We start from the raw sequence: 851642 nt of genomic DNA on the forward strand, positions 1-851642 counted from the left end.
GCCGGTCGCACGGCGGAGCCCGAATTCTTTGCGCGGCGCCCATCAGCCGCGCTTGGCTCGCCCGATGAGCTTTCTGCTGACGGCGAGCGGCCTGCGCAATGAGACACAGTCAGACGCGCTGCGCGACATCAGGAGCGGGAAGCCGGAGACGGCCGCATAGATCGAGCCGCCCAACCCTGCGCCGGCCACGCCTGCCAGGTCCGCCTGAACAAGCTGCGCAAGCCAAGCACCCCGCGATCAGTGGCCGCACGGCTGTTCTATGTGCAGACGGTCGAGTTCCCGTGCCCGCCGAACCAACTCCGCGCTCACTGCTCAGGCAGTAGCCCACTCCTCTATGACCGAGGCAGTTTCCTCGATACAACTGTCAACGGCCTCGACGAACGATGCAGCGTCGTGCGACGGAAAATAGATCGGCACGAGTCCAAAGAGTGGCTGAGTTGCATCCACTCTCGCCAGGTCGACGCGAGAGTCTAGGTTGTAGTGCATCAGGGTGTTGCGGAACGGCTTTGCTGAGCGATCCATAATCAGGCTTGCCGCCCACGTGCCCGTGATCTTCTCGATAAGCCTCGTGGACTGCGTGGTGAGGTCACCGGGTCGTTCGTCATGAAGCATCTGCAAGCTGCCAAGAACCTGATACAGGGTAAGAAAGCGTATCTTGAATACGGTGTACTCGACCTCATTCGCATCTGCGCTCAGCCCGACCATCGAGTCGACGAAATTCATCAAACCCCGGAACACCATCAGTAGCCGGTTGATGTCTAGCGTGCCCTTGCCATTGAATACCTGACCGTAGTATTTAGTCGATCGAACGTCGTTGTCCCGCTGATCAAAGCGCATCGGATCGAGATGACTCACAAAGGTCTTCGCGCCTGAATCGGTCCTCGCGCCCAGCCCGCGGAAGTAACGGCCGTACTCTTCGTAGACGGATTGCAGATTCGGACCCGACCCCTTCTCCAGTAGTGCGACAGGATCAAATCCCAGATGGAACGTGGCGGCATGCGTTGTCGAGATAATCCTTCCGTCGTAGCTATAGAGACCCAAGTCTGTCTCTAGAAAGCGGGCGGCCTTAAGCCACGTGTTGTTCAGAAACCTATCCGCGTGTGCAGGCGAGATCTCGTCACGGAAGTACGCAAGCTGCCCTTCAATGCCGCGCCGGTTGTCCTCGAAAAGCTTCAAACTGTGGCGGGAACGCGCCACGATTGCTTCGGCGTCAGCCGACAACAGGGCGGGCAAGGCGGGATCAATGCGCTTGAGCTTGCTATACGACTCATGTACAAATAGTGACAGGTACGGTGCCAAACAGAACATGATGGTACCGCTGTGTTCGGAGGCTCTCGATGCACCCAAATCGCGACTGAACCGGCCGACATAGGCAGCATCACTTCTTATGCCGAGCGCCACCACATCATCTTGAACTGTCACTATTCCCTCTTCTTTCGATCAGAATCATTCTCGGCGCACCTGACATCATCACAATGGCCCAAGTCATCCGTACGCTGAGGGTGGCTGCTAGTGAGAAGTCTTCACACCTACCCCTGACCTATTGGGTTCGCCTACGCTGGGTACTTCCTCATGAAGGCTTCTACTCCACCGATGAGCCGACGTACCTGATCGCGGTCGTAGTCTGCGTAGTCCCCGTGGGCTGCCTTGTTCCGAAGGTCCATCCAGGCGGTAACTTCCTTCTGCTGCAAGCCGTCGTACACTCCAGCCTTCTTGAGGTCGGCGTTCATAGTGTCGGCCTTCTTTGGCTTGCCTGCCACTGCCGTCGTCACATTGTTCTTCCCGCACAGAGCGCGCACATGAACTTCGAGGGACGTTCCCGTGATGACGGCCGCGGCGTCCTTGTATCCCTTGGCAAGCAGCCCTTCCGCCATTTCCAAGTAATCGCGGTAGGTATCGGCGTGCACCAGCTCGACGATCGATTCAACCCACCCGGCGACCAAATCGTCACGTAGTCCCAATGCGACGATGCGCACTTCTCTGAGTCGATAAGGCTGTACTCTACGGCGGGCAGTGTCAAGCTGCTTCATATACATAGAGGTCGGTCGCGTAGCTCGCTCGATTGCGGCTTCGATCCGGTTGCTGAGAACAACGGGGTCGTCTGCCCCGTCATGCAGGAGAGACCAGTTATCGTTCCGTGCGTAGTTTTCGGAAGCCTTGATCAGAAAGTTGAGCTGCTCGATTACCTTGTCGATGTTGGCCATCGTCTAGTCCCCTTGTCTGCGCGCTATGCCGAGTACTTCAGCATGAAGTCCCGCACGCCATCAATGAACATACGTACCTGGTGTTCGTCATAGCTTTGGTAGTCACCGTGAGCCGCCTTGTTGCGCAGGTCCATCCAGGCCGTAATCTGCTTTTGCCGTAGTCCGTCATAGACGTCAGCCTTCTTCAGGTCGGCGTTCATGATGTCGGCCTTCTTCGGTGCACCACTGGCCAGTTCGGTGTCTTCGCCATATCTAACACAGAGCGTTCGCACATGAACTTCCAATGACGTACCTGTGATGACAGCCGCAGCGTCCTTGTACCCCGATTGCAACAACGTCTCTGCCATATCCAGGTAATCGCTATGGGTGTCAGCGTGCACCATCTCAACAACTGTCTCCACCCATCCGGATGCCAGATCGTGATGGAGGCCAAGAGCAATACTAAAGACCTCGCGAATCTTCAGCGAGGTTCGCTTTTGTTCCCGATAGACATCTAGCTGCCTTACGTAGCTACTACCAGGAGGTGCCAAGCGATCGATAGCGGATTCGAGACGGCTCACAAGGAGCTTGGCTCGATCAGAGGCCAGTACTCCTTCGGTACGGGTGCTGATCATTTCCCGGTACTCAGCAATAAGCTCATCAAGCTGAGCCATCATCCTCGCTACGTCCATCAACTCGCAGCCTCCGTGTGGTAGTTGATCATCGAAGAACGGATCAGGATATGACCCGATAGCGCCCTCGCGCCAGTGGATTGCCGAGGTCCACCGAGCTGGCGCGGCCTGCTAGGCCGTGTATCGAAAGTGGATCTTGGGCAGTGAGCCTTTCCAACCTGACGGGTGGTTGGGCTGGCAGCCCCGGCGGCGGGCGCATGAAGAAAGCTCCTGGTAGACGGGTTCACGAGCAAGATCACCAGTCCGCCAGGAGCTTTCGCGTGCTTGTCTACCCGTCCGGCATCGATCTGTCCAGCCGCACTCTGCGGCATCTTTCCGGTCTTCTCGCAGGTCACCGTCGTCGGATCGGTTCGCGCTGGCGTCGCTTGACCTGCGGTCGGCAGGCCCTGCTCGTCCTGGCCCACCTAGCTGATTTCTCCCAGGCTGCGCGGGCGGTGCTGACGTGGGCGGGAGAGCCGTCGCACCTGAGGCCCCGCGACCCACCCTGGCGCGGAAAACGTATGGGAGTTATTGGTGGGGCGATTTACGATCGTTGGTCATGACCGTATACGCGAGCCAGAATCGGACGGATGCGTCGCCGAAGCGAGCTGCGGAGCCGACATCCGAGTTCTTGGGGAGAATCGCCGGTCCGTTCTGGGATCAGGTTCGGGACACGATCAACGAGTGGTGGTCACACCTCCCGGACCATGCGCAGCCCGGTTTGCGCAGCCGGCTGCTGGACCGGAACTTCGACACGAACGTCTACTCCGCGCTGTGGGAGTTGTACCTGCACGAGATGCTGATTGGCTCCGGTTACACCGTGGCGATCGAGCCTGGAATAGGGACGCGCGGCAAGAACCCAGACTTCCTGGTCTCCCGCGAGAGTGAACAATTCGTCGTCGAGGCGATCTGGACGACCCAGCGCCTGGAGGAAACCGGACCCAACCGGCTGCTCCCACCTGACCTGGCCGATGCCATCGACAGCGTGCCGAGCCCCAACTTTTTCGTCTCGTACACGCTTGAACAGACGGGGCCGATGACGCCGCGGCAGAGGCGGCTGAAGACTGAGCTGACGCAGTGGCTCGCCAGCCTGCACCCCGATCAAGTCATCGCCGAGTACGAGCGCAAAGTGCCATTGCCCAAGCACACCTGGCAGGAGGCAGGCTGGCGCCTCTCGTTCGAGGCAATCCCCCGCAGCCCCGGCAAGCGAGGCGATCCAACAAGCAGGACAATCGGCATCCACCCCGCGATGTCCTGGTTCGGCGACGAGTCAGATCAAGTGCTCGACGCGGTCAAGAAGAAAGGAGGGAAGTACGGCGATCTAGCGCTGCCATTCATCGTGGCGGTTGGCCGTGCGGCCTTGTTCCCCGAAGATGAAGACGTAGAGACCGCGCTGTATGGGACCTCGGTCGAGTACGTCCACAACAGCACGCGGACCTACGGCCGCCAGCCCGACGGCTACTGGACTGCTACCTACGACCACGCTCACAGTCAGGTCAGCGGCGTACTCACCGTCAACAACCCAGCGCCCTGGACCTGGACGAAGAACACGCCTGTCCTTTGGCAAAGTCCCGACCCCAGCTCGCTCTCGGCCCCCGCCCTCCCTGTCTGGGCAACGGCACAGGTGGTCGATGCCCACGTCGAATACCAGCCACCGACCTACCCCATCTACACCGCCCTCGGCCTGCCCAAGCACTGGCCGGTCGGCGACGCCTTCCCCCAACGTCACCCGAGCAACGCCGGATGACTGTTCAGCGGCAGCACCAACTACCGGGCCTCATCTGCCCTGCTGGGGCACGTGCGGAGGATACGAGATTCGAGCTCGTAAGAGGTGCCCGCAACACGCTTTCCAAATGTTCGTCTGGGCGTCCGGAGCAGACCTGAAAGGTCCTGACCTGGAGAGGAGCGGGTTGGCAACGATTGCTGGCGCGAGTTTGCAGATGCCGCCGGCCCAGGTGGTGACCGGGCCGACTGCCTAGCAGTCAGGTTCACGCTGGGAGGCTAGGGAACACCGGCTGCGGTCATGGTGGCTTGGTCACCTCCGTGGGGTCCTCTGGGAGATGACCGTGTAAGCGATACCCCATCTCGTCGGGGTGCCGGGTGACGCGTGCCAGTCGCCAGGCTGCCTCGTACGACATACGGCCGTGGCTCTGGGCACGGAGACGCACTGCCAGCAAGCTGGTGACCGGATCGAGGAGCCAGCGCAGGAGCATCAACTTCACTGGAACTCACCGGCGATGGCGGTGAGGGCACGGGCAGCGTCCTCGTCGCCGAATGCTCGTACGGTGCCTGCGAGCAGGACTAGAAGTTCCTTGCAGCCTTCAGGGGTCAGCTTGCCGACGAAATCGTGGATTACCTGAGCGACAACGACCCACTGCTGTCCGGGTTGCCACTGTCTGACCATGCGAACCAGATCTTCGAGATCCGTACCGGCAGGTGGTCCGCCCAGGCGGGGCCAGTTCTCGGCCGAGCTTTCCAGAGCTGTGTAAAGCCGGGCGGCGGCGGGGTTGGCGAGGATGTGTTCCTGGAGGAATTCCTCGCGCGCTTTGGCCTGGCGACGGGCCAGCACGTCCAGCTCGAGTTCGCGGCGCAGCAGCTCTTCCTGGCGACGGTGGTTCTGCTGCAGCTGTTCCGCGGCGAACGCGGCCTGCCGGGTTAATTCGTCCACCTCGATGGTCACGGTGGCATCCACGACGACCACGCTCACGCCGCCAAGAGGCAGGGCTTCAGCGAGTGCGGCGCCAATGTCCTGCTCGGCGGCGTCAGGACGGAGGACATCGCAGGCGGCGGCTGCCTCATCGATCACGGCCCTGACGAGTTGCCCGGCTGCGTACGGACCCGCAGGGTTGGCGGTGTCGTCACGACGCCGCCACGTCGCTCGGACATGTGCGCAGAAGTGGAGCGTTGGGTCCGCGCTGCGTGGTCGGTCGGAGAAGGTGGAGATCCAGGTGGCGCCGCCCGGCTGGGAGGCGCCTTCGGCGGTGGGGCGGCGCTTCATGCGGCTTCGGGCTCCTCTGACTTGTCTGCCTCGGGATGTTCCTGCAGCAGGAGCTGCTGGACCTTGGCGAGGTCGGCGTCGAGGAGGGAGGAGAGTTCGAGCTTCAGGTTCGCCCGGTCGGGCGAGTACGGGCGGTCTTCGCTCTGGACCCATACCTGTGAGCAGGTACGCAGGGCCTCGCGCAGGGTCGGGCCTTCAGGGCCCCGGACGTCCACGGCCTGGCGAAGGGTGTCCAGGACGATCGGTCGCAGAGGTGGCCGTTGAAGGGCTGCATCGAGCCACAAGAAGATGGCTCGGTCGAGTTCGCGATCCCCCGCCGCTCCGGTCGCCTGACGCAGGAGAGTGCGCCACCCGGTGACAAGGCCGGCGACTGGAGGGCGGAAGTCCTCCTCTTCGTCGGTGTCCGGCGTGATGTCGCTGTGGAGCACCAGCGGCACTCGGTCGGCTTCTGGTGCAGACGACGCGGCGAGAGCCATGAACGTACGGTGGCCGACGGTGTCCCGGATCTTCTCGTCACCGCACCAATCGACGACGTACCCGAAGAGCGTCTTCCGGACGGAGCTGTCCGCCCACAGCACCTGGATCGCTTCGCGCAGGCTGTCCACGACCTCCGGCAGCCCGCTGTTGGCCACGCGCTTCAGGCGGCGTAGCGCCTTCCCTGTGTGACGCCGCCCGAACTGTCCGGTGCAGACCTCGACGACGGCCTGCTGGAGTGAGGGGTCCTTGCGCTTGGCCCATGACAGCAACAGGGAGTGCACGTATGGAGCGCTGGCTGCGTGGATCGCCGCGTTGTCGAGCAACTTCACGGCCAAGGGCCACAGTTCTTTGTCCGTGCCGTGGGCGTACCACGCTGTGACGATCGCCTCTAACGGTTCTTGTCTGCGATGGCGTACGGCCCAGCGCAGCGCGAACTCACCGATGCGGCCTGCCAAGGCACGGCGGGCGTCCTTGGTGATGGTCTCCAGGGCCTCCTTGTTCGTTCCTGTGTCATCGACGGGAACCTGGGCGAGCCACTTCAAGAAGGAGGTGCGGGCCAGCGGGCGATCGTTCCAGAAATACTCGATCGCGGCGTCATCCCAGTGCGGCCGGTCGAAACGGAGAGTCCCGTCCTCCTCGCGGCGCGCCTTGATCGCCTTGGTCATGGCGATCACGCCCGGGGCCTGTTGCCCGTGCACCGGGACAGGGGTGTCACGTTTGTCGAGCGTGTCGGTCAACTCCGCGGCCTTGGCGTACACATGGCCCACCGGGTCGCCGCGGAGGACCGCGGCGGTCAGGAGGAAGCTCCGTTCGAAGCTGGTCCGGACCTGGTCTTCTGGTTCGTGCCACTCGTAGAGCGCGTCTTCCCAGTTGCTGAGGACGGCTACGACATTGGCAATCTGGTCGTCGAGGGAGCGGCGCCGCTCGGCAGAAGCCTGTTGCGCCGTTTCCCGTGTTACGTCCGAGAGGTCATCGGCCGCGAGTCGTTCGGCCTTCCGGTGCTCATCGAGCATGAGAGGAGTGACGTTCAAGATGTCTGTGGGCGTCATGCCGCCGATGAGACGGCGTATGCCGGTGCTACCGAGCCAGGAATTGACGGGGAACGACGGCTCCTGTGCCAGCAGCCAGCGGGTGGCGATGTCGTGGGGGTGGATCTCGCCCAGATCCGGCGCGGTGCTCGGCGGTGCGCCGTGGCTGATCCGTCGCCACTGTTCCGGGCGGGTGAGGACGATGAGTCGGTTGTCCCGCCGGGCCAGCCGCTCACCGAGTCTTCCCAGACCGGAACCGAATGTGTCGGCTACCTGGAAGCCGTCTTCGTCTGGCGGGAGTTCGAGCAAGAAGCCACACCGGTGATCATGAGGCAGACGTCGTGCGGGGAAGTGCTGGGAGCCGCCGAAGGCGAGCGGGCGCACTTCTGTGATCAAGCCTTCTTCCACGAGCTGGTCGAGAAGGGCGTATGCGGTCGTGGTCCTGCTGCTGTTCGGTGGGCGGTTGATGACCAGTACGGACCCCGAAGGGCGCAGGATCTCAAGGGCCTGGGCAAAGGGACTGCGCGTCCGGTCGGTGTCCTCAGAGCGGGGCTTGGCGTAGACCTTGCGGATCACCGCCAAGTACTCGGCTTCGATAGGCGCGTCAGCGTCCAGGGTCTGCTCGAACACGTATTTCGTGCCGATCATCTCGCCCAGGTTGATCAACGCGCGCTGGAGCGTGGCCGCCTGCCCGACGGCCTCGACCGCCTCGGGGGACGGTGGTGCCGTCCTGCCCCGTTCAGCTTCTCGCTGTGCTGCCGGTTCCGGGCTATTCGGTGGGATGACAGGGGGAGCGGGATATGACGTGTGTACGGATCCTGACTGTGAGCTCGACGGCGCGGCCACTTCGGGGCGAGCGCGCGCCATTGACTCGGCGTTGGCCTCTGCGCCTGCTGTGGGTGCACCGGCGGAGGGGGTGGGGCCCTCCGTATGGTTGGTCTGTTCTCCGTCGCTGTAGCGATCGAGTAGCGGCGGACGCGCCCGCGAGTCTTCGGCAGCGCCGTACGGGTTTCTGGTAGCCGGAACGGACTGCTGCTGGGTGAAGTCCTGCTCATCGTCGAGAGCCATCGGTTGCGCCGCCTCTCAGCCGATGGGTCCGTCGATCTCGACGCCGACCTGTTCCGCCGACGCCTCGACGACCTTCGCGGACTGGTCCACGCGTACGCGGCCCGTCTGGGAAATTTCCTGAGCGCGTACACCGACCTGGTGGCCGGTGAGCTGTTCCGCGCGCTGTGTGACGGAGACGCCGGGGCGCGCGGGCCGCTCATCCTCGCCGCCGAAGGGCAGTTGCCGCCCGTAGATCTGCTCCAAGTCCAGGCGCAGAGCACCCAGTAGATCCCTGAGCCCCGGATCGTCTCCCTGCAGCAGCGCTGGACGTGCCAGATACACCTGGAGTGCTCCGCGGGCCTCAGTGATGCGCTCGATCCGTGCAGAGGACAGTTCAGCCGGGCGGACGGTCAACGACCCGACCTGCCCTTCGACTTGCTCCGGCTCCTCCACGGGAACCCGACCCGCACGCCGGTCAAGGACCGCCCCGGCCCGGTCGAACAGAAACCTGACTGCCTCAGTGAGTGCGGTGCCGACGAGCATCGGAAACGTCAGTGGATCCATGGATGTATGCCCTCCCCGTTGATTGCGCGTCCCGCCGTGTACGCGCAGTCGCAAAACCTGACTGACGGTACGTTCGCTGTCACCCAGAGAGAAGAACCGTTCCGGTCACCCAAGGTGATGACCCAAATACCCTTGGCGTTCGCGTGTGCGATGCCCTTGACGTGGGGCGCGGTCCGATGGTGTCCGGCTGGCGCGCATATGGCAGACGCACTTTCGGCTGGAACTATGCGGAATGGCCCGCTCGCGAGCATCCTGGCCTGGCCGAAATGCGGCAAAGGGCCGACCGACTCCGCCGTGCCCTCAGGAGGAGTCAGGCTGGCCTGACGCCGGGGCAGGCAGTACGGCTGCTCTCGTCTGGTGGCGGTGTGCACGGGTGCGGGCGTGGGCGTTTTCGGGGATGACTCCCCAACAGGGCTGCGGCGGACATAAGTTGGTGGCCAGGTGATCTTTGGCGGGGGTTGGTGTGGCAGGTCGGGATCTACGGGCGCTGTTCAGTACGAACGACCGCACGCTTGGGGCTGCGGAGGCGTTCACGAATCGCCAGGCGCAGTGGGAGTTCGCGGTGGCCGCGCTCACCGAGCACCTGCGGTATGTCAACGACCCTGCCTTTGATCCTGAAGACCTGGAGGCGGCCCGGGACAACGTGGTGGTCTTCCATGGGTTTGGTGGCATCGGGAAGTCCACGCTGTCGCGCAAGTTCGAGGCAGCCCTCGCCGACCCGGATCAGCGCCCTGCCCAGTGGGGTGCCCCCGTATGGGGTGGAGCGCGGATCCTGCCCGTACGTATCGATCTCGCGCGCTCCGCGAGTCCCGATTTCGAGAAGGTCGTGCTCTCCGTCCGCCTTGCGCTGGCCGCTGTCGGCCGGCCCCTGCCTGCCTTCGACCTGGCGTTGCGCCGCTACTGGGAGCATCAGCACCCGGGTGATCCGCTGGAGGAGTTCCTCAACCGCGGCGGCTTGGCCGCCCGGTTCGGGAAGGCGCTGCCGCAGCAGATGCAGTCCGCCCTCGCCGATGTCGCCCAGACCCTGCTGCTGCCTGGCACGGTGGGCTCCGCCATCGGGCAGGTCACCGGGGCGCTCGTAGGGGCACTGCGCGAGCGCCGGCAGACCGTACGCGCGCTCGCCGGCTGCGCACGCCTTGCCGACCTTCTGGAGAGCGAACCGGATCTGGATTCCCTCTCCTACTACCCGCACCTGCTCGCCTGGGAGCTTGCCCGGTTACCCGCCGTGAAGAGGGTCACGCCGGTGATTTTGCTGGACGCCTTCGAGGAGATCGGGGACCGTACCCACCGAGACTTCGAGCGGCTTCTGCAGCGCCTGGTGTGGTTGATGCCGAACGCCTTCTTCGTCATCACCGGCCGCTCCCGCCTGCAGTGGGCCGACGAAGCTCTCCAGGGGCAGCTCGACTTCACCGGTCCCACCGCCTGGCCCGGTCTGGCCGCCCACGACATCCCCCAGGCCCGTACGGAGTTTTCCGCGCCAGGTCGCGAACGGCAGATGCTGGTCGGTGACTTCTCGTTCGAGGACTGCGATGACTACCTCGCCCGCCGCCTCTCGGCCGACGGCCGCCCCCTCATCAACAGCTCCATCCGTACGGTGATCGGGCAGCGCTCGCACGGCCTGCCGCTGTACCTGGACCTCTCCGTGATGAGGTTCCTGGAGCTCCGCCGCAGCGGGCGCGCCCCACAGCCGACCGACTTCGATCACGACTTTCCCGCGCTGATCGCCCGCACCCTTTCCGACCTCACCGCCCCGGAGCGTCACGTGTTGCGCTCCGTCACCTTCTTCTCCTCCTTTGACGTCGACCTGGCGACCCGGGCCGCGGGTCTGCCCCAGCAAGCGCCGGCACTGAGGCTCGTCGAGCGTCCCTTCGTACGGGAGACTCCGTTCGGGCTGTGGCCCTTCCACCTCCATGCCCTCATCCGCGCGACGATCCGGGGCGCCGACGACCAGACCGACGACCGGTGGTCTCCCGCCGACTGGCAGCAGGCTGCCATCCGGGCCTTCGCCGCCCTCGAAGAGCAGTGGAGGGGTGGCTCCGACCGTGACCGGCTGCTTCTCGTGGGCTGCTTGCGTCAGGGACTGGCCATCGCCCGCGACTACCGTCTTGACCTCGGCTGGCTCACCGAGGCCGCCTGGACTTACGTCGGCGACTCCGTGTGGGAGCCGCTCGACCTGGCCGCTAGCCCTGAGGCGGAAGGCACTGCGGCCACGGCCGCCGACGCACTGGTGGAACTGCTCAGCGCGCTCGCCCGCCGGCAGCACGAGAACCGGGCCCGCACCGGGGAGCGCCTGGCGGCGGTCGCCGATACCGGGTTGCTGCCCGCGGAGCTGTCCGAAATGGCCGTCTACTACCGGGCCAAGGCGCAGCGCGACCTCGGGCACACCGTCGGGTCCCGGCAGGGAATGCAGCTGGTCGCCGCCGGTGGGGGACGTCTTGCACCGAACGCCCGTCGCGGGCTCGCTCAACTCTCCCGGCTCGCCGGTGACTTCCCGACCGCTCTCGAGGCCGCCGAACGCCTGGGCTGGGAGGGGCGGCATCATCGCGTCGTCGGCGACGTGCGCTGGGTCCAGGGCGACATGCGCCTGGCCGGGCAGGCATTCGGAGCGGCGCGCGCGGAGGCCGAAGAGCACGGCAAGAGCGGGGAGGCGGCGATGTCACAGGCCATGCGTGCCTTCACTCTCGCTTTCACGGCCGACCCCACCACCGATGACGAGATCGACCTCGGTGAACACCTCCTGGCCCAGGTCGATCTGCGCGCCGCGACCCTGGACGTACGGATCGCAGCGCTCCTGCGCGACGCCGGCACCGACGCGGGAGTCGAAGACCGGTCACAGGTACTGGCGGCGGAGATCAGCACGTCGGGACTGCTCTTCGTCCAGGCCAAGCTTGAGTTGGCACGCGCCTTCCACCACGCCATCCGCGATGACCAGACGGGCGTCGCCTCCAGAATCAGTCGGCTCCGCGAGCTGACCCGTGAGGGCTATTACGCCTACTACGTCGACATCGCCCACTTCATGGCCGACCTCGCGCTCGACACCCCCTCCCGTGCGCAGTGGCTCGACGAGCAGCAGACGGTGCGCCAACGGTGGCGCAGCATGGTCATCGACCGACGCGCTCTGCTCATTTCAGGGCCAGCCTCCGGAACGCCGTAGCCTCCGTGGTGATGTGCTCAGTGGTTGCCGTTGATCTGGAGCGCTAGGACAGCCAGCAATTCGAAGTCGTGAGGGGTTGCCCCGACACGCTTTCCAAATGTTCGTCTGGGGGTTCGGCGGGGGATGCGTGTGTCCGGACCTGGCGCGGAGCCGGTGGTGGGGACACCTTGAACGGCGTCGGACGGCGGCGAACGAGACCAGAACTGAGACCATCGGCACGGGTCGGCGATGCCGGTGCCGTCACCTCTTGACCAGCGCTGCCGCAGCTTCGTTCGCCCCCGAGGAAGCACCTGCAGGACAGGTCAGCGGTTGCGGCCGGCTGCGGGTGCGCACTCATCGTGGACCGAGGCTGTACGCAGGTCCGAGACGGTTCGAACCGGACGATCAGTATCCGGGTGGTGTCAGGTCAGTTTGGCGAGTACGGCCCGTGGCTACACGAAAACCTCAGTATGAGCGAGTTCTGCCTCCTGTCTCGCCAAGCTGAATGCCAAAGAGGAACCACCCACAGGAGGAGAAATCATGCGACACAATGCCGAATTGGCCGTCGTGTCCGATGCCGCTGGAACCACTCAGGTCTCGTGCCCGCCGTGGTGCCTCGGTGAGACGCACGACGGAACGCACGACGTCCACGAGAGCCCCCAGGTCGAATGGCAGGGCCCGCAGGACTGGGGCGGGGACGGAGGACCGGCGGCGTTGTCCGCGTCGATCGCACTCATGGAGAACGACGAGGGCGAAGGACAGTCCCCGGAGATCTGGTTCGGCGCAGCTGGCAGGTGGTGTGAGTTCGGCTTGTCGGGGCTCGATCATGTCATTGCAGGGCTCGACCGGTACACCGTCGACCTGCAAGCGCTGCGATATCGCTACGCCACAGCACTCGCCGGCACTGACCTGACGAGCGACGCGCCGGAGGCATCCGGCCCGAACCGCCCTGTTGAGGTCACCGCACCGTGCCCCAGGTGGTGCACCAACCGAACTGACAACAGCCACACCATGGACGCCCTGGAGGACCGCTCTCACACCGGAGCCTGGAAACTCGTGCAGCTGACCTTGCACCACCCTGAGAAGGGCGCTGCGGATACCGGGATCATCCCGGACGAGCTTCAGTTGGTGCTGGAGCAGTACGCATACGGACGCCTGCCGACGGTCGCTCTCACGATCGAGGGGCGAACGAACGCCTACACTCGTCTGTCGCTCGCGGAAGCCAGGCAGGTAAGGAGCGTCCTTGGCGAAATGATCGCCATGGCGGATACCTGCGCGATGCCCAGTGCCTTGCCCCCGCTCGACTGTGTTACTGCCGACATGCGGGCGAAGGTGGTCGAGGACTCGCAACTGGATCCGGGCTCGTCGGGATACGCCCTTGAGGACAACGATCCGGACGGCAGGATCTGGGCCTGCGTGCCTGCTGGTCTATCGCCCGAGCTGCGGGAGGAGACGGTGAGGGGCTTGCTCTCCAGCGTCTACGAGCGCCGAGGAAGGGCATTGTGGGAGAGCGAGTCAGCCCTGCACGTGATCGGCGATCGGGCTGCCCTGGCCAAGGCGATGCTGCGGGGCGCTGCGTGAAGGATGGGTGTCTGGGGCTGATCTGGGGATACTGCCGTGAATCTGGTCTGGCCGATCCGGTGATCACCGGATCGGCCAGACCAGGTCTCAGGTTCAGACGTCAGCCGGATCGGGTGCGTCGTCCCACCAGTTCGGTTCCTCCTCTCGCGCCTGGGCCGGGATCTCGACGGGATGGGTGCAGCGCCCATTAGCGGTTGACTCGGTCTCGGGATGAACGACTTCCTTAAGTCCGATGTGGTCGCAGTGGGGACATGCCTCGATGACTTCGCGGTCGTACACCCACCGAATATCTGCGGTCAGTCGCCGCAAGCTGCTGAGTGCGAGCGGCCCCGAGTGCCAGCGGGGGACCTCGTACTCAGGAACGGCGTGGTGGAGCTCGATAGCCTTGTCGATCTTCCCGTTGAGAGTGGTCACCGAGGCAGAGGCGGCTTCCGGCGTCCCCATCCGCGCGTTGCGCTCTTTCCAGGCTGCGGCGGAGTCGGCGGCCCGCCACACGAAAGTGATCATCTGCCCAGAGGTGTATCCATGGTTGAAACCCTTACGGATGATGTCCGTGAGCTCTTCCCGCCGTGTTTCCGGGACTTCGGGGTAGTCGTATTTCTTGGTGAGCAGCCCGTTGAGATACGAGGTGATGTTGGCAACCTCGATCTCGTCCGTCAACAAGGCGATGGCTTCGCGCGCGGCGGCTCCCTGCGGGCCAGGTCGGGTCTTGAACCCGCTCGTGATGTCCTTGACGCGCTCCTGAGCGACTGATCGGTCGCCGATGAGCCGCCATACGACATCATTGGCGCGGAACGTGATGTCGTCACCGTCCTTGGCGAGGACGAAGGCGGGCGGCGGTGTTTCCCGGGAGATGGCAAGTAGGTTCGAATAGTAGAGCGCCAGCAGGAGTTCGCTGTCCTGCGCGTTGTCACCAGTCCAACCCATGGCGCCGATACCCGTGATACTCGGGAGCTGCTTGCCAGGGTTTCGGGTGGCGTAACTGACCAGCGCCACGTAGAGGGCAAGGGCCCGAGGGTTGTCGTCCGGGAGGCAGCTGGCGGACTCGGTCTTCGCCTCCTCGTCCTCGATGGCCCCGGCAACCAGGTGCTTGAATTCTTCGGCCTTCTGCTTCTCACGTGTCTGCTCGGCACGTTTCTGTTCAGCGGCGAGCTGCTGCCGCTCAGCCTTCTCACGCTTCTGGATTGCCGAGCAGTCCCCACAGAGGTAGGAGGGTGCTTCGGCGTCGAGGTACTTGCCGCCCACTCTGTTGGCCCAGGACCGGTTGGCGACATGGATCGGTTCGGAGCAGTTCGCGCACGGGGAGCGCAGGAGTATGGCGTGAGAGTGAGCCGTTGCCACCGCTCCGACGTTGACGGCCACTCCGATGCTGGTGACGGTTCGAGCCCACGTGTCGTCGTCCTTGATCTCCCAGTAGAGGGCACTGATCCTCTGGGCATCTTCGGAAGCGTCATGTGTGATCACGACGCGGATGCGGGGGGAATCTTCCGGGTGCTCCCGAATGATCGGCTGCGGAGCAGCCGGCTGATGTGGTCGGTGTTGCTTCTTTGCTCGTTCCCGTTTACGACGGCGTTCGCGCTTACCCACAAGTTCCTCCCCAGTTCATGTCGGGATGGTGACGTACTCGCGCCGTGTATGGGCAGGTTTTCGCCGTACACAATGGGTGCCGAGGTGGACTTCGGACGGGAACGTTCATGCGAGTGGGGTACGCCAAGGGAATGGCAACGACGGTGGTGGTTCGGTCAAAGCGGTCGCCAAGATCGCCATCGGTGGTCGAATCCTCAGGCGCTTAGGCACTCTGTCGGATGTCAGTGGCCGTTCCTATGCTGGACTGATGGCCAATGGCGTGTGGCACACCGAGTACGGCATTGAGATCAACTTGTCGAAACCTGATCTTGGAGTGGACGGCTACCCCGGTCTACTCCAAGAGATCATGACCAGCGTCTCCGATCGGAACCCTCAACTGCTCGAGTGCCTTGCTCACCACCAGGGAAAGGAATGCGCGTCAGAAGCAGGCGGAAAGTCGCCCTGGATGTTCATCAGGCGTGCTCGCGTCGGCGGGCGCTCCCCTCTGGTTGCCGCGCATCTGCCGATCACGCACAAGGCGACCCCAGCGGAGAGCGCTCAGCACAGGGCCACGAAGGAGCGAATCGTCGAGACTGCTTCGCGATGCGGTCTCGACGCAGAAACCGAAGTCTCCACAGGGAACCGACGGACCATTTCTGATGCCCTCGTAGCCGGACCTGGGGGTATCCGCATCGGTTGGGAAATCCAGTACCACCACATCAGCCCCAGCAGTGTTCATCGCCGGTCTGTCAACGCCGTGCAGCACCAGATCACGCCCCTGTGGGTGGCCAAGGACCGCACGGCCTCGCTGATCGACCGGGCGCCCTGGGCCCGCGTGGACGACATGCCGTGGAAGGACATCACCGACGGCAAGGAGATGGTGATCCGCGGCGGGTACCGCTACCTCCAAGTCTGGAAGTGCGTACCTAGCAGCGATCGCCACTGCCCGCTGTCCGAGGGAGCCGGCCATTGCAGCGGAATCCATGCCGACTGGTTCCTGCCCGCTCTGTGTCAGCCGGAAAAGAAGCCCGTGCATCTCGAGGATCTCGTTCTCTCCAGTGCGACGGGGGAGAGCGTGCCCGTCTACGTTCCCAATCGGGGCAGCGGACGGGCCGGACGGCACATGTGGGTGCCGACGGACGACTGCGAGTTATGGCGGGAGCTCGTCGGAGAGAAGGAGCCGCTTCCCATCGCTCCGGAGCAGGAGGAGGACGACCGGATCACATTTGCCGAGCAGGAGATCGACCGGACGTGCCGTGCCGGTGAAGAGGGATGGTTCGTCAGCGATGCCCGGCCCACCCGGGATCTGGGACAGCCCACCGGTGGTGTCACCCTGCCGCGGATGCCGCTGCAGCGGTCCGTGAAGCCGACCCTGATCACGCCCGTCGAGCGGGCTGCCGCCTCGGCCGCGCTGGGGTGCCCTCCCTGGGAGCTGGGGCTGTGTGCAGGTTGCGGTCAGCTGATGCGCCGGCACGGACGCCATGCGGCCATGTACTGCGCGGTGTGCCGCTGCGAGCTCAACGGCCGATAGCTGGGGATCCTTCGGCCGAGATGGACCCGATCGGGGGTCTGGCTCCGGGCCCATGGACCCCGGATGAAGGTCGTCGGGTCCGAGGCGCTCTCGTGGCCGCTGCCGGGTGAACTGCAGGACGGCTCACATGGATGCTGCGCGCCCGTCCCGACAGAGTAGGGCCGCAACAGCATGGAACTCCGCAGAATACCGAACCGCCCTTAATCAGCGGGGCCCCCAACGGGCCCATCGCCGCAACGCGGACCCGGGTGGTCGGGCGGCTGTGGTGCACGAGCCGGTGGGGGTAGCGGCGGCTTGGGCACCGGCAGATCGATCAGGTCTCATCAGAGTCCGGTGACGGGCTGCCCGGTGAGCGCTTGGGCGACCTGCCACAACATGCCGCCCCGCGATGCCTTCGTCAGGACAACGTCTCCAGGGCGGAGGACGGAATCGACGTACGCCGCAGCGGTTGCGTTGTCGGCGACGATCGCCACGTCTGGCACGCCTGCTGCGCCCGCAGCGAGAGCGAGTTGCTTTGCGAGGTCCCCGCCGACCGCCACGACGAGATCGACGCCGCTCTCGCCGGCCATGCGTCCTACTGCCCTGTGGGCCTCCAAGGCTTCATCGCCCAGTTCCAGCATTTCCCCGAGCACGGCGATCCTCCGGCCGCCTTCTGCTTCGGTCATGAGGACGCTCCGTTGCGATTGAGGGGCGCGAAAGTGATAGCTCGGCCCGTGTAGGAGGGCGCGACTCGGCTCAGGGGGACCCTGTCGTTGCTCTGTCCCCACGCGGAGGGATCGCGGATGAAGATGGTCGGGTCCGTCCCGTCCTCGTAGCCGCGCGCGAGGACGAGATGGCCACCAGCTCGGCCGTCGTTGGGGAACTGCTCGGTCACCGACATGATCAGCGGTGCTTCTTCGAGGCGGGCGACCAGGCTTTCGGCCGCGATTGGTTCGGCTCGGGCAGGAACTCCGAAGTCGGTTGCCAGGTTGGCGATACCGGCATGTAGCGCTCCACGTGGGGTCAACACCTCGTGTTTGACGGCGAGCTTCAGCAGTTCCGTGACTGTTGGCGCTTCACGGCCGTAGGCGAGCAGGATCATTCTCAGTGACGCCAGGCCGCACGCCCTGTTGGACCACTCGGCCCGGTCTCCCAGTGCCCACCCTCCGTGGAGATCCCATTCGGCGGGAGCGATGAGCTGTCGGCACATGGGGACGTCGTGGACGCGTGGCACAGCGGCGTGCTCCTACGGTGAGACGGCAGCCTCCCGTGTCGGAGTGGAGCCGGCGAACGCGGGAGTGGGCAGGGGGACATCGTATGGCGGGCGGGCCAGGGCCTCGTGGAGCATCGCCAACACGATGTCTGTGTGAGTGAGCCCGACCACGGCCCCGCCTACGGCGAAGTTGCTGTCACGCGACATGCCTGGCGTCGTGTTGACCTCCAGTGCGTGCACCTGGTCGGTCTCGGTGAGGATGAAGTCCACGCGAGCGGAGCCGCGCAGGGCCATCCCCTCCCACATTGTCTTGGCGTAGCCGGTGATCTCGGCCAGCAGTGCGGGCTTCAGGTCGGCGGCCCTGACCGTTACAGCGCCTCTGGAGTCGGCATATAGCTTCGTATCGGCGTCGTAGAAGTCAGCGTCAGCGACCTCGGTAGCCAGTGGTGGGCAGACGAGTACCGCGCCTCCGGGCATCTCCAGCAGTCCTACGGTGAGAGGGATGCCGGGAACGTAGTCCTCGACCAGTACGGGATCTCCCTCATCGCGGGCAGCATCCGCCAGGGCCAGCGGAAGGGCTGCCTGGTCGCGGACCAGGCTCATGCCCACGCTGGAGCCACCGAAGGGCGGCTTGACCATTACGGGTGTTCCGGTCCAGTCCGCCGGGCCTCCTGACCACACCCACCAGCCGGGCGTCGGGACGCCCAGGCTCTCCATCACCCGCTTGCAGAGAATCTTGTCGGCAGCCACCGCCGAGGCGGCGACGCCGCTTCCGCAGTAGGGCATGCGGATGTAGTCCAGGAGTCCTTGCAGGCGTCCGTCCTCGCCGAACGGGCCGTGGAGGTTCGAGAGGGCCACGTCGTATCCGGCCAGTTCAGGGATGAATGTCGGCTCGCACGGGTCCAGGACCTTCCACCGGGCGCCGATCTCCTCCAGCGCCCCGGACAGGGCTGTCACCGAGCGCTGCTCCACGGGACACTTCGAGTGGTAGAGCCGATCCTCGAGGCTGACCGGGCCGTAGATCAGGGCGACGCCGATCCCCTGCCGGTCCTGCTGCCAGTCGCGAAGCGCTTGGGTCGCCTGCTGCACGCTCCTGCCGGAGCTGGTGTCCAGGAAGAGCGTCATGCGAGTACCCCTTCGAATGTGTGGGTGACAGGGCCGCCGACCCACTGCGTACGCGTCGGCCGGTCGGCGTGCGGGCGTACCGTCAGTGGCTCCCCGGCCTGGTTGTGGACGGTGACGGAGCGCTGAGCGACCAGCCCGCGCATGGTGGCGATGACGACTGCAGCGACCGCTCCACTGCCGCAGGACAGCGTTTCGGCTTCCACACCGCGCTCGTAGGTGCGGATCCTCAGCTCTTGACTGCCAGCGGACTGGACGAAGTTGACGTTCGTGCCGAGCGGGGCAAGGTCGGCATGGTGGCGGATGAGGCGGCCGATCGTGAGGGTGTCGATGGCGTCCACGTCATCCACGACCGCGACGACGTGCTCGGTGCCGGTGTGCGCGCTGTCGAACCACGTCGGCCTGCCGTTGATGACGGCCTGAACACGTCGCGGATGCACAGCGCCGACTTCGGCCGTGACCCACACGGCGTCATCACTCACGACGGCTTGGTGTGTCACCCCGGCCATGAGGAGGCCCATCGTCGTGAGGCCGTGGTCTTGGCGCGTCAGCCACGCGGTACAGCGCAGGGCGTTGCCGCACATCGTCGCGGTCGAACCATCCGCGTTGAAGCACGCGACTTCGATCAGGGCGGGGTCCGTGCTGATCAGCCTGCTGATGACTAGGCCGTCAGCACCCACGCCGGTCCTTCGGGCACAGAGCTGTTCGGCCTCCTTCGCCCAGTTGTTGTCACTGTCCGGCGCGGGGTCGGAGAGGAAGACGAAGTCGTTCCCCGCTCCGTGGATCTTGCGAAAGCGCATGGCGAAGCTCCTCATTCCGGTGAGGTGACGGCTCTGCGTTGGTATGAAGGGGCTGGCGGAATCAGGCGAGTTCGATGGGCCGATACGTGATCGTCGACTGCCTCATGACCCACGGAGGGTGCCCGTCGAAGATCAGAACCCGCTGCGCTGCGGTGCTGGCGGCCCGCATGTCCTGGACCCGCAGGAACATGTCGTCGAGGTGTACGAAGTCGCCGATGTGGACATCGCCTGGCGGTCGCAAGCCCGCGGTGGTGCCGAGCGGAGCGGGCGGGGGAGCCGAGTCAGTACTGCGCCGCTCGTACATTCAGCCCCTCCAGATGGCTAGCAGCAGCGCCGAGCCCAGCGACAAAAGGCTGGCTACGTACGCGACTTGCTCTCTACGGGGGCTCATGCGGCCCCTGCCAAGCGACTGCGGAGGTGCTCGCGCACCGATGGGATGCCGATCTCGGCGATGGGCACCCAGGCCGCCGCGCCGGTCTCGATCATGGTCGGGAGGATGGCCCCCGAGTGGGCGCGGAAGAGGTACCGGAAGCCGACCCTGATGCGGGGGCCGTACTCGGGCGCTGCCCTGGTGACGTCCACCAGGAAGGGTCCCTCGCTGCCGGGCTCCGTCCAGACGTCGCGGATACCGGCTTCTTCGGCCAGTAAGCGCAAGGCCGTCCCACTGAGTGAGTCGTCCTGGGGCTCTGGGGCCAGCTCGGCGAGGGAGTAGCCGCCACCGTGCCGCAGGGATAGCACGCGGGTGAGTTCGTCCACGACGACCGCCCCCGCCATCACCAGGGGGCAGCGATGGTTGTGGAGACAGGACCCACGCTGTGCGTGATCACGCGCAGCGTCGTACAAGGGCATGAGAGCCATCGACTCGGCAGGGTGCTCGTGGATGTAGTGCGCGAGTTCCTTCACGATCTGGTCGTCTCTGATGCTCACGGGGCACCAAGCCCGTTGTGCTGGGTGTAGATCCACAACAGTCGGCGCGTGAGCTGGGCGCTATCTCGGAGGTAGATGAAGGCGCCGAACGAAGGGGTTTGCGCGGTCGGGCGGCTCGTGTAGTCGACGAGCTTGCGGCCCCGGTGGAGCAGCTCCTGTACGCCCTCGTCCTCTGCCGCTCCCAGGTCCTCAACAAGGAGTCGGTTGAGGTGCCCAAGGATCACTGACGTGGACCCGTCCATTTCCTGACGGGTGGAGGTGGCCATCTGCATGGCGAGGACCATGTCCGTGCTAACGGAGATCGTCTCTACATCGACCGGAAGAACTTCCGCCTCGGCATTGTCAGTTGCCGTCGGTTGCTTGCCTCTGCTTGCCACAGTCATCACCGCTTCGCCCTCCGGTGCACGTATTCCAGCCGTGCCAGTAACGCTAGGAAGGGCGATGGCATGGGCTCTACGAATGTGCCGGAACTTGCCAGGGAATCACCTGAGCGATGCGATGGCTGCCGTAATCAGCTCGCGTGCCTTGACGCCGTACACCGCCAGCTCCGCCAGGTCGGTGAACGTCTCGGCGTACAGAGCGATTTCATGCTTCTGCGTAATGGTGAGATGGGCCGATACGAGCTCCACCTGGACGGTGTAGTCGTCGAAGAGGAAGAAGCCTTCGCAAGGCCACAGGGCAGAGCGATCGGCGTCCTCGGGGATGATGCCGATACTTACCGAAGGCAGAGCGGCAGCGCTCAGCAGGTAGCCGAGTTGACCTGCCAGCACCTCGGTTCCACCGATGCGCTTCCGGAGTGCCGACTCTTCCAGGAGGATCGCGAATCGGTGGCTGCCGTACACGATCTCCTGCTTGTCGACCCGTACTTTCACGGCCTCCGGAACATCGTTGATGAGCCCGCGCCGGCTTTGGATGGAAGTCAGCAGGGCGTTGATGTACGAGGCGGTTTGTACGGGGCCCGGGACCAGCGCGTGTGAGTAGATACGGAAGCGCTCGGTGCGCTCCCACAGGGGCAGCACGGACTCCTGGGCCTGCTTGAGGCCGGAGCGCTCCATCTTGCGCCAATCGACGTACATGCCGTCGATCCCGCGGGCAGTGGAGACGAGGTCCTCGGCAGTGTCCGAAGCACCGCAGGCAGAAGCCCAGCCTCGGAGGTCGGCCTCGGAGGGGGCGCGCGTGCCACTCTCGAAGCGTGAGCACTTTGACTCGTGCCAGCCCAGGAGAGCGGCCAACGCCCGCTTCGTGAGTCCGGCGTCATTCCGGATCTCGCGCAGGCGTTGGCCGAGGGCCCTGCGTGCTTCTTGGACACTCGAAGATGGCGAGGTCATATCGCTGAGACGCTGTTATTCGCTGCGTCAGAGCGGCCGGAACTCGGCATGCGGCGTCGCGCGTTGCCAGACGGCCTCGAAGGCCGTTTCGCAGAGCTTCGCCAACTCCGGGGATTCGTTGAGCTCCAGCTCCAAGTTCTCGCCCTCACCGTCGAAGTGGTTAACGAGGACGAGCTGGGAGTCGAACAGCCAGAAGTCGTTGCCCGGCAGAGCAAGGTCGGTGGCTTCGCGGCGGGACAGCCATCGCACCTGCTCTCCGGCAGCGATGTTGAGCCCCTCCGTGACCTCGTACTCGAAACGGATGTACTCGCTGATGGGTGTGGAGGCGATTCGTGCCCGGCGGACCTCGACACCTCGCGACGTCGCCGCCGTGACCAGCGTGTGCCAATCGGCCCAGCGCTCTGCAGGGTCAAGGAACTTGCCGGCACACCAGTCGATGAAGGCCGGGTCCGACTTCATGTAGGCGTCGCGCATCTCCAGATGAACAGCCGTCCTCTGGCAGTCGCGGAACAGATCCTCAAACGTCGGGACCCTCGTCACCCTTCACCTCCAAGAAGAACTGCACCATGCGACGGGGGATCTCCACCACTGACTCGTGACCAGGAAGGTCCATCTCGTTGAGGCGCTCCTCGTCGAGAACCGTCACGCCCTGGACAAGGTAGGTGTTCTTCACGTCATCCAGGTAGATCGTGGGGGAGCCCCCACTCGGGCTTTCCGGGTCCTTACCGAGCTTGATCAGGGCCATCATGTCCACCTCCGTTGAAGGTAACGATCGCTGTGCCGGAGCTTGCCCCTATCTCCGGCTCCGGACGAGGAACTTGCCAGAACTTGCCAGAAGAACGGTGCTCATGGGGAGCAGGCTGGCGTGGATCGGCCCGTTGGCGGCCAGATTGGCACGAGCGCTGCCGCAATCAGCGTCGCCGTGCGGGCGGCGGCTGCGGCGCCGGCGTAGGCGCCGAAGCGGGAGCGTAGGCGGTGGGGCGTTGTGTGGCGCTGCGGAACCTTGCTGCCTGTGCCCGGGGGCCAGACGCGTGGCGTTCGCCGAGGCGGCGGATGCGCCAGGTCATCGTGCGGGTGGGGCTGTGGGCGTCGTCCAAGGTGCGCTGGCCGAGTGCCTGGTCGAGGACGGTGGTTGCGCTATGCCCGGCTGCCTCCGCTTCGGCGAGCACGGTGGTGAGTGCGTCCCAGGCGCGGTCGTTGAGGATGCGCTCGGCGTGCTCGGGCACTGCCTCCTGGAGGTGGTGGGCGAAGCTTCATCTGGCGGCTGGGGGCGCGTTGTGCGAAGCCCGCCAAGACCGGCTCGGCGACCCGTGCGTACGCAATCTGTAGATGGATGAGGGCCTGCTCGGCTGCCGCTTCCTGTTGGGCGTGCTGGTGGGCGCGGTGCCAGTGCATCGCGAAGGCCACGGCGGTGAGCACGGTGTCCAGGAGCATCGCGATTCCGGCTCCGTCGCTGTCCGAGGGCCGGTCGCGCCAGATGGCTCGGACGCTGCGGCGCAGGACGCGGGTGCTGTCGAGATCGGCTGCGATGCGGGAGCGGGTGGCGCGCTCGAAGGTGGCGGCGGCCTGTTCGAGCTGGGCCTTCACCGCGGCAGGTGCGTTGATCGGCAGCAGGTCCAGCGTCGCGCCGAGTGCGACCAGTTGGCCTTGGGCGGTCTGGTCGTCGCTGTGGGTGAGGTGGTGGGGGATGCGGTCGGTGGCGGCGGTGGCCTGGTGCCACGGATCACCCGGCCGGACGGTGACAGGTTCGGGGCTGGTGGTGGCGAGGGTCTTGCGGATCTTGGGCAGGGACAGGTCGGGCGCGAGCGTGGAGCCTGCGTAGAACACCGGCTCGCCCTCGTCGTTGGTGTCTCCGGGCAGGGCGAAATTGCAGCCGAGAGCGTCGCCGGAAGGACCGAGCTTGAGGCGCACGGTCACGCCTGTGGCTTCCAGCAGGGTGAAGAACTCGGCCTCGTCGGACGCGGCGGCGACGGCGCGACGGACCCGCAGGCGCAGGACATCGCGGGTGGCGGCATCCTGGCCCAGACGCTTGGCCTTGAAGTGTTCCTTGCTGGTGGGCCGCTTGGCTCCGGTGCCGTCGCCCGGCTTCAACCGTCGCAGCGCGTAGTCGACTTCGATCTGGCGGGCCTCACGCTGGACGGCGCGCTGGTCGTAGCCGCGCTCGGGGCGGCGGCCGTCCTGGCGTACGAGGGTGGCGGCGATGTGGATGTGGTCTTCGGCGTGGCGGACGGCGACCCAGCGGCAGGCTTCCTCGTCACCGTCGGGGGCGATACCGGCGGCGGCCACCATTCGGCGTGCGATGTCCGCCCACTGGGCGTCGCTGAGGATCGGGTCTTCTGGTGCGGCGCGTACGGGGCAGTGCCACACGGTGTCCTTGGGCGCCTTGTCACCCAGCATCTTCACGGGCTGGTCGAGCTGCGCGACGAGCTGAGCCATCGCGTCCTTCGCATCGCGGTGAGGGCTGCGGCCAGGGTCGGGGGCGAAGCCGTTCCAGGACGCCACCAAGTGCGGGTCGATGTGTTCGTTAGCCCGGCCCTTGCCGAAGAGGTAGCCGATCGTGCGTCGCGTGGCAGCCGGGCCCGAGCTGAGAATGATCTTGGGTATCACCCGCTCACCGCCCCACGGTGACCTGAGCGATGGCGGTGTCCAGCTCGGCGACTGACGCCTCGACGCGGTCCAGAAGTCGTTGGACGGTGTCGGGGTGGGGCCAGGCGCCGTCCTTGTGGAGGTGCCAGGTGAGCTGGTTGAGGTTGTTGCCGATCTGGCCGAGCTGCCCGTTGGAGGCCATGAGTGCCTTGATCATGGCGCGGTAGTCGGCGACGGCTGCGGTGGGGTCGTCGGAGCGGGCGGCGGCGAGCGAGCACTCGGCCACGTAGCCGCCGAGCGCCATGCGGCTCAGAGCGGCGGCGTTCTGGACAAGGGCGAACTCGTCGTCGTTGTAGCGGGGGTGGACGCGGCGCTCGCGCAGCTGCTTGTCACGCAGACGGCGACGCGGTGCAAGCTGATGCGGCTCGTTCGACGACGGCTCGATGCCCCCTGTCTCGGTCGGCACCCCTGGGCCGACCGACTCCGGTGCCGCCTCGGCGCCGGATGCCTCCGCCCCCTGTGGGGTGGAGGTCGGGTAAGGACTCCTTACCCGACAACTTGCTGCGCGTGTGACGGGGGTGGTGGTCGTCTGCTGCTGAGCCGTGAGGGGTTCGTGGTGCGGGTCGTGCATGCGTCGGATCTCCGTGGGGGTGATGGTGTTGAGGACCTCGCTGCGTCTGGCTTCGATTTCCCCGCGCTGCATCCCGAGGGGCGCGGGGTGGACCGCGAGGGTGAGGTGAACGTGGGGAATCAGACGTCGTCGCCAGGCGCGTTGGGTTCGCCCTGTTGCTGGGAGGCGGCCTCGTCGAGTCCTTCGAGAGACTCGGCCGCGAAGCCGTAGTACGCGACGGGCTCGGCCCGGCCGGTGCGACGCTCGGCCTGCAGCTGGTCACGCAGGACGCGGGCTCGCTTCTGGCCAATCCGTAGTTCGTTGCGCAGACGCTCGGCGGTCAGTTGGTCTTCGCTCCAGGCGGCGGTCAGGAGTCGGGCCTCGTCGAGAACTTCGGCGTCTGTGCGGGTGCGGTCGGTGGTCGACCTGGTGGCGGGGACCCGACCGGTCGCCCGACGCGGGGTGGTTCCGGTCGACTCCGGTACAGCAGCCGACCGGGACGATCGGGCAGCGGGGGCGGGGGCGGGGGCCGACTCGTCGGTTTCGGTCGGCCTCGTCACGGGCGCCTCGGCGACCTTCAGAGGGGTCGACTCAGTCAGCTGCTCGGGGGTGAATTCAGCCTGGTCAGATGCCGACCGGGCAGCCTGCTCGTTGGCTTGCCGACCAGCCGACGCGTCAGCTTGCTGGCCAACCGGCTGGGCGGAGGCCGTTTCGGCCGGGTCGGCCGACTCGGGGGTGTGGTGCAGCACCTTCGCCACGAGATCCGAGCCGAAGTAGATCGACCCGACCGGGAGCGAGGTCACCAGCAGGACGAGGGCCCAGTTCGCGGGGTCCCAGTCGGTCAGTCGGCCCTGCTGGATCGACGTGGTGTGCAGGGCTGGAATGAGGCCGTGCACGTAGTTCAGCAGGAGGCTGGCGATCGCGTATGCCGCCAGGACCCGCAGCGCGAACTTCCGGCCGGGACCGGTCAGCACGAGCGTGGCGATGAGCGCGAGGGCCATCAACCCGTCGACCACGATCGGATAGAGCAGAGCGGCGGTGGAGTCTGCACCGATGGCGCGGGCCACGTCGGACAGCGCGTTCCATGAGACGCGGAAGGCCATGAGGACGACGGCCACCAGGCCGATGACAAGGGTGATGCGTCCCTTGCGGTTCACGCGAGGGCCCTCAGCTGGCGCGGGTGCTCGGCGAGCATCACCAGCATCATCACGTGGGCGAGGGTCTCGTCCTCGGCGGCCGGGGGAGCGCGGGAGCAGGGCGATGCCGTCGCGGACGCTGCGGCTTCCGCGTACGGCTGCCCGGGCGCTCGGGGCAGGGGAGTGCAAGGCGGAGGGCTCCAGGGGGAAGTGGGACTTGTGGGGCGGGCGTGAAGGGGGCACGGAGGGGCGTACACGCGGGCGCGATCGCTCCACGCGGGCCGGTCAGGGCTCAGCCGACGGCGGTCAGGCGGCGGGAGGAGGCGCAGAAGCGGGTCTGCTGCCCGCCCTCGGCCCTCCGGTGACGCAGTCGACCAATGGCGGCCAGGTTGCTGTCGACGAGGCGGCTCAGCGGATCAGGCGGCGCCGGGGAGCAAGGGCCTGTTAATACCCGTGCGTGCCGGTGCTTGTGCCGCGCCTGCGGTCGGGGCCGTCGAGAATGACGCGGCGGGTCATCTCGGCGAGGCGGGAGGCGACGCGGTCGCCTACGGCGGTCCGCAGGTCGGCGATGGGGACGTTGGTGGTGATGAGGGTGGGCAGCTCGTGGACGTACCGGTGGTCGATGAGCCGGTAGGCCAGCTCCTCGGTCCACTCCGATGCCTTGGCGGCGCCGAGGTCGTCGACCAGCAGCAGCGGGCTGCGGGCCAGTTCCTGGAAGCGGCGTTCGCCGTCGTGGCCCTGGCGTGGGCGCAGGGTGGCGTGCAGTTCGGCGGTGGTGATGGCCTCCCAGCGCAGCCGGACTCCGGCGCCGAGCAGCGAGCGGATGGCGCCGTACGCCTGGTAGGTCTTGCCGGTGCCGGTAGGACCCGCGATCAGCAGCGAGGGCCCGTAGGCGATGCCCGGTGCGCCGCCCGGCCCCGGTCGTCCGGCAGCTGCGATCTCCTCGACCCAGGGCGATACGTCGGGGTGGTCGGCCAGGGCGTCGCGGTAGCGGCGCGGGATGCGGGCGGCGGCCAGCTCCAGAGCGGTCACCGGTTCCGGCGATGGCGTCGCGTCGACCACGGCGGTGAGGTCGATGTCGCGGGAGGCCAGGATCGCCTCCAGCTTGGCCACGGCGCCGCCCAGTTGGCGTGGCTCGCGGGCAGATGTCTTCGTGCTCACAGCTCACCCCCGTACGCGGACTGTGCGTCGATCGGGTTGGTCCACGGCCGGTGCCCTGCGGACGTGCCGCTCGCCGTGGGCGGGTTCATGGCCTCGTTGACTAGGCTCGGCAGCACGCTGGGGTGCAGGCCCTTGGCACGCAGCCGCTCAAGCCCGGCGCGCACGTGCGCCGCGTCGATGCCATCGGCGAGCAACTGGGCGGTCTGCTTGCCGAGGTGCCCCAGGAAGCTGCTGGGAGGCCGATTGGGGCAGGCGGCGGCGTACTCGCCTATGAGGGTCTTGGCCGAGACGGTCTCGGGTGCGTGGGCGCTTGCGCCCCCCAACGGAGTAGATCCTAGATCCCTGTTCCTAGGTCCTAGATCCGGACCGTGAGTGCTCACCGCTTGCTTCCGCGTTCGTGGTGAGGGCTCAAGGAATCCGTTCTGACCTGCGCCTTCCTGGCTCACGGAGCCTTCCTTACCTCCTCCGAGAGCCTGCGTGGAGGGCTCGGTGAGGGCTCCGCGCGTAGGCGGTACGGACTCACGCGTCAGGCCGAGATCGTGGTACGGGCAATCGGGATGGCGGACGCCGCTGGGCCGGTTGACCTTCTGGTGCCGGGCGAAGGTGACGACGTGCAGGTACCGCTTCCCGTCCACGCCCTCGTACCGGCAGATCAGGCCGGCGGTGTCGAGCTGGTTGAGGTCGTCCTCGACGCCCATGGGCCCGTGCTCGGGGCGCAGGGACCACAGCAGGCCGGCTATGACGGCGGCCTGGTCGCGATACCGGCCGTGGTCGTCGGCCTGGGTGAGCAGGCCGAAGAAGGTCCGCTCGGCGGAGAGGGTGACGGCTGCCAAGGATTCGGACGCGAACGCCTCGGGCTTGATGGTGCGGATTCGGGCGATGTCGTTCGACCACCTTCGTCGTAAATCGGGGCAGGGAATTCGGGAGCGGGGGAGGCAGTGCTGGGGGCGTGGACAACACAGCCACACCCAGGGCGCGAAAGTCCAGAGTTAGTTCACAAACTCTGTACTACTTCCGTGCGGGGGCCAATACCGTAGCCCCGGAACCCCGGTTGCCGAAATCGCCGTCGATCGGCGCATCGCTCACGGCAGACGAATAGCGCTTCCGTAAAGGGGCGAGCGGAAGCTACAACACAACCATGCCCCCACATCCTCTCGAAATAGGGCCCGCGGGACAGGCCGCCGCCCGCGCCCTCGTGCGCACCCGCACCGCCCGTGGCTACTCCCAGCGTCAGCTCGCCACTCGCGTCACCGCTCAGGGCCGGCGAATGACCTTCACCGCGCTCTCTCGCATCGAACGCAGGGTCCGGCGCTGCGACATCGACGATCTCGTCGCCATCGCCGCCGCCCTCGGTGTCTCCCCCTGCGCGCTCCTCGGCGGTCCCGCCGAGTCCCTGGAGCCGGTCAGCGCGGGGGCAACATAGCCGACGATCGCCGGTTACCCAAACCGGCGATTCTCCGCATCATTGAACCTCCCAGCGAGTCCCCCGTTTCCACGCGTTCCGTGAATCCTCGTGCAGCAGGATCTACGGCGAGTGGAAACAGGGGGCCTCCAGGAAAGGTCTGTCGCGACGCACGGTTTCAGTCGTCGTTACAAGCCGTACCTCATTGTGTTCCCAATTGAAGGATCCTCTTGCCTGAAATCGTCACGCTTCCCTCCGCTCGTTCTTTCGCCCTCGCGCATTCCTCCGCCGTCGATCGTGCATTTCTCGGGGTGCGGGAAGCGGCTGCCTACCTCGGCCTTTCGCCTCGCACGCTCTACGTCTGGCGGCACCGTCGGCAAGGGCCGCCGAGCTTCCGGATGGGTGCCCGTGGGCGTGTGACGTACCGGCTCGATGCGCTCGATGCCTGGATACGCGAGCAGGAGCAGGCCGACTCGCGCTCGAACCCGGCCCTGGATCCCGTGAGCGCGGCCCCGCAGCGCCGCGCCGGCTACTCGGCCACGGCCTGACGCCTCAGCGTCAACGGCACTCCCACCCCCGATCCTGAGGAAATACTTGGCCGGCTACATCGAAGACCGCTGGATCAACAAGAAGAAGGATCCCGCCACTGGCAAGCGGGAGCGCACTGCCCGCTATGGGAAGGGCTCGCGATACCGCGTCTCCGGGATCCCTGGCGTCCGGGACATGTCGTTCGACACCTTGGAGGACGCCAAAGCGTGGTTGCGCAGGTCTGGAACCGACAGTGAGCGCGGTGAGTTCGTCGACCCGCGCGATGGCTCCATCACCGTCGCCGACTACGTCACCCGCTACTGGAAAGCTGGCGTTCGCGGGGCGCCGGGCACGGTCAAACGCGTCGACGAGCGAGTACGCCTCCACGTCCTTCCGCACCTCGGCACAGTGCCGCTGAGGGACGTGTCAGCGGCCGTCCTGCGCAGCTACATTGCCACGCTCGAAGGTGAGTGCGCGCCGCGATACGCACGCCAGATACTCACCTCCCTCTCGAACATCTTCGAGACGGCCATCGACGACAAGCGCCTGGTACGCAATCCGATGCGTGCCAAGTCGGTGCGGTGGCCCAAGGTGCCGGAGGACCAGCGGGAGGCGTGGCCGCTGGAGACCGCGCAGCGCATGCGGGACGCGATCAGAACGCGTTACCGCATCGCGGTCGTGGTCGCACTCGGCTGTGGGCTGCGGCAGGGAGAGGTCTTTGGTCTCTCGCCGGAGGACGTCGACTTCCAGCGCGGGATCATCCGCGTACGCAGACAGGTTCAACTACTCAACGGTCGTTTGTACTTCACCTTGCCCAAGGGCGGGAAGACGCGCATCGTCGACATGCCCGGCTCCGTCGCTGCCGAGTTGGCGGCGCACTTCCTGCAGTACCCAGCTGTCGAGGTCGAGTTGCCGTGGGGCGGCCCGGAGCCGGAGCGGGAAAAGCGGACTTTCCCGCTCGTCCTGACGACGACGTACGGCAACGCGCTGCGCGCCAACATCTTCAACGACGAGGTCTGGAAGCCCGCTCTTGCTGCGGCAGGGGTCATCCCCATGCGGGAGAAGGGCAAGCGCTGGAAGGCGTCTCGCAAGGACGGATTCCACGTGCTCCGGCACACCTTCGCCTCGGTCATCCTTGAAGCGGGCGAGTCCGTCGTCACGCTGGCCCGATGGCTCGGCCATTCCAGCCCGACCATCACCCTCGACCACTATGCCCACTTCATGCCGGAGGCTGGCGGGAAGGGCCGAGCGGCCGTCGACGCGTTGCTTGGGGTGGTTCCTGAGTACGTACCAGAGGGCCTCGCGAGCGTGTGAGGGGGAACGGGTGGCACAGCGCACGCTGTGCCACCCGTTGTGCTCAACATCGCCAAGGCTTGAGCCGCGCAGCCGATTCCATCAGGGCCAGACAGGTCGATGACGATGACCTACTGGAGACCGGTCAGCGATGTCGGTCTGATGGTCCAACTCTGCTTGATTGGCACTATGTAGGACGCCAACGGCGGTGGAAATCCACAGGTTCTGGGTTGAGGGTCAGTGTCATCCTGTGCTGGTGGACGTATCCCTTCCAGAGCAACTGGGCGCGGTCGAGCGAGACTTCTGTGCCGCTGCGCGTGCCGTCATCGGGAAGATGGGTGTCTCCCCGCCTCCCAAGCGGATAGTGCGGCAGCGGGAAGTCGCGTATGTGCCAGTGATCCGCGCGCAATGGAAGTCGGTGTTGTCGGACGCTGATCTGCTCGGGCTGCAGCGGACGACCGACGAGAAGGTGGTGGAGATCCTGCGCCTGCGCACCGCTTCTGGTCGGGCGGTCGGGAAGCAGCTCCCCGAGTTGTTGCGAAGTCTCAGCGCGTCTGTTGTCGCCGTAGGTGCTGCCGTAGAAGAAGTGTCCCGGTTCGCGCCATCTCGCACTAGCGCGGCCGAACAGCGGTTGGCCTTCGACTTGGCGCTAGCGAACTGGCGCGAGGTTGAGGCGCTGTTTGTCTGTATGGAACAAGATTGGGAGGAGTCCGCTTGGGCAGCAGTACGGCGAAATGCTCTTGAGGCCCAAATGGCCGGCCAGGGGCTGGAGGTTGCCGCCGGGGCTGATCATGCCGACTCTCCGGGTGAGGACATCTACCAGCGAGCCCTCGGGGTGCCGGTCGAGCAGCTGCATCGTGGGTCAGGCGTGTCGTCACGAGCGCGCTTGCTGGCCGCTTGGGCGAAGCACCCGAAATCGCTTGAGCGTCGGCTGCGCCGGAGCATGCAGCATCTGATCGATGATGCGACACCGCTGACGGTGAACCTGCTCCATCACCTCGCTGGCCTCGCGCTGTCCGACCGCCCGTTGATGGCGCATCGTGCCGCGCTTCGGGCACGCGATCTGGTGACGTCCCATCTGAAGACCGATCCGGAACTGACATGTTCGGTGATCGGACGACACGTCGATCGTGAGCCGGAGATGTTGTTCTCCCATCGCGGACAGATCGCCTACCGCGATGCCTACAACCGTGCGGAGCACCCGGATGAGAAGGTGCGTGCGGTGATGGATCTGTACCGGGCCGTGCTGGAAGGTGACGTTAAGCGCACGGCCACGGTGGTCTTGGAGCTTCTAGGAAGGGTGGTTCCACAAAATTCGTCACTCGCCACCGTACGTGACTTGCTGACGAGCGAAGACGGCCAGTTGCTGTGCCAGCTCCTGGCTTCGACGATCCACTCCGAGTGGCGCAACGCCAACGCGCACGAGGACTTTCGTTGGGACCCCGTTAACACCAGGCTCCTTCTGGGCGGACAGCCGGCCGAGCTGGGGCAGGTACGGGAAACAGCGGTCCGTGCTCGCGTAATCTGCCAAGGGTTCGAGCACGGGGTCGCAGTGGCCTACGCGCAGAACGCATCAATGATCATCTGGGGCGCGGGAGACCCGAACCACGTCAGCCGCGACCTCGCCATATCTCAGGCCGCCGGGGAAGCCGGAGTCCCGGTGCTGGACATCCGACGCCACGGCAGCCTTGTGCAGCTGGAGGTGCCCGACGTCTCCTATGAGTCACTCCGAGAGGCATGCCGCGCTCTGCTCAGGGCTGCGATGGCAGATCCAGGCGTCGAGCGTTGGGTATTGCGGCAGACCTCTTCTGATCGGCCGATGCTGTGCGTGGACCGCACAGGGGTGGATGCCGGGCTCCAAGTTGCCGAGTCCCTTTGGGTGACCAACGACCCCATGCCCTTCGCCGTGCTGCCTGTGCTGGCCAACGCCATGGGCAATTTAGGGGAGGCCGCCGAGACGGCAGCGTCAACGGTCCTTGCCCTGGCCGCTGCCCATGTCCATGGGGAACGAAACCGCTTGGCGCCTGCCCTGGCCCATGGGGATGCTGCCGCCAAAGAGGAGTTGATCAGGACCGCGAAGCTGATCAGTAACGCGGTCAAGGCCGCAGCTGACCTTCTTGAGGTCCCAGCCCGACGTAAACTGCTGGCCTTTGCCGAAGTTCTCGTCGGCGACTGTCACCGGTTGGCAGCCGTTCCACCTTTCGAACTCGTCCGGGGTTTCCTGCCTGTGGACCGGACTCTGCGGAGGCATGCGCCAGCTCGCTTGCCATGGATTGCAAGAGTCGAGGACTCCACCCCATAGGGCTCCTTCAGTTGCGTCGATCGCCCCGGCCTGGTGACCGGGGCGATCGACGCACTGCTCGCTGATGACGTTGAGGCCGTGCGACGTCGTGCCGCGACCAACCCCACCATCGCGGCGAACCGGCTGATTGAACTCCTCGGCATCGCCGATCCGGCCATCGCCGCGGGGGCTGCCGCGAACTGAGCCGTCCCCGCGGCCACTGTGCGTCAAGTCCTCGATCAGGTCGGGCTGTGACGCGCCACCTGGCAACCCCGCATGAGGGGCCGGAGTCACCGTGCGTCAGGCGGGATCGTGTTCCATCCAGGCCAGTACCTGGACTGTCTCAAGGGGCCAATGACGGTCCCTGTTCCTGTCGGGGTGTCGAGCCTCTGCCTCTTGTACGAACTGCTCGTTCCAGTGGGCCTGTTCCCGGTGAAGCGCAGGTCGGGACAATCGTCCGATGGCGGGATGGCAGGCCGCGACGACCTGTGCGAGGACGAGTGCGGTTTCGGCATCGCAGGAGGGATCACCGGGGCGTTCGTGCGGGATGCCGTACCACTCGGCGACGGCCTCCAGGGTGCGCCGGCCGAAGCGGAAGGGTTCGGCGTGCCGGTCCAGGACGAGTGGGTCGCAGATCGGTGACAGACCGTTGGCCAGGCGATCGGTCAGTGACGTGAGCCCGTGCCGGAGGAGTTCCGTCTCCAACGAGGTCAGCACGAACGGGGCGTGCCAGACCACCAGAGGCTCCTTTGTCACCAGATGCCCGACGAGCGTGGTTGTCAATTCCTCCAGCGCCTGGGCGGCAGGTTCCCCGCGAGCACGTGCGTGCTCCACCGAGATGCCGTGATTCTTGCGAGGCGTGACAGACAGCGGGCCGGGGCCAGGATCGATGAGCCAGGTTTGCTCCGTCCCGTCGCTCGTGCGCAGCGCGGCACCGAGGATTCGGTCGACGTTGTATCGGTTTCCCGTGGTCGCGATGTCCAGGGCCATGAGGCGACGTCGGTGCCACCCCGGGTGGTGATGGCGGGGTGGCGGTGCAGGCTCGCGGGCATGTTCGCGGTGGTACACGTCCCATCCGCCGAAGGCGGTGTCCACCAGTACGCCGAGCCCTGCCGGAACGATCGAGCCACAGACCTCGCACTCCCCATCCCTCCGGTTGGGCCGCATCGCGGAGGGGTCCGACGTGGTGCCGTCCGGATCGGGTACCGGTGCGTGCGCTGGGTGATAGACCACCCAGCCACCCCAAGCGCTGCGGAGCAGTACGCCAGCCTCAGCCGCGACTTCCGCGCTGCACCGGGCGCAGCGACCCGCGAATTGGTTTGTTCGAACTTGACTGTTCATTGGCCACCTCGATGAGGATCCAATGCTGCCCGGGTCTAATACCTACGGTCGTAGATCTCCCGTAGCCACGGTTCCAGGACGGCGGCATCCGCGCCAGCGTGTGCCGGAGGGCATCGCCAGACGGCCGGAGGCGACCACGGGTGTGGCGGCAGGGGATCGATGGGGCGGGAAGACCAACTAGGCCCCGTGGCCTCGACGGGCACAGCCACGCCGCCGCTCTCGGCTGCCACATCTCGCCGGTCTGCGGATGTACCGGCACCGGCACCAGCTCTGCGGCCGGCTCACTGAGTCCCGGCCCCGCCAGCCACTCTCGGTGACGGTCAACGGCAGGTACTCGACTGGAGCCGGGACGCTCGACAGGTGTGGAACCGCAGGTTGGGGAGGTGATCGCGCACTCCCCAGCGCAGCGCATTCTCCCCTGATTCTCCCCAGGAAGTCGGGAGAGGCTCTATTGGACCTTCGCGTACGCGAAGTTGATCAAGGCGGGGAGGTCTGTAGCTACAGCCAGTCCCGCCGCTTGAAGATGAAGTACAGACTGACGCACACCACTGCCATCAGCCCGATCGCGAACGGATAGCCGAAGGCCCAGTGCAACTCCGGCATCTCATCGAAGTTCATCCCGTAGATCGTTCCCACCAACGTGGGTGCAAACAGAATGGCTGCCCACGACGAGATCTTCTTGATCTCCTCGTTCTGCTCGAACCCCGCCTCCGCCAACGCCCGCATCTCCGCGTTCTGTTGCTGCGTGACGAGCGTGGAGTTGACCGTGAGGATGTCGGTGAGGGCCTGGCGGAAGCCGTCCACGCGTTCGCTGGTGTGCGTGACGTGGTCGGCCACGTCGCGTAGGTAGCGCTGGAGTTCCTCGTCGGTGCGGTACTTCGCGAAGCCCGCCATCAGGGAGTGCAGCATGGCCACCAGGGGGCGGGTCGCGCGCTGGAACTCGACCATTTCTCGGGAGAGTTCGTAGATGCGGCGTGAGACCTCCGGGTCGCCGCTGAAGACCTCGGTCTCGATCTCGTCGATGTCGTTCTGGACGCCGGCCACGACCGGGGCGTACCCGTCGACCACCGCGTCCAGGATCGCGTACAGGACCGCCTCCGGGCCGAGCTTGAGGAGTTCGGGGCTCTCCTCCATGCGGCGGCGTACGGCGGTCAGGTCCGGGGCGGCTCCGTGGCGCACCGTGATGACGAAGTCGGGGCCCACGAACACGTGCAGTTCGCCGAAGTCGACCTCCTCGGAGGCGTCCAGGTAGCGGGCCGCGCTCAGGACGACGAAGAGGGTCTCTCCGTAGCGCTCCAGCTTCGGCCGCTGGTGGGCCTCCATCGCGTCCTCGACGGCGAGCTCGTGCAGGTCGAACTCGGCTGCCAGTGTGCGTAGTTCGGCCTCCGTCGGCCGGGCGAGGCCGATCCACGCCATGCCGTCCTGCTGCTCGCGCAGCTCCCGGAAGGTGTCGGCGAGGGAGGCGGGCGTCGCGACGCGGACCCCGTCCCGGTAGAGCGCGGCCTGCACGACGCTCGCGGTGTCCGCCGGTGCGGGGGAGGAGGGTGCGGGCGTCGCCTCGGGGTGTGCGGAGTCCCCGTTCCCTGAGGCCGAAGCGGCCTTGGCCGGGGCGGTGCGCCGCCAGCCGTGCCTCTTCGCGCTCGGTTCGGGCCGGGCCCGGCGCTCCGCCATGCTGGCTGCCTCCGATGTCTGATGGCGCCTGGCGGCACCTGGTGGTGCCCGATGGCGCCTGATGGTGTCGAACGTGCGTCCTGGTTGCTGATGGCTTCGAAGCAGGATATACGTCCCAAAAGTCGCGGGCGTGGCGACATCTCGGCGCCCTTGCGGACAGCAGATGTCCGCAAGCCCCGCTAGCGTGCGGAGCATGACGAAGACGACGGGTGCGGCGAAGGCGACGGGTGCGGCGAAGACGACGGCTGCGGCGGAGACGACGGGTGCGGCGAAGGCGACTTCCGCCGCGGAGGCGATGGTCACGCGGAGGAAAGCCGCTCGCACGGGCGCGCAGGTGCACCCCGCCCCCGTACTCGGTCCCCGCGCCCTCAACCGCGCCACCCTCGACCGCCAACTCCTCCTGCGCCGCTCGGCCGACCTCTCCGTCGACGGCGCCGTCGCCCACCTCCTCGGCCTCCAGGCGCAGAACGTGAAGCCGCCCTACTTCGCGCTCGCCGCCCGGCTCGAAGGGTTCGACCCGGAGGACCTCTCCGGGCCGCTGGCCGCCCGCGACCTCGTACGCATCGTCACCATGCGCTCCACCATCCACCTGCACACCGCCGACGACGCCCTCACCCTGCGCCCGCTGGTACAGGCCGCGCGCGACCGTGAGCTGCACGCCTTCCGCAAGGGGCTCATCGGAGTCGACCTGAAGGAACTCGCCTCGCTCGCCCGCGCCGCCGTCGAGGAGGAGCCCCGGACCATGAAGCAGCTGCGCGAGGTCCTGCTGCCCCGCTGGCCCGACGCCGACCCGCAGTCGCTCGCCGTCGCCGCCCGCTGCTCACTGCCGCTGGTCCAGGTCACCCCGCGTGGCCTGTGGCGGCGCAGCGGGCAGGTCGCGCTCACCACCGCCGAGCACTGGATCGGCCGCCCGAGCGAGCCGGTGCCCGCGCCCGACGCCACCGTCCTGCGCTACCTCGCCGCCTTCGGGCCCGCGTCCGTCAAGGACATGCAGACCTGGGCGGGTCTGACACGGCTGCGCGAGGTCTTCGAGCGGCTGCGGCCCCAACTGCGTACGTTCCGCGACGAGAAGGGAGCCGAGCTCTTCGACCTTCCCGACGCGCCCCGCCCGGATGCGGACACCCCCGCTCCGGCGCGCCTCCTGCCCGAGTTCGACAACCTCCTCCTGTCACACGCCGACCGGAGCCGGGTCGTGCCGCCCGAGTACAAGGGCCGCACCTGGAAGGGGAACCTCGCCTACAGCGTCTTCCTGATCGACGGTTTCCTGGAGGGTGTGTGGCGCATGGAGGAGGGCGCGGGGGAGGACAAGGACTCCGCCGTCCTCACCATCGAACCGTTCGGCACCCTGACCAAGGCTCAGCGCCGCGAACTGACCGATGAGGCGGAGCGGTTGCTGCGCGGCCCGCTGTGCGGGGCCGCGACGTACGACGTCCGCTTCGGCACGGTCATCGAGCGCTGAGCGGCGAAGGCCCCGGTCCGGCGTGGCCGTCGCCGCGGCCTCAGTCCGCCCGGCCCGTCGCCGCGACCGTCACGCCGAGCCCGATCATCGTGACGCCCCCGGCCCCGCCGATCAGCGAAAGGCGCCGGTCCGAGCGCGCGAACCACGAACGGGCCGCGGAGGCCGTCAGCCCCCACAACGTGTCCGTGACCAGGCCGATGCTGATCGGGACGAGCCCGAGGAGCAGCATCTGCGCGGGCAGATGACCGGCCGCGTGGTCGACGAACTGGGGCAGCACCGCGGCGAAGAACACGATGCCCTTCGGGTTCGTCACGCCGACGAGCGCACCGTCCAGGACCGTGCGCACGTCGGTGCGCGCCTCCCCGGGGGACTCCGTCCCCCATGACTGCGCCCGCATCTCCTTGCGGTGCCGGAACGCCTGCATGCCGAGGAAGATCAGGTAGGCGGCGCCCGCGAGCTTCACCGCCATGAACACCGCGGCCGACCGCTCGACGAGCGATCCGACGCCGAACGCGACCGCGACGACCAGGGCGTACGACCCGACGACGTTGCCGAGTGCCGTCGCCACGGCAGTGCGCCGGCCATGGGCCAGGGCCCGGCCGATCACGAACAGGACGCTCGGCCCCGGGATCACGATCACCAGCAGTGACATCGCCGCGAAAGCGAGAAAACGGTCCGTGGACACCATGTCCGTCACCCCCTCCGCCGGACATTCAACCCGCCGCCGACGTCGTTCGGTAAGGCGCTCACGGCAGCAGCCCGGCCTGCCGCGCCGCCACCACCGCCTCCAGCCTCGTGTGCGCCCCCAACTTCCGCATGGCCCCGCGCAGATACCCCTTCACCGTCTCCGGCCGCAGCCCAAGACGCTCCGCCGCCACCGCGTTCGTCACGCCCCCGGCCACGCATGCGAGTACGTCCACCTCGCGCGGAGCCAGGGAGACCGACCGCTCGCGTCCCGGCGGCAGCGTGGCCGCAGACGCCAATCGGCCGCACACCGCCAGTATTTCTGCCCGCAGCGTGGGATCGGCGATCCGTGGGGCAAGACCCCGGAGCGCGCCGTGCGCCTCGCGGACCTGCTCCCAGGCGGGCCCGGCGCCCGGCTGCGGTTCCCGTGCCGCCACGAGCAGCGCGCGCACCTCGTCACGTACGACGATGGCCTGCTCCACGTCCCGCGCCGCAGCCACGGCCGCCGACAGCGTCCGGTCGCCCAGCGGCTGGGCCGAGCGCAGGGCCCCGTACAGAACACCTCGCACCCTGCGCCTCACCACCACCGGCACCGCGAGCACCGAGCGCAGACCCTCCGCGGCCACGGCGGTGTCGTACTCATGGCTGATGTGGCGCGAGTCGTGGTAATCCGTCACCGCGCAGGGACGCGAGAGCGCGACCGCCTTGCCGCCCAGGCCGTTGCCCGACGACACCGCGAGCCCGCACAGCGCACGCGTCCCGGTGCCCGTCAGCTCACCGATCCGCACCTGCCGCTGCCCCTGCCCCTGTCCCTGTCCCTGTCCCTCGACGAGGCCACCGAAGGCCACCGGCAGACCCGTGCCGCGCCGCAGCCGCAGCAGCGCGGCCCGCAACTCGACCGCCTCGCCTCCGTCAGCCGTCACGCGCAAGACCTTTCCCTTCCGGACACCCCCGTACGGGGGTGGTGAGACCCGCATCACGAATTACACGATGTTACGTAGCGTCCGGCAATGACTCCGGCGCAGAGCGCGGCAAAGGTGCCGGGCATCGGACCGGCGACGAGGAGAGCGCAATGAGGACGACGGGTACCAGCGGCACGGAACAGTTCCGCACGGCTCGGGACTTCCTGCTGCGGCATCGTGAGGACTACTCCACCGCCTACGAGGGTTTCGCCTGGCCGCGGCCCGAGCAGTTCAACTGGGCGCTCGACTGGTTCGACGTCATCGCCCGGGACAACGACAGGACCGCGCTGCACATCGTCGAGGAGGACGGGCCGGACACCCGCTTCTCCTTCGCGCGTCTGTCCACCCGCTCCGACAAGGTCGCCAACTGGTTGCGCGCCCAGGGCGTCCGCGCCGGCGACCGCGTCGTCGTCATGCTCGGCAACCAGGTCGAGCTGTGGGAGATCGCCCTCGCCGCGATGAAGCTGCGCGCGGTGGTCATCCCGGCGACGCCGCTGCTGGGCCCCGTCGACCTGCGCGACCGGATCGAGCGCGGACGCGCCCGCCACGTGGTCGTACGCCCCGAGGACGCGGCGAAGTTCGACGCCGTGCCCGGTGCCTACACCCGCATCGTGGTGGGTGCCGACGTGGACGGCTGGGTCTCGTACGCGGGTGCCGACGACGCCCCCGAGTCCTTCGAGCCCGACGGCGTCACCCGTGCCGACGACCCGCTGATGCTCTACTTCACCTCGGGCACGACAGCCCGCCCGAAGCTGGTCGAGCACACCCATGTCTCGTACCCCGTCGGCCACTTGGCGACGATGTACTGGATCGGGCTCAAGCCCGGCGACGTCCATCTCAACATCTCCTCGCCCGGCTGGGCCAAGCACGCCTGGTCCAACCTCTTCGCGCCCTGGAACGCGGAGGCGACCGTCTTCATCCACAACTACACGCGCTTCGACGCGGGTCGGCTGATGGCGGAGATGGACCGGGCCGGAGTGACGTCCTTCTGCGCCCCGCCCACCGTCTGGCGCATGCTCATCCAGGCCGATCTGACCCAGCTGCGGACACCGCCGCGCGAGGTGGTCGCCGCGGGCGAGCCGCTCAACCCCGAGGTCATCGACCAGGTGCGGCGCGACTGGGGCGTCACGATCAGGGACGGCTTCGGGCAGACCGAGACCGCCGTACAGGTCGCCAACTCGCCCGGCCAGAAGCTGAAGGCGGGCTCGATGGGGCGGCCCACTCCCGGCTTCGCCGTCGTGCTCCTCGACCCGGTCACCGGAGAGCCGACAGCGCACGAGGGCGAGATCTCCCTCGACCTCGCGGGGGACCCGGTCGGCCTGATGGTCGGCTACAACGGCGACCCCGAACGCACCGCCGAGGCGATGGCAGGCGGCTACTACCGCACCGGCGACATCGGCTACCGCGACGCCGACGGCTACATCACGTACGTGGGCCGATCCGACGACGTCTTCAAGGCATCCGACTACAAGATCTCCCCGTTCGAGCTGGAGAGCGCGCTCCTGGAGCACGAGGCGGTCGCGGAGGCGGCGGTCGTGCCCGCGCCCGACGCCCTGCGGCTCGCCGTCCCGAAGGCGTACGTCGTCCTCGCCGCCGGATTCGAGCCCGGACCGGACACCGCGAAGCTGCTCTTCGAGCATTCGCGCGCGGTCCTCGCCCCCTACAAGCGGCTGCGCCGCATCGAGTTCGGCCCGCTCCCCAAGACCGTCTCCGGCAAGATCCGCCGGATCGAGCTGCGCGAGGCCACGGCCGCGAGCTCCGACGCCGAGTACCGCGAGGAGGACTACCGGTGAGCGAACTGTCGTATGCCCACGGTGTCAGTACGACGCCGCTGCTCGGAGACACCATCGGGCGCAACCTCGACCGGGCGATCGAGGCCTGGCCCCAGCGTGACGCGCTGGTGGACGTGGCGGCGGGGACGCGCTGGACGTACGCCGAATTCGGCGCCGCCGTCGAGCAGTTGGCCCGGGGGTTCATGGGGGTCGGGGTCGCCAAGGGTGATCGCGTCGGCATCTGGGCGGCGAACTGCGCCGAGTGGGTGCTCGTGCAGTACGCCACCGCGCGGATCGGCGCGATCATGGTGAACATCAACCCGGCCTACCGTGCGCACGAGTTGGAGTACGTGCTCAAGCAGGCCGGGGTGACGGTTCTTGTCGCCTCGCAGGCGCACAAGTCGAGCGACTACCGGGCGCTGGTGGAGCAGGTGCGGCCCGGCTGCCCCGAACTGAGGTCCGTCCACTACATCGGGGACGGTTCGTGGGACGAGCTCCTGGACGCGGCGGGGGCGGTGGATGGTGGTGAACTCGCCGTACGTGAGGGGGAGTTGAGCTGCGACGACCCCGTCAACATCCAGTACACCTCGGGTACGACCGGCTTCCCCAAGGGGGCGACCCTCTCCCACCACAACATCCTCAACAACGGCTACTGGGTGGGCCGGACGGTCGGCTACACGGAGCAGGACCGGGTGTGCCTCCCTGTGCCGTTCTACCACTGCTTCGGCATGGTCATGGGGAATCTAGGCGCCACGTCCCACGGCGCCTGCATCGTCATCCCGGCACCGTCCTTCGACCCCGTCGCCACGCTGCACGCGGTGGAGCGCGAGCGCTGCACGTCGCTGTACGGGGTGCCGACGATGTTCATCGCGGAGCTGAACCTCTCCGACTTCGCGACGTACGACCTGAGTTCGCTGCGCACCGGCATCATGGCGGGCTCGCCCTGCCCGGTCGAGGTGATGAAGCGGGTGGTCGCCGAGATGCACATGGAGGAGGTCTCCATCTGTTACGGCATGACGGAGACGTCCCCGGTCTCGACCCAGACCCGCCGCACGGACGACCTGGAGCGGCGGACCGGAACGGTGGGGCGCGTGCTGCCGCACATCGAGGTGAAGGTCGTCGAACCGGTCAGCGGCGTGACGCTGCCGCGGGGCGCCTCCGGCGAGTTGTGCACGCGGGGCTACAGCGTGATGCTCGGCTACTGGAATGAGCCTTCGCGGACGGCGGAGGTGATCGACGCCGGGCGGTGGATGCACACGGGTGACCTGGCGGTCATGCGGGATGACGGCTACGTCCAGATCGTGGGCCGCATCAAGGACATGATCATCCGGGGTGGCGAGAACATCTACCCGCGCGAGATCGAGGAGTTCCTGTACGGCCACCCGAAGATCGCGGACGTCCAGGTGGTGGGTGTCCCCGACGAGCGTTACGGGGAGGTGCCGCTGGCCTGCGTGATCCTTCGGGACGCGGAGGATCCGTTGTCGCTGGAGGAACTGCGGGCCTTCTGCGAGGGGCAGTTGGCGCACTACAAGATCCCGGCCGGGCTGCGGATCCTGGAGAGCTTTCCCATGACGGTGTCGGGGAAGGTGCGAAAGATCGAGCTCAGGGAGCGGTACGGGGCGTAGCCCCGCCGGGGGCGAGCTCGCGGCGCATGGCCACGCGGGGCCAGCGGTCGAGGCCGAGCTCGGCCTCGTGGGCGCGGATCTTTCGGAGCCCCGGGGTGAGTTCGGCTTCGGCGAGCACGTGGAAGCCGATGCGGGCGTAGTAGGGGGCGTTCCAGGGGACGTCCGCGAAGGTGGTGAGGGTGAGGGCTTCTCGCCCCTCTTCGCGGGCGCGCTCCGCTGTGTGCTCGATCAGGGCCTGGCCGATGCGGTGGCGCGCCGCTCGGGGGTGGACGGTGACTTGCTCGATGTGCTCTGCCGTGTCCACGGGTTCGCTGAGGAGGTACGCGACGGGGGTGCCGTCGCTCTCGCCTGTGGCTACCCAGGCTCTGCCTGCGTGGCGGAATTCTTCCAGGAGGGCGAGGGCGGGGGGCTCGTCGTCGGCGATCGCCGCCATGCCGAGGGCGCGGAAGGGGGCGCCTGCGGCGCGTTCGATGTCCTGGAGCGTGGGGAGCTCGGCTCTCGTGGCTGGGCGGATGCGCATCTGCTGAGTATGGCTGTCCCTGGCCTGGCGGCTCCCGGTTTTTCTGTCCCGCCGCTTCGCGGCGGATGCCCTCCCTCCCACCCACCCGATTACCCCGTGGTGGTGTGTTGTGTGGTGGCTGGGGTGGGGGGGTGCCGTGTGGTGGTGTCCTGTGCGGTGGTCGGGGTGGGGCGTTTGCCCCACCGTGGTCCCTTGCCCGGCGACCGGGGGGCGTGATTGCCCCGCGGTGGTGTGTTGTGCGGTGGCTGGGGTGGCGCGTTTGCGGTGGGGTGGTGTCTTGTCCGGCGGCCGGGGTGGGGCGTTTGCCCTGCGGTGGTCCCGTGTCCGGTGATCGGGGTGGCGCGTTTGCCCCGCGATGGTCCCGCGCCCGGCGGCCGGGGGCGGGATTGCCGCGGGCCGGTTCTTGTCCGGCGGTGGGGTGGGGCGTTTGCCGCGTGGCGGGCTTTCGTTCCGTGGTCGGGGTGGGGCGTTTGCCCCGCGGTGGTCCCTTGTCCGGTGGTCGGGGTGGCGCGTTTGCCCCGCGGTGGTTCCGTGTCCGGTGGCCGGGGTGTGATTGCCGTGTGCCGGTTCTTGTCCGCGGCCGGGGGCGTGATTGCCGCGGGCCGGTTCTTGTCCGGCGGTGCGGTGGGGCGTTTGTCGCGTGCCGGGCTTTCGTTCGGTGGTCCGGGTGGGGTGGTTGCCCCGTAGCCTTCCCTCGTCCGTCGGCCCGGGTGGCCCTCGCCCCAGCGACCCTCGCCCGCCGTCCGCCGCCCGCCGCCCCGCGAGGCGTCTACCTACCCCGCGGCCATCAGCTCGTCCGCCGCGCTGTTCACCGGCTGTGGCGTTCCCGTGAGGTCTATGACGAACAGCGGGATCGACAGTGCGTCCGCCCGTGCGCGGGCCGGTTCCTCGTAGCCCGCGAGGGAGAAGCAGACGCAGCTCACGGACTCGGTCATGGCGCTGAGCCATACGCACTCCACGTCACGGAGCGAGGTCGGCTGCACGGACGGCTCGATCAGCGCGATCATGCCCCGCGCCGCGACCCGCACCCCGGAAGGCGCCCGCTTGACCGCTCCCCGGATCTCCCCGTACCCGAGCCACCGCAGGTACAGCGCCGCCACCGTCACCGCGTCCCGCGCCGTGCGCACCGGCACCGGTTGGAAGGCGGGCCGAGGCGTCGGAGCCGTCCGGGGCAGCGAGATGTGCGCCGGGGCTTCGGGTGGGGTCGGAGCTTCCGGTGTTGCCGGAGGCGTCGGGGCGGCCGGTCGCGCCTCTGTCGCGGAGTCGGCCGGTCGCGTCTCTGTCGCGGGGTCGGCCGGTCGCGTCTCTGTCGCGGGGCCCGTCGGCTGTGCCTCTACCACGGGGCCCGTCGGCTGTGCCTCTACCACGGGGTCGGTCGGCTGTGCCTCCGCCGCGGAGTCGTTCGGCGGGGTCTGCACCTCGGGGTCGTTCGGCGGGGCCTGTGCCGCAGGCTCGTTCGACGGTGCCTGTACCGCCCGCACCGGAATCCGCAGCACCGCCCCGCACCCGCACCCCAGCTCGGGCTGTGGCCACTGATCGCGGCGGCCGCACATCCGGCACCGCACGGTCACCCACTCCTCCGCCCACGTCCGGTCCGTCACCGGAGTCACCGTCGCGCCGCGCGCCACCGGCGGCACCACGGGGGCGCCGCACGCGCAGGGGTAGGAGGGAGGGGCGTACACATGCTCGCGCCGGCAGACCGGGCACCGTACCGGGACGCCGCTGTCCGTCATCACCCTCACCCGTCACCGTAACCGTCACCGCTCGCCGGTTCGTGACCTCCATCGTCCACCAAGTGGGCCTGCCTCGGCAGCCAGTTGAGCCAAGAACAGCGTGCCCGCCAGGGTCAGGGCGCGGCGGCGGCTGCCCGGCAGGGGAAGGCCCGCCATACGGGCGATCGTGCGTGGGGCCGGTCTGGCCGTGGGGTGCCCGGCGAGGCAGGCGGTGACGAGGGGGAGCAGCTCCCTCGGTACGCCCGGCAGTGCCGGGTTCCCGCCTTCGGGGGCGAAGCCGCCTCGCCCCGTCGCCGCGAAGGCGAGTACCGCGCCTAGCGAGAACACGTCCGCCGGCGGCTTGGCCACCCCGCCCCGTGCCACCCCGCCCCGTGCCGCCAGGACCTCGGGCGCCGTGTACTCCGTTGTCCCTCCCGGCGTCCCTCCCGACGTGCCTCCCCGCCCTGCCCGCGTTCCCGTGCCGAAGCCGACCACACGGGGCCCGTCGGCGGACAGGATCACCTTCGACGGCCGCAGGCCACCGTGCACGAGCCCCGCCCGGTGGATGTCGTTCAGCGCCCCGGCGAGTGCGCTCGCCAAGGCGCGCAGCTCCGGCGTACCGATCGGCCCGCCGAGATCCCGTACCCGTGTGGCGAGCGTCGGGCCGGGGACGTACTCCGTGGCCAGCCAGGGCACCGCACCCTGCGGATCCGCGTCGACGAGCGCGGCGATCCGGCGCCCCCGTACCGCGCCGATGGCGTGGACCTCGCGGGCGAAGCGCGTACGGAACTCCTGGTCACCGGCGAGTGAGGCGTGCACGACCCGGAGGGCGGCGGCGCGCCCCGCTCCGTCGTGCGCGAGGAAGACCCGCCCGAGGCTTCCCTGCCCGAGCAGCGGGCCCGCCGCCCAGCGGCCGTACCGATGTCGGGTCAATGACGCCGCGTCCGGTGAACTGGCCACGCTCGACCCCCGATGGTGTGGCCGAATTCCATGCGAATTCAACGACTGGGACGCGCCCCTCGGGCGGCCCGGTTCCCGGACATCTCTTGACGGTCTCCACTGGACCCGCCTACATTGCTTCCATATAGCAGAACATCTTTTCCACAATGCGGAAACAGAAGCTCACCGCGGGGCGCGACGGGAGCCGGATCCGCCAGCCGTATCCGTCAGCCGAAAAGCTGATCAAGCTGTCGAAGCTGTTGTCGAAGCAGGAGAACCCCATGGCCCGTATGACCGCTGTCCGCGCGGCAGTTGAGATCCTCAAGCGTGAGGGCGTCACCAACGCGTTCGGTGTGCCCGGCGCGGCGATCAACCCGTTCTACAAGGCGCTACAGGAGGGCGGTGGCATCGACCACACGCTCGCCCGGCACGTCGAGGGCGCCTCGCACATGGCCGAGGGGTACACCCGCGCCAACCCCGGCAACATCGGCGTCTGCATCGGTACGTCGGGCCCGGCGGGCACCGACATGATCACCGGTCTGTACTCCGCGACCGGTGACTCGATCCCGATCCTCTGCATCACCGGCCAGGCGCCCACGCACCTGCTCCACAAGGAGGACTTCCAGGCCGTCGACATCGCGTCGATCGCCACGCCGGTCACGAAGATGGCCGTCACGGTCCTGGAGGCCGCGCAGGTCCCCGGCATCTTCCAGCAGGCGTTCCACCTGATGCGCTCGGGCCGTCCGGGTCCGGTCCTCATCGACCTGCCGATCGACGTCCAGCAGACCGAGATCGAGTTCGACATCGACACGTACGAGCCGCTGCCGGTCTACAAGCCGTCCGCGACCCGTGCCCAGATCGAGAAGGCCATCACCTTCCTGGTCGAGTCCGAGCGTCCGCTGATCGTGGCCGGCGGCGGCATCATCAACGCCGACGCATCCGACCTCCTGGTCGAGTTCGCCGAGATCACCAACACCCCTGTCGTGCCGACCCTGATGGGCTGGGGCACGATCCCCGACGACCACGACCTGAACGCGGGCATGGTCGGCCAGCAGACCGGCCACCGCTACGGCAACGCGACGTTCCTGGAGTCGGACTTCGTCCTCGGCATCGGCAACCGCTGGGCCAACCGTCACACCGGCTACAAGCTGGACGTGTACACCCAGGGCCGCAAGTTCGTGCACGTCGACATCGAGCCGACCCAGATCGGCAAGATCTTCGCGCCGGACTACGGAATCGCCTCCGACGCCAAGGTCGCGCTCGAACTGTTCGTCGAGGTGGCCAAGGAGCTCAAGGCCGCCGGCAAGCTCCCCGACCGCTCCGAGTGGGTCGCCTCCCACCTGGAGCGCAAGGAGACGCTGCAGCGCCGCACGCACTTCGACAACATCCCCATGAAGCCGCAGCGCGTCTACGAGGAGATGAACAAGGCCTTCGGCCCGGACACGCGCTACGTCACCACCATCGGCCTCTCGCAGATCGCGGGCGCCCAGATGCTGCACGTCTACAAGCCGCGCCACTGGATCAACTGCGGCCAGGCGGGCCCGCTCGGCTGGACGATCCCGGCCGCGCTCGGTGTCGCCACCGCCGACCGCGACACCCCGGTCGTCGCGCTGTCCGGCGACTACGACTTCCAGTTCATGATCGAGGAGCTGGCGGTCGGCGCGCAGCACCGCATCCCGTACGTCCACGTCCTGGTGAACAACGCCTACCTCGGCCTGATCCGCCAGGCCCAGATCGGCCTGGACATCAACTTCCAGGTCAACCTGGAGTTTGAGAACCAGAACAGTCCGGAGCTGGGCGTCTACGGCGTCGACCACGTCAAGGTCGCCGAGGGCCTGGGCTGCAAGGCCATCCGCGTCACCGACCCGAACGAACTGGGCCAGGCCTTCGAGCAGGCCAAGAAGCTGGCCCAGGAGCACCAGGTCCCGGTCGTCGTCGAGGCCATCCTGGAGCGCATCACCAACATCTCCATGAGCCCCACGGCCGACATCAGCGCGGTCAAGGAGTTCGAGGAGATCGCGACTGAGCCGGGCCACGCGCCCACCGCCATCCGGCCGCTGAAGGTCTGACGGCAGCGCCACACGGCTCTCTGAGGGGCGGTCCACCCGAGCGGGGTGGACCGCCCTTTAGTGTGTGCGGATGGAATCGCTTGAGGGTCTGCAGGTCATGACCTGCAAGGACGGGGCGGAGCTCGACGCCTGGCTCGACGCGCACCACGGCACCGCACCCGGCCTGTGGCTGATGGTCGCCAAGAAGGCCTCGGGCGTGCCGTCGGTGACGGCGGGGGAGATCATCGACGTGGCGCTCTGCCACGGCTGGATCGACGGCCAGCGCAGGTCGTACGACGACGTGTACTACCTGCAGAAGATCACCCGGCGCCGGCCGCGCGGCCTCTGGTCGAAGGTGAACGTGCACAAGGTGGAGGCCCTGACGGCTGCTGGGCGCATGCGCGAGGCCGGTCTCGCCGAGGTGGCCGCGGCCAAGGCCGACGGGCGCTGGGAGGCGGCCTACGAGTCCCAGCGCAACGCCACGGTCCCGGACGACCTGACGGCGGCGCTCGCGGCCAGCCCGGCGGCCCGCGCGACCTTCGAGGCCCTCGGCAAGTCGGATCAGTACGCGGTCCTGCACCGCCTGATGACAGCCAGGACTCCCGCCACGCGGGCAGCCAGGCTCGAACGCATGGTGGCCAAACTGGCGACGGGGGAGAAGGTCGGCTAGTCCCGGAGACAGCCCCGGGGACGCCCCGTCAGGGGTGCGGGGAACTGCGCGACCAGCCACGACGCGGTCGCAGACAAAGAAGAGCGGCGAGTACGGGACCGTCCGTACTCGCCGCTCTGGCTGAGGAGTTGTAGCCGTCCGGCCGCGCGCGACTGGCGGAACATGCATACGCGCTGCCGGACGGAGTCATTTGGGTCCAAGGCCCAGGGGCCCGAAAGCGGCTGGGACCGCGGCGGCTGCGAATGGCTCTGTGAGTTCCTCTTCCCTCAGGTCGAGAAGGGGATCACAGGGCCTTTACCACCGCACTGGCTCGCAGAGCCGCCGCGGTCCTCGTCCGGCCCGTTCACCACGGGACCACCCCTCATCCGGGTCCGTGATGGTGCGGGCGCAGCACCGGTGAACTGACCTCCCGTCAATTCACCAGTGCAGTCCGGGAGTTCTAGTCCTCGCGCAGGGCGCGGACGGCCTCCTCCACGCGCTTGCCGTACTCGGCGTCGGCGGCGTGGAAGTGGGCGAGGTTCTTCTCGATGACGTCGTCACGGGTGACCTGCGAGAGGCCGCCCGCGATGTTCGCCACCAGGCGGGCCTGCTCCTCGGCCGACATCAGGCGGTAGAGCTCACCCGCCTGGAAGAAGTGGTCGTCCTTGGTGTGCAGCGGGGCCTCGTGCGTGCCCGTGTGGCCGTTGACGGCCAGCGGGGCGGAGAGCGCCTGGCCGGTCTCGACCGGGCCGTCGTACGAGTTGGGCTCGTAGTTCTTGCGGTCACGGCCGTACGCGTTGGACGCCATCAGGCCGTCACGGCCGTAGTTGTCGGCCTTGCCGCCGTTGACGGCCTTCGGCGCGTTCACCGCGAGCAGCGTGTGGTTGACGCCCAGGCGGTAGCGGTGCGCGTCCGCGTAGGCGAACAGGCGGCCCTGCAGCATCTTGTCGGGGGAGGGGCCGATGCCCGGAACGAAGTTGTTCGGGGAGAAGGCGGCCTGCTCGACCTCGGCGAAGACGTTGTCGGGGTTGCGGTCCAGGACCAGACGGCCCACGCGCTGCAGCGGGTAGTCGCTGTGCGGCCACACCTTCGTCAGGTCGAAGGGGTTGAAGCGGTAGTCGGCCGCCTCGGCCGCCGGCATGATCTGCACGTGCAGCGTCCAGGACGGGTTCACGCCGCGCTCGATGGCCTGCAGGAGGTCCGTCTGGTGCGAGTTGGCGTCCTTGCCCGCGAGCTCGGCACCCTGCTCGGCCGACAGGCTGCGTACGCCCTGGTTCGTCTTGAAGTGGTACTTCACGAAGAAGGCCTCGCCCGCCTCGTTCGTCCACTGGTAGGTGTGCGAGCCGTAGCCGTTCATGTGGCGGTACGACGCGGGGATGCCGCGGTCACCCATCAGCCACGTCACCTGGTGCGTCGCCTCGGGGGCGTGCGCCCAGAAGTCCCAGACGTTGTCCGGCTCCTGCTTGCCCGTGAAGGGGTCGCGCTTCTGGGAGTGGATGAAGTCGGGGAACTTGATCGGGTCCTTGATGAAGAACACCGGGGTGTTGTTGCCGACGAGGTCGTAGTTGCCCTCTTCGGTGTAGAACTTCAGCGCGAAGCCGCGCGGGTCACGGACCGCGTCCGCGCCGCCCAGGCTGTCCGCCACCGTGGAGAAGCGCAGGAACGTCTCGGTGCGCTTGCCGACGGTGTTCAGGAAGTCGGCCGAGGTGTACGCGGTGACGTCGTCGGTCACCTCGAAGTAGCCGTACGCGCCGGAACCGCGCGCGTGCACCACACGCTCCGGGATGCGCTCGCGGTTGAAGCGGGCGAGCTTCTCCAGGAGGTGCTGGTCCTGGAGGAGAAGCGGGCCACCGACGCCGGCGGTGGCTGAGTTCTGGTTGTCGGCGACGGGGGCGCCGGACTCGGTCGTGAGCACACGCTTCGACATGGTGGCGGGGTTGACCTTCCGTACGGACTGCTGAAACTGCTGAGGTGACGTGAGCGTAAGTACGCCTGAACAGCTACGTCAACAGTTTGTTGAAGTTTTGGGTGGGGCTTGTTCGGGACGAACCGGTGGGGCTTGAGTTCCGGACCGCGGCGACGCCTGGGCGCGACAGGACAGGTGTCAGCGCCGCCGCGGCCCGGAAGTTGAGGGAGCTCCTGAAGCCTCTGAGGGCTTCTTAGAGCTCGGCGCCCGAGAGGCGCTCCACGCCGCGCAGCAGCGCGGAGTGGTCGAGGCCGCCGTCACCCTGCGTGCGCAGCGAGGCGACGAGCTGGGCCACCACGGCACCCACCGGGAGCGAGGCACCGACATTGCGGGCGGCGTCGGTGACGATGCCCATGTCCTTGTGGTGCAGGTCGATCCGGAAACCGGGCTTGAAGTCGCGGTTGAGGAAGTTGTCCTTCTTGCGGGTCAGGACGGTCGAGCCCGCAAGCCCCCCGTTCAGGACGTCCAGGGCGGCGGTCAGGTCCACCCCGGACTTCTCCAGGAAGACGACGGCCTCGGCGCACGCCTGGATGTTCACGGCGACGATGAGCTGGTTGGCGGCCTTCACGGTCTGACCCGAGCCGTGCGGACCGCACAGCACGATGGTCTTGCCGAGGGCGTCGAGGAGCGGCTTGGCCTCGTCGAAGTCGGCCTGCTCGCCGCCGACCATGATGGAGAGCACGGCCTCGATGGCGCCGGCCTCGCCACCCGACACGGGGGCGTCCAGGACGCGGATGCCCTTGTCCTTGGCGGCCTTGGCCAGGTCCACGGAGGTCTGCGGGGTGATCGACGACATGTCGACGATCAGCGCGCCGGACCGCGCGTTCTCCAGGATGCCGTTCTCGCCGTACGCGATGGCCTCGACCTGCGGGGACGCGGGCACCATCGTGACGATGACGTCGGCGTCCTTGACGGCCTCGGCGATCGACTTGGCGGCGACGCCGCCGGCCGCGGTGAGGCGGTCCAGCTTGTCCTGCTCAAGGGTGAAGCCGGTGACGGAGTAACCAGCCTTGATCAGGTTCTCGGACATGGGGGAGCCCATGATGCCGAGTCCGATCCACGCGATCTTGGGAAGGTTGCTCATGGTGAGAGCCTTTCTAGTGCTACCTGGTAATCGGGCTGCGGGGTGCTCGGTGGGTGGGCGGGAGAAGATCCGCCGCGAGGCGGCGGTCTAGTCCGCGGCCGGCAGCCAGCCGAAGGCTTCGGAGCTGGGGCGGTCGCCCGCCTTGTACTCCAGGCCGACCCAGCCGTCGTAGCCGGCCTTCCGGAGCTGGTCGAGCAGCTCCTCCAGCGGGAGCGACCCCGTGCCCGGGGCGCCACGGCCGGGGTTGTCGGCGATCTGCACGTGCGCGGTCTGGGCGACGTACCGATCGATGACGGCCGGCAGGTCCTCGCCGTTCATGGACAGGTGGTACAGGTCCATGAGGAACTTCGCGTTCCCGAGCCCGGTGGCGGCGTTCACCTTGTCCACCACGGCGATCGCCGCGTCCGCGCTCACGATCGGGCAGCGCGGCGACTCGGGCTTGTTCAGGGCCTCGATCAGCAGCACCGCACCCACGCGGTCGGCCTCGCGGGCCGCGAGCACCAGGTTCTCCAGGGCGAGTTCGTCCTGGACGGCGGGGGTGACCCCGTCCACCCGGTTGCCGTACAGCGCGTTGAGCGCCTTGCAGCCGAGGGACTGCGCGAAGTCCGCCGCCACCGAGAGGTTCGCGCGGAACTTGTCGCTCTCCTCGCCCGGGATCGACAGCGCACCGCGGTCGGGGCCCGGCAGCTGCCCTGCATAGAAGTTCAGGCCCACCAGCTCTACGCCGGCGTCCGTGATCGCGGCCCGAAGGGCGTCGAGCTCGGACTGCTCGGGGGTGGGGGCGTCGACCCAGGGCCACCACAGCTCGACCGCCGTGAAGCCCGCCGCGGCGGCAGCCGCGGGGCGCTCCAGGAGCGGGAGTTCCGTGAAGAGGATCGACAGGTTCACATTGAAGCGCTGGTCGGAGTATCCCATGGGGCTTCCGCGCTCCTTCCGTATAGCGGAAGTTAATTTCTGTCTGATGGAAGATTGCCGTCGGGGATCCGCCCTTGTCAAGAGGGGGCTGCCGGAAAATCACCACGCGGCAGTAGGTTGTGCGCGTGCGATTGAGAGTGGAGTTCACGACCGAACCCTTCGACCTGGACGAGGCGCCCGCCCATGCGGTGGTGGCCCGTGACGTCATCCAGGGGGCCGAGCTCGACGCCGTGGACGTCGGCCCCTTCGGCAATACCGCGGAAGGCGGCGCGGACGAGGTCCTGACCGCCGTCGATGCCCTGCTGCGCAAGGCCCTGGAGGCGGGCGCCACGCGTGTCTCGCTCCAGGTGAACGTGCTCGGAGAATCGGGGGAGGCCGTCGAATGACCGGTCCCAGAGACGACCGCGACCCCTTCGTGGCCGCCGTCAAGCCGCTCGTGGACGCCATGGGCGGCGAGATCGTGCCCCCCGACGAGGCGGGCGCCGACGACGTCGTCCTCGCCTGGCAGGGCGAGGACGTGCTCGCCGTACGCCTGCCGCAGCTCGCGGACTCCCTCGACCACATCCTGCTCGCCCTGGAGCGCAAGCGCGGGGTGCCTTTGTCGGAGCTCGACCGCAAGGCCAAGCAGGAGGTCGTACGGATACTCGAGGCGCGAGGCGCCTTCGCCGTGCGGCACGGAGTGGAGACGGTGGCCGGCGCGCTGGGCGTCTCGCGCTTCACTGTCTACAACTATCTCAACCGGTCCACCTGACCTCGCAGGTCAGAGCACCCCTGAAGGCCGTCGTCCGTTAACCGGACGGCGGCCTTTGTTACTCGAAGTTTTCAACAAAGTGTTGACGTGGTGTTTCGGCTGGCGTTAGCTATCCGCAGCCCGTCCAGCACAAGGCCGTATGGCCACGGAGGCACCCGTGACTTCGAGCTCGACGCCGGGCCCAGCCCGGTTCAACGCCTTGACGGAGAGTGCGGCCACCGCCGCCCTCCACGAGGCCTGCGCCTCATCGGCCTGGGGAAGCAGACTGCTCTCCCAGCGCCCGTTCCCCACTGTCGAAGCCCTCTTCGCCGCAAGCGACGCCGCCATGGCCGAGCTGACCGACGAGGATCTGGCCGAGGCGATGGCAGGGCACCCGCCGATCGGCCGCCCGAAGCCCGGGGACCCCACGTCGTCCCGCGAACAGCGCGGCATGGCGGGGGCCTCCGAGGAGCTCAAGGCAGAGATGCTCGAACTGAACCTGGCCTACCAGGAGAAGTTCGGTCATGTCTTTCTGATCTGCGCCACCGGCGCGACCGGTGAGCAGATGCGCGATGCGGTGAAGACCCGGATCGGCAACACCGCCGAGCAGGAGCGCGAGATCGTGCGCACCGAACTCGGGAAGATCAACCGAATCCGGCTGGCCCGTCTCGTAGAAGAGGACAAGGACTGATGAGCACTGACACCACCGCCTCGGTGTCCACGCACATCCTGGACACCAGCGTCGGACGCCCCGCCGAGGGCGTCACCATCTCGCTCACCGCCCGCAGTGGCCGTGACGCCGAGTGGGTGGCACTCGGCGGCTCCGCGACCGACGCGGACGGGCGCTGCAAGGACCTGCCGGCGCTGCCGGAAGGCACCACCCACGTACGACTCGACTTCGAGGTCGAGGAGTACTTCACGAAGAAGCAAGCCGAGGCGCAGCAGGACGCCCCCCGCGTAAGGGACAGCGGTGCGTTCTTCCCGGAGGTGGCGATCACGTTCGCCGTCAACCCGGGCGAGCACTATCACGTACCGCTGCTGCTCAACCCGTTCGGCTACTCCGTTTACCGAGGGAGCTAGCAGACATGCCCACGATTCTCGGCCAGAACCAGTACGGCAAAGCAGAGAACCGCGTCGTCAAGATCACGCGGGACGGCGACACCCACCACATCAAGGACCTGAACGTCTCGGTCGCCCTCTCCGGCGACATGGACGACGTCCACTACTCCGGCTCGAACGCGAACGTCCTGCCGACGGACACCACCAAGAACACGGTGTACGCGTTCGCCAAGGAGTTCGGCATCGAGTCCGCCGAGCAGTTCGGCATCCACCTCGCCCGGCACTTCGTGACCACGCAGGAGCCGATCAAGGTCGCGCGGATCCGCATCCAGGAGTACACCTGGGAGCGCATCGCGACCTCGGACAACAACTCCAGGTTCATCGGCTCGGACGAGGTCAACCACTCCTTCGCCCGCAAGGGCCAGGAGCTGCGCACCACGCAGATCACCTTCGACGGTGAGAACTGGGAGATCATCTCCGGGCTCAAGGACCTCACGGTCATGAACTCCACCAACTCGGAGTTCTGGGGCTACGTCAAGGACAAGTACACGACGCTGAAGGAGGCGTACGACCGCATCCTGTGCACCGACGTCTCCGCCGCCTGGCGTTACAACTGGACCAGCGACGCGGACCGGATGCCCAACTGGGAGAAGTCGTACGAGCAGGCCAAGAAGCACATCCTGCAGGCCTTCGCCGAGACGTACTCCCTCTCGCTGCAGCAGACCCTCTACCAAATGGGTTCGCGCGTCATCAACAGCCGCAGCGAGGTCGACGAGATCCGCTTCTCGCTGCCGAACAACCACCACTTCCTGGTGGACCTCGAGCCCTTCGGGCTGAAGAACGACAACGAGGTCTACTTCGCGGCGGACCGCCCCTACGGCCTCATCGAGGCCACGGTTCTCAGGGACGGGGTCCAGCCGAAGATCCCGGTCGACATGACCAACCTCTGACGCGGGACGCGCGCCCCCGCCCGTCCGCAGCGGACGGGGGCGCGCCACACCGGAGGGAACAGCAGCAATGGCACAGCCTGCAAAAGGGCCGGCGAAAGGCCCGTGTTCCACCCCATCGGACATAGCCGACGGCGAATCAACTCCCGCCTGTCATCCGGTGGATGAGAAGCTTCACCCCTCGCGGCTGGTCCCCGCCGCGCTCCAGCACATCGCCGCCATGTACGCGGGCGTCGTCACTCCGCCGCTGATCATCGGCCAGGCCGTCGGCCTGGACACGGTCGCGCAGACGCGCCTCATCGCCGCGAGCCTGCTGATCGCCGGACTCGCCACGATCCTCCAGACGCTCGGCGTCAAGGGATTCGTCGGCAACCGGCTCCCCTTCGTGAACGCCGCCTCGTCCGCGGGCATCGCACCCATTCTCGCCATCGCCGAGAACAGCGCCAAAGGTCATCAACTCCCGGCCATCTACGGCGCGGTGATGGTGGCGGGCGTCTTCTGCCTCGCGGTCGGACCGTTCTTCGGGCGGCTCCTGCGCTTCTTCCCGCCGCTCGTCACCGGCGTCGTCATCACCCTCATCGGCGTGACGCTGATGCCCGTGCCCGTCACCTGGGCGCAGGGCGGCGACAAGACCGCCGCCGACTTCGGCGCCATGAAGTACCTCGCGCTCGCCGCCTTCACGCTCGTCGTGATCCTCTTCTTCCAGCGGTTCGGCCGCGGCTTCCTCAAGCAAGTCGCCCTGCTCCTGGGCATGTTGATCGGAACGCTCGCCGCGATCCCGTTCGGGATGGCCGACTTCAGCGCCCTCAAGTCCGCGCCGGTCGCCGCGCTCCCGACGCCCTTCGCCTTCGGCGCCCCGGAGTTCCAGCCCGCCGCCATCCTCTCGCTCTGCATCGTGATGCTGGTCCTGATGACCGAGTCGTCGGCCGGCATACTCGCCCTCGGCGAGATCTGCGACCGCAAGAGCGACGGGAAGACCATCACCCGCGGCCTGCGCACCGACGGCATCGCGACCCTGGTCGGCCCGGTCTTCGGCGGCTTCCCCACATCGGCCTTCGCACAGAACGTCGGCGTCGTCTCCTTGACACGTGTCCGCAGCCGCTATGTAGTGGCCGTCGCGGGCGGCGCCCTCATCGTGCTCGGTGCCTTCCCGATGCTCGGCGCGGTCGTCAGCCTCGTACCGATGCCGGTCCTCGGCGGCGCGGGCATCGTCCTCTTCGGCTCCATCGCGGTGAGCGGCATCCGTACGCTCTCCGAGGCGGGCCTCGACGACAGCTCCAACATCATCCTGGTGGCCGTCGCGCTCGGAGCGGGCATCATCCCGCTCGCCGCGCCCACCTTCTACGCCGAATTCCCGGCCTGGGCGCAGACCGTCCTCGGCTCCGGAATCAGTGCGGGAGCGCTGACCGCGGTCCTGCTCAACCTGTTCTTCAACCATCTCGGCACCCGTAGCCCCGCGGCCGCGGCACTCAAATCTTCCTAGGGTCATGCCGTGCCCACATCGCCACACGCAAGAGAAGGAAGAAGCACCATGGCAGCACCGGCAGACCTGCAGCGCATCGTCATCGAGAACTGCGCGATCGCGACCGTCGACGCCGACGACACCGAGTACGCATCGGGGTACGTCGTCGTCGCCGGGAACAAGATCGAGTCCATCGGCGCAGGAAAGGCCCCCGAGGGCCTGCAGAACGTCGTACGCCGCGTGGACGGGACCGGTCACCTCGTGACCCCCGGCCTGGTCAACACGCACCACCACTTCTACCAGTGGATCACCCGCGGCCTGGCCACCGACCACAACCTCTTCAACTGGCTCGTCGCGCTCTACCCGACCTGGGCGCGCATCGACGAGCAGATGGTGAAGGCGGCGGCCCAGGGCTCGCTCGGCATGATGGCCCGCGGCGGTGTCACCACCGCGATGGACCACCACTACGTCTTCCCGAAGAACTCCGGTGACCTCTCCGGCGCCATCATCGGCGCGGCGAGCGACATGGGAGTGCGCTTCACCCTCGCCCGCGGCTCCATGGACCGCAGCGTCAAGGACGGCGGCCTGCCGCCGGACTTCGCCGTCGAGACCCTCGAAGGCGCGCTCGCCGCGACCGCCGAGACCGTCGACAAGCACCACGACGCCTCCTTCGACGCGATGACCCAGGTCGCCGTCGCCCCCTGCTCCCCGTTCTCGGTCTCCACCGAACTCATGAAGCAGGGCGCCGAGTTGGCGCGCGCCAAGGGCGTACGCCTGCACACCCACGGCAGTGAGACCGTCGAGGAGGAGCAGTTCTGCAAGGAACTGTTCGGCATGGGCCCCACCGACTACTTCGAGTCGACCGGCTGGCTCGGTGACGACGTGTGGATGGCGCACTGCGTCCACATGAACGACTCCGACATCGCGGCATTCGCCCGCACCGGCACGGGAGTCGCGCACTGCCCGTCCTCCAATGCACGTCTGGCCGCCGGTATCGCCCGCGTCCCCGACATGCTCAAGGCGGGCGTCCCGGTCGGCCTCGGTGTCGACGGCACCGCGTCGAACGAGTCCGGCGAACTCCACACCGAGCTGCGCAACGCGCTCCTCATCAACCGCCTCGGCGCGCACCGCGAAGCGGCCCTGAACGCACGTCAGGCCCTGCGTCTTGGCACTTTCGGCGGCGCCCAGGTGCTTGGCCGCTCCTCGCAGATCGGGTCGCTCGAGCCGGGCAAGCTCGCCGACCTGGTCCTCTGGAAGATCGACGGCATCGGGCACTCCTCGATCGCCGACCCGGTGACCGCCATCGTCTTCGGCGCGGCGGCCCCGGTCACGCTCTCCCTCGTCAACGGCAAGCCGGTCGTCGAGAACAGCCGACTGCTGAACGTCGACGAGGACGCCATCGCCCGCTCCGCGCGGGACGAGGCGCAGCGCCTCGCGCGGATCGCCGCCGAGGCCTGACCCAAAGAACTCCGGTCAGGGGGGACGGCCCCTGACCGGACTTGAGCAGCCGAGCGGGTTGCTCAAGTGCCGCCCCGGAACGTGGCCCAAAGCTTCACGCTCCCGGGGCGGTCAGTACTACCTGGGCGCACCACCCACAACTTCATACCGAGCAAGTCCTTGCACCACGCACCACCTCCCAGAAGCGAAAAGTGCCGGCAATGCGGCCCGTACTGGAAAACAACCGGAGGAGCCACAGTGGCCACTCAGCCCAGGTTCACCAAGCAAGGCACCACCCCAGACCCATCCGAAGCCGACGGCGAAAGCGCCATACGAGAGATCCACCCCGTCGACCAGAAGCTCCCCCCGCTCAAGATGGCGACGACCGGCCTCCAGCACGTGGCGGCCATGTACGCGGGCGTCGTCGCCCCGCCGCTCATCGTGGGCGCGGCCATCGGCCTCTCCGCGAAGGAACTCACCTTCCTGACCGGCGCCTGTCTGTTCACCGCCGGCCTCGCCACCTTCCTCCAGACGCTCGGCATCTGGAAGATCGGCGCCAGGCTGCCCTTCGTCAACGGCGTCACCTTCGCCGGTGTCGCCCCCATGCTCGCGGTCGTCGACTCGACCAAGGACAAGGACGACGCGCTCCCGATCATCTTCGGGGCGGTGATCGTCGCGGGTGTCCTCGGCTTCATCGCGGCGCCGTTCTTCTCCAAGCTGGTGCGCTTCTTCCCACCGGTGGTGACCGGCACGGTCATCACGCTCATCGGCATCTCGCTCATGCCGGTCGCCTTCGGCTGGGCACAAGGGCCCGTGCCGGGCGCCGACGACTACGGCTCGATGAAGAACCTCGGCCTCGCGGGCCTCACCCTGGTGATCGTCCTGCTCCTGCGCCGCTTCACCACCGGCTTCGTCAAGCAGATCGCCGTGCTCCTCGGCCTCATCATCGGCACGGTCATCGCGATCCCGTTCGGCGTCACGGACTTCAGCCCGGTCGGCGACGCGGACATCGTCGGCTTCCCGACGCCGTTCCACTTCGGCGCCCCGCAGTTCGCGGCGGCGGCGATCGTCTCCCTCTGTGTCGTCATGGTCGTCTCGATGACGGAGTCGACGGCCGACATGCTCGCCCTCGGCGAGATCGTGGAGCGCCCCGCCGACGAGAAGACCATCGCGGCCGGTCTGCGCGCCGACACCCTCGGCTCGGCGATCAGCCCGCTCTTCAACGGCTTCATGTGCAGCGCGTTCGCGCAGAACATCGGCCTCGTCGCCATGACGAAGATCCGCAGCAGGTACGTCGTCGCCGCGGGCGGCGGTTTCCTGGTCCTGATGGGCCTGTGCCCGATGGCCGCCTCGCTCATCGCCGTCGTACCGCGCCCGGTGCTCGGCGGCGCGGGTGTCGTCCTCTTCGGCTCGGTCGCGGCGAGCGGCATCCAGACGCTGGTCAAGGCGAACCTGGAGCGGGACAACAACGTCCTGATCGTGGCCGTCTCGCTGGCCGTCGGCCTCATCCCCATCGCGGCGCCGGAGTTCTACCACGCGTTCCCGGAGACCGCGAACATCATCCTCGACTCGGGCATCTCCACGGGCTGTGTCGCGGCGGTGCTCCTGAACCTGGTCTTCAACCACATCGGCAAGCGCGGTGAGGACGACGACGTGACCAACCCGATGGAGCCCGGGGGAGAAATCGCTGAACAGAGGGTGCACGAAGGGTCTTCCGCAGCGGGGGCCCACTGACGTAACGTGCGTGACGCCGCCCGCATCGCGGAAGTTACTTTCCAGTCGGACTGATGGTCGGTCCCGCCGCGCGCCTCGTGAACTCCCGCGCGGCAGGGCCGACTTCCGGCGTCACGCACACGGAAGAAGCGCCACCCATGAGTTCTCAGCTTCCCCCTGCCGACAAGGCCGCACCGGCTCCTGAGGTGCACCCCGTCGACGAGATCCTGCCGCCGGGCCGGATGCTCGTCGCAAGCCTCCAGCACGTCGCCTCCATGTACGCGGGCGCGGTCTCGGTCCCGCTGGTCGTGGCCGTCGCCGCCAAGATGTCGCCGGGAGACACCGCCGTACTCATGGGCGGCAGCCTCTTGATGGCGGGGATGGCGACCCTGCTCCAGACCCTTGGCATAGGCAACTTCATCGGCTCCAAGCTCCCCTTCGTCAACGGAGTCTCGTTCGCGGGCGTCGGCGTGATGCTGACGATCCTCACGACCCAGGGCGGCGTCGAGGCGGGGATGCCCGTCGTCTTCGGGGCGATCATCGTCTCAAGTATCTTCGGATTCCTGGTCAGTTCGTACTTCTCGCGACTTGTCCGCTTCTTCCCGCCGGTGGTCACGGGATCGGTCATCACCCTGATCGGCGTCTCGCTCATCCCCGTCGCGTACGACTGGATCGTGGACGACTCCCCGACGGGCACCCCGGAGCCGGGCAGCATCGGCCTCGCCGGTGCGACCGTCCTGGTCATGCTGCTGCTTCAGCGCTTCACGACCGGCTTCCTCAAGCAGATCAGCATGCTCTTCGCGATGATCTTCGGTACGTTGCTCGCGATCCCGATGGGCCTCGCCGACTTCTCCAAGCTGGACGACGCGGCCCTGGTGGGCATCCCCTCGCCGCTGCACTTCGGCGCACCGGAGTTCAACATCCCGGCCATCATCTCGATGTGCGTCGTGATGCTGGTGATCCTCACCGAGTCGACCGCCGACATGATCGCCCTCGGCAAGATCGTCGACAGGGAGGTCGACGAGAAGACCATCGCCCGCGGCCTGCGCGCCGACGCGCTCGGCTCCGCGCTGAGCCCGCTCTTCAACGCCTTCCACGCGAGCGCGTTCGCGCAGAACATCGGCCTGGTCGTCATCTCCAAGGTCCGCAGCCGCTTCGTGGTGGCTCTCAGCGGCGCCATCCTCGTCCTGATCGGCCTCAGCCCGGCAGCGGCGGCACTGATCTCGGTCGTTCCCATGCCGGTCCTGGCAGCGGTCAGCCTCTTCCTCTTCGGCTCCATCGCGGTCAGCGGCATCCAGACCCTGCTCCAGGCGGACCTGCACCGGGGCGACAACGCCCTGATCGTCGTGGTCACCCTCGGTGCGGGACTGGCCCCGGCGCTCTCGGACGGCTTCTACGACGCGTTCCCTGCCTGGGCCCAGATCGTGCTGGGATCGGGGATCTCCACGGGGTGCCTGCTGGCCGTCGCACTGAACCTGGTCTTCAACCACCTGGGCAGCAAGGCGAGTTCGGCCGAGCCGGAGCCCGCGATCACGCACTGAGCCGCGTCGCGCGGTGAGCGCGGGCGCGGTGAGGGCGGGCGCGGGAATCCGACGTCACCCTCGCCGCGCCATGTTCGTGTCGCATACGTGCCAGACCGGGGCCGTACGGCGCTGCTGAACTCGGTGGCATGCCCGCACCCGCCGCAAAGGCCCCGTTCGCAGCCTCCTCCGCCCGCCCGCGGCAGGGCGGCGGCTGGCCGGCCGTCATCGCCGTGACGCTGGGGATCTTCTCCATCGTCACCACCGAGATCCTGCCGATCGGCCTGCTGACCCCCATCGGCGACACCTTCTCCCTCTCGGACGGCACGGCCGGCCTGATGATGACCCTGCCCGGCATCCTCGCGGCTGTCGCCGCACCGGCCGTGACGGTCACGACCGGCCGCGTCGACCGGCGCCGCATGCTCTGCGCCCTGATCCTGGTGCTCGCCCTCGCGAACTTCCTCGCGGCGATCGCGCCCGGCTACTGGCTGATGCTCGTCTCCCGCGTCCTGGTCGGACTCGTCATCGGAGCCTTCTGGTCCATCGGGTCGGGGCTCGCGTCCCGCCTGGTCCCCGAGGCACAGGCAGGACGGGCGACCGCCGTGATCTTCTCCGCGGTCCCGCTGGGTTCGGTGCTCGGCGTACCGGCGGGCACTCTGCTGGGCCAACTCGCGGGCTGGCGCGTGGTGTTCGTGGTGATGGGCGCCCTGACGCTGGCCGTCCTCGCCGCGCTGGTGGTAACCGTGCCGTCGCTGCCGCCGCAGCAGGTCACCCGGCTCGCGGTACTACGCGACCTGCTCGGCACCGCCCGCGTCCGCGTCGGCCTCACGGTGACGTTCCTCGTCGTGACCGCGCACTTCGGCACGTACACCTATGTCACGCCGTTCCTGGCGGAGGTGACCCATGCGGGCCCGCGGTCCATCACGCTGTTCCTGCTCGCCTACGGAGTCGCGGGCATCCTCGGCAACTTCCTGGCAGGCGCGTGGGTGAGGCGAGCCCGGCGCACCACCTTCGCCGCGGCCGCCGGTCTCATCGCCGCCGCCACGCTGCTGATGCCCGTTCTCGGCACGGCAAAGGCGGGCGCGCTCGCGCTGCTCCTGGTCTGGGGTGTCGCGTACGGGGCCGTGCCGGTCTGCTCGCAGACGTGGTTCGTGACGGCGGCGCCGGGTGCGCCCGAGGCCGCGTCCGTGCTGTTCACGTCGTCGTTCCAGGCGACGTTCTCGTTCGGCGCGCTGGCCGGAGGCGTGGTGGTGGACGCGGCGTCCACCACCACGGTCATGACGCTCGGGGGCATCGCCGCGACCCTGGCCGTGGCGGTGGTGCTCAGGTCGCAGCGGCGGGCGCCCGGTCCGTCGCCAGCTTGACGGCCAGGGCGCCGAGCACCGTGCCCATCACGTACCGCTGCACCCGCAGCCAGGTCGGCCGGCGGGCCAGGAACACCGCGATGGTGCCCGCCGCCATGACGATGGCGAGGTTCACCGCCAGGCTGATGGAGATCTGGATGCCGCCGAGCGCGAAGCCCTGCAGGAGGGTGTGGCCGGACGCCGGGTCGATGAACTGCGGTATCAGCGAGACGTACATGATGGCGACCTTCGGGTTCAGGAGGTTGGTCAGGACTCCCATGGTGAAGAGACGCCGGGGCGAGTCGGGGGCCAGCTCCTGGTGGGCGAAGACCGATGTGCCGCCCGGCTTGAGCGCCTTCCAGGCCAGCCACGCCAAGTAGGCGGCCCCCGCCAGCTTCACGGCCGTGTACAGCTGGGGGACGGCGAGGAAGACCAGCGACAGGCCCAGGTTGGCCGCCGTCAGATAGACGATGAAGCCGACGGCGACCCCGGCCAGGGAGATCGCTCCGGCGCGCCTGCCCTGGGTGATGCTCCGCGATACGAGGTACATCATGTTGGGCCCCGGCGTGAGCACCATGCCGAGAGACACGACCGCGACGCCGAGTACCGCGTTCATTCCGATCATTCAGCAAGGATCGGTCGGCCACACCCTTCAGCACCAGCGAAGAATTCTTCACGCATCGCGTAAGCGTTGCTACATCGGCGCGGGGCGCGTGGGACCCCGCGCCGACGCGGACGGCTCAGCCGATGCGGTACGGGTCCCCGTACACCTTCCACTCCAGCGGCGTGTTCAGGTTGAGGTTGCCCTTCTTCAGGAACACCCGCTGGGCCGTGTCGACGCGGCTGGTGTCCTCGTGCGCCTCCTCCTGCTTCATCGCCCAGACGCGCGCGTCGAGGAACGCGTTGAGGTATGTCACCTCGTCACCGCCCTGGGCCGGCGGCCTGGCCGAACTCAGCGCGCGCTTGCGGATGTTGCGGAAGCTGGTGCTGTCGCCGCCGTCGCCGTGCATGACGATGGCGTCGTAATACGCGAACTGCCCGAGTACACCGATGCCGTCCGCCTTGCCCTGCTTGACGGCCGGGTTGAAGTAGACGCGGTCACGCTCGTCGTTCTGCGCCTTCTGGAACGCGGGGTCCTCGGCGGCCTCCTCCCAGTCGGGCTTGTAGCCGGGGTCGAGGCCCTCGTGGGAGTCGGTGCCGTCCACCTCGCGCAGCGCGGGGAGGTACTTGGCGAGGACGTTGCCCGGCTTGCGCCGGGTGTAGAGCTCGACGAGGTCGAGCATGTCGCCGGTGCCGGAGCAGAAGCCGATGATCCCGGCGGTGTAGCCGCGGCCGTCGCCTATGTCCTCGCAGTAGCGGTAGTAGTCCTTCCAGTTGAGGTCGGAGTTCTCGGCGCTGCAGACGATCTTCATGGCGATCTCCTTCTTCGCCGGATCGTCGAGCCCGCCCGCCTTGGGGGTGGGGGCGGCGCCTGCCGTCTGGGACGCGATGACCGGGCCCGCCACGAGCGAGGCGCCGATGAAGGCGAGCAGGGTGCGGCGTGAGGTGTGGATGCGGGGCGTGGGGGCGCGATGGGGGGTGGGCACGGGGCCTCCAAGGTGGGGGAGTTCGTCGATCCGGGTCGATCCGATGACGCTTGGGCTCTTCCGCGTACTGTTAGGAAGGTTTCCTACCAGAGTTTGAGGATGACGTATACCCGTCAAGGAAGGGCGAGTTGGCGATCTTGGAGGACCCGTGTCCGCCGACTACCGCGTCCCGGTCAGCCGTTCGCGCACCTGAACAGCGATTTTGTACGTGTCTCCGGTCGGTCGGGTCGCCAGGCGCCCCGGGTCACGAATCCACCCGTCCTCGATCGCGAACCAGTCGATGGCCTTCGGGTCGCGCCCTTCGTCGAGCGCCGTCCGCAGCTCCTTGAAGTACGTCTCCCAGCGCAGCCGGTAGAGCCCGCCGACGAGCCCGGCCCACTCCCGGTTGGCGTAGTCACGCAGCCCCGCATCCGCCCCGGACCGCGTGCCCCACACGGTGAGCAGCGACAGCTGGTCGTACGCGAGCCGCTCCCGCTCCGTCGCGTCGGCGCCCCACGAGCGGGCGTCGGCGACCCAGCGCCCCAGGAGGTGGCGGGAGTCGGTGGCCACCAGCTTGTCGAGTAGGTCCATGAGGCCGAGCCAGGTCCGGGTCAGCTCGTCGAAGAGGACGGTGTCCCGGTCGTCGTACGCCTGCTTGATCCGTGGCAGGAGCACCCGGCTGCGGTTGGACAGAGCCTGGCGTGCCACGTCCAGCACGTCGCGGCGGTAGGCGGAGGAGCCGCGCAATTCCCTGCGTACGTCGAGGAGTTCGGCGAGGGCGGGCTCGAAGTCCGACGCTTCGTACCGCATCGCCTTCGGTGACCAGGCCGCCGCCGACTTCGCCGACAGGTCGGGCCGTGCGCCGAAGAGGCCGTCCGCGCCCTCGGCCCACTCGTCGGCACGGGTCGTGCCGTACGCGGTGCGGCGCAGGATGTCCCAGGCGGCGGCAGCGTGCGGGTCGGCCGCGCCGTAGCGGGCCACGGACCAGTCGGTGAACCAGGCGTCGAGGTCCAAGTCGCCGGTGCGCCAGGCCAGTTCGGAGAAGAGCTCGAAGGCGGCGGGATTGTTGTCGGCCGCCTCCGGCATCAGGGAGATGCCGCGCTGCGTGCTGCCCTCCTTGGTGCGCCACTTCTCGTAGAGGGAAGCCCAGTCGGGGGTGTTGGCGCCGAGGGTGGTGTGCCCGCCGAAGTTCCAGATCGAGCCGAAGGTGTACGGGGTCGCGTTCCAGTCGGACTCGCGGTCGGTGACCTTCGGGAAGCGGTCGGAGAGCCCGTCGACCACCAGCATCCTCGACTTGTCGACGGCGTCGACGATCGCCTTGGGTGGATTGCTCTGCCAGCCCAGGATCACCCAGGTGGCGCCGGGGTGCGCGGCCTGGAGGGCCTTCTCCACGGCCTTCGCCGCGTCCGGGACCGGGACGTCGCCCGGCTTCCCGCCCTCGTGGAGGAGGTCCATCTTGTACATCGTCGATGCGCCGAACAGCTCGTCCTGGGCGCGATAGAAGGCCGCGGCCACCCGGCCGAAGTGCTCGGTGCGCGGGTCGAGCCAGTCGGGCCGCGTGAAGCCGACCCAGTCGCCCTGCGGCACGGTCCGCGCGCCGGGATTCTTCGCGGTGAAGCCGGGCGGCACCGTCCCGAAGTAGCCGGGGAGGACGGGTGTCATGCCGAGCTCGCGCAGCCGGTCCGCGATGCGGCGCCCCAACGCGGCGCGTCTGGCGATGAGTTGCTGCGAGACGGGGTGCGGGAAGGCGGACATGTTCTGGAGCAGCCACCACGGCTGGTGGGCCGGAGCCGGTATCCACTCGCGCAACTCCCGGTCGGAGTAGCCGAACTCCTGGAACACCCGGTGGTAGAGCGCGTCGGTGCCGACGTACACGAGGACTTCGTTGTAACCGTGCAGCGCGAGCACGTCGATCTCGTGCTCCCAGTACGACCAGTCGTGGTACGCCCCCGTGTAGCCGTCGTTCGTGTCGTTGAGGACGAAGCGGTGCGGGGCGTTGGCGCGTCCGGTCACCGGCTCGTCGAGGCCGGGGAGCCGGTCGGGCAGGTCGAGCTGGTCGCCCGCCCAGGTGATGTTCGCGTGCGCGGTGTGCTTCAAGTAGTGCCGCAGGCCGGTGAGTTGGACGGCCGGGGTCGGACCGGCGATGGTGATGTGCCCGCGCCGCCCGGATATCCGGAAGGTGTCGGCGGGGCCCGCGGTGGCGAACGTCAGCTGCTTCCAGTGTCCGGGCAGCAGCCGCCGGGCGGCCTTGACCGCGGGCGATCCGGAGGTCGGGGCGCCGTCGGCGGTGGAGCCGGAGCAGGCGACGGCGGCGCCGGTCGTTCCGGCGAGAGCGGTGAGGAAGGTGCGGCGGGCCAGGGGCATGACGTAGGGATACCCTCCCGGTTCGGCGATGCTCGGGCGGGCGCCCGAGCGGTGCTGGACGGCGCACCACGATGAACCGCCCGCGAACCATGGTCAAGAAGGCCTTCCGGGGCGGACCCCGCCCGCCGCGCACGGCCCCGGTGGGCGAAGCCCCGGTGTTAGCGTCGGCCGATGACCGCACCCCTGCCCGGCAAGCCGACCCGCGCCTCCACCACGGGCCGCCCCCTGATGGCCGCCCTCGACCTGTTCGGGCGGCGCTGGAGCCTGCGGATCGTCTGGGAGCTGCGGGCCGAGCCGCTGGGGTTCCGCGCGCTGCAGGAGCGGTGCGACGCGATGTCGTCCAGTGTGCTGCGCCAGCGCCTGACCGAACTGCTCGAAGCGCGCCTGCTGCGGCAACTGCCCGACAGCTCCTACGCCCTGACCGTGCTCGGCCGCGAGGCCCACCAGGCCCTGCGCCCGCTGGACGCATGGGCCGAGCGCTGGGCCACCGAGGTCAGCGCCGACTCGGCAGAGGGTCGGCGCTGAGCGCGTCGCGCATCCGGGAGACGGCGGCCGCCAGCGTGTGCAGCGGCCGCAGCAACAGGGTCGCCTCCGTCAACTGACCCTCGACGTCCACCTGTTGCACGAAGGTGCCGTACACGGACTCCTCGCCGACATCGGCGGTGAAGGTCGTCACGGTCTGCTGCTCCTGCCCGTCCTTCCCGCTGCCCGCCCCGGGGTCGGTGAACTCCCGCAGCGGTTCGATCCCGGTCAGGCACTCCCCGATCTTCGGGAACAGGTGCGCCACGTCGTCCCGCCCGCTGTAGTCGGCGACAGGGCTGTGGAAGACGACGTCCCGCGCGAGCAGGAGCCGGGTCCGGTCGGGTGCGCCGGGCGCCAGTACGTCACGTACATCGAGGCTCATCGGTATCGCTCCTCCTGACTGCTTCGGTTTCCGAAGCGCTGCTCGGAGCGTAGCCCGGCCGCCGGGACTTTGTCCCGCCCTCGTGGGCCCACATCCCGTGCGAGCCCGGCTCCAGGTCCCGGATCCGGCGGCGGTCCATGCCCATATCCGCGCTCGGCACGCGTGACTACTTTCGATTTCAGAAATCCGCATCTCTCCGAGAAGGGCAGCACATGAAGCGCGTGCACAGGACCGCGGTCAAGGCCGAAATAGTCCGCGAACCGGGAGCCAAGGAGACCACCCACCGGAAACTCATCGACACACCGGACGGCGCCGACCGCTTCGTCCTCACCGAATTCGAGGTGTCGCCGAACGGCTCGACCCCGCCGCACCACCACGAGTGGATGTCCCCCTGGGTTCTGCATTCACGGCGGTGAAAGATCAGAACATGGGGACGCCAAGTGTCGTTTTCCTTGCCCCCGTTGGCTGATTTTCATCGTCGACGAATTATCTGCCTGATTCGACGCTACACCACTCTCACAATGGCTCTTCAGGTGAATAGTCAATGGTGAGCTCGACGTCACGCCGTGATTTGTCGGAGTCACAGATTCCTTTCGCGCATTGATCGGAATTCGATTGAAATCCTTAGAGAAGCGCGCGGTGCGGTGCGGGGGGTGGTGAGGGGGTGACGCGGCGGGACGGCGTGGCGGCGGGACGACGTGACATGGAAGTCATCGGAGCGATGTCGCGCGATCGCGCCAACATCCGGCCGATCGGGGTCAGTTAGGCGCATTGACATCCGATGTATTCAACCCTACGTTCCCGAGCGACCCGTCAACCTCAGGGAGCCGCCCCCATGCGCACACAGCTCAGCCGCACCCGGCGAAGAGTCGCCGGGATCGCCCTGCTCCTCGCCTCGGCCCTCGCCGCGACCGCCGTCCCCGCGGCCGTCGCGGCGCCGACGGAACCCCCCGCCGCCCAGGCCACCGCGGCCCCGCAGGCCGATCGGCCCGCGCCCACCGGCCCGGGAACCGACCACGCCACCGACGACCCCTTCACCGCCGACCGCACCAACTGGTTCCGGCAGGACCGCTTCGGCATGTTCATCCACTTCGGCGCGTACTCCAACCTGGAGGGCGAGTACAAGAAGGGCGACGGCTCCGTCTGCCGCGACGCCGAGTGGATCCAGCGCCAGTGCGACATCCCGAAGGCCGAGTACGAGAAGCAGGCCGCGACGTTCAACCCGGCCGACTTCGACGCCAAGGCCGTGGTCAAGGCGGCCAAGGACGCCGGAATGCGTTACATCGTCATCACCTCGAAGCACCACGAGGGGTACGCGATGTGGCCCACGAAGGTCAACGACTGGAACCTGCGCGACCACTCCTCCTTCGACAAGAAGCGCGACATCCTCGCCGAGTTGAAGAAGGCCTCCGACGACGCGGGCATCAAGCTCGGCTTCTACTACTCGATCTGGGACTGGCACGACCCCGACTTCCCGGACCCGGCGAGCTTCCCCCAGTACGAGAAGCGGATGCGCGCCCAGCTCAAGGAACTGGTCGACAACTACGACCCGGCGCTGCTCTGGTTCGACGGCGAATGGGACACGGACAAGCCCAACAACCCCTGGACGGCGAAGGACGGCGAGAAGCTGGAGGCCTACCTCCGCGGCCTCGACCCCGACCTGGTCATCAACAACCGCGTCGGCAAGCGCCGCGTGGTCGACGGCGACTACGGCACCCCCGAGCAGGAGATCCCCGGCGCACCGGTCGACGGCCAGCTCTGGGAATCCTGCATGACCCTCAACGGCCACTGGGGCTTCGCGCGCTACGACACCGACTGGAAGTCGTCGTCCACCCTGGTCAAGAACCTCCTCTCCACGACGTCCCGCAGCGGGAACTACCTCCTGAACGTCGGCCCCGACACCCGCGGCCGCGTCCCGCAGCCGTCCGTCGACCGCCTGAAGCAGATGGGCGACTGGCTGCGAGCGTCGGGCCAGGGCAACGCGGTGTTCGGCGCCCGCTACGGCGGACTCGTCGAGGAGCCGTCCTGGGGCTCGGTCAGCCGCAAGGGCGACAAGCTGTACGCGGCGGTCACCCAGTGGCCGGCGTCCGGCGCCGCCCTGCACCTGAAGGCGCGTACGGACTTCAAGGTCACCTCGGCACGCGTGCTCGGCAGCGACCAGAAGGTGACGGTCACCAAGTCGGGCGACGGCTTCGACGTGAAGCCGTCCGGCGCGGCGACCAACGACACGGCCACGGTCGTCGAGCTGAGGGTGGACCCGGGCCCGACGGCCCGCCCCGGCAAGGGCAAGGGCCTGAAGCAGGAGATCTTCGACAACGCGGACCTGAGCGGCAACCCGAAGATCACCCGCACCGATGCCACCCTCAACCACGCCTGGAAGTACGAAGGTTCACCGGCGGCGAGCATCCCCTCCGACAAGTTCAGCATCCGCTGGACCGGCACGCTGGAGCCTCGCCGCTCGGAGACGTACACGCTGACGACCGTCTCGGACGACATGGCGCGGGTGTGGATCGACGGCAAGCTGGTCATCGACTCCTGGACGCCGCACGAGCCGAAGATCGACAAGAGCCAGGTCGCCCTCACCGCGGGCAAGCGGCACTCGATCAAGGTCGAGTACGCGGAACAGACGGGCGAGGCCCACATGAAGCTGCTCTGGTCCAGTCCGGGACAGGAACAGCAGATCGTGCCTGCCACCCAGCTGTACGCGCGCTGATGTGCGCACGCTGATGCAGGCACGCTGACCGAATCGGGCCCCAAGTCCTGCGGAGTCAGGACTTGGGGCCCTCTCCGTGAGGACCAATGGCGGGCACTTTCCGTTCTCCGGAATTGGCAGTGTTGATCGACGCCCAACAGGGCAGACGACCGAATGTCGATCCACGGCCACCCAGGTCGGGGCATCGACGCACGCCCATCGCCGACCGAGAGAGTGACTGCACCGTGAGCGCCCCCGAAGCACCCGAAGCCCCAGCACCCGCTCCGGAGGCGATAGCCAGGCACCGTGCGCTCTTCCGCGCGATCCACCGCCGGAAGAACCCGCGCCTGCGCCAGTCGGACATCACCGTCACCGAAGAGGCCCAGGTCAAGCGCGCGGTGAAGGCGACCGCCCTCGGCAACGCCATGGAGTGGTACGACTTCGGTGTCTACGCCTATCTCGCGGTGATCATCGGCAAGGAGTTCTTCCCCTCCGGCAACGACACCGCGCAGACGCTCTCCTCGCTCGCCACCTTCGCCGCAGCCTTCCTGGTGCGCCCCATCGGCGGCATGTTCTTCGGGCCGCTGGGCGACCGCGTCGGCCGCAAGAAGATCCTCGCGCTGACCATGATCATGATGTCGACGGCGACCCTGGCGATCGGCCTGATCCCCAGCTACGCCACCATCGGATTCTGGGCCCCGGTCCTCCTCGTCCTGTGCCGCATGGTGCAGGGCTTCTCGACGGGCGGCGAGTACGGCGGGGCGGCGACCTTCATCGCCGAGTACGCGCCGGACAAGCGCCGCGGATTCTGGGGTTCCTTCCTGGAGTTCGGCACGCTGATCGGCTACACCGTCGCCGCGGTCCTCGTCACCTCCCTCACGCTGTGGCTCAGCGACGACGCCATGCAGTCCTGGGGCTGGCGCATCCCGTTCCTGGTGGCGGCGCCGCTCGGCCTCATCGGCCTCTACCTGCGGCTGAAGCTCGACGAGTCGCCCGCCTTCCAGAAGATGGCGGAGGCGGAGAGCGGCCCGGCCGCCGAACGCCAGAAGAAGTCCTTCAAGGACTCCTTCTTCGGCCAGTGGCGCGCGATGCTGCTCTGCATCGCCCTCGTGGCGGCGTTCAACATCACCGACTACATGCTGCTGTCCTACATGCCGACGTACCTGACCCAGCTCGGATTCGGCGAGACCGGCGGCCTGATGTCGATCGTGGTCGTCATGCTGATCCTGATGGCGCTCATCAACTCGGTCGGCCGCATCTCCGACCGCATCGGCCGCAAGCCGGTCCTGATGGCGGGCTCGGTCGGCTTCTTCGTGCTGGCCCTCCCGGCCTTCCTGCTCATCAAGCAGGGCGGCACGGTGGCGGTCTTCACCGGTCTGCTCATCCTCGGCCTCGCGCTGGTCTGCTACCTGGGCGCCATGTCCTCGTCGCTGCCGGCCCTCTTCCCCACGGACGTCCGCTACGGCTCGCTGTCCATCGGCTTCAACGTCTCGGTCTCGCTCTTCGGCGGTACGACGCCGCTGGTGGTCGCGGGTCTGATCGGCGTGACCGGCAACGACCTGATGCCCGCGTTCTACACGATGCTCGCGGGCCTGATCGGCATCATCGCGGTGGCCGCGATGAAGGAGACGGCCCAGAAGCCCCTGGAAGGCTCCCCGCCGTCGGTCGCGACGGACGAGGAGGCGCGCGAACTGGTGGCGGCGCAGCGGCTCTGACCCCTCAGCGGCGCCCGGCTTCCAGGACGTCGAAACGGGGTCAGTCGCAGAGGCGGCGCGTGCTGAGGGAGCCGCCCGCGTTCTCGTCGTCCGTGCCGAGGGCCGCGAGGTGGGAGCCGGGGATGCAGTGCACGGCCTCGATCTTGTGGCCCTCGAACTTCTCCAGGAGCTCGGGCGACCTGTCGACGGACAGCCTGACCTTCCCCGAGGGGGTGACGGACAGCCTGCCCGCATCGCTCACGGCGGAGTCGAACGGCCCGTCGTCCCCGGCGTCGGATGCCGAACTGACCAGCAGACGGCCCGACTTGGTCACCTCGATGTCCGAGGCGTGGCGGACGTCCCCCCGCGGATACGGCGCACGGAGCGTCGCCTTCTTCACCGCGCCGAACTTCGACTCACCGTAGGAGTTGATCGAGAACGGCGCCGTGTACAGGGTCGCGGGGCGGTCCGCGCCCGCGCCCCGGTCCGCCCAGACCGCGGCCGTCCTCCCGTGCCGCGAGGTCAGGGTGAAGCTCTCGAAGTCGTCGCCCGCGCCGATCTCGGGCAGCGGTGCGACGTCGAGGACCCGCACGGTCTCACCGGCGTCGATCAGCTCGAGGTGGTAGGCGAGCCCGCGGCTGGCCACGGCCACGTACTCGTCGGAGGTGCCCGGCACCGCGTCGAGCGCCTCCAGGTCGACGGGCTCGGTGCCGCCCTGCCAGGTGATCGGCGTGACGGTGGCCGCCTGGCCGGGGCGGTAGACGACGTCGGCGATGCGGTTGTCCCCGGGCCGTTTGTTGTCGCGTACGACGAGGGCGTGGAGAGCGTCACCCGAACGCGAGGCGACGGCGAGACCGCTGATGCCGGACTTCACGTCGGCCCCGACCTGCTGCCATGAGCCGGCTTCCGGCCGCGCCGATGACAGGCCGGTGCTGAGCACCACAGCAACTCCCGCTCCCAGGGCGGCGATTGCGGTCAGGACGGTCTTACGCATGGTCAGGGGCCTCTCGCTCGGTGCGTGACGCGCGTAGATTCGCGGCTGGCCGGACCGTAGTGGCCCGGCCGCCGTGAGGCAAGGGGGATACCTGGATTGGCCTAACGGGTGATTCGCGCCGCCGTCGTGGTCGCTGCTGCCGTCGTCGGCGCGCGGCGCTCCTGCGCCTGCTCGTACTCCCGCTCGTGCTCTTGCTCGTGCTCCTGCGTGGGGGTGACGGTGCCGGTCGTCACGCGCTCCGGCCGGAGCAGCGTCGCCGCCAGGGCGATGCCCGCCGCCGCGACGCCCGCGGCCACCCAGAAGGCGAGGCGGTAGCCGTCGGCCGTCGCCGCCACGGTCCGTCCGCCGTCCGCGAGCAGGCTCTCCGTACGGCTCGCGGCCAGCGTGGTCAGGACGGCCAGCCCCAGTGAACCGCCCACCACCTGCGTGGTGTTGAAGAGCCCGGAGGCAAGGCCCGCGTCCTCCTCGCGCGCCCCGGCCATCGCGAGCCCCGTCACGGCGGGCATCGCCGCGGCGAACCCGGTGCCGAGCAGCAGCATCGCGGGGAGCACGTCGACGGCGTACGAACCGTTGGCGGGCAGGCGGCCGAGGAGCGCGAGGCCCGCCGTGATGAGGACGAGGCCGGCGAGCACCGAACGGTACGGGCCGAAGCGCCCGATCACGCGGGCGGACAGGCCGAGAATCAGGACGCCGATGGCGACGGGGGCGGGCAGGAACGCGAAGCCGGTCTTCAATTCGCCGTAGCCCAGGACCCGTTGGAAGTAGAGCGCGCCGATGTACTGGAAGCCGAACATGCCCGCGATCATCAGGATCTGCACGGCGTTGGCGCCGGTCAGCGTGCGGGAGCGCAGGATGCGCAGGCGCAGCAGGGGACGGGCCGTGCGGGTCTGGCGGACGGCGAAGGCGGCGTACAGGGCGAGGGAGAGGGCGGCGAGCGCGAGCGTGGCGGGCGTCCCGCGCTCGCCGGAGCCGACGATCGTGTAGACGGTGAGCATCAGCGCGCCGGTGACGAGCGCGGCGCCCGGGTAGTCCGCGCCCCCGGCGAGGCCCGTGCCGCGGTCGTTCGCCAGGACGCGTACCGCGGCGACGAGCGCGACGGCCCCGATCGGCAGGTTGATCAGGAAGATCCAGTGCCAGTTGAGGGCCTCGGTGAGCGCGCCGCCCAGGAACGTGCCGAGCGCACCGCCCGCCGCGCCGACCGCGCTGAACACCGCGATGGCCTTGGCCTGTTCGCGCGGCTCGGGGAAGAGGGCCACCAGCATGCCGAGCACGACCGCCGATGTCATCGCCCCGCCGACGCCCTGCACGGCGCGTGCCGCGATCAGCAGGCCCTGGTCGGTGGCGACCCCGCACAGCACGGACGCCGCGGTGAACACGGCGAGGCCCGAGACGAACATCCGCTTGCGGCCGATGAGATCGCCGAGCCGACCGGCGAGGAGCAGCAGTCCGCCGAAGGCGATGAGGTAGGCGTTCACGACCCAGGCGAGGCCCGGCGCCGAGAAGCCCAGGTCGTTCTGGATGGCGGGCATGGCGACGGTCACGATGTTGCCGTCGATGATCGTCATCAGGAGTCCCGACGACAGAACGGCGAGCGACGCCCGGCGTGAGCGTGGTGAAGTGGACGGGGCCTGAGCCCTGGCATCGGACACGATGAAAACCTCCATGAACTGCATAGGTGCACGACTTGTAACGGGGCTCATCGTGCGTGACCATGGAGGCCGCGAGAAGGAGGAACTTCGATGTCCCAAGGGAACACCGGTGTTACGGCGCAGGTGGTGAACGCGCAGGCGTGCCCGCTGCGCGAAGTTCTTGACAGGGTGGTGGGGAAATGGAGCATCCCGATCCTGGTCGCGGCGGCCCACGGGCCCATCCGCTTCACCGAACTGGAGCGCAGCATCGAGGGCATCAGCCGCCGCATGCTGACCCTGACCCTGCGGAACCTGGAACGCGACGGCCTGCTCACGCGCACGGTGTTTCCGACGGTGCCGCCGAAGGTCGAGTATGAACTGACGCCGGTCGCAGAGGAGTTGCACGGCACGCTGCTGACCCTGACGGGGTGGGCGGAGCGGCACCGGGTGACGATCGCGCAGTCGCGGGCGGCTTACGACGAGCGGCGGGGGCTTGTGGACGCGTGAGCGCCCCGTAAGGGACGCGGGGAACTGCGCGACAAGCCCCCACCGGCCCGCGGATCGATCACCGCGTCTCCAGCGGAAGCCCGGCGGGAGCTAGGGCTTGCGGGCCACCGCTCCGTACGCGTCGACGGGCGTCGCGTCCTCGGATTCGGGGCGCCAGCGGGTGACCTGGGCGACGCCGGGATCCACCAGCTCCAGGCCGTCGAAGAAGCCGGCGATCTCCTCGACGCTGCGCACGTGGTAGGGGATCGCGCCGCTCTTGTTGTACGCGTTCGACGCCGCGATCATGCCGTCGCTGGTGGCGGTGCTGTCACTGATCACCAGATAGCTGCCGGACGGCAGACCGGCCATGAGCCGGGACACGAGGTCGCGCCCCTGCGCGTAATCTCCCACGTGGCCAAGGGTGTTGAGGATCATCAGGGCGACCGGCCGGGAGAGGTCCAGGGTCGCGCTCGCGGCCCGCAGGATCGCCTCGGGGTCGTAGAGATCGGCGTCGATGTACGCGGTCTCGCCCTCGGGCGTGCTGGTGAGCAGTGCGCGGGCGTGGGCCAGGACGAGCGGGTCGTTGTCGACGTACACGATCCGGGAGTCCGGGGCCGCGCGCTGGGCGACCTCGTGCGTGTTGTCGGCGGTCGGCAGGCCCGTACCGATGTCCAGGAACTGGCGGATGCCCTGCTCCGTCACCAGGTGCCGGACCGCGCGGCCCAGGAAGTTGCGGCTCAGGCGCGCCACGTCGACCAGGCCGGGGTGGATCTCCTTGATGTGGTCGCCGAGTTCGCGGTCCTTCTCGTAGTTGTCCTTGCCGCCCACGAAGTAGTTCCAGAAGCGTGCGGAGTGCGGTGTCGTGGTGTCGATGCGCGCGCGTATGTCCTCGGCGGCGTCGGCTTGGGGGTCACGGTCCGACACGGGGGCCTCCTGTGGGTGAGCGGTCCTGCTCCTGCTGGGTACTTGAAAGAACGATCACCCGCCAATCTAGTTCCCGATCCCCGGAAACGGGGGCCCAACTCCCCATCTCCAAAGGTCGACCAGGTGCCGACCAGCGACTGGTCAACGGCCGGTCAGCAACTGGCCGACGACTGGCCGACGACTGGCCAGCGGCCGGTCTGCGGCCGGTCAGAGGCCGATCACCGTCGGGTCGTCGGCCAGCGCCCTGAAGTACTCGCGCGGATCCGCCACCATCTGCCGCTCGTTGAGATCCAGGAGGCCGCCGACGGAGTGCAGCTCGGCGGCCTTGGTGCCGTCCGTCTTGGTGATCGACTGCTCGATGCGGAACGTCTTGCGCTCACCCCACACGAAGACGCAGGTCACCTCGACCTCGTCACCCGCGCGTAGCTCGCTGAAGTAGCGGATGGTGTTCTCCAGGGCGACCGGGCCCACCCCCTTGGCGAGCAGATCGGCCTGCTCGATGCCTGCCGCGCGCAGCACCGACCAGCGGGCGTGCTCGGCGTACTGCAGATAGACGGCCTGGTTGAGATGGCCCTGCGAGTCCGTCTCGTACCCACGGACGCTGATGCTCACGGAAAACGGCTCTGCCACGACATTCCCTTCAACGGTTCAACACGGTCACTTCAAGGCCATTCACTTCGAACCCGGCGACTTCTCCATCCAGTCACTTCACGATGATCTCCGGGGCGATGCGAGGAGATAGCGCACGCCGCGGGGCCGCTCGGCGTGTTCGCTGACCTGCCACCCCGCGGCCTCCAGCGCGCTCGCGCAGGCCCGCAGCCCCTCCGGTACCGCCACGCGCACGGCGACGGCCTCGGGCTGCGGGGTCTCGCCCACCCGATAGCCGTCGGGCCCCGGAGGGCAGCCCGCCGCCTCCAGGGCGAGCGCGGCGGCCTGCACCAGATGCGTCCGCTCCCAGGCGCAGGGGCGGTCCCGCGCGCCGTCCGGATTGGTCATGCGGCGCATCTCCAGGAGGCCCTCCCAGGCGCTGCGTACGTCGCGTGCGCGGGCCGGGCCTTCGGCTCCCGGCGGCGGTACCGGTTCGGTGCCGGTGCGGGCGGCGAAGAGGCCGGAGGGGGCGGGGGCGGCGGACGGGGGAGGGCCGGAGTCCTCGGCAGTGGGGACGCCCTCACCCTCCGTGCCTTCCCGCACGCGATGACCCGTGGGCGTCAGGAAATAGGCGTGCGGCGGACGGGGGTGCCGGAAGGCGAGGCGGTGGCGCACGAGTCCCGCCAGCTGTGCCTCGCTCCCGGTCAGCCGTCCCGTGGCCGGGTCGGCGGCCTCGATGATCCGCCGCTGAGCGGCCGTCGGAGGCTTCGTCATGAGCCCACCTCTTCCCCAGGTCCTCTTCCGCCTGGTTCCGATAGTGCCTCGCGCCACTGACAACGGCCGCGGGACCTCAGCTGTCCGCGGTCTGCCGGCTCAGCGAACTGTTCCCGTGGCGAGGTCGACCACCTTCTCGGCCACGAGGTCGAGCGTGCGCCGGTCGTCGTCGGCGGTGCCGCGCTCGTCGGGCGTACCGGGGTAGGTGTCGAGCAGGACGTCCGTGGCCCCGAGCTCGGCCAGCGTCTCCAGGTCGGCGCGGAGCTGGTCGACGCTGCCGTGCCCGAGGGGGCGCTCCGCGGTGTCCGGCTGCGGGGTGAGCCGGAGCTGGAGGCGGGGCACGAGGTCCGGCACGGGGCGCCCGGCGGCCTCGGCCTCGGCGGCGATCCGGGGCAGCGCCGTCCGCACGGCTTCGAGCGTCGGCATGAACGGGTGCCAGCCCTCGCCGAGGCGGGCCGCGCGGCGCTGGGCTGCGGGGGAGTTGCCGCCGACCCAGACGGGCAGGGGCGTCGCCGGGGCGGGGGCGTTGCGGATGTCTTCGTAGGAGACGTACCGCCCCTGGAACGAGGTCGTCTCCTCGGTCCAGGCGGCGCGGATCGCGGTGAGGTACTCGTCCGTGATGGCGCCGCGCTCATCGAACGGGACGCCGAGCGCCTCGTACTCGGCGCGGGACCAGCCGACACCGGCGCCGAGGATGAAGCCCGCTTCGTTGAGCTGGTCGATGTTGGCGGCCAGGCGGGCGGTCTGGAGCGGGTGGCGGTAGGGGATCACGGTGATCGTCGTGCCGAGCCGCAGCCCCGGTACGCGGCCCGCGAGATGCGCGGCCAGCACGAACTGGTCGTAGAACGGGGCCGGATAGACCGCGTGCACGTCGGGGGTGACCGTTATGTGGTCGGAGATCATCGCAAAGCCGAAACCGATGTCGCGGGCGTCGGTCGCCTGGCGGACGAGGGAGTCGGGGGTGGTGCCGGAGCCGAAGTTGAGGAGATTCACGCCGTATCGCATGGGCGCAAGTCTTGATGATCTTCGGGGCGCATGTCGAACTGGGCCTGGCATCGACCGGGCAGACCTCGACATTGACCGGGCGGACCTTGGTATCGACCGGGCACACCCCGGCATCGACCGGGCACACCCCGGCATCGACCGGGCCGGCCGGGGAAGCGGCCGGCCCGGGATCCCGCTACTTGCTCATGGCGAAGCGCATCAGGGCCTGCTCGTCGCCCTGCTTGATCTTCCCGGTCTCGTTGATGACCTCGAGCTTCCAGGTCGCACCGTCCCGGATCGCCTTGGCCACGGCGCAGCCGTTGTCGTTGGTGAGCAGGCTCGGCCAGATGTCGGCGACCTGCTGGGTGCTGCCGCCCGTGGCGTCGTACACCTTGAAGCTGATGTTGCGCGCGTTCTGGAAGGCGCTGCGCTTCTTGTACGCGGCGGCGACGAACACGATGGACGTGATGTTGTCCGGCACGCGCTCGAACTCGACGGTCACCGTCTCGTCGTCGCCGTCACCCTTGCCGGTCTGGTTGTCGCCGCTGTGCACCAGCGAGCCGTTGCCCAGCGGGTCGAGCGAGTCGAGACCGGCGAGGCGCACCGGGTCGGCCCCGGACATCGCGATGGCGATCAGGTCGAGGTCGGTGCCGGCCTTCTGGCGGAGCTTCCCCATGAGTCCACCGCTGCTGCCGACGGTGGGGTCCCAGGACACACCTATGGACAGACGGGTCACTCCGCCGAGATCAGCCGGTCCGTCTTCCTTCTTGAGCGTGATCATTCGTGATCCTTCTTGGTGGTGAGAGAGCTATATGGGACAGAGTGTGCCTGGTTTTACGGGCGAATGTTCCAGCTCGCCACCACCGGGCGCCCGTGCTCCGTGCTGAGGCGGCAGACCGTCCCCGTCGCCAACTGGAACAACGCCCCGCCCGAGACCGGCAGTCCGAGCCGCCGGGCCGTGAGCACCCGCAGGAAATGGGAGTGGGCGAAGAGGACCACGCTGGCCTCGTAGTTGGCCAGAGCCGCGTCGACCTTGGCCAGCATCCGGTCGGCCCGCTCGCCGATCTGCTCCGGGGTCTCACCCGGGTGCTCGGCGGGGCCGAGTGCCACTCCGTCCGTGAAGAGAAACCAGTCGGGGCGTGTGCGGTGGATCTCCACCGTCGTGACCCCTTCGTACGCCCCGTAGTCCCACTCGCTCAGATCGGGGTCCACCCGGGCGTCCGGGAACCCCGCCAACTCCGCGGTGTCCCGCGCCCGCTCCCGGGGACTCACGAACGCCGCACCGATCCGGAACCTCCCGACCAGCGGCGCGAGCCCCCGCGCCTGCTCCCTGCCGTTGTCGGTGAGCGGGATGTCCGTCCAGCTGGTGTGCTGCCCGGACATGGACCACTCGGTCTCGCCGTGCCGGACGAGGAGCAGGTCACCCATGGTGCGCAACTTCCTGTTCTGTCTCGGTGGTGGCCGGACCGGAAGGCCCGTTCCGGCCACCACCGAGACTAGGTCCCCGCTAGATCCCCGCAGGTACCCGCGCCGGGCGGCCCGAGCCGCGGGTCAGGGAGTAGCCTCCGATGCCCGCGAGGGCGCCGAGCGCGCCGCCTGCCGCCGTCCACAGCCAGCGGGACGACCACCAGCCGGAGGCCCAGCCGTCCTCCGGTTCGCTGGACGCCGCCTCCATCTTCGTGCCGACCCCCGGCACCAAGGGTTTCGCGAGCGCGCCGTCCACCGCCTGGGCGCCGCCCGCGTCGGTCGACGTGACCGATGCCTCGGCCCGCATCGGCAGACCCAGGTCGTCCGCCTTGAGGTCGGTGACCGTCAGGCGGGCGTAGTACGTGCCGGGCAGCGGGTCGTTGGCCCAGGGCTCGGCCCAGCCGCGCACCGTGCGCAGCGTGCAGGACAGTTCGACCGTGGTGGCGTCCTGCGCCGCCGTCCTGGTCTGCGCGCCGAACCGGCATGCCTGGTGGCGCCGCAGCCCGTCGTACACATCGACCCGCCAGGTGGAGTCGCCCCGGCGCGCGGCGTCGTCCGGCAGCTTCACCTTCGCGTGCACCGTGGCGCGCTGTCCGACGTCCGCCGGGAACGACCAGTACAGGTAGTCGCCGGTGGATGCCTCCGCCGTCGCCTCCTGGTCCGGCTGGATCGCCGTCGCCGTGCGGAAGGACGTACCGGCCTCCGTCGGCTTGTTGTCGTCGGAGGAGCTGTCCGAGCTGTCCGAGCTGTCCGAGCTGTCGGCGAAGGTCGCGCCCGCCGTTCCTGCCAGGGTCAGCAGTGCCGCACCGGCCAGCACCGCAGCCCTGCTCAACACACGTGTCGTACGCATCAGTTGGTCCTCCAGACCGCGAAGCGCCAGCGCGAGACCCAGCCCCAGACCAGACCGGCGAGGAAGCCGGTGAGGATCAGTGCGCCGAGCAGCCACCAGCCGTTGCCCAGGCCGAAGGACGCCACGTCCGACGCCTCGTCGGGCGCGTCCACCAGGTCGACGGCCAGCTCGACGGGCAGGCCCGGAGTCGTCTTGACGGAGGCGGGTGCCGAGAAGGAGTTGCTGACCTGGAGACACACGGTCTCGGGGGCGGGCTCGCCCTCGTCCGTCTCCTCGTCGTCGTCACCCTCCGGCTTCGGATAGCGCAGGCCGGTCGAGATCACGTCCGTACGTCCGTCACCCGCCTCGGATCCGCGCACGATCTCGCGTCCGTGCGTGGTCGAGGCCCGCAGCAGCACGCCGTAGTCCTGGTTCACGGCGCGGTCGGCGCCCACACTGACGGAAGCGCGCAGCTCCTGGCCGGGCTTGACGTCGACGCGGTACCAGCGGTGCTCGCCGAACTTCTCCCGGTCGGTGTAGACGCCCGCGTTCAGCTTCGGGGCGTCGGAGCACTGGGCGGCGCCCTCGGCGGCCACCGGGGTGGCGACGGGGTCAGCGGCACGGTCGACCAACTGCTTGACGCGGCCGGAGAGTTCATCGGTGTGCCGCACCGACGTGTACGTACCGCCGGTGGCCTCCGCGATGCAGCTCAGCTGGTCGCGGGTCTTGGCGTCCGGCACGAGGCCGAGCGTGTCGACCGTGAGGTGGATGCCCTCGGCGGCGATCTTGCGGGCCACCTCGCAGGGGTCGAGCGGCTGGCAGGTGTCCTCGCCGTCGGAGATGAGGACGATGCGGCGGCTGCGCTCGGCGTTGTCGTCCTTGAGGTCGTCGGCGGCCTTCAGGAGCGTGGGGCCGATCGGCGTCCACCCGGTGGGCGCGAGCGTGGCCACCGCGGTCTTCGCGTCGGTGCGCCCGGCGCGGTCGAGCTCCGCGACCGGGTAGAGGAGCTCGGTGTCCTTGCAGCCCGTCTTGCGGTCGTCGCCGCGGTAGTTGGCGCCCAACGTGCGTATGCCCAGCTGGACTTCGCCCGGCGTGGCGTCGAGAACCTCGTTGAACGCCTGCTTCGCCGCCGCCATCCGGGACTTGCCGTCGATGTCGCGGGCCCGCATCGAACCGCTGACGTCGAGGACGAGCTCGACCTTGGGGGAGGGCTGTGCCGGTTCGTCCGCGTCGGCGGCGGCGGAACCCGCCGTGCCGAGTCCGGCGGTCAAGGCGGCGAGCAGGGCGAAGGCCCCGGCCGCCAGCCGATGTCTTGTGATCATCGCCGGATCTTATTGATCTTGACGTGCATACCCAAACCGGCGGGTGGGTATCAGCCTCCGCCCATCGACCCGATGCCCGTCCACCCGACGCCCATCCACCGGCCGCCAGTCCACCGGCCGCCCGTCCACCCGCCACGGCCGCTCCAGGTCATCGCCCCAGCGAACGCCCCCCGAACGCCCCGCCCCCGTCGGCCTGCTTCCACCATGTCTCCAGCGCCGTTTGGTCCATCGACCGCCACGGCGGCGTCTCCTCGACGAGGGCATGACCGAGGCGCCGCCCGAGGTCGACCATCGCGGCGCCGGCGACCGTACGGTCGGTGTCGTACGTGTCGAGGGCGTCCGGCCAGGTCGTGGCCGTGGCGAAGGCGGACTCCAGGACCGTCGCGTCCTGCAGCGCCTTGACCGCGCCCGCCCCGGTGTGCGGCCGGGCGACGGTGGCGGCGTCGCCCATCAGGAGCACCCGGCCCGTGGTGTAACGGGGAGCCGTGTAGTCGTACATCGGCTGGAGGAAGAGTTCGTCAGGGGTGGTCGTACGGACGAGGTCGCCCCAGTAGGGCGGCATCAACTCGTCGCACACATACGTGAGATGAGAGGCGAGGGCCTCCGTGAGGCCGCCGGGCGGCAGGCTGGTGGGGGCGGTGAGCCGCAGGTCGAGGCCGAGCCCCAGATCGAGGTCCGGCGGCGGCGCCGTGTACAGGACCCAGTTGACGCGGTGGCCGCCGACGCCGTCCGGGATGCGGTAGACGATGGCGTGGCCGCCGGGAAAGACGACGTACACGCAGTCCTCCTCCGCCCACAGCTCCGGGTCCGCGAGCCGGTCCGCGGGGAAGGCGCCGCGCCAGGCGAGATAGCCGGCGTACGCGGGACGCACACCGGCGAACGCCGCCGTACGGACCACCGAGCGGTAGCCGTCGGCGCCGATCACGAGGTCGACGCGCTCGGTGCCCTCGGCGGTGTCCACCTCGGCGTCCTCGCCGCCCGTGCGCACCTGCTCCACCGCCACGCCCGACCGGAACACCACACAATCGGGCACGCGGCCGCGCAACTCACGCCACAGAGGGCCCCAGTTGTACGTACGGAAAGGGAACGCCATCGCCCCGATCTCGTGACCGAGGGGCCCGGCCGCCGACCCGTCCCGCACATACCAGCGGCGCCGCTCCAGCTGCACCCACGGCATGTCCGCGTCCAGATACCCGGCGGAGTCCAGCTCCGCGTAACGGGAGTTGTGCACCGCGAGTCCGACACCGCGGTCGGCGAGTCGACCCGCGGCACGCTCGTACACCGTGATCTCATCGGCGCCACCGCGGTACGCGGCGAGTGCGGCGGCGCATCCGGCGATGCTCCCACCCACGATGGCGACCCTGCCTCCACGCATCATCGCGCCATCCTGGCAGGAAGAGTGACCCTCTGTCAGCGCAAGGACACCCCGCGCCCGGCGAAGAACGGTTCGAAGTCCGAAAGTGACATGTCCGCCATCCGCGTCCCCGCGTCGATCCCGGACGGGTTGTGCAGGTGCACACCCCCGTCCGCGGAACGCCCGGTGACCAGCACCAGGTGGCCGCCCCGGCCGGGCGAGGGCCGGTGCGGGCGGCGGATCTCGTAGTGCACCGAGGCCATCACCGAGCGGCCCTCGTCGAGCAGTGCGGTGATCTCGTCCACCGTGAGGTGCCGGTGCACCGTGGCGTTGACGCCGTGCACGTCGCGCACGTACTCGGCGAACGGGGCGTAGATGAGCCCGTGGATCGTGCCGTCGGCGTCCTCCGTGTACGCGCCGTACTTCAGCGCGCCGTCCCGCAGCTCGAAGAGCGAGGGCGCGGACGGGCCGAGCGCCATCCGCAGGCACGTCAGGCCGCACAGGTGGCCGCACCAGCGCGCGTAGTCGTCGAGGGTGACGGCGCCCGACTCCGCCCAGGCGGGGTCGGCCGCGCGGTCGAGCTCTCCGTACACGATGCGCTCGACGAGATCGGGCGAGGCGAACTGCGTGTGGGACGGGACCTGGCAGGCGGAACAGAGCGACACACGGCCCCCGGCATCTCGTGCCATCACTGGCGGTATCCGCTGAGGAAGCGGCCGATGCGGCTGATCGCCGCGTCGAGGTCGTCAGCGTAAGGGAGGGTCAGGATGCGGAAGTGGTCGGGGCGGGGCCAGTTGAAGCCTGTGCCCTGGACGACCTGGATCTTCTCCCGGAGGAGCAGGTCGAGGACGAACTTCTCGTCGTCGTGGATGGGGTGGACCTTGGGGTCCAGGCGCGCGAAGGCGTAGAGGGCGCCCTTCGGCTTCACGCACGAGACGCCGGGGATCTCGTTCAGCTTCCGCCACGCCATGTCGCGCTGCTCGTGCAGCCTGCCGCCCGGAGCGGTGAGCTCACGGATGGACTGCCGGCCGCCGAGCGCGGCCTGGATGGCGTACTGGGCGGGGGCGTTCGGGCACAGACGCATGGAGGCGAGCATGGTCAGCCCCTCCAGATAGCTCTTCGCGTGCTGCTGCGGTCCCGTGACGACCAGCCAGCCGGACCGGAATCCCGCCACCCGGTACGTCTTCGACAGACCGCAGAAGGTCAGGACGACGAGGTCAGGGGCGAGGGCCGCGACGCTGTGGTGCACGGCGTCGTCGTACAGGATCTGGTCGTAGATCTCGTCGGCGAAGACCATCAGGCCGTGGCGGCGCGCGAGGTCGAGGATGCCCTCCAGGACCTCCTTCGGATACACGGCGCCCGTGGGGTTGTTCGGGTTGATGATCACGACGGCCTTCGTGCGGTCGGTGATCTTCGACGCCATGTCGTCCAGGTCCGGGTACCAGTCCGCGGACTCGTCGCACACGTAGTGGACGGCCTTGCCTCCGGAGAGGGTCGTGACCGCGGTCCACAGGGGGAAGTCCGGCGCGGGGATGAGGACTTCGTCGCCGTCCTCCAGGAGGGCCTGGACGGCCATCGTCACCAGCTCGGAGACGCCGTTGCCGAGGAAGACGTCGTCCACGGAGACCTCGTCGAGGCCGAGCGCCTGATAGCGCTGGGCGACGGCGCGGCGGGCCGAGAGGATGCCGCGCGAGTCCGTGTAGCCGTGCGCCTGGGGGAGCATCCGGATCATGTCCTGGACGATCTCCTCGGGCGCCTCGAAGCCGAAGAGCGCGGGGTTGCCGGTGTTCAGGCGCAGGACGCTGTGGCCCGCCTCCTCCAGGGCGTTGGCGTGCTCGATGACCGGACCCCGGATCTCGTAACAGACCTCGCTGAGCTTGCTGGACTGCCGGAACTCCATGCGCTGTGCCTCCCGTGACGTGAGTTACTTGGTTTTACCAAGCTGGAGCTTGGAAAGTCCAACAACTTGCATAGACTGAGTCGCATGCCACCTGCACCCAGGCCCCGCCGAAGCTATGACCAGTACTGCGCCGCCGCCCGTGCCCTCGACACCGTGGGTGACCGCTGGACCCTGCTGATCGTCCGGGAACTCCTGGTGGGCCCCCGCCGCTACACCGACCTGCACGCCGATCTGCCGGGCGTGAGCACGGACGTCCTGGCGTCCCGGCTCAAGGACATGGAGCGCGAGGGCCTGACGACACGCCGCCGCCTGCCCCCGCCGTCGGCGGCGTACGTCTATGAACTGACCGAGCGGGGCCGCGAGTTGCTCCCGGTCCTGCAGGCGCTTGCCGCCTGGGGCGCGCCCGCACTCCAGGAGCGCGCGCCGACGGACGCGGTCCGCGCCCACTGGTTCGCGCTGCCGCTGCTGCGTGCCCTGGCGGGGCTCGGGGCCGAGGGCGTGGTGGAAGTGCGCCTGGGTGAGGGGGAGTTCCACGTACGGGTCGGCGGCGCGGGCGAGTGGTACGGCGACGGCCCGGCGCCCGCGGAGCCGGACGCCCGCATCGTCATGGACGCCGAGACGTGCGTGGCGGTGAGCGGCGGTGTGCTCACGGTGGGGGAAGGGGTGCGGGCGGGCCGCATCGAGCTGACGGGCGAGGGAGTCCTCGCGAAGGCGCTGCGAGCGTCCTGACCAGACGTCCTGACCAGACGTTCGGCATCCTGACCGGGAGGAATCTGATCGTGGACCGGCGGACCCTCGGCATAGAGTTGCCGGTGTGCTGCGTGAAGTGACTGCTGTCCGGTATGTGAACCCGTTGCGGACCGGGGGCTCCGTGCCCGGCGTCGTCGAGACCGACGACCTGGGGACGTACGTGGTGAAGTTCACCGGGTCGGCGCAGGGCCGCAAGGCGCTCGTCGCCGAGATCATCGTCGGCGAACTGGCCAGACACCTCGGCCTGCGCTTCCCCGAGCTCGTCCTGGTCCACTTCGACCCGGCGGTCGCGGTGGACGAGCCGCACCAGGAGGTCCAGGACCTGCTGCACGCCAGCGCCGGGCTCAACCTGGGCATGGACCTCCTGCCGGGCGCCGAGGACTTCACTCCCGATGAGCTGGACGTGGACCCGCTGGAGGCGGGCAAGGTGGTGTGGCTCGACGCCCTCACCGCCAACGTCGACCGCACGGTGCACAGCTCGAACCTGATGGTCTGGCCCACGTTCGGCATCCAGCCGCCGAGGCTGTGGCTCATCGACCACGGGGCGGCCCTCGTCTTCCATCACCGCTGGGGCGTGGCGTCGCCCGACAAGGTGTACGACTTCCGCCACCACGCCCTTGGGGGGTACGCCCCCGACACGGTCGCCGCCGACGCGGAACTGGCTCCGCGGGTCACGGAGGCCGCTCTCCGCGAGATCGTCGCCCTGGTGCCGGACGCGTGGCTGGCGTCCGAGCCGGGGTTCGCGTCCCCCGAGGAGGTCCGGACGGCGTACGTCGACTTCCTGCTGGCCCGCGCGCGGGCCTCGGCGGCCTGGCTGCCGGTGGACTTTCCCAGCCGGGGAGAGCTGGCCGCCGCGGACGCCGAGCGTGCCGCCGCCACCGAGAAGGGCCGTCCGGCCTGGCTCAAGCGGGTTCCTGATCTGCACGGGAAGCCTCCGGCCGAACAGGACTGGTCGCGGCACATCGGTTAGCCGCGGGCCAGTCGTGGCTGGGCCCGCCCATGACGAGGCCCCCGGCGCTGTGCGGTGCCGGGGGCCTCGTCATGAGTTCCGCAGGGGAATCAGCGCAGCTGCTCGTAGGCCGGGAGCGTCAGGAAGTCCGCGTAGTCCGCGTCCAGGGAGACCTGGAGGAGGAGGTCGTGGGCCTGCTGCCACTTGCCGGCCGCGAAGGCCTCGTCGCCGATCTCGGCGCGGATCGCCTCCAGCTCGGCGGCGGCGACCTCGCGGGCGAGGTCGGCGGTCGCGGTCCGGCCGTTCTCGAAGATCACGCCCGCGTTGATCCACTGCCAGATCTGCGAGCGCGAGATCTCGGCGGTGGCCGCGTCCTCCATGAGGTTGAAGATGGCGACGGCGCCCAGGCCCCGCAGCCATGCCTCGATGTAGCGGATGCCGACCTGGACGGCGTTGACCAGTCCGTCGTACGTGGGCTTCGCGTCGAGGGAGTCGATGGCGATCAGGTCGCCCGCGGCCACGGAGACGTCCTCGCGCAGGCGGTCCTTCTGGTTGGGCTTCTCGCCGAGGACCGCGTCGAACGACTTCATCGCGATCGGGACCAGGTCCGGGTGCGCGACCCAGGAGCCGTCGAAGCCGTCGCCCGCCTCGCGGTCCTTGTCGTTCTTGACCTTCTCGAACGCGACCTTGTTGACCTCCGCGTCCTTGCGGGACGGGATGAACGCCGCCATGCCGCCGATCGCGTGCGCGCCGCGCTTGTGGCAGGTGCGGACGAGGAGTTCGGTGTACGCCCGCATGAAGGGGGCCGTCATCGTGACCAGGTTGCGGTCCGGCAGGACGAACTTCGAGCCGCCGTCACGGAAGTTCTTGACGATGGAGAAGAGGTAGTCCCAGCGGCCCGCGTTCAGGCCCGACGCGTGGTCGCGGAGCTCGTAGAGGATCTCCTCCATCTCGTACGCGGCCGTGATCGTCTCGATGAGGACGGTGGCGCGGACGGTGCCCTGCGGGATGCCGACGTAGTCCTGGGCGAAGACGAAGATGTCGTTCCAGAGGCGGGCCTCCAGGTACGACTCCGTCTTCGGGAGGTAGAAGTACGGGCCCTTGCCGAGCTCGATGAGGCGCTTGGCGTTGTGGAAGAAGTACAGGCCGAAGTCGACGAGCGCGCCGGGGACCGGCTGACCCTCGAACTGCAGGTGGCGCTCGTCCAGGTGCCAGCCGCGCGGGCGCATGACGACGGTGGCGAGCTCGCCGGCGTCCTTGAGGGAGTACGACTTGCCGCTGCGGTCGTCCGTGAAGTCGATGCGGCGCTCGTAGGCGTCGGTGAGGTTGAGCTGGCCCAGGACCACGTTCTCCCAGGTGGGCGCCGATGCGTCCTCGAAGTCCGCGAGCCAGACCTTGGCGCCCGAGTTCAGGGCGTTGATGGTCATCTTCCGGTCGGTCGGACCGGTGATCTCGACACGGCGGTCGTTCAGGGCCGCCGGGGCCTGCGCCACCTTCCAGGAGTCGTCCGCGCGGATCGCCGCGGTCTCGGGAAGGAAGTCGAGCGTGGAGGTGCTTGCGATCTCGGCGCGGCGCTCGGCGCGGCGGCTGAGGAGCTCGTCACGGCGGGGCGTGAAGAGCCGGTGCAGCTCGGCCACAAAGGCGAGGGCCGCGTCGGTGAGGACCTCCTCCTGCCGCGGCAGAGGCTCCGCGTCGACGATGGCCAGCGGGGACTGCGCTGGTGCGGACATGAGCTGTCACTTCCTTCAGCGAGCTTCACAGGTGGTGCCTTGGCGACCGCCGGGCATTCGCAGTGACACTCAGTGCCACCGGAGCCGAGATACGGCCGTGGGCCCCACTTGAGGGAACGGGTGCTTCTGAACAGTGGATACTAGTTTCCTCATAGTGGAAGTTCAATCGTCTGTTGATGTCGAGATTCTCTTCATCGACAGAACGTGTCGCTGAGTGCCATGCCGGTCACTCAAGGTGGATCAGGTCGGCGGGTGTGTCGATGTCGTACGCCTGGGCCACGTCCCCGCACTCGACCAGTGCGATCTGCCCGGCGTGTTCCTTCAGATAGGCGCGCGCCCCGCGATCACCCACGGCGCTCGCCGCGATGCCCGCCCAGTGGTCCGAGCCGAAGAGCACGGGGTGCCCGCGCTCCCCGTCGTACGCGGCTGCCGCGAGGGTGGCGGGCGAGCGGTAGGCGGCATGGACGCGGGCCACCGCGGCCGGGCCGATGCCGGGCTGGTCGACGAGCGAGACGAGCGCGGCGTCGGCCTCGGAGCCGCGGGCGCCGTTCTCACGCAGCGAATTCAGCCCCGCCCGCAGCGACGAACCCATCCCCTCCGCCCACTCGGGGTTGTCGATCAGTACGCAGCCCGGGAGCGAGGCCTTCTCGCGTACGACATCGGCGTCCGCGCCGAGCACCACGTGCACGCGCGTGCACCCGCCCTCGCGCAGTACGCGGACCGCGTGCTCCACGAGGGGGCGCCCCTGGTGGTCGAGGAGCGCTTTCGGCCGGCCGCCGAGGCGCCGCCCGCCGCCCGCCGCGAGGAGGAGCCCGGCGATCATCGGATTCGTCATGGCTCCTGCATACCGCACCCTGCGCGCCCGGTCGCGACAGGCGGCGGGGCCTTCCGCGACCGGGGCGGTGTCTTCCGGCCGGAAAGTGGCGCGTCCTGCTTCCCGTGGCGTTTACTGGCCCGCGGCCCCCAGGCGTCTGACCAACGCCGTCGTGGGGTCGGCAAGATCTGCACGAGAACATGCGCACGACGTCGTGCGAGGGGGAGAGCTGTGTTGCGGAGCGTGGGGCAGAGGCAAGTGACCGGCAGTGATGAGGATCCGCGAGTCGCGGAGCTGGGCACCGCGGTGTCGCGGCTGCGCCGTGAGCTCGCCGCGCATCCGGTCGAGTTCCCGGACCGGGGCATCGCCGAGGACGAGCTCGCGGCACTGGCCGCGATGGCGCTGAGCGGCGCCCCGGAGGTGCCGAGGCTGCGGCGGTCGCTGCTCCTTGTCGCGGGAGCGATCGGCTCCGTCAGCGCGCTGGCCACGGGCCTCGCGGCGGTGCGGTGCGCGGTGGAGCTTTTCGGGGAGCCGGGGCCCAGGTAGGCCGGGAGTCGGGCGAGAAGGCCGCCCCGCCGCTGCGGGACGCCGTGAACCACGCGTCAGTCAACCCGATGTCGGGCAACCCGATGTAGTCAACCCGGCGTCAGGCAACCCGGCGTCAGGCGACCCAGTGCCGGGGACCCCCGGTGGCTTCGTGGCTCAGGTCCCCGTCGAGCGCGGCGGCAAGGCGTCGGACGGCCTCCTCGCCCGATGCCGCGGGCAGCGTGTAGGGAATCCGCAGCCGGTGCTCATGCGTGCCGGGGTCCGCGCCGAAGCGGGCGCCGCCCTCGATGCGTACGCCGTGGGCGAGCACCGCACGGGCCAGGGCCGATGCGACAGGCCGGCCCAGGTCCACCCAGAGCGACAGGCCGCCCGGCGGCGTCCGCCAGCGCCACTCGGGGAGGTGGTGGGCGAGCGAGGCGCCGAGCGCGTCCCGCTGGGCCCGCAGGCGCGGCAGACGGTCGCGCAGTACGTCATCCATGCCGGCCAGGAGATGCAGCGCGACGAGCTGCTCGATCACCGGGGTCGACATGTCGGAGGGGACGCGCGCGGTCGCCAGCTCCGTGATGAGCCGTGAGCCCGCCCGCACCCATCCGATGCGCAGCCCGCCCCAGTGCGTCTTGCTCAACGACCCGACGGTGACGACCTGTTCGCCCACGCCGTGCGGGGCGAGCGAGGCGAAGGGGGCGGGGGCGGGCCCGTCCAGCGCGATGTCGGCGATCGTCTCGTCGATCACGAGCCGGCTGCCGGTGGCGCGGGCGGTCTCCAGGATGCGTACGCGCTGCTCCCTGGGCATCAGGCTGCCCGTCGGGTTCTGGAAGTCGGGCACCAAGTAGGCGATGCGGGGCACGGCCTGACGGAGCGTCGACTCGACGAGGTCGGTGTCCCAGCCGGTGTCCGTGACCGGCACGGGGGTGGGGCGCAGCCCTGCGCGGCGGATCGCGTCGAGAGCGTTCGGGTACGAGGGGTTCTCGACCAGGATGCGGTCGCCGGGCCTGCCGAGCAGGGAGAGGGTGAGGGACAGCGCGTGCTGGGCACCGGTGGTGATCAGAATCTGGTCGGGGAGGGTCGGAAGCCCGCGCCGCGTGAAGCGCTCGGCGACGGCCTCCCTCAACTCCGGTAGTCCGTAAGGGTGGTAGCCCGGCGTCGAGGCGTGCCGGGGGAGTGCGGCGGCCGCGGCGGCGAGCGCTTCGGTCAGCTCCGCCTCGGGTGCGCCGGGTGCGGCCACCGCCAGGTCGAGCATGCCGTCGCCCGCCGGGAAGGCGGCCACGCTGGAGGGGCGGCGCCCGTCGGGCAGCTCGGTCCAGGTGCCGGCGCCACGCCTGCTGCGGGCGTAGCCGCCCTCGCGCAGGAGGTCGTACGCGGCGGTGACGGTGGCCCGGCTGACACCGAGTGCCGCCGCGAGCTCGCGCTCCGCGGGGAGCCGGGTGTGCAGGGGGATGCGGCCGTCCAGGAGGAGGGTGCGGATGCCGTGGGCGAGGGCGCGGTAGCCGGGGCGATCGCCGGCGGTACCGGTCACCAGCTGGGACAGCTGCCTGCTCCCGAGCCGCCGGTCCACTTCGTGGACCACGCGTACGTCTGCCATGCCACCTCCCGTGGATTGGCCCTGCCGGCCAGGCCAATCAGCGTACAGACTCCCAGGAAGCGGGCCGGATTGGCCTGGTGCGATGAGGTCCGTGAGGGCCACGAGGGAGAGGGGGTCCGGCCGTGGGAGCGCGGGTCGTCGTGGGGGTGAGCGGGTCGCTGGCGAGTCTGGCGGCGCTGCGGGTGGGCGTGGAGGAGGCGCGGAGGGCCGGGCGTGTGCTGGTCGCGGTGATCGCGTGGGAGCCGCCGGAGGGGGAGGGGCTGTACGCGCGGCGTCCGGACCGGGCGTGGGCCCGGCACTGGGAGACGGAGGCTCGGGGGCGGCTCGACCGGGCGTTTGAGGAGGTGTTCGGCGGGGTGCCGGAGGGGGTTGTGACGGAGCGGTGGGTGGTGCGGGGCGCTGCGGGGCGGGCGGTGTGCGACTTCGCCGGTTCGGCGGAGGATCTTGTCGTCCTCGGCGTGCGGAAGGGGCGAGGGAAGGGGTGGAGGAAGGGGTGGAGGAGGGGGAGGGTGCGGCGGTACGTGCAGGGGCGTGCGGGGTGCCGGGTCATGGTGGTGCCGGGGCCTGTTGCGCCGCGGGGCGCGCGGCGGGCGTTGCGAAAGGTGAGGGCGGCGGATTTCTCCCCCGGCCCGCCCCTTCCCGAACTCCCGGCTCCGCCGGCCTGTGGTTGGCGTTGATCGCTGGCTTCGCCGGGTTCGTCCTCAACGGCGGACGGGCGGAAATCCCACTCCGCGTGCGTGGCCGTCGGGTGGTGGTCTGTTCTGGTGGGTGGGTTGCGATGTGTCGGTCGGGCTGAAGTCTCTGCTCCACCTGCCCGGTCGGCGGGTGGCACAGGCTCTGCCGGGTTCGCCGTCACGCGCCCGTCGAGCTGAAATCCCCCACCTCGCCGTCCGTCCTCTCCGTCTGGCTCCCGGTCCGTCCTCCCGGTCCGTCCTCCGGGTCCGTCCTCCTGGTCTGTCCTCCGCGTCTGTCCTCCGGGTCCGTCCTCCTGGTCCGTCCTCCGCGTCTGGCTCCCGGGTCCGTCCTCCCGGTCTGTCCTCCGCGTCCGTCCTCCCCGTCCCTCCTCCCGGTCTGTCCTCAAACGCCGGACGGGTTAAGAGACGCTCGTGACTCCCACCCTGCCGTCCACCAACTCCACCACCCGGTCGGCGAAAGACAACCGTTCCCGGTCGTGCGTGACCAGGACCGTCGCCGTGTCCCACTCCCGCGTGAGCCGACCGAGGAGCTCAAGGACCGCCGCGCCCCGCTCATGATCCAGCGCGCTGGTCGGCTCATCCACCAGGAGCACCGCCGGTTCGTTCATCAACGCCCGTGCGATGCCGACCCGTTGGCGCTGCCCGCCCGACAGTTGATGCGGACGCCTGTGCGCGAGCCCCGTCAGGCCCACGGTGTCCAGGAGCTCCCGCGCCCGCTCCCGGACCTCGCCGGAGCGCTTGCGCTTGCGCTCGCGCCTGCTTCCCCGTCCCCGTCCGCGCCCGTCGATGCGCGCCATCAGTTCCACCTGTTCCAGCGCGGTCAGTGACGCCAGCAGATTCGGCTGCTGGAAGACGATGCCCATCCTCCGCCGCCGCAGCTCCGCCCGCTCGGCCGCCGACAGCGCGCCCGTCTCCGTACCCCCGACCACCACCCGGCCCCGATCCGGGGTGACCAGCGTCGCCGCCACCGCGAGCAGGCTGGACTTCCCGGAGCCGGACGGGCCGACGACCGCCGTCAGGGTCCCGGCGGGGACGTCGAGTCCGACGCCGTCGAGCGCCGTGAGCCGCCCCTCGCCGTCCGCGTACGTCAGTGTGATGTCTTCGAGGGACAGACTCATCGGGCACTCCCCAGCGCGGTCAGCGGATCGACGGCGGTGATCCGCCGGACGGACAGGCCCGCGCCCAACGCCCCGAGGGCGATCATCACGGCGGCGGGCCACAGCACGGTCGGCGGATCGAGGACGAAGGGGACGTCGCCGCCGCTGATCGCGGAACCGACAAGGGCAGCGATCCCCGTCCCCAGGGCCGTCCCGGCGGCGAGCATCAGCACGGCCTGGCCGAGCGCGTCCCTGAGCAGATACGGAGTGGACGCGCCCAATGCCTTCAACACCGCGATGTCACCGGCGCGTTGAATCGTCCACACCGTGAAGAACGCTCCTATGACGAGCGCGGAGATGACGAAGAGGAAGCCGCGCATGAGCTGCAGCGAACCGTTCTCCGCCTGATAGGAGCCGATGGCCGTGAGCGCGCCGTCGAGGGACTTCGTCTCCGTGCCCGCCGCCTCGTCCCCGGCGGCGAGATCGAATCCGCCGTCGGTCCGCAGCGCGATGACCGTGGCCTGCTCGTCCATCGACGTACCCCGGTGGCCGATCCCCTGCCAGTCGTCGAGCGCGGTCCACACGACAGGGGTATGGCTGTACGAGGCGTCCGACGCGACCCGCGCGACACGCTCCTCGACTCCGCTGCCGCCGAGCCGCACCGTGTCCCCGGGACCGACGCCCAGGTCCGCCGCGGCCTTCTCGGAGAGCACGGCCTCACCCGGTGCGACGCCTTGCGGCGCGATCCCGGAGTCCGGTTCGACCCCGAAGGCGGACACCGCGGCCGAGCGGTCGCCCGCGGTGGCGTTGAGGGTGCTGATGCCGATGGGTTCGGCGGACCGTACGCCCGGCTGCCGTGCCCAGGACTCCCAGGCGCGCTGTTCCACCTGGGAGCTGGTGAAGGAGACGGACTGGCCGGGCGGCGGCGCGGCGAAGGCGAGGTGGTCGGCGGGGAGGCCGGTGATCGCTGAGGTGTTCTCCCTCGCGAGCCCGGCCGTGAGCCCGGAAAGCAGCCCCACGAGCAGAGTGATGAGCACGACGACGGCTCCCATCAGGGCGAACCGCCCCTTGGCGAACCGAAGGTCTCTCCATGCGACGAACATGCCCCCACCCTCTGTCTGCGCATGCCGCCTGGGCATCGCGCCACAGCACGCTTCACCCGAATCGAAGGGGGGAGCGCGCGATCAACCTTTCGGTTGACGGAAGCGAGGGCGGCTGCGCCTACGCTGGAGGGTCCGATGAACACCTCCACCGGTCCTCCTTCCCTGCACCGGGTCGGTCCTCCGCTCAAGCGCCGGGTCGGTTCTCCGTTCCCGCGCCGGGTTGGTTCTCCGTCCCTGCGCCGGGTTGGTTCTCCGCTCCTGCACTGGGTCGGTCCTTCGCTCCTGCACTGGGTCGGTCCTTCGCTCCTGCGCCGGGTCGGTTCTCCGCTCCTGCACTGGGTCGGTCCTTCGCTCCTGCGCCGGGTCGGTTCTCCGCTCCTGCACTGGGTTGGTTCTCCGTCCCTGCGCCGGGTTGGTTCTCCGCTCCTGCACTGGGTCGGTCCTTCGCTCCCGCGCCGGGTTGGTTCTCCGCTCCTGCACTGGGTCGGTCCTTCGCTCCCGCGCCGGGTCGGTTCTCCGTCCCTGCACGGGTCGGTTTTCCGCTCCCGCACTGGGTCGGTTCTCCGTCCCTGCACTGGGTTGGTTCTCCGCCCCCGCACCGGGTCGGTTTCTCCGTCCTCATGTCGGGCCGCGTTCCGGACTGCGCCGCAGGCCGAGTCCCGGTCGACGGCGCGGTCCGAGGCCCAGCCCGGGGTCGGTTGCGGTCCCGGTCGGAGCCGCGAGGCGGTTCCCGGCCCGTGGGGCGCATCGGTCCCGCGACTCCGCTGTTGACCCTGCCCCCCGCTCCCGCTCCTGCCCTCCGACCCCGACCCCGCCCCCGACCGAGGCCCCGATGCTCTCCGCCGACTCCCCCTCTTCCTCCCCGCACCCCTCCCGAACCGCCCCCGTGACTCTGGCCCTGCGCCTCTGCCTGCACGGGCTGTTCGCCGGGCTGCTCGCGCTCGCTCTGGTGCGGGCCGTGGCCGACGGGGTGCCGCAGGCCGGTGCCGTCGTGGGAGTCGTGCTCTGCATGGGGGCCGTCTACGCGGCAGGCACGTTCAGCCCGGCCGTGGCGGGGTCGCAGCGCGCGGCTGCCGCGTGGCTCGCGGTGCTCGGCGTGTGCTGGGCGGCGCTGCTCGTCCTGTCGCCGGACGGGCTGTGGACGGCCTTCCCCCTCTACTTCCTGCAGCTGCACCTGCTGCCTCTGCGCTGGGCCCTGCCCGCGGTCGGGCTGACCGCCGCCGCAGCCATCGCCAGCTTCGTGCTGCACGGCTCCCCGATGTCCCCCGGCAGCTTCATCGGGCCGCTGCTCGGCGCGGCCATGGCGATCGCCACCGTTCTCGGGTACGAGGCGCTGTACCGGGAGAGCGAGCGGCGCCGTCAGCTGATCGACGAGCTCATGGCCACCCGGGCCGAGCTCGCCGCCGCCGAGCGGACCGCGGGCACCCTCGCCGAGCGTGAGCGCCTCGCCCGCGAGATCCACGACACGCTCGCGCAGGGGCTCTCCTCCATCCAGCTCCTGCTGCGCGCCGCGCAACGCGCGCTGCCCGCAGGATCGGCCGCCGCGCCGCACATCGAGCAGGCCCGTGCCGCCGCACAGGACAACCTCGCGGAGGCACGGCGTTTCGTGCGGGCCCTCAGCCCGCCCGACCTGGAGCACGGCTCGCTGGCCGGGGCGCTGGAACGGCTCTCCGCGTCCGCGTCGCCGGGCTCGGACGTCCACGTCCAGTTCACGGTGAGCGGTACACCCACCGAGCTGCCGACCCCGTACGAAGTCGCGCTGCTCCGCACGGCTCAGTCCGCACTCGCGAACACCGTCCGGCACGCGGGCGCGGGGCGCGCCGAGATCACGCTCAGCTTCATGGACACCTCGGTGTCCCTGGACGTGGTCGACGACGGGCGGGGCTTCGATCCGGCGTCCGCGCCACGCGGGAGCGGGGAGGGCGGCGAGGACGGGGGCTTCGGGCTGCCCGCGATGCGGGCGCGGGCCCGGTCGCTCGGCGGGACGCTGAGCGTGGAGTCGGCGCCGGGACAGGGGACGGCCGTCGCGGTCACGCTGCCGCTTCCGACGGCAGCCGTCCCGGCGGGAGCCGCTCCGACCGCAGCCATCCCGGCGGGAGCAGGTCCGACGGCAGCCGCTCCGACCGCAGCCGTCCCGACCGCAGCCGTCCCGGCGGGAGCAGGTTCGACGGCAGCCGGTTCGACCGCAGCCGTCCCGGCGGGAGCCGGTCCGACGGCAGCCATCCCGACCGCGACCGGTCCGACCGCAGCCGGTCCGACCGCAGCCATCCCGACCGCGACCGGTCCGACCGCAGCCATCCCGACAGCAGCCGTCCCGACCGCAACCGATCCGCCGGAGGCCATGCTGTGAGCGCCGAAGTGCCGGAGCCCATCCGGCTGCTCCTCGCCGACGACCACCCGGTCGTGCGCGCCGGGCTGCGTGCGGTGCTCGACACCGAGCCCGACTTCGCCGTCGTGGCCGAGGCGGCGACGGCGGAGGCCGCGGTGTCGCTCGCCGCGACCGGCGGCTTCGACGTCGTCCTGATGGATCTTCAGTTCGGGGCAGGGATGCACGGGGCGCAGGCCACGGCGGCGATCACCGCCGTTGCGGGGGCACCGAGGGTGCTCGTCCTGACGACGTACGACACGGACGCCGACATCCTCGCCGCGGTCGAGGCGGGCGCGGCGGGCTATCTCCTCAAGGACGCGCCGCCGGAGGAGCTCGCCGCGGCGGTGCGGACCGCGGCCGCGGGGCAGTCCGCGCTCGCGCCGGCGATTGCGCATCGGCTGATGGACCGGATGCGGGCGCCCGGGGAGGCTTTGACCGGACGGGAGTTGGAGGTGCTGCGGCTGGTGCGGGAGGGGCTTTCCAACCAGGAGGTCAGCAAGCGGCTCTTCCTGAGCCAGGCCACCGTCAAGTCCCACCTCGTGCACATCTACGCGAAACTGGGCGTTGATTCGCGGACGGCGGCGGTGGCTGTGGCCACGACGCGTGGGCTGATCCGGGGCGGCGCCGGTTAGCGGGCTTCGCGCCGAGACATCGGCGAGGAGGCGACCGAGCCTTCGGTGAGTCCGGGCATGCTCGTGGCGTCAGGACGCACCGACAGCGACGAGCGCGGTGGTGAGCACAGAGGCCAGCGTGAGGGTGGCCCCGAACGCCACGGCGGCGCGCGTCAGCGCGGCCGGGTAGGTCGCCTGATCGCGACGGGCGAGGTAGCCGGCGCCTGCCGAGACCAGGGTGGCGATCACGATGGTCACGGCCAGGGCGAGCGCGATCATGACGGTGTGGTCGGACACGGTGTTCTTCTCCTTCGACGCCAACGGACGGGGAATGCGTGACCGAATCTGCCGAAGTGACTGTTCGTCATGGTGCGCGCGGACAAAGATGAACACCGGTGAACAGGACGGCAAGGCGAGGGGCGGGGAGGGTGGCGGCACACGAACCGCGGGATCCGGCGGACGCGTTGAGGGAGCTGCGGGCGCGCCTCGAAGCCGGGCGAGTGGCCGCAGGCTTGAACAAGACCGAACTCGCTCGCCGTGCCGATCGGGCACGCACATCGGTCAGTGCCGCACTCAACCCCGGCCACGACGTCCCTACGGCCGACACGGTGGGGGCACTGGCCCGCGCTCTCAAGCTCGATCTCCAGGCCCTGCTGCGGCTGCGTGCCGCGGCCGCAGCCGACCCGCGCGACATCGCGGTGCCGGACCGGGACGGCCCCTCGCGTTCCCCCCTCGGTGTGTCCGTCGATGAGATCGACGACACGTACGTGGTGGACCACCTAGGGGTTCACCGCAGCATCGACCCCGTACTGCCGCCTCTCACCTCATTGACTCCCTATGTCCGTCGGCCGCACGACCTTCGACTTGAAACGGTCGGTCGAGCGGCGCAGGTGTCCAGCCAGATGACGGTGCTGGTAGGAGACTCGTCGACCGGCAAGACGCGTGCCTTGCAGGCCTTGCTCCTCCTCCGCGAGCTCGCGGAATGGCGGTTGTGGCAGCCGCATTCGCCCGAGCAGTTCCTCGAGGCGTACCGGCGCCACCGCATCGCCCCGTACACCGTGCTGTGGCTGAACGAGACACAGCGCCATCTCATCGGGCCGCTGGGGGAGGAAACCGCCTGCGCGCTGCGGACGTTGCTGGCGGACCCGTTGTGTTCGCCCGTCCTGGTCCTGGGAACGCTGTGGCGTGAGCACCATTCCCTCTTGACGGTCCGGCCCCGTCCGACGGAGCAGGACCCGCACCCGCACGCCCGTGACCTCCTGGACGGCAGGTGCGTCACGGTCCCCGACTCCTTCACCGACGACGAACTGGATCATCTGGCCCGGCTCGCGCCGCAGGACCGGCGGCTTGCCCTCGCCGTCGAGCACGGCGGGCGTCATGTCACGCAGTTCCTTGCCGGAGCTCACGAGCTCGTACGGCGCTTCGAGGCTGCCCCGGCCGAGGCACGAGCCGTGATCCTTGCGGCCATGGACGCCCGCCGCCTGGGACACGGTCCGTCACTGAGTCCGGAGCTGCTGCGGGCAGCTGCTCCCGGATATCTGAGCGACCAGCAGTGGCAGTTGATGGACGACAACTGGTTCGAGAAGGGTCTCGACCACGCGCGACGGCCCTGCAAGGGCGTTCCCGGTCCACTGACGGCATGGCGGCCCCGTCCCGGGGAGACCGCCCCGGCGGAGACGGTCCTCCGGCTCGCCGATTACCTGGAGCAGTACGCACGGGACACGCGCCGCTTCACCGTGCCCCCGGCCGCGTTCTGGGATGCCGTCGCCCACCACGCGGGATCGGCCGCCGATCTGATGGCGCTGGCGGGCGCCGCCGACGACCGGTGGCTGCGCCGTCAGGCTTCAGTGCTCTACCGGGCCGCCGCCGACAACGGCCTGCCACGCGCGTGGGTCGACCTGGGGGGCCTGCACGATCGGGTCGGCCATCGCTCCACGGCTGTCCGCTGCTTCCAGGCCGCAGCCGATGCCGGTGAAGTCGACGGCCTTGTCCGCCTCGCCCAGATGCGCGGCGGAAGCGGGGACGCCGCGGAGGCCCTGCGGCTCTACCGGGCGGCAGCACGGCGGGTCGAGGACGCTGCCGAGCTCGTGCCCGATGTCGCGGGACTCGTCGGCACGCTGGCCATGCCACTGGCGGAGGCGGGTGACACGGCCGGAGCGGAGCGTCTGTGCCTGGCCTTGGCCGAGGCGGGCAACGACCATCAGTGGCTCTGGGCCTATCTGTCCAAGCTCCGCATCCGCGCCGCGGACCTGGAGGGCGCAGAGGCTCCGGCGCGCGAGGCTGCTCGCCACGGTGACTGCACAGGGATGCTCGACCTGGTCCGGACGTGGCGTGCGGCCGGTGACGAGGACCGTGCCGACCGTCTTTTCGGGCAGCTGATGGATGTCAGCCCGACGACGGCACTGGGGGAGATCGCTCTGTCGTCGTCGCGGCTCGGCCCAGGGGAGGCGGAACGCCTCCACCGGGTCCTCGAAGAGCGTGAGGGCGCCGACGCCTTGTGGGTCAAGGCCGTACGGCTGCAGGAGGCCGGAGACCTCGCCGGAGCCGAATCGCTGTACGAAGCATGTGTCGCGGCCGGCGATCACCTGGCTCAGGACGATCTGGCCGCGCTGCGGATGGAAGCCGGTGACTTCGACGGTGCCGAGCGCCATGTCCTGCGTGGTGCCACCGAGGCCAGCACCCGGCAGAGCGGGGACGAACTAGCCATGACCTACCGCAAGAACGGCCAACTCGCCAGACTGCGTTCCTTCTGTCAGAAGGCCGCTGACCAAGGACTCACCTGGGGTCTCGTACACCTGGCACGGCTCTTGGACGAGGCCGGTGAGCACGTCGAGGCCGAAAGCCTGGCCCTCAGGGTCGTGGCGTCCGGGGATTCCTCCGGCCTGTGGCTCCTGGGGAAGGACGGCGAGGACCCCCGCCGTCGGCAACTGCTCCGGTACGGACTCGAACCGGACGGCCGTGTCGCTGATCCCTGGGGCTGACGTCGCTGATCCCTGGAGCTGACCTAGCGCCGGGACCACCACTCGAAGAGGCCCAGCAGCGCGGGCATGACCACTCCTGCCGCCCCGAGTGCGATACGGCGTCGTACCTCCTGCCACAGCGGTGGGGACGTGACGTCCCGTTCTGTCTCCGGCGGGGCCGGTACGCGTTCGGGTTCGGGCTTCTCGAAGTGACGGCACACGTGAACCTCTTGGGGGTCTGAGCGGGCGGATGACCACTGCGCCGGGACTGTGGCCCGGTACGGGAGCCACTCTGACGTCACGTGCCCGTGCGACCCCCGACATCCGGGCGAACCGGGCAGCGGGCGAACTATCCTGCTGGTCAACGCCACCAAGGGGAGTGCCCGAAGCGCCCGTTGCGGGTGGCTCGGGCAAGGAGGGCGTATACGGATGGGGCCGGCCGGACAGTGCGTGTGGGAGATCCTGAGCGGCTTGCGTGAGCGCGCCGAGGTGCGCCGGAGGGCTCAAGGGCTCTCCTTCAGCCAGGCCGTGGTGGAGACGACGCTCAGGACTTCCGCCGCCGCTCCAGGTGCTCGGGGCTTCTCACGGAAGCGGATCAGCGACTGGGCTCCCCGGGACGTGGCCGGGTTCAGGCTGCCCCAAGCCGCCAGTGACGACAGAGTCCTGGCCCTGGCCGCCCTGTGGGCCGAATGGGCGCAGGAGCCGCCGCCGGGACGCGAGTTGCGCGACCTGTTGGGCAAGGCCCGCGACGAGCAGGGGACCGAGCGCCGCACGCCGCCGGAGGAACAGCCGGAAGCCGAGTCGCTCTCCGATCTGACCGCCGAGCAACTGGAGGTGCAGGAGGCGCCCTTGCCCCGGCCCCGGCGCCGGACACTGCCCGCCCTGTCCCCGTACCTGAGCCGCGAGCTGGACGCAGAGCTGCGCAGGCGGCTGGGCAAGGCGCTCGCCGGTGGATCTTCGGCCCTCCTGGTGCTCACCGGGGAGTCCTCGACCGGCAAGACACGCGCCCTGTACGAGGCCGTGCGTGAACTGGCCCCCGAACAGCCCCTCCTGCGGCCCGCGACCGCTCAGGACCTGCTGTCGCTCCTGGCCGACGGGGCGGTGCGTCCCGGAACCGTGCTGTGGCTGAACGAGTTCCAGCGGATCCTGTACGACAGCGAGGGCGAACAGGTCGCCGCGCACCTGCGGTTGTTCCTCGAACGGCACCACGGGGTGGCGGCTGTCGCCACCCTGTGGCAGAACCCGTACTGGCAGGAGCTGACCAGGCAGGGAAAGCCCCGGGACCCCCATCCGCATGCGCGGGCCCTGCTCGTCGGCGCCCACACGCACCGGATCAGAGTCCCGGCCGAGCTGACCCCCCAGGAGCGGCAGCAGTGGCGGGAGCTCGCCGAGCGCCATGGGGACGACCGCCTGACGTACGCCGAGCGTGCGGGAGCGCGGGACGGGCGCATGGTGCAGCATCTCAGCGGCGGCCCCGAACTGCTCGATGCCTATCTGAGCGGTCCCGACGACCACTTCACGCGCCATGAGCACGCGTTGATCACCGCGGCGCTCGACGCCCACCGCCTGGGCCACTCCTCGCCGCTGCCCTCGGTTCTCCTGGCGGACGCGGCCGACGGCACGCTCGCCCCGCACCACCGGGCCCCCGGCGCGGACTGGGCGGCACCCGTCCTCGACGCGCTGACCAGCGGCGAACGGCTCGACGGCACACGCACCGACATCCGCTGCACCCTGACGCCTCTGAGGGCGCGACGGGACGCCGCGGGAGCCCCGCCCCTGTACGAGCCCACGGTCTACCTCCGTCAGCACATCCCCCCGGTCCGCGCCGACCAGGCCGGTTCGGCCTCCCTGTGGGAAGCCCTCTGCCGCCACACGGAGAAGACCGCGGATCTCGTGTCGTTGCAGGAAGCCGCCTGGCAGCGTGGGCTGTTCCGGTACGCCGTCGACCTGGACCGCAGGGCCGCGACGGCGGGCAGTGGCGAAGCCCTGATCCGTCTTCTCCAACGCACCGCGACACATCCGGACGCCCACCGGATCGCCCACTGGGCGGCAGGGCAGGCCAATTTATCCCGAGCACGTCAGACGGACGAGATCCTGGACCTCCTGGCCGCGACGGAAGCCCGGGAAGCCGTCGACCTGCTCGCACGTCGGCTCGTGGCGCGGACCGACCCGGCGGATGTCGTGGCCGGCGGAGCACTCGCCGTACGCCTGACGGACAAGGGTGCCTCTCACGAGGTCGTCCGCGCCCTGGTGAACTCACTGCTGCGGCACACCGATCGGCTCGCCCCACGTGCCCTGGTACGAGCACTGCCCGATCTCCGGCGGGTCTGCACCGAGCGGTCCTTCCGGTCCCTGGCCCGGCGTGCGGCCGACGAGCTCGACCCGGTGGACACATGGGCGGCCGTGATGCTGATCCGGTCCTTGCGCACGGCCGAGGCTCCCGACCTCCTGGCTGCCTTCGCCACCAGGATCACCGCCGAGGCTTCGCGCCTGGACCCCGATGAACTTCCCTTCCTGATGGAGGAGTTGTGGCATGCCGGGGCCGAGGAAGCCGTGCACTCACTGCTCGCCCTCGATCCGGCGGCAAGGATCGGGCTGACCGATGCCGCAACCGTCGGGTGCCTGCTGGGAGTTCTTCGCCGTGCCGGGGCCGACGGCGCCGTACGGAGGCTGCTGAGCCGTGGACCGGCCCGGCACGTCGGCCTCGTGCCGGGGCCGGACGATGTCGAGAGGGCGGTCTGCGGGCTTCTCGGCGCCTTGCGGGAGTACGGGGCCATGGACGAGTTCGCCGTTCTCGCCGACCGTGCCGTGTCCGAGCTGGATCTGACCGACCCCGAAACAGTCACCGCTCTCCTGGAGTCGCTGTGCTCGGCCGGTCGTGAGGAAGCCCTGGCGACGCTGTTGCGGCGGGAGGTGGCCGGTCTCGTCTGGTACGAGGATCCGCGCGAGATCCGGCCCCTGCTCGGCGCGCTGCGGAGGGCCGGAGCCTGCGAGGTCTTCGAAGCCACGACCAGGGTGCTCGTCGACGAAGTGGACCTCCACGTCACGGAGTTCATCACGGAAGTCGTCGAGGTTCTGCTGTCGGTCGGCGCCGAGCGGGCCATCGACCGCCTCGTGACGCGCGCCGAGGCGGACGTGGGAACGGGGCACGGACTTCTCGCCGTGCTCGCTCTGTCGGATGCGGGTGCCCAGGAAGCCGCGCGGCGGCTGGCGCTGCACCACGTCGCCCACACCACCAGCACGGATCTGGACGAGGTCAGCATCCTCGCGTGGTACTGCCACGCGGCTCGCGTTCCGGACGCGGTGCGGATGCTGATCGATGAAGGTCTGGTGGACCGCGTCGCCGTGGACTTCTCCACGAACCTCGACGCGCACGAGACGCTCCTGGACGTCCTCGTCTCCGCGGGGGCCGACGAGGCCGCACGGTCCTTCGCCGACCGGGCCGCCGCCGGCATCGACCTGGACGACACGATGGGTGTCGCCGCCCTGCTGAAGGCCATGAACGCCGCGGGGCTGTCCGGCCCGTGCGAGGTCCTCGTCCGGCGTGCCGCCCGGGGAGCGAGCCTCGGGCACATGAACAGCGTCGCCAGGCTTCTCGAAGCGTTCGTGGAGCTTGAGGCCGAGGAGGCGCTCCAGCACCTCCTGCGACGCGCCCCGGCGTCCCAGGTCGACCTCGACCGAGCGACCACCAGCTGCGGCGAGGCCCTCTTGGCGGCACTCCGGAAGGCCGACGCCCCCGAGGCGGATGAGTTCGCCCGGCGGGCGCGGGCCGCGGGACGTCTGCCCACGGCCCCCCTCCTGCCGTACGGAGTCGAGGCCGACGGCCGTCCGGCCGGCCCGTGGTCAGGGGACCGGTAGACCCGGCGGGCCCGTGGGGCCGGTAGACCTGGCAGGCCCGCGGGACCGGGCCGGGCGGATCAGCGGGTATCGACCCTCAGGCCGCGGGCCCCGAACTGGCCAGCGCGGCCGAAAGCTCCACCGCCACCTCCTGCAGCACCGGCACGATCTTCTCCACCGCGGCCTCCGTCACGCGGCCCGCCGGGCCGGAGATCGAAATGGCCGCCGCCGTGGGGGAGTTCGGGACCGAGACCGCCAGGCAGCGCACCCCGATCTCCTGTTCGTTGTCGTCGACCGCGAAGCCCGCCTTGCGGACCTCCTCCAGCGCGTCGAGGAAACCCTCGGGCGTGGTGATCGTCTTCTCCGTGGCCGCGGGCATCCCGGTGCGGGAGAGCAGGGCCCGTACTTCCTCCGGCGGGGTGTGGGCGAGGAGTGCCTTGCCGACGCCCGTGGAGTGGGGGAGGACCCGGCGGCCCACCTCGGTGAACATCCGCATGGAGTGCTTGGACGGCACCTGCGCGACGTAGACGATCTCGTCGCCGTCGAGCAGCGCCATGTTCGCGGTCTCGCCGGTCTCCTCGACCAGGCGCGCGAGGTAGGGGCGCGCCCAGGTGCCGAGGAGGCGCGATGCCGATTCGCCGAGGCGGATCAGGCGCGGGCCCAGGGAGTAGCGGCGGTTCGGCTGCTGGCGTACGTAGCCGCAGGCGACCAGTGTGCGCATCAGGCGGTGGATCGTGGGGAGCGGAAGGCCGCTGCTGGCGGAGAGCTCGCTCAGGCCGACCTCGCCTCCGGCGTCCGCCATCCGTTCGAGGAGGTCGAAGGCGCGCTCAAGGGACTGGACACCACCGCTGGCAGCGGGCGGCTTGGAGGCGGCGACTTCGGTGGAGGCGTCGCTGGCGCTTGACGTCGGCACGGCGCAGTCCTTTCGGGGCTGACGGGCAAGGCAGCAGCCTACCGGGCGGTTCCCCGCAAGGGCCCTGACCGGCCCTGGCGTCTTTGCCGGTCAGGGGTGGTCAGGGACCGGTCGGGGAGCCTTTGTCCGCTTCTCCGCCGTCACGCCTGGTGATCGTTTGACGGCCCGGTTGTGCGTAGCTACGTTCTGGCTTGCGGAATTCTAATTCCACTTTGTGGAAACGTCCAGAGTGCATCGGGTGACCTCTTGACGGTTCGGGATCGGCCGTGAAGACTCATTCAACAGAACGTTGAATTCCGTTTAGCGGAATCGAATGGTCTGTGTAGCGGAAAAGAACGAATCAGGAAAGCAACAGCGAAGAGAGGGCGTTGAGGACGTGGACGTAGAACTGGTGCTGCGCTCGACCCGCGTGATCACCCCGCAGGGAACCCGCGCCGCGTCGGTCACGGTCTCCGGGGGGAAGATCGCGGCCGTGCTCCCGCACGATGCCGACGTACCGGCGGGGGCCAGGATCGAGGACCTCGGTGACGACGTCCTGCTGCCCGGGATCGTCGACACGCACGTCCATGTGAACGACCCGGGCCGCACGGAGTGGGAAGGCTTCTGGACCGCCACCCGTGCCGCGGCCGCCGGTGGCATCACCACCCTCGTCGACATGCCGCTCAACTCCCTGCCGCCGACCACCACGGTCGACAACCTGCGGACGAAGCAGGACGTCGCCCGCACCAAGGCGCACATCGACGTCGGCTTCTGGGGCGGCGCCCTGCCCGACAACGTCGGCGACCTCAAGCCCCTCCACGACGCAGGCGTCTACGGCTTCAAGTGCTTCCTCTCGCCGTCCGGTGTCGACGAGTTCCCGCACCTCGACCAGGACCGGCTCGCCACCTCCATGGCGGAGATCGCCGGGTTCGGCGGACTGCTCATCGTGCACGCCGAGGACCCGCACGAGCTGGACGCGGCCCCGCACAAGAGCGGCCCCAAGTACACGGACTACCTGGACACCCGGCCGCGCGTCTCCGAGGACGTCGCGATCGAGGGCCTCATCGGGCTCGCCAAGCGGCTCGGCGCCCGTGTCCACGTACTGCACCTGTCGTCGTCGAACGCGCTGCCCCTGATCGCCGCCGCCAAGCGCGAGGGCGTCAAGCTCACCGTCGAGACCTGCCCGCACTACCTCACGCTCACCGCCGAGGAAGTGCCGGACGGGGCAAGCGAGTTCAAGTGCTGCCCGCCCATCCGCGAGGCCGCCAACCAGGACCTGCTCTGGGACGCGCTCGCCGACGGCACCATCGACTGCATCGTGACGGACCACTCGCCGTCCACCGCCGACCTCAAGACCGACGACTTCGCGACCGCGTGGGGCGGCATCTCCGGGCTCCAGCTCAGCCTCCCCGCGATCTGGACCGAGGCCCGCAAGCGCGGCCACAGCCTCGACGACGTGGTGCGCTGGATGTCGACGCGCACCTCCGAACTGGCCGGACTCGACCAGAAGGGCGCCATCGAGGCCGGCCGCGACGCCGACTTCGCGGTCCTCGCGCCCGACGAGACCTTCACCGTGGACCCCGCGGAGCTGCAGCACCGGAACCGAGTCACGGCGTACGCGGGCAAGACCCTCAGCGGCGTCGTGAAGTCCACCTGGCTGCGCGGCGAACGCATCCTGCACGGCGGCGAGTTCAGCGAACCCGCAGGCCGACTTCTGGAAAGGAAGAACTGATCACTGTGACGGCGATACCGACCTTCACCGGCGACGCGAGCCCCTACGGCGGCGGCGACCCGTACGCGGACTACCGCACCGCCGACTTCCCCTTCACCCAGTACGCGAACCTCGCGGACCGGCAGCTCGGCGCTGGCGTGATCGCCGCCAACGACGAGTTCTTCGCGATGCGCGAGAACCTCCTCCTGGCGCACGACGCCGTCTTCGACCCGGAGCACTTCGGGCACAAGGGCAAGGTCATGGACGGCTGGGAGACCCGCCGCCGCCGTGGCGTCTCGGGCGAGCACCCGTGGCCCACCGCCGACGACCACGACTGGGCGCTCGTACGCCTGGGCGCCCCCGGTGTCGTACGCGGCATCGTCATCGACACCGCCCACTTCCGCGGCAACTACCCGCAGGCCGTCTCGGTCCAGGGCGCCAACGTCGAGGGCTCGCCGACCCCCGAGGAGCTCCTCGCGGACGACGTGAAGTGGACGACTCTCGTGCCCCGCACGGCAGTCGGCGGCCACGCGGCGAACGGCTTCGCCGTCGACGTCGAGCAGCGCTTCACGCACCTGCGCGTCAACCAGCACCCGGACGGCGGCATCGCGCGCCTCCGTGTGTACGGCGAGGTCGTCGCCGACCCCAAGTGGCTCGCCACGCTCGGCACGTTCGACGTGCTGGCCCTGGAGAACGGCGGCCAGGTCGAGGACGCGTCCGACCGCTTCTACTCCCCGGCCACCAACACCATCCAGCCGGGCCGCTCCCGCAAGATGGACGACGGCTGGGAGACCCGCCGCCGCCGCGACAACGGCAACGACTGGATCCGCTACCAGCTCGTCGCCCAGTCCGAGATCCGCGCCGTCGAGATCGACACGGCGTACCTCAAGGGCAACTCGGCCGGCTGGGCCGCCCTTTCGGTCCGTGACGGCGAGAGTGGCGAGTGGGTCGAGGCGCTGCCCCGCACCCGCCTGCAGCCCGACACCAACCACCGCTTCGTCCTGGACGCCCCGGTCGTCGGCACGCACGTGCGCATCGACATCTTCCCGGACGGCGGCATCTCCCGGCTGCACCTCTTCGGTTCGCTCACCGAGGCGGGCGCGAGCCGTCTGACGGCACGTCACCAGGAGCTCGGCGGCTGATCGTCGGCGGCTGAAGCCCACTGAAGAACGTGGGGCGCACCGGGTGGACAGCCCCGGTGCGCCCCATCACCATGCGCGCGTCACCGCGTCACCGCGTCACCGCGTCACCGCGTCACCGCCACCGCGCCCCGCAAGCGGAGCGATCAGGCTCCGTAGCCGCCGTCCACCACCATCTCCGCGCCCGTGATGAACGCCGCGTCGTCTCCCGCGAGATAGGCGACGAGCGAAGCCACCTCGTCCGCCGAGCCGAAGCGGGCGAGCGCCGTCGCCGCCTTCTGGGGCTCGGCGTACGGCCCGTCGGCCGGGTTCATGTCCGTGTCGATCGAGCCCGGGTGCACGACGTTCACCGTGATGCCGCGCCCCGCGAGCTCACGGGCCAGTGGCTTGGTCATGCCGACGAGCGCCGCCTTGCTCAGCGCGTACAGCGTCGCGCCGGGGCCACCCGCGAAGCGCGCGAGCCCGGATCCGGTGGAGATGATGCGGCCCCCGTCGGCCAGCCTGCCGGCCGCCGCCTGCGAGGCCAGGAAGACCGAACGTACGTTGACGGCGAGCACCCGGTCGACGTCCGACAGCGCCAAGTCCCCGATGGGGCCGAGGACTCCGATGCCCGCGTTGTTCACCAGGATGTCCAGGCGGCCCAGATCGTCCGCCGCGCGCTCCACCGCACCCGCGGCGTCCCCGGGGTCGGCCGCGTCGGCCCTGATGGCGAAACCGCGGCGGCCCGCCGACTCGATCTTGGCGACGACCTCATGAGCGGCGGCCTCGCCGTTGACGTACGTGATGGCCACATCGGCACCGTCCTGCGCGAGCCGCAGCGCGATCGCCGCGCCTATGCCACGACTGCCGCCGGTCACCAGAGCCGTCCTGCCGGTCAGAGAAGACATGTTCGTGAACCTCATTCGCGTGGTTATGTTCCGCAATGCGGTGAGAAGTGCTTGTGGGTTCAATGAAAGCGGGCGGCACGGGCCGTGGCTGGCGGGAAATGGACACCGAGCCACTGCCGCCGCCCGGACCGCACGGTGAGACGGCCGCCGCCGTCCCTTCCCGGCGCGATCTGCGCCGGATACGGTGATCGACCCACGTGAGAGCCGCCGAAGTCTCCACACCGCCGCATCCGTTGGAGACCGCGCCCCGTGTCGACGCTCGCCGCCCCCGCCGCGCCCGCAGTGCGCCGCGCCTGGCTCACCGATCTCCCCGTGCTGCTCGTGGCCGTGGTCTGGGGCGCCAGTTATCTGGCGGCGAAGGGCATCACGACGACGCACACGGTCGTCGCCGTCCTGGTGCTTCGGTTCGCCGTCGTGCTGCCCGCGCTCGTGGTGGCCGGATGGCGCGGCCTGCGCGCGCTGGCGGCGCCGCAGTGGCGCGGGGCGGGAGCGCTCGGGCTGATCCTGAGCGGGATCTTCCTCCTGGAGACGTACGGCGTCGTCCACACCTCGGCGACCAACGCGGGCCTCATCATCAGCCTCACCATGATCTTCACCCCGCTCGCCGAGGCCGCGGTGACGCGCAAGAGGCCGCCGCGCGCCTTCCTGGCGGCGGCCGGGCTCTCCGTGCTCGGCGTGGTCCTGCTGACCCAGGGCGGCGGCTTCACGCGGCCCTCGCCGGGCGACGGTCTGATCCTCCTTGCGGCGCTCGCGCGCACCGTGCACGTCCTGGCGATGTCGCGGATCAAGGCCGTCCGGGCCGCCGGGGAGGCTGACGCGCTCTCGCTCACCACCGTCCAACTGGGCACCGCGGTGGCCGTGTTCGCGGTGCTCGCCGGCGCGGGCACGGGGGCGTCGCCCTGGTCCGTCGCCGCGGACTTCGGAGCGCGCGAGTGGGCCGGACTGCTCTTCCTCTCCGTGTTCTGCACGCTCTTCGCCTTCTTCGTGCAGATGTGGGCGGTGCGCAGGACGTCTCCCTCGCGGGTGAGCCTGCTGCTCGGCACGGAGCCGTTGTGGGCGGCCGCGGTGGGGATCGCGCTGGGCGGGGAACGGCTGGGTGTGGTGGGTCTGGTGGGAGGTGTGCTGGTTCTGGTGGGGACCAGCTGGGGGCGCAGGGTGCGGTGATACCTTCCGTGGTCGATCAAGCAGTCTGCGGTCGGTCGAGCTGTCTTCGGTCAATCGAGCAGCCGGTGGTCGGTCAAGCAGGGGGAGACCATGAACGAGTACTTCGAGCAGGAATTCGCCGCGGGCGCGCAGAAGCGCCGCGTCTGGGGCGGCGCGCTGCTCCTCGCGGCGTGCGTCATCTGGGGCGTGCTCGCGTACCAGCTGATGGCGCCGTTCAGCGACGGGGACGACTCGTACTCCGACAGCCGCGAGTGCCAGTCGATGCTGTTCTACGAGGGTGACGACCCGACGTGGGCCGAGGCCACGTGGGACGACTGCCGTGCGGAGCGCAGGTGGCCCGAGATGCTGGGCTGGCTGGCGCTTTCGGTGCCGCTGTCGGTGGGAGGCGCGGTGCTCTACACCAGTGGGTCCACCAGTCTGCGGATGCGCGAGTACATGGCGGAACACCGCATCGCCGCCGCGAAGGCCGCGGCCGACAAGGACTGACGGCGGCCAACCGGTGGCGCTTGGTTAACTCCCGGAAAATTCACTGCACTTGACGTTGACACGACAACCTCTACGCGCGTCACACTGGTCGCATGCGAATCCCCCCACGAATCGTGAGCGTCACCGCCCTCGCCGCCGCCCTGCTCGTCGGCGGCCCCGTCGCCGTCTCCGCGAGCGCGGCCCCGGACCACCACGCCCCCGCGTCGACGGCGTACTCCATCACCGCCGTCGGCGACATCTGCTACTCCGCGCTGCCCTCCCAGGCGCACGACACCCTGGACCTGATCGAGGCGGGCGGCCCCTACCCGTACCCGCAGGACGACACCGTCTTCCAGAACAGGGAAGGCATCCTGCCCTCGCAGGGCTCCGGCTACTACCACGAGTACACCGTGGTGACGCCGGGCTCACCCGACCGCGGTGCGCGCCGCATCGTGACCGGTGAGAAGAACCAGGAGGACTACTACACCGCCGACCACTACGAGTCCTTCGACCTGGTCGACCACGCCTGCTGACGCACGGCCCGTCCTAGCGGGTCTTCCGGCTCTCCGCGACGGCGAACAGCGCGAGCGCGAGCACGATCAGCGTGACGCCCGCGTAGATCTCGTAGCCGTCGAGGAACCCGATCCGCTGCACGATGCCCCAGCCGCGCAGCCGGCCGGTCAGCTCGTGCACCAGGGCGGCCACGCCCTGGATCAGGAGAAGGACGCCGAAGACCTCAAGTACCTGCTTCATACCGAAGAGCCTCGCCCCGTGGACTCCCCACGCACATCGGCCACGGGGTGAGGCTTCTTCATCCCTGGACCGTCCGAAAGTCTCCGCTTCCGCGACTTTGGTAGACGATCACGTCCGGACGGCGCCCGATGTCCCTGGCAGTGCGTAGATTTGTCGACCATGAGCGGCAGTGAGCCCCCGGTGGTCCCCTCGGCGTCCTCGGCCCCCTTGGCCAGACGCCCCTGGGCGCTGCCCTCGGCCGTCGCCGCCGAGTTCGACCCCGACCGGGCGGCACGCAAGGGCAAGCGCAGGCCCCGGCGGACCGTGCGGGACTGGCTGGTCGACTTCGCCTGCTTCGCCGTGGCCGTCGTCATCGGCATGGTGGGCGCCGACGCGGTCGGCAACAACCCGCACGTCTCGCCCGGCCTCGCCGAGGCCGACCAGTTGATCGGCGCGCTCGCCTGCGCCACCGTCTGGCTGCGCAGGCGCTGGCCGGTCGGTCTCGCCGTGGCCATGGTGCCGATCAGCGTGCTCTCGGACACCGCGGGCGGCGCGGCCGTGGTGGCCCTGTTCACCCTCGCGGTGCACCGGCCCTTCCGGTACGTCGGCTGGATCGGCGGGGTCTCGATCGCCCTGATGCCGGTCGTCTACTGGCTGCGGCCCGACGCCGACCTGCCGTACGTCGTCGCCATCCTCTTCGGAGCGCTGCTCAGTGCCGCCGTCATCGGCTGGGGCATGTTCGTGCGCTCGCGCCGCCAGCTCCTGCTGAGCCTGCGCGACCGCGCGATCCGCGCCGAGAACGAGGCGGCGCTCCGTGCCGAACAGGCCCAGCGCCTGGCCCGCGAGTCCATCGCGCGCGAGATGCACGACGTGCTCGCCCACCGCCTCACCCTGCTCAGCGTGCACGCGGGCGCCCTGGAGTTCCGCCCGGACGCGCCCCGCGAGGAGGTCGTCCGCGCGGCGGGGGTCATCCGGGAGAGCGCGCACGAAGCGCTGCAGGACCTGCGCGAGGTGATCGGTGTCCTGCGCGGCGGTGGCAGCGGCGGCGGCGACGGCGAGGCGTCCGGCCGCCCGCAGCCGACCCTCGCCGCCCTGGAGACCCTGGTCGCCGAGTCCCGCGACGCGGGCATGAAGGTCGCACTCGACCACCGCGTCACCGACCCCGAGGCCGTGCCCGCCGCCGTCGGCCGCACCGCCTACCGCATCGCCCAGGAGGGCCTGACCAACGCCCGCAAGCACGCCCCGGGCGCCGAGGTGACCGTCCTGGTGTCCGGAGCGCCCGGCGAAGGCCTCACCCTGTCGGTACGGAACCCGCCGCCGCCCGGCGACGTGCCGGACGTCCCCGGTTCCGGCCAGGGGCTGATCGGCCTCACGGAGCGGGCCACACTGGCGGGCGGCCGCATCGAGCACGGGGCATCGGGGGACGGCGGGTTCCGCGTCGACGCGTGGCTGCCTTGGGCTTGAGCTGACCGATCCGATGCCCGAAGCGCGTGCGACGGGGGAGAGTCACTCCTGCCGGAGCGGTGACGACTGAGCACATCACGCTGCTGGACCGCCCCTTCAAGACCCTTACGGTTCAAGACCCTTACGGTAGGCCCCATGGAACCGATCAGGCTGCTTCTCGTCGACGACGACCCGCTGGTCCGCGCAGGTCTGTCCTTCATGATGGGCGGCGCGGACGACATCGAGATCGTCGGCGAGGCGGCGGACGGCTCCCACGTCGCCCCGCTGGTCGCCGAGCTGCGCCCCGACGTCGTCCTGATGGACATCCGGATGCCCACGATGGACGGTCTCGCGGCGACGGAGGCCCTGCGCAAGCGCCCGGACGCCCCCGAAGTCATCGTCCTCACCACCTTCCACGCCGACGAACAGGTCCTGCGTGCCCTGCGGGCCGGGGCGGCCGGGTTCGTCCTCAAGGACACCCCGCCCGCAGAGATCGTCGCCGCGGTACGCGCGGTCGCTGCGGGGGAGCCGGTGCTCTCCCCCTCGGTGACGCAGCAGTTGATCAGCCAGGTGACCGGGGTGGACCCCCAACAGGGCCGCCGCGAGCGGGCGTTGGAGCGGCTCGCGCTGCTGGGGGAGCGGGAGAGGGAAGTGGCGGTCGCGGTCGGCCGGGGCGCGTCGAACGCGGACATCGCGGCGGAGCTCTACCTGAGCGTGGCCACCGTCAAGGCCCACGTCTCCCGCGTCCTGACGAAGCTGGACCTCAACAACCGGGTGCAGATCGCGCTGTTGGCGCATGACGCGGGGCTGCTCGACGGGGTGGAGTAGCCCTCGGGGAGCAGAGGGAGGGCAGGGGGCAGGGGGGGGGCAGCGGGGTCAGCGACCGGAGATCTCCTCAAGGCGCACCAACCGCCGTTCCCGGCGCGACAGTTCACACGCCTCCGCGATCCGCAGCGCCTCCAGGGCCTCGCGGCCGTCGCAGGGGTTCGGCCGTTCTCCCCGTACGACATCCACGAACGCCGCGAGCTCCGCCTCGTACGCGGGCGTGAACCGTTCGAGGAAGCCGGGCCACGGCTTGTCGGGCGGCGGCGGTCCCGAGGGTTCCACGGACGACAGGGGCATGCGGTCGTCGAAGCCGACCGCGATCTGGTCGTCCTCCCCGGCCAGTTCCATCCGTACGTCATAGCCCGCGCCGTTGCACCGCGTGGCCGTCGCCGTGGCGAGCGTGCCGTCGTCGAGGGTGAGGACCGCCGCGGCCGTGTCGACGTCGCCCGCCTCGCGGAACATCGCGGGCCCGGCGTCCGACCCGGTCGCGTACACCTCCGTCACCTCACGGCCCGTCACCCAGCGCAGCATGTCGAAGTCGTGGACCAGGCAGTCGCGGTAGAGGCCGCCGGAGAGTGGGAGATACGCGGCCGGCGGCGGCGCGGGATCGGAGGTCATCGCGCGGACCGTGTGCAGCCGCCCGAGCCGTCCCGACCGCACGGCCTCGCGTGCCGCCGCGTACCCCGCGTCGAACCGCCGCTGGAAGCCCAGCTGGAGCACCGTGCCCGCGGACTCGACCTCCTGGAGCGCGGCGAGCGTGCCGGGCAGGTCGAGGGCGATGGGCTTCTCGCAGAAGACCGGAAGCCCCGCCCGCGCCGCCTTGCCGATCAGCTCGGCGTGCGCGGAGGTCGCCGCGGTGATCACCACCGCGTCCACGGAGCCCGACCGGCCGCTGCCTGTGAAGATGTCGTCCACCGAGCCCGCGGAGGCCGCGCCGATCCGCGCCGCGAGCCCGGCCGCCCGACCGGTGTCCGCGTCGGCGACGACCAGTGCCTCCACCTCGGGATGCCGCTGAAGGGCCGCAGAGTGAAATGTGCCGATACGGCCCGTTCCGATCAGTCCGATGCGCATGGACCCACCCTCGCGACGCCCCGCGATCCTGTCAATCCTTTGTCCGGACAACAGAACTTCCGAACTTCCCGTCATCATTCCCTGCGACTACGCTCACAGCGTGTCCAAATCAGCCGCCAAACCAGCCGTGGACCCCACCGTCTCCCTCCAGCTCGGCGTCGACCGCAGCAGCCCGGTCCCGCTGTACTTCCAGCTGTCCCAGCAGCTGGAGGCGGCGATCGAGCGCGGTGCCCTGACCCCGGGCACCCTGCTCGGCAACGAGATCGAGCTCGCGGGGCGCCTCGGCCTGTCCCGGCCGACCGTCCGTCAGGCCATACAGTCGCTCGTCGACAAGGGACTGCTCGTGCGCCGCAGGGGCATCGGAACCCAGGTCGTGCACAGCCAGGTCAAGCGCCCCCTTGAGCTCAGCAGCCTCTACGACGACCTGGAGGCGGCGGGCCAGCGCCCCGAGACCCGCGTCCTGCGCAACACCGTCGAGTCCGCGTCCGCCGAGGTGGCCGCCGCGCTCGGCGTCGCGGAGGGCGACGAGGTGCACCTGGTCGAGCGGCTTCGCCTGGCCCACGGCGAGCCCATGGCGTACCTGCGCAACCACATCCCGTCCGGGCTGCTCGACCTCGACACCGCACGCCTCGAAGCCACCGGCCTCTATCGCCTGATGCGCGCCGCGGGCATCACCCTGCACAGCGCGCGCCAGTCCGTGGGTGCCCGTGCCGCCACCGCCGACGAGGGCGAGCGGCTCGGCGAGCCCGCGGGGGCCCCGCTGCTCACGATGCAGCGCACGACCTTCGACGACACGGGCCGCGCGGTCGAGTTCGGCTCGCACATCTACCGGGCCTCGCGCTACTCCTTCGAGTTCCAGCTCCTCGTACGGCCGTAGGACCCGGTACGCCGCAGGACCCGGTACGGCGGTCGGACCCGGCACGGCCGTAGGTTCCAACTCGCTCACGGTCGTCAGAATGTTCTGACAAAGCCATTGACGCTGCCGCGCGCCCCCGGCTAGAACTCCCCCAGCCGCACTGAGGCGGCCGGGAGAAGGGGCGGTCCCACTCATGCGCAAAGACCGTAGGGCAGCGGGCATCACGGCCTGCGTGGCGGCCATCGCGCTCGTCGCCGGCTGCAGCGGCTCCGGCGGCAAGGACGACGAGGACAAGTCGGGCGACGGCGGCGGAGGCGGCAAAGGCGTGAACACGCCACGGCTCAAGATCGCGATGGTCACGCACTCCGGCGAGGGCGACACCTTCTGGGACATCGTCCAGAGCGGCGCCAAGCAGGCGGCCCGCAAGGACAACGTCGATTTCCTCTACTCCAACGACAAAGAGGCCAAGGGGCAGGCCGAGCTCGTCCAGTCGGCGATCGACAAGAAGGTCGACGGCATCGTCGTGACCCTGGCCAAGCCCGAGGCGATGAAGGCGGTCCTCGGCAAGGCTCAGGCCGCGGGGATACCGGTCGTCACGATCAACTCCGGCGGCGAGTTCTCCGCCGACTTCGGCGCGCTGAGCCACATCGGGCAGGACGAGTCCGTGGCGGGCGAGGCCGTCGGCGACGAGCTGACCGAGCGGGGCAAGAAGAAGGCGCTCTGCGTCATCCACGAGCAGGGGAACGTCTCCCTGGAGCAGCGCTGCGCGGGCGTGAAGAAGACCTTCAAGGGCTCGGTCGAGAACCTCAACGTCGAGGGCACCAACGCGCCCAACGCCCAGTCCTCCATCAGCGCCAAGCTCCAGGCGACCAAGGACATCGACGCGGTGGTCACCCTCGGCGCGCCGATCGCGGCCATTTCGGTGAAGGCCAAGGAGGACGCGAAGAGCGAGGCGGAGGTCGACACGTTCGACCTGAACGCCGAGGTCGTCAAGCGCCTCAAGGCCAAGGAGGTCGGCTTCGCCGTCGACCAGCAGCCCTACCTCCAGGGCTATCTCGCCATCGACGAGCTGTGGCTCCACAAGACCAACGCGAACGTCCTTGGCGGCGGCAAGCCCGTCCTGACCGGACCCGCCATCGTCACCGAGAAGGACGTGCCGAAGCTGGAGAAGTACACCGCCCGCGGTACCCGATGAACACATGCGTGATCCGCGTGGTCGATACTTGGGCCGCTGGGGCCGGGGATCCGGACCGGCCTCACCGAGGAGCAGAGCTAGAAGGGCACGGCGTCGTGGCAAGGGTTCAGACAGGGGTACGTGCGGTGGGCGCCGTGCTGGTCGCGGTGCTCGGGGTATCCCTCGCGGGGTGCAGCAGCACCGGTGGCAAGCGGGCCGAGGACGCACGGAAGGCGGCAACGGCACAGGGCAAGGCCGCGGTGAACACGCCGAACTGGACGTTCGGCATGGTGACCCACTCGGGTGACGGCGACACGTTCTGGGACATCGTCCAGGAAGGCGCCGAGCAGGCGGCCCGCAAGGACAACATCAAGTTCCTCTACTCCCACAACGCCGAGGCCCAGCAGCAGGCCCAGCTCGTGGACTCGTACATCGACAAGAAGGTCGACGGCATCATCGTCAGCCTCGCCAAGCCCGCCGCGATGAAGGGCGCCCTGGCCCGCGCCAAGAAGGCCGGCATCCCGGTGATCACGGTGAACTCCGGCTCCGCGGAGTCCAAGGAGTTCGGCGCGCTCACCCACATCGGCCAGGACGAGACGATCGCGGGCGAGGCCGTCGGCGACGAGCTCAACAAGCGGGGTAAGAAGAAGGCGCTCTGCATCCTGCACGAGCAGGGCAACGTCGGCCACGAGCAGCGCTGCGAAGGCGCCAAGAAGACCTTCGACGGCAAGATGCAGAACCTGTACGTGACCGGCACGAACATGCCCGACGTGCAGTCCTCCATCGAGGCCAGGCTGCAGTCCGACAAGTCCATCGACTCGGTCGTCACGCTCGGCGCGCCCTTCGCGGACACCGCGGTCAAGGCCGCGGACAGCGCGGGCAGCAAGGCCGAGGTCGACACCTTCGACCTGAACGAGAAGGTCGCGGCCGGCCTCAAGGACGGCACGCTCGGCTTCGCCGTCGACCAGCAGCCCTACCTCCAGGGCTACGAGGCCGTGGACCTGCTCTGGCTCTACAAGTACAACGCCGACGTGCTCGGCGGCGGCAAGCCGGTCCTCACCGGACCGCAGATCATCACCAAGGACCAGGCCGCCGAGCTGGAGGAATACGCGAAGCGAGGGACGCGATGACAGCGACCGCACCCGCACCGGCGCCTTCGCCGGACACGAAGACGGACGAGCGCCTCCTGAAGGCGTCGCCGCTGAAGAAGCTGATGGGCCGCCCCGAGCTCGGCTCCGTCGTCGGCGCCGTCGCCGTCTTCGTCTTCTTCTCGATCGCGGCGGACAGCTTCCTGCAGACCAACAGCCTCGCCACGGTGCTCTACGCGGCGTCGACGCTCGGCATCATGGCCGTGCCGGTGGCGCTGCTCATGATCGGCGGCGAGTTCGACCTGTCGGCGGGCGTCATGGTGACGACCTCGGCGCTGATCTCGTCGATGTTCAGCTACCAGATGACGGCCAACGTCTGGGTCGGCGTCCTCGTCTCGCTCGTCGCCACCCTCGGGGTCGGCGTCTTCAACGGCGTGATGCTGACGCGCACCGACCCGCCGAGCTTCATCATCACGCTCGGTACGTTCCTGATGCTGACCGGCATGAACCTCGGCTTCACCAAGCTGATCAGCGGCACGGTCTCCACGAAGTCGATCTCCGACATGGAGGGCTTCGACTCCGCCAAGGACGTCTTCGCCTCGACGCTCACCATCGGCGGCGTCGACTTCAAGATCACGATCCTCTGGTGGCTCGGCCTGATCGCGGTCGCCACCTGGATCCTGCTCCGCACCCGCGTCGGCAACTGGATCTTCGCGGTCGGCGGCGGCGAGGACGCGGCCCGCGCGGTCGGCGTCCCGGTCGCGATGACCAAGATCGGCCTCTACATGGGCGTCGCCTTCGGCGCCTGGATCTCCGGCCAGCACCTGCTCTTCTCGTACGACGTCGTCCAGTCGGGCGAGGGCGTCGGCAACGAACTGATCTACATCATCGCCGCCGTCATCGGCGGCTGTCTGATCACCGGCGGATACGGCTCCGCGGTCGGCGCGGCCGTGGGTGCCCTCATCTTCGGCATGGTCAGCAAGGGCATCGTGTTCGCCGAGTGGAACCCGGACTGGTTCAAGTTCTTCCTCGGAGTGATGCTGCTCCTGGCGACCCTGCTCAACCACTGGGTCCGCAAGCGCGCGGAGGCGACGAAGTGACCACCGAGACGACCGACGTCACCGACGCGGTGCCGGAGCCGGACCGCACCCCGCTCGTCGAGCTCGACGACGTCAGTAAGTACTACGGCAACATCCGCGCCCTCGAAGGCGTGTCCCTGGAGGTCCACGCGGGCGAGATCTCCTGCGTCCTCGGCGACAACGGCGCGGGCAAGTCGACCCTCATCAAGATCATCGCGGGCCTGCACCGGCACGACGCGGGAGAGTTCCGCATCGAGGGCGAGGACGCGAAGCTCGGCTCGCCGCGCGAGGCCCTGGACCGCGGTATCGCCACGGTCTACCAGGACCTCGCCGTGGTCCCGCTGATGCCGGTCTGGCGCAACTTCTTCCTCGGCTCCGAGCCGACGAAGGGCGTCGGCCCGTTCAAGCGCCTGGACGTCGACCTGATGCGCGCGACGACCCGCGCGGAGCTGCTGCGCATGGGCATCGACCTGCGCGACGTCGACCAGCCCATCGGCACCCTGTCGGGCGGCGAGCGCCAGTGCGTGGCGATCGCGCGCGCCGTCTACTTCGGCGCCAAGGTCCTGGTCCTGGACGAGCCGACGGCGGCGCTCGGCGTCAAGCAGTCCGGCGTCGTCCTGAAGTACGTGGCCGCCGCGCGGGACGCGGGCCTCGGAGTGGTCTTGATCACCCACAACCCGCACCACGCGTACCTGGTGGGCAACCGCTTCGTCCTCCTCAAGCGCGGCACGATGTTCGGCAGCTACGCCCGCGACGAGATCACCCTGGACGAGCTGACCCGCCAGATGGCGGGCGGCTCCGAACTGGACGACCTCCGCCACGAGCTGGAGAAGCGCTGAGCAGCGCCCCGTAGGGGCGCGGGGAACTGCGCGCTCAGCCCGGTCGGAGCCGCAGTCGCGTCTGCTCGCCGACCCGGCAGAGGCGACTGCGGCTTTTCTGTGGTTGCTCGCGCGGTTCCCCGCGCCCCTACGGGGGCACCCCGAGTCCCGTTGTGCGCGCCCCCGCGTGTGTGAGGCAGAATCGCCGCAATGAGCACCTACCGCGACCTCGCGCACCGCGGCTCCGCCCGAGCCACCGTTCTGCGGACCGTGGGCACGCGTGAGCGCCGATCCCATCTGACGGCGCCCCGCGTCCCCACCGTCGGCATCGACATCGGCGGCACGAAGGTGATGGCGGGAGTCGTCGACGCCGACGGCAACATCCTGGAGACGCTCCGCACGGAGACCCCGGACAAGTCCAAGAGCCCCAAGGTCGTCGAGGACACCATCGTCGAGCTGGTCCTGGACCTCTCCGACCGGCACGACGTGCACGCGGTGGGCATCGGCGCGGCGGGCTGGGTCGACGCGGACCGCAACCGCGTCCTGTTCGCCCCGCATCTGTCCTGGCGCAACGAACCCCTCCGCGACCGCATCTCAGGGCGCCTCGCGGTCCCCGTGCTCGTCGACAACGACGCGAACACCGCCGCGTGGGCGGAGTGGCGCTTCGGTGCGGCCCGCGGCGAGGACCACCTGGTCATGATCACGCTCGGCACCGGCATCGGCGGCGCGATCCTGGAGGACGGCCAGGTCAAGCGCGGCAAGTTCGGCGTGGCCGGAGAATTCGGCCATATGCAGGTGGTGCCCGGCGGCCACCGCTGCCCGTGCGGCAACCGCGGCTGCTGGGAGCAGTACAGCTCCGGCAACGCGCTGGTCAGGGAGGCCCGCGAGCTCGCCGCCGCCGACTCCCCGGTCGCGTACGGGATCATCGAGCGGGTCAAGGGCAACATCCCCGACATCACGGGCCCCCTGATCACGGAGCTGGCCCGCGACGGCGACGCGATGTGCGTCGAGCTCCTCCAGGACATCGGCCAGTGGCTCGGCGTCGGCATCGCGAACCTCGCCGCCGCCCTCGACCCGTCCTGCTTCGTGATCGGCGGCGGTGTCTCGGCCGCCGACGACCTCCTGATCGGCCCGGCCCGCGACGCCTTCCGCCGCCAGTTGACCGGCCGCGGCTACCGCCCCGAGGCCCGTATCGCCCGCGCCCAGCTGGGCCCCGAGGCGGGCATGGTGGGCGCCGCCGACCTGGCGCGCCTGGTGGCACGCCGCTTCCGCCGGGCGAACCGCCGCAGGGTGGAGCGCCACGAACGCTATGAGCGCTACGCGGAAGCGCGCCGTATCAACGACCGCACCTCTCAGGGAACCCAGTAAACAGATGACCGTGCCCCGCCAACCCTCGTCCCCGGACTCCCCGGACTCCCCGGATCCCGCCGACGGGGGTGGCGGCCCCCGCGAGGGCCGCCGCCACATGATCCGCCGCCGCTGGCTGACGGCCACGATCATCGTGCTCCTGATCGGCGTACCGGCCGGCTATCTGGTGATCTCCGCGAACCAGAGCCGCAACAGCGGCCGCGACAAGGAGGCCAAGTACTCCGCGACCGGCCTCACCGCGGGCTGGCCCTCCAAGGTGCAGCGCCGTCTCTACGACGTGCCGATCCCTCGCTACTCCAGGGAAGTCGCCTACTACGAGACGAACAACTGGCGCACAAGCCGTCTGTACGCCCAGTTCCTGACGAGCAACGCCGGTCTGGACAAGTTCCTCAAGCAGATCGGTTCGAGCACCAAGACGCTGAAGAAGAACGACATCACGATCAGCAAGCGCGACCGCAAGGTCGTCGGCTGGGAGTTCACGGACCCGGGCCCCTGGCTGGGCCTCACCCACGTGAAGAAGGACCCGGCGCCGACCCTGGACGTGGTGGTGAACCGCGGCAACCCGAAGCACCCCATGGTGTATGTAGTGTCTACGACAACCCCGTAACTGGCGTGTTTCATCGGTGAGTTGTCCGAGGGGCGGCTCATACGATGGCGCCCATGATCTCCACAGAGACGTCCGACGGGTCATCCGAAGAGGAGTACGACAGGCGCCGCCGCGCCCAGTGGCTCGCGGGGGAGGCACGGGCGGACGGGGTGGCACGCAGGGACATGCTGCGGCTGCTCGCGGCGGCGGGCGCAGGGGCGACGCTGCCGATGACGCTGGGCGCACCCAAGGCGAACGCGGCTGCCGGCACCGCCGCCCCCGGAATCGTGAAGCCGCTCCCCGAGGACCGCTTCACGATCCGCGGCACGAACGCGGAGACGAAGTTCGATGCGCTGGCCCGGACGGGCCACCTCACCCCCGCCTCCCACTTCTTCGTCCGCAACCACACGGCGACGCCACGCCTCGACGCGAAGACCTGGACGCTGAGGATCTGGGGCGACGGACTGCGGGGCGGGGAGCGGGAGTTCACGCTCGCGGACCTCGAACGCCTCCCGTCGACCTCACGTACCGCCTTCGTCGAATGCGCGGGCAACGGCAGAAGCTTCTTCACGAGCCAGCAGGGCCAACCCGCATCGGGCACGGCCTGGACCCTGGGAGCGATCGGCAACGCCCGCTGGCGCGGGGTGCGCCTCTCCGAAGTCCTGCGCAGGGCAGGCGTATCGCGCGACGCGGTGGACGCGATGCCGAGAGGCCTGGACGCGGACTACATCACGGACGACGGCACGAACCTGGGCAGGGTCCGCCGCCCGCTCCCGCTCTCCAAGGCGATGGACGACGTCATCCTGGCGTACGAGATGAACGGCGCCCCGCTCCCCGCGGACCACGGCTACCCGGTGAGGGTCCTGGTCCCGGCGTGGGTGGGCATCGCGTCGATCAAATGGGTGGGCGACATCGAGGTCTCGTCGAAGCCCCTCTTCTCCCCCTGGAACACGCAGTTCTACCGCCTGTTCGGCGAGACGTACCCGCCGGAGGGCAGCGCCCCCCTGACCCGCCAAACTCTCAAGTCCGCCTTCGAACTCCCCTGGAACGCAAGCCTCGACGCGGCCACGACCCACCACCTGACCGGCCGCTCCTGGTCGGCGACGGGCGCGATCACCCGAGTGGACATCAGCACGGACGAGGGCGCGACATGGCACCGCGCCCGCCTCAAGGACACTCCCCACCGCGCCACTTGGACCCGCTGGACCACCCCGTGGCACCCCAGGACCCCGGGCCCGACGACACTCCTGGCCCGCGCCACGGACACCACGGGCCGCACCCAGCCGGAGGTGACGGTGCACAACACGCAGGGGTATCTGTTCGATGCGGTGGTGCGGCATGCGGTGACGGTGGTCTGAGGAAAGGGCGGCCTCGGGCGAGGGGGCAGAGGGGGCAGAGGGGGGCGAGGTCAGTCGAGGCCCGCCCACCGCTCGTATGCGGCCGCCCCCACGCCCAGGTCCTCCCAGGCCATCCCCGCCGACTTGAACAACCGCGGCCGGTCCTCGGTCAACTCCACCTTGCCGCCCACCAGTTCACTCAGCGTCCGCAGTCGCCCCACGTCGAAGGCCCCCGAGTCCACCGCGAGCACGATGTCCCCGCACTCCCGCAGCGCCACCTCGTGGGACTCCGCCACCACCAGGCCGCGCCTCAGGAGCCCCTCGTCCACCTCGCGCGCGTCCGGCTCGTGCGAGCCCACCGCTGCCACCGTCGCGTGGGGCGGGAGCAGCGTGCTGTCGAAGAGCGGCTCGCGGGCCGTCGTGCAGCAGCAGATCACGTCGGCGGTCGCCACGTCCGCCGGGGTCGCGGGCGCCGCCGAAAGCCCCGCATCGCGGCAGCGGTCGACGAAGGCCGCCACCCGCTCCGGGTTCCGCGCCACCACGTCCACGTGTTCCAGCGCCGGGCGCACCGCGCGCACCGCCTCCACATGGCCCCAGGCCTGCGGGCCGGTGCCGAAGACCAGGAGGCGGCGGGCCTCCGGGACCGCGAGGTGCTTGATCGCGGCACCGGAGACCGCCGGGGTGCGCAGCGAGGTGAGGGCGATTCCGTCGAGCAGGGCGAGCGGCGTGTGCGTCTCGCCGTCCAGGAGGAGGTACACGCCCTGGATGCGGGGGAGTTCGCGGGCCGCGTTGCCGGGTGTGACCGTGGCGATCTTCACCCCCGTGTACGACGTCGTGGAGGACGGCATCAGCAGGAGCTGGCCGCCCGGTACGTCCACGACCCCTCGCACGGGCTCCGTCTCCGGGTCCAGGCCTGCCTTGAGGACGGCCTCCACCGCCTCGATCGCCGTGGACATCGGGACGAGCCTGGCCATCGTGTCGGCGTCGATGTAGGGCGGGGCCTCGCTCATGGGGGATCCTTTCGGGGCTGACTGTTCGGATGGCTGATCGGCTGGCTGCTGGGGGCCGTCCTGCTCGCGGCAGCACGGCCCCTTCATGATCACCCTAGGGAACAGCCCTGGCGGGGGCGCCCGTCACTTGCGCCAGAACAGATGGTGCGTCACCGCCCCGCTCGGGCTCGGCACGACGTCGAGGTGGTACCGGTCGAGCAGTTCGTCGGGCGACTCCCACAGCCGTGCCCCGGATCCGAGCTTCACCGGAGAGACCGCCACGTGCAGGGTGTCGACGAGGCCGGCGTCGAGGAACTCCCGGATGGTGGTGGCCCCGCCGCCGAGCCGGACGTCCTTGCCCTGTGCGGCCTCCCGCGCCCGTTCCAGCACCGTCGCCGGGTCGTCGTCGACGAAGTGGAACGTGGTGTCGGAGAGGGTGAAGGAGGGGCGCAGGTGGTGGGTCATGACGAACACCGGGGTACGGAACGGGGGCTCGTCGCCCCACCAGCCTTGCCACTCGTGGTCCTCCCACGGCCCGCGCTGCGGCCCGAACTTGTTGCGGCCCATGATCTCGGCACCGATGTTGCGGGCGTAGTCCCGCGTGAGGTAGTCGTCGAGGCCACGGCTGCCGCCGGGGTCGGTGCGCATGGGCCAGCTCGCCGTGGCCCCGGCCCAGGCGAAGATTTCCCTGGGATCGGCGTGGCCGAACGGCCTCTCCAGGGTCTGGTTCTCACCGGCACCGAATCCGTCCTGCGAGACGTTGAAGTTCTGCACTCTCAGCAACTGGGGCACGTGTCTTCTCCTGGGTCGGATGAGTCAGATGAGTCAGATGGGGCGGATAAGTCGGAGTCCTGAGTCGGAAGTCTTGTGGCGGAAGTCTTGTGGTGGAATCCCTGCGTCGGAAGTCTTGTGTCGGCGGCAACCGTAGGACTGTTCGGGCCGGGAAAACTCATCGGCGCGGCCCGAACCGCTCCCCGGCCCTCGGCCGTACCCCGGAGATCTCCGTCACGTTCGCCCGCACGACGCCCCATCGAACTGGGGCGGTTTGGTGCAGGCCGCCACCCGCGTCCGTGAGATTTGGCGAGATGTGGGAGCGTGAGCGGGTGAGTGAGAAGACGACTGCGACCCTGCAATACCGCTTTGACGGGCCGGAAGACGCCCCGGTGCTGATCCTGGGACCATCCCTCGGCACCACCTGGCACATGTGGGACCGGCAGGTGCCCGAGCTGGTCAAGCAGTGGCGGGTGTTCCGCTTCGACATGCCCGGACACGGGGGCGCCCCCGCGCACCCCTGCGGCTCCGTCGGCGAGCTCGCCCAGCGGCTCCTCGCCACGCTCGACGAGGTCGGCGTGCAGCGCTTCGGCTACGCGGGCTGCGCGTTCGGCGGCGCGATCGGCGCCGAGCTCGCCCTGCGGCACCCGCAGCGCGTCGCGTCCCTGGCGCTGATATCCGCCTCGCCGCGCTTCGGCAGCGCCGACGAGTTCCGCCAGCGCGGCGTGATCGTGCGGAGCAACGGCCTCGACCCCATCGCGCGTACGTCCCCCGAGCGCTGGTTCACGCCGGGCTTCGCCGCCGCGCAGCCCGCGATCACCGACTGGGCCGTACAGATGGTGCGCACGACCGACCCCGGCTGCTACATCGCCGCCTGCGAGGCACTCGCCGCCTTCGACGTGCGCGCCGAGCTGAACCGGATCAGCGTGCCCGCCCTCGTCCTGGTCGGGTCGGAGGACCAGGTCACCGGGCAGGGCGAGGCCCGCACCCTCGTCGCGGGGATACCGGACGCCCGCCTCGCCGTCGTGCCGGGGGCCTCCCACCTCGCTCCCGTCGAGCAGCCCGCCGCCGTCACCGACCTTCTCGTACGTCACTTCTCCACCGCCTGGCAGCTCGCGACCGACGCCACCGGGACGCACGCGGCGATCAGCGCACCGCCCGTCAAGCCGATCCTCGCCCCGCCGCCGCCCGTCTTCCCCGTCGCCGAGATCGGGCCGATGGAGCAGCCCGAGGCCGTGGGCGGCGGACGCCCCGACCCGTACGACGCGGGGATCAAGGTCCGCCGCGAGGTGCTCGGCGACGCGCACGTCGACCGCGCGCTCGGCGCCGCCGACGACTTCTCCACGGACTTCCAGGAGCTCATCACGCGCTACGCGTGGGGCGAGGTCTGGAACAGACCCGGACTCGACCGCCGCTCCCGCAGCTGCGTCACCCTCACCGCGCTCGTCGCGGGCGGCCACCTCGACGAGCTGGCCTTCCACACCCGCGCCGCCCTGCGCAACGGCCTCACCCCGCAGGAGATCAAGGAAGTACTGCTGCAGGCGGCCGTCTACTGCGGCGTCCCCGCGGCGAACTCCGCCTTCAAGGTCGCCCAGGCCGTGATCCGCGAGGAAACCACGCCGCAGGAGTAGCAGGATGGGGGCATGACGACTGCCGCGAAGCGCATCAAGCTCACGAAGAAGACACACGCCTGTGTCCGCCTGGAGCGGGACGGACGGAGTCTCGTCATCGACCCCGGCACCTTCAGCGAACAGGACGCGGCGCTCGGCGCCGACGCGATCCTCGTGACGCACGAGCACCCGGACCACTTCAACGAGGACCGGCTGCGCGTCGGTCTGGAGGCCAACCCGGCCGCCGAGATCTGGACCCTGCGCTCCGTCGCGGAGAAGATCTCGGCCGCCTTCCCCGGGCGGGTGCACACCGTCGGGCACGGGGACACCTTCACGGCCGCCGGGTTCGACGTGCAGGTGCACGGCGAGCTGCACGCCGTGATCCACCCGGACATCCCGCGGATCACCAACGTCGGCTATCTGGTGGACGGTTCGGTGTTCCACCCGGGCGACGCCCTGACCGTCCCCGAGCAGCCCGTGGACACGCTGATGCTGCCCGTGATGGCGCCCTGGAGCAAGATCTCCGAGGTCATCGACTACGTGCGCGAGATCAAGCCGCAGCGTGCCTACGACATCCACGACGCGCTGCTCACGGATCTGGCCCGGCCGATCTACGACGCGCAGATCGGGTCCCTCGGCGGCGCCGAGCACCTGCGGCTCACGCCGGGGGAGTCCGCCGAGCTGTGACCGGCGTCCGGCCTGCCGGTCACCGGCCGACCTGAGACTGTCAGTGGCGCCCGGTAGGTTGTCAGGCATGCGCATTGCCACCTGGAACGTGAACTCGATCACCGCTCGGCTGCCGAGGCTGCTCGCCTGGCTGGAGAGCAGCGGTACGGATGTGCTGTGCATCCAGGAGACCAAGACCACCGCCGAGCAGTTCCCCGCCGACGAGCTGCGCGAGCTCGGGTACGAATCGGCGGTGAACGCGACGGGCCGGTGGAACGGCGTCGCGCTGGTCTCCCGCGTGGGCCTCGACGACGTGACGGTCGGCCTGCCCGGCGGGCCCGACTACGAAGGGGTGCAGGAGCCGCGCGCGATCTCCGCGACCTGCGGCCCGGCGCGCGTCTGGTCGGTCTATGTGCCGAACGGCCGCGAGGTGGACCACGCGCACTACGGCTACAAGCTCCAGTGGTTCGAGGCCCTCAAGGCCGCGGTCGCCTCCGACGCGACGGGCGCGCGGCCGTTCGCGGTCCTCGGCGATTTCAATGTGGCGCCGACCGACGCGGACGTGTGGGACCCCGCCCTGTTCGAGGGCGCCACGCACGTGACCCCCGCCGAGCGCGCGGCGCTCGCGGCGCTGCGGGAAGCGGGGCTCTCGGACGTGGTGCCGCGCCCCTTGAAGTACGACCACCCGTTCACGTACTGGGACTACCGCCAGCTCGGCTTCCCCAAGAACAGGGGCATGCGCATCGACCTGGTGTACGGGAACGAGGCGTTCTCGAAGGCCGTGACGGATGCGTACGTCGACCGCGAGGAGCGCAAGGGCAAGGGCGCGTCCGACCACGCGCCGGTCGTGGTGGACCTGGACGTCTAGGCAGAGTCAGCAGGATCAGGGGGGCAGGGACCGGATCTCCGGCCCCTGCCCCGCCCCTGCGCAGCTAGGCCCCCTGCGCCGCCCCGCCCCTGCGCAGCCAGGCCCCCGCGCCGCCGAGCACCAGGGGCTAGTCCGGGACCAGCGCCCCCAGATCCACCGACTCCGCGATCGCCGCGAGCCCCGCGTCCCCCGGATGCAGATGGTCCCCGCTGTCGTACGCGGCCAGCATCCGCGCCGGATTCGCCGGATCCCGCAGCACCGCGTCGAAGTCCAGGACGGCGTCGAAGTCACCGCCGCCCCGCAGATAGTCGTTGACCTTCATCCGTTCCGCGTCCGCCGCCGCCGTGCACAGGGACTCCCCCTGGCAGGGCGCGATCGTCGCCGCCACCACCCGCAGGCCCCGCGCGTGCGCCCGCTCGGAGATCTCCCGCATACCGGCGGTCACCTGATCCGCCGACGCGCCCCAGCGGACGTCGTTGACGCCCTCGAAGACGACGACCGTGCGGGCCGACGTCTGGGCGAACACATCACGGTCGAGGCGGTGCAGCGCGCTCACACCGCCGGTGTCCGTGGAGACGCCGTCGCCGGGGTAGCGGTCCGCGATCACGCGGTTCGCCGAGATCCCCTGGTTCAGGACCCCGAAACGCGGGACCTCGTCCTGTTGGAGGAGTCGCGTCGCCAGGACGTTGGGCCAGCGGTGGTTCGCGTCCTGCGTCGACTTCACACCGTCCGTGATGGAGTCGCCGAGCAGCACCACCGATCCGGGCCCGCCCGACACGTCGACCCCGGTGAGCAACGGCCAGGTCGAGATCGTCGAGGTGTAGGCCTCGGGCGAGCCGTCCGCCGCGTGGTCGCCGGGGCCGCTCACGTACGAGCGCTGAATGGCCTGGCTGTGGACGGGCGCGGTCGTCACCGCCTCCGGGAGGTGGAAACTCACCAGGAGGTTGGTGTCCTCGGGCACATCGAAGTCGAGCGGGTCGCTGAACGCCTGTGCCCCCGCGGGGACTTCGGTGCCGCCCTTGCCCCGGAACGACAGCCGCCGCGGCTCGTCCCGGGCCCCCGCGCCGGACTCCTGCACCGCCACCGTCGCGCTCCCGATCCGTACGGGCGCCGATGCGAAGGTGTTGTCGAGCCGGATCCGCACCCGTGGCCCGCCCGTGCTCGTGTGGACCACGAGCCGCACGGTCCGGTCGGCCCAGGGGCCCACCGCCGTGTAACCGGCCGTCGACGCCGACCAGCTGCCGGTCCACCCCTTCGCGGGCTGCCGCACGGAGAGCGAGAAGACGTGCAGGTCGGGGGCGCCGGGGTCCTTCGGCAGGGTCACCGACGCGACCTCGCGCCCGCGCGCCACCGGCACGGTTACGACGTACAGCCGTGTCTTCTCGGCGAGTTGGCCGCCCGGAGTGTTCAGATGCGGCAGCGCGACCGCCTTCGTGGCGAGCGGTCCCGAGCGCCAGTCCGGCGCCGTCAGGCGGTACGTCCCCTTCGATCCGTCCTGGTAGCGCACCGTCCCCGTGCCGCCCGCGTCGCCGCCCGTGCCCGCGACCAGGAACGCGAGCGCGTCCCCACGTCCGCGCACCCGCACGGACTGCCCGTCGGCGCGGACGTTGTCCGCCTCGCCCGCGTTTGTCCGGGGCAGCGCGAGCCGCGCCCCGTCCACGGCGAGCGAACGGCCCGGGGTCCAGCCCGCCGCCGTCAGGTCCTGGGCCGAGAACGAGCCGCCCGAGCCGTCGAAGTCCGCGTCGCCGGGCCGCGTGTCGTCACTGATCGCCCTGTTGTCGAAGAGCCGCTCCACGGGGAGCGGCCCGGGTCTGTGCGGGGCGGCCTGCGCCGCCGCCACGGGGACGATGCCGGCGGTGAGAACCGCGAGTACGGCGGCCGGTCCCCAGATACGTGAGATACGCGAGGCACGCGAGCTGCGTGGGCGCACACCAGACCCCTCCCCTTGCTGAAGCTGACGTGACGACAGGTGCGCCATGAAGCTAAGGAGGCCGGGGAGAAGCGTCAATGAGGTGCGCGTGAACACGACCCGAACTCGCTGAGATGCCGGAGCCGGCCGGGGCCATGTCCCTGATCCCCTCGCTCGGCCGGGCCGCGTGGCATGGACATCTGGCCGAAGGGCGGGAAGGGGCCCGTCGAACTGCTGGCGATCTTCGATGTGTTGCGCCGTGAGCTCGTGGACGGCATGCCGAGGCCCTGGGGCGGTCCGTGCCTGTGACCGACAGTGCAGGGGCCCCGTGGCGGCAGGCCACGGGGCCTCTGGCGCGCGCGGCGTGATTCACCTGATTCCGTGATCAACTGATGCAAGATACATTCTTGGAGATACGGACATCCGCGCCCCGAGGCCCCACCGGCCGCGCATTCGGCGCTGGCATCCAATGGAGAGGCCGATCATGAACATCTCCTTCTTCGGCAAGTGGCGCAAGCAGCCGACAGCCGACCGGAGCCCTGGACTCGCCTCGGCGTTCGACGAGGATCCGGCCGGTGTGGCCGAACTCCTTTCCGAATGCGAGCTGCTGCGCTCCCAGGCGGCCACCGCAGGTCTCGAACTCGACGACTCCCCGGCTTCGTTGACCGCGCTCGACCAGCTCCTGCCGCGCTGGCGCGACGACCCCGAGCTCCTTCCGTGGCTCGGCAACGACGCGGGCCTGTACCTCGGTTCGGTCATCGTCCGTACGGTGCCCGGCGCCACCTGGCACGTCTGGCCCGGCGGCGGCCCCGCCGTGCGGCTCGCCTCGGGGCGCGAGATCCAGGTGGTCGAGGCGGGTCTCGACTGGGCGGTGCAGGGCGCTCCCGAGCTGTCCCACGTCTACGCGGAGGCGTCGGAGGCGTAGCCGCGGGACGCGTGCGTGATGACGTAACTGCAAATACGGTTAATGCCCATAAGTGCGTGTCGTCCAGTAAGTGCCGTTTTCACGTGGATAGTTTGCGCGGACCGACACCGCTGAGAGTGGGCAGGGCAGGGCATGGCCGTCGATCCGCTGATCGAGCTGCGTGATGTGAACAAGTACTACGGGGAGCTGCATGTCCTTCAGGACATCAACCTCACCGTCGGCAAGGGGGAGGTGGTCGTGGTCATCGGCCCGTCAGGGTCGGGGAAATCAACGCTCTGCAGGACGATCAACCGGCTGGAGACGATCCAGTCGGGAGCCATCGCACTGGACGGGCAGCCGCTTCCGGAAGAGGGCAAGGCACTCGCCACGCTCCGCGCGGACGTGGGCATGGTGTTCCAGTCCTTCAACCTCTTCGCACACAAGACAGTGCTGCAGAACGTCTCCCTCGCGCCGGTCAAGGTGCGGGGACGCAAGAAGGACGAGGCCACGCGGCGCTCCCGCGAGCTCCTGGAACGGGTGGGCCTCGCGACACAGGCCGACAAGTACCCGGCGCAGCTCTCGGGCGGCCAGCAGCAGCGCGTGGCGATCGCACGCGCGCTCGCCATGGAGCCCAAGGTGATGCTCTTCGACGAGCCGACATCGGCTCTCGACCCCGAGATGATCAACGAAGTGCTCGAGGTCATGCAGGGTCTGGCCCGCGACGGCATGACCATGGTCGTCGTCACCCACGAGATGGGCTTCGCCCGTTCGGCCGCCAACCGTGTCGTCTTCATGGACGCCGGCCGCATCGTCGAGGACCGGGCCCCCGAGGACTTCTTCAGCAACCCGGAGAGCGACCGCGCCAAGGACTTCCTCTCCAAGATCCTCAAGCACTGACGGGGGGCCAGCCATGATGCGTACGACACGTCTGCTCGCGGCGCTCGCCGTCGCCGCCGTAGCCGCGACTGCCTGCGGCAAGGAGGGCAGCCCCCCGGTGAAGGGGCCGCAGCCCGACGAGCTGCCCAAGTACCAGGTGGCGACGGGATTCACGTTGCCCGGCTCAGGCACCTGGAAGAAGGCGAAGCGGCGCGGGCACCTCGTCGTCGGTGCCAAGGAGGACCAGCCGTTCCTCGGTGAGAAGAACCCCGCCACCGGGCAGTACTCCGGCTTCGACATCGAGATCGCCAAGATGATCTCGGCCTCGCTCGGCTTCGAACCGAAGTCGATCCGGTTCAAGACGATCGCGTCGGCGAACCGCGAGACCGCCCTGCAGAACGGGCAGATCGACTACTACGTCGGCACCTACACCATCAACGACCTCCGCAAGAAGCTCGTCGGCTTCGGCGGCCCCTACTACATGGCGGGGCAGGGCCTCCTCGTGCGCTCCGACGAGGACGACATCAAGGGGCCGCAGGACCTGAACGGCAAGAAGGTCTGCTCGGCGGCCGGTTCGACCCCCTACCAGCGCATCCAGAAGGACTACCCGAAGGCGACGCTCGTCGCGTACGACACGTACTCGGTCTGCGTCGACAACCTGCTGACCTATCAGGTCGACGCGGTCACCACCGACGACGCCATCCTGATCGGCTACGCGGCCAAGGTGCCCGACGAGCTCAAGGTGGTCGGCAAGCCGTTCTCCAAGGAGCCCTACGGCATCGGGGTCCCCAAGGGCGACAACACCCTGCGGTTCGCCGTCGACGACGCGCTCGCCGCCCGGGAGAAGAACGGCGACTGGAAGAAGGCCTACGACGCCACCCTCGGCCTCTCCGGGGTCCCGGCGCCGAAGCCGCCCGCCATCGACCGCTACCCGGCGAGCTGAGGAGGCGTCGTGGACGTACTGACAGACAACTTCTCCACCTTCGGCAAAGGGTTCCTCGGCACCGTCGAACTCACCGTCTACGCCTCCATCCTCGCCCTCGTGCTCGGCTTCATCATGGCGTCGTTCCGAGTGGCTCCGGTCGGCTCCTTCCGGGCGTTCGGCACGGCCTGGGTGGCGGTCCTGCGCAACACCCCGCTCACGCTGCTCTTCTTCGCGGTGCTGCTCGGGCTCCCGCGCTTCGGACTCGTGCTCCCCTTCAAGGTGTTCGCCGTCCTCGCGCTCGGCTGCTACACCTCCGCCTTCATCTGTGAGGCACTGCGCTCGGGCATCAACACCGTTCCCAAGGGTCAGGGCGAGGCCGCCCGCAGCCTGGGGATGACCTTCGGACAGACGCTGTCCATGGTCGTGCTCCCGCAGGCCTTCCGGTCCGTCATCCCGCCGGTCGGCTCCACCCTCATCGCCCTCGCCAAGAACTCGGCCATCGCCGGCGCGTTCAGCGTCACCGAACTGCTCGGCACGTACAAGACGCTCAGTGAGCTCGGCTACAACATCATCTGGACGTTCGTCTGGATCGCCGTCGGCTACCTGATCATCACCCTCGCCATCAGCGCCGTCTTCAATGTCCTCGAGAAGCGCTGGGGAGTCGCCCGATGAAAGCCCTCTCCCACGAATCCACCGCCCTCTACGACGTGCCGGGCCCCAAGACCGAGCGCAGACACAAGCTCTACGGGCTGCTCTCCACCGTGGTCCTGCTCGCCCTGGTCGGCTGGATCATCTATCTGCTCTTCGACACCGACCAGTTCACCGCGACGAAGTGGACGCCCTTCGAGTACAAGGGCATCCAGGAACTCCTCCTGAAGGGCCTGGGGAACACGCTCAAGGCCTTCGCCATCTCCGCGGTCCTCGCGCTCGCGCTCGGCGGGCTGCTCGCCATGGGGCGGCTCTCCGACCACCGTCCCGTGCGCTGGCTGGCCACGCTTCTCGTGGAGTTCTTCCGCGCGATGCCGGTCCTGGTGATGATCTTCTTCGTCTTCGTGGCGCTGAAGGTCCAGCCGCTGCCGGCCCTGGTCGCGGGGCTCACGCTCTACAACGGCTCGGTGCTCGCCGAGGTCTTCCGCTCGGGCGTGAACTCCGTGGAGCGCGGGCAGCGGGAGGCGGCGTACGCGCTCGGGATGCGCAAGACGCAGGTGATGACGCACGTCCTCGTGCCGCAGGCCGTGCGCGCCATGCTGCCCGCCATCATCAGCCAGTTGGTGGTCGCACTCAAGGACACCTCGCTCGGCTATCTGATCACCTATGAGGAGTTCCTCCACGCCGGGAAGCTGATCGCGTCGAACCTCGACTACGATCTACCTTTCATCCCCGTGGTTCTGGTGATCTCGCCGATCTACATCGGGATGTGCATGCTGCTCTCGTGGTTCGCCCAGTGGGTGTCCAAACGACAGCGGCGCAATCCCAAGACCGAGGCCGCGGACGTGGCCCCGGCCGAACCAGGGACGCTGCTGCCGGGTGTGCAGTAGCTAAAGGGGCCAGGGCCCGACCCGGCAGCAGCCGGTGATCACTGTTCGCGCAGCGGGACCGACACGTACGACGGGTCGGACGCGGGCGAGGAGAAGGTCAGCTGCGCGCCGGACGGGTTGTGCTCGATGTAGAGCGGGTCGACCGTGTCGACCACCAGGGCGAGCCTGTGTCCTGCCGGAACGTCGTAGGCCGTGGAGAACAACTCCAGGTCCACGCCGAACGGCTGGCCGGGGGTCTTGCCGTGGAAGGTGTACGGCGCGTTGCTGACCAGCTTGCCGAGGCCGAGCGGGCCCACGTCGTAGAGGTACGCGACGAGGGTGCCGCTCTCCTTGGTGCTGGTGAGCGTGGTGTGCAGCTTCGCCGTCCCGCGCACCCGCTGGTCCGTGGCGTACTTCTCGGACTGCCAGACGCCCGCGTAACGCCTCGGGAGCAGCGGCATCGAGGCCACCGGCGGGATCTTGAGGAACTGGTCGAGGGCGTTCGAGAGCAGCACCGTGCCGCCGTTGGCGCCCGAGTCGACGTTCGTGCGGATCGTGGTGGACCCCGCCAGGTCGATCTTCTTCTTCGTCGCGCCGACGGACTTCCAGTCGGGATAGCCCTCGTAGCCGCCCGTGGAACGGGACTTGAGCTGGACGGGCTGCTCGGTGTCGACGCCGTTCTTCTCGCCCTTGAGGTAGCGGTCGAACCAGCGCTGGGTGGAGGTCCAGGTGTCGTTGGGCAGCCCGAGCAGGCCGGTCAACTCGGATGTCGCATGGTCGCCTGGCCGGAATTCCAGGCGCTTGGGGCCCGTCAACTGCTCGTAGAACTTGGCGTATTGGTTGGGCGGGAAGATGGTGTCGCCCCAGGCGTTGCCCATCATGACGGCCGCGCCGTTCTTGTTGATCTGGTCGATGTAGGTCGCGGGGGAGCGCTTGGCGCCCCACGCGATCATCTCGTCCTCCTTGTCCAGGTTGGACCCGAGGAAGTCCTTGAGGGTCTGCTGGAGTTCGGGGCTCGGACGGCCCGTGAGGACACCGGCGCCGCCGAGGAGCCCGGCGGCCTGGGCGTGCTGGGTACGGCCGCTGTAGATCGAGTCGATCAGGTCGCCCCAGCCGCTGAGCGCGGCGACGGCCTTGATCCGCTTGTCGTGCCCGGCGGCGAGCAGGCTGATGCCCGCGCCGTACGAGACGCCGCCCATGCCGATCTTCTCGGGGTCGGCCGGGGTGTTCTCCAGGGTCCAGTCGATGACCTTGGAGGCGTCCGCGATGTCCTCGGGGCCGCCGGTCTCGATCTCGCCGCCGGACTGCCAGAAGCCGCGCGAGTTGTAACTGACCACCACGTAGCCGGAGTTCGCGAGCTTCTGGGCCTGCGCGACGTACTCGATCTGCGGCATGGCCCAGCTGGTGGGCAGCACGATCGCGGGGTACTTGGCGCCCGCCTTCGCGCCCTTGGGGGTGAAGACGTTGGCCTTGAGGATCGTGCCGCCGTCGCCGGGGATGTCGACGAAGCGCACGTCCGAGGAGCTCGCCGCCTGTGGGGCGGCCGCCGGAGCCGCTTGGGCGGCCGGGGCGATGCCGAAGGCGGCGCCGGCGACGAGAGTCGCCGACACGGCGCCCACGGTGGTCGTACGCAGAGCCTTGCGCGGTTGTCCCACGGGTCACTCCTTACTCGTGCAAGCAAAGTGACCCGACGGTAACCTCGTGTTCTTACCGGGGGTAACCCGTCGGTAAGTTACGCCCCGGTAACGATTGTTGAGTGATCTACCTTCGACGCGGCGCGTGTCAGTGCAGCGCGCTCTTCATCTGCCAGTCGGTCCAGGAGATGTTCCACTCGCCGTAGCCGTTGCCCGGGTCCGGGACGCCCTTCGAGCCGCTGCCGGAGACCTCGAAGGGGTCGCCGACCTGGACCTGGCCGTAGAGCCAGGAGGCGTCGCCGTCGCTCATGCCGATGCAGCCCGAGCTGTGGTTGGTGTTGCCGAAGTACGAGGCGTTCCAGGGGGCCGCGTGCGCGTACATGCCCGACCAGGTCAGACGCATCGAGTTGTCGACCATCTTGTCGTAGGCGTCGCCCAGGCCGACCGTCTCGGAGCGCATGTTGATCGTGCCCTCCTTGGCCATCAGGACGGACGTGCCGCCCCAGGACGCCTTGTCGCCGCCGGGGGTGCCCGCCGACATCGGGACGGTCCTGACGCTCTGCCCGTCGCGTACGAGCGTCGCCTGCTTGCTGTCGAGGTCGACCTTGACCTTCTGGCTCTTGCCGACCGTGAAGCCGGTGACGTAGTCACGGACGAACCAGCCGCCGCCCGTGCCCGAGTCGATGCCGTTGAGCTGGGCGTCGAGCTTCACCTTCGTGCCGGACTTCCAGTAGTCCTTGGGCCGCCAGTCGATGCGGTCCTTGCCGTCGTAGTTCTTGATCCAGCCCCAGGATCCGGTGGTGTCGTTCGAGGTCGTCACCTTCAGGTGCTTCTCGATCTCGGCCTTGTTCTTCACCGGGTGGTCGAAGACGACCGACAGGGGCTGCGCGACGCCGACCGTGGTGTCCTTGCCGGGCGTCAGGCTCAGCTTGTTCACCTGCTCCGGGGCGGCCGTCCTGAAGGAGGTCTGCGCGCTGCCGCCCTCGGCCGTCGTCGCCTCGACCTTGTACGCGGTGCCGGGCGCCGCCTTGCGGTCCGACGTCCAGGTCCTGCCGTTCGCGCCGACCTTGCCGGTGAACTTCGTGCCCTTGGAGTCGGCGACCGTGACCTTCTTCAGCTTGCCGTCGGCCAGCTTCACCTCGACCGGGGAGCCCGCCTTGGCCTGCTTGCCCCGCAAGTTGACTGATATGTCCGGCTTGTCGGCATTCGTATTCGCGGACGCCGGGGTGCTGCCCGAACAGGCGGTCAGCGCGGCGGCCAGTGCCGCAAGGCCGGCGGCCGTGACCGCGGCCCCGGTGTGGCGGGTGCGTATCGGGCGTCGGTGACTCGGCGAGCTCAGGGGCCTCAAGGGAACGTACCTCCGTGCGAATGTGGAACTGCACGGTGAGATGGCCAAAGGTCCCGATGGGTTGTCTCTTGCCCCGAATTGCCGAATAGGTCACAGAGGCGGGATATCGGCCGGGTGCGCGGGCCGACGCCCGGTGGTCGGCGCTCGGTGGCCGGCCGCCTACTTGGCGCGATGGGACGTGCGCGCCGGAGCGGTCGCGGGAGCCGGGGCCTGGGCGGCGCGGGTGACGTCACCGACGAGCTCGACGACGTCGGGACCGTACGCCTGGGAGTTGACGACCTTCAGGAGCAGCACGAAGGTGTTCGCGCCGTGCTTGCGGGCGAGGCGCTCGTGGTGCCGGGCGAGATAGCGGGTCGCCGCCTGGTTGGTGATCGCGCGCTGGCCGCAGAAGAGGAAGACGGGTCTCGCCTCCTGGCCCTGCCCCGCGGTGAGCCGCGCGAGGATCACGTACTCCGTGATGCCGCCCTCCATGCGGTACCGCTCGCTGCCGACCTGGAAGGCCCCGCGGTCGGGTCCTGGCTCCGGGTCGGTGTTGATGCGGACCCCGGGCAGCAGGGAGTGCATGTGCGCGGCCATCCGGCGGTTGGCCGTGGGGGAGCCGACGCAGAACTCGGTGCGTTCACCGAAGCTCTGCTGGGCGGCGTCGTGCGCGACGAGCTGGGCGTGCGCCCCGCAGTCCTTGATCAGCGCGGCCAGTTCGAGGAGCGCGAACACGTCGTGACGTACGACGGTGAGCTCGGGGCCGCCCGCCTCGCGGTTGACCACGAGCAGCGACTCGGAGTTGTCGGGCAGCCCGAAGAAGGCCTGCTTGCGGCGGAGCTTGCGCCGCCAGAGGTAGGTACGGGCGAGCCAGCCCAGCACGGCACCGAGGCCGGCCGCGATCAGGCCGAGGACGATATTGCGCACGTCTTCAGTCATGGGGGCGCATGCTAGCGGGCTCTAGGACCCGTGTTCGAGGGGGTCCTGACGTGGTGGGTGAACCGAAGTTACGCTGCGCAGACGGTTGTTGACTGGAGGTACGAATGCGTCGTGCTGTCGTACGGAATCTGACGCTATTGGCGGTCGGAGGGGTGTTGGTGTCGGTCGGAGCGGCCGTGCCCCCTTCGTCTCCGCGCTCAGCTGAACCGGCCTCGCGGTCCCCGGAGAAGGCGCCGGTGGCCGTCGGCTCCGGCGGCGCGGTCTCCAGCGTCGACGCGGACGCGTCGGCCGCCGGGATCGAGGTCCTGAAGAAGGGCGGCAACGCGGTGGACGCGGCGGTCGCCACCGCGGCGGCCCTCGGCGTGACCGAGCCCTACTCGGCGGGTGTCGGGGGCGGCGGCTACTTCGTCCACTACGACGCCAAGAGCCGCAAGGTGAGCACGATCGACGGCCGCGAGACGGCCCCGCGCACCGCCGACTCCGGCCTCTTCCTGGAGAACGGCAAGCCGATCCCGTTCGCGGACGCCGTCACCAGCGGCCTCGGCGTGGGCACGCCCGGCACGCCCGCGACCTGGCAGTCCGCGCTCGACCGGTGGGGGAGCAAGCGGCTCGGCACGCTCCTGAAGCCCGCCGAGCGGCTCGCGCGCGACGGGTTCACGGTGGACGGCACCTTCCGCTCGCAGACCGAGTCGAACCAGGAGCGGTTCGCCGACTTCCCGGACACGGCCAAGCTCTTCCTGCCCGGCGGCGCGCTGCCCGTGGTCGGCTCGACGTTCAAGAACCCCGATCTCGCGCGGACGTACGAGGAGCTGGGGCGCAAGGGCGTCGGGGCGCTCTACCGGGGCGGCATCGGCAAGGACGTCGTACGCACCGTGAACAAACCGCCCGTGGACCCGGCGTCCGGGCGGGTGGCCCGGCCCGGCGATCTGTCCGCGAAGGACCTGAAGGCCTACGCGGTGAAGCGGCAGGCGCCGACGAAGACCTCCTACCGCGGGCTCGACGTCTACTCGATGGCTCCCTCGTCCTCCGGCGGCACCACCGTCGGCGAGGCGCTCAACATCCTGGAGCGGACCGACCTCTCGAAGGCGTCGAAGAAGAAGTACCTGCACCGCTTCATCGAGGCGAGCCGCGTGGCCTTCGCAGACCGGGGGCGCTGGGTGGGGGACCCCGCCTTCGAGGACGTACCGACGAAGGAGCTGCTCTCGCAGAAGTTCGCCGACTCGCGGGAGTGCCTGATCCGCGACGACGCGGTCCTCAAGAGCCCTCTCGCGCCGGGGAACCCGCGTGATCCGGCGGCCTGCAAGTCCGGCGACAAGGCCGCACCGACCACGTACGAAGGGGAGAACACGACGCACCTCACGGCCGCCGACAAGTGGGGCAACGTCGTCGCCTACACCCTGACCATCGAGTCGACGGGCGGCAGCGGGATCACCGTGCCCGGACGCGGCTTCCTGCTCAACAACGAACTGACCGACTTCTCCTTCGCACCGGCCGACCCGGCCGTGCACGACCCGAACCTGCCGGGCCCGGGGAAGCGGCCCAGGTCCTCGATCGCGCCGACGATCGTCCTGGATAAGGGCAAGCCGGTGGTCGCCCTCGGCTCGCCGGGCGGTGCCACGATCATCACGACCGTCCTGCAGACCCTCACGGGCTTCGTCGACCGGGGTCTCCCGCTCGTCGACGCGATCGCCGCGCCGCGCGCGAGTCAGCGCAACGCCGCCCAGACCGAGCTGGAGCCGGGCCTCTGGGAGAGCCCGGTGCGGGCCGACCTGGAGGCGATCGGGCACTCGTTCAAGCAGAACCCGGAGATCGGTGCGGCGACCGGAGTGCAGCGGCTGCCGGGTGGCAAGTGGCTGGCCGCGGCGGAGAAGGTGCGTCGCGGTGGCGGGTCGGCGATGGTGGTGCGGCCTGGCTGAGACACGGGCCGGGCGGGCCGCACGGCCCGCCCGGCCGGCTCAGCGCGCCGCGCAGTTCTGCTCCAGCTCGTTGGCCGCCCAGCGGATCGGGCCCTCCGGGTCTTCGTGCAGGTGGCGCAACGCGGGCAACGCATCGCGTACGGCAGCCAGTTGGGCGTCGCCCCGGCCGCCGCGGGCCTGGTGGACGTCCGCCAGGTCCGCGATCAGGAGCAGCAGCGTGCTGCGCGAGCGGTTGTCCGGGTCCGTCATGAGGTCGACCAGGAACGGGATCGCCGGAACGGCCGCGGTCGATGCCGCCTCCTTGGAGACGAGGAGGCGGTAGAGGTCGTGGACGGCGTCCATGGCCGTCTTCTTGTCGTCCGACGCCACCTTGCCGATCAGCTCGGGGACCATGTGACCGGGGCCGCGCGCCGTCCACAGGGAGCCCCAGTCGACGCTCTCCAGGCGCAGTTGGAGGTCGCGGTGCGGCCACAGCTTGGCCAGGTCGAGGCGGAGCGCGGCCGTGGAGTCCGCGTCCGTGACGCGCAGGATGCCGACAGCGCCGACAGTGCCGTCCGTGCCCTCCGTGCCCACCGCGTCGAGACCGAGGAACTTGATGCCGGTGCCGAGGCGCAGGTTGGCCACCGCGTCGGACGCCAGGTCCCAGACGCGTACGAGGCCGTCCGCCCAGGCCGCGGCGAGCGCGGGCCCGGTCGGCAGGACCGCGGCGGCGAGTGAGGCGACCGGGGTGCTCCTGCGGGCGAACGGCGCGCGCAACGGCTTGCGGCGGGTCGACCAGTAGCGGATCACGCCGTGGGCGTCGCCGCTGAGGACCAGGCGCGTGCCGGTCGCGAGCTCCAGGCAGGTCACGGAGGTCACCGGCGCGCGGTGCAGGCCGAGGGTGATGGTCTCAGGGTCCTCGTCGTCCGTCTCGCGGACGTGCACGCGGCCTTCCGTGTCACCCGCGACGAGCAGCGTCGCCCCGTGGAGCGAGGCCACCGCCCTGAGCGTGCCCGGGGTCTCGACGAGCGCGGCCGCCGCTCCGGCGACGACGGGCGGCTGCGGGAACTCGCGGGTGAGGACCGTCCACCGGCCGCGCGGGTCGCTGTCTCCCGCGGAGAGCGCGACCGGCCCCAAGTCCTCCAGCGGCAGGGGCACTTCAGCCGGCGGACGGATGTCCTTGTCCGTCCACCGGAGGCCCAGAGTGCGGGCGACGTCGAGCAGGGCGTCGCGGGTGCGGGCGTTGATCACGATCTTGAAGTCGGCGCCAGGGCCGCGTCCGTGACGTATGACCGCGTCCGGAGCGCCGTACGAGAGCGCGTCGGTGCCCATCTCCTGCCAGGGCAGCAGACCCAGTTCGCGGTACGAGGTCTCCAGGCGGCGCACGATCTCGGGGTCGGCGTCGACGGTGTCGCGCCCGAACCGCAGCGTCCAGCCGTAGTGCGCGGGCATCCGCTCGAAGGCGAGCTGCATCAGGAACTCGGAGAGCGAGCGGCTCTGCACCATCCACGCCCCGCCGACGCTCACCAGGACGCGGGGGTCGGGGAGTTCGGCCTCGGCGGCGAGGTAGCCCCACTCGTGGGCGTAGTGGTACTCGGACATGAACACGCACACGCGCGCGTCGTCATCGGGGGCGACGATCCCGCCGGCCCCGTCCGTCGATTCCACGTCGAGCTCGGAGATCTTGGGCGGCCACTGCGTGTGGACCCAGTACAGGCGCGGGTTGAAGGCGAAGGAGTTGAGCGGGGAGTCCCACCATTCGTTCAGCGCGAGGGGGACCGGCAGGTCCCAGTCGACGCCGTGCTCCTTGTTCTCGCCGCCCCAGCGGGAGTGGCCGGGCTCGCCGCCCGGGTCCTCGTACCCCCACTCCCGCTGCACCTCGTCGAGCAACGACCAGCGCGGGCGCCCCTGTTGACGCTCCATCCGGTCCGCGAACTGTCCGTAATCAATGATCTCGTGTGTCACCGATGCATCGTACGGATGATCTACGTGACGGATGTCGCCGCGGCGTCACAGTGCTGTGCGGAGTCACAGGGCCGTGAGGATGCGCGGGCCCCCGTCCGTGATCGCCACCGTGTGCTCCGCGTGGGCCGCGCGGCTGCCGTCGTTCGTGCACAGGGTCCAGCCGTCCCGCGCCGGGTGGTAGTCGTCGCTGCCGCTGGCGATCACCATGGGCTCGATGGCCAGGGCCATGCCGTGCTTCAGGGGCATGCCGCGGCCCGCGGGGCCTTCGTTCGGGACGCCCGGGTCCTCGTGCATGCGGCGCCCGATGCCGTGGCCGCCGAAGCCCTCCGGAATGCCGAAGCCCGCCTCCCTGCACACCGTGCCGATCGCGTGCGCGATGTCGCCGATGCGATTTCCCACGACGGCCGCGGCGATGCCCGCCTCCAGGGCGCGCTCGGCGGTCTCGATGAGGTGTACGTCGTCGGGGCGGGCGGTCCCGACGGTGAAGCTGATCGCGGAGTCGCCCGCCCAGCCGCCCAGTTCGGCGCCGAAGTCCGCGGAGAGCAGGTCGCCGTCCCGCAGGCGGTAGTCGGTCGGGATCCCGTGCACGATCGCGTCGTTCACGGAGGTGCACAGGACGGCGGGGAAGGGGGTGGGGGCGAAGGAGGGGCGGTAGCCGAGGAAGGGCGATGTCGCGCCCGCGTCCCGCAGCACGGCGTGCGCCACCTCGTCCAGCTCGAGCAGCGAGACGCCGACGCCCGCCGCCTCCCGCACCGCCGTCAGGGCCTGGGCGACGACCCGGCCCGCTTCGCGCATGGCGTCGATGGATGTGTCCGTCTTGAGTTCGACCATGCCAATTACTGTACCGGTATGAGAATGGCTTTCTGTACGCGGCGGGACTAGGATGGCCGCATGGTGCGGACCCCCCTGACCCCAGAAGAGCGCGAACGCGGTGAGCGTCTCGGCCGCCTGCTGCGTTCGGCGCGTGGCGAGCGGAGCATGGTGGAGGTCGCCGCGAGCGCCGGACTCTCCGCGGAGACACTCCGCAAGATCGAGACGGGGCGGGCCCCGACGCCCGCGTTCTTCACCGTGTCGGCCCTGGCGGTGGCGCTGGGCCTCTCGCTGGACGAGGTGGCTCAGGCCTGCGCGCTGGTGCCGCTCGCCCCTGTGTGAGGGTCTGCGCGGGCCGCCGGGCTCATGGGGTCATCGCCCCGGGGCCCACGCGGCGGCGTGCTCGGCGGCGAAGTCCGCGAAGCCGCGGGCCTGCCTGCCGGTGATCCGCTCGACGGCGAGGTCCACGCGGTCCTCGGACCCGTGCGCGATGGAGTCGTCCATGGCGGCGAGCACGCGGGCGAACGCCTCGGGCATCCCGGTGGCGACGAGCCGCTCGCGGAAGTCCGCCACGGGGACGGAGCGATGGCGGATCCCGCGCCCCGAGACCTTGGAGACCGCCTCCGCGACGTCCGCGTAGCCGAGCGCCTGTGGCCCGGTGATCAGATGTGCCGCGTTGTGCGGCCGCTCGTCCGTCAGGGCCACTGCGGCGACGGCCGCGATGTCGCCCGCGTCGACGAACGCCACCCGGCCCTGCCCCGTGGCCGTCACGATCTCGTCCGCGGCGCGGATGCTCTCGACGTGCGGATGCCCCGGGGTGACGAAGTTCTGCATGAACCAGGAGGGGCGCAACACCGCCCACTCCGGGACCAGTTGACGCAGCGCCCGGTGCACCTCCCCGGCCCCGGGGTCGCCCTCCTCGATGGCGGATGAGCTCAGGAGCACGAACCGGCGTACGCCCGCGGCCAGGGCCTGTTCCAGGAACGGCACCATCAGCCGGGCGGGGGTGGCGTCCCCGATGGGCGGCACCAGATAGACGCCGTCCGTGCCGGTGAGGGCGGGGCCGTGGGTGGAGGGGTCGGTCCAGTCGAAGCGGACCTGGCGGGTGCCCGGCGCCGGGGCGCGGCTCGCGACGCGTACGGACATGCCCTGGTCGTCCAGTGCTCTGGCCACGCGGCTGCCGGTGGTGCCGGTGCCGCCGGTGATGAGGAATCGCATGGTCATCGGGCCTCTCCGGAGTGCGAGGCGCCGACGGGGATCGGGCCGTCGAAGGCGTCGGCCGCCAGCGCGCCGTTCCAGTAGTCGCGGAACCGCGTGATCCGTCCCTCGTGGACGGTGACGACCTGGATGTACGGCATGTCGAAGGGGCGCCCCGTGGCGACCGCCCGGCCGGTGCCGCGCAGCTCCACGACGATCGTCCCGGGGTCCTCGGTGCGGTGGATCGTCAGGTCCTCGAAGCTCCGCAGGTCGATGTGGTCGGGGTAGTCCGCCATGTAGGCGCGCACGGCGTCGCGGCCGACGAGCCGGTGCGGGGCCCCGGGGAGGGCGAAGGGGAACTCGAAGACTCCGTCCGGCGCCCAGAGGGCGACCCAGCCGTCGATGTCCTTGGCGAGGAGGAGGTCGAGGGAGCGGGAGAAGACGTCGGTGGGTGAAGGGTGCGTTGCGGGGGGTGTCGTCATGGGGGCGACGTTAACCTGACCCCGGGTCCGTTTACAAGTACCGGACCCGGGGTCGACTTATGCTGGTGGCAGTACCGCCGTTCCGTTCGCCCGCCACCGAGTCGCCCGTCACCCCGTCACCCGTCACCGAGTCGCCCGTCATCGAGGAGGAACCATCACCGCCCGCAAGGAGAGAGCCGACTCCGTCCGCAACAGGGCCGCGCTGCTGGCCGCCGCCGCCCGTCTGTTCCAGGACGCGGCCGACCCCGACACCGTCAAGATGGCCGACATCGCCCAGGCCGCCGGGGCCGGCAAAGGCACGGTCTTCCGGCACTTCTCCGACCGCATCGGCCTGGTCAGGGCGCTGGTCGTGGAGGAGACGCAGCAGCTGCGCGAGCAAGTCGTCGACGGGCCGCCGCCGTTGGGGCCCGGCGGACCGGTCGCCGAACGGCTGCCCGCGCTCATGGCGGCCCTCCTCGACCTCAAGCTGAGCCGGCGCGCGCTGATGCTGGCCCTGGACCGGGCCGGGGCCGGCAGCCCCTACCTCAACCCCGCCTACGACCTGTGGCACTCCGAAATCGCCGGGATGCTGACCGGCGTGCACGGACGCGAGGATGCCGACTACCTCGGGCACGCCCTGCTCGCCGCCGTCCGCAGCGACCTCGTCGAGCATCTGACCAGCCAGGGCGCGAGCCCCGGCCAGTTGCACGCAGGGCTGCGGAGGCTGTGCGCCTCCGTGCTCGCTCACGGTGCGGACGACGGCGTGTGAGGTGCTGTGGGTCGGCCGGAAAACCACGTGTAGTCGTCCCGTAACACGACTGGTGTTATCTTCCGGACCGGAACACTCCAGGCTCCATGGGGCGGTGCTGGCTCGGATGGCAGTAGGACAACTCCCGGATCAGGTGCGGGAGTTCGCGAGGTACCTCAGAGATCTCCTGGCGCGGCTCGATCCGGGCGCCGGGTGGTGCGGCGTGTTCTGGTCCCGTGACCCCGAGGGGATGCAGGCCTGCCTGGATGGCTCGGAAGTGCCCCCCTGGGATGTGCTGGAGGCGCTGCTGCACGATCTGGCCACCGGGTACGGGGCGCAGGTCGCCGAGCGGGAGACGGAGCGGGCGCGGGCGCTGCACGGTGCCTCGCTGGCCGCGTACGACGCGCGGCCCGGCGGTCGCGGGCTGCTCGGCGAGCGCCTCGACATGATGCTCACCGAGCAGCGGTTCGCCGTGGAACGGCAGGCGGACCTGGGCCGCGCGCTCGCGGCCGCGGCCACGCCGCACGAGGTGGAGCGGCTCCAGCGCGATCTGGCCTGGGTCCGCGACGACCACGAGCGGGCGACCGCGCGGTGCGCGGAACTCCGGGAGCGCATCGAGCTGCTCGACCGGGCGGACCGCCCGCAGTGGGTCGACTTCGGGACTCCGGTGTCGGACGATTTCGCGGCCGAGGACTTCGACGCCTTCGACGGGCAGGCGCCGACGGATTTCGGGGCTCGGGGGGCGGCCGGCTTCGGCGGTGCTGCCGGTGACCCCGATGCCGGACCTTCGGAACCGGGCGTCCGGACGCGGGAGTTCGGCGACTCCCCGGAGAGCCAAGGTGCTCCGGCTCCCGCCGGCTCCCGCACCGTCTCCGTCGGCATGGACATGGGCATGGACATCGACGTCGATGTCGACTCCGGCTCGACCGGCCAGGATTCCGGTCCCGGTCCCGGCTCCGGCTCCCGCCCGGACCCCGAGGCGGCCCCCTCGTCCCACGACGCCCCCCGCGTCCCGAAGCAGGGCCGCAAGTCGCGCGACACGCCCCGCCGCCCGCGCCGCCCCCGAGGCGCCCGCTTCGCGGGGTTCACCGGCCAGGACGAGGGCGCGGACGCGGCCGATGCCGTCGCCGTACCGGAGACGGCCGGGCAGCCGCCCACCGCGCGTACCTCGCCCGCCGCCAGTACCCCGCGCGGCGCGCGGTTCGCGCACGCCTCCGAGGGGTCGGGCGGCGGCGACGAAGCCGGGGGCCCCGGCACCGCGGGACCGGACCGCGACGCCGAGCGGGCCACCGCCGAGGCGGTCGCCGCCCTCGTCCGGCTCCGTGGCGAGGGCCGCAGCGGCGAGGCGCACGGCGTCCTGGTCGAGGCGGCGGGCTGGCCCGCGGCGCGCATCCCCGTGCTCGCCGGTGAACTGCACCGCGCGGGCCTCGGCGCCGACTGGTCGACGCTGCTCTGGGAGGCCGCCTCGCTGCCGCCCGACCGGCTCGTGGCGCTTGCCGACGCCCTCGCGGGGGCCGGTCGCGCCGACGACTGCCGCAAGCTGCTGCGGCAGGGCGTCTCACGGCCCGCACCGGAGATCGCCGAGGCGGTGCTCGCACTGATCGACGCGGGCCGCGAGCGCGAGGCCCGCGCGCTGCTCGACGCCTATCTCCGCGTCCGCACCCCCGAGGACGCGGCCGGCTGCGCGCACACCGATCCCTACCGGCTCATCCCGCTGCTCCTCCAGGCGGCCCAAGGGGTGTCGGACGAGCGCCACTGGGATCTCGTGCACGCGCTGCGCGTCGCCGGGTTCAGCGCCTGACGCGCCCGTTTCGGCTGCGCGTTCTCGTCCGGTCTCGCCCGGTTGGGTGCGAAACATGATCGACTCCGCCGGTTAACGGCGATGGTCTTGCCCAGCCCGGCGACGAGGCTTACGTTTTCCTGTCTACGCACCAAGTCTACGGGCGTAGAAGCTCTCTGACGTCCCGTCGAAGGAGCAGCTCATGGCCAACGTCGTACGCGCCGCACTGGTTCAGGCAACCTGGACCGGCGACACCGAATCCATGATTGCCAAGCATGAGGAGCACGCCCGCGAGGCGGCCCGCCAGGGTGCGAAGATCATCGGCTTCCAGGAAGTGTTCAACGCCCCCTATTTCTGCCAGGTGCAGGAGGCCGAGCACTATCGCTGGGCCGAACCCGTGCCGGACGGACCCACCGTCACGCGGATGCGGGAACTGGCCCGCGAGACCGGCATGGTCATCGTCGTCCCGGTCTTCGAGGTCGAGCAGTCCGGGTTCTACTTCAACACCGCCGCCGTGATCGACTCCGACGGCTCGTATCTGGGGAAGTACCGCAAGCACCACATCCCCCAGGTCAAGGGCTTCTGGGAGAAGTACTACTTCAAGCCGGGGAACGCGGGCTGGCCCGTCTTCGACACGGCGGTCGGCAAGGTCGGCGTCTACATCTGCTACGACCGCCACTTCCCCGAGGGCTGGCGCCAGCTCGGCCTGAACGGCGCCCAGATCGTCTACAACCCCTCCGCCACCTCACGCGGCCTCTCCGCCTACCTCTGGCAGCTGGAACAGCCCGCGGCGGCCGTCGCCAACGAGTACTTCATCGCGGCCATCAACCGCGTGGGCGTCGAGGAGTACGGCGACAACGACTTCTACGGAACGTCGTACTTCGTCGACCCGCGCGGCCAGTTCGTCGGCGAGACCGCGAGCGACAAGGCCGAGGAACTCGTCGTCAGGGACCTGGACTTGGGCCTGATCGAGGAAGTACGCCAGCAGTGGGCGTTCTACCGGGACCGCCGCCCCGACGCGTACGAAGGACTGGTACAGCCGTGAGTGATCTGCACACCCGCCACAAAGCCGTCCTGCCCGAGTGGCTCGCGCTCTACTACGCCGACCCGCTGGAGATCACCCACGGCGAGGGCCGCCACGTCTGGGACGCGGACGGCAAGCAGTACCTCGACTTCTTCGGCGGCATCCTCACCACCATGACCGCCCACGCGCTGCCCGAGGTCACCAAGGCGGTCAGCGAGCAGGCCGGGCGGATCATCCACTCGTCCACGCTCTACCTCAACCGGCCGATGATCGACCTGGCCGAGCGGGTCGCGGGCCTCTCCGGCATCCCGGACGCCCGCGTCTTCTTCACCACGTCCGGGACCGAGGCCAACGACACGGCCCTGCTCCTGGCCACCGCGCACCGCCGCTCGAACCAGATCCTGGCGATGCGCAACAGCTACCACGGCCGCTCCTTCACGGCCGTCGGCATCACCGGCAACAACGCCTGGTCGCCGACCAGCCTCTCGCCGCTCCAGACGCTGTACGTCCACGGGGGCGTCCGCAGCCGAGGGCCGTACGCCGCGCTGAGCGACGCCGAGTTCATCGAGGCCTGCGTCGCCGACCTGAAGGACATGCTCGGGCAGGCGCGCGGGGGAGTGGCGGCACTGATCGCCGAGCCCATCCAGGGGGTCGGCGGCTTCACCTCGCCACCGGACGGTCTCTACGCCGCCTTCCGCGAAGTCCTGTGGGAGCACGGCGTCCTGTGGATCTCGGACGAGGTGCAGACCGGCTGGGGCCGGACCGGTGACCACTTCTGGGGCTGGCAGGCGCATGCCGCGAGCGGCCCGCCGGACATCCTCACCTTCGCCAAGGGCATCGGCAACGGCATGTCCATCGGCGGCGTCGTCGCGAGCGCCGAGGTCATGAACTCCCTGGACTCCAACTCCATCTCGACCTTCGGCGGCTCACCGGTCACGATGGCGGCCGGCCTCGCCAACCTCACGTATCTCCTGGAACACGACCTCCAGGGCAACGCGCGACGCGTCGGCGGTCTGCTCATCGAGCGGGTGCGCGCCATCTGCGCCCAGCTGCCCGTCGTACGCGAAGTGCGCGGCAGGGGCCTGATGATCGGCATCGAGCTGGTCAATCCCGCGACGGGCGAGGCCAGTCCACAGGCTGCCGCCGCCGTGCTCGAAGCGGCCCGCGAAGGGGGACTCCTGATCGGCAAGGGCGGCGGCCACGACACCAGCGTCCTGCGCATCGCCCCGCCGCTCTCGCTGACCGTCGCCGAGGCGGAAGAAGGGGCGTCGATCCTCGAACAGGCCCTGCGGAGCGTCTAGTTCACGTGCCTTCCGGTATGAACGTACGAGCATGAGAGGGAGCGCCCCATCATGAGTACCCGCACCTTGATCCGCGGTGGACTCGTCATCACCGCCGCCGAAGAGACCCACGCCGATGTGCTGATCGAGGACGGCCGGATCGCGGCGCTCGCCGCGCACGGCTCGGGCGCCGCCGAGGCGTGGACGGCGGACCGCGTCATCGACGCGTCCCACAAGTACGTGATTCCGGGCGGAGTCGACGCGCACACGCACATGGACTTCCCGTTCGGCGGCACGTTCTCCTCCGACGACTTCGAGACGGGGACCCGGGCCGCGGCCTGGGGCGGCACCACCACCATCGTGGACTTCGCGGTGCAGAGCCGGGGGCACGCGCTGCGTGCCGGGCTCGACGCCTGGTACGCGAAGGCGGACGGCAAGTGCGCGATCGACTACGGCTTCCACATGATCCTCTCGGACGTCAACGAGAAGTCCCTGCGGGAGATGGACCTGCTGATCGAGGAAGGGGTCACCTCGTTCAAGCTCTTCACCGCGTATCCAGGCGTCTTCTTCAGCGACGACGGCCAGATCCTGCGGGCGATGCAGAAGGCCGCCGTCAACGGCGGGCTGATCATGACGCACGCGGAGAACGGCCTGGCCATCGACGTCCTGGTGGAGCAGGCCCTCGCGCGCGGCGAGACGGATCCGCGCTACCACGGCGAGGTGCGCAAGGCGCTCCTGGAGGCGGAGGCGACGCACCGGGTGATCAAGCTCGCCCAGGTGGCGGGCGCGCCGGTGTACGTGGTGCACGTGTCGGCGCAGGAGGCGGTGGCCGAGCTGGCCAGGGCGCGCGACGAGGGCCTGCCGGTGTTCGGGGAGACCTGTCCGCAGTATCTGTTCCTCTCCACGGACAACCTCGCGGAGCCCGGCTTCGAGGGTTCCAAGTACGTCTGCTCGACCCCGCTGCGACCGCGTGAGCACCAGGCCGCGCTGTGGCGCGGACTGCGCACGAACGACCTCCAGGTGGTGTCGACCGACCACTGCCCCTTCTGCTTCGTCGGGCAGAAGGAGCTGGGCCGCGGGGACTTCTCCAAGATCCCGAACGGCCTGCCCGGCGTGGAGAACCGCATGGACCTCCTCCACCAGGCGGTCGTGGACGGGCACATCAGCCGCCGCCGCTGGATCGAGATCGCCTGCGCGAGCCCGGCCAGGATGTTCGGCCTGTACGGCAAGAAGGGCACGATCGCACCGGGCGCGGACGCCGACGTCGTCATCTACGACCCGGCCGCCGAGCAGGTCATGTCGGCGGACACGCACCACATGAACGTGGACTACTCCGCGTACGAGGGAAAGCAGGTCACGGGCCAGGTGGAGACCGTCCTGTCCCGCGGTGAAGTGGTCATCGACCAGCGGAAGTTCACCGGCCACGCCGGACACGGCGCGTACGTGCCGCGCGGCACCACCCAGTACCTCGGCTAGGAGAGGCGACGCACCATGGATTTCGGACTCGTCCTGCAGACCGATCCGCCGGCCGCCCAGGTCATCAGCCTCATGAAGCGAGCGGAGCGCAGCGGCTTCCGCTACGGCTGGACCTTCGACTCGGCCGTGCTCTGGCAGGAACCCTTCGTCATCTACAGCCAGATCCTGGCGAACACGGAGCACCTGATCGTCGGCCCGATGGTCACCAACCCGGGCACCCGCACCTGGGAGGTCACGGCCTCGACCTTCGCCACGCTGAACGACATGTACGGCAACCGCACGGTGTGCGGCATCGGGCGCGGCGACAGCGCGATGCGAGTGGCGGGCCGTGCCCCGAACACCCTCGCCCGGATCAGCGAGGCGATGAAGGTCATCCGGTCGCTGGCCTCGGGCGGGGACGCGGACCTGGGCGGCACCACGATCCGCTTCCCCTGGATCAAGCCGGACGCCCAACTCCCGGTGTGGATGGCCGCGTACGGCCCCAAGGCGCTGAAGATGGCGGGTGAGGAGGCCGACGGCTTCATCCTCCAGCTGGCCGACCCGTATCTCACCCAGTCGATGGTGAAGGCGGTCAGGGACGCGGCCACGGCGGCGGGCCGCGACCCGGCGGCGGTCAAGATCTGCGTCGCCGCGCCCGCCTATCTGACGGAGGACGACTCACCCGCCGCGCTCGCCCACGCCCGTGAGCAGTGCCGCTGGTTCGGCGGGATGGTCGGCAACCACGTCGCCGACCTGGTGAAGAAGTACGGCGAACACTCGGACCTGATCCCCGAGGCCCTCACCGAGTACATCAAGGCCCGCGAGGGCTACGACTACTCCCACCACGGCCGCGCCGACAACCCCGACACGGCCTTCGTCCCCGACGACATCGTGGACCGCTTCTGCGTGATCGGCACGGCGGCGCAACACATCGAGAAACTGAGGGAGTTGAAGCGGCTGGGGGTGGACCAGTTCGCGCTGTACGCGATGCATGACGACCGAGAAGGCGTCATCGACGGGTACGGCAGCACGGTCATCCCCGCCCTGTCGTGAGCAGGCCTGTCGTGAGCAGCCCCATCTCCAGGTCGGCGACGACACCGTAATGAGGCAGGGCTGTGCGGTGCCGGGCGTCCAGATCGCGCAGTGTCACGACGACGCGCACTCGCGTGGCCATGGGTTTCCTCTCCTTGGGGCTGCCCGGCCTGTCCGGTGTCTCGTCAGGGCTGCCGGACGGCGATGACGTCGAACTCCAGGGTCACCTTCGGGCTCACGAGAAAGGAGGTCGCGGTGTTCCAGTTCACGCCCCAGTCGTTGCGGTTGATGGTGACGCCGCCCCGGAGACCGACCCGGACGTCGCCCCGTGCGTCGCTCTCGGCGGCGGTCAACTCGACGTCCATGGTGACCGGTTTGGTCACGCCGCGGATGGTCAGGTCGCCGGTGACCTGGTAGGTGGTCCCGCCGGTCGCCGCCACGTCGGTCGAGGCGAAGGTGATGGCCGGGTGGTTGTCCGTGTCCAGGAACCTGCCGCGCAGGTGGTCGTCGCGCTGCGGGTTCCGGGTCTGGAGGCTCGTCGTCCGGATCGTGAGGCGTGCGCGGGATTTCGACGGGTGGTCGCCGTGCAGGAGTACGTCGCCTTCGTACTCCTCGAACTGGCCGCGCACCTTGGTGGACATGGCGTGCCGGGCGACGAAGCCGATCCGGCTGTGGGCGGTTTCGAGGGTGTAGGCGCCGGTCAGCTCGGCGAGGTGGATCGTGGTCGATGACATGGGTGGTGTCTCCTGGGGGTTGGGGGTTGGGCGTTGGAGGTTGAGGGGTGGAGCTTGGGGATGGGCCGGCTCCCGAGGGCCGGGAGCCGGCCGTCGACGATCTCCGCCCGCTCAGCCAGGTCGGCTCACCCGGACCGCACGGCGGTCCGAACCGGCGCCGCTCATCCGAACTGGCCGACCTGGTACTCGCCCGCGGGCCGCACGGTGAGGACGTTCAGGCGGTTGAAGGCGTTGATGACGGCGATGATCGACACCAGGGCGGCGAGCTGGTCCTCGTCGTAGTGCTTGGCGGCGTTCGCCCACACCTCGTCGCTGACACCACCGGCCGCGTCCGCGATGCGGGTGCCCTCCTCCGCGAGCTCCAGCGCGGCCCGCTCGGCGTCGGTGAACACCGAAGCCTCGCGCCAGGCCGCGACCAGGTGGAGGCGGACCTGGGTCTCCCCGGCGTGCGCCGCTTCCTTGGTGTGGATGTCGATGCAGAAACCGCACCCGTTGATCTGACTGGCGCGGAGCGCGACCAGCTCGTGCGTCGCGGCCGGCAGCGTCGAGTCCGCGAGTGCCTTGCCCGCGGCGGCGATGTGCTTGACGACCTTGGCCGAGACCGGATTGGTGAGGAAGTCGAGACGGGTGTCCACGGTGATCTCCTTAGCCTGCTTGACCGGCTCGCCCCATGGGCGGAGCGGCCGTTCGCGGGACCTTGGCGTCCCAGCACCACCGACGAGACAGCCCGTCGGAATGTGAGGCGACGCCCGCGGCGACGCGGGCCCGCGTCACATTCCGGAGGGCTGTCTCGTCGTATGGGCGACGGCACATGCGGCAAGACGGAAACGCGGCAAGGGGAGCGGCGACACCATGAGGATCCAGTTCACGACCGGAGACGTCCGGCGCGACCCGAGCCTGGGCGCGATCATGAGCGAGCGGCGTCAGCTGATCAATCTCGCCTACCGGCTCCTCGGCTCGCTTGCCGATGCCGAGGACGTCGTACAAGAGGCCTACGTCCGCTGGTACGCGATGACCCCGCAGCAGCGGGAGGCCATCGAATCCCCCGGTGGCTGGCTGACGAAGGTCGCCGGCCGCATCTGCCTCGACCAGCTCCGCTCGGCACGGGCCCGGCGCGAGAGCTACGTGGGCGCGTGGATACCGGAGCCGCTGCCCGATCGCACGGAGTGGACCGAGGGGCGGCCGGGCGGCACGGCCTCCGATCCGGCCGACCGGGTCACCCTCGACGAGTCGGTCAACATGGCGTTCCTCGTCGTGCTCGAATCCATGACCCCGGCCGAGCGCGTGGCGTTCATCCTGCACGACGTCTTCCGCTACTCCTTCGCCGAAGTGGCCGAGATCGTCGGCCGCAGCCCGGCGGCATGCCGCCAGCTGGCGTCCTCGGCCCGCCGCCGCATGCGCGCCTCGCACGCTCCCGCGGCTCCGGCCGCCCGGAGTGCCGACGTCGTCAGGGACTTCAAGCAGGCATGGGAGGCCAAGGACATCGCCGCGCTCATCGGCCTCCTCGACCCCGAAGCCACGGCACTCGCCGACGGCGGCGGCCTGGTCAACGCCGCGCCCCACCCCGTCGCGGGAGCCGAGGAGATCGCGCGCTACTTGATCGCCGTCGCCGGCAGGCTGTCCGGCCAGACGATCCTGGAGCGCACGGTCAACGGCCGCCCCGGCCTGGTGGTCCAGCACGAGGGCGTCACCACGTCGGTGATCGCCCTCGACGTCGCAGGCGACCGGATCACGCGCTTCTGGGCCGTACGGAACCCCGAGAAGCTGCGGACCTGGACCTGGACCACGGCCTGACTGGACCACGGCCTGACTGGACCACGGCCCGAGGTGCCGGGTGCCTCCCCGTCGAGCCACCGGGTGCCGGTTTTTGTCCGCTTGAGGCCTCTGGTTTCCCCTTTACGATCTATGTCGTACGGTAAACCGACGAACTGAGCCGAGGCGCTCCATCGCGCCAGGGGTTGCTCAATATTCAAGCGGCGGCGACGACGGTCGCCGACGGTCGGAGGGGTGGGGTGGGCGGGAGATGGGTCCCAGGATCGTGCGCATCGACAACTCCGCCCGTGACAGCGTGCCTGATATCGACGGCACCATGACGAGCAGCCCGCGCCGCTGATGTCTTCGGGGTATTGACTCCTCGACTCCCCTCTGCCCGCGCCCAGTTGCCGTCGCCCGTCCTTCCGACGGCATGGAACGCCGTGTGTCCGCGCCCGCGCCCGTGCCGCACCGCCGTGTCTGTCCTCCGGAGACCAGATGACCACCCAGGAGATTCCCGAGCGGCTGCTCGACGGCTACGCCGACATGCTCACTCGGGCCGCCGCGACCGGCCGCCGCCTCACCCGTGAGGAGCTGACGTCACGCCGTGCGCTCGGTGCGCAGGCCGCCCACGCCGGGTACACGTGGCGCGTCCTCATCCGCGAGCACCTCACCGCCACCCGCGTCCACCGCCCCGCGGCCGGCGATCCCGACCATCTGCTCGCCACCGCGGAGCAGGCCATCGATGCCTTCGCCGAGGGGTACGAACACGCGCAACGGCTCGTCGTACGCCAAGAGGAGGCCGCGCGGCGTGAGTTGATCGACGACCTGCTGTACGGACGAGGGGACCTGGGGCGTCTCGCCGCGCGTGCCGAGCGATTCGGCCTGCGGCTCTCCCACGCGCACGCCGTGGCCGTGGCCGAGGGCCCCGACGCCTATGACGAGACCGATCCCGTGTCGCGGGACGTGGAGAGCGAGCTCGTCGGCCGCTTCGGCGACCGCCATATCCTGCTCACCACCAAGGACGGGCGGCTCGTGTGCATCGCCCCCGCCCATCAGGACGAGGTCCTCGCCCACTTCGCCAAGCGGGCCCACGCCGCCACCGACGGCGGCCGCATCGCCATCGGCCGGCCCCAGCCCGGCGCGGCGGGCATCGCCCACAGTTACGAGGAAGCCGTCAGCACCCTGGAGCTCGCGACGCGCATGGGCTTCGACGAGCCCATGCTGCGCGCCGCCGACCTCCTGGTCTTCCCCGTCCTCGCCCGTGACCGGCAGGCCTTGGTGGACCTGGTGCTCACCACGCTCGGACCCCTGGAAGAGGCGCGGGGCGGCGCCGTGCCCCTGCTGGAAACCCTGTTCGCCTACTTCGACACCGGGTGCGTGGCGGCCCAGGCGGCGCGGGAGTTGTCACTGAGCGTACGAGCCCTGACGTACCGTCTGGAGCGCGTCCGCACCCTCACCGGATCCGACCCCGCCGACCCCCTGGACCGCTACACCCTCCAGACAGCGGTGATCGGCGCCCGACTGCTCGGCTGGCCGACCACCTCGCTGTGACCGGTGACCTGTGACCAGCGGTGAGCCGTGGCGGTCAGTCGGTGACGTCGATCTTGCCGTTGAGCTTGTCGTTGAGCTTGGTGGGAGCCGTGCCCGCCAAGGGCTTGCCGCCCGTGATGCCCTTGAGGAGTTCGGCGACGTCGACTCCCGTGGTGGAGCTGAGGAGTTCGACGCCCTGGGCGACGTTGTCGGCGACCGTGCGCGACAGTTGGCTCGCGCCGTCCGTGGAGATCACGGTCATCTTGTCGATCGCGCTGAGCGGTTCCGCCGCCTTGGCCACCACACTGGGCAGGACCTCGACGAGCATCTGCAGCACCGCCGCGTCGCCGTACCGGTCGAACGCGTCGGCCTTCTTGCGCATCGCCTCCGCCTCGGCGGCTCCCTTGGCGCCGATCGCGGCGGCCTCGGCCTCGCCCTCCAGACGTACGGCGTCGGCCAGCGCGGCACGCTGCGCCTTCTCGCCCTCACCGGTCAGACGGGCCCGGTCGGCGTCGGCCTCGGCCTGCTTGACCAGGGAGACACGGCGGGCCTCGGCCTCCTGCTCGGCCTGGTAGCGGGCGGCGTCCGCGGGCTTGCGGATCTTGGTGTCAAGCTCGCGGTCGGTCAGGGCGGCCTGCCGCTGGGCGACCTTCTCCTGCTCGGTGAGGACCTCCTGCTGGCGGGCGGCCTCGGCGAGTGGCCCCGCGGCCCCGGCGCGCGCGGAGGCCTCGTCGGTCTCGGCCTTGATCTCCGCCTGCTTGAGGGAGAACGTCCGCTGGGCGACGGCGATCTCCTCCTCGGCCTTCAGCCGGGCCTGCTCGGCGGCACGGCGGGCCACGGCCTCGGCGATGTCCGCCTCCTGCTTGGCGCGGGCGGCCTCGGGACGGCCGAGATCCTCCAGGTAGGAGCCCTCGGTGGTGATGTCCTGTATCTGGAAGGCGTCGAGCACCAGGCCCTGCCCGGACAGGCTGGCCTCGGCCTCCTCGGCGACCTGCCCGGCGAAGGCGGCGCGGTCGCGGATGATGTCCTCCACCGACATCCGGCCCACGATGGAGCGCAGCGCGCCCGAGAGCACCTCCTGGGTGAAGCCGACGATGCCGCCCTGCTGGGCGAGGAACCGCTGGGCCGCGGCGCGTATGGAGTCCTCGGTGCCGCCGACCTTGACGATCGCGACACCCTCCAGGTTGGCCTTCACGCCGCGCAGCGTGACCGCGCCGCGCACCGCGATCGGGATGTGCCGCGAGGAGAGGTCGAGCGTGAACTTCTGCTGGACGAACGGCACGACGAACACGCCGCCGCCCACCACGACCTTCTGGCCGCTGTTGTCGGTGAAGATCCGGCCCGTGTCGGGGTCGGTGGACTTCTTCCCGCGCCGCCCGGTCACGATGAAGGCCTCGCTGGGCCCGGCGACCTTGTAGCGGGTCACGACGACGAGTGCGAGCAGCGCGAGGAGTACGACGACTCCGATGACGGCGGTCAGGACTGGACTCATGGTGAATTCCCCCCTGCCTCCCAGGGGGCGGCAGATCGGTGATGTTGTACGCGGGTGTGAAGGGCCGGTTCGGCTGATTCGGCCGGTCCGGTGGTCAGCGCTGTACGGGGCGGACCGCGACCGAGGTCGGCGACAGTGCCGCCTCCACCCAGATCTCGGTGCCGCGGGTGACGGCCACGGCGCTCTTGGCGGCGAACTTCACCGGCTGACCGGCCAGTTGGAGCAGTACCTCGCCATATCCGTCGACCGGGATCGCGGTGACCACGGCTCCCGCGGTGCCCACGAGATCGTCGCCCCGTGGCGTGGCCGCGGTCTGATCCCGCATCAGGGCGCGGCTGAACTTCCATGTCAGCCAGCCCGCTCCCGCACCGGCGGCCGCTCCGACGGCGGTGGCGCCACCGGCGCCGAGCCCGGTCGTGCCGAGCACGATCGCGCCGCCGAAGCCGAGCATGGACACGAATCCGGCGACCACGGGAAGGGACAGCACGCCGTCGAAGAGCCCTTCAAGAACCCCGTCGAAGACGAGGCAGAGGACCAGCAGCGCGATCCCCGCGATGCCAAGACCCAGAAAGAGAGTCACCGGAGCACCTCCCCAACTTGCCGGATGTCTCGGTGAGGTGAGGATCGTCGCATGCCGGGCAGATGGTGCACATTGCCGTGATCCGGCAATCATTGGAGCTCTTTCATGCCGGGCTGCTGTTTGCCGTTCTTCTGCAGGTCTGCCGTTCTGCCGGTCTACGCGTCGGCAGGGGCGCCCGTCCGGGCCTCCTGGGCGCGCCGACCGAGGAGTTCCGCCAGGCCCTGGCGGGTCGCGCCCAGGATCTGCCGCCGGCCTGCGGGTGGGCGGCGCGCAGGGTGCGGTAGACGGGCGGTGGCGAACGTGTCGTCGTAGAGGCGCAGGGCCACGCGCACGTTGGGCTTGACCGAGCGGGCGTACAGGGCGGCTTCGAGATTGGTGGTGCCGACGCTGGTGAGGGCGAGCAGTGCGTGCGCGCGGTGGATCTCGGCGGCTTCCAGCACGCCTTCGTCCGTGACGTCGCCGACGACCGTGGGTACGCGCAGTCGGCGGGCGAGAGGGATGCCGTGCGCCTCGGGATCCTCCTCCACGCACACGACGGGGATGCCGAGTTCGCGCAGGCGCGCCAGGACGCGGGTCCCGATCTTGCCGAGGCCGAGCGGGACCACGTGCCCGGGGAGACCGCCTGGCGGACGGCGCAGGGAGGAGGCGGCGCGGAACGTGCCCAACGCCTCAAGGACGGCGGCGAGCAGCACCGGCAGGAGGAGCAACCCGGCCAGGCCGGAGAGGAGTTGAAGGATCTGGCGTGCGGTGGACTCGCCGAGCGCGGGATCGTCGATGGCGAACAGGTCGAGCAGGGTCAGATAGGCGGCGTGCAGCGGGTGGGCGTCGCTGGTCAGCCAGTTCGCCACCGCGAGGCCGAGGACGCAGGCCCGAGGGGCAAGGTAGTTGGGGTACGCGACTGGCGCGATATGGCTCACCGGGAGCAGGATTGCCGTCGCCGCCGGTCGGGGAAACTGGCGGAGGGCGGGCTCTGCGGACTCTCCAGCACTCGCCAACACCAGCCCCCACACCAGTACCTGACCTGAGTTGACCCGCGATGACCCGCGTTGACCCGAGTAAGGAGCCTGGGCATGGATTTCGGACGTGTGCCGCAGACAGATCCGACCGCCTCGTGAGCGGCACCGTCCCCACGGGGCCGGCCGCCGCGGAGCCCGGCGCGACTTCCCAGACCGTCGCCGACGACGGCCGCGTCGAGCTGCTCCCCGGCGCCTTTCCGGAGCACAGCCGCTTCGCCAACGACGACCTCAAGCCCATTCCGCTCGCCGAACGCCACTGGAGCACCTACAACTTCGCCGCGCTGTGGGTCGGCATGGCCCACAACATCCCTTCCTGGACGCTCGCTTCGGGCCTGGTCGCGCTCGGCATGGACTGGCGCCAGGCCGTCTTCACCATCGCGGCGGCCAACGTGATCGTGCTCCTGCCCATGCTCCTGACGGGACACGCGGGCCCGAAGTACGGCATCCCGTTCCCCGTCCTGGCCCGCGCGTCCTTCGGCCTGCGTGGCGCGAACCTGCCCGCCCTGATCCGCGCCGTCGTGGCGTGTGGCTGGTTCGGCATCCAGACCTGGATCGGCGGCCAGGGGATCTACGTCCTGCTCAACAAGGTCTTCGACGGCGCGTGGAGCGACGAGGCGCAGATCGGCGGCTATCCATGGCCGCTGTGGCTCTGCTTCGTGCTCTTCTGGGCCCTCCAACTGGCCATCATCCACCGGGGGATGGAGGCGCTGCGCCGCTTCGAGAACTGGGCGGCGCCCTTCGTGCTCGTCGGGGCCGTCGTGCTGCTCGTGTGGATCGCCGACAAGGCGGGCGGCCTCGGCCCGCTCCTCGACCAGCCGTCCGCACTGGGCTGGGGCGCCGACTTCTGGCCGGTGTTCTTCCCCGCGCTGATGGGCATGATCGGATTCTGGTCCACGCTGTCCCTGAACATCCCCGACTTCACCCGGTTCGGGAAGGGGCAGCGGGCGCAGGTGTGGGGGCAGACGCTCGGCCTGCCGACCACCATGACCGCGTTCGCGCTCCTGTCCGTCCTGGTGACCTCCGGCTCGCAGGCGGTGTACGGCGATCCGATCTGGGAGCCCGTCGACCTGGCGGCCAAGGCCGACAACGTCTTCGGGCTCCTCTACGCCCTGGTGACGGTCCTGGTCGCCACGGTCTCTGTGAACATCGCGGCGAACGTGGTCTCACCCGCGTACGACCTCGCGAACCTCGCCCCGAAGTTCATCAACTTCCGTACGGGCGCACTGATCACCGGTGTCGTGGGCGTGGTCATCTTCCCGTGGAAGCTGATCGAGACGCCTGAGCTCTACATCTTCGTCTGGCTCGGCGTCGTGGGCGGACTGCTCGGCACGGTCGCCGGAATCCTGATCGCCGACTACTGGGTGGTGCGGCGGACGGTCCTCGACCTCGTCGATCTGTACCGCCCCGAAGGGCGCTACTGGTACACCGGCGGCTGGAACCTGCGCGCCGTCGCGGCCTTCGCGGTCGGGGGCGTGCTCGCCGTGGGCGGTTCGCACTCGGCGCCGGGGAAGGGGCCGTTCCCCGAGGACGGGCTGATCCCCGCGCTGCGGCCGCTCGCCGACTACGGGTGGGCGATCGGGCTCGCTTCGGCGCTGGTGGTCTACGTCGGGCTGATGACGGTGGGCAGGCGCGCGGGCTCCGGAGGAGGCCGGCCGGCGGCCTAGACTGGATCCTCGCGACCCTTGCGTACGAGACGTTCGTGCGCGCGAGTCCGGGCGCGGAGGGCGGAGGAGGACGACCGTGGCGACAGGCGGCACCGGCTTCGACGATCCGCCGGCCGAGGTTCTCGCCGAGGCGGCCGCGGCCTTCGGCCTGCTCGCCTCATCCGCGCGGCTGCACATCGTGTGGGCGCTCGCGCAGGGCGAGAGCGACGTGACGGGTCTTGCCGAGCGGGTCGGCGGTGCGCTGCCCGCGGTCAGCCAGCATCTGACGAAGCTGAAGCTCGCCGGGCTCGTGCGGGCCCGGCGCGAGGGCAGGCGCCAGGTCTACTTCGTCGACGACGCGGACGTGGTGACCGTGGTGCGGCTGATGGTCGGACAGCTGACGGACCGCGCCGACCGCACTGACCGCCCCGACCGCGCCGACCGCGCCGACCGCGCTGTGGAGTCTCCCGCGCGCCGGCTCCGCGGCCTTGGCGCCTGAGACCTTGGTGCCTGAAGCCTTCGCGCCCGAAACCCTGGAGCCTGAGGCCCTCGTGACGGAGGCCGCAGCCAGTGGGCTCACGGCGCTCGAGGTGCTGCGCCGTGTGGACAGCGGCCCGCGCGGCCTGACGGACGAGGAGGCCGAGCGGCGCGTCGCCCGGTTCGGCGAGAACACCCTTCCCGACCGGCGTGCGGTGGCGTGGCCGCGGCTCTTCGGCCGCAGCATGCGGGATCCGTTCACGGCTGTGCTGCTCTGCCTCGGCCTGGTGTCGGCCACCGTCGCGTCCTGGGGCACCGCCTGCGTGATCCTGTGCCTGGTCGTCGTCAGCGGGGTGCTGCGGACGTCCGGTGAGTACCGCGCCGACCGGTCCATGGCCGCGCTCCGTGCGCTGGTGGCCACCACCGCGACCGTGCTGCGCCGCGCGGAACGGGACGGGGATCCCCAGGAGCGGGAGATCCCGGTTGAGGAGCTGGTGCCCGGGGACGTGGTGCGGCTCGGCCCCGGCGATCTCGTCCCCGCCGACGTACGGCTGCTGCGCGCGAGCGGACTCGGCGTGCGCCAGGCCGCACTGACGGGGGAGTCGGCGCCGGTGCCCAAGGCTGCCGCCGACGTGCCGGGCCCGCGGCGCCCCGAAGGCACCTTCGAGCAGCCTCATCTCTGCTTCCAGGGCAGCAGCGTCGCCTCGGGCAGCGGCACCGCGGTGGTCGTCGCGACCGGGGCGCGGACCCGGTTCGCCGCCGCGCACGGCCTGCAGGAGCGGCACAGCCTGCGGGGGCAGCGCGGGCTGCAGGGGCGGCGCGGGCCGAGCGCCTTCGACCGTTCCGTGCACGGCATCTCCTGGGTCCTCATCCGGTTCATGCTGCTGACCCCGCCGCTCGTCCTGATGGCCAACGCCGCCCTGCGCGGGCGGGGCCTCGAGACCCTGCCGTTCGCGGTCGCCGTGGCGGTCGGCCTGACGCCGGAGATGCTGCCGGTCATCGTCACCACCTGCCTGGCGCGCGGGGCCTCGCTCCTGGCCCGTACGCACGGGGTGATCGTCAAACGGCTGCCCGCGCTGCACGACCTCGGCGCCGTCGACGTCCTGTGCCTGGACAAGACCGGCACGCTCACCGAGGACCGGCCGGTGCTCGACCGCGCCCTGGGCGCCGACGGGCATGCGGCGCCCGAAGCGCTGCACTGGCCGCGGTCAACTCCTGGTGGACGCTCCAGCTCGCCGAGCTGCCCGCCCCCGACCCGCTCGACGACGCGGTCCTCGACGCCGCGGACGAGGACGAAGCGCTGCGGTACGACGGGGTGGCGGCGCTGCCCTTCAATTCCGTACGCCGCATCGCCACCGCCGTCGTACGCCGTCCCGGCAGCCTCGGCACCCACACGCTCGTGGTCAAGGGCGCCCCAGAGGACGTACTGGAACGCTGTGTGCTGGGGGACGGTGAACGAGCGAGGCTGCTGGCCGTCGCCGCCGACGAGGCGGACAGTGGCCTGCGCGTCCTCGCCGTCGCCACCGCCGAGCGGACCGCGCGCACCCGCGCCTACACCCCGGCCGACGAACGCGGCCTGACCTTCCGCGGCTTCCTCACCCTGCGGGACGCGCTCGCCCCGACCGCGGCCGGCGCCCTGCGGGACCTCGCTCAGAGCGGCATCACGGTCAAGATCATCACCGGCGACCATCCGGGGACGGCGGCGCGGGCCTGCCGTGAGCTGGGGATCGGCTCCGGCCAGGTCCTGACCGCCGACCGCCTCGACACCCTCACCGACGCCGAACTGGCCGAGACCGTCCGGCGCACCACCGTCTTCGCGCGCTGCACCCCCGAGCACAAGGCCCGCATCACCGCGGCGCTGCGGTCCTGCGGGCACACCACCGGATTTCTCGGCGACGGGGTCAACGACCTGCCCGCGCTGCGGGCCGCCGACGTGGGGATCGCCCCGCGGGCCGCCGTGGACGTCGTACGCGAGAGCGCCGACGTGGTGCTCGCCGACAAGGACCTCACCGCGATCGACCAGGCCGTCCTCGCGGGACGCCACAGCAGCGGCAACATCGCCACGTATCTGCGCGTCACGCTCTCCTCGAACCTCGGCAACGTCATCGCGATGCTCTGTGCCGGACTCCTGCTGCCGTTCCTGCCGATGCTCCCCGCGCAGGTCCTCGTGCAGAACCTGTGCTTCGACGCCGCGCAGCTCGCCTTCGCCTACGAGCGGCCACATCCGGCGGTGCTCCGCCGCCCCACCGTGCTGCGGCCCCGCGCCTTCCTGCGTTTCATCACCGGCTTCGGCGCCCTCAACGCCCTCGCCGACCTCGCCACCTTCCTCGTCCTCGCGCTCGCCCTGCATGGCCCCGGAGCCGTGGACGACCAGGCGGTGTTCCACTCCGGGTGGTTCACCGAGAACCTGCTGACCCAGGCCCTGGTGATGCTGCTCCTGCGGACCGGCCGCCGCAGGGCCGAGGGCTGGACGCCGGGCCCGGTGGGCTGGTCGGTGGCCGCGCTCGCCGCCGTCGGACTGCTCCTTCCGCACTCGCCGCTGGGGCCGTTCCTGGGGATGACGGCGCTGCCGGGCCTGTACTACCTGCTGCTCGCCGTGGTGCTCGGTCTCTACGCGGTGGCGCTCGGGGTGCTCCGGCGACGGTGGGACGTTCAGCCGTAGGAGAGGTCGGAGCAGGGGTTGTCGTCGGCCGAGCGGGCGTCGTCGGCGATCTTGTCGGGGACCTTGCCGGGGACGGGTTCCGGCTCGCCGGAAGGCGCGGCCGAGGGGGCGTCCGCGTACGACTGGCCGAGGGTGACGGTGATGCCGGGCGCGGTGGCCGACTCGACCTCCGCCCCCGGGAACAGGCGAGCGAGGGACTTCGCGCGGCTCTTTTCACCGGGGCCGTAGGCGATCACCGTGGTGGCGTGGTCCTGGGTTGCGGCGGTCGCGGTGTCGGTGACCGTGAAGTCGTGCTCGGTGAGGGTCTTCGCCGCGCGGGCGGCGAGGCCGGTGACGGTGGTGCCGTTCTCGACGGCCACGGCGGCGCCGTCCCCGGAGACGGGCGCGGCGGTCTTCGCACCGGTGGACTCCCGCTCACCCTTCCCGCCGCCGGCGTCCGCCCCGTCCAGCGTGCGGTCGTCCTTGAGCGACGCCCAGAGAGCGTCGGCGTCCGGCTGGACGACGGCGACGCGCGAACCCTCGTACCGCCAGGGGACGGTGACGAACTTGGTGTTGCTCAGGTCGATGTCCTTCAGGGACATCGCGAACGAGATCAGCTTGTCGGCGGAGCCGAGTCCGGGGTCGACGGTCATGGACTTCGTCGCGGCGTCCGCGAGCGGCAGCAGCTTGGTGGGGTTCAGGCCGTCGCTCTTGACCTTCTTCAACAGGCTTGCGACGAAGGCCTGTTGACGCTTGATGCGGCCTATGTCGGAGCCGTCGCCGATGCCGTGCCGGATGCGTACGTAATCCAGGGCCTTCCGGCCCGACACCTCCTGCTCGCCCTTGGTGAAGAGACGTGTGCCGCGGGTGGTGCGGTGGGGGTTGAGATCGCGCTGGTAGACGTCCTGCGGCAGGCACACCCGCACTCCGCCCACCACGTCCGTCAGCTCCGCGAACCCCTTGAAGTCGACGACGACGGTGTGGTCGACGCGCAGGCCGGTGAGGTGCTCGACGGTGTTCTGGGTGCAGGCGGGGTTGCCCTTGGCGGTCTCGCCCACGGAGTACGCGGCGTTGAACATGGTGTTCGGCCGGGTCCTGGTCCAGCTGCCGTCCGGCAGTTTGCAGGGCGGGATGTCCACGAGGGTGTCGCGGGGTATGGAGACGGCGACGGCGTGCCGGTGGTCGGCGTACACGTGCAGCAGGAAGGCGGTGTCGGAGCGGCCGATGTCGCTCTTGTCGCCGCCGCCGAGCGCGCTGTTGCCCGCTGTGCGCGCGTCCGAGCCGATCACCAGGAGGTTCTCGCCCTTGGACGCGTCGGCGTCGGGCCGGTCGCCGGAGACGCCGTCCGCCGCGAACGTGTCGATGTTGCCGCTCAGGCGGAAGTACGCCCACCCGGCGCCGGCCGCCACGAGGACCAGGAGTGACAGGACGACGCCGAGAGCGAGCCGCACACGGCCGCGCTTGCGCCGACGACCGCGTACAGCTGCACGGTGGCTGGTGGTCATGGGTGCCGCCCTATCCGTCCGAGTCGTTCCGCCTCATGGAGAGGGACCTTCCGGACCGCCCCATGGTTGTACAGTTGCGCAATGTAGCAATCTTTTCTGAGGCAACCGACGGCTGAGTGACAGCTGGCACATCTAGTGACAGCTGAGACATCTGTGGAGAAGGGCGGGCGAGATGCTCCGTAACGGACTGGAACCCTGGCATCTGCTCATCGTGGCGATCGTGGTCATCGTGCTGTTCGGCTCGAAGAAGCTGCCGGACACGGCACGCGCGGTGGGCAAGTCCCTGCGGATCCTGAAGAGCGAGACCAGGGCGATGCGGGAGGACGGGGAGCGGGGGAAGGGTTAGGCAGGCCGCGCCACCGGTACAGGAGTCACCGTCACGTGGCCGTGGCATGATCCCCGCGTGACCGTCATAGCGTTCAGACATGTCGCTGCCCTCGCGGCCGTGGTCCTGCTCGCCACCGGGTGCGGGCTCTCGGAGGAGTTGGAGCGGGAGGCGGATCCCGGGCGTACGGCGTCGGCTCAGGATGGTCGGGCCGGTGCGGGGGACGGCGACGGATTGTCGGCCTCGGCCGGTCCTGCCTCGCCGACCGGGATGCCCGTCGAGACGGGGCCGCCGGAGGTGCCCGACGTGGCTTCGCCCTCCTGCCCCGCGTCCGGTGTCCGCATCGAGGCGGGCATGGTCAACCCCGCCATGGGCCTGCGCGCGATGAGCGTGACCCTGACCAACTGCGGCAAGGACACCTACCGCCTGAAGGGCTATCCGAAGCTGCGGGTCCTGGACGAGCGCCGCGAACCCCTCGACGTACAGATCCTCGAAGGGACCGAGCCCATCATGGCGAGGGACGACGACCCCGGCCCGAACCACCGCGTCTCGCTCAAGCGGGGCGAGGAGGCCTACACCGTCCTCGTCTGGCGCAACACCGTCACGGACACGACCACGACCGCCGTCAGTGGCACCTATCTCAAGGTCACCCCGGCGCCTGGCACCCGCCCCGGGACCGTGACGCCGGAGGGCCGGATCGACCTCGGCAACACCGGCCGCATCGGCACGACCGCCTGGCAGAGGCCGCCCGCCGACGCCGCGAACCCGTCAAGGCCTACGGCACCCGTGCCGTCCACTCCGGCGAGCTGAACTTCGTCCGGGCCAGTTCCTTCGCCCTGGCCATCTCCTCGTCCGTGGCCTTGCCCACCGTCAGGCCGTACCGCGCGCGGAAGGAGTCGAGCATCCGCTCGATCACGGTCTCGCGCGGGAGGCCCGTCTGGCGGCGCAGCGGATCCACGCGCTTCTTCGCGCTCCGCGTGCCCTTGTCCGAGAGCTTCTCGCGGCCGATGCGGAGCACCTCGACCATCTTCTCCGCGTCGATGTCGTACGACATGGTCACGTGGTGCAGCACGGCGCCGTGGCCGCCCGCGACCCGCTTCTGGGCGGCGCCCGCGACCTTACCGGCGTCGGTGGCGATGTCGTTGAGGGGTTGGTACCACGCCTTGATGCCCATGTCGCCCAGCGCGTCGAGGACCCAGTCGTCCAGATAGGCGTAGCTGTCGGCGAAGGACAGGCCCTGCACGAGGGAGTCAGGGACCGAGAGCGAGTACGTGATGGCGTTGCCCGGCTCGCAGAACATGGCGCCGCCGCCACTGATCCGGCGCACCACCTGGACGCCGTGGCGCGCGGCGCCCTCCTGGTCCACTTCGTTGCGCAGCGACTGGAAGCTGCCGATGACGACCGCCGGGGACTCCCACTCCCACACGCGCAGCGTCGGCGGGCGGCGCCCGGCGGCGACCTCCTCGGTGAGCACCTCGTCCAGGGCCATCAGGAGGGCGGGGGACTGCGGGGCCTCGTGGATCAGCTGCCAGTCGTAGTCGGTCCAGTCCGTGGCGTGCGCGAGGCCGCGGCGCACCGCGACGCCCACGCCCTCCGACGTGAGTCCGTACATCACCGTGCCCTCCGGGAGCGCGGCGTCGACGCGGGAGGCGAGCCCCGCCGTGTCGGTGTCGGCGGGTGCGCCCTCCAGGGCACGGCTCAGGGCGTCGAACGCCTCGTCAGGTTCGAGGAAGAAGTCCCCCGCCACCCGCACATGCCGCAGTGCGCCGTCCTCGACCTCCAGGTCCACGACGACGAGCTTGCCGCCGGGGACCTTGTACTCACCGTGCACTGTGCTTCCTCCGGGCCTGGCCGAATCGCGGACTCCGGCAGCCTGCGATTTCATATCAGGACAACTCGACCCACTAGGGATAGATTCCCGCACAGGGTGGTCAGTCGTCCCCTCGGCGCCGGCCCTGACGGGAGCTGACGAGGAGCCCATGAGTCACGCTGAGACGAGCGACCGAGCCACCGCCGGCGCGTCACCGGCCGTCAAGCTGACGCTCGCCACGCTGACGATGATGGTCGTCGGCTCCATGGTCGGCGCGGGCGTGTTCTCGCTGCCACGGCGGTTCGCCCAGGAGACCGGGGTCGCGGGCGCGTTGATCGCCTGGGCCATCGCCGGTGCGGGCATGCTGATGCTCGCCTTCGTCTTCCAGACCCTCGCCGTCCGCAGACCGGATCTGGACGCCGGTGTCTACGCCTACGCGAAGGCCGGGTTCGGCGAGTACCTCGGCTTCTTCTCCGCCTTCGGGTACTGGGCCAGCGCGTGCGTCGGCAACGTCACCTACTGGGTGCTCATCATGTCGACCATCGGCGCCATCTGGCCGAGCCTCGGCGACGGCGACACCCTGCTCGCCGTCGTACTCTCCTCGTGCGGCCTGTGGGCGTTCTTCCTGCTCATCCGGCGCGGGGTCAAGGAAGCCGCGGCGATCAACAGGATCGTCACCGTCGCCAAGATCGTGCCCATCCTCGTCTTCGTGATCCTGGCCCTCTTCTTCTTCAAGCCGTCCGTCTTCGCGGACAACTTCGGCGGCGCGGACTACGCGGGATCACTGTTCAACCAGGTGCGCGGCACCATGCTGGCCACCGTCTTCGTCTTCCTCGGGGTCGAGGGCGCGAGCGTCTACTCCCGGCACGCCAAGCGCCGCGAGGACGTCGGCCGGGCCACGATCCTGGGCTTCCTCAGCGTCTTCGCCGTCTTCGCATCGGTCACCATCGTGTCGTACGGGATCATGCCGATGGCGGAGATCGCCGAGCTGCGCCAGCCCTCCATGGCGGGGGTCCTGGAGGAGGCGGTCGGCACCTGGGGCAAGGTCTTCGTCAGCGTCGGACTCATCATCTCCGTGCTCGGCGCCTACCTCGCCTGGACACTGATGGCCGCGGAAGTGCTCTTCGTCGCCGCGAAGGACGACGACATGCCCCGCTTCCTGCGCAAGGCCACCTCCGAGGACGTGCCGGTCCCCGCGCTCCTGATGACCACCGCCCTGAGCCAAGTGGTCCTGGTCGTCACGATGTTCTCCGACGACGCGTTCAACTTCGCGCTCGACCTGACCAGCGCGCTGAGCCTCATCCCGTTCCTGCTCGCGGCCGGTTTCGCCGTCAAGATCGCCACCGGGCCCGGTCGCGAGGGCGTCGCCGGGCAGAGCACGCGCAAGGAACTCGTGATCGCGGTGATCGCCACGCTGTACATGGCGTTCCTGCTGTACGCGGCCGGGCTCAAGTTCGTCCTTGTCTCCTTCATCATCTACGCCCCCGCGACGCTCCTGTTCATCAAGGCCCGGCGGGAGCAGAACCGGCGCCTGTTCTCGCCACGCGAGGCCGTCATCTGCGCCGTCTCGATCGCGGGCGCCGTCGTGGGCGTGATCGCGCTCGCGGCGGGCTGGATCGACCTCTGACCGGACCGGCCCGGACAGGTCCGGGCCCGGCTCGTCCCCGAAGCTGTCGTCCCCGAACCTGTCGCCACCGAACCTGTCGCCCCCGACCGAAAGGCGCACCGTGACCAGCCACGACACCCCCGCCGCACCGACGTTCGGCGTCCACTCCGAGGTCGGCAGGCTGCGCAAGGTACTGGTCTGCGCGCCGGGACTCGCACACCGCAGGCTGACCCCCACCAACGCCGACGACCTGCTCTTCGACGACGTCATGTGGGTGGAGAACGCCCAGCGCGACCACGCGGACTTCGTCATCAAGCTGCAGCAGCGCGGGGTCGAGGTCGTCGAGCTGCACGACCTGCTCGCGCAGACCATGGCGATCCCCGAGGCAAGGACCTGGCTCCTCGACCGGAAGATCACCGCGAACGAGGTCGGCCTGGGGCTCATCGACGGCACCCGCGCCTTCCTGGAGACGCTGGAGCCGAAGCAGCTCGCCGAGTACCTCATCGGGGGCCTCGCCACCGCGGACCTGCCGGACGAGTTCCGCTCCGGCTATGTCGCGCTCGTGCGCGAATCCACCGGCGTACGCGAGTACCTGATGCCGCCTCTGCCGAACACGCTCTACACGCGCGACACGACGTGCTGGCTGTACGGAGGCGTCACGCTCAACCCGCTGTACTGGCCGGCCCGGCACGACGAGACGCTCCTGATGAAGGCCGTCTACCAGTTCCACCCCGACTTCACGGGGGCCACGGTGTGGTGGGGCGACCCCGAACTCGACTGGGGCCAGGCGACGTTCGAGGGCGGCGACATCATGCCCGTCGGCAACGGCGTCGTCCTGATGGGCATGAGCGAGCGCACATCGCGGCAGGCCATCACCCAGGTCGCGTCCGCGCTGTTCGAGAACGGCGCGGCCGAGCAGGTCATCGTCGCCGGCATGCCCAAGCTGCGGGCCGCCATGCACCTCGACACGGTCTTCACCTTCGCCGACCGCGACATCGTCACGCTCTACCCGAAGATCATGGACGCCGTGCACTCCTTCACGCTGCGCCCCGGCGACAAGGCCTCGGGCGTCGAGATCACCGACGAGGGCTCGCGTGCGTTCGTCGACGTGGTCGCCAAGTCGCTCGGCCTGCCCGAACTGCGCGTGATCGAGACGGGCGGGGACGTCTACGCCTCCGAGCGGCAGCAGTGGGACAGCGGCAACAACGCCGTCGCCCTGGAGCCGGGCGTGGTCTTCACCTATGACCGCAACACCCAGACCAACACGCTGCTGCGCAAGGCGGGCGTCGAGGTCATCACCATCGTCGGCGCCGAACTCGGCCGGGGCCGCGGCGGCGGACACTGCATGACGTGCCCGCTCGTCCGCGACGCCGTGGAGTTCTGAGGGGGGCAGTGCAGTACCGGTGGTGGCCTAGTACCGCTGGGCCTTGACGAGCTTCGCGGAGAGTTTCGGCTCCGGGGGCTCGTGGCTGATGGCGTACCGCTGGGCGCGCTTGCCCGGTTCGAGGTTCTCCGTGCCGACGTAACGGGTCTCCACGGCCTTGCCCGATGAGTCCACGAAGTCGACCTGCACGGCGAAGTCGGCCGTCTTGTCGGTCCTGTTGGTGAAGGTCACCACGGAGGCGAGCACGCCGCCGGTCTCGGAGCGCGGCTTGCCCGTCATGGAGACGTCGGACATCGCGTTGCCCCGCCCGTCGACGTCCTTCAGGGCGTTCTTGGCGGCCTGGTTTGCCCGTTCCGTGTCGGCGGACACGGACGCCTCGAACTCGTCCGCGCGCTCCGATGCGGAGGCCTCGGCCTCCGAGGCCGAGGCGCGGGCGGACTCGGCGGCCTCCGAGGCCTGCGACTTCAACGGGGACGCGGTCTTCTCCGAGAACGACGACGAGTCGGGGGCGGTCGGCCGTTCGCTGACCGTCCTGCTGCCCTCGGACGATGGGGCGTCGCTGTCGGTGCTGCACGAGACGAGGGCGGCGGCGGCCGTCACCGTGGCGGCGAGCGTGAGGGCGGCGGACACCGCGGGCCTGCGGCGTGCGGGGCGCCGCTTCCCGCGGGGCGGCATCGGGTTCATTCGGTGCGGTCCTTTCCCTGCTGCTGTTCTTGCTTCTTGCTTCTTGCTTGTTACTTGTTGTCTGTTACCTGTTGCTGGTCATGAGGGGGGTGTCAGTAGCGCAGGGCGCAGGCGATCCGGCCCCGGTCGGCGAGCGCGCCCTCGGGTACGAAGTGGACCTGTGCGCCGGTGTCCAGGGCCCGCTCGACGATGTCGTCGACGACGTCGTCCACCGCGTCGAGGTCGTCCGGATCGGCAGGCACCAGATGTCCGCCGTCGTCGCGCACGGTCGCCTGGTAGGTGTCCTCCACGGCGAGGAGGCGCACCCGGTCCGTCGTCACGTTCTGCCAGACCTCGTCGAGACCGGCGGCGTAGTGGCGTCGGCCCTGCGCCGCGTCCAACTCATGCAGCACGGAGTCGAGTTCGCTCTTGTCCTGGGCGGCGAGGAAGGGGCGTACCGCCTGCCGCACCGCGTCCGCCGGGCCGTGCACGAGGCCGCCGTGCGGCACCCGGTCGGCCTGCTTGATGACCGTGCCTGCGCCGTCGAGGAGGGACAGCGCCGCGGCCTCCCCTGCCACGAACACGGGGCGCGGATGGGCGCGGAGCACACTGGCCGTGGACAGGTCCGCCTCGCGCAGGAACTTGCGGGTCTGCTCGTCGCGGTAGGTGCTCGGCAGGTCGCCGATTCGCTCCTTGCGCTCGGCGTCCGGGTCCTCCAGGCTCCGGGTCAGCGGGAATCCGTCCGCCTTGTGCTCGGTGACCCGCTCGGCGGTGCCGCTCCACAGCGAGACGCGGTCGGCCGAGACGGCGAGGACCCAGTACGGGCGCTCGGCGGCCTGGGCCGCGACGACGTTGCGCGTCAGGAAGGTGTCCGAGAGCACCACGCGCGAGGGGACCGTCCTGGCGAGCGACCACACCTGGTGCTCCCCGGGGGCGGCGAAGACGGCGAGCCCGTCCTCGGCATGTACGAGGTCGATCTCCGCCACCGCCTGGTCCAGCTGCGCGGCCACTTCGATCCGCTGCTCCCTGGCCACGGCCGGGTCGGACTTCAGGCGCTCCTTGGCCTCGGCGACGAGGTTGCGCAGCCGCACGGGATCCTGCGCGTTGTCCGGCTCCCTGCGGTGGGTCGGCAGCAGGACCGTGACGGCGGGATAGGGGCGCGGCCGGCGCAGCTCGGCCAGGGTGGCCGGGTTGAGGGAGGGGTGCATGGGGTGACCCTTTCGGGGCGGTGGCGGATGAGGAGCCTCCGGGGAGGGGAATTACGCCATGAAATGCACCATATGACGGTTGTCTGGTCGTGGCATCAGCTGCTCACCTCAGCAGGAAGCCGAAGACGTACCCGAGGGCATTCGTGGCCCAGTGCAGCCCCATGGGGGCGAGGAGGCTTCCGCTGCGGCGGCGCAGTTCGCAGAAGAGGCAGCCCGCCAGGGCCGTGAAGAGGACCGCTCCGGCGTCGACGACGATCACGCCGAGGACCGAGTGCCCGAAGGCGCCGCCGAGCGCGGGCTTGGCGTCGGCGAGACCGAGCGAGGGCAGGATGTGCCAGAGGCCGAACAGCCCCGACGAGAGCAGGGTCGCGGCGAGCGGCCCGCGCGAGCGCAGGAGCAGCCCGAACAGGACGCCCCGGAAGGCCACCTCCTCCAGCAGGACCGTGCCGAACGGAACCGTCACCAGTACCCGCAGGGCGACCTCGCTCCCGCTCAGACCGCTCTGCCGCTGATCCTCGAACAGGCCGCGGGTGAGCGGCAGCGCGGCCGCGACGGCGTACCCCGCGCCGACGATCCCGATCAGGGCGAGCGCCCAGCACAGACCGCGCACGAGGGTGCCGCGCGCGAGGCCCACGTCGGCCCACCGCCCGCCCCACCAGTACACGATCGCGAGCAGCACCGCCGTGGCCAGCAGGGAGAGGGGGAGGCTCAGGGGCTGCGCCCACCGGTTGTTCGCGAGGTTGCTGAGCACGAGGACGGCGACGGTGGCGGTGACGGCGGTGGCCGTCGTGACCGGACGCCGCAAGAGCTGCGAGAGCCGCGGGTGCCGCGGGTGCCGCGAGGAGGGGCGTCGGGCGTGCACGAGTCCATCGTGCGGGCGTCCCGCGCACGCGGCGACCGGAAGCCGGAGCCACGTACCGAGTCGCCGCGTGTACGTGGGGGACTCAACCTGAAGGCATGGAAGCGCGCGCATCCCGCCGGAGCCGGAGCCGGAGCCGGAGCCAGCGCCAGCTCCGGAGCCAGAGCTTGCGCCAGAGACAGCGCCTGCGGCGGCTCCGGCCCGTCGCCTGGGTCGTGGCGGTGCTGTGCGTGACGGTCCTCGCCACGACGGCCACGGCGCGCAGCACGGTCCTCAGCCCCGGCTTCCACCAAGGAGTGCTGAAGGACCAGGACGCCTACGACCGCCTCTACAACGAGGTCCTGGTCGACCCGCAGAGCCTCCCGGTCGCCCGCGACCTGCTGGGGCGGCTGCCGGTCCCGGAGGCGGCCGTGACCTCCAACCTGAAGATCGTGCTGCCCCCGGAGACCTTGCGCGCCATGGCCGACCGGCAGATCGAGGAGGTGACCGGCTATCTGCGGGGCGAGCAGGAGACGCTGCGCCTCACGGCGGACCTGCGGCCGGTGCTCACCAATGTCGGCGACCTGGCCCAGACGTACTTCGGTGATCTCGTCGCCTCCGTGCAGCGGCAGCCCGAGCCCGACTTCCCCGCATTCCTGGCGGACCTGAACGGCGCGGCGCGGAGCGTGACCACCGGAGAGCCGCCCGTCGGCCTTCCCGCCCTGGAACTGTCCAGGGAGCAGGCCGTCACCGCGGCCCGCGCGCTCCTCCAGGTGGTGCCCGAGGACCGCCGCGACGCGCTCCGACCCGAGGTCGAGGTGGCCCTGGAGAGCGGTGACGTGGCGTCGGCGCTCGCCGCCGTCGGCCCCGAGGCCGTATCCGACCGCACGCGCCAGGCCACCGAGCAGCTGCGGACGACCGTGGGCGGCGACACCTGGGACATCACCGCCGACCTCGACACGTCGCAGGACGCGCTCGCCCCGCTGCACCGGGCGCGCTCCGTCACGCACCTCGCCCAGGAGGTGGTCGAACCGCTCGCCGCGCTGCTGGGTGTCGCCGCCCTGGCGTTCCTGTGGTTCTCCGGGCCGCGGGCCCCCGCGCGCCGCCTGATGGGCCTCGGCTGGGCGCTCGGGGCGGGTGGGCTCCTGACCGGCCTTGCCGCCCTGCTCGCCCGCGCGGCCACGGACGACGGGGTGATCACCGCGCCCGCGTCCTGGCCGGGGTCCGTGTCCCGCCTCGTGGACGACGTGGGGAACGCCGCCCTGGACGGCGTCATCGGCACGGCCACCGTGACCGCGTACATCCTGCTCGCGGCGGGCGCGCTGCTCGTCACCGTCAGCTGGGTGTGGCAGGCCGGACCGGCCCTCACGGTCAGCCCGCGGCGGGTCCAGGTGCTCGCCGTCGGGGTGGCGGGGGCCGCGCTCGGGGGCGTCGTCCTGGCCCCCCTGGCGGTCGGCCGCTCCGAACCGCGGGCCTGTCAGGGCAGCGCCCGGCTCTGCGACCGCCCGTACGACGAGATCGCCCAGCTCACCTCGCACAACGCGATGTCCACCACGGCCGACCAGTTCATCGGGCCCCTCCAGGACCCCGGCATCACGGCCCAGCTCAACGACGGCGTACGCGCCCTGCAGATCGACACCTACACCTGGGAGGGGCCCGAGCAGATCGCCGAGCGCCTGAAGGGCTCGGACTTCTCGCCCCGCCTCCAAGGGCAGATCGAGGCCGCGGTCAACAAGTTCAACCCGCCCCGTGAGGGCCTGTGGCTCTGCCACTCGGTGTGCCGGGCCGGGGCGATCGGCCTCGTGCCCACGCTGCGCGAGACGGGTGATTGGCTGCGCGCCCACCCCACCGACGTGGTCACGCTGATCGTGCAGGACGCCGTCAGCGCCGATGACACCGCGGCCGCCTTCGAGGAGGCCGGTCTCACGGACCTGCTGTTCACGCCCGACCCGGACCCGGACGAGCCGTGGCCCGAGCTCGGCGAAATGATCGAAAGCGGCCGGCGCCTGGTGGTGTTCGCCGAGCGCGAGGACGGGCCCCAGCCCTGGTACCGCAACTTCTACCGGTACGGCATGGAGACCCCGTTCGCCTTCCGCAGCCCCGCGGACATGACCTGCGCCCCGCACCGGGGCGGCGAGGACAAGCGGCTCTTCCTGCTCAACCACTTCATCACCATCGACGGCGGCAGCCGCCTCGACGCGGGCACGGTCAACCGGCGCGAAGCGGTGCTCGACCGCGTGCACGACTGCGAGCGGCAGCGCGGCAGGCCGGTGAACTTCGTCGCCGTCGACTACCTCAACATCGGCGATGCGAGGGGGGCGGTGGATGCGCTGAATGCGGAGCGGTAGCAGGGTGGATGCGTGTTTCGTGTTGGTTTGCGAGGTATGGGGGGCTGGGTGAGCATGGGGTCGCGCGCCCTTTGCCGGGGACATCCGTCACCGGACGGCGCGCCGGACCTCGGAGCTGAGGCGGTTGACGAAGGACTCGCCCTTGGCGGACGCTCGGCGGCGGATCGTGCGACGCGGCGGCGCGATCGTCAGGAAGCCGTACTGGGAACGGCCCGACTCCACCTACCTGGTCAGACGCTGGCCGGACCTCACGGCTGCCTGCGTCGGCACGGTCTTCTTCTGGCTCTCCCTCACACCTTCCCTCGTGCCCCGGCCCTGGTTGCTGCAGGGTGTCGTCGGAGGGATCACGGCGGCCATCGGATATGGACTCGGCTCGGTCGTCGCCACCGTGTGCCGTGCGCTGTTCCGGTGGCGGCCGGGCGAGAAGGCGCGGGCGCGTCTCTGGCAGGCGTACTGGGTCGTCGGGCTCGTCCTCACGGTGTGGCTGATCGCCGAGAGCGACCACGCGCAGCGCCGCCTGCGCGAGCTCCAGGGGCTGCCGCCGTCGATGGCCTGGCACACACCGGTCATCATGCTGATCGCCGTCCTGCTCTGGGCCCTGTTCCTGCTCGTGGCCCGTGGCATCCGCCTCGGGGCCCGCAGGCTGATCCGGGGTCTGCACCGGTTCGTGCCGCTGCCCGTAGCCATCGGCCTCGGCGTCGCGCTCAGCGCGCTGATCGTCACGATCGGGCTGCGCGACGTCGTCTTCCAGCGCGGCGTCATCGACCTCGCCGATCGCATCGCCTACGCGACGAACGGCGGCACCAAGGAGGGCATCCGGCAGCCGACCTCGCCGCTGGTCTCCGGAGGACCCGGCTCGCTCCTGCGGTGGCAGGACCTCGGATTCCAGGGCCGCAACTTCGCGGGGTCCACGCCGACGAGACAGCAGATCACCACGTACACGGGCAGGCCGGCGAAGGACCCCGTGCGGGTCTACGTCAGCGCGTCGGCACCGGAGGCCTTCAGCAGCCGGGACCCGTTCGAGGCCAAGGCCCGGCTCGCGGTGGAGGAGCTGGAGCGGACCGGTGCGTTCGACCGGGACGTGCTGGCCATCGCCGGGACCACGGGGACCGGCTGGGTCAACGCCGACATCAGCGAACCCCTGGAGTACATGCACGACGGCGACACGGCCATCGTCGCCGTCCAGTACTCCTACCTGCCCAGCTGGGTCTCCTTCCTCGTCGACAAGGAGCGCGCCGCGCAGGCCACGCGCCGGCTCGTCGACGCGGTCCTCGCGAAGTGGTCCGCCCTGCCGGAGGACGACCGGCCCAAGCTCGTGGTCACGGGGGAGAGCCTGGGCGGGTTCGCGATCGAGTCGTCGTTCGACGGGGTGGACGATCTGCTGGCCCGGACGGACGGGGCGCTGATCGTCGGCACGCCCAACTTCGCGCCGATGTCGCAGGAGATCCGCGATCACCGGGATGCGGGGAGTCCGGTGTGGCGACCGCTGTACGACGAGGGCAGGAACGTGCGGTTCGCGCAGTTCCCCGAGCGGGATCTGAAGCGGCCGGGCGGGGCCTGGGGCCATCCGCGGGTGGTGTACCTGCAGAACGCGTCCGACCCGGTGGTCTGGTGGTCGTCCTCTCTGCTCCTGCACCGCCCGCAGTGGCTCGACAACCCGCTGGGCCCGGACATCACCCCGGCGATCAGATGGTTCCCCGTCGTCACCTTCTGGCAGACGTCGGTGGACATGGCGGTGTCGTACGGCGTCGAGGCACCGCACGGTCACCGGTACGGGGCGGGACCGGTGGACGGGTGGGCGGCGATTGTTCCCCGGGAGGGGTGGGGGGAGAAGGACACGGAGCGGCTGCGCGAACACATGGAGAAGAGGGAGTCGCCTTACTGAGGTGGTGCTGAGGGGGGCTGCTTCGGCTGGGGAGCGCGGGGAGCCCCCCTCACTCTTGGCACTGCGGGGGAGCCCCGGCCCCACCCACCTGTGGCACTGCTGGGGAGCCCCGCCTCCTCCACCTCCGCCCCTGTCACCGCGGGGCAATCGGGCGGGTGGCCGGGAAAGGCTTGTTCGTCCAGGGGCGGATGCGGGGCAATCGGGCGGGTGGGTGGGAGGGGCCTGTTCGTGCAGGTGGGATGCGGGGGGTGAGGTACAGGCAAGGGGCCCAGGGGCCAGGTCACGTGGGATTCATCTCGAATCCATGTCCCGTACCGCCGAGCCGTACGGATTGTCAGTCCGGCGTGCTCTCATGGATGCATGATCGACGTGATCGAAGACTTTCTTGTACGCGGCGTTTCCGACGTCGAAGAAGCCCTCCGCAAGGCCGCCGCAGCCGAGGTCATGCCGAGATTCCGGCAGCTCGCCGAGGGCGAAGTCGTTCAGAAGAGCGGGCCGCACGATCTCGTGACGGTGGCCGACCGGCTCGCCGAGGAGCAGCTGACGGCAGCACTCACCACCCTGCTCCCGGGCTCCGTCGTCGTGGGCGAGGAAGCCGTGCACGCGGACCCCTCGACGTACGAGGCGATACGCACCGACGCACCGGTGTGGATCGTCGACCCGGTCGACGGCACACGGCAGTTCGTGCACGGCGACCCCGGATTCTGCATGCTCATCGCGCTGGCGTGGCGCGGAGAGGTGCTCGCCTCCTGGACGTACGCCCCGGCGCTCGACGAGATGGCCGTCGCGGTGCGCGGCAAGGGCGCCTGGCTGGACGGGGAGCGCCTGGTGGCCGGTTCTCCCGGCGAAGTGCTCGAAGTGGCGACCTCGCACCCGGACTTCACCACCCCCGAGCAGAAGCGCGCACTGCTCGGCCTTCGCGTGGAGGGCGTCGCGCCACGGCCCTGCGGTTCGGCGGGGCTCGAGTATCTGGCCATAGCCAAGGGGGAGTTGGACGCGGTCGCGTTCTCCTGGGAGCTCGCCTGGGACCACGCGGCGGGGCTGCTGCTCGTCGCCGAGGCCGGGGGCGGCAATCTGACCGTCGCCGGGGAGCCCTTCCGGATAGCGGGCGGGAACGCGCTGCCGTTCACGGCCGCCCGGGACGGAGCCACGGCTGACCGGGTGGTGGAGTTGCTGTCGGCCTCAGCCTGATCTGCGGCGCACTGCGCGGCGGCTCGAGGTGGAATCGCACGGTGGTGACCTCGAACTCGGTGACGGTGCCGACGCGCGGCCAGTCATCGGGATCGAGCGGGAGATGCAGCAGGTCCACGAAGCCTGCGAGCGGCAGCCCCAGCTCGACGAAGAGCCCGACCCGCCCCGGGCCCCACGGAAGGACGTCGACCGTGCCGGTCAGACGGGTGCCTTGGGGGAGCGGGCCGCCCGGTGCCGGCGCCGTGGTGTGCCGGCTTTGGCGGGCGCGCTCCCACGCGGCCTCGAATTCCCTCTCCGACACCGGCTCCCCACCGCTGACGGGGCCGCTCACGAGTGCGCCGTACCGAGCCTCGTAGAGCTGCGCCCCCAGCGGCTCGAACTTGTCGAGCACCCAGGCCAGTTCGTCGCGCGATGCCGCCATGGACGCCGGGCCGTGCGGGTCGGTGAAGGACGCCTGACGTACGGCGATCGCGTCGTCCCCCGTCTCGAACCACTCATCAAAGCCCGCGTCAGCGCGGCGGTACCAGGACGTCACCCGTCAGAGGCTACCCGCGCCCACGGCGCTGTCGGTGGCCCGGCCTATCCTGGGCGGCAGAGGCCATCGGCTGACAAAGGAGTCCGAAGGTGCCGTCGATGCTTGATGCCGTCATCGTGGGGGCGGGACCGAACGGTCTGACCGCTGCCGTCGAGCTGGCCCGCCGGGGCTTCTCGGTGGCCGTGTTCGAGGCCAGGGACACCGTCGGTGGCGGGGCGAGGACCGAGGAGCTGACGCTTCCCGGGTTCCGGCACGACCCCTGTTCCGCCGCACATCCGCTGGGCATCAACTCGCCCGTGTTCCGCACCATGCCCCTCGATCGGTACGGCCTCGAGTGGCTCCAGCCGCAGCTGCCCATGGCGCACCCCTTCACGGACGGAAGCGCCGCCGTGCTGTCCCGTTCCGTCGCCGAGACCGCCGCCTCGTTCGGGCCGCGGGACGCGGGGGCGTACAGAAGGCTCATCGAGCCCTTCATCGGCAAGTGGGACACCCTGCTGCAGGACTTCATGGCGCTGCCGTCGACGGCGCTGCCGCGCGACCCCGTGACCCTCGCCCGCTTCGGCCTCGCGGGACTCCCGCCCTCCACCTGGCTGATGCGGCGCTTCCGCGACGAGCGGGCCCGCGCCCTGTTCGCCGGGCTCGTCGCCCATGTCATCGCCCCGCTCGGCGGAATCGCCACCGGCGCCGTCGGCATGGTCTTCGCGCTGGCCGCGCACGCCCGTGGCTGGCCGGTGGCCCGGGGCGGTTCACAGTCGATCTCGGACGCGCTCACCGCGTATCTGAAGGACCTGGGCGGCGCGGTCCACACGGACTACGAGGTCAAGCGGCTCGACGACCTGCCGCCTGCGCGCGCGTACATCTTCGACACCTCACCCACCGCACTCGCCCGGATCGCGGGCCTGGGGCGGAGCTATGAGAGCTATCGGTACGGCGCGAGCGTCTTCAAGATCGACTACGCCCTGGACGGGCCCGTCCCGTGGACGGCGAAGGAGGCGAGGGAAGCGGGCACCGTGCAGGTGGGGGGCAGCAGCGCCGAGATCGGCGCCGCGCTGCACGCCGCTTCGCGCGAGAACCGCGCGCCCGACCCGCCGTTCCTGATCACCGTGCAGCCCAGCCTCGTCGACCCGTCCCGCGCGCCCGCGGGCAAGCAGGTGTTCTGGGCGTACGGCCATGTGCCTAACGGCTGGGACGGTGATCTCACCGACGCGATCGAGCGCCAGCTGGAGCGCTTCGCCCCCGGATTCCGCGACCGCGTCCTCGCCCGTGCCACCGCGGGCCCGCCCGAGATGGCCGCGCGCAACGCCAACTACGTGGGCGGCGACATCGCCTGCGGCGCGGCCAGCGGACTCCAGTTGCTGCTGCGCCCCAAGCCCTCCCTCTTCCCGTACGGCACCGCGCACCCGGCCGTCTTCCTCTGCTCCTCCGCGACGCCACCCGGCCCCGGTGTGCACGGCATGTCGGGACACAACGCGGCGAAGGCGGTGTGGCGGAGGCTTCGGGCGGCGTGAGGGGCCCGCGGGGCCCGAGGGAGCGGAGCTACAGGCCCCCCGCAGCTGCCCTGCCCGAACCCCCTCTCCCACCCACCCGCCCGAAACCCCGCATCAACCCCTTGCCGAACAGGCCTTTCCCGCCCACCCGCCCGATTGCCCCGTGGTGGCAGGGGGGAACGACACAGGCGGGGGATGTGCGCTGTGGGGCTGGGTGCGGACGTGTTGCGAGCCGGGGTGTCAGCGTGGGTGGTTCGCACAGGTGAGCGTGTCCGGCCGGGGAGGTCGGCCCTCACGCACCCGCAGTCGGCCACGCTCGTGAGGGGGCGTGGCGGTATGTCCGCCCGGAGCACGGTTCGCGGCGCTCCAGTAGCGCAGTAGCCCTGCGGTCACTGGACGATAGCGAGGACGGACATACCGGCGCGGCCCCGCACCCAAGGACAGAGCAGCACCGCAGCACCCCCCCCCCGAACCTCCATGTCGGATTCTCGCCAGCCACCCCCACCCGCCATACCCGATCCTTGAACCATGCCCACCGCCCCGGCCACAACCACCACCCCACCGCCCCTCTCCATGCACACCGACGCCGAGCGCTGCGTACGTGCCGTGCAGTCGAAGGACGCGCGTTTCGACGGCTGGTTCTACACCGCCGTTCTGACCACCCGCATCTACTGCCGCCCCAGCTGCCCCGTAGTCCCCCCGAAGCCCGAGAACATGAGCTTCTACCCGAGCGCGGCGGCCTGCCAGCAGGAAGGGTTCCGGGCGTGCAAGCGGTGCCGGCCGGACAGCAGTCCGGGCTCGCCCGAGTGGAATCAGCGCGCCGACCTCGTGGCCCGCGCCATGCGCCTCATCGCGGACGGCGTGGTGGACCGCGACGGAGTCCCCGGCCTCTCCACCCGCCTCGGCTACAGCACCCGCCAGGTGGAACGCCAGCTCCTCGCGGAACTCGGCGCAGGCCCCCTCGCCCTGGCCAGGGCCCAGCGCGCGCAGACCGCCCGCCTGCTCATCGAGACCACCCCCATGCCCATGGCGGAGATCGCCTTCGCCTCCGGCTTCTCCTCGATCCGCACCTTCAACGACACCGTCCGCGAAGTCTTCGCCCTGGCCCCCAGCGAACTACGGGACCGCGCCCCGAAGGCAGCCAAGCAAGCAGCCAAGCAAGCAGCCCCGCAGGCCGCCCAGAACGTGCCCGCCCCCGGCACCCTCTCGCTCCGCCTCCCTTTCCGCGCCCCGCTCAACCCCGACAACCTCTTCGGCCACCTCATCGCCACCGCCGTACCCGGAGTCGAGGAGTGGCGCGACGGTGCCTACCGCCGCACGCTCCGCCTCCCCTACGGCCACGGAGTCGTCGCCCTCACCCCCGCCCCCGACCACATCGCCTGCCGCCTCAGCCTCACCGACATGCGCGACCTCACGATCGCCATCAGCCGCTGCCGCCGCATGCTCGACCTGGACGCGGACCCGGTCGCGGTGGACGCCCAGCTGAGCGCCGACCCGCTGCTCGCACCCCTCGTGGCCAAGGCGCCGGGCCGTCGCGTGCCGCGCACGGTCGACGAGGCGGAGTTCGCCGTGCGCGCGGTACTCGGCCAGCAGGTCTCCACGGCCGCCGCCCGCACCCACGCCGCACGCCTGGTCACCGCGCACGGCGAGCCGATCGACGACCCCGAGGGCGGCCTCACCCACCTCTTCCCCGCGCCGGAAGCCCTCGCCGCGCTCGACCCGGAGGCACTCGCCCTGCCGCGCAGCCGCCGCACCACCCTGACCACGCTCGTACGCCACCTCGCCGACGGATCACTGAAGCTCGGCGTGGAGAGCGGCTGGGAAGAAGCCCGCGCCCGGCTCACCGAACTGCCCGGCTTCGGCCCCTGGACGGTAGAGGTCATCGCGATGCGGGCGCTCGGCGACCCCGACGCCTTCCTCCCCACCGATCTCGGGATCCGGCGAGCGGCACAGGATCTGGGCCTCCCGCACACCCCGGCGGCCCTGACCGAACGGGCCGCGGCCTGGCGCCCCTGGCGGGCGTACGCGGTGCAGTACCTGTGGGCGATCGACGACCACCCCATCAACAGCATCCCGGCGTAGCCCACCCACCCCACTCCACCCACCCCACTCCACCCACCCCACTCCACCCACCCCACTCCACCCACCCCAAGCACGACCACGAAGGACAGGCCATGCACCACCGCCAACACACCCTCATCGACAGCCCCTACGGCCCCCTGACCCTCGTGGCCACCGACGGCACCCTCAGCGGCCTCTACATGACAGAGCAGCGCCACCGACCACCCGAGGAGACCTTCGGCGACCGCGACGCGGGGCCGTTCGGCGAGGCCATCAGCCAGCTGGAGGCTTACTTCGCGGGCGAGTTGCGGGAGTTCGACCTGCCGATGCGCCTCGACGGCACGCCGTTCCAGCGCACCGTCTGGCAGCAGCTCCAGCTGATCCCGTACGGAGAGACCCGTACGTACGGACAGCTGGCGGACTCGCTGGGCAAGCCCAACGCCTCGCGCGCCGTCGGCCTGGCCAACGGCAAGAACCCGATCGGCGTCATCGTGCCCTGCCACCGGGTGATCGGCGCGGGCGGTTCCCTGACCGGCTACGGCGGCGGACTCGACCGCAAGCAGCGGCTGCTGGCCTTCGAGGGCGCGACGCAGCGCAGCGAAGACGCCCTCTTCTAACGGCACGCGGCGTTCAGCCGACCCGCAGCCCGTTCTCCAACTCCACGGCCCCCACTCCCACCCCAGCCCCAGCCGCAGCCCCAGTCCCGGCCCCAGCGCAAGCCCCAACCCCAGCGCCCACCCCCGCGTCAAGCACCTCGAGCCCGGCCCGCACCCGCAGCCCCAGCTCGCCCGGCAGGAACTGCGGAAGGTCCTCGCGGGCCACAAGCCGCCAGGAGAGCAACTCCTCCTCCTGGAGCTTGATCGACTTCAGCTGGTCGTCGCCGAGCACCCCGCCGTCGTACAGATAGGCGACCAGCGGCGGCCGCGCCGTACCCGTCACCCAGTCCACCGCGAGCAGCGCGCCCAGCTCGACGTCCAGGCCGATCTCCTCGGCGGTCTCACGGCGTGCCCCCTGCCGAGGTGTCTCGCCATCGTCCGACTCGACGGTGCCGCCGGGCAGCGCCCACCCGTCCCGGTAGTTGGGCTCGACGAGCAGGATCCGTCCCTCGGAGTCCCGGAAGAGAGCGGCGGCCCCGGCGATGATCCGGGGGAGGCCCGCGATGTACGTGGCGTAGTCCTGAGCGGTCATTTGGCAAGGGTAGACAATTCCACCGTCCGTGCCGCCAGCTCGCTGATCCGCGCGCCGTCGAAGCCGAACACCGCACTGCGCACCCGGTCTTCGAGCGGATCCCGCCACTGTGCGGGGATCGCCTTGGCCCCGCACAGCACGCCCGCGACGGATCCCGCGGTCGCGCCGTTCGAGTCGGTGTCGAGGCCGCCGCGCACCGTCAGGGCGATGGTGCGGGTGAAGTCGCCGTCCCCGTACAGGAGTCCGGCGGTCAGGACGGCCGAGTTCGGCACCACGTGGACCCAGCCGAGCCCGGAGGTCTCCGCCTCGGTGGTGGCCAGCGTCTCCTCCCAGCTGAGCCCGGCCTCGTGGAGGGTGACGACCCTGCGCACCGTACGGGCGAGGCGGCAGCTCGACGGGATCACACCGAACGCCACGTCCAGGGCGGCGCGCGGCGTCACCGCGGTGAACGCCGCCGCGACGAGCGCCGCCGCCCACATCGCCCCGTAGACGCCGTTGCCGGTGTGCGAGAGCACCGCGTCCCGGCGGGCGAACGAGGCGGCGCGGCGCGGTGCGCCCGGGTTCGTCCAGCCGAAGATGTCGGCACGGATGAGGGCGCCGATCCACTCCTGGCAGGAGTTCTCGTACGTCGCCGTGAGCGGCGGCTTGAGGCCGTTCGCGAGATTCCGGTACGCGGCGCGCTCCGCGGTGAACGTCTGCAGATAGGGAAGGCGCAGCAGCCACAGCTCGCCGACCTGTTCGGTGCTGAACGCGAACCCGTGCGTCTCCAGGAGGTGCAGTCCGAGGATCGCGTAGTCGACGTCGTCGTCACGGCAGCTGCCGTGCACCCCGCCGCGCACGCAACTCTGCCACTCGGGCCGGAGCTGGAACTCCTCGACCCAGGAGGGAGGTTCGGGCAGATAGTCGGTGAGCGGAAGCGCGTCGGCCTGGCGCAGATAGCGCTCGATGCGCTCACGCGTCCAGTAGTCGCCCCGCTCGATGGGTTTGCCGAGCATGTTGCCCGCGATCCGCCCGATCCAGCCGCCGAGGACGCGGTCGGCGAGTTCCGTGTGCACTGGGGTCATGCCTCCGGTTTACCGAATTCGGGGGGCTCGTGCGCGGTCAACGCGACCGGTTCGGCGCGGAGCATGGGACGTTTGTCTGGTTTTCGATCAGATGCACATTCTTGGGAGTGTCCGTGAAGCCCATGAATCCCGTGAAGCCGGTGGAGCCCGTGAACCCCATGAAGCCCATTGAGCCCGTGAGTCCCGTGAAGCCCACGAAGCGTCGTACGGCCGTGCTCGCCGCCGCGGCCCACCGTGCACCATCTGTACGACTCGCGGGGCTCGGGCGGCACGGACTGAGGCGGCTGATCGATCATTTCTGCGATCAGAGTGCACTGGTATAGCCCAATTTAGAGCGATTTAAGGGAGCGTCCCCGGACTCCGAAATGCGGGCGGCCATGGGCAGGCGGCCCCTCCTCCGGTTATGGTCGCAGCGGCGCGACTGCCTTGACGCGAGCAAGGCCCGGAAAGCAAGGGGATGCAAGGTGGCGGACGCTGCTGGGACGGCGGGGCATGTGCTCATCGCCGCGGACAAGTTCAAGGGCTCACTCACGGCCGTGCAGGTCGCGGAGCGGGTGACGGCCGGGCTTCGCCGCGTCGCCCCGCATGTGGAGGTCGAGGCCCTGCCGGTCGCCGACGGCGGCGACGGCACGGTGGCCGCGGCGGTCGCCGCCGGTTTCGAACGCCGCGAGGTGCGGGTCACGGGACCGCTCGGCGACGAGGTCACCGCGGCGTACGCGCTGCGGGACGGGACCGCGGTGGTCGAGATGGCGGAGGCGTCAGGCCTCCAGCTGCTGCCCGAGGGAGTCTTCGCGCCGCTCACGTCCACGACGTACGGCTCGGGGGAACTGCTGCGCGCGGCGCTCGACGCGGGCGCGCGGACGATCGTCTTCGGTGTCGGAGGCAGTGCGACGACGGACGGCGGCGCCGGAATGCTGGCCGCGCTCGGTGCGGTGTTCCTGGACGCGGAGGGCGCGCCGGTGGCGCCGGGCGGCGGTCCGCTGGCCTCGCTGGCCACGGCGGACCTGTCCGGCATCGACAAGCGCTTCGCCTCGGTGGACCTGGTCCTGGCCAGCGACGTGGACAACCCGCTGACCGGCCCGAAGGGCGCTCCGGCGGTGTACGGACCGCAGAAGGGCGCGAGCCCGGAGGACGTGGCCGAGCTGGACGCGGCCCTCGCGCACTTCGCGCGGGTGCTCTCCGAGTCGGCGGGCTCCTCGGCCCTGGAGTACGCGGAGTCCCCGGGAGCCGGAGCGGCAGGCGGCATCGGCTACGGCGCTCTCGTCGGGCTCGGCGCGAGCTTCCGCCCCGGCATCGAGGTCATGCTGGACGTCCTCGGCTTCGCGCCCGCGCTGGCGCGTGCGTCGCTGGTGATCACGGGGGAGGGCTCGCTGGACGAGCAGACCCTCCACGGCAAGGCGCCCGCGGGCGTCGCGGCGGCGGCCCGTGAGGCGGGCCTAGAGGTCGTGGCGGTCTGCGGACGCCTGGCACTCCCGGCCGAGGCCCTGGGCAAAGCGGGCATCCGACGCGCGTACGCCCTCACCGACGTGGAGCCGGATGTCGCCCGGTGCATTGCCGAGGCGGGGCCGATTCTGGAGACGGTGGCGGAGAACATCGCGAGGGACTTCCTCAGCTAGGCGTTCCACTGGGGTTGCGGTAAGAACGCCGGACGGGCTGGACAGATCCAGCCCGTCCGGCGTGTGAGGACGAACTCGGCGGAGCCGGTGATCGACGGCGCCCCCAGCCGCCGGGTACCGCAGAGCCTCCCTCAGCTCCGCAGAGCCCGCCTCAGCCAGGCGCCAGCCGATACGCGTCGAGGGCCAACGTCATCTCCATCAGATCCCGAGGCCGCGCAAGCGACCGCGAGGTCAGCTGCTCAAGCCGCCGCAGGCGGTTGAACACCGTGTTCCGGTGGCAGTAGAGCCGCCCCGCGGCCCGCCCCGCCGACCCCTCGCACGCGAGCCAGGCGTCCAGCGTCTCCAGGAGTACCGCCCGGTCGGCCGGCTCCAGGGCGAGGACCTCACCGAAGACGTCCGACACGAGACGTCCCGCCAGCTCCGGCTGGCTCACCACCAGGGCCGTCGGCATCCGCTGGTCGAGCCGCACGATGCCGGTGGCGTCCGGCGGACACGTACGCAGCGCCAGCTCGGCGAGGCGCCGCGCGTGGCCCAGCTCGGAGAGCCCCGCCACCACAGGGCTGATGCCGCCGGGCCCCGGGCACCGCCCGTCAAGCGCGGCGGTCAGCTCGTCCAGGCCCTCCTCCGCCCCGAGCGCCACCACCCCCACCTCACGGTCGGTCCGCATCCGCCAGACGAAACGGAACCCGGCCCGCTGGATCTGCCGGTGGAACGCGGCACGCCCGTCACGCCGCTCGGCCCGCAGGACCACCACCGCGTACGGCCCGCGCTCCGGCAGATCAAGACCCGCGGCCACCTGAGAGGCGAGCCCGGGGGCCGACTGGCCCTCCAGGAGCGCGTCCAGCAGCGCCTGCAGCTGCTCGTCGGTGCGGCGCCGCAGCTCCATCTCCGTCGCCCGGTACGCGTCGGACGCCGCCGCGGCCTGGGCATCGACCGCCGACCACACCATCGTCGCCGACCGCATCAGGACCGCGAGCTTCTCCGGGTCCTGCCCCACGGTGCCTTCGAGCAGCGAGTCCCAGACCAGATAGCCCGCGTTGCGGTACGAGTGCACCACCAGGTCGAGCGGCAGACCCTGCTGGGCCCTGCGCCGTCCCGCCTCCTCCGCGTACTCCAGATCGCGGCGCGGCGAAGCGCGAGGAGCGGAGATGGTCTCGATGCCGATCCGCATCGCGTCCTCCGCCTCCCGCCACTGCTGGTCGTACGGCAGCACCCGGGCGTACACCGGCGAGTGCTCGAAGAGCTGCCGCAGATGTTCGTCCACCAGCTCGGGAACGCGGGGGAGCAGCGCCACGCACGCCTCCTCCAGCACCTTCCAGTCGTGGCCCGTCCGAGGCCTGCGTCCGCTCATGGTTCTCTCCCCCATCGCCGCCGCCCGCCGTGCCTCTCTGCTGCGGAGGATGCCACCGCCCGGCCACCCCTGGCAGGCCCCTGACACGGGGTGTTGTGCCCGTGCACAACGGGCGGCCGGTCCCGCTGGTCACCCGCAGCGATTCGGACACAGGCCGTGGACGGGCGGGCGCGGCGGTGCTGTTGTGAGCGCCACGTGAAGGGCCGTATGCGGTACGGGCGGCCGAGCGCCATGGGCAGGGCAGGCGGAGGACAGGGGGTCCCAGGTGGGTGGTTCCGGACTGGTCGTACAGGACGCGTCGGTCGGATACGGACCGGTGCGCGCACTGCGCCAGGTGTCGATCGAGGTACCGGACGGCGCCGTCGTCGCGGTGCTCGGCGGCAACGGCGCGGGCAAGTCGACGCTCCTGCGCGCCATTTCACGCACCCTCGCCTTTCACCGGGGTGCGCTCACCACCGGCTCCATCCACTTCGGCGGGCGGCGCATCGACGGACTCCACGCGGACCGGGTGGTCGCCGCCGGAGTCTCCCAAGTCCCGGAAGGAAGAAGGGTGTTCGCCCGGATGACCGTCGCCGACAACCTGCGGGCGGGCGCGCTCGGCTCCACGGGAAGCCGGGCCGCGAAGGCCAGGGCCCTGGAGCGCGTCCATGAACTCTTCCCGGTGCTCGCCGAGCGCGCGGGCCAGCGCGCCGGGCTCCTCTCGGGCGGCGAGCAGCAGATGCTCGCGGTGGCCAGGGCGCTGATGGGCTCGCCGAAGCTGCTGCTCCTGGACGAACCGTCCCTGGGGCTGGCTCCGTTGATGGCGGCACGCATCGCCGACACCATCGAGGAGATCAACACCCAGGGCACCTCGGTGCTCCTCGTCGAACAGAACGCCGCACTCGCGCTGCGCCTCGCGTCGCGTGCGTACGTCCTGGACGTGGGCGAAGTGGCACTCGCGGGACCGGCGGACGAGCTGTCCGCGTCCGACGAGGTACGCCGCCGCTACCTCGGCGTGGTCGACGAGACCGCGGCGGCCGATGCCTCGCGCGGGGTCAGCGCGCTGCCGGTGCTGCGGCGATGGGCGGGCCGACGATGACCGAGGACCACTCGGCGGCCGATGGGCCACCGCAGGAGGCGGCGGACGTACCCACCCTGGGCGGACCCTCCTCGGACGCACCCACCCCGGACGTACCCGCCCTGGACGTGAGGGAGTTGACCGTCCGCTTCGCGGGCCTCACCGCGCTCGACGCCGTCAGCTTCACCGTCAGGCCCGGCACCGTGCACGCGGTCATCGGGCCCAACGGCGCGGGGAAGTCCACCTGCTTCAACGTCCTGTCCGGCGTGTACCGCGCCACCGGCGGCAGCGTCCGCTTCGGCGAGCACGAGCTGACGGCGATGCCTCCGCACCGCATCGCCGACCTCGGCGTCGCACGGATCTTCCAGAACCTCGCCCTGCCGCCGCGTGCGACGGTCGCCGACAGCCTGATGCTCGGCCGCCACCGGCTGACCCGCACGGGATTCCTCGCCGCGGGCCTCCGCCTGCCGTCGGCCGCGCGCGAGGAGCGCCGACACCGCGAACGTGTCCGTGAGATAGCGGCGTTCGTGGGAATCGAACACCAACTGCACGCCCCGGCGGGCTCCTTGCCCTACGGGCAGCAGAAACTCGCCGAACTGGCCCGCGCCTTGTGCATGGAGCCACGACTTCTCCTGCTCGACGAGCCGGTCGCGGGCATGACCGCGGACGAGCGCCGCCGCACGGCGGCCGTCATCGCGGGCGTCCGGGACAGCCTCGGAATCTCGATCGTCCTGGTGGAACACGACATGGGGGTGGTGATGCGGCTCGCGGACGCGGTGACCGTACTTGACTTCGGCCGGCGCATCGCGGACGGCGCCCCGGCGGCCGTACAGAACGACCCGGCGGTCGTGCGGGCCTACCTGGGAGAGGAGGCCACCTCATGACCACCTTCGTCGAACTGCTTCTCAACGGTCTCGCGATGGGCTCCGTCTACGCCCTCATCGCCCTCGGCTTCGTCGTCATCTTCCGGGCCACCGAAGTCGTGAACTTCGCACACGCCTCGCTGCTCCTGGCCGGCGGCTACATCACCGCATCGCTCCACGACGACATCGGCTTCTGGCCCGCGCTGCTCGTCGGCATCGCGGGCGCCGCCGTCGTCGGCGCCGCCATCGAGTTCCTGGTCATGCGGCGCTACCGGGGCTCGGACCACAGCGTCCTCGCCATCGTCACCATCGGCGTCGACATCCTGCTCACCACCGAACTCACCCGCCGCCTCGGCACCGACGTGCTCTCCCTCGGCGACCCCTGGGGCGACTCCGTGCTCACCATCGGGTCGGTCTCCATCGCCCACACCCGGATCGCCGCGTTCGTCTCCGCCGCGCTCCTGATCACCGTCTTCCTGCTCGCCTTCCGCTACACCTCCTGGGGCGTGGCGATGCGCGCCGCGGCGGAGAGCCCGGAGACGGCGGCCCTGATGGGCGTGCGCCTGGGCAGGGTCTCGCTCGGCGCCTGGGCGGTGGCGGGCGGTCTGGCCGCAGTGGCGGCGCTCTTCCTCACCGTCTTCCCGACCCCGGGACTCGAACGGGCCACCTCGCTTGCCGCCCTGAAGGCGTTCCCCGCCGCGATCCTCGGCGGCCTCGACTCCACCACGGGCGCTCTCGTCGGCGGGCTCGTGGTCGGGGTCACCGAGTCGCTCGCGACCGGGTACCAGAGCGAACTCACCTTCCTGGGAAGGGGCCTCGGCGACCTGGCGCCCTATCTCGTGATGACCGTCATCCTTCTCATCCGGCCCGCCGGACTCTTCGGCACGAAGGAGCTCACCCGTGTCTGAAGTCCTGGCCCGTGGGCGGGAGTTGCGCTCCCGAGGCCGTACGCGGCTGACGCGCCCCCGGACGTACGTCTGGATCGCGGGGGCCGTCCTCCTGCTCGCCCTGCCCTTCTACCTCGACCGGTTCTGGCTCCAGGCGGGCCTCTTCGCCATGGCGGCCGCGATCGGCGCGATCGGCCTCAACCTCCTCACCGGCGCGACCGGCCAGCTCTCCATGGGCCACGCCTTCTTCCTCGCGATCGGCGCGTACGGATACTGCGTCTTCGCGGGGGACGGGAAGGACGGCCTGACCGGACTCGGGCTCCCCACCTGGATCGCGGCCACCCTCGCCGTGATCGTCGCGGGGATCGCGGGCGGGCTCTTCAGCCCCATCGCGGGACGCCTGCGCGGCGCGTACCTCGGCATCGCGACCCTGGCCCTGATCTTCATCGGGCAGCACGTCCTCTTCAACGCCCACGACCTGACCGGCGGCTCCAACGGACGCGACGTGCCGCCCCTGAGCCTCTTCGGCATCACCTTCGACGACAGCGAGCTCGTCGTGGCCGCCGTGCCGTTCGGGTCGTCGGAGAAGCTCTGGTACGCCGGGCTCTTCCTCCTCTTCGGCTGCGGGCTCTTCGCCCGCGGCGTGCTGCGCGGACGGCCGGGACGCGCCATGAACGCCATCCGCGACCACCGCATCGCCGCGGGCGTCATCGGGGTGCCCGTCGCCCGCTACCGAGCGGGCGTCTTCGTCCTGTCGTCGATGTACGCGGGCCTCGCCGGCGTCCTGCTGGCCCTCGTCTTCCAGCGCACGGTGCCGGACTACTTCGGCATCACGCTGTCCCTCGAATACCTCGCCATGATCGTCATCGGCGGCCTCGGCTCGGTGGCGGGCGCGGTGGCCGGTGCGGCCGTCGTGTCCCTGCTGCCGCAGCTCCTGACCCGGTACAGCGACGCGCTGCCCTTGGTCTCGGCCCCCGGCAGTGGCGGGATCACACCGGGTGAGGCGTCCCGGTATCTGTACGGCGCCGCCGTCGTGGCGGTGGTGCTGTTCCTGCCCGGCGGCCTGGCCAGCTTCGCCGCCCGGCGCTCCAGGCCGACGTCCGGCCCAACTCCAGGGGAGGAACGATGAGTTCACGCACATTGAAAAGGGCCACCGCGACGGCTACGGCACTTGCCGCGCTGCTTGCGGTGGCGGGTTGCAGCTCCAAGGCGGAGGACGACAAGGGCGACAAGAAGAGCGCGGGCGGGGTCAAGACCGGCGTCGGCGTCTCGTCGGACGCGATCACACTCGGCGTGCTCACCGACATGACCGGTGTCTACGCGACCCTCGGCAAGAGCGTCACCCAGGCCCAGCAGCTCTACGTCAAGCAGACCAACGCCGACGGCGGCATCTGCGGCCGCAAGCTGAAGCTGACCGTCCGCGACCACGGCTACGACCCCCAGAAGGCGGTCGCCGGATACACCGAGCTGGAGCCGGACGTCCTCGGCTTCGCCCAGTTCATCGGCTCCCCGTTCGTCGCCGCGGTCAAGCAGCGGGTCGACGCGGACAAGGCGCTCGTACTGCCGCAGGCGTGGTCCGCGAACCTCCTGGGCAGCCCGTACGTCCGGGTGGTCGGCTCGACGTACGACCTGGAGACGATCAACGCGATCGACTTCCTGATGAAGGAGAAGGGCCTCAAGAAGGGCGACAAGCTCGGCCATGTCTACTTCGAGGGCGACTACGGCGAGAACGCCCTGAAGGGCTCGCAGTACATGGCGAAGAAGTCGGGCCTCACCGTCGTCGAGCAGAAGATCAAGGCGACCGACAACGACATGACGGCGCAGGTCGCCGCTCTGAAGAAGGCGGGGGTGAAGGGCGTGGTGATCAGTGCGGGACCGCGTCAGGCGGCCTCGCTCGTGGGTGTCGCGGCGGCGGGCAGGTTCGATGTCCCGATCATCGGCAACAACTCGGCGTTCGCGCCCCAGCTCCTGGGCACGCAGGCGGGCCCGGCCCTCGCGAAGAACTACTACGTGGCCTCGCCGACCCTCCCGATCGGCGCGGACACCCCCGTGGCGAAGAAGCTGGTCGCCGACTACAAGGCCGCGTACCCCAAGGACGCCCTGGACAACGGAGTGTCGGCCGGCTGGACCGCGGCGTCCATCTTCGGCGAGGCACTGAAGAAGGCGTGCAAGAGCAAGGACCTCACCCGTGAGGGCGTCGACAAGGCGCTCCTGACGATCAACGCCTACGACACGGGCCTCGGCGTCGACCAGAACTTCACCGACCCCAAGGCGCCCTCCTCGAAGGAGAGCGTGATCCTGCGGCCCGACAAGAGCGTGACGGGCGGCATGAAGGTGGCCAGGGAGCCGGGAGCATCGGCGGCGGCCGAGGGGTACACCACACCGGGAGCCTGAGAGCGCACCGCGTCCGAGCGGCCCGGATCCGGGCAACGAGGAGGGGCCCGAACCAATTGGTTCGGGCCCCTTCCACGACGTACAAGAACCGCTACGGCAGCTGCGCCGCCCGTGCCTCACGCCGGTTGTCCCGGAAGTTGTTCACCCGGCGGGCCGTGGCGAACAGCGGGATCACCGCGCCGAGCACCAGCTGCAGCGCGCAGCCGGTCTGCAGCAGGAGCTGCCCGCCCGGCGCCTCGAAGGCCCAGGCCGCGAGCAGCCCCATGGCCGCGACGATCCACGCGAGCATCGCCACCGCGAGGGGACCCCGCGGCTTGGGGTACTCGACCCGGCTGACCATGAGCCACGCCGTACCGATGATCGCCAGGAGCGTCGCCACGAAGGGCAGCTCCAGGAGCACGATCGAGACGACCGTCAGGGCGCCGAAGGGCGATGGCATGCCCTGGAAGGTGCCGTCCTTCACGGTCACGCAGCTGAACCGCGCAAGCCGCAGCACCACCGCCAACAGCACGACGATCGCTCCGACCGCGGCCACTCTCTGGTGCGCGTCGTCGGCGACCATGCCGTAGACGAGCACGAAGTACGCGGGGGCCAGACCGAAGCTGATCAGGTCCGACAGGTTGTCGAGCTCGGCGCCCATCGGCGAGGACCGCAGCTTGCGTGCCACGAGCCCGTCGAAGAGGTCGAAGACGGCCGCGCAGAGCATCAGGATCACGGCGGTCGCGGCGGAGTGCCGCGCCATGCCGCTTTCGTTGCTGCCCTGCAGGTGCGGGATGAGGATGCCCGTGGTGGTGAAGTACACCGCCATGAACCCGCACGTGGCGTTACCGAGCGTGAGGGTGTCCGCTATTGAGAGGCGGAGTGAGAGAGGCATCTCCTCGTCGGCCTCGTCCTCGGCCGCCTCGGGCACCCAGCCCGCCTGTGTCTCTGGATCAACCACGGTCAATTCGAGTCACCCCAGCCACGGTCTTCTGACCGACCTCGACGTCCACGTCGACACCCTCGGGGAGATAGATGTCGACGCGGGAGCCGAAGCGGATCAGGCCGATCCGTTCGCCTTGCTCCACCTTCGTGCCCTGCGGCACGTAAGGAACGATGCGTCGCGCGACGGCGCCCGCGATCTGGATCATCTCGATGTCACCGAGCTCGGTGTCGAAGTGCCAGACAACGCGTTCGTTGTTCTCGCTCTCCTTGTTGAACGCCGGGACGAACCCGCCGGGGATGTGCTCCACGGACGTCACCGTGCCCGCGAGGGGCGCGCGGTTGACGTGGACGTTCAACGGGCTCATGAAGATCGCGACGCGGGTACGCCCGTCCTTCCACGGCATGATGCTCTGCACCACGCCGTCGGCCGGGGAGATGACCCGGCCCTGGGCGATGTCGCGCTCGGGGTCGCGGAAGAACCACAGCATGCCCGCCGCCAAGGCGGTGGCAGGCACGGCGACGGCCGCGGCGCCCTTGGAGCGACGCGCGCGGACGAGGCTGAGCGCCGCGGTGGCGACGGTCGGCAGGAGCCACGGCGATGCTCCGCGCGCAAGGCGTACGCCAGCGAGGCTGTCGCGTGGTGCAGAGGTTTGGCTGTGGGGCATGGATGACCTTCGTAGCGGATGATGCCGCGCATGAACGGGGGACGGCGGCTTTTTCCGGATGGTATCGGTTGCGAGCCACAACTGGGCAAGCCAGGAAGCGGAGTCGACGGCCGAAGAGTGTTGACAGGGTGTGACCTTGTTCTCGATGAAAACACCCCAAATCGGGCATCTAGCCCTGGAATCGATACTCTTCGAGCAGTCGCCGCCCAATGATCATTTTCTGGATCTCGGCGGTACCTTCGCCGATCAGCAGCATGGGAGCCTCACGGTACAGGCGCTCGATCTCGTACTCCTTCGAGAAGCCATAACCGCCATGAATCCGGAACGCGTCCTCTACGACTTCTTTGCAGTATTCAGAGGCGAGGTACTTCGCCATCCCTGCTTCGAGGTCGTTTCGTTCCCCGGAGTCCTTTTTGCGTGCTGCATTCACCATCATCGCATGGGCGGCCTCGACCTTGGTAGCCATCTCGGCCAGCTTGAACTGAATCGCCTGGTGCTGGGCGATCGGCTTGCCGAAAGTGTGGCGTTGCTGGGCATACGAGACACCGAGCTCAAATGCACGCTGAGCGACCCCGCAGCCACGCGCCGCGACATTTACCCGACCGACTTCGACGCCGTCCATCATTTGGTAAAAACCGCGTCCCGTCGTCCCGCCGAGCACGCGATTGGCCGGAATTCGTAGCCCGTCCATGATGAGTTCGGTCGTGTCGACGCCCTTGTAACCCATCTTGTCGATCTTGCCGGGGATGGTCAGGCCGGGCCGGACCTCTCCGAAGCCGGGCTCCTTCTCGACGAGGAAGGTCGTCATCGACTTGTGGGGCGCCGTGCCCTCGGGGTGTCCTTCGTCACTTCGGCACAGAACGGCCACCAGAGTCGACGTTCCGCCGTTGGTCAGCCACATCTTCTGACCGTTGAGGACGTACTCGTCGCCGTCCTTGACGCCCTTGGACGTGATCGCCGACACGTCGGAGCCGAGCGCGGGCTCCGACATGGAGAACGCGCCGCGCACCTCGCCGGCCGCCATGCGCGGCAGGAAGGTGTCCTTCTGCTCCTGCGTCCCGTGCTGCTTGAGCATGTAGGCGACGATGAAGTGGGTGTTGATGATGCCGGAGACCGACATCCAGCCACGCGCTATCTCCTCGACGCACAGTGCGTACGTGAGCAGCGACTCGCCCAGACCGCCGTACTCCTCCGGGATCATGAGCCCGAAGAGGCCCAACTCCTTGAGACCGTCCACGATCTGCTGCGGGTACTCGTCCCGGTGCTCGAGCTCCGTGGCGACCGGAATGATCTCCTTGTCGACGAAGTCCCGGACGGTGGAGAGGATCTCCTGCTGGATGTCGGTGAGACCTGCGGTCTGCGCGAGTCGGCTCATGGCTACTTCTCCTGCGTCTTCTTGGGAGTGTCCAGGAGCTCGGGGCGGCCGGGCTGCTCGCCGCCGCGCTCCTTGATGTACGTCTCGGTGGGGACCATCACCTTGCGGCGGAACACGCAGACCAGCGTGCCGTCCTGCTTGTAGCCCTTGGTCTCCACGTACACGATTCCGCGGTCCGACTTGGACTTCGACGGGGTCTTGTCCAGGACCGTGGTCTCGCCGTAGATCGTGTCGCCGTGGAAGGTCGGCGCCACGTGCTTGAGCGACTCGACCTCCAGGTTGGCGATCGCCTTGCCCGAGACGTCCGGCACGGACATGCCCAGAAGCAGCGAGTAGATGTAGTTGCCCACGACGACGTTCTTCCCGAAGTCGGTCGTCTTCTCCGCATAGTTGCTGTCCATGTGGAGGGGGTGGTGGTTCATCGTCAGGAGGCAGAAGAGGTGGTCGTCGTACTCGGTGACCGTCTTTCCCGGCCAGTGCTTGTAGACGTCCCCGACGGTGAACTCTTCGTAGGTGCGGCCGAACTGCATGGTCAGGCCTCCGGGATCTCGAACTTGGAGGTCCGGGTCATGCCCGCCGCGCGCCCCTTGCCGGAGATGACGAGCGCCATCTTGCGGCTCGCCTCGTCGATCATCTCGTCGCCGAGCATCGCCGAGCCCTTCTTGCCGCCCGCCTCGGAGGTGCAGTAGTCGTAGGCGTCCAGGATCAGCTCGGCGTGGTCGTAGTCCTCCTGGGAGGGCGAGAAGACCTCGTTGGCCGCCTCGACCTGGCCGGGGTGCAGGACCCACTTGCCGTCGAAGCCGAGGGCGGCGGCGCGGTTCGCGACCTCGCGGTAGCCGTCGACGTTCTTGATCTGGAGGTAGGGGCCGTCGATCGCCTGGAGGTTGTTGGCGCGGGCCGCCATCAGGATCTTCATGAGGATGAAGTGGTAGGCGTCCGCCGGGTAGCCGGGCGGCTGCTCGCCGACGACCAGGGACTTCATGTTGATCGACGCCATGAAGTCGGCCGGGCCGAAGATGATCGTCTCGACGCGCGGCGACGCCTGCGCGATCGCGTTGACGTTGTTCAGGCCCTGCGCGTTCTCGATCTGCGCCTCGATGCCGATCTTGCCGACCTCGAAGCCCATCGTCTTCTCGATCTGCGTGAGCAGGAAGTCGAGCGCGACGACCTGGTCGGCCGTCTGCACCTTCGGCAGCATGATGCAGTCGAGGTTCTGGCCCGCGCCCTCGACGACCGTGACCACGTCGCGGTACGTCCACTCGGTCGTCCAGTCGTTCACGCGCACGACCCGCGTCTTGCCCGTCCAGTCGCCCTCGTTGAGGAACTTGACGATGGTGTGCCGTGCCTCCGGCTTGGCGAGCGGCGCGCAGGCGTCCTCCAGGTCCAGGAAGACCTGGTCGGCGGGGAGGCCCTGGGCCTTCTCCAGGAAGCGCGGGTTCGAACCCGGTACCGCGAGACACGAGCGGCGGGGGCGGAGACGGTTGATGGGCGCGGTCATGCGGGGACCTCCAGAGGGTCGAGCTTGTTCGCTTTCCGGATCTCGTCGACGATACGGCCGATGATCTCGGTGATGCCGAAGTCCTTGGGGGTGAAGACGGCGGCCACACCTGCCGCCTTCAGGTCCTCGGCGTCGCTGTTGGGGATGATGCCGCCCGCGATGACGGGGATGTCGGGCGCGCCCGCCTCGCGCAGGCGCACGAGGACGTCGGGCACGAGCTGCGCGTGCGAGCCGGAGAGGATCGACAGGCCCACGGCGTGCACGTCCTCCGCGAGCGCGGCGTCGACGATCTGCTCGGGCGTGAGCCTGATGCCCTGGTAGACCACCTCGAAGCCGGCGTCACGGGCGCGCACCGCGATCTGCTCGGCCCCGTTGGAGTGCCCGTCCAGGCCCGGCTTGCCGACCAGGAAGCGGAGCTTGCCGGTGCCGAGGTCGGCGGCGGTCTTGGCGACCTTGTCGCGGACGAGGGCGAGCGGCGTGCCGGCCTCCGCGGTGACGGCCACCGGAGCGCTGGAGACGCCCGTGGGCGCCCGGAACTCCCCGAAGACCTCCCGCAGGGCACCGGACCACTCCCCGGTCGTCACACCGGCGCGTGCGCACTCCAGGGTGGCCTCCATGAGGTTGCCCGTGCCCGCGGCGACCTCCTTGAGCTTCTCCAGGGCCTTGCAGGGGCGCGGGTGGTTGAACGGCGGCTGGTAGCGGGTGTCGCGCCAGTGCTTGAGTGCGTCCACGACGCGGTTCTCGACCGCCGGGTCGACCGTCATGATCGCCGTGTCCAGGTCCGCGGTGAGCGGGTTCGGCTCGGTCGACTCGTAGGCGTTGACGCCGACGATCTTCTCCTCGCCCGACTCGATGCGCGCCCTGCGCTCGGCGTGCGAGGAGACCAGCTGCGACTTGAGGTAGCCGGACTCGACGGCGGCCATCGCGCCGCCCATCTGCTCGATGCGGTCCATCTCGGCGAGCGACTCCTCGACGAGGGACTCCACCTTGGCCTCGATGACGTGCGAGCCCTCGAAGATGTCCTCGTACTCCAGGAGATCGCTCTCCAGGGCGAGCACCTGCTGGATGCGCAGGGACCACTGCTGGTCCCACGGCCGGGGCAGGCCGAGCGCCTCGTTCCAGGCGGGAAGCTGCACGGCACGCGCGCGTGCGTCCTTGGAGAGCGTGACGGCCAGCATCTCCAGGACGATGCGCTGGACGTTGTTCTCGGGCTGCGCCTCGGTCAGACCGAGCGAGTTGACCTGCACGCCGTAGCGGAAACGGCGCTGCTTGGGGTTGGTGATGCCGTACCGCTCGCGCGTGATCCGGTCCCAGATGCGGCCGAACGCCCGCATCTTGCACATCTCCTCGACGAAGCGGACGCCCGCGTTCACGAAGAAGGAGATGCGGGCCACGACGTCACCGAACTTCTCGTCCGGCACCTGCCCGGAGTCGCGCACGGCGTCGAGGACGGCGACGGCGGTGGACATCGCGTACGCGATCTCCTGCACCGGAGTGGCCCCGGCCTCCTGCAGGTGGTAGCTGCAGATGTTGATGGGGTTCCACTTGGGGATGTGCGCCACCGTGTACGTGATCATGTCGGTGGTGAGGCGGAGGGAGGGCACCGGCGGGAAGACGTGCGTCCCGCGCGAGAGGTACTCCTTGACGATGTCGTTCTGCGTCGTCCCCTGGAGCTGCGTGATGTCCACGCCCTGCTCCTCCGCCACCACCTGATAGAGCGCCAGGAGCCACATGGCCGTGGCATTGATCGTCATCGAGGTGTTCATCTGCTCCAGGGGGATGTCCTGGAAGAGACGCCGCATGTCGCCGACGTGCGAGACGGGGACGCCGACCCGGCCGACCTCACCGCGGGCGAGGATGTGGTCCGGGTCGTAGCCGGTCTGCGTGGGCAGGTCGAACGCGACCGAGAGGCCCGTCTGACCCTTGGCGAGGTTGCGCCGGTACAGCTCGTTGGACGCCTCGGCCGTGGAGTGACCGGCATAGGTCCGCATGAGCCACGGCCGGTCCTTCTGACGCTCTGTCATGTGCGAACCCTCAGCCCTCAGACGTTCCGGAAGCGGTTGATCGCGTCGATGTGCTTGGCCCGCATCTCGGGGTCGCGCACGCCGAGGCCTTCTTGGGGTGCGAGGGCGAGGACGCCGACCTTGCCCTGGTGCAGGTTGCGGTGGACGTCGTAGGCGGCCTGGCCGGTCTCCTCCAGGGAGTAGACCCGGGAGAGGGTGGGGTGGATCTTGCCCTTGGCGACGAGGCGGTTGGCCTCCCAGGCCTCGCGGTAGTTCGCGAAGTGGGAGCCCACGATGCTCTTGAGGGACATCCACAGGTAGCGGTTGTCGTACTCGTGGGTGTAGCCGGAGGTGGAGGCGCAGGTGACGATGGTGCCGCCCTTGCGCGTGACGTACACCGAGGCGCCGAAGGTCTCGCGGCCCGGGTGCTCGAAGACGATGTCCACGTCCTCGCCGCCGGTCAGCTCGCGGATGCGCTTGCCGAAGCGCTTCCACTCCTTGGGGTCCTGGGTGTGCTCGTCCTTCCAGAACTTGTAGCCCTCGGCGTTGCGGTCGATGATCGCCTCGGCGCCCATGGCCCGGCAGATGTCGGCCTTCTGGTCGCTGGAGACGACACAGATGGGGTTGGCGCCGCCGGCCAGGGCGAACTGGGTGGCGTACGAGCCGAGGCCGCCGCTCGCGCCCCAGATCAGGACGTTGTCGCCCTGCTTCATGCCGGCGCCGTTGCGCGAGACGAGCTGGCGGTAGGCGGTGGAGTTCACCAGGCCGGGGGACGCGGCCTCCTCCCAGCTCAGGTGGTCCGGCTTGGGCATCAGCTGGTTGGACTTGACCAGGGCGATCTCGGCGAGGCCGCCGAAGTTGGTCTCGAAGCCCCAGATGCGCTGCTCGGGGTCGAGCATCGTGTCGTTGTGGCCGTCGCTGGACTCCAGCTCGACGGAGAGGCAGTGCGCGACGACCTCGTCGCCCGGGTTCCAGGCGTTCACGCCGGGGCCGGTGCGCAGGACGACGCCCGCCAGGTCGGAGCCGATGACGTGGTACGGCAGGTCGTGGCGCTTGGTGAGCTCGCTCAGGCGGCCGTACCGCTCCAGGAAGCTGAAGGTGGAGACCGGCTCGAAGATCGAGGTCCACACCGAGTTGTAGTTGACCGAGGAGGCCATCACGGCCACCAGGGCCTCACCCGGGCCGAGTTCGGGCACCGGGACGTTGTCCAGGTGCAGCGACTTGCGGGGGTCCTTGTCGCGGGTCTCGAGCCCGGCGAACATCTCCGCCTCGTCCTTGTGCACGGTGATCGCGCGGTACGAGTCGGGCAGGGGAAGAGCGGCGAAGTCGGCGGACGTGGTGTCCGGCGACTGGATCGCGTCCAGGATTTCCTTCACGGTGATGCCTCCGGCGAAGTGCGGGCCCCCTCTGAGGGGAACACGCTCTTGAGGGTTACGTCGGGTGCTGCTGGTGCTTGTGGAGGTGTGCCGTCGGTTCGGCGAAGGGTGATGCTCGGCAGCGCTTGGTGTGGCGCGGGAGGTTGCCTGTGACGCAGGCGTCCGGGCGCACGAGCCGTGGCTTGTGGGGACAGCCGGCGTACGGATGTTCTCTGCACGCCGGCCGCCCGGACAACATCAACGTATGACACCGCGTGCCAGTGGGCAAGACACTGAGTGCCATCAATTTTTGATGGATGATCGATCAGCGCAGGTCAGAGGGTGTGACGGCATGACAGAGGGGGCGCTACCGGTGGGTAGCGCCCCCTCAAAAGCCGAGGACGAAAGGGCGGAAAACGGGACCTAAAGCGTCCCGGGAGTCCCGCGAGCCCCTAGGAGTCCCGCTCCCGCAGCGCCTTCTCGATCGTCCGCATGATCTCGTCCAGCGGTGCGTCCGTCCGTGCGACCGTGACCAAAACGTCGCCGCCGGTGCTCACCGAGGCCGCCGGAGCGGTGGTGGTGTCACGCCCCGCCCCGATGCCCGAACCGAAGGTCCTGCGGACGATGGCGAAGGCGTGGTCCAGCTGGGTCTCCACGTCGCCCTGGCCGCCCGCACGCAGCCACCGGCGGAGCACGTGGTTGTGCGCGGTCACCACCGCCGACGCCGCGACCTCCGCGAGCAGCGGATCGTCGTTGCCGTCGTGGTGGGCCTGCTCGTCGAAGTGGCCCAGGAGATAGCGCGTGAAGAGCCGTTCGTAGCGGGCCACCGAGGCGATCTCCCGCTCGCGCAGGGTGGGGACCTCGCGCGTCAGGCGGTACCGCTCGACGGACACCGCGGGCGACGCGGCGTACATCTTCATGACTTCCTTGATGCCCCGGCACACCGTGTCCAGCGGGTGCTCGTGCGGCGGCGCCGCGTTGAGCACCGCCTCCGCCCGGATCAGTGTGTCGTCGTGGTCCGGGAAGATCGCCTCTTCCTTGGAGCGGAAGTGCCGGAAGAAGGTCCGGCGCGCGACCCCGGCCTGCGCGGCGATCTCGTCGACCGTCGTCGCCTCGTACCCCTTGGACGCGAAGAGCTCCATCGCCGCGGCCGCCAGCTCCCGGCGCATCTTGAGCCGTTGGGCGGCGGCGCGGCTGCCGGCCGCGCTCTCCGGAGCGTCGGGCGTAGCGGGCGTACGTGAGGACTTGGCGGCCTTGGGCATGACCCGAACGTACTGCATATGCGCAGCCGAGTGCTCCTGCGGGACGGGGCCGCCCGACGGTTCGAGCAGCCCGCCCCAGTCCGTGCGCGGTCTGCCGTCAGGCGCGCCCCCGTCCGTTACCGGCCTACCGTCGGGCATATTCGCGGAAGCCGCGGCCGGTCTTGCGGCCGAGGCAGCCCGCGGCCACCAGGTGTTCGAGCAGGGGAGCGGGGGCCAGGCCCGGGTCGCGGAACTCGCGGTGCAGGACCTTCTCGATGGCCAGCGAGACGTCCAGGCCGACGACGTCCAGGAGCTCGAAGGGGCCCATGGGGTAGCCGCCGCCGAGCTTCATCGCGGCGTCGATGTCGTCGAGCGTCGCGTAGTGCTCCTCGACCATCTTGATCGCGTTGTTGAGGTAGGGGAACAAGAGCGCGTTCACGATGAAGCCCGCGCGGTCGCCGCAGTCCACCGGGTGCTTCTTGATGGTCGCGCAGACCTGACGGACCGTCGCGTGCACGTCGTCGTCCGTGAGGACCGTGCGGACCACCTCGACCAGCTTCATCGCCGGTGCCGGGTTGAAGAAGTGCATCCCGATCACGTCGCCGGGGCGCGAGGTGGCGCGGGCGCAGGCGACCACGGGCAGGGACGAGGTGGTGGTCGCCAGGATCGCCCCCGGCTTGCAGACCTTGTCGAACGCCGCGAACAGCTGCTGCTTGATCTCCAGGTCCTCGGCGACCGCCTCAAGGGCCAGGTCGACGTCGGCGAACGCGTCGTACGTACCGGCCGGAGTGATCCGGTCCAGGGTCTTGGCCGCGGTCTCCGCCGTCATCCGGCCCTTGTCGACGGACCGCGAAAGCGACTTGCCGATACGGGACTTGGCCTTCTCGGCCTTCTCCTCGCTGCGCGCGGCGAGCACCACGTCGTAACCGGCCTTGGCGAAGACCTCGGCGATGCCGGACGCCATGGTCCCCGATCCCGCGACGCCGACCGAGCGGATGGTGCGTCCGCCGCCCTGCCTGCCGTCCTCCGGCGGGGTCAGCGCGTCGCGCACGACGACCGAACTGCCGGGCGCCTCGTACGAGTAGAAGCCGCGCCCCGACTTGCGGCCGGTCAGGCCCGCCTCGCTGAGCTGCTTGAGGATCGGCGCGGGCGCGTGCAGCCGGTCGTGCGACTCGGAGTACATCGCGTCCAGGACCGTGCGGGCCGTGTCGACGCCGATCAGGTCGAGCAGCGCGAGCGGGCCCATCGGCAGGCCGCAGCCGAGCCTCATCGCGGCGTCGATGTCCTCACGGGACGCGTACTTCGCCTCGTACATCGCCGCTGCCTGGTTGAGGTAGCCGAAGAGCAGGCCGTCGGCGACGAATCCGGGCCGGTCGCCGACCGCGACGGGCTCCTTGCCCAGCGCGTACGCGAGGTCGGTGACGGAGGCGACGGCCGCGGGCGCGGTCAGCACGGAGGAGACCACCTCGACCAGCTTCATCGCCGGGGCCGGGTTGAAGAAGTGCAGGCCGAGCACCCGCTCGGGGCGCGCCGATTCGGCGGCCAGACGGGTCACGGACAGCGCGTTCGTGCCGGTCGCGATGATCGTCTCGGGGCGCACGACGGCGTCGAGTTCGCGGATGAGCTGCTGCTTGATCTCGTACGACTCCGGGGCGACCTCGATCACGAGGTCGGCGTCGGCCGCGGCCTGCAGATCGGTGAACGTGCGGATCCGGGAGAGCGCGTCACGCCGCTCGTCCTCGGTGAGCTGCTCACGGCGCACGGCACGCGCGGTCGACGACTCGACGGCGGCCACGGCCTGGGCGCCCGCGGCCTCGCTGATGTCGATGCCGATGACCTCGCGTCCGGCGCGGGCCAGGACCTCGGCGATGCCGGTGCCCATCGTGCCGAGACCGATCACGGCGACGGTGTTCAAGGGAGTGTCCATGCGTGGACTCCAGGAAGTGAGTGACGACTGAGGGGCGCACGCGGTGCGCGGCAACGGCGGCGCGGCGTACGGAAGGTGAGCTGCTGCGTGTCGTGACCGGGCGGCGAGAACGCACACGCCCGTGAGGAGTCGACCGGCTCTGTCCCGGAGCCGCGTCGTACTGGGGTGGAGCTGAGGTGCTCGAAGCACCGAACCGACAAGCGCTCGAACCGGCTGCGTCACCAGGCCGGCAAGAGTTGAGAACTGCTGACGGGGAGTGTGCCCCGCTCACATGAGATTAACCGGCGAGTAACGAGCGCGCCAGTCCCCGGGGTTTGTGATCTACATCGCGGATAGGCTCCCCGTCATGGACGTGGAGTTGCGGACGGTGACGGAACGCTTACGCCGCGAGGCGGGAGTCTCGAAGACCTACGAGAGGCTGGTCGCGACCGGCGATGTCGAGGAACTCGCGGAGGTGCTCGCCGCGGCGGGTCAGCCACTGTGGGCGCGGGAGCTCGCGGCGGTCCGGCTCGGTGCCGCCGGGGACAGCAGGGCCTTCGAGTCCCTGGTGCTGCTCCTGAACCACCGGGACCCCTCGCGGTGCGCGGCGGCGGCATACGCCCTGGCCCGCCTCGGCGACCCGCGTACGGCACGGGCGGCAGCCGCCCTGGCCACCAATGAGCTGCGCGTCGCCTACGCCCTGCACCCGGTGCGTCTGCTCACCGAGCTGCGCGCGCCCGAGTCCGCGCCCGCCCTGATCACCACGCTGGGGCGCAGGCTCGCCCCGCACGATCCGTACGGGAAGATCGCGCTCGCGTGCGTGGAGGGCCTGGGGGCGCTGGGGGACCCGCGCGCCCGGCCCGTCCTGACGCAGGCGTGCGGCTTTCCGCGCCTGGCGGCCGCCGCGTCCGCGGCCCTGGCCCGATTGCCCGGCTAGCTTCGGCCGATCGGGTCCACAGGGCGCCGATCGCGTCTACAGGACGGCGTACGCCTCTATCTCCATCAGGAACTGCGGCGCGACCAGCGCCGAGACCTGGACCGCGGAGGCGGCGGGAAGGCGCTCCGGATCCATGTACGTGTCCCGCGCCGCCCGGATGTCGGGCATGTAGGCCATGTCCGTGACGTAGTACGTCAGCTTCACGACGTCCCGGAAGCTGCCGCCCGCGGCCACGAGGCAGTGCCACAGATTGTCGAACACCTGCCGCGCCTGGGCCGCCGGGTCGCCCTCGCCGACGAGCTTCCCGTGCCCGTCCAGGGCGAGTTGACCGGCGATCGCCACGAAACGGCCCGTCCCCATGACCACGTGCGTGTACTGGGTGGCGGGGAAGACGCCGCTGGGGGCGTTGATGTGGGTCAATCGGCTCATGGGCCCATCCTGGACCATCACTGTCTCAACGCCCCCGCTGGGCTCGGCCGTTGCTCAGCCGCGGAAGCCGAGCAGCCCGTGCAGCGCGGCCCCGCGCCCCGAACCGCTCTTGGCGCTCATCGGCTTCGGGTCGGGCAGCGCCCGGCACACCGCGTCGACCTCGCCGCCGCTCCGCGGCACCTTGCCCTTCTCCAGGTAGGCCGCCAAGTGCCCGTCCAGGCAGGTGTTTCCGGAGAGGGTGATGCCGTGGTTGCCGCCGCCCTGTTCCACGACCAGGCTCGATCCGTGCAGCTTGCGGTGCATCGTGACGCCGCCCTCGTAGGGGGTGGCCGCGTCGTCCGTCGCCTGGAAGAGCAGCACCGGCGGCAGGCCGGAGTTGGACACGTTCGTCGGCTCCAGGGAGCCCGTCGGCCAGTACGCGCACGGCGCGTTGTACCAGGCGTTGCTCCAGGTCATGAACGGCGCCTTGTCGTGGACCTTCCAGTTGTCGTCGCGCCAGGTGCTCCAGTCGCGCGGCCAGCCCGCGTCACGGCACTGCACGGCCGCGTAGACGCTGTAGCCGTTGTCGCCCGCCGCGTCGACGGCGCCGAAGTTCTCGTACGCCTCCACGAGCGGATCGGCGTCCTTGTCGTTCACGTACGACGCGAACACCTCGGCGAGGAACGGCCAGTAGCCGTTGAAGTAGCCCCCCGGCAGATAGGTGTCCTCCAGCTCACCCGCGCCGACCTTCTTGCCCGCGGGCTGCTTGGCGACGGCCGCCCGCATCGCGTACCACTTGGCCTCGACCTTCGCCGGGTCCGTGCCGAGCCCGTACGTCTTGTGGTGCTTGGCGACCCAGGCCGCGAAGGCCTTGTGGCGGGCGTCGAAGGCGTGGTCCTGCTGGAGGTTGTCGTCGTACCAGACGCCCGTGGGGTCGACGGCCGAGTCGAGGACCATGCGGCGCACGCGGTCCGGGAAGAGCTTTCCGTAGACGGCGCCCAGGTACGTGCCGTACGAGTAGCCGAAGAAGTTGATCTTCTTGGCGCCGAGCGCGCCGCGGATCGCGTCCATGTCCTTGACCGCGCTCACCGTGTCGATGAACGGCAGGACGTCCGCGTACTTCTCGGCACACGCCGTGACGAAGGCCTGCGTCCGGTCGAGATCGGCCTGCTCGATCGCGGGTGTGGCCGGCACGGTGTCCGGGCGCACCGGGTCGAAGTGGCCGGGGCGGCAGTCGAGGGCCGGCTTGCTCTTGCCGACGCCGCGCGGGTCGAAGCCGATGACGTCGTACCGCGCCGACACCTTCGCGGGCAGCGTCTTCGCGACGAACCCCGCGAGGGACAGACCGCTGCCGCCGGGGCCGCCGGGGTTGACCAGGAGCGGGCCCTGGGACTTCTTCGCGGTGTGCGGGACCCGGGACAGGGCGAGGGTGATCTGCCGGCCGTCCGGCAGGTCGTGGTCGAGCGGGACGTCGAGCGAGGAGCACTGGAGCGTGGGGTAGTCCTTGGTCGCGCACTTCTCCCAGGTGAGGGGGGCGGCGCGCGGCGTGCTCGCGGTGTCGGCGCTCGCGGCGGGTACCGCGGCCGTGACCATCGAGGCCACCACCGCGGCGACGCCGCACAGGGCGACGGCGCGTCTGTTCATCCGGCCTCCAGGGACGGGGAGTGCGGGCCGCGGATGCCGCGGTCCCCGCGGCATCGTCCCCGGAAACTCCGCCCGGAAGGTGCGCTTTTGACGATAAATAACCTGAAAGGCGCAGTGTGAAGATCAGAGGAGGGTGAGCTGGGTGCCTCCGGGCCGGGGCTCGGGCTCGGGTTGTTCCGGTACGCGGATGCGGCGGGCGGCGCCCCCGCGCGCGGGCCCGATGCCGAACTCCTCGGCCAGCTCGTGCACGTGCCGGGTGATCCGGCGTTGGTACCACTTGGGCGCATAGGCGCCCTCCGCGTACAGCCGCTCGTAGCGCCGCACGAGGTAGGGATGGTGCTGCTCCAGCCACGCCATGAACCACTCGCGCGCTCCGGGCCGCAGGTGCAGCACGAGCGGCGTGACGGAGGTCGCCCCCGACGCGGCGATGGCCCGCACGGTCGCCCGCAGCTGCTCGGGCCGGTCCCCGAGGAAGGGGATCACGGGCGCCATGAGCACCCCGCACCCGATCCCGTGCTCGGTCAGCGTCCGTACGACGTCGAGCCGCCGCTGCGGAGCGGGCGTCCCCGGCTCGACGGTGCGCCACAGCTCCTGGTCGACGAAGCCGACGGACACGGAGATGCCGACGTCGGTGACGGCGGCGGCCTGGCGCAGCAGTTCGAGGTCGCGCAGGATCAGGGTGCCCTTCGTGAGGATGGAGAAGGGATTCGCGTGATCGCGCAGGGCGGCGATGATCCCGGGCATGAGCGCGTACCGCCCCTCGGCCCGCTGATAGCAGTCGACGTTCGTGCCCATGGCGATGTGCTCGCCGTGCCAGCGGGGCGAGGCGAGCTGGCGCCGCAGCAGATCGGGGGCGTTGACCTTGACCACGATCTGGCTGTCGAAGCCGAGCCCCGTGTCCAGGTCCAGATAGCTGTGCGTCTTGCGCGCGAAGCAGTAGACGCACGCGTGCGAGCAGCCGCGATAGGGATTGACCGTCCACTCGAAGGGCATGCGGGACGCTCCCGGCACCCGGTTCACGATCGTTCTGGCCCGGATCTCGTGGAAGGTGATTCCAGAGAACTCGGGTGTGTCGAAGGTCCTGGTCGTGACCGCGTCCGCGCCGAACAGCGCGGCATCCGCGACACCCCGTGACGGCCCGTCGGTGAGGTTCTCCCAGCGCATGACGCCTCCTCGGTAGCACTGGCCACACAATAGAACACATGTTCCCTTGATCGTGCGGGGGAGTGAGCCGGACTCTGTCTGTGGCTAGCGTGTGGCCTTCGCCAGGCCCGCCACTCGACCGGGAGGTCATGACGTGACCAGCAAGTTCACCGAGCTTTCGATCGACTGTGCCGATCCCGGCGGTCTCGCCAGGTTCTGGTGCTCGGTCCTCGACTACGAGGTGCAGGAGGAGGACCAGGACGAGGGGGTCGTCATCATCGGCTCCCCGCTGGTGCCCGAGGGCAAGAAGCGCCTCGGCCCGGTGCCGCCGGCGCTCACCTTCGCGCGCGTGCCCGAGGGCAAGACCGTCAAGAACCGGCTCCACATCGACGTCAACCCCACCGACAGGGAGCAGGGCGAGGAAGTGGGCCGCCTGCTCGGCCTGGGTGCCCGGCACGCCGACGTCGGCCAGAGGGGCGACGAGGACTGGGTCACGCTCGTCGACCCGGAGGGGAACGAGTTCTGCGTCCTCGCGGGCCGTCGCCCCTGAGCGGGTGCCGTACGCCGTTGCCGGGACCCCGATTTGGGAGGCCGGTACGCAGGGTGGTTGGCTTTCCGCGAACCCCCCGAGTAACAACCGAGTGCTGGAGGAAGTGCCATGGCGCAGGTCGAGGCGACCACGGAGCGGATCATCGCGGCGCAGCCGGAGGACGTCTTCGACGCGCTTGCCGACTACGAAGGCACGCGCCCGAAGATCCTGTCGGAGCACTTCAGCGAGTTCGAGGTGCGTGAGGGCGGCGACGGCGAGGGAACGCTCGTCCACTGGAAGCTCCAGGCGACCAGCAAGCGGATCCGGGACTGCCTCCTCGAGGTCACCGAGCCGACCGACGGACAGCTCGTCGAGAAGGACCGCAACTCCTCCATGGTCACGACCTGGACCGTGACCCCGGCGGGGGAGGGCAAGGCGCGCGTGGTCGTCTCCACCGTGTGGAACGGCGCGGGCGGCATCGGCGGCTTCTTCGAGAAGACCTTCGCCCCCAAGGGGCTCGGGCGGATCTACGACGAGGTGCTCGGCAAGCTCGCCGCCCAGGTCGAGAAGTAGACCGACGCCCGACCGGTCCTCAACTTCGGTAGCCCATAAGGGTTGTTGTCACGCTCACCGTTTCGAGTGGTTTTCAGTTCGGGCCAGTTGTACGGCGTAGGGCTCCCACCGGCGCATACGTGTGCCGGACACCCTGTAGGTGCGACTCGTCGCGCTTGCTCGCAGTTGTCGCGTAATGCGAGAAATGTGCGGCGCAGGCGCGACGAGGGGAGCAGGACGTGGGTGGGACGACGCTGGTGAAGGGCGCCGAGCGGGAGGGTGCCGTGGTGGCCCCGGCGCCTCCCGACGCCCAGGAGGCGCCACCACCCCAGGAGCACGTGTCGGCGACGGCGGGGCTCAGCCCCGCCCGCGTCCGGATGGTCTTCGTCGGGCTCATGCTCGCCCTGCTGCTCGCCGCGCTCGAGCAGATGATCGTCGCCACCGCGCTCCCGAAGATCGTCGGTGAGCTGCACGGCCTGGACAAGATGTCCTGGGCGATCACCGCCTACCTGCTCACGTCCACGATCGGGCTGCCCATCTACGGCAAGCTCGGGGATCTCTTCGGGCGCAAGGGCGTCTTCCAGTTCGCGATTCTCATCTTCATCGTCGGCTCCGCGCTTGCCGGTTGGTCGCGGACGATGGACCAGCTCATCGCCTTCCGCGCCCTCCAGGGCGTCGGCGCGGGCGGTCTCATGATCGGCGTACAGGCGATCATCGCGGACATCGTGCCGCCCCGGGAACGCGGCCGCTACATGGGCCTCATCGGCGCCGCGTTCGGCCTCGCGTCGGTCGCCGGACCGCTGCTCGGCGGGTTCTTCACCGACCACGTCACCTGGCGCTGGTGCTTCTACTTCAACGTGCCCTTCGGACTGGTCACCCTCGCCGTCGTCAGCTTCGGCCTGAAGCTGCCCAAGCCCACCGCCAAGGCCCGACTCGACGTGCTCGGCGCGCTGTTGCTCGCGTCGGCCTCCACCTGCCTCGTGCTCCTGACCAGTTGGGGAGGCACCGAGCACGCCTGGGGCTCGCGCGTCATCCTGGGGCTCGGAGCCGGGGCCTTCGCCTCGGTCGTCCTCTTCGTCGTCGCCGAGCACTTCGCCGCAGAACCGATCATCCCGCTGCGCCTGTTCCGCGACTCGGTCTTCAACGTCACCGGTCTGGTGGGTGTGGTCGTCGGCATCGCCCTCTTCGGAGCGGCCAGTTATCTGCCGACCTTCCTGCAGATGGTCGACGGCGCGAGCGCCACCGAGTCCGGCCTCCTCATGCTGCCGATGATGGGCGGCGTCGTCGGCGCCTCGATCCTCTCCGGACAGCTCATCAGCCACACCGGGCGCTACAAGATCTACCCGGTCGTCGGCGGCGTCCTGTCCGTCATCGGCATGTGGCTGCTCTCCCGGCTCGAGGCCGACACGCCCCGGCTGCACTACAGCATCTGGATGGCCGTACTGGGCGCGGGAGTCGGCCTCGTCATGCCCGTGCTCATCCTCGCCGTGCAGAACGCCGTACGCCCCGCCGACCTCGGCACGGCCACCAGCGCCAACAACTACTTCCGGCAGATCGGCGGCAGCGTCGGCGCCGCGATCTTCGGGACCCTCTTCGCCGACCGGCTCGCGGACTCGCTCGCCGAGCGCATCCCGGCCGGGGCGGGCCTCCCCGACCCCGAGGCCATCACCCCGCAACTCGTCCACGCGATGCCCGCCCCGCTGCGCGACGGCTACATCCAGGCCTACGCCGACGCGATGCCGCGCATCTTCCTCTACCTGGTGCCGGTGCTCGCCCTCGGCATGCTGATCACCTTCTTCCTCAAGGAGACCCCCCTGTTGTCCAGCGCCGCGTCCCAGGACGCCCCCACGGCCGCGCCCACGCCCATTCCCCAGGCCCGTACCGCCTACGCCGCCGGGGTGCCCGTCTGCGGCACCGTGCAGCACCCGGACGGCACGGTGGTGCCCCGCGCCGCCTTGACCCTCATCGACGTCGCGGGGCAGCAGATCGGCCGCGGCGCGAGCGGCGACGACGGGCGGTACGCGCTCTCCACGCCGGGCTCGGGATCGTTCGTCCTGATCGCGGCCGCGGGCGGCCACCAGCCGCAGGCGGTCACCGTCACCGTCGGGGAGCGCCCCGTGGAGCTCGACGTGGTGCTCGGCGGCGCCGGACGCCTGGCCGGCAGCGTCGTCACCGCCGACGGGACCCCGGTCAGGGACGCCGCGGTGACCCTCACCGACGTACGCGGAGAGGTTGTCGCCACCACCCGCAGCGGGCGCGAAGGCGGCTATGTCATCACGGAGCTGGTCGCCGGCGAGTACACCCTCGCCGCCAGCGCACCCGCCTTCCGCCCGGCCGCCCTGCCCGTCAGCGTGCAGGCATCCCGCGAGACCCGCCAGGACGTCGAGCTCGCGGGCGGCGCCGTCCTGCGCGGGACCGTGCGGGCCAGCGGCGGGCGCCCCGTGGAGGACGCGCGCGTGACGCTGCTCGACGCCGCGGGCAACGTCGTGGACACCCTCACGACCAGGGAGGACGGCACTTTCCGGTTCATCGATCTGTCGTCCGGCGAGTACACGGTCATCGCCGCGGGCTATCCGCCGGTGGCCACCGTGCTCCAGGTCGCGGGCGGCGGGCGCACGGAGCGGGATCTCCAGCTGGGGCACGAGGACTAGGCCCGGCCGCACGGAGACCGGCCTGTCCGCGCCTGTCTGACGGACCGGCGGACCGGCGGACCGGCGGACCGGCGGAAAATACCCGCCGGAGGCGCCCCCGCGCGTCCCAATTCCCGTATTGCACCGCATGGCAACCTGAGCCGGTCGTACGGTGGTTGGGGCGGCGCAGGCCCTCGCGGTGCCGCCGGAAGGAGCGAGGCCATGGAATACGGCACCCCGGACGGGCCGGTGGCGCAGCCTGCCATGGCCGGCCGGATCCCCCTCGCCGTGGTCGTCGTCGACGGCGCGGGTCTCGTCTCGCACTGGAGCACCGGCGCACGGAGGCTGTTCGGCTACTCCAGGGAGGCAGCCGTCGGAAGCCCGGCGGGCGACCTGCTTCCGGTGGCCGGCGCGATCCCGGAGGAACGCGCGAACTACTCCGAGTACGACGGCCTGGGCCCCGACCTGGGAACCTCCCTCGACGGACGCATCTCGTACCCCGCCGCCGGGCGCGCGCGGCTCTCCGTGCCCGGCGCCGAGCAGGACCGCGTGGACGTCCTGTGGTGGGCGTACCCACTCGTCGGCCCCGGACCCGAGCGGCTCCTCGTGCTCGCCGCGGACGCCGACCGGCTCGCCGACGAGGAAGGCCATGAGCCGGGCCAGGTGGAGCGGATAGCACCGGCGTTCGCCCTGCACACGGACTTTCCCGGAGCGGAGGAGCTGGCGCGCGGGCTGCCCGAGATCCTGCCCAGCATGAGCGTGGGGGAGAGCTCCCGCATCGTGGCGCAGATCCTCGAACTGGGCTATCCCGTCCTGGAGTTCAGCAAGCACGACCGGGTGCCCGTCACCCCGGACTGGGGCGTGCCGCTCCGCGCCGAGCGCAAGGCACGCAGGCTGCGCACGCAGCGGGCCGCCGCGGAGGGCATCACACCGGAGCCCGGCACACCGGACGAGCCCGAGGACCTCGAGTACGTGGCGGTGCGCGAGCGCCTGGAGTTCCTGAACGAGGTCAGCGGGCGCATCGGCACCTCGCTCGACCTGTCGCGGACGATCATCGAGGTCAGCCGGGCCGTCGTGCCGCGGTTCACGGATGTCGCGGGCACGTACCTGCGCGAACAGGTCGTCGCGGGCGAGGGCTTCCCCGATGGGCCGCCGGACGAGACGACCCTGTGGCACCGGGTCGCCGTGGAGCACACGGACGAGCCGGGCCGCTGGGACGACGTCGTGCCCGTCGGTGAGTCCATGCCGTTCCCTTCGCACACGCCGTTCTTCCAGTGCATGACCTCCGGCGATCCGGTCCTCGTGCCGCGCATCACGGAGCAGATGGGCAATGCGATCGCCTCGCAGTTCGAGAAGCGGGACATCCGCCCGCTCATCAACCACCGCTCGATGCTCGTCGTACCGCTGAAGGCCCGCAATGTGGTGCTCGGGTTCATGATCCTGCTGCGCCACCAGGAGCGGCCCGTCTTCAACGACATGGACCGCGTCACCGGCGCCGAACTCGCCGCCCGCGCGGGCCTCGTGCTCGACAACGCCCGCATGTACACGTACCAGGAGAGTGTCGCCGACACGCTCCAGGACAGCATGCTGCCGCACATCGAGCCGCGCATGACGGGCTGCGACATCGCCACGCGCTATCTGCCGGGCACGCTCCTCGGCCGGGTCGGCGGCGACTGGTTCGACTCCGTGAAACTGCCCGGGTCGCGCACCGCGCTGGTCGTCGGCGACGTGATGGGGCACGGCCTCAACTCGGCGGCGATGATGGGCCAGATGCGCACGGCCGTGCAGACCATGGCCGCCCTCGACCTGCCGCCCGCCCAGCTCCTGCGCAACCTCGACGACCTGGCGCAGCGGCTCGGCGAGCACTATCTCGCGACCTGCCTGTACGCGGTCTACGACCCCATCGCGAGCGAGCTGCACCTGGCCAACGCGGGACACATCCCGCCCGTCCTGGTCCGCGCCGACGACGGCCGCAGCGAACTGCTCGACCTGCCGACGGGAGCGCCCATCGGTGTCGGAGGCGTGCCCTTCGAGGCGGTCACGGTGCGCGTGGCGCCCGGCGACCGGCTCCTGATGTGCACCGACGGCCTCGTCGAGGTGCGCGGCGAGGACATCGGTGTCGGACTCGCCACGCTCACCGAGTCCGCGGCCCACCCCGCGGCCTCCATGGACGCCGCCTGCGACACGATCATCCGGGCGCTGAACACCCGCGGCGGACGCAAGGACGACGTGGCCCTCCTGATGGCACGCCTGAACGGGATCGCGGACGAGGACGTCGCGACCTGGCGGCTCGCGCTCGACCCGGGCGAGGTGGGCAGGGCGCGCGAGCTGGTCCGCGGCCAACTGCGCATCTGGTCCCGTGCCGCCCTGTCCGAGACCGCCGAGCTCCTGGTCAGCGAGCTCGTCACGAACGCCGTACGCCACTCGCGGGGACGCGGCGTCGAACTCCGCCTGGTCCGCGCGGGTGCCACGCTGATCTGCGAGGTCGAGGACGACGACCACACCCTGCCCACGCTCCTGAGCGCGGGCCCCGGCGACGAGTTCGGGCGCGGACTGCGGGTCGTGAGCGTGCTCGCCAAGGAGTGGGGCACGAGCCGTACGGCCTCCGGCAAGACCGTGTGGTTCGAGCTGGTGCCACCACGGAGGTGAAGCCACGTAGGTGAGAGACCTGAGCGCACCCTAGGGGCGTGCGCTCGGTGAGGACGCGGGGAAGACGCGGCGAATGATTGCGCCGGTCACTTGTCCGCGCACCCCAGGCGCGGTAGACCGATCTTGCCGTCGGCTTCGGCGGTCGTCGTCGCATCCTGGGGAGCAGGGCATGAGCGTCACGAGTCGGTACAAGGAGGCCTGGGAGGGGTTCTGGCGGGATGCGCCCGAGGAACCGGGGGCCGTCTTCTGGGACGCCGAGCCCGCGCTCACCGTCGGCATCCATCTCGCCCTCCTCGAACCGCACATGGCGGCCGTGGGACTGCCCGTCGTGGACCTCGGCTGCGGCAACGGCACCCAGACCCGCTTCCTCGCCGACCGCTACCCGCGCGTCATCGGCGCCGACCTGTCCGCCGCCGCCCTCGACCACGCACGGCGCGCCGACCCGGCGGGACAGGTCGAGTTCCGTCAGGTCGACGCCGTGGAGAAGGCCGAGGTCGAGCAGCTGCACGCGGAACTCGGCGACGTGAACGTCTATATGCGCGGGGTGCTCCACCAGTGCGAGCCCGCCGATCGCCAGCCGCTGGTCGACGGCATCGCGGCGCTGCTCGGCGAGCGCGGCAGAGCGTTCGTCGTCGAGCTCGCCGAGGCCGCGGGGACGGTCCTGAAAGGCCTCGCCCAGAGCCCCGACGGCCCGCCGCCGAAACTGGCGCCGGTGTTCTCGCACGGCATCGCGCCGGGCGAGGTCGCGGACACCGCTGTGCCGGAGTACGTCACGGCGGCGGGCCTCACGGTGATCGCGAAGGGCGAACTGCCTCTCACCACGACCGAGTTCACCGCGGACGGCACGCGGATCGAGCTGCCGTCGAAGTGGCTGGTGGTGGGGCGGGCGGGGTGACGGCGGGCGGGATGACGTCGGGCGGTCATTTGCAGGTTCGCGTCAACCGTCCATAGGTTGACCCGATGGGTCTCTTCGACAGACTGACCGGCACCAGGCACCCCACCGGCGGTGTCGCACCGCGTTCGGCCGAGGAAGTCCGGGCCGCGCTGCTCGGGCTCGACGGGCCGGACGTGCCGTACCGCGTGCGGCGCGCCACTCCGGCCGAGAACGCCGACCTCGTGGCGGAGTGGCGGATCCTGGAGCCCGCCTGGCACACGTTCTTCGTCCGCACCCAGCTGGACCGGACCATCAAGACCCGGATGCGTCTGGTGCCGGAGAGCCACGAGGTGCGCACCGTCGACGAGCAGTGGCAGGTCTCGTGGGTCGGGGACGCTCCCCGGCTCGCGCAGTCGCGCGAGTACTCGCGCGGGCAGGTGACCATGAAGACCCGGCAGTGGACGTACGAGCGCGGGGACGACGGCAAGCTGCACAAGAAGGAGACGTTCAGCTTCGACCCCGCCGAGATGAAGGAACCCCTGCGGGACGCGGTTCTCGGTGCGGGGTGGGTGTGGCGGGGAGTGGTGTTCAAGCTGTGAGCCGCAGGCGGGGGCCAGGACGTACGGAGGGACTTGAGGGCTGAGGGACTTGGGGACGTTCCCCGGGGTGTGCCTCAGGAGACCCGTGGCCTGATCCGCCGCGCCGCAACCACCCCAGCGGCCGCCAACGCGCCCGTCAGTGCGAACGCGCCCGTCAGCGCGAACGGGGCCGTCAGCGCGACGGACTCCCTCGCCCATGACGCCGTGATGACGGTGATGGGCGGCGCCGCGACGCCACGCCGGCGCGGGCGCCACCAGCGGCGGCACTCCGACTGACGTGCCGGGTCCCGGCGGCCGTGTCAGGATCGCGGGCGGGGGCTCGTACGCCTGCGTACGTGCTCGTACGCCCTCGTGCGCCCAGGGAGTCGCCCCGTGCCGAACGACACAGCCGCCCGCCGAAGCCCCCGCCGGGCGGCCTTGACGGACTGGGCGGACGGTCTGCCGCCCGCATCGGGAGCCGTGGTCATGGCCACCGCCGTGCTCTCCGTCGGGCTGCACCTGCTCGGCGTGGAGTGGGCGTCGCTGGTCCTGCTCGCCGTGGCGCTGGTGGTCTGGCTCTTCCTCGCCACCGTCTTCGCCCGGCACCTGCTGGCCGAACGGGACCGCTGGCGGCGCGAGATCGACACCCCGCCCGCACTGACCGCCGTCGCCGCGACCGCGGTCCTCGGCACCCGCATCTCGCTGCTCGGACACCAGCCCGTGTCCGTGGCGCTGCTCTGCCTCAGCGTGCTGCTGTGGCCCTTGCTGATGTCCCACGTCATCCGCCACTGGCAGAGCAAGGTGCCGGGCGCCGCCTACCTGGTGTGCGTGGCCACCCAGGCCGTCGTCGTCCTCGCCGCCACCGTGGCCACCGCCGACCGGCAGAAGTGGCTGATGTGGCCCGCCCTCGCACTCTTCGCCATCGGCCTCGTCCTGTACGCCGTGGTGCTGCTCCGCTTCGACTTCCGCCAGCTCGCCACCGGCCAGGGCGACCACTGGATCATCGCCGGTGCCATGGCCATCTCCGCGCTCGCCGGATCGAAGCTGGTCGCCGCCGCCGCGCCGCACGGCCCGCTGAGCTGGGCGACCCCGGCGCACGACGTCCTCAGGGTCGTCACCCTCGTCGCCCTTGGCCTCGCCCTCGCCTGGTACGCGGTGCTCGTCGTCTGTGAACTGCGCTGGCCGCGCCCGCACTACGACGTACGCCGCTGGGCCACCGTCTTCCCCCTCGGCATGACCGCCGTCGCCGCGCTCTCCACCTCCACGGCCGCGGACGTCCCCGCGCTGTGGACCTGCGGGAAGGTGCTGCTCTGGCCCGCGCTCGCGGTCTGGGCGGTGGTCGGGGCGGGCGCGTTCCGTGCAGCGCGCGACAGCGCCGCGCCCCGGACCCCCGCCGGACTCAGCCCGCCGAGGTGACCGCGGCCCCCGGCACCACACTCCGGGGATCCCCCTGCGCCACGTCACGTGCCACAGCGCGGGCGGTCCGCGCGAAGGTCTCGATCACGCCCGTGCCGTGGCCGGCCCGCCACACCAGGCCGTACCCGACCGGCTCGGCGTCGGTGAAGGGGACGTACGCGACACCGGGCCGCGTGAAGTACGTCCCGGTGTGCGCGGGAGCGAGGAACGCGCCCTTGCCGCCCGCGACCATCATCAGCGCCTCCTGCATGTTGGTCACGCCGGGACCGCGGCCGATCGGCCTGCCGGACGGGGTGCGCGAAGGGACATGGTGCTCCAGCCAGTAGTCGGGCAGCTCACCCTCGATGGTCAGGAGCGGTACGTCGGCCAGGTCCTCCAGCGACACCGAGTCCCGCGCGGACAGCGGATGCGCCGATGCGACCGCGAGGACACGCTCCTCCGCGAGCAGCGCGGGCCCGCCGCCCAGGTCTTCCTCGCGCACCGGGAACTCCGTGAGCTGCACGTCGAACTCGCCCTTGCGCAGCTGCCCGTACGGATCGCCGAGCGGCACCTCGCAGATCTCCACCGCGAGCCCCGGATGGCTCACGCGCAGCGCCTCCGTCGCCCGCATCACGATCTCGCCGGCCAGCGGATTGGCGAAGCCCACGTGCAGGACGCTGTCGATGCCGCGCGCGGTGGCCGCGGCCCGCTCGACGGCGGCGTCGATGGCCCGGTGGTGCGGCTCCAGGTCGGCCTGGAGCTGCCGGCCGAGGGCCGTGAGGCCGACACGGCGGCTGGTGCGGATGAACAGCGGGGCGCCGACACGGCGTTCGGTGCGCTGGATCAGCTGGCTCACCCGGGCGCGGGACAGCCGCATGCGCTCGGCCGTCCTGCCGAAGTGCAGCTCCTCGGCCAGGAGCAGGAAGCACTCCAGTTCATCGCGTTCCATCGACGTCCCCCCAGGCGGATCGGATCGGTAAGCCTGGTTGAACGAACGTTGCGATCTTCGCCGTTGTTCCGTCCGTACGCCCTGATCGAAGGTGAGTGAGCCGGGAAATCCCGTGCACCACCGATGAATTGGCGGAGAAACGACATGAGTACGCACAGAGAGTCATCAGCCGGGGCGCCGAGCACGTCCCCGGTCGCCCCGTCCGGCTTCAAGCCCCGCGAGTGGGGCGTCCTGCTCGTCCTGTGCGGCGCGATCTTCCTCGAAGGCATCGACGTGGCCATGCTCAACGTGGCCCTGCCGTCCATCCGCGCCGACCTGGGCCTCTCCACCGGGTCCCTGCAGTGGGTCATGAGCGCCTACGTCCTCGGCTACGGCGGCTTCATGCTGCTCGGCGGCCGAGCGGCCGACCTCTTCGGGCGCCGTCAGATGTTCGTCTTCTGGCTCTCCGTCTTCCTGGTCTTCTCCGGGCTCGGCGGCTTCGCCACCGAGGGCTGGACGCTGATCGTCGCCCGCTTCGTCACCGGCGTCGCCGCGGCCTTCATGACCCCCGCGGGCCTCTCGATCATCACGACGGGCTTCGAGGAGGGCCCGCGGCGCAACAAGGCGCTGCTCTTCTACTCCGGCACCGCCGCGGGCGGCTTCTCGATCGGCCTGGTCGTCGGCGGTCTGCTCACCGCCATCGGCTGGCGCTGGGTCTTCTTCGTGCCCGTGGTGCTCTCCGCCCTGATCCTGGCCGCCGCGCTCGCCTTCGTCCCCAAGTCCCCGCGCCCCGACCGCACCGGGCAGAGCGTCGACCTGGTGGGCGCCCTCACGGTCACCTCCGCGATCGTGCTGCTCGTCCTGGGCGTCGAGCGCGCCTCCCACGCGAGCGCCGCCGCCACGGCCGGCACCCTCGCTGCGGGTCTCGCCCTCCTCGCCGTCTTCGTCGCCGCCGAGCGCCGCTCGCCGTCCCCGCTCGTCCGCCTGGGCATCTTCCGCAGCGGCGCCCTGGTCCGCGCCAATCTCGCGGGGCTGTTCTTCGCGGGCGGCTTCTTCGGGTTCCAGTTCCTCGTCGTCCTCTACCTCCAGGAGCTGCGGGACTGGTCCACGCTCCAGACCAGCTTCGCGATGATCGTCGTCGGCATCGACGCGGTCCTCTCGCCCACCGTCACGCCCAAGCTGGTCGAGCGCTTCGGCAACGCCAGGGTGATCTTCGGCGGTCTTCTCCTCGCCGCGCTCTCCTACGCCCTGTTCCTGCCGGTCGGCGCCGACTGGACGTACCTGGCGATGTTCCCCAGCCTGATCATCCTCGGCCTCGGCTTCGCCCTCACCTACGGACCCCTCACCATCGTCGCCACCGAGGGCGTCAAGGAGGAGGAGCAGGGGCTGGCCGGCGGGCTGCTCTACACCGCCTTCCAGTTCGGTGCCGCGCTCGGCCTCTCCACGGTCACCGCCGTCAACGTCTGGGCCACCACGTCCAGTTCACCCTCCGCGCTCCTCGACGGCTACCGCGCGGCCCTGTGGGTCCCGCTCGCCGCGGCCCTGCTCGCCGCGCTGATCAGCGCCTTCGGGCTCCGCTCGCGGCCGGGCACGGTGACGGCCGCCGGCACACCCGCGGACGAGCGCACCCCCGAGATCCCCGCGACGAACTGACCGCCCCCCCGAAAAAGACCCAGCAGGGAGACCCCGCCATGCCCACCACCAAAGTCAGCGACTTCTCCGACCTCCAGGACACGTTCTTCTCGTACGTACGCGACATCAAGTACGCCACGATGATCACCGTCGACCGCAGGAACCGCCCACGGGCCCGCGTCCTGCTCCCCGTATGGGAGATCGTCGAAGGACGCCCGGTCGGCTGGCTCGCCGCCTACAAGACCCCCGTCAAGACGGCCCACCTGGCCGACAACCCGCACACCACCTACTCCTACTGGAACCCCCGCCAGAACACCGTCCACGTCGACGCGCTCTCCGCCTGGGCCGACGACGAGGCCTCAAGACGCCACGCCTGGGACCTCTACACCAGAGGCGGACCGCCGGGCGTGGGCTACGACCCCGTCCACTACTGGCGCGGCGGCCCGGAGGATCCCGAGTACCACGTGATCCGCATCGAACCCTGGCGGATCCAGCTGGTCCGCGGGTCGGATCTGCGCAGCACGATCTGGCAGCCCACGCCGGTCACGGCGAATTGATCACCGAGAACGCGGGGGCACGCGACGCGGTCGCCGACGGACCTGGTCCAGGAGTTGGCGACCGCGTAGCGTGAGGCGGCATGAAGATCCTGATCAGCGCCGACATGGAGGGCGCCACGGGCGTGACCTGGCCGGCCGACGTGCTGCCCGGTACGCCGCAGTGGGAGCGGTGCCGTTCGATGTTCACATCGGACGTCAACGCCGCCGTGCTCGGCTTCCTCGACGGGGGCGCCGACGAGGTGCTCATCAACGAGGCGCACTGGACCATGCGCAACCTCCTCCTGGAGAACCTCGACGAGCGGGCCCAGATGCTCACCGGGCGGCACAAGTCCCTCTCCATGGTCGAGGGCGTCCAGCACGACGACGTGGACGGCATCGCGTTCATCGGCTACCACGCGGGCGCCGGCATGGAGGGCGTCCTCGCGCACACCTACCTCGCCAACTCGATCACCGGGGTCTGGGTCAACGGCGTCCGGGCGAGCGAGGGACTGCTCAACTCCCACGTCGTCGCCGAGTACGGAGTGCCCGTCGTCCTCGTCACCGGCGACGACCTGGCCTGCGAGGACGCGCTCGGCTACGCGCCCGGCGCCCTGAAGGTCGCCGTCAAGGACCACGTCTCGCGGTACGCGGCGGTCTGCCGCACCCCGCGGCGGACCGCGTCCGACATCCGGGCCGCGGCCAAGGAGGCGGCGGGCCTCGCCGTGCGGCACGACCCGGTCCGGGGCGGACCGTTCACCGTCGACCTCGAATTCGACGCCGAGCACCTTTCCATGGCGTCCACCGTCGTGCCGGGCGTGCGGCGCACCGGCGAACGGAAGATCGCTTACACCAGCGAGACCATGTACGAGGGCATTCGTACGTTCAAGGCGGTCACGACGATCGCTTCGGCGGCAGTGGAGGAGCAGTATGGCTGAGGAGCAGCCGGGGCATCAGGTCGCCGGACACGTCGACGGGCAGGCGCTCGACGAGGTGGTCCGGTTCACCTCGGAGCTCATCCGCATCGACACCACCAACCGGGGCGGCGGCGACTGCCGCGAGCGGCCCGCCGCCGAGTACGCCGCCGAGCGCCTCGCCGAAGCCGGGCTCGAACCGACGCTCCTGGAGCGCACACCGGGGCGTACGAACGTCGTCGCCCGGATCGAGGGCACGGATCCCTCGGCAGATGCGCTGCTCGTGCACGGCCACTTGGACGTCGTGCCGGCCGAGGCCGCCGACTGGAGCGTGGACCCGTTCTCCGGGGAGGTCCGCGACGGCGTCGTCTGGGGCCGTGGCGCCATCGACATGAAGAACATGGACGCGATGATCCTCTCCGTGGTGCGCGGCTGGGCGCGCGCGGGAGTGCGGCCCCGGCGGGACATCGTGATCGCGTTCACCGCCGACGAGGAGGCGAGCGCCGAGGACGGCTCCGGGTTCCTCGCCGATCAGCACGCCTCGCTCTTCGAGGGATGCACGGAAGGCATCAGCGAGTCCGGCGCCTTCACCTTCCACGACGGGCGCGGCAATCAGCTCTACGCCATCGCCGCGGGGGAGCGCGGCACCGGCTGGCTCAAGCTGACCGCGCGCGGCAAGGCGGGCCACGGCTCGAAGGTGAACCACAACAACGCGGTGGGCAAGCTCGCCGCCGCGATCTCCCGGATCGGCGACCACCGCTGGCCGGTGCGGATCACGCCGACGGTGCGGGCCGCACTGACCGAACTGGCCGCGCTGTACGGGGAACAGGCCGATCTGGACGTGCCGGGATTCGACGTGGACGCGCTCCTGGAGAAGCTCGGTCCGGCCGCCGACCTCGTGGCGCCGACCGTGCGCAACAGCGCCAACCCGACGATGCTGCAGGCCGGTTACAAGGTGAACGTGATCCCCGGCGAGGCCGTCGCCTATGTGGACGGCCGCTTTCTGCCAGGTGGGGAGGAAGAGTTCGCCGTCACCCTTGACCGGCTCACCGGAGCGGACGTCGACTGGGAGTTCCACCACCGCGAGGTGGCGCTCCAGGCGCCGGTCCACTCGTCGACGTACGCGAAGATGCGCGCGGCCGTCGAGGAGTTCGCACCCGAGGGACACGTCGTGCCGTACTGCATGTCCGGCGGCACGGACGCCAAGCAGTTCTCACGACTCGGCATCACCGGCTACGGCTTCTCGCCGCTGAGGACACCGGAGGGTTTCGACTACCAGGCGCTCTTCCACGGAGTCGACGAACGCGTCCCGGTCGACGCGCTGCACTTCGGCGTCCGCGTCCTCGACCGCTATCTGAGAACGGCCTAGGGAACACAACCGATCATGGGGGAAGAGAAGGACATGATGGAGACCCAGGCTTACGGATCATGGCCGTCACCCATCGACGCGGCGCTCGCCGCGGCCCACGACGGCTCACCGGCCCACGTGGGTTTCGTCGGGGACGAGGCGTGGTGGACCGAGCCGAGGCCCGCCGAAGGCGGCAGGCGCGCCCTGATCCGGCGGCGTCGGGACGGCGCGGAGGAGTCCGTGCTGCCCGAGCCGTGGAACGTGCGCAGCCGGGTCATGGAGTACGGGGGGCGGTCCTGGGCCGGGGCCGAGGGGCCTGACGGACCACTGGTGGTGTTCGCCCACTTCGCGGACCAGCGCCTGTACGCGTACGAGCCCGACACCCCAGCAAGCGTGCCGCGCCCGCTGACCCCGCTCTCCGACGTGGGCGGCGGCCTGCGGTACGTCGACCTGTGCGTGCACCTGGACCGGGGCGAGGTCTGGTGCGTCCTGGAGGAGTTCACCGGCCAGGGGCCGACCGATGTGCGGCGGGTCGCCGTCGCCGTGCCGCTCGACGGCTCAGGGGCCGAGGACCGCGCGGCGGTGCGTGAACTCTCCGACGACCGGCACCGGTTCATCACGGGACCCCGCCTCTCGCCGGACGGCGCCCGCGTGGCGTGGATCGCCTGGGACCACCCCCGGATGCCGTGGGACGGCACGGAACTCCTCGTCGCCGAGATCAGGGCGGACGGCACGTTCGGTGCGCCGCGGGTGTACGCGGGCGGCCCGGAGGAGTCCATCGCGCAGGTGGAGTGGGCGCCCGACGGACGGCTCCTGTTCGCGAGCGACCGGACCGGGTGGTGGAACCTCTACCGCACGGACCCGGTGAACGGCGGGCACGAAACCCCGGTCTGTCCGCGCCAGGAGGAGTTCGCGGGCCCCCTGTGGCAGGTCGGCTCCGGCTGGTTCGCGCCCCTGGACAGCGGCCTGGTCGCCGTCGTGCACGGCAAGGGCGCCACCGCGCTCGGCGTGCTCGACCCGGAGACCGGCGAGGTCGTCGACGCGGCAGGACCCTGGACGGAGTGGTCGGCGACCGTCGCGGTGAACGGCAGCCGTGCCGTCGGCGTCGCGGCGAGCCCCCGCAGCGCGTACGAAGTCGTGGAGCTGGACACCAGCACCGGCCGCGCCCGGGTGATCGGCGCCGCGCACGACGACCCGGTGGACACTGCGTACTACCCCGAGCCGCGCATCCGCACCTTCAGCGGCCCGGCGGGCCGCGAGATCCACGCGCACATCTACCCCCCGCACCACCCGACCCGCGTCGCCGCCGACGACGAACTCCCGCCGTACGTGGTGTGGGTGCACGGCGGCCCCACCGGCCGCTCCCCGCTCGTGCTCGACCTGGAGATCGCCTACTTCACCTCGCGCGGCATCGGCGTCGCGGAGGTCAACTACGGCGGCTCGACCGGCTACGGCCGCGCGTACCGCAACCGCCTGCGCGAGCAGTGGGGCATCGTCGACGTCGAGGACTGCGCGGCCGTCGCGCTCGCGCTCGCCGACGAGGGCACCGCCGACCGCGACCGCCTCGCGATCCGGGGCGGCAGCGCGGGCGGCTGGACCACGGCGGCCTCGCTGACCACGACGGACGTGTACGCCTGCGGCACGATCATTTACCCGGTCCTCGACCTCACGGAGTGGGCCGCCGGCGGCACCCATGACTTCGAGTCGCGGTACCTGGACTCGATGATCGGGCCGTTCGACGAGGTGCCGACGCGGTACGTGGAGCGTTCCCCCGCGGAGCACGCCGACCGGGTCAGCGTGCCCTTCCTGCTGCTCCAGGGCCTCGACGACGTGATCTGCCCGCCCGAGCAGGCGGAGAGGTTCGTCTCCGAACTGCAGGGGCGGGGCGTGCCGCACGCCTACATCCCCTTCGAGGGCGAGGGGCACGGATTCCGCCGCGCGGACACGCTGATCCGCGCCCTGGAGGCGGAACTCTCCCTCTACGCCCAGGTGTTCCGCCTGAACCTGTCCGGTGGCACCCCCACCCTGGAGCTCGCCAAGTGAACCCCCTGACGCGTCCCCCGCGGCTGACCCCGGGCGCGCGGGTCGCCGTCGTGGCGCCCAGCGGGCCGGTGCCGGACGAACAGCTGGACGCGGGACTCGACATCCTGCGCGGCTGGGACCTGGACCCGGTGGTCGCTCCCCATGTCCTGGACCGGCACCGGGAGTTCGACTACCTCGCGGGAGCGGACGCGGACCGGGCGCGGGACCTGGAGCGCGCCTGGTGCGACCCGTCCGTGGCCGCCGTGTTCTGCGCGCGCGGCGGGTACGGAGCCGCGCGCATGGCGGACCTCGTCGACTGGCGGGCGATGCGTGCGGCCGGGCCCAAGGTGTTCCTCGGCTACAGCGACATCACCACGCTGCACGAGGCGTTCGCCGCGCGGCTCGGGCTCGCCACCCTGCACGGGCCGATGACCGCCGTCGTGGACTTCCTGAAGAGCACGCGCGCGCAGGAGCACTTGCGCGCCACGCTCTTCGAGCCGGAGACGGTGCAGGTGATCGCTCCGGAGGGAGTGGCCGCGCTGGTTCCGGGGAGGGCGCGCGGAGTCACCCTCGGCGGGTGCGTGAGCATACTGGCGGCGGAGCTCGGTACGCCGGGGGCGCGGGTGTCCGCGCGGGGCGGGCTCCTGTGCATCGAGGACATAGGCGAGGAGGCCTACAGCCTGGACCGCATCCTCACGCAGCTCTCGCGCTCCGGTTGGCTGGACGGCGTCGCGGGGATCGCCCTCGGGTCGTGGGTGGACTGCGAGCCGCCGGACATGGTGCGGGCGCTCTTCCTCGACCGGCTCGGCGGCCTCGGGGTGCCGGTCGTCGAGGAGTTCGGCTTCGGGCACTGCGAAGGGGCGCTGACGGTTCCGTTCGGCGTGGCGGGCGAACTGGACGCGGAGGCGGGGACGTTGACGCTGGACGTGCCAGCCCTGACGTGAGGACGGCACCCGGGTGAGCAGCTCCCTTCCTCGCTGAATCTCCGTCAACTCCCGGTGAGAAACTCCTGTCACGAGCGTTGACCCACGCCTGACACGTGTCACAACATGACCCCTGGCCGGTTACTTACCGGTCGGTAGTCGGCTGTCCTCAGCGTGGAGGTCTCGTGTCCCGTCGTACCGCATCCCGTCGTGCCGTCTCCCGCTCCCGCGCGCCGCTCGCCCTCGCCGTCGGCGCCGCGCTGGCCGCGCCCCTGGCGCTCGCGGCACCCGCGCCCGCGAGCGCCACCGGCCAATTCACGGTCACCCCGCTGAAGTTCACGGTCGAGGCGGGCGGCAGGAGCTGCACCGTCGACGCCGACCTCTACCGCCCCGCCTCGGTGGACGCCGAGCACCCCGCGCCCGCCGTCCTCACCACGAACGGCTTCGGCGGCAGCAAATCGGACGGCTCGACCGCGGCCACCGGCAAGGCCTTCGCCGAGCGCGGCTATGTCGGGCTCGTCTACTCCGGACTCGGCTTCGGCAGGTCCGGCTGCCTGATCTCCCTCGACGACCCGAAGACCGACGGCAAGGCGGCCTCCGGGCTCGTCGACTTCCTCGCCGGGAAGCGCGCGGCCGACGACGGCACGACGATCGACTACGTCACCAAGGACGGCAGCGCCGATCCCCGCGTCGGCATGATCGGCGGCTCGTACGGCGGGGCGATCCAGATGGCGACGGCCGCCGTGGACCACCGGGTCGACGCCCTCGTACCGATGATCACCTGGAACGACCTGAGCTACTCGCTCGACCCGAACAACGCCTCCGACCGGAGCGTCCCCGGCGCCTCCAAATGGCAGTGGATGAACGGCTTCTACCTCATCGGCGAGGGCCAGCCGCTCCTGGAGCCGAGCCTTGACCCCTCCCGCATCAACTCCCTGACCTGCCTGCACTTCGTCACGAAGGCCTGCGAGACGATCCGCACGCTCAACTCGGGCCGCTACCCCGCCGACAAGACCGAGGCCCTCCAGGAGTACGCGCGCAGCGTCTCGCCCGTCTCGTACCTGCCGCAGGTCAAGGCGCCCACCCTGCTGATCCAGGGCCAGGCCGACAGCCTCTTCAACCTCAACGAAGCGCAGGCGACGTACGAGACGCTCAAGGCACAGGGCACCACGACGAAGATGATCTGGCAGTCCTGGGGTCACAGCGGAGGCCTCACCGACGCCGCTTCCGGTGAACTCAACCTCTCCGAGGGGAACTTGGAGACGAGCTACGTCGGCAAGCGCGTCCTGTCGTGGTTCGACCGCTACCTCCGGCAGAACAAGGGCGCCGACACCGGGCCCGCCTTCGCCTACCACCAGGACTGGGTCCCGGTCGACAGCGGACCGAACGGCACCTACGCGACCGCGTCGAAGGTGCCGGCCCTGAGCCGGAAGCTGTATCTGTCCGGGGACGGCAAGCTCGTCGACAACCGGAAGAAGGTCGCGCGCGGCAGCCGCGAGTACCGGAACTGGCTGATCCCCACCAGCCACTCCGAGAGCTCCCTCGCCGGCATGATCGGCCTGCCCGACCCCGCACCGCGCGACACCAAGGGCACCTACCTCGGCTGGACGACCGAGACGCTGACCACCGCCGTGGACGTCGTCGGCTCCGCGAAGGCCACCCTGAAGGTCGTCTCGCCCAGGACCGAGAGGGTGCAGAACTCCGGCGACGCGGCCGACAAGCTGGTCCTCTTCGCCAAGCTCTACGACATCGCGCCCGACGGCAAGAAGACGCTTGTGCACCGGCTCGTGGCGCCCGTGCGCGTGCCGGACGTGACGAAGCCGTTCACCGTGTCGCTGCCGGGGATCGTGCACCGGTACGAAGCGGGGCACAAGCTGCAGTTCGTGGTGGCGGCCAGTGACGACGCGTATGGCGGGAACAGGGGAGTGAAGCCGGTGACCGTCACCAGCGCGCCCGACGACACCGGGGTGATCGAGCTGCCCGTCGTCCGCTGAGCCCCGGGCCGACCCGGGCTGACCCGGGCTCACCCGGACGGCCCACACCCCCACTCCGGAGGGGCACCCACCGCGCGCGAACCCGGCCCAGCTGCCCATGCTGGTCACCGGGGGAGGCCGGTCGAATGCTCCGACGGAAGGGTTCACGATGAGTCCAAGCACCTCCTCGGGCGGCTCCAAGGGCAGCTCGGGCGGCGGCGCGGTGACGCCCGGCAGGATCGTCGTCGCCCTGCTCGCCGTCCTCACCTTGGTCTTCATCTTCGAGAACACCCGCAGCACCAAGATCAGGCTGCTGATCCCCGAAGTGACCGTGCCGCTGTGGATGGCCCTGTTCGGCACGGCGGTGATCGGTGCGCTGTGCGGGGCGTACTACATGAGGAGGCGCAAGTGAGGATGCTCATCAGGCGTGCGGGAGTCGTCGCGGGCGCGACGCTCGCCGTGGGCGTCATGACCGTGACGACCGCGGCGGCGGCAGGACCGCCCATGCCGGACTTCCGTGGGCAGGGCCTCGCGCGGGTCTTCTCCGGGGTCGACTACCGCACCCGCGTCGAGGTGCGGGACGTCAGCGGCCACCAGCGCAACGTCCTGTGGCCGCTCAGCTGGAAGGTGTGCACGCAGTCTCCGGCCCCGGGCAAGGAGCTGACCGGGCAGACGGTCACCATCGGTGTCGTGAAGAAGGCCGAGCGCTGTCCCGTGTGATCTGCCGTGCGATCTCCCGTGTGATCTCCCGTGCGGCGGAGGGCTAACGTGTCCTGATGTCCGACAACACCGTCCATCTCGCCGAGGGACCCCGCGCAGGCATACGTCCCTTCACCCACGCCGACGGCCCCGAGTTCACCGCACGCGCACGCGAGAGCAGGGAGCTGCACCGCCCCTGGCTCTTCCCGCCCGCCACGGACGAGGCCTACGCCGCGTACGCGGGCGCGCTCATCGAGGGCCGGGGCAAGGCGGGGTTCCTGGTCTGCGACCGGGAGGCGGACGGCGCCATCGCCGGGTTCATCAACATCAACAACATCGTCGCGGGCGCCTTCCGCTGCGGGGCGCTGGGGTACGGCGCCTTCGCGCACGCGGCGGGCCGCGGCCTGATGGGGGAGGGGCTCGGGCTCGTCGTGCGGTACGCCTTCGACGTGCTCGACCTGCACCGCCTGGAGATCAACGTCCAGCCGGGCAACACCGCGTCGATCGCCCTCGCCCGCCGCTGCGGCTTCCGGCTCGAGGGCTTCTCGCCCGACTTCCTCTTCATCGACGGGGCGTGGCGCGATCACCAGCGGTGGGCGCTGACCGCCGGGACGACCCGCTAGCGGCGCGACGGCTTTCGGTTGATCTTCATGGTGTCCATGTCCGTCGCCGAGCACTTCAGGTCGCGGAAGCCGAGGCCGCGCGCCCCCAGCGCCGTCTCCGCCCGGTCCTCCGCGAGCGCCTCCGCCATCTCCTCGCCGTCCTCGGCGTCCGAGAGGATCTCGAAGCGGTACGTGAAGCGCTTGAGCGTGCGGTCGTACGAGAGCGAGCCCTCCGGCGTGAACTGGAACTGCGCCAGGCTCTGTTCCCCGACCTCGGACAGGAGCAGGTCCCGCGCCTCGTCCGTCAGGCCGTCCCACGTGCCCCGGACGATCACCCGGTAGGTGTGCTGCGTGCCCATGCTGTGCGTCCCGCTCTCTCGCCGTTCACCGAAGGCCTCAGCGTACGTCGCGGGCGCGCAGGGCGCCTTTGCATAATCCTGACCGGGATAGCCCCTGGTCGGGACGGCGACGACCGTGTTCCATGGTGATCGTGACGACCACCGTGCGACGTGACGTACTGACGCTGCCCGCCGCCCCGTTGGGCCCCGAGAACCCCCTGCCGCCGCTGCGGCCGCTCCGTGAAGTGCACACCCTGGACGAGCGCGGCAGAGAAGGCCTGCCGCGCGACATGGCGCGCCAGCTGGGGTACGAGCCGCTGCGCGGCATCCTGCCGACCCGGGTGCTCGACGGGTACGGACGCGAGCGGACCGAGACCGCGCTCGACACCGTGGTCATCGAGAACGACCGGCTGCGCGCCACCGTCCTGCCGGGCTTCGGCGGCCGTGTCCACTCCCTCTTCCACAAGCCGACGGGCCGTGAACTCCTCTACCGCAACCCCGTGTTGCAGCCCGCGGCCTTCGCGCTCAACGGCGCCTGGTTCTCCGGCGGCATCGAGTGGAACATCGGCGCCACGGGCCATACGACCCTGTCCTGCGCACCGCTGCACGCCGCGCGGGTGACGGCGCCCGACGGCGGCGAGATGCTGCGGCTCTGGGAGTGGGAGCGGCTGCGGGACGTGCCGTTCCAGGTGGACCTGTGGCTGCCCGAGGGGTCCGACTTCCTCCATGTCGGCGTGCGGATCCGCAATCCGCACGAGAAGGCGGTGCCGGTCTACTGGTGGTCCAACATCGCGGTGCCGCAGGAGCGCCGGGTCATCGCCCCGGCCGACGAGGCCTGGCACTTCGGGTACGAGGGTGGCCTGCGCCGGGTGGCAGTGCCGGAGACCGACGGGGTCGACCGGACGTATCCGCCCCGCAGCGAGTACGCCGCGGACTACTTCTACGACGTACCGGACCGGGAGCGCCGCTGGATAGCCGCTCTCGACGACGACGGGCACGGCCTCGTCCAGACGTCGACCGACCTGCTGCGCGGCCGCAAGCTCTTCGTGTGGGGCTCCGGCACGGGTGGGCGGCGCTGGCAGGAGTGGCTGACCGAGCCCGGCACCGGCGGGTACGCGGAGATCCAGGCGGGCCTCGCGCGCACCCAGCTGGAGCACGTGCGCCTGGACGCCGAGAGCGAGTTCACGTGGCTGGAGTCGTACGGACCGCTGTCGGCGGACCCGGGCCTGGTGCACGGCGACGACTGGCCTGCCGCGCGCGAGGAGGCGCGGGCGCGGCTCGCCGACGCGCTGCCGCGGGCCGCGGTGGAGGAGGCCTACGACGCGTGGCGGCCGTGCGCGGACACCGAGCCGGGCGAGGTCCTTGCCACCGGGTCCGGGTGGGGCGCGCTCGAAGCCCTGCGCGCGGACCACAAGTTGCCGGGCACGCCGTTCGCCGAGGACACGCTGGGCCCCGAACAGGAGCCGTGGCTCGAGCTGTTGCACTCCGGCGCCGTCCCCGAGCCGCGCCGGGTGGCGCCGCCGGGGCCGACCCTGGTCGCCCCGCACTGGCGGGACATGCTGGAGACGGCGCCCGCTCGGCCGGTCGCCGAGTACCACCTGGGCGTGGCGCAGTGGCACGCGGGCGATCGCGCGCAGGCGGTGCGCAGCTGGGAGCGCGGCCTTGAACTTGCCCCGTCGCGCTGGCCGTTGCTGCGGTGCCTGGCGGTCGCCGACCAGGATTCGGACCACATCGAGCGCGCCGCGGACCGGTACGCGGAAGCCTTCGACGACCTGTGCCAGGAGCGGCGCGACGACGGCACCCTGTGGACGTCCGCGAGCGCGGCCCTCGGCAGGGAGGCGATAGCCGTCCTGCTCGCGGCCGGACGACAGGCGGCGGCGCGCGGCGTGTGGGAGCGGCTGCCCGCGTCGGCGCGGGCGGAGGGCCGCTTCCGCCTCGTCGAGGTCCAACTGCTCCTGGCCGAGGGGGAGAGGGACGCGGCGCGGGCGATATTCGACGAGGGCTTCGAGGTGGCCGACCTGCGCGAGGGCGCCGAGGTGCTCGGCGAGCTGTGGCGTGCGGCGACCGACGAGGAGCTGCCCGCCCGGTACGACTACCGGATGCGGGCCGCTTCGGAGGAGTGAAGGCCCTGGGAGGGGCGGGGCAGCCGCCCCTCCCAGGGAGTCGTGCTACGCCAACTCGCCGTTCCTGGCCACGACCTGACCGCCGTGGACGACCATGTCCCGCTGCGGCATGTCCACCAGGACCTGCGGCAGGCACTCGCCGCGTACGAGGATGAAGTCGGCGGGGGAGCCGGGCTTCAGGTCCGCGTGGTCCAGGCCCATCACGTCCGCGCCGCCGTGTGCGCCCACGCCGTAGCAGTCGGCAAGCTCGTCGTCGAGGCGTACGTCGGTGACCCAGCCGAGGATGTGCGCGCGGTGCAGCATGTCGGCGTTGCCGAACGGGCTCCACGAGTCGCGCACGCCGTCCGAGCCGAGCCCGACCCGCACGCCGTGCTCGCGCAGCTTCGCGATCGGCAGGACGAGGGACTCGTTCGGCGCGACCGTCGTCAGGGAGATGTCCTGCTCGCCCAGGTCGGCGGCCATCTTGTCCAGTTCGGTGTCGGACAGGTTCGGCAGGCAGAAGACGTGGCTGACCGTGACCTTGCCGCGCAGGGACAGCGCGCGGGTGCGGTCGATGATGGCCCGCAGGACCTTGGTGCCCTTCTCGTCGCGGTCGTGCAGGTGGATGTCCACGCCGACGCCGTGGCGGTCCGCGAGGCCGAAGACCAGGTCGAGCTGCTCGTCCATCGCGTTGTCGAAGCTGATCGGGTCGATGCCGCCGACCAGATCGATCGCGCCGGAACGGGCCGCTTCCTCCAGGAGCTCCGCCGTGCCGGGAGTCCGGATCACGCCGTGCTGCGGGAAGGCCACGATCTGCACGTCGAGGGCGTGCCCGAGCCGCTTGCGGGCCGCGTTCACGCCCTCGACGCCCGCCAGGTCGTAGGCGGGCGCCACGTCCACGTGGGCGCGCATCGCGCGGGTGCCCCGGGTCACGGCGTGCGCCATCAGGCCGTACGCGCGCTCGCCGACGGACCGGGGCTGGCTCTTGAACACCTCCACGTCCTGGGCGCAGTAGTCGGCGATGCCGCTCGCCGGCTTCCGCGTGATCCAGGAGCTGCCCCACGTCGTCTTGTCCGGGTGGATGTGGGCGTCCACGAGCGAGGGCAGGGCGACCCGGCCGCCGCCGTCGATCACCTTGGCGCCCTTGGGGGCACGGTCGTCCGTGATCCGGCCGTCGACCACGGTGAGGTCGACGGGCTTCTTCGCGCCGAAGGGGCGGACGTTGCGGAACACCACGGCCTTGGGGCGGTGGCCGTCGCCGTGGGAGGAGGCGGCCCCGGCCTGGGCGGCGGACAGGGCGGCTCCGGTGCCGGCGAGTGCGGCGGCGGCGCCGAGCACGCCGCGACGGGAGAGAGGCGTCATAGGGGTCTCCTTCGGGGGTGGGGTGCGCAGATGACTGCCGGAAAGGGGGGGGGCGGCGGGGTTCAGAGCGCGATGCCCGAACGGACCACGCGCAGGGGCTTCTTGAGGACCGTCACGTCGGACAGCGGGTCGCCGTCCAGGAGGACCACGTCACCGGCGAAGCCGCGCGCGAGACGGCCCGCCGTGCGCTCGAGGCCGAGCAGCTTCGCGGCGCCGGTGGTGGCCGTGCGGATCGCGTCGAGCGCGGAGAGCCCGGCCTCGTGCATCAGCTCCATCTCGCGGCCGATGGGCTTGATCTTCCCGCCGGAGGAGTCCGTGCCCGCCGCGAGCGGCACGCCCATCTCGTGCGCGGCGAGCACGGCCTTCTTCAGGACCGGCAGGTACTGCCGGCCGCGCTCCGCGAGCACCGGGTCCGAAGAGTCGGCGAGACCGGCGATCGCGGTGAGGGTCGGCGTGAAGTACGTGCCCCTGCGCCGCATCTCGTGCAGCGTGCGCTCGCCGACGAACGCGCCGTGCTCCAGCGAGCGGATGCCCGCCATGACGGCGTCGTGGCAGCCCTTCTCGCTGTAGCTGTGGCAGAGCACGCCCTTGCCGCCGCGCCGGGCGGCCGCGACCACGGCGGACAGCTGCTCGCGGTCGTACACCTGGGCCAGCGGGTCCTGCTCGGGCAGGCCCGCGCGCTCGTTGACCCGGGTCTTGATGACGTCGGCGCCACGGGCGAGGTTGACCTCGACGACGCGGCGCAGCGCCTCGGGCGAGCGCACGCCGTCGCGCAGCCTGGCCAGCGGGGTCAGCTCCGGGTCGGCGAGGATCGTGTCGCCCAGGTCGGGCGTGACGAAGACACCGGCGGCGCGCAGCCGGGGCGCCTGCTTCGGGGCCTGGCGGGCCAGCTCCCGCACGGCGATGTCCTGGAAGAAGTTGGTCGAGCCGCTGCGGGCGCTGGTCGCGCCGAGCAGCACCGCGTCGCGGGCCTCGGCGGCGGTGTTGAGGTGGATGTGCGCCTCGACGAGGCCCGGCAGGATCCACTGCCCGTGCGCGTCGATCACCTGGGCCCCCTCCGGCACCTCGGTCCGGCCGCGCCTGCCCGCCGAGCGGACGACGCCGTCAGCGATGACGACCACCGCGTCCTCGGTCACCTCACCGGTCGCGGGGTCCAGGAGCGTGCCGCCCTCGATGACCAGATCGCCGCCGGTCCGCCGCCCCTCGCGAGCGGTGGCGTCCGCCCTGGGAGCGGCGTCGGCCCGGGGAGCGGTGGCGGACAGCACGGCCGTGGTTCCGGCGAGCGCCGCGGCACCCGCGAGGACACCACGCCGGGTGAGCCGGGAGGAGGGCGGAGGAATGGACTCGACGCACATGGGACTGCTCCAGGACGTGTTGCGGAGGAAACGCGTCCGCAGTTTGTATACCAAGCTGGAGTCACCCGCAAGGACGGGCAGGGCGGGATAGGGGTCCTATGCCTGAATGTCCTGGAATCACAGCGGGGGATTCCCTCGCTGGTATACGAAAGTGTGGCGGGGGTCTGGCTCGGTCACGCCTCGAAGAGCGACCGCAGCGCCACCACCTGGCTGTCCCGCACGTGCAGCAGCGTGCTGGCCGCCGCGGTCTCCTCGTCGCCCGCCGCGATCTGCCGGTAGATCAGCCCGTGCTGGGCCCGCATGTGGTCCGGCTCGGCGCGCATACCGAACAGGAGCTGGAGCTGCCAGCTCAGCTGCTCCATCGTGCGGGCGAGCAGAGGATTGTCGGCGAGCGTCACGATGCCCTCGTGGAACGCCGTGTGCGCGGCGACCTCGCGCGGCCCGTCGTCCACGTCCGATGCCTGCTCGGCCTGGCCGAGCGTGGCCCGCAGCGCGGCGAGCCCCGGCGGCTCGTCCGGCGCGCTGGCCGCCACCCGGCGCGCGGAGAGCCGGGACGCCTGGACCGCGAGCGGCTCCCACACCTCGTACAGATGCCGCACATCGGAACGTTCCAGGCGGCGCACCCGCACCCCGCTGTGCGGCAGGAGTTCGAGCAGGCCCTCGGCGACCAGCGCGCGCATCGCCTCCCGCACGGGGACCCGCGACATCCGCAGCTCCTCGGCGACCTCACGCTCCACCAGGCGCGCGCCCAGCGGGTAGCGGCGGTCCACGATGCGCTGCCGGACGGCCTCGCGCGCCTGGGCGCTCAGTGACACCCGTTCCGTACCGCTCGCACTGCCCGCCACGTGCACCGTCCTCCGTTCGGCCTGCCTGCCGTGGAGGATACGGGGCGGCCGGGCCGGGGCGGTCAGGTCGCGGCGCGCCGGTCCACGTACTCGAAGACCGCGCCGTCCGGATGCATCGCGATGAGATTGCGGCCCACCGGGGTCGGGACGGGGCCCGCGATGACATGGGCGCCGGACGCGTTCAGGACGGCGTACGCCTCGTCGACGTTCTCCACCGCGATCGTCGCCGAGACCTTCCGGAGGATCTCGAGTTCCTTCTCGGGGCCGCTCATCAACAGAAAGCACCCGACCGCCGCGACCGACACGCCCCCACGCTCGAAACGCTGCGCGGGGCCGCCCGCGAGGCGTTCGTAGAAGGCGACCGAGGACTCCAGGTCCTCGACGCAGATACGCAGCGTGGTTCCCAGGATCTCCATACGGGCGAGCCTAGTTGGCCGCGCCCGGACGCGAGATCGTTTCCGGCGACTTCCGGGACATCCACCCCGTGGCGGCCACCACATCGGCCGCGATGTCCGTGACCCCACGCCCGTCCGTCGCCACGCGCAGCGTGCCGTCGGCCGTGTGCTCTTCCAGGTGGCGGGCCATGAACACGCTGCGGCGCAGCTGCTGTTCGAGCTCCGAGCCCAGCTCGCGGCGCGTGAGCCGTTCCTCGACGGTGGCGTCCGTCGCCGTGAGGAGCACGCGGATGATGCGCGGGCCGCGCAGGGCGCCGACGAACATCCACTCCTCGCTGCCGAGCACGCTCGCCGCGTTCGTGTAGACGAGACGACGGCAGCCGAGATCGCGATAATTCCCCCACATAGCCGCGAGGTTGCGCTCGGTGATCAGCGCACGGTGCGGGTCGCCGTCCGGCGCCGGGTGGACCGTGTCCAGGGTGTCGCCCTCGATGTACGCGTGCCCCACGTCCGCCGCCCGCAGCAGCGCCGCGACCTCCCACCCGACCGAGGACTTGCCGACCCCGGAACGGCCTCCGATGAGCAGTGCTTCCGTCGTGTGCATGGGGCGAGCGTGGCAGGCCGGTGCGGTCTCACGCGACCCGGTATTCCTCGACCTCCTCGGTGCGCCGCAGCTCCAGGCCGTGGCCGATGCCGCCGTCGGGACGGACGACGCCGCCCGTCGGGTCGAGGGCGCCGTCGAAGAACATCGACTCGACCCGCACATGGTCGTGGAGCCACTCGATGTGCCGCAGATTCGGTACGCACGCGGCGACCGCGGCATGCGCGTGCGGGGCGCAGCGCGCCGAGACCTCGATGCCGTGCGCCTGCGCGAGGGCCGCGGCGCGCAGCCACTCGGTCAGACCGCCGCAGCGCGTGGCGTCCAGCTGGAGGCAGTCCACGGCGGGCACCATCCGCGCGAAGTACGAGAGGTCGTATCCGTACGCGCCGGCCGTCACGTCGCAGACCAGCGCGTCCCGCACCAGCGCGAGCCCCCGCAGGTCGTCCGACGGCACCGGCTCCTCGAACCAGCCCACCCCGTGCTCGGCGAGGACCCGGCCCACCCGGACCGCCTGCTTGCGGGTGTAGGCGCCGCTCGCGTCGACGTACAACTCGGCCTGCGAGCCGATGACGTCACGCGCGGTGCGCACCCGCAGCACATCACGGGCCGCGGCCCGCCCCCAGTCCTCGCCGACCTTGATCTTGACGCGGGGTATGCCCTGGCCGTGCACCCAGCCGTTCAGCTGGGCCGCCAGATGCGTGTCGTGGTACGTCGTGAAGCCCCCGCTCCCGTAGACGGGGACCTCGTCGCGGGCCGCGCCCAGGAGACGTACGAGCGGGATCTCCAGGAGGCGTGCCTTCAGGTCCCACAGGGCGATGTCGATCGCCGAGACGGCGCACGAAGCGGCGCCGGGGCGGCCGGTGTTGCGGATCGCCCTCGTCATCGCCGCGTGCGCCGCGGGGATGTCGAGCGCGTCGAGGCCCGTGACGGCGGGCACGAGCTGCTCGGCCATCAGGGCCACGGTGGACGCGGGAGCGTAGGTCCAGCCCGTGCCCGTCGCGTCGCCCGCCGTGACCTCGACGATCACGAGGGTCGTGCTCTCCCACGCGAAGGTGCCGTCCGCCTCGGGGGCGTCCGCGGGCACCAGGTACGCGGACATGGCGGGGCTTTCGATGGGCACTGCGTCCTTCATCGGGACCGTCCTGGATCACATGCGGGAGTGGGGGGGACGTGGGGCGGTGCGGCGTCGGCTCTCGCCCGCACCCGCGGCGGCGTCCACGCACGGGTATCCCGAAGCCCGCCACGCAAACGGCGTGCGCACCCGTGCCCGGCGCCGCATCCCGGCGGAGTTTGGCGGCGGTCCGCCGGGGCAACCGGGAGTCCCGCGTGCCGTGCCGCCGGGAGCTCCCGCGCGGCGGGAGCCTACGGCCCGGCGCGGTCGGCGGACCGCCGCGACCGAACGCCCCCAGCCAAGGAGGACCCGCCATGACCACCAGTGAACTCGCCCCGCTCGCACGGCAGTTGCGGGTCGACTCCGTCCGGGCAGCGGATGCCGCCGGATCCGGCCACCCCACCTCCTCGATGTCCGCGGCCGACCTGATGGCGGTGCTCCTGGGCCGCCACCTGCACTACGACTTCGACCGGCCCGACCATCCGGGCAACGACCGCTTCATCCTCTCCAAGGGGCACGCCTCGCCCCTCCTGTACGCGGCGTACAAGGCGGCGGGCGTGGTCACCGACAGCGAGTTGCTGACCTTCCGCACCCAGGGCAGCCGCCTTGAGGGGCATCCGACACCGCGCCGCATCCCGTGGGTGGAGACCGCCACCGGATCCCTCGGGCAGGGTCTTCCCGTCGGCGTCGGCATGGCACTCTCGGGCAAGCGGCTCGACCGGATCCCCTACCGGGTCTGGGTGCTGTGCGGCGACAGCGAGCTGGCGGAGGGCTCGGTGTGGGAGGCGGTCGAGCACGCCGGGTACGAGCACCTGGACAATCTGACCGCCCTCGTCGACGTCAACCGCCTCGGGCAGCGCGGCCCCACCCGCCACGCGTGGGATCTCGGCGCCTACGCCCGCAGGTTCGCCGCCTTCGGCTGGCACGTCGTCGAGGTCGACGGCCACGACCTGGACGCGGTCGACCTCGCCTTCCAGGAGGCCCGCTCCACCACCCGGCAGCCCACGGCCATCCTCGCCCGCACCGTCAAGGGCAAGGGTGTCGCCGCCGTCGAGGACCGCGAGGGCATGCACGGCAAGCCCCTGCCGGAGGCACGAGCGGCGATCGAGGAGCTGGGCGGCGTGCACGACGTCCGCGTCGAGGTGCGCAAACCCGCCGCCGCGCGGGCGCTGCACGCGACGCGCACCGGTCATCTGGAGCTGCCGCGCCACGAGGTGGGCGAATCGGTCGCCACCCGCACCGCCTTCGGCCAGGCGCTCGCCGCGCTCGGCACCGCGCGGGGCGACATCGTGGCCCTCGACGGGGAGGTCGGCGACTCCACGCGGGCGGAGTACTTCGCCAAGGAGCACCCCGACCGCTACTTCGAGTGCTACATCGCCGAGCAGCAACTGGTCGCCGCAGCCGTGGGGTTGGCGGCTCGCGGCTGGGTTCCGTACGCCTCCACGTTCGCGGCCTTCTTCACCCGCGCCCACGACTTCATCCGCATGGCGGCGATCAGCGGCTCCGGCATCAACCTGGTCGGCTCCCACGCGGGCGTCGCCATCGGCCAGGACGGCCCTTCCCAGATGGGCCTCGAAGACCTGGCCATGTTCCGCGCCGTGCACGGCTCGACGGTCCTCTATCCGTGCGACGCCCACCAGACGGGGCGGCTCGTCGCGCAGATGGCGGGCCTGGACGGCGTGCGCTACCTGCGTACGTCACGCGGGGACACGCCCGTCATCTACGGGCCCGGAGAGGAGTTCCCCGTCGGCGGCTCCAAGGTCCTGCGCTCGTCCGACGCCGACCGGCTCACGGTGGTGGCGGCGGGCGTGACCGTCCACGAGGCGCTGACGGCCGCCGAGTTCCTGGACCGCGAGGGCATCCAGGTGCGGGTCATCGACCTGTACTCGGTCAAGCCCGTCGACCGCGCCGCCCTGCGCGAGGCCGCCGACCGCACCGGCTGTCTGCTCACCGTCGAGGACCACCGGCCGGAGGGCGGCATCGGTGACGCCGTCTTCGAGGCGTTCGGCGACGGCAGCCCGGTGCCGCGCCTGGTGCGGCTCGCGGTGAGGACGATGCCGGGCTCGGCGTCCCCCGCCGAGCAGTTGCGCGCCGCCGGAATCGACGCCGAGTCCATCGCGGCGGCGGCGCGGCTGCTCGTGGAGCAGGCGGTGGTGCGGTGAGGCCGGTCGGTGCTGCGTGGGCTCGCCGGACCGTCAGGGCTGCGTGGGATCGCCGGGCCGTCGGTGCGCCGTGGGCTCGCCGGACCCTCAGTGCTTCCCGGGCTTCGCGGTCCGCGTCCTGAACCAGGCGTTGGCCGTGGGCCCGAACATCAGGACCATCGCCGCGAGTACCGCGCTCAGATGCAGCACGCGGCTCGCGCCGAACAGGACGTCCACCACGCCCAGGTCGCGGAAGGCGTCGCCCAGCGGATGGTCGGCCAGCCACCGGACGGGCTCGACCACCAGGGACAGCGTGCCGAGGACACCGAGCCCCACGGCGAGCGTCAGGCGGGCCCAGTTCCTGCCCCGGCGCAGCTGCACGGCGACCAGGACGGCCGCCGAGAACACGGTCATCCGCACCAGCAGGCCGCCCGCGATCTCCCCGGCGGACGTGTCGCCGTCGGAGATCAGCCGGCCGACCATGAGCACCGTCTCGAAGAAGCCCGCCACGACCGCGGTGATCCAGAGCGCGAACGCGGCACGGACGGCCGGGGGAACGGCGGGCTCGCCGCCGCCGGACCGGGGAGTGGGGAGGGGGCGCCGGACCTCCGGCCGCGCCGGGCTCCCGGCGGGCTCATCAGGGCGCCCCTGCCCCGGGTCAGGGCGTTCCTGCCCCGGGTGTCTCTGCGTTCCGTTCGCCATGGCTGCCTCGCTCACTCCGGTCCGACCTGAACCGTCCGTCTGAATCCTTCCGGCGCACACGGCCCGGGGCACGCCCGTCAGCCCCCGTCCTCAGGTGTCGTCAGCACCCCTACGCAGCATGAAAGGAACCCCACATGACCAGCGCACGAACCCTGCGGGCGGGACGCCACACCGTCCGGCTGCACCGACCCGACAAGATCCTCTTCCCGGCCGACGGCACAGCGAGCAGCACAGCCGACGACACAGCGAGCAGCACGGCCGACGACACGGAGGGCAGCACGGCCGGCGGCTCGACGGGCTACACGAAAGGGGACCTCGCCGACTACTACCGGGCCGTCGCCCCGTTCATGCTGCCCCACCTGCGCGGCCGCCCCCTGATGCTGGAGCGGCACCCGGACGGCCTCGACGGGCCCCGCTTCATGCAGAAGGACACCCCCGGCCACTACCCGGACTGGATCACCCGCGCCGAGGTGGCCAAGGAGGGCGGCACCGTCACGCACACCGTCTGCGACGACACCGCCACGCTCCTCTACCTCGCCGACCAGGCCTGCCTCACGCTGCACCGCTGGACGTCCCGCGTCGGCGGCACCGGCGGGGTCACCCATCCCGACCGGCTCGTCTTCGACCTCGACCCGGCCAAGGACGACTTCGGCCCCGTGCGCGACGCGGCGCGTCTCCTGGGCGAACTGCTCGACCACGTGGGACTGCCCTCCGCCCTGATGACAACGGGCTCGCGCGGACTGCACGTCATCGTGCCGCTCAACGGCCGTCACGACTTCGACGACGTACGCGCCTTCGCCAAGGACGTCGCCGAGACCCTCGCCCAGGCCCACCCCGAGCAGCTCACCACGGCCGCCCGCAAGAAGGACCGCGGCGACCGTCTCTACCTGGACGTGCAGCGCAACGCGTACGCGCAGACCGTCGTCGCCCCCTTCTCGGTCCGCGCACGGCCCGGCGCGCCGGTGGCCGTGCCCGTCGCCTGGGAGGCCGTCGACGACCCCGCGCTCGGCGCCCGCAGCTGGACCATCGAAGGCGCCGTCGAGCAGGCCCGCACCGACCCCTGGGCGGGACTTCTGCGCTCGGGACGCGCCCTGGGCCCGGCCCGCCGCAAGCTGCGCGCGCTGCGCGGCTGAGGTTTGGCCGTGGCGCGCGGGGTCACTCGGATCCGGCGCGCGGTGTGAGAGGTGAGGAGAGGGAGCAGTGAGCACGTACATCTATGGCATCGTCGGAAGCAGCCATCCGAACCTGCCGGACGACGTGAGAGACACGAGCGCCGGGAGCACCGGGAGCACGCGGGACACCGGGAGCGCCGCGAATGGCATGGAGGGCATGGACGGCATCGGTGAACCGCCCCTCCCCGTCCGGGTCGTGCGGCGCGGCGAGCTCGCAGCGCTGGTCAGCGACGCTCCCGTGGACCTGAAGCCCCAGCAGCGGGACCTGCTCGCGCACCAGAACGTCCTGTCCGAGGCCGGCCTGTGCGGCCCTGTGCTCCCGATGCGCTTCGGCAGCCTCGCGCCCGACGACGAGGCGGTCCTCACGGTCCTGGCGGAACGGGCCGAGCACTACGCGGAGCGGCTGCGCGCGCTCGACGGCAAGGTCGAGTACAACGTGAAGGTCTCCCACAACGAGCGCGCCGTCCTGCACCAGGTCCTCGCGGAGAACCCGGAGCTGCGGGCCATGGTCGAGGCCAACCAGCTTGCCGGGGGCGGCAGTCACGACCAGAAGCTGCGGCTCGGCGAGAAGGTCGCCGCGACCGTGCGGGCGCGGGAGTCGAGCGACGCCGATCATGTGCGGCGTGCCCTTGAGGCGACCACCGAAGCGGTCTACGCGGGGCCCGAGGGGACGGGCCGGCTGGCCGACCTGTCCTTCCTCGTGCACCGCGACGCGGCCGTGGGCTTCCTGTCCGCGGTCGCCGAACTGCGCGCGGACCAGCCCCACTTGGACTTGCGGGTGCGCGGCCCGCTGCCGCCGTACAGCTTCGTCGAGTCCGTCGGTCAGGGCCCGGCCGAGCCCGCGGGCTGATGCCCGCGGGCTCGTGGACGTGCTGGATGTTCAGGGTTCCGAGTACGGCTACCACCGGTGGGCGGCTACCAGCGGTACCAGCGGGAGCGCGACCCGGTGGCCGTGGTGCTGCGCATCAGGAAGCCGACCAGCCAGATGACGAGCACGGCGATGGCGACCCACCAGAGAATCTTCACGGCGAACCCCGCTCCGAAGAGAAGCAGGGCAAGCAGAAGGACGAGCAGAATAGGAACCATAGTTTCTTACCTCCTGCTGCCCCGGGTATCCCCAACGGGCCGATCCACGCGCGGAATCAGGAACTCGCGTGCGACTGTGCGCCACGCCACTTCACTCCACTCCATGGGTCACTTCCGGCAGAGCACCTCGCCGTGCAGCACGGCGAACCACCCGTCGTCCCGCGCCCCCCACTCCCGCCACGCGTCGGCGTAGGACCTCAGCTCACCTGCGTCGGCGTGCCCGCCCTCGACGGCGCGTCCCGCGTAGGCGGAGGCGACCGTGCGGTCCGCCCAGAGCCCGCTCCACCAGGCGCGCTCCTCTTCCGAGCTGTAGCACCAGGTGCTCGCGCTCGCGGTGACGTCGTCGAAACCGGCCTCCAGGGCCCAGGACTTGAGGCGGCGCCCCGCGTCCGGCTCACCGCCGTTGGCGCGGGCCACCCGCCCGTACAGGTCGAGCCAGCCGTCCATGGCGGGGGAGTTCGGGTACCAGGTCATCGCCGCGTAGTCGGCGTCGCGGGCGGCGACGATGCCGCCCGGCGCGCAGACGCGCCGCATCTCGCTCAGGGCGCGCACCGGGTCGCCGACGTGCTGGAGCACCTGATGCGCGTGGACGACGCAGAAGGAGTCGTCCGGGTAGTCCAGGGCGTGTACGTCGGCGACGGCGAACTCCACGTTCTCCAGGCCCCGTTCGGCCGCCGTCGCGCGGGCGCGGTCGAGGATGCCGGGCGCGTGGTCGACGCCCGTGACGTGGCCGTCGGGGACGAGCTCGGCCAGATCGGCGGTGATGGTGCCGGGGCCGCAGCCGATGTCCAGGATCCGCATGTGCGGCTTCACCGAACCGACGAGATAGGCGGCCGAGTTGGCGGCGGTCCGCCAGGTGTGGGAGCGCAGCACGGACTCATGGTGTCCATGCGTGTAGACGGCGGTCTCCTCCGGCATGACGGGAACTCCTTCGCGTTCGCTGCCGCTCGCTGCGGTGGATCGAACGGTACGCCGCCATGTCGAATAATGAGACCCACGTATCACTATGTGGTCACCGGCGGGTTCGCAGAAGCATGGGGCGCGGGTGCCCCGGCGGACGGTTTCCTTGCCCCGGCCGCATGACGCGACGAAACGCATTTGCAGCAGCCCGTGCCCCCCACAGACAATCCCCGCATGGGACATCTGGAAGCCGCGCACATCGAGTACTACCTGCCGGACGGCCGAGCGCTGCTCGGCGATGTCTCCTTCCGTGTCGGCGAGGGCGCCATCGTCGCCCTCGTCGGGGCGAACGGCGCGGGCAAGACCACCCTGCTCCGCCTGATCTCGGGCGAGATCCAGCCGCACAGCGGCACCGTCACCGTCAGCGGTGGTCTCGGCGTCATGCCGCAGTTCGTGGGGTCGGTGCGCGACGAGACGACCGTGCGCGACCTGCTCGTCTCCGTGTCGAACGCCCGCATCCGCGAGACCGCGAAGGCCGTGGACGTCGCCGAACACCTGATCATGACCGTCGACGACGAGGCCGCCCAGCTCCAGTACGCCCAGGCGCTCTCCGACTGGGCCGAGGCCCACGGCTACGAGGCCGAGACGCTCTGGGACATGTGCACCACCGCCGCGCTCGGCATCCCGTACGACAAGGCGCAGTTCCGCGAGGTCCGCACCCTCTCCGGCGGCGAGCAGAAGCGCCTGGTGCTCGAAGCCCTGCTGCGCGGCGGCGACGAGGTGCTGCTCCTTGACGAGCCGGACAACTACCTCGACGTCCCCGGAAAGCGCTGGCTGGAGGAGAAGCTCAAGGAGACGCGCAAGACCGTCCTGTTCGTCTCGCACGACCGCGAGCTCCTCGCCCGCGCCGCCGAGAAGATCGTCAGCGTCGAGCCGGGGCCCGCGGGCGCGGACGCCTGGGTGCACGGCGGCGGCTTCGCCACCTTCCACGAGGCGCGGCGCGAGCGGTTCGCGCGCTTCGAGGAGCTGCGCAGGCGCTGGGACGAGAAGCACGCCCAGCTGAAGAAGCTCGTGCTCAGCCTGCGGCAGGCCGCATCGATCAGCCATGAGCTCGCCTCGCGGTACGCCGCAGCGCAGACCCGCCTCCGGAAGTTCGAGGAGGCCGGGCCGCCGCCCGAGCCGCCGCGCGAGCAGGACATCACCATGCGCCTCCAGGGCGGGCGGACCGGCATCCGCGCCATCACGTGCGAGGGACTTGAGCTGACCGGCCTGATGAAGCCCTTCGACATCGAGGTCTTCTACGGCGAGCGCGTCGCCGTCCTCGGCTCGAACGGCTCCGGCAAGTCGCACTTCCTGCGCCTCCTCGCCGGCGGCGACGTCGCGCACACCGGCGACTGGAAGCTCGGCGCGCGCGTCGTCGCGGGCCACTTCGCGCAGACCCACGCCCACCCCGAGCTCTTCGGCCGCACGCTCCTGGACATCCTGTGGCGCGAGCACGCCCAGGCCAAGGGGCCCGCCATGTCGCGCCTTCGCCGCTACGAGCTCACGGGACAGGCCGAGCAGCGCTTCGAGCGGCTCTCGGGCGGCCAGCAGGCGCGCTTCCAGATCCTGCTCCTGGAGCTTGAGGGCTCCACCGCCCTGCTGCTCGACGAGCCCACCGACAACCTCGACCTGGAGTCGGCCGAGGCACTCCAGGAGGGCCTTGAGGCGTACGAAGGGACCGTGCTCGCGGTGACGCACGACCGCTGGTTCGCCCGCTCCTTCGACCGGTATCTCGTCTTCGGCAGCGACGGCCTCGTGCGCGAGACGCCGGAGCCGGTCTGGGACGAGCGCCGGGTGGAGCGGAAGCGGTAGCGCCGTCTGCCGCCAGGAGGACAATGGCGGGCATGGCAGAAACGACTGGCACAGCGGGCCCGTCCGGCCGGGCGGGCGACCCGCTCCTGGCCCGGCACTCGGCCGCCCTCGAACTGTTCACCGACCGGGTGCACGCCGTCGGCGCCGATCAGTGGGACGCGCCGACGCCGTGCGCCGACTGGTCCGTGCGCGACCTCGTCAACCACCTCGCCGCCGAGCAGCTCTGGGTGCCCTCGCTCGTCCGCGACGGCGCCACCATCGAGTCCGTCGGCGACGCCCTCGGCGGCGACATCCTCGGCCCCGACCCCGTCACGTCCTGGGACACGGCGGCGGCCGCGTCCCAGGAGGCGTTCCGCGAGCCGGGCGCTCTCGACCGCACGGTCCACCTCTCCTTCGGCGAAACCGCGGCGGACTTCTACTGCGGGCAGATGATCAGCGACCTCGTCGTGCACGCCTGGGACCTGTCACGGGCGATCGGAGCGGACGAAAAGCTTCCGGAGGACCTCGTCGCCTTTTCCGTACAGGAAATCAAGCCGTACGCTGCGGACCTGGCGAAGACCGGGCTCTTCGCCCCCGCGGTGGAACCGCCGCAGGACGCCGACGCGCAGACGGAGCTGCTGAGTCTGCTGGGGCGCCAGGTGTAGCCGCGGGGGAGCGCGAGTGATGGCGGGGGAGCAGGTGATCACGCGTGAGTGCTGAGACGCTGAGGACGTCCTTCAGGACCGCGGACGTGGACGAGGCACGGCAGATGATCGGCGCCACGTTCTACAGCAATTTCATGGATGTCATCGACGGACCGCGCGCCTTCCGGGCCGAGTTCGACATCGGGCAGCTCGGTGCGCTGACCCTCGGCGAGCTCAGCTGCGGCGCCGATGTGCGCATGAGGCTCGGCGAACTGGGCGCCTACCACGTGAACATACTGCTCGGCGGGCACATGAGCTTCCGGCAGGGCGGCGGCGCGGGCACCGTCGCGACGGCCGAGCGGGCCGGGGTGTTCCAGCCCGTCGGCGACACGGTGGTGGAGCGGTGGACCGGCGACTGCCGGGTCCTCGCGGTGAAGATGGACCGCGAGGCGCTCGACCGGCGCCTCGAGCAGCTCCTCGGCCGGCCCGTGCGCGCCCCGCTGACGCTGGCCCCCGAACTCGACACCACCCGTGGCCCCGGGCGCAGTTGGGCCCGGCTCGTCACGACGGTCATCGAGGACCTGCGCGACGAGGAGCCCGGAGCGTCACGGGCCCCGGCGTCGCTCTACACGTCGCCGCTGGTCGCGGCGCCCCTCCAGGACGCGATCCTGAACGGGCTGCTGCTCTGCGCGGAGCATCCCTTCCGCGACGAACTCGCCGCGCCGGTGCAGAAGTTGCGCCCGGCGCCGGTGAAGCGCGCGATGGACGCCGTCCAGGAGCGGCCCGAGCATCCGTTCACCCCGGCCGGGCTCGCCGCCGAGGCCCGGGTCGGGGTGCGCTGGCTCCAGGAGGCGTTCCGCCGCTACGTGGGCATGTCGCCCATGGCGTACGTGCGGGACGTGCGGCTGACGCGCGTGCGCGACGAACTGCGGGCCGCCGAGCCCGGCGCGCTCAGCGTGAGCGAGGTGGCGCACCGGTGGGGCTTCAGCCATCTGGGCAGGTTCGCCGAGCAGTACCACGCCCGGTTCGGGGAGCTGCCGTCCAAGACGCTGCGGGGCTGAACTTCCGGTGGTGTGCGGGGCTGAACCTCCGGTGGTGAGCGGTCAGGACTGCCCGTCGCCCGGACCGTGCGTTATCCGGACAGTGGCCGCGCTCAGCGGATCGTGACCAAGGGGCGACTGATTTATCGTTTCCGCTGTCACCGGTTGGGCCGGTCGCTGCCCACGGGTCCATAACCCGCCCCAGGGGCACGGCCGTGACGGACCGCCGGGGATGATCCGGCCCGGCCCCAGGCCGGGCCGGGCCCGCGCCGCGGGTCCGGTCGCTCCCCCCGCACCACCGTGCAACCGGACCCGCTCCCTCAGGACCGGGCCGGGCCCCCGCCCGGCCGAGGGCCGGGTCGGCGGCGCGCCCGGCTTCAGGCCGACGCTGCGAGATCCCTGAGGGTCACCATGCCCACCGGCTGTCCGTTCTCGACGACGGGCAGCCTGCGCACGGCGTTCTCGAGCATCAGGCTGACCGCGGACGACACCGCGTCGTCCGGGGCGACCATCACCGGGTTCGGGGTGCAGATGGCCTGCGCGCTGACGGTGAGGGGATCGGCGCCGTCGGCGACGGCCCGCAGCGTGATGTCCCGGTCGGTGAGCACGCCGACCACGCGACCGGCCGTGGCCACCAGGACATGACCGATGTCCTGCGCGCGCATCAGCTGTGCCGCTTCCACAAGCGAGGCATCGGGGCCCACCGCTATGACGCCCGGAGTCATGACGTCCCTTACGACAACAGCCATGGTTGCGGCCCTTCCTGCGGGGGTGAGTGCGTCCCGCCGCAGTACCCCTGTGCGGCCGGTCCATGCGGGTTTGCCCGGAAGAAGTGGGGGAACCCGGCCGATGCGCCCGCCACGGCACACCTGTGTTTGTGCCCAGGACCTCGGGGCAGGCGAAGGAGACAGTGCTTCGGACCGGAGGCACGTCCGTGGGAGCGATCTGCGCTCGCCCCGGGTGTGCCCGCCGCGACTGTGCGCGCATCCCACGGTGACCCCTCAACCCAAGGCACCCACAAGGGAGTTGCGACGCATCATGCGATCCGACGCGCGACAGACGAAGCGCCATCCGCACGACGACGCCCCCGACACAGCCGCCGCTTTCCGCAGGCTCACCGAGATGCCTCAGGGTCCCGAACGCGATGCTCTGCGCCAGGAGTTGGTCAAGGCCTGGCTGCCGATGGCCGAACGGCTCGCGGGCCGGTTCCGCAACCGCGGCGAAGCCCTTGACGACCTGCGGCAGGTCGCGGCACTCGGCCTGGTCAAGGCCGTCGACCGGTACGACCCCGAGCGGGGCAGTGCCTTCGAGAGCTATGCCGTGCCGACCGTCACCGGCGAGATCAAGCGCCACTTCCGCGACCACATGTGGACCCTCCATGTGCCGCGCCGTGTACAGGACTTGCGCAACCGGGTGCGGTTCGCCCGCCAGGATCTGACCCAGACCGTTCCCGGGCGCGCGCCGACCCTCGCCGAGATCGCCGAGAAGGCGCAGCTGTCCATGGAGGACGCGGCAGCCGGTCTGGAGGCGCTCGACAGCTTCACCGCGCTCTCCCTGGACGCCGAACTGCCGGGCAGCGAGGACGGATACGCGCTGCGGGACGTCCTGGGCGCGCCCGACCCGGCGCTCGATGTCGTCATCGACCGCGAGGCCGTCAAGCCCCGCATCGCCGCGCTGCCCGAGCGGGAGCGCGACATCCTCTACATGCGGTTCTTCGGCGACATGACGCAGAGCCGTATCGCCGAGCAGCTCGGCATCTCGCAGATGCACGTGTCCCGGCTGATCAGCCGCTGCTGCGACCGCCTGCGCGACCAGGTCACGCAGGACGCCGCCTAGTCACCGGCGATGGCCCGGCGCCCCGGCCGTCGGGCCATCGCAAGGGCGATGTGACGTGCCATCACGTCCACCGCCTGCGCCTCGGCCATCGAGAAGGCGAGCCGCGCCCCGCTCCTGAACAGCGTGAGCACACCCTCCACCGGGCCGTCCGCGCGTCCCCTCAGCGGCACGCACAGCAGGGACGTCACCTGTGCGCGTACGAGGACGGGGGCGCCGGACGCGTCCCGGCCGAAGGAGTCCGGGTCCTCCGGGCGGACCTGCAGCATGGGCGACCCGCCGCGGGCCGCCTCGGCGACGAGGGGGCACGCGGCGGGGTCCTGTGCCAGGACGTCGCCGACCGGTGCGTCCTTCGGCCCGAGTACGGCCGTGCGCCGCGCTCGCGCGGCCCCTTCGTCGGCGATCACCCAGTCCGCGAACCGCGGGTGCAGCACGCCTGCCGCCCGTTCGAGCACGGCCGCGCGGTCCCCGGCGGGAGCGGTGAGCAGCGCGGTGGTCATGGCGTCCGCGAGGTCCATGCGGGCCGTGTGCCGGGTCGCCTCGCCCAGGTCGGGGGCGTGCGTGCGGACGGCCTCCCGCGGGGCCGCGCCCGAGCCGGTGGGCTGCGTGCCCGGCTGCAGCACCACCAGGACCGCCGTACGCGGTTCGGCGCCGGGCCGCAGCGCGGTGAGCGTCGCGCGGACCGGGAGGTGCGGATTGCGCTGAAGATGGACGGTGAGGCTGCGGTCGCCCTCGCCGCGTGCGACCGCCGCGGTCTGCGAGCGGAAGGCGACCCGGTCCGCGTGCAGCAGGAATCCGGTCAGCGGCCTGCCGGTGGCGTAGCCCGCGCGGACGCCCGTGAAGCCGGTCGCGGCGAAGTTCATCCGCCGGACCACCGCCTCCCGGTCGACCAGGGCGACGGGCAGGGGGAGCCGCTGGAAGAGGGCCCGCAGGAGCCGCTCCTCGTCCCGGTCGGACGTGCCGCCGCCCAAGTGGCCCTCGGCGGCGAGACGTTCGTAGAGCGGCCTCAACTGGTCGGCGACATGGTCGAGTTCGAAGATCGCCGCGTCGAGAACGGTGCCGAGGTCGTCCGTCGGCACGGAGCGTGCCGACTTCAACTCGGCGACGCGGCGCACGAAATCCGCAATCTCTTCACCGAACTCATCCATTTTGGCCATGTGCAGAACGTATCCGCTGCGGCTGTTTTCCGGGGGGTCTCACGGGAAGGCGGAGAGAGGGCGGAGGAGGACGACCAGGATGCCACTCAGACCGGAACCGGACCTGGCAGGACCGGAATCAGCTCTGCCGGGACGCAGGCTCTCGGAACTCGCCGAACAGGCCGTGCGCTGCACCCCCGCGTGCTGCGGCGCGGGTACGACCGTGTCGGAAGGCGGCAGCGAACACCCCGCGTCGGTGACCCACCCCGACCTGGCCGGTCTGGTCTCCGTCCAGCTGCGCTCGGGCGACGGGCCCATCCCGGACGCGCAGGAGCGGGGCGCGCCGGTGGAGACCGGGGACCTTCTGCGGGACGAACGGTGGCCCCAGTACCGCGCCATGGCGCTCGACTCCGGCGTGCGCTCCAGCATCACGCTCCCCTTCCAGCGCGCGGGGCTCACGGTCACGCTGACCTTGTTCAGCTTCCGCCCCGGCACCCTGGACGGCGTCCCGCACGGCCCCGCCCAGACGCTCGGCGACCTTGCCACGACGGGCCTGGTGCGCGACCGCCGCTACCGCGCGGCCCTCGCCGAACTCGACCACCTCGGCACGGCCCTGCGCACCCGACCCGTGGTCGACCAGGCCTGCGGGATCATCATGCACGTCCTGAGCTGCGACGTGGACAAGGCCTTCGCGATGCTGCGCCGCATCTCCCAGACCACGAACCGCAAGCTCTCCGATGTCGCCGCGGCGGTGGTGGAGACGCGCGGGAAGGGCCTCGAGCGGGAGCTGGCGGGACTGGCCCGGGAGGAAGGCTGACCGCTCTCCTCCCGGGGCGGGCCCCGGGAAGAGAAACCACTCGGCCGGAGGCCCCCGCGCGCGCGGAGCGGCCCGTCACGTTTCGATGGGTTCATGCGGACGGAACCCGAAGGCCGTGGCCCTGTCCGGTACGGACCTCCCCTGCCGGAGCCAGGCCTCCCGGTCCTGCCCGAGCTGTCCGCCGTGCTCGCCGGCGCCGCGGGCCGCGCCCACGCCGAACCGCCCGGGGGCAGCCCCGCGCTCCTGGACGCCGCCAGCGGCTACTGGGCCCGGCGTGGCCTCCCGGGGGAGCGGGACCAGATCGCCGCCGCGCCCGGGGCCGCGCCCCTGCTGCTCGCGCTGACCGCCGCGCTCGGCGGCGGCGACGTGCTGCTCCCGCGTCCGTGCCCCGCCTGGTGGGCGCCGCAGGTGCGGCTGCTTGGCCGTTCGGTGTACCACGTGCCGACGCCCGCCGAGTGCGGCGGCGTCCCCGATCCGTACGCCCTCCTGGAGACCGTCCGCCGTATCCGCGCCGAGGGCGGCACTCCCCGCCTGCTCGTGCTCTCCGTCGCCGACGACCCGACCGCCACCGTGCCGCCGCCGGAAGTCCTGCACGAAGCCGTGGAGGCTGCCGCGGACGAGGGGCTGCACATCGTCAGCGACGAGACCTGGCGCGACACCCTGCACCGCCCGCACGACACCCTGCTCATCGGCCCCGCCGAGATGGCCCCCGAGCGGGTGACGGTCCTGACCGACCTCTCCGGAGCGTTCCTGCCGCCGGGCTGGCCCGCCGCGGTCGCCCGCTTCCCGGCCGGCGCGCGCGGTGCGGCGCTGCGGGACCGGACCCTGGACGTCCTCACCGCGCTCGGGGCGTGCGTCGCGGCGCCGGTCGGGGCGGCGGCGTCATACGCCCTGGGAGAGCCGGACGAGGTGACCGAACGCCTCGCCCGCGCGACCGGCCTGCACGCGCGGGTGGCCGCCGCCGCGCAGCGCGAGGTGCTCGCCGCGGGCGCGCTCGCCCTGCCCCCGCGGGCGGGCCGCCACTTCTACGTGGACCTCGGCCCCCTCCGCCCGGCCCTCGCCGCGCGCGGCGTCGGCGACTCGCAGGACCTGGAGGACTTCCTCGGCGAACGCCTGGCGATGCCCGCACCCGGCGGCCACCGCTTCGGCGACGACCTGGGCGCTCTGCGCGTACGCCTGTCCACGGGACCGCTGCTCGGCTCAACCCGGCAGGAGCGGATGGCGTCTCTCACCGCACCGGACGCGCTGGAATTGCCGCACGTGGAACGGGCGTTGAGCATGCTTGGATCGGCCTTCGACGATCTCCGCGCAGCAGCACAGCGAATGGAGCCTCCTCGGTGACGCAACAGACGCAGACGCAGACGCAGACGGATCACCCGCAACAGCAAGAACAGCAAGAACAGCCAGAACAGCCGGAACAGCCGGGGCAGGAGCAGCCGCAGGATCGGGCGCAGGCTCGGGCAGCCGATGCCGGGCACGCAGACGCCGCGCCCGGCACTCTCTCCGCCGTCCTCCTCGGCCGCCCGCCCACAGTCCTCGCCCCGCCCCGCACCCCCGGCGCCCCCCGCCTGTGGCCGAAGTCGTTCGCCGACCGGCTCACCGCGCCGTTGCCGGGGCTGCGGGCCTTCGCGCGGTTTGCCCGGGAGGGGGCTCTGCGGCCCGGCCCCGAAGGTCTCGCCGACATCCAGCGGTTGCCCTTCGAGCCTGGGCCCCTGCCGCGCGTGGATTCCCGCACCGTCGCCGTCACCTGGGTCGGGCACGCCAGTTGGGTGGTGCGGGTCGGTGGGCTCACCGTTCTGACCGATCCCGTCTGGTCGCGCAAGATCCTCGGCACCCCGGCCCGCGTCACACCCGCGGGTGTCGCCTGGAGTGCGCTGCCGCGTGTCGACGCGGTCGTCATCAGCCACAACCACTACGACCACCTGGACGCCCCCACCCTCGCCCGACTCCCCAGGGAGACACCGGTGTTCGTGCCCGCCGGGCTCGGCCGGTGGTTCACGCGCCGCCGGTTCAGCCGCGTCACCGAGCTCGACTGGTGGGAGGCCGCCGAACTGGGCGGCGTGCGGCTCGACTTCGTGCCCGCCCACCACTGGTCCAAGCGGAGTCTTGTGGACACGTGCCGGACGCTGTGGGGCGGATGGGTCCTCACCGACGGCGACGGGCAGCGCGTCTACTTCGCGGGCGACACCGGATACGGCCACTGGTTCGAGCGGATCGGCGCCCGCTATCCCGGCATCGATCTCGCGCTCCTGCCGATCGGCGCCTACCACCCGAGATGGTGGCTCAGCGACGTCCACTGCGATCCGGAGGAAGCGGTGCGGGCCGCGGCCGATGTCGGGGCGCGCCGCCTCGCCCCGATGCACTGGGGGACGTTCCTGCTGTCGGGCGAGCCGGTCCTGGAACCGCTGACCCGGGTGCGTACGGCATGGGAGAAGGCGGGGCGGTCCCGCGAGGACCTGTGGGACCTGCCGGTCGGCGCGTCCCGCGTGCTCGCCTAGGAAGACGCCGTGCCAGGAAGACGCCGTACTAGGAAGACGCCGTACGCCGGATCTTGCGCCACACCGTCGGCGCCACGCTGATCAGCACCGTCAGACCGACCGCCACCGCCACGCCCTCCCACGGCTCCGCGAAGAGGGAGCCGCCGAGAATGCCGATCAACTGGTACGTCACGGCCCAGGCGAGGCACGCGGGCACGTCCCCGCGCGCGAACTCGCGCAGCGGCATCTTCGCCATGAGGCAGGCCAGCATCACCGGAATGCGCCCGGCGGGGACGAGACGGGAGAGCACGAGGACCAGGACGCCGTGGTCCGCGAGCTTCTCCTGTGCCTGCGCGAGACGGTCCTCGGGCGCCCGGTCACGGATCGCCGCGAGCCAGCGCGAGCCGTTCTTCGACCGCATCCCGCGCCGCCCGAGCCAGTACAGCGCCATGTCCCCGAGGAACGCGGCGAGCGCCGACACCCCGAACACCACGAGCAGCGCGAAGGGCGCCTCCTGGTGGACGGCCACCACGGCGGCCGAGCTGACCAGCGCCCCCGTGGGCACCACGGGCACCAGCGCGCCGAGCACGATGAGCAGGAACAGCGACGGATAGCCGACCGCCTGCTGCGTCGACTCCGGCGGCACCTGGGCCGCCGCGGAGAGGATCACTGAGGCTCTCCCTTGGTGACCTCGGGCCGTACGCTCTCGCCGTGCCCCAGGCGGTGCACCGCCACCTCGGGCGCCAGCCGCGCCGCCTGGCGCACGAACTCCTCGCCCGGCGCGTGGAATTCATGCGGCCGTACGGCGTCCATGCCGATCGGCCAGTACGTCCCGTAATGCACCGGAACCGCGCTGCGCGGCGCGAGCCTCGCCAGCGCCACGGCCGCGCGCGCAGCGTCGAGGTGACCATGGCCGAGATACGGCCCCCAGCCGCCGACCGGCAGCAGCGCCACGTCGACGTCCCCGACCTCTTCGGCCATCGAGTCGAAGAGCCCGGTGTCCCCGGCGAAGTACGTCCGCGCCTCGCCCCGCACGACGAAGCCGAGAGCGGGCGTGCCGTGCGGCCCCACGGGCAGCCGCCGCCCGTCGTGCCGCGCCGTCACCACGCGGACGACGAGGTCGCCGACCCGCACCTCGTCACCCGGCACGACCTCGATGAGATGCAGGTGGGAGAGCCTGCGCGCGAGCCCCGGCACGTGCCGGCGGGCGCCGCGCGGAAGGAGCACGCGTGTGCCGGGGGCGATCCGCGCGAGGGAGGGCAGATGCAGATGGTCGGCGTGCAGATGGGACAGGAGCACGGCGTCGGCGACGGCCGCCTCGGGGGGCGGGAGCGCGCCCCTGCGCCGGCGCAGATGGGCGAGGCGAGGGGCGAACAGCGGGTCGGTGAGCACCCGGAGCCCCGAATCCTCGACCGTGCAGGTGGCATGACCCCACCAGGTGATCTCCACCGGCACTCCGGTTCCTCCTTCGCGCGACTGTTTACGAGCCTACGGCCAGGAGTAGGGTCTTCGGCTGACGCCAGTGGTGAGGACGCCAGAGGTGAGGGGAACGCGATGGGAGATGCCGCGAGCGTGACAGTGGTGCGGGTCGCGGCGATCGCCAGCCTGACACCGCTGGAGGAGCTGGACGCCGACCCCTTCCTGGTGGACTCCCGCAGCCAGCACGCGATGTGCGCGCAGTGGGCCACCGCCCGGGGGTACGTCATCACCCGGGAGCTCGTCGTCCGGGGGCTGCCCGCCGACCACGCCGTGCTCTGGACGGACATCGACGAGGGCCTGGTGGACCTCTTCGTCGTGCCGAGCCGCCGGGTCCTCGACCGCGCGCTGCGCTCGCCGGACGAGTTCACCGCGGAGTGCGGGCGGCGCGGTGTGCGGATCGAGACGGCGGGCCTCGCGGAACCGTCGTACGACGCGGTGATGAAGGCCCACGTCCACCGGCGGCTCTCCATGCCGACCGCGGGATACGACGGCCGCTGATCCGTCCCCGCCCACCGACCCGTTCACCCTGTGACACGCTGGTGTCCGGATCTGTCATGAAACGTGAGGCGGCGGGCGTGGGGCGAGGGCGATGGCGGGCGGTCGGCAGTGCTCTGTGGCGCTCGGTCGCCGTGTGGCTGGTCAGTACGCTCACCATGCTCGCGCTCGCCGGGATCCTGCCCGACTTCCAGCTGCAGTCCGACGACGGTGACAGCGCCACCCGCATCGCCGTCACCGCCGCCCTCGGAGCCGGAGCCTTCGGTCTGCTCTCCTCCCTGGTGTGGCCCCTGCTCGTGCGGGCGCTGCTGCTCGTGCCCGCGCTCGTGCTCGGCCTTCTCGCCTTCTTCCTCAACGGGTCGCTGCTCCTGCTCGCCCTGAGGCTGATCCCCGACGGCCGCGGTGACGCCAACCCGGAGACCGCCGTCGTCGTCGCCGCCGTGATGTCCGCCGTCGCCTCCGCCACCGGCGGTGCCCTCGCCGTCCGCGACGACGACGCCTACCGCCGCCGCCTCTACCGCCTCGCCGACCGCAGGCGCCGCCGCCGTGCCGAGAGCAGGGTCGGCCCCGTCCCGCCAGGCACCGTCTTCATCCAGCTCGACGGCGTCGGCCACGACGTCCTGCGCACCGCCGCGGACAAGGGCCTGATGCCGACCGTCGCGGGCTGGCTCGGGCACGGGGGCGAGCCGAGCCATCGCCTCACGCCCTGGCGCACCGACTGGTCGAGCCAGACCGGGGCGAGCCAGCTCGGCATCCTGCACGGCTCGAACCACGACGTCCCCGCCTTCCGCTGGTACGAGAAGGACACCGGCGAGGTCATGGTCTCCAACCGGCCCGCGTCCGCCGTCGAACTCCAGCGCCGCGCCATCGAGCGCACCGGCGACGGCGGCCTGCTCACCCTCGACGGAGCCAGCCGCGGCAACCTCTTCAGCGGCGGCGCCGAGCAGCTCGCCCTCGTGCTCTCCATGGCCGCACGCCGCGGCAAGGAGAACCGCTCGCGCGCCGGGTACTTCGCCTACTTCTCCGACCCCGCCAACGCCGTCCGCACCGCCCTGTCCTTCATCGCCGAAGTCGGCCGCGAGATCGGCGAGTCGACCCGCGCCCGGATCAGGAAGCGCCGCCCGCGCATCGGCCGGGGCGGGCTCTACCCCTTCATCCGCGCGTTCGCGACCGTCGTCGAGCGCGATGTCGTCGTCGCCGCGGTCATCGGGGACATGCTCGCCGGGCGCAGCGCGGTCTACGCCGACCTCGTCGCGTACGACGAAGTGGCCCACCACTCGGGGCCCGTCGGCAGCGACGTGGACAAGGTGCTCCAGCGGCTCGACCGGTCCCTCGCGCTGATCGCGAAGGTCGCCGAACACGCCCCCCGCGCCTACCGCATCGTGGTCCTCTCCGACCACGGCCAGAGCCCCGGCGAGACCTTCCGCGCCCGCTACGGTCTCACCCTCGGCGACCTCGTCAAGGCCGGCTGCGGTCTGCCCGTGCCGCGCAAGGCCCGGCGCACGCACAGCGGAGCCGAGGCCCGCTCGACGGTCCGCGCCGCCCTGCGCCGCCCCGTCGAGGAAGGCGCGGGAGAGCACCGCCCCGCCCGCCGCGCGGAGCCCATCGTGCTCGCGTCCGGCAACCTCGGCCTCGTCTCCTTCCCCGACGTCCCGCACCGCATGACCCGCGAGGAGATCGACCTGCGCCACCCGGCGCTCCTGCCCACCCTCGCCAATCACCCGGGCATCGGCTTCCTCCTCGTACGCAGTCAGGAGCGCGGCCCGGTCGTCCTGGGCGCGCGCGGCAGCGAGGTGTACCTCGACGAGGACCCCGGCGACCTCGGGCCGCTCGCCGACTTCGGGCCCTGCGCCGCCGACGCGGTGCGCCGCACCGACGGCTTCCCGCACGTCGCCGACGTCATGGTCAACTCCTGGTACGACCCCCAGGACGGCGAAGTCCTCGCCTTCGAGGAGCAGATCGGCTCGCACGGCGGACTCGGCGGTGCCCAGGCCCACCCCTTCCTCCTGTCGCCCCTCGTGCTCTCCGCGCCGCTGGAGGAGGGGCATGAACTCGTCGGCGCCGAGCGGGTCCACGACGTGCTCCGGCGCTGGCTCGGCGAGTACCAAGGACCCGAGATTCCGCTGGTGGGAGGGGCTGCCGGGGCTGCGGACGATTCCCGGTCGACTGACCTGGGCGGCACAGCTTTTGCGGCCGCCGACCCTGCCGCGCAGGACAAAACACGCTGATTTTGTCCGCCTCACGCCGTGTCCGACCATGTCTCTCGCCCCGGCGATCCCGGGCGTCCGGCACGATGAGAGGCACCACCCCATGCACGACACCGGAACCGCGATCCAGCCGGCTCCGGCCCCCGACCAGGAAGAACTGCCGACAGAGCAGCACGAGGACGGCGGCAGCAGGCACGCTCGCCGCTTCGGACTCCCCATCGCCACCTGCCTCGTCATGGGCAACATCATCGGCGGCGGCATCTTCCTGCTCCCGGCCTCCGTCGCCCCCTTCGGGACCATCAGCCTCGTCGCGTTCGGCGTCCTGACCCTGGGCGCGATCGCCCTCGCCCTGGTCTTCGGGCGGCTCGCGCAGCGCGATCCGCGCACCGGCGGACCGTACGTCTACGCGCGCGAGGCGTTCGGTGACTTCGCGGGCTTCCTCGCGGCCTGGTCCTACTGGGCCACCGCCTGGGTGTCGAACGCCGCGCTCGCCGTGGCGGCCGTCGGCTATCTCGACGTCCTGATACCGGTCGACGACCACAAGTGGACCGCCTGCCTGGCCGCCCTCGTCCTGCAACTCCTGCCCGCGCTCGCGAACTTCGCGGGCACCCGGTACGTCGGCGCGGTCCAGGTCGTCGCCACCGTCCTGAAGTTCCTGCCGCTGATCCTCGTCGCGGTCGGCGGGCTCTTCTTCTTCGACAGCGCCAACCTCGGGCCCTTCCAGGCGAGCGACGACAGCCCGGCCGGCGCGATCTCCGCTTCGGCCGCGATCCTGCTCTTCTCCTACCTGGGCGTGGAGTCGGCCGCCGTCAGCGCCGGTGAAGTACGCGACCCGCGGCGCAACGTCGGGCGCGCCACCATCCTCGGCACCCTCGGCGCCGCCCTCGTCTATCTGCTCGGCACCCTCGCCGTCTTCGGCACCGTCGCCCACGACAAGCTCGTCGGCTCCACCGCGCCGTTCTCGGACGCCGTCAACGTCATGTTCGGCGGCTCCTGGGGCGGTACGGCGGTGGCGCTCGCCGCGGTCGTGTCGATCCTCGGCGCCCTGAACGGCTGGACCCTGCTGAGCGCCCAGACGCCGTACGCGGCCGCCAAGGACGGCCTCTTCCCGCCGGCCTTCGCGAAGAAGCGGCGCGGCGTGCCGACCATGGGCGTCCTGGTCACCGTCGTCCTCGCCTCGCTGCTCACCGTCTACAACTACACGGCCGGATCGAGCGGAGTCTTCGAGTCCCTCGTCCTGATCACCACGTTCACCGCGACCGTGCCCTACCTCCTGGCCACCGCCGCGCAGATCTACTTCCTCGTCTCCGGACAGGGCGAGCGCGTCAACCGGGCCCGCCTGGTGCGGGACGGGATCCTCGCGGGCATCGCGTGCGGGTTCTCCATGTGGCTGGTCGCCGGGTCCGGGTACGCGGCCGTCTACCAGGGCGTCCTGTTCCTCTTCGCGGGCGTGCTCGTCCACGCGTGGATGGCGGCCCGCAAGGAGCGGACCGCCACCCACTGATTCCCCGACCCCCGTCGGCCCGGGATCTTCCTGTTGTGTCGGACGGATGGTGCGGTGGGACCACTACCTGGCGAGCGGCGCGACCACCCAGCGGCGGGTGGTGAACATGCCGTCGGGCGGGCCGATCTCGATCAGCTTGCGGGCGGCCGGGTAGGCCTCGTTGCCCTCGATCTCATAGCCGACGTCGAACGTGCCCGGCACGTCCCTGACCTCGGGCTCCTGCTGCGCCCTCGCGCCCTTGCCGCCCTGCTCGTCGCCTGCCGTGACGGCGGCGAGCTCGGCGAGCAGCTTCCGCTGGGCCGCCGCGAGCGCCTCATGCGGGTCGCGTGCCCGTGGCGTGGCAGCCGCCGCCTTGCCGCCGGCGGGAGGCGGCGCGATGTCGGTGCTCGGCTCGCGCGTCGTGCCGGTGGTCTCGCGCGTGGAGATCTGCGCCTGGACGACGGTCCCGTCGTTGTCGAGCGCCACGCGGATGAGACCGCGGTCGGGCGTGATGACCGGTACGCCGTCGAAGACCTGCCGGAACGTCACATGCGTCTCCAGGGACACCGGCTGCCCGAGCTCGGAGCCGTCCTTCGCCCCGGAGTTCTGCATCAGGTCGTGCACGCTGTCGACGACCAGTTCGGCGCCGTCGGCGTGCTGCTCGGCGAAGGTGCGCGCCGTCTCGACGGCCTGGTCGGTGGGCAGCTGCCGCAGGTTGCGCTGGTTGGTCTCGGCGAGCTTGACCCAGCGGATCGCGTGCGGGGCCGTGGAGACGGTCCGGTCGCCCGAGGTGGCGCTGAGCACGCCCTGCCGCTCGACCTGCACCTCTTGCAGCGCCGCCGACGGGAAGTCGGCGATGCGGCCCATCTTGGTGAGCTCGTCGCCCGGGTCGCGCGGCGCGAGCTGGACGATCTGCGGGCTGCCCGGCGCCTGCGTCAGCGGCTGCCTGAGGCTCTCGCGCGCGTTGAACCAGCGCCACGCGTACCAGTTGTCCGGCACGTGCTCGCGGTAGAGGGTGCGCTCGCCGTTGAGGCGGGCGGTGGCGTCGGCCTGGTTGGTGCCGACCGCGCAGACCGAGGGCGCCTGGCCCTTGTAGATGTCCCAGCTCGCGTTCAGCCACGCGTCGGTGAACGTCTGCCCGGCCCGCCACTTCTCCCAGAACTTCTTGCCGTAGTCCGGGCTGTCGATGCTGACGGTCTCGAACCCGAAGATCATGCGGAAGCCGATGTTGGGCCCCGCCCAGGTGCGGATCGGGGAGTGCCCGCCGAGGACCCGCAGCGAGGTGCAGGTCGACCAGAAGATGTAGTTCGCCTTCTCGTTGCCCAGCGCCATCCGGTTGGAGACCGCGTCGCTGCGGCCGTCCCAGACCGCGCCCAGGGGCGCGAAGAAGACGCCGTTGTTGTCCATGCCGCCGTGGCCCGAGTGGTAGACGGCGACCACCGAGTCCATCCCGTAGCGGTCCTGCCAGTTGTCGTACGTCTCCTCGTACGCCCAGACCTGCGCCCCGCCGTCCGCGAACCAGAAGTTGCGGTCGTAGAACTGCTGCAGATACGCGAGCCACCCGGTGGCATCGGCGTGCGTGTGGAAGAGAGACGACTGGTTGACGAACTTCTGGATGCTGAAGGCGCCCCACCAGCCGAACGTCGAGTCGCGGGTACCCGCGGCTCCCGGCTTCGCCCCTTCGAGCGGTGACGGACCGCGGTCCGTGTAGTTCATGCGCATGGCCAAACCCCCTGAGTGATCTCCTCGTCCGTGCGAGGGGGCCTCAAAGTGTCACCGCAGCCGCGCCTTGCACAGTTGGCATTTCGGCCATAGCGACCGCGCACCGGGACTGCCGTGGCGCCTCAGGAACCCCGGTTCTCCCTGCTGAGGAGCCTGCCGCGGATCTTCTGCAGCCGGGGCATCAGGACGTACACGACCGTGAGGACCACGGCGGCGCTGAGCAGCAGGGTCTGGACCACCATGGGCAGCTTCGCGAGCCAGGAGTGGAAGAGCAGCTCCAGGACGGTGAGGGTCGGGAAGACCGAGAGCCAGATCATCAGGGCCATGTGGTGACGGGGCGGGGGTGCGGTCTGCACGGAGGTTCCTTCCGGGGATGCGGAAATCTCCAACCAACTGTTTGGAGATCGGTGCCGGAAAGCTAGCACGCGGCCGGAACCATCTCCAAACAACTGGTTGGGTATCCTTGCGCCATGGCCTGGGACACCGCACGCACCCGGCAGGCGCTGCTCGACGCCGCCGTGGACGAATTCGCCGAGCACGGATTCGACGGCGCCCGCATCGACCGCATCGGGACGCGGGCGGGCGTCAACAAGGAGCGGATCTACCAGTACTTCGGCAACAAGGAGAAGCTCTTCGGGCACGTCCTTGAGGCCGAGCTCGACCGCATCGCCACCACCATCCCCGTCACCGTCGAACAGGCCGCCGACCTCGGCGACTACGCGGGCCGGCTGTACGACTACCACCGCTCCCGCCCCCAGTTCATCCGGCTCCTGCACTGGGAGGGCCTGCGCGACAAGGGCGCCCCCGCCCTCAAGGAGCCCGAGCGCACCGCGACCTACGGGGCCAGGGTCGAGGCCCTTGCCCAGGCCCAGAGCGACGGCACGCTGGACCCGACCCTGGATCCCAGGGGGCTGTTCTACGCCGTACTCGCCCTCGGCGCCTGGTGGTTCAGCGTTCCCCAGGCGGTTCGGATGATCTTCGGCGGGGAGCAGCGGCCGGAGACGGAACGGGACGCGCTGATCGCCCTCGTGCGGCGACTGGCCGGTCAGGGCGACCGCTGACCCGGAAACCCCCGTCGGCCGCGCCCCCTTGGGTCGCCCGGTGGCTGTCTGCCGTTCACCGTCCGAGGGCCGGTCTTCCGCGTGCGCCGCGTCAGGGTGTGATCGGATGGGTGCACGGAAGTTCCGGAACGCATCTCGGAACCGCACTGAAGGGATCTACATCGTGGCTACCACGCGCTCCGCGCACACGGTCTGGGAAGGCAATCTGACGGAGGGTTCGGGCACCGTCACCTTCGACTCCTCCGGGATCGGGGAGCAGGCCGTCTCCTGGCCGTCCCGCGCCGAGCAGGCAAACGGCAAGACCAGCCCGGAAGAGCTGATCGCCGCCGCGCACTCCAGCTGCTTCTCCATGGCCTTCTCGAACGGTCTGAACGGCGCGGGCACCCCGCCCACCCGCCTGGTCACGTCCGCCGACGTGACGTTCCAGCCGGGCACCGGCATCACCGGCATCCACCTCACCGTCGAGGGCACGGTGCCGGGCATCGACGAGGCCGCGTTCGTCGCCGCCGCCGAGGACGCCAAGAAGAACTGCCCCGTGAGCCAGGCGCTGACGGGCACGACCATCACGCTGACGGCCAAGCTCGCCTGACGCACGGCTTTCCGCCATTCTCCGACGGTGCCGCCGCCCCTCAGGGGCGGCGGCACTGTCATGCGCGGCATTGACAACGGGTCGCTCAAGTTTTGTGATGGAGGTCGAAGTACGCCGGGAAACGGGCTCGCGGTGGAAGGGGACTGGACATGGCACGTGCAGTCGGGATCGACCTCGGTACGACGAACTCGGTGGTGGCCGTCCTGGAGGGCGGTGATCCCACGGTCGTCGCCAACGCGGAGGGAGGGCGCACCACACCCTCGGTCATCGCCTTCGCGAAGAACGGCGACGTACTCGTCGGAGAAGTGGCCAAGCGGCAGGCCGTGACGAATGTGGAGCGCACCGCACGCTCCGTCAAGCGCCATATGGGCGACGGGAGTTGGCGCTTCCCCGAGGACGGGTCCGTGGAGGGCACCCGGTACACCGCCCAGGAGCTCTCCGCCCGCGTCCTGCAGAAGCTCAAGCGTGACGCCGAGTCCTATCTGGGCGAGGACGTCACGGACGCGGTCGTCACCGTCCCCGCGTACTTCGACGACACGCAGCGCCAGGCCACCAAGGAGGCCGGTGAGATCGCGGGCCTGAAGGTGCTGCGCATCATCAACGAACCGACGGCAGCGGCCCTCGCGTACGGCCTCGACAAGGGCGACGACCAGACGGTCCTCGTCTTCGACCTCGGCGGCGGCACCTTCGACGTCTCGCTCCTGGAGATGGGTGACGGCGTCATCGAGGTGAAGGCCACCAACGGCGACACGCAGTTGGGCGGCGACGACTGGGACCAGCGCATCGTCGAGTACCTGGTGCGGCAGTTCAAGAACGCGCACGGAGTGGACCTCGGCAAGGACAAGATGGCGCTGCAACGGCTGCGGGAGGGCGCGGAGAAGGCGAAGATCGAGCTGTCGTCGTCGAGCGAGACGGACATCAACCTTCCGTACGTCACGGCGTCGGCGGACGGCCCGCTGCACCTGGCGGAGAAGCTGACCCGCGCTCAGTTCCAGGAACTGACGGCGGACTTGCTCGAACGCTGCCGCACCCCCTTCCACCAGGCGGTCAAGGACGCGGGCGTGAAGCTGTCGGACGTCGACCACGTGATCCTGGTGGGTGGCTCGACGCGGATGCCCGCGGTGACGGAACTGGTCAAGGAACTCACCGGCAGCGAGCCGCACAAGGGCGTCAACCCGGACGAGGTGGTCGCGCTCGGGGCGGCGCTCCAGGCCGGTGTGATCAGGGGTGACGTGAAGGACGTCCTGCTCCTCGACGTGACGCCGCTGTCCCTCGGGATCGAGACCAAGGGCGGCATCATGACCAAGCTCATCGAACGCAACACGACCATTCCCACCCGGCGTTCGGAGACCTTCTCGACCGCCGAGGACAACCAGCCATCGGTCGGCATCCAGGTCTTCCAGGGGGAGCGGGAGATCGCCGCGTACAACAAGAAGCTGGGCGTCTTCGACCTGACGGGACTGCCCCCGGCGCCGCGCGGCGTGCCCAAGATCGAGGTCACCTTCGACATCGACGCCAACGGAATCATGCACGTGTCCGCCAAGGACGAGGCGACGGGGCGCGAGCAGCGCATGACGGTCACGGGCGGCTCCGCGCTGCCCAAGGACGACATCAACCGCATGATGCGGGAGGCGGAGGAGCACGCGGAGGAGGACCGCAAGCGGCGCGACGCGGCGGAGACCCGCAACCACGCGGAGCAGCTCGTGTACCAGACGGAGCGGTTCCTGCGCGAGAACGAGGAGCGGATCCCCGCCGGGACCAGGACCGAGGTCGAGGCCGCGGCCACGGAGTTGAAGGGCATCCTGAAGGACAGGCCCGACGACACGGCGGCACTGCGCGTCGGCACCGAGAAGCTGACCTCCGTCGGTCAGCGGATGGGGCAGGCCATGTACGAGTCCGCCGGCGAGGCCGCTCAGGAGCAGACGTCCTCGGAGCCCCCGGGGCCCTCATCGGCCGAGGAGGGCGTCGTCGACGCGGAGATCGTGGACGACGAGAAGCCGGAGAAGAAGGCGGGGGAGTAGCCCGCCCCGGCAGCGGCGGGGAGGGGCCAGGAGGGGATCAGGACCCCGTCTTCTCCCACCCCCGCCGCTCCGGACGCGGCCCCACCCTGCGCGGGTCCTTGCTCCGGTACACGACGTACGGCCGGAACAGGTACTGCACCGGCGCGCTGAACATGTGCACCAGCCGTGTGAACGGAATCAGCGCGAACAGCGCGAGGCCCACCAGCGCATGGATCTGGTACAGGACGGGAACCCCCGCCATCAGCTCCGTGTCGGGCTGCAGGGTGAACAGGCTCCGCGCCCAAGGGGCAATGGATTCACGGTAGTTGTAGCCGTCGCCCGACGCGTGCGTCAGCTTGGCGACCATGCCGAGCACGATCGCCGCGAAGAGCACCAGATACATCAGCTTGTCGTTGGCGGTCGTCGCCCGGAACACCGGCGCGTTCGTGCGCCGCCGGTAGAGCAGGAGCAGGATGCCGAGCACCAGCAGGATGCCCGCCGCGGTGCCGCCGTACAGCGAGAACAGGTGGTACGTGTGCTCCTTCACGCCCACCTTCTCCGTCCACGACTCCGGGACGAAGAGCCCCACCAGATGCCCGACGAGGACGAAGAGGATCCCGTAGTGGAACATCGGCGACGCGATGTTCAGGAGCTTCGACTCGTACACCTGGGAGGAGCGCGTCGTCCAGCCGAACTTGTCGTACCGGTAGCGCCACAGGAGGCCCGCCACCAGGAGGACGACGGCCACGTACGGGATGACACCCCACAGCAGCGTTCTCATCAGTGCTCCCCGATCAGTGCGAAGGGTTCGAGGCCGACGTCCTCCCGCGGGGGCCCCGACCGGGCCAGCGCCTGCGCCTCGGCCCGGTCCTTCGGCGAAGGCCCCGGCAGCGTCGCGCACACCGCGTCGAGTACGGGCGCGTACGGCGTGCCGAAGTCGGTGAGGGCGAGGCGCAGCAGCTCCAGGCCCGGTCGGTGCTCCTCCAGGAGGACGGGACCCGCGTGCGCGGAGAACTCCAGGACCGCGGGCAGGAAGTCCGGCAGTTCCTCGCCGGTGAACTCCATGCCGTGCTCGCGGTAGACCTCCTTGAACCGGACCAGGGTCATCCCGCGCCGCCGCGTGTCGCCGTCGCGCCACCAGCTCAGGTAGAGGCTGTGGCGGTTCTTGAAGTCGAAGACCTGGACGTAGTGCGCGGCGAGTTCGGAAGGGTCCGCAGCTGCCGCGTGCGTGAGGAAGCTCTCCAACTGGGGTGCGGCAGCCGTCAGTCGGGGCAGCAGTCCGCGGAACTCATCGTCCGGGTAGGACAGGCAGTGCGCGGCTGCCTGATAGAGCACGGCATGGTCGCTCACAGGGTGTCCTTCTCGGTGGCGGATGGCTGCTCGTCGGCGGTCTGCCGGTCCCGCAGGGCGTGGAAGTTCTCGATGGTCACCAGCGGCAGCTGCTTGCGGCCCGAGTCCTGGCCGAACGGCCCGTCGCCGCCCATCCCCGGACCGTCCTCGAAGTCGAGGCTGCACGAGTCCGGAAGGGCCGACTCCTCCAGGCGCTGCGCGTCACCGACCGCGGCGGTCGGGATGACGTAGCGGTCCTCGTACTTGGCGATGGCGAGAAGGCGGTACATCTCCTCGATCTCCTGCCCCGACATGCCCACGGCGTCGGCGACCGAACTCTCCGGCCGGTCACCGAGGTTGATCGCCCGCATGTGCGCCCGCATCGCGGCGAGCTTCTCGAGGGAGGACCGCACCGGACCCACGTCACCTGCCGTGAAGATCTCCGCCAGGTATTCGAGGGGGATGCGCAGGGTGTCGATCGCGCCGAAGAGATTGTCCAGGTCCTCGCCGTCGTGACCGGTCTCGCTGAGCGCGTCCACGACCGGGGAGAGCGGCGGGATGTACCAGACCATCGGCATCGTCCGGTACTCCGGATGCAGCGGAAGAGCCACCTTGTACTTGCTGATCAGCGCGTGCACGGGGGAGCGGCGCGCCGCCTCCACCCAGTCGTGGCCGATCCCGGCCTTCTCGGCCTCGCGCCGCACCTCGGGGTCGTCCGGGTCGAGGAAGACCCCCAACTGGGCCTCGTACAGCGCCTTGTCGTCCTTGACCGACGCGGCCTCGGTCACCTTGTCGGCGTCGTACAGGATCACACCGAGGTAGCGGAGGCGGCCCACGCATGTCTCCGAGCAGACGGTGGGCAGACCCACCTCCAGGCGCGGATAGCACATCGTGCACTTCTCGGCCTTGCCGGTGCGGTGGTTGAAGTACACCTTCTTGTACGGGCAGCCCGTGACGCACTTGCGCCAGCCGCGGCAGCTGTCCTGGTCGACGAGGACGATGCCGTCCTCCTCGCGCTTGTACATCGCGCCGGACGGGCAGGACGCCACGCACGCCGGGTTCAGGCAGTGCTCACAGATCCGCGGCAGATAGAACATGAAGGTCTGCTCGAAGGCGAACTTCACCTTCTCCGCGGCCTTTTCGCGGGTCTTGGCCACCATCGGGTCGAGGTCGCCGTACTCGGTCGCGCCGCCCAGGTTGTCGTCCCAGTTCGACGACCACTCGATCTTCATGGGCTTGCCGCTGATCAGCGAACGCGGTTCGGCGACGGGGTAGTCGTCGCCCAGCGGGGCATCGGTGAGGTTCTTGTACTCGTACGTCCAGGGCTCGTAGTAGTCCTTGATCTCCGGCAGCTTGGGGTTGGAGAAGATCTCAAGAAGTGCCTTGATGCGGCCGCCGTTCTTGAGCTTCAGGGCGCCGCGCTTGTTCAGCTCCCAGCCGCCCTTCCACTTCTCCTGGTCCTCGTAGCGGCGCGGATAGCCCTGGCCCGGACGGGTCTCGACGTTGTTGAACCAGACGTACTCCATGCCGTCGCGGTTGGTCCACGCCTGCTTGCAGGTGACGGAGCAGGTGTGGCAGCCGATGCACTTGTCGAGGTTCATGACCATCGCGATCTGTGCCATGACGCGCATCTAGTACTCCACCTTCTGCGAGCGGCGGCGGATGACCGTCACCTCGTCGCGCTGGTTGCCCGTCGGGCCCAGGTAGTTGAAGGCCCACGACAGCTGGGCGTAGCCGCCGATGAGATGGGACGGCTTGAGGATCAGGCGGGTCAGGGAGTTGTGGATGCCGCCGCGCTTGCCGGTGGTCTCCGCCTTGGGGACGTTCACCGTGCGTTCCTGCGCGTGGTGCATGTAGACCGTGCCGGCCGGCATCCGGTGCGAGACGACCGCGCGCGCGACCACCACGCCGTTGCGGTTGACCGCCTCGATCCAGTCGTTGTCCTTCACGCCGATCGCGTCCGCGTCCTGCGGCGCCATCCAGATGCACTGCCCGCCACGGGAGAGGGACAGCATGAAGAGGTTGTCCTGGTACTCGGAGTGGATGGACCACTTGTTGTGCGGGGTGAGATAGCGGACCGTCACCTCCTTCTCGCCGTCCGGGCCGAGCCGTGGCTCCCCGAAGAGGCGGTTCATGTCCAGGGGCGGCCGGTAGACCGGCATCGCCTCGCCCAGCTCGTGGATCCAGTCGTGGTCGAGGAAGAAGTGCTGGCGCCCGGTGAGCGTGTGCCAGGGCTTGAGGTGCTCGGTGTTGAGCGTGAACGCCGTGTAGCGGCGCCCGCCCGACTCGCTGCCGGACCACTCGGGCGAGGTGATCACCGGGACGGGGGCCGCCTGTGTGTCGGCGTACGTGATGCGCTTGCCCTCGTGCTCGGCGGCCAGGTGCGCCATCTCCTGGCCCGTGCGCGCCTCCAGGGTGTGGAAGCCCTGCGTGGCGAGGCGGCCGTTGGTCGTGCCGGACAGGGCGAGGATGGTGTTGGCCGCCTTGACCGCCGTGTCCAGGGCGGGGCGTCCGTCGGCGGGCCCGCCGCGCACGACGCCGTTGCGTTCACGCAGCTCGTCGACCTCCTGGTCGGGACGGAACGCGATGCCCTTCGCGGGCAGGCCGAGCTTCTCCGCCAGCGGACCGAGCGCCGCGAACTTCGCACCGATCGCCGTGTAGTCCCGCTCGACGACCGTCAGGCCCGGCATCGTCTTGCCGGGGATCGCCTCGCACTCGCCCTTGCGCCAGTCGAGGACGACACCACCGGGCTGCGCGGTCTCGCCGGGGGTGTCGTGCTGGAGCGCGGTGGCGACGACGTCCTTGCGGGTGCCGAGATGGTCCACCGCCAGCTCGCTGAGCCGTTCCGCGATGGCCTTGAACGTGTCGAAGTCGGTGCGGGCCTGCCAGGGCGGGTCGACGGCCGGGGTGAAGGAGTGGACGTAGGGGTGCATGTCCGTCGAGGAGAGGTCGTGCTTCTCGTACCAGGTCGCCGCGGGCAGGACCACGTCCGAGAGCAGCGTCGACGACGTCTGCCGGAAGTCCAGCGAGACGAGCAGGTCGAGCTTCCCCTCGGGGGCCTCCTCGCGCCACTTCACCGTCGACGGCCGCTCGTCGGGGGACGCCTCCTCCGCCCGCAGCGAGGAGTGCGTGCCGAGCAGATGCTTCGTGAAGTACTCCGCGCCCTTGGCCGACGAACCGAGCAGGTTGGCGCGCCACAGGGTCAGGACGCGCGGCCAGTTCTCGGGGGCGTCCGGGTCCTCGCAGGCGAAGTTGAGGGTGCCCGCCTTGAGCTCGTCGACGACATTGGCGACCGGATCACTCGAAGTGTCGCCCAGGTCAAGGGAGTTGCGGTCGAAGGTCGGATAGGACGGCATCCAGCCGGTGCGCGCCGAGAGCGCGAGGCAGTCCGCTCCCGTCATCCCCGCGAACCGGCCCTCACCCAGCGGCGATGCGAGCACGTCCGCCGCGAACTTGTCGTAGCGCCACTGGTCGGTGTTGAGGAACCAGTACGCGGCGCCGATCATCTGCCGGGGCGGCCTGCTCCAGTCGTTGGCGCTGGCCAGCGTCGCCCAGCCGGTCGCCGGGCGGCACTTCTCCTGGCCGACGTAGTGCGCCCAGCCGCCGCCGTTGCGGCCCTGGCAGCCGGTCAGCTGGAGCAGCGCGAGGAAGGCGCGGTAGATCGTCTCGGAGTGGAACCAGTGGTTGGTCCCCGCCCCCATGAGGATCATGCACCGCCCGCGCGACTTCTCGGCGGTCTGCGCGAACTCCCGCGCGATCTTCACGGCCTTCGCGGCCGGGACCGAGGTGTGCGCCTCCTGCCAGGCCGGGGTGCCGGGCGCGTCGGCATCCTCGTACGAAGCGGGCCACTCGCCAGGAAGCCCCTCGCGCCCGACGCCGTACTGCGCGAGCAGCAGGTCGAAGACCGTCGTGACGAGCGGCCCGTCCTGCCCGCCGAGCCGCGTGGCGGGCACCCCGCGGCGGACGATCTCACCGCGGCCCTGGCCGTGCGTGCCGCCCTCGGTGTCGAAGCGCGGGAGCAGCACCTCGACGCCCGTCGCGAAGTCGGAGTCGTGCAGGGTGAGCTGCGGCTTGATGTTGCCGAGCTCCAGATTCCACTTGCCCTTGCCGGAGTCGGTCCAGCGGAAGCCCAGCGAGCCGTTCGGCACGGCGGGCTGCCCGGTGTTCTCGTCCAGGACCGCGGTCTTCCAGTCGCCGCCCTCGCCGCTCTGGCCGAGGTCGGTGGCGCGCAGGAACTTCGACGGGACGAACGCGCCGTCGCGCTCGGTCAGCGTCACCAGGAAGGGCAGGTCGGTGAACTTGCGGACGTAGTCCGTGAAGAAGTCCGTCTGCCGGTCGACGAAGAACTCCTTGAGGATGACGTGGCCCATCGCGATGGCGAGGGCCCCGTCCGTGCCGGGATGCGGGTGCAGCCACTCGTCGGCGAACTTGGCGTTGTCGGCGTAGTCGGGCGCGACGACCACGACCTTCTGGCCGCGGTAGCGCGCCTCGGCCATCCAGTGCGCGTCGGGGGTCCTGGTGACCGGGACGTTCGAGCCCCACATCATCAGATACGCGGCGTCCCACCAGTCACCCGACTCCGGTACGTCGGTCTGGTCGCCGAACACCTGCGGGGATGCGACCGGCAGGTCCGCGTACCAGTCGTAGAAGGACAGCATCGGCGCGCCGATCAGCGACATGAAGCGGGCGCCCGCCGCGTGCGACACCATCGACATCGCGGGGATGGGGGAGAAGCCCGCCACCCGGTCGGGGCCGTGCGTCTTGATCGTGTGGACGTGCGCCGCCGCGATGATCTCGACGGCCTCGTCCCAGGTCGCCCGCACCAACCCGCCTTTGCCGCGCGCCTGTTGGTACGTCCTGCGCCGCTCGGGGTCGCCCTGGATGTCCGCCCAGGCAAGGACCGGGTCCTTCAGGCGTGACTTGGCCTCGCGGTACATCTCCAGGAGCACGCCGCGCAGGTACGGATAGCGCACGCGGGTCGGCGAGTACGTGTACCAGGAGAACGCGGCGCCGCGCGGGCAGCCGCGCGGCTCGTACTCGGGGCGGTCCGGGCCGACCGAGGGATAGTCGGTCTGCTGGGTCTCCCAGGTGATGATGCCGTCCTTGACGTACACCTTCCAGCGGCAGGAGCCCGTGCAGTTCACGCCGTGCGTCGAGTTCACGACCTTGTCGTGGCTCCACCGGTCCCGGTAGAAGGCGTCCGCGTCCCGGCCGCCCACGAGTCCGATGCTGTGCAGGTCGGGGGCGGCGGTGCCGCGGCGGAAGAACTTGCCCGCACGCAGCAGCGCGGCGCCGGGCTCGGTCGTCTCTGTCACCCTTGAGCTCCCTAGGTCTGCCTTTCAACGAACCTAGGTGCGGGGCGGCGGGGGCACACGGCGGCGACCGCCGTACGGGTTGCGGGGGCTCAGGGGCTCAGGGGCTATGGGGGCCAGGGGCTCATGGGCTCCCGGGGTGCCTCGCGCTTACCCCTGAGGTAATCGACCCCCGCGCGGCGGCCCGGCAGGGTGGTCGTACCGGATCCGGTCCGGCGCACTCCGGCCCGGATCCGGCTTCCCTCTCCCTTTTCGCTGCTTGGAGGCTGGTTCCGCATGTCTGCTTACTCGACGGAATCTGTGCACCCGCTCACCGCGCTGGCCCGCACGAACGACCCCAGGACGATGCTGCGCCGCTTCCTCGCCATCGACGCGGTCGTGACCACCGGGAACGGCATCGCGTACGCCGCCGCGTCGGGCCCGCTCGGGCGCTTCCTCGGCGTCGACGCGGGGCTCCTGCTCGGCCTCGGTGTCTTCCTCGCGCTCTACGGCGCGGGCGTCGGCGTCCTCGCGTCACGCAAGAGCCCGCCCGCGCTGCCCGTCCGGGGGGTGATCGAGGCGAACGCGGTCTGGGCGGTGCTCAGCGTCGTCGCCCTGGCCGCCTGGCTCTCTCCCAGCACGGCGGGCGCGGTGTGGATCCCGCTCCAGGCCGTGACCGTCGGCGGCTTCGCCGCGGTGCAGTACGCGGCGCTGCGGGCCCTTCGGGTCCAGGCGTCGCGCGGCTAGGACCGGGCGTCGAAGCGGGTGCGGGCGGCCTCGATCTCGGCGAGGTACCGGTGCGTCCAGGCGCACATGCCGTCGACCGTGGCGAGCAGCCCCTCGCCCGCCTCGGTCAGGCGGTACTCGACGCGCGGCGGCACGGTGGCGTACACCGTGCGGTGCACGACGCCGTCGCGCTCAAGGCCGCGCAGGGTCTGGGTGAGCATCTTGTGGCTGATGCCGTCCACAGCCGTCCGCACCTCGGTGAAGCGCAGCGTCCGGTCGGCCAGGGCGTTGATGATCAGGAGCGCCCACTTGTTGGCCACGCCCGAGAAGATCTCCCGGGCCAGGGAGTCGGCGCGCGTCAGGTCCGCTTCGTCGGGATGGCCGCCGAACTGCTTGGTCCCCATGGGGTTCCCTTCACGAGCTTCACGAGATTGCACGAGATTTCACGAGAGGCGGTCAGGACACCGAGGACTGGAGGTACTTGACCGTCGCCGGGTCGGCCGGGAGCAGCGTCTCGATGGCCAGCTCGGCGACCGTCACGTCCATGGGGGTGTTGAACGTCGAGATCGACGAGACGAAGGAGAGCAGGTGCCCGTCGTGCTCGATGCGCAGCGGCAGCGCGAAATAGGGCATGCCGCCGCGCGGTCCGTCGTCCTCGAAGACGTCGACCCCGGGATCCGCCACCGGATACGCCGCCACCTCCTCGTACACCGCGCGCAGCGCGTCGGACCGCTGCAGCGCGATCTGCCGCTCCATCTGGTGCAGCAGGTGCCCCCGCCACTCGCGCAGATTACGGATCTTGGGGGCGAGCCCCTCCGGGTGGAGCGTGAGCCGCATGGCGTTCAGCGGCGGCTGCAGGAGGTGCTCGGGGATGCCGTCGAGGATCATCGCGATGCCGCGGTTCGCGGCGACCACGTCGTACGTCGCGTCGACGACCAGGGCGGGATAGGGCTCGTAGCCGCGCAGGAGCTGCTCGATGCCCTCGCGCAGGGCGCCCATCGAGGGGTCGTCCAGCGGGGTCTCGCGGAAGCGGGGCGCGTAACCCGCCGCCAGGAGCAGGGAGTTGCGCTCCCGTACGGGTACGTCGAGGTGCTCGGCGAGGCGCAGCACGATCTCCTCGCTCGGGCGTGACCTGCCGGTCTCGATGAAGCTGATGTGCCGTGCCGAGGAGTCCGCGCGCAGGGCCAGGTCGAGCTGGCTCATCCTGCGCCGCTCGCGCCAGCCGCGCAGGAGCGGGCCGACGCCGGTGCTTTCCTTGGTGGACGCGGCAGTTGTCATACCCAGACAGTAATCGAAGGCATGCGCGGTCCGCCGGGGGCCGCGGCGCGGGCTTCCCCGGCGGGTGGCCTGATCAGGGCCTCGCGGGAGGCGATGTGGCAGGCTGAGAGATATACGTACATGTGTGCGCCATGCGCACGTCACGCGGACGGAAAGGGGCGCGGCCATGTCGGTCGAACCGCTGTCACAGAAGGACGTCGAGGAGCGCCTCGCGGAGCTGCCCGGCTGGTCGCTCGAAGGCGACAGGATCACCCGCTCCTTCCGGCTCGCCTCGCACTTCGCGGCGACCGCGATGGTCGTCCACATCGCGCAGATCCAGGAAGAGCTCGGCCACCACTCCGACCTGAAGCTCGGCTACAACACCGTCTCCCTGTCCGTGAACACGCACAGCGCGGGCGGCGCACTCACCGCCCTCGACTTCGAACTCGCGGGCAGGGTCGAGGAGTTGGCGGTCGGGCACGGGGCGGTCTGAGTGTCGATGCTGGACTACGGCAAGGAAGCCGACCGCTATGACGCGTCGCGCGGCGGCGAGCCGCGCGCCGACGCCGCTGCCGCCGCGGTCCTCGGCCTGCTGCCGCCGGACGCGGGCACCCTCCTGGACGTGGCCTGCGGGACCGGCCTCGTCACCCGGCGCCTTGCCGGGGCCGGCCTGCGGGTGACCGGGGTCGACGCGGCGTACAACATGGCGCGCATGGCATCGGGACGGCTGCCGGGCGCCATCGTTCTGGGCGACAGCCGTCGGCTTCCCTTCCCCGACGCCTCGTTCGACGCGGTGTGCGCGGTGTGGCTGCTGCATCTGCTCTCCGGCCCCGACGAGGCGGCGGCGGTCGCCGCCGAGTGCGCCCGGGTGCTGCGGCCCGGCGGCGTGTTCGTCACGACCGTCGACAAGGCCGCCGCGCACGACGTGGGCAGCGACATCGACGCCGTGCTCGCCCCGCGCCCGGTCCGCCGGGCGGTCGACTGCGCCCAGGCGGTCGAGGCGTACGCGGCCGCGCAGGGTCTGACACCGGCGGGCGGGGCCCGGTTCCGAGGCCACGGCCAGGGCCGCACGCCCCGCTCCACGGTCGACGACATACACCGGGGATGGTTCACACAGATCCCGCCCGACGGCCCGCAGGCCGCACGGCTCGCGGCGGGGCTCGCGGCCCTGCCCGACCAGGAAGTGCCGCGCCCCGACCCGCGGTTCACGCTCAAGTCGTTCCGGAGGCCGCCCGTCGGGTGAGCCCGCGGTGACGGCTGAATCCAGGGCGAGGTGCTCGAACTCCCTTAACTCCGGGCGGAGTTGGCGGTCCGGAGGGGGCCGGGCCGCACACAAGGTACCTCAGTCTGAATCCTTGATTTGCCGAAACCGCAAGTCGGCTGGCCAACGCATGGGTGGCGGCGCAAGCTGGGAACCGGTCCGAGGGCCCGTTCGGCGGCCCACCCACCAGCGCACCGAAGGCGGCGGCAGAGACGATGGCTCACGACCACGAGCACGGTCACACCCACGGCCAGCAGCACGGCCATCACCACGACGACATCGACTGGGCCACGATGGGCCCGATGCTGGAGCGCCATGCGGAGCTCGCCGCCCCGCAGAACCGCGAGATCGCCGCGTGGCTGCGTACATGGCAGCCGGAGCCGACCCTGATCGCCGACGTGGGCGGCGGCTCGGGCAGCATCTCCTTCCTCCTCGCCGAGATCTTCCCCAAGGCCGAGGTGATCACGGTGGACCCGGCGGAGCCGCTCCTGGAGCGCGCGAGGGCGCGGGCCACCCGGGAGGGCCTGACCGACAGGGTCAGCACGCTGCACGCGCAACTCCCCGAGGGAATCGGTGAGTTGCCGCACGCAGACCTCCTCTGGATGGGCAGGGCCCTGCACCACGTGGGCGACCAGGAGGCCGCACTCGCCGCCCTCGCCGACCGCCTGGCGCCGGGCGGTGCGATCGCACTCCTGGAGGGCGGCCTGAACCCCCGCAGCCTGCCCCGCGACATCGGCTTCGGCCGGCCCGGCCTGCAGACCCGCTTCGATCTGGCGGACGAGAAGTGGTTCACGCAGATGCGTGCGGAGCTGCCGGGCGCGAAGGCGGTCACGGAGGACTGGCCCGGACTCGTCGCCGCGGCGGGCCTGCGCCACGCGGGCACCCGCTCGTTCCTCCTCGACCTGCCGGCGCCCCTGTCCGACTCGGCCCGCGCCCACCTCGTCACCGAGCTCTCCCGCCGCCGCGAGATGCACGCGGACACCCTCGACGCCGACGACCTGACCACGGTCGACCGCCTCCTGGACGCGAACGACGAGCAGAGCCTGCACCACCGGTCCGACGTGTTCCTGCTGTCGGTGCAGACGGTGCATGTGGGGGTCAAGGGTTAGGCGGGCAGTGGCCGGGGCGGGCGTACAGGGTGAGGTGTGCTCCGTGGAGGCGCCGGCTCTCTAAAGCGAGCGCGCCGATGCCGTGGAACGACAGAGGGGCGCCCCCACCCGGCGTAAGCCGGACGGGGGCGCCCCGGACTGATCTCAGGCCACGTCGAACGAAGCCGGGTCAGGACCCAGCCGCCGGTCCTCGTTCAGCGCGCTGATCGCCGCCATGTCCTCGGGGTCGAGCTCGAAGCCGAAGACGTCGATGTTCTCCTTGATCCGCGACGGCGTCACGGACTTGGGGATCACCACGTTGCCCAGCTGGATGTGCCAGCGCAGGACGACCTGGGCCGGCGTGCGGCCGTGCTTCTGGGCGATCGCCACGATCGCCGGGACCTCCAGGAGGCCCTTGCCCTGGCCGAGCGGGGACCAGGCCTCCGTGGCGATGCCCTGCTCCGCGTGGATCTCGCGGGAGGCGCGCTGCTGGAGGTGCGGGTGGAGTTCGATCTGGTTGACGGCGGGGATGACCGACGTCTCGGAGATCAGCTTCTCCAGGTGCTCGGGCAGGAAGTTCGAGACGCCGATGGACTTCGCGCGGCCGTCGGCCTGGATCTTCTCGAAGGCCTTGTACGTGTCCACGGCCAGGCCCTTGGAGGGCAGCGGCCAGTGGATGAGGTACAGGTCCACGTGGTCGAGACCGAGCTTCTCCAGGGACGTGTCGAAGGCGCGGAGCGTCGAGTCGTAGCCCTGGTCGCTGTTCCAGAGCTTCGTCGTGACGAAGAGCTCCTCGCGGGCGATGCCGGAAGCGGCGATGGCCTTGCCGGTGCCCTCTTCGTTGCCGTAAATGGCAGCGGTGTCGATGCTGCGGTACCCGGCCTCCAGCGCCGTCGCGACGGCGGCCTCGGCCTCGTCGTCCGGTACCTGCCAGACGCCGAAGCCGAGCTGCGGCATCTCGACGCCATTGTTCAGGATGATCGGGGGGACCTTGCTCACGAGCTCTCGATCCTTAAGTCGTCGGTTGGTACTCCCATGGTCAACGATCAGATGCGGTGCTGCATTCCTTGACCACTCCCGGGTGAGGTCCGGGCATATTTTGGTCCGCACCATTGACCGCGTCCCGTCATGCCGCGACTCTATTGCACGTCGCTGAACGCAGGACACTCATGTGAACAGTGGACAGTGAACGGTGACTCCTGAACCCCCACTCTTCAGGAAGGCAGCCCCACGCTCATGAATGAAGACCAGAACCCCACCACGCCGGAAGTGGCGGAAGCCGTCATCGCATGGCGGACGCCCGAGTACGAGGTCGTGGAGACCGCACTCGAAGTGACCGCGTACCGCAGCGCCGACCGGTAATCCCGCCGCCATGCTGCTGCAGGTGCTCGGCACCGCGGCGGGCGGCGGTCTTCCCCAGTGGAACTGCGCGCGCCCCGGGTGCACCGGGGCACGCGCCCACCCGGAGCGCCGCCGCCGTCACGCCTCGCTCGCCGTTCGCGTGACGGACGGGCGCTGGTACGTCGTCAACGCCACCCCCGACATCGGTGAACAGATCGAGGCGACCCCGGAACTCCGCCCCGGGCCCGGAGCCCGGCAGACCCCCGTCGCCGGCGTCGTCCTGACCGACGCCGAACTCGACCACACCCTCGGCATCGCCCTGCGCTACCGGGACGCGCTGCTCCCGGACCGCGCCCAGGTCGCGCGGGCCCGCGAGCGCGTCGAGCGGTGGCGGGAGCGGCTCGTGGGGCGCATGGAGCTGGTGTGGGTGGCGCCCGACTACGTGGACGGCGTCGCGAAGCCCTGCATGGGCGGCTGGGGCGCCCTCTCGATCACCGTCGCCCCGGACGGCACGGTGCTGCCGTGCCCGGCCGCCGGTGAACTCGTCGGATCCGACGCGCCGAACGTCAGGGACCACCAACTGGGCTGGATCTGGCGGGAGTCGGCGGCCTTCCATCGCTACCGCGGCGAGGGCTGGATGCGCGAGCCCTGCCGCAGCTGCGACCTGCGGACCGAGGACTTCGGCGGCTGCCGCTGCCAGGCGTACGCCCTGACCGGCGACGCCGCCCGCACGGACCCCGCCTGCCACCGCTCGCCGGACCACGGGGCGGTCCGCGCCCTCGTCGACGGCGCGGGAGACAGCGCTGGAGGCGGCGCGGGAGACAGCGCGGGACACCGAGTGGGACGCGGGGCGGGCAACTTCGCCCACCGGGCGTCCCCGAAGACGTAACCCCCCTCCTGCCACACGCACGCCCTCCTGCCACACCCCCTCGCCGCGGGACGCAATCCCACTCCCGCGCTCTCGGATCGTTAGGAACGCTTCCTGACAGCTCCCTGACAACCCAAAGGAGAACACACCCCTCATGTCACACACCCCCCATGTCGCACACCCCCGCAGCACGGTCACCGCGCTCGCCGCGGCCGCCGTCCTCGCGACGACGGCGTCCCTCGCCCTGGCCGCACAGTCCTCGGCCGCACCCCCGCAGGGGAGCGCCAAGGACGTGACGGCCAAGGCGGCAGGCACCATCCACGCCGCCCCCTACGAGTACCTCGGCTGGGGCAGCCCGCAGAAGCCCACCGACGTGATGGCCGCGACCGGCGTCAAGTGGTTCACGCTCGCCTTCATCCTGTCCGACGGCGGCTGCAACCCGGCCTGGGACGGCAGCCGCCCGCTGAAGGGCGGCTCCGACGAGTCCGCCATCAAGTCCATACGCGGCGCCGGCGGGGACATCGTCGTCTCCGTCGGCGGCTGGAGCGGCGCCAAGCTCGGCGAGAAGTGCGCCAGCGCCACCGCGCTCGCCGGGGCCTACCAGAAGGTCATCGACGCCTACAAGCTCAAGGCGTTCGACATCGACATCGAGGACACCGAGTTCAGCAACGCGACCGTGCGCCAGCGCGTCGTCGACGCCCTGAAGATCGTGAAGCAGAAGAACCCGGGGATCGTCACCTACGTCACCATGGGGACGACCCCGACCGGTCCCGACGCCACCGGCAAGGATCTCATCAAGCGCGGCGCCGCGGCCGGTCTCGACAACGACGCCTGGGTGATCATGCCGTTCGACTTCGGCAGTCACAGCGGCTCCATGGGCGACGCGTCGGTCAGCGCGCTCGAAGGCCTGAAGAGCGCGGTCAAGAGCGCCTACGGCTACAGCGACGCCGACGCGTACAAGCGCATCGGCGTCTCCTCCATGAACGGCAAGACGGACGTGGCGGGCGAGACCGTCACGACGAACGACTTCAAGAAGATCCTCGCCTACGCACGGCAGCACCACATCGCGCGGTTCTCCTTCTGGGCCGTCAACCGCGACCGCGACTGCTCGTCCGGCGGGAGCGCCGGGGACTCGTGCAGCGGCGTGTCGCAGGCTCCGTACGACTTCACCAAAATCGTCGCCCAGTACGGGGGTTGAGACATGGACAGCGGCCCGATGGCCAGGGTAGGGGCAGCCCGACGGCGCGGATCAGATCTTCCGCGTGACCATCGGCCAGTGGTGCGGGCCTAGGCCGCGGTGGTCCCGAGGTACGCGTCCCGCACCTTCGGGTCCGCGCGTACCTCGGCTGCCGTGCCCTCGGCCAGGACGCTGCCGAGGTCGAGGACCACCACGCGGGCGCAGAGCTCCATCACGAAGGCGACGTTGTGCTCCACGAGGAGCACGGCGCAGTCCTCCTCGTCCGCGAGGTGCCGGATGACGGCCGAGAGCCGGCCTCGCTCGTCGGCCGTCATCCCGGAGGCGGGCTCGTCCAGGAGCAGCACCCTGGGCGGGTCCGCCAGCGCGCGTGCCAGTTCCACCATGCGAGCGCTGCCGACGGGCAGCGCGCCCGCGTACTCGTCGGCGAGTGCGTCAAGTCCGCACTCCCGCAGGACGGTTGAGGCGCGGGACCGTCTGTCCCGCTCATGCGTACGCCGGGTGGGCGACGCGAGCAGATCGGCGCCGAACCCGCCACCGCCGCCACGCCACTCCTGCGCGACGAGCAGATTGTCGGCCACCGTGAGCTGCCCGAAGAGCTGCTGGCGCTGGAAGGTGCGGCGCATGCCGTGGCGGGCGCGCCAGACGGGGGATCGGCGTGTGACGTCGACGCCGTCGAGCAGGACGCGCCCCTGGTCGGGGCGGCGGATGCCGGAGACGACGTCGAACAGCGTGGTCTTTCCTGCGCCGTTGGGGCCGATGAGGCCGCAGACCTCGCCGGGGCGCAGGCTCAGGTCCACGCCCGTGAGGGCGTGAATGCCGCCGAAACGGACGCCGATGCCGGAGGCATCGAGGATGCGCTCGCTCATGGCCGTCCCACTCCTTCGGTGTGACCCTGCGCGGCTATGCCCAGATAGGCTTCGGTCAGCTGGTCGGCCCGGACCTCGGAGCGCGGGCCGCACCAGGAGATCCGGCCCTGTGCGAGGTAGGCGACGGTGTCGGCGACGCCGAGGATCTCGGCGGCCTTCTCCTCCACGAGGAGCAACCCCGTTCCGGCGTCGCGGAGTTCGGCGAGGAGACGGAACACCTCATCGACCACACGGGGCGCAAGGCCGAGGGACGGCTCGTCCGCGATCAGTACCTTCGGCGGGCGCTGGAGGAGGGGCGCGAGGGCGAGCATCTGCTGTTCCCCTCCGGAGAGGGAGCCCGCGGTGACCTTCCGCCGTGCGGCGAGGCCCGGGAAGCGTTCGTAGACGGCGTCGCGGGCGCTGCTCTCCGGGAGGTGCAGGGCGAGGTTCTCCTCGATGGTGAGCGAGGGGAAGATGCCCCGGCCCTCGGGGGCCAGGACGACTCCCGCGCGGGAGCGGTGGACGGGACCGCGGTGCGTGGCGTCGGCCCCGGCGACATGGATCCGCCCCCGAGTGGGTGCGATGAGCCCGGCGGCGGCCTTGCAGGTCGTGGACTTGCCCGCGCCGTTGGGGCCGAGCAGGGCGACGATCTCGCCCGGGTGGACGGTGAGGTCCACTCCGTGGAGTACGGGGGCGCCGTCGTATCCGGCGTGGACGTCACGCAGGGACAGGGAGGGGAGGTTCGGGGAAGGGGTCTTCGGGGAGGGGATCTTCGTCTCCCCGAGCCCGTCCCGTTCCCGGAGCCCGTCCCTTCCCGCAACCGGCTCCGCCGCAACCGGCCCCGCCGTCACCGGCAGCCGTCGATCACCGGCTCCGCCGAGTTCATCCTCGAACGCCGGACGGGCTGAGACCGCCTCGAACGCCGGACGGGCTGAGACCGCCCGCCTCCGATGCAGCCGCACCGAAACCGCCGCGCAATACCCGTCCGGATCGTTGGCCAGCGCAAGCCCCGCAAGACCGAACAGAATCACCGGCAGCTGCACGGACTCCGTGACGTAGTCGGCGACCAGGTGCGGCACGATCGCGAAGACGAGCCCCGCCACCACCGCGAACTGCGGCCTGCGCACCCCCGCGGCCACCACCACCGCCAACCACACGAGTCCCGTCATCGCGGTGAAGTCCGTGGCGGTGATCCGCGTGTTGAACGACGCGTACATCACGCCGCCGAACCCCGCGAGCCCCGCAGACAACGTGAAGATCAGCAGCTTCGTCCGCACCACCGACACCCCGGATGCCATCGCCGCCGCGGGAGCGGACCGCACCGCGAGCATCGCCCGCCCCGTCGCCGACCCCCGCAGCGCGCTCAGCGCGGCCACGGCCACCGTCACCAGGACGACCATCGCCACGCCCATAGCGCGGTCGTCGCCCAGGTCGACGGGGCCGAAGACGGCGCGCGGGATCTCCCACCCGGTGTCACCGTTCCTCAACCACCCCATCTGGAAGAGGACTTGATCGGCGAGGAAGGCCAGGGCGAGCGTGGCGAGTGCCAGTGACCGGCCGCCCAGACGCAGCGCGGGCAGCGCGACCAGGGCGCCGAGCACCGCGGCCCCGCAGGTCCCGACCAGGGCCGCCGCGATGAACGGCCACCCGTGGCTCATCAGCAGCCCCGCCACCAGCGCGGCGCCCGTCACGAACGTGGCCTGCGCCAGGGACACCATCGCGCCGAGGCCCGTCACGACGGTGAAGGAGATGAAGACCAGCGAGATCGCGAGGCCCTGCGCGAGGATCCCGCTCCAGAAGGGCGTGGTGACCGTGTAGAAGGACAGCGCGAGGAGCCCACCCCCTACCGCCCACGGCCCCCACCTGCGCATCCACGACTTCCCTGCGAGATAGTCGATCGGCGGCGCGTCCACCGCCGCCGTGCCCGCCGTCCGCTGACGCCGCGTCATGAGAAGCAGCCCGGCGAAGAGGATCAGGAACGGAACCGCCGTACGGAACCCCGTGATCTTCTCCGCGAAATCGGCGTACCCGGCGACCAGGTTCTGCAGGACGCCGAGGCCGAGACCGCCCGCGAACGCGAGCGGAATCGACATGAAGCGTCCGAGCACCGCGGCCGTGGCCGACACGAACAGGAACAGCGTGAAGTCGTGCGAGGACAGCCCCAGCAGGGGAGTCGCCAGCACACCGGCAAGACCCGCGAGCCCCGAGGACAGCATCCACGCCACCGACGAGAGCCGGTCCGCGCTCATGCCCCGCAGCTCCACCAGCGAGCGGTTGTCCACCGCCGCCCGCAGCCGCAGCCCCAGCGGCGTGTGCCGCATCAGGATCCACAGGCCGACGGCGACCACGGCTGTCGCGACCCACGTGATCAGCTGGTCGGAGTCGATGCCGACGCCGTCCATCAGCTGCCAGGACGTCGCCGGGCTCGGCCCGACACCCGGCAGCCCGAACTGGTTCTCGGCCGGTCTGACGGACGCCCCCGCGTCCTCAAAGAGCTCCACCACCCACAGACCGAGCGCGGGCAGCGCGACGAGCAGCCCGATCGTCGCCACGATCTGCGCGGTCTCGCCCACCCTCGCCAGCTTGCGGAACATCAGCCGGTCGAGGCCCCAGCCGAGCGCGGGCGCCACGACACAGACGAGAAGCAGCGCCGTCGGCACTGCGGGCCAGCCGAAGCCGGAGTGGAGTTCGTAGAAGGCGAGCGCGCAGAGGTAGGCGGTCGCTCCGTGCGCGAAGTTGAAGAGACCGGAGGCCGAGTAGGACAGGACGAGGCCCGTCGCGAGCAGCGCGTACAGGGCGCCGGAGACGAGACCGCTCAGCACGAATCCCAGCAGGTCGGACATGGATGACCCGCCCTTCTACTTGAAGGGGATGGGGTCGTAGCACGTGAAGGGCGAGGACACCGAGTACTTCCCGTCCTTCAGCTGCACCAGCGCGCCGCAGCCGAACGACTCCTTCTGCCCCTTGGGCAGGCTGCGGTCGCCGACCATCGTGTCCTTGTCGGAGAAGCCGTTCGCCGCCCGCTGGAAGGAGCTGACGGTCAGATCCTTGCCCGCCTTGTCGGCGATCGAGAGGAAGAGGTCCGCCGACATGTAGCCGGTCATCATGTGCATGTTGAGCGGGACGTCCTTGCCCGCCGCCTTCCTGATGTCCGCCTTGAACTGCCTCATCGCCGCGGTGTTCTGCTCGAACGGCTGGAAGGCCAGGAGGATGTGCACGCCGTCGAGCGCCTTCTTCGTCGCGCTCTTGGCCAGGAGACCGGGGTCGTAGTCGGTCGGGTCCGTGATCACGCCCTTGAATCCTGAGCGCTTGACGGCCGTGAACAGGCCGATGTTGTACGGGGTCTGCATCACGGAGACGACCACGTCCGGCGCCTTGCCGCCGTCCGAGCGCAGGATCTCCTTGGTGTACGCCGACCAGTCGCTCGGCACGGAGGTCGCGGGCACGGTCGACTTGGCGTACGTCACCTTGTAACCGGCCGCCGCGAAGCTCTGCTTGTAGGTGCGGATGGCGAAGGTGCCCGCGTCGTTGTCGTTGGCGAGGATGGCCACGGACTTGCCCTTCGAGCCGTCCGTCACCTTCTTCAGGCCCTCGGGCCAGCTCTGCGTGATGGTGCCGCCCGGCATCGGGACCATGCAGCCGCCGTAGCCGTACATGTAACTCGGGCCGCAGAAGGGCGGGATGGTGCCCCAGCCGAACGTCGGGACCTTCTGCTTCTGGAGGAAGTCGGCGCCGGAGAAGGTGACCGAGCTCATCGGCGAGATGGCGAACACCTTGTCCTGCTGGACGAGTTTGCGCGCCGCCGCGAGGTTCTTGCCCGGGTCCTGGCCGTCGTCCTCCGCGCCCAGGTAGTCGATCTTCCGTCCGTGTACGCCGCCTTCGGCGTTCACGCGGTCGAAGCGGGCCTTGGCGCCGAGGTCGGTGTCCTTCTTGCTGTAGCCGCTCGCGGTCGTCATGGAGACGATGCCGCCGACCTTGATGGAGTCGGCGCTCACGCCGCGTACGGAGCCGCCTGCCTTGTCGTCGCCGCTCGAACCGCTGCTGTTGGAGGCGGAGTTGCAGGCAGTGGCGAGCAGCAGTGCGGCCACGGTGGCGGTGATGGTGCGGATCGATCGCGACACGAGTCGAGCCCCCTCCGTCGAAGTGGGGCTGATTCTGTGCGGGACCTGATGAACCGTCAAGAACTGACGCATCGATAATTGATGGACCGTCAGAAAGGCTGTCGGAGAACCTGGGAGGTCCGTTACGCCCGGTAAAGGGCCTCCACCTCGGCCGAGTAGGCCGTCTCGATCGCCTTGCGCTTGAGTTTCAGCGAAGGGGTCAGCAACCCGTGCTCCTCGGAGAACTGGTGAGCCAGTATCCGGAACGTACGGATCGACTCGGCCTGCGAGACAAGGGTGTTGGCGGCCACCACGGCCCGCCGCACCTCGGTCTCCAGATCCGGGTCGCGCACCAGGTCGGTGGGGGACATCGGAGGCTTGCGGCGCATGTTCAGCCAGTGCTCGACGGCCTCGCCGTCCAGCGTGACGAGCGCGGCGATGTAGGGCCGGTCGTTGCCCACGACGATGCACTGCGCGACCAGCGGATGGTCGCGCACCCGCTCCTCCAGCTGCCCCGGCGAGACGCTCTTGCCGCCGGACGTCACCAGGATCTCCTTCTTGCGCCCGGTGATCGTGAGGTAGCCGTCCTCGTCGAGCGCCCCCAGGTCGCCGGTGCCGAGCCAGCCGTCGTGCAGGGTCGCGTCGGTGGCCTTGGGGTCGTTGAGGTAGCCCTGGAAGACGTTCGCGCCGTTCAGCCACACCTCGCCGTCGTCCGCGATGTACACGGTGGTGCCGGGGATGGGCTGGCCGACCGTGCCGTAACGGGTGCGCTCGGGAGGGTTGGCGGTGGCGGCCGCGGTCGACTCGGTCAGGCCGTACCCCTCGTAGATCTCGACGCCCGCGCCCGCGAAGAACAGGCCGAGGCGCCGGTCCATCCCGGAGCCGCCGGACATCGCGTGCCGGACACGGCCGCCCATCGCGTCCCGCACCTTGGCGTAGACGAGCTTCTCGAAGAGCGAGTGCTGCATGCGCAGGGCCGCAGAGGGCCCAGGTCCCGTACCGAAGGCCTTGGCCTCCATCGCGTCCGCGTACCGCACGGCGCACTCCACGGCCTTGTCGAAGGGCCCGGTCTTGCCGTCCTTCTCGGCCTTGCGCCGCGCGGCGTTGAAGACCTTCTCGAAGATGTACGGCACGGCCAGGATGAAGGACGGCCGGAACGCCGCGAGGTCCGGGATGAGCGCCGCCGCGTTCAGGCTCGGCTGGTGACCCAGTTTGACGCCGCCGCGGATCGCGGCGACCTGCACCATCCGCCCGAAGACGTGCGCGAGGGGCAGGAAGAGCAGCGTCGTCGCCTCGTCGCCGCGCCGGGAGTGGAACACCGGCTCCCAGCGCTGGATGACCGTCTCCGCCTCGAACATGAAGTTGGCGTGGGAGATCAGACAGCCCTTGGGGCGTCCTGTGGTGCCCGAGGTGTAGATGATCGTGGCGATCGAGTCCGGGGTGACGGCGCGGCGGTGGCGGTTGACCACCTCGTCGTCGACGTCCTGGCCCGCGCGGTTCAGCTCGTCCACGGCGTCGGCGTCCAGCTGCCACAGCCTGCGCAGCTGTGGCAGCCGGTCGATCACCGAGCCGATGGTCATCGCGTGGTCCTCGTGCTCGACCATGGCGGCCGACACCTGCGCGTCGTGCAGCATCCAGAAGACCTGCTCGGCCGACGACGTGGGGTAGATGGGCACCACCTGGGCGCCGACCGTCCACAGCGCGTAGTCGAAGAGCGTCCACTCGTAGCGCGTGCGGCACATGATGGCGACGCGGTCGCCGAAGCGGACGCCCTGCGCGAGCAGCCCCTTGGCGAGCGACATCACCTGGTCGCGGAACTCCGCCGACGTGACGTCGCGCCACTCGCCGTCGGCCTTGCGGCCGAGGGCGATGTGGAGCGGATCCTCAAGGGCATGGTCGAACACGACGTCGGCAAGGCCGCCCACCAGCGGCGCCGACGCCATCGGAGGGTTCGTGAACTCGCGCAATGATGCTCCTTGTGGCGCTCCGCACAGCGCCGGTGACGGTACCCCACCGCAGTGCCCGGCGGGAGAGGGGTGACCGACCCCTCGGTACGTACCATCCACGCTGGTCAGCCGGTTAAATCCGGCCACAAGGGGAGGGGTGGGACAGAATACTTACGGTTGAGTAAGTTTCGGTGGCGTAATCTCCACCGAATCTGTACGCAGCGGTTACGGCTGTGACTGTCCTTCGAGGACGCGTTCGGCGGGTGCCGGAATCTTCGCCTCCGGTGCCGTGCGGGCAGACCGGACCATGGCGAGAACCGCCACTCCCGCCACCAGACCCACCACGCCCGCGACGGCCGCCGCCGCGTTCAGGCCGGAGGCGAACGCCGTCCGCACACCATGATCGGAAAGCGTGCCACGCATGGCCGCCGCGCCGCCGCCCGCGACGGTGTGAGCCGCGTCATGGCCGAGCGTGTCCTGCATGCGCGAGGTCAGGACGGTGCCGAGGACGGCGACCCCGAGCGCGTACCCGAGCTGCCGGAACGTGTTGACCGCGCCGCCCGCCATCCCCGCGTTCGCCGGCGGCACCGCCGCGAGGGCCGCGCCGCCCAGGGCCGGCGAGACCAGCCCTGTGCCGATGCCCGCGAGTGTGAGCCCGGGGACGAGCGCACCCCAGGACGACCCGGCGTCGAGCACGGCGAGGGCGATCCCGCCGCCACCGATCAGCAGCAGACCCACGCCGATGGTCAGCCGTGCGGGCACCCCGTGCAGCAGCCGTCCGCCGATCGCGGCCACGACGAACGAGGTCGCGGCGAGCGGCAGCATGACGAGGCTGCCGGAGACCGGGCTCATGCCGAGCACGGTCTGCAGCCAGATCGAGAGGTAGGGCATCAGGCCGAACGCGGCCGCGTTGTAGCCGATCGCGCCGACCAGTACGCCCGTGAAGGCGGGCATGCGCAGGAGCTTCAGGTCGAGGAGCGGGTGCGCGACGCGGCGTTCGACGGCCACGAAGGCGGCGAGCGAGAGCACCGCGACCGCGAGGGTCACGACGGTGGGCGCCGACGTCCAGCCCTCCGAACCCGCCCGCACCACTCCGTAGGTCAGCGCGCCCGCGAAGAGCGCGAACGTCACCGTGCCCGCCCAGTCGACCCGCCGGCCCGCCTGGCCCTTCGACTCCGGCACCACGCGCAGCGTCAGCCACATCGACGCGACGCTCACCGGCAGGTTCACGAAGAAGATCCAACGCCAGCCGGGCCCCTCGGTGAGCAGCCCGCCGACGATCGGTCCCATCGCCGCCGCGGCACCGCTGACCGCGCCCCAGACGCCGAGCGCCACCGACCGGTCCCGCCCCTGGTAGGCGGCGCCGAGCAGCGGCAGCGTCGTCGCGAACATCGCGGCGGCACCGAGCCCCTGCAGGGCGCGGGCGGCCACCAGGACCTCCGCGTTCGTGGCGAGCCCGCAGCCCAGCGAGGCGAGCGCGAAGAGCGCGGTGCCCACCACGTTCAGCCGCCGCCGCCCGAGCACGTCCGCCGCGGCCCCGACCCCGAGCAGCAGCGCGGCCAGCGCGAGCGCGTAGCCGTCGATCACCCATTGCAGATCGCTCAGCGAGGCGTTCAGCGCCGTCGCCATGTCGGGCAGTGCCACGACCACGATGGTCACGTCCAGCAGCAGCATGAACGTCCCCAGGCATACCGCTGTGAGCGGCCCCCATGTACGCATCTTCATTTCTCCTTGTGCAACTCGTACGACGCGTGTGCGTGCCTCGTACGATGGAGTCCCCCCGGACGATCCAAGTCACCAGCCACGAAAGATCGAAGGAATCCGACAGCAATGGGCAGCACGGCAACGGAATCCACCAACACGGCTATGCAGGACTCGCTCGACGTCAGACTCCTCCAGGCCCTGGAGATCGACGGCCGTGCGCCCTTCAGCAAGATCGCCGCTGTCCTGGGCGTCTCCGACCAGACCGTCGCCCGCCGCTACCGCAGGCTGGTCGCCGACGGCAGCCTGCGGATCGTCGCCGTCCGGGACCACGAGAAGCTCGGCCAGGACCAGTGGATGCTGCGCCTTCGCTGCGCCCCCGAGGGTGCCGACGCCATCGCCACCGCGCTCGCGCGTCGCCCCGACACCTCGTGGATCGGCCTCACGTCCGGCGGCACCGAGGTCGTCTGCTGCACCCGGCCCCGCACCCGCACCGACCAGGACGAGCTGCTGCTCGCCAAGCTCCCGCGCACCCCGCACATCGTCGACATCCGCGCCCAGCAGATGCTGCACCGCTTCTTCGGAGGCCCGGACGGCTGGCTGATGAAGCACGGGCCGCTCGACGACGAGCAGATCGCGGCCCTGCGCCCCGCACGGCCCGCGTCCGCCGTCCGCACCGACGTGCCCCAGCGGATCGAGCCGGAGGACGAGCCGCTCGTCGCCGCGCTCGAACAGGACGGCCGCGCGACCTACCCGGAGCTCCAGCAGGCCACCGGGCGCTCGGAGTCGGCCGTCAAGCGCCGCCTCGGCGCGCTGCTCGCCTCCGGGGCGATCTACATCGACATCGAGTACGCCAACGCCCTCATCGACCTGCACGTCGGCGCGATGCTGTGGATCACCACCGCTCCCTGGGCCATGGAGTCGGTGGGCAACGCGCTCGCGTCGCATGCCGAGATCGCCCACGCCACGGCCGTGGCGGGACCCTCCAACCTCATGGCGACGGCCGTGACCCGCGACATCCCGGCGCTCTACGCCTACCTCAGCGGAAAACTGGGGCAGCTCGACGGCGTCCAGCACGTCGAGACCGCGCCGTTCATGCGCCGCGTCAAGCAGCTCACGTACCGGCCCTATCCCCGCTGACGCCGGCGGTGCAGCCGGTCGCCGCCCGCCAGGATCGAGGCGGCGAGCGCGTCCGCCGCGCCCTGCGCCGAGGCCCGCCGCTCGCCGTGCAGGAGCACGAAGTCGACCGCGCCGAGCTCCGGGAGGCCCGCCCGCTCCGGGACGCGGACCAGGCCCGGCGGGATCAGGCCGTGGGAGTGAGCCATCACGCCGAGGCCCGCGCGGGCGGCGGCGACCAGGCCGTTCAGACTGCCGCTCGTGCAGGCGATCCGCCAGGCACGGCCGTGCCGCTCCAGGGCCTCGAGGGCCAGCGCACGGCTGATGCCCGGCGGCGGGAACACGACCAGCGGCACCGGCTCATCGGGGTCGAGCCGCAGCCGCTCGGCGCCGATCCAGACCAGCTCGTCGTGCCAGACCAGCTCGCCGCGCGGGTCCTCGGGGCGCCGCTTGGCCAGGACGAGATCGAGCTTGCCCGCGTCCAGGCTCTCGTGCAGCGTGCCCGAGAGCTCGACCGTCAGCTCCAGGTCGACGTCCGGGTGGTCGTGCCGGAACGACTCGAGGATGTCGGTGAGCCGGGTCAGGACGAAGTCCTCCGACGCCCCGAACCGCAGCCGCCCGCCGAGCCGCGTCCCGGTGAAGAACGCCGAAGCCTGCTCGTGCACCTCCAGGATCCGCCGCGCGAAGCCGAGCATCGCCTCGCCGTTCTCCGTCAGCTCCACCGAGTGCGTGTCGCGCGCGAAGAGCTGGCGTCCGGTGGCGTCCTCCAGGCGGCGCACGTGCTGGCTCACCGTGGACTGGCGCAGACCCAGGCGCCGGGCGGCCTGTGTGAAGCTCAACGTCTGGGCCACCGCGAGGAATGTGCGCAGCTGTGCGGGGTCGTACATGGTCACAACGTTATCGCGGAACGTGATGACAGTCAGAGCGGTATCCGGGATTCCCGATTGCGGTGATCAGGAGGATCATCAAGAGGGCACGATGTGAACCGAAACCGATGGAGCGAAGTGAAACGCCCGAGCTGGCCCACCTGGATGCCGATCGACCCCTACATCCTGGCGTTGCTCGGCACCGTGGGCGTCGCCGCGCTGCTGCCCGCCCGCGGCGTCGGCGCCGACATCGCGGGCGGGGCGTCCACCGGGGCCGTCGCGTTCCTCTTCTTCCTCTACGGGGCGCGGCTCTCCACCCGCGAGGCCCTCGACGGGCTCAAGCACTGGCGGCTCCATCTCACCGTCCTCGCCTGTACGTTCATCGCCTTCCCGCTGCTCGGCCTCGCGGCCAGGGGACTCGTTCCGTACGTCCTGACGCCCGCCCTCTACAGCGGGTTCCTCTTCCTGACGCTCGTGCCCTCCACGATCCAGTCGTCGATCGCCTTCACCTCCATGGCGCGCGGCAACGTCCCCGCGGCGATCTGCGCGGGCTCCTTCTCCTCGCTCGCCGGCATCGTCCTGACGCCGCTCCTGGCGGCCGCCCTGCTCGGCAACAGCGGGGGCGGCTTCTCCGCGGACTCGGTCATGAAGATCGTGCTGCAGCTCCTCGTGCCGTTCCTGGCCGGACAGTTCCTGCGCCGCTGGATCGGCGGCTTCATCGCCCGGAACAAGAAGGTGCTCGGCTTCGTCGACCGCGGCTCGATCCTGCTCGTCGTCTACACCGCGTTCAGCGAGGGCATGGTGCAGGGCATCTGGCACCAGGTGACCCCGCTGCGCCTCGGCGCGCTGCTCGGCGTGGAGGCGGTGCTGCTCGCCGTGATGCTCGCCCTCACCTGGTACGGGGCCAAGAAGATGGGCTTCGACCGCGGGGACCGCATCGCCATCCAGTTCGCCGGGTCGAAGAAGTCCCTCGCGGCCGGACTGCCCATGGCGAGCGTCCTGTTCGGGGCCCAGGCCTCGCTCGCCGTCCTCCCGCTGATGCTCTTCCACCAGATGCAGCTGATGGTCTGCGCGGTGATCGCCAAGCGGCGCTCGCGGGACCCCAAGGACGCCGAGGAGTTCCTCAGCGAGCCGTCGCGATCCGAAGAGACACGAACCGCGGTCGGTACAGGGACACGTTCCGGCTGACGTTGGCCTGCGCGCTCGCGGGCGCCGCGTCCAGCCAGTTGACGTCGTAGCTGAGCAGCAGCCGTCCGTTCCCGCTGAGCGCCGGATGGGCCTGGGGGTTGTACGCGGCCATGTCCTGCTCGGCCGAGCCGTCCTTCGGCAGCGGCGGCGCGAAGCCCTTGGCGGGGCCGTGCCAGGGGCCGGTGGGCGAGCACGCCCAGTAGGAGGTCACGGTGGTCAGGCCCTCGGTACCCGCGGCCATCGTGAACAGGACGTACGTCCCCTTCACGCGCACCACCGTGAACGCGCTGCCCACACCCTTGCGTTCACCGTCCCCTAGGACGGCCCGTGGCTTGCCGGACTCCGTCCAGTCCTCGCCGTCCCAGTACCGCCACGCGCCCGGCTCGGCGAGCCTGCCCTTGGGGACGCGCGCCACGTAGGCGTGCGAGGCGGGGCGGGCGGCGGCCTGCGCGTCGTTGCCGCCGAAGACGTACGTCCAGTCGCCGTCGTCGACCGTCGTCGTGCCGTACAGGACACGCTTCTCGGGGTCCGGCACGCCGCTCTGGTCGGAGACCTTGACGATGTTCTCGACGCGCAGGTCGGGCAGGGAGAGCGTGGCGACCTCGGTGGCGTTGGGGACGCCGTAGATCCAGGGGCCCGTCCCGGTGGCGCGGGACCACAGCAGGACGCGTACGACGTCGTCGGACGAGCCGGGGGAGCGCGGCTCCACCTTCGCCGCGACCGGCCAGCGCCACTGCTGGGCCGCCGGGTCGGGGAAGAGCGGGGCGGGCAGGGTGCGCTGCAGGGTGCCCGAACGCGACATCACCACCCCGGAGTTGCGGACCATGGGCGCGGTCGCGTCCCGCCAGGTGTGGGGCTGGCCCACGGGGTTGGGCGGCGCGTGCACCTGGCCGAGGAAGGTGTCGGAGAACAGCCACAGCAGCCGCCCGTCCGGGAGGCGCACCGAATGCGTGCCGTCCCCGCCGGTCCAGTCGTCGGCCCGCGCCGTGTCGTCGCCGTAGCGGGCGAACGCGCCGGTGACCTTGTCGTCGGCGGCCCAGGACGAGACGGTGCGCGCCTCGCATGCGTCGCCGCCCTCCCGGTCGTCCGGGAGGGCGGTGAGCAGCACGGCCGCGCAGGCCAGGGCGAGCAGCAGGACGATCCAGGTCCTGCGCGCGCTCCGTCCCCCGCGTGGACCTTGGTCGGCGGGCACGTGCGGGACGTTAGTTGCTCGCGCGGATGTGGTCCATGGGGAGCCATGCGACGGTGTCCCGCGTCACAGGGGCCTTGGATCCGCCGTCCTGCCCGAGCTCGGTCAGCTCGGCGTCGCTCAACGCGCGGTCGTAGACGCGTACTTCGTCGATCGAACCCGTGAAATGGGCGCGGCTGTCGACCCGTTGGCCGACGTGGAAGCCGTAGCCCGAGGTGCGGGTGACGGTGCCCGGGACGTCGGCGGTGGTGATCCGGGTGCCGTCGACGGAGAGGGTGAGCTGTCCCTTGCCCCTGCGCAGCGCGATGTGGTGCCACTGGCCGTCGTTGTAGGCGCCGGTGGTGCGCACGGACGCGGACCTCGGGGCGGTGGAGCCCTCGCGGGTGGTGATCAGGCCCGTGACGCGGTTGCTCGCGGGCTCGCCGCGCAGCCACACCTGCGGCTGGTTGGTGCCGATGCCGCCCATCCACAGGAGTGGCTGTTCACCGCTGGTCGCGGAGTAGCGGAACCAGAGAGACGCCGTGAAGTCCTTTGTCCCTAGGGGGAGTTGACTGCGATAGGGCAGGCGTACGGCGTCGTCCGTGCCGTCGAAGGCCATGGCCCTGCCGAACCGTCCCTCGGTCGCGGAGGCCCCGCCGAGCACGGCCGCCGCCTTGGCGCGCGGCGCACGGTCGCCGGTCGTCGGGTCCGGGCCGCGGCGCGGCTGCAGCCAGTCCTCGGTGAAGCGCGCGAAGCGGATCTCGTCGCGGGCGTCGACGGCCCCGCCCTCGTACATCAGGCCCACGTGCGCGCCGTCGGCCCGCACCATGTCCGAGTAGCCGGACCAGTCCGTGGTCACCGTCGTGCCGCGGTCCACGCTGTCCCAGGTGCGCCCGCCGTCGTAGGAGGAGCGGATCTGCATCGTGCGGCGCCTGTCGGGGTCACCGGGGCAGGCGAGCAGCATCCGCTTGCCGAACTGCAGCGTGGATCCCTGGACCTGGGGCGTATAGAGATCGGGGATGGCCTTGAACGGCGCGACGAAGCTGTCGCCGCCGTCGCGGCTGACCGTGTGCGTGCGATGCCCCAGGTCGGTGCCGTCCTGCTCCCGCCCGCTGACGTAGAGGGCGCCGTCCGGGCGCTCCGTGATGGTCATCTCCGACGGCTTCTGCCGGAACGTGCCGTCGTCCGCTATCGGGTACGAGTCCTTGGCGCCGATCCTCCAGTTGTCGCCGCCGTCGTCGCTGACGATCAGCGCGGCGTGGTTCGCGGTGACCCGACTGCCGTTCCAGGTCTCGGTGTTGACGGTGAAGACGAGCCGCCCCGCGTGCTTGCCGCGGGTCAGCTGGAGGCCGTGCACGGGCCCTGTCGCGTACCAGGAGTTCCAGTCGTCCGGCAGGATCTGGTCGCTCAGGTCGCGCGGCGCCGACCAGCTGCGGCCGTCGTCGTCGCTGTACTGCAGGTGCGGGGTGCGGTCGCAGGGGACGGCGCAGTTCCCGCCGTCCGTGCGGCCCGTGTTGTACGTCTCCGCGAGGAGGATGCGGCCGGTCCTGCGGTCCACGATCGGGGCGGGGTTGCCGTGCGTGTCGCCCGCGCCTTCGTTGACGACCTGGAGCGGACTCCAGGTGCGCCCGCCGTCGTGCGAGCGCTTGACCACGATGTCTATGTCGCCCGCGTCGCTGCAGTCGTTCACGCGTCCCTCGGCGAAGGCGAGGAGCGTGCCCTTGACCGTCTTCACCACGGCGGGGATGCGGTAGCAGGCGTACCCGGGATCCTGCGAGGCCTTGAAGAGCACCTGCTGCTCGAACCCCTGCGCGCGGGCGTCCGGCGCCGCCTGGGCGGCCGTGGGCCCGGGGAGCAGCGCCCCGACGGCGACGACGGTCAGTGCGGCCGTGGCGGTGCGGAGGGATCTGAGGCGTAAACGGAGAGCTGATGGCATGGCGCGGCCCACCCTTCAAGGTGACTGGACATCCTGACATCCCACGTCCAACGTTCGCGCCTCAGACGCTACTTGGGCGGCTCGACACCCCACAAGAAGCGTGCGTGGCACGAATGGGTGCGGCCTGGTCAGGCTCAGGGAATCAGTACGACTTTCCCGAGGTTGCTCCGCGCCTCGATCACCGCGTGCGCCTTCGCCGCGTCCTCCAGTGCGAACTCCGCGTGCACGGCGGGGCGCAGCGCGCCCGCCGCGAAGAGCCGCCACAGCTCACGCCGCCACGTCTCGTACACCTCGGGCCTCCCGCGCGCGATGAGCGCCATCTGGAAACCGATGACGGACTTGGCGCCCACGAGCAGGTCGTACGCCTGGACGGTGCCGCCGCCCGAGCTGTACGCGACGAGCCGCCCGTGCGGCGCCAGAGCCCGCACGGCGGGTGTGAGCAGCTCGCCGCCGACCGCGTCGAGGGCGTAGTCGACGGGCGCGCCCCACGTCTCCTCGTCGTACGTGACGACCTCGTCGGCACCGAGCGAGCGCAGGAAGTCCGCCTTGCCGGAACCGGCCCCGCTTCCCGACACGGCCCCCACGACCCGCGACGCACCCCTCGACTTGGCCAGCTGCAGCGCGAGATGGCCGACGCCGCTCGCCGCCGCCGTGACCAACGCCGCCTCGCCCTTCGCGGGGCGGGCGGCATCGAGCGCGCCGTACGCGACGAGTCCGCCGCGGACGAGGGCGACCGCGTCGACGGCGCTCGCCCCGTCCGGGACGGGCGAGGCCGTCGTGGCGTGCAGGAGCGCGAAATCGGCGTAGCCGTGCCCGAAGCAGAGTCCCGTGACGCGGTCGCCCGGCGCGAACCCGCTCACGCCGTCGCCGAAGGACACCACCTCGCCGGCGATCTCCCCGCCGAGCGCGATCGGTTCACGGGGCTCGCGGACCTTGCGTACGACGGGGAGCGTGACCCCCGCCGCCTCGACGCGCACGAGGAGCTCGCCGGGGCCGGGCGCGGGGACGGGGGCGTCCTCGGTGAAGAGGACCTCGGGGCCACCGCTGTGTTCGTACCGAACGCGACGCATACGTACTCCAGGCAGAGAGGACCGTTGACGGTCCAACCGTTGGGAGTCCCAACGGTACGCGCACTTTCATGGGGAAGTCCAACGATTCTCGGATAGGCTCACCCCATGCCCACGACCCCGCCCGCCCCCAGCGGCATTCGCACCCTCCCCAGCTGGCTCCTCGGACGCGCGGCTGCCCGCGGCCGTGGCCTCGTCGCCGAGGCCCTCGCGGGCGAGGACATGAAGATGTGGCACCACGTGGTGCTGTCCGCCGTCGCCGACCAGGGACCCGTCGCGCAGGCGGCGCTCGGCCGCAGCATCTCGCTCGATCCCAAGGACCTGGTCGGCGTCATCAATGATCTCCAGGACGCCGGACTCGTCCTGCGCGCGCCCGATCCCACCGACCGCCGCAAGAACGCGATCACGATCACCAAGGACGGCGAACGGACCCTCGACCGCTGCGCCGAGGTGGCGTCGCGCGCCAACGACGAACTCCTCGCGCCTCTTTCGGCCGCCGAGCGGCGGCAGTTCCTGGCCCTGCTCACCCGGATCTCGGGCACCGAGGCATAGCGCGAGCGGCGGGTGGGACCCCGCCGGCGCAGGGGGCGCTCCCCGCCGGCCGGGGTCCCGCCGCCGTGCAGCGGGGAGCGGCCGGTCAGCCCTGGGAGGCCGCGGCCCGCACGGCGATCCGGTGCTCGCCCGCGTACACGTTCATGGAGGAGCCGCGCAGGAAGCCGACCAGCGTCAGGCCCGTCTCGGCGGCCAGGTCGACGGCGAGGGACGACGGCGCGGAGACGGCCGCGAGCACCGGAATGCCCGCCATCACCGCCTTCTGCGCCAGCTCGAAGGAGGCGCGTCCCGACACGAGGAGGACGGCACGCGACAGCGGCAGACGGCCGTCCTGCAGGGCACGCCCGACGAGCTTGTCGACCGCGTTGTGCCGGCCCACGTCCTCCCGTATGTCGAGGAGTTCGCCGTCCTCCGAGAAGAGCGCCGCCCCGTGCAGGCCCCCGGTCCGGTCGAAGACCCGCTGCGCCGCACGCAGCCGGTCGGGGAGGCACGCGAGCAGCTCGGTCCCGAGCCGGACCGGGGGAGTGCTGCCGCCGTCCGTGTCGTCGATCGCCCAGCGGGCCGTCGTACGGACGGCGTCCAGGCTCGCCTTGCCGCACAGGCCGCAGGACGAGGTGGTGTAGACGTTGCGTTCGAGGGTGATGTCGGGCAGGACGAGCCCAGGGGCGGTCTTCACGTCGACCACGTTGTACGTGTTCGATCCGTCCGCCGTCGCCCCGGCGCAGTAGACGATGGACTGCAGCTCGTCCGCCGAGCCGAGCACCCCCTCGCTCACGAGGAAGCCCGCGGCGAGCGCGAAGTCGTCACCCGGAGTGCGCATGGTGATCGCCAGCGGCTTGCCGTTGAGCCGGATCTCCAGCGGTTCCTCCGCGACCAGGGTGTCCGGCCGCTCGGTGACGGCCCCGTCCCTGATGCGGATGACGCGGCGGCGCTCCGTGACTCGTCCCATGTCGATCAGTCCCGGTTCTGTACGTGCTGGTAGCCGAAACGGCCCTTGATGCAGAGGTTGCCGTGGGTCACCGGATTGTCGTGCGGTGAGGTGACCTTCACGATGTCATTGTCCTGCACGTGCAGGGTCAGATTGCAGCCGACTCCGCAGTACGCGCATACCGTCGTCGTCTCGGTCTGCCGCTCCTCGTCCCAGGTCCCCGCGGCCCGCATGTCGAACTCGGACTTGAAGCTGAGGGCCCCGGTCGGGCAGACCTCGATGCAGTTCCCGCAGTACACGCATGCCGAGTCGGTCAGCGGCCCATCGTGCTCGACGGCGATCCGGGCGTCGAAGCCGCGGCCCACCACGGAGATGGCGAACGTGTTCTGCCACTGGTCACCGCAGGCGTCGACGCACTTGTAGCAGAGGATGCACTTGTCGTAGTCGCGTACATAGAGGTCGTTGTCGACCCTGGGCTCCTCGTTCATGCGGGCGGCGTCCGGGCCGAAGCGGTCGGGCTTGGCGTCGTACTCCTTGAGCCAGCCCGCGACCTTCGGCGTGGTCGACATGTCGACGGACGAGGCGAGCAGTTCGAGCACCACCTTCCGGCTGTGCCGGGTGCGCTCGGTGTCGGTGAGGACGGTCATGCCCGGCTCGGCCCTGCGCGAGCAGGCAGGGGCGAGGGTACGGGCGCCCTCGACCTCGACGACACACACCCGGCAGGCGTTCTTCGGGGTGAGCGTGTCGCCCTCGCAGAGGGTCGGTACGTCTTTGCCCGCGGCCCGGCAGGCGTCCAGGATGGTCGACCCTTCGGGCACTCTGGCGTCCTGCCCGTCCAGCGTGAACTCGACGAGACGGCGCGGGATTCCCAGCGGTACGGCGGTCACTTGTACGCCCCCAGGCGGTCGATGGCGGATTCCACGGCGTTCCACGCGGTCTGGCCGAGCCCGCAGATGGAGGCGTCCCGCATGGTCCGCCCCACCTCGCGCAGCAGGCCGATGTCCGCGGCGGCATCCGCCCCCGTCCGCTCGACGATGCGGTGCAGGGCCTCCTCCTGCCGGACGGTGCCGACCCGGCAGGGCACGCACTGCCCGCAGGACTCGTCGCGGAAGAACTCGGCGATGCGCAGCAGGACGCGGGGGAGCGGCACGGTGTCGTCCAGGGCGAGCACGACGCCCGAACCGAGCGTGGTTCCCGCCTCCCGCGTCCCCTCGAAGGTGAGCGGGATGTCCAGCTCGTCGGGCCGTACGAAGCCTCCGGCCGCGCCGCCCAGGAGGACCGCGCGGAGGTTGTCCGGCTTCCCGGAGAGGGCGAGGAGCTCGCCGAGGGTGGCGCCGAAGGGGAGTTCGTAGATGCCGGGGCGCTCGACGCTTCCGGAGACGCAGAAGAGCTTGGGCCCGGTGGATCTGGCGGTGCCGATGGCGGCGTACGCCTCCGCGCCCATGGTGAGGACGGGCAGCACATTGACGAGGGTCTCGACGTTGTTCTCGGCGGTGGGTCTGCCGAAGAGCCCCTTCTCGACGGGGAAGGGCGGCTTGGAGCGCGGCTCTCCTCGATACCCCTCGATGGAGTTGAAGAGGGCGGTCTCCTCACCGCAGATGTAGGCGCCCGCGCCGCGCCGGATCTCGATGTCGAAGGCGTACCCCTGCCCCAGGACGTCGTCCCCGAGCAGCCCGCGCGCGCGTGCCTGGGTGATGGCGTGGTTCAGCCGCTCCAGGGCGCGGGGGTACTCGCCGCGGAGATAGAGGTAGCCGAGGTGGGCGCCGGTCGCGTACCCGGCGATGGTCATCGCCTCGATGAGCGAGTACGGGTCGCCCTCCATGATCACCCGGTCCTTGAAGGTGCCGGGCTCGGATTCGTCGGCGTTGCAGACGAGGTAGTGGGGGTGATCGGGCTGCGAGGCGGTGGCCTGCCACTTCCTTCCCGTGGGGAAGGCGGCGCCGCCCCGGCCGACGAGGCCGGAGTCGGTGACTTCGCGGATGACGGCGGCGGGGCCGATGTCGAAGGCGGTGCGCAGGGCGGTGTAGCCGCCGTGGGCGCGGTAGTCGTCCAGGGAGGAGGGGTCCACCTTGCCGATCCTGCTGAGGAGCAGGAGGCCGTTCTGTCCTGCTTGGGGGACGGCTAGGGCCGCGGGAGGCTCTGCGGGGGCGGATTCGGGGGAGAGGGCGGCCTGGGTGAGGGTGTCGGGTGTGGCGGGGGCGAGGGTCGCGGTGACGTAGGTGTTTTCCCCGACCCCGCCCCCGCTCCTCAAACGCCGGACGGGCTGAGAATCAGCCCGTCCGGCGTTTGAGGACGAGCCGTTCAGGCGATCAGCGGTCACCTCAGGCCCCCGCGTCAGCGGGTTTTCGGGAAGGGGCGGGGTTGGGGAAAGAAGCGCCGCAGGCGCACCGGCCCGCACCACCAGCGCAGCCGGAGCCCGCTCGCAGAGACCCAGGCAGGGACTGGCCTCGACAGCAACCCCCGACTCCGGACCCAACCGTGCCCCCACGGCCCCGCACAGCTCGGCCCCACCCCCACACGCCAGATCCGTACACACCCGAACCACCGTCGCGGGCCGCGGACGCACCGAGAACATCGAGTAGAACGTGGCCACCCCGTACCCCTCCGCCGGCGGCACCATCAGCCGCCGGCAGAGGTAGTCGAGGCCCCCTTCGCTCACCCACCCCACGCGGTCGTTGAGCGCGTGCAACCCCGGCAACAGCTCATCCCGCCGCTCCCGAGCCGCACGGCCTCCCCTGGCCCATCGCAGATCCGCGTCGCTGCGGTCGTCGGCCCCCTCCCAGGCGGACTCCGGCGGCCCGAGCACCGCGTCGACGGCCGCCCGCTCCTCGTCCGTCGGCTTGCTGTCACCGAAGTGCAGATCCATACGTCACCTCACGTCGCCGACATGGTCAGCTTGTCGATTCGTATCGCCGATGCCTTGAACTCCGCCGTGCCCGCGATCGGGCAGTTGGCCTCGATCGTGAGCTGGTTGGTGTCGACCTCGTCGGGAAAGTGCATCGTCATGAAGGCGAGACCGGGGCGGAGCCCTGGGTCCACCCACACGGGCGCCGTCACCGCGCCGCGCCGCGACGACACCCGGACCTGCTCGCCGACCACGACCCCGTACCGCTCGGCGTCCTCCGGACACAGCTCGACGTACTCACCGCGCCGCAGCGGCGAGGCGAAACTCCCGCTCTGCACCCCGGTGTTGTAGGAGTCGAGCCGCCGCCCCGTCGTCAGCCGGATCGGATAGGAGTCGTCCGTGAGGTCGACCGGCGGGTCGTGCGCGACGAGCCCGAAGGGCGCGAGCGTGCCGCGCCGCTCGGGGTCCGCGTCCCACAACCTGCCGTGCAGGTACGTCGGTTCGACCCGGTCCTCCGAAGGACAGGGCCACTGGATGCCCTGCAGGGACTCGAGGCGGTCGTACGTCATGCCGAAGTGGTCAGGCGACACCGACCGCAACTCGTCCCAGACGGCCTGCGCGTCCGCGTACTTCCAGTCGTGGCCCATCCGTTCGGCCAGATCGCAGAGGATGTCGATGTCCTCGCGCGCCTCACCGGGCGGCCGCAGCGCCTTGCGCACCCGCTGCACGCGCCGCTCGCTGTTGGTCGTCGTGCCGTCGGTCTCCGCCCAGGCGGCGGTCGCCGGGAGCACCACATCGGCCAGCTCCGCGGTCTTCGTGAGGAAGATGTCCTGGACGACGAAGAAGTCCAGGGCCCGCATCCGGCGCATCGCCTGCTCGCTGTCCGCCTCCGACTGCGCGGGGTTCTCGCCGATGCAGTAGACGGCCTTGAGTTCGCCCTCCTCCATCGCCTCGAACATCTCCGTCAGGTTCAGTCCGTAGCGCGGCTCGATGACCGTGTCCCAGGCCGTCTCGAACTTCAGTCGCGACTGCGGGTCGAGGATGTCCTGGAAGCCGGGCAGGCGGTTGGGGATCGCGCCCATGTCGCCGCCGCCCTGCACGTTGTTCTGGCCGCGCAGCGGCTGCAGGCCCGAGCCGTAGCGCCCCACGTGCCCGGTCAGGAGCGAGAGGTTGATCAGCGCGCGGACGTTGTCCGTGCCGTTGTGGTGCTCGGTGATGCCGAGCGTCCAGCACAGCTGCGCCCGCTCGGCGCGTGCGTAGACGTGCGCCAACTCCCTTATGGCGGCGGCCGGTACGCCCGTCACCTTCTCGGCGAGCGAGAGCGTCCACGGCTCGACCAGGGCCGCGTAGTCGTCGAAGCCGGACGTGGCGCGCTCGATGAACGCCCGGTTGGCCAGGCCCGCGTGGATGATCTCGCGGCCGATCGCGTGCGCCATCGGGATGTCCGTGCCGACGTTCAGGCCGAGCCAGCTCTCCGCCCACTCGGCGGTCTTGGTGCGGCGCGGGTCGACGGCGTACATGCGGGCGCCGTTCCTGATCCCCTTCAGGACGTGCTGGAAGAAGATCGGGTGCGCGAAGCGGGCGTTGGAGCCCCACATCACGATCAGGTCGGTGTGCTCCACCTCCTCGTAGGACGAGGTGCCGCCGCCCGAACCGAAGGCGGCGGAGAGGCCCGCCACGCTCGGTGCGTGGCAGGTGCGGTTGCAGGAGTCGACGTTGTTCGTGCCCATCACCACGCGGGCGAACTTCTGTGCCACGTAGTTCATTTCGTTGGTCGCGCGGGCGCAGGAGAACATCCCGAACGCGCCGCGTGCGGCCTGCAGGCCCGCCGCCGTCCGGGTCAGGGCTTCCTCCCAGGTGGCCCGGCGCAGCGGCTCGTCGCGCGAGTCGCGTACGAGGGGGTGGGTGAGCCGGGCGTACGTCTTGGGCACCCGGTCCCGTTTCTTGCTCATGCCGCGCTCCTTTCGTTCTCGCTCATGCCGCGCTCCTCATGCGGTCGGCCAGCAGATCCGAGATGGCGTGGACGGTACGGAGCGTCGGCACCGGGACCCCGGTGATCTCCGCGAGCTCCACGACGGCCGCGAGCAGCACGTCGAGTTCCAGCGGTTTGCCGCGCTCCAGGTCCTGGAGTGTGGAGGTGCGGTGGTCACCCACCCGCTCGGCGCCCGCGAGGCGCCGCTCGACGGAGATGTCGGGGCGGCAGCCGAGGGCCGCGGCGACGGCGAGCGTCTCGTTCATCATGATCTCGATAACGCGGCGTGTGCCGCCGTGCAGGCACATCTCGCGCATCGTGGCGCGGGCGAGCGCGCTGATCGGGTTGAAGGAGATGTTGCCGAGCAGCTTGATCCAGATGTCGCCGCGCAGTTCCGGCTCGACCGGGCACTTCAGGCCGCCCGCCTGCATCGTCTCGCTGAAGGCGAGACAGCGCTCGGAGCGCGAGCGGTCCGGCTCCCCGATGGAGAACCGGGTGCCTTCCAGGTGCCGGACGACTCCCGGCCCCTCCAGCTCGGTTGCCGCGTAGACGACGCATCCGATGGCCCGCGAGGGCGCGATCACCGCACTGACCGCGCCTTCGGGGTCCACGCTCGTGACGCGGTGGCCGTCGTGCGGGCCGCCGTGCCGGTGGAAGTACCACCAGGGGATGCCGTTCTGGGCGGCGACCACCGCCGTCCGCTCGTGCAGGAGCGGCTCGATCAGCGGCCCGCACGCCGCGTACGAGTTGGCCTTCAGGCCCAGGAAGACGAAGTCGACGGGGCCGATGTCGGCCGGGTCGTCGGTGGCGTGGGCCCGCGCGGTGAAGTCGCCGCGCGGGCTGAGGACACGTACTCCGTGCTGCCTCATGGCCGCCAAGTGCGGTCCACGGGCTACGAGATGGACGTCGGCACCCGCGCGGTGCAGCGCGGCTCCGACGTAGGCGCCGATCGCACCGGCGCCGAGGACTGCGACTTTCACGGTGGCGCGCTCCGTTCGGTTGAGGGATCCGAAGAAGGCTCAGGATCGACATCGCATGCCCGTGACGGACGACATCGCATGCCATGACTGTCGATGGAATATTGTCTACAGTATGGAAGTTGGCCCAGCAAGGGGTCGCGCGGCAGATTGCATACCGTCGACGGAATCGCGTCCGCCTCTTCCCAACTCCCCTCCTGCCTTCCTACTGTTCGGGATCATGAGGCCCCCCGTCGCACCTCCGGGATGGAGCCGCTGGCTCGTACCGCCCGCCGCCCTGTCCGTCCACCTCTCCATCGGCCAGGCCTACGCCTGGAGCGTCTTCAAGCCCCCGCTGGAATCAGCGCTCCACCTCAGCGGCACGCAGAGCGCGCTCCCCTTCCAGCTCGGCATCGTGATGCTGGGCCTCTCGGCGGCCTTCGGCGGCACGCTCGTGGAGCGCAACGGACCGCGCTGGGCGATGACGGTCGCGCTCGTCTGCTTCTCGTCCGGCTTCCTGATCGCCGCACTCGGCGCCGCGATCAGCCAGTACTGGCTGATCGTCTTCGGCTACGGATTCGTCGGTGGCATCGGCCTCGGCATCGGCTACATCTCGCCCGTGTCGACACTGATCAAGTGGTTCCCCGACCGGCCCGGCATGGCGACCGGCATCGCGATCATGGGATTCGGCGGCGGCGCGCTCATCGCGTCGCCGTGGTCGGCGCAGATGCTGGAATCCTTCGGCGCGGACTCCGACGGCATCGCGCTCGCTTTCCTCGTGCACGGCCTCACGTACGCCGCCTTCATGTCGCTCGGCGTGCTCCTCGTGCGGGTGCCGCGTACGGAAGGGGCGCGGGCGCCCGGTGCTCCCGGTGTCCTCGACGGGCCACAGGTGTCCGCGCGGGCCGCCGTGCGCACGCCCCAGTTCTGGTGCCTGTGGCTCGTGCTCTGCATGAACGTGACCGCGGGCATCGGCATCCTGGAGAAGGCCGCGCCGATGATCACCGACTTCTTCTCGGACACCTCGACGCCGGTCTCGGCCGCCGCGGCCGCGGGCTTCGTGGCCCTGCTCTCCGCCGCGAACATGGCCGGACGCATCGGCTGGTCGTCGACGTCCGACCTGATCGGCCGCAAGAACGTCTACCGCGTCTACCTGGGCGTCGGCGCCCTGATGTATCTGCTGATCGTCCTGTTCGGGGACAGCTCGAAACCGCTCTTCATCGTCTGCGCCCTGGTGATCCTCTCCTTCTACGGAGGCGGCTTCGCGACCATCCCCGCGTACCTGAAGGATCTCTTCGGCACCTACCAGGTCGGAGCCATCCACGGCCGGCTCCTCACCGCCTGGTCCACGGCGGGCGTCCTCGGGCCGCTGATCGTGAACTGGGTCGCCGACCGCCAGGAAGAGGCGGGCAAGCACGGGGCGGGGCTCTACGGCCTCTCCCTCACGATCATGATCGGGCTCCTTGTCGTCGGCTTCGTGGCGAACGAGTTCGTCCGGCCCGTCCATGCCCGCCACCACATCCCCGCCCCGAGGGAGGCCGCCCATGACGGCACCGACCAGCACGCCGCCAAGTAGCCCGCCGCGCCGCCGCGCCCTGATCGTCGGCGCATGGCTCTGGGTGGGGCTTCCGCTCGCATATGGGCTGTATGAACTCGTACACAAGGCCACTCAGCTCTTCACCGGGTGACCCGATGATGAGAAGTGTCCAAAGCCCACGCCCGATTCCTGTCGCTTTACGTGTCCTGTTACTGGTGAGTCGCTGACCAGACTGGACGGTCCCGCATCTCCGGCAACAAGGGGGACCCGTTCATGCACGGCTCACGCATCGCCGCCGTCGGCCACTACCAGCCCGCCAAGATCCTCACCAACGAGGATCTGGCGGGCATGGTCGACACCAGCGACGAGTGGATCCGCTCCCGCGTGGGCATCCGCACCCGCCACATCGCGGGACCCGAGGAGCCGGTCGACGAGCTGGCCGCGCACGCCGGGGCCAAGGCGGTCGCCGCCGCGGGCCTCGCGCCCGACGCCATCGACCTGGTCCTGGTCGCCACCTCCACCGCGATCGACCGCTCGCCGAACATGGCGGCACGGGTGGCGGCGCGGCTCGGCATCCCCTCCCCGGCCGCCATGGACGTGAACGTGGTCTGCGCGGGCTTCACGCACGCGCTCGCCACCGCCGACCACGCCGTGCGGGCCGGAGCCGCCACGCGTGCGCTCGTGATCGGCGCGGACAAGATGTCCGAGGTGGCCGACTGGACGGACCGCACCACGTGCGTCCTGGTCGGGGACGGCGCGGGCGCTGCCGTCGTCGAGGCGTGCGCTCCCGGCGAGGAGCCCGGCATCGGCCCCGTGCTCTGGGGCTCGGTGCCCGAGATGGGCAACGCCGTCCGCATCGAGGGCACGCCCCCGCGGTTCGCGCAGGAGGGCCAGAGCGTCTACCGCTGGGCGACGACGCAGCTGCCGCCGCTCGCCCGCAAGGCCTGCGAGAAGGTCGGTCTCACGCCGGCCGATCTGGCGGCGGTCGTCCTGCACCAGGCCAACCTGCGCATCATCGAGCCGCTCGCCGAGCGGATCGGCGCGGTCAACGCGGTCGTCGCGCGCGACGTCGTGAACTCGGGCAACACCTCGGCGGGCAGCATCCCGCTCGCCCTGTCCAAGCTGGTGGAGCGCGGCGAGATCGTGCACGGCGATCCGGTGCTGCTCTTCGGCTTCGGCGGGAACCTGTCGTACGCGGGCCAGGTCATCCACTGCCCCTAGCGCGCCGGATCGCCGCTGTCGAGCTGTGTGACCGGGTCAACTCCCCCTGGTGCTGGTCATTGTGCTCAGTAGACTGTAGACAAAAGGCAATCGTCGAGGAGGGGACCGCGATGTTGTCCACAGGACTGCCGCAGGGGGCGGTGCCCAAGCTGGAACGCCCCGGTCCGCTCCGGGAGCGGGTCTACGAGGCACTGCTCGAACTCATCACGACCCGCGCGCTCCAGCCGGGCCAGCACCTGGTGGAGAGCGAACTGGCCGGGCATCTGGGGGTGTCGCGACAGCCGGTGCGCGAGGCGCTCCAGCGGCTCAACACCGAGGGCTGGGTCGATCTGCGACCCGCACAGGGCGCGTTCGTGCACGAGCCCACCGAGGAGGAGGCGGACCAGCTGCTCACGGTCCGTACGCTCCTGGAGGCGGAGGCCGCCCGGCTCGCCGCGGCCAACACGGGCACCGCCGGGATCACCGCCCTCGAAGAGCTGTGCGCCAAGGGCGAGAAGGCCGTCGCGGACGGCGAGGTGGACCTGGTGGTGGCCACGAACGCGGCCTTCCACGCCAAGGTGATGGAGCTCGCGGGCAATGTCGTCCTCGCCGAGCTCGCCGGGCAGGTGGACCGCCGCGTGCGCTGGTACTACACGCCCGTGGCCCGCCAGCGCGGCAAGCAGTCCTGGATCGAGCACCGCAGGCTGATCGCGGCGATCGCCGAGCGCGACGAGCGCGGGGCGACGGAGATCATGCGCGCACACACGGAGCACACGCGCGAGACGTACCACCGTCGCGAGCGCGACGTCTGACGCGTCAGCCCCTCCGGTCGAGGGCCGCCCGCGCCCCGCGTGGTCTGCGCGTGGGCGGTTCGACCACCTCTGAGGTCATGCGTGGGACACGTCTGTCCGCCTCTTTGTCCTGTGACTGGAGAAAGTCATGGGTAATTCGTGCGCAACTTCTTCCCACTCCCGGCAGGCGCTGCTACGTTCCCCTCGAAAGCCCGACGCGACGGCGAAAATCCGCCGCGGCGGACCGAGTTGGACGACATGAGTTGCCCACTGAGGCGGGGAGGGGCGCGTGAGACGTATGACGGCTCGACCCGCCAATGCGCACCAGGCGCGACTGCTGCGGCTGCTGCGGGACGGAGGGCCCAACTCCCGTGCCCAGCTGGGCGATCAGGTCGACCTCTCGCGGTCGAAGCTGGCCGTCGAGGTGGACCGGCTCCTGGAGACCGGACTCGTGGTCGCCGACGGACTCGCCGCCTCGCGCGGCGGCCGCCGCTCCCACAACATCCGCCTGGCTCCCGCCCTCCGCTTCCTCGGCGTGGACATCGGCGCGACCTCGGTCGACGTAGCGGTGACCAATGCCGAGCTGGAGGTCCTCGGTCACATCAACCAGCCCATGGACGTGCGCGAAGGTCCCGTCGCGGTCTTCGAGCAAGTCCTCGCCATGGCGGCCAAGTTGAAGGCCTCCGGACTCGCGGAAGGGTTCGACGGCGCCGGGATCGGCGTCCCGGGGCCCGTCCGCTTCCCCGAAGGTGTCCCGGTCGCCCCGCCGATCATGCCGGGCTGGGACGGCTTCCCCGTACGGGAGGCCATCAGCCAGGACCTGGGCTGCCCCGTCATGGTCGACAACGACGTGAACCTGATGGCGATGGGGGAGCAGCACGCGGGCGTCGCACGCTCCGTGGGCGACTTCCTCTGCGTCAAGATCGGTACGGGCATCGGCTGCGGGATCGTCGTCGGCGGTGAGGTCTACCGAGGGGTGACCGGCAGCGCGGGCGACATCGGCCACATCCAGGTCGAACCGGACGGGCGGCCCTGCGCCTGCGGCAACAAGGGCTGCCTTGAGGCGTACTTCAGCGGCGCGGCACTGGCCCGCGACGCGGAGGACGCCGTCGGCCAGGGGCTCTCCCAGGAGCTCGCGACCCGCCTGGAAGCCGCCGGGAAGCTCAGCGCCGTCGACGTCTCCGCGGCAGCCGCCGCCGGTGACGCCACCGCACTCGACCTCATCCGCGCGGGCGGCAACCGCACGGGACAGGTCATCGCGGGCCTCGTCAGCTTCTTCAACCCGGGCCTCGTGGTGATCGGCGGCGGTGTGACAGGCCTCGGCCATACACTGCTCGCCGCCATCCGTACCCAGGTCTACCGCCAGTCGCTGCCCCTGGCGACGGGCAACCTCCCCATCGTCCTGGGCGAGTTGGGGCCGACCGCCGGAGTCATCGGCGGCGCCCGGCTCATCAGCGACCACCTGTTCTCACCGGCCTGATCCGTACGCACCACCCGTACCACCTGTACGACCCGTACGACGCCCGGCACCACACCTCACCCAGTACAGCGCGCTGCCTCGCCCTGCTCCGAAACAGGCTCCGCCCCCACGAAGGGGCCACCTCCCTACCCCGCCCTGCCCTGTAACCGGCCGCACCCGCCTAGGGGAACCTGCCATGGCACCAGAACCACCCCTGCTCACCATGTCCGGCATCACCAAGTCGTTCCCCGGCGTCCGGGCTCTCGACGGCGTCGACCTCCAGGTCCAGGCCGGCGAAGTGCACTGCCTCCTCGGCCAGAACGGCGCCGGGAAGTCCACGCTCATCAAGGTCCTCGCCGGGGCGCACCAGCCCGACGGCGGCGAGATCGCCTGGCGCGGCGAGCGCGCCACGCTCAAGTCGCCCATCGCCGCCATGCGCCTGGGCATCGCCACCATCTACCAGGAGCTCGACCTGGTGGAGCACCTGTCCGTCGCCGAGAACGTCCACCTCGGGCATGAGCCGACCGCGGCCGGGTTCGTCGTGAGGAGCCGGGAGGCGAAGGCCTCAACCGCCGCTCTGCTCAAGCGACTTGGGCACGCCGAGATCGACCCGGGAACACTCGTCGGTGAACTCTCCGCCGCCCAGCAGCAGATCGTGTCGATGGCCCGCGCGCTCTCCCACGAAGTGCGCCTCATCGTCATGGACGAGCCGTCGGCCGCCCTCGACCCGGACGAGGTCGACAACCTCTTCCGCATCGTCGGCGATCTCACGGCGGACGGCGTCGCCGTCGTCTACATCTCCCACCGCCTCGAAGAGATCCGCCGCATCGGCGACCGCGTCACCGTCCTCAAGGACGGCCGGGCGGTCGCGGGCGGACTCCCCGCGAAGGAGACCCCGACCCGCGAGGTCGTCGCCATGATGACGGGCCGCAACGTCGAGTACGTCTTCCCGGACCGGCCCGCCGAACCACCCGTCGCGGAACCGGTGTTGAAGGTCGCCGGCCTCTCCCGCGCCGGCGAGTTCGAACCCCTCGACCTCGAACTGCGCCCCGGCGAGATCGTCGGCCTCGCCGGACTCGTCGGCTCCGGGCGCTCCGAGATCCTGGAGACCATCTATGGAGCACGCAAGGCGACCACCGGCCACGTCACCCTCGGCGGGCAGGTGCTGAAGCCCGGCAGCGTGCGAGCCGCCGTTCGCGCGGGGGTCGGTCTGGCCCCCGAGGAGCGCAAGGCGCAGGCCCTGCTGATGCTGGAGTCCGTCACGAACAACGTCTCGGTCTCCTCCATGTCCCGCTTCTCGCGCGGCGGTTGGCTCGACCGGGGCGCCGCGAGGAAGGCCGCGCAGACCGCGACCCGCGAGCTCTCCCTGCGCCCCGACAACCCCTCGGCGCCCGTGCGCACGCTCTCCGGCGGCAACCAGCAGAAGGCCGTCCTGGCCCGCTGGCTGCTCCGCGGCTGCCGCGTCCTGCTGCTCGACGAGCCGACCCGCGGCGTGGACGTCGGCGCCCGCGCCGAGCTGTACGCCGTGATCCGCCGCCTCGCCGACGACGGCCTCGCCGTCCTGCTGGTCTCCAGTGAAGTGCCCGAAGTCCTCGGCCTCGCCGACCGTGTCCTGGTCCTGCGCGAGGGGCGCGTCGTCCATACGGCGCCCGCCCGTGACCTCGACGAACACCGCGTACTCGACCTCGTACTCGAAGGGAGCCCGGCGTCATGACGCAGCCCGCATCGCCGCCACGGCCCGCCACATCGAAGAGTGGCCCCGCGGACGGCGCAAGCCCGTTGCGGACGCTCACCGCACATGCCGACCTGCGGACGCTGTCCCTGCTCGGTGTGCTCGCCGTCCTGGTCCTGATCGGCGGCATCACCCAGCCCGACTCGTTCCTCGACACCGACAACGTCCAGCTGATCCTGACCCAGGCGTCCGTCATCGGCGTCGTCACGGTCGGCATGACCTTCGTGATCATCTCCGGCGGCATCGACCTGTCGGTCGGTGCGATCGTCGCGCTCGCCTCCGTGTGGGCGACGACGGTCGCCACCCAGGAGTACGGCGTCGCGGGCATCCTGTTCACCGCGGTGATCGTCGGCATGGCCTGCGGCCTCGTCAACGGAATGCTCATCGCGTACGGCGGGATGGTGCCGTTCATCGCGACGCTCGCGATGCTCGCGTCGGGCCGGGGCCTCGCGCTGGAGATCACCGACGGCAAGACCCAAATGGTCACCGTGGACGGGGTGTTGAAGCTCGGCGAGCGCGACTCCTACATCCTCGGCATCCCGCCGCTCGTGCTCGTCTTCGCGGCCGTCACCGTCGTCGGCTGGCTGCTCCTGAACCGCACCACCTTCGGACGGCGCTCGGTCTCCGTCGGCGGCAACGCCGAAGCGGCGCGGCTCGCAGGCATCGACGTACGCAGGCAGCGTCTCTACCTCTACCTGCTCTCCGGGCTCTGCTGCGGCATCGCGGCCTTCATGCTGATCATCCTCTCCGGGTCGGGCCAGAACACCAACGGCAACCTCTACGAGCTCGACGCCATCGCCGCCGCGATCATCGGCGGCACCCTGCTCAGCGGAGGCCGGGGCACGATCATCGGCTCCGTGCTCGGCGTACTGATCTTCATCACGATCCAGAACATCTTCGCGCTCAACAACCTGGAGACCGCCGTCCAGCAGATCGCCAAGGGGGCGATCATCGTCGCCGCGGTGCTCGTCCAGCGACGTACGTCCTCCCACACCTGACCCGAAGACCCGCTGACCCGCAGACCCGAAGGGTTCACCGCCATGCCAGACACATCCCCATTCGCGAGCCGCAGAGGACTGCTCTTCGGAGCCGCCGCCCTGTCGACCGGCGCCCTCATCACGGGGTGCACCAGCAACGAGCCCAAGGACGAGGGCTCGGACGACAAGAGCCAGCAGGTCGCCGACGACAAGCCCGGCAAGAAGGTCACCATCGGCTTCGCGGGTCCGCAGGCCGACCACGGCTGGCTCAACGCGATCAACGACAACGCCAAGGAGCGGGCGAAGAAGTACTCGGACGTCACGCTGGAGTCCACCGAGGGCTCGAACGACACCGCCGCCCAGATCGGCCAGGTCGAGACGCTGATCAACAAGAAGGTCGACGTCCTGGTGATCCTGCCGGCCGACGGCAAGGCGCTCACCCAGGTCGGCCTGAAGGCCATGAAGGCGGGCATCCCCGTCGTCAATCTCGACCGCGTCTTCGCCTCGCCGCAGGCCTACCGCTGCTGGATCGGCGGCGACAACTACGGCATGGGCCTGAGCGCCGGCCACTACATCGGCGAGAAGCTCAAGGGCAAGAAGAACGCCAAGGTCGTCGAGCTGGCGGGCCTGGACAACCTGGAGCTCACCAAGCAGCGCTCGAAGGGCTTCGACGACGCCCTGAAGAACTACTCGAACATCGAGAAGGTCGCCCGGCAGGCCGCCGAGTTCACCGTCGAGTCGGGGCAGCAGAAGATGTCCCAGCTCCTTCAGGCGCAGAAGAACTTCGACGCCCTGTGGAACCACGACGACGACCAGGGCGTGGGCGCCCTGCGCGCCATCAAGCAGGCGGGCCGCGACGACTTCCTGATGGTCGGCGGCGCGGGCGCGCTCTCCGCCATGCAGGCCATCGAGTCCGACGACAGCGTCCTCAAGGCCACCGTGCTCTACCCGCCGTCGATGGCCGCTTCGGCGATCGACCTGGCGCGTGCGCTCGGCCAGAGCAAGGGCGTCAGCGGGATGGCCGAGTTCGAGATCCCGGCCTTCATCACGCTCTACTCGGCCGTGGTCGACAAGGAAAACATCAGCAAGTACATGTCCACCGGCTTCAAGTGATGCGCGCGTCCGCACCCCCCACCGAGCGTTTACGAGGAGGAGTACCGCATGCGTGAGACGGAACACGAGGCTGAGACCGGTAAGCGGCCGTTGGGGGTGGGCATGGTCGGATACGCCTTCATGGGCGCCGCCCACTCCCAGGGCTGGCGCACCGTCGGACGCGTCTTCGATCTGCCGCTGCGGCCGGTCCTCTCGGCGGTCTGCGGACGCGACGGCACCGCCGTGCGCGCCGCGGCGGACCGCCTAGGGTGGGCCGCGGCGGAGACCGACTGGCGTGCACTCGTGGCCCGTGACGATGTCGACATCATCGACATCTGCACCCCCGGTGACAGCCACGCGGAGATCGCGATCGCCGCGCTCGACGCCGGCAAGCACGTGCTGTGCGAGAAGCCGCTCGCCAACACCGTCGAGGAGGCCGAGGCGATGGCCGAGGCCGCCGAACGGGCACGGGCGCGGGGGCAGGTGGCGATGGTCGGCTTCAACTACCGCCGCGTTCCCGCCCTCGCGCTTGCCCGGCAGATGGTCGCCGACGGCAGGCTCGGCACGCTGCGGCACGTCCGGCTCACCTACCTCCAGGACTGGCTGGTCGACCCCGGATTCCCGCTGACGTGGCGGCTGCGCAAGGACCGCGCGGGTTCGGGCGCGCTCGGCGACCTGGGGGCGCACATCGTGGACCTCGCGCAGTTCCTGGTGGGGGAGCCGGTGGCGGGCGTCTCGGCGCTGACCGAGACGTTCGTGCGGGAGCGGCCGCTGCTCGACGGGGCGTCGAGCGGGCTCACGGGCGAGGGGAGCGCCGCGACCGGCCAGGTGACGGTGGACGACGCGGCGGTCTTCACCGGCCGCTTCCCGTCGGGCGCCCTCGCCTCGTTCGAGGCGACCCGTTTCGCGGCGGGCCGCAAGAACGCCCTGCGGCTCGAACTCAACGGCTCGGACGGCTCGTTGGCCTTCGACCTGGAGCGGCTGAACGAGCTCTCCTTCCACGACCACACGGAGCCCGCCACGTCATCGGGCTTCCGCCGCATCCTGGTCACCGAGCCGGGCCATCCGTATCTGGAGGCCTGGTGGCCGCCGGGTCACGGCCTCGGCTACGAGCACACGTTCGTGCACCAGGCCCGCGACCTGCTGCACGCCATCGCCACGGGCGAGCAGCCCGAACCGTCCTTCGCCGCGGGCCTCTCGGTGCAGCGGGTGCTCTCCGCGGTGGAGGAGAGCGCGGCGAAGAACTCGGTCTACACGCTCGTGGCCGCCACCCCCGTCACGGTCTGAGGAGGACTGTTCATGCCCCGCGACTTCACGCTCTTCACCGGCCAGTGGGCCGACCTGCCTCTTGAGGAGGTCTGCCGCCTCGCCCGCGACTTCGGCTACGACGGTCTCGAACTCGCCTGCTGGGGCGACCACTTCGAGGTCGACAAGGCGCTGAACGACCGTTCCTACCTGGACTCGCGCCGCCAGCTCCTCGACAAGTACGGCCTCAAGTGCTGGGCCATCTCCAACCACCTGGTCGGGCAGGCCGTCTGTGACGCGATCATCGACGAGCGGCATCAGGCGATCCTGCCCGCCCGTATCTGGGGCGACGGCGACGCGGAGGGCGTACGGCAGCGGGCCGCCCGCGAGATCGAGGACACGGCACGCGCGGCGGCGGCCTTCGGCGTCGACACGGTCGTCGGCTTCACGGGCTCGGCGATCTGGCATCTGGTGGCGATGTTCCCGCCCGTGCCGGAGACGATGATCGAGCGCGGCTACGACGACTTCGCCGAGCGCTGGAACCCGATCCTGGACGTCTTCGACGTACAGGGCGTGCGCTTCGCGCACGAGGTGCACCCCTCCGAGATCGCGTACGACTACTGGACGACGCACCGCGCCCTTGAGGCGGTCGGCCACCGCCCCGCCTTCGGCCTGAACTTCGACCCCTCGCACTTCGTGTGGCAGGACCTGGACCCGGTCGGATTCCTCTACGACTTCCGGGACCGGATCTACCACGTCGACTGCAAGGAGGCCAGGCGCCGCCTCGACGGCCGCAACGGCCGCCTCGGCTCGCACCTCCCGTGGGGCGATCCGCGGCGCGGCTGGGACTTCGTTTCGGCGGGCCACGGGGACGTCCCCTGGGAGGACGTGTTCCGGATGCTGAGCTCGATCTCGTACGCGGGCCCGATCTCGGTGGAGTGGGAGGACGCGGGGATGGACCGCCTCCAGGGGGCTCCTGAGGCGCTCAAGCGCCTGAAGGCGTTCGACTTCGAGCCGCCGACGGCGTCCTTCGACGCGGCGTTCGGCGGGAACTGACCTCTGCCGACGGGCCCTCGGACGGAAGGCCCTTGCCCGGAGTCACTTTGTCCTGCCCAAGGAAAAAGCTGAACTCTGTTGCTGTGCAAGGGCTTTCCGTCCAAGACAAACGTGGCTACCGTCCCTGATGTGTACAGGACATGAATCTCCCGGGGTGACGGCGCACCCCGGCGCCCGGCGCCACCGCACCACACCCGCGTACGACCGTCCCCCTTCCGGAGGAACCCCCGTGCACAGGAAACGCCTGAGACTCCGCAAGACCCTCGCGCTCTTCACCGGCACCCTGCTGGCCGGTGCCACGCTCACCCTCGCCGTCCCCACCGCGAACGCCGCCGACCCGGAGGCCGTCCGCGCCGCCCAGGCCCAGGCGGACAAGGCGGCAGGCGGCAAGGCCGCCGCGGCCGAGGACTTCCAGCAAGTGACGCTCGCCAAGGGCGAGACCGAGACGGGCGAGCCGATGACACTCGCCGTCCTGCCCGACCGCTCGGTCCTGCACACCTCCCGCGACGGCACGCTGCGGCTCACCGACGCCGCGGGCAACACCAAGATCGCGGGCAAGATACCGGTCTACTCGCACGACGAAGAGGGCCTCCAAGGCGTGGGCCTCGACCCGAAGTTCAGCGAGAACCGCGCGATCTACCTCTACTACGCACCCCCGCTCGACACCCCGGCGGGCGACGCCCCCGAGACCGGCACGGCCGATGACTTCAAGAAGTTCGACGGCGTCAACCGCCTCTCCCGCTTCGTCCTGAAGACCGACGGCACCCTGGACAACGCCAGCGAGAAGAAGGTCCTCGACGTCCCCGCGAGCCGCGGCATCTGCTGCCACGTCGGCGGCGACATCGACTTCGACAAGGACGGCAACCTCTACCTCTCGACGGGCGACGACTCCAACCCCTTCGCCTCGGACGGCTTCTCGCCGCTCGACGAGCGCGCGGACCGCAACCCCGCCTTCGACGCCCGCCGCAGCGCCGGCAACAGCAACGACCTGCGCGGCAAGATCCTGCGCATCAAGGTCGCCGACGACGGCACGTACACCGTCCCGGACGGCAACCTCTTCGCGCCGGGCACCGAGAAGACCAAGCCCGAGATCTACGCGATGGGCTTCCGCAACCCCTTCCGCATGAGCGTCGACAAGCCCACCGGCACGGTGTACGTCGGTGACTACGGACCCGACGCGGGCGCGGCCGACCCCAAGCGCGGCCCCGCAGGACAGGTCGAGTTCGCCCGTGTGACCAAGCCGGGCAACTTCGGCTGGCCGTACTGCACCGGCAAGAACGACGCCTACATCGACTACGACTTCGCCACGCAGACCTCCGGCGCCGCCTTCGACTGCGCGGCTCCCAAGAACACTTCCGTGCACAACACCGGCATCACCGACCTGCCGGCCGCGCAGGAAGCCTGGATTCCCTACGACGGCGGATCCGTCCCCGAGTTCGGTTCCGGCTCCGAGTCCCCGATGGGCGGCCCCGTCTACCGCTACGACGCGGCCAACACCTCCCCGGTGAAGTTCCCGGAGGCCTACGACGGCGACTTCTTCGCCGGTGAGTTCGGACGCCGCTGGATCAAGCGCATCGAGCAGGGCGAGGACGGCACGGTCTCGAAGATCAACCCGTTCCCCTGGACCGGCACGCAGATCATGGACATGGAGTTCGGCCCCGACGGCGCGCTGTACGTCCTCGACTACGGCACCGCCTGGTTCGGCGGCGACGAGAACTCCGGTCTCTTCCGCATCGAGAACGCCACCGACGGGCACTCCCCGGTCGTCGAGGCGAGCGCCTCCGTGACCAGCGGCCAGGCCCCGCTCAAGACCAAGTTCACCGCGAAGGCCACGGACGCCGACGGCGGCACGCTGACCTACGCCTGGGACTTCGGCGACGGCGGCAAGTCGACCCAGCAGAACCCCTCGTACACGTACAAGAAGAACGGCGTCTACACCGCGACCGTGACCGTCAAGGACTCCACCGGGCGCACCGGATCGGCCAGCGCGCACGTCACCGTCGGCAACACCGCGCCCAAGGTGACCCTGGAACTCCCGGGTGACGGGCAGCTGTTCACCTTCGGCGACAAGATCCCCTTCAAGGTCAAGGTGACCGACAAGGAAGACGGCCCGATCGACTGCACCAAGGTCAAGGTCACCCACATCCTCGGCCACGACAGCCACGGCCACCCGGTGACATCGGCCAACGGCTGCGAGGGCACCCTCCAGACGTCGGCGGACGGCGAGCACGACCCGAACGCCAACATCTTCGGGGTCTTCGACGCCGAGTACACCGACAAGGGCGCCAACGGCCAGCCCGCGCTGACCACCCACGACCAGAACGTCGTCCAGCCCAAGCACCGCCAGGGGGAGCACTTCGACGCCTCCAAGGGCGTCGCCGTGAAGAACCACACCCCGGCGCACGGCGGCAAGACGGTCGGCGACATCAACAACGGCGACTGGATCTCCTTCAAGCCCTACATCCTCGGCAACGCCACCAAGCTGACCGCGCGCGTCGCGTCGGACGGCGCCGGCGGCACGCTGGAGGTCCGCAGCGGCTCGGCCAAGGGCAAGCTCCTGGGCAGGGCCACGGTCAAGCCGACCGGCGGCGCGGAGACGTACGCCGACGTGAGCACCGCCATCAGCAAGGCGCCGAAGACGACGACCACGCTCTTCTTCGTCTTCAAGGGCAAGGGCACAGGAGCCCTGTACGAGGTCGACGACTTCACCTTCACCACGAGCTGAGGAAGGGGTCACCATGCGCGCATCCGCACGGATCGCCACCGCGACAGCAGCGGCCGCTCTGCTCATCGGCTGCGTATCGGGCCCCGCGGCCTCGAAACCGGACGGCAAGCACGAGGGCGAGAAGGTCCTGGTCTTCTCCAAGACCGCGGGCTTCCGCCACGACTCCATCCCTGAGGGCATCGCGGCCGTCAAGGAGCTCGGCGCGGCGAACGGCTTCGCCGTCGACGCCACCGAGGACGCCGGGGCCTTCACGGCCAAGAACCTCGCGCGCTACGACGCCGTGGTCTGGCTCTCGACGACGGGCGACGTCCTCAACGCCGCCCAGCAGAGCGCCTTCGAGGGCTACATCAAGAAGGGCGGCGGGTACGTGGGCGTGCACGCCGCCGCCGACACCGAGTACGACTGGCCCTTCTACGGAGGGCTCGCGGGCGCGTACTTCCAGTCGCACCCCGCGATCCAGCCCGCGAAGGTGCGGGTCGAGGACCACGGGCACCCGTCCACGGCGCATCTGCCGGGGATCTGGGACCGGACCGACGAGTGGTACAACTACCGCTCCAACCCCCGGGACCGCGCCCACGTCCTCGCCTCGCTCGACGAGTCGTCCTACACGGGCGGCTCGATGGCGGGCGACCATCCCATCGCCTGGTGCCAGGAGTACAAGGGCGGCCGCTCCTTCTACACGGGCAGCGGCCACACCAAGGAATCGTTCGCCGATCCCGCCTACCGCACGCATCTGCTCGGCGGGATCCGCTGGGCGAGTGGCGCGACGCAGGCCGACTGCCGTCCGGAGAAGGGCTACACCCCCGTCTTCGACGGCACGGCCAAGTCGCTCGAAGCCTGGAAGCAGGCGGGACCCGGCTCGTTCGAGCTGAACGAGCAGGACGGGACCCTGAAGACCGTCGGCGGCATGGGCATGCTCTGGTACGGGGCGAAGGAGCTCGGCTCCTACTCCCTCAAGCTGGACTGGCGCATGGACGGCGACGACAACTCGGGGATCTTCGTGGGCTTCCCGGCCTCCGACGACCCCTGGTCGGCCGTGAACAACGGCTATGAGATCCAGATCGACGCCACCGACGTCCCGGAGAAGACCACCGGCTCCGTCTACGGCTTCAAGTCCGCCGACCTGAAGCAGCGCGACAAGGCGCTGAACCCACCGGGTGAGTGGAACACCTACGAACTCCGGGTCGAGGGCGAACGCCTTCGGATCTATCTCAACGGAGTCAAGATCAACGACTTTACCAACACGGATCCCGCGCGGAGCCTGAAGGACGGTCACATCGGCATCCAGAACCACGGTGCCGACGACCAGGTCTCCTTCCGCGACATCCGGGTGAAGGACCTGCCGGCCCGCACCGGATCCGGCGTGGGCCGCTAGACGGCGGCGGGCGGAGGACGCCGGACCTCCGCCCGCCGTCTTTTCTTCCGTCAGCCGTCTCTCTTCCCCCGTCTTTCTTCCCCAGCGCGATCGCCGCGTGTACGACAGGAGGCAGCCGTGTCCCATTCCCCTTCCTCTGGTTCTTCTGGCTCATCTGGCTCATCTGGTTCTTCGGGTGGCGGGCCGACCGGGGTGTGGCTGATCGGAGCGCGTGGTTCGGTCGCCACGACGGCGGTCGCGGGGTGCGCGGCCGTGACGGCCGGCCTGCACCCGCCGACCGGCATGGTCACGGAGACCGGGCCGTTCGCCGACAGCGGTCTGCCAACGTTGTCTTCGCTGGTCTTCGGCGGCCACGACGTGATGGAGTGCCCGCTGCCCAAGCGGGCGGAGCAACTGGCCGCCGGGGGTGTGCTCCCGCACGGAGTGCCATCGGCGGTGGCCGCCGAACTGGCCGCCGCGGACGCGGAGATCCGCGCGGGCGGACCGCGCCGCGGGGACTCCGACGGCAGGACGGACGAGGAACTGATCGCGTCCTTCGCCGCCGACCTGCGCGATTTCGTACGTCGCCGGGGTCTCGCCCGTGCGGTGGTCGTGAACGTGGCGTCGACGGAACCGCTGCCGGAGGAGGGCGAGGGGAGGCTGCCCGCGAGCTCGCTCTACGCCGCAGCGGCGCTGCGGGCGGGCTGCCCGTACGTGAACTTCACCCCGTCAACGGGCTTGCACCACCCGGCACTTGCCTCGGCGGCCGCCTCGTCCGGGCTGCCCTACGCGGGCCGGGACGGCAAGACGGGCCAGACGCTCCTGCGCTCGGTCATCGGCCCGATGTTCGCCCAGCGTGCGCTCGCGGTCCGCGCCTGGTCGGGCACGAACCTCCTGGGCGGCGGAGACGGCGCGGCCCTCGCCGACCCGGCCGCGGCGGCGGCGAAGAACGCGGGCAAGGAGCGGGTCCTCGCGGACACGCTGGGATCCGCCCCCGAGGGCGAGGTCCACATCGACGACGTCCCGTCGCTCGGCGACTGGAAGACCGCCTGGGACCACATCGCGTTCGACGGTTTCCTCGGCGCGCGGATGGTCCTGCAGACGACCTGGCAGGGGTGCGACTCGGCCCTCGCGGCGCCGCTGATCCTGGACCTGGCCCGCTTGCTGGCCCGCGCCCACGAGAGGGGGCTTTCCGGACCCTTGGGGGAGTTGGGCTTCTACTTCAAGGACCCGGACGACGGCTCGTCGTCGGCCCTCGCCGAGCAGTACGAGGCGCTCGTCGGGTTTGCGGCGCGGCTGCGGGGGGTGGGTGCGTGAGGGGCGGGATCGGTGGGAGTGGTGTGAGCGGTGTGAGTGGCGAGAGCGGCAGGAGTGGCAGGAGTAGCGGGATCGGTGTGAGTGCGGGTGCTTCGGCTGAGGGCTCCGGTTCCGGTTCTGGTTCCGGTTCCGTGTCCGGAGCGGGGAGCCGGGGTGGTGTCACGCTGGGCGCCGGCCGTGACTGGGCCGAACTGCTGCGCGTCTCCGCCCTGTTCACCGTCCCCGGCGACGCCCTCGCCGGCGCGGCGGCGACAGGGCTGCGCCCCAACCGCCGCACGCTCCTTGTTATCGCTGCCTCTCTCTCCCTCTACGAGGCGGGCATGGCCCTCAACGACTGGGCGGACCGGGCGGAGGACGCGATCGAACGCCCGCACCGCCCGTTGCCGTCCGGCCGTATCGCCCCGTCGGCCGCACTGGGCGCGGCGGCGGCTCTGACGGCAGGAGGCCTGGCCCTCGCCGCGGGCGCGGGCCGCCCCGCTCTGACGGTGGCGAGTGGCTTGGCGGCCACGATATGGGCGTACGACCTGGGCCTGAAGCACACTCCGGCGGGCCCGGCAGCCATGGCCATGGCCCGCGCCCTCGACCTGCTCCTGGGGGCGGCGGCCACGTCGGCACCGAACGCGGTGGGCGCGCGGGTGAGCCTCGGGGCGGGGGCGGGCCGGAAGGGGAGTGCGAAGCCCTCGGGAAGGACCGCACCCACCGGCTCCGGGACCGGGGGCGGCGTCCGCGCGGCGGTTCCCACGGCACTCGTCCTGGGCGCCCATACCCTCGCGGTGACGGCGGTCTCGCGCCGCGAAGCGCAGGGCGGCTCCACGGCGGCACCCCTGTGCGCGCTCGCGGCGACAGCGGCGCTGGCGCAACTGCTCGCCCGGAGCGGCAGGGGCGGGCCCTGTCGCGGGGCGGGTGCCGGGGCCGGAACAGGCTCCGGCGCGGCGGGCTCTGGGGCTGGTCTCGGCTCTGGCTCTGGAACCGACCTCGGCTCTGGAACCGACCTCGACTCTGGAACCGACCTCGACTCTGGAACACGCTCCGGCGCGGCAGGCGCAGCCCTCCGAACCAGCATCGGCACCGGTAGCGGAGTCGGCCCCGGTGCTCCTCAACTCCCGGTAGGCCGCGGCGCAGCAGCCACCCGCGGTCTACCGGGCTCCATCAGCGGGCAGCCGTCACCGGGCGTCCTGACCGGCGCCTCTGCGGTTGCCTCGGCGCTCGCCCGCGCGGGCCGACGGGCGGGTCGACGGACGGGTCGACCAGCGAGCCGGGCGTGGCCCCCCGGCGGCGTGCCGGGCTTGGGCTCGGAGCGTCCCGTGGGCTCGGGCGGCCCCGGCAGCGCCTGGCGCACCGGCGCTCGCGGCGCCGTCCAGGCCGCGCTCGCCGCCACCTACGCGGTCACCGCCGCCCGGCCCCTCCTCCATGCCGCGCTCAATCCGTCACCGCAGCTCACCCAGCGGGCCGTGGGTGGCGGCATCCGGGCCATGATCCCGCTCCAGGCCGCGCTCTCCGCCCGGACGGGTGCCCTGGGCTCCGCACTGCTGACCGCCGCTCTGGCCCCGGCCGCCCGCAAGTTCGGCCGGAAGGTGAGCGTGACATGACGGAGACCACCCACGTGACGGGGGCCCCGTCCCCCTTCCGCTTCGGCTACGGCACCAACGGGCTGACCGACCTCCGCCTCGACGACGCCCTCGGCCTCCTCGCCGACCTCGGCTACGCGGGCGTCGGCCTCACCCTCGACCACATGCACCTCGACCCCCTCGCCCCCGACCTGACCGCCCGCACCCGCCACGTGGCCCGCACCCTGGAGCGGCTCGGTCTGACGGCGACGATCGAGACCGGCGCCCGCTACGTCCTCGACCCGCGCCGCAAGCACGGCCCCTCGCTCCTTGACCCCGACCCGGACGCGCGCGCCGCCCGTGTCCGCCTGCTGATCCGTGCCGTCCAGGTCGCCGCCGACCTCGGTGCCCACGCCGTGCACTGCTTCAGCGGCATCACCCCCGAAGGCACCTCCGAGGACACCGCCTGGCAGCGGCTCGCCGAAGCCATCGGCCCCGTCCTTGATGCCGCGTCCGGCGCCGCCGTGCCCCTGGCCATCGAGCCCGAGCCCGGCCACCTCCTCTCCACGCTCGCCGACTTCCACCGGCTCCGGCACGAACTGGGCGATCCCCGGCTCCTCGGCCTCACCCTCGACATCGGCCACTGCCAGTGCCTGGAGCCGCAGTCGCCCGCCGACTGCGTGCGCGCCGCCGCCCCCTGGCTGCGGCACGTCCAGATCGAGGACATGCGCCGCGGCGTCCACGAACACCTCCCGTTCGGGGACGGAGAGATCGACTTCCCGCCCGTCCTCGAAGCCCTCGCCTCCACCGGCTACCAGGGCCTCACCGTCGTCGAACTGCCCCGCCACTCCCACGCGGGCCCCCAACTCGCCTCCCAGTCGATCGAGTTCCTGAACAAGGCGGCGACCGAAGCGATGAGTACGGCCCCGGCCGGAGGAGGAACCCCGTGACCGAGACCGCCGCCATCGACGACCTCCGCACCCGCCTCGAAGCCGCCCTCGACGGGGCGGCCCGCGCCTGGCTCGACCAGGCCACGGCGGAGGCCGCCGCCCACCGCGGACGACCGGAGCAGAGCCCGGCCCCCCTCTGGGAGCTGCGCTTCGCCGAGGCCGGGCGGCGCTGCGGCCAGGACCACGCCGACGCCGCCCGTGTGCTGCTCCTGCACACGGCCGCAGCGGACCCGGCCACCCTCACCCGCGTCTATGGGCAAGGCACCGCGGCCGAGCGCCGCGCGGTCCTGCTCGCCCTGCCCCATCTGGTCGAGGGCCCTCAGACGCTGCCCCTGGTCGAGGACGCCCTGCGTACCAACGACACCCGGCTCGTCGCCGCCGCCGTCGGTCCCTACGCCGCCCGGCACCTCGCCCCGCACGACTGGCGCCACGCGGTGCTCAAGTGCCTGTTCACCGGCGTCCCCGTGGAGGCCGTCGCCGACCTCGACCGCCGCGCCCGCGCCGACGCCGAGCTCGCCCGCATGCTCGGCGACTACGCCGGCGAACGTACCGCCGCAGGACGCACCGTCCCCGGCGATCTGCACCGCGTCCTGGCCCTTGCCGCCCCTACGGCCCCCTCGGCCGCAGTGGTGTCCTCGGCCCCCGCGACCCCTTCCACCGGCGAGGATCAGGAGTCCTGATGCGCATCTTCGACCCCCACATCCACATGACGTCCCGCACCACCGACGACTACCAGGCCATGTACGCCGCAGGCGTCCGTGCCGTCGTCGAGCCCGCGTTCTGGCTGGGCCAGCCCCGCACCTCCCCGGCCTCCTTCTTCGACTACTTCGACTCCCTGCTCGGCTGGGAGCCCTTCCGCGCGGCCCAGTACGGCATCGCCCACCACTGCACCATCGCCCTCAACCCCAAAGAGGCGAACGACCCCCGCTGCACCCCGGTCATCGACGAGCTGCCCCGCTATCTCGTCAAGGACAACGTCGTGGCCGTCGGCGAGATCGGCTACGACTCCATGACCCCCGCCGAGGACGCCGCGTTCGCCGCCCAGCTCCAGCTCGCCGCCGACCACGGGCTGCCGGCCCTCGTCCACACCCCGCACCGCGACAAGCTCGCGGGGATGCGCCGCACCCTCGACGTGGTCAGGGAGTCCGCGCTGCCCCTGGAGCGGGTCCTGGTCGACCATCTCAACGAGACCACGGTCAAGGAGGCCAAGGACAGCGGATGCTGGCTCGGCTTCTCCGTCTATCCCGAGACCAAGATGGACGAGGACCGGATGGTCGCCATCCTGCGCGACCACGGACCCGAGCGGGTCCTGGTCAACTCGGCCGCCGACTGGGGCAAGAGCGACCCGCTCAAGACCCGCAAGGTCGCCGACGCCATGCTGGAGTCCGGGTTCACCGAGGACGACGTCGACCTGGTGCTGTGGCGCAACCCGGTCGCCTTCTACGGGCTCAGCGGACGCCTCGCGCTCGATGTCACGGACACCGAAGCCACCCACGAGGGCAACTCCATCCTCCGCGGCGGGGCGTGAGCCATGCGCTTCCGGCACCCCGACGGCAGCGTCGTCCACCTCGCGTACTGCACCAACGTCCACCCCGCCGAGACCCTCGACGGCGTCCTCGCACAACTCCGCGACCACTGCGAACCCGTGCGCAAACGGCTCGGCAGGGACCGCTTGGGCATCGGCCTGTGGCTCGCCAAGGACGCCGCGCACGCCCTGGTCACCGACCCGGCGGCACTGCGCGGCCTGCGCACCGAACTCGACCGGCGCGGCCTCGAGGTCGTCACCCTCAACGGCTTCCCGTACGAGGGCTTCGGCGCCGAAGAGGTCAAGTACCGCGTCTACAAGCCGGACTGGACCGACCCCGAGCGCCTTTCCCACACGACCGACCTGGCCCGTCTGCTCGCCGCGCTCCTCCCGGACGACGTCGCCGAGGGCACCATCTCCACCCTTCCTCTCGCCTGGCGCACCCCCTTCGACACCACGCACGCCGAAGCCGCCCGCGCGGCCCTCACCGCGCTCGCCCAACGCCTGGACGCGCTCGCGGAGCTCACCGGCAAGTCGATCCGCATCGGCCTCGAACCGGAACCGGGCTGCACCGTGGAGACCACGGGAGACGCGATCGCCCCGCTCACCGCGATCGGCCACGACCGCATCGGTGTCTGCGTCGACACCTGTCACCTCGCCACCTCCTTCGAGGACCCGCACGCCGCGCTCGACGCGCTCGCCGCCGCGGGCATCCCCGTCGTCAAGTCCCAGCTGTCCGCCGCCCTGCACGCCGAACACCCCCATCTCCCTTCGGTCCGCGAGGCCCTCGCAGCCTTCGACGAGCCCCGCTTCCTGCACCAGACCCGCACCCGCACCGCAGCCGGACTGCGCGGCACCGACGACCTCGGCGAATCCCTCGCCGGCGACGCCCTGCCCGAGACGGCGCCCTGGCGCGCCCACTTCCACGTCCCCCTGCACGCGCCCCCCGCGCCGCCCCTCACCTCCACGCTCCCCGTACTCAAGGACACCCTCGCCCACCTGGTCGGCGGTCCTGAGCCCCGCACCCGTCACCTCGAGGTCGAGACCTACACCTGGCAGGCGCTGCCGCCCGAACTGCGCCCCCGCTCCCGCCCCCAGCTCGCCGACGGGATAGCCGCCGAGCTCACCCTCGCCCGCGATCTCCTGACGGACCTCGGCCTGAAGGAACTCCCATGAGCCCCACACCTCTCCTCGTCCTGGACGTCGTCGGCCTCACCCCTCGTCTCCTCGACCACATGCCGCACCTCAAGTCCCTGGGCCAGTCCGGCTCCCAGGCCCCGCTGGGCACGGTCCTGCCCGCCGTCACCTGCGCCGCCCAGTCCACCTTCCTCACCGGCACCACCCCCGCCGAGCACGGCATCGTCGGCAACGGCTGGTACTTCCGTGAGCTCGGCGACGTACTCCTGTGGCGGCAGCACAACGGCCTCGTCTCGGGCGACAAGCTGTGGGACGCCGCCCGTCGCGCGCATCCCGGCTACACCGTCGCCAACATCTGCTGGTGGTACGCCATGGGCGCGGACACCGACATCACCATCACCCCCCGTCCCGTCTACTACGCCGACGGCCGCAAGGAACCCGACTGCTACACCCGGCCCCCGGCCCTGCACGACGAACTCACCGAGAAACTCGGCACGTTCCCCCTCTTCCACTTCTGGGGCCCCGGCGCCGACATCGTCTCCAGCCGCTGGATCACGGACGCCACGCGCCACATCATCAGCACCCGCCACCCCGACCTGGCCCTGTGCTACCTCCCTCACCTCGACTACGACCTGCAGCGCTTCGGTCCCGACGACCCGCGCTCCCATCAGGCCGCAGCCGAACTCGACGCGACCATCGCCCCCCTCCTCGACGAGGCGAAGGCCGAGGGCCGCACCGTCGTCGCCCTGTCCGAGTACGGCATCACCCGCGTGGACCGCCCCGTCGACATCAACCGTGCCCTGCGCCGTGCCGGACTGCTCGAAGTGCACACCCAGGACGGCATGGAGTACCTCGACCCCATGACGTCCCGCGCCTTCGCCGTCGCGGACCACCAGATCGCCCACATCTACGTGCGCAGGCCCGAGGACCTGGAGGCCACCCGTCAGGCCCTGGCCGATCTGCCCGGCATCGAGCAACTCCTCGACGACGAGGGCAAGAAGGCAAACGGCCTGGACCACCCGCGCTCCGGCGAACTCGTCGCCGTCGCCGAGCCGGACGCCTGGTTCACGTACTACTACTGGCTCGACGACGCCCGCGCGCCCGACTTCGCGCAGCTCGTCGAGATCCACCGCAAACCCGGCTACGACCCCGTCGAGCTCTTCATGGACCCCCTCGACCCCTATGTGAAGGTCAAGGCCGCTGGCGCGCTGGCCCGCAAGAAGCTCGGCATGCGCTACCGCATGGCGGTCGTGCCCCTCGACCCCTCACCTATTCGCGGCAGCCACGGCCGCCTTCCCACGAGCGACGACGACGGTCCGCTCATCATCAGCTCCACCCCCCATGCGTTCGACGACCGGATCGCGGCAACGGCCGTGAAATCCCTCCTCCTCGACCTGGCCGGCCTGGGCTGAGACACACCTTGCCCCACCACCCGCCCGACCAGGAGCAGTTACAGAAAGTGAAACACGCGTCACTGACAACGCGGCAGTGGCGTCCGCCCGCACGTCGAAGAGCCCAGGAGAGGCCACCCGTGACCGACTTCCACGACACTCCCGCCGACGAGGCCCTCAGACAGCGCCTCGGTATCAACCGCCGCCGCTTCCTCAGCACCTGCACCGCCGTCGGCGCGGGCGCGATCGCTGCGCCCGTGTTCGGTGCGGCACCGTCCTTCGCCCAGTCCCGGACGGAGGGCCACGGCCATCACCACGGTCACGGCCGCGAGCTGGTGCCCGCGAACAAGCGCGGGATCATCCTCTACACGGTGCGTGACGCGACCGGCCGCGACCCGCTCGCCTCCAGCCTGCCCTCCGGCTTCCGCGAGGTGTTCAAGGAGCTGGCCCGCTACGGATACAAGCAGGTCGAGTTCGCGGGCTACGGCCAGCACGCCAACGCCCCCGGCGGCGCCGGTCTGGAGTCCGTGGCGGGCGCCAAGCTGCTGCGCTCCTGGCTCGACGAGTACGGCCTGCGCGCCCAGGGCAACCACGGCTTCATACCGGGGTCATGGCCGCTCACGCAGCCCGACCTCGACACGTTCAAGAAGCACCTGGAGATCGCCAACATCCTGGGCATGGACCACATGGGCACCGGCGGCGACCCCACCAACAGCTCGTACAAGGCCGATTGGGACGTCGCCGCCGACAAGTGGAACGCCCTGGGCACCATCGCGCGCAAGGCCGGCATCAAGCTCTACACGCACAACCACGACGCGGCGTACGGCTTCCTGCTCGACGGCGGCCCGCTCGACGCGCAGGGCCGCCCGACGCGCAGCTCCGGCATCCGCAGGCTGGAGTACTTCCTCAAGGCCACCGACCCGCGGACGGTCTGGCTGGAGATGGACATCTACTGGGCGCACGTCGCGCAGTACAAGTTCCACACGTACACCGCGCACGACGGCTCCCAGCGCAAGAAGGTCTTCGACCCGGCGGCGCTCGTCAGCCGCAACAACAAGCGCTACCCGCTGTTCCACGCCAAGGACGGCACCCGCAACGACACCAGCGGCGAGGGCTACGACATGGTGGCCTTCGGCGAGGGCGTCATCGACTACCGCACCTTCTTCAGCCGGGTCGGCGAGAAGAACTACCACAACCCCATGGTCGAGCAGGACAACGCGCCCAGCGGCACCGATCTGGGCCAGTCCCTGAAGCTCGCGAAGATCGGCTACGACAACCTGGCGGCTCTCCGCAAGAAGCGCTGATCTCGTGAGTCACTGAAGCGTCCGCACAGAACAGCTCTCGCCGCGCGGCGAGAGCTGTTCTGTGCGTCACGTGGATCAGGCGTGCACCGGTGCCCTCTCCCGCCCCGGCTGGCGCAGCAGCAGCGCGACGGCCGCGGCCAGCAGGGAGATGCCGCCCGCGAGGGCGTACGCGCCGTTGTAGCCCCACGCGGCCACCACCATCGAGCCCATCCCGCCGCCGAACAGGCCGCTGATCAGCTTGCCGCTGTAGACGAGCCCGTAGTTCGTGGCGTTGTAGTTCTCACCGAAGTAGTCCGGTGTCAGCGCCGCGAACATCGGGTAAAACGCGCCGCCACCGAATCCCGAGAGGAACGCGAAGACCAGGAAGAGCCACTCGCTGTGGATGTCGCCCGCCCAGATGACACCGAACTGCGAGAGCCCGAGGACCAGGATCACGAACACCAGGGTCGCCTTGCGGCCCCAGATGTCGGAGAGCCAGCCGACCACTCCGCGTCCGATGCCGTTGATGACGGCCATCAGCCCCATCGAGGTCGCGGCGACCAGCGGTCCGAAGCCCACCTCCTTGGCGAAGTCCACCTGGAAGGAGATCCCGAAGATGGACACACCCGCGGTCATGACGAGGGTGAACCACATCAGGGGCAGCATGCCGGTCCTGATGGCCTCCTTCGGTGTGAACTGACGCACCGCGGGCGGGTTCTTGGCGAGGCTCGCCGCGTCCTTCGAAGCGCCCGACTTCTCCAGCGGGTCCACCTCGGAGGGCCACCAGTTCTTCGGCGGGTCCTTGAAGAAGAAGGCACAGGCCAGGACGACGACGAGGATGTACGCGCCGATCAGGTCGAGGACGCGGTGGTAATTGCCGGTGTCGAAGGCGTAGTTGAAGATGAAGATGAACGGCAGAGAGCCGTAGGCGAACCCTCCGTTGACGAATCCCGTCTTCGCGCCACGGCGTTCGGGGAACCACTTGGCGACCATGTTGATGCAGGTCGCGTAGACGAAGCCGGAGCCCACGCCGCCGATGACGCCGAACCCGATGATCGCGAGCCATACGTTGTTCAGGTGTGACAGGGCGAGGAATCCGATCAGGCACATGAACGACCCGGTGTACATGGCGTTCCGTGCCGTCAGGATGCCCTTCTCGCGCATCCATCCCGCCGGGAACGCGATGCCTGCCTGGAAGAAGACCCAGACACTCAGAATCCAGAAGGTGTTGGACTGCGTCCAGCCGTGGGCGTGGGACAGGGTGTCCTCCGCCGAGCCGAACGCGTACTCGAAGACACTGATGGCCATCATCGCGATCCACGGCAGGTACACCATGATCTTGCGGGAATGGCCGAGGATGTCCCGGTCCGTCTCGCCCACGCGATAGACGCGGCCGTGCTGGTCGGTGATCTCGCGATACGGGGTGCCGCTTTCGGGCGCCTTGTTTCCTGTGGCGATGGGCTCCGCCGTCATATCAGGCCATCTCCTCACCGAGGGGTTGCGGATTGGGTGTGATGCCTTTGTCCTTGGGCCTTCCCGGTTGGGAAAGGAAGAGCGCGATGAATCCGGCGAACAGGGAGATGGAGCCGGCCAGGGTGAAGGCCCCGGTGTGACCCCAGTTGCTCACCACGACGGCTCCCATTCCGGAGCCGAGCAGCCCGGAGACCAGCTTGGAGCTGTAGACCAGGCCGTAGTTGGAGGCGTTGTTGTTCTCGCCGAAGTAGTCCGCCGTCATCGCCGCGAACATCGGGAAGATGGCGCCGCCTCCGAAGCCGGAGATGCTGGAGAAGATCAGGAAAAGCGGGAGGTTCTTGATGTCCGCGGCCCACAGGATTCCGTACTGGGAAAGGCCGAGGACGATACAGACGAATATCAGGCAGCGTTTGCGTCCGTAGAGGTCCGAGAGCCAGCCGATGACGCCTCGGCCGGTGCCGTTGACGATGGCCTTCAAGGACATGGCCGTGGCGACGATTCCGCCGGCGAATCCGGCCTCGTCCCCGATGTCCACCTGGAAGGCGATGCCGAAGATGTTCACGCCGGACGTGCACAGCAGGCAGAACCACATCAGTGCGACCCGGCCGGTCTGCCACGCCTCCTTGGGCGTGTACTGCCGTACGGCGGGCGGGTTCATCGCGAGCGCGCGCCTGGCCCGTGGGTCGTCCGGCGGCCGCAGCGGGTCCACGTCGGCCGGCCACCAGTTCTTCGGCGGGTCCTGGAAGAAGTAACCGGCCACGGCGACCATCGCCGCCAGGAAGAGGCCGACGCTCACGAGTACCCAGCGGAAGTTCGTCAGATCCATGAAGCCGGTGAAGATGAACACGAACGGCACCGAGCCGTAGGCGAATCCGCCGTTGACGAATCCGGTCTTTCCTCCCTTTCGCTCGGGATACCACTTGCCGACCATGTTCACGCAGGTCGCGTACACCATGCCGGCGCCCATTCCGCTGAACATGCCGAAGCCGACATAGGCGACGACGACATGCGGCGCGAACGCCAGCGACAGATAGCCGAGCAGTGTTCCGACGGCACCGCACATCATCGCCCAGCGTGCCGGAAGCCTCCCGCTCTCGCGCAGCTTGCCCGCCGGAAAGGCCACCGCGGCCTGGAAGAAGACCCAGACCCCCAGCATCCAGAAGATGTGGGTGTCGCCCCAGGAATGCGCGGTGTGCAGGGTGTCCTCGGCCGACGCGAACGCGTACTCGGCCGAGCTGATGCCCATCATGCCGATCCACGGCAGGATGACCATCCATTTGCGCCTGCGGCCCATGATGTCGATGTCGGTCTCACCGACCCGGTACATCCGGCCGTTGGCGTCCGTCACCTCCCTGTACGGGACGGCTGTGGGTATGTCGGTTGTCGTCATGTTGATTCAGCACCCCTTGCGTCGAAAAGATCCTGGCCAGCGCCCCCTGTCCAATTCCTTTCGTGTGCGCACGGGTCCCGGGGCCGGCCGACGCGCACCGCCGGCCGGCCCCCGCACCGGTCACCTCATCGACCGCCCCCCAACAGGCCGGCCGCGCGGGCCCACCGGTACTTCGCGCCGAGCGCCTCGACCGGCTTCTCCGTCGTGTACGGGTACGCCACGACGCCCCGCTCGAAGAGGTACTGGCAGGCCTCCTCCACCTCGACGTCGCCCGCCAGGGATGCCACGACGGGCTTCTCGATGCCGCGCTCGCGGAACTCCGCGACCACACGGGCCGTCAGCTCGGCGAAGACCATGGGAGGGGTGACGATGGTGTGCCAGTAGCCCAGGACGAGCGCGTGGATGCGCGGGTCCTCCATGCCGAGCCTGATCGTCGCCTCGTACGTCGACGGGGGCTCGCCCCCGGTGATGTCGACGGGGTTGCCCGCCGCCCCGAAGGGCGGGATGAACGCCTTGAAGGACGCGTCGAGGTCGTCGGGGATCTCCATCAGCCGCAGTCCGTTGTCGGTCACCGCGTCGGAGAGCAGGACGCCGGAGCCGCCCGCACCCGTGATGATCACGATGTTGTCGCCCCGCGGAGTGGGAAGCACCGGCAACGCGCGCGCGTACTCCAGCATTTCGTTGAGCCCCGGCGCCCTGATGACGCCCGCCTGCCGGAGGATGTCGTCGTACACCGCGTCATCGCCCGCCAGGGCGCCCGTGTGCGATCCGGCTGCCTTCGCCCCGGCGGCCGTGCGCCCGGCCTTCAGGACCACGACCGGCTTCTTCGGAACGGTCGCCCGCGCGGCCTCCACGAAGGCGCGGCCGTCCTTGAGGTCTTCCAAGTGCATGGCGATGCACTGGGTGTTGGGGTCCTCGCCGAACCACGTCAGGAGGTCGTCCTCGTCCAGGTCGGACTTGTTGCCGAGCCCGACGATCGCCGAGACGCCCGTCTTCGTGGTGCGCGCGAAGCCGAGGATGGCCATCCCGATGCCACCGGACTGGCTCGTCAGGGCGACCCCGCCCTTGACGTCGTACGGCGTGCAGAACGTGGCACACAGGTCCTGCCACGTCGAGTAGTAGCCGTAGATGTTCGGGCCGAGCAGCCGCACCCCGAGCCGCTCGCCGATCTCCACGATCTCGTCCTGGAGGGCCTGTTCACCGGTCTCTGCGAACCCGGAGGGGATCAGGACCGCGTTGGGGATGCCCTTGCGACCCACCTCCTCCAAGGCCGACGCCACGAACTTGGCGGGGATCGCGAAGACCGCCACATCCACCTCACCGGGAACGTCCGTGACACTCTTGTACGCCTTGCGGCCCAAGATGTCATCGGCCTTGGGGTTCACCGGATGGATCTCGCCGGAGAAGCCGCCGTCGATGAGGTTGCGCATCACCGAATTGCCGATCTTGCCCTGCTCGTTGGAGGCGCCGATCACGGCGACCGAGCGGGGCTCCATCAGCCGCCGCATCGACGTGAGCATCTCCTCGCGCGTGTACGTACGGCGCTTCTTCGGAGCCCCTTCGGCGACGATGACGCGGATGTCCGCGGCGATCGCGCCCTCCGGAGTGGCGATCACCGGGTTGAGGTCCACCTCCGCGATCTCCGGGAAGTCGGTGACCAGTTGGGACACCCGGCGAATCTGCTCGGCGACCGCCCACCGGTCCACCGCCGGAGCGCCGCGCACCCCGCGCAGGATCTCGGCCGCGCGGATCGAGTCGAGCATCGAGGCGGCCTCGTCGGCGTCGACCGGCGCGAGGCGGAACGTGACGTCCTTGAGGACCTCGACCAGTACGCCGCCGAGCCCGAAGGCGACGACCTTCCCGAACGTCGGATCGGTCACCGCCCCGACGATCACCTCCTGGCCGGAGGGCAGCAGCTCCTGCACCTGCACGCCCTCGATACGTGCTTCTGGCGCGTACGCGCGCGCGTTCCCGACGATCTCGCAGAAGGCGGCCCGTACGTCGGTGGCGCCCTCCACCCCGACGACGACGCCGCCCGCGTCGGTCTTGTGCAGGATGTCAGGGGAGACGATCTTCATGACGACGGGCCCTTCGAAGCGGGCCGCGTGCGCCACCGCCTCGTCCACGTCCGTCGCCAGCTCCTCGCCCGGCACGGCGATCCCGTACGCGTCCGCGAGGACCTTGCCCTCGGGCGCGGTCAGGGAGGTCCGCCCCTCGGCGCGCACCGAGTCGAGGAGCGCCCGCACCGTCAGTGCGCGGTCTTCGGCCATCACTCAGATCACTCCGTTCGACTTGAGCAGGCGCAGTTCCTCGTCGCCGAGGCCGAGCTCACCGACGAAGACCTCCGCGTTGTGCTCGCCCAGGAGCGGCGAACTGACGACGTTCACGGGGGAGTCCGACAGCTTCAGGGGGGAGCCGACCGTGGTGAAGGAGCCGCGCTGCGGGTGCGCGACCTCGACGACCATCTCGTTGGCGGCGAGAGAGGCGTCCTCGATGATCTCCTTGGTGGAGAGGATCGGGCCGCACGGGATGTTGTGGGCGTTGAGCCGCTCCAGGACCTCCCACTTGGGGAGCGTGGAGGACCACTCCTCGATCAGCTGGAACATTTTGCCGAGCTTGGGAAGCCGCGCCTCCGGAGAGGCCCACTCGGGGTCCTCGGCGAGCTCGGGACGCCCGATGAGCTCGGTGAGCGGCTGCCAGCCCACGGGCTGCACGATGACGTACACGTAGTCGTTCGGGCCGCCCGGCGCGCACTTGACCGCCCAGCCCGGCTGTCCGCCGCCGCTCGCGTTCCCGGAGCGCGGCACCGCGTCCCCGAAGTCCTCGTTCGGGTACTCGGCGAGCGGACCGTGCGCAAGGCGCTGCTGGTCGCGCAGCTTGACCCGGCACAGGTTGAGCACGGCGTGCTGCATGGCCACGTTCACGCGCTGTCCGCGTCCGGTGTTCTCCCTCTGGAAGAGGGCGGCGAGAATCCCGGCGACGGCATGGATGCCGGTCCCGGAGTCACCGATCTGGGCGCCTGTGGCGAGCGGCGGACCGTCCTCGAAGCCGGTGGTCGACATGGAGCCGCCCATGGCCTGCGCCACCACTTCGTAGGCCTTGAAGTTGGTGTAGGGGCCGTCTCCGAAGCCCTTGATCGAGGCGTAGACGATCCGCGGGTTGATCTCCTGGATGCGCTCCCAGGTGAAGCCCATCCGGTCCACGGCACCCGGGCCGAAGTTCTCGACCATCACGTCGGAGCGGCGGATCAGCTCGGTGAGAAGCTCCTTGCCGCGCTCGGTCTTGGTGTTGAGGGTGATGCTCCGCTTGTTGCAGTTGAGCATCGTGAAGTAGAGCGAGTCGACGTCCGGCAGGTCACGCAGCTGCTTGCGCGTGATGTCTCCGGAGGGCGCCTCCAGCTTCACCACGTCCGCACCGAGCCAGGCGAGCAGCTGGGTGGCGGAGGGCCCGGACTGGACGTGTGTCATGTCGAGGACGCGTACGCCCTCAAGAGCCTTGGTCGTCATCGCGCGGGCTCCTCACTTGTACATGGTCTGGTTCATGGTTCCGGGGGCGTACGCGTCCGGATCGACCCATACGTTGATCAGCGAGGGCTTGCCGGACTCGCGGGCCCGCTGCAGCGCGGGGCCGATGTCGGCGGGGTCGCGGACCTCTTCGCCGTAACCGCCCAGCATCTGGGCGAACTTGTCGTAGTGGACGTCTCCGAGGGTGTTGCCGATCCGCTGGCGCTCCTCGCCGTACTTGGCCTTCTGGCCGTAGCGGATCTGGTTCATCGAGGAGTTGTTGCCGACGATCCCGACGAAGGGCAGGTTGTAGCGGACGAGCGTCTCGAAGTCCCACCCGGTCAGCGAGAAGGCGCCGTCTCCGAAGAGGGCCACCACCTCCTTGTCGGGCCGCGCCTGCTTGGCGGCGAGCACGAAGGGGATGCCGACGCCGAGCGTGCCGAGCGGTCCCGGGTCCATCCAGTGGCCGGGCGACTTGGGCTGCACGACCTGCCCGGAGAAGGTGACGATGTCGCCGCCGTCGCCGATGTAGATGGAGTCTTCGGTAAGGAAGTCGTTGATTTCGCTGACGAGGCGGTACGGATGGATCGGCGAGGCATCCGATTTCAGGTTCGGCAGCCGCTTCTCGATCGCCGTCTGCTCGGCGGCGCGCAGCTCGTCGATCCACTCCTTGCGCTTGGACGCGCCTCCGTTGAGCCGTCCTGAGGCGGCCTCGGTGACCGACTTCAGGATGAGCCCCGCGTCACCGACGATGCCCAGGTCGATGTCCCTGTTCTTGCCGACGGTGCGGTAGTCGAGGTCGATCTGTACGACGGTGGCGTCCGGGGAGAGGCGTTTGCCGTACCCCATGCGGAAGTCGAAGGGCGTCCCCACGATGACGATGAGGTCGGCGTTGGAGAAGGCGTACCGCCGCGAGAGCTGGAAGTGGTGCGGGTCCCCGGGCGGCAGGGTGCCGCGGCCCGCGCCGTTCATGTAGGCGGGCACGTTCAGGGTCCGCACGAGTTCGATGGCGGAAGCGGTGCCGCGCGTCGTCCACACCTGGCTGCCGAGGAGGATCGCGGGCTTCTCGGCGTGCACGAGCAGGTCGGCGAGCTTCTCGACGGCCTCGGGGTCGCCGGCCGAGCGCGTGGACGCGCGGTACTGCCCGGCCTGCGGCACCCGGGCCTTGTCCACCGGCACCTTGGCGTCGAGCACATCGCGCGGTATCTCCAGGAAGGACGGTCCTGGAGCGCCGTGGTAGCACTCGCGGAACGCCATCGACACCATGTCGGCGGAGCGCGCCGTGTCCGGCACGGTCGCGGCGAACTTGGTGATCGGCGTCATCATGTCGACGTGCGGGAGGTCTTGAAGTGACCCCATCTTGTGCTGGGTGTGGGCTCCCTGGCCGCCGATCAGCAGCATGGGGGACTCCGCGCGGAAGGCGTTCGCGACGCCCGTGACGGCGTCGGTGGTTCCCGGTCCCGCCGTCACCACGGCGCATCCGGGCTTTCCGGTGAGGCGCGCGTAGCCGTCGGCCGCGTGGGCGGCGACCTGCTCGTGGCGTACGTCGACGACATCGATCCCCTCGTCGACGCAGCCGTCGTAGATGTCGATGATGTGGCCGCCGCACAAGGTGTAGATGACCTCCACACCCTCTGCTTTGAGTGCCTTGGCGACCAGGTGCCCACCGGAGATGTGGGTCTGGTTCGTGTCGCTGCTGCCGTCGGGCATGGCGAAGTCCTGTCCCTTCGTAGGGGAGTTGGAGCGCTCACACGCTGCTCGTAGGTGCTCTCGCGGTAGATTGCATACAGTCGACGAATACTGTATGAAGCTTGTTATCCCGCATCCGGTGGGTGGTGTCCAGGGGGCGTGCGGCACTTTTCGGGGGTCCGGGGGTCGCTCCCCGGATCGACACAGCGGTCAGGAGCCGGAATGGACCTGTTCGAGCACCAGGCAAGGGAACTCTTCGAGGAATACGGCATCTTGGTGCCGCAAGCAGAGGTCGCCGACACGGCGAAGGAGGCACGCGCGGGCGCCGAACGCCTGGGCGGCCGCGTCGTCGTCAAGGCCCAGGTGAAGACCGGAGGGCGCGGCAAGGCGGGCGGCGTCAAAGTCGCCGCCGACCCGGCCGCCGCCGAGATCACGGCACGCCAGATCCTCGGCATGGACATCAAGGGCCACACCGTGCACAAGGTGATGCTGGCCCAACCCGTCGAGATCGAGAGCGAGTTCTACGTCTCGTACGTACTGGACCGCGCGGCGGGCCGCTTCCTCGCGATCGCGTCCGCCGAGGGCGGCATGGAGATCGAGGAGGTGGCTGCGAGCCGCCCGGAGGCCGTCGCGCGCGTGGAGATCGACCCGGCGGCGGGAGTGGACGCGACGAAGGCGGCCGAGATCGCCGCAGCGGCGGGACTTCCCGAAGCCGCCGCCGACGTCCTGGCCAAGCTGTGGCAGGTGCTGATCCGCGAGGACGCGCTCCTCGTCGAGGTGAACCCCCTCGTCCGCACCGCCCAGGGGGAGATCCTCGCCCTCGACGGCAAGGTCACCCTGGACGACAACGCCCGTTTCCGCCAGGCACGCTGGGGCGCCGACGACTCCGCGCACGACGACCCGCTGGAGTCGGCGGCCGCGTCCAAGGGTCTCAACTACGTGAAGCTCGACGGCGAGGTAGGCATCATCGGCAACGGCGCGGGCCTCGTCATGTCCACCCTCGACGTGGTCGCGGGCTGCGGCGCGCGCCCCGCGAACTTCCTCGACATCGGCGGCGGCGCCTCCGCCCAGATCATGGCCGACGGCCTCTCCGTCATCCTCTCCGACCCCGCCGTCAAGTCCGTCTTCGTCAACGTCTTCGGCGGCATCACTGCCTGCGACGCGGTCGCCGACGGCATCGTCCAGGCCCTGGAATCCGTCCAGTTGACCAAGCCGCTCGTCGTCCGCCTCGACGGCAACAACGCCGTACGCGGCCGCGCCATCCTCGACGAGCGCGCCCACCCCCTCGTCCAGCAGGCCACCACCATGGACGGCGCCGCGCGCCGCGCCGCCGAACTCGCGGGACACACCAACGCAGCCTAAGGAGCCGGGACATGGCGATCTACCTCACCAAGGAGAGCAAGGTCCTCGTCCAGGGCATGACCGGCGCCGAGGGCATGAAGCACACCCGCCGCATGCTCGCCGCGGGCACGGACGTCGTCGGCGGCGTCAACCCCCGCAAGGCCGGCCGCACCGTCGACTTCGACGACCGGGCCGTCCCCGTCTTCGGGTCCGTACGCGACGGGATCGAGGCCACGGGCGCCGACGTCACCGTGGTCTTCGTGCCGCCCGCCTTCTCCAAGGCGGCGGTCACCGAGGCCGCCGACGCCGGGATCGGCCTCGCCGTGGTCATCACGGAGGGCATCCCCGTGCACGACTCCGTCGCCTTCCACGCGTACGCCAAGGAGCGCGGCACCCGCGTCATCGGACCCAACTGTCCCGGCCTCATCACCCCGGGGCAGGCCAACGTGGGCATCATCCCCGCCGACATCACCAAGTCCGGGCGCATCGGCCTGGTGTCGAAGTCCGGCACCCTCACCTACCAACTCATGTACGAGCTGCGCGACATCGGGTTCTCCACCTGCGTCGGCATCGGCGGCGACCCCGTCGTCGGCACCACGCACATCGACTGCCTCGCCGCCTTCGAGGACGACCCCGACACCGAACTGATCGTCCTCATCGGCGAGATCGGCGGCGACGCGGAGGAACGCGCGGCCGCCTACATCCAACGCTCCGTCACCAAACCGGTCGTCGCCTACATCGCAGGATTCACCGCCCCCGAGGGCAAGACCATGGGGCACGCGGGAGCCATCGTCTCGGGCTCCTCCGGCACCGCGCGCGCCAAGCAGGAGGCGCTGGAGGCCGCAGGGGTGCGGGTCGGCGCCACACCGACGGAGACGGCCCGCCTCGTTCTCAACCAGCTGGGGGCGTGATGTCACTCATAGGTGACGGGCCCTGACTGCACTAGCGTCCCCCAGCACACACGCGGACCGCGAACCGAGCGGCGCCGCGCGAGCCATGCACCCCCGCCCCGACTGTGCACCGTGAGCGGAGACACCCAATGGCATCCACCCTCACCAACCCCCTTGTCCTCAAGGCCGGTACGGCCTGGGCCGACGCCTGGCAGCGCTGCCTCGCCGTCGCGCCCGAGGCCTTCCGCGACGACCGCGTCCTCAACCTCTGGAACGGGACCTGGCAGGCGGACGGCCGGACCCTGCCCGCCACGTCCCCCGTCGACGGCAGCCCCATCGCCGGCCCGCCGCGCCTCGACGCCGCCACCGCCCACCAGGCCGTACGCGCGTCGCTCGACCAGCACCGGGCCTGGCGCCACGTCGCGTTGGAGGAGCGGCGCGCCCGCGTCGCCGCCACCCTCGACGCCCTCACCGCACACCGCGAACTGCTCGCCCTCCTCCTCGTCTGGGAGATCGGCAAGCCCTGGCGGCTCGCCCAGGCCGACGTCGACCGGGCCATCGACGGCGTGCGCTGGTACGTCGACGGCATCGAGCCGATGGTGGAGGGCCGGACCCCGCTGGACGGTCCGGTGTCCAACATCGCGAGCTGGAACTACCCGATGAGCGTGCTCGTTCACGCGATGCTGGTACAGGCACTCGCGGGCAACGCGGTCATCGCCAAGACCCCGACGGATGGCGGCGTCGCCTGTCTGACCCTGGCGTGTGCCCTTGCCGCCCGCGAAGGGATCCCCGTCACCCTCGTGAGCGGCAGCGGGGGAGAGCTGTCCGAAGCGCTGGTCCGCGCGCCGGAGATCGGCTGCGTCTCCTTCGTCGGCGGACGTGACACGGGTGCGGCCGTCGCCACCGCCGTCGCCGACCTCGGCAAGCGGCACATCCTCGAACAGGAAGGGCTCAACACCTGGGGCATCTGGAACTACAGCGACTGGGACGCGCTCAGCGCCGTCATCCCCAAGCTCTTCGACTACGGCAAGCAGCGCTGCACGGCGTATCCGCGCTTCGTCGTCCAACGGGGCCTCTTCGACGCGTTCCTGGCCGCCTACCTCCCCGCCGTGCGCACCCTCCGTGTCGGCCACCCCCTGGCAGTCGAGCACGCCGAAGACCCTTTCCCGCAACTGGACTTCGGCCCGCTGATCAACGCGGCCAAGGCCAAGGAGCTCGGCGACCAGGTGACGGAGGCGATCGACCGAGGCGCCGTGCCGCTGTACCGCGGCGCCCCGTCGGCGGACCGTTTCCTGCCGGGCCAGGACACGGACGCGTACGTCCACCCCGTCACGCTCCTGGGCCCGCCACCGTCGTCGCCGCTGCACCACGCGGAGCCGTTCGGCCCGGTCGACACCATCGTCCTGGTCGACACGGAGGCAGAGCTGCTCGCCGCCATGAACGCGTCGAACGGAGCGCTGGTCGCCACGCTGTCGACCGACGACACGGCGACGTACGACAGTCTCGCGCCGCAGATCCGCGCCTTCAAAGTGGGCCGCGGCAAACCGCGCTCGCGCGGTGACAGGGACGAGCTGTTCGGCGGCTTCGGCGCGTCCTGGCGCGGCGCGTTCGTCGGCGGCGAGCTGCTGGTGCGGGCGGTCACGCACGGCCCGGCGATGGAGCGGCCGCCGGGGAACTTCCCGAGCTATCACCTGATGGCGTGAGCTCGCCGTGCGGTGCGGGTGACCGGCACCCGCACCGCACGCAGGTGAACGGTGAGGCCGAGGCGCCCCGCCGATCTGCGCGCCGACCAGCGGATCTAGCATGCCCAGGCATGACGACGAAGTCCGACAAGACGGTCCACCCGTTCCATCTCAGCATCCCGCAGGACGCCCTGGACGACCTGCACGAGCGTCTGGACCGCACGCGCTGGCCCGACGAACTGCCCGGAGTCGGCTGGGAGTACGGGGTCCCACGGAGCTATCTCAAGGAGCTCGCGCACTACTGGCGCCACGAGTATGACTGGCGGGCCGCGGAGGCCGCCCTGAACAAGTGGCCGCAGTTCACCACCACCATCGACGGGACGAACGTCCACTTCGCCCACATCCGGTCGCCGGAGCCGGACGCCACCCCGCTGCTCGTCTCGCACGGCTGGCCGGGCTCGATCGTCGAGTTCACCGAGGTGGCCGGTCCGCTCACCGACCCGCGGGCCCACGGCGGCGACCCGGCGGACGCCTTCCACCTCGTGCTGCCCAGCATCCCCGGCTTCGGACTCTCCGGTCCGACTACGGAGCAGGGCTGGGAGTTCCAGAGGGTGGCCGCCGCGTTCGTCGAGCTGATGGACCGCCTCGGCTACGAGCGCTACGGGGTTCAGGGCGGTGACTGGGGAGCGGGCATCACGCGCGAGATGGGCCGGACCCGGCCCGACCGGATCATCGGCGTCCATCTGAACCTGCTGCCGAACTCGGCCGCCGCGCAGGAACCCACCGCGGACGAGCTGGACGCGATGACCCCGCACGAGCGCGAGCGCGCGCTGGCCTCCTGGAAGCGCATGCAGGAGTGGAGCCGCGACCGGCAGGGGTACGCGGACATCCAGTCCACCAGGCCGCAGACGCTCGCGTACGGCCTCACCGACTCCCCGGTGGGTCAACTCGCCTGGATCGCGGAGAAGTTCAAGGAGTGGACCGACTCCGACGACCGCCCGGAAGACGCCGTCGACCGCGACGCGCTGCTCACCAACGTGATGCTGTACTGGCTGACCGGCACGGCGGGATCGTCCGCCCGCATTTACTACGAGCGCGCGCACGCCGACTACTGGGGCACCGGACCCGAGCCCTCGACCACGCCGACCGCGCTGGCCGACTTCCCCCGGGACAACTTCATCCCGCTGCGGCACATCGCGGACCGGAGCAACAACATCGTGCGATGGACGGAGTACGACCGGGGAGGGCACTTCCCGGCGATGGAACAGCCGGACCTGCTGATCGGCGACATCCGGGCGTTCTTCAGGCAGCTCCGCGAGACCGTCCGCCGGTGAGGACCCCCGCAGGTGCGCCCGCCTGCCCCTAACCGATGCCCTGCCGGTCGGGCAGCAACGCGAACGCACGGTCCGCGGCCTCCGCAACCGTGCGCTCCACCGCCTGCGCGAGCAGCTCGCGGTGGCGCAGGAGCGGCTCCCTGCGCTCCTCGGGCGCGAGCCGCAGCAGGTCGTCGAGGCCGGCCAGCATGCGCCGGATGACCTGCGGATTGCCGACCGCGCACCCCCGGATCTCGGCGAACCCGAGATCCACCAGGGCCGTCCAGTCCGGCACGGGCTGCACCATCCGCACCGCCCCGTGCCGGTCACGGTGGCGCTGGGCGCCCAGCGGATACCCGGCCACCGACGCCAGGATCTGGATGATGCGGTCCAGGGCCTGCACGGCGGTGGTCGGGTCGTTCACCGCGGGGGACAGGGCCCGCAGGGCGATGTCGGCGAGCTGGCGAAGACCGAAGCCGAGGTCCTGGTGGAAGCTGCGCTCCACACCCACGGAGAACGTGTACCGCAGCGCGCGGCGTGACGGAGCCGCCCCGCCGTGGACGGTGAAGACCGGGGTCCCCGGCACCACGAAGTCCCCGATGCGCGGCAGCAGCCGCAGCACCACATCGTGGCGCCTTGCCGCGCGCACCACCCGGGCGATGTGCACGTCCCGCAGCACTCCGGCCCGTCCCTGGTGAGTGATCCGGGCGGTCGCGGGTCCGAGTCGTTCGTCGTCCACCGCGCCTTCGGTCGGGTGCTTCATGGCCACGCGGAACGACTCCCGGGCGATCCGGTCGATGACGAAGCTGATCCGCATCATCCGGAGGGTGCCGTTCACGTACGCGACGAACAGGAGCAGGCTCAGGAAGACCATCGCCATGGCCAGGATCGACTCGACCAGCGGCACGTTCGTCAGCAGGCGCGGATCGCTCTCGCTGTCGAAGGACGTCAGCGTCATCAGGGAGAAGAGGAACGTCGCGAGGAACACGGTGAGCGTGATCTTGGTGATCCGCGATCTGACGTACAGCCGCACCACCCGCGGGCTGAACTGCCCGCTGGCCATCTGCACGGCCACCAGCGAGATGCTGAAGACGACACCGATGAAGGTCATCATCGCCGAGCCGATGGTGCTGATCACCACCTTGGTGTCCTCGGCGATCTGCATCAGGCTCTTGATGGTGTCGTAGTCCCCGTCCTTCTGCGCAGCCGCCACGATCTGGCTGTCCAGCTCCGCGGCGGCCACCCACAGCACCATGGCCCCCACGAGCCCCGCGGTCGGCGCGAACCACATGGTGTCCCGCAGATGCTCGCGCAACGGGGACAGCAGCCGAGGCCGCCGAACCTTCGCATCACCGAGCACTCCAGTAATCAGCCCGTCACTCATGGTGAGACTGTAGATGCGGCGGCGCGGGCCGCCGGGCATCGCCCCGGCGGCGTACGGATACGCAGGTGAAAGGCACTCCGAAAGCTTGGTATTGTTGTCCATGTCGCCGCGGGGAACACCCCGCGAACGGCAGACACCTAGTCCGGGTGGCGGAATGGCAGACGCGCTAGCTTGAGGTGCTAGTGCCCTTTATCGGGCGTGGGGGTTCAAGTCCCCCCTCGGACACAAGATGGAGTACGTGGGCGGTGCTGACCGAGTCTCGGTCAGCACCGCCCACGTTTTCGTGGTCGTTTTCAGCCCCACGCGGCCAGGAGGCGTTGGCGTCAGGCCGGCTGTGTGAAGGCGGGCGGTGCCGGGATCTCAGTGGCGTGCGGGTAGGTCGCCGCCCGGTGCTGGAACGAGAGGATCTTCGGGTTCAGGACCACGCCGTCCTGGATCTCGATGGCGTTCCTGATCGTGGCGTCGGCCTCCCACGACGCGGGGCCGGCCATGACCTTGCGCAGGTAGGGCAGGAGCGCGTCGCTGTTCTCCCACGTGGCGGAGTTCCACAGATGGGACGGGCTGTGATCCACCCCGTAGTAGTGGCAGCCCGGTCCCACCAGGTGCATCGGCTCTCCGAAGGTCGTCGGGCGGGCCCATTCGAAGCCCATGCCCTCGTCGCAGGAGACGTCGATGAAGAAGGTCCCCGGCCGGAACACGGCGAGTTCCTGGTCGGTGACGAACATCAGCGGCGCGTCGGTGTCCTGCCGTATGCAGTTGACGATGATGTCGAACCCGGCGAGGTACTCCGCCAGCGGCATGGCACGGGGTTGGGTGAGGGCCAGGAGGCGGGAAGGATCGCCCTCCTCCTCCGCGAAGTGCTCCATCACGACCGACGGCATCGGCGAGGCCACCGCCGCCGCTGCGCGCTGGGTGAGCACCGTGACGTCGGAGACCCCCATCGCGCCCAGGCCGGTGACCGCTCCGCGCGCCGTGGCGCCGAAGCTGATGACCACCGCGCGCAGGCGTCGTCCGTAGCTTCCCGTCAGCCCGCCGAGCTGCAGGGCGTGCAACACCGAGCAGTAGCCGGCGAGTTCGTTGTTCTTGTGGAACACATGGACGCTGAAGGCGCCCGTGGACGTCCAGTGGTTCATGGCCTCCCAGGCGATGAGGGTCAGCCGTCGGTCGATGGCGATCTGCGTCATCTTCTCGTCCTGGACGCAGTGCGGCCATCCCCAGAGGACCTGGCCCTCGCGCAGCCCGGCGACGTCCTCGTGCATCGGCTTGGGCAGCGTCACGATGTCGCACTCGGCGAGGAGCTGCTCGCGGGAGCGCAGCCCGGCGACCAGCGGTCGCAGTGCCTCGTCGTCGATGCCGAACCGTCGGCCGTAGCCCTCTTCGAGGAAGATCTTCTCGCGTACGTCCGACGCGATCCGGTCGAGGTGGCCGGGGTGCAGCGGCAGCCGGAACTCGTTCTCCTTGTGGGAGGAGGCGAGCACTCCCAGACTCTTCAGGCCCATGAACTTCCTGTCATTGAGTTGTTGTCGTTCTTGTTGTTCTTGGTGTTCTTGTCTTCGCCGCCGCGTCCTATGAGGACGGGGGCACGTGCCTGCGCATGCGCTCGGCCAAGGGAAGGGGAGGCTCGTCCAGGCCGGTGACCGACCCGCTGGCCATCCGTGCGCACGTCCCGTGGCACGCGAGCAGTTGCTTGTCGTCGCGGTGGGAGACCACCGCCTCGTCACCGTCGTGCGCCTGGCGGAAATCGGCGCCGCACACGGAGCAGACAAGGCCGGAGAGCATCTCGGCGGTCGGTTCGGGGCGGCCGCGGCGGCGCCCGGAGATCGAGTCCTGTGAATACATGCGTCCCGCATCCTCTTGATCGGTTGAGGGCGTGTGAGGTGCCGGAGCTCCTCGTCGAGCAGCCCCGGGAACGAGGAATGCGGCTACTGCGGGGCGCGCGACGAAATGCGTACGGTGGCGCGACAGTTCGAGCAGGGAAGCATGGGGCGGCTCATCTCCGCCGGACACGACGTGCTCCGGCATTGCCGTTCCCCGAGGGCGACGCCGAAACGGATGACGGCGTGCGAGGTGCGCTCGGTGCTGTAACCGTACCCCCCCTGGGTCCCGCCCAGGAGGGGAGGGCACGCGCCCCTTCTGTAGGAGGCGCGTGCCCTTTCTGTGGGGAGGCGCGTTCCCCTTGGTCGGCTCAGGCCGTGGCTTCGGACGCCGGGCGCGGTTCGATGTCCGTCTCGGGCGCATCGGAACCGGCCTCCGCCTCCCGTACGGGAATGAACGCCGCGACCACCGCCGCCGCGAGGCCCACCCCGCAGCCCATGAGCATGGCGGCCCGGAAGCCGTTCTCCGACGGCAGGAAGTGACCGCCGAAGTCCGTCGTCATCTGGGCCAGGACCACGCCGATCACGGCCGCTGCCGCGGAGCTGCCGATCGAGCGCATCAGGGTGTTGAAACTGTTGGCCGACGCGGTCGCCGACCGGGGCACCGCGCCCATGATCAGGGCGGGCATGGCGCCGTACGCGAGGCCGACGCCCGTGTTGCAGATGAGCGTCACGACCAGCAGGCCCCAGGTCGAACCCATCAGGAGGAGGGAGGAGCCGTAGCCGAGAGCGATGACCAGGGCTCCGACCGAAAGCGTCACCTTGGGGCCGCGTGCCGCCGAGAGCTTGGCGCCGAGCGGTGCGAGGGCCATCATCATCAGGCCCGCCGGTGCCATCCACAGGCCCATGGCCATCATCGACTGGCCCAGGCCGTAGCCGGTGGCCTCGGGCAGCTGGAGCAGCTGCGGGACGACCAGCGACTGGGCGTACATCGCGAAACCGACGAGCACCGAGGCCGCGTTGGTCATCAGGACCTGCGGGCGGGCGGTGACGCGCAGGTCGACCAGCGGCTCGCTGCTGCGCAGCTCCCACCGGCCCCAGGCCAGCAGGACGACGACGGCGGCGGCGAACAGGCCGAGCGTGGTGCCGCTCGTCCAGCCCCAGTCGGAGCCCTTGGACACGGCGAGCAGCAGGCAGATGAGACCGCTGCCGAGGCCGATCGCGCCCAGTACGTCGAAGCGGACCGAGCCGGCGCCCACCTGCCCCGCGGGCACGAACAGCCAGGCGAGGAGGGCGACCAGGAGGCTCAGGGCGGCGGCGACCCAGAACAGCACGCGCCAGCTGGCGTTCTCGGCGACGGCCGCGGAGAAGGGCAGGCCGAGCGCGCCGCCCACGCCCATGGAGGCGCTCATCAGGGCGATGGAGGAGCCGAGCTTCTCCGGCGGCAGCACGTCACGCAGGAGGCTGACGCCCAGCGGCACCACGCCCATGCCGAGGCCCTGCAGCCCGCGGCCGACGATCATCGGCACCACCGATGAGGCAAGCGCGCAGACCACCGAACCCGCGACGAGCGGGATCACGGAGACGAGCAGCATGCGCCGCTTGCCGTACATGTCGCCGAGCCGCCCGGCCACGGGCGTCGCCACCGCCGCCGAGAGCAGCGTGGCCGTGACCACCCAGGAGGCGTTCGACGGGCTGGTGTCGAGCATGACGGGCAGGTCGCCGATCAGGGGCACCACCAGCGTCTGCATGATCGCGGCCACGATGCCCGCGAGAGCGAGTACCCCGACGACGCGCCCAGGGCGTACATCGGGCTTCGAGCTGACCACTGGCTTCTCCCTTGGTTCTGCCGGACGGCCCCCGGACGACTTCCGGGCGGCTTCCGGACGATCGCGTGACCCGGCGGCCAGCGCGATATGCACTATACATAGAGCATGCATGATGCACATGCCTAGTACGATGACTCCATGGACACATCCGGTCGTCACGTCGACAAGCCCGTTGGAAGCAAGGACAAGCCCGTCGGGCAGGTCGAGTTCGAGACGATGCTGCTGGGACGTCACTCGCACCTGTTCAACCCCCGCACGCGCGCATCCGGCGGGCGCCTCGACCGCAGCGCGTACATCCTGCTCAGCCGCATCCAGATGGACGGCCCGATGTCCATCGGCCAGCTCACCGACGCCTTCGGCCTTGACGCCTCCACCCTCAACCGGCAGACCGCGGCCATGCTGCGCGGCGGACTCGTCGAGCGCATCCCCGACCCCGACGGCGGCATGGCGCGCAAGTTCCGCATCTCGGCCGAGGGGGCGCGGCAACTCGACGCCGACCGCTCCGAGTACACCCAGGGCCTGGAGAAGGTCATGGACAGCTGGTCGCCACAGGACGTGGCGACGTTCGCCGGCTTCCTGCAGCGCTTCAACAGCGACATCGAGCGCCTGGAAGGACATCCCTGGCCGCGCCCCTGAACCGGTCCGCTTCGGTCCGGTCCGTTCCCGTCCCGTCCTGTCCTGTCCGGTCCGCGCCGATCCGTAGGGGGACGTACTCCCCGCGGATGAGGTCGCGAGGGCGTGTACTGCGAGGTCAGTACGCCGGATTGTCATCAGGCGCACGACGACCGGACCCCCGTTTCCGGAGAGCCTGTGGAGGTACCCGAGACCAGATCTGGAGACCTCTGCCCGTGGCTACTCTTCTCTATCGCCTTGGCCGTCTGGCCTTCCGGCGGCGCTGGTACGTCGCCCTGCTGTGGGCGGCGGTCCTCGGTGCCGTCGGCTTCGGCGCGGTCACGGCGCCCGCCGCCCCCGACGAGGGCAACTCCATGCCGGGCATCGAGTCCCAGGAAGCGTTCGACCTGGTGGAACAGCGCTTCCCCGGGGCCGCGGCCGACGGTGCGAGCGCGCGGATCGTCTTCGCCGCCCCGGACGGGCAGAAGGTCACGGCGTCCGAGAACCGCGCGGCCGTCGAGAGGTTCGTGGACGAGGCGGCCGACGGGCCTCAAGTCGCCCGCGCCGCCGACCCGTTCACGTCGCGTGCGGTGAGCGAGGACGCCTCGACGGCGTACGCGACAGTCACGTACAAGGTGACGGCCGACGATCTCACGGACCGGAGCAAGACGACGCTCCAGGACGCGATGGAGGAGGCCCGGGACGCGGGCCTGACCGTCGAGGCAGGCGGCAACGCCTTGGCGAGTCAGCCCGCGGCGGGCGGTGCCGCCGAGGGCATCGGTGTCGCCATCGCGGCCGTCGTCCTCCTGGTCACCTTCGGCTCGCTGGCCGCGGCGGGGCTTCCGCTGCTCACCGCGATCATCGGCGTCGGCATCAGCATGACCTCGATCCTGGCCCTGGGCAGCGCCCTCGGTCTCTCCGCGACGACCGGCACCCTCGCGACGATGCTCGGTCTCGCGTGCGGCATCGACTACGCCCTGTTCATCGTCTCCCGCTACCGCGAGGAGCGGGACAAGGGGCACGCGCCCCAGGAGGCGGCGGGCCTGGCCGCGGGCACGGCGGGTTCCGCGGTCGTCTTCGCGGGGCTCACGGTCGTCATCGCGCTGGCGGGCCTGTCGGTGGTCGGCATCCCGATGCTGACCAAGATGGGACTTGCCGCCGCCGGGGCGGTCGTCGTCTCCGTCGTCGTCGCGCTCACCCTCGTCCCCGCTCTGCTCGGCCTCTGGCCGAACGCCGTCCTCGCGCGCTCCACCCGCAGACGCGGCAGGAAGAAGGGGAACGGCGAGCGCAACGGCGGCAGCCGCTGGGCCGGATTCGTCCTGCGCCGTCCCGTCCCCGTGCTCCTCGCCTCGGTCGCGGGCCTCGGCGCGCTCGCCCTGCCGGTGCTCGATCTCCAGCTCGGCATGCCGGGAGACGAGGCCAAGTCCACCTCGACCACCGAACGCCGTGCCTATGACGCGCTGGCCGACGGATTCGGGCCCGGCTTCAACGGGCCGCTGACCATCGTGGTCGACGCCGATGGCGCGGCCGATCCGAAGGCGGCGGTGGCCAAGGTCGAGCAGCGGATCGGTGACACGAAGGGGGTCGTCTCGGTGTCGGCGGCGCAGTTCAACCCTGCCGGAGACACCGCGATGTTCACCGCCGTCCCGGCCGGCGCGCCCACCGACCAGAAGACCAAGGACCTCGTCCACAGCATCCGCGACGACCGCCCGGCGATCGAATCCACTACCCAGGGAGCCACTTTCGATGTCACCGGCTCCACCGCCATGAACATCGACATGGCCCAGAAGGTCCAGGACGCCCTGATCCCGTACCTCGCGGTCGTGGTGGGCCTTGCCGTGCTGCTTCTGATGGTGGTCTTCCGGTCCGTCCTCGTGCCCGTCAAGGCGGCCCTCGGCTTCCTGCTGTCGGTCGGTGCCGCCCTCGGTTCGGTCGTCGCGGTCTTCCAGTGGGGCTGGGGCGCCGAACTCCTCGGTGTCGAGCAGACCGGGCCGATCATGAGCCTGATGCCGATCTTCCTGGTGGGCATCGTCTTCGGACTCGCCATGGACTACGAGGTGTTCCTCGTCGCGCGGATGCGAGAGGCGTACGTCCATGGCGACCGGCCGGGTCAGGCCGTCGTCAGCGGCTTCCGGTACAGCGCCCGCGTCGTGGTGGCCGCCGCGCTGATCATGATGGCCGTGTTCTCCGGGTTCATCAGTGCCGGTGAATCCATGATCAAGACGATCGGCTTCGGTCTTGCGGTGGCCGTCCTGTTCGACGCATTCGTGGTCCGCATGGCGCTCGTCCCCGCCGTCCTCGCCCTGCTCGGCAAGGCGGCGTGGTGGCTGCCGCGTCCGCTGGACCGGCTGCTGCCCCGCGTCGACGTGGAGGGCGAGGCGCTCGGCCGGCGCTCGGCGGGCCTTGCTGTCCAGGACGACACGGCCGACCGCGAGCCGGCGCGCGTCTGACGGTCCCGCGCGACGCGGGCCGCCCGTGCGGGACAGCGCAGGCGCAGGGCCGCCCGTGCCGGGCAGGGCGGGCGCAGGGCTGCTCGTGCCGGGAAGGGCGGGCGCAGAGCCGCTCGTGCCGGGCAGCGCAGACGCAGGGCCGCTCGTGCGGGACACGGGCGGCCCTGCGCACGTCAGGCCGCCGCGTCGCGGACCATGGCTCAAGCACCCTGATCGGAGAACACGATGCTCACCAGATGGCAGCGCCACGCGGCGACCCACCCCCGCGCCGCCGACGCGGCCGTGGCGCTGCTGCTGTTCGGCGTCTCGTTCTCCGGCAGCATGCTCAGCACCACCGACCCCTCCGACCGGCCCAGATGGTGGACCGGCGTGCTGATCTCGGCCGTCGCGTGCACGGCCCTGCTGTGGCAGCGCGGCCGTCCCCGCACCGTTGTCGCGGTGACCACGGTCTGCGCCATGGGCGCCAGCGCGATGGGCTTCCTGCTCACGCCGCTGCTCCTCGGCCCGGTCATGTCGGCGCTCTACTGGCTGGCCGCCTGCGCCGACCGGAAGACCACCCGGTGGTACACGCTCGGCGTCGCCGTGCTGGTGGGGGCCACCGCCCTGTTCGCTGACCCCGTCAACGACTCGCCCCTCCTGAAGACGCTCAACCCCATCGCCTGGGTCCTGCTCTCGGCCATGTTCGGCAGCGGAGTCCAGCTGCGCCGCGCCTATCTGGAGGCCCTGCAGGCCCGCGCCGCGCACGCCGAACGGCTGCGCATCGCCCGCGAGTTGCACGACGTCGTGGCCCACCACCTGACCCTGGCCAACGCCCAGGCCGGTACGGCGGCGCACCTCGCGCGCACCCACCCCGACCAGGCGCAGCGGATCCTCACCGACCTCACGGGCACCACCGCGTCCGCGCTGCGCGAACTCAAGGCCACGGTCGGCCTGTTGCGCCAGGCGAACGACACCGAAACGCCTCTGGAGCCCTCACCAGGACTCGCCCGACTCGACGACCTCACCGCCTCGTTCGCGTCCACCGGACTCACGGTCACCGTCACCACGGAGGGCGAGCCGCGGCAGCTGTCGGCGGCTGTCGATCTGACAGCATTCCGGATCGTGCAGGAAGCACTCACCAACGTCAGCAAACACGCCGACACGAAGACGGCGTACGTCCACCTCGCCCACGCCCCCGACGGCCTGACCCTCAAGGTCACCGACGACGGACGCCCCACGGCTCCCACCGCGCCCGCCGCCGGTCACGGCTTCGGCCTCATCGGCATGCGGGAACGGGTGCACTCCGTCGGCGGTCACCTGCACGTGGGTCACCGTCCCGAAGGCGGCTTCGAAGTCGTCGCCGAACTGCCGTCGCATCCCCGTAACCCGGAAGAGAACAGCGCCACATGACCATCCGCGTCCTCCTCGCCGACGACCAGGCCCTCCTCCGGGCGACCTTCCGCATCCTGATCGACTCCTGCGACGACATGGAGGTCGTCGCCGAGGCCGCCGACGGGGAGGAAGCCGTCGAACTCACCCGGACCCACCGTCCCGACCTCGTCCTCATGGACATCCGCATGCCCGGCACGGACGGCCTCGCCGCGACCGCCGGGCTCTGCGCCGACCCGGACCTGGCCGCCACGCGCGTCCTCATCCTCACGACCTTCGAGACCGACGAGTACGTCGCCAAGGCCCTGCGCGCGGGAGCGAGCGGATTCCTCGGCAAGGACGTGGGCGTCGACGAACTCCTCGGCGGGATCCGCACGGTGGTCGCGGGCGAGTCCCTGCTCTCCCCGTCGGCCACCCGCGCCCTCATCACCCGCTTCCTCGCCGCCCCCGACCCCGGCGGCCACCTGGCGCCGCCCGAACGCCTCACGTCGCTCACCGCCCGTGAGCGCGAGGTGATGGCCCTGGCCGCCGAGGGGAAGTCCAACGCCGAGATCGCCGACGCGCTCTTCGTCAGCCCGCTGACCGTGCGCACCCACGTCCAGCGCGCCATGACCAAGCTCGACGCCCGCGACCGCGCCCAACTGGTCGTCATCGCCTACCAGTCGGGCCTCGTCCGCCCGGCTCCGCCCACCCGCTGAGTCAGGACTCCTCGACTCCGTCCCTCACTTCTTGAGCCCGTCCATCGCCGCGCGGGTGTCGGACTTCAGCATCTCCTCGACCTCCGACGCGGTCGGCGGCTCGGACTTGTCGTCCGTGCCCGCGTACGAGCTCCAGTGCATCTGGTACGTGAACCAGCCCTCGCGCACGGCGAGCGTCATGCCGTTGAGGTCGTCGTCGCCCGTGCCGCTGGTCTCGGTCACCAGGAACGCCTCGTCCCCGATGCCGCTCACGGCCTTGGTCTTGTAGCTGTACGTCTTCTGCGACTGGTCCTCGTACGCCTTCTGCTCCGAGGCGAAGTCGCCCGCCGGGTCGGTCTTCTTGTGCCAACGGGCGGTGGAGTAGACGAAGATGCTCGAATAGGAGTCGGCGGACGCGTCCGGGTCCTTGAGCTTGCGGCTGCAGTAGCTCTGGTCGAACGCCTTCTGCCGGGAGGTGTAGTCGGTGATCGTCGTGGAGTCCGAGTCGATCTCGTACTTCTTCTTGAAGGCGTCCAGCGGGGAGACGTCGCAGAGGTCCTTCGTGTACTGGTAGCCGGCGAGGTCCGCCTCGGCGGAGCCGCCGCCCCCGCTGTCGGAGCCGAGGTTGCCGGTGGCGAAGAGTGCCCCCGCCCACAGGGCCGACGCGACCACGACGCCGCCGACTCCCCACACCCAGCCCGGCGTGGGCCTGCGCGGCCCTGACGGGGGCGCGGGCGGGGCGGGCGGCTGGCCGTAGGGGCCCGGCTGTTGTCCGTACGGGCCCGGCGGCTGACCGTACCCCTGTGGGGGCACGGCGCCCGGAGGCTGCTGATAGGGATTCGGGGGTTGCTGGTACGGATTGGGCTGATTCGGCTGGCCGGGCTGGTTGGGCTGAGGGTTCGGTATCGACATAAGCGGCAATGTACCGGTGGCCTCGGCGCGGGCGGGCGCGGCCCGGCCCTGGTCGACGCAGGGGTGACCAGCTCAAGTAAGGTCACCCTTAGCTATGCGTTCGCAGTGACCCCCAGGAGGCCTCCCGATGCCGCTCACCGCTCCTCCCGTCGGGGCGACCCGTCGGCCGCCCCGCATCCCGCGGCCGCTGCCCGTCGAGCGCACGGACAGTGCGTGGGTGGCGCGGGCCGTGGAGCGGGGCGACTTCTGGGGTGAGGTGCGGGCGTGCGGCGGTACGCCCGTCGTCGAGCCCGATCCGCTGGGGGACGAGGGGCACCGAGTGGTCACCTTCCTGTGGCGCGGCACGGATGGGACCCGCGCCGTCCTCGTGCTGCCGAACAAGATCGTCGACCCGCGTGACCTGTCCGGCAATCTGATGGAGCGGGTGCCGGGCACGGACATCTGGCACTGGTCGGTCCGGATGCGCACGGACTGGCGCGCCACCTACAGCCTCTGCGTGGACGAGGGGGACGCCCCGCCGGCGGACGGCGCGTACTGGCCCTGGCTGCGGCAGCAGCAGCGGACCGATCCGCTCAACTCACATGTTCTTGCCCGGCGTTGGGGTGGTGAGCCGGTCTCGTACGTCGAGCTGCCGCAGGCGCCGGCCGGCGACGACTGGCAGCGTCGCGACGACGTCGCGCGCGGCACCGTCAGCACGCACACGGTCCGCAGCGAACTGCTCGGCAACGAGCGGCAGGTGCACCTGTACGAGCCGCCGGGCGGCGGTCGCGACCTGCCCGTCCTGGTGCTCATGGACGGCGAGATGTGGCAGCCGGGCCTGGACGTCGCGGCCCTGCTCGACAATCTCATCGCCGACGGCCGCATCCCGCCCCTGGTCGCCCTGCTGCCCGAATCCCTCAGCGCCGACCAGCGCTGGGCCGAACTCGCCTGCAACGAACGGTTCATCGGATTCCTGGAGACCGAGCTGCTGCCCTGGGCGGGCGAACGGCTCTCCCTGACCGGCGATCCCGCACGGACCGTCGTCGCGGGCCAGAGCCTCGGTGGCCTCACCGCCGCGTACGCGGGTGTCCTCGCGCCGGAGCGGTTCGGCCGTGTCCTCGCGCAGTCGGGGTCCTTCTGGTGGCCCGACGGGCCCGACCTGGAGAGCTCCGAGTGGCTGACCGGGCGCATCGCCGCGAGCGAGAGGCTGCCGGTGCGGTTCTGGCTCTCGGCCGGTGAGCAGGAGTGGGTCGCGCTGCCCGCCATGCGCAGGCTGCGCGCCACCTTGCGCGAGAAGGGGTACGACGACGCCGTGTACCGCGAGTTCAACGGCGGGCACGACTACCTGTGCTGGCGCACCGAGCTCGCGGACGGACTCGTCGGGCTGCTCGGCGTCCGGTCCGCGACGGACACCGCCGCCGCGTAACCCTCGGGGACGGTCACGTCCCGCACCGTCCAGCCCTGGACGGCGAGGGGTGCGGCCCCCGTCCCCACGAGCAGCGACGCCATCCCGCCGCCGGCCAGCCCCTCACCCGTCCCCTTGAGGCACGCCTCCTTGCGCGTCCAGCAGCGAGCGAAGGCCAACGGGCGCTCGATGGCGGGGAGTTGTGCCAGTTCGGCCCGCTCCCTCGGGTGCAGGGACGCCGTCACGTCGGCCAGCACACCCGCGGACGGCAGCTTCTCGACGTCGGCGCCGACCGGCCGGTCCGCGAAGGCCAGCAGGGCGAGACCGTCCGTGTGCGAGAGCGAGAAGTGCGGGCCCGCTCCTCCCGCCACGGCAGGACGGCCGTGCGGGCCGCCGCACAGCGGGCACGGCAGCCGCACAAGATCCACCGCCGCCGGGTCCACGGAAAGGTGCGCGCCGAGCCGCCGCCGCAGCGCCGAGTGCGCCGCCGCGTACAGCTCCCGGTCCGCAGGGCGCCGCAACGTCGCCGCCCGGCGCCGCTCGTCGGCGTCGAGGAGCGACACGTCGAGCGGGGCCGGGCGGACGAGCTGGATCTCCGTCACGCGGGCGGATCCTGGAGGCGGGCCACGCAGCGGCCGTACGTCTCCGGGCCGTACACCGCGGTCCAGCCCTCCGGCGCGCTGCGGAAGACCGGCCACAAGGAGTGCTCGCCGAGCGCGTTCTCCAGGACGAGATGGGTCGGCTCGGTGCCGGTGCCGGTGCCGGTGTCGACCGGGTCGAAGGGGCCGGGTGTGGTCGTCATGCGTGGTCCAGCTCCTTGAGACGGGTGGCGAGGACGGCGCACACCTCGTCGAGGCGGCGCGGCTGGGTCAGCTCCGGGTGCAGGCAGTCCACGTCGTGGTTGCTGATCGAGCCGCTGACGTACGGCGCCCAGGCCTCCCTCGTCAGCCAGTCCTCGGCGCGCGGCGCGGAGGCCGTGAAGAACAGGGTGTCGCCGTCGAAGGCGCGGTGATCGTGCTCGCGCATCAGGCGGGCGTTGTTGACCACGATGTCGAGCACCGCCGACAGTGTCCGGTCGGGGAGCCCGGCAAGGGCGCTGCCCTCGCGCTGCAGCGTGGCCAGGACGTCCTCGCGGGTCAGCTCGTCCGTCAGGTCGTAGCCCGCCATCCGCAGGAGCGCCTTCAGGGCGTCCGCCTCCGCAGGGACCGCCGAGTCCCGCCACTGGTCGGACGGATAGGCGTCGAGCAGCGCCAGCAACTCGACCTCATCGCCCGCCTCTTGGAGCAGCACGGCGACCGTGTGGGCGAGGACGCCGCCCACCGACCAGCCGAGCAGCCGGTAGGGGCCGTGCGGCCGTACCGCGCGCAGGGCGGCGACGTACTCGGCCGCCATCTCCTCCATGGTGGAGGGGAGTTCACCCTCGCCGTGCAGTCCGCGCGCCTGGAGGCCGTACACCGGCTGACCGGGGTCCAGGCGCGAGAGCAGCCCCGAGTAGCACCAGCTCATGCCGCCCGCCGGGTGGAAGGCGAACAGCGGTGTGCGGTCGCCGCCGGCGCGCAGCGGAAGCAGCACGTCCAGGGCGTGGTCGGCCTGGCTGTGGTCCGCGTCCAGGTGGGCGGCGAGCGCCGCCGGGGTCTGCGCCTGGAAGAGCGTGCCGATGGTGAGCTTGGCGCCCAGGGTGTCGCGGACCCGGGAGACCAGGCGGGCCGCCAGGAGCGAGGTGCCGCCGAGGTCGAAGAACGCGTCCTCCACGCCGAGTTGGGGCACGCCGAGGATCTCCGCGAAGAGCCGGGTGAGCGTCTCCTCGCGGTGGCCGCTTGGCACACGGCCGCCGTCGGCCGACCCCTCGAAGGCGGGGGCGGGCAGGGCGCGGCGGTCCAGCTTGCCGTTCGGGCTGAGCGGGAAGTCGTCGAGGACGAGGATCGCGCCCGGCACCATGTAGTCGGGCAGCGTGAGCGCGAGCCGGGTGCGCAGCTCATCGGGGTCGGGGACGGTCCCGCTGTCGGGGGGCGTCACGTACCCGACGAGCCGTTGGTCGCCCGGCCGGTCCTCGCGGACCAGGACGCTGGCCGCGCCCACCGCCGGGTCTGCGGCCAACTCGGCCTCGATCTCGCCCAGTTCGATGCGCAGGCCGCGCAGCTTCACCTGGTGGTCGGTGCGGCCCAGGTACTCGATCTCGCCGTGCTCGGTCCAGCGCGCCAGGTCGCCCGTGCGGTACATGCGGGTGCCGGGAGCGCCGTAGGGATCGGCGACGAATCGGGAGGCGGTCAGTTCGGGCCGCCCCAGGTACTCGGCCGCCAGCTGCGTCCCCGCCAGGTACAACTCGCCCTGGATGCCGGGCGGGCACGGCTGGAGCGCCGCGTCGAGGACGTACAGGCGGGTGTTCCAGACGGGCTTGCCGATCGGCACCGGGCCGTCCGCGTCGGTCGCACACGGGTGGTAGGTCACGTCGACGGCGGCCTCGGTCGGACCGTACAGATTGTGCAGCGGCACGCCGTCGAGCACGCGCCCGAACTCCCGGACCGTCTCGCGCGGCAACGCCTCGCCGCTGCAGAAGACGTGCCGCAGGCCACCGCAGTCCGCCGCGGCCGGTTCGGACAGGAACACCTGGAGCATCGACGGCACGAAGTGGCAGACCGTGACGTCCTGTTCGCGGATCACACGCGCGAGATACGCCGGGTCCTTGTGACCGCCGGGCTCGGCGACGACGAGCGTCGCACCCACCCGCAGCGCCCAGAAGAACTCCCACACCGACACGTCGAACCCCGACGGCGTCTTCTGCAACACCCGGTCACCCGGGGCGAGTTCGTACTGACCCTGCATCCAGCGCAGCCGGTTGTCGATCGCCGAGTGCGGCACGACGACGCCCTTGGGGCGGCCGGTCGAACCGGAGGTGTAGATGACGTAGGCGGGGTGGTGCGGGGTGAGCGCGCGCGGCGGGTCGTACGCGCCGTACGAAGTCGTGTCCAGGCTGTCCAGGGCGACGAGCGGGGCACCCGATGCGGGCACCCGGTCGGCGCGGTCGGCGATCACGCAGGCCGGGCCCGCGTCGTCCAGCATGTACGCGAGGCGGTCCGCCGGATAGTCCGGGTCGAGCGGGAGATAGGCGCCGCCCGCCTTGAGCACCGCCAGGAGCGTGATCACCAGGTCGAGGGAGCGGGGCACGGCGACCGCCGCGAGCGCGCCCGGTCGGACGCCGGCCTCGATGAGGTGGTGGGCGAGCCGGTTGGCGCGGGCGTTCAGCTCGGCGTAGGTCAGCTCCTGGTCGCCGAAGACCAGGGCGGTGGCGTCCGGGGTGCGGACCGCCTGGCCCTCGATCGGGCCGATCAGCGTGGTGGGCGGCACCGGATGCGCGGTGGCGTTGAACTCGTCGACCACAAGGGAGAGTTCGACGCGGCGGGCGATCGTGTGCTCGGCCAGCGGGGTGTGCGGTCCTGCCTCCGCGATGCGCTCCAGGAGCTCCATGAACCGCGCCTGGTGGGTGCCGAGTTCCTCCGGCTCGTACAGGGCGGGGTTGCCGTCGTAGTCGATGCGCAGGCCGCTGCCGTCGGCGCGGTCGTAGACGTTGACCGTCAGGTCGTCGACCGGGCCCGCCGACAGGTTGTGGGCGTCCGTGCGGGCGCCCGCGAAGGTCAGGCCGTAGTCGAACGGCATGACGTTGATCAGCGGCCCGACCAGGGACCGGCCCTCGCCGAGGAGGCCCAGGTCCCGGCGGATGTCCTCGTAGCGGTAGCGCTGGTGACGGCGGGCGGTGCGGAGGCCGAGCACCACCTGCCGGGTCAGCTCGGCGAAGGTGGCCTGCGGGGTCACGGTCAGGCGCAGCGGCAGCACGTTCATCACCATGCCGGGCACGCGAAGCGCCACCGAACCCATGCGGCCCATCATCGGCAGGCCGAGCACCACCTCGGCGGAGCCGGTGGCCCGCGACACGTACAGGGCCTGCGCGGCGACGAGCACCTCCGGCCAGGTCGCCCGCATCGAGGACGCCGACTCGCGCAGCCGTGCGGTCGCCTCGGGGGAGAGGCGGGCGCTGCGGCGGTGGAAGGTGCGGGACGGCAGCGCGGTGCGTCCCGCGAGGCTGGGTGCGTCGGGGCGGTCGGCGAAGGCGCCGTCCCAGTGGCGGCGGTCGGCGTCGAACGTCTCCGACGCGCGGTACGCGGTGTCCTCGGCGACCAGATCGTCGAGCCGCCCGAAGGGGCTTTCCGGCGGGGTCTCACCCGCGGCGAGCGCGGTGTAGATCTCGGCGGTGCGCCGTGCGAGCAGCGAGTAGCCGAAGCCGTCCATCACGATGTGGTGCACCCGCTGGTACCACAGCCACCGCTCGTCGTCGACGCGGAACAGCGCGTGCGCGAACAGCGGCCCCGCCGCCAGGTCGAACGGCGTCGCCAGGTCCTCGCGCATCCACGCCTGCGCGTCGGCGTCCGGGTCGGCCGCGGTGCGCAGATCGCGCACCTTCAGTGGAAGCGTCGGGTCGACGACCTCCAACTGGCTCGGCCCGTCGGCCCCTTCGATGATCCGTACGCGCAGGGCATCGGCCTCGGACACCACCTGACGCAGCGTCCGCGCGAAGAGCGACGGGTCGATGGGGCCGTGGATCTCCAGGCACTCGGCCGTGTTCTGGGCCGGGCTGCCGGGGTCGAGCGCCTGCGCGAACCACATGCCCGACTGGGCAGCGGTGAGCCTCATGCGGAGGCTCCCAGAATCGGCGCCCAGGCCTCGATGGCGGGCTGCTCGGCCAGGTCCACGAAGGTCGCGGTGATGCCGTGGTCGCGGCGCCAGCGCTCGATGAGCGACATGATGCGCACCGAGTCCAGGCCGTAGTCGACGAGGTTCTCGTCGACGGGGACGTCGGCCGGGTCCTCGCCCAGGACATCGGCGACGTCGGCCCGAATGAGTTCCACGCTGAGCGCCATGTCAGATCCCCTTCAGAACCGTGTCGGTGGTGGTGACGACCGCGCATCGTCCTGCCGCGTAGCGCAGCGCCATGTCGTGGTCCTCGCGGGAGAAGTCGGCGACGGCGTCGGCGACGACGAAGGCCTGCACGTCACGCATCCACGCGTCGGCGGCCGTCATCAGGACGCCGATGTGGGCGTACACGCCGACGATGACGATCTGGTCCCGGCCCGCCGCCCGCATGCGCTCCTCGAGGTCGGTGCGGACGTACGCGCTGTACTTCCACTTCGTGAGCACGGTGTCGCCCGGCTCCGGCGCGACCGGGCCCGCGATCGCCTTCGCGTGCTCGTCGTCGGGCAGTCCGGGGCCCCAGAAGTCCTGCTGCAGGCCGCGCTCGGCCGGCGACTGACCGCCCGGCTGCGCGGAGTACAGGACGGGGATGCCGGACGCGCGGGCCGCCTTCGCCAACTCGCCCACATTGGCCAGGAGTTCGGTGGTCGGCGAGGTGTCGGGGGTGTAGGCGGTCAGGAAGTGGTTCTGCAGGTCATGGACGAGCAGCACCGCCCGCTGCGGGTCGATGGTCCACGCGACCCGGTTGTCGGGCAGCTCCTCGGACGAGGGCATCGGGTACGGCGTGACGGCGGGGAGCGCCATGTCTGGAGCCTTTCGGGAACTCAGGAAAGCCGGGTGGATCGGGGGTGCCGCCGGGCAGGGGTCAGCTGCCCGCAGCGGGCGGAGGTCAGCCGCCCGGAGCGGCGGCGGTCGTCCGCTGGTCCTTCTTGCTGATCTTGCCGATGCCGGTCTGCGGGAAGGCGGTCACGAACTCGACCCGGTCGGGGACCTTGTACGCGGCGAGCCCGCGCTCCCGCACGAACTTCTTGATGATGACGGGCTTCAGCGGTTCGGCGTCGGCGCGCAGGATCACGTACGCGAGGGTCCGCTCGCCCAGGTACTCGTCGGGGACGGCGACGACCGACACGTCATGGACGTGCGGGTGGGCGAGGATGATGTTCTCGACCTCCTCCGGCGCGATCTTCTCGCCGCCGCGGTTGATCTGGTCCTTCGCCCGGCCCTCCACCACCAGATGCCCGGTGGGGGTGCGGCTCACGATGTCGCCGGTGCGGTAGAAGCCGTCGGCGGTGAACGAGCGCGTGTTGTGCTCGGGGGCGCGCCAGTAGCCGCGGATGGTGTACGGGCCGCGGGTCAGCAGATGGCCCGCCTGGCCCTCCGGCACGTCCTGGTCGAGGTCGTCGACGATGCGGATCTCGTCGTCCGGGGAGATCGGACGGCCCTGCGTGGTGACGATGGTCTCCGCGGGGTCGTCCAGACGCGTGTAGTTGACCAGGCCCTCGGCCATCCCGAAGACCTGCTGCAGGGTGCAGCCGAGCGCGGGGGCGACACGGCGCGCGGCCGACTCGCTGAACTTCGCGCCGCCCACGAGGAGCACCTCCAGGCTGGAGATGTCGTACGGGGTGGAGCGCCCCGCGTCCGTCCAGACCAGGGCGAGCGGCGGGACGAGACCGGTGATCGTCACGCGCTCGCGCTCGATGAGGGGGAACGCGGTGTCCGGGTCGGGCTGCGGGCACATCACGACACGGCCGCCCGCGTAGAACAGACCCAGCGAACCGGGCGACGACAGCGGGAAGTTGTGGGCGGCGGGCAGCGCGACGAGGAAGACGGAGTCCTCCGTCACGCCACAGATCTCGTTCGAGCCCCACAGCGAGTACATGTAGTCGTCGTGGGTGCGGGGGATCAGCTTGGGCACGCCGGTGCTGCCGCCCGACAGCTGGAGGAACGCGAGGTCGGACGGCTCGGGGCCGTCGATCTCGACCGGCTCGCGCGGCACGTCGGCCAGGGCCGTGTGCTCGCCCGGCTCGCCCACCACGAACACGTCGCGCAGCGTGGGCACTTCGGCGCGGATCTTCGATGCGAGGTCACGGTGGTCGAAGCCGCCGACCCGGTCCTGGATGACGTAGGCGACGGCCTCGGTGAACTCGCAGAAGTAGTGGATCTCCGTCTCGCGGTGAGCGGGCAGCGCGAAGACCGGCAGGGCGCCGATCCGGAAGAGCGCGAAGATCACCTCGAAGAACTCGGCGACGTTCGGCAGCTGGACGACGACCCGGTCGCCCTTGGTGATGCCGCGGGCGATGAACCCTGCGGCCAACTGGTCGGCGCGTACGTCGAGTTCGCCGTACGTCCAGTTCCGGTCCCCGTCGGTGATCGCGACCCGGGCGGGGTGTGCCTCGGCCCGCTCGCGGAGCATGCCGCCGAACGTCTCGCCGCGCCAGTAGCCCGCGGCGCGATAGCGCTCGGCGAAGACCTCCGGGATGGGCGGCGCGTCTTGGCGGCTGTCCGCCCCAAGGCTGTCCGTCGTCGTCATCGGTCGACCCCCACCGCATCCAGGAACGTACGGAACTTGGCGCCCGTCTCGGCCCGTTCGGCCTCGGGCGAGGAGTCGGCCACGACGCCCGCGCCCGCGAAGAGCCGCAGCTGTCCGCCGCCGCTCCGTGTCTCCTCGGCCTCCGCGCAGCGGATGGTGACGACCCACTCGCCGTCGCCGCGCGCGTCGCTCCATCCCACCATGCCGGTGTAGTGCCCGCGGTCGAAGGGCTCGAGCTCGCCGATCACGCCACGGGCGTGCCCGGTAGGGGTACCGCAGACCGCCGGAGTCGGGTGCAGGGCGGATGCCAACTCCAGTGCGGAGGTGGTCGGTTCGGCCAGCTCGCCGGTGACGGTCGTCGACAGGTGCCACATGGTGGCGGTGCGGACCAGGGTGGGCCGCTCCGGAACGTCGAGGTCGCCGCAGAACGGGGCGAGTGCCTTGTGCACGGCGTCCACGACGACGGCGTGCTCGTGCAGGTCCTTCGCCGATTCGAGCAGCGCGGCGGCCCGGCGCACGTCCTCGGCGAGGTCCGCCGAGCGGGGCGTCGAACCGGCGAGAGGGTTGGCCGTCAGGCGGTTGCCGTGCCGGGACACGAGCAGCTCGGGGCTCGCGCCCATGAGGGTGCGGCCCGCGCCCGTGGGCACGGCGAAGGAGTAGCCGCGCGGGTCGCGCCGTGCCAGGCGCTGGAGCATCGCGGGCAGGTCGAGCGGGCTGTCCGTGGACAGCTCCAGGGTGCGGGCGAGGACGACCTTGTCGAACTCGCCGCTCTTCATGCGCGCCACGGCGGCCTCGACCGACGCGGCGTACTGAGCGCCCGACGGGACCTCGCGCAGCTGCCAGCCGCCGGCCGTGGCGGGCGGGGGAGTGGGCAGCGCGACGAGCGGGTCGGTGCGCAGCGCGGGCGCCCAGCGGGCCGCCTCGGGCACGGCGAGCACGGCGGGCGCGGTGGGGTCGAAGGGGATGGAGCCCACCACGATCGGGGCCTGGTTGCCCGCGCGTCGCTGCGCGTCGAGGGTGGCGGTGACCCGCTCCGTCAACGGCCGCTCGTCGTGCGGTACTTCGGCGGCCGTGCCGTGGGCGAGGAGGGTGCGGGTGGGCGACGCGAAGAACCGGGTGTCGCCGGGTCGGTAGGCGTCGAGCAGCGCGGTCGCCGCGCCGACGGCCCCGGGGGTGGTGGGGGCGGCGACTGCGACCACGTCGTTGGGGGGTGTCACGGATGACTCCTCGTCAAGTAGGGGAGGGCGGCGCGGCTTTCAGGCGCGCAGGGTGGCGCCGCCGTCCACGTACAGGTCGTGCAGGGTGATGTGCCGGGCCCGGTCGGAGACCAGGAAGGTGACCGCGTCGGCGATGTCGGCGGGATCGGCGATCCGGCCGAGCGGGATGCCGACCCGGTACGAGGACGGGTCGCCGTCGATGACCCGGGCGGCGGCCTCGTCGTGGTCGCCGGTCCACAATTGCCGCTGCATGTCGGTGTGGGTGGATCCCGGCGAGACGACGTTGCAGCGCACGCCGTCGCGGGCGACCTCAAGACCGAGACATTTGGTGAACATCGTGGCGGCGGCCTTGGACGCGGCGTACGCGGCCATCTGGGTGCGGGGCACCCCGGCGGCGTTCGAACCGACCGTCACGATGGAACCCTTGCCCCGCGCCGTCATGCGGCGGGCCGCGGCGCGCGAGGTGTGGAAGACGCCGTTCGTGTTGACGGCGAAGGTGTCCGCCCAGTCGGTGTCGGTGAGTTCGACGACCGGGGCGGGCCTGAGGATGCCCGCCACATTGACGAGGATGTCCAACGGCCCCACGGTGCGCTCGACTTCGTCGAACGCCGCGTCCACGGCGGCCGAGTCGGTGACGTCGAGGACCATGCCGGTGATGCGGCCGCCCCGAGTCACCTGTGCCTGCTCCTTGACGTCGGGCGACCGGTCGGCGGCGACGACCCGCGCGCCGCGCTCGGCGAGCGCGCGGGCCACGGCCTGTCCGATCCCCCGGCCCGCGCCGGTGACCAGGGCCACCCGTCCCGCGAGCTCGAGGTCGGCTATGCCGGACGTCACTTGCCCATCGCCTTCTCGACGTCCTCAAGGACGGAGACGGCGGCCTGCGGGCCGCCCAGGCTGGTCCACTTCGAGCCGTCGATCTCGGTGGTGTGGTCCTTCTTGACCGCGTCGAGCTGCTTGTACGCGGCCTTGCCCTTCAGCTCCTTGAAGAGGTCGGCGTCCGGGCCCGCGGAGGCGAGTGTGCCGATGAACAGCCAGTCGGCGTCGATCTGCTTCAGGTCCTCGTCGCTGAGCGGCGTCGAGTGGCCCTCGCCCTTCTTGTTCTGGATGCCGGGTCGCTTGAAGCCGAGGTCCTTGAGGACGTCGGAGATGAACACGCCCTGCTGCATGACGGCGGTGCCCTTGGCGGAGTAGCGCGCCACGGAGACGCTCGCGCCCGCGTTGTCGCCGAGGTTCTTCTTCGCGGCGGCGGCCTTGGTGTCGTAGTCCTTGAGGAACGCGGTCGCCTCGTTGGACTTGCCGAGCACCTCGCCGGTGATCTCCAGGGACTTCTTCCAGTCCTTGGTTCTGTCGATCGTGACGACCGTCGGGGCTATCGCCTTGAGCTGCTTGAGCACCTGCTGGTCGGCGAGCTGGCCCGCGAGGATGACGTCCGGCTTGGCCTGCAGGACCTTCTCGATGTCGGGTCCGGTGACCGCGCCCACGACGGGGATGTCCTTGGCCTGGTCGTTCAGGTACTCGGGGGCGCCCTTCTGGCCGCGGCCCGCGGAGAGGCCGACGGGCTTGACCTTCAGGGCGAGGGCGGAGTCCAGGTCCATCTCGCTCAGCGCGATGACCTTCTCCGGATTGGCCGGAACCTTTACCTCCGCACCGGAGGCGTCGGTGACGGTGACGTCCTTCGCGGCGTTTTTGGCCTTGTCGCCCGATCCGGAGCCGTTGTCGTCGGACGAGTCCGAACCGCAGGCGGAGAGGGTGAGCGCGGAGGCCAGAGTGAGGGCCGCAACCGCGGTCAGCCGGGTGCGCGGGGAGTGGTTCGAGGACATGTCCGTGATCTCCATGCTTCTGTAGTCCGGGGGTCAGGCCGGACATAAGGGTTATCCCTGGCCGTGTCAGGGCATGGCGAATCGGCCCTGAATGAACAGGGAGTTCGGCCACACCCCGAACCGGGGCTCCAGGTCAAGGTTAGGTTAGGCTAACTTCATGTTGGTTGCGCAAGAGGGGCGGGTCCCAACGTCCGGATCCAGACCTCCGATACCGGGCTTGGCGAAGATGCATCGCCCCACGCTGTGGGCGGCTGCCGCCCTTGTTGTCCTGCTTCTGCTGCTCGGCCTCCTCTCGCTCCTGGTCGGGTCGGGGGCGACGCCGATGGGCCGTGCCTGGGACTTCCTCACCGGGGATCCGTCGGCGCGGGCCGACGCCCAGATCCGGCTCGCCGTGATGGACGTACGCCTTCCGCGTACGCTCGCCGGCGCCCTGGTCGGCGTCGCCCTCGGCGCCGCGGGCTGCCTCCTGCAGGCGGTCACCCGCAACCCGCTCGCCGAGACGGGCCTCCTCGGGGTCAACTCGGGCGCGGCGCTGGGCGTTGTGATCGGTCTCACGTACTTCGAAGTGACCTCGGCGTACGGCGTGTTGGTGTGGGCCCTGGTCGGCGGCATGGCCGCGAGCGCGGTGGTGCTCCTGCTCGCCGCGTCCGGGCGGGCCGCGGGCTCGCCACTGCGGCTCGTCCTCGCCGGATCGGCGCTCGGTGCGACCTTCCACGGCATGACCTCGTACGTCCTGCTCGGCACGCAGTCGACCTTCGACACCTACCGCTACTGGACCATCGGTTCGCTGGCCGGCATCAAGACCTCCGAGACGTACCCCCTGATCCCGCTGATCGCGGCCGGCCTCCTGATCGCCTTCTGCTGCGTACGGCCGCTGTCCGCCCTCGCACTCGGCGATGACAGCGCACGCTCGCTCGGCCACCACCCGGGGCGGATCCGCCTGATCGTCGCGGCGGCGGTGACGCTCCTCGCGGGCTCCGCGGTCGCACTCGCGGGACCCATCGCCTTCCTCGGCCTGCTCGCCCCGTACGCCGCGCGCGCTGTCACAGGTCCCCGGATGGCGGGCCAGTTGGTGCTCTCCGCGCTGGTCGCGGCAAACGTCATGATCGCCGCCGACCTGCTCGCCAGGGTCGTGATCCGCCCCTGGGAGACCCCCGTGAGCGTGCTTCTCGCCTTCATCGGCGGCCCGTTGCTGATCTGGATCGCACGGTCGCAGCGGATGTCCACGGCGGGGGTCGCCGCGTGAGTACCCACGAGACACCGGAGGCAGGGGTTCCGGAGGCGGTGCAGGTGGCCCCGGCCGACATCACCCCGCCCGACTCCACCGCCGTACGCGTCGGCGCCTTCTCCTGGCTCTTCCCCTACCGCAGCGCCCTCGCCGCCGTCGGGCTCACGCTGGTCATCGCGGCGGTCGTCTCGCTCGCCACCTTCGCGAGCTCCACCGGGATGAGCTTCTCCGACAGCCTCTCCGGACTGCTCGGAACCGGAGACTCCGCCACCGTCATGCTGGTGCAGGACTTCCGGCTCCCGCGCATCGCGGTGGGACTCATGGTCGGCGCGGCGCTCGGCATCGCCGGGTGCCTGACCCAGACGCTCGCCGGTAACCGCCTCGCCACCCCCGACATCATCGGCGTCAACGAAGGCGCCACCGCGGCCGTCGTCGCCTCCGTCGTCGGCTCGTCCACCGGCATGATCGGCGACTGGTGGCTCGGGCCGCTCGGTGCCGCCGCCGCGGCCATGGTGGTCGTCGCCTGCGCGGGCGGCGCGGGCAGCGGGGGATACCGGATCCTCGTCGTCGGCATCGGCGTCTCCACCGTCATCGGCGCCGTCACCGACCTCGTCATGTCCCGCGAGAACGACAACACCGCGGGCGGCGTCTTCCTCTGGACCGTCGGCTCGCTCAGCGGCCGCGACTGGAGCGTCGGCACGCCCCTGTCGCTCGTCCTGCTCGTCCTCGTCCCGCTCTCCCTCGTCGCGGGCAGCCGCCTCCAACTCCTGCGGTTCGACGACGACATGGCGTCCACCCTCGGCGTCAACGTCCGCCGCGTCCGCGCCGTGACCCTCGCGCTCGCCGTCGCCCTGTCCGGTGTGGCCGTCGGCATCGGGGGCCCGATCGCGTTCGTCGCGCTCGCCGCACCCGTCGTCGCCACCCGGCTGAGCGGCCCGACCCGTGTCCCGGTCATCGGCTCGGCCCTCGTCGGTGCGGCCCTCGTGGGCGCCGCCGACGCGCTCGGCCGCGTCGTCGCCCCCGTGGAGATCCCCGTCGGCGTCATCACCAGCGTCCTTGGCGGACCCTTCCTCCTGTGGGTCCTCTTCGGCAAGAACTCCGAGCAGACCGGAAAGGCCTGACCCCGTGCAACTGACCGTCGAGGCGCTCACCTCCGGCTACCCCGGCCACACGGCCGCCGTGGACGGCGTCGACCTGACCATCCCCAGCGGACAGGTCGCCGCCATCGTCGGCCCCAACGGCTGCGGAAAGTCGACGCTCCTGCGTTCCATGTCCCGCCTCCACAAGCCGAGTTCGGGCACGGTGCACGCGGGGGACGAGGACGTGTGGCGGCTCACCCAGCGCCGCGCCGCCCATCGCATCGCGCTGCTCGCCCAGTCGCCGCAGGCCCCCGAGGCGGTCACCGTGGCCGGACTCGTCCGCTACGGCCGCCACCCCCACCAGGGCCTGTTCCGCCAGTGGTCGCGCGAGGACGAGGCCGCCGTGCGCGGGGCACTCGAAGCGACCGGCACCACGGAGCTCGCCACGCGGCGCCTCGACCACCTCTCCGGCGGTCAGCGCCAGCGGTGCTGGCTTGCGATGGTCCTCGCGCAGGAGACGCCGATCGTGCTCCTCGACGAGCCGACCAGCGCCCTGGACCTCGGGCACGCCGTCGAAGTCCTCTCCCTGGTACGGGAGGTGGCCGCGGCGGGGCGCACCGTCGTCATGGTCCTGCACGACCTCGCGAGCGCGGCCCGCTACGCCGACACGGTCATCGCCATGAACGCGGGCAAGATCGTCGCGAACGGCCCGGCGCGCGAGGTGGTGACCGCCGAGCTGGTCAAGGAGCTGTACGGGATCGACGCGGACATCCTCCAGGCGCCGGGCGACGGCTCGCCGGTGGTCGTGCCGTCCGCAAAGGCGACCACCGCGGCGACCACTACGGCGACCACGACGGCGACTACGAAATCGCCGACCGGCTGACGGCGAAGTCCGCGGCCGTCCACGCGAGCCCCACGGCCCCGTCGATCAGGGCCTGTTCGGCGAGGGGCGTGGCGGCCGCGGCGGCGAACTCCGGCTGGTGCGGGCCGCAGCCGCCCCCGCTGATGTCGAGGACGGGGTGGATCGAGGGCACGACGTGCGAGACGTTGCCCATGTCCGTGGACGCGAAGGGCCCGCGCCGCTGCGGCTCGGGCCGCCCCAGGGCGCGCGCGTTCGCCTCCCACAGCGCGACGAGACCGGCGTCCGACCGGAAGTCGAGATAGTCGGGCGCGGGCTGCTCGAGCTCCACCGTGCACCCGGCAGCGAGCGCCCCCGCCCGGAAGCAGTCCGCCACCCGCTCCCGCAGCTCGCGCAGTTCCTCCACCGAAGGCGTCCGCAGCGCGTACGCCGCGCTTGCCCGCTCGGGAATCGCGTTGAGCGCCGTCCCGGCCTCGGTGGTGATGCCGTGCACCTTCCAGTCCCCGGGCAGTTGCTGTCGCAACAGCCCGAGCGCCACCTGCGCCACGGTCAGCGCGTCGGCCGCGTTCCGCCCGTCCTGCGGGTTGAGCGTGGCGTGCGCGGACTTGCCCGTGTACGTCGCCGAGAGCGCCCCCATCGCGTACGAATGGAAGTCGGCCACCTCGAACGGGCACGGATGCACCATCATCGCCGCGTCGACCCCTTTGAAGGCCCCGGCGTCGAGCAACAGTGCCTTCCCGGCACCGCTCTCCTCGGCGGGAGTGCCCAACACCCGCACGGTCAGCCCCAGTTGATCGACGACCGGAGCAAGGCCGAGCGCGGCCCCCACGCCCGCCGCCGCGATCAGATTGTGCCCGCAGGCATGCCCCATGCCGGGCAGCGCGTCGTACTCGCAGGCCAGCGCGACGGTCACGGGCCCCGACCCCACGGTCGCCTCGAAGGCGGTCTCGAGCCCGTACGCCGGAGCGGTCACCGCGAAGCCGTGCCCGCGCAGCACGTCCGCACACCAGGCGGCGGCCTGCCGCTCCTCGAACGCGATCTCCGGATGGGCGTGGATCAGCCGACTGAGCCCGACGAGCTCATCCCGCACCTCGCCGATCCGAGCCCGGATCTCCTCCTTGAGCCCGTCGCCTGCCACGCGTCCTCCTCGCCACCACCGCCGACACCCCGTCCGGACAGCTTACGGTCGGCGGCCCGACCTCTCAGACCGGCAGCAGACGCCCGATCAGCGCACTGAGCTGCCGAGCGTTGCGGCACTCATACATCTCCACGAACTCGGCGTACGTACCGGCCGCCGAGTCGCCCGTCTGCCACTGGGCGCGGTTCTCGGGGTTGAGCCAGTACACCTTGCGGGCGCGCGAGGCGATGGTGCGCAGGGCGGGGACGTTCGGGTCGCTCATGTTCGTGCGGGCGTCGCCGAGGACGAAGACCGTGGAGCGTGCGGTGACCGCCTCGGTGTAGCGCTCGGCGAACTCGCCCAGGGAGGTGCCGTAGTCGCTGCTGCCGTGGTAGCCGGTGACCGCCGCTCCCGAGATGATGCGGCCGCCCAGGCCCTCGGGGTCGGCCGTGCCGCGCGCGATGAGGTCGGTCACCTCGTCGACGCGGTTGACGAAGGCGAAGACGCGCACCTTGCTGAACTGGTCGTGCAGCGCCTGGACCAGCAGCATCGTGAAGTTGGCGAAGCCCGCCACCGAGCCGGACACGTCGCACAGGAGGACCAGTTCGGGGCGCGCGGGGCGGCGGCGCCGCAGGACCGGGCGCATGGGGATGCCGCCCGTGGACAGCGAGCCGCGCAGTGTCCTGCGCAGGTCGATCCGGCCCCGGGCCGCACGGCGCCGGCGCGCGGCGAGGCGCGTCGCGAGTTTGCGGGCCAGCGGCTGGACCGTTCTGCGCAGTTCGTCGAGCTGGGAGCGGCCCGCGATGAGGAAGTCGACCCGGTCGGCGGTCGGGGCGACGGCCCGCCGCGCGATCTCGTCCGCGCCGCGCCGCTCGGCGACCCGGCGGCGCGCCTCGGCACGTACCGCGTCGCGGAAGTTCTCGATGCGTCGGCGGATCTCGTCGGCGGTGAGGCGGTCGGCGAAATCGTCTTCCGGGGCGCCCTGGCGGATACCGGCCAGGACGCGGGCCAGCAGGGTCTCCGGACGGAGCCGGGACAGCGTCTGGTGCGACGACCATCCGTCCGAGCCGCCTGTGCCTCCGGAGCCCGGACGTGTCCCGTATCCGCCCATGCCGTCCACCGCCTCGGCCGCCAACTGGGCAAGGAGGGCCTGGTCGTTCGCGGCGAGCGCGGCGGCCAGGCGGTCGCGCAGGTCGTCCCTGTCGAAGCCCTGCCCGGAGCGCTCAGGCATCTCCGGTGCTCCGACCCCGCGCGGGAAGTACAGGTCGAAGACCGGATCGAAGACCGGCCGCTGCCCCTCGCCGTGCAGCAGCGCGGCGGCCAGCCCCTCCCGCACCCGCTCCCGGTCGGCGAGACCGAGGGCCTCCAGTGCCTGCCCGGCGTCGACCGTCTCGCCCGTGCCGATCCGGATGCCGTGCGAGCGCAGGGCTTGTACGAGTGCGGTGAGACGCTCCGCCACCCCGCTGGCCGCCGTGGTCACACCGCGTCCAGGTCCAGCTTGGCCGCCGCCTTCAGCACGTCGTCCTGGTGCTTGAGCACGACGCCGAGACTGCTCCGTACGACGTCTTCGTCGAGGGAGTCGGCGCCGAGGGCGAGCAGCGTACGGGCCCAGTCGATCGTCTCGGCGACCGACGGCACCTTGCGCAGGTCCATCGCACGCAGCGCGCCGACCACGCGGACGACGGACCGGGCGAGCGCCTCGTCGAGCCCCGGCACCTTCAGGCGCACGATCCGGCGCTCCAGCTCCTCGTCGGGGAAGCCGATGTGGAGGAAGAGACAGCGGCGGCGCAGCGCCTCGGAGAGCTCGCGGCTCGCGTTCGACGTGAGCACGGTGAAGGGGCGGCGCGTGGCGGTGATCGTGCCCAGCTCGGGGACCGTGACCTGGAAGTCGCTCAGGACTTCCAGGAGCAGCCCTTCCACCTCGACGTCCGCCTTGTCGGTCTCGTCGATCAGGAGCACCTTCGGCTCGCTGCCGCGGATGGCGGTGAGCAGCGGGCGCGGCAGCAGGAACTCCTCGCTGAAGATGTCCGTGCGCGTCTCGTCCCACGACTCGTCGCGGCCCGCGGTGATGCGCAGGAGCTGCTTGGCGTGGTTCCACTCGTAGAGCGCGCGGGACTCGTCCACGCCCTCGTAGCACTGGAGGCGGACCAGGCGGGCGTCCGCGACCTCGGCGACGGCCTTGGCCAGCTCGGTCTTGCCGACGCCCGCCGGGCCCTCCACGAGCAGCGGCTTGCCCAGGCGGTCGGCGAGGAAGACGGTGGTGGCCACGGCCGTCGAGGCCAGATAGCCCGTTTCGGCGAGCCGCGTGGAGACATCGTCCACGGATGTGAAGAGCAACGGAGCCTCCGGGCTGATACGGAACGACGTGACGGCTCCTGCCACTTGATCAGCAGCACGGACCGTTCCACAACGGCGGCGCCGCGTTTGCGTCGAACGTCACGTGAGCGCGCCCGCACCCGCCCCGGTCTGCTGAGTCCAGTCCCGAGACCCACCGGGGTCCGTGGTCCCTTCTCGTATCCTTGCGGCATGAGGCGGACCTCCTTTGCCAACTGGCCCTGCTCCATCGCCCGCACCATGGACCTGTTGGGCGACTGGTGGACGCCGCTCGTGCTGCGCGAGGCGTTCTACGGGATCAAGCGGTTCGACGTCTTCCAGCAGGAGCTGGGCATCGCGCGCAACACCCTGACCGACCGGCTGCGGCGCCTGGTCGACGAGGGTCTGATGGAGAAGCGTGCCTATCAGAGCGAACCGGTCCGATACGACTACGTGCTCACCGAGAAGGGCCGCGACTTCTTCGGCGTGCTCGCCGTGATGAACAGCTGGGGCAACCGCTGGCTGAGCGGTGACGAGGGGGCGCCGGTCGTCTTCGAGCACGACCGCTGCGGGCACGAGGCATCGGCGGAGGTGGTCTGCGGCCACTGCAAGGAGCCGATGTCGGCCGCCGACACGCATCCGCGCCTCGGCCCCGGATACCCGCCGCGGCTGGCCGAACGCCCGGACATCCGGGACCGCTTCAGCCGCTGAACCCACCGTCCCACCGTTCCGGCCACGCCCTTGACGAGTGAGTCTATCTACGCAACTCTCGTGGTCAGCGACTACAGAGAGGCGACCCACGATGGAGTGGACAGGCGCGCGCTACGCGGACAGGCCGACGACCGAGGTGCACACACGGATCGACGCGTCACCGGAACGCGTGTGGGAGCTCGTCTCCGACATCGGCCTGATGCCCACGCTGAGCACCGAGCTGCGGTCGGTCGAGTGGCTGGACGGGGCGACCTGGCCCGTGCCCGGCGCCCGCTTCATCGGACGCAGCGAGCACGCGTCGTTCGGCGCGTGGGAGACCACGTCGTACGTGGTGGAGTGCGAGGCCCCGCGCGTGTTCGCCTGGGCGGTCGAGGATCCCGAACAGCCCAGCGCCGTCTGGCGGTTCAGCCTCCGCGCGGCGGACGACGGCGGCACGGAGCTGACCCAGTGGATGCAGATGGGGCCCGGCCGTTCGGGCCTGTCGTACGCGATCGACCGGATGCCGGAGAAGGAACAGAAGATCGTGTACGTACGGATGCGGGAGTTCGAGCAGAACATGGCGGCCACGCTGGACGCGATCAAGAAGCTGGCCGAAGGCGCCGCCTCCGGAGAGGCGGACGCGTGATGCGCACGTCGACGACCATCGAGGCGTCCGGGGCGAACTGGCGGGAGACCGTCGACTTCGTCACCGAGGCCGAGAAGCTGGGGATGGACATCTGCTGGGTCGCCGAGGCATGGGGCTCCGAAGCGCCGTCCCCGCTCGGCTACCTGGCGGCGCGCACGGAACGCATGCTGCTCGGCTCCGGCATCATCCAGCTCGCGACCCGGACCCCGGCGGCCATCGCCCGAGCGGCGATCACCCTCTCGAACATCTCCGACGGGCGCTTCGTCCTCGGGCTCGGCCCGTCCGGGCCGCAGGTGATCGAAGGCCTGCACGGAGTGCCGTTCGCCCGGCCGCTCACCCGGATGCGGGAGACCGTGGAGATCGTCCGCCAGGCGGCCACGGGGGAGAAGATCTCGTACGCGGGACGGGAGTTCACCATCCCGCTGCCCGGCGGCGAGGCCAGGCCCATGCGCCTGTCGATGCGCGCCGAGCACGAGCTGCCCATCTATCTGGCCACCCTCTCGCCCAAGATGCTGCGCCTGACCGGCGAGGTCGCCGACGGCTGGCTGGGCACCAGCTTCGTCCCCGAGGGCGCCAAGGAGGCCTACTTCGACCACCTCGACGCCGGCCTCGCCGCCTCCGGCCGCACCCGCGGCGACCTGAACATCTGCCAGGGCGCCGAGGTGGCCTTCGCCGACGACGAGGACGCGCTGCGCACGATGGTCGCGAGCCGCAAGGCGGAACTCGCCTTCAGCCTGGGCGGCATGGGCTCGGCCACCACCAACTACTACAACAACGCCTACAGCAGGCAGGGTTGGGCCGAGACCGCAGCCGAGGTCCGCACCCGCTGGCAGTCCGGCGACCGCGACGGCGCGGCGGCCCTGATCACCGACGACATGGTCCTCGCCACCACCCTCATCGGCACCGAGGACATGGTCCGCGAGCGGCTGAGGGTGTGGCGCGACGCGGGCGTGGACACGGTCCGCTTCTACCCCGCGGGCGAGAGCCTTGACGCGCGGCTCACGACCCTGGGGCGGGCGATCGGCCTGGTCCGTGAGGTGGAGGGGCAGGAGAGCGCTCCGGCCGCTGGGCCGTCAGGCGCCACAGCGACGTGACCTCGGCGGCCCGTGCCGCGTGCAGGGGGTCCGCGGGGTCGGATGCCCGGGGGTGGCGTGGCCGGGTGTCGAGGCGGGCCACGACCCGCAGGCCCGCTTCGGCGATGGCCGACGGGAGTTCGCCGGGTGCGCGCAGGCCCAGGTGTTCGGCCAGGTCCGACATGATGAGCCAGCCTTCGCCGCCGGGCAGCAGATGAGCGGCCAGGCCCGTCAGGAAGGCGTGGAGCATGGCGCCCCTGGGGTCGTAGACGCCTTGCTCCAGGGCCGAGTTGGGCTTCGCGGGGAGCCAGGGCGGGTTGCACACGACGAGGGCGGCGCGGCCCGGCGGGAAGAGTTCCGCGCCGCCTGTGATCTCCACCTGGCCGGTCAGACCGAGGCGGCTCATGTTGGCGCGGGCGCAGGTCAGCGCGCGGGGGTTGTTGTCGGTGGCCACGACGCGCCGCACGCCCCGGTGGGCGAGGACCGCGGCGAGGACGCCGGTGCCGGTGCCGAGGTCGAAGGCCGGCGCGCCGAGTGAGGCGGGGCGGGGCAGCGGTGCCCGCGCCACCAGGTCGACGTACTCGCCTCTGACCGGCGAGAACACCCCGTAGTGCGGATGGATCCGGGCGCCGATCGCGGGAACGTCCACCCCCTTGGTACGCCACTGGTGCGCGCCGAGCACACCGAGCAGCTCCCGCAGCGAGACCACCGACGGGGTCGGCAGGGGCGGGCCGTACGCCTCCTCGCAGGCTGCGCGGACGTCCGGGGCCCTGCGCAGGGCGAGCGTATGGTCCGCGCCGAGCGGCACGACGAGCCTGCCGAGCACGCGGGCCCGGTGGCCACTGGCGCGGCGCCGGAGGTGGAAGGCCGCCTGCGCGGACGAGGCCACGGGGGCCTTGCGGTCGATCCGGCGGCCCATCGCCCGCAGCAACTGGCGCGCCTGGTGGTAGTCCCCCTGCCAGAGCAGGGCGGTGCCCTCGCAGGCGAGGCGGTGGGCGGTGGACGCGTTCATGCGGTCGTCGGCCGGGACGACATGGCGGGGCGCGGGCATTCCGGACTCGGAGTGCCAGCGGGCGGTGTGCTCGGTGTCACCGTCGATCCAGTGGATCTCGGACACAAATACTCCTCAGAGAGTGAACGTGCGGGGGCACGAACAGCACTTCGACGAGGAGCGGGAGCGGTCGGCTCAGGAAAGGTGGTGCGGCTCCCGCGTCGAAGTGCGGGAGGCGTCGCCGAGCACCAGGCCGGGCACCGTGCCGAGCGTCATGACGGGCTCCTTGAGGAGAGGGACCGTGAGAGGAGTGAATGTGTCACACGGGACAGGGGCCGGGCAATCGAGTTCTCGGCCCCTTGGATCCGTCGGCCCTCCCGAGGCTGACCAGCGCGTCCGATGATCGTCAACTCCCTTTCATGCAGGGCCTGTTGGCTCCCCGAACCCCCTGATCTAGCCTGGTAGCCGCCTGAGGGGGAGACGAATGAGCGGAAACGTCGAGCACACCCGGGACAGCAAACGCCCGGCTCCGGCCGGCAAAGGGGAGCGGGTCGCCGACTGGGCGGACGGCCGCCTCGGCGTCAACACCCTGGCCAAGAGCCAGATGCGCAAGATCTTTCCCGACCACTGGTCCTTCATGTTCGGGGAGATCTGCCTCTACAGCTTCCTGATCCTGATCCTCACCGGCATCTATCTGACGCTGTTCTTCGAGCCGAGCGGATCCGAGGTCATCTACGACGGCGTCTACACGCCGCTCAAGGGCATCCAGATGACCCGGGCGTTCGAGTCCACCGTCGAGATCAGCATGGAAGTGCGCGGCGGGCTGCTGATCCGGCAGATCCACCACTGGGCCGCCATCGTCTTCGTCGCCGCCATGCTCGTGCACATGATGCGGGTGTTCTTCACCGGCGCCTTCCGCAAGCCGCGCGAGGTCAACTGGCTGTTCGGCTGGACGCTGCTGTTCCTCGGGATCATCACCGGCCTCACCGGCTACTCGCTCCCGGACGACCTGCTCTCGGGCACCGGCATCCGCTTCGCGCAGGGGGCGATCCTGTCCGTCCCGGTGGTGGGGACGTATCTCTCCTTCTTCCTCTTCGGCGGAGAGTTCCCGGGCGACGCCATCATTCCGCGGCTCTTCAGCGTCCATGTCCTGCTGCTGCCGGGGATCATGCTGGGGCTCGTCGTCGCCCACCTGATCCTGGTCTTCTACCACAAGCACACCCAGTTCGCCGGGCCGGGCAAGACCGAGAAGAACGTGGTCGGGGCGCCCTTCCTGCCCATCTACATCGCCAAGGCGGGCGGCTTCTTCTTCCTGGTCTTCGGCGTCCTGGCGATCATGGGCGCCGTCGCCACCATCAATCCCGTGTGGGTGATCGGGCCCTACCGCCCGGACCTGGTCTCCACGGGCGCTCAACCCGACTGGTATCTGGGCTTCTCCGAAGGTCTGATCCGGGTGATGCCCAGCTGGGAGATCAATGCCTGGGGGCACACGCTCGAACTGGGCGTCTTCATCCCGTTCTCGCTCTTCCCGCTGATCCTGATGGCCATCGCCGTCTATCCGTTCATCGAGGCCTGGGTCACCGGAGACAAGCGCGAGCACCACATCGCGGACCGGCCGCGCAACGCCCCGGTGCGCACCGGGCTCGGCGTGGCGTGGCTGACGCTGTTCGCCGTACTGATGGTCGGCGGCGGCAACGACATCTGGGCCACGCACTTCCATCTCTCCATCAACGGGATCACGTGGTTCGTGCGGATCGCGTGCTTCGTCGGTCCGGTGCTCGCCTTCTTCGTGACCCATCGGTGGTGCATGGGTCTGCAGCTCCGCGACCGCGAGAAGGCGCTGCACGGCCGGGAGAGCGGCACCATCAAACGTCTGCCCCACGGTGAGTTCGTGGAGGTGCATGTTCCGCTCTCGCAGGGCGAGTTGTACACCCTGACCGCACACGAGCAGCCCAAGCCGTACGAGATCGGACCCGAGGTCGACGCGCAGGGCGTGGCGCGCAAGGTCACCCGGGGCGAACGGATGCGGGCGCGCCTCGGCAAGGCCATGTACGGGCCGTCGGCGCAGGTGCCCAAGGCGACCCCCGAGGAGTATCTGGAGATCCAGCAGGGCGGCGGGGACGGGCACCACTGACGGGCCCCGCTGACGCGTCGTCCCCGCGCGCCGAACGCAGCTGATCGAGCCACGCCGCGTCAGCGCTGCGGATAGCCTCACTGAGTGACACAAGTACCTGAGAAGACGCCGAAGTTATTCGCCATCAGCGATCTGCACGTCGCGTACGACGACAACCGGAAGTTCCTCGAGTCCCTGCGCCCGGAGACCGACGAGGACTGGCTGATCGTCGCGGGGGACACCGCCGAGCGCATGGCCGACGTCGAATGGGCGATGCGCACCCTCACCGAGCGCTTCGCCAAAGTGGTGTGGACCCCGGGCAACCACGAACTGTGGACGCCCCGCGACGACCCGAACCAATTGCGCGGCGAGGCCCGCTACCGCCACCTCGTGGACCTGTGCCGCTCCCTGGGCGCCGCGACCCCGGAGGACCCCTACCCGGTGTGGCGCGGCGAGGGCGGCCCGGTCACCGTGGCGCCGCTGTTCCTGCTCTACGACTACACGTTCCGCCCCGAAGGCACGTACGCGAAGCGGGACGCGCTGGAGGCCGCACACGCGGCGGGCGTCATCTGCACCGACGAGATGCTGCTGCACCCCGACCCCTACCCGGGCCGTGACGACTGGTGCCGCGCCCGCGTGGCGTTCACCGAGGAGAAGCTCGCCCGGCGGACGCCCGGTCTGCCGACGGTGCTCATCAACCACTGGCCACTGGTGCGCGACCCCACCCGGATCCTGCACTACCCGGAGTTCGCCCTGTGGTGCGGCACCGAGCTGACCGCCGACTGGCACGTGAAGTACGAAGCGGCGGCCGTCGTCTACGGCCATCTGCACATCCCCCGCACCACCTGGCACGACGGCGTCCGCTTCCAGGAGGTCTCGGTCGGCTACCCGCGCGAGTGGAGCCGCGACTTCCACCCCGACCCGCGACTCCGCCAGATCCTGCCGGAGCCGAGCGAGGCCGGATAGTCAGTCCGTCCGGGCTGTCCGGTCCGTCCGGGGCGCGTCAAGACGGCGGGCGAGATCGACGAGGTCGGTCAGGCGCAGCGTCCGGCCCGGCTTGGCGGAGCCCGGGAGCGGGACGTGCAGGGGATCCGTCCAGCGGGCGGGGATCGCGGCGAGGCCGTAACGGGCACCGGCAAGGGCGCCGGTGACCGCGGCCACGGTGTCCGTGTCGCCGCCGAGATCGACCGCCGCGCGGACCGCGTCCTCGTACGAGTACGTGGCGCGCAGCGCCCAGACCGCCGAGCCCAGGCAGGGCCAGACGGCGCCGTTGAACTCGGTGGCGTCGTCGGGGTGCCAGTAGGGGGTCAGCGCGAGTGCGTACCGGTCGCGGTGGTCCGGGTGGACCAGGGCCAGTGTCTCCTGCAGGTGGTCGAGCGGGTCGGCGCCGTCCAGCGTCAGCCGCAGCAGCTCGTGGAAGATCGCCGTGCCTTCCCAGGCCGCATGGTCGCCGTGCGTGAGGGCGGCGATGCTGCGGGCCGCGTCCATCGTGGCCGCCCTGCCGTCGAGGGCGAAGTAGAGGGCCGCTGTCGTGGCGCGCATCAGTGAACCGTTGCCCGCGGCCCGCGTGTTGACCTGGAAGTGGACCTGGGCGGCGAGGTCCCACGGCAGCCCGTTCGTCAGGACGTCCTCCGTCTGGAGGCCGATGTCCTTGGGCTCGGCCGCCGCCCACCGCTGGAACCGGCCGAAGACGTCCGGCAGGTCGAGACCCGCGTGCGCGAGCAGCGAGTCGGCGACATGCACCGCCATCTGCGTGTCGTCCGTCGCCTCCCCGGCGTCCCAGCCGCCGCCACCGCACATCTCCCCGCCCCGGCCTGGCTCGGGGAAACGCGCGGAGAAGTCACCCGCGAGCCCGAACTCGAAGGGCGCCCCCAGCGCGTCGCCCACGGCGGATCCGACGAGGGCGCCCGCGGCGCGCTGGGCGCGGTCAGGGAGGGGACTCATAAGGGCAGGCTAATCGTCCCTTCCATCTGACGGTCGACGGCGAGCCCGAACTCCCGGAGCCAGTCCGGACGCACGGCCGCCATACCGAACCCCGACGGGGTCCGCAGCGGACCGTGCGAGAGGTACTCCTCGCGGTAGCGGCGGCAGTCGCGGTGCCAGGTGTAGATGCCCGCCATCCAGTTCTCCAGCTCGCGCACATAGCCGTCGAGGATGTCCCGCGTCTCCTGCGGCAGGTCGAAGTCGTCGTACAGGACGGGCAGTTCGTGGGCCGCGATGTGCTGGAACTGGCTCAGCCGCGACTTCATCAGGTCGTCGATGATGCCGAGCGCCGTCGGATAGTCGCAGCCGAAGAAGTTCTGCACGACGAGGATGCCGTTGTGGACCTCGCCCTCGTACTCGATCTCCTTCTGGTACGAGAAGACGTCGTTCATCAGGGCCGAGTAGTCGCTCGCCGCGTTCTCCAGGTTCTGCATCGGGCCCGTGCGGTAGATCTCCGGGGGGACCTGCGGGCCGTTGCCGAGGCGGCACAGGCTCATCGTGAGCGGGGCGCCGAAGGTGAGGCGGCGCATCTCGATGTAGTCGACGGGGTCGGGGATACGGTTCTGCGCCTGGTTGTCCAGCTCCCAGAGCCAGCTGGCCGTCATGACCTCGATGGCGGTCCGCAGCGTGCGGCGCGCCTCCTCGTCCATCGGGGCCGCGGTGCGCACCCACAGGTCGGCAAGGCCACGCTCCAGCGCGCTCGTCGGCGCCGGCATGTCCGTGAGGTCAAGCGGCATGAAGAGCGAGAGCCGGTCGTTGCAGAGCTTGGCTCCCGCGAGGTCGCGGGGCCTGCCGAAGACCACGGGGAAGTAGTCGTCGCCGTACGTCCCCCAGGTCAGCCACTGCGCGCTCAGGTCGAGGGCTTCGAGTGTCGCGTCCGGGTCGAGGCCCGCCGAGCAGAGCGGAAAGTCGTAGCCCTCCAGCTTGCGCGCGTCCCAGATGTCCGAACTCGGCACCCCGGCCTGCGGTTCGAGCATGCCCATGCGCTCCGCCCACCGGACGGTGCGCGGGCGACAGGCCTCCAGGTGCGGCGAGAGCCGGGTCTCGAACGGCAGGTCGAAGTCGGGGAGCCGCGAAGGACCGACCCGCTGGAAGGGGACATGGGTGTGGCCGCGCAGCCGCTGCGCGCCCGGGGTCGCGATCAGCGTCCTGATCCCGGCGGCCGACGTGCCGGGGCCCGTGGGACCCGCGAGCGGCGAAGGCGCGGCTCCGCCCTTGTTCATGTAGCGGCTGGACACCATGTGCCACTCGTGCCCGCCGGACTGCCAGTCCTGCAGACCCTTGGTGTACGCGAGCACGTCCGCGCACTGCTTCGGGGGCAGCCCGGTCTGCGCGAAGAGCGGGGCGAGCTCGGTCAGCGCCGTGGTCTCGAACTGCTGCATCCGCGAGGTCAGGAGGTCGTTCACGGCCTCCGCCGCCTCCTGTGTGGTGCAGTCGAGGAACTTCTCCAGGACCAGGACGCCGTTGGAGAGCTCACCCTCGTCCTCGATCTCCCGCTGGTACGAGAAGAGGTCGTTGCGCAGGTGCACGGCGTCGGAGAACGTCTCCTTGAGCACGCGCAGCGGCCTGGAACCGGCGACGGCCGAGGGGACCTCCGCGCCCGTCGCGTACTCGACGAGCCCCGCCGACCAGGGCGCGCCGCCCACCTTGCGGCGCATCTCGATGTACTCGACGGGGTTGGCGACCCGGCCCTCGTTGATGTTCGAGAGCTCCCACAGGGATTCGTTGAGCAGATTCTCCGTGCTCTCGGCGAACCGCGCCCGCCAGTCCTTGGACATGAACGGCACCGTGCGCGCCCACAGGTCCGCGAGACCCGCCTCGACGGGATTCGTCGGCTCCGGCACGGGCGCGGTCATGTCCATCGGCATGAAGGCGGGCAGCCGGTCGAGATAGGCCTTGCCGCCCTCGCGGTCCTGGGTCCGCTTGAACAGTTCGAGGAAATGGTCGTCGAAGAAGAACACCCACACGTACCAGTCGGTGATCAGGGACAGGGCGGGGCTGCCGCAGTCGGGGTGGGTGTAGGCGCACAGCAGTGCGTAGTCGTGGGCGTCAAGGTCGCGCTGTTCCCAGACGCCCGACCCCTCCAGCATCCCCATGTCGCGCGCCCACTTCCTGGAGTGCTCCCTGGCCTCTTCCACATGGGGGTTGAGGCCGGCGGGATGCACCATGTAGAAGGCGGGCAGTTCGAAGGGCTGCGGCATACGGCGTTCTCCTCGCGCGGTGGCTTACGGGCAGCGGAGCACTACCCGCGCGGAGGTGACCGATGCGGTGATCGTCGGAGTGTCACACCATCGCGTGACGGGCGGACTTCAAACACGGTGCCCGTACGTGGAGTTCGGACGGCGGCAGAGTGTCAGCGCACCGGGGCTCCCGGACCGAGCGGGATGCCGAGCGCCCACCAGGCGAGGAACAGCAGCGTCCAGGCGACGGTCATCGCGACGGCCAGGGGCAGCGTGTACGAGGCGAGGGTGCCGAGCCCCGCAGACTTGCGGTACCGCTGCAGGAAACCCAGCGCCATCACGAAGTACGGGCTCATGGGCGTGATGGCCGTCGAACCGGAGTCGGCGATGCGGAAGAGCGCCTGCGTGGTCTCCGCCGGTACGTCCACGAGCATCAGCATCGGCACGAGGACGGGCGCGGCCAGGGCCCACATCGCCGACCCGCTGGTGACCATGACGTTCACGACCGTCAGGAGCAGCAGGATGAGCAGGAAGACGACCACGATGGGCAGTTGGCTGTGTTCGAGTGCCTCGGCCGCCTTGACGGCGAGGACGTCACCGATGTGCGTCCAGTCGAAGTAGGCGAGGAACTGGGCGATCGCGAAGAACAGGACGAGCACCGGAGCCATCTGCTTGACGCCGTCGACCATCAGCTTCGGTACGTCACCGGGCCTGGCGATGGATCCGCTGCGGGCTCCGTAGACGATGCCGACGAGCGCGAAGAGGAACGCGACGATCGCCGCGATCCCGTCCAGGAGCGGTGACTCGACGATGCTTCCGCCGTCGCCGCGCAGGGGCGAGGAGGCCGGCAGGACGGCCGCGGTGAGGGCCGCGACGGCCACCAGGAAGGTGAGGCCCGCCCGGCGCAGGGCCGAGCGTTCCCGGTCGCTGAGGCTGAGCGCGCCGATGTCGTCGAGGTCCGCGTCCGGGTCGGCGTCGAGGTCGGGCCGCTTGCTGAGGACGAAGCGGGTCACGAGGGTGATGACGGCGGCGAGCAGCAGGGATGAGGCGATGTTGAAGAACCAGTTGCTCAGCGGCGAGACGTACGCGTCGTCGCCGCCCGCGATCTTCGCGGCGGTCGTGGTGATCCCGGCGAAGATGGCGTCGTTCGGTGTCGGCACGGGGCTCGCGTCGTAGCCGGACGCGATGGCCGTGTAGGCGACGACGATGCCGAGGACGGGGGAGCGGGCCACGGCGCGGAAGGCGAGCCCGCCGAGCGGTACGAGGATGACGTAGGCGGCGGCGGACGCGACATGGGCCACGGTGCCTGCGAAGGCGACCGCGAAGACCACCCAGGAAGCGGGCACGCGGGAGACGCCGACCTTCATCAACGCGGCCAGGAATCCGCTGCGTTCGGCGACGGCGACGCCCATGATGACCACCACGATGGTCGCCATCGGCGGGAACGCGGCGAAGTTCTCGATCATCGTCGAGACGGCCATCGCGAGACCGTCCCCGCTGAGCAGGCTCTGTACGGCGACGCCCTTGCCGTCGCCGGGCGAGATGACGGAGACGCCGAACCCGGCGAGGACCGCGCTGATGACGGCGAGGACGCCGGAGAGTATCCAGAACAGCCAGAAGGGGTGCGGCAGCGCGTTCCCGGCGCGTTCGACGACGGCCATCGCGCGGATGATGCGGGGGAGCGGGGGCCCGTCGGGTGGTGGGGGTGGCGTGTCCGGCAGGGCGGGGGTCGGGGAAGACATGGCGGCTCCGCGGGGGTGGGTGAGGAGGGGACGGGGCGCGGCTCAGCGCAGGTGGTGGCGGCGGAGGAAGTTCCACAGGACCGCGTGGGCCTCGATGCTCTGCGTGGTGTATCCGCCGCCGCTGTAACTGTCGGCGCCCGGCCAGGTGTGACCGCCGTCCGTGACGGCCACATGGCGGACTTCGGCGCCGTCCGCGCAGTCGGTCCAGCGGGACTCGGTGAGGTCGGGGGCCGTGGCCCGGTCCGGGGTGCGGGTGCGGCAGCCGTTCCGGTCGGCCCAGGCGGTGAGCCAGTCCTTGAGCGCGGGGAGACCGCGGCCCGGGTCCCCGGCGTACGGGATGGTGGCGTCCCCGGTGCCGTGGAAGTCGATGACAGGGACCGGGCGGGCGGGGCGGCAGTTCTCGCCGGTGCCGGGATAGAAGGCGCCGGCGACGGGTGCGATCGCGGCGATCCGGTCGGACATCCGGCAGGCGAGGAGCGCGGTGAACCCGGCGCCGTTGGACTTCCCGGTGGCGTACACGCGCCGCGGGTCCACGCAGAGGCGGGCCTCCAGCGAGTCGAGCAGATCACCGGTGAACGCCACGTCGTCCACGCCGGGCGCGGCGTACGGAGCGCCTTGCCAGGCCTGCCGCTGCCCGTCACCGGTGCCGACGACGCCCTCCGGGTACACGACGATCGCGGGCAGCGATGACAGCTTGCTGAACTCCTGCGTGCCGCTGCCGGTGTTGCCCCGCCCGTGGAAGGCGAGGACGACGGGCAGGGCGCGGTCGCCGGTGTACTTCTCGGGCAGGTGGAGCTGGTAGGTCCGGGTCAGACCGCCGCTGGTGAGGGTGTGCGGGGCAGTGGTGCCGGGAGGCTGCGGGGCGTCCTGGCCGCAGCCGGGGACACCCGCACGGGCAGCGGAGGGAGAGGCAAGGCCCATCCCCGCGAGCAGGGTGAGACCGGCGATGACAGAGGCGGCCGTGCGGGACAGTGCGCGTTTCAAGGCAGGCTCCTTCCGCCGACGGCGCGATGCGCGGACGGCTGGGAGAGGGGAGAGGGGGCGGGTTCGGGTTCGGTGACGGAGGGTCAGCCGGTGGCGTCCAGCCACTCCTTGGCGAAGGTGACGATGCGGTGGACGGCGGCGTCGACGATCGCGCGGCCGTCCTCGGGCGTGGCGCGGCGCGGATCGCCCAGTACGCCGTTGGGGCTGAGCCGGTCGTACGGCAGGGTCAGGGCGGGGTGGCCGCCACGGCGTGCGACGGCGGAGAGCGGGTCGAGGTCGTCCTGGGTGACGGAACCCGGGGCGAGGCGCTCACGGTGCACCAACTCAGGCGCCACGTACAGCATTTGAGCCGTCTCCGCCTCCCCGCTGTGCCCGTGGACCTCACTGGGCCGCATGGCCGCGACCGCTTCCCCGGCGAGCGAGGTCAGGGGTGTCCAGGCGAACCGCAGGCCGGGATGGGTGACGAGCAGGTCCTGCGCGACGGTGGTGAGCGTGGCGTTGTTGCCGCCGTGTCCCGTGATCACGAGCACGTCCCGCCAGCCGTGGCGGTGCAGGCTGTCGACGTAGTCACGGACGAGCGCGGCCAGCGTCCCCGTCGACAGGCTCACCGTGCCCGCGAAGGGCAGATGATGCGGCGAGACCCCGATGCCGATCGAGGGCCCGACCACGGCACGCCCGGCGAGCTGAGAGGCGACCAGGCCGGCGACGTGCTCGGCCCGGATGGTGTCGGTGGCCAGCGGCATCCCCGGCCCGTGCTGCTCGAAGGCGCCGGCGGGAACGATGACCAGAGGGCTGGCGCGGACCGCGGCAGCGGCTTCGAGCGTGGTCATCTCGGCCAGGCGGTAGGGGTGTTGAGGGTTCGGGGGAGCGGAGTCGCTCATCGGCCGCACTCCTCGGGGAAGTCCGCCGCGGCGACGGCGTCGCGGATCGCCGTCAGGTGTTCACGGGTCAGGCGCTCCGCCGCCGTCGCGTCGCCCGCGCGCACCGCCTCGTAGATCTCGACGTGTTCGGCGTGGTCGCGCTCGCGGTCGTTGTAGCGGTGCCGGATCTCCACCTGCTCGCGCGCCCTCACGTACAGCAGTGCCTCGACGGCCTCACGGAGCAGCGTGTTGCCGCTGGCCGCCGCGAGCGCCACGTGGAAGTGCACGGACTGGCGCAGGGATTCCTCGGGCGGGAGCAGGGCGTTGCCCGCCGCGATGGCCAACTGGGCTACCCCTTCGTCGACTTGGGCGCGGGCCGCGCTCGCCGCGATCGCCGGTTCCAGGACGAGGCGGGCGCCGACGAGCTCAAGGACCGAGGCGCGGTCACTGCGCGGCTGATGCGGGTTGGCCAGGAGCCTTCGGTCCACGCCGGGGCCCACGTACGTCCCTGAACCGTGCCGGAACTCCACCACCTCGGTGGCCTCCAGCCTGCGCAGCGCCTCGCGCACGGTCGGCGTGGTGACCTCGAAGCGGCGGGCCAGCTCGCGCGATGAGGCCAACGCGTCGCCGGGGGTGAGGCGTTCGGTGCGGATGATCTCGACTATGTCGTCCGCGAGACGCTCGGACAGGGAGGGCTGACTGCCGTAACTCATGAAGTGAATAAATCACTTGGTCTCTAGGGCGGTCAATGGTCGTGACGCCAATACCCGTCACCTCGCGGGAATTTGCCGTCCGACGCCCCCTTGTACACGGCATCTTTCTCGATCTAGCCTGCTGGCGCTCAAGCGCTTTAGCTCAGCAACCACCAACTATCAACAACCCTCCTCGCCCGTGGACAACGTTGCCAACGGGACGTGCCCCACCCGCACCCGCACCCCCATCCCGAAGCCCGGAGGTTCCATGACACGCCCCACCCGCACGCTCGGACCGCGTACGGCGCTCCTCGCGCTGGCCGTCCTCGCCGTTCCGCTGGCGCCCGCGGCGGCCGCCGCGCCCGCATCGGCCCAGGGGGAGGCCGCTCAGAAGGAATCCGCGACCCGCAAGCTCCCCGCCGTCTCCCCGACCCCGCAGCACATGGCCCGCGCCGGCGACGACGTGCCGCTCGCGCGGCGCGCCGAACTCGTCGTCGGTGACGGCACGGACGAGGCGGCGCGGAGCCGCGTCACCGAGACGCTGCGCGCCCACGGGGTGCGCGACATCGACGTACGCACGAAGGCGTCGGGCCGCGCCTCGCTGACCGTCCTGCTCGGCCCGGCGGCCCGGCCCGACATCGCGAAGGCGCTCGGTGGGACGAAGGTGCCGACGCAGGCCGAGGGATACGCGCTGCGGGCGAAGCACCGCACCGTCGCACTCGGCGGCAAGGACGCGACCGGCCAGTTCTACGCGGCGCAGACCCTCGGCCAGCTGATCTCCAAGGGGCGGATAGCGGGGGCGGAGGTCTCCGACTTCCCCGCCATGCCGCTGCGCGGCAGCATCGAGGGGTTCTACGGCCCGCCCTGGACCGAGGCCGAACGCCTCGACCAGATGGACTTCCTGGGCGACACCAAGGCCAATACGTACGTCTACGCACCCAAGGACGACCCCTACCACCGCGAGAAGTGGCGCGACCCCTACCCGGCGGACAAGCTCACCGAGCTGGGCAAGCTGATCGACCGCGCGACCGCCAACCATGTGCGCTTCACCTTCGCGGTCTCCCCGGGCGGCTCCATCTGCTACTCGGATCCGGCGGACGTCAAGGCGCTGACGGCGAAGCTCCAGGCGATGTACGACCTGGGGGTGCGGTCCTTCTCCGTCCCGCTGGACGACATCAGCTACACCAAGTGGAACTGCGATGCCGACAAGGCGAAGTTCGGCGACCCGGGCCGCGGCCCCGCGGCCAAGGCGCAGGTGGGGCTCCTCAACACCATCCAGCGTGACTTCATCGCGCAGCACGAGGGGGCCAATCCGCTGCAGATGGTGCCTACGGAGTACGGCGACCTCACGGACACCGCGTACAAGCAGACGATGCGGGCCGAGCTCGACGGCGCCGTGGAGGTGATGTGGACCGGCACGGACGTGGTGCCGCCGGAGATCACCAACTCCCAGGCGGAGAAGGCCGCCGAGCTGTTCGGGCGGAAGGTGTTCGTCTGGGACAACTACCCGGTGAACGACTTCGCGCGCACGGCCGGGCGGCTGCTTCTGGCGCCCTACGACAAGCGTGAGCCCGGTCTGTCCGGCCACCTGAGCGGCATCGTGTCCAACCCGATGAACCAGGAAGGAGCCAGCAAGCTCGCCGTCTTCACCATGAACGACTTCTCCTGGAACGACCGGGGGTACGAGCGGGAGCGGTCGGGGCGGCAGGCGGCGCTGTATCTCGCCGGGGGCGACAAGCGGGTCGCCGACGCGGTGCAGACGTTCGTGGACCTCAACCACGCGGCGCCCACGTTCGGCGAGTCGAACTGGCAGCCGCAGTCGCCCGTGCTCGGGCCGAAGCTGGATGCCTTCTGGAAGCGGTACGAGAGTGATCCCGCCGGGGCCCTGCGGGCGCTGCGGCCCACCGCCCGGGAGATCGAGAAGGTCCCCGCGGTGCTGCGCTCCGGGGTGCCGGACGCGCAGTTCCTCCATGACGCGAAGCAGTGGCTCGACGCGACGGAGCTGTGGGGTTCCGCGCTGGGGCATGGCCTCGCGGCGCTGTCCGCCGCTGAGGAGGGGGACGGTGCGGAGGCCGCGCGGGAGCGCGCGGCGATGGAGTCCCTCGCCGGGCGGGCGCGGGCGATTTCCGTGGACCCGGCGGAGCATCATCAGCTCGGGCAGGTGAAGATCGCTGACCCGTTCCTGGATGAGTTCGTGAAGGGGGTTCAGGACAGGACGTAGTCCCTGGGCGTGACCTAGCCCCTGGGCTTCGTGGCGGATTTCTCTCCCACCCACCCACCCGTTTGCCCCGCAGTGAAGGGGGGAGCGGGTGGGTGGCGTCTCTGGTTTCTTCGCCCTCGTTGTGCCCACCGGGCAGGGGCATCCTCATTGCGATGACTGATGCATCAGTCAGCATCGCAATCTGCTGGTCCATCTGGGCAATAAAGCACTCTGCGGATTGCGATCAGCGCAACGCCCAGGTAGCGTGACCGCCCATGCAGCAAGACCCCGAGGTCGCGGACCGAGTCCGCAAGGTCATCGCCGACGCCGGCACGACCCAGCGCGAATTCGCCCGCAGCATCGTGATGGACCCCTCCAAGCTCTCCCGCTCCCTCGGCGGCACCCGCCGCTTCACCGCAGCGGAGCTGGCCCGCATCGCGGACACCGGCGGCGTGGACGCGGGCTGGCTCCTGGGCACCCAGCACGTGGCACCCCCGGCCCGCCGGGAACGCACCGCCGCCGCCCCGGATGGCGGCCGCCCCCTCCAGATCGTCCGCGAAACCGTGCGCCTCGTCGCCGAGCGCGGCTTCCATGCCGTACGCGTCGCGGACATCGCCGAAGCCTGCGCCACCAGCACCGCCGCCATCCACTACCACTTCCCGGGGCGCGACGACCTCCTGGAGGCCGCCGTCCGCTGGTGCATGGACGAGGACACCGCACGTCGCGCGGCCCGCATCGCCGATGCGGCCGACGCCGCCGACGAACTGCGTCAGCTGATCGAGCTCCAGACGCCCCGCACCCCGCAGCAGCGCTGGCAGTGGAGCGTCTGGCTCGACCTGTGGGCGGAGGCGGCCCGCTCCACCGCCGTCGGACGGCTGCACGCCGACTACTACCGGCAGTGGCGCGCGACCGTCGCCGACGTCATCCGGCGCGGTGTCGACCAAGGGGTGTTCCGCCTCGTCGATCCGCAGTCCGCCGCGCTCCGGCTGACCGCGCTGATCGACGGCCTCGCCACGCAGGTGCTCGCCTCCACGCCCGGCACCGACGGCACGACCCCCGACGACATGCACGAGGCGCTGCTCGTGTACGTGGACGCGACACTCGCCACGCCGCGCGGCGCGTAGCCGCCCCACCACCTCTCAAAGAAACGCCAGCACTCCAACACCCCGACACCCCAACACCCCAGAACCTCAACACCCCACCTCTGAGGGAGAGTTCACCATGCCCGTGAATCAAGACGTCATCATCACCGCCGCCCTCACCGGCGCGGGCGACACCGTACGCAAGAGTCCCCACGTCCCGGTCACCCCCGAGCAGATAGCCACCTCCGCCGTGGAGGCCGCCGAGGCCGGTGCCGCCGTCGTGCACATCCACGTGCGCGACCCCGAGACCGGCGACCCCTCGCGCGACCCGCGCCTCTACCGCGAGGTCGTCGAGCGCATCAAGGAGACCGGCACCGACGTCGTCATCAACCTCACCGCGGGCATGGGCGGCGACCTCGTCATCGACCCCGTCCAGCCGCTGAAGGACCTCGGCGAGCTGCCCGGCACCGACCTCGTCGGCGGCCTGGAGCGCCTCCCGCACGTCGAGGACCTGCTGCCCGACATCTGCACCCTGGACTGCGGCTCCCTCAACTTCGGCGACAACCTCTACATCTCCACCCCCGACATGCTCCGCCAGGGCGCCAAGCGCATCCAGGAGCTCGGCGTGCGGCCCGAGTTGGAGATCTTCGACACCGGCCAGCTCTGGTTCGCCAAGCAGCTCCTCGCGGAAGGGCTGCTCGACAACCCCACCGTCTTCCAGCTCTGCATGGGCATCCCGTGGGGCGCCCCCGCCGACCCGGGTGTCCTGCAGGCCATGGTCAACATGCTCCCCGAAGGCGCCCAGTGGGCGAGCTTCGCGCTCGGCCGCATGCAGATGCCGTGGGTCGCCCAGTCCATCCTGCTCGGCGGCCAGGTCCGCGTCGGCCTTGAGGACAACCTCTACCTCGGCAAGGGCAACAAGGTCTCCAACGCCCAACTCGTCGAGCGCGCCGTGCAGATCACCGAGAACCTCGGCTCGCGCGTCGCGACGCCGGACGAGGCCCGCCAGAAGCTCGGCCTCAAGCCCCGCGCCTGACCGCCCCCACGACGAGTAGGACCCTCTCCGTGACCATGAACGACATCTCCACGCCCCCCGCCCCCTGCGCCCCCGAGGACGTACGCCGTATCGCCTGCGTCGGCGCCGGAGTGATCGGCGGCGGCTGGGTCGCCCACTACCTCGCCCGCGGCTACGACGTCACCGCCTGGGACCCGGCCCCCGACGCGGAGCAGAAGCTCCGCCGCCTGGTCGACGCCGCCTGGCCCGCGCTGACGCAGCTCGGCCTCGCCGAAGGGGCTTCCCCGGACCGGCTCACCGTCACCGCCACCCTCCAAGAGGCCGTCGCCGACGCCCAGTTCGTGCAGGAGAGCGCCCCGGAGAAGCTGGAGCTCAAGCGGGATCTGCTGGCACAGCTCGACGCCGCGGCGCCCGCCGGAGTCGTCATCGCCTCCTCCACCTCCGGCTACCCGATGACCGACATGCAGACCGAGGCGACCGACCCCGGGCGCCTCGTCGTCGGACACCCCTTCAACCCGCCCTACCTGATCCCGCTCGTCGAGGTGGTCGGCGGCGACAAGACGGCCCCGCACGCGGTCACTTGGGCCTCTCGCTTCTACGAGGTCGCGGGCAAGTCCGTGATCACCATGGCGAGCGAGGTGCCCGGCTTCATAGCCAACCGCCTCCAGGAGGCGCTCTGGCGCGAGGCGCTGCACATGGTCGCCAACGGCGAGGCCACGGTGAAGGAGATCGACGACTCGATCACCGAAGGCCCCGGTCTGCGCTGGGCGTTCATGGGCCCCATGCTCACCTTCGCGCTCGCGGGCGGCGAGGGCGGCATGGCCCACATGCTCGACCACTTCGGCCCGTCCCTGAAGTCGCCGTGGACGCGCCTCGAAGCACCCGAGCTGGACAAGGAGTTGTACGACGCCGTGGTCGCCGGATGCGACGACGCGGCGGACGGCAGGACCATCGCGGACCTGGTCGCCGAGCGTGACCAGGGAGTCATCGACGTACTGCGGGCGACGGGACGCCTGCCCCAGCAGCGCGCGGCACAGGAGGAGACCAAGTGAGCGAGTCCCTGCCCGTCGAGTCCCTGCCCATCGAGCCGCTGCCCCTCCTCCACCGGACCGTACGGCCCGAGTGGATCGACTACAACGGCCACATGAGCGAGGCGTTCTACGTCCTCGTCTTCGGCTACGCCACCGACGCCATGATGATCGAGACCGGCCTGCACGCGGGATACCGCGAGTCCACCGGCTGCTCCCTCTACACGGTCGAGGCGCACATCCGCTACCTCGACGACGTCGCGGAGGGCGCCCACCTCGCCGTCCGCACCCGCATCCTGGGCGCGGACGCCAAGAAGGCACGCTTCACCCACGAGCTGTACGTCGTGGAGAAAGCCGACGCGGACATCCCCCCGGAAGCAACTCCGGTGGCGACCACCGAACTCCTGGCCCTCCACGTCGACCAGAACGCGGGCCGAGCGACCCCGTTCCCGGACACGATCCACACCCACCTGACAACCCTCGCGGAACCGGCCCCGGAGTGGGCGGGACGCTCCATCGCCGAGGTGCCCCGTCAGGCGTGACGGCAGAGCAGGTCAGGTGTCGCAGCCGACGCCGTCACCGTCACGGTCGAGGTGCCGTCCGTAGCCGGGATCGCCGCGATGAACGGGCGCGGCTCCCGCCGCACGGGCCTCGCTGCAGTTGCCGTAGGAGACACTGCCGCCCCCGCCGGTGCCGGAGTCGCTGTCATCCGAACCCGGGTCGGCGGCCTCCGGCCGGGCGGTCACCGTGGCCTTCACCGTCTTCGTCGCCTTGACGGTCTTGGTGACGGTGGGGGCGGGCTTCGGTTTCACCGTCTCGGTTGCCGTGGCGGTGGCCGTCGCCGTGACGGTGGGAGCCGCGCCTGTTTCCTTCGCGGCAGCCTTCGCCGGTGTGCTGCCGTCGTCACCGAGACCGGCTCCGAGACCGATGAAGAAGGTGAGGGCGAGGGCGGGCAGCACGAACCGTTTGCGCGCCCACTTCGGTGCGGTTCTCCGTGCCGGCGGCGGTGCGGGATACGGGTTGGTCATGGTGCCCCCTCGGTCCGGGAAGGGGCATGACGTTAGTCCTGCAATGTCGGATGTGAAGGTGCTTTGTGTGAGCAGTGACGGATCCGTGACCCATGAGGGGTGTTCGCCCGTATCTTGCACAGGTGCCCCACCTCATCCTCGGTGTCAACGCTCCAGCTCCTTGTGCGCGGTTTCCGGGAGCCTGAGATACACCGCTGATGACGCGAGGCAGAGCACGGCCACGTACCAAGGGAACAGGCCCGGTTCGCCGATTTCCTTGAACAGGGTGCCCATGTACGGGGCCGTGCCGCCGAACAGTGCGACGGTGAGGGAGTACGGGAAGCCGATCCCCGCGGCCCGTACGCGGGCGGGGAAGATCTCCGCGTTCACGGCCGCCGAGATCGACGTGAAGCCGGTGAGCAGCACCATGCCCGCGCACTGCACCATCAGGAGCGAGCCGAAGGAGCCGTTCAGGGAGCGCAGGAGCGGCACGCTCAGGACGGCGAAGCCGAGGCCGAAGAAGAGCAGGAGCGGCCTGCGGCCGAAGCGGTCGGAGAGCAGCCCGCCGACCGGCTGGAGCAGCGCGAAGAACGCGAGCGAGAGCGTGCCGGACAGCAGTGCCTGGCTCTTGCTGATGTCGGTGTTGAGCTCGGCGTACGTCGGCAGGTACGACGTCCACGTGTAGTACGCGATCGTGCCGCCTGCCGTGATGCCGCAGATGAGGAGCGACTGGCGCGGGTGCTTGCGCAACGCGTCGAACAGGCCGGGGCGTTCCGACGCGTCCTGGGGCGCCTGGTGGGTCTCGTACGCGCCCTGCCTGATCCAGAAGCCGACCAGGCTGAGCGCCGCGCCGATGACGAACGGCAGCCGCCACCCCCAGCCGTCCATCTGCCCGTCGGAGAGCGTGCTGACGAGCAGGGCCGCGACGCCGGACGCGGCGAGCTGGCCCGCGCTCGTCGACACGTACTGGAAGCTGGAGAAGAGCCCGCGCCGTCCGGGCCCCGCGGACTCGACGAGGAAGGTCGTCGACGCCGCGAACTCACCGCCCACGGACAGGCCTTGGAGCAGCCGCGCCAGGACGAGGACCACCGGCGCGAGCACCCCCACGGACGCGTACGTCGGCGTCAGGCCGACCAGCAGGCTGCTGCCGCCCATCAGCAGGATCGTGACGGTCAGCGCGGCGCGCCTGCCGCGCCGGTCGGCGACCGCGCCCATGAGCAGGCCGCCGACCGGCCGCATGAAGAAGCCGACCGCGAAGACGGCGAACGTGGAGAGCAGCGGTACGAGGGAGTTCCCCGAGCTCTTGGGGAAGACCTGGTCGGCGATGTACGTCGCGAGGAACGTGTACGCGTACCAGTCGTACCACTCCACGGCGTTGCCCACCGATGCGGCGAGCAGCTGCCGTATCGGGCGGCGGGTCCTGGCGGGGAGCGTGTCGGACACGGATGCGTGCCGGTGTTGCTGTGTCATGATCGCGACCATCCCCCGCCGGGCCCGTCGGCACACGTCTGGCGTGTTCAGAGTGTGTTCAGGGTGTGTGCAGGCCGACTCGTGCGGGTGGTCAGCCGGTCGTCGGCCTGTACGAGTAGACCGACGTCGTCACCAGGCACGGCGCGGGCGGTACGACCTCGGCGCGCAGAGTGCGCCGCTCGGAGTCGTAGTCGACGCCCTCCGTCTCGAACGTGCCGCGGCAGAGGCTCCGTTGCGGGGCGGCGAACAGGCTCGAGACCTTCCCCGTGACGGGCTTCCCGTCGAGCGCGTGCTCCAGGTCCACCTGGAGGACGGGACGGTCCTCGGGCCACAGCTCCTTCGACGCGTCGTTGGACGCGCACACGAGGCGGGTTCCGGAGACGAAGTCGCAGCCCTGGATGTCACGCACCGGCTTGTCGAGCGTGATCTGCCCGGCCTGGGGGAGCGCGCCGCCGGTGGGCGGGGTCGAGGAGTTGAGGAGCGGGGCGGGGAAGACCTGGAGGCGGTTCTGGTCGCCCCATTCGCCGGACACCAGCCACTGGTCGTCGGGCGAGACGGCCGCGAAGGAGTTGTTGAGCTTCTCGCCGGCGTCGAGCTGGTGCTCGTAGAGGTAGCGCTTCCCGCCGGGTGTCGTGACGGCGAACATCTTCGACTTCGCGTCGTCGCCGCCCTGATAGGCGTCGACGGTGTGGCCGGCGGCTATGTCCGGGTCGCCGACATGGCTCCAGCCCTTGATCCGCAGGTCGAGCGGGATCGAGGCGAGGCCACGGTAGAGGAGGCTGCCGTCGGCGCGGCTCGCCAGGCCCTGGCTGCCGGTGAGGGAGTTGACGGACGAGACGCCGGACTCCTGCCAGCCGCCGGGGGATCTCGGGGCGGAGTCGGCGGAGGCGGAGGTGGAAGTGGAAGTGGAGGCGGATGCGCCGGTGGCGGTTGCCAGGGCCAGGGTGAGGGCTCCCAGTAGGGCGGCGGATGCCTTCGCGGACGTCTTCGCGGATGTCTTGAGGGGTGTCATCGGTGCGCTACCTCCGTGGGGGGTCGATCGCTGCCGGGCAATCGTACGTAACGTGACCTCTGTCGACGGTTGAGTTCTGACAGGTCGACAGATCGACAGATGTGCGTGAGCTGTACCGACAGAAGGTGGTCGAGACGTGAAGCTGGTCATTCTCGGTGGCGGCGGATTCCGCGTTCCGCTCGTGTACGGCGCGCTGCTCGGTGACCATGCCGAAGGCCGGGTCACCGAGGTCGTGCTGCACGACCTGGACGCGGGCCGGCTCGGCGCGGTCGCCCGGGTCCTCGCCGAGCAGGCGGCCGGGGTGCCGGACGCGCCCGCCGTCACGGCCACCACCGACCTCGACGAGGCCTTGCGCGGGGCGGACTTCGTCTTCTCCGCGATCCGGGTGGGGGGTCTTGAGGGGCGTGCGGCCGACGAGCGGGTCGCTCTCGCGGAGGGGGTCCTCGGCCAGGAGACCGTCGGGGCGGGCGGTATCGCGTACGGCCTGCGGACCGTGCCCGTGGCCGTCGACATCGCGCGCCGCGTGCGGCAGCTCGCCCCGGACGCGTGGGTCATCAACTTCACCAACCCCGCGGGCCTGGTCACCGAGGCGATGTCCCGCCACATCGGCGACCGCGTCATCGGCATCTGCGACTCGCCGGTGGGCCTGGGGCGCCGCGTGGCACGGATGCTGGGCGGCAATCCCGACGAGGCGTTCATCGACTACGTCGGACTCAACCACCTCGGCTGGCTGCGGGGCCTGCGGATCGCGGGACGCGACGAGCTGCCGCGGCTCCTCGCCGACCCGGAGATGCTGGGCTCGTTCGAGGAGGGGCGGCTCTTCGGCGCGGAGTGGCTCCAGTCGCTGGGGGCCATCCCGAACGAGTACTTGCACTACTACTACTTCAACCGCGAGGCGGTCCGCGCCTACCAGGAGGCCGAGCAGACGCGGGGGGCGTTCCTGCGGGATCAGCAGGCACGGTTCTACGAGGCGTTGGGGCAGGCGGAGGTCTCCACCTCGGCCTCGGCACTCAAGGCCTGGGACGCGACGCGTGCGGAGCGCGAGGCCACGTACATGGCCGAGAACCGGGAGGCCGCGGGGGTGGGGGAGCGTGCGGCCGAGGATCTTGAATCCGGGGGGTACGAGAAGGTCGCCCTTGCCCTGATGCGGGCGATCGCGCGGGACGAGCGGACGACGCTGATCCTCAACGTCCGTAACCGCACGACGCTTTCGGCGCTGGACGCCGACGCGGTGATCGAGGTGCCGTGCTCCGTCGACGCCAACGGCGCCCACCCAATGGCCGTCGATCCGTTGCCGGGGCATGCGACGGGGCTTGTGTGCGCGGTGAAGGCGGTGGAGCGGGAGGTGCTCTCCGCCGCGGAGAGCGGCTCCCGCGCTACGGCGGTGAAGGCGTTCGCGCTGCATCCGCTGGTGGATTCCGTGGCGGTGGCGCGGCGGTTGGTGGAGGGGTATCGGGCGGTGCATCCGGGGATGGGGTACTTGCGCTGAATCTGGCGCGGGGGCCTTGGACGGGGGCCTTGGGCGGGGAGGGGTGCTGCGGTGCGATGCGGTGCGGGTGCGTTTTGGGGGCGGGGCCGTGCCGGTATGTCCGTCCTCGCTATCGTCCGGTGGCCGTGGGGCTGCTTCGGCTGGGGAGTCCTGCGAACCGTGCTCCGGGCGGACATACCGGCACGTCCCCTCGCGTGCGCTGCCGACCGCGGGTGCTTGTGGGCTGGTCTCCGCCCGTGTGTCCCCGCCGGAAAAGGGGAGGACGGCTCGGTGGTTGCGTTGATAAATTCCGGATCATGGAACCTATCGGCGAGAAAGAGATTCGCGCGGCCTTCGTCAACTGCTCCAAGGGCGAAGCCCGCAGACTCACTCTCCCTGCGGGCTTCCCGGAGACTCCCTGGTCCGACCTGGACTTCCTCGGGTGGCGTGACCCCAAGGCCCCGGACCGCGGCTACATCGTGACGGAGCGGGACGGCGAGTACGTGGGCATCGCGCTGCGCGCATCGACCGGCGCGCGCAGGAGCCTGCTCAAGTCCAGCATCTGCTCGGTCTGCGTGACCCCGCAGTCCGGCTCGGGCATCACCCTGCTCGTGGCGCCCCTGTCCGGTCCCGCGGGGCGCCAGGGCAACTCGGTCGGCATCTACATCTGCGCGGACCTCGCCTGCTCCCTCTACGTACGAGGCAAGAAGACGACGGCTCTGGCCCGCCGCTTCGAGGAGAGCCTCACGCTGGAGGAGCAGAACGCGCGCACCGTGGCGAACCTGCACGGCTTCGTCGACAAGGTTCTCGAGGGCTCGAAAACGGCGGCCTGAACCTCAGGCCTTCCGGGGATCGACCACCTGCAGCGTGAGCGCTGCCGACGGTGCCGCGATCCCCGGGCCGCCCGCCTCGGCCCACGCGATTATCTCGTCGATCGACTCGTCGTCCATGGCGAAGCCGACCCAGACGGCTCGGCCGCCTCTGCGACGCCCTTCTCGTGAGGGCTGTACGACGATGATGTTCGCCTGCCCGCAGGGCCCGAGGCACTCACTCGTACGCACCGCGAACCGCCCTGCCGACTCCGCGGCGGCGGCCCGCATCCGCGCCAGATGCCAGTCGTGGTCCGTGCCGGGGTGCTTGCGTGCGTCGCCGCAGCAGCAGCCCCGGCACACGACGAGTGTGCAGGGGCGGGCGGCGGCGGATCCGATGGAGATGACGGGGCTCATCCGGTGATCATCTCAGCCCGGTTGTTCGTACCTTCCGGCACGCCCGGTCCGAACCATGAGGGATCAGCCCCGCACGCACTCGCGGTCGGCGACGCTCGCGGCCCCGTCCCCGAAACGCACCCGCACCGTCCCTCAGCCCCCGCCCCCCACCGGCACCCGAGCAGCCAGAAACCTGGTCCTTGACCGCAGCCGGAAGCCCAGCGACTCGTACAAGCGGATGGCCTCGGTGTTCCGAGCCGACGTATGGAGGAACGCCGTCTCCCCGCGGGAGCGGATCCCATCGGCCACCGCCAGGACCAGGCGCGACGCGAGCCCCTGTCCCCGGTGGCCCGGATCAGTGCAGACCGCGCTGATCTCCGTCCACCCCGGCGGCCGCAACCGCTCCCCGGCCATCGCGACGAGCGCACCCCCGCGGCGAATGCCGAGGTACGTGCCGAGCTCGACCGTGCGCGGCAGGAAGGGGCCGGGCCGCGTGCGCTCGACCAGGTCCAGCATCTCCGGTACGTCGTCCGCCCCGAGCCGCACAGCCTCCGGATCGGGCGTGGCAGCCACCCCGTCATCCACCAACTGCACGCCCTCCATGTCGAACGTCACCTCCCACCCCTCCGGCAGCGCCACCCGCACCCCCGGCAGCGGCACTTCCACGCCGGGCCCCGCGAGCGCGGCGAGATCCGCCCAGTCGGCCGCCTCCGGAGCATCGGGCAGCCCGAGCCACGGCGACACGTCCGGCTGATAGCGCGCCACGCGACCCCGCCGCTCGGCGAACCGTGCGTGGGGCCCGTTCAAGGCAGCGTAGGCGGGGTTGTCCAAGGGGTGCGGCCCCTGCTGAAGGGACACCCCACGGCTCGGGGCATCGAGGCCCGTCCCGCTCACCCCACTCACACGCCCACCTCGATCACGACCTTGCCGCGCGCATGCCCGTCCTCCACCGCACGAAGCGCCTCACCGGCCCGCTCCAGCGGATACGTCGCTGTCACCTGAGGGCGCAGCACCCCGTCCTCGGCGAGCCGCGCCACCGCCTCCAGGACCTCGCTGGTCCGCGCCCGCGCGACCGCGGCCCCGCCGAGCTCGGCGACCGTCTCCTTGGCCGCGGCCGTGATCAGTTTTCCCCGGCGTTCCGATTCGGGGAGCAGGGATGCCACCGCCACGAGATCCTCGCCGCCCACCAGATCGAAGACCGCGTCGACGCGGCCCCCCGGCGCGGCCGCCCGCACCCGGTCCGCCAGATCGGCACCCCGCGGCACATGCACCGCACCCAGGGACTCGACGAAGTCCTTCTTGCCCGCGCTCGCCGTGCCCACGACACGGATGCCGAGGTGCCGCGCCAACTGCGCCGCGGCCACGCCCACCCCGCCGCCGACCCCGGTGATCAGCAGCGTCGCCCCGGCGGGCAGATCCAGCTGACGCACCCCGTCGTACGCCGTGGCCACCGCGACCGGCAGGGCGGCGGCCTCCGCGAAGGTCAGCCCCGCCGGCTTGTGCGCGGCAAGAGAGGCGGGGAGGAGGGTGTGCTCGGCGTAGCCGCCGGTGTCCGGGTTGCCGAACACCGCGTCGCCCACCGCGAAGCCTTCGACGTCCGCGCCGACCGCCTCGACCACACCGGCGACCTCACTGCCCAGCACCTCGGGGAACTCGGCGGGCGGCGACCCCGGCCTCCGCTTGCCGGCCCGCAGCTTCCAGTCGACCGGGTTGACCCCGGCCGCCCGCACCGCGACCAGGAGCTGCCCCGGACCGGGCTCCGGTGGGTCCTGGTCGACGAAGGCCTCCACTTCAGGGCCACCGAACCGGGTGAATATGTACGCCTTGGACATGTGCTCCCTCGCTTCGAACCGTGATCCGCATCCGCATCCGCATCCGCATCCGCGTCACTCTGAACGACCGCCATGATCACCCCGCTATTCCCCGTGCGACACAGCGTTCACGAGGTCGCAATGACTCGCACCGACACGGCCGCCCACCCCCGCTCCCCACCCGTCACGACAAAACTGAACGACCCACAAAGTTTTGCTGACGTGAGCCTTGACCTTCACCGTTCAACCAATCAAGACTCAGGCCCCGTAACACCGCACTGGCGCGGATGACGCATTCAGCTCTTGGCGTCGTCGACCCAGTTCGGCATGCCCAGAGCCGCGTTCGGAGGCCATTTCGCCATGCCTGCCACCACACGTCGTGAACTTATGAAGCAACTGGGCGGCACCGCAGCCGCCTTCGCCTTCGTGGCCGCCGCCGGCCCGATCGCCGCAGCCACGCCCGCCGCGGCAGTCACCGGAGTCACCGGAGCCGCCGGAGCCGCCGGAGCCGCCGGAGGGACCGAAGGCGCCGCCTCCCCGGGCGCGGCCGCCGCCACGCGCCGCGTCCGGGGGCTCGTCGCCCGCCTCACCCTCGACGAGAAGATCAGCCTCGTGCACGGCGCCACCGACCCGCGAAGACTCGGACAGGCCGGGTACCTGCCGGGCGTCAAGCGCCTCGGCATACCGGAGCTGCGCCTGAGCGACGGCCCCGCGGGCGTGAACGTCACCCGGTCCGCGACCGGCCTCCCGCCGGTCGCGACGCTCGGCTCCTCCTTCAACCTCGAACTCGCCCGCGAGTACGGCGAGGTCATGGGCCGCGAGGGCCGCACCCTCGGCATGGACGTGCTGCTCGCCCCGCAGATCGAGCTCTCCCGCACCCCCTTCTTCAGCCGCAACAAGGACCAGTCCGGCGAGGACCCCTACCTCAACGGTCTGATCGGCGCCGCCCAGGTCGAGGGCGTCCAGGCGCAGGGCATGCTCGCCCAGGCCAAGCACTTCCTCGCCAACAACCAGCGCCTGCACGAGTTCGACCGCGAGAAGCCGGAGAACTCCTACGACTTCGTGGTCGACGACCGCACCCTGCACGAGCTGTACCTGCCGGCCTTCGAGGCCGTCGTCCGCGCCGGTGTCGCCTCCGTCATGTCGGCGTACAACCACCTCAACGGCGAGTGGAACTCCGAGCGGAGCGCCACCCTCACCGGAATCCTCCGCGGCGAACTCGGCTTCAAGGGCTTCGTCACCTCCGACTGGGGCGCCACCCACTCCACGGCCGCGCTCGAAGCGGGCCAGGACATGCAGATGTGGGACGGCTCCTTCTACGGGGAGCCGCTGAAGAAGGCCATCCAGGACGGCTCCATCCCCGAGGCCGCCCTGGACACCGCGGTCTCCCGCATCCTCGGCCGCTACGACGCCTTCGGCATGCTGGACGGCAGCCGCGTCCCGGCCCGCAAGAGGATCGACGTCAGGGCCGGCGCCCGCGTCGCCCGCGAAGTCGCCACGCAGGGCGCGGTGTTGCTCGCCAACGACGGCGGCCTGCCTCTTTCGCACGCCGCGCTGCGCGACCTCGCGCTCATCGGCCCGACCGCGGGGCAGGTCGCCACGTCGGTCTCGGGCGAGCGGGCGTACGGCTTCGAGGAGCGCCTGGTCAGCCCGCTCGAAGCGCTGCGCCGCAGCACCAAGCGGAAGATCGCGTACGAGGTCGGCGTCGACCTCACGGGCACGGCCGTCCCCGCCTCCGCGTTCCCCAAGGGCCTGACCCGCAAGGGCGGCGGCACGGACAAGAAGACGGACAAGAAGACGGACAAGAACGTCGACTTCGTCGGCGACAAGGCGCTCCCCGTCGGTACGACGGCCGAGTGGACCGGCACCTTCGTGCCGCCCACCACGGGCGAGTACGCGCTCAAGATCCAGGGCTGGGGCGCGGCGGTCTCGCTGAGCCTCGACGGCCTGGAGTTGACGACCGCCGCGGGCGCCCGTGACAGCTTCGCGCGCAAGTGGTCCTCCATCGTCCCGACCACCGACGGCCTCGACAACGGCCAGGCCGAACCCGTCGAGCTCACCGGCGGCAAGTCCTACCAGGTCGTCGTCAAGGCCACCGGCTGGGCCGCGACCATCGCCGAACGCGGTCCGGTCCAGGTGCGGTTCGCCTGGGTGACCCCCGAGCGGCGCGCCGCTTCCGTCGCCGCCGCGGCGAGGCTGGCCCGGCGCGTCCACACCCCGGTCGTCTTCGCCTTCAACGGCTCGGGCGGCTCGGTGGGCGGTGGCGGCGACTTCACCACGCTGACGCTCCCCGCCCACCAGGACGAGCTGATCACGGCGGTGGCCGAGGCCAACCCGCGTACGGTCGTCGTCCTCACCACCGGCTGCCCGGCGACGATGCCCTGGCGCCGCGCTGTCGGCACGATCCTGCACACCGGTTACGTCGGCCAGGAGGGCGGCTGGTCCACCGCCGACCTCCTCACCGGCCGCGCGAACCCGGGCGGCAAGGCCACGGTGACCTGGCCGAAGAAGGACACGGACCACCCCACCCTGGACCCGGCGCACCCCGAGCGCTACTACGGCGTCGACGGAGTGGTCACGTACAGCGAGGGCATCTTCACCGGCTACCGAGGCTTCGACAAGGCGGGCATCGAGCCCCTCTTCCCCTTCGGACACGGCCTGTCCTACACGGAGTTCGGCTACCGCAACCTCTCCGTGCGCCGGGCGGGCGCGGGCTACGAGGTGTCGTTCACGGTGACCAACCGGGGGCGGCGCACGGGCGCGGAGGTCCCGCAGGTGTACGTGGGCGCGCCGCGCGGCGCCGATGTCGAGATGGCCGTGAGGACACTGGCCGCCTTCGAGCGCGTCGAACTGCGCGCGGGGCAGTCGCGCCGGGTCACGGTGCGGGTCGCCGAACGGCAGCTGTCGTACTGGGACACGGACCGCGGTCGCTGGGTGCGCCCCGAAGGGCGGCGCGCGGTGTACGTCGGCTCGTCGTCGCGGGACATCAGGCTGAGGGGAGTGGCGGGGTGACGGCCTAGGGGAGCCGCTCCGCCTCGGCCGGCAATCCCAGGCCCTCCCCGTCCAGGGTGAGGGCCTGGGCGAGCCGGTCCAGGTGGGCGCGGTACAACCCGACGAAGTCCAGGCGCCCTTCGGCGACGCCCCACTGCACCTGGAGCCCGTCGGAGACCGCGAGGATCTCGCGGGCGATGCTCTCCGGGTCGGTGTCCGGCCTCAACTGCCCTGCCTCGACCGAGCGTCGCAGCGCCGAGGCGAGGGAGTGCGCGACGCGCTCGTACCGCTCGGCGAAGTAGCCGTGTGCCGGGTGCGAGGGGTCCGTGGCCTCCGCCGACAGCCTGGTGTGGAGCTGGATGAGCCCCGGCTGGGTGAGGTTGTACGCGGCCAGCGCGAGCACCTCCCTGAACAGCGCGCGCACGTCGTCGCCGCCGGAGTCGGGGCTCAGCCGCCCGAACGTACGGACCGTGCGCTCCTCGCGGGCTTCGAGGACCGCCATCAGGAGGCGCTGCTTCGACCCGAAGTGGTGGGTGATGACCGTGGCGGAGGTGCCCGCCTCCGCGGCGATCTTCGCCAGGGACGAGTTCAGATAGCCCGCCTTGGCGAAGAGCGCGAGAGCGGCGTCGATGATGGCCGCTCTGCGGGGGTCGGCGGCGGCGTACTGCCCTGTCGGGCGGTGACGGGGGGTGTGCTGCTCCATGGGGGCAGATTACGTTCCGCGGATGATGCCCCCGAGCCCCTCACCTCAGGCTTCGGTACAGCGACCCCACCAGATGGACGCTCCGCAGGTCGTCCCCCGAGGTACCGCCGCCCATCCGGTTCATCACGTACGCGTACGAGACCTTGTTCTCCGGATCGGCGAACGCGTAGGACCCGCCCAGACCCCCGTGGCCGAAGGCCCGCGGGTTCGGCCCGGCCTGCCCGTACAGGTTCAGCATGTAGCCGAGCCCCCAGTCCCACTTCTCGCCCCACGCCGTTCCCGCCGCGAGCACCAGGTCCGGCTCGTCGGGCTCCCCCTGTCGCGTCCGGAGCCGCTCAAGAGCCGCGGGGCTCACCAACTCCCCGCCGCCCAGGGCCGCGTACACCGTCGCGAGGCCCCGCGCGGTCGCGTGCCCGTTGGCCGCGGGGATCTCGGCGGATCGATACGCCGCACTGTTCACGTTGCCGACCGGCAGGTACTGCAGGGCGAGCGTGACGGGGGCCATCGGGTGGTCGTCGATCGAGCGCACCGGCGGGGCGGGCGGGGGAGCGGAGCCGAGCGCGCTGCGCGGGCCGTCCGGAGCGAGCGGCTTCGCCATGTTCGCGCACCGGCCGTGCTCGCTCTGCGGCGTGCCCACGAAGACGTCGGCTCCCAGCGGCCCGGTGACCTCGCTCCGCAGGAACGTACCGAGCGAGACGCCCGTGATCCGCCGGACGACCTCGCCGACCAGATAGCCGAAGCTCAGCGCGTGGTAGCCCTGCGCCGAACCGGGCTTCCACCACGGCGGCGTCGCGGCAAGGGCCCCGCAGACCTTCTCCCAGTCGTAGAGATCGTCCGACGTCATGGGCTCGCGCGGCGCGATCACCCCGGAGCGATGGCTCAGGAGCCAGCGCACGGGGATGTCCGCCTTGCCCTCCTGGGCGAACTCGGGCCAGTACCGGGCGACCGGCGCGTCCAGGTCGAGCTCGCCCCGGTCCACGAGCAGGTGCGCGCAGAGCGCGGTCATCCCCTTGGTCGTGGAGTACACGTTCACCAGCGCATCGCGCTCCCACGCGCGCGTGCCTGTCTTGTCGGCGTCACCGCCCCACAGATCGACGACGAACTCGCCGTCCACGGTGGCCGCGACGGACGCGCCGAGGTCGCCGCGTTCGGAGAAGTTCCGCTCGAACTCCTCGCGTACGCCCTCGAATCCGGGAGCACACGTGCCATGGATGCGTGCGGTCATGACTCTCCTCGATCGCTGGAAGCGCCGGCCCGCCACATCCTCGCGCATGGTTGCCCACGGCACCTAGAGTGCGGCGGCAGGAGAGAAAAAAGGAAAGGCAAGGAGGTGTTCCCACTCCTTGCCACTCTTAATTTATAGCGCAGAGGGGGGCTTGCGGCAAGGCCCCGGTCATCCCGCACAATCACAGGCCAAAGCCAGGACCTGCGGAAACGGGAGATTCACCTAGTGCCTGCCTTGCTGTCTGCGTTCGACCTTCCTGCCCATCTCGCCCCCAAGGCCGACCCCACACTGATCGCCAGCGACGAGAAGCACTTCGCTGCCATCGCGCAGAGCCTCGAGCAGACGATCGCCGAAGTCTCCGCCCGCCTCGACGTCCAGCGCAAGGCACCCGGCGGCATCGGCCGCGAGGCGATGGACCGGGACCTGGAGATCCACCGGCTGACCGCTCGCCTGCGCACCCTGAGCCGCTTCGGGCTCGACCTGTGCCTCGGGCACATCGTCGGCGCTGACGACGCCGAGCCCGTGTACATCGGGCGGCTCGGCCTCACCGACAGCGAGGGCCGTCGGCTGCTGCTCGACTGGCGCGCCCCCGCGGCCGAGCCGTTCTTCGCGGCGACGCACGCCGACCCGATGGGTCTGGCGAGCCGCCGCAGGTACCGCTGGACCGACGGCCGGATCAGCGACTACTGGGACGAGGTGTTCACCGCCGACGGTCTGGAAGGCCACGCGGCGCTCGACGACCAGTCCGCCTTCATCGCCAGCCTGGGCAGCAACCGGTCGGCCCGGATGCGGGACGTGCTCTCCACCATCCAGTCCGACCAGGACGCCATCATCCGCGCGGGCTCCCGCGGCGCCCTCGTCGTCGACGGCGGTCCGGGCACGGGCAAGACCGTCGTTGCCCTGCACCGCTCCGCCTATCTCCTCTACTCCGACCCCCGCCTCGGCCACAACAGGGGCGGCGTGCTGTTCGTCGGCCCGCACCGCCCCTACCTGAACTACGTCTCCGACGTCCTGCCCAGCCTCGGCGAGGAGGGCGTGCAGACCTGCATCCTGGAGGATCTCGTCGCCGAGGGAGCCGGGGCGGCGGCCGAGTCCGACCCGGAGGTGGCCCGCCTGAAGTCGTCCGCGGACATGGTGAAGGCGATCGAGAAGGCGGTCAGGTTCTACGAGGAGCCGCCCACCAAGGGGATGACGGTCTCGACCGACTGGGCCGACGTCTGGCTGAGCGCCGACGACTGGGCCGAGGCGTTCGACGCACCGGGAGGCGGCACCCCGCACAACGAGGCGCGCGAGCAGGTCTGGGAGGAGCTCGTCGCGATCCTGCTCGACAAGCTCGACGGCGACGTTCCCGGCGAGCTCTTCGAGCGGTCGCTGCGGCACGACGAGGAGCTGGTCACGACCCTGCACCGCGCGTGGCCGCTGCTCGAAGCGGCGGACCTCGTCGCGGACCTGTGGTCGAACTCCGCCTATCTGCGGATGTGCGCGCCCTGGCTCGACCGGGACGAGGTGCGCACCCTGCTCCGCAAGGAGGCGCCCCAGGCCTGGACGGTGTCCGATCTGCCGCTCCTCGACGCGGCGCGACAGCGGCTCGGCGACCCGGAGGCGGCCCGGCAGAAGCGCAGGCAGGAGGCCGTCCTCGCCGCCCAGCGCGAGCAGATGGCCCAGGTCGTCGACAACCTGATCGACGCCGCGGCCGCGTCCGGCGCCGACGGCGACGACGGCGAGGGTCTGGTGACGATGTTGCGCGGCCAGGACGCCCAGGTCAGCCTGGTCGACGAGTCCGAGCTGCCGCCCGCAACCCCGGACCGGCTCGCGGGACCGTTCGCCCACGTCGTCGTGGACGAGGCCCAGGAGCTGACCGACGCCCAGTGGCAGATGCTGCTCCTTCGCTGCCCCTCCCGGAGCTTCACCATCGTCGGTGACCGGGCGCAGGCCAGGCACGGCTTCACGGAGTCGTGGCAGGAACGCCTTGAGCGGATCGGGCTCGACCGCGTCGGCGTCGAGTCCCTGAGCGTCAACTACCGGACGCCGGAAGAGGTCATGACGGAGGCCGAGCCGGTCATCAGGGCCGCGCTCCCGGACGCCAACGTGCCGACCTCCATCCGCAGCAGCGGTGTCCCCGTCGCGCACGGATCCGTCGCGGACCTGGAATCGGTCCTCGACACGTGGCTCGCCGCCCACGCCGACGGGATCGCCTGTGTGATCGGCGATCCCGCCTTCGGGGAGACGTCCCGCGTCCGGTCACTGACACCGGAGCTCGCGAAGGGGCTCGAGTTCGACCTGGTCGTCCTCATCGACCCCGAGAACTTCGGTGAGGGGATCGAAGGAGCGGTCGACCGCTATGTCGCGATGACCCGGGCGACCCAGCGACTCGTCGTCCTGACGAGCTGACGGCGTCATGCCCGGCAGCGTCAGAGCCAGCTGCCGTAGCGCCGGATGTACCAGCCCTTCACCACCTGGGTGAGCACGCAGTACGCGAGCAGCGTCCCGATCAGCCACGGGAAGTAGCTCATCGGCAGCGGCTCCATCGACAGGGCCGACGCCAGCGGAGAGAACGGCAGCCAGAGGCCGAAGGCCATCACCGCGCCCGTCATCAGGAGCACCGGCAGTGACGCGCGGGACTGGATGAACGGGATCCTGCGCGTGCGGATCATGTGCACGATCAGCGTCTGCGACAGCAGACCCTCCACGAACCAGCCCGTCTGGAAGAGGGTCTGCTGCGCGGGCGAGTTCGCCTGGAAGACGTACCACATCACCAGGAACGTGGTGATGTCGAAGACCGAGCTGATCGGACCGATCCGGATCATGAACCGGCCGATGCCCTTCGCGTCCCAAGTGCGCGGCTTGCGCAGGTACTCCTTGTCCATCCGGTCCCAGGGGATCGACAGCTGGCTGATGTCGTAGCAGAGGTTCTGCACCAGGAGGTGGATGGCGAGCATCGGCTGGAAGGGGAGGAACGCCGATGCCACCAGGACCGAGAAGACGTTCCCGAAGTTCGACGAGGCCGTCATCTTGATGTACTTGATGGTGTTGCCGAAGGTCTGACGGCCCGTCAACACGCCCTGTTCCAGGACCATCAGGTCCTTCTCCAGGAGAATGATGTCGGCGGACTCCTTGGCGATGTCGACGGCCGTGTCGACCGAGACACCCACGTCGGCCTCGCGCAGCGCCGCGGCGTCGTTGATGCCGTCCCCGAGGAATCCGACGGTGTGCCCGTCGGCCTTCAGGGCCCGTACGATCCGTGCCTTCTGGACCGGGTTGACCTTCGCGAACACCGTGGTCGTACGGGCGAGACGGATGAGTTCCGCGTCGTCGACCAGGTCGATCGTGGCGCCCGTGATCAGCTCGCTGACGTCGAGGCCGACGTCGGCGCAGACGCGCGCGGCGACCAGTTCGTTGTCGCCGGTGACGACCTTGACCGCGATGCCGTTCTCGGCGAGCGCGCGCAGGGCGTCCGCGGCGTCCTGCTTCGGCGGGTCGAGGAACGCCAGGAACCCGACGAGGGTCAGGTCCGACTCGTCCGCCGCCGTGTAGGTGTCGCGGTCGGCGGGCACGCTGCGCGTCGCGACCGCAAGGACCCGCAGGCCCTCACGGTTGTGGCGCTCACTGATGTGCGTGACGTGGGCGCGCAGTTGACCGGTGAGTTCGACGCGCTCGCCGCGGTCCATGACGTGGCCGCACCGCTCGATGACCTCCTCCACCGCTCCTTTGGTGACGATCGTGTGCTCGGCGGCAGGACCGGAGAGTTCCTCGCGGCGCAGCACGACGGACATCCGCCGTCGGGCGAAGTCGAAGGGGATCTCGTCGACCATCGTGAAGAGCCGGTCGACGACAACCTCCTCGGCCTCGTCGATGCGGTCGATGACCGCCTGATCCATCAGATTGCGCAGGCCCGTCTGGAAGTGCGCGTTGAGGTAGGCGTATTCGAGCACCTCGCGGTCCTCGTGGCCGTGCGCGTCGAGGTAGCGGTCGAGGACGATGCGGTCCTCGGTGAGCGTGCCTGTCTTGTCGGTGCACAGCACGTCCATCGCGCCCAGGTTCTGGATCGCGTTGAGCTGCTTGACGACGACCTTGTGCTGGGACATCGCGACCGCGCCGCGCGCCAGGTTCGCCGAGACCACCATCGGCAGCATCTCGGGGGTGAGCCCGACCGCCACGGAGATGGAGAACAGCAGTGCCTGGTCCCAGTCGCCCTTGGTGAAGCCGTTGATCGCGAAGACGATCGGGACCATCACCAGCATGAAGCGGATGAGCAGGAAGCTGACCCGCCGCACACCGAGGTCGAAGGCGGTCTGCGGGCGGTCGCCGACCAGTGCGCCCGCCATCGAGCCGAAGTAGGTGTCCGAGCCGGTGGCGACGACCACACCGGTCGCCGTGCCCGAGGTCACCGACGTACCCATCAGGCAGAGGTTGTCGGCCTCGACGGGGTCGGTCGTCGTGCTCTGGCCGAAGTCGGCGGCGGGTGTGTCCGCTTTCGCGGCCGGCAGCGACTCACCCGACAGGGCGGCCTGACTGACCATCAGGTCCTTGGCGGTGAGCAGTCGCAGATCGGCGGGGACCATGTCGCCCGCGGCGAGCTTCACGAGGTCGCCGGGGACGACCTGCTCCATGGGGATCTCTTCGGTGCCGGGGCGCTCGCTCCACCGGCGCTGGACCGCGCAGGAGGTGGTGACCAGGGCCTTCAGCGCCTCGGCCGACCTGGTCGAGCGGAACTCCTGCCAGAACCGCAGCAGTCCGCTGATCAGCACCATCGAGGTGAGGATCCAGACGCCGGGGTCGGCCGGGTCCTGCCAGTACATGACCGCGGCGAGCACGACGAGGACGCCGATGAAGGGGTTGCAGAAGGACTTGGCGAGCTGCGTCGTCCAGTGCGGCGCGCGCTCCTGGGCGACGACGTTCTCGCCGTGCCGCTCCAGGCGCTCGAGGACCTGGTCCTGACGCAGTCCGCGGGTGTCGGTGCCGAGGTCCCGCAGGACGTCACGGGCGGGCTTCGCGCTCAACTCGGCCAGACGCGCGCCGACTTCGCGGGTGCGGGCGTCCAGCTCGGCGGCCTTGCGCTCGCGGCGGCCGTCGGGGACGCGGGGGGTGGTGGGGGTGGGGTTGTCTCCGGGGTTCTCGCCCGGCGTCGCCGGGCGTACCTGGGGAATCAGCTTGTTCATGGCAGACCTCCCTCCGTGCGGGGGCATGGCGAAGCAGGCCCGTGCACAGGGACGTAGATGTGATGGGTTGCCGCCGGCGGGCATGGCGCATTGCCGCGCAGGCCTACTGCGCGTGGAATGCCGCATTACTGCGCGTGCGTGACCGCATGGCGGAGAAGGGGCGAGGCGAATGACGCCTCAGCCGGAGAAGCGGAATCGCTTCAGTGAGACGTGACGCTGACGCAAGGACTTCCTTCGGGACTCATCCCGAACACCTCCTTGCGATCGCGGGACACGGAAGAACGCACCATCGAGCGGTGCAGGGCCAAGTCAGGCATGTCGGTTCGTATATGTCAAATACGGGACTTAGGGCCTCATGAAGTCGGGACTTGTGTCCCGACCACCAAGGGTTGGACTTCTCTTCACATCCAGGTCACGGCCCCTTCCCTGATCCTTGCTCCCCTTGAAACACTTCACCCGCTCACGTCCCCCACACCCCACAACACGAGGTCGAATCCACTCATGCCAGAACTCAATCGGCGCCGGTTCATGCAACTCGCCGGCGGCACCGCAGCCTTCGCGACGCTCTCGCAGAGCATCGCCCGCGCCGCCGCCCTGCCCGCCCAGCGCCGCTCAGGCTCCATCGAGGATGTCGAGCACGTCGTCGTCCTGATGCAGGAGAACCGTTCCTTCGACCACTATTTCGGCACGATGAAGGGCGTACGCGGCTTCGGCGACCCGCGCCCCGTGACCCTGCCCAGCGGTAAACCCGTCTGGAACCAGTCGGGCGGCGGTAAAGAGGTGCTGCCCTTCCACCCGGACGCCGAGGACCTCGGCATGCAGTTCATCGCGGGTCTCGACCACGACTGGGCGGGCGGCCACAGCGCCTTCGCCGGCGGCAAGTACGACAACTGGATCGCCGCCAAGTCCGAGCGGACGATGGCGTACCTGACGCGCGACGACATTCCGTTCCACTACGCCCTCGCCGACGCGTTCACCGTCTGCGACGACTACCACTGTTCGTTCATGGGGGCCACCGACCCCAACCGCTACTACATGCTCACGGGCCACGTCGGCAACGACGGCAAGGGCGGCGGCCCGGTCCTCGGCAACCAGGAGGCGGGTTACGACTGGACGACGTACGCCGAGCGCCTGGAGCAGGCCGGGGTCTCCTGGAAGGTCTACCAGGACATCGGCGACGGCCTCGACGCCGCCGGACACTGGGGCTGGATCGACGACGCCTACCGCGGGAACTACGGCGACAACTCGCTGCTCTACTTCAACAAGTACCGCAACGCCAAGCCGGGCGACCCCCTCTACGACAAGGCGCGCACCGGCACCAACGCGAAGGCGGGCGACGGCTACTTCGACCTCCTCAAGGCCGACGTGAAGGCCGACAAGCTCCCGCAGGTCTCCTACATCGCCGCGCCCGAGGCCTTCTGCGAGCACCCCAACTGGCCCGTGAACTACGGCGCCTGGTACATCGCGCAGGTCCTCGACGCGCTCACCTCCAACCCCGACGTGTGGGCCAAGACGGCGCTGTTCATCACCTACGACGAGAACGACGGCTACTTCGACCACGTCGTCCCGCCGTACACCCCCAAGGATGCGAACCAGGGCAAGTCGACCGTCGACACGACGCTCGACTACTTCCCCGGCAACGCGCAGTACGCCGCCGGGCACTACGGCCTCGGCCAGCGCGTCCCGATGGTCGTCGTCTCGCCGTGGAGCACGGGCGGCTACGTGAACTCCGAGGTCTTCGACCACACGTCGATCATCCGGTTCATGGAGACGCGCTTCGGCGTCAAGGAGCCGAACATCTCGCCGTGGCGGCGCGCCATCTGCGGTGACCTCACCTCCGCCTTCGACTTCGGCGGCAAGGACACCGACCCCGCGAAGCTGCCCGACACCGGCGCCTACGAGCCGCCGGACAACGAGCGCCACCCCGACTACGTGCCCAAGGCGCCCGCGAAGGCGAACCTGCCCAAGCAGGAGTCCGGCTCCCGGCCCGCGCGCCCGCTGCCGTACGCCCCGCTGGTGGACGGCGCGGCAGCGCCCGCCGACGGCAAGTTCACGCTCACCTTCAGCGGCGGCGACGCGGCGGGTGTCTGCTTCCACGTCCGCTCCGGCAACCGCACGGACGGCCCCTGGACGTACACCACGGAGGCCGGCAAGAAGATCTCCGACACCTGGAACTCGGCGTACTCGAAGGACGCGTACGACCTGTCGGTGTTCGGCCCGAACGGCTTCCTGCGCGTCTTCAAGGGACCCGGCAAGACCGCGGGCCCCGAGGTCACCGCCCGCCACGACAAGGCCACCGGGAACCTCAGGCTCACCCTGAAGAACGCGGGCGGCGCCGACGTGAACCTCAGCGTCTCCAACGCCTACGGCGGCGCGGCCCAGACGTTCAAGGTGAAGGCGGGCGGCACCGTCGAGCACACCGTCGACCTGCGGTCGAGCAAGCGCTGGTACGACGTGACGGTGAAGTCCGACGCGGACGGCACCTTCCTGCGGCGCCTGGCCGGGCACGTGGAGAACGGCCGGGCCGGGGTCAGCGACCCCGCGATCGTCTCCGCCTGACCCACCCGGCGACCCCGGGCGGACAGGATCTCTGAAGGGCCGCCGCCGGACCACAGCTCCGGCGGCGGCCCACACGCCCGAAAAGCGGAGGCCGTCCCGTCCCTTCGGCGCCTAGCATGCGGATGCATGACCTTCCCCCATCGCACGCGCGCGGACGGCGTCCCCGACAAGCCTGTTCTCGACGGGCTCGAAGAGAAATGGTCGCGGCGATGGGACGAGACGGGCGTATACGCCTTCGACCGCTCCAGGACGCGTGAGGAGATCTTCTCCGTCGACACCCCGCCGCCCACGGTCAGCGGCTCCTTGCACGTCGGACACGTCTTCTCGTACACGCACACCGACACCGTCGTCCGCTACCAGCGCATGCGCGGCAAGGAAGTCTTCTATCCGATGGGCTGGGACGACAACGGCCTGCCGACCGAGCGCCGCGTCCAGATGCACTTCGGGGTGCGGTGCGATCCGGCGCTGCCGTACGACCCGTCGTTCGAGCCGCCCGGAAAGCCGGGGAAGGAGCAACTCCCCATCTCCCGACGGAACTTCATCGAGCTGTGCGAGCGGCTCACCGTCGAGGACGAGAAGGCCTTCGAGGAACTGTGGCGGCTGCTCGGTCTCTCCGTCGACTGGTCGCGTACGTACCGCACGATCGGCACCGAGGCGCGCGCCACCGCGCAGCTCGCGTTCCTCAACAACCTGGCGCGCGGCGAGGCCTACATCGCCGAGGCGCCCACCCTGTGGGACATCACGTACCGCACGGCCGTCGCGCAGGCCGAACTGGAGGACAGGGAACGCCCCGGCGCCTACCACCGGCTCACCTTCCACGGCCCCGACGGCCGGCCGGTCGCGATCGACACGACCCGGCCCGAACTGCTCCCGGCCTGCGTCGCCCTGGTCGTGCACCCCGACGACGAGCGCCATCGGCACCTGGTCGGAGCGACGGTCCGCACCCCGCTCTTCGGCGTCGACGTGCCCGTCGTGGCCCACCCTGCCGCGGTCCCGGACAAGGGCACGGGGGTCGCGATGATCTGCACGTTCGGCGACACGGCCGACGTCACCTGGTGGCGCGAGCTGCGGCTCGCCACGCGCCCGGTGATCGGCTGGGACGGGCGCTTCCTCGCGCAGCCGCCGAGCGGTGTCGAATCGGCGGCCGCCGTCGCCGCGTACGCGAAGCTGGCGGGCGCCACGGCGCACACCGCGCGGGAGCGTGTCGTGGAACTGCTGCGGGCGAGCGGTGAACTGCAGGGCGAGCCGCGGCCCGTCACGCACGCCGTGAAGTTCTACGAGAAGGGCGACCGGCCCCTGGAGATCGTCACCACCCGGCAGTGGTACCTGCGCAACGGCGGCCGTGACGAGCGCCTGCGGGACGAACTCATGGCGCGCGGCGGCGAGTTGACGTGGCATCCGCCGCACATGCGGGTGCGCTACGAGAACTGGGTCGGCGGTCTCAACGGCGACTGGCTGGTCAGCCGTCAGCGTTTCTTCGGCGTGCCGATCCCGGTCTGGTACCCGCTGGACGGGCACGGCGAGCCCGAATACGGCCGCCCGATCGTCCCGGACGCGTCCGCCCTGCCCGTCGACCCGAGCGCGGAGGCGCCGCCCGGATACGAGGACGCCCGGCGCGGTGCTCCGCACGGCTTCACCGGCGACCCGGACGTCATGGACACCTGGGCCACCTCCTCGCTCACCCCGCAGATCGCGGGCGGGTGGCGCTCGGACCCCGATCTGTTCGCGCGGGTCTTCCCGATGGACGTCCGGCCGCAGGCGCACGAGATCATCCGTACCTGGCTGTTCGCCACGGTGGTGCGTGCCCATGCCGAGCAGAGGGAACTGCCGTGGCGTCATGCCGCGATCTCCGGCTGGATCCTCGACCCCGACCGCAAGAAGATGTCGAAGACCAAGGCGAATGTGGTCACGCCCGGGGACCTGCTCGTGCGGCACGGCTCGGACGCGCTCCGCTACTGGGCGGCGAGCGGGCGGCCCGGCACGGACACGGCGTTCGACGTCGGCCAGATGAAGGTCGGCCGGCGCCTGGCGACGAAGGTCCTGAACGTCGGCAAGTTCGTGCTGAGCCTCGGTGAGGCGGACGGATCGGACCTGGCTCCGGTCACCGAGCCGCTGGACCGCGCGCTGCTCGCCGAACTCGCCGCTACGGTCGAGGAGGCCACCGCGGCCTTCGACGACTTCGACTACGCGCGGGCGTTGGAGCGTACGGAGCGGTTCTTCTGGCACTTCTGCGACGACTACGTGGAGCTGGTCAAGGCGCGGGCGTACGGCGACCAGGGGGAAGGGGCCGGGACGGAGTCGGCGCGGGTGACGCTGCGGGCGGCCCTCGACGCGCTGCTGCGGCTTTTCGCGCCGGTCCTTCCCTTCGTGACGGAGGAGGTGTGGTCCTGGTGCGCCACCGGCTCGGTCCACCGCGCGGCGTGGCCCACCCCGGAGGTCCCCGCCGGAGCGGATGCCTCGGTCCTGGCCACGGCCTCGGAGGTCATCGCGGCGATCCGCAGGGCGAAGTCGGAGGCGCGGCTCTCCATGCGGGCCGAGGTCGCGGGAGTGGTGGTTTCCGGCCCGCGCGCGAGCCTGGACCGCTTCGCGCTCGCGCAGGCGGACGTCCGGGCCGCGGGTCGGGTCGGGGCGGTCGAACTCAGGGAGGGCGAGGCGCCGCTGAGGATCGAGGTCGGCGTCGAGAACGCGCCACGGTGAGGCCGACGTCACAGGGGCCGCGCAGGGCTGGCGGACCGCCCCCGCCTGCGGGGTAGTGTGCGCGGGTGACGACGCATTCGAACACTCCTGCAGGCTGGTATTCGGACCCTCAGGGCGCGGCCCAGCTGCTGCGCTGGTGGGACGGTTCCCAGTGGACCCAGCACACCAGCCCGAACCAGCAGGCCGGCGGTCAGCCCGCGCAGGCGCAGCAGGTGCCGCAGCAGGCCCAGCAGCAGCCTGCTCAGCAGCAGCAGGCGCAGCCGCTGCAGGGCCAGCAGCAGGCTCCGCAGTCGGGGTACGGCCACCCCCAGCAGCACCCCCAGCAGGCGGTCCCGCAGGCCGACCCCGCCAAGGTGCAGCGTCAGGTCCAGCAGCAGGCGGGCGTCGCCCCCTCGTCGCAGGGCGGCGGCACGCTCTTCACCGAGCCGGTCCTCGTGGTGAACCAGAAGGCCAAGCTCATCGAGCTGACGAACGAGTACAGCGTCATGGACCAGTCGGGCAACACGCTCGGCTCGGTCGTCCAGGTCGGGCAGAGCACGCTGAAGAAGGTCGCGCGCTTCGTCTCCAGCATCGACCAGTTCATGACCCACAAGCTCGAGATCCGCGACGCGTACGGCCAGCCGGTGATGCAGCTGACGCGGCCCCGCAAGTTCATGAAGTCGCGGGTCATCGTCGAGCGTGCCGACGGCCAGCCGATCGGTGAGATCGTCCAGCAGAACATGATCGGGAAGATCAACTTCGCGATCATGGTCAACGGTCAGCAGGCCGGCGCGATCAAGGCAGAGAACTGGCGCGCCTGGAACTTCTCGATCGTCGACCACGCGGACAACGAGGTCGCCCGGATCACGAAGACCTGGGAAGGCCTCGCCAAGACGATGTTCACGACCGCGGACAACTACGTCCTGCAGATCCACTACCAGCTGCCCGAGCCGCTCCTGAGCCTCGTCGTGGCGACGGCCCTGACGGTGGACACGGCGCTGAAGCAGGACGCGCGCGGCTTCGGGTGAGGCTTGGCCCTCGCGGAAACGGCATCGGCGGCGCCCCGGATCCGGGGCGCCGCCGATGCCGTTTCTGTCCCTGCCCTTGTCCCTGGCCCTGTTGCTGCGTCTGCGGGTGCTTCGTGGCTTGTCGCGCAGTTCCCCGCGCCCCTTAGAGGGTTACGGCAGGTGCAGGGCGGCTGGTTCCGCCTGGCTTGGGATGGACGGCAGGAAGTCCTCCGAAGACAGCTCCGAAGGCGCCTTCGCGTGCACATCGTCCCGCGGTGACCGTGTCAGGACGACCACGCCGTACGCCGCGATCGCCGCACCCCCGGCCGCCAGGAACAGCCCGGCCACACCTCCCTGCAGCCGCTCCCCGAGCAGCATCAGGCCGATGGCGGAGGCGGCCACAGGATTGGCCAGGGTGACGACGGCGAGCGGCGCGCCGAGGCCCCCGCGATACGCGGTCTGGGACAGGAAGAGGCCGCCCACCGCGAACGCGGCGACGAGCAGCGCCACGACGATCACCTGCGGACTCAGGAGCGGACCCGAGCGGTCCGTCGCGGCGACCGTCACGGTCTGGGTGAGCGCGGACGCGACGCCCGAAGCGAACCCGGAAGCCGTCGCGTGCCGCAGCCCCGGCCGCGCACCCGGACGGGACAGGACGCCGATCACGGCCATCGTGAGGCCCGCGACGGCCAGCGCCTCCGTCAGGGTCAGTGTGTCGTCGGGCGCGGGGCCCGACGCGGTGAGGAGCAGGGCGCCGAGGCCGATCAGCGTGAGCCCCGTGCCACGCCACTCCAGCGGGGTGACCCGCCGGCCCGCGATCCGCGCGCCCAGCGGCACGGCGGCGACCAGGGTGAGCGCGCCCAGCGGCTGGACCAGGGTGAGCGGTCCGTACTTCAGGGCCGCCACGTGCAGCAGCGCCGCGCACGCGTTGAGCCCGACGGACGACCACCAGGCCCCGCTGCCGAGCAGCCGCAGGAAGCCGTCACCGGTGCCCGCGATGCGGGCGGCGAGGCGTTCCTGGGCCACGGCGGCACTGGCGTACGCGGCGGCCGACACGAGCGAGAGCGCGACGGCGAGGAGGGTGGCGTTCATCGTCGGACCCCCGGCGCCGCGAGCTCGGGTGTGGGCGTGTGCCGCCGCACGACGCGCGAGCGCGCGGGGTCCGGCAGCTTGATCACGGCGAGCGCGATGCCGAGCAGCGCGGTCACCGCGATGGCGTCGAGCCAGTAGTGATTGGCGGTCCCGACCACCACGAGCAGGGTGATCAGCGGATGCAGCAGCCACAGCCAGCGCAAGCGCGAGGAGGTCGCGGCGATGAGCCCGACGGCGAGCATCAGCGCCCACCCGAAGTGCAGGGACGGCATCGCGGCGAACTGGTTGGCCATCGAGTCCGTCTGCGGGGATGCGCCGTAGACCGTCGGCCCGTACACCTGCCCGGTGTCCACGAGCCCCGCCGCCTTCAGCATCCGGGGCGGCGCCAGCGGGAACGTCAGGTGCAGCACGAGGGCCGCGGCGGTGAGCGCGGCGAGCACCCGGCGGCTCCATACGTAGTGCCGGGGCCTGCGCAGATAGAGCCAGACCAGGAACAGCGCGGTGGCCGGGAAGTGCACGGTCGCGTAGTAGGTGTTCGCGATGTGCACCAGGGTGTCGCTGCTGAGCAGCGCGTCCTGCACGGCGCCCTCGCCCGGCAGGCGCAGGGCGCGTTCGGCGTCCCACACGTGGTGGGCGTTGCGGAAGGCCTCACCGGTGTGGCCGTTGGCCAGCTGCCTGCCGAATTTGTAGACGAGAAAGAGTCCTACGACGAGGAGGAGCTCGCGGACGAGGGGCGGTCGGGCAGATGTGTCCGGCTCCCGGACGGCTATGTCCGGTTCCCTTTCGGCAGGCTCGGTTCGGGATTCCATCCCCCGGCCCCTTTACGTGATGACTGGGTGGTGCGGGTAGTGAGTGGGGGAGCGCCCCGCTCATCGATACGCCAGTGTACCGATACGGAAGCGTACCGGTACACTGGCGTATCGATAGGGTCGGTCGAAGCCGACGCACCGAGGAGAAGAGTCATGACGTCGCCGGACCAGGCAGCAGACGCAGGCACAGCGGACCCCGTGGGCTCCTCGCGCCGCTCCAAGATCACGCCCGAGCGTGAGCAGGAGTTCTACGACGCCGTCCTCGACCAGCTCCGCGAGTGCGGGTACGACGCCGTGACCATGGAAGGCGTGGCCTCGACCACCCGGTGCAGCAAGTCCACGCTCTACCGCCAGTGGAAGACGAAGCCCCAGTTCGTCGCGGCCGCGCTGCGCGCCAACCGCTGCGTGCGCTTCGCGGGCATCGACACCGGCACGCTCGCCGGGGACCTGCGCGAGGCGGCGCGGGCCGCGGGGGAGTGGTCGACCCAGGACAGCATGCTGGTCCAGGCGCTCAGCCACGCGGTCCTGCAGGACGAGGACCTGCGCAGCGCGCTGCGCGAGGCGCTGGTGGAGCCGGAGACCCGGGCGCTCGACGACCTGGTCGCGCGGGGAGTGGCCCGGGGCGAGATCGCCGCGGACCATCCGGCCACGAGGTTCATCACTGCGCAGCTCATGGGTGTGGTCCGGGCCCGCCCGGTCCTGGAGGGCAAGCACGCGGACGAGGAGTACCTGTCCGACTTCGTGGAGGCATGCCTGCTGCCCGCACTGGGTCTGACCAGACCCACCTGATCGTGGACCGGGGCCCGATGGATGACGGACCCCGATCTGCCTGAGCCGCGCCGCACCGTGGGGACGGGGGTGGCGTGGCCGCCCTTGGCCGGGCGGGCCGGAACCTCCGTGGTTCCGGCCCGCCCGGCTCTGACGTTCCCGGCCGGAGCCGGGCGAGGCACCGTCAGACCTCCTGGCCGTTGCCGCCCCCGCCGCCCGCCGCGGCCTTGATCCCCTTGGTGATCTCGTCCATGACGGACAGCTTCGGGGACTTGTCGTTGACGTCGATGCCGATGCGGACGATGACGAGCTCGGACTTCACGGTGGGAGAGGGGAAGGCGAGCGACTGGACATACCCGTCGTCGCTCTTCTCGGTGACGGCCTTCCAGCGCACGAGGTAGCCCTTCTGGCCCGCGACGGTGACCGCCTTGGACTCCAGCTCCTTGTGCGAGGTGATCTTGCCGTAGGTCTTGCCGCCGTAGGACTCCTTGGCGTTGACGGCGATGTCCGCCTTGGCGGCCGCCTCCGCCGTCTTGGCGTCCACCTTGAACCTTTTGGCGGGCCCCGAGTATGCGCCGCCGCGGGTGCATGTCTTGGAGGCTTCCCTGGGGCAGGGGTAGGGCCCGGTCGTCACCGAGGCACCGCCGCCCGCGGCCTCGCCGGTCCAGCCGTCGGGCACGGGAAGGCTGATGCCGCTGAAGATGTCGGTGGCGTACCCCTCTTCGCTGGTCGGCGGGGCGGACGGTTCGCTCGGGGGCTCCGACGACTCCGGGGCCTGCGGCTCCTGGGGCACGTCGGGCTGCGACGGGGCGGAGGACGAGGGGGCCTTGGCGGCGCTGTCGCCGTCCCCGTCGTCGTCGGCGGTCAGGAAGTAGACGCCGCCGCCTATTCCGGCGAGCACCACGAGGGCCACGCCCACGGCTATGCCTGTGCGCAGGCCGCGCCGCGGGGCGGTGGGCTGTCCCGGGTAGGAGGGGTAGGCCGCCGGGTATGCGCCCGGGGCGGCGACGGTCGGGGCGCCCGCCGGGGGCGCGGGCGGATGGGCCGGGGGAGCCGTCGGAGGAGCCGCCGGGGGCGTCGCCGGGGCGGAACCACCCCACCCGGCGGCGGCGGAACCCACCGCGCGGACCTGGTCCGTCCATACGTTCCCGTCCCACCAGCGCTCGGTACGGGGGCCGTCAGTTGTCTGGCCGGGGTCGGGGTACCAGCCGGGAGGGGTTACCTGGGTCATGGGCGTCAGCGTATGAGCATTCGGTGAAAGCGGGATGAGAGGGGGCCCGTACGGAGGTCACTGTTCGGCCGCTCTCTTCGCCCCGGAGAGAGGCGAGTTCGCCTCTCCGGCCCGGTGGATGCGCGTTCACCTCTCGCGCCGGGGGGGCGTTCGCCACTCTCGCCCGGGGGGGGCACCTCACTCGCCTGCGGGGGCGTTCATCTCTCCTGCCCGTCCACCACGAGCCGCACCGGTCCGCCGCCCCCGGGCGCGGGCACCCGCACCCCGGCCCGCCCCGGAGTGATCGACCCCAGCACGCTCGCATGCCGCGCCCCCGTGCTCTCCGGCACCGTCCCCGGCAGCCCGTGCGCCGTCAGGAAACCGAGCACCGCGAAGGCGTACGCCTCCTTCGCGGCGGAGGGCAGGCCGAGCTCGTCGGAGGTGCGCACCGGGACCTTGTCCCCCAACTCGGCCCGCAGGAAGGCCATCAGCGTCGGATTGCGCGTGCCGCCGCCGGAGGCGATGACCTCGGAGGCGTGGACCGCCCTGACGGCGTCGGCGACCGTGCGTGCGGTCAGCCGGGTGAGGGTGGCGACGACGTCCTGCGGGGCGAGGCCCTCGTACCCGGTGAGTGCCGCCCGCAGATAGGGCAGGTGGAAGAGTTCCTTGCCGGTGGTCTTCGGGGCGGGGCGCGCGTAGTACGGCTCGCCGAGCAGGACGGTGAGCAGCCCCTCGTCGACCGTGCCGCGCGCGGCCATCTCGCCGTCCATGTCGTACGTGAGCCGCTCCCGCGTCAGTTCGCGCACGGCGGCGTCGATGAGGGCGTTGGCGGGGCCCGTGTCGAAGGCGGTGCCGTCCGGGGCGGTGATGTTGGCGATGCCGCCGAGGTTCAGCGCGGCGGGCGCGCCGGGCCTGCCGCGCAGCCACATCCGGTCGACGATGCTGACCAGGGGCGCGCCCTGGCCACCCGCGGCGATGTCGCGGGGGCGGAAGTCGGCGACCACCGGAAGCCCTGTCCTCTCGGCGATCCAGGCGGGCTGCCCGATCTGCAGAGTGCCGTGTACCTGACCGTCCTCCACCCAGTGGTAGACCGTCTGTCCGTGCGAGGCGACCAACTCGGCGCGCCCGTCGCACAGTTCACGGTCCGCCTCGGCGGCCGCCGAGGCGAAGGCCTGGCCGATGCGGGTGTCGAGGCGGCAGACCTCCGCCAGCGTGGTGGCGGCGGGCGGCAGCGCGGCGCCCAGTGCCGTCCGCAGCGCCTCGTCGTACCCGCGGGTGATGAGACCCAGCGGGGAGAGCAGCAGACGGTCGCCGTCGATCGTCAGGTCGGCCGCCGCGGCGTCGATGGCGTCGTACGAAGTCCCCGACATCAGCCCGATTACGCGCACGTGCTGCCCCTCTCGCTCTCCTCACCTGGTGTTTGATCATTGCAGCGATGACGGCGCGCGTGCACTCGCACGTACGATCCAGTTCAAGTCGTCGACGCACGGGGAGGGGGCGAGTCGTCCATGTCCGCCACGGGGTCCACCACGGGATCGCCCGCTCCGTACGCCGGGACGCGGCGCACGAACCTCACCCGATCCGACGGCACCTGGAGCGGCCTGCTCCTGGAGGTGCGCGAACGGCCCCGGCCCGGCATGTGCCTGTGGGCCGCCGAAAACCGCCTGCTCCTGGCGCAGGGAGCCGCTGCCGACCCGCTGCTGCTGGCCCTGGTGGACCCGCACCGCGCCGGAGTCGACTTCCGCAGGACCGGCCGCTACCGCCCCTTCGTCCCGCCCCTGCGCGCACACATGGCCCGCGCCTACGGAGGCTCCCCGCAGCGCTGGGCGCACCACTTCGCGACCCTGCTCGACGCGTCACCCGACGGCCCTCTGCACGACGGGCGTTGGGCGCTGGACCCGGATCCGCTGCTGCGCCGGTGGAAACATGCGAGCGAGCGAATGGGGGAGTACTGGCGCTCGCTCCTCATCGAGGGCGATCCCGACGGGTACATCGACTGGTGGGTTCACAGCGGCTCGTGGGAGATCTTTCCGCTGCGGGCGATGCCGGACGCCGACGACCCCCGCGTCAAGGCGTACCGCAAGCAGGCGCGGGACGGCACCCTGCCGCCCGTCCTGCTCTGGTGGGTGAGCGGCCTCGACAGCCATCTCGTCCTTGACGGCCACGCCCGCCTGGCCGCGGCGATCGCCGAGTCCGTGGAACCGGCCGTCCTGGAACTGCGGCGGACCGCTTCCCAGGACGAGGTGGACACCGGCACGGAGCGGGCCGTGGCGATGTACGAGGCGGAGCTGGCGCGGTTCACCGAACTGCGTGCCGCGCAGGGCATGCGCGTCCCCGACGGCGCCGAGTTCGCGGGCCCGGTCCTCGCCCGCCGCCTCGACGAGCTGCGCACCGGACACCGCCCCACGTGGGCCTGGCCGCTCCTGGGCGGTGTCCAGGAGTGGCACCGGATCGCCCGCGAGCAGGTGGGCGAGGGGGGGGGTGGGAGTACGCATGAGGCAGGCGGCGCAGGCGGCGCAGGCAGCGTGGGTGGCGCAGGGAACCAGGGGGCCTTCGCGTGCGCCATGCGTCAGTCGGCCCCGCGCCCTCCGCCTCCGGACAGCACGAGCCGTCGGCACTCCCCGGGGCTGCCCCAGGCGGTGCGCAGCGCTCGCGCCTTGGTCAGCCACAGCGACAGGTCGTACTCCGCGGTGTAGCCGATCGCCCCGTGGAGTTGCAGTGCCGCCCGCGCGGCGCCGTACGCCGCTTCGCCCGCCGTCGCCTTCGCCGCGGCCACATCTGCCGTCTTCAGGGTCAGCGCCGCTCCGTAGAGAAGGGGCCGGGCGAATTCGAGGCCTATCAGGACGTCCGCGAGCCGGTGCTTGACCGCCTGGAAGCCGCCGATCGGCGTGCCGAACTGGGTGCGCTGCTTCACGTACGCGACCGTCTTGTCCAGCAGTGCGAGTCCGACCCCCAACGCCTGCGCCGCCGTCGCGAGCGAGGCCCAGTCGGCCGCGTACCGGGAAGCCTTTGTCACCGAGGGGCCCGACGCGAGGAGTTCGCCTTCGGGCCGCAGGCGCGCCAGGCGCCGTACGGGGTCGAGGGAACGCTCCACGCGCGCGTGCCCTGAGGCCAGGCGCAGGTCACCGCCCGTCGCGGTCAGCCGCAGCGTCGCCGCGTCCGCGTCCAGGGCGAACGGACCCCCCTCGGGGAGAGCGAGCGTCGTGACGGCGTCCCCGGAGGCCAGGGACGGCAGGAGCCGCTTGGCCGGGTCTGCCTCTCCCAGCTCGGCGAGCCGCGCGAGCAGTGCGCCCGCCGCCACCGTCTCGACCACCGGCCCCGGCACCGCATGCCGCCCCAACTCCACGCAGGCGACGGCTGTTTCGACCGGGAGCGGCCCCATCCCCTCGTACTCCTCAGGTACGGCAAGGGCGAACACGCCGGTATCCGCGAGGCGTCCCCACACGGCACGCCCCGGTGTGAAATCCCCGGCGGCCCAGGCTCTCGCGGCCGCCGGGGTGTCGGCCGCCGTCAGCATCGCGTCGAGCGAGCGCGCGAACTCCCGCTGCTCGTCGTCGAGGAGGAACCTCATCAGCGGCGTCCTTTCGGCAGTCCGAGCAGCCGCTCGGCGATGATGTCGCGCTGGATTTCGTTGGTGCCCGCGTAGATCGGCCCGGCGAGCGAGAAGACGTACCCCTCCGCCCAGTCGCCGCCGTCCGCCAACTCGCCCTCCGCGCGCAGGAGATCGAGCGCGGTCTCGTGCAGCGCGATGTCGTACTCGGACCAGAAGACCTTGTTCAGGCTCGACTCCGCGCCGATCGTCTCGCCCGCCGCGAAGCGCGAGGCGTTGGCCCACGTGAACAGCTGATAGGCGCGGGCCCCGATCACGGCGTCGGCCACCCGGTCGCGCAGCGCGGTGTCCCCGGGGTCGCCGTGCGCGCGCCACTGCCGCACCAGGCGGTCGGCCGTGGCGACGAAGCGGCCGGGGGAGCGCAGCGTCAGACCCCGTTCGTTGCCCGTCGTCGACATGGCGATCCGCCAGCCCTGGCCCGGCGCGCCGATCACGTCGTCGTCCGGCACGAAGACGTCGTCCAGGAAGAGTTCGGCGAACGCGGGCTTGCCGTCCAGACGTCCGATGGGGCGGACGGTCACGCCGTCCGCGCCGAGCGGGAACATCAGGTACGTCAGGCCACGGTGCGGCTTGGCGGAGTCGACGGCGGGGTCGCTGCGGAACAGGCCGAACGCGCGGTCGGCGAACGCGGCCCGCGACGACCAGGTCTTCTGCCCGCTGATCAGCCAACCGCCGTCCGTGCGGCGGGCGGTGGAGCGCAGCGACGCCAGGTCAGAGCCGGACTCCGGCTCGGACCAGGCCTGCGCCCAGATCACCTCTCCGCTCGCCATCGGGGGCAGGATCCGGGCGCGCTGCTCGTCGGTGCCGAAGTCGAAGAGAGTCGGCGCGAGGAGGTTGATGCCGTTCTGCGAGACGCGGCCGGGGGCGCCCGCCGCGAAGTACTCCTCCTCGAACACCAGCCACTTGACGATGTCGACGCCCTGCCCGCCGTACTCCTCGGGCCAGGACACCACCGACCAGCGGTCGGCCGCGAGCTCGCCCTCCCAGGCGCGGTGGGCCGCGAATCCCTCCCGGGTCTCCAGTGACGGCAGTGGCTCGTCCGGGACATGCCCGGCGAGCCAGTCACGCGCCCGCTGCCTGAACTCCCCTTCCCCGGCGGTGAAGTCGAGGTCCATCAGTGGCCCACCTCTTCGGTCGGTTCTTCCCCAGTGGTCTTCCGCGTCCCCGGCGGCCTTCCCTAACAAGTGTTTGGTAGATTACCCTGAGGTGGAGTCAGTCGTCGAGAGCGAGTCGACAGTCAAGGGGGTCGAGCATGGACGCACCCACGTACGTGCCGGGGCACGGTCTGCTCGCGGGCCGCACCGCCGTCATCACCGCCGCGGCCGGAGCGGGCATCGGCGGCGCCACGGCCCGCCGCTTCCTGGAGGAGGGCGCGCGCATCGTCATCGGCGACGCCCACCCGCGCCGCACGAAGGAGACGGTCGAGGCGCTTGCCGGGGAGTTCGGCGCCGACCGGGTCGACGGGACGCCGTGCGACGTCACGGACGAAGCCCATGTGCAGGCTCTGTACGACCTCGCGGAGCAGCGCCACGGCGGCCTGGACGTCGTCGTGAACAACGCGGGACTCGGTGGCACCGCCGAGCTCACCGAGATGACCGACGAGCAGTGGGACAGAGTCATCGACGTGACACTGAACGGCACGTTCCGCTCCACCAGGGCCGCCCTGCGCCGCATGCGGGCCGCCGACCGGGGCGGCGTGATCGTGAACAACGCCTCGGTGCTCGGCTGGCGCGCCCAGGCGGGCCAGGCGCACTACGCCGCGGCGAAGGCCGGCGTCATGGCCCTCACGCGCTGCGCCGCCGTCGAAGCCGCGCCCCACGGCATACGGATCAACGCGGTGTCGCCCAGCCTCGCCATGCACCCGCACCTCGCGAAGGTCACATCGCCCGAGCTGCTCGAGGAGCTCACCGCCCGTGAGGCGTTCGGGCGGCACGCCGAGCCCTGGGAGATAGCCAACGTCATCGTCTTCCTGGCCAGCGAGTACTCCTCGTACATGACGGGCGAGACGGTCTCGGTCAGCAACCAGCACGCCTAGGCGGAGAATGACCGTGTGTCGAAACCGAAGCAGAGCAGCACCACGACGAAGCAGAGCGCCACGGCCAAGCAGAGCAGCACCACGAAGAAGAAGCCCGCGGTGAGTCCCTCGCCCGAGCGCCGCAGCGAACTCCTCGCCATCGCGGCCGACGTCTTCGCCGAACAGGGGTACAACGCGACCACGGTCCGCAAGATCGCGGACGCCGCCGGCATGCTCGCCGGCAGCCTCTACTACCACTTCGACTCCAAGGAGTCGATGCTCGAAGAGATCCTCTCCACCTTCCTCGCCGAGCTGTGGGACGGGTACGACACCGTGCTCCAGTCGCAGCTCGGCCCCCGCGAGACGCTCGAGGCGCTCGTCACCGAGTCCTTCCGGGAGATCGACCGGCACCGCTCCGCCGTCGCCATCTACCAGAAGGAGTCCAGGCACCTGGTCGCGCAGGCGCGCTTCCAGTACCTCACGGACTCGCAGCAGCGCTTCGAGAAGACGTGGCTGACGACGCTGGAGCGCGGAGTCGAGGAGCGCGTCTTCCGCGACGACCTGGACATCCGGCTCGCCTACCGCTTCGTGCGCGACACCGTCTGGGTCGCCGCGTCCTGGTACCGCCCAGGGGGAGGCCACAGCCCCGAGGAGATCGCCCGCCAGTACCTCTCGATGGTCCTGGACGGCATCGCCGTACGCACGTAGAGAGCGCGTCGTCACCCCGGCGACCGCGCACCGCCCGAGGAGCACGAGGAGTACGCAGTCATGGCCGAGGCCTACATCGTCGAAGCGGTCCGCACCCCCGTCGGCAGGCGCAAGGGCGGCCTCGCGGCCGTCCACCCCGCCGACCTGGGAGCCCACGTCCTGAAGACGCTCGTCGAGCGCACCGGGATCGACCCCGCCGCCGTCGAGGACGTCGTCTTCGGCTGCCTGGACACGGTCGGCCCGCAGGCCGGGGACATCGCCCGTACCTCCTGGCTGGCGGCAGGGCTGCCCGAAGAGGTGCCCGGCGTGACGATCGACCGGCAGTGCGGATCCTCGCAGCAGGCCGTGCACTTCGCGGCGCAGGGCGTCCTGTCCGGCACACAGGACCTCGTCGTCGCGGGCGGCACACAGAACATGTCGATGATCCCCATCGCCTTCGCCTCCCGGCAGGCCGCCGAACCGCTCGGTCTCACCGAAGGCCCGTACGCGGGCAGCGAGGGCTGGCGCGCCCGCTACGGCGACCGGCCCGTCAACCAGTTCCACGGCGCCCAGCTGATCGCCGAGAAGTGGGGCATCACCCGCCGTGACATGGAGGAGTTCGCACTCCGCTCGCACCAGCGGGCCGTCCGCGCGATCGACGAGGGCCGCTTCGACCGCGAACTCACCGCGTACGCGGGCGTGACCACCGACGAGGGCCCGCGCCGCGACACGACCCTGGAGAAGATGGCGGGCCTCAAGCCCGTCCTGGACGAGGGCACCATCACCGCCGCGTGCTCGTCGCAGGTCTCGGACGGCGCCGCCGCGCTGCTCGTCGCGAGCGAACGGGCCGTGCGGGAGCACGGGTTGACGCCCCGCGCCCGCATCCACCACCTCTCGGTGCGCGGCGAGGACCCGATCCGGATGCTGTCCGCGCCGATCCCCGCCACCGCGTACGCCCTCAAGAAGACCGGCATGAGCATCGGCGACATCGACCTCGTCGAGATCAACGAAGCCTTCGCGCCGGTCGTCCTCGCCTGGCTGAAGGAGACCGGGGCGGACCCGGAGAAGGTCAACGTCAACGGCGGTGCGATAGCCCTCGGCCATCCTCTCGGCGCGACCGGCGTCAAACTGATGACGACGCTCCTGCACGAACTGGAGCGCACAGGCGGCCGGTTCGGCCTCCAGACCATGTGCGAAGGTGGCGGTCAGGCGAACGTGACCATCATCGAGCGCCTCTGACCGCGTCCAGTTCCTGGCGCCTGCCTCACTCCTTGCGGGAGTTGCTGACCGGACCCCGCACCGCGAGGCCCTCTCCCCAGCTAGTCTCGATGTCTGTACGTCGATTGAGCGACCTCGGGAGGTAGCGCGATGACGCAGGGACGGCCCGGAGGTGCCATCTGGGCCCCGCTGTGGGAGCGCGATGCGGAACTCGCCGCGGCCGGGCGGGCCGTTGACGAGCTGTGCTCGGACTCGACGACAGCGGGCGGACTGCTCGTCTTCCAGGGCGAGGCGGGGATCGGCAAGACGGCGCTCCTTTCCGAGGTGCGCCGCATCGCACAAGGGCGGGCCATGGTGTGGTCCGCCCGAGGTGGCGAGACCGTCACCTCCGTCCCCTTCAACGTCGTACGCCAGCTGCTGCAGCCGGCTCTCGTCGCGCTCTCCCCGGAGGAGGCACGGGAGTATCTCGGCGACTGGTACGAGATCGCGGGCCCCGCGCTCGGCATAGCCGAGCCGACGGGGCTCCAGGCCGACCCGCAGGGCGTGTGCGACGGTCTGGTGGAGGCGGTGGCGCGGCTTTCGGGGCTGCACTGGCCGCTCGTCCTGCTCATCGACGACGCGCACTGGGCCGACCAGGAGACCCTGCACTGGCTGGCCGCGTTCGCCCAGCGCCTCGACGAACTGCCCGTCCTCGTGGTGGTCGCCCACCGGCCGGACGACGCCACCGGCGAGAGCGCGCGCCACCTCGCGGCCGTCGGAGCGGCGGCCCGCCCCACGCCCCCGCTGCGCGCGCTCACCCCGGACGCGGCGGCCGGACTCACCCGCGCCACGCTCGGCGAGCACGCGGACGCCCCGTTCTGCCGCGAGGTGTGGGCGGTCACCGGCGGCAATCCGTACGAATCCGTGGAACTGCTCGCCAAGGTGCAGGACAGCGAACTGGAGCCGGTGGAGAGCTCCGCCGCCGAACTGCGCGCCCTGAACCGCTCGGCGCGCGGCCGCGGTCTCGTCGCCCGCCTCGAAGGACTCGGCACGGACGTCACGCGGTTCGCGTGGGCGGCGGCGATCCTCGGCACCGCCATCCCGCTCGAGCTCGCAGCCTCGCTCGCCGGGATGACCCGTGAGGCGGCCGAGCGGTGCGCGGAGCGGCTGCGCACCGCGCGCATCCTGCTCGGCGCCGACCAGGGCCTGGAGTTCGTCCATCCGCTGATCGCGAGCACCGTCTACCGCTCGATCCCGCCCGCCACCCGCACCGCGATGCACGGCCAGGCCGCGTGGGCCGTCACGTTGTCGGGCCGTGGCGCGGCAGCCGCATCGCGGCATCTCCTCGAGGTCCATCCGGACGACGACCCCGAGCTGGTCAAGCAGTTGCGCGAAGCGGCGGCCGAGCACCTCGCGGTCGGTGCGCCGGACGCGGCCCGCCGCTGCCTCGAACGCGCCCTGCGGGAACCCCCGCTGCCCGAGACCCACGCGCGCGTGCTCTACGAACTGGGCTGCGCCACGCTCCTCACCTCGCCCGCCACGACCATCGGCCACCTGCGCGAGGCGCTCCACACCCCGGGGCTCGACCGCGGGCTGCGGGTGGACGCCGTCTGCCGCCTCTCCCAAGCCCTGGTGCACAACGACCAGTTGGAGGAGGCCCTGCGTGTCGTGGACGCGGAGGCCGACCGTCTTGAGGGCGGGCCCGACCGGATGCGCCTTGAGGGGGTCCACTACATGTGGGAGGGCATCCACGCGCGCGAGGACGACGCGACGGGACGTTCGCGCCGCCTCGCCGCGCTCGCCGGACCACTGCCGGGACGCGACAACTCCGAGCGCGCCCTGCTGATCCTGCGCGCCTTCGATGCCATGACCCGCGGGGAGAACGCGGAGGAGATCGTCGAGCTCTGCGACCGCACCCTCGTCAACGGCCGCCTCGCGCCGGGCCTCGGCTGGACCGACACGGAGTGGGGCTTCGAGCTCCTGACCATGCTGGGCGGCGCCTATATCTTCACCGACCGCCTCGACCGTGCCGAGAGCGTCTTCGCCGAGGGGGTCCGCGCCTACGAGGCCGCGGGCTGGAGCGGCGGCCATCTGGCCGTGGCCAAGGCCTGGTTGGGTCTGGTGTACCGCAGGCGCGGACGTCTCGCCGAGGCGGAGGCCTCGCTGCGGGAGAGCCTGCGTCTCACCGACCGCGTCGGCAGCGGCCTCCCGATGCACTGGGACGCCGCGTGCAAACTCATCGACACGCTGCTCGCCCGCGGGAAGGTCGACGAGGCCCAGGAGGCCGCCGAGCGCTACGGCATCGCGCCGCCCTTCCCCTCCACGATTCTCCTGCCCGACATCCACTCCGTGCGGGGCCGCCTGCTGATCACCACGGGGCAGCGGCCGGAGGGCATCAGCGAACTGGAGGTGGCGGCGAAGACCGCGAACGAACGCGGCTGCTACAACCCGGTCGTCAACCCCTGGGCGTACGACCTCGCCCGCGCACTCGCCGTGGACGACCCGCGGCGGGCCGCCCAGCTGGTCGCGGACGCACGGGTCCAGGCGGAGCTCTTCGGCACGGACACGGCGATCGGCGAGGCGCTGCGATGCGAGGCGTCCCTGGAGACCGGTCAGCGTGCGGTCGCGCTGTACGCACGGGCCGTGGCCTGCCTGGAGGCATCGCCGTGCGCCTATGAACACGCGGTCGCACGAGTCGAGTACGGAATCGCGGCAGGCTCCGCGAGCGAGCTGGCGCGCGGCCTTGCCCTGGCCGAATCCTGCGGAGCGGACGGGATGGCCGCACGGGCGCGGGCGTCCTTGGAGGTGGCGGGGGTCTGAGAGGCGGGCGGCCGGGCAGGTTCACGGCTCGGCTCCGTCCGCCTCGAAGCGGACGTGGCCGAGGTGGCCGAGGTGGCGGACCTGGCCGGACTTGCGGGACTCGGTCGGGCCCGGCTCCCTGTCGCGCGGGAGCGGATGCGGACCGGTGTCGTGCAGGTCGTGACGGGCGGACCCTGGTCCATCTGTTCACCGTCGACTGACGGGCCTTGTCGGTGGTGCCGTCACTGCCCTGGGCGGTCTGCGCAGAGGGCGTGCACGGGTCTGACGGGCGGAGATGGCTTCGGGCACGGGGCGGGGCAGGACCGGGCAGCGGTCGCCGGGCCCGCCGGAAGCCGCCGCTCAGATCCGCCGCAGCCGCGCACCAACTCAGCGCCTGCGTCCCTCGGAGCCGGGCGGTATTCCGGGTTGTGGCGGGATGCAGGAAGGTGAGGGCCGCTGTTCAGCTTTGCCGTAGCCGCCCAGCAGCTCAGCCGTCGCCGCCCCCTCACCTCAGCCGTCTCCATCTCTCGGAGGCGAGCCCGCATTCCGGGTGGGGCGGGGGTGGAGGAGAGTCCGCCGGGGGCGCTTCCGAGGTTCGCCGCAGCTGCCCCCAGTTCGGTGGTAGTCGCTCCGCCACCTCAGCCGCCCTCCATCTCCCCGGAGGTGAGCTGCATTCCCGGGGTGGGGCGGGGGTGGAGGAGAGCCCGCCGAGGGGGCCACCGAGGTTCGCCGCAGCTGCCCCCAGTTCGGTGGTAGTCGCCCCGCCACCTCAGCCGCCCTCCATCTCCCCGGCGACGCGCCTCGTTCCGGTGCGTGGTGGGGCCGAGGTGAGGCCGGCGGAGGTTGTCGCTCAGTTCAGCCGCAGGCGTCCCACCGTGTCAGTCGCCTCCACCATCATCCGTGTCACCAGCTCCTCGCACGAGGGCAGGTCCTCGATTACTCCGGCGACCTGACCGGAAGCCATGACCCCCGCTTCCGGCACCCCGTCCACCATCGCCGACTTCAGCATCATGGGCGTATTCGCGGCCAGCAGGACCTGGCTCCACGTCATCCCCTTCCCGTGCCGCATCGCGAGTCCGTCCCGGACCATCTCGCCCCACCCCATCCCGGACAGCTTCCGGAACGCCGCCGCGTGCCGCACGGCCCGTGCCAGGGACGTCGCCCGTCCTGACTTCTCCAGCGAGGCGACAAGATCCGTCCGCAGCATCCGGTGCGGGAGACCGTCCACCCGTGTGGTCACCGTGACGTCCTTGACCGACGCGGACAGATAGCGGGCCTTGACCGCGTCCGGCACCGTCGAGTCCGACGTCAGCAGGAAGCGTGTGCCCATCGCGACCCCCGCCGCGCCATAGGCGAGCGCGGCGACGAGTCCCCGGCCGTCGAAGAAGCCGCCCGCCGCGATCACAGGGATGTCCACCGCGTCCACGACCTGCGGCAACAGCACGGTCGTGGCGACCTCGCCGGTGTGGCCGCCGCCCTCGCCGCCCTGTACGACGACCGCGTCCGCGCCCCACGCCGCGACCTTCTCGGCATGCCGTCGCGCCCCGATGGAAGGGATGACGACCACCCCGGCATCCTTCAGCTCCGCTATCAGCTCCTTCGAGGGAGCGAGAGCGAAGGACGCGACCCGCACTCCCTCGTCGACGATGACCCGCACCCGGTCTCGCGCGTCGCCCGCGTCGGCGCGCAGGTTGACCCCGAAGGGCTCGTCCGTACGGGACTTGACCTCCCGGACGGCCGAGCGCAGCTGGTCGACGGTCATCGTCGCGGAGGCGAGGATGCCGAGGGCGCCCGCGTTCGCCGTCGCGGAGACCAGGCGGGGGCCCGCCACCCAGCCCATGCCCGTCTGCACGATGGGGTACCGCACACCGACCAGTTCGGTCAGTGCCGTCTCCATGCCGGGCGGGGCCGATGTCACGAGCGCACCTCGCGCTCGCGCAGACCGCGCGGGTCCACCACGTCCCGGATCAGCCGCAGTTCCTCCGCAGTCGGCTCGCGGGTGCACGGCACGTCGTCGTCCGCCGCCCCCGCGAGCGTGAACCCGGTCGACTCACGCACCTGCTCGACCGTCACGCCGGGGTGCAGGGACACCAGGCGCATCGCGTGGTCCGCCGCACCGAAGTCGAAGACGCCGAGGTCCGACACGACCCGACGCAGGTCGTGGAAGCGCGTCGCGGAAGGACCGGCGGCCGCCGCGCTGTCGTACCCCACGCCGCTGATCATGTCGACCTTCTCGACGAAGACGCGCTTCGAGTGCCGGGGGATCCAGTAACTCACGGGGTTGTTGAGGGTGTTGACCGGGGCTCCGCGCACCCCGAGCAGCTGGCGCTTGGGCCGCTCCCAGTCGCCGATGCAGGAGATGTTCTGGTTCCCGAAGCGGTCGATCTGGCTCGCGCCCATCATCACGTGGCGCCTGCCGCCCATGGCCATCGTCAGATGCCTGCGGTACGGCAACCAGCCTTCCGTCACCGCCGATGTCGCCCCCACGGCGGGCACATCGCCGATCAGCAGCGCCTCCCCGTCCGTGAGCAGCAGGTCCGGCGAGAACGTCAGCTTGGCCAGGCGGGCGGCGATCGCCGGGATCGTGCCCATCGGCGATGCGAGGATCTCCCCTGCGCCCCGCCAGGCCTCCGCGCAGGCGATCACGCAGTACTCGGCGCGGGTGACGGAGGAGGCGGCCGCCCCAGGTGCGCCGGCCGCCGCGGCCGGGTCGGTCTGCGTCATCGCTGCTCCTTGTGCCAGGCCTGGACGGCGGCTTGGTAGTCCTGCTCGGTGCCGGTCAGGAAGCGGTCCTCGAATTCCTTCCAGGCGTCCGGGTCACCCGCGGCGGTGGCGTACGCCTTCTGGAAGGGCTCGTCACGGCCGTAGTCCGGCACGCACGACGTGAAGTGCGCGCCCTTGGGCGTCTCGGTCACGCCCGTCACCGCGTGCCGGGAGATCAGCATCGTCTGCGGTGCCGCCTGCTCGGTGAGCTCGCTCGACTCGACGATCCGCTCGCACGACACGTACGCCGTGTCGGACGCCTCGCAGAACAGGTCGTCGAAGTACGGATCCGGGCCCAGATACTGGGCGTTGCCCAGGCGGTCGGCGCGGTTGAGATGGACCAGCGCGGCGTCCATCCGCAGGGCGGGGACGGCGACCAGCTCCTCCCCGTCGTCGTACGGCGAAGTGACCGTACGCAGCTGGGGGTTGACCCGCAGGACGTCCGAGCCGAGGCCCGCGCGGATCGGCAGGAACGGCAGCCGCTGGGCGCCGGCCGTCAGGCCCTGCATGAACATCGCCTCGTCCAGCTCGACCAGTTCGAAGGCGCCGCGCTCGCGCGCCGCGCGGAAGTGCGGCTCCAGGGGGATCGAGTCGAGGGTCGTGAACGCCGTGACCAGCTTGCGGATCTTCCCCGCCGCGGCGAGCAGGCCGATGTCGGGGCCGCCGTACGCCACGACGGTGAGGTCCGTTATCCCGGACCGCAGCAGGGCCCGCACCAGCGCCATGGGCTTGCGGCGCGAACCCCAGCCGCCGATGCCGAGCGTCATCCCGCTCCGCAGCCGTCCCACGATCGCGTCGGGCGTCATGGTCTTGTCCGTCATGCCCTGCCCTCCTCCTTCTTCTTTCCGGGGCCCGTGCCGAAGTCATCGCGGACGCGGTCCGCCAGGCCGCTCAAGTTCGCCTCGAAGGTGAAGCCCTGCTCGAAGCGGTAGCTGCGGTGCACGTCGACGGGGTCGATGCCGTTGATCGCGGCCTTGGCGAACCGCAGCAGCGTGCCGTCCTTCTGCGCGATCTCGCGCGCCAGATCCAGTGCGGCGTCCGCCAGTTCATCGCGCGGCACGACCCGCCACACGGAGCCGTGCGCGTGCAGTTCGGCCGCGGTGGCCGTGCGCGAGGTGTAATACAGGGCGCGCATCAGGTGCTGCGGGACCAGGCGGGCGAGATGCGTCGCGGCGCCGAGCGCGCCCCGGTCCAGCTCGGGCAGGCCGAACGTCGCGTCCTCGCTCGCCACGATCGCGTCCGCGTTGCCCACGAGGCCGATGCCGCCGCCCAGGCAGAAGCCGTTCACCGCGGCGACGACCGGCACCTCGCATTCATAGACCGCCGAAAACGCTTCATAGCACCCGCGGTTGGCGCCTATCAGCGCGCTGTGGCCGCTGTCGCGCTGCATCTCCTTGATGTCCACTCCCGCGTTGAATCCGCGGCCCTCGGCGGCAAGGACGACGCAGCGCGTCCCGGGATCGCGGCCCGCCGCGCGCACCGCGGCCGCCAGGTCGAACCACCCCTGCACGGGCAGGGCGTTGACGGGCGGGAAGTCGACCGTGACGACGGCGATGCCCTTGTCCGGGGTGGAGGTGGAGACAGACATCAGAGGATCCGCTACCTTTCATCCAGGCCCTTCAATCAAACATTTGTTAGTTAGGAAGGTAGCAGCGATGACTGACACCCGACAGGTGGTGGCCGTCACCGGCGGCACCCGAGGCGTCGGCGCCGGTATCGCCCGCAGCTTCCTCGCCACCGGTGCGCGGGTCGTCGTCTGCGCCCGCAGGCCGCCGGAGCAAGCGGTCGAAGCGGCGGGCTCCGCCGCCGAGTTCAGGCCTCTCGACCTGCGCGACGCGGGGGCGGCGCACACGTTCTTCGCCGATGTGGCCGCCGATCACGGCCGGTTGGACGCCCTGGTGAACAACGCGGGCGGCACCCCCTTCGGGCTGCTCGCCGAATCCGCCCCCGCCCGCCAGGCCAAGATCGTCGAACTCAACCTGCTGGCCCCGCTGTACGCGTCCTTGGCCGCGTACGAGGTGATGCGCGGCCAGGAGCCCGGCGGGGGCAGCATCACGATGATCGGGAGCGTCAGCGGCTCCCGTCCCTCGCCCGGCAGCGGCGCCTATGGCGCGGCCAAGGCGGGCCTGGAGAACCTCGCGCGCACGATGGCCGTCGAGTGGGCCCCGAAGGTGCGCGTGAACACCGTCGTGCTCGGCCTCGCCCGCACCGAGAGCGCCCATCTGCACTACGGCGACGAGGCAGGCATCGAGCAGGTCGCCCGCACCGTCCCGCTCGGGCGCCTCGCCGATCCGTCGGACGTCGGGGACGCGTGCGTCTTCCTCGCCTCCGAAAGCGCGCGCTACATCAGCGGTGCCGCACTGCACCTGCACGGGGGCGGCGAACGCCCCGCGTTCCTGGACGCCGCTTCCGTCAACCACTGAACACGGCGCATCCGTCAACCACTGAACGTATCGGAGGAGTTCCGCATGACCGAGGAGTTCCCAATGAGCTCAGCCGGCAAGCCGGGCACCGGCATCTGCGAGGGCCGCGTCGTGATCGTCACCGGCGCGGGCCGCGGTCTCGGCAGAGCGCACGCGCGCGCGTACGCCGCCGAGGGCGCCAAGGTCGTCGTGAACGACCTCGGCGTGGGGCCCGACGGCTCCGGGGCGTCCGGCGGGCCCGCGCACGACGTCGTCGCGGAGATCCGCGCGTCGGGCGGCGATGCCGTCGCGCACGGCGGCGACATCGCCACGTCCGAGGGCGCCGCGTCCCTGGTGCGTGCCGCGCTCGACGCGTACGGACAGCTCGACACCCTCGTCAACAACGCGGGTTTCCTGCGGGACCGGATGCTGGTCAACCTCGACGAGGACGACTGGGACGCGGTGATGCGGGTGCATCTGAAGGGGCATTTTCTGCCGCTGAAGCACGCGGCGGCGTACTGGCGCGGCGAGGCGAAGGCGGGGCGGGCGCGGCACGCGTGCGTGGTCAACACCAGCTCCGGGGCCGGGTTGTCGGGGAGCGTCGGGCAGGGGAACTACAGCGCGGCCAAGGCCGGGATCCTCGGGCTCACGATGGTCGCATCGGCCGAATTCGCCTCCTACGGAGTGCGGGTCAACGCGATCGCGCCCGCCGCGCGGACGCGGATGACGGAGCAGACCTTCGCGGAGACCATGGCGGCGCCCGAAGAGGGCGGCTTCGACGCGATGGCTCCGGAGAACGTGTCGCCGGTCGTGGTGTGGCTCGGCTCGGAGGCGTCCGCCGGAGTCACGGGCCGCGTCTTCGAGGCCGAGGCGGGGCGCATCACCGTCATGGAGGGCTGGCGGCCGGGACCGACGGCCGACAAGGGGGCCCGCTGGACCCCGGCGGAGGCGGGCGACGCGATGCTGAAGCTGCTCGCCGGGGCGCAGGTGCCGCAGCCGGTGTACGGGGCGAGGTGAGCGGGGACGGAACGCCGCCGGACGGGCTCTGGCCGAGCCGTCCGGCGCGGGTCGGTGACACCGTCAGGTCCCGGACGCCACCCGCACCGGATCGGTGCCCTCCGCACTGTGCCGCTCCGCCCAGTTCTCCAGCGACGTACGGCACGCGTGGTCCAGATGCCGCAGGTCCGTGAGGTCGAGGTCGATCGGGCGGTCCTGGGGCAGTGCCTCGAGCGCGTCGAGGAGCTTGGGGAGGCGCAGGAACGTGGCATTGCCCGTCAGGTGGACGCGGATCGGGCCCGCGCCCTTGTCGACGACCTCCACGTGCACGTGCGAGGTCTCCCACGCGGTCTTCATGACGGCGAGGGCGAGACCGATGAGGACGCCCTCGAACATGTTCACCGTGACGATCGCCGCGGCCGTCACGGCCAGGACGACCGCCTCACCGCGGTGTTCGCGCCACAGCTCCGCCAACTGCCGTACGGGGACGAGCTTGCAGCCCGCGTGCACGAGCACGCCCGCCAGCGCCGCGACCGGGATGAGGGCGAGCGCGGCGGGCAGCAGCGCCGCGAAGAGGAGCAGCCAGACGCCGTGCAGGACGCGGGAGGCCTTCGTGCGTGCGCCCGCCCGCACGTTGGCCGAGCTGCGGACGATGACGGCGGTCATCGGCAGGGCGCCGAGCAGCCCGCACACGGTGTTGCCCGCGCCCTGCGCGATCAGTTCCTTGTCGTACGACGTACGCGGGCCGTCGTGCAGGCGGTCCACCGCGGCCGCGCTGAACAGGCTCTCCGCCGACGCGATCAGGGCGAAGGCGAGGACGGTGCCGATCGCGCCGAGACTCAGCAGATCCCCGAAGACGGCAGCGTCCGGCATCCGGACCGCCTCGATGAGCCCCTGCACCTCGACCGTCGCCACCGGCAGGGAGAAGAGCAGCGTGGCACCCGTGGCGAGCGCCACGGCGGCGAGCTGTGCGGGCACCACGCGGAGCTTCGCGGGGAGCCGGTGCCAGCACACGAGCACGGCGATGGTGCCGAGGCCGAGCGCGAAGGCGGTCAGGGCGCGCTGTGAGCCGATGATCCCGGTGAGCATCCCCGGCAGCCCGGCGATCTTGTCGAGGCCGCTCGCGGGGGCTTCACGGTCTGCCATGGCGTACAACTGCCCGGCGATCAGGATGAGTCCGATGCCGGCGAGCATGCCCTCGACGACGGCCACGGAGATGGCGCGGAAGAAGCGGCCGAGCCGGAGGGCTCCCATGGCCAGCTGGAGGATCCCGGCGACGAGCACGAGGGCGCCGAGCGCCGCGAGACCGTACTCCCGCACGGCTTCGTGGACGAGGACGGTGAGTCCCGCGGCGGGACCGCTGACCTGGAGGCTGCTGCCGGGCAGCAGGCCGGTGACCAGACCGCCGACGATGCCGGTGATCAGGCCGAGTTCGGCGGGCACTCCGGAGGCGACGGCCACGCCCACGCACAGGGGCAGGGCGACGAGGAAGACGACCACGGAGGCGGCGACATCGTGCCGCGCGCTGTCGGGCGGCCTGAGCAGGGAGCGGGCGCGGTCGAGTACGGAGACAGGGGAAGGCTGCATGTCGGTTGACTCCTGAGCGCCGTGGGGGGCGCATCGGTGTGACGTGGACCGGTGTTCGGGTCCGGCCGGCGGACGCGTCGGAAGCGTCGGACGCGTGTGCCTGGCGGCACGGCCGTGCCGGAGGAACCGATCAGCAGCGGAAGACCTGGAGCAGGGCCGGAAGCTCGCGGCCCGCTGGTCTCGTCTCGTGGTGGGCGGCGGCGACGGGGCGCTGCGCCGGCGTGCCGTCGTCCGCGGCCGTGACGGCGTGGGCCTGTAGATGCGGGGCCGTGTCGGGGGTGAGGTCGCGGCAGTGCGGTCGGCCGCGCGCCTGGAAGCGCTCGGAGCTCTCCGCCGGGTGCGTGTCGTCGCCGCAGTGCGCGTACGGTGCCGTGGCCGGTGGGATGCGGGATTCCGCGCCGGACGCGGGTTCGTTGACCCCGTGCGCGAAGAACTGGACGATCACCAGGAGCACGGCGAGCAGCGCCGCGGGCAGCACCCGCCTGCGCACTCCGGCTCCCGTCACAGTGGCAAATTCCTCACGTGGCCGCGTAACTCGCATGGTCACCAAGTAACTTAACCCGCCAGATGTGTCACCTGGGTGACCGGCGGTGAGATGGCGCGACTGCCACCCTTCGATCACGCGTACGTGATGCGTTTGCGCGGGCAGAGCGTGCGGGCGAGGTGAGGGTCCCGCGCGGGAGAGCCCGCCCGGGAGAGCGCCGCTCGCACCACGCGTCAGCGCACGTCCGGCCCGCCGGTGAGGCGGCGGAGCCCGTATTGCGCCACCCGAAACCCATCCGAAACCACCCCAACGCACCGCCCACCTACACTCCGGCCCATGGCGCGGATCCTGCCCTTCCAGCCCAGGCGGCTTCCCACCGGCGACGAGAGCGGGGCCCTGCTGCAGTTCCGAACCGTGCACGGCTACCGGCGCGCGTACCGCGTGGCCGGTGAGGGACCGGCGATTCTGCTGATCCACGGCATCGGCGACTCATCGGCGACGTGGTCCCCGCTGATCCCCCAACTGGCCCGCAGCCACACGGTCATCGCCCCCGACCTGCTCGGTCACGGCGCATCCGAGAAGCCACGGGCCGACTACTCGGTGGCCGCGTACGCCAACGGAGTGCGGGACCTGCTCGGCGTGCTCGGTGTCGAGCGGGTCACCCTCGTCGGGCACTCGTTCGGCGGCGGTGTCGCCATGCAGTTCGCCTACCAGTTCCCCGAACGCGTCGACCGGCTCGTCCTGGTGAGCACGGGCGGCGTCGGACCGCAGGTCACCCCCGTGCTGCGGGGCGTCTCGCTGCCCGGCGCCGCGCTGCTGCTCTCCCTGCTCGGACTGCCCGGTGCCGATGTGCCGGTGCGGGCGGTGGTCGCGCTGCTCCGGCTGCTCGACACCGGTCTCGGGCGGGACGCCCCCGAACTGATGGGCCTGGTCGGCGCGCTGCCGGACGTGTGGGCGCGGGCCGCGTTCATCCGCACCCTGCGGTCCGTCGTCGACTGGCGCGGCCAGGTGGTCACCATGCTGGACCGCTGCTACCTCGCCCAGGGCATGCCCACGCTCCTCGTCTGGGGCGACCGGGACGGCGTCCTGCCGGTCGACCACGCGTTCACCGCGCACGAGGCGATGCCCGGCAGCCGCCTCGAAATCTTCCCGGACGCCGGGCACTTCCCCTTTCACGCCGACCCCGCGCGCTTCCTCTCGCTCGTCGAGGAGTTCATCGGGGCGACGGAACCGGCCAATTGGAGCATCGAGCAGTGGTGGCGCCTGCTGCGGGCGGGGCGGCCGGGCGACGACGCGTACATCGACGAGATGGAACGGCGCTATCGCGAGGCGAGCGAGCGGAGCGCCACCTAGAGACTCCCCGTAAGTCCTACGAAGCCCGCCAGACCGTCATGTCCGCGCTCAGGAAGCTGAACCCGCCGTTCGGCAGTGCGGTCGACTTCACCTGGACCACGAGCAGGGCGATGTCTCCGGCGGGGTTCTTCACGCAGATCTCGCTGCCGGCCGCCACCGCGGCCAGCGGGAGGTCGTGGCTGTCGGCGCCCTGGAGGACGGTGCGGCACGATTCGAGGGTGGCCCCCGGCTTGCTGTACAGCAAGGTGATCACGCTCTTGTCGCTCTCCAGCGCGCAGCTGTTCTCCCCGCAGACGAAGCGGATGTCGCCCTTGCGGTCCTTGCGGTCGACCGGCTCCCTGAGGCTCACGGAGTTCTTCTCGTCGAACCACTCCTGGGGGTACGCGACGGCCTGCGGCGGGGTGGTCGCGGTCGACGAAGAGCCCGATGAGGGGCGCGACGCGCCTGCCGCTCCGTCGCTCTTGTCGCCGGTGCCCGAGCCCTCGCCGGTCGCTGCTCTCTCGCCGTCCCCCGAAGACCCGCCGGATGCCGACCCGGATGCCGCGCCGGATCCCGAGGACCGCTCGGACGCCGCCGAACCGGACTTCGCGGACGTGTCCCGGTGGCGCAGCAGATCCGTCGCGTCCATCACCGTCCACGTCAGGCCGAGCACCAGCAGCGCACTCCCCGTCACGATGCCCGTGATGAGCCCGTTGCGTCTTCGGCGGGCCCGCCGCTCGTCCGCCCCCGTGGGCACGGTCGGCCGCGGCGGCGCGAACAACGGCTGCGTGTGCATCCGCGTGGGGTGGGGGAGCGGCGCAGGAACCGACACCTCCGGCCCGGTGACCTCCCGCCAGACGGCCGGCCCCGCGCCCGCGTCGGCGTCCCCGCCGAGCCGCTGCCTGCACCAGTCGACGATCTCCGCCAGGGTGGCCCGCTCCGCCGGATCGGCGGCCAGGCACCGGGCGAACAGCGGCCGCAACTGCGCGGGCAGCAGGGAGAGATCGGGCTCCGAGTGCACGATCCGGTACAGCACACTGACCGAGGGCCCGTCCCCGTACAGCGGCTCGCCCAGTGCCGCGAACGCCGCTGTCTGGCCGAGCGCGAAGACGTCGGTGGCCGCCGTGACCTCGCCCACGGACGCCTGCTCGGGAGCCATGAACTGGGGGGTGCCGATGGCGCTGCCCGTGGCGGTGTGCGGGGAGGTTGCGCCCGAGGCCAGCGAGATGCCGAAGTCGATCACGCGCGGCCCGTCGGCGGCGAGGAGCACGTTCGAGGGCTTCAGGTCACGGTGCACGATCCCCGCGCCGTGGATGGCCTGCAGCGCCTCGGCGACCCCCGCCATCAGCCACAGCACGGCAGGTACCGGCAGCGGCCCGCCCCGGGCGACCGCATCCGACAGAGAGGGACCGGGCACGTACAGCGTCGCCAGCCAGGGCGGTACGCCGTCCGCGTCGGCGTCGATCAGCTCGGCCGTGTAGGCGCCCCGGACCCGCTGGGCCGCCTTGATCTCCCGGCTGAACCGCCGCCGGAAGGCCGGGTCGTCGGCCAGCTCGGGCCGCACCACCTTGATCGCCAGCGGGCGGCCGCCCTGCGTGTGCGACAGGTAGACCCGGCCCATGCCTCCCGCGCCGATCCGGGCGGCGATGCGGTAGCCGGCCACCACGGGCGGATCGTCCGCCTGCAACGGCTGGAACACCTCAGTCGCGTCGTTCATCGCCACGTGCCCCCCCTGCTCTCCCCTGACCCCCTGATCAGCAGCAGCCTAAAGGGTGCCCATGACCGCTACTCCTCCGCCAGGACCCGCTGCGCCACCGCGAACGCCGAATTGGCCGCCGGGACGCCGCAGTAGACGGCCGTCTGCAGCAGTACCGCCCCGATCTCCTCGGGCGTGAGCCCATTGCGGCGGGCCGCACGGACATGCATGGCCAGCTCGTCGTAGTGCCCGTGCGCGACCAGGGCGGTCATGGTGATCATGCTGCGCTCGCGATGCGCGAGGGTGGGGTCGGTCCAGATCTCGCCCCAGGCGTAGCGCGAGATGAAGTCCTGGAAGCGGGCCGTGAAGGGCGTGGTGTTCCCCTGCGCGCGGTCCACGTGCGCGTCGCCCAGGACCGCTCGCCGCACGGCCGTCCCGCTCGCGGCCGCTCCCGTCAGGTGCGTGCGCAGCGCGGCGACCACGGCTTCCGGCCGCTCGGCGGGCGCCAGATGCGATGCGCCCGCCAGCTCCGTGAGGGAGGCGCCCGGCACGGCGTCGGCGATCTCCCGCGCGTGGGCGGGCGGCGTGGCCGGGTCCTCGCGGCCCGCGACGACGAGCGTGGGCGCGGTGATCGTCGCGAGCGACTCCCTGATGTCGTACGCCGCCAGGGCGTCGCAGCACGCGGCGTACGCGTCGGGGTCGGTGCTGCGGTGGTCGTCCACCAGGCGGGGGACCGTGAACCCGGGCGTGAACCAGCGGTCCGGCGCGCTGAGGGCGAGGTCGGCGAGGCCTTCGCGGCGTACGAGTGCCGCGCGCTCCTCCCAGCGGGCGCTGCCGCCGAAGTGCGCCGACGAGCAGATCACGGCGAGGCTCTCCACCCGCTCCGGGCGGTGCGCGGCCAGGTGCAGGCCGACGGCGCCGCCGAGGGAGACACCCGCGTACGCGAAACGGTCGATGCCGAGGGAGTCGGCGAGCGCGATGACGAGCGCGGCCAGGTCGGCGACGGTGGCCCCCGGGCCGATCAGGTCGGCGGATGACGTGCCGTGGCCGGGCAGGTCCCAGCGGATGACCCGGTGGGAGCTGGAGAGTTCGGGTGCCACGGCGTCCCACAGGGCGGTGGACGTGCCGACGGAGGAGCCGAGGAGGAGAGGGGGTGCGGTCGGCGCGCCCTCGGTGGTGTGGTGCGGCAGCTTGCCGGTCATCGTCGCTCCAGGGCTCGGTCCGTGAGGGCTCCGGCGGAGCCGGTGTAACGGGTGGGGTCGGTGAGTTCGGTGAGGTCGACGGCCGAGAGACCGGGCTCTTCGCCGAGGACGTCCGCGAGGGACCTGCCCTCGTCCCGGGTGCGCAGGGCCGCCGACGTGAGGAGTTCCTTCGCGCGGGCCCTGCCCAGGAGCGGGGTCAGCTCCGCCGTGAGGCGTTCGGAGACGATCAACCCGTGGGTGAGGCCGAGGTGCTGGCGCATCGCGTCCGGGTGGACCCGGAGGTTCTCGGTGAGCTCCGCCGCGTGGAGGCTCGCGCCGCCGACCGTGCGCAGGAGGTCGCGCAGGGGTTCCCACTCCGCGTGCCAGGCGCCCGCAGGGCGTTCGTCCTCGGCGGCCATCGACGCGTGCAGCGCCGCCGCCAGGCCGGGGGAGCGCCGGGCGGCGGCCGCGATGAGCGTGGAGCGGACGGGGTTCGCCTTGTGCGGCATGGCGGAGGAGCCGCCACCCGCTCCTTCGGAGACCTCGGCGAGCTCCGTGCGGCTGAGGGTGAGGACGTCCGTGGCCGCCTTGCCCAGGGCTCCGGCGGTGAAGGCGAGGGCGGCGCCGAGATCGGCGACCGGGGTGCGGAGCGTGTGCCAGGGGAGGGCGGGTTCGGCCAGGTGGAGATGGCGGGCATAGGCCGCGACGAGGCTCTCCCCGAGCCCGCCCACGTCCGGGAGGGCCTGCGATGGTGAGTCGCCCACGTCCGGGAGGGCCTGCGATGGTGAGTCGCCCGCTTCCGGGAACGCCCCCGACGCCGAGTCGGACCCGTACGCCCCGAATGCGGCCAACGTGCCTGCCGCGCCGCCCAGTTGAGCCGGAAGCGCGGCACGCACCGCCCGTGCCCTGTCCCGCGCGTCGAGCACCAGCGCGCGCCAGCCCGCCGCCTTGAGGCCGAACGTCGTCGGGACCGCGTGCTGCGTCAGGGTGCGCCCTGCCATCACCGTGTCCCGGTGTTCCGAGGCGAGGAGTGCGAGTGCCGCCTCCGTGCGGGTCAGGTCAGCCAGGATCAGGTCCAGCGTGCGCCGCGCGACCAGCATCATCGCCGTGTCCATGATGTCCTGGCTGGTCGCTCCCCGGTGGACGTAGGGCGCCGCCCACGCGGGCACCGCCGCCGTCAGGTCCGCGACCAGCGGGATCACGGGGTTGCCGCCGGATCGCGCGCGGAGCGCGATGTCGCGTACGTCGAAACGGTCGCCGCGGGCCGCTTCGGCGACGGCCGTGGCCGCCTCCGCCGGGGCCAGGCCGACCGTCGCCTGGGCCCGTGTCAGCGCGGCCTCCGCGTCCAGCATCGCCTGCAGAAACGCGGTGTCGCCGGTTGCCGCCTCGGCCGGGGTGCCCGCCCGCCCGGGGGCGAGCAGGCCGACGTCGGTACCTTCAAGACTCACTGGAACTCCAGGAACACCGTTTCGCCCTCGCCCTGAAGGCGGATGTCGAAACGGTACGTGTGGCTCGCCTCGGGGCGGGCGATCAGCGTCGTGCGCCGCGCCGGGTCGAGGGAGGCGAGGAGCGCGTCGCCCGGCTCGTCGACCAGGTACGCGCGCGTGTACAGGTGGTGGAGCAGACCGCGCGCGAAGACGGCGACCGCGATGTACGAGACACCGCCCGGCGGGAGCGTACGCACGGTGAAGTGGCCGTCCGCGTCGGTCGGGACGCGGCCGAACCCGGTGAACGCGAGTCCGTCACGGCCGATGACCTCACCCGTGACGGGGTCGTGCCGCAGCGATCCCGGCGCACCCGTGCGGGAGCCGTCGGGCGCGGGCTGCCAGGTCTCGATGAGGGCGTCGGGCACGGGGTTCCCCGCGCCGTCGTACACGTACCCGTGCAGGGTGATCGTGTCCGGGTGGCCGGCCGGAGCGACCTCGCCGCCCCGCGGGAAGGGCAGCGCGTAGCCGTAGAAGGGGCCGACCGTCTGGGAGGGAGTCGGAGCGTACGACATCAGTGGTTCTCGCCTTCCTCGAAGAGCGTCGCGGAGGGGCCGTCGAGGACGATGTCCCAGCGGTAGCCGAGCGACCACTCGGGGGTGGAGAGATCGTGGTCGTAGGCGGAGACGAGGCGCGCTCGCGCCGACTCGTCGGTGACCGAGCGCAGGACCGGGTCGTAGGCGAACAGCGGGTCGCCGGGGAAGTACATCTGCGTCACCAGGCGCTGCGTGAACGCCGCGCCGAAGAGCGAGAAGTGGATGTGCGCGGGGCGCCACGCGTTGACGTGGTTGCGCCAGGGGTAGGCGCCCGGCTTGATCGTCGTGAAGGAGTACGTTCCCTCGTCGTCGGTCAGGCAGCGGCCGAAGCCCGTGAAGTTCGGGTCGAGCGGCGCCGGGTGCTGGTCGAGCTGGTGGGCGTAACGGCCGGACGCGTTGGCCTGCCACAGCTCGACCAACTGGCCGCGCACCGGCCGTCCTTCGCGGTCCAGGACACGGCCGGACACGGTGATCCGCTCGCCGAGCGGCTCGCCCAGGTGCTGGCGGGTCAGGTCCCGGTCGAGCGCCGTGATGTCGGTGACGCCGAACGCGGGGCCGCTCAGTTCCACCGCCTCCGGGTCGCGCAGCGGGATCAGCGGCTGCTTGGGGTGGCGGAAGTGGCTGCTGCGGTACGGGGGGTAGTCGCGCGGCGGGTGATCGGCGGGCGCCGCGGCAGCTTGCGCCTTGGCGACCTCCGTGTCTATCTCCTGCTGGCTGAGCCCGTCGGGCAGGGGTTCGGTGAGGGGCATGTGTCTCGGCTCCGTGAGTACGGCGTGGTGGCGACGGTGGTGGTGGTGGGGGGGGGGTGACGGCTCAGCGTTCGAGGACCAGGGCGAGGCCCTGGCCGACGCCGATGCAGAGGGTGGCGACGCCTGTGCCCGAGCCGCGCCGGGCGAGCTGATGGGCGACGGTGCCGGCCAGCCGCGCGCCGGACGCGCCGAGCGGGTGACCGAGCGCGATGGCGCCGCCCTGCGGGTTCAGGACGTCCGGGTCGAGGCCGGGCCATTCGGCCACGCACCCCAGCACCTGTGCGGCGAACGCTTCGTTGAGCTCCAGCGTGCTCAGGTCACCGAAGGACCTGCCCGCCTTCGTGAGCGCCCGGTCGACGGCCTCGACCGGTGCGAGCCCGAAGTGGTGCGGCTCGATCGCGGACACGGCGGACGCCGAGACACGGGCCAGCGGCTCGCGGCCCGTAGCCCTGAGCCCTTCCTCGTCGACCAGGAGCAGCGCGGCGGCGCCGTCGTTGAGCGGCGACGCGTTGCCGGGCGTGACCGTGCCGTCGGGGGTTCGGAAGGACGGCTTGAGTCGGGCCATCGCCTCCAGGGACGCGTCGGCGCGTACGCACTCGTCGCGCTCGAAGAGGACGGCGTCGCCCTTGCGTTGCGGGACGGCGACCGGTGCGATCTCCGCGTCGAACAGGCCGTCCTTCTGGGCCTGCGCCGCCTTGCGGTGCGAGGCGAGTGCGTACGCGTCCTGCTGCTCGCGCGTGATCCGGTGCTTGTCCGCGATGAGTTCGGCGCTCTCGCCCAGCGGGACCGTCCACTGCGGCTCCATCCTCGGGTTGACCATGCGCCAGCCCAGAGTCGTGGAGTACAGCTCCGTGTGCCCGGCGGGGAACGGCCGGTCGTTCTTCGGCAGGACGTAGGGCGCGCGGGTCATCGACTCGACTCCGCCGGCCAGGGCGATGGAGACGTCGCCGAGCGCGATGGCTCGCGCGGCCTGGATGACGGCTTCGAGTCCGGAGGCGCAGAGCCGGTTGACGGTCACGCCGGGCACCGTCACGGGCAGGCCCGCGAGCAGGGCGGCCATGCGGCCGACGTTGCGGTTCTCCTCGCCCGCGCCGTTGGCGTTGCCGAAGTAGACGTCGCCGATCAGTGCGGGATCCAAGTCCGGTGTACGGGCGAGGAGTTCACGGATGGCGTGGGCGCCGAGGTCGTCGGGCCTGACGCCCGCGAGTGCGCCGTTGTACTTGCCGACGGGGGTGCGTACGGCGTCGACGATGTAGACGTCACGCAGGCTCATGACGGGGTTCCTTCGGGGATGGCGGCACAGACGGCTTCGGGGATGTGGACCGTGGCGGCGGTCTTGGCGATGACCTCGGCCGTGGTGACCCCGGGGGCCAACTCGACCAGTTCCAGGCCGGTTTCGGTGACGTCCAGGACGCCGAGGTCGGTGATGATCCGGTTCACGCAGGCCCGGCCGGTCAGCGGCAGTGCGCACTCCTGAAGGATCTTGGGCGAGCCGTCCTTGGCGGTGTGCGTCATCGCCACGATCACCGTGCGCGCCCCGTGCACCAGGTCCATCGCCCCGCCGATCCCCGTGATCATCTTGCCGGGGATCGCCCAGTTGGCCAGGTCCCCGCGCGCGGAGACCTGCATGGCTCCGAGCACGGCGACGTCGATGTGGCCGCCGCGGATCATCCCGAAGGACAGCGCGGAGTCGAAGTAGGAGGCTCCGGGCCGGACGGTGACCGTCTCCTTGCCCGCGTTGATCAGGTCCGGGTCGACCTCGGCGTCCGTGGGGTAGGGGCCCACGCCGAGAATGCCGTTCTCGGACTCCAGGACCACCTCGACGCCCTCGGGGAGGTAGTTGGGGATCAGGGTGGGCAGTCCGATGCCCAGGTTCACGTACTGACCGTCGCGCAGCTCGCGTGCGGCGCGTGCGGCCATCTGCTCACGGGTCCAGGCCATCAGCCGCTCACCGTCCCTCGTGCCGCGGGCGCGGAGGCCGTGCGCCGTTCGATGCCCTTGTCCACTGCCTGCTCCGGGGTCAGCTCGACGACCCGCTGTACGTAGATCCCCGGCAGGTGTACCGCGTCGGGGTCGATCTCGCCCGGCTCCACCAGCTCCTCCACCTCGGCGACGGTGATCCGTCCCGCCATCGCGGCGAGGGGGTTGAAGTTGCGGGTGGACTTGTTGAACACGAGGTTCCCGTGGCGGTCGCCCCTGGCGGCCCGCACCAGCGCGAAGTCGGTCCGGATGCCGCGCTCCAGGACGTACTCCTCGCCGTCGAACTCCCGCACCTCCTTGGCCGGGGATGCGAGCGCCACCCCGCCCGAGCCGTCGTAGCGCCACGGCAGCCCGCCGTCGGCGACCTGCGTGCCCACCCCGGCCGGCGTGTAGAACGCGGGGATCCCGCACCCTCCGGCGCGCAGCCGCTCGGCGAGCGTGCCCTGCGGGATCATCTCGACCTCCAGCTCACCGCCCAGGTACTGGCGGGCGAACTCCTTGTTGGCGCCGATGTACGACCCGGTCACCCGCGCGATCCGGCCCGCGGAGAGCAGCACCGCGAGCCCCGACTCCATCGCCCCGCAGTTGTTGGACACCACCCGCAGACCCGAGACCCCGGACTCGTACAGCGCCCCGATCAGCACGCCGGGCACACCGCTGAGACCGAACCCGCCCACCGCGAGCGACGCGCCGTCCGGCACGTCCGCCACCGCGTCGGCGGCGGAGGCCACCACCTTGTCCATCCGTCGAGCCTCATCTCTTCCAGGCCTTCGATGCCCCGTCCATGCCCCGCACATTAATCAGGGCACTGACTATTTCTGCGAGGTTGAACTTACGCTGCCACTCGTTCCCTAAGCCGTCAAGGGCGAGTACTGTTCAGTGCACCTACGAAAAATCCGTGCGCGAGGCACGCGAGGCAGTGGAGGAACTCATGGCCGCGGTGGACCTGACCACCCACCCCGGGCACCTGGCCCGGCGGCTGCAGCAGGCGCACTATCTGCTGTGGAACACGATGGTCTCCGAGGAGATCACCTCGCCGCAGTTCGCCGTCCTGAACGCCCTGATCGCCGAGCCCGGCCTTGACCAGCGCACCGTCGGCGAGCGGGTCGGCCTCGACCGGTCCACCATCGCGGAGGTCATCAGCCGCCTGATGCGCCGCGAGCTGCTCGACAAGGTGCGCGACCCGCAGGACGGCCGCCGGTATCTGCTGCACCTCACGGACGAGGGCAAGCGCACGCACCGCAAGCTGACCGTGCGCACGGCCCGGATGAACCAGGTCTTCCTCGGGCCGCTCTCCGCGGACGAGCAGACCCTGTTCTTCGACCTGATCCAGCGGGTCTCGGACGCGGCGGAGGACCTCCGCAACCCCGCCGAGCAGCTCGCCGCCCCCCGGGGCTGAGACCGCAGAGACCGCGGCCGGGCCCTCACGCCTTCGCGTACACCACCCACACCTGGCCCTTCGCGAACGGCAGCGGCTCACCGCCGTCCGCCGCCGTGAACTCCGTGCCGTCCTGCTGGGACGACCGCTCCCAGCGCGCCGCGTAGGCACGGCCGTCCCGCAGGACCCGTGCCTTCCCCGAGCCGACGGTCTCGGTGAACGGCGTGTTGTTCCCCGAGCGGTCGTGGAAGCGGGACTCGCGCACCTTCACGTACTGCACGACGACCGTCGAGGCGGCCAGCTGCTTGCCGTCGGCCGTGCGCGCCCGCGTGCCGTCCATGGAGACCAGCCAGCGATCCTGCTCGCCCGACCAGGTGAAGGTGAACCGTGCCGCGGGGAAGCGGACCGTGCGCTCACGCTCCGGGGTGCCGCCCTTGGGACGCGGACCGAACTGGAAGCCCGTGCTCTCCAGGCCCCCCTTGCCCAGATCGGCGTCGAGCGCCTTGGGACGTACGAAGAGGTTGTGCGGGGCCGGCTTCGCGCCGCTGCGGAAGTAGGCGTCGCCCGGCGCCTTGCCGGGCGAGAGCGGTCGCAGGGGAGCCGCCGAGATCAGCGGCAGGAGCTTCGACTGCGCCCCGGAGAACGCGAGAGCCGGATCGTCGAACTGCCGCAGCAGCTCCAGATCCGTCTCCCGCGCGCTGCGCACCGGTCCGATCACGGGCGGCAGCCGCCCCGCGTACACCGCCATCAGGCGGCTCAGCCCGGCCTCGACCTGTTCCGCGTACACGACGTCGGCCGCGTCCAGGCCCGTCTGCGGGCGGGCCGGGCCCACATTGTCGATCTTCACGGCGAGGACCCGCCCACCCGGGTCCGCCTTCCCGTCGCCACCCCTGGTGTCGCTCAGGGTGCAGCCGGGCACCAGGCCCAGGGCGGCGACGGCCGCCACCGCCGCCACCGTCATGCGTCGTGTCCGCGTTCCTGCTCCCGTTCCCATACTGGCTCTCTACCCCGTCTGCCCCTGCTCTCCCGTCCCGCGGACCCTCGGTCCTCGCGCCCCTGAGTCCGTCACCCCAGGTCGAGGGCGTTGCGCAGGCCGAGCCGGTAGCGGGTGCGGTCATGGCGCTTGAGGAGCTCGATCGCGGGGGCGCGGAACAAGGAGGCGACCGTGCACGGTGCGGCGTCCGAACCGACCCTCTCCAGGAGAGCGTTCACCGCCTGGCGCGCCGATGTGTTGGCGCCCTCCATGGTCGCGAGGTCGATCGGCACGGACACGTAGTCACCCGCCAGATAGAGGTTGGGGATCTTCGTGGCGGCCGACGGGCGGTTGTGGAGTGTGCCGACCGGGTGGATGAGCAGCTCGTCCTCGTTGGTCGGGTTCGGTGTCCCGATGCCGTCGACGCCCGGGTCCAGGAACCACGAGTGCAGCTTGCCGTCGCTCAGGACCACCTTGCCGGTGTCGTTGAGGGCGGCCTTGAGCTGCGCCCACACCTCCTTGGCGACCTCGTCGCGCGTGCACTGCTTGGCGGTCTTGCCGTAGAGGATCCCCGGCTTGTCCCACTCGGAGATGTCCACGGAGAGGCACTCGACCGCGACGCCGTCGCCGTACTCCGCGGGGAAGTCACGGTCCGGCCAGTGGCCCGCCTGCGCGATGCCGGTGAGCGACCAGGGGGAGTCGATGCAGTTGAAGTGGCCCTTCACCACGGGCGGGCGCTCCGTCAGATAGAACTGGATGCCCGTCATCCAGTCCGTCTCCAGCTTGTCGCAGCGCGCCAACTGCGGGTCGGCCGCCTTCAGTTCCGCGCTCCACGTCCTGCGCGCGTGCTCCACCGGCATGGCCTGGATGTAGTGGTCGGCGGTGACGTCGTGGCGTACGCCGTCGGGATCCTCGATGACGGTCTTCGTGATCCGGCCACCGGCGAAGCCCAGCTGCCGCACGTTCCAGCCCATGCGGAACTCCACGCCCAGCGACTTCAGATGGGTCACCCAGGGATCGATCCACGCCTCGTTCGTCGGCGCGTTGAGCAGCCGGTCCGGCGGGCCGTCGGCGCCCTGGCCGAGCGCGTTGAAGACGAAGGCCTCGCCGAGCGTGCCGACGGTGCGGGTGCTCGCCTCCTCGGCCTTGGTGGCGACGATGTTGCGGGTGACGCCGATCGCGAGGATGCGCTGGTAGTCCTTCGACATCTTCGCGGCGCGCACGAACTCCCACCAGGGCATCGCCTCCCAGGTGTCGTCGCGGCGCTCGTCGCAGCTGGTGAGGAAGACAAGGGCGCGGTTCACGAAGTACGCGACCTCGTGCGCGGGGAGGTTGAAGGCGGTGTCCAGGAGCGCGGTGAGCGCCCGCGCCAGATCGTCCAGGGTGAGCTTCTCCGGCTCGCTGCCCGGCCACGGGATCGGCATCCGGATGTCCTCGCGCCCGGTGCGCGCGAACGACATCTCGCGCGGCGCCGCGAGGTTGTCCCAGACGCCGTTCGGGTTCCCGGGGAAAGGGATGCGGCGCATCGTGTCCGGGAGGTTGTGGTAGATCCCCGGGATGAAGCGGAACCCGTGCTCGCCGGGCAGCGGCCTGCGGTTGCCCTTCGCGCTGTCCGGTACGTCCATGCTGCGGGCCTTGCCGCCGAGCGCCCTGCGCTCGTAGACCGTGACGGCGAAGCCGCGCTCGGCCAGTTCATGGGCCGCCGTGAGACCGGCGACACCGCCGCCGAGCACGGCCACGGACTGCCGCGCCGGATCCGCCCGCGGGGCGCGGTCGTCGGCCGCCGCGGGCAGCGCTCCCGCCCCGAGGGCCGCCATGCCGCCCGCCGCGGCCGCCCCCGCGACGAACGTCCGCCTCGTGCTGCCCGCAGCTCCCGAACACCCCATGAACCGTCCCCCTTACCGTAAGTAACTCCCGTATCAGGCGAGGGAGCTTACGGTCGGCGCCCGTGACGGGGAAGCGGCGCGAGGCCGCACGGCCGAACATTGGCGTGAATGCGTTCCCGGCAGGGGTGCCGGGCGGTGGTGTGACGTGCGTATGGCCGGAGTGCGAAGGCTGCGTTTCCGGAAAGCCGGGGCGCGTGAGATGACTTGACCCTCTCTTGGCGCCGTGGCTAGTTTCGACGCCATGCGAATATCCCGGCGGTTCAAGCAGCGGCGCGCTGTTGATCTGATGCGCGTCGCCACCGCTCTGTGTAGCTGACGCTCGGAACGTATCTCGTAGGAAGTCTCGGAATTCCAGGCTTCTCCTTCTTCCGTGCACGTCCGCACTCCCGGGAAAGAGCCCATGCCCACACACAAACGGGCAGCGCTCGGCGCTGCCCTCGTCGCCCCGCTGCTCCTGGCGGGATGCGCCGACAACACCTCGTCGACCACGACGGTCGACGCCAAGCAGGTCTCCGCCAAGATCCCGGAGAAAGCGGATCCGGACACCACCATCACCGTCGGAGCGCCGGACGCCCAGGTCGCCCTGAAACTCTCAGGACAGCTCGGCAAGCTGCCCTTCAAGGTGAAATGGGCCAACATCAGCGGTGGCCCCCAGTGCTCCGAGGCATTCAGGGCGCATTCCCTCGACGTGTGCTCCGCTGCTGAAATCCCGTCCATTCACGCGCATTGGACGGGACTCGACACAAAACTGGTGGCGGCCAAATTCCGCAAGGACCCGCTGAAGCACCCCACGTACGAAATCGGAATCGCACCCGGCGCGGACATCGACACACTGAAGGACCTGCGCGGCAAGAAGATCGCCTACAGCCCGGGGCAGGCGCAGGGCGCACTCGTCCTGCGGATCCTCGCCAAGGCGGGACTCGCCAAGGACGACGTGGAACTCGTCGAACTGCCGAGCACCGGCGACGTCTACCCGTCCGCGCTCGGCAACGGCCAGGTCGACGCGGCGCCGCTCGGTGGGGTCAACATCAAGCGCTATCCCGCGAAGTACGGCAAGGACGGCGCGAAGACGATCCAGCACGGCCTGAGGGACGACCCGGGCCATCTGTGGGTGCCGACCGAGTCGGTGGAGGATCCCCAGAAGGCCGCGGCCATCAGGGAGTTCGTGAAGTACTGGGCGCGGGCCGCCGAATGGGCCGACCAGCACCCCGACCAGTGGATCGACGGGTACTACGTCAAGGACCAGGGCCTGACCCGCGAGGACGGCAAGTATCTCGTCAAGGGAATCGGCCACCCCGACATCCCGGCCGACTGGACCGCCGCCATCGCGCGGCAGCAGAAGACCGTCGATCTGCTGGCGAAGGAGACCGGCAAGGAGTCCTTCGACGCGGAGGTCCTCTTCGACCGGCGGTACGAGTCGGTCGCCGCGGATGCCATCAAGTCCGGTGAGGGGGAGGGCACATGAGCGTCGATGCTCCCGCTCTGACCAAGTACGTCACCCGTACCGAACCCGTGGCCCAGGCGCGCCGCAGGCCCCGGCGCCGCAGGCTCGGCCCCGGCCGCCCCGTCCCGTACGGCTGGGCGATCGGTCCCCTGCTGCTCCTCGCGCTCTGGTCGGCGGGGTCGGCCGCCGGGTTCATCGACGCCCGCAACCTCTCCGCTCCCTGGACCGTGGTGAGCACCGCAGGCGACCTGATCGCCGAGGGGCGGCTCCAGTCGAACCTCGCCACCTCCGCCGAACGGGCCCTGTTCGGGCTGCTCTTCGGCACGGCGGCGGGGCTCGCCCTCGCGATCGCCGCGGGGCTCAGCAGGATCGGTGAGGGCATCATCGACGGACCCGTGCAGATCAAGCGGGCCATCCCGTCGCTCGCGCTGATCCCGCTGCTCATCCTCTGGTTCGGCATCGGCGAGTCGATGAAGGTCATCACCATCGCGCTCGGCGTGTTCGTGCCCGTCTACATCCACACCCACAACGGCCTTCGGACCATCGACGGCCGGTACGCCGAACTCGCCGAAACCGTAGGGCTTTCGCGCACCGGGTTCGTGCGGCACGTCGTCCTGCCGGGGGCGCTGCCGGGCTTCCTGCTCGGCATGCGGTTCGCGGTCACCGCGGCGTGGCTCTCGCTCGTCGTGGTCGAGCAGGTCAACGCGACCAGTGGCATCGGCTACATGATGGAGCTCGCCCGCACCTACGGGCAGACCGACATCATCATCGTCGGCCTCGTCGTGTACGGCCTCCTCGGTCTCATCTCGGACGCACTCGTCCGGCTCGTGGAGAGGAAGGCGCTGTCATGGCGACGCACACTGGCGGGCTGACGGACGCGGGCGAAGCGGCTGTCGTCGACGCGGCCGCCGTCATCGACGCAACCGTCCGCATCGAGGGGCTCGTCCGCTCCTTCGGCGACCGGAAGATCCTGGACGGTCTCGAACTATCCATCGGCGCAGGCGAGTTCGTGGCGCTCCTGGGCCGCAGCGGCTCAGGGAAGTCCACGCTCCTGCGGGCACTCGCGGGGCTCGACCACGAGGTCGAGGGCAGCGGAGAGCTGTCCGCGCCCGGCGATGTCTCGGTCGTCTTCCAGGACGCGCGGCTGCTGCCCTGGAAGCGGGTCCTGGACAACGTCGTCCTTGGTCTGGCGGGACCCGGGGCGCGGGAGCGTGGCCGCGCGGCGCTCGCCGAGGTAGGTCTGGCGGGCCGCGAGGACGCCTGGCCCGCGGACCTGTCCGGCGGCGAACAGCAGCGGGTCTCGCTCGCCCGCTCCCTGGTGCGCGAGCCTCAACTCCTGCTGGCGGACGAGCCGTTCGGCGCCCTTGACGCGCTCACGCGCCTCCGCATGCACGCCCTGCTGCGACGCCTCTGCGAGGCACACCGCCCCGCCGTGCTCCTGGTCACCCATGACGTCGACGAGGCGATCGCACTCGCCGACCGGGTGGTCGTCCTGGACGCGGGGCGGATCGCGGCCGACGTACGGGTGGAGCTTCCCGCTCCACGAGGCCAGGGGAGTCCCGCGTACGCGGCGCTGCGGGGGAGGCTGCTGCGGCAGCTGGGGGTCGGAGCGGACGGCGACGAGCCGGCCGGTAGCGAACCGGCCCGGCACGGCGCTGCCCCTGCGCCGGATCACGGCCCGGCGGAACGCGCCGACCGGACGGACGGGGATCGCGGTGCGGTGGGCGGTCCCGCCGACGCGGTGGCCGTCGGCCCGGCGGGCGCCGGCGCCGCGGGTAATGCCCGTGCGTCCGTCACCCCGGCGGACGGCAGCCCCGTCGGCGATGCCCCCGCCCGTGGCGGGCGGGCCGCGGAGGTGAGCCCCGCATGAGCCGCCGCGAGCTGCACCTCAATCTCTTCGTCTACCCCGGCGGGCACCACGAGGCCGCCTGGCGCCACCACGGTTTCGACCCCGCGCGGATCCTGGACATCGAGTTCTACCAGGACCTCGCACGGCGCGCGGAGGCCGCCACCTTCGACGGGATCTTCTTCGCCGACGGCCCGGCCCTCGCCGACAACGTCCGCTACGCGAGCCGCTTCCGCCTGGAGCCCTTCACCTGGCTCTCGGCGATCGCCGCCGTCACCCGGCGCATCGGCCTCATCGCGACCGCGTCCACCACCTACAGCGAGCCGTACAACCTGGCCCGCCTCTTCGCCTCGCTCGACCACCTCAGCCGTGGCCGTGCGGGCTGGAACATCGTCACCACCGGAGCGCCGCAGGCCGCCCTGAACTTCGGCCTCGACGCGCACCCGGTGCACGCCGAACGGTACGACCGGGCACGGGAGTTCCTCGATGTCGTCACCAAGCTCTGGGACAGCTGGGAGGACGATGCGCTCGTCGCCGACCAGAAGAGCGGGCTCTTCGCCGACACCGACCGCATCCACGCCATCGACCACGAAGGGCCGCACCTGAAGGTCCGCGGTCCGCTCAACACCCCGCGCACACCGCAGGGCCGCCCCGTCTACGTACAGGCGGGCTCGTCGGAGGACGGCCGTGCCTTCGCCGCGCGCCACGCGGAGGCGGTGTTCACCGCGCACCAGACGCTCGGCAACGGCCAGGACTTCTACGCCGACCTCAAGAAGCGGGTCGCGGGGCTCGGGCGCGACCCGGACAAGGTGCTCGTGCTTCCCGGCATCAGCCCGATCATCGGCTCCACGGAGGCCGAGGCGCGCGCCCTGCACGACGAGTACAACGAACTCACCCAGCCCGCGTACTCCTTGCAGCTCCTGCACCGCATGCTCGGCCTGCGTCTCACCGCCGAGCAGCTGGACGGTCCCGTGCCCCGCGAGCTCATCGAGACCGGCGGCGAGCGCGGCAACGGCAGCCGCTTCCAGGTGATCCTCGACATCATCGACCGCGAACAGCCCACCGTGCGGGGCCTGTTGCACCGTCTGGCCGGGGCCCGTGGGCACCGTGTCATCGCGGGCACGCCCGAGCAGGTCGCCGACCAGATCCAGGAGTGGTTCGAGCAAGGGGCCGCCGACGGATTCAACGTCATGCCACCAGGGCTGCCCGACGGCTTCGACCTCTTCGCCGACCAGGTCGTACCGATCCTGCGCGCCCGCGGCCTGTTCCGCACCGAGTACACGGGAACGACCCTGCGCGACCACTACGGTCTCGCACGCCCGGACAGCCAGTACGCCGCGTGACCGGCTGACGCCCGCTAGCGCAGCACATCCGCCAGGTCGTACCGGACCGGCTCCTCCAGCTGGGCGAACGTACAGCTGTCAGGGGTACGGTCCGGTCGCCAGGTGCGAAAGCGCGCCGTGTGCCGGAAGCGCTGACCGTTCTCCATGTGGTCGTAGGCCACCTCGCATACGCGCTCGGGGCGCAGCGGCACCCAGGACAGGTCCTTCTTGCCCGACCAGCGGCTCGGCGCGCCCGGCATCCGCGACGTCTCGTGCGCCGACTCGTCCGCCCAGGCCGCCCAGGGGTGCCCCTCGTCCGACTCCATCCGCAGCGGCTCGAGCTCCTGCACCAGCTCGGCGCGCCGCTGCATCGAGAAGGCGGCGCAGACGCCGACGTGCTGCAGGGTGCCCCCGTCGTCGTACAGGCCGAGGAGGAGCGAGCCGACGATGGGGCCGCTCTTGTGGAAGCGGTAGCCCGCGACCACGCAGTCCGCCGTGCGCTCGTGCTTGATCTTGAACATGAGGCGTTCGTTCTGGCGGTAGCGCAGGTCGAGCGGTTTGGCGATGACGCCGTCAAGGCCCGCTCCCTCGAACTGCTCGAACCACGTCCGGGCCAGCTCCGGGTCCATGGTGGCGGGCGCGAGATGCACGGGGGCGCTCACGCCCTCCAGGGCCTCGGTCAGCCGTGTGCGCCGGTCGGTGAGGGGTGTGTCGACGAGGGCTTCGTCGTCCAGGGCGAGCAGGTCGAAGGCCACGAACGACGCCGGGGTCCGCTCGGCGAGCGTCCGCACCCGGGACGCGGCGGGGTGAATGCGCTCCGTGAGCGCGTCGAAGTCGAGCCGCCCGTCCCTGGCGATCACGATCTCGCCGTCCAGGACGCAGCGGGCCGGAAGACGGTCGAGCAGGGCCTTGGCCAGCTCGGGGAAGTAGCGGGTCAGCGGCTTGCCCGTACGGCTGCCGATCTCCAGGTCGGCGCCGTCCCGGAAGACGATCGCGCGGAAGCCGTCCCACTTGGCCTCGTACTGCATGCCCGGCGGGATCTTCGCCACGGGTTTGGCGAGCATGGGCTTGACGGGGGGCATGACCGGCAGATCCATGCCTCGATTCTGGCCCCATACGTCACTCTCCGCCCGGTATGCGACTTGTCTCCATTGCGCCTAGCGTGGCCGCATGGGTGGAAAAGCGGTCGAGCTCGACGCGGGCGGGCGGACGGTGCGGCTCTCCAGCCCGGACAAGGTCGTCTTTCCGGAGCCGGGCTTCACCAAGCTGGACGTCGCCCGCTACTTCCTCGCCGTCGGCGACGGGATCGTCCGCGCCCTGCGCGACCGCCCCACGACGCTCCAGCGCTTCCCGGACGGGGTCACCGGCGACTTCTTCTACCAGAAGCGCATCCCCAAGACCCACCCCGACTGGATCCCCACGGCCACCATCGCCTTCCCCAGCGGCCGCACGGCCGAGGAGATGTGCCCCACGGAGGTCGCGGCCGTCATCTGGGCCGCCCAGTTCAACACCCTCACCTTCCACCCCTGGCCGGTACGGCGCGAGGACACCGACCACCCCGACGAACTCCGTATCGACCTGGACCCGCAGCCCGGCACGGACTACGCGGACGCGGTCCGGGCCGCGCACGAACTCCGCGCGGTCCTGGACGAGTTCGGCCTCAAGGGCTGGCCCAAGACGTCCGGCGGACGCGGCATGCACGTCTTCGTGCCGATCGAACCGCGCTGGGACTTCACCGGCGTACGACGGGCCGTGATCGCCTGCGGCCGCGAACTGGAGCGCCGCATGCCGGACGCGGTCACGACCGCGTGGTGGAAGGAGGAGCGCGGCGAGCGGATCTTCGTCGACTTCAACCAGACCGCCCGCGACCGCACGATCGCCTCCGCCTACTCGGTGCGGCCCCGCCCGAACGCCCCGGTCTCCGCGCCCCTGCGCTGGGACGAGGTCGACGACGCGGTGCCGCGGGACTTCGACATCGGCACGATGCCGGAGCGGTTCGCCCAGGTCGGCGACGTACACGCGGACATGGACCAACACGCCTTCTCCCTGGACGCGCTCCTCGAACAGGCCGACCGCGACGAGAAGGACCGCGGCCTCGGCGACATGCCCTATCCGCCGGAGTACCCGAAGATGCCGGGCGAGCCGAAGCGGGTGCAGCCGAGCCGGGCCAGGCACGAGGAGTAGCGCGGAGGAGAGTGCCCACAATCGGGGCGTCCACCGGCTCATCCGTCCCTCCGCCACAGGCAACGGCGCCCTCGCCCCGGACAGGGGCGAGGGCGCCGCAGTGGGATGCGATCAGCCGTGGAGAGCCGGGATGACTACAGCTCCTTGACCCGGATGTCCCGGTACGAGATCACGTCCGTGACCCCGTGGACCTGCACCCCGACATAGCCGGACGAGTACCGCCGTCCGTCCGTGCCCGGGTCGTCCCCACGCGGCGGCGTGAACTCCTGACCGCCGGTGTTGTCGAACTCGTTGATCAGGACGCCGTTGCGGTAGATCGAGTAGTGCTGGTCCACCACCCGGATCTCGTAGTCGTTCCACGTGCCCTTCGGGGTGACGCCGGCGCCGGCGAGCCCCACCCGGTCGAAGCCGTAGACCGACCCCGTCTTGTACATGTCGCCGTCAGGCCTGTCGAGCGCCTGGATCTCGTGCCCGTACTTGATGGCGACCCACTCCGGACGTGACTCCTCCGGGTGGTCGTGGACCTGCGGGAAGCGCACGAAGACACCGCCGTTGGCGTTGCCGTTGCCCGGCGCGTCGTCCCGCCACTGGAGCTTCAGCGAGAAGTCGCCGAACTTGCGCTGCGGGAACCACAGCATGCCCATGCCCTCGACGGTGGTGCTGCTGGTGATCGAACCGTCGGCGTTCAGGCCGAACTTGCCGCCGCCCACCTGCTCCCACTTGTTCAGGGAGGCCTGGGTGCCGTCGAAGATCTTGCTGTAGCCCTCGGTCTGGCCGGGCTTGCCGATGCCGGACTGCTTGGCGGCCTTGTTGATCTTGTTGTACTCGCGCTGGTCGATCTCACCGGCCTTGAGGAGCTTGTCCGTGACGCTCTTGACGTGCTTCAGGAAGAGCGCGTGCGAGGTCCACTCCTTCTCGTCCTCGATCATCTCGTTGATGCGGCACCGGTTGTTCGTGACCCGGTTCGGGATGCCCGTGTCGATCGTGCCGACGATCACCGTCAACCGCTCGTCGTACTCGGCGCAGTTGGGGGACGGAACCCCGCCGCCCTCCGCGACCGTGAACGAGACGTCCTTGGCCGCCGAGGTGTTGCCCGCCTTGTCGCTCGCGCGGTACGCCACCGTGTGCCGGCCCACGCGGTCGACGACGACCGGGTCGGCGTAGGCGAGGTACGGACCGCCGTCGAGGGAGTACTCGACCTTGTCGACACCGGAGTCGGCGTCGGTCGCGGTGACGCTCACCTTCGCCTTGCCGACGTACGCGCCGTCCGAGTTCTTGTCGCCCTCCACCTTCGCGGTGGTCTCCGGCGGCGTCTTGTCCTCGACCGGGGGCGTGACCACGGTGAACTCGACGGCCTTCTCCGCCGCCTGGTTCCCCGCCTTGTCGGAAGCGCGGTAACGGATCTTGTGCGCGCCCGCCGCGTGGACCATGACCGGCGCGGTGTACGCCGTCCACTCGCCGCCGTCACCGACCGCGTACTCGATCTTGTTGACACCGGAACCGGTGTCGGACGCCGTCACGGTGACGGTCGCCATCCCGATGTACTCGCCCTTGTCGTTCTTCTCGCCGGTCACCGTGGCCGAGGTCTCCGGGGGCGTCTTGTCGTCGGTGTCCGGCGCGACCACCGTGAAGTCGACGGCCTTCTCCGCCGCCACGTTGCCCGCCTTGTCGCTCGCGCGATAGCGGATCTTGTGGGTGCCGACCTGGTCGACGACCACGGGCGCGGTGTACGGCTGCCAGGCGCCGTCCGCCCCGACCGCGTACTCCGTCTTGTCGACGCCCGAACCCGCGTCGGTCGCCGTCACCGCGACGGTGGCCGAACCGACGTACGCGCCATCGGAGTTGGTCTGTCCCTCGACCTTCGCGGCGGTCTCGGGAGCGGTGGTGTCCTCGCCGCCGCCCTCGGTCACCACGAGGATGCCCTGCATCGAGCCGTGGCCGGGGATGGTGCAGTGGTAGCGGTAACGGCCCGGCGAGAGGGTGACCTCCGCCGTGTGCTTGCCGCCCTGGTCGTCGTTCGGGTTGGCCAGGATGTTCAGCGGTACGTCGTTGTTGTACTCCGGGTCGGAGACGTCGAACGTCAGCGTATGCGGCATGCCGGTGTCGTTGCCGGTGGCCTCACTGTTCTCAAAGACGATCGTCGTGGCGCCCGCGACCGCCGTGGTGGGCGCGGACGCGTACTTGTCGATCGCGTTGTTCGCCGTCCAGGTCAGCGTCTGGGCCGCTGCCCGGCCCGGGTTGTCGGGCTGGCTCGCCGCCGTCGACGTCAGGCCGAGCACCATCAGGAGCGACGCGAAGAGCGCCGTCCAGAGTCTTCGCTTGCGCACCGCGGGCAAAGTCATCCCGCCCTCCTTGCCAGGTCCTTGGCGGCAGGTGTGGCCTCGCCGCCCGAGTAAGTGACGCGCCACAGCGCCGACTTGGAGTCCGAGGTGAAGAACCCGCGGCCGTAGTCGAGTACGTACAGCGAGCCGTCGGGGGCGAACTTCCAGTCCATGAGGTTCTTGATGCCGTCATTGCCGATCGGGATGATCTTCTTCAGGGACTCGGCGTGCGTGGGCAGACCGCCGCTGCCGACCGTCTTCGGGTCCATGATCACCGCGTGCCGTGGCTGGTCGGCGTCGTAGAAGTCACCGACGAACCACTTGCCGTCCCAGTACGAAGGCCATTTGTCCGCACTGGTGTTGGCCGCGTCGAAGCGGTACACCGGTCCGTTCATCGTGGCCTGGCCGCCGCCCTTGAGCCACGGCAGGAGCGTCTTCTGCTCCGACGTCTTGTAGCTCGGGACGCCGTTCGCGTCGCGCGGGTAGTCGACGCCGCCGCCCTGCGGCGAGTACCAGATGTTGTTCGGTTCGGCCGGCGGGATGTTCACCAGGCCGTCGTTGTTGGGCGACTCGTTCTTGAGGTTCTTGCAGTCGTACCAGCCGAGCGGCTTCGTCGGGTCCGGCAGATTGCGGTCGCGGTAGGGCTGGTTGTTGCCCATGCAGTACGGCCAGCCGCGGTTGGAGGCGTGGGTGATCGCGGCGAACGTGTCGTACTTCGCCGGGCCCCACGTCGTCGACGGCTCACCGGCGTCCGGGCCGACCCAGCCCGCGTAGAGGGTGTCGGTCTTTTTGTCGACGGAGATGCGCGCGGGGTTCCTGACGCCCATCACGTAGATCTCGCCGCGCGTCTTGCCGCCGCCCTCGTCCGGCTCCTTGCCGGTGAAGAGGTTGCCCGTCGGGAGCGTGTACGTCCCGTCGTCCTCCGGGTGGATGCGCAGGATCTTGCCGTTGAGGTTGTTGGTGTTGCCCGCGGTGCGGCGCGCGTCCGCGAAGGAGACGCCCTTGAAGTTGGGCTGCGGGTTGTTGCCCGAGTAACCGTTGCTGAACTGCGAGGAGTTGTTGTCACCGGTCGCGATGTAGAGATTGCCCTTGGAGTCCCAGGCCATCCCGCCGCCCGCGTGGCAGCAGCTGTGGATCTGGACGGGCCACTTGAGCAGCACCTTCTCGCTGGCCAGGTCCAGTTTGTTCGTGGTCTGGTCGAGCGTGAAGCGCGAGACGTAGCGCTCGGCCATGTGCGTCTCGCGGTTGATCTTCGAGTGGGGTGTGTAGTGCAGGTACACCCAGCCGTTCTGCTCGAACTTCGGGTCCAGCTCGATGCCGAGCAGGCCCTCTTCGACCTTGATCAGCTCATCGCCGCCGCCCTTGTTGCCGAAGACGGTGAGCGCCCCGGCGAGCGTCGACTTCTTGGTCTTGGGGTCGTAGACGTGGATCTCGCCCTTGCCCTTGCCGATGTCCGGGTTGTTCCAGTCGGTGATGACCGGCTGCGAGGAGTCGGCGCCGCCGCGGCCGATGTAGAAGATCCGTCCGTCGGGCGCGGTGACCAGGCCGTGCGGCTCGCCGATCTGGTCGTTCTGGCCCGGCTGGTTGGCCTGGGTCAGGCGCTGCGCCTTGTAGTTGGCGGTGATGGTCGACTTGCAGTCGGCGCGCGAGATGCGGGTCGTCCAGTTCAGGGCGCCGCGCAGGTGCTGGCGGAAGTCGGTCTCGTCGTACGAGGCCGCCATGCCGCCCATCCCGGTGTAGAAGGCGCGTCCGCCGTCGTAGTCACGGCACCAGGAGATCGGGTGGTCCGCGCCGTTCTTGCTCTCGCCAGGCTGGTACGTCGACTCGCGCACGCGGGCCACGGTGTGGACCTCGCCGGACGGGTTCTTCGTCCAGTTCAGCCACTGGTCGGGGCGCTTCCACTGGAGCGGAAGATCCTTGGTGGCCGGATTCTCCCGGTCGCCGACCTCGACGGTGGCGCGCTGCACGTTCGTCGGGCTGGAGTCGGCGGGGCGAGCCCCGATCAGACCGGTGAACCAGGTCGAGTACGGCTCGGCGCGGGCCGCGTCATGGATGCCGAGGAAACCGCCGCCCGCCTCCATGTAGGCCTCAAGGCCTGCCTCCTGCTCGGGGTCGAGGACGTCGCCGCCGCCGGTCAGGAAGGCGACGGCGTTGAACTTGCCGAGCTTGGCCTCGTTCGTGAAGACGGCGGGGTCGTCGGTCGCCTCGATCTTGAACCGCTGGGCGGCCGGTCCTGATTGGCCGATCTTCTCGATGGCCTCGATGCCGGCGTTCACGACCGGTGACTCGTCACCGCCCGCGGCCGACCCGTGGAAGACCAGGACGCGCACGTTCGCCTGGCCGGGCGGCGACGGCAGGGACATCGTTGTCAACGGTGGCGCGGGAAAGGGCCGCGCGGTGGCGGCCTGTGTGGAGAGCGCGCCGGTGACCATGGCTCCGGAGAGCAGGGCGGCGGCCCAGGCGCGGCGCGAGCCGACCCGGCTCCGGTGGTTCCGGTTCTTGTCCTGGCGGTTCGGTCTGCGTCTGGCTCTGCTCAACCCTCGTACAGCCAAGGGTTCTTGATGCGGTGTGAGCCGCATGAGTACACCCACCCCTCGTCGGTCACAGCAACAGGCGCGGATGAAGCTAGACCTCTTTTCGCCACTCGCCAATAGGTAACACCGGAATACCGCGAACTTTGTCCTGCGTGTGGATAAACGAAGATCCCCCCAGTACCGTGTGGCCGTCTCGGGGGCCACCTGTGCCCCGTCAGTCTCCGTACCGCAGTGGGGAGTTCGGCATGGACCGACGCAGCTTCAACCGGCGGATGCTCGTGGGTGGGGTGGCCGCGACGGCCGGGGTGACATCGTTGTCGCTCGCCGCCGCGCCCGAGGCGAGCACGGCCGAAGGGCCGAAGACAGCGCCGGCCGGCGGCGAGGTCCGCCGCATCAAGATGTACGCCGAGAAGCTGGCGGACGGGCAGATGGGCTACGGCCTGGAGAAGGGCAAGGCGTCGATCCCCGGTCCGCTCATCGAGCTGAACGAGGGCGACACCCTGCACATCGAGTTCGAGAACACCATGGACGTCGACGCCAGCCTGCACGTGCACGGCATGGACTACGAGATATCCAGCGACGGCACCAGACACACCAAGAGCCACGTCGAGCCGGGCGGCAAGCGGACCTACACCTGGCGCACGCACGCGCCGGGCCGCCGCAAGGACGGCACCTGGCGGCCGGGCACGGCGGGCTACTGGCACTACCACGACCACGTCGTCGGCACCGATCACGGGACGGGCGGCGTACGCAAGGGGCTCTACGGCGCGCTGATCGTGCGCCGCAAGGGCGATCTGCTGCCGGACAAGACCTTCACGATCGTCTTCAACGACATGACGATCAACAACAAGGCGGGTCACGACAGCCCCAACTTCGAGGCCACGGTGGGCGATCGTGTCGAGTTCGTCTCGATCACGCACGGCGAGTACTACCACACGTTCCATGTCCACGGTCACCGCTGGGCGGACAACCGCACGGGCCTCCTGACCGGCCCCGACGACCCGAGCCAGGTCCTCGACGACAAGATCACCGGGCCCGGCGACTCGTTCGGCTTCCAGGTCATCGCGGGGGAGGGGGTGGGCGCGGGCGCCTGGATGTACCACTGCCATGTGCAGAGCCACTCCGACATGGGGATGGCGGGGCTCTTCCTGGTGAAGAAGGCGGACGGGACGATCCCGGACTACGAGCCGCATCATGCGGCCGGGGCGGCGAAGAAGTCCGGTGGCTCAGATGACTCGGGTGGCTCAGGTGACTCAGGTGACTCAGGTGGGTCCAAGGGGTCGGAAGCCGACGGGGAGGACGCGGCGTCCGGCCACGAGGGCCACTAGGGCACTAGGGGCAGGGCTTAGGCCCCCAGGGGCTAGGGCACCAGCGGCACGGCTAGAGGTCGTTCAGGGTCTCCAGGAGCTCGGCGAGCAGCTCCGCCCGGTCGTCGGCGTCAGGGAAGCCGACGGCCGCGTCCCGCTCGGCCCAGCCCGTGGCGCGCAGCGCTTCGAGGCGTTCGATGAGCGCCTTGCGCACCGAGCGCGAGGGCAGGACGAATCCGGAGCCGAGGGGCACGTTCAGGATCCCCGACAGCAACTGCCAGTGGGCGTCCGGGGATTCGAGTGCGGACAGCGTACGGTCGTACGCGTCCGGGGCGCCCCGTCGAAGGGCGTCGGCGATGCTGTGCGCGCGGATCTCCGGGTCGGGCGAGTCCGCCTGGCGGTCCAGCGCGGCGGCGGCGATGGCCGCGTGGTGTTCCTCGCCGCACTTGAGCCACCGCAGGGCGATGGCGGCGTGCCGGCGGACGTCGGTCTCCGGGTCGTGCTCCAGGAGGCCGACGAGACCCTCGACGGCACGGCCCTCCACGGCGGAACCCGTCACGATCGGGTCGAGACTCTCGGCGGCACCGGCGCGGACGACGGGGTCGGGGTGGCGCAGCCCGTCCAGGAAGAGGCCGAGGGGCGGGTCGTCCAGGGGGAGCGGCACGTGAAGGTGGCTGTAGCAGGCCAGGATCTGGCTCAGGAGGAAGGAGTCCTGGGCGCCTTGTGGCCCTTGCTTCCCCTGCTCTCCTCGTCCCTCCTGCTCGCCCTGGGCGACGAGGCGGTCGAGTGTCTCGCGCACCCGGTCACGCCGGACGACCTCACGGAAGAGGATCTTGGCCAGGGTCTCGGTGCCCAGCGTCACCAAGTCCTTGTCCCCGCTCGCGCACAGGGCCAGTGCCTCGTCGGCGCGCAGGCCCGCACGCGCGCGGTCGGTCCATGACTCCACCGCCGGTATCCGCGTCAACGGGACCAGGATCTCGGTCCGTTCGTCACTTCCCGGAGCGTGGGGCAGGGCCTTCTTGAGCGCCGCGCGCATCTCGGCGCGGACCTGGTCCGCCTCGTCCGCCGGCACCGGTGTGTTCCGGCGCATCGAGAGGGAGGCCACGATGACCGCGACGTCGAAGGCCAGCTCGCGCGCGAAGCTGTCCGGCCGGCCGATGCCGGCGATCCCCTCTGCCGTCCAGCCTCTTTCGCGCAGGTCGGGGATGCGCGCTCGCAGCTCGTCGCGCAGGTCGCTGTCGACGTCCCGCACGGCAGGGCCGCCGCCGAGCTCCTCCGTCAGCCCGGTCCAGGCGCGCACGAAGCCTTCGGGGTCGTCCAGGTGCAGCGCGAAGACCCGCTCCGTGCGCTCGCGCACCGTCGGGTCGCGGCGGAGCACGGCGGCCAGGCTCTCCACCACGGTCGAGGAGAACTCCTCCGTCCACGGCTCGCGCTCCACGGCCTGCGTCAGTTCGCGCAGCGCCCATTCGAGGTCGCCGGTCGAGGCGGCGGAGACCGCCGCCTTCCGCCGGACCTCCGCGTCCGGATCCCGCAGCTCGGCGGCCAGCTTCTCCTGCAGTTCCGCCTGCTTGCGCGCTCTCCGCTTCTCGAACATCCCGACAGCCTAGGTGCCGTGCCCGGAGGGCCGGATGCGGGTCGGGCCACCAGAGGGGCCGGCCCACAACCGGCCCGCCCGCGTACGGCTTCATTGCGCCACGTCCGGGCTCGGCTCGCGCGCGGCGGGAAGGCCGTGGGCCTGGCCGGAGGCATCGATGGTGCGGTCCGCGATGTGGAGATCTTGTAGTACACGCCGTTCCAGGCGCCATCCCTTTACCCAGAGGTCCACGTTGGGTGTACTCCTTGTACGCCTCATCCATGCGCCTCATTCATGCGCCACACCCGTACGTCCCCTGTGAGCACCTCCGCGAACTGCCATTCAAGGGAGCAGAGTTGAGCAAGGACAGCGTGTACGACTACGTCATCGTCGGTGCCGGTTCCGCGGGATGCGTCCTCGCCGCCCGGCTCTCCGAGGATCCTGCGATACGGGTGGCGCTCGTAGAGTCGGGGCCACGCGACCGGAAGCCCGAGATCCGCATCCCGGCGGCCTTCCCGAAGCTGTTCAAGACGCCTTACGACTGGGACTACTCCACCGTGAAGCAGGCCGCGCTGGACGGCCGCGAACTGTACTGGCCGCGCGGCCACACGCTGGGCGGGTCATCCTCGATGAACGCCATGATGTGGGTGCGCGGCCACCGCGACGACTACGACGCCTGGGGCGATGCCGCGGGGCCCGAGTGGTCCTACGACGCCTTCGAGCGTTACTTCCGGCGCGCGGAGCGGTGGACGGGCGGCACGGCCGGGGCGGGCGCCGCAGGCAAGGACGCCGGGGCGGGCGCCGCGGGCAAGGACGCCGGGGCGGGCGCCGCAGGCAACGACAGCGTCTACGGAAGCGACGGGCCGCTCTGGATCTCCCCGCCCCGCGCCCTCAACCCGACCACCACCGCCTTCCTCGACGCCTGCCGCGACGCGGGCCTGCGCGAGCTGACGGAACTGAACGAGCCCGACCACGGCGGGTTCGCGCTCACCCCGGTCAATCAGCGCCGCGGCCGCCGCTGGAGCGCCGCCGACGGCTATCTGAAACCCGCCAGGCGCCGCCGCAACCTGCACGTCCTCACCGAAGCCCGCGTCCGCAGGCTGGAGTTCGACGGGACGCGCGTGGCGGGCGTCATCGCCGACGGCGTTCCCGGGAAGCTGATCGCCCGCCGCGAGGTGATCCTCAGCGCGGGTGCCATCGGCTCCCCGCAGCTCCTTCAGGCCTCCGGCGTCGGCGACCCGGACGACCTGTCGAAGGCGGGCATCGAGACACGCGTCGAGTCCCCGGGCGTGGGCCGCCACCTCCAGGACCATCTCGCCTACGCGGTCACCATGACCTGCCCGCAGCCGATCACGCTGACCGGCGCGGACTCCCTCGCCAACGTCGGCCGCTTCCTGCTCGGCGGGCGCGGACCGCTCACGTCGAACGTCGCCGAGGCCGTCGCCTTCATCAGGACGCGGCCCGAACTCACCGCTCCCGACATCGAGTTGATCTACGCACCCGTCCCCTTCGTCAACCACGGCCTCACCCCGCCCACTGAACACGGCATCACCATCGGCGTGGTGCTGCTCCAGCCGGAGAGCGAGGGCAGGATCACCCCGAGGGGCCCGGGGGTGGGCTCCGCGCCCCTCATCGACCCCGGCTATCTGACGGCGGAGGCCGACATTCGCACCCTCGTCGCCGGGGTGCGCCGCGCCGAGGAACTCCTCGCGGGCCCCGCCCTCGCCCCGTACGCATCGGACCCGCTGGCACCGCATCCGGGCACGGTCGACGACGCGGCCCTGGCCCGGACGATCCGCGGGGCGTCCGAGACGCTCTACCACCCGGTCGGCACCTGCCGGATGGGCAGCGACGAGGCCTCGGTCACCGATCCGACGCTGCGGGTGCGGGGCGTGACGGCGCTGCGGGTCGTCGACGCGTCCGTCATGCCGCGGATCACGCGGGGCCACACGCACGCTCCGACGGTGGCCCTCGCGGAGAAGGCGGCCGAGCTGATCAGGGCGGACGCGCGGAGGTGACGCGGGCGGGGGGAAATCTCCCCGCCCTGCCCGCCGGTCGTATCCTGACCGGCGCACACCCGCCAGCTGCCCCGAGGAGCCCCACGTGACCGAGCCGCCGAGCGCCGCCCCGCGCCCCACCCTGGAGGCCGTGGCCGCACGGGCCGGAGTCTCCCGGGCCACGGTGTCCCGCGTCGTCAACGGCGACGTGGGCGTACGCGAGGTGCTCGCCGAGAAGGTCAGGCAGGCGGTCGACGAGCTCGGCTACGTGCCGAACCGCGCCGCCCGCAGTCTGGTGACCCGCCGCCACGACGCGGTCGCCGTGGTGATCGCCGAACCGGAGACGCGGGTGTTCGCCGACCCGTTCTTCGCCCGCCAACTCCGGGGTATCAGCAAGGAGTTGACGTCCCGTGACGTCCAGCTGGTGCTGCTCCTGACGGAGGGGCGTGACGACCACGAGCGGGTCGGCCGCTATCTGGCGGGTGGCCATGTGGACGGCGCCCTCGTCTTCTCCCTGCACCTGGACGATCCGCTGCCAGGCATCATTCAGGGCGCGGGCGTGCCGACGGTGTTCGGCGGCCGTCCAGGGTGGCCGGAGGGGACGGTGACATCTCCGTACGTCGACTGCGACAACCGCGGCGGTGCGCGGGACGCGGTGCGCCACCTGGTCTCGCTGGGCCGCACCCGCATCGCGCACATCACCGGCGCGCTCGACCAGACGTCGGCGGTGGACCGCCTCGACGGCTTCCGCGACGTCCTGCCGGAGGCGGGGGAGCGGTTCGTCGCGCAGGGTGACTTCACCCCGGCGGGCGGCGAGCGCGCGATGCGCGAGCTCTTGGACCGCGTCCCCGAGGTGGACGCGGTCTTCGCGGGCAACGACCTGTCGGCCCTGGGGGCGCTTCGGGTGCTCCGTGAGCGGGGCAAGCGGGTGCCGGAGGACGTCGCCGTGGTGGGCTTCGACGACATGCTGCCGGTGGCCGAGCAGGTGGACCCGCCGCTGACGACGGTGCGTCAGGACATCGAGGAGATGGGCAGGCTGATGGCGAGGATGCTGCTGGCGCGGGGCGAGCTGCCGACGGAGAGCGTGGTCCTGCCGACGGAGCTGGTGCGGAGGGAATCGGCGTAGGGACTCCCACTCCGGCCTGTGCTTGTGCCTGTGCCTGTCCTGTTCCTGTGGGCATCCGGGGCGCGCCCTTCGACATCCGGCCCGTGCCTGTGGGCATCCGGGCGCGCCTTTCGGCATCCGGCCCGTGCCTGTCGGCACGGCTTGGGGCCGGCGCGTGAGGCCGGTCCGCGCAGGTATGGCCCTGGCTCCTTCGCGGGGCGCTCCCGGAGGCAGGTCCCGCTGCCGCGCGAGCGTCCTTGCCTTGCCCTGTCCTGCCCTGCCCGCCCGACCGGACAGGGCAGGCGAGACGCTCGGGGCGCCCCGCCCTTCCCACGAACGGGTGCCCCCGTTACCCCGCACGGTCCACCCGCGTTTTTTCCGCGTCGCGCCCGGGTGAGGCTCGCTCCAGCACTTCCCCTCATCCGGAGGTAACACCATGCGCAAGCGCGCGATCCTGGCAGCAGCGGCCTTCGCCGCGGTCACCGTCATCGGCGGGGCCGGCTCGGCCGTCGCCGACCCCGGCCCCGGCGCCTACGCCGAGGGCACGGCTCAGAACTCGCCCGGCGTCCTCAGCGGCAACCTCCTGCAGGTTCCCGTCGACGTCCCCATCAACGCCTGCGGCAACTCCCTGAACGTGGTCGGCGTCCTCAACCCGGCCGCGGGCAACAACTGCCAGTAGGACTCCGGACCGGCGGGCGAGGCAGCCCGCCGAACCGCGCATCGCCACGACGTCACGACGTCACGACGTCACCACGTCACACCGCCCCGTCGCGACCAGCGCGCGACGGGGCGGTGTGCGTGCGGGAGCGTGCGTGAGGCCCCTGCCGGAGCCGCTAGGCCCCGACGCTCACCGTGAACCGCCGCGGGTTGCCGTCGTGCGCGGCGCCGGACACATCGGGCTCACCGTCCGGCCGGACGTCGTCGTACGGGAAGGCGTATCCGATGGGCGAGTTCGCGTGCACCACCCGGGCCCAGTGGTTGGTCACGTCACCCTTGTAGTAGTCCCCGGCACCGGCCCCGTTCGGCTGCTCCGCGTGCGTCAGCATGATGCTCCGGTTGAATCCGGCCGCGAGCCGCGCCAGCAGGCCCTTCTTGTCGTCCGAGTCTCCGGGGTTGTTGGTGAAGGGGCCGTGGTTGCAGGTGAAGATGTCCTTCGACGTCGGCTTCGAGAACGTGTGCCCGCCGTTGAACGTCAGCGTGTCGCCGCTCACCCGGCCCGTGAACACGCCCCGGCCGCCCTGCAGGTCGATCTTGAGGTCGGTGCTCCGGTACTTCTCCCACACCTGGTCGATGTAGCTGTTCCACACGTCCCGGAACGGCATCTCGTTCGGGCGGTCGAAGTAGGGGGCCATGAGGTTCTGCGGCGAGATGACGCGGAGCACGTCACCGTCGTCACCGCGGATCACCAGATCGCCCCAGGGCTGGCCGTCCTTCTCCCCCTGGGCGGCGAGGTCGGAGGCGATCTTGTCGACGGCGCCGTCCGGCAGCGGGGCGACCGTGTGCGTGGCGTCCCCCTCCAGGGTCAGGCCGATGGGGAGGGCCGTGACGAGGTCGACGTAGCTGATGTTGGCGTACAACTGCGAGCTGTTGAAGGTGAATTCGCAGAACGACCAGGTGCGCCCGTAGTTGGCGTCCTCCTTGGTCGCGAACGCGGGCTCGACCAGCGAAGGACCCGGGTTGAGGAAGAAGTCCAGCTTGTCGTCCCGTACGAAGTAGACGCGGGCGCCGAACATCTGAGGAAGCGTCAGTACTTTCGGGGCCGAGCCCGCCGCGCCGAGCGGGATCGCGCAGTCGACGGGGAGAGGGGTCTGCGAGGCCGAGGGGGAGTCGGGGCGGTAGACGCCGCCGTCCGGCTTCAGCAGGACCCAGCGGTCGGTGCCCTGCTCGTGTCCGGTGACGTAGGCGCGTACCTGGCCGGGCAACGACTTGTTCTGGAGGGCGAGTTCACAGGTCGCGGGGGCTGCCTTGGCGCCGGGGCTGAGGGCGCTTCCCCAGACGGGGTAAGTGAGGGCTCCGGCGGCACCGGCGGCAGTGGACAGGAACACTCGACGCGATATCACGGAAGGTCTCCCGGGATGTGTGTGGGGGGATGTGGTGCGGCCTTGGGTGGCTGTGGGGGGTGGCCGGCCCTGTGGTGCGACCACTGTCGCGTCGGCCCATTCGACCGTCAAGAGTTGTGACTGAGAGCGCTCTCAGAATCTTGCTTCCTTCACAAGATGGCAGCACGCGCGCACTGTCAGTGCCGGGTGTCAGACTCGGAGAAAGGGAAAAGAGATGCGACAAAGGAGTCGATCATGCTCAATACCCGTTATGCCGTGGGTGCCCCGACGTGGGTGGACCTCGGCACCCCGGATCTTGAAGGCGCCCATGCCTTCTATCGCGAGCTCTTCGGATGGCAGTTCCTGTCGGGCGGTGCGGAATTCGGTGGCTATGGCATGTATCAGGCGGACGGGAAGACCGTGGCGGGAGCCATGACGGTCACCGCCGATCAGGCCCCACCCTCCTGGACGCTCTACTTCAAGACGCCGGACGCCGACGCGACGGCCAAGGCGGTCGAGCAGGCCGGCGGCAGCACGGTGTACGAGGCCATGGACGTCGGCGATCTCGGTCGCATGGCGGTCTTCAATGACGCCCAAGGGGTCGGCTTCGCCGTGTGGCAGCCGGGCACGAACAAGGGCCTCGACCTGGTCGACGCCCCGAACAGCATGTGCTGGACCGAGCTCTACACCCCGGACATCAAGGCGGCCCAGGAGTTCTACGGATCGGTGTTCGACTGGGGCGCGTCCACCCAGGCCTTCGAGGGCGGTTCGTACACGATGGTGCACCCCGCGGGCGGCACCGAGAACGACATGTTCGGCGGCCTGTGGCCACTGTCCGACGCCCCGGAGGAAGCCGAGGCCGGGCCGTACTGGACTCCGTACTTCCAGGTGACCGACATGGACGCGGTGCTCGCCAAGGTCGAGCCGTCCGGGGGCACGGTGCGGGTGCCGCGCATGGACCTCGCGGGCGTCGGCGCCTTCGCCAAGCTCGCCGACCCGTCCGGGGCGCGGTTCGCTCTGATGCAGCCGGAGGCGCCGGGCGGAAGCTGAGGGCAGCGGGTGCGGGACGGGGCGCACGCACCCGTCCTGTCCCGTACCTGACGGGGCCGCACGCACCCTTCCTGTCCGGTGCCTGACGGGACGCACGCAACCGTCCCGTTCGGCACGGATACCCGCCCGTGAGCGTTTCGCCGCGTTCCCTCGCGGGCAAGCAGGAGTAGCCCGAAACAGCGCATGTCACAGCGTTGATCGTTCGTTGATCCCTTGTTTCGCGCCCCCTGCCAGCATCTACGGCATGCAGATCCACATGACAGCCGAGCCGGAACTCGCCTGGCAGGAGCAGGCCCTGTGCGCCCAGACGGGATCCGAGTTCTTCTTCCCCGAACCGGGCAGCTCGGTGCGCGAGGCCAAGTACATCTGCCAGCTCTGCGAGATGCGCCCGGCGTGCCTGGAGTACGCCCTGGCCCATGACGAGCGGTTCGGCGTCTGGGGCGGCCTCTCGGAGAAGGAGCGGCTCAGCCTCAGGCGCACCTGACCTCTCACGGATGCGCGACCGCGCCCCGTCCTCAGGCGGCCGCGCCCTGTCCTCAGGCGTACGTGACCGTGAACCTCCTCGTCCCCGCCGGAATGTGCACGTCGTCCCCCGTCACCGTCAGATCGCGGCCGTCCGCCGTGACCGCGCGCACCGGGCCGAACCGGCACGGATAGACGTACCGCACGCGCTCCGGCGACCGCGTGATGTCCACGGTCACCTTCCGCCCGCCCGCGTCATGGGTGAGCCGGTAGCCGAAGGGCGCGCCGAACAGGTTCGGGGCGTCGTCCACGGCCACCGACGCTCCGTCCGGCACCCAGTGGGGACGTATGCCCGGAGCGATGTAGAGATGCGGGTCCCTGTCCTCGTCGGCCTCGAAGAAGAGGATGTCGCGGATCAGGAGCAGATACTCGGCCGCCGCCCAGCCGTGCGGGATGTCCCCCATGTACCAGTGGCGGGAGGGGACTTCGCGGTAGTCGGACGCGATGGGGAACGCGTGCTGCTCGTTCCACGCGCCGAGCGCCACCGCCCGCTCCTCGGTCCGCGGCAGTGACGCGCCCACGATCCAGCCGAGCAGCGTGTCCATCCGCGCGGCGTCGCCCGCCAGCAGATAGGCGTGCGCCAACTGTGTCGTGAGGTAGGGGCCGTAGGCGTTCCAGGCCGCCTCGTGCCGGTAGCCGCCGGTCACGAAGTGCGCGTACATCGTGTCGAGTGTCCAGCGGGCCGCCCGGTCGATGTCCTCGCCCAGCTTGCTTCCCATGTGCAGGCGCAGCGGGTGGAAGAACGCCGCCGTGCCGATCATCGTCGAGTCGAGCCGGCCGACGTCGCCGGGTCCGGTCGGGATGTACGTCTCCCAGGCGCCGCGCCTGCGCTGCTCCGCAAGGACCCAGCGCACCGATGCCGCAGTGGCCCGCTTCAAGTCGTCGAACGCCCCCCAGAGTTCGGGCACGTCGGGGGAGCCGATCCGCTCCGCGAGCCGCGCGGCCTCGTACAGACCGGCCAGGCCCCACAGGTCGTCCCAGTAGTGCGGCTTGTCGCGCTCACCGAGGTGCTCGGCGCTCCAGCCGCTGTGCAGCAGGCCGTACTGATCGCGGTTGTCGCGCAGCCACCGGGCGCCGTCGATGACGTACGGCGTGTAGAGCTTGGCGCCGAACGCGGTGGACCGGCCGTGGGTCCGGTCGAAGCGGCCGATCGCCCACAGCGCCTGGCCGTTGCTGTCCCACTCTCGGTCGTCCTTCTCGTGCGGCCCGCCGTAGAAGCCGTACTCGGCACATGGTCCGATCCGGCCCGAGCCGCGGTTGAACTTGAGCGGATAGTGCGTGCCCAACTGCCTTTCGGCCAGGGCTGCGTCGCCGACAAGTGAGCACGCCGTGGCCTCGACGGACGAGTCGCGGATCCAGAAGGAGTCGTACACCGTCGGGCCCGGATGGATCTCGCCGTGGTCGGAGAGGATCAGGAGCTGCGAGCGGCACTGTCGCCACTGGTCCGCCAAGTGCGCCACGGGCTGCGGCAGTTCGGGCTGCACGCCCTGTGCGATCAGCTTGCCCGTCCAGAAGAGGCGGTTGGCCTCCTCCAGGGCGGCGGCCGGAGTGGCCTTGATCTCCGCAAGGTCGGCGGCGCCGCTGTAGAGATCGACCGGAAGGCGGACGTCGAGCTCGAACAGCTCGTCGTCCGCGACCCGGTAGGGCCAGGCGAACGCCGCGCTGCACAGACCCGCGATCTGGTCCTGGGCCTGCGGGGCGCCGTTCAGCTTGCCGCCCATGACGAGGTCGTGGAACGGGTTGCGGGTCAGATAGGAATCCGGGTCGTACGTGAAGTCCGGGTTGCCGTACACGCCGTACTGCTCGGGAGGCGTGTCGAACACCGGCCCCCACCCGCTGTTGGTCTCCACCCGTCCCTCGTCGGGCAGATGGCGCAGGAACGTCAGGCGCCGGTCCGTGATCTGGCGGCCGTTGCGGTCGTGCCGCTGGAAGCCGCTCGGCCCCGCGGGCATGACGGCCGCGCACAGCCAGCCGTCGCGCGGCTGCCCGGTCGCGCTGCCCACGGTCAGGCGGGTCACGACGAGGTCCCGCTGCCGGGGTCCGATGGCCGTGCCGAAGGTCCGCTGCACGAACTCGGTGCCGTCAGCGGTGCGGAACGTCGTCAGGACCACCGGCAGATGGGGCGCTTCCATGCGCTGGCCGAGCGCACCGGCGTCCGTCAGCTGCGGCAGCCGCACGGAGCCGGTCGACGGTGAGTAGAGGAAGAAGGACAGGCAGTACTTGTCGTAGACCGGCTCGATCTCGCCCGCCTGCCCGATCAGGGATTCCTGGCGGTGGTCCTTGACGCCCACCATGTGCCAGTAGCGGTACAGGGCGTTGGAGGCGAAGGCGGCCTCCTTGGATTCGTACGTTCCCGAGTCGAAGTCGTCGCTCCAGCGCCGGAAGGCGGCCTGCGCCCACCACGGAACGGGATAGGGCACCCGGGCCCGCCCGGCCCAGCCGCGCCACATGACCTCGTAGAACATCCATTCATGGGTCTGTGCCATGGGTTCCACCCCCGCTGCCCACCGTTGCACCGGGGCGGGCGGTCGTAAATCGGTTCGGCACGGCGCTCCGCGCGCGGCTGCGATCCGCAGGCGCGGGCGGAGCGAAAACCCCTGGTCCGCGCGGGTGCGGGTCCTGTGGAGCAGAGGCGGACTCGCCGCTTTTTCAGGGCGGATACGCCGGTTCGAATCCGGCCGGGACCACGAGCGGACGGCACGGGCGTGGCGGGACGGATGCATGAGAGCGGTGGGATCGGCGCGGCGGACCTCGCGGTCTTCCACGACGTGATCGGCAGGCTCCGCGAGCTGCTCGTCGACGACCCGGTGCGGCTGCGCGCCGAGCAGGTCGCCGCTTCCTTCGCCCGCGACGGTCGGCTGCGCAGACGAAAGGCGCGCGGGGCCGAACTCTCCGCCGCCGATGCCGCCGATGCCGCCGTGACGGCCGCCACCGCCACCGCCACCGGGGCCGGCGACCGCCGTGAGGACGCGCCGCTGGTCGCGGAGGGGGCGGCGGGCGCCGGCGGTACCGCCGGGGTCTTCCGGCGGGCCAGGCCCTGCCATGCCTCGGAGATCGGCTTCACGGCACCTCGGTAATCCGCTGTCCCCGAGCCGGTCCCGCCGGGCAGAATCCGCGCATGGCTCTGCCCGAGAAGACCGCCGCCCGCTATCTGCTCTCCGACCTCGACCCCCTGCCGTATCCGCGGCGGATGCGGGAGATCGCCGAGAGCGCACGGGACTTCGCGGGGCGCGGCGCGCTGCGCACCGTCCTGGAGGAGCTGGAGAGCGGCGGCCCGTACGAGCGCGGGGTGGCCGTCGTGCTGGCCTGTGCCGGCGGGGACCCTGAGTGGACCGCGGCCCGGCTCGCCGACCCCGACCCCTTCGTGCGCGGGCACGCGCTGCGGGCCGCGCGGAGCCACGGGGTGCCGGACGCCGCGTTCGAGGCCGCGCTCCACGACGCTCCCGAGGCGGTGCGGCGGCAGCTGCTGCGCGCGATCGTCGCCGGGCGCCGCACCGCGCTCGCCGACCGCCTCATCGGCCCGCTGCGGAGCGATTGGGGTGACGCGGAGGCGGCCAGGCTGCTGCCCGGCTGCTCGGACCCGGTGGTGCGGCGGCTGCTGCCGGAGCTCTTCCACGCCGTGCGGGGGTGGCGGCCGCTGGCGAGGCGGCACGCGAACGCGCTGCTCGACGTGGCGGGGCGCGAGCTCGGCGCGCTGCCCGATGCGCTGCGGGACGGGTGGTGGCAGCGGTACGCGGCGGGGATCGCGGCGGCCACGGAGGCGGAGCCGGTCCGGGTGCTCGACCTGCTCGACCGGTTCGCGCCCAGCGCGTTTCCCCATCAACTCCGGCCGCGCCTTGGCGTGTTGGCCGACGCGGCGCCGGGACGGGTCCTGGCGATCCTCTGCGGGACCTGGGGATGGCCGCTGCGGCGCAGTGGCGCCCTCACCACGTCCGTGCTGTACAAGCTGGCCCGCTCGGGCGCTCCCGAACTCCTCACATACGCGCGAGCCGTCGCCGACGACTCCGCCGACCTCGCCCGGCTGATGCTCGCGCACCCGCCCGCTGAGCGTGCCGCCGTGTACGCGCGGGCCGTCGAGGGGCGTGGCGCGGGGTACGTGACCGTCGACGGGGTGGTCCTGGGCGCGCTGCCCCGCAGTGCCGTGGCCGACGAGGCGCGGCGGATGGCCGAGCGGGTCAAGGAGCGTGGCGGGCACTGGAGTTCCGTGCTGCTCGCCGAGTCCTTCCTGCCGTGCGCGGAGGTGCGCGACCGTCTGGTGGCGGCGACCCGGCGGCCCGCGGCCGACGACCGCGCCGAGGCGTGGCCGCTGCTCGTCCGCAACGCCGCACGCTCCGGCGAACCCGCCCAAGTCACCGCCGTCCTGGAGGAGATGACCCGGCTCGCGAACGAGCAGGACCCGGTGCGGGCCGCCGCCCTGTCCGCGCTCGCCGAGACCCGGCCCGCCCTCTTCGGCGCCGACGCCGAACCGTTCCTGGACCGGATCTCCGCGGACGCCGTCGCGGCCCGCGACTCCTCGCACGGCACCCGCGGCAGCCTCAGCCGCCTGGCCGTCGCCGTTCTGCGCGAGCACGCGGCGGGAGGACAGCGGGAGTTGGTGAACTGGGCGCTGCGCACGCTCGTCCGGATCTCCGGCAACACCGGCGGCGCCGACCTCGGGCGCCTCGACCACACCCTGCGCCGCGGCCAGGAGCACGACGTGTTCGATGCGCTGCGCCCCTGGATCGAGGCGGGGGCCGAGAAGTCCGACTACAGCCTCGCCTTCGCGCTGGCCCGCGCGGTCGGCCGACGGGCCGCCGGGATGGCGGAGCTGCAGGAACTCCTGTGGCAGGCCATCCGGTTCGGCAGCAACGCGACCGTGTCCAGGGCGATCGACCTGTGGCTCGATCCGCCCGCCACCCGCGACGAACGTGTCGCCCGCGTCCTGGCACAGGAGCCGTCGACGGGCGCGCTCGACACGGTCCGTTCCCTGCTGTGCGCCCGCCGCACGGACCTGCTCGATCACCTCTTGTCCGGCACGCCTCCGTACGGTCGGTTCCTGACCAAGGGTGCGCCGTGGACGGTGGAAGCCCATGCCTGGCAGATCCGCCGCTGGCTTCCCCGTCAACAGGAGGCACTGACAAGGCAGTTGGAGCGGTCGGCCGGTGACGCGGGGCTCCCGCGGTGGAACCGCGCCGCGGCGATCGCGCGTGGTGCGGCCGTTCCCGGCGCGGGGGAGGAGCTCGTCCGCCGCTGGACCGGATCGCCCGACACCGCGCTCGCGGAGGCGGCCCTCGGCGCGCTCGCCCACATCGCGCGGCCCGGGGACGCGCTGCCGGAGCTGCTCGCGCACGCCGGGGGAGAGCGGGCGCGGGTCGCGGTGTACGCGGCGACGCAGGCGTCACGGCATGTCCCGCCGTCCCGGCTCGCGATGCTGTTGCGGGAGGTCCTGTGCGGCCCCGGCAAGAAGGTGACGAGCCGCAAGGAGGCCGCGCGGCTCGCAGCCGTGCGGCTGCCCGCGTCCGGGGCGGCTGCGCTGCTCGGCGACGCCTACGAGGCACCGGGCGCCCACCGCGACGTACGGGCGGCGTGTGTCGCCTTCGCGGGCGCGCTGCTCGGCGAGGAGCGGGTGTGGGGGCTGCTGCGGGACGCGGCCGGGGGCGATGCGGTGCTGCGGACGGCGGTGCTGCGGGTGCGGCCGCTGGATCTGGCGCAGGCACATCGGGAGCGGTACGCGCGTCTCGTGCGCGAGGCGGTGGGCACGGAGGACGACGAGGCGGCGGCTCTCGCGCTGGGCGCCCTTGCGCGGTGGGCTCCCTGGTCGCCGGACGCGGCCTCGGTGCTCGCGGACGCGGTCGCGGACCTTGACCGGCGGGCGACATGGCAGGTGGCGGCGCGGGGGCTCGTGACGGCGGCGGCGACAGCGCCGCGCGGGGACGAGGCGCTGTGCGGGGCGCTCGCGGCGCTGGCGGGGGCCGACGGGGCCATGCCGCAGGACCGGGATCTGCCCGCGCGGCGGCGGATCGAGTATCTGGCGGGGGCGCTGGCCGATGCGGGCGAGGTGCACCGGGGCGCTGCCCTGCGGGCGGGCGGGCTGCTCGCCGGGTACGGGGATTTCGTGCCGCAGGCCGCCGAGGTGCTGGCCGGGGCGGTGGCGCTGGACGGCGGGCCCGCGGAGGTGGGGGCCGCGTTGTCGCGCCTTGCGCGGCTGCACGAGGGGCGGCCCGCGCTGGCCGTGGCGACGGCGTCGACGCTCGGCGCGCGCCTCGCCGACGCGGAGGGGGAGACGGCCTCGCTGCTGCCCGTGGCTCGCGGGCTCGTCGAGGACGGAGGTCATGCCTCGGGTCTCTTCGCCGTGGCGGCGGTGGAATCCCTCGGGGAGCGGATGGACTGGCCGGTCCCGTGGCGGGACCTGCTGGACCACCTGCGGGCCCACCGCGTCCCGGACGTGCGGGACGCGGCGCTGGTGGTGGCGACGACGTACGAGTGATGCGGGGCAATCGAGTGGGTGGGCGGGAGAGACTCGCCGCGAAGCGGCGGTTTTCAGGCCCCACCCACCCCGGGGTGCCTACTTCCCCCGTGCGGCCATCCGCGCCTTGCGCGCGGCCAGCTTCGCGTCGAACTTGCTGGCCTCGCTGTCGAGCCCGTTCATGTACAGGCCGAGCTCTTCCTGTGCCTTGAGACCCTCGGGGCCGAGCCCGCCGATCTCCATGACCTTGAGGTAGCGAAGGACGGGCTGGATCACGTCGTCGTGGTGGATGCGCATGTTGTAGATCTCGCCGATCGCCATCTGCGCGGCGGCCCGCTCGAAGCCGGGCATGCCGTGTCCGGGCATCCGGAAGTTGACGACGACGTCGCGCACGGACTGCATCGTGAGGTCCGGGGCGAGCTCGAAGGCCGCGCCCAGGAGGTTGCGGTAGAAGACCATGTGCAGGTTCTCGTCGGTCGCGATGCGCGCCAGCATGCGGTCGCAGACCGGGTCGCCCGACTGGTGACCGGTGTTGCGGTGCGAGACGCGGGTCGCGAGCTCCTGGAAGGCCACGTACGCGACGGAGTGCAGCATCGAGTGCCGGTTGTCCGACTCGAAGCCCTCGGCCATGTGCGCCATGCGGAACTGCTCGAGCTTGTCCGGGTCCACGGCGCGCGAGGCCAGGAGGTAGTCGCGCATCACGATGCCGTGGCGGCCCTCCTCGGCGGTCCAGCGGTGCACCCAGGTGCCCCAGGCGCCGTCGCGGCCGAAGAGGGAGGCGATCTCGTGGTGGTAGCTGGGGAGGTTGTCCTCGGTCAGGAGGTTGACCACCAGGGCGACCTTGCCGATGTCGGTGACCTTGGACTGCTCGGGCTCCCAGGCCTCGCCGTCCTCGAAGTAGCCGGGGAAGTTCCGGGCGTCGGAGAACGGGACGTACTCGTGCGGCATCCAGTCCTTGGCCACCTTCAGGTGGCGGTTGAGCTCCTTCTCGACCACTTCTTCCAGGGCGAACAGCAACCGGGCATCGGTCCAGTCGTCCGTGCTGCCGAGATGAGGAGAGGTGATCGTCACGGGGGCTCCAGGGGGACGGGAGTTTTTTTACGGATTACGTGCGTAGGGGTTACGCGGTAGCACGAGCGGGTGCTATCTACCTACGGTGTCGTAGGTTACGTTGCCGTAGGTTAAGCCCTCCGTAAAGTGCTTGCGGCAGCGGGGCTCATGTGCCCCTCTCGCCCCACCCGCCCCAGGACTGGTCAGGCGTACAGCTCCCTCAGCCGCACTGAGAGGCATGTCACACAGCCTTCGAGCTTCTCGAACTCGCTGATGTCCACCATCACGGGGTCGAAACCGAGGTCCGCGAGCAGCTCCGCGCTCTTGGGCGCGCTCGCCGCCATGAGTAGCTTCGCGCCGCCGAGCAGTACCACGTGCGCCCCGGACTCCTCGGGCACCGGCAGGAAGCGCGGGAAGAGCGAGGGCGTGTCCACCAGCGGCGGGTAGCCGATCACCGTGCCGTCCGGCAGCGCCGTCACCGCCGACTTCAGATGCAGGACCTTGGCCACGGGTACGGCCACGACCCGTGCCCCGAGCGGCTCGAAGGCGGCCCGCAGCTGGCGCACCCCGGCGGCGTTCGTGCGTCCGCCACGGCCCACGTAGATCGTGTCGCCGACCTTGAGGATGTCGCCGCCGTCCAGCGTGCCCGGATCCCACACCCAGTTCACGGAGGCGCCGAGCCGCGCCACCGCCTCCTCCACGCCCTCCGTCTCGGGCCGCCGGGACTCGGCGCCGGGCCGGGCGATCAGTGCCACGTTGCGGAAGACGACGACCGCGTCCTCGACGAAGACCGCGTCCGGGCAGTCGTCGGCGGGCTCCACCTCGACCGTCTCCCAGCCGTGCGCCCGCAGCGCGTCGGCGTACGCCTCCCACTGTCCGAGAGCGAGCCCCGCGTCGACCGGGGTCCGCTCGACGTGCGTGACCAGGCCTTCGGCGATGCGCGGTCCTGGGCGGCGGATCAGCGCCTTCTTGCTGGGCACGGGATGCTCTCCATAGGGGTGGAGCGGCGGGGGTGCCCCCGCCCGGCGGGGCGCCGGACCGGGGTGTTGCCGCACATCATGCAGCGTGGGAGGGGTCCAGGCCCAGGTCTCGTCGCAGATGAGCGGCGGTGAACGAGCCGTCCGCTTCCAGCAGCTGCCCCGGAGTGCCCTCGAAGACGATCCGGCCGCCGTGCTTGCCGCCGTCGGGGCCGAGGTCGATCACCCAGTCCGCGTGCTTGACGACCTCCAGGTTGTGCTCGACGACGATCACGGTGTTCCCCGCGTCGACGAGCCGGTCGAGGAGGGCGAGCAGGCCGTCCACGTCCGCCATGTGCAGGCCGGTCGTCGGCTCGTCAAGGACGTACGTGGTGCCCGTGCGGTGCAGCTGTGTGGCGAGCTTGATGCGCTGGCGCTCGCCGCCCGACAGGGTGCTCAGCGGCTGTCCGAGGGTGAGGTAGGTGAGCCCCACGTCGTGCAGGGCCCGCAGCCTGCGGCGTACCGCCGTGTCGTCGACGGCGGCCAGGAAGTCCAGGGCGCGCTCGGCGGTCATGTCGAGCACGTCGGCGATGGAGCTGCCCCCGACGGTGAGCCGGAGCACCTCCTCCTTGAAGCGGAGCCCCTCGCACGCCTCGCAGGTCGTGGTCACCGGATCCATGAACGCCAGGTCGCTGTAGATGATCCCGCGGCCCTGGCAGCTCTCGCACGCGCCACTGGAGTTGAAGCTGAAGAGGCCCGCGTCCTGGCCGGTCTGCCGCGCGAAGAGCTTGCGCAGCGAGTCCATGATCCCGAGGTACGTCGCCGGGGTCGAACGGCCCGAGACGCCGATGCCCGACTGGTCGACGACCACGGCGTCCGGATGCTCGGCGACGAACGCCCCCGACACCAGCGTGCTCTTGCCCGAGCCCGCGACGCCCGTCACGGCGGTGAGCACCCCGGTCGGCACGCGCACGCTCACGTCCTGGAGGTTGTGCAGATCGGCGCCCTTGACCCATCGCCCGCCGATGGCCTCGCGCGGGCTCTCCTTGACGCCGGTGGAGCGCCGCAGGTGCCGGCCCGTGAGCGTGTCCGCGCGGCGCAGCTCGTCCGGTGTCCCCTCGAAGACGACCAGACCGCCGCCCGTGCCCGCCGTCGGGCCCATGTCGACGACATGGTCGGCGACGGCGATCACGTCCGGGTCGTGCTCGACGACCAGGACCGTGTTGCCCTTGTCGCGCAGGCGCAGCAACAGGTCGTTGAGCCGGCCCACGTCGCGCGGGTGCAGGCCGACGCTCGGTTCGTCGAAGATGTACGTCATGCCGGTCAGGCTGGAGCCGAGGTGCCGCACCGTCTTCAGGCGCTGGCCCTCGCCGCCGGAGAGCGTGGACGTCTCGCGGCCGAGGCTGAGGTAGCCGAGCCCGATCGCCTCGATCCGCTCCAGGGCGGCCACGGCGGCCGCCGCGATCGGGCCCGCCACCGGGTCGTCGATCCGCTCCAGGGCGGTGATGAGGTCGGTGACCTCCATGCGTGCGCAGTCGGCGATGTTCATTCCCTCGATGCGGGTGGCGAGCGCCGCTTCGTTGAGCCGTGCCCCGTCGCAGGCGTCGCACTCGCCCTCGACGAGGAAGCGCTGCACCAGATCGCGGGTCTTCTGGCTGAGCGTCGACAGATCGCGGTTGAGGTAGAGCCGCTCGAAGCGGTCGGCGAGCCCTTCGTAGTCGATGTCCCGTGCGCCGCCGGTGTTGTCGACGTTGACCTTGCCGCCGCCCTTCCCGCCGCGCATGAGGAACTCCCTTTCCCCCGCGGTGAATTGACCCACCGGCTTGTGCGTGTCCAGGTCGGGTGTGTTGGTGTACGTCTGGCCCTGCCAGGTGCCCACGGCGAACGGCGGGAAGAGGATCGCGCCGCCCATCAGGGACTTGTCGGGGTCCAGGATGCGGTCGTAGTCGGGCCGCACCGTCTTGCCCAGGCCGTGGCACCGGGGGCACATGCCTGATGGGTCGTTGAACGAGTACGCGGTCGCGGGACCGGCACTCGGTGTGCCGTGCCGCGAGAACAGCACGCGCATCACCGAGTAGATGTCCGTCATCGTGCCCACCGTGGACCGGGAGTGGCCGCCGATCGGCCGCTGGTCGACGACGATCGCGGGCGAGAGCTCCTCGATGGTGTCCGCGTGCGGCCGCTCGTACTTCGGCAGCCGGTTGCGGACGAACCACGTGAAGGTCTCGTTCAGCTGGCGCTGCGACTCGACCGCGATCGTGTCGAACACGACCGACGACTTCCCCGACCCCGAGACGCCGGTGAAGACCGTGAGCCGGTCCTTCGGAATGCGCAGGTTCACCTCCTTGAGGTTGTTCTCACGGGCTCCGGTGATCGTGATGTATTGGTGCATACACCCGAAGCTAGCCAAAATACCCGACAGCTTCTGTCGTGATTTCTTTCATTTCTCCGTCGAGAAGCAGCCAGCGTGTGATGCCGATCGACTCCAGGAACGGCACGTCGTGACTGGCCACGATCAGCGCTCCCTCGTACGACTCCAGGGCCGTGGCCAGCTGTTTCACGCTCGCCATGTCGAGGTTGTTCGTCGGTTCGTCGAGCATCAGGAGCTGCGGCGCGGGCTCCGCGAGCAGCAGCGCGGCCAGCGTCGCCCGGAACCGTTCGCCGCCCGACAGGGTCGCCGCGGGCTGGTCGGCCCGCGCCCCCTTGAACAGGAAGCGGGCCAGGCGGGCCCGGATCCGGTTGTTGGTGGCGTCGGGGGCGAAGCGCGCCACGTTCTCGGCGACGGTTCGCTCCTCGTCGAGCACGTCGAGGCGCTGCGGCAGGAAACGCAGCGGGACGTGTGCGAGCGCCTCTCCCTCGACGGCCTCCAGCTCTCCGGCGATCGTCCGCAGGAGCGTGGTCTTGCCCGCGCCGTTGCGGCCGACCAGCGCGACACGCTCGGGCCCGCGCAGCTCGAACTCGCCCTGCACGCGCGCGCCGTAGTGCAGCGTGAGCTCGCGCAGGGTGAGCACGGTGCGGCCCGGAGGGACCGCGGTGAACGGCAGGTCGACGCGGATCTCGTCGTCGTCCCGCACCGCCTCCACGGCGTCGTCGAGGCGCTCCTTCGCCTCGCTGAGTTTCTCCTCGTGCATGATGCGGTGCTTGCCCGCGGACACCTGGGCCTGACGCTTGCGCTCGCCCATGACGACCTTCGGCTCGCGCTTGGTGTCCCACATCTTCTGGCCGTAGCGCTTGCGCCGGGCCAACTTGACGTGCGCGTCGGCCAGTTCGCGCTTCTGCTTCTTCAGGTCGGACTCGGCGACGCGCACCATGCGCTCCGCCGCCTCCTGTTCGGCGGCCAGCGCCTCCTCGTACGCCGTGAAGTTGCCTCCGTACCACGTGACCTCTCCGTCCCGCAGATCGGCGATCTGGTCGACCAGGTCGAGGAGTTCACGGTCGTGGCTGACCACGACCAGGACTCCGGACCAGGCGTCGACGGCCGCGTACAGCCGCCGACGGGCGTACAGGTCGAGGTTGTTGGTGGGTTCGTCGAGCAGGAGCACGTCGGGTCGGCGAAGGAGCAGCGCGGCGAGGCGCAGCAGCACGGACTCGCCGCCCGAGACCTCCCCGGTCGTCCGGTCGAGGCCGATGTGGCCGAGGCCGAGCTGGTCGAGGGTCGCGACGGCGCGCTCCTCGACGTCCCAGTCGTCGCCGACCGTCGTGAAGTGCTCATCGGCCACGTCGCCCGCCTCGATGGCGTGCAGGGCGGCGCGGGTCGGCGCGATGCCGAGGACCTCGTCGACGCGCAGACCGGTGTCGAGGGTGACGTTCTGCGGCAGATACCCGATGTCGCCCGCGACGCGGACCGTACCTTGGCTCGGCGTGAGCTCACCGGCGACGAGCTTCAACAGGGTTGACTTCCCTGATCCGTTGACGCCGATGAGCCCGGTCCTGCCGGGACCGAAGGCCGCCTGGAGACCGTCGAAGACATGGGTGCCGTCCGGCCAGTCGAAGTCGAGGGAGGTGCAGGTGATGGAGGTGGGGGAAGTAGACATGTGGTCCTCGCGGTTGCGTGAGATGAAGCGCGGTCAGGGGCAACGCGTTTCGGGACACCGCGGGGCGCGACAAGAGGACGGGAGCAGCGTCGTCAAGGGAGGCGAGGGCAGAAAAATGGGCCCTGCGTCAGGCAGACGGCTCGTACGCCGAGGTCGCACGCTACGCACACGGCCGAGCCGTGTGACGCGGTGACTCCAGACCTCAGACGAGCAACGTCCTACTCCTATCGGCGACAACAGAACCGTTATACACCGTAGGTTGCGCCCCGAGGGCTGTCAACGTTTTATCGTGACCGCGAACAAGGAGGCCCCATGCCTTATGGCTCGCTCTCACTGCCGACCCGGATCTTCCTGCTGGCCTGGGACACCGGTCGCAACAAGATCGCCGGCGCCCCCGACCTGCACTTCGCGGTGCGGGCCTGCGCGCTCGCGGAGCTGGCCCAGCGCGGACTTCTCTCGGACGTGGACGGCATCGTCACACCGGTCTTCGGCGCACGCACCGGCGACCCGGCGCTCGACGGCGTCCTGGAACTCGTCGAGGAGTCCAGGCCCCGCAAATGGCGCGGCTGGATCACGCACAAGGCCCGCGCCACGCAGGACGGCGTGCGTGACCAGCTGGCCGCCGAGGGCTATCTGCGCACGGAGCGCACCCGGATCCTGGGGATCTTTCCCTCCCGGCGCTACGAGCTGGAGCGCGCCGGATACGTCGAGGTCCTGCAGGCCGAGGCGCTCGCGGTCCTGCGCGGTCCGGTGCCGGTGTCCGAGGTTCCCGCGGGCGACGCGGCCCTGGTGGTGTGCGCGGCGACGGGCAAGCTGCGCGGCGTCATCTCGGGCAAGGAGCGCAGGCAGTACAAGGAGCGGCTCGATGCGCTCACCGACCGCAGCGGGGCCCCGGCTCGCGAGCTGCCCGAGCTGATGCGGGGGCTGCGCAAGGCGCTGGCCTCAGCGGTGTCGTCGGCCGAGGCGGCCAGGGCGTCGTCCGGCGGCGGGGGCGGGGGCGGCTGACCCCGGCACCCGGTCCCGGCACCGCGGATCCCGGCACCGGGCTCCGGCTCAGCAGGCGTCCCGCATCAGGTCGGCGAGGTCCTGGTCCAGGTCGACGTGCAGGTGCTCATCGCCGACGGGCACCAGGGTCAGGGAACGGTGCAGGAAGCGGCGCAGCTCGCCGGTGCGGATGTGGACGATCGCCGTGCCCTCGGGCGCGTGGAACTCCACGACCGTGCGGTCGAAGCCGTACGGCCGCACGCGGACGTCGCCGTCCCCCACCGCCTGCTCCATGCCTTGGGCGAGCAGCTCGCGGGCGAAGGTCCAGTAGACCTCGATGCCCTCCAGGGTCGCGGGGGCGGGAAAACTCATCCGGACGGCGAACGGATCGCCCCGGTCGTAGTGCAGCGTCGCGGGGATGGACTGCATCCGCGGCGCGGCGGCGACGAGGCGGGCCTCTACGGCTTGCTCGATGCTGTTGGACAACGCCTGCTCCCTCAACTACAGCTGGACGACTCGGGTCGGCACTTGGATAGACGTCGGAATGACGGAATCCGTGCACGCGAACACCGAGTGACCTCGGTCACCGCGCGCTCTTCACCGTCTTCACAGAATTCCCGGAAGGAATCCTGCGTTCCGGTGGTAACTTCGCCCGCCATGAAGTCCTTGGGGAAGAGGAGAAGGGCGCGGTCCGCGGGCCGTGCGGTGTCGGTGGGGCTGTGCGGGGCGGCTCTCGCCGCGACGGTGCTCACCGCGCCAGGGCTCGCCCAGGCGGCCCCCGCGGCCCCGGAGGGGCAGTCGCCGCGCGGCGGAGGCTGGGATCTCAAGGACAGCGGCACCGACGCGCGCTTCCGCGGTCTCGCCGCCGTCAGCCGGAACACCGCCTGGGTGGCCGGCGCGAAAGGCACCGTGCTGCGCACCTCGGACGGCGGGCGGAAGTGGCGCGACGTCTCCCCGCCCGGAGCCGAAGGGCTGGAGTTCCGTGACGTCGAGGCCTTCGACGGCCGCCGCGCGGTGGTCCTCGCCATCGGTGAGGGCGAGGCGTCGCGGGTCTTTCGCACGGCGGACGGCGGGGCGACCTGGACGGAGTCCTTCCGGAACACCGACCCCAAGGCCTTCTACGACTGCATGACCTTCTTCGACCGCAGCCACGGCCTGGCGATGAGCGACCCCGTGGACGGCAAGTACCGCATCCTGTCCACGGCCGACGGCGGCCGCTCCTGGAAGGTCCTGCCCAGCGACGGCATGCCCGCCGCGCAGGAGGGCGAGGCGGGCTTCGCCGCGAGCGGTCAGTGCCTGGTGAGCTCCGGCTCCCGCGACGTGTGGCTGGCCACGGGCGGAGCGGCACGCGCGCGTGTCCTGCACTCCGCCGACCGAGGCCGCACCTGGACGGCCACCGACGCTCCGATCCCGGCGGGCGCCCCGGCCCGCGGAGTCTTCGGTCTCGCCTTCCGCGACCGCGCGCACGGCATCGCGGTCGGCGGCGACTACACCCCCGGCGAGCCGTCCCCGAAGGCCGCGGCCACCACGGGCGACGGCGGCCGCACCTGGACCACGGCTGCCGAGCCCCCGCCCGCCTACCGCTCCGGGGTGGCCTGGCTGCCGGGGAGCCGCCGGGGCGCACTCGCGGTCGGGCCGACCGGCACGGACGTCACGTCGGACGGCGGGCGCACCTGGCGGACGGTCGACCCGGGGTCGTACGACACCGTGGACTGCACGCGGGACCGGGCCTGTTGGGCGTCCGGCGAGAAGGGCCGGATCGCGCGCTGGGAGGGGAACTAGGGCACCAGGGCCCCTTGCCGTCGGCCCGGCTAGGGCAGCTGCTGCCGGTAGGGGGCGAGTTCCGGGGCCGTCTTCGTGGCGATGAACTCGGTGATGCGGTACTCGCAGACCTCCGCGAGCACGAACGGATCGCTCGCCGCGATCTGTTCGATCGCCGCTCGGTCGTCGGCCACGGCGAGGATCACGCCGCCGTCGCGCGGGTTCTTGCGCCCGGAGGCGATGAAGACGCCCTGCGCGTACAACTCGCCGAGCCAGGCCACGTGGGCCTCGAGCTCCTTGTCGACGGCGGACACGGGCGCGGTGTAGGTCAATTCGAGAACGAACATGATCGCGAGGCTACCTCCGGGCGTCACCAGGCGTGGCCCGGGGCCGGGGCGTTCGCGCGGAGGAGACGAAGCGGCAGGTCTGGGCGAGTACGGGTGCGAGTCCGGGCCGCCCTGGCACCGCACCGCCGCGGCGGCCTGGCACCGCACCGCCGGGGCAGGCCAGCACCGCACGCCGGGGCGGGCCGCCCGCGGCCTGCGCGCGTTCGGGGCGTACTCCGTGTCGGGACGGTGCGGAGTGCGGGTGCCAGTCCGCGGCGGCCCGGCACTCCACCGCCGGGGCGGGCCAGCACCGCACCGCCAAGGCAGGCCGCTCGCGGCCTGCCCGCGTTCGGGGGCGTACTCCGTGCCTGGACGGCGCGATGTGCGGGTGCGAGTCCGCGGCGCCCCGGCACTCCACTGCCGCGGCGCCCTGGCACCGCACCGCCAGGGCGGGCCAGCACCGCACCGCCAGGGCGGGCCGCCCGCAGCCTGCGCGCGTTCGGGGGCGTACTCCGTGCCGGGACGGCGCAAGGCCTAGGCTTGCCCGCACGATGACGACGCACACCGCACCCCCCTCCCACGCCCCCGCCGACTGGCCCACGGACGAGCCGGCCGCCCGCGCCGTCCAGGACGGACTCCGCGCCCGGGTCGTGCTCGACGAAGAAGGGCCGCGGCCGGGCACGGGGCACGTCACGGGGGTCGACGTCGCCTACGACGACGAGCGCGGCATCGTCGCCGCCGCGGTCGTCGTCCTGGACGCCGCCACGCTCGACGTCGTCGAGGAGGCGACCGCGGTGGGCCGCGTGGCCTTCCCGTACGTGCCGGGCCTGCTCGCGTTCCGTGAGATCCCCACCGTCCTCGTCGCCCTGGGGGCGCTCGAAGCCGATCCGGGCCTCGTCGTCTGCGACGGCTACGGCATCGCGCACCCCCGCCGGTTCGGCCTCGCCAGCCACCTCGGCGTCCTCACGGGACTGCCCACGATCGGCGTGGCCAAGAACCCCTTCACGTTCACGTACGAGGCTCCCGGCGCACCGCGGGGCAGCGCGGCCCCCTTGCTCGACGGAGCCGAGGAGATCGGCCGCGCCCTGCGCACCCGCGAGGACGTCAAGCCGGTCTTCGTCTCCGTCGGGCACCGCGTGAGCCTGGACAACGCCTGCGCCCACACGCTCCGCCTGACGCCGCGCTACCGCCTCCCCGAGTCGACGCGGCGCGCGGACGCCCTGTGCCGCGCGGCCCTGCGCGAGGCGACCGGCGCGGCACCGGACCCAGCGGCGGCTACCGCGTCGCCGCCACCCGGAACCTGAGCCCCGCCGCCGTCAGCCGCGCCGTCAGCGCGTCGCCCATCGCCACGGCGGTGGTCAGCTGTCCGGCCACGTCCGGCAGGTCGTCGTCGACGGCCAGGCACAGCGCCGCCTCGGCCAGCATCTTCGCGGTCTCGTCGTACCCCGGATCACCGCCCGAGACCTCGGTGAACACCCGCTTGCCGCCGCCCTCGCCGACGAACCGCACGGAGAACCAGCTCTCCGCACGCCGCTGCTCGCTCGGCCCCTCGCCGGGCTTCAGGCGCGACGACAACCACCGCCGTGCGGGCGGCAGTTGGGCCGCGGCCACCAGGCCGGTGACGGCCGCGGCGCCGCCGAAGGCGAACGGCAGCGTCTTGACCGCCGCGTAGTGCCGGTAGCGGAAGTCGGGCCCGTAGCGCTCAAGGGCCCGCGCCGAGCGCTGCACCACCTGCGGGTCGATCGTCGGCAGGGGGAGGGCCCAGGCGCCGACCTCGCCCGCGTACCGGGGCGCGCTCGGCGGCGCGTACGCCTTGCGGTCCACCAGGCGCGGCTCGTGCCGCCGCCGGTCCCGCGCGGCGGACAGCATCTGCGGGCCGCGCGCGAACTGGGCGAGCGCGGAGGCGAACGTGCCCCCGGAGAAGGTCGCGTTGCTGCGCACGAACCCGTCGACACGCAGCGGCACGCCCTCGGGGAGCTGGCGCACCGTGAAGTACGCGCCGAGGTCGTGCGGTACGGAGTCGAAGCCGCAGGAGTGCACGAGGCGTGCGCCCGTCTCCCGTGCGCGGGCGTCGTGCCGCACGTACACGAGGTCGACGAACTCCGGCTCACCGGTGAGGTCCACGTAGTCCGTGCCCGCCTCCGCGCACGCGGCGACGAGATCCTGGCCGTACGCGAGATAGGGGCCCACGGTCGTGGCCACCACGCGCGCGTGGCCGGCCATCTCCCGCAGGGACGCCTCGTCCGCCACGTCCGCGTGGACGAGGGGGAGTTCCGCGCAGGCCGGGTGGGCCTCGGCGAGCTTGTCCCGCAGCCGCTCCAGCTTCCCGGTGTCGCGCCCCGCGATCGCCCAGCGCAGCCCCTCGGGCGCGTGCGCGGCGAGGTACTCCGCGGTGAGCACACCGACGAAACCGGTCGCTCCGAAAAGGACGATGTCGTACGTGCGGTCCTCCGCACGCTCCTTGCCGTTGCCGTTCTGACTGGTCATGGCACCTCTCTGCCGTGCACCCCGCGCCGATGTCGGTGGCCGAGGCTAGCGTGAGGAGTCGCAGCGGTTACCAGGAGGTACCCCATGGCTGTCCCGAAAACTGCCCTGAAGAAGTGGGAGCGGGTGCGCGGCTTCGCGCTCGGCATGCCGGGTGCGGCCGAGGACTTCCCCTGGGGCGAGAGCGTCGCCAAGGTCAACAAGAAGGTGTTCGTCTTCCTCGGAATGGACGACGGCAGCTATCCCCTCGGCATCACCGTCAAGCTCACCGACGAGGCGACGCACGCCCACGCCCTGACGGCGCCGGGCGCGGAACCCGCGGGGTACGGCCTGGGCAAGGCGGGCTGGGTGCGCGTCCCCCTGGAGGAGAAGGGCGCACCGGCCGCCGATCTGCTCTGCGACTGGGTCGAGGAGAGCTACCGCACGATCGCCACGAAGAAGCTCGTCGCGGAGCTGGACGCCCGCGCCACGTGATCCGTGCGCGGCCGCCCCGCCTCACACGCCCGGCGCCGCCCGCACGCTGATCCCGTTCCGCTGGAACAGCGCCGCCGTCACTCCGTCGCCCGCCACCAGCCGCCCGCCGAATGAACCGTCGTGGACCGTGCCGTGCCCGCACGAGGGGCTGCGCGGCATCAGCAGCGCCTCGGTACAGCCGGCGGCCGGCGCCGCCGCCAGCGCGCGCCGGGCTCCCGCCACGAATTCGGCCGTCACGTCCTGTCCCGTGTCGTCGACGACACGGGCCGTCCCGTCGAGCACGTCGTGTCCGTCGCCGCCGACGAGCTCGGCGGGCCGGCGGGGGGTGGGCAGCCCGCCGGCCGCCTCCGGGCAGAAGGGGACGACCCCGCGGCCCGCCACCGCGTCGTCGAGTTCCGGTGACTCCTTGTCGCGGCCGTCGAACCGGCAGGGCACCCCGCGTAGACACGCGCTGACCAGTACGGAATCCATGACCGCAGGCTAGCCGCCGCACCGACTGTCACCGGATTTGTCTAAGCGCTTGCTTGCTAGGGTCTTGTGCGGAGTGGAACACGTTCTTAGCATCACTGGTGTTACATCAGTTGTGTCATAGCGCTGGGGGCTCAATGGCAGTGCCGGACAAGGGCGTTCGCGGACCGCTCGCCGGGGTGCGCGTGGTCGAGCTGGCGGGCATCGGGCCCGGCCCGTTCGCGGCCATGCTCCTCGCCGACCTCGGCGCCGACGTCGTGCGCGTCGACCGACCGGGCGGCGGCGGTCTCGCGATCAATCCCGAGTACGACGTCACCAACCGCAACAAACGCTCCGTGATCGTCGACCTCAAGGCGGCGGACGGCGCGGACCGCGTCCTCGACCTGGTCGACCGCGCCGATGTCCTCATCGAGGGCTACCGCCCCGGCGTCGCCGAGCGGCTCGGCGTCGGGCCCGCGGACTGCCACGCCCGCAACCCGAAGCTCGTCTACGGACGGATGACCGGCTGGGGCCAGGAGGGCCCGCTCGCCCAGCGCGCCGGGCACGACATCGCGTACATCGCGATCACCGGCACCCTCGGCATGATCGGCAACCCCGGCGAGCCGCCCACCGTCCCCGCCAACCTCGTCGGCGACTACGCGGGCGGCTCGCTCTATCTCGTCGTCGGCATCCTCGCGGCCCTGCACCACGCGCGCGAGCACGGCAGCGGCCAGGTCGTGGACGCCGCGATCGTCGACGGCACCGCACACCTCACGTCGATGATCCACGGCATGCTCGCGGCCGGCGGCTGGCAGGACCGGCGCGGCGCCAACCTCCTGGACGGCGGCTGCCCGTTCTACGGCAACTACGAAACGGCCGACGGCGGTTACATGGCCGTCGGCGCCCTTGAGCAGCAGTTCTACGACGAGTTCATCGAGCTGCTCGGCCTGACAGGACAGGCGCCCGCACGCAAGGACCTCGCCCGCTGGGGCGAGCTGCGCGAGGCGGTCGCCGCCCGCTTCAAGGAGCGCACGCGCGAGGAGTGGACGGCCGTCTTCGAGGGCTCCGACGCGTGCGTCGCGCCCGTGCTCTCGCTCTCCGAGGCCCCCGGCCACCCCCATCTCGCCGCCCGCGGCACCTTCGTCGACCACGGCGGCATCACCCAGCCCGCTCCGGCGCCCCGCTTCTCCGCGACCCCGACGGACGTCCGCAGCGGCCCCGCCCAGCCCGGCGCCGACACCGAGGACGTGGCCCGCGACTGGGACGTACCGGCCCTGACGAGCATCCCCACGAAGGAAGACGACTGATGCAACTCTCCGCACCTCTCGCCTACGCGGGCGACCCGCGCCAGGCCGCCGACGACCTGGCGGCCCTGGAGTCCGCAGGTCTGGACGCCGTCTGGGTGGCGGAGGCGTACGGCTTCGACTCGCCCACCATCATGGGCTACCTGGCCGCGCGCACCGAGCGTATGAAGATCGGCGCCGCGATCCTCAACGTCTACTCGCGCACCCCCGCCCTCATCGCCCAGACCGCCGCCGGACTCGACGCGATCTCCGGGGGCCGGGCGATCATCGGGCTCGGCGCATCGGGCCCGCAGGTCGTCGAGGGCTGGCACGGAAAGCCGTACGACAAGCCCCTGGCCCGCACCCGCGAGGCGATCGAGCTGACCCGCCGCATCCTGCGCCGCGAGGTCATCGACCACCACGGCATCACGGACATGCCGCTGCCCGCGGAGAAGGGCGGCAAGCTGGGCAAGCCGCTCAAGATCCTCACCAAGCCGGTGCGCTCCGAAGTGCCGCTGTACGTCGCCTCCCTGGGTCCCGCCAACGTCCGCATGACCGCCGAGATCGCCGACGGCTGGCTGCCCACCCTGTTCATCCCGGAGAAGGCCCACCAGGTGTGGGGCGCTCCGCTCGCCGAGGGCAAGGAGAAGCGCGATCCGGCGCTCGGACCGTTGCAGACGGTCGCGGGCGGACTGCTCGCCATCGGTGACGACGCGGCGGCCGTACGGGATTTCGCCCGGCCCCAGATCGCCCTCTACGTAGGCGGCATGGGAGCGGTGGGGAAGAACTTCTACAACGACCTCGCGGTCGCGTACGGCTACGAGAAGGAAGCCGAGCTCATCCAGGAGCTGTATCTCTCGGGCAGGAAGAAGGAGGCCGAGGCCGCCGTCCCGGCCGAGTTCTGCGAGCTCATGTCGCTGTGCGGCCCGGAGAGCTATGTCCGCGAGCGTGTCGAGGCCTTCCGCGAGGCGGGCGTCGACATGCTCAACGTCATTCCCGTCGGCCCCGAGCCGGCCAAGTTGATCGAGACCGTCAAGGGCTGGCTCTAGGAGGCCGTACGTGAAGCGACAGATCTTCTCCGCCGAACACGAGGCGTTCCGCGAGACCGTCCGCACCTTCCTGGCCAAGGAGGTGCTGCCCCACTACGAGGAGTGGGAGAAGGACGGGATCGTCAGCCGTGACGCCTGGCGCGCGGCGGGCAAGCAGGGGCTGCTCGGCCTCGCCGTGCCCGAGGAGTACGGAGGCGGCGGGAACGACGACTTCCGCTACAGCGCGGTCCTCGCCGAGGAGTTCACGCGCGCGGGAGCATCCGGGCTCGCGCTCGGCCTGCACAACGACATCATCGGCCCGTACCTCACCTCCCTGGCCACCGAGGACCAGAAGCGGCGCTGGCTGCCCGGCTTCTGCTCCGGCGAGATCATCACGGCCATCGCGATGACCGAGCCGGGCGCGGGCTCCGACCTCCAGGGCATCCGCACCACCGCCACGGACCAGGGCGACCACTGGCTGCTCAACGGCTCCAAGACGTTCATCTCGAACGGCATCCTCGCCGACCTCGTCATCGTCGTCGCCAAGACCTCCCCGGAGGGCGGCGCGAAGGGCCTGTCCCTCCTGGTCGTCGAGCGCGGCGCGGAAGGCTTCGAGCGGGGCCGCAACCTCGACAAGATCGGCCAGAAGTCCCAGGACACCGCCGAGCTGTTCTTCAACGACGTACGCGTCCCCAAGGAGAACCTCCTCGGCGAACTCGACGGCGCCTTCATCCACCTGATGACGAACCTCGCGCAGGAGCGCATGGGCATCGCCGTCGCGGGGATCGCCGCCGCCGAGTACCTCCTGGAGATCACCACGACGTACGTCAAGGAGCGCGAGGCCTTCGGGCGTCCGCTCTCCAAGCTCCAGCACATCCGTTTCGAGATCGCCGAGATGGCGACCGAGTGCGCGGTCACCCGTACGTTCCTCGACCGCTGCATCGTCGATCACTCGAACGGGGAACTCGACGCCGTGCACGCGTCGATGGCGAAGTGGTGGGCGACCGAGCTGCAAAAACGCGTCGCCGACCGCTGCCTGCAACTGCACGGAGGCTACGGCTACATGACCGAGTACCGCGTCGCCAAGGCCTTCACGGACGGCCGCATCCAGACGATCTACGGAGGCACGACCGAGATCATGAAGGAGATCATCGGCCGCTCCCTGCTCGCCTGAGCCCGCCCCCACCCTCACCTTCACAGTTCTTTGCGAAAGGCTGCTGTCTTGACCACCGAAGCGTACGTATACGACGCGATCCGCACCCCGCGCGGACGCGGCAAGGCCAATGGCGCCCTGCACGGCACCAAGCCGATCGACCTGGTCGTCGGCCTGATCCACGAGATCAGGGCGCGCTTCCCCGACCTGGACCCGGCGGCCGTCGACGACATCGTCCTCGGCGTCGTGGGCCCCGTCGGCGACCAGGGCTCCGACATCGCGCGCATCGCGGCCATCGCCGCCGGTCTTCCGGACACCGTCGCGGGCGTCCAGGAGAACCGGTTCTGCGCCTCGGGTCTCGAAGCGGTCAACATGGCCGCGATGAAGGTGCGTTCGGGCTGGGAGGACCTCGTCCTCGCGGGCGGCGTCGAGTCGATGTCACGCGTCCCGATGGCCTCGGACGGCGGCGCCTGGTTCGCCGACCCGATGACCAACTACGAGACGGGCTTCGTGCCGCAGGGCATCGGCGCCGACCTGATCGCCACCGTCGAGGGTTACTCGCGGCGCGACGTCGACGAGTACGCGGCCCTGTCCCAGGAGCGCGCCGCGGCCGCCTGGAAGGACAACCGCTTCGAGAAGTCCGTCGTGCCGGTGAAGGACCGCAGCGGTCTGGTCGTCCTCGACCACGACGAGTACATGCGCCCCGGCACCACCGCCGACTCGCTCGCCAAGCTGAAGCCGTCCTTCAAGGACATCGGCGACCTCGGCGGCTTCGACGCCGTCGCGCTGCAGAAGTACCACTGGGTCGAGAAGATCGACCACGTCCACCACGCGGGCAACTCCTCCGGCATCGTGGACGGCGCGGCCCTGGTGGCCATCGGCACCAAGGAGGTCGGCGAGCGTTACGGCCTCACGCCGCGCGCCCGGATCGTCTCCGCGGCCGTCTCCGGCTCCGAGCCGACCATCATGCTCACCGGTCCCGCACCGGCCGCCCGCAAGGCGCTCGCCAAGGCGGGTCTGACCATCGACGACATCGACCTCGTCGAGATCAACGAAGCCTTCGCTGCGGTGGTCCTGCGCTTCGTCAAGGACATGGGCCTGTCCCTGGACAAGGTCAACGTCAACGGCGGCGCGATCGCGTTGGGCCATCCCCTGGGCGCGACCGGGGCGATGATCCTGGGCACGCTGGTGGACGAGCTGGAGCGGCGTGACCTGCGGTACGGGCTCGCCACGTTGTGCGTCGGCGGTGGCATGGGGATCGCCACGATCGTGGAACGGGTGTAGCGCCGCTGGGGCCGAGGGCTGTCGACGACCGCGGGTACGCCGTGGTTGCTCGCGCAGTTCCCCGCGCCCCTGAAGGCGTGCGCTGCGCGCGGCCTTCCCCGGCACGCGCCCCGAGGTGCCGCATGCAGTGCGCATCTCAGGGGCGCGGGGGAACCGCGCGACCAGCCCCCACCCACCGTCAGTCGGCAAGCAACGGCACAGCCCACCCCAGTAGCCGCCCACCCCGGACGCAACAGACTTCACGGAGACGCACCATGACGCAGAGCTCAACCATCCGCTGGGAACAGGACGACACCGGCGTCGTCACTCTCGTCCTCGACGACCCCAACCAGTCCGCGAACACCATGAACCAGGGGTTCAAGGACTCCATCGCGGCCATCGCCGAGCGCGCGGAGGCCGAGAAGGACTCCATCCGCGGCATCATCTACACCTCCGCCAAGAAGACCTTCTTCGCCGGCGGTGACCTGAAGGACATGATGCAGGCCGGTCCCGAGAACGCGCGCGACGCGTTCGAGGCGGGCGTCGCCATCAAGAGCTCCCTGCGCCGCATCGAGACCCTGGGCAAGCCGGTCGTCGCCGCCATCAACGGCGCGGCCCTCGGCGGCGGTTACGAGATCGCCCTGGCCAGCCACCACCGCGTCGCGCTCGACGCGCCCGGATCCAAGATCGGCCTGCCCGAGGTCACCCTCGGCCTGCTCCCGGCGGGCGGCGGCGTGACCCGCACCGTGCGCCTCATGGGCATCGCGGACGCGCTGCTCAAGGTGCTCCTCCAGGGCACCCAGTACTCCCCGAAGCGCGCCCTGGAGAACGGCCTCGTCCACGAAGTGGCCGCCACCCGCGAGGAGATGATCGAGAAGGCCCGCGCCTTCATCGACGCCAACCCCGAGTCGGCGCAGCCCTGGGACAAGCCCGGCTACCGCATCCCCGGCGGCACCCCGGCCAACCCGAAGTTCGCGGCGAACCTGCCCGCCTTCCCCGCCAACCTCAAGAAGCAGATCAACGGCGCCCCCTACCCCGCCCCGCGCAACATCCTCGCGGCCGCCGTCGAGGGCTCGCAGGTCGACTTCGAGACCGCGCTGACCATCGAGGCCCGGTACTTCACCGAGCTGGTCACCGGGCAGACCGCGAAGAACATGATCCAGGCGTTCTTCTTCGACCTGCAGGCCGTCAACTCCGGCGCCAACCGGCCCAAGGGCATCGAGCCGCGTCCGGTCCGCAAGGCCGCGGTGCTCGGCGCCGGGATGATGGGCGCGGGCATCGCCTACTCCTGTGCTCGCGCGGGCATCGAGGTCGTCCTGAAGGACGTCTCCGCCGAGGCCGCCGCCAAGGGCAAGGCCTACTCCGAGAAGCTGTGCGCCAAGGCGGTGGAGCGGGGGCGTACGACCCAGGAGAAGGCCGACGCGCTGCTCGCCCGCATCACGCCGACCGCCGACCCGCAGGACCTCGCGGGCTGCGACGCCGTGATCGAGGCCGTCTTCGAGGACACCTCGCTCAAGCACAAGGTGTTCCAGGAGATCCAGGACGTCATCGAGCCGGACGCGCTGCTGTGCTCCAACACCTCGACGCTGCCGATCACCCAGCTCGCCGAGGGCGTCACGCGGCCCGTCGACTTCATCGGCCTGCACTTCTTCTCGCCCGTAGACAAGATGCCGCTCGTCGAGATCATCAAGGGTGAGCGCACCGGGGACGAGGCGCTCGCGCGCGCCTTCGATCTCGTACGCCAGATCAGCAAGACGCCGATCGTCGTCAACGACTCGCGCGGCTTCTTCACCTCGCGCGTGATCGGGCACTTCATCAACGAAGGCGTCGCGATGGTCGGCGAGGGCATCGAGCCCGCGTCGATCGAGCAGGCGGCGGCCCAGGCCGGGTACCCGGCGAAGGTCCTCTCCCTGATGGACGAGCTGACCCTCACCCTGCCGCGCAAGATCCGCAACGAGACCAAGCGCGCCGTCGAGGAGGCGGGCGGCACCTGGGCCGGGCACCCCTCGGACTCCGTCATCGACCGCATGGTCGACGAGTTCGAGCGTCCCGGCAGGAGCGGGGGAGCGGGCTTCTACGACTACGTGGACGGCAAGCGCGCCGGCCTGTGGCCGGGCCTGCGCGAGCACTTCACCCAGGCGGGCACACAGATCCCGTTCGAGGACATGCAGGAGCGCATGCTCTTCTCGGAGGCGCTCGACACCGTGCGCCTGGTGGAGGAGGGCGTCCTGACGTCCGTCGCGGACGCCAACATCGGCTCGATCTTCGGCATCGGCTTCCCCGGCTGGACCGGCGGCGTGCTGCAGTACATCAACGGCTACGAAGGCGGCCTGCCCGGGTTCGTGGCCCGCGCGCGTGAGCTGGCCGACCGCTACGGCGACCGGTTCACGCCGCCCGCGCTGCTGGTCGAAAAGGCCGACAAGGGCGAGAAGTTCAGCGACAACTGACGTGAACTGACCCGCTCAGCTGCGGTTCCGCCCCCGTCGGGGGCGGAACCGGGGGCCTCTCCCGCCCGCGTCGTATCCTGCCGTAGATCATGACCACGACAAACGGAGGATGACCGCTGTGCGGTTGACGACTGGGGGAACGACGCGAGCGGTGGGCGTCGGAGTGCTGGTCCTCTCGCTGGCCCTGACGGGCTGCGGGGGAAAGAAGAAGAACAAGAAGCACAAGTCGGGTTCGGGCTCGTCGCACAGCCGCACCATCGGCGGCGCGACGGGCGGCGGATCCGCGGCGAAGGGCGGCGGCTCGCTGAGCGGCGCACAGGACGCCGAGGCGATCCTGCCGCCCGCCGACACCATGCCCGCCGCCCTGCGCAACGTCAGCACGGAGCTGCACAGCCGTGCCAAGGCGCCGTCCGTGTGCAAGGACCCCGGCGGCAAGTGCAGGAACGCCGTCGCCAACGGCCAGGTCGGCTACCACAGCAACGACAAGGGCGAGGGCGCCGGTTACGACGTGATCGTGTACCGCAACGACAGGGCCGCCCAGCGCGCCTTCGCCGCCTGGGACAGCTACGTGCGCCACAACAAGCACGAGCTGAAGGTCCTCGACGGGCCGCGGCTGGGCGCCGACAGCGTCGCCTTCGGGTTCACGCGGCCCGCCGAGAAGAACACCCAGGAGATCGTCATCCTCCAGGGCAAGTTCGTCGGCACGCTCAAGCTCCGTGACAACTCCGGTCCCGCGAACGCCAGGGAGGACCTGAGCGTCCTGGCCGAGGTCTACGCCACGCGGCTGCGGCAGGCCACGCGGGACGAGGCGCCGACCGCCACCGCGGCCAACGTCAAGGTGTAGCAAGGGAGTCGGGGGAGTGGCTCAGCCTTCCGTGAGCCACTCCCGCAGCTCTTCCTTCAAGGACCGCTGGAACGCCGTCACCAGGGCCTGCACCACCATCGGCTGCATATGTGCCGACAGGGACCGCATCGCCGCCACGTGCTCCGGGTCCGACTCCCGCTCGCGGTAGGGGCCCCACACCTCGTCGCGGAAGAGCCGGGACAGCTCGACGGCCGCCGAGCGGGTGTGCTCCATCAGGACCGTGCGCGCCGCCAGGATCGTCTCGTGCGCGATGGGTACGTCGAGCAGCTCCACGCCCAGGCGCAGCAGCCCCGGATCGACGCGGTAGGCCCCCGGGAGCTCCGTCGGCGCGACGACCCCCATCGCCGACAGCCGGTCCAGATCCGCGTCGGTCAGCGAGCGGCCCGCCCTGCGCTCCAGCTCCGCGCGGTCGGTGTCCTCGGCCGAGTCGGGGGCCCAGGAGGCCACCACGGCGCGGTGGATGGCGAGGTCGTGGGCGCTCAGGTCGGGCGGCAGCTGTTCCAGGTACCGCTCGATCGCCGCCAGCGTCATGCCCTGGTGCTGCAGCTCCTCGATGAGACCGAGCCGGGACAGATGCTCCTGGCCGTAGTGACCGACCCGGCGCGGGCCGATCACGGGTGGCGGAAGCAGGCCCTTGGTGCTGTAGAAGCGGATGGTGCGGACGGTGACGCCCGCGCGTGCGGCCAGTTCGTCGACCGTGAGCGTCGGCTCGTCGGTGTCCGACGTCGTCGTCATCGTCATGGCAGCGCTTCGCCTCCCCAGTTGTGCACCGACAGTTGTGCACTGACAGTTGTGCACCGATCAGGTGCAACAGTATTGCTGTCTCACCACTGTTGTGAAAGCGTCCGGCCCAGTCACTTGCTTCGTCGATGACGCCAGGAGGCGGTCATGACCACGATCCTGCGACTCCCCGGGGAACCCGCCGACATCACGCTCCCCGCCCTGCTGCTCCGCAACGCCGAGGACCACGGCGACCGCCCCGCACTCTCCTGGCGTGCCACCCCTGAAGGAGAGTGGACGACGCTGACCTGGTGCGATGCGCGCCGCAAGGTAGCCGTCCTCGCCGCCGGATACGCGGCGCTCGGCGTGCGGCGCGGCGAGCACGTCCTGATGATGATGGGCAACCGCCCCGAACACTGGCTGAGCGATCTCGCCCTCGTGCACCTCGGCGCGGTCCCCGTCACCGTCTACAACACATCGGCCCCGGAACAGATCGCGCACATCGCCCGGCACAGCCGCGCCCGCTTCGCGATCGTCGAGGGAACCCGTGAGCTGGCCCGGTGGGAGCCCCTCCTGACGGACGACACGGCTCCGCTGGAGCGCCTGGTGGTCGTCGAGGCGGCAGAGGCGGGCCCGCACCGCACATACGGCTCCCTGTACGCGACGGGAGGCCGGCTGTTCGACCCGGACGCCTTCGAGAAGGGCTGGCGCGAGTCGCGGGCCGACGATCCGCTGACCGTCGTCTACACCTCGGGCACCACCGGCGACCCCAAGGGCGTCCGCATCACGCACCGCAACGTCGTCCTCAACGCCGTCGCCCTGGACGGCGTCGTCGAGCTCCCCGACTTCGTGGAGCACATCAGCTACCTCCCCTTCGCCCATGTCGCGGAGCGCATGCTCGGCATCTACCTGCCGGTGTTCCGCGTCTCGCACGTCCACCTGTGCGCGGATCCGAACGCCGTGGCCGCGACCGCGCGCGAGCTGCACCCCGCGCAGTTCTTCGGGGTCCCGCGCGTGTGGGAGAAGCTGGCCGCGTCCGTACGGGCCGCGCTCGCGGGGCTGCCCCAGGAGCAGCAGGAGTCCATCGAGACGGCGAACGAGGCGGTACGCGCGCGCGTGGCGTACATGGAACGCGGTGAGGAAGCCCCGGCCGACATCGAGACGGCCTACCGCGAGGCCAAGCAGAACGTCCTCGATCCGCTGCTCTCCCTGGCCGGGTTCGACCGCCTGGTGTGGACGGCGAGCGCGGCGGCGTCCATGCCGATGGACATCGTGCGCTTCTGGTCGGGCTTCGGCCTCGTGATCATGGACGCGTGGGGCCTGACGGAGACGACCGGCGTCGTCACCATCAACACCCCGGCCGGCTTCCGGCTCGGCTCCGTGGGCAAGCCCCTGGAGGGCCTGGAGATCCGCACGGACGACGACGGCGAGATCCTGGTGCGCGGCGCGACCGTCTTCGACGGCTATCTGCTCCCCGACGGAGGTGTCGCGACCGCCTGCGATGCGGACGGCTGGTTCCCCACCGGCGACGTCGGGCGGATCGACGAGGACGGCTACCTCTGGCTCACCGACCGCAAGAAGGAACTGATCGTGACCTCGACGGGCAAGAACGTCTCGCCCGCGCTCGTCGAGAACACCCTCAAGGAGCACCCCCTCATCGGCCAGGCCCTCGTCCACGGCGACGGCCGCTCCTACCTGGTGGCGCTGCTCGTCCTGGACGCCGAGATGGCGCCCGCGTGGGCGGCGGCACGGGGGGTCACGGGCGACCTGCTGGCGAGCGATGCCGTGCGGGAAGAGGTCGCGCGGGCCGTCGAGGCGGCCAACGCGCGCCTCAACCGCACCGAGCAGATCAAGCGGTACCGGCTCCTGGGCGAGGAGTGGGGCCCCGAGACAGGGGAGCTGACACCGTCCCTGAAGCTGCGCCGCAGGGTCATCAGGGAGAAGTACGACGACGCCATCAAGGCGCTCTACGCACCGTGACCCACGGGCCGTGCACCCGCTGATCCATACGCTGTACACCCGGTGATCAGCGGGTGTACACCCCCTGCCCACCATGTGAGAAGTGCCGCTATGTGACGTGCGCCACCGCATGTCGGGCGATCTCTGGGGGAAGGTGTCGCGTCGGTCCACGCACGTCAGGGGTGTCGTGGACCGGAGCACATCCGGACACCGGAGTTTTCCGGGCACCAGAGAGTAGACCCCCCACGTGAGCAAGGAAGCCGTAGACACGGCCGCTGCGGACGCATCCCGCACAGATGCGTCCCAGGCCCCCGCGGACGCGGGCGACGCCGGTTACAGCAAGGACCTCAAGGCCCGTCACGTCAACATGATCGCCATCGGTGGCGCGATCGGAACTGGACTCTTTCTCGGTGCGGGCGGCCGCCTGCACTCCGCGGGCCCCGCGCTCGCCGTCGCGTACCTCGTGTGCGGCATCTTCGCCTTCTTCGTCGTGCGTGCCCTCGGCGAGATGGTCATCTACCGGCCCTCGTCGGGATCGTTCGTCAGTTACGCGCGTGAGTTCCTCGGCGAGAAGGGCGCCTACGTCGCCGGCTGGATGTACTTCGTCAACTGGTCGACCACCGGCATCGCCGACATCACCGCCATCGCGCTCTACACGCACTACTGGAGCTTCTTCACCGACATCCCCCAGTGGGTGCTCGCGCTGATCGCCCTCGCCGTCGTCCTCGTGATCAACCTGATCTCGGTGAAGTACTTCGGCGAGATGGAGTTCTGGTTCGCGATCGTCAAGGTCGCGGCCCTGATCGCCTTCATGCTGATCGGCATCTTCCTGCTGGTCACCCAGCACGACGTCGGCGGCCAGACGCCGGGCCTGAGCGTGATCACCGACAACGGCGGCTTCCTGCCGCACGGCATCATGCCGGTCGTGATCGTCATGCAGGGCGTCGTCTTCGCGTACGCCTCGCTGGAGCTGGTCGGCGTCGCGGCCGGCGAGACCGCCGACCCGCAGAAGGTCGTCCCGCGCGCGGTGAACTCCATCATGTGGCGCGTGGGCCTCTTCTACGTCGGCTCGGTCGTCCTGCTCGCGCTGCTGCTGCCCGGGTCGGTGTACTCGGCGGACCAGAGCCCGTTCGTGACGGTCCTGTCCAAGATCGGCGTCCCGGCGGCCGGTGACGTGATGAACCTGGTGGTCCTCACGGCGGCGCTGTCGTCGCTGAACTCGGGCCTGTACTCCACGGGCCGCATCCTGCGCTCGATGGCGATGGCGGGTTCGGCGCCGAAGTTCACCGCGCGGATGAACAAGAGCCAGGTCCCCTACGGCGGCATCCTGCTCACCTCCGCGGTGTGCGTGCTCGGCGTCGGCCTGAACTTCCTCATGCCGAGCCAGGCCTTCGAGATCGTCCTGAACGTGGCGTCCCTCGGCATCATCAGCACCTGGGTGATCATCATGATCTGTCACCTGGCGTTCGTCCGCCGCGCCAAGGAGGGCCTGATCACCCGGCCCGGCTTCCGGCTCCCCGGCAGCCCGGTCACGGAGATCGTCACGATCGCCTTCCTGCTGGCCGTGCTCGGCCTGATGTGGAAGGACCCCGAGATCGGCCGCAAGACGCTCTACCTCATCCCGATCATCGGGGCGGCGCTCGTCGCCGGCTGGTACGGGATCCGCCGCAACGTGGACCGTGAGGCCGCGGGCCTCACGAAGTAGCCGAATGAAGTAGCCGAAGCAGCACCTGAAGCGACGGCCCGAGACGGTGGCGTCGCCCCGGAGACCACATGTCCCCGGGGCGGCGCCACCGCTTCGTTCGGCCGGTTCGTTCGGCCGGAACGTGGCGGGCATCACTCAACTGCCGTGCAGATGCGCGTTGTTGCGCACTGATGAGCGGGTAGATCGACGGCATGCAGCTCATTCCTATGCCGCTGGGGCCGATCAATCCGGAAGTCGAGCACCTCGCCGTCGGAGCCGTGCTGTTCGGCTCCCTCTACCTCTTCATCAGGCGCATGATCCTCCGCGTCAACCGTGTGCTCGAAGTGCGCGACACGATCCTCGAAGGGGTCGCCGGGGGGCCGGCGGCGGAACTGCGGAGCGAGGCCGAGCGCGTAGCCGCCGACCGGGAGGCGACGCTGGCCGAGGCTCGTCACGAGGCCGCACTGGTGCGGCAGCGAGCCCGGGAGGAAGGCGCGGCCCTGATCGCCGCCGCCCGTGCGGAGGGCGTCCGCGAACGCGACGAGGTGCTGACGGGCGGCAGGGTCGCGATCGAGGCCGAGCGCGCCTCCGCGGGTGCCGAACTGCGCGGCCACGTAGCGGAGTTGGCGTCCGGCCTGGCGAGCAGGATCGTGGGGGAGCCGGTCGCTGCGGGGACGGGTTCCGGCCGCTAGGGGGACGCTTTCGCGTCCCACCGGGGGCCGTGCGGCCCACCGGTCTGGCGCCCCGGGCGGCCTCGCGGCAGGCTCGCACCATGGAACTCATGGTGCCGGTCAAGGACGGCGAGCTCTGGGCGCACGACTCGGGAGAGCCGGGAGGCGCGAGCGGCCCGGGTGGTGACGCGCTGCCGCTGGTGCTGCTGCATCCGGGAGTGGCGGACTCCCGCGTCTGGGACGGAATCCTGCCGCGCCTCGCTCAGGAGCGCCGGGTCATCCGCTACGACGCGCGGGGGTACGGCAGGTCTCCCGCCCCCACCGCGGCGTTCTCGCTCGTCGAGGACCTGACCGCGGTCCTCGACCACTTCGACGTCGCGCGGGCGTTCCTCGTCGGATCGAGCATGGGCGGCACCACGGCCATCGGCCTCGCGCTCGCCGACCCCGCCAGGGTGGCCGGGCTCGCCCTGCTGGTCCCCGGCATCACCGGCAACCCGGACTTCCTCATGGGGGAGTTCACGGCCGAGGTGGGCCGTCTCGCCCAGGCGGGCGACATGGACGGCATCGCGGCCCTGGTGAGGCGCACGTCGGCCGCCGCGGGGACCGGGGACGACTCCGAGGTGCAGGTGCTCATCGAGGCGGTGATCCCGTCCTGGTTCGCCGTCCATCCCCACCAGGTGCCCGACCCGCCCGCCTTCGGCCGGCTCGGCGAGCTGGACGTGCCGTGCGTGCTCGCCCTGGGGGAGCGGGACGACCCCGAGGTGATCCGCTGCAACGAGGAGATGGCGGCACGCATCCCGGGCTGCCGCCTCGTGCGGCTGCGGGACAGCGACCACTTCCCGACCCTGCGCGAGCCCGACGCGGTCGTGGACATCGTCCGGGAGGCGTACGCAGCCGCGCGATAGGCGCGGCAGCGGGGGAAGTCGGGAGTTTCAGCCGACGGCTCTCACAGGCCGTAGCTCTTCCCGATGATGTCCCGCTGGATCTCACTGGTGCCGCCGTACACCGTCGACACCACCGCGGCCCGCAGATGCCGCTCCATGTCGTACTCGGTCGCGTAGCCGTAACCGCCCATCATCTGCATGCCCTCCAGCGCCGCATGCTTCGCCGTCTCGGTGGCCTTCAGCTTGGCCATCGAGGCCTCGCGCGGGAAGAGGCGCTCCGGCTCGGCGTCGCACCGCGCCGCCACGTCGAAGACGAGCAGCCGCGCGCACTCGATCTCCGTCGCCAGGTCCGCGATGCGGTGCCGCAGCGCCTGGAACGAGCCGACCGGACGCCCGAACTGCTCGCGCCCGCGCACATACGTGAGCGTGTCGTCGAGGATCCGCTCGGCGAGTCCCAGCATGTTCGCCGCCAGGAAGAGCCGCTCCGCGTCGAGCCCCGCCATCAGCTGCGGCCACGCCTTGCCCTCGACGCCCACCACCGCGTCCGCGGGCAGCCGTACGTCCGTGAAGTGGACGTCGTTGACCTCGCGGCCGCCCATCGTGGAGATGCCCCGGATCTCGATCCCCGGTGTGTCCGCGGGGACATGGAACATCGTCAGGCCCTCGTGCCTGGGGCCGCTCGCGTCCGTGCGCGCGACCAGGAGGATGTACGACGCCAGATGAGCGTTGGAGATCCAGGTCTTGTGCCCATTGATCAACCACCCATCGTCCGCCGCCCGTTCGGCACGGCACCGCAGCGCCGCCACGTCCGACCCGGCGTCCGGCTCCGACATCGCGATGGAGAGCACCTGCGTACTACCAGGAGATGCGGGACGTGGGGCGCGTATGGGGGCTCAAGGAGCACCATCTCCCGCCGGACTGGGCGGCGTTCTGCGCGTACTACGACGAGATGGTGCGCGAGCGCCTTGAGCTGAACCAGTCGGTGCGTGACGTGCTCGACGAGCTGGCGCGCCCGCAGAAGCCGCCGGTGCGGTGGATCCCGTCCCTGCTCTGGCGGCCCTTCGCGGCACTGTCGGCGCAATACGCGCTGCTCGTGAACGTGGGCACGCTGCCGCCGGTGCTCCGTGAGCGGCTCGGCCTGGCCTGGACCCCGCGCCAGGAGCGCGCACTGCGCCGCGTCGCACGGCTCGTACGGATCGCGATGGCGCTGGTGCCGCCGCCCCTGCGGATCGCGTTGACCATGGCCGTCGCATACTGGAACACACACAAACCGGGCACCGACCGGCGGGCCCGCCGACCCCTGGGAGCCGTGTGATGCCAAGCCGCAGCCAGGCTCCCGAGCCGCCACCGCCCGGCGGGATCCTGTGGGACATCGCGGGCGACGTCCGCGCCCTGCTCGCCCTGCCCGCCGCCCTGACGATGCAGGTCGCGCACCCCGCGGTGGGCGCCGGCGTCGACACGTACTCCGTCTTCCGCACCGACCCGTGGGGGCGCGGCGAGCGGTCGCTGCGGTCGCTGCAGACCTGGGTGTACGGCGGGGAGAGCGCGGCCGAGGAGGGCCGCAGGCTGCGCGCCCTGCACCAGCACATCCGGGGCACGGACGCGCACGGCCGCGACTACCACGCGCTGACGCCCGCCTACTACGCGTGGGTCCACGCCACCGGCTTCCCCGTCTACCACCACGCCCAGAAGTACCTGGGCCGCCCCTTCACCGAGGCGCAGGAGCGGCAGCTGTACGCGGAGTGGCTGCAGGTCGGCCGGATCCTCGGCATCCACGACCGCGACATGCCGCAGTCGATCGAGGAGTTCTGGCCGTACTACGCGAAGGTCCTGGCCGACGAGCTGGAGGAGACGGAGGTCGTCCGCGACCTCGTCGCCACGGACCGCCCGGTCCCGCCACCGGACCGCGGCCCCTACCTGCTCCGGGTGACCCTGCGCACCCTGTGGCCCCTGCTCCTGCCGCCGCTGGCCCGCTTCCGCCGCTTCATCACGATCGGCCTGATGCCGCCGGACGCGAGGTCGGCCATAGGCCTCCCGTGGACGGCGGCCCAGGAACGGAGGCTGCGCCGCTTCGGCAGGGTCGTGCGCACGGTGGTCCCACGCCTGCCGGAACGCCTCCGCTACCTGCCGCCGGCGTACGAGGCACGGCACCGCGCCCACCCATCCGATTGACGCCGGGTCATCAGGTGGGTGGGCGGGAACCATCCGCCGCGAAGCGGCGGCTCAGTATCAGTGACCGTGGTCGTGCACACCGTTCGTCGCGGCGATCGACTTCCACGACTTCGGCTTGGCGGCCGAACCCGCGGCGGAGGACCGAGCGATACCCGCCCCCTTCGCGGCGGGCGCATCCGGCCGGGAGGGCTGGAAGAGCCACGCATCGAACAGCGCGGCGAGAGGCTTCCCGGACACCTTCTCCGCGTACTTCACGAAGTCACTCACCTTCGCGTTCCCATACGCATGCTGCTTCGGCCACCCCTTCAAGATCGCCGAGAAGGACTTCTCGCCGATCTCGTTGCGCAGCGCCTGCAGGGCCAGCGCCCCGCGGTCGTACACAGCGATGTCGAACTGGTTCTCCGGACCCGGGTCGCCCGGCTTGACCTTCCAGAACGGGTCGTCGGCCGGGTGCTGGGCGTACACGTAGTCGGCCAGCTCCTGCGCCGTACCCTCACCCTCCTTCTCCGACCACAGCCACTGGCTGTAGCGCGCGAAGCCCTCGTTGATCCAGATGTCCTTCCAGCCGTCGACCGACACGCTGTCGCCGTACCACTGGTGGGCCAGCTCGTGCACCACGACGGAGACGTTGGACCCGTTCGCGAACTGCTTCGGGCTGTAGAACGGCCGCGTCTGCGTCTCCAGGGCGAAGCCGCTCGTCACGTTCGGGACGTATCCGCCGAGCGCGTTGAAGGGGTACTTGCCGAAGACCGTCTCCAGCCACTCCGTGACCTCGACCGACCGCTCGATGCTCGCCCGCGCGGCCCCCGCGTTGTCGCCGAGGTCCTTGCTGTAGGCGTTCAGGACGGGCAGGCCGTCCGCGGTCTTGTCGGTCGTGATGTCGAACTTGCCGACGGCGAGCGTCGTCAGATAGCTGGCCTGCGGCTTGTTCGAGCGCCAGTTGAAGCGCGTCCATCCCAGCTTCGAACTCTGCGACTGCAGCACGCCGTTGGAGATCGCCTGCGAGCCGTCCGGCACGGAGACCGAGACGTCGTACGTCGCCTTGTCGAGCGGGTGGTCGTTGGACGGGTACCACCAGGCGGCCGACTCAGGCTCCTGCGCGGCCACGCCGCCGTCCGGCGTACGCGCCCACGCGGTGAAGCCGTTGATCTTCACCTCGGACGGCTTGCCCGCGTACCGCACGACGACGGTGATCGGCGTGCCCTTGGGCAGGCCGGCCGCCGGAGTGATCTCCAGCTCCTGCTCGCCGGACTTCTTGAAGGTGGCCTTCTTGCCGTTGACACGCACCTCGCTGACCTTCAGGCCGAGGTCGAGGTTGAAGCGGGAAAGAGCCTGCGTCGTGGTGGCGTTGATGGTCGCCGTGCCTTCGAGCAGGTCGGTCTTCGGCTGGTACTTCAGCCGCAGGTCGTAGTGCGAGACGTCGTAGCCGCCGTTGCCGCTCGCCGGGTAATAGGGATCGCCGATTCCCGGGGCCCCGGGCGTGAAGTCGGCGGCCGAAGCCGGGATCGCCAGCAGCAGAGAGGCCGCGAGCGCGCCAGGGGCGATGAGTCTGCGGTGCACAAGAGCTCCAAGTCGTAGGGGCACTTCGGTAGATGGGTCGACCATATTGAGCCCCGGGGCCACGCGTCATGTCCATGGTCGCTGCTGTCACACGATCGCCATTCGGCCGACATGTGCCAAAACGCCCCATGAGCCTGTCGTCGGCACGTACGGCCCTCTGTCGCGAGGGAGTTGACCGGTGTACCTTCCGCGCCATGCCGATACGTGCGCGACGCACACGCTTGATCATCAGACCACTGGTGACGGCGGCCCTTGCCGCCCTCCTGGCCACTCTCGTGGCCCCGGGAGCAGCCCAAGGGGCGCCGAGCGCCCCACGTGAGAGCAAGCCCGTCTACTCGTACGAGAGCGCGGTCCGCGAGTCCGTCTGGGTCGACACGAAGATCGACGGTGACGGCGACGGGAAGTCCGACCGCGTCGCCGTCGACATCGTCCGGCCCCGCGAACCGGCTCAGCAGGGCCGGAAGATACCCGTGATCATGGACGCAAGCCCGTACTACTCCTGCTGCGGGCGCGGCAACGAGAGCCAGAAGAAGACGTACGACGCGGACGGCAACCCCGTCCAGTTCCCGCTCTACTACGACAACTACTTCGTGCCCCGCGGCTATGGATTCGTCGCCGTCGACCTCGCGGGGACGAACCGCTCCGACGGCTGTGTGGACGTCGGCGGCCGCTCCGACGTCCAGTCCGCCAAGGCCGTCGTCGACTGGCTCAACGGCCGCGCCCGCGGCTACACCACCCGCACCGGAGGCAAGAACGCCAAGGCGTCCTGGACGAACGGCGCCACCGGCATGATCGGCAAGAGCTACGACGGCACCGTCGCCAACGGCGTGGCCGCCACCGGCGTCAAGGGCCTGAAGACGATCGTCCCGATCGGCGCGATCTCCTCCTGGTACGACTACTACTTCGCCAAGGGCGCCCCGCTCTACGACAGCGGCCCCGACTGGCTCTCGGACTACGTGGAGAGCCCCGAGGCGCGGGCCCGCTGCGGCGCCGTACAGAAACGACTTGTCGACGAAGCGCCCCGCACCGGCGACTGGACCCGGCTGTGGAGCGAGCGCGACCACACACCGGACGCGGACAAGGTGCGCGCCAGCGTCTTCGCCGTGCACGGCATGCAGGACCTGAACGTCCGGATGAAGCACTTCGGCCAGTGGTGGGACGCGCTCGCCGACGAGGGCGTCGACCGCAAGGTCTGGCTGAGCCAGACCGGCCACGTCGACCCCTTCGACTTCCGCCGCGGCGACTGGGTTCGCACCCTGCACCGCTGGTTCGACCACGAGCTCCTCGGCTACGACAACGGCATCGACCGCGAGCCGATGGCCGACATCGAGCGCGCCCCCGGGCAGTGGAGCACCGACCGCGTCTGGCCCCCGCGCGCCACGGACACGGTGAAGCTGCGCCCCGGCAAGGGAACTTCACCCGGCGTCGGCACCCTCGGCACACGCCCCGGGACCGGCAGCGAGACCTTCACCGACGACCCGAAGCTGAGCGAGACCGACTGGGCCGCGCAGATCGACACCTCCACCCCGTCGAAGGCCGGGTTCGTCAGCAAGCCCCTGGGGCGTGACCTGCGCCTCTCCGGCTCCTCGGAGGTGACGGTCACCGCGACCCCGACCACCCGCACCGCCCACCTCTCCGCGGTCCTCGTCGACCTCGGCCCCGCGACCATCCGCGACTACGCGAGCGCGGGCGAGGGCATCACCACGCTCCCCGAACGCACCTGCTGGGGCCCGAGCACCAGCGGTGACAGCTCCTGCTTCAAGGAGACGGCGGCGAAGACCACCGACGTCGACTACACGGTCTTCAGCCGCGGCTGGGCCGACCTCGGCAACTGGGCCGACGACCACCAGGGCCGCCCCCTCACGCCGGGCAGGCCGCACACCATCACCCTCGACCTCGCCGCGAGCGACCACGTCGTACCGAAGGGGCACCGCCTCGCGTTGATCGTCGCGGGCACGGACAAGGACCTGATCGATCCCCCCGCCGACACCCCGACCCTCGCGATCGACCTGTCCCGCACGTCGGCGAAGGTCCCGCTGGTCGGCGGCGCCGGCGCGTTCCGCACCTCCGAGACCGTCACCCCCCGCGAGTCCCGTCTCGACGGCGTGGCCCCGCCGCGTCCGTTCCGCCCCGTACCGGGAGGTAGCACCTCATGAGACCCCGCACCGGCCTCACGCCCCGCGTCCGCACCCTGGCGCTCGCCTGTGCCGCAGCCGCGCTCGCCGCACCGCTCCTGACCGTGCCCGCGCAGGCGACGCCGACCCCGCCCCGCACCGGATTCGAGGAGACCAACGGCGCGCGCTGGACCAGCCAGCCCGAGGAGCAGAAGTTCCTCGCCGCGATCGACAGGTCGACCGACCGGGTCTCGGTCGCCCGCATCGGCACCACCAAGCAGGACCGGCCCGTCCAGCTCGTCCGCATCGGCGAACGCCCCACGAAGAACACCGTGTTGCTGATCTGCAGCCAGCACGGCGACGAGCCGTCGGGCCGCGACGCGTGTCTGTCGACGATCCGCGACCTGGCGTACGCGAAGGACAGGAAGACCCGGAAGTTCCTCTCGCGCACCACGCTCCTCGTCGTCCCGACCGCCAACCCGGACGGCCGCGCGGCCGACACCCGCGGCAACTCCGACGGCGTCGACATCAACCGCGACCACATCTCCCTGCAGACCGCGGAGGCCCGCGCCATGGCCGCCGTCATCCGCGACCGGCAGCCGGACTCCATCTACGACCTGCACGAGTACGGGGCGACCCCCAAGTACTACGAAAAGGACCTGTTCGACCTGTGGCCGCGCAACCTCAACACCGACGAGGCGGTGCACGGCGAGGCGAAGACCCTCTCGGAGGCGTATGTCAGGCCCGCCGCCAACAAGTCCGGATACACGACGGGAACGTACGGAATCTGGACCGATCCCGTGACCGGTGACCCGATCAAGCAGACCGCGGGCGACGGCCAGGAGCGCATCCTGCGCAACGTCTCCGGCATCAAGCACGCCGCGGGCCTGCTCATCGAGAGCCGCGTCGACCCGCTCACCGACGCGGAGAAGAAGGACGAGGCGCTGAACAACCGGCGCCGCGTGGAGTCCCAACTCTCCGCGCTGGGAGGCCTGTTCGCCTACGCCGACGAGCGTCGCGGCCAACTGGAGGCAGCCACCGGCGCGGCCCGCCTCGAAGGGTTCCGCGACCGGGGGCCCATCTATCTCGGCGGCGCGGACAACGACCCCGCCGAGCCGTCCGAAGTGATCCAGGATCCGCCCTGCGGCTACCGGCTCGACGCCGCACAGTACGGCGGCATCAAGGACGAACTCGCCCTGCACGGAGTGAAGGTCAAGAAGGAGGGAAAGGGCGCCTACGTACCGATGAGGCAATCCGCTCGTTCGCTCGTACCGTTGCTTCTCGACGAGCGCGCTCCCTATCACCTGGTCACAGGTTCACCCGACACCGACTGTTGAGTGGTTGATAGGTGCGTCACATGTGGTACTGGGTAGCGGACCACAGAGTTTGTACGAATGCGAAACCGTGAGAGGTGTGCTTGTGACGCAAGACCAACAGAAAGCGGATGACGGGGGAGGGGACGGGCACCTCATGCATGCCGCTCATGGCGGCAGGCATCCCCAGACCGACCGCATCGTGTTCGGTGTGACCGCCGTGCTGACCCTGGCCTTCGTGGTCTGGGGCGCCGTCGCCACGGACTCGCTGGAGAGCACTTCCACGAAGATGCTCAACGGCCTGATCCACAACGGCGGCTGGGCCTTCATGCTGGCGGCGAGCGGGTTCGTGGTCTTCGCGCTCTGGCTCGCCATCAGCCGATACGGGAAGATCACCCTGGGTGAGGAGGGCGAGGAGCCGGAGTTCCGGACCATCTCCTGGGTCGCGATGATGTTCAGCGCCGGTATGGGCATCGGTCTGATGTTCTACGGCGTGAGCGAGCCGCTCGCCCACTTCACCACGCCCCCGCCGGGCACCGATCCCGCCGACTCGGCGGCGAAGATGGAAACGGCGATGGCCACGACCCTCTTCCACTGGACGCTCCACCCATGGGCGATCTACGCCGTCGTGGGTCTCGCCATCGCGTACAGCACCTTCCGGCGCAAGCGCAGGCAGACCATCAGCGCCGTCTTCACGCCGCTCATCGGCGAGAAGCGGGCGAACGGCGCCTGGGGCAGGGTCATCGACATCATCGCCATCTTCGCGACGCTCTTCGGCTCCGCGGCCTCCCTTGGCCTCGGTGCCCTGCAGATCGGCAGCGGTTTCGAGGTCCTCGACTGGATGGACAACGCGAGCACGGGTCTGCTCGTCGCCATCATCGCCGTGCTCACGGTGGCCTTCGTGGCCTCTGCCATCTCCGGTGTGGAGAAGGGCGTGCAGTGGCTCTCGAACATCAACATGGTGCTCGCGCTGCTGCTCGTCGTGTTCGTCTTCATCGCGGGCCCGACCGTCATCGTCCTCGACCTGCTGCCGACCTCGCTGGGCGCCTACATCGGCGATCTGCCCCAGCTGGTCGGACGCACCGAGGCGTCGAGCGGCAAGGGCGTGTCGGACTGGCTGGGCAGCTGGACCGTCTTCTACTGGGCCTGGTGGATCTCCTGGACGCCCTTCGTGGGCATGTTCATCGCACGGATCAGCCGGGGCAGGACGATCCGGCAGTTCGTGGGCGGGGTCATCCTGGTGCCGAGCACCGTCAGCCTCATCTGGTTCGCCGTGTTCGGCGGATCGGCGATGAAGGTGAAGGAGGGCGGCGGCCTCGGCGGCGAGTCGACCCCCGAGGGCCAGCTCTTCGGCCTGCTGCACGAGTACCCGATCGCCACGGTGACCAGCCTTCTCGTGATGATCCTGGTGGGCATCTTCTTCGTCTCGGGTGCCGACGCCGCGTCGATCGTCATGGGCACGCTCTCGCAGAAGGGCGCGCTCGAACCGGGCAAGCTCGTGGTCGTCTTCTGGGGCGTCGTGACGGGAGCCGTGGCGGCGATCATGCTGCTCATCGGCGACGGGTCGGGCAATGCCCTCACGGGCCTGCAGAATCTGACGATCCTGGTCGCCGCACCGTTCACCCTGGTGATGATCGGGATGTGTGTGGCCATGATGCGGGACCTGCGCCACGACCCGCTGATCGTCCGGGGCGAGCACGGCACGGACGCCGTCGAGAAGGCCGTGATCGCGGGCCACGAGCAGTACGACGGTGACTTCGAGCTCCGCATCGGCCCGAGCGACACCAGCGACAACGGCAACGAGGAGGAGACTCCGGCCAAATCGGTCTGAGTTCCCGCCGATTCAGGAGGCGGCCGCTTCGTCCGCGAGGCGCGCCGCCTCCTGCGCGCATCCCCAGGCCACGGTGACCCCGGCACCGCCGTGGCCGTAGTTGTGCACCAACACCCCGCCTCCAGCGGGGTGTTCGCGCTCGATCCGCACCGCGGGGCGGACGGGCCGCAGCCCCACCCGATGGCCGAGCACCCGCGCCTTCGCGATCTCGGGCCGCACGGCGGCGCACCGCTCCACGATCGCCGCGGCCACCGCCGGATCGGGGTCGAGCGACCAGTCGTCCTCCTGCGCCGTGCCGCCGAGGACCAGCCGGCCCGGCTGCGGGAAGAAATAGGTGGAGGTGTCCCCGGTGCCGTCGGCGGATGCGAACCAGCTCCGCACACCCGGGTTCTCCACGATCACCAACTGGCCCCGCACCGGCCGCACCGAACGGTCGGGTACGAGGCCGCGCGCCCCGATCCCCGAGCAGTTGACCACGCAGGGGGCCTCCGTCAGCGGCTCGTCGAGGCTCCCCGCGGTGCGCGCCTCCACCGTCCCGCCCGCACGCGCGAGGCGCTCGCGCAGCCACCCCAGGTGGACCGGCATGTCGATCAGCGGCACCCGCGCCCGCACACCGGGACCGGCGTACTCCTCCGGGGTCGTGGGCCGCAGCCCCGGCACCCGGGCGGCCCACGGGCCGAGGTCGTCCAGCCGGGTCCCGCCTTGTACGCCATCGACCATGCGTACGCCGGTCTGCTCCGCACGCTCGGCCAACTCCGCGTACACGAGCAGGGATTGGATCGACCAGTCACCGACCGGAGCCGCCGGTTCGATGCGATAGGGCCACCACAGCGCACCCGCGACGGCCGAGGTCGTCCGCTCGGCGGGCTCCCGCGCCCACACCCGCACCCGGCGCCCGCGCTCGGCCAGGAGCACCGCGGTCGTCAGGCCGATGACGCCACTGCCCACCACGATCACATCGCTGTCATGCGTCCCGTCCATCCCAGGAACGTAGCGGAATGCGTCATGCCGTGCTCACATCACCTCCCAGATGGGGATACTCACACCATGTCTGCCGAGTACGCGACCTTCGGTCTGGCACCGGCCATGCGCGCCGGTGGAGTCCTCGCCAACGGCGAGTATCAAGTCCACCGCGATTTCGTCGACTTCATCGTGAACGGGCGCCCGCTGCTGTTCCAGCTCTCCGACCTCGACGCCGTTTCCCCCCTGGCCTCCGACGTACCACCCGCGATCTTCACCCACCATGTACGCGGACTCCTCCTGGAGACCGAGGCGCCGCTGCGCGACGACCGCCACGTCATCTACGGCTGTCCCGAGTGCGAAGGCCTGGAGTGCGGGGCGGTCACGGCGGTCATCGAGCGGGCCCCTGACGGCACCGACGCCTACGTCTGGCGTGACTTCGCCTGGCAGACCGCCGAGCGTGCCGACCTGGAGCTCAACGGCTACCACGGCATAGGGCCCTTCCGCTTCGACGGCGCCGAATACCGCGGCGCGCTGGGCCGGTTGCTGGCACGCGGTGAACCGGCGGCCCGGCGCAGGGTGCTCCTGATCGGCGCCCGTGTCGCCGTGCTCGCCAAGCTCGCGGCGGCGCTGCGCACGATCGGCGTCGGCGCCGAGATCGCGGCGGACGCGGCGGGCGTGCCGCCGGACGAGCTGCGGACGTACGGGGCGGTGGCCTTCGGGCGGTCCGTCCCCGCGGCGACGCGCGACGCGGTGCGCGCGGCGTTCGAGGGCGCGGGGGTCCAGGTGGCGTACGTCGACGGTCTGGCCTCGATCATCCCGCTCCTGGTCGCGCAGATAGAGCACGCCCTGGACCGCAGCCCGTTGGCGCAGCGCCGCCTGACGCGGCTCGCGGCGGCCGACGGCTCGGCGGACGTCGAGATCACCTCGACCTGCCGGATCCAGCTCATCGCGTACCGCCTCGACCGGCTCTCCCGCACGCAGGTCCACCAGGTCTTCGACGGGGTTCTGGAGCCGGGGGAGCACCGTGTCGCGCTGGACGGGAAGGCGACCAAGGGGGAGTCGTTCGTGGTGGCACGGACGACGGACAGTGTTCTGGTGGCGCCGATAGTGAGGTAGCCCGCCAATCCGCCCAGGGGCGTCACCGACACGACGGGCACTCCCCGGGGAGTCGGGAAGCCGGGAAGTCGGGGAGCGAGCGCGGATCGTCGCCGTGGGCGCGGTCTGTACCGGCCTGCTGTGTGCGATCCGCCCCGCGCGCCGCACCAGGGGCGGGGGGTTCACCAGCGCCACTGGTCACCGCGTCACCGCCTGGGTCGGACCGGGCGCCGGGCCGCCGTGACCTGTGCTGCCGGGCGAGCGGGCCCGGGTCTCGCCTAAACTCGACCCCCTGATGACCGCAACCCTCGTCGCCAAGAACCTCGCCGCCGGCCACGGCGACCGCTCCCTCTTCTCCGCCCTGGAGCTGGTCGTCGCCCCCGGCGACGTCATCGGCCTGGTCGGCGCCAACGGCGCCGGCAAGTCGACCCTGCTCCGCCTCCTCGCGGGCCTGGACACCCCGGAGACCGGCGAACTCCGCCTCTCCCCGCCCAGCGCGTCCGTCGGCCACCTCCCGCAGGAGCCCGACCGCCGCCCCGGTGAGTCCATCCGCAGCTTCCTGGCCCGCCGCACCGGCGTCGACGAGGCCCAGCGGACCATGGACGAGGCCACCCAGGGCCTGGTCGACGGAACCCCCGGCGCGGACGACGCGTACGCGCTGAGCCTGGAGCGCTGGCTCGCGCTGGGCGGAGCCGACCTGGACGAGCGGTCCGAGGAGGTCGCCGCCTCCCTCGGCCTCGATGTCAGCCTCGATCAGCCCATGACCTCCCTCTCCGGCGGCCAGGCCGCACGCGCGGGCCTCGCCTCGCTCCTCCTCTCCCGCTACGACGTCTTCCTCCTGGACGAGCCGACCAACGACCTCGACCTGGCGGGCCTCGACCGCCTGGAGAGCTTCGTACGCGGGTTGCGCGCGGGCACGGTCGTCGTCAGCCACGACCGCGAGTTCCTCACCCGCACGGTCACCAAGGTCCTCGAACTCGACCTCGCCCAGCAGCAGATCAACCTCTACGGCGGCGGATACGAGGCCTATCTGGAGGAGCGCGAGGTCGCGCGCCGCCACGCCCGCGACGAGTTCGACGAGTACGCCGACAAGAAGTCCGCCCTGGAGGGCCGCGCCCAGATGCAGCGGGGGTGGATGGAGAAGGGTGTCAAGAACGCCCGTCGCAAGGCGGGCGACAACGACAAGCTCGGCCGGAACTTCCGCAGCGACGCCAGCGAGAAGCAGGCCGCGAAGGCGCGCCAGACGCAGCGCATGATCGAGCGGCTCGACGTCGTCGAGGAGCCCCGCAAGGAGTGGGAGCTGCAGATGGAGATCGCGTCGGCGCCGCGCTCCGGCAGCGTCGTCGCCACCCTCCGCGACGCCGAGGTGCACCGCGGCCACTTCACGCTGGGCCCCGTGACGCTGCAGATCGACTGGGCGGACCGCGTCGCGATCACCGGCGCGAACGGCTCGGGGAAGTCGACGCTGCTCGGCGCCCTGCTGACCCGCATCCCCACCGACGCCGGCCACGCGGCGCTCGGCTCGGGGGTGCTCGTCGGCGAGGTGGACCAGGCCCGCGCGCTCTTCCACGGCCCGGAGTCGCTCCTGGACGCGTTCTGCGCGGCCGTGCCCGACACCGAACCGGCCGAAGTGCGCACGCTGCTCGCCAAGTTCGGCCTGAAGGCCGCCCACGTCCTGCGCCCCGCGGCGACCCTCTCGCCGGGAGAGCGCACCCGGGCGGGGCTCGCGCTCCTGCAGGGCCGGGGCGTCAACCTCCTGGTCCTCGACGAGCCGACGAACCACCTCGACCTGCCGGCGATCGAGCAGCTGGAGTCGGCACTCGAGGCGTACGAGGGCACGCTGCTCCTGGTGACGCACGACCGCAGGATGCTGGACGCGGTCCGGGTCACGCGAAGGCTGGAGGTGACGGAGGGCAAGGTGACCGAACTGTCGCCCTGACCTCCGTCGGTGCTCCGCGGGTCAGCGCTTCTTGGGGTCCAGGAGCCCGGCCCGCCGCAAGGCGTCCGCCATCGCGTCATTGGCCGGCGGCGGCCCCTGCCGCTCCTTGCGCTGGCCCTGCCCCTGGCCGCCCTGGCGCTGGGGGCGCTGGCCGCCGCCCTGCTGTCGCTGCTGCGGGGGACGCCCGCCGCGCTTGGGGCGCTCTCCGGTGGTGTCCGCCGCGGCTTCGTCGTCCAGGCGCAGCGTCAGCGAGATCCGCTTGCGCGGGATGTCGACGTCCATCACCTTGACCTTGACGATGTCGCCCGGCTTCACCACGTCCCGCGGGTCCTTGACGAACGTCTTGGACATCGCGGAGACATGGACGAGACCGTCCTGGTGGACGCCGATGTCCACGAAGGCACCGAACGCCGCCACGTTCGTGACGACGCCCTCGAGGACCATCCCGGACGCGAGGTCGGAGAGCTTCTCGACGCCGTCCTTGAAGGTCGCCGTCTTGAAGGCGGGACGCGGGTCGCGTCCGGGCTTCTCCAGCTCCTTGAGGATGTCGCTCACGGTCGGCAGACCGAAGGAATCGTCCACGAACTCGTCGGCCCGCAGCGAGCGCAGTGTCGCCGTGTCGCCGATGAGCGAGGCGACCTCGCCGCCCGTCTTCTTCGCCATCTTCCGCACCACCGGATACGCCTCGGGGTGCACGCTGGACGCGTCGAGCGGGTCGTCGCCGCCCCGGATGCGCAGGAAGCCGGCGCACTGTTCGTACGCCTTGGGGCCGAGGCGCGCCACGTCCTTGAGGCCCTTGCGGGACGAGAAGGGGCCGTTCGTGTCGCGGTGCGACACGATGTTCTCGGCGAGTCCGGCCCCGATGCCGGAGACCCGGGAGAGCAGCGGCGCGGACGCGGTGTTCACGTCCACGCCGACGCCGTTCACACAGTCCTCGACGACCGCGTCGAGCGAGCGTGAGAGCTTCACCTCGGAGAGGTCGTGCTGGTACTGGCCGACGCCGATGGACTTCGGGTCGATCTTCACCAGCTCGGCGAGCGGGTCCTGCAGGCGCCGGGCGATGGACACGGCGCCGCGCAGCGACACGTCCATGTCGGGCAGTTCCTGCGAGGCGAAGGCCGACGCGGAGTACACCGAGGCGCCCGCCTCGGAGACCATCACCTTCGTGAGGTTCAACTCCGGGTGCTTCGTGATCAGTTCACCGGCGAGCTTGTCCGTCTCGCGCGACGCCGTGCCGTTCCCGATCGCGATCAGGTCGACTGCGTGCTCCTTGGCGAGCTTCGCGAGGGTGGCCAGCGACTGGTCCCACTTGTTCGCCGGGACATGGGGGTTGATGACGTCGGTGGCCACGACCTTGCCGGTCGCGTCGACCACGGCGACCTTCACGCCCGTACGGAAACCGGGGTCGAGCCCCAGCGTCGCGCGTGTGCCCGCCGGTGCGGCGAGGAGCAGGTCGCGCAGGTTCGACGCGAAGACCCGCACGGCCTCGTCCTCGGCGGTTGTGCGCAGCCGAAGGCGCAGGTCGATCCCCAGGTGCACCAGGATGCGGGTCCGCCAGGACCAACGCACCGTGTCCTGCAGCCATTTGTCCCCGGGACGGCCGCGGTCGACGACCCCGAAGCGGTGGGCGACCATCCCCTCGTACGAGGAGGGTCCCTCGGTGGCCTCCTCCGGTTCGAGGACGAGGTCGAGCACGTCCTCCTTCTCGCCGCGCAGCATCGCGAGGATGCGGTGCGAGGGCAGCTCCTTGAAGGGCTCGGCGAAGTCGAAGTAGTCGGCGAACTTGGCGCCCGCCTCCTCCTTGCCGTCGCGGACCTTCGCGGCCAGACGGCCGCGCACCCACATGCGTTCGCGCAGCTCGCCGATCAGGTCGGCGTCCTCGGAGAACCGCTCGGCGAGGATCGCGCGGGCGCCGTCGAGCGCGGCCTGCGGGTCCGCCACGCCCTTGTCGGCGTCCACGAAGGCCGCCGCCGCGGCGAGCGGCTCCACCGACGGGTCGCCCAGCAGGCCGTCGGCCAGCGGCTCAAGGCCTGCCTCGCGGGCGATCTGCGCCTTCGTGCGCCGCTTCGGCTTGAACGGCAGGTAGATGTCCTCAAGCCGCGCCTTGGTGTCGGCGGCGCGGATCTGCGCCTCCAGCTCGTCGGTGAGCTTGCCCTGCTCACGCACCGATTCGAGGATCGCGGCGCGCCGCTCCTCGAGCTCCCGCAGATAGCGCAGCCGCTCCTCGAGCGTGCGCAGCTGCGCGTCGTCGAGCATCTCGGTCGCTTCCTTGCGGTAGCGAGCGATGAAGGGCACCGTCGAGCCGCCGTCGAGCAGGTCGACGGCGGCCTTCACCTGCCGCTCCCGTACGCCGAGTTCTTCGGCGATCCTGCCTTCGATCGATGCTGGAGTGGACGTCTGCAGAGGTGCCACGTTTCCCGCCTTCTCACTGGGGTTGCGGGGCAATTGTGGCAGGTGGCGCCGACAGCGGGGGGATCAGACCCGGCGTGCCCGCCCCGACCGGCGCCCCGACCGTCCTCCCGACCGGCGCCCCGTTCGCCGTGTGGCGCCGGAGGCACCGCCGAAGAGCCGGGCAACGGCGCGGAACGGCAGCGTCACCACGGTGGCGAGCGCCGCGCCGATCTGACGCAGGACATCTGCGATCGCTCGGAACACGGGATTTCCCCTTTCGTCGCCCGGCCCGGCACGGATGTGCGCGGGGCCGGAGACGGACGAGTACCTCGGACGGCGCCGTCCATGCGCCCGCCGCGGCCCGGCCCGGCCGGTCCCCGCGTCTGCTCCTTGCCGAGCAGGTCCCGGCGTCTACTCCTTGCCGAGCAGGTCCGCCGGGAACGCCCCCGCCTTCAGGGCCGCGCCCGCGAACACGGTCCCCAGCTCCGTCAGGCGCTCGACGGCCGCCGCGCCCAGGTGCTCGTACGGCGCCCGGTCGAGGCGGTCCGTGGCCTCCTCGACGTCCCGGCGCAGCTCGACGCCCGCCTCCGTCAACTCGGTCACCCCGTCGTGCAGTCCGCGGGCGTGGAGCCGCCGCACGGCGGCGTCCCAGTCCTCCTGGTCCCAGCCGCGGGTGGTGAAGTTCCACTTCGGCGTCATGCCCTTGCCGGTCGCCGTGTGGCTCACCAGGGCCTCCAGGCCGTCGAGTTCGGCGTACTGGAGGGCGGTGAGGTGCCCGTCGCCGCGGTGCTCGCGCAGCAGCGTCGCGGCGTGCCAGAGCGCGAGGTGCGGCTGCTCGGGGACGGGCAGGTCCGCGTGGGCGGAGTACAGCGGGCGTGCGGAGCGGGAGCAGGCCTCGGTGGCGCGCAGCGCGAGCCCGGCGGCCTCCGCCATCTCCGGGGATGCGATGGCGTCCTCGCCGAGCAGGCGCCGCAGGGTCGTGTCGACGGCCCGCAGACGTGCCGCGAGGACGTCCTCGGGGGACGCGGTGCGCCAGATGCCGGGCACGTGCCGGGCGACCATGTCGTGCTTGTAGTTGTAGAACGCCGCCGTGACCACTCCGGCGCCGACCGGGCCCATGGCCGCCGTGCGCACGGCGAAGTTGACGGCCCGGGGGCTGGTGATGCCGAGCTCGGCCAGCTCGCGCCCCGCGTCGGGCGAGAAGTAGTGCGTCGAGTGCAGCGAATTGAGCACGTTGTGACATCGGCGTCCTGCGCGCGGGTGCAGTGCGGAGGCCGGGGCGGGGGGCGTGAGAGAAGTCATGGAGGCACGTTACCGACTGGTTGGTATGAGGTGAAGTCCGGGGCGCTCACGCGGGCGGTCCGGCCCGGCGTCGCGTCCACCGATGGCAGAAAGGGTGGGTCATTCGTCATTGCGGCTATCCCGCGCGGGGCCAAGAATCAGGGCATGGAGCAGCGAACTGTCCTGGTCGTCCTCTTCGACGGGGTCCAGAGTCTCGACGTCACGGGCCCGGTGGAGGTCTTCGCGGGCGCCGCGGCCGTCCGCGGCGGAGGCGACCTGGCCTACCGCATCCGCACCGCGTCCCTGGACGGGTCCCCCGTACGCACCTCCAGCGGGCTCACGCTCGTGCCGGACTCCTCCCTCGCCGACGCCCCCGAGCCGCACACCCTGCTCGCCCCGGGCGGCCTCGGCACCCGCGAGGCCGACCCCCGCCTGATCGACTGGCTCCGGACGAACGCCCCGCGCGCGCAGCGCCTGGTCTCGGTCTGCACCGGCGCCATCCTGTTCGCCGAGGCCGGGCTCCTGGACGGCCGCCGGGTGACGACCCACTGGGCGTACTGCGACAGGCTCGCCCGCGACCACCCCGCCATCGAGGTCGAACCCGACCCGATCTTCGTCCGCGACGGCCATGTCGCGACCTCCGCGGGCGTGACCGCCGGCATCGACCTCGCCCTGGCCCTCGTCGAGGAGGACCTGGGCCGGGACGAGGCGCTCATGGTCGCGCGGTATCTCGTCGTCTTCCTGCGGCGCCCGGGGAACCAGGCGCAGTTCAGCGCCCAGCTCGCCGCGCAGACCGCTCAGCGCGAGCCCCTGCGCGAGGTCCAGCAGTGGATCACCGAGCACCCGGACGAGAACCTCTGCGTGGACTCGCTCGCGGCCCGCGCCAGGCTCTCGCCCCGGCACTTCGCCCGCGCGTTCCAGACGGAGACGGGGATGACGCCGGGCAAGTACGTCGAGCGCGTGCGCGTCGAGCATGCGCGCCGCCTCCTGGAGGACACCTCCGACGGGGTCGAGGAGGTCTCGCGCGCCTGCGGCTACGGCACCCCGGAGGCGATGCGCCGGGCCTTCGTCAAGATCCTCGGCGCGGCTCCCGCCGAATACCGGCGGCGCTTCCACGCCCCTTTCGCCGCTCAGCCGGCACCCGCCCTCAACGGATAGGCAGCACTCATGCAGATCGCCATCGCCCTGTTCGAACGCTTCACCTCGCTGGACGCGGTCGGTCCCTACGAGACCCTCAGCCGGCTGCCCGGCGCCGAGACGGTCTTCGTGGCGGAGCGCCCCGGCCCGGTCCGCAACGACAACGGCTCCCTCGCCCTGGTGGCCGACCGCGCCTTCGCCGACGTACCCCGTCCTGATGTCCTCGTCGTCCCCGGCGGCCCCGGCCAGAGCGACCACATGGCGGACGAGACGCTCCTGGACTGGATCCGCTCGGCGGACGCCACCAGTACCTGGACGACGTCGGTGTGCACCGGCTCCCTGCTGCTCGCCTCCGCCGGGCTGCTCACGGGCCGCCGCGCCACCTCGCACTGGCTCGCGCTCGCGGAGCTGGGGAGGTTCGGCGTGGAGCCGACGGGGGAGCGGGTGGTGTTCGACGGCAAGTACGTCACGGCGGCCGGAGTCTCCTCCGGGATCGACATGGGGCTCGCCCTCATCGGCCGGATCGCGGGCGAGGAACAGGCCCAGACCGTGCAGCTCCTGACGGAGTACGACCCCCAGCCGCCCTACGACGCCGGGTCCCCGCGGAAGGCGCCCGCGCACCTGGTCGAGAAGTTCCGCGCGGGCAGCCGCTTCGGCCAGTAGCCCGGTGGCGGGGAGCCGCTTCAGTCAGCGGCGGTGTCGCCGGGCGTCCACGTGAAGCGCGGCTCGCGACGCTCCAGGAAGGCGGCGACCCCTTCGGCGGTGTCGCCGCCCGCGCGCGCCTGCCCGGTCCAGTACGCGTCCCGGTCGGTGTGACCCGCCGCGAACTCCTTGGCCGCCGCCTGCGTCAGCTGTGAGCGCGCGGCGAGGATCCTGGTGAACTCCGCGACCCGCTTGTCCAGTTCACCCGCGGGCAGCACCTCGTCCACGAGACCGGTGCGCAGCGCGCGCCCGGCGTCGATCAACTCGCCCGAGAACAACAGGTACTTCGCGGTGGCGGGCCCCACGAGCGACACCAGGCGCCGGGTGGACGAGGACGGGTAGACGATCCCGAGCTTCGCCGGGGTGATCCCGAACCGGGCGCCCTCGTCCGCGAACCGCAGATCACAGGCCGCCGCGAGCTGGCTCCCCCCGCCCACGCAGTACCCGCGCACCGCGGCAAGGGTCGGTTTGGGGAAGGCGGCGAGCGCCTCCTCGGCCCGCACCGCGAGCTCCTGGGCCTCGCCGGGCGACCGGCGCAGCGAGGAGATGTCGGCACCCGCGCAGAAGGTCGGGCCCTCGCCGGTGAGCACGACCGTCCGTACGGCCGGGTCGGCCGCGAGCCCGGCGAGCAGCGGCGGCACCTGACGCCACATGTCGGCCGTCATGGCGTTGCGCTTGGCCGGATGGTCGATGACGACGGTGGCGACGCCGTGGGTGACGGCCTGCCTCAGCTGCGGCTCCATGCGCAGGATGCTATCCGTACTACTCGAACGTACGATCAAGAAGGGGCGGCCCTGAGAACTCTGCGTACCGGGGGGAGCAGGACGGAGACGCTGATGGCCCGATCCAAGAGCGCCAAGGCCGCCGCACCGGAGGCCCAGGGCGCCAAGCAGCTCAACCGCAGCCTCGGCTGGCTGGCCCTGATGGGCGCGATCCTCGCGGTGGCGGGGATCGTGGGCCTCGTCTACACAGGCGTCGCCACGCTGACCTCCATGCTCCTCTTCGGCTGGCTGCTCCTGATCGGTGGCTGCGTCGGCCTGCTGCACGCGGTGCAGTCGCGCGGCACGAACTTCTTCTGGCTCGGCGTGGTCGTGGCCGCCCTGAACCTCGCCGCCGGTGTCGTGATCATCCGTCGGCCGGATGTGGCGGCGGAGGCGCTGACGATGTTCGCGGCGCTGCTGTTCCTGACCGGCGGTGTGTTCCGTCTTGTCGGCAGCCTGGTGGTGCGCGGCCCGCAGTTCGGCTGGACGCTCGTGCAGGGCGCCTTCGGGCTGCTCCTGGGCATCCTGGTGCTCGGCAACTGGCCCAGCAGCAGCCAGTACGTGATCGGTTGCTTCTTCTCCCTCGCGCTGCTCTTCGACGGCCTCGGCCTGCTCGCCACGGGCCTGGGCGGGCGCCGGATCGTGAGCATGGTGGCCGAACCCGTACAACCCGAAGAAAGCTTGAAAGCGAAACCAGAGGGACAGGAACAGTCGCACAACTGACTCGGTCGGGCGTCAGCGATCAAATGTCGTCGATAGTCGCTGACTTCTGGTCAGTTATGCGGTCCGGACCAGGGCATTCCCAACACTCGATGTGTGGTGACAATCGAGCGCAAGGGCGGCGACCGGACGATGGACGACGACGGGAGGGGGCCCGGCCCACTCCCTCGGGAGACCGGACGGGAGACCGGAAAGGTGCCGTACGAAGGCGTGTGGCGGTTCACGGCCGCCGCCGTCGACGCCTCGGTGCCCCAGGCGCGGCACGCGGTACGCGACCTGCTCGCCCGGCAGGGCGTGCCCGCGGCGGACGACCTCGTGCAGGGCCTGCTCCTGATCGTCTCCGAACTGGTCACCAACGCGGTCCGGCACGCGGCGCTGCTCTCGCCGATGCTCGCGGTGGAGGTGGCGGTCGGCGCCGAGTGGGTGCGGGTCTCCGTGGAGGACGACCACCCCTACCGACCGACCGCCCTGGTGGCCGACCACGGCCAGACCGGCGGCCGCGGCCTCCTCCTCGTCCGCGAGATCACGCAGGAGGCGGGCGGCGCCTGCGACGTCGAACACACCGCGAGCGGGGGCAAGGTCATCTGGGCGGCCCTGCCCCTGAAGCCCAACGGCACCTCCTAGAAGGCCAACGGCTCTTCCTGGAGGAGGAGTTGACTCACCAGCCTGCGGAGGGCCCCGTGAGCTCGCGGATCGCGGGGCGCGCCGCGTCCAGGACGGTCATGAACCACGCGGAGAACGGCCCCTTCGCGTGCCGCTCCGCAAGCTCGTCGGCCGTCACGAACGCGGTCTCGCCGACCTCGGACGGGTCGGGCCGCAGCGGCGACTGGACCATCCCCACGAAGAGATGGTTGAACTCCTGCTCCACCAGGCCCGAGTCGGGGTCCGGGTGGTTGTAGCGCACGGTGCCCGCCTCGGCGAGCAGTGAGGGCGAGACACCCAGCTCCTCATGGGTCCGGCGCGCGGCGGCGGCGAACGGAGCCTCGCCCGGGTACGGGTGGCCGCAGCAGGTGTTCGACCAGACGCCGGGGGAGTGGTACTTGCCCAGGGCGCGCTGCTGCAGCAACAGCCGCCCCTGCTCGTCGAAGAGGAAAACGGAGAACGCCCGGTGCAGCTGCCCGGGCGCCTGATGCGCGGAGAGTTTCTCCGCTGTGCCGATCGTCCTGCCGTCCTCGTCCACGAGTTCCAGCAAGATCGCTTCTCCGGTGCCGTTCGACGAACTGTTCGCCGCGGTGGCAGGTGTGGTCGGCATACCCATCCTTCGCTTCGGTCTTCGAGCCTCAAGTCTGCCGCACAAGACCGGTGCCGCTCGCAAGGAACCACCGGAAGCCACCCTCAGGGGCGTCAGTGGCAGAGCTTCGCCTCGTGCTCCGCGTGGCCGACCGGCTCCAGCTGGAAGGTGCAGTGCTCGACGTCGAAGTGGTCGCCCAGGCATCCCTGCAGCTCGTGCAGCATCTTCTCGTGGCCGATCGCGTTCAGCGTCTCGGTGCTGACGACCACGTGTGCGGAGAGGACCGGCATCCCCGAAGTGATGGTCCAGGCGTGCAGGTCGTGGACGTCCTCGACGCCCGGCAGATCCAGTATGTGCGAGCGGACCTCGGCCATGTCGACGCCCTTCGGGGCGGACTCCAGGAGCACGTTCAGGGTCTCCCGGAGCAGCTTCACCGTACGCGGGACGATCATGAGGCCGATGACGAGCGAGGCGATCGGGTCCGCCGCCTGCCAGCCCGTGGTCAGGATCAGGACCGCCGCGACGATCACCGCCAGGGAGCCGAGCGCGTCGGCCATGACCTCCAGGAAGGCGCCGCGTACGTTCAGGCTGTCCTTCTGGCCGCGCATCAGGAGCGACAGCGAGATCATGTTCGCCACCAGGCCGACGACGCCGAAGACGATGGTCAGTCCGCCCTCGGTCTCGGCGGGCGTGATGAACCGCTGGATCGCCTCGTACAGGACGTAGCCGCCGACGCCGAGCAGCAGGAGGCAGTTGGCGAGCGCGGCGAGGATCTCGGCGCGGGCGTAGCCGAAGGTGCGGTTCTCCGTCGCCGGGCGGTTCGCGAACTGGATCGCGAGCAGCGCCATGCCCAGGCCGAGGGCGTCCGTCGCCATGTGCGTCGCGTCCGCGATGAGCGCGAGCGAATCCGCCATGATGCCGCCGACGATCTCGACCACCATGACGGTGACCGTGATCGAGAGCGCGATGCGCAGCCGCCCCCGGTACGCGGCCGTCGCGGTCCCCCCGTGTGTGTGTCCGTGGTCGTGCCCAGCCCCCATGGAAGCCGCCTCCGTGTGATCGGTATCGGTCTTCTGTTCCCCGGTCGTGCGTCTGTCGCGATCACAGTGAACTACGGGTGGGGGGTATCCGGCAACACGGCACTGAACACCGTTGTCATATGCTCTGACCTGCGGAAATGACCGCAGGTCAGAGCGTTGGCCGGTGCTGAGGCACTCAGGCGCGGCGTGCCTCGGGGTGGTGGAGGCACCAGCCCTCCCACGCGGATTCGACCATCTCGCGTACCCCGCGCCTGGCCTTGAAGCCAAGCTCCTTCGCGGCGAGGCCCGCGTCCGCGACGGCGCGCGGGGCGTCGCCCTCGCGCCGCGGCTCGACGAGCGCCGGGCGGCGGTCGCCGGAGACCTCGCCGATGAGCGTGACGAGTTCGCGTACGGAAACGCCGTCGCCACGGCCGATGTTCACCGTCAGGTCGCCCTCGGGGTGCGCCTGGACGCGGCGGGCCGCCGCGAGGTGCGCGTCGGCGAGGTCGGCGACATGGATGTAGTCACGGACGCACGTGCCGTCCGGGGTCGGGTGGTCGTCGCCGAAGATCCGCGGCGCCTCGTCGCGGGTGAGCCGGTCGAAGACCATCGGGATCACGTTGTAGACCCCGGTGTCCGCGAGCTCGGGCGACGCGCTGCCCGCCACATTGAAGTAGCGCAAGCACACGGTCGCGATGCCGTGCGCCCGCCCGGCGGCCCGCACCAGCCACTCCCCGGCGAGCTTCGTCTCGCCGTAGGGGTTGATCGGCACGCAGGGGGTGTTCTCCGCCACCAGGTCCACGTCGGGCGGGTTCCCGTACACCGCGGCCGATGAGGAGAAGACGAACCGCTTGATCCCGGCGTCGGCCACCGCTTCGAGCAGCGTCACCAGGCCGCCGACGTTCTCCCGGTAGTAGCGCAGCGGCTGCTCCACGGACTCGCCGACCTGCTTGCGCGCCGCGAGATGCACCACACCCGTCACGCCGTGCTCGGCGAAGACCCTCCGCAACAGCTCACCGTCGAGCGATGAGCCCCTGATGAGAGGGATGTCCGCGGGGAGCCGCTCAGGCACCCCGGACGACACGTCGTCCAGGACGACGACCCGCTCCCCGGCGCCGGCCATCGCCCGCGCCACATGTGCCCCGATATATCCCGCTCCACCTGTGATCATCCATGTCATGGGCGTCGACTTTATGTCGTTTGTGCCGGTCGATCGACGTGCGGTTTGTGGCTGCCGCCTCCGATCGACCATGATGATCGAGTTGGCGCAGGCTCTCGCAGTCCGTGCTTATCGGGCCGTAAACGGGCGGTGAACGCCCGCTTCCCATCATCCGATAGCCTCTGCCGACGTGCCGCCCGGCCGCTGCCGGCCTGGGGCGCCCCTCATCACGCACGTGCCCGGCGCGAGCCGCGCCGGCAATCAAGGAGTGAGTTCGTCTGTCGACCGCCATCCTGACCGGTCAGCCGGTCCCCGGGTCGCCGCTCGAAGGCGATCTGCGGTCCCTGGGGTTTGATGTCCGGGTCGCCTCCGACGCGGCGGACACCGAGACGCTGCTGAGTGCCGTCCCCGCAGGTCAGCGGGTCGCGATCGTCGACGCACGCTTCGTGGGCCACGTCCACGCGCTCCGCCTCGGCCTGACGGACCCGCGCTTCGCCGCCTCCGCCGTCCCCGGCGCCGTCACCGCGCAGCCCGAGGCCAGGGCGGACCTGACGAGCGCGCTGCGCGCCACCACCGGCTCCGGTAACGGCGGCGGCTCCGCGCTCACGGTCGAGGCGATCGCCGACCACGTGGCCGAGGCGATCGAGGCCGAGGGCCGCGCGCTCCACCGCCCCGACCTCGGCACCCTCGTCGCCACCGTGCCCAGCGACCCGCAGACGCGGAACGAGGCACGGCAGGCCGTCGCCGCCGTGGACGACGAAGCCGTACGCCTGCGGACGGCCGTCAAGTCGCGGGACGGATTCTTCACGACGTACTGCATCTCCCCTTACTCGCGCTACATCGCCCGCTGGTGCGCGCGCCGCGGCCTCACCCCGAACCAGGTCACCACCGCATCGCTGCTCGTCGCCCTGATCGCGGCGGGCTGCGCGGCCACCGGCACCCGCGCGGGATTCGTCGCGGCAGGCCTCCTGCTGCTCTTCTCCTTCGTCCTCGACTGCACGGACGGGCAGCTCGCCCGCTACTCCCTGCAGTACTCGACGCTCGGCGCCTGGCTGGACGCGACGTTCGACCGCGCCAAGGAGTACGCCTATTACGCGGGCCTCGCGCTCGGCGCGGCCCGCGGCGGCGACGACGTGTGGGCGCTCGCGCTCGGCGCGATGGTCCTGCAGACCAGCAGGCACGTCGTGGACTTCTCCTTCAACGAGGCGAACCACGACGCGACCGCCAACACCAGCCCCACCGCGGCCCTCTCGGACAAGCTCGACAGCGTCGGCTGGACTGTCTGGCTGCGCCGGATGATCGTCCTTCCGATCGGTGAGCGCTGGGCGCTGATCGCCGTGCTCACCGCTCTCACCACCCCGCGCATCACCCTGATCGTGCTGCTCATCGGCTGCGGGCTCGCCGCCTGCTACACCACGGCCGGGCGCGTCCTGCGCTCGCTGACCCGCAGGGCTACCCGCACCGACCGCGCCGCACAGGCACTCGCGGACCTCGCCGACACCGGACCGCTCGCGTCCGCCTTCGCGGCGCTCAGGCTCGGCCGCGTGTCCCTGCCCGCGCCGGTCCTCGCCTTCATCGGTGGCGCGGTCGTGGTCTGCGTGGCGGGCTTCACGTCCTACGGCAGCCCGTGGATCGTCGTCGCCGCGGTGGTCTACGTCATCACTTCGGGTCTGGCCGTCGCCCGCCCCCTCAAGGGCGCCCTCGACTGGCTGGTCCCGCCGTTCTTCCGCGCGGCCGAGTACGGCACCATCCTGCTGCTCGCCGCCAACGCGGACGTGAACGGTGCCTTGCCCGCGGCTTTCGGACTGGTGTCCGCTGTCGCCTACCATCACTACGACACGGTGTACCGCATCCGCGGCGACGCAGGCGCGCCGCCGCACTGGCTGGTGCGGGCGATCGGCGGGCACGAGGGCAGGACGCTGGTCGTCGCTCTCGCCGCCGCACTGCTCACCGACACAGATTTCACCGTCGCGCTCACGGCCCTCGCCGTGGCCGTGGCACTCGTGGTGCTCGTCGAGAGCATCCGCTACTGGGTGACCGCTCACAAGCGCGGCGCACCCGCCGTACACGATGAAGGAGAACCCGCATGATCGGCCTTGTGCTGGCGGCCGGCGCCGGACGGCGTCTTCGCCCCTACACCGACACGCTTCCCAAGGCCCTGGTGCCGGTCGACGGTGACACCACCATCCTCGACCTGACCCTCGGCAACTTTGCGGAGATCGGTCTGACCGAGGTCGCGATCATCGTCGGTTACAAGAAGGAGGCGGTCTACGACCGCAAGGCGGCGCTCGAGGAGAAGTACGGCCTCAAGCTCACGCTGATCGACAACGACAAGGCCGAGGAGTGGAACAACGCCTACTCCCTCTGGTGCGGTCGTGACGCGATCAAGCACACGGTGATCCTCGCCAACGGCGACACCGTGCACCCCGTCTCCGTCGAGAAGACGCTGCTCGCCGCCCGCGGCGAGGGCAAGAAGATCATCCTCGCCCTCGACACGGTGAAGAACCTCGCCGACGAGGAGATGAAGGTCATCGTGGACCCCGAGAAGGGCGTCCAGAAGATCACCAAGCTGATGGACCCGGCGACCGCCACCGGTGAGTACATCGGTGTCACGCTCATCGAGGGCGACGCGGCCGAGCAGCTGGCCGACGCCCTGAAGACCACCTTCGAGCGCGACCCCGACCTCTACTACGAGGACGGCTACCAGGAGCTCGTCAACCGCGGCTTCAAGATCGACGTGGAGCCGATCGGCGACGTCAAGTGGGTCGAGATCGACAACCACGACGACCTCGCCAAGGGCCGGGAGATCGCGTGCCAGTACTGACGAGGCTCATCCCCTCGCCGGTCGTCGTGGACATCCGGCCGGGGGCGCTCAACGACCTGGCCGGTGTCCTGGCCGACCAGCGGATCTGCTCGTCAACCGGCAAGCTCGCCATCGCCATCAGCGGCGGCTCCGGCGCGGTCCTTCGCCAGCGGCTCGAACCGTCGCTGCCCACCGCCGAGTGGTTCGAGGTGGGCGGTGGCACGCTCGATGACGCCATCAAGCTCGCCGACGCCATCAAGAAGGGCCGCTACGACGCGGTCGTCGGCCTCGGCGGCGGCAAGATCATCGACTGCGCCAAGTTCGCCGCCGCGCGGGTCGGCGCGCCGCTGGTCGCCGTCGCGACGAACCTGTCGCACGACGGTCTGTGCTCGCCGGTCGCCACGCTCGACAACGACGCGGGCCGCGGCTCGTACGGAGTGCCGAACCCCATCGCGGTCGTCATCGACCTCGACGTGATCCGTGAGGCCCCCGTGCGCTTCGTGCGCTCCGGCATCGGTGACGCCCTGTCCAACATCTCCGCGATCGCGGACTGGGAGCTGGCCGCACGCGAGCGCGGCGAGGACATCGACGGGCTCGCGGCCGCCATGGCGCGCCAGGCCGGCGAAGCCGTCCTGCGCCACCCCGGCGGTGTCGGCGACGACGCCTTCCTGCAGGTACTCGCCGAGGGTCTGGTCCTCACCGGCATCGCGATGTCCGTGTCGGGCGACTCCCGCCCGGCGTCCGGCGCCTGCCACGAGATCAACCACGCCTTCGACCTCCTCTTCCCCAAGCGCGCGGCGAGCCACGGCGAGCAGTGCGGCCTGGGCGCGGCCTTCGCGATGTTCCTGCGTGGGGCGCGCGAGGAGTCGCTGTACATGGTGGAGGTGCTGCGCAGGCACGGCCTCCCCGTGACGCCGGAGGAGATCGGCTTCACCGTGGACGAGTTCGTCCAGGTCGTGGAGTACGCCCCGCAGACGCGCCCCGGGCGCTACACGATCCTCGAGCACCTCAATCTGAATTCCGACCAGATCAAGGACGCATACGCCGACTATGCCAAGGCCATCGGTAGCTGAACTCCGCCCCGTCGTTCACCCCGCAGGGGTGAAGGACCGGCGCAGCGGTGAGCACTGGGCGGGACGCCTGTACATGCGAGAGATCTCGCTGCGCTGCGACCGCTACCTGGTGAACACCAGGATCACGCCCAACCAGCTCACGTATCTGATGACCGTGGCCGGCGCCCTCGCCGCCCCGGCGCTTCTGGTGCCGGGGATCACGGGCGCCGTGCTCGGCGTGATCATGGTCCAGCTGTATCTCCTGCTCGACTGCGTCGACGGCGAGATCGCACGCTGGCGCAAGCAGTACTCCATGGCCGGGGTCTACCTGGACCGGGTCGCCGCCTACCTGTGCGACGCCGCGGTCCTGGTCGGCTTCGGCCTGCGCGCCGCCGACCTGTGGGGCTCGGGCCGCATCGACTGGCTGTGGGCCTTCCTCGGCACGCTCGCCGCGCTCGGCGCCATCCTGATCAAGGCGGAGACCGACCTCGTCGGTGTCGCCCGTCACCAGCAGGGCCTGGCGCCGGTCAAGGAGTCGGCCTCCGAGCCGCGCTCCTCCGGCATGGCCCTGGCGCGCAGGGCCGCGGGCGCCCTGAAGTTCCACCGGCTCGTGCTCGGCATCGAGGCGTCCCTGCTCATCCTGGTCCTCGCGATCGTGGACTCGGTCCGGGGCGACCTGCTCTTCTCGCGGATCGGTGTCGCCGTCCTGGCCGGCATCGCGATGCTGCAGACCCTGCTGCACCTCGTGTCCATCCTCGCCTCCAGCAGGCTGAAGTGAGTGCGGCGGGGAGCCGGCCCCTGAAGGTCGGCGCGGTCATCATCACCATGGGCAACCGGCCGCAGGAGCTGCGCGCCCTGCTCGACTCGGTCGCCAAGCAGGACGGCGACCCGGTCGAGGTGGTGGTCGTCGGCAACGGCGCTCCCGTGCCCGACGTCCCTGAAGGCGTACGCACCGTCGAGCTGCCCGAGAACCTCGGCATCCCCGGCGGCCGCAACGTCGGCATCGAGGCCTTCGGCCCCGGCGGCACCGACGTCGACGTGCTCCTCTTCCTCGACGACGACGGCCTCCTGGCGAACACGGACACGGCCCAGCTGTGCCGCGAGGCCTTCGAGGCCGACCCGAAGCTCGGCATCATCAGCTTCCGCATCGCCGACCCGGACACCGGCGAGACCCAGCGCCGCCACGTCCCGCGTCTGCGCGCGGCGGACCCGATGCGCTCATCGCGCGTGACGACCTTCCTCGGCGGCGCCAATGCCGTCCGTACACAGGTCATGGCCGAGGTCGGCGGTCTGCCCGACGAGTTCTTCTACGCCCACGAGGAGACCGACCTCGCCTGGCGTGCGCTGAACGCGGGCTGGATGATCGACTACCGCGCCGACATGGTGCTCTTCCACCCCACGACCGCCCCGTCCCGGCACGCGGTCTACCACCGGATGGTCGCGCGCAACCGGGTCTGGCTCGCACGCCGCAATCTGCCCGCGCTCCTGGTGCCGGTCTACCTTGGTGTGTGGATGCTCCTGACCCTGGCCAGGAAGCCTTCGGGCCCCGCGCTCAAGGCCTGGTTCGGCGGGTTCAAGGAGGGCTGGACGACGCCCTGCGGACCTCGCCGGCCGATGAGGTGGCGTACGGTGTGGCGCCTGACCCGACTGGGCCGACCTCCTGTCATCTGACAAGCTCGGGTCTGAGAACATCTGGGCCATACCCCGGTCCCTGGCCCACGCCTACGCCCGACCGGCTGCGCATCTGAAGACGAAAGTTTCCACTCGTGAGTGAGACAACGCATGACGGCGGAGTCGCGGTGACCGCGCCTCCGTCGCCCGATGACGGGCTCTCCCGGGCCGATCTCGCCGCCAAGTACGGTCTGACCGTCAGCGGCGCACGGCCCGGACTTTTCGAGTACGTCCACCAGCTCTGGGGACGGCGCCACTTCATCCTCGCCTTCTCGCAGGCGAAGCTGACCGCCCAGTACAGCCAGGCCAAGCTCGGCCAGCTGTGGCAGGTGGCGACGCCGCTCCTGAACGCCGCGGTCTACTTCTTCATCTTCGGACTGCTGCTGGGCGCCAGGGAGGGCATTCCTCACCACATCTACGTGCCGTTCCTGGTGACCGGTGTCTTCGTCTTCACGTTCACGCAGAGCTCCGTCATGGCGGGTGTGCGGGCGATCTCCGGCAACCTCGGCCTGGTCAGGGCCCTGCACTTCCCGCGCGCCTCACTGCCGATCTCCTTCGCGCTCCAGCAGCTCCAGCAGCTGCTGTTCTCGATGATCGTGCTCGTCATCATCATGTGTGCGTTCGGGATCTTCCCCGACTGGTCCTGGTTCCTGGTCCTGCCCGCACTGCTCCTGCAGTTCGTGTTCAACATGGGCCTGGCGCTGATCTTCGCCCGGATGGGCAGCAAGACCCCCGACCTGGCGCAGCTGATGCCGTTCGTGATGCGGACCTGGATGTACGCCTCGGGCGTCATGTTCAGCATCCCCGCGATGCTCGCGACCAAGGAGAGCGTGCCCAGCTGGATCGGGGACGTGCTCCAGTGGAACCCGGCCGCCGTCTACATGGACCTGATCCGCTTCGCCATGATCGACGACTACGGCTCGTCGTACCTGCCGGAGCACGTGTGGTTCATCGCCGCCGGCTGGGCGGTCCTGTTCGGCGTGGTCGGCTTCGTGTACTTCTGGAAGGCTGAGGAGCGATACGGCCGTGGCTGACGACAACAGCGCAGACAAGCCCGACAAGACGCACATCCCCACCGTCATCGCCGACGAGCTGCACATCGTCTACCGCGTCAACGGCGCGAAGACGGGCAAGGGCAGCGCCACGTCCGCGCTGAGCCGCATCATCAGGCGCGGCGAGGAGCGTGGCGTACGCAAGGTGCACGCCGTGCGCGGCGTCAGCTTCACCTCCTACCGCGGCGAGGCCATCGGCCTGATCGGCTCGAACGGCTCCGGCAAGTCGACCCTGCTCCGCGCCATCGCGGGCCTGCTGCCCGCGGAGAAGGGCAAGGTCTACACCGACGGCCAGCCCTCGCTGCTCGGCGTGAACGCGGCCCTGATGAACGACCTCACCGGCGAGCGGAACGTCATACTCGGCGGGCTCGCGATGGGCATGACGCGCGAGCAGATCAGGGAGCGCTACCAGGACATCGTCGACTTCTCGGGGATCAACGAGAAGGGCGACTTCATCACGCTCCCCATGCGTACGTACTCCTCCGGCATGGCCGCCCGCCTGCGCTTTTCCATCGCCGCCGCCAAGGATCACGACGTACTGATGATCGACGAGGCGCTCGCGACCGGCGACCGGAAGTTCCAGAAGCGCTCCGAGGCCCGCATCCGTGAGCTGCGCAAGGAGGCCGGCACGGTCTTCCTCGTCAGTCACAACAACAAGTCCATCCGTGACACCTGTGACCGCGTGCTGTGGCTCGAACGCGGTGAGCTGCGCATGGACGGGCCGACGGACGAGGTCATCAAGGAGTACGAGAAGTTCACGGGCAAGTAGTCCGCCCGTACGTCCGAATGTGTCAGGGCCCCACCGGAGTCAACCCGGTGGGGCCCTGCTGCGTCCTGAGTCTTCGACTGCCCCGGTGCTACCTCAAGTCCCTCTGGCCCAGGGAAGATTGACGCCAATCGGTGTGTTGTTGTGATGCGCGGAACACCCCGACGATGCAGGCTGCGTTGTACAACGTAAGCTGTACCGGTGCTGATTCGCGGCAAGTGGGGCGATATCGCGCGGCGCCCCGGCTCATGACTCGGTCCGCCTCGCGGAGTGCCGGGCGGCGTGTCCGAAATAGGATGTATTGGGTCGGCAGTGTAGAACGGGAGATGTGACGGCAATGGCTACGGATGATCTCCAGCTACGCGACGCATCCGCCGTCCTCGCGAAGGCCGCGGACGAGAACTTCCCGGTGGCGCCCTTCTTCCTGCCCCGCGCCTGGCGCGACGACCTCATGGCCGTGTACGGCTACGCCCGTCTGGTGGATGACATCGGCGACGGCGACCTGGCCCCCGGAGGCGCCGACGCCCGGTATCTCGGGGTGGACCCCGAGGCCGCCGGTGACCGCATCGCCCTTCTCGACGCCTTCGAGGCCGATCTGCACCGGGTCTTCGACGCCACACCGCGGCACCCCCTGATGCGGGCGCTCCAGCCCACCGTGCGCCGCTGCGGCCTCACACCCGAGCCCTTTCTCGGCCTGATCGCGGCCAACCGCCAGGACCAGCTCGTCGCGCGCTACGAGACGTACGACGACCTCCTCGCCTACTGCGAGCTGTCCGCGAACCCCGTGGGCCGGCTCGTCCTCGGCATCACCGGCACCGCGACCCCGGAGCGGATCCGCCGCTCGGACGCGGTGTGCACCGCCCTCCAGATCGTCGAGCACCTGCAGGACGTCGCCGAGGACCTGGGGCGGGACCGCATCTACCTGCCGGCGAAGGACATGAAGCGGTTTCATGTCCAGGAGCGGGACCTGGCCGCACCGACAGCAGGCGCGTCGGTGCGCGCACTGGTTGCATATGAAGCAGAACGCGCCCGCTGCCTCCTGTATGAAGGCACCCCCCTGGTGGGTAGCGTCCACGGCAGGCTGAAGGTGCTGCTTGCGGGCTTCGTGGCTGGGGGGAGGGCGGCGGTTCATGGGATCGCCGCCGCCGGATACGACGTACTTCCTGGACCGCCGAAACCCACCAAGGCGCGATTGCTGCGCGAGGTGGGGGCGGTTCTGCGAGGAGAGGGGTGAGCCGGACCGTGGAGTCAGGCCCGAACGTGTCCGCGCCGGTACTCGCCGCATACAGCTATTGCGAGGCCGTGACCGGACAGCAGGCACGCAATTTCGCGTACGGCATCAGGCTGCTGCCGATGCCCAAGCGCCGCGCGATGTCGGCGCTCTACGCCCTCTCCAGGCGCGTGGACGACATCGGCGACGGCACGCTCGCGCCGGACGTCAAGGCCGAGCGCCTCGACGAGACCCGGGCGCTGCTCGCCCGGATCCGCAAGGGCGAGGTGGACGAGGACGACACCGACCCCGTGGCGGTCGCACTCGCGCATGCCGCGACGTACTTCCCCATCCCGCTCGGCGGGCTCGACGAGCTGATCGACGGTGTCCTGATGGACGTCCGCGGTGAGACGTACGAGACGTGGGAGGACCTCAAGGTCTACTGCCGGTGCGTGGCGGGGGCCATCGGGCGGCTCTCCCTGGGCGTGTTCGGCACGGAGCGGGGGGCGCTGAACGCCGAGCGCGCGCCGGAGTATGCCGACACGCTCGGCCTCGCGCTCCAACTCACCAACATCCTCCGTGACGTTCGCGAGGACGCGGAGGGCGGGCGCACCTACCTGCCCGCCGACGACCTCGCCAAGTTCGGCTGCTCCGCCGGGTTCTCGGGCCCGCAGCCGCCCGCCGGTTCCGACTTCGCCGGGCTCGTGCACTTCGAGGTGCGCAGGGCGCGGGCGCTGTTCGCCGAGGGGTACCGCCTGCTGCCGATGCTCGACCGGCGCAGCGGGGCCTGTGTCGCCGCCATGGCGGGCATCTACCGGCGGCTTCTCGACCGCATCGAGCGCGAGCCGGAGGCGGTCCTGCGCGGTCGCGTCTCGCTGCCGGGCCATGAAAAGGCGTATGTCGCCGTGCGCGGTCTCTCCGGTCTCGACGCACGCACCATCTCCCGACAGACCGTCAGGAGGCGTACGTGATGGGCATCCGCGGCGAATGCGCCGAACGTAGGGCAACCTCCTCCAACCGGTGGGCAACCCTCCGCTCCGCCCCGGCGTCCCAGACTGCAACGGCCGAGGGGGAGAGAGCATGAGCGACGACGACATGCGGTCGGCTGAGGACGCCGACGGCCATGCGGGCCGGGGGGCCGCCGTGGTGGTCGGCGGAGGGCTCGCCGGCATCACCGCGGCGCTGTCCCTCGCCGACGCGGGGCTGCGCGTGACGCTGCTCGAAGGACGGCCGCGCCTGGGCGGGCTCGCCTTCTCCTTCAAGCGCGGCGAGCTGACCGTGGACAACGGCCAGCACGTCTATCTGCGCTGCTGCACCGCCTACCGCTGGTTCCTCGACCGCGTCGACGGCGCCGCCCTCGCGCCCTTGCAGGAACGTCTCGACGTGCCGGTACTCGACGCCGACCGGAACAGGCTCGGCCGTCTGCGCCGCACCGCGCTGCCCGTGCCGCTGCACCTGGCGGCGAGCCTCGCCACGTATCCGCACCTGTCGCTCGCGGAGCGCGCCAACGTGGGGCGCGCCGCGCTCGCCCTCAAGGGGCTCGACCCGACCGACCCCAAGCTGGACGGCCAGGACTTCGGCAGCTGGCTCGCCGCGCACGGTCAGTCGGCGCGCGCCGTCGAGGCCCTGTGGGACCTGGTCGGCGTGGCCACGCTGAACGCCGTCGCGGGGGACTCGTCGCTGGGTCTTGCCGCGATGGTGTTCAAGACCGGGCTGCTCTCGGAAGCCGGCGCCGCCGACATCGGCTGGGCGCGCGTGCCCCTCGGTGATCTCCATGACACGCTCGCCCGCAAGGCGCTCGACTCCGCGGGCGTGCGAACCGAACTGAGGACACGAGTCACCTCCATCTCCCGTACTCAGAACGGGGGTTGGAAGGTCGAAGTTCCCGGCGAGGAATTCGATGCCGACACCGTCGTGCTCGCGGTGCCGCAGCACGAGACCCACGACCTGCTCCCGGAGGGTGTCCTCGACGAGCCCGACCGGCTGCTCGACATCGACACCGCGCCGATCCTCAACATCCACGTCGTGTACGACCGCAAGGTGCTCAAGCGGCCCTTCTTCGCGGCCATCGGCTCGCCGGTGCAGTGGGTCTTCGACCGCACCGATGCCTCCGGACTCACCGAAGGGCAGTACCTCGCGCTGTCCCAGTCCGCCGCCCAGGACGAGATCGACGCGCCCGTCGCCGCGCTGCGCGAGCGCTATCTGCCGGAGCTTGAGCGGCTGCTGCCCGCGGCGCACGGCGCCGAGGTGAGGGACTTCTTCGTGACTCGGGAGCGCACGGCCACGTTCGCGCCGACTCCCGGTGTGGGCCGGCTGCGGCCCGGTGCTCGCACCAAGGCTCCCGGCCTGTACCTGGCCGGGGCGTGGACCGCCACCGGGTGGCCCGCGACCATGGAGAGCGCCGTCCGCAGCGGCATCAGTGCCGCCGACGCAGCTCTCCGTGCACTCGACCGCCCCCGTGACCACCTCTTCGACGTCGAGGAGGCCGCGTGATGCTCGACCTTCTGGGGTCAGGTCCCCAGAAATCCAGCACCGGAACAAGAGGAGAGACTGTGCCGACTGTGCCCTCGGCCGAATCGGCTGCCGACACGGTGGACGTGACCTCACTGCTCGAGCGGGGAAGGACGCTGGCCACCCCGGTGCTGCGGTCCGCCGTGGACCGCCTCGCGCCGCCCATGGACACCGTCGCCGCCTACCACTTCGGCTGGATCGACGCCGAGGGCAACCCGTCGGACGGCGACGGCGGCAAGGCCGTGCGCCCCGCGCTCGCCCTGCTCTCCGCGGAGGCCGCGGGCGCCGCCCCGGAGGTCGGCGTACCGGGAGCTGTCGCCGTCGAACTGGTGCACAACTTCTCGTTGCTGCACGACGACCTGATGGACGGCGACGAACAGCGCCGCCACCGCGACACGGTGTGGAAGGTGCACGGCCCGGCCCAGGCCATCCTCGTCGGCGACGCACTCTTCGCGCTCGCCAACGAGATCCTCCTGGAGATCGGCACCGTCGAGGCGGGCCGCGCCACGCGCCGCCTGACCACCGCGACCCGCGCCCTGATCGACGGCCAGGCGCAGGACATCTCCTACGAGCACCGCGAGCGGGTCACCGTCGAGGAGTGCCTGGAGATGGAGGGCAACAAGACCGGCGCCCTGCTCGCCTGCGCGGTCTCCATCGGCGCGGTCCTGGGCGGCGCGGACGACCGCACCGCCGACATCCTGGAGAAGTACGGCTACCACCTCGGCCTCGCCTTCCAGGCCGTGGACGATCTGCTCGGCATCTGGGGCGACCCGGAGGCCACCGGAAAGCAGACCTGGAGCGACCTTCGCCAGCGCAAGAAGTCACTGCCGGTCGTGGCCGCCCTCGCCGCCGGGGGGCCCGCGTCCGAGCAGCTCGGCGAGCTGCTCGCGGCCGACGCCAAGAGCAACGACTTCGACAGCTTCTCCGAGGAGGAGTTCGCCGCGCGCGCCGCCCTGATCGAGCAGGCGGGCGGCCGCGAGTGGACCGCCGAGGAGGCCCGGCGCCAGCACACCATCGCCATCGAGGCGCTTGACACCGTCCAGATGCCGGACCGGGTGCGGGCACAGCTCGTCGCGCTCGCCGACTTCGTCGTCGTACGAAAGAGATGATCACTATCGGGCAGATATGACTCGCAGTCGCCGGCCGGCGCCCAGCGCGTCGGCCGACGGCGGACCCACAGCAGAGAAGACGACTGCACGAAGGGGAAGCCATGACAGCGACGACCGACGGAAGCACCGGAGCGGTGACGCCCCGCGCAGCCTCGGCCAGCCAGCCACTCGACAAGGCCGCAGCGACGGCAGGGCCGCTCGACGCCGCCACGCGCGCCATACAACGCTCCACCGAATTCCTGCTCGCGCAGCAGGACGTCCAGGGCTGGTGGAAGGGCGACCTCGACACGAACGTGACGATGGACGCCGAGGATCTGCTGCTCCGTCAGTTCCTGGGGATCCGGGACGAGAAGACCACCCGCGCCGCCGCGCTCTTCATCCGCGGCGAACAGTGCGAGGACGGGACCTGGGCCACGTTCTACGGCGGTCCGGGCGAACTCTCCACCACCATCGAGGCGTACGTCGCGCTGCGTCTTGCGGGTGACACGCCGGACGCCCCGCACATGGCGAAGGCCTCCGCCTGGATCCGTGACCAGGGCGGCATCGCCGAGAGCCGGGTCTTCACCCGCATCTGGCTCGCCCTGTTCGGCTGGTGGAAGTGGGACGACCTCCCCGAACTCCCGCCGGAGCTCATCTACTTCCCCAAGTGGCTTCCCCTCAACATCTACGACTTCGGGTGCTGGGCCCGGCAGACGATCGTGCCGCTCACGGTCGTCTCCGCCAAGCGCCCGGTGCGGCCCGCGCCCTTCCCGCTCGACGAGCTGCACTGCGACGCGCGCGTACCGAATCCGAGCAAGCCCCTCGCACCTGTGGCGAGTTGGGACGGCGTCTTCCAGCGTCTCGACAAGGCGCTGCATCTCTACCACAAGGTCGCCCCGCGCAAAGTACGCAAGGCGGCGATGAACAGTGCCGCTCGCTGGATCATCGAACGCCAGGAGAACGACGGCTGCTGGGGCGGCATCCAGCCGCCCGCGGTCTACTCCGTGATCGCGCTGCACCTGCTCGGCTACGACCTGGAACACCCGGTCCTCAAGGCGGGCCTCGCGTCGCTCGACCGGTTCGCGGTCTGGCGCGAGGACGGTGCCCGGATGATCGAGGCATGCCAGTCGCCGGTCTGGGACACCTGCCTGGCGACCATCGCGCTCGCCGACGCGGGCGTGCCCGCCGACCATCCGCAGCTCGTCAAGGCCGCCGACTGGATGCTCGGCGAGGAGATCGTGCGCCCCGGCGACTGGTCCGTACGCAGGCCCCAACTGGCCCCGGGCGGCTGGGCGTTCGAGTTCCACAACGACAACTACCCCGACATCGACGACACCGCCGAGGTCATCCTGGCGCTGCGCCGTGTCGATCACCCGGACCGCGCCCGGATGGAGAACGCGATCGCCCGCGGCGTGCGCTGGAACCTGGGCATGCAGTCCAAGAACGGCGCCTGGGCCGCCTTCGACGCCGACAACACGAGCCCGTTCCCCAACCGGCTGCCGTTCTGCGACTTCGGCGAGGTCATCGACCCGCCGTCGGCCGACGTCACCGGGCACGTCGTCGAGATGCTCGCCATCGAGGGCAAGGCACACGACCCGCGCACCCGGCGCGGCATCGAGTGGCTGCTCGCCGAACAGGAGCCGGACGGCTCGTGGTTCGGCCGCTGGGGCGTCAACTACGTATACGGGACAGGGTCCGTGGTGCCCGCGCTCACCGCGGCAGGACTGCCGGGCTCGCACCCCGCGCTGCGCCGCGCCGTCGACTGGCTGGAGTCGGTGCAGAACGACGACGGCGGCTGGGGCGAGGACCTGCGCTCCTACCGCTACGAGGAGTGGCGGGGCCACGGCGTCTCCACCGCGTCGCAGACCGCCTGGGCGCTGCTCGCGCTGCTCGCGGCCGGGGAGCAGGACTCCAAGGCGGTGGAGCGGGGCGTCACCTGGCTCGCCGAGACGCAGCGGGACGACGGCTCCTGGGACGAGCCGTACTTCACCGGCACCGGCTTCCCCTGGGACTTCTCCATCAACTACCACCTCTACCGGCAGGTGTTCCCGCTCACCGCCCTTGGCCGCTACGTCAACGGGGAGCCGTTCGCGGGCCTCTCCGCCAAGGGGGGTTGATGGAACGGACCCCGGCAGTGCCGGGCACCGCACCGCTGCTGATCGCCTGCGCGCTCGGCATCGAACGCCTCGCCCTGCGCACGGGTGACCGCGCGGGCGCGCACGGACAGGTCACCGTGCTCCGTACGGGCATGGGCCCCAAGAACGCCGAGCGGGCCGTCACCGGCGCGCTCGGCAAGGAACCGATGCGCCACGCCGCCGTCGTGGCCACCGGCTTCTGTGCCGGGCTCGCCCCCGGCATGCACCCCGGCGACCTCGTCGTCGCCGAGCAGACCCGCGACGCACACGGCCACACGACCTGCGTCGGCACCGATCTGCTGGTCAAAGAACTGGTGCGCGCCGTGCCCGGCCGCACCGTCCACACCGGCCCGCTCATCGGCTCCGACCACGTCGTCCGCGGACACGAACGCACCGACCTGCTCGCCACGGGAGCGATCGCGGTGGACATGGAGTCCGCCGCGACGCTGCACAGCGCGATGCGGGCGGGACAGCGGCCGGTTGCCGCCGTCCGGGTGGTCGTGGACGCCCCACAGCACGAACTCGTCCGCATCGGCACGGTGCGCGGTGGAATATCGGCTTTCCGCGTCCTTCGTGCCGTGCTTCCCGCATTTTTCGAATGGCACCGTTCTTCTTTGCTCCCCCGGAGGTGAGCCAGATGGCCATGCCGCTGCGCCAGACCATCAAGGTCGCGACGTATCTCTTTGAACAGAAGCTCCGCAAGCGTGAGAAGTTTCCGCTGATCGTCGAGTTGGAGCCGCTCTTCGCGTGCAATCTCGCGTGCGAGGGATGCGGAAAGATCCAGCACCCGGCCGGAGTGCTCAAGCAGCGCATGCCCGTGGCCCAGGCCGTGGGCGCCGTGCTGGAATCCGGTGCGCCGATGGTGTCCATCGCCGGTGGCGAACCGCTGATGCACCCTCACATCGACGAGATCGTGCGCCAGTTGGTGGCGAAGAAGAAGTACGTCTTCCTCTGCACCAACGCCATGCTGCTGCGCAAGAAGCTGGAGAAGTTCACGCCTTCCCCGTACTTCGCGTTCGCCGTGCACATCGACGGGATGCGGGAGCGGCACGACGAATCCGTCGCGAAGGAGGGCGTGTTCGACGAGGCGGTGGAGGCCATCAAGGAAGCCAAGAAGCGCGGCTTCCGGGTGACCACCAACTCCACGTTCTTCAGCAACGACACGCCGCAGAACATCATCGAGGTCCTCAACTTCCTCAACGACGAGCTGGAAGTCGACGAGATGATGCTGTCACCCGCCTACGCCTACGAGAAGGCGCCGGACCAGGAGCACTTCCTGGGCGTCGAGCAGACCCGCGAGCTCTTCAAGAAGGCCTTCGCGGGCGGCAACAGGAGGCGCTGGCGCCTGAACCACTCGCCGCTGTTCCTCGACTTCCTGGAGGGCAAGGCGGACTTCCCGTGCACCGCGTGGGCGATCCCGAACTACTCGCTCTTCGGCTGGCAGCGCCCCTGCTACCTGATGAGCGACGGGTACGTCCCCACGTACAAGGAGCTCATCGAGGAGACCGACTGGAGCAAGTACGGCCGTGGCAAGGACCCGCGGTGCGCCAACTGCATGGCGCACTGCGGCTACGAGCCGACCGCCGTCCTCGCCACCATGGGCTCCCTCAAGGAGTCCATCCGCGCCGCCCGTGAGACGGTCTCCGGAAACCGCGGGTGACGCCATGACCCCTGGAACGCCTGTCGCACTGGGCCTTCCTGAGCTGCCGGTCCGGCCGATCGCGGAGCGTCGCGTCTCGCGGCGCATCGAGGTCGGGCCGGTGGCCGTGGGGGGCGGCGCGCCCGTCTCGGTGCAGTCGATGACGACGACGCGTACGTCCGACATCGGGGCGACGCTGCAGCAGATCGCCGAACTGACGGCGTCCGGCTGCCAGATCGTGCGGGTGGCGTGCCCGACGCAGGACGACGCGGACGCGCTGTCCACGATCGCGCGCAAGTCGCAGATCCCGGTGATCGCCGACATCCACTTCCAGCCGAAGTACGTCTTCGCGGCGATCGACGCCGGATGCGCGGCGGTGCGCGTGAATCCCGGCAACATCAAGCAGTTCGACGACAAGGTCAAGGAGATCGCGCGGGCCGCGAACGACGCCGGTACGCCGATCCGCATCGGGGTCAACGCGGGCTCCCTGGACGCGCGCCTCCTCAAGAAGTACGGGAAGGCCACTCCCGAGGCCCTGGTCGAGTCGGCCCTGTGGGAGGCGTCGCTCTTCGAGGAGCACGGCTTCCGTGACATCAAGATCTCGGTCAAGCACAACGACCCGGTGATCATGGTCAACGCCTACCGGCAACTGGCCGCCCAGTGCGACTATCCGCTGCACCTCGGCGTGACGGAGGCGGGCCCGGCCTTCCAGGGCACGATCAAGTCGGCGGTCGCCTTCGGCGCGCTGCTCAGCGAGGGCATCGGCGACACCATCCGGGTCTCGCTGTCCGCGCCGCCCGCCGAGGAGGTCAAGGTCGGCATCCAGATCCTGGAGTCCCTCAATCTCCGCCAGCGGCGCCTGGAGATCGTCTCCTGCCCGTCCTGCGGACGGGCCCAGGTGGACGTGTACAAGCTGGCCGACGAGGTCACGGCGGGCCTGGACGGCATGGAGGTGCCGCTGCGGGTCGCGGTCATGGGGTGTGTCGTGAACGGGCCGGGGGAGGCCCGCGAGGCGGATCTCGGTGTGGCGTCCGGCAATGGCAAGGGGCAGATCTTCGTCAAGGGCGAGGTCATCAAGACCGTGCCCGAGTCGAAGATCGTGGAGACCCTCATCGAAGAGGCGATGAAGATCGCCGCGCAGATGGAGGACGAGGGCGTCACCTCAGGGGTGCCCGACGTCACCGTGAGCTGAGAAGAACCGAAGAACCAGAGAGGGGGCCCGAGCATGACCATTCTGGAAACCATTCGGGGGCCGCGCGACCTGAAGGCGCTGACCGAGGCCGAGCTCGACGAACTGGCCGAGGAGGTACGGGAGTTCCTGGTGCACGCGGTCGCGAGGACCGGAGGTCACCTCGGGCCCAACCTGGGGGTGGTGGAACTCTCCATCGCCCTCCACCGGGTCTTCGAGTCGCCGCTCGACCGCATCGTGTGGGACACCGGCCACCAGAGCTATGTGCACAAACTCCTGACCGGCCGGCAGGACTTCTCCAAGCTGCGCGGCAAGGGCGGCCTTTCGGGCTACCCCTCGCGCGCGGAGTCCGAGCACGACATCGTCGAGAACAGCCATGCGTCGACGGCGCTCGGCTGGGCCGACGGCCTGGCCAAGGCGCGGCAGGTCCTGGGGGAGCGGGGCCATGTCGTCGCCGTCATCGGTGACGGCGCGCTCACCGGCGGCATGGCGTGGGAGGCGCTGAACAACATCGCGGCCGCGAAGGACCGGCCGCTGATCATCGTCGTCAACGACAACGAGCGTTCGTACGCCCCCACCATCGGCGGCCTGGCCAACCACCTCGCCACGCTGCGCACCACCGACAGCTACGAACGGGTCCTGGCCTGGGGAAAGGACATACTTCAGCGCACACCCGTCGTCGGTCACACGCTGTACGAGTCGCTGCACGGCGCCAAGAAGGGGTTCAAGGACGCCTTCGCGCCGCAGGGGATGTTCGAGGACCTGGGGCTCAAGTACGTCGGGCCGATCGACGGCCACGACACCGGGGCCGTCGAGTCGGCACTGCGACGTGCGAAACGCTTCCACGGGCCCGTCCTCATCCACTGCCTCACCGAGAAGGGGCGCGGCTACGAGCCCGCGCTCGCGGACGAGGCCGACCGCTTTCATACGGTCGGCGTGATGGACCCGCTGACCTGCGAGCCCCTCGCACCCTCCAACGGGCCCTCCTGGACCTCGGTGTTCGGCGACGAGATCGTGCGCATCGGGGCCGAGCGGGACGACGTGGTCGCGATCACCGCGGCGATGCTCGGGCCCGTCGGCCTGACCAAGTTCGCCCAGGCCTACCCCGACCGGGTGTGGGACGTCGGCATCGCGGAGCAGCACGCCACGGTGTCGGCGGCCGGGCTCGCGACCGGGGGCCTGCACCCCGTCGTCGCCGTCTACGCCACCTTCCTCAACCGGGCCTTCGACCAGCTCCTGATGGACGTCGCGCTGCACGAATGCGGCGTCACCTTCGTCCTGGACCGGGCCGGGGTCACGGGCGTCGACGGGGCCTCGCACAACGGCATGTGGGACATGTCGATCCTCCAGGTCGTGCCGGGGCTCCGGATCGCCGCGCCGCGCGACGCCGACCAGCTGCGCGCGCAGCTGCGGGAGGCGGTGGCCGTGGACGACGCGCCGACGCTCCTTCGCTTCCCCAAGGAGTCGGTGGGGCCCGCGATTCCCGCCGTCGACCGGATCGGCGGCATGGACGTGCTGTGCAACGACCCGGACCCGCAGGTGCTGCTGGTGGCGGTCGGCGTGATGGCGGCCGTCTGCCTGCAGGCCGCCGAACTGCTGCGGGAGCGGGGGCTCGGCTGCACCGTGGTCGACCCGCGCTGGGTCAAGCCGGTCGACGCCGAGCTGCCCGCCCTCGCCGCGCGCCACCGCGTCGTGGGCGTCGTCGAGGACAACAGCCGGGCGGCCGGGGTCGGCTCGGCCGTAGCCCTCGCACTCGGCGAGGCTGAAGTCGACGTACCCGTAAGGCGGTTCGGCATCCCCGAGCAGTTCCTCCCACACGCCAAGCGGGGCGAGGTGCTCGCGGACCTCGGGCTCACCCCGGTCGAGATCGCGGGGCGGATCAGCGCCACCCTGGCAGTCAAGGAGCACGGAGCATGACCAAGGAGTTCGACCTCGGCAGACTCCTCGCCGAGCGGGGCGCCGAGCGCTACGAACTGCACGCACGGCACCTGAACCATCAGCTGCCGCGCATGCTGCACACCATCGGCTTCGACAAGGTCTACGAACGGGCCGAGGGCGCGTACTTCTGGGACGCGGACGGCAACGACTACCTCGACATGCTCGCGGGCTTCGGGGTGATGGGCCTCGGCCGCCACCACCCCGTCGTACGCAAGGCGCTGCACGACGTCCTGGACGCCTCGCTCGCCGATCTGACGCGCTTCGACTGCCAGCCGCTGCCCGGCCTCCTCGCCGAGCAGCTGCTGACCCACAGCCCGCACCTGGACCGGGTGTTCTTCGGCAACAGCGGCACGGAGGCCGTCGAGACCGCGCTGAAGTTCGCGCGGTACGCGACGGGCAGGCCGAGGGTGCTGTACTGCACGCACGCCTTCCACGGCCTGACCACCGGCTCCCTCTCGGTCAACGGCGAATCCGGCTTCCGGGACGGGTTCGCGCCGCTGCTCCCCGACACGGCGATCCCGCTGGGCGATCTGGACGCCCTGCGCGAGGAGCTGAAGAAGGGCGACGTGGCCGGGCTCATCCTTGAGCCCATCCAGGGCAAGGGCGTGCACGAGACGCCGCCCGGCTATCTGCTCGCCGCCCAGGAGCTCCTGCACCGGCACAAGGCGCTGCTGATCGCCGACGAGGTGCAGACGGGCCTCGGCAGGACCGGGGACTTCTACGCCTACCAGCACGAGGAAGGCGTGGAGCCGGACCTGGTGTGCGTCGCGAAGGCCCTGTCGGGCGGCTATGTGCCGGTGGGCGCGACGCTCGGCAAGGACTGGATCTTCAAGAAGGTCTTCTCGTCCATGGACCGGGTGCTCGTGCACTCGGCGAGCTTCGGGTCCAACGCGCAGGCCATGGCGGCCGGGCTCGCGGTCCTGTCCGTCATGGAGGACGAGGAGATCGTCGCGAACGCGCGCGTGACCGGCGAGCTCCTGAAGTCGCGGCTCGGCGCGCTCGTCGACCGCTATGAGCTCCTGAGCGAGGTGCGCGGCCGGGGCCTGATGGTGGGCATCGAGTTCGGGCGCCCCAAGTCGCTGAAGCTGCGCAGCCGTTGGACGATGCTGCAGGCGGCGCGCAAGGGGCTCTTCGCGCAGATGGTGGTCGTGCCGCTGCTGCAGAAGCACCGCATCCTCACCCAGGTCTCCGGCGACCATCTGGAGGTCATCAAGCTGATCCCGCCGTTGACCATCGGGGAGCGGGAGGTCGACCGGTTCGTGGAGGCGTTCACCGAGGTGATGGACGAGGCGCACAGCGGCGGCACCCTGATGTGGGACTTCGGGAAGACGCTGGTGAAACAGGCGGTCGCGAACCGCTGAGGCCGTCCGAGGTCGCGCAGGTCGTCGGCGCCGGAGGCTTTTGCCTCTGAGGCAAGAAAGTTGCCTCGGAGGCAAGGGCCTGGCTCAATCGACGTATGAGCACCGCTGAGCCCGTCGAGCCGCCGGAGGCGGCAGAAGCGCTGCCGGCCGTCGCGCCCCAGCTGCGCGAGCTGCGCCGCCGCGCGTCCCTCACCCTGGAGGCCGCGGCCCGCAACGCCGGGCTCTCGCCCGCCCATCTCTCGCGCCTGGAGACCGGTCAGCGCCAGCCGTCCCTGCCTCTGCTGCTCGCACTCGCCCGCACCTACGGTACGACGGTCTCGGAGCTCCTCGGCGAGACGCCCGCGGACCGGGACGCGATCGTCCGCGCCGCGGACATGGAGCCGACGCGGGCGGGCGGCTGGACGTACTGGCAGGCGGGCGCGCAGGCCCGTGGCATGCAGGCCCTGCGGGTGCACGTGCCGCACGGGGCGCAGGGCGACATCGTGCGCGTCCACCCGGGCGAGGAGTGGCTGTACGTCCTGAAGGGGCGCCTTCGGCTGCGGCTCGGCGACACCGCCTACACGCTCGAACCCGGGGACAGCGCGCACTTCGACTCGCTGACCCCGCACCGGATCGCCGCCGCGGACCACCTCGGCACCGACCTGCTCTTCGTCCACACCCTGCTGCAGAGTCCCGCCACCGCGCTGTGCATCGGCGGGACCCCGCACAGCCCCACCACGGGAGACCCGCGATGACGGAACCTGAAGCGCAGCAGCCCGACCGGACGGATTCCGTGCCCGTGCCCGCTCCAGCGCCCGTGCCCGCCAAGAAGGCGATGTCCATGGAGGAGAAGCTGCCCCGCGGGCTCTGGATCCGGCTGATCATCTACGTGGCCGTCGGCCACCTCTTCGCGGCCTTCATCTACCTGCTGTTCTCGCTGGGCGCGCAGAACCAGTAGCCGGAACCAGCAGCCGTGGGCCCGCCCGTTCAGTCCAGGAGGTGCTCGCGCAGCCGCTCGCGGATCTCCGGGGTCACCTCGAGGCCCTCGGCGAGGTAGGTCTGCGTGTCGCCCCAGATCTGCTCGATCGTCTCGAAGGCGGCGGCCAGATACTCCGCGCGGGCCTCGAAGAGCGGGCTGAGCAGCTGCATGACCTCGGGGGACATCGCGCTCGGGGAGTCGTCGCCGCGGCGGACCTTGTAGCGGCGGTGGGTGGCGTTCGACTCCAGGTAGTCCGCCTCGATGGCGTCCCGCTCGACGCCGACGGCGAGGAGCGTGACGGCTATGGAGAGGCCCGCGCGGTCCTTGCCCGCGGCGCAGTGCATCAGGGCGGGCACGCTGTCGGCGGCCAGCTCGTGCAGCACGCGGCTGTGCTCGGCGGTGCGGTCCCTGATGATCTCGCGGTACGTGTCGGAGAGGCGCCCCGCGGCCTGCCCGTCGGAGAGCGCCGCGCGCAGCTCGTCCAGGTTGCCGTCGCGCACCATCGTCCAGAACTCGGCGCCGTGGGCCGGGTCGGTCAGCGGCAGGTTCACGTTGCGTACGCCGGGCAGCTCGACGTCCGGGCCTTCGAGCCGCTGGTCGGCCGCGTTGCGGAAGTCGTAGATCGTGTGCAGACCGAGGGTGGAGAGGAACGCGGCGTCGGACGCCGTGGCGTGCGCGAGGTGTCCGCTGCGGAAGAGTCGGCCCTGCCGGACCCGGCGGCCGTCCACGGTCGGAAGTCCGCCCACGTCACGGAAGTTGCGGACTCCGGCCAGTTCGGGCTCGGTCAGCTTCGTCGGCGGGACTTCCTGCGTCACGGGGGCTCCTCCCGTCCGGCCGCCGGCGCGACTCGCCGGTGGGGGTGCGACTTCGACCATACGACATGGGTTCCTGAGGCAATCACTGCTGGTGCATGAGCGTTGCCTCACAGGTGGAACGCCTCGATGATGTGCGCAGGCGCGCGCGCCTGTTCGTTTCGTTCTGAATCCATGTCCGTATCTGTGGGGGATTGATGATCGAGGTCGGCGAAGACGGGCGTACGTGGCTGCTCTCGGGGCCCACCAGCAGTTATGCGCTGCGGCTCACGGACGACGACGAGCTGCTGCACCTGCACTGGGGGCCGCGCATCGAGCTCGCCGACGCCGAGGCGCTCGCGGCGGAGCCGCTGCCCGCCGAGCGGTCCTTCGAGTCGCGGCTCGACGGGCGCGAGGAGTATCCCGTCGAGGGCGGGCGGCGCTTCGTGCGTCCCGCGCTCTCCGTGCGGGGCGCCGGGGTGCGCGGCAGCGAGTGGCGGTTCGCGGCGGCCGTGGTCGAGCGCGACGAACTGCGGGTCCAATTCGCCGATGCCGTACATCAGTTGGGCATCACGCTCGTCTACCGGACACGTGCGGACGTCATCGAGCGGTTCGCCGTCCTGCGTCACGAAGGGCCCGCGGACGCACCCGCCGTCGAACTGCTCCGCGCCGACTCCGCCACCTGGACACTGCCCTCGCGCGAGCGGTGGCGGCTCTCGCAGCTGCACGGGCGCTGGGCGGCCGAGTCGCGGCTCGTGCGCTCGGAGATCACGTACGGCGAGCAGGTCATCGGCAGCCGCCGCGGGCACACCGGGCATCAGCACCTGCCCTGGGTGGCGCTCGACGCGGAGGGGGCGACCGAGGAGCGCGGCGAGGTCCACAGCTGCGCGCTCGCCTGGTCGGGCTCCTGGCGGATCGCGGTGGGTCAACTCCCGGACGGCGCCGTGCAGATCACGGGCGGCCGGGGGCACGACGACTCCGGACAGGAGCTGCTCGCGCCCGGCGCCGAGACGGTGACACCGGTCTTCGCCGGGCTGTGGAGCGACGGCGGCTTCGGCGGGGCGAGCAGGGCCTGGCACGCCTATCAGCGCGCGCACGTGATCCCGGACGCCGACGCGCCCCGGCCCGTGCTCTACAACTCCTGGGAGGCCACCCGGTTCGACATCTCCGAGGACCAGCAGCGGGCGCTCGCCGGGCGGGTGGCCGCGATGGGGGTCGAGCTGTTCGTGGTGGACGACGCGTGGTTCGGGCAGCGCGTCAGCGACCGGGCCGGGCTCGGCGACTGGACGCCCAACCCGGACCGCTTTCCCGGCGGCCTCAAGCCGCTCGCCGACGACGTGCACGCGCTCGGCATGCGGTTCGGGATCTGGGTGGAACCGGAGATGGTCAACCCGGACAGCGATCTCTACCGTGCGCACCCCGACTGGGTGCAGCACCAACCCGGCCGTACGCGCACGGAGTTCCGCAACCAGCTGGTGCTCAACCTCGCCCGCGCGGACGTCCAGGAGCATCTGTGGGAGCAGCTCGACGCGCTCCTCTCCAGTGCGCCGATCGACTACGTGAAGTGGGACTTCAACCGCAGCTTCACCGACCCGGGCTGGCCGGGCGAACGCTATCCGCAGGGGATCTGGAACGCCCATGTGCACGCTCTCTACGGCCTTTTGGACCGCCTGCGGGCCGCGCATCCGTCCGTCGCCTTCGAGTCCTGCTCGGGCGGAGGAGGCCGGATCGACCTGGGGATCCTCTCCCGCACCGACCAGGTGTGGACCTCCGACAACACCGACCCCCTCGACCGGCTCGCCATCCAGGACGGCTTCAGCCAGGTGCACCCGGCGCGGGTCATGGCCGCCTGGGTGACGGACAGCCCGAACACCCAGCTCAACGGCCGGGTCAGTGCGTTGCGCTTCCGCTTCGTGAGCGCGATGGCAGGGGTGCTGGGCATCGGCGGCGACCTCATGGAGTGGAGCGCCGACGAGCTCGCCGAAGCGGCCGACTGGGTACGGCTCTACAAGGAGATCAGGCCCGTGGTGCAGCTCGGGGACCTCTACCGGCTGCGCCCGCCGTCTCAGCCGCTGAGCGCGGTGCAGTACGTCCACGGCGACGAGGTCGTGGTCCTCGCGTGGCTGCGGGCGCAGGCCCATGGCGAGGAGCCGCCCCGGGTGCGGCTGCGGGGGCTCGACTCCACGGCGACGTACGTGTGTCAGGAGACGGGGAAGGCCCACCGGGGCGCGGTGCTCCTGCACCACGGACTGCGGACCGGGCTGCGCGGGGACCTGGACGCGGCGGTGTTCCGCTTCCGCCGTGTATGAGTGGCGCGGGACCCGCCGTGTATTCCTGGCTTGGACGAATCTTGACCGGTGGCTTATCTCACCCCCCGTCAACCCCTCCCTACGGTGGCGTAGGTCACTTAGCAAGGTGAAAGATATGACGACGTGAGAGCAGAGTCGACATCCTTCATCCCTGACACATTCACCTCCTACGCAGCGGTCGGCGACAGCTTCACCGAAGGCGTGGGGGACCCCGGACCTGACGGAACGTTCGTCGGCTGGGCCGACCGTCTTGCCGTGCTGCTCGACGACCGGATGCCGGAGCACACCTTCCGGTACGCCAACCTCGCCGTGCGCGGCAAGCTGCTCGACCAGGTCGTCGCGGACCAGGTGCCCCTGGCCAAAAAGATGGGCCCCGACTTCCTGACGTTCTGCGCGGGCGGCAATGACATCATCCGTCCCGGCACCGACCCGGACGAGGTCGCCGAACGCTTCGAGCGGGCCGTCGCCGACCTCACGTCGGCGGTCGGCACCGTCATGGTGACCACGGGCTTCGACACCCGCGGGGTGCCGGTCCTCAAGCACCTGCGCGGCAAGATCGCCACGTACAACGGCCATGTGCGCGCGATCGCCGACCGCTATGGCTGCCCGGTCCTCGACCTGTGGTCCCTCAAGACCATCCAGGACCGCCGCGCCTGGGACGGCGACCGCCTGCACCTCTCGGCCGAGGGGCACACCCGCGTGGCGCTGCGCGCCGCCCAGGTCCTGGGCCTCGAGGTCCCCGCGGACCCGGACCAGCCGTGGCCCCCGGAGCCGCCGCGCGGCACGCTCGAGGTGCGGCGCGACGACATCAACTGGGCGCGTGAGTACCTGGTGCCGTGGTTCGGGCGACGGCTGCGGGGGGAGTCGTCGGGCGATCACGTGTCGGCGAAGGGCAGCGTGGACCCGTACACCGTCAGGATGCACATCGAGTCGGCGTCCTGAGGGCATCGTGTCCTTGGCAGGGGCGGGGCGGGGCCTTGAGCGGGTGGCGTCAGCCGGCCGGTGAGTCCGCGGGGAGCAGGCCCAGCTCCCGTGTCAGGGCCTCGTCCACCCAGGCCAGCATGCGGGACCGCGGCAGCGTGCCCTCGTAGGCCGTCATCTGGACCGCGAGGCCGTCCAGGAGTGCCGTGAGGCGCAGAGCGGTGTTCCGGGGGTCGGGGCAGGTGAACTCGCCCGCGGCGACGCCTTCCCCGATGACCTCGGCCAGTGCGGCCTTCCACTGCTGGTCCAGGTCGCGCGTCACCGTACGCAGAGTGGGTTCGCGCAGGGCGGCGGACCAGCCCTCGATCCACAGGCGCCAGCCCTTGGCCTGGCCCGTGGGGGCGTACCAGCGGACGGCGGCGCGCAGCCGGCGCAGGGCCGTCGTGCGGCGCCTCAGGAGGGTGCGGAGATGGGCGAGGTCGCCCTCCGCCGCGTGCGCGAAGGCGGCTGCCACCAGCTTCTCCTTCGTGGAGAAGTGGTACAGGACCAGCGCGTTGCTCACCCCGAGCGCCGCGGCCACGTCCGCGATGCGCACGGCGGCCACTCCGCGCACCTCGATCTGTTCGACGGTCGCGGCCAGGAGCTCCGCCCGCCGTTCCGCCACGCTCAACCGCACTCTCGCCACGCCGGGCAGCCTATCCACCTCCCGGCTACGGGCCGTACCAGCCGAATCGCTCTCCGATCACCGGCAGACGGTCGGCCACCAGCGCGTGGGCCGCGGCGCGCGGCGTCGTGCCGTCCGCCTCCGCGCGGCGCAGCATCGTCTCGACCAGGGCCCGCATCGAGCGGCGCGTGTGCGCGAAGGCCTCGTCCGCGTCGGCCCCGATGTCCCCGAAGAGCGTCCACCACCACCAGGCGTTGGTCCCGGAGTTGACGACGACGTCCGGCAGGACGGTGACACCGCGCTCCGCGAGAAGCCGCTCGGCCTGAGGCAGGACCGGCATGTTGGCCGCCTCCGCTATCCAACGGGCCGTGATCCGCGCCTGGTTGACCTGGTTGATCGTGTACGACACCGCGGCGGGGACCAGGATCTCCGCCTCCGTGGACAGCCAGGCCTCGCCCGGCAGCTCGCGGTCCCCGGGGCGCAGGGCGGAGCGGTCCACCGTGCCGTGCGCGTCGCGGGCGGCGAGCAGCGCCTCCACGTCGAGTCCCGCCGGGTTGGCGATCGTGCCCTTGATGTCGGCGACGGCCACCACCCGCAGCCCCGCGCGCGTGAGGAAACGGGCACTCGCGCCGCCCATGGTGCCCAGGCCCTGCACGGCCACGCGCGCGCCCGCGTGCGCGTGACCCGCCCGGTCAAGCGCCGCGAGGACCGCTTCGGCCACTCCATGGCCGCCGACCAGCTCGTCCAGGCCGATCCCGTCGACCTCCACGGCGAACGCGTCCGCCAGGCGCCCACGGGCCGCCGCCTCGTCGTCCAGGAGCGGGTAGACGGCCTGGACGGAGGAGATCAGGCCTGCTTCCGCGGCCGCCCTGTCGACCAGGTCCTGCGTCAGGCCCAGATCCTCGCCCGTCGTCCAGGAACTCTCGATGTACGGGCGCATCGCCCTCAGGTAGCGCACCAGGACGTCGTACGCCTCCGGGGCGCGCGGATCGCAGTCGATGCCGCCCTTGGCGCCGCCGAGCGGGATGTAGCGGGCGCTCGGGTCGTAGTGCAGGGCCTCCTTCATGGTCATCCCGCGGGCGAGCCCCGCGACCTCGTCGAGGGTGCAGCCGGGGCGCATCCGCAGGCCGCCGCTGCAGACACCGCGTACGAGACGGTCGATGACCAGGAAACCCCTGTGGCCGGTGATGTGGTCGGTCCAGGTGAGGGAGAGCAGGGGGGTGGGGGGATCGGTGGCGGGTGCGACGGTGGCGGGCGCGACGGGGCCCGTAGGCACTGCTGGCACTGCTGGCATGGAGCGCACTCCTACTGAATGGGGGATCAGTAGGAGTACATCACGCACCGGCGCGTGCGTGGCCGATGCGGACCCCTCCGGACGGCCGCTGTCGGAGGCGGTGCACATAATGGAGATCTGACCCACCCATTCCAGGAGGTGCTGTGTCCCGTTCGCTGAGCTCTGGGCTCCGCTCGCTCAGGACCGCCCCCTTCGGCGCGGATCCGGCCGGCGAGCGGCTCGCGAGGATCCACAGATCGCCGAACTTCGCCGACGGGTCCTTCCAGAACCCCGAGGGAGCGCGGACCCGGCCCACCGGGTCGACGCTCGAGTTCGCGAAGATCTACTTCCGCAAGGAGGAGCGGATCCGGCGCGGGCCTGCGGGCACCATCCCGGTGCATGCCACGACCCTCGCCGACCTCGCCAAGCCCCCGTCGAGCGGATTGCGGATCACCTGGATGGGGCACTCCAGCGTGCTCGCCGAGATCGACGGGCAGCGGGTGCTCTTCGATCCGGTCTGGGGCGAGCGGTGCTCTCCCTTCTCCTGGGTCGGACCCAAGCGTCTGCACCCCGTACCGGTGCCGCTCGCGGCGCTCGGCCCGGTGGACGTCGTGGTGATCTCGCACGATCACTACGACCACCTCGACATGCCCACCATCAGGGCCCTGGCAGGCACGGACACGGTCTTCGCGGTGCCGCTGGGCGTCGGAGCCCACCTGGAGCGCTGGGGCGTCCCCGCCGACCGGCTGCGCGAGCTGGACTGGAACGAATCCGCGAAGGTGGCGGGCCTGACCCTGACCGCGACGCCCGCGCGCCACTTCTGCGGCCGCGGCCTGCGCAACTTCCAGCACACGCTCTGGGCGTCCTGGGCCGTCACGGGGCCCGAGCACCGCATCTATCACAGCGGGGACACCGGATATTTCGGCGGCTTCCGCGACATCGGCGCCGAGCACGGACCGTTCGACATCACGATGATCCAGATCGGTGCCTACAGCGAGTTCTGGCCCGACATCCACATGACGCCCGAGGAAGGGGTGCGCGCGCACCTGGACCTCCAGGGCGGGCGGCCCGACGGCGTGATGCTGCCGATCCACTGGGGCACGTTCAACCTCGCGCCCCACCCGTGGTCCGCGCCGGGCGAGGGCACGGTCGCCGCTGCGGGCCGCGTGGGGGCGAAGGTCGCGCTGCCCGTCCCGGGAGAGCCGTTCGAGCCCGGGTCGGACTCCGCTCCGGCCGAGCCGTGGTGGCGCGGCGTCTCGATCGAACCGGAGGGCGGGTGGACCCGCCCGCAGGACGTCACGGCGGGCGTCGAGCACGCCGAGCCCTCCGAACGCCCTGAGCGCACGGAGGGCACCGGAGAGCCCGAGGCGGCGCGGGTCGGCTGACTGGAAAGCGGCGCGGTCGGCTGGCGGAGAAGCAGCGCGGGTCGGCTGACCAGAAGAGCACGACGGACGCGCCCCCCCCGAAGCGGGTCAGCCGGGCGCGGACGTCAGGGTCCCGGTGCCGGCGCCCTGCTCGGCCGACGCCGACGCGAGCAGCATGGTGAACCAGACGGTCTTGCCGTTGAGGGTGGGCCGCGTGCCCCAGGCGTCGGCGAGGGCCGCGACCAGGAGCAGGCCGCGGCCGTCCTCCTCCGTGCTCCCGGCGAGCCGGGCCCGTGGCCGCGGGGTGCTGTGGTCGGTGATCTCCACGCCGAGTTCGCGGACGCTGTGCCACACCCGCAGATTCAGGGGCCCGCGCGCGTGGCGGAACGCGTTCGTCAGGAGTTCCGATGCCGGCAGGAGCGCCGGACTGTCGGCCCCATCCGAAACGGTGGCCCCTGGCCGACCCGCTACCGCCGTCCGCCGAACTCCCAGTCGTGGACCTCGATCCCGGCGTACCGGTCAGGGGTCAGGACGGCGCGTGCCGCGTCCGGGTCCGGGGCCAGGACCAGTGCCGCCGTGCCCACCCAGGTGGTGTCGTCGTCGGACAGGAGCGGCCCGTACGCGATCAGTCCGTCGTCGAGGCCGGGTGGCGTGTCGAGGGCGGCGTCCAGGCCCGAGCCGAGGCCGATGACCAGATAGCGGTTGCCGCCGGTGGCGCCACCGGGGAAGTCCCACATGGTCCGCCCCAGCGTGTTGCGCCACCGGCGCAGCAGCACGTCGCGGTACGCCCCCGCCTGGTAGTTGGGCTCGTCGAAGGCGAACGCGCGGGCGGCGGCGGGATCCGGCAGGTCCACGATGTGCACGCTGCCGGTGGGCGTCTCGCCGTCGGCGGCGAACGTCGGGCCGCGTGCGATCAGCTCGCGCGCGTATTGGTCCATGTAGGACCAGTGGTCCTCCAGCAGCTTCTCGCGCAGCGTGGTGGAGGCGGGCCGATCGCGGTGGTAGCAGAAGAACTCCATGAACGCAGACTCTCCCGAATGCCTCAGCGGCTCAACGGAGTTTGGTGACAAGGCGGCAACAGGACGCGCGCATGCCTGGAACTGACGTCCGAAGGTGCATTCGGACGGCCGTGCGACGCCTCATACCAGAGCGGGACGCTGGGTGCCGGACTTTGTCAACTGCCTCCCGCACATGAAGCGTTGGTGACTACCGTGAGTGTCCGCCGGTCGACGCAGGGATCATGGCAGGGATCACGCCTGCGCCCTCCCGACCGGCACGGCGATGCCGCGAAGCCACGCGTCGCGCGCCCGTCGGAGCCCGCACCCTGAACGAGGACGCTGATGTCTCACCTTCGCGCACCGGCCGCCCGCGCAGACCGCCGCGAGGGCGGGAGGCACGGCAAGCCCGGGAGCCGAACCACGCCGCTGCCCGAGGCCCGGATACGACCCCAGCTCCTGCGCATCGCCGTACTGCCCGTCGTCGCGGTGCTGCTCTGCGCCGGCGGTGCCGTGCTGTTCATCGTCCGCTCGGCCCCCGGACCGCTCGCCCCCCGGCTGCTCCTCGTCCTCGCCGCCGCCGGAGCCATCAGCCTGGCCAGCGTCGTGATCGCCGCCGTCGCCGCCGACCGCACCGCGACTTCTGTACGCGAGCGGGTCGGAGCCCTGCGCCGCACCACCGCACGCGGCCAGGCCGAGCTGCGCGACGTCGTGGAGAAGCTGCGCCGCGGCGACGGCCCGCCCCCGCGCAGGGCGCCGGCCAGATCGGCCCCGGACGGCGACGACTTCGGGCTGCTCGCCGACGAGCTGTCCCGGGCCCAGGACGTCGCCGTCACCGCCGTCGTGCAGGCCTCGCAGCTCTCCAGCCACGCGGGCAGCGAACAGAAGGTCGAGGTCTTCGGCAATCTGGCCCGGCGGCTGCAGTCCCTCGTGCACCGCGAGATCTCGATCCTCGACGACCTGGAGAACGAGGTCGAGGACCCGGAGCTGCTCAAGGGCCTTTTCCACGTCGACCACCTGGCCACCCGCATCCGCAGGCACGCCGAGAACCTCGCCGTGCTCGGCGGCGCCATCTCGCGCCGCCAGTGGAGCAACCCGGTCTCCATGACGGAGGTGCTCCGCTCGGCCATCGCGGAGGTCGAGCAGTACTCCCGGGTCAAGCTGGTGCCGCCGATCGCCGGCACCCTGCGCGGCCACGCCGTCGCCGACGTCATCCACCTGCTCGCCGAACTCGTCGAGAACGCCACGGTGTTCTCCGCCCCGCACACCCAGGTCCTGCTGCGCGCCAACCTGGTGACGGCCGGGCTCGCCGTCGAGGTCGAGGACCGCGGGCTCGGCATGCCCCTGACCGAGCAGAACAAGATGAACCACCTGCTCGCCGACCCGGACCAGGTCAACGTCGCGAGCCTCCTCCAGGACGGACGGATCGGCCTCTACGTGGTCTCCGCGCTGGCCCGCAGGCACGGCATCGCGGTCCGCCTGCAGACCAACATCTACGGAGGCGTGCAGGCCGTACTGATCCTTCCGCAGGGCCTGTTGGGCACCGAGCCGCAGAACGAGCCCGTCGCCGCCGGGCGCCCGCAGCGGCCCCCGGAAGCCGCACCCCCGGCCGCCCCAGGCGGCGTACAGCACCCGCCTCAGGCACCCGCCGCGGCACCTCACCCGGCACCCCACCCGGTACCCCACCCGGAACCGGTGGCCGTGCCGCGACAGCCGCAGCCACAGACGCAGCCGGACGTGCCGCCGAGCGCGGCGCACACCCCCATGGCGAACGGCTCCGGTCCCGCCCCGCTGCCCGTACGGGGCAGGGGGGACCGGCCGACCCCGGCCGACGCCGTGCCGGGGATCCGGCCGGAGGACCGGCAGGCCGCGGCCGAGCACGCCGGGACACCGCCGACGCCCCTCAACGGCGCCGTGCGCGGCCGGGTGGGAAAGCCCCGACTGCCCAAGCGGCGCGCCCAGGAACACATCGCGCCCCAACTGCGCGACGCGCCGTCCCCCCGCCCGGAGAGCGAACACCACATCGGCCACGACCCGGGCCTGATGGCCGCCTTCCAGCGCGGCATCGGACTCGCCGCGGCGCAGGAGATGCGCGACCCGGCGCCCGAACCCGATCTCCACGGCCCCCGCGACGGGGGCGACCAGGGTGGCTGAACCGCACCACCCCGCAAGCACCACGTCTGCCCCGGCAGACCCTCGTACCCCAAGGAGTCGATCCACCATGGCGAGCGATGCGCCGACCGGGCAGGTATCCGACCTCGACTGGCTGATGAGCGGACTCGTGCAGCGCGTGCCGCACACCCACAGTGCGGTCCTGCTCTCCTCCGACGGACTCGTGAAGTCGGTCCATGGCCTCGACCCGGACAGCGCCGACCACATGGCGGCCCTCGCCTCCGGGCTCTACTCGCTGGGGCGCAGCGCGGGCATCCGGTTCGGTGACGGCGGCGACGTACGCCAGGTCGTCGTGGAACTCGACTCCACCCTCCTGTTCGTCTCCACGGCGGGCTCCGGCACCTGTCTGGCGGTGCTCGCCGGGCGCGACGCGGACGCGGCGGTGCTCGGCTACGAAATGACGATGCTGGTCAAGAGCGTGCGCCCCTACCTGATGACCGCGCCCCGGCAGGCCGCCGGTGAACCCGCCCCGATGAGGCATTGAGCGTGGCGGCCCCGCACGACGGGCCATGGCTCGACGAATCCGCCGGGCGGCTCGTGCGCCCCTACACGGTCAGTGACGGGCGGACCAGGCCCACCGCCCAACTGGACCTCCTGACCCAGGTGATGGCCACCGGAAGGCCGGTCATCGGCTATCTGGGGCCCGAGCACACGCAGGCGCTCGGGCTCTGTGCGGCACCCACGTCGGTCGCCGAGATCGCGGCCCAGCTGAAGCTGCCCGCGGTCGTGACCAAGGTGCTGCTCTCCGATCTCGTCGACTGCGGGGCGCTCACCCTGAGAGCCCCGGATTTCTACCACAACCCCACTGACCGGTCCCTGTTGGAGGCAGTGCTCGATGGACTACGACGACAGCTCTGACCCCTTCCCCACCGCGTTGAAGATCCTGATCGCGGGCGGTTTCGGGGTCGGTAAGACGACCTTCACGGGCGCGGTGAGTGAGATCGCGCCGCTCAGCACGGAGGAGCTCCTCACCACGGTCAGCGAGGGCACCGACGATCTGTCGGGCGTCGAGAACAAGACCACGACGACCGTGGCCATGGACTTCGGGCGCATCACCCTCGACCCGGAGCACGTGCTCTATCTCTTCGGGACGCCCGGCCAGGAACGCTTCTGGTTCATGTGGGACGAACTCTCCGAAGGCGCGCTCGGCGCGGTGGTCCTGGCCGACACCCGCCGCCTCGAGGACTGCTTCGCGGCGGTGGACTTCTTCGAGCAGCGCGGCATGGGATTCATCGTCGCCATCAACGAATTCGACGGCGCCCACCGCTATGAACCCGAAGAGGTGCGTTCCGCCATCGACCTGGATCCGCAGGTGCCCGTCGTGCGGTGCGACGCACGGATCTCGAGCTCGGGCATCGCGACCCTGCTCACCCTCGTCAAGCACCTCCTCGCCCACGCCCCGGCCGCCCCGAGCTACGGAGCCCACACCTGATGTACGACGCGACCGCGAACCTGCTGCTCACTCCCGTCGACAAGGAGGCGCCGCACCGGGTGCGGCGGCTGCGCAGGCTCGGCATAGGACTCCAGCCCGACCTCGCCTTCGACGCCTTCGCGGACCGGCTCGCCGAGGTCACGGGCGCGCCGTACTCCATGGTCAACTTCATCGACGAGAACCGGCAGTTCTTCGCGGGCCTGCACACCCCGGACGACATGGGCGCCGGCTCCGAACTGACCTCGACGGCGGCCACGGAGAGTACGGCGCACCGCTATATGGCGCGCGACCACGGCTACTGCCCGCATGTGATCGTGCGGCGCAAGGCCCTCGTCCTGGAGGACGTCTGCGACTACCCGCGGTTCGCGGGGAACCCGGTGGTCGACGAGATCGGGATCCGCTCCTATCTGGGCGCCCCGCTCATCGACCGCACGGGCATCGCGCTCGGCACGGTCTGTGTGGTGGACGTCGAGCCCCGGCCCTGGGGCAGGGCGGGCCTGGAGACGATCAAGGCGATGGCGGCGGAGCTGATCGAGCAGATTCACCGCCGCGAGGACGGCGGGATCTGATTCACACCTCCAGCACATCGCCGTCGGGAAAGCGGACGCGCACCGCGCCGCCTTCCACCTCGCAGGAGATGGCCTGCCGCAACGCCACGGGACGGACGGCGTCCTGGGAGAGGGCGATGAGCGTGACGTGGACGCTCGTCCCGCCCTCGTGCCCGGCACACGTCAGGTACGGAGTCGCCGAGTGCGGTCCGTACGCGTTGGCCGCCACCTCACGGGCGATGCCCGCCCCCTCGTCCCAGCCGTGGAGTGCGACCACGGCGCTGGTGAGACCCGATTCCGTCCGGGTGAGCGCCCAGCCGGGGCCCTGCTCGGCGTACGGCCGTGTCGCGTCGGCCACCGCGTAGCCGCCCTCGCGGACCGTCACGCCCGCCGGGGCCTGGACCCGGTGGACGCGGATCTCCCACGGCCCGTGCAGCGCGCTGGTCGTCTCGACGGGGAACTCGCCTTCGATGCCCGGCAGTTGTGCGTCGTGCCGGGAAGCGGCCACGCGTCCCTCGCACCGCACCGGGTGGATCCGGCGGCGGCGTGAGGGGGTGCCGTCCGGCGCGATGAGCGCGAGGTGGTTGTCCACGGTGCGCTCCCACGCGCTCGGGGCGGTTTCGGGGGCGGTCGCCGTGGAGTAGCCGAACTTGGCGTAGTGCGGGTCGTCGGCCGCGGGGCCTTCGAGCGGGTTGTGGTCGCTGCCGTGGTTGAGCAGGCGGACGATGCCGTCGTGCCGGGTGCCGTGCAGGAGCCAGCCGGGCTCGGGGAGGGCCGTGTACTGGTCGGACTCCTCGACGGGGAGCGGGAGTTCGGTGTCCGACCACACCGGGTGATCGGCGGGCAGGAGCAGGCCGAGGAAGCCCTTGCTGGCCCAGTACGGGGACGCGGGACCCGAGTAGGCCTGGGTGGACGGCAGGAACGTCCCGTACCAGCCGAGCGGCAGCAGCCCGCGCTCGTCGGGGACGCCGCGCTCCACGAAGTGCCGTGCGGTGCCGGACGCGAGGCGCCGGGTGAGGCCGGGGGCCAGGGGGGTGCAGTCGGCGAGGGCGCCCATCCAGAGGGGGGCACTCGCCGCGAAGCGGTACGTCAGGGAGCGGCCCTGGTGGACGGGTGCGCCGTCGGCGCCGAAGAAGTGCGGGTACGTGGTGAGGAACTGGGACAGCCGCTCGCGGTACACCTGGGCGCGGCCCCCGTCGTCCGGGCCCGCCATGCGGGCCCAGAGCAGCGGGTACAGGTGCATCGCCCAGCCGATGTAGTAGTCGAAGTTGCGCCCGTCGCCGTCGCTGTACCAGCCGTCGCCGTGGTACCAGTCCTCGATCCGGTCCAGGCCTCCGTCGATGTCCGCCTTGCTGTACGGCGCGCCGACGGAGGCCAGGAACTGCTCGGACACCACCTGGAACAGACGCCAGTTGTTGTCCCACGTCCTGCCGCCGACGAAGCCGGAGAACCAGTCGACGACCCGCTCCTGGACCCGGGTGTCGAGCTTGTCCCAGATCCAGGGGCGGGTCTCGTGCAGAGCGATCGCGATCGACGCCGCCTCCACCATCTGCTGCGAGCAGTCGGTGAGTTCGGGCCAGGCCTCGCCGCCCGCGCCGTCACGGTCCGTGCCCGCTGTCAGACCCTGCGCGTAGCGTTCGACGAGGTGGGGGTCCACTTCACCGCCCGCTCCCGCGATCCGGAAGGAGGCGAGGAGGAATGACCGTGCGTATCCCTCCAGGCCGTCCGACACCACCCCTGACCAACTGCTCCGCCCCGGCAGGCGGTACTGCGCGAAGCGGGGCGTCGCGTAAGGGACGAGCGCTTCCAACTGCCGGTCGGCGAGCGCCTCCCAGTGAGCGCGGGTCCAGCCCGTGCGCGGGGACAGGATCCGGTCGGTGGGCGGCAGGGCCAGGTGCGGTGCGGGCATGGTGGATCCGTGCTTCCTATTCGCGGTAGGTGCTTGCGTCGACGGAGGGCTTGTCCAGGCCGAGCGCGGTGATGCGCGCCTTGCCCGAAGCGGTGACCGGGAAGCGCCACTTGGTGACGAAGAACTCCGAGAGGTCACGCCCGGTGGCCCGGCTCGCGTACACGGCGAGGTTGTCGTAGCGGTCGGCGTCCGCCGCCGACGCGGGGTTGTCGGTGCGGATCAGCCGGTGCAGCTCGGGCCAGACGCCGGTGCCGAAGGCGAGCCGCAACTGCCACAGCGGCACGAGCTTCTGCCAGACGTCGAGCGCGGTGTACTCCGTGCCGGAGTCGCGCGCCGTGAAGGCGAGGTCGTACACGTCCTTGCCGCCGGAGTCCTTGGTCAGCAGCCGCGAGGTCTGGCCGAGCGTGCGCTGCGCGGCGAGCGAGTAGAGGTTGCAGGTGACCTCGGTGAGCGCGCCGGGCTTGTACGCGAACTGCTGATGCTGGTGGCCCAGTTCGTGGTACATGCCCCAGCCACCGGTGCGCAGACCGTTCACGCCCGCGATGTACGCCATCGCGCCGCTCGGGTAGCCCGTGTATCCGTGCGTCGCGTACGCACCCACGCCGGACGCCACCTTCGTGACGTTCACGAAGTGGTACGGCAGCGGATTGCGGGCGTGGGTGCCGGTGCTGCCGCTCAGTCCGCTGAACGTCGCGTGCGAGGTGAGGAGTTGCTCGTACGTGTCGAGCAGGGCCGCGTGGTCCTCGGCGCGGTACTGCAAGGCGGTCGCGCGGGCGAGGGTGACGATGGCGTGGGCCGACCGCAGCTGGACGTATCCGGAGGCCGTCGCCGAGTCCAGCTGGGACTGGAAGGCGGACTCCGATGTCGACCCGTGGACGAAGGTGGGCATCGGCACGGAGCCGGTTCCGATGGTGACCGTCGCGCGCTCACCGCTGCCGGTCAGGGTGAGGTGGATCGGGCCGCCCTGGGGTCCGTGACGGTGTTCGCGCCGGACTTGAGGGCGTACGAACGCGGGGCGTCGGGAGTGGCGTAGTAGTCGGGGATGCCGACGTACAGCGTGGGCAGGACGCCGTCCGGGGCGGAGACGGTGACCGTCACGGGGGTGTTGGCCGGGGCGTGGGCCGCCGTGGTGAAGAAGTCGCTCGCCCGCTGGGCCGCGCCGAGACGGATGCGCTGGGACTCGGCGGAGGCCCGCGCGGTGAGGCTGATCGCGGCGGCTGCCCGGGTGCGGGACCGGCCGGCCGCTCGGGCGGGGGAGGGGAGCAGGGCCGCGCCCGCTAGGGCGGACAGGCCGGTGAGGACGGTGCGGCGGGGCGGAGTGGATCTCATGGTGCACTCCTTCGGTGGGGATTTGATGGACGGGACCTAAGGGTGGTGCGGGACCCAGGGGTGGGGCGGGGCGCCGGTCACCGCAGGTGGGCGGTGTGCGTGTGGCCTCGTGAGCCATCGACGCGGACGGTGACGACCGGGCGGCGGCCCGGAGTGACGGTGACCGTGTCGTCGGCGCGGACCACCTTCCGTACGGCGAAGGGCAGTTCCACGGTGACGCTCGTGCCCGTGCGGCCCGGGTCGGCCACGGCCAGCGATATGCCGTCGCCGCCGCGTCGCGCGAGCACGGTGCAGGGGCCCGATGCCGTGAGCCCGGCCGCGCTGCCCGGCTGCCAGAAGTGCGCGGCGATGAGGCCGTGGCGGCGGGACTCGACGGCCTGGGCGGTGGCGTTGTTGGCCAGGACGCGGACCGGCCGAGAGTGGGACCAGACGGCGGTCGCGGCGGCGCTCGCGCCGGGCAGAAGGACGTACGCGTACGAGGACGCGCCGGGGGAGACGCCGTGGTCGAGCCACAGGGTCAGATAGCGCCGGGTGACCGGAGTGGTGCTGCCGCCGGTGTCCGCGCCGGTGTTGATGTCGCGCCAGGTGCCGGTCCGCTCCTCGCGCAGGGCGTGGAGGCGGGCGCCGCCCCGGCCGGACGAGGACTGCGCGGGGTCGTCGGGCAAGATGTAGCCGCCGGTGCCTTCCAGGTGGGCCCAGCGGGCGCCGGGCAGGGGCGCCGACCAGCCCGTGCGTGAGGGCTGCCGACGGCCGTCGACCGTGAGCCGGGGCGCCCCGTCCTCGTACAGATTGCGGTTCTCGACGACCGTCTCGATGCTCCGGCCGTCGCTCGCGGTGATGTCCGCGCCCAGGGCGACGACCGCGTTGTCGAGGAAGAACCACGCTTTCTTGGCCCGCAGCGTGCTGCCGTCGGCGATGAGCTCCATCGCTGCGGCGCCGAACCGGTCGTCGAGCGCCGCGCCGCCCGCGACGGCGTTCTTCGGCCGGTAGGTCCCCGTCCCGCCGCCCGAGCCGATGTCGGCCCGCGTGCGGGTGTCCACGGTGGTGCCCGGCAGGCGGTACGGATCGACCGTCGCCCAGAAGCCGTCCCCGAACTGCCCCAGGTCGTCGCCGTCGTACAGATAGGCCATGCCGTCGCCGGTGTACCAGCCGTGCAGGTTCTCGCCGTTGCCCGCCTCGTACGCGGCGATGCGCTTCGAGGAGAGCGAGAGCGTCAGCGCCCAGCCGGGGCGCCGGTGCACCACCCGGTCCATGTCCGCGAACGCGAAGTGCCCGGTGAGCCGGTCGGTGGCGGGTACGCCGGGATCGTCGAGTACGGCCTTGGCGCGGGCGAGGGCGGGGACGCCGACCAGGCCCAGGTAGGGGTGGGACGTGTTGCGGAGGATCCAGCCCTTGGCCAGGGCGCGCCAGCGTTCGGCGTACGCGGCGGGGGCTCCGTCCGCCAGCTGCAGGATGTTGGTGAGGGTGACCGCGCCGTCCTTGTGGTCCGGTGCCTTCTCGCGCGATGTCGCACGGCCGCGCAGCGCGTCCATCATCAGGCCGTCGAAGACCACCGGCGAGAACGTCCGGTCCACCGCCTCGTACAGCACGGACGTCTTCGGATCGGTGACGGCCCACTCGGAGTCCGCGAGCAGCGCGATCAGCTGGCCCGTGCTGCCGAGCAGGACGCTGCCGTACGTCCCCGTGTACGCGACGGAGCCGTGCTGCACGAACGACCCGTCCTCGTAGAATCCGTCGCCCGAAGTGACGTACGTGAACAGGCTGTTCTTTCCCTCGTCCCGGACGTCGGAGAGGCCGTCGCGGGCCAGCGCCAGGGTCGCGGAGTCCTGTGCGAGGAGCCCGCGCAGCGCCACGATGACGGCCTTGTCCGCGCGGTTGGCGCCGGTCTCGGACAGGGTCGGGGCGTTGGTGCGGCGGTCCGGGTCCGGGCAGAACCTGGCCACCGCGGAGACGTACTTCGCCAGGTCGGCCGCGGGGACCTTCTCCCGCAGCAGCACGCAGGTGTCCATCAGGGCGCGGGGCGCGCCGATCTCCCAGAACCACCAGTTGCCGGATTCGGGGCGGCTCGGGTTGTAGGCGTCGGCGTGCAGGAAGCGCAGGGCGTCGAGCAGGGCGTCCGCCGCTTCGGCGCTGTCGCTGAGGGAGGTGCCGGGCGTGGCCCAGGCGGTCGCGATCGTGCGCAGGCGGGTGTAGCTCTGGCCGAAGTTGCCCGGGTCCTTCGCGGGGGAGAGGTCGGCCCACAGGGCGGTGCGCCCCGCCGACCGGTCCAAGTCCTTCCACCAGCCGGACGCCTGGGTGTCCAGGACCTTCAGCGCCGCGGCGAAGTCCGGGTCGGCCGCGTCGAACGCACCTCCGGTGAGTTGCGCTGCCGCGCGGGCGAGCAAGGTGTCGTACGGGTCCGCGTCCGACGCGCCCCAGGCGGCACCACCCGCGGCGAGCGGCACGAAGGCGGACGCGGCACTCGCGGCGAGGATCGTGCGGCGTCGTGGCCCGGTGGAGCCGGAGTGGGGCATGCGCATAGGGAACTCCCATGAGGCGTCAGGGCATCGCAGGGCATCGGCGGGCGTCAGGCATCAGGTGGGGGGCGAGAGGCGTGAGCGACTCGGCGACAGCATGTAAGCGGTTGCTGTGTGAGGGCAAGAGGGCCAGGAATCTTTCTACGTTCTTTCTGTCCTGGCACCGCCTCCGTGCGGCGCGGCCGAGGGTTAACCGGTTACAGCGAGGTCGGTCCGCCTCGCCGCGCCGCCACCGAATCCCGCACCACGATGTGCGTGCCCAGCGTCAGTCCGCCATCGGACGGCTGCTGCCACGCGTCGGCCTCCGCTCCCGCTCCCGCGCCCGGAACCGCGAGCCGCACCGCATGGCGGCCCATCTCCTCCAGCGGCACGTGCACGGTCGTCAGGCGCGGGCGCAGGACCTGGGCCGTGGGCACGTCGTCGTAGCCGACCAGGGAGACGTCCTCCGGGACCCTCAGGCCCGCCTCCTCCAGGGCCTGCAGTGCCCCGATCGCCACCATGTCGTTGGCGGCGAACACCGCGCTGAACACAAGCCCGGACGCCAGGAGTTCGGTCAGCCTGCGGTGCCCGAAGGCGGGGCTGAACGCGCCGGTGTGCACCAGCTCGGGCGCGCAGGGGACGCCGCGCAGCTCCAGAGCCCTGCGGTGTCCTGCGATGCGGTCGCGGGTGGTGGAGAGGTCGGGCGGTCCTCCCAGATACAGGATGCGGTCGTGGCCCTGCGTGAGGAGATGGTCGGTGAGGGCGAAGGCGCCCCCTTCGTTGTCGTACTCCACCGAGAGGGTCGGCACGTCGCGGCCCACCGACGGCCTCCCGCACAGCACCAGGCGTGCCCCGCCCGCGTGCAGATCGCGTGCCCTGCGGGCGACTTCACGGGCGTACGCGCGATCCGAGTGCGCGCCGCCGACCAGGACCACCGCGTTCGCACGCTGTTCGTGCAGCAGGTCGACGAAGGCCAGCTCGCGGCGCGGGTCGCCGTGGGTGCAGCAGACCATGCAGAGCCGTCCGGCCTCCGATGCCGCCCGTTCGACGCCGCGCGCGATGTGGGCGAAGAACGGGTCGACGACGTCGTGCACGATGATGCCGACCGTCCGGCTCGAGGTCCCGGCGAGCGCCCGCGCGTGGGCGTTGACGACGTACCCGAGCTCCCGGACGGCCTCCTCGACGCGTTCGCGGGTGGCCCGTGCCACCGGGTAGTTGCCGTTCAGGACGCGGGAGACGGTGGCGGACGAGACCTCGGCGCGTGCCGCGACGTCGATGACCGTCGCCCGTCGCCGCTCCGGGCCCCGCGCTGCCGCAGCCGCTGCCGCCTCTGCCATGTGCTCGCCCCTCTTCTCGTACGGGATCGTCGTGGCTTGTCGCGCAGTTCCCCGCGCCCCTTGCGGGACCGCCCCACCCGGCATAGATGGTAAGCGTGTACCGAACTCGGCCCATGGCGCCAGAGACGAGGGGCGGAAAAGTCCAAGAGTGGAGGGGGTCCTGGGTGTTGACGGCGACAGTAAGCGATTACTACGTTGCGGCCCCATGGCTGAGAACAGGACCCGAACCGTACGTGCTCGCAGTACCCGGACCGTCCGTGCTCGCAGTTCCCGGACGACCCTCCGCGCCGCGACGGCGACCGCAGCCGCGGCCGCCACCCTCGCGCTCGCCCTCCCCGCCCACGCGGCGCCCTTCGACCCGGCCCCGGGCGCGGACGGCGTCGGCGACCCGCTGTTCCCCACGCTCGGCAACGGCGGCTACGACGTCCGCCACTACGACCTCTCCTTCGACTTCACACCGGTGACGTACGACTTCACCGGCACCATGAAGATCAAGGCGAGAGCCACCCAGGACCTGTCGTCCTTCAACCTCGACGTCGACTCGCTGGCGATCGACGCCATCAAGGTCAATGGCAGGAAGGCCACGTGGGCGATCGGCCCCGGCCAGAGCGGCCAGGAGCTCACCGTCACCCCGGCGGGCGGCCTGCGCGACCACCGGGCATTCGACGTCGAACTGACCTACCACGGCAACGGAAAGACCAAGCCGGTCAGCCAGCCGGGCTGGCGCCACATGTCCGACGGCGGCTTCGCCTCCGCCGCCCAGGCCTCCCGCGCCGACACCTTCGCGCCGGTCAACGACCACCCCTCCGACAAGGCCACCTGGTCCTTCCACCTCACCGCCCCCGACGGCTGGACGCCCGGCGCCAACGGCAACCTCACCGGCACCCGAGATGCCGCCGATGCCAAGAAGACCTGGGACTTCTCCCTCAAGTCACCCATGGCGCCCGAGCTGTTGGGGATCTCCGTCAACAAGCAGACCTACCTCTACGGACGCGGCCCGCACGGAGTGAAGCTGCGCCACCTCGTCCCCGAGGACCAGCAGGCCAAGTACAAGCCCATCGCCGAGGAGACCGGCGGGCAGCTGGCGTGGCTGGAGAAGACCCTCGGCGTGCGCTACCCGTTCGACACGTACGGCGTGCAGATCGTGCGGGACGGCTACAGCGACGCGTTGGAGAACCAGACCCTCTCGCTCTTCGGCCCCTCGTGGTTCGACAAGCCCACCTACTCGACCACCATGGTCCACGAGCTGACCCACCAGTGGTTCGGTGACTCCGTCACCCCCGCCACCTGGCAGGACGCGTGGATGAACGAAGGGCCCGCCGTCTACTACGCGGCCGTGTGGGCGGACCAGAAGGGGTTCCAGCCCATCGAGGAGAAGATGAAGACCGCGTACGCCAAGCTCGACGCGGTCCGCAAGACCGACGGCCCGCCCGGAAAGCCCACCGGACTCGGCGGCTTCAACATCTACGACGGCGCTGCCGTCTCGCTCTACGCCCTCAACCAGCAGATCGGGCAGGAGCGGTTCGATGCCGTCATGAAGTCCTGGCTCGGCAAGCACCGGCACGGCAACGCCACCACCCGGGACTTCATCGACAACGCCGTCAAGGTCACCGGCGACGCCTCGGTCGGCACGTTCCTGAACCACTGGCTCTTCGACCTCGACAACCCGCCCATGCCGGGCCACCCGGACTGGGGTGTCGCGAAGTGAGGCAGCGACAGGGCGCGGGGAAGCGTCCACGTATCGGTATCGCCGCGGGAGTCATCGCCGTCGCGGCCGTCGGAGCGGTCATCACCCCGCAGAGCACCGCCCAGGCCGCCCAGTCGGCCCCGGGCCCCAAGATCCTCCACGTCGCCCCGAACGCCTCGGGAGAGTCCTGCACCACCGCCCGCCCCTGCTCCCCGCAGGCCGCCCGTGACGCGGCCCGCACCATCAGCGGGCGTGACGTACGCGTCGAACTCGCGGGCGGCACCTACGAGATGAGCGAGCCGCTGAAGCTGGGCGCGGCCGACTCCGGGCGTGACGGGCACACCGTCACCTGGACCGCCGCGCGCGGTGCCCGCCCCGTCCTGTCCGGCGGCCGGGCGCTGACCGGGTGGGACAAAGGCGCCGACGGCACCTGGACGGCGGATGTCCCCGAAGGGGTCACACCGCGCCAGCTGTTCGTGAACGGCGACCGGGCCCGGCGCGCGCGGGGCGCGGCCTGCGCGGCGAGCACCTGTGACGCGACGAAGACCGGCATGACGGGCGCCACCGCCACCGGCATCGCCACGTGGCAGCGGCCCACCGACGCGGAGGCCGTCATCAAGGTCCGCTGGCGCGACTACCACTGCCGGATCGCGGGCGTCGAAGGGGACAACCTCACCTTCGCGCAGCCCTGTTGGATCAACTCGGCCAGCGGCACGAACCGTACGGGCCCCGCCTGGGACTCCACCACCGTCGACTCGTCGCGCTACTCCCAGGTCGCCTTCTTCGAGAACGCCCGCGAACTCCTCGACAAGCCGGGCGAGTTCGTCTGGGACTCCGAGGAGCGGACCGTCACCTACCTCCCGCGCAAGGGCGAGGACATGCGGCGCGCGCGCGTGCTCACCCCGGTGACCGAGCGGCTCATGGTCGTCGACGGCGCCCACGACCTGCGCGTGCAGGGCATCGGCTTCGCCTACGCGGCGTACGGCCAGCCCTCCACCGACGAGGGATACGCGGGCACCCAGGCCGGTCTCACCCTCACTGGGGCGAGCGGTCCGGTCGATCACGCGGGCCGTCACTACACGAAGCCGAGCGCGGCGCTGACCGTGCGCGGCGGTCGTCATGTGTCCGTCTCCGGCGCCGAGTTCACGCATCTGGGCGGCGCCGGAGTCGTCCTCGAAGCCGGCACCAAGGACACGTCCGTCACCCGCTCCCGCTTCACGGACCTGTCGTCCGGCGCCGTGTACGTCGGCGACACCGAGCCGAAGCCGCAGGCGGAACTCGCCGGTGAGCGCAACACCGTCGCGTACAACACGATCCGCCGCACCGGCGTCGAGTACACCGACGCGGTGGGCATCTGGGCCGGATACGAGGCCGAGCTGACCGTCGACCACAACACCCTCGACGACCTGCCCTACTCGGGGATCTCCGTCGGCTGGGGCTGGAACCAGCCCGAGGCCCAGAAGTCGGTCCTGAGGGACAACCGGGTCACGAACAACCGGATCACGAACGTGATGCGCGTCGAGCACGCCCAGCACGACGGCGGCGCCATCTACACCCAGGGCGCCCAGCCGGGCACGGTCGTCTCCGGCAACTACATCAACCGCTCCGCCTACGGGAACACCGAGCGCGACGGCAACGGCATCTACCTCGACGAGCAGTCCTCGCACATCCGCGTCGAAGGCAACGTCATCACCCGCATCGGCTACAAGTGGGTCTCGAACTGGGCCGATTACGGCATCGAGAACCACGCGACCGGCAACTGGACCGACACCGACGCCCCGGCCCTCACCGGCACCGGATCGACGATGGAGGGCAACCACACCGAGCTCGACCGGCTCCCCGCCGCAGCGCTCGCCGTGGCGGCACGCGCGGGCGCGCACCGAGCACCGGCCGAGCAGCTCCGCCCGGACCTCGCCCGCGCGGGCACCGCGTCCCAGTCCTCCACGGACGGCGCGGCCGACGCGTCGTACGCGACCGACGGGGACACCTCCACCGACACCCGCACCCTGTCCGAACCGGGAGCCTGGTGGCAGGTCGACCTGGGTGAGGCGCGGCGCGTGGGACAGGTCGAGGTCTGGAACGACACCTCCATGACCACGGCCGACTTCGACGTGCAGCTCGCAAGGACCGCGGACTTCGCCGACGCCACGACCCTGCACGTCACCGGACGATCCCTTCGGCCCACACTCCTCGACACGGACGCGGAAGCCAGATACATAAGGATCAAGCTCACCGGCACGGGACGCGTGGCGCTCGCGCACGTACTCGTGCACCCTGCACGTACATAGGCAACACCCGCACTCGCACAGGTATTTGTACGGAAAGGCACACCATGACCGACCTCCGTCTCGGCGTCCTCGGCTACGGCCTGCGCGGTTCGCTCGCCCGAACCGCCCACCGGCCCGGCGCGGGCTCCCGCGTCACCGCGCTCGCCGACCACGACGTGACCGCCCGGACGGAGGCGGCCGTGGCCTTCCCCGGCGCCCTGATATCCACCGACCACCGCAAGGTCGTCGAGGACCCGGACGTCGACGCCGTCGTGATCCTCACCCCCGACCACACCCACGCCCAGCTCGCCTGCGAGGCGCTGCGCGAGAACAAGCCCGTCTTCGTGGAGAAGCCGCTGGAGATCGGCATCGAAGCCTGCGACGAGATCCTGCGGACCGCGTACGAGACGGGAACGCGGCTCTACGTAGGCCACAACATGCGCCACATGCCCGTGGTCAGGCTGATGCGCGACATCATCAGGCGCGGCGAGATCGGCGAGGTCAAGACGGTCTGGGTACGCCACTTCGTCGCCTACGGAGGCGACTGGTACTTCAAGGACTGGCACGCCGAACGGCAGCACACCACCGGCCTGTTGCTCCAAAAGGCCGCCCATGACATCGACGTCCTGCACTGGCTCGCCGACGGCTACACCCGCCAGGTGCAGGCCCTGGGCGACCTCATGGTCTACGGCGACAATCCGCACCGCCGTGAGCCGGGCGAGCCCAAGACGGACGACTGGTACACCAAGGACGGCCACTGGCCGCCGCACACCCAGCGCGACCTCAACCCCGTCATCGACGTGGAGGACGTCTCCCTGGTCAACATGCGCCTGGACAACGGAGTCCTCGCCTCCTACCAGCAGTGCCACTTCACGCCCGACTACTGGCGCAACTACACCGTCATCGGGGACGCGGGCCGCCTGGAGAACTTCGGCGACGGCCCCGGGGGAGTGGTGAAGGTCTGGAACCAGCGGCGCTCGTCCTACCGCCCCGAGGCCGACGCCGAGTACCCGGTGCCGGATGCCCAGGACGAGGGCGGGCACGGCGGTTCCGACCCGCTGCTCATCGACGAGTTCGTACGGTTCGTGCGCGAGGGAGGGCGCACCGACACCTCGCCCGTCGCGGCCCGGATGGCGGTGGCGGCGGGTGTGCGCGCCACGCAGTCGCTGCGGGACGGGGGCGTTCCGCGGGAGGTTCCTGACCTTGATCCGGAGCTCGTCGCGTACTTCGAGCGGGGTCAGACCCGGCAGGAGGCCGGGTCCTAGCAGGGCCTGAAGGAAAGCTGCGGCGGCGCTTAAGAAATCCTCGATGGACCAGGGCGCCGCCGTAAGGAAGATTCCTGTGTCGTCGGGGGAAGAAGCGACGTACGACAGGAGCCGCTGCGGTGAAGGCGCTGGTCAAGGAGAAGGCGGAGCCAGGGCTCCGGCTGATGGACGTACCGGAGCCGGTGATCGGCCACGGAGACGTCCTGATCAAGGTGCTCCGCACCGGGATCTGCGGCACCGATCTGCACATCCGGGCCTGGGACGGCTGGGCGCAGCAGGCGATCGAGGCCCCGCTGGTCGTCGGGCACGAGTTCGTCGGCGAGGTCGTCGGGACCGGGCGTGACGTCGCGGACATCAAGATCGGCGACCGGGTCAGCGGCGAGGGCCACCTGGTCTGCGGCAAGTGCCGCAACTGCCAGGCGGGCCGCAGACACCTGTGCCGCGCCACGGTCGGCCTCGGCGTCGGCAGGGACGGGGCGTTCGCGGAGTTCGTCGCGCTGCCCGCCGCCAACGTGTGGGTGCACCGCGTCCCCGTGGACCTCGACGTGGCCGCGATCTTCGACCCGTTCGGCAACGCCGTGCACACCGCCCTTTCCTTCCCGCTGGTCGGCGAGGACGTCCTGATCACCGGGGCGGGACCCATCGGCCTGATGGCCGCGGCCGTGGCCCGGCACGCGGGTGCCCGCAACGTCGTCATCACGGACGTCAGCGAGGAGCGCCTGGAGCTCGCCCGCAAGGTCGGCGCGAGCCTGGCCCTGAACGTCGCCGAGACCTCGATCGCCGAAGGACAGCGCGAACTGGGCCTGCGCGAGGGCTTCGACGTCGGCCTGGAGATGTCCGGCAACCCCGTCGCGATGCGCGACATGCTCGCCAACATGACGCACGGCGGCAAGATCGCCATGCTCGGTCTGCCGGCCGAGGAATTCGCCGTCGACTGGTCCCGGATCGTCACCTCCATGATCACCATCAAGGGCATCTACGGCCGCGAGATGTTCGAGACCTGGTACTCCATGTCCGTGCTGCTCGAAGGCGGCCTCGATCTCGCCCCCGTGATCACAGGACGCTACGGCCACCGTGACTTCGAGGCGGCCTTCGACGACGCGGCCAGCGGCCGCGGCGGCAAGGTCATCCTCGACTGGACCTCCTGAACCCACGGCATCCCACGGCACCTCTCGGCTCTCCACGGCTTAACTCCCAAAGGAATCAAGCATGTTCGACTCCGTACGCGATGATCTGCGCACCACCCTCGACGAGATCCGCGCCGCCGGCCTGCACAAGCCCGAGCGCGTCATCGGCACCCCGCAGTCCGCCACGGTCTCCGTCACCGCGGGCGGCCGCCCCGGCGACGTACTGAACTTCTGCGCGAACAACTACCTCGGCCTCGCCGACCACCCCGAGGTGGTCGCCGCCGCCCACGAGGCCCTGGACCGCTGGGGCTACGGCATGGCGTCCGTGCGCTTCATCTGCGGTACGCAGGAGGTGCACAAGGAGCTGGAGGCGCGCCTTTCCGCGTTCCTCGGCCAGGAGGACACGATCCTCTACTCGTCCTGCTTCGACGCCAACGGCGGAGTCTTCGAGACGCTGCTCGGCGCCGAGGACGCCGTCATCTCCGACGCCCTCAACCACGCCTCGATCATCGACGGCATCCGGCTGAGCAAGGCCCGCCGCTTCCGCTACGCCAACCGCGACATGGCGGACCTGGAGCAGCAGCTGAAGGAGGCCTCCGAGGGCGGCGCGCGCCGCAAGCTGATCGTCACCGACGGCGTCTTCTCCATGGACGGGTACGTCGCCCCGCTGCGGGAGATCTGCGACCTCGCCGACCGCTACGACGCGATGGTGATGGTCGACGACTCGCACGCCGTCGGCTTCGTCGGCCCCGGCGGACGCGGCACGCCCGAGCTGCACGGTGTGATGGACCGCGTCGACATCATCACGGGCACCCTCGGCAAGGCGCTCGGCGGTGCGTCCGGCGGCTATGTGGCGGCCCGCGCGGAGATCGTCGCGCTGCTGCGCCAGCGCTCGCGCCCCTACCTCTTCTCGAACACCCTCGCCCCGGTGATCGCGGCGGCCTCGCTGAAGGTCATCGACCTCCTGGAGTCGGCCGGTGACCTGCGGGAACAGCTCGCCGCGAACACGGCGCTCTTCCGCTCGCGGATGACGGAGGAGGGCTTCGACATCCTGCCGGGCGACCACGCGATCGCCCCCGTGATGATCGGGGACGCCTCGGTCGCGGGACGCATGGCCGAGCTGCTCCTGGAGCGCGGCGTGTACGTGATCGGCTTCTCGTACCCGGTGGTGCCGCAGGGCGCGGCCCGTATCCGCGTCCAGCTGTCGGCCGCGCACTCCACGGACGACGTGAACCGTGCGGTGGAGGCCTTCGTGGCGGCGCGCGCGGAGCTTGACGCCTCGGGCACCTGAGCCGCCGGGTGAGGCCGCTGGTACCGGCGGGTCCGGTGGTTTGGGAGAATCGGCCTCATGATTGAAGCGCGGCGGCTGCACATCCTCCGTGCGGTGGCCGACCACCGCACGGTCACGGCCGCTGCCGCCGCGCTCTACCTCACGCCGTCCGCGGTGTCCCAGCAGCTGACGGCACTGGAGCAGGAGACGGGCCACCGCCTGGTCGAGCGCGGTGCCCGCGGGGTCCGGCTCACCCCGGCGGGCGAGATCCTGCTCTCCCACACGAACGCGGTCCTCGCCCAGCTGGAACGGGCCGAGGCGGAGCTCGCCGCGTACAGCTCGGGCGCGGCCGGGACGGTGACCGTGGCGTCCTTCGCCACGGGGATCGCCCTGGTGGTCGGCCCCGCCCTGGCCCGTCTCTCGTCCAGTGCCCCCGGGATCCGGGTGCGGGTCCAGGACGCGGAGGGCGACGCGAGCCTGCCGATGGTGCTCGACCGGCAGGTGGACGTCGCCGTGGCCGTGGAGTACCGGGGCGCTCCGGGCGCGGACGATCCGCGCCTCACGCGGGTCCCGCTGTACGCGGAGCCGTTCGACGCGGTGCTCCCCGAGACGCATCGCCTCGCGGCGGCGGAGCGCGTGCCGCTCGCGGAGCTCGCCAAGGACGCCTGGATCGGTCCCTTCGTGGGCAACCCCTGCCATGACGTGGTGATACTCGCCTGCGAGGCGGCGGGCTTCCAGCCCCTGCTCGAACACTGGTCGGACGACTTCCGGGCGGTGGTCGCCCTGGCATCGGCGGGGGCGGGCGTGGCCCTGGTGCCGCGGTCGGCGCTGCGGGGCATGGACGTCTCGGGGGTGGTGATCCGCCCGGTGGAGGGCGTCGCGCCCACCCGCCGGGTGTTCGCGGCGGTGCGGTGCGGGGCCGAGGAGCACCCGCTGATCCGGCCGGTGCTCGATGCTCTGGGCGAAGCCGCGGGATAGCGGTCGTACGGGACTGCGACCCGGCCCCGTCGGCGGTGCGCCCGACGGGACCGGGCCGGGTGCGGACGCCGGCGACGGCGCGGGTGGCTACATGGCTCCATGCCTACACATGGCTACATCCAGATGCCGTCGAGGAACGGGTAGGCGTCGGTGAGCCTGGACGGCCCCTGGATGAGCTTGTCCTCGGAGACGACGACGAATTCGTCGCCCTTGGTGAGGAAATAGTGCGCCGTGGATTCGCTGACGGCCGTGGTCGCCGCGTCCGGCCCGAACCCGAAGGCATCGGGTGCGGCCGTCAACTGGAACCGCTGGTGGGACGGTCCACGCGCCGGGCCGATCCCCGTGGTGCAGGTGTCCCTGCGGCCGAAGACCAGCAGCCCTCCCCCCTCGGCGCCGAAGCCGGTGACGTCGCACAGCTCGCCGACCTGCTCCAGCAGGACGTGGTGCAGGAAGTGCTCGGCGTCCTGGACGGGCCCGTGGCCCTTGCCGGAGAACTCGACCGCCTGGCCCCCGGTGAAGCCCAGGTACGTGTGACCGCCGCGCTTGGCGGCGGGACCGACGGCGTCGAAACCGTCGCTGAACGGCTTGGGCAGGTCCGGGAACTGGTCGGCGAGCTTCCGCGGTCCTGCCTCGATGCCGCGCCGCCTGGAGAAGCGGATGAACTCGTCGCCGCGGAAGCCCTCGAAGCGTACGTAGGGCGTGCCGCTGTCCGGGATCGCCTTGGCCGCCGACTCGAAGATCCCGCCGCCCGCGTCGAGCGCCTGCTTGGCCGCGCCGCTCAGGGAGCCGAGGACCGAGCCGAGGATGCCGCCGCCGGCGGAGACCACGGTGGCCGTCAGCGCGTCGAACGCCTTGACCTCGCCGCGGCTCGGCACCCGCTCGAAGCGCCACTCCTGTGCGGGGCGGGGCCCCATGGTGGGCTTGCCCGCCTGCTCCAGGGCCGCGTCGGGCGCGCTGCTGTCGTCGTGGACGGAGAGCAGGTGGCCGCTGTTCACGTTGGACAGCGTGTACCGGTCGTCGCCGACCGCCACCGGCCGCCACAGCTGGGACACAAGGAGGTCCTGCCGGGTCTCCGCCGGGCACTGCTGCACCGGCGAGCCCACGCGGCCGCGGCCGGTCATGATGTCCATGCGCAAGGCGCTGTGCACGTTCTGCAGCGTCCAGGCGCCCTCCTTGGCGGCGTCGGGCCGCAGATGCCACAACTGACTGTGCCGGGCGGCTCCTTGCGGGTTCAGCTCCTGCTGCACGACCGGGACGCTCTGTGCGGTCTTGGCTCCCTGCACTCCCGCGTACAGCCCGCTCGCCTCGTTCTTGAGCAGGTAGATCCCCTCGGACAACGCAGACATTGCCAACCTCCGTGGAAGACGGACAGTGATCCCCCGCGTGTGCGCCTCACAGAGTAGGAGCTGAGCCGGTTTGCCGATACGGGTGGATTTCGGCTGCTATTTACCCCTCAATTACCGTGACGCGTGGCGGCCATTCGCACAGGCGTCGACTCAGGTGGCATCAACTCTCCCCGCCTCTAAGTCCGTTGGCGGGGCGTGCGGCGGGGAGGGTGCGCCCGGAGTGGGCGGGGCCGGTTCTCACCCGTGGCGGGGGGCTTCAACTGCCCTCCAGTGGGCCCCACTTGCTGCTCTGTGTCAGGCCACCGGAGACGGGAGCGGTGCCGAGGTCGGCGTCGCCGTCCTCGTGGCGCAGGAACCAGTCGTCGAGGTCGCGTGCGGCTTCCAGCGGGTTGCCGGTGGTGTAGGCCCGCCACCAGCCTGCCCCGCCGGGTCCTTTGGCGGCGGAGGTCCCGTCGGGGGAGCGCAGTTCCTCCCGGAAGCGGGACTCGGCCGTGGTGAAGCGTGCCCGCGCGGTTTGCGCGTCCACGCCCAGGACGTCCCCGATGACCTGCCAGCTCGCGCCGCCCGTCCGCTCGCTCACGGCGGCGGCATCGAAGAACCGGTGCGCGGCCCTGAGCACGAGCGCGGCGTCGGCCAGCACGGATCCGGGGGAGGCGGCGGTGCCGTCGGGGCGCAGCTCGTGCTCGCCGATCGGTACGGCGGCACGCGCGAGGCCGGCGAGCTCGCACGCCTCGTGAGCCATGGCGAGACGTGCGCGTGCCGCGTCCGTGTAGGGCGATTCGGCGTACGGCGATTCGGTGTACGGCGATTCTTGCGGCTGGGCGGCACCGGAGTCCTCGTCGCCCATATAGCTGACGTCGTCCATGTCGTTCACGTCGATCGGCCTCAGCCGCGCACGAAGTAGAGGACGGTCATCGTCACGGCGGTGGTCAGGATGATGCTCCGCAGCAGCCGGTCGGAGAGGCGGCGCGCGAAGTGGGCGCCGGCGAAGCCGCCCGCCAGTGCGCCGACGAACATGGGGGCCAGGACGAGCGGGGAGCTCAGCGCGTCCGATGCGACGAGCAGCAGTGCGGTCGCGCTGAGGTTGATGGCCGCGATCTGGGTGACCCGCATCGGATTGCTGACCGCGGTGTCGAGCCCGAGGCCGATGCCCCACAGGGCGAACATCATGATGCCTACGGCACCGCCGAAGTATCCCCCGTACAGAGCGAGGAAGAACTGGCCGATCAGGACGGCCCGGGAGCTGATGCCGATCTCGCGGCCGAGCGCACTGCTCACCGCACGGGAGAGGCGGCGGCCGAAGGCGAGAACCACCGTGGCGAAGGCGAGCAGCCAGGGCACGGCGGCGTCGAACGAAGCTGCGGGGAGCGTGAGGAGCAGGGCCGCGCCGAGTCCGCCTCCGACCACACTGATGACCGTCAGCGCCTTGGTGGACGTCGCCCCGACCGGGGTGAGTTCGCGTCGGTAGACCCATCCGCTGGCCACGGCCCCCGGCACGAGCGCGATGGTCGACGAGGCGTTCGCCGTCACGGGGGACAGGCCGACCGCGACCAGCGCGGGCAGCGCCACGAACGTGCCTCCGCCGCCGACGGAGTTCAGCGCTCCGGCGGCGGTGCCTGCCAGCAGGACGAGCAGAATTTCGGACACCCGCCGAGCATCGCCCTGTGACGGGTGGGCCCACAATGCGATATCGGTGTACCCAGCCTAAGGCTGTGCCTTAGGCTCGCGAAGGTGCGCTACGACCTGGACGATCTGCGGCTCTTCCTCGACATCGTGACGGAGGGGTCGATCACGGCGGGTGCCCGCCGGATGCACCTGAGTCTGCCGTCGGCCAGCGCAAGGGTCCGTTCCCTCGAACAGCAGGCCGGAGTGGCACTGCTGATCCGTGGCCGGAGGGGAGTGCGCCCCACTCCGGCGGGGTCCACGCTGGCCCGGCACGCGCGCGAGGTCCTCGCCCAGACCGTGCGGCTCGAAAGCGCGGTCGCGAGCTACACGAGATCCCCGACCGCGCCGCTGACCTTGCTCGGCGGTGGCTCGGCGGTGCACCGACTCGTGCCACAGGCCCTGGTCTCGTTCCTCCGGGCGCACCCGGACACCGACGTCCGCGTCTCCGAGAAGCGCACGCCGCAGATCGTGCGGATGCTGGCCGACGGCGAGGCGGACCTGGGCATCGTCCTCGACGACGAGGCACGCGACTGCGGTCTGGCGATGGAACCCCTCGGTGACGACTCCCTCGTGGTGGTCGGCCAGCCCGGCGGGATCCTCGCGGGGCGTACGTCGTTGACCTACAGCGAGGCCGCAGAGCACCCGCTCGTCGGTCTCGACCCCGGCGCGTCGCTGCGCCGCTGGATCGAGAGACATGTCGGCCCCCACGCACCGGTGGTGCGCCACCGCACCACGGTCGCGAACCTCAACGTCCTGGTGGCCCTGGCCGCAGCGGGCGTTGGCCTCGCGATCGTCCCGCGCCGAGTGATCGACCCCACCCAGCCCCTGGACGTATGCGAATTGCAGGACCCCTGGGCCCGCCGCCACCACCTGCTGGCCTGGGGCGCCAAAACGGGCCCGGCATCCCCGGCGACAAAGTCACTGGCCGACCACCTGCGCAAGGCATCAACCTCGGAACCTGCGCTGCCGGGGCGGCGGGGGGCTGGGTGGGGGTGAGCCTGCCGGAGCCCCAGGAGCCGCAGCCCGCAGTGCTCGTAGCCCCTACCCCGTGCGGTAGTCCGTAGCCAGCTGCCCGCCAACAGAGGCCAGGCTCAGCGGCGTTGGCCGCAGGACGCCCACCGCCCTGAGCCCGCAGACCGCCCCCGCCCCGGGCACGCAGGCCCCCCGCTCCGAACCCTCAGACCGCAGGCCGCCCCGTACTCGCCCGCAGCACCACCTCGCCCCGCACCCGTTCCACCCGCGATCGCACGCCCCGCTCGCGCAGGGCGAGGGCCAGTACGTCCCGGCCCATCCGTGTCAGCGGCAGTGCCACAGTGGTCAGCGGTGGCGTGAGTTCCCCGACCAGGGGGATGTCGTCGAAGCCCGCGAGCGACACGTCGTCCGGCACCCGGAGCCCCCGTTCCCGCAGCGCACCCAGCGCCCCTACAGCCATCACGTCCGTCACCGCGAAGACGCACGTCGGCCGCTGCCCCCGGCGCAGCAGTTCGACCGCCGCCGCATGGCCCCCGTCACGAGTGAAGGCGCCCTCCACGATCCGCTCCGGCGGAAGGGCGACCCCCGCGTCGGTCAGCGCCGCGCGGAACCCGGCCAGGCGGTCCGCGACCGTGGTGAGCCGTTCGGGGCCGGTGAGCACGGCGAACTCCCGGTGGCCCAGGGACAGCAGCGCCCGCGCCAGCGCACCCGCCCCCGCCCGGTTCTCCGGCTGCACCGTGTCCACACGGAGGCTGCGGTGCCGGCTGACCACGGCGACGCGGCCCCCGTCACGTATGTAGGGAGCGAGCTCCGACTCCAACGACCGCTCCCACGCGGGGTCCTGGAAGCCCGAGCCGATGAGCAGGATCGCGCGGGCCCGCTGCGCCCGCAGCATCGAGACGTACGCGATCTCCCGTGCCGGCGCGCGGAAGGTGCTGGCCAGCATCACAAGGAGGTCCTGCTCGGCCGCCGCCGCCATCACCCCGCTCGCGATCGCCGCGAAGTAGGGGTCGCCGACATCGTGGCAGATGACGCCGACGGTGTTGTTCGACGAGCTGGCGAGCGCCTGCGCATGGGCGTTGGGGATGTACCCCAGCTGGTCCGCCGCTTCGAGCACCCGGCGCCGCAGGTCCTCGCGGACGCGCGTCGTGCCGTTCAGGGCACGCGACGCGGTGGCGGGAGAGACCCCGGCGGTGCGGGCCACCGCGTGCAGAGTGACGTGAGGCCCGTGCTCGCGCCCTCGCCCGATCGCGGGGCCGAGAGCAGGGCGGCCGGGGCCTTGCTCTCGGCCCCGTCCGGATGCGGGTTCTCGCCCGCGCGCCCGCCCGCCCCCGGGTCGCTCTTCAGCGGCTAGCCCCGCCCCGGGTTCCCGCCCACCTGTCCGCCCCGCCCCGGGTTCCTGCCCGCCTGCCCGCCCGTCCTCGGGTTGCTCTTCAGCGGCCCGGCCCGCCTCGGGTACCCGCCCACCTGTCCGGCCCGGCCCGGGTACCTGCCCACCTGTCCGCCCCGCCCCAGGCACCCGCCCACCTGCTCGCCCCGCCCCAGGTTCCTGCCCGCCTGTCCGCCCCGCCCCCGGTTCCTGCCCGCGCCCTAGCGCCCGCACCGCGCCCCCCTCGTCTCGCACCGCGAAACTTCGAGCCGACCTATTGACCCTGCGGTCAGCCAGTCATTAGCGTGGCGGACACCTTATCAGAAAGCGCTTTCTGAAAGCGGTTTCCGCACCACCGACGCTCCGCAACTGCCTCCGAAGTTCGCTGAATGCCAGGGGAGTTCACCGTGAGCCAGAGCGCACTGCAGGCAACTCCCGTCAAGGCGGCTGGAGTTGTCGACCGCAGCCGCCCCACCTTGCGACAACGTACCGCCGAGGCGGCCGAGAAGAGCTGGCGTCCGCTGGTCCTGCTGCTCGTCTGCTTCGGGGCCTGGTGGCTGATCGCCGCCACCGAGATGGTCGAGGCGTACCTCGTGCCCTCGCCCGGCGCGACCCTCGACGTGATCCTCGACAAGCCCGACTACCTGTGGCAGCACACCTGGGTCACCACCTACGAGACCCTGCTCGGCTTCCTCATCGCCGTGGGTGTCGGCATTCTCTCCGCGGTCGTCATGGTCTACTCGACGACCGTCGAGAAGACGCTCTATCCGATCCTGCTCTTCGCCCAGGTCGTGCCGAAGATCGCGATCGCCCCGCTGTTCGTCGTCTGGCTCGGCTTCGGTATCGCCCCGAAGATCCTCATCGCCGTCCTGATCGCCTTCTTCCCCGTCGTCATCTCGATGGTGACCGGCCTGAAGGCCGTCGACCCGGAGATGCTCCAGCTCTCCGCCACCATGGGCGCGCGGCCCTGGCAGACCTTCCTCAAGATCCGCTTCCCGGCGTCGCTCCCGCACCTGTTCTCCGGTCTGAAGGTGGCCGTCACGCTCGCCGTCACCGGCGCCGTCGTCGGCGAGTTCGTCGGCGCGAACGAAGGCCTCGGCTATGTGATCCTCCAGGCCAACGGAAACCTCGACACCCCGATGCTCTTCGCGGGGCTGCTCGTCATGTCGCTGATCGGCGTCGTCCTCTTCGTGCTCGTCGAGATCGCCGAGAAGCTGCTCCTGCCGTGGCACGCGAGCCGCAGGGACGTGGCCGCCACCACTGCCTACTGACACCTTCCACTCCTACGGACACCCGCCACTCCTACGGACACCCACCCCTGCCTACTGACACCCACCACGCGGTGCCGGCGCACCCACCCCGCCATGTCCGATGTTCGACGTAAGCGAGAAGGGCCGTCCCATGCACGCGCGCAGACTGCTCACCGGAATCGTCCCCCTGGCCCTCGTCGCGGTGACCGCGACGGCCTGCGGCGGCGGCGACGACAAGACGAGCACCAGCGACTCTGGCAAGAAGCTCGACAAGGTGACGCTGACGCTCAACTGGTATCCCTACGGCGAACACGCGCCGTTCTACTACGGCAAGCAGCAGAAGATCTTCGAGAAGCACGGCATCGACCTGGACATCAGGGCGGGCCAGGGCTCGCAGAAGACGGTGCAGGCGACCGGCGCAGGGCAGACCGACTTCGGCTGGGCGGACACACCGGCGGTGCTCGCGGGCGTCGACCAGGGCGTCAAGGTGAAGAGCCTGGGGGTCTTCCTCCAGACGACGCCCGCCTCCGTGCAGTTCTTCGACGCGCAGGGCATCAAGGCGCCCGCCGACCTCAAGGGCAAGATGATCGCGGGCACGGCGGGCGACGCGCTCACCAAGACGTTCCCGATCTTCCTGGAGAAGAACGGCATGGAGCTCTCCGACGTCAAGGTCCAGAACACCGACCCGGCGGGCAAGATCGCCGCGGTGATCTCCGGCAAGACGGACGCGCTGCTCGGGTACGCGAGCGACCAGGGCCCCACCATGCAGAACAAGGCCAAGAAGGACGTCTCGTATCTGCGCTTCTCCGAGAACGGCCTCAACTTCTACTCCAACGGCCTCATCGCCGGGCCCAAGACCCTTCAGGGCAGGGGCGATCTGGCCAAGCGCATGACCGCCGCCGTGAGCGAGTCATGGGCCGCCGCCGAGAAGAGCCCGGAGCCCGCGGTCGCCTCCATGGACGGCGCGTCCGAGCAACTGCCGCCCAAGGAAGTGCTGTCCGAGCAGTTCAAGACCACGCTGACGCTGCTGCACACCGACGCCACGAAGGGGAAGGCGCCGGGCGCCAACACCGAAGCGGACTGGCAGCAGACCATCGACGTCTTCTCCGAGGCGGGCATGGTCAAGAAGGCCAAGCCCGTCGCGGAGTACTGGGACGCGGCCAAGGGGATCAAGGGCTGAGGGGCGGCAGGGGAATGACGAAGGACGCGACTCTCAGGATGAGCGACGACCCACGTGCCACGGCGGGGGATGCGCGGCCGTCCGCGGTGCGCATCGACGACGTCGCCGTCCGCTTCCGTACGAAGAAGAAGGACGTCACCGCGTTGCGGGACGTCTCGCTGAACGTCGGCGCGGGCGAGTTCGTGGCGATCGTCGGGCCGTCGGGCTGCGGCAAGTCCACCCTCCTGAAGCTCGTCGCCGGGCTGCTCACACCCTCCTCGGGCGACGTGCTCCTCGGCGGCGAACAGGTGCGCGGACCACGGCGCGACATCGGCTACGTCTTCCAGCGCGCCGCGCTCCTGGACTGGCGCACCGCACGCCGCAACATCCTGCTCCAGGCGGAGATGCGCGGGATCCCCGGCGCCGAGGCACGCGCGCGTGCCGACGACCTGATCCGCATGACCGGACTCGGCGGCTTCGAGGATGCCTACCCGCACGAGCTGTCCGGCGGCATGCAGCAGCGCGTCGCACTGTGCCGCGCGCTCCTGCACGAGCCGCCGGTGCTGCTCATGGACGAGCCCTTCGGGGCGCTCGACGCGCTCACGCGCGAGCAGATGAACGTCGAGCTGAACCGGATCTGGCGCGAGACCGGCACCACCGTGCTCCTGGTGACCCACTCGATCCCGGAGGCCGTCTATCTCGCGGACCGCGTCGTCGTGATGAGCCCCCGCCCCGGGACGGTGGAGGAGATCATCGACGTCGGCCTGCCCGCGGAGCGTTCGTACGCGACGACGCTGGCGACAGCCGAGTTCCGCGACGCCACCGGTCGGATCCGCGAGCTGCTCGGGGCGGTGTCCGCGCACGAGTGAGGTGTGAGCCACAGAGGTCCGCGACAGCCATGCGTCTCGTAAATGGCCATGCGTGCGTCTCATATTCGGGATAGCGTGCCAGATATGGAACACGATGGCGTCGACGACCGGCTCGCCGCCCGACTCGCCGAGCTGCGCGCGGAACGCGGCTGGTCCCTGGGCGAGTTGGCGGACCTCAGCGGCGTGAGCCGCTCCACCCTGTCACGGGCCGAACGCGCGGAGATCAGCCCCACCGCGTCCCTCCTGAACCGGCTCTGTGCCGTCTACGAACGCACCATGTCGCAGCTCCTGAGCGAGGTGGAGGCCGAGCCCGCGCAGCTGGTGCGCGCGGCCGAGCAGGGCGTGTGGACCGACAGTGCGTCCGGCTTCGTGCGGCGATCGGTGTCGCCGCCGCACGCGGGACTGCGCGGCGAACTCGTCGAGGGCCGCCTTGAACCGGGCGCGGACGTCGCGTACCACCGGCCTCCCGTGCCCGGCATCGAACAGCACATCTGGGTGCTCGAGGGGGCGCTGGAGGTCACCGTCCAGGGCGATCCGCACGCCCTGGACACCGGGGACTGCCTGCGCTTCCGGCTGTGGGGGCCCACGCGGTTCCGGTGCGTGGGGGAGCGGGCCGTGCGGTACGCCCTGGTGGTGGTCGCGCGATGAGGGGCGACCGAACGCCGAGACGCCTCCGCGCGGAACAACTCATCGCAGCCGCGGACGACTTGGGGGCCCTGCTCGCCGACGTCGTGGACGGCGGCTCGTCCCTCGGCTTCCTCGCACCCCTCGACCTGACGGCCGCGGCCGACTGGTGGCGGGGCCTGGCCCCCGCGGTGGCGGAAGGACGCCTCGCCGTCTGGGCCGCGCGCGACGCCGGGCGGGTCACCGGGACCGTCAGCGTCGGCTTCACGGACAAGCCCAACGGCAGGCACCGCGCCGAGATCCTCAAGCTCATGGTCCACGGCTCCGCGCGCGGACAGGGCCTCGCCCGCACCCTCCTGGCCACGGCGGAACAGGCGGCGGCCGAAGCGGGCGTGACCCTCCTGGTCCTGGACACGGAGACGGGCAGCCCCGCCGAGTCCCTCTACCGGAGCGGAGGTTGGACGGCGGCCGGGGTCATTCCCGACTACGCGGCCGATCCGGCCGGGGTGCTCCACCCGACGACCCTCTTCTTCAAGAAGGTGGGTGGTTCGGGCGCACCCCGGCCGGACGACCCGGCACGTCAGTACCGCAGCGCCGCCAGATACGCGTAACTGTTGCGTGCCGTGGCGAACGGATCGCTGGGGGTGTCGTGCTCCACCAGCCACTGCTTGACGCCGCCCACGCGCGCGTGGTCGAACATCGCGGCGAAGTCCAGCGTCCCCGAGCCGACATCGGCGAAGCCGCCGTCCGCGGCCATGTCCTTCACATGGAGCGCGGGGAAGCGCCGCCGGTGCCGCACGAAGTACGTCGCCGGATCCGCGCCGCCCTTCGCCGCCCAGTAGACGTCCAGTTCGAAGCCGACCAGATGCGGGTCGGTCTCGGTGACGAGGATGTCGTACAGGCTCGTGCCGTCCACCACCACATGGTCCGTGCCGTGATTGTGGAACAGGACCGGACCGAGGCCCGCGTCGCGCGACGCCTGCCCGATGCGGTTGAACTGCCGTGCCGCTTCCCGGAATCCGTCCGGCGTGTGCAGCGCGCCGGGCAGGCTCGGCACCACCGGCCACTTCGCGCCGAGGGTGTGCAGATCATCGAGGGCCTGAGGCAGGCCGCTGCCCTTGAGCGTGTCGTACGCGACGTGTTCCAGGACCGCCTTCAGGTCCACCGCGTCGAGCATCCGCCGGATGTCGGCCGCGCTGTTCCCGTGCCGGCCGCTCACCCCCACGGTCGCGTAGCCGATGTCGGCGAGCCGCTCCAGCGTGCCCGCGAAGTCCTGTGCGAGGACGTCGCGCATCGTGTAGAGGTGCATGCCGATGCCGCCGCGCGGGATGCGCCGGCACCGCGACGCCTCACCCGCGCGCGCGGGCAGTGCGGTACCGACGGCTGCCGCGAGCCCCATCGACGTACCGAGAAAGGCACGTCTGGTCCCGTTCAGTCCTGATCTCTTCATGGCTGCCATGGGTGCCCTCACTTCGCCGTGATCCGGACAGCGCCGGTCGTCGTGTCGCCCTTGTCGTCGGTGACGGTCAGATGCGCCGTGTACGTGCCCTTGCGCGCGTACGTGTGCTCGGCGCTGCCGCTTTCCGTACCGGAGGGCTTGGCGTTGTCGCCGAAGTCCCAGTGGTACGAGGCCGCGGTGCGGCCCTCCGGGAGCTTCACCGTGCTCGTGAGCTTGACGGCGAGGGGCGCGCTGCCGCTGGCCGGTGCCGCCTTGGCCGTCACCTTCGCGCCTGCCTTCTTCTCGACTCCGGGGCCGTTGAAGTGCAGCCAGTCGACCGTCAGGAGGTCCTCCTTGTCGGACGACCACTCGGGGTTGGTGAAGACGGCGTACAGCTTCGTCGTGCCGTCGTGGTCGGCCAGTTCGGTGGTCGGCGAGATGAAGTTGCCCCAGCCGCCCGTGTTCGGCACGCTCACCTTGCCGAGCAGCGTGCCCGTGGGAGAACCGGCGCGGAACTCGATGTCACCGCCGAGGCCGCCCGATGCGGCGCCCACCGTCACGGAGTCGACACCCTTGAAGTTCACCGGGTCGAACGACACCCAGTCGCCGTCCTCGATCTCGATGAGCCGTTTGCCGCCGGAGGCGTCCGCGCGGTCACCGATGACCGCACCCTCGTGCGCGCCGCCGGTGGCGGTGCGGTGCTCGCCCTCGCGGAAGGAGGTCCGCAGGGTCAGCGAGGAGGAACCCGTCAGAGCGGGCACACCGGACGCGCCCTTGTCCTCGTACTGGGCCGTGATCCCGTAGTAGAGATTCTGGCCGGCGCCATGACTGTCGCCCGCGTCCGTCACGATCTCGCCCGCGCAGCCGGTGTAGTTGTCCAGCGGGTGCAGATGGGTGTCGTGCCCGAGCTGGGACTGGACGACGACCCGCTTGCAGTCGATCGGCCCGTCCTCCTTGTCCGTCACCTTGATCTTGAACGGAATGGTGTCCCCGAAGCTGAACGTCCCGCCGTTCGGCGGCTGTTGGATCGTCACCAAGGGCCGGGTGTTCCCGACGGTGATCTCCTGCACGGCCAGACCGCTCAGCTCGTCCGGTCCCGTCACCTTCAGGCGCGCGCTGAACTGCCCCTTCTTGGTGTAGGTGTGCGTCGGGTTCGCCTCGGTCGAGTCGGTCGTGCCGTTCCCGTCGAAGTCCCACGCGTACGTGACCGGCTTGTCGCCCGGCAGCCCCGAACCCTCGCTGGAGAACGAGACCTTGAGCGGGGTACCGCCGTTGTCGGGAGTGGCCGTGACACGGGCGTCCGGCAGCCGTCCGTCCGCCACGTAGTCGATGCGGTAGATGCCCGCGCCTTCGTTGCTGCCGCCGCGGCCCGTGCCGCTGCCGAGCCCGAAGTCGATGACGTACATCGCGCCGTCAGGACCGAAGTCGGCGTCGAAGGGCTGGTTCCATTTCAGGTCGGGGAAGATGGAGTTGATCGAGTTCAGATCGCCCGACTTGGCAGGATCGAAGCGCGGATCGGTGAACGTCTGGTCCTTCTCCTGCATCGAGAAGACCTTGAACCACTGCCGTGTCAGCTCGTAGTTGAACCACTTTCCTTCGAAGTACTCGGGGAATTTGGTCTTGTACGGGTTGTCCGCGTCGTAGTCGTAGACGGGACCGCTCATCGGGCCACCGCCGCCCGTGCCGAGTTCGGGGAACTTCTCGGAGGCGGAGTAGGCGTACCAGACGGTCGCGGGCTGCGCCGGCGGCAGTTCGCGCAGTCCTGTGTTGTTCGGTGAATCGTTCACGATCTTCGCGCAGTCGAATTTCGCGCCTGACGTCTTCGTCGCGAAGTCGTAGTCGTTGAACGGGGTGTTGTCGCCGACGCAGTAGGGCCAGCCGTAATTGCCCGCCTTGGTGATGCGGTTGTACTCGACCGTCCCCTCGGGGCCGCGGTCGGGGACCGCGTTCTTCGAGTCGGGCCCGTAGTCGGCCATGAGGAGGGCACCGCTCACCGGGTCCGTGGTGATGCGGAAGGGATTGCGCATGCCCATCGCGTAGATCTCGGAACGGGTCTTGTCCGTGCCAGGCGCGAAGAGATTCCCCTCGGGAACGGCGTAGGTCCCGTCGTCCTTCGGTGTGACGCGCAGGACCTTTCCGCGCAGGTCGTTCGTATTGCCCGATGTGCCTTGCGCGTCCCAGGCGCGGCGGCCCTCGCGCTCGTCGATCGGGCTGAACCCGTCCGAAGCGAAGGGATCGGTGTTGTCACCCGTCGCGATGTACAGGTCGCCCTTCTTGTCGAAGGCGATCGAGCCCGCCATGTGCGAGTTCGCCCGGCCTTCACCACGCCACGTGGGAATGGTCAACAGCCGCTTCTCCGACGCCGGATCGACCTTTCCGCCCGCCTCGGTGAAGCGGGAGAGATTGATGCGTTTCTCGGTCTTGTCGGAGTTCAGGAGATACACCCAGTGGTTGTCCTGGAACTTCGGGTCGAGCGCGAGGCCGAGCAGTCCGTCCGACTGGCTCGTCATCTCGGGCGTGTAGTCGAAGTCGAGCGCCGTGGAGACCTTCAGCGTCTCCTGGTCGATGATCTTCAGCTTCCCGGTGCGCTGGATGAAGAACACCCGGCGGTCGGGGGCGACGGCCAGCTCGAAGGGGTCGGCCAGGTCGTTCGTGGCGAGCGGTGTGCGCTGGAAGGCGCCGGTCTTGGTGGCGGTGCAGTCGCCGGGCTTGTTGCCCGCGGCCCACTCGATGCCGCCGAGGACGTGCTTGAGGAAGCCCTCCTCCTGGAAGGCCGACGCGGCGTGCCCGCCCGCCGTGTACCAGGAGCGGCCGCCGTCGTAGTTCTGGCACCAGGACCAGGGCTGGTCGACGCCCTCGTCGAGGCCGGTGACACCGTCGCGCACCTTGACCTGCGCGAGCGTGTGCACCTTGCCCGTCGGATTGGTGCGCCAGTTGTACCACTCCTCCGTGCGCTCCCAGAGCTCAGGAAGCCCCTTGGTGGAGGGGTGCGCGTGGTCGAGCACCTTCACCCGTCCGGTCTGCACCTCGGGGTGCTTGTCGAAGATCGCGCCGACCAGACCCTCGTACCAGGTCCAGTCCCGCTCGCTGGCCGATGCCGCGTGCAGGCCGACGTAGCCGCCGCCCGCGCGGACGTACTTCTGGAAGGCCGCCCGCTGCTCGGTGTCGAGCAGATCGCCCTTCTCCGGGGTGGAGTTGGTGTTGTTGAAGACGATGGCCTGGAAGCGGGCGAGATTGGCGTCGGTGAAGGCGGCCGCGTCGTCCGTGGCCTCCACTTCGAAGCCGTTCTCGGCGCCGAGCTTCTTGATGGCCTCGACGCCCGCGGGGATCGAGTCGTGGGGGAAGTTCGTCACCTTGGAGAAGACCAGGACGCGGAAAGGGGCCGCTGCGGGCTTCGGATCCGCCTGTGCGGTCGCACGGTGCGGCGCGGTGAGGCCGAGGCCGATGACGAGGGCCAGCAGGGCGATGAGCGCGAGCCAGGGGCTCGGCGTGGTGAGGCCTGGTCTCGGCCGGACGGGGCCGCGTCTGGGCGCGGCGGGACTCGTGGAACTCATGGCGCTCCCTGGGCTGGGCGGGTGGACGGCTGCCGGTAGCCGGGTGTGCGGTGAGTGCGAGTTGCGCGGGGGTGCGGTGCGCTGGGCGCTTGACCTGGGCGCTTGACCTGGGCCTTGGGGTGCGGGGTCCAGAGAGTCTGCCTAGAAAGCGCTTTCTCCTGCGCGTGGTTCAGCGTAGGTTCCGCTCTGACGGGGGGTCAATGGGTCGGAAGGGCCTGGCGTCGACTGGCGTGAGAAGGGAGTCACCGCGCGGCGGTGGTATGAGGTCGCGTGTGCGGGGGAGGGTTTCAGGGCAGGGCCAGGAACTGCTGCTGTGCAGCGGCCGTGCAGCAGCTGTACGGCTTCTGTGCGGAAGCCGCAGGAAGCCGCACGGAAGCCGCAGTGAAGCCGCAGAGACCGTAGAAAAGCCGTAGAAAGCCGTCCAGGGGAGCCTTCCGCAATGCCTGACCAAGCCTCGACGCCCGCCCCCGCCGCGTACACCGCCGGACTCGTGAACGCGGCGGACGGCGTGCCCGTCGCCACGTACACCTGGCTGCCCGACGGCGGCCGGCCGCGCGCCTTCGTGCAGATCGCGCACGGCGCGGGTGAGCACGCCCTGCGCTACGACCGGTTCGCGCACCATCTGACGGCGCACGGCTATGGGGTGATCGCCTCCGACCACCGGGGCCATGGCGCGACGGCGCAGGCGACCGGTGGGTACGGGGTGACGGGTTCGTCCGCTGACGCGGCGCCCACCGACGCGGCGTCCGCCGAGCCGTCCGATGCCCTGTCCCAGTCGCCGTCCGAGTCGTCGTCCGAGTCGTCGTCCGACGCGGCGGCCTCCGACAGCTGGCGCGCCATCGTCGACGACCTCAAGGCGATCGGCGACCAGGTACGCACCCTGCACCCGGGAACCCCGCTGTTCCTGCTCGGCCACAGCATGGGCTCGCACCTGGCCAGGGACTACGCCCAGGAGTACCCGGACGACCTCGCGGGCCTCATCCTCTCCGGGACCTTCCGCTCCCTGCCCGGGGTCGGGATCGAGGAGTCGATCACCCGCCTGGAGCGCGAGATCGCTGAAGACGGCCGCGACACCCTCTCCTCCTACCTCCCCGAACTCTTCGCCGCCTTCAACGACCCGTACCCCCACCGCACCGGCTTCGAATGGCTCTCCCGCGACGAGGCCGAGGTCGACCTGTACGTGGCCGACGAGCGCTGCGGGTTCCCTTTCTCCGCCGGGCTCTGCCTGGACTGGGTGCGTGCCGTGCGCAAGATGAACGACCCACGCAATCTGGCCCGCGTTCCGACGGACCTGCCCGTCCACATCGCCGTCGGCACCGAGGACCCCTGCAACCAGGGCATGACGCTGGTCCATGAACTCCTGGAGGACTTCCGGTACGTGGGCCTGGACGACCTCACCTGGAGGGGGTACGAGGGGGCGCGCCACGAGATCCTCAACGAGACGAACAGGGACGAGGTGCAGGAGGACCTGCGGAGTTGGCTGGACAAGCGGGTGCTGTGAGGGAGGACGGCCTGAGCGGCGCGCTTCGGCACCCGCATCCAGCCATGCACCTGGCCCGATTCGGCCTCAGTGGCTCCTTCTCGCCAAGCTGCTTCCCCTCAACACCCCCCGTCCCTATGGTGATACGGATACGACACCGTGCCCCGGGGGGTGAGACCGATGGCCATCACAGAGATCGCCGTAGCCGTGATAACGACCGGTCCTGCCTATATCGCGGTCTGGTTGACCGCACGCAAGGCCCAGGAAGAGCCCGCCCAACCACGGGCTTGTGCTCAGTGCGCCGCCGATGGGCAGTGTGAGGGCCGAACCCCGCCGGAGGGCATGCCGGGTGACGTGAAGGTCTGGGCTCTCGCGGCCTGATTCCTCCTCTCTGCGGTACGACAGCGGGCCCGCCACCTCCTCCAGGGTGACGGGCCCGCTGCCGTTGCCGTTGGCGTGAACGGTGTCCGGGTGCCGTTGTCCGGGGGCAGTTGTCAGTGGTGTTGGCTACCGTTCGTGGCATGTCTCGAGCTCATGCCAAAGCCCAGGTCACGGGTGACGATGTACGCCGTGTGGCACTGGCCCTGCCGGATACGACGGAGAAGATCGCCTGGAGCATGCCCACCTTCCGGGTGGCCGGAAAGATGTTCGCCACACTCCCCGAGGACGAGACCTCCATCGCCGTGCGGTGTCCGAAGGAGGAGCGCGACGAGTTGGTCCTAGCTGAGCCGGACAAGTTCTGGATCGCCGACCACGAGGCGATGTTCGCCTGGGTGCGCGCACGGCTTTCGGCCCTGGACACCGCCGAGCTGAAGGACATCCTCGCCGATTCCTGGCGCCAGGCGGCTCCCACCCGACTCCTGGACGCCTACCCGGAGTTGGGGCTCCCGCCGAGCAGCTAGCCGAGCCAACAGTGCCCGCGCGCTCGTGGTCCGGCCGCTGTCAGTGCCCCGTGGCATGATCCGGGAAGGGGGGACGGGTGGGGCTCGTGGGATGACGGGCCGGGCGCAGTCGCCAGGGGAGGGGCAGGGGTGCGGGTGCTGTCAGGGGACGGGTTTGACGAGGACGGGCGGTCTGGCGAGGGCGGGCGGTCTGACGAGGACGGGCGGCCTGGCGAGGGCGGACGGTTCGCCGACGGCGGGCGGTTCGTTGAGGGCGGGCGTTTCGACGAGGGTGGGCGTGCGACGGACCCGGTGGAGGGGCCGGGCAAGCGCAGCTCATCCGGCGGCAAGGGTGCCCCGCGCGACCCCGAAGCCATCGCGACCGGGCGTAAGGGCGCGCCGCGCGAGCCCAAGGCCATGGCGACCGGACGCACGGCCCTGCCTGGCGACCCCGAGGCCGTAGAGACGGGGTGCTGCAAGGACGTGCATCACGACCCCAAGGCCGTACAGACCGGGCGCACGACCGTCTCGACCAGCCGGAAGGTCGTGCCACGAGGCCGCCGCAAGGTCATGCCGCCGGCCAGCGGCGCGGCCTTGTCGATGCCCGCTGAGCGCGAGCGTCAGGGCATCTGGTCGCGGGACTTCGGGTTCTTCTTCGGCGCACGGACCGTGGCCAAGCTCGGCGACACCATGCTGCCCGTCGCGCTCGCCGCGGGACTGCTCCAGCACGGGCACGGAGCGGGCGCCGTCGGCCTCGCGATGGCGGCCACGACGGTCTGCTTCGCGGGCCTGGTGATCTTCGGCGGGGTCTTCGCCGACCGGTTCAGCACCCGCCTCCTGATGATCGGCGCGGACGTGGTCCGGCTCGGCACGCAGTCGGTCGCGGCGGTCCTCTTCTTCACCGATCACGTCGTCCTCTGGCAGATCTGCGTGATCGGCGCGGTGAACGGCGCGGCGGGCGCACTCTTCCAGCCCGGCGTCGCCAGCACGGTCCCGCGCCTGGCCTCAGATGTCCAGAAGGCCAACGGCGCGATACGTGTCGCGGAGTCGGCCGCGGCCCTGGCAGGACCGGCCGTCGCGGGCGTCCTCGTGGCGTTCGCCTCGCCGGGCGCGGTCTTCGCCGCGCACGCGGGAACGTACGGACTGAGCGCACTGTGCCTGGTGCTGCTCCGGCTGCCGCCCGCGCTGCCAGGCTCGCTCCCGCACAGCAACGGCTTCCGGGCTGATCTGGTGCAGGGCTGGCGGGAGTTCAGGTCCCGCACCTGGCTCTGGGGCGTCATCGCCATCTTCTGCGTCCTGATGATCACGACCACGGGCCCGCTGACGCCACTCGTCGCCACGCGCGTCGTCCAGGAGCACGGCTCGGGGGCGTACGGCCTGGTGAACTCCGCCCTGGGCGCGGGCACCGTGCTCGGCGGCCTGGTCGCCCTGCGCCTGCGCCCCCGCCGCATGCTCCGCGCCGGCTCCCTCGCCCTGATCGGCTACTGCGCGTTCCCGGCAGCCGTCGGCGCCCAGCTCGGCGTCCCGCTGATGGCGGTGGGCGCCGCGGTCGCGGGCGCCGGGCTCTCCTTCTGGGGCGTCATGTGGGCGACGAGCGTCCAGACCCAGGTGCCGCCCGACGTCCTCAACCGCATCCACGCCTACGACGTCGCGGGATCGATCGCCCTGCTCCCGGTCGGCCAGGCACTCGCGGGTCCCGCCGCGAGTGCCTTCGGCGCGGAGCAGGTGCTGATCACGGGCGCCGTGACGACGGTCGTCGTCTGCCTGGCCCTGCTCTCGGTGCCCGCGATACGCGGGTTGGTGCGGGTGGACGGAAGGGCGCCCGTCTCGGGCGGGGGAGCGGGTCACGGACGGCCGGACCGGAAGGCCGCTATACGAGAGCCCGCGCCCCCAGGAAGCCGGTGATCCGCTCCCGCAGCGAGCGGACGTCGAGACCGTGCGCGGCCATGTGCTCGTCGATCTGACCGTAGCGGCGCAGCTCGGCACGGCCGACGCCGAGCCCGAGGACCCGGTGCGGGACATCGGCGAGGGCATCGTTCGCGGCGGCGGTGGAGGTCCCGGCAAGGTAGGGCTCGACCACGACGACATCGGCAGCCGCCCCGGCCCCCGCCCCCGTGCCCGCCCCCGTCGCGCGGCGCAGTGCCTCGCCGTCGAAGGGCCGCACGGTGGTCGCGTAGAGCACGGTGAGATCAAGCCCCTCACTCGCGGCGAGCACGTTGTCCAGCATCGGCCCGACGGCGATCACGACTCCGTCGCGCCCTTCACGCACGGTGTGGAAGCGTGCTCCGTCGACCGGCAGCCCCTGGGCGTTCGACTGCACCGAGAGCCGGACGTACACCTTGTCGTCACCCGCGGCGACAGCGTGCCTCAGCAGCGTCTCGGCCTCGTCCGGGTGCCCCGGCACGTGCACGGTCCAGCCGTCCAGGGTGTCGAGCAGGGCCACGTCGCCCGGCGACATGTGCGTGAAGCCGCCGGCGGGCCAGTCGAAGGAGGCGGCGGCGCTGACGAGCACCCCGCCCACGCCTTGATGCCCGAAGTCCAGCTTCACCTGCTCGAACGGCCGCTCCACGAGAAAGCTCGCAAAGGTGTGCACGACGGGCCGCAGCCCGGCGAGGGCGAGCCCGGCGCCGGTCCCGACGAGCAGCTGCTCCCGGATCCCGACATTGATCACCCGGTCCGGGTGCTTGAGCTGCGCCGCCGTGAACGCGTCCGCGCCGATCTCGGCGAGGACGACGGCGACGCGGGGATCCTCGTCGAGCAGCCGGGAGAGGACGGGGCCGAAGCGATCACGCATGGTGTCCATGACAGAGAAACCTCCACTAGAGACTGAAGAATGGGCGCGCAGGCGGGCGCACAGGTGGGCGTTCAGATCGGTACACAGGTCGCCGGTAGCTCAGGCGACCTTGGGTTCGCCCACGGCGACCTTCGGCTCCACCCGGGCCACGACCACCCGCGGCCGCCCCGGATGCGGCGCGGTGAACGCCGCGTACAACGCGTCGTGATCACGCCCGTCGACGGTCTCGGCGGACCACCCCGCGGCCTCGAAGCGCGCGGCGATCCCGCCGGGCCTGGCATGCCGGGCGGAGGCGTTGTCGATCACGACGGTGTGCAGGCGCTCCAGCCCGGAGGGCCCGGCGAAGGCGATGGCCTCATGATTGCTGCCCTCGTCCAGCTCCGCGTCCCCCACGAGCACCCACACCCGGGCGTCGGCGGCGCCCCGTGCCCTGAGCCCCAGCGCCGTCCCGACCGCGATCGGCAGCCCGTGCCCGAGGGACCCGCTCCCGATCTCGACCCCCGGCACGAGCACGCGGTCCGGGTGGTGCCCCAGCGGGGAGTCGTAGCCCCCGAACCCCTCCAGCCAGTCGACGGGAATGAATCCCTTGGCGGCGAGGACGGCGTAGTACGCCATGGGCCCGTGCCCCTTGGAGAGCAGGAACCGGTCGCGCCCCGGGTCGTCCACACGCTCGGGTGTGACCCTGAGCACCCGGTCGTACAGAACCCAGAGCGCGTCGAAGGTGGACGTCGCGGCGGGCCCGTGCTTCTCGTCGCCCGTCATCCGCCCCATGAGGCGGGACAGGTCTGCGTATCCATGTCCGTATCCGCGTTCCGCTGTCGTCGTCATGACACCGAGCGTGCAACCTCAAGCGGGCTTGAGGTCAACAGGGCGCGAAAGGCGTGAGCGATCACGGCTTGGAGTGCGGTATTGTTTCGGTGCGCGTTCGGCCAGGGGAAACCCCAGGTCACACGGGCACCGGGACGTGGCGCAGCTTGGTAGCGCACTTGACTGGGGGTCAAGGGGTCGCAGGTTCAAATCCTGTCGTCCCGACGGAAACGTCGCAGGTAGGGGCCATCTTCGGATGGCCCCTACTTCGTTTTTGGGAGCAATTCTGGGAGCGGGGGCGGCTCCCAGTGCTCCCTGGGAGCGGGAGTCTGGGAGCGACGTCAACCGGGGGTCGACGGCTGGTCACCCGATCCGGTCGCTCCCAGGGAGCGTCTCCGCTGCCCGGTCTGACGTTCGAGACAAGGGGTCGCGCTCCCACTCGACCCCTTGACGGCTTTCACCGACCCCATGTCTGCGGGGGCTCCCTGTCTCGGTGCACACGTCATCCAGAGGTTGAACGCGGCAGCGAGATGCGGTGCAGCTCGGAGGGGGTGTCGGGCTGGGGGTGATTGCTCTCATGGGTCCCCTTGTCGCGTGCAAGTGGCCGCTGGCGTCTGTAGGGCGCCATACGGAGATGCTCCGAGTGCGTGTGGTGTCGCCCGGCATGGCTGGGGTCGTGCGTCGGAGCGCTCGGCGACTACAGGTATTTCGTCAAATCCGGCGGCGGAGGCCAATGTCGTGTCCAGTGGTGACCGCTCGATCAGGATCTCGAGCTCAGAGGGCGGTCCCTTGTCAGTCCAGGCCCGCCACCATCGGTTGGGGATGAGTCCGGGGGTCGCCCGTAGGGCCTGGTACACAGCAGGGCTGTTTATGCTGGTGAGACGGAGCTGGCCTCCTCTCTGACCCCTCACCGGGACGCGGGCTTGGCGCGGCGGTAGCCGATCACCCCTGACTTGCTCGTAGCTCTGCTCGGTCCATGGTCGGAGGCCGTAGAGGCGGGCGAGGTCAGCCGGCGGGTGCGGGCTAGTGGCGGCGCAAGCTGCGTTGGGGTGGGGCGGGTTGGTGGCCAAATGCCAGGTGGCCTTCTCCGGCAGGGTGCCTGGATCGGTGTTGGTCACGACCAGCGGCCAGGGTGAGTTAGGGCCATAACCGCCCAGTCGTGTCAGGTCGCCTGGCTCGATGAAGTCGCAGGCCAGGATGGCGTCGGCCTGGGGAGTGTTCTTCCTGCCGCACCACGCCCGACCAGGCTCCCGAGCTGCGTGGACGACCCCGGCGAACACCTTCCCCAACCGCTCATCCACGGACCGCCGCTGCCGCTGCGCACCGAACAACAGAGCATCCCGCAGGCGCCGACGCCGAACCGACACCGACTCCAGCAACTGACTGTCGTAATCCTGAGCTGCCACTGGTGTCCGCTTCTATTTCGCCGGTTCGCTACTACGTGAATTTTGAGTGAGGCTCACGATTACCTGTTCGTCTCTGTGCTCAGGTGCCATATTCACCCACCCGGCTGCGCACCAGAAGAACCCAGATAGGTGATTGGTCGTGACTTCTGAGATATTGCAGCGAAGCTAATTCAGAGGTGCGGCATCGGCGTCGGCGTTGCCCTGCTACATAGGCGGGGCAGGTTGCTGCTCGCCGTCTTCGAATAGATACTGATACATCCTCTGGAGATAGTCGTACAGGGATTCTTCGTTGTCGAACTCAATATCTGTAAGTCGTTCGTAGTCAGCAATGGAAAGTTCTCGCGTGCGCAGTACGGTTGCTAGTCCGTTGTTTACGGCGTCGACATATTCTTTCCTGAATGCGTGCAGTGTCGGGCGCAGTTCTCCGCTCAAATCAGGAGCTTGCTCCATATTGAGGTACACCTTAATGAACTTCTCGAGTTCCCTGTTCATTAGCAACCTTCGTTAGGATTATGGGTGACGGCCCGGTGCAGGGTTCGCGTACATGGTTATGAGCTTCCAATTTCCGTTTCTCAAACGGTAAACCGGGAAGATGGTTCCGCTCTCGAAGTTGACTGGCAGAAACTCGTTGAGGTCTGCCGGGTTCCGATAGAAGCCACTGAACCGCTTGTACCCGTCAGGGCCCAGGATATCCTCTATCGGCACGCCCGTGTCCGGGGGCTCGCCTGTACGCGAAATCTCGTCTCGGAAGTATGCATCGGCTCTTACCATGTCCTCGGCGCTGTCGAACCGCGTGGCGTACGGGCCGACATTGTGCACGCCGCCGTGCACACCATCGACTGTAGTTCCGGTGATCGGGTCGATATTGTTTTCTGATTTGACATGCCCGGCGTTATTTGAGTTCGGACCGAAGAATTTCGGGTCTCCATTGGGGTCGAGCTTGGGGGTGCCCAGACGGTCCTGCAAAGCGGCCTCATCTGGATAGAGATGCCGACCGGGAGCGTGTCCCTCGCCGCCCTGCTGGTCGTCGAGTTCCTTGATTCGGTCGTCGACGACTTGGGGATCCAGTTGCAATTCGCCATTGGTTGCGGACGTCCCAGGGGGTGTGGAGCCGTCGCCTCCGGGATTTTCTGGTGCGGTGCTGCCCGGGCCCTGTGTATGCCCGGCGGCGGGGGCACCAGCGTTACCGGAACTATCTGCGGCGGGTGGGGAGCTTGACGCATCTTGCCCGGACGAGCCCTGCCCCCCCCGAGCTGCCCGCACCAGTGTGGTGAGAAGGGCCAGTCGATGGCTGATTGTGCGAGCTGTTGTTGGCTGAAGCCCCATGGCTTGCCTGCGGCGGCAGGTTCTCGCCCGCGTGAGTACCGGCTTCCGGCGCTCGCGCACCCGCACCGACGAACTGGTGCTCGCGCGGCGCCGTGACGGATGGGGTGCGTGCGTCGGCGGAGAGTTCGACGCGGGGCGGTGTGGTGTCGGGGACGCCGTCCTTGAGGATGACGAACTTGCCGTCGACAAGGTGGAGTTCGGTGGTGGCGGAGACGCGCAGCACGGTGCTGGTGGATCCGGCGCCTGGCGTGTTGCCGAATCCGGCGCGGGCGCGGGCGGTGACGTCTGCGATCTTCGGTACGGCGCGGGTGGTGGCGCCGACGGCCTTGGCTGTCGCGCTGAGCGGGTCGATGGCCTCGCCGACCTTGGCGAGGGTGCCGGCGGTTTTGGCGACGGCGCCGCCCTTGGCGATTTTCGAGACGGCGGCCAGCGGTCCCGAGGCGAGGGTCACGCCGTTGAAGATGACAGTGCCCGTGGCTTTGCCCGGACGGTCGGCCCAGTCGTCCCAGCCGACCAGGGCCTTGGCGAAGGCTTTGGTGTACGGGCGGCCCTCGGCGACCTGTTCCTTCCAGGGTGAGTCTTGCTGGTTGAACGGGTCGAAGAGGTAGGACTCCAGGCCCAGGACCGTCATGCCAAGCCCCTTGCGGGCCGCGTTTCCGTCCGCTCCGGGGCTGAAAAGGTCCACGAACCCGGTGACGGTGCCGACGATGTTGTCCTTGATGCTGACGCCGGCCTCCTCCGCGTGGTGGGAGAGGTCGAACTTGTCATAGGTCAGGGTCTCCGGGGTGCCCCACGGCAGCTTGTCGGCGTGCTTGAGCGCTTCGGCGGTGTAGCCGTAGACCTGCGACCCGCGGGGGACCAAGGTGCCCTCGTAGCCCTGCGGGACGTACTGGGTGCCGTCCACCAGAGCCGTGATCTTGTTGTTGGCGGCGATCTCGGCGGCGGTGAAGTCGGCCTTGGCCTGGCCGACCTCGCTCCAGAGAGCCTCGTGCTGGTCGACCTTGTCTTGGTCCTGGGTCCACTCGTCGTCGATCTCGCCGCTGTCGGTCTTCAGACCCGCCACGAAGTCGGCCACCCGGGTCCGCAGACGGTCAAGGCGGGCGATGATGGGTCGGACCGCGCTGGCGTAGTCATCCAGCGCCCCGGCGACCGTTTCGATCTTCGAGGCGAACAAGTCCGCTCGATCCCGTACCGGCGCCGTGGAGGCGAAAAGCTCCTCCGCCTCGGGAGCCCGGTAGAAGGCCCCAAGACCCTGGAACTTGGTGTGCGCCACACCGCCCGCCTGCCGCAGGGCGCCTGCGTGGGCCCGCAGTCCGGAAGTGTGCTGTTCCAGCTGCTCCAGGTCACCGGTGAAGTGGGGAATGTCCTTCGCGCTGATCACAGGGAGCCTCGCGTAAGAGGTGTGGGTCGCTCCAGGACCGGGTCGACGACACTGGCCGCGGACTGCTGAATCTCGGCCGCGATCTCCAGGTCGCCCGCCTCGTAGGCGGCTGTGGCCAGTGCCGCGCCGCTGACCGACTGCCCTGCTCGCGCACCAATGAACTGCACTTCCTCGGCGGTGCCTTCGGCGAACTCGACGAGTGCCGAGGCGACCAGACCCCCGACCGGACTCTGGCCCCCGCCGCCTTCCCCCGATACCAGGGCGCCCGACCACTTCGCGGCGCCCCCCAAGTCCTCGCCGTACCCGCCGACGTGCCGGTCCAGAGCGCCCAGTACCTCGTTCACGTGCGACAGGACGAGATTCACCCCGCCCGGCTCAATATCCCATTTCGGCATGCCAACCCCCTACTACAGCCCCGTGACCCCGTATCCGCGCCAGCCCGCCCGTAGCGGCCGGTTGCTCAGCCGATGTTGTCGACCGCGGCGCGCGCCCGCGCGAGCGTCGACTGCGCGGTGCCGTCGTTCTGCTCCAGCGTGGTGCGCACGAGGCGGATGATTTCCCGGACCTCGTTGGCCGCCTTGTTCCAGCGGACTTCCTTGCCGTGGTAGTCGTCTGACACGCCGTCGGCCTGGTAGTCGGCCATGGCGGCCTTCACCGCACGGTCACGGTCGCCGAGCACCCGCTCCAGCTGACCGATGATGATCTGCAGGCCGCCCTGCACGTCGGACGAGGCGCCGGTGTCGTAGGAGCGGCGGTCCTGGTTTCCAGCCATGGCGAAGTTCCCCCTGTGTGCGAAGTGTTGGGTGTGCTAGCAGATCGAATCGGCAGGATCAGGCCGAGAAGCGGGCGCCGTCGAAGTTGGCCGCGCCCATGTTCTGGTGCGCGTTGTCCGACTGCTCCTGGTCACCGGAACCGAACGCGGTATCCATGCCCGCCTGTCCGCCCAGGATCGAGGACAGAGCCCCGTTCAGATCTGAAGTGATCTCGTCCGCGCGCAACTTGAACGAGTCGAAGGTCGCCTTGCCCGCCCCGTTGAACTTGCCCTCCAGCGGCTCCGCCGCCTGGACCAGCAGACTGATCAGCGTCCCGAGATCGTCGCTCGACCCCACGGTGTTCTTCCCCAGCACCGCGAGAGTCGTGTCTCCCATGTCGAACTTCATGAGTCCACCCCCGTGTATCCCCGATTGTGTGGTGCGCCGCGGCTGGTTCTGCCGTCACGGCATGCACACGCGTCACTCACGCCCCGTAGTGTATCGAACATCCTGTCCCATACGGCGTTGCAGACGCAACGTAGTTGGGGGTGAGACGGCGTGATCTGTGCCCATGGCGTGCGCCACGGCGGGATGCTGCTGCTACGGGCGACGCGATGCTCAACAAGCGCGGCTGGCCGTGGCTGAAACCGCGTGCGGTGCCTGAGCGCATGAGTGAGGGTTTTCCAACCTCGCATGGGCGCGTGCAGCCACATTCGGAAAAGCACGACGGAGCGCTGCCCGTTACGCGATGCTGACGGATCGAGCTCATGGGGAAGCGAGGAAGCGACAGGTGGAGCACACAGCACAGCCAGTCGGAGATCCCAAGACGCCGGTGGACGGCGGAACCAGCATCGTGATGCACGATGGCAAGCACTACCGGCTGACACCTTCACACGGCGAAGCGATCTGCTCTGTCTCGGGCCTGACGCTGCACCACCGCGCCGACTGCACTCACCTGACGCCGACCGACAGGCCGCGCTGGACGATTGCCCCCGACCCCGACGGACAGACCTGGCTGCGCCTCTTGGAGGCCGGGCCCGACGAGACGCACCGCGCCGAGTTCGCGCAGGAAGCGGGGCTGCTGAACGGGGCGGGACGCCCGGTGACCGACCCCTGCACGAGCTGCGCGCTGGCACCGGTCGACACCGCTGACGCCCGTGTGCGCCGGTCTCTGCCGCTGCACGAGGCCGTCGCCGTCGCGGACCGTTCCGCCTGGACGGCCGACGCGGCGGCCGCAGAGGCCGAGGCGGCGGCCATCAGGGCGGACTTCCCCCGCGAGACCTGGGAGAAGCTGCCGCTGGAGCGCTTCGCGCTGGGGCATGACGGATACCGCGGGTCGTTCTGCCACCGGATGGAGTTCCAGAGTCCGCAGCTGGGCAGCATCGCTGGCGGGAACGCCGGGAAGCACATCATCTACTTCCGCCGCAACGAGGACCAGTGGCGCTTCGATCCGCAGTACGACGACGTCGGCTTGGCCTGGGCAGACGTATGCCGCAGCTTTGGGAGGGCCTTCGCTGCCGCCGAGGACGGCCGCCTGGCGGACATCGACGACATAGACGCCCTGCGCCGGGGCCCCGCGCTGACGGCCAAGGCCGTGCACGTCTACTGCCCGGACCGGAGCCTGCCGGTCTACAGCCGTGAGCACGTGCACCACTTCATCACGCTGCTCACCGGGGAGCGACCCTCTCGAATGGAGCCCTTCGCCGCGCACGCGCGGCTCAAGGAGCTCGTCGCGCAGCACTCCGTTCTATCCGGCTGGCACCCCATCGAAGTGGCACGTTTCCTCTACTGGTGGCACGACCCGCGCCCTTCCCGGACCGTTGTCAAGATCGCCCCGGGCGAGGGTGCGGCGCAGTGGGACGACTGCCTGCGCGAGGGATTCATCTGCGTGGGCTGGGACGCCGTCGGGGACATGAGCCAGTACGCCGACGAGCAGGAGCTGCGCGCGGCCTTCCAGCAGGCGTACGCGCAAGAGTACCGAGGCCATCAGCCGACGATCACCACCAAGGCGCGCGAGCTGTGGAAGGCATCCTGCCTCCAGCCCGGTGATCTCGTGGTCGCCAACAAGGGGACCCGCGAGGTGCTGGCCGTGGGCACCGTCACGGGAGTGGGCTATCAGTGGCGGCCCGAGAGGGAGGAGTTTCAGCACACCGTGGCCGTCGACTGGGACACCTCCTACGCCCAGCAGCTCCCCGAACCGGAAAAGCGCTGGGGCATGGTGACCGTCGCGGACGTCCCGCAACGGCTGTGGCGCACACTCACGCGGGGCGCCGCAACGGCGCAGGACTCCGCGGCAGCGACCGAACCGGCAGAGACCCGGCAGACAGGCCTTGCGCCCGCAGCCCTTTCCGATCCCGCCCTGCTGGCCCTGGGCGAGGCGCTTGCCCGTAAAGGCCAGGCGGTCCTCTTCGGGCCGCCCGGCACTGGCAAGACGTACACCGTCCTGCGCTTCGCCCTATGGTGGCTGGCGCAGCACCTCGACCACCTCGGCCTCGACCCGCTCACCGACTACGGCACACCCGCCTTCCGCGACGCGATCAACACCTTGTCCGCCCCCGGAGACCGCACCGCGGCCCACCTCACGCAGCTCACCTTCCACCCGTCCTACGGGTACGAGGACTTCATCGAGGGATTCCGGCCCCGGCAGGGAAGCTCCGGACTCGACCTGGTCCTCACGCCAGGCGCCTTCAAACGGGTCTGCCAGGCCGCCGCGGATGACCCCGAGCGCCCGTACCTGATGCTGATCGACGAAATCAACCGCGGTGATCTGCCCAAAATCCTCGGTGAGCTGATCACCCTGCTGGAACGGGACAAGCGGGGGCTGACCGTCCGGCTCCCACAGAGCGGAGAGCCCTTCGCCGTACCGCCCAACGTCTGGGTCATCGGCACCATGAACACCGCCGACCGCAGCATCCGCCTGCTGGACTCCGCGCTGCGCCGCCGTTTCGCTTTCCTGGAACTCATGCCCGACGCCACACCACTTGAAGGCTGCCACGTCGGCGAGCTCCATCTCGCCGACTTCCTCAACGGCCTCAACGACCGCATCCGCGCCCAGGCCGGCCGCGAGGCACAGATCGGCCACGCCTTCTTCCTGGACGAGGGCGCCCCGCTGGCCACCGCCACCCACCTGGCCGCCGTCGTCCGCAACGACTTGATGCCACTCCTCCAGGAGTACGCCTACGACGACTACAGCGTCCTCGCCTCCTTCCTCGGGGCCGAGATCGTGAACGCAGAACGCCACACACTGCGGGACCTGACCGACGACGAACTCGTCGCGGCCCTTTACGCCGAACTCCAGGTCGGAACGGGCGACGGGGCATGAATGCCCCCGCCCAGCGACGCACGGTCACGGTCGGGGAGTACCGGACCCAGGTTGTCCATGACATGCAACTCTCCGCCCGTGACCGTAAGTTGCTGGAGAGTCCGGCACTGGCCTCACGACTTCGCCTCCGCGTCCTGGACCGCGACAGGCTGGAGATCCAGACGGACTGCCACATCGGCGTCGTGGAACTCGACGCTCTGCAGATCCGCATCGTGCCCAAACTCATCGGCAGCGACCTGGACGTCCTGCGCATGGTCGAATACACCGACGTCACGTCGGCCTCGCACCAACTCCCCTCAGCGCGCACCATGGACACGGCAGGCAGGCACCTGCGCGACCTGCTGTGCGCACTGCTCGCCCGAGCCTGCGCGCACCTCTTGCGCGGAGGCCTGCGCCACGACTACCGAACCCGCAGCGAACCCCTCCCCGTGCTGCGCGGACGGCTGCTGCCCGACCGTCAGCTTCTACGCCTCCACGGCCGCGTCGACCGTCTCGAATGCCGCTACGACGAGCACTCCACCGACATCCCCGACAACCAACTGTGCGCCAAAGCGCTGACACTGGCAGCCCGCACCGCCTCCGACCCGGCGTTGCGAGCCGACTGCCGGCGCTTGGCCACCGACTTCCATGCGATGTGCACCCCAGATCGCCTCGACCACCGCACCCTCACCGAGACCCTGCACTACGGCCGCCACAACACCCACTACCGCCCGGCTCACCGCTGGGCCCTGCTCCTCCTCGACCATGGAGGCGTACGCAGCCTCTTCGCCGACGGCCCGGCGGACGCCCGCGTCTTCCTCCTCGACATGAACACCCTCTTCGAGGACTTTGTCACCCGGTTCGTCACACGTGCCGTGACGCCCTTCGGCATCACTGCGCACAGCCAGTCCCGCCACCGCGACGTCCTTGTCCATGAAGCCTCCGGCACTACCCACTCCGAGGTCATCCCCGACATCCTCCTGACGTCAGGGCACGGGCCCGCCGCCCGCAGTTGCCCGCTGGACGTCAAGTACAAGCTGTACGCCGACCGAAAGCTCGCCACGCCCGACCTCTACCAGGCATTCCTCTACGCCCAGGCACTCTCGGCAAGCCCGGCCACCGACGGCGCCGGACGGTGCCTCATGGTCTACCCGGGGCCGGGAGACACAGCCACGCGTACCGTGATTGTCCGTGTGGGCGTAGGACGAACGGCCGCCCGGATCACGGCTATCCCCTTGGATGCTCCGGCAGCACTGGACCCCTCCCGGTACACAAGCGTGACGAAGCGAATTCTTGACGCTCTGTCGGAATCTATGGGTTCAATGACCGTAGGGGCGCCGCGGTAGAACGCACTACGAGGGAACGTGCGTGCCGGGGATACTCCCTCCGGTGATCTCTCCACCGGCCACCCCGTTTGGCGTCCGGTCCGGGAGTAACGGCTCGATCCGCACCCAGACAGGTGCCCTCACAGGGCCTTGGGCAGCGGCCGGGTCAGTGCCGTTATCGCTGCCCGGTCTGCCCACGAGGGCTGCGGGCGGTGGATCTGTCGGCGGAGCACGACGAGTTGGTGCCGCAGTTCGAGAACCCGATGCGTGCACTTGACTGGGGGTCAAGGGGTCGCAGGTTCAAATCCTGTCGTCCCGACGGAAACGTCGCAGGTAGGGGTCACCTTCGGGTGGCCCCTACTTCGTTGTGGGGGCTTCCCGTGGGGTGAGCCATCGGGTGCCGAGGCGCCCGGGTATGGGTGCGCTCGGCGGCCGGGCGTGCGTAACGCCTTCTGTCCGGCCGGCTGTCACGGACGGTCTTTGCTCGCCGTCCAGGTCGCGGTGTACTCCGCCAGCATCGACTCAAGGTGCCCCACCATGAAGCGGTAGTAGTCGTGCATGTCGCGCAGCCGTCCGCGCTGCTCCTCGGACATGTCGGCGCCGCGCTCCTGTGCGTGCGCGGCGAGTTCGCGCAGTTCGGTGGTCGCGGCGACGATGTGACGCAGACAGCCGACCCAGGCGTCGTCGCGCCATCGGTAGACGAAGTGCCGCGCTCCTGCCTCCTTGTAGCGCTCCACGGTGCCGTTGGCGATGAGCAGCCGTGTCATCTCCGAGGCCGATCCCTTGCTGGCGTCCAGGGCTTCCTGGAGTTCGGCGAGGGTCAGTGGCTTGTCGCTCAGCATCAGCAGTCCTGCGGCGCGGCCCGCCATGCGCGGCCAGCCCATGGCTCTGCCGACGTGGGTGCCGAACTCCTCGACCAGCGCATCGGGCGAGTTGTGTGAGGTGCGTGAGGTGTGCGAGTTGTCTGTGCCGTGCTCGGTCGCCTGGCCGCCCTGATCGGACACGGAACTCCTGGAAGTCAGTAGAAGATGAACGTTCAGTCTTGACTGAACTCACTACAAGGTCGATATTACAAGCTCTCCGGCCCGATACCCAGGCCGCGTCACATCGCCCTCAGTTCGCCCTACGGCGGGAGAAGAAGCATGACGAGCACGAGCTGGGACGTCATTGTGGTGGGGGCGGGGTCCGCGGGTGCCGCGCTCGCGGCGCGCTCGGCGGAGAAGGGCAAGCGCGTCCTCCTCGTGGAGGCCGGGCCCGACTACCGCTCGGCGCAGATGCACGAGGCGTGGCGCTCACCCAATCCCGCCGTCGCGCTGATGAACCCCACCGCGGCCGAGGGGCTGCTGTGGGCGGACCTGAACTCCTCGCGGACCGACTCGCAGACGAAAGCGCCGTATTGGCGCGGCCGGGGTGTCGGCGGCAGTTCGTCGATCAACGGGCAGATCGCGATCCGGCCCCCCATGGCGGACTTCGAGGACTGGAGCGGGCTCGGGTGTACGGGCTGGTCTCCGGCGGATGTCCTGCCGTACTTCGCGAAGCTGGAGGACGACGAGCAGTTCGGTGACGAGCCGCATCACGGCCGCGGTGGACCGACACCGATCCACCGGACGTCGCAGGAGGAGTGGGGCGGAGTCGACACAGCGCTGTCCCGCTCCGCGCTCGCGGCGGGGTTCGGCTGGGCCGCGGATGTCAACGCCCCTTCCTCGCAAGGGGTTTCGCCCTATCCGATCAACTCGCGGGGCGGCCGCCGGGTGTCGGTCAACGACGCGTACCTGGAGCAGGCCCGGGAGTTGAGCACGCTGACCGTGCTGGGTGACGCCCTGGTGGAGAAGGTGGTGTTCGCCGGGGACCGGGCGGTCGGGGTGCGGCTGCTCGTCGACGGACAGGTGACGACCGAGCACGCCGACACGGTCGTGCTCAGTGCGGGCGTCATCCACTCACCCGGCATCCTCATGCGCTCGGGCATCGGACCCGCGTCGCACCTGCACGCGCTCGGCATCGACGTGCGCCACGACCTGCCGGTGGGCCGCGGCATGCAGGACCATCCGATGGCGCTGGTGTCGATCCCGCTGCGGGAGTCGGCGGCGGTCAAGACGCCGCACGACCGGCACACCAACGTCTGCGTCCGGTGGACCAGCGGCGACGACGCCCCCGACAACGACCTGATGTTCGTCTCGCTCAACCAGAACGTGCTGGCGATGGCCGCTGCCACAACCACCACCGCTTCCGGGGCGTTCGGGATCTGGCTGAACCAGAACCACTCCCGAGGCGTACTGACGCTGGCGTCCACCGACCCCTTCGAACAGCCGCTGGTGCGGCAGCGGATGCTGTCCGACGAACGGGACCTCCGCCGAATGCGCCAGGGCATACGAGCGCTCGTCGAGCTGGCGCGCCGCCCCGAGACGGCAGCCATCACGGAAGGATCGCTCGAGAAGGAGAACGCGGCACTGTTCTCCGTTCTGGACAGCGACAGCGGTCTCGACGAATACCTGCTGACGACGGTCATGGACGCGCAACACGGCACCAGCACCTGCCGCATGGGCCCGACCGACGACCCCGGCACCGTCGTGGACAGCGAGTGCCGCGTCCTCGGCGTCGACGGCCTGCACGTGGTCGACGCCTCGGTCTTCCCGTCAGTGCCCCGGGCCAACACCAACCTGGCCACGATCATGGCGGGTGAACTCATGGCCGACCGCATCGCCTGACTCGGCACGCTCGTGACCCGGTTCCGTTTGCTCGACACCGTTTGCTCGACCGAGGCGGGCGCGCCGCCGCGTCTTCACATGAAGCCGCGTCTTCACATGAAGCCGCGTCTTCACATGGAGGAGATTCCCGATGAAGACCTTGCAGAACCTGACCGGCGGGGTCTGGGGAGACTCCTTCGAGGACACGCTGCTCGACGTCGTCAACCCCGCGACCGAGGACGTCATCGCCCGCCTGCCCGGCGGCTGTCGGGCCGACGTGGACCGGGCCGTGGCCGCAGCGGTGAAGGCGCAGCCCGCGTGGGCTGCCCTGCCCGTGACCGAGCGCGTCGCGCACATCTCGGCGTGGGCGGACACCGTCGGCGCGTACGCGGACGAACTCGCCGACCTGGAGTGCCGGGAGATGGGCAAGCCGGTCGGCGTCGGCCGTACGTTCATCGACGGGGCGGTAGCCGGGCTCAAAGCGTCCGCGGCCCAGGCGCTGTCGTACGGCTTCGAGGAGACCATCAGCCATCCCGACGGCAGCGCCACGCAACTCCTGCGTCATCCGCTGGGGGCCACCGCGGTGATCACGCCGTGGAACTTCCCCGTCGCCATGGTGCTCGGAGCGCTCGGCCCGCTGCTCGCCGCCGGTAACACCGTCGTCGTCAAGCCCTCCGAGCGATCGCCGTTGTCGGCCGTGAGGCTCTTCGAACTGCTCGGCCTGCCGCCCGGCGTGGTCAACCTCGTCCTCGGCGACGCGCGTGCCGGAGCGCCGCTGGCCGAGCACGCGGACATTCAGCTCGTGCACTTCACCGGATCCGTCGGCGCCGGCCGGCAGGTCGGCGCGGGAACCGGGAAGCTGCTGCACCGCGCCGTCCTCGAACTAGGCGGCAAGGATCCCGTCGTCGTCGACGCCGGCGTCGACCCCGGCGCGACAGCGAAAGCGGTGGCGTTCGGCGCGTTCATCAACACCGGGCAGATCTGCACGTCCATGGAACGCATATACGTGCACCAGGACATCGCCGAGGAGTTCGTCGAGGCCCTGGTGGAGGCGGCGGGGACGTACACCGTCGGCGACGGTCACGACGAGGGCGTCATGATGGGGCCCCTGGTCGACGAACGGCAACGCGACACGGTCCGCAGGCATGTCGCCGAGGCCGTCGAGCGCGGTGCGACGGTCCGTGCGGGGGGAGACGAACAGGACGGAAAGGGCTTCTTCTACCCGGCCACGGTGTTGACGGGCGTCGACGAGTCGATGCTGGTGATGACCGAGGAGACCTTCGGACCGCTCGCCCCGGTCGTGGTCGTCTCCTCCTTCGAGGAAGGGCTCGAGCGTGCAGGCCGGTCCCGCTTCGGCCTCGCGGCCACCGTCTACACCCGCGACCCCGACCATGTGGCCGCAGCCACCCGGATCCCCGCGGGCGTCGTCTGGATCAATCAGTGGCAGGGCGGCGGCCCCGAACGTCTCTACGAACCGGCAGGCGACAGCGGCATGGGCGCCACCGGTGCGAGCGCGGCCTACGACGCCGCAACCCGCCCCGCCTCCGTCCACATCGCCGCCGGGACCGCCTCGTGAATTCCGCGCCGACGGACCCCAAGACCCTCATCCAGAAGCGGATCCGCGCTGCGGAGCGCGACCTGGTGGACCTCTCCCATCGCATCCACGCCCATCCGGAACTGGCCTTTGAAGAGGTCCGGGCCAGCACCTGGGTCGCCCAGCACCTGAGCGCGGCAGGCTTCGACGTCGAGCACGGCTGCTACGGCATGCCCACCGCGGTCCGCGCCACTGTGGGCTCCGGGCCGCTGCACCTCGCCGTCTGCGCGGAGTACGACGCGCTGCCGGAGATCGGCCACGCCTGCGGGCACAACATCATCGCCGCCGCCGCGGTGGGCGCCGGACTGGGGCTTGCCGAACTCGCCGACGACCTCGGACTGACGGTCACCGTGCTCGGGACACCGGCCGAGGAAGGCGGCGGCGGAAAGATCCAGATGCTCGAACGCGGAGCCTTCGACGGGCTGGATGCCGCGATGATGGTGCACCCCGCAGCCGCCGAGATGGATGCCATGCCCGGCACCGCGGTCTCCCAGTTCGACATCCATTACCGCGGCACGCCCGCGCACGCGGGGGCCTACCCCGAGCGCGGAGTCAACGCCGCCGACGCCATGACCGTCGCGCAAGTGGCCATCGGACTGCTGCGTCAGCAGACCACGGGCGCGGACCGCATCCAAGGCATCGTCACCGAGGCGGGCAGCGCGGCGAACGTCATCCCTGACACCAGCCGCGGCCGCTGGATCGTCCGCTCGGACACCCTGGAGGCGCTCGCCCCCCTCAAAGCCCGTGTGGCGCGCTGCTTCGATGCCGGTGCGGTGGCCACCGGGTGCGAACTGACCGTGAGTCCCGTCGGCCCCGACTACGCCGACCTGCGCCCCGACCCCGCGATGCTGGCCCTGTACCGGGCCAACGCAGAGGCCCTAGGCCGCACCTTCCTGGACCTGCCCGGCGGCGCCGCCGTCGGAGCCGCCACCGACATGGGCAACGTCTCGCACGCCGTCCCCACGATCCATCCCATGCTCGGCCTGGACTGCGCGCCCGCGGTCAACCACCAGCGCGAGTTCACCGCCGCATGCATCACACCGGCCGCCGACCGCGCCGTCCTCGACGGCGCCATCGCGATGGCCTGGACCGCGGTCGACCTCGCCGCAGCCTTTGACCGCGCGTCGTGACCACCCACCCGATCACTTCTGGTCGGGCGTCTCGTCGCGCGGACTTCTCTGGGCGAAGCGCTTGAATTGCCCTTCGTGTATGTCGCTCACCCACTCCCAGCCGGGCTTGACCGATGGGCCGATGCGCGGGTCGTCGGGAACACGGGCGTCACGCAGGGCGTGTACGTACGCTCGATCCTGATTGATCCTCGCGCGTACTTGATCAGCTACGCCGACGGACCCGTGACCGGGGATGAGGACGTCGACGTCGTCCGCCACGTCCTCGAGCAGCCGCAGCCCGACGAGGTAGTCCTCAATCGGGTCGGCGGAGTCGTCGAGCATCGGAATGAAGAGATCGGAGAGCATGTCGCCGGCGACGAGAACCCTGCGTTCTTCGATCAACAGCGCCGCATGGCCCGGTGCATGCGCCGGATGCTCAATAATCCGGACCGTGGGGCCGTCCCAAGGGACCTGCGCGGTTTCAGCAGGCAGACCCGTAATGAGACCGAACAGGTCCAGCGGTGTTTCCTCGGCGATTTCCGGCGGCAATCCATCGGCCACGCGGGCCTTCCAGCCCGCGTTCGACAGCAGATCCTGCATGTAGGACGCGCAGCGCGCTGTACCGTATCGAGGCGCTTCGCCGAGGTCGGCATGCCAGAGAACGTGATCCCAATCAGGATGCGTCGAGAATCCTGCGATGACGGGCTGCCCCAACTGACGAAGGTCGTTCGCCAGGCAGGCCATTTCACCGTCTGTTATCCCGGCGTCTACGACCAGCACGCCGCCCCTGCCCTGCACGACCGCAGTGTTGTTCTGGAGCAACTCGCTCTGGTGGATCAGAACGCCTTCCGCGACCTGCTTCAGCATGGGGCTCCTCCGTTTGTGGTCAACAGCCACGTCTCGACCGGCGCCGGGTCGTCGCTCCTGCTCAAGATCGAACTCCCGGCCACGGTTTACCCAGCCACGATTTACCGCGAAATACCTGCCAGAAAGTCTGACGCACACCACTCTCGACGGCAACGGCGAACGGGACGCCGCCCGAGCCGACCCCGCCCCGCGCCTGGCACACGGACATGCTCGCCCGCACTGTGCATGGCCCGATCGAAATGGCGCTGCCCGACTGGGACAGGGGGAAGGTTCTGGCAAAGATTCTCGATCTGATCGAAGATCTCCAAGCCAGACTGGTTCCGGGGCACGAGCACTTGACCGGCGTGGGGTTGGGGGTCGGTGGGCATGTGCATCGAGGGACGATCATCAACTCACCGAACGCCAGCTGGCACAGGTTTCCTCTGGCGTCGCTGATTCGGCAGCGCCTTGACGTGCCAGTCGTCTTGGAGAACGACGCCAACTCCCTTGCGGTGCGAGAGCGGTTCCTGGGCAGCGTCGATGACGAGAGTATGATCGTCATCCTCATCACTGACAGGGGAGTTGGCTCCGCGCTCGTCCTCAACGGTCAGGTGTTTCGGGGCGCCCACGGCATGGCGGGCGAACTCGGCCATATTCCTGTGGATACCGGTGTCCAGGGATCCACCACCAAATGCCGCTGCCAGAGCTCCGGTTGTCTGGAAGCGGCCGCCGCCCCCTACTCCATCACGCGCACCCTGAAGGGCGAAGGCGTCAAGGAAGGCTACGAAACCACGAGCAACGGCCAGGGTGGCGTCGTCCACCAGACTCTCGTCCATGCGGGGGAGGCCCTGGGGCGTGCTGTTGCGACACTCATCAACGTATTCAATCCCACGACCATTGTCCTTTACGGCCAGCAGCCGCTCGTAGGTGTGCCGCGCACATTCCGTGGCACGGAGGGGCCGACCAGTCCCGGGGCGGCGGGTGTCTATATGAGTGCCATGACGCAGGCCGCTCACGCTCACGCCTTCTCCACCGGCGCGGAGGAATGCAAGTTCGTCGTGCGCCAAGCGGACGACACCGACAGCGCCGCTGCGGCAGCAGCCTGTGTCATCCAACAATTCGCCCCGCTCGCCGGGAAGTACGCCCTGAGTCCTCAGAAGTAGGGCCACGGACCCGACTAGGCCGCTGCGTGTGTGAGGCCGCGAGCCGCCACCGGGCGGTGGGAGAAGTAGGCGGCCTGCGGCTCCCATCGGTCGCGGTCGGCCGCACGACACGGGCCGCCGGACGCCCGAGGACGGGACTCCGGCACCCACGCATGCGCGTTCCGGAGGGCCCATACCTATACGCCTATACGACGCCGGGTGCGGATGGGAGCGGAGACATCCACCGGCGACAACAGAACCCGGCAGGTCAGCAGACGCTGTCCGTCGGCTTCGGGTTGCCCAGGCCGAACAGTGGACGCAGGCGCAGGCCGGCCCAGGTGCCGAGGATGGCCACGGCCGCCCAGATCCAGCCGTGGAGGGAACCGGAGGCGATGCCTGCCAGGTAGGCGCCGATGTTGCAGCCGCCGGCGAGGCGGGCGCCGATGCCCATCAGGATGCCGCCGATGACGGCGGCGAGCGCTGTGCGGGCGGGGATGGTGCGGTGCAGCTGCCACACGCCACCGGCGGCCGCCGCGACGGCCGCGCCGACCATGATGCCGATGTCGGTGAGGCTGTTCTTGTCGGCAAGCACCGGCCCCGACAACTGGGCCGCGCTGTCGGGCTGTTGCCAGAACGCCCAGGTCTCCGGCATGCCGCCGAGTGCGCCCACGACCTTCGAGCCCCACAGGGCGAACGCGCTGGTGACGCCCCAGGCGCCGCCCGACACGAGCAGCACGCCGGCGCCGAGCACCGCAAGGGCCACGGCGCCCGCGGCCAGCGGCCAGGAGCCCCTGACCGTACGGCGGAGGGCACCGCGCGCCGACGGTGGGGTGCCGACCGGCGGGGGATTGCGGCGGGCCTGCACGGTGCGGGCGATGAACCAGATCGCGGCGAGCGCCGCGATCGTAGCCGCCCAGGAACCGAACCAGCCGACGTGGTCGGACAGGACGTACGGGTCGAGCGCCGGCAGATCGTTCCAGAGGCCGAACTGCCAGGCGGCGAGGGTGGAGCCGGTGATGAAGCCGAGGAGGGTGAGCACGATGGTGCCTTGGCCGGAACCGACGGCAAAGAGGGTCCCGGAGGCGCAGGCGCCGCCGAGCTGCATGCCGATGGCGAAGAGGAAGGCGCCGATGAGCAGCGCCACCCCGATCGGCCCGGCGCTGGGGGCGGGCACCGACCCGAAAAGGCCGCTGCCGGTGCCGATGATCAGGGCGAAGAGCGTCGCGGTGGTGCCGAGGAGCAAGGTGTGGGCACGCAGCCCGGTGCCGTTCCCGACGGCCACCAGCTGCCGCCAGGCGGAGGTGAACCCGAACCGGGAGTGGAACAGGGCGAACCCGAGTCCGATGCCGAGCAGCAGTAGGACGCCGGGCTTGGCCCCGTGCTCCGCGAAGACGTACCCGGCGAGCGCGACACCGATGGCGGCGGCGACCGCCAGCGGCACCCGCCGGACCGGTGGCGAGGCCTCGGCCGGAGGGGCGGAGGCGGAGGTAGGAGCAGGGGCGAGCAGGGCGGCCCGGGGCGGCGCCCCGGCATCGGGAGCGGTGGTCAAGAGGGTCTCCGGGAACGGGAGGGGTGGGCCGGACAGGCGGTGGTCGCGTGAGCGCCGAGAGATGTCAGCCGAGAGATGACAGCTGACAGCCGAGAGCTGGGCGCTGAGAGTTGGGCGCTGAGCGAGGCGTCAGCGGCGACAGAGCGCGTCGTCGACGCTCCACGGCGTGGCCGCGAAGAGCGCGAGAGCGAGCTGACGAGCGGGTCCGAACATGCGCACCACCATAGGCATCCCGCAAAGATCCTGAAACGCCGTCTCGGATCCTGGAACACCGTCTCACATAGAGAGCACATGACCGAGACGGCGGGGTGAGGGACAGAGGCCCGTGGCGGAGGTCAGTGGCCGAGTAGAGGTCCTGGCCGAGCAGAGGTCACCGGGACTCGGACGGGAGCGGCACGACGTCTCCGGTCGGCGTCCCGGAAGCGGTCAGAGCGCGCTGCTCCTCTGCCACGAGGCCGAGTACGCGCTCCCGCTCATGGCGGCCCCACGTCTCCTTGGTCACGAGGATGCCGCCGAGGCCGATCACTGCCGCGGCCAGGTAGAGCACCGCGGCGCCCGGCCAGCCGAAGGAACCTACCAGAGCGGCTGCGAGCAGCGGGGCGAAGCCGCCGATGGCCGCTGCGACCTGGTATCCGAGCGAGGCTCCCGATGTGCGGGTCGCGGTGCGGAACTGTTCGGTCAGCAGGGAGCCCTGGGTTCCGGTGAGTGATGCGTGGATGAGGCCGATGCCGACGATGAACACCGCGACCACGAGGGCGGGTTGGCCGGAGTTGGTGAGCAGATACATCGGGAACGCGAAGAGGATCGCCGCCGTACAGGCCGCTATGTAGATGGGGCGGCGCCCGATGCGGTCGGTGAGCGAGCCGGCGAGGAAGGTGACCGCGATGGCGAGGATGCTGGCGACGGTGATCGCGCCGAGGGCGACGGACCTGAGGTCAGGGTGGCGTTCGGTGATGTAGCTGAGCAGGTAGGTGGCGGTGGAGTAGTAGGCGAAGGATTCGACGACGCGCAAGGCGATGACGCGCAGGATGCCGCGCCAGTCGTCGGCCAGCGTGGCACGGAACGGGTTCTTCTCGGTCTTGCCGCTGGCCTTGGCTTCCTGGAATTCGGGGGATTCGGAGAGCCGGGAGCGGACGATCAGCGCGGCGATCACCATGATGGCGCTGAGCAGGAACGGAGTCCTCCACTGCCAGCTGCCGTCGAGGGTGTCGCTCCACGCGAACACGCCACTGGCCAGGGCGATGCCCAGCGGGTTGCCGGCCTGGGGGATCGCGGCGAACATGCCTCGGCGGTGCCACGGCGCGTGCTCGTAGGCCATGGTGATCGCCCCGCCCCACTCGGCGCCGAACGCGAGGCCCTGGATCATTCGGATGACCACGAGCAGGATCGGTGCGAGCACGCCGACCTGTTCGTAGGTGGGCAGTACGCCGATGAGGAACGTGGCGGCGCCCATGACGATCATCGCCGCGACGAGGACGGGCTTACGGCCGAACTTGTCGGCGAAGTAGCCGCCGATGGCGCCTCCGAGCGGGCGCATGACGAAGCCGACCGCGAGGGTGGCGAAGGAGAGCAAGGTGCCGACGAACCGATCGCTCTCAGGGAAGAAGACCGCTCCGAAGTAGAGCGCGGAGGCGGTGCCGTACGCGATGAAGTCGTAGTTCTCGACACTGGTGCCGAAGGCCGCGGCGACCGCGGTCTTGACGCGGTCCTTGGAGCCGAGCACGCTCCGCCGTCCGGCAGGGACGCTGGTGGGCATGGGAGTTCTCCTTTTCACCGGGTATTTCTGGTGTTTCGGGGCATGCCGAAGACGCGCCCGGCGCAGTCGTGCGTGGGCAGGGCGTTCGGTGTCAGCGGAAGAGAGAGTTCACCCGCTCAACGGGCGTGTGGACGGCTTGTCAGGGGGCCGGGCTCAGATCGTCGAGCGCGTTGAGTTTGGCGACCCGGCGCCGGGTTTCCTCGTCGTCGTCGAAGACGGCACCGAGGAACTCACGGACGATGTCGGGCACGAGCGCGTGCGGGACCAGCCAGGCCCCCATGGCGATGGCGTTGGCGTCGTCGTGTTCGACGGCCTGGTGCGCGGAGTAGGGCTCGTGGGCCAGACCGCAGCGGACGCCGGGCAGCTTGTTGGCTGCCATGACGGCGCCCTGGCCGGTGCCGCAGACGAGCACGGCTCGATCGGCGGTTCCGGAGAGCACGACCTCGCAGGTGATGCGGGTGATGTCCGGGAAGTCGACAGGGTCACTGCTGTGGGTGCCGCAGTCGATCACCTCATGCCCGAGAGCCTCGATGGCCTTGCGGACGGTGTCCTTGAGTGCGTATCCGGCGTGGTCCGCGCCGAGGGCGATCTTCAACTGCTGTTCCTTTCAAGGAGGGGGCGCACGGGTGGCCTCAGGGAGGGCGCACCGTGGTCGCCGAGGAGCGTCCTGGCCGAGCGCGCCGAGACGGTTTCGCGGGGCCGGACATACGGCGGGGGAGCCGGCGTTTTCGGTGGCAGTGGTGCCGATGGCGATACGGGCGCTCATCGGATGTCCGGCAAGGATCTGTCGGCGAACGTGGTGGGGATGCGTTGCCCGGGTGCGGCGCGGCCGGCGATGAGGTCGACGAGCCCTCGTACACCGAGCCGGCCGATCGACGACGCCCCGTTGCGCACCGCGCTGATGGGCGGCGAGGCGAACTCGAACCAGTCGAGGTCGTCGAAGGAGACGACCTCGATGCGGGCGGCCTGCGCAGCGCCGATTCGCTCGCGCAGCGCGCGCACGGCTCCCAGGGTGGTCGGACCGTTCGCGCCGAACACGGCCGTGAACGGGGCGCCGCGGTCGAGGAGGCGGCGCATGGCATCGGCCGCCCCGCCCGCCAGGAAGTCACCGGCCTCGATCAGTCTCTCGTCGGTGCTGATGCCGTGTGCCTGGCGCCCGGCGAGGTAGGCGGCGCTGCGCTCGGCTCCGGTGGAGATGGCGTCCGGGCCGCCGATGAAGGCGACGTCACGATGGCCGCGGCGCTGCAGCCAGGCGAGTACCTGCTCCACGCCCTGCGCGTTGTCCGTGCCGTACAGCGGGGCGTCGACGCCCTCGATCCTGCGGTTGAGGAACACGAGCGGCAGTCCGGACGCGAGCGTGGCCGCGAGCTGTGGCGAGACGCTGCTCTGCGGTGAGAACAACAGGCCGTCGATGCGCTGGCCGGCGAAGGTCCGGAGGTACGCGTCGGCCTGCTCGGCGTCCTCGTTCGCGTTGGCCAGCAGCACGGTGTACCCGTGGCGGCGCGCTTCTTGCTCGGCGGCGTGAGCCAGCTCGGAGAAGAACGGGTTGCGGATGTCCGAGACGAGCAGTCCCAGTACGTCGGTGCGGGCGCGGCGGAGGGAACGGGCGGGGCCGTTGGCGATGTACCCCAACTCGGCCGCGGCCGCGAGCACACGGGACCGGGAGTCGGCCGAGGTCTGACTGCTGCCGCTGAGCACGCGGGACGCGGTACCGAGCGCGACCCCGGCTCGTGCGGCGACGTCCTTGATCGTGGCCACCCGCCCCACCTCCTTGTGGAAACGTTTCCATGAACTCGATGGACTTAAGATCGCACACGGTTCGTGAAATGGGCAAGGTCCCGGAGCGGAAACGCTGCGCCGCGCGAGCGCAGATCCAGGGGCGGCACTTCTCTCTGTTCGGGAGCGGATCGGGGTGGGGTGGGGTGGGGCGGGGGCAGCTTCACGTCCTTGATGACGCGATCGGTGCGGTCCTTGCCGTCTCCGGCGGGCTTCCCCGCGCGTACGCTGATGGGCAAGCCGCGCGATGGGGGACAGGCGGCATTGGGGGAGCTGTGTCGGACGGCGAAGAGGTACCCGAATGCGCGTACGACGCATTCCTGTCGTACAGCCAAGAAGCAGGAAAAAAGCTTGCTCCCGCCTTGCAGCGTGCCGTCGAGACCTTCGCGAAGCCCTGGTACCGGCGACGTGGCCTGCGCGTGTTCCGGGACGCGACGCACGTTCACGCGACATCGAGTCTGTGGGACACGATCGAGTCCGCGCTCGCGGAGTCCTCGTGCTTCATCCTCATGGCCTCACCGGGGTCCGCGAGGTCGCCCTGGGTGATCCGGGAAGTCGATTGGTGGCTGCGACACCGCCCGGTGTCGCGGCTGTACATCGTTCTCACCGAGGGGGAACTGAGCTGGGACCCGGTGCGGGGGCAGTTCGACCTGCGGAGTGGTGACACGCTCCCTCCCGCTCTGCTGCATGCCTTCCCCTCACAGCCGTTGTGGGTAGACCTGCGCGGGATACGTGCCGAGCGGCTCACGGTCCGGCGTGACCCCGCCTTCCTGGACCGCGTGGCCAGTCTCGTGGCATCCCTCACCGGACGCCCCAAGGACGATCTGATCGGTGAGGAACTGCGTCAGCACCGCCGGACAAAACGGATTGCCGTGGCTGCGGCTGCCACGGTGACGGCCCTGGCCGTGACGGCCACGATCGCAGCGACGGTAGCCGTGCAGCAGCGTGATGAGGCCCGGCGCGCAGCTGATGTCGCTGCGGCGCGGCTGCTGGCTTCATCGGCGGACCGGGACATGGCGGACCGGCTCGATCTCGCGTCCCTCGAGGCGGTCGCGGGCCACTCCCTCGACCCGTCGTCCGAGACGAGGTCCGCCCTCTTCCAGGCGGCCGCGGCCAGCCCGTTGCTGGAACGGTTCGTGCATACCGATGTACGCCTCACCGCGCTGGCCGTCGCACCGAACGGTGCCCACGCCGTTGTCGGGGCGGAGGACGGATCGCTGCGCCGAGTGCGCCTGAAGGACGGTGCGGTGACGCGGCTTCCGGGCATGAAGTCGGAGACGAGTGACCTGCGGATCAGTGCGGACGGTCGATACGTGGCAGCGTGGGCCCACGATCAGGGGCCTCGCGTCATCGACCTCACCACGGGCCGGATCGCGGGACCCGGGACGGTGTCATTTCCGCGGCGCGAGCGCCCGCAAGGGGAGTTCGGCGGGGAGTTCTCCGCCAACGAGCGCTACTACGTCAACCGGAGCGCCTCGGGGGCAGCCCGGGTAGGAGTCCGCCGCGTGGCCGACGGCCGCCGGGTCGCCAACCTCGCGCTTCCGGGCGACGACGGTGGAACGGGGTGGGACCTCGCCGTCAGCGGGGACGGCATGCGCGTGGCCGCCGGCAACCAGACCATGGTCCAGGTCTTCTCCGTGCGTGAGCGCGGGGAATCGGATGCCGGACGTCTCACGGGTGTACCGGGGGCGCGGCTGCTCGCGCTGGACAACGGAGGGCGGCGTCTCGTCACCGCCACAGGGCAGCGCCTCGCCATCTGGGACCTCGGCCGCCGCGGGCGCATCGTCCGCTCCCTGGCGCGGCTGCCGGGACCGGCCGATCCCTCGGTCGCGAGCAGCGGCGTGGCGGGCGCCTCCACCTCGCGCCCCTTCCTCTGGACCGATCAGGGCACCAGTACGACCGTTGCGCGTCAGGGCGGAAGGCAGAAACTGAAGGGCAGCGGACCGGTGTTCACCGATCACGCACGGCGCGTCGTCACCCACGCCTATACGGACGACACGGCGACGCTGCTCGTGTGGGCCTGGGACGGCGCCCGCTACCGGCAGAGTGCGCGGGTCCCCCTCCCCTCGCGTGAAACCAATGCCCTGTCCTTTGCCCACGGCGACAAGGAGATGCTGGCTGTGGACACAAGCCGGTCCCGGCTCACCCGCATCCGGCTGCGGGACGGCGAGGTGCTCAGGAGGCTACGGGTGCCCGGGCTGACCCCGGATTCCATGCTGGCCGTCAGCGGGAATGGAAAGTATCTGGCCTGCGGACACGACAACGGTTCCGTCACTCTGGTGAGGGTGGAGGACGGCGACCTTGCCACGCTGTGGCGCAAGGACCGTCGTGCGGTGGGGGAGGGGATCGCCGACATCGGCATGGACCACCGGGGGCTGACCGTCAGCCTGGTGCTGACGGACGGCGAGGTCGTGGTGTGGGACGTGGCCTCGCGGCGCCCGGCCCGGGAGTTGCACGCCGGGCGGTTCGTCAAGGTGGTCACCCTGCCTGCCGCGAACGTCATCACCGGGGTGCGCATCGATGGCACCGTCGAGATGTGGGAGTTCGACTCGGGCCGCAGGCTCGGCTCCTTCAGCGTGCCGGTGGCCGACCAGTTGGGGTGGCGTGAGCCCGGCACGTACCTCTTCGTGACCGAGGTTCCCGGCGCCCGCCGGATGCTGGTCCTGGCGGCGGCACGCATTGAGCTGCTCTCCGTCGACCTGCGGGAGGACGCTTGGCGAGACGCGGCGTGCGCGCTGACCGGGCGTCGGCTGGGGGCCGCGGAACTCGAGGACATCATCGGCGCGCAACCGGCGGAACGTGTCAGGTCGAGGGCCGTGCCATGCGCCGTTTAGCCCGTGGCTCGACTCGCGCGTGCGGACCGGGCTCAGCCGCGCGGATCTGACGCCACCGCCAGGACCAGGCTGGTGCTGGGGGCGCAGCGCATGCGGCCGTCCTGGGTCGCCCGTACGGCATCGGCCAGGGGGACGTGGTGGACGCGCAGATCCGCCTCGCCCGGTTCGGGGCCCGCCGGCCCGGGGGCGAGGTGCTCGGCGCGCCACAGATGGACCCGTGTCGGAGTCGTGCCGGGAAGGGGGAACAGGTGGCCCTGGCTGCTCCAGATGCCGTCCCGGTACCCCGTCTCCTCCGCCAGCTCCCGACGCGCCGCCGCCTGTGCGTCCGCATCGTCCGGATCGACGGCCCCGCCCGGGAGTTGCCACAACCGGCCCACGAGGTAGTGGTACTGCTCGACGACCAGCAGGCAGCCGTCGACCACGGCCGCGATCCGCACCTGGTCCGGCATCTCCACCCAGTCGTAGCGACCTCGTGCGCCGTCGGGACGCGTCACTGCGTCGCGGCGCACCCCGAAGTGCTCGGTGGAGAGGAGCCGCTCCCCATCGTGACGTGTCCATGGCCCTCGGTGCTCCATGGAGGGAACCGTACGGGATCGCTCCCCCGGCGCTACTCCCGCGCGCGGGGCACCATCGGTGAGTCGTGGGTGGCGGGGCCGGGTGCCGCCGCGCCGAGCATGGCGGCCGCGTCTCGGACACCCGCCAAACGGGCGAACGCCAGCACGTACTCCCGTGAGTGGGCCTGCACCTCGCGCAGATCCGCACGGCATTCCGCGGCCTGTGGCCACTCCGATTCCGGCCGGTCGGGGTGAGTGTCCTCGAAGGCACGCAAGCGGGGGTGCCACTGTGAAAGGAACGGACGGAGCTCGGCGTTGAGGAAGTTCACTGCCAGGGCCTCCACGGTGAGGCCCGAACTCACCTGCGTCGAGGGGCGGCTCACCTTCAGCGTCTCCCGGGTGGTCGCGAACAACCCGTACAGCGATGTCATGGCTTCCCTGAGCAACCCCTCGTCGTCGTTGAGCCGTTGCACCGACACACGCGTCACCGACTCAATGAAGAGCTGCCACGCGACCTGCCGGGCATCGTTGTTCACGACGAAGGTCAGCTCGCTCAGCTGCGGCACGGTGACACGGACCTCTGTCAGCCGTGCCGAGCGCCGGTAGGCATCGAGGCCGACGGCGACGAGTGCGCCGGCCAGTCCGCCGGCAATGGCGAACAGGTACGTGCCTCCGGTACGGCTGATGGCATAGACGCAGACACCGACCACCGCACCGGCAGCCATCGCAAGGGCGACGCGGAACGTCCGCCCGGCGGCGTTTCCCCTCCCGGCCGCGCTTCCCCGCACCGGATCCTCCCGACCGGCCTTCCCGCCGCGAACCACGAACACGGCACTACTGCCGCTACGTGACGGAGGCCAGGCCCGTTCGACTGCCCAACACGACGTTGGTAACAGTAACTTGACGCGTGCCCGCCTTGGTGTGGTGCGCAGGGAACCGGCGGCGCGGGCAACGCGACTTGGCCGCCCCGGCTGAGGTTGCCGCCTCAGAAGGCGGAGTTGGCGAACCAGTGTGCCAGGAGGCTCTCGTCTCCCTCGTGCGAGAGGACCGCATCGTCGTGGTGCAGGCGGCCGTAGACGAGCAGCAGCAGGTCGCGGGCGGTTCCCCGTACGGTCGCGTCAGCGGTGTGAGCCTCCGCGTCGGCCGTGGCGAGCGCGAAGCCGTCGGGCCGCAGGTGGACCAGCCAGTCGCCGGTGCCATCGGTGGCGTGGAAGCGGATGGTCCTGTCGGAAGCGCGCAGGTTGACGACATGAGGGGCGAAGGAGGCGGCGAAGGGGAGGTTGACGAGGAACTCGTCGACCCCGTCGACCGCTACCGCTCGGTCGATCGCGGGCCGCAGGCCGAGTGCCAGTTCGGCGTCGGCCCGGTGCAGCAAGGTCTCGAAGAGCATGCGGCGCGCCCAGAACCGGGCGTGCTGGTCGGCTCCCCACGCCCACATGGGCAGGTTCGGACCGGTGGCCGCGAAGGCGTCCGCCGCCACCGTCGCGCTCTCGGCCAGCCAGTCGGCGTATCCGTCCTCCTGGTCCGGGAGGCGCAGGTCCACCTCGCGGCTCCGCGGGGGTTCCTGGATGCGTGCCCGCAGCAGAGTGGCGAACCAGCGCTGGACGCTGCCGGTGTGTCTGATCAGGTCGGCCAGTGTCCAGCCGGGGCAGCCGGGCACTGGGGTCGCCAGGTCGGCGCCCCTGACGGCCGTGACGAAGCGCGCCGTCTCCGCCGCGACCGCCGCGCGGTGGTCGACGAGTGCCGGGGTGTGGTCCGCGGGGTTCACGTGGTCCGCGGGGTCCACATGGTTCACGTGGTTCGCGGGGTCCGGAGTCTTCATCGGGGTGTGCCTTTCCGAGGGGTGCGGTTCCGCTGAGCGCAGCGGCACTCCAGTAGCCGGTCCGATCAGACGAGTTCGGCGGCAGGCTTCGATCCCGCGGGCTCCGCGGGCTGCGAGGGCTGCGCGGGCTCCGCCGACTGTGCTGCCTCGACCTTGCGCACCGCGGATGCGCGGGGCGCGTGTTCAGCCTTGAGTCCGATCAGGGCAACGATCACGACCAGGGCGAAGGCTGCTCCGGCGATGGCGAAGCTCAGCGTGAACTGGCTCTCCTGCGGCAGTGTGGGCATGCCGTCGGGCAGCTCGATGGTCTTCGACGCGAGGAGCGTAGTGATCATGGCGCTCGCGACGGCGCTGCCCACCGAGCGGGAGATTGAGTTGATTCCGTTGGCGATTCCGGTCTGGTGGGCCGGGACGGAGGCGACGATGAGCGCCGGCATGGAGGCGTAGCCGAAGCTGATGGCAAGGCCGATGATCATGCCCGCGCCGATCACCGAGGCGCTGGTGCCGTGCGCGGCGGTCAGCCAGGCGAAGCCGAGCGCGCCGAAGGCGGCGCCGATGGCCAGCGTGGGGCGGGCGCCGATCCGGCGCACGAGCAGCCCTCCGACCTGGGCGCCCACGAGGGAGACGAGCGTGGTGGGCAGGAGGTAGACGACGGCGGCGGCGAGCACCGAGGCGCCGAATCCGTACCCCGCGACACTCTCGGGCATCTGCACGAGGTACGAGACGCCGATGAACTGGGCGAACATCGCGAAGCCGAGGAGCAGTCCGGCCAGGTTGGTGAAGAGGACGGGCCGGTGGGCGAACATCCGCATGTCGACCATCGGCTCCTTGACCCGGCGCTCGACCGCGACCCACACACCCGCCATGACGACCGCGCCGACGAAGGCGCCGATCGTCCGGCCGGAGGTCCAACCCCACTCGTGGCCCTGCGAGATGGGCAGGAGCAGCAGCACGAGCAGCATCGCGAGGGAGAGCGCGCCCAGCCAGTCGGTCCGTCCTCCGGTCTTCGCCCGGGAGGTGGGCACGACGAACAGCACTCCGGCAAGCGCCACGACGGCGAGCACCACCGCGAGCCAGAAGACCCGGTGGTAGTCGGGGTCGGCGCCCTGGGTGAGGAGTCCGGCACCGACAAGCGCGAGCCCGCTGCCGAAGGCGAGCGTGCCGCTGACCAGGGCCATGGCTCCGGGCAGCTTGGCCGGCTTGATCTCCTCGCGCAGGACGGAGAGGGCGAGCGGGAAGATCGCGGTCGCGGCGCCCTGCATGATGCGACCGATGATCAGCCAGGTCAGCGAGCTGGTGGTGGCGGCGAGCACCGAGCCCGCGATCATCACGAGCAGGACGCCGACAAGGGTGGGCTTCTTGCCGTGCTGGTCCCCGAAGCGGCCGAGCAGCGGGGTGAAGACGGCGGCCGACAGCAGAGTGGCGGTGGTCACCCAGCTGACGTTCGCCGTGGTGGCGTTCAGGTCGTCCTGGATGATGCCCAGCACCGGGACGACCAGCGTCTGCATCATCGACACGACCATGGCGGCCAGACCGAGCGCCAGGACGAGCAGGGTCTGCCCGGAGGCCCGTGGGGGCGCGGCGCGGTGTGCGTGGGACACGGTGATTCTCTCTCAGTTACTTGACAACCTTGATGCTTGAGATCCTCAAGCAATGAGTCGAAGGTAAACGCCGATATTTGAGGTAGTCAACTTTCAGGAGGTAAAGTGACTCTCATGACAGGCACTCCCCGCACCGACACGGGCCGGCTCATGGAGCTGCTCTCGGTGTCGCTCGGCGCCTACTACGGCGACTTCACGCTCGCGGCGGCGAGCGAGAACCTCACGGCGAGCCAGGGCAAGGCGCTGACGGTGCTGCGCCGTGGACCCGCGGCGATGCGCTCCCTGGCCGACACCCTGACCTGCGACGCGTCGAACATGACCGGGATCATCGACCGGCTGGAGAAGCGCGGCCTGGTGCGCCGCGAACCCAGCCCCTCCGACCGGCGCGTCAAGAACGTCGTTCTCACGGCCGAGGGCGAGCGCGTCACCGACGCGCTCCGGGCGAAGATGCGCGCCACGCAGGAGGGCCTGGAGCGGCTCAGCGACCAGGACCGGGAAACGCTGCACACCCTGCTGGAGCGCGTTTTCGTCTCCCGGTGACGGAAACGTCGCAGGGAGGCGGGAATCTTCGGGTGGCTGGCCCTACTGCCTCGTGTCCGTGAGCGGCGATTGCCTCGTGTCCGTGAGCGGCGATGCGCACAGGACAGGGACGCGCTGCACGAGGTTGTTCCCGAAGCCTCCTCGGTTCCAGGGCTGTTCGACGGGCTGGGCATGTCCGTCGGCGTCGGTTGCCCGGACGCTCAGGGTGTGGCGGCCGGCGGTCGCGGTCCAGGTGGTGTGCCAGGCCTGCCATCCCCAGCGGTGCGGGCCGCGGGGAGCGACCTCGGCGTCGGTCCAGGTGCGGCCGTCATCGGCGCTGACCTCGACCCGTGTGACCGGCCCGTACCCGGACCAGGCGCGCCCCTCCAGCTTCACGGGCCCCGGGCGCACGACCCGTACGCGTGACATGAAGTCCGGGAAGCCGGGCGGGATCAGCAGGGCGCGCGGGGCGATCCGGGTGACGGGCTCGCCGGGTTCGTCGGGGGACTGCCGGATCCGATACGCCACGGCCTGCTGGAAGCCGGTGAACGGGGCGTCGACCAGTTCGATGGCGCGGAGCCATTTGACGTGCGCCATGCCGTACCAGCCGGGGACCACGAGCCGCAGCGGGTAGCCGTGCTGGGGCGGCAGGGGCCCGCCGTTCATCTCGTACGCGAGCAGCACGTCCGCGTCCACGGGGAGCGGCAGGCTGCGCCGGTAGTCCTGCTCGACGCCGCGCTCGACTCCATGGTCCGCGCCCGTGAACACGGCCTCGACAGCGCCGTCCTCGACCCCCGCCCTGGCGAGCACCGTCCGCAGCGGTACGCCCGTCCAGTGGGCCGTACCCACCGCCTCCACCAGCCAGGGCTGGCTGACCGGCCGCGGGCTCAGCAGGGCGCGGCCGTTGCCCGCGCACTCCATCGTGACCCGGTGGGTGACGGACGGCAGCGCCCGCAGTTCGGCGAGCCCCAGTTCCAGGGGGGTGCGGACACGTCCGCCGACGGAGAGGCGCCACGTGTCGGCGTCGATCGCGGGGATGTCGTAATGGATCAGCAGATAGTGGAGGCCGGGCGGGGTGACGTCATGGCGCAGGGCCTCCAGTGGCAGCCCGTGATTGCGTGCCGCGAGCGCCAGCTCTTCCTCGCTGATGCCTTCGCCGGGGGCGGCGACGCGTGCCGGTGCGCTGGCATCACCCAGGGACGTCCGCTCCATGCCTCCATGGTCGCCCGTGCGGGTCGGGCCCGCAGGGCAATGGACTTTTTGCGGCTCTCAAGCTCCGGGAAGCCAGTAGTTGTGCACGGCGAACGCCTCGGGCTGTCCTGCGGGCCCCGACAGGCCGGCCGACTCGGCGATCGGCATCATCTTCTCGCCGAACGCCTGCATGTGCTGCTCGGACTCCCAGACGTCGTAGATGTCCAGGCCGTCGCTGCTCGGGACACAGACGTGGGCGATGCAGCCGTCGAAAATACCGGGCGTCTGCTGGAGCTTGGCGTTGAGGGCGTCGTACTGGTCGGTGGTGACACCCGGAAGGGAAGCATGCATGAAGATCGCCATGGCGGCTGCTCCTTAGGGGGAGGAGGGAGTGCGGTGAGAGTCTTGAGGAGGGGGTCGCCGCACGGCGGCCGCTGTCCTATGGCCAGGACAGCACGCCCGTCCACCGATGGCACCCGCAAGCATTACGGCGAGCACGGCAGGACCGGGGATTCGACCCCGGCCGATCAGCCGTTGCCGTTGCCGTTGCCGTTGCCGTTGCCGTCGACGGAGGCGGCGAAGGCGGCGATGTCCCTCACCACGCGTTCCGGCCTCTCCCAGTGCACGACGTGCCCCGCTCCCTCGTGGACGATCAGTCGGGAGCCGAGAACGGTGTCGAGGGTCGTCTGTTGTTCCTCGCGGCTCAGAATCGGGTCGCGGTCGCCCCAGACGGCCAGCGTGGGTACGAGGATCCCGGACAGCGTCGCCCGCAGATCCGTCTCAAGGAGGCCGCGCAGCGTCTCGCGCCACACGCGGGCGGGTGCCTTCAGATTCTCCTCGACGATGGTCTCCAAGAAACCGCGAGCGACGGGTTCGGCCGTCATGCCGAGCGCGAACCGTTCCGCGAGGCCACGGTCCACCGGATCCTCCAACTCCCTTACGGCCTGCCATAGTTCAGCGGCGGCGGGCTTGTCGGCGAGGGTGACCGGTACGCCCAGGAGTACGAGCCCGGCGATCCGGTCGGGATAGCGACCCGCGACGATGCGCGCCTGCACCCCACCGCTCGAAGCCCCGACGAGTACGGCGCGCTCGATTCCGACGGTGTCCATGAAGGCGACGAGGTCGGTCGCGAAGTCCTCGGGCAGGTAGCCGTCCGGAGGCTTGTCGGCGTCTCCGTGACCTCGTTGTGTGGGCGCGTAGACGTGCAGGGAGGAGGGCATGCGCCGCAGCAGCGGCTCGAACGTCCACCAGGAGTCGACGTAGCCGTGGACCAGGACGACCGGCGTACCTGCGGGGTCGCCCACCTCGGCGTACGGCAGGACAAGACCCGCGCGCAGCGTTGCCTCGTGCACGGCGACGGCGGACATGGCGGCCCTCCTCACCTCTGTGTCCAGCGTAAGGAGAGGCGGGCCTTGGGGCAGGTCGAGGCTTCCGGGGGCCGGGTGGGGCGTCCCGACCCGGCGAAGGGGGGGCACATGCAGCCTGCAGCCTGGGAATCGGGGGGAAGGCGTCCAGTGTTCCCGCCCTTGGCCGCTGCTCGGTCGAACCAACCTCGGCTGCTGCCCCCCCGCTGGACACCCATCATCCGGGACAACGCGCGCGGAGAACACCTTCTTGCCTGCTTTGCCGCACTCAGCGATCCCGCGGACCGCTTTGAATGATTCTTCCCGGTAAAGGCTGTATGCGACGTCCCGCTGTCGTCATGATGTGCCCATGGCTGGGGAGGGTCTCGACCGCGCGTCGGATGACGGGGCGGGGCGTCTGGTGGGTGGCCGCTACCGGCTGCGGGTGCGGCTCGGTGAAGGCGGGATGGGGACTGTCTGGAAGGCGACGGATGAACAGCTCGAGCGCTACGTCGCGATCAAAGAGCCGCGCCTCGACCATCGCCTGCCCGAGGTGGAGCGGGCCCGGTTGTTCCATCGGATGGAGCGTGAGGCGCGGGCCGCGGCCAGGGTCCATCATCCCGGAGTCGTGACCATCCTCGAGGTGGTCATGGAGGACGACCGGCCCTGGATCGTCATGGAATGGGTTCCTGGGCAGTCCCTCGACGACCGCTTGCGGGAAGGCAGTCTGGATCCCAGGGCTGCCGCGCAGATCGCCCTGCCCGTCCTGGAGGCGCTGTCCGCCGCGCACCGGGCAGGCGTACTGCACCGCGACGTGAAGCCGGACAACGTACTGATCGGGCCGGACGGGCGAGTCGTGTTGACGGACTTCGGGATAGCACGGACGGAAGGCGAGACACCTCTGACGCGGACCGGTGACCTGCTGGGTTCGCCCGACTACATCGCACCGGAACGGGTGAGGGGCCAAGCGCCGGGTCCGGCGGCCGACTTGTGGTCGCTGGGAGTGCTGCTCTTCGTGGCGGTGGAGGGGTGGCGGCCGTTCGGTCGAGGCCGCCCCTTGGCGACGCTCACTGCCGTGCGGGATGACCCGTTGCCGCGGGTGAACTGCGCAGGCCCGCTGGGTGATCTCATCGTCGACCTGCTGGACAAGGAGCCGTCCCGTCGCCCGACGGCGGATCAGGTGCGTGAGCGGCTGAAGGGAGTTGTCGGCTCCGAGCCCGGTGGGGTCTCGTCCCCCTCGGGGTCGTCGTCGACGGCGGTGTTCCCGGTTCAGCTGCCGGTTCAGTTCCCGGTTCAGTCCTCGGTGAGCGGCGGCATCAGGAACGGCGCCGGGGTCGGCATCAAGGACCGTCCAGGCGCCGGAGGATGGTGGAAGCGCCGTCGCAATCAGATATTCGTGGCCGGGGTGGCAGTGACCGTACTCATCGCGCTCACGCTGGCATGGACGCTTCCGTCGGGGGACGGGTTGCCCGACGGCTGGGCATCGCACAGTCCTGACGGACTGCATGTGAGGATCGCTGCTCCAGATACGTACGAGCAGCGGATCGTCGACGAGGGTGTTGTCTTCAACGCCCCTGAAAAGACCTTCACCGTCGAGCTCTACCGGGAAACGGGCGTCCACGACACCGCACTGGCGTCAGCCAATTCGGCAGGGGACGAGCTCCGTGAGGAAGGCGCGAGCGCCGGTGGCCGGAAGAAGGACGTCACGAACGTGACCGTCGACGAGACCACGGTGCGGTCCAGGCCCGCTGCGGCCCTCGAGTTCAGTTTTCGGAACCGCACCGGTGCCGACGTCACCACCCTCCTCCACCGGATGGACATGATCGTGGTCAACGACGGGGGAGTGCGCTACTGGCTGGCGGTCTCCATGCCGAGCGTGGGTGAGGGGCGTGCGACGGGCGAGCGACTGTACAGAGACGTTCTCGACCACTTGGAGATCGACGACCTTTGACGTCGACTCCGCGCGCTTCCTGGAACTTTCTCCGGGGGCGTGAGTTACGCGTGTGAAGGGTGTGATGTGGGCATGTCACTTCTGGTCGCGGCCCCACACCGCGACGGATCAGGAGGACATGGTGAAGAAGGCCTCACGCATCCGCAGAGCGTCGTTCATCCTCGGCAGCGCCTTCGCGCTGGTCGTCGCTCTTCCGGGCAGTGCGCTCGCGGATCCGCCCACGTCGTTGCCCGCCAGTGCGGACGGTCTTGAGCAGACGTTCCAGCCGGCCTACGACTACGACACCGACGGCTGTTATCCGACGCCCGCCATCGGGCCCGACGGCAGTGTCAATGGAGGCCTCAATCCGTCGGGGGCCGTCAACGGTCAGTGCCGTGACTCCTGGGACCTCGACAACACCAATGGGTACGCCCGGTCCAAGTGCAACAACGACTGGTGCGCCATCATGTACGGCCTGTACTTCGAGAAGGACCAGGCCGTGGCGGGCAGCGGCCTCGGCGGGCACCGGCACGACTGGGAGCACGTGGTGGTGTGGGTGCAGAACAACGAAGCCCGCTACGTCTCCACCTCGGCCCACGGCAACTTCGACGTATACGGCCGCGACCAGATCCGCTGGGACGGCACGCACCCCAAGGTCGTCTACCACAAGGACGGTGTGAGCACGCACTGCTTCCGGCCCGCGGGCTCCAACGACGAGCCGCCGGAGAATCACGAGCGGACTTGGCAATTCCCCGGGCTCGTCGGATGGAACGGCTATCCCGCGGGCGTGCGGGAGAAGCTGACTCGGGCCGACTTCGGCAGTGCCGTCTTCGGGCTCAAGGACGGCAATTTCAACTACCACCTGGAGAAGGCCAAGCCCGCCGGGATCTCGTTCGACCCCAACGCCTGACGGCGGGAGCTTCTAGGGGCCCGCGTGCACCTGGCACGCCCACAGGCTCGGGGTCAGGGGATACGTGTCGCGCAGCGCGCGCACCGTGGAGTGCAGGGCCTCGGCCGTACGGTCGACGTCCAGCACTCCGCCACCCTCGCTCAGTGCCTCGTACACGTCCTGGGCGACACGGGCGCCGATCGTGTCGTCGACGTGCCACAGCGAGCCGACGACATGGGGGAAGCCCGCGACCTGGAAGGCGCTGACGATGTGGACGGCCTCGTCGGCGAGTTCGGGGCTGGTCCGCAGGGTGTCGCAGGCCGAGAGGTAGACGAGCCGCACCGACGGGAGCCTGAGCCGGGCGAGATCGCGGACGGTCAGCGGGCGTTCCGTGTGATCGTGCAGGACGAGGCGGCTGCCGGACGGACGCTCCAGATCGCCCACCGCGTGGCACGCGAAGTGCGCGTACGCGTGCTTGTGCAGGGCGGAGACCACCGCGGAGTGGGTGGCGGACGCGCCGGTGAGCACCTCGGGGCCCGGCAGCAGCCGGGCGAGGTGTTCGGCCTCGCGGTGCGCGGCGGGCAGGGGTGCGAAGCCGGTCGCCTCGCCGACGGCGACGACGAGCGCGCCGGTACCCGCAGGGCGCGCGGCCCGCTGCCTGGCGTGGTGCAGCGCGCGCAGAGTCGGCGTGTACGAGGAGATCACCCGGTCCAGCGCCCCGGACGCGCCGTCGGCGGGAGCCGCCGCGTGCAGCGGCATCGTGCCCAGGGCTCCGGCGGGCGACCACCACACGCGGGGCAGTGGCCCGGTGGGCGTGGCGCGCATAGCCAGGTGGTCGAGCACGGGGCCGGTGACCACCTGCCACAGCCAGGCGAGCGTCTCCCGCACGACGTGCTGGGCGCGCAGTGACTGCTTTCGGGAGGTCCCGGGCGCCTCCAGTCGTTCCAGCGCGTCCTGAAAGGCCGTCCGGTGTGCGGTCGTTGCCTCGGGGGTGAGCCCCGGGAGCGGCACGGTGTCGATGGAGCGCTCGCCGACGACCAGCGCGTGGCTGCCGTACGGGGACACGTTGACCAGGACCACCGGCCCCGCCGATGCTGTCGCGCGCAGTTCCCGCTCGTGCCACTCCCGCACCGGACGCAGCAGGCCCAGCTCCGGGTGCGCGGCGCGGATCCGGTCGGTGAGCTCCCGCCATTCGGCGGCCAGTTGCTGACGCCGGTCGGCCTGGGCGTCCGGCGTCCGTGAGGTGTGCAAGGGGCCTTCGCCCAGGAAGTCCGCGCCGAGCGGGTCCCGGCCGTCGGTCGCGGTGTCGAGGGCCTCGCGGAGTTCCTCGAAGCGGTCGGCGAGGTCAGGGGCCCTCTCCCGGAGCCGGGTCAGATCGCTGTCGGCGTCGAAGGCGTGGGACAGCAGTACGCCTCTGGACTGTTCGAGGAGCCCCACCGCCAGCTGGGGCCGTCCGCAGCGCACGGCGCACGCCGCGGCCGCTGCCCCCAGACCGACGGTCCGGCCGAGCAGCAACTCCTGGTCGTCACGGACGAGATGGCGGGGCGCGACGGAATGCAGCACGTCGACCGCCACCACGTAGCCGTCAAGGGCGCGGTCCCAGACGCCGAGTTCCGCCCAGGTGTCGCCCCAGGACCGGGCGGCGTCCAGGCGCTCGGAGGGTGCGCACTGCTGCTCAAGGGCCGCTGCCCGGAACACGTCGGCCGCCTCGGCCAGAGCGGCCCGGCGGCCGCGGCCGGTCGACAGGACCCGCAGGATCTTGCCGAGGTTCGTCAGGCGCAGCGTGCGCCTCGCATGGCCGGGCGGGGTGACCTCGGCCGCCCGGCGGAACAGCGCGATCGCCTCGCCTCGGACCGTCGACGACAACAGGGCGCCACGGCCCGACAGGCGGGCGCCGGCGGCCGCCGTCAGGGCACCGGGCAGCTCGGGGGAGTCCGCGGGCAGCGAGGCGATCACCGCGTCGGCGAGCGTGCGTGCCTCCCGCGCGTCGCCGGGCCTCCGCGCCGCCTGGCTGCGGTTGATCAGGGCCATGGACAGGTTGTGGCGCCGACGCGGCAACTTGGGGTCATCGGCCGGGGTGAGGGCGAGCGCCTCCCTGAACAGCCGGATGGCTTCGTCGAGTTGGGCCGCCGGGTCGGCCGCACGCCCGAGTCCGCTCATCCGGCTGATCGCCGTGGAGCCGAGCAGGGCCGCACGGTGGGCGACGCCGAGACCGGGCAGCTCGGCGGCCCGGCTCCGGCACGCCTGGGCCTCCCGCAGGTCCGCGCCGTCCTCGGTCAGGCGGTGGCGCAGGCCCAGGGCCATGCCGAGGTTGAGCAGTCGTACGCCGAGGATCTCGTGCCCTTCGGGGGTGAGCTCCACCGCCTCCCTGAGAGCCTGGATCGCCTCGTTCAACTCCTCTGGACGTCCGGTGTGTTGGTGGCTGGTGCTCAGCACCATCCCGAGGTCGCTGAGCGTCACGGGCCGCTCCGGGTGGTGCGGTGGCAGGAGCGGCTCGGCCCGACGCAGCAACCGCAGGGCCTCGACGAGGTCCGCACTGTTGCCTTCCGGGTCGAGGACGTACCGCGCGTGCAGGGCCATCGCGGGGGCGATCAGGCGCGGTGCGGTGCGGGACGTCGGCTCCCCGGACCCGGCGACCACGGCGGACAGATGCGTGATCGCCGCGTCCAGATCGGCCGGATCGCCGGTCAGCGCGAAGCGTGCGCGCAGCGCGTTGCCGAGGGTGCTGCGGACGGAGATGCGCAGGGCCGGGTCCTCCTGCGCCGCATCCAGCGCTGCGGTCAGCACGGCGACCGTCTGGTGCAAGTCGTGCGGTCTGCCGCCGCGTTGGTACCGCAGGGTGAGCGCGAGGCCCAGGTTGAGGCCTGCCGCCGCCGGGCCCTTCGGGTCGTCGGGAGCGGCGCGGCGCAACAGGTCCACCACCTCGTCGTGCTCCTCGGGCGTGCCGCCCTCCCGCTGCCGCAGCGCCAGCAGGGCGCCGCCCAGGGTGCTGAGGCAATGGGCCAGATGCGGGCTCCTCGCCGGCAGTTGGGCCAGCACGTCACGGGCCGTGCTGACCGCTTCGTGCAGGTCGTCGGCGTCGTACGACTGCTTGTACCGATCCAGGAACTGGATGCCCAGGTTGCTGAGCGTGAGCAACCGGTCGGGTGAGTCGGCAGGAAGGCCTTTGAGGGTGCGGTGGGTGCGAAGCAGCGCCGTGTCGGAGTCCCCGTCGGCGCTCGGCCTCCGCTGCCCGGCGAGGGACAGCACGTGGGTCAGATCGGCGACCCGGGTCGCGTACGTGGGGTCGTGCTCCGGCGTCGCGAGGACGGCGAGGCTGCCCATCCCGATCGCCAGGCCGAGCAGCACCTCACGCGAAGGTGTCGAGCTGCCCACCCGCACGGCAAGGTCGTACAGCCGCAGGTCGTCCTCGGTGGCGTCCGGCGGCGGGCGGTGCTGCCGGCCCTCGGCCGCGATCACGGCCGCGGCACACTCCGCCGACCACTCGGCGGGACCGTCCGCGTGCGCCGGGTCGGGGCGGTCCGCGGGGTCGGTGGCTTCATAGCCTGCCGCCAACTGCGGTGGCACGAGCGCCGGGTCGGCCATCCACACCGGGAACAGCAGCGTTCCGGCCATGCTTCCGTGGACGCTGCCCCGCGCGTCGTCGGAGGCCGCCGCGCGCGCCAGGCAGAGCCAGCCGGCCACGTGCCGGGCCTCCAGGTCGGCGCCGGTGTCGGTGCCGCACAGCAGTGCCCGGAGTTCGGCGTTCGCCTCGGGGTCGAACACCACGTTCGCGTGCACCACGCCCTCGGAGGCCCCGGCCCGTGCCAGGCGCGCGCGGATCGCTCGTACATGCCGGTCCCGGTCGTCCCTCACTCCGTCGCTCCTCCTCTTGCCGGTTCCGATGGCGTTCGGCTCCGATGGTGTTCGGCCCGGATGGCGTTCGCCGACTCCGGTAGCGCGCCGACTCATGCTCAACTGTGCTTGCTTTCCGGCACACTTGGACCATGACCGTATCGCCCGACCGTCCCGAACTCGCCCACGGCACAGCGGCGTTGTGCTCCCTGCTCGGCTCGCCCGACGACCTGCGGCAGCCCGGGGTCCGGCAGGCCGCGGAGCGGGCGAGGGACCTGCTGCGGTCCGGTGCGGGCGCCGATGCGATCGCGGAGTGCTACGAGACCCTCGACCACGCGATGCGCAGGGCCGGGGACGCGGGTGGGCTGATCAACGGCTCCCGGGGCGCCATGCCCCCCGGCCTCGCGCCGCACATCAGGGTGGCCGTGTGCCCGGGACCGGCCCACTGCAGCAGGCTCGAACGCGCCCGCGACCTGCTGCCCGCCCCGCACTGCACGGTCAACGGAGCGCGCATGCGCAAGGGCCGACTGGATCCCGGGCAGTGACCGGCTCCGGTCCCGCGGCCTCATGAACCCACTCCTCGCCACCCTGGGCGGCAAGCTCACCGAACGCTGGCTGAACCTCCTGGTGCTGCCCGGCGCACTCTTCCTCGCCGCCGCAGCCGTCGGCACCACCCTGGGGCACCGCCACTGGCACGACGTCGACCGGCTGCGCGCCACGCTGGACGACCTCGCCGCCCGCCCCGCACTCGACCGGACCGGCACCGCCGCGCTCCTGGTGGCGCTCGTCCTGCTCACCGCGGCCGCGGCTTCACTCGCCTCGCAGTTCCTCGGCGGCGCGATCGAGAAGTACTGGCTGCGTTTCGGCCGTGACCCGCTCTCGCGCGCCCTCACCGCACGGCGCGAGCGGCAGTGGCGAGCAGTGGACGCGCAGCTCGATGACGCCGTCGCGCGTGCCACGCCGACCGGTTCGGCGGCAGGCGGTGCCGTGCGGGTCGAGCGAAGCGCGGGCGCGCGGATCCAGGCCCTCGGTGAGGCCCGCGACCGTATCTCGCTGTGCGCACCGAAGCGCCCCACCTGGTACGGCGACCGCATGCAGGCGACGGCGGACCGCGTCGAAGCCGCCTACGGAGTGGACCTCGCCGCCCTGTGGCCGCGCCTGTGGCTGATCCTCCCCGAACCCGCCGTGCGCCAGATCCAGGCGGCCCGTGACTCCTTCAGCGCGGCCGCCCGCCTCGCCGCCTGGGCCGTGGGCTATGCCCTGCTCGCCTGCTGGTGGTGGCCCGCCGCGTTGGTCGCCGTCGGGTGCGGGGCGGTGGCCCGTTCCCGTTCACGGGCCGCCCTCGACGCGCTCGCGGGCCTCACCGAGGCAGCCGTCGACGTCCACGGCAGGGAACTGGCCACGCGCGTCGGGCTGCTCGGGCCGGACACGACGGGGCTGCTGGCCCATGACGCGGGGGGCGGGATGTCGGAGGTGTTCCGGAAGGCCGACTGACGTCGCCCGCAACGATTCCCCGCGCTGATTCCCCCGCACCGATTGCACCGATTCCCCCTCACCACCCCGTGAACAGCAAGTGATGGACGGCGAGCGCGAGTACGGCCTGTGCAGTGAGCCAGTGGCGCCTGCCCGCCGCCGGAAGGAGCGCCGGGCCGGGCTCACGATCACCGACGGGGCTCCGTCACCGGCCCGTAAGGACTGCCGCCGGGGGTGGCGAACCCCTGGGCCCGGCCCTATCGGTGTCGTCCCGGCACGATTCCCCGGGCCGCGCCGAGCTCGACCAGATCCTGTGGGCGCAGCCGCAGCTGCTCCGCCGTCGACCGGGTCTCCTCGGGCCCCCGCTTGAGGATCGCGGTGGCCAGTTCCGGGGCGATGACCGAGAAGTAGCTGTCCGGCGTCGCCCAGAGGTTGTCCGGTGCCGCGAGGGCGAGGGCGCCGCCCGAGCCGCCCTCGCCGATGACCAGCGAGGTGACCGGCACCGGTGAGGTGGCGACGGCGGCGAACAGATCGGCGATCGCCGCGCCCGCGCCCGCGCGTTCGGCCTCCGCCCCGTTCGCGGCCCCCGGTGTGTCGACGAGCGTGAGCACGGGAATGCCGAGCCGCCCCGCGAGCCGGACGAGACGGGCCGCGGTGCGGTATCCGGCGGGCGTTGTCGCCGTCCCGCACTGCGCCGCGTAGGCCACCGTCCGCCCCTCACGCAGCCCGAACCCGCAGAGGGTCCCCGGGTCCGTGCCCCCGCACCGGTCGCCGCTCAGCGGTGCGCGGTCGGTGAAATAGGCGTCCAAGTAGGCGGTGGCGTGCGGGCGTTCGGGGGAGCGCGCCCGGCTGACGGCTTCCCAGCCGGTGGCGGGCAGGTCGGTGCGGCCCAGGGCGGTGGGGGGCTCGGGGGGTTCGGGCGATTCGGTGCGCGTGCGGGCGTCCTTGTCGGGGGCGGCCAGCAGCCTCAGGCGCAGCGCCAGTGACTCGCGCAGCTCCTCGGGGCGTACGACCTCGTCGATCGCGCCCGCCGCCAGCTGCGCCTCCGCCGTGTACGCCGCCGGATCCGTGTCCGGCGGGCGTACGCGAGACCCGGCGAAGCCGACCTGACTGCCGGGCAGCGCCAGGATCAGGTCGGCGCCCGCGCCCAGGGTGGCCCAGCCGCCGCCCGTGGTCGGATCGCGCAGGACCGCGATCCGGGCCAGACCCGCCGCGCCGGTGAGCTCGGACTGCCGTGCCACGCGCTGCAGTTGGACGAGGGCGCGCATCCCCTCCTGCATACGGCTGCCGCCCGTCGCGATCAGCGACACGACGGGCAGCCGGTGGTCCCGGGCGTGGCGGTGCGCGGCCTCAAGACGGTCCCCGGTGCGCTCGCCGAGGGATCCGCCAAGGAAGCCGAACTCGAAGGAGACGACCACCGCCGGCGTGCCGCCGACGGTCGCGGTGCCGCAGACCACCGACTCCCGCTCGCCGGTGCGTTCCTCGGCTCGGGCGCGCGAGTCGGCATAGCCTTGCCAGCCGAGTGGCCCGTCCTGTCGTCCCTCCTCGGTGAACTCCCGTGCCGGGTACGAGAGTTCGCGGAAGCTGTCCTGGTCCGCCACGGCGGCGACCGTCGCGCGGGCGGTCAGGCGCGGGGCCGGACCGCCGGGCGTGGACTCAGGCACGGAGCGACCGCTTCATGATCTTCCCCATGTCGTTGCGGGGGAGCTCCGACAGATAGCGCACGGTCCGCGGGCGCTTGTGCGGGGCGAGCTGCGCGGCCACATGATCCGCCAAGTCCCTTTGCAGTGGAGGCTGTTCGGGGTCGGTCGGCACGATCCAGGCGACGATGCGCTCGCCCAGGTCGTCGTCGGGCTCGCCCGTCACCGCGGCCTCCCGCACGCCCGGGTATGCGAGCAGGGCGTTCTCGATCTCGCCCGCGCCGATCTTGTAGCCGCCGCTCTTGATGAGATCGGTGGCCTTGCGGCCGACGATGCGTACGTAGCCGTCCTCGTCGCGCACCGCCATGTCGCCGGTGCGGAACCAGCCGTCGGCGGTGAACGCGGCGGCGGTGGCGTCGGGCCGGTTCAGATACTCGGTGAACAGATTCGGGCCGCGCACCTCGATCTCGCCGACCTCCTGCCGGTCCGATGTCTCGGCGCCCGCCTCGTCCACGAGCCGCAACTCCACACCGCCCAGCGGCACTCCGACGGTTCCGGCGCGCGGCTCGCCGTCGGCCCGCACGCTCGTGTTCATCAGTGTCTCCGTCATGCCGTACCGCTCGATCACCCGGCGTCCCGTCGCCGTCGCGATGCGCTCGTGGTCGTGCACGGGCAGCGCGGCGGACCCGGAGACCAGGAGCCGGGCGCCGGACAGGGCCTTGGCCAGACCCGGGGCGGTGGGCAGCGCCTCCGCGATGCGGTGGTACATGGTGGGCACGCCGAACAGCATTGTGGCCCCGTCGGACAGTTCCTGCCGCACCCCCTCGACGGAGAACCGGCCCAGGTGCCGCACCGAACCGCCCCGGCGCAGCGGCCCCAGGATGCCGAGGATCAGACCGTGCACGTGGAACAGCGGAAGTCCGTGCACAAGGACGTCGTCGGACGTCCACTGCCAGGCGTCCTCAAGGGCGTCCAGGGTGGTGGACAGGGCCCGGCGGGGCAGCACCGCGCCCTTGGGAGGTCCTGTGGTGCCCGAGGTGTAGACGATCAGGGCGGGGGACTCGGGGCCGGGTTCGCCGGGCAGGGCGGGGGCCGGTTCCGCTGCCGGAGCGCTGTCGGCGAACGTGATGTCCGTACGCTTCAACGCCCGCAGCGGCGCGGGGAGTTCGTCACCCGGCGCCGCGAGCACCGCCGTCGGGGCACTGTCCGCGACGATGTGCCCCAGCTCGCCCTCGCCGATCTTCGGGTTGAGCGGCACGACGGGCACACCGGCGATGAGCGCGGCCACGACGCCGACGGCGGTCTCCAGGGTCGGTGTCGCCCACAGGGCGACCCGGCGCTCCGAGCCGATGGACGCGGCGAGGGAACCGGCCGAGGCCGCGAGTTCGGCGTACGTCAGCGAGCGCTCGCCGAAGCGCAGGGCGGGCAGGTCCTGGCCCGTGGCGAGGGAGGGGAAGAGGGGCGGGTGGGGAGAACTCACGCTGCGTATCTCCTTGGTCGTCGTGGTCGTCGTGGTGGTCGTGGTCCGTCGTGGAGGTGCCTTCGAGCCGCCGTCGGTCCGGGTCGCGGGACCGGTCGGCGGTGTGTCCTACCCGAATCCTGGCACCACAAGGGCGAGCCACACCGCAGCCGGTACCACGGCCACCACGATCCCGCCGTAGATCATCAGCTGTCGGAAGAAGCGTTCCCGGTCCACGTCCGGGGCGGCGGCGAGCACCAGGGCGCCGTTGGTCGAGAAGGGGCTGACGTCCACGACGGTGGCGGAGACGGCGAGCGCCGCGATCATGCCCACCGCGCCGATCTCGCCCTGGGCCAGGAACGGCACCGCGAGGGGGATCAGCGCGCCCATGATGCCGACGGAGGAGGCGAACGCGGAGACGAGCGCGCCGATGTAGCAGAGGAGCAGTGCGGCGAGGAGCGGGACACCGATGTCGGACACGCCCTCACCGGCCCAGTCGATGGTGCCCATCTCTTCGAGCACACCGACGTACGTGAGCACACCGCAGATCAGCAGCACGGTCGGCCAGGCGATCTCGCCGACGGCCTTGCGGCTCGAGTCCGGCCAGAACGCGCTCAGGATCACGGCCAGGGTGATGGCGCTCAGACCGGCGTCGAGGTCGAAGCCGAGCACGGCGACGACGAGGGCGACCAGGGCGGCGAGGGTGGCGATCTTGGCCGGATCGAGCCGCGAACCCGCCTCGGTCCCGGCCGACTTATCGGCCGACTTGGCCTGTTCAGGACCGGCGCTCACCCCCGGGTCCTCCGCTCGGTTCTCCGTTCCGCTCTCCGTCCGGTCCTCCGTCCCGGCCTTCGCCCCGACGCTTCCCAGACGGCCCAGTTTCAGCCCGCCGAAGAGGACGAACACGATCCCGGCGATGAGGAGATTGACGACGAGCGAGGCGAGGAAGAGCGCGACCTCGTTCCCGGGCAGCTTCTCGCGCTCCACGATGCCGTTGACGATCGAGCCGTAGATGCTGATGGGGGAGAAGCCGCCGCCCTGGGCCCCGTGCACCACCATGGCGCCCATCAGGAGCGGGCTGATTCTGTACTGTGCGGCGAAGCTCAGGGCGATCGGCGCGACGATCGCCACGGCGGCCGGGCTGACGGCGCCGATCGCGGTGAGCGCCCCGGTGATCACGAACATCACCCAGGGGATCAGCACGATCCGCCCGCGCACGAGCCGGATGGACGCGTGCACCAGCCAGTCCGTGGTGCCGTTGGCGCGGGCGATGGCGAATAGATAGGTGACACCGACAAGGACGACGAACAGATCGCCGGGGAAGCCGGCGAAGATGCCGTCCGCGTCGAGGTCGGCGACCAGTTCGCCGACCACGAAGGCGGCGGCGAAGGCGAGCGCGCCCATGTTGATGGAGCGGGTGGTGGCGATCACGAAGACCACCACGAGTACGAGGATGGAGATCAGTTCGGCGGACATCATGGGCTCCCGTCCCTGGGGCCGTCCTTGGGAGGCGTGATTCGGCCACGAGCGGCCGAGCGGGTGGTCGATCGGATGGGCGAGCGGTGTCGAGCGGTGGTTGAGTGAGTGGCCAAGTGGCTGAGCCAATCCGGCTGTTGGCGGAACTCAGCGTCGGGGTATCGGTTTCGGCCGTCAAGAGATCGGACGTAATTGGCTGAGCCACTTGTCCACTCGTCCATCGGCGGGGCCGCGCTGTTAGGCTGCGAATCCATCGGCACGGGGACCGAAATGGGGGGTTGGGATGTCTGACGCGCTGCGCCCCATGGGCAGGACGAGGCTGTACGAGCAGGTGCTCGACCGGCTGCGTGCCTACGTCGGTGAGGGCGGCCTGCGCTCCGGCGACCGGCTGCCGCCCGAACGCGAACTGGCCCAGCGCCTCGGCGTGTCCCGCGCCTCCGTCAAGCAGGCCATCGTCGTACTGGAAGTGCAGGGACTGGTCGAGGTGCGGCACGGCGGCGGAACCTATCTGGTCAAGAACAGCCTGGACGCGGAGCCCGTGGAGCGGCTCGTGGAGCGCAAGCGGCGGCTGCCCGATGTGTTGGAGGCGCGCGAGGCCCTGGAGACCAAACTCGCCGAACTGGCCGCCGAGCGGCGCACGGACGAGGACCTGCGGGCGATGCGGGGAGCCCTCGACACGATGGCGCGGGAGATCGAGGCGGGCGAGCGCGGGGTCGAGGGCGACCGGCTCTTCCACGCCGCCGTGACCGCCGCGGCCCACAGCGCGCTGCTCGCCGAGTTCATGCGCTCCATCGCCGAGCAGATCACCGAGAGCCGCAACGAGTCGCTGCGCCAGGTGCGGCGCCCCGCCCGCTCCCTCGCCCAGCATTACGAGATCCTCGACGCGATCGAGGCCGGCCGGGGCCGGGCGGCGGCGGCCGCGATGCGCCGGCATGTGCGGACGGTCGCGAAAGTGCGGCTCCTCGACTGGAACCCGGATGACGAGACGAGCGCTCCGGATCACGCCGAGGCGTGAGGCCTCAGCGGGGTGCAGCCGTACCCGCGGTAACTTCCCTGCCGCACAGGGCTGTTCATTCGTCGCCGCAGACCTCACCATTCTCGGCACTACTCACGCGTAACCGGGCCTGGAGTCCGCGAGCGTGTGACGTCCGCCGGCCCGAGGGGGAACCTGTGCTGCGCCGAATTTCCGTCCCGCTGACCATCGCGGCCGCCGCCGCCCTGCTGACGCCGCTGACCACGGCCCAGGCGGACGAGGCCCAGAAGGCCGCCACCGCCCGCACTCCGGTGATCTTCGTCCATGGCTACAACGCCGACCCGGGCGTGTGGGGCTCCCTGCGCGAGGACTTCAAGGCGTCCGGCTACACGGACGCGGAGCTGTTCTCCTGGGGGTACGACACCAGCCGGTCGGTGAACGAGGTGCTCTCCGGGCGGTTCGCCGCGTACGTCGAGGAGGTGCGCGCGCGGTCCGGCGCCGCCAAGGTGGACATCGTCGCCCACTCCTTCGGCAGCCTCGTCACCCGCTGGTACGTCAAGCACGGCGGCGGCACCGCGACGGTCGCCCACTGGGCCTCCCTCGCGGGCCCCAACCACGGCACCACCACGGCCTGGGCCTGCGCCGCCTGGTCCCAGGCCTGCCGTGACATGACACCGGGTTCGTACGTACAGGACGGGCTCGCGGAGGGCGACGAGACGCCGGGAGACGTCGCCTACGCGACCTGGTGGTCCAACTGCGACGAGGTCATCAACCCCGACGACAGCGTGCGGATCGACGGCGCGACGAACAACGCGGCGGGCTGTCTGAAGCACAACGACCTGCTGGGCGACGACGGGGTGTCACAGGGAGTGCGGGCCTTCGTCGGCGGCTAGCCCAGGGTCTCGGCGCACGGCGGGGGCCCCATTCGCCTGGTCCTTCGCTCCTGAACGTGTTGTTCGCCCCGGCCCGCACGTGTTGTTCGCTCCGGGCGCCGAGCGCGGCACCGATGGTGGGCACCATGGACGACGACAACGCTCCCCGTCACTCCGGCACCGAGGCCCGCGCCTCAGCGCTCCTGCGCCGCCCCAAGCTGTGGCTGGTGCCCGCGGTCCTGACCGGGCTGCTCGCCCTGCTGCTTTCCCTGCTCTACATGGGCGGCATCATCAGCCCCGACCGCGACCTGCGCGACCTGCCCATCGCGATCGTCAACTCCGACCAGGGAAAGCCCCCGGCCGGGCAGAAGCAGAACCTGGGAACGCAGGTCGCCCAGACCGTCCTCGCCGACACGTCGAGCGACAAGGCCGACTGGCGCGGGCTCACGCGGGCCCAGGCCCAGGACGAGCTGGACTCCGGCAAGATCTACGGCGCCCTGGTCGTCCCCGCGGACTTCAGCGACTCCGTCGCCGCGCTCACCACCCCGCGCGCGACGGAGCGGCCGACGATGACGGTCCTCACCAACCCCGGCATGGGCAGCCTCGGTTCCTCCCTGGCGAGCAGGATCGCCACGACGGCCGCGCAGCAGTCCTCCCAGGGCATCGGCGAGCAGCTGAAGGCGGCGGGCGCCGACAAGCAAGCGGGCTCCACGGCGGGCCTGCTGCTGACCGACCCCGTCGGCATCACCACCGAGGTCGGCCACCCCATCGGTGACAACAGCGGCCTGGGCCTGAGCGCGTTCTACTACACCCTGCTGCTCGTCCTGGCCGGGTTCCTCGGAGCCAACCTCATCAGCATGGGCGTGGACACCGCTCTCGGCTACGCCGACAGTGAGATCGGCCCCTGGCACACCCGCCGCCCGACCGTGCCGATCAGCCGCACGCAGACGCTGCTCCTGAAGATGGCCATGACCGCGGGCATCACGGTCCTGACCACCACCTTGATCATGCTGGCCACCATCGCGATCCTCGGCATGGACGCCACCCGCCTGCCGCTGCTGTGGATCTTCTCCTACTGCGCGAGCCTCGCGGTGGGCCTGGGGGTCCAGGCCATCAACGCGGCCTTCGGCGGGATCGGCCAGCTGGTGTCCATGTTCGTGTTCATCGTCCTGGGCCTGCCCTCCTCCGGGGCCACCATCCCGCTGGAGGCGGTCCCCGCCTTCTACCGCTTCCTCGGCATCTTCGAGCCCATGCGCCAGCTCAGCGGCGGCGTCCGCGCCATCCTCTTCTTCGACGCCCGCGCCGACGCCGGCCTCGCCCGCGCATGGACCATGATCGCGATCGGGAGTGTCATCGCCGCGGTCTTCGGGTTCGCGATGACCCGCTACTACGACCGCAAGGGACTGCACCGGATGACTCCGCAGCCCTCACACTGACCTCTCCTTGAACGCTCCCCGAGCCTCTCAGCGGTGCAGGTGGACGCGGGTCAGCAGGTCCTCGCCCGCGGGACCCGAGCCCGACTTGTCCGCCACGTACGCGTGGCCGTCGGCCACATGGACGTGGTTGGGGTTCACGCCGGTGGCCATGGACTTCACGACCGCGCCCTTGTACGGGTCGACGACCGTGACGGTGGCGGTCGTGCGGTTGACGGCAAGGACGTGGCCCGAGCGGTGGTCGACGGCCACGGACTTGGTGCCGCCGCCGGTGGCCACGGACCGGGTGACGGCGCCCTTGCGCAGGTCGACGACCGTGACGGTGCCGGAGGTCTGATCGGCGGTGTAGGCGGTGCGGCCGTTCCTGGAGAGGGCGATCGAGAGCGGTCCCTGGCCGGCCGGGATGAGCCGCGGGCTCTTGGCGCCGCGGGAGAACTCGATGATCCGGGCGCCGTGGTAGTCGGCGGCGTACACCGCACCGGTCCGCTCGTTCACGGTGATGCCCGTCGGTCCCGTGCCGGGGACGGTGACGCGCTTCTTCTCCTTGAAGGTGCCGGAGTCGAACGCGACGAGGCTGCCGTCGGCGAACGAGCTCGCCCACACCGTGTCGCGCCGCTCGTCCACGACTATCTCGCGGGCGTGGTTCACGTTCGGCAGCGTGGCGAGGCGCTTGCCGGTGCGCTGGCTGTAGACGGCGACGGAGTTGTCGCGGGTGTTGGTCGTCCAGACGGTGTTGTGCTCGTCGTCGACGGCGACGCCGTAGACCGACTCGACGGCACCGGTGGCCGCGTCGGTGACCGGCGGGGTGTAGGCCTTCTCGACCTTCAGCGTGTCCGGGTCGACTCTCAGCAGACGGGAGTCGGTGACCGTGGCGGGCGGCATGCCCACGGAAGAGGTCATCCAGAGCGCGTCGTTCCGCTCCGAGTACGCGGACTGGTAGAGGCCTTGCCTGATCGGCGCCGTTTCGGTGGGCGAGCCGGTCCTCGCGGTGTCGGCGTCCGCGGTGCCCGCCGAGACGAGGGCACCTCCTGCGGCGAGCGACACGGTGATCGCGGTGGTACGGCGGGCCCGGCGGATGGTTGAGCTCATGCTGCGTCGATCTCCTTGGCAGATGTGCCTCCGGAGGAAGGCACTCGCCGATCAACTTAGCCGAGCCTAACCTAATCCGTCAGGCCCCTCCCGTCAGCTCTTCGCGGATCCCGGGTCTCCTCAGGACAGGCAACCGGCGTGCGCCAGGGCCTGCTTGAGCAGGACGCCGTGGCCGCCCGGCATCTCGTTCTGCACCACCACGGACAAGGCCTCCTGCGGGCTGAACCACGCCAGGTCGAGAGCGTCCTGCCGCGGACGGCAGTCGCCGGCGACCGGGACGATGTAGGCGAGGGACACCGCGTGCTGGCGGGGGTCGTGGAACGGCGTGATGCCTTGCGTCGGGAAGTACTCGGCGACGGTGAAGGGCTGCAGGGAGGCCGGGACGCGGGGGAGCGCCGCCGGGCCGAGGTCCTTCTCCAGGTGGCGCAGCAGGGCGTCCCGGACCCGCTCGTGGTGCAGGACCCGGCCGGAGACGAGGGAGCGGCTGACCGACCCGTCCCGCCCCATCCCCAACAGCAGTCCGATGCTGGTGACTTCGCCGCTGTCGTCGACGCGCACCGGAACGGCCTCGACGTACAGGATCGGCATGCGGTTACGGGCCTGCTCGAGCTCGTCGGAGGTCAGCCAGCCGGGCGTGGTTTCGGTCGTGTCAGACATCGGCTGATCATACGTTCACTGGCTCCCGGCGTGCTGCTTCACCTTCGTCGCGGTGTCACCGTCGACGGCCGACGCCAGCTGCGGAACCAGGCGATCCAGCATGTACGGCAGGCTCAGGACCGACACGAAGGAGACGGAGTTGCCGTAGTCGCTCGCCTCCGCGACATAGACCTCACGGTCCTCCTTGGCCACGTCCAGATCGGCGTAGAGCGGGTTCTCGCCGAGCTTGGCCTCGTCCTTCGCCGGGTCGGACGCGATCCACACGATCGCGTCGGTGTCCAGCAGATCGGTGCGTTCCTTGCTGATGTCGGCGCCGAACTCGTCGCCGATGACCTCGTCCAGGTCGCCCGGCAGGGTGAAGCCGAGGCCGGTCAGGACCCGGGAGCGTGGGTCCTGGCTGCCGAAGGCGAAGATTCCCTCGTACGGAGTGGCCATCACGGCACTTGACTCGGCGAACGCCGGGTTCTCCTTGGCCGCGGTCTTGAAGTCGGCCTCGACGCCCGCCACCAGCTTCTTGGCCTTGTCCTTCTGGCCGAGCGCCTTGCCGATGGTCTCGGTCTGCTGCTGCCACGGCACCCCGAAGTCGTTGAACTCCTTCGGCTGCGCCACCACCGGGGCGAACTTCGACAGGGTCGCGTACTGCTCCTTGGTCAGACCGCCGTAGACGGCGAGGATCAGGTCCGGGTGGAGGGCCGCGATCTTCTCCGTCTGCGGCCCTGTGCCGGTGTCCTTCAGGACGGTCGGCGCCTTGGCGCCGCCGAGCTCGTCGGCGGCCCAGGGGCCGATGGCGCCCTTGTAGCCGCCGAGCCACTCGGTGGTGCCGACGGGCACCTTGCCCAGGGCGAGCACGGCATCCTGGTCGGTGAGGCCGACGGTGACGATCCGCTTGGGTTCGGACTCGACGGTGGTGCTGCCGTACTTGTGCGCGATGTTCACCGGGAAGGCGCCGTCCGCGGACGCGGCACCGTCCGAGCCCGTGCCGGAGTCGTCTCCGGAGCCGCAGGCCGTGGCGGTGGCGAGCAGGAGGAGCGCGGAGGCGAGCGCTGTGGTGATGCGTGCCGTGCGTCTTGGAGAGCCGAGCATCAGTCGTCGTCCTTCACGGTGGTGGTGTCGGGCCTGCGGGGTGCGTGGGGGGCTTGTCGCTCGCGGTACGGGTGCCGGACCACGCCTGCCACAGGGAGGCGTAGGGCCCGGAGCCTTCGCGCAGTTCGTCGTGGGTGCCGCTCTCCACGATCCGGCCGCCCTCCATGACGACGATCCGGTCCGCCGTCGCGGCCTGGGTCAGGCGGTGTGCGACGACGAGCGCCGTGCGTCCCTCGACCGCCCGGTCCGCCGCCTTCTCCAGGAGACGCGCGCCGGTGCTGCCGGCCTCGGCCGTCGCCTCGTCGAGCACGGCCACCGGTGGATCGGCGAGGATCAGCCGGGCCAGGGCGAGTTGCTGCACCTGCGCGGAGGTGAGGCGGTGGCCTCCGTCGCCCACGACCGTGTCCAGGCCGCCGGGCAGTGCCTCGACCCACTCCAGCGCGTCGACGTCGGTCAGCGCCGTGCGCAGTTCGTCGTCGGTGGCGTCGGGGTGGGCCAGCCGCAGGTCGTCCGCCAGCGGCCCGGCGAAGACATGCGTCTCCTGGGTGACCAGGGCCACCGGAAGGCCGCTGCCCCCGCCCGGGGTTCCGGCCAGGCGCACCGATCCCGATGTCGCCTGGTGCACCCCCGCGATGAGCTTGGCGAGCGTGGTCTTGCCCGCGCCGCTCGGTCCGACGAGCGCCACTCGCTCCCCGGCACGGAGTGTGAGGTCTACGTGTCGCAGGACGGGACGGCCGGGTACGTACGCGTGGTCGATGCCGGTCACGGTGACGGTGCCGTCCGGCGCCGCACCGGGCCGCGACGGCTCGGCGGTCCCCTGTACCCGCGTGGGCTCAGGGGTCGGCTCGTCGGCCACCCCGACGAGGCGGGCGAGCGACGCGGTCGCCGACTGCGCGTCGTCGAGGAGTACGAGTGCGGAGTTGACCGGCGTGAACAGGCTGTGGAAGTAGAGCGCGGCGGCGGTCGCGGTGCCGATGGACACGGAGTCCGCGCGGACCAGGAGGAAACCGGTGACGAGGACCGCGGCGAGGCCGGTGTACTCGGCGACGTGCAGGCGGTTGTAGAAGTCGAGGACCAGCCGGATGCCGCGCATCTTCAGCGCGACCGCGGTCGACGAACGCCGGGTCACCCGCTCGGTGTGCTCCTCCTCGATGCGGAAGCCCCGCACCGTGCCCGCCCCGGCGATGGTGTCGAGGAGCTGCTGCTGCTGGGCCCCTGTGGCGATGCGCTGCTGGGCGTAGAGCGGCACGGCATGGCGGACGTACCAGCGGGCGGTGGTCGCCTGGACGGGCACCGCGAGCAGGGCCGCGACCAGGAAACGCCAGTCGAGCGCAGCCATCGCGGCCAGCGTCAAGAAGATGGCGAGCAGGGAACGGGCCAGCTCGGGCAGGGCGCTGCGCACCGCCTCGCCCACCACCGAGACGTCCCGGGTCACCCGCGCGGTGAGGTCTCCGGCACCGGCCTTCTCCACCTGCTCCAGCGGCAGCCGCAGGGCCTTCTCCACGAACCGCTCACGCAGCTGCGCGAGCACGGTCTCGCCGAGCCGGGAGACGAGCGACAGGCCGAGCGAGGTGGTGCCGCCGTGCGCGAGGGCGACCAGGACCAGCAGGACGACCGGGAGCGTGAGGTCTCCCGCGGGCCGCTGGTCGGCGACCAGGTCCACGATGCGGCCGAGGATCGGCTGGACGAGCAGTCCCACCGCCGTCGCCACGATCATCACCGCGAAGCCGCCGACCGCCAGGCCGCGGTGCGGTCGCACCAGCTCGCGGACCGCGGCGCGGGTGCGGGTCGCGGTGGCGGTGGGGAGCAGCTCGCGGGTGTCCGGATGCTGCTCGTTCGAGGTCTCGTTCATGCCAACACCGCCGTGCGATAGGCCTCGTGACGCTGGATCAGGTCGGCGTGCGGGGCCGTGTCGATGACCCGGCCTTCGTCAAGGAGCACCACGCGGTCGGTGACCGAGAGCAGCGCGGGGCTCGTGGTCACCAGGATCGTGGTGCGGCCCTTGCGGATCTCGCGCAGACCGGCGGCGATACGGGCCTCGGTCACGGCGTCGACCGCGGTGGTCGGATCGTGGACCACGAGGACGGGCCGTTCGGCCGCGAGGGCGCGGGCCAGGGCGACGCGTTGGCGCTGCCCGCCCGAGAGCGAGTGGCCGCGCTCGCCGACCGGCGTGTGCTCGCCGTCGGGCAGGGTCTGGGCGACCTGGGTCACTCCGGCGGCCGCCATTGCCTGTTCCGGGTCGGCGCCGTCCGGTGCGGCGGCCGTGACGTTCTCGCGGACGGTGCCCGCGAAGAGGTCCGCGTCGTGATCGGCGACGAGCATCGCCGTGCGCAGCTCGGCCGGGTCGAGGTCTCGCAGGGACATGCCGTCCAGTTCGACGGTCCCGGTGTCGGGGTCGGTCCGCCGGGCCAGGCAGCGCAGCAGGTCGCCCGCGTGCGCGGGGTCGGTCGCGACCACGCCGAGCAGTTCGCCGGGCGCGATGTCCAGGTCCACTCCGCGCAGACCGCCGTGCCGCACGCCGTCGAGCCGGACGGCGCCGCGCACCGGCTGGGACAGGCTCCGCTCCCCGGCGGTGATCGTGGGCGGGGTGGCGACGACCTCCGCGATCCGGGTGGCCGACGCACGGCCCTGGGCGAGTTCGGCGTTGACCCAGGAGAGCGTCTCCAGGGGGCCGAGCAGGAAGAGCGCGAGGCCGACCGCCGACACCAGGTCGCCGAGGCTGATGCTGCCCTGGGCGGCGAGTCTGCCGCCGACCAGTGCGACGGCGGCGATCAGGCACCCCGTGAGGGCGAGGACCACACCGCTCTGGAAGGCCTGGGCGCGTGCTGCCTTCAGGGTGGCCCCGAGGGAGTCGCGGCTCGTGGTGCGGTAGCGGGCGATGGCCGCCGACTCGCCGCCGATGCCCTTGAGTATCCGCAGGCCCGTCACCAGGTCGGCGGCGACGGCCGACGCGTGCGCGGCGCGCTCCTGCTCGGCCTCGCTGCGGTGCTCCAGCGGCTTGCTCAGGAGGTGCCCGAGCCAGAGCAGCACCGGTGTGCCGAGCAGCACGACGAGGCCGAGCGTCAGCGACATGCGCAGCAGGACGACGGCGCAGGTGAGAATGCCTGTCAGCGCCGAGATCCCGGCCATCAGGGCCATGTTGACCGCGCCGACGCGCTTGGCGTCCTCGGTCGCGATGTTGGCCAGGGCTCCGGGCAGCCGGCCTTCCTCGGCGCCGCCGCCCGGGTCGAGTATGCGGCGTACGAGAGAGATGCGAAGTGTGTGCTCGGCGCGGGCCGCGGCCCGCTCACCGGCCATGGCGCCGAAGCGGAAGCTCAGCGCGAGTGCCACATAGCCGACGGCGAGGACGCCGAGGCAGACGAGCAGGGCGCCGGTGTCGGAGTCGGTGACGGCCTGGTCGATCGCGACACCGATCAGGACGGGGACCAGCGCCTCGCCTATCTGGTGGCCGGAACCCAGCAGTGCGCCGACGCCGACGTCGCGCCGCTGCCCCCGTATGGACTCTCTCAGGACGTCCCGCCCCGACGGACTTGATGTACTCACCCGCCACCTCTCCAGGGCCGGACAATGCAGATGCAGAAAATCTAGGTGAGGCTACCCTAAGTCGATTCGCCGTGGTGACGGCCCATGGGAATGACCAGCGGTGTACCGCTGACCGGGTCCGGGGTGATGCGGCACTTCAGCTCGAAGACGTCCCGCACGGTGTCGACGGTGATCACCTCGGCCGGGGTGCCCTCGGCCGCGATCCGCCCCGACTTCATGGCGACGACGTGATCGGCGTAGCGGCAGGCCTGATTCAGGTCGTGCAGGACCATCACGACGGTGCGGTTCTCGCGGCGGTTGAGGTCGGTGATCAGGTCGAGTACGTCGATCTGGTGCGCCAGGTCGAGATAGGTCGTCGGCTCGTCGAGGAGCAGTACGGGGGTGCCCTGGGCGACCGCCATGGCGATCCAGGCGCGTTGGCGCTGTCCGCCGGAGAGTTCGTCGACGGGGCGGTCCGCGAGATCGGTCATGCCGGTCGCGGCCAGGGCCTGGTGGACGGCGTCCTCGTCGGACTTCGACCACTGCCGCCACCAGGTCTGGTGCGGTGAACGGCCGCGGTTGACCAGGTCGATGACGGTCAGACCCTCGGGCGCGACCGGGCTCTGCGGCAGGATGCCCAGGCGCTGAGCCAGCTCTCGGCTCGGTATGGAGTGCAGCGCACGCCCGTCCAGGTGGACGGCGCCGTCGCGAGGTGCGAGCAGCCGGGCCAGGGCGCGCAGCAGGGTGGACTTGCCGCAGGCGTTGGCGCCGACGATCGCCGTGATGCGGCCCGGCGGCACGGACAGGTCGAGGCCGTCCACCACCAGCCGGTTGCCGTAGGCCAGGCGCAGGTCGCTGGCCCGCAGGTCCACGTCGGTGGCCGGCGCGGGTCCTGCCGGAGCGGGGTCGGTCGACAGGGAGTCAGCCGACATGGGATCAACCTCCTGAACCCGCGCGGTTGGCGCGGACGAGCAGCCAGAGCAGGATCGGCGCGCCGAGCACGCCGGTGACGATGCCGACCGGCAGTTCCGTGCCGGAGACGAGTGTGCGGGCGATGAGGTCACTGCCGAGGACCATCACGGCCCCGGTCAGACCCGAGGCGAGGGTGGGCGGCCACGCCGTGCGGGCGAGGCGCTGGGTGATCTGCGGCGCGGCGAGCGCCACGAAGGCCACGGGTCCCGCGGACGCGGTGGCGAAGGCGACGAGCCCGACCCCGCAGAGCAGGACGGCCAGGCGTACCGGCTGCACCCGGGTGCCGAGCCCGGTCGCCACGTCGTCCCCCAGCTGCAGGGTGCGCAGCAGCCGCCCGAGCAGCAGCGCCGCGGGCAGCAGCACCGCGAGCGCGATCGCGAGCGGCCCGACCTGGGCCCACGTACGGCCGTTGAGGTTGCCGACCAGCCAGCCGAGTGCGGCCTGCGCCTGGAACCGGCCGCCCCTGGCCAGGAGATGGTCGGTCGCGCTGGTGCAGATCCAGGCCACTCCGATGCCGACCAGGATGATGCGGTAGCCGGTGGCGCCGCGGCGCCAGGCCAGGGCGTACACGACGAGCGCCGTGGCCAGGGCGCCGAAGAGCCCAAGGGCCTGGGTGCCGAGGCCGCCGTCCCAGCCGAGGACGATCCCCGCGACGACGGCGGTGCCCGCGCCCTGGGTCAGGCCGATCATGTCGGGGCTCGCCAGCGGGTTGCGGGTCATGGTCTGGAACAGCGCGCCGGACACACCGAAGGCGACCCCGGCGAGCAGTCCGACCAGGGCGCGGGGCAGCCGCAGTTCCTCGACCACGAGGACGGTGCCCGGGTCGCCGGAGCCCGCGAGGGCGCGTACGACATCGGCGAAGGCGATCGGGTAGTCGCCGATCGTCAGGCCCCAGCAGAACAGCAGGAAGCCACCGACGGCGAGCACCGCGCCCAGCGCCACGAGCCGTGGGCGCAGGATCCCGGAGACGGGCGGCACGGTCAGCCGGAACGGACGGACGGAGGACCCGCGGGTACGGACGGCAGAGGTGCCGCGCGCGGTCTTCGAGCCGCTCATCCTCATACCTCCGACAGGTGGCGTCGGCGGACCATGGCGATGAAGAACGGGCCGCCGATGAAGGCGACGACGACACCCGCCTGGATCTCGGTGGGCCGTGCGACGACCCGTCCGACGATGTCGGCGGCGAGCAGCAGGCACGGGGCGAGCACCGCCGACAGCGGAAGCAGCCAGCGGTGGTCGGGGCCGATCCCCGCCGATTGGGCGAGCACGCGGGCGACATGCGGAACGATCAGTCCGATGAAGACGACCGGACCGATCACCGCGACCGCCGCGCCGGTCAGGAGCGTGACCGCGGCGACCCCCTGGAGCCGGACAAGACCGAGCCGCCGCCCGAGCGATGCCGCCACGTCGTCGCCCAGGGCAAGGCTGTTGAGGGCCGGTGCGCACGCCAGGGCGAGGGCCGTGCCCACCGCGATGAAGGGCAGGATCCGCAGGACCGTGGCGCCGTCCTGGTCGGCCATCGAACCGGCGGAGAAGAAGCGGAAGCGATCGAGCGCGTCGGGGTCGGTCAGCGCGATCGCGCTGGTGAGGGAGGAGAGCAGCGAGGTCACCGCGACACCGGCGAGCGCCAGTTTGACCGGCGTCAGGCCGGACCGGCCCAGCCTGCCGAGCAGGTAGACCAGGACGCTCGCCACGAGAGCGCCCGCGAAGGCGAACCAGACGTACCCCTGGAACGAGCCGACGCCGATCACCCCGACGGCCAGCACGATGGCGAAGGAGGCACCGGCGCTGACGCCGAGGATGCCCGGGTCCGCGAGCGGATTGCGGGTCAGGGCCTGCATGAGCGCGCCGGAGAGACCCAGGGCCGCGCCCGCCGCGATGCCGAGGGTGGTGCGGGGTACGCGCGCCGACCAGACGATGTTCTCCACCAGTCCGCTCGGAGCGTGGCCGAACAGCGCCCGCACGACCTGGTCCGGCGGAATGCTTGCCGCGCCGAGGGCGATCGACAGCACGCAGAGCACGGCCAGGACGGCGCCGAGCGTAGCCACGAGAAGGGCCGGACGGACCTTCATGCTCCGCGTCACGTTGCGGTCTCCAACAGCCAACTCCCTTGGGGGTGGCGGGACTTGGGCGTGGTGCGGGACGCGAGATCCGCCGAAGCCGGGCCGGTCGATTAGGTTACCCTAACTTTTCGGCCACCACCGGTGAGGGCTCCCGCCGCTGCCGCCGCCTTCCGGCCTCCGCCCCCGCGGGCCCCTAGGCTTCCTCCAGGCATCGGCCCCCAACCCCTGGAGCGCACACCGTGTTCGACCCCGCACCGGAGCACCCGTACCCCGACGGTCACCGACCGGACGAGGCACCGGCACCGCATCCGCTGCTCACGCCCGTGCTCGGCCTCCTGGGCACCTGGCACGGCCGGGGCCAGGGCGAGTACCCGACCCTCGACGCGGACTTCACGTACGCCCAGGAAGTCACCTTCAGCCACGACGGCCGGCCCTTCCTGCACTACGAGGCCAGGGCCTGGCTGCTCGACGCCGACGAGGCACCGCTGCGTCCTTCCGCCCGGGAGAGCGGCTGGTGGCGGCTGCAGCCCGAAGGCCGGGTGGAGGCGCTGATCACCCAGCCCACCGGAATCGCCGAGATCGCGGTGGGCCACGCGACCGGCGACACGATCGACCTCTCCACCAGCGAGGTGGCGCGCACCCCCACCGCCAAGGAGGTCAGGGCCACCCGCCGCCGCTACACGCTCACCGACGACGGTCAACTCACCTTCGTCCACGACCTGGAGGCGGTCGGCCAGCCGCTGCAGCACCACCTCTCGGCACGGCTGCGGCGCACGGCGTAGGCCGCGCGGCGGCCGCCGCCCGTACGTGGCCCGAAACCGGCCTTGACCGAGGCTCGCCGAAGTCTATGGTCTGGACTAATCGGCCATCGCGAACATCTGGCCCCACCTCTTCACGTACACCCCCACCCGAGTACGTCGCGCAACCTGCAGAAGCACTTCACGCACACCCCCACTCCCAGCGCCGTGAAGGAGTTACGCATGCACAGGAAGCGGAAGTTGGCCGCGATGATAGGTGCGGGCCTGGCACCGGTCCTCGCCCTCACGCTGCCGACCGGTTCGGCGAGCGCGCACGGATATGTCAACGCACCGGCGAGCCGGCAGGCGCAGTGCGCCGCAGGCACGGTCGCGTGCGGCGAGATCAAATGGGAACCGCAGAGCGTCGAGGGGCCCAAGGGCCTGCGCAGCTGCAGCGGCGGCAACGCGCGCTTTGCCGAGCTGGACAACGACAGCAAGGGGTGGCGGGTCAGCGACGTGAGCAGGACGCAGACCTTCACCTGGACGTTCACGGCGCGCCACCGCACCGCGAACTACGAGTACTTCGTCGACGGCACGAAGGTCGCCACGATCGACGGCGGCAACCAGCAGCCGCCCGCCACCGTCTCGCACCAGGTCAACCTCGGCAGCGCCACCGGCAGGCACAAGGTGCTCGCCGTCTGGAACATCGGCGACACGTCGAACGCCTTCTACGCGTGCATCGACGTGAACATCCGTTAGGGCAGGTGTCTGGGCCAGGCGTCCTTGACGTAAATCTCTCCGGTCATGGCCCTATGAACTGATACGTCCTCTGGCTACCCTCCGCCGCATGATTTCCACGGTTGTCTGGGGTACCGGAAATGTCGGCCGCGCGGCCATCCGTGCCGTCGAGGCCCACCCGGCGCTGAAGCTCACGGCCGTGCTCGTCCACAGTCCCGACAAGGTCGGCCGCGACGCGGCCGACCTCGCCGGGCTCGACGGGCCGTCGGGCGTCGCCGCGACCGACGACATCGACGCCGTCCTCGCGGCCTCGCCCCAGGCCGTGGTGTACGCGGCCTCCGGCGACATCCGCCCCGACGAGGCCCTCGACGACGTCGGCCGGGCGATCCGGGCCGGAGCCGTCGTCGTCACCCCCGCGCTCTACGCGCTCTACGACCAGCGCAACGCCCCGCCCGAGCTGCGGGATCCGGTCGTCGCCGCCATTGCCGAGGGCGGCGGCTCCCTCTTCGTGTCCGGCGTCGACCCCGGCTGGGGCAACGACGTACTGCCGCTGTTGATCAGCGGACTCGGCAGCACCGTCGACGCGATCCGCTGCCAGGAGATCTTCGACTACTCCACGTACGACCAGGAGGATTCCGTACGCCACCTGATCGGCATGGGGCATCCGATGGACTACGAGCCCCTGATGCTCGCCGAGACCGTCCCGACCATGGTGTGGGGCGGCCAGATACGGCTGATGGCCAGGGCGCTCGGCGTCGAACTCGACGACATCCGCGAGACGTTGGAGCGCCGCGCGCTCGACGCCTCGGTGACCACGCGCACGATGGGCGACTTCGAGAAGGGCACCCAGGGCGCCGTGCGGTTCGAGGTGCAGGGCATCGTCGGGGGAGAGCCCCGCATCGTCATCGAGCACGTCACCCGCATCCACCCGTCCTGCGCACCGGACTGGCCGACGCCGCCGGACGGCGCGGGCGCGCACCGGGTGATCATCGAGGGCCGTCCGCGCATCGAGGTGACGGTCGAGGCCACCGACGAGGGCGAGAACCGGTCAGCGGGCGGCAACGCCACCGCGGTCGGCCGTCTGGTCGGCGCCATCGACTGGCTCGTGGCCGCGGAGCCCGGACTCTACGACGCGCTCGACATCCCGCTGCGCCCCGCGACAGGCAAGCTCGGAAGGAGCCAGAAATGAAGATAGACATCCCCGAGGGGCAGGAGCCGATCGGGTACGTGTGGGGTGACATGGTCCCCGGCATCGGCATGGCCGCCGCGAACTTCTCCCTGTCGGTGTACGAGCACACGACCCTGGGACTGCGGGAGTTCGAGGCCGCGCGGCTGCGTGTCGCACAGATCAACGGGTGCCTCTTCTGCCTCGACTGGCGGACCGAACGCGAGGGGCAGAAGGTCGAGGATGAGTTCGCCGAAGCGGTGACCCAGTGGCGTACCACCGACGCCTTCGACGACCGGACACGCCTTGCCGCCGAGTACGCCGAGCGGTACGCCCTGGATCACCACGGCCTCGACGAGGAGTTCTGGACGCGGATGACCGCGCACTACAGCCAGCACGAGATCGTGGAGCTGAGCATGAGCATCGGCTCCTGGCTGGCGTTCGGCCGACTCAACCACGTGCTCGGCCTCGACGCGGTGTGCGTCCTGCCGGGGCACTGACGCCTGCTGCCCCGGCACCGGGAGGACGCGGCTACAGATCGGTCGCGATGATCTTCTCGATGTTCCGTTCGGCGAGCGCCGTGATGGTGACGAACGGGTTGACGCTCGTGTTGCCGGGGATCAGCGAGCCGTCGATGACGTACAGGCCCGGATGCCCGTGCAGACGGCCGTAGTTGTCGGTGGCCTTGTTCAGGACGGCGCCGCCGAGCGGGTGGTAGGTGAGGTGGTCGCCCCAGATCTTGTACGTGCCGAACAGATCGGTGCGGTAGATCGTCCCCTCCTTTGAGTTGATCTTGTCGAAGATGGTCTTGGCGGCATCGATGGACGGCTGCTTCCATGCCGTCTGCCAGTTCAGCTCCGCCTTGCCCGCCGCGGCGTTCCAGGAGAAGGACGCACGGTTCGGGTTCTTGGTGATCGACAGGTAGAACGAGGCGTACGTCTCGATCCCGGTGGGCAGTGGTGCCACCTCGGCGAACGCGCCGCCGGCCGCCCAGTTGTCGATGCCGGCGGTGGGGATGGACGACTGGACCTTGCCGGTCGGGTCCCACAGGTGGTTGGCGCGGCCGCACATGACGTTGCCGTTGTCGCCCCAGCCCTTGCCGATCTCCCCGTTCAGCTGGGGCAGCGCGCCGGTGGCTTTCAGTTTGACCAGGAGTTTGCTGGTGCCGACGCTGCCGGCCGCGAAGAACACCCGGTCCGCGGTCACGGACTTGGTGGCGGTGGTGGCGCCGCTGGTGTTGAGCTGCTCGATGACGACGGTGTACCCGCCGCCGGACGCGGGGGAGACCGTGGTGACCTTGTGCAGCGGGGAGATGGTGACCTTGCCGGTCGCTTTCGCCTTGGCGATGTAGGTCTTCTGGAGCGACTTCTTGCCGTAGTTGTTGCCGTAGAGGATCTCGCCGGCGACCGCCGACTTGGGGACCGTTCCGGCCGCCTCCTGCTTCATGTAGTCCCAGTCGTAGACGCCCGGCACGAAGACGAAGGGGAAGCCGGAGCGCTGGGCGTGCTTACGGCCGACGCGGGAGTACTGGTAGCAGTCGACGCTGTCGAACCAGGCCGGGTCGATGGTGCTGACGCCGAGACCGGCGTTGGCGCGCGGGTAGTACGTGGAGTACATCTCGTCGGCGTTGACCGACGGGAGGATGGCGCCGAAGTTCTCGCGCTTGGGCGTGACGGCCATGCCGCCGTTGACCAGTGAGCCGCCGCCGACACCGCGCCCCTGGTAGACGATGATGCCGCCCATCTCCTCGGCGTCGAGGATCCCGGTGTAGCGGGGGATGTCCTTGTCGATCGGGAAGCCGAGGAAGTTGCTCAGGGGCTGTTTGGTCCTGGTGCGCAGCCAGTAGGAACGGCCGTCGGGCGAGGTCGTGTGGGCGAAGATCTTGCCGTCGGACCCGGGGGTGTCCCAGGCCATGCCCATCTCGATCATGTGGACGTCGACGCCCGCCTGGGCCAGGCGCAGGGCGGCGACGGAGCCGCCGTACCCGGTGCCGATCACCAGGACGGGGACGCGGGCTCCGTCGCCGATGGGTCCGGCCGCGGCCAGGGCGTCCGCCTGGGCGGCGGCGGGGATGGTCTGAGCGGAGAGGGTGACGGCGCCGAGAATAGAACCAGTTCCAGCTAAGAATCTTCGCCGCGTGACGCCCTCTGGATCGGTGATGCGCGTGGTAGTGCCACTCATGTGACGTTCCTCACTCTCGTAGGAATGGGAACGAGTTCTACTGCTACTGGCTCATTAAGTCACTGCATACCTAGAGGTAACTTCTGTCCGATCTTGTACCTATGCGCCACCGTCGCCCAGGAGTTGTTTCCTTGCCAGGTCGACGTCGAAGTCTCCTCGCGGGTACTGCGGATCCAGCTCGCCCAGGTGCTCCAGGAGCAGGCTGCTGATCGCCCAGTTGCGGTACCACTTGCGGTCCGCCGGGATGACGTACCAGGGGGCGTGGGCCGTCGAGCAGCGCTCCAGCGCGATCTCGTACGCCTCCTGATAGGCGGGCCACAGGGCGCGCTCCGTGATGTCGCCCGGGTTGAACTTCCAGTGCTTGTCCGGGTTGTCGAGGCGTTCGAGCAGGCGGCGCCGCTGCTGCTCGTAACTGATGTGCAGGAAGCACTTGATGACGGTGACGCCGTCGTCGGCGAGGCTCTGCTCGAAGCGGTTGATCTGGCCGTAGCGGCGGCCTAGCTGGCGGCGGGGGGCCAGTTCGTGGACGCGGGCGATGAGGACGTCCTCATAGTGCGAGCGGTCGAAGATGCCGATCTCGCCGGGCAGCGGCAGGGCTCGCATGATGCGCCAGAGGAAGGGGTGGCTGCGCTCCTCGGGCGTCGGTGTCTTGAAGGCCTTGATGCGGCAGCCGGAGGGATTGAGCGGGCCGATGACGTGCTTGACCGTGCCGCCCTTGCCGCTGGTGTCCATGCCCTGGAGCACGAGGAGGATGCGGCGGCGGTCACCCGCGGTGCTCGCCGCGTAGAGCCGCTCCTGGAGGTCGGCGAGGTGTTCGCCCATCCGTGCGGTGGCCAGGACCCCGGCGGCCTTGTCCGCCGGTCCCGCCGGGGTCGCGTCGGCGGCGTACGAGGAGAGGTCGACGCGCTCGCCTTCGGGGATCCGCAGCAGTTCGCGGAGCGGGGCGGGGGCCTTTCCGGGTTTTCCGCCGTCCTTTTTGTTCTTCTTCTTGTCCTTGGCCACTGAGTGAACCCTTCCTCTGGTTTCCCTCGATGGTCGCCGTGCGGGCTGGGGTGCGCCACTCAGTTCAGGCCTGCGGGCAAGCCTTGTAAAGAAACCTTTCTAAAGGTACCTTTACATCATGTCGGAGACCTCTGGACCCGCCTCCCCGGACGGCGCGCCGCCCCGCAGTATTCGCCTCACCGACCCCCGCGCCCTGCGGGCCTACGCCCACCCCACGCGCATGGCCCTGGTCGGCCTGCTGCGGCGGAGCGGGCCGTTCACGGCCACCCGCGCCGCCGAGCTGACCGGCGAGTCCGTGGCCAGCTGCTCGTACCACCTGCGGATGCTCGCGAAGTACGGGCTCGTCGAGGAGGCGCCGGGCGGCCGGGGGCGCGAGAAGCCGTGGCAGGCGACCGCCCGGTTCACCGACTGGCCCGGCTACAGCGAGGACCCGTCCGTCGCCGAGGCGTCGGACGCGCTGAACACCGCCGTCGCCGAGCGGTACTTCGAGCGCATCATGCGGGCCAAGGAGCAACGGCACCTCCTGTCACGCGACTGGCAGGAGGCGGAGCAGTTCGGCGACACGTTCCTCTACCTCACCCCGGAGGAGCTTGCCGACATCGGTGAGGGGATGGACGACCTGCTGCGTCCCTACGAAGACCGCGCCGTCGACCCGTCCCTGCGCCCCGAAGGAGCGCGGCACGTCAGCGTGCTGCGGATCGCCTTCGTGGACCAGGAGATTCCCGGGGGCGACCCCGGCGGCGACGCGGACGCCGACCGGTGAAGCTCGCGGAGCGCATACCCGGCCTCCTCCGCGAGCGGACCTTCCGGAGCTACTGGACCGGGCAGACCATTTCCCTCGTCGGCGGCGAGATCTCGCTGATCGCCATCCCGCTCGCCGCCGTGCTCGTCCTCGGCGCCGACGCCGCCGAGATGGGCTGGCTCAAGGCGGCCGAGCTGCTGCCCGCGCTGCTCCTCAATCTCCCGCTGGGCGCGTGGGCCGACCGGCAGGCAAGGCGGCGGCGCGCCATGATCGCCGCCGATCTGGCCCGCGCGGCGCTGCTCGTGACGCTTCCGGTCGCGTATCTGCTCGACGTCCTCACGCTCGGGCAGCTCTATGCGACGGCGTTCGCGATCGGTGCGCTGACCGTGCTCTTCGACGCCTGCAACAACACCCTGTTCGTGGCGCTGGTGCCCCCCGAGCACTATGTGCGGGCCAACTCGCTGGTCAGCGGCAGCCGTTCGATGTCCTGGCTGGCGGGACCCGGGGCCGGCGGGCTTCTCGTGCAGATCCTCACCGCCCCCTTCGCCCTGCTCGCCGACGCCTTCACCTACCTCGTCTCGGCCCACTTCCTCGGGCGGATCGAACCGGTCGAGCCCGTGCCCGAACCCGTGGGCAAGGGGCACTTCACGGCGGGCCTGCGATGGGTGGTCAAGGAGCCTTCGATGCGGGCGCTGTTCGCCTGGTCCGGGACCATCCAGTTCTTCAACTACATGTTCCACACGCTCTTCGTGCTCTACGTGACGGTCGAACTCGGCCTGGGCGCGGGCGTTCTCGGCGCGATACTGAGCGCCGGTGCCGTCGGCGGTCTCATCGGCGCGGCGTGCAGCGGGAGGATCGTGCGCCGTTTCGGCATCGGACCCTCGATCCTCTGCGGCTCCGTGGGATTCACCCTGCCCCTGGTGCTCGTGCCGCTCGCCGACGGTCCGCTGCCGCTGATCGTCGGCACGCTCTTCCTCGCCGAATTCCTCAGCTGCGTCGGTGTGATGGTCATCGACATCGCCGCGGCGTCCCTCCAGATGGTGCTGATCCCGCAGGCCATCCGCTCACGCGTCATGGGCGCCTTCCGCACCCTGAACCACGGCTTCCGCCCCCTGGGCGCCCTGCTCGGGGGCTTTCTCGGCTCGGCCATCGGGCTGCGCCCGACGCTCTGGATCGGCACGGCCGGAGCGGTCCTCGCGGTGCTGTGGCTGCTCCCGTCGCCCGTGCCGGGCACCCGGGAGCTGCCGGAGCCCGTCGCCCAGGACTCCGTGCCCGCCTAGAGGGCCGTCATGGGCCTCAGCCTGCGTCCAGGACCGGCACGTTGGGAGCGAACGCCTGGACCGCGGCCCGCAGGCCCTCCGGGTCCAGGCGCCAGAGGTTGACCGCGCGGCTCGCCAGGAAGAGCTCGTGGTCGACGTGCGGGGCCAGCGCGGCCGTCTTCTCCGGGGTGAGCGCCGAGTTAGGGCCGGGCAGGAGCGGTGCTCCGGGGCGGCGCCGGACGCCGATGTAGTGCATCGCCGAGCCCGTCATCCGCTGCTGCCACGTCACGAGCGCCGTGATGTCCTGCCACGGCACCTGGGCGGTCTGCGTGGGGTAGCGGGCCGGAGCGCCTCCGAGCAGCACGCCGGTCCCGTCGACCCGGAACGCGGTCAGACGCTTCCAGCCCGCGCCGCCGAAGAGCTGGGCGGGGCTGCGGGTGAAGTGCGCCTCGTAGGCGGGGGATTGCGTGTCGGCCATGGTCAGAGGCTATCGAGGCCTGCGCGATGCGATTTCGGCGGACCCAGGGGCCAGGCCTGACGCGCCGTGCCCACTGCGCGAACCATTGACATCCCATCCCGGCGTAGAGAAGCTCCATCACGCCCGTGTTAACGCTAACACCGGGCCGACACACACCTGGGGGAGCCACCCATGTCAGGTAGTCGTCACCGCCTCCATCCCGCGCCAGGCACCCCGCTCGACCGCCGCACCCTCCTCGCCGCGGCCGCCGCCGGAGCGCTCGCCACGGCCTGCGGGACCGCGAGCGGCCAGCCTCCCGGCAAGGTCGCCGTGCTCGGTGACAGCGCCGCCTGGGAGAAGCCGATGGCCGCGGCGGGGGCCGCGATGAAGAAGGTGGCGGGCCTGCGGCTCGTGCCGGAGGTCAATCCGTCCCTTGAGTCGTTCGAGCAGGTCGTCAAGTCATCGCTGCGCACCAGCAAGACGCCGGACATGCTCAAGTACTGGTCGGGCTACCGGCTCCAGGACCTCGCCCGCACCGGCGGCATCGTCGATCTGACCCGGCAGTGGGACAGCGCCGTCGCGAAGGGGTGGGTCGACGCCTCCTTACGGGACGCGTTCACCTATCGGGGCCGGGTCCACGCCCTGCCGATGAACCTCGCGTACTGGGTGTTCTTCTACAACATCGAGGTGTTCGAGGAGCACCGCCTCCAAGTCCCCGAGACCTGGGGCGACTTCCTCGCCGTCAGTGCGCGGCTCAAGAAGAGCGGGATCACCCCGCTGCACGGCTCGGCGGCCGACCGCTGGCCCGCCTTCATCTGGTTCCAGGAGGTCCTCAGCCGCCAGGACCCGCAGTTCTACGAGGACTTGATGAACGGCCGGGAGCGATACACCGACCCGCGCGCCGAACGCGCCCTGCGCACCCTGGAGTCCTTCTTCGACAAGGACTGGTTCACCTCCATGGACATGAGCCACGCAGACGCCGCCGCCGCGCTCGTCCACGGCAAGGTCGGGATGGTGCCCTGCGGCACCTGGCTCGGCTCGACGCTGGTGGGCGCGGGCGGAAGGCCCGGCAAGAACCTCGGTGCCTTCGTGCTGCCCATGGCGGACCCGAAGGCCCGGCCCTGCGTCATCTTCGAGTCCAGCGCCCTCGTCTCCACCGTCAAAGGGCCCGACCGGGCAGAGGCGCTGGAGGCGGCAGGCCACTGGCTGGAGCCCGCCGTCATGAAGGCCTTCTCGCACAGCCTCCAGGACGGCTGCCCCAACCCGAAGGTGGAGCCCCCGAACCCGATGATCGCCGGGCTCGCGAAGAAGGTCCGCGGCGACAGGCTCTGGCTGCTCAACCGCTTCTGGGAGCAGGGCCCGCCCGAACTGGTCGAGGCGACCGTCGACGATCTCGCCGGATTCCTGCTGAACCCGTCATCGGCCCGCGGGACGCTGCGGACCATGCAGGACCGCGCGGACGAGGCATGGCAGGTATGGCGGGAGGCGGAGGAGACATGACCGAGATCGTGACCCCCGCCCAGCGGGCCGCGAAGCCCGTGCGCGTGCGCCGCCGCGTCCCGACCCGCACCCCGCACCAGGCCACCCGCGCCGCCCGCGGCAACGGCCGACTCGGCGGACCGCTCGCCGCCCTGCCCTGGGCGCTGCCCGCCTTCGCCTTCGTCGGCGTACTCCTCGTCTATCCGTTCTTCCGCAGCGTCTACGACAGCTTCTTCGAGGACAACGGCTTCACCAGCAGCTTCACCGGCTTCGACAACTACGCGCGCCTCGCCGACGACCCGATCTTCGGCCGGTCGCTGCTCAACACCCTGATGTGGGTGGCGGGGACCCTGCTGCTGCCCGTCCTCGCCGGTCTTCTCATCGCCGTCGCCACGCACCGGACGCGGTTCGGCGGCATCGCCCAGCTGGTGATCGTGCTGCCGTACGCGATCTCCGCCGCGGCCACCGCCGTCCTGTGGAACTTCATGCTGACCTCCGACGGCGCGGTCAATCAGGTGCTTCGCGGGGTCGGCCTCGACTCGTGGGCGCAGACCTGGCTCCTGGAGTGGCCGCAGAACACGCTCTCGATGATCGTCGCCAGTACGTGGCAGGCCACCGGGCTCAATGTCGTCCTCTTCGCGATCGGACTCCGTGCCATCCCTCAAGACACCGTCGAAGCCGCCCAGTTGGACGGGGCGAGCGGCTGGCGGATGTTCCGGTACATCACGCTGCCCCAGCTGCGGGCCGTGACGGTCGTCGTGGTCGGGATGGCCGTCGTGAACAGCCTCAAGGCGTTCGACATGATCTGGATCCTCACCAAGGGCGGCCCGTCGCGCTCCTCCGAGACCCTCGCCCTGAGCATGTACCGCGAGGCGTTCCGGCTCTTCCACATCGGCTACGGATCGGCGATCGCCCTCGTCCTGTCGGTGATCGTCGTCGCCTCCTCCTGGATGTACCTGCGCCGCCAGATGCCCGAGGCCGACGCCCGTGCCGCCACCGCCAAGGCCTGAGGAGGCACCTGATGGGTCGCACCGTGCGCCATCTCTTCATCGCCGGATGCGTGCTGCTCTGGCTGATCCCGCTCTACCTCCTCGTGGTCAACGCGCTGACGCCCGCCGCCGATTACACGGGCAAGCCCGACTGGACCGTCCAGGGCTTCGACCTCGTCGAGAACCTCAGGACCGCCTGGAACGTGGCGGGGATCGGCGACAGCTTCCAGGCCTCGCTGCTCTACGCCGTGGTGTGCGGACTCGCCGCGGTGCTCATCGCGGCCATGGCGGCGTTCGCCGTCGTGGTCCTGCCGATCCCCAGGCCCGCCTTCTGGTTCTGGCTGATCTACTCCGGCACGCTCTTCCCGCTGCAGATGTTCCTCGCCCCGCTCTTCGGCCTGTACGCGGACGCCGATCTCTACGACACGAGGCTCGGGCTCATGCTGATCTACGCGGCGTGGGCGGTGCCGTTCGCCTTCTTCCTGATCCGCAATCAGATGACCACCATGCCTCCCGAATTGACCGAGGCGGCGCTCATCGACGGTGCGTCCTTCCGGCGGATCTTCTGGCGCATCCACGTACCGCTCATGAAGGCGGGGCTCGCCGCGGCCTTCATCTTCCAGTTCACGGCCGTCTGGAACGACCTGCTCCTGGGCATCACGCTCAGCCGCAGCCCCGACGTCCAGCCGGTGATGGCCGCCCTGACCACCCTCAACAACGCCTACTCCTCGACGGGACCGCCCGTCATCCTGGCCGGCGCGCTCATCGTCTCCGCGCCCACGCTCCTCCTCTTCCTGGTGTTCCGCGGCCTGTTCCTGCGCGGCGTCACCGCATCCGCCCGCTGACCACCGACCCGACCACCCTCCGGGAGTCAACCGCATGACGACACGGGCCCTCGTCCGCACCACCGACTGGGACAACGACCGGATACGCGACAGCCTGCGCTCCTCCGTCGTCACCGCGGAGGGAAGCCTCGGCGGCAGCGCGCTGCGGCTCACGGAGGAACCGCTCCTGCGCAGGGCGGCGGACGGCGACGGCCTCACGCAGTCGCTGCGGATCGAAGCGGTCAACGGGTCCGTCCTGCCTGCCGAGTTCACCGTCCGCACCGAGTCAGGGACCGCGCTGCCCGTCGAGCGGCTCCCCGGGCCCGGCGGCTCCGTACGCCTCATGGTGCCCGCCGTCGATACCGAGACCCGCCTCACCGTCTGCCTGCCGGACGCGGGCGAGGGCGCAGAGGGCATCGAGGTACGCCTCACCCCGCAGCGCCGGTGGACCCTCCACCTGATCCACCACTCCCACCTCGACATCGGCTACACCGACCCCCAGGGCCACGTCCTTGCCGAACACCTCTCCTTCCTCGACTCCTGCCTGGAGCTGACCCGGGCCACCGACGACCGGCCCGCCGAGTCCCGATTCCGGTGGTGCGTCGAGTCGTTGTGGTCGTTCCAGCAGTGGGCGGACGCCCGGCCCGCCGAGCAGGTCGATGAGTTCGTACGCCGTGTGCGCGAAGGACGCATCGAGCTGACCGCCCTGCCGTTCAACCTGCACACCGAGACCTGCTCCACGGACGAACTGCACGAACTGCTCCGCCTCGCCCACGACGTGCGCGACCGGCACGGCGTCACGTTCACCTCCGCCATGCAGACCGACGTGCCGGGCGCGGTCGTCGGCCTGGTCGACGCCCTGTCCGCCGCCGGGGTCAAGTACCTCTCCGTCGCGCACAATTGGGCAGGCCGCTCCGTGCCCCATCTGGTCGGTGGCGAGAAGCTGCCCCGGCTCTTCCGCTGGCGCGCCCCCAGCGGCAACAGCGTCCTCGTCTGGGTCACCGACACCCCGCACGGCCTCGCCTACATGGAAGGCCCGCTGCTCGGCTTCGACACGGACTACCGGGACGTCGACGACCTGCTGCCCGCCTATCTGACCTCCCTCGCCACCAACCCGTACCCCTACCGCGGCGGCATCTTCGGCTGGGCCATGGACCAGGCCGAGATCAAGCGCGAGCCCTACCCCTGGGACGTGCTCCATCTGCGCGTCCAGGGCAAGTTCGGCGACAACGCGCCGCCCCGCCGCATCATCGCCGACACCGTCCGCCGCTGGAACGAGACCTGGGCCCACCCCCAGCTGCGGCTCTCGCGCAACGAGGACTTCTTCACCGACGCCGAGGCCAGGATCGGCGACGCGATACAGACCTTCGAGGGCGACTGGACCGACTGGTGGGTCGACGGAGTCGGTTCCGGTGCGCGGCCGCTCTCCCTGGCCCGTACCGCCCAGTCCGTGGTCGCCGACGCCCAGACCATCGGCACGTTCGCAGGCATCCTCGGCGCCACGGGGGCCGAGGAGGACAGTGCGGACGCCGCCGGGGTCTACGAGGCGGTGTCGCTCTTCGACGAGCACACCTGGGGCGCCGGCGACCCGTGGACCCACGGCGACGAGGGCGGCCACTGTGGTGAACACCAGTGGCACTGGAAGTACGGGCAGGCGATGCGCGCCCACGACGACGGGAACGCGCTCCTGAGCAGGGCGAGCGCCCGGCTCGGGCAGCGGCTCGCGGCGACGCCGGGCGCCATGGCGACGTACCACGTGATCAACACCTGCTCCTGGCCGCGCACGGACGTCGTACGGATCTTCCTGCCGGAGAGCAGCGTGCCGCTGGAGCAGCCGGTGGCCGTGCTCGACGCCCGCGAGGGACGGCGGCTCGCCCACGAGGAGCAGCCGCAGACCAATGACGACCACCGGGACGCAGGACGTTTCCTGGTGGTGCGCGTGGACGAGGTGCCGCCCGCGGGATCGGTGCGCCTGGACATCACGGCCGACGCCTCGCGCACCGCCGAGCGGTCTGCGGCCACGGTCGTGAAGGCCGCCACCGGCTGGAACCCCACCGGGGGCACCGAAAGGGAGGACCCGGCGCGGACCGCCGCCGCGGCGCTCGCCCGCCCCGAACCCACGCTCCTGGAGAACGAACACCTCGCCGTCCGCGTGGACCTGGCGCACGCCTGCATCGCCTCCGTCGTCGACAAGGCGACAGGGCGCGAACTCGTCCGCCCCGACGCGACCGTCGGCTTCAACGGCTACATCCACGACAGCTACACCACCGCCGGAGCCTTCAACCACAACTCCAGCCGCACGACGGCCTCCGACCGCCTCGAACACCTCGGCAACCGCGCCGTCGCCCCGCCCGCCGCGCTCATCGCCCGTACTTCCACCGCGATCGCCGAGTCGATCACCTACGAGACCCGCCCGGCCGGGGCCAACCGGCTGCGCACGACCCTCACCCTGCCCGTGGGCGTGCCCCGCCTCGACATCGAGAACCGCATCGACAAGGACGCGACGCTGCGCAAGGAGAGCGCCTACTTCGCGTTCCCCTTCGCCTTCGACGAGCCGGTCGTCCGGATGGAGGCATCCGGCGGCCTCACCGGCACCTCCCTGCCCGTGGTGCCGGGTTCGGCGCTGCACATGCGGGCCGTACGCCGCTGGGTGACCCTCGCCGACGACGGACTCGCGGTGGCCTGGTCCACGCAGGACGCGCCGCTGGTGCAGTTCGGCAACATCGCGCTGCCGTACGCGCCGTTCCCGAAGACGATGGGGCACGACGAGCCCGCCACCGTCTTCTCCTGGATCCACAACAACCTGTGGGACACCAACTTCCCCAGTGAGCAGGGCTTCGAGTTCACCTACCGCTACAGCCTGGCCTGCGGCCCCACCGCCGACGGACTCGGCCCCCGGACCGCCGCGGCCTGGAGCCGCCCGCTGCGGGCCGTGCGGGCCAGGGGAGCGGAGGGCGGCGGCGAGGCGTCGCTCTCCTTCGCCGACCTCGGGGACGCGCGGGTCCGCCTGGTCGGGGTCACGGCGCCGGGGCCGGGCGAGGTCCTGCTCCGGCTCCAGTCCTTCGCGCAGGAGCCGGTGGCCTGCCCGGTGCGGGTCCACTTCCCGGTCGCGTCGGCGCACAGCGCGGACTACTTGGGGTCGACCGGCGGCGAACTGCCGCTGTCCGACGGCCTGGTGACCGTCGGCATCCCTGCCCTCGGTACGACGGCGGTGCTGTTCGTACGTCGTCCCTGAATCCCTCGTGAAGAACCACCGCACGCCCGTGAAGCACCACCGCAGCCCGTGAAGAACCACCGCAAGAAGGAGCATGCGTGTACCGGCTCGACCCGCGTTACCCCCCGGCACCGGGGACCGTACTGGCCGACGGCTGGGAGGCCGTCGCCGCCCAACTGCCCTCCGAGCCCGCGGTCGTGGCGGTCGAAGGGCCACCGGCCGCCGACTGGGAGACCATCGCCGCCCGGCTCACCGCCGCCTGCTCCCTGCCCGTACGCAGTCTCGACATCCGTACGCGCTACGCGTCCCCCGCCGTGGTGCGTCGCCGCACCATGAGCGCCCCGGACGCCGACGACCCCTACTACTGCAGGCTCGCGGAGAACCCCCTGTCCGACCTGTTCGACGAACTCCCGCGGGACGACGGCGACCTGGAGGGGCTGCTGCTCGTCTACGGCCCCGGCGCCTCGCTGGTCCTGCACGACGTGCTCTGGTACGCCGATCTGCCCAAGCGGTACGCGGAGTCCGCCGTGGCCTCCGGTGCGGGGGAGAACCTCGGACTGCCCGGTGAGCGGGCCGAGTTGAAGCGGCTCTTCTACGTGGACTGGCCGATGCTCGACCGCCACCGTGACGCGGTCGTCGGCCAGCTGGACGGCTGGGTGGACGTGCAGGACCCCGGGCGGCCCGTGTTCCTCGACGGCCACGGCCTGCGGGAGAGCTACGCCGGTCTCGCGCGTCGCCCCGTTCGCACCAGGCCGTACTTCAACTCCACGCCCTGGGGTGGGCATTGGGGTCAGCGAGCGCTCGGCTTCGGCCCCGGCGCACGCAACACCGCCCTCGGCTACGAACTCATCGCCCCCGAAGCGGGCATCCTCGTCGGACACGGCCCCGATGCCCAGGCGGAGGTGCCCTTCCAGCTCCTGTGCGTCCTGCACCCCGACGAGGTGCTCGGACCCGAGTCGCACGCCCGCTTCGGCACGTCCTTCCCGATCCGCTTCGACTATCTGGACACCGTGGGCGGCGGCAATCTGTCGGTGCACTGCCACCCCAGGGAGCCGTACATGCGCGAGCGGTTCGGCTGGCACTACACGCAGCACGAGACGTACTACATGACCCTCGGCAGCGCGGACACGCGCGTCTACCTCGGCCTGCGCGAGGACGCCGACCTCGCCCTCTTCCGCAAGGAGGTCGAGGAAGCGGCGCGCGACGGGGTGCCGATGGAGCCCGAGGACCACGTCATGACGTTCCCGGCCGAACAGGGCAGGCTCTTCATGATCCCGGCGGGCACCCCGCACGCGAGCGGTGCCGGAAACCTCGTACTGGAGATCAGCGCGACCCCGTACCTCTACAGCCTGCGCTTCTACGACTGGCTGCGACCGGACGCCGACGGCAACCCGCGCCCCCTGCCCTACGAACACGGCCTCGCCAACCTGGACACGGAGCGGCGCGGCGACGCGGTGGCACGCGATCTGGTCCAGGAGCCGTACGTCCTGCGGCGCGGCGACGGCTGGTGCGAGGAACTGCTCGGGGCGCTCGACGAGATGTTCTACGAGGTACGGCGCTACGCGCTCGACGCGGGGGCGGTCGCCGCCGACGACACGGCGGGACGGTTCCACGTCCTGAACGTGGTGGAGGGCGAAGGGGTCACCGTGCTGACCGCGGCGGGCGAGCGGCACGCGCTGTCGTACGCGGAGACGCTCACGGTGCCCGCTGCGGTCGGCGGCTACCGCATCGCATCGCGGGGAGGCCCGGCCAAGGTGGTGAAGGCGCTCGTGCGCGACCGCCGTGCCACGGGAGCGAGCCCCTCGTGAGGGCCGTCCTGGAGATCGGCGGCACCCATGTCACCGCCGCTCTGGTGGACCCGCTGCGCACCCGCGTGAGGCGGCGTGTGAGGCGGCCGCTTGATGCGCGGGGCAAGGCCGAGCACATACTCGGCACGGTCGTGCGCTGTGCCGGGGAGCTCCAGGCGCCCGCCGGTCAGGTGTGGGGCGCAGCCGTGCCGGGACCCTTCGACCACGAGAAGGGGATCGCCCGCTTCGAGGGGGTGGGGAAGTTCGACGACCTGTACGGCATCGATGTGCGCGCGGTGCTCCTCGACGGCGTGTGGCCCAGGCCCGCGGACGTGGTGTTCCTGAACGACGCGCACGCGTTCGCGCTCGGGGAGTGGTGCGCGGGAGCCGCGGCCGGTCATCGGCGCTGTGTCGGGATCACCCTGGGGACGGGGGTGGGGTCGGCGTTCCTCGTGGACGGCGCCGTGTGCCGCGAGGGCCCCGGGGTGCCGCCCGATGGCCGCGTCGACCTGCTGGCCTGGGCAGGCGCCCCGCTGGAGCACTCCGTCTCCCGGCGCGCGATCCTCGCCCGCTACGGCGGCCATGACGTGGATGTGCGGGACATCGCCGTGCGGGCGCGGGAGGGCGAGAGGTGGGCGGGGCAGGTCATCGCCGAGGCCCTCGCGGCCCTCGGCACCGTACTCGCCCCGTGCGTCCGCGACTTCGGCGCGTCGGCGGTCGTCCTCGGCGGCGCCATGGCGCTCTCCTGGGACCTGGTCGGCCCGGCGCTCGGCACCGGCCTCGGGGATACTCCGGTGAGACCGCGCCCCGGCACGCTGGGAGCGGACGCGGCGCTGATCGGAGCGGCGGAGTTTGTGGGGGCTGCCGGGCGGTGAGGCGGTCCCCAGGGAAAGGACACACGTGACGATGCCCGAACCGCGTCCCCCCGTGGACGGCCCGCCCACCCTGCGGGACGTCGCCGAGCGGGTGGGAGTCAGCGCGATGACCGCGTCCAGGGCGCTGCGCGACGACTCGCGCGTGCTCCCCGCCACCCGGGAGCGCATCCGCGCCGCCGCCGCCGAGCTCGGCTACCGGCCCAACGAAGTGGCCCGCAGCCTGCGCCTGGGCCGAGGCACGGGCCTGGTCGGACTCGTCGTCACGAACCTGGCCAACCCCTTCTACTCCCGTCTCGCCCTCGGCGTGGACTCCGTCATCGCGGACGACGGCTTCAAGACCGTCATCGGCAACACCGGCCAGGACCTGGACAGCGAGCGTGAACTCGTCGCCGACCTGGTGGCCCGCCGCGTCGACGGCATCATCGCCGTCCCCGCATCGGCCGATCAGCGCCATCTCGCGGCCGCCGCGGCCGACGGCGTGCCGGTGGTGCTCGCGAGCCGCCCGCCCGAGGGGTTCGAAGCCGACTGCGTCCTGGTCGACGACTTCGGCGGGGCCCTCGCCGCCACCGCTCGGCTGATCACCCGCGGCCACCGCCGGATCGGGTTCCTGGGCTCACCGCCCGCCGTCTACACCGGAACCGAGCGCCTGCGCGGGTACGCGGCGGCCCTCGCCGCCCATGGCCTGCCCTACGACGAACGCTACGTACGACAAGGACAGACCGAACCGCGCGAAGCCCGCCGCGCGGCGGCCGGACTCCTCGCGCTGCCCGAGCCGCCCACCGCGCTGTTCTGCTCCAACAACCGCAACACGATCGGGGCGTTCCGTGCCCTGCGCGCGTCCGGCACCGACACCGCGCTCGCGGGCTTCGACGACTTCGAACTGGCCGACGCGCTCGGCCTGCCGATCACCCTCGTCGCGTACGACAGCGACGAGCTCGGCCGGGTGGCGGGCCGCCTCCTCGCCGACCGCATGCGGGGGAGGGGTTCGGACGCCGGGAAGAAGCCCGAACCCGGTCCCGCGCGACGCATCGTGACACGCACCAGCCTGGTGGAGTACGGGAGTTGAGTGGTGCGGCGGCCGGTCTCAGGTGACCGGTGTGAGGGGCGCGGCCGACGGCCGGGCGCCTGCCGAGCGGCGGCCGAGGACGGGTTCGGCCACCCAGCGCGCGGGACCGCACAGGGTCTGGCCGTGCCGGGCGAAGAGGTCGTCGCGTGAGTCGAAGTGCCCCAGGTCCGCGAGGACATGGGCCGAGAGGTCGCAGGATGCGGCGTCGGCCGCGCAGGCCGTCGCCCCGTCCCAGTCGACCGCCGTCCGGGACAGTGCCTCGAAGAGCGTCTCCGCTCCCTCGTTCGTGAAGCCGCCGGCGCGGCGTTCGCTCAACTCGTCCAGACCGCCGAAGAGTTCGGACACCGGGAGCCAGTAGGCGGTGGTCGCCCCGCCGTGCGCCGCCCCGCCGTGCGCCGGCTCGTCGAAGCGGAACTCCGGCCACGCCAGCAGGACCTGCTCGGGGACGAGCCGTCGAAGGTGCGGGAAGCGCGCGTGCCAGAACGCGCCGTCCACGCGCAGGCCGCGCACCCGGGTGGCGACGCCGGACGCCCGCGCCACGGACTCCAGGATCGCGAGCCGCTGGCTGCACGAGCCCCGGCCGCGCCGCAGCACCTCCGACACCGGCCGCTCGTCGTGCACCGAGTACACCGGCCGCACGGTCGCGGCGATCCGCCCGTGCGCACGGCGCAGGGTGGCCAACTGGTCGGCGGGGCGGGAGGGGCCAGGCAGCGCGGGGGATCCGGACGCGGCGGCCTCGACGCTCCGGAGTAGTTCGGCGACGCGCGGGTGGCGCCAGTCGAGTATCCGCGTCGGCGCCGTGCTCCCTGCCGCATCCGCCCGTGGGCGCGGTGGCTTCACGCCTGGCCGTCCGGAGCCGGTTCCGCCTCGGCGCCCGCGCGGCGGCGTTGGCGCGAAGCCCGCAGGTTCGCGGCGTTTCCGCAGCCGCGCGTGGAGTGCCAGACGCCGCTGTTGTTGCGGGAGCGGTCGTAGAACGCCGTGGCGCAGCGTTCGTTGCGGCAGATCTTCAGGCGCCGCCACTCTCCGGTGGTCTGGGCGAGCAGTGCCTCGCACAGCACGGCGGAGGTGAGCCAGCGCCAGCCCTCGCCCTCGGGCTCGGTGGTCAGGGCGGCGTCGCCGTGCAGATTGACCTGGAGGGCGCATGAGGTGAAGCGCGCGGTCTCGCCGCTCGTCGTGCCGCACCGTGAGAGCAGGGCCCGGCGCAGCTGTTCGCGCAGCTGCCGCAGCTTGGGCAGGTCCTCTTCGGTGAGCGTGAGCCGCACCGCCGTGCGTCCCGTCGCCTCGGCCCAGGCGGGAAGCGCCACGGAGACCCAGTCCTGCGCGGCGGCCACGTCCCCGAGGAGATCGGCATCGGGTCCGCCGCCGGAGGGCGCGGTGTTCAGGATGTCCTGCACCAGCCCCAGGCCGCCGGGGACGGCGGTGGGGAAATAGCGCTCGGTGGCAGGCCAGGTCATGCGCATATCGTACGCGACCGCGGGCGACAGCAGCGTACGGCCTTAGATGCCGTCGCCGTGCCTGCCGTGCCCGCTGTGCCCACTGGGTCGGCTGGCGCCGCGAGGGCGGTCCCGGCACCTGCCGGGACCGCCCTCGGGTGGCTGTCGCTCAGGCCAGGCTCTTCAGGAGCGACTTGTCGAAGGGCAGCGCGTCACCGAGGCGGTTCTCCAGGGCCTTGGCCGCCCACTCCGGGTCGGCGATGAGGGCGCGCCCCACCGCCACCAGGTCGAACTCGTCCCGCTCCATGCGGTCGATGAGCGGGTCGATGCCGGTGGACGCGGACGGCGCGGCCCAGCCCTTCGGGCCGATGAACTCCTGGTCGAGGCCGACCGAGCCCACGGTGATCACCGGCTTGCCGGACACCTTCTTGACCCAGCCCGCGAGGTTGAGGTCGCTGCCCTCGAACTCCGGGATCCAGTAGCGGCGGGTGGAGGCGTGCAGTACGTCGACGCCCGCGTTCACCAGCGGCGTGAGCAGGCGCTCCAGCTCCTCGGGGGACTCGGCGAGCTGGGCGTCGTAGCTGCCGGCCTTCCACTGCGAGAGCCGGAAGACGATGGGGAAGTCGGGCGAGACGGCGGCGCGCACGGCCGCGACGATCTCCGCGGCGAAGCGGGTGCGGGACTCGATGTCGCCGCCGTAGCCGTCCGTCCGCCGGTTGGTGCGCTCCCAGAGGAACTGGTCGATCAGGTAGCCGTGCGCACCGTGCAGTTCGACGCCGTCGAAGCCGATGCGCTCGGCGGCCGCCGCGGCGTCGGCGAACGCCCGGATCACGTCGTCGAGGTCGTCGGCCGTCAGCGCGTTGCCCTTGGGCTGTCCGTCGAGGCCGATCGCGGAGGGGCCCGCCGGGGGAGCGGAGGGCACCGGGCCCGTGCCCTCCTCGCGCGTGATGCCGACGTGCCACAGCTGCGGAATGATCTTCCCGCCCGCGGCGTGCACGGCGTCGGCCACCTTGCGCCAGCCTTCGAGGGCGTCGTCGCCATGGAAGCGCGGGACCCGGTCGCTCGTACCGGCCGAGGCGTGATCGACGTACGTCCCCTCGGTGATGATCAGGCCGACACCGGCGGCGGCCCGGCGGGCGTAGTACTCCGCCACGTCCGCGCCCGGCACGCCGCCCGGTGAGAACTCCCTGGTCATCGGTGCCATCACGATGCGGTTGGGCAGGTTGAGGCTGCCGACGCCGAAGGGGCGGTCGAGGGTCTGGGGGGTGCGTGCGGTCTGCGACGCCGAGGTCATGCGTCCTCCTGGCAGGGAACGAGGGGTGCGATCATCCTGCGATCGATGACGTAAGCGTACGCGCTTTACTCCTGTCGCTTGCCGGAGGGCCCCACGGCGGGAACGAACCGCCGGACGGTGGCTTCGGCCGCTGCGGGGCGCGGTCTTCGCGCCCCGCACGAGGCCGGGGGCCCGGAACGAGGCGAGAATGGGGGGATCGGCACAGGCCGTCGCTGTCCACGATCGGAGTCGGTGATGCTGTTCAAGCGCGATGTGCTCGGCGCCATCGCGTCCGGTGAGATCGATCTGGCCTTCCGGCGCTGGCGCAGGCCGGCGGTGCGGCCCGGCACCGAGCTGCGCACCGAGGTCGGCGTCCTGGTGGTCGGCGAGGTGGAGATCGTGCCGGAGTCGGCGGTCACCGACCGCGACGCACGCCGGGCGGGATTCGCCGACCGGGACCGGCTCCTCGCCGACCAGCGGCCGGGCGACGACCGGCGGCTGTACCGCATCGGACTGCGCGTCGCCGGTGACGACCCACGGATCCGGCTGCGGCAGGACACGGACCTGCCCGCCGCCGAACTGGACGAGATCGTCGCGGAGCTCGGCCGCATGGACGCCCGGAGCCGACGGGAGCCGTGGACCGCGCGGATCCTTGAACTGATCCACGCTCAACCAGGCGTGCGCGCGGCCGAGTTGGCTGCCCGGCTCGGCAGGGAGACGCAGCCCTTCAAGGCGGACGTACGCAAGCTCAAGGAGCGCGGCCTCACCGAGTCCCTGGAGACGGGATACCGGCTCTCGCCCCGGGGGCGGCTGGTGCTCGGCCATCTGCGGGACCGAGGCCGACGCTGACGGAACCTCCTTGCGGGCGACGGAAATACGCGGTCGCGTGGGAGAATGCGCCGCGTGGACGGGGGGATCCTCGAGCGGGATCTTGAACTGGCTCGACTGACCGCCGCCGCACGGGAAGCGGCCGACGGGGCGGGTTCGGTGGCGCTCGTCTTCGGTGAGGCGGGGATCGGCAAGTCGAGCCTCGTGAACGCCCTGCCGGGTGCGCTGTCCGCGCAGGCCAGGGTGCTTGTCGGGCAGTGCGACGACCTCGCGACACGGCGCCCGCTCGGACCCTTCCGCGACCTGGTCGGCAGTGTGCGCGCCGAGCTGGCGCAGGCGGTGACCGAGGGCGGCGACCGGCATCGGGTGTACGACGCGCTGCGGGCCGAGCTGGGCGACCCGCCGCACCCGACGGTCCTCGTCGTAGAGGACGTGCACTGGGCTGACGAGGCCTCCCTCGACGCACTGCGGTTCCTGGTACGCCGTGTGGACCGGATGCCCGCGGTCCTTGTGCTGACCTACCGTGACGACGAGTTGAGCCGCGAGCACCCCTTGCGGCACCTCCTGGGCCAGGTGTCGCGTGCGGCGCGCGTGCACCGCGTTCCTCTGCCGCGCCTTTCGCGGAGCGCCGTGCGCACGCTGAGCGCGGCCAGCCGCCTCGACCCCGCCCAGGTGTACGCCGTGACGTCGGGCAATCCCTTCTACGTCGCCGAGGTCGTCGCGGCGGGCGGCACCGGGGACGTGCCGCCGACCGTGGTCGACGCCGTCCTCGCCCGGCTGCGCGGCCTCGGCGACACCGCGCGTGACGCGCTCGAACAGCTCGCCGTGCTGCCGTCGGCGGTCGAGCGGCCCCTGACCGACGCCCTTCTGGCGGACGGCGTATGCCAGTTGACCGCGGCGGAACGGCGCGGGCTGCTCGTCGTGACCCCCGAGCGCGTGGTGTTCCGGCACGAGATCATCCGGCGGGCCATCGCCGACTCGCTGCCCGCCGCGCGGCGGATCGAGCTCAACCGCAAGGTGCTCGCCGTCCTGGTCGCGCAGCCCGGCGCCGACTCCTCGCGCGTCGTCCACCACGCCGCCCAGGCGGGCGACCAGGACGCCATCGCGCGCCACGGACCCGACGCCGCAAGGGACGCGGCCCGCACCGGCGCGCACCGTGAGGCCGCCGCGCAGCTGCGCCTGGTCCTGCGGCAGCGCGGGCGCTACGGCCCGGCCGAACTCGCCGACCTACTGGAGCGGTTCGCCGTGGAGAGCTACACCATCGCCGACTCCCCGGCCGCCGTCAGCGCCCAGCGCGAAGCCGTCGCCCTGCGCCGCTCCCTGGGCGACCTGCGGGCGCTCGGCGCCGATCTGCGCTGGCTGTCCCGGATCCACTGGTGGGCGGGCGACGCGGACGCGGCGCAGGAGGCCGCGAGGGAAGCCATCGACGTACTCGAACAGGCCGGGGACGAGCGGCTGTTGGCGCTCGCGCTCAGCAACACCTCGCAGCTGCGCATGCTCTCCGACCGGTACGCCGAGGCCATCGGGTACGGCGAGCGCGCCATCACGCTGGCCCGGCGCACCGGCGACGCGGCGATCCTCTCGCACGCCCTGAACAACGTGGGCACCGCACGCTGGCGCGGCGGAGACCCGCTGGGGCGCCCGCAGCTGGAGGAGAGCCTGGCGGTCGCGCTGAAGGCCGACGAGGCCGAGCACGCATGCCGCGCCTACGCCAACGTCATCTGGACGCTTCTGGAGAACCTCCGGTTCACGGAGGCGGACCACTTCCTGGCGCCCGCCATGGAGTTCGCGGACCGCACGGAGCATCTGGGGTTCCTGCGCTACCTCCAAGTGGAGCTGGCGCTGCGGCAGTTCGCCGCAGGCAAGTGGGACGAGGCGGAGAAGCACGCCGAGTCCGGTGACGCGCAGGAGTTCCCGCCCGCCCGCTGCCCCGCCCTGACCGTCCTCGCCCGCGTGCGGATCCGGCGCGGCGCCGAGGGCGGCGACGAACTCCTCGCGCGGGCCTGGGAGGTGGCCGCGCGGACCCGGGAGCTCCAGCGCACGGCCCCCGTCGCGGCGGCACGGGCGGAGGCGGCCTGGCTGCGCGGTGACCACGCGGCCGTGATCGACGCCGTCGGCCCCCTGTACGGACAGGCGCGCGGCCTGGCGGCGACGCCGTACCGCGCGGAGCTCGGCCACTGGCTCGTCATGGCGGGGCGCCCCGTCCCCGCCGACGACTCGGACCATCCGTACGCCCTGCAGGCCGCGGGGCAGTGGCGCCTCGCCGCCGAGGCCTGGCGGGCGGCGGGCTGCCCCTACGAACACGCCGCCGCCCTCGCGCAGAGCCCCGCCCCGGCGGACAAGCTCACCGCGCTCGCCGGCCTCGACGCGCTGGGCGCCGAACCCCTGTCCCGGATCGTCCGCGCCGAACTGCGCGCCCTCGGCGTCGCCCGGATCCCGCGCGGCCCGCACGCGGCGACCCGTCGCAACCCCGCGGGCCTCACCGGCCGCCAGCTCCAGGTCGGACGGCTCCTGGCACAGGGCCTGACCAACATCGAGATCGCCGGGCGGCTCTTCCTGTCCGTGCGCACGGTCGACAACCACGTCCGTGCGGTCCTGGAGAAGCTCGGCGCCCGCACCCGGCGCGACGTCGCCGCCCGCGCCGCGCAGCTGGGGGTGGAAATCGGCCGCGAAAAGTAGGCAATCGCCGGACCCGAGCTGGGTGGTGGGCACGGATACCGGTGCGCGCAGGGCGGCACTAGAACGGGCTGATCGGATGCACCGATCCAACGGGGGAGCACATGTCCATCACGCCCGCACAGGCAGCGCGCAGTGAACTCGCAGGGTTCAAGGGGGAGTTGAAGGGTCCGGACGACGCCGGGTACGACGAGGCGCGCGCCGTCTACAACGCCATGGCCGACAAGCGCCCCGCGCTCGTCGCCCGCTGCACCGACGCCGACGACGTGTCCCGCGTCATCGGCTTCGCCCGCGCGCACGGCCTGCCGCTCGCGGTCCGCGGCGGCGGCCACCACGGAGCGGGCCTGGGCACCGTCGAAGGCGGCGTGGTCGCCGACCTGTCACCGCTCAAGTCGATCGAGGTCGACGCCCCGGCCCGCACGGTACGGGTCGGCGGCGGCTGCGTCTGGAGCGAGGTCGACCGCGCCACGCACGAGCACGGCCTTGCCACGCCGAGCGGCATCATCTCCTCGACCGGCGTCGGCGGCCTCACCCTCGGCGGCGGTCTCGGCCACCTCACCCGCAGGTTCGGGCTGAGCATCGACAACGTCCTGGAGGCCGACCTCGTCCTGTCCGACGGCCGCCAGGTGCGGGCGAGCGCCGACGAGAACGCCGACCTGTACTGGGCGATCCGGGGCGGCGGCGGCAATTTCGGCGTCGTCACCTCCTTCCTCTTCCGGCTCCACGAGCTGAGCACGGTCGTCGCTGGCCCCACCTTCTGGCCCGCCGAGCAGGGCGCCGAAGTCCTCGCCGCCTACCGCGACTTCCTGCCGGGAGCGCCCCGCGAGGTGAACGGCTTCTTCATGTACGGCACCGTGCCGCCGGCCCCGCCCTTCCCCGAGAACCTCCACCTGCGCAAGGTCTGCGGCGTCGTGTGGTGCCACACCGCGGGGGACCCGGACGCGGCGGCCCATGCCATGGCGCCCCTGCTCGACGCGCTGCCCGAACCGCTGCTGCACGCGGTGGGCGAGATGCCGCACCCCGTGCTGCAGTCCATGTTCGACGGGCTCTACCCGCCCGGCGACCAGTGGTACTGGCGCGCGGACTTCGTCGACGCGATCCCGGACGAGGCCGTCGCCCTGCACGCCAAGTTCGGTCCCGAGGTGCCGACCATGAAGTCGACGATGCACCTGTACCCCATCGACGGCGCCGCGCACGACCCCAGCTCCACGGACACCGCCTGGAGCTACCGCGGCGCTCGCTGGGCCTGCGTCTACGCGGGAGTGGACACAGACCCGGCAGGCGCCGACCTCATCAAGCGCTGGACCGTCGACTACTTCGACGCGCTGCACCCCTACTCGGCGGGCGGCGCCTACGTGAACATGATGATGGACGAGGGGCAGGAGCGCGTACGGGCCAGCTACCGCGACAACTACGCGCGCCTGGCCCGCGTCAAGGCCGCGTACGACCCGGACAACGTCTTCCGCCTGAACCAGAACATCGAGCCCGACCCGCGCGGGCCCGCGTAACCCCGGCGGCCCGCCCGGCGCGCTGCGGGGCGGCGGGGACCGTAGCGTGATCGTCATGTGCTGGAGCGCGACGGCCGACCTCGTGGCGGGCGCGGGCATCGCCGCCGTCGGGGTCGCGTGTGTCACCCGGGCGGCTCGCGGTGCCCGCCCGGGTGACCTGCCGCTCGCGGCGCTCCCGCTGCTGCTCGGAGCTCACCAGATCATCGAGGCCCAGGTGTGGCGGGGCGACGGCGGCACGGGCCCCGCCACCGTCGCCTGGGCCGTGATCGCGATGCCGCTGCTCGCGCTGTGGATGCCCGTGGCGGTGCTGTGCGCGGCGCCGACGAGCGCGCGCCGCCGCCTCCTGATCCCGCTCGCGGCGGGCGTCGCCACAGCGGCGGCGCTCTCCTACAGCCTGGCCACCCGCACCGTGGACGCAGAGATCCGCGGCCACACGGTCGGGTACTCGCTCGGCCTGCCCCACCCCGAGCTGATCGTCGCCGGATATCTCGTCGCCACCATCGGCTCCCTGCTCCTCTCCGGCGACCGGGGCCTTGTCCGCTTCGGCGTCCTGGTCGCCGTCGGGGCGGCGGTGTGCGTGGCGCTGTGGCGGCGGGAGTACATCTCCACGTGGTGCGCGTTCGCGGCGGTCTGCTCGGTGGTCCTGTACTTCTGGGTCAGAAGGCGCTCTCGGCCAGTTCGACGGCGGTCCGGTCCAGGCTCTCCAGGAGCGTGAACTGTGCCTCCGTCTTCGGCAGTTCATGGCGGAAGAAGTAGCGGCAGGCGCCGCGCTTGCCCGCGTGGACGTCCTCGGTGCCCGCTTCGGCCGCGAGCAGCTGCTCCAGCCACATCCAGGCGACGACCACGTGCCCGACCGCCTCCAGGTAGACGCTCGCGTTGGCCAGCGCCGTCCCAGGGTCCCCGGTGGACCAGAGCTTGCCGGTCGCGGTCGCCACCCGGCGCACGGACGCGTCGAGCGCTGCCGCGTACCCGGCGGCGTCACCGCCGGCCTCCGTGGCGCGTGCGGTGGTCCGCGCGATGCGCGCGCCGAGCAGCGCGAGACCCGCGCCGCCCTTCATGACGACCTTGCGGCCGAGCAGATCGAGGCCGTGGATGCCGTGCGTGCCCTCGTGGATGGGGTTGAGGCGGTTGTCGCGGTAGAACTGCTCGACGTTGTACTCGCGCGTGTAGCCGTACCCGCCGTGGACCTGGATCGCCAGGTCGTTGGCCGCCAGGCACCACTGCGAGGGCCAGCTCTTGGCGATGGGCGTGAGCACGTCGAGCAGCAGCTCGGCCTCCTCGCGCGCCTGCTGCGAGGCACCGGTGTTCTGCTCGTCGAGCAGCCGCCCGCAGTACAGATTGAGCGCCAAGGCGCCCTCCACGTACGCCTTCTGGGCGAGGAGCATCCGGCGTACGTCGGCGTGCTCGATGATCGGGACCTGCGGCGACGCGGGGTTCTTGGCGGCTGCCGGACGGCCCTGCGGGCGGGTGCGCGCGTAGTCCAGGGCGTGCAGATAGCCGGTGTAGCCGAGGGCGGTGGCGCCGAGGCCCACGCCGATCCGTGCCTCGTTCATCATGTGGAACATGTAGGCGAGGCCGTGGTTCGCCTCCCCGATGAGGTGGCCGACCGCGCCCGGCTCGCCGCCGGGCCGGTGGGCGCCCTCGCCGAAGTTCAGGAGGGTGTTCGTGGTCCCTCGGTAGCCCATCTTGTGGTTGAGGCCCGCGAGCACGACGTCATTGCGCTCGCCGAGCGCACCGTCGTCGCCGACCAGGACCTTGGGCACGATGAACAGCGAGAGGCCCTTCACGCCGGGCGGGCCGCCGGGGATGCGGGCGAGCACCAGATGCACGATGTTCTCCGAGAGCTCGTGCTCGCCGCCGGAGATCCACATCTTGTTCCCGAAGAGGCGGTACGTCCCGTCCTCCTGCTCCTCGGCCCGCGTCGCCACATCGGCGAGCGACGAACCGGCCTGCGGCTCCGACAGGCACATCGTCCCCAGGAAGCGGCCCTCCACCATCGGGCGTACGAAGGTCTCGATCTGCTCCTTCGACGCGTGCGCGAGGAGGAGATTGGCGTTGCCCATGGTCAGGAAGGGGTACGCGGCCGTGCCGACGTTCGCCGCCTGGAACCACGCGAAGCAGGCCTGCGCGACCACGGCGGGCAGCTGTCCGCCGCCGATCTCGTGGTCCATGGCACTGGCCAGGAGCCCCGAGTCCCCGAAGATCCGCAGGGCCTCCTTGACCTCGGGGATGACGTGCACCCGCTCACCGTCGAAGGTGGGCTCCTGGGCGTCGTTCTTCTTGTTGTGCGGGGCGAAGTGCCGCGTGGCGATCTGCTCGCTCAGCTCCAGTGCGGCGTCGAAGGTCTCGCGGGAGTGGTCCGCGTAGCGCTCCCGGGCGGTGAGCGCGGGCACGTCGAGCCACTCGTACAGCAGGAACTCGAGATCGCGGCGGGAAAGGAGCAGGGATGCCATGCGGATTCTCCATGCGGTGACGGCGGAACCGATCCCGGGGCAAGGAGCCCCGCACCCCCGATACTAAGCGGTCGCTTATGGGGTTTGTCGAGTGTCTCCCCGAGCGGGACTCCCCGGCGGGCGGGTCAGTCCTGCGCCGCGGCCTCGAATGTCGCCGCGTGGACCGCCTCGAACAGCGCCGTCACGTCCTGCCCGGTGAGCCCCGCCGACCGTGCCTCGTGCATCCACTCCGTCAGCGCGGTCTGCAGCGGGGAATCCGGTCCCGCCTGGGGGCGGGCGAGGGAGCGGGTGATGAAGGTGCCCGCTCCCTGGCGGACCTCGGCGAGGCCGGCGCGCTCCAGCTCGCGGTATGCCTTGAGTGTCGTGTTCGGGTTGACCTTGGTGGCCGCCGCGACCTGGGCCGCGGTCGGCAGCCGGTCGCCCTCCACCAGCGCGCCCATGCGCAGGGCCTGTTCGACCTGCCGCACGATCTGGAGGTATGTGGCCACACCGCTGCGCCGGTCGATGCGGAATTCGACCACTGTCCCCACTCTCTGCTCGTTTGCGGACACTTTACGTACCTGCGGTCCCTGGTCGCCCTAGAGGGGCCGCCGCGTCGACCACCACAGGACGAAGACCGCCACGGCGGCGGTGGCACCGAGCAGCAGCGCGGCGCCGGTCCACTGCATGCCCGGCATCTGGTCGTAGCCGAAGTACTCGACCACGTTGTTGACGATGCCGTGGTCCTTGACGCAGGCGTCGGAGGCCTTCTCGGTCTGCTTCGCGCAGGTGCCCCACCCGAAGAGCTGCCCGTCGGCGGTGCCGATCCAGCGGTCCGTCTCCACGACGTTGCTGCTGTTCACGAGGGCCGGGGTGTCGGCGTTCAGCGGCCACGTGATCAGGCGCGGGGTGGCGAGCCGGTCACGGAACTCGCCCCAGGCCACCTGGACGACCAGGGCGAAGAAGAAGGTGGCCAGCATGGCGGGCAGCACCCTGCGCAGCAGCATGCCGATCGCGATGCCGCTGACGGTGAGGAAGAGGGAGAGCGCCGTCAGCATGGGGCCCGTGTTGTCGAACACCGAGCCCGAGAGCCACTCCGACAGGAGAAGACCGCGGTAGGGCTCCCACCACCAGAAGAACAGCGTGGCGAGTACGACGGTGGACACCAGGACCAGCGAGAGGCACCAGCCAAGCTTGGCCGCGAGCCAGCGGCGGCGCGGCATGGACTGCGTGGTGACCAGCTGCGCGGTGCCGTGCTCCTGGTCGCTCGCGATCAGCGGGGCGCCGAGGAAGACACCGAGGACGACGGGCAGGGCGCCGAGCGCCTCGGCGATGTACTCGTAACTCTGCGGCGCCGATTCCAGACTGACGTCCTTATCCGGCCAGCCCAGGCCGGCGAGCATGTCGGCCATCGCGCCGCGTTCGTAGATGATCGTGGCCGCGCCGAGGGCGACCAGGGCGACGACGATCCACGTCGTGGTGCGGTGCTGGCGCAGGACGAGCCAGGTGAGTCCGTGCACCAGGCCCGGCTTCTTGGCGGTCTGCCCCGTGCGCGGCTGCTCGGTCAGGGTGGTGCTCATGCGGCGGCGATCCCCTCGGTCCGGATGCGTGCGTCCTCGATGCGTGCGTCGTGCGTGAACAGCGGCTCGGCGTCGGGTGAGCGGAGGTAGGCGAGCAGGACTTCCTCCAGGCTCGGCTCGGAGACCTCCCAGTCCGGGGCCAGCGGGCCGCCCGGACGCAGGAGGGCGCGGAACTGGCGCCCCTGGACCCGGAATTCGACCACCGAGTGCGGGGCGAGATCCGCGGGCGGGGCGCCGTCGGGGGCGAGTCCGGTCACCAGGGCGTGGGCCGGGACCAGTTCGTCGGTGTCGCCCGCCATCCTGAGGCGGCCGTCCGCGATGACGAGGAGGAAGTCGCACATGTCCTCCAACTCGGCCAGCATGTGGGAGGACATCACCACCGTCGTGCCGCGCTCGACGGCCTCGGACATCAGCAGGGAGCCCATCTCGTCACGGGCCAGCGGGTCGAGGTCGGCCATCGGCTCGTCGAGCAGCAGCAGATCGGGCCGCTTGCCGAAGGCGAGCGCGAAGGCGACGCGGGTGCGCTGACCGCCGGAGAGCGTGCCGACCTTGGCCTCGAGCGGGACGTTGCCGGAGCGCACGATCCGCTCGGCTGCGGCCATGTCCCAGCCGGGGTTGAGCTCCTGGCCCATGCGCAGCGTGTCGGCCACGGTGAACCGCTTGAACAGCGGCTTGTCCTGCGAGAGGAACGCGAAGCGGGGCATCGCGGAGGGATCGTCCACCGGAATCCCGAAGACGCGCAGTTCACCCTCTGTCGGGGTCACCAGGTGGGTCGCGAGCCCCAACAGGGTGCTCTTTCCGGCGCCGTTGGGGCCGACGAGACCGCAGATCCGTCCGGCGGGCAGCCGGAAGGAGCAGTCACGCAGCGCCCAGCCGCGGCGATAGCGCTTGCCCAGGCCGCGGGCCTCGAGCGCGGTCGCGCCCAGGGGTCCGGTGGCCTCGGTGGGGTCGGCAAGGGTCATGTCCACGCACGCCTCTCTCGATTCCATTAAACAATTAATGGAATCATGATCTGCGCGGCGCGGACCTGTCAAACCGCCGGGACGCCCCTCCGTCGGCTCACGGGCCCGGGAACGACGACGGCCCCTGCTCGCGCAGGGGCCGTGAGAGGTGGAGGGGGGAGCGGTCGGGTCAGCCGTTCTTCGCGCCGTTGCCCGACGCCACGGGGATGTCGCTGAGGAGGTGCGACAGCGGCTCGTCCTGCTTGGCCTGCGTGGAGTTCTCGGCGCACTGCTGGTTCTGGGGCGCCGAGAGGACCGGGATGTCCTGGACCGCGACCGGCACGAGAATGCCGACGAGGGGGCCCACGTTCGCCTTGACGGGGACACCGGCGCAGAGCTTGTTCAGGGAACTGTCGACCAGGCGCCCCTGTGCGCTCATGTCCCCCTCGGTGGTGCTGTTGCCGAACGCCTGCTCGGCACCGTTGCCGCTGAGCGAGGTCGTGCCGGTGTCGTCGCCGACGGCGGCCGCGCTCCCGGCGCTGCCGGCCAGGGCGACAGCGGCGAGGCTCAGGGCGAGGGGGAGGTTACGGGTACTCATGTCACTCCAGAACGGAAGTCAGTTGCCAGAAGGGCCAGTACATCCAGCAATGTCCCGGTCCCTGGTCAATTCGCCCGTTCGCGGAGTGTCGGCGGAGTGAAGCTGACCACGGCTGCCGACCACGCCGCGCCCGCTACGGCCGCGGCACCGACTTCGTCGGCATGGTGGACTCACGCTGGTGCGGGATCAGGGGCGAGGGAAGCTCTCCCTGCTGCACGTGCACGGTCCTGACCGGGGACGGCACCCGGATGCCCTCGGCGCGGTAGCGCTGGTGGAGCTGCTTGATGAACTCGTGCTTGATGCGGTACTGGTCGCTGAACTCGCCGACGCCCAGGATCACCGTGAAGCTGATCCGCGAGTCGCCGAAGGTGTGGAAGCGCACGGCCGGTTCGTGGTCGGGAAGGGCGCCCTCGACGTCCTTCATGACGTTCTCCACGACCTCGGTCGTGACGCGCTCGACCTGTTCCAGGTCGCTGTCGTAGCTGACGCCGACCTGGACCATGATCGACAGGTCCTGCTCGGGGCGGCTGAAGTTGGTCATGTTCGTGCCCGCGAGCTGGGCGTTGGGGATGATGACGAGGTTGTTCGACAGCTGACGCACCACCGTGTTGCGCCAGTTGATGTCGACGACGTAGCCCTCCTCGCCGCTGCTGAGCTTGATGTAGTCGCCCGGCTGCACCGTCTTCGCGGCGAGGATGTGCACGCCCGCGAAGAGGTTGGCCAGCGTGTCCTGGAGGGCCAGGGCCACCGCGAGGCCGCCGACGCCGAGCGCCGTGAGCATGGGGGCGATGGAGACGCCGAGCGTCTGCAGGACGACGAGGAAGCCCATCGCGAGCACGACGACGCGGGTGATGTTGACGAAGATCGTCGCTGATCCCGCGACGCCCGACCGGGACTGCGAGACGGACTTCACCAGGCGCGTGACCATGCGGGCCGCCGTCAGCGTCGCGGCGAGGACGAGCAGGGCGGTCAGCGTCATCGAGACGTTGCGGCCGGTCCTGGGGGTGAGCGGGAGGGCCGCGGCGGCTACGGCCGCGCCCGCGGTTATCGCCGCGCAGGGGACCAGCGTGCGCACGGCGTCGACGATGACGTCATCGCCGCTCCACCGGGTCCTGCTGGCCCGTTCGCCCAGCCATCGCAGGATCATGCGCAGCAGCAGACCCGCCGCGATGCCAACGGCCACCGCGATACCGGCGGCGATCAGGTCGTGCCATGTGAGGGCTCGCTCCATCAGTTCATTCTCCAGGTTGTGCGGGCGCGTCGGACGTATGTTCGTGGTCCGGCGCGAGCGTCATCCTGCCCCATGGGTGCGGCGCCGTTGCCGGGGGCCCGCACACAGCCTGCCGTCAACTCGGCGGGCGCAGGGCGAAATCCGACATCCCGCGCCGAACCATCTGACCTCAGGTCAGGTCAGTTCCACGGCGCCGCTCCCCGCTCTCCTCTCCCGCTCCCCTCTCCCCGCATCCCGTCACCGCTTACGGCTTGCGCGCGACTCCCGCGTACATCGACACCGCTGTCCCGTTCCGGACCTCGTCGACGCCGAGCTCCGGATGCCAGTCCGGCAGCCAGCCGATGCCGGGGTCCAACAGTTCCAGGCCCTCGAAGAACCGCTCCACCTCGGCCCGTGAGCGCGGCACGAGCGTGACGCCGCCCGCCCTGTACATCTCCACCGCCTGCCGTGTCCGCTCCGGATCGAAGTCGGCGGCAATCTGGGACAGGACCAGATGGCTGCCCGGCGCGAGGGCGGCCACGAGCCGCTCCACGACGTCGTACGCACCGTCGTCATCGCTGATGAAGTGCAGCAGGGCGTTCAGCGAAACGGCGATCGGCCGGGTGAAGTCCAGTACGCCCTCGGCCTGTTCGAGGATCTTGTCCGGTTCGCGCGCGTCCACCTGGAGGAACTCCGTCGCCCCCTCGGGCGTCCCCCGCAGCAGCGTCTCCGCGTGCGCGAGGACGGTCGGATCGTTGTCCACGTACACGACGTGCGCCTCGGGGGCCGCCGACTGCGCGACGCGGTGCAGGTTCGGCTCGGTGGGGATCCCGGCGCCGATGTCCAGGAACTGGCGTATCCCGGCCTCTCCCGCGAGGTGCCGCGTGGCGCGCTGCATGAACCAGCGGTTGTGCTGTGCGTAGTACTTGGCCTGCGGTTCGAGCGACACGATCTGGAGCCCCAGCTCCACGTCCACCGGGTAGTTGTCCTTGCCGCCCAGATACCAGTCGTAGACCCGGGCAGGGTGTGCCTTGCTGGTGTCGATCGGGTGGGTGGCGGGCGGGGGGATCGCGGTCATGCGTCAACTCCCAGTGAGAAGGCGGGCGTTCAGACGGACTTCGCGTGCGTCCGGTCATCGTGCCCGCTCGTCCCACCCGGCTCAAGCACCACTCGGCTCAAGCACCTCCCGGCTCAGGCGTCTCCTGGCTCAGGCACCACTGGGGTTCCCTCAGGCGCCACTGGGGTCGCGCAGCAGGCTGCCCGCGCCCGGCACATGCGGCGGCAGACCCAGCTCGGTCAGGACGCGGTACGCCGTCGCGGTGGCCGCCGACAGGACGGGAAGGCCGGCCGCGTCCTCCACCGCCTGGATCGACGCGAGCGACGGCATCTGTACACACGCCGAGAGGACGAGCGCGTCGGCACGGCCGAGGTCCACGCGGCGCCAGTGGTCGCGCAGGTCGGCGGGGTCGAGCCGGGCGACCGCCAGATTGTCCGGCACCTCCAGGCTGAGCGCGTCCACGACCTCGATCCCGGTGTCCTCGATGTAGTCGGCGACCAGACGCGTGAGCGGCTTCATGTACGGGGTGATGATCGCGACCCGCGACGCTCCGAGCGCCTTGATGCCGTCGAGCAGGGCGCCCGCGCTCGAGATCACCGGCGCCTGCGCGCCCTCGGAGCGCAGGGCGGCGGTGATCTCGTCCTCCGCCGTGCAGTGGTGGCCAGGACCCTGCGCCATGATCGCGACGAGGCAGGCGGTGGCGACCACGTCGGGCTTGGCGTCGGCGAGTTCGAGCGCGGCGCGCTCGGTCTGCGCGTTCATGGCCTTGAGCTGCTCCGGCGTCACGTGCTTCATGCGCATCCGGCTGCTGTGGAAGACGAACCGGTCCTGCGGGGCCACGGACTCACGGTCGCGCAGCATGCGCGGCAGCTCCGTCTCCATCGTCAGGTTCGAGCTGGGCACGATCATGCCGATGTGGTGGTCGGTGGCTGTCGTAGCTGTCGTAGCTGTCGTAGCTGTCGTCGCGGTCACTGCCACGGGATCCTCCGGATGTTCTCGTACGACTGCGCGTACGGCTATGAGTCCTCGGTGAGTCCCTCCCAGTGATCGGCGAGGGACGTGAGGAGGTGCATGACTTCTTCGCGCCGCTCGCCGCCGAACGGCTCCAGGAGCCGCTCGTCGAGCTCGCGGGCGCGACGGTTGGAGTCGTGGAGGGTGCGCTCACCCTCCTCGGTCAGATAGAGCAGCTTGCGGCGGCCGTCGTCGGCGGCCGTCCTGCGCAGGAGCAGCCCCCGGTTCTCCAGGCGCCGTGCCACGTCCGCCATCGTCGACGTGTCCAGGGCGACCGCCGACGCCATCGACCGCTGGTCGCGGCCCGGCGATGCGTCCACGGCCTGCAGCACGGCGAACTGCGGCCCGGTGAGCGTGGGGTCCACCGCGCGGATCCAGACCGCGAGGTACGCCTGGTACAGGCGCCGTACCTGATAGCCGGGCGCTGCCGTGAGGGCGGCGGGCGGACCGGGCCGCCCGTCCTGCGCAGACGTCGTGGTGGAGGTTTCGTCAGCCATGGAGCCCACTTAAGCACGGTGGTTGATCGGATCGGGCGGTCAGGTCAGCATCGGGCGCAGCGCCTCGCGCAGGGCGGAAAGGGCGGCGCGGGTGCTGTCCCAGAACAGCATGTGACCCGCGTCCGGGATGCTGCCGATGACGGCCGACGGGTGCAGCCGTGCGGCCTCGGCGGCGCCCGCCGCGGTGACGACGGGGCTGTCCGCGCCGTACAGGAGCGCCGTGGGTCCCGGCACGGAGGGCCACCAGGAGAAGAAGTCCTCGGTCTCGAAGCCGCGGTGCGTGGCGGCGATCGCCTCCGCGTCGCAGCTCGCGAGCCAGCGGGCCCGCAGCTCCTGCTCCCGGCGCGGCCAGCGCGGCCAGGACAGGGCCACCTCGTCCGCGTCGGTGCCGCGCCGGGCCTGCGCAAGCTGGTCGAGGAACGTCTCCAGAGGTGTCGGATAGGGCCCGCGTCCGGGGCCGCTCATCGGCGGGTCCCCGAGCACCGTGCCGCGCAGCGCCACCTTGCCGCGGACCGCGGTCACCGCGGCGATGCGCGCGCCCATGGAGTGCCCGAACAGGACGGGGCGGTCGAGGCCGAGCCCGGTGACGACGGCTTCGACGTCCTCGGCGTACTCATCGAGGGAGCAGGCGCCGCCGCCGTCGGAGAGCCCGCGCCCCCGGACGTCGAGCACCAACGGCCGTACGACGTCGGTGAGTTCGCGCGCCACGAAGTCCATCGTGACGGCGGGGCTCGTGATGCCGGGCAGTACGAACAGCGGGACACCGGGGCCGCCGTAGTCGAGGACGTGCAGCCGCGTGGCGCCCGAGCGGACCCAGCGGCCGGTCGCGGGGACGTCGGCCAGGTCGGCGAGGGCCGCCTGCGGCAGGCAGCGGTCGGGCGGGGTCATGCGTTCCTCCTGGCGTGCGTGAGGGTGCCGAGGTAGTCGACTGCTTCTTTGAGGTCGATGACGTCGCCGTACTTGGCCTGGATGTCGAAGAGGCTCGCCTCGTGCGGTCCCGCGGCGCGGTCGCCGACGCAGGCGCGCGGCACGAGCACCGAGAACCCGCTCTGCACGGCGTCGACCGCCGTCGCCCGTACGCAGCCGCTGGTCGTCGCCCCGCACACCAGGACCGTGTCGCAGCCAAGACCGGTGAGCAGCGCGGCGAGAGAGGTCCCGAAGAAGGCGGAGGCCCCCTTCTTCACCACCATCAAGTCCCGTGGTTCACGCGGTAGTCGGGGGTCGAGTGCCACCTCCTCGCTGCCCTCGACCAGGGACCGCATGCCCTGGGCCTTGTGCAGCCAGGTGACGGCTTCACCCGTGGCCTCGGCGGGTGTGTAGGTGATCGCGGTGAAGATGACGGGCACGTCGGCGGGGCGTCCGCTCCCGATCAACTCGCCGACCGCGCTCACCACTTCGGTGAGGTCCGCGCCCGAGGGGAATCCCTCCTCGGTGAAGCCGCGCGTGAGGTCGACGACCAGGATCGCGGGGCGGATTCCCCGGCGCACGGGAGCGCCGAATCCGGCTCGTTCGTAGGTACGTTCCGTCTCCTGGCCGTAGTTCACGAGGCCCTCCCCGGCGCGCGCAGGGCCCGCAGAGTCCGCAGCTCCCGCGCCTGTGCGCCGAGCCGGCCCAGCAGCCAGCCCTCGAAGAGACCGAGGGCGAAGGCACCGGCGACGACGCCGTACTTGGCGGCGGCCGGTCCCAGGAGCATGGAGAGACCGTCGAGTTCGGCCTCCGCCACGGGCGCGGGGCGGGCCGCTTCCCGCACCGCTCCGGGCGCAGCGGAGGGAACGCCCGGAGGTGAAGGTGAAAGTGAAGGTGCGGATGAAGGTGAAGGGGCAGGCGCCCGGTCCTGGTCGAGCAGGCTCCCCAGATTCTGCGCGAACTGCTGCAGGATCCGGTCGGACACCGTCGCGATGGCGCCCTTCCCGAACTGCGCGATCTTGCCCCGGATCACCAGATCCGTGGAGATCTTGAGCAGCGTGCCATCGGCCGCCGCGACCACGTCGAGCGCCACCTCGGCCTCCGCGTCGCCGCTGCCGTGGGTGTCGGCGCCGCGCGCCTGGACCCGCAGCCGCCGCTCCCGCGGGTCGACCTCCAGGAAGCGGACCGTACCGGCGTACGCGGCGCTGATCGGACCGACCTTGATCTTCACGGAGCCCTGCCAGGAGTCTCCGTCGCGCCCGTCGAGTGCGGCGCCCGGCATGCACGAGGCGACCCGCTCGACGTCGTTCATCAGGGCGAAGACCTCGTCCGGCGAGGCCTTGACGGGGACCGAGTTGGTGAGCTGCATCAGATCTCCTTGGGGCAGCGCCGGGCGACGGCGCACCCGTCGATCGCCTCGACGATGGTCTGGTAGCCGGTGCACCGGCAGAGGTTGGAGGCGACGACCTCGCGGATCTCGTCCTTGGTCGCCTCGGGCCGCTCGGCGAGGAACCCCTCGGCGAGCATCAGGAAGCCGGGGGTGCAGAAGCCGCACTGCAGGCCGTGGTGCTCGCTGAACGCCCTTTGCAGAACGCTCAGTTCGGCGCCGTCCGAGAGCGACTCGACGGTACGGATCCGAGCGCCGTCGGCCTGCGCCGCGAACATCAGACACGCGCGCACGGGCCGGTCGTCGACAAGGACCGTGCACGCACCGCAGATGCCGTGCTCGCAGCCGACGTGGGTGCCGGTCAGGCGCAGATCGTGCCGGAGCACGTCGACGAGGGTGCGCCGCGGCTCGGTGATCACTTCGTGCCGCTCGCCGTTCACGTCGAGCGTGAGCAGCAGTACGTCGGCGGCGTTGCCGGTGTCGGTCAGGTGGCCGGTGTCGGTCATGAGGATAGCTCCAGGTTCAGGGCGCGGTGCACCGTCTCCGGGGTGATGGGGGTGTGGTCGAGCTCGACGCCCGTGGGGAGCAGGGCGTCGTTGACGGCGTTGAGCACGGCGGCCGGCGCCCCGATGGTGCCGCCCTCGCCCGCGCCCTTCGCGCCCGTCTCGGTGAACGCGCACGGAGTCTCCAGGTGGTGGATGAGCACATCGGGGATCTCGTGGGCGGTGGGCACCTTGTAGTCCATGAAGCTGGTCGCCGACGGCTCGCCCTGGGCGTCGTACGTCACCTGCTCGAAGAGCGCGCCCGCGATGCCCTGCGCGATGCCGCCCCGGCACTGGCCCTCCACGACCTGCGGGTTGATCGCCACACCGCAGTCCTCGACGCAGACGTACCGCAGGATCTCCACCTGCCCGGTGCCTTCGTGGAGTTCGACGACGACGCCGTGGGTGGCATTCGAGAAGGTGCCGTCGTTGAAGACGTCGAAGGTGGCGGTGGCGCTCAGGCCCGGCTCGATGTCCTTGGGCAGCAAGTGCGCCTGGAGGTAGGCGACATCGGCCAGCTCCTCGTACGTGAGGATGGTGCCGTCGCGGCGCCGTACGCCCCCTTCCGTGATCTCCACCTCCCGCGGCCCCACCTCCCAGCGCGCCGCCGCGATCCGGCACAGCTTCTCGCCGAGCTTCGTCGCCGCGCGCCGCACCGCGCTGCCGCCCACCGTGATCGAGCGGCTCGCGAAGGTGCCCCAGCCGTAGGTGATGCGCTCGGTGTCGCCCTGATGGAGCTTCACCTTGCCGATGTCAAGACCGAGTTCGTCGGCGACGATCTGCGCCATCGTCGTCTCGTGGCTCTGCCCGTGGCTCATCGTGCCGGTGGTGACGGTCACCGCGCCGCTGGTGTCCATCCGGACCTCGGAGAGGTCGAAGCCGGGGACGACCCGCATCTTGCGCTGCGCGAAGGCCGCGGAGCCGTATCCGGTGCGCTCGCTGAAGCAGGAGTAGCCGATGCCGATGTGCCGCCCCTGGGCTGCCGCCGCCGCGCGCTTCTCGTACCAGCCCTCGTCCTTGACGAGCCGCTCGCACAGGTTCAGGGACTCCAGATAGGAACCCGGGTCGTACGTGATGTTGTTGACGCCCGTGTAGGGGAACTCGGTGATGACGTTGCGGCGCCGGATCTCGACCGCGTCCAGGCCCAGTTCACGCGCGGCCCGCTCGAAGAGCCGCTCCACCACCATCACGTACTGCGGACGGCTGACCCCCCGGTAGGGCGCGGTGGGCGCCTTGTTGGTGGTGACCGCCCGGCCGCGCACCCGGTAGGCGGGCACCTTGTAGACCCCGGGCATCTCCGCCGACGCCATCAGCGGCTCGATGCCCGCCGTGAACGGATAGCAGGAGTAGGCACCCATGTCGCACACCACATCGGCGTCGAGGCCGAGGATCCTGCCCTCCTCGTCGAAGGCCGCGCGCACGTCGTAGTGCTGCTCGCGCGCGAGGAAGGAGGCGGACAGGGCGTCCTTGCGGTCCTCGATCCACTTCACCGGCCTGCGCAGCCGCAGCGCGGCGGCGGCAGCGGCGATCTCCTCGCGCCCGACCACGCACTTCTGGCCGAAGCCGCCGCCCATGTCGGGCACCACGACCCGCACCGCCCTCTCGTCCAGGCGCAGACAGCGGGACGTCACCGTCCTTACCTGGTGCGGGACTTGGGTGCAGGTCTGCAGGACGAGCTGCTCATCGCGGTCGTCCCAGTGGGCGACGACACCGCGCGTCTCCAGGGGTAGGGCGTTCTGCCGGCCGGTCCGTGACGCGACGTGCACGACGCAGGCGGCGGCGTCGAAGATGTCGTCGATGCCGTCCGTGGCGAACAGGGAGACGTCCACGAGGGTGTTGCGCGCGGCCTCCTCGTGGAGCAGGGGCGCCCCGGGCGCGAGGGCGGCCTCCTCGGAGGTGACCGGTTCGAGGGGCGCGTAACTGACCTTGGCTGCTTCCAGGCCGTCCTCGACGGCGTACGCGTTCCTCGCGACGACGATCGCGACGGGCTCCCCGACGTAGCGCACCCGGTCGCGGGCCAGGACGGGCATCGCTGTCGGCACGAACTCCGAGAGCGGGCGGCCGAGTTCGGCCGTGATGTCGGTGAGCTCCAGGTCGTCGGCGGTGAACGCCGCGACGACGCCCGGCACGTCGCGTACCGCCGTCAGGTCGATCGACGTGATCTCGCCGTGCGCGACCGTGCTGCGCACGAACTGGGCGTGCAGCATGCCCGGCAGCGCGATGTCGTCGACGAACCGGCCGCGGCCGGTGAGGAGCCGTGGATCCTCGCGCCGGGAGACGGACCTCCCGACCAACTGGCCTTCCTTCGCCGGCTCGTTCATCGGGCCGTCGCCTCCTCACAGGCACGCAGGACCAGCGTGCGGACGAGCTGCTTGCGGTAGTGCGTGCTGCCGGACGCGACGGCCGGGGGATCGACGGCATCCGCCGCGGCGGCCGCGCACTCGGCGAAGGAGCCGCCGCCCGCGAGGACGGCCTCAGCGTCCGGCACCCGTGTCACGGCCGCCGCGACCCCGCCGAGCGCGACGCGCCCGCCGCGTACCGCGCCGCCCTCGACGTCGAGGTCCACGGCGGCGGAGACGAGCGCGAAGTCCCCCTGCCGCTCGGCGAATTCGGTCAGCGCGGCGTGCGGTGCCGGGCGCGGGAAGACGATCTCGACGAGGATCTCGTCGAAGTCGAGGGCGGTGGTGTAGTAGCCGAGGAAGAAGTCCCCGGCAGCGATCCTGCGCTCGCCGCGCGGCCCCCGGGCCACGAACTCGGCGTCGAGCGCCAGGGCGAGCAGACACCACTCGGCGGTGGCGTCCGCGTGGGCGATGCTGCCGCCGACGGTGCCGCGGGTGCGGATCGGCAGATGCCCGATCCACGGCATGGCCCGGCGCAGCACGGCGAAGTCCGCCCCGAGCCGCCCCGCCGGGTCCCTCTCCACCGTGTGGTGCGTGGTGAGCGCCCCTAGGCGAAGCCCGCCGTCCGCATCCGTGTGCAGCCGGTCGAGCTCCCGCAGGCCGCCTATGTCGACCAGGTGCCGGGGCCGGGCGAGCCGGAAGTTCATCATCGCGACCAGGCTCTGGCCGCCTGCGACGACCTTGGCGTCGTCACCGAGCTCGGCGAGCAGCCGCGTGGCGCCGTCGAGGTCGCGGGCCCGGTGATAGGCGAAGGGGGCGGGCTTCATGATCCTCCTGTCGTACGTTCGGTGCGTTCGTCGGCGGTCAGAGCACCGCTTGTTCGGTGACCGGCAGGGGTGACGCCGACGCGGACGCCGGGGGCTCCTCGTCCCCGTCCAGGGCGCGCCCCTTGGTCTCCGGTGCCGCCACCGCCATCCACACGACGGCCACCAGGACGGTCGCGCCGAGCACGGCGAACGTCAGCGGAAGACCGAGCACCGGCCACATCACCGAGCCGAAGAGCAGCGGCGCGAACCCGGTGAGCGCCCGGCTGACCGAGGAGGCCCAGCCGAAGCCGCTGGCTCGCAGGGGAGTGGGGTAGAGCTCGGAGACGTACGCGTACAGGGCGGGGATGGCCAGCTGGGCCAGGAAGCCGAAGACGCCGATGGCCACGACCGAGCCGGTCGGCAGGTCCCGCACCAGGGCGAACACCACCAGGGCCAGCGAGGCGACCGGGGCCGATACGCCGATCAGCCACTTGCGGCCGACGAGGTCGACCAGGGCGGTGGACACCAGGACGCCGACGATGCCGACGCCGCTCATCAGGGTGGTGCTCATGAACGCGGCCGTGTCGCCCTGGCCCTCCTCCTTGAGGATCGAGGGCATCCAGCTCAGCGCCGCGTAGTAGACGAGCATGATCGTGGAGAAGAGCAGCCAGGCCGCGGAGGTGATGCGCGGGCTGAAGGCCCAGATGCGGCGCAGCTGGTCGACGGCGGCGGCCACACCGCGCGGCCCGTCGTCCGGCACGGGTTCGGGGATGACGTAGGGCTCCACGGGGGCGCCCGTCCGCGCCACCAGGTCATCGATGACCTTGCGCGCCTCGGCCTCGCGGCCCTTCTTCGTCAGATAGATCGGGGACTCGGGGATGCCGCGCCGGGCCCAGAAGAGCAGGAGCGCGGGCAGCACCATCGTCGCCAGCATCCACCGCCAGTTGCCGTCGAGGGTCAGCATCGCCGTCGAGACGAGTCCGCACAGGGTCACGCCCACCGGCCACCACACGTCGAGCGCGGTCAGGATCCTGCCCCGGTACTTGCGCGGCGAGAACTCGCCCACCAGGGCGTAGTCCACGGGGATGCAGCCGCCGAGCCCCACGCCCGCGAGGAACCGCAGCGCGAGGAAGACCGGATACGTCGGCGCGAGCGCACCGAGCACCGAGAACATCGCGAAGATCAGCAGCGTGACGCTGAACGCCTTCTTGCGGCCGATCCGGTCGGCGACCGCGCCCCAGGCGACGGCGCCCACGGCCATCCCCACCAGGTTCGCGGTGGCCACGAGGCCGCGCTCGCTGAGCGAGAGGTCGAAGTGCTTGCCCAGGAGCGGCATGAGGAAGCCGTTCAAGGCGATGTCGTACGCGTCGAAGAGGTAGCCGAGGCCGCCGATGATGAAGATCTTGCCCTGGACCGACCATCTCCAGGGAAGTTCCTGAACGATCTGATCGCCTGTTTTCACGTTCGCTCCAAATGTGCTCAGCGGGTGAACTGGTAGGAGAACGCGCCGAGATCGGGGTCGTTGAGCGGGCTGCCGCCCCAGAGCCAGTCGTAGGAGAGATCGGACTCGCCGTCGAAGTCCCGCCGGAGCTTCTCGTCCCTGGCCCGCTGCTCGGGGCCGTCGGGGAAGTGGTAGAAGGTCTTGTTCTGCAGCGAGGCGTCCTGGACCATCCCGGCGTGCTTGGCGCGCCGGTCGACATAGCGGCGCAGCGCCGCCTCGATGCCGTCCGTCGTGACCGCGCCCAGTTCCTCGGCGAGCACGGCGGCGTCCTCCATGGCCTGCGAGGCGCCCTGCGCCTGGTAGGGGAGCATGGCGTGGCAGGCGTCGCCGAGCAGCGCGACCCGGCCGTCCTGCCACACCGGGTCACGGCGCCGGTGGTAGAGCGCGAAGCAGGAGACGTCCTCCTTCGCCTTGGAGAGCATCGCGGGGACGCGGTCGTCCCAGCCGGGGAAGGCGTCGACGAGGTCCTGCGCGGTGGCGGCGACGGACCACTTCTCGGCGACCTCGTCCGTGCAGGGCACGCAGGCCACGATGTTGAGGAACTCGCCGCCGCGGATCATGTAGTGCACCAGATGGCGGTCGGGCCCGTACCAGATCGTGGACTGGTAGCGGTCCACGAGCCAGCGCGTCGCCGGGTCGGCCGCGATCAACTCGCCCGGTATGAGCGCCCGGTAGGCCATCTCGCCCGAGAACTGCAGGGTGTCGGGCGCGCCCATCAGGTCGCGCACCTGGGAGCGGATGCCGTCGGCGCCGATGACGACGTCGGAGGTGTACCGCCGCCCGTCGTCCGTGATCGCCACCGGACGCGCGGGGTCCGTGCGGTCGAACTCGGCGACCTTGCTGGCGGTGTGCAGCGCGACGACGGGTCCAGGACCTGCCGGGTCGACGCAGGCGTCCATCAGGACGCGGTGCAGATCGGCCCGGTGGTAGTGCCAGTACGGCGCGTTGAACTGCTCCTTGCAGCGCCGCCCGAGCGAGGTCAGGCCGACGACGCTGCCGTCCTTCCAGCGCCGCCGCACCTGGTCGAGCGGCTCGGTGTGGATGGCTTCCAGCTGTCGGCGCAGCCCCAGGCCGAGCAGGATGCGGCTGGCGTTCGGCGCCGTCTGGATGCCCGCGCCCACCTCGCCCAGCTGCGGCGCCTGTTCCAGCACGGTGACCCGCAGGCCGCGGTGCCGCAGCGCGAGGGCGGCGGTCAGGCCACCGAGACCGCCTCCGACGACGGTGACTTCGTACGACTGGCTGGACGCCACACTTCCTCCATCTTCCTGGTGCGTAAGGGCAGTTGGTGCGCGGTCAGCGCTCGGTGAGACGGCCGCCCGTCACGACCTCGGTGTCGTCGACCCGGACGGTGCAGCCCCGCATGGCGATGTCGAGATGGGCGTACGACTCACGCCCGAGGACGGGGTGCGGTCCCGTGGACCACAGGAAGTTCCCGGCGAAGGCGCGGGCGTCCATGCCCATCAGGTCGTCCTTGCCGTACATCGCGGTGGCGAACCAGTCGGCCGTACGCATCAGGCCCCAGCCCATGTGGGAGAGGCTGCGCGCCCACTGGTCGTCGGCGTCCTCGAAGAACGTGTTCAGGAGCTCGGCCTCGGCGCCGCCCGACACCTTCTCGATCTGCCCGCCCGCGATCTGCAGGGTGACCGGCTGGCGGACGTACTCCTTGAAGGGCAGCAGGATGTCGCCCTCGGCGAGCACGATCTGACCGTCGGAGATCTCCGGCCAGGCAAGGACCATGGTGCTCGGCCAGTGGTCCCAGCGGCCCGGGTCGTCGGCGAAGCCGCACTGGAACTCGGGCTTGGATCCCGCGAGTTGCACGGTCAGGTCCGTGCCCGCGTCCGAGGTGACCTTCATGACGGACGACCGCTTCAGCAGCTGTACGCCTTCGAGTACCTCGTCCTTGTCGGCCTCCTTGGGCAGGTTGCGGATGAGGACGTCGGGCGCGTCGCAGACGAAGATGATGCGGGTGCCCGCGCGCAGGATCTCCTGCTGGACCGGCGCGTGGATGAAGCCCTCGCGGGTGAGGTCGACGACCAGGTCGGCGGACTTCAGCAGGTCCTGCGCGGTGGAGTCGTTGAGTACGGAGACCAGTCCGGGGCCCGCGCCGGTGTGGGTGCTCGGCATCGGCGCGGGGCTGCCGCCGGGGACGGTCGCGGCGATGACATGGGCGCCGCACGTCTTCGCGGCGCCGAACGCCGCCGCCACGTAGTCGCCGCGGCTGCCGGGCTCGGAGAGGACGACGACGTGCTCGCCCTCGCGCAGCTTGCACAGCCGCAGCTCGCGGGTGAACGCGTCGAGCAGATCGACGGACGAAAGATCGAACACGGGGGATCCCTTCTTTCGGGCTGCCGCGGACATGCGGGCAGCACGACTCCGGACACATCGTGCGAGGGAAGTTGTGGGGTGCTCAGGCAGGCCTGACTGGCCCACTGTGTAGGGCCTGAGCTGCGGTTACGAGGCGGTGGGTGACCGCCCGACGGAGATAATCCGAACACGTACTATCTCCCTTGGCAAGGGGTCGCGCACGGAGTTAACCCGGGTGTTTCCTGACGAGGCATCAGGAGGATCGGGTGGTGGCCCCGCCGGTCGACCCCGCGATTTCCGCCCGTGCGAAGGGGGTTCCCCGTCGGCCATGGATATGCAAGTCTCCTCCTAAATCTCCGGGAGCAGCCGTCGACCCACTGGTCAACAGGGCTGCCCTGGCCTCGACATGGGGTGAAGAAGTGTTGCGGAACGGGACACGGGGGCACGATCTGGCCTCGCTGCGCCGGCTGAACACCACCGTCGTGCTGCGCGCCCTGCACCACCGCAGCCCGCAGACCCTCGCGGAGCTCGCCGCGGGCACCGGACTCTCCCGGCCCACCGTGGAATCCGCCGTCGAGGAGCTGGCCGCGCACGGCTGGGCGGGCGAGGCCGAGCGTGACGACGGCGAGCGCGCGCCGGGGCGCCCGGCACGGCGGTTCCGGTTCCGTGTGGAGGCGGGCCGTGTCGTCGGCGCCGACATCGGCCTGCACAAGATGGTGCTGCTGCTCGCCGATCTCGGCGGGACGGTCCTTGCCGTGCGGCGCGAGGACATCGACCCGGAGCTGGGCGGAGCCCAGCGGCTCGGCCTTCTCCGCAAGGGGCTCGAATCCTTTCTGGACGCGCACTCCGTGCGGCGCGACGACATCCTCGCCCGCTGCGTCGGCGTACCCGGCGTCGTGGACGCGGGCGGCACCATCACCTCCCACGTCGTCCCCGAGTGGTCCGGCGTCGACCTCGGGCGGCTCCTCGCCGACGGGGAGCCGGGCCACACCCTCGTCGAGAACGACGTGAACCTCGCCGTGCTCGCCGAGCGCTGGCAGGGCGCGGCCACCCTCGCCGGTGATGTCGTCTGCGTCCTGACCGGACACCGCGTGGCGTGCAGTCTCACCATCGGCGGGCGGTTGCACCGGGGCAGGCGCGGTGGCGCGGGCGAGCTGGGGCTGCTTCCGCTGCTCGGCATGAACACCGCGCAGGACGCGCTCAGTTGGAAGGGCGCACGGCGCACCGGTGAGTCCGAGGTGGCGGCCCTCGCGCGCGCCGCGGACACCGGGGACCCGCGTGCCCTCGCAGCCGTCGCCGACTTCGCGGACCGCATCTCGCCGGGCATCGCCGCCCTCGCCCTCGCCGTCGACCCGGAGCTCGTGGTGCTCACCGGCGGCGCGACCCCGCTCGGCGGCCATCTCGTGCCGCTGATCGAGGACAGGCTGCGACCGCTGACCCTGCACGTCCCGCGCATCGCGCTGAGCACGCTCGGCGAACAGGGCGTCGCGATCGGCGCCGTACGCAAGGCACTTGACCAGGTCGAATCCGATCTCCTGACGGATTCGGCGTCGTAGGAAAGCTCCAGGGCGGCTCTGGGAAGCACCAGGGCCCCCGCGGAAGATCCGGAAGCGGAGGCGCGCATGCGTAGGAGAACTCTGCTGTACGGAGCGATGGCGGCGCCGCTGCTCGCCGCCTGCTCCGGCCAGAGTGACGACGGGAAGAGCGGCGGCCGGACCACTCTCTCGTACGGGGTGTGGGACGTGGCCCAGGTGCCGGGCCTGCAGAAGGTGATCGACGCCTTCGAGAAGGAGAACCCCGGCATCTCCGTACGCATGGAGCTCACGCCGTGGTCGAGCTACTGGACCACCCTGAAGACCGCGATGCGCGGCGGCACGGCCCCCGACGTCTTCTGGATGAACGCGGTCAACCTGCAGCTGTACGCCTCGAACGGAGTCCTGGAACCCCTGAGCGGACACATCAGGAGCGACGCGACCCCCGTGGACCGCCACCCCGCTTCCCTCCTGCAGATCTACGCCTATCAGGGCACGCAGTACGGCATTCCCAAGGACTTCGACACCATCGGCCTCTGGTACAACAAGGCGCTCTTCGACAAGGCGGGCATCACGTACCCGGACACGACGTGGACCTGGGACGACGTGCGCGACGCCGCCGCCGAACTCACCAACCCGCGCGAGCGGGTGCACGGCATGGCCGCCGAGATGGACCGCCAGGCCCAGCTCTACCCGGCCATCCACGGAGCGGGCGGCCACGTCCTCAAGGACGGGAAGTCCGGCTTCGGCGACGAGCGCTCCATCGAGGGCCTGCGCTACTGGACCGACATGATCGACCGCGGCTGGTCACCCCCGCAGAGCGCGATGGTCGAGTCCAAGGCGCGCAACCGCTTCTGGTCGGAGAAGGCCGCCATGGTCTACGAGATATCCGCGTTCTCGGGGCAGTATCACGCCGTTCCCGCGATCAAGGACCACGGCGGCGTCACCGTCCTGCCCAAGGGCCGGGAGCGCGCCACGATCATCCACGGCCTCGCCAACGTCATCTCCGCCAAGAGCCGCAAGAAGGAGGCGGCCTGGAAGTTCGTCCACTTCATGGCCGGCCGCGAGGCCGCGGAGATCCAGGCATCGGCGGGCGTCACCATCTCCTCGTACGAGGGGACGCAGGACGCCTGGTTCAAGTCGATGCCCCAGTACGACCTGAAGTGCTTCGTCGAGATGCTGGAGTACGCCGTGCCGTACCCGAGCTCGAGGAACACCGCGGTCTGGGAGAACCTCCAATACCCGCTCCTGGGCGCCGCGTTCAGCGGCAAGGGCGGCATCGAGAGCGCGGCCCGCACGCTGGGCGAGCAGATGGACCGAGCCCTGAAGGGGGAGCGCGCATGATGAGTGTCTTTCCCTCCACGGCCGCGGCGAAGAAGGCGGGCCGCAGCAAGGCGGCGGCCTCCGCACCCAAGTCCCGCAACCAGAAAGCCGCTTACCTCTTCGTCGCGCCGCTCGGCATCGGCTTCGCCGTCTTCTACTTCTGGCCGCTCCTGCAGACCTTCTTCTACAGCTTCACCGAGTTCGGGGCGTTCGGCGGCAACACCTGGGTCGGCACGGACAATTACGTGCGCGTCCTGAAGGACGTCACCGTCTGGCAGGCGCTCGGCAACACGCTGATCTACTGCGTCATCGGACTGCTCGCCCTGCCGCTCGCCATCGGCGTCGCCGCGCTGCTCAACCGGCGCGGACTGCGCGGTGTCGCGGTCTACCGCGCCCTGTACTTCATCCCGTTCGTGACGCTGCCCGTGGCCGTCGGCCTGGTCTGGAACTGGCTCTACAACGGCGACTACGGACTGATCAACGAAGTCTTCGAGTGGTTCGGCGCCGACCGCCGCTACTGGGTCTCCGACCCCTCGACCGCCGTGTACGCGATCGGCACCGTCATGGTCTGGTCGACCACCGGCTACTACTTGATCATCTTCATGGCGGGCATCAAGGGCATCCCGCAGGACTACTACGAAGCCGCCGAGCTGGACGGCGCCGGGCCGCTGCGCCGCTTCTTCACCATCACGCTGCCGCTGCTCAGCCCGACGATCTTCTTCGCGTCCATCATCTGCATGATCAACTCACTGCAGACCTTCGACCTGATCTACATCATGATGGCCGAGAAGAACCCGGCCATCGGCGACACCCAGTCCGTGGTGAGCCTCTTCTACAAATGGGCCTTCATCGAGAACGCCCAGGGCGCCGCCGCCGCGCTCGCCTTCCTGCTCATGCTGATCATCGCGGCGCTGACACTGGTGCAGTTCAGGCTGCAGAAGAGGTGGGTGCACTATGCGTGAGTCATCGACCCGTCGGCGTCCTGGCACCGGTCGTTCCCACGCCGGTTCGGTCGCCACCCACGCGGCGCTCTCGCTCGGCGCCCTGGTGATGGTGTTCCCCTTCCTGTGGCAACTGCTCACCGCCGCCAAGTCCCTTGCCGAGACGGCGAAAGTGCCGCCGACCTTCCTGCCCGACACCTGGAACTGGTCGAGCTTCGAAGAGGTCTTCAGCGCCTTGCCGTTCCGGGAAATGCTGTTCAACAGCGTCTTCAACACCGTGGGGCGCACGGTCGGGCAGCTGGTGTTCTGCTCGCTCGCCGCCTACGCCTTCGCGCGCATGCAATTCCGGGGCCGCAACGTCCTGTTCGCGCTCTTCCTCTCCGTGCTGATGGTGCCGAGCTCGCTGCTCGTCCTGCCGCAGTACGACATCATCCAGCGGCTCGGCCTGCTCAACTCGGCACCGGCGCTGTTCCTGCCGGGCATGTTCAGCGCGTTCGGGACCTTCATGCTGCGGCAGTTCTTCCTCACGCTCCCCAAGGAGCTCGAGGAAGCCGCGCGGATCGACGGCGCGGGCCCGTTCCGGATCTTCTGGTCGATCATGCTGCCCCTTGTGCGGCCCGCGCTCGCCGCGCTCGCCGTCATCACCGCGATGTGGTCGTGGAACGACCTCCTGTGGCCGCTGATCGTCAACACCGACCCCCAGAAGATGCCCATCAGTGCGGGACTGACCTCGCTGGAGGGCCAGTTCGAGACCAACTACCCGGTGATGATGGCCGGTTCGCTCATCGCGAGCCTGCCCATGCTCATCGTCTACGTCTTCCTGCAGCGGCACTTCGTGCAGAGCGTCGCGCTCTCCGGCTCCAAGAGCTGACCCGCCGACCGCACGTCAAGAAGCCGATCCCCTTTCAGGAACCAGGAAAGGTAACCCCCTTCATGCGACCGCTTCACATCGGCCTGATCGGCGCGGGCGGCATCGCCCGCGCCCATCTCCCCGGCTGGCTCGAACTGGGTGCGCGCGTCAGCGTGTACACCGTGGACGGCTCGGCGGAGAAGCTCGCCGCCGAGTACACGGGGCACGAGGTCGCCGCGTCGGCGAGCCTCGACGCGCTGCTCGCCGACTGCACGGCCGTCGACATCTGCACCCCCACCCCCACCCACAAGGAGCTCGCCCTTGCGGCCGTCGCCGCGGGCCGCCACGTCATCTGCGAGAAGCCCCTCGCGCTCAAAGCATCCGACGCCGAGGAGATCGCGGCAGCCGCCGAAGCGGCGGGCGTCCGGCTGCATCCCGCCCATGTCGTGCGGTACTTCCCGGCGTACGCAGCGATGCAACAGGCCGTAGAGCGCGGTGAGTTGGGTGACCTCGCGGTGCTGCGGTTCACGCGCGGCGGTGCGCGCCCGCGGTGGGCGCCCTGGTTCGGCGACCCCGCCAAGTCCGGCGGCGTCATCATGGACCTGATGGTGCACGACATCGACATCGCCCGCGGGATCGCCGGCGACGTGGTCCGCGTGCACGCACAGACGCGCGGCGTCGAGCACGCCACGGGCGGCCCGGAGGCCGAGGTCGTCTCGGCGACCGCCGTCCTCACCCACGCCTCCGGCGCGATCAGCCACATCACCGGCCTCTGGGGCCTCCCGGACCAGCAGTTCCGTACGACGTTCCGGATCGCGGGCGGCGACGGGCTGCTGCGGCACGACTCCACGTCCGTGCCGGGCTACCGGATCACCGCGCAGGGGGTGCGCGCGGCCAACGAGGGCATCCCGTCGAGCCCGATGTCGGAGAGTCCCTACCTGGCCGAGCTGCGGGAGTTCGCGGCCTCGTGGGAGGAGGGCGGCGGTGAACCGCGGGTGAGCGCGCGGGACGGGATCGAGGCGGTGCGGATCGCCGAGGCGGCGGTGGAGTCGAGCCGTACGGGCCGGGCGGTCGCGATCGAGGCGAGCGGCATCGGAACGAGCCGGGCGGACGAGGTCCGGACAGACATCAAGGAGGTCACGCGATGAAGGTCGCCGTCCTGTCGTTCGCCCATGTCCACGCGGCCGGATATCTGCGGCTCCTGTCCCGTATGCCGGGTGTCGAGGTCATCGGCAGTGACCCGGACGCCGGGTCGGCCGCGCCCGGCGAGGTGCGGGGACGCGCCTTCGCCGAGGAGAGGGGGGTCGCGTACGCGGATTCGTACGACGAGGTCTTCGCCTGGGGCCCGGACGCGGTGATCGTCTGCTCCGAGAACGCGCGTCACCGCCCGCTGGTGGAGCTCGCCGCTTCCCGTGGCGTGGACGTCCTGTGCGAGAAGCCGCTGGCCACGACGGTCGCGGACGGCGAGGCGATGCTCGCGGCCTGCCGGGCGGCCGGGGTGCGGCTCGCGGTCGCCTTCCCGGTCCGCTTCAGCCCCGCGTACGCGGCGGTCAAGGCGGCCGTCGCGTCGGGTGAGGCGGGCCGGATCCTGACGGTGTCCGGCGCGAACAACGGCTCGATGCCGGCCTCGCGGCGCTGGTTCGCCGACCCCGAACTCGCGGGCGGCGGCGCCCTGATGGACCACACGGTCCACATCGCCGACCTCCTGGACGACCTTTTCGGCGACGCCCGAGCCGTGGACGTGTACGCGCAGACGAACAACCGCATGTACGAGGACGAGGTCGAAGCCGAGACGAGCGGCCTGGTCACCGTGACCTACGACAACGGCTCGGTGGCCACGATCGACTGCAGCTGGTCGCACCCGCGCTCGCACCACTCCTGGGGCGGGCTCGAACTGACGGTGGTCGGCGAGCGGGCGACCCTGGAGATGGACGCCTTCGACCAGTCGGTGCACGGCTACAGCGAACGCCACCGGCAGGGGCTGGAACTGCCCTTCGGTGCCGATCTGGACGAGCGGATGCTGCGGGCGTTCCTCCACGGGCCCGAGAAGGGCGGCATGGACGTGGCGGACGGCGAGGGCGGGCTGCGGACGCTGAGGATCGTGGCGGCGGGCTATGCGTCGGCCAGGAGCGGGGAGCCGGTGGCGGTGGGCTGAGACACCGGGGCGGGGCGCAGGTCCCGGGGGGCGTTCAGCCGCCGAAGAGCTGCGTCCAGTACGTCCCCGCCGAGCCGCCGCCCGCGAAGCCGACGCCGAGGTGGGTGAAGGAGGGCTTGAGGATGTTGGCCCGGTGGCCGGGGCTGTTCATCCAGCCGTCCACCACCTCGGCGGGCGTGCGCTGCCCGCAGGCGATGTTCTCGCCGATCGCGCGGTGCGTGCTGCCCGCGGCGGACGCGCGGTGCCAGGGTTCGCCGCCGTCGGGCGAGGTGTGGGCGTAGAAGGCGCGGGCGATCATGTCCGCGCTGTGGCCCTGCGCCGCCACGGTCAGGAGCGGATCGGGGGACAGGGGGCGAAGACCGGCCGCCGTCCGCTCGGCGTTGGTGAGACGGAGCACGGCGGACCCCCACTCCGCGAGTCCCTGCTGGCTGAACGGGGTGGCCCACACCGCCGTCCAGTAGATGTCGCCGGAGCGCGCGTCGGTGGTGTGGGCCACGCCGACCTGTGCGTACGCGCGGCTGAGCACCGTACGCCGCGACTGCTCGCCCGAGAGGCAGTACTCCACGAAGTCGGCGGGTGTGCGCGGCCCGGAGACCAGATGCTCGCCGACGGCCAGGTACGCGTACCCTCCCGCGACGACGCGCTGGTACAGGGACGTGCCGTCCGCGTGCTCCGAGCTGAGCGCGCCCCGCGCCGCCATCCCGGCGGCGTGCGCGCTCGCGGCGGCCGTCAGCCGGGCGTCGAGGGTGACGGGAGGCGCGCCCACCGACGCCCGTGCGGCATTGACCAGCGGGAGGAAGCCGTCGGGGCCGGTCGCGGGCGGGCCGGTCGGAGCGGTCATCGGAGCAGCTATCGGAGCAGCCATCGGAGCGCCCGGGGGCGGCCCGGCAGCGGCCGGAGGCTGCGCGGTCTCGTCCTGCGCCACATCCACCCCGAAGTCCCGCGCCACCCCCGCGAGCCCGTCCGCGTACCCCTGGCCGAGCGCCCGCAGCTTCCACCCCGGGCCCCGGCGGTAGATCTCCGCGAGCAGCAGCACCGTCTCGCGGTCGGGGCGCGGCGGTGTGAAGTGGGCCACTTGCCGGCCGCCGGGCCCGTGCACCTGGAGCGCGATGGCGGGCAGCCGGCCCAGGGGAGTGCCCGGCTCGGCGGGGCTGATGGCCACGGTGACGCGGCTCGCACCGGCGCGCAGACGCCGTCCGTCGACCGTGACCGTGTCGCCCTGGAGCCGGGCGCCGGCGGTGGTGGGCTGGTTGTAGAAGACGAAGTCGCCGTCGCCCGCGACCTTCCCGCTGTCGTCCGTGACGATCACTGACAGGTCGAAGGGGCCTGGCACCCGGAGGGTGACGGCCCCGTCCGGCAGCGGCACGTTCCCCCCGGCAACCAGCTCGTTCATGCAAGGACAACGCGAGGCCGGCCCCGCGAGGTTCCCGCCGGGGAGGCCCGCCGCGCATGACCGCCTCAAGGCTGAGGGCGGCTGAGACCGGAGGCGGATCCGCGCCGCGAAAGGCGCGTATTAGCGTAGGGGCCACGGGAAAGCACAATTCACCGACAGGATCCGAGGTGCCCGGCAGATGGCAAGCCGCAGCGAGAGCCGTACCCAGCTCGTCGAGGGACTCATGGAGCGGTTCCCGCAGGTGCCGCGAGAGGCGGTGATCAAGGAGGACCTGCTCAGGGGAGGCATGGCGTTCGACGAGTCCGCGCTCAGCGACACCGTCAACGAAGCTTCCGGCGAGGTCAAGCCGAAGTCGTACTTCATCTTCTCCTTCGACCACAGCACGCTGCCCGAGCTCGGCGCCGCAGCCCTGCGCCGCCCGCCCGAGGAGATCGTCCTCACCGGCGGTCCGTACGACCTGCGCCGCACGGTCGTCTCGGTCCGCGTGAACCCCTCGTCGCCCTACCGCGTGGCCGCCGACGACAACGGCGTCCTCGGTCTCTACCTGGACGGCGTCCGCATCTCCGACGTGGGCCTGCCGCCGATGCCGGACTACTACCGGCACACGCTGGAGAACGGCAAGTCCGTGATGGAGGTGGCGCCCACCATCCAATGGGGCTACCTCATCTACCTGACGGTCTTCCGGGTCTGCCAGTACTTCGGCGCCAAGGAGGAGTGCCAGTACTGCGACATCAACCACAACTGGCGCCAGCAGAAGGCGGCGGGCCGCCCCTACACGGGTGTGAAGCCGATGGACGAGGTCCTTGAGGCCCTCGCCATCATCGACAAGTACGACACCGCGAAGTCCTCCACCGCGTACACGCTCACCGGCGGCGCCATCACCTCGCAGATCGGCGGCAAGGACGAGGCGGACTTCTACGGCCAGTACGCGAAGGCCATCGAGGAGCGCTTCCCCGGCCGCTGGATCGGCAAGGTCGTCGCCCAGGCCCTGCCCAAGGCGGACGTGCAGCGCTTCCACGACTACGGCGTGCGGATCTACCACCCCAACTACGAGGTGTGGGACCCGTATCTCTTCGAGCGGTACTGCCCCGGCAAGGAGCGCTACGTGGGCCGGGACGAGTGGCACCGCCGCATCCTGGACTCCGCGGAGGTGTTCGGGCCGCGCAACGTCATCCCGAACTTCGTGGCGGGCGTGGAGATGGCGGAGCCGTTCGGCTTCAAGACGGTCGGCGAGGCCATCGACTCGACCGTGGAGGGGCTGCAGTACTTCATGTCGCGCGGCATCACGCCCCGCTTCACCACGTGGTGCCCTGAGCCCACGACACCGCTCGGCAAGGCGAACCCGCAGGGCGCCCCGCTGGAGTACCACGTCCGTCTCCTGGAGGCGTACCGCGCGACGATGGAGGACAACGGCCTGACGTCGCCGCCCGGTTACGGGCCCGCGGGGCCGGGGCGCGCGGTGTTCTCCGTCTCCTCCTTCATGGACAGCCTGGCTCCCGAGCAGTCGGCCGAGGAAGTCGGGGAAACGGTCTAGGGAGAGCGGCCTGAGGGGCGAGGCCTAAGGGGCGAGGCCGGGGGCGCGCCCGGCCAGCGCCGACAGGAGCCGTTCGGCCTCCGCCGTCACCGAGGTGAGGGCGGAGGCAGGGTCGGGCGAGCGGGCCAGGAGCATGCCCGCCTCGCACAGCGCGCCGAACATCATCTGGCAGCGCACGTCCAGATCCCCCTCGCCGATGTGTCCCGCGGCGGCAGCCGCACGCATGCCGCCGGTCAACACCCGCAGCGTATGGGCGTATTCGATCTCGCGGACGGTCTCCCAGCCCAGGACCGCGGGCGCGTCGAGCAGCACGATCCGCCGGAATCCGGGGTCGAGGCAGTGCTCGAGGAAGCGGCGGCAGCCGCGCCGCAGCGCGGACCAGGCGTCGGGCTCCTCGGCCGCCGCGCGCTCCAACTCCGCCGCGATCTCCTCCTGTTCGCGGACGAACACCGCGTGGAAGAGGGCGGCCTTGCCCTCGAAGTGGTGATAGGCCGCACCCTTGGTGACCCCGGCGTCGGCCGCCACGGCGACGATCGAGGTCGTCGCGTACCCGTCCCGGCCGAAGAGCCGCTGCGCCGCGGTGATCAGCTGCGCGGTGGTCGCGTCGGAGCGTTCCGCCTGTGTACGGCGGGCAGTTGGGTGCGCGGGCGGGATCACGGGTCGGCTCCTCTTGACGAACATACTCAGGGTACGTAGGTTCCGCACCAGTTGCATACCTTCGGTATGGAAGCGAGTTGAGCATGACAAAGTCGCTCTTCGCCGTCTACGGAGCCTATGGGCACACCGGCCGCCTGGTGGCCGACGAACTACTCGCCAGGGATGAGGAGTTACTCCTGGTCGGCCGCAACGCCGAGGCGTTGCGCACACTGGCCGACGAACTCGACGCGGGGGATCGCGTACGGATCCGTACCGCCTCCGTGGACGACGCGGCTGCACTGCGCGAGGTGATGACGGCCGCCGACGTCCTCATCCAGTGCGCGGGCCCCTTCGCCGTCACCGGCGCTGCCGTCGCCACCGCCGCCGCGGAAGCCGGCTGCCACTATGTCGACCACGCCCTCGAACCCCACCACGTGAAAGCGGTCTTCGACACCGCGCAGGCCACCGCGCAGCGCACCGGCGCCGTCATGATCCCCGGCGTCAGCTTCTACGGCGGCCTCGGCGACCTCCTCGCGGGCGCGGTGTCGGACGGCATCGCGGGCATCGACCGGATCGTCGTCGCGTACGCCGTGAACGGCTGGCGCCTGACCACCGGAGCCAAGAACACCGCGACCCACCTCCTGGCCGAGACCGAACGCCTCACCTTCAGCGACGGCGCCCTGCACGCGGGCTACGTCGAACCCCGCAATGCCGTCTTCCCCTTCCCGCCGCCGCTCGGCCCGCGCACGATGATCGCGCCGTTCCCGTCCTTCGAGACCGTGACGGTGCCGCGCCATGTCCCCGTCCGCAACATCGACTTGATGCTCAGCACCAGCGCCTTCGAGGCGACGGACGCCTTCGCGAGCGAGCACATCGGCGCCGCGGAACGGGCGGGCACCGACTTCACCGTCGCCGTCCAGGCGATGTGGGAAGGGGGCGCCGCGGCAGGGCAGCTGACCGGCCACGACCTGTGGCGGGCCGGAGCGCTGGCCTCGGTGGAGGCCGCGGTGCGGATCGCGGAGGGCAGGGGGCCGACGAAGACAGGGGTCCTCGCGCCCGGTGAGGCCTTCACTGCGGAGGCGTTCCTGAGGGAGCTGGAGCGGCAGGGCGCGTTCACCCTCACGCTGCCGCGCGGTGCGGGGCGAGAGGAGTGAGCGCCGCGACGCCGTCGGGCGAACCGGTCCTCGTCACCGGAGCGGCAGGGGGACAGCAGGGTTCCACAGGGCGACATGTGGTGCGGCTGCTCCTGGAGCGGGGTCAGGCGGTACGCGCCTTCGTGCGCACCGACGACGAACGCGCCGCCGAGCTGCGGAAGGCGGGGGCGGAGGTGGTCGTCGGCGACCTCCGCGAGATCACGGACGTGCTCGCGGCCGTGCGGGGAGTGCGGCGCGCCTTCTTCACGTACCCGGTGACCGACGGCCTGCTGGAGGCGACCGGCGCGTTCGCCGCGGCGGCCCGGCGCGAGGGCCTCGAACGCGTCGTCGAGGTGTCCCAGCTGGCGGCGGCACCGGACGCGGGCACGCCTCGGATGCGGCAGCACTGGGTCGCCGAGGAGGTCTTCGACTGGGCGGGGATCGGGGCGGTGCATCTGCGGGCCGGGGTCTTCTTCGAGAATCTGGACTTCCTGGTCCGGGCGGGCGGCGGCCGTGAGCTGGTGATGCCGCTCGGCTCCCTTGACACGGTGCTTCCGCTGATCGCGGGCACGGACGTGGCGCGAGTGGGAGCAGGACTGCTCGCCGATCCGATGCCGGAGTGCCCCGATCCCGTGGTGCTCCTGACGGGGCAGGTGCTGACGGTCGGCGAGGTCGTGGAGACGTTCGGCGGCGGCCTGAAGTACGTGGACGAGTCACCGGAGGCGTGGCACGAGCGGGCGGTGCGGCTGTACGGCGACGCGCACGTGGTGGCCCACCTGGACAAGCTGTGGGAACTGTTCCGCCTGATCGGCTCGCACCACGAGCTGTACGAGGTGACGGAGTCGATCGGGCGGTTCGGGGGGAGGGCACCGGGGACGCTGGCGGATTTCGTGCGGGACAGTCGGGGCTGAGGTCCGCCTCCGGGGCTCCCCAGCCCGTCCGGCGTCTGAGGACGAACTCGGCGGAGCCGGTGATCGACGGCACCACGGCTCCCGCGCCGGAGTGGGTATCGGGAAGGGGCGGGGTTGGGGAATGATCGATCAAACTTAGGAATGATCGATCAAACGGCAACCCCGTCCACCCCGCACCCCCGGAGGATCACGTGCAGCACCACCCCGTCACGGTAGTGACCGGCGGCAGCCGCGGCATCGGCGCGGCCATCGCCACCCGCCTCGCCGCGGACGGCCACCACATCGCCCTCGGCTACCACTCCGACGCCTACGCCGCCGAGAAGACAGCCGCGGAAGTCCGTGCGACCGGCGCGAGCTGCGTCACCGTCCGCATGGACACGGCGGACGAGACGGACGTCGACCGCCTCTTCGAGACCGCCGCCGCGGAACTCGGCCCGGTCACGGGACTGGTGAACAACGCCGGGATCGGCGCCCCGGTGGGCCCCCTCGCCGAGGCCGACGCCGCCGCCATGCGCCGCGCGCTCGACGTGAACGTACTCGGCTATCTCCTCTGCGCCCGCCGCGCGATCCGCGACATGACGCGGACCGGCGCGGGCGGCGGCATCGTGAACATCTCCTCCGCGGCGGCGACCCTCGGCGCCCCGGGCGAGTACGTCCACTACGCCGCCGCCAAGGGGGCCGTCGACACGATGACGGTCGGTCTGTCGAAGGAGGTCGCTGCGGACGGCATCCGCGTCAACGCCGTCGCTCCCGGCGTCATCTGGACCGAGTTCCACGCCGACCCCGAGCGCCCGGCCAAGCTCGCCGCCGGGATTCCGCTGGGACGCTCGGGCCGGCCCGAGGAGATCGCGGCGGCCGTCGCCTGGCTGCTCTCGGACGAGGCGTCCTACGCGAGCGGAACCATCCTGCGGGTGGCGGGCGGAAGGTGAGGCAACCGGCCCGCGCACCTGCCGCAGTGCCTACGCTTGGCGCATGATCACCGAATCCGCCCGGATCACCCCGGACGTCGTCATGCGTCCCGTCACGCTGGAGGACGCGGGCGGTCTCGCCCGCGCCCGCCTGCGCAGCCGCGCCCACCTGGAGCCGTGGGAACCCACCCGGCCCGAGGACTACTTCACCTCGCAGGCGCAGGCCGCCCGGCTCCGTTCCCAGCTGGAGGAGTGCCGGGCGGGGCGGGTGGCTCCCTGGGTGCTCGACCGCGAAGGGGACATCGTCGGCTCGGTCACCCTGTCCGGCATCGTCCTCGGCCCCTTGCGCAGCGGAAACCTCGGCTACTGGATCGACGTGGACCACATCGGCGGCGGCCTCGCCACCGCCGCAGTCATGTACGCCTGCGCGTCCGCGGACGCCGAGCTGGGCCTGCACCGCGTCGAGGCGGGCACCCTCCTGGACAACGTGCCGTCGCAGCGGGTCCTCGCCAAGTGCGGCTTCGAGGAGTTCGGTGTCGCGCCGGAGTTCCTGCACATCAACGGCGCCTGGCGCGACCACCGCCTCTTCCAGCGGATCCTCAACGACCGCACCCCCTGAGCGGATGAGGCGCGGCCGCCCGGGAACCGGCGGCTAGATGATGTCCTCGGCGATTTCCGCCTGCTCCCGCTCCGACCCGTACGCCGACGGAGTGCTGTAGGAGCGCCGCGCGACGAACCACCACACGGTGGCGAGGATCAGCACCACGGCGAGCGCGATCGACGCGTAGTTCATCGTGTCGACCGTCACGGGCGAGGCCTGCGGCAGGCAGAACAGGACCGTCACGAACGCCACCCAGATCACGGCCACCCAGCCGATCGGCTTGCTCCAGCGGCCCAGGTTCCACGGGCCCGGCTGGAAGCGGTCGCCCGCCCGCAGCCGCAGGAAGATCGGGATGGCGTACGCGGGGGTGATCCCGATGACGTTGATGGCGGTCACCGCCGTGTACGCGGTCGCCGAGTACAGGGAAGGCAGCGCGATGACGGCGGCCAGGCCCACCGAGAGCCACACCGCGGGCACCGGGACCTGCGTACGGGAGCTGACCTTGCGCCAGATCTTCGAGCCGGGCAGCGCGTTGTCGCGGCTGAACGCGAAGACCATGCGGCTCGCCGCCGCCGTCTCGGCGTTGCCGCAGAACAGCTGCGCCACGATCACGATGAGCAGCAGCGCCGTCGCCCCGGACTCGCCGATCGCGTCGATCATGATCTGCGCGGGCGGCACGCCGGTGTCGGTACCGACCGTGCCCGCGTAGTCCTGGATCGCGAACGTCAGCCCGGCCAGCAGGATGAAACCGGCGATCCACGACGCCCAGATGGCACGCACGATGCCGCGCGCCGCCGACACCGAGGCGTTGGAGGTCTCCTCCGACAGGTGCGCCGAGGCGTCGTACCCGCAGAAGGTGTACTGCGCGAGGAGCAGACCGATCGCCGTGACGTAGAGCGGGTTGTCCCAGCCGGTGTTGTTGACGAACTCACCGAAGACGAACCCCGGCGACTGGTGGTGGTCGGGCACGATCGCGAGCACGCCCACGATCACGGCGACGCCGGCCACGTGCCACCACACGCTGATCGAGTTGAGCAGGCTCACCAGGCGCACGTTGAAGAGGTTCAGGACGGCGTGCAGCAGCAGGATGCAGAGGAAGATCAGGAAGGTCTTCTCCGGCGTCGGAGTGAAGCCGAACTTCAGGTTCAGGAACGCTCCGGTGAAGAGCGCGGCGCCGTAGTCGATGCCCGCTATCGCGCCGAGGAGACCGAGCAGGTTCAACCAGCCCGTGTACCAGCCCCAGCGACGCCCGCCGAGCCGGTCGGCCATGTAGTAGAGCGCCCCCGACGTCGGGTACGCGCTGGTGACCTCGGCGAGTGCGAGGCCGACGAAGAGCACGAAGAGGCCGACGCCCGCCCAGCCCCAGAGCATCACGGCGGGGCCGCCCGTGCCAAGCCCGAATCCGTACAGGGTCATGCAGCCGGAGAGGATCGAGATGACGGAGAAGCTGATGGCGAAGTTGCCGAAGCCGCCCATCCGGCGCGCCAGGACCGGCTGATAGCCGAGCTCCCTGAGCCTCTGTTCCTCGTCGGGCAGTGGCACTTCGGTCGACGTCGGGCTCGACCAGGTGGTGCGGGACACGGATGTACCTCCGTCGGGGAGCGGTGGGTCGGGGAGCGGGTGGTGCTGACTGGGAAGGCCCGGGGGCGGGAGCCTCAGCCCGGATCTCGTGCGGCGCTCAGACAGCGCGTACGTGCCTGCGTGAAGGCCTCGGCCGCCGCGTCCGCGTCGCCGGGCGAGCGCGTGCGGTACGTCCAGGGCGCCACGGTGTAGAAGGGGTAGAGGGCCTCGAACACCCTTGTCGCGTCCTCGAATTGATGCGCTCCCCACAGCGCGTGGGCCAGATGGCTGAGGTCGAGGAGCGAGGTCGCCGCGGGCAGCGCGTGCTCGAACCACAGGTGCAGCGCGCGCAGGGCGGAGCGGGTCGCGTCCTCCCCTATCCAGTGCAGATCCAGGGCGTGCTCGCTGCCGCCGTCCTTGCGGTACCGCTCGACGCGCACATACAGGGGCAGTACGTGGAGCGCCGAGCCCGCGTAGGCCGAACCGGACGCCCAGTGGGCGAAGTTGACCGCTTCGGTGAGCGGGCCTCCGGGGCGGCGTGTGTACGCGAACTGCAGCATCCGGTGGTAGGCCTCGCGGTTGCCGGGGTCGCGCTTGTCGGCCTCGGCGAGGAGATGCCAGGGGCCGGGGAACAGCATCGGCTCAGGGGCCGGTACCCGGTGTTCGTCCCACCGCTGCCCCTTGTCGAGCTGGGCGAGGGCGAGCAGGCAGACCCACGGCACGGGATCCTCGGGGAAGGCGTCGATGGCGGATCCGCACGCGGCTGCCGCCTCGCGCCACAGCTCGTTGGTGTGCCGGTGTCCGGCGCGATGGGCGCGCAGGGTCCGCTCGACCAGGACCCGGGTGTGCAGGACGGAAGCGGCGGCACTGTGCGGCTCCTCGGCCTGCCAGGCCTTGACGACGTCTGAGCCGGCGACGGCGGCGGCCAGGATCTGCGTGCGCTGCGTCCACAGTCCCCAGTCGGGTGTCGAGTCGAGCAGGTTGCGCGTCGACACCCAGCGACCCGTCTTGAGGTCCTGGAGCACGGCGCGCAACTGTTCGTCGTGGCCCGCCGGGTGGTACACGGGGCGGCCTGACGGATTGGGCATGAATCCTCTGTGGGGGAGGAGGGCGGAGGGTGGACGGCGTGAACTGGCCTATGGATCGGTGATGTTGTTCGGCGGTCAGTGTAGATCCGTAACTTCCTTTCTCAGTGCGATTCTTGGATCTTTTGGTGTCGACTTATGTTCAACTCGGCGCGCCGGTTGGCAATTTGGGGAAGAAGGGGGCCGGGATCGGCTCGTGCAGGGGGCTCTTGACGCCTTCCGGGCCCCTGTTGCAGGCTTCCGCGGTGATCACGAATGGCAGAGGACCGCGCGGCGAGGCAGTCCTCGCCATCGACCAGGGCACGTCCGGCACGAAGGCTCTCGTCCTCTGCCCGGAACGCGGGGTGATCGGCTCCGGCGCCGCTCCCGTACGTCCGCGCCATCTCCCCGGAGGCCGGGTCGAGGTGGATCCGGCGGCGCTCCTCGCCTCCGTCGTCGACGCGGGACGCCGCGCCCTGGCCGACGCGGGGGAGCCGGTGGCCGCGGTCGGCCTCGCCAACCAGGGCGAGACGGTGCTCGCCTGGGACCCCGAATCAGGCCGCCCGCTGACCGAGGCGATCGTCTGGCAGGACCGGCGGGCGGAGCCACTGTGCACGGAACTGGCCCCGTACGCAGAAGAGTTGACGCATCTGACAGGGCTTCCCCTCGACCCCTACTTCGCCGCGCCCAAGATGGCGTGGATACGCCGCCACCTCACCCGGGAGGGCGTCGTCACCACCAGCGACGCCTGGCTGATCCACCGGCTCACCGGCGAGTTCGTCACCGACGCGGCGACCGCCGGGCGCACCCAGCTCCTCGACCTGGACGACGTCACGTGGTCGCCGCGCGCGCTGGACGTCTTCGGTCTCGCCGACGAGCGACTGCCGCGCGTCGTCGACGCGGCGGGCCCGGTCGGCACGACGAAGGCCTTCGGCCCCGAACTCCCGCTGACCGGACTCCTCGTGGACCAGCAGGCCGCGCTGCTCGCCCAGGACGTGACCGAACCGGGAACCGCCAAGTGCACGTACGGCACAGGGGCGTTCCTGCTCGCCCAGACCGGCTCCCGGCCACGCAGGGGCGACTCCGGCCTGGTCAGCTGTGTCGCCTGGCGGCTTGCGGGCGAGAGCAGCTACTGCCTCGACGGACAGGTCTACACGGCAGCGTCCGCCGTCCGCTGGCTCACGGACCTCGGGGTGATCGAAGGGGCAGCCGACCTCGACCTCGTGGGCTCGTCGGTGCCCGACACGGCCGGTGTCACGTTCGTGCCCGCGCTCGCCGGGCTCGCGGCGCCCTGGTGGCGCGGCGACCTGCGCGGCTCGATCACCGGCCTCGGCCTCGACACCGCCCCCGGCCATCTGGTCCGCGCCCTGTGCGAGGGCATCGCGGCCCAGGTCGCATCGCTCGCCGACGCCGTGACCGCCGACCTGGGCGAGCCCCTGACGAGCCTGCGCGTCGACGGCGGTCTGACGCGCTCGGCCCTCCTGATGCAGACCCAGGCCGACCTGCTCCAAATCCCCGTCGAAGTATCGGCGTTGCCCGATGTGACAGCCCTGGGCGTGGGCGCGGTCGCACGCATGGGCATCGATCCGAAGCTCACGGTGCGGGACGCGGTCCCGCGGTGGCGGCCCGCCACCGTGTACGAGCCGAAGATCGATGCCACGCAGGCCGCCGAGCGCCTCGGCGGCTTCCGCTCGGCGGTCGCGTCCCTCCTCGACCGCACGCCCGCGCCGTCGTCATGACCGTCACCACCAAGGGGCCGCTGCCGTCCGACCCCTATGACGTGACCGTCGTCGGCGCCGGGGTGGTCGGCTCCGCCATCGCCCGCGAACTGGCGGGACACCACCGCCTGCGTGTCGCCCTGGTCGAGGCATCCGGAGACGTCGGCGACGGGACGTCCAAGGCCAACACCGCGATCCTGCACACCGGTTTCGACGCGGTGCCGGGCTCCCTGGAGTCCCGCCTGGTGCGCGATGGACAGCGCCTGCTCGCCGCGTACGCCGCCGATTCCGGCATCCCCGTCGAACCGGTCGGCGCGCTGCTCGTAGCCTGGGACGAGGAACAACTGGCCGCGCTGCCGGGCCTGTTGAAGAAGGCGGAAGCCAACGGGTACGAAGACGCCCGAATCATCGACGCGGACGAGGTCCGCTCCCGCGAACCGCGCCTGGGAGAGGGCGCGCTGGGCGCGCTCGACGTCCCCGGCGAGTCGATCATCTGCCCCTGGACGACGACGCTGGCGTACGCCACGCAGGCCGTGCGGGGAGGGGTGGACCTGCACCTCAACTGTGAGGTGGAGGAGGTGGGTTCACCGGAACGTCCAGCGATATCGGCATCGGCATCGGACTCGACATCGGCGCTGGCATCGGACTCGGCATCGTCGGGAGGCTCCGACTGTCATGAACTGACGACGCCCCGTGGCGTCGTACGCACCCGCTACCTCATCAACGCCGCGGGTCTGCACGCCGACGTGCTGGACCGGCGGCTCCTGGGGCACGGCGCGTTCACGGTGACCCCGCGCCGCGGCCAGCTCATCGTCTTCGACAAGCTCGCCCGCGACCTGGTCCGCCACATCCTCCTGCCGGTGCCGACGGCGCTCGGAAAGGGTGTGCTGGTCGCGCCGACCGTGTACGGGAACGTCCTTCTGGGCCCCACCGCCGAGGAGTTGGACGACAAGAGGGCGACGGGCACGACGGAGGACGGCCTCGCCGGACTGCGCGCAAAGGGCCGACGCATCCTGCCCTCGTTGCTCGACGAGGAGGTCACCGCGGTCTACGCGGGGCTGCGGGCGGCCACCGAGCACGACGACTACCAGATCCACAGCTCCCCCGAGGCGCGGTACATCACCGTCGGCGGCATCCGGTCCACGGGTCTCACCGCGTCGATGGCGATCGCGGAGTACGTCGTCGGGCTGCTCGCCGAGGCGGCGGGCCCCGACCTCGACCTGACGGCGGCAGGAAACCTGGACCCCGTCAGGATGCCGAACCTCGGCGAGGCGTTCCCCCGCCCCTACCAGCGCGCCGACCTCATCGCGACCGACTCCGCCTACGGCAGCATCATCTGCCACTGCGAGCGCGTGACCCGAGGCGAGATCAGGGACGCCCTCATCAGCACCGTCCCGCCCGGTTCGCTGGAGGGCCTGCGGCGCCGGACACGGGCGCGGGGCGGGCGCTGCCAGGGGTTCTACTGCGGGGCCGCGGTGCGTGAACTCTTCGACGGCTGGGGCGAGTCGGGGGCGGCGTGCTGAGGCGGCAGCGGAGTGTGGACGTCCTCGTCGTCGGCGCGGGCCCCGCGGGACTCACGGCAGCCGCGCGCCTCGCCGCTTCGGGCGCGGGCACGGTGGAGGTCCTGGAACGCGATCCGCGCGCGGGCGGTGTGCCGCGCCACTGCCACCACGGAGGGTTCGGGCGGTGGGGAGTGACGGGGCCGCAGTACGCGGAGAGCCTTGTCGAGGCCGCGCTCGGCGGCGGAGCGGCGGTACGGACCGGGGTGAGCGCCACCGGGTGGGCGGGGCCGCTCTCCCTGGAGACGACGGGGCCGCACGGCCTGGAGCGGATCACCGCGCGCGCCGTGGTCCTGGCCACGGGTGCACGGGAACGGCCGCGGGCGGCGCGACTCGTGCCGGGGACGCGCCCGGCGGGAGTGCTGACCACGGGGGAGCTGCAGCAGGCGGTCCACGTCTACGGGCAGGAGATCGGCACCAGGGCGGTCGTCGTGGGGGCGGAACCGGTGAGCTACGCGGCGCTGTCCGCCCTGAGGCGCGCCGGGGTGGAGGTGGCCGCGCTCGTCACGGAGGAGACGCGGGCACAGGTGGGCCGGGCGCGGGCCGCGGTCACCCGGCTCGGGGTCGCCCGGGTGCCGCTGGTGACAGGGGCGGTGGTGGTGGAACTCCTGGGGCGTGGGCGGCTGTCGGGGGTCCGGCTGCGGCGGCGCGACGGGCGGGAGAGCGTGCTCGCCTGCGACACGGTGGTGTTCACCGGGGACTTCGTTCCCGACCACGAGCTGGCCCGCCGCGGAGGCGTGCTCCTCGACCCCGGGACACGGGGCCCGGCGGTGGACGGTTCGTTCCGCACGGCTTCGCCGGGTGTCTTCGCGGTGGGCAACGCGGTGCACGCGGTGGAGCCGGCGCGGGTGGCGGAGGGCGAGGGGGCGCGGGTCGCGGAGGCGGTGCGGGGTCATCTCGGGGGTGCGGGGTGGCCGTGCGGCGCGCTATCGGTGGAGGCGGAACCCCCACTGCGGTGGGTGGCACCGAACAGGCTCGTGCCCGGTGTTGCCGGGGGCCGCTTTGCCCTGCGGACGGCGGAGGCTTTGGTGTGCCCTGTTCTGGTGGTGGTGCAGGACGGGCGGTGTCTGTACCGGCAGCGGGTGCGACGGAGGGTTCTGCCCAACCAGGGGGTGTATCTCTCGGGGGGCTGGGTCGGGAAGGTTGATGCGGGTGGGGGGCCGGTGCGGGTAATGGTCGGCTAGGACCTTTCGCTCCCCAAGCCCGCCCCTTCTCGAAAACCGTGCCTGCGCCCCCCTTGGTCAGCCTGTCCGGCGTCTGAGGGCGAACTCGGCGAAGCCGGTGATGACGGCAGCCAAGGCCCCCGCGCCGGAGCGGCCCTCGGCGGAGCGGCCTGCGGCGGAGCGGCCCGTGGCGGAGTGGCCCGTGGCGGAGCCGCCGATGGATGCAGCCGGGAAGGGATGGGGTCGGGGAGAGAAAGCGACCCTTCCACCCAGCGCAACCTCCCCGTACACTGCAAAAACTAGCAGTGCTAATTAACGTCACGCGTTGCCTCGCAGCCCCGCAGACGACGACCGCAAACGATCCGGAGCCGTATCGTGCGCCCAGTCCACTTCGCCGCAGCCCGCCGCACCCCCATCGGCAAGCTCCGCGGAACTCTCTCCTCCGTCCGCCCGGACGACCTCGCCGCCGGCGTCGTACGCGGCCTCCTCGCAGGAACACCCGAGCTGGATCCCGCAAGGATCGACGACATCTACTGGGGCGCCGCCAACCAGGCGGGCGAGGACAACCGCAACGTGGCCCGCATGGCCGCCCTCCTCGCAGGCCTCCCGGAATCCGTGCCGGGCGCCACCGTGAACCGGCTCTGCGCATCCGGCATGGAGGCAGTCACCGCCGCCGCCCGCACCATCGCGTCCGGCGAAGCCGACATCGTCCTCGCGGGCGGCTCCGAGTCGATGAGTCGCGCCCCCTTCGTCCTGCCCCGCCCCGACGAAGCGCTGCCGCACAAGCTGGAGACCGTCGACACCCGCCTCGGGTGGCGCCTCGTGAACCCCGCCATGAAGGACCTGCACGGCGTACTCGCCATGGGCGAGACCGCCGAAGAAGTCGCCGAGCGCCACGGCATCTCCCGCGAGCGCCAGGACACCTTCGCCCTCCGCAGCCACCAGCGCGCCACCGAGGCCCGCAAGAACGGCCACTTCGACGACGAGATCCTCCCCGTCACCCGGCCCGACGGCACGGTCGTCGACCTCGACGAATGCGTCCGTGAGGACACCTCGTACGAGAAGCTCAGCAGTCTGCGCCCCGTGTTCCGCAAGGACGGCACCGTCACCGCGGGCAACGCATCGCCGATGAACGACGGCGCGGCCGGGCTCATCCTCGTCAGCGAGGAGGCCCTGAACGACCTCGGACTCGAATCCCTCGGGCGGTACGTCGCAGGCGCCTCCGCCGGTGTGCACCCGGACGTCATGGGTATCGGGCCGGTCCCCGCCACGCGGAAGGCACTCGCCCGCGTCGGCTGGGCCATCGGCGACCTGCAGGAGGCCGAGTTCAACGAAGCCTTCGCGGCCCAGGCCCTCGCCTGCGTCGACGCCCTCGGCATCGATCCGGAGCTGGTGAACCCGACCGGCGGCGCCATCGCCCTCGGCCACCCCCTCGGCTGCTCGGGCGCCCGCATCCTCACCACGCTGCTGCACCGCATGCGCCGCACCGGCGCCGCCCGCGGCCTCGCGACGATGTGCGTGGGCGTCGGACAGGGCAGCGCGCTGCTGGTCGAGCGCGGCTGAACCCATTCCCTCACCAACGGAAACAACGCACGGAACACACGGAACGCGCGAAACGTACGAACGCACGAAACGCACGGAAACGGAGCACCACCCATGGCCACGCTGTCCCTCGCCGCGATCCTCGCCGAGCCCGCACGTCGCCAACCGGACCGCACCGCCCTCGTCGAGGGTGAACTGCGGCTCTCCTTCGGCGAGTTGTGGGAGCAGGCCCGCGTGCAGGCGGCAGCGCTCGTGGGGCTCGGGGTCGCGCCGGGGGACCGGGTGGCCTTGATGGCGCCCAACACCGCCGAGTTCCCGCGCGCCTACTACGCGATCCTCGCCGCGGGCGGCGTCGTCGTCCCCGTACACCTCCTGCTCTCCGCCGAGGAGGTCGAGCACGTCCTGCGGGACAGCGGCGCCACCCTGCTGCTCTGCCACCCCGCGCAGGCCGAGACGGGCAAGGCCGCTGCCGCCGCCACCGGCGTACGGATGCTGACGCTCGGCGAGGGCGGCGAGCTGGAGACCCTGGCGGGCGCGGCCGAACCGCTCCCGAGTTACGTCACGCGTGAGGCCGACGACCCGGCCGTCGTCTTCTACACCAGCGGCACCACGGGCGTCCCCAAGGGCGCCGTGCTCAGCCACCTCAACCTGGTGATGAACGCGACCGTCTGCGCCTTCGACGCCCACGACGTGCGCCGCGACGACGTCGCGCTCGGCGCGCTCCCGCTCTTCCACGCGTTCGGCCAGACCGTCTCCATGAACGCCACCTGGCGCGCGGGCGCGACGCTCGTCCTGCTGCCGCGCTTCGACGCCGCGCGGGCCATCGCGCTGATGGCGGCGGAGGGCGTCAACACCTTCCACGGTGTGCCGACGATGTACGTCAACCTCGTGGCCGCCGCGGCGACGGCCCCCGAACTGCCCACGCTGCGGCTCGCGATCTCCGGCGGCGCCTCGCTGCCCGTTGCCGTACTGGAGCGCTTCGAGGAGGCTTTTGGCGTACCGGTCTACGAGGGGTACGGGCTCTCCGAGACCTCGCCCACCGCCTCCGTGAACCAGCCCGTGTTCGGGACCAAGGCGGGCAGCATCGGCCACCCGCTGTGGGGCGTGGACGTGGAGATCGCCCGCGCCGACGTCGAGGGGCGGATCGAGCTGCTGCCCACCGGCGAGCTGGGGGAGGTCGTGGTCCGCGGCCACAACGTCTTCTCCGGCTACCTGGGGCGCCCGGAGGCGACCGCCGATGCCGTCGTCGACGGCTGGTTCCGCACCGGGGACCTCGGCACCAAGGACGCCGACGGGTTCCTGGCCATCGTCGACCGCAAGAAGGACGTCATCATCCGCGGCGGTTTCAACGTCTACCCGCGCGAGGTCGAGGAGGTGCTCATGCGCCACCCGGACGTCGCGCAGGTCGCCGTGATCGGTCTGCCCGACGAGGTGCACGGCGAGGAGATCTGCGCCGTCGTGGTCGCCGCGCCCGGCGCCGCGCCCGATGCCGCGCGGATCGCCGAGTGGTCCAAGGAGCACCTGGGCCGCCACAAGTACCCGCGCCGCGTGGAGTTCACCGGCGAGCTACCGCTCGGCCCCAGCATGAAGGTCCTCAAGCGGGAGCTGCGCGTCACCTACAGCGGGGCCTAGGCCCGTGCTGGCCGGACGTCCAAGATGTGGCCGCCCCTGACGACACGGAGATAGTTGGGCCTAGCATCTGTCCCCGGCATGGACATATCTCTGAACATTTCTCCGAACGTATCTCTGTGGGAATTCGCCGCACTCGCCGCGGCCGCGGTGCTCGTCGGCTTCTCGAAGACCGCCGTCAGCGGGGCCAACACGGTCAGCCTCGCCGTCTTCGCCGCGGTCCTGCCGGCCCGGGAGTCGACCGGCGTCCTGCTGCCCATCCTCATCGCGGGCGACGTACTTGCGGTCCTGACCTACCGCAGGCATGCCCACTGGCCCACCCTGTGGCGGCTGTTCCCCGCCGTCGCGGGGGGCGTGGTGGTGGGCACGGTCTTCCTGATGTGGGCCGACGACGCCATCGTCCGTACGTCGATCGGGGCGATCCTGCTCCTGATGGCGGCGGTCACGCTGTGGCGCCGCAGGACTCCCGGGGACGGGGCGGGTGAGGCCGGTGAGTCGAGTACGGCGGAGGTTTCGCTCGGCGCCCGGCTCAAGGCCCCCTCCTACGGCGTGCTCGGCGGCTTCACCACCATGGTCGCCAACGCGGGCGGCCCGGTGATGTCGATGTATCTGCTCTCGGCGGGCTTCCGGAAGCTGAGCTTTCTGGGGACGTCGGCGTGGTTCTTCCTCATCGTCAACACCTCCAAGGTGCCGTTCAGCGTGGGCCTCGGCCTCATCGACGCACACTCGCTGCTGCTCGACGCGGCGCTCGTGCTCTTCGTCCTGCCGGGCGCCCTCATCGGCAAGGCGGCCGTGCACCGGATCAACCAGCGGCTCTTCGAGCAACTGGTGATCGGGGCCACGGTCCTCGGGGGCCTCCAGCTGCTGCTGCGCTGACGGAGCAGTGGCCGCAGGCGGCGGCCTAGGCCTTGCCCATGGGGACCGCCTGCCTCGCCTCGGGGGCAAGACCGTGCTCCAGGTCCTCGACGAGCAACCGCTTCGCGATCGCGTCGACCGCCTTGACGAGATCCTGGTCCGCGGGACGGCCGCTGTCCTTCTCCACCTGCTCGCCCAGCCACTTGGCCCATGCCTTGCCGATCACATCCGCCTCGCGTGCACCCGCCGGGGTGTGCGAGAAGAGCAGCCCGGAGCGGGTGAGGAAGCCCTCCTCGACCATGCGGTTGAAGACCGGCACCAGGACTTCGGACGGCAGCTGACGCCGGGCGGCGATCAGGCCGAGACTCGCGTGACCGACCATCCGGTCGAAGAGCGCGACCTGCATCACGGCCCACGCGCCCGCGACGTCGAGCCGGGTGTCGGAGGCGCGGATGACACGACGGGCGGTGTCCATACCGGTACTGCGGATGATGTTGCCGACCGTCAGCTCGAGGACCTGGTCCGAGCTGCCGCTCGACGTCGGTGACGCGAAGCCCTCGCCCATGTCCGAGGAACTCATCCGAGCGCTGTCCCGCAGCTGCACCTGCTTGAGGAAGAGGGCCACAACGAACCCGAGCAGCGCCACGGGAACCGTCCACAGGAACACGGTGTGCAGCGTGTCGGCGTACGCCTTGATGATGGGCGCGGCCGCTTCCGCGGGAAGGTCGTGCAGCCCCTGCGGACTCTGCGCGGCCTTCGCCACCGCAGCGGGATCCGCGCCGCCCCCGGCCCTGGCCGCCGCGGCGACCCCGTCCTCCAGATTCGGCTTCAGCGTGTTGGCGTAGATGGTGCCGAACACGGCGGTGCCGAAGGAGCTGCCGAGCGTACGGAAGAAGGTGACTCCGGAGGTCGCCGTGCCCAGATCCGAGTAGACGACGGTGTTCTGCACGGCGATCGTCAGGACCTGCATGCAGAGCCCGATGCCGGTGCCGAGGACGAACATGTACAGCGATTCGAGCCAGGTGCTCGTCTCACTGCCCATGAGCGAGAGCAGATAGAGCCCGAGCGCCATGACCAAGGCGCCCACGATGGGAAAGATCCGGTACTTCCCGGTCTTGCTCACCACATTGCCGCTGAAGACCGAGGCGATGAGCAGCCCGATCACCATGGGCAGCGTCCGCACGCCCGAGATGGTGGCGGAGTCCCCGTCGACGTACTGCAGATAGGTCGGCAGGAACGTCATCGCGCCCAGCATCGCGAACCCGACGATGAAGCTGAGGATCGAGCAGACGGTGAAGACGGGATTGGCGAAGAGCCGCATCGGCAGCATCGGTTCGGCGGCGCGCGTCTCGACCACACAGAACAGCGCGAGCGCGACCGCACCGCCCACGAACAGCGCGATGATGGTGCCCGAACCCCACGCGTACTGATTGCCGCCCCAACTCGTCGCCAGAATCAGCGCGCTTGCGCCGATCGCGACGAACGCGATGCCGAGATAATCGATGACGGGCCGCACCGCCGACTTCACCACAGGGATCGTGCGAGCGGCTGCGATCACCACGACGATCGCGATCGGTACGTTGACGTAGAAGGCCCAGCGCCAGGTCAGATGGTCGGTGAAGAGCCCGCCGAGCAGCGGCCCGATGACGGTGGCGACGCCGAACACGGCACCGATCGCACCCTGGTACTTGCCGCGCTCGCGCAGCGGGATGACGTCGGCGATCAACGCCATCGAGGTCACCATGAGACCGCCCGCGCCGATGCCCTGCAGGGCGCGCCAGGCGATGAGCAGCGTCATGTTCGTCGACAGGCCGCACAGGAACGAGCCGGTGATGAAGACGATGGCCGAGACCTGAAAGACGATCTTCCGCCCGAAGAGATCACCGAACTTCCCGACGAGCACCGTGGCGACGGTCTCCGCGAGCAGATACGACGTCACGACCCACGACATGTGCTCCGCGCCGCCCAGATCCGCCACGATCGTGGGCAGCGCGGTGCCCACGATGGTCTGGTCGAGTGCGGCGAGCAGCATCCCCAGCATGATCGTCACGAAGACGATGTTGCGGCGGCGCTTGTCCAGGACGGGCGGCCCCTGGGCGGGGGCCTCGGCGGCGGGCTCGACGGTGGTGGTCACACGGTCACCCTCACACCGCGCCTGGGCGTGTGCATGCGGGGCCGGTCCGGTCCGGTGACGGGCTGCCGGCGGTGTCGGCGAGGGATGGGGGGCGGCGGGTCGCTCAGTCCAGATTGCGGCGCAGCAGATAGGTATCCATGATCCACCCCTTGCGCTCGCGGGCCTCGGCCCGGAGGGCCTCGATGCGGGGAGCCGCCTCGTAGAGGGGCCCGGAGACGAGGATCTCGTCGGGGGTCCCGATATAGGCCCCCCAGTAGACATACATGTCACCCCCCTCACGGCTGCCTTCACTGCTCTGGAACTGCCGGAAGGCCTGCTGAGCATCGAGCATGACCACGACATCATCGACGCCCTCGGGAAAGCCGCCGTCGGCGAGCCGGCGCCCGGTGGTGATCTGCACGGGGCGCCCGACGCGGCTCAGGCCGGTGCGGTGCTTCGCGGCGAGCGAGGAGACACTGCTGATCCCGGGCACGACGTCGTACGAGAAGGCCACCGCACCCCGGTCGAGGACTTCCTCCAGAACCCCGAGGGTGCCGTCGTACAGCGCGGGGTCACCCCACACGAGGAAGGCCCCGCACTCGTCCTCACCGAGCTCATCGGCGACGAGCCGCTCATAGATCTCGGCACGGCGGCTGCGCCAGTCCACGACGGCGGGGGAGTAGTCCGCGCCGCCCGCCTTCCTGTCGCGCGCGGGGTCCCGCGCCTCGACCACGCGGAAGGTGCCGTCGGCACAGTGCGCGTCGAGGAGATCACGCCGCAGCTGGACGAGGTCGTCCTTCTCCTCGCCCTTGTCGAGGATGAAGAACACGTCGGTGCTCTTCATGGCCTTGACGGCTTGCAGGGTCAATTGGTCGGGGTCGCCCGCGCCGATACCGATGACATGAATCTTTCGCACCCGGAGAGTCTGCCGTACGGGGATGCCGTGCTTGTCCCCCGGGCGGGGCACATCCGCGTGTCCGGCGGCGGGCTACTCACTCCCACGCAGCCGAGGCGCGTGCTCGGCAGCGTCCACCGTCGGCGCGTCCTCTGCGAGGGACTGAGCCAACTCCCGCGCCCACAAGACGAGTCCGTCCACATCGATCCCGTGGGGCCGCTCCCCCCACTTCCCCGTGCCGATGGCGCTCGCTCCCCTGAGCAGCAGCCGCGCCCCGCCCGTGAGGTTGCCGCGGGCCGAGTGGGTCAGCCCAACGGCCAGCTGCGCGAGCCCCTTCCACAGGTCGCGCTCGTCATCGGGCCCCGACTTCCAGGCGTCCTCGAAGACCTCGTGCGCGTGAAAGGGCCGCCCCGCGTCGAGCAGGGCCTGAGCCTGAGCGACCGTCTCCTCAGGCGTACGCGTGACGCCTTCGGGCTGCCGCTCCACACCTTCGCTCCCGTACGGCAAGGGCCGCCCGAGCCCATCACGCGGCCGCGCATTACGGGCCCGCCCTTCGGCGTCACGGTCACGGCCACGGGCACGGTCACGGTCATCGGGTCGAGGTGCGGTGCTCATACGGAGATTGTCCCTCGCGAGGTGTCCGGGAGGGGGAGCGGACCACCCCCGAACGTGGGGTAAAGTTCTGTTTGCGCGATCACGCAGAACACCGCGAGACACGCGCATCGGGACGTGGCGCAGCTTGGTAGCGCACTTGACTGGGGGTCAAGGGGTCGCAGGTTCAAATCCTGTCGTCCCGACGGAAACGTCGCAGGTAGGGGCCATCTTCGGATGGCCCCTACTTCGTGTTTGGGAGCAATTCTGGGAGCGGGAAGCCGCTCCCAGTGCTCCCTGGGAGCGGGAGTCTGGGAGCAACGTCAACCAGGGGTCGACGGATGGTCACCCGATCCGGTCGCTCCCAGGGAGCATCTCCGCTGCCCGGTCTGGTGGAGGAGGCAAGGGGTCGTGCTGTTCGCCCCCTTGTCCGAATACTCGTCATGGGGCCGTGCTCCCACTCGACCCCTTGACGGTTTTCACCGACCCCATATCTGCGGGGGCTTCCTGTCTCGGTGCACACGTCATCCAGAGGTTGAACGCGGTGGCGAGATGCGGTGCAGGTCGGACGGGGTGGTGGCTGGGGGTGTCTGCTCTTGTGGGTCCCCTTGTCGCGGCGTAAGTGGATGCTGGCATCTGTAGAGCGCGGTATGGAGACGCTCGTGGGGGAGTCGGGTGCGAAGCTTTCTGCCCGCGCTCATCGAACGCCAGCGGGGTCACCCAGTCCATGAACCGTCGCGACAGCGCTGGCATCACGGCCGCGATCTACCTGGAGGACAACCAGTTCCGTTGTCGTCGAGTTCTCGGTCGTGCCGTCCCGCTCGCGACCGGACCTCTACGGTGAACCTGTGGTCGGTGGATGGGAGGCGCGAACAGGTGACATGCAGTTCGAGGAGCTGGGGGGGCAGATGGGACGAGGGTGCCTGCACCCAGTTGGATCGAGGCTTCGCTGAAGCTCAAGGAAGGCCGGGACCCGCTCGGGCTCCAGACGACCACACAGGACCGGCTGATGCCGCGACTGCTGCCCGGCATCCTGGAGTTGTCACGGCGCGCCCGCTACTTCTCCTTTCACGCCTTCCTGCTCGGCGAATACCGGGACCGTCACTTTGCGGCCGACGGCAACACGCTGTCGGCTTTCATCAAGCGTCGAGAGTGGGAGTACGGCCTGGCCGTGCTGCGTTGCCCCGAGACTGCGGATCGAGCCCGGTAGGGGCCCGCAGACTGAGCGGCCTGGCGATGGGGCCAGGACCTTATTCGCGAGGCGAATCGGTGGAGAGCGCCTTTGGCGGCTACGGGTTGTACTACCGCTCACCGATGGCAGAGTTCGGCATTGTGGCCAGGGCCGGGACGCTGCTCGGCCGATCCCCATCGACGTGCTCTACGACACCGACCGGGCCCGGTTGCTCGCCGGTACGTTCAAGTCGGCCGTGGAGCACACGGCGTACTACCAGCGGGCCATGTGGACGACTGACGACCTGTCTTCCAACGTGATCGACGAGTATGCCCAGGCTGCCTGCCTGTGCCGACTGAGGGAGCTGCCCGAAGAACGCGACGCCGTCCACGCCGCTCGCCCAGGAGCGGGGGCGAGTAGAGGAAGCCGAGGAGTGGTATCGCAAGTCCCTCGCCATCAGCGAGGACCTTGACGATCGCCTCGGCATGGCCGGCACCTACCACCAGCTCGGGATGATTGTCCAGGAGCGGGGGCGAGCAGAGGAAGCCGAGGAGTGGTACCGCAAGTCTCTCGCCATCACCGAAGACCTCGGAAACCGCCCCGTCATGGCCTCCACGTATGGGCAACTTGCGCTACACGCCGAAGAACAGGGAGACACCGCACGCGCGCTGACGTGGGTGATCAGGTGCGTGGCCCTCTTCGACGAGGTTCCACACCCCAGCACGGGACCGGGCCCCGACCACCTTCGCCGCCTAACCGCGCACGTGGGCATCGAAGCCGTCGAACGTGCCTGGCAGGCCACTACCGGCAGTCCGCTGCCCCCCGACGTACGCGCGTACGTCTTCACCGAACCCGTCACCGAGTAGCCGCGCCGAAGGAGAACACCTCGTATGAACGAACCTGCCACTCACGTTGCCCGGGCAGTGGCTAGGCGTCTCACCACGTCGGCACACCCCGACCTGGCCGATGACGTGGAAGTGGCTCTCCACTCCCGCGAAGCAGCCCGCGTGCCTGATCAGTACACCGACCCCGTAAGCGTCAGCGGTCTCATGGTCAGCATCGCTACCTTCGCCTGGACCGTCTACAACGACGTCCGCGGCCGCAGTGCCGCCGTCCCCAGCCACGCTGCCCTCGCGCGTGCTATCCGTCGCGAGCTCGAGCGGTCCGCCGCACCCACGCTCCAGCTGGACCCCGCCGAACGCGACCGGATCATTGACGCAGCCGTCGAGGAGACGCTCGATGCCGCTCAGAACGAGGAGCCCGACCAGCAGTAGATCCAACTGCGGACACATCATCCGCAGTAGGCAGCGAGCAACCAGTTGGGGAGGCGAACGGGACTGCCTCCACCGCTGCCTCACCAAACGCATTTGGGTGTGGATCCTCTGAAGTGATGGTCGGGATCAGGCGGTGCGGCTGTAGTTCTGCTGGTCAGGGCTGGGGTAGAGGCGTTGGTGTTCGCGTGATGTGTGGAAGGTCCAGTAGTCCTCGAAGTCGCCGTTCGTGATGAGGGCTCGGAGTTTGAGGATTGCTTCGGCGCCGGTGATGTCGAGGCGGTCGCCGATGAGGTGCCGGCAGGCGCCCTCGATCGCGCCGGTCGCGATGGGCCAGCCTCGTGCGAGGGCGGTGTCGTAGTGGAGTTGGTCGAGGTGGCCGGTGAGGTAGCGGACGCAGGCGTCGGCGGCGTCGCGTTTGGCTCCGCGCAGGCCGCGTGAGTGGGCTTCGGCCGTGATCTCGGCCGCTGCGCGGGCAGCCTGGCCGTGCAGGATCGTGGACAGATGACCGGCGACCCAGGCTTCCGCTTGTGGGGTTCCGGCCGGGTGAAAGGCGTGCGCGGCGGCCCAGACGTACTCACTGACGTGCACGATGTCCAACAGAATGATCACCTCGATGCCGCGTCGGGCGGTTCGTTCCCGATCAAATCGAGTTGGTGGCGGGCGCCGTCGACGAGGACGAGCCAGGTGCGGGCATGGTCGCGATCGCGGGCTTCGGCCTGGTCGAAGGCGGCGGCGATCGTGTGCTCGGGCGGATGGATCACGGACCCGGTCAGCCACTTCTCCCGGGCCACCGGGCCCGGCCGCGGCGGACGGACGCTGGTGCGGCCGCCGGGCGGGGCGATGATGTCGTGCGGCCTTCTGCGAGCCGGATCGGCGTCGAAGACACAGCCCAGTGTCGCCATGCGCTTGCGGTTCGGCTTTTCACCCGGCGCGATCCGGGTCCGCAGCGCCCGCTGCCGTGTCAGGTGTGCCTTCAAGGTCGCCGGCCGCAGGGCCTCGGGGCGCATCACGATCCCTTTGCCGTCGAACTGCAGGACCAGCGTGGTGTCCGCGCTCGCCGGCAGCGGCACCTGCTGCCGGTAGAAGGAGTCGATGTCGAGCGCCGCCCGGGCGACGAGCTGTTCGGCCTGGCGTTTGCCCAGCACCGTCCCGCACCGGTCGTCGATCGCCGCCTTGGCCAGGTCGAAGGAGCCGCGGACCGCCTCGAGGACGGCCAGGCGCCGCAGTCCGTAAGAGTGCAGACGGGCGGGCAGCGACAGTGCGGCATCCGCCGGATGGACGCTGGTCAGCCCCTTGCCCCGCCATGCCGTTCTCCGCACGGTCACCGTGCCGAACACGCAGGCCAGCAGCCTGCCGTGCCCCGGCTCGCAGTGCGGGCGGACCCGCCCGTCCCGGCCCCGCACCGGCTCACAGTCGTGGTGAGCACTCCGCTCGCGTTGTTCGCGTCGATCGAGGTGGGCCTGGAACAGCAGCCGCAGCGGCTCACGCCCCTCCGCCTCGATCAGTTCTTCCAGTGTTCGTGGTGCGCAAGCACGGCCGTGCCGGCGGTGGCCAACGTGCCTTTCAGGCACTCGAAGGCCCTTGTCGCGGCGGCGAACACATCGATGGCATGCAAGGCGTCGTAGGGTTCCACAACGGCTCTTCTTTCTGTACTCCGGTCTGGCTGGTTACCTCCGAAGTTAGAGAGAAGGGCCTTTATCGTTCCGCGAGTTCACCGATCCCGCCGCGCCGGCGCGAACCGCCCGGGCCGGTCCTCGACCAGCCACCCCCGCTCCACCAGACGTTTCAGCTTGCCCCGCGTCCCTTCGATCTTTCCGGTAACTGCCGGCAGCCCGATCCGCGGCACGATCTGCTTCGCCTGCATCGGCGACGACGCGTCCGCCACGACCTCCACGCGCCGCCTCCTCCACCCTCACGGTAGAGACCCGGCCACAACCCGCCGAGCAGAGGGCCCCCACCGCCAGGCCCGCACATCCACATCATCAGCAGCTTCATCGGTGACGTCATGCACCACAGGCGCAGAAGGCGCATCCTCCACGCGCACAAACCGCAACACGGCACCGTCCGCAACACCAGCCGACTCCAGGGTGCTGTCGTGTGCCAGCGCAGAACCATCCGCAGTGACCAGATGCCGCAGCATGGGGCGGACCCCGGCCTGATCGCCGAGGAGCCGCATCACTTCGGGAAGCAGCACCCCGATCGGCTCCTGCGAAGGGAGCACGAGATCGACGCGACGCTGCTCACCGACCAGAGTGACCCGGCTCAAGGCCGTACGACTCGTACCGCTCGTGCGGCTCAACGGCCCCGCAGATATCACGCGTTCGAACCAATCATCGAGAAGAAGGGGTCACGGAGGGAGAAGGAGTGGGCGCCGATGGCGAGGAAGAAGGCACGGAGGAGCTGTAGGGGCTCTTCCCGATAAGCCGATTCGAAATGAACGACCACCCCACACACCCGGCACACAACACTGCCGCGATCACCACCCCGGCGAACACCTTCCCCAGCCGCTCATCTACCGATCGTCGTTGCCGCTGCGCCCCGAACAACAGTGCATCTCGCAACCGCCGACGCCGAACCGACACTGACTCCAACAACTGGCTGTCGTAATCCTGGGATGTCATATTCGTTCGATTCTCGACGGCACGTCCGCCGCGTTTTGGTTATTTCGCGAAAATTGTGCGAATGCGTTGTTCGGAGTCCAGCTTTCTCTCGTGCTCCCGTCGCTAACCCTGAGGCATGGACCTAGCCTGAGAATCACGCTCGGTAATCCACATGCTCGAATATTCTGATGTCATCGAAGGCACTTCGCGACCGATTCGATCGACGAGCACCAACGCTACCGAAGTGAATCCCTTCAGTAGAGACATGAGGGCTTCGTTGTTGGAATCTTGATAAGCCCTGACAAGCGCGTCCGCGAAGCTGGTAAAGAGATCAGGGTCGATTTCGCATTCGTCTTCGATGATTTCGCCCAGCCCCGTCTCTACTTTGGCGAACTGAGACAGAACGGCAGCTTGTCCCAGGAATGCTCTAGCTAGGGAGTTGGACGGGTTCCACACGTCTTCTTCGTCCACTTGGAAATAGCAGCTCACTCGGCCCACCTTACCTTTACGTCGACCTCTGGGTTCCTGGCCTGCCAGTCGGCAACACTGGACTCTACTGCAGATCTGAACTCGGGAGTTGCGCCCGGTTCTGTGAAACTAAGGCCGATCGGAGCATCCTCGAATCCATTCATGTGAGGGCGCGCCCTAACGTAGGAGTCAAGTTTCTTGAATACGTGTTTGGTGATCCACTTGTCAATTTTGACCCGCGGGTCACGTCCGGTTGCAGTTTTCTCTTCCCAGAGTGTTCCGTCTTCGATCTTGTCGATGTCCGTGATCGTGTCCGCCCAGTTGTCTGGGTTGTCCACCACGTAATTTGTATCTCCCTCGCGTGGAGGGCGCTCGCGGTTCGAGGAGCCATCCCCGCCAGCATTAGCTGGGGGAGGCGAACTGGGCTCAGACGGAACATCCCCACCGTCACTGGCTCCGTGGCCCCCCGGTGCTGTATCAGGGGCGGGGGCATGCCCTCCAGGGGCATCCGGATGCGTGGTGCCAGAGCCTGGAGGCTCGGCATGCGCCCCTTGCCCGGAAGACGCGCCAGAGCCTGCGCCGTCTCGGGATGGTCCGGAAGGCCTGCTTTCCGATGTGTGACCAGTGCCGGTGCCGGATGTCTCACGAGCAGATCCAGGCCCATGGGCCGCGCCGCTGCCACCGTCAGGGGTGTTATGGCTGGCCTCTGGCGGCAGGTTTTCGCCTGCGGGGGTGGAGGCTTCGGGGGCGCGTGCTCCTGCGCCGACGAGGGCTGGCTCGCGCCGGGGAGGTGCTGGCTCGGGTTCTGCCAGCTGCGCGCCTGACGGCTCGCGCGGGATCGGGTTCGTGTTTCGCACGCCGTTTGTGCTGTCGATGAACTCGCCGGATGAGACGACGAGTTTGGAACCGTTGGGGTACTCGATGACACTTTGTGCGGCCCTGGACGTGCTGGCAGCGTCGGTGGCCGCGCGGACACCGGCGGTGATCCCGGAGACCTTCGGCAGAGCGCGGGCCGCAACCCCGACCGTCTTGGCGGCTGCGCCGATGGGATCGATGATCTCGCCGACCCTGGCGGCGGTTCCTGCTGCGCGGGCGCCGGCTCCGGCCTTGCCGGCCGTACCCGCCTTGGATGCCGCGCCCAGGGGGCCGGCGCCGAGGGTGGCGAAGTTGAAGAACACGGTCGCCGTGGCCTTGGCCGGGTTTTCCTGCCAGTCGTCCCAGGCGACGAATGACTTGCCGAATTCTTTCGCGTACCCGCGCCCCTCATCGGTGAGTTCCTGCCACCGCGGGCTGAAGGGGCTGTCCTCCCGGTTGCCCGTGGGGTCGGTGGCGAAGGAGCCCAGGCCCATGAACACCTTGGCCAGGCCCTCGCGGGCGGCCCCGCCCTCCTCGCCGGGGCTGAAGAGGGTGACCAGGCCTTCGACGGAGCCAATCATGTTGTCTTGGACGAGGCTGACCCCGAACTGCCCGAGGTGGTAGTCGATCCCGAAGGGAAGCGCGGTGTGGTGCTCCGGCATGCCCCAGGGCAGAGAGGTGGCCTCACTGAGTTGGTCGGCGCTGAACCCGTAGGAGTTCTTCTGCTTCGGGCTGCCGTCGTTGATGTGCCACTGGGTGCCGCCGACCGTGCCCGTGATCTTGTCGGCGGCTGCCACCTCGGCCCGCTGGAAGGCCGCCACGGCCGCGTTCACGCTGTTCCATAAACCCTGGTGTTCGTCGACCTTGTCTTGGTCTTTCTGCCAGGAGGTGAATGCGCCGTCGTCGCCTTTGACAGACTCGCAGAATATGGCCGCTTGGTGGCGCAGTACGTCAAGCTGTTTGATGATCGGAGCGATCGAGGCCACGTAGCTGGTTAGTGCCTCTGCCACCGTCTCCAGCTTTTCTGCGAAGGAGTCCGAGCCTTCCTGTACCGCCTGGGTGGTACCGAACAATTGCCCTGCCTCGGGGGCCTTATAGGAGGCGTCCAGGCGCTGGAAGCGGTTGTGCACGTCATCGCCGTGGTCCCGGATGGCCTTTGCGGCTCGGCGTGCGAGGATGATCTCGCGCTCCAGCTCGACCAGGTCGCCGGTATAGGTCGGCACGTCGTTCGGGCTGATCACTTCTCGGCGCCCTTCTTGCGGGCGGCTTCGAGTACCGCGGTCACGTCAGGGGCCAACGTGGCCTGGCGCTGAGCGTTCCACGCCTGCTCCAGATCACCCGCCAGGTAATGGTTGGTCGCCTCGATGGCGCCGTTGGCCGAGTTGCTGGCGCGCAGCGTCAGAGACACCACGTCCCGCTCGGTGCCATGGACGAACTCACCCAGCGCCACGGCCACCAACCCCGCGACCTTGTCGCCACCGCCCGCACTTTCACCGTCGAAGGACAGCGTGCCGGCCGACGTCATCGCGCCCTGCGCGCTGTTCCCGTACAGCTTGATGCCCGCATTGAGCCCGCTCTCGGCCTCACGCACCCTGGAGATAACCGACTGAACTCCAGCAGGTGCGATGTCCCACGCCGTCACATTCAACCCCCGTTACTCAACTGACTGGTACGTTCCTCGCCCCGTCAACCGTGGCCGCTCGCTGCCGTTGTTCAGCCGATGTTGTCGACTGCAGCGCGCGCCCGCGCGAGCGTCGACTGTGCGGTGCCGTCGTTCTGCTCGAGCGTGGTGCGTACGAGGCGGATGATTTCCCGCACCTCGTTGGCCGCCTTGTTCCAGCGGACTTCCTTGCCGTGGTAGTCATCTGACACGCCGTCGGCCTGGTAGTCGGCCATCGCAGCCTTCACCGCACGGTCACGGTCGCCGAGCACCCGCTCCAGCTGACCGATGATGATCTGCAGGCCGCCCTGGACGTCGGCCGAGGCGCCGGTGTCGTAGGAGCGGCGGTCCTGGTTTCCAGCCATGGCGAGGTTCCCCCTGCGTACGAAGTGTCTGGTGTGTGAGTTGGCTGGCTCAGCCGGAGAAGCGGGCGCCGTCGAAGTTGGCCGCGCCCATGTTCTGGTGGGCGTTGTCGGACTGCTCCTGGTCACCGGAGCCGAACGCGGTGTCCATGCCTGCCTGGCCGCCCAGAATCGAGGACAGCGCCCCGTTCAGATCCGAAGTGATCTCGTCCGCCCGCAACTTGAACGAGTCGAAGGTCGCCTTGCCCGTTCCGTTGAACTTGCCCTCCAGCGGCTCGGCCGCCTGGACCAGCAAGCTGATCAGCGTCCCGAGGTCGTCGCTGGACCCCACGGTGTTCTTCCCCAGCACCGCGAGAGTCGTGTCTCCCATGTCGAACTTCATGAGTCCACCCCCGTGTATTTCCGATTGTGTGGTGCGTCGCGGGCGGTTGTGCCGTCACGGCATGCACATGCCTCACTCACGCCCCGTAGTGTATCGAACATCCTGTCCCATGAAGCATTGCAGACGCAACGTAGTTGGGGGTGAGATGGCGTGATCTGTGCCCATGGCGTGCGCCACGCCGAGGACCTGCCGCTATGGGAAATGCGCAGCTCGATAGCTGCGGTTGTGTTGGTAGGAGTGCTGTGCCGCAGCGTAGGTGCCATGCCGACGAGGCGCTGTCATCAAAGGTGCAACGAGGAGGCTGTGGCGAGGAGGGGCGCCGGGCACGGTAGCCGTGGCCGAGAGCGCGCGAGGTGCGCAGGTGAGTGAAGGGGTTCTCGCCCGAACTGCCCGGATAGACACTGCCGGCCCACCACCGCGCGGGCCAGCTGATGGACAGCGGCTCATCGTGGGCGGCTCGGGCGAGGCGAAGGGACGGGAGCCGATCCTCTGGCACGGGACAGGCAGGGTCCCGAACGAGGGCGCTAGGTGATGATTTCGCAGTCTGCAGGTGCCGGGTTGAGCTCTCCAAGAGTGCTTGCAAAGCGCTTACCGGGAGAGCGTGCGCGAGGGGGCCTGGTAGGTGCAGGTTGGTGGGCGGCGGGTCTGCTGAGTGAGGGGGCCAATAGCGCCGTACTTCCGCATACGGTGTCCTACGGGCGCCAACGTGCCGACAGAACTCCGAACCAGAATCGTGCACCTGACTGGGGGCAAGGGGTCGCAGGTTCAAATCCTGTCGTCCCGACGGAAACGTCGCAGGTAGGGGTCACCTTCGGGTGGCCCCTACTTCGTGTTGGGAGCAATTCTGGGAGCGGGGGCGCGCTCCCACTCGCCCCCTTGACGACTTTTACCGACCCACCCCATGTCTGTGTGGACTCCACGTCCGGGTACACACAGCATCCGGAGGTTGAACGCGGTGGGTCTTCTCGGTGCGCCCGTGTACGAGGTCATAGGCCCGGAGCAGTTTCGTGTCGGTCGGGCGTGGGTCGGCGCACGGCGGACGGTCCTCCTGAAGCGGCCGGCTGAGCGCCATTCAGTTCCCCCTGTGTCACGTCCGCTTGGGAGTCCGACCCTCGAGTATCACGAAGAGCGCAACTTGTGTCACACCGGCGTCAGGTGCTTGCGCACTTCGGCCGTTCGGACTGAAAAGACCCTCTTTCCGGCTGGCTTGGTATAAGCGGACCCTGGAGGGGCCAAGGCGCGCGGACAGTGCCGGAGGGGGACCGCGATGTCCGGACCGCTCTACGTTCCCGTTCTGCCCGTCCGACAGCATGGCCGGATCGCATACGAACGTCTGCGGCCCGATATTCAGGCTGCGGTTGCACCCCTTTGGAACCTCCCGCCCTCTCCCGGAGTGACTCCGGCGGAGCTGATGAGCGCACGCTGGCAGAAGGAGCTGCGCCGGGTCAGGGGCGCGCATCGACGCCATCCGGGCTGGATCGACGCCCCCTTCGCGGAAGCCGCGCAGACGTCGGCGCTTGCCGAGATCCTGGGCGAGTACATCGCGCTCTCCGGCTTGCTCCGCCCGGTGACCGGGCCCGAGCGCAGTGAGGCTCAGCAGACGGTGGCTGTGGAAACCGCCCGCCTCTGTGGCTGTGGAGTCGGTGTTCGCGTCCGCATGCCCGCGGAATTCGACGGGGCCACCGTCGAGGCCGTCGGCAGGCTGCTGGACCGCGTCGGCCGTGAGGTGCCCGTCGATCTGCTGCTGGACCTGGGCAGTGTCCTGCCAGGCCGCCCTGACGCGGGAAAGGAGGCGCTACGTGCGCTGGATGCTCTCGTGGACCTGGTCGGCACGTGGCGGACCGTCGCCGTACTCGGTGGTGCGTTCCCTCAGGTCACGGACGACATGATGCCGATGGGAGAGCCGCACGAAGAGCCGCGCGCCGACTGGGACATGTGGCATGAGATCCGCGCGGGCCACCGCACGCGCCTTTCACGGCTCGGATACGGCGACTACGGGGTGCAGTCTCCCGCGGCCCTGGCCACGGTGCCGGGAGGCGGAGGACCGCCCTGGGGTGTCCTCCGCTACACCGTCGACCGCTCGTTCATCCTGTGCAAGACGCTGAACGCGGGGCCCGACCGTACAGCGACCATCCGGGTCGCCGCAGGCCTGATCCGTGACCTGCCCGACTTCCGGGGAGCGACCGCGAGCGCCGGAGAGACCTGGCTGCGCGACTGCGCTGATGGACCTATGACGGACAGCGAAGGCTCCGGCAGCCATACCCAATGGCTTTGGGCGGGCAACGTCCAGCACATGACATACGTCGTACGGTCCCTGCCCGGAAGCTGAACGTGCCTCCTCCCACCGGCTGAGGCACGTCCACGCTCAGTCGAACAGCGGCCCCAGTACGTCCTCGCCCGCCATGACGCGCCACGCGGGGACGCGTACCGTCCGGCCCACCGGCCCCGCCTTCGCCCCGTGGCCACCGGACTGCAGGCCGGTCAGGAGGTCGCCCCGCGCGTGTGTCAGCCGCAGGTGCCGTGCCTGGTCGGCGCCGTGAGGCGGGCCGGGGTCGATCAGTACCGCCGTGTTCTCGCCGGCCTCGGTGAACAGCAGATCCACCGGGTGTCCGCCGACCGTCGTCGCCCGCTCCAAGTCGGTGACTCCGCGCTCTGAGAGGTACTGCTGAAGCCGGTCGGTGAGTTCTTCCCGGAACGCGGGCACCGCGGCGGCCGTCGTCACCGGACCGCCGTCCTCACTCGCGTCTGCCCCCAGCGGGACCGAGCGTTCCGCGAGGAGGGTCGGCAGACCGCTCTGCCCCTGCCAGAAGGCATGAGCGCCCACGGTGATCAGCTGCGACTTGGCCCGGGTAACTGCCACGTTCCAGAGATTGACCTGGCCGGCGACCCAGTGCGCCGTCCTTCGCGGGGTGTTGTGCGTGGCCACCGGGCTCAGCACCATGACGTCGCGCTGCCCACCCTGAAAGGCATGAACCGTTCCGACTCGCACGCGGTCGTCGTCGCGCCACGCCCGCGCCAGCATCTCCTTCTGCGCTCGGAAGGGCGTGACCACCCCCACGGTCGCGTCCTGCGGCAGCCGACCCAGCAGTCCGTCCACCACTCGCCGTACGGCCTCCGCCTCCGCCGAGTTTCGCCAGGACCGCCCCTCGCCGCCCCGCGCCGACTCGCCGTGCGGCACGTCGACCCAGCCGAGGACCGGCGCCGGGTCGGTAGCTCCCACCGGGTCGAAGGCCGGGACCTGCCGCCGTACGTCGGTGAGCACCTGCAGCTGCCCCGCATAGCAATGGCCGTTCACGATGTCGGCGATCCGCGGGTGGCAGCGGTAGTGCTCGTCGAGGAGCAACGTGGAGTCGCCGTGCTGCTCGGCCGCGTGGTACGAGGAGTACACGTGGTACGTGAGTCGGTGGTCCTCAAGCTGCGCGGCGCTCAGTCCGTTCCTGACCCGCGCCTGCTGTTCCTGCTGCGGTGACACACCGGGGATGTGCCCAAGTTGCATCGGGTCGCCGATGATCAGTGCCCGGCGGGCCCGGAACAGCAGCGGCAGAACGGCAGGGATGGAGCACTGGCTCGCCTCGTCGATGACGACCAGATCGAAGAGTTTCGGGGCGAGTTCCAGTTGCCGTACCGAATGGGTGCTGATGGCCCAGCCCTTGATGTGCGCCATGAGGTTCTTCTGACTCCGCTGGTAGCCCGAGCGGCCTCGGAGCGCCTGGAGCCGCTGCCCCATGAGTCCGCGTGCCCGCATCAATGTCTCGGCGGACACGGCCCGGGAGAGCTCTGCCGACAGTTCGGACAGCGCACCTGCCGCCTTCAGCCGCGACTGTCTCAGGGCGTCCTCGTCCCACTCCGAGTGCCGCTGTACGAGGGCCCGCACCTTCCGTTCCACGGCTACCACGTCCGCCAGCGACTCCAGCAGCTCGGACGGCACCGGCCGCCCGGTCGTCCACGCCGGCCACGACGGCCCGTCCGACCGGTTTGGCTCATCAGGGTCGGCCACTGCCGCGACCAGTGCGCCGAGCGCCCGCCCCCGGCGCCACGGACCGAGCAGCCACCAGCGGGCCCCCGACACCTTGCGTGCCCTGTCCTCCCAACGCCCCAGCGAGGCCACGCCGTCCTCGCTGAAGGCCCACACACCGGCAAGGAGCGACAGGGGCAACTCCAGCGTGGCCACCCGCTCCTCCCGGTCCCGGAGCAGCTCCAGCAGCTGCCCCTCCTCGCTGACACGGCGCGCAGCCTCCTCCCGCAGCCCGTCGCCGGTCTTACGGGTACTGCGCAACTGGCCGCCCACGGTGGCCGATCCGCGCCGTGGAGCCTGGGCGGGGTCGCCGAGCAGCCGCTCCAGTTTCGCCGACTCCCGCTCCAGCGCCTCGGCGTTGCCCGTCCGCATCAGCAGGCCCGGTGCGATGTCGTCGCAGCGTTCGGCGACAACGTTCACCGCTTCGTTGTTCGTGGAGGCGACCAGCACGGACTGACCGGCGGCGACACAGGAGGTGACGACTGCCGTGACGACCTCGCTCTTGCCCGTCCCGGGCGGCCCGGTCGCCACCGTCAGCGGCCGCGTCATGGCCGATGAGATCACCAGCTCCTGGCTCTCGTTGCACGGCCCCGGAGCCACCACGGCGGCGGAAGCCTCGTGCGCACCACCCTCCCCGCCGCTCAGCAGGGTGCCCAGGGCGGTGCCGGCGATGTGTCCGGTCCGTGTCGACATCTCAAGAAGGTTGCTCACCAGGGCCTGAGTGGCGATGGCCTCCACACCCGAAGGCACCTGCAGTACGGCCGCGTTGTGTGCGCCGGGACGCAGCGCCTGCATGACCGTCCGTTCACTGAGCGAGGACGGATCGAGTGGCTCGAGCTCCGGCAGCCCCAGTTCCTCTAGCAACTGACGGACGGCGCGCAGCATCTGCGCCTCGTTGCCCTCTTGCCAGGACGGCTGCCAGCGCGCGACGAGGTCGGCCGCGTCGCCCGCGTCGAGCAGTTCCGACACGACACCGGTGTGCAGGGAAGGCACACCGCTGGGCCGGAGTACGTCCCGCCCCTCCTCGTCCGGTGCGAGCTCCATCTGCTGGATGAGCAGCGGAGCCACTTCGACCGCCGTGCGACGCCCCCGCGCGCCACCATCCCGCACGGGCAGCGTGATCGCCGGATAGCCGTACCAGTACTCCTGCCGAGCCCCGGCGTCCCCGCCGCTCGCACCGGTCGGCCCGCTCTGCGGTTTGGGCAGCTTTCCCGGAGCGGGGAAGGCGGATCCCTGACCCGACTGGATGCGCTCCTCACCCTGACCCAGCAGGAAGTACTTCGAGTCGCGACCGCTGTCACGATCGGGCCGCATGCCGGCCGCAGCCTGCGCGGTGAGGCAGTGCGCGTAGTACCGCAGCAGCCGCTGAGGGTCGACGCCGTCGCGCGCGTCCAGCGCGGCCAATTCTCGTGCCTTGAGCAGGGCGGGAGAGCGTTGAGCAGTCTCGGCCGCGTCACGGGGCAGCGCGGGAATGTGCACGGGGCGAGCCACCGACCGGGCGAAAGGCAGGCTGTTCGTGGCCCTGATCGTGGACTTGGTGGGGCGCTGCTCCTCCGGTACGCCGTCGCGCGCCATTTGCGTCGTCAGGTAGTCGAAGAGGTCGTCCGGCGTGATCCAGCCGCTGCCCTTGATCAGCCCGTTGCGCAGCCCCTCCACGATCTCCCCGGTGAACCGGGACGTGCCGAGGCTCGACCCGGCCGGAGCCATCGCGGACGCGGACTGGAGGGCGTCGGAGGCGGTGATGAAGTACACGCCGGTAGGCCGCAGCAAGGTGCTCGGTGTGGGCCGCCCGGCTTCCTCCGCGGGGCCCTTCGAGGTCCAGCCCTGCACGACGGAGCCGCTGGAGCAGCAGTCAAGGAGCACCAGCTTTGAGGAGGCCCGGCACGACTGGAGCATCCGCTCCAGGAACTCCGCAGGGACCGCCGTACCCGACAGATCGTCCGGATCGGTGTCCCGGGTCAGGAAGTACAGCTGATTGTCCTTCTCGCAGAACTCCCCGTGCCCGCTGAAGTACAACAGGGCGGTCTCGCTGGCCTGCCGCGCGTTCAGGAAGGTTTCGACGGCGTGCAGCATCTCCGCGCGGGTCGGCTCGGGGACCATTTCGCAGTCGTTGTACATCCCGATCTCGGTGTTCTGCAGCACCGCCCGCATGTAATGCAGATCGGCGCGTACAGGCGGCAGATCGTGGTACGCGTCGCTGTCGTACGTGGACACGCCGACGAGCATGGCGAACCGGTCGTTGTCGGCCATGCGCGCTCAGCCGGCCGCGGGGGTGGTGCCGAGGCCGTCGTCGTCCGTGAGGTGAGGCGCCGTACCTTCGCCCGCGAGGAACCGCTCGATCCGCTCGTTGTCCTCGCGAGCCTCCGTGCCGGTGATGTTCAGGGTCGCGCCGTCCGGTCGCTTCACGATGATCGTCCGCTGCGGCGCCCGTGCCAGCCAGATCTGCACCCCGGCGGCGACCAGCGAACCAGCGCTGATCACCAGGCCGATCATCTCGGCCGACAGCCCGCCCTTCTCCGTCGGGTCGGCCGTCGTACGCTGCCGGGGGATGTCCAGGGCGGCCTCAGGGTCGGCGTCTGTGATTTCGGCGAGCAGCTCACGTGCGTCCTTGCGTGCACGCAGCGGATCGTCGTCGACGATGGAGATCCGGTACCCGGTCCGGTCCTCGGGCGTGGTGGTCATCGCGCGTCCCCCTCGGTCTGCCGTGCCTATGACTGCCTATGACGGAGGCACGAGCGGACGACGATAGTCGGCCAGTCCGACAGCGGGCGGGCTTGTTTCCGGAAACCACCAGGCGCGGGCCGAAAAATGGCTGATCGCACGCTGTACGGGTATCTAGACGGGCCCGTTGACGCGTGGCGCGACGGCCAAGCCGCACAGTCACCCAGTCCGCGGCTCTGGACCGGGGCATGTGGAGGCCGCAGGCCGCTGCCCGCGGCATTGCTATGTGGATTTCAGGTGTTGGGTGAGTTGCTGGAGGGTGGTCCAGGAGTTCGGGTCGGTGCCGTCGCCCAGTACGTAGTGGAGTGAGGGGCGCGCGGTAACGCCGAGTCGGGTGGGGCTTAGGCCACCCGGCGGGTTTTGGGCGTGGGTGAGGCCGATCTCGCTCACAGCCTCTGCACCCAGGGTGAAGGAGAGGGGCACAGGCGGGGCTTCGAACCGAGGTGGAACGGTGAGGTCTCGGCGGGCGGTGCGGAGCGTGGCGAGCATGGACGCCAGACCGTGCTCCGTGGCCAGGGTTTCGGCCAGCGAGGTGATGGCGTCCACGGGTGGGGCTTCGTCGGGGGCGTAGCCGAGGGCGAGGGTGATGTGTTCCTCGATGCCTGCCGAAGTGTGGGTGATGCGGGTGGTGGCCAGGGCCGGGCGATCGAGGGTGCCGACGGTGGTCAGCCACGTGGGGGCGTTCTTCTGGGCGCGGGCGCGGGCCAGTTCGGTCAACTGGCGGGGGGACCAGGGCAGGGCGATGGGTTCGGCTGTGGACCATCCGGCCGGCGGGGTGCCGGTGAGCGCCTGCCAGGCCGCTTCCAGGGCGCCGCCGAGCTGGAGATCTTCGTCGGCGGGATGAGTGGTCTGGAAGGAGAGGAGTAGTTGGCGCTCGCCCGGAGTGTCGGAGGCGGCAGGTTGGGGCTTGAAGGCTTCCGCGAGCCGGGGCTTGCCCTTCGCGGATCTCACGGGCGTGAAATGGCCTTCCTGCCAGCGGAGTTCGGTGCCGGACAGGCCGTCGTAGTAGCCGCAGGACGGGTCCTGGACGACCCACCGGTTGGGGTGGCCCTGCAGGGCCGTGCGGGCGGGGAAGGTCAGACGGGTGTGTGCCGGGGTGACGATCTGCAGGGCACGATCGTCCGCGGTCGCCCCGCGCAGGGCGTCGGCGAGCCAGGTCGTCATCGCAACGAACGGGCGGTCCTGGATGACGACCGCGGCCTTGTCGGTGAGGACGTCGACGGCCGGTGAGGCGGTGGCGGGGGCCGGGTTGGCGGTGACGTCCTCGGAGGTGAGCGGGACGACGTCGGTGTGGGCGGCCTCCGGTGGCCAGACTGTGCCGCCCAGGACGGCGGCCAGGCGTCCGGCGAAGGATCCGGCGAGGCGCTCGCCCTCCTCGACGGCAGTGGAGGCGCGCGCTTCGGTCCACCAGTAGGGCCCCTCGGGGGTGATGACCTCGGGGCCGAGCAGACGTTGTGCCTCCCCGGGGACCTGGATGAGCAGGGGTGCTTCTACGGAGACCAGGGGGCGGCCGCCCGGGGCGCAGAGCTGGACGACAGCTCCCTCGGCCAGGGAGTTGACGCCCAGGTCGGGGCCGCCGGCGAAGAGACCGGCGAGCAAGGTGTTGATGTCGGGCATCTTGGGGGTGAGGGCGATGACGTCCTTGGTCACGGGTGTCGTGTCTCTTCCGGTGCTGCGGCGTCTTCGGCCAGGGCGGTCTGGATGAGCTGGTGGCGGCGGCCCCGGCGGACCAGGGTGCCGCGGCCCGGCGGTTGGGCAGAGGCGTAGAGGCCGGGGAAGAGCTGGCCCTCGGTGCGGTCGCCGGTCATGAGCAGAGCGGTGGCGCCGGTCTCGCGCAGGGTGGTCAGGAAGGGCTCGTACAGGGCGCGGGAGGATCCGGCGACGCGGCGGGTGACGATGAAGTGCAGGCCGATGTCCTGGGCGGAGGAGATGTAGGGCAGGAAGGGCGCCAGGGGTTGTTGGCCGGCGGTCGTGAGGATGTCGTAGTCGTCGACGAGGATGACGATACGGGGGCCGGTGAAGGCGGGCCCGGCGGTGATCGCGTCCGGGTCGGCGGTCTCCGGCATGCGCTTTTCCAGTTCGCCCGCGATACCGGTGGCCAGTGCGGCGGCGAGTTTGGCGTTGTGCGCGTAGCCGCCGCGGTAGGGCTCGGGGACCACGCCGCGCAGGCCGCGGCGCGGGTCGAAGACGCCGAAGACCAGTTCCTCGTCGCTGTGGCGGTCGATGAGCTGGCCGGTGATGAGCTTGAGGAGGTTGGTCTTGCCGCATTCGTTGTCGCCGAGGATCAGCAGATGCTGGTCCTGGCCGGTCAGGTCCAGGAATGCCGGGGCGAGGGCGTCCTGGTCGACGCCGAGCGGGATGCGCGAGGGTTCGGCGGTGGGCGAGGGCAGTTTGGCGGCGGGCAGGGCGGTGGGCAACACCCGTACGGGGGCGGCAAGTTCGCCGTGCCAGCTGGCACGCAACGTACGCGCGGCGCGTTCCAGGGCGGGACCGAGGTCACCGGTGGTCGGCTGGCCGTCGATGCGGGGCAGGGCGGTGTGGGCGAAGAGTTTGACGTCGGTCAGGACCCGGCCAGGGGTGTCGGCGGACAGCGTCTCGGACAGCTTGCGGTCGACGCTTGAGTCGGAGGGGTCGTTCAGGCGTAGTTCGACGCGGGTGCCGAACATGGACTGGGTGGCGATGCGGACGTCGTTCCAGCGCAGCATGCCCGCCACGATGTGGATGCCGTAGCCGCTACCGCGTTTGAGGAGCTCGGCGATGGTGTCGTCGAGTTCGGCGAACTCGTCGCGCAGGGCGCCGAATCCGTCGATGAGCAGCACGATGTCGGTCGAGCCCAGTTCGGTCAGGCGGCCCCGGGCACGCAGGTGGCGCAGTTGGTCGACGGAGTCGATGCCGTGTTCGCGGAAGAGCTCTTCGCGCAGGGCGAGCTGGGCACGGACCTCGGCGACGGTGCGGGCGGCGCGTTCGTGGTCGGCGCGTCCCGCGATGCCGCCCACGTGCGGCAGTCCGGAGAGTGCGGTCAGGCCGCCGCCGACCAGGTCGAGGCCGTAGACGGCAACCTGGGCCGGGGTGTGGGTCAGGGCCAGGGAGAGCGCGAGGGTGCGCAGCAGGGTGGTCTTGCCGGACTGGGGGCCGCCGATGACGGCGGCGTGTCCGCCCGCGACGGTCAGGTCCAGGGTCCAGGGCTGTTGCCGCTGCTTGGCCGGATCGTCGAGGACGCCCAGCGGTATCTGCATGGGGCCGGTGGCGGTGGCCAGGTGCAGGCCGCGCTCGGAGGCCTGTACGGGGCCGGCGGCGGCGTCGAGTGAGATCGTGTCGGGCAGCGGCGGCAGCCAGATGCGCCGTACGGGAGGGGCGGCGGCGCACAGTTGGTCGACCATCGCCGTCAGGACGGTCGGGCCGGTCTCCCGCTCCCGCATCGCGGGTTCTTCTGGCGCGCCGGTGGTGGGGTCCTGGCCCGTGTTGAAGGTGGGGTAGGGCCAGGCGAGGGGTTCGACGTCGGTCTGTTCGCCCAGGGCCGGGCCGCGAAAGGCGCCGGAGACGTAGCCCGCCTTGAAGCGTTCGTACGTGGAGGTGTCGACCTTGAGGTAGCCGAAGCCCGGCAGCGGCGGCAGCTGGAAGGCGTCCACTGTGTCCAGGACGGTGCGCGACTCGTCGGCGGAGAAGGTGCGCAGGCCCAGGCGGTAGGAGAGGTAGGTCTCCAGGCCCTTGAGCTTGCCGGATTCGATGCGCTGGCTGGAGAGCAGCAGGTGCACGCCGATGGAGCGGCCGATACGACCGATGGACAGGAACAGGTCGATGAAGTCGGGCTTGGCGGTGAGGAGTTCGCCGAATTCGTCGATGACGACGAACAGGTGCGGGAGGGCTTCGAGTTCGGGGTGTTTGGTGCGCAGGGCGGCGTAGTGGCCGATGTCGGCGACGTTCCCGGCGTCTTTGAGGACCTGCTGGCGGCGTTTGACCTCGCCGGCGAGGCTGGTGTGGACGCGTTCGACGAGGCCGGCCTGGTTCTCCAGGTTGGTGATGACACCGGCGACGTGGGGGAGTTCGGTGAAGGGGGCGAAGGTGGCGCCGCCCTTGTAGTCGACCAGGACGAGCGCCAGGTCCTCGGGGGAGTGGGTGGCGGCCAGGGCCAGGACGAGGGTGCGCAGGAGTTCGCTCTTGCCCGAGCCGGTCGCGCCCACGCACAGGCCGTGTGGGCCCATGCCCAGCTCGGAGGATTCCTTGAGGTCCAACAGGACGGGGTCGTGGCGGTCGTTGAGGCCGATGGGTACGCGCAGGAAGTCGCGTTCGCTGCGTGGTGCCCACAGCTTGTCGAGGTCGAGGGCGGCCGGGTCGTCGATGCCCAGCAGGGTGGGGAAGTCGACGGGGCCGGAGATGGGGGTGCCCTCGGCGGCGGACTCGGCGGAGAGCCGCAGCGGGGCGAGCATGCGGGCCAGTCCCTCGGCGCCCGCCAGGCTCATCTCATCCGCGGTGCCCTGCCCGGGCAGCGCTTCGGGGGCGCGCAGGTCTTCGACCGTGACGTGGTCGCCGTCGACGGTGATCCGGACGCTCACCTGGTCGGGCTCGTGGACCTGCTGCTCGAGCAGGTGCAGCACGGTCACGCCCATAGCTGTCAGGTCGACGGCGGTGTCGGGGCGGGGGAGGTCGGTGGCCGTGTTGCCGTGGCAGTCGCTGATGACCAGGAGCCGGTCGTTCATCCGCAGTGCGTTGCGGTCGGACAGGCCGCGGCGTACTTCGGCTGCGTAGGAGGAGCGGCGGCGCAGGTCTGGGGTGCATTGCCGGGCGAGCTGGTCCACGCTCGGTGCGATGCGCCGGGCGGCGACCGGACCGTCGTCCTGCTGCGCATCGAGGACGTGGGGCAGCCACTTCGCCCACTCCCACTCCTGAAGGCGTTCGCCGGGCACGCCGAGGGCGATGGCGACATCGTCGGGGGCGTGCGTCACCGCGGTCTGGATCAGCAGGGCGCGGGCGACGCGCAGTACGCCGTCTCGCTCGCCGATGATGCTGACGTTGCCCGCCCTGTCCAGCGGCGCGGTCAGCGGGAAGTCGCTCGCGGTGGTGAACCGGTGCTGCAGCGCCCGTGCTTCGTTGAGCATGAACGGGTCGGGTGGGGTCAGTACGCCGCTGCCCTGGTTCTGGCCGATCGCAAGACCCTGTACGGGTACGTCGCCGGTGCCGAGCCGCACCCGCAGGAAGTCCGCGTCGAGACGGCGCCGCTCCCACAGCCGGGCCGGATCACGCACGAGGTCGTACAGCGCGGCAGGTGGCGGATTGAGGACTCGCGCCTGTCGTCGCAACTCCCGCTCGGTGGCGCTGAGTTCGTCTCGCTGCTCCTCCACGTATTCGAGATACCGCTCGCGTTGGGTACGCCGGGTGCGTTGAGCCTTGCCGCGCTGGGACAGGAACAGGGCCACCGCACCCAGGAGGGCGAAGACGAGGACGATGGCGCCGATGGCGGCGAACTGGCTGTTACGGATGACGGTCATCATGACGACCGAGCCCATGACACCCGCCATCGGAAGGAGCGCGGTGGCCGCGTTGCCCATCTTGCCTTCGGGCAGGTTCGGGGGCGGTTCGATGGTGCGCTCGGGGGCGGCGGCCTGCGGCCGGGTGGAGCGGGCGGGACGGTGTATGAGGTGTTGGGTCATCGCACCCGCACCGCCCGCCCCATCGCCTCGGCGGCCAGTTGGACGGCGGCGTCGCGGGAGCTTTGGCTGAGCATGCCGGTGTGGATGGGGCCTCCTTGGGCCAGATGACGGTCGTAGGGGAGCGGCACCACGGCAGCCCCCGTCTCGCGCAGGTGCGCGGCGGCCGTCTTCAAGTCGAGCGTTGTATCGGGGGAGTTGGCGGACAGCGCGACCACGGTGGTGGCCAACGCCGAGTGCGGCAGCTGGGCCAGCCAGTCAAGGACCAGGCGGGTGCCGTTGACGCCCTCGGCTGTCATCGGGGCGACGATGACGCGGGCGTGGGCGGTGTCCATAGCGGTCCGTGCCACTTCGCCGGGCAGCGTCTCGCAGTCGACCACGGTCGCCGCGAAGTAGCGGCGCAGTGCGAGGGTGACGGTGCGGTAGGTGGGTACGTCGAGTGGGGCTCCGACCCTGCCTTGGCTCGCGGGCAGCAGCCAGCCGCCGTCCGTGACCGGCACCAGATAGCCGGTGACGTCGGTGAGTTGCATGGCCGGGCTGAGAAGCTGGGCCAGGTCGGCGCAGGCCCAGCGCACCGACTCCGCCCCGAGCCGGACCGGCAGAGTGCCGAGCGCGGCGTCGGCCTCCAGGGCAAGCACGGGGTCGTGGCGGTAGTGATTGAACGTGCGGGCCAAGAGAGCGGAGACGGTGGACTTGCCGACGCCGCCGCGGATGGAGGTCACCGCGATGACCCGCCCGGTGGTCACCGGCTGCTGGACCTCACGGGCGAGGCGTGTCTGCTCGGCGACGTCTTGGCCGGCCGAGGCGGTCAGCTTGCGCAGCGTGCGACCGGTGCGCCGCGCTGCGGAGTCTCCGTGCTGCGGGCCGCCCAGGGCGCGGGCCAGGCGCGGATCGACCGTCGGCACGGACTCGGGAGTGGGCATAGGGAGGCGAGGGTCGCGAGGTGCCGGTTGGGAGGTTGACGACGGACGGGGTGCTGGAGCAGTGGTCCGCGGCGGCTCCTGCGCCCGCTGTTGTGTCTGCTCCGGCGCTCGCTCTGAAGCGGCCAAAGGCAGCTCGGCAGCGGGCGCAGGAGCGGCCCCCAATTCCCGCAGCACGTCACGCTGCCAATCACTTTCCTGCTGAGCCATGCCGCACCCCTACGCGAAGGTGTCGAGCAGTCGCCCGTACACACCGAACACCCCAATGACCAGGGGCAACAGGGAAATGACCCCCATCGACTCCAGCACGTCGCCGACACGGCGAAGCCGCACCCGCACGTGCTCGGCAGGCTGTACCGCAAGGACCACCAGAGGAATCAGCGCCAGCGCGACCAGCAGGGCCAACGGCCCCTCGGCCGGCGACCGCTCCAGCCACACTCCGACAAGGGCCACCACGACGACGGCCGAGGCGGCGAACAACCCCACCACCTCCGCGACGAGCGGGTAGGCGCGCGCCCGCAGCCCAAGGACCACGGCGGTGACCACAGCCACGAGGACCGTCCACACCGAGGGGGCACGCAGCACCATCACCCCTGCCGCCGCGGCGGAGAGAGCCAACACAAGCGTGGCCAGTGCCAGTCCACGATGCGTGGCGGTCAGTGCCGTACCCACCCGGTACCGGCTCACCGAGGCCCCGCCGGTACGCCGGTCATCGAGCCCCGACAACCCGGAGGCCATCAGGGCAAGCCGCGGCAGCACACCGAGCACAACCACCGACACGACGGCGAGCAACGCCCCCATACGGGACTGCTCGACGCCCGTCCGGCCGCCGTCCTGCAGCGCGAAAGCCGCCTCCCACAGAACAAGGCATCCCAGGGCGGCTACTGCTCCGATCAGGGCACCTCGCCCCAACGGTGAGAACCACCCCAGAAGGCACAGCGCGAGTGCGACGTTGACGGCGACGCCCGCCAACAGCACCGGAGGGCCCCAGCCATGGGCATCGCCCGACGTCCAGGCCCCGAGGATGCCCAGCGCACCAGCAGACACAATCAACGTGGTGGCAAGACCGGGCTGCTTGCGCCACCCCAGCAGAGCGCCGGCAAGACCCAGCCCCATGGCGACAGCCACCAATGCGCCGCCTGCCGCCGCTGACTCGAACTGTCCGGCAGCCAACACTCCCGCGACAACAACCCAGAACACGGTGGCCAGCCCAGCCACCACCCGCCGCGCAGCGGGCCGCCACCGCCAGGCCCGCACGTCCAGATCATCGGCAGCTTCATCGGTGACGTCATGTACCACGGGCGCGGACGGCGCATCCTCGACGCATACCAGCCGCAGCACGGCACCGTCGGCGACACCGGCGGATTCCAGGGTGCTGTCGTGCGCCAGCGCGGAACCGTCCGCGGTGACGAGATGCCGCAGCATGGGCCGGGCGGCAGCCCGGTCATCGAGCAGCCGCAGAACCTCCGGAAGCAGCAGCCCGATGGGCTCCTGCGAGGGAAGCACAAGATCCACCCGCCGCTGCTCTCCCACCAGAGTGACCCGGCTCAAGGCGGTGCGACTGGTACCGCTCGTGCGGCTCAACGGCCCCGCAGATATCACGCTTTCGAACCTATCATCGAGAAGAAGGGCTTACGGAGGGCGAGGGGGAGGGTGCCGAGGGCGGGGAAGGAGGCACGGAGGTGCTGTAGGGGCTCTTGCCGATGAGCCGGTTCGAAATGAACGACCACCCCACGCACCCGGCACACAACACCGCCGCGATCACCACTCCGGCGAAGACCTTTCCCAACCGCTCATCCACCGTGCGCCGTTGCCGCTGCGCACCGAACAATGACGCATCACGCAGCCGTCGGCGTCGTACCGACACCGACTCCAGCAACTGACTGTCGTAGTCCTGGGCTGCCACAATCTTCCACTTCTATTTCTCGAGCTGGCAGTGCGCGTGCGCAGTGGGCATCTTGGTCAAGTCTGTGTCGGCCAGCCTAATTGAGCTCAACTGTGGCTCTGTCAGCGGGGAATCCATGAGGAAGGCGCTGACGGTCGACCGGCGTCACGTGGGGAACTCGCCCAGCCAGCCGCGCTGCAGCAGATGCTTCGGCAAGTACTCCGACTCGACGTCAATCGGAATCCCCCCGTCGTAGGCAAGGCAAGCGATAGCCAGCGGCCCCAAGGCGACGCTTCCATCAATGTCTGCTTCCCGATCTTCGTTCAGCGTCCAATAAGTCCTGTGCAGCTTCAAGGCTTCCAAAAGGGCGGGATTGAACCCCTCCTCATTCTTGCGTACGAAGTGGTAGAAGAGGTTGATCGGTGGGTAAAGCAGGCCATCCAGGAGATCTCGCGGGGTGATTCGCGCGACGGCAGGATCCGACGCCTGGAACGTAGCGGTGAGTTTCTCCACCAGTCCAGGCCGGCGCAGCCAGTACGTCTGCAGGGTGTCTACCCAGTGATAGATGTACTCGTCATACTTCCCCTCGCGTGCACGCAGTCGCTCCAAGGGGATCTCGCACAGCTGCGTCATCCGCGGCTGATCGCGGCAGATGACGGCCAGCCAGAACGCCGTCAGCCAGTTTCCCGCATCGGCAGTTGGCAGCAGGCCCAGGGCTGGAAGCGTCCGCACCTTCCGGTTGATGCGGCACTCGACGGAGCCCTCGACCCTCGCCGTCACGGCGAACAAGGCTGATCCCAGTTGCATCGCGTTGACCGTGGCCTCCCACGTCTCCAACGCCGCCGCTCGGGGATCGACGACACAGCGAGCGCGCAACACCAGAAGCCCGGTGTCGAAATGTGAGTCGATCAAGCTCGCGGTACCGGCGGAGTCCGCAAGGTGATCGATGCCGTTCACCAAGTGCGTGTTGAGGCGCTCCGCCAACTGCTTGGCGTCAGGTCCTGCCGACAGGTCATGCCGGGCCATGTGGTCGGTCACGGAAGGGTTCCCTTGCGGGCGTCGGCGAGAATGGCCTTCATGTCCGGGGCCTTCTCCGCATTGCGCTGTGCGGTCGCGGCTTGCTCCAGGTCCCCGTGCAGGTAGTGGTTGGTCGCCTCGATCGCTCCGTTCACCGACTTCGCGGCCCGAGCGCCGGGGAAGAGAGCATCCTCCGCGGACTTGTCCACGAACAGCGCCAGAGCCACGCCGATCGGCCCGACGGGCACGTCCCCGCAGTACCCCGAGCTGATGGTGCCGGCCGAGGTTGCCGCGCTCTCGGCGTCGGTCCCGTACGCCTTGACGTCCTTGGCCAAGTCGTCCATCGCCAGCCCCACCCACGACGTCACTGAATCCACCCCGGACGGTGAAATGTCCCACGCAGGCATGCCAAACCCCCTACTGATCCCCGTAATTCAGCCCAACCGCTCGGTGCTGTCGCTCAGCCGATGTTGTCGACCGCGGCGCGTGCCCGCGCGAGTGTCGACTGTGCGGTGCCGTCGTTCTGTTCCAGCGTGGTGCGCACGAGGCGGATGATTTCCCGTACCTCGTTGGCCGCTTTGTTCCAGCGGACTTCCTTGCCGTGGTAGTCGTCTGACACGCCGTCGGCCTGGTAGTCGGCCATGGCGGCCTTCACCGCGCGGTCGCGGTCGCCGAGTACCCGCTCCAGCTGGCCGATGATGATCTGCAGGCCGCCCTGTACGTCGGACGAGGCGCCGGTGTCGTAGGAGCGGCGGTCCTGGTTTCCAGCCATGGCGAAGTTCCCCCTGTGTGCGAAGTGTTGGGTGTGCGGGCAAGTCGATTCGGCAGGGTCAGGCCGAGAAGCGGGCGCCGTCGAAGTTGGCCGCGCCCATGTTCTGGTGCGCGTTGTCCGACTGCTCCTGGTCACCGGAACCGAACGCGGTATCCATGCCCGCCTGTCCGCCCAGGATCGAGGACAGAGCCCCGTTCAGATCTGAAGTGATCTCGTCCGCGCGCAACTTGAACGAGTCGAAGGTCGCCTTGCCCGCTCCGTTGAACTTGCCCTCCAGCGGCTCCGCCGCCTGGACCAACAAGCTGATCAGCGTCCCGAGATCGTCGCTCGACCCCACGGTGTTCTTCCCCAGCACCGCGAGAGTCGTGTCTCCCATGTCGAACTTCATGAGTCCACCCCCGTGTATCCCCGATTGTGTGGTGCGCCGCGGGCGGTTCTGCCGTCACGGCATGCACACGCGTCACTCACGCCCCGTAGTGTATCGAACATCCTGTCCCATACGGCGTTGCAGACGCAACGCGGTTGGGGGTGGGGTGGCGTGATCTGTGCCATCAGGTGCGCCACCGCAGAGGCCCGTCGCTACGGGCAGCGATGTTCTGTGGCCGCAGCTGGGCCGGCAGGAGTCCTATGCTGCCGCATCAGTGCGAGGCAGGTGAAGCGCTGTCACGAAAGGTGCCCTCGATGGGCGGTGGGAGGAGGGGGCTGCTTCTATCTCGCCGCGGTGGAGATGGATGCGTACCAGTGTGACGACCGGTCCAGTGTGGCGGTCGCTGTTGCGTGCTTGTGAGCGGGCAGAGTCGATCGGAGGACCTCACGTTCAAAGTCGGTGCCACGCCCGCTCTGTCAGTACCGACTGGCACGATCAAGGGCATGACCAGCCGCACCGACACTCCCGTCCCGCTCCCGGCCAACCATCGCATCTCCGAGACCTACGCCGACTGGGCACGCACCCGGGAGCCGGGCGCCGAGCCCACCGCGCGCGCTGTGCTCGACCAGGCCGACCGAAAGCGGGGGCGGTCCTGGGAGAAGCCCGGCCGGTTCGTGGACGATATGGAGAGCCTGGCCCGAGGTCTGCCGACGGCCCATCTGCCCTGGTTCTGGGACACCATCGGCCACTGGCTGTTGGAGACGCACCGCCGCTCGGCCGCCCGAGCTTACGGTCAGGCGCGCTCAGCCGAACGCGACCACCGGCTGCACGTCGATTCCGACTGGCGGCGGGCGAATGTGCTGCTGTTCGCCCGGTTCGGTGCCCTGCCCGCCACCGAACTCAGTGGTCACCGCACATGGCTGGCCGGAATCCTCGATCCCGGCGACGCCCACCGGGAGTCCGTCCGTCTGCTGGCCACCTGGGCGGCGTCGCCCGGCGAGCTCCCCGCCGACCTGGGCCGCCGGGTTCGGGACTCGGCCCGCGCCGCCGGTCTCGGCACAGACGAGGAAGCCCGGGTGCTGGGCGGGCTGCTGGCCGCAGCCCGAGGTAAGGCCGTACCCGACCGGCTGCTCGACGACGCCGCCGGACCGCTCACCGTGCACCCGCCGACGGACGAGCAGGCCACCGGACTGCTTGACCTGTTCCCCGAATCGAAGAACGACGCGGCTGCCTGGCTGCGGTTGCTCATCCGCTGCGGTGCTGCCGACGCCGCAGCGGCCGGCCGGATCGCCCCCGAGGGCGGCCTCGGCGACTGGCTGCGCCGCTACTGTGCCGGCTACTCGCACCGCCGTGTCGCCGGCGGTGGAGTGACCAGCCAGCCCATGCCGACCGAACTTCTCGACCTGGTAGGCCGGTTCGCACCGCTGCTGCGGGCGGCTGGTGCCCCTGTTCGGCTGCACGAGGACCGCTACCAATGGCAGCACCTGGACGCGGACCTGCTCGACCTTTGCCTCGCTGAGGGCATACCCGTCGAGGACCCGGGCGCCGCCATCAGCCTGCAGTTCTGGGACGAGCGCTCGCGGCGGGACCTCAAGGCGCTTGCTGCCGACCCGGTGTTCGGGCCCCGCCTGGAGGGCACCGTGCATGCCGGGCTCCGCTCCGGCCCCGGTGGCGCCGCCGGGCCCCGCACCGGCACCGCCATCAGTCGACTCCCACAGAACGCGGGCGTGGCCGCCGAGGTGCACGTCCGGATCGAGAAGCTGCTCGACGCCCTGCGCGGGGGCGGCCTCGCCGCCGCCGACGAAGCCGTCGACGAACTGCGCGACCTCCTCGACCGGCCCACCGCCATCGCCCTGGACGGCATCGAGGAAGCCCTCGATGCCCTCGACCTCACCGGCCCGCTGGCCCGCACCCTGCGTGCCGGACTGCCCGAAGAGCTGGGCTGGCCCGCACTGGAGCAGGCCCTTGCCGAGTTCCGGCCGGACGAGACCGTGCATGTCACCTGCACCTGGCCGGTGCTCACCGTGTACGGGGAAGCGCGCGCCATCGCGGTCGATCACGCAGGACGGCGCGGCGATCACACCCTGGAGTTGCCCGACGCCTCCCGTTCCCACACCGTGCACTGGGTGGGTGGCCAGTTCCTCGTCGCGTGGGAGGCGGCCGAGGACGACTGGCGGCCGCGAAGCGCCTACTGGTCCGACCGGCTCGGCGAGACCTTCGAACCGGAGGAGACGTACGGACTGGCCCCCTACGGCGGCAGCATCCAGGGCGGTCTCGGCTATCAGTTCGAGACCCCTGACGGCGGTGGGCGCTTCGACGGTGAACGCGTCCTGCGCGCCGGTGGCCACGAGGGCATCGGCCACCGCGACTACCAGATGTACGACGGCCAGGCCTTCTGGAGCTCAGAGGTGTTTGGTGAACGCAGGAATGGCTGGGCCCATTTCGACCCGGACACAGGCACCCCCACCGACGACCGCACCCTGCCCGCATTCCACCGCCCCGCCGAAACCCCGCCCGGAACCGAGCTCTTCACCGACCACCGGATCCTCGCCGTGCTGCCGCCGGGCGCCCCACCCTCTCCGCTGGGCCAGGACGGGCGGCTCACCGGTTGCCGGGTCCGCTACCGCACGCCGTACGGCGGGCCATCGCCCCGCGAATTCGTGCTGGAATCCATCGACGGCCGCACCGCCTCCTACCGCAGCCGCACCTGGGGTCGCCGCCCCTGGGGCATCCTCGCCCTGCCGCTCGGCGGGGAGCACGCCGTCGTGACCGGCGGGACCACCATCCGCAGCCACGCCGCCGAGGACAACTCCCTGCTCTGGCAGGTCCGGGGCTTCCCTGGCAGCCGTGACCGCTCCCCGACACGCGCCACCCTCGGCGAGCAGGCCGGTCCGATGCCGCCGCCCGCCTATTGGCACTTCCTGGTCCCCCGTTGCGAGGCATCCTCCCAAGCCCTGCGGGCCGTTACCGACACCGACCTGCGCCGACTACTGCACCCCGGCACCGGGAGCGGCAACGACGCGCCCCACCCCCTGCCCGGCGTGAGCGACCTGCGGGTCCGGGCCGGCGTCGACCGCGCCGCCCGGCTCGCCGTCGACGTACTGCGCCGCCGCCAGGAACTGTCCCACCGGGTCGCCATCATGCGGTCCGGGCCGGTCGTCGACCTGCCCGACCCGGTACTCGACACCCGCCTCACCCCCGCCCTGCGCGGTCTGCTGCCCGAACTGCGGTCCTTCGAGGCACAGCCGCCGCAGCCGCAGCCCGCGCTCCTCACGTCGGTCGCCGCCGACGGCCGGTACCTACGCGGCGAGATCGAGGACGAGGTCCGGGTCCTCGCCCTGCCTGCAACCCCGCCTGAGTGGGCGGTGCTGACCGGCCGGATCGATGCAGTCGCCTGGCGTGCCGCCACCGCCGCCACCCCTGCCACGGAGCGACAGGCCCTCACCGCCCTGCTCTGCGCTTGGAGCCGACAGCCGTTCGCCGAGGCCGACAGCGCCTGGCGGACCGGCCGCGCCCCCGAGCAGCGGATCGCCGAACTCCGCGCCGGCGGCGCCCTGATCGCCTCCGGCCCGGTCCGCAGCGGCCTGGCCCTCTTCCTCCACCGCGCCGCCGACCCGGAGCCCGCCGACACCGAGGAGTGCGAGACCCACACCATCACCGGCGACGACACCACCCGACTGCCCCGCCTGCTGGCCCTGCTCGCCGAGCACGGCCCGCTGCCGGTGCCCGAGGAGGCGGTGGACCTGTTCCGCTGGCGCACCGGAGTGCCCCGGCCCATCGCCGCCCTCATCCTCGACGGGCTCCCCGGCAGAGACGACTACGACGAGCACCGCAAGCTGCTCCGCACCAAGCCGTACAAGGCGGACCGGGACACCGTCTGGGCGTACGAGGAGTTCCTGGCCCGGCTTGGCCCGGTCGGCCGGCGCACCGTGCTCGCGGCAGCCGTGCCCGCGGACCCGGCCGAACTGTGGGCACCCGGCGGTATGACCGCCGCCGCGGACCGGATGGCCGCCGCCTGGTCCGGGCTCCTTGATTCCGGACCGTACGCCGACGACGGCAGCCACGCCGCTGCCCTCGCCGCAGACCGCGGCCTCCACGAAATCTGGGCTACTGCCCTGCTCACCGGCCGCGTCCCCGGGCCACTGGATGCCGACGGGGTGCGGGCCGCCGTAACCACCGTTACCTGGGCGCTCACTGAACGCCCGGTCGGCGACCCGGCAGCGGCAGGCGCCCGCGCTCTCATCGACCGGCTCACGGACGCCCCCGCTGATCTCCGCACAGCCCTGCGCCGACTGGCGGACCGGTCTGCCAGTACCCCGGTCCCGCCGGGCCAGTACGAGACCAACCCGCTGTTCAGCGTCCCGACCCTGGTGGAACAGGCCGCGGCGGCTCTCGGCATAGGGCGCGACGCGGCGGCCCTCCACCTCCAACTGCACGCCCTCGACCGCCCGGCCGACCGCACCGTCCGCCGCTGGAACACCTGGACCCTGGACCACCACCGCGCCGTCCGCAAGGAGCTCACTGCCGCGAAGGCCCCCCGCCCCGCGCCGACCGCCCCGGCGGACGACCCCGCGGCGGTCGCCATCCCAATCCCCGTTCACGAACGGTTCGCCCGAGCCTGGGAGGACCAGGTACAGCCGAAGCCGCGGCGCGGCTAACTGACCACTTCAGAATAAGTTCGGTGTGGCGGCTGGGAGGTGGAGAGTGTGTCTAGCAGGGGCGGCTGCAGTGGTGTCACGTGCCGGCGGACGGTCCGGTACGGGCCCAGTGGCGCCGCATTTCTGAGTGCGGCGTCGTACGGGCGTCAACGGGTCTTCAGAACTCCGAACCACAATCCCGCACTTGACTGGAGGCCAAGGGGTCGCAGGTTCAAATCCTGGCATCCCGACGGAAACGTCGCAGGTAGGGGTCACGCCCCTGCCGCGCACACGTCATCCAGCGGTTGAACGCGGTAGCGGGATGCGGGGCAGGTCGGGGGTAGGGCGGCTGGGGTGGCTGCTCCTGTGAGTCCCCTTGGCGGTCGGTGGTTGGTAGGAGGTTCCGTCGCAGAGCGTTGCGAAGAGGACTTCTGCTCGTCGCTGTAGTTCCTCGATCGGCCCGGAGGGTCATGACCGTCCGGGCGAGCCCGGCACGCATTTGCGTCGACCGGCATGGTCTGGACGCGGTGACCCTCGTGGGCGCCTGCTGGGCTGACGGCATCGGCTTGAACAGTGAGGCGGTTACGGCTTGTTGGAGCCGTGGGGCGGAGTCACCGCGTGGGTGCGTGAGACGTGCGTGAGACGATCGGGAAACAGGTCGCAAGGGGAGGGATTTTCATGGGGGGCAAGGGTCGGCTGCATGTCAGTTCGGAACTGGCGGGGGTGCTGGAGCGGATCGACGCGCTCGGCCGGATGCTCGATGAACAGGCCGGCGCTGCCGAGGAGTTGGGCAGGCTGCCGGAGGACACCGCGCGGGCACTGCTCGACGCGGGGGTCGTGCGGGCCGAGCTTCCGCTGAGCCTGGGCGGGTACGAGTTCGCGCCGCGGCAGCTGATCGAGACGGTGGAGCGGGCGAGCTACCACGACGCCTCGGCCGGGTGGACCATGTTCGCGCTGCAGCTGATGACCGGGACCACCGCGGCGTACCTCGCCGGGAAGGCGGCGGCCGAGCTGTTCCCCGACGTGCCGAACGGGAAGTACGCGCTGCTCTCCGGGCACGGCACGCGCCCTGGCCGGGCCGTCACCGTGGAGGGCGGCTACCGGGTCAGCGGCGCCTGGCAGTTCGCCTCCGGAGTGGCGCACGCCACCCACATCCACAGCGCGATCCAGGTCGAGGACACCGGTGAGCTGCGGGTCCTTGCGATGCCGAAGTCGCAGGTGACCCTGGACGGCAACTGGGACGTGCTCGGGCTGCGTGCGACACACAGCATCGACTACCACTGCACCGATGTGTACGTACCGCACGAGTACACCTACGTCGCGACCACGGACACCCCGGTCAACGGTGGAGCCGTCTACGGCCTCGGCTTGGTCAACATGTCAGCGATCGGGCACACGGGCTGGGCCCTTGGCGTCGGCCGGCGGCTCCTGGACGAGCTGAAGCGGGTTGCCGCGGCGCGGAGCGGTTCGCGGGGCGCCGCGGTCGACACCTCCCAGTTCCACGCCGAGTACGCGACGGCGGAGGCCAGGCTGCGGGCGGCTCGAGCCTGGGTGAACGACGTCTGGCGGGACATTGAACAGACATTGGACCAGGGCGAGTTGACGAGCATGGAACAGGACACCCTGATCCGTCTCGTGCTCAATCACACGACCTTGACCGTGTACGAGGTGGGCCGCACCGTACACCGCTGGGCCGGCTCGGCGGCGATCCGCCGCGGACCGGTGGACCGCTTCCTGCGCGACCTCGGCACGGGCACGCAGCACATCACGTCGAACCCGGTCGTGCTCCAGAACTGCGGCAAGTGGCTCAGCGGCGCCGAGCCGGACGCCCGGTGGAGCTTCCTCGACCTGGCCTGACCTGTCCATCCGCGGGCCGGCGACCGGAGGCCAGCCACCCCGGGGGCCAGCGGTTCAAATCCTGTCGTCCCGATGGAAACGTTGCAGGTAGGGGTGACCTTCGGGTGGCCCCTGCTTCTCGTGTTTGGGAGCGCTCCTGGGAGCTGTGAGTCGCTCCCTGCGCTTCAACTCGATCTGTCCTCGGCTCGCACCAGGCGGGCCACCAGAGCAGCGACCAGGGCATCTCGAGGGATGAGCGTTTTGAATCTGCCTGCCGTGGTGACGGCGAAGAAGCGGCGCGGGCTGGCGGTGAGGACCTCGGCCCAAGCGTCGTCCGGGGCCTGGGCGTCGATGCTGTCCGTCACCAGAAAGACTTCGTACAGCTCACGCAGGCGCTGGATGGACACGAGGCGGCCTGATTCCGGTGACGGTCTGTCCAGGTCCTGCTGCAGGTACAACTCGAAGGCGAACGCCGGGTCCGGTGTCTGGTTCTCAACCGGCGGCAGGCTCTGGTTGGCGCCCCAGGGAAGCATCACGGAGGGGGCGACGGACGCGTGGGGGTTCGGAAGGGGCTGGCCGAGCTGCCAGGCGGCGGTCTTTGCACGGGCCCGCTCATGGGCCGTGCTCAGCGCAGGATCGGACTTGAGATGTGCGGCCAGCAGCCGGGACGGTGGCGCCCAGCCCAGGAAGGTGCCCGGCGTTCCGTTGCGTTCGCCCACGAAGGCGATGGCCTGCGGCCGGTCCCGCCGCGCGGCCCCGGCGATGAGGATGAACAGCCGGGTCTCCCACCAGGTTTGGCCCTGCCGCAGATCGACCACCGTGACTTCGCTGTCATGGGCTCGTCGCAGGGCCCGGAGGATGCTCCGCAGCGAGGTCCGCTCGAGCGGCATGTCCTCGGGAGTATCGAGGTTCTCGGTGAGTGTCGCGGTGCGTACGACTTCTGCGGCGGACTCCGATGCCGCGGCGAAGGACAGTGACACCCCGGCCACCTCGATGCTGCCGGCGTTCAGCGTCTGCAAGAACAGCAGTATTACCGGCAGCAGGCTGAGCGTAACCATGCCCAGCAGCACCCATCCGTCGTAGCCCTGATCCGGCCAATCCGCCACACCTCTGGACAGCGTCAGTGCCAGCACCAGCGCTAGGAGAATCAACGGTGCTGATAACAGGGCCCGTTGCGCAGACCACGGCCACAACCGCCGCCTGGTGCTGGACCTCGCCGATGCCGCTGCGTCAGTCATGGTTCCCCCAGCCCTGCGGGCCCTTGCAAGACACCGTGCAGAGTGTGGCATCGCCGGCCGCACGACCACCTCGCGCGAAAGGCGTATTTCAGCTGGGAGCTACCGGTGCACGGCCGCGCGCGGGGTTGCGGGCGGCCGACGGCGCCAACTCGCTCGCCGGGCGGCCAGGATGGTTCCCCCAAGAGGCGGTGCTCCGTCGGCCCAGCCGATGAAGCGCGCCCGCCGTTAGAAGCTGTAGCGGGTGTGGCTGAACACCTGGCCGTCGTGGCCGAAGCCGTATGCCGTGCCGGGTGCCACCGCGAACAGGAGGTCCTTGCCCTTACGGATACTGTCGGCGAAGCCGTAGAACGTCCCCTCCGGTGAGGTGACGTGGTCCCCGTACTGCGCCTCGAACGCGGTGATGACCTCTTCCTGTCGTGCCGGATCCGTCACCCGCTCCGCCGTGCCCTCGACCACGATGTCGAGGCCTCCGGAGAGTGAGTTGTTCCCTGTGGTGAGCGCGCAGTGGGCGTTGGCTGCCAGGTTCTTCGCCTTCTGCTCGCCCGACCCGGTGCTGAAGTGCAGTGCCCCGTCGTGCCAGGCGGCGATCAGTGGCGTGACGTGCAGTCGGCCGTCCGGCCGGACCGTGGTGATCCAGAAGACTTCGGCGGCTCGCAGCTCGCCCTGGGCCTTGGCCCAGTCGGTGGCGGTGACGTTGTCCGCGCCCGGGCGCGGGTTGAGCGCGGCGCTGTAGCGGGCGTCGAGCTCGGTCTTGGGCTGCTTCGGCGTCATGCGGAACTCCCTTCCCTCATCTTGTGACGAAGGCTACGCAGCCTGGTGCCCGGCCGGATCGCTGAAGCGGTCGGGCGTGTCGGCCAGGACGTCACGCCGTGCGGTTGGCCTGCTCGCCTCCTTCATTCGCTGAGTTGACCGGCGCCGATCTGCGGACGCCGGATGCCTGGCGCCGGACGCTTGTGCGGCCCTCTCAGCGGCTTCAGGATGCAGGCATGTCTGAGTCAACGTCAGCAACCGAAGCGGGAGCCACAGCCGAAGCGGGAACCACAGCCGAAGCAGGACCCGCAGCGCCAGCAGAACCCGCAACCGCAACCGCAACCGCGTCCAGTTCCTCCGCCCCCTCCTCCTCCCCCTCCGTCCTCGCCGCCCTGATCGACGCGTTGCGCGGTGGCGCGATCGACGTCGTCGACCTCACCGCGCCGTTGTCCTCCACCACGCCCGTGCTTGAACTGCCGCCCGAGTTCGGGCAGACCAAGGTGTTCGAGCTGGAGGAGATCAGCCGGTACGACGAACGGGGGCCCGCCTGGTACTGGAACAACTTCCGTACCGGCGAGCACACCGGCACCCACTTCGACGCACCCAACCACTGGGTCACCGGCAAGGACCTCGCCGACGTCGCCTCGGTGCCCGCCCACCAGCTGGTGGCTCCCGCGGTGGTGCTCGACTTCACCGACGAAGTCTCCAAGGACCCCGATTTCCTCGTCGAGGTGAAGCACGTGGAGGCGTGGCAGAACCGGTACGGGGCGTTGCCCGACGGCGGGTGGTTGCTGGTGCGCACCGGGTGGAGCAGCAGGTCGTACGCGCAGGAGCCGTTCCTCAATGGGGATGAGGACGGACCTCATACGCCGGGACTGTCCGCCGCCTGTGCCCGCTGGGTCGCCGAGCAGTCGCCGGTGATCGGGCTCGGCGTGGAGACGGTGGGCACCGACGCGGGCCGGGCGCACGCGTTCGAGCCGGCGTTTCCCTGTCACTCGTACCTCATGGGCAGCGGCAAGTACGGGCTGACGCAGCTGCAGAACCTGGCGGAGCTGCCACCGACCGGGGCCGTCGTCATCGCGGGGCCGCTGCCCATCGTCTCCGGCTCCGGGGCGCCCGCACGGGTCCTCGCCCTCGTCGAACGAGCGGGGCGACCGTCGTGAAGGTCGCCGAAGCGGTCGGGCGGGCCCTGGTCGCGGCGGGGGTCGGCCAGGTCTTCGGCGTGGTGGGCTCCGGCAACTTCCACGTCACCAACGCGATGGTGGCGGCGGGCGCGAGGTTCGTCGCGGCGCGCCACGAGGGCGGCGCCGCCACCATGGCCGACGCGTACGCCCGCGTGCGGGGCGCCGTGACGGTGGTCAGCGTGCACCAGGGGTGTGGGTTCACCAACGCCCTCACCGGGATCGGCGAGGCCGCCAAGAGCCGTACGCCGCTCGTCGTGCTCGCCGCGGAGGCCTCGAATCCGCGCTCCAACTTCCATGTCGATCAAGGGGCGTTGGCGCAGGCCGTCGGCGCGCGGAGTGCCCGCGTGACGTCTGCGGCCGACGCCGTCGCGCAGTCGTACGCCGCCGTGCGCCGTGCCGTCGAGGACCGGTGCACGGTCGTGCTCAATCTTCCGCTCGACGTACAGGCACTGGACGTTCCGGACGTGGACCGGGCCCTGGCCGCCGTGGTGCCGCCGCCCCCGCGCCCCGCCGTCGCACCCGCCGACGACGACGTCGCGGCCCTCGCCGAGATCCTCGCGCACGCCGAGCGCCCGGTGTTCGTCGCCGGGCGCGGCGCGCGCGGCCCCGACGGCCGCCGGGCCCTCGAGGCGCTCGCCGAGCGCTGCGGTGCGCTGCTCGCGACGTCGGCGGTGGCCCGCGGCCTCTTCCGGGGCAACCCGTGGTCGCTCGATGTCGCGGGCGGGTTCTCGTCGCCGCTCGCCGCCGAGTTGATCCAGGGCGCCGACGTGATCGTGGCCTTCGGCTGTTCGCTCACCATGTGGACGACGCGGCACGGCAGGCTCATCGGCCCGGACACGACCCTGGTCCAGGTCGACGACGACCCCGCGGCGCTCGGCGCGCACCGCTCCGTCCATCTCGGGGTCACCGGCGACGTGCTCCTGACGGCGGAGAGGACGCACACCGCGCTGGGGGACATGGGAGGCGGCCCTGGCTACCGCGCCACCGCCACCGCCGACGCGCTCGCCGCGCGACCGCGCTGGCGCGACGTCCCGTACGACGACACCGGCACCCGGGACCGCATCGACCCGCGGACGCTCAGCATCGCCCTCGACGACATCCTCCCGGCGCAGCGCGTGATCGGCGTCGACTCGGGCAACTTCATGGGCTACCCGACGATGTACCTGTCCGTCCCCGACGAACAGGGCCTGTGCTTCACCCAGGCCTTCCAGTCCATCGGCCTCGGCCTCGCCACCACCATCGGCGCGGCCCTGGCCCGCCCGGACCGCCTCGCGGTGGCCGCACTCGGCGACGGAGGGGCGCTGATGAGCGCCGTCGAACTCGACACGGTGCGCAGGCTCGGACTGCCCATGGTGATCGTCGTCTACAACGACGACGCGTACGGAGCGGAGGTGCACCACTTCGGCCCGCACGGATTCCCGCTCGACACGGTCGAGTTCCCGCCCACCGACATCGCCGCCGTGGCACGCGGTTACGGCTTCGACGCGGTGACCGTGCGCACGCCCGCCGACCTGAAGGGCGTACGGGACTGGGTCGAGGGCCCGCGGGCGGCGCCGTTGCTCGTCGACGCCAAGGTGGTGCGGGAGCGCGGGGCCTGGTGGCTCGAGGAGGCGTTCCGCGGACACTGAGCGAGCGAATTAGCCGCCCTGGTACGGAAGGTGTTGGTGGGGCGGTTGAGACGAAAGGGTTTGCTGCGCGTACGTGACGGCACACGGAACCCATCCGGCGGTGGTGTACACCGCCGGGGACAGGAGTCGCACGTGTCGCGCAAGAAGACCCTCAGTCGTAAGAAGAAGGTCGCCCTCATGGTGGGCGCCGCCGCGCTGGTAGCGGGAACCGCGGTGGTGATGACCGGCACGAGCCAGGCCTCGGTGGCGTGTGACGGACTGGCCACCGCGCTGAGCAACAACGAGCAGTTCATCGCGGGCCAGCGGGCTAAACCCGATGCGCAGTCCGCGGCGCGGATCGCCAACCGGGAAGCGGTGATCGAGGAGATCAAGCGGAAGCAGGCGGCGTCGGGCTGTGACGCGGGTGAGGGCGCGGGCGCCGCGGCCGGGGCGGGGGAGGGGGCGGAGGCCGGTGGGGAGGCCGGTGAGGGTGCCGGGGCCGGCGAGGGCGCTGCTCAGCCGCCGGCGGAGGAGCCGGGTGGCGGTGCCACGGCCACGGTCACGGCCCCGCCCGGGGAGGGCGAGGACGCGGGGGCGGAAGGTGAGGTCGTCTGCGCAGGCTCCACCGTCACGCTGTCGGGCGAGGACGGTGCGCCGGCCGCGTCCAGCAACGAGTTTCCCGTCGGTACGCAGCTGAAGGTGACGAACCTGGACAACTCCAAGTCCACCACGGTGGAGGTCACTTCGACGTCGGGCAGCTGTGTGCTGCTCAACAACGCGGCGTTCGAGGACGTGCGCGAAGCCGGGAAGTTCCTGATCCGCAAGGCACGGATCGAGCGAGTGGGGTAGGCGGGGTAGGTGGGGTCGGCCGGACCCAGCGGAAGCGGAGCCCGCCGTGTGCCAGATCGTATGATGCGTCAGAACCGTTTGTGGGTGGGGGACTTGAGGCGGTCGCAACTGCCTGGGTCCTGCAGGGCGCTGGGCCTCATCGCTCGGGGGAGACGTCGTTGTTCCGTGCCTGTCTGTACGCGGAGAACGCGGAGAACCCGGCGCCCGCGGTGCTGCCCCCGGCGCTGCGCGCGTCGCTGGGGCTGATCTCGGCCCTCGCCACGCTGGTGGTCGTCGTGCTCGGGGTCCTCTACGCCGGTCACAGCGAGCCCGGCAGGGTGGACAGGTGGTTCGTCGATCCGACGGCGGACAGCGTACGGGCGCCGTGGCGGAACGTCGCTCTGGCCACGGACTTCCTGGGGGAGCCCGTCGGAGCGGCGGCGCTTGTGGTGGCCGCCGTGACGGGCTGCCTGCTGCTTCGGCGGCCTCGCGCGGCGGTGCTCGTCGTCGCCGGCACCGGGCTGACCGTGGGGACGGCGACGCTGGCCAAGCATGTGGTGGGACGCACCATCCACGGCGACGCGAACCTGTCCTACCCGAGCGGGCACGCCGCCTTCGTCACCGCGCTCGCCCTCGTGGTGGCGCTCCTCGCGACCGGCCGGCTCGGCCTCGGCCGGTCGGCCGGTACGTCGCTCGTGCTCGCCGTGGCACTGGTCTCCGGCGCCGCCATGGGCTGGGCGCAGGTCGCCCTGGGCGCGCACTACCCGACCGACGTCCTCGGCGGCTGGTGCACCGCGCTGGCGGTGGTGCCGGCGACGGCGTGGCTGGTCGACCGGACGGCCGACCGGCTGGCCGATGCCGGTCGGCCGGAGTCAGACTGACGTCACGTCACGCGAGACGGCGGAACACGGGCTTCACCGGCCGTCCTGCCAGCCACGGCGTGGGATCACCGGCGTCAAGTGCCTTGCGGTACACCGCACATGCCTGGGCCACCACGTCGACGGTGTGGTCGATGTCGGCGTCGTCGAGCGCGCTGCTCACCACGAACGACGGGGCGAGCACCCCGCCCGCGAGGAGCCGGCGCAGGAACAGCGTGCGGTACAGCTGCGACGGCTGCCCGCACTCGTCGAGGGTGCCGAACACCAGATTGCTGGCCCGGCCCCGGACGACGATGTTGTCGCCGACGCCCATGGAGGCCGCTGCGTCGCGCACACCGGCGGCCAACCGCTCGCCGATGGTGTGCAGTCGCGCGGTGACGCCCTCCTCGGCGTAGGTGGTCTGCACGGCCATCGCGGCGGCCAGCGAGTGCGTTTCCGCGCCGTGCGTGGTGGACAGCAGGAACACCCGGTCGCCGGAGTGGCGAAGGCCGCCCCGCTCCATCACCTCGCGGCGCCCGGCGAGCGCCGAGACGGCGAACCCGTTGCCCAGCGCCTTGCCGAACGTGGAGAGGTCGGGGACGACGCCGTACAGGCCCTGGGCGCCCGCCTCGGACCAGCGGAAGCCGGTGATCATCTCGTCGAAGATCAGTACGCAGCCGTGCCGGTCGGCGAGCTCGCGCAGCCCGGCGAGGTATCCCGGCGGCGGCTCGGTGTGCCCGGCCGGTTCGAGGATCAGGCAGGCGACCTCGTCCTGGTACCGGGTGAGCAGCTCCTCCGTGGCGGCCAGGTCCCCGTAAGGGAACGCCACCGTGAGCTCGGTGGTCGCCGCCGGGATACCGGCGGACATCGGCGTGGTGCCGATGAACCAGTCGTCGACGGAGAAGAACGGATGGTCGCCGCAGATGGCCACCCGCGGGCGCCCGGTGACGGCGCGGGCGAGGCGCACCGCGGCCGTGGTGGCGTCGGAGCCGTTCTTCGTGAACTTCACCATCTCGGCGGTCGGCACCGTGGCCAGGAAGCGTTCGGCGGCATCGACCTCCACGATGGAGGGCCGGACGAAGTTGCTGCCGCGGTCGAGTTCACGCCGCACCGCTTCGAGCACGCGTGGGTGGGCGTGGCCGAGGCTGACCGACCGCAGGCCCGACCCGTACTCGATGTAGCGGTTGCCGTCGATGTCCCACACGTGGGCACCATGGCCGTGGCTGATGACCGGGGCCAGGTTCTCGGGGTACTGGTCGTCGCCCTTGGCGTAGGTGTGCGCGCCCCCGGGAACCATGGCGTGCAGCCGCTCGTTCGCCTGCCGCGACCGGGGCAGCAGGAACTCTTCGGTGTCCACGCTGACTTCAGCTCTCTTTCCGCTTCAGGACTTGCTTCAGGGCCTCGGCGAGGCCCGGCGCCTTCCGGTCCCGCTCGGACATCGACGTGACCGGCAGCGGCCAGTCGATGGCGAGCTCCGGGTCGTCGAAGGCGATCGTCACGTCCTCGGCCGGATCGTGCGGGCGGTCGATCCGGTACGAGGTGTCGGCGGTCTCGGTCAGCGCCTGGAAGCCGTGCGCGCACCCCGCCGGGATGTACAGGGTCGCCTGCGTCTCGTCCGACAGCTCGAAGAAGGCCCGGCTGCGGTACGTCGGTGAGTCCGGCCGCAGGTCCACGACGACGTCGAAGATCCTGCCGTACGAGCACCGCACCAGCTTGGCCTCGCCCGCTCCGGAGCGCAGGTGCAGACCGCGCAGCACGCCCCGCGCCGACCGGGACAGACTGTCCTGGATGAACGCGTTCGGGTCGAGGCCCACCGAGCGGACCACGTCGGCGTCGAAGGTGCGGCAGAAGAAGCCGCGTTCGTCGGCGTACGGCGTCGGCTCGAACAGGTACGCGCCGGCGATCGCCGGGACTTCGGTCGCCTTCATGAGGCCTCCCGCAGGGCGTGGGGGTGGTCGGTTGCCGGGAACAAGGCCTTGGTCAAGGCGGTGAATTGGTGTTCGAGCTGCCGGGCGACGACCAGATTCCGCTCGGTGAGGGTCCTCCGCAGCTCCGCCGATCGCTCCTCAAGGGCCCGGAACTGCTTGAGCAACAGGTCGGTGTCGACCTCGCGGGCCGGGTGGCAGTACGCGTCGAGGCCCATCCGCTCCATGAGTGCCTCGCTCTTCGCCGCATAGCTGAGGGCGAGCGTCGGCGTGCCGACCTTCAGCGCGCAGATCAGGTTGTGGTACCGGGTCGCCACCACGGTGTCGGCAGCCGCCGTCTCCTCCATGAGGTCGGCGAGCGAGGCCGTCTCGGTGGCGGTGACCAGCGGCGAGTCCACCGCGTCGAGGATCGCGGCGACCACCGGCGCGTCGCACGCGTCGCCGGTGAGCAGCCGGACCGACCTGCCGTCCTCAACGAGCTTACGGACGAACCGAGTTGTCCCGTCCAGGTAGCGTCGGTGGATCTCCTCGGCCCGGGGGCGGTCCTCGTCGCCGCCGTGGAAGGCCATGACGCCGACGCAGACCGTGCCGGGTGAGTCCGGGGGCGTGCTCGCCCGCGGCGTCGGCAGGGCGAACGCGAGGTCCGGGTAGACCTCGTCGCGCGCCGTGTCCACGCCCATCGCCCGCATCGCGTCGCGTGACAGGGCGTCGCGGTACGACCGGTAGGTGGCGAGCCGCGCCGACCAGCGCACCAGGGCCCGGGTCGACCGGTTGCCGATCGCGGCGGCACCGACGCCGACCAGCGCGACCCGGGTGCCGACCAGCCGGCCGCTCGCGCAGAGCAGGAACAGCGAGTACGGGAAGCCCCACGGCCGCAGCGGCAGCGTGGCCTCCAGGACGCCCATGCCCGGCACGATCACCACGTCGTGCCGACGCACCCAGGCAGCGGTGCGGACGACGTCGACGAGTTTGCCCAGACCCTTGCCCGCGATCGCGCCCGCACGCGACGCGGTCCGGTACTCCCCGCGGTACCAGTGCAGCCGCGTCGCGGGGATCCCGTACCGGGCCGTGACGGCCTCGGGTCCGCCGCACAGCGCGTCCACGACCGCCTTCGGGTGCTCGGCGCTGAGGTACCCGAGCACGGCCTCGAGCGACCCGTCGTTGCCGAGGTTTCCTGAGCCGAGCAGGCCGAACACCCCTACGCGCAGCGGGGTTTCGGGCACGGCGGTCATGCCTGCCGCCCCTCAAGTCCTTCACGGCCTTCACGGCCCGCGACGAGGGCGTCGACGGAGACCGTGAGCTTGGCCGGGTCGACCGGGGCGCGGTCCTCGACCCGCTCGCCGGCGCTGCCTGGCCGGGCCCGGCTGGTCATCCACGTGGCCAGGTGGCGGAAGCACGCACGACGGTCGGCGGAGGACAGCGGCGCCCGCCGGATCGCCGAGGCGAAGCCCCAGACGTACTCGGCGAGCAGCCGGGGCGTCGGGTGCAGCGGGCCCGCCCGGCGCGGGTCCAGGTTGACACACCGGGAGCGCTTGGAAGGGTTCGCGCGCTCGGCGCGTGTGGGGTGGTCGCGGCGGAAGTACAGCAGCTCGGGCACCTGGTGGAAGGGCCCGTGCAGGACGATCTCGGCGACGAACGTGCGGTCCGCGTGGTGGTAGCTGTCGTGCGGCTTCACCCGGCGCAGCACGTCGGCCCGCATCACCCCGTAGAAGTCGTCGCCTCCGGGCTCGAAGAGGAAGCTGCGGAAGCGCTCCGGCGCGCGCGGCGAGTCGGTGGCGATCCCGTACTCGTAGGGGACCTTCACCTGCCCTTCCTCGTCGATGACCGCCTGGCCGGAGTGCGCGAGGACCACGTCAGGCCGCTCGTCGAGGGCCTCCACGCAGCGCCGCAGCAGGTCCCTGGCGTACAGGTCGTCGTGCGAGGCCCACTTGAACAACTCGCCGCGGCACTGCGTGAACACGTAGTTGTGGTTCGGCGCGGCGCCGATGTTCCTGAGCAGCCGGATGTACCGGATGCGCGAGTCCCGCGCGGCGTACTTGCGGCAGATGTCCTGGGTCCCGTCGGTCGAGGCGTTGTCGGTGATGACCAGCTCGAAGTCCTCGTAGGTCTGGCCGAGCAGGGCGTCGAGCGCCTCGGCGAGGTACTCCTCGCCGTTGTACACGGGCAGGCCGATGCTCAGCCTGGGTTGCGCGGTCATGAGGTCCTCACTTCGGGAATGGGATTCTGGTGGCGCTCACGCAGGGCGGACCGCAGCTGCAGCCACCACACGGCCGAGCTGCAGACGGTCGCGGCGGCGACGCCCCAAGCAGAGCCGACCGTGCCGGCCACGGCCGCCCCGCCGAGCCCGCCGCCGACATAGCAGGTGGAGGCGATCAGTTGGCTGCGCAGGCTGCGCCGGGCCGCGCCGAGTGCGCGCAGCCCCGCCGCCGCACCGGTGCCGAGACCGGCGCCCGCGACGCCGAGTGCGGCCGGCACGATGAGCTGCGACGCGGAGCTCCAGACATCGCCGAGCACGGCCTCGCCGAGCCGGTCCGGCATCAGGACCAGCGCCGCGCCCCAGAGCAGCGCGGCGACGGCCTGCCCGGCGCCGAGCAGGAGGCAGAACCTGGCAAGGCGGTGCGGGGCCCGCCGCAGCACCCGTGCCGCCTCCGCGACGGTGACCAGGGACAGCCCCATCAGCACCGCGAGGAACGGGCCGAGCAGCAGCTCCGCGCCCCGGACCGCACCCACGGCGCCGACCCCGACGATCGCGCCGAGCCCGTACGCCCGCAGCTGGCTCGCGCCGCTGACGCCGACGTTCTCGACCAGGTACCGGTAGCTGAGATCGCGCTGCTCGCGCAGCCACGCGCGCGCCCCGGTCAGCCGGGGCCTGATGCCGGACTGGACGCAGCCGTACACCGCGGCCACCGAGGCGGCAGCGCCCCAGGCGAGCACGAAGGCGGCCACGCTGCCCACGCGCGCCGCCACCACCAGGGCCGGGACGAGCGCGACGCCCCACACGAGGTCGTTGACGAACGCCTTCCGCCCGGTGCCCGCCGCGAAGAACGAGTACCGCCAGGCGTCCTGCAGCAGCAGCCCCGGCAGTACGACGCCGAGGCAGGCGAACGCGGGCCCCACGCTGCCGCCGAGAGCGAGGCCGACGATCACGGACGCCGCGCCGATGGCCGCACCGACGCCGAGCGCGGTACCCGACGACCGGGCCACCGCCCCGCGCCAGGACGCCTCCGGCACGCCGCTGAAGCGCACCACGAGCGGGTCGGTGGCGAGGCCGCGGGAGACGCTGAGCACCACGCCGTAGGTCACCCAGGCCAGGCTGAACACGCCGAACGCGGTCACGCCGAGCGAGCGTGCCACGTAGATCCCCACCGCGAAGTTGGTCATGCTGGAGGCCGCCTGGTCGGCAAGCCCCCAGGACAGCCTGCCGACCATGGCCCGCTTGGCGGTCACCACGGTCGGCCTCGTCTTCTCCCCCTCGGTGGTCATCCGTGTCACGCCTTGATCAGCCCGGCGCCGTGCAGGGCATCGGCCGCGGCGGCGACCGTGTCGAACGGAAGGCCGGACCGCTCGGCGACATCAAGGAGACTGTGCCCGCCGTCGGAGAGGCTCAGCACCCAGAGCATGGCCATCTGAGCCTGCTTCGCGTCGCTGCGGCCGCCGAGCGATTCGTACAACCCCCTTCGGCCCAGCTGTGGTTCGCCGTAGGGGCTGAGGTTGACGTACTGCCGGTTCCGGTCGAGCACGGCGAACGCCTCGCGGCAGAGCGCGAGCGTGTCCTCCATCGCGTCCGGGGAGACGAAGTCCGGGTTGTCCGCCGAGGTGTGGTACTCGGGGTAGCCCGCGTACGGGGTCCGGCTGAGCGAGCCCACACCCAGATCGAACCCGGGCGAGCAGTACTGCCGCTCGTCATAGCCGTACGGAGTGAACTCGGCGATGTGGTGCGGGCGTTCGGACGCGGCCAGCATGTGCCGCATCACCCGGTCGATCTCCGCGTCGCCGCGCCTGCTCTGCTTGTACGTCAGTGGGCCCCGGTCACCCGCGCAGGCAAGGACGAGGCCGTGCTTGACCCGCTCGATCCGCTCCGCGTTGCGGGCCAGCCAGGTGATCGCCCCGACGGTGCCGGGCGCGAAGATGAACCGGTAGGTGTAGTACGGCGTCTGCTCGGCCAGCGCCCGCGCCAGGAACGTCGCCACCGCGATGCCCGCCAGGTTGTCGTTGGCCAGCGACGGGTGGCAGACGTGGCAGGAGACGATCACCTCGTCGGAGACCTGCCCGGGGATCACGTGCTCGGCGTAGGTGAGGTGGCCGTCGGCGAGCGTGGAGTCGATACGTACCTCGTAGTCGCCGTCCGGCAGCGCGTCCAAGGTCTCCTGTGCCAGGCAGAATCCCCATTCCGGCTTGTAGTAGCTGGTGCGGTACGGCACCCAGGTCGGGTGGTCCGGCAGGGTGTGCAGGTGTTCACGCAGCTCGGCCAGCGGCATGGTCCGCGACACCGGCACGCTGTAGCCGAGCACGTGCAGGCTGGACGCGGCGAAGTCGACGACGCGGTGGCCCGCGCTGTCGGCGACGTACGCGTCCCGGATGTTCCACTCCTGCGGCACCGTCCAGTCGAGCACCTGCGTCCCGGTCGGTACCTCGTGCACCTGCAACGGGATGTACTCGCCGACGATCTCCAGGGTGGCGCGCACGCCGTCGCCGGTGATGCTCCGGCACAGCGGGTACAGCCGCTCCACCAGCGCGTGCATCTCCTCACCGGCGGTGCTCATCCGCGCCGCCGCAGGGTGTCGTCGACGGTGCCTGCCTCGGACGCCGCGCGCAGCACGGCCAGGCGCGTGAAGCGCTGCTCGAAGTCCTCCCGGGTCAGGCCGAACGCGCGGTAGGCGTCGGTGAGTTCGACAGCTCCCTGCTTCACCGTCCACTCGCAGTCGAAGCCGGGTATCGCGGCACGGAACCGGGAGAAGTCCACGCGGTACGACCGCGGATCGGCACCGGTCTCCCCGGTGATCACCACCTTCGAGCCGGACACCGCGTCGGCGACCTGCTCGGCGATCTCGGCGACCGTGACGTTGTTGATCTCGCTGCCGATGTTGAACGCCCGGTCGTGCACCGCTTCCCGCGGAGCGGTGAGCGCGGCCGCGAAGGCCCGTGCGATGTCGGCGGCGTGCACCAGCGGACGCCAGGGCGTGCCGTCGGAGAGCACCAGCACCTCGCCGGACAGGAGCGCGTGGCCCACCAGGTTGTTCAGGACGATGTCGGCGCGCAGCCGGGGCGAGTAGCCGAAGGCCGTGGCGTTGCGCATGAACACCGGGCTGAAGTCGCCGTCGGCCAGCGCGTGCAGGTCGTCCTCCACCCGCACCTTGGACTCCGCGTAAGGCGTCACCGGGCGCAGCGGGGCGTCCTCGGTCACCAGGTCGCTGCCGCCGGCGGCTCCGTAGACCGAGCAGGTGGACGCGTACAGGAAGCGCCGCACGCCGGCGTCGTGGGCGAGCCGGGCCAGGCGTACGGACGCGTGGTGGTTGATGTCGTAGGTGAGGTCGGGGGCCAGCGACCCCAGCGGGTCGTTGGACAGCGCGGCCAGGTGGATCACGGCGTCCACCCCGGCCAGGTGTTCGGCCGTGACGTCGCGCAGGTCCACCCGGTGCCCCGGCGGATCCGCGGGCGGCGGGCCGAGGACGCAGTCGGCGAACAGGCCGGCGTCGAGCCCGACGACCTCGTGTCCGGCGGCCGCGAGGACCGGGGTCATCACGGTGCCCAGGTAGCCCTGATGACCGGTCAGCAGTACGCGCAAGGTTCATTCCCCCAGGTTGAGAGTGAGTTTGGTGACGGCGAACGCCTCGGCGTAGCGCGCATGGCATTCGATGCCGCGGATCCGTGCGAGGCCGAGGAAGGCCTCCCGGTCGTACCAGGGCCGGTGCCGCTGCGAGGGGTAGTGCTCCTGCAGCAGCCGCACCTTCTGTTCGGCGATCTCCGGCGACAACGGCTGGTACGCCGCCATACGGCCGAGATCCCCGTCCCACTTGACGATCTCGTAGCCGAGCACGAGGTGGTCGCGGAACGCGGTGGGCATCAGCTGCGCAAGGCCGCGGTGATCCTGGTGCGCGTCGTCGGTACGCGGCGCGAGCACCAGATCCGGATCGCTCTGCGCGCGCAGCTCCTCGACCGCGGCCTTGGCCTCGTCCCAGTGCACGGGCATCCGGCCGTCCGGCAACTTGAGTACGGTCAGGTGCAGTTCGGCCCCCGGGCAGAAGGCGGCGAGCGCGGCCCGCTCCTCCTGCTCGCGCTCGCTGCCACCGCCGGAGAGCACCAGCGCGTCGATGCGGACACCCGGCCGCGCGAGGCACATCGCAAGGAGTGTGCCGCCGGCGCCGATGGCGATGTCGTCGCAGTGCGCGCCCACCGCGACGACCCGGTCAAGGCTGCGGGTCCCGAGCCGGATCATGCCCTCGCTCCCGCGCCGTCCCGTTCCCACACGGCCCAGGGGCGCTCGCCCCTGGCGTAGCCGGCGTCGAGCGACGCCCGCTCCTTCACGGTGTCGGTCGGCTTCCAGAAGCCGCGGTGCTGGTGCGCCACCAGGCGGCCCTGCTTGGCCAGTTGGGCGCATCCGTCGGCGACCAGGTCCCCGTTCTCCGGTATGTGGTCGAAGACCTCCTGACGGAGCACGAAATAGCCGCCGTTCTCCCACATCGGCAGTTCGCTCACCGGGGTGATGCCTCCCACGAGGCCGTCCTCGCCCAGCTCCACACAGTGGAAGGAGGACTGCGGCGGCACCACCATCATCGACGCACCGGCGTCACGCAGGGCGAACTTCTCGATCATCTCCGGCAACGGGGCGTCGGTCAGCACGTCGGCGTAGTTGGCGAGGAACATCTCGTCGCCCTCCAGGTGGTGGCGCACCCGGCGCAGCCGCTCCCCGATCGGCGACTCGATGCCGGTCTGCGCGAACGTGATCGTCCAGTCCGAGATGTCGGTGGAGAGCAGCTCGGTCCGCCCGCCCCGCAGGATGAAGTCGTTGGACGTCGTCTCCTCGTAGTTGAGGAAGAAGTCCTTGATGTGGTGGGCGCCGTACCCGAGGCACAGGATGAACTCCGTGTGACCGAAGTGCGCGTAGTAGCGCATGACATGCCAGATCAGCGGTCGAGGGCCGACCATCGCCATCGGCTTGGGCACGTCGTCGGCGGCGCCGCTGCGCATCCGCATCCCGTAACCGCCGCAGAAGAGTACGACCTTCATGATGTCCCCTCGACAATGCTCAGTTCCGGGATGGGAAAGACGAGGCGGCCGCCCCAGGCGTGCACGAAGGACAGCTGCTCGACCAGCTCGGCCCGCAGGTTCCACGGCAGGACGAGGACGTAGTCCGGCCGGTCGGCGGCGATCTGCTCGGGCGCCAGGATCGGGATGCGGGTGCCGGGCGTGAACCTGCCGTGCTTGTAGGGGTTGCGGTCGACCGTGTACGGGAGCAGGTCGGGCCGGATGCCGCAGTGGTTGAGCAGGGTGTTGCCCTTGCCCGGTGCGCCGTAGCCGACCACGGTCTCGCCGCGCTCGGCGGCCTCGATGAGGAACCGCAGGAGGTCGCGTCGCACCTTGGCCACCCGGGCGGCGAACTCGGCGTACCCGGCCAGCTCCTGCAGCCCGGCCGCCTTCTCCCGGTCAAGGACGTCGGCCACCCGCTGGGTCGGCTCGCCTGCCACCTCGGCGGGCCTGGCCCACAGCCGGATGGAGCCGCCGTGCGTGGGCAGCAACTCGACGTCCACGAGCGTGAGTCCGCCGCTAGCGAGGGCTCGGGCCGCGGACGCGACCGTGTAGTACTGGAAGTGCTCGTGGTAGATCGTGTCGTACTGGTTCTCCTCGATCAGGGTCAGCAGGTGCTGCACCTCGATGGAGACCCAGCCGTCGTCGGCGACCAGGGCGCGAAGCCCCTTGGTGAACCCGACCACGTCAGGGATGTGGGCGTACACGTTGTTGGCGACGACCAGGTTCGCCGGGCCGTGCTCGGCACGGACGGCCGCGCCGGTGGCCGGGTCCAGGAACGCCGTGAGCGTGGGCACACCCGCGTCACGCGCCGCGGCGCCGACGTTCACCGACGGCTCGACGCCGAGGCAGCGGATCCCCCGGTCCACCACGTGCTTCAGCAAGTACCCGTCGTTGCTGGCGACTTCGACCACGAAGGCGTCAGGGCCGAGCCCCACCCGCGCTGCGGCGTCGTCGACGAAGGTACGCGCGTGCTCCACCCAGGAGGTCGAGAAGGAGGAGAAGTACGCGTACTGCGTGAACGTCTCCTCCGGCGTGATCAGCGGAGGTATCTGCGCGAGCCAGCAGTCGGTGCAGACCCGCAGGTGCAGCGGGTACGCAGGTTCCGGCTCGTCCAGTTGCTCCGCGGCGAGAAAGCTCTCGCACGGCGGGGTCGCCCCCAGATCGACGACGCTCGCCAGCGTCGCCGAGCCGCAGAGTCGGCATCGTGTCATGTGCTGTCCCCATCCCCCCTGCTCGCGCGGGTGCCCCGTCGCGAGCCGGTGTTTCCGTCCCCCAACGGCGGCGGGCTGTCCCCGCCGCCGGACCGACCCGCGATCGCGGTGCGGTACTCGTCCACCAGGCGCTCAAGGCCGACGGCCGGGCTGAAGCCCTGCTCGTATCGGCGCCGGGCCGCCTGGCCCATCTCCCGGTTGCGGCCCGGTTCGGCCGCGACCCGGCGTATACAGGACGCGAGCGATGCGGCATCGCCCGGCCGGTGCAGCAGCCCGGTCACCTCGTCGTCGACGAGTTCGACGAAGGCGCCGTGACCGGCGGCGACGGCCGGAACCCCCGCCGCCATCGCCTCCACGACCACCAGGCCGAACGCCTCGAGCCACGTCGAGGGAGCCACCACGGCGACCGAACGCGCGACGGCCTTGCGGCACTCCGCCGGGTCGTACAGGCCGACGTACCGCACGTCGTCCCGGCCCGCGGCCCAGTCGGTCACCTCGCGTTCCAGTGGCCCCGCGCCGGCGATCACGAGGGGCACGCCCACGCCGCCGCTCGCTGCGATCTCGTCCCACGCGGCCATGAGCAGCCGCACGCCCTTGGCCTCCGCGAGGCGGCCGAGGTAGAGCAGATGCTCGCCGTCGCCCGTGCGGCGGGCGTCCGGCTCCGGCACGAAGTTGTGCTTCACCACCAGGCGCTCGGGCGGCATGCCGGACCGCACCAGGACGTCGCGCTGCGCCGCGGAGATGCACAGGAACCGCTCCACGCCGGACCACCACCGACGCCGGTTGGCCGACAGGCTGACGGCGAGCGGCACCGTCGCGAGGCGGGAGCCTCGGTAGCAGCCGTGCCGGACGGCCGGAAGCGGTGAACCGCCGACGCACTCGGTGCACGGCATGCCGTCCCGCTGCAGCGTGCCCGGCGGGCAGACCTGGGTGTAGTTGTGCAGCGTGGCGACGGCGGGCACGCCCGCGTCGGCGCAGGCGGCGAGGACCGCGGGCGACAGGAGCGGGAAGACGTTGTGGACGTGCACCACGTCCGGCCGCTCGGCGCGAAGCCGGGCGGTGAGTTCCTTGCGGACCGCCGGGTTCCACGGCACGCGCAGCGGCACCGCAGCCTTGGCGAGCAGGGACAGCGCGGCGATGTCGTCGCTGCGCCGCTCGAACGCCTCGACCCGGTGGCCGGCCGCGCGCAGCAGCGCCGTCTCCTGGTCGACGACCTTGTTCTCGCCGCTCGGCTGCGCCGAGTTGTAGCGGTTGTGCACCACGAGGATGTGCATGCTCAGGCCACCTCCGATTTCCGGGCCCAGCGCGGGACACGTCGTCGCGGTACCGAGGGCGTCGGCAGGAGCGTGGCCGCGGCGGGTGCCGCGAGCAGCGAGGCGGCCAGGGCCAGATGCAGCAGATACGGCGAGGCGTCGCCGAGACCGGCCTCGGTGTACGACGCGATCGCGCAGTAACTGATCAGGAAGATCGCGCAGGCCCTCGACAGCGACGGCGGCCGCAGCAACGCGACGCCGGCGAGGACGACGACGATCGCCGCCACGATGGTGGCGCCGGTCAGCCCCTGCTCGTGGTAGACGGCCAGCCAGCTGTTGTCGATCGGCAGCCCGCCGAACGACTTGTCGCCGAGGCCCACGCCGAACACCCTCTCCGAGGTCGTCCGTGGCGCGGCCAGCAGGGCGTCCCAGACCTTGGCCCGGCCGTTGAGGCTGGAGAAGTACTCCTGGGTCTGCCCGCGCATGTACCACGCCTGCATCGCGGAGCTGAACCCCACCACGGCCACGGCGGCGCACAGCATCGCCCAGGCGAAGAACCGGCGGGCGGCGGCGCTGGTCAGGACGAGCGAACCGATCGCCACCGCGAGGCCGATGAGCATGCCGAGCGTGGCCGTTCTGGTGTGGGTCAGCGCGAGCAGGACGAGTGAGGGCACGATGACCACCGCCGCGCTGGTCCTGTCGGTCCTGCGGCCCAGCACGAGCAGCACGGTGAGCCCGATGATCACCGCGGCGTACTGACCGATCTGCGGCGGGGTGAGGGGCCACAACGCGCCGACGAGACGGCCGCCGTAGATCTCGGGCATGGCCGCGCCCGGTGAGATGACCGCGCCCGCGGCCACCGACCCCAGCACCGCGAAGTACATCCGGATGTGGTGCCGGACGAACGTCAGGCCGCCGTCCCACCAGCGGCTGAGCAGCCACAGCGTGGCGACGAAGAGAGCCAGTCGGCCGCAGCGGAAGAGCGCGCCGAACCCGGACTCCAGGTGCGCGCTGGAGATCACGCTCGGCACGAGCAGCAGCGTGAGCAGGAACAGGAAGGCGCTGGCCCGGAAGCGCAGCCGGAGATTGACCGCGAGCGCGAGCGCGAACGCGGCGACGAGCGCCCCCATGGTGACCATCTGGATGAGGGAGCGGGGCAGCGGAATGATGGTCTCCGCCCCGGCGGAGCCGAGCGTGTTGAGGATCAGCAGTCCCCAGACGGTCCCGACGATCCTCGGTGTGCCCGCAGGGCGCGGTTCGACGCCGGGCCGGGTGTCCGCCGTGTCGATTCCGCCCGGCAGCCCGTCGTGCCTCAGATGCCCGCCCACCTCAACCACCGGCCCGTGGGTCGAAGGTGCTGCCCTTGTCCTGCTCGTACGGCGTGCCCTGCCACTCGCCGGAGTCGAGCACCCGGCTCGGCTCGTGGGCGACGAACCTCCACGGTCCGAGGTAGACGTTGTCGTGCCAGCGGTTGCGCTGCTTGCGGGTGATCGCCTCGGCCACCCGCTCGCCCTTGTACGGCGACCAGTCCGGATACGTGCCGTAGTTGGCGAGGACCGCCATCCGGTCGCACTTGTCCGTGCACTTGACGACGGACTTGTCGAGGACGAAGCGGTTGTCGTGGATGTCCACCCGCTGGGTCTTCCACCGGCAGTCGGAGTAGAGCGGCGCGGTGGCGATCTTCGGCCGCGCGCAGCTGTCGGTGTCCTTCACCAGCAGCGTGCAGTCACCGGACGAGGTGTTGGCCGGGCTGTTGCAGAACCGGTCGGCGTTCTCCCACAGGGTGATCCCGGACCAGTTGTTCTCCAGCGCGTTCCGGTAGATCTCGATCTTGTCCGTGCGGGCCCGGACCCGTGGTTCGCCGCCGGACTCGGACACATAGATGGTCGCGAACGGGAAGTTGTCGCCGCGGGCGTTCTTGCGGCCCTCGACCCAGTTGTTCCGCCGGACCGTGTTCTTCCGGATGACCGCGTTGTAGCTGGTCTCGTAGATCAGCGCGGCACCGTCGTTGGCCTCGAGCACGTTCTCCTCGATGCGGAAGTCGTTGTTGTTGGTGTCCGCCCACAAACCGGTCCCGCGGTTGTCGTGCACCCAGTTGCCGCGCACGTCGGCGCCGTTGACGGCCCAGAACTTGATGCCTCCGGTGCAGCCGCAGCCCTTGCGCCGTCGCTCCCAGTCGCCGGTGTTGTTGCCCACGATCTCGTTGCCCTCGACCACCAGACCGCTGATGCGGCCGCCCGCCTTGTACGCGTTCATTCCGTACTGGCCGTTGTCGCGCAGGCAGTTGGCGCGAACCCGCTGGCGTGCACCGGCCATCAGCCCGGCACCCGAGTTGTTCTGGATCTTCGAGTGCTCGATCACCCACCCGTCGGCCGAGTCGTGATTGACCACGCCCTCGTCCGGCGGCGCCACGAACCGCTGCACGGTCAGGTGGCGGATGGAGACGTCGGGGGCGGTGCCGCCGAACGCGTACTGGTTGGTCTTCCGGCCGTCGAGCACCGCGCCCGGTGCGCCGAGGTAGCGGTTCCCCTTCTTGGGGATGACCTGGGCGAAACGGTCCGGATCCAGCCTGTGCTTGCCGGGGCGAAGCCAGAACGTGGTGTTCGCGGGGCTGCTCTTGGTCTTCGCGGCCAGATCACCGGTCACCCCGGGATCGACCGTCACCGCGCCCGCCGGCGCCTTCGCGGGACCGGCGGCGGGCTTGGCGCACACCCGGGCCAGGGACTTGGACGGCGCACCGGACTTCGACGCCGCACCGGACGCGGCGGGCGCACCGGTCGGCTCCGCCCCGGCGTCCGGCGTGCTCGTACAGCCGGTCGCCAGCAGGGCCAGCGCGAGCGGTGCCGCCGGCAGCGCCCAGTGCCGCCACGTGATCCCCACGCGTCCTCCTTAGTCGCAGAACCTGAGTACGGTGGTGAACCCCTCCGGGCCGTCGGCGAAGCCGGTGCCGATCAGCGTGGTGGAGGGTTCCTTGCGCCCGAAGCCGGGGGAGTACCAGCCCAGCGGCGGGTCGCTCTCGCCGCGATGCGCCTGCCAGGACAGCTGACCGGGCAGGTCGAGCACCGCGGAGCGGTCATCGCCGTCCCGGGTCCAGGTGAGCACCGCCCAGTTCGCCACCAGGTCCGCGGCGATCGCCGGGCCGAGGTGGAACGCGAGGCGCACGGCCCGGCGCGGGCCGCGCACCTGGTCGACGACCCGCAACTCCTTGGCCGCGGCGTTCAGTTCCACGTGGCGGCGGTGCACGGAGCGCTGGTAGCCGTCGTGCTCGGCGCACCAACGGGCCGTGCCCCCTTCGGAGGCGCCGGACGTGTCCGCGACCAGGACGCGGCTGCGGGCATGCCGGGTCCACAGGAACGGGCCGCCGGACACGGACTGGTCGCCGCCGTCCAGTTGCAGGGTGTTGTGGCCGAGCGTCGAGCGGAAGTACTGCCGCCACTCGGGCTGCCCGTGGTAGCAGAACGTCCCGGGGTCGGCGAGCACGTCGACCCCGTCGTGCCTGACCTCCACGGACAGCGCGTCCGCGTGGGCATGCGCGGCGATGGACAGGAACCCGTGCGGACCACCGTCGCAGCGGCACCAGATCTCCGCAGGGCCGCGCAGGATGGTCATGCCCGCGTCGGCGAAGTGGGCCGGCCGAACTGCCGGGCGGGTCACGGCCGGTGCGGTCGCATCGTCCGAGTACGGCCGGATGAGTGCGGCAAGGAGCGGGGTGCGCACATCGGTGCCGGTCACTTCCGGCCACCAGGCGAGCCTGCCGAACACGGCGTCCCCGGTGGCGAGGAGCGAGGCCCAGCGGTCGGTGCCCGCGCCGTCCACGACCAGGCCGTGCCCGTCGTCCGCGTCCCCTTGCCGCGGCGGACGCAGCCGGCCGTCCACGACGGCCGCGAGCGCGTCGGTCATCCGCAGCAGGACCAGGCGGATCGACGCGGGAACCGGCACGTCGGCGGCGTCCGCCTCGGCCAGCGCGGCCAGGCCGAGCTCAAGGACGAGTCCGTGGTACTCGGTCGCCGACTCGCGGTTGAGGCCGGAGTGGAAGGTGTTGCCGCGCAGATGCCGCTCGAGGGATCGCAGCGCGCCGTCCCGCCAGCGGGGCGACGAGGGGAACCACCCGAACGCGCAGGCCGCAGCGAACTGCCCGGCGGTCTCGGCGATGACGTGGTTGTTCGCCGAGGAACCCCGGCTGGGGAAGGCGGCCAGCCAGCGCTGGTGGTGCCAGATCTGGTTCAGCGCCACCGGGTTGCCCTCGAAGAGGTCGGCCGCCCCCGGCCAGCCGTCGAGCAGCCTGCGGATCCACACCCAGGACAGGAGCCTGATCCCCAGCTCGATGCCGCTGATCCAATGCACGCCGCGCAGCGGCGGGTTGGCCGTCCACCAGGACCGCAGGTGCTCGGCCACCCGCTCGGCGTACCGCTCGTTCCCGGTGATCGCGTAGGCGGCGGCGAGGACGGTGAGGTACTGATGCCGGGACAGCTCCCAGATCTGCTTGATGTCCCCGACCGCGTCCTCGTTCCGGTACGGCACGTCGAAGGCGTAGCCCCAGGGAGCCCGGCGCCCGGTCTTCGGGTCGCACCACCAGTCCGGGTCCACCAGGTCGTCGCGGACCACCCCGAAGTACTCGGCGTGCCCGTACATCAGCCGGTCCGCCTCGGCGACGAGACGTTTCGCGGCGTCCGGGGGTATCGCGGCGATCGTCCCCGCGGGCAGTACGGCGGTGAACCGGGCGCCCCTCACGCTCGGGCACTCCGGCCGCGCGGAGCGCCACCGCCGCCTGCGCACCACGTCGGCCGCCCGGCCGCCGACCTCCCGCGGTCCCATCCGGGAAAGGCGCCGTAAGTACCAGCCCGCGCTCATCGTCATCGCGCCCTCGCCAACGTCACCGGCGCACCGCCGGCGAGGCCGGTCTGCACGGCGAGGGTGGCCGCCGTGGTGGCGACGAGCGACTCCAGCGGCACCGGCATCGGCCCGCCGGTCCGCACGGCCTTGACGAACGCGGCCAGTTCGGCGTTCTGGCCCTTGTCCCGGGCCTTGGGCAGCCGTGAACTGACCCACCGCTTGCGGCCGACCGTGCCGTCCGCGAACACCGAGGCGCGGACGAAGTCGTCGAGCCGCAGCACACGGCCGTCCGCGAGAAGGTCAAGGGTCTCCTTGGGGAAGCCGGCCGCACCTGTGGTGACATAGCTGATGGTGGCGGTGGACCCGTCCGGGTAGCGCAGCACGACCTGTAGGTCCTCGTTGCCGGACGCGGCGACCGCGTACACCGACACCGGATCGGCATCGAGCAGCCAGCTCGCCGTGTCGATGAAGTGCCCGCCCTCACCGGCGAACCGCGAGCCCTCGCTGCCCTGCTGGAGGTACCAACTGCCGTGCTGCAGCCGTCCCGCGTTGACCAGGTAGCGCAGGCTCGCCGGACCGGTCCGGGTGCCGAACCGCTTCCTGGCCTCCTGAAGCAGCGGTGCGAAACGGCGGTTGAAGCCCACCTGCAGCCGGTCGTTGCCGGACTCCTCCACCGCCGCGAGCACACCGGCCAGCTCGTCCTCGGTGAGCGCCAGCGGCTTCTCCACGAACACGCTCTTGCCGGCGAGCAGCGCCCTTCGGGTCAGCTCGGCGTGCGAGCTGTGCCGGGTGACCACGAACACCGCGTCGATGGACTTGTCACCGAGGACGGCGTCGAGATCGGTGGTGGCTTCGTCGAAGCCGAACTTCCGCTGCGCGTTGGCCGCGGACAGCGCGGTCGTGGTGACCACGGTCGACAGCTTGACGCCCTCGCGCTGCGCGAGGTGCGGCAGCAGCATCGACGTCGCGTAGTTTCCCGCGCCGACGAACGCGAGGCGCACCGGCGCCTTGCCGGACCGTGCGGGGGCGGGGGATGCGCCACCGCGCCGCACCGCGGGCACGGACACCGCCGGTGCCGCCGCTTCCTCCTTCTCCTGCGCCTGTTCGGGGTAGCGGAACAGCACGGCCACGGCCTTCAGGTCGCCGTCCTTCAGGCGCTGGTACGTCTCGACGGCGTCATCGAAGTCGGCGGTGTGGGAGACCAGTGGCTCCACGTCGACGCGGCCGCGGGAGACGAGATCGAGGAAGCACGCCAGGTTGCGGCGCTCGGTCCAGCGGACGTAGCCGATCGGGTAGTCGCGCCCCTCCAGCTCGTACTCCGGGTCGTAGCGCCCTGGGCCGTACGAGCGGGAGAACCGGACGTCGAGCTCCTTCTCGTAGTACGCGTTCCATGGCAGGTCCAGGCGGCACTTGCCGATGTCGACGACCCGGCCGCGGTCCCGGCAGAGCCGGGCGGCCAGCTCGACGGGCTGATTGCTGCCGCCGCCCGCGGCCAGGTACACCTGGTCCACGCCGTGGCCGTCGGTGAGTTCGGCGACGGAGGCTTCCACGGCCGCGGACGCGGGATCGCCGCAAGCCGCGGCGCCCAGGCGCTCGGCGAGCTCGCAGCGCGCCGGGTCGGGGTCGACCCCGACGACGCGGACCCCCGACGCGGTGAGGAGCTGCACCACCAGCTGCCCGATCAGGCCGAGGCCGATGACGAGCGCCACGTCGCCGAGCTGTGACTCGCCGCGGCGGACGCCCTGCATCGCGATCGACCCGACGGTGCCGAAGGCCGCGTGCCGCGGCGCGAGGCCGTCCGGCACCGGGGCGTAGAGGTTCTTCGGCACCCAGTTCAGCTCGGCGTGCAGCGCGTGCTCGTTGCCGGCGCAGGCCACGAGGTCGCCGACCTTCACGTCGTCGATCCCGGTGCCGACCTGCTCGACCACTCCGCACAGCGAGTAGCCGAGCGGTGTGTAGGAGTCCAGCTTGCCCATCACCTTGCGGTACGTGGCGGGCACCCCGTTGGTGGCCACGCTCTGCGCGACCTTGGCCACCTGGTCGGGCCGGGAGCGGGCCTTGCCCAGCATGGACATGCCGGCCTCGGACACCTTCATGAGCTCGGTCCCGGTGGATATCAGCGAGTAGGCGCTGCGGACCAGCACACCGCCCGGCTTGCATCCCGGCACCGGCACATCGAGCACCGCCAGCTCGCCACTCTTGTAGTTCTGTACAACCTGTTTCACCGAAGTCCCCTTGTTTTTCTACGCCGTCTAGCGAGCGTTCTGGCCGGACCCGGAGGTCGCGCCGCGGTACCAGTACTCGAGGGTCAGCACATGCCAGAGATGCTTGGAGAAGTCCCGCTGCCCGGCGGCGTCCTCGGCGACCATCCGGGCCAGCGCGTCACGGCGCAGGATCCCGGAGTTGACGAGCACGCCGTCGTTGACCACCTCGCGCACCAGCGGCGCGAGATCCCGGCTCATCCAGGCGCGCAGCGGGGCGCTGAACAGGCCCTTGGGCCGGTACACGATCTCCCGGGGCAGGACCGAGGCGGCCGCCTCCTTGAGGACGGCCTTGCCCTGTCGTCCGACGATCTTGCGATCACCGGGCACGGCGAACGCCGCCCTGACCACGTCGACGTCCACGTACGGCACCCGCACCTCGGTCGACGCGGCCATGCTGGAGCGGTCGGTGTACGCGAGGTTCAGGCCCGGCAGGAACATCCGGGCGTCGCCCAGGCACATGCGGTTGACGAAGTCGTCGAGGTCGTTGTCCTGGTAGACGTCCGCGTGCTCGGTCAGCACGTCGTCGACCGTCCCGGCCAGGTCAGGATTGACCAGGGCGAGCAGTTCTTCCTGGTCGTACATGGTGTAGCTGCGCCGGAACGCGGTCTCCTCCGGCAGATCGGCGAAGGAGAGGAACCGCTTCGCGAACCGCACCGACCGGTACCCCCGGCGGGCCGTGGCGACCGGCAGCCGGTCCACGGCCGCGTGGACGCCGCGCCGCAGCGGCCGCGGGACGCGCTGGTAGCGCAGCGCGATCAGGTTGGCCAGGTGCTTGCGGTATCCGGCGAACAGTTCGTCGGCACCCATTCCCGAGAGCATCACCTTGACCCCGGCCTCCCGGGCGGCCTCGCAGATCAGGAAGGTGTTGATGGCGGCGGGATCGCCGATCGGCTCGTCCAGGTGGTAGGTCATCTGCGGCAGCAGGTCGAGCACGTTCGGGGCGATCTCGATCTCATGCAGGTCGACGCCGAACTGCTCGGCCACCTGCCGGGCATAGCGCAGGTCGTCCGGCATCGCCTCGAACTTGGCGTCCTCGGCGCGGAACCCGATCGTGTAAGCGGAGATCCCGGGACGGTCGCGGGCGGCGAGCGCGGTCAGATAGCTGGAGTCGAGACCGCCGGACAGGAAGGTCGCCACGGGTACGTCGGAGAGCAGGTGGCGCCGGGTCGACTCCTCGACGACGGCGGCGATGTCCGGTCGCTCACCGCTCCGGGCCCGCTCCTGGCCCTCGGCGGCGACGTCCCTCAGGTTCCAGAACTGGCCGCGCTCCACCCGGCCGTCGGGCCGGCACCGGAGCCAGCTGCCCGGCGGGAGCTTCTCCGCTTCGCGGAACGCGCACCGTGAGTCCGGCACCCAGTAGTACAGCAGCGAGGCCACCAGAGCCGCCTCGTCCACCTCCAGCGACCCGCCGGTGGCGGCGGCGAGCGCCTTGAGCTCGGAGGCGAACACCAGGCCCCCGCCGCGCCGGAGCAGGAACAGCGGCTTGATGCCGAGCTGGTCGCGGGCGAGCACCAGGTCACCGGTTCGCTCGTCGAAGATCCCGAACGCGAACATGCCGCGCAGCCTGGGCAGGCAGTCGGTGCCCCAGCGCCGCCAGGCCTCGAGGAGCACCTCGGTGTCGGAGGTACCACGGAAGCGCACCCCAGCGGCCGTCAGTTCGGCCCGCAGCTCGGGCGCGTTGTACAGCTCGCCGTTGTACGTAAGCGAAAGGCCGTCCGAGACCATCGGCTGGGCGCCGGTCTCGGACAGGTCGATGATGGCCAACCGGCGGTGCCCGAGCTGCACTTCGCCGTCACCGACGGGATGGCCGTACCGGCCCGCCCCGTCCGGACCGCGGTGGGCGAGCGTATCGGTGAGCCGGTCGGTCACGGCCTTCCCGTCCGGCCATCGGTAGGTCCCTGCTATGCCACACATGTCCTACCGCGCTTCCTGGTCGATGTCCGGGACTCGTGCCCATGACGGCCGTTCCGTCGGCAACTGGCCCGTCCCGTTCTGCCGGCCGCGCAGCGCGGTGTGCAGCCCGTCCCACAGGGTGCCGTCGGTGCGGTCCCGCGGATCGGGGTCGATCAGCACCACACCGATCACCGGGATGAGCAGGTCCGCGAGCTGGCGCGCCACGGTGTGCAGCCATGCGGCGCTGCCGTGCCCGGCACGCACGACGAGCACGGTCTGATGGCCGAGGTCCTGGAGGCCGGTCCACGCCGTGCCGGGCGCGAGCGAGCCGACGCCGATGCTGCGCACGTGATGCGGCACGGCCGCCGCACGCTCGCCGCTGACCACGGCCGGATCTCCGGGCTCCTGGCGGCGGTTGGCGAGGGGCAGGCGTGGCAGGCCGTCGATGATGACCACCGGCCCGTCCGCGGCCAGCGCATTGGCCAGGTCCAGGGCGATCACGCTGGTGGTGTGCGCACAGCCCAGTTCGAGCAGCGACACCGGTTCCCCCGAGCCACGCACGGAGCGGGCCAGGGTCGCGGTGAGCCGTTCGCGTGCCGCCCGGGTCCGCCGGCGCTGCCACACCCTGACAGGCCGCCGGGGCGCGCGGCGCAGCTCCGCGATGACCGAGGCGCCCAGGTTCGCCGCGATGTCCCTGCGCAGCACGGGGCGGTCCGCCACCACCGAGCCGACCGCGGCCACCGCGAGCCCGAGGACGAGCCCGAGGACGAGCCCGATCGCGCCGTTGGTGAGCGCGGACTTGGGCAGGGAGTGCTGCACCGCGCGCGGGGCGTCCACGATCTGCGTGCCGGCGACGATCTGGGGCGTGCCCATGCGCGCCTCCTCGGCACGCAGGTCGAAGTCGGCGATCCGCGACGTGAGTTCGGCCCGGCGGGCGAAGAGCGACTCGATGCTCGCCGACGCGTTCGGGTCGCTCTCGGGAGACCTGTCCCCGATCGCCTCGTTGACCTGGGCGAGTTCGACCCGCATGCGGTCACGCTGGTCGCGCAGGGCCTTGGCCTCGGCCTTCGCGGCTTCCTGCATCCGCCGCACATGGTCCGCGACGAACGCGTCCGCCAACGCCTTTGCGCGGGCCACCGCTTGCGCGTCGCTCTCGCCGGTCACATCGATCTGTAGCACGTTGTTGGTCAGGCCGGTTCCCCGGTAGTCCTGCATGAAGTCCTCCGGCAGCTGTGGGGACTTGAGGGACTGCAGGGCCTTGTCGGCGATCCGGGTGGTCCGCAGCAGCTCCACGTCGGTGCGGATCAGCGTTCCGGTGTCGTTCGCCTGGTCCTCCTTGTGCGCGACGAGGACCTTGGTCACAGCGGTCGGCGGCGGTGGCCGCAGGACCGCCACCGCCGCGCCGATCAGCAGCCCCACCAGGGCCAGGGAGCACCAGAGGCGGCGGCGTCTGCGCACCGCCACCACCAGGGCCTGCAGGTTCAGCAGCGGAGCGGCTGCCGACGGCTCCGAAGTCGTGCTCGTCGTCACGCTGAACCTCCCGTCCCGTGGCCGCGAGCCGCGAGCGCCGGAGTGGCGTGGTCCGGAGGATGAGCGGCGGACCGCGCCGGACGGGCCCGGACCGCACCGGCGACGACGACGCCGACGACCTCATGCCTGCCGTCCGCACACGCCTCGGCGATGCCCGCGAGCTCCCCTGCGGTCCAGCTGCCCGCGCTGAGCACGACCAGGGCTCCTGACTCGGTGTCGCGGTCCGGCACCATCGGCTGGGACACCGAGACCTCCACCACCCGCAGCAGCGGGTCGCTCTTGGCCTCGGCGACGAGCTGTCCGGCGGCCCGGAGGGCGGTCTCGTCGCCTTCCGGTACGACGGCCAGCAGCCGCCGGGCGCCCGGCAGCTGGACCCGCAGGCGAGTGCACACCCGCCGGTAGCGGATCTGTCTGCCGGCCTCGTCGCCGGACGTCCGAGGGGTCGGTATGTCCCACCGGGTGTCGATGCCGAGGAGCCGGCGGATCCAGGCCCGCGGGCCACCGCCTCGTGGCCGCTGCGCGGACCGTTCACCGGGCACGTCGACGGTGCCGATGAGCGCAGAGCCCAGCGCCGCGGCGATCTCCGGTTCGGTGCGCAGCCGGCGGTTCATCCGTGCGGCGGTGAGATGGCCGATGACCGCGATCAGGAAGAACAGCAGCGCCCCGCCGACGACGAGTTGCATCCTCGTCGGCGGAGCCTCGCCGGTCGGCCGGGCCGCGGGACCCATGACGACCATGCCGGCCTTGTTGGTCGCGGGGTCGGCCTGCTCCAGCTTCTTCATGGCCTCCTCCAGCGAGGTGCGCAGCTTCTCCAGCGAGGTGCGCGCCTGCACGCCTTCCACGGTCCGCCCCGGATCGGCCGCATCGGCCAGGTCGCTGATGCGGCGGTTGGTCTCCGCCACCTTCTTCCGCAGCGCGTCGGGCCCCGAATCCGTTTCGGGCTCGGCGCTGCCGCCCGCGATCCGCGCGGCGAAGGTGACGAACTGCTTGGCCACCTGGTCGGAGAGCCGCTGTGCGCGCTCCGGGGTCTCGGCCGTGCCCGAGATCTTGATGATGTTCCCGTCGGCGGCCTCGGCACTGACCTGGTCCCGCAGCTCGCTGCCGCTCACGCCGCGCCAGCCGAGCGTGCCCGCCGCGCGGTCGACGACCGCCGAACTGGCCGCGATCTCCGCCTGGGTGAGCAGCTCGCGCTCCTCCCACTGCCCCGCGAGGAGTACCGATGCCGACGTCGTGTAGCGCGGCGGGAACAGCACCGATGTGCCGTAGCCCACGAGGGCGCCCACCACGGCGAGGGCGGCGAGAAGCCGCCAGCGCCGACGGAGAATCCGCCCGATCGTGACCAGGCGTATCGTGTCTTCGCTCACCGGCGCGGCCTCCTCCCCGCCCGGCCCGGGGCTCCCGACACCGGAGCGTCACGGCAGGCAGCGGCGTAGGCCGCGAGCAGTGACGCCTGAGAGTTGCGCCAGGAGAGCTGTCCGCTGATCCGCTCCTGGCCGATCTTGCCCATGTGGGCCCGCTTCTCCGGATCGTCGAGCAACAGCGCGATGAGCTCGGCGAATTCGGTCTCGTCGTTCGCGGGTGCGTACACGGCGGCGTCACCGGCCGAGACGCGTGCCTCCCGGAGGTCGAACGAGACGATCGGCCGGCCCATCGCCATGTACTCGAGGACCTTGTTCATGGTCGACACGTCGTTGAGCGGATTGCGCGGGTCGGGGGAGAGGCAGACGTCCGCGGTGGACAGATAGCGCACCAGGTCGGCGTCCGGTATGCGCCCGGTGAACTGCACCTGCTCGGAGAGCCCGAGCCGCCGGGACAGCTCCACCATCGCGTCGAACGCGTCACCGGAGCCGACGAACACCGCGTGCCAGTCGGTCCGCCCGAGCTCGTCGCGCAGCTTCGCCAGGGCCCGCAAGGCGTAGTCGACGCCGTCCTGAGGGCCCATGACGCCGAGGTAGCACAGCAGATGAGGCTTGCCGCGCTTCAACTCCGGCTCGGGCGGCACCGGTTGGAAGCGGTCGACCGCAGGCGCGCTGCGCACCACGAAGACGTCCTCAGGCCGCCGGCCGCCGCGGCGCACCGCGACGTCCCGGTAGCTCTCGTTCGTGGCGAGCACGACGTCCGCGGCCCGGTAGGTCCGCCGCTCCAGCGCGCACACGGCGCGGTAGAGCAGGTCCTCGCCGCGGTCGAACCGGGAGAGGTACAGCTCGGGCACCAGGTCGTGCTGGTCGAAGACGAACCGCGCGCCGCGCCGCCTGAGCCACCGTGCCGCCAGGAACAGCAGGTCGGGCGGGTTGCAGGCGTGGACCACGTGGACCGGGCCGACCTTGCGGACAAGGCGCGCCGTGTGCCACAACGCAGATCCGTACTCCTGGAGATAGCCGGCGGGACCTCCGGTGGCCGCGCGCAACGGGTAGCGGTGGATCCGCACCCCGTCGATCACCGCTTCCGCCTCCGTGTCCCGCTTGCTCCCTCGGGGACAGATGACGTGCACTTCCCAGCCCGCGTCGCGCAGCGTCGTGCACTCCTGCCACACCCGCCGGTCGAACGGCACCGACAGGTTCTCCACGAGGATCAGCGCGCGCCGCTTCGGCCGGCCGCCGCCGACTGTTTCTTCGAACGATGTGTTACCAAGCAAGGCCCATGTACCCCGGTTCGGTTCGGCGCGCATCTGCGTCGGGAAGGTGGATGAGGTCGATCAGTGCTGGTCCCTCGCCATGGGGCAGCGCGGAAAGGACGGCCGGGTCCCTGGTCCCGACCAGGCACACCTCGGCGTGCTCGAGCACCTCTTCGACGGAGTCCGCGAGCAGGTGCGCCAGGTGCGGCAGCCGCGTCTCGATGTACTCGCGGTTCGCGCCCATCAGCCGGGAGAGGCTCACGTTGGCGTCGTGGATCCGCAAGTCGTAACCCTTGCCGAAGAGTCTCTCCGCCAGCTCGACGAGAGGGCTCTCGCGGAGGTCGTCGGTGCCGGGTTTGAAGGAGAGGCCGAACAGGCCGACCCGGCGCTTGCCGGTGCGCTCGACCAGCTCCACCGCGCGTTGCAGATGCGCGGAGTTGGAGGGCAGCACATGGGCGAGGATGGGCACCGAGACGTCGGCCCGCTGCGCCGCGTGGACCAGGCTGCGCAAGTCCTTGGGCAGGCAGGAGCCGCCGAAGGCGAAGCCGGGCCGCAGGTAGGCGGGGCTGATGTTGAGCTTGCGGTCGGCCAGGAACACGTCCATCACCTGGTGCGAGTCCACCCCGAGCGCCTGGCACACCGAGCCCAGCTCGTTCGCGAAGCCGATCTTCAGGCCGTGGAACGCGTTGTCCGCGTACTTGATCGCCTCGGCCGTCGGGATCGGCACCCGGAACACCTCGCCGGGCAAGCCGCCGTACAGCGTCGCCACCACGTCGCCGCTCGCCGGGTCGAGCTCGCCGATGACGGTCTTGGGCGGGTCGAAGAAGTCCCGTACGCTCGTGCCCTCGCGCAGGAACTCCGGGTTGACCGCGACCCCGAAGTCCACCCCTGCCGTGCCACCGACGTACTTCTCCAGGATCGGCACAAGGAGGTTAAGGCAGGTGCCCGGGAGCATCGTGCTGCGGAACACGACGGTCTGCCGTCCGCCCCGCTCGGCCACCGCGGCACCGATCTGCTCGGTGACCCGCTCCAAGTACGTCGTGCACAGGCTGCCGTTGGGCTCCGACGGCGTGCCCACGCAGATCAGCGACACCTCGCTGCCCATGATCGCCTCGCGTACGTCGGCGGTGGCGCGTAACGCCCCGCTCCGCACCACCTCGGCGGTGAGCTCGCCGATCCGCTCCTCGACCACCGGCGCCAAGCCGTCGTTGACCAGGTCCACCTTGACCTGGTTCACGTCCACGCCGATGACCTCGTGCCCCATGCTGGCCAGGCACGCGGCCGACACGCAGCCCACGTAGCCGAGCCCGAAAACGCTGACCCTCATGACCTGTCCATCCCCCCAGGCAGGCCCTGAGGGCCTGCGTTCCGCGCGCCGTCCGTACGACGACCCCCGCGCATCAGTAGGCCCCTTGCCCGTACAGCACCGCGCGCAGCGTCTTCCACAAGATCACTGTGTCCAGGGCGAGCGACCAGTCCTCCACGTACCGCAGGTCGAGGCGGACCGCCTCCTCCCACGGCAGATCGCTGCGTCCGCTGATCTGCCACAGGCCGGTGAGTCCGGGCTTGACGAGGAGCCGTCGCCGGATGTCCGGGCCGTACGCGGCGGACTCCTCCGGCAGCGGAGGCCGCGGCCCGACGAGCGACATCGATCCGGTGAGTACGTTGAAAAGCTGCGGGAGTTCGTCGAGCGAGTACCGGCGCAGGACCGCCCCCACCCGGGTCACCCGCGGATCACGGCGGAGCTTGAACAACAGCCCCGCGCCTTCGTTGAGATCGGCCAGCTCGGCACGTGCCCCGTCCGCCCCGGTGACCATGGTGCGGAACTTGAAAATGGTGAACTCGCGGCCGTCCTTGCCGACTCTGCGCTGGCGGTACAACGCCCCACCCCGGCTGTCCGCGAGGACGAGCAGCCCGACGAGCACCATCAGCGGCGCGAACACCATCAGCAGGATCGCCGCGCCCATCCGGTCGACGACCCCTTTGATCGCCCGGCGGCCCCCGGTGAAGGTCGGCATGCTGACCCGAAGGAGCGGGATCCCGAGCACCGCGTCGACGTGCAGCCGCGGTCCCGCGACCTCCATCAGGACGGGGGCCACGATCATGTCGGCCTCGCTGCCCTCGAGGTTCCAGGCGAGGCGCTGCAAACTCTCAGGTGACCAGTGCGGGTCCGGCAACACCGCGACGACGCGGTAGCCGTCGCGGCGGACGTGGTTGGCCACGTCCTCCAGGCGGCCGACGACCGGCACTCCGTCCACGTGGTCACTGTCGAGCCCGAGACCGTCCGTCGTGCACACCGCTTCCACCCGCCAGCCGAGGTGCGGCAACTTGCGGGCCCGTGTGATCAGGTCGAGCACGGTGGCCAGGCTCCCGGCGGCGAGCACCGGTCGCAGGCACCGTCCTTCCTTACGCTGCTTGTGCAGCCACAGGCGCAGCAGATAGCGCGCGGTCATGGTGACGAGCGCGATGGCGGGGATCGCGACGAAGATCCATAGCTTGATGTTGCGCGAGGTGAGTGCGATCCCGCCGAGCGCCAGTACGACGGCCGCCGTGAACAGCGAGCGTCCGAGCCTGCGGAACTCCTCGGCGCCCTGGCCGAGCACGGCCGGCGCCCACGCCCGGCTCATCGCAAGCGCTCCCAGCACCAGGAGCTCGGTGCCGAAGGCGAGAATGACCCACTTCTCGTGCCAGTTGGCCGCGTCCCGGGCCCCGAAGAAGTTGCCGATGGCCGCCACCACGAAGGCGGTGGTCAGAGTATCGCTGGTGATCACGGTACGGCGGTACCGCTGCTCCCAGTCGATCGCGGGCCTGTTGATTGCCCCGTTCGCCAGACGCCCGCGCGCCGACGGAAACGGGCTGACTAATCCCCCCTGCCGCACAGAACCCCCCACAGGTCACCAGCGGTTCGACGTGTTCGCCCAACACACTGTTCCTCCCCCCGGGAGGCCCCCGCCCCCCGCGCCGCACTGTTCCTCACCGCAGGAGACCCCCGCCTCCCACGCATGACGTGCCTGCTATTTCAGCGTCAGTCGAACAACCCACCCGAACCCGTCGAAACCCCGGATGCTCCCCGCACCCAAGGCCCCCACTCGGCGGGCTCCAAGAATTGATCATCCCCGCGTGCAGTGCTGCCGGGGACGTGACTGTTGGCTTTCCGTAGCACCGGATCTGTAGATCATTTATTGGTCGCCTCGTGACGAACAGCCGAAGCACGGTCAATCTAGACCATCGGGACCGGGTTGGAGAGGGGGATGTGTGCAATTTGTGCTCAAGCTTTGAAAGTGGCTCCATCTATCGGTCACGACCTATGGGTGCGGTAGCGAAGAGGGTGCGCCTTGACCTGTGACAACGGGGTCCCTGCACTGCTCGCGCCCGCAGGCCCCGCGCTGCTCCAGCCGCTCGCACGGCCCGGAAACGGGCTCCGTGCGGAGCGATCCGTGCGGAGCGACGGACCCTCCGGCGGGTTCGGCATTGGCGGGATACGGACCCTCTGGCGGGTTTGGCATTGGCGGGATTTCGACTGTGTGTTGTAGCGGGATACCCGGTCACGTTCTCCGCGCTTGTGGAACACCATCCGGAATTCCGGCGAATTTGCTGCGAACCCGGTAAAGGCCGGGAGAATTCGGGCCCGGGGGATCCCGCGCGTCGCGATGAGTCCCGCGGTGTCCGGCGGTCGTACTGTCGAAACCCGTCACCGAGGAGGACTTGTGATGCGCAGCGTGACCTATTCGATGAACGTCTCGCTCGACGGCTACATCGTCGGACCGGACGGCGGCTTCGACTGGTCGGGGCCCGACCCGGAGGTCTTTCGCTTCTGGATCGACGACATCCGAGAGATCGGCGTCCACCTGCTCGGACGACGGCTGTACGAGACGATGCTGTACTGGGAGACCGCCGACCAGGATCCCTCGCTCGACGCGGCGACGCTCGAGTGGATCGCGCTCTGGAACCCGCTCCCGAAGGTGGTGTTCTCCACGACGCTGTCGGAGGTGCAGGGCAATGCCCGTCTGGTCTCCGGCGGCCTGGCGGAGGAGATCGAGCGGTTGCGGGCCGAGCCGGGGGAGGGTGACATCGCGATCGGCGGCGCGACTCTCGCCGCCGAGGCGTCCGCGGCGGGGCTGATCGACGAGTACCGGACGATGGTCTACCCGGTGCTGGTCGGCGGTGGCATTCCGTTCTTTCCCCGGCACGAGCGCCGGGTGGATCTCGAACTCGTCGAGACCCGCACCTTCAGCTCGAAAGTCGTCTACCTCCGTCATCGCGTGGTGCGTTAACCGGCGCGCCCGCCGATCCCTGAAGGACGGCGGGCTCATCTCGGCAGGGCGGCGGGCTCACCCTCGGCAGGGCGGCGGGCTCACCACAGCACGTGGAGCCGCTCCGGCACCCGCTTGATGTTTCCCGTCCGCCACACCAACTGGTCCACGGGCAGCGCCAACCGCAGCTCCGGCAGACGCTCAAGGAGCGCGCCGAGCGCCGCTGCCGCGTGCACCCGGGAGATCGCCGATGCCGGGCAGAAGTGACGGCCCGCCCCGAAGGCCAGGTGAGGGTTGGACGCACGGTCGATGTCGAACCGCTCGGGGTCGTCGAAGTGCTCCGGGTCGAAGTTGGCGCCCTCGACACAGACAAGGACCAGCTCCCCGGAACGGACCGTCACGTCCCCGACCCGTACGTCGTCGAGGGCGATCCGAGGCAGCCCGTCCCCGATCGACAGGGTGCAGCGCATCAGCTCCTCCACCGCGCCCGGCATGAGCTCCGGCCGCTCCCGCAGCCGCCCCATCGCCTCCGGGTGCCGTACGAGCGTCAGCACGGCGTGCAGCAGGAACACATACGTGCTCATGACGCCTGCCCCGAACAGGGAGGTCACCACGGCCGCCAGCATCTCGTCGGTCAGGGCCCCGCCGTCGCGTGCCGGATCGTCCCGCAGCTCGCACAGTCTGCGGATCAGCCCCGACTGGGCATCCCGGTCGGCCCGCACCTGCGCGAGCACGTAGGCGAAGTCCTTGTCCCAGTTGGCGGTGCATCCGTCGAACACGGCGGGGCTGGTGACGAAGCCGAGGTCCAGGCCCGATGTGAGCCGTCGCCAGTCCTTCCCCGGCAGGCCGAGCACCTCACAGACCATCGCGGCGGAGTACGGCTCCGCGAACCGCCCGCGCAGATCGACCGGTGGCCCTTCCTCGACCATGGCGTCGATCAGTTCGTGCGCTCGCTCGCGCAGCCAATCAGCCGACGCGGGGCCGGACTTGGGCCCGAAGGCGCGCAGTACCTCCTGGTGGAGGCCGGCGCTGTTGATGTTCCCCATCGTGTTGACGACCTCGGGCGGGATCGTCAGCGCGTACTGGCGAGGCACTCCGGGAGCGGCTGTCTCGCGCAGGCTGAAGCGTTCGTCCTCCAGGACCTGCCGGGCGAGGGCGTAGTTGGTGATCAGCCAGGCGTCGTCGCCCGTGAGCGTGCGCACCCGGGCGATCGGGCTTTCCGTACGCAGCCGTGCGCACTCGGCGGGCACGACATCCCCTCGCCGGGACAGCGGCCACTCCACAGACGCGTAGTCGGTGGCGTTCGTGGCGGATCCGGTGGCATGTGTCGACATGAGAGCTGCTTTCTTCTCGAAGTGGTCGCGAGGCTCGGCGATGCCGCGTGTGATCAGTCCCGGCAGGCGACGACGACGGCGTAGCCCTGGTTGTCGCTCGGTCTCAGCCCCGCCTCACGGCCGCCGAACAGCAGGCGCCCCAGGGCCAGGACGGAGTGATAGCAGTGGACGGAGGAGTCGACGCCGAGGATGCTCGGGCTGTCCACGAAGAAGGGCAGTTCGGCGTTGACGTAGTCCAGCGCGGTCTGCATCTGTGCGGCGGTAGGGGAGGCTCCGGGGTCCAGCCGTTTGGAGAGGAACTGGTAGGCCATCCCGTCACGGGCCGCGCGTAATTCCATGTCGACGCGGAGCGCGTCCCGTGTCCGCATGCGGACCGCCTGGTACGCGGGCTCCTCCACGAACGCGGACAGGGGCCTGGAACGCACCCGCTCCGCCGCGCGCCCGACGTCTTCCAGCGCACCCTGAATCCGCCGCCGGACGCCGCGGAGCTGCTTGGCCGCGCTCCTTCGCGCATCGGCGTGCTCGTATCCGAGGGCTTCGTACATCCCTTCCACGTGCAGATCGGCGTGGATGACGTCGACCTCGGCAAAGCACTCCACCGCCCACGAGATCGCGTGGGCCAGGCGCCGACGGCTGAAGTAGCTGTTGCCCGTGCTGATTCCGAAGAGGGCGTGGTCCCCCTGACTCAGGATCGCCGCGCTGCGTGATCCGAACGGTACGGCTTCCACGGCGACCGCCGCTGCACTCATGCGATGTCTTTCTGTCGGTCCTTCGACTACCGGGACCGTGTCCACGCGGAGCGCCAGAAATGTGGCCCTGACCTCGGGAAACAGGGCGCGTAGGAATCAGTTCGGCGTGTGCGGGGGCGCAGTTCGATCTTAGGGACGAGCAGGAACGATGCCTCATCACAGCCGTCGAACAACGCTTCGGCGCGAGGCGGTCACGACGGCAGCACGACGGAAGTACGACGGAAGCACGACGGAAGCACGACGGAAGGGAGCCTCTTAGGAATCTCTTAAAAGCCCCTCGGATACTCGCGATCATGGAACAGGCCAAGAACGCCCCGCAGGGGGAGAGCCACGGATCCCCGGACCGCGTACGCCACCGGGACGCCGCGGGAGTCGCGCGCAAGCGGCGCAATCGCGGTCTGGGGATCGCCGTCGCGCTCGTCGTCACCGGGACCACCGCTACGGCGGGATACGCCGTCGTCGTGGACGCCGATGCCAAGTCCTCGCAGTCCGCGCCGCCCAAGGTGCACGGTCATTTCGTCGACTTCGCGGTGGCAGGCGGCAGCACCACGGTCGACACCTCCACGCTGCGGATCACGGGACGCGCGGGACGTACGGGACGCACGGGAGGCGGGGGAGCCGTACCCGTATCCGCTGCCGCGGCCGACGACTTGGGCAAGCCGAGCCGGGTCGAGGTGGACGGTTCCCGTGCCCGGTGGTCGTATCCCGCCAAGGGCCTGCGGGTCACCGCCGCCGGCGAGGCGGGGCGGCTGCGGATGACGGTCCGAGCCGAGAAGGACGGCACCCTCGCATGGCCCGTCACCGGCAAGGGGCAGGGCACCGGCGCCGCGGACGCCTCGCTGCAGGTGCCGCGGGGCGAGGGTCTTTCCGTGCCGGCCGCGGACCGGTTCTGGAACTCGAAGGCGGCGGGTCTGGCCGGCACCGAGGCGGAACTGGCCACCGGCTCCCTGACCCTGCCGCTGTGGGGATACAGCTCGGGCGGACGGGGCGTCAGCTACCTCGTGCCGGAGAGCATCGGCACCTCCCTGGCCTTCGCCTCGACGGGCGGGCGGCTGAACGCGACGGCGAAGCATGAGTTCTCCCGGCGGGAGAAGACCCTCGGCTACACCGTCACCTTCGCTCTCACCTCTGGTTCCCCGGTCGCACCGGGCGGCGACTACCACCGATGGCTGCGTCAGCACGGCGAACTGCGCACCCTCAAGCAGAAGATCGCGGAGAACCCCGAGATCAAGAAGCTGCTCGGGGCCGAGCACGCGTATCTGTGGGGCGGCGCCCGCGAAGCGAAGGCCGTCGAGAAGCTGCGCGAGCAGGGCAACACCAGGCTGTGGCTCGGCTATGACGCCGACGGCAGTCCCATGAGCGAGGAAGCGGTGGCGGCCGCCGAGAAGCAGGGCTATCTCGTCGGCCCGTACGACACCTACGCCAACGGCCAGGACCCGCGATCCGCCGACACTCCCGTGGCGAAATGGCCGGACAAGGTCTACCCCGACTTCTGCGTGCGCGACTGGAAGGGTGAGATCAAGACGGGATTCGGCGACCGCGGCTGCTATCTCAGCTCGGAGGCGTTCGCCGAGGCCGAGCCCGCCGAGCGCTATCTTGCCCGGCACGTGAGGGAGATGACCAAGAACGGTGTCAACAGCGTCTTTCTCGACGTCGACGCGGCGGGCGAGCTCTTCGCGGACTTCTCCGGGAGCCACCCGATGACCAAGAAACAGGACCGGGCCAACCGCATGGAACGCATGCGCACCCTCGCGGACAAGGACGGCTTCGTCCTGGGATCGGAGTCCGCCGTCTCCTGGTCGGCACCGGCGCTCGCGTTCAACCACGGGTCCCAGACACCGGTGAACGACGGCCTGTGGCCGTTTCAGAAGGACAAGAAATGGGGCGCCTACTACCCGGACGACGCTCCCGGTTTCTTCTTCAAGCCCACCACACTTCCCCACGCGCTGGCGAAGTCGATGTACGACCCCGCCTACCGCGTGCCCCTGTACCAGACCGCGCTGCACGACTCCCTCATCAGCACGGAGCGCTGGGAACTGCCCTACGACAAGTTCCCCGCGCAGAAGCGGGACCGCGCACTGACGTCCGTGCTCTACAACACCCCGCTCAACTTCGTTCTCGGCGAGGAGAATCTGGAGACCACGGGCAGGGAGATGGCCCGACTGCAGCGGTACTTCGCCCCGCTGCACCAGGCGGCGGGCACGGAACGGATGACCGACTTCCGCCGCCTGACCAAGGACCGCACGGTCCAGCGCTCGGTCTTCGGCGACGGCACCCTGACCGTGACGGCCAACTTCGGCACGAAGGCGTACGACGGCCTGCCGGCCGGCTGCGTGGACGCCTCGCTGAAGACGGACCCCCGGCCGCGCCGCCTCTGCCCGGCCGACGGCTGACGGCCGGGCAGAGGCGTCCGCGCAGCGGAACTGTCCCGTGAGCGTCTCGTGGAATGGGGAAGTTCCCGTCACACTCGGAAGATGCAGGGGGACGGGCTGGACGACGGCCGGTACGAGCTGAGGACGCGGCTCGGCGGCGGTGGCATGGGGGATGTCTGGCAGGCGATGGACTGGCGTATGCGGCGGCCTGTCGCGATCAAGGTGCTGCGGCCGGACCTGGAAACGGATCCGGCCGCGAAGCGGCGCTTCGTGCGTGAGTGGACGATCACCGGTGAGATCGCCCACGAGAACGTGGTGCGTGCCTATGACTGCGGCTGGGGTGTGCTCGGCGGCCGCGATGTCATGTATCTCGTCATGGAGTTGCTCGACGGGAAGACGCTCAACAGGCGGGCGGCCGAGGAGGCGCCTGGTGGCGTACCGCTGAGAGAGATCGTCTCCTGGTGCGGGGACATTTGCCGGGCGCTGGAGGCAGCCCATGAAGTGAACCTGGTGCACCGGGACATCAAGCCCACCAATGTGCAGATCACCGCCAGTCAGCGAGTGAAGCTGCTGGACTTCGGAATTGCCTGCTTCCAGGAGGACGCCGAGGGGAATACGCGGATCACTGAGGACGGCCGCGTCGTCGGGACCTGCCCGTACATGTCGCCGGAGCAGATCAGGGCCGACCGAGTCGACGGCCGGTCGGATCTCTATTCCCTCGGTTGTCTGCTCTACGAGTTACTCGCGGGTCGCACACCCTTTGTGGGGCTCGATGTCATGCGACAGCATGTGCAGGACATCCCGCGCGAACCGGGAACTCTCAGGCCCGGGATTCCACCGGATCTGAACGAACTCGTGATGGACCTGCTCGAAAAGCGCCCGGGCAACCGCCCCGCCACGGCCCAAGAGGTGAGGCGGCGACTGGACGCCATATCCACGGCGCCTCCCTCCCCGCCTCCCCCTCCGCCCCCTCCTCCACCTCCTCCGCCCCGTCCGTCCCCTTCGCCCCCGCCCCCTGCTCCGGATCCTCGCCGGGATCGCCGGGAACTGCGCGAGATGCTGGGCGCTGGTCTGATCGCTGGGCTCGGCACCTTCGGACTCTTGCTTGGAGCCGGCGGATCAGGCGTCGTGGCAGCTGTGATCTGGGGCGCTGTTCTCGCTGCCGCTGTGGCCTTCACCGGTTTCGCGTCGAACTGGGGCCACCGAAGGGGCGGGCCTTCGGAGGTGCTCTCCTGCTTGGGTCTGGTCGCAGTGATGGCTGGCCTCGTCGGCCTCGTATGGCTGATGGCGGCGAGAAGTGAATTCCCTTGGTACTACGACTTCTTGATCGGACTCGGAGAGACGGTCGGTGTACTCGTCCTCGGCGCGATTGCCTACTTTGCCGGGGAGGAATCCGGCGAGAGCGACAGCGCCGGCCTGCTCGCGCTGCTCAATATGGTGCTGCTCGGTGGCCTCGCTTGCGTGCTCTTTGCCGTGAGTCTGGACTTCACTTGGTGGACGACGGCGCTGGCCGCTCTCGGCACGGGTGCTGGAGCGTTGTTCCTGACGGCCGTGGTCTTCGAAACCGCGTAGGAACGTCAGGCGAGTGAGTCCAGCGCGCGCCTGGCTGCGAGCAGGTGAGGATGGCCGGGTTCAAGATGAGAGTGCATGTCAACGAGCAGCACGCGCAGTTGTTCTCGGGCGCGCCCACGGTTACCGCTGCACGCGGTGGCCACGGCGAGTTGATGGCGGGTTGCCAAGGTGTGTGGATGAGCAGGGCCGAGTATGGACCGCCGGTCGTCCAGAACCCCGGCGAGTGCCTGGGCGGCCTGGTCCCATGCCCCCGACGGCCCGAGGAACCAGGCGTGTGCCGCGCGGACAGCCAGGACGTGCGGGTCTCGGCGGCCCAGGGTGAGCTGGGCCTCGGCCAGGAGTACGTCCAACTCTCGTTTCGCGTGGTTCAGTTGGCCTGACTGGCCTTGGAACCAGGCCAGACTGCGGCGCGTCGCGAAAGTCTGTGGATGTTCGGCGCCGAGCACGCGTTGACGATGAGACACCAGTGAGGTGAGTTCGCTGATGGCGGCCGAGGTGTTCCCTGCCTCGCCCGTGTAGTACGCCGCTTCGTGGCGTGCGGCGAGGGTGTCCGGGTGGTCCGTGCCGAGCGAGCGCCCCATCTCGTCGGCGAGGCCGCGAAATGACAGGGCGGCAGCGTCGTATTCACCCGCCACACCCAGGAAGTGGGAGAGCTGGAGGTCGGTCGTCGGCGAACCGTGCTCGTCATGGCCGGGGAGTGCTCGGAGCAATGCCATGGCCTGTCGGGGGTGTCCCGCGTCCCCGATGACCAGCGCGCGTGCGAACTCGGCCCCGGGCACGTGATTCTGGCACGCCTTGCGCAACGCCGACCGGGCATGTTCGAGGCGGAGTTCACTGTGGGCGATGAGCCCGAGTTCGTATGCTTCCTGCGGATCGAGCCGCGGGAGCAATGCCTCCCAGAGGTGGTCCGGCACAGGTTCCAGATCCTCGCATCCCAGCAGGTAGTCGAAGCAGCTCAAGCCCTCGGTGCGGTCGTCCTGCGCGAGCAGGCTGCTGGTGGCGCTCAGCGGCCGGCACGCCCAGGCCAGTGCTTCGGGGAACGGCTCCGGGCGCAGCAGATGGCCACCGCGAGCCGCCAGATACGGCTCATGATCCAGCGACGTCCAGCCAAGAGGTACGGGGCGGTGCAGGCCGGCGCGGCGGCAGTCGAGGACAGCCGTCACGAGCGCTGCACCGCGGGGGTGCGCGCCGCATGTCCACGCGTTCCGCCACTCGTGCACCAGGTCCGGTCCGCAGGCGAGGGACTCGGAGATCCCGAATCGGTCGGCTGCCTGCAGGGCGAGACGCAGTCGCCGACTCGGCGGGAGCTCGCGGGCGCGGCCGATCTCCGTCGGTGACCAGAGCCGATCCAACCGGATCACGGTCGCCAGGGCCACGACGGCGCACTCCTCCCGCCAGAAGTCGCGCTCGGCACCGGTGAGTCTGCTCCCCTCCCGTGCGCTGTAACGGCGATGTTCCTCGCTGCGGAGGGTGGCGACCACCACCACTTCCCCGCGGGAGTGCTCCAGCAGGCGCCGTACCTGCGACTCGGTGAGGCCCCCGCTTCCGAGATACTTCTCCAGGTCGTCCAGCCAGAGGACGCAGCGGGAGCAGGTGCCGACAGCGGCCAGGGCCACCGGCACCGAGTCCCGGCTGACAGGCTTCACCCATGCGTGGTCCGGCAGCAGTCGTTGCACGGCTTCACAAGCGGCGCGTGTCTTGCCCGCTGTCGACTCGCCAAGCACCAGGACGAATCCGCTTCCGTCCAGGGCGGCACGCCATTGGTAGTCCATGTCGCGCTCGACGTAAGGGACCGCATGGCGGTCGCGGTCACGGGGATGCTTCACTCCCCATGCTCCGAAGTCGATGACCTCCCGTACGCGCGGCACCCGACCGCGCCGTACCTGGGCCAGGTGGTCGGACCACTTCCGCCTCGGCACGCGGGCCTGGTGGAGCGAGCGCAGATGCTCCGTCAGCAGCCCGACTCCGGCCGTCAGAGCCGCTGCGAGGCCGACTGCCACAGCCCCGGTCGTCCAGACCTGGGACAAGCCCACGGCAACGCCGCCGACCACCACGGCAGCTGCGTACAACAACCGGCCCCCGGGGCGCAGCAGCCTCCGCGGTCCCGCGGACCGAGCGTCCGAGCCGCGGGTGAGGAGCCACCTCCTGCTGCGCCCGCCTGCCATGGTGACCTCCCGGTGATACCCGTCAAGTGCACATGAATCGACGGCGAATCACCAGAGAACTTCGCGGCGTGATGCGGCGGCGGGATGCGGCGTTCCCCGGCGCTCAGGCAGGCGCAGCCGCCCGAGCGGCATAGGCGCGTACGTCCGCGTCCGGGTCCAGGACCGCCGTGGCGAGCGCCGTGCGGGCGGTCTCGTGCGACGCGTGTCGGAGGAGGGCGAGGACCGTGGCCTTGCGGACGTCGGCGTTGGGGTCGCCCAGTGCCGTGGACAGGGCGGGTACGGCGCTGCGGGCGTCCGCCGCGCCCAGCGCCGCCGCCGCGCCCGTGCGCACCTGCCAGGACGGGGCGGCCAGTGCCTCCATGGCCCTGACGTCGTACGGAGTGGGACAGCCCACGGACGCCAGGGCGGTGAAGGCTGCCGCGCGGACCAGGATGTCCGCGTCGTCGAGCAGGGGGGCCAGTGCCTCCGGGGCGTCGAGGCCGCGTGCCACCGTGACGCGCACCTCGCGGGCCGGGTCGACGGCGGCGCGGGCGACCGTGTCGAGGGCGCCGACCGAGACCAGGGCGCGTACCGACGCGATGCGGACCTCGATGTCCGGGTCGGCGAGCGCACGGGCGTACGCGGTGGCCTCACCGAGGCGCAGGGCGCGCAGGACGTCCAGTGCGGTCGCCCGGACCACGGCGTCCCCATGACCGAGGGCGTCGAGCAAGGCGCGGGACAAGTCCGGCTCCGGGGGCAGGACTTCGACCAGTTCGCGCAGGGACGCGGCAGCGGCGCCACGCACCCCCGGGTCCGGGTCCGCGAGTGTCCCGGCGAGCGCCGGGCCCGTCCCCGTGGGGACGGTCTCGGTGAGCGCGGCCACGGCCGCTCGGCGCACGGCGGGGTCCGGGTCGGTCAAGAAGGGGCGAATGACCGGGAGTTCGGGCTCGGTCTCGCTGAGCGCCAGCAGTTCCAGGATGCGTGGGGAGTGAGAGGCGGGTGTCACCCGTGACGGTGTGCTGCCGGTGCGGGTACCCGATCCGACCGGGGCGAGGTCACGCTGCCCCGCGGTGGCCACCTGCTCCGGGTGCACCTCGCCCAGATGGCGTGACGCCCCGCCGCCCGGCGTGAACTCGGCGACCGGGACCAGGTAGGGCTCCACCGGCCGCGCCGTGAACTCCATGGCCCCGGAAGGGGACTTGTACAGGTCCAGATGGTGCAGCCAGCCGTCGTCGTCGCGCTTCGGATGATCCGTGCGTTCGTGGTAGAGCCCCCAGCGTGACTCCGTGCGGGCCAGCGACGACCGCGCCGCCATCTCGGCGCAGTCGCGGATGAAGTGCACCTCGGCGCAGCGCATCAGCTCGTGCGGGGTCTGCGCGCCCATCTCGTCGATCTCGCCGCGCATCCGCTCGAAGTGGTCCACGGCCAGGGAGAGCCGGGCGCCCGACTTGGGCGGGGCGACGTAGTCGTTCACGAAGCGGCGCAGTTTGTACTCGACCTGTGGCTGCGGCGGCCCGTCCGGGGTGCGCAGCGGACGGTAGATCAGTTCGTGCGCGTCCCGCACCTGGTGCTGCGGCAACTCGCCCTCGTACGAGGTGAATCGAGAGGCGTCCGCGCCCGCGAGGTCGCCGAAGACGAACGCGCCGATCATGTAGTTGTGCGGTACGCAGGCCAGGTCCCCTGCGGCGTACAGACCGGGCACGGTCGTGCGGGCGTGGTCGTCCACGCGGACGCCCGATGCCGAGTGGCCGCCGCACAGGCCGATCTCGGAGATGTGCATCTCGATGTCGTGGGTGCGGTAGTCGTGGCCGCGGTTCGCGTGGAAGGTGCCCCGGGTCGGGCGCTCGGTGGAGTGCAGGATGTTCTCGAGCGAGCTGATGGACTCTTCCGGGAGATGGCTGAGCTTGAGATACACCGGCCCCCGGTCGGAGGCGAGTTCGGCCGCGAACTCCGCCATCATCTGCCCCGACCAGTAGTCGGAGTCGACGAAGCGCTCGCCGTGCCGGTTGACCTGGTAGCCGCCGAAGGGGTTGGCGACGTAGGCGCAGGCCGGGCCGTTGTAGTCCTTCATCAGCGGGTTGATCTGGAAGCACTCGATGCCGGTGAGCTCGGCGCCGGCGTGGTAGGCCATGGCATAGCCGTCGCCCGCGTTGGTGGGGTTCTCGTAGGTGCCGTAGAGGTAACCGCTCGCCGGGAGGCCGAGGCGGCCGCACGCGCCCGTCGCGAGGATCACGGCTCCGGCGCGCACGGTCACGAACTCGCCCGTACGCGTGTTGAATCCGACGGCGCCGACGGCCCTGCCGTCCGCCGTGAGCACCCGGACGGGCATCACGCGGTTCTCGATGCGGATGCGCTCGCGCATCTCGCGGCGGCGCAGCTGCCGGTAGAGGACCTTCTTCACGTCCTTGCCCTCGGGCATGGGAAGGACGTACGAACCGGAGCGGTGCACCTGGCGCACCGCGTACTCACCGTGCTCGTCCTTCTCGAACTTCACGCCGTACGACTCCAGGCGCCGCACCATCGAGAAGCCGCGGGTCGCCGTCTGGCGGACGGTGGACTGGTCGACGATGCCGTCGTTGGCGCGGGTGATCTCGGCGACGTAGTCGTCGGGTTCGGCGCGGCCGGGGATCACGGCGTTGTTGACGCCGTCCATGCCCATGGCGAGGGCGCCGGAGTGGCGGACGTGCGCCTTCTCCAGAAGGAGGACGTCCCGGCCCTGCTCGGCCGCGGTGAGCGCCGCCATGGTGCCCGCCGTTCCGCCGCCGATGACGAGGACGTCGCAGGAGAGCTCCTGGGCGTCGGTGACTGCGGGGATCTGCATGGAAGGGCCTCTCAGGCGCGGAGGGATCAGGCGCCGATGGGATCAGGTGCCGAGGGACGTCAGTACGGTGCGGCGCAGCTCGACGGTGGCGGGGTCGCCGTGGGAGGTGCGGTCACGCGGGCGCGGTACGTCGAGGACGCGGCCGGTCCCGGTGCCGGTGCCGGTGCCGGTGCCGAGCAGTGCGACGCGGTCGCCGAGGAACAGCGCCTCGTCCACGTCGTGGGTGACGAAGACGACGGTCGCGCCCGTGCCGCGCAGCACATCGGCGAGGAGCTGCTGCATCCCGGCCCTGGTCTGCGCGTCGAGCGCGCCGAACGGCTCGTCCATGAGCACGGCGCGTGGCTCGCCCGCGAGGGCGCGGGCGAGCTGCACACGCTGCCGCTGCCCGCCCGATACGCGGTGCGGCAGCGTGGCTCCGTACCCGCCGAGGCCCACACGCTCCAGCCAGCCATCGGCCTGCGCGCGGCGCTCGCTCCGCCTCAACCCCGCGATCGCCAGCGGCAGTTCGACATTGGCGCGCAGTGTCCGCCACGGCAGCAGCGCGTCGTCCTGGAAGATCAGTGCCCGCTCGGCGTCCGGCGCCGTGATGGGCTTCCCGTCCTGCTCGACCTCCCCGCCCAGCGGGGGCAGCAGCCCGGCGAGGGTGCGCAGCAGGGTGGACTTGCCGCACCCGGAAGGGCCGACGACGGTGAGGATCTCGCCCGGCGCGACGTCCAGTTCGAGCCCGTCGAGGACGACGGCCCCCTGCCGCCCGATCGACGCGTCGCGCAGCGTGAGCCGGGTGCCGCGCGGCGGGGCGAGGACAGGGGAGAGGCCGACGGCGGTCTCGGGGGGTGTGGTCATGGGGTCACGCGTGGTCATGGGGTCACGCCTCCTCGCGGACGCGGTCCGGCGTGCGCGACGCGGACACTCGGGGCACGGCCTCGTCGGCCTCTGACGTGGGCGGTCCGGGGTGCGGAGCCGCCCGCACGTACCGTCGCGACGGCACCGGCGCCTCGGCGCGGAACTCCGTCCGCGGCAGCCACCGCGTCACACGGCGGCCAAGGACCTCCACCGCCGTCGACGTCATCCACCCGAGCGCGCCGATCGTCACCATGCCGACGAAGACGCCGGGGTAGTCGACCACCGTGTAGTCCTGCCAGGTGCGGTAGCCCACCCCGTACTCGCCGGAGATCATCTCCGCCGAGATCACACAGATCCACGAGACGCCGATGCCCACGGAGAGCCCGCCGAGGATGCCGGGCAGCGCCCCCGGCAGGACCACCGAGCCGAGGACGCGCCACCGGCCGCCGCCCATCGTGAGGACCGCCTCTTCCCAGACCGGGGTCAGGGCGCGCACCGCGTGCCGGGTGGAGACCATGACGGGGAAGAACGCCGCGGTGAAGGTGATGAAGACGATGCCCTGCTCGTTGCTGGGGAAGAGCAGGATCGCCACCGGCACCAGGGCGATCGCCGGTATGGGCCGCAGCACTTCGAGGACGGGCCCGAGCAGGTCGGCGGCCAGTCGCGAGCGGGCGATCGCCGTGCCGACGGCCACCCCCGCGCCCGCCGCGAGCGCGAAGCCGGTGACGATGCGGGTGAGGCTGTCGGTGAGGTCCTGCCAGTACGCCTCGTCGCCGACGCGCCGCCCGAACTCCCGCGTGACGTCGACGACCGTCGGGAACTGCTCGAAGCGCAGCCACACATTGACGTCGAGCGCGGTCAGGAGCTGCCACAGGCCGAGCGCTCCGGCCAGTGACAGGACACGCAGGAGGTGACGCCCCGTCATGACGCCTGCTTCAGAGCCTGGTTGTACGAGACGGTGCGAGCGCCGGGATGCGTGCTGGTGTAGGAGGCGGCGGTGGCGGGAGTGGCGAAGGGGAGCAGTTTCGTGCCGTCGGCCACCCATACGGCCTTGTCGGCGAACCAAGGCGTCCCGGTGGTGGTGTCGGGGACGTAGGCGGCACGCACCCTGCCCTGCCGGTCGGCTGCCTGGCGCAGCAGCTCGGCCGGGGTGGCGAAGGACCGCGTCCTGTTCTCGCCCTTCAGCCAGATTTCGCTGCGCGGTGGCCCGGGGGTGGCGGCTCGCGCGGTCGCGTATCCGTCGCCGTACGCCTTCTTGACGTACCGCTCGTCGACGAAGCTGTCCACGTCGACGTCGCCCACCAGCTTCGCCGACTTCAGCACGGGCACGTCCTTCTTCAACGCGTCCACCAGAGCGGGTTTGACCGTGGTGTCGAACGTGGCGATGCCGTGCGCGCCGTTGTAGAGATAGACGACCTCGGGCGGAAGGCCGGTGGCCTTCGCCACCGATTCGGCGGCGGCGACGGGACGCTTGTTGAGGTGGTCGGTCGCCTTGGCCTGGGCGCGCAGGAAGTCCTCAAGGACCCCTGGCCTCTTCTGTGCGAAGTCCTCCCGTGCGGTGACCCCGTGGAAGGTCGGCAGATTCAGCTCCGCGCCGTCGTACAGCGCTCGGGCCCGGCCCTGGAAGGCGAGTAGACCGGGCCACGCGACGAACTGCGACAGCGCGTCCGCGCTGCCCGCCTGGAGCGCCGAAGCACCCACCGCGGGCTGCTGGTTGAGCTTGCGGATGTCGTCCTCCGGGTCGATGCCCGCCTGTCGCAGCGCCCGCACGAGAGTGCCGTCGGCGGCCGAGCCGACACTCGTCGAGACCTTCTTGCCGCGCAGGTCCTTGAGGGACGACAGCTTCGAACCGGTGCCGGTGACAATGGTGTTGAGGCCGCCACGGAGGTTGTAGCCGGTGACGGAGACGAGTTTCGTCGGCCGGTTCAGCTGTGTGCCGCGGGCCGCATTGATCAGCAGGGGAAAGTCGCCCATCGAACCGATGTCGATCTTCCCCGCGGTCATCTGCGCGGTGATCGGCGCACCGGTGGCGTAGTCCTGCCACTTCACCTTGTAGGTGACGCCCTCGCGTTTGCCGCGCTCCGCGAGCTCGCGCTCGAAGTATCCGAGCGAGCGCAACAGCGTGCCCGCGGTGACGGTGTTGATGGTCTTGGACTGGTAGCCGATGGTGACGGTGACCGTGCCGGAGTCGTCCGCGCTCGCCCCGCCGCAGCCCGCGAGGGGGAAGGCCAGCAGGGCGGCCAGGGCGGCGCTGAGTGCCGTGCGTTTCATGGGAGTGGGGAACCTCTCGACCTTCGCCGGCTTCACCGGAGCAGATAGGGCATGTTGACCGTGACCGCACCCGTGGGGCAGCGGGCCGCGCACGGGCCGCAGTACCAGCACTCGTCGACGTGCATGAAGGCCTTGCCGCTCTCCGGGTTGATGGCGAGCGAGTCGAGCGGACACATGTCGACACAGAGGGTGCAGCCGTCGATGCACTTCGACTCGTCGATGGTCACGGGCACGTCGGCGCGCTGGGGGGCCAGAGGCATGGCTGTCTCCCGGAAAGAGGTGGCGGGTGAGGAATCAGAGCGCGCGGTGGAGCAGCCCGCTCATGGAGATGCGGTCACCGCGGAAGCGGATGAACTCCAGGTCCACGGGGCGCCCGTCGGACAAGGAGGTGAGGCGTTCGAGCATGAGGACGGCGGCACCGCGCGGGGCCTCGAGAACGGCGGCGGAGTGCACGTCGGCGTTGACGGCCTCCAGGGTGATCTCGGCCGTGCCGAGCGGCTGCCCGGTCAGGGTCTCCAGGAGCCGGAACACATCGGTGTTCTCCAGGTCGCAGCCGATGAGACCGGCGCCGATGTCCATCGGGACGTAGGTGAGATCGAGGGAGAGCGGCAGGCCGTTGAGCCGGCGCAGCCGCTCGATGTAGAGCACATCGGTGTGCTCCACCAGGCCAAGACGCCGGGCCACGGGTGCGGGCGCCGGGACGGGACCGACCGTACGGACTTCGTTGGTGACCTCGCCGTGTTCGTGCAGGGTCTCGGCGAGGCCCTGCAGCCGGTCGAGACCGTGCGGATACTTCTCGGACACCACGACCGTGCCGACCCCGGGCTGCCGTTCGATCAGCCCTTCCGTACGGAGGAGGTCCAGCGCCTGCCGGACGGTGTTCCGGGAGACGTGGTAGTCGCTGCCGATCGCGCCTTCGAGCGGCAGGACGCCGCTGGGGAAGCCCCCGGTGCGCACCTGGTGGCGCAACAGGTCGGCGAGCTGCCGCGCCTGGTCCGCGCGCAGCCGGCGCCGTCGTGCGGCGGCGACCGGCACAGTGTGCTCGCGGATACGTTCGGCTGGCATGCGAGGGACCATACCGACGTGGTCACGGTCGTGGTGTTGCCGGAGTATTGCGCCACTCAACGCACCACGCGCACCACCTCTGACCTGCGTGTTCGCGAGGCTTTCGGGGAGATCTGCCAGCGGGAAGCTGTCGCGTCATGCGCCGGGGTGCTCAGGGGGGCTCAGCGTTCGGGGTCGAGCAGCGTGTGTGCGACGGCGCCGTCCAGGACCTGGCGGGCCACATCCGAGAGCTTGAGCTGCCGGTTGCGGGCATACGTCCGCATGCGGATCAAGGCCTGGTCCGCGGTGCAGCCACGGGAGTTCGAGAGGAAACCCTTGGCCTGTTCGATGGCGATCCGGGATTCCAGGGAGTCCTGGAGCCGCGTGATCTGCGTCTTCTGTCCTTGCAGCACCTGCTGCTGAATCACGCACATGGCGGCGGTGTCCGCCAGCGCCCTGGCCAGCCGCAGCTGGGTGTCGTCCAGCGGTCTCGGCCGGTCGTGGAGGAGGCTCAGGGCGCCGACAACCGTGTCCTGGCAGCGCAGTGGTACCGCGGCGACCGAGGTGAAGCCGAGGAGCAGGGCGCGCGGCGTGAAGCGGGGCCACCGCGGCGAGGCGTCATCGACGTCCAGCCGGGTCTCCGAGACGTGTGCGGGGGAGCGGAAGCAGTCCAGGCTCGGCCCCTCGTCCCATTCGAGGCCGAACAGCTCCAGTGCGCGGGTGTACTCGTCGGAGGCCACCACCTCCGCACCCGGGCCGTGCGGAACGTCGAGGAGGACCCCGGCCGCCGAGACGCCGAGCAGGTCCACGCAGTGCTCGGTCAGGGTGCGCAGGACGTCGGTCACGTTCACGTCCCGTACCAGTGGGCCGGTGAGATCCGTGAACGCGGACGCGAGGCGCTTCTCGTGCTGCCTCTCGGACATGGCGGTCATGCCGCTTCTCCCTTCGCCCGATGCCGGCAACAGAACCGAGTTCATGCTCCAGTTGACGAATTCACGGAATCCTCATCCACGCTACCGCGATCGGTCGTCGCATGTCGGACACGGCGCGATCCAATGCGGTCGTCGTATGGCAAGGATCGCAATTGACCGACCGCCGCACTCTCCCTCGGTTGAAAGCAGGAGTGAATTCCTGTCAACTCCTACCCCTCGCCGCGGCCCACTTTTACGGCGCTCGTGGCGGCCTCGGAAAGAATCCGCTGGTGCGCTTCCGGTAGGCGGCGTAGCCGGGCCGGTCCGCCATGTGCCGTTCGAGGAGCGCCTTGCCGCTGCCCCGCGACAGCAGATACGTCATCACCAGCGGGCCGATGACCGTGGCGGCGGCCGCCGTGGGTGCCTCGCAGGTGAGGAGGAAGAGACCCCACCAGACACAGAAGTCACCGAAGTAGTTCGGATGGCGCGTCCAGGACCAGAGGCCGCGGTCCATGAGACGGCCCTTGTTGCCCGGGTCCGCCTTGAAACGGGCGAGTTGGAAGTCCCCGACCGCCTCGAAGACCAGACCGGCCAGCCACAGGAGTCCTCCTGCGACGGCGAGCGCACCCATAGGTCCGGAGATGTAGGCGGCGGCCTGCACGGGCAGGGACACCAGCCAGACCAGACCCGCCTGCAGCAGATAGACCATGCGCAGGGCGTACGCGTCCTTGCCGCCCGGAGCCTTGGACAGCAGCCGCTCGTAGCGCGGATCCTCGCCGTGGCCCCGGGCCCGCCAGGCGATGTGCCCCGCGAGCCGCAGACCCCACACCACCGTCAGAACCGTCACGAGGAGCCGTCGCCCCTCGTCACCCTGCCCGGACGAGAGGGCGTACGTCATGAGGGCGACGGCCGCGAACGCGATCCCCCAGGCGATGTCCACCACGCGGTGCAGCCCACGGCGCAGCGCGAGCGCGAAGGTGGCAAGGAGCACGGCAAGGGCGGTGAGCGCGGCGAAGGCGAGATTGACGCCGAACGCGCCCCAGGCGAAGCCGTTCACGACGCACCATCCCCGCGGTACAGGGCGGCCGTCGTGGCGGGCATCCCCGACCGGCCCAGGTCACTGGTGCGTACGGCGAGAATCTGGTCGACGCCCATCCGCCGCTCCTCGAACGCGAGCGATCCGCCCACCAGGTACAGCCGCCAGGTCCTTGCCGCCTCCACGCCGACCAGCCGGGCGAACTCCTCCCAGCGCTCCTCCAGCGTGGCGCGCCAGGCGCTGACGGTGCGCACGTAGTGCTCGCGCATCGACTCGGCCGAACGCACCTCGAAGCCCGCCCCCTCCCACAGGCCGATCGTCTCGCCGAGGGGACGCATGTGCATGTCCGGAGCGATGTACGACTCGATGAAGGCGCCACCGCCGGGCGCCGTGGACCCGCGGGACATCTGCTGGACGAGTATCCGGCCCTGCGGCCGCAGCAGGCCGTGCAGTTGGGCCGCGAACCCCGGATACTCCGCGTCCCCGACGTGCTCGCCCATCTCGATCACACTGATCGCCTCGTACTGCCCGCTCTCGATCGCGCGGTAGTGCCGAAGCTGTACGTCGACCTGGTCGTCGAGGCCGCGCTCGCGCACCCGCGCCCGGACGACGTCCCGCTGCTCGCGCGACAGCGTCACGGCTGTGACCTGCACCTTGTGCTCCTGTGCCGCGTAGAGGGCGAGCGCTCCCCAGCCGCAGCCGACATCGAGCAGCCGGGAGCCGGGGGCGAGGCCCAGCTTCCGGCAGACGAGTTCCAGCTTGGCGCGCTGGGCCCGCGCGAGGCCGTACCGCGGATCCTCGCTCTCCCAGTAGGCGCAGGAGTACGCCATCGAGGGGTCGAGCAGCAGCTCGTAGAAGCGGTGGGAGACGTCGTAGTGGTGGCTGATGGCCGCACGGTCCCGGGCGGTGCTGTGCCGCACGCCCCGCAGCCGGGCACGGCCCGCGGGCGCCTTCGGGGGCGGCCCCACGGCGCCGATCCGGACCGCGGCCGCCAGGGCGGACGCCAGCTGCCGCGCTCCGGGCCTGACCGGTGCGAGCCGCTGCTCCCGCGCTCCGGCCCACATGGCCCGCAGTCCGTCGGCGAGGTCGCCCTCGATGTCGAGGTCACCGGTGATGTACGCCTCGGCCAGGCCGAGTTCGCCCGGCTGCCACAGCAGACGGCGCAGCGCCCGACGGGAGCGGACGATCACGACCGGGGTGTCCGGCGGCCCGCACTCGCTGCCGTCCCAGGCGCGCAGCCGCAGCGGCACGGGTCCGCCCAGTGCGCCGGCGAGAAGTCCGTTGAGTCGTTCGGCGGTCGAGGTCACTGTCCTGCTCCCTGTCCGGTCGAGTGTCCGGTCGGCTGCCCGGTGGGCTGTCCGGTCAGCTGGATCTGGTGCACGTCGAGGTAGCCGGAGCGAAAGCCTGCCTCGGAGTAGGCGAGGTAGAAGTCCCACATGCGCCGGAAGGTGGCGTCGAAGCCCAAGTCGCCCACCGCGTCGTCCTGTTGGGCGAAGCGCTCGCGCCACAGCTCCAGCGTCTGCGCGTAGTGCGCGCCGAATCCGTCGCACGCGGTGACCCGCAGCCCGGTGTGGGCGCGTGCGGTCTCCTCGACGGCGCGGACGGAGGGCAGCTGACCGCCGGGGAAGATGTACTTCTGCACCCACGTATAGGTGTTCCGGCTCGCGAGCATCCGGTCGTGCGGCATGGTGATCGCCTGGAGCGCCACCGAGCCGCCCGGCGCGAGCAAGGAGTCCAGCGTGCGGAAGAACGTGGGCCAGTACTCCGCCCCGACCGCCTCGATCATCTCCACGCTCGCGATCGCGTCGTATCTGCCGCGCACCTGGCGGTAGTCGCACAGCTCGATGCGGACCCGGTCCTCGTGGCCCGCTGCCCGAACCCTTTCCCGGGCCAGGTCCCGCTGCTGGGCGGAGAGCGTGACCGAGTGGACGCTCGCTCCCCGCGCCGCCGCGCCGATGGCCAGGGCGCCCCAGCCCGTGCCGATCTCCAGCAGGCGCGTGCCGGGACCCACACCGCACAGGTCGAGCATGCGGTCGATCTTGCGGTGCTGGGCCGTCTCCAGATCGGGCCAGGCCGCGGGCAACTCGTCGAAGAGCGCGGAGGAGTAACTCAGGGAGCCGTCGAGGAACAGGGCGAACAGCTCGTTCGACAGGTCGTAGTGGTGCTGGATGTTGGCCCGCGCGCCACTGGGGGTGTTGCGCTGCTCGGCCGGCTGCCTGGGGGCCCAGAGGGTGCGCAGCCGCTGCAGCGAGGGCGGCACCAGCGTGGCCGTGTGCTCGGCGAGCACGGTGAGCACCGCGACCAGCTCCCGCGCGTCCCACTCGTGCGCCATGTACGACTCGCCGAAGCCGACGAGCCCGTGCGTCGCGACGCGCCGCAGGAAGCTGTCGGGATCGCGCACCTCCAGCAACGGGCCGCCCCTGCCCAGGAGTTCACCGCCGCCCATCGCCACCTGGAGCGGCAGCCCGTTCAGTGCACGGCGCACGACGGTCCGGGCCAGTGCCTGCCGCGCCGCGGAGCAGCGCGGAACGGCCACCACATCGGGCCACCGCCCGGCGTCGACCGCGCCCCGCGCACGGGGATCGCCGGACACACCGGATCCGCCGGACGTGCCGGACGCACTGGATACACGGGATGCGGACGTACTCACTTCAGGCCCTCCTGGGGACGATGTCGGGGTCGCTTCTGCACGGGCAGACCGCGCAGCCACAGCGCGATGCCGTGCCGCCGGATGGCCGCCGATACGGCGACCGTGGACCAGGGGTGGCGGACGGCGGCCCGCAGCAGCACACCGGTCGTCGCCGGGCGGCGCTCGCCGCGCACGGTCGCCGTGAACTTCCGGTGGCCGCCCTGGTCGAAGTGCAAGGTGACGCCGAGGCGCTCGCCCGGCATAGGAAGCCGCATCCGGTACTCGCCGTCGACCGGGAAGAACGGCGAGACGTAGAACTCCTTGGCCACCTCGAACTCCTGGCTCACGTCCGAGCTCCGCGCGGCGTCGGGAACCATCAGGTAGCAGTGCCGCTCCCCGTAGGTGTTGTGCACCTCGGCCACGACACAGCGCAGCTCGCCGCCGGGTCCGTGACACCAGTACAGGGACAGCGGGTTGAAGACGTATCCGAGGACCCGCGCATGGGCGAGCATCAGCACGCGCCCGCCGTCCAGCGTGATCCCGCGGGTGGCGAGGAAGGCCTCCAGCCCCGCCCTGATGCCGGTGGCCGTGCCGTCGAAGTGGTCGCGTCCGCCGAAGTGGTCGCGTCCGTCGAACCGGGCCAACGGGCGCAGCACGAAGGGCAGCCGGGGAGGCGCGTCCAGGTCGATCAGCCACAGGTACGTGCGGTGCGTGAGCCTGTAGTGACGCGGGCTGGTGCGGATGTGGGTGATGACGCTCGGATACAGCGCGGGCACCGGTCCGGGGGAGGAGTTCACCAGCGCACCCCCATCGCCAGGGCCGCCTCGACCCCCGAGCGGCAGCCGTCCTCGTGGAAACCCCAGCCGTGATAGGCGCCCGCGAAGGCGGTGACGGGACCGTTCAGGGAGGAGAGCCGGCGCTGTGCGGCGAGTGAATCCGGGGTGTAGACGGGGTGTTCGTACGCCATCTCGGCCAGCACCCGGTCGGAGCTGACCTGGTCCCCGCCGCCCAGGGTCACCACGTACGTCTCGGGGGCGTCGAGCCGCTGCAGACGGGTCATGTCGTAGCTGACCCGCACGTGGTCGGTCGTGGCGCCGCACGAGGGGAGCAGATAGTTCCACGAGGCGCGCGCGGCGCGGCTGCGCGGCAGCACCGTGGTGTCGGTGTGCAGCAGGGCCGGGTTGCGGGAGTACCGGAAGGCCCCCAGAATCTCGCGTTCCTCGGTGGACGCGTCCGCCAGCAGACGCAGCGCCTGGTCCGGATGGACGGCGACGACCACGGAGTCGTACGAAGCGGTCGTGCCGTCCGCGGTGGTGAGGGCCACGCGGCCGTCACCACGGCGTACGGACCGCACCGGCATCGACGTGTGAACGGTCTGGAGCTGCTTGCCGACCCGCTCCACGTACTCCCGTGAGCCGCCCGCCACCGTGCGCCAGGCGGGAGACCCGGTCACCGTGAGCATCCCGTGGTGGTCCAGGAACCGGAACAGATAACGGGCCGGGTAGCGCAGGGCCGTGCCCGGCGGGCAGGACCACACGGCAGAGACGAGAGGCACCGCGAAGTGGCGCACGAAGTAGTGGGAGAAACGGTGGCGCGTGAGGAACGCGCCGAACGTGTCGTCGCGTTCGGTGCGTTCGCTCTCGTCCCCGCCGCCCCTGCCTTCCCCGGTGTCCTCGCTGTCCCCGCTCTGTGTCAGGGATTCCGATGCCCTGCGGTGGAAGCGGGGTATCTCGGAGATCATCCGCAGGTACGGGCCGCGCAGCGCGTTGCGCGGCTGCGCGAACAGGCCGCGCGGGCCCCGCGCGCCCGCGTATTCGAGACCGCACCCCTCGCACCGCACGGACATGCTCATCTCCGTCGGCTGCGAGGTGACGGACAGCTCCCGGAACAGGCGGAGCAGGTTCGGATAGGTGCGGTCGTTGTGCACGATGAAGCCGGAGTCCACGGCGCGTGTCCGGCCGTCCGACCCCGGGACGTCGTGGGTGTGCGCATGACCGCCGAGGCGGTCGTCCGCCTCGTAGAGGGTCACATCATGTGCGGATCGCAGGATGTACGCGGCGGTGAGCCCCGCCACCCCGGATCCCACCACCGCCGTACGCCGTCGCTGTTCTCTCATGCCGTCCCATCTCCTCGTCCGGGCCCGCCGGACGTGCTCTAGAGATGATTCGGAGCGGGACGTGCCGCGGCTTGGTCAAGAACGCCACGATCTACGTCGTCGCGTCAGCACGTCACCGGGGGAGTACTGGTGGTCACCGCGTCACCGCGTCACCGCGACGTGCTGGTGGGAGGAAACTGGTCGGCGATCACGGGAGGGAGCTCGGCGAGGCCCAGGAACCCGGCCACGGACCTGCCGGCCAGGTCGTGCCAGGCGGTGGCCCGTCTCAGCATGGCGTGGCCGCTGCCGTACATCAGCACGGTGGCCGCATCGGCGCCCGCGGCGCCCGCCCGTGCCGCGAAGTCCAGGGACGACCTGGGATCGGTCGTACGGTCCTTGTCGCCGTGCAGCAGCACCACGCGGCGCCCGCGCAGGTGCTCCACGGGCTCCCCGGCGGGGCACCAGGGTGCGAGGCCGACCACCCCTCTCACCAGCGGGTCCCCGGCGGCCGCGAGCGCGGCGCGGGCCCCCATCGAATGTCCCACCAGGACGGTCGGTACCTCACCGGCGAGCTGTGCGAGCTCGCGCAGCGCCCGGCGGGCGTCCTGCGCCGCGTCCTGGCGCTCTCCGTTCCAGCCCCGGAAGCGATAGCGCACCCGGCCGATGAGCACCGCGTCCTGCGACGTGGACCGCCGGATCGCGCCCTCGAAGAGACGCAGACGGGCACCCGGCAGATTCCACGGCGGCGGCGCGCCGGTCCCGTGCTCACGGCCGCCGTGCAGCAGGAGCACGGCGGCACGTGGGTTCTCGACCGGCTGGCTCAGTTCAAGGGCCGGGCGGTGGCCGTCGCGGATGGGCACGGGGACTCCTCGACATGTCGGTGACCGGCCGAACGCGGCGGACACACGTGATTCGGAGCCGCGCCGGTGCCGGATGGGTCGTACGACAAGACTGCCTCCGCCGCGCCGCTCGTCGGCTCCGTGCGGTCCGCCTAGCGCGCGGGGCGCGAGCCGACCTCGTCCAGGGTCTCACCGTCGGTCAGGCGTGCCCGCACGGTCACGCCGGGGTCCTTGGGAGCCTTGACGGCCAGTGTGCGCCCTCGCTCGGTCTCCTTGACCTCACCGGTCACCTCGATGTCGGTGACCTCGCGACTGCCCGCGGCGAGGAGGTAGTGGCGCCCGGAGCCCGCCGTCCAGGGGGTACTGGCCACGATGTGCTGGCCGAACCGGCTGCAGGCAGCGGTCGAGCGTGCCTGCCGGACGACCTTCGCCGGAGCGGTGGCTGACGCCGTGGACGTGCGGAACTGCACGAGGACGTTGCCGGGGCCGCGCCAGGTGGAGGCACGGGTGCAGGACCACACCGCTCGGCCTCCTTCCTCGGGCAGGTCCTGCTCGGCGAAGTCCCACTGGTTGACGGACCGCACGCCGCTGCGCCGCATCTCCGGGAGCTGGCACGCGGTGCGGGCCCAGCTCCGCAGCGCCGCGCCGCTGGTGGCCTCGCGGGGCTGCCGGGGCGGGGCTCCGGTGCCGGGCAGGGGCGTGTAGCTGAGATGCGCGGGAGTCAGGTCGCCCAGGTCGGTGACGAGGAAGGCGTGCTTCTCCACGATCTTGCCGGAGGAGCGCAGCTGCATGACCGGCAGGCTGTCGCACGCACCCGTGCCCTGCGGCTCGCCTACGGCATCGGTGACGCCCTCGTCCGACACGTGGAGCGGACGTCCGGGGGAGTTGGGGGTCAGCAGGTCGCGGGTCTGCGCCTCGGCGATCCAAGGGGCGGTCAGATAGCGGATCTTGCCTGCCTTGCGGCTGAGGACGAGCGCGGCCGCCGTGGTCACGTCGGCCTCGTCGGAGCGGGAGATGTCCAGGGACGCGGCGTCCTGCGACGAGAGCGGTTCGCCGTAGCGGACGACGCGCCGCCCGTCGTGGAACAGCACGACCGCCTCCCGGCCCACGACACCCGCGTACAGCAACTGGGTGGTCCTGGGCGGCGGTTCGGCACTGGTGGCCTTGGCGACGCCGACTCTGGTGCCGCGTGGCGGGTCGGTCCATGTGGCGAGCGCCCGGTTGACCAGCTCGTCGTCGCCGGTACGCGCACCGCGTGCGGGCCAGGCGGTGAAGTCCACGCGTGAGGTGTCGGCCCAGGCGTCGCCCGGGGTGCGTTGCAACTGGGTGGGGCTGATCGCGGGGCGGATGCCGGCGGTTCGGGAGGGCTCGGCCGGGGGCGTGGCCCAGATGCCGGTCAGCAGCACCGCACAAGTGAGGGCGACGATGCCCGCGGTGACCCAGGCGAGCTGGTACCGGCGTCTGCGGCGCAGCAGATCGGTCGGGCGGGTCTGTACGGAACAGGCGTCGAACTCCCGCGAACGCAGGAGCGTTTCCGTCACCCCGCCCGTGGCCGCCCCGCCCGCGGTCGCGCCGCCCGCTGCCGCCTCCACCTCGCAGGCGGTGCGCAGCGCCTGCTCCGGCTCGGGCACATCGGCCGCGGTGAGGAGCTCGACGACCTCGGGGCGGGACAGGCCCTCCAGCTGAAGCAGCACGAAGGCCGCTCGGGCGGGTGCGGGGACCTCGGAGAGGACCTGCCCAAGGGCGATCTCCTCACCGCCGCCGGCCCGCGGGAAGAGACGCAGCCCCCAGACCACCGGGAGCGTGGGCCGCAGCGTGCGGGGAGGCGGCAGGAAACCCGGCCAGCCGCGCGGGCGGCGGTCATGGGCCAGCGCCGAGCGGACGACGCGCGCTCGCACGCTCGCCACCGCGGGGTCGGGCCTGCCCCGCTGCGCGGGCACCCGGTGTGTGGCCCGTCCTATGCGGAAGCCGGGCAGGGCGCGTTGTACCAGCGAATGGGCGACGAGTACCCGCTGGTGCCTGCTGAGGGTGTGGGGGAGCGTGAGGTAGGCGAGGCGTACGAGCCGGGTGTACTGGTCGACGATGACGGCTTCTGCCTGGTCAAGGGCCACCCGCCCGGACTCCGCAGCCGATCGCCGTTGCGATGTGCTCATCGATCAAGAAGCCTTCCAAAGGCTGACGACGTTGCGTCCTGACCAGGTTCAAACGAGTGAATCGTGCGATGGTCACAGCGAGGGCGAGGGCGAGGACGAAGGCGGTGACGGCGACGGCGAAGGTGGCGACGGCGGAGTCCGGGCGGAGGGGGCTCAGGCCTCGACACTCCGCCGGGACAACGTGCGCCCGTCGCCACCTCCGTACGTCCGGAAGGTCCCTCACAGCCTCGTCGGACATAAGTGATTCGTCGGCGATCGCCTGATGGATTGGCCTTGGTGACGACGGCGTCGTGCTTGAGCGGGGCGCTCGTCGCGCAACGGACAACTTCCCGGCGAGGATGGCCCCGTGCACGCGGCGGGCGCGGCCGGCGTGGCGGAGGAGGCCGCTGCCCATCCGCTTCCTGGATCCCGGACGCCTGCCCGCGCTGACCGGAGATGGTGCCGAGAATGCAAGAGCGCCCCCCTGCACGCCCCCCATCGTGCCCTGAATTGCGCCCCTCGATGTTCATGGAACGCGCTTGCTGTGCAGGTCAGAACGCGCTTTCCAGGAGAAGGCGCCGCGGCGCGCGTCCAACTCGCTTGGCTGATTACGCGCGGTTCGGTGCACCCCCGATTCCGATCTCGGTCGAGCGGGCGGAGGGTCGACGCGTGTATCCGGCACCGACAGGCGGCCAGGGGAGCCATAACCCCTCTGATCGGCCACGGCGTCCCGGAACGTCTGACTCCGGGGTGTCATCTCCCGCCCCGTGCCTGCCATTTCGTACCGCTGAGGGTTCGCCAGCATTTTTCCGCCAGGTTTCACAGAATCCGCACAGACCCCACAGGTGGGACGCACTATGTGACGCGTCAGAGCGACACGGACACACACTGCGATGTGTGCCCGTGTCGTTGGGGGGCGGGCCACGGGGTGGAGACATCCCCTGTGCCCGACCGGGAGGGGACCACACACCGCATGAATCACACCGCGCGAGCGGCGGCTCTCGGCGCCGGCGCTCTGCTTCTCGCGCTCTCGTTGCCCGGCGCTCCGGCCTCGGCCGCCGAGCTGCCACGCATCGACCTGCGCGTCCTGGTGGTGACCGACGGAGGCCCTGCCACCGCCGCGCTCACCGCCGAACTCGACGGTCAGGGAACGCCGTACACCACCGTCGACCTGCGGCAGAGCGGCCGTCCTGTGATCGACGCCGCGTTCCTCGCGGACAGGGTGGACGGCAGGGCCCGCGCCAAGTTCCAGGCCGTCGTGCTGCCCAACGACAATCCGTTCGGTGCCGGTTCCGCCGAGATGGCCGCCCTGGCCGCCTACGAGCAGACGTACGCCATCCCGCAAGTGGACGCCTACACCTACGCCAGGCCCGAAGCGGGCCTGCAGACACCGGAGTTCAGCGGATCCCTCGACGGGGTACGGGCCCAGGTGACCGCATCGGGCAAGAGCGGCCCCTTCGGCTACCTCGCGGGGCAGGTGCCCTTCGAGGACAACTCGCCCGCCGTGGGCGAGAGCTACGGCTTCCTGTCCAAGCCCGCACCGGGCGCCGACTTCACGAGCTACGTGGACGCGCCGATCCCCGGGGCGTCCGGCCGCGGCTCGCTCGTGGGCGAGTACCGCCACGACGGGCGCCGCGAGCTCGTGGTGACCTTCGTCTACAACCAGCATCAGCAGCAGTTCCGGCTGCTCGCCCGAGGCATCGTCGACTGGATGACCCAGGGCGTCCAACTCGGCTCGTCCCGCAACTACTTCGCCGTGCACGTCGACGACGTCTTCGGCGCCGACGACCGCTGGGACAGCGAGCTCAACTGCACACCGGGCGACGTGGACTGCCCGCCGGGCCAGGGCACACCCGACCCGATCCGGATGACGCCGGACGACGCGGCCTACGCGGCCCAGTGGTCCAAGGGGCGCAAGTTCCCGCTCGACATGGCCTTCAACGGCGGTGGCAGCGAGCTCTTCCGTGAGGAGAACGGCGGCGCGGACCCCCTGGCGGACCGGCTGATCGCCGACCGGGGCGAGCACCGCTGGATCAACCACACCTACAACCACCCCTTCCTCGGCTGCGTCCAGGACGTCAGCACCGTGCCGTGGACCTGCGCGAAGAACGCGGACGGCAGCACCCGCTACGTCTCCCGCACCGAGATCTCCCAGCAGATCTCCGACAACCGCAACTGGGGCCAGCGCGCCGGACTCCCGCTCCAGAACGGCGAGTTGGTAACCGGCGAGCACTCGGGGCTCAAGGTGCTTCCCCAGCAGCCCGACGACAACCCGAACCTGAGCACGGCTCTGCGGGACAACGGCGTGAGCTGGCTCGGCTCGGACAACTCCCGCGACAAGGGCCAGCGCCAGGTGGGCGCCGCGCTGACCGTGCCTCGCTATCCGATGAACGTCTTCTACAACGCGGGCCGCGCCAGCGAGCAGGTCGACGAGTACAACTGGATCTACACCCGCAAGGCGGACGGCGGCAGCGGCGTCTGTGAGAACTCCTCCGTCGCCACCTGCCTGGAGAGCCCCCTCGACACCACCACCGGCTACGCGGACCACATCGTGCCGGTCGAGTCGACGATCGCGCTCGGGCACGCCCTGGCGAACGACCCCCGGCCGCACTTCATCCACCAGTCGAACCTCGCCGAGGACCGCATCGCCTACCCCGTGCTCGGCTCCGTCCTGGACGCGTACGGCGCGCTGTTCGCGGACAACGCCCCCGTGGTCAACCTGCGGATGTCCGACATCGGCGGCGAGCTGCGCTCCCGCGCGGCCTGGGACACGGCCGTCAAGGCGGGCCGCGTCACCGCCTACCGGATCGGCGGCACGGTGACGGTCCAGGCCCCGTCAGGTGTGGCCGCCCGCGCCACCATGCCCACCGGCACCGTGCAGCAACTCCTCCTGGGAACCGACCCGTTCGGTTCGGCGTACGCAGGAAGAACCTCCGGCTGGGCTTCCCCGTCGCTCCTCCAGAGCCGGGTCACGCTCAAGCTGCCGACCGCCCCCACGGCGGGCAAGGCGGCGGCCGAGCAGGCCGACGTCCCCAAGGCGGCCAAGAAACTGACCGTCCCGTCCGGGGTCACCCGGTACGTGAAGCCAGGCACCGACGGTCACACGCCACGCGCGCTGCCCGCCCGGCGCTGATCCTCCGGTCGCACCCGGTGGCCGGCCGGCCCCTCCCGGCCGGCCTCCGGGACCACGCCTAGCGCGGCACGCCCCTGCCGTCGCACACCGCCCCGCCACCCAGGGGCCCACACCGCACCACCATCCCCCCGCGTCAGTACGTCCCGCACCCCGCCGTTCACGGAACTCGCCGTACCCCGGTCCGCACCGGGGCGGGCGCGGCCGTCGGCTCCCTCGCGTTCGTATCTCACCCGCGGAGCCCCACCATGTCCACCTCGCCCTCGCCCGTGCCGATACCGGCGCCCTTCCCCATGCCGTCGCCCCGCCCCGCAAGGACCCGCGTCACCCTGCTGACCGAAGGCACCTACCCGCACAGCCACGGTGGTGTCAGCGTCTGGTGCGACCAACTCGTCCGCGGCATGCCCGACATCGACTTCGGCGTCCTCGCCGTCACCGGCACCGGCAGCGAGAGCCTCGCCTGGGAGCTCCCGCCGCACGTCGACGAGCCCGTCTGCCTGCCCATGTGGGGACCGACCCCCGCCGGACACGCCCCGCGCGGCAGGCGTCGGCGTCAACTCCTCGGCGCCTACGAGCAGTTCCTCACCGCGCTGCTCGACCCGGCCGCCGAGGAAGGCTTCGCGCCCGCGCTCCACGACCTCGCCCGGCACGCCCGCGACGGCGCCCTGTCACCGACGCTGCGCACCGACCGCGCGGTGCACGTCCTGACCTCCGTATGGAACGTCCCCGGGCGCGCGACCGCCGAGGCGCGGCCGACGCTGCACGACGCGGTCACCGCCACCGGCCTGCTCGAACACGCGCTGCGGCCGCTCGCCGCCCGGCCGCCCGAGCGCGGCGTCGCGCACGCGGTCAGCGGCGGCATCGCGGCCCTGCCCGGCCTGGTGGGGCGTCAACTCCACGGTGTTCCGCTCCTGTTGACCGAGCACGGCGTGTATCTGCGTGAGCGCTACCTCGGCTACCGCACGGGTCCGTACAGCTGGCCCGTGAAGGCCCTGCTGCTCGGCTTCTTCCGGTTGCTCGCCGAGGAAACGTACCGCCGGGCCTCCCTGATCACCCCGGGCAACCGCTACAACCGCCTCTGGGAGGAGCGCGGCGGCGCACAGCCGTCCCTCATCCGCACCGTCTACAACGGCGTGGACCCCGAGGCCTTCCCACCGGCGGGCCCCGAGCCGCAGAGCCCCACCCTGAGCTGGGCGGGCCGCGTCGACCCGATCAAGGACCTGGAGACCCTGATCCGCTGCTTCGCCCTGGTCAGGCGGGAGATACCGGACGCCAGGCTCCGTCTTTTCGGCGGCACCCCGCGCGGCGGCGAGGCGTACCGCGAGCGCTGCGAGGCGCTGGCCGCCGAGCTCGGCCATGGCGACGCCGTGGTCTTCGAGGGCCGCGTCGAGCACATCAAGGACGCCTACTCGGCGGGCAACGTGGTGATGCTGTCCAGCATCAGCGAGGGCTTCCCCTTCACTCTGATCGAGGCGATGTCCTGCGGTCGCGCCACGGTCTCCACCGACGTCGGCGGAGTGCGGGAGGCCGTGGGCCCCACCGGCCTCGTGGTGCCACCGCGCGCCCCGGAGGCCATGGCGCGGGCCGTCGTCGAACTGCTCCGCGACCCCGGGCGCCGCGCCGCGATGGGCGAGGCGGCCCGCCTTCGGGTGATCGAGCAGTTCACGCTCCGGCAGACGGTGGACGCGTTCCGCTCGATCTACGAGGAGTTGGCCACGACCGGTCAACAGTCCTCAGTACAAAATGAATTGATAGGGCATCACCTCGCGGGCGAGGTGGCGGGATGAGCGGGCCGCTCCCTCTCAGGCCGCGCGGCGGAAACCCCCGCGGCGCGGAGAACGGCGACGCCTTCGGCGCGGACGACACCCTCGCCCTGCGTCTGGCACGTGCGCCTCGCACCGCCTCCGACGACGGCCGTCCCCGCATCCGCACGGGCGTCGCACTGCGCCCCGCCCGTGCCGACGACCCCGTCGACCGCCTTGCCGCCGAACTCGCCGACGACGCGGGCGCGGCCGTGCACCCCTACGAAGTCGCCGCGCTCCTGGAGTCGCAGGGCCTGACCGGCGACCGGATCCAGGAGACGTATGGGCACCCCGATCTGTTCTCGCTGGCCGACGCCGTCTTCCGGAGGGTGCCGCGCAGCCATCCGAAGCCGCCTGTGCCGCCCGACCCCTGGCGGCCCGACCATCTGCGCTGCGCCCTGCGCGGGCTGCTCTTCGCGCTTCCGGGCACGGCCTATGTACTGGCGCAGGGCGCGTGGGGCTCGGCCTCGGGGCTGTACGGGCTGATCGCCGCGGCCCTGGTGTCCTGGGCCTGGTCCCAGGCGCTGAGCCACCGGGCGTACAGCCGGCTCGCGGCCGGACGGCACGAGGCCGGGCGCACCCTGCTGCGCGGTGCGCCGCTGGGCGCCGTGGCCGCGTCCGTCACCGGCCTGCTGGTCGCGGGCCCGAGTGCCGCCGCGCTGTTCGCCGTCGGGCAGTCCTGCTATCTCGCCGCGGCAGGGTTGTTGCTCGTGCTCGGCCGCGAGAAGATCCTTGCGGCGGCGCTCCTTCCGGTCGTGCTTGCCGCGGCAGCTCAGCCGTGGTGGCAGCCGCCGCAGCTCCTGAGGACCGGTCTGCCGCTGCTCACCGTCCTGTTGGCGACGGCGGCCGCCGGTCAGGCGCTGCGCTCGGCGCTACGGGCCACCCCCGCGCCGGGACCCGCACCGCGCCTGGTGGGCTCGCTTCCGTACGGTCTGTTCGGTCTTGCGGCCGGGACACTGACCGCCGTGGCGGGCCGGCAGGAGCCGTACGCCGTCATCGTGCTGACCCTGAGCATGGGTCCCGCCGAGTGGCTTCTCTACCGCTACCGCGGTCTCGCCGTGGCCGCCCTGCACGCCTCGACCACCCCACGGGGCTTCCGGCTGCGCGCCGCGCGTGCCCTCGCCGTGTGCGGCGCGGCCTATCTCGTGCCGCTAGCCCTGGGTGCCGTACTCGTCGGCGCGAGCGCGGCCCGGCTCCTGCTGCTCGGTGCCGTGCTGTGGATCGCCCTGCTCCTCCAGGCGTTCGGCGCGGCCTGGCCGTCCGCCGCGCCCTGCCTGGCCGCCGCGGCCACCGCCACGGCGCTTCCGCTCACCGGCACCGTCTCGGTGCCCACCGCGCAACTCATCGGCTGTACCGCCGCCGTCCTGGCGCTCCTCGCCGTCGCCGTGCACCGCTTGGGCAGGCCAACGGCGCACGCCTGAGCCGACCCGCGCCGCGCCTCCAGAGCCTGGCCACGCCCGCAGCGCACCACGTCCATCACCTCACTGTCCCCGTCCCCGCCACCGTCACCGTCACCGTCACGTGATCAGTCATCAGGAGCACTCATGGCATCCGCACCACTCGTCGCCGTCACCGGAGCCGAAGGCTTCATCGGCTCGCATCTCACCGAGGCGCTCGTCGCGTCGGGCCACCGGGTCCGCGCGATGGCGCAGTACAACTCCTTCTCCTCCTACGGCTGGCTGGAGACGCTCGCGCCCGAGGTGCTCGCCGACGTCGAGATCGTCCTGGGCGACGTACGCGACCCGGGCTCGGTCCGCGGCCTGGTCACCGGCGCCGAGACGGTCTACCACCTGGCCGCCCTCATCGCGATCCCGTACTCCTACCAGGCCCCGCACAGCTACGTGGACACGAACGTGACCGGCACGCTCAATGTCCTCGAAGCCGTACGCCACTTGGAGATCCCGCGCCTGGTGCACACCTCCACCAGCGAGACGTACGGCACCGCGCAGACCGTGCCGATCACCGAGGACCACCCCATCAACACCCAGTCCCCGTACGCCGCTTCGAAGGCGGGCGGCGACCGGCTCGCCGACAGCTACCACGCGAGCTTCGAGACGCCCGTGGTCACCCTGCGTCCCTTCAACACCTTCGGGCCGCGCCAGTCGATGCGGGCCGTCATCCCGACCGTCATCGGCCAAGTGGCCTCGGGGTCACGGGAGATCACCCTCGGCGACCTGCGGCCCACCCGCGACTTCACCTTCGTCGCGGACACCGCGCAGGCCTTCATCGCCGTCGGCACCGCACCCGCCGACGCCGTCGTGGGCCGCACCTTCAACGCGGGCACCGGCGGCGAGATCTCCGTCGGCGACCTGGTGCGGCTCATCGGCAAGGTGATGGAGGCCGACCTCGACGTCAGCGAGGACGAGCAGCGCATCCGCCCCGCGGCTTCCGAGGTGATGCGTCTGGTCGCCGACGCGAGCCGGCTGCGCGCGGCCACCGGCTGGGCGCCGGGACACGACCTGGAGCAGGGCCTCGCCCGCACGGTCGAGTTCTTCCGCGACCCGGCCAACCTGGCCCGCTACAAGACGGACATCTACAACATCTGAGCCATCCCCGACCGGCCACCGGCCACCGGCCGCCGACCGCCGATTGCCGACCGCCGACCGTCAACCGATCTGCGCACCAGGCCACTTGACCGCTTCGGGTCATTCACCTTCGGGTCACTCACAGGGGAGACGAACCATGCACGCAGTCATTCTTGCCGGAGGCAAGGGTGTCAGGCTCCGGCCGTACACCACCGCGCTGCCCAAGCCGCTGGTTCCCATCGGCGACCAGCACGCGATCCTGGAGATCGTGCTGCGCCAGCTGGCGACCGCCGGATTCACCAGCTGCACCATCGCGATCGGGCACCTCGGCCACATCATCCGTGCCTACGTCGGCAACGGCGCACGCTGGGGCCTGCGCGTCGGCTACTCCACGGAGGAGAGCCCGCTGGGCACCATGGGCCCGCTCCTGACGATGATGGACCGGCTGCCCGAGCACTTCCTCGTGATGAACGGCGACATCCTCACCGACCTGGACTACGCGGACGTCCTGAACAGCCACAGCACGTCCGGGGCACCGCTGACGATCGCGACGTACGCACGTGAGGTGCGGATCGACTTCGGCGTGCTCACCACCGAGTCGGACCGCGTGGTCGCCTTCACGGAGAAGCCGAGCGTGGACTACCGCGTCTCCATGGGGGTGTACGGCCTCTCGCGCGACACGCTCGCCTCCTACACGCCGGGCCTGCCGCTCGGCTTCGACGAGCTCGTTCTCGACCTGCTGAAGTCCGAGACCCCGCCGCACGCCTACGCGTTCGACGGCTACTGGCTCGACATCGGACGCCCGGACGACTACGACCGCGCGAACGCGGAGTTCACCTCGCACCGCTCCCTTCTCCTCAAGGGAGCGTGACAAGGCCGTGCGCATTCTCGTCCTGGGCTCCACCGGATACCTGGGCGGGCACATCGCCGAGCGGCTGCACGCCCTGCCGGGCGTGCGGCTGCTCCGCGGCGGCCGCGCCCACGAGGACGACCTCCGGGTCGACCTCGCCGCCATGACGCCCGCCGCACTGGCCGAGCAGCTGGGCAGGGTCGAGCCCGACGCCGTGGTCAACTGCGTGGGCGCGGTCGGCGGCAGCGCGCTGAGCCTCGCCGAGGTCAACTCCCGTGGACCCGCTGCCCTTTGCGAGGCCCTGTGGGCGGCGGCGCCCGCGGCACGTCTGGTGCACCTCGGCTCGGCGGCCGAGTACGGGCCGACCGGCATGGGCGAGCGGACGGCGGAGGAAGCCCCCGCCCGCCCGGTCGCCCCGTACGGAGCCACGAAGCTGGCCGGCACCCTCACCGTGCTCGACTCGGAGCTGGACGCGCTCGTGCTGCGCGTCACGAACCCGGTGGGCCCCAGGGCTCCCCGGGCCGGACTGCCCGGCAGGCTCACCGCCGAGCTCGGCCGCGCGGTGACCCGGACGCCGCACGGCAGGGTCCAGGTCGGCGACCTGTCCGCGTACCGGGACTTCGTCGACGTACGCGATGTCGCGCACGCCGTCGCGCTCGCGCTTGCCCTGCCGGGGCGGCTGCCACGCCTGCTCAACATCGGCAGCGGCCGTGCCGTGCCGGTGCGCGACCTGGTGCACGGCTTGGTCGGCGCGGCGGGCTTCACCGGACACGTGGAGGAGTCGCTCGGCAAGGTGGGCCGATCCGTGGCCGTGCCTTGGCAGTGCGCCGACATCGGCGCCGCGGAAAGGGAGTTGGGCTGGACGCCGACGCACTCCCTGCGGGATTCCGTGACCGCGCTGTGGCTCGCCGACGGCGCGCCACGGACGCGGCAGCCAGGCGCGGGCGACGGCTCGCCGCGCCTCGCGCCGGCCGCCGGGGACCCGCGATGACCCTGCTGGTGCCGTTGTACGTCCATCCGGCCGCGGACCCCGCGGCCTGGGAGGCGCTCGTGGCGGCCGCGCCCCAGCTGTACGGCATCGTCCTGAACGCCGCCGACGGCCCGGGTACGGCCCCCGACCCGGCCTTCACCGCCGCCTCGCGGACCCTGCGCGATGCGGGGGTGCGGGTGCTCGGATACGTCGACACGGCCTACGGGGAGCGGCCGCTCGGCGCCGTCACCGACGACCTGGCCCGGCACCGCGACTGGTACGACGTGGACGGCTGCTTCCTCGACCGGGTCGCGCCGGGCCGCCGCGAGCTGCGGCACTGCCGGCGCCTGGTCCGCTCGATGCGGGAGAGGGGCGCCGACACGGTGGTCCTCAACCCGGGCGTGCATCCGGCGCCCGGGTACGCCCGCGCCGCCGACCTGCTCGTCACGTTCGAGGGGCACTGGACGACGTATCTGCGCTCGTTCACCGCCCCGTCCTGGACGGCCAGGCATCCCCCCGAGCACTTCTGCCATCTCGTCTACGGAGTGCCGCCCGCGCTGACCCGCCTCGCCGGGCGCACCGCCGTGCGGCGGGGCGCGGGGGTGCACTGCGCGGTGCCCGGCGCGGGTCCCAACCCGTGGACGCAACCGCCGCCGCTGACCACGGCCGGAGGCACGCCGTGAGGCACCGCGGCCGCCTAGGCCTGTTCCTCACCGTCCTCCTGCTGCTCGCCGGCTGTTCGTCGGCGCAGCGGGAGGGCGGTGCCTCGGACCGTTGGCGGCCCCGTCCCGGCACCACGTGGCAGTGGCAGCTCAACGGCCGCGTCGACCCGCGCGTGAACGTCCCCGTCTACGACATCGACGGTTTCGAGAACCGTGCGTCCGACGTGGCCCGGCTGCACCGCGACGGGCGCCGCGTCATCTGTTACGTCAACGCCGGTGCCTGGGAGTCCTTCCGCCCGGACAGCGACGACTATCCCGCATCCGTCCTCGGCCGCCCCAACGGCTGGAAGGGGGAGCGCTGGCTCGACATCCGGCGCCTCGACGTGCTGCGTCCGCTGCTCGCCGAACGCTTCGACATGTGCCGCCGCAAGGGCTTCGACGCGGTCGAGCCCGACCTTCTCGACAGCTATCTCAACCGCACTGGGTTCCCCCTGAAGGCACGCCACCAACTGGCCTTCAACCGCATGGTCGCCCGCCTCGCGCACGACCGCGGCATGTCCGTCGGCCTGAAGAACGACCTGCCGCAGATCCCTCAGCTGGTGAAGGACTTCGACTTCGCCGTCAACGAGGAGTGCGCGCAGTACGACGAGTGCGCGGCGCTGACCCCCTTCATCAAGGCGGGCAAGGCGGTGCTGCACGTCGAGTACGCCGTGCCCAACTCGGAGTTCTGTGCCCAGGCGCGTCGCCTCGGCCTGTCCTCGATGAGCAAGAAGCTGGACCTGGACACGTGGCGCAGGCCCTGCTGAGGCGATCGGGGGAAGCCGCGTAACTGATGATCTTGCCCGCGCGTTGGTGTGCCGCAAGTACCGGCAGACCCGCGCCTGGACGCGCGGGGCGATGAAGAAGGCTTTGAGGGTCACTCATCATGCTCGACATCACCAGGAAGACCGTCGCGGGGATCGCCACCCTGGCCGCGGCGCTCGGCTGCGTCATCGTCACCGGGCCGTCGGCGGCCGCCGACGGCGAGTGGTGCAACCACTCGGTCTGCATCAGGACCTACGACAGCGGCACGTATCTCGGCCGGGTCGAGGTGTCGGTCACCAACACCAACCAGCCGAACCGCATCAGCGCGCGCGTGTGGACCACCAACGGCTGGAGCGCCAACACCAAGGTGGAGGACGTCGACAAGTTCAGGACCTACCGGGACCAGGCCTACCCGCAGCGGCACTTCCCCGCGGGCACCCGGCTCTGCGCGGAGGGCTTCCGGGGCGGGGCCAGCGTGGGCCTCCCCTGCGTCACCATCACCGACTGACCTCGCAGGAGGTCATCCGTACTGGCGGCAGCGGCCGCGGACCCACCGCGGGCAAGGGACTGCCGGAGCGGCGGTGGGTCCGCGGTAGAGCGCTCAGGCAGGTTCCCGTGCCGGATCGGGTGCGGTGCGCGCGCCGTCCTCGGGGCTGGTTTCCTCGTCCCTGAGCAGGTCGTGGAAGAGGCGGCCGGGCCACCAGAACCAGCGGCCCAGGTCCAGGGCGAGGGCGGGCACAAGGACCGTACGGACGAGGAAGGTGTCGAGCAGGACGCCGATGCCGACCAGCACGCCCATCTGAGCCATCGTCACCAGAGGCAGTCCGGCGAAGACCGCGAACGTCGCGGCAAGCACGATGCCCGCCGATGTGATCACTCCGCCGGTGCTCGTCAGGCCCTCCAGGACGCCGTGGCCGTGGCCGAGGCGTGCGGCCTCCTCCTTGACGCGGTGCATCAGGAAGATGTTGTAGTCGATGCCGAGCGCGACCAGGAAGACGAAGCCCATCAGGGGGATCGACCAGTCGACGCCCGCGAAGCCGAGCACGCTCTCGAAGAGCACGTTCGACGCGCCCAGGGCCGCGAAGAAGGACAGGACCACCGTCGCCAGGAGGAGGAGCGGGGCGACCAGTGACCGCAGCAGCCAGATCAGGACGCCCAGGACGACCAGGAGGACGATCGGGATGACCGTCCGCAGGTCGCGGTCGGCGGCGCGCTGGGTGTCGAGGGTCTGCGCGGTCGTGCCGCCGACGAGTGCGTCAGCGCCGTCGACCGTGTGCACGACGTCCCGGAGCGCGTCGACGGTGTCCTTGGCCGACCGGCTGTCCGGGGTGTCCTTCAACACCACGGAGAGCTGGGTCAGTTCGCCGTCGAGGGAGCGGTCGCCGCTCTCGACTCGGGCGACCCCGTCGACCTGGGAGGCGGCCGAACGGACCTGCTTGGCCTGCCCGGTGTTCGTGACGATCTTCGCGGGGTCGGACGCGCCCGACGGGTAGTGGGCGGAGATCTTCTCCTGGGCCACGACCGACTCGGGCTTGTCCTGGAACATCTCGGACTGCGTCAGGCCCATGTTGATGCCGAAGGCGCTGAGCGCCAGGACGCCGGTGACGGCGACGGACATCATCCACGACCAGCGGGGCCGCCGAGCGACGGCGGCGCCGATGCGCGACCACACCGTGTGTTCCTTGCGCGCGGGCGTGCCGTGCCGCGGCACGAACGGCCAGAAGACCCAGCGGCCCGCGGCGACCAGGAGCGCGGGCAGCACCGTGATCATCGCGAGGAGCGCGCAGACCACCCCCACGGCGCCGACCAGGCCGAGGGAGCGCGAGGAGTTGATGTCGGCGAAGGCCAGACAGGCGAGGCCGACCGCGATGGTCCCCGCCGACGCGAGGATCGCGGGACCCGAGCGCCGCAGCGCGGTTCCCATCGCCTTGTGCCGGTCCTCCTGGCGGTGCAGTTCCTCGCGGTAGCGGGCGATGAGCAGCAGGGCGTAGTCGGTGCCGACGCCGAAGACGAGCACCATCAGGACACCCGCGCTCTGCGGATCCACGGGCAGGTCCGCGTACTTGGCGAGGGCATACGTGCCGACCTGCGTGAGCACTGCGGCGAAGCCGACCGAGATCAGCGGGAACAGCCACAGGACCGGACTGCGGTACGTGATCAGGAGCAGGACGGCGACGACGATGCCGGTGGCGATCATCAGCGTCGAGTCGAGGGTGTCGAAGACGGCGACCTGGTCGGTCAGGGAGGCCGCGGGACCGCCCACCTCGACGTCCACGCCGGGTGGCGCGTTGGCCCCGGCGATCTCGCGCAGCTCGTCGACCTTGCCGGTCACGTCGTCGTCATCGGCGGACATCGGGACCAGGAGGAGCTGGGCCCTGCCGTCGTCCGACGGCATCGGCCGCGAGACCTGCTCGCCCTCGGCGGTGAACTGGGCGAAGGGAGCCCGGTCGGCGGCGGCCACCCGCTCGTCGGCGCCCTCGCCGGTGTAGACGACGACGGCCGGCATGACGGTGTCGTCACGGAACTTCTCCAGCTCCGTGTTGACCCGCGCGGACTCGGCGCCGCGCGGCAGGAAGGCGTTGGCGCTCGTGTCCTCGACGTCGCCGAGCTTCCCGGCCAGCGGGCCGAGGGCCACGACGAGGATCAGCCAGGCGGCGAGGACCAGCCATTTGGAGCGCCGGCCTGCGGGCGCACCGGCGACGCGCTGGAGCAGCGGACGCATGGGTAATCTCCTTCGGTGTGGGGCGCGCCGCCGGTCGATGACCGGCACAGGGCGCACGGGGCCCGCACCACGGCGCTTGAGGTGTGACGACCTGCCGTGGCGTACGGGTGGGTGTGTGAGTCCGGGCCGCTGAGGCCCGGGGTGTGTGCCGCGTCGGCACGGCCGGGAGTTGCCGCTCCCGGCCGTGCCGGACGACCGGTGCTACTCGATCTCGCGCATCATCTTCTCCATGGAAGCGACGGAGTGACGCGTCTGCGCCAGCTCCTCCCGGGTCTGCCTCATCTCCTCGATGGAGCGCCGGTGCAGTTCGACGTTGTCCTCGAGCAGCTGCGCGTACCTGGAGGCCAGCGCCTTGTACTGCTCCTCGCGCGCGGCGAGCATCCGGGCCCGCCAGGTGGCGGCCACCTGCCAGACGATCACGATCAGCAGAAGGAAGAGGCCGGCCGCGCCGACGCTCCCGGCCCATGCGCCCACGGCGTCGCCTCCGTCCGCGAGCGTCACCTGTTGTCCGTTCACTTCGCTTCCTCTTTCGTGGCTTCCGCGGTCTCGTTGGTCTCTTTGGTCTCTTTGGGGCGGCTCTCGGAGAGGGTCAGGACCGCCCTGGAGAACAGCTGTGGCGTCAACTCGTAGAGAAACGGCGCCACTTCGAAGTACTTCATGGACTTGCCGTCCTCGGCGACCTCCAGCGACCCGATGACGAGACCCGCGGCCTCGAGCAGTTTCAGGTGCATGTGCAGCAGTGGACGGCCCATGCCGATCTCGCGGGCGAGCGCGCTGACGTAATTGCGGCGCCCGGTGAGTGCGGCGACGATCCGCATGCGGTGCGGATTGCCCAGCGCGCTGAGTGCCTTCAGCAGCTCGTCGCCCGTCGGTTCCGGGGTCGGGACCTCGGCCATCGTGGCCTCTCTCTCGTGCCTGTCAAGAAAAGCTGACATGAGGCTGGGTGACCTGTCAAAGATTCCTGACACATATCAGGGTTAGATGGGGGATCCGATGAGGGAAGCCTCAGGGGTACTCCCGCTGTCGTACGCGCCCTCCTCGTGCGGCTCCTATCGTGAGTTCCGTGACCCCCACCCACCGCCCCTGGCAGCGGCGCCTCACCTGGCCCTTGCCCCCGCAGCTCACGGACCTGGCCGTGGCCGCGGTCGTCGCGCTCCTCACGGGCCTGGACGCGGCGGTCAACGACTCCGGTCACCGGCAGGCCGACTGGCTGACGTGGCTCCTGTACGCCGTGTCCGTGGGCGCGCTCCTGGTGCGCAGCCGGTGGCCGGTCGCCGTCACCGTCGTCACCGGGGCCGCCTGCGCCGGCTGGGCTCTCTACGGACACATCGGGGAGCTGCTCAATCTGCCGGTGATGGTCGCGCTGTACGCCCTGGCCGCGCAGGGCGACCGGCGCCGGACGCTGCGCACCGCCGTGATCGCCGCCCTCGTCTCGGGGGTGGCGTCGGTCATCGCGGGCAAGGATGTGGCGCAGCCTCAGGGCGCCCCGCTCCTGGAGATGCTGTGGCCCCTCGTGCCGCTGCTCCTGGGTGAAGTGGTGCGCGGGCGGCGGGAGTTGATGCAGGAGTACGCCGACCGGGCCGAGCGGGCCGAGGCCGACCGGGAGCGGGAGGCGCGGCGCAAGGTCGACCAGGAGCGGGTGCGCATCGCGCGCGAACTGCACGACGTGGTGGCCCATACCGTCTCGGCGATGACCGTGCAGGCGGGCCTCGCCCTGGACGCGCTCGACAGCAGGCCGGAGGTGGCGCGCACGGCGATGCGGCAGGTGCGCACCTCGGGCAAGGAAGCGGTGCGTGAGCTGCGGGCCACGGTGGGCGTGCTGCGCGAGGGGCGCCGGGCGGCCTCCGTCGACCCGGCACCCCGCCTCGCGCAGCTCGACGAGCTGGTGGAGGGAGTACGCGCCACAGGCCTGCAGGTGTCCCTGCACACCGACATCGACACCGACACTGACTCCGCGATCGCCACCGCCACGGGTAGCCGGGAGCTGCCGCAGCTGGTGGAGTTGGCGGCGTACCGCATCGTCCAGGAGGCACTGACCAACGTGATCAAGCATGCGGACGCCCGGCACGTGGCGGTGTCGGTGGCCACGGCGGGCGACCGCCTCGCCGTGGAGATCACCGACGACGGACCGCTGCCCTCCACGGCATGGCCATCGGCCTCGGGAGAGGGGTACGGCCTGATCGGCATGCGGGAGCGAGCCACCGCGGTGGACGGCACCCTCGAAGCGGGCCCGCTGCCCGGCGGCGGGTGGCGGGTGCGTGCCGTGATCCCTGTCGAGGAGGGGACGGCATGAGCGACCGCATCAGGGTGCTTCTTGCCGACGACCAGACCGTCGTCCGCGCGGGCTTCCGTGCCCTGCTCGACCTCACCGACGACCTGGCGGTGGTCGGTGAGGCGGCTGACGGTGTCGCGGCGGTGGAGCTGACCCGCACCACACGCCCCGACGTCGTCCTGATGGACATCCGCATGCCACGGGCCGACGGCCTCGAAGCCACCCGCCGCATCGTCGCCGACCGCACTCTCGACGCCGTACGCGTCCTGGTCCTGACGACCTTCGAGGCCGACGAGTACGTCTTCGAGGCGCTGCGCTCCGGGGCGGCGGGCTTCCTGCTGAAGGACATCGAACCGGACGACCTGCGCACCGCGATCCGCACCGTCGCCGCCGGGCAGAGCCTCCTGTCACCCGGCGTCACCCGGCGGGTGATCGAGGAGTTCGCCCGGCTCAAGGCGCCCGAGGCCGAGGCGATGAGGCTCCTCGACCCGCTGACCGACCGTGAGCGCGAGGTGCTAGCGCTGGTCGGCCACGGCCTGGCGAACGACGAGATCGGCGCGCGTCTGCTCATGTCACCGCTCACCGCGAAGACGCACGTCAGCCGGGCGATGACGAAGCTCGGGGCGCGGGACAGGGCGCAGTTGGTGGTGCTCGCCTACGAGACCGGCCTGGTGCGCGCGGGCGAGAGCTGACCCGGTGGGCGGCTACTCCCCAGGGAGTAGCCGCCGACTCCCGTCGGCAGATGTCCGGTGGCGGTCGCCCTCCGTAGCGTCGACGGCATGATCGAAGCACGGGAACTCACCAAGAGGTACGGCGGCAAGGCTGCCGTCGACCGACTCAGCTTCACCGTCAGGCCCGGCCGTGTCACGGGCTTCCTCGGCCCGAACGGCGCCGGAAAGTCGACCACCATGCGCATGATCCTCGGCCTCGACGCGCCGAGCGGCGGCGCGGTCACCGTCAACGGGCGACGCTACGACCGCATCGCCGCACCCCTGCGCGAGGTCGGCTCGCTCCTGGACGCCACGTCGGTGCACGGCGGGCGCACCGCGCGACAGCACCTCCTCGGCCTGGCCCGCAGCAACGGAATCGGCGGAAGCCGGGTCGACGAGGTCCTCGAAGCGGTGGGCCTCACGCGCGTCGCGGGCCGGCGGGCCAAAGGGCTCTCCCTGGGCATGGGCCAGCGGCTGGGCATCGCGGCGGCGCTGCTCGGCGACCCCGGTGTGCTCATCCTCGACGAGCCGGTCAACGGCCTGGACACCGAGGGCATCCGCTGGATCCGCGACCTGCTCAAGTCCCTTGCCGCGGACGGCAGAACGGTGTTCCTCTCCAGCCACCTCATGAGCGAGATGGAACTGACCGCCGACCACCTGATCGTGATCGGCCGCGGCCGGCTTCTCGCGGACACGGACATGAGGGACTTCATCGAGACCAACTCCCAGGGCGCCACCCGCCTGCGCACACCCGACGCCGAGGCGCAGCGGATGCGGGCCCTGCTGGAGACGGCGGGGGCGTCCGTCCGTCTGGACGCGCGCGGCGGCTGGCGGGTCGGTGGTCTGACACCCGCCGAGATCGGCGAGCTGGCGCGCACGCAAGGCCTGGCGATCCATGAACTCACCCCGGTCTTCTCCTCCTTGGAGGAGGTCTACACCGACATGACGCGGGCCTCGGTGGAGTACCGGGGCACGGCTGCGACGCACGAACCCGGGGACGCCGGGGACGCCGCGGACACCAAGGACAAGGAGCCGGTCCGATGACGACGAAAGCGACAGCGACGGCGAAGGCGACGGCGAAGGCGGCGACAGCGGCCCCCGCCGCTCCCAGCTTCCGTACGGCCCTCGCCTTCGAGTGGACCAAGTTCGCAAGCCTGCGCTCCACCCGCTGGACACTTCTGGTCACCGGCGCACTGACCGTGGTCGGCGCCGTGTTCGTCGGCCTGAGCGGCAGCCTGCAGCCCGACGACACGGTGCTCGGCGGCAGCCTCACCCTCAGCGTCATCTCGCTGATGGTCGCGGGCGCGGTGGGCGCGCTGACCGTGTGCGGCGAGTACGCGAGCGGCACCATCGCCGCCACTCTCACCGCCGTACCCCGCCGTGGCCGTGTGCTCGCCGCGAAGGCGGCCCTGCTGGCCTGCCTCCTGTACGGCACCGGGCTCGTCTGCTGCACGGCGGCGTATCTCGTCGGTGGCGCGGTCCTGGAGGACGGCAAGTACGCCCGGGGCGAGCCGCTGCCCGCGCTGTTCGGCATCGCCGGTCTCTTCGCGCTCGTCGGACTCATCGGCCTCGCGGTCGGCACCCTCATGAAGCACGCGGCGGGGGCCGTCGTCACGGTGGTCGGCGTCCTGCTGCTGCCGTCCCTGTTCGGCCCGCTGCTCGGTGATCTCCAGCGCTGGGTCGCGGGGGCGACGCCGACGGCCGCCCTGGAGAAGCTCACGCAGACCTCGGACGCGAGCCCGGAGACGGTCGGCAGCCTCGGCGCCTGGCCCTCGCTCGCCCTGGTCGCGGCGTACACCCTGCTGCTCCTCGGCGTGGCCGCGTGGCGCCTGCGCCGACGCGACGCATGACAGCGCGGCCTCAACCCCGGTGGCATCGCGCCCTCAACCCCAGATCCCGGGCCCGAATCCCGGGCCCGACGGAGGAACACCATGCGGACCTTGCGACTGCTTCTCACCCTCACGACGGCGCTCACGACCGCACTCCTCGCTCCCCAGGGGGCGCCGGCAGCCACGGACGACGGCACCGACGGCCGCCGCCCCGATGCGGTGCGCGAGAAGCGCCTCGCCCCCCGCCTGACCGAACTCACCGTGGATTCACCGGCGTTGGGCCGCGAGGCCAAAGTGCGCCTGCTCACCCCCGACGGCTGGGAGCGGCGGACCCCGGGCGACCGCTGGCCGCTGCTCTATCTCCTCGCCGGCGGCCATGGCGACCCCGAGGCCTGGACCCAGGACTACGCGGTCCACGAGCTGCCCCAGCTGCGTGACGTCCTCGTGGTGATGCCGGAGATGCCGGTGTTCGGCTTCTACAGCGACTGGTGGAACCAGGGTGCGGGCGGCCCGCCCGGCGTGGAGTCCTTCCATCTCGACGAGGTGCGGCCGCTGCTGGAGAGACGCTACGGCGCCGGAACCCGCCGGGTGGCAGCGGGTGAGTCGCAGGGCGGTTTCGGCGCCATCTCCTACGCCGCGCGCCACCGGGGCCTGTTCCGGGCCGTGGCGAGCTACAGCGGCTTCGTCCATCCGCTCCAGCACCCGCACGCGGTCAAGGCGGGCCTCGACTACATGGGTATGGACTGGCGGGCGCTCTGGGGCGACCCCGTCGCACAGCGCTCCAACTGGCGGGCGCACGACCCCTATTACCTCGCCGAAAACCTCCGGGGCACTCCCGTCCACCTGTCGAGCGGTGACGGCGCGGCGGGCGCCCTCGATCCGCCGGACGTGGAACCGGACCCGCATGTGCCGGGTCTCGAGGACCCGGATGACCCCTTCCCCGAGGATGTCGTCTCCCCGACCGAAGCGATCATGGGGGAGGAGTCCCGGACCCTCGCCACCCGCCTGGCTGCGGCAGGCGTCCCGGTGACCACGCACTTCTATGCAGGGACGCACTCCCCGCCCTACTGGAGCAGGGAGCTGCGCCGCTCCCTGCCCGGCCTCCTGCGCGCGCTCGGGGTTCCGTCCTCGTAATGGCCCAGGAGGGGCATTTTGCGATTCTTTTACAGTGGGTGTAGAAGTTAGCCATACTTCTACACCCACTGTCGTTGTGCGGGCGGGGTGCTTCGCCCGGCGTGGCGAGATGCCGCGGCCGCACCGAGAATGACCGGCACGCCCCTCATCGGAACGGAGCCACCGTTGCTGTCCGCCGTACTCGGTCTGCTCGCCGTCCTCGTCCTGACCGCGGGCACCGGCTACTTCGTCGCGCAGGAGTTCGCGTACGTGGCCGCGGACCGCCTCGCGCTCGCCCGCGAGGCGGAAGCGGGCGATCGGCGGGCGGCCCGCGCCGTGCAGGTCCTCGGGCGGCTCTCGTTCATGCTCTCGGGCGCCCAGCTGGGCATCACCGTCACCGGTCTGGTCGTCGGCTTCCTCGCCGAGCCCTCCGTGTCCGGGCTCCTTAAGCCCGCCCTGGACGGCACCGGCCTCTCGGACGGCGTCGTCTCCGCCCTCTCCGTGGTCCTCGGCTTCGTCGTCGCCACCGTGCTCCAGATGGTCCTCGGGGAGCTCGCCCCCAAGAACCTCGCGCTGGCCGTCCCCGAGCGGCTCGCGAAGTCCCTTGCCGCCTCCACGCTGGCGTACCTGAAGGTCGTCGGCCCCGTCGTCCGCGTCTTCGACGGCGCGGCCAACCGGCTGCTGCGCCGCATCGGCATCGAGCCCGTCGAGGAACTGCACCACGGCGCCACGCTCGAAGAGCTCAGCCACCTCATCGGCGAGTCCCACGAACATGGCAGGCTGCCGCGGGAGAGCGCCGAACTCCTCGACCACGCGCTGGAGTTCTCCGAGCGCACCCTTGACGAGGTGATGGTGCCCCGGGCGGACGTCACCTTCGTGCGCAAGGACGCCACGGCGGACGAGGCCGTGCGGCTCATCGCCGAGCACGGACACTCGAACTACCCCGTCATGGGCGACCACCCTGACGACGTCGCGGGGGTCCTCGGGGTACGCGAACTGATGCGGCTGCCCGCAGGACGCTTCGGCCGCACCACGGCGGGCGAACAGGCCCGCCGCCCGCTGCTGCTTCCCGACACCCTGCCGCTGCCGGGCGCGGTGGCGCAGATGCGCGAGCGGGACGACGAGTTCGCGGTCGTCCTCGACGAGCACGGGGGAGTGGCGGGCATCGTGACGTACGAGGACATCGCCGAGGAACTCGTCGGGGACATCGCCGACGAGTCCGACACCGTCGTCGAGCTCGCGGTCGCGGACGGTGCCGGCTGGTTCGTCGACGCGGGCCGCCGTCTGGACGAGGTGGCCGACGCGACCGGCATCGACCTGCCCGAGGAGGACGACTACGACACCGTGGCCGGACTCGTCGTCGACCGGCTCGGCCGCTTCCCGGCCATCGGCGACCGCCTGACCGTGGAACTGTCCGACGGCAGCCGCGTCGCACTCGCCGTACTCGGCCTCGACCGTCACGTGCCCGAGCGCGTACGGATCGAGCGCATGCGGGCGGCGGACGTGCCGAGCGCCGAGGAGACCACCGCATGAGCTTCCCCCTTGCCCTCTTCGTCACCGTCCTGCTGCTGATCGCCAGCGGCTTCTTCGTGGCCGCCGAGTTCGCGCTCGTCGCCGCCAAGCGCCACCGCATGGAGCGCGCCGTCGCCGCCGGACAGCGCGGCGCCAAGTCCGCGCTCGCGGGCATGCGGGAGCTGTCCCTGATGCTCGCCGGGGCCCAACTCGGCATCACCGTCTGCACCTTGGGCCTCGGATCGGTCTCCAAGCCCGCCATCTCCCACGAACTCGACCCGCTCCTGGAGAAGTTGGGCCTGCCCGCCGGGCTCAGCTACGGCATCGCCTTCGCGCTCGCCATGGTCGTCGTCGTGTTCCTGCACATGGTCGTCGGCGAGATGGCACCCAAGTCCTGGGCCATCGCCCACCCCGAGCGCTCTGCGATGCTGCTCACCCCGCCCTTCCGGGCCGTGGTCAAGGCCGTACGCCCCCTGCTCACCCTCCTCAACAAGGTCAGCAACGCACTCGTCCGCCTGTGCAAGGTCACCCCGCGCGACGAGCTCACCTCGGTCCACAACCGCGAGCAACTCGGACACCTGGTCGAGGAGTCGTGGCGGCTCGGCCTGATCAGCGACATCGACTCGGGCCTCATCACCACCTCGCTCACCGCGCCGCTGACCGCGGTCGGCGACCTCCAGACGGCCGCCGCGCAGATCACCTCCGTCCCGGCCGACGCGAACGTCGACGAGGTCCTTGAGGTGGCCGCGGCGAGCGACCGCACCCGGCTGCTCGTCAGGGACGGCGCCACCGTCCTCGGCTCGGTGCACGCCCGTGACGCCCTGGTGGCCCGCGCCCGGAGCCGCGCCCTGACCGCACGCGAACTGGCGCGCCCCGTACCGGAACTCGCCGCCGACGACACCCTCGCCCACGCCGTAGAGGAACTGCGCAGGCGCCGCGCCTCGCTCGCCGTGCTCTGCGACGAATCGGGCCGTCTCACCGGCCTGGTCAGCCTGGACGACCTGCTGGCCCGCCTGATGGAACCGCGGCAGCCGGTGTGACGGCCGCTCTCCGGCTCTTCCGGGCGCGAAATGCCACCCTGTACGGGGATATACGGGTGTCGGGTCCTGTGGCTACTGTGCTCGCAATGTCCCGTGCCGACGATGTCACGCATCGTCACCCGGCAGCCCGCGTGAGCGCGGCGCCGCGGTGAAGCTCCGCAGACCGCCTGCCCCCTGCCCGCAGGCGGTCACCTACCGGCCCGCCCCGGCAGCGGTGGCGGCGGGCCGCCAGGTCATCACGCTCCTGGACGGCAAGGGCCGCGACATCGGGTACCTCGACTACCAGGTGTGCCATCCCTGCGCCGCCGCTCACATCAACACGATCGCGATCGCCGGGCCCTGGCAGGGCATGGGCCTGGGCCGCGAGGTGCTCCACCGCGCCACGGACTCCTGGTCCTCGTACGCGTGGACCACCTCACGGCAGTCCGCCGACGGCCGGAAGTTCTTCGCCGCGATGGCGGAGGAGACCGGCGTGGAGTTCGTGCCGGGCGCCGGGGGATGCCCTCACATCACCGCACCGCCACGGGGATCCAGGTCCGGCGGGGCGCTGCTCTGAGGCGTCCGCCGCCCGCCGCCCGATGCGTACCGTCGGCTGTCGGCCGCCCGGCGATCCGCGCGCGATAGCGTCACCGCCGTGACGATCAACGCCCGTGGGACCACCACCGACTCGACCGGAAACGCGGAGGTGTCCGCAGGACAAGGACGAACGGCGCGTCGCGTCGCCGACATCGTCGTGTTCCTGACGCCGCCCCTTCTCCTCGTCGTACCGGCGCTGTTGATCCGTGCCCGGCTGATCGACGACGGATTCCTCTTCCTCAACCTGGCCTCGCTCTTCATCAGCTGCCTGGTGGCGGCCTATGCCCACATGGGCTGGCGCGCCCGCCCGCACGAAGGCGACCTGCTGTCCGCCCACACCCTGACCGGGCGGCACACCGTCGACCTCGCCAGGCTCACCAAGGTCGGCCGCCTGGAGGTGCCGGGGCAGACCCGGAACGACGACCGGCTGATCCTCACCGACGAGCACGGGGTGCGGCTCATCCTCGACAAGCTCGCGGGCGGCGACGAGAAGGTCGACACCTTGGTGCGCAGGGCCCTTCTGCGCAGGCCGCAGGGCTCGGGAGTGGTCGTGTCCGACCGCGCCGCCGAACGCCTCGACCTGCGGACGGAAGTGAGCCGCCCGCACGGCCGCCTCACGGCGGGCCGGACCGTCCGCGAGGGACTCATCGGATGGGTTCCCGTGCTGTCGTTCTTCGTGGTCGCGCCGGTGGGCTTCGGCCTGTTGATCGCCGGCTTCCTGCTTTCAGGCGTCACCTGAGGTTCCGGCAGGGGCGAGGGCCGCCAGGCATGGTCTGCCGCCGACCGGGGCACTCGGGGACCGGGCGCGTACCGCGCGGCCACGTTTCTGGGGAGGACACGATGACGCCGTCTCTCGCGCACACACTCGGCCGGACCAAACTCGGCCGGTCCAAGAGGGCTGCGGCGCGCCGCTCGGCGGAGAACGAATCGCTGACGGCGGCGGGCAGGGCGGGCTTCGTCGCCCGTGGCGTCGTGTACGTCCTCATAGGCGTGCTCGCCCTTCGGATCGCCCTCGGCAGCGGAGGCAAAGAGGCCGACCGCCAGGGCGCGTTGGCCGAGGTCGCCGAGCAGCCCTTCGGTGGGGTGATGCTGTGGGCGCTGGTCGTCGGTTTCGGCTGCATGGCGCTGTGGCGGGGCTCCCGCGCGGCGGGCAGGCGGGGTCCGCGCCGCAAGGCCGCATCGCGTGCGCTCGACGGCGGCAGGGCGGTCTTCTACGCCTTCGTCTGCTGGGCGACCGCCACGTACGCGGCCGGGGGGAGCCAGGGGTCGAGCGGCGACGCCAAATCCCAGGACTACACGAAGACCACGCTGGAACTTCCCTACGGCCGCTACCTGGTGGGGGCCGCGGGCTGCGTGCTGATCGGCGTCGGGGTCGTGCTCGCCGTACGGGCCATGATGCGCCGCTTCTTGAAGCAGCTTGACCTCGGCTCCCTCAAGGGCCGGACGCGGAAGGTCGTCACCGTCCTGGGTGTGACCGGCGGTACCGCACGCGGCGCCGTCTTCGCGGCCGCGGGCATCTTCATCCTGACCGCGGCCGTCCAGTTCGACTCCGACGAGGCCAAGGGCGTGGACGCGACGCTCCGCAGCTTCGCGCACACCCCCGCGGGACCCTGGCTCCTGGCCGCCGTCGCGGCCGGGCTCATCCTCTTCGGGGTCTTCTCCTTCGCCTCCGCGCGCTGGCGGAAGCTGTGAGCACGGAGTGTGCCGGGAGCCGGCGGCCCGGCGCCTAGAGCGGCGCCGACTCATCGGCCTTGAACGCACCGCCGTGCCCCGGCACGATCACGTCCGCGGCGGCGAGCACCCGCTGCCGTGACGTCCGAAGGACCGTGTGGTCCGGGGCGACCGGGTCGTCGACCGGGCCGTTCGGCCGCCACCACAGGTCGCCCACGAAGGCCACCGTGCCCTCGGCCGTCCCCGCGAGCAGGGTGATGTCCTCGCGGCTGTGTCCCGGAGTGCGGATCAGCCGCAGCGACGGGGCGAGTTCATGGCCCTCGGCGTCCCGGTCGGTCCACTGGTCGTTCTCGTAGATGGCCTTGTGGTCGTGGACCCGGGCCCGGCCGAACAGGCCCACGTTCATGGTGTTGTCCGGGTGGTGGTGGCTGAGCACCACGTCGGTGATGTCGTCCGGGCCCAGGCCGAGCTCCGCGAGCGGGTCCAGGATCCTGCTCCGGCTCGCCACCATGCCCGGGTCGACGATCACGTGCCGGTCCGCGTCGCGGACGTAGGAGACGGTGGCGGCGACTCCGGGACCGGTGGAGCCCGTGTAGCCGGTGGTCAGGATCGTGTACACGGCGCTGCGGCCGAGCGGGGCGTCTGCCTGTGCGTCTGTCGGCGCGTCAGCCTGTAGGTCGACCTGTGCGTTGGCCTGAGTATCGATCTGCGTGTCGACCTGCGTGTCGACCTGCGCGTCTGCCTGTGCGTTTTCCTGTGTGTTCGTCATGCCGATGAGTCTTCCGGGCGGGGCGCCGGGCAACGAGTGGCCCTTCTGCCACTGATCGCAGGAAACGTGCCACATGTGCCACACTCCCGTATGCCGCCTTTCGTGACCATCGCCGCCTACGCCCCGACGGGCGTCGGCATCCTCGGCGCCGGCATCGTCTCCGAGGTGTTCGACGAGCGGGGCCCCGGACTGCCCCGCTTCGACTTCGCCCTGTGCACCGACCGGCCGGGGCAGGTCCGCACCGACGCCGGGCTGCCGATCACCGTGGAGCACGGCGTGGAGCGGCTCGCCGCCGCCGACCTCGTGATCGCCCTGCCCTGGGCCGACTTCCGTACGCCGCCGGCCCCCGCGGTGCTCGACGCGTTCACCGCGGCGCACGAGCGGGGCGCGCTGGTCGCGGGGCACTGTGTCGGCGCGTTCGCCCTGGCCGCAGCGGGTCTCCTTGACGGGCGGCGCGCCACCACCCACTGGCGGTTCGCCGAGCTCCTCGCCCGGCGCCACCCGGACGTCACCGTCGAGGCCGAGGCCCTGTACATCGACGAGGGGCAGATCGTCACCGGCGCGGGAGCGGCAGCGGGATTCGACCTCAGCCTGCATCTGCTCAGACGCGAGTACGGCGCGGCCACCGCCAACACCATCGCCCGGGACCTGGTCCTGCCCTCCCACCGTGACGGCGGCCAGGCCCAGTACCTCGCCGCTCCCGTGCCGGAGGACTGCCAGGACGACCGTCTGGCCGACGTGCTCGCCTGGGCCCGCGAGCATCTGCACGAGCCGCTGCCGGTCGCGGAGCTGGCCCGCCGCGCCCTGATGAGCAGGCGCTCCTTCGCCCGGCGCTTCACCGCGGCGACCGGCACCACTCCGCACGCCTGGCTGGTCAACCTGCGGCTGAGCGGCGCCGAGGAACTCCTGGAGACCACGGACCTCCCGGTGGAGGAGATCGCCCGCAGGGTCGGGTACGGCAGCGCGGCCGTCCTGCGCGAGCAGTTCGTACGCCGCCGGGGCGTGCCGCCGCGCTCCTACCGCCGTGCGTTCACGCGGACGCCGTAGACGCTCGGAACCCTAGATGAACGAGGGCATCTCGCCCTCCGTGGTCGTCAGGTCGATGATGCTGAAGGCGGCGCCCTGCTGGTCGGCGACCGTGGCGAAGCGGCCGAAGGGGCTGTCCATCGGGCCGAACAGGAGCTGGCCGCCGAGCTTGGTGACGGTGGCGATCGCGGCGTCGCAGTTGTCGACGGCGAAGTGCACGTTGACGAACGGCGGAGCGTCCGGCGGGAAGTCCTCGGTCATCTTGAGTCGGCCGAGCACCGGCTCGCCGCCGACCTCGAAGACGCTGAAGTCGACGTCGTCGACGTCCATCGTCTTCACCTCGTAGGGGAAGACGGAGCGCAGGAACGCGTCCGAAGCGTCGGGGTCCCGGGTGGTGAGCTCCGCCCAGCAGTACGCACCGGCCTCGCCGGTCTTCTCGAAGCCCTCATGGGCGCCCGGCTGCCAGACGCTGAAGTACGCGCCGCTGGGCTCCTGCGCCGTGAGCATGGTGCCGAAATCGCCCACCTGCACCGGCTCCATGGCGAGCGTTCCGCCGTTGTCACGGATCTTCGCGGCCGTCGCGGCGGCGTCGGGCGAGGCGAAGTAGAGGTTCCAGGCGGCGGGGCCGTCCGAGGCCCCCATCTGCGGGACGACCGCGGCCACGGCCTTGCCGCCCGAGCGGGCCTGGGTGTAGCCGCCGAACTCCTCCGAGCCGCTGTCGAACGTCCAGCCGAGCAGCTCGCCGTAGAAGCTCTTCGCGGCCTCCACGTCGGGGAACATCGCATCCGCCCAGCAGGGCGTGCCTTCCGGGTACGCGGACATCGCGAGGCCTCCTTCTGGGGGAATCCTGTCGATTTCACGCTATTCGAACGCGAGTCCCCGCGCCCCTCGGACGACGACCGGACCGAGACCCGGGACCGAGGCCCAGCCGCTCACCGCGCGCCGCTCACCGCGCGCCGAAGTTCTGCGTCCACCAGGGGCCGCCGCTGCCCTGCCGGTAGCCGATGCCGATCTCCTTGAAGGAACAGTTGAGGATGTTGGCGCGGTGGCCGGAGCTGTTCATCCAGGAGTCCATGACCGCGGACGGGGTGCGCTGGCCAGCGGCGATGTTCTCGCCGTAGGTGCTCCACTGGTAGCCCGCCGCCGTGACCCGGTCGCCGGGATCCTTGCCGTCGGGGTTCGTGTGGTCGAAGAAGTCACGCTCCGCCATGTCGTCGGAGTGGCCCTGCGCCGCGTTGCCCAGCTTGCTGTTGAGGGTCAGCGGGCCGCAGCCGCTCTTGGCGCGCTCGGCATTGGCGAGCCGGGTGACCTCCGCGCTGTACGAGGAGTTGCCCGCCGGGGCCTGCGGCGCCTGGGGAGCGCTGCTGGAGCGGGTGGGCTTCGGGGTGGTCGCCTTCGGCTTCGGCGTCTTCGTCTTCGACGGCGTGGGCTTGGGGGACGGCTTCTTCGTCCGGCTGGGGGAGGGGGAGGGGGATGTGCTGCGCTTGGGCGCCGTGGTGGAGGGGGCCGCTGATGAGGGCGGCTGCGAGGCGGTGAGCGGCTGCGCCTCGGTCTCTTCGTCGTCCGAGGGGCGCGTGGCCGAGTAGATGACGCCGGTCGCGATGACGAGCACGGCGACACCCGCGGCCACGGTGCGGCCCTTGCGCGGTATTCGGTGGCCGCGCTGCGCGGCATGTCTCGCCGGGGCGCCGCGTGAGCCGGATATCTCGTACGTGTTCGGGGCTGTGCCGTGCGTGTCGTTCGACAGGTGCGGTGAGCCGGTCGCCAGGTGGTGCGCGTCGGCCGCGCTCACCGCGCGTATCGCGCCGGGGGCGGCGAGGGCCGCGGTCGGCGGCACCAGGGCGACGCCCACAAGCAGACGCTCGGCGAGCACGAGGCCCGCGCCGTGGCCCGAACACATGGCGCAGTCACGGACGTGCCGGGCCAGGCGCTTGCGCCAGAGGGAGGAGGGAGTGCCGTCCCAGGGGGCCACCACGTCGCTCAGGTACGGACACCGGGGCGCCGCGGCAAGCGCCCGGACCACGATCCGGGCCGTCTCCAGCTGGGTCTTCATCCGTTGCACCCGGACCGTGGCGTGCTGCGTCGGCAGCTCCATCGCGGACGCGACCTCCGCCCGGGTGAGCTCGCCGGACACCTCCAGCCACCACAGCGAAAGGAGCGCGCGGTCGTCGGTGTCCAGCCAGCGGGTGGCCTCTGCCACCTCGCGGCGCTGCCCCACCAGGCCGAGCCGGATGATGGTCAGGTCGACGAAGTCCGCGCCGGGGTCCACGACGTCGTGCGCCTCGTGGAGCGGGCTCGGGCTCTTCTGTCCGGACGCGCGCTGCTGCCAGTGCCTGCGGATCTCGTTCATGGCGATGGCCACGAGCCAGGACCGGAAGCTCGCCGGGTCGCGGAGCGAGGCCAGGCCGGCGAGCGCCCGCAGCATGGTCTCCTGCACCACGTCGTCGACGTCGGCATGTCCGTCGAGCGCCCGCCCGACGATGTTGTAGACCAGCGGCAGATATCCGGCCACCAGCTCGTCCTGCGCCTGCTGGTCCCCGGTCTGCGCCGCCGTCACCAGAGGATCGTGTTCACCGATCATGGACTGCCTCACTCGCTTTCTTCGTCGGCACGTTGTGGCCTTACACCTGGGAGATCGCGTGAGCGCACGGAGATAACAGAAATCCGCGAACGGAAATCTGCGGTGAGCATACGCACCCGGTGGACGAGAGTGGAGTGTGTGGCCATCCGTCTGGATTACCCGAAATGCACCGTTGTGGCGTGTCCGGCGGTGAGGGTCACGCCCCCGGCAGGCACTCCCTGACCGCCTCGATGAGCCGCGCGGACCGTGCGTCGCCATGGCCGATCATCCGGTTCGCGGTATAGGCGAAGCCCACGCCGAATTCGTCGTCGCCGAAGGCGAACTGACCGCCCGCGCCGTCGTTGCCGAAGCTGCGTGCGCCCAGCATCGGCCGGAACCGCGGGGCGTCGAGCAGGAAGCCCGAACCCCAGCGGGCGCCCAGGTCGGGGAAGCCCGACCAAGAGGGGCCCGCGGTGAGCTCGCGCAGCGCGTCGGTGACGGTGTCCCGGGTGAGCAGTCGTGCCGAGCCGTCGACTCCCGTCGCCGCTGCCGCGTACAGCGTCGCCAGTGAGCGCGCCGACGACACCGCGCCCGCGCCGGGAATCTCGGCGCGCAGCAGTGCCGGGTCGTTCCAGCCGTGCGGCGCGTCGAGGCCGGGGAAGGCGAACGCCCCGTTCATCGTCACGATGCGCATGACGAGGGACTCGGGATCGGGGTTTCCCGGCCTGCCCTCCGCCTCGGCGAGCCGGGCCAGGTGGGCCACCTCTTCCTCGGGCAGGCCGATCCAGGTCCGCAGGCCGAGCGGGTCACCGACGGCCTCGCGGAAGTAGGCGCCCGGGGTGAGGCCGGTGACGCGGCGGATCAGCTCGCCGAGGACGAAGCCGAAGGTGTGCCCGTGGTACTCGTGGGCGGCGCCCGGCTCCCAGAGCGGCTTCTGCTCCTCGATCGCGCGGGCCACCGGCGTCCACCCGGTGATCTCGTCGAAGCTCAGGGAGCGGTCGAGGACGGGGATCCCGGCCCGGTGTGCGAGGACCATGCGCGGCGTGATCGTCTCCTTGCCCCCGCGCGCGAACTCCGGCCAGTACCGGGCGACCGGAGCATCGAGATCCAGGCGCCCCTCCTGGGCGAGGAGATGGACACAGACACTGACGATGCCCTTGGCGCAGGAGAAGACCGGGACGACCGTGTCCTCGTCCCACGGGCGCCCGGTCCGCTCGTCCGCGACACCGCCCCACAGATCGACGACCTTGCGTCCGTCGACGAACACCGCGACGGACGCGCCGAGTTCACCGAACTCCGTGAAATTCCGCGAGAAGACGTCCGCGACCGCCCCGAACCGCTCGTCGGCCCACCCGTTGTGCTCCACCGTGACTTCTCCTCTGCCCGTGATCGACCGGGGAACGGTATGTGGTGGGGGCATCCATCTCCAACGCATTTACGCGGGCGGGAGATTACGCGGGACGGGAGATCAGGAGCGATTCAGCGGGACAGGAGATCCCGCAGGGCCTCGGCGATCTCGGCAGGTGCCTCCTCGGCCATGAAGTGACCGCAGGTGACGGGCGTGTGCCGCAGGTCCGGTGCCCACGCGCCCCACAGGGCCGCCGCGTCGAACCCGAGCGCGGAGCCCCAGTCCTGCTGGAGCACGGTGACCGGCATCCGCAACCGGCCGCCGGCGTCACGGTCGGCGCGGTCGTGGTCGACGTCGACACCGGCGGAGGCGCGGTAGTCGGCCACGATCGAGGGCACCGCGGCACGGCAGGCATCCAGATAGGCGCCGCGTACGTCGGCGGGGATCGCCCGGGGGTCGTTCGTCCAGATGTCGAGGAAGTGGCCGAAGAACGCGTCCGGAGCGGCGGCGATCAACTGCTCGGGCAGGCCCGGGGGCTGGGCCATCAGATAGAGGTGGAAGCCGACGGCGGCGGTGACGCCGTGCATCACGTCCCACATGTCCAGCGTGGGCAGCACGTCGAGGCAAGCCAGGTGCGTGACGGTGCCGGGGTGGTCGAGCCCGGCACGGAACGCGACCAGGGCGCCGCGGTCGTGCCCGGCGAGCGCGAAGCGGTCGTGGCCGAGGGCGCGGGCCATGGCGACGACGTCGGCGGCCATGGTGCGCTTGGAGTACGTGGTGCCGTCCGTCTCCGCGGGCTTGTCGCTCGCCCCGTATCCGCGCAGGTCGGGGCAGATCGCCGTGTGGTCGGCCGCGAGGTCGGCGGCCACGTGGCGCCACATCAGATGGGTCTGCGGGAAGCCGTGGAGCAGCACGAGCGGCGGGCCCGAGCCGCCGACGGCCACGTGCAGGGAGACGCCGTCCGCGACGGGCACGTGCCGGTGGGTGAAGTTCTCGATGGCAGGGGTCATGGGGGTCACGGGGGTCATGGTGGTCGCGTCCTTCGCGGTGGTGGAACGGGCGGTGGAACGGATGGCGGAACAGGTGCCGGAGCAGGTGCCGCAACAGGTGGGGCACGGGTGGCCGGACGGGTGGGGAACAGGTGCTTCCAAGCCTGCGCGGCGCCGATGAGCATCCGATGAGCGCGCTACCGTGACCAGGGAAGATCGTCACAGAAGGGTGGTTCGGGTGCCGGTCGAGTTCGGGGTGCTCGGGCCGGTGACGGCCTGGGACGGCGCCGGGGGCGCCGTCGCGCTGAAGGGGCCACGGCACCGCGCGGTGCTCGCCCGGCTGATCGTCGCCCGCCGCCGCGTCGTCCCGGTCGCCCTCCTGGTCGACGACCTGTGGGCGGATCCGCCCCGGGACGCGGTCGGAGCGGTACGCACCTTCGTGGCCGCACTGCGCCGCGCCCTGGAACCGGAGCGCCCGCCGCGCGCACCCGCCCGGCTGCTCGTCACCGAGGGCCCGGGGTACGCCCTGCGCGCCGAGCCCGGCGCGGTCGACGCCTGGCGGTTCGAGCAGGCGGTGACCGATGCCGCGACCCTGCCCCCGCAGGACGCCCTCGACCGCCTGGAGGAGGCCCTCGGCCGGTGGCGCGGACCGGCCTACGCGGAGTTCACCGAGGAGAACTGGGCCCGCGCCGAGCGCTCCCGCCTCGGCGAGCTGCGCCTGCACGCCGTCGAGCGCCGGGCCGAGGCCCGCCTCGACCTGGGCCGGGCCGCCGACGCGGTGCCGGACCTGGACGCGCACGTGGCCGAACACCCCTGGCGCGAGGACGCCTGGCGGCTCCTGGCCCTCGCGCTCTACCGCACAGGCCGCCAGGGCGACGCGCTCGCCGTCCTGCGCCGGGCCCGCGCGCTCCTGGTCGAGCAGCTGGGCGTGGACCCCGGCCCGGGGCTCCGCCGCCTGGAGGCGGACATCCTCGGCCAGGCCCGCCACCTCGACCCCGCGCCGTCCCCGCCCGGTGGCGCGGCGGAACGGGTGTGGGCCCAGGCCGCCTCCGCCTACGACCGGACCGTGGCGTCGGGTGCCCGCGCCAGGCTCGACTCGACGGTGAGCCTGCTGCGCAACCTGGCGGTGACCGGAGGCGGCGGCCTCGAAGCGGCCCGTGAGCACCGCCTGGCGGCCGTCGAGGCGGCCGAGGAGCTGGGCGACGCGGAGCTCACCGCCCGCGTGATCGGCGCCTACGATGTCCCGGCGATCTGGACCCGCGTCGACGACCCCCGGCAGGCCGCGCAGGTCGTGGCGGCGGCCGAACGCACCCTGGCCGCGCTCCGGCCGGACGCGCACCCGGCGGCGCGGGCCCGCCTGCTCGCCACGATCGCCCTGGAGTCACGCGGCACCCGATCGGCGCGCGGCCCCCAGGCGGCCCGGCAGGCCGAGGAGATCGCCCGCCGCCTCGACGACCCCGCGCTCCTCGCGTTTGCCCTCAACGGCCTCTTCATGCAGACCTTCCACCGCACCGGCCTCGCCGCACGCCGGGACACGATCGGCGCCGAGCTCGTCGCCCTGTCCACCCGGCACGGCCTGGCCACCTACGAGGTACTCGGCCACCTCATCCGCCTCCAGGCCCGCAGCGCGCTCGCGGACTTCCCCGGAGCCGACGGTCACGCCGCAGCCGCGGGCCTCCTGGCGGAACGTCATGAGCTGCCGCTGGTAGGCGTGTTCACCCAGTGGTACGGGGCGCTGCGACTCGCGGAGACCGGTCGGACACCGGCAGCCGAAGCCGCGTACGAGGAGGCAGCCGCGCGACTTGACGGCGCGGGCATGCCCGGCCTGGAGCACGGACTGCTGCCGCTCGCCCTGCTGTGCCTGCGCCTACGGAACGGCCGACCGCCGGCGGCCGGTACAGGGATCGATCGCGGTCTGGACGAGGGCACGGACTGGGGACCCTACGAGCCCTGGACCCGCTCCTTGGTCCTGCTGTCCCGGGATCGCCGCGCCGAGGCGGCGGAGGCACTGCGCCGCCTCCCCGACCCGCCCCGCGACCTGCTGCAAGAAGCCCTGTGGTGCCTGGCGGGGCGGGCCGCGATCGCCGTCGGCGACCGGGAGACTATGAAGCGCGCCCATGCGGAACTCGCCCCGGCAGCAGGCGAGTTGGCAGGCGCGGGCAGCGGTCTGCTCACTCTGGGCCCCGTGGCCCGGCACCTCGACGACCTCGCCGCCGCTCTTTCCGTGGCGGACACACAGCGGGCCTGACCGGCAAGGCTGCCGATCAGGCCCGTCACGTACTGCCTGGAACCCGTCCCGCGTGAAGTGGGTCAGCCCTTGCGGGTGTTGACCTCTTCGGTCAGGGCCGGGACGACGTCGAAGAGGTCGCCGACGACGCCGTAGTCGACGAGGTCGAAGATCGGGGCCTCGGCGTCCTTGTTGATCGCCACGATCGTCTTGGAGGTCTGCATGCCCGCACGGTGCTGGAT

713 protein-coding genes, 5 tRNA genes and 14 pseudogenes are annotated in these 851642 nt (G+C 70.8%); 361 read left to right on the forward strand and 371 right to left on the reverse strand.

The annotated features are described in order from the left end of the window. Window positions 1-312: 312 nt before the first annotated feature. From AC07AG_RS07195 to AC07AG_RS07205, 3 genes are all read right to left on the reverse strand, one after another. Entirely contained in the window at window positions 313-1422 is a 1110-nt protein-coding gene (locus AC07AG_RS07195; protein WP_478752740.1) for a hypothetical protein, read from the reverse strand. A gap of 131 nt (window positions 1423-1553) precedes the next feature. Next, entirely contained in the window at window positions 1554-2204 is a 651-nt protein-coding gene (locus tag AC07AG_RS07200) for a hypothetical protein (RefSeq protein ID WP_478752742.1), read from the reverse strand. 23 nt (window positions 2205-2227) lie between these two features. Next, on the reverse strand, window positions 2228-2875 hold the full coding sequence (locus tag AC07AG_RS07205) for a hypothetical protein (protein ID WP_478752744.1): 648 nt from the start codon (window positions 2873-2875) through the stop codon (window positions 2228-2230). A 260-nt stretch (window positions 2876-3135) separates the two neighbouring features. Between AC07AG_RS07205 and AC07AG_RS07210 the strand changes: the two are divergent. Together AC07AG_RS07210 and AC07AG_RS07215 are read left to right on the forward strand one after the other, a co-directional pair. Beyond that, window positions 3136-3282, forward strand: a pseudogene (locus AC07AG_RS07210) (IS5/IS1182 family transposase); the annotation flags it as partial. A 131-nt stretch (window positions 3283-3413) separates the two neighbouring features. Continuing rightward, window positions 3414-4601, forward strand: a complete 1188-nt coding sequence (locus AC07AG_RS07215; RefSeq protein ID WP_478752746.1) for a hypothetical protein — start codon at window positions 3414-3416, stop codon at window positions 4599-4601. 471 nt (window positions 4602-5072) lie between these two features. Here the strand turns inward: AC07AG_RS07215 and AC07AG_RS07220 are convergent, their stop codons facing one another. The 3 genes from AC07AG_RS07220 to AC07AG_RS07230 all read right to left on the reverse strand — a co-directional run bounded on the left by AC07AG_RS07220 (window position 5073) and on the right by AC07AG_RS07230 (window position 8968). After that, on the reverse strand, window positions 5073-5852 hold the full coding sequence (locus AC07AG_RS07220; protein ID WP_478752748.1) for a hypothetical protein: 780 nt from the start codon (window positions 5850-5852) through the stop codon (window positions 5073-5075). Beyond that, window positions 5849-8023, reverse strand: a complete 2175-nt coding sequence (locus AC07AG_RS07225; RefSeq protein WP_478752750.1) for a hypothetical protein — start codon at window positions 8021-8023, stop codon at window positions 5849-5851. Before AC07AG_RS07225 ends, AC07AG_RS07220 begins: the two co-directional genes overlap by 4 nt. A gap of 417 nt (window positions 8024-8440) precedes the next feature. Then, window positions 8441-8968, reverse strand: coding sequence for a hypothetical protein (locus AC07AG_RS07230; protein WP_478752752.1), 528 nt, complete (start codon window positions 8966-8968; stop codon window positions 8441-8443). A gap of 463 nt (window positions 8969-9431) precedes the next feature. Between AC07AG_RS07230 and AC07AG_RS07235 the strand changes: the two genes are divergently transcribed. Further along, window positions 9432-12122: an ATP/GTP-binding protein gene (locus AC07AG_RS07235; RefSeq protein ID WP_478752754.1), complete on the forward strand. Its 2691-nt coding sequence runs from the start codon at window positions 9432-9434 to the stop codon at window positions 12120-12122. A 519-nt stretch (window positions 12123-12641) separates the two neighbouring features. Further along, a complete protein-coding gene (locus tag AC07AG_RS07240; protein WP_478752755.1) occupies window positions 12642-13682 on the forward strand; it encodes a DUF6907 domain-containing protein in 1041 nt (346 codons plus the stop codon). Window positions 13683-13775: 93 nt separating this feature from the next. Here the strand turns inward: AC07AG_RS07240 and AC07AG_RS07245 are convergent, their stop codons facing one another. Continuing rightward, window positions 13776-15269, reverse strand: a complete 1494-nt coding sequence (locus AC07AG_RS07245) for a hypothetical protein (protein WP_478752757.1) — start codon at window positions 15267-15269, stop codon at window positions 13776-13778. 247 nt (window positions 15270-15516) lie between these two features. Between AC07AG_RS07245 and AC07AG_RS07250 the strand changes: the two genes are divergently transcribed. Beyond that, a complete protein-coding gene (locus AC07AG_RS07250) occupies window positions 15517-16779 on the forward strand; it encodes a competence protein CoiA family protein (RefSeq protein WP_478752759.1) in 1263 nt (420 codons plus the stop codon). Window positions 16780-17102: 323 nt separating this feature from the next. On the opposite strand, the gene AC07AG_RS07255 is transcribed toward AC07AG_RS07250, so the two are convergent. The 15 genes and pseudogenes from AC07AG_RS07255 to AC07AG_RS07325 all read right to left on the reverse strand — a co-directional run bounded on the left by AC07AG_RS07255 (window position 17103) and on the right by AC07AG_RS07325 (window position 28522). Then, window positions 17103-17444 (reverse strand): glutamate ligase domain-containing protein, encoded by a 342-nt coding sequence (locus AC07AG_RS07255; RefSeq protein ID WP_478752761.1) that lies wholly within the window; start codon window positions 17442-17444, stop codon window positions 17103-17105. Next, a complete protein-coding gene (locus tag AC07AG_RS07260) occupies window positions 17441-17968 on the reverse strand; it encodes a C39 family peptidase (protein ID WP_478752763.1) in 528 nt (175 codons plus the stop codon). The genes AC07AG_RS07255 and AC07AG_RS07260 overlap by 4 nt, the downstream gene beginning before the upstream one ends. A 36-nt stretch (window positions 17969-18004) precedes the next feature. Beyond that, window positions 18005-19096 carry a D-alanine--D-alanine ligase family protein gene (locus tag AC07AG_RS07265; protein WP_478752765.1) on the reverse strand — a complete coding sequence of 364 codons (1092 nt, stop codon included), beginning with the start codon at window positions 19094-19096 and terminating at the stop codon, window positions 18005-18007. Continuing rightward, window positions 19093-19893 (reverse strand): diaminopimelate epimerase, encoded by an 801-nt coding sequence (dapF, locus tag AC07AG_RS07270; protein WP_478752767.1) that lies wholly within the window; start codon window positions 19891-19893, stop codon window positions 19093-19095. The genes AC07AG_RS07265 and dapF overlap by 4 nt, the downstream gene beginning before the upstream one ends. Window positions 19894-19954: 61 nt before the next feature. Next, window positions 19955-20134 carry a hypothetical protein gene (locus AC07AG_RS07275; RefSeq protein ID WP_478752769.1) on the reverse strand — a complete coding sequence of 60 codons (180 nt, stop codon included), beginning with the start codon at window positions 20132-20134 and terminating at the stop codon, window positions 19955-19957. A gap of 146 nt (window positions 20135-20280) precedes the next feature. After that, entirely contained in the window at window positions 20281-20820 is a 540-nt protein-coding gene (locus AC07AG_RS07280) for an NUDIX hydrolase (protein WP_478752771.1), read from the reverse strand. Further along, window positions 20817-21203 carry a metal-sensitive transcriptional regulator gene (locus AC07AG_RS07285; protein WP_478752773.1) on the reverse strand — a complete coding sequence of 129 codons (387 nt, stop codon included), beginning with the start codon at window positions 21201-21203 and terminating at the stop codon, window positions 20817-20819. The genes AC07AG_RS07280 and AC07AG_RS07285 overlap by 4 nt, the downstream gene beginning before the upstream one ends. 99 nt (window positions 21204-21302) lie before the next feature. Next, window positions 21303-22148, reverse strand: coding sequence for a helix-turn-helix domain-containing protein (locus AC07AG_RS07290; protein ID WP_478752775.1), 846 nt, complete (start codon window positions 22146-22148; stop codon window positions 21303-21305). 27 nt (window positions 22149-22175) lie between these two features. Further along, window positions 22176-22688 carry a DUF6879 family protein gene (locus AC07AG_RS07295; protein WP_478752777.1) on the reverse strand — a complete coding sequence of 171 codons (513 nt, stop codon included), beginning with the start codon at window positions 22686-22688 and terminating at the stop codon, window positions 22176-22178. Then, complete coding sequence (locus tag AC07AG_RS07300) at window positions 22666-22893, reverse strand: hypothetical protein (protein WP_077965876.1); 228 nt, start codon at window positions 22891-22893, stop codon at window positions 22666-22668. The genes AC07AG_RS07295 and AC07AG_RS07300 overlap by 23 nt, the downstream gene beginning before the upstream one ends. 166 nt (window positions 22894-23059) lie before the next feature. Further along, window positions 23060-24755 (reverse strand): annotated as a pseudogene (locus AC07AG_RS07305) (relaxase family protein). A 4-nt stretch (window positions 24756-24759) separates the two neighbouring features. Then, window positions 24760-25200, reverse strand: coding sequence for a plasmid mobilization protein (locus tag AC07AG_RS07310; protein ID WP_478752779.1), 441 nt, complete (start codon window positions 25198-25200; stop codon window positions 24760-24762). 284 nt (window positions 25201-25484) lie between these two features. Next, window positions 25485-26501: a DUF2637 domain-containing protein gene (locus tag AC07AG_RS07315; RefSeq protein ID WP_478752781.1), complete on the reverse strand. Its 1017-nt coding sequence runs from the start codon at window positions 26499-26501 to the stop codon at window positions 25485-25487. Between the two features lie 423 nt (window positions 26502-26924). Continuing rightward, entirely contained in the window at window positions 26925-27641 is a 717-nt protein-coding gene (locus tag AC07AG_RS07320) for an ATP-binding protein (protein WP_478752783.1), read from the reverse strand. Further along, window positions 27638-28522 carry a hypothetical protein gene (locus tag AC07AG_RS07325; protein ID WP_478753913.1) on the reverse strand — a complete coding sequence of 295 codons (885 nt, stop codon included), beginning with the start codon at window positions 28520-28522 and terminating at the stop codon, window positions 27638-27640. Before AC07AG_RS07325 ends, AC07AG_RS07320 begins: the two co-directional genes overlap by 4 nt. Window positions 28523-28779: 257 nt before the next feature. Between AC07AG_RS07325 and AC07AG_RS07330 the strand changes: the two genes are divergently transcribed. The 4 genes from AC07AG_RS07330 (at window position 28780) to AC07AG_RS07345 (ending at window position 33166) form a co-directional block, all read left to right on the forward strand. Continuing rightward, window positions 28780-29064, forward strand: a complete 285-nt coding sequence (locus AC07AG_RS07330; RefSeq protein ID WP_478752785.1) for a helix-turn-helix domain-containing protein — start codon at window positions 28780-28782, stop codon at window positions 29062-29064. A gap of 209 nt (window positions 29065-29273) precedes the next feature. Next, window positions 29274-29591, forward strand: a complete 318-nt coding sequence (locus AC07AG_RS07335) for a helix-turn-helix transcriptional regulator (RefSeq protein WP_478752787.1) — start codon at window positions 29274-29276, stop codon at window positions 29589-29591. Between the two features lie 46 nt (window positions 29592-29637). Beyond that, window positions 29638-30885, forward strand: a complete 1248-nt coding sequence (locus AC07AG_RS07340; RefSeq protein ID WP_478752789.1) for a tyrosine-type recombinase/integrase — start codon at window positions 29638-29640, stop codon at window positions 30883-30885. A gap of 235 nt (window positions 30886-31120) precedes the next feature. Then, entirely contained in the window at window positions 31121-33166 is a 2046-nt protein-coding gene (locus AC07AG_RS07345) for a hypothetical protein (protein ID WP_478752791.1), read from the forward strand. Window positions 33167-33445: 279 nt separating this feature from the next. On the opposite strand, the gene AC07AG_RS07350 is transcribed toward AC07AG_RS07345, so the two are convergent. Together AC07AG_RS07350 and AC07AG_RS07355 are read right to left on the reverse strand one after the other, a co-directional pair. Continuing rightward, on the reverse strand, window positions 33446-34135 hold the full coding sequence (locus AC07AG_RS07350; RefSeq protein ID WP_478752793.1) for a 3'-5' exonuclease family protein: 690 nt from the start codon (window positions 34133-34135) through the stop codon (window positions 33446-33448). A gap of 849 nt (window positions 34136-34984) precedes the next feature. Then, window positions 34985-36157: a magnesium and cobalt transport protein CorA gene (locus AC07AG_RS07355; RefSeq protein WP_478752795.1), complete on the reverse strand. Its 1173-nt coding sequence runs from the start codon at window positions 36155-36157 to the stop codon at window positions 34985-34987. A gap of 295 nt (window positions 36158-36452) precedes the next feature. On the opposite strand from AC07AG_RS07355, the gene AC07AG_RS07360 reads away from it, so the two are divergent. Then, window positions 36453-37616 carry a winged helix DNA-binding domain-containing protein gene (locus AC07AG_RS07360; protein WP_478753915.1) on the forward strand — a complete coding sequence of 388 codons (1164 nt, stop codon included), beginning with the start codon at window positions 36453-36455 and terminating at the stop codon, window positions 37614-37616. Between the two features lie 40 nt (window positions 37617-37656). Here AC07AG_RS07360 and AC07AG_RS07365 read toward each other — a convergent pair whose 3' ends face one another. Further along, entirely contained in the window at window positions 37657-38304 is a 648-nt protein-coding gene (locus tag AC07AG_RS07365; RefSeq protein WP_478752797.1) for a LysE family translocator, read from the reverse strand. 58 nt (window positions 38305-38362) lie between these two features. Further along, on the reverse strand, window positions 38363-39223 hold the full coding sequence (locus tag AC07AG_RS07370) for a helix-turn-helix transcriptional regulator (protein WP_478752799.1): 861 nt from the start codon (window positions 39221-39223) through the stop codon (window positions 38363-38365). 149 nt (window positions 39224-39372) lie between these two features. Between AC07AG_RS07370 and AC07AG_RS07375 the strand changes: the two genes are divergently transcribed. Both AC07AG_RS07375 and AC07AG_RS07380 read left to right on the forward strand, forming a co-directional pair. Then, window positions 39373-41055 (forward strand): AMP-binding protein, encoded by a 1683-nt coding sequence (locus tag AC07AG_RS07375; protein WP_478752801.1) that lies wholly within the window; start codon window positions 39373-39375, stop codon window positions 41053-41055. Beyond that, window positions 41052-42659: an AMP-binding protein gene (locus tag AC07AG_RS07380; RefSeq protein WP_478752803.1), complete on the forward strand. Its 1608-nt coding sequence runs from the start codon at window positions 41052-41054 to the stop codon at window positions 42657-42659. The genes AC07AG_RS07375 and AC07AG_RS07380 overlap by 4 nt, the downstream gene beginning before the upstream one ends. On the opposite strand, the gene AC07AG_RS07385 is transcribed toward AC07AG_RS07380, so the two are convergent. From AC07AG_RS07385 to AC07AG_RS07395, 3 genes are all read right to left on the reverse strand, one after another. Next, a complete protein-coding gene (locus AC07AG_RS07385) occupies window positions 42637-43362 on the reverse strand; it encodes a GNAT family N-acetyltransferase (protein WP_478752805.1) in 726 nt (241 codons plus the stop codon). The genes AC07AG_RS07380 and AC07AG_RS07385 overlap by 23 nt on opposite strands. Window positions 43363-43952: 590 nt before the next feature. After that, window positions 43953-44912: a hypothetical protein gene (locus AC07AG_RS07390; protein ID WP_478752807.1), complete on the reverse strand. Its 960-nt coding sequence runs from the start codon at window positions 44910-44912 to the stop codon at window positions 43953-43955. 24 nt (window positions 44913-44936) lie between these two features. Beyond that, the gene (locus AC07AG_RS07395; RefSeq protein ID WP_478752809.1) at window positions 44937-45851 is read right to left on the reverse strand and encodes a protein kinase domain-containing protein; all 915 of its coding nucleotides are present in this window, start codon (window positions 45849-45851) and stop codon (window positions 44937-44939) included. A 260-nt stretch (window positions 45852-46111) separates the two neighbouring features. On the opposite strand from AC07AG_RS07395, the gene gcl reads away from it, so the two are divergent. Beyond that, on the forward strand, window positions 46112-47899 hold the full coding sequence (gcl, locus tag AC07AG_RS07400) for a glyoxylate carboligase (RefSeq protein ID WP_478753916.1): 1788 nt from the start codon (window positions 46112-46114) through the stop codon (window positions 47897-47899). Window positions 47900-47969: 70 nt separating this feature from the next. After that, window positions 47970-48548: a YdeI/OmpD-associated family protein gene (locus AC07AG_RS07405; RefSeq protein WP_478752811.1), complete on the forward strand. Its 579-nt coding sequence runs from the start codon at window positions 47970-47972 to the stop codon at window positions 48546-48548. A gap of 439 nt (window positions 48549-48987) precedes the next feature. Here the strand turns inward: AC07AG_RS07405 and AC07AG_RS07410 are convergent, their stop codons facing one another. From AC07AG_RS07410 to AC07AG_RS07420, 3 genes are all read right to left on the reverse strand, one after another. After that, window positions 48988-50454: a catalase gene (locus AC07AG_RS07410; RefSeq protein WP_478752813.1), complete on the reverse strand. Its 1467-nt coding sequence runs from the start codon at window positions 50452-50454 to the stop codon at window positions 48988-48990. A gap of 232 nt (window positions 50455-50686) precedes the next feature. Beyond that, on the reverse strand, window positions 50687-51577 hold the full coding sequence (locus tag AC07AG_RS07415) for a 2-hydroxy-3-oxopropionate reductase (protein WP_249586932.1): 891 nt from the start codon (window positions 51575-51577) through the stop codon (window positions 50687-50689). A gap of 87 nt (window positions 51578-51664) precedes the next feature. After that, window positions 51665-52492: a TIM barrel protein gene (locus tag AC07AG_RS07420; RefSeq protein WP_478752815.1), complete on the reverse strand. Its 828-nt coding sequence runs from the start codon at window positions 52490-52492 to the stop codon at window positions 51665-51667. Between the two features lie 125 nt (window positions 52493-52617). On the opposite strand from AC07AG_RS07420, the gene AC07AG_RS07425 reads away from it, so the two are divergent. The 10 genes from AC07AG_RS07425 to AC07AG_RS07470 all read left to right on the forward strand — a co-directional run bounded on the left by AC07AG_RS07425 (window position 52618) and on the right by AC07AG_RS07470 (window position 62724). Further along, the gene (locus AC07AG_RS07425; protein ID WP_363209683.1) at window positions 52618-52878 is read left to right on the forward strand and encodes a YkoF family thiamine-binding protein; all 261 of its coding nucleotides are present in this window, start codon (window positions 52618-52620) and stop codon (window positions 52876-52878) included. Further along, window positions 52875-53243 carry a helix-turn-helix domain-containing protein gene (locus AC07AG_RS07430; RefSeq protein ID WP_478752818.1) on the forward strand — a complete coding sequence of 123 codons (369 nt, stop codon included), beginning with the start codon at window positions 52875-52877 and terminating at the stop codon, window positions 53241-53243. The genes AC07AG_RS07425 and AC07AG_RS07430 overlap by 4 nt, the downstream gene beginning before the upstream one ends. Window positions 53244-53400: 157 nt before the next feature. After that, on the forward strand, window positions 53401-53913 hold the full coding sequence (gene uraD / locus AC07AG_RS07435; protein WP_478752820.1) for a 2-oxo-4-hydroxy-4-carboxy-5-ureidoimidazoline decarboxylase: 513 nt from the start codon (window positions 53401-53403) through the stop codon (window positions 53911-53913). Continuing rightward, window positions 53913-54302, forward strand: a complete 390-nt coding sequence (uraH, locus tag AC07AG_RS07440; protein ID WP_478752822.1) for a hydroxyisourate hydrolase — start codon at window positions 53913-53915, stop codon at window positions 54300-54302. The genes uraD and uraH overlap by 1 nt, the downstream gene beginning before the upstream one ends. Window positions 54303-54307: 5 nt before the next feature. Further along, window positions 54308-55231: a factor-independent urate hydroxylase gene (gene pucL / locus AC07AG_RS07445; protein ID WP_478752824.1), complete on the forward strand. Its 924-nt coding sequence runs from the start codon at window positions 54308-54310 to the stop codon at window positions 55229-55231. Between the two features lie 67 nt (window positions 55232-55298). Next, window positions 55299-56711: a nucleobase:cation symporter-2 family protein gene (locus AC07AG_RS07450; RefSeq protein ID WP_478752826.1), complete on the forward strand. Its 1413-nt coding sequence runs from the start codon at window positions 55299-55301 to the stop codon at window positions 56709-56711. A gap of 48 nt (window positions 56712-56759) precedes the next feature. Then, entirely contained in the window at window positions 56760-58148 is a 1389-nt protein-coding gene (locus tag AC07AG_RS07455; RefSeq protein ID WP_478752828.1) for an 8-oxoguanine deaminase, read from the forward strand. A gap of 354 nt (window positions 58149-58502) precedes the next feature. After that, the gene (locus AC07AG_RS07460; RefSeq protein ID WP_478753918.1) at window positions 58503-59861 is read left to right on the forward strand and encodes a nucleobase:cation symporter-2 family protein; all 1359 of its coding nucleotides are present in this window, start codon (window positions 58503-58505) and stop codon (window positions 59859-59861) included. Between the two features lie 137 nt (window positions 59862-59998). Then, window positions 59999-61381: a nucleobase:cation symporter-2 family protein gene (locus AC07AG_RS07465; RefSeq protein ID WP_478752830.1), complete on the forward strand. Its 1383-nt coding sequence runs from the start codon at window positions 59999-60001 to the stop codon at window positions 61379-61381. A 128-nt stretch (window positions 61382-61509) separates the two neighbouring features. Next, window positions 61510-62724, forward strand: coding sequence for an MFS transporter (locus AC07AG_RS07470; RefSeq protein WP_478752832.1), 1215 nt, complete (start codon window positions 61510-61512; stop codon window positions 62722-62724). Here the strand turns inward: AC07AG_RS07470 and AC07AG_RS07475 are convergent. From AC07AG_RS07475 to AC07AG_RS07485, 3 genes are all read right to left on the reverse strand, one after another. Further along, complete coding sequence (locus AC07AG_RS07475) at window positions 62684-63328, reverse strand: LysE family translocator (protein WP_478752834.1); 645 nt, start codon at window positions 63326-63328, stop codon at window positions 62684-62686. The genes AC07AG_RS07470 and AC07AG_RS07475 overlap by 41 nt on opposite strands. Window positions 63329-63443: 115 nt before the next feature. Then, a complete protein-coding gene (locus tag AC07AG_RS07480) occupies window positions 63444-64289 on the reverse strand; it encodes a chitosanase (protein WP_478752836.1) in 846 nt (281 codons plus the stop codon). Window positions 64290-64448: 159 nt separating this feature from the next. After that, window positions 64449-66632 (reverse strand): alpha-N-acetylglucosaminidase, encoded by a 2184-nt coding sequence (locus tag AC07AG_RS07485; RefSeq protein ID WP_478752838.1) that lies wholly within the window; start codon window positions 66630-66632, stop codon window positions 64449-64451. 171 nt (window positions 66633-66803) lie between these two features. On the opposite strand from AC07AG_RS07485, the gene AC07AG_RS07490 reads away from it, so the two are divergent. Then, window positions 66804-67157 carry a winged helix-turn-helix transcriptional regulator gene (locus AC07AG_RS07490; protein ID WP_478752840.1) on the forward strand — a complete coding sequence of 118 codons (354 nt, stop codon included), beginning with the start codon at window positions 66804-66806 and terminating at the stop codon, window positions 67155-67157. On the opposite strand, the gene AC07AG_RS07495 is transcribed toward AC07AG_RS07490, so the two are convergent. Next, entirely contained in the window at window positions 67126-67536 is a 411-nt protein-coding gene (locus AC07AG_RS07495; RefSeq protein WP_478752842.1) for a hypothetical protein, read from the reverse strand. The genes AC07AG_RS07490 and AC07AG_RS07495 overlap by 32 nt on opposite strands. Window positions 67537-67748: 212 nt before the next feature. Between AC07AG_RS07495 and AC07AG_RS07500 the strand changes: the two genes are divergently transcribed. From AC07AG_RS07500 to proP, 3 genes are all read left to right on the forward strand, one after another. Further along, the gene (locus tag AC07AG_RS07500) at window positions 67749-67952 is read left to right on the forward strand and encodes a cupin domain-containing protein (RefSeq protein ID WP_478752844.1); all 204 of its coding nucleotides are present in this window, start codon (window positions 67749-67751) and stop codon (window positions 67950-67952) included. Window positions 67953-68371: 419 nt separating this feature from the next. Continuing rightward, window positions 68372-70249 (forward strand): alpha-L-fucosidase, encoded by a 1878-nt coding sequence (locus AC07AG_RS07505; RefSeq protein ID WP_478752846.1) that lies wholly within the window; start codon window positions 68372-68374, stop codon window positions 70247-70249. 224 nt (window positions 70250-70473) lie between these two features. Continuing rightward, window positions 70474-71943 carry a glycine betaine/L-proline transporter ProP gene (gene proP, locus AC07AG_RS07510; RefSeq protein WP_478752848.1) on the forward strand — a complete coding sequence of 490 codons (1470 nt, stop codon included), beginning with the start codon at window positions 70474-70476 and terminating at the stop codon, window positions 71941-71943. Window positions 71944-71983: 40 nt separating this feature from the next. Here proP and AC07AG_RS07515 read toward each other — a convergent pair whose 3' ends face one another. Then, a complete protein-coding gene (locus AC07AG_RS07515) occupies window positions 71984-72916 on the reverse strand; it encodes a hypothetical protein (RefSeq protein ID WP_478752850.1) in 933 nt (310 codons plus the stop codon). A gap of 101 nt (window positions 72917-73017) precedes the next feature. Continuing rightward, entirely contained in the window at window positions 73018-74580 is a 1563-nt protein-coding gene (locus AC07AG_RS07520; RefSeq protein WP_478752852.1) for an MFS transporter, read from the reverse strand. Window positions 74581-74655: 75 nt separating this feature from the next. Here AC07AG_RS07520 and AC07AG_RS07525 point away from each other — a divergent pair, with 75 nt between their 5' ends. After that, the gene (locus AC07AG_RS07525) at window positions 74656-75051 is read left to right on the forward strand and encodes a winged helix-turn-helix transcriptional regulator (RefSeq protein ID WP_478752854.1); all 396 of its coding nucleotides are present in this window, start codon (window positions 74656-74658) and stop codon (window positions 75049-75051) included. A 90-nt stretch (window positions 75052-75141) separates the two neighbouring features. Here AC07AG_RS07525 and AC07AG_RS07530 read toward each other — a convergent pair whose 3' ends face one another. The 11 genes from AC07AG_RS07530 to AC07AG_RS07580 all read right to left on the reverse strand — a co-directional run bounded on the left by AC07AG_RS07530 (window position 75142) and on the right by AC07AG_RS07580 (window position 85172). Beyond that, window positions 75142-75954 carry an SAM-dependent methyltransferase gene (locus AC07AG_RS07530; RefSeq protein WP_478752856.1) on the reverse strand — a complete coding sequence of 271 codons (813 nt, stop codon included), beginning with the start codon at window positions 75952-75954 and terminating at the stop codon, window positions 75142-75144. 207 nt (window positions 75955-76161) lie between these two features. Then, the gene (locus AC07AG_RS07535; protein ID WP_478752858.1) at window positions 76162-76584 is read right to left on the reverse strand and encodes an acyl-CoA thioesterase; all 423 of its coding nucleotides are present in this window, start codon (window positions 76582-76584) and stop codon (window positions 76162-76164) included. A 78-nt stretch (window positions 76585-76662) separates the two neighbouring features. Beyond that, a complete protein-coding gene (locus tag AC07AG_RS07540) occupies window positions 76663-77316 on the reverse strand; it encodes a hypothetical protein (protein WP_478752859.1) in 654 nt (217 codons plus the stop codon). A gap of 99 nt (window positions 77317-77415) precedes the next feature. Then, window positions 77416-78321, reverse strand: a complete 906-nt coding sequence (locus AC07AG_RS07545; protein WP_478752861.1) for a TIGR03619 family F420-dependent LLM class oxidoreductase — start codon at window positions 78319-78321, stop codon at window positions 77416-77418. Between the two features lie 175 nt (window positions 78322-78496). Further along, window positions 78497-79081 (reverse strand): TerD family protein, encoded by a 585-nt coding sequence (locus AC07AG_RS07550; protein WP_249586897.1) that lies wholly within the window; start codon window positions 79079-79081, stop codon window positions 78497-78499. Window positions 79082-79134: 53 nt separating this feature from the next. Then, window positions 79135-79728, reverse strand: coding sequence for a histidine phosphatase family protein (locus AC07AG_RS07555; RefSeq protein WP_478752863.1), 594 nt, complete (start codon window positions 79726-79728; stop codon window positions 79135-79137). 79 nt (window positions 79729-79807) lie between these two features. Beyond that, window positions 79808-80617 carry a hypothetical protein gene (locus AC07AG_RS07560; protein WP_478752864.1) on the reverse strand — a complete coding sequence of 270 codons (810 nt, stop codon included), beginning with the start codon at window positions 80615-80617 and terminating at the stop codon, window positions 79808-79810. Then, window positions 80617-81918, reverse strand: a complete 1302-nt coding sequence (locus AC07AG_RS07565) for a VWA domain-containing protein (RefSeq protein ID WP_478752865.1) — start codon at window positions 81916-81918, stop codon at window positions 80617-80619. The genes AC07AG_RS07560 and AC07AG_RS07565 overlap by 1 nt, the downstream gene beginning before the upstream one ends. Window positions 81919-82066: 148 nt before the next feature. Further along, window positions 82067-83293 carry an FAD-dependent monooxygenase gene (locus AC07AG_RS07570; RefSeq protein WP_478753920.1) on the reverse strand — a complete coding sequence of 409 codons (1227 nt, stop codon included), beginning with the start codon at window positions 83291-83293 and terminating at the stop codon, window positions 82067-82069. 35 nt (window positions 83294-83328) lie between these two features. Next, window positions 83329-83961 carry a C39 family peptidase gene (locus AC07AG_RS07575; protein WP_478752867.1) on the reverse strand — a complete coding sequence of 211 codons (633 nt, stop codon included), beginning with the start codon at window positions 83959-83961 and terminating at the stop codon, window positions 83329-83331. Continuing rightward, on the reverse strand, window positions 83961-85172 hold the full coding sequence (locus AC07AG_RS07580; protein WP_478752869.1) for a pyridoxal phosphate-dependent aminotransferase: 1212 nt from the start codon (window positions 85170-85172) through the stop codon (window positions 83961-83963). Before AC07AG_RS07580 ends, AC07AG_RS07575 begins: the two co-directional genes overlap by 1 nt. A gap of 84 nt (window positions 85173-85256) precedes the next feature. On the opposite strand from AC07AG_RS07580, the gene AC07AG_RS07585 reads away from it, so the two are divergent. Together AC07AG_RS07585 and AC07AG_RS07590 are read left to right on the forward strand one after the other, a co-directional pair. Beyond that, window positions 85257-85901 (forward strand): winged helix-turn-helix transcriptional regulator, encoded by a 645-nt coding sequence (locus AC07AG_RS07585; RefSeq protein WP_478752871.1) that lies wholly within the window; start codon window positions 85257-85259, stop codon window positions 85899-85901. 85 nt (window positions 85902-85986) lie between these two features. Beyond that, window positions 85987-86892 carry a HipA family kinase gene (locus tag AC07AG_RS07590; RefSeq protein ID WP_478752873.1) on the forward strand — a complete coding sequence of 302 codons (906 nt, stop codon included), beginning with the start codon at window positions 85987-85989 and terminating at the stop codon, window positions 86890-86892. An 89-nt stretch (window positions 86893-86981) separates the two neighbouring features. Here AC07AG_RS07590 and aceB read toward each other — a convergent pair whose 3' ends face one another. Together aceB and AC07AG_RS07600 are read right to left on the reverse strand one after the other, a co-directional pair. Then, window positions 86982-88601 carry a malate synthase A gene (aceB, locus tag AC07AG_RS07595; protein WP_478752874.1) on the reverse strand — a complete coding sequence of 540 codons (1620 nt, stop codon included), beginning with the start codon at window positions 88599-88601 and terminating at the stop codon, window positions 86982-86984. 226 nt (window positions 88602-88827) lie between these two features. Then, window positions 88828-89436: a nucleotidyltransferase family protein gene (locus tag AC07AG_RS07600; protein WP_478752876.1), complete on the reverse strand. Its 609-nt coding sequence runs from the start codon at window positions 89434-89436 to the stop codon at window positions 88828-88830. Window positions 89437-89646: 210 nt separating this feature from the next. On the opposite strand from AC07AG_RS07600, the gene AC07AG_RS07605 reads away from it, so the two are divergent. Next, on the forward strand, window positions 89647-89961 hold the full coding sequence (locus tag AC07AG_RS07605) for a DUF5955 family protein (RefSeq protein ID WP_478752877.1): 315 nt from the start codon (window positions 89647-89649) through the stop codon (window positions 89959-89961). Between the two features lie 115 nt (window positions 89962-90076). Here the strand turns inward: AC07AG_RS07605 and yczR are convergent, their stop codons facing one another. After that, the gene (gene yczR, locus AC07AG_RS07610) at window positions 90077-91543 is read right to left on the reverse strand and encodes a MocR-like transcription factor YczR (protein WP_478752878.1); all 1467 of its coding nucleotides are present in this window, start codon (window positions 91541-91543) and stop codon (window positions 90077-90079) included. 140 nt (window positions 91544-91683) lie between these two features. Here yczR and AC07AG_RS07615 point away from each other — a divergent pair, with 140 nt between their 5' ends. Next, window positions 91684-92220, forward strand: a complete 537-nt coding sequence (locus tag AC07AG_RS07615; RefSeq protein WP_478753922.1) for a universal stress protein — start codon at window positions 91684-91686, stop codon at window positions 92218-92220. A 416-nt stretch (window positions 92221-92636) separates the two neighbouring features. Here AC07AG_RS07615 and AC07AG_RS07620 read toward each other — a convergent pair whose 3' ends face one another. Both AC07AG_RS07620 and AC07AG_RS07625 read right to left on the reverse strand, forming a co-directional pair. After that, window positions 92637-93356 carry an ABC transporter ATP-binding protein gene (locus AC07AG_RS07620; RefSeq protein WP_478752879.1) on the reverse strand — a complete coding sequence of 240 codons (720 nt, stop codon included), beginning with the start codon at window positions 93354-93356 and terminating at the stop codon, window positions 92637-92639. Beyond that, the gene (locus AC07AG_RS07625; RefSeq protein WP_478752881.1) at window positions 93353-94438 is read right to left on the reverse strand and encodes an ABC transporter permease; all 1086 of its coding nucleotides are present in this window, start codon (window positions 94436-94438) and stop codon (window positions 93353-93355) included. The genes AC07AG_RS07620 and AC07AG_RS07625 overlap by 4 nt, the downstream gene beginning before the upstream one ends. An 832-nt stretch (window positions 94439-95270) precedes the next feature. On the opposite strand from AC07AG_RS07625, the pseudogene AC07AG_RS07630 reads away from it, so the two are divergent. Then, window positions 95271-96509 (forward strand): annotated as a pseudogene (locus tag AC07AG_RS07630) (sensor histidine kinase); the annotation flags it as partial. A gap of 287 nt (window positions 96510-96796) precedes the next feature. After that, the gene (locus tag AC07AG_RS07635) at window positions 96797-97438 is read left to right on the forward strand and encodes a response regulator (protein ID WP_478753924.1); all 642 of its coding nucleotides are present in this window, start codon (window positions 96797-96799) and stop codon (window positions 97436-97438) included. Between the two features lie 69 nt (window positions 97439-97507). Here AC07AG_RS07635 and AC07AG_RS07640 read toward each other — a convergent pair whose 3' ends face one another. Then, complete coding sequence (locus AC07AG_RS07640; protein ID WP_478752882.1) at window positions 97508-97714, reverse strand: hypothetical protein; 207 nt, start codon at window positions 97712-97714, stop codon at window positions 97508-97510. A 131-nt stretch (window positions 97715-97845) separates the two neighbouring features. On the opposite strand from AC07AG_RS07640, the gene AC07AG_RS07645 reads away from it, so the two are divergent. Continuing rightward, window positions 97846-100398 carry a hypothetical protein gene (locus AC07AG_RS07645; RefSeq protein ID WP_478752884.1) on the forward strand — a complete coding sequence of 851 codons (2553 nt, stop codon included), beginning with the start codon at window positions 97846-97848 and terminating at the stop codon, window positions 100396-100398. A gap of 23 nt (window positions 100399-100421) precedes the next feature. Here AC07AG_RS07645 and AC07AG_RS07650 read toward each other — a convergent pair whose 3' ends face one another. Continuing rightward, window positions 100422-100598, reverse strand: coding sequence for a hypothetical protein (locus AC07AG_RS07650; protein ID WP_478752885.1), 177 nt, complete (start codon window positions 100596-100598; stop codon window positions 100422-100424). A gap of 208 nt (window positions 100599-100806) precedes the next feature. Between AC07AG_RS07650 and AC07AG_RS07655 the strand changes: the two genes are divergently transcribed. Beyond that, window positions 100807-104235 carry a hypothetical protein gene (locus AC07AG_RS07655; protein WP_478752886.1) on the forward strand — a complete coding sequence of 1143 codons (3429 nt, stop codon included), beginning with the start codon at window positions 100807-100809 and terminating at the stop codon, window positions 104233-104235. A 76-nt stretch (window positions 104236-104311) separates the two neighbouring features. Here AC07AG_RS07655 and AC07AG_RS07660 read toward each other — a convergent pair whose 3' ends face one another. Then, window positions 104312-105127, reverse strand: coding sequence for an IclR family transcriptional regulator (locus AC07AG_RS07660; RefSeq protein WP_478752888.1), 816 nt, complete (start codon window positions 105125-105127; stop codon window positions 104312-104314). A 376-nt stretch (window positions 105128-105503) separates the two neighbouring features. On the opposite strand from AC07AG_RS07660, the gene allB reads away from it, so the two are divergent. Next, window positions 105504-106838, forward strand: coding sequence for an allantoinase AllB (gene allB / locus AC07AG_RS07665; protein ID WP_478752890.1), 1335 nt, complete (start codon window positions 105504-105506; stop codon window positions 106836-106838). Window positions 106839-106843: 5 nt separating this feature from the next. Continuing rightward, complete coding sequence (gene alc, locus AC07AG_RS07670; RefSeq protein WP_478752892.1) at window positions 106844-107959, forward strand: allantoicase; 1116 nt, start codon at window positions 106844-106846, stop codon at window positions 107957-107959. Between the two features lie 143 nt (window positions 107960-108102). Here alc and AC07AG_RS07675 read toward each other — a convergent pair whose 3' ends face one another. Further along, window positions 108103-108843: an SDR family NAD(P)-dependent oxidoreductase gene (locus AC07AG_RS07675; RefSeq protein ID WP_478752894.1), complete on the reverse strand. Its 741-nt coding sequence runs from the start codon at window positions 108841-108843 to the stop codon at window positions 108103-108105. 249 nt (window positions 108844-109092) lie between these two features. Here AC07AG_RS07675 and AC07AG_RS07680 point away from each other — a divergent pair, with 249 nt between their 5' ends. The 3 genes from AC07AG_RS07680 to AC07AG_RS07690 all read left to right on the forward strand — a co-directional run bounded on the left by AC07AG_RS07680 (window position 109093) and on the right by AC07AG_RS07690 (window position 111005). Continuing rightward, window positions 109093-110007 carry a DMT family transporter gene (locus AC07AG_RS07680; RefSeq protein ID WP_478752895.1) on the forward strand — a complete coding sequence of 305 codons (915 nt, stop codon included), beginning with the start codon at window positions 109093-109095 and terminating at the stop codon, window positions 110005-110007. 90 nt (window positions 110008-110097) lie between these two features. Next, window positions 110098-110493 (forward strand): hypothetical protein, encoded by a 396-nt coding sequence (locus AC07AG_RS07685; protein WP_478752897.1) that lies wholly within the window; start codon window positions 110098-110100, stop codon window positions 110491-110493. Window positions 110494-110585: 92 nt separating this feature from the next. Further along, window positions 110586-111005 (forward strand): guanyl-specific ribonuclease, encoded by a 420-nt coding sequence (locus tag AC07AG_RS07690; RefSeq protein ID WP_478752899.1) that lies wholly within the window; start codon window positions 110586-110588, stop codon window positions 111003-111005. Between the two features lie 13 nt (window positions 111006-111018). On the opposite strand, the gene AC07AG_RS07695 is transcribed toward AC07AG_RS07690, so the two are convergent. Continuing rightward, window positions 111019-111225 (reverse strand): hypothetical protein, encoded by a 207-nt coding sequence (locus tag AC07AG_RS07695; RefSeq protein ID WP_478752901.1) that lies wholly within the window; start codon window positions 111223-111225, stop codon window positions 111019-111021. Window positions 111226-111384: 159 nt separating this feature from the next. On the opposite strand from AC07AG_RS07695, the gene AC07AG_RS07700 reads away from it, so the two are divergent. Continuing rightward, on the forward strand, window positions 111385-112668 hold the full coding sequence (locus AC07AG_RS07700; protein ID WP_478752903.1) for a sensor histidine kinase: 1284 nt from the start codon (window positions 111385-111387) through the stop codon (window positions 112666-112668). Window positions 112669-112803: 135 nt separating this feature from the next. Continuing rightward, window positions 112804-113475: a response regulator gene (locus tag AC07AG_RS07705; RefSeq protein WP_478752905.1), complete on the forward strand. Its 672-nt coding sequence runs from the start codon at window positions 112804-112806 to the stop codon at window positions 113473-113475. A 48-nt stretch (window positions 113476-113523) separates the two neighbouring features. Here the strand turns inward: AC07AG_RS07705 and AC07AG_RS07710 are convergent, their stop codons facing one another. Continuing rightward, window positions 113524-114543 (reverse strand): Gfo/Idh/MocA family protein, encoded by a 1020-nt coding sequence (locus tag AC07AG_RS07710; RefSeq protein ID WP_478752907.1) that lies wholly within the window; start codon window positions 114541-114543, stop codon window positions 113524-113526. A 127-nt stretch (window positions 114544-114670) separates the two neighbouring features. On the opposite strand from AC07AG_RS07710, the gene AC07AG_RS07715 reads away from it, so the two are divergent. The 8 genes from AC07AG_RS07715 (at window position 114671) to AC07AG_RS07750 (ending at window position 122870) form a co-directional block, all read left to right on the forward strand. After that, a complete protein-coding gene (locus AC07AG_RS07715) occupies window positions 114671-115420 on the forward strand; it encodes a GntR family transcriptional regulator (protein WP_478753926.1) in 750 nt (249 codons plus the stop codon). A 172-nt stretch (window positions 115421-115592) separates the two neighbouring features. Next, window positions 115593-116594 carry a sugar ABC transporter substrate-binding protein gene (locus tag AC07AG_RS07720; RefSeq protein WP_478752909.1) on the forward strand — a complete coding sequence of 334 codons (1002 nt, stop codon included), beginning with the start codon at window positions 115593-115595 and terminating at the stop codon, window positions 116592-116594. 95 nt (window positions 116595-116689) lie between these two features. Beyond that, window positions 116690-117703 (forward strand): sugar ABC transporter substrate-binding protein, encoded by a 1014-nt coding sequence (locus AC07AG_RS07725; protein ID WP_478752911.1) that lies wholly within the window; start codon window positions 116690-116692, stop codon window positions 117701-117703. After that, the gene (locus AC07AG_RS07730) at window positions 117700-118761 is read left to right on the forward strand and encodes an ABC transporter permease (protein ID WP_478752913.1); all 1062 of its coding nucleotides are present in this window, start codon (window positions 117700-117702) and stop codon (window positions 118759-118761) included. The genes AC07AG_RS07725 and AC07AG_RS07730 overlap by 4 nt, the downstream gene beginning before the upstream one ends. Next, on the forward strand, window positions 118758-119579 hold the full coding sequence (locus AC07AG_RS07735; RefSeq protein ID WP_361044476.1) for an ATP-binding cassette domain-containing protein: 822 nt from the start codon (window positions 118758-118760) through the stop codon (window positions 119577-119579). Before AC07AG_RS07730 ends, AC07AG_RS07735 begins: the two co-directional genes overlap by 4 nt. A 189-nt stretch (window positions 119580-119768) precedes the next feature. Then, window positions 119769-120926, forward strand: a complete 1158-nt coding sequence (locus AC07AG_RS07740) for an ROK family glucokinase (RefSeq protein ID WP_478752915.1) — start codon at window positions 119769-119771, stop codon at window positions 120924-120926. Between the two features lie 4 nt (window positions 120927-120930). Then, complete coding sequence (locus tag AC07AG_RS07745) at window positions 120931-121533, forward strand: sugar kinase (RefSeq protein WP_478752917.1); 603 nt, start codon at window positions 120931-120933, stop codon at window positions 121531-121533. A gap of 53 nt (window positions 121534-121586) precedes the next feature. After that, complete coding sequence (locus AC07AG_RS07750; RefSeq protein WP_478752919.1) at window positions 121587-122870, forward strand: sulfite oxidase; 1284 nt, start codon at window positions 121587-121589, stop codon at window positions 122868-122870. 50 nt (window positions 122871-122920) lie between these two features. Here AC07AG_RS07750 and AC07AG_RS07755 read toward each other — a convergent pair whose 3' ends face one another. Beyond that, window positions 122921-123859: an ornithine cyclodeaminase family protein gene (locus AC07AG_RS07755; RefSeq protein WP_478752921.1), complete on the reverse strand. Its 939-nt coding sequence runs from the start codon at window positions 123857-123859 to the stop codon at window positions 122921-122923. Window positions 123860-123982: 123 nt separating this feature from the next. Further along, a complete protein-coding gene (locus tag AC07AG_RS07760) occupies window positions 123983-124630 on the reverse strand; it encodes a dihydrofolate reductase family protein (protein WP_478752923.1) in 648 nt (215 codons plus the stop codon). A 293-nt stretch (window positions 124631-124923) separates the two neighbouring features. Here AC07AG_RS07760 and pcaDC (AC07AG_RS07765) point away from each other — a divergent pair, with 293 nt between their 5' ends. The 3 genes from pcaDC (AC07AG_RS07765) to AC07AG_RS07775 all read left to right on the forward strand — a co-directional run bounded on the left by pcaDC (AC07AG_RS07765) (window position 124924) and on the right by AC07AG_RS07775 (window position 127753). Then, a complete protein-coding gene (gene pcaDC, locus AC07AG_RS07765) occupies window positions 124924-126240 on the forward strand; it encodes a bifunctional 3-oxoadipate enol-lactonase/4-carboxymuconolactone decarboxylase PcaDC (protein ID WP_478752925.1) in 1317 nt (438 codons plus the stop codon). Window positions 126241-126273: 33 nt separating this feature from the next. Further along, window positions 126274-126906, forward strand: coding sequence for an MBL fold metallo-hydrolase (locus AC07AG_RS07770; RefSeq protein ID WP_478753928.1), 633 nt, complete (start codon window positions 126274-126276; stop codon window positions 126904-126906). A gap of 67 nt (window positions 126907-126973) precedes the next feature. Continuing rightward, on the forward strand, window positions 126974-127753 hold the full coding sequence (locus tag AC07AG_RS07775) for an exodeoxyribonuclease III (protein ID WP_478752927.1): 780 nt from the start codon (window positions 126974-126976) through the stop codon (window positions 127751-127753). Window positions 127754-127880: 127 nt separating this feature from the next. Here AC07AG_RS07775 and AC07AG_RS07780 read toward each other — a convergent pair whose 3' ends face one another. Further along, window positions 127881-129731, reverse strand: a complete 1851-nt coding sequence (locus AC07AG_RS07780; RefSeq protein WP_478752928.1) for an SGNH/GDSL hydrolase family protein — start codon at window positions 129729-129731, stop codon at window positions 127881-127883. Window positions 129732-130146: 415 nt separating this feature from the next. On the opposite strand from AC07AG_RS07780, the gene AC07AG_RS07785 reads away from it, so the two are divergent. The 5 genes from AC07AG_RS07785 (at window position 130147) to AC07AG_RS07805 (ending at window position 133905) form a co-directional block, all read left to right on the forward strand. Beyond that, entirely contained in the window at window positions 130147-130587 is a 441-nt protein-coding gene (locus tag AC07AG_RS07785) for a DUF6278 family protein (protein ID WP_478752930.1), read from the forward strand. Window positions 130588-130719: 132 nt separating this feature from the next. Continuing rightward, window positions 130720-131463, forward strand: a complete 744-nt coding sequence (locus AC07AG_RS07790; RefSeq protein ID WP_478752932.1) for an amino acid ABC transporter ATP-binding protein — start codon at window positions 130720-130722, stop codon at window positions 131461-131463. A gap of 16 nt (window positions 131464-131479) precedes the next feature. Next, window positions 131480-132385: a glutamate ABC transporter substrate-binding protein gene (locus AC07AG_RS07795; RefSeq protein WP_478753930.1), complete on the forward strand. Its 906-nt coding sequence runs from the start codon at window positions 131480-131482 to the stop codon at window positions 132383-132385. A gap of 9 nt (window positions 132386-132394) precedes the next feature. Beyond that, a complete protein-coding gene (locus AC07AG_RS07800) occupies window positions 132395-133039 on the forward strand; it encodes an amino acid ABC transporter permease (protein WP_478752933.1) in 645 nt (214 codons plus the stop codon). After that, the gene (locus AC07AG_RS07805) at window positions 133036-133905 is read left to right on the forward strand and encodes an amino acid ABC transporter permease (protein ID WP_478752935.1); all 870 of its coding nucleotides are present in this window, start codon (window positions 133036-133038) and stop codon (window positions 133903-133905) included. The genes AC07AG_RS07800 and AC07AG_RS07805 overlap by 4 nt, the downstream gene beginning before the upstream one ends. A 38-nt stretch (window positions 133906-133943) precedes the next feature. On the opposite strand, the gene AC07AG_RS07810 is transcribed toward AC07AG_RS07805, so the two are convergent. From AC07AG_RS07810 to AC07AG_RS07820, 3 genes are all read right to left on the reverse strand, one after another. Continuing rightward, window positions 133944-135539, reverse strand: a complete 1596-nt coding sequence (locus AC07AG_RS07810; RefSeq protein WP_478752937.1) for an alpha/beta fold hydrolase — start codon at window positions 135537-135539, stop codon at window positions 133944-133946. A gap of 127 nt (window positions 135540-135666) precedes the next feature. Beyond that, window positions 135667-136866 (reverse strand): L,D-transpeptidase, encoded by a 1200-nt coding sequence (locus AC07AG_RS07815; protein WP_478752939.1) that lies wholly within the window; start codon window positions 136864-136866, stop codon window positions 135667-135669. A 159-nt stretch (window positions 136867-137025) separates the two neighbouring features. Then, complete coding sequence (locus tag AC07AG_RS07820) at window positions 137026-137784, reverse strand: hypothetical protein (protein ID WP_478752941.1); 759 nt, start codon at window positions 137782-137784, stop codon at window positions 137026-137028. A gap of 104 nt (window positions 137785-137888) precedes the next feature. On the opposite strand from AC07AG_RS07820, the gene ggt reads away from it, so the two are divergent. After that, complete coding sequence (gene ggt, locus AC07AG_RS07825) at window positions 137889-139700, forward strand: gamma-glutamyltransferase (protein WP_478752943.1); 1812 nt, start codon at window positions 137889-137891, stop codon at window positions 139698-139700. A gap of 39 nt (window positions 139701-139739) precedes the next feature. Here the strand turns inward: ggt and AC07AG_RS07830 are convergent, their stop codons facing one another. Next, window positions 139740-141644: a WD40 repeat domain-containing protein gene (locus AC07AG_RS07830; RefSeq protein WP_478752944.1), complete on the reverse strand. Its 1905-nt coding sequence runs from the start codon at window positions 141642-141644 to the stop codon at window positions 139740-139742. A 63-nt stretch (window positions 141645-141707) separates the two neighbouring features. Continuing rightward, the gene (gene map / locus AC07AG_RS07835) at window positions 141708-142475 is read right to left on the reverse strand and encodes a type I methionyl aminopeptidase (RefSeq protein WP_478752946.1); all 768 of its coding nucleotides are present in this window, start codon (window positions 142473-142475) and stop codon (window positions 141708-141710) included. Window positions 142476-142535: 60 nt separating this feature from the next. Between map and AC07AG_RS07840 the strand changes: the two genes are divergently transcribed. Next, window positions 142536-142796, forward strand: a complete 261-nt coding sequence (locus tag AC07AG_RS07840; protein WP_478752947.1) for a helix-turn-helix domain-containing protein — start codon at window positions 142536-142538, stop codon at window positions 142794-142796. Between the two features lie 30 nt (window positions 142797-142826). Here AC07AG_RS07840 and AC07AG_RS07845 read toward each other — a convergent pair whose 3' ends face one another. Further along, on the reverse strand, window positions 142827-143678 hold the full coding sequence (locus AC07AG_RS07845) for an NmrA family NAD(P)-binding protein (protein WP_478752949.1): 852 nt from the start codon (window positions 143676-143678) through the stop codon (window positions 142827-142829). Further along, window positions 143675-144133, reverse strand: coding sequence for a nuclear transport factor 2 family protein (locus tag AC07AG_RS07850; RefSeq protein WP_478752950.1), 459 nt, complete (start codon window positions 144131-144133; stop codon window positions 143675-143677). Before AC07AG_RS07850 ends, AC07AG_RS07845 begins: the two co-directional genes overlap by 4 nt. Window positions 144134-144338: 205 nt before the next feature. On the opposite strand from AC07AG_RS07850, the gene AC07AG_RS07855 reads away from it, so the two are divergent. The 6 genes from AC07AG_RS07855 to AC07AG_RS07880 all read left to right on the forward strand — a co-directional run bounded on the left by AC07AG_RS07855 (window position 144339) and on the right by AC07AG_RS07880 (window position 151452). Beyond that, entirely contained in the window at window positions 144339-144881 is a 543-nt protein-coding gene (locus AC07AG_RS07855; protein ID WP_478753932.1) for a TetR/AcrR family transcriptional regulator, read from the forward strand. 106 nt (window positions 144882-144987) lie between these two features. Next, window positions 144988-146661 carry a hypothetical protein gene (locus AC07AG_RS07860; protein ID WP_478752952.1) on the forward strand — a complete coding sequence of 558 codons (1674 nt, stop codon included), beginning with the start codon at window positions 144988-144990 and terminating at the stop codon, window positions 146659-146661. 181 nt (window positions 146662-146842) lie between these two features. Beyond that, window positions 146843-147685 carry a nitrilase-related carbon-nitrogen hydrolase gene (locus tag AC07AG_RS07865; RefSeq protein ID WP_453528230.1) on the forward strand — a complete coding sequence of 281 codons (843 nt, stop codon included), beginning with the start codon at window positions 146843-146845 and terminating at the stop codon, window positions 147683-147685. Further along, the gene (locus AC07AG_RS07870; protein ID WP_478752954.1) at window positions 147682-148965 is read left to right on the forward strand and encodes an aspartate aminotransferase family protein; all 1284 of its coding nucleotides are present in this window, start codon (window positions 147682-147684) and stop codon (window positions 148963-148965) included. Before AC07AG_RS07865 ends, AC07AG_RS07870 begins: the two co-directional genes overlap by 4 nt. 51 nt (window positions 148966-149016) lie before the next feature. Then, window positions 149017-150420: a dihydropyrimidinase gene (gene hydA, locus AC07AG_RS07875; protein ID WP_478752956.1), complete on the forward strand. Its 1404-nt coding sequence runs from the start codon at window positions 149017-149019 to the stop codon at window positions 150418-150420. A 15-nt stretch (window positions 150421-150435) separates the two neighbouring features. Beyond that, window positions 150436-151452, forward strand: coding sequence for a TIGR03842 family LLM class F420-dependent oxidoreductase (locus AC07AG_RS07880; protein ID WP_478752958.1), 1017 nt, complete (start codon window positions 150436-150438; stop codon window positions 151450-151452). Here the strand turns inward: AC07AG_RS07880 and AC07AG_RS07885 are convergent. From AC07AG_RS07885 to AC07AG_RS07895, 3 genes are all read right to left on the reverse strand, one after another. After that, window positions 151433-151573, reverse strand: coding sequence for a hypothetical protein (locus AC07AG_RS07885; protein ID WP_478752960.1), 141 nt, complete (start codon window positions 151571-151573; stop codon window positions 151433-151435). The two genes, AC07AG_RS07880 and AC07AG_RS07885, sit on opposite strands and share 20 nt — an antisense overlap. 43 nt (window positions 151574-151616) lie before the next feature. Next, window positions 151617-152165 carry a YceI family protein gene (locus AC07AG_RS07890; protein ID WP_478752961.1) on the reverse strand — a complete coding sequence of 183 codons (549 nt, stop codon included), beginning with the start codon at window positions 152163-152165 and terminating at the stop codon, window positions 151617-151619. A gap of 161 nt (window positions 152166-152326) precedes the next feature. Continuing rightward, window positions 152327-152800 (reverse strand): carboxymuconolactone decarboxylase family protein, encoded by a 474-nt coding sequence (locus AC07AG_RS07895; protein WP_478752962.1) that lies wholly within the window; start codon window positions 152798-152800, stop codon window positions 152327-152329. Window positions 152801-153017: 217 nt separating this feature from the next. On the opposite strand from AC07AG_RS07895, the gene sigJ reads away from it, so the two are divergent. Next, a complete protein-coding gene (sigJ, locus tag AC07AG_RS07900) occupies window positions 153018-153959 on the forward strand; it encodes an RNA polymerase sigma factor SigJ (protein WP_478752964.1) in 942 nt (313 codons plus the stop codon). A 456-nt stretch (window positions 153960-154415) separates the two neighbouring features. Next, window positions 154416-155471: a PucR family transcriptional regulator gene (locus AC07AG_RS07905; RefSeq protein WP_478752966.1), complete on the forward strand. Its 1056-nt coding sequence runs from the start codon at window positions 154416-154418 to the stop codon at window positions 155469-155471. Between the two features lie 34 nt (window positions 155472-155505). On the opposite strand, the gene AC07AG_RS07910 is transcribed toward AC07AG_RS07905, so the two are convergent. The 3 genes and pseudogenes from AC07AG_RS07910 to AC07AG_RS07920 form a co-directional block, all read right to left on the reverse strand. Next, entirely contained in the window at window positions 155506-156942 is a 1437-nt protein-coding gene (locus tag AC07AG_RS07910; RefSeq protein ID WP_478752968.1) for a flotillin family protein, read from the reverse strand. Between the two features lie 94 nt (window positions 156943-157036). Next, window positions 157037-157522: a hypothetical protein gene (locus tag AC07AG_RS07915; protein ID WP_478752970.1), complete on the reverse strand. Its 486-nt coding sequence runs from the start codon at window positions 157520-157522 to the stop codon at window positions 157037-157039. A 238-nt stretch (window positions 157523-157760) separates the two neighbouring features. Next, window positions 157761-158388, reverse strand: a pseudogene (locus AC07AG_RS07920) (NAD-binding protein); the annotation flags it as partial. 245 nt (window positions 158389-158633) lie between these two features. Here AC07AG_RS07920 and AC07AG_RS07925 point away from each other — a divergent pair. From AC07AG_RS07925 to mgtA (AC07AG_RS07935), 3 genes and pseudogenes are all read left to right on the forward strand, one after another. Next, window positions 158634-160202: an NCS1 family nucleobase:cation symporter-1 gene (locus tag AC07AG_RS07925; protein ID WP_478752971.1), complete on the forward strand. Its 1569-nt coding sequence runs from the start codon at window positions 158634-158636 to the stop codon at window positions 160200-160202. 76 nt (window positions 160203-160278) lie between these two features. Next, window positions 160279-160680, forward strand: coding sequence for an ArsR/SmtB family transcription factor (locus AC07AG_RS07930; RefSeq protein WP_478752973.1), 402 nt, complete (start codon window positions 160279-160281; stop codon window positions 160678-160680). Window positions 160681-160714: 34 nt separating this feature from the next. After that, window positions 160715-163320: pseudogene (gene mgtA / locus AC07AG_RS07935) on the forward strand (magnesium-translocating P-type ATPase). Here the strand turns inward: mgtA (AC07AG_RS07935) and AC07AG_RS07940 are convergent. Further along, the gene (locus tag AC07AG_RS07940; protein WP_478752975.1) at window positions 163311-164804 is read right to left on the reverse strand and encodes an LCP family protein; all 1494 of its coding nucleotides are present in this window, start codon (window positions 164802-164804) and stop codon (window positions 163311-163313) included. The pseudogene mgtA (AC07AG_RS07935) and the gene AC07AG_RS07940 overlap by 10 nt on opposite strands. A 172-nt stretch (window positions 164805-164976) precedes the next feature. Between AC07AG_RS07940 and tatA the strand changes: the two genes are divergently transcribed. Beyond that, window positions 164977-165150 (forward strand): Sec-independent protein translocase subunit TatA, encoded by a 174-nt coding sequence (gene tatA, locus AC07AG_RS07945; RefSeq protein WP_478752977.1) that lies wholly within the window; start codon window positions 164977-164979, stop codon window positions 165148-165150. A 57-nt stretch (window positions 165151-165207) separates the two neighbouring features. After that, window positions 165208-165939 carry a DUF4232 domain-containing protein gene (locus AC07AG_RS07950; protein WP_478752979.1) on the forward strand — a complete coding sequence of 244 codons (732 nt, stop codon included), beginning with the start codon at window positions 165208-165210 and terminating at the stop codon, window positions 165937-165939. Here the strand turns inward: AC07AG_RS07950 and AC07AG_RS07955 are convergent. Continuing rightward, window positions 165905-166960, reverse strand: a complete 1056-nt coding sequence (locus AC07AG_RS07955) for a lipoate--protein ligase family protein (protein ID WP_478752981.1) — start codon at window positions 166958-166960, stop codon at window positions 165905-165907. The two genes, AC07AG_RS07950 and AC07AG_RS07955, sit on opposite strands and share 35 nt — an antisense overlap. Window positions 166961-167108: 148 nt before the next feature. Here AC07AG_RS07955 and AC07AG_RS07960 point away from each other — a divergent pair, with 148 nt between their 5' ends. Further along, a complete protein-coding gene (locus AC07AG_RS07960; protein ID WP_478752983.1) occupies window positions 167109-168566 on the forward strand; it encodes a basic amino acid/polyamine antiporter in 1458 nt (485 codons plus the stop codon). Window positions 168567-168666: 100 nt separating this feature from the next. Further along, window positions 168667-169929, forward strand: coding sequence for an arginine deiminase (locus tag AC07AG_RS07965; protein ID WP_478752985.1), 1263 nt, complete (start codon window positions 168667-168669; stop codon window positions 169927-169929). A 27-nt stretch (window positions 169930-169956) separates the two neighbouring features. Here AC07AG_RS07965 and AC07AG_RS07970 read toward each other — a convergent pair whose 3' ends face one another. From AC07AG_RS07970 to AC07AG_RS07980, 3 genes are all read right to left on the reverse strand, one after another. Further along, window positions 169957-170613, reverse strand: a complete 657-nt coding sequence (locus AC07AG_RS07970) for a hypothetical protein (RefSeq protein WP_478752987.1) — start codon at window positions 170611-170613, stop codon at window positions 169957-169959. A gap of 92 nt (window positions 170614-170705) precedes the next feature. Next, window positions 170706-171800: a baeRF3 domain-containing protein gene (locus AC07AG_RS07975; RefSeq protein ID WP_478752989.1), complete on the reverse strand. Its 1095-nt coding sequence runs from the start codon at window positions 171798-171800 to the stop codon at window positions 170706-170708. A 103-nt stretch (window positions 171801-171903) separates the two neighbouring features. After that, window positions 171904-172662 (reverse strand): lysostaphin resistance A-like protein, encoded by a 759-nt coding sequence (locus AC07AG_RS07980; RefSeq protein ID WP_478752991.1) that lies wholly within the window; start codon window positions 172660-172662, stop codon window positions 171904-171906. 95 nt (window positions 172663-172757) lie between these two features. Between AC07AG_RS07980 and AC07AG_RS07985 the strand changes: the two genes are divergently transcribed. From AC07AG_RS07985 to AC07AG_RS07995, 3 genes are all read left to right on the forward strand, one after another. Continuing rightward, the gene (locus AC07AG_RS07985; RefSeq protein WP_478752992.1) at window positions 172758-174986 is read left to right on the forward strand and encodes a phosphoinositide-specific phospholipase C-related protein; all 2229 of its coding nucleotides are present in this window, start codon (window positions 172758-172760) and stop codon (window positions 174984-174986) included. A 142-nt stretch (window positions 174987-175128) separates the two neighbouring features. Further along, the gene (locus AC07AG_RS07990; RefSeq protein ID WP_478752993.1) at window positions 175129-176871 is read left to right on the forward strand and encodes an alpha/beta hydrolase; all 1743 of its coding nucleotides are present in this window, start codon (window positions 175129-175131) and stop codon (window positions 176869-176871) included. Between the two features lie 360 nt (window positions 176872-177231). Then, window positions 177232-178062, forward strand: coding sequence for an inositol monophosphatase family protein (locus tag AC07AG_RS07995; protein WP_478752995.1), 831 nt, complete (start codon window positions 177232-177234; stop codon window positions 178060-178062). Here AC07AG_RS07995 and AC07AG_RS08000 read toward each other — a convergent pair. Then, window positions 177998-178597, reverse strand: coding sequence for a hypothetical protein (locus AC07AG_RS08000; protein ID WP_478752997.1), 600 nt, complete (start codon window positions 178595-178597; stop codon window positions 177998-178000). The genes AC07AG_RS07995 and AC07AG_RS08000 overlap by 65 nt on opposite strands. Window positions 178598-178695: 98 nt before the next feature. Here AC07AG_RS08000 and AC07AG_RS08005 point away from each other — a divergent pair, with 98 nt between their 5' ends. The 3 genes from AC07AG_RS08005 (at window position 178696) to AC07AG_RS08015 (ending at window position 182762) form a co-directional block, all read left to right on the forward strand. After that, window positions 178696-180105, forward strand: a complete 1410-nt coding sequence (locus tag AC07AG_RS08005) for a phytoene desaturase family protein (RefSeq protein ID WP_478752998.1) — start codon at window positions 178696-178698, stop codon at window positions 180103-180105. Between the two features lie 552 nt (window positions 180106-180657). Next, the gene (locus AC07AG_RS08010; protein WP_478753934.1) at window positions 180658-182166 is read left to right on the forward strand and encodes an AlkA N-terminal domain-containing protein; all 1509 of its coding nucleotides are present in this window, start codon (window positions 180658-180660) and stop codon (window positions 182164-182166) included. Between the two features lie 92 nt (window positions 182167-182258). Next, entirely contained in the window at window positions 182259-182762 is a 504-nt protein-coding gene (locus AC07AG_RS08015) for a methylated-DNA--[protein]-cysteine S-methyltransferase (RefSeq protein ID WP_478753000.1), read from the forward strand. A gap of 13 nt (window positions 182763-182775) precedes the next feature. Here the strand turns inward: AC07AG_RS08015 and AC07AG_RS08020 are convergent, their stop codons facing one another. Both AC07AG_RS08020 and AC07AG_RS08025 read right to left on the reverse strand, forming a co-directional pair. Continuing rightward, window positions 182776-183333 (reverse strand): NUDIX domain-containing protein, encoded by a 558-nt coding sequence (locus AC07AG_RS08020; protein ID WP_478753002.1) that lies wholly within the window; start codon window positions 183331-183333, stop codon window positions 182776-182778. Beyond that, entirely contained in the window at window positions 183330-184397 is a 1068-nt protein-coding gene (locus tag AC07AG_RS08025) for an ADP-ribosylglycohydrolase family protein (protein WP_478753003.1), read from the reverse strand. The genes AC07AG_RS08020 and AC07AG_RS08025 overlap by 4 nt, the downstream gene beginning before the upstream one ends. Before the next feature lie 464 nt (window positions 184398-184861). On the opposite strand from AC07AG_RS08025, the gene AC07AG_RS08030 reads away from it, so the two are divergent. Further along, window positions 184862-186013, forward strand: coding sequence for a glycerate kinase (locus AC07AG_RS08030; RefSeq protein WP_478753004.1), 1152 nt, complete (start codon window positions 184862-184864; stop codon window positions 186011-186013). A gap of 151 nt (window positions 186014-186164) precedes the next feature. Here the strand turns inward: AC07AG_RS08030 and AC07AG_RS08035 are convergent, their stop codons facing one another. Next, complete coding sequence (locus AC07AG_RS08035; protein ID WP_249586754.1) at window positions 186165-187364, reverse strand: PucR family transcriptional regulator; 1200 nt, start codon at window positions 187362-187364, stop codon at window positions 186165-186167. A 265-nt stretch (window positions 187365-187629) separates the two neighbouring features. Between AC07AG_RS08035 and AC07AG_RS08040 the strand changes: the two genes are divergently transcribed. From AC07AG_RS08040 to AC07AG_RS08060, 5 genes are read left to right on the forward strand one after another with little or no spacing between them, the layout of a single operon-like run. Next, window positions 187630-188442, forward strand: coding sequence for an ABC transporter ATP-binding protein (locus AC07AG_RS08040; protein WP_478753007.1), 813 nt, complete (start codon window positions 187630-187632; stop codon window positions 188440-188442). Further along, entirely contained in the window at window positions 188439-189305 is an 867-nt protein-coding gene (locus AC07AG_RS08045) for an ABC transporter ATP-binding protein (protein WP_478753009.1), read from the forward strand. Before AC07AG_RS08040 ends, AC07AG_RS08045 begins: the two co-directional genes overlap by 4 nt. Beyond that, window positions 189302-190192, forward strand: coding sequence for a branched-chain amino acid ABC transporter permease (locus AC07AG_RS08050; RefSeq protein WP_478753011.1), 891 nt, complete (start codon window positions 189302-189304; stop codon window positions 190190-190192). The genes AC07AG_RS08045 and AC07AG_RS08050 overlap by 4 nt, the downstream gene beginning before the upstream one ends. Beyond that, on the forward strand, window positions 190185-191300 hold the full coding sequence (locus AC07AG_RS08055) for a branched-chain amino acid ABC transporter permease (RefSeq protein ID WP_478753013.1): 1116 nt from the start codon (window positions 190185-190187) through the stop codon (window positions 191298-191300). Before AC07AG_RS08050 ends, AC07AG_RS08055 begins: the two co-directional genes overlap by 8 nt. Next, on the forward strand, window positions 191297-192565 hold the full coding sequence (locus AC07AG_RS08060) for an ABC transporter substrate-binding protein (protein ID WP_478753015.1): 1269 nt from the start codon (window positions 191297-191299) through the stop codon (window positions 192563-192565). The genes AC07AG_RS08055 and AC07AG_RS08060 overlap by 4 nt, the downstream gene beginning before the upstream one ends. Window positions 192566-192656: 91 nt before the next feature. Here AC07AG_RS08060 and pssA read toward each other — a convergent pair whose 3' ends face one another. The 9 genes from pssA to AC07AG_RS08105 all read right to left on the reverse strand — a co-directional run bounded on the left by pssA (window position 192657) and on the right by AC07AG_RS08105 (window position 203553). Continuing rightward, a complete protein-coding gene (gene pssA / locus AC07AG_RS08065) occupies window positions 192657-193511 on the reverse strand; it encodes a CDP-diacylglycerol--serine O-phosphatidyltransferase (protein ID WP_249586749.1) in 855 nt (284 codons plus the stop codon). Then, window positions 193498-194154, reverse strand: coding sequence for a phosphatidylserine decarboxylase (locus AC07AG_RS08070; protein WP_160508247.1), 657 nt, complete (start codon window positions 194152-194154; stop codon window positions 193498-193500). Before AC07AG_RS08070 ends, pssA begins: the two co-directional genes overlap by 14 nt. A gap of 169 nt (window positions 194155-194323) precedes the next feature. Continuing rightward, a complete protein-coding gene (locus AC07AG_RS08075) occupies window positions 194324-195529 on the reverse strand; it encodes an acyl-CoA dehydrogenase family protein (protein ID WP_453394358.1) in 1206 nt (401 codons plus the stop codon). A 2-nt stretch (window positions 195530-195531) separates the two neighbouring features. Next, window positions 195532-196059 carry a MaoC family dehydratase gene (locus AC07AG_RS08080; RefSeq protein WP_451221791.1) on the reverse strand — a complete coding sequence of 176 codons (528 nt, stop codon included), beginning with the start codon at window positions 196057-196059 and terminating at the stop codon, window positions 195532-195534. A 2-nt stretch (window positions 196060-196061) separates the two neighbouring features. Next, the gene (locus AC07AG_RS08085; RefSeq protein WP_249586745.1) at window positions 196062-197027 is read right to left on the reverse strand and encodes an HpcH/HpaI aldolase/citrate lyase family protein; all 966 of its coding nucleotides are present in this window, start codon (window positions 197025-197027) and stop codon (window positions 196062-196064) included. Continuing rightward, window positions 197024-199051 (reverse strand): protein meaA, encoded by a 2028-nt coding sequence (locus AC07AG_RS08090; protein ID WP_478753019.1) that lies wholly within the window; start codon window positions 199049-199051, stop codon window positions 197024-197026. The genes AC07AG_RS08085 and AC07AG_RS08090 overlap by 4 nt, the downstream gene beginning before the upstream one ends. Before the next feature lie 17 nt (window positions 199052-199068). Continuing rightward, the gene (gene ccrA / locus AC07AG_RS08095) at window positions 199069-200412 is read right to left on the reverse strand and encodes a crotonyl-CoA carboxylase/reductase (protein WP_478753936.1); all 1344 of its coding nucleotides are present in this window, start codon (window positions 200410-200412) and stop codon (window positions 199069-199071) included. A gap of 425 nt (window positions 200413-200837) precedes the next feature. Beyond that, the gene (locus AC07AG_RS08100) at window positions 200838-201647 is read right to left on the reverse strand and encodes a TetR family transcriptional regulator (protein WP_409060583.1); all 810 of its coding nucleotides are present in this window, start codon (window positions 201645-201647) and stop codon (window positions 200838-200840) included. A gap of 124 nt (window positions 201648-201771) precedes the next feature. Further along, window positions 201772-203553: a 3-hydroxyacyl-CoA dehydrogenase family protein gene (locus AC07AG_RS08105; protein ID WP_478753021.1), complete on the reverse strand. Its 1782-nt coding sequence runs from the start codon at window positions 203551-203553 to the stop codon at window positions 201772-201774. Between the two features lie 346 nt (window positions 203554-203899). Here AC07AG_RS08105 and AC07AG_RS08110 point away from each other — a divergent pair, with 346 nt between their 5' ends. Further along, complete coding sequence (locus tag AC07AG_RS08110; RefSeq protein WP_361044325.1) at window positions 203900-204469, forward strand: adenylosuccinate lyase; 570 nt, start codon at window positions 203900-203902, stop codon at window positions 204467-204469. 36 nt (window positions 204470-204505) lie between these two features. Here the strand turns inward: AC07AG_RS08110 and AC07AG_RS08115 are convergent, their stop codons facing one another. The 3 genes from AC07AG_RS08115 to AC07AG_RS08125 all read right to left on the reverse strand — a co-directional run bounded on the left by AC07AG_RS08115 (window position 204506) and on the right by AC07AG_RS08125 (window position 207685). Beyond that, the gene (locus AC07AG_RS08115; RefSeq protein ID WP_478753023.1) at window positions 204506-204898 is read right to left on the reverse strand and encodes a RidA family protein; all 393 of its coding nucleotides are present in this window, start codon (window positions 204896-204898) and stop codon (window positions 204506-204508) included. 54 nt (window positions 204899-204952) lie between these two features. Next, on the reverse strand, window positions 204953-206521 hold the full coding sequence (locus AC07AG_RS08120; RefSeq protein WP_478753025.1) for an alpha/beta hydrolase: 1569 nt from the start codon (window positions 206519-206521) through the stop codon (window positions 204953-204955). A gap of 123 nt (window positions 206522-206644) precedes the next feature. Beyond that, the gene (locus AC07AG_RS08125; RefSeq protein WP_478753027.1) at window positions 206645-207685 is read right to left on the reverse strand and encodes an Rv2578c family radical SAM protein; all 1041 of its coding nucleotides are present in this window, start codon (window positions 207683-207685) and stop codon (window positions 206645-206647) included. Between the two features lie 133 nt (window positions 207686-207818). On the opposite strand from AC07AG_RS08125, the gene AC07AG_RS08130 reads away from it, so the two are divergent. The 8 genes from AC07AG_RS08130 (at window position 207819) to AC07AG_RS08165 (ending at window position 216892) form a co-directional block, all read left to right on the forward strand. Further along, window positions 207819-208214, forward strand: a complete 396-nt coding sequence (locus AC07AG_RS08130; RefSeq protein WP_478753029.1) for a VOC family protein — start codon at window positions 207819-207821, stop codon at window positions 208212-208214. Window positions 208215-208322: 108 nt separating this feature from the next. Continuing rightward, window positions 208323-208766, forward strand: a complete 444-nt coding sequence (locus tag AC07AG_RS08135) for an SRPBCC family protein (RefSeq protein WP_361044312.1) — start codon at window positions 208323-208325, stop codon at window positions 208764-208766. A 218-nt stretch (window positions 208767-208984) separates the two neighbouring features. Further along, window positions 208985-211396 carry an MFS transporter gene (locus tag AC07AG_RS08140; protein WP_478753031.1) on the forward strand — a complete coding sequence of 804 codons (2412 nt, stop codon included), beginning with the start codon at window positions 208985-208987 and terminating at the stop codon, window positions 211394-211396. Window positions 211397-211597: 201 nt separating this feature from the next. Further along, on the forward strand, window positions 211598-214024 hold the full coding sequence (locus tag AC07AG_RS08145) for a SpoIIE family protein phosphatase (RefSeq protein WP_478753033.1): 2427 nt from the start codon (window positions 211598-211600) through the stop codon (window positions 214022-214024). Window positions 214025-214193: 169 nt separating this feature from the next. Beyond that, window positions 214194-214919: a class I SAM-dependent methyltransferase gene (locus tag AC07AG_RS08150; RefSeq protein ID WP_478753035.1), complete on the forward strand. Its 726-nt coding sequence runs from the start codon at window positions 214194-214196 to the stop codon at window positions 214917-214919. A 65-nt stretch (window positions 214920-214984) separates the two neighbouring features. Then, window positions 214985-215497, forward strand: a complete 513-nt coding sequence (locus AC07AG_RS08155; RefSeq protein ID WP_478753037.1) for a hypothetical protein — start codon at window positions 214985-214987, stop codon at window positions 215495-215497. A gap of 69 nt (window positions 215498-215566) precedes the next feature. Next, a complete protein-coding gene (locus AC07AG_RS08160) occupies window positions 215567-215773 on the forward strand; it encodes a hypothetical protein (protein WP_478753038.1) in 207 nt (68 codons plus the stop codon). A gap of 96 nt (window positions 215774-215869) precedes the next feature. Further along, window positions 215870-216892: a tellurite resistance/C4-dicarboxylate transporter family protein gene (locus tag AC07AG_RS08165; protein ID WP_478753039.1), complete on the forward strand. Its 1023-nt coding sequence runs from the start codon at window positions 215870-215872 to the stop codon at window positions 216890-216892. On the opposite strand, the gene AC07AG_RS08170 is transcribed toward AC07AG_RS08165, so the two are convergent. Further along, on the reverse strand, window positions 216876-217820 hold the full coding sequence (locus AC07AG_RS08170; RefSeq protein ID WP_478753041.1) for a LysR family transcriptional regulator: 945 nt from the start codon (window positions 217818-217820) through the stop codon (window positions 216876-216878). The genes AC07AG_RS08165 and AC07AG_RS08170 overlap by 17 nt on opposite strands. 144 nt (window positions 217821-217964) lie before the next feature. Here AC07AG_RS08170 and AC07AG_RS08175 point away from each other — a divergent pair, with 144 nt between their 5' ends. The 10 genes from AC07AG_RS08175 to AC07AG_RS08220 all read left to right on the forward strand — a co-directional run bounded on the left by AC07AG_RS08175 (window position 217965) and on the right by AC07AG_RS08220 (window position 228466). Continuing rightward, window positions 217965-219452: an MFS transporter gene (locus tag AC07AG_RS08175; protein ID WP_478753042.1), complete on the forward strand. Its 1488-nt coding sequence runs from the start codon at window positions 217965-217967 to the stop codon at window positions 219450-219452. A 38-nt stretch (window positions 219453-219490) separates the two neighbouring features. Continuing rightward, the gene (locus AC07AG_RS08180) at window positions 219491-219988 is read left to right on the forward strand and encodes a pyridoxamine 5'-phosphate oxidase family protein (RefSeq protein WP_478753043.1); all 498 of its coding nucleotides are present in this window, start codon (window positions 219491-219493) and stop codon (window positions 219986-219988) included. Between the two features lie 80 nt (window positions 219989-220068). Next, window positions 220069-220902 (forward strand): M55 family metallopeptidase, encoded by an 834-nt coding sequence (locus tag AC07AG_RS08185; protein WP_478753045.1) that lies wholly within the window; start codon window positions 220069-220071, stop codon window positions 220900-220902. Continuing rightward, the gene (locus tag AC07AG_RS08190; RefSeq protein ID WP_478753046.1) at window positions 220895-222247 is read left to right on the forward strand and encodes a M20/M25/M40 family metallo-hydrolase; all 1353 of its coding nucleotides are present in this window, start codon (window positions 220895-220897) and stop codon (window positions 222245-222247) included. The genes AC07AG_RS08185 and AC07AG_RS08190 overlap by 8 nt, the downstream gene beginning before the upstream one ends. Before the next feature lie 36 nt (window positions 222248-222283). After that, a complete protein-coding gene (locus AC07AG_RS08195; RefSeq protein WP_478753938.1) occupies window positions 222284-224269 on the forward strand; it encodes a dipeptidyl-peptidase 5 in 1986 nt (661 codons plus the stop codon). Next, window positions 224266-225192, forward strand: a complete 927-nt coding sequence (locus tag AC07AG_RS08200) for a S66 peptidase family protein (protein WP_478753048.1) — start codon at window positions 224266-224268, stop codon at window positions 225190-225192. The genes AC07AG_RS08195 and AC07AG_RS08200 overlap by 4 nt, the downstream gene beginning before the upstream one ends. Window positions 225193-225356: 164 nt before the next feature. Then, window positions 225357-227165 (forward strand): alpha/beta fold hydrolase, encoded by a 1809-nt coding sequence (locus AC07AG_RS08205; RefSeq protein ID WP_478753050.1) that lies wholly within the window; start codon window positions 225357-225359, stop codon window positions 227163-227165. 148 nt (window positions 227166-227313) lie between these two features. Then, on the forward strand, window positions 227314-227556 hold the full coding sequence (locus AC07AG_RS08210; protein WP_478753052.1) for a LapA family protein: 243 nt from the start codon (window positions 227314-227316) through the stop codon (window positions 227554-227556). Next, window positions 227553-227864, forward strand: a complete 312-nt coding sequence (locus AC07AG_RS08215; protein ID WP_478753053.1) for a hypothetical protein — start codon at window positions 227553-227555, stop codon at window positions 227862-227864. Before AC07AG_RS08210 ends, AC07AG_RS08215 begins: the two co-directional genes overlap by 4 nt. A 56-nt stretch (window positions 227865-227920) precedes the next feature. Next, window positions 227921-228466, forward strand: coding sequence for a GNAT family N-acetyltransferase (locus tag AC07AG_RS08220; protein WP_478753055.1), 546 nt, complete (start codon window positions 227921-227923; stop codon window positions 228464-228466). On the opposite strand, the gene AC07AG_RS08225 is transcribed toward AC07AG_RS08220, so the two are convergent. Then, entirely contained in the window at window positions 228463-228804 is a 342-nt protein-coding gene (locus tag AC07AG_RS08225; protein WP_478753056.1) for a DUF6204 family protein, read from the reverse strand. The two genes, AC07AG_RS08220 and AC07AG_RS08225, sit on opposite strands and share 4 nt — an antisense overlap. A gap of 122 nt (window positions 228805-228926) precedes the next feature. Here AC07AG_RS08225 and AC07AG_RS08230 point away from each other — a divergent pair, with 122 nt between their 5' ends. Continuing rightward, on the forward strand, window positions 228927-230906 hold the full coding sequence (locus AC07AG_RS08230; RefSeq protein ID WP_478753058.1) for a DUF5107 domain-containing protein: 1980 nt from the start codon (window positions 228927-228929) through the stop codon (window positions 230904-230906). Between the two features lie 45 nt (window positions 230907-230951). Here the strand turns inward: AC07AG_RS08230 and AC07AG_RS08235 are convergent, their stop codons facing one another. The 6 genes from AC07AG_RS08235 to AC07AG_RS08260 form a co-directional block, all read right to left on the reverse strand. Then, complete coding sequence (locus tag AC07AG_RS08235; protein ID WP_478753060.1) at window positions 230952-232247, reverse strand: amidohydrolase family protein; 1296 nt, start codon at window positions 232245-232247, stop codon at window positions 230952-230954. Between the two features lie 62 nt (window positions 232248-232309). Beyond that, on the reverse strand, window positions 232310-233602 hold the full coding sequence (locus AC07AG_RS08240) for an amidohydrolase family protein (RefSeq protein ID WP_478753062.1): 1293 nt from the start codon (window positions 233600-233602) through the stop codon (window positions 232310-232312). A 173-nt stretch (window positions 233603-233775) separates the two neighbouring features. After that, a complete protein-coding gene (locus AC07AG_RS08245; RefSeq protein ID WP_478753064.1) occupies window positions 233776-234453 on the reverse strand; it encodes a GntR family transcriptional regulator in 678 nt (225 codons plus the stop codon). Between the two features lie 56 nt (window positions 234454-234509). Beyond that, a complete protein-coding gene (locus AC07AG_RS08250) occupies window positions 234510-234863 on the reverse strand; it encodes a VOC family protein (RefSeq protein ID WP_478753066.1) in 354 nt (117 codons plus the stop codon). 10 nt (window positions 234864-234873) lie between these two features. After that, window positions 234874-235446 (reverse strand): nucleoside/nucleotide kinase family protein, encoded by a 573-nt coding sequence (locus tag AC07AG_RS08255; protein ID WP_478753068.1) that lies wholly within the window; start codon window positions 235444-235446, stop codon window positions 234874-234876. Window positions 235447-235474: 28 nt separating this feature from the next. Continuing rightward, on the reverse strand, window positions 235475-236575 hold the full coding sequence (locus tag AC07AG_RS08260; protein WP_478753070.1) for an enolase C-terminal domain-like protein: 1101 nt from the start codon (window positions 236573-236575) through the stop codon (window positions 235475-235477). Between the two features lie 293 nt (window positions 236576-236868). Between AC07AG_RS08260 and AC07AG_RS08265 the strand changes: the two genes are divergently transcribed. After that, window positions 236869-238716 carry a transketolase gene (locus tag AC07AG_RS08265; protein WP_478753071.1) on the forward strand — a complete coding sequence of 616 codons (1848 nt, stop codon included), beginning with the start codon at window positions 236869-236871 and terminating at the stop codon, window positions 238714-238716. 87 nt (window positions 238717-238803) lie between these two features. Here AC07AG_RS08265 and AC07AG_RS08270 read toward each other — a convergent pair whose 3' ends face one another. Then, window positions 238804-239397 (reverse strand): G protein-coupled receptor family protein, encoded by a 594-nt coding sequence (locus AC07AG_RS08270; RefSeq protein ID WP_478753073.1) that lies wholly within the window; start codon window positions 239395-239397, stop codon window positions 238804-238806. A gap of 134 nt (window positions 239398-239531) precedes the next feature. Here AC07AG_RS08270 and ligD (AC07AG_RS08275) point away from each other — a divergent pair, with 134 nt between their 5' ends. Then, window positions 239532-240530 (forward strand): non-homologous end-joining DNA ligase, encoded by a 999-nt coding sequence (ligD, locus tag AC07AG_RS08275; protein ID WP_478753074.1) that lies wholly within the window; start codon window positions 239532-239534, stop codon window positions 240528-240530. Between the two features lie 67 nt (window positions 240531-240597). Continuing rightward, window positions 240598-241419, forward strand: coding sequence for a GvpL/GvpF family gas vesicle protein (locus tag AC07AG_RS08280; RefSeq protein ID WP_478753076.1), 822 nt, complete (start codon window positions 240598-240600; stop codon window positions 241417-241419). A 65-nt stretch (window positions 241420-241484) separates the two neighbouring features. On the opposite strand, the gene AC07AG_RS08285 is transcribed toward AC07AG_RS08280, so the two are convergent. Then, the gene (locus AC07AG_RS08285) at window positions 241485-241655 is read right to left on the reverse strand and encodes a hydrophobic protein (RefSeq protein WP_249586708.1); all 171 of its coding nucleotides are present in this window, start codon (window positions 241653-241655) and stop codon (window positions 241485-241487) included. Between the two features lie 108 nt (window positions 241656-241763). After that, on the reverse strand, window positions 241764-242573 hold the full coding sequence (locus AC07AG_RS08290) for a class I SAM-dependent methyltransferase (RefSeq protein WP_478753078.1): 810 nt from the start codon (window positions 242571-242573) through the stop codon (window positions 241764-241766). Between the two features lie 216 nt (window positions 242574-242789). On the opposite strand from AC07AG_RS08290, the gene AC07AG_RS08295 reads away from it, so the two are divergent. From AC07AG_RS08295 to AC07AG_RS08305, 3 genes are read left to right on the forward strand one after another with little or no spacing between them, the layout of a single operon-like run. Beyond that, window positions 242790-244409, forward strand: coding sequence for an ABC-F family ATP-binding cassette domain-containing protein (locus tag AC07AG_RS08295; RefSeq protein ID WP_478753080.1), 1620 nt, complete (start codon window positions 242790-242792; stop codon window positions 244407-244409). Between the two features lie 32 nt (window positions 244410-244441). Continuing rightward, window positions 244442-245053 (forward strand): TIGR03086 family metal-binding protein, encoded by a 612-nt coding sequence (locus tag AC07AG_RS08300; RefSeq protein ID WP_478753082.1) that lies wholly within the window; start codon window positions 244442-244444, stop codon window positions 245051-245053. Window positions 245054-245097: 44 nt separating this feature from the next. After that, the gene (locus tag AC07AG_RS08305) at window positions 245098-246093 is read left to right on the forward strand and encodes an AraC family transcriptional regulator (protein ID WP_478753084.1); all 996 of its coding nucleotides are present in this window, start codon (window positions 245098-245100) and stop codon (window positions 246091-246093) included. A gap of 356 nt (window positions 246094-246449) precedes the next feature. Here the strand turns inward: AC07AG_RS08305 and AC07AG_RS08310 are convergent, their stop codons facing one another. Beyond that, on the reverse strand, window positions 246450-246821 hold the full coding sequence (locus AC07AG_RS08310; RefSeq protein WP_478753086.1) for a CBS domain-containing protein: 372 nt from the start codon (window positions 246819-246821) through the stop codon (window positions 246450-246452). 289 nt (window positions 246822-247110) lie between these two features. Between AC07AG_RS08310 and AC07AG_RS08315 the strand changes: the two genes are divergently transcribed. Continuing rightward, window positions 247111-247908, forward strand: a complete 798-nt coding sequence (locus AC07AG_RS08315; RefSeq protein WP_478753088.1) for an RNA polymerase sigma factor SigF — start codon at window positions 247111-247113, stop codon at window positions 247906-247908. Here AC07AG_RS08315 and AC07AG_RS08320 read toward each other — a convergent pair. Continuing rightward, the gene (locus AC07AG_RS08320) at window positions 247905-249062 is read right to left on the reverse strand and encodes a GAF domain-containing protein (protein WP_478753089.1); all 1158 of its coding nucleotides are present in this window, start codon (window positions 249060-249062) and stop codon (window positions 247905-247907) included. The genes AC07AG_RS08315 and AC07AG_RS08320 overlap by 4 nt on opposite strands. 79 nt (window positions 249063-249141) lie before the next feature. Between AC07AG_RS08320 and AC07AG_RS08325 the strand changes: the two genes are divergently transcribed. The 3 genes from AC07AG_RS08325 (at window position 249142) to AC07AG_RS08335 (ending at window position 252356) form a co-directional block, all read left to right on the forward strand. Next, window positions 249142-249858, forward strand: coding sequence for an ANTAR domain-containing response regulator (locus AC07AG_RS08325; RefSeq protein WP_478753091.1), 717 nt, complete (start codon window positions 249142-249144; stop codon window positions 249856-249858). A 93-nt stretch (window positions 249859-249951) separates the two neighbouring features. Next, window positions 249952-251199: an aminotransferase class I/II-fold pyridoxal phosphate-dependent enzyme gene (locus tag AC07AG_RS08330; RefSeq protein WP_478753093.1), complete on the forward strand. Its 1248-nt coding sequence runs from the start codon at window positions 249952-249954 to the stop codon at window positions 251197-251199. After that, window positions 251196-252356, forward strand: a complete 1161-nt coding sequence (locus AC07AG_RS08335; protein ID WP_478753095.1) for an MBL fold metallo-hydrolase — start codon at window positions 251196-251198, stop codon at window positions 252354-252356. The genes AC07AG_RS08330 and AC07AG_RS08335 overlap by 4 nt, the downstream gene beginning before the upstream one ends. Window positions 252357-252384: 28 nt before the next feature. On the opposite strand, the gene AC07AG_RS08340 is transcribed toward AC07AG_RS08335, so the two are convergent. Both AC07AG_RS08340 and AC07AG_RS08345 read right to left on the reverse strand, forming a co-directional pair. Then, window positions 252385-253005 (reverse strand): DedA family protein, encoded by a 621-nt coding sequence (locus AC07AG_RS08340; protein ID WP_478753097.1) that lies wholly within the window; start codon window positions 253003-253005, stop codon window positions 252385-252387. Further along, window positions 253002-253790, reverse strand: a complete 789-nt coding sequence (locus tag AC07AG_RS08345; protein WP_478753099.1) for an MBL fold metallo-hydrolase — start codon at window positions 253788-253790, stop codon at window positions 253002-253004. The genes AC07AG_RS08340 and AC07AG_RS08345 overlap by 4 nt, the downstream gene beginning before the upstream one ends. A 117-nt stretch (window positions 253791-253907) precedes the next feature. Between AC07AG_RS08345 and AC07AG_RS08350 the strand changes: the two genes are divergently transcribed. The 3 genes from AC07AG_RS08350 (at window position 253908) to AC07AG_RS08360 (ending at window position 258020) form a co-directional block, all read left to right on the forward strand. Beyond that, window positions 253908-254312, forward strand: a complete 405-nt coding sequence (locus AC07AG_RS08350) for a hypothetical protein (RefSeq protein WP_478753939.1) — start codon at window positions 253908-253910, stop codon at window positions 254310-254312. A gap of 56 nt (window positions 254313-254368) precedes the next feature. Continuing rightward, window positions 254369-256537, forward strand: a complete 2169-nt coding sequence (locus tag AC07AG_RS08355) for a phage holin family protein (RefSeq protein ID WP_478753101.1) — start codon at window positions 254369-254371, stop codon at window positions 256535-256537. Between the two features lie 82 nt (window positions 256538-256619). Then, window positions 256620-258020, forward strand: a complete 1401-nt coding sequence (locus tag AC07AG_RS08360; protein ID WP_478753103.1) for an amino acid permease — start codon at window positions 256620-256622, stop codon at window positions 258018-258020. A gap of 63 nt (window positions 258021-258083) precedes the next feature. Here AC07AG_RS08360 and AC07AG_RS08365 read toward each other — a convergent pair whose 3' ends face one another. Further along, on the reverse strand, window positions 258084-259721 hold the full coding sequence (locus AC07AG_RS08365) for a DUF6345 domain-containing protein (protein ID WP_478753105.1): 1638 nt from the start codon (window positions 259719-259721) through the stop codon (window positions 258084-258086). Between the two features lie 122 nt (window positions 259722-259843). Beyond that, window positions 259844-260077, reverse strand: a complete 234-nt coding sequence (locus AC07AG_RS08370) for a putative antibiotic biosynthesis monooxygenase (RefSeq protein ID WP_478753107.1) — start codon at window positions 260075-260077, stop codon at window positions 259844-259846. A gap of 114 nt (window positions 260078-260191) precedes the next feature. Between AC07AG_RS08370 and AC07AG_RS08375 the strand changes: the two genes are divergently transcribed. From AC07AG_RS08375 to dnaK, 3 genes are all read left to right on the forward strand, one after another. After that, complete coding sequence (locus AC07AG_RS08375; RefSeq protein ID WP_478753109.1) at window positions 260192-260782, forward strand: TetR family transcriptional regulator; 591 nt, start codon at window positions 260192-260194, stop codon at window positions 260780-260782. Between the two features lie 163 nt (window positions 260783-260945). Next, on the forward strand, window positions 260946-261371 hold the full coding sequence (locus tag AC07AG_RS08380) for an OsmC family peroxiredoxin (RefSeq protein WP_478753110.1): 426 nt from the start codon (window positions 260946-260948) through the stop codon (window positions 261369-261371). Window positions 261372-261520: 149 nt separating this feature from the next. After that, a complete protein-coding gene (gene dnaK / locus AC07AG_RS08385; RefSeq protein ID WP_478753112.1) occupies window positions 261521-263392 on the forward strand; it encodes a molecular chaperone DnaK in 1872 nt (623 codons plus the stop codon). 37 nt (window positions 263393-263429) lie between these two features. On the opposite strand, the gene narI is transcribed toward dnaK, so the two are convergent. From narI to AC07AG_RS08405, 4 genes are read right to left on the reverse strand one after another with little or no spacing between them, the layout of a single operon-like run. Further along, window positions 263430-264152: a respiratory nitrate reductase subunit gamma gene (narI, locus tag AC07AG_RS08390; protein WP_361044205.1), complete on the reverse strand. Its 723-nt coding sequence runs from the start codon at window positions 264150-264152 to the stop codon at window positions 263430-263432. After that, window positions 264152-264721 (reverse strand): nitrate reductase molybdenum cofactor assembly chaperone, encoded by a 570-nt coding sequence (narJ, locus tag AC07AG_RS08395; RefSeq protein ID WP_478753114.1) that lies wholly within the window; start codon window positions 264719-264721, stop codon window positions 264152-264154. Before narJ ends, narI begins: the two co-directional genes overlap by 1 nt. Next, complete coding sequence (narH, locus tag AC07AG_RS08400) at window positions 264718-266331, reverse strand: nitrate reductase subunit beta (protein WP_478753115.1); 1614 nt, start codon at window positions 266329-266331, stop codon at window positions 264718-264720. Before narH ends, narJ begins: the two co-directional genes overlap by 4 nt. After that, window positions 266332-270015, reverse strand: coding sequence for a nitrate reductase subunit alpha (locus AC07AG_RS08405; protein ID WP_478753117.1), 3684 nt, complete (start codon window positions 270013-270015; stop codon window positions 266332-266334). A gap of 273 nt (window positions 270016-270288) precedes the next feature. On the opposite strand from AC07AG_RS08405, the gene AC07AG_RS08410 reads away from it, so the two are divergent. Further along, window positions 270289-270738 (forward strand): hypothetical protein, encoded by a 450-nt coding sequence (locus AC07AG_RS08410; RefSeq protein WP_478753118.1) that lies wholly within the window; start codon window positions 270289-270291, stop codon window positions 270736-270738. On the opposite strand, the gene AC07AG_RS08415 is transcribed toward AC07AG_RS08410, so the two are convergent. Next, window positions 270735-271121, reverse strand: a complete 387-nt coding sequence (locus tag AC07AG_RS08415) for a winged helix-turn-helix transcriptional regulator (RefSeq protein WP_478753120.1) — start codon at window positions 271119-271121, stop codon at window positions 270735-270737. The genes AC07AG_RS08410 and AC07AG_RS08415 overlap by 4 nt on opposite strands. A gap of 52 nt (window positions 271122-271173) precedes the next feature. After that, window positions 271174-271995, reverse strand: coding sequence for a helix-turn-helix domain-containing protein (locus tag AC07AG_RS08420; RefSeq protein WP_478753122.1), 822 nt, complete (start codon window positions 271993-271995; stop codon window positions 271174-271176). A 166-nt stretch (window positions 271996-272161) separates the two neighbouring features. Here AC07AG_RS08420 and AC07AG_RS08425 point away from each other — a divergent pair, with 166 nt between their 5' ends. The 3 genes from AC07AG_RS08425 (at window position 272162) to AC07AG_RS08435 (ending at window position 274344) form a co-directional block, all read left to right on the forward strand. Continuing rightward, window positions 272162-272467, forward strand: a complete 306-nt coding sequence (locus tag AC07AG_RS08425; RefSeq protein ID WP_478753124.1) for a 4a-hydroxytetrahydrobiopterin dehydratase — start codon at window positions 272162-272164, stop codon at window positions 272465-272467. 6 nt (window positions 272468-272473) lie between these two features. After that, window positions 272474-273217 carry a class I SAM-dependent methyltransferase gene (locus AC07AG_RS08430; protein ID WP_478753941.1) on the forward strand — a complete coding sequence of 248 codons (744 nt, stop codon included), beginning with the start codon at window positions 272474-272476 and terminating at the stop codon, window positions 273215-273217. A 233-nt stretch (window positions 273218-273450) separates the two neighbouring features. Next, entirely contained in the window at window positions 273451-274344 is an 894-nt protein-coding gene (locus AC07AG_RS08435) for a class I SAM-dependent methyltransferase (protein ID WP_478753126.1), read from the forward strand. Window positions 274345-274488: 144 nt separating this feature from the next. Here AC07AG_RS08435 and AC07AG_RS08440 read toward each other — a convergent pair whose 3' ends face one another. Continuing rightward, window positions 274489-275280 carry an aldo/keto reductase gene (locus AC07AG_RS08440; RefSeq protein WP_478753943.1) on the reverse strand — a complete coding sequence of 264 codons (792 nt, stop codon included), beginning with the start codon at window positions 275278-275280 and terminating at the stop codon, window positions 274489-274491. Between the two features lie 279 nt (window positions 275281-275559). Between AC07AG_RS08440 and pqqA the strand changes: the two genes are divergently transcribed. From pqqA to AC07AG_RS08455, 3 genes are all read left to right on the forward strand, one after another. Continuing rightward, window positions 275560-275685, forward strand: a complete 126-nt coding sequence (gene pqqA / locus AC07AG_RS08445) for a pyrroloquinoline quinone precursor peptide PqqA (RefSeq protein ID WP_478753128.1) — start codon at window positions 275560-275562, stop codon at window positions 275683-275685. A 10-nt stretch (window positions 275686-275695) separates the two neighbouring features. Further along, window positions 275696-276553, forward strand: coding sequence for an SPASM domain-containing protein (locus AC07AG_RS08450; protein ID WP_478753130.1), 858 nt, complete (start codon window positions 275696-275698; stop codon window positions 276551-276553). 133 nt (window positions 276554-276686) lie between these two features. Then, window positions 276687-277730, forward strand: a complete 1044-nt coding sequence (locus AC07AG_RS08455) for a chitinase (protein ID WP_478753132.1) — start codon at window positions 276687-276689, stop codon at window positions 277728-277730. A gap of 89 nt (window positions 277731-277819) precedes the next feature. Here the strand turns inward: AC07AG_RS08455 and AC07AG_RS08460 are convergent, their stop codons facing one another. The 5 genes from AC07AG_RS08460 to AC07AG_RS08480 all read right to left on the reverse strand — a co-directional run bounded on the left by AC07AG_RS08460 (window position 277820) and on the right by AC07AG_RS08480 (window position 286340). Continuing rightward, complete coding sequence (locus tag AC07AG_RS08460; protein ID WP_478753134.1) at window positions 277820-278596, reverse strand: ABC transporter ATP-binding protein; 777 nt, start codon at window positions 278594-278596, stop codon at window positions 277820-277822. Then, window positions 278593-281418, reverse strand: coding sequence for an ABC transporter permease subunit (locus AC07AG_RS08465; RefSeq protein WP_478753136.1), 2826 nt, complete (start codon window positions 281416-281418; stop codon window positions 278593-278595). The genes AC07AG_RS08460 and AC07AG_RS08465 overlap by 4 nt, the downstream gene beginning before the upstream one ends. Window positions 281419-281433: 15 nt before the next feature. After that, window positions 281434-282696 carry an ABC transporter substrate-binding protein gene (locus AC07AG_RS08470; protein ID WP_478753138.1) on the reverse strand — a complete coding sequence of 421 codons (1263 nt, stop codon included), beginning with the start codon at window positions 282694-282696 and terminating at the stop codon, window positions 281434-281436. A 122-nt stretch (window positions 282697-282818) separates the two neighbouring features. Further along, window positions 282819-284642 carry an AMP-dependent synthetase/ligase gene (locus tag AC07AG_RS08475; RefSeq protein WP_478753140.1) on the reverse strand — a complete coding sequence of 608 codons (1824 nt, stop codon included), beginning with the start codon at window positions 284640-284642 and terminating at the stop codon, window positions 282819-282821. A 204-nt stretch (window positions 284643-284846) separates the two neighbouring features. Further along, window positions 284847-286340 carry an MFS transporter gene (locus AC07AG_RS08480; RefSeq protein ID WP_478753142.1) on the reverse strand — a complete coding sequence of 498 codons (1494 nt, stop codon included), beginning with the start codon at window positions 286338-286340 and terminating at the stop codon, window positions 284847-284849. Between the two features lie 111 nt (window positions 286341-286451). On the opposite strand from AC07AG_RS08480, the gene AC07AG_RS08485 reads away from it, so the two are divergent. After that, window positions 286452-287462, forward strand: a complete 1011-nt coding sequence (locus tag AC07AG_RS08485) for an Lrp/AsnC family transcriptional regulator (protein ID WP_478753144.1) — start codon at window positions 286452-286454, stop codon at window positions 287460-287462. Here AC07AG_RS08485 and AC07AG_RS08490 read toward each other — a convergent pair. Then, window positions 287450-288325: a LysR substrate-binding domain-containing protein gene (locus AC07AG_RS08490; protein WP_478753146.1), complete on the reverse strand. Its 876-nt coding sequence runs from the start codon at window positions 288323-288325 to the stop codon at window positions 287450-287452. The genes AC07AG_RS08485 and AC07AG_RS08490 overlap by 13 nt on opposite strands. Window positions 288326-288442: 117 nt before the next feature. Between AC07AG_RS08490 and AC07AG_RS08495 the strand changes: the two genes are divergently transcribed. Continuing rightward, window positions 288443-289492, forward strand: a complete 1050-nt coding sequence (locus AC07AG_RS08495; RefSeq protein WP_478753148.1) for a bile acid:sodium symporter family protein — start codon at window positions 288443-288445, stop codon at window positions 289490-289492. Here AC07AG_RS08495 and AC07AG_RS08500 read toward each other — a convergent pair. The 3 genes from AC07AG_RS08500 to AC07AG_RS08510 form a co-directional block, all read right to left on the reverse strand. Beyond that, a complete protein-coding gene (locus AC07AG_RS08500) occupies window positions 289428-290684 on the reverse strand; it encodes a hypothetical protein (RefSeq protein ID WP_478753150.1) in 1257 nt (418 codons plus the stop codon). The genes AC07AG_RS08495 and AC07AG_RS08500 overlap by 65 nt on opposite strands. A gap of 10 nt (window positions 290685-290694) precedes the next feature. Continuing rightward, window positions 290695-292596 (reverse strand): exo-alpha-sialidase, encoded by a 1902-nt coding sequence (locus tag AC07AG_RS08505; RefSeq protein ID WP_478753152.1) that lies wholly within the window; start codon window positions 292594-292596, stop codon window positions 290695-290697. A 134-nt stretch (window positions 292597-292730) separates the two neighbouring features. After that, window positions 292731-293666 carry a quinone oxidoreductase family protein gene (locus tag AC07AG_RS08510; RefSeq protein WP_478753154.1) on the reverse strand — a complete coding sequence of 312 codons (936 nt, stop codon included), beginning with the start codon at window positions 293664-293666 and terminating at the stop codon, window positions 292731-292733. A 105-nt stretch (window positions 293667-293771) separates the two neighbouring features. Between AC07AG_RS08510 and AC07AG_RS08515 the strand changes: the two genes are divergently transcribed. After that, window positions 293772-294215, forward strand: coding sequence for a MarR family winged helix-turn-helix transcriptional regulator (locus tag AC07AG_RS08515; protein ID WP_478753156.1), 444 nt, complete (start codon window positions 293772-293774; stop codon window positions 294213-294215). A gap of 85 nt (window positions 294216-294300) precedes the next feature. Here AC07AG_RS08515 and fdhD read toward each other — a convergent pair whose 3' ends face one another. From fdhD to AC07AG_RS08540, 5 genes are read right to left on the reverse strand one after another with little or no spacing between them, the layout of a single operon-like run. Next, window positions 294301-295164 carry a formate dehydrogenase accessory sulfurtransferase FdhD gene (gene fdhD / locus AC07AG_RS08520; RefSeq protein WP_478753157.1) on the reverse strand — a complete coding sequence of 288 codons (864 nt, stop codon included), beginning with the start codon at window positions 295162-295164 and terminating at the stop codon, window positions 294301-294303. Window positions 295165-295169: 5 nt separating this feature from the next. After that, window positions 295170-296030, reverse strand: a complete 861-nt coding sequence (locus AC07AG_RS08525) for a 2Fe-2S iron-sulfur cluster-binding protein (RefSeq protein WP_478753159.1) — start codon at window positions 296028-296030, stop codon at window positions 295170-295172. Next, complete coding sequence (locus AC07AG_RS08530) at window positions 296027-298009, reverse strand: NADH-ubiquinone oxidoreductase-F iron-sulfur binding region domain-containing protein (RefSeq protein ID WP_478753160.1); 1983 nt, start codon at window positions 298007-298009, stop codon at window positions 296027-296029. The genes AC07AG_RS08525 and AC07AG_RS08530 overlap by 4 nt, the downstream gene beginning before the upstream one ends. A gap of 8 nt (window positions 298010-298017) precedes the next feature. Then, complete coding sequence (locus tag AC07AG_RS08535; RefSeq protein WP_478753162.1) at window positions 298018-299940, reverse strand: molybdopterin oxidoreductase family protein; 1923 nt, start codon at window positions 299938-299940, stop codon at window positions 298018-298020. A 22-nt stretch (window positions 299941-299962) separates the two neighbouring features. Next, on the reverse strand, window positions 299963-300940 hold the full coding sequence (locus AC07AG_RS08540) for a 2-dehydropantoate 2-reductase (RefSeq protein ID WP_478753164.1): 978 nt from the start codon (window positions 300938-300940) through the stop codon (window positions 299963-299965). A gap of 217 nt (window positions 300941-301157) precedes the next feature. Between AC07AG_RS08540 and AC07AG_RS08545 the strand changes: the two genes are divergently transcribed. The 20 genes and pseudogenes from AC07AG_RS08545 (at window position 301158) to AC07AG_RS08640 (ending at window position 325255) form a co-directional block, all read left to right on the forward strand. Next, on the forward strand, window positions 301158-302492 hold the full coding sequence (locus AC07AG_RS08545) for an OFA family MFS transporter (RefSeq protein ID WP_478753166.1): 1335 nt from the start codon (window positions 301158-301160) through the stop codon (window positions 302490-302492). Further along, window positions 302461-302604: an MFS transporter small subunit gene (locus tag AC07AG_RS08550; protein WP_425575030.1), complete on the forward strand. Its 144-nt coding sequence runs from the start codon at window positions 302461-302463 to the stop codon at window positions 302602-302604. The genes AC07AG_RS08545 and AC07AG_RS08550 overlap by 32 nt, the downstream gene beginning before the upstream one ends. A 122-nt stretch (window positions 302605-302726) precedes the next feature. Beyond that, window positions 302727-303674 carry a beta-ketoacyl-ACP synthase III gene (locus tag AC07AG_RS08555; RefSeq protein ID WP_478753168.1) on the forward strand — a complete coding sequence of 316 codons (948 nt, stop codon included), beginning with the start codon at window positions 302727-302729 and terminating at the stop codon, window positions 303672-303674. A 110-nt stretch (window positions 303675-303784) separates the two neighbouring features. Then, window positions 303785-304465 carry a GntR family transcriptional regulator gene (locus AC07AG_RS08560; protein ID WP_478753170.1) on the forward strand — a complete coding sequence of 227 codons (681 nt, stop codon included), beginning with the start codon at window positions 303785-303787 and terminating at the stop codon, window positions 304463-304465. Between the two features lie 277 nt (window positions 304466-304742). Beyond that, entirely contained in the window at window positions 304743-305924 is a 1182-nt protein-coding gene (locus tag AC07AG_RS08565; protein ID WP_249586653.1) for an ROK family transcriptional regulator, read from the forward strand. A gap of 175 nt (window positions 305925-306099) precedes the next feature. Further along, window positions 306100-307617 (forward strand): sugar ABC transporter ATP-binding protein, encoded by a 1518-nt coding sequence (locus tag AC07AG_RS08570; protein ID WP_478753172.1) that lies wholly within the window; start codon window positions 306100-306102, stop codon window positions 307615-307617. Next, entirely contained in the window at window positions 307614-308633 is a 1020-nt protein-coding gene (locus AC07AG_RS08575; RefSeq protein ID WP_478753173.1) for an ABC transporter permease, read from the forward strand. The genes AC07AG_RS08570 and AC07AG_RS08575 overlap by 4 nt, the downstream gene beginning before the upstream one ends. Before the next feature lie 42 nt (window positions 308634-308675). Beyond that, window positions 308676-309725 (forward strand): substrate-binding domain-containing protein, encoded by a 1050-nt coding sequence (locus AC07AG_RS08580; protein ID WP_478753175.1) that lies wholly within the window; start codon window positions 308676-308678, stop codon window positions 309723-309725. 48 nt (window positions 309726-309773) lie between these two features. Further along, the gene (locus AC07AG_RS08585; RefSeq protein ID WP_478753177.1) at window positions 309774-310991 is read left to right on the forward strand and encodes a Gfo/Idh/MocA family protein; all 1218 of its coding nucleotides are present in this window, start codon (window positions 309774-309776) and stop codon (window positions 310989-310991) included. Window positions 310992-311003: 12 nt separating this feature from the next. Then, entirely contained in the window at window positions 311004-312005 is a 1002-nt protein-coding gene (locus AC07AG_RS08590) for a sugar phosphate isomerase/epimerase family protein (RefSeq protein WP_478753179.1), read from the forward strand. Window positions 312006-312234: 229 nt separating this feature from the next. Continuing rightward, complete coding sequence (locus tag AC07AG_RS08595; RefSeq protein ID WP_478753181.1) at window positions 312235-314730, forward strand: PQQ-dependent sugar dehydrogenase; 2496 nt, start codon at window positions 312235-312237, stop codon at window positions 314728-314730. A 13-nt stretch (window positions 314731-314743) separates the two neighbouring features. After that, window positions 314744-316105 carry a ThuA domain-containing protein gene (locus AC07AG_RS08600; protein ID WP_478753183.1) on the forward strand — a complete coding sequence of 454 codons (1362 nt, stop codon included), beginning with the start codon at window positions 314744-314746 and terminating at the stop codon, window positions 316103-316105. 192 nt (window positions 316106-316297) lie between these two features. Continuing rightward, a complete protein-coding gene (locus AC07AG_RS08605) occupies window positions 316298-317401 on the forward strand; it encodes an inositol-3-phosphate synthase (RefSeq protein WP_478753184.1) in 1104 nt (367 codons plus the stop codon). 131 nt (window positions 317402-317532) lie between these two features. Further along, window positions 317533-318249, forward strand: a pseudogene (locus AC07AG_RS08610) (SCO3242 family prenyltransferase); the annotation flags it as partial. Window positions 318250-318986: 737 nt separating this feature from the next. Then, a complete protein-coding gene (locus tag AC07AG_RS08615) occupies window positions 318987-319898 on the forward strand; it encodes a sugar phosphate isomerase/epimerase family protein (protein WP_478753186.1) in 912 nt (303 codons plus the stop codon). Then, window positions 319895-320578, forward strand: coding sequence for an EboA domain-containing protein (locus tag AC07AG_RS08620; RefSeq protein ID WP_478753188.1), 684 nt, complete (start codon window positions 319895-319897; stop codon window positions 320576-320578). The genes AC07AG_RS08615 and AC07AG_RS08620 overlap by 4 nt, the downstream gene beginning before the upstream one ends. Then, the gene (locus AC07AG_RS08625) at window positions 320578-321426 is read left to right on the forward strand and encodes a TatD family hydrolase (RefSeq protein WP_478753190.1); all 849 of its coding nucleotides are present in this window, start codon (window positions 320578-320580) and stop codon (window positions 321424-321426) included. Before AC07AG_RS08620 ends, AC07AG_RS08625 begins: the two co-directional genes overlap by 1 nt. 3 nt (window positions 321427-321429) lie before the next feature. Next, the gene (gene eboE / locus AC07AG_RS08630; protein ID WP_478753192.1) at window positions 321430-322599 is read left to right on the forward strand and encodes a metabolite traffic protein EboE; all 1170 of its coding nucleotides are present in this window, start codon (window positions 321430-321432) and stop codon (window positions 322597-322599) included. After that, window positions 322596-323972 (forward strand): alkaline phosphatase family protein, encoded by a 1377-nt coding sequence (locus AC07AG_RS08635; protein WP_478753194.1) that lies wholly within the window; start codon window positions 322596-322598, stop codon window positions 323970-323972. Before eboE ends, AC07AG_RS08635 begins: the two co-directional genes overlap by 4 nt. Window positions 323973-324091: 119 nt before the next feature. After that, window positions 324092-325255 (forward strand): sugar phosphate isomerase/epimerase family protein, encoded by a 1164-nt coding sequence (locus tag AC07AG_RS08640; protein ID WP_478753196.1) that lies wholly within the window; start codon window positions 324092-324094, stop codon window positions 325253-325255. A gap of 75 nt (window positions 325256-325330) precedes the next feature. Here AC07AG_RS08640 and AC07AG_RS08645 read toward each other — a convergent pair whose 3' ends face one another. The 5 genes from AC07AG_RS08645 to AC07AG_RS08665 form a co-directional block, all read right to left on the reverse strand. Then, window positions 325331-326707: an OFA family MFS transporter gene (locus AC07AG_RS08645; RefSeq protein WP_478753198.1), complete on the reverse strand. Its 1377-nt coding sequence runs from the start codon at window positions 326705-326707 to the stop codon at window positions 325331-325333. A 1-nt stretch (window position 326708) separates the two neighbouring features. Continuing rightward, window positions 326709-328097 (reverse strand): OFA family MFS transporter, encoded by a 1389-nt coding sequence (locus AC07AG_RS08650; protein ID WP_478753200.1) that lies wholly within the window; start codon window positions 328095-328097, stop codon window positions 326709-326711. A gap of 125 nt (window positions 328098-328222) precedes the next feature. Beyond that, window positions 328223-330367, reverse strand: coding sequence for an acetate--CoA ligase family protein (locus AC07AG_RS08655; protein WP_478753202.1), 2145 nt, complete (start codon window positions 330365-330367; stop codon window positions 328223-328225). A 3-nt stretch (window positions 330368-330370) separates the two neighbouring features. Then, the gene (gene frc / locus AC07AG_RS08660) at window positions 330371-331603 is read right to left on the reverse strand and encodes a formyl-CoA transferase (RefSeq protein WP_478753204.1); all 1233 of its coding nucleotides are present in this window, start codon (window positions 331601-331603) and stop codon (window positions 330371-330373) included. 12 nt (window positions 331604-331615) lie between these two features. Beyond that, a complete protein-coding gene (locus AC07AG_RS08665) occupies window positions 331616-333310 on the reverse strand; it encodes a thiamine pyrophosphate-binding protein (RefSeq protein WP_478753205.1) in 1695 nt (564 codons plus the stop codon). A gap of 201 nt (window positions 333311-333511) precedes the next feature. Between AC07AG_RS08665 and sucC the strand changes: the two genes are divergently transcribed. From sucC to AC07AG_RS08685, 4 genes are all read left to right on the forward strand, one after another. Further along, complete coding sequence (gene sucC / locus AC07AG_RS08670; protein WP_478753207.1) at window positions 333512-334651, forward strand: ADP-forming succinate--CoA ligase subunit beta; 1140 nt, start codon at window positions 333512-333514, stop codon at window positions 334649-334651. An 11-nt stretch (window positions 334652-334662) separates the two neighbouring features. Beyond that, window positions 334663-335541 carry a succinate--CoA ligase subunit alpha gene (gene sucD / locus AC07AG_RS08675; RefSeq protein WP_478753209.1) on the forward strand — a complete coding sequence of 293 codons (879 nt, stop codon included), beginning with the start codon at window positions 334663-334665 and terminating at the stop codon, window positions 335539-335541. 128 nt (window positions 335542-335669) lie between these two features. Further along, a complete protein-coding gene (locus AC07AG_RS08680) occupies window positions 335670-337223 on the forward strand; it encodes an aldehyde dehydrogenase family protein (RefSeq protein ID WP_478753211.1) in 1554 nt (517 codons plus the stop codon). A gap of 110 nt (window positions 337224-337333) precedes the next feature. Beyond that, the gene (locus AC07AG_RS08685) at window positions 337334-338536 is read left to right on the forward strand and encodes an epoxide hydrolase family protein (protein ID WP_478753213.1); all 1203 of its coding nucleotides are present in this window, start codon (window positions 337334-337336) and stop codon (window positions 338534-338536) included. A 28-nt stretch (window positions 338537-338564) separates the two neighbouring features. Here AC07AG_RS08685 and AC07AG_RS08690 read toward each other — a convergent pair whose 3' ends face one another. Further along, window positions 338565-339899: a DUF2254 domain-containing protein gene (locus tag AC07AG_RS08690; protein ID WP_478753214.1), complete on the reverse strand. Its 1335-nt coding sequence runs from the start codon at window positions 339897-339899 to the stop codon at window positions 338565-338567. A 140-nt stretch (window positions 339900-340039) separates the two neighbouring features. Between AC07AG_RS08690 and AC07AG_RS08695 the strand changes: the two genes are divergently transcribed. Further along, a tRNA-Leu gene (locus AC07AG_RS08695) sits at window positions 340040-340124 on the forward strand. Window positions 340125-340222: 98 nt separating this feature from the next. Here the strand turns inward: AC07AG_RS08695 and AC07AG_RS08700 are convergent. The 3 genes from AC07AG_RS08700 to AC07AG_RS08710 all read right to left on the reverse strand — a co-directional run bounded on the left by AC07AG_RS08700 (window position 340223) and on the right by AC07AG_RS08710 (window position 343542). Continuing rightward, window positions 340223-341398 carry a N(5)-(carboxyethyl)ornithine synthase gene (locus AC07AG_RS08700; RefSeq protein WP_478753216.1) on the reverse strand — a complete coding sequence of 392 codons (1176 nt, stop codon included), beginning with the start codon at window positions 341396-341398 and terminating at the stop codon, window positions 340223-340225. Between the two features lie 67 nt (window positions 341399-341465). After that, window positions 341466-341738 (reverse strand): hypothetical protein, encoded by a 273-nt coding sequence (locus AC07AG_RS08705; protein WP_478753218.1) that lies wholly within the window; start codon window positions 341736-341738, stop codon window positions 341466-341468. Between the two features lie 346 nt (window positions 341739-342084). Beyond that, window positions 342085-343542 carry an MFS transporter gene (locus AC07AG_RS08710; protein ID WP_478753220.1) on the reverse strand — a complete coding sequence of 486 codons (1458 nt, stop codon included), beginning with the start codon at window positions 343540-343542 and terminating at the stop codon, window positions 342085-342087. 138 nt (window positions 343543-343680) lie between these two features. Here AC07AG_RS08710 and AC07AG_RS08715 point away from each other — a divergent pair, with 138 nt between their 5' ends. The 4 genes from AC07AG_RS08715 to AC07AG_RS08730 all read left to right on the forward strand — a co-directional run bounded on the left by AC07AG_RS08715 (window position 343681) and on the right by AC07AG_RS08730 (window position 348670). Next, entirely contained in the window at window positions 343681-344178 is a 498-nt protein-coding gene (locus AC07AG_RS08715; protein ID WP_478753222.1) for a MarR family winged helix-turn-helix transcriptional regulator, read from the forward strand. A gap of 212 nt (window positions 344179-344390) precedes the next feature. Further along, window positions 344391-346604 (forward strand): MMPL family transporter, encoded by a 2214-nt coding sequence (locus AC07AG_RS08720; protein WP_478753224.1) that lies wholly within the window; start codon window positions 344391-344393, stop codon window positions 346602-346604. A gap of 225 nt (window positions 346605-346829) precedes the next feature. Continuing rightward, entirely contained in the window at window positions 346830-347993 is a 1164-nt protein-coding gene (locus tag AC07AG_RS08725) for a sensor histidine kinase (RefSeq protein ID WP_478753226.1), read from the forward strand. After that, window positions 347990-348670, forward strand: a complete 681-nt coding sequence (locus tag AC07AG_RS08730; RefSeq protein ID WP_478753227.1) for a response regulator — start codon at window positions 347990-347992, stop codon at window positions 348668-348670. Before AC07AG_RS08725 ends, AC07AG_RS08730 begins: the two co-directional genes overlap by 4 nt. Before the next feature lie 24 nt (window positions 348671-348694). On the opposite strand, the gene AC07AG_RS08735 is transcribed toward AC07AG_RS08730, so the two are convergent. Next, complete coding sequence (locus tag AC07AG_RS08735) at window positions 348695-349561, reverse strand: hypothetical protein (RefSeq protein ID WP_478753229.1); 867 nt, start codon at window positions 349559-349561, stop codon at window positions 348695-348697. A gap of 127 nt (window positions 349562-349688) precedes the next feature. Here AC07AG_RS08735 and fes point away from each other — a divergent pair, with 127 nt between their 5' ends. Further along, complete coding sequence (gene fes / locus AC07AG_RS08740) at window positions 349689-350966, forward strand: enterochelin esterase (RefSeq protein ID WP_478753231.1); 1278 nt, start codon at window positions 349689-349691, stop codon at window positions 350964-350966. Here fes and AC07AG_RS08745 read toward each other — a convergent pair. The 9 genes from AC07AG_RS08745 to AC07AG_RS08785 form a co-directional block, all read right to left on the reverse strand. Next, on the reverse strand, window positions 350882-351547 hold the full coding sequence (locus AC07AG_RS08745; RefSeq protein WP_478753232.1) for a 4'-phosphopantetheinyl transferase family protein: 666 nt from the start codon (window positions 351545-351547) through the stop codon (window positions 350882-350884). The genes fes and AC07AG_RS08745 overlap by 85 nt on opposite strands. Next, window positions 351544-351747, reverse strand: a complete 204-nt coding sequence (locus AC07AG_RS08750) for an MbtH family NRPS accessory protein (RefSeq protein WP_478753234.1) — start codon at window positions 351745-351747, stop codon at window positions 351544-351546. Before AC07AG_RS08750 ends, AC07AG_RS08745 begins: the two co-directional genes overlap by 4 nt. After that, entirely contained in the window at window positions 351744-355631 is a 3888-nt protein-coding gene (locus tag AC07AG_RS08755; RefSeq protein ID WP_478753236.1) for an amino acid adenylation domain-containing protein, read from the reverse strand. Before AC07AG_RS08755 ends, AC07AG_RS08750 begins: the two co-directional genes overlap by 4 nt. After that, window positions 355628-355858: a phosphopantetheine-binding protein gene (locus AC07AG_RS08760; RefSeq protein ID WP_478753238.1), complete on the reverse strand. Its 231-nt coding sequence runs from the start codon at window positions 355856-355858 to the stop codon at window positions 355628-355630. The genes AC07AG_RS08755 and AC07AG_RS08760 overlap by 4 nt, the downstream gene beginning before the upstream one ends. 1 nt (window position 355859) lies before the next feature. Further along, on the reverse strand, window positions 355860-356492 hold the full coding sequence (locus tag AC07AG_RS08765; RefSeq protein ID WP_478753240.1) for an isochorismatase family protein: 633 nt from the start codon (window positions 356490-356492) through the stop codon (window positions 355860-355862). Between the two features lie 85 nt (window positions 356493-356577). Next, window positions 356578-358218 (reverse strand): (2,3-dihydroxybenzoyl)adenylate synthase, encoded by a 1641-nt coding sequence (locus AC07AG_RS08770; RefSeq protein ID WP_478753241.1) that lies wholly within the window; start codon window positions 358216-358218, stop codon window positions 356578-356580. Then, window positions 358215-359435, reverse strand: a complete 1221-nt coding sequence (gene dhbC / locus AC07AG_RS08775; RefSeq protein WP_478753243.1) for an isochorismate synthase DhbC — start codon at window positions 359433-359435, stop codon at window positions 358215-358217. Before dhbC ends, AC07AG_RS08770 begins: the two co-directional genes overlap by 4 nt. Window positions 359436-359474: 39 nt before the next feature. Further along, entirely contained in the window at window positions 359475-360269 is a 795-nt protein-coding gene (locus AC07AG_RS08780; RefSeq protein ID WP_478753245.1) for a 2,3-dihydro-2,3-dihydroxybenzoate dehydrogenase, read from the reverse strand. Beyond that, window positions 360266-361255, reverse strand: a complete 990-nt coding sequence (locus AC07AG_RS08785) for an ABC transporter substrate-binding protein (protein ID WP_478753247.1) — start codon at window positions 361253-361255, stop codon at window positions 360266-360268. Before AC07AG_RS08785 ends, AC07AG_RS08780 begins: the two co-directional genes overlap by 4 nt. A gap of 226 nt (window positions 361256-361481) precedes the next feature. Here AC07AG_RS08785 and AC07AG_RS08790 point away from each other — a divergent pair, with 226 nt between their 5' ends. From AC07AG_RS08790 to AC07AG_RS08800, 3 genes are read left to right on the forward strand one after another with little or no spacing between them, the layout of a single operon-like run. Beyond that, window positions 361482-362501, forward strand: coding sequence for a FecCD family ABC transporter permease (locus AC07AG_RS08790; protein ID WP_478753945.1), 1020 nt, complete (start codon window positions 361482-361484; stop codon window positions 362499-362501). Beyond that, window positions 362498-363604: a FecCD family ABC transporter permease gene (locus tag AC07AG_RS08795; protein WP_478753249.1), complete on the forward strand. Its 1107-nt coding sequence runs from the start codon at window positions 362498-362500 to the stop codon at window positions 363602-363604. Before AC07AG_RS08790 ends, AC07AG_RS08795 begins: the two co-directional genes overlap by 4 nt. Before the next feature lie 4 nt (window positions 363605-363608). Beyond that, window positions 363609-364445 (forward strand): ABC transporter ATP-binding protein, encoded by an 837-nt coding sequence (locus AC07AG_RS08800; protein ID WP_478753251.1) that lies wholly within the window; start codon window positions 363609-363611, stop codon window positions 364443-364445. Here AC07AG_RS08800 and AC07AG_RS08805 read toward each other — a convergent pair. The 3 genes from AC07AG_RS08805 to AC07AG_RS08815 form a co-directional block, all read right to left on the reverse strand. Beyond that, window positions 364423-365559 carry a M20 family metallopeptidase gene (locus AC07AG_RS08805; protein ID WP_478753253.1) on the reverse strand — a complete coding sequence of 379 codons (1137 nt, stop codon included), beginning with the start codon at window positions 365557-365559 and terminating at the stop codon, window positions 364423-364425. The genes AC07AG_RS08800 and AC07AG_RS08805 overlap by 23 nt on opposite strands. A 64-nt stretch (window positions 365560-365623) precedes the next feature. Further along, window positions 365624-367018 (reverse strand): vWA domain-containing protein, encoded by a 1395-nt coding sequence (locus AC07AG_RS08810; protein ID WP_478753255.1) that lies wholly within the window; start codon window positions 367016-367018, stop codon window positions 365624-365626. After that, window positions 367015-367875 (reverse strand): AAA family ATPase, encoded by an 861-nt coding sequence (locus AC07AG_RS08815; RefSeq protein ID WP_478753946.1) that lies wholly within the window; start codon window positions 367873-367875, stop codon window positions 367015-367017. The genes AC07AG_RS08810 and AC07AG_RS08815 overlap by 4 nt, the downstream gene beginning before the upstream one ends. Before the next feature lie 189 nt (window positions 367876-368064). Between AC07AG_RS08815 and AC07AG_RS08820 the strand changes: the two genes are divergently transcribed. The 3 genes from AC07AG_RS08820 to AC07AG_RS08830 all read left to right on the forward strand — a co-directional run bounded on the left by AC07AG_RS08820 (window position 368065) and on the right by AC07AG_RS08830 (window position 370281). Next, window positions 368065-368562, forward strand: a complete 498-nt coding sequence (locus AC07AG_RS08820; RefSeq protein ID WP_478753257.1) for a winged helix-turn-helix transcriptional regulator — start codon at window positions 368065-368067, stop codon at window positions 368560-368562. 91 nt (window positions 368563-368653) lie between these two features. Then, window positions 368654-369187 carry an SRPBCC family protein gene (locus AC07AG_RS08825; RefSeq protein ID WP_478753258.1) on the forward strand — a complete coding sequence of 178 codons (534 nt, stop codon included), beginning with the start codon at window positions 368654-368656 and terminating at the stop codon, window positions 369185-369187. Next, complete coding sequence (locus tag AC07AG_RS08830) at window positions 369187-370281, forward strand: LLM class flavin-dependent oxidoreductase (protein WP_478753260.1); 1095 nt, start codon at window positions 369187-369189, stop codon at window positions 370279-370281. The genes AC07AG_RS08825 and AC07AG_RS08830 overlap by 1 nt, the downstream gene beginning before the upstream one ends. Here AC07AG_RS08830 and AC07AG_RS08835 read toward each other — a convergent pair. Beyond that, window positions 370187-371377, reverse strand: a complete 1191-nt coding sequence (locus tag AC07AG_RS08835) for a methyltransferase (protein ID WP_478753262.1) — start codon at window positions 371375-371377, stop codon at window positions 370187-370189. The genes AC07AG_RS08830 and AC07AG_RS08835 overlap by 95 nt on opposite strands. A 358-nt stretch (window positions 371378-371735) precedes the next feature. On the opposite strand from AC07AG_RS08835, the gene qcrB reads away from it, so the two are divergent. Next, window positions 371736-373385 carry a cytochrome bc1 complex cytochrome b subunit gene (gene qcrB, locus AC07AG_RS08840; RefSeq protein ID WP_478753264.1) on the forward strand — a complete coding sequence of 550 codons (1650 nt, stop codon included), beginning with the start codon at window positions 371736-371738 and terminating at the stop codon, window positions 373383-373385. A gap of 84 nt (window positions 373386-373469) precedes the next feature. Further along, complete coding sequence (locus AC07AG_RS08845; RefSeq protein ID WP_478753266.1) at window positions 373470-374330, forward strand: metallophosphoesterase family protein; 861 nt, start codon at window positions 373470-373472, stop codon at window positions 374328-374330. Here AC07AG_RS08845 and AC07AG_RS08850 read toward each other — a convergent pair whose 3' ends face one another. The 6 genes from AC07AG_RS08850 to AC07AG_RS08875 form a co-directional block, all read right to left on the reverse strand. Next, on the reverse strand, window positions 374331-375308 hold the full coding sequence (locus AC07AG_RS08850; RefSeq protein WP_478753268.1) for an ADP-ribosylglycohydrolase family protein: 978 nt from the start codon (window positions 375306-375308) through the stop codon (window positions 374331-374333). It abuts the gene before it with no gap. After that, window positions 375305-377548 (reverse strand): terpene synthase family protein, encoded by a 2244-nt coding sequence (locus AC07AG_RS08855; RefSeq protein ID WP_478753270.1) that lies wholly within the window; start codon window positions 377546-377548, stop codon window positions 375305-375307. The genes AC07AG_RS08850 and AC07AG_RS08855 overlap by 4 nt, the downstream gene beginning before the upstream one ends. A gap of 152 nt (window positions 377549-377700) precedes the next feature. Further along, window positions 377701-379269 carry an AbgT family transporter gene (locus AC07AG_RS08860; protein ID WP_478753272.1) on the reverse strand — a complete coding sequence of 523 codons (1569 nt, stop codon included), beginning with the start codon at window positions 379267-379269 and terminating at the stop codon, window positions 377701-377703. A gap of 42 nt (window positions 379270-379311) precedes the next feature. Beyond that, the gene (locus AC07AG_RS08865; RefSeq protein WP_478753274.1) at window positions 379312-380253 is read right to left on the reverse strand and encodes a CE1 family esterase; all 942 of its coding nucleotides are present in this window, start codon (window positions 380251-380253) and stop codon (window positions 379312-379314) included. Window positions 380254-380336: 83 nt separating this feature from the next. Next, a complete protein-coding gene (locus AC07AG_RS08870) occupies window positions 380337-381134 on the reverse strand; it encodes a creatininase family protein (RefSeq protein WP_478753276.1) in 798 nt (265 codons plus the stop codon). Continuing rightward, on the reverse strand, window positions 381131-381826 hold the full coding sequence (locus AC07AG_RS08875; RefSeq protein WP_478753278.1) for a FadR/GntR family transcriptional regulator: 696 nt from the start codon (window positions 381824-381826) through the stop codon (window positions 381131-381133). The genes AC07AG_RS08870 and AC07AG_RS08875 overlap by 4 nt, the downstream gene beginning before the upstream one ends. A 247-nt stretch (window positions 381827-382073) precedes the next feature. Between AC07AG_RS08875 and AC07AG_RS08880 the strand changes: the two genes are divergently transcribed. The 5 genes from AC07AG_RS08880 to AC07AG_RS08900 all read left to right on the forward strand — a co-directional run bounded on the left by AC07AG_RS08880 (window position 382074) and on the right by AC07AG_RS08900 (window position 387672). Beyond that, complete coding sequence (locus tag AC07AG_RS08880) at window positions 382074-384026, forward strand: beta-N-acetylhexosaminidase family protein (protein WP_478753280.1); 1953 nt, start codon at window positions 382074-382076, stop codon at window positions 384024-384026. Between the two features lie 254 nt (window positions 384027-384280). Next, entirely contained in the window at window positions 384281-385129 is an 849-nt protein-coding gene (locus AC07AG_RS08885; protein WP_478753282.1) for a TetR/AcrR family transcriptional regulator, read from the forward strand. Window positions 385130-385226: 97 nt separating this feature from the next. Beyond that, entirely contained in the window at window positions 385227-386123 is an 897-nt protein-coding gene (locus AC07AG_RS08890) for a beta-keto acid cleavage family enzyme (RefSeq protein ID WP_361043922.1), read from the forward strand. Between the two features lie 35 nt (window positions 386124-386158). Next, window positions 386159-387154, forward strand: coding sequence for a 3-hydroxyacyl-CoA dehydrogenase NAD-binding domain-containing protein (locus AC07AG_RS08895; RefSeq protein WP_478753948.1), 996 nt, complete (start codon window positions 386159-386161; stop codon window positions 387152-387154). A gap of 29 nt (window positions 387155-387183) precedes the next feature. Continuing rightward, window positions 387184-387672: a thioesterase family protein gene (locus AC07AG_RS08900; protein ID WP_478753950.1), complete on the forward strand. Its 489-nt coding sequence runs from the start codon at window positions 387184-387186 to the stop codon at window positions 387670-387672. 12 nt (window positions 387673-387684) lie between these two features. Here the strand turns inward: AC07AG_RS08900 and AC07AG_RS08905 are convergent, their stop codons facing one another. The 3 genes from AC07AG_RS08905 to AC07AG_RS08915 all read right to left on the reverse strand — a co-directional run bounded on the left by AC07AG_RS08905 (window position 387685) and on the right by AC07AG_RS08915 (window position 390619). Then, entirely contained in the window at window positions 387685-388158 is a 474-nt protein-coding gene (locus AC07AG_RS08905) for an excalibur calcium-binding domain-containing protein (protein ID WP_478753283.1), read from the reverse strand. Between the two features lie 144 nt (window positions 388159-388302). Next, window positions 388303-389619, reverse strand: a complete 1317-nt coding sequence (locus AC07AG_RS08910; RefSeq protein ID WP_478753285.1) for an MFS transporter — start codon at window positions 389617-389619, stop codon at window positions 388303-388305. 79 nt (window positions 389620-389698) lie between these two features. Continuing rightward, window positions 389699-390619, reverse strand: coding sequence for a hypothetical protein (locus tag AC07AG_RS08915; protein ID WP_478753287.1), 921 nt, complete (start codon window positions 390617-390619; stop codon window positions 389699-389701). Between the two features lie 136 nt (window positions 390620-390755). On the opposite strand from AC07AG_RS08915, the gene AC07AG_RS08920 reads away from it, so the two are divergent. Together AC07AG_RS08920 and AC07AG_RS08925 are read left to right on the forward strand one after the other, a co-directional pair. Beyond that, window positions 390756-392108 (forward strand): 6-phospho-beta-glucosidase, encoded by a 1353-nt coding sequence (locus AC07AG_RS08920; protein WP_478753289.1) that lies wholly within the window; start codon window positions 390756-390758, stop codon window positions 392106-392108. Window positions 392109-392404: 296 nt separating this feature from the next. Beyond that, window positions 392405-392920 (forward strand): FBP domain-containing protein, encoded by a 516-nt coding sequence (locus AC07AG_RS08925; protein WP_478753291.1) that lies wholly within the window; start codon window positions 392405-392407, stop codon window positions 392918-392920. Between the two features lie 3 nt (window positions 392921-392923). Here AC07AG_RS08925 and AC07AG_RS08930 read toward each other — a convergent pair whose 3' ends face one another. From AC07AG_RS08930 to AC07AG_RS08940, 3 genes are all read right to left on the reverse strand, one after another. Further along, a complete protein-coding gene (locus tag AC07AG_RS08930) occupies window positions 392924-393313 on the reverse strand; it encodes a (2Fe-2S) ferredoxin domain-containing protein (RefSeq protein WP_344520882.1) in 390 nt (129 codons plus the stop codon). 132 nt (window positions 393314-393445) lie between these two features. Next, window positions 393446-394150 (reverse strand): GNAT family N-acetyltransferase, encoded by a 705-nt coding sequence (locus tag AC07AG_RS08935; protein ID WP_478753952.1) that lies wholly within the window; start codon window positions 394148-394150, stop codon window positions 393446-393448. A 41-nt stretch (window positions 394151-394191) separates the two neighbouring features. Next, window positions 394192-395124 (reverse strand): NADP-dependent oxidoreductase, encoded by a 933-nt coding sequence (locus tag AC07AG_RS08940; RefSeq protein ID WP_478753293.1) that lies wholly within the window; start codon window positions 395122-395124, stop codon window positions 394192-394194. A gap of 339 nt (window positions 395125-395463) precedes the next feature. Here AC07AG_RS08940 and AC07AG_RS08945 point away from each other — a divergent pair, with 339 nt between their 5' ends. Beyond that, window positions 395464-398115 (forward strand): beta-glucosidase, encoded by a 2652-nt coding sequence (locus AC07AG_RS08945; protein ID WP_478753295.1) that lies wholly within the window; start codon window positions 395464-395466, stop codon window positions 398113-398115. A 4-nt stretch (window positions 398116-398119) separates the two neighbouring features. On the opposite strand, the gene AC07AG_RS08950 is transcribed toward AC07AG_RS08945, so the two are convergent. Both AC07AG_RS08950 and AC07AG_RS08955 read right to left on the reverse strand, forming a co-directional pair. Further along, complete coding sequence (locus tag AC07AG_RS08950) at window positions 398120-398797, reverse strand: TetR/AcrR family transcriptional regulator (protein ID WP_478753296.1); 678 nt, start codon at window positions 398795-398797, stop codon at window positions 398120-398122. A 40-nt stretch (window positions 398798-398837) separates the two neighbouring features. After that, complete coding sequence (locus tag AC07AG_RS08955) at window positions 398838-400022, reverse strand: serine hydrolase domain-containing protein (protein WP_478753298.1); 1185 nt, start codon at window positions 400020-400022, stop codon at window positions 398838-398840. 225 nt (window positions 400023-400247) lie between these two features. Between AC07AG_RS08955 and helR the strand changes: the two genes are divergently transcribed. Continuing rightward, complete coding sequence (gene helR / locus AC07AG_RS08960; protein WP_478753300.1) at window positions 400248-402413, forward strand: RNA polymerase recycling motor ATPase HelR; 2166 nt, start codon at window positions 400248-400250, stop codon at window positions 402411-402413. Between the two features lie 20 nt (window positions 402414-402433). On the opposite strand, the gene mgtA (AC07AG_RS08965) is transcribed toward helR, so the two are convergent. Continuing rightward, a complete protein-coding gene (gene mgtA, locus AC07AG_RS08965; RefSeq protein ID WP_478753302.1) occupies window positions 402434-405181 on the reverse strand; it encodes a magnesium-translocating P-type ATPase in 2748 nt (915 codons plus the stop codon). Between the two features lie 501 nt (window positions 405182-405682). Here mgtA (AC07AG_RS08965) and AC07AG_RS08970 point away from each other — a divergent pair. From AC07AG_RS08970 to AC07AG_RS08980, 3 genes are all read left to right on the forward strand, one after another. Next, window positions 405683-407740, forward strand: coding sequence for a phosphocholine-specific phospholipase C (locus AC07AG_RS08970; protein ID WP_478753304.1), 2058 nt, complete (start codon window positions 405683-405685; stop codon window positions 407738-407740). A gap of 126 nt (window positions 407741-407866) precedes the next feature. Next, window positions 407867-410437 carry a valine--tRNA ligase gene (valS, locus tag AC07AG_RS08975; protein WP_478753306.1) on the forward strand — a complete coding sequence of 857 codons (2571 nt, stop codon included), beginning with the start codon at window positions 407867-407869 and terminating at the stop codon, window positions 410435-410437. Between the two features lie 65 nt (window positions 410438-410502). Next, a complete protein-coding gene (locus AC07AG_RS08980) occupies window positions 410503-411444 on the forward strand; it encodes an LURP-one-related family protein (RefSeq protein ID WP_478753308.1) in 942 nt (313 codons plus the stop codon). A 150-nt stretch (window positions 411445-411594) separates the two neighbouring features. Here the strand turns inward: AC07AG_RS08980 and AC07AG_RS08985 are convergent, their stop codons facing one another. Both AC07AG_RS08985 and AC07AG_RS08990 read right to left on the reverse strand, forming a co-directional pair. Then, window positions 411595-412515 carry a DMT family transporter gene (locus AC07AG_RS08985; RefSeq protein ID WP_478753310.1) on the reverse strand — a complete coding sequence of 307 codons (921 nt, stop codon included), beginning with the start codon at window positions 412513-412515 and terminating at the stop codon, window positions 411595-411597. Further along, the gene (locus tag AC07AG_RS08990; protein WP_478753311.1) at window positions 412512-413324 is read right to left on the reverse strand and encodes a phosphatase PAP2 family protein; all 813 of its coding nucleotides are present in this window, start codon (window positions 413322-413324) and stop codon (window positions 412512-412514) included. The genes AC07AG_RS08985 and AC07AG_RS08990 overlap by 4 nt, the downstream gene beginning before the upstream one ends. Window positions 413325-413477: 153 nt before the next feature. Here AC07AG_RS08990 and AC07AG_RS08995 point away from each other — a divergent pair, with 153 nt between their 5' ends. Then, window positions 413478-414113, forward strand: a complete 636-nt coding sequence (locus tag AC07AG_RS08995; protein ID WP_478753313.1) for a TetR/AcrR family transcriptional regulator — start codon at window positions 413478-413480, stop codon at window positions 414111-414113. Window positions 414114-414276: 163 nt separating this feature from the next. Here AC07AG_RS08995 and AC07AG_RS09000 read toward each other — a convergent pair whose 3' ends face one another. The 4 genes from AC07AG_RS09000 to AC07AG_RS09015 form a co-directional block, all read right to left on the reverse strand. Beyond that, window positions 414277-415323: a DUF2510 domain-containing protein gene (locus AC07AG_RS09000; protein WP_478753315.1), complete on the reverse strand. Its 1047-nt coding sequence runs from the start codon at window positions 415321-415323 to the stop codon at window positions 414277-414279. Window positions 415324-415520: 197 nt separating this feature from the next. Beyond that, the gene (locus AC07AG_RS09005; RefSeq protein ID WP_478753317.1) at window positions 415521-416690 is read right to left on the reverse strand and encodes an anhydro-N-acetylmuramic acid kinase; all 1170 of its coding nucleotides are present in this window, start codon (window positions 416688-416690) and stop codon (window positions 415521-415523) included. A 1181-nt stretch (window positions 416691-417871) separates the two neighbouring features. Next, a complete protein-coding gene (locus AC07AG_RS09010) occupies window positions 417872-418873 on the reverse strand; it encodes an acyl-CoA dehydrogenase family protein (protein ID WP_478753319.1) in 1002 nt (333 codons plus the stop codon). Next, window positions 418873-420027 (reverse strand): acyl-CoA dehydrogenase family protein, encoded by a 1155-nt coding sequence (locus tag AC07AG_RS09015; RefSeq protein WP_478753321.1) that lies wholly within the window; start codon window positions 420025-420027, stop codon window positions 418873-418875. Before AC07AG_RS09015 ends, AC07AG_RS09010 begins: the two co-directional genes overlap by 1 nt. Before the next feature lie 137 nt (window positions 420028-420164). Here AC07AG_RS09015 and AC07AG_RS09020 point away from each other — a divergent pair, with 137 nt between their 5' ends. The 4 genes from AC07AG_RS09020 (at window position 420165) to AC07AG_RS09035 (ending at window position 425630) form a co-directional block, all read left to right on the forward strand. Next, entirely contained in the window at window positions 420165-420947 is a 783-nt protein-coding gene (locus tag AC07AG_RS09020) for an SDR family oxidoreductase (protein WP_371526210.1), read from the forward strand. A gap of 99 nt (window positions 420948-421046) precedes the next feature. Further along, window positions 421047-421634, forward strand: coding sequence for a TetR/AcrR family transcriptional regulator (locus tag AC07AG_RS09025; RefSeq protein WP_478753954.1), 588 nt, complete (start codon window positions 421047-421049; stop codon window positions 421632-421634). A 60-nt stretch (window positions 421635-421694) separates the two neighbouring features. Next, window positions 421695-422852: an acetyl-CoA C-acetyltransferase gene (locus AC07AG_RS09030; RefSeq protein WP_478753323.1), complete on the forward strand. Its 1158-nt coding sequence runs from the start codon at window positions 421695-421697 to the stop codon at window positions 422850-422852. 129 nt (window positions 422853-422981) lie between these two features. Beyond that, on the forward strand, window positions 422982-425630 hold the full coding sequence (locus AC07AG_RS09035) for an ATP-binding protein (RefSeq protein ID WP_478753325.1): 2649 nt from the start codon (window positions 422982-422984) through the stop codon (window positions 425628-425630). Window positions 425631-426459: 829 nt separating this feature from the next. Here AC07AG_RS09035 and AC07AG_RS09040 read toward each other — a convergent pair. Genes AC07AG_RS09040 through AC07AG_RS09055 form a run of 4 tightly spaced genes read right to left on the reverse strand, consistent with a single transcriptional unit; the run spans window position 426460 to window position 429960 of the window. Continuing rightward, window positions 426460-427506: an NAD(P)H-dependent flavin oxidoreductase gene (locus AC07AG_RS09040; RefSeq protein ID WP_478753955.1), complete on the reverse strand. Its 1047-nt coding sequence runs from the start codon at window positions 427504-427506 to the stop codon at window positions 426460-426462. Window positions 427507-427523: 17 nt separating this feature from the next. Then, window positions 427524-428333, reverse strand: coding sequence for a CoA-transferase subunit beta (locus AC07AG_RS09045; RefSeq protein WP_478753327.1), 810 nt, complete (start codon window positions 428331-428333; stop codon window positions 427524-427526). Then, window positions 428330-429193, reverse strand: coding sequence for a CoA transferase subunit A (locus tag AC07AG_RS09050; protein ID WP_478753329.1), 864 nt, complete (start codon window positions 429191-429193; stop codon window positions 428330-428332). The genes AC07AG_RS09045 and AC07AG_RS09050 overlap by 4 nt, the downstream gene beginning before the upstream one ends. After that, window positions 429190-429960, reverse strand: a complete 771-nt coding sequence (locus AC07AG_RS09055; protein ID WP_478753331.1) for an enoyl-CoA hydratase family protein — start codon at window positions 429958-429960, stop codon at window positions 429190-429192. The genes AC07AG_RS09050 and AC07AG_RS09055 overlap by 4 nt, the downstream gene beginning before the upstream one ends. Before the next feature lie 67 nt (window positions 429961-430027). Between AC07AG_RS09055 and AC07AG_RS09060 the strand changes: the two genes are divergently transcribed. Both AC07AG_RS09060 and AC07AG_RS09065 read left to right on the forward strand, forming a co-directional pair. Beyond that, on the forward strand, window positions 430028-430795 hold the full coding sequence (locus AC07AG_RS09060; RefSeq protein WP_478753333.1) for an SDR family oxidoreductase: 768 nt from the start codon (window positions 430028-430030) through the stop codon (window positions 430793-430795). Window positions 430796-430858: 63 nt separating this feature from the next. Beyond that, window positions 430859-431791 carry an SDR family oxidoreductase gene (locus AC07AG_RS09065; RefSeq protein ID WP_478753335.1) on the forward strand — a complete coding sequence of 311 codons (933 nt, stop codon included), beginning with the start codon at window positions 430859-430861 and terminating at the stop codon, window positions 431789-431791. A 63-nt stretch (window positions 431792-431854) separates the two neighbouring features. Here the strand turns inward: AC07AG_RS09065 and AC07AG_RS09070 are convergent, their stop codons facing one another. Both AC07AG_RS09070 and AC07AG_RS09075 read right to left on the reverse strand, forming a co-directional pair. Further along, window positions 431855-433357, reverse strand: a complete 1503-nt coding sequence (locus tag AC07AG_RS09070; protein WP_478753337.1) for a SulP family inorganic anion transporter — start codon at window positions 433355-433357, stop codon at window positions 431855-431857. Between the two features lie 130 nt (window positions 433358-433487). Beyond that, a complete protein-coding gene (locus AC07AG_RS09075) occupies window positions 433488-433862 on the reverse strand; it encodes a hypothetical protein (protein ID WP_478753339.1) in 375 nt (124 codons plus the stop codon). Window positions 433863-434177: 315 nt separating this feature from the next. On the opposite strand from AC07AG_RS09075, the gene AC07AG_RS09080 reads away from it, so the two are divergent. Further along, window positions 434178-435194 (forward strand): alpha/beta fold hydrolase, encoded by a 1017-nt coding sequence (locus AC07AG_RS09080; protein ID WP_478753340.1) that lies wholly within the window; start codon window positions 434178-434180, stop codon window positions 435192-435194. A 16-nt stretch (window positions 435195-435210) separates the two neighbouring features. Here AC07AG_RS09080 and AC07AG_RS09085 read toward each other — a convergent pair whose 3' ends face one another. The 8 genes from AC07AG_RS09085 to AC07AG_RS09120 form a co-directional block, all read right to left on the reverse strand. After that, a complete protein-coding gene (locus AC07AG_RS09085; RefSeq protein WP_478753342.1) occupies window positions 435211-436890 on the reverse strand; it encodes a serine/threonine-protein kinase in 1680 nt (559 codons plus the stop codon). A gap of 68 nt (window positions 436891-436958) precedes the next feature. Further along, a complete protein-coding gene (gene pcaDC / locus AC07AG_RS09090) occupies window positions 436959-438071 on the reverse strand; it encodes a bifunctional 3-oxoadipate enol-lactonase/4-carboxymuconolactone decarboxylase PcaDC (protein WP_478753344.1) in 1113 nt (370 codons plus the stop codon). After that, window positions 438068-439498 carry a class-II fumarase/aspartase family protein gene (locus tag AC07AG_RS09095; protein WP_478753346.1) on the reverse strand — a complete coding sequence of 477 codons (1431 nt, stop codon included), beginning with the start codon at window positions 439496-439498 and terminating at the stop codon, window positions 438068-438070. The genes pcaDC (AC07AG_RS09090) and AC07AG_RS09095 overlap by 4 nt, the downstream gene beginning before the upstream one ends. After that, window positions 439495-440049, reverse strand: coding sequence for a protocatechuate 3,4-dioxygenase subunit alpha (pcaG, locus tag AC07AG_RS09100; protein ID WP_478753348.1), 555 nt, complete (start codon window positions 440047-440049; stop codon window positions 439495-439497). Before pcaG ends, AC07AG_RS09095 begins: the two co-directional genes overlap by 4 nt. Next, entirely contained in the window at window positions 440049-440819 is a 771-nt protein-coding gene (gene pcaH / locus AC07AG_RS09105) for a protocatechuate 3,4-dioxygenase subunit beta (protein ID WP_478753350.1), read from the reverse strand. Before pcaH ends, pcaG begins: the two co-directional genes overlap by 1 nt. 64 nt (window positions 440820-440883) lie before the next feature. Beyond that, window positions 440884-442086 carry a thiolase family protein gene (locus tag AC07AG_RS09110; protein WP_478753956.1) on the reverse strand — a complete coding sequence of 401 codons (1203 nt, stop codon included), beginning with the start codon at window positions 442084-442086 and terminating at the stop codon, window positions 440884-440886. A 2-nt stretch (window positions 442087-442088) separates the two neighbouring features. Continuing rightward, on the reverse strand, window positions 442089-442760 hold the full coding sequence (locus AC07AG_RS09115) for a CoA transferase subunit B (protein WP_478753352.1): 672 nt from the start codon (window positions 442758-442760) through the stop codon (window positions 442089-442091). Beyond that, window positions 442760-443542: a CoA transferase subunit A gene (locus AC07AG_RS09120; protein ID WP_478753353.1), complete on the reverse strand. Its 783-nt coding sequence runs from the start codon at window positions 443540-443542 to the stop codon at window positions 442760-442762. The genes AC07AG_RS09115 and AC07AG_RS09120 overlap by 1 nt, the downstream gene beginning before the upstream one ends. A 188-nt stretch (window positions 443543-443730) precedes the next feature. Between AC07AG_RS09120 and AC07AG_RS09125 the strand changes: the two genes are divergently transcribed. Continuing rightward, window positions 443731-444198, forward strand: coding sequence for a MarR family winged helix-turn-helix transcriptional regulator (locus AC07AG_RS09125; protein WP_478753957.1), 468 nt, complete (start codon window positions 443731-443733; stop codon window positions 444196-444198). A gap of 25 nt (window positions 444199-444223) precedes the next feature. Here the strand turns inward: AC07AG_RS09125 and AC07AG_RS09130 are convergent, their stop codons facing one another. Together AC07AG_RS09130 and AC07AG_RS09135 are read right to left on the reverse strand one after the other, a co-directional pair. Further along, window positions 444224-445138: a DUF3048 domain-containing protein gene (locus AC07AG_RS09130; protein WP_478753355.1), complete on the reverse strand. Its 915-nt coding sequence runs from the start codon at window positions 445136-445138 to the stop codon at window positions 444224-444226. A 104-nt stretch (window positions 445139-445242) separates the two neighbouring features. Next, entirely contained in the window at window positions 445243-447036 is a 1794-nt protein-coding gene (locus tag AC07AG_RS09135; protein WP_478753357.1) for a hydroxysqualene dehydroxylase, read from the reverse strand. A gap of 400 nt (window positions 447037-447436) precedes the next feature. On the opposite strand from AC07AG_RS09135, the gene AC07AG_RS09140 reads away from it, so the two are divergent. The 4 genes and pseudogenes from AC07AG_RS09140 (at window position 447437) to AC07AG_RS09155 (ending at window position 451669) form a co-directional block, all read left to right on the forward strand. Further along, on the forward strand, window positions 447437-448501 hold the full coding sequence (locus AC07AG_RS09140) for an ABC transporter substrate-binding protein (protein WP_478753358.1): 1065 nt from the start codon (window positions 447437-447439) through the stop codon (window positions 448499-448501). Continuing rightward, window positions 448498-449352 (forward strand): ABC transporter permease, encoded by an 855-nt coding sequence (locus tag AC07AG_RS09145; protein ID WP_478753359.1) that lies wholly within the window; start codon window positions 448498-448500, stop codon window positions 449350-449352. The genes AC07AG_RS09140 and AC07AG_RS09145 overlap by 4 nt, the downstream gene beginning before the upstream one ends. Continuing rightward, window positions 449328-450086, forward strand: a pseudogene (locus tag AC07AG_RS09150) (ABC transporter ATP-binding protein); the annotation flags it as partial. The gene AC07AG_RS09145 and the pseudogene AC07AG_RS09150, both read left to right, overlap by 25 nt. Before the next feature lie 260 nt (window positions 450087-450346). Continuing rightward, window positions 450347-451669 (forward strand): LLM class flavin-dependent oxidoreductase, encoded by a 1323-nt coding sequence (locus AC07AG_RS09155; RefSeq protein WP_478753361.1) that lies wholly within the window; start codon window positions 450347-450349, stop codon window positions 451667-451669. Between the two features lie 14 nt (window positions 451670-451683). On the opposite strand, the gene AC07AG_RS09160 is transcribed toward AC07AG_RS09155, so the two are convergent. Beyond that, window positions 451684-452745, reverse strand: a complete 1062-nt coding sequence (locus AC07AG_RS09160) for an ATP-dependent DNA ligase (protein ID WP_478753363.1) — start codon at window positions 452743-452745, stop codon at window positions 451684-451686. A gap of 73 nt (window positions 452746-452818) precedes the next feature. Here AC07AG_RS09160 and ligD (AC07AG_RS09165) point away from each other — a divergent pair, with 73 nt between their 5' ends. Beyond that, complete coding sequence (gene ligD / locus AC07AG_RS09165; protein ID WP_478753365.1) at window positions 452819-453832, forward strand: non-homologous end-joining DNA ligase; 1014 nt, start codon at window positions 452819-452821, stop codon at window positions 453830-453832. A 134-nt stretch (window positions 453833-453966) separates the two neighbouring features. Here the strand turns inward: ligD (AC07AG_RS09165) and AC07AG_RS09170 are convergent, their stop codons facing one another. Together AC07AG_RS09170 and AC07AG_RS09175 are read right to left on the reverse strand one after the other, a co-directional pair. Beyond that, a complete protein-coding gene (locus tag AC07AG_RS09170; protein WP_478753366.1) occupies window positions 453967-456174 on the reverse strand; it encodes an OmpL47-type beta-barrel domain-containing protein in 2208 nt (735 codons plus the stop codon). Beyond that, window positions 456171-458585 carry a ThuA domain-containing protein gene (locus AC07AG_RS09175; RefSeq protein ID WP_478753959.1) on the reverse strand — a complete coding sequence of 805 codons (2415 nt, stop codon included), beginning with the start codon at window positions 458583-458585 and terminating at the stop codon, window positions 456171-456173. The genes AC07AG_RS09170 and AC07AG_RS09175 overlap by 4 nt, the downstream gene beginning before the upstream one ends. Before the next feature lie 347 nt (window positions 458586-458932). On the opposite strand from AC07AG_RS09175, the gene AC07AG_RS09180 reads away from it, so the two are divergent. Continuing rightward, a complete protein-coding gene (locus tag AC07AG_RS09180; RefSeq protein ID WP_478753368.1) occupies window positions 458933-460015 on the forward strand; it encodes a multicopper oxidase domain-containing protein in 1083 nt (360 codons plus the stop codon). Between the two features lie 52 nt (window positions 460016-460067). Here the strand turns inward: AC07AG_RS09180 and AC07AG_RS09185 are convergent, their stop codons facing one another. Beyond that, entirely contained in the window at window positions 460068-461588 is a 1521-nt protein-coding gene (locus AC07AG_RS09185; RefSeq protein WP_478753370.1) for a HEAT repeat domain-containing protein, read from the reverse strand. Window positions 461589-461678: 90 nt separating this feature from the next. Beyond that, window positions 461679-461819, reverse strand: coding sequence for a hypothetical protein (locus tag AC07AG_RS09190; protein ID WP_478753372.1), 141 nt, complete (start codon window positions 461817-461819; stop codon window positions 461679-461681). A 104-nt stretch (window positions 461820-461923) separates the two neighbouring features. Here AC07AG_RS09190 and AC07AG_RS09195 point away from each other — a divergent pair, with 104 nt between their 5' ends. The 3 genes from AC07AG_RS09195 to AC07AG_RS09205 all read left to right on the forward strand — a co-directional run bounded on the left by AC07AG_RS09195 (window position 461924) and on the right by AC07AG_RS09205 (window position 465348). After that, complete coding sequence (locus tag AC07AG_RS09195) at window positions 461924-463585, forward strand: GMC family oxidoreductase (RefSeq protein ID WP_478753373.1); 1662 nt, start codon at window positions 461924-461926, stop codon at window positions 463583-463585. A gap of 85 nt (window positions 463586-463670) precedes the next feature. Then, entirely contained in the window at window positions 463671-464690 is a 1020-nt protein-coding gene (locus AC07AG_RS09200) for a LacI family DNA-binding transcriptional regulator (RefSeq protein WP_478753375.1), read from the forward strand. Window positions 464691-465105: 415 nt separating this feature from the next. After that, window positions 465106-465348: a chaplin gene (locus tag AC07AG_RS09205; protein ID WP_478753377.1), complete on the forward strand. Its 243-nt coding sequence runs from the start codon at window positions 465106-465108 to the stop codon at window positions 465346-465348. Window positions 465349-465502: 154 nt separating this feature from the next. On the opposite strand, the gene AC07AG_RS09210 is transcribed toward AC07AG_RS09205, so the two are convergent. Continuing rightward, window positions 465503-466729, reverse strand: coding sequence for a glycoside hydrolase family 64 protein (locus AC07AG_RS09210; RefSeq protein WP_478753378.1), 1227 nt, complete (start codon window positions 466727-466729; stop codon window positions 465503-465505). Window positions 466730-466963: 234 nt separating this feature from the next. On the opposite strand from AC07AG_RS09210, the gene AC07AG_RS09215 reads away from it, so the two are divergent. Further along, a complete protein-coding gene (locus AC07AG_RS09215; protein ID WP_478753380.1) occupies window positions 466964-467758 on the forward strand; it encodes a VOC family protein in 795 nt (264 codons plus the stop codon). Window positions 467759-468002: 244 nt separating this feature from the next. Then, on the forward strand, window positions 468003-468242 hold the full coding sequence (locus AC07AG_RS09220) for a WhiB family transcriptional regulator (protein WP_344520541.1): 240 nt from the start codon (window positions 468003-468005) through the stop codon (window positions 468240-468242). A 52-nt stretch (window positions 468243-468294) separates the two neighbouring features. Here AC07AG_RS09220 and AC07AG_RS09225 read toward each other — a convergent pair whose 3' ends face one another. Continuing rightward, window positions 468295-470766 (reverse strand): hypothetical protein, encoded by a 2472-nt coding sequence (locus AC07AG_RS09225; RefSeq protein WP_478753382.1) that lies wholly within the window; start codon window positions 470764-470766, stop codon window positions 468295-468297. 129 nt (window positions 470767-470895) lie between these two features. Between AC07AG_RS09225 and AC07AG_RS09230 the strand changes: the two genes are divergently transcribed. The 3 genes from AC07AG_RS09230 to AC07AG_RS09240 all read left to right on the forward strand — a co-directional run bounded on the left by AC07AG_RS09230 (window position 470896) and on the right by AC07AG_RS09240 (window position 474746). Then, window positions 470896-470967 (forward strand) — tRNA-Glu (locus AC07AG_RS09230). Window positions 470968-470997: 30 nt separating this feature from the next. Beyond that, window positions 470998-471357 carry a hypothetical protein gene (locus tag AC07AG_RS09235; RefSeq protein WP_478753383.1) on the forward strand — a complete coding sequence of 120 codons (360 nt, stop codon included), beginning with the start codon at window positions 470998-471000 and terminating at the stop codon, window positions 471355-471357. Window positions 471358-471398: 41 nt separating this feature from the next. Further along, window positions 471399-474746: a hypothetical protein gene (locus AC07AG_RS09240; protein ID WP_478753385.1), complete on the forward strand. Its 3348-nt coding sequence runs from the start codon at window positions 471399-471401 to the stop codon at window positions 474744-474746. 78 nt (window positions 474747-474824) lie between these two features. Here AC07AG_RS09240 and AC07AG_RS09245 read toward each other — a convergent pair whose 3' ends face one another. The 4 genes from AC07AG_RS09245 to AC07AG_RS09260 form a co-directional block, all read right to left on the reverse strand. Next, on the reverse strand, window positions 474825-475796 hold the full coding sequence (locus AC07AG_RS09245) for an acyl-ACP desaturase (RefSeq protein WP_478753387.1): 972 nt from the start codon (window positions 475794-475796) through the stop codon (window positions 474825-474827). A 182-nt stretch (window positions 475797-475978) separates the two neighbouring features. After that, window positions 475979-476755 (reverse strand): dimethylargininase, encoded by a 777-nt coding sequence (gene ddaH, locus AC07AG_RS09250; protein ID WP_478753388.1) that lies wholly within the window; start codon window positions 476753-476755, stop codon window positions 475979-475981. 76 nt (window positions 476756-476831) lie between these two features. After that, window positions 476832-479123, reverse strand: coding sequence for an ATP-binding cassette domain-containing protein (locus AC07AG_RS09255; RefSeq protein ID WP_478753390.1), 2292 nt, complete (start codon window positions 479121-479123; stop codon window positions 476832-476834). A gap of 10 nt (window positions 479124-479133) precedes the next feature. Then, the gene (locus tag AC07AG_RS09260; RefSeq protein WP_478753391.1) at window positions 479134-480765 is read right to left on the reverse strand and encodes an ABC-F family ATP-binding cassette domain-containing protein; all 1632 of its coding nucleotides are present in this window, start codon (window positions 480763-480765) and stop codon (window positions 479134-479136) included. A gap of 312 nt (window positions 480766-481077) precedes the next feature. Here AC07AG_RS09260 and AC07AG_RS09265 point away from each other — a divergent pair, with 312 nt between their 5' ends. Continuing rightward, window positions 481078-481770, forward strand: coding sequence for a GOLPH3/VPS74 family protein (locus tag AC07AG_RS09265; RefSeq protein ID WP_478753393.1), 693 nt, complete (start codon window positions 481078-481080; stop codon window positions 481768-481770). Window positions 481771-481818: 48 nt separating this feature from the next. On the opposite strand, the gene ssgD is transcribed toward AC07AG_RS09265, so the two are convergent. Beyond that, window positions 481819-482235: a spore wall synthesis regulator SsgD gene (ssgD, locus tag AC07AG_RS09270; RefSeq protein WP_249586508.1), complete on the reverse strand. Its 417-nt coding sequence runs from the start codon at window positions 482233-482235 to the stop codon at window positions 481819-481821. Window positions 482236-482406: 171 nt separating this feature from the next. Here ssgD and AC07AG_RS09275 point away from each other — a divergent pair, with 171 nt between their 5' ends. After that, complete coding sequence (locus tag AC07AG_RS09275) at window positions 482407-483531, forward strand: WD40/YVTN/BNR-like repeat-containing protein (RefSeq protein ID WP_478753394.1); 1125 nt, start codon at window positions 482407-482409, stop codon at window positions 483529-483531. A gap of 29 nt (window positions 483532-483560) precedes the next feature. Here AC07AG_RS09275 and AC07AG_RS09280 read toward each other — a convergent pair whose 3' ends face one another. After that, window positions 483561-483857, reverse strand: a complete 297-nt coding sequence (locus tag AC07AG_RS09280; RefSeq protein ID WP_478753396.1) for a YciI family protein — start codon at window positions 483855-483857, stop codon at window positions 483561-483563. 530 nt (window positions 483858-484387) lie between these two features. On the opposite strand from AC07AG_RS09280, the gene AC07AG_RS09285 reads away from it, so the two are divergent. Beyond that, complete coding sequence (locus AC07AG_RS09285; protein WP_478753398.1) at window positions 484388-485140, forward strand: endonuclease V; 753 nt, start codon at window positions 484388-484390, stop codon at window positions 485138-485140. Here AC07AG_RS09285 and AC07AG_RS09290 read toward each other — a convergent pair. Beyond that, the gene (locus AC07AG_RS09290; RefSeq protein WP_478753400.1) at window positions 485112-486323 is read right to left on the reverse strand and encodes a saccharopine dehydrogenase family protein; all 1212 of its coding nucleotides are present in this window, start codon (window positions 486321-486323) and stop codon (window positions 485112-485114) included. The genes AC07AG_RS09285 and AC07AG_RS09290 overlap by 29 nt on opposite strands. A gap of 84 nt (window positions 486324-486407) precedes the next feature. Between AC07AG_RS09290 and AC07AG_RS09295 the strand changes: the two genes are divergently transcribed. Then, complete coding sequence (locus AC07AG_RS09295; protein ID WP_478753402.1) at window positions 486408-486794, forward strand: MmcQ/YjbR family DNA-binding protein; 387 nt, start codon at window positions 486408-486410, stop codon at window positions 486792-486794. A 21-nt stretch (window positions 486795-486815) separates the two neighbouring features. Here the strand turns inward: AC07AG_RS09295 and AC07AG_RS09300 are convergent, their stop codons facing one another. Beyond that, complete coding sequence (locus AC07AG_RS09300; RefSeq protein ID WP_478753404.1) at window positions 486816-487265, reverse strand: 2-thiouracil desulfurase family protein; 450 nt, start codon at window positions 487263-487265, stop codon at window positions 486816-486818. Between the two features lie 134 nt (window positions 487266-487399). Between AC07AG_RS09300 and AC07AG_RS09305 the strand changes: the two genes are divergently transcribed. From AC07AG_RS09305 to AC07AG_RS09330, 6 genes are all read left to right on the forward strand, one after another. After that, entirely contained in the window at window positions 487400-488548 is a 1149-nt protein-coding gene (locus tag AC07AG_RS09305; protein WP_478753406.1) for a CaiB/BaiF CoA transferase family protein, read from the forward strand. Then, entirely contained in the window at window positions 488548-489573 is a 1026-nt protein-coding gene (locus tag AC07AG_RS09310; protein ID WP_478753407.1) for an LLM class F420-dependent oxidoreductase, read from the forward strand. The genes AC07AG_RS09305 and AC07AG_RS09310 overlap by 1 nt, the downstream gene beginning before the upstream one ends. Before the next feature lie 10 nt (window positions 489574-489583). Beyond that, window positions 489584-490726, forward strand: coding sequence for an acyl-CoA dehydrogenase family protein (locus tag AC07AG_RS09315; RefSeq protein ID WP_478753409.1), 1143 nt, complete (start codon window positions 489584-489586; stop codon window positions 490724-490726). Between the two features lie 48 nt (window positions 490727-490774). Next, window positions 490775-491989 carry an acetyl-CoA C-acetyltransferase gene (locus tag AC07AG_RS09320; RefSeq protein WP_351161115.1) on the forward strand — a complete coding sequence of 405 codons (1215 nt, stop codon included), beginning with the start codon at window positions 490775-490777 and terminating at the stop codon, window positions 491987-491989. 254 nt (window positions 491990-492243) lie between these two features. Beyond that, complete coding sequence (locus AC07AG_RS09325) at window positions 492244-494415, forward strand: 3-hydroxyacyl-CoA dehydrogenase NAD-binding domain-containing protein (protein ID WP_478753411.1); 2172 nt, start codon at window positions 492244-492246, stop codon at window positions 494413-494415. 109 nt (window positions 494416-494524) lie between these two features. Beyond that, the gene (locus AC07AG_RS09330) at window positions 494525-495259 is read left to right on the forward strand and encodes a hypothetical protein (RefSeq protein WP_478753413.1); all 735 of its coding nucleotides are present in this window, start codon (window positions 494525-494527) and stop codon (window positions 495257-495259) included. A 21-nt stretch (window positions 495260-495280) separates the two neighbouring features. Here the strand turns inward: AC07AG_RS09330 and AC07AG_RS09335 are convergent, their stop codons facing one another. Next, window positions 495281-496015, reverse strand: a complete 735-nt coding sequence (locus AC07AG_RS09335; RefSeq protein ID WP_478753961.1) for a MerR family transcriptional regulator — start codon at window positions 496013-496015, stop codon at window positions 495281-495283. A 153-nt stretch (window positions 496016-496168) separates the two neighbouring features. Here AC07AG_RS09335 and AC07AG_RS09340 point away from each other — a divergent pair, with 153 nt between their 5' ends. From AC07AG_RS09340 to AC07AG_RS09355, 4 genes are all read left to right on the forward strand, one after another. After that, on the forward strand, window positions 496169-497980 hold the full coding sequence (locus AC07AG_RS09340; protein ID WP_478753415.1) for an AMP-dependent synthetase/ligase: 1812 nt from the start codon (window positions 496169-496171) through the stop codon (window positions 497978-497980). Window positions 497981-498206: 226 nt separating this feature from the next. Continuing rightward, on the forward strand, window positions 498207-499664 hold the full coding sequence (locus AC07AG_RS09345) for an amino acid permease (RefSeq protein WP_478753417.1): 1458 nt from the start codon (window positions 498207-498209) through the stop codon (window positions 499662-499664). Window positions 499665-499855: 191 nt separating this feature from the next. Continuing rightward, entirely contained in the window at window positions 499856-500335 is a 480-nt protein-coding gene (locus tag AC07AG_RS09350; protein WP_478753419.1) for a F0F1 ATP synthase subunit B family protein, read from the forward strand. Between the two features lie 80 nt (window positions 500336-500415). Beyond that, a complete protein-coding gene (locus AC07AG_RS09355; RefSeq protein WP_478753421.1) occupies window positions 500416-501219 on the forward strand; it encodes an alpha/beta fold hydrolase in 804 nt (267 codons plus the stop codon). A gap of 41 nt (window positions 501220-501260) precedes the next feature. Here the strand turns inward: AC07AG_RS09355 and AC07AG_RS09360 are convergent. Then, window positions 501261-502049: pseudogene (locus AC07AG_RS09360) on the reverse strand (acyl-CoA dehydrogenase family protein); the annotation flags it as partial. 23 nt (window positions 502050-502072) lie between these two features. Here AC07AG_RS09360 and AC07AG_RS09365 point away from each other — a divergent pair. Both AC07AG_RS09365 and AC07AG_RS09370 read left to right on the forward strand, forming a co-directional pair. Continuing rightward, entirely contained in the window at window positions 502073-502513 is a 441-nt protein-coding gene (locus AC07AG_RS09365; RefSeq protein WP_478753422.1) for an oxygenase MpaB family protein, read from the forward strand. Further along, window positions 502513-503370 (forward strand): oxygenase MpaB family protein, encoded by an 858-nt coding sequence (locus tag AC07AG_RS09370; protein ID WP_478753424.1) that lies wholly within the window; start codon window positions 502513-502515, stop codon window positions 503368-503370. The genes AC07AG_RS09365 and AC07AG_RS09370 overlap by 1 nt, the downstream gene beginning before the upstream one ends. Before the next feature lie 57 nt (window positions 503371-503427). On the opposite strand, the gene AC07AG_RS09375 is transcribed toward AC07AG_RS09370, so the two are convergent. Beyond that, on the reverse strand, window positions 503428-504930 hold the full coding sequence (locus tag AC07AG_RS09375) for a M1 family metallopeptidase (protein ID WP_478753425.1): 1503 nt from the start codon (window positions 504928-504930) through the stop codon (window positions 503428-503430). 194 nt (window positions 504931-505124) lie between these two features. Between AC07AG_RS09375 and AC07AG_RS09380 the strand changes: the two genes are divergently transcribed. The 3 genes from AC07AG_RS09380 to AC07AG_RS09390 all read left to right on the forward strand — a co-directional run bounded on the left by AC07AG_RS09380 (window position 505125) and on the right by AC07AG_RS09390 (window position 510188). Next, on the forward strand, window positions 505125-507086 hold the full coding sequence (locus AC07AG_RS09380) for a Xaa-Pro dipeptidyl-peptidase (protein ID WP_478753426.1): 1962 nt from the start codon (window positions 505125-505127) through the stop codon (window positions 507084-507086). Further along, window positions 507083-508381 (forward strand): M14 family metallopeptidase, encoded by a 1299-nt coding sequence (locus tag AC07AG_RS09385; protein WP_478753428.1) that lies wholly within the window; start codon window positions 507083-507085, stop codon window positions 508379-508381. The genes AC07AG_RS09380 and AC07AG_RS09385 overlap by 4 nt, the downstream gene beginning before the upstream one ends. 133 nt (window positions 508382-508514) lie before the next feature. Further along, window positions 508515-510188: a BCCT family transporter gene (locus AC07AG_RS09390; protein WP_478753430.1), complete on the forward strand. Its 1674-nt coding sequence runs from the start codon at window positions 508515-508517 to the stop codon at window positions 510186-510188. Between the two features lie 12 nt (window positions 510189-510200). Here the strand turns inward: AC07AG_RS09390 and AC07AG_RS09395 are convergent, their stop codons facing one another. Next, a complete protein-coding gene (locus tag AC07AG_RS09395) occupies window positions 510201-511169 on the reverse strand; it encodes an FAD-dependent oxidoreductase (protein WP_478753432.1) in 969 nt (322 codons plus the stop codon). A 66-nt stretch (window positions 511170-511235) separates the two neighbouring features. Here AC07AG_RS09395 and AC07AG_RS09400 point away from each other — a divergent pair, with 66 nt between their 5' ends. Both AC07AG_RS09400 and AC07AG_RS09405 read left to right on the forward strand, forming a co-directional pair. Beyond that, a complete protein-coding gene (locus tag AC07AG_RS09400; RefSeq protein ID WP_478753434.1) occupies window positions 511236-512267 on the forward strand; it encodes an oxidoreductase in 1032 nt (343 codons plus the stop codon). Window positions 512268-512541: 274 nt separating this feature from the next. Further along, the gene (locus tag AC07AG_RS09405) at window positions 512542-514185 is read left to right on the forward strand and encodes an ABC-F family ATP-binding cassette domain-containing protein (RefSeq protein ID WP_478753436.1); all 1644 of its coding nucleotides are present in this window, start codon (window positions 512542-512544) and stop codon (window positions 514183-514185) included. Window positions 514186-514206: 21 nt separating this feature from the next. On the opposite strand, the gene AC07AG_RS09410 is transcribed toward AC07AG_RS09405, so the two are convergent. The 3 genes and pseudogenes from AC07AG_RS09410 to AC07AG_RS09420 form a co-directional block, all read right to left on the reverse strand. After that, a complete protein-coding gene (locus tag AC07AG_RS09410; RefSeq protein WP_478753438.1) occupies window positions 514207-516597 on the reverse strand; it encodes a Tex family protein in 2391 nt (796 codons plus the stop codon). 123 nt (window positions 516598-516720) lie between these two features. Next, a pseudogene (locus tag AC07AG_RS09415) lies at window positions 516721-516840 on the reverse strand (LPFR motif small protein); the annotation flags it as partial. 147 nt (window positions 516841-516987) lie between these two features. Next, window positions 516988-517878 carry an SCO6745 family protein gene (locus AC07AG_RS09420; RefSeq protein WP_478753440.1) on the reverse strand — a complete coding sequence of 297 codons (891 nt, stop codon included), beginning with the start codon at window positions 517876-517878 and terminating at the stop codon, window positions 516988-516990. Window positions 517879-518022: 144 nt separating this feature from the next. On the opposite strand from AC07AG_RS09420, the gene AC07AG_RS09425 reads away from it, so the two are divergent. After that, window positions 518023-519015, forward strand: coding sequence for a GlxA family transcriptional regulator (locus AC07AG_RS09425; RefSeq protein ID WP_478753442.1), 993 nt, complete (start codon window positions 518023-518025; stop codon window positions 519013-519015). A 9-nt stretch (window positions 519016-519024) separates the two neighbouring features. Beyond that, window positions 519025-519657: a DJ-1/PfpI family protein gene (locus tag AC07AG_RS09430; RefSeq protein WP_478753444.1), complete on the forward strand. Its 633-nt coding sequence runs from the start codon at window positions 519025-519027 to the stop codon at window positions 519655-519657. 20 nt (window positions 519658-519677) lie between these two features. On the opposite strand, the gene AC07AG_RS09435 is transcribed toward AC07AG_RS09430, so the two are convergent. Continuing rightward, window positions 519678-520439, reverse strand: coding sequence for an enoyl-CoA hydratase/isomerase family protein (locus tag AC07AG_RS09435; protein ID WP_478753446.1), 762 nt, complete (start codon window positions 520437-520439; stop codon window positions 519678-519680). Between the two features lie 93 nt (window positions 520440-520532). Between AC07AG_RS09435 and AC07AG_RS09440 the strand changes: the two genes are divergently transcribed. Continuing rightward, the gene (locus AC07AG_RS09440) at window positions 520533-521180 is read left to right on the forward strand and encodes an HdeD family acid-resistance protein (RefSeq protein ID WP_478753447.1); all 648 of its coding nucleotides are present in this window, start codon (window positions 520533-520535) and stop codon (window positions 521178-521180) included. A gap of 129 nt (window positions 521181-521309) precedes the next feature. Beyond that, window positions 521310-521801: an ATP-binding protein gene (locus AC07AG_RS09445; protein WP_478753963.1), complete on the forward strand. Its 492-nt coding sequence runs from the start codon at window positions 521310-521312 to the stop codon at window positions 521799-521801. Window positions 521802-521835: 34 nt separating this feature from the next. Here the strand turns inward: AC07AG_RS09445 and idi are convergent, their stop codons facing one another. From idi to galE, 3 genes are all read right to left on the reverse strand, one after another. Next, on the reverse strand, window positions 521836-522429 hold the full coding sequence (gene idi, locus AC07AG_RS09450; RefSeq protein ID WP_478753448.1) for an isopentenyl-diphosphate Delta-isomerase: 594 nt from the start codon (window positions 522427-522429) through the stop codon (window positions 521836-521838). A gap of 92 nt (window positions 522430-522521) precedes the next feature. Beyond that, on the reverse strand, window positions 522522-523448 hold the full coding sequence (locus AC07AG_RS09455) for a cation diffusion facilitator family transporter (protein ID WP_478753450.1): 927 nt from the start codon (window positions 523446-523448) through the stop codon (window positions 522522-522524). A 175-nt stretch (window positions 523449-523623) separates the two neighbouring features. Then, window positions 523624-524607, reverse strand: a complete 984-nt coding sequence (gene galE, locus AC07AG_RS09460; RefSeq protein WP_478753452.1) for a UDP-glucose 4-epimerase GalE — start codon at window positions 524605-524607, stop codon at window positions 523624-523626. 257 nt (window positions 524608-524864) lie between these two features. Here galE and AC07AG_RS09465 point away from each other — a divergent pair, with 257 nt between their 5' ends. The 19 genes from AC07AG_RS09465 (at window position 524865) to AC07AG_RS09555 (ending at window position 545938) form a co-directional block, all read left to right on the forward strand. Further along, window positions 524865-526676, forward strand: coding sequence for a DUF5941 domain-containing protein (locus AC07AG_RS09465; RefSeq protein WP_478753965.1), 1812 nt, complete (start codon window positions 524865-524867; stop codon window positions 526674-526676). Further along, window positions 526673-527410 carry a phosphocholine cytidylyltransferase family protein gene (locus AC07AG_RS09470; RefSeq protein ID WP_467690975.1) on the forward strand — a complete coding sequence of 246 codons (738 nt, stop codon included), beginning with the start codon at window positions 526673-526675 and terminating at the stop codon, window positions 527408-527410. Before AC07AG_RS09465 ends, AC07AG_RS09470 begins: the two co-directional genes overlap by 4 nt. Continuing rightward, window positions 527398-528462 carry an iron-containing alcohol dehydrogenase family protein gene (locus AC07AG_RS09475; RefSeq protein WP_249586470.1) on the forward strand — a complete coding sequence of 355 codons (1065 nt, stop codon included), beginning with the start codon at window positions 527398-527400 and terminating at the stop codon, window positions 528460-528462. The genes AC07AG_RS09470 and AC07AG_RS09475 overlap by 13 nt, the downstream gene beginning before the upstream one ends. Continuing rightward, window positions 528440-529219: a CDP-alcohol phosphatidyltransferase family protein gene (locus AC07AG_RS09480; protein WP_249586469.1), complete on the forward strand. Its 780-nt coding sequence runs from the start codon at window positions 528440-528442 to the stop codon at window positions 529217-529219. Before AC07AG_RS09475 ends, AC07AG_RS09480 begins: the two co-directional genes overlap by 23 nt. A 47-nt stretch (window positions 529220-529266) precedes the next feature. Continuing rightward, window positions 529267-530112 carry a glycosyltransferase family 2 protein gene (locus AC07AG_RS09485; RefSeq protein ID WP_478753967.1) on the forward strand — a complete coding sequence of 282 codons (846 nt, stop codon included), beginning with the start codon at window positions 529267-529269 and terminating at the stop codon, window positions 530110-530112. Between the two features lie 95 nt (window positions 530113-530207). After that, on the forward strand, window positions 530208-531146 hold the full coding sequence (locus AC07AG_RS09490; RefSeq protein WP_478753455.1) for an ABC transporter permease: 939 nt from the start codon (window positions 530208-530210) through the stop codon (window positions 531144-531146). After that, a complete protein-coding gene (locus AC07AG_RS09495) occupies window positions 531139-531933 on the forward strand; it encodes an ABC transporter ATP-binding protein (protein ID WP_478753457.1) in 795 nt (264 codons plus the stop codon). The genes AC07AG_RS09490 and AC07AG_RS09495 overlap by 8 nt, the downstream gene beginning before the upstream one ends. Window positions 531934-532267: 334 nt before the next feature. Next, entirely contained in the window at window positions 532268-533164 is an 897-nt protein-coding gene (hpnC, locus tag AC07AG_RS09500) for a squalene synthase HpnC (RefSeq protein ID WP_478753459.1), read from the forward strand. Continuing rightward, window positions 533161-534111 carry a presqualene diphosphate synthase HpnD gene (gene hpnD, locus AC07AG_RS09505; RefSeq protein WP_478753461.1) on the forward strand — a complete coding sequence of 317 codons (951 nt, stop codon included), beginning with the start codon at window positions 533161-533163 and terminating at the stop codon, window positions 534109-534111. Before hpnC ends, hpnD begins: the two co-directional genes overlap by 4 nt. Window positions 534112-534220: 109 nt before the next feature. Then, the gene (gene hpnE, locus AC07AG_RS09510; protein WP_478753463.1) at window positions 534221-535633 is read left to right on the forward strand and encodes a hydroxysqualene dehydroxylase HpnE; all 1413 of its coding nucleotides are present in this window, start codon (window positions 534221-534223) and stop codon (window positions 535631-535633) included. Further along, window positions 535633-536760, forward strand: a complete 1128-nt coding sequence (locus AC07AG_RS09515; RefSeq protein ID WP_478753465.1) for a polyprenyl synthetase family protein — start codon at window positions 535633-535635, stop codon at window positions 536758-536760. Before hpnE ends, AC07AG_RS09515 begins: the two co-directional genes overlap by 1 nt. Window positions 536761-536861: 101 nt before the next feature. Continuing rightward, window positions 536862-538856 carry a squalene--hopene cyclase gene (shc, locus tag AC07AG_RS09520; protein ID WP_478753467.1) on the forward strand — a complete coding sequence of 665 codons (1995 nt, stop codon included), beginning with the start codon at window positions 536862-536864 and terminating at the stop codon, window positions 538854-538856. Continuing rightward, the gene (locus AC07AG_RS09525; protein WP_478753469.1) at window positions 538856-539506 is read left to right on the forward strand and encodes a phosphorylase family protein; all 651 of its coding nucleotides are present in this window, start codon (window positions 538856-538858) and stop codon (window positions 539504-539506) included. The genes shc and AC07AG_RS09525 overlap by 1 nt, the downstream gene beginning before the upstream one ends. Before the next feature lie 5 nt (window positions 539507-539511). Beyond that, the gene (hpnH, locus tag AC07AG_RS09530; RefSeq protein WP_478753470.1) at window positions 539512-540534 is read left to right on the forward strand and encodes an adenosyl-hopene transferase HpnH; all 1023 of its coding nucleotides are present in this window, start codon (window positions 539512-539514) and stop codon (window positions 540532-540534) included. Between the two features lie 4 nt (window positions 540535-540538). Continuing rightward, on the forward strand, window positions 540539-541705 hold the full coding sequence (gene ispG, locus AC07AG_RS09535; protein ID WP_478753472.1) for a flavodoxin-dependent (E)-4-hydroxy-3-methylbut-2-enyl-diphosphate synthase: 1167 nt from the start codon (window positions 540539-540541) through the stop codon (window positions 541703-541705). A gap of 33 nt (window positions 541706-541738) precedes the next feature. Then, window positions 541739-543619 (forward strand): 1-deoxy-D-xylulose-5-phosphate synthase, encoded by a 1881-nt coding sequence (dxs, locus tag AC07AG_RS09540; protein WP_478753474.1) that lies wholly within the window; start codon window positions 541739-541741, stop codon window positions 543617-543619. Beyond that, window positions 543616-545001 carry an aspartate aminotransferase family protein gene (locus AC07AG_RS09545; RefSeq protein WP_478753475.1) on the forward strand — a complete coding sequence of 462 codons (1386 nt, stop codon included), beginning with the start codon at window positions 543616-543618 and terminating at the stop codon, window positions 544999-545001. The genes dxs and AC07AG_RS09545 overlap by 4 nt, the downstream gene beginning before the upstream one ends. Before the next feature lie 95 nt (window positions 545002-545096). Beyond that, on the forward strand, window positions 545097-545735 hold the full coding sequence (locus AC07AG_RS09550) for a helix-turn-helix domain-containing protein (protein WP_478753477.1): 639 nt from the start codon (window positions 545097-545099) through the stop codon (window positions 545733-545735). Beyond that, window positions 545732-545938 (forward strand): DUF6126 family protein, encoded by a 207-nt coding sequence (locus tag AC07AG_RS09555; RefSeq protein ID WP_478753479.1) that lies wholly within the window; start codon window positions 545732-545734, stop codon window positions 545936-545938. Before AC07AG_RS09550 ends, AC07AG_RS09555 begins: the two co-directional genes overlap by 4 nt. Before the next feature lie 29 nt (window positions 545939-545967). Here the strand turns inward: AC07AG_RS09555 and AC07AG_RS09560 are convergent, their stop codons facing one another. Next, window positions 545968-546774 carry a tyrosine-protein phosphatase gene (locus tag AC07AG_RS09560; protein ID WP_478753481.1) on the reverse strand — a complete coding sequence of 269 codons (807 nt, stop codon included), beginning with the start codon at window positions 546772-546774 and terminating at the stop codon, window positions 545968-545970. Window positions 546775-546968: 194 nt separating this feature from the next. On the opposite strand from AC07AG_RS09560, the gene AC07AG_RS09565 reads away from it, so the two are divergent. Beyond that, window positions 546969-549059 carry an alpha-galactosidase gene (locus AC07AG_RS09565; protein WP_478753483.1) on the forward strand — a complete coding sequence of 697 codons (2091 nt, stop codon included), beginning with the start codon at window positions 546969-546971 and terminating at the stop codon, window positions 549057-549059. Between the two features lie 123 nt (window positions 549060-549182). Beyond that, window positions 549183-550001: an SGNH/GDSL hydrolase family protein gene (locus AC07AG_RS09570; protein WP_478753485.1), complete on the forward strand. Its 819-nt coding sequence runs from the start codon at window positions 549183-549185 to the stop codon at window positions 549999-550001. A gap of 49 nt (window positions 550002-550050) precedes the next feature. Here the strand turns inward: AC07AG_RS09570 and AC07AG_RS09575 are convergent, their stop codons facing one another. Beyond that, window positions 550051-550665, reverse strand: coding sequence for a TetR/AcrR family transcriptional regulator (locus AC07AG_RS09575; protein ID WP_478753487.1), 615 nt, complete (start codon window positions 550663-550665; stop codon window positions 550051-550053). 25 nt (window positions 550666-550690) lie between these two features. Beyond that, window positions 550691-551938, reverse strand: a complete 1248-nt coding sequence (locus AC07AG_RS09580; protein ID WP_478753489.1) for a glutamate dehydrogenase — start codon at window positions 551936-551938, stop codon at window positions 550691-550693. Window positions 551939-552081: 143 nt separating this feature from the next. Between AC07AG_RS09580 and AC07AG_RS09585 the strand changes: the two genes are divergently transcribed. Further along, window positions 552082-553302 (forward strand): MBL fold metallo-hydrolase, encoded by a 1221-nt coding sequence (locus tag AC07AG_RS09585; RefSeq protein WP_478753491.1) that lies wholly within the window; start codon window positions 552082-552084, stop codon window positions 553300-553302. Between the two features lie 87 nt (window positions 553303-553389). Here AC07AG_RS09585 and AC07AG_RS09590 read toward each other — a convergent pair whose 3' ends face one another. Beyond that, window positions 553390-553773: an ATP-binding protein gene (locus AC07AG_RS09590; RefSeq protein ID WP_478753969.1), complete on the reverse strand. Its 384-nt coding sequence runs from the start codon at window positions 553771-553773 to the stop codon at window positions 553390-553392. Beyond that, on the reverse strand, window positions 553749-554300 hold the full coding sequence (locus AC07AG_RS09595; protein ID WP_478753493.1) for a YciI family protein: 552 nt from the start codon (window positions 554298-554300) through the stop codon (window positions 553749-553751). The genes AC07AG_RS09590 and AC07AG_RS09595 overlap by 25 nt, the downstream gene beginning before the upstream one ends. 321 nt (window positions 554301-554621) lie before the next feature. Here AC07AG_RS09595 and AC07AG_RS09600 point away from each other — a divergent pair, with 321 nt between their 5' ends. From AC07AG_RS09600 to AC07AG_RS09620, 5 genes are all read left to right on the forward strand, one after another. After that, on the forward strand, window positions 554622-556430 hold the full coding sequence (locus AC07AG_RS09600; RefSeq protein ID WP_478753494.1) for a sensor histidine kinase: 1809 nt from the start codon (window positions 554622-554624) through the stop codon (window positions 556428-556430). A 67-nt stretch (window positions 556431-556497) separates the two neighbouring features. Beyond that, complete coding sequence (locus tag AC07AG_RS09605; protein ID WP_478753496.1) at window positions 556498-556932, forward strand: roadblock/LC7 domain-containing protein; 435 nt, start codon at window positions 556498-556500, stop codon at window positions 556930-556932. Between the two features lie 2 nt (window positions 556933-556934). After that, window positions 556935-557306 carry a DUF742 domain-containing protein gene (locus AC07AG_RS09610; protein ID WP_249586447.1) on the forward strand — a complete coding sequence of 124 codons (372 nt, stop codon included), beginning with the start codon at window positions 556935-556937 and terminating at the stop codon, window positions 557304-557306. Next, window positions 557284-557880 carry a GTP-binding protein gene (locus tag AC07AG_RS09615; protein WP_249586446.1) on the forward strand — a complete coding sequence of 199 codons (597 nt, stop codon included), beginning with the start codon at window positions 557284-557286 and terminating at the stop codon, window positions 557878-557880. Before AC07AG_RS09610 ends, AC07AG_RS09615 begins: the two co-directional genes overlap by 23 nt. After that, complete coding sequence (locus AC07AG_RS09620) at window positions 557877-558449, forward strand: GAF domain-containing protein (protein ID WP_478753970.1); 573 nt, start codon at window positions 557877-557879, stop codon at window positions 558447-558449. The genes AC07AG_RS09615 and AC07AG_RS09620 overlap by 4 nt, the downstream gene beginning before the upstream one ends. A 1-nt stretch (window position 558450) precedes the next feature. Here the strand turns inward: AC07AG_RS09620 and AC07AG_RS09625 are convergent, their stop codons facing one another. The 5 genes from AC07AG_RS09625 to AC07AG_RS09645 all read right to left on the reverse strand — a co-directional run bounded on the left by AC07AG_RS09625 (window position 558451) and on the right by AC07AG_RS09645 (window position 565498). After that, complete coding sequence (locus AC07AG_RS09625; protein WP_478753498.1) at window positions 558451-560337, reverse strand: DUF2264 domain-containing protein; 1887 nt, start codon at window positions 560335-560337, stop codon at window positions 558451-558453. Window positions 560338-560353: 16 nt separating this feature from the next. Continuing rightward, window positions 560354-561226, reverse strand: coding sequence for a M60 family metallopeptidase (locus AC07AG_RS09630; protein WP_478753972.1), 873 nt, complete (start codon window positions 561224-561226; stop codon window positions 560354-560356). Window positions 561227-561276: 50 nt separating this feature from the next. After that, window positions 561277-561666 carry a hypothetical protein gene (locus tag AC07AG_RS09635; RefSeq protein ID WP_478753500.1) on the reverse strand — a complete coding sequence of 130 codons (390 nt, stop codon included), beginning with the start codon at window positions 561664-561666 and terminating at the stop codon, window positions 561277-561279. A gap of 77 nt (window positions 561667-561743) precedes the next feature. Further along, window positions 561744-564185, reverse strand: a complete 2442-nt coding sequence (locus tag AC07AG_RS09640) for a polysaccharide lyase 8 family protein (protein WP_478753502.1) — start codon at window positions 564183-564185, stop codon at window positions 561744-561746. A gap of 194 nt (window positions 564186-564379) precedes the next feature. Then, window positions 564380-565498 carry a LacI family DNA-binding transcriptional regulator gene (locus tag AC07AG_RS09645; RefSeq protein WP_478753504.1) on the reverse strand — a complete coding sequence of 373 codons (1119 nt, stop codon included), beginning with the start codon at window positions 565496-565498 and terminating at the stop codon, window positions 564380-564382. Window positions 565499-565703: 205 nt separating this feature from the next. On the opposite strand from AC07AG_RS09645, the gene AC07AG_RS09650 reads away from it, so the two are divergent. The 6 genes from AC07AG_RS09650 to AC07AG_RS09675 all read left to right on the forward strand — a co-directional run bounded on the left by AC07AG_RS09650 (window position 565704) and on the right by AC07AG_RS09675 (window position 574092). After that, the gene (locus AC07AG_RS09650; RefSeq protein WP_478753505.1) at window positions 565704-567206 is read left to right on the forward strand and encodes a M1 family metallopeptidase; all 1503 of its coding nucleotides are present in this window, start codon (window positions 565704-565706) and stop codon (window positions 567204-567206) included. 53 nt (window positions 567207-567259) lie between these two features. Further along, on the forward strand, window positions 567260-569473 hold the full coding sequence (locus AC07AG_RS09655) for a right-handed parallel beta-helix repeat-containing protein (protein WP_478753973.1): 2214 nt from the start codon (window positions 567260-567262) through the stop codon (window positions 569471-569473). A 44-nt stretch (window positions 569474-569517) separates the two neighbouring features. Further along, window positions 569518-570717: a Gfo/Idh/MocA family protein gene (locus AC07AG_RS09660; RefSeq protein WP_478753507.1), complete on the forward strand. Its 1200-nt coding sequence runs from the start codon at window positions 569518-569520 to the stop codon at window positions 570715-570717. 119 nt (window positions 570718-570836) lie between these two features. Beyond that, window positions 570837-571865, forward strand: a complete 1029-nt coding sequence (gene tdh / locus AC07AG_RS09665; protein WP_478753509.1) for an L-threonine 3-dehydrogenase — start codon at window positions 570837-570839, stop codon at window positions 571863-571865. 61 nt (window positions 571866-571926) lie between these two features. Further along, the gene (locus tag AC07AG_RS09670) at window positions 571927-573135 is read left to right on the forward strand and encodes a glycine C-acetyltransferase (protein ID WP_478753510.1); all 1209 of its coding nucleotides are present in this window, start codon (window positions 571927-571929) and stop codon (window positions 573133-573135) included. Between the two features lie 57 nt (window positions 573136-573192). Beyond that, the gene (locus tag AC07AG_RS09675; protein WP_478753512.1) at window positions 573193-574092 is read left to right on the forward strand and encodes a LysR family transcriptional regulator; all 900 of its coding nucleotides are present in this window, start codon (window positions 573193-573195) and stop codon (window positions 574090-574092) included. A 113-nt stretch (window positions 574093-574205) separates the two neighbouring features. Here AC07AG_RS09675 and AC07AG_RS09680 read toward each other — a convergent pair whose 3' ends face one another. From AC07AG_RS09680 to AC07AG_RS09690, 3 genes are all read right to left on the reverse strand, one after another. Continuing rightward, a complete protein-coding gene (locus tag AC07AG_RS09680; RefSeq protein WP_478753513.1) occupies window positions 574206-575438 on the reverse strand; it encodes an RICIN domain-containing protein in 1233 nt (410 codons plus the stop codon). 256 nt (window positions 575439-575694) lie between these two features. Beyond that, window positions 575695-576303 (reverse strand): hypothetical protein, encoded by a 609-nt coding sequence (locus AC07AG_RS09685; protein ID WP_478753975.1) that lies wholly within the window; start codon window positions 576301-576303, stop codon window positions 575695-575697. 20 nt (window positions 576304-576323) lie between these two features. Next, window positions 576324-577085: a sulfite exporter TauE/SafE family protein gene (locus AC07AG_RS09690; protein ID WP_478753515.1), complete on the reverse strand. Its 762-nt coding sequence runs from the start codon at window positions 577083-577085 to the stop codon at window positions 576324-576326. A gap of 84 nt (window positions 577086-577169) precedes the next feature. Between AC07AG_RS09690 and AC07AG_RS09695 the strand changes: the two genes are divergently transcribed. After that, window positions 577170-578099, forward strand: a complete 930-nt coding sequence (locus AC07AG_RS09695; protein WP_478753517.1) for a LysR family transcriptional regulator — start codon at window positions 577170-577172, stop codon at window positions 578097-578099. Between the two features lie 181 nt (window positions 578100-578280). On the opposite strand, the gene AC07AG_RS09700 is transcribed toward AC07AG_RS09695, so the two are convergent. Next, window positions 578281-579279: a LacI family DNA-binding transcriptional regulator gene (locus tag AC07AG_RS09700; protein ID WP_478753519.1), complete on the reverse strand. Its 999-nt coding sequence runs from the start codon at window positions 579277-579279 to the stop codon at window positions 578281-578283. A 572-nt stretch (window positions 579280-579851) separates the two neighbouring features. On the opposite strand from AC07AG_RS09700, the gene AC07AG_RS09705 reads away from it, so the two are divergent. The 5 genes from AC07AG_RS09705 to AC07AG_RS09725 all read left to right on the forward strand — a co-directional run bounded on the left by AC07AG_RS09705 (window position 579852) and on the right by AC07AG_RS09725 (window position 583957). Continuing rightward, entirely contained in the window at window positions 579852-580715 is an 864-nt protein-coding gene (locus AC07AG_RS09705) for an ABC transporter permease (RefSeq protein ID WP_478753521.1), read from the forward strand. A 130-nt stretch (window positions 580716-580845) separates the two neighbouring features. After that, window positions 580846-581874 carry an ABC transporter substrate-binding protein gene (locus AC07AG_RS09710; RefSeq protein WP_478753523.1) on the forward strand — a complete coding sequence of 343 codons (1029 nt, stop codon included), beginning with the start codon at window positions 580846-580848 and terminating at the stop codon, window positions 581872-581874. A 38-nt stretch (window positions 581875-581912) separates the two neighbouring features. Continuing rightward, window positions 581913-582722, forward strand: coding sequence for an ABC transporter ATP-binding protein (locus AC07AG_RS09715; RefSeq protein ID WP_478753525.1), 810 nt, complete (start codon window positions 581913-581915; stop codon window positions 582720-582722). A gap of 84 nt (window positions 582723-582806) precedes the next feature. Then, window positions 582807-583370, forward strand: coding sequence for a helix-turn-helix domain-containing protein (locus tag AC07AG_RS09720; RefSeq protein ID WP_478753527.1), 564 nt, complete (start codon window positions 582807-582809; stop codon window positions 583368-583370). Continuing rightward, a complete protein-coding gene (locus tag AC07AG_RS09725; RefSeq protein ID WP_478753528.1) occupies window positions 583367-583957 on the forward strand; it encodes an N-acetyltransferase family protein in 591 nt (196 codons plus the stop codon). The genes AC07AG_RS09720 and AC07AG_RS09725 overlap by 4 nt, the downstream gene beginning before the upstream one ends. Here AC07AG_RS09725 and AC07AG_RS09730 read toward each other — a convergent pair. Both AC07AG_RS09730 and AC07AG_RS09735 read right to left on the reverse strand, forming a co-directional pair. Beyond that, window positions 583927-584796, reverse strand: coding sequence for a sugar phosphate isomerase/epimerase family protein (locus AC07AG_RS09730; RefSeq protein ID WP_478753977.1), 870 nt, complete (start codon window positions 584794-584796; stop codon window positions 583927-583929). The two genes, AC07AG_RS09725 and AC07AG_RS09730, sit on opposite strands and share 31 nt — an antisense overlap. 17 nt (window positions 584797-584813) lie before the next feature. Then, entirely contained in the window at window positions 584814-588338 is a 3525-nt protein-coding gene (locus tag AC07AG_RS09735) for a ThuA domain-containing protein (protein ID WP_478753529.1), read from the reverse strand. Between the two features lie 439 nt (window positions 588339-588777). On the opposite strand from AC07AG_RS09735, the gene AC07AG_RS09740 reads away from it, so the two are divergent. From AC07AG_RS09740 to AC07AG_RS09750, 3 genes are all read left to right on the forward strand, one after another. Next, window positions 588778-589839, forward strand: a complete 1062-nt coding sequence (locus AC07AG_RS09740) for an alpha/beta fold hydrolase (protein ID WP_478753531.1) — start codon at window positions 588778-588780, stop codon at window positions 589837-589839. Between the two features lie 500 nt (window positions 589840-590339). Beyond that, the gene (locus AC07AG_RS09745) at window positions 590340-590720 is read left to right on the forward strand and encodes an MmcQ/YjbR family DNA-binding protein (RefSeq protein WP_478753533.1); all 381 of its coding nucleotides are present in this window, start codon (window positions 590340-590342) and stop codon (window positions 590718-590720) included. A 549-nt stretch (window positions 590721-591269) separates the two neighbouring features. Further along, window positions 591270-592604, forward strand: a complete 1335-nt coding sequence (locus tag AC07AG_RS09750) for an MFS transporter (RefSeq protein ID WP_478753979.1) — start codon at window positions 591270-591272, stop codon at window positions 592602-592604. Here AC07AG_RS09750 and AC07AG_RS09755 read toward each other — a convergent pair. Both AC07AG_RS09755 and AC07AG_RS09760 read right to left on the reverse strand, forming a co-directional pair. Further along, on the reverse strand, window positions 592570-593502 hold the full coding sequence (locus AC07AG_RS09755) for a transketolase family protein (RefSeq protein ID WP_478753535.1): 933 nt from the start codon (window positions 593500-593502) through the stop codon (window positions 592570-592572). The two genes, AC07AG_RS09750 and AC07AG_RS09755, sit on opposite strands and share 35 nt — an antisense overlap. Before the next feature lie 90 nt (window positions 593503-593592). Continuing rightward, window positions 593593-594321 (reverse strand): transketolase, encoded by a 729-nt coding sequence (locus tag AC07AG_RS09760; protein WP_478753536.1) that lies wholly within the window; start codon window positions 594319-594321, stop codon window positions 593593-593595. A 130-nt stretch (window positions 594322-594451) separates the two neighbouring features. On the opposite strand from AC07AG_RS09760, the gene AC07AG_RS09765 reads away from it, so the two are divergent. After that, window positions 594452-594525 (forward strand) — tRNA-Pro (locus tag AC07AG_RS09765). Between the two features lie 570 nt (window positions 594526-595095). On the opposite strand, the pseudogene AC07AG_RS09770 reads toward AC07AG_RS09765, so the two are convergent. From AC07AG_RS09770 to AC07AG_RS09800, 7 genes and pseudogenes are all read right to left on the reverse strand, one after another. Then, a pseudogene (locus AC07AG_RS09770) lies at window positions 595096-595460 on the reverse strand (IS701 family transposase); the annotation flags it as partial. Window positions 595461-595910: 450 nt separating this feature from the next. Beyond that, complete coding sequence (locus AC07AG_RS09775) at window positions 595911-596156, reverse strand: hypothetical protein (RefSeq protein ID WP_478753538.1); 246 nt, start codon at window positions 596154-596156, stop codon at window positions 595911-595913. Between the two features lie 60 nt (window positions 596157-596216). Beyond that, the gene (locus AC07AG_RS09780; RefSeq protein ID WP_478753540.1) at window positions 596217-596780 is read right to left on the reverse strand and encodes a hypothetical protein; all 564 of its coding nucleotides are present in this window, start codon (window positions 596778-596780) and stop codon (window positions 596217-596219) included. Window positions 596781-596898: 118 nt separating this feature from the next. Next, window positions 596899-598413 (reverse strand): hypothetical protein, encoded by a 1515-nt coding sequence (locus AC07AG_RS09785; protein WP_478753542.1) that lies wholly within the window; start codon window positions 598411-598413, stop codon window positions 596899-596901. Then, window positions 598410-598808: a DUF6507 family protein gene (locus AC07AG_RS09790; protein WP_478753544.1), complete on the reverse strand. Its 399-nt coding sequence runs from the start codon at window positions 598806-598808 to the stop codon at window positions 598410-598412. Before AC07AG_RS09790 ends, AC07AG_RS09785 begins: the two co-directional genes overlap by 4 nt. 65 nt (window positions 598809-598873) lie before the next feature. Beyond that, window positions 598874-599185: a pore-forming ESAT-6 family protein gene (locus tag AC07AG_RS09795; RefSeq protein ID WP_351161619.1), complete on the reverse strand. Its 312-nt coding sequence runs from the start codon at window positions 599183-599185 to the stop codon at window positions 598874-598876. 58 nt (window positions 599186-599243) lie between these two features. Continuing rightward, window positions 599244-599573 carry a hypothetical protein gene (locus AC07AG_RS09800; RefSeq protein ID WP_351161621.1) on the reverse strand — a complete coding sequence of 110 codons (330 nt, stop codon included), beginning with the start codon at window positions 599571-599573 and terminating at the stop codon, window positions 599244-599246. A gap of 448 nt (window positions 599574-600021) precedes the next feature. On the opposite strand from AC07AG_RS09800, the gene AC07AG_RS09805 reads away from it, so the two are divergent. From AC07AG_RS09805 to AC07AG_RS09815, 3 genes are all read left to right on the forward strand, one after another. Further along, on the forward strand, window positions 600022-602487 hold the full coding sequence (locus AC07AG_RS09805) for an McrB family protein (protein ID WP_478753546.1): 2466 nt from the start codon (window positions 600022-600024) through the stop codon (window positions 602485-602487). 62 nt (window positions 602488-602549) lie between these two features. After that, window positions 602550-603812: an McrC family protein gene (locus AC07AG_RS09810; RefSeq protein WP_478753548.1), complete on the forward strand. Its 1263-nt coding sequence runs from the start codon at window positions 602550-602552 to the stop codon at window positions 603810-603812. Between the two features lie 204 nt (window positions 603813-604016). Then, window positions 604017-604110, forward strand: a tRNA-Pro gene (locus AC07AG_RS09815). A gap of 148 nt (window positions 604111-604258) precedes the next feature. Here AC07AG_RS09815 and AC07AG_RS09820 read toward each other — a convergent pair. Next, window positions 604259-604795, reverse strand: a complete 537-nt coding sequence (locus AC07AG_RS09820) for a GbsR/MarR family transcriptional regulator (protein ID WP_478753549.1) — start codon at window positions 604793-604795, stop codon at window positions 604259-604261. Between the two features lie 138 nt (window positions 604796-604933). Between AC07AG_RS09820 and AC07AG_RS09825 the strand changes: the two genes are divergently transcribed. The 3 genes from AC07AG_RS09825 to AC07AG_RS09835 all read left to right on the forward strand — a co-directional run bounded on the left by AC07AG_RS09825 (window position 604934) and on the right by AC07AG_RS09835 (window position 609199). Further along, entirely contained in the window at window positions 604934-606496 is a 1563-nt protein-coding gene (locus tag AC07AG_RS09825; protein WP_478753551.1) for a GMC family oxidoreductase, read from the forward strand. A 130-nt stretch (window positions 606497-606626) separates the two neighbouring features. After that, a complete protein-coding gene (locus AC07AG_RS09830; protein ID WP_478753553.1) occupies window positions 606627-608051 on the forward strand; it encodes an aldehyde dehydrogenase family protein in 1425 nt (474 codons plus the stop codon). Continuing rightward, the gene (locus AC07AG_RS09835; protein ID WP_478753555.1) at window positions 608048-609199 is read left to right on the forward strand and encodes a M20 family metallopeptidase; all 1152 of its coding nucleotides are present in this window, start codon (window positions 608048-608050) and stop codon (window positions 609197-609199) included. The genes AC07AG_RS09830 and AC07AG_RS09835 overlap by 4 nt, the downstream gene beginning before the upstream one ends. A 12-nt stretch (window positions 609200-609211) precedes the next feature. Here AC07AG_RS09835 and AC07AG_RS09840 read toward each other — a convergent pair whose 3' ends face one another. Then, the gene (locus AC07AG_RS09840) at window positions 609212-610045 is read right to left on the reverse strand and encodes an MBL fold metallo-hydrolase (RefSeq protein ID WP_478753557.1); all 834 of its coding nucleotides are present in this window, start codon (window positions 610043-610045) and stop codon (window positions 609212-609214) included. Between the two features lie 206 nt (window positions 610046-610251). On the opposite strand from AC07AG_RS09840, the gene AC07AG_RS09845 reads away from it, so the two are divergent. Then, a complete protein-coding gene (locus AC07AG_RS09845; RefSeq protein WP_478753558.1) occupies window positions 610252-611187 on the forward strand; it encodes an ROK family protein in 936 nt (311 codons plus the stop codon). 247 nt (window positions 611188-611434) lie between these two features. Here the strand turns inward: AC07AG_RS09845 and AC07AG_RS09850 are convergent, their stop codons facing one another. The 4 genes from AC07AG_RS09850 to AC07AG_RS09865 all read right to left on the reverse strand — a co-directional run bounded on the left by AC07AG_RS09850 (window position 611435) and on the right by AC07AG_RS09865 (window position 616229). Then, window positions 611435-612715, reverse strand: a complete 1281-nt coding sequence (locus AC07AG_RS09850; RefSeq protein WP_478753560.1) for a YeeE/YedE family protein — start codon at window positions 612713-612715, stop codon at window positions 611435-611437. Window positions 612716-613085: 370 nt separating this feature from the next. Beyond that, complete coding sequence (locus AC07AG_RS09855) at window positions 613086-614471, reverse strand: MFS transporter (RefSeq protein ID WP_478753562.1); 1386 nt, start codon at window positions 614469-614471, stop codon at window positions 613086-613088. Between the two features lie 139 nt (window positions 614472-614610). Further along, a complete protein-coding gene (locus AC07AG_RS09860; protein WP_478753563.1) occupies window positions 614611-615066 on the reverse strand; it encodes an RpiB/LacA/LacB family sugar-phosphate isomerase in 456 nt (151 codons plus the stop codon). Window positions 615067-615233: 167 nt separating this feature from the next. Beyond that, entirely contained in the window at window positions 615234-616229 is a 996-nt protein-coding gene (locus AC07AG_RS09865; protein WP_478753565.1) for a LacI family DNA-binding transcriptional regulator, read from the reverse strand. Between the two features lie 29 nt (window positions 616230-616258). Between AC07AG_RS09865 and AC07AG_RS09870 the strand changes: the two genes are divergently transcribed. Continuing rightward, window positions 616259-619081: a TIR domain-containing protein gene (locus tag AC07AG_RS09870; RefSeq protein ID WP_478753567.1), complete on the forward strand. Its 2823-nt coding sequence runs from the start codon at window positions 616259-616261 to the stop codon at window positions 619079-619081. Window positions 619082-619113: 32 nt separating this feature from the next. Here AC07AG_RS09870 and AC07AG_RS09875 read toward each other — a convergent pair whose 3' ends face one another. From AC07AG_RS09875 to AC07AG_RS09890, 4 genes are all read right to left on the reverse strand, one after another. Beyond that, complete coding sequence (locus AC07AG_RS09875; protein ID WP_478753569.1) at window positions 619114-619656, reverse strand: NUDIX domain-containing protein; 543 nt, start codon at window positions 619654-619656, stop codon at window positions 619114-619116. A gap of 32 nt (window positions 619657-619688) precedes the next feature. Next, a complete protein-coding gene (locus AC07AG_RS09880) occupies window positions 619689-620465 on the reverse strand; it encodes a hypothetical protein (protein WP_478753570.1) in 777 nt (258 codons plus the stop codon). 155 nt (window positions 620466-620620) lie between these two features. After that, window positions 620621-621457 (reverse strand): maleylpyruvate isomerase family mycothiol-dependent enzyme, encoded by an 837-nt coding sequence (locus AC07AG_RS09885; RefSeq protein WP_478753572.1) that lies wholly within the window; start codon window positions 621455-621457, stop codon window positions 620621-620623. 65 nt (window positions 621458-621522) lie between these two features. Beyond that, window positions 621523-623058, reverse strand: a complete 1536-nt coding sequence (locus AC07AG_RS09890; protein ID WP_478753574.1) for an MFS transporter — start codon at window positions 623056-623058, stop codon at window positions 621523-621525. Between the two features lie 114 nt (window positions 623059-623172). Between AC07AG_RS09890 and AC07AG_RS09895 the strand changes: the two genes are divergently transcribed. Further along, window positions 623173-623598, forward strand: a complete 426-nt coding sequence (locus tag AC07AG_RS09895; protein ID WP_478753576.1) for a MarR family winged helix-turn-helix transcriptional regulator — start codon at window positions 623173-623175, stop codon at window positions 623596-623598. Between the two features lie 42 nt (window positions 623599-623640). Here AC07AG_RS09895 and AC07AG_RS09900 read toward each other — a convergent pair whose 3' ends face one another. The 3 genes from AC07AG_RS09900 to AC07AG_RS09910 form a co-directional block, all read right to left on the reverse strand. Beyond that, window positions 623641-624789, reverse strand: coding sequence for a sulfite oxidase (locus AC07AG_RS09900; protein WP_478753578.1), 1149 nt, complete (start codon window positions 624787-624789; stop codon window positions 623641-623643). A gap of 57 nt (window positions 624790-624846) precedes the next feature. Further along, complete coding sequence (locus AC07AG_RS09905) at window positions 624847-625131, reverse strand: hypothetical protein (protein ID WP_478753580.1); 285 nt, start codon at window positions 625129-625131, stop codon at window positions 624847-624849. A gap of 164 nt (window positions 625132-625295) precedes the next feature. Beyond that, complete coding sequence (locus AC07AG_RS09910) at window positions 625296-626135, reverse strand: alpha/beta fold hydrolase (protein WP_478753582.1); 840 nt, start codon at window positions 626133-626135, stop codon at window positions 625296-625298. A gap of 346 nt (window positions 626136-626481) precedes the next feature. On the opposite strand from AC07AG_RS09910, the gene AC07AG_RS09915 reads away from it, so the two are divergent. Together AC07AG_RS09915 and AC07AG_RS09920 are read left to right on the forward strand one after the other, a co-directional pair. Continuing rightward, window positions 626482-628062, forward strand: coding sequence for a serine/threonine-protein kinase (locus AC07AG_RS09915; protein WP_478753583.1), 1581 nt, complete (start codon window positions 626482-626484; stop codon window positions 628060-628062). A 121-nt stretch (window positions 628063-628183) separates the two neighbouring features. Next, complete coding sequence (locus tag AC07AG_RS09920) at window positions 628184-628951, forward strand: NPP1 family protein (RefSeq protein ID WP_478753981.1); 768 nt, start codon at window positions 628184-628186, stop codon at window positions 628949-628951. Between the two features lie 12 nt (window positions 628952-628963). Here AC07AG_RS09920 and AC07AG_RS09925 read toward each other — a convergent pair whose 3' ends face one another. Then, window positions 628964-632785 carry a CHAT domain-containing tetratricopeptide repeat protein gene (locus AC07AG_RS09925; protein ID WP_478753585.1) on the reverse strand — a complete coding sequence of 1274 codons (3822 nt, stop codon included), beginning with the start codon at window positions 632783-632785 and terminating at the stop codon, window positions 628964-628966. Between the two features lie 131 nt (window positions 632786-632916). Between AC07AG_RS09925 and AC07AG_RS09930 the strand changes: the two genes are divergently transcribed. Then, complete coding sequence (locus AC07AG_RS09930; RefSeq protein WP_478753587.1) at window positions 632917-633309, forward strand: hypothetical protein; 393 nt, start codon at window positions 632917-632919, stop codon at window positions 633307-633309. A gap of 22 nt (window positions 633310-633331) precedes the next feature. Further along, on the forward strand, window positions 633332-634258 hold the full coding sequence (locus tag AC07AG_RS09935) for a hypothetical protein (protein WP_478753588.1): 927 nt from the start codon (window positions 633332-633334) through the stop codon (window positions 634256-634258). Between the two features lie 236 nt (window positions 634259-634494). On the opposite strand, the gene AC07AG_RS09940 is transcribed toward AC07AG_RS09935, so the two are convergent. From AC07AG_RS09940 to AC07AG_RS09950, 3 genes are all read right to left on the reverse strand, one after another. After that, the gene (locus tag AC07AG_RS09940) at window positions 634495-635901 is read right to left on the reverse strand and encodes a carboxyl transferase domain-containing protein (protein ID WP_478753590.1); all 1407 of its coding nucleotides are present in this window, start codon (window positions 635899-635901) and stop codon (window positions 634495-634497) included. Further along, entirely contained in the window at window positions 635894-637357 is a 1464-nt protein-coding gene (locus AC07AG_RS09945) for an acyl-CoA synthetase (RefSeq protein ID WP_478753592.1), read from the reverse strand. Before AC07AG_RS09945 ends, AC07AG_RS09940 begins: the two co-directional genes overlap by 8 nt. 108 nt (window positions 637358-637465) lie before the next feature. Then, window positions 637466-638812, reverse strand: coding sequence for an SLC13 family permease (locus tag AC07AG_RS09950; protein ID WP_478753983.1), 1347 nt, complete (start codon window positions 638810-638812; stop codon window positions 637466-637468). Window positions 638813-639095: 283 nt separating this feature from the next. Between AC07AG_RS09950 and AC07AG_RS09955 the strand changes: the two genes are divergently transcribed. The 3 genes from AC07AG_RS09955 (at window position 639096) to AC07AG_RS09965 (ending at window position 642093) form a co-directional block, all read left to right on the forward strand. Continuing rightward, window positions 639096-639827: a FadR/GntR family transcriptional regulator gene (locus tag AC07AG_RS09955; protein ID WP_478753594.1), complete on the forward strand. Its 732-nt coding sequence runs from the start codon at window positions 639096-639098 to the stop codon at window positions 639825-639827. A gap of 158 nt (window positions 639828-639985) precedes the next feature. Further along, on the forward strand, window positions 639986-640678 hold the full coding sequence (locus AC07AG_RS09960; protein ID WP_478753985.1) for an esterase/lipase family protein: 693 nt from the start codon (window positions 639986-639988) through the stop codon (window positions 640676-640678). A gap of 125 nt (window positions 640679-640803) precedes the next feature. Next, complete coding sequence (locus AC07AG_RS09965) at window positions 640804-642093, forward strand: YhgE/Pip domain-containing protein (RefSeq protein ID WP_478753596.1); 1290 nt, start codon at window positions 640804-640806, stop codon at window positions 642091-642093. 27 nt (window positions 642094-642120) lie between these two features. Here the strand turns inward: AC07AG_RS09965 and AC07AG_RS09970 are convergent, their stop codons facing one another. The 8 genes from AC07AG_RS09970 to AC07AG_RS10005 all read right to left on the reverse strand — a co-directional run bounded on the left by AC07AG_RS09970 (window position 642121) and on the right by AC07AG_RS10005 (window position 651485). Further along, window positions 642121-643179: a YncE family protein gene (locus AC07AG_RS09970; protein WP_478753598.1), complete on the reverse strand. Its 1059-nt coding sequence runs from the start codon at window positions 643177-643179 to the stop codon at window positions 642121-642123. A gap of 120 nt (window positions 643180-643299) precedes the next feature. Beyond that, entirely contained in the window at window positions 643300-643836 is a 537-nt protein-coding gene (locus AC07AG_RS09975; RefSeq protein WP_351161410.1) for an NUDIX hydrolase family protein, read from the reverse strand. Between the two features lie 15 nt (window positions 643837-643851). Then, entirely contained in the window at window positions 643852-644919 is a 1068-nt protein-coding gene (locus AC07AG_RS09980; RefSeq protein WP_478753600.1) for an iron-siderophore ABC transporter substrate-binding protein, read from the reverse strand. 13 nt (window positions 644920-644932) lie between these two features. Continuing rightward, window positions 644933-646771 (reverse strand): ABC transporter ATP-binding protein, encoded by a 1839-nt coding sequence (locus tag AC07AG_RS09985; protein WP_478753602.1) that lies wholly within the window; start codon window positions 646769-646771, stop codon window positions 644933-644935. Then, a complete protein-coding gene (locus AC07AG_RS09990) occupies window positions 646768-648462 on the reverse strand; it encodes an ABC transporter ATP-binding protein (RefSeq protein ID WP_478753604.1) in 1695 nt (564 codons plus the stop codon). Before AC07AG_RS09990 ends, AC07AG_RS09985 begins: the two co-directional genes overlap by 4 nt. 56 nt (window positions 648463-648518) lie before the next feature. After that, on the reverse strand, window positions 648519-649373 hold the full coding sequence (locus tag AC07AG_RS09995) for an ABC transporter ATP-binding protein (protein WP_478753606.1): 855 nt from the start codon (window positions 649371-649373) through the stop codon (window positions 648519-648521). Between the two features lie 4 nt (window positions 649374-649377). Further along, the gene (locus AC07AG_RS10000) at window positions 649378-650469 is read right to left on the reverse strand and encodes a FecCD family ABC transporter permease (protein WP_478753608.1); all 1092 of its coding nucleotides are present in this window, start codon (window positions 650467-650469) and stop codon (window positions 649378-649380) included. Between the two features lie 2 nt (window positions 650470-650471). Beyond that, the gene (locus tag AC07AG_RS10005) at window positions 650472-651485 is read right to left on the reverse strand and encodes a FecCD family ABC transporter permease (protein ID WP_478753987.1); all 1014 of its coding nucleotides are present in this window, start codon (window positions 651483-651485) and stop codon (window positions 650472-650474) included. A gap of 230 nt (window positions 651486-651715) precedes the next feature. Here AC07AG_RS10005 and AC07AG_RS10010 point away from each other — a divergent pair, with 230 nt between their 5' ends. From AC07AG_RS10010 to AC07AG_RS10025, 4 genes are all read left to right on the forward strand, one after another. After that, window positions 651716-652258, forward strand: coding sequence for a nitrobindin family protein (locus tag AC07AG_RS10010; RefSeq protein WP_478753610.1), 543 nt, complete (start codon window positions 651716-651718; stop codon window positions 652256-652258). 198 nt (window positions 652259-652456) lie between these two features. Beyond that, window positions 652457-652972 (forward strand): lytic polysaccharide monooxygenase auxiliary activity family 9 protein, encoded by a 516-nt coding sequence (locus AC07AG_RS10015; protein ID WP_478753612.1) that lies wholly within the window; start codon window positions 652457-652459, stop codon window positions 652970-652972. Window positions 652973-653060: 88 nt separating this feature from the next. Then, the gene (locus AC07AG_RS10020) at window positions 653061-654140 is read left to right on the forward strand and encodes an NAD(P)H-dependent amine dehydrogenase family protein (protein ID WP_478753613.1); all 1080 of its coding nucleotides are present in this window, start codon (window positions 653061-653063) and stop codon (window positions 654138-654140) included. Next, window positions 654137-654616 carry a carboxymuconolactone decarboxylase family protein gene (locus tag AC07AG_RS10025; protein WP_478753615.1) on the forward strand — a complete coding sequence of 160 codons (480 nt, stop codon included), beginning with the start codon at window positions 654137-654139 and terminating at the stop codon, window positions 654614-654616. The genes AC07AG_RS10020 and AC07AG_RS10025 overlap by 4 nt, the downstream gene beginning before the upstream one ends. Before the next feature lie 31 nt (window positions 654617-654647). Here the strand turns inward: AC07AG_RS10025 and AC07AG_RS10030 are convergent, their stop codons facing one another. After that, window positions 654648-656297, reverse strand: a complete 1650-nt coding sequence (locus AC07AG_RS10030; protein WP_478753617.1) for a GMC oxidoreductase — start codon at window positions 656295-656297, stop codon at window positions 654648-654650. 99 nt (window positions 656298-656396) lie between these two features. Next, complete coding sequence (locus AC07AG_RS10035) at window positions 656397-657299, reverse strand: PPK2 family polyphosphate kinase (protein ID WP_478753619.1); 903 nt, start codon at window positions 657297-657299, stop codon at window positions 656397-656399. Window positions 657300-657417: 118 nt separating this feature from the next. On the opposite strand from AC07AG_RS10035, the gene AC07AG_RS10040 reads away from it, so the two are divergent. Beyond that, complete coding sequence (locus AC07AG_RS10040; RefSeq protein WP_478753621.1) at window positions 657418-658062, forward strand: winged helix-turn-helix domain-containing protein; 645 nt, start codon at window positions 657418-657420, stop codon at window positions 658060-658062. Then, window positions 658059-659321, forward strand: coding sequence for an MFS transporter (locus AC07AG_RS10045; RefSeq protein WP_478753623.1), 1263 nt, complete (start codon window positions 658059-658061; stop codon window positions 659319-659321). The genes AC07AG_RS10040 and AC07AG_RS10045 overlap by 4 nt, the downstream gene beginning before the upstream one ends. Window positions 659322-659337: 16 nt before the next feature. Here AC07AG_RS10045 and AC07AG_RS10050 read toward each other — a convergent pair whose 3' ends face one another. Next, entirely contained in the window at window positions 659338-659778 is a 441-nt protein-coding gene (locus AC07AG_RS10050) for a hypothetical protein (protein ID WP_478753625.1), read from the reverse strand. Window positions 659779-659949: 171 nt separating this feature from the next. On the opposite strand from AC07AG_RS10050, the gene AC07AG_RS10055 reads away from it, so the two are divergent. From AC07AG_RS10055 to AC07AG_RS10085, 7 genes are all read left to right on the forward strand, one after another. Continuing rightward, window positions 659950-661257 (forward strand): ABC transporter substrate-binding protein, encoded by a 1308-nt coding sequence (locus tag AC07AG_RS10055; RefSeq protein WP_478753627.1) that lies wholly within the window; start codon window positions 659950-659952, stop codon window positions 661255-661257. After that, a complete protein-coding gene (locus AC07AG_RS10060; RefSeq protein WP_478753629.1) occupies window positions 661254-662246 on the forward strand; it encodes a carbohydrate ABC transporter permease in 993 nt (330 codons plus the stop codon). Before AC07AG_RS10055 ends, AC07AG_RS10060 begins: the two co-directional genes overlap by 4 nt. A gap of 11 nt (window positions 662247-662257) precedes the next feature. Next, window positions 662258-663070 (forward strand): carbohydrate ABC transporter permease, encoded by an 813-nt coding sequence (locus tag AC07AG_RS10065; protein ID WP_478753631.1) that lies wholly within the window; start codon window positions 662258-662260, stop codon window positions 663068-663070. 34 nt (window positions 663071-663104) lie between these two features. Continuing rightward, window positions 663105-666284, forward strand: coding sequence for a glycoside hydrolase family 38 N-terminal domain-containing protein (locus AC07AG_RS10070; protein WP_478753633.1), 3180 nt, complete (start codon window positions 663105-663107; stop codon window positions 666282-666284). Between the two features lie 77 nt (window positions 666285-666361). Beyond that, complete coding sequence (locus tag AC07AG_RS10075; protein WP_478753635.1) at window positions 666362-668071, forward strand: class I mannose-6-phosphate isomerase; 1710 nt, start codon at window positions 666362-666364, stop codon at window positions 668069-668071. Further along, window positions 668068-668925 carry an ROK family protein gene (locus AC07AG_RS10080; protein WP_478753637.1) on the forward strand — a complete coding sequence of 286 codons (858 nt, stop codon included), beginning with the start codon at window positions 668068-668070 and terminating at the stop codon, window positions 668923-668925. The genes AC07AG_RS10075 and AC07AG_RS10080 overlap by 4 nt, the downstream gene beginning before the upstream one ends. Window positions 668926-668956: 31 nt before the next feature. Next, the gene (locus AC07AG_RS10085; RefSeq protein WP_478753639.1) at window positions 668957-669991 is read left to right on the forward strand and encodes a LacI family DNA-binding transcriptional regulator; all 1035 of its coding nucleotides are present in this window, start codon (window positions 668957-668959) and stop codon (window positions 669989-669991) included. 18 nt (window positions 669992-670009) lie between these two features. Here AC07AG_RS10085 and AC07AG_RS10090 read toward each other — a convergent pair whose 3' ends face one another. From AC07AG_RS10090 to AC07AG_RS10100, 3 genes are all read right to left on the reverse strand, one after another. Further along, entirely contained in the window at window positions 670010-670831 is an 822-nt protein-coding gene (locus AC07AG_RS10090; protein ID WP_478753641.1) for a transglutaminase domain-containing protein, read from the reverse strand. Beyond that, window positions 670828-671445, reverse strand: a complete 618-nt coding sequence (locus tag AC07AG_RS10095) for a CGNR zinc finger domain-containing protein (protein ID WP_478753643.1) — start codon at window positions 671443-671445, stop codon at window positions 670828-670830. The genes AC07AG_RS10090 and AC07AG_RS10095 overlap by 4 nt, the downstream gene beginning before the upstream one ends. Window positions 671446-671593: 148 nt before the next feature. Beyond that, window positions 671594-672718 (reverse strand): NADH:flavin oxidoreductase, encoded by a 1125-nt coding sequence (locus tag AC07AG_RS10100; RefSeq protein ID WP_478753645.1) that lies wholly within the window; start codon window positions 672716-672718, stop codon window positions 671594-671596. A 234-nt stretch (window positions 672719-672952) separates the two neighbouring features. Here AC07AG_RS10100 and AC07AG_RS10105 point away from each other — a divergent pair, with 234 nt between their 5' ends. The 4 genes from AC07AG_RS10105 to AC07AG_RS10120 all read left to right on the forward strand — a co-directional run bounded on the left by AC07AG_RS10105 (window position 672953) and on the right by AC07AG_RS10120 (window position 678424). After that, window positions 672953-673546, forward strand: coding sequence for a hypothetical protein (locus AC07AG_RS10105; protein WP_478753647.1), 594 nt, complete (start codon window positions 672953-672955; stop codon window positions 673544-673546). A 54-nt stretch (window positions 673547-673600) separates the two neighbouring features. Further along, a complete protein-coding gene (locus AC07AG_RS10110; RefSeq protein ID WP_478753649.1) occupies window positions 673601-676204 on the forward strand; it encodes an ATP-binding protein in 2604 nt (867 codons plus the stop codon). Window positions 676205-676305: 101 nt separating this feature from the next. After that, window positions 676306-677709, forward strand: a complete 1404-nt coding sequence (locus tag AC07AG_RS10115; RefSeq protein WP_478753651.1) for an FAD-binding oxidoreductase — start codon at window positions 676306-676308, stop codon at window positions 677707-677709. A gap of 55 nt (window positions 677710-677764) precedes the next feature. Continuing rightward, a complete protein-coding gene (locus AC07AG_RS10120) occupies window positions 677765-678424 on the forward strand; it encodes a DUF6629 family protein (protein WP_478753653.1) in 660 nt (219 codons plus the stop codon). Here the strand turns inward: AC07AG_RS10120 and AC07AG_RS10125 are convergent. The 18 genes from AC07AG_RS10125 to AC07AG_RS10210 all read right to left on the reverse strand — a co-directional run bounded on the left by AC07AG_RS10125 (window position 678366) and on the right by AC07AG_RS10210 (window position 696841). Then, window positions 678366-680162, reverse strand: a complete 1797-nt coding sequence (locus AC07AG_RS10125) for an acyl-CoA dehydrogenase (RefSeq protein WP_478753655.1) — start codon at window positions 680160-680162, stop codon at window positions 678366-678368. The genes AC07AG_RS10120 and AC07AG_RS10125 overlap by 59 nt on opposite strands. 125 nt (window positions 680163-680287) lie before the next feature. Next, the gene (locus tag AC07AG_RS10130) at window positions 680288-680692 is read right to left on the reverse strand and encodes a GntR family transcriptional regulator (RefSeq protein ID WP_361043325.1); all 405 of its coding nucleotides are present in this window, start codon (window positions 680690-680692) and stop codon (window positions 680288-680290) included. A gap of 48 nt (window positions 680693-680740) precedes the next feature. Continuing rightward, window positions 680741-681721, reverse strand: a complete 981-nt coding sequence (locus AC07AG_RS10135; RefSeq protein ID WP_478753657.1) for an ABC transporter permease — start codon at window positions 681719-681721, stop codon at window positions 680741-680743. Then, window positions 681718-682683 carry an ABC transporter ATP-binding protein gene (locus AC07AG_RS10140; protein WP_478753989.1) on the reverse strand — a complete coding sequence of 322 codons (966 nt, stop codon included), beginning with the start codon at window positions 682681-682683 and terminating at the stop codon, window positions 681718-681720. The genes AC07AG_RS10135 and AC07AG_RS10140 overlap by 4 nt, the downstream gene beginning before the upstream one ends. 169 nt (window positions 682684-682852) lie before the next feature. Then, a complete protein-coding gene (locus AC07AG_RS10145; RefSeq protein ID WP_478753659.1) occupies window positions 682853-683260 on the reverse strand; it encodes a rodlin in 408 nt (135 codons plus the stop codon). Between the two features lie 133 nt (window positions 683261-683393). After that, window positions 683394-684491 carry a mechanosensitive ion channel family protein gene (locus AC07AG_RS10150; protein ID WP_478753661.1) on the reverse strand — a complete coding sequence of 366 codons (1098 nt, stop codon included), beginning with the start codon at window positions 684489-684491 and terminating at the stop codon, window positions 683394-683396. Window positions 684492-684735: 244 nt separating this feature from the next. Beyond that, window positions 684736-685548 (reverse strand): SAM-dependent methyltransferase, encoded by an 813-nt coding sequence (locus AC07AG_RS10155; protein ID WP_478753663.1) that lies wholly within the window; start codon window positions 685546-685548, stop codon window positions 684736-684738. A 150-nt stretch (window positions 685549-685698) separates the two neighbouring features. After that, window positions 685699-686436, reverse strand: a complete 738-nt coding sequence (locus AC07AG_RS10160; protein WP_478753991.1) for a maleate cis-trans isomerase family protein — start codon at window positions 686434-686436, stop codon at window positions 685699-685701. A gap of 107 nt (window positions 686437-686543) precedes the next feature. Next, window positions 686544-687035: a MarR family winged helix-turn-helix transcriptional regulator gene (locus AC07AG_RS10165; protein WP_249586344.1), complete on the reverse strand. Its 492-nt coding sequence runs from the start codon at window positions 687033-687035 to the stop codon at window positions 686544-686546. A gap of 39 nt (window positions 687036-687074) precedes the next feature. Continuing rightward, on the reverse strand, window positions 687075-687923 hold the full coding sequence (locus AC07AG_RS10170; protein WP_478753665.1) for an alpha/beta fold hydrolase: 849 nt from the start codon (window positions 687921-687923) through the stop codon (window positions 687075-687077). Then, the gene (locus AC07AG_RS10175) at window positions 687920-688579 is read right to left on the reverse strand and encodes an isochorismatase family protein (RefSeq protein ID WP_478753667.1); all 660 of its coding nucleotides are present in this window, start codon (window positions 688577-688579) and stop codon (window positions 687920-687922) included. The genes AC07AG_RS10170 and AC07AG_RS10175 overlap by 4 nt, the downstream gene beginning before the upstream one ends. After that, complete coding sequence (locus AC07AG_RS10180; protein WP_478753669.1) at window positions 688576-689310, reverse strand: SRPBCC family protein; 735 nt, start codon at window positions 689308-689310, stop codon at window positions 688576-688578. The genes AC07AG_RS10175 and AC07AG_RS10180 overlap by 4 nt, the downstream gene beginning before the upstream one ends. Beyond that, on the reverse strand, window positions 689310-689834 hold the full coding sequence (locus AC07AG_RS10185) for a (2Fe-2S)-binding protein (RefSeq protein ID WP_478753671.1): 525 nt from the start codon (window positions 689832-689834) through the stop codon (window positions 689310-689312). Before AC07AG_RS10185 ends, AC07AG_RS10180 begins: the two co-directional genes overlap by 1 nt. After that, on the reverse strand, window positions 689831-692191 hold the full coding sequence (locus AC07AG_RS10190; protein ID WP_478753673.1) for a xanthine dehydrogenase family protein molybdopterin-binding subunit: 2361 nt from the start codon (window positions 692189-692191) through the stop codon (window positions 689831-689833). Before AC07AG_RS10190 ends, AC07AG_RS10185 begins: the two co-directional genes overlap by 4 nt. Continuing rightward, window positions 692188-693036 carry an FAD binding domain-containing protein gene (locus AC07AG_RS10195; protein WP_478753675.1) on the reverse strand — a complete coding sequence of 283 codons (849 nt, stop codon included), beginning with the start codon at window positions 693034-693036 and terminating at the stop codon, window positions 692188-692190. The genes AC07AG_RS10190 and AC07AG_RS10195 overlap by 4 nt, the downstream gene beginning before the upstream one ends. A gap of 37 nt (window positions 693037-693073) precedes the next feature. Then, a complete protein-coding gene (locus AC07AG_RS10200; RefSeq protein ID WP_478753677.1) occupies window positions 693074-694477 on the reverse strand; it encodes an MFS transporter in 1404 nt (467 codons plus the stop codon). 17 nt (window positions 694478-694494) lie between these two features. Beyond that, complete coding sequence (locus AC07AG_RS10205; protein ID WP_478753679.1) at window positions 694495-695766, reverse strand: FAD-dependent monooxygenase; 1272 nt, start codon at window positions 695764-695766, stop codon at window positions 694495-694497. 43 nt (window positions 695767-695809) lie between these two features. Then, entirely contained in the window at window positions 695810-696841 is a 1032-nt protein-coding gene (locus AC07AG_RS10210; protein WP_361043264.1) for a 2,5-dihydroxypyridine 5,6-dioxygenase NicX family protein, read from the reverse strand. A 401-nt stretch (window positions 696842-697242) separates the two neighbouring features. On the opposite strand from AC07AG_RS10210, the gene AC07AG_RS10215 reads away from it, so the two are divergent. The 6 genes from AC07AG_RS10215 to AC07AG_RS10240 all read left to right on the forward strand — a co-directional run bounded on the left by AC07AG_RS10215 (window position 697243) and on the right by AC07AG_RS10240 (window position 703621). Continuing rightward, a complete protein-coding gene (locus AC07AG_RS10215; RefSeq protein WP_478753681.1) occupies window positions 697243-698376 on the forward strand; it encodes an ROK family protein in 1134 nt (377 codons plus the stop codon). A 66-nt stretch (window positions 698377-698442) separates the two neighbouring features. Beyond that, a complete protein-coding gene (locus tag AC07AG_RS10220; protein ID WP_478753682.1) occupies window positions 698443-699696 on the forward strand; it encodes an ABC transporter substrate-binding protein in 1254 nt (417 codons plus the stop codon). Next, window positions 699693-700637 (forward strand): carbohydrate ABC transporter permease, encoded by a 945-nt coding sequence (locus AC07AG_RS10225; RefSeq protein WP_478753684.1) that lies wholly within the window; start codon window positions 699693-699695, stop codon window positions 700635-700637. The genes AC07AG_RS10220 and AC07AG_RS10225 overlap by 4 nt, the downstream gene beginning before the upstream one ends. After that, entirely contained in the window at window positions 700630-701487 is an 858-nt protein-coding gene (locus tag AC07AG_RS10230) for a carbohydrate ABC transporter permease (protein ID WP_478753686.1), read from the forward strand. Before AC07AG_RS10225 ends, AC07AG_RS10230 begins: the two co-directional genes overlap by 8 nt. A gap of 62 nt (window positions 701488-701549) precedes the next feature. Beyond that, on the forward strand, window positions 701550-702614 hold the full coding sequence (locus tag AC07AG_RS10235) for a Gfo/Idh/MocA family protein (RefSeq protein WP_478753688.1): 1065 nt from the start codon (window positions 701550-701552) through the stop codon (window positions 702612-702614). Then, window positions 702611-703621, forward strand: coding sequence for a Gfo/Idh/MocA family protein (locus AC07AG_RS10240; protein ID WP_478753690.1), 1011 nt, complete (start codon window positions 702611-702613; stop codon window positions 703619-703621). Before AC07AG_RS10235 ends, AC07AG_RS10240 begins: the two co-directional genes overlap by 4 nt. Window positions 703622-703655: 34 nt before the next feature. Here AC07AG_RS10240 and AC07AG_RS10245 read toward each other — a convergent pair whose 3' ends face one another. Beyond that, the gene (locus tag AC07AG_RS10245; RefSeq protein WP_478753692.1) at window positions 703656-705014 is read right to left on the reverse strand and encodes a CAP domain-containing protein; all 1359 of its coding nucleotides are present in this window, start codon (window positions 705012-705014) and stop codon (window positions 703656-703658) included. A 178-nt stretch (window positions 705015-705192) separates the two neighbouring features. On the opposite strand from AC07AG_RS10245, the gene AC07AG_RS10250 reads away from it, so the two are divergent. Next, window positions 705193-706548 carry a radical SAM protein gene (locus AC07AG_RS10250; protein WP_478753694.1) on the forward strand — a complete coding sequence of 452 codons (1356 nt, stop codon included), beginning with the start codon at window positions 705193-705195 and terminating at the stop codon, window positions 706546-706548. 24 nt (window positions 706549-706572) lie between these two features. On the opposite strand, the gene AC07AG_RS10255 is transcribed toward AC07AG_RS10250, so the two are convergent. Then, window positions 706573-707205 carry a TetR/AcrR family transcriptional regulator gene (locus tag AC07AG_RS10255; protein ID WP_478753696.1) on the reverse strand — a complete coding sequence of 211 codons (633 nt, stop codon included), beginning with the start codon at window positions 707203-707205 and terminating at the stop codon, window positions 706573-706575. A gap of 83 nt (window positions 707206-707288) precedes the next feature. Here AC07AG_RS10255 and AC07AG_RS10260 point away from each other — a divergent pair, with 83 nt between their 5' ends. The 4 genes from AC07AG_RS10260 to AC07AG_RS10275 all read left to right on the forward strand — a co-directional run bounded on the left by AC07AG_RS10260 (window position 707289) and on the right by AC07AG_RS10275 (window position 710755). Beyond that, complete coding sequence (locus AC07AG_RS10260; RefSeq protein ID WP_478753698.1) at window positions 707289-708338, forward strand: saccharopine dehydrogenase NADP-binding domain-containing protein; 1050 nt, start codon at window positions 707289-707291, stop codon at window positions 708336-708338. Beyond that, window positions 708335-709228: an NAD(P)H-binding protein gene (locus AC07AG_RS10265; RefSeq protein WP_478753700.1), complete on the forward strand. Its 894-nt coding sequence runs from the start codon at window positions 708335-708337 to the stop codon at window positions 709226-709228. Before AC07AG_RS10260 ends, AC07AG_RS10265 begins: the two co-directional genes overlap by 4 nt. Before the next feature lie 191 nt (window positions 709229-709419). Further along, complete coding sequence (locus AC07AG_RS10270; protein WP_478753702.1) at window positions 709420-710157, forward strand: SDR family oxidoreductase; 738 nt, start codon at window positions 709420-709422, stop codon at window positions 710155-710157. Between the two features lie 43 nt (window positions 710158-710200). After that, complete coding sequence (locus AC07AG_RS10275; RefSeq protein ID WP_478753704.1) at window positions 710201-710755, forward strand: GNAT family N-acetyltransferase; 555 nt, start codon at window positions 710201-710203, stop codon at window positions 710753-710755. Window positions 710756-710788: 33 nt separating this feature from the next. Here AC07AG_RS10275 and AC07AG_RS10280 read toward each other — a convergent pair whose 3' ends face one another. Beyond that, window positions 710789-712318 carry an amino acid permease gene (locus tag AC07AG_RS10280; protein ID WP_478753706.1) on the reverse strand — a complete coding sequence of 510 codons (1530 nt, stop codon included), beginning with the start codon at window positions 712316-712318 and terminating at the stop codon, window positions 710789-710791. 74 nt (window positions 712319-712392) lie between these two features. Next, the gene (locus AC07AG_RS10285) at window positions 712393-713385 is read right to left on the reverse strand and encodes a hypothetical protein (RefSeq protein WP_478753708.1); all 993 of its coding nucleotides are present in this window, start codon (window positions 713383-713385) and stop codon (window positions 712393-712395) included. A 242-nt stretch (window positions 713386-713627) separates the two neighbouring features. Here AC07AG_RS10285 and AC07AG_RS10290 point away from each other — a divergent pair, with 242 nt between their 5' ends. The 6 genes from AC07AG_RS10290 to AC07AG_RS10315 all read left to right on the forward strand — a co-directional run bounded on the left by AC07AG_RS10290 (window position 713628) and on the right by AC07AG_RS10315 (window position 721848). Beyond that, window positions 713628-715100: an FGGY family carbohydrate kinase gene (locus tag AC07AG_RS10290; protein ID WP_478753710.1), complete on the forward strand. Its 1473-nt coding sequence runs from the start codon at window positions 713628-713630 to the stop codon at window positions 715098-715100. Further along, window positions 715097-716602 (forward strand): FAD-dependent oxidoreductase, encoded by a 1506-nt coding sequence (locus AC07AG_RS10295; RefSeq protein ID WP_478753712.1) that lies wholly within the window; start codon window positions 715097-715099, stop codon window positions 716600-716602. Before AC07AG_RS10290 ends, AC07AG_RS10295 begins: the two co-directional genes overlap by 4 nt. Before the next feature lie 14 nt (window positions 716603-716616). After that, window positions 716617-717822, forward strand: coding sequence for an NAD(P)/FAD-dependent oxidoreductase (locus tag AC07AG_RS10300; RefSeq protein WP_478753714.1), 1206 nt, complete (start codon window positions 716617-716619; stop codon window positions 717820-717822). A gap of 354 nt (window positions 717823-718176) precedes the next feature. Continuing rightward, complete coding sequence (locus tag AC07AG_RS10305; protein WP_478753716.1) at window positions 718177-719364, forward strand: thiolase family protein; 1188 nt, start codon at window positions 718177-718179, stop codon at window positions 719362-719364. A gap of 93 nt (window positions 719365-719457) precedes the next feature. Then, on the forward strand, window positions 719458-720975 hold the full coding sequence (locus AC07AG_RS10310) for a long-chain-fatty-acid--CoA ligase (protein WP_478753718.1): 1518 nt from the start codon (window positions 719458-719460) through the stop codon (window positions 720973-720975). Window positions 720976-721053: 78 nt separating this feature from the next. After that, the gene (locus AC07AG_RS10315) at window positions 721054-721848 is read left to right on the forward strand and encodes a sulfite exporter TauE/SafE family protein (protein WP_478753720.1); all 795 of its coding nucleotides are present in this window, start codon (window positions 721054-721056) and stop codon (window positions 721846-721848) included. A 25-nt stretch (window positions 721849-721873) separates the two neighbouring features. Here AC07AG_RS10315 and AC07AG_RS10320 read toward each other — a convergent pair whose 3' ends face one another. The 3 genes from AC07AG_RS10320 to AC07AG_RS10330 all read right to left on the reverse strand — a co-directional run bounded on the left by AC07AG_RS10320 (window position 721874) and on the right by AC07AG_RS10330 (window position 725450). Further along, on the reverse strand, window positions 721874-723961 hold the full coding sequence (locus AC07AG_RS10320; RefSeq protein ID WP_478753722.1) for an MDR family MFS transporter: 2088 nt from the start codon (window positions 723959-723961) through the stop codon (window positions 721874-721876). Between the two features lie 103 nt (window positions 723962-724064). Next, window positions 724065-724856 (reverse strand): precorrin-6A synthase (deacetylating), encoded by a 792-nt coding sequence (gene cobF, locus AC07AG_RS10325; RefSeq protein ID WP_478753724.1) that lies wholly within the window; start codon window positions 724854-724856, stop codon window positions 724065-724067. 72 nt (window positions 724857-724928) lie between these two features. Continuing rightward, complete coding sequence (locus AC07AG_RS10330; RefSeq protein ID WP_478753726.1) at window positions 724929-725450, reverse strand: DUF309 domain-containing protein; 522 nt, start codon at window positions 725448-725450, stop codon at window positions 724929-724931. Between the two features lie 108 nt (window positions 725451-725558). Between AC07AG_RS10330 and AC07AG_RS10335 the strand changes: the two genes are divergently transcribed. From AC07AG_RS10335 to AC07AG_RS10350, 4 genes and pseudogenes are all read left to right on the forward strand, one after another. After that, a tRNA-Pro gene (locus tag AC07AG_RS10335) sits at window positions 725559-725632 on the forward strand. A 713-nt stretch (window positions 725633-726345) separates the two neighbouring features. Continuing rightward, window positions 726346-726636, forward strand: a complete 291-nt coding sequence (locus tag AC07AG_RS10340; protein WP_478753728.1) for a hypothetical protein — start codon at window positions 726346-726348, stop codon at window positions 726634-726636. Window positions 726637-727001: 365 nt separating this feature from the next. Beyond that, window positions 727002-727463 (forward strand): annotated as a pseudogene (locus tag AC07AG_RS10345) (tetratricopeptide repeat protein); the annotation flags it as partial. A gap of 183 nt (window positions 727464-727646) precedes the next feature. Next, complete coding sequence (locus AC07AG_RS10350) at window positions 727647-727871, forward strand: hypothetical protein (RefSeq protein ID WP_478753730.1); 225 nt, start codon at window positions 727647-727649, stop codon at window positions 727869-727871. A gap of 126 nt (window positions 727872-727997) precedes the next feature. Here AC07AG_RS10350 and AC07AG_RS10355 read toward each other — a convergent pair. The 9 genes and pseudogenes from AC07AG_RS10355 to AC07AG_RS10395 form a co-directional block, all read right to left on the reverse strand. Then, window positions 727998-729504 (reverse strand): annotated as a pseudogene (locus AC07AG_RS10355) (ISKra4 family transposase). 78 nt (window positions 729505-729582) lie between these two features. Beyond that, window positions 729583-729765 carry a hypothetical protein gene (locus AC07AG_RS10360; protein WP_478753732.1) on the reverse strand — a complete coding sequence of 61 codons (183 nt, stop codon included), beginning with the start codon at window positions 729763-729765 and terminating at the stop codon, window positions 729583-729585. Window positions 729766-729792: 27 nt separating this feature from the next. Continuing rightward, window positions 729793-730170, reverse strand: a pseudogene (locus AC07AG_RS10365) (EsaB/YukD family protein); the annotation flags it as partial. Window positions 730171-730201: 31 nt separating this feature from the next. Continuing rightward, window positions 730202-730492 carry a hypothetical protein gene (locus AC07AG_RS10370; RefSeq protein ID WP_478753734.1) on the reverse strand — a complete coding sequence of 97 codons (291 nt, stop codon included), beginning with the start codon at window positions 730490-730492 and terminating at the stop codon, window positions 730202-730204. 102 nt (window positions 730493-730594) lie between these two features. Further along, window positions 730595-730942 carry a DUF6086 family protein gene (locus AC07AG_RS10375; protein ID WP_478753736.1) on the reverse strand — a complete coding sequence of 116 codons (348 nt, stop codon included), beginning with the start codon at window positions 730940-730942 and terminating at the stop codon, window positions 730595-730597. A 14-nt stretch (window positions 730943-730956) separates the two neighbouring features. Then, on the reverse strand, window positions 730957-733035 hold the full coding sequence (locus tag AC07AG_RS10380) for a hypothetical protein (RefSeq protein ID WP_478753738.1): 2079 nt from the start codon (window positions 733033-733035) through the stop codon (window positions 730957-730959). Continuing rightward, the gene (locus AC07AG_RS10385; protein WP_478753740.1) at window positions 733032-733436 is read right to left on the reverse strand and encodes a DUF6507 family protein; all 405 of its coding nucleotides are present in this window, start codon (window positions 733434-733436) and stop codon (window positions 733032-733034) included. Before AC07AG_RS10385 ends, AC07AG_RS10380 begins: the two co-directional genes overlap by 4 nt. A gap of 71 nt (window positions 733437-733507) precedes the next feature. Then, the gene (locus AC07AG_RS10390) at window positions 733508-733819 is read right to left on the reverse strand and encodes a pore-forming ESAT-6 family protein (protein ID WP_361461276.1); all 312 of its coding nucleotides are present in this window, start codon (window positions 733817-733819) and stop codon (window positions 733508-733510) included. Window positions 733820-733868: 49 nt separating this feature from the next. Then, window positions 733869-734198, reverse strand: a complete 330-nt coding sequence (locus AC07AG_RS10395; RefSeq protein ID WP_478753742.1) for a hypothetical protein — start codon at window positions 734196-734198, stop codon at window positions 733869-733871. A 1267-nt stretch (window positions 734199-735465) separates the two neighbouring features. Here AC07AG_RS10395 and AC07AG_RS10400 point away from each other — a divergent pair. Then, complete coding sequence (locus AC07AG_RS10400; protein WP_478753744.1) at window positions 735466-736527, forward strand: beta family protein; 1062 nt, start codon at window positions 735466-735468, stop codon at window positions 736525-736527. A 36-nt stretch (window positions 736528-736563) separates the two neighbouring features. On the opposite strand, the gene AC07AG_RS10405 is transcribed toward AC07AG_RS10400, so the two are convergent. The 11 genes from AC07AG_RS10405 to AC07AG_RS10455 form a co-directional block, all read right to left on the reverse strand. Further along, window positions 736564-740463, reverse strand: a complete 3900-nt coding sequence (locus AC07AG_RS10405; protein WP_478753746.1) for a caspase, EACC1-associated type — start codon at window positions 740461-740463, stop codon at window positions 736564-736566. 6 nt (window positions 740464-740469) lie between these two features. Beyond that, window positions 740470-740895, reverse strand: a complete 426-nt coding sequence (locus tag AC07AG_RS10410; RefSeq protein WP_478753748.1) for an effector-associated constant component EACC1 — start codon at window positions 740893-740895, stop codon at window positions 740470-740472. 261 nt (window positions 740896-741156) lie between these two features. Then, on the reverse strand, window positions 741157-742584 hold the full coding sequence (locus AC07AG_RS10415) for a DUF6177 family protein (RefSeq protein WP_478753750.1): 1428 nt from the start codon (window positions 742582-742584) through the stop codon (window positions 741157-741159). Continuing rightward, window positions 742581-746582, reverse strand: a complete 4002-nt coding sequence (gene eccCa, locus AC07AG_RS10420; protein ID WP_478753752.1) for a type VII secretion protein EccCa — start codon at window positions 746580-746582, stop codon at window positions 742581-742583. Before eccCa ends, AC07AG_RS10415 begins: the two co-directional genes overlap by 4 nt. After that, window positions 746579-747502 (reverse strand): CpaE/TadZ family protein, encoded by a 924-nt coding sequence (locus tag AC07AG_RS10425; protein WP_478753754.1) that lies wholly within the window; start codon window positions 747500-747502, stop codon window positions 746579-746581. Before AC07AG_RS10425 ends, eccCa begins: the two co-directional genes overlap by 4 nt. 216 nt (window positions 747503-747718) lie before the next feature. Next, a complete protein-coding gene (gene eccD, locus AC07AG_RS10430; RefSeq protein ID WP_478753755.1) occupies window positions 747719-749083 on the reverse strand; it encodes a type VII secretion integral membrane protein EccD in 1365 nt (454 codons plus the stop codon). A 31-nt stretch (window positions 749084-749114) separates the two neighbouring features. Continuing rightward, the gene (locus tag AC07AG_RS10435; RefSeq protein WP_478753757.1) at window positions 749115-749405 is read right to left on the reverse strand and encodes a hypothetical protein; all 291 of its coding nucleotides are present in this window, start codon (window positions 749403-749405) and stop codon (window positions 749115-749117) included. 144 nt (window positions 749406-749549) lie between these two features. Next, window positions 749550-750422 carry an immunity 49 family protein gene (locus AC07AG_RS10440; RefSeq protein WP_478753759.1) on the reverse strand — a complete coding sequence of 291 codons (873 nt, stop codon included), beginning with the start codon at window positions 750420-750422 and terminating at the stop codon, window positions 749550-749552. After that, a complete protein-coding gene (locus AC07AG_RS10445; protein ID WP_478753761.1) occupies window positions 750419-750808 on the reverse strand; it encodes a DUF6507 family protein in 390 nt (129 codons plus the stop codon). Before AC07AG_RS10445 ends, AC07AG_RS10440 begins: the two co-directional genes overlap by 4 nt. A 53-nt stretch (window positions 750809-750861) precedes the next feature. Then, the gene (locus AC07AG_RS10450) at window positions 750862-751173 is read right to left on the reverse strand and encodes a pore-forming ESAT-6 family protein (RefSeq protein ID WP_351161619.1); all 312 of its coding nucleotides are present in this window, start codon (window positions 751171-751173) and stop codon (window positions 750862-750864) included. Window positions 751174-751231: 58 nt separating this feature from the next. After that, entirely contained in the window at window positions 751232-751561 is a 330-nt protein-coding gene (locus AC07AG_RS10455; protein WP_351161621.1) for a hypothetical protein, read from the reverse strand. Between the two features lie 482 nt (window positions 751562-752043). On the opposite strand from AC07AG_RS10455, the gene AC07AG_RS10460 reads away from it, so the two are divergent. Then, window positions 752044-756198, forward strand: coding sequence for a serine/threonine-protein kinase (locus AC07AG_RS10460; protein WP_478753763.1), 4155 nt, complete (start codon window positions 752044-752046; stop codon window positions 756196-756198). 657 nt (window positions 756199-756855) lie between these two features. Continuing rightward, entirely contained in the window at window positions 756856-758034 is a 1179-nt protein-coding gene (locus AC07AG_RS10465) for an acyl-CoA dehydrogenase family protein (RefSeq protein ID WP_478753764.1), read from the forward strand. Between the two features lie 164 nt (window positions 758035-758198). Here AC07AG_RS10465 and AC07AG_RS10470 read toward each other — a convergent pair whose 3' ends face one another. Next, window positions 758199-759146, reverse strand: coding sequence for a hypothetical protein (locus tag AC07AG_RS10470; protein ID WP_478753766.1), 948 nt, complete (start codon window positions 759144-759146; stop codon window positions 758199-758201). 330 nt (window positions 759147-759476) lie between these two features. Further along, a complete protein-coding gene (locus AC07AG_RS10475; protein ID WP_478753768.1) occupies window positions 759477-760022 on the reverse strand; it encodes a pyridoxamine 5'-phosphate oxidase family protein in 546 nt (181 codons plus the stop codon). A gap of 383 nt (window positions 760023-760405) precedes the next feature. Between AC07AG_RS10475 and AC07AG_RS10480 the strand changes: the two genes are divergently transcribed. From AC07AG_RS10480 to AC07AG_RS10495, 4 genes are all read left to right on the forward strand, one after another. Next, on the forward strand, window positions 760406-761164 hold the full coding sequence (locus tag AC07AG_RS10480) for a cyclase family protein (RefSeq protein WP_478753993.1): 759 nt from the start codon (window positions 760406-760408) through the stop codon (window positions 761162-761164). Next, window positions 761161-762813: a thiamine pyrophosphate-binding protein gene (locus AC07AG_RS10485; protein ID WP_478753770.1), complete on the forward strand. Its 1653-nt coding sequence runs from the start codon at window positions 761161-761163 to the stop codon at window positions 762811-762813. Before AC07AG_RS10480 ends, AC07AG_RS10485 begins: the two co-directional genes overlap by 4 nt. Window positions 762814-762945: 132 nt before the next feature. Further along, window positions 762946-763641 (forward strand): RlpA-like double-psi beta-barrel domain-containing protein, encoded by a 696-nt coding sequence (locus tag AC07AG_RS10490; RefSeq protein WP_478753772.1) that lies wholly within the window; start codon window positions 762946-762948, stop codon window positions 763639-763641. Between the two features lie 158 nt (window positions 763642-763799). Beyond that, window positions 763800-764501 carry a phosphatase PAP2 family protein gene (locus AC07AG_RS10495; protein ID WP_478753774.1) on the forward strand — a complete coding sequence of 234 codons (702 nt, stop codon included), beginning with the start codon at window positions 763800-763802 and terminating at the stop codon, window positions 764499-764501. Window positions 764502-764508: 7 nt separating this feature from the next. On the opposite strand, the gene AC07AG_RS10500 is transcribed toward AC07AG_RS10495, so the two are convergent. The 21 genes from AC07AG_RS10500 to AC07AG_RS10600 form a co-directional block, all read right to left on the reverse strand. Further along, window positions 764509-765834: a glutamate-1-semialdehyde 2,1-aminomutase gene (locus AC07AG_RS10500; protein ID WP_478753776.1), complete on the reverse strand. Its 1326-nt coding sequence runs from the start codon at window positions 765832-765834 to the stop codon at window positions 764509-764511. Window positions 765835-765841: 7 nt separating this feature from the next. Beyond that, complete coding sequence (rfbC, locus tag AC07AG_RS10505) at window positions 765842-766405, reverse strand: dTDP-4-dehydrorhamnose 3,5-epimerase (protein WP_478753778.1); 564 nt, start codon at window positions 766403-766405, stop codon at window positions 765842-765844. Next, a complete protein-coding gene (locus AC07AG_RS10510) occupies window positions 766402-767634 on the reverse strand; it encodes a polysaccharide pyruvyl transferase family protein (protein WP_478753780.1) in 1233 nt (410 codons plus the stop codon). The genes rfbC and AC07AG_RS10510 overlap by 4 nt, the downstream gene beginning before the upstream one ends. Then, the gene (locus AC07AG_RS10515; protein ID WP_478753781.1) at window positions 767631-768599 is read right to left on the reverse strand and encodes a glycosyltransferase family 2 protein; all 969 of its coding nucleotides are present in this window, start codon (window positions 768597-768599) and stop codon (window positions 767631-767633) included. Before AC07AG_RS10515 ends, AC07AG_RS10510 begins: the two co-directional genes overlap by 4 nt. Continuing rightward, window positions 768596-769885 (reverse strand): hypothetical protein, encoded by a 1290-nt coding sequence (locus tag AC07AG_RS10520; RefSeq protein WP_478753783.1) that lies wholly within the window; start codon window positions 769883-769885, stop codon window positions 768596-768598. Before AC07AG_RS10520 ends, AC07AG_RS10515 begins: the two co-directional genes overlap by 4 nt. A 5-nt stretch (window positions 769886-769890) precedes the next feature. Continuing rightward, window positions 769891-771165, reverse strand: coding sequence for a DUF4910 domain-containing protein (locus AC07AG_RS10525; RefSeq protein ID WP_478753785.1), 1275 nt, complete (start codon window positions 771163-771165; stop codon window positions 769891-769893). Next, window positions 771162-772187, reverse strand: a complete 1026-nt coding sequence (locus AC07AG_RS10530) for an NAD-dependent epimerase/dehydratase family protein (RefSeq protein WP_478753787.1) — start codon at window positions 772185-772187, stop codon at window positions 771162-771164. The genes AC07AG_RS10525 and AC07AG_RS10530 overlap by 4 nt, the downstream gene beginning before the upstream one ends. A gap of 3 nt (window positions 772188-772190) precedes the next feature. Continuing rightward, window positions 772191-772838, reverse strand: a complete 648-nt coding sequence (locus tag AC07AG_RS10535; protein WP_478753788.1) for a PIG-L deacetylase family protein — start codon at window positions 772836-772838, stop codon at window positions 772191-772193. Next, complete coding sequence (locus AC07AG_RS10540) at window positions 772835-773629, reverse strand: glycosyltransferase family protein (protein WP_478753790.1); 795 nt, start codon at window positions 773627-773629, stop codon at window positions 772835-772837. The genes AC07AG_RS10535 and AC07AG_RS10540 overlap by 4 nt, the downstream gene beginning before the upstream one ends. Further along, window positions 773626-774861 (reverse strand): class I SAM-dependent methyltransferase, encoded by a 1236-nt coding sequence (locus AC07AG_RS10545; RefSeq protein WP_478753792.1) that lies wholly within the window; start codon window positions 774859-774861, stop codon window positions 773626-773628. Before AC07AG_RS10545 ends, AC07AG_RS10540 begins: the two co-directional genes overlap by 4 nt. Beyond that, window positions 774858-776135 carry a glycosyltransferase gene (locus tag AC07AG_RS10550; protein WP_478753794.1) on the reverse strand — a complete coding sequence of 426 codons (1278 nt, stop codon included), beginning with the start codon at window positions 776133-776135 and terminating at the stop codon, window positions 774858-774860. The genes AC07AG_RS10545 and AC07AG_RS10550 overlap by 4 nt, the downstream gene beginning before the upstream one ends. Window positions 776136-776137: 2 nt before the next feature. Continuing rightward, complete coding sequence (locus tag AC07AG_RS10555; RefSeq protein WP_478753995.1) at window positions 776138-777442, reverse strand: O-antigen ligase domain-containing protein; 1305 nt, start codon at window positions 777440-777442, stop codon at window positions 776138-776140. A 1-nt stretch (window position 777443) separates the two neighbouring features. Next, window positions 777444-778994, reverse strand: coding sequence for a right-handed parallel beta-helix repeat-containing protein (locus tag AC07AG_RS10560; RefSeq protein ID WP_478753796.1), 1551 nt, complete (start codon window positions 778992-778994; stop codon window positions 777444-777446). A 9-nt stretch (window positions 778995-779003) separates the two neighbouring features. Then, window positions 779004-780971 carry a heparinase II/III family protein gene (locus AC07AG_RS10565; RefSeq protein WP_478753798.1) on the reverse strand — a complete coding sequence of 656 codons (1968 nt, stop codon included), beginning with the start codon at window positions 780969-780971 and terminating at the stop codon, window positions 779004-779006. Further along, window positions 780968-783172 carry a bi-domain-containing oxidoreductase gene (locus AC07AG_RS10570; protein ID WP_478753800.1) on the reverse strand — a complete coding sequence of 735 codons (2205 nt, stop codon included), beginning with the start codon at window positions 783170-783172 and terminating at the stop codon, window positions 780968-780970. Before AC07AG_RS10570 ends, AC07AG_RS10565 begins: the two co-directional genes overlap by 4 nt. A 27-nt stretch (window positions 783173-783199) precedes the next feature. After that, window positions 783200-785125 (reverse strand): asparagine synthase (glutamine-hydrolyzing), encoded by a 1926-nt coding sequence (gene asnB, locus AC07AG_RS10575; protein WP_478753802.1) that lies wholly within the window; start codon window positions 785123-785125, stop codon window positions 783200-783202. 3 nt (window positions 785126-785128) lie between these two features. Further along, window positions 785129-786634 carry a Wzz/FepE/Etk N-terminal domain-containing protein gene (locus tag AC07AG_RS10580; RefSeq protein WP_478753804.1) on the reverse strand — a complete coding sequence of 502 codons (1506 nt, stop codon included), beginning with the start codon at window positions 786632-786634 and terminating at the stop codon, window positions 785129-785131. After that, the gene (locus tag AC07AG_RS10585) at window positions 786631-787998 is read right to left on the reverse strand and encodes a Wzz/FepE/Etk N-terminal domain-containing protein (protein ID WP_478753806.1); all 1368 of its coding nucleotides are present in this window, start codon (window positions 787996-787998) and stop codon (window positions 786631-786633) included. The genes AC07AG_RS10580 and AC07AG_RS10585 overlap by 4 nt, the downstream gene beginning before the upstream one ends. Continuing rightward, complete coding sequence (locus AC07AG_RS10590) at window positions 787995-789269, reverse strand: glycosyltransferase family 4 protein (protein ID WP_478753808.1); 1275 nt, start codon at window positions 789267-789269, stop codon at window positions 787995-787997. The genes AC07AG_RS10585 and AC07AG_RS10590 overlap by 4 nt, the downstream gene beginning before the upstream one ends. Then, on the reverse strand, window positions 789259-790575 hold the full coding sequence (locus AC07AG_RS10595; RefSeq protein WP_478753810.1) for a nucleotide sugar dehydrogenase: 1317 nt from the start codon (window positions 790573-790575) through the stop codon (window positions 789259-789261). The genes AC07AG_RS10590 and AC07AG_RS10595 overlap by 11 nt, the downstream gene beginning before the upstream one ends. Window positions 790576-790648: 73 nt before the next feature. Beyond that, window positions 790649-792127: a sugar transferase gene (locus tag AC07AG_RS10600; protein WP_478753812.1), complete on the reverse strand. Its 1479-nt coding sequence runs from the start codon at window positions 792125-792127 to the stop codon at window positions 790649-790651. A gap of 831 nt (window positions 792128-792958) precedes the next feature. Here AC07AG_RS10600 and AC07AG_RS10605 point away from each other — a divergent pair. Then, window positions 792959-793522 (forward strand): dihydrofolate reductase family protein, encoded by a 564-nt coding sequence (locus AC07AG_RS10605; protein WP_478753814.1) that lies wholly within the window; start codon window positions 792959-792961, stop codon window positions 793520-793522. An 80-nt stretch (window positions 793523-793602) separates the two neighbouring features. Here the strand turns inward: AC07AG_RS10605 and AC07AG_RS10610 are convergent, their stop codons facing one another. Next, window positions 793603-794835 (reverse strand): cytochrome P450, encoded by a 1233-nt coding sequence (locus AC07AG_RS10610; protein ID WP_478753816.1) that lies wholly within the window; start codon window positions 794833-794835, stop codon window positions 793603-793605. 53 nt (window positions 794836-794888) lie between these two features. After that, window positions 794889-795584: a tRNA-dependent cyclodipeptide synthase gene (locus AC07AG_RS10615; protein ID WP_478753818.1), complete on the reverse strand. Its 696-nt coding sequence runs from the start codon at window positions 795582-795584 to the stop codon at window positions 794889-794891. Window positions 795585-795877: 293 nt separating this feature from the next. Here AC07AG_RS10615 and AC07AG_RS10620 point away from each other — a divergent pair, with 293 nt between their 5' ends. Both AC07AG_RS10620 and AC07AG_RS10625 read left to right on the forward strand, forming a co-directional pair. Continuing rightward, on the forward strand, window positions 795878-797977 hold the full coding sequence (locus tag AC07AG_RS10620; protein ID WP_478753820.1) for a glycoside hydrolase: 2100 nt from the start codon (window positions 795878-795880) through the stop codon (window positions 797975-797977). Window positions 797978-798058: 81 nt separating this feature from the next. Then, complete coding sequence (locus AC07AG_RS10625; protein ID WP_478753822.1) at window positions 798059-799528, forward strand: serine/threonine-protein kinase; 1470 nt, start codon at window positions 798059-798061, stop codon at window positions 799526-799528. A gap of 5 nt (window positions 799529-799533) precedes the next feature. Here AC07AG_RS10625 and AC07AG_RS10630 read toward each other — a convergent pair whose 3' ends face one another. The 15 genes from AC07AG_RS10630 to AC07AG_RS10700 form a co-directional block, all read right to left on the reverse strand. After that, window positions 799534-801693, reverse strand: a complete 2160-nt coding sequence (locus AC07AG_RS10630; protein ID WP_478753823.1) for a hypothetical protein — start codon at window positions 801691-801693, stop codon at window positions 799534-799536. Window positions 801694-801796: 103 nt separating this feature from the next. After that, window positions 801797-804493, reverse strand: a complete 2697-nt coding sequence (locus AC07AG_RS10635; RefSeq protein ID WP_478753825.1) for a fumarate reductase/succinate dehydrogenase flavoprotein subunit — start codon at window positions 804491-804493, stop codon at window positions 801797-801799. A gap of 42 nt (window positions 804494-804535) precedes the next feature. Continuing rightward, complete coding sequence (locus AC07AG_RS10640; RefSeq protein ID WP_478753997.1) at window positions 804536-805336, reverse strand: ABC transporter ATP-binding protein; 801 nt, start codon at window positions 805334-805336, stop codon at window positions 804536-804538. Between the two features lie 22 nt (window positions 805337-805358). Then, entirely contained in the window at window positions 805359-806261 is a 903-nt protein-coding gene (locus tag AC07AG_RS10645; RefSeq protein ID WP_478753826.1) for an ABC transporter permease, read from the reverse strand. After that, entirely contained in the window at window positions 806258-807607 is a 1350-nt protein-coding gene (locus AC07AG_RS10650; protein WP_478753828.1) for an ABC transporter substrate-binding protein, read from the reverse strand. Before AC07AG_RS10650 ends, AC07AG_RS10645 begins: the two co-directional genes overlap by 4 nt. Window positions 807608-807639: 32 nt before the next feature. Then, a complete protein-coding gene (locus AC07AG_RS10655; protein WP_249586246.1) occupies window positions 807640-807867 on the reverse strand; it encodes a 4Fe-4S dicluster domain-containing protein in 228 nt (75 codons plus the stop codon). Between the two features lie 34 nt (window positions 807868-807901). Next, the gene (locus tag AC07AG_RS10660; RefSeq protein WP_478753830.1) at window positions 807902-808672 is read right to left on the reverse strand and encodes a GntR family transcriptional regulator; all 771 of its coding nucleotides are present in this window, start codon (window positions 808670-808672) and stop codon (window positions 807902-807904) included. A gap of 161 nt (window positions 808673-808833) precedes the next feature. Further along, window positions 808834-809583, reverse strand: coding sequence for an ANTAR domain-containing protein (locus AC07AG_RS10665; RefSeq protein ID WP_478753832.1), 750 nt, complete (start codon window positions 809581-809583; stop codon window positions 808834-808836). Window positions 809584-809815: 232 nt separating this feature from the next. Then, window positions 809816-810619 carry a DUF1295 domain-containing protein gene (locus AC07AG_RS10670; protein ID WP_478753834.1) on the reverse strand — a complete coding sequence of 268 codons (804 nt, stop codon included), beginning with the start codon at window positions 810617-810619 and terminating at the stop codon, window positions 809816-809818. Then, a complete protein-coding gene (locus AC07AG_RS10675) occupies window positions 810616-811905 on the reverse strand; it encodes a class I SAM-dependent methyltransferase (RefSeq protein WP_478753836.1) in 1290 nt (429 codons plus the stop codon). The genes AC07AG_RS10670 and AC07AG_RS10675 overlap by 4 nt, the downstream gene beginning before the upstream one ends. Next, window positions 811902-813248, reverse strand: coding sequence for a class I SAM-dependent methyltransferase (locus tag AC07AG_RS10680; protein ID WP_478753838.1), 1347 nt, complete (start codon window positions 813246-813248; stop codon window positions 811902-811904). The genes AC07AG_RS10675 and AC07AG_RS10680 overlap by 4 nt, the downstream gene beginning before the upstream one ends. Then, a complete protein-coding gene (locus tag AC07AG_RS10685; protein ID WP_478753999.1) occupies window positions 813245-814027 on the reverse strand; it encodes a DUF1365 domain-containing protein in 783 nt (260 codons plus the stop codon). Before AC07AG_RS10685 ends, AC07AG_RS10680 begins: the two co-directional genes overlap by 4 nt. Further along, window positions 814021-815343, reverse strand: coding sequence for an NAD(P)/FAD-dependent oxidoreductase (locus AC07AG_RS10690; protein WP_478753839.1), 1323 nt, complete (start codon window positions 815341-815343; stop codon window positions 814021-814023). Before AC07AG_RS10690 ends, AC07AG_RS10685 begins: the two co-directional genes overlap by 7 nt. 149 nt (window positions 815344-815492) lie before the next feature. Then, a complete protein-coding gene (locus tag AC07AG_RS10695; RefSeq protein WP_478753841.1) occupies window positions 815493-816182 on the reverse strand; it encodes an alpha/beta hydrolase in 690 nt (229 codons plus the stop codon). Window positions 816183-816313: 131 nt separating this feature from the next. Continuing rightward, window positions 816314-818314, reverse strand: a complete 2001-nt coding sequence (locus AC07AG_RS10700; RefSeq protein ID WP_478753843.1) for a hypothetical protein — start codon at window positions 818312-818314, stop codon at window positions 816314-816316. A 952-nt stretch (window positions 818315-819266) separates the two neighbouring features. Between AC07AG_RS10700 and AC07AG_RS10705 the strand changes: the two genes are divergently transcribed. The 9 genes from AC07AG_RS10705 to AC07AG_RS10745 all read left to right on the forward strand — a co-directional run bounded on the left by AC07AG_RS10705 (window position 819267) and on the right by AC07AG_RS10745 (window position 829544). Further along, window positions 819267-821426: a hypothetical protein gene (locus AC07AG_RS10705; RefSeq protein WP_478753845.1), complete on the forward strand. Its 2160-nt coding sequence runs from the start codon at window positions 819267-819269 to the stop codon at window positions 821424-821426. Window positions 821427-821716: 290 nt separating this feature from the next. After that, on the forward strand, window positions 821717-823210 hold the full coding sequence (gene pelF, locus AC07AG_RS10710) for a GT4 family glycosyltransferase PelF (RefSeq protein ID WP_478754001.1): 1494 nt from the start codon (window positions 821717-821719) through the stop codon (window positions 823208-823210). Beyond that, window positions 823207-824646 carry a hypothetical protein gene (locus tag AC07AG_RS10715; RefSeq protein ID WP_478753847.1) on the forward strand — a complete coding sequence of 480 codons (1440 nt, stop codon included), beginning with the start codon at window positions 823207-823209 and terminating at the stop codon, window positions 824644-824646. The genes pelF and AC07AG_RS10715 overlap by 4 nt, the downstream gene beginning before the upstream one ends. A 123-nt stretch (window positions 824647-824769) precedes the next feature. After that, window positions 824770-825771 (forward strand): GDP-mannose 4,6-dehydratase, encoded by a 1002-nt coding sequence (locus tag AC07AG_RS10720; protein WP_478753849.1) that lies wholly within the window; start codon window positions 824770-824772, stop codon window positions 825769-825771. 136 nt (window positions 825772-825907) lie between these two features. Further along, window positions 825908-826621: a nucleotidyltransferase family protein gene (locus tag AC07AG_RS10725; protein WP_478753851.1), complete on the forward strand. Its 714-nt coding sequence runs from the start codon at window positions 825908-825910 to the stop codon at window positions 826619-826621. A gap of 7 nt (window positions 826622-826628) precedes the next feature. Then, window positions 826629-827591 carry an NAD-dependent epimerase/dehydratase family protein gene (locus tag AC07AG_RS10730; protein WP_478753853.1) on the forward strand — a complete coding sequence of 321 codons (963 nt, stop codon included), beginning with the start codon at window positions 826629-826631 and terminating at the stop codon, window positions 827589-827591. Further along, on the forward strand, window positions 827588-828253 hold the full coding sequence (locus AC07AG_RS10735; RefSeq protein ID WP_478753855.1) for a spherulation-specific family 4 protein: 666 nt from the start codon (window positions 827588-827590) through the stop codon (window positions 828251-828253). The genes AC07AG_RS10730 and AC07AG_RS10735 overlap by 4 nt, the downstream gene beginning before the upstream one ends. Continuing rightward, a complete protein-coding gene (locus tag AC07AG_RS10740; RefSeq protein ID WP_478753857.1) occupies window positions 828250-829038 on the forward strand; it encodes an endo alpha-1,4 polygalactosaminidase in 789 nt (262 codons plus the stop codon). Before AC07AG_RS10735 ends, AC07AG_RS10740 begins: the two co-directional genes overlap by 4 nt. 119 nt (window positions 829039-829157) lie before the next feature. Beyond that, window positions 829158-829544, forward strand: coding sequence for a hypothetical protein (locus tag AC07AG_RS10745; protein WP_249586231.1), 387 nt, complete (start codon window positions 829158-829160; stop codon window positions 829542-829544). A 93-nt stretch (window positions 829545-829637) separates the two neighbouring features. Here AC07AG_RS10745 and AC07AG_RS10750 read toward each other — a convergent pair whose 3' ends face one another. The 3 genes from AC07AG_RS10750 to AC07AG_RS10760 all read right to left on the reverse strand — a co-directional run bounded on the left by AC07AG_RS10750 (window position 829638) and on the right by AC07AG_RS10760 (window position 832654). Then, on the reverse strand, window positions 829638-831758 hold the full coding sequence (locus tag AC07AG_RS10750; protein ID WP_478753859.1) for an MMPL family transporter: 2121 nt from the start codon (window positions 831756-831758) through the stop codon (window positions 829638-829640). Between the two features lie 201 nt (window positions 831759-831959). After that, complete coding sequence (locus AC07AG_RS10755) at window positions 831960-832274, reverse strand: hypothetical protein (RefSeq protein WP_478753861.1); 315 nt, start codon at window positions 832272-832274, stop codon at window positions 831960-831962. Beyond that, window positions 832271-832654: an ArsR/SmtB family transcription factor gene (locus AC07AG_RS10760; RefSeq protein ID WP_478753862.1), complete on the reverse strand. Its 384-nt coding sequence runs from the start codon at window positions 832652-832654 to the stop codon at window positions 832271-832273. Before AC07AG_RS10760 ends, AC07AG_RS10755 begins: the two co-directional genes overlap by 4 nt. Before the next feature lie 167 nt (window positions 832655-832821). Here AC07AG_RS10760 and AC07AG_RS10765 point away from each other — a divergent pair, with 167 nt between their 5' ends. From AC07AG_RS10765 to AC07AG_RS10810, 10 genes are all read left to right on the forward strand, one after another. Continuing rightward, window positions 832822-834051, forward strand: a complete 1230-nt coding sequence (locus tag AC07AG_RS10765) for a sensor histidine kinase (protein ID WP_478753864.1) — start codon at window positions 832822-832824, stop codon at window positions 834049-834051. Continuing rightward, complete coding sequence (locus AC07AG_RS10770) at window positions 834048-834722, forward strand: response regulator transcription factor (RefSeq protein WP_478753866.1); 675 nt, start codon at window positions 834048-834050, stop codon at window positions 834720-834722. The genes AC07AG_RS10765 and AC07AG_RS10770 overlap by 4 nt, the downstream gene beginning before the upstream one ends. A gap of 87 nt (window positions 834723-834809) precedes the next feature. After that, window positions 834810-835784 carry an ABC transporter ATP-binding protein gene (locus AC07AG_RS10775; RefSeq protein ID WP_478753868.1) on the forward strand — a complete coding sequence of 325 codons (975 nt, stop codon included), beginning with the start codon at window positions 834810-834812 and terminating at the stop codon, window positions 835782-835784. Then, on the forward strand, window positions 835781-836590 hold the full coding sequence (locus AC07AG_RS10780) for an ABC transporter permease subunit (RefSeq protein ID WP_478753870.1): 810 nt from the start codon (window positions 835781-835783) through the stop codon (window positions 836588-836590). Before AC07AG_RS10775 ends, AC07AG_RS10780 begins: the two co-directional genes overlap by 4 nt. Window positions 836591-836671: 81 nt before the next feature. Continuing rightward, window positions 836672-837703, forward strand: a complete 1032-nt coding sequence (locus AC07AG_RS10785; protein ID WP_478753872.1) for an alpha/beta hydrolase — start codon at window positions 836672-836674, stop codon at window positions 837701-837703. A 168-nt stretch (window positions 837704-837871) separates the two neighbouring features. After that, window positions 837872-839215 carry a hemolysin family protein gene (locus AC07AG_RS10790; RefSeq protein WP_478754003.1) on the forward strand — a complete coding sequence of 448 codons (1344 nt, stop codon included), beginning with the start codon at window positions 837872-837874 and terminating at the stop codon, window positions 839213-839215. Then, entirely contained in the window at window positions 839212-840234 is a 1023-nt protein-coding gene (locus AC07AG_RS10795) for a hemolysin family protein (RefSeq protein WP_478753873.1), read from the forward strand. Before AC07AG_RS10790 ends, AC07AG_RS10795 begins: the two co-directional genes overlap by 4 nt. Before the next feature lie 148 nt (window positions 840235-840382). Continuing rightward, window positions 840383-840790, forward strand: coding sequence for a GNAT family N-acetyltransferase (locus tag AC07AG_RS10800; RefSeq protein ID WP_478753875.1), 408 nt, complete (start codon window positions 840383-840385; stop codon window positions 840788-840790). A 78-nt stretch (window positions 840791-840868) separates the two neighbouring features. After that, window positions 840869-841549, forward strand: a complete 681-nt coding sequence (locus AC07AG_RS10805) for a hypothetical protein (protein ID WP_478753877.1) — start codon at window positions 840869-840871, stop codon at window positions 841547-841549. Window positions 841550-841650: 101 nt separating this feature from the next. Then, window positions 841651-842502 carry a DUF1206 domain-containing protein gene (locus AC07AG_RS10810; protein ID WP_478753878.1) on the forward strand — a complete coding sequence of 284 codons (852 nt, stop codon included), beginning with the start codon at window positions 841651-841653 and terminating at the stop codon, window positions 842500-842502. Window positions 842503-842536: 34 nt separating this feature from the next. Here AC07AG_RS10810 and AC07AG_RS10815 read toward each other — a convergent pair whose 3' ends face one another. Next, entirely contained in the window at window positions 842537-843250 is a 714-nt protein-coding gene (locus AC07AG_RS10815; protein WP_478753880.1) for an MBL fold metallo-hydrolase, read from the reverse strand. A gap of 90 nt (window positions 843251-843340) precedes the next feature. On the opposite strand from AC07AG_RS10815, the gene AC07AG_RS10820 reads away from it, so the two are divergent. Further along, on the forward strand, window positions 843341-844297 hold the full coding sequence (locus tag AC07AG_RS10820; protein WP_478753882.1) for a GlxA family transcriptional regulator: 957 nt from the start codon (window positions 843341-843343) through the stop codon (window positions 844295-844297). Window positions 844298-844309: 12 nt separating this feature from the next. Here AC07AG_RS10820 and AC07AG_RS10825 read toward each other — a convergent pair whose 3' ends face one another. The 4 genes from AC07AG_RS10825 to AC07AG_RS10840 all read right to left on the reverse strand — a co-directional run bounded on the left by AC07AG_RS10825 (window position 844310) and on the right by AC07AG_RS10840 (window position 849194). After that, window positions 844310-845098 carry a VOC family protein gene (locus AC07AG_RS10825; RefSeq protein ID WP_478753883.1) on the reverse strand — a complete coding sequence of 263 codons (789 nt, stop codon included), beginning with the start codon at window positions 845096-845098 and terminating at the stop codon, window positions 844310-844312. Window positions 845099-845222: 124 nt separating this feature from the next. Beyond that, entirely contained in the window at window positions 845223-846857 is a 1635-nt protein-coding gene (locus AC07AG_RS10830) for a sigma-70 family RNA polymerase sigma factor (RefSeq protein WP_478753885.1), read from the reverse strand. Between the two features lie 196 nt (window positions 846858-847053). Beyond that, window positions 847054-848202, reverse strand: a complete 1149-nt coding sequence (locus tag AC07AG_RS10835; RefSeq protein ID WP_478753887.1) for a serine hydrolase domain-containing protein — start codon at window positions 848200-848202, stop codon at window positions 847054-847056. Window positions 848203-848315: 113 nt separating this feature from the next. Then, window positions 848316-849194, reverse strand: coding sequence for an alpha/beta fold hydrolase (locus AC07AG_RS10840; protein ID WP_478754005.1), 879 nt, complete (start codon window positions 849192-849194; stop codon window positions 848316-848318). A 217-nt stretch (window positions 849195-849411) separates the two neighbouring features. Between AC07AG_RS10840 and AC07AG_RS10845 the strand changes: the two genes are divergently transcribed. After that, window positions 849412-851421, forward strand: a complete 2010-nt coding sequence (locus AC07AG_RS10845) for an AfsR/SARP family transcriptional regulator (protein WP_478753889.1) — start codon at window positions 849412-849414, stop codon at window positions 851419-851421. Between the two features lie 62 nt (window positions 851422-851483). On the opposite strand, the pseudogene AC07AG_RS10850 reads toward AC07AG_RS10845, so the two are convergent. Beyond that, window positions 851484-851642, reverse strand: a pseudogene (locus AC07AG_RS10850) (electron transfer flavoprotein subunit alpha/FixB family protein); the annotation flags it as partial.

This window comes from Streptomyces sp. NPDC044044, assembly GCF_056434405.1.

Coding starts and splice junctions, on each gene's coding strand:
- AC07AG_RS07200 (WP_478752742.1), bottom strand. CDS start 2,204: ATGGCCAACATCGACAAGGTAATCGAGCAGCTCAACTTTCTGATCAAG.
- AC07AG_RS07205 (WP_478752744.1), bottom strand. CDS start 2,875: ATGGACGTAGCGAGGATGATGGCTCAGCTTGATGAGCTTATTGCTGAG.
- AC07AG_RS07215 (WP_478752746.1), top strand. CDS start 3,414: ATGACCGTATACGCGAGCCAGAATCGGACGGATGCGTCGCCGAAGCGA.
- AC07AG_RS07220 (WP_478752748.1), bottom strand. CDS start 5,852: ATGAAGCGCCGCCCCACCGCCGAAGGCGCCTCCCAGCCGGGCGGCGCC.
- AC07AG_RS07230 (WP_478752752.1), bottom strand. CDS start 8,968: ATGGATCCACTGACGTTTCCGATGCTCGTCGGCACCGCACTCACTGAG.
- AC07AG_RS07240 (WP_478752755.1), top strand. CDS start 12,642: ATGCGACACAATGCCGAATTGGCCGTCGTGTCCGATGCCGCTGGAACC.
- AC07AG_RS07250 (WP_478752759.1), top strand. CDS start 15,517: ATGGCCAATGGCGTGTGGCACACCGAGTACGGCATTGAGATCAACTTG.
- AC07AG_RS07255 (WP_478752761.1), bottom strand. CDS start 17,444: ATGACCGAAGCAGAAGGCGGCCGGAGGATCGCCGTGCTCGGGGAAATG.
- AC07AG_RS07260 (WP_478752763.1), bottom strand. CDS start 17,968: ATGTGCCGACAGCTCATCGCTCCCGCCGAATGGGATCTCCACGGAGGG.
- AC07AG_RS07265 (WP_478752765.1), bottom strand. CDS start 19,096: ATGACGCTCTTCCTGGACACCAGCTCCGGCAGGAGCGTGCAGCAGGCG.
- dapF (WP_478752767.1), bottom strand. CDS start 19,893: ATGCGCTTTCGCAAGATCCACGGAGCGGGGAACGACTTCGTCTTCCTC.
- AC07AG_RS07285 (WP_478752773.1), bottom strand. CDS start 21,203: ATGACTGTGGCAAGCAGAGGCAAGCAACCGACGGCAACTGACAATGCC.
- AC07AG_RS07290 (WP_478752775.1), bottom strand. CDS start 22,148: ATGACCTCGCCATCTTCGAGTGTCCAAGAAGCACGCAGGGCCCTCGGC.
- AC07AG_RS07300 (WP_077965876.1), bottom strand. CDS start 22,893: ATGGCCCTGATCAAGCTCGGTAAGGACCCGGAAAGCCCGAGTGGGGGC.
- AC07AG_RS07330 (WP_478752785.1), top strand. CDS start 28,780: ATGCCCCCACATCCTCTCGAAATAGGGCCCGCGGGACAGGCCGCCGCC.
- AC07AG_RS07350 (WP_478752793.1), bottom strand. CDS start 34,135: ATGGCCCTGGACATCGCGACCACGGGAAACCGATACAACGTCGACCGA.
- AC07AG_RS07355 (WP_478752795.1), bottom strand. CDS start 36,157: ATGGCGGAGCGCCGGGCCCGGCCCGAACCGAGCGCGAAGAGGCACGGC.
- AC07AG_RS07360 (WP_478753915.1), top strand. CDS start 36,453: ATGGTCACGCGGAGGAAAGCCGCTCGCACGGGCGCGCAGGTGCACCCC.
- AC07AG_RS07365 (WP_478752797.1), bottom strand. CDS start 38,304: ATGGTGTCCACGGACCGTTTTCTCGCTTTCGCGGCGATGTCACTGCTG.
- AC07AG_RS07375 (WP_478752801.1), top strand. CDS start 39,373: ATGAGGACGACGGGTACCAGCGGCACGGAACAGTTCCGCACGGCTCGG.
- AC07AG_RS07390 (WP_478752807.1), bottom strand. CDS start 44,912: ATGACGGACAGCGGCGTCCCGGTACGGTGCCCGGTCTGCCGGCGCGAG.
- gcl (WP_478753916.1), top strand. CDS start 46,112: ATGGCCCGTATGACCGCTGTCCGCGCGGCAGTTGAGATCCTCAAGCGT.
- AC07AG_RS07405 (WP_478752811.1), top strand. CDS start 47,970: ATGGAATCGCTTGAGGGTCTGCAGGTCATGACCTGCAAGGACGGGGCG.
- AC07AG_RS07410 (WP_478752813.1), bottom strand. CDS start 50,454: ATGTCGAAGCGTGTGCTCACGACCGAGTCCGGCGCCCCCGTCGCCGAC.
- AC07AG_RS07415 (WP_249586932.1), bottom strand. CDS start 51,577: ATGAGCAACCTTCCCAAGATCGCGTGGATCGGACTCGGCATCATGGGC.
- AC07AG_RS07420 (WP_478752815.1), bottom strand. CDS start 52,492: ATGGGATACTCCGACCAGCGCTTCAATGTGAACCTGTCGATCCTCTTC.
- AC07AG_RS07430 (WP_478752818.1), top strand. CDS start 52,875: ATGACCGGTCCCAGAGACGACCGCGACCCCTTCGTGGCCGCCGTCAAG.
- uraH (WP_478752822.1), top strand. CDS start 53,913: ATGAGCACTGACACCACCGCCTCGGTGTCCACGCACATCCTGGACACC.
- pucL (WP_478752824.1), top strand. CDS start 54,308: ATGCCCACGATTCTCGGCCAGAACCAGTACGGCAAAGCAGAGAACCGC.
- AC07AG_RS07450 (WP_478752826.1), top strand. CDS start 55,299: ATGGCACAGCCTGCAAAAGGGCCGGCGAAAGGCCCGTGTTCCACCCCA.
- AC07AG_RS07455 (WP_478752828.1), top strand. CDS start 56,760: ATGGCAGCACCGGCAGACCTGCAGCGCATCGTCATCGAGAACTGCGCG.
- AC07AG_RS07460 (WP_478753918.1), top strand. CDS start 58,503: ATGGCGACGACCGGCCTCCAGCACGTGGCGGCCATGTACGCGGGCGTC.
- AC07AG_RS07465 (WP_478752830.1), top strand. CDS start 59,999: ATGAGTTCTCAGCTTCCCCCTGCCGACAAGGCCGCACCGGCTCCTGAG.
- AC07AG_RS07470 (WP_478752832.1), top strand. CDS start 61,510: ATGCCCGCACCCGCCGCAAAGGCCCCGTTCGCAGCCTCCTCCGCCCGC.
- AC07AG_RS07475 (WP_478752834.1), bottom strand. CDS start 63,328: ATGATCGGAATGAACGCGGTACTCGGCGTCGCGGTCGTGTCTCTCGGC.
- AC07AG_RS07485 (WP_478752838.1), bottom strand. CDS start 66,632: ATGCCCCTGGCCCGCCGCACCTTCCTCACCGCTCTCGCCGGAACGACC.
- AC07AG_RS07490 (WP_478752840.1), top strand. CDS start 66,804: ATGACCGCACCCCTGCCCGGCAAGCCGACCCGCGCCTCCACCACGGGC.
- AC07AG_RS07495 (WP_478752842.1), bottom strand. CDS start 67,536: ATGAGCCTCGATGTACGTGACGTACTGGCGCCCGGCGCACCCGACCGG.
- AC07AG_RS07500 (WP_478752844.1), top strand. CDS start 67,749: ATGAAGCGCGTGCACAGGACCGCGGTCAAGGCCGAAATAGTCCGCGAA.
- AC07AG_RS07505 (WP_478752846.1), top strand. CDS start 68,372: ATGCGCACACAGCTCAGCCGCACCCGGCGAAGAGTCGCCGGGATCGCC.
- AC07AG_RS07515 (WP_478752850.1), bottom strand. CDS start 72,916: ATGCGTAAGACCGTCCTGACCGCAATCGCCGCCCTGGGAGCGGGAGTT.
- AC07AG_RS07520 (WP_478752852.1), bottom strand. CDS start 74,580: ATGGAGGTTTTCATCGTGTCCGATGCCAGGGCTCAGGCCCCGTCCACT.
- AC07AG_RS07525 (WP_478752854.1), top strand. CDS start 74,656: ATGTCCCAAGGGAACACCGGTGTTACGGCGCAGGTGGTGAACGCGCAG.
- AC07AG_RS07540 (WP_478752859.1), bottom strand. CDS start 77,316: ATGACGAAGCCTCCGACGGCCGCTCAGCGGCGGATCATCGAGGCCGCC.
- AC07AG_RS07545 (WP_478752861.1), bottom strand. CDS start 78,321: ATGCGATACGGCGTGAATCTCCTCAACTTCGGCTCCGGCACCACCCCC.
- AC07AG_RS07550 (WP_249586897.1), bottom strand. CDS start 79,081: ATGATCACGCTCAAGAAGGAAGACGGACCGGCTGATCTCGGCGGAGTG.
- AC07AG_RS07555 (WP_478752863.1), bottom strand. CDS start 79,728: ATGGGTGACCTGCTCCTCGTCCGGCACGGCGAGACCGAGTGGTCCATG.
- AC07AG_RS07560 (WP_478752864.1), bottom strand. CDS start 80,617: ATGCGTACGACACGTGTGTTGAGCAGGGCTGCGGTGCTGGCCGGTGCG.
- AC07AG_RS07565 (WP_478752865.1), bottom strand. CDS start 81,918: ATGATCACAAGACATCGGCTGGCGGCCGGGGCCTTCGCCCTGCTCGCC.
- AC07AG_RS07570 (WP_478753920.1), bottom strand. CDS start 83,293: ATGCGTGGAGGCAGGGTCGCCATCGTGGGTGGGAGCATCGCCGGATGC.
- AC07AG_RS07575 (WP_478752867.1), bottom strand. CDS start 83,961: ATGGCACGAGATGCCGGGGGCCGTGTGTCGCTCTGTTCCGCCTGCCAG.
- AC07AG_RS07580 (WP_478752869.1), bottom strand. CDS start 85,172: ATGGAGTTCCGGCAGTCCAGCAAGCTCAGCGAGGTCTGTTACGAGATC.
- AC07AG_RS07585 (WP_478752871.1), top strand. CDS start 85,257: ATGCCACCTGCACCCAGGCCCCGCCGAAGCTATGACCAGTACTGCGCC.
- aceB (WP_478752874.1), bottom strand. CDS start 88,601: ATGTCCGCACCAGCGCAGTCCCCGCTGGCCATCGTCGACGCGGAGCCT.
- AC07AG_RS07600 (WP_478752876.1), bottom strand. CDS start 89,436: ATGACGAATCCGATGATCGCCGGGCTCCTCCTCGCGGCGGGCGGCGGG.
- yczR (WP_478752878.1), bottom strand. CDS start 91,543: ATGGCAGACGTACGCGTGGTCCACGAAGTGGACCGGCGGCTCGGGAGC.
- AC07AG_RS07620 (WP_478752879.1), bottom strand. CDS start 93,356: ATGAGTCTGTCCCTCGAAGACATCACACTGACGTACGCGGACGGCGAG.
- AC07AG_RS07625 (WP_478752881.1), bottom strand. CDS start 94,438: ATGTTCGTCGCATGGAGAGACCTTCGGTTCGCCAAGGGGCGGTTCGCC.
- AC07AG_RS07655 (WP_478752886.1), top strand. CDS start 100,807: ATGGGGCCGGCCGGACAGTGCGTGTGGGAGATCCTGAGCGGCTTGCGT.
- AC07AG_RS07675 (WP_478752894.1), bottom strand. CDS start 108,843: ATGTCTTCTCTGACCGGCAGGACGGCTCTGGTGACCGGCGGCAGTCGT.
- AC07AG_RS07685 (WP_478752897.1), top strand. CDS start 110,098: ATGAACGAGTACTTCGAGCAGGAATTCGCCGCGGGCGCGCAGAAGCGC.
- AC07AG_RS07690 (WP_478752899.1), top strand. CDS start 110,586: ATGCGAATCCCCCCACGAATCGTGAGCGTCACCGCCCTCGCCGCCGCC.
- AC07AG_RS07695 (WP_478752901.1), bottom strand. CDS start 111,225: ATGAAGCAGGTACTTGAGGTCTTCGGCGTCCTTCTCCTGATCCAGGGC.
- AC07AG_RS07700 (WP_478752903.1), top strand. CDS start 111,385: ATGAGCGGCAGTGAGCCCCCGGTGGTCCCCTCGGCGTCCTCGGCCCCC.
- AC07AG_RS07705 (WP_478752905.1), top strand. CDS start 112,804: ATGGAACCGATCAGGCTGCTTCTCGTCGACGACGACCCGCTGGTCCGC.
- AC07AG_RS07710 (WP_478752907.1), bottom strand. CDS start 114,543: ATGCGCATCGGACTGATCGGAACGGGCCGTATCGGCACATTTCACTCT.
- AC07AG_RS07720 (WP_478752909.1), top strand. CDS start 115,593: ATGCGCAAAGACCGTAGGGCAGCGGGCATCACGGCCTGCGTGGCGGCC.
- AC07AG_RS07730 (WP_478752913.1), top strand. CDS start 117,700: ATGACAGCGACCGCACCCGCACCGGCGCCTTCGCCGGACACGAAGACG.
- AC07AG_RS07740 (WP_478752915.1), top strand. CDS start 119,769: ATGAGCACCTACCGCGACCTCGCGCACCGCGGCTCCGCCCGAGCCACC.
- AC07AG_RS07745 (WP_478752917.1), top strand. CDS start 120,931: ATGACCGTGCCCCGCCAACCCTCGTCCCCGGACTCCCCGGACTCCCCG.
- AC07AG_RS07750 (WP_478752919.1), top strand. CDS start 121,587: ATGATCTCCACAGAGACGTCCGACGGGTCATCCGAAGAGGAGTACGAC.
- AC07AG_RS07755 (WP_478752921.1), bottom strand. CDS start 123,859: ATGAGCGAGGCCCCGCCCTACATCGACGCCGACACGATGGCCAGGCTC.
- pcaDC (WP_478752925.1), top strand. CDS start 124,924: ATGTGGGAGCGTGAGCGGGTGAGTGAGAAGACGACTGCGACCCTGCAA.
- AC07AG_RS07775 (WP_478752927.1), top strand. CDS start 126,974: ATGCGCATTGCCACCTGGAACGTGAACTCGATCACCGCTCGGCTGCCG.
- AC07AG_RS07780 (WP_478752928.1), bottom strand. CDS start 129,731: ATGGCGCACCTGTCGTCACGTCAGCTTCAGCAAGGGGAGGGGTCTGGT.
- AC07AG_RS07785 (WP_478752930.1), top strand. CDS start 130,147: ATGAACATCTCCTTCTTCGGCAAGTGGCGCAAGCAGCCGACAGCCGAC.
- AC07AG_RS07790 (WP_478752932.1), top strand. CDS start 130,720: ATGGCCGTCGATCCGCTGATCGAGCTGCGTGATGTGAACAAGTACTAC.
- AC07AG_RS07795 (WP_478753930.1), top strand. CDS start 131,480: ATGCGTACGACACGTCTGCTCGCGGCGCTCGCCGTCGCCGCCGTAGCC.
- AC07AG_RS07805 (WP_478752935.1), top strand. CDS start 133,036: ATGAAAGCCCTCTCCCACGAATCCACCGCCCTCTACGACGTGCCGGGC.
- AC07AG_RS07820 (WP_478752941.1), bottom strand. CDS start 137,784: ATGACTGAAGACGTGCGCAATATCGTCCTCGGCCTGATCGCGGCCGGC.
- ggt (WP_478752943.1), top strand. CDS start 137,889: ATGCGTCGTGCTGTCGTACGGAATCTGACGCTATTGGCGGTCGGAGGG.
- map (WP_478752946.1), bottom strand. CDS start 142,475: ATGGTCGAACTCAAGACGGACACATCCATCGACGCCATGCGCGAAGCG.
- AC07AG_RS07840 (WP_478752947.1), top strand. CDS start 142,536: ATGGTGCGGACCCCCCTGACCCCAGAAGAGCGCGAACGCGGTGAGCGT.
- AC07AG_RS07845 (WP_478752949.1), bottom strand. CDS start 143,678: ATGACCATGCGATTCCTCATCACCGGCGGCACCGGCACCACCGGCAGC.
- AC07AG_RS07850 (WP_478752950.1), bottom strand. CDS start 144,133: ATGACGACACCCCCCGCAACGCACCCTTCACCCACCGACGTCTTCTCC.
- AC07AG_RS07860 (WP_478752952.1), top strand. CDS start 144,988: ATGGCAGTAGGACAACTCCCGGATCAGGTGCGGGAGTTCGCGAGGTAC.
- AC07AG_RS07865 (WP_453528230.1), top strand. CDS start 146,843: ATGGCCAACGTCGTACGCGCCGCACTGGTTCAGGCAACCTGGACCGGC.
- hydA (WP_478752956.1), top strand. CDS start 149,017: ATGAGTACCCGCACCTTGATCCGCGGTGGACTCGTCATCACCGCCGCC.
- AC07AG_RS07880 (WP_478752958.1), top strand. CDS start 150,436: ATGGATTTCGGACTCGTCCTGCAGACCGATCCGCCGGCCGCCCAGGTC.
- AC07AG_RS07885 (WP_478752960.1), bottom strand. CDS start 151,573: ATGGCCACGCGAGTGCGCGTCGTCGTGACACTGCGCGATCTGGACGCC.
- AC07AG_RS07890 (WP_478752961.1), bottom strand. CDS start 152,165: ATGTCATCGACCACGATCCACCTCGCCGAGCTGACCGGCGCCTACACC.
- sigJ (WP_478752964.1), top strand. CDS start 153,018: ATGAGGATCCAGTTCACGACCGGAGACGTCCGGCGCGACCCGAGCCTG.
- AC07AG_RS07905 (WP_478752966.1), top strand. CDS start 154,416: ATGACCACCCAGGAGATTCCCGAGCGGCTGCTCGACGGCTACGCCGAC.
- AC07AG_RS07910 (WP_478752968.1), bottom strand. CDS start 156,942: ATGAGTCCAGTCCTGACCGCCGTCATCGGAGTCGTCGTACTCCTCGCG.
- AC07AG_RS07940 (WP_478752975.1), bottom strand. CDS start 164,804: ATGACCACCAGCCACCGTGCAGCTGTACGCGGTCGTCGGCGCAAGCGC.
- tatA (WP_478752977.1), top strand. CDS start 164,977: ATGCTCCGTAACGGACTGGAACCCTGGCATCTGCTCATCGTGGCGATC.
- AC07AG_RS07960 (WP_478752983.1), top strand. CDS start 167,109: ATGAGTCACGCTGAGACGAGCGACCGAGCCACCGCCGGCGCGTCACCG.
- AC07AG_RS07970 (WP_478752987.1), bottom strand. CDS start 170,613: ATGAACCCGATGCCGCCCCGCGGGAAGCGGCGCCCCGCACGCCGCAGG.
- AC07AG_RS07975 (WP_478752989.1), bottom strand. CDS start 171,800: ATGCACCCCTCCCTCAACCCGGCCACCCTGGCCGAGCTGCGCCGGCCG.
- AC07AG_RS07985 (WP_478752992.1), top strand. CDS start 172,758: ATGGAAGCGCGCGCATCCCGCCGGAGCCGGAGCCGGAGCCGGAGCCAG.
- AC07AG_RS07995 (WP_478752995.1), top strand. CDS start 177,232: ATGATCGACGTGATCGAAGACTTTCTTGTACGCGGCGTTTCCGACGTC.
- AC07AG_RS08005 (WP_478752998.1), top strand. CDS start 178,696: ATGCTTGATGCCGTCATCGTGGGGGCGGGACCGAACGGTCTGACCGCT.
- AC07AG_RS08010 (WP_478753934.1), top strand. CDS start 180,658: ATGCACACCGACGCCGAGCGCTGCGTACGTGCCGTGCAGTCGAAGGAC.
- AC07AG_RS08015 (WP_478753000.1), top strand. CDS start 182,259: ATGCACCACCGCCAACACACCCTCATCGACAGCCCCTACGGCCCCCTG.
- AC07AG_RS08020 (WP_478753002.1), bottom strand. CDS start 183,333: ATGACCGCTCAGGACTACGCCACGTACATCGCGGGCCTCCCCCGGATC.
- AC07AG_RS08025 (WP_478753003.1), bottom strand. CDS start 184,397: ATGACCCCAGTGCACACGGAACTCGCCGACCGCGTCCTCGGCGGCTGG.
- AC07AG_RS08035 (WP_249586754.1), bottom strand. CDS start 187,364: ATGAGCGGACGCAGGCCTCGGACGGGCCACGACTGGAAGGTGCTGGAG.
- AC07AG_RS08045 (WP_478753009.1), top strand. CDS start 188,439: ATGACCGAGGACCACTCGGCGGCCGATGGGCCACCGCAGGAGGCGGCG.
- AC07AG_RS08050 (WP_478753011.1), top strand. CDS start 189,302: ATGACCACCTTCGTCGAACTGCTTCTCAACGGTCTCGCGATGGGCTCC.
- AC07AG_RS08060 (WP_478753015.1), top strand. CDS start 191,297: ATGAGTTCACGCACATTGAAAAGGGCCACCGCGACGGCTACGGCACTT.
- AC07AG_RS08070 (WP_160508247.1), bottom strand. CDS start 194,154: ATGCCCCACAGCCAAACCTCTGCACCACGCGACAGCCTCGCTGGCGTA.
- AC07AG_RS08075 (WP_453394358.1), bottom strand. CDS start 195,529: ATGAGCCGACTCGCGCAGACCGCAGGTCTCACCGACATCCAGCAGGAG.
- AC07AG_RS08080 (WP_451221791.1), bottom strand. CDS start 196,059: ATGCAGTTCGGCCGCACCTACGAAGAGTTCACCGTCGGGGACGTCTAC.
- AC07AG_RS08085 (WP_249586745.1), bottom strand. CDS start 197,027: ATGACCGCGCCCATCAACCGTCTCCGCCCCCGCCGCTCGTGTCTCGCG.
- AC07AG_RS08090 (WP_478753019.1), bottom strand. CDS start 199,051: ATGACAGAGCGTCAGAAGGACCGGCCGTGGCTCATGCGGACCTATGCC.
- AC07AG_RS08100 (WP_409060583.1), bottom strand. CDS start 201,647: ATGCCCAAGGCCGCCAAGTCCTCACGTACGCCCGCTACGCCCGACGCT.
- AC07AG_RS08105 (WP_478753021.1), bottom strand. CDS start 203,553: ATGGACACTCCCTTGAACACCGTCGCCGTGATCGGTCTCGGCACGATG.
- AC07AG_RS08110 (WP_361044325.1), top strand. CDS start 203,900: ATGGACGTGGAGTTGCGGACGGTGACGGAACGCTTACGCCGCGAGGCG.
- AC07AG_RS08115 (WP_478753023.1), bottom strand. CDS start 204,898: ATGAGCCGATTGACCCACATCAACGCCCCCAGCGGCGTCTTCCCCGCC.
- AC07AG_RS08120 (WP_478753025.1), bottom strand. CDS start 206,521: ATGAACAGACGCGCCGTCGCCCTGTGCGGCGTCGCCGCGGTGGTGGCC.
- AC07AG_RS08125 (WP_478753027.1), bottom strand. CDS start 207,685: ATGCGCTGGGAGAACCTCACCGACGGGCCGTCACGGGGTGTCGCGGAT.
- AC07AG_RS08135 (WP_361044312.1), top strand. CDS start 208,323: ATGGCGCAGGTCGAGGCGACCACGGAGCGGATCATCGCGGCGCAGCCG.
- AC07AG_RS08145 (WP_478753033.1), top strand. CDS start 211,598: ATGGAATACGGCACCCCGGACGGGCCGGTGGCGCAGCCTGCCATGGCC.
- AC07AG_RS08150 (WP_478753035.1), top strand. CDS start 214,194: ATGAGCGTCACGAGTCGGTACAAGGAGGCCTGGGAGGGGTTCTGGCGG.
- AC07AG_RS08155 (WP_478753037.1), top strand. CDS start 214,985: ATGGGTCTCTTCGACAGACTGACCGGCACCAGGCACCCCACCGGCGGT.
- AC07AG_RS08170 (WP_478753041.1), bottom strand. CDS start 217,820: ATGGAACGCGATGAACTGGAGTGCTTCCTGCTCCTGGCCGAGGAGCTG.
- AC07AG_RS08175 (WP_478753042.1), top strand. CDS start 217,965: ATGAGTACGCACAGAGAGTCATCAGCCGGGGCGCCGAGCACGTCCCCG.
- AC07AG_RS08180 (WP_478753043.1), top strand. CDS start 219,491: ATGCCCACCACCAAAGTCAGCGACTTCTCCGACCTCCAGGACACGTTC.
- AC07AG_RS08185 (WP_478753045.1), top strand. CDS start 220,069: ATGAAGATCCTGATCAGCGCCGACATGGAGGGCGCCACGGGCGTGACC.
- AC07AG_RS08190 (WP_478753046.1), top strand. CDS start 220,895: ATGGCTGAGGAGCAGCCGGGGCATCAGGTCGCCGGACACGTCGACGGG.
- AC07AG_RS08195 (WP_478753938.1), top strand. CDS start 222,284: ATGGAGACCCAGGCTTACGGATCATGGCCGTCACCCATCGACGCGGCG.
- AC07AG_RS08210 (WP_478753052.1), top strand. CDS start 227,314: ATGAGTCCAAGCACCTCCTCGGGCGGCTCCAAGGGCAGCTCGGGCGGC.
- AC07AG_RS08220 (WP_478753055.1), top strand. CDS start 227,921: ATGTCCGACAACACCGTCCATCTCGCCGAGGGACCCCGCGCAGGCATA.
- AC07AG_RS08225 (WP_478753056.1), bottom strand. CDS start 228,804: ATGGGCACGCAGCACACCTACCGGGTGATCGTCCGGGGCACGTGGGAC.
- AC07AG_RS08230 (WP_478753058.1), top strand. CDS start 228,927: ATGGTGATCGTGACGACCACCGTGCGACGTGACGTACTGACGCTGCCC.
- AC07AG_RS08235 (WP_478753060.1), bottom strand. CDS start 232,247: ATGACGCCTCTCTCCCGTCGCGGCGTGCTCGGCGCCGCCGCCGCACTC.
- AC07AG_RS08240 (WP_478753062.1), bottom strand. CDS start 233,602: ATGTGCGTCGAGTCCATTCCTCCGCCCTCCTCCCGGCTCACCCGGCGT.
- AC07AG_RS08250 (WP_478753066.1), bottom strand. CDS start 234,863: ATGGAGATCCTGGGAACCACGCTGCGTATCTGCGTCGAGGACCTGGAG.
- AC07AG_RS08255 (WP_478753068.1), bottom strand. CDS start 235,446: ATGCACACGACGGAAGCACTGCTCATCGGAGGCCGTTCCGGGGTCGGC.
- AC07AG_RS08260 (WP_478753070.1), bottom strand. CDS start 236,575: ATGAAGGACGCAGTGCCCATCGAAAGCCCCGCCATGTCCGCGTACCTG.
- AC07AG_RS08265 (WP_478753071.1), top strand. CDS start 236,869: ATGACCACCAGTGAACTCGCCCCGCTCGCACGGCAGTTGCGGGTCGAC.
- AC07AG_RS08270 (WP_478753073.1), bottom strand. CDS start 239,397: ATGGCGAACGGAACGCAGAGACACCCGGGGCAGGAACGCCCTGACCCG.
- ligD (WP_478753074.1), top strand. CDS start 239,532: ATGACCAGCGCACGAACCCTGCGGGCGGGACGCCACACCGTCCGGCTG.
- AC07AG_RS08285 (WP_249586708.1), bottom strand. CDS start 241,655: ATGGTTCCTATTCTGCTCGTCCTTCTGCTTGCCCTGCTTCTCTTCGGA.
- AC07AG_RS08290 (WP_478753078.1), bottom strand. CDS start 242,573: ATGCCGGAGGAGACCGCCGTCTACACGCATGGACACCATGAGTCCGTG.
- AC07AG_RS08295 (WP_478753080.1), top strand. CDS start 242,790: ATGGGACATCTGGAAGCCGCGCACATCGAGTACTACCTGCCGGACGGC.
- AC07AG_RS08300 (WP_478753082.1), top strand. CDS start 244,442: ATGGCAGAAACGACTGGCACAGCGGGCCCGTCCGGCCGGGCGGGCGAC.
- AC07AG_RS08310 (WP_478753086.1), bottom strand. CDS start 246,821: ATGGCTGTTGTCGTAAGGGACGTCATGACTCCGGGCGTCATAGCGGTG.
- AC07AG_RS08315 (WP_478753088.1), top strand. CDS start 247,111: ATGCGATCCGACGCGCGACAGACGAAGCGCCATCCGCACGACGACGCC.
- AC07AG_RS08320 (WP_478753089.1), bottom strand. CDS start 249,062: ATGGCCAAAATGGATGAGTTCGGTGAAGAGATTGCGGATTTCGTGCGC.
- AC07AG_RS08325 (WP_478753091.1), top strand. CDS start 249,142: ATGCCACTCAGACCGGAACCGGACCTGGCAGGACCGGAATCAGCTCTG.
- AC07AG_RS08330 (WP_478753093.1), top strand. CDS start 249,952: ATGCGGACGGAACCCGAAGGCCGTGGCCCTGTCCGGTACGGACCTCCC.
- AC07AG_RS08355 (WP_478753101.1), top strand. CDS start 254,369: ATGAAACGTGAGGCGGCGGGCGTGGGGCGAGGGCGATGGCGGGCGGTC.
- AC07AG_RS08360 (WP_478753103.1), top strand. CDS start 256,620: ATGCACGACACCGGAACCGCGATCCAGCCGGCTCCGGCCCCCGACCAG.
- AC07AG_RS08365 (WP_478753105.1), bottom strand. CDS start 259,721: ATGCGCATGAACTACACGGACCGCGGTCCGTCACCGCTCGAAGGGGCG.
- AC07AG_RS08375 (WP_478753109.1), top strand. CDS start 260,192: ATGGCCTGGGACACCGCACGCACCCGGCAGGCGCTGCTCGACGCCGCC.
- dnaK (WP_478753112.1), top strand. CDS start 261,521: ATGGCACGTGCAGTCGGGATCGACCTCGGTACGACGAACTCGGTGGTG.
- narI (WP_361044205.1), bottom strand. CDS start 264,152: ATGAGAACGCTGCTGTGGGGTGTCATCCCGTACGTGGCCGTCGTCCTC.
- narH (WP_478753115.1), bottom strand. CDS start 266,331: ATGCGCGTCATGGCACAGATCGCGATGGTCATGAACCTCGACAAGTGC.
- AC07AG_RS08410 (WP_478753118.1), top strand. CDS start 270,289: ATGTCTGCTTACTCGACGGAATCTGTGCACCCGCTCACCGCGCTGGCC.
- AC07AG_RS08415 (WP_478753120.1), bottom strand. CDS start 271,121: ATGGGGACCAAGCAGTTCGGCGGCCATCCCGACGAAGCGGACCTGACG.
- AC07AG_RS08420 (WP_478753122.1), bottom strand. CDS start 271,995: ATGACAACTGCCGCGTCCACCAAGGAAAGCACCGGCGTCGGCCCGCTC.
- AC07AG_RS08425 (WP_478753124.1), top strand. CDS start 272,162: ATGTCGGTCGAACCGCTGTCACAGAAGGACGTCGAGGAGCGCCTCGCG.
- AC07AG_RS08430 (WP_478753941.1), top strand. CDS start 272,474: ATGCTGGACTACGGCAAGGAAGCCGACCGCTATGACGCGTCGCGCGGC.
- AC07AG_RS08435 (WP_478753126.1), top strand. CDS start 273,451: ATGGCTCACGACCACGAGCACGGTCACACCCACGGCCAGCAGCACGGC.
- AC07AG_RS08440 (WP_478753943.1), bottom strand. CDS start 275,280: ATGCCGCAGCTCGGCTTCGGCGTCTGGCAGGTACCGGACGACGAGGCC.
- pqqA (WP_478753128.1), top strand. CDS start 275,560: ATGAATGAAGACCAGAACCCCACCACGCCGGAAGTGGCGGAAGCCGTC.
- AC07AG_RS08450 (WP_478753130.1), top strand. CDS start 275,696: ATGCTGCTGCAGGTGCTCGGCACCGCGGCGGGCGGCGGTCTTCCCCAG.
- AC07AG_RS08455 (WP_478753132.1), top strand. CDS start 276,687: ATGTCACACACCCCCCATGTCGCACACCCCCGCAGCACGGTCACCGCG.
- AC07AG_RS08460 (WP_478753134.1), bottom strand. CDS start 278,596: ATGAGCGAGCGCATCCTCGATGCCTCCGGCATCGGCGTCCGTTTCGGC.
- AC07AG_RS08465 (WP_478753136.1), bottom strand. CDS start 281,418: ATGTCCGACCTGCTGGGATTCGTGCTGAGCGGTCTCGTCTCCGGCGCC.
- AC07AG_RS08480 (WP_478753142.1), bottom strand. CDS start 286,340: ATGCGTACATGGGGGCCGCTCACAGCGGTATGCCTGGGGACGTTCATG.
- AC07AG_RS08485 (WP_478753144.1), top strand. CDS start 286,452: ATGGGCAGCACGGCAACGGAATCCACCAACACGGCTATGCAGGACTCG.
- AC07AG_RS08490 (WP_478753146.1), bottom strand. CDS start 288,325: ATGTACGACCCCGCACAGCTGCGCACATTCCTCGCGGTGGCCCAGACG.
- AC07AG_RS08505 (WP_478753152.1), bottom strand. CDS start 292,596: ATGCCATCAGCTCTCCGTTTACGCCTCAGATCCCTCCGCACCGCCACG.
- AC07AG_RS08510 (WP_478753154.1), bottom strand. CDS start 293,666: ATGCGTCGCGTTCGGTACGAACACAGCGGTGGCCCCGAGGTCCTCTTC.
- AC07AG_RS08515 (WP_478753156.1), top strand. CDS start 293,772: ATGCCCACGACCCCGCCCGCCCCCAGCGGCATTCGCACCCTCCCCAGC.
- fdhD (WP_478753157.1), bottom strand. CDS start 295,164: ATGGGACGAGTCACGGAGCGCCGCCGCGTCATCCGCATCAGGGACGGG.
- AC07AG_RS08530 (WP_478753160.1), bottom strand. CDS start 298,009: ATGGATCTGCACTTCGGTGACAGCAAGCCGACGGACGAGGAGCGGGCG.
- AC07AG_RS08535 (WP_478753162.1), bottom strand. CDS start 299,940: ATGAGCAAGAAACGGGACCGGGTGCCCAAGACGTACGCCCGGCTCACC.
- AC07AG_RS08545 (WP_478753166.1), top strand. CDS start 301,158: ATGAGGCCCCCCGTCGCACCTCCGGGATGGAGCCGCTGGCTCGTACCG.
- AC07AG_RS08550 (WP_425575030.1), top strand. CDS start 302,461: ATGACGGCACCGACCAGCACGCCGCCAAGTAGCCCGCCGCGCCGCCGC.
- AC07AG_RS08555 (WP_478753168.1), top strand. CDS start 302,727: ATGCACGGCTCACGCATCGCCGCCGTCGGCCACTACCAGCCCGCCAAG.
- AC07AG_RS08560 (WP_478753170.1), top strand. CDS start 303,785: ATGTTGTCCACAGGACTGCCGCAGGGGGCGGTGCCCAAGCTGGAACGC.
- AC07AG_RS08565 (WP_249586653.1), top strand. CDS start 304,743: ATGACGGCTCGACCCGCCAATGCGCACCAGGCGCGACTGCTGCGGCTG.
- AC07AG_RS08570 (WP_478753172.1), top strand. CDS start 306,100: ATGGCACCAGAACCACCCCTGCTCACCATGTCCGGCATCACCAAGTCG.
- AC07AG_RS08575 (WP_478753173.1), top strand. CDS start 307,614: ATGACGCAGCCCGCATCGCCGCCACGGCCCGCCACATCGAAGAGTGGC.
- AC07AG_RS08580 (WP_478753175.1), top strand. CDS start 308,676: ATGCCAGACACATCCCCATTCGCGAGCCGCAGAGGACTGCTCTTCGGA.
- AC07AG_RS08585 (WP_478753177.1), top strand. CDS start 309,774: ATGCGTGAGACGGAACACGAGGCTGAGACCGGTAAGCGGCCGTTGGGG.
- AC07AG_RS08590 (WP_478753179.1), top strand. CDS start 311,004: ATGCCCCGCGACTTCACGCTCTTCACCGGCCAGTGGGCCGACCTGCCT.
- AC07AG_RS08600 (WP_478753183.1), top strand. CDS start 314,744: ATGCGCGCATCCGCACGGATCGCCACCGCGACAGCAGCGGCCGCTCTG.
- AC07AG_RS08615 (WP_478753186.1), top strand. CDS start 318,987: ATGACGGAGACCACCCACGTGACGGGGGCCCCGTCCCCCTTCCGCTTC.
- AC07AG_RS08625 (WP_478753190.1), top strand. CDS start 320,578: ATGCGCATCTTCGACCCCCACATCCACATGACGTCCCGCACCACCGAC.
- eboE (WP_478753192.1), top strand. CDS start 321,430: ATGCGCTTCCGGCACCCCGACGGCAGCGTCGTCCACCTCGCGTACTGC.
- AC07AG_RS08635 (WP_478753194.1), top strand. CDS start 322,596: ATGAGCCCCACACCTCTCCTCGTCCTGGACGTCGTCGGCCTCACCCCT.
- AC07AG_RS08645 (WP_478753198.1), bottom strand. CDS start 326,707: ATGACGGCGGAGCCCATCGCCACAGGAAACAAGGCGCCCGAAAGCGGC.
- AC07AG_RS08650 (WP_478753200.1), bottom strand. CDS start 328,097: ATGACGACAACCGACATACCCACAGCCGTCCCGTACAGGGAGGTGACG.
- AC07AG_RS08655 (WP_478753202.1), bottom strand. CDS start 330,367: ATGGCCGAAGACCGCGCACTGACGGTGCGGGCGCTCCTCGACTCGGTG.
- frc (WP_478753204.1), bottom strand. CDS start 331,603: ATGACGACCAAGGCTCTTGAGGGCGTACGCGTCCTCGACATGACACAC.
- AC07AG_RS08665 (WP_478753205.1), bottom strand. CDS start 333,310: ATGCCCGACGGCAGCAGCGACACGAACCAGACCCACATCTCCGGTGGG.
- sucC (WP_478753207.1), top strand. CDS start 333,512: ATGGACCTGTTCGAGCACCAGGCAAGGGAACTCTTCGAGGAATACGGC.
- sucD (WP_478753209.1), top strand. CDS start 334,663: ATGGCGATCTACCTCACCAAGGAGAGCAAGGTCCTCGTCCAGGGCATG.
- AC07AG_RS08680 (WP_478753211.1), top strand. CDS start 335,670: ATGGCATCCACCCTCACCAACCCCCTTGTCCTCAAGGCCGGTACGGCC.
- AC07AG_RS08685 (WP_478753213.1), top strand. CDS start 337,334: ATGACGACGAAGTCCGACAAGACGGTCCACCCGTTCCATCTCAGCATC.
- AC07AG_RS08690 (WP_478753214.1), bottom strand. CDS start 339,899: ATGAGTGACGGGCTGATTACTGGAGTGCTCGGTGATGCGAAGGTTCGG.
- AC07AG_RS08700 (WP_478753216.1), bottom strand. CDS start 341,398: ATGGGCCTGAAGAGTCTGGGAGTGCTCGCCTCCTCCCACAAGGAGAAC.
- AC07AG_RS08705 (WP_478753218.1), bottom strand. CDS start 341,738: ATGTATTCACAGGACTCGATCTCCGGGCGCCGCCGCGGCCGCCCCGAA.
- AC07AG_RS08715 (WP_478753222.1), top strand. CDS start 343,681: ATGGACACATCCGGTCGTCACGTCGACAAGCCCGTTGGAAGCAAGGAC.
- AC07AG_RS08725 (WP_478753226.1), top strand. CDS start 346,830: ATGCTCACCAGATGGCAGCGCCACGCGGCGACCCACCCCCGCGCCGCC.
- AC07AG_RS08730 (WP_478753227.1), top strand. CDS start 347,990: ATGACCATCCGCGTCCTCCTCGCCGACGACCAGGCCCTCCTCCGGGCG.
- AC07AG_RS08735 (WP_478753229.1), bottom strand. CDS start 349,561: ATGTCGATACCGAACCCTCAGCCCAACCAGCCCGGCCAGCCGAATCAG.
- fes (WP_478753231.1), top strand. CDS start 349,689: ATGCCGCTCACCGCTCCTCCCGTCGGGGCGACCCGTCGGCCGCCCCGC.
- AC07AG_RS08750 (WP_478753234.1), bottom strand. CDS start 351,747: ATGACGACCACACCCGGCCCCTTCGACCCGGTCGACACCGGCACCGGC.
- AC07AG_RS08755 (WP_478753236.1), bottom strand. CDS start 355,631: ATGAGGCTCACCGCTGCCCAGTCGGGCATGTGGTTCGCGCAGGCGCTC.
- AC07AG_RS08760 (WP_478753238.1), bottom strand. CDS start 355,858: ATGGCGCTCAGCGTGGAACTCATTCGGGCCGACGTCGCCGATGTCCTG.
- AC07AG_RS08765 (WP_478753240.1), bottom strand. CDS start 356,492: ATGGCGCTCCCCGCCGTCACGCCGTACCCGATGCCCTCGTCCGAGGAG.
- AC07AG_RS08770 (WP_478753241.1), bottom strand. CDS start 358,218: ATGACGACGACGGACAGCCTTGGGGCGGACAGCCGCCAAGACGCGCCG.
- AC07AG_RS08785 (WP_478753247.1), bottom strand. CDS start 361,255: ATGTCCTCGAACCACTCCCCGCGCACCCGGCTGACCGCGGTTGCGGCC.
- AC07AG_RS08790 (WP_478753945.1), top strand. CDS start 361,482: ATGCATCGCCCCACGCTGTGGGCGGCTGCCGCCCTTGTTGTCCTGCTT.
- AC07AG_RS08820 (WP_478753257.1), top strand. CDS start 368,065: ATGAGGCGGACCTCCTTTGCCAACTGGCCCTGCTCCATCGCCCGCACC.
- AC07AG_RS08825 (WP_478753258.1), top strand. CDS start 368,654: ATGGAGTGGACAGGCGCGCGCTACGCGGACAGGCCGACGACCGAGGTG.
- AC07AG_RS08830 (WP_478753260.1), top strand. CDS start 369,187: ATGCGCACGTCGACGACCATCGAGGCGTCCGGGGCGAACTGGCGGGAG.
- qcrB (WP_478753264.1), top strand. CDS start 371,736: ATGAGCGGAAACGTCGAGCACACCCGGGACAGCAAACGCCCGGCTCCG.
- AC07AG_RS08850 (WP_478753268.1), bottom strand. CDS start 375,308: ATGAGTCCCCTCCCTGACCGCGCCCAGCGCGCCGCGGGCGCCCTCGTC.
- AC07AG_RS08855 (WP_478753270.1), bottom strand. CDS start 377,548: ATGCCGCAGCCCTTCGAACTGCCCGCCTTCTACATGGTGCATCCCGCC.
- AC07AG_RS08860 (WP_478753272.1), bottom strand. CDS start 379,269: ATGTCTTCCCCGACCCCCGCCCTGCCGGACACGCCACCCCCACCACCC.
- AC07AG_RS08870 (WP_478753276.1), bottom strand. CDS start 381,134: ATGAGCGACTCCGCTCCCCCGAACCCTCAACACCCCTACCGCCTGGCC.
- AC07AG_RS08875 (WP_478753278.1), bottom strand. CDS start 381,826: ATGAGTTACGGCAGTCAGCCCTCCCTGTCCGAGCGTCTCGCGGACGAC.
- AC07AG_RS08880 (WP_478753280.1), top strand. CDS start 382,074: ATGACACGCCCCACCCGCACGCTCGGACCGCGTACGGCGCTCCTCGCG.
- AC07AG_RS08885 (WP_478753282.1), top strand. CDS start 384,281: ATGCAGCAAGACCCCGAGGTCGCGGACCGAGTCCGCAAGGTCATCGCC.
- AC07AG_RS08890 (WP_361043922.1), top strand. CDS start 385,227: ATGCCCGTGAATCAAGACGTCATCATCACCGCCGCCCTCACCGGCGCG.
- AC07AG_RS08895 (WP_478753948.1), top strand. CDS start 386,159: ATGAACGACATCTCCACGCCCCCCGCCCCCTGCGCCCCCGAGGACGTA.
- AC07AG_RS08905 (WP_478753283.1), bottom strand. CDS start 388,158: ATGACCAACCCGTATCCCGCACCGCCGCCGGCACGGAGAACCGCACCG.
- AC07AG_RS08910 (WP_478753285.1), bottom strand. CDS start 389,619: ATGGTCGCGATCATGACACAGCAACACCGGCACGCATCCGTGTCCGAC.
- AC07AG_RS08915 (WP_478753287.1), bottom strand. CDS start 390,619: ATGACACCCCTCAAGACATCCGCGAAGACGTCCGCGAAGGCATCCGCC.
- AC07AG_RS08925 (WP_478753291.1), top strand. CDS start 392,405: ATGGAACCTATCGGCGAGAAAGAGATTCGCGCGGCCTTCGTCAACTGC.
- AC07AG_RS08930 (WP_344520882.1), bottom strand. CDS start 393,313: ATGAGCCCCGTCATCTCCATCGGATCCGCCGCCGCCCGCCCCTGCACA.
- AC07AG_RS08940 (WP_478753293.1), bottom strand. CDS start 395,124: ATGTCCAAGGCGTACATATTCACCCGGTTCGGTGGCCCTGAAGTGGAG.
- AC07AG_RS08945 (WP_478753295.1), top strand. CDS start 395,464: ATGCCTGCCACCACACGTCGTGAACTTATGAAGCAACTGGGCGGCACC.
- AC07AG_RS08950 (WP_478753296.1), bottom strand. CDS start 398,797: ATGGAGCAGCACACCCCCCGTCACCGCCCGACAGGGCAGTACGCCGCC.
- AC07AG_RS08955 (WP_478753298.1), bottom strand. CDS start 400,022: ATGACCGCACGCATCCATGGCACGTGTGCTCCCGGATTCGAGGGCGTA.
- mgtA (WP_478753302.1), bottom strand. CDS start 405,181: ATGAACAAGCTGATTCCCCAGGTACGCCCGGCGACGCCGGGCGAGAAC.
- AC07AG_RS08970 (WP_478753304.1), top strand. CDS start 405,683: ATGCCAGAACTCAATCGGCGCCGGTTCATGCAACTCGCCGGCGGCACC.
- valS (WP_478753306.1), top strand. CDS start 407,867: ATGACCTTCCCCCATCGCACGCGCGCGGACGGCGTCCCCGACAAGCCT.
- AC07AG_RS08985 (WP_478753310.1), bottom strand. CDS start 412,515: ATGAACGCCACCCTCCTCGCCGTCGCGCTCTCGCTCGTGTCGGCCGCC.
- AC07AG_RS08990 (WP_478753311.1), bottom strand. CDS start 413,324: ATGGAATCCCGAACCGAGCCTGCCGAAAGGGAACCGGACATAGCCGTC.
- AC07AG_RS08995 (WP_478753313.1), top strand. CDS start 413,478: ATGACGTCGCCGGACCAGGCAGCAGACGCAGGCACAGCGGACCCCGTG.
- AC07AG_RS09000 (WP_478753315.1), bottom strand. CDS start 415,323: ATGACCCAGGTAACCCCTCCCGGCTGGTACCCCGACCCCGGCCAGACA.
- AC07AG_RS09010 (WP_478753319.1), bottom strand. CDS start 418,873: ATGAGGTTCCTCCTCGACGACGAGCAGCGGGAGTTCGCGCGCTCGCTC.
- AC07AG_RS09015 (WP_478753321.1), bottom strand. CDS start 420,027: ATGGACCTCGACTTCACCGCCGGGGAAGGGGAGTTCAGGCAGCGGGCG.
- AC07AG_RS09020 (WP_371526210.1), top strand. CDS start 420,165: ATGGACGCACCCACGTACGTGCCGGGGCACGGTCTGCTCGCGGGCCGC.
- AC07AG_RS09030 (WP_478753323.1), top strand. CDS start 421,695: ATGGCCGAGGCCTACATCGTCGAAGCGGTCCGCACCCCCGTCGGCAGG.
- AC07AG_RS09035 (WP_478753325.1), top strand. CDS start 422,982: ATGACGCAGGGACGGCCCGGAGGTGCCATCTGGGCCCCGCTGTGGGAG.
- AC07AG_RS09040 (WP_478753955.1), bottom strand. CDS start 427,506: ATGGAGACGGCACTGACCGAACTGGTCGGTGTGCGGTACCCCATCGTG.
- AC07AG_RS09045 (WP_478753327.1), bottom strand. CDS start 428,333: ATGACGCAGACCGACCCGGCCGCGGCGGCCGGCGCACCTGGGGCGGCC.
- AC07AG_RS09050 (WP_478753329.1), bottom strand. CDS start 429,193: ATGACGGACAAGACCATGACGCCCGACGCGATCGTGGGACGGCTGCGG.
- AC07AG_RS09055 (WP_478753331.1), bottom strand. CDS start 429,960: ATGTCTGTCTCCACCTCCACCCCGGACAAGGGCATCGCCGTCGTCACG.
- AC07AG_RS09060 (WP_478753333.1), top strand. CDS start 430,028: ATGACTGACACCCGACAGGTGGTGGCCGTCACCGGCGGCACCCGAGGC.
- AC07AG_RS09065 (WP_478753335.1), top strand. CDS start 430,859: ATGAGCTCAGCCGGCAAGCCGGGCACCGGCATCTGCGAGGGCCGCGTC.
- AC07AG_RS09070 (WP_478753337.1), bottom strand. CDS start 433,357: ATGCAGCCTTCCCCTGTCTCCGTACTCGACCGCGCCCGCTCCCTGCTC.
- AC07AG_RS09080 (WP_478753340.1), top strand. CDS start 434,178: ATGGCGCGGATCCTGCCCTTCCAGCCCAGGCGGCTTCCCACCGGCGAC.
- AC07AG_RS09085 (WP_478753342.1), bottom strand. CDS start 436,890: ATGAACGACGCGACTGAGGTGTTCCAGCCGTTGCAGGCGGACGATCCG.
- pcaDC (WP_478753344.1), bottom strand. CDS start 438,071: ATGACCGGCAAGCTGCCGCACCACACCACCGAGGGCGCGCCGACCGCA.
- pcaG (WP_478753348.1), bottom strand. CDS start 440,049: ATGTCGTACGCTCCGACTCCCTCCCAGACGGTCGGCCCCTTCTACGGC.
- pcaH (WP_478753350.1), bottom strand. CDS start 440,819: ATGCCCCTCACCGAACCCCTGCCCGACGGGCTCAGCCAGCAGGAGATA.
- AC07AG_RS09115 (WP_478753352.1), bottom strand. CDS start 442,760: ATGGCCTGGACCCGTGAGCAGATGGCCGCACGCGCCGCACGCGAGCTG.
- AC07AG_RS09120 (WP_478753353.1), bottom strand. CDS start 443,542: ATGGACAAGGTGGTGGCCTCCGCCGCCGACGCGGTGGCGGACGTGCCG.
- AC07AG_RS09125 (WP_478753957.1), top strand. CDS start 443,731: ATGGCCGCGGTGGACCTGACCACCCACCCCGGGCACCTGGCCCGGCGG.
- AC07AG_RS09130 (WP_478753355.1), bottom strand. CDS start 445,138: ATGACGGTGGCGGCGGTGGCGGCCGTCGCCGCCCTGGGCCTGGTGCCC.
- AC07AG_RS09135 (WP_478753357.1), bottom strand. CDS start 447,036: ATGGGGTGTTCGGGAGCTGCGGGCAGCACGAGGCGGACGTTCGTCGCG.
- AC07AG_RS09140 (WP_478753358.1), top strand. CDS start 447,437: ATGCCCACACACAAACGGGCAGCGCTCGGCGCTGCCCTCGTCGCCCCG.
- AC07AG_RS09145 (WP_478753359.1), top strand. CDS start 448,498: ATGAGCGTCGATGCTCCCGCTCTGACCAAGTACGTCACCCGTACCGAA.
- AC07AG_RS09155 (WP_478753361.1), top strand. CDS start 450,347: ATGAGCCGCCGCGAGCTGCACCTCAATCTCTTCGTCTACCCCGGCGGG.
- AC07AG_RS09160 (WP_478753363.1), bottom strand. CDS start 452,745: ATGGATCTGCCGGTCATGCCCCCCGTCAAGCCCATGCTCGCCAAACCC.
- ligD (WP_478753365.1), top strand. CDS start 452,819: ATGGGTGGAAAAGCGGTCGAGCTCGACGCGGGCGGGCGGACGGTGCGG.
- AC07AG_RS09170 (WP_478753366.1), bottom strand. CDS start 456,174: ATGACTTTGCCCGCGGTGCGCAAGCGAAGACTCTGGACGGCGCTCTTC.
- AC07AG_RS09175 (WP_478753959.1), bottom strand. CDS start 458,585: ATGGTCACCGGCGCGCTCTCCACACAGGCCGCCACCGCGCGGCCCTTT.
- AC07AG_RS09180 (WP_478753368.1), top strand. CDS start 458,933: ATGGACCGACGCAGCTTCAACCGGCGGATGCTCGTGGGTGGGGTGGCC.
- AC07AG_RS09185 (WP_478753370.1), bottom strand. CDS start 461,588: ATGTTCGAGAAGCGGAGAGCGCGCAAGCAGGCGGAACTGCAGGAGAAG.
- AC07AG_RS09205 (WP_478753377.1), top strand. CDS start 465,106: ATGCGCAAGCGCGCGATCCTGGCAGCAGCGGCCTTCGCCGCGGTCACC.
- AC07AG_RS09215 (WP_478753380.1), top strand. CDS start 466,964: ATGCTCAATACCCGTTATGCCGTGGGTGCCCCGACGTGGGTGGACCTC.
- AC07AG_RS09220 (WP_344520541.1), top strand. CDS start 468,003: ATGCAGATCCACATGACAGCCGAGCCGGAACTCGCCTGGCAGGAGCAG.
- AC07AG_RS09225 (WP_478753382.1), bottom strand. CDS start 470,766: ATGGCACAGACCCATGAATGGATGTTCTACGAGGTCATGTGGCGCGGC.
- AC07AG_RS09235 (WP_478753383.1), top strand. CDS start 470,998: ATGCATGAGAGCGGTGGGATCGGCGCGGCGGACCTCGCGGTCTTCCAC.
- AC07AG_RS09240 (WP_478753385.1), top strand. CDS start 471,399: ATGGCTCTGCCCGAGAAGACCGCCGCCCGCTATCTGCTCTCCGACCTC.
- AC07AG_RS09255 (WP_478753390.1), bottom strand. CDS start 479,123: ATGCACCAATACATCACGATCACCGGAGCCCGTGAGAACAACCTCAAG.
- AC07AG_RS09260 (WP_478753391.1), bottom strand. CDS start 480,765: ATGTCTACTTCCCCCACCTCCATCACCTGCACCTCCCTCGACTTCGAC.
- AC07AG_RS09265 (WP_478753393.1), top strand. CDS start 481,078: ATGCCTTATGGCTCGCTCTCACTGCCGACCCGGATCTTCCTGCTGGCC.
- AC07AG_RS09275 (WP_478753394.1), top strand. CDS start 482,407: ATGAAGTCCTTGGGGAAGAGGAGAAGGGCGCGGTCCGCGGGCCGTGCG.
- AC07AG_RS09280 (WP_478753396.1), bottom strand. CDS start 483,857: ATGTTCGTTCTCGAATTGACCTACACCGCGCCCGTGTCCGCCGTCGAC.
- AC07AG_RS09285 (WP_478753398.1), top strand. CDS start 484,388: ATGACGACGCACACCGCACCCCCCTCCCACGCCCCCGCCGACTGGCCC.
- AC07AG_RS09290 (WP_478753400.1), bottom strand. CDS start 486,323: ATGACCAGTCAGAACGGCAACGGCAAGGAGCGTGCGGAGGACCGCACG.
- AC07AG_RS09295 (WP_478753402.1), top strand. CDS start 486,408: ATGGCTGTCCCGAAAACTGCCCTGAAGAAGTGGGAGCGGGTGCGCGGC.
- AC07AG_RS09300 (WP_478753404.1), bottom strand. CDS start 487,265: ATGGATTCCGTACTGGTCAGCGCGTGTCTACGCGGGGTGCCCTGCCGG.
- AC07AG_RS09305 (WP_478753406.1), top strand. CDS start 487,400: ATGGCAGTGCCGGACAAGGGCGTTCGCGGACCGCTCGCCGGGGTGCGC.
- AC07AG_RS09310 (WP_478753407.1), top strand. CDS start 488,548: ATGCAACTCTCCGCACCTCTCGCCTACGCGGGCGACCCGCGCCAGGCC.
- AC07AG_RS09325 (WP_478753411.1), top strand. CDS start 492,244: ATGACGCAGAGCTCAACCATCCGCTGGGAACAGGACGACACCGGCGTC.
- AC07AG_RS09330 (WP_478753413.1), top strand. CDS start 494,525: ATGACCGCTGTGCGGTTGACGACTGGGGGAACGACGCGAGCGGTGGGC.
- AC07AG_RS09335 (WP_478753961.1), bottom strand. CDS start 496,015: ATGACGACGACGTCGGACACCGACGAGCCGACGCTCACGGTCGACGAA.
- AC07AG_RS09340 (WP_478753415.1), top strand. CDS start 496,169: ATGACCACGATCCTGCGACTCCCCGGGGAACCCGCCGACATCACGCTC.
- AC07AG_RS09350 (WP_478753419.1), top strand. CDS start 499,856: ATGCAGCTCATTCCTATGCCGCTGGGGCCGATCAATCCGGAAGTCGAG.
- AC07AG_RS09355 (WP_478753421.1), top strand. CDS start 500,416: ATGGAACTCATGGTGCCGGTCAAGGACGGCGAGCTCTGGGCGCACGAC.
- AC07AG_RS09370 (WP_478753424.1), top strand. CDS start 502,513: ATGCCAAGCCGCAGCCAGGCTCCCGAGCCGCCACCGCCCGGCGGGATC.
- AC07AG_RS09380 (WP_478753426.1), top strand. CDS start 505,125: ATGCCGATACGTGCGCGACGCACACGCTTGATCATCAGACCACTGGTG.
- AC07AG_RS09385 (WP_478753428.1), top strand. CDS start 507,083: ATGAGACCCCGCACCGGCCTCACGCCCCGCGTCCGCACCCTGGCGCTC.
- AC07AG_RS09390 (WP_478753430.1), top strand. CDS start 508,515: ATGCATGCCGCTCATGGCGGCAGGCATCCCCAGACCGACCGCATCGTG.
- AC07AG_RS09395 (WP_478753432.1), bottom strand. CDS start 511,169: ATGGACGGGACGCATGACAGCGATGTGATCGTGGTGGGCAGTGGCGTC.
- AC07AG_RS09400 (WP_478753434.1), top strand. CDS start 511,236: ATGTCTGCCGAGTACGCGACCTTCGGTCTGGCACCGGCCATGCGCGCC.
- AC07AG_RS09405 (WP_478753436.1), top strand. CDS start 512,542: ATGACCGCAACCCTCGTCGCCAAGAACCTCGCCGCCGGCCACGGCGAC.
- AC07AG_RS09420 (WP_478753440.1), bottom strand. CDS start 517,878: ATGACTTCTCTCACGCCCCCCGCCCCGGCCTCCGCACTGCACCCGCGC.
- AC07AG_RS09425 (WP_478753442.1), top strand. CDS start 518,023: ATGGAGCAGCGAACTGTCCTGGTCGTCCTCTTCGACGGGGTCCAGAGT.
- AC07AG_RS09430 (WP_478753444.1), top strand. CDS start 519,025: ATGCAGATCGCCATCGCCCTGTTCGAACGCTTCACCTCGCTGGACGCG.
- AC07AG_RS09435 (WP_478753446.1), bottom strand. CDS start 520,439: ATGGAGCCGCAGCTGAGGCAGGCCGTCACCCACGGCGTCGCCACCGTC.
- AC07AG_RS09440 (WP_478753447.1), top strand. CDS start 520,533: ATGGCCCGATCCAAGAGCGCCAAGGCCGCCGCACCGGAGGCCCAGGGC.
- AC07AG_RS09445 (WP_478753963.1), top strand. CDS start 521,310: ATGGACGACGACGGGAGGGGGCCCGGCCCACTCCCTCGGGAGACCGGA.
- idi (WP_478753448.1), bottom strand. CDS start 522,429: ATGCCGACCACACCTGCCACCGCGGCGAACAGTTCGTCGAACGGCACC.
- AC07AG_RS09455 (WP_478753450.1), bottom strand. CDS start 523,448: ATGGGGGCTGGGCACGACCACGGACACACACACGGGGGGACCGCGACG.
- galE (WP_478753452.1), bottom strand. CDS start 524,607: ATGACATGGATGATCACAGGTGGAGCGGGATATATCGGGGCACATGTG.
- AC07AG_RS09470 (WP_467690975.1), top strand. CDS start 526,673: ATGATCGGCCTTGTGCTGGCGGCCGGCGCCGGACGGCGTCTTCGCCCC.
- AC07AG_RS09480 (WP_249586469.1), top strand. CDS start 528,440: ATGCCAAGGCCATCGGTAGCTGAACTCCGCCCCGTCGTTCACCCCGCA.
- AC07AG_RS09485 (WP_478753967.1), top strand. CDS start 529,267: ATGGGCAACCGGCCGCAGGAGCTGCGCGCCCTGCTCGACTCGGTCGCC.
- hpnC (WP_478753459.1), top strand. CDS start 532,268: ATGGCTACGGATGATCTCCAGCTACGCGACGCATCCGCCGTCCTCGCG.
- hpnE (WP_478753463.1), top strand. CDS start 534,221: ATGAGCGACGACGACATGCGGTCGGCTGAGGACGCCGACGGCCATGCG.
- AC07AG_RS09515 (WP_478753465.1), top strand. CDS start 535,633: ATGCTCGACCTTCTGGGGTCAGGTCCCCAGAAATCCAGCACCGGAACA.
- shc (WP_478753467.1), top strand. CDS start 536,862: ATGACAGCGACGACCGACGGAAGCACCGGAGCGGTGACGCCCCGCGCA.
- AC07AG_RS09525 (WP_478753469.1), top strand. CDS start 538,856: ATGGAACGGACCCCGGCAGTGCCGGGCACCGCACCGCTGCTGATCGCC.
- hpnH (WP_478753470.1), top strand. CDS start 539,512: ATGGCCATGCCGCTGCGCCAGACCATCAAGGTCGCGACGTATCTCTTT.
- ispG (WP_478753472.1), top strand. CDS start 540,539: ATGACCCCTGGAACGCCTGTCGCACTGGGCCTTCCTGAGCTGCCGGTC.
- dxs (WP_478753474.1), top strand. CDS start 541,739: ATGACCATTCTGGAAACCATTCGGGGGCCGCGCGACCTGAAGGCGCTG.
- AC07AG_RS09545 (WP_478753475.1), top strand. CDS start 543,616: ATGACCAAGGAGTTCGACCTCGGCAGACTCCTCGCCGAGCGGGGCGCC.
- AC07AG_RS09550 (WP_478753477.1), top strand. CDS start 545,097: ATGAGCACCGCTGAGCCCGTCGAGCCGCCGGAGGCGGCAGAAGCGCTG.
- AC07AG_RS09555 (WP_478753479.1), top strand. CDS start 545,732: ATGACGGAACCTGAAGCGCAGCAGCCCGACCGGACGGATTCCGTGCCC.
- AC07AG_RS09565 (WP_478753483.1), top strand. CDS start 546,969: ATGATCGAGGTCGGCGAAGACGGGCGTACGTGGCTGCTCTCGGGGCCC.
- AC07AG_RS09580 (WP_478753489.1), bottom strand. CDS start 551,938: ATGCCAGCAGTGCCAGCAGTGCCTACGGGCCCCGTCGCGCCCGCCACC.
- AC07AG_RS09595 (WP_478753493.1), bottom strand. CDS start 554,300: ATGGAGTTCTTCTGCTACCACCGCGATCGGCCCGCCTCCACCACGCTG.
- AC07AG_RS09600 (WP_478753494.1), top strand. CDS start 554,622: ATGTCTCACCTTCGCGCACCGGCCGCCCGCGCAGACCGCCGCGAGGGC.
- AC07AG_RS09605 (WP_478753496.1), top strand. CDS start 556,498: ATGGCGAGCGATGCGCCGACCGGGCAGGTATCCGACCTCGACTGGCTG.
- AC07AG_RS09615 (WP_249586446.1), top strand. CDS start 557,284: ATGGACTACGACGACAGCTCTGACCCCTTCCCCACCGCGTTGAAGATC.
- AC07AG_RS09625 (WP_478753498.1), bottom strand. CDS start 560,337: ATGCCCGCACCGCACCTGGCCCTGCCGCCCACCGACCGGATCCTGTCC.
- AC07AG_RS09630 (WP_478753972.1), bottom strand. CDS start 561,226: ATGCCCACCTTCGTCCACGGGTCGACATCGGAGTCCGCCTTCCAGTCC.
- AC07AG_RS09635 (WP_478753500.1), bottom strand. CDS start 561,666: ATGAGATCCACTCCGCCCCGCCGCACCGTCCTCACCGGCCTGTCCGCC.
- AC07AG_RS09640 (WP_478753502.1), bottom strand. CDS start 564,185: ATGCGCATGCCCCACTCCGGCTCCACCGGGCCACGACGCCGCACGATC.
- AC07AG_RS09645 (WP_478753504.1), bottom strand. CDS start 565,498: ATGGCAGAGGCGGCAGCGGCTGCGGCAGCGCGGGGCCCGGAGCGGCGA.
- AC07AG_RS09650 (WP_478753505.1), top strand. CDS start 565,704: ATGGCTGAGAACAGGACCCGAACCGTACGTGCTCGCAGTACCCGGACC.
- AC07AG_RS09660 (WP_478753507.1), top strand. CDS start 569,518: ATGACCGACCTCCGTCTCGGCGTCCTCGGCTACGGCCTGCGCGGTTCG.
- AC07AG_RS09670 (WP_478753510.1), top strand. CDS start 571,927: ATGTTCGACTCCGTACGCGATGATCTGCGCACCACCCTCGACGAGATC.
- AC07AG_RS09675 (WP_478753512.1), top strand. CDS start 573,193: ATGATTGAAGCGCGGCGGCTGCACATCCTCCGTGCGGTGGCCGACCAC.
- AC07AG_RS09680 (WP_478753513.1), bottom strand. CDS start 575,438: ATGTCTGCGTTGTCCGAGGGGATCTACCTGCTCAAGAACGAGGCGAGC.
- AC07AG_RS09685 (WP_478753975.1), bottom strand. CDS start 576,303: ATGGACGACGTCAGCTATATGGGCGACGAGGACTCCGGTGCCGCCCAG.
- AC07AG_RS09710 (WP_478753523.1), top strand. CDS start 580,846: ATGCACGCGCGCAGACTGCTCACCGGAATCGTCCCCCTGGCCCTCGTC.
- AC07AG_RS09715 (WP_478753525.1), top strand. CDS start 581,913: ATGAGCGACGACCCACGTGCCACGGCGGGGGATGCGCGGCCGTCCGCG.
- AC07AG_RS09720 (WP_478753527.1), top strand. CDS start 582,807: ATGGAACACGATGGCGTCGACGACCGGCTCGCCGCCCGACTCGCCGAG.
- AC07AG_RS09725 (WP_478753528.1), top strand. CDS start 583,367: ATGAGGGGCGACCGAACGCCGAGACGCCTCCGCGCGGAACAACTCATC.
- AC07AG_RS09730 (WP_478753977.1), bottom strand. CDS start 584,796: ATGAAGAGATCAGGACTGAACGGGACCAGACGTGCCTTTCTCGGTACG.
- AC07AG_RS09735 (WP_478753529.1), bottom strand. CDS start 588,338: ATGAGTTCCACGAGTCCCGCCGCGCCCAGACGCGGCCCCGTCCGGCCG.
- AC07AG_RS09740 (WP_478753531.1), top strand. CDS start 588,778: ATGCCTGACCAAGCCTCGACGCCCGCCCCCGCCGCGTACACCGCCGGA.
- AC07AG_RS09745 (WP_478753533.1), top strand. CDS start 590,340: ATGTCTCGAGCTCATGCCAAAGCCCAGGTCACGGGTGACGATGTACGC.
- AC07AG_RS09750 (WP_478753979.1), top strand. CDS start 591,270: ATGCCGCCGGCCAGCGGCGCGGCCTTGTCGATGCCCGCTGAGCGCGAG.
- AC07AG_RS09755 (WP_478753535.1), bottom strand. CDS start 593,502: ATGGACACCATGCGTGATCGCTTCGGCCCCGTCCTCTCCCGGCTGCTC.
- AC07AG_RS09760 (WP_478753536.1), bottom strand. CDS start 594,321: ATGACGACGACAGCGGAACGCGGATACGGACATGGATACGCAGACCTG.
- AC07AG_RS09775 (WP_478753538.1), bottom strand. CDS start 596,156: ATGGAGCAAGCTCCTGATTTGAGCGGAGAACTGCGCCCGACACTGCAC.
- AC07AG_RS09790 (WP_478753544.1), bottom strand. CDS start 598,808: ATGCCGAAATGGGATATTGAGCCGGGCGGGGTGAATCTCGTCCTGTCG.
- AC07AG_RS09795 (WP_351161619.1), bottom strand. CDS start 599,185: ATGGCTGGAAACCAGGACCGCCGCTCCTACGACACCGGCGCCTCGTCC.
- AC07AG_RS09800 (WP_351161621.1), bottom strand. CDS start 599,573: ATGAAGTTCGACATGGGAGACACGACTCTCGCGGTGCTGGGGAAGAAC.
- AC07AG_RS09805 (WP_478753546.1), top strand. CDS start 600,022: ATGCACGATGGCAAGCACTACCGGCTGACACCTTCACACGGCGAAGCG.
- AC07AG_RS09810 (WP_478753548.1), top strand. CDS start 602,550: ATGCAACTCTCCGCCCGTGACCGTAAGTTGCTGGAGAGTCCGGCACTG.
- AC07AG_RS09825 (WP_478753551.1), top strand. CDS start 604,934: ATGACGAGCACGAGCTGGGACGTCATTGTGGTGGGGGCGGGGTCCGCG.
- AC07AG_RS09830 (WP_478753553.1), top strand. CDS start 606,627: ATGAAGACCTTGCAGAACCTGACCGGCGGGGTCTGGGGAGACTCCTTC.
- AC07AG_RS09840 (WP_478753557.1), bottom strand. CDS start 610,045: ATGCTGAAGCAGGTCGCGGAAGGCGTTCTGATCCACCAGAGCGAGTTG.
- AC07AG_RS09845 (WP_478753558.1), top strand. CDS start 610,252: ATGCTCGCCCGCACTGTGCATGGCCCGATCGAAATGGCGCTGCCCGAC.
- AC07AG_RS09855 (WP_478753562.1), bottom strand. CDS start 614,471: ATGCCCACCAGCGTCCCTGCCGGACGGCGGAGCGTGCTCGGCTCCAAG.
- AC07AG_RS09870 (WP_478753567.1), top strand. CDS start 616,259: ATGAACTCGATGGACTTAAGATCGCACACGGTTCGTGAAATGGGCAAG.
- AC07AG_RS09875 (WP_478753569.1), bottom strand. CDS start 619,656: ATGGAGCACCGAGGGCCATGGACACGTCACGATGGGGAGCGGCTCCTC.
- AC07AG_RS09885 (WP_478753572.1), bottom strand. CDS start 621,457: ATGAAGACTCCGGACCCCGCGAACCACGTGAACCATGTGGACCCCGCG.
- AC07AG_RS09895 (WP_478753576.1), top strand. CDS start 623,173: ATGACAGGCACTCCCCGCACCGACACGGGCCGGCTCATGGAGCTGCTC.
- AC07AG_RS09900 (WP_478753578.1), bottom strand. CDS start 624,789: ATGGAGCGGACGTCCCTGGGTGATGCCAGCGCACCGGCACGCGTCGCC.
- AC07AG_RS09905 (WP_478753580.1), bottom strand. CDS start 625,131: ATGGCGATCTTCATGCATGCTTCCCTTCCGGGTGTCACCACCGACCAG.
- AC07AG_RS09910 (WP_478753582.1), bottom strand. CDS start 626,135: ATGTCCGCCGTCGCCGTGCACGAGGCAACGCTGCGCGCGGGTCTTGTC.
- AC07AG_RS09915 (WP_478753583.1), top strand. CDS start 626,482: ATGGCTGGGGAGGGTCTCGACCGCGCGTCGGATGACGGGGCGGGGCGT.
- AC07AG_RS09930 (WP_478753587.1), top strand. CDS start 632,917: ATGACCGTATCGCCCGACCGTCCCGAACTCGCCCACGGCACAGCGGCG.
- AC07AG_RS09935 (WP_478753588.1), top strand. CDS start 633,332: ATGAACCCACTCCTCGCCACCCTGGGCGGCAAGCTCACCGAACGCTGG.
- AC07AG_RS09950 (WP_478753983.1), bottom strand. CDS start 638,812: ATGTCCGCCGAACTGATCTCCATCCTCGTACTCGTGGTGGTCTTCGTG.
- AC07AG_RS09955 (WP_478753594.1), top strand. CDS start 639,096: ATGTCTGACGCGCTGCGCCCCATGGGCAGGACGAGGCTGTACGAGCAG.
- AC07AG_RS09965 (WP_478753596.1), top strand. CDS start 640,804: ATGGACGACGACAACGCTCCCCGTCACTCCGGCACCGAGGCCCGCGCC.
- AC07AG_RS09970 (WP_478753598.1), bottom strand. CDS start 643,179: ATGAGCTCAACCATCCGCCGGGCCCGCCGTACCACCGCGATCACCGTG.
- AC07AG_RS09975 (WP_351161410.1), bottom strand. CDS start 643,836: ATGTCTGACACGACCGAAACCACGCCCGGCTGGCTGACCTCCGACGAG.
- AC07AG_RS09980 (WP_478753600.1), bottom strand. CDS start 644,919: ATGCTCGGCTCTCCAAGACGCACGGCACGCATCACCACAGCGCTCGCC.
- AC07AG_RS09985 (WP_478753602.1), bottom strand. CDS start 646,771: ATGAACGAGACCTCGAACGAGCAGCATCCGGACACCCGCGAGCTGCTC.
- AC07AG_RS09995 (WP_478753606.1), bottom strand. CDS start 649,373: ATGTCGGCTGACTCCCTGTCGACCGACCCCGCTCCGGCAGGACCCGCG.
- AC07AG_RS10000 (WP_478753608.1), bottom strand. CDS start 650,469: ATGAGCGGCTCGAAGACCGCGCGCGGCACCTCTGCCGTCCGTACCCGC.
- AC07AG_RS10005 (WP_478753987.1), bottom strand. CDS start 651,485: ATGAAGGTCCGTCCGGCCCTTCTCGTGGCTACGCTCGGCGCCGTCCTG.
- AC07AG_RS10015 (WP_478753612.1), top strand. CDS start 652,457: ATGCACAGGAAGCGGAAGTTGGCCGCGATGATAGGTGCGGGCCTGGCA.
- AC07AG_RS10020 (WP_478753613.1), top strand. CDS start 653,061: ATGATTTCCACGGTTGTCTGGGGTACCGGAAATGTCGGCCGCGCGGCC.
- AC07AG_RS10025 (WP_478753615.1), top strand. CDS start 654,137: ATGAAGATAGACATCCCCGAGGGGCAGGAGCCGATCGGGTACGTGTGG.
- AC07AG_RS10030 (WP_478753617.1), bottom strand. CDS start 656,297: ATGAGTGGCACTACCACGCGCATCACCGATCCAGAGGGCGTCACGCGG.
- AC07AG_RS10040 (WP_478753621.1), top strand. CDS start 657,418: ATGTCGGAGACCTCTGGACCCGCCTCCCCGGACGGCGCGCCGCCCCGC.
- AC07AG_RS10050 (WP_478753625.1), bottom strand. CDS start 659,778: ATGGCCGACACGCAATCCCCCGCCTACGAGGCGCACTTCACCCGCAGC.
- AC07AG_RS10055 (WP_478753627.1), top strand. CDS start 659,950: ATGTCAGGTAGTCGTCACCGCCTCCATCCCGCGCCAGGCACCCCGCTC.
- AC07AG_RS10060 (WP_478753629.1), top strand. CDS start 661,254: ATGACCGAGATCGTGACCCCCGCCCAGCGGGCCGCGAAGCCCGTGCGC.
- AC07AG_RS10065 (WP_478753631.1), top strand. CDS start 662,258: ATGGGTCGCACCGTGCGCCATCTCTTCATCGCCGGATGCGTGCTGCTC.
- AC07AG_RS10070 (WP_478753633.1), top strand. CDS start 663,105: ATGACGACACGGGCCCTCGTCCGCACCACCGACTGGGACAACGACCGG.
- AC07AG_RS10085 (WP_478753639.1), top strand. CDS start 668,957: ATGCCCGAACCGCGTCCCCCCGTGGACGGCCCGCCCACCCTGCGGGAC.
- AC07AG_RS10095 (WP_478753643.1), bottom strand. CDS start 671,445: ATGACCTGGCCTGCCACCGAGCGCTATTTCCCCACCGCCGTCCCCGGC.
- AC07AG_RS10100 (WP_478753645.1), bottom strand. CDS start 672,718: ATGACCTCGGCGTCGCAGACCGCACGCACCCCCCAGACCCTCGACCGC.
- AC07AG_RS10105 (WP_478753647.1), top strand. CDS start 672,953: ATGCTGTTCAAGCGCGATGTGCTCGGCGCCATCGCGTCCGGTGAGATC.
- AC07AG_RS10115 (WP_478753651.1), top strand. CDS start 676,306: ATGTCCATCACGCCCGCACAGGCAGCGCGCAGTGAACTCGCAGGGTTC.
- AC07AG_RS10120 (WP_478753653.1), top strand. CDS start 677,765: ATGTGCTGGAGCGCGACGGCCGACCTCGTGGCGGGCGCGGGCATCGCC.
- AC07AG_RS10125 (WP_478753655.1), bottom strand. CDS start 680,162: ATGGCATCCCTGCTCCTTTCCCGCCGCGATCTCGAGTTCCTGCTGTAC.
- AC07AG_RS10135 (WP_478753657.1), bottom strand. CDS start 681,721: ATGAGCACCACCCTGACCGAGCAGCCGCGCACGGGGCAGACCGCCAAG.
- AC07AG_RS10140 (WP_478753989.1), bottom strand. CDS start 682,683: ATGACCCTTGCCGACCCCACCGAGGCCACCGGACCCCTGGGCGCGACC.
- AC07AG_RS10145 (WP_478753659.1), bottom strand. CDS start 683,260: ATGAGTACCCGTAACCTCCCCCTCGCCCTGAGCCTCGCCGCTGTCGCC.
- AC07AG_RS10150 (WP_478753661.1), bottom strand. CDS start 684,491: ATGGAGCGAGCCCTCACATGGCACGACCTGATCGCCGCCGGTATCGCG.
- AC07AG_RS10155 (WP_478753663.1), bottom strand. CDS start 685,548: ATGACCGCGATCCCCCCGCCCGCCACCCACCCGATCGACACCAGCAAG.
- AC07AG_RS10160 (WP_478753991.1), bottom strand. CDS start 686,436: ATGATCGTGCCCAGCTCGAACCTGACGATGGAGACGGAGCTGCCGCGC.
- AC07AG_RS10165 (WP_249586344.1), bottom strand. CDS start 687,035: ATGGCTGACGAAACCTCCACCACGACGTCTGCGCAGGACGGGCGGCCC.
- AC07AG_RS10170 (WP_478753665.1), bottom strand. CDS start 687,923: ATGACCCCGCCCGACCGCTGCCTGCCGCAGGCGGCCCTCGCCGACCTG.
- AC07AG_RS10180 (WP_478753669.1), bottom strand. CDS start 689,310: ATGCAGCTCACCAACTCGGTCCCCGTCAAGGCCTCGCCGGACGAGGTC.
- AC07AG_RS10185 (WP_478753671.1), bottom strand. CDS start 689,834: ATGACCGACACCGGCCACCTGACCGACACCGGCAACGCCGCCGACGTA.
- AC07AG_RS10190 (WP_478753673.1), bottom strand. CDS start 692,191: ATGAACGAGCCGGCGAAGGAAGGCCAGTTGGTCGGGAGGTCCGTCTCC.
- AC07AG_RS10195 (WP_478753675.1), bottom strand. CDS start 693,036: ATGAAGCCCGCCCCCTTCGCCTATCACCGGGCCCGCGACCTCGACGGC.
- AC07AG_RS10220 (WP_478753682.1), top strand. CDS start 698,443: ATGCGTAGGAGAACTCTGCTGTACGGAGCGATGGCGGCGCCGCTGCTC.
- AC07AG_RS10225 (WP_478753684.1), top strand. CDS start 699,693: ATGATGAGTGTCTTTCCCTCCACGGCCGCGGCGAAGAAGGCGGGCCGC.
- AC07AG_RS10230 (WP_478753686.1), top strand. CDS start 700,630: ATGCGTGAGTCATCGACCCGTCGGCGTCCTGGCACCGGTCGTTCCCAC.
- AC07AG_RS10235 (WP_478753688.1), top strand. CDS start 701,550: ATGCGACCGCTTCACATCGGCCTGATCGGCGCGGGCGGCATCGCCCGC.
- AC07AG_RS10240 (WP_478753690.1), top strand. CDS start 702,611: ATGAAGGTCGCCGTCCTGTCGTTCGCCCATGTCCACGCGGCCGGATAT.
- AC07AG_RS10245 (WP_478753692.1), bottom strand. CDS start 705,014: ATGAACGAGCTGGTTGCCGGGGGGAACGTGCCGCTGCCGGACGGGGCC.
- AC07AG_RS10250 (WP_478753694.1), top strand. CDS start 705,193: ATGGCAAGCCGCAGCGAGAGCCGTACCCAGCTCGTCGAGGGACTCATG.
- AC07AG_RS10260 (WP_478753698.1), top strand. CDS start 707,289: ATGACAAAGTCGCTCTTCGCCGTCTACGGAGCCTATGGGCACACCGGC.
- AC07AG_RS10275 (WP_478753704.1), top strand. CDS start 710,201: ATGATCACCGAATCCGCCCGGATCACCCCGGACGTCGTCATGCGTCCC.
- AC07AG_RS10285 (WP_478753708.1), bottom strand. CDS start 713,385: ATGCCCAATCCGTCAGGCCGCCCCGTGTACCACCCGGCGGGCCACGAC.
- AC07AG_RS10295 (WP_478753712.1), top strand. CDS start 715,097: ATGACCGTCACCACCAAGGGGCCGCTGCCGTCCGACCCCTATGACGTG.
- AC07AG_RS10310 (WP_478753718.1), top strand. CDS start 719,458: ATGGCCACGCTGTCCCTCGCCGCGATCCTCGCCGAGCCCGCACGTCGC.
- AC07AG_RS10315 (WP_478753720.1), top strand. CDS start 721,054: ATGGACATATCTCTGAACATTTCTCCGAACGTATCTCTGTGGGAATTC.
- AC07AG_RS10330 (WP_478753726.1), bottom strand. CDS start 725,450: ATGAGCACCGCACCTCGACCCGATGACCGTGACCGTGCCCGTGGCCGT.
- AC07AG_RS10350 (WP_478753730.1), top strand. CDS start 727,647: ATGGTCAGCATCGCTACCTTCGCCTGGACCGTCTACAACGACGTCCGC.
- AC07AG_RS10370 (WP_478753734.1), bottom strand. CDS start 730,492: ATGACATCCCAGGATTACGACAGCCAGTTGTTGGAGTCAGTGTCGGTT.
- AC07AG_RS10390 (WP_361461276.1), bottom strand. CDS start 733,819: ATGGCTGGAAACCAGGACCGCCGCTCCTACGACACCGGCGCCTCGGCC.
- AC07AG_RS10395 (WP_478753742.1), bottom strand. CDS start 734,198: ATGAAGTTCGACATGGGAGACACGACTCTCGCGGTGCTGGGGAAGAAC.
- AC07AG_RS10400 (WP_478753744.1), top strand. CDS start 735,466: ATGTCCGGACCGCTCTACGTTCCCGTTCTGCCCGTCCGACAGCATGGC.
- AC07AG_RS10405 (WP_478753746.1), bottom strand. CDS start 740,463: ATGGCCGACAACGACCGGTTCGCCATGCTCGTCGGCGTGTCCACGTAC.
- AC07AG_RS10410 (WP_478753748.1), bottom strand. CDS start 740,895: ATGACCACCACGCCCGAGGACCGGACCGGGTACCGGATCTCCATCGTC.
- eccCa (WP_478753752.1), bottom strand. CDS start 746,582: ATGACCCAACACCTCATACACCGTCCCGCCCGCTCCACCCGGCCGCAG.
- AC07AG_RS10425 (WP_478753754.1), bottom strand. CDS start 747,502: ATGCCCACTCCCGAGTCCGTGCCGACGGTCGATCCGCGCCTGGCCCGC.
- AC07AG_RS10445 (WP_478753761.1), bottom strand. CDS start 750,808: ATGCCTGCGTGGGACATTTCACCGTCCGGGGTGGATTCAGTGACGTCG.
- AC07AG_RS10450 (WP_351161619.1), bottom strand. CDS start 751,173: ATGGCTGGAAACCAGGACCGCCGCTCCTACGACACCGGCGCCTCGTCC.
- AC07AG_RS10455 (WP_351161621.1), bottom strand. CDS start 751,561: ATGAAGTTCGACATGGGAGACACGACTCTCGCGGTGCTGGGGAAGAAC.
- AC07AG_RS10460 (WP_478753763.1), top strand. CDS start 752,044: ATGACCAGCCGCACCGACACTCCCGTCCCGCTCCCGGCCAACCATCGC.
- AC07AG_RS10465 (WP_478753764.1), top strand. CDS start 756,856: ATGGGGGGCAAGGGTCGGCTGCATGTCAGTTCGGAACTGGCGGGGGTG.
- AC07AG_RS10475 (WP_478753768.1), bottom strand. CDS start 760,022: ATGACGCCGAAGCAGCCCAAGACCGAGCTCGACGCCCGCTACAGCGCC.
- rfbC (WP_478753778.1), bottom strand. CDS start 766,405: ATGAAGGCGACCGAAGTCCCGGCGATCGCCGGCGCGTACCTGTTCGAG.
- AC07AG_RS10510 (WP_478753780.1), bottom strand. CDS start 767,634: ATGACCGCCGTGCCCGAAACCCCGCTGCGCGTAGGGGTGTTCGGCCTG.
- AC07AG_RS10515 (WP_478753781.1), bottom strand. CDS start 768,599: ATGACCGCGCAACCCAGGCTGAGCATCGGCCTGCCCGTGTACAACGGC.
- AC07AG_RS10520 (WP_478753783.1), bottom strand. CDS start 769,885: ATGACCACCGAGGGGGAGAAGACGAGGCCGACCGTGGTGACCGCCAAG.
- AC07AG_RS10525 (WP_478753785.1), bottom strand. CDS start 771,165: ATGAGCACCGCCGGTGAGGAGATGCACGCGCTGGTGGAGCGGCTGTAC.
- AC07AG_RS10535 (WP_478753788.1), bottom strand. CDS start 772,838: ATGATCCGGCTCGGGACCCGCAGCCTTGACCGGGTCGTCGCGGTGGGC.
- AC07AG_RS10540 (WP_478753790.1), bottom strand. CDS start 773,629: ATGAAGGTCGTACTCTTCTGCGGCGGTTACGGGATGCGGATGCGCAGC.
- AC07AG_RS10545 (WP_478753792.1), bottom strand. CDS start 774,861: ATGACACGATGCCGACTCTGCGGCTCGGCGACGCTGGCGAGCGTCGTC.
- AC07AG_RS10550 (WP_478753794.1), bottom strand. CDS start 776,135: ATGCACATCCTCGTGGTGCACAACCGCTACAACTCGGCGCAGCCGAGC.
- AC07AG_RS10565 (WP_478753798.1), bottom strand. CDS start 780,971: ATGACGATGAGCGCGGGCTGGTACTTACGGCGCCTTTCCCGGATGGGA.
- asnB (WP_478753802.1), bottom strand. CDS start 785,125: ATGTGTGGCATAGCAGGGACCTACCGATGGCCGGACGGGAAGGCCGTG.
- AC07AG_RS10595 (WP_478753810.1), bottom strand. CDS start 790,575: ATGAGGGTCAGCGTTTTCGGGCTCGGCTACGTGGGCTGCGTGTCGGCC.
- AC07AG_RS10605 (WP_478753814.1), top strand. CDS start 792,959: ATGCGCAGCGTGACCTATTCGATGAACGTCTCGCTCGACGGCTACATC.
- AC07AG_RS10610 (WP_478753816.1), bottom strand. CDS start 794,835: ATGTCGACACATGCCACCGGATCCGCCACGAACGCCACCGACTACGCG.
- AC07AG_RS10615 (WP_478753818.1), bottom strand. CDS start 795,584: ATGAGTGCAGCGGCGGTCGCCGTGGAAGCCGTACCGTTCGGATCACGC.
- AC07AG_RS10620 (WP_478753820.1), top strand. CDS start 795,878: ATGGAACAGGCCAAGAACGCCCCGCAGGGGGAGAGCCACGGATCCCCG.
- AC07AG_RS10625 (WP_478753822.1), top strand. CDS start 798,059: ATGCAGGGGGACGGGCTGGACGACGGCCGGTACGAGCTGAGGACGCGG.
- AC07AG_RS10630 (WP_478753823.1), bottom strand. CDS start 801,693: ATGGCAGGCGGGCGCAGCAGGAGGTGGCTCCTCACCCGCGGCTCGGAC.
- AC07AG_RS10635 (WP_478753825.1), bottom strand. CDS start 804,493: ATGCAGATCCCCGCAGTCACCGACGCCCAGGAGCTCTCCTGCGACGTC.
- AC07AG_RS10640 (WP_478753997.1), bottom strand. CDS start 805,336: ATGACCACACCCCCCGAGACCGCCGTCGGCCTCTCCCCTGTCCTCGCC.
- AC07AG_RS10645 (WP_478753826.1), bottom strand. CDS start 806,261: ATGACGGGGCGTCACCTCCTGCGTGTCCTGTCACTGGCCGGAGCGCTC.
- AC07AG_RS10650 (WP_478753828.1), bottom strand. CDS start 807,607: ATGAAACGCACGGCACTCAGCGCCGCCCTGGCCGCCCTGCTGGCCTTC.
- AC07AG_RS10655 (WP_249586246.1), bottom strand. CDS start 807,867: ATGCCTCTGGCCCCCCAGCGCGCCGACGTGCCCGTGACCATCGACGAG.
- AC07AG_RS10660 (WP_478753830.1), bottom strand. CDS start 808,672: ATGCCAGCCGAACGTATCCGCGAGCACACTGTGCCGGTCGCCGCCGCA.
- AC07AG_RS10665 (WP_478753832.1), bottom strand. CDS start 809,583: ATGACCGCCATGTCCGAGAGGCAGCACGAGAAGCGCCTCGCGTCCGCG.
- AC07AG_RS10690 (WP_478753839.1), bottom strand. CDS start 815,343: ATGAGAGAACAGCGACGGCGTACGGCGGTGGTGGGATCCGGGGTGGCG.
- AC07AG_RS10700 (WP_478753843.1), bottom strand. CDS start 818,314: ATGAGCACATCGCAACGGCGATCGGCTGCGGAGTCCGGGCGGGTGGCC.
- AC07AG_RS10705 (WP_478753845.1), top strand. CDS start 819,267: ATGAATCACACCGCGCGAGCGGCGGCTCTCGGCGCCGGCGCTCTGCTT.
- pelF (WP_478754001.1), top strand. CDS start 821,717: ATGCCGTCGCCCCGCCCCGCAAGGACCCGCGTCACCCTGCTGACCGAA.
- AC07AG_RS10715 (WP_478753847.1), top strand. CDS start 823,207: ATGAGCGGGCCGCTCCCTCTCAGGCCGCGCGGCGGAAACCCCCGCGGC.
- AC07AG_RS10720 (WP_478753849.1), top strand. CDS start 824,770: ATGGCATCCGCACCACTCGTCGCCGTCACCGGAGCCGAAGGCTTCATC.
- AC07AG_RS10725 (WP_478753851.1), top strand. CDS start 825,908: ATGCACGCAGTCATTCTTGCCGGAGGCAAGGGTGTCAGGCTCCGGCCG.
- AC07AG_RS10735 (WP_478753855.1), top strand. CDS start 827,588: ATGACCCTGCTGGTGCCGTTGTACGTCCATCCGGCCGCGGACCCCGCG.
- AC07AG_RS10745 (WP_249586231.1), top strand. CDS start 829,158: ATGCTCGACATCACCAGGAAGACCGTCGCGGGGATCGCCACCCTGGCC.
- AC07AG_RS10750 (WP_478753859.1), bottom strand. CDS start 831,758: ATGCGTCCGCTGCTCCAGCGCGTCGCCGGTGCGCCCGCAGGCCGGCGC.
- AC07AG_RS10760 (WP_478753862.1), bottom strand. CDS start 832,654: ATGGCCGAGGTCCCGACCCCGGAACCGACGGGCGACGAGCTGCTGAAG.
- AC07AG_RS10770 (WP_478753866.1), top strand. CDS start 834,048: ATGAGCGACCGCATCAGGGTGCTTCTTGCCGACGACCAGACCGTCGTC.
- AC07AG_RS10775 (WP_478753868.1), top strand. CDS start 834,810: ATGATCGAAGCACGGGAACTCACCAAGAGGTACGGCGGCAAGGCTGCC.
- AC07AG_RS10780 (WP_478753870.1), top strand. CDS start 835,781: ATGACGACGAAAGCGACAGCGACGGCGAAGGCGACGGCGAAGGCGGCG.
- AC07AG_RS10785 (WP_478753872.1), top strand. CDS start 836,672: ATGCGGACCTTGCGACTGCTTCTCACCCTCACGACGGCGCTCACGACC.
- AC07AG_RS10795 (WP_478753873.1), top strand. CDS start 839,212: ATGAGCTTCCCCCTTGCCCTCTTCGTCACCGTCCTGCTGCTGATCGCC.
- AC07AG_RS10810 (WP_478753878.1), top strand. CDS start 841,651: ATGACGCCGTCTCTCGCGCACACACTCGGCCGGACCAAACTCGGCCGG.
- AC07AG_RS10815 (WP_478753880.1), bottom strand. CDS start 843,250: ATGACGAACACACAGGAAAACGCACAGGCAGACGCGCAGGTCGACACG.
- AC07AG_RS10820 (WP_478753882.1), top strand. CDS start 843,341: ATGCCGCCTTTCGTGACCATCGCCGCCTACGCCCCGACGGGCGTCGGC.
- AC07AG_RS10825 (WP_478753883.1), bottom strand. CDS start 845,098: ATGTCCGCGTACCCGGAAGGCACGCCCTGCTGGGCGGATGCGATGTTC.
- AC07AG_RS10830 (WP_478753885.1), bottom strand. CDS start 846,857: ATGATCGGTGAACACGATCCTCTGGTGACGGCGGCGCAGACCGGGGAC.
- AC07AG_RS10840 (WP_478754005.1), bottom strand. CDS start 849,194: ATGACCCCTGCCATCGAGAACTTCACCCACCGGCACGTGCCCGTCGCG.